Annotated in this window: 830 protein-coding genes, 17 tRNA genes, 5 pseudogenes and 6 riboswitches (1 of these 858 cut by a window edge); of the genes and pseudogenes, 507 read left to right on the forward strand and 345 right to left on the reverse strand. The window is 73.2% G+C overall.

The features are described from left to right. Positions 1 to 439: 439 nt before the first annotated feature. From dnaA to NP064_RS00055, 11 genes are all read left to right on the forward strand, one after another. Complete coding sequence (dnaA, locus tag NP064_RS00005) at positions 440 to 1,903, forward strand: chromosomal replication initiator protein DnaA (protein ID WP_227568561.1); 1,464 nt, start codon at positions 440 to 442, stop codon at positions 1,901 to 1,903. A gap of 738 nt (positions 1,904 to 2,641) precedes the next feature. Beyond that, positions 2,642 to 3,772: a DNA polymerase III subunit beta gene (dnaN, locus tag NP064_RS00010; RefSeq protein ID WP_227568560.1), complete on the forward strand. Its 1,131-nt coding sequence runs from the start codon at positions 2,642 to 2,644 to the stop codon at positions 3,770 to 3,772. An 86-nt stretch (positions 3,773 to 3,858) separates the two neighbouring features. Beyond that, positions 3,859 to 4,809, forward strand: coding sequence for a phosphogluconate dehydrogenase (NAD(+)-dependent, decarboxylating) (gene gnd, locus NP064_RS00015; protein WP_227568559.1), 951 nt, complete (start codon positions 3,859 to 3,861; stop codon positions 4,807 to 4,809). A 9-nt stretch (positions 4,810 to 4,818) separates the two neighbouring features. Continuing rightward, positions 4,819 to 6,081, forward strand: coding sequence for a DNA replication/repair protein RecF (recF, locus tag NP064_RS00020; protein ID WP_227568558.1), 1,263 nt, complete (start codon positions 4,819 to 4,821; stop codon positions 6,079 to 6,081). Next, positions 6,071 to 6,664 (forward strand): DciA family protein, encoded by a 594-nt coding sequence (locus NP064_RS00025; RefSeq protein ID WP_227568557.1) that lies wholly within the window; start codon positions 6,071 to 6,073, stop codon positions 6,662 to 6,664. Before recF ends, NP064_RS00025 begins: the two co-directional genes overlap by 11 nt. Before the next feature lie 211 nt (positions 6,665 to 6,875). After that, a complete protein-coding gene (gyrB, locus tag NP064_RS00030) occupies positions 6,876 to 8,912 on the forward strand; it encodes a DNA topoisomerase (ATP-hydrolyzing) subunit B (protein ID WP_372456347.1) in 2,037 nt (678 codons plus the stop codon). Positions 8,913 to 8,955: 43 nt separating this feature from the next. Then, a complete protein-coding gene (gene gyrA, locus NP064_RS00035; protein ID WP_227568556.1) occupies positions 8,956 to 11,568 on the forward strand; it encodes a DNA gyrase subunit A in 2,613 nt (870 codons plus the stop codon). Positions 11,569 to 11,612: 44 nt separating this feature from the next. Further along, entirely contained in the window at positions 11,613 to 12,602 is a 990-nt protein-coding gene (locus tag NP064_RS00040) for a DUF3566 domain-containing protein (protein WP_227568554.1), read from the forward strand. 78 nt (positions 12,603 to 12,680) lie between these two features. Beyond that, positions 12,681 to 12,754: transfer RNA gene (locus NP064_RS00045), tRNA-Ile, on the forward strand. Positions 12,755 to 12,778: 24 nt separating this feature from the next. Further along, a complete protein-coding gene (locus NP064_RS00050) occupies positions 12,779 to 12,898 on the forward strand; it encodes a DLW-39 family protein (protein ID WP_222705421.1) in 120 nt (39 codons plus the stop codon). 43 nt (positions 12,899 to 12,941) lie between these two features. Continuing rightward, positions 12,942 to 13,014, forward strand: a tRNA-Ala gene (locus NP064_RS00055). A gap of 160 nt (positions 13,015 to 13,174) precedes the next feature. On the opposite strand, the gene NP064_RS00060 is transcribed toward NP064_RS00055, so the two are convergent. The 3 genes from NP064_RS00060 to NP064_RS00070 form a co-directional block, all read right to left on the reverse strand. After that, a complete protein-coding gene (locus NP064_RS00060; protein ID WP_227568553.1) occupies positions 13,175 to 13,432 on the reverse strand; it encodes a hypothetical protein in 258 nt (85 codons plus the stop codon). 491 nt (positions 13,433 to 13,923) lie between these two features. After that, positions 13,924 to 16,287, reverse strand: a complete 2,364-nt coding sequence (locus tag NP064_RS00065) for a glycoside hydrolase family 9 protein (RefSeq protein WP_227568552.1) — start codon at positions 16,285 to 16,287, stop codon at positions 13,924 to 13,926. Positions 16,288 to 16,554: 267 nt separating this feature from the next. Next, entirely contained in the window at positions 16,555 to 17,466 is a 912-nt protein-coding gene (locus NP064_RS00070) for a hypothetical protein (RefSeq protein WP_227568551.1), read from the reverse strand. Between the two features lie 122 nt (positions 17,467 to 17,588). Between NP064_RS00070 and NP064_RS00075 the strand changes: the two genes are divergently transcribed. Both NP064_RS00075 and NP064_RS00080 read left to right on the forward strand, forming a co-directional pair. After that, positions 17,589 to 18,128 (forward strand): peptidylprolyl isomerase, encoded by a 540-nt coding sequence (locus NP064_RS00075; RefSeq protein ID WP_227568550.1) that lies wholly within the window; start codon positions 17,589 to 17,591, stop codon positions 18,126 to 18,128. A gap of 156 nt (positions 18,129 to 18,284) precedes the next feature. Continuing rightward, positions 18,285 to 19,004 (forward strand): rhomboid family intramembrane serine protease, encoded by a 720-nt coding sequence (locus tag NP064_RS00080; protein WP_372456346.1) that lies wholly within the window; start codon positions 18,285 to 18,287, stop codon positions 19,002 to 19,004. Between the two features lie 258 nt (positions 19,005 to 19,262). Here the strand turns inward: NP064_RS00080 and NP064_RS00085 are convergent, their stop codons facing one another. Next, positions 19,263 to 19,511, reverse strand: a complete 249-nt coding sequence (locus NP064_RS00085; RefSeq protein WP_066583266.1) for a cell division protein CrgA — start codon at positions 19,509 to 19,511, stop codon at positions 19,263 to 19,265. 104 nt (positions 19,512 to 19,615) lie between these two features. On the opposite strand from NP064_RS00085, the gene NP064_RS00090 reads away from it, so the two are divergent. Genes NP064_RS00090 through NP064_RS00105 form a run of 4 tightly spaced genes read left to right on the forward strand, consistent with a single transcriptional unit; the run spans position 19,616 to position 22,014 of the window. Continuing rightward, positions 19,616 to 20,437 carry a DUF881 domain-containing protein gene (locus tag NP064_RS00090; RefSeq protein WP_227568548.1) on the forward strand — a complete coding sequence of 274 codons (822 nt, stop codon included), beginning with the start codon at positions 19,616 to 19,618 and terminating at the stop codon, positions 20,435 to 20,437. Next, the gene (locus tag NP064_RS00095) at positions 20,434 to 21,219 is read left to right on the forward strand and encodes a class E sortase (RefSeq protein WP_227568547.1); all 786 of its coding nucleotides are present in this window, start codon (positions 20,434 to 20,436) and stop codon (positions 21,217 to 21,219) included. Before NP064_RS00090 ends, NP064_RS00095 begins: the two co-directional genes overlap by 4 nt. Beyond that, positions 21,216 to 21,377, forward strand: coding sequence for a hypothetical protein (locus NP064_RS00100; RefSeq protein WP_227568672.1), 162 nt, complete (start codon positions 21,216 to 21,218; stop codon positions 21,375 to 21,377). Before NP064_RS00095 ends, NP064_RS00100 begins: the two co-directional genes overlap by 4 nt. A gap of 1 nt (position 21,378) precedes the next feature. Further along, the gene (locus NP064_RS00105) at positions 21,379 to 22,014 is read left to right on the forward strand and encodes an aminodeoxychorismate/anthranilate synthase component II (protein WP_227568546.1); all 636 of its coding nucleotides are present in this window, start codon (positions 21,379 to 21,381) and stop codon (positions 22,012 to 22,014) included. Between the two features lie 115 nt (positions 22,015 to 22,129). On the opposite strand, the gene pknB is transcribed toward NP064_RS00105, so the two are convergent. From pknB to NP064_RS00140, 7 genes are read right to left on the reverse strand one after another with little or no spacing between them, the layout of a single operon-like run. Continuing rightward, complete coding sequence (pknB, locus tag NP064_RS00110) at positions 22,130 to 24,157, reverse strand: Stk1 family PASTA domain-containing Ser/Thr kinase (protein WP_227568545.1); 2,028 nt, start codon at positions 24,155 to 24,157, stop codon at positions 22,130 to 22,132. A gap of 2 nt (positions 24,158 to 24,159) precedes the next feature. Further along, entirely contained in the window at positions 24,160 to 25,527 is a 1,368-nt protein-coding gene (locus tag NP064_RS00115; RefSeq protein ID WP_227568544.1) for a serine/threonine-protein kinase, read from the reverse strand. Next, on the reverse strand, positions 25,524 to 26,984 hold the full coding sequence (locus NP064_RS00120; RefSeq protein ID WP_227568543.1) for a peptidoglycan D,D-transpeptidase FtsI family protein: 1,461 nt from the start codon (positions 26,982 to 26,984) through the stop codon (positions 25,524 to 25,526). Before NP064_RS00120 ends, NP064_RS00115 begins: the two co-directional genes overlap by 4 nt. Then, on the reverse strand, positions 26,981 to 28,483 hold the full coding sequence (locus tag NP064_RS00125; protein WP_227568542.1) for an FtsW/RodA/SpoVE family cell cycle protein: 1,503 nt from the start codon (positions 28,481 to 28,483) through the stop codon (positions 26,981 to 26,983). Before NP064_RS00125 ends, NP064_RS00120 begins: the two co-directional genes overlap by 4 nt. Beyond that, entirely contained in the window at positions 28,483 to 29,763 is a 1,281-nt protein-coding gene (locus NP064_RS16615; RefSeq protein WP_284439678.1) for a Stp1/IreP family PP2C-type Ser/Thr phosphatase, read from the reverse strand. Before NP064_RS16615 ends, NP064_RS00125 begins: the two co-directional genes overlap by 1 nt. Before the next feature lie 6 nt (positions 29,764 to 29,769). Further along, positions 29,770 to 30,279, reverse strand: a complete 510-nt coding sequence (locus NP064_RS00135) for an FHA domain-containing protein FhaB/FipA (protein ID WP_227568541.1) — start codon at positions 30,277 to 30,279, stop codon at positions 29,770 to 29,772. Positions 30,280 to 30,288: 9 nt separating this feature from the next. Next, positions 30,289 to 30,999 (reverse strand): FHA domain-containing protein, encoded by a 711-nt coding sequence (locus NP064_RS00140; protein ID WP_227568540.1) that lies wholly within the window; start codon positions 30,997 to 30,999, stop codon positions 30,289 to 30,291. A 380-nt stretch (positions 31,000 to 31,379) separates the two neighbouring features. On the opposite strand from NP064_RS00140, the gene NP064_RS00145 reads away from it, so the two are divergent. After that, a tRNA-Leu gene (locus tag NP064_RS00145) sits at positions 31,380 to 31,462 on the forward strand. Positions 31,463 to 32,122: 660 nt separating this feature from the next. After that, positions 32,123 to 34,321, forward strand: coding sequence for a DUF262 domain-containing protein (locus tag NP064_RS00150; protein ID WP_227568539.1), 2,199 nt, complete (start codon positions 32,123 to 32,125; stop codon positions 34,319 to 34,321). Between the two features lie 140 nt (positions 34,322 to 34,461). Here NP064_RS00150 and NP064_RS00155 read toward each other — a convergent pair whose 3' ends face one another. Then, positions 34,462 to 34,956 (reverse strand): FBP domain-containing protein, encoded by a 495-nt coding sequence (locus NP064_RS00155; RefSeq protein ID WP_227568538.1) that lies wholly within the window; start codon positions 34,954 to 34,956, stop codon positions 34,462 to 34,464. Between the two features lie 571 nt (positions 34,957 to 35,527). On the opposite strand from NP064_RS00155, the gene NP064_RS00160 reads away from it, so the two are divergent. The 5 genes from NP064_RS00160 to NP064_RS00180 all read left to right on the forward strand — a co-directional run bounded on the left by NP064_RS00160 (position 35,528) and on the right by NP064_RS00180 (position 42,859). Next, positions 35,528 to 36,829 carry an extracellular solute-binding protein gene (locus NP064_RS00160; RefSeq protein WP_227568537.1) on the forward strand — a complete coding sequence of 434 codons (1,302 nt, stop codon included), beginning with the start codon at positions 35,528 to 35,530 and terminating at the stop codon, positions 36,827 to 36,829. Positions 36,830 to 36,838: 9 nt separating this feature from the next. Then, a complete protein-coding gene (locus NP064_RS00165; RefSeq protein WP_227568536.1) occupies positions 36,839 to 37,864 on the forward strand; it encodes a carbohydrate ABC transporter permease in 1,026 nt (341 codons plus the stop codon). An 8-nt stretch (positions 37,865 to 37,872) separates the two neighbouring features. Then, complete coding sequence (locus NP064_RS00170; protein ID WP_372456345.1) at positions 37,873 to 38,748, forward strand: carbohydrate ABC transporter permease; 876 nt, start codon at positions 37,873 to 37,875, stop codon at positions 38,746 to 38,748. 140 nt (positions 38,749 to 38,888) lie between these two features. Then, positions 38,889 to 41,294: a beta-xylosidase/alpha-l-arabinosidase gene (locus tag NP064_RS00175; protein WP_227568668.1), complete on the forward strand. Its 2,406-nt coding sequence runs from the start codon at positions 38,889 to 38,891 to the stop codon at positions 41,292 to 41,294. Further along, on the forward strand, positions 41,291 to 42,859 hold the full coding sequence (locus tag NP064_RS00180; RefSeq protein ID WP_227568534.1) for a glycoside hydrolase family 43 protein: 1,569 nt from the start codon (positions 41,291 to 41,293) through the stop codon (positions 42,857 to 42,859). The genes NP064_RS00175 and NP064_RS00180 overlap by 4 nt, the downstream gene beginning before the upstream one ends. 37 nt (positions 42,860 to 42,896) lie before the next feature. Here NP064_RS00180 and NP064_RS00185 read toward each other — a convergent pair whose 3' ends face one another. Then, positions 42,897 to 43,433, reverse strand: a complete 537-nt coding sequence (locus tag NP064_RS00185) for a hypothetical protein (RefSeq protein ID WP_227568533.1) — start codon at positions 43,431 to 43,433, stop codon at positions 42,897 to 42,899. 92 nt (positions 43,434 to 43,525) lie between these two features. Between NP064_RS00185 and NP064_RS00190 the strand changes: the two genes are divergently transcribed. After that, a complete protein-coding gene (locus tag NP064_RS00190; RefSeq protein WP_227568532.1) occupies positions 43,526 to 44,179 on the forward strand; it encodes a TMEM175 family protein in 654 nt (217 codons plus the stop codon). Positions 44,180 to 44,314: 135 nt separating this feature from the next. On the opposite strand, the gene NP064_RS00195 is transcribed toward NP064_RS00190, so the two are convergent. From NP064_RS00195 to NP064_RS00205, 3 genes are all read right to left on the reverse strand, one after another. Continuing rightward, on the reverse strand, positions 44,315 to 45,049 hold the full coding sequence (locus tag NP064_RS00195) for a hypothetical protein (RefSeq protein ID WP_227568531.1): 735 nt from the start codon (positions 45,047 to 45,049) through the stop codon (positions 44,315 to 44,317). Beyond that, complete coding sequence (locus NP064_RS00200; protein ID WP_227568530.1) at positions 45,046 to 45,408, reverse strand: PadR family transcriptional regulator; 363 nt, start codon at positions 45,406 to 45,408, stop codon at positions 45,046 to 45,048. The genes NP064_RS00195 and NP064_RS00200 overlap by 4 nt, the downstream gene beginning before the upstream one ends. 110 nt (positions 45,409 to 45,518) lie before the next feature. Next, complete coding sequence (locus NP064_RS00205) at positions 45,519 to 45,743, reverse strand: DUF2249 domain-containing protein (protein WP_227568529.1); 225 nt, start codon at positions 45,741 to 45,743, stop codon at positions 45,519 to 45,521. Between the two features lie 381 nt (positions 45,744 to 46,124). Between NP064_RS00205 and NP064_RS00210 the strand changes: the two genes are divergently transcribed. From NP064_RS00210 to NP064_RS00220, 3 genes are all read left to right on the forward strand, one after another. After that, positions 46,125 to 46,577, forward strand: coding sequence for a VOC family protein (locus NP064_RS00210; protein WP_227568528.1), 453 nt, complete (start codon positions 46,125 to 46,127; stop codon positions 46,575 to 46,577). Positions 46,578 to 46,656: 79 nt separating this feature from the next. After that, positions 46,657 to 46,935 (forward strand): hypothetical protein, encoded by a 279-nt coding sequence (locus NP064_RS00215; protein ID WP_227568527.1) that lies wholly within the window; start codon positions 46,657 to 46,659, stop codon positions 46,933 to 46,935. A gap of 88 nt (positions 46,936 to 47,023) precedes the next feature. Next, a complete protein-coding gene (locus NP064_RS00220) occupies positions 47,024 to 47,284 on the forward strand; it encodes a hexameric tyrosine-coordinated heme protein (protein ID WP_227568526.1) in 261 nt (86 codons plus the stop codon). Here NP064_RS00220 and NP064_RS00225 read toward each other — a convergent pair. Continuing rightward, on the reverse strand, positions 47,269 to 48,774 hold the full coding sequence (locus NP064_RS00225; RefSeq protein ID WP_227568525.1) for an XRE family transcriptional regulator: 1,506 nt from the start codon (positions 48,772 to 48,774) through the stop codon (positions 47,269 to 47,271). The genes NP064_RS00220 and NP064_RS00225 overlap by 16 nt on opposite strands. Positions 48,775 to 48,911: 137 nt before the next feature. Between NP064_RS00225 and aceA the strand changes: the two genes are divergently transcribed. The 4 genes from aceA (at position 48,912) to map (ending at position 53,959) form a co-directional block, all read left to right on the forward strand. Further along, positions 48,912 to 50,237, forward strand: a complete 1,326-nt coding sequence (gene aceA / locus NP064_RS00230; RefSeq protein WP_227568524.1) for an isocitrate lyase — start codon at positions 48,912 to 48,914, stop codon at positions 50,235 to 50,237. An 84-nt stretch (positions 50,238 to 50,321) separates the two neighbouring features. Further along, on the forward strand, positions 50,322 to 51,959 hold the full coding sequence (gene aceB, locus NP064_RS00235; RefSeq protein ID WP_227568523.1) for a malate synthase A: 1,638 nt from the start codon (positions 50,322 to 50,324) through the stop codon (positions 51,957 to 51,959). Positions 51,960 to 52,045: 86 nt separating this feature from the next. Then, on the forward strand, positions 52,046 to 52,822 hold the full coding sequence (locus NP064_RS00240; RefSeq protein WP_227568522.1) for an SDR family oxidoreductase: 777 nt from the start codon (positions 52,046 to 52,048) through the stop codon (positions 52,820 to 52,822). A 369-nt stretch (positions 52,823 to 53,191) separates the two neighbouring features. After that, positions 53,192 to 53,959: a type I methionyl aminopeptidase gene (map, locus tag NP064_RS00245; RefSeq protein WP_227568521.1), complete on the forward strand. Its 768-nt coding sequence runs from the start codon at positions 53,192 to 53,194 to the stop codon at positions 53,957 to 53,959. 43 nt (positions 53,960 to 54,002) lie between these two features. Here the strand turns inward: map and NP064_RS00250 are convergent, their stop codons facing one another. After that, complete coding sequence (locus tag NP064_RS00250) at positions 54,003 to 54,239, reverse strand: hypothetical protein (protein ID WP_227568520.1); 237 nt, start codon at positions 54,237 to 54,239, stop codon at positions 54,003 to 54,005. 78 nt (positions 54,240 to 54,317) lie between these two features. Next, complete coding sequence (locus tag NP064_RS00255) at positions 54,318 to 55,199, reverse strand: NAD(P)H-binding protein (RefSeq protein ID WP_227568519.1); 882 nt, start codon at positions 55,197 to 55,199, stop codon at positions 54,318 to 54,320. A gap of 153 nt (positions 55,200 to 55,352) precedes the next feature. Between NP064_RS00255 and NP064_RS00260 the strand changes: the two genes are divergently transcribed. The 7 genes from NP064_RS00260 to NP064_RS00290 all read left to right on the forward strand — a co-directional run bounded on the left by NP064_RS00260 (position 55,353) and on the right by NP064_RS00290 (position 61,250). Beyond that, entirely contained in the window at positions 55,353 to 55,880 is a 528-nt protein-coding gene (locus NP064_RS00260; protein WP_227568667.1) for a low molecular weight protein-tyrosine-phosphatase, read from the forward strand. A 60-nt stretch (positions 55,881 to 55,940) separates the two neighbouring features. Further along, complete coding sequence (locus NP064_RS00265) at positions 55,941 to 57,101, forward strand: pyridoxal phosphate-dependent aminotransferase (RefSeq protein ID WP_227568518.1); 1,161 nt, start codon at positions 55,941 to 55,943, stop codon at positions 57,099 to 57,101. A 59-nt stretch (positions 57,102 to 57,160) separates the two neighbouring features. Continuing rightward, entirely contained in the window at positions 57,161 to 58,315 is a 1,155-nt protein-coding gene (locus tag NP064_RS00270) for a lactate/malate family dehydrogenase (protein ID WP_227568517.1), read from the forward strand. Beyond that, the gene (locus tag NP064_RS00275; RefSeq protein WP_227568516.1) at positions 58,312 to 58,767 is read left to right on the forward strand and encodes an ACT domain-containing protein; all 456 of its coding nucleotides are present in this window, start codon (positions 58,312 to 58,314) and stop codon (positions 58,765 to 58,767) included. The genes NP064_RS00270 and NP064_RS00275 overlap by 4 nt, the downstream gene beginning before the upstream one ends. A gap of 90 nt (positions 58,768 to 58,857) precedes the next feature. Continuing rightward, complete coding sequence (locus NP064_RS00280) at positions 58,858 to 60,165, forward strand: sensor histidine kinase (RefSeq protein ID WP_227568515.1); 1,308 nt, start codon at positions 58,858 to 58,860, stop codon at positions 60,163 to 60,165. Continuing rightward, on the forward strand, positions 60,162 to 60,827 hold the full coding sequence (locus tag NP064_RS00285; protein WP_227568514.1) for a response regulator transcription factor: 666 nt from the start codon (positions 60,162 to 60,164) through the stop codon (positions 60,825 to 60,827). Before NP064_RS00280 ends, NP064_RS00285 begins: the two co-directional genes overlap by 4 nt. Positions 60,828 to 60,947: 120 nt before the next feature. Beyond that, positions 60,948 to 61,250 (forward strand): SHOCT domain-containing protein, encoded by a 303-nt coding sequence (locus NP064_RS00290; RefSeq protein WP_256813722.1) that lies wholly within the window; start codon positions 60,948 to 60,950, stop codon positions 61,248 to 61,250. A gap of 23 nt (positions 61,251 to 61,273) precedes the next feature. On the opposite strand, the gene NP064_RS00295 is transcribed toward NP064_RS00290, so the two are convergent. Together NP064_RS00295 and NP064_RS00300 are read right to left on the reverse strand one after the other, a co-directional pair. Continuing rightward, positions 61,274 to 61,831, reverse strand: a complete 558-nt coding sequence (locus NP064_RS00295) for an MOSC domain-containing protein (RefSeq protein WP_227568512.1) — start codon at positions 61,829 to 61,831, stop codon at positions 61,274 to 61,276. Between the two features lie 54 nt (positions 61,832 to 61,885). Beyond that, the gene (locus tag NP064_RS00300; protein ID WP_227568511.1) at positions 61,886 to 62,854 is read right to left on the reverse strand and encodes a hypothetical protein; all 969 of its coding nucleotides are present in this window, start codon (positions 62,852 to 62,854) and stop codon (positions 61,886 to 61,888) included. A 128-nt stretch (positions 62,855 to 62,982) separates the two neighbouring features. Next, positions 62,983 to 63,080, forward strand: a riboswitch (glycine riboswitch). A 343-nt stretch (positions 63,081 to 63,423) separates the two neighbouring features. Between NP064_RS00300 and gcvP the strand changes: the two genes are divergently transcribed. The 4 genes from gcvP to NP064_RS00320 all read left to right on the forward strand — a co-directional run bounded on the left by gcvP (position 63,424) and on the right by NP064_RS00320 (position 68,427). Then, entirely contained in the window at positions 63,424 to 66,333 is a 2,910-nt protein-coding gene (gcvP, locus tag NP064_RS00305) for an aminomethyl-transferring glycine dehydrogenase (protein ID WP_227568666.1), read from the forward strand. Then, the gene (gene gcvT, locus NP064_RS00310) at positions 66,333 to 67,475 is read left to right on the forward strand and encodes a glycine cleavage system aminomethyltransferase GcvT (RefSeq protein WP_227568510.1); all 1,143 of its coding nucleotides are present in this window, start codon (positions 66,333 to 66,335) and stop codon (positions 67,473 to 67,475) included. Before gcvP ends, gcvT begins: the two co-directional genes overlap by 1 nt. 99 nt (positions 67,476 to 67,574) lie before the next feature. Beyond that, a complete protein-coding gene (gene gcvH, locus NP064_RS00315) occupies positions 67,575 to 67,946 on the forward strand; it encodes a glycine cleavage system protein GcvH (RefSeq protein ID WP_227568509.1) in 372 nt (123 codons plus the stop codon). 247 nt (positions 67,947 to 68,193) lie between these two features. Continuing rightward, positions 68,194 to 68,427, forward strand: a complete 234-nt coding sequence (locus tag NP064_RS00320) for a helix-turn-helix domain-containing protein (RefSeq protein WP_227568508.1) — start codon at positions 68,194 to 68,196, stop codon at positions 68,425 to 68,427. Here the strand turns inward: NP064_RS00320 and NP064_RS00325 are convergent. Further along, complete coding sequence (locus NP064_RS00325; RefSeq protein WP_227568507.1) at positions 68,343 to 69,347, reverse strand: LysR family transcriptional regulator; 1,005 nt, start codon at positions 69,345 to 69,347, stop codon at positions 68,343 to 68,345. The genes NP064_RS00320 and NP064_RS00325 overlap by 85 nt on opposite strands. A gap of 58 nt (positions 69,348 to 69,405) precedes the next feature. On the opposite strand from NP064_RS00325, the gene NP064_RS00330 reads away from it, so the two are divergent. The 3 genes from NP064_RS00330 to NP064_RS00340 all read left to right on the forward strand — a co-directional run bounded on the left by NP064_RS00330 (position 69,406) and on the right by NP064_RS00340 (position 71,756). Continuing rightward, complete coding sequence (locus NP064_RS00330; RefSeq protein WP_227568665.1) at positions 69,406 to 70,467, forward strand: YeiH family protein; 1,062 nt, start codon at positions 69,406 to 69,408, stop codon at positions 70,465 to 70,467. 72 nt (positions 70,468 to 70,539) lie between these two features. Next, positions 70,540 to 70,962, forward strand: a complete 423-nt coding sequence (locus tag NP064_RS00335) for a (deoxy)nucleoside triphosphate pyrophosphohydrolase (RefSeq protein WP_227568506.1) — start codon at positions 70,540 to 70,542, stop codon at positions 70,960 to 70,962. A gap of 191 nt (positions 70,963 to 71,153) precedes the next feature. Beyond that, the gene (locus NP064_RS00340; protein WP_308015920.1) at positions 71,154 to 71,756 is read left to right on the forward strand and encodes an Hsp20/alpha crystallin family protein; all 603 of its coding nucleotides are present in this window, start codon (positions 71,154 to 71,156) and stop codon (positions 71,754 to 71,756) included. 79 nt (positions 71,757 to 71,835) lie between these two features. On the opposite strand, the gene metE is transcribed toward NP064_RS00340, so the two are convergent. From metE to hrpA, 5 genes are all read right to left on the reverse strand, one after another. After that, positions 71,836 to 74,187: a 5-methyltetrahydropteroyltriglutamate--homocysteine S-methyltransferase gene (gene metE, locus NP064_RS00345; protein ID WP_227568488.1), complete on the reverse strand. Its 2,352-nt coding sequence runs from the start codon at positions 74,185 to 74,187 to the stop codon at positions 71,836 to 71,838. Next, positions 74,184 to 75,239, reverse strand: coding sequence for a methylenetetrahydrofolate reductase (locus tag NP064_RS00350; protein ID WP_227568487.1), 1,056 nt, complete (start codon positions 75,237 to 75,239; stop codon positions 74,184 to 74,186). Before NP064_RS00350 ends, metE begins: the two co-directional genes overlap by 4 nt. A gap of 67 nt (positions 75,240 to 75,306) precedes the next feature. Continuing rightward, positions 75,307 to 75,404, reverse strand: a riboswitch (SAM riboswitch). A gap of 107 nt (positions 75,405 to 75,511) precedes the next feature. Further along, entirely contained in the window at positions 75,512 to 76,138 is a 627-nt protein-coding gene (locus NP064_RS00355) for a DNA-3-methyladenine glycosylase I (protein WP_227568486.1), read from the reverse strand. A gap of 41 nt (positions 76,139 to 76,179) precedes the next feature. Beyond that, positions 76,180 to 76,392: a hypothetical protein gene (locus NP064_RS00360; RefSeq protein WP_227568485.1), complete on the reverse strand. Its 213-nt coding sequence runs from the start codon at positions 76,390 to 76,392 to the stop codon at positions 76,180 to 76,182. A gap of 111 nt (positions 76,393 to 76,503) precedes the next feature. Further along, positions 76,504 to 81,027, reverse strand: coding sequence for an ATP-dependent RNA helicase HrpA (gene hrpA / locus NP064_RS00365; protein WP_372456343.1), 4,524 nt, complete (start codon positions 81,025 to 81,027; stop codon positions 76,504 to 76,506). Positions 81,028 to 81,224: 197 nt separating this feature from the next. Here hrpA and NP064_RS00370 point away from each other — a divergent pair, with 197 nt between their 5' ends. Beyond that, positions 81,225 to 82,196, forward strand: coding sequence for a manganese catalase family protein (locus NP064_RS00370; protein ID WP_227568483.1), 972 nt, complete (start codon positions 81,225 to 81,227; stop codon positions 82,194 to 82,196). A gap of 473 nt (positions 82,197 to 82,669) precedes the next feature. Here the strand turns inward: NP064_RS00370 and NP064_RS00375 are convergent, their stop codons facing one another. Beyond that, the gene (locus NP064_RS00375; protein ID WP_227568482.1) at positions 82,670 to 83,515 is read right to left on the reverse strand and encodes an alpha/beta fold hydrolase; all 846 of its coding nucleotides are present in this window, start codon (positions 83,513 to 83,515) and stop codon (positions 82,670 to 82,672) included. Positions 83,516 to 83,675: 160 nt separating this feature from the next. Here NP064_RS00375 and NP064_RS00380 point away from each other — a divergent pair, with 160 nt between their 5' ends. The 4 genes from NP064_RS00380 to NP064_RS00395 are packed head-to-tail and all read left to right on the forward strand — an operon-like array spanning position 83,676 to position 86,749. Beyond that, positions 83,676 to 84,269: a hypothetical protein gene (locus NP064_RS00380; protein ID WP_227568481.1), complete on the forward strand. Its 594-nt coding sequence runs from the start codon at positions 83,676 to 83,678 to the stop codon at positions 84,267 to 84,269. 58 nt (positions 84,270 to 84,327) lie between these two features. Further along, complete coding sequence (locus NP064_RS00385; protein ID WP_227568480.1) at positions 84,328 to 85,416, forward strand: amidoligase family protein; 1,089 nt, start codon at positions 84,328 to 84,330, stop codon at positions 85,414 to 85,416. Next, positions 85,413 to 86,045: an RNA polymerase sigma factor gene (locus tag NP064_RS00390; RefSeq protein ID WP_227568479.1), complete on the forward strand. Its 633-nt coding sequence runs from the start codon at positions 85,413 to 85,415 to the stop codon at positions 86,043 to 86,045. The genes NP064_RS00385 and NP064_RS00390 overlap by 4 nt, the downstream gene beginning before the upstream one ends. Next, a complete protein-coding gene (locus NP064_RS00395; protein WP_227568478.1) occupies positions 86,042 to 86,749 on the forward strand; it encodes a hypothetical protein in 708 nt (235 codons plus the stop codon). The genes NP064_RS00390 and NP064_RS00395 overlap by 4 nt, the downstream gene beginning before the upstream one ends. Before the next feature lie 62 nt (positions 86,750 to 86,811). Here NP064_RS00395 and NP064_RS00400 read toward each other — a convergent pair whose 3' ends face one another. After that, entirely contained in the window at positions 86,812 to 87,612 is an 801-nt protein-coding gene (locus NP064_RS00400; protein WP_227568477.1) for a YwiC-like family protein, read from the reverse strand. Between the two features lie 137 nt (positions 87,613 to 87,749). On the opposite strand from NP064_RS00400, the gene NP064_RS00405 reads away from it, so the two are divergent. The 7 genes from NP064_RS00405 (at position 87,750) to NP064_RS00435 (ending at position 94,747) form a co-directional block, all read left to right on the forward strand. Continuing rightward, the gene (locus tag NP064_RS00405) at positions 87,750 to 88,475 is read left to right on the forward strand and encodes a hypothetical protein (protein WP_227568476.1); all 726 of its coding nucleotides are present in this window, start codon (positions 87,750 to 87,752) and stop codon (positions 88,473 to 88,475) included. Next, positions 88,472 to 88,729: a helix-turn-helix domain-containing protein gene (locus tag NP064_RS00410; protein WP_227568475.1), complete on the forward strand. Its 258-nt coding sequence runs from the start codon at positions 88,472 to 88,474 to the stop codon at positions 88,727 to 88,729. Before NP064_RS00405 ends, NP064_RS00410 begins: the two co-directional genes overlap by 4 nt. Before the next feature lie 43 nt (positions 88,730 to 88,772). Next, on the forward strand, positions 88,773 to 89,315 hold the full coding sequence (locus tag NP064_RS00415; RefSeq protein ID WP_227568474.1) for a nucleoside/nucleotide kinase family protein: 543 nt from the start codon (positions 88,773 to 88,775) through the stop codon (positions 89,313 to 89,315). Continuing rightward, positions 89,312 to 89,821 (forward strand): aminoacyl-tRNA deacylase, encoded by a 510-nt coding sequence (locus NP064_RS00420; RefSeq protein WP_227568473.1) that lies wholly within the window; start codon positions 89,312 to 89,314, stop codon positions 89,819 to 89,821. The genes NP064_RS00415 and NP064_RS00420 overlap by 4 nt, the downstream gene beginning before the upstream one ends. A 138-nt stretch (positions 89,822 to 89,959) precedes the next feature. After that, a complete protein-coding gene (locus tag NP064_RS00425; protein WP_227568472.1) occupies positions 89,960 to 90,307 on the forward strand; it encodes an STAS domain-containing protein in 348 nt (115 codons plus the stop codon). Positions 90,308 to 90,377: 70 nt separating this feature from the next. Then, a complete protein-coding gene (locus NP064_RS00430; RefSeq protein ID WP_227568471.1) occupies positions 90,378 to 91,628 on the forward strand; it encodes an exonuclease SbcCD subunit D in 1,251 nt (416 codons plus the stop codon). Further along, on the forward strand, positions 91,628 to 94,747 hold the full coding sequence (locus NP064_RS00435; protein ID WP_227568470.1) for an AAA family ATPase: 3,120 nt from the start codon (positions 91,628 to 91,630) through the stop codon (positions 94,745 to 94,747). Before NP064_RS00430 ends, NP064_RS00435 begins: the two co-directional genes overlap by 1 nt. 70 nt (positions 94,748 to 94,817) lie before the next feature. Here NP064_RS00435 and NP064_RS00440 read toward each other — a convergent pair whose 3' ends face one another. From NP064_RS00440 to NP064_RS00495, 12 genes are all read right to left on the reverse strand, one after another. Next, positions 94,818 to 95,756: a carbohydrate kinase family protein gene (locus tag NP064_RS00440; RefSeq protein WP_256813725.1), complete on the reverse strand. Its 939-nt coding sequence runs from the start codon at positions 95,754 to 95,756 to the stop codon at positions 94,818 to 94,820. Beyond that, positions 95,737 to 96,666, reverse strand: coding sequence for a pseudouridine-5'-phosphate glycosidase (locus tag NP064_RS00445; protein WP_227568468.1), 930 nt, complete (start codon positions 96,664 to 96,666; stop codon positions 95,737 to 95,739). Before NP064_RS00445 ends, NP064_RS00440 begins: the two co-directional genes overlap by 20 nt. After that, positions 96,663 to 97,889 (reverse strand): MFS transporter, encoded by a 1,227-nt coding sequence (locus tag NP064_RS00450; protein WP_256813726.1) that lies wholly within the window; start codon positions 97,887 to 97,889, stop codon positions 96,663 to 96,665. The genes NP064_RS00445 and NP064_RS00450 overlap by 4 nt, the downstream gene beginning before the upstream one ends. A 14-nt stretch (positions 97,890 to 97,903) precedes the next feature. Further along, positions 97,904 to 98,713 (reverse strand): mycofactocin-coupled SDR family oxidoreductase, encoded by an 810-nt coding sequence (locus NP064_RS00455; RefSeq protein WP_227568466.1) that lies wholly within the window; start codon positions 98,711 to 98,713, stop codon positions 97,904 to 97,906. After that, positions 98,710 to 99,699, reverse strand: a complete 990-nt coding sequence (locus tag NP064_RS00460; RefSeq protein WP_227568465.1) for a nucleoside hydrolase — start codon at positions 99,697 to 99,699, stop codon at positions 98,710 to 98,712. The genes NP064_RS00455 and NP064_RS00460 overlap by 4 nt, the downstream gene beginning before the upstream one ends. Positions 99,700 to 99,736: 37 nt before the next feature. After that, positions 99,737 to 100,684, reverse strand: a complete 948-nt coding sequence (locus tag NP064_RS00465) for a nucleoside hydrolase (RefSeq protein WP_227568464.1) — start codon at positions 100,682 to 100,684, stop codon at positions 99,737 to 99,739. Between the two features lie 74 nt (positions 100,685 to 100,758). Next, complete coding sequence (locus tag NP064_RS00470; protein WP_227568463.1) at positions 100,759 to 101,703, reverse strand: nucleoside hydrolase; 945 nt, start codon at positions 101,701 to 101,703, stop codon at positions 100,759 to 100,761. A 1-nt stretch (position 101,704) separates the two neighbouring features. Then, positions 101,705 to 102,652, reverse strand: coding sequence for a nucleoside hydrolase (locus NP064_RS00475; protein WP_227568462.1), 948 nt, complete (start codon positions 102,650 to 102,652; stop codon positions 101,705 to 101,707). A gap of 90 nt (positions 102,653 to 102,742) precedes the next feature. After that, the gene (locus NP064_RS00480) at positions 102,743 to 103,687 is read right to left on the reverse strand and encodes an ABC transporter permease (protein WP_227568461.1); all 945 of its coding nucleotides are present in this window, start codon (positions 103,685 to 103,687) and stop codon (positions 102,743 to 102,745) included. Beyond that, positions 103,687 to 106,596, reverse strand: a complete 2,910-nt coding sequence (locus NP064_RS00485; protein WP_227568460.1) for an ATP-binding cassette domain-containing protein — start codon at positions 106,594 to 106,596, stop codon at positions 103,687 to 103,689. The genes NP064_RS00480 and NP064_RS00485 overlap by 1 nt, the downstream gene beginning before the upstream one ends. Before the next feature lie 96 nt (positions 106,597 to 106,692). Then, the gene (locus NP064_RS00490) at positions 106,693 to 107,739 is read right to left on the reverse strand and encodes a BMP family lipoprotein (RefSeq protein ID WP_227568459.1); all 1,047 of its coding nucleotides are present in this window, start codon (positions 107,737 to 107,739) and stop codon (positions 106,693 to 106,695) included. A 51-nt stretch (positions 107,740 to 107,790) separates the two neighbouring features. Continuing rightward, positions 107,791 to 108,729, reverse strand: a complete 939-nt coding sequence (locus NP064_RS00495) for a ribokinase (protein WP_256813731.1) — start codon at positions 108,727 to 108,729, stop codon at positions 107,791 to 107,793. A 389-nt stretch (positions 108,730 to 109,118) separates the two neighbouring features. On the opposite strand from NP064_RS00495, the gene NP064_RS00500 reads away from it, so the two are divergent. After that, positions 109,119 to 110,132: a LacI family DNA-binding transcriptional regulator gene (locus NP064_RS00500; protein WP_256813732.1), complete on the forward strand. Its 1,014-nt coding sequence runs from the start codon at positions 109,119 to 109,121 to the stop codon at positions 110,130 to 110,132. A 46-nt stretch (positions 110,133 to 110,178) separates the two neighbouring features. On the opposite strand, the gene NP064_RS00505 is transcribed toward NP064_RS00500, so the two are convergent. Continuing rightward, on the reverse strand, positions 110,179 to 111,108 hold the full coding sequence (locus NP064_RS00505) for a nucleoside hydrolase (RefSeq protein WP_227568456.1): 930 nt from the start codon (positions 111,106 to 111,108) through the stop codon (positions 110,179 to 110,181). 136 nt (positions 111,109 to 111,244) lie between these two features. Here NP064_RS00505 and NP064_RS00510 point away from each other — a divergent pair, with 136 nt between their 5' ends. The 3 genes from NP064_RS00510 to add are packed head-to-tail and all read left to right on the forward strand — an operon-like array spanning position 111,245 to position 114,019. Beyond that, positions 111,245 to 112,273 (forward strand): LacI family DNA-binding transcriptional regulator, encoded by a 1,029-nt coding sequence (locus tag NP064_RS00510; RefSeq protein WP_227568455.1) that lies wholly within the window; start codon positions 111,245 to 111,247, stop codon positions 112,271 to 112,273. A gap of 10 nt (positions 112,274 to 112,283) precedes the next feature. Continuing rightward, positions 112,284 to 113,024: a glutamine amidotransferase gene (locus NP064_RS00515; protein ID WP_227568454.1), complete on the forward strand. Its 741-nt coding sequence runs from the start codon at positions 112,284 to 112,286 to the stop codon at positions 113,022 to 113,024. After that, the gene (gene add / locus NP064_RS00520; protein ID WP_227568453.1) at positions 113,021 to 114,019 is read left to right on the forward strand and encodes an adenosine deaminase; all 999 of its coding nucleotides are present in this window, start codon (positions 113,021 to 113,023) and stop codon (positions 114,017 to 114,019) included. The genes NP064_RS00515 and add overlap by 4 nt, the downstream gene beginning before the upstream one ends. 55 nt (positions 114,020 to 114,074) lie before the next feature. Here add and NP064_RS00525 read toward each other — a convergent pair whose 3' ends face one another. Then, on the reverse strand, positions 114,075 to 114,545 hold the full coding sequence (locus NP064_RS00525) for a hypothetical protein (RefSeq protein ID WP_227568452.1): 471 nt from the start codon (positions 114,543 to 114,545) through the stop codon (positions 114,075 to 114,077). Between the two features lie 251 nt (positions 114,546 to 114,796). Here NP064_RS00525 and NP064_RS00530 point away from each other — a divergent pair, with 251 nt between their 5' ends. From NP064_RS00530 to NP064_RS00545, 4 genes are all read left to right on the forward strand, one after another. Further along, on the forward strand, positions 114,797 to 115,609 hold the full coding sequence (locus NP064_RS00530; protein ID WP_227568451.1) for an ABC transporter ATP-binding protein: 813 nt from the start codon (positions 114,797 to 114,799) through the stop codon (positions 115,607 to 115,609). Positions 115,610 to 115,659: 50 nt separating this feature from the next. Beyond that, positions 115,660 to 118,182, forward strand: coding sequence for an ABC transporter permease (locus NP064_RS00535; RefSeq protein WP_227568450.1), 2,523 nt, complete (start codon positions 115,660 to 115,662; stop codon positions 118,180 to 118,182). A gap of 153 nt (positions 118,183 to 118,335) precedes the next feature. Further along, positions 118,336 to 119,169 carry an ABC transporter ATP-binding protein gene (locus NP064_RS00540; protein ID WP_227568449.1) on the forward strand — a complete coding sequence of 278 codons (834 nt, stop codon included), beginning with the start codon at positions 118,336 to 118,338 and terminating at the stop codon, positions 119,167 to 119,169. After that, a complete protein-coding gene (locus tag NP064_RS00545) occupies positions 119,169 to 121,742 on the forward strand; it encodes an ABC transporter permease (protein WP_227568448.1) in 2,574 nt (857 codons plus the stop codon). Before NP064_RS00540 ends, NP064_RS00545 begins: the two co-directional genes overlap by 1 nt. Positions 121,743 to 121,751: 9 nt before the next feature. On the opposite strand, the gene NP064_RS00550 is transcribed toward NP064_RS00545, so the two are convergent. The 4 genes and pseudogenes from NP064_RS00550 to NP064_RS00565 all read right to left on the reverse strand — a co-directional run bounded on the left by NP064_RS00550 (position 121,752) and on the right by NP064_RS00565 (position 127,295). After that, positions 121,752 to 123,425, reverse strand: a complete 1,674-nt coding sequence (locus NP064_RS00550) for an alpha-amylase family protein (RefSeq protein ID WP_227568447.1) — start codon at positions 123,423 to 123,425, stop codon at positions 121,752 to 121,754. After that, positions 123,422 to 124,471, reverse strand: a pseudogene (locus NP064_RS00555) (TIGR03885 family FMN-dependent LLM class oxidoreductase); the annotation flags it as partial. The pseudogene NP064_RS00555 and the gene NP064_RS00550, both read right to left, overlap by 4 nt. Continuing rightward, positions 124,443 to 125,744, reverse strand: a complete 1,302-nt coding sequence (locus NP064_RS00560) for a multidrug effflux MFS transporter (RefSeq protein WP_227568445.1) — start codon at positions 125,742 to 125,744, stop codon at positions 124,443 to 124,445. The gene NP064_RS00560 and the pseudogene NP064_RS00555, both read right to left, overlap by 29 nt. A gap of 42 nt (positions 125,745 to 125,786) precedes the next feature. Next, the gene (locus NP064_RS00565) at positions 125,787 to 127,295 is read right to left on the reverse strand and encodes an MFS transporter (protein ID WP_227568444.1); all 1,509 of its coding nucleotides are present in this window, start codon (positions 127,293 to 127,295) and stop codon (positions 125,787 to 125,789) included. Between the two features lie 329 nt (positions 127,296 to 127,624). Between NP064_RS00565 and NP064_RS00570 the strand changes: the two genes are divergently transcribed. The 5 genes from NP064_RS00570 (at position 127,625) to NP064_RS00590 (ending at position 132,164) form a co-directional block, all read left to right on the forward strand. Then, on the forward strand, positions 127,625 to 128,482 hold the full coding sequence (locus tag NP064_RS00570) for a DUF4190 domain-containing protein (RefSeq protein ID WP_227568443.1): 858 nt from the start codon (positions 127,625 to 127,627) through the stop codon (positions 128,480 to 128,482). A gap of 134 nt (positions 128,483 to 128,616) precedes the next feature. After that, positions 128,617 to 129,084 carry an NfeD family protein gene (locus tag NP064_RS00575; protein ID WP_227568442.1) on the forward strand — a complete coding sequence of 156 codons (468 nt, stop codon included), beginning with the start codon at positions 128,617 to 128,619 and terminating at the stop codon, positions 129,082 to 129,084. Between the two features lie 96 nt (positions 129,085 to 129,180). Next, positions 129,181 to 130,662 (forward strand): SPFH domain-containing protein, encoded by a 1,482-nt coding sequence (locus NP064_RS00580; protein WP_227568441.1) that lies wholly within the window; start codon positions 129,181 to 129,183, stop codon positions 130,660 to 130,662. Between the two features lie 89 nt (positions 130,663 to 130,751). After that, positions 130,752 to 131,444, forward strand: coding sequence for an LmeA family phospholipid-binding protein (locus NP064_RS00585; RefSeq protein WP_227568440.1), 693 nt, complete (start codon positions 130,752 to 130,754; stop codon positions 131,442 to 131,444). A 3-nt stretch (positions 131,445 to 131,447) separates the two neighbouring features. After that, entirely contained in the window at positions 131,448 to 132,164 is a 717-nt protein-coding gene (locus tag NP064_RS00590; protein WP_227568439.1) for a M50 family metallopeptidase, read from the forward strand. 123 nt (positions 132,165 to 132,287) lie between these two features. Here the strand turns inward: NP064_RS00590 and NP064_RS00595 are convergent, their stop codons facing one another. Both NP064_RS00595 and NP064_RS00600 read right to left on the reverse strand, forming a co-directional pair. Further along, positions 132,288 to 134,207: a heavy metal translocating P-type ATPase gene (locus tag NP064_RS00595; RefSeq protein WP_227568438.1), complete on the reverse strand. Its 1,920-nt coding sequence runs from the start codon at positions 134,205 to 134,207 to the stop codon at positions 132,288 to 132,290. A gap of 106 nt (positions 134,208 to 134,313) precedes the next feature. Continuing rightward, a complete protein-coding gene (locus tag NP064_RS00600; RefSeq protein WP_227568437.1) occupies positions 134,314 to 134,991 on the reverse strand; it encodes an HNH endonuclease family protein in 678 nt (225 codons plus the stop codon). Positions 134,992 to 135,193: 202 nt separating this feature from the next. On the opposite strand from NP064_RS00600, the gene NP064_RS00605 reads away from it, so the two are divergent. Next, positions 135,194 to 136,195: a TIGR03557 family F420-dependent LLM class oxidoreductase gene (locus tag NP064_RS00605; RefSeq protein ID WP_227568436.1), complete on the forward strand. Its 1,002-nt coding sequence runs from the start codon at positions 135,194 to 135,196 to the stop codon at positions 136,193 to 136,195. Between the two features lie 70 nt (positions 136,196 to 136,265). Then, entirely contained in the window at positions 136,266 to 136,631 is a 366-nt protein-coding gene (locus NP064_RS00610; protein ID WP_227568435.1) for a hypothetical protein, read from the forward strand. A gap of 7 nt (positions 136,632 to 136,638) precedes the next feature. Here NP064_RS00610 and NP064_RS00615 read toward each other — a convergent pair whose 3' ends face one another. Further along, entirely contained in the window at positions 136,639 to 137,151 is a 513-nt protein-coding gene (locus tag NP064_RS00615) for a hypothetical protein (protein WP_227568434.1), read from the reverse strand. A gap of 152 nt (positions 137,152 to 137,303) precedes the next feature. Between NP064_RS00615 and NP064_RS00620 the strand changes: the two genes are divergently transcribed. Further along, positions 137,304 to 137,558: a TM2 domain-containing protein gene (locus NP064_RS00620; protein ID WP_227568433.1), complete on the forward strand. Its 255-nt coding sequence runs from the start codon at positions 137,304 to 137,306 to the stop codon at positions 137,556 to 137,558. Between the two features lie 51 nt (positions 137,559 to 137,609). Here the strand turns inward: NP064_RS00620 and NP064_RS00625 are convergent, their stop codons facing one another. Continuing rightward, positions 137,610 to 138,821, reverse strand: coding sequence for an exonuclease domain-containing protein (locus NP064_RS00625; protein WP_227568432.1), 1,212 nt, complete (start codon positions 138,819 to 138,821; stop codon positions 137,610 to 137,612). Between the two features lie 266 nt (positions 138,822 to 139,087). Here NP064_RS00625 and NP064_RS00630 point away from each other — a divergent pair, with 266 nt between their 5' ends. After that, complete coding sequence (locus NP064_RS00630) at positions 139,088 to 139,711, forward strand: hypothetical protein (protein ID WP_227568431.1); 624 nt, start codon at positions 139,088 to 139,090, stop codon at positions 139,709 to 139,711. 75 nt (positions 139,712 to 139,786) lie between these two features. Here the strand turns inward: NP064_RS00630 and NP064_RS00635 are convergent, their stop codons facing one another. Then, positions 139,787 to 140,722 (reverse strand): FKBP-type peptidyl-prolyl cis-trans isomerase, encoded by a 936-nt coding sequence (locus NP064_RS00635; protein WP_227568430.1) that lies wholly within the window; start codon positions 140,720 to 140,722, stop codon positions 139,787 to 139,789. Positions 140,723 to 140,871: 149 nt separating this feature from the next. Here NP064_RS00635 and NP064_RS00640 point away from each other — a divergent pair, with 149 nt between their 5' ends. Then, positions 140,872 to 142,308 carry an amino acid permease gene (locus NP064_RS00640; RefSeq protein ID WP_227568429.1) on the forward strand — a complete coding sequence of 479 codons (1,437 nt, stop codon included), beginning with the start codon at positions 140,872 to 140,874 and terminating at the stop codon, positions 142,306 to 142,308. 31 nt (positions 142,309 to 142,339) lie between these two features. Here NP064_RS00640 and NP064_RS00645 read toward each other — a convergent pair whose 3' ends face one another. Then, positions 142,340 to 142,777, reverse strand: coding sequence for an ATP-binding protein (locus NP064_RS00645; RefSeq protein ID WP_227568428.1), 438 nt, complete (start codon positions 142,775 to 142,777; stop codon positions 142,340 to 142,342). Between the two features lie 187 nt (positions 142,778 to 142,964). Here NP064_RS00645 and NP064_RS00650 point away from each other — a divergent pair, with 187 nt between their 5' ends. Then, positions 142,965 to 144,092, forward strand: a complete 1,128-nt coding sequence (locus NP064_RS00650) for a VIT1/CCC1 transporter family protein (protein ID WP_227568427.1) — start codon at positions 142,965 to 142,967, stop codon at positions 144,090 to 144,092. 28 nt (positions 144,093 to 144,120) lie between these two features. Here NP064_RS00650 and NP064_RS00655 read toward each other — a convergent pair whose 3' ends face one another. Next, positions 144,121 to 144,702 carry a hypothetical protein gene (locus NP064_RS00655; RefSeq protein ID WP_227568426.1) on the reverse strand — a complete coding sequence of 194 codons (582 nt, stop codon included), beginning with the start codon at positions 144,700 to 144,702 and terminating at the stop codon, positions 144,121 to 144,123. A gap of 46 nt (positions 144,703 to 144,748) precedes the next feature. Further along, positions 144,749 to 145,423, reverse strand: a complete 675-nt coding sequence (locus tag NP064_RS00660; protein WP_227568425.1) for a DivIVA domain-containing protein — start codon at positions 145,421 to 145,423, stop codon at positions 144,749 to 144,751. Between the two features lie 200 nt (positions 145,424 to 145,623). Here NP064_RS00660 and NP064_RS00665 point away from each other — a divergent pair, with 200 nt between their 5' ends. After that, positions 145,624 to 146,571 (forward strand): siderophore-interacting protein, encoded by a 948-nt coding sequence (locus NP064_RS00665; protein WP_227568424.1) that lies wholly within the window; start codon positions 145,624 to 145,626, stop codon positions 146,569 to 146,571. Between the two features lie 189 nt (positions 146,572 to 146,760). On the opposite strand, the gene NP064_RS00670 is transcribed toward NP064_RS00665, so the two are convergent. Then, positions 146,761 to 146,886, reverse strand: a complete 126-nt coding sequence (locus NP064_RS00670) for a hypothetical protein (protein ID WP_255623584.1) — start codon at positions 146,884 to 146,886, stop codon at positions 146,761 to 146,763. Between the two features lie 81 nt (positions 146,887 to 146,967). Continuing rightward, positions 146,968 to 148,602, reverse strand: a complete 1,635-nt coding sequence (locus NP064_RS00675; protein ID WP_227568423.1) for a methyl-accepting chemotaxis protein — start codon at positions 148,600 to 148,602, stop codon at positions 146,968 to 146,970. 152 nt (positions 148,603 to 148,754) lie between these two features. Between NP064_RS00675 and NP064_RS00680 the strand changes: the two genes are divergently transcribed. The 4 genes from NP064_RS00680 to NP064_RS00695 all read left to right on the forward strand — a co-directional run bounded on the left by NP064_RS00680 (position 148,755) and on the right by NP064_RS00695 (position 152,846). Then, entirely contained in the window at positions 148,755 to 149,681 is a 927-nt protein-coding gene (locus tag NP064_RS00680) for a pseudouridine synthase (protein WP_227568422.1), read from the forward strand. A 96-nt stretch (positions 149,682 to 149,777) separates the two neighbouring features. Beyond that, the gene (locus NP064_RS00685; protein WP_227568421.1) at positions 149,778 to 150,764 is read left to right on the forward strand and encodes a hypothetical protein; all 987 of its coding nucleotides are present in this window, start codon (positions 149,778 to 149,780) and stop codon (positions 150,762 to 150,764) included. Between the two features lie 165 nt (positions 150,765 to 150,929). Further along, a complete protein-coding gene (locus NP064_RS00690) occupies positions 150,930 to 151,238 on the forward strand; it encodes a YtxH domain-containing protein (RefSeq protein WP_227568420.1) in 309 nt (102 codons plus the stop codon). 6 nt (positions 151,239 to 151,244) lie between these two features. Continuing rightward, a complete protein-coding gene (locus NP064_RS00695; RefSeq protein WP_227568419.1) occupies positions 151,245 to 152,846 on the forward strand; it encodes an FAD-dependent oxidoreductase in 1,602 nt (533 codons plus the stop codon). Here the strand turns inward: NP064_RS00695 and NP064_RS00700 are convergent. Genes NP064_RS00700 through pgm form a run of 4 tightly spaced genes read right to left on the reverse strand, consistent with a single transcriptional unit; the run spans position 152,843 to position 157,437 of the window. Beyond that, positions 152,843 to 153,358 carry a gluconokinase gene (locus tag NP064_RS00700; protein ID WP_227568418.1) on the reverse strand — a complete coding sequence of 172 codons (516 nt, stop codon included), beginning with the start codon at positions 153,356 to 153,358 and terminating at the stop codon, positions 152,843 to 152,845. The genes NP064_RS00695 and NP064_RS00700 overlap by 4 nt on opposite strands. A gap of 5 nt (positions 153,359 to 153,363) precedes the next feature. Further along, positions 153,364 to 154,428, reverse strand: a complete 1,065-nt coding sequence (locus NP064_RS00705; protein WP_227568417.1) for a phosphotransferase family protein — start codon at positions 154,426 to 154,428, stop codon at positions 153,364 to 153,366. Positions 154,429 to 154,437: 9 nt separating this feature from the next. Continuing rightward, positions 154,438 to 155,706: an MFS transporter gene (locus NP064_RS00710; RefSeq protein WP_227568416.1), complete on the reverse strand. Its 1,269-nt coding sequence runs from the start codon at positions 155,704 to 155,706 to the stop codon at positions 154,438 to 154,440. Positions 155,707 to 155,766: 60 nt separating this feature from the next. After that, complete coding sequence (pgm, locus tag NP064_RS00715) at positions 155,767 to 157,437, reverse strand: phosphoglucomutase (alpha-D-glucose-1,6-bisphosphate-dependent) (RefSeq protein WP_227568415.1); 1,671 nt, start codon at positions 157,435 to 157,437, stop codon at positions 155,767 to 155,769. Between the two features lie 100 nt (positions 157,438 to 157,537). Here pgm and NP064_RS00720 point away from each other — a divergent pair, with 100 nt between their 5' ends. Further along, a complete protein-coding gene (locus tag NP064_RS00720; protein WP_227585017.1) occupies positions 157,538 to 158,362 on the forward strand; it encodes a DUF5926 family protein in 825 nt (274 codons plus the stop codon). Positions 158,363 to 158,636: 274 nt separating this feature from the next. Further along, positions 158,637 to 159,440 (forward strand): glycosyltransferase family 2 protein, encoded by an 804-nt coding sequence (locus NP064_RS00725; protein ID WP_227568503.1) that lies wholly within the window; start codon positions 158,637 to 158,639, stop codon positions 159,438 to 159,440. Here the strand turns inward: NP064_RS00725 and NP064_RS00730 are convergent. Beyond that, positions 159,412 to 161,895 carry a hypothetical protein gene (locus NP064_RS00730; RefSeq protein ID WP_227568414.1) on the reverse strand — a complete coding sequence of 828 codons (2,484 nt, stop codon included), beginning with the start codon at positions 161,893 to 161,895 and terminating at the stop codon, positions 159,412 to 159,414. The two genes, NP064_RS00725 and NP064_RS00730, sit on opposite strands and share 29 nt — an antisense overlap. Positions 161,896 to 162,044: 149 nt before the next feature. Here NP064_RS00730 and pheA point away from each other — a divergent pair, with 149 nt between their 5' ends. Then, on the forward strand, positions 162,045 to 163,001 hold the full coding sequence (pheA, locus tag NP064_RS00735) for a prephenate dehydratase (RefSeq protein ID WP_227568413.1): 957 nt from the start codon (positions 162,045 to 162,047) through the stop codon (positions 162,999 to 163,001). Positions 163,002 to 163,049: 48 nt separating this feature from the next. On the opposite strand, the gene NP064_RS00740 is transcribed toward pheA, so the two are convergent. Further along, a complete protein-coding gene (locus tag NP064_RS00740; protein ID WP_227568412.1) occupies positions 163,050 to 164,198 on the reverse strand; it encodes a diacylglycerol/lipid kinase family protein in 1,149 nt (382 codons plus the stop codon). Between the two features lie 105 nt (positions 164,199 to 164,303). On the opposite strand from NP064_RS00740, the gene serS reads away from it, so the two are divergent. The 6 genes from serS (at position 164,304) to NP064_RS00770 (ending at position 171,002) form a co-directional block, all read left to right on the forward strand. After that, positions 164,304 to 165,581 (forward strand): serine--tRNA ligase, encoded by a 1,278-nt coding sequence (gene serS, locus NP064_RS00745; protein WP_227568411.1) that lies wholly within the window; start codon positions 164,304 to 164,306, stop codon positions 165,579 to 165,581. After that, positions 165,578 to 166,399 carry an HAD family hydrolase gene (locus tag NP064_RS00750; RefSeq protein ID WP_227568410.1) on the forward strand — a complete coding sequence of 274 codons (822 nt, stop codon included), beginning with the start codon at positions 165,578 to 165,580 and terminating at the stop codon, positions 166,397 to 166,399. The genes serS and NP064_RS00750 overlap by 4 nt, the downstream gene beginning before the upstream one ends. A 250-nt stretch (positions 166,400 to 166,649) precedes the next feature. Further along, positions 166,650 to 168,014 carry an ABC transporter substrate-binding protein gene (locus NP064_RS00755; protein ID WP_227568409.1) on the forward strand — a complete coding sequence of 455 codons (1,365 nt, stop codon included), beginning with the start codon at positions 166,650 to 166,652 and terminating at the stop codon, positions 168,012 to 168,014. Positions 168,015 to 168,127: 113 nt separating this feature from the next. After that, positions 168,128 to 169,117 carry a carbohydrate ABC transporter permease gene (locus NP064_RS00760; RefSeq protein ID WP_227568408.1) on the forward strand — a complete coding sequence of 330 codons (990 nt, stop codon included), beginning with the start codon at positions 168,128 to 168,130 and terminating at the stop codon, positions 169,115 to 169,117. Next, positions 169,114 to 170,055, forward strand: coding sequence for a carbohydrate ABC transporter permease (locus tag NP064_RS00765; protein ID WP_372456342.1), 942 nt, complete (start codon positions 169,114 to 169,116; stop codon positions 170,053 to 170,055). The genes NP064_RS00760 and NP064_RS00765 overlap by 4 nt, the downstream gene beginning before the upstream one ends. Positions 170,056 to 170,171: 116 nt before the next feature. Next, entirely contained in the window at positions 170,172 to 171,002 is an 831-nt protein-coding gene (locus tag NP064_RS00770; protein ID WP_227568501.1) for an EamA family transporter, read from the forward strand. 3 nt (positions 171,003 to 171,005) lie between these two features. Here the strand turns inward: NP064_RS00770 and NP064_RS00775 are convergent, their stop codons facing one another. Then, positions 171,006 to 171,608, reverse strand: a complete 603-nt coding sequence (locus NP064_RS00775; RefSeq protein ID WP_284439679.1) for a proteasome activator — start codon at positions 171,606 to 171,608, stop codon at positions 171,006 to 171,008. Positions 171,609 to 171,690: 82 nt separating this feature from the next. Between NP064_RS00775 and NP064_RS00780 the strand changes: the two genes are divergently transcribed. Continuing rightward, complete coding sequence (locus NP064_RS00780; RefSeq protein ID WP_284439680.1) at positions 171,691 to 173,370, forward strand: AGE family epimerase/isomerase; 1,680 nt, start codon at positions 171,691 to 171,693, stop codon at positions 173,368 to 173,370. Here the strand turns inward: NP064_RS00780 and NP064_RS00785 are convergent. Next, positions 173,324 to 174,355: an NAD(P)H-quinone oxidoreductase gene (locus NP064_RS00785; RefSeq protein WP_227568407.1), complete on the reverse strand. Its 1,032-nt coding sequence runs from the start codon at positions 174,353 to 174,355 to the stop codon at positions 173,324 to 173,326. The genes NP064_RS00780 and NP064_RS00785 overlap by 47 nt on opposite strands. 183 nt (positions 174,356 to 174,538) lie before the next feature. Between NP064_RS00785 and NP064_RS00790 the strand changes: the two genes are divergently transcribed. The 7 genes from NP064_RS00790 to NP064_RS00820 all read left to right on the forward strand — a co-directional run bounded on the left by NP064_RS00790 (position 174,539) and on the right by NP064_RS00820 (position 182,399). Continuing rightward, positions 174,539 to 178,978, forward strand: coding sequence for a nitrate- and nitrite sensing domain-containing protein (locus NP064_RS00790; protein WP_227568406.1), 4,440 nt, complete (start codon positions 174,539 to 174,541; stop codon positions 178,976 to 178,978). A 46-nt stretch (positions 178,979 to 179,024) separates the two neighbouring features. Further along, positions 179,025 to 179,474, forward strand: a complete 450-nt coding sequence (locus NP064_RS00795; protein ID WP_227568405.1) for a roadblock/LC7 domain-containing protein — start codon at positions 179,025 to 179,027, stop codon at positions 179,472 to 179,474. Positions 179,475 to 179,481: 7 nt separating this feature from the next. Next, positions 179,482 to 179,859: a DUF742 domain-containing protein gene (locus NP064_RS00800; RefSeq protein ID WP_227568404.1), complete on the forward strand. Its 378-nt coding sequence runs from the start codon at positions 179,482 to 179,484 to the stop codon at positions 179,857 to 179,859. Beyond that, positions 179,840 to 180,448: a GTP-binding protein gene (locus tag NP064_RS00805; protein WP_227568403.1), complete on the forward strand. Its 609-nt coding sequence runs from the start codon at positions 179,840 to 179,842 to the stop codon at positions 180,446 to 180,448. Before NP064_RS00800 ends, NP064_RS00805 begins: the two co-directional genes overlap by 20 nt. A 149-nt stretch (positions 180,449 to 180,597) precedes the next feature. Beyond that, on the forward strand, positions 180,598 to 181,074 hold the full coding sequence (locus tag NP064_RS00810) for a PIN domain-containing protein (protein WP_227568402.1): 477 nt from the start codon (positions 180,598 to 180,600) through the stop codon (positions 181,072 to 181,074). 23 nt (positions 181,075 to 181,097) lie between these two features. Further along, positions 181,098 to 181,189: transfer RNA gene (locus NP064_RS00815), tRNA-Ser, on the forward strand. 379 nt (positions 181,190 to 181,568) lie between these two features. Beyond that, positions 181,569 to 182,399: an alpha/beta fold hydrolase gene (locus tag NP064_RS00820; RefSeq protein ID WP_227568401.1), complete on the forward strand. Its 831-nt coding sequence runs from the start codon at positions 181,569 to 181,571 to the stop codon at positions 182,397 to 182,399. Positions 182,400 to 182,416: 17 nt separating this feature from the next. On the opposite strand, the gene NP064_RS00825 is transcribed toward NP064_RS00820, so the two are convergent. After that, on the reverse strand, positions 182,417 to 182,791 hold the full coding sequence (locus NP064_RS00825) for a nuclear transport factor 2 family protein (RefSeq protein WP_227568400.1): 375 nt from the start codon (positions 182,789 to 182,791) through the stop codon (positions 182,417 to 182,419). A 99-nt stretch (positions 182,792 to 182,890) separates the two neighbouring features. On the opposite strand from NP064_RS00825, the gene NP064_RS00830 reads away from it, so the two are divergent. From NP064_RS00830 to NP064_RS00850, 5 genes are all read left to right on the forward strand, one after another. Continuing rightward, complete coding sequence (locus NP064_RS00830; protein ID WP_348519198.1) at positions 182,891 to 184,180, forward strand: threonine/serine exporter family protein; 1,290 nt, start codon at positions 182,891 to 182,893, stop codon at positions 184,178 to 184,180. A gap of 52 nt (positions 184,181 to 184,232) precedes the next feature. Beyond that, positions 184,233 to 184,324, forward strand: a tRNA-Ser gene (locus tag NP064_RS00835). Between the two features lie 127 nt (positions 184,325 to 184,451). After that, positions 184,452 to 185,438: an SDR family oxidoreductase gene (locus NP064_RS00840; RefSeq protein WP_227568398.1), complete on the forward strand. Its 987-nt coding sequence runs from the start codon at positions 184,452 to 184,454 to the stop codon at positions 185,436 to 185,438. Beyond that, complete coding sequence (locus NP064_RS00845) at positions 185,435 to 185,650, forward strand: hypothetical protein (RefSeq protein WP_227568397.1); 216 nt, start codon at positions 185,435 to 185,437, stop codon at positions 185,648 to 185,650. The genes NP064_RS00840 and NP064_RS00845 overlap by 4 nt, the downstream gene beginning before the upstream one ends. 97 nt (positions 185,651 to 185,747) lie before the next feature. Then, a complete protein-coding gene (locus NP064_RS00850) occupies positions 185,748 to 185,873 on the forward strand; it encodes a hypothetical protein (protein WP_255623582.1) in 126 nt (41 codons plus the stop codon). 40 nt (positions 185,874 to 185,913) lie between these two features. Here the strand turns inward: NP064_RS00850 and NP064_RS00855 are convergent, their stop codons facing one another. Then, positions 185,914 to 186,183, reverse strand: a complete 270-nt coding sequence (locus NP064_RS00855) for a GlsB/YeaQ/YmgE family stress response membrane protein (protein WP_227568396.1) — start codon at positions 186,181 to 186,183, stop codon at positions 185,914 to 185,916. Positions 186,184 to 186,379: 196 nt separating this feature from the next. Between NP064_RS00855 and NP064_RS00860 the strand changes: the two genes are divergently transcribed. Further along, positions 186,380 to 186,452: transfer RNA gene (locus NP064_RS00860), tRNA-Arg, on the forward strand. A 69-nt stretch (positions 186,453 to 186,521) separates the two neighbouring features. Here the strand turns inward: NP064_RS00860 and NP064_RS00865 are convergent. From NP064_RS00865 to NP064_RS00885, 5 genes are all read right to left on the reverse strand, one after another. Continuing rightward, on the reverse strand, positions 186,522 to 187,799 hold the full coding sequence (locus tag NP064_RS00865; RefSeq protein ID WP_227568395.1) for a family 16 glycosylhydrolase: 1,278 nt from the start codon (positions 187,797 to 187,799) through the stop codon (positions 186,522 to 186,524). A 382-nt stretch (positions 187,800 to 188,181) separates the two neighbouring features. Next, a complete protein-coding gene (locus NP064_RS00870) occupies positions 188,182 to 193,308 on the reverse strand; it encodes a glycoside hydrolase family 3 N-terminal domain-containing protein (protein ID WP_227568394.1) in 5,127 nt (1,708 codons plus the stop codon). Positions 193,309 to 193,433: 125 nt separating this feature from the next. Then, the gene (locus NP064_RS00875) at positions 193,434 to 195,020 is read right to left on the reverse strand and encodes a Na+/H+ antiporter (protein ID WP_227568393.1); all 1,587 of its coding nucleotides are present in this window, start codon (positions 195,018 to 195,020) and stop codon (positions 193,434 to 193,436) included. 106 nt (positions 195,021 to 195,126) lie between these two features. Then, positions 195,127 to 196,104 (reverse strand): ribokinase, encoded by a 978-nt coding sequence (locus NP064_RS00880; RefSeq protein WP_227568392.1) that lies wholly within the window; start codon positions 196,102 to 196,104, stop codon positions 195,127 to 195,129. Continuing rightward, positions 196,101 to 196,997, reverse strand: coding sequence for a LysR family substrate-binding domain-containing protein (locus NP064_RS00885; RefSeq protein ID WP_227568391.1), 897 nt, complete (start codon positions 196,995 to 196,997; stop codon positions 196,101 to 196,103). The genes NP064_RS00880 and NP064_RS00885 overlap by 4 nt, the downstream gene beginning before the upstream one ends. Positions 196,998 to 197,130: 133 nt before the next feature. Between NP064_RS00885 and NP064_RS00890 the strand changes: the two genes are divergently transcribed. Continuing rightward, entirely contained in the window at positions 197,131 to 197,541 is a 411-nt protein-coding gene (locus NP064_RS00890) for a DUF5997 family protein (RefSeq protein ID WP_227568390.1), read from the forward strand. A 16-nt stretch (positions 197,542 to 197,557) separates the two neighbouring features. Here NP064_RS00890 and trmB read toward each other — a convergent pair whose 3' ends face one another. From trmB to NP064_RS00915, 5 genes are all read right to left on the reverse strand, one after another. Further along, positions 197,558 to 198,301 carry a tRNA (guanosine(46)-N7)-methyltransferase TrmB gene (gene trmB, locus NP064_RS00895; protein WP_227568389.1) on the reverse strand — a complete coding sequence of 248 codons (744 nt, stop codon included), beginning with the start codon at positions 198,299 to 198,301 and terminating at the stop codon, positions 197,558 to 197,560. Between the two features lie 44 nt (positions 198,302 to 198,345). After that, the gene (locus NP064_RS00900; RefSeq protein ID WP_227568388.1) at positions 198,346 to 199,146 is read right to left on the reverse strand and encodes a VOC family protein; all 801 of its coding nucleotides are present in this window, start codon (positions 199,144 to 199,146) and stop codon (positions 198,346 to 198,348) included. A 195-nt stretch (positions 199,147 to 199,341) separates the two neighbouring features. After that, positions 199,342 to 200,268, reverse strand: a complete 927-nt coding sequence (locus tag NP064_RS00905; protein WP_227568387.1) for a glycosyltransferase — start codon at positions 200,266 to 200,268, stop codon at positions 199,342 to 199,344. A 433-nt stretch (positions 200,269 to 200,701) separates the two neighbouring features. After that, on the reverse strand, positions 200,702 to 201,715 hold the full coding sequence (locus NP064_RS00910) for an alpha/beta hydrolase (protein WP_227568386.1): 1,014 nt from the start codon (positions 201,713 to 201,715) through the stop codon (positions 200,702 to 200,704). Positions 201,716 to 201,903: 188 nt separating this feature from the next. Further along, positions 201,904 to 202,683 carry an LppM family (lipo)protein gene (locus tag NP064_RS00915; RefSeq protein WP_227568385.1) on the reverse strand — a complete coding sequence of 260 codons (780 nt, stop codon included), beginning with the start codon at positions 202,681 to 202,683 and terminating at the stop codon, positions 201,904 to 201,906. A gap of 157 nt (positions 202,684 to 202,840) precedes the next feature. Here NP064_RS00915 and clpB point away from each other — a divergent pair, with 157 nt between their 5' ends. The 4 genes from clpB (at position 202,841) to NP064_RS00935 (ending at position 209,875) form a co-directional block, all read left to right on the forward strand. Then, entirely contained in the window at positions 202,841 to 205,456 is a 2,616-nt protein-coding gene (clpB, locus tag NP064_RS00920; protein ID WP_227568384.1) for an ATP-dependent chaperone ClpB, read from the forward strand. Between the two features lie 83 nt (positions 205,457 to 205,539). Then, positions 205,540 to 206,592, forward strand: a complete 1,053-nt coding sequence (locus NP064_RS00925) for a Gfo/Idh/MocA family protein (RefSeq protein ID WP_227568383.1) — start codon at positions 205,540 to 205,542, stop codon at positions 206,590 to 206,592. A 113-nt stretch (positions 206,593 to 206,705) separates the two neighbouring features. Beyond that, entirely contained in the window at positions 206,706 to 207,305 is a 600-nt protein-coding gene (locus NP064_RS00930) for a TetR/AcrR family transcriptional regulator (RefSeq protein WP_227568382.1), read from the forward strand. A gap of 86 nt (positions 207,306 to 207,391) precedes the next feature. Beyond that, on the forward strand, positions 207,392 to 209,875 hold the full coding sequence (locus NP064_RS00935) for a beta-glucosidase family protein (RefSeq protein ID WP_227568381.1): 2,484 nt from the start codon (positions 207,392 to 207,394) through the stop codon (positions 209,873 to 209,875). Positions 209,876 to 209,893: 18 nt separating this feature from the next. On the opposite strand, the gene NP064_RS00940 is transcribed toward NP064_RS00935, so the two are convergent. The 3 genes from NP064_RS00940 to NP064_RS00950 all read right to left on the reverse strand — a co-directional run bounded on the left by NP064_RS00940 (position 209,894) and on the right by NP064_RS00950 (position 212,536). Then, a complete protein-coding gene (locus NP064_RS00940; RefSeq protein ID WP_227568380.1) occupies positions 209,894 to 210,475 on the reverse strand; it encodes a DUF4190 domain-containing protein in 582 nt (193 codons plus the stop codon). A gap of 83 nt (positions 210,476 to 210,558) precedes the next feature. Continuing rightward, positions 210,559 to 211,284 (reverse strand): DUF4190 domain-containing protein, encoded by a 726-nt coding sequence (locus tag NP064_RS00945; RefSeq protein WP_256813739.1) that lies wholly within the window; start codon positions 211,282 to 211,284, stop codon positions 210,559 to 210,561. 454 nt (positions 211,285 to 211,738) lie between these two features. Then, on the reverse strand, positions 211,739 to 212,536 hold the full coding sequence (locus NP064_RS00950; RefSeq protein ID WP_227568378.1) for an exodeoxyribonuclease III: 798 nt from the start codon (positions 212,534 to 212,536) through the stop codon (positions 211,739 to 211,741). A gap of 114 nt (positions 212,537 to 212,650) precedes the next feature. On the opposite strand from NP064_RS00950, the gene NP064_RS00955 reads away from it, so the two are divergent. The 4 genes from NP064_RS00955 (at position 212,651) to NP064_RS00970 (ending at position 215,486) form a co-directional block, all read left to right on the forward strand. Then, positions 212,651 to 213,469 (forward strand): SDR family NAD(P)-dependent oxidoreductase, encoded by an 819-nt coding sequence (locus NP064_RS00955; protein WP_227568377.1) that lies wholly within the window; start codon positions 212,651 to 212,653, stop codon positions 213,467 to 213,469. A 10-nt stretch (positions 213,470 to 213,479) separates the two neighbouring features. Further along, positions 213,480 to 214,073: an orotate phosphoribosyltransferase gene (gene pyrE / locus NP064_RS00960; RefSeq protein ID WP_227568376.1), complete on the forward strand. Its 594-nt coding sequence runs from the start codon at positions 213,480 to 213,482 to the stop codon at positions 214,071 to 214,073. A 5-nt stretch (positions 214,074 to 214,078) separates the two neighbouring features. Further along, on the forward strand, positions 214,079 to 214,837 hold the full coding sequence (locus NP064_RS00965; RefSeq protein ID WP_227568375.1) for a type III secretion system chaperone family protein: 759 nt from the start codon (positions 214,079 to 214,081) through the stop codon (positions 214,835 to 214,837). 73 nt (positions 214,838 to 214,910) lie between these two features. Next, positions 214,911 to 215,486 carry a LemA family protein gene (locus NP064_RS00970; RefSeq protein ID WP_227568374.1) on the forward strand — a complete coding sequence of 192 codons (576 nt, stop codon included), beginning with the start codon at positions 214,911 to 214,913 and terminating at the stop codon, positions 215,484 to 215,486. Positions 215,487 to 215,576: 90 nt separating this feature from the next. On the opposite strand, the gene NP064_RS00975 is transcribed toward NP064_RS00970, so the two are convergent. Next, positions 215,577 to 216,353 carry an HAD-IIA family hydrolase gene (locus NP064_RS00975; RefSeq protein WP_227568373.1) on the reverse strand — a complete coding sequence of 259 codons (777 nt, stop codon included), beginning with the start codon at positions 216,351 to 216,353 and terminating at the stop codon, positions 215,577 to 215,579. Positions 216,354 to 216,378: 25 nt separating this feature from the next. After that, positions 216,379 to 217,107: a DedA family protein gene (locus NP064_RS00980; RefSeq protein ID WP_227568499.1), complete on the reverse strand. Its 729-nt coding sequence runs from the start codon at positions 217,105 to 217,107 to the stop codon at positions 216,379 to 216,381. 222 nt (positions 217,108 to 217,329) lie between these two features. Here NP064_RS00980 and NP064_RS00985 point away from each other — a divergent pair, with 222 nt between their 5' ends. The 3 genes from NP064_RS00985 (at position 217,330) to fbaA (ending at position 220,670) form a co-directional block, all read left to right on the forward strand. Next, complete coding sequence (locus NP064_RS00985) at positions 217,330 to 218,811, forward strand: pectate lyase family protein (protein ID WP_227568372.1); 1,482 nt, start codon at positions 217,330 to 217,332, stop codon at positions 218,809 to 218,811. A 61-nt stretch (positions 218,812 to 218,872) separates the two neighbouring features. Continuing rightward, a complete protein-coding gene (locus tag NP064_RS00990; RefSeq protein WP_372456341.1) occupies positions 218,873 to 219,571 on the forward strand; it encodes a TrmH family RNA methyltransferase in 699 nt (232 codons plus the stop codon). A gap of 79 nt (positions 219,572 to 219,650) precedes the next feature. Further along, positions 219,651 to 220,670 carry a class II fructose-bisphosphate aldolase gene (gene fbaA / locus NP064_RS00995; protein WP_227568370.1) on the forward strand — a complete coding sequence of 340 codons (1,020 nt, stop codon included), beginning with the start codon at positions 219,651 to 219,653 and terminating at the stop codon, positions 220,668 to 220,670. Between the two features lie 82 nt (positions 220,671 to 220,752). Here the strand turns inward: fbaA and NP064_RS01000 are convergent, their stop codons facing one another. Continuing rightward, positions 220,753 to 221,211 carry an STAS domain-containing protein gene (locus NP064_RS01000; RefSeq protein WP_227568369.1) on the reverse strand — a complete coding sequence of 153 codons (459 nt, stop codon included), beginning with the start codon at positions 221,209 to 221,211 and terminating at the stop codon, positions 220,753 to 220,755. 180 nt (positions 221,212 to 221,391) lie between these two features. On the opposite strand from NP064_RS01000, the gene NP064_RS01005 reads away from it, so the two are divergent. Next, positions 221,392 to 223,458 (forward strand): SpoIIE family protein phosphatase, encoded by a 2,067-nt coding sequence (locus NP064_RS01005; protein ID WP_308015917.1) that lies wholly within the window; start codon positions 221,392 to 221,394, stop codon positions 223,456 to 223,458. A 59-nt stretch (positions 223,459 to 223,517) separates the two neighbouring features. Here NP064_RS01005 and NP064_RS01010 read toward each other — a convergent pair whose 3' ends face one another. Continuing rightward, a complete protein-coding gene (locus tag NP064_RS01010; protein ID WP_227568368.1) occupies positions 223,518 to 223,886 on the reverse strand; it encodes an STAS domain-containing protein in 369 nt (122 codons plus the stop codon). 129 nt (positions 223,887 to 224,015) lie between these two features. Here NP064_RS01010 and NP064_RS01015 point away from each other — a divergent pair, with 129 nt between their 5' ends. Continuing rightward, positions 224,016 to 224,438 (forward strand): DUF3151 domain-containing protein, encoded by a 423-nt coding sequence (locus NP064_RS01015; protein ID WP_227568367.1) that lies wholly within the window; start codon positions 224,016 to 224,018, stop codon positions 224,436 to 224,438. Positions 224,439 to 224,576: 138 nt separating this feature from the next. Continuing rightward, complete coding sequence (locus NP064_RS01020; protein WP_227568366.1) at positions 224,577 to 225,863, forward strand: adenylosuccinate synthase; 1,287 nt, start codon at positions 224,577 to 224,579, stop codon at positions 225,861 to 225,863. 105 nt (positions 225,864 to 225,968) lie between these two features. On the opposite strand, the gene NP064_RS01025 is transcribed toward NP064_RS01020, so the two are convergent. Further along, entirely contained in the window at positions 225,969 to 226,388 is a 420-nt protein-coding gene (locus NP064_RS01025) for a hypothetical protein (RefSeq protein ID WP_227568365.1), read from the reverse strand. Between the two features lie 191 nt (positions 226,389 to 226,579). On the opposite strand from NP064_RS01025, the gene NP064_RS01030 reads away from it, so the two are divergent. Further along, positions 226,580 to 227,395 (forward strand): hypothetical protein, encoded by an 816-nt coding sequence (locus NP064_RS01030; protein ID WP_227568364.1) that lies wholly within the window; start codon positions 226,580 to 226,582, stop codon positions 227,393 to 227,395. Between the two features lies 1 nt (position 227,396). On the opposite strand, the gene NP064_RS01035 is transcribed toward NP064_RS01030, so the two are convergent. Genes NP064_RS01035 through NP064_RS01045 form a run of 3 tightly spaced genes read right to left on the reverse strand, consistent with a single transcriptional unit; the run spans position 227,397 to position 229,741 of the window. After that, entirely contained in the window at positions 227,397 to 227,789 is a 393-nt protein-coding gene (locus NP064_RS01035; protein WP_227568363.1) for a type II toxin-antitoxin system death-on-curing family toxin, read from the reverse strand. Between the two features lie 13 nt (positions 227,790 to 227,802). Further along, entirely contained in the window at positions 227,803 to 228,006 is a 204-nt protein-coding gene (locus NP064_RS01040; RefSeq protein WP_227568362.1) for a ribbon-helix-helix domain-containing protein, read from the reverse strand. A 37-nt stretch (positions 228,007 to 228,043) separates the two neighbouring features. After that, entirely contained in the window at positions 228,044 to 229,741 is a 1,698-nt protein-coding gene (locus NP064_RS01045) for a bifunctional 3'-5' exonuclease/DNA polymerase (protein ID WP_227568361.1), read from the reverse strand. Positions 229,742 to 229,804: 63 nt separating this feature from the next. On the opposite strand from NP064_RS01045, the gene NP064_RS01050 reads away from it, so the two are divergent. Both NP064_RS01050 and NP064_RS01055 read left to right on the forward strand, forming a co-directional pair. Beyond that, positions 229,805 to 230,227, forward strand: a complete 423-nt coding sequence (locus NP064_RS01050; protein ID WP_227568360.1) for a helix-turn-helix transcriptional regulator — start codon at positions 229,805 to 229,807, stop codon at positions 230,225 to 230,227. A gap of 29 nt (positions 230,228 to 230,256) precedes the next feature. Beyond that, positions 230,257 to 230,664, forward strand: a complete 408-nt coding sequence (locus tag NP064_RS01055; protein WP_227568359.1) for a VOC family protein — start codon at positions 230,257 to 230,259, stop codon at positions 230,662 to 230,664. 39 nt (positions 230,665 to 230,703) lie between these two features. On the opposite strand, the gene NP064_RS01060 is transcribed toward NP064_RS01055, so the two are convergent. Beyond that, positions 230,704 to 231,366 (reverse strand): maleylpyruvate isomerase N-terminal domain-containing protein, encoded by a 663-nt coding sequence (locus NP064_RS01060; protein ID WP_227568358.1) that lies wholly within the window; start codon positions 231,364 to 231,366, stop codon positions 230,704 to 230,706. Positions 231,367 to 232,195: 829 nt separating this feature from the next. Then, the gene (locus tag NP064_RS01065; RefSeq protein ID WP_227568357.1) at positions 232,196 to 232,774 is read right to left on the reverse strand and encodes a hypothetical protein; all 579 of its coding nucleotides are present in this window, start codon (positions 232,772 to 232,774) and stop codon (positions 232,196 to 232,198) included. A gap of 161 nt (positions 232,775 to 232,935) precedes the next feature. On the opposite strand from NP064_RS01065, the gene NP064_RS01070 reads away from it, so the two are divergent. After that, positions 232,936 to 233,958, forward strand: a complete 1,023-nt coding sequence (locus tag NP064_RS01070; RefSeq protein ID WP_227568356.1) for a S66 family peptidase — start codon at positions 232,936 to 232,938, stop codon at positions 233,956 to 233,958. An 82-nt stretch (positions 233,959 to 234,040) separates the two neighbouring features. Here NP064_RS01070 and NP064_RS01075 read toward each other — a convergent pair whose 3' ends face one another. The 3 genes and pseudogenes from NP064_RS01075 to NP064_RS01085 form a co-directional block, all read right to left on the reverse strand. Then, the gene (locus NP064_RS01075; RefSeq protein ID WP_227568355.1) at positions 234,041 to 234,583 is read right to left on the reverse strand and encodes a GNAT family N-acetyltransferase; all 543 of its coding nucleotides are present in this window, start codon (positions 234,581 to 234,583) and stop codon (positions 234,041 to 234,043) included. Positions 234,584 to 234,623: 40 nt separating this feature from the next. Further along, positions 234,624 to 234,836, reverse strand: a pseudogene (locus NP064_RS01080) (DUF4143 domain-containing protein); the annotation flags it as partial. Between the two features lie 56 nt (positions 234,837 to 234,892). After that, the gene (locus NP064_RS01085) at positions 234,893 to 235,936 is read right to left on the reverse strand and encodes an SMI1/KNR4 family protein (protein WP_227568353.1); all 1,044 of its coding nucleotides are present in this window, start codon (positions 235,934 to 235,936) and stop codon (positions 234,893 to 234,895) included. A 299-nt stretch (positions 235,937 to 236,235) separates the two neighbouring features. Here NP064_RS01085 and NP064_RS01090 point away from each other — a divergent pair, with 299 nt between their 5' ends. Continuing rightward, positions 236,236 to 236,487: a hypothetical protein gene (locus tag NP064_RS01090; protein ID WP_227568352.1), complete on the forward strand. Its 252-nt coding sequence runs from the start codon at positions 236,236 to 236,238 to the stop codon at positions 236,485 to 236,487. Positions 236,488 to 236,537: 50 nt separating this feature from the next. Here NP064_RS01090 and NP064_RS01095 read toward each other — a convergent pair whose 3' ends face one another. Next, positions 236,538 to 238,025, reverse strand: a complete 1,488-nt coding sequence (locus tag NP064_RS01095) for a helix-turn-helix transcriptional regulator (RefSeq protein ID WP_227568351.1) — start codon at positions 238,023 to 238,025, stop codon at positions 236,538 to 236,540. Positions 238,026 to 238,155: 130 nt separating this feature from the next. On the opposite strand from NP064_RS01095, the gene NP064_RS01100 reads away from it, so the two are divergent. From NP064_RS01100 to NP064_RS01135, 8 genes are all read left to right on the forward strand, one after another. Continuing rightward, the gene (locus NP064_RS01100; RefSeq protein WP_227568350.1) at positions 238,156 to 240,087 is read left to right on the forward strand and encodes a phosphoenolpyruvate carboxykinase (GTP); all 1,932 of its coding nucleotides are present in this window, start codon (positions 238,156 to 238,158) and stop codon (positions 240,085 to 240,087) included. 80 nt (positions 240,088 to 240,167) lie between these two features. Continuing rightward, on the forward strand, positions 240,168 to 240,818 hold the full coding sequence (locus NP064_RS01105) for a GNAT family N-acetyltransferase (protein ID WP_227568349.1): 651 nt from the start codon (positions 240,168 to 240,170) through the stop codon (positions 240,816 to 240,818). Positions 240,819 to 240,885: 67 nt separating this feature from the next. Next, the gene (gene purD / locus NP064_RS01110) at positions 240,886 to 242,181 is read left to right on the forward strand and encodes a phosphoribosylamine--glycine ligase (RefSeq protein WP_227568348.1); all 1,296 of its coding nucleotides are present in this window, start codon (positions 240,886 to 240,888) and stop codon (positions 242,179 to 242,181) included. Positions 242,182 to 242,292: 111 nt separating this feature from the next. Further along, positions 242,293 to 243,228, forward strand: coding sequence for a phosphoribosylaminoimidazolesuccinocarboxamide synthase (locus tag NP064_RS01115; protein WP_227568347.1), 936 nt, complete (start codon positions 242,293 to 242,295; stop codon positions 243,226 to 243,228). Between the two features lie 167 nt (positions 243,229 to 243,395). Next, entirely contained in the window at positions 243,396 to 244,427 is a 1,032-nt protein-coding gene (locus tag NP064_RS01120) for an iron-siderophore ABC transporter substrate-binding protein (protein WP_227568346.1), read from the forward strand. Between the two features lie 28 nt (positions 244,428 to 244,455). Continuing rightward, positions 244,456 to 245,505 carry a FecCD family ABC transporter permease gene (locus tag NP064_RS01125; RefSeq protein ID WP_227568345.1) on the forward strand — a complete coding sequence of 350 codons (1,050 nt, stop codon included), beginning with the start codon at positions 244,456 to 244,458 and terminating at the stop codon, positions 245,503 to 245,505. Then, positions 245,502 to 246,572: a FecCD family ABC transporter permease gene (locus NP064_RS01130; protein WP_227568344.1), complete on the forward strand. Its 1,071-nt coding sequence runs from the start codon at positions 245,502 to 245,504 to the stop codon at positions 246,570 to 246,572. The genes NP064_RS01125 and NP064_RS01130 overlap by 4 nt, the downstream gene beginning before the upstream one ends. Positions 246,573 to 246,577: 5 nt before the next feature. After that, on the forward strand, positions 246,578 to 247,438 hold the full coding sequence (locus NP064_RS01135) for an ABC transporter ATP-binding protein (RefSeq protein WP_372456344.1): 861 nt from the start codon (positions 246,578 to 246,580) through the stop codon (positions 247,436 to 247,438). A 76-nt stretch (positions 247,439 to 247,514) separates the two neighbouring features. Here NP064_RS01135 and NP064_RS01140 read toward each other — a convergent pair whose 3' ends face one another. Beyond that, positions 247,515 to 248,948: a serine hydrolase domain-containing protein gene (locus NP064_RS01140; protein ID WP_227568343.1), complete on the reverse strand. Its 1,434-nt coding sequence runs from the start codon at positions 248,946 to 248,948 to the stop codon at positions 247,515 to 247,517. Positions 248,949 to 249,114: 166 nt separating this feature from the next. On the opposite strand from NP064_RS01140, the gene NP064_RS01145 reads away from it, so the two are divergent. From NP064_RS01145 to NP064_RS01160, 4 genes are all read left to right on the forward strand, one after another. Beyond that, positions 249,115 to 250,632, forward strand: coding sequence for an amidohydrolase (locus NP064_RS01145; protein WP_227568496.1), 1,518 nt, complete (start codon positions 249,115 to 249,117; stop codon positions 250,630 to 250,632). Positions 250,633 to 250,730: 98 nt separating this feature from the next. Continuing rightward, positions 250,731 to 252,239, forward strand: a complete 1,509-nt coding sequence (locus NP064_RS01150) for an amidohydrolase (protein WP_227568342.1) — start codon at positions 250,731 to 250,733, stop codon at positions 252,237 to 252,239. A 140-nt stretch (positions 252,240 to 252,379) separates the two neighbouring features. Beyond that, on the forward strand, positions 252,380 to 253,423 hold the full coding sequence (locus tag NP064_RS01155; RefSeq protein WP_227568495.1) for an alcohol dehydrogenase catalytic domain-containing protein: 1,044 nt from the start codon (positions 252,380 to 252,382) through the stop codon (positions 253,421 to 253,423). 25 nt (positions 253,424 to 253,448) lie between these two features. Continuing rightward, complete coding sequence (locus NP064_RS01160) at positions 253,449 to 253,898, forward strand: NUDIX hydrolase (protein WP_227568341.1); 450 nt, start codon at positions 253,449 to 253,451, stop codon at positions 253,896 to 253,898. Between the two features lie 16 nt (positions 253,899 to 253,914). Here the strand turns inward: NP064_RS01160 and NP064_RS01165 are convergent, their stop codons facing one another. After that, positions 253,915 to 254,472, reverse strand: a complete 558-nt coding sequence (locus tag NP064_RS01165) for a hypothetical protein (RefSeq protein ID WP_227568340.1) — start codon at positions 254,470 to 254,472, stop codon at positions 253,915 to 253,917. 194 nt (positions 254,473 to 254,666) lie between these two features. Here NP064_RS01165 and purS point away from each other — a divergent pair, with 194 nt between their 5' ends. From purS to NP064_RS01180, 3 genes are read left to right on the forward strand one after another with little or no spacing between them, the layout of a single operon-like run. Continuing rightward, on the forward strand, positions 254,667 to 254,954 hold the full coding sequence (gene purS / locus NP064_RS01170; protein WP_227568339.1) for a phosphoribosylformylglycinamidine synthase subunit PurS: 288 nt from the start codon (positions 254,667 to 254,669) through the stop codon (positions 254,952 to 254,954). Then, positions 254,954 to 255,649 (forward strand): phosphoribosylformylglycinamidine synthase subunit PurQ, encoded by a 696-nt coding sequence (gene purQ, locus NP064_RS01175; RefSeq protein WP_227568338.1) that lies wholly within the window; start codon positions 254,954 to 254,956, stop codon positions 255,647 to 255,649. The genes purS and purQ overlap by 1 nt, the downstream gene beginning before the upstream one ends. Continuing rightward, the gene (locus tag NP064_RS01180) at positions 255,649 to 256,695 is read left to right on the forward strand and encodes a GNAT family N-acetyltransferase (protein WP_227568337.1); all 1,047 of its coding nucleotides are present in this window, start codon (positions 255,649 to 255,651) and stop codon (positions 256,693 to 256,695) included. The genes purQ and NP064_RS01180 overlap by 1 nt, the downstream gene beginning before the upstream one ends. Here the strand turns inward: NP064_RS01180 and NP064_RS01185 are convergent. Further along, on the reverse strand, positions 256,674 to 257,213 hold the full coding sequence (locus NP064_RS01185; RefSeq protein ID WP_227584955.1) for a MarR family winged helix-turn-helix transcriptional regulator: 540 nt from the start codon (positions 257,211 to 257,213) through the stop codon (positions 256,674 to 256,676). The two genes, NP064_RS01180 and NP064_RS01185, sit on opposite strands and share 22 nt — an antisense overlap. A 53-nt stretch (positions 257,214 to 257,266) precedes the next feature. Here NP064_RS01185 and NP064_RS01190 point away from each other — a divergent pair, with 53 nt between their 5' ends. Continuing rightward, entirely contained in the window at positions 257,267 to 257,983 is a 717-nt protein-coding gene (locus NP064_RS01190) for an SDR family NAD(P)-dependent oxidoreductase (RefSeq protein WP_227568336.1), read from the forward strand. Positions 257,984 to 258,001: 18 nt separating this feature from the next. On the opposite strand, the gene NP064_RS01195 is transcribed toward NP064_RS01190, so the two are convergent. Further along, a complete protein-coding gene (locus NP064_RS01195; RefSeq protein WP_227568335.1) occupies positions 258,002 to 259,051 on the reverse strand; it encodes an LLM class flavin-dependent oxidoreductase in 1,050 nt (349 codons plus the stop codon). 313 nt (positions 259,052 to 259,364) lie between these two features. Here NP064_RS01195 and NP064_RS01200 point away from each other — a divergent pair, with 313 nt between their 5' ends. The 7 genes from NP064_RS01200 to NP064_RS01230 all read left to right on the forward strand — a co-directional run bounded on the left by NP064_RS01200 (position 259,365) and on the right by NP064_RS01230 (position 265,671). Further along, on the forward strand, positions 259,365 to 259,691 hold the full coding sequence (locus NP064_RS01200) for a hypothetical protein (RefSeq protein ID WP_227568334.1): 327 nt from the start codon (positions 259,365 to 259,367) through the stop codon (positions 259,689 to 259,691). Then, positions 259,667 to 259,810, forward strand: coding sequence for a hypothetical protein (locus NP064_RS01205; protein ID WP_227568333.1), 144 nt, complete (start codon positions 259,667 to 259,669; stop codon positions 259,808 to 259,810). The genes NP064_RS01200 and NP064_RS01205 overlap by 25 nt, the downstream gene beginning before the upstream one ends. A gap of 479 nt (positions 259,811 to 260,289) precedes the next feature. Further along, positions 260,290 to 261,471: an LLM class flavin-dependent oxidoreductase gene (locus tag NP064_RS01210; protein WP_227568332.1), complete on the forward strand. Its 1,182-nt coding sequence runs from the start codon at positions 260,290 to 260,292 to the stop codon at positions 261,469 to 261,471. Between the two features lie 70 nt (positions 261,472 to 261,541). Next, entirely contained in the window at positions 261,542 to 262,936 is a 1,395-nt protein-coding gene (locus NP064_RS01215) for an NtaA/DmoA family FMN-dependent monooxygenase (RefSeq protein ID WP_227568331.1), read from the forward strand. 78 nt (positions 262,937 to 263,014) lie between these two features. After that, positions 263,015 to 263,887 carry a DUF1684 domain-containing protein gene (locus NP064_RS01220; protein WP_227568330.1) on the forward strand — a complete coding sequence of 291 codons (873 nt, stop codon included), beginning with the start codon at positions 263,015 to 263,017 and terminating at the stop codon, positions 263,885 to 263,887. Between the two features lie 130 nt (positions 263,888 to 264,017). Next, complete coding sequence (locus NP064_RS01225; RefSeq protein WP_227568329.1) at positions 264,018 to 264,746, forward strand: MBL fold metallo-hydrolase; 729 nt, start codon at positions 264,018 to 264,020, stop codon at positions 264,744 to 264,746. Positions 264,747 to 264,834: 88 nt separating this feature from the next. Further along, positions 264,835 to 265,671, forward strand: a complete 837-nt coding sequence (locus NP064_RS01230) for an HpcH/HpaI aldolase family protein (protein WP_227568328.1) — start codon at positions 264,835 to 264,837, stop codon at positions 265,669 to 265,671. Positions 265,672 to 265,724: 53 nt separating this feature from the next. On the opposite strand, the gene NP064_RS01235 is transcribed toward NP064_RS01230, so the two are convergent. Together NP064_RS01235 and NP064_RS01240 are read right to left on the reverse strand one after the other, a co-directional pair. Next, positions 265,725 to 267,437: an IlvD/Edd family dehydratase gene (locus tag NP064_RS01235; RefSeq protein ID WP_227568327.1), complete on the reverse strand. Its 1,713-nt coding sequence runs from the start codon at positions 267,435 to 267,437 to the stop codon at positions 265,725 to 265,727. An 84-nt stretch (positions 267,438 to 267,521) separates the two neighbouring features. Beyond that, a complete protein-coding gene (locus NP064_RS01240) occupies positions 267,522 to 268,304 on the reverse strand; it encodes an IclR family transcriptional regulator (RefSeq protein ID WP_227568326.1) in 783 nt (260 codons plus the stop codon). A gap of 124 nt (positions 268,305 to 268,428) precedes the next feature. Here NP064_RS01240 and NP064_RS01245 point away from each other — a divergent pair, with 124 nt between their 5' ends. The 4 genes from NP064_RS01245 to NP064_RS01260 all read left to right on the forward strand — a co-directional run bounded on the left by NP064_RS01245 (position 268,429) and on the right by NP064_RS01260 (position 272,926). Beyond that, the gene (locus NP064_RS01245; RefSeq protein ID WP_227568325.1) at positions 268,429 to 270,402 is read left to right on the forward strand and encodes a right-handed parallel beta-helix repeat-containing protein; all 1,974 of its coding nucleotides are present in this window, start codon (positions 268,429 to 268,431) and stop codon (positions 270,400 to 270,402) included. Between the two features lie 112 nt (positions 270,403 to 270,514). Beyond that, the gene (locus NP064_RS01250; protein WP_227568324.1) at positions 270,515 to 271,351 is read left to right on the forward strand and encodes an NYN domain-containing protein; all 837 of its coding nucleotides are present in this window, start codon (positions 270,515 to 270,517) and stop codon (positions 271,349 to 271,351) included. 136 nt (positions 271,352 to 271,487) lie between these two features. After that, positions 271,488 to 272,270 carry a MerR family transcriptional regulator gene (locus tag NP064_RS01255; RefSeq protein WP_227568323.1) on the forward strand — a complete coding sequence of 261 codons (783 nt, stop codon included), beginning with the start codon at positions 271,488 to 271,490 and terminating at the stop codon, positions 272,268 to 272,270. A 77-nt stretch (positions 272,271 to 272,347) separates the two neighbouring features. After that, complete coding sequence (locus tag NP064_RS01260; RefSeq protein WP_227568322.1) at positions 272,348 to 272,926, forward strand: small multidrug efflux protein; 579 nt, start codon at positions 272,348 to 272,350, stop codon at positions 272,924 to 272,926. Between the two features lie 112 nt (positions 272,927 to 273,038). On the opposite strand, the gene NP064_RS01265 is transcribed toward NP064_RS01260, so the two are convergent. Continuing rightward, positions 273,039 to 273,112 (reverse strand) — tRNA-Met (locus NP064_RS01265). Between the two features lie 227 nt (positions 273,113 to 273,339). Here NP064_RS01265 and NP064_RS01270 point away from each other — a divergent pair. Continuing rightward, complete coding sequence (locus NP064_RS01270; RefSeq protein ID WP_227568321.1) at positions 273,340 to 273,837, forward strand: hypothetical protein; 498 nt, start codon at positions 273,340 to 273,342, stop codon at positions 273,835 to 273,837. Here NP064_RS01270 and NP064_RS01275 read toward each other — a convergent pair. From NP064_RS01275 to NP064_RS01285, 3 genes and pseudogenes are all read right to left on the reverse strand, one after another. Further along, entirely contained in the window at positions 273,821 to 275,122 is a 1,302-nt protein-coding gene (locus NP064_RS01275; protein WP_227568320.1) for an O-succinylhomoserine sulfhydrylase, read from the reverse strand. The two genes, NP064_RS01270 and NP064_RS01275, sit on opposite strands and share 17 nt — an antisense overlap. Then, positions 275,119 to 275,547, reverse strand: coding sequence for a rhodanese-like domain-containing protein (locus NP064_RS01280; protein ID WP_227568494.1), 429 nt, complete (start codon positions 275,545 to 275,547; stop codon positions 275,119 to 275,121). Before NP064_RS01280 ends, NP064_RS01275 begins: the two co-directional genes overlap by 4 nt. A 29-nt stretch (positions 275,548 to 275,576) precedes the next feature. Then, positions 275,577 to 275,777 (reverse strand): annotated as a pseudogene (locus NP064_RS01285) (DUF1737 domain-containing protein); the annotation flags it as partial. 4 nt (positions 275,778 to 275,781) lie between these two features. Then, positions 275,782 to 275,884, reverse strand: a riboswitch (SAM riboswitch). Positions 275,885 to 276,002: 118 nt separating this feature from the next. Then, positions 276,003 to 276,116, forward strand: a riboswitch (SAM riboswitch). Positions 276,117 to 276,157: 41 nt separating this feature from the next. On the opposite strand from NP064_RS01285, the gene NP064_RS01290 reads away from it, so the two are divergent. Then, positions 276,158 to 277,567, forward strand: a complete 1,410-nt coding sequence (locus tag NP064_RS01290; RefSeq protein WP_227568319.1) for an aminotransferase class V-fold PLP-dependent enzyme — start codon at positions 276,158 to 276,160, stop codon at positions 277,565 to 277,567. A 36-nt stretch (positions 277,568 to 277,603) separates the two neighbouring features. On the opposite strand, the gene NP064_RS01295 is transcribed toward NP064_RS01290, so the two are convergent. Further along, positions 277,604 to 277,909, reverse strand: a complete 306-nt coding sequence (locus tag NP064_RS01295; protein WP_227568318.1) for a hypothetical protein — start codon at positions 277,907 to 277,909, stop codon at positions 277,604 to 277,606. A gap of 114 nt (positions 277,910 to 278,023) precedes the next feature. Between NP064_RS01295 and NP064_RS01300 the strand changes: the two genes are divergently transcribed. Next, positions 278,024 to 278,425 (forward strand): VOC family protein, encoded by a 402-nt coding sequence (locus NP064_RS01300; RefSeq protein ID WP_227568317.1) that lies wholly within the window; start codon positions 278,024 to 278,026, stop codon positions 278,423 to 278,425. A 12-nt stretch (positions 278,426 to 278,437) separates the two neighbouring features. Here the strand turns inward: NP064_RS01300 and NP064_RS01305 are convergent, their stop codons facing one another. Beyond that, the gene (locus NP064_RS01305) at positions 278,438 to 279,088 is read right to left on the reverse strand and encodes a pentapeptide repeat-containing protein (protein WP_227568316.1); all 651 of its coding nucleotides are present in this window, start codon (positions 279,086 to 279,088) and stop codon (positions 278,438 to 278,440) included. A gap of 129 nt (positions 279,089 to 279,217) precedes the next feature. On the opposite strand from NP064_RS01305, the gene NP064_RS01310 reads away from it, so the two are divergent. Further along, entirely contained in the window at positions 279,218 to 279,961 is a 744-nt protein-coding gene (locus tag NP064_RS01310; protein WP_227568315.1) for an SDR family NAD(P)-dependent oxidoreductase, read from the forward strand. Here NP064_RS01310 and NP064_RS01315 read toward each other — a convergent pair. From NP064_RS01315 to NP064_RS01340, 6 genes are all read right to left on the reverse strand, one after another. Continuing rightward, entirely contained in the window at positions 279,958 to 280,731 is a 774-nt protein-coding gene (locus tag NP064_RS01315; protein ID WP_227568314.1) for an LLM class F420-dependent oxidoreductase, read from the reverse strand. The two genes, NP064_RS01310 and NP064_RS01315, sit on opposite strands and share 4 nt — an antisense overlap. 23 nt (positions 280,732 to 280,754) lie before the next feature. Continuing rightward, positions 280,755 to 281,546 (reverse strand): DUF1206 domain-containing protein, encoded by a 792-nt coding sequence (locus NP064_RS01320; protein ID WP_227568313.1) that lies wholly within the window; start codon positions 281,544 to 281,546, stop codon positions 280,755 to 280,757. Positions 281,547 to 281,642: 96 nt separating this feature from the next. Further along, positions 281,643 to 282,074 carry a VOC family protein gene (locus NP064_RS01325; RefSeq protein WP_227568312.1) on the reverse strand — a complete coding sequence of 144 codons (432 nt, stop codon included), beginning with the start codon at positions 282,072 to 282,074 and terminating at the stop codon, positions 281,643 to 281,645. 73 nt (positions 282,075 to 282,147) lie between these two features. Further along, positions 282,148 to 283,098 (reverse strand): MaoC/PaaZ C-terminal domain-containing protein, encoded by a 951-nt coding sequence (locus NP064_RS01330; protein WP_227568493.1) that lies wholly within the window; start codon positions 283,096 to 283,098, stop codon positions 282,148 to 282,150. 56 nt (positions 283,099 to 283,154) lie between these two features. After that, the gene (locus NP064_RS01335; RefSeq protein WP_227568311.1) at positions 283,155 to 284,531 is read right to left on the reverse strand and encodes a 3-oxoacyl-ACP reductase; all 1,377 of its coding nucleotides are present in this window, start codon (positions 284,529 to 284,531) and stop codon (positions 283,155 to 283,157) included. Then, a complete protein-coding gene (locus NP064_RS01340; RefSeq protein WP_227568310.1) occupies positions 284,528 to 285,898 on the reverse strand; it encodes an acetyl-CoA C-acetyltransferase in 1,371 nt (456 codons plus the stop codon). Before NP064_RS01340 ends, NP064_RS01335 begins: the two co-directional genes overlap by 4 nt. Positions 285,899 to 286,058: 160 nt before the next feature. Between NP064_RS01340 and NP064_RS01345 the strand changes: the two genes are divergently transcribed. The 3 genes from NP064_RS01345 to NP064_RS01355 all read left to right on the forward strand — a co-directional run bounded on the left by NP064_RS01345 (position 286,059) and on the right by NP064_RS01355 (position 289,626). Continuing rightward, positions 286,059 to 286,949: a TetR/AcrR family transcriptional regulator gene (locus tag NP064_RS01345; protein ID WP_372456339.1), complete on the forward strand. Its 891-nt coding sequence runs from the start codon at positions 286,059 to 286,061 to the stop codon at positions 286,947 to 286,949. Beyond that, positions 286,946 to 289,093, forward strand: a complete 2,148-nt coding sequence (locus NP064_RS01350; protein ID WP_227568309.1) for an acyl-CoA dehydrogenase family protein — start codon at positions 286,946 to 286,948, stop codon at positions 289,091 to 289,093. The genes NP064_RS01345 and NP064_RS01350 overlap by 4 nt, the downstream gene beginning before the upstream one ends. 179 nt (positions 289,094 to 289,272) lie before the next feature. Beyond that, positions 289,273 to 289,626, forward strand: coding sequence for a UBP-type zinc finger domain-containing protein (locus NP064_RS01355; protein WP_227568308.1), 354 nt, complete (start codon positions 289,273 to 289,275; stop codon positions 289,624 to 289,626). Positions 289,627 to 289,633: 7 nt separating this feature from the next. Here NP064_RS01355 and NP064_RS01360 read toward each other — a convergent pair whose 3' ends face one another. The 5 genes from NP064_RS01360 to NP064_RS01380 all read right to left on the reverse strand — a co-directional run bounded on the left by NP064_RS01360 (position 289,634) and on the right by NP064_RS01380 (position 293,489). After that, positions 289,634 to 290,398, reverse strand: coding sequence for a phosphotransferase (locus tag NP064_RS01360; RefSeq protein WP_227568307.1), 765 nt, complete (start codon positions 290,396 to 290,398; stop codon positions 289,634 to 289,636). A 212-nt stretch (positions 290,399 to 290,610) separates the two neighbouring features. Beyond that, entirely contained in the window at positions 290,611 to 291,099 is a 489-nt protein-coding gene (locus NP064_RS01365) for an SRPBCC family protein (RefSeq protein WP_227568306.1), read from the reverse strand. Then, on the reverse strand, positions 291,096 to 291,443 hold the full coding sequence (locus tag NP064_RS01370) for an ArsR/SmtB family transcription factor (RefSeq protein ID WP_227568305.1): 348 nt from the start codon (positions 291,441 to 291,443) through the stop codon (positions 291,096 to 291,098). The genes NP064_RS01365 and NP064_RS01370 overlap by 4 nt, the downstream gene beginning before the upstream one ends. A 106-nt stretch (positions 291,444 to 291,549) precedes the next feature. After that, positions 291,550 to 292,572 carry a DUF2804 domain-containing protein gene (locus NP064_RS01375; protein ID WP_227568304.1) on the reverse strand — a complete coding sequence of 341 codons (1,023 nt, stop codon included), beginning with the start codon at positions 292,570 to 292,572 and terminating at the stop codon, positions 291,550 to 291,552. 44 nt (positions 292,573 to 292,616) lie between these two features. Next, positions 292,617 to 293,489, reverse strand: coding sequence for a DUF2599 domain-containing protein (locus tag NP064_RS01380; RefSeq protein ID WP_227568303.1), 873 nt, complete (start codon positions 293,487 to 293,489; stop codon positions 292,617 to 292,619). 130 nt (positions 293,490 to 293,619) lie between these two features. On the opposite strand from NP064_RS01380, the gene purL reads away from it, so the two are divergent. The 4 genes from purL (at position 293,620) to NP064_RS01400 (ending at position 300,483) form a co-directional block, all read left to right on the forward strand. After that, positions 293,620 to 296,028, forward strand: a complete 2,409-nt coding sequence (gene purL / locus NP064_RS01385; protein WP_227568302.1) for a phosphoribosylformylglycinamidine synthase subunit PurL — start codon at positions 293,620 to 293,622, stop codon at positions 296,026 to 296,028. A 133-nt stretch (positions 296,029 to 296,161) separates the two neighbouring features. Then, on the forward strand, positions 296,162 to 297,508 hold the full coding sequence (gene gdhA / locus NP064_RS01390; protein ID WP_255623580.1) for an NADP-specific glutamate dehydrogenase: 1,347 nt from the start codon (positions 296,162 to 296,164) through the stop codon (positions 297,506 to 297,508). 263 nt (positions 297,509 to 297,771) lie between these two features. Continuing rightward, the gene (locus tag NP064_RS01395; RefSeq protein ID WP_227584936.1) at positions 297,772 to 299,103 is read left to right on the forward strand and encodes a glycoside hydrolase family 6 protein; all 1,332 of its coding nucleotides are present in this window, start codon (positions 297,772 to 297,774) and stop codon (positions 299,101 to 299,103) included. 294 nt (positions 299,104 to 299,397) lie between these two features. Continuing rightward, on the forward strand, positions 299,398 to 300,483 hold the full coding sequence (locus tag NP064_RS01400; RefSeq protein WP_227568300.1) for a glycoside hydrolase family 6 protein: 1,086 nt from the start codon (positions 299,398 to 299,400) through the stop codon (positions 300,481 to 300,483). 88 nt (positions 300,484 to 300,571) lie between these two features. On the opposite strand, the gene NP064_RS01405 is transcribed toward NP064_RS01400, so the two are convergent. Further along, positions 300,572 to 301,156, reverse strand: a complete 585-nt coding sequence (locus tag NP064_RS01405; protein ID WP_227568299.1) for a DoxX family protein — start codon at positions 301,154 to 301,156, stop codon at positions 300,572 to 300,574. Positions 301,157 to 301,374: 218 nt separating this feature from the next. On the opposite strand from NP064_RS01405, the gene NP064_RS01410 reads away from it, so the two are divergent. The 5 genes from NP064_RS01410 to purM all read left to right on the forward strand — a co-directional run bounded on the left by NP064_RS01410 (position 301,375) and on the right by purM (position 309,212). Continuing rightward, complete coding sequence (locus NP064_RS01410; protein WP_227568298.1) at positions 301,375 to 301,755, forward strand: sterol carrier family protein; 381 nt, start codon at positions 301,375 to 301,377, stop codon at positions 301,753 to 301,755. A gap of 167 nt (positions 301,756 to 301,922) precedes the next feature. Next, the gene (locus NP064_RS01415) at positions 301,923 to 306,032 is read left to right on the forward strand and encodes an ExeM/NucH family extracellular endonuclease (protein WP_227568297.1); all 4,110 of its coding nucleotides are present in this window, start codon (positions 301,923 to 301,925) and stop codon (positions 306,030 to 306,032) included. Positions 306,033 to 306,117: 85 nt separating this feature from the next. After that, on the forward strand, positions 306,118 to 306,486 hold the full coding sequence (locus NP064_RS01420) for a histidine kinase (RefSeq protein ID WP_227568296.1): 369 nt from the start codon (positions 306,118 to 306,120) through the stop codon (positions 306,484 to 306,486). A gap of 57 nt (positions 306,487 to 306,543) precedes the next feature. After that, complete coding sequence (gene purF / locus NP064_RS01425; protein WP_227568295.1) at positions 306,544 to 308,091, forward strand: amidophosphoribosyltransferase; 1,548 nt, start codon at positions 306,544 to 306,546, stop codon at positions 308,089 to 308,091. Beyond that, on the forward strand, positions 308,088 to 309,212 hold the full coding sequence (purM, locus tag NP064_RS01430; RefSeq protein ID WP_227568294.1) for a phosphoribosylformylglycinamidine cyclo-ligase: 1,125 nt from the start codon (positions 308,088 to 308,090) through the stop codon (positions 309,210 to 309,212). The genes purF and purM overlap by 4 nt, the downstream gene beginning before the upstream one ends. Before the next feature lie 219 nt (positions 309,213 to 309,431). On the opposite strand, the gene NP064_RS01435 is transcribed toward purM, so the two are convergent. Further along, positions 309,432 to 309,638: a DUF3073 domain-containing protein gene (locus NP064_RS01435; RefSeq protein WP_227568293.1), complete on the reverse strand. Its 207-nt coding sequence runs from the start codon at positions 309,636 to 309,638 to the stop codon at positions 309,432 to 309,434. A gap of 453 nt (positions 309,639 to 310,091) precedes the next feature. Here NP064_RS01435 and NP064_RS01440 point away from each other — a divergent pair, with 453 nt between their 5' ends. Then, the gene (locus tag NP064_RS01440; protein ID WP_066586452.1) at positions 310,092 to 310,301 is read left to right on the forward strand and encodes a BldC family transcriptional regulator; all 210 of its coding nucleotides are present in this window, start codon (positions 310,092 to 310,094) and stop codon (positions 310,299 to 310,301) included. Between the two features lie 478 nt (positions 310,302 to 310,779). On the opposite strand, the gene NP064_RS01445 is transcribed toward NP064_RS01440, so the two are convergent. From NP064_RS01445 to NP064_RS01455, 3 genes are all read right to left on the reverse strand, one after another. After that, complete coding sequence (locus NP064_RS01445) at positions 310,780 to 311,046, reverse strand: DUF3618 domain-containing protein (protein WP_227568292.1); 267 nt, start codon at positions 311,044 to 311,046, stop codon at positions 310,780 to 310,782. Next, on the reverse strand, positions 311,043 to 311,402 hold the full coding sequence (locus NP064_RS01450) for a phage holin family protein (protein WP_256813751.1): 360 nt from the start codon (positions 311,400 to 311,402) through the stop codon (positions 311,043 to 311,045). Before NP064_RS01450 ends, NP064_RS01445 begins: the two co-directional genes overlap by 4 nt. 144 nt (positions 311,403 to 311,546) lie before the next feature. Continuing rightward, complete coding sequence (locus NP064_RS01455; protein WP_227568290.1) at positions 311,547 to 311,984, reverse strand: phage holin family protein; 438 nt, start codon at positions 311,982 to 311,984, stop codon at positions 311,547 to 311,549. Positions 311,985 to 312,245: 261 nt separating this feature from the next. Here NP064_RS01455 and NP064_RS01460 point away from each other — a divergent pair, with 261 nt between their 5' ends. Together NP064_RS01460 and nrdI are read left to right on the forward strand one after the other, a co-directional pair. After that, positions 312,246 to 312,785: a DUF1269 domain-containing protein gene (locus NP064_RS01460; protein WP_227568289.1), complete on the forward strand. Its 540-nt coding sequence runs from the start codon at positions 312,246 to 312,248 to the stop codon at positions 312,783 to 312,785. Between the two features lie 86 nt (positions 312,786 to 312,871). Further along, positions 312,872 to 313,303: a class Ib ribonucleoside-diphosphate reductase assembly flavoprotein NrdI gene (gene nrdI, locus NP064_RS01465; RefSeq protein ID WP_227568288.1), complete on the forward strand. Its 432-nt coding sequence runs from the start codon at positions 312,872 to 312,874 to the stop codon at positions 313,301 to 313,303. A 22-nt stretch (positions 313,304 to 313,325) separates the two neighbouring features. On the opposite strand, the gene NP064_RS01470 is transcribed toward nrdI, so the two are convergent. From NP064_RS01470 to NP064_RS01500, 7 genes are all read right to left on the reverse strand, one after another. Beyond that, on the reverse strand, positions 313,326 to 313,607 hold the full coding sequence (locus NP064_RS01470; protein ID WP_227568287.1) for an isoamylase early set domain-containing protein: 282 nt from the start codon (positions 313,605 to 313,607) through the stop codon (positions 313,326 to 313,328). 201 nt (positions 313,608 to 313,808) lie between these two features. Next, the gene (locus NP064_RS01475) at positions 313,809 to 314,672 is read right to left on the reverse strand and encodes an SDR family oxidoreductase (protein WP_227568286.1); all 864 of its coding nucleotides are present in this window, start codon (positions 314,670 to 314,672) and stop codon (positions 313,809 to 313,811) included. Beyond that, a complete protein-coding gene (locus NP064_RS01480; RefSeq protein ID WP_227568285.1) occupies positions 314,669 to 315,832 on the reverse strand; it encodes an NAD-dependent epimerase/dehydratase family protein in 1,164 nt (387 codons plus the stop codon). The genes NP064_RS01475 and NP064_RS01480 overlap by 4 nt, the downstream gene beginning before the upstream one ends. A 165-nt stretch (positions 315,833 to 315,997) precedes the next feature. After that, positions 315,998 to 316,150, reverse strand: coding sequence for a hypothetical protein (locus NP064_RS01485; protein WP_227568284.1), 153 nt, complete (start codon positions 316,148 to 316,150; stop codon positions 315,998 to 316,000). A gap of 107 nt (positions 316,151 to 316,257) precedes the next feature. Next, positions 316,258 to 316,330: transfer RNA gene (locus NP064_RS01490), tRNA-Phe, on the reverse strand. Positions 316,331 to 316,371: 41 nt separating this feature from the next. Further along, a tRNA-Asp gene (locus NP064_RS01495) sits at positions 316,372 to 316,445 on the reverse strand. Positions 316,446 to 316,479: 34 nt separating this feature from the next. Continuing rightward, a tRNA-Glu gene (locus NP064_RS01500) sits at positions 316,480 to 316,552 on the reverse strand. Between the two features lie 147 nt (positions 316,553 to 316,699). On the opposite strand from NP064_RS01500, the gene NP064_RS01505 reads away from it, so the two are divergent. After that, the gene (locus NP064_RS01505; protein ID WP_227568283.1) at positions 316,700 to 317,053 is read left to right on the forward strand and encodes a metallopeptidase family protein; all 354 of its coding nucleotides are present in this window, start codon (positions 316,700 to 316,702) and stop codon (positions 317,051 to 317,053) included. A gap of 60 nt (positions 317,054 to 317,113) precedes the next feature. Further along, on the forward strand, positions 317,114 to 318,040 hold the full coding sequence (locus NP064_RS01510; protein WP_227568282.1) for an LLM class flavin-dependent oxidoreductase: 927 nt from the start codon (positions 317,114 to 317,116) through the stop codon (positions 318,038 to 318,040). 6 nt (positions 318,041 to 318,046) lie between these two features. On the opposite strand, the gene galE is transcribed toward NP064_RS01510, so the two are convergent. Further along, positions 318,047 to 319,003 carry a UDP-glucose 4-epimerase GalE gene (gene galE, locus NP064_RS01515; protein ID WP_227568281.1) on the reverse strand — a complete coding sequence of 319 codons (957 nt, stop codon included), beginning with the start codon at positions 319,001 to 319,003 and terminating at the stop codon, positions 318,047 to 318,049. A 128-nt stretch (positions 319,004 to 319,131) separates the two neighbouring features. Between galE and NP064_RS01520 the strand changes: the two genes are divergently transcribed. Genes NP064_RS01520 through NP064_RS01545 form a run of 6 tightly spaced genes read left to right on the forward strand, consistent with a single transcriptional unit; the run spans position 319,132 to position 324,376 of the window. Then, positions 319,132 to 320,250: a polyprenyl synthetase family protein gene (locus tag NP064_RS01520; protein WP_227568280.1), complete on the forward strand. Its 1,119-nt coding sequence runs from the start codon at positions 319,132 to 319,134 to the stop codon at positions 320,248 to 320,250. Continuing rightward, a complete protein-coding gene (locus NP064_RS01525; protein ID WP_227568279.1) occupies positions 320,250 to 321,152 on the forward strand; it encodes a phytoene/squalene synthase family protein in 903 nt (300 codons plus the stop codon). The genes NP064_RS01520 and NP064_RS01525 overlap by 1 nt, the downstream gene beginning before the upstream one ends. Further along, entirely contained in the window at positions 321,149 to 322,828 is a 1,680-nt protein-coding gene (gene crtI, locus NP064_RS01530) for a phytoene desaturase family protein (protein ID WP_227568278.1), read from the forward strand. Before NP064_RS01525 ends, crtI begins: the two co-directional genes overlap by 4 nt. Continuing rightward, a complete protein-coding gene (locus NP064_RS01535) occupies positions 322,825 to 323,148 on the forward strand; it encodes a lycopene cyclase domain-containing protein (protein ID WP_227568277.1) in 324 nt (107 codons plus the stop codon). Before crtI ends, NP064_RS01535 begins: the two co-directional genes overlap by 4 nt. Then, entirely contained in the window at positions 323,145 to 323,504 is a 360-nt protein-coding gene (locus NP064_RS01540; RefSeq protein ID WP_227568276.1) for a lycopene cyclase domain-containing protein, read from the forward strand. Before NP064_RS01535 ends, NP064_RS01540 begins: the two co-directional genes overlap by 4 nt. Beyond that, entirely contained in the window at positions 323,501 to 324,376 is an 876-nt protein-coding gene (locus NP064_RS01545) for a prenyltransferase (RefSeq protein ID WP_227568275.1), read from the forward strand. The genes NP064_RS01540 and NP064_RS01545 overlap by 4 nt, the downstream gene beginning before the upstream one ends. 2 nt (positions 324,377 to 324,378) lie before the next feature. Here the strand turns inward: NP064_RS01545 and surE are convergent, their stop codons facing one another. Next, positions 324,379 to 325,146 (reverse strand): 5'/3'-nucleotidase SurE, encoded by a 768-nt coding sequence (gene surE / locus NP064_RS01550; protein ID WP_227568274.1) that lies wholly within the window; start codon positions 325,144 to 325,146, stop codon positions 324,379 to 324,381. Between the two features lie 114 nt (positions 325,147 to 325,260). On the opposite strand from surE, the gene NP064_RS01555 reads away from it, so the two are divergent. From NP064_RS01555 to NP064_RS01570, 4 genes are all read left to right on the forward strand, one after another. After that, the gene (locus tag NP064_RS01555; RefSeq protein ID WP_227568273.1) at positions 325,261 to 326,799 is read left to right on the forward strand and encodes a mechanosensitive ion channel family protein; all 1,539 of its coding nucleotides are present in this window, start codon (positions 325,261 to 325,263) and stop codon (positions 326,797 to 326,799) included. Between the two features lie 168 nt (positions 326,800 to 326,967). Next, complete coding sequence (locus NP064_RS01560; RefSeq protein ID WP_227568272.1) at positions 326,968 to 327,249, forward strand: adhesin; 282 nt, start codon at positions 326,968 to 326,970, stop codon at positions 327,247 to 327,249. Between the two features lie 130 nt (positions 327,250 to 327,379). Then, positions 327,380 to 327,820, forward strand: a complete 441-nt coding sequence (locus NP064_RS01565; protein ID WP_227568271.1) for a nitroreductase family deazaflavin-dependent oxidoreductase — start codon at positions 327,380 to 327,382, stop codon at positions 327,818 to 327,820. Between the two features lie 70 nt (positions 327,821 to 327,890). After that, entirely contained in the window at positions 327,891 to 328,079 is a 189-nt protein-coding gene (locus NP064_RS01570) for a hypothetical protein (protein ID WP_227568270.1), read from the forward strand. A 72-nt stretch (positions 328,080 to 328,151) separates the two neighbouring features. Here the strand turns inward: NP064_RS01570 and NP064_RS01575 are convergent, their stop codons facing one another. Further along, positions 328,152 to 328,385, reverse strand: coding sequence for a DUF7455 domain-containing protein (locus NP064_RS01575; RefSeq protein WP_227568269.1), 234 nt, complete (start codon positions 328,383 to 328,385; stop codon positions 328,152 to 328,154). A 252-nt stretch (positions 328,386 to 328,637) separates the two neighbouring features. Here NP064_RS01575 and NP064_RS01580 point away from each other — a divergent pair, with 252 nt between their 5' ends. Then, positions 328,638 to 329,786 carry a GNAT family N-acetyltransferase gene (locus tag NP064_RS01580; protein ID WP_227568268.1) on the forward strand — a complete coding sequence of 383 codons (1,149 nt, stop codon included), beginning with the start codon at positions 328,638 to 328,640 and terminating at the stop codon, positions 329,784 to 329,786. A gap of 108 nt (positions 329,787 to 329,894) precedes the next feature. Here NP064_RS01580 and NP064_RS01585 read toward each other — a convergent pair. After that, positions 329,895 to 329,967, reverse strand: a tRNA-Lys gene (locus tag NP064_RS01585). A gap of 206 nt (positions 329,968 to 330,173) precedes the next feature. On the opposite strand from NP064_RS01585, the gene NP064_RS01590 reads away from it, so the two are divergent. Together NP064_RS01590 and NP064_RS01595 are read left to right on the forward strand one after the other, a co-directional pair. After that, positions 330,174 to 330,440: a hypothetical protein gene (locus NP064_RS01590; RefSeq protein ID WP_227568267.1), complete on the forward strand. Its 267-nt coding sequence runs from the start codon at positions 330,174 to 330,176 to the stop codon at positions 330,438 to 330,440. A 93-nt stretch (positions 330,441 to 330,533) separates the two neighbouring features. Further along, complete coding sequence (locus tag NP064_RS01595) at positions 330,534 to 330,905, forward strand: DoxX family protein (protein ID WP_227568266.1); 372 nt, start codon at positions 330,534 to 330,536, stop codon at positions 330,903 to 330,905. Positions 330,906 to 331,272: 367 nt separating this feature from the next. Here NP064_RS01595 and NP064_RS01600 read toward each other — a convergent pair whose 3' ends face one another. Further along, positions 331,273 to 332,136: a hypothetical protein gene (locus tag NP064_RS01600; protein ID WP_227568265.1), complete on the reverse strand. Its 864-nt coding sequence runs from the start codon at positions 332,134 to 332,136 to the stop codon at positions 331,273 to 331,275. A gap of 287 nt (positions 332,137 to 332,423) precedes the next feature. Between NP064_RS01600 and NP064_RS01605 the strand changes: the two genes are divergently transcribed. From NP064_RS01605 to NP064_RS01615, 3 genes are all read left to right on the forward strand, one after another. Continuing rightward, the gene (locus NP064_RS01605) at positions 332,424 to 332,978 is read left to right on the forward strand and encodes a putative glycolipid-binding domain-containing protein (protein WP_227568264.1); all 555 of its coding nucleotides are present in this window, start codon (positions 332,424 to 332,426) and stop codon (positions 332,976 to 332,978) included. Positions 332,979 to 333,158: 180 nt separating this feature from the next. Continuing rightward, positions 333,159 to 333,911, forward strand: a complete 753-nt coding sequence (locus NP064_RS01610) for an ABC transporter ATP-binding protein (RefSeq protein ID WP_227568263.1) — start codon at positions 333,159 to 333,161, stop codon at positions 333,909 to 333,911. Between the two features lie 5 nt (positions 333,912 to 333,916). After that, positions 333,917 to 335,797 carry an FtsX-like permease family protein gene (locus tag NP064_RS01615; RefSeq protein ID WP_227568490.1) on the forward strand — a complete coding sequence of 627 codons (1,881 nt, stop codon included), beginning with the start codon at positions 333,917 to 333,919 and terminating at the stop codon, positions 335,795 to 335,797. A gap of 138 nt (positions 335,798 to 335,935) precedes the next feature. Here NP064_RS01615 and NP064_RS01620 read toward each other — a convergent pair whose 3' ends face one another. Continuing rightward, positions 335,936 to 336,097, reverse strand: a complete 162-nt coding sequence (locus NP064_RS01620) for a hypothetical protein (protein WP_227568262.1) — start codon at positions 336,095 to 336,097, stop codon at positions 335,936 to 335,938. A gap of 29 nt (positions 336,098 to 336,126) precedes the next feature. Between NP064_RS01620 and NP064_RS01625 the strand changes: the two genes are divergently transcribed. The 4 genes from NP064_RS01625 (at position 336,127) to NP064_RS16620 (ending at position 340,778) form a co-directional block, all read left to right on the forward strand. After that, the gene (locus NP064_RS01625; protein WP_227568261.1) at positions 336,127 to 337,419 is read left to right on the forward strand and encodes an NYN domain-containing protein; all 1,293 of its coding nucleotides are present in this window, start codon (positions 336,127 to 336,129) and stop codon (positions 337,417 to 337,419) included. Positions 337,420 to 337,671: 252 nt separating this feature from the next. Next, entirely contained in the window at positions 337,672 to 339,204 is a 1,533-nt protein-coding gene (locus NP064_RS01630) for a vWA domain-containing protein (RefSeq protein ID WP_227568260.1), read from the forward strand. 52 nt (positions 339,205 to 339,256) lie between these two features. Continuing rightward, positions 339,257 to 339,700 carry a hypothetical protein gene (locus NP064_RS01635; protein WP_227568259.1) on the forward strand — a complete coding sequence of 148 codons (444 nt, stop codon included), beginning with the start codon at positions 339,257 to 339,259 and terminating at the stop codon, positions 339,698 to 339,700. Between the two features lie 139 nt (positions 339,701 to 339,839). Then, positions 339,840 to 340,778, forward strand: a complete 939-nt coding sequence (locus tag NP064_RS16620) for a cold-shock protein (RefSeq protein ID WP_284439681.1) — start codon at positions 339,840 to 339,842, stop codon at positions 340,776 to 340,778. A gap of 145 nt (positions 340,779 to 340,923) precedes the next feature. Here the strand turns inward: NP064_RS16620 and NP064_RS01655 are convergent, their stop codons facing one another. The 5 genes from NP064_RS01655 to NP064_RS01675 all read right to left on the reverse strand — a co-directional run bounded on the left by NP064_RS01655 (position 340,924) and on the right by NP064_RS01675 (position 344,361). Next, a complete protein-coding gene (locus NP064_RS01655; protein WP_227568258.1) occupies positions 340,924 to 341,466 on the reverse strand; it encodes a DUF4395 domain-containing protein in 543 nt (180 codons plus the stop codon). Next, a complete protein-coding gene (gene trxA, locus NP064_RS01660) occupies positions 341,463 to 341,840 on the reverse strand; it encodes a thioredoxin (protein ID WP_227568257.1) in 378 nt (125 codons plus the stop codon). Before trxA ends, NP064_RS01655 begins: the two co-directional genes overlap by 4 nt. A gap of 13 nt (positions 341,841 to 341,853) precedes the next feature. Then, positions 341,854 to 342,039, reverse strand: a complete 186-nt coding sequence (locus NP064_RS01665) for a DUF8730 family Cys-rich protein (protein ID WP_227568256.1) — start codon at positions 342,037 to 342,039, stop codon at positions 341,854 to 341,856. A 182-nt stretch (positions 342,040 to 342,221) separates the two neighbouring features. Further along, on the reverse strand, positions 342,222 to 343,496 hold the full coding sequence (locus NP064_RS01670) for a CE1 family esterase (RefSeq protein ID WP_227568255.1): 1,275 nt from the start codon (positions 343,494 to 343,496) through the stop codon (positions 342,222 to 342,224). 184 nt (positions 343,497 to 343,680) lie between these two features. Continuing rightward, positions 343,681 to 344,361 (reverse strand): SDR family NAD(P)-dependent oxidoreductase, encoded by a 681-nt coding sequence (locus NP064_RS01675; protein WP_227568254.1) that lies wholly within the window; start codon positions 344,359 to 344,361, stop codon positions 343,681 to 343,683. A gap of 101 nt (positions 344,362 to 344,462) precedes the next feature. Between NP064_RS01675 and NP064_RS01680 the strand changes: the two genes are divergently transcribed. Further along, positions 344,463 to 345,308 (forward strand): helix-turn-helix transcriptional regulator, encoded by an 846-nt coding sequence (locus NP064_RS01680; protein WP_227568253.1) that lies wholly within the window; start codon positions 344,463 to 344,465, stop codon positions 345,306 to 345,308. Positions 345,309 to 345,446: 138 nt separating this feature from the next. Beyond that, positions 345,447 to 347,057 (forward strand): OmpA family protein, encoded by a 1,611-nt coding sequence (locus NP064_RS01685; protein WP_227568252.1) that lies wholly within the window; start codon positions 345,447 to 345,449, stop codon positions 347,055 to 347,057. A 22-nt stretch (positions 347,058 to 347,079) separates the two neighbouring features. Here the strand turns inward: NP064_RS01685 and NP064_RS01690 are convergent, their stop codons facing one another. From NP064_RS01690 to NP064_RS01700, 3 genes are all read right to left on the reverse strand, one after another. Beyond that, positions 347,080 to 347,754, reverse strand: a complete 675-nt coding sequence (locus tag NP064_RS01690) for a hypothetical protein (RefSeq protein ID WP_227568251.1) — start codon at positions 347,752 to 347,754, stop codon at positions 347,080 to 347,082. A gap of 122 nt (positions 347,755 to 347,876) precedes the next feature. Beyond that, entirely contained in the window at positions 347,877 to 348,254 is a 378-nt protein-coding gene (gene crcB, locus NP064_RS01695; protein ID WP_227568250.1) for a fluoride efflux transporter CrcB, read from the reverse strand. Further along, positions 348,251 to 348,763: a fluoride efflux transporter FluC gene (locus tag NP064_RS01700; RefSeq protein ID WP_227568249.1), complete on the reverse strand. Its 513-nt coding sequence runs from the start codon at positions 348,761 to 348,763 to the stop codon at positions 348,251 to 348,253. Before NP064_RS01700 ends, crcB begins: the two co-directional genes overlap by 4 nt. A gap of 215 nt (positions 348,764 to 348,978) precedes the next feature. Here NP064_RS01700 and ureA point away from each other — a divergent pair, with 215 nt between their 5' ends. The 8 genes and pseudogenes from ureA to NP064_RS01740 all read left to right on the forward strand — a co-directional run bounded on the left by ureA (position 348,979) and on the right by NP064_RS01740 (position 355,718). Continuing rightward, the gene (gene ureA / locus NP064_RS01705) at positions 348,979 to 349,284 is read left to right on the forward strand and encodes an urease subunit gamma (RefSeq protein ID WP_227568248.1); all 306 of its coding nucleotides are present in this window, start codon (positions 348,979 to 348,981) and stop codon (positions 349,282 to 349,284) included. Between the two features lie 2 nt (positions 349,285 to 349,286). Further along, a complete protein-coding gene (locus NP064_RS01710) occupies positions 349,287 to 350,186 on the forward strand; it encodes a sirohydrochlorin chelatase (RefSeq protein ID WP_256813754.1) in 900 nt (299 codons plus the stop codon). Positions 350,187 to 350,225: 39 nt separating this feature from the next. Beyond that, positions 350,226 to 350,642 (forward strand): urease subunit beta, encoded by a 417-nt coding sequence (locus NP064_RS01715; protein WP_227568247.1) that lies wholly within the window; start codon positions 350,226 to 350,228, stop codon positions 350,640 to 350,642. Beyond that, positions 350,642 to 352,366: an urease subunit alpha gene (gene ureC, locus NP064_RS01720; protein WP_227568246.1), complete on the forward strand. Its 1,725-nt coding sequence runs from the start codon at positions 350,642 to 350,644 to the stop codon at positions 352,364 to 352,366. Before NP064_RS01715 ends, ureC begins: the two co-directional genes overlap by 1 nt. A gap of 8 nt (positions 352,367 to 352,374) precedes the next feature. Continuing rightward, positions 352,375 to 353,070: an urease accessory protein UreF gene (locus NP064_RS01725; RefSeq protein WP_227568245.1), complete on the forward strand. Its 696-nt coding sequence runs from the start codon at positions 352,375 to 352,377 to the stop codon at positions 353,068 to 353,070. Positions 353,071 to 353,094: 24 nt separating this feature from the next. Further along, positions 353,095 to 353,754 (forward strand): annotated as a pseudogene (ureG, locus tag NP064_RS01730) (urease accessory protein UreG); the annotation flags it as partial. A gap of 10 nt (positions 353,755 to 353,764) precedes the next feature. Further along, positions 353,765 to 354,742 carry an urease accessory protein UreD gene (locus NP064_RS01735; RefSeq protein ID WP_227568243.1) on the forward strand — a complete coding sequence of 326 codons (978 nt, stop codon included), beginning with the start codon at positions 353,765 to 353,767 and terminating at the stop codon, positions 354,740 to 354,742. Between the two features lie 49 nt (positions 354,743 to 354,791). Continuing rightward, positions 354,792 to 355,718 (forward strand): urea transporter, encoded by a 927-nt coding sequence (locus NP064_RS01740; protein ID WP_227568242.1) that lies wholly within the window; start codon positions 354,792 to 354,794, stop codon positions 355,716 to 355,718. A gap of 46 nt (positions 355,719 to 355,764) precedes the next feature. On the opposite strand, the gene NP064_RS01745 is transcribed toward NP064_RS01740, so the two are convergent. From NP064_RS01745 to NP064_RS01755, 3 genes are all read right to left on the reverse strand, one after another. Beyond that, positions 355,765 to 356,442, reverse strand: coding sequence for a maleylpyruvate isomerase N-terminal domain-containing protein (locus NP064_RS01745; RefSeq protein ID WP_227568241.1), 678 nt, complete (start codon positions 356,440 to 356,442; stop codon positions 355,765 to 355,767). 345 nt (positions 356,443 to 356,787) lie between these two features. After that, positions 356,788 to 357,285: a DUF3995 domain-containing protein gene (locus tag NP064_RS01750; protein ID WP_227568240.1), complete on the reverse strand. Its 498-nt coding sequence runs from the start codon at positions 357,283 to 357,285 to the stop codon at positions 356,788 to 356,790. Between the two features lie 178 nt (positions 357,286 to 357,463). Beyond that, complete coding sequence (locus tag NP064_RS01755) at positions 357,464 to 359,092, reverse strand: glycosyl hydrolase family 18 protein (RefSeq protein ID WP_227568239.1); 1,629 nt, start codon at positions 359,090 to 359,092, stop codon at positions 357,464 to 357,466. Positions 359,093 to 359,689: 597 nt separating this feature from the next. Here NP064_RS01755 and NP064_RS01760 point away from each other — a divergent pair. Then, positions 359,690 to 360,433 (forward strand): ABC transporter ATP-binding protein, encoded by a 744-nt coding sequence (locus NP064_RS01760; RefSeq protein WP_227568238.1) that lies wholly within the window; start codon positions 359,690 to 359,692, stop codon positions 360,431 to 360,433. A gap of 7 nt (positions 360,434 to 360,440) precedes the next feature. Beyond that, entirely contained in the window at positions 360,441 to 362,003 is a 1,563-nt protein-coding gene (locus NP064_RS01765) for a DUF6297 family protein (protein WP_227568237.1), read from the forward strand. Here NP064_RS01765 and NP064_RS01770 read toward each other — a convergent pair. The 3 genes from NP064_RS01770 to NP064_RS01780 all read right to left on the reverse strand — a co-directional run bounded on the left by NP064_RS01770 (position 361,960) and on the right by NP064_RS01780 (position 366,622). After that, positions 361,960 to 363,339 (reverse strand): MFS transporter, encoded by a 1,380-nt coding sequence (locus NP064_RS01770; protein ID WP_227568236.1) that lies wholly within the window; start codon positions 363,337 to 363,339, stop codon positions 361,960 to 361,962. The two genes, NP064_RS01765 and NP064_RS01770, sit on opposite strands and share 44 nt — an antisense overlap. A 93-nt stretch (positions 363,340 to 363,432) precedes the next feature. After that, complete coding sequence (locus NP064_RS01775; protein WP_227568235.1) at positions 363,433 to 365,931, reverse strand: MMPL family transporter; 2,499 nt, start codon at positions 365,929 to 365,931, stop codon at positions 363,433 to 363,435. A gap of 43 nt (positions 365,932 to 365,974) precedes the next feature. Further along, positions 365,975 to 366,622 (reverse strand): TetR/AcrR family transcriptional regulator, encoded by a 648-nt coding sequence (locus NP064_RS01780; protein ID WP_227568234.1) that lies wholly within the window; start codon positions 366,620 to 366,622, stop codon positions 365,975 to 365,977. A gap of 117 nt (positions 366,623 to 366,739) precedes the next feature. Here NP064_RS01780 and NP064_RS01785 point away from each other — a divergent pair, with 117 nt between their 5' ends. Continuing rightward, complete coding sequence (locus NP064_RS01785; RefSeq protein ID WP_227568233.1) at positions 366,740 to 367,459, forward strand: DUF4389 domain-containing protein; 720 nt, start codon at positions 366,740 to 366,742, stop codon at positions 367,457 to 367,459. 22 nt (positions 367,460 to 367,481) lie between these two features. On the opposite strand, the gene NP064_RS01790 is transcribed toward NP064_RS01785, so the two are convergent. Then, on the reverse strand, positions 367,482 to 367,940 hold the full coding sequence (locus NP064_RS01790) for an SRPBCC family protein (RefSeq protein ID WP_227568232.1): 459 nt from the start codon (positions 367,938 to 367,940) through the stop codon (positions 367,482 to 367,484). Then, a complete protein-coding gene (locus NP064_RS01795) occupies positions 367,937 to 368,284 on the reverse strand; it encodes an ArsR/SmtB family transcription factor (protein WP_308015324.1) in 348 nt (115 codons plus the stop codon). Before NP064_RS01795 ends, NP064_RS01790 begins: the two co-directional genes overlap by 4 nt. Before the next feature lie 244 nt (positions 368,285 to 368,528). Here NP064_RS01795 and NP064_RS01800 point away from each other — a divergent pair, with 244 nt between their 5' ends. The 9 genes from NP064_RS01800 (at position 368,529) to NP064_RS01840 (ending at position 378,011) form a co-directional block, all read left to right on the forward strand. After that, positions 368,529 to 369,521, forward strand: coding sequence for a LacI family DNA-binding transcriptional regulator (locus NP064_RS01800; protein ID WP_227568230.1), 993 nt, complete (start codon positions 368,529 to 368,531; stop codon positions 369,519 to 369,521). A 192-nt stretch (positions 369,522 to 369,713) separates the two neighbouring features. After that, positions 369,714 to 370,463: a cupin domain-containing protein gene (locus NP064_RS01805; protein ID WP_227568229.1), complete on the forward strand. Its 750-nt coding sequence runs from the start codon at positions 369,714 to 369,716 to the stop codon at positions 370,461 to 370,463. Positions 370,464 to 370,517: 54 nt separating this feature from the next. Continuing rightward, entirely contained in the window at positions 370,518 to 371,546 is a 1,029-nt protein-coding gene (locus tag NP064_RS01810) for a substrate-binding domain-containing protein (RefSeq protein WP_227568228.1), read from the forward strand. Positions 371,547 to 371,611: 65 nt separating this feature from the next. Continuing rightward, positions 371,612 to 373,132, forward strand: a complete 1,521-nt coding sequence (locus NP064_RS01815) for a sugar ABC transporter ATP-binding protein (protein WP_227568227.1) — start codon at positions 371,612 to 371,614, stop codon at positions 373,130 to 373,132. Beyond that, a complete protein-coding gene (locus tag NP064_RS01820; protein ID WP_227568226.1) occupies positions 373,125 to 374,177 on the forward strand; it encodes an ABC transporter permease in 1,053 nt (350 codons plus the stop codon). Before NP064_RS01815 ends, NP064_RS01820 begins: the two co-directional genes overlap by 8 nt. Beyond that, positions 374,174 to 375,199: an ABC transporter permease gene (locus NP064_RS01825; protein ID WP_227568225.1), complete on the forward strand. Its 1,026-nt coding sequence runs from the start codon at positions 374,174 to 374,176 to the stop codon at positions 375,197 to 375,199. The genes NP064_RS01820 and NP064_RS01825 overlap by 4 nt, the downstream gene beginning before the upstream one ends. Continuing rightward, positions 375,199 to 376,218 carry a DUF4432 family protein gene (locus NP064_RS01830; RefSeq protein ID WP_227568224.1) on the forward strand — a complete coding sequence of 340 codons (1,020 nt, stop codon included), beginning with the start codon at positions 375,199 to 375,201 and terminating at the stop codon, positions 376,216 to 376,218. Before NP064_RS01825 ends, NP064_RS01830 begins: the two co-directional genes overlap by 1 nt. Before the next feature lie 193 nt (positions 376,219 to 376,411). Next, on the forward strand, positions 376,412 to 377,056 hold the full coding sequence (locus NP064_RS01835; protein ID WP_227568223.1) for a TetR/AcrR family transcriptional regulator: 645 nt from the start codon (positions 376,412 to 376,414) through the stop codon (positions 377,054 to 377,056). A gap of 4 nt (positions 377,057 to 377,060) precedes the next feature. Continuing rightward, a complete protein-coding gene (locus tag NP064_RS01840; RefSeq protein WP_227568222.1) occupies positions 377,061 to 378,011 on the forward strand; it encodes a DUF5692 family protein in 951 nt (316 codons plus the stop codon). 101 nt (positions 378,012 to 378,112) lie between these two features. Here NP064_RS01840 and NP064_RS01845 read toward each other — a convergent pair whose 3' ends face one another. Further along, complete coding sequence (locus NP064_RS01845; RefSeq protein ID WP_227568221.1) at positions 378,113 to 378,730, reverse strand: TetR/AcrR family transcriptional regulator; 618 nt, start codon at positions 378,728 to 378,730, stop codon at positions 378,113 to 378,115. A gap of 126 nt (positions 378,731 to 378,856) precedes the next feature. On the opposite strand from NP064_RS01845, the gene NP064_RS01850 reads away from it, so the two are divergent. Continuing rightward, positions 378,857 to 380,533, forward strand: a complete 1,677-nt coding sequence (locus NP064_RS01850) for an FAD-binding protein (protein WP_227568220.1) — start codon at positions 378,857 to 378,859, stop codon at positions 380,531 to 380,533. A 64-nt stretch (positions 380,534 to 380,597) separates the two neighbouring features. Here the strand turns inward: NP064_RS01850 and NP064_RS01855 are convergent, their stop codons facing one another. Together NP064_RS01855 and NP064_RS01860 are read right to left on the reverse strand one after the other, a co-directional pair. Then, positions 380,598 to 381,605: an NAD-dependent epimerase/dehydratase family protein gene (locus NP064_RS01855; RefSeq protein ID WP_227568215.1), complete on the reverse strand. Its 1,008-nt coding sequence runs from the start codon at positions 381,603 to 381,605 to the stop codon at positions 380,598 to 380,600. A gap of 124 nt (positions 381,606 to 381,729) precedes the next feature. Further along, a complete protein-coding gene (locus NP064_RS01860; protein ID WP_227568214.1) occupies positions 381,730 to 382,401 on the reverse strand; it encodes a TetR/AcrR family transcriptional regulator in 672 nt (223 codons plus the stop codon). Between the two features lie 140 nt (positions 382,402 to 382,541). On the opposite strand from NP064_RS01860, the gene NP064_RS01865 reads away from it, so the two are divergent. The 4 genes from NP064_RS01865 (at position 382,542) to NP064_RS01880 (ending at position 389,017) form a co-directional block, all read left to right on the forward strand. Beyond that, positions 382,542 to 385,325 carry an MMPL family transporter gene (locus NP064_RS01865; protein ID WP_227568213.1) on the forward strand — a complete coding sequence of 928 codons (2,784 nt, stop codon included), beginning with the start codon at positions 382,542 to 382,544 and terminating at the stop codon, positions 385,323 to 385,325. After that, the gene (locus NP064_RS01870) at positions 385,322 to 387,379 is read left to right on the forward strand and encodes a YhgE/Pip family protein (RefSeq protein ID WP_227568212.1); all 2,058 of its coding nucleotides are present in this window, start codon (positions 385,322 to 385,324) and stop codon (positions 387,377 to 387,379) included. Before NP064_RS01865 ends, NP064_RS01870 begins: the two co-directional genes overlap by 4 nt. A gap of 156 nt (positions 387,380 to 387,535) precedes the next feature. Then, positions 387,536 to 388,450, forward strand: coding sequence for a DUF1444 domain-containing protein (locus tag NP064_RS01875; protein ID WP_227568211.1), 915 nt, complete (start codon positions 387,536 to 387,538; stop codon positions 388,448 to 388,450). A 111-nt stretch (positions 388,451 to 388,561) separates the two neighbouring features. Then, positions 388,562 to 389,017, forward strand: coding sequence for an iron chaperone (locus NP064_RS01880; RefSeq protein WP_227568210.1), 456 nt, complete (start codon positions 388,562 to 388,564; stop codon positions 389,015 to 389,017). 44 nt (positions 389,018 to 389,061) lie between these two features. Here NP064_RS01880 and NP064_RS01885 read toward each other — a convergent pair whose 3' ends face one another. Beyond that, complete coding sequence (locus NP064_RS01885) at positions 389,062 to 389,649, reverse strand: OmpA family protein (RefSeq protein WP_227568209.1); 588 nt, start codon at positions 389,647 to 389,649, stop codon at positions 389,062 to 389,064. Positions 389,650 to 389,654: 5 nt separating this feature from the next. Next, positions 389,655 to 390,275: a hypothetical protein gene (locus NP064_RS01890; protein ID WP_227568208.1), complete on the reverse strand. Its 621-nt coding sequence runs from the start codon at positions 390,273 to 390,275 to the stop codon at positions 389,655 to 389,657. A gap of 217 nt (positions 390,276 to 390,492) precedes the next feature. Between NP064_RS01890 and NP064_RS01895 the strand changes: the two genes are divergently transcribed. Next, positions 390,493 to 392,322 (forward strand): hypothetical protein, encoded by a 1,830-nt coding sequence (locus NP064_RS01895; protein WP_227568207.1) that lies wholly within the window; start codon positions 390,493 to 390,495, stop codon positions 392,320 to 392,322. A gap of 4 nt (positions 392,323 to 392,326) precedes the next feature. Further along, complete coding sequence (locus tag NP064_RS01900; protein WP_227568206.1) at positions 392,327 to 394,114, forward strand: hypothetical protein; 1,788 nt, start codon at positions 392,327 to 392,329, stop codon at positions 394,112 to 394,114. 19 nt (positions 394,115 to 394,133) lie between these two features. Here the strand turns inward: NP064_RS01900 and NP064_RS01905 are convergent, their stop codons facing one another. After that, on the reverse strand, positions 394,134 to 394,943 hold the full coding sequence (locus tag NP064_RS01905) for an SDR family NAD(P)-dependent oxidoreductase (RefSeq protein ID WP_227568205.1): 810 nt from the start codon (positions 394,941 to 394,943) through the stop codon (positions 394,134 to 394,136). Positions 394,944 to 395,102: 159 nt separating this feature from the next. Here NP064_RS01905 and NP064_RS01910 point away from each other — a divergent pair, with 159 nt between their 5' ends. Then, positions 395,103 to 395,480 (forward strand): VOC family protein, encoded by a 378-nt coding sequence (locus NP064_RS01910; RefSeq protein ID WP_227568204.1) that lies wholly within the window; start codon positions 395,103 to 395,105, stop codon positions 395,478 to 395,480. A 63-nt stretch (positions 395,481 to 395,543) separates the two neighbouring features. On the opposite strand, the gene NP064_RS01915 is transcribed toward NP064_RS01910, so the two are convergent. The 3 genes from NP064_RS01915 to NP064_RS01925 form a co-directional block, all read right to left on the reverse strand. After that, positions 395,544 to 396,149, reverse strand: coding sequence for an LURP-one-related family protein (locus NP064_RS01915; RefSeq protein ID WP_227568203.1), 606 nt, complete (start codon positions 396,147 to 396,149; stop codon positions 395,544 to 395,546). Positions 396,150 to 396,204: 55 nt separating this feature from the next. Further along, a complete protein-coding gene (locus NP064_RS01920) occupies positions 396,205 to 396,807 on the reverse strand; it encodes a hypothetical protein (RefSeq protein WP_227568202.1) in 603 nt (200 codons plus the stop codon). A gap of 111 nt (positions 396,808 to 396,918) precedes the next feature. Next, positions 396,919 to 398,253, reverse strand: a complete 1,335-nt coding sequence (locus NP064_RS01925) for a wax ester/triacylglycerol synthase domain-containing protein (RefSeq protein WP_227568219.1) — start codon at positions 398,251 to 398,253, stop codon at positions 396,919 to 396,921. Between the two features lie 244 nt (positions 398,254 to 398,497). On the opposite strand from NP064_RS01925, the gene NP064_RS01930 reads away from it, so the two are divergent. After that, positions 398,498 to 399,877 (forward strand): hemolysin family protein, encoded by a 1,380-nt coding sequence (locus NP064_RS01930; RefSeq protein WP_227568218.1) that lies wholly within the window; start codon positions 398,498 to 398,500, stop codon positions 399,875 to 399,877. Beyond that, positions 399,874 to 400,902, forward strand: coding sequence for a hemolysin family protein (locus NP064_RS01935; RefSeq protein WP_227568201.1), 1,029 nt, complete (start codon positions 399,874 to 399,876; stop codon positions 400,900 to 400,902). Before NP064_RS01930 ends, NP064_RS01935 begins: the two co-directional genes overlap by 4 nt. Positions 400,903 to 401,018: 116 nt before the next feature. Here NP064_RS01935 and NP064_RS01940 read toward each other — a convergent pair whose 3' ends face one another. Both NP064_RS01940 and NP064_RS01945 read right to left on the reverse strand, forming a co-directional pair. Continuing rightward, complete coding sequence (locus NP064_RS01940) at positions 401,019 to 402,590, reverse strand: M20/M25/M40 family metallo-hydrolase (RefSeq protein WP_227568217.1); 1,572 nt, start codon at positions 402,588 to 402,590, stop codon at positions 401,019 to 401,021. A gap of 192 nt (positions 402,591 to 402,782) precedes the next feature. Then, the gene (locus NP064_RS01945; protein WP_227568200.1) at positions 402,783 to 403,037 is read right to left on the reverse strand and encodes a GlsB/YeaQ/YmgE family stress response membrane protein; all 255 of its coding nucleotides are present in this window, start codon (positions 403,035 to 403,037) and stop codon (positions 402,783 to 402,785) included. 201 nt (positions 403,038 to 403,238) lie between these two features. Here NP064_RS01945 and NP064_RS01950 point away from each other — a divergent pair, with 201 nt between their 5' ends. Then, positions 403,239 to 403,778, forward strand: a complete 540-nt coding sequence (locus NP064_RS01950; protein WP_227568199.1) for a hypothetical protein — start codon at positions 403,239 to 403,241, stop codon at positions 403,776 to 403,778. A 49-nt stretch (positions 403,779 to 403,827) separates the two neighbouring features. On the opposite strand, the gene NP064_RS01955 is transcribed toward NP064_RS01950, so the two are convergent. Continuing rightward, positions 403,828 to 404,511 carry a LiaF transmembrane domain-containing protein gene (locus NP064_RS01955; RefSeq protein WP_227568198.1) on the reverse strand — a complete coding sequence of 228 codons (684 nt, stop codon included), beginning with the start codon at positions 404,509 to 404,511 and terminating at the stop codon, positions 403,828 to 403,830. A 58-nt stretch (positions 404,512 to 404,569) separates the two neighbouring features. Beyond that, on the reverse strand, positions 404,570 to 405,169 hold the full coding sequence (locus NP064_RS01960) for a YdeI/OmpD-associated family protein (RefSeq protein WP_227568197.1): 600 nt from the start codon (positions 405,167 to 405,169) through the stop codon (positions 404,570 to 404,572). A 178-nt stretch (positions 405,170 to 405,347) separates the two neighbouring features. Here NP064_RS01960 and NP064_RS01965 point away from each other — a divergent pair, with 178 nt between their 5' ends. The 4 genes from NP064_RS01965 (at position 405,348) to NP064_RS01980 (ending at position 412,377) form a co-directional block, all read left to right on the forward strand. Beyond that, positions 405,348 to 407,273: an ABC transporter ATP-binding protein gene (locus tag NP064_RS01965; RefSeq protein WP_227568196.1), complete on the forward strand. Its 1,926-nt coding sequence runs from the start codon at positions 405,348 to 405,350 to the stop codon at positions 407,271 to 407,273. Next, the gene (locus tag NP064_RS01970; protein ID WP_227568195.1) at positions 407,270 to 409,063 is read left to right on the forward strand and encodes an ABC transporter ATP-binding protein; all 1,794 of its coding nucleotides are present in this window, start codon (positions 407,270 to 407,272) and stop codon (positions 409,061 to 409,063) included. Before NP064_RS01965 ends, NP064_RS01970 begins: the two co-directional genes overlap by 4 nt. A 286-nt stretch (positions 409,064 to 409,349) precedes the next feature. After that, complete coding sequence (locus NP064_RS01975) at positions 409,350 to 411,248, forward strand: DUF4914 family protein (RefSeq protein WP_227568194.1); 1,899 nt, start codon at positions 409,350 to 409,352, stop codon at positions 411,246 to 411,248. A 232-nt stretch (positions 411,249 to 411,480) separates the two neighbouring features. After that, positions 411,481 to 412,377: a class II glutamine amidotransferase gene (locus tag NP064_RS01980; RefSeq protein WP_227568193.1), complete on the forward strand. Its 897-nt coding sequence runs from the start codon at positions 411,481 to 411,483 to the stop codon at positions 412,375 to 412,377. 11 nt (positions 412,378 to 412,388) lie between these two features. On the opposite strand, the gene NP064_RS01985 is transcribed toward NP064_RS01980, so the two are convergent. Then, the gene (locus NP064_RS01985; RefSeq protein WP_227568192.1) at positions 412,389 to 412,772 is read right to left on the reverse strand and encodes a hypothetical protein; all 384 of its coding nucleotides are present in this window, start codon (positions 412,770 to 412,772) and stop codon (positions 412,389 to 412,391) included. A gap of 248 nt (positions 412,773 to 413,020) precedes the next feature. On the opposite strand from NP064_RS01985, the gene NP064_RS01990 reads away from it, so the two are divergent. Beyond that, complete coding sequence (locus NP064_RS01990; RefSeq protein ID WP_227568191.1) at positions 413,021 to 413,413, forward strand: hypothetical protein; 393 nt, start codon at positions 413,021 to 413,023, stop codon at positions 413,411 to 413,413. A 34-nt stretch (positions 413,414 to 413,447) separates the two neighbouring features. On the opposite strand, the gene NP064_RS01995 is transcribed toward NP064_RS01990, so the two are convergent. From NP064_RS01995 to NP064_RS02010, 4 genes are read right to left on the reverse strand one after another with little or no spacing between them, the layout of a single operon-like run. Beyond that, positions 413,448 to 413,795, reverse strand: a complete 348-nt coding sequence (locus NP064_RS01995; protein WP_227568190.1) for a hypothetical protein — start codon at positions 413,793 to 413,795, stop codon at positions 413,448 to 413,450. Further along, the gene (locus tag NP064_RS02000; RefSeq protein ID WP_227568189.1) at positions 413,776 to 414,657 is read right to left on the reverse strand and encodes a S24/S26 family peptidase; all 882 of its coding nucleotides are present in this window, start codon (positions 414,655 to 414,657) and stop codon (positions 413,776 to 413,778) included. The genes NP064_RS01995 and NP064_RS02000 overlap by 20 nt, the downstream gene beginning before the upstream one ends. Before the next feature lie 16 nt (positions 414,658 to 414,673). Then, a complete protein-coding gene (locus tag NP064_RS02005; protein WP_227568188.1) occupies positions 414,674 to 415,354 on the reverse strand; it encodes a CalY family protein in 681 nt (226 codons plus the stop codon). A 52-nt stretch (positions 415,355 to 415,406) separates the two neighbouring features. Further along, positions 415,407 to 417,338 carry a putative bifunctional diguanylate cyclase/phosphodiesterase gene (locus NP064_RS02010; RefSeq protein WP_227568187.1) on the reverse strand — a complete coding sequence of 644 codons (1,932 nt, stop codon included), beginning with the start codon at positions 417,336 to 417,338 and terminating at the stop codon, positions 415,407 to 415,409. A 244-nt stretch (positions 417,339 to 417,582) separates the two neighbouring features. On the opposite strand from NP064_RS02010, the gene NP064_RS02015 reads away from it, so the two are divergent. Continuing rightward, a complete protein-coding gene (locus NP064_RS02015; RefSeq protein ID WP_227568186.1) occupies positions 417,583 to 418,347 on the forward strand; it encodes a PilZ domain-containing protein in 765 nt (254 codons plus the stop codon). 40 nt (positions 418,348 to 418,387) lie between these two features. On the opposite strand, the gene NP064_RS16625 is transcribed toward NP064_RS02015, so the two are convergent. Continuing rightward, a complete protein-coding gene (locus tag NP064_RS16625; protein WP_284439682.1) occupies positions 418,388 to 421,780 on the reverse strand; it encodes an EAL domain-containing protein in 3,393 nt (1,130 codons plus the stop codon). 311 nt (positions 421,781 to 422,091) lie between these two features. Between NP064_RS16625 and NP064_RS02035 the strand changes: the two genes are divergently transcribed. From NP064_RS02035 to NP064_RS02045, 3 genes are all read left to right on the forward strand, one after another. Next, positions 422,092 to 423,588: a DEAD/DEAH box helicase gene (locus NP064_RS02035; protein ID WP_227568185.1), complete on the forward strand. Its 1,497-nt coding sequence runs from the start codon at positions 422,092 to 422,094 to the stop codon at positions 423,586 to 423,588. A gap of 125 nt (positions 423,589 to 423,713) precedes the next feature. Next, positions 423,714 to 424,133, forward strand: a complete 420-nt coding sequence (gene msrB, locus NP064_RS02040) for a peptide-methionine (R)-S-oxide reductase MsrB (RefSeq protein ID WP_227568184.1) — start codon at positions 423,714 to 423,716, stop codon at positions 424,131 to 424,133. A 174-nt stretch (positions 424,134 to 424,307) separates the two neighbouring features. Continuing rightward, positions 424,308 to 425,060 (forward strand): nuclease-related domain-containing protein, encoded by a 753-nt coding sequence (locus tag NP064_RS02045; RefSeq protein WP_227568183.1) that lies wholly within the window; start codon positions 424,308 to 424,310, stop codon positions 425,058 to 425,060. A gap of 30 nt (positions 425,061 to 425,090) precedes the next feature. Here the strand turns inward: NP064_RS02045 and NP064_RS02050 are convergent, their stop codons facing one another. The 4 genes from NP064_RS02050 to NP064_RS02065 form a co-directional block, all read right to left on the reverse strand. After that, entirely contained in the window at positions 425,091 to 425,543 is a 453-nt protein-coding gene (locus NP064_RS02050; protein ID WP_227568182.1) for a MarR family winged helix-turn-helix transcriptional regulator, read from the reverse strand. 80 nt (positions 425,544 to 425,623) lie between these two features. Next, entirely contained in the window at positions 425,624 to 427,261 is a 1,638-nt protein-coding gene (locus NP064_RS02055; protein WP_227568181.1) for an MFS transporter, read from the reverse strand. 134 nt (positions 427,262 to 427,395) lie between these two features. Next, on the reverse strand, positions 427,396 to 427,899 hold the full coding sequence (locus NP064_RS02060; protein WP_227568180.1) for a MarR family winged helix-turn-helix transcriptional regulator: 504 nt from the start codon (positions 427,897 to 427,899) through the stop codon (positions 427,396 to 427,398). 149 nt (positions 427,900 to 428,048) lie between these two features. After that, positions 428,049 to 428,513 carry a tRNA (cytidine(34)-2'-O)-methyltransferase gene (locus NP064_RS02065; RefSeq protein WP_227568179.1) on the reverse strand — a complete coding sequence of 155 codons (465 nt, stop codon included), beginning with the start codon at positions 428,511 to 428,513 and terminating at the stop codon, positions 428,049 to 428,051. Between the two features lie 97 nt (positions 428,514 to 428,610). Between NP064_RS02065 and NP064_RS02070 the strand changes: the two genes are divergently transcribed. The 3 genes from NP064_RS02070 to NP064_RS02080 all read left to right on the forward strand — a co-directional run bounded on the left by NP064_RS02070 (position 428,611) and on the right by NP064_RS02080 (position 431,426). Further along, positions 428,611 to 429,648, forward strand: a complete 1,038-nt coding sequence (locus NP064_RS02070) for an aldo/keto reductase (protein WP_227568178.1) — start codon at positions 428,611 to 428,613, stop codon at positions 429,646 to 429,648. Beyond that, positions 429,645 to 430,475 (forward strand): alpha/beta fold hydrolase, encoded by an 831-nt coding sequence (locus NP064_RS02075; protein ID WP_227568177.1) that lies wholly within the window; start codon positions 429,645 to 429,647, stop codon positions 430,473 to 430,475. Before NP064_RS02070 ends, NP064_RS02075 begins: the two co-directional genes overlap by 4 nt. 177 nt (positions 430,476 to 430,652) lie before the next feature. Next, positions 430,653 to 431,426: an SDR family oxidoreductase gene (locus NP064_RS02080; protein WP_227568176.1), complete on the forward strand. Its 774-nt coding sequence runs from the start codon at positions 430,653 to 430,655 to the stop codon at positions 431,424 to 431,426. A 73-nt stretch (positions 431,427 to 431,499) separates the two neighbouring features. On the opposite strand, the gene recQ is transcribed toward NP064_RS02080, so the two are convergent. After that, positions 431,500 to 433,572, reverse strand: a complete 2,073-nt coding sequence (gene recQ / locus NP064_RS02085; protein WP_227568175.1) for a DNA helicase RecQ — start codon at positions 433,570 to 433,572, stop codon at positions 431,500 to 431,502. A 253-nt stretch (positions 433,573 to 433,825) separates the two neighbouring features. Here recQ and NP064_RS02090 point away from each other — a divergent pair, with 253 nt between their 5' ends. The 8 genes from NP064_RS02090 to NP064_RS02125 all read left to right on the forward strand — a co-directional run bounded on the left by NP064_RS02090 (position 433,826) and on the right by NP064_RS02125 (position 442,538). Continuing rightward, the gene (locus tag NP064_RS02090) at positions 433,826 to 434,584 is read left to right on the forward strand and encodes a GntR family transcriptional regulator (protein WP_227568174.1); all 759 of its coding nucleotides are present in this window, start codon (positions 433,826 to 433,828) and stop codon (positions 434,582 to 434,584) included. Further along, positions 434,581 to 436,323 (forward strand): allophanate hydrolase, encoded by a 1,743-nt coding sequence (atzF, locus tag NP064_RS02095; RefSeq protein WP_227568173.1) that lies wholly within the window; start codon positions 434,581 to 434,583, stop codon positions 436,321 to 436,323. The genes NP064_RS02090 and atzF overlap by 4 nt, the downstream gene beginning before the upstream one ends. 46 nt (positions 436,324 to 436,369) lie before the next feature. Beyond that, positions 436,370 to 437,341, forward strand: coding sequence for an ABC transporter substrate-binding protein (locus NP064_RS02100; RefSeq protein ID WP_227568172.1), 972 nt, complete (start codon positions 436,370 to 436,372; stop codon positions 437,339 to 437,341). A 62-nt stretch (positions 437,342 to 437,403) separates the two neighbouring features. Continuing rightward, on the forward strand, positions 437,404 to 438,342 hold the full coding sequence (locus NP064_RS02105; protein ID WP_227568165.1) for an ABC transporter permease: 939 nt from the start codon (positions 437,404 to 437,406) through the stop codon (positions 438,340 to 438,342). 8 nt (positions 438,343 to 438,350) lie between these two features. Further along, positions 438,351 to 439,157, forward strand: a complete 807-nt coding sequence (locus NP064_RS02110; RefSeq protein ID WP_227568164.1) for an ABC transporter ATP-binding protein — start codon at positions 438,351 to 438,353, stop codon at positions 439,155 to 439,157. 109 nt (positions 439,158 to 439,266) lie between these two features. Further along, entirely contained in the window at positions 439,267 to 439,779 is a 513-nt protein-coding gene (locus NP064_RS02115) for a hypothetical protein (RefSeq protein WP_227568163.1), read from the forward strand. A gap of 108 nt (positions 439,780 to 439,887) precedes the next feature. Further along, a complete protein-coding gene (locus NP064_RS02120) occupies positions 439,888 to 441,222 on the forward strand; it encodes an MFS transporter (RefSeq protein ID WP_227568162.1) in 1,335 nt (444 codons plus the stop codon). Between the two features lie 92 nt (positions 441,223 to 441,314). Beyond that, positions 441,315 to 442,538: an MFS transporter gene (locus NP064_RS02125; RefSeq protein WP_227568161.1), complete on the forward strand. Its 1,224-nt coding sequence runs from the start codon at positions 441,315 to 441,317 to the stop codon at positions 442,536 to 442,538. Positions 442,539 to 442,581: 43 nt separating this feature from the next. Here NP064_RS02125 and NP064_RS02130 read toward each other — a convergent pair whose 3' ends face one another. Both NP064_RS02130 and NP064_RS02135 read right to left on the reverse strand, forming a co-directional pair. Beyond that, positions 442,582 to 442,899 carry a PGPGW domain-containing protein gene (locus NP064_RS02130; RefSeq protein ID WP_227568160.1) on the reverse strand — a complete coding sequence of 106 codons (318 nt, stop codon included), beginning with the start codon at positions 442,897 to 442,899 and terminating at the stop codon, positions 442,582 to 442,584. Positions 442,900 to 443,007: 108 nt separating this feature from the next. Further along, positions 443,008 to 443,979 (reverse strand): AEC family transporter, encoded by a 972-nt coding sequence (locus NP064_RS02135; RefSeq protein ID WP_227568159.1) that lies wholly within the window; start codon positions 443,977 to 443,979, stop codon positions 443,008 to 443,010. A gap of 266 nt (positions 443,980 to 444,245) precedes the next feature. On the opposite strand from NP064_RS02135, the gene NP064_RS02140 reads away from it, so the two are divergent. Genes NP064_RS02140 through uxaC form a run of 3 tightly spaced genes read left to right on the forward strand, consistent with a single transcriptional unit; the run spans position 444,246 to position 448,646 of the window. Further along, the gene (locus NP064_RS02140) at positions 444,246 to 445,040 is read left to right on the forward strand and encodes a 3-ketoacyl-ACP reductase (protein ID WP_227568158.1); all 795 of its coding nucleotides are present in this window, start codon (positions 444,246 to 444,248) and stop codon (positions 445,038 to 445,040) included. Positions 445,041 to 445,056: 16 nt separating this feature from the next. After that, positions 445,057 to 447,183 carry an FAD-dependent oxidoreductase gene (locus NP064_RS02145; RefSeq protein WP_227568157.1) on the forward strand — a complete coding sequence of 709 codons (2,127 nt, stop codon included), beginning with the start codon at positions 445,057 to 445,059 and terminating at the stop codon, positions 447,181 to 447,183. Positions 447,184 to 447,218: 35 nt separating this feature from the next. Next, positions 447,219 to 448,646 (forward strand): glucuronate isomerase, encoded by a 1,428-nt coding sequence (uxaC, locus tag NP064_RS02150; RefSeq protein WP_227568156.1) that lies wholly within the window; start codon positions 447,219 to 447,221, stop codon positions 448,644 to 448,646. 242 nt (positions 448,647 to 448,888) lie between these two features. Here uxaC and NP064_RS02155 read toward each other — a convergent pair whose 3' ends face one another. The 5 genes from NP064_RS02155 to NP064_RS02175 all read right to left on the reverse strand — a co-directional run bounded on the left by NP064_RS02155 (position 448,889) and on the right by NP064_RS02175 (position 454,115). Beyond that, positions 448,889 to 449,821 carry a sugar phosphate isomerase/epimerase family protein gene (locus tag NP064_RS02155; protein WP_227568155.1) on the reverse strand — a complete coding sequence of 311 codons (933 nt, stop codon included), beginning with the start codon at positions 449,819 to 449,821 and terminating at the stop codon, positions 448,889 to 448,891. Further along, positions 449,818 to 450,978: a Gfo/Idh/MocA family protein gene (locus tag NP064_RS02160; RefSeq protein ID WP_227568154.1), complete on the reverse strand. Its 1,161-nt coding sequence runs from the start codon at positions 450,976 to 450,978 to the stop codon at positions 449,818 to 449,820. Before NP064_RS02160 ends, NP064_RS02155 begins: the two co-directional genes overlap by 4 nt. 94 nt (positions 450,979 to 451,072) lie before the next feature. Then, a complete protein-coding gene (locus NP064_RS02165) occupies positions 451,073 to 452,563 on the reverse strand; it encodes a mannitol dehydrogenase family protein (protein ID WP_227568153.1) in 1,491 nt (496 codons plus the stop codon). 129 nt (positions 452,564 to 452,692) lie between these two features. Then, positions 452,693 to 453,367, reverse strand: a complete 675-nt coding sequence (locus NP064_RS02170; protein ID WP_227568152.1) for a DUF998 domain-containing protein — start codon at positions 453,365 to 453,367, stop codon at positions 452,693 to 452,695. 73 nt (positions 453,368 to 453,440) lie between these two features. Further along, positions 453,441 to 454,115 (reverse strand): TetR/AcrR family transcriptional regulator, encoded by a 675-nt coding sequence (locus NP064_RS02175; RefSeq protein ID WP_227568151.1) that lies wholly within the window; start codon positions 454,113 to 454,115, stop codon positions 453,441 to 453,443. Positions 454,116 to 454,202: 87 nt separating this feature from the next. Here NP064_RS02175 and NP064_RS02180 point away from each other — a divergent pair, with 87 nt between their 5' ends. Further along, complete coding sequence (locus NP064_RS02180) at positions 454,203 to 455,207, forward strand: ABC transporter ATP-binding protein (protein WP_227568150.1); 1,005 nt, start codon at positions 454,203 to 454,205, stop codon at positions 455,205 to 455,207. After that, positions 455,200 to 456,000 carry an ABC transporter permease gene (locus tag NP064_RS02185; RefSeq protein ID WP_227568149.1) on the forward strand — a complete coding sequence of 267 codons (801 nt, stop codon included), beginning with the start codon at positions 455,200 to 455,202 and terminating at the stop codon, positions 455,998 to 456,000. The genes NP064_RS02180 and NP064_RS02185 overlap by 8 nt, the downstream gene beginning before the upstream one ends. A 57-nt stretch (positions 456,001 to 456,057) precedes the next feature. On the opposite strand, the gene nhaA is transcribed toward NP064_RS02185, so the two are convergent. Next, entirely contained in the window at positions 456,058 to 457,314 is a 1,257-nt protein-coding gene (gene nhaA, locus NP064_RS02190; protein WP_227568148.1) for a Na+/H+ antiporter NhaA, read from the reverse strand. A 184-nt stretch (positions 457,315 to 457,498) separates the two neighbouring features. Continuing rightward, entirely contained in the window at positions 457,499 to 458,503 is a 1,005-nt protein-coding gene (locus NP064_RS02195) for a DUF4862 family protein (protein WP_227568147.1), read from the reverse strand. 298 nt (positions 458,504 to 458,801) lie between these two features. Between NP064_RS02195 and NP064_RS02200 the strand changes: the two genes are divergently transcribed. The 9 genes from NP064_RS02200 (at position 458,802) to NP064_RS02240 (ending at position 467,300) form a co-directional block, all read left to right on the forward strand. Beyond that, the gene (locus tag NP064_RS02200) at positions 458,802 to 459,854 is read left to right on the forward strand and encodes a TRAP transporter substrate-binding protein (protein ID WP_227568146.1); all 1,053 of its coding nucleotides are present in this window, start codon (positions 458,802 to 458,804) and stop codon (positions 459,852 to 459,854) included. A gap of 25 nt (positions 459,855 to 459,879) precedes the next feature. Further along, positions 459,880 to 460,386, forward strand: a complete 507-nt coding sequence (locus tag NP064_RS02205; protein ID WP_227568145.1) for a TRAP transporter small permease — start codon at positions 459,880 to 459,882, stop codon at positions 460,384 to 460,386. A 14-nt stretch (positions 460,387 to 460,400) separates the two neighbouring features. Further along, positions 460,401 to 461,711: a TRAP transporter large permease gene (locus NP064_RS02210; protein WP_227568144.1), complete on the forward strand. Its 1,311-nt coding sequence runs from the start codon at positions 460,401 to 460,403 to the stop codon at positions 461,709 to 461,711. A gap of 148 nt (positions 461,712 to 461,859) precedes the next feature. Next, on the forward strand, positions 461,860 to 462,699 hold the full coding sequence (kduI, locus tag NP064_RS02215; RefSeq protein WP_227568143.1) for a 5-dehydro-4-deoxy-D-glucuronate isomerase: 840 nt from the start codon (positions 461,860 to 461,862) through the stop codon (positions 462,697 to 462,699). 88 nt (positions 462,700 to 462,787) lie between these two features. Then, positions 462,788 to 463,579 carry an IclR family transcriptional regulator gene (locus tag NP064_RS02220; protein ID WP_227568142.1) on the forward strand — a complete coding sequence of 264 codons (792 nt, stop codon included), beginning with the start codon at positions 462,788 to 462,790 and terminating at the stop codon, positions 463,577 to 463,579. Between the two features lie 64 nt (positions 463,580 to 463,643). Next, positions 463,644 to 464,435, forward strand: coding sequence for an SDR family oxidoreductase (locus NP064_RS02225; RefSeq protein ID WP_227568141.1), 792 nt, complete (start codon positions 463,644 to 463,646; stop codon positions 464,433 to 464,435). A gap of 60 nt (positions 464,436 to 464,495) precedes the next feature. Continuing rightward, complete coding sequence (locus tag NP064_RS02230; RefSeq protein WP_227568140.1) at positions 464,496 to 465,512, forward strand: C-terminal binding protein; 1,017 nt, start codon at positions 464,496 to 464,498, stop codon at positions 465,510 to 465,512. A 10-nt stretch (positions 465,513 to 465,522) separates the two neighbouring features. Beyond that, on the forward strand, positions 465,523 to 466,548 hold the full coding sequence (locus NP064_RS02235) for a zinc-dependent alcohol dehydrogenase (protein WP_227568171.1): 1,026 nt from the start codon (positions 465,523 to 465,525) through the stop codon (positions 466,546 to 466,548). Beyond that, positions 466,545 to 467,300: an SDR family oxidoreductase gene (locus NP064_RS02240; protein WP_256813761.1), complete on the forward strand. Its 756-nt coding sequence runs from the start codon at positions 466,545 to 466,547 to the stop codon at positions 467,298 to 467,300. The genes NP064_RS02235 and NP064_RS02240 overlap by 4 nt, the downstream gene beginning before the upstream one ends. Positions 467,301 to 467,344: 44 nt before the next feature. Here the strand turns inward: NP064_RS02240 and NP064_RS02245 are convergent, their stop codons facing one another. Continuing rightward, positions 467,345 to 468,685, reverse strand: coding sequence for an L-fuconate dehydratase (locus tag NP064_RS02245; RefSeq protein ID WP_227568138.1), 1,341 nt, complete (start codon positions 468,683 to 468,685; stop codon positions 467,345 to 467,347). A gap of 357 nt (positions 468,686 to 469,042) precedes the next feature. Between NP064_RS02245 and NP064_RS02250 the strand changes: the two genes are divergently transcribed. Together NP064_RS02250 and NP064_RS02255 are read left to right on the forward strand one after the other, a co-directional pair. Further along, positions 469,043 to 469,840: an IclR family transcriptional regulator gene (locus NP064_RS02250; RefSeq protein ID WP_227568137.1), complete on the forward strand. Its 798-nt coding sequence runs from the start codon at positions 469,043 to 469,045 to the stop codon at positions 469,838 to 469,840. A gap of 140 nt (positions 469,841 to 469,980) precedes the next feature. Further along, complete coding sequence (locus NP064_RS02255) at positions 469,981 to 470,733, forward strand: SDR family NAD(P)-dependent oxidoreductase (protein WP_227568136.1); 753 nt, start codon at positions 469,981 to 469,983, stop codon at positions 470,731 to 470,733. A 36-nt stretch (positions 470,734 to 470,769) separates the two neighbouring features. Here NP064_RS02255 and NP064_RS02260 read toward each other — a convergent pair whose 3' ends face one another. From NP064_RS02260 to NP064_RS02270, 3 genes are read right to left on the reverse strand one after another with little or no spacing between them, the layout of a single operon-like run. Further along, positions 470,770 to 472,314, reverse strand: coding sequence for a UxaA family hydrolase (locus tag NP064_RS02260; RefSeq protein WP_227568135.1), 1,545 nt, complete (start codon positions 472,312 to 472,314; stop codon positions 470,770 to 470,772). Continuing rightward, positions 472,311 to 473,288, reverse strand: a complete 978-nt coding sequence (locus NP064_RS02265; protein WP_227568134.1) for a DUF6807 domain-containing protein — start codon at positions 473,286 to 473,288, stop codon at positions 472,311 to 472,313. Before NP064_RS02265 ends, NP064_RS02260 begins: the two co-directional genes overlap by 4 nt. Then, positions 473,285 to 474,466, reverse strand: a complete 1,182-nt coding sequence (locus tag NP064_RS02270) for a Gfo/Idh/MocA family protein (protein WP_227568133.1) — start codon at positions 474,464 to 474,466, stop codon at positions 473,285 to 473,287. The genes NP064_RS02265 and NP064_RS02270 overlap by 4 nt, the downstream gene beginning before the upstream one ends. 299 nt (positions 474,467 to 474,765) lie before the next feature. Here NP064_RS02270 and NP064_RS02275 point away from each other — a divergent pair, with 299 nt between their 5' ends. Genes NP064_RS02275 through NP064_RS02285 form a run of 3 tightly spaced genes read left to right on the forward strand, consistent with a single transcriptional unit; the run spans position 474,766 to position 477,990 of the window. Beyond that, a complete protein-coding gene (locus NP064_RS02275) occupies positions 474,766 to 475,701 on the forward strand; it encodes a carbohydrate ABC transporter permease (RefSeq protein ID WP_372456337.1) in 936 nt (311 codons plus the stop codon). Beyond that, on the forward strand, positions 475,694 to 476,611 hold the full coding sequence (locus NP064_RS02280) for a carbohydrate ABC transporter permease (RefSeq protein WP_227568132.1): 918 nt from the start codon (positions 475,694 to 475,696) through the stop codon (positions 476,609 to 476,611). The genes NP064_RS02275 and NP064_RS02280 overlap by 8 nt, the downstream gene beginning before the upstream one ends. Positions 476,612 to 476,649: 38 nt before the next feature. Then, complete coding sequence (locus NP064_RS02285; RefSeq protein ID WP_227568131.1) at positions 476,650 to 477,990, forward strand: ABC transporter substrate-binding protein; 1,341 nt, start codon at positions 476,650 to 476,652, stop codon at positions 477,988 to 477,990. Positions 477,991 to 478,104: 114 nt separating this feature from the next. On the opposite strand, the gene NP064_RS02290 is transcribed toward NP064_RS02285, so the two are convergent. The 4 genes from NP064_RS02290 to NP064_RS02305 form a co-directional block, all read right to left on the reverse strand. Continuing rightward, a complete protein-coding gene (locus NP064_RS02290; protein ID WP_227568130.1) occupies positions 478,105 to 479,142 on the reverse strand; it encodes a LacI family DNA-binding transcriptional regulator in 1,038 nt (345 codons plus the stop codon). Positions 479,143 to 479,187: 45 nt separating this feature from the next. Beyond that, complete coding sequence (gene glpK / locus NP064_RS02295; RefSeq protein ID WP_227568129.1) at positions 479,188 to 480,714, reverse strand: glycerol kinase GlpK; 1,527 nt, start codon at positions 480,712 to 480,714, stop codon at positions 479,188 to 479,190. A gap of 69 nt (positions 480,715 to 480,783) precedes the next feature. Then, positions 480,784 to 481,521 (reverse strand): MIP/aquaporin family protein, encoded by a 738-nt coding sequence (locus NP064_RS02300; RefSeq protein ID WP_227568128.1) that lies wholly within the window; start codon positions 481,519 to 481,521, stop codon positions 480,784 to 480,786. 157 nt (positions 481,522 to 481,678) lie between these two features. Beyond that, the gene (locus tag NP064_RS02305) at positions 481,679 to 483,517 is read right to left on the reverse strand and encodes a glycerol-3-phosphate dehydrogenase/oxidase (RefSeq protein ID WP_227568127.1); all 1,839 of its coding nucleotides are present in this window, start codon (positions 483,515 to 483,517) and stop codon (positions 481,679 to 481,681) included. Positions 483,518 to 483,754: 237 nt separating this feature from the next. On the opposite strand from NP064_RS02305, the gene NP064_RS02310 reads away from it, so the two are divergent. Next, a complete protein-coding gene (locus NP064_RS02310) occupies positions 483,755 to 484,264 on the forward strand; it encodes an amino-acid N-acetyltransferase (protein WP_227568126.1) in 510 nt (169 codons plus the stop codon). 10 nt (positions 484,265 to 484,274) lie between these two features. Here the strand turns inward: NP064_RS02310 and NP064_RS02315 are convergent, their stop codons facing one another. Beyond that, positions 484,275 to 485,180, reverse strand: a complete 906-nt coding sequence (locus NP064_RS02315; RefSeq protein ID WP_284439683.1) for an HhH-GPD family protein — start codon at positions 485,178 to 485,180, stop codon at positions 484,275 to 484,277. Positions 485,181 to 485,371: 191 nt separating this feature from the next. Here NP064_RS02315 and NP064_RS02320 point away from each other — a divergent pair, with 191 nt between their 5' ends. Then, the gene (locus NP064_RS02320) at positions 485,372 to 485,983 is read left to right on the forward strand and encodes a hypothetical protein (RefSeq protein WP_227568125.1); all 612 of its coding nucleotides are present in this window, start codon (positions 485,372 to 485,374) and stop codon (positions 485,981 to 485,983) included. 19 nt (positions 485,984 to 486,002) lie between these two features. Here NP064_RS02320 and disA read toward each other — a convergent pair whose 3' ends face one another. Both disA and radA read right to left on the reverse strand, forming a co-directional pair. Next, the gene (disA, locus tag NP064_RS02325; RefSeq protein ID WP_227568124.1) at positions 486,003 to 487,085 is read right to left on the reverse strand and encodes a DNA integrity scanning diadenylate cyclase DisA; all 1,083 of its coding nucleotides are present in this window, start codon (positions 487,083 to 487,085) and stop codon (positions 486,003 to 486,005) included. A gap of 112 nt (positions 487,086 to 487,197) precedes the next feature. Beyond that, positions 487,198 to 488,652: a DNA repair protein RadA gene (radA, locus tag NP064_RS02330; RefSeq protein ID WP_227568123.1), complete on the reverse strand. Its 1,455-nt coding sequence runs from the start codon at positions 488,650 to 488,652 to the stop codon at positions 487,198 to 487,200. An 86-nt stretch (positions 488,653 to 488,738) separates the two neighbouring features. Between radA and NP064_RS02335 the strand changes: the two genes are divergently transcribed. Further along, positions 488,739 to 489,287, forward strand: a complete 549-nt coding sequence (locus NP064_RS02335) for a potassium channel family protein (RefSeq protein ID WP_227568122.1) — start codon at positions 488,739 to 488,741, stop codon at positions 489,285 to 489,287. Positions 489,288 to 489,431: 144 nt separating this feature from the next. Continuing rightward, positions 489,432 to 490,229, forward strand: coding sequence for a hypothetical protein (locus NP064_RS02340; RefSeq protein ID WP_227568121.1), 798 nt, complete (start codon positions 489,432 to 489,434; stop codon positions 490,227 to 490,229). Positions 490,230 to 490,289: 60 nt separating this feature from the next. On the opposite strand, the gene NP064_RS02345 is transcribed toward NP064_RS02340, so the two are convergent. The 7 genes from NP064_RS02345 to NP064_RS02380 all read right to left on the reverse strand — a co-directional run bounded on the left by NP064_RS02345 (position 490,290) and on the right by NP064_RS02380 (position 499,010). Next, positions 490,290 to 490,847: a GtrA family protein gene (locus NP064_RS02345; RefSeq protein ID WP_227568120.1), complete on the reverse strand. Its 558-nt coding sequence runs from the start codon at positions 490,845 to 490,847 to the stop codon at positions 490,290 to 490,292. Between the two features lie 174 nt (positions 490,848 to 491,021). Continuing rightward, a complete protein-coding gene (locus NP064_RS16730) occupies positions 491,022 to 492,866 on the reverse strand; it encodes a response regulator (RefSeq protein WP_431355871.1) in 1,845 nt (614 codons plus the stop codon). A 90-nt stretch (positions 492,867 to 492,956) separates the two neighbouring features. Then, positions 492,957 to 495,206 carry a TOMM precursor leader peptide-binding protein gene (locus tag NP064_RS02360; RefSeq protein WP_227568119.1) on the reverse strand — a complete coding sequence of 750 codons (2,250 nt, stop codon included), beginning with the start codon at positions 495,204 to 495,206 and terminating at the stop codon, positions 492,957 to 492,959. 56 nt (positions 495,207 to 495,262) lie between these two features. Then, positions 495,263 to 495,439 (reverse strand): hypothetical protein, encoded by a 177-nt coding sequence (locus NP064_RS02365; RefSeq protein ID WP_227568118.1) that lies wholly within the window; start codon positions 495,437 to 495,439, stop codon positions 495,263 to 495,265. A gap of 475 nt (positions 495,440 to 495,914) precedes the next feature. Then, positions 495,915 to 496,529, reverse strand: coding sequence for a response regulator (locus tag NP064_RS02370; RefSeq protein ID WP_227568117.1), 615 nt, complete (start codon positions 496,527 to 496,529; stop codon positions 495,915 to 495,917). 142 nt (positions 496,530 to 496,671) lie between these two features. Then, complete coding sequence (locus NP064_RS02375) at positions 496,672 to 498,267, reverse strand: sensor histidine kinase (RefSeq protein WP_227568116.1); 1,596 nt, start codon at positions 498,265 to 498,267, stop codon at positions 496,672 to 496,674. Then, the gene (locus NP064_RS02380; protein ID WP_255623546.1) at positions 498,264 to 499,010 is read right to left on the reverse strand and encodes a response regulator transcription factor; all 747 of its coding nucleotides are present in this window, start codon (positions 499,008 to 499,010) and stop codon (positions 498,264 to 498,266) included. The genes NP064_RS02375 and NP064_RS02380 overlap by 4 nt, the downstream gene beginning before the upstream one ends. A 149-nt stretch (positions 499,011 to 499,159) precedes the next feature. Between NP064_RS02380 and NP064_RS02385 the strand changes: the two genes are divergently transcribed. Together NP064_RS02385 and topA are read left to right on the forward strand one after the other, a co-directional pair. After that, positions 499,160 to 500,125: a phosphatase PAP2 family protein gene (locus NP064_RS02385; protein ID WP_227568115.1), complete on the forward strand. Its 966-nt coding sequence runs from the start codon at positions 499,160 to 499,162 to the stop codon at positions 500,123 to 500,125. A gap of 113 nt (positions 500,126 to 500,238) precedes the next feature. Next, positions 500,239 to 503,052 carry a type I DNA topoisomerase gene (topA, locus tag NP064_RS02390; protein WP_227568114.1) on the forward strand — a complete coding sequence of 938 codons (2,814 nt, stop codon included), beginning with the start codon at positions 500,239 to 500,241 and terminating at the stop codon, positions 503,050 to 503,052. Positions 503,053 to 503,061: 9 nt separating this feature from the next. Here the strand turns inward: topA and NP064_RS02395 are convergent, their stop codons facing one another. After that, on the reverse strand, positions 503,062 to 504,210 hold the full coding sequence (locus NP064_RS02395) for a glycerol dehydrogenase (protein ID WP_227568113.1): 1,149 nt from the start codon (positions 504,208 to 504,210) through the stop codon (positions 503,062 to 503,064). A 140-nt stretch (positions 504,211 to 504,350) separates the two neighbouring features. Between NP064_RS02395 and NP064_RS02400 the strand changes: the two genes are divergently transcribed. Next, a complete protein-coding gene (locus NP064_RS02400; RefSeq protein WP_227568112.1) occupies positions 504,351 to 505,355 on the forward strand; it encodes a Gfo/Idh/MocA family protein in 1,005 nt (334 codons plus the stop codon). A 51-nt stretch (positions 505,356 to 505,406) separates the two neighbouring features. Here NP064_RS02400 and NP064_RS02405 read toward each other — a convergent pair whose 3' ends face one another. Beyond that, positions 505,407 to 507,182: a SpoIIE family protein phosphatase gene (locus tag NP064_RS02405; protein ID WP_227568111.1), complete on the reverse strand. Its 1,776-nt coding sequence runs from the start codon at positions 507,180 to 507,182 to the stop codon at positions 505,407 to 505,409. Between the two features lie 57 nt (positions 507,183 to 507,239). Between NP064_RS02405 and tmk the strand changes: the two genes are divergently transcribed. The 4 genes from tmk to NP064_RS02425 all read left to right on the forward strand — a co-directional run bounded on the left by tmk (position 507,240) and on the right by NP064_RS02425 (position 510,942). Next, positions 507,240 to 507,887 carry a dTMP kinase gene (gene tmk, locus NP064_RS02410; RefSeq protein ID WP_227568110.1) on the forward strand — a complete coding sequence of 216 codons (648 nt, stop codon included), beginning with the start codon at positions 507,240 to 507,242 and terminating at the stop codon, positions 507,885 to 507,887. After that, positions 507,884 to 509,065: a DNA polymerase III subunit delta' gene (locus tag NP064_RS02415; RefSeq protein ID WP_227568109.1), complete on the forward strand. Its 1,182-nt coding sequence runs from the start codon at positions 507,884 to 507,886 to the stop codon at positions 509,063 to 509,065. The genes tmk and NP064_RS02415 overlap by 4 nt, the downstream gene beginning before the upstream one ends. 81 nt (positions 509,066 to 509,146) lie before the next feature. Continuing rightward, positions 509,147 to 510,739, forward strand: a complete 1,593-nt coding sequence (locus NP064_RS02420) for an alpha/beta hydrolase (protein WP_308015294.1) — start codon at positions 509,147 to 509,149, stop codon at positions 510,737 to 510,739. A gap of 127 nt (positions 510,740 to 510,866) precedes the next feature. After that, positions 510,867 to 510,942, forward strand: a tRNA-Thr gene (locus tag NP064_RS02425). A gap of 199 nt (positions 510,943 to 511,141) precedes the next feature. On the opposite strand, the gene NP064_RS02430 is transcribed toward NP064_RS02425, so the two are convergent. After that, the gene (locus NP064_RS02430; RefSeq protein WP_227568108.1) at positions 511,142 to 512,224 is read right to left on the reverse strand and encodes a hypothetical protein; all 1,083 of its coding nucleotides are present in this window, start codon (positions 512,222 to 512,224) and stop codon (positions 511,142 to 511,144) included. 113 nt (positions 512,225 to 512,337) lie between these two features. Between NP064_RS02430 and NP064_RS02435 the strand changes: the two genes are divergently transcribed. Beyond that, positions 512,338 to 512,928, forward strand: a complete 591-nt coding sequence (locus tag NP064_RS02435; RefSeq protein ID WP_227568107.1) for a TetR/AcrR family transcriptional regulator — start codon at positions 512,338 to 512,340, stop codon at positions 512,926 to 512,928. A 25-nt stretch (positions 512,929 to 512,953) separates the two neighbouring features. On the opposite strand, the gene NP064_RS02440 is transcribed toward NP064_RS02435, so the two are convergent. Then, complete coding sequence (locus tag NP064_RS02440; protein ID WP_227568106.1) at positions 512,954 to 513,424, reverse strand: very short patch repair endonuclease; 471 nt, start codon at positions 513,422 to 513,424, stop codon at positions 512,954 to 512,956. Between the two features lie 63 nt (positions 513,425 to 513,487). Here NP064_RS02440 and NP064_RS02445 point away from each other — a divergent pair, with 63 nt between their 5' ends. After that, entirely contained in the window at positions 513,488 to 514,663 is a 1,176-nt protein-coding gene (locus NP064_RS02445; RefSeq protein ID WP_227568105.1) for a DNA cytosine methyltransferase, read from the forward strand. A gap of 170 nt (positions 514,664 to 514,833) precedes the next feature. On the opposite strand, the gene NP064_RS02450 is transcribed toward NP064_RS02445, so the two are convergent. After that, the gene (locus tag NP064_RS02450) at positions 514,834 to 515,076 is read right to left on the reverse strand and encodes a hypothetical protein (protein WP_227568104.1); all 243 of its coding nucleotides are present in this window, start codon (positions 515,074 to 515,076) and stop codon (positions 514,834 to 514,836) included. 179 nt (positions 515,077 to 515,255) lie between these two features. Here NP064_RS02450 and NP064_RS02455 point away from each other — a divergent pair, with 179 nt between their 5' ends. Beyond that, positions 515,256 to 515,468, forward strand: a complete 213-nt coding sequence (locus NP064_RS02455; RefSeq protein WP_227568103.1) for a DUF1918 domain-containing protein — start codon at positions 515,256 to 515,258, stop codon at positions 515,466 to 515,468. A 33-nt stretch (positions 515,469 to 515,501) separates the two neighbouring features. Here NP064_RS02455 and NP064_RS02460 read toward each other — a convergent pair whose 3' ends face one another. From NP064_RS02460 to NP064_RS16630, 4 genes are all read right to left on the reverse strand, one after another. Next, entirely contained in the window at positions 515,502 to 516,146 is a 645-nt protein-coding gene (locus NP064_RS02460) for an alpha/beta fold hydrolase (RefSeq protein ID WP_256813764.1), read from the reverse strand. 107 nt (positions 516,147 to 516,253) lie between these two features. Next, a complete protein-coding gene (locus NP064_RS02465) occupies positions 516,254 to 517,003 on the reverse strand; it encodes a DUF5701 family protein (protein WP_256813765.1) in 750 nt (249 codons plus the stop codon). Positions 517,004 to 517,099: 96 nt separating this feature from the next. After that, positions 517,100 to 518,308 carry a cobalamin-independent methionine synthase II family protein gene (locus NP064_RS02470; protein WP_227568100.1) on the reverse strand — a complete coding sequence of 403 codons (1,209 nt, stop codon included), beginning with the start codon at positions 518,306 to 518,308 and terminating at the stop codon, positions 517,100 to 517,102. 70 nt (positions 518,309 to 518,378) lie between these two features. Then, positions 518,379 to 521,315, reverse strand: a complete 2,937-nt coding sequence (locus NP064_RS16630) for a helix-turn-helix transcriptional regulator (protein ID WP_284439684.1) — start codon at positions 521,313 to 521,315, stop codon at positions 518,379 to 518,381. 373 nt (positions 521,316 to 521,688) lie between these two features. On the opposite strand from NP064_RS16630, the gene NP064_RS02485 reads away from it, so the two are divergent. Together NP064_RS02485 and NP064_RS02490 are read left to right on the forward strand one after the other, a co-directional pair. Next, positions 521,689 to 521,979 carry a hypothetical protein gene (locus NP064_RS02485; protein ID WP_227568098.1) on the forward strand — a complete coding sequence of 97 codons (291 nt, stop codon included), beginning with the start codon at positions 521,689 to 521,691 and terminating at the stop codon, positions 521,977 to 521,979. A 128-nt stretch (positions 521,980 to 522,107) separates the two neighbouring features. Further along, the gene (locus tag NP064_RS02490) at positions 522,108 to 523,736 is read left to right on the forward strand and encodes an ammonium transporter (protein WP_227568097.1); all 1,629 of its coding nucleotides are present in this window, start codon (positions 522,108 to 522,110) and stop codon (positions 523,734 to 523,736) included. Between the two features lie 159 nt (positions 523,737 to 523,895). Here NP064_RS02490 and NP064_RS02495 read toward each other — a convergent pair whose 3' ends face one another. Next, on the reverse strand, positions 523,896 to 524,144 hold the full coding sequence (locus NP064_RS02495; protein ID WP_227568096.1) for a hypothetical protein: 249 nt from the start codon (positions 524,142 to 524,144) through the stop codon (positions 523,896 to 523,898). 14 nt (positions 524,145 to 524,158) lie between these two features. Beyond that, complete coding sequence (locus tag NP064_RS02500; protein ID WP_227568095.1) at positions 524,159 to 525,583, reverse strand: DHA2 family efflux MFS transporter permease subunit; 1,425 nt, start codon at positions 525,581 to 525,583, stop codon at positions 524,159 to 524,161. Positions 525,584 to 525,801: 218 nt separating this feature from the next. Here NP064_RS02500 and NP064_RS02505 point away from each other — a divergent pair, with 218 nt between their 5' ends. Next, positions 525,802 to 526,245 carry an ATP-binding protein gene (locus tag NP064_RS02505; protein WP_227568094.1) on the forward strand — a complete coding sequence of 148 codons (444 nt, stop codon included), beginning with the start codon at positions 525,802 to 525,804 and terminating at the stop codon, positions 526,243 to 526,245. Here NP064_RS02505 and NP064_RS02510 read toward each other — a convergent pair. After that, positions 526,223 to 527,002: an endonuclease/exonuclease/phosphatase family protein gene (locus NP064_RS02510; RefSeq protein WP_227568093.1), complete on the reverse strand. Its 780-nt coding sequence runs from the start codon at positions 527,000 to 527,002 to the stop codon at positions 526,223 to 526,225. The genes NP064_RS02505 and NP064_RS02510 overlap by 23 nt on opposite strands. Positions 527,003 to 527,349: 347 nt before the next feature. Here NP064_RS02510 and NP064_RS02515 point away from each other — a divergent pair, with 347 nt between their 5' ends. After that, positions 527,350 to 527,631 (forward strand): hypothetical protein, encoded by a 282-nt coding sequence (locus NP064_RS02515; protein ID WP_227568092.1) that lies wholly within the window; start codon positions 527,350 to 527,352, stop codon positions 527,629 to 527,631. A 48-nt stretch (positions 527,632 to 527,679) separates the two neighbouring features. Here NP064_RS02515 and NP064_RS02520 read toward each other — a convergent pair whose 3' ends face one another. Next, on the reverse strand, positions 527,680 to 528,051 hold the full coding sequence (locus NP064_RS02520) for a DUF3592 domain-containing protein (RefSeq protein ID WP_227568086.1): 372 nt from the start codon (positions 528,049 to 528,051) through the stop codon (positions 527,680 to 527,682). A 288-nt stretch (positions 528,052 to 528,339) separates the two neighbouring features. Beyond that, positions 528,340 to 529,068: a glutamine amidotransferase gene (locus NP064_RS02525; protein ID WP_227568085.1), complete on the reverse strand. Its 729-nt coding sequence runs from the start codon at positions 529,066 to 529,068 to the stop codon at positions 528,340 to 528,342. 144 nt (positions 529,069 to 529,212) lie between these two features. Here NP064_RS02525 and NP064_RS02530 point away from each other — a divergent pair, with 144 nt between their 5' ends. The 6 genes from NP064_RS02530 (at position 529,213) to NP064_RS02555 (ending at position 535,100) form a co-directional block, all read left to right on the forward strand. Next, positions 529,213 to 530,541: a MinD/ParA family ATP-binding protein gene (locus tag NP064_RS02530; RefSeq protein WP_256813766.1), complete on the forward strand. Its 1,329-nt coding sequence runs from the start codon at positions 529,213 to 529,215 to the stop codon at positions 530,539 to 530,541. A 197-nt stretch (positions 530,542 to 530,738) separates the two neighbouring features. Then, positions 530,739 to 531,275, forward strand: coding sequence for an RNA polymerase sigma factor (locus NP064_RS02535; RefSeq protein WP_227568083.1), 537 nt, complete (start codon positions 530,739 to 530,741; stop codon positions 531,273 to 531,275). A gap of 128 nt (positions 531,276 to 531,403) precedes the next feature. Beyond that, a complete protein-coding gene (locus NP064_RS02540; RefSeq protein ID WP_227568082.1) occupies positions 531,404 to 532,828 on the forward strand; it encodes a hypothetical protein in 1,425 nt (474 codons plus the stop codon). Positions 532,829 to 532,923: 95 nt separating this feature from the next. Beyond that, positions 532,924 to 533,394 (forward strand): hypothetical protein, encoded by a 471-nt coding sequence (locus NP064_RS02545; protein ID WP_227568081.1) that lies wholly within the window; start codon positions 532,924 to 532,926, stop codon positions 533,392 to 533,394. Positions 533,395 to 533,548: 154 nt separating this feature from the next. Beyond that, positions 533,549 to 534,517, forward strand: a complete 969-nt coding sequence (locus NP064_RS02550; RefSeq protein ID WP_227568080.1) for a 5'-3' exonuclease — start codon at positions 533,549 to 533,551, stop codon at positions 534,515 to 534,517. A 91-nt stretch (positions 534,518 to 534,608) separates the two neighbouring features. Further along, complete coding sequence (locus tag NP064_RS02555) at positions 534,609 to 535,100, forward strand: ribonuclease H family protein (protein WP_227568079.1); 492 nt, start codon at positions 534,609 to 534,611, stop codon at positions 535,098 to 535,100. Between the two features lie 108 nt (positions 535,101 to 535,208). Here the strand turns inward: NP064_RS02555 and NP064_RS02560 are convergent, their stop codons facing one another. The 3 genes from NP064_RS02560 to NP064_RS02570 form a co-directional block, all read right to left on the reverse strand. Continuing rightward, on the reverse strand, positions 535,209 to 539,111 hold the full coding sequence (locus tag NP064_RS02560) for a S8 family serine peptidase (protein ID WP_227568078.1): 3,903 nt from the start codon (positions 539,109 to 539,111) through the stop codon (positions 535,209 to 535,211). 201 nt (positions 539,112 to 539,312) lie between these two features. Further along, positions 539,313 to 539,888 (reverse strand): protein-L-isoaspartate O-methyltransferase family protein, encoded by a 576-nt coding sequence (locus tag NP064_RS02565; RefSeq protein WP_227568077.1) that lies wholly within the window; start codon positions 539,886 to 539,888, stop codon positions 539,313 to 539,315. A gap of 16 nt (positions 539,889 to 539,904) precedes the next feature. Then, positions 539,905 to 540,231 (reverse strand): hypothetical protein, encoded by a 327-nt coding sequence (locus tag NP064_RS02570; RefSeq protein WP_227568076.1) that lies wholly within the window; start codon positions 540,229 to 540,231, stop codon positions 539,905 to 539,907. A 187-nt stretch (positions 540,232 to 540,418) separates the two neighbouring features. Here NP064_RS02570 and NP064_RS02575 point away from each other — a divergent pair, with 187 nt between their 5' ends. The 5 genes from NP064_RS02575 to NP064_RS02595 all read left to right on the forward strand — a co-directional run bounded on the left by NP064_RS02575 (position 540,419) and on the right by NP064_RS02595 (position 545,298). Continuing rightward, complete coding sequence (locus NP064_RS02575) at positions 540,419 to 542,116, forward strand: M15 family metallopeptidase (RefSeq protein WP_227568075.1); 1,698 nt, start codon at positions 540,419 to 540,421, stop codon at positions 542,114 to 542,116. A 152-nt stretch (positions 542,117 to 542,268) separates the two neighbouring features. Continuing rightward, complete coding sequence (locus tag NP064_RS02580; protein ID WP_227568074.1) at positions 542,269 to 542,706, forward strand: OsmC family peroxiredoxin; 438 nt, start codon at positions 542,269 to 542,271, stop codon at positions 542,704 to 542,706. Positions 542,707 to 542,816: 110 nt separating this feature from the next. Continuing rightward, complete coding sequence (locus tag NP064_RS02585) at positions 542,817 to 543,065, forward strand: FeoA family protein (protein WP_227568073.1); 249 nt, start codon at positions 542,817 to 542,819, stop codon at positions 543,063 to 543,065. Continuing rightward, positions 543,062 to 545,041: a ferrous iron transporter B gene (gene feoB / locus NP064_RS02590; protein ID WP_227568072.1), complete on the forward strand. Its 1,980-nt coding sequence runs from the start codon at positions 543,062 to 543,064 to the stop codon at positions 545,039 to 545,041. Before NP064_RS02585 ends, feoB begins: the two co-directional genes overlap by 4 nt. Beyond that, a complete protein-coding gene (locus tag NP064_RS02595) occupies positions 545,038 to 545,298 on the forward strand; it encodes a FeoC-like transcriptional regulator (protein ID WP_227568071.1) in 261 nt (86 codons plus the stop codon). The genes feoB and NP064_RS02595 overlap by 4 nt, the downstream gene beginning before the upstream one ends. 29 nt (positions 545,299 to 545,327) lie before the next feature. Here NP064_RS02595 and NP064_RS02600 read toward each other — a convergent pair whose 3' ends face one another. Continuing rightward, positions 545,328 to 545,882, reverse strand: a complete 555-nt coding sequence (locus tag NP064_RS02600; RefSeq protein ID WP_227568070.1) for a hypothetical protein — start codon at positions 545,880 to 545,882, stop codon at positions 545,328 to 545,330. Between the two features lie 134 nt (positions 545,883 to 546,016). Here NP064_RS02600 and NP064_RS02605 point away from each other — a divergent pair, with 134 nt between their 5' ends. After that, positions 546,017 to 548,938: an FAD-binding and (Fe-S)-binding domain-containing protein gene (locus tag NP064_RS02605; protein ID WP_227568069.1), complete on the forward strand. Its 2,922-nt coding sequence runs from the start codon at positions 546,017 to 546,019 to the stop codon at positions 548,936 to 548,938. Between the two features lie 214 nt (positions 548,939 to 549,152). Next, on the forward strand, positions 549,153 to 550,787 hold the full coding sequence (locus tag NP064_RS02610) for a restriction system modified-DNA reader domain-containing protein (RefSeq protein WP_227568068.1): 1,635 nt from the start codon (positions 549,153 to 549,155) through the stop codon (positions 550,785 to 550,787). Between the two features lie 15 nt (positions 550,788 to 550,802). Here NP064_RS02610 and NP064_RS02615 read toward each other — a convergent pair whose 3' ends face one another. The 5 genes from NP064_RS02615 to NP064_RS02635 all read right to left on the reverse strand — a co-directional run bounded on the left by NP064_RS02615 (position 550,803) and on the right by NP064_RS02635 (position 556,358). Next, positions 550,803 to 551,771 carry an alpha/beta hydrolase gene (locus NP064_RS02615; protein WP_227568067.1) on the reverse strand — a complete coding sequence of 323 codons (969 nt, stop codon included), beginning with the start codon at positions 551,769 to 551,771 and terminating at the stop codon, positions 550,803 to 550,805. Between the two features lie 40 nt (positions 551,772 to 551,811). Then, positions 551,812 to 552,774 (reverse strand): zinc-binding dehydrogenase, encoded by a 963-nt coding sequence (locus NP064_RS02620; RefSeq protein WP_227568066.1) that lies wholly within the window; start codon positions 552,772 to 552,774, stop codon positions 551,812 to 551,814. 61 nt (positions 552,775 to 552,835) lie between these two features. Next, the gene (locus NP064_RS02625; protein WP_227568065.1) at positions 552,836 to 553,609 is read right to left on the reverse strand and encodes a maleylpyruvate isomerase N-terminal domain-containing protein; all 774 of its coding nucleotides are present in this window, start codon (positions 553,607 to 553,609) and stop codon (positions 552,836 to 552,838) included. A 66-nt stretch (positions 553,610 to 553,675) separates the two neighbouring features. Continuing rightward, positions 553,676 to 554,917 (reverse strand): homoserine O-acetyltransferase MetX, encoded by a 1,242-nt coding sequence (gene metX, locus NP064_RS02630; protein WP_227568064.1) that lies wholly within the window; start codon positions 554,915 to 554,917, stop codon positions 553,676 to 553,678. 115 nt (positions 554,918 to 555,032) lie between these two features. Then, complete coding sequence (locus NP064_RS02635; RefSeq protein WP_227568063.1) at positions 555,033 to 556,358, reverse strand: bifunctional o-acetylhomoserine/o-acetylserine sulfhydrylase; 1,326 nt, start codon at positions 556,356 to 556,358, stop codon at positions 555,033 to 555,035. Between the two features lie 436 nt (positions 556,359 to 556,794). Between NP064_RS02635 and NP064_RS02640 the strand changes: the two genes are divergently transcribed. Beyond that, positions 556,795 to 558,150, forward strand: coding sequence for a C40 family peptidase (locus tag NP064_RS02640; protein ID WP_227568062.1), 1,356 nt, complete (start codon positions 556,795 to 556,797; stop codon positions 558,148 to 558,150). Between the two features lie 90 nt (positions 558,151 to 558,240). Here the strand turns inward: NP064_RS02640 and NP064_RS02645 are convergent, their stop codons facing one another. Beyond that, a complete protein-coding gene (locus tag NP064_RS02645; RefSeq protein WP_227568061.1) occupies positions 558,241 to 558,735 on the reverse strand; it encodes an inorganic diphosphatase in 495 nt (164 codons plus the stop codon). Between the two features lie 237 nt (positions 558,736 to 558,972). Here NP064_RS02645 and dacB point away from each other — a divergent pair, with 237 nt between their 5' ends. The 16 genes from dacB to NP064_RS02725 all read left to right on the forward strand — a co-directional run bounded on the left by dacB (position 558,973) and on the right by NP064_RS02725 (position 575,794). Then, entirely contained in the window at positions 558,973 to 560,382 is a 1,410-nt protein-coding gene (gene dacB / locus NP064_RS02650; protein WP_227568060.1) for a D-alanyl-D-alanine carboxypeptidase/D-alanyl-D-alanine endopeptidase, read from the forward strand. Positions 560,383 to 560,653: 271 nt separating this feature from the next. Then, entirely contained in the window at positions 560,654 to 560,989 is a 336-nt protein-coding gene (locus NP064_RS02655) for a hypothetical protein (RefSeq protein WP_227568059.1), read from the forward strand. A gap of 167 nt (positions 560,990 to 561,156) precedes the next feature. Next, a complete protein-coding gene (locus NP064_RS02660; RefSeq protein WP_227568058.1) occupies positions 561,157 to 562,278 on the forward strand; it encodes a zinc-dependent metalloprotease in 1,122 nt (373 codons plus the stop codon). After that, positions 562,278 to 563,435, forward strand: a complete 1,158-nt coding sequence (tilS, locus tag NP064_RS02665) for a tRNA lysidine(34) synthetase TilS (RefSeq protein ID WP_227568057.1) — start codon at positions 562,278 to 562,280, stop codon at positions 563,433 to 563,435. The genes NP064_RS02660 and tilS overlap by 1 nt, the downstream gene beginning before the upstream one ends. Positions 563,436 to 563,446: 11 nt before the next feature. After that, the gene (gene hpt, locus NP064_RS02670; RefSeq protein WP_255623536.1) at positions 563,447 to 563,986 is read left to right on the forward strand and encodes a hypoxanthine phosphoribosyltransferase; all 540 of its coding nucleotides are present in this window, start codon (positions 563,447 to 563,449) and stop codon (positions 563,984 to 563,986) included. Between the two features lie 113 nt (positions 563,987 to 564,099). Continuing rightward, positions 564,100 to 566,142 carry an ATP-dependent zinc metalloprotease FtsH gene (gene ftsH, locus NP064_RS02675; protein ID WP_227568091.1) on the forward strand — a complete coding sequence of 681 codons (2,043 nt, stop codon included), beginning with the start codon at positions 564,100 to 564,102 and terminating at the stop codon, positions 566,140 to 566,142. After that, positions 566,129 to 566,719, forward strand: coding sequence for a GTP cyclohydrolase I FolE (gene folE, locus NP064_RS02680; protein ID WP_227568055.1), 591 nt, complete (start codon positions 566,129 to 566,131; stop codon positions 566,717 to 566,719). Before ftsH ends, folE begins: the two co-directional genes overlap by 14 nt. A gap of 16 nt (positions 566,720 to 566,735) precedes the next feature. Continuing rightward, a complete protein-coding gene (folP, locus tag NP064_RS02685; RefSeq protein WP_431355872.1) occupies positions 566,736 to 567,644 on the forward strand; it encodes a dihydropteroate synthase in 909 nt (302 codons plus the stop codon). After that, the gene (gene folK / locus NP064_RS02690; RefSeq protein ID WP_227568054.1) at positions 567,641 to 568,951 is read left to right on the forward strand and encodes a 2-amino-4-hydroxy-6-hydroxymethyldihydropteridine diphosphokinase; all 1,311 of its coding nucleotides are present in this window, start codon (positions 567,641 to 567,643) and stop codon (positions 568,949 to 568,951) included. Before folP ends, folK begins: the two co-directional genes overlap by 4 nt. Further along, on the forward strand, positions 568,951 to 569,442 hold the full coding sequence (locus NP064_RS02695) for a DUF3180 domain-containing protein (protein WP_227568053.1): 492 nt from the start codon (positions 568,951 to 568,953) through the stop codon (positions 569,440 to 569,442). The genes folK and NP064_RS02695 overlap by 1 nt, the downstream gene beginning before the upstream one ends. Positions 569,443 to 569,493: 51 nt before the next feature. Beyond that, positions 569,494 to 570,015 (forward strand): PH domain-containing protein, encoded by a 522-nt coding sequence (locus NP064_RS02700; protein ID WP_227568052.1) that lies wholly within the window; start codon positions 569,494 to 569,496, stop codon positions 570,013 to 570,015. Then, the gene (locus NP064_RS02705) at positions 570,012 to 571,439 is read left to right on the forward strand and encodes a PH domain-containing protein (RefSeq protein WP_227568051.1); all 1,428 of its coding nucleotides are present in this window, start codon (positions 570,012 to 570,014) and stop codon (positions 571,437 to 571,439) included. Before NP064_RS02700 ends, NP064_RS02705 begins: the two co-directional genes overlap by 4 nt. Further along, positions 571,436 to 572,560, forward strand: a complete 1,125-nt coding sequence (locus NP064_RS02710; protein WP_227568050.1) for a Rossmann-like and DUF2520 domain-containing protein — start codon at positions 571,436 to 571,438, stop codon at positions 572,558 to 572,560. The genes NP064_RS02705 and NP064_RS02710 overlap by 4 nt, the downstream gene beginning before the upstream one ends. Further along, positions 572,557 to 573,543, forward strand: coding sequence for a pantoate--beta-alanine ligase (gene panC, locus NP064_RS02715; RefSeq protein WP_227568049.1), 987 nt, complete (start codon positions 572,557 to 572,559; stop codon positions 573,541 to 573,543). The genes NP064_RS02710 and panC overlap by 4 nt, the downstream gene beginning before the upstream one ends. Next, positions 573,540 to 574,010 (forward strand): aspartate 1-decarboxylase, encoded by a 471-nt coding sequence (gene panD / locus NP064_RS02720; protein ID WP_227568048.1) that lies wholly within the window; start codon positions 573,540 to 573,542, stop codon positions 574,008 to 574,010. Before panC ends, panD begins: the two co-directional genes overlap by 4 nt. 77 nt (positions 574,011 to 574,087) lie before the next feature. Next, the gene (locus NP064_RS02725) at positions 574,088 to 575,794 is read left to right on the forward strand and encodes an L-aspartate oxidase (RefSeq protein ID WP_227568089.1); all 1,707 of its coding nucleotides are present in this window, start codon (positions 574,088 to 574,090) and stop codon (positions 575,792 to 575,794) included. 4 nt (positions 575,795 to 575,798) lie between these two features. On the opposite strand, the gene NP064_RS02730 is transcribed toward NP064_RS02725, so the two are convergent. Beyond that, on the reverse strand, positions 575,799 to 576,107 hold the full coding sequence (locus tag NP064_RS02730; RefSeq protein ID WP_227568047.1) for a rhodanese-like domain-containing protein: 309 nt from the start codon (positions 576,105 to 576,107) through the stop codon (positions 575,799 to 575,801). Between the two features lie 114 nt (positions 576,108 to 576,221). Here NP064_RS02730 and nadC point away from each other — a divergent pair, with 114 nt between their 5' ends. The 4 genes from nadC (at position 576,222) to NP064_RS02750 (ending at position 579,439) form a co-directional block, all read left to right on the forward strand. After that, positions 576,222 to 577,145: a carboxylating nicotinate-nucleotide diphosphorylase gene (gene nadC / locus NP064_RS02735; RefSeq protein ID WP_227568088.1), complete on the forward strand. Its 924-nt coding sequence runs from the start codon at positions 576,222 to 576,224 to the stop codon at positions 577,143 to 577,145. Between the two features lie 57 nt (positions 577,146 to 577,202). After that, positions 577,203 to 578,666 carry a lysine--tRNA ligase gene (gene lysS / locus NP064_RS02740; RefSeq protein WP_227568087.1) on the forward strand — a complete coding sequence of 488 codons (1,464 nt, stop codon included), beginning with the start codon at positions 577,203 to 577,205 and terminating at the stop codon, positions 578,664 to 578,666. Between the two features lie 116 nt (positions 578,667 to 578,782). After that, positions 578,783 to 578,968, forward strand: coding sequence for a hypothetical protein (locus tag NP064_RS02745; protein ID WP_227568046.1), 186 nt, complete (start codon positions 578,783 to 578,785; stop codon positions 578,966 to 578,968). Positions 578,969 to 579,103: 135 nt separating this feature from the next. Further along, positions 579,104 to 579,439 (forward strand): histone-like nucleoid-structuring protein Lsr2, encoded by a 336-nt coding sequence (locus tag NP064_RS02750; protein WP_227568045.1) that lies wholly within the window; start codon positions 579,104 to 579,106, stop codon positions 579,437 to 579,439. Positions 579,440 to 579,525: 86 nt separating this feature from the next. Here the strand turns inward: NP064_RS02750 and xylB are convergent, their stop codons facing one another. After that, entirely contained in the window at positions 579,526 to 580,938 is a 1,413-nt protein-coding gene (gene xylB / locus NP064_RS02755) for a xylulokinase (RefSeq protein ID WP_227568044.1), read from the reverse strand. 92 nt (positions 580,939 to 581,030) lie between these two features. Continuing rightward, positions 581,031 to 582,218 carry a xylose isomerase gene (xylA, locus tag NP064_RS02760; RefSeq protein ID WP_227568028.1) on the reverse strand — a complete coding sequence of 396 codons (1,188 nt, stop codon included), beginning with the start codon at positions 582,216 to 582,218 and terminating at the stop codon, positions 581,031 to 581,033. 66 nt (positions 582,219 to 582,284) lie between these two features. Here xylA and NP064_RS02765 point away from each other — a divergent pair, with 66 nt between their 5' ends. From NP064_RS02765 to NP064_RS02795, 7 genes are all read left to right on the forward strand, one after another. Next, positions 582,285 to 583,583, forward strand: a complete 1,299-nt coding sequence (locus NP064_RS02765; RefSeq protein ID WP_227568027.1) for an ROK family transcriptional regulator — start codon at positions 582,285 to 582,287, stop codon at positions 583,581 to 583,583. 265 nt (positions 583,584 to 583,848) lie between these two features. Further along, the gene (gene chvE, locus NP064_RS02770; protein WP_227568026.1) at positions 583,849 to 584,973 is read left to right on the forward strand and encodes a multiple monosaccharide ABC transporter substrate-binding protein; all 1,125 of its coding nucleotides are present in this window, start codon (positions 583,849 to 583,851) and stop codon (positions 584,971 to 584,973) included. 136 nt (positions 584,974 to 585,109) lie between these two features. Continuing rightward, positions 585,110 to 586,660 (forward strand): multiple monosaccharide ABC transporter ATP-binding protein, encoded by a 1,551-nt coding sequence (gene mmsA / locus NP064_RS02775; protein WP_227568025.1) that lies wholly within the window; start codon positions 585,110 to 585,112, stop codon positions 586,658 to 586,660. Beyond that, positions 586,657 to 587,904 carry a multiple monosaccharide ABC transporter permease gene (mmsB, locus tag NP064_RS02780; RefSeq protein WP_372456335.1) on the forward strand — a complete coding sequence of 416 codons (1,248 nt, stop codon included), beginning with the start codon at positions 586,657 to 586,659 and terminating at the stop codon, positions 587,902 to 587,904. Before mmsA ends, mmsB begins: the two co-directional genes overlap by 4 nt. A 70-nt stretch (positions 587,905 to 587,974) precedes the next feature. Next, the gene (locus NP064_RS02785; protein ID WP_227568024.1) at positions 587,975 to 589,093 is read left to right on the forward strand and encodes a lactonase family protein; all 1,119 of its coding nucleotides are present in this window, start codon (positions 587,975 to 587,977) and stop codon (positions 589,091 to 589,093) included. 142 nt (positions 589,094 to 589,235) lie between these two features. After that, the gene (gene mshA / locus NP064_RS02790) at positions 589,236 to 590,564 is read left to right on the forward strand and encodes a D-inositol-3-phosphate glycosyltransferase (protein ID WP_227568023.1); all 1,329 of its coding nucleotides are present in this window, start codon (positions 589,236 to 589,238) and stop codon (positions 590,562 to 590,564) included. Positions 590,565 to 590,642: 78 nt separating this feature from the next. Next, positions 590,643 to 591,383: a phosphoglyceromutase gene (locus NP064_RS02795; protein WP_227568022.1), complete on the forward strand. Its 741-nt coding sequence runs from the start codon at positions 590,643 to 590,645 to the stop codon at positions 591,381 to 591,383. An 81-nt stretch (positions 591,384 to 591,464) separates the two neighbouring features. Here the strand turns inward: NP064_RS02795 and phoU are convergent, their stop codons facing one another. Next, the gene (phoU, locus tag NP064_RS02800; protein WP_227568021.1) at positions 591,465 to 592,118 is read right to left on the reverse strand and encodes a phosphate signaling complex protein PhoU; all 654 of its coding nucleotides are present in this window, start codon (positions 592,116 to 592,118) and stop codon (positions 591,465 to 591,467) included. A 156-nt stretch (positions 592,119 to 592,274) separates the two neighbouring features. Between phoU and NP064_RS02805 the strand changes: the two genes are divergently transcribed. The 6 genes from NP064_RS02805 to pstB all read left to right on the forward strand — a co-directional run bounded on the left by NP064_RS02805 (position 592,275) and on the right by pstB (position 598,543). Then, positions 592,275 to 593,492 (forward strand): sensor histidine kinase, encoded by a 1,218-nt coding sequence (locus tag NP064_RS02805; RefSeq protein ID WP_227568020.1) that lies wholly within the window; start codon positions 592,275 to 592,277, stop codon positions 593,490 to 593,492. Continuing rightward, positions 593,489 to 594,223, forward strand: a complete 735-nt coding sequence (locus tag NP064_RS02810) for a response regulator transcription factor (RefSeq protein WP_227568019.1) — start codon at positions 593,489 to 593,491, stop codon at positions 594,221 to 594,223. Before NP064_RS02805 ends, NP064_RS02810 begins: the two co-directional genes overlap by 4 nt. A 213-nt stretch (positions 594,224 to 594,436) precedes the next feature. Next, positions 594,437 to 595,525, forward strand: a complete 1,089-nt coding sequence (gene pstS, locus NP064_RS02815; protein WP_308015916.1) for a phosphate ABC transporter substrate-binding protein PstS — start codon at positions 594,437 to 594,439, stop codon at positions 595,523 to 595,525. Positions 595,526 to 595,747: 222 nt separating this feature from the next. Then, entirely contained in the window at positions 595,748 to 596,725 is a 978-nt protein-coding gene (gene pstC / locus NP064_RS02820) for a phosphate ABC transporter permease subunit PstC (protein WP_227568040.1), read from the forward strand. Position 596,726: 1 nt separating this feature from the next. Next, entirely contained in the window at positions 596,727 to 597,692 is a 966-nt protein-coding gene (pstA, locus tag NP064_RS02825; protein ID WP_227568018.1) for a phosphate ABC transporter permease PstA, read from the forward strand. A 71-nt stretch (positions 597,693 to 597,763) separates the two neighbouring features. After that, on the forward strand, positions 597,764 to 598,543 hold the full coding sequence (pstB, locus tag NP064_RS02830) for a phosphate ABC transporter ATP-binding protein PstB (RefSeq protein WP_227568017.1): 780 nt from the start codon (positions 597,764 to 597,766) through the stop codon (positions 598,541 to 598,543). 82 nt (positions 598,544 to 598,625) lie between these two features. On the opposite strand, the gene NP064_RS02835 is transcribed toward pstB, so the two are convergent. Then, positions 598,626 to 599,195 carry a hypothetical protein gene (locus tag NP064_RS02835; protein WP_227568016.1) on the reverse strand — a complete coding sequence of 190 codons (570 nt, stop codon included), beginning with the start codon at positions 599,193 to 599,195 and terminating at the stop codon, positions 598,626 to 598,628. 217 nt (positions 599,196 to 599,412) lie between these two features. Here NP064_RS02835 and NP064_RS02840 point away from each other — a divergent pair, with 217 nt between their 5' ends. From NP064_RS02840 to NP064_RS02855, 4 genes are all read left to right on the forward strand, one after another. Further along, positions 599,413 to 599,895: a CarD family transcriptional regulator gene (locus NP064_RS02840; RefSeq protein ID WP_028046210.1), complete on the forward strand. Its 483-nt coding sequence runs from the start codon at positions 599,413 to 599,415 to the stop codon at positions 599,893 to 599,895. A gap of 148 nt (positions 599,896 to 600,043) precedes the next feature. Beyond that, a complete protein-coding gene (gene ispD, locus NP064_RS02845) occupies positions 600,044 to 600,868 on the forward strand; it encodes a 2-C-methyl-D-erythritol 4-phosphate cytidylyltransferase (RefSeq protein WP_227568015.1) in 825 nt (274 codons plus the stop codon). Further along, entirely contained in the window at positions 600,865 to 601,398 is a 534-nt protein-coding gene (ispF, locus tag NP064_RS02850) for a 2-C-methyl-D-erythritol 2,4-cyclodiphosphate synthase (protein ID WP_227568014.1), read from the forward strand. The genes ispD and ispF overlap by 4 nt, the downstream gene beginning before the upstream one ends. 103 nt (positions 601,399 to 601,501) lie before the next feature. Then, complete coding sequence (locus NP064_RS02855; RefSeq protein ID WP_227568013.1) at positions 601,502 to 601,807, forward strand: hypothetical protein; 306 nt, start codon at positions 601,502 to 601,504, stop codon at positions 601,805 to 601,807. Here the strand turns inward: NP064_RS02855 and NP064_RS02860 are convergent. Beyond that, the gene (locus tag NP064_RS02860; protein ID WP_227568012.1) at positions 601,804 to 602,742 is read right to left on the reverse strand and encodes an NADP-dependent oxidoreductase; all 939 of its coding nucleotides are present in this window, start codon (positions 602,740 to 602,742) and stop codon (positions 601,804 to 601,806) included. The genes NP064_RS02855 and NP064_RS02860 overlap by 4 nt on opposite strands. Positions 602,743 to 602,830: 88 nt before the next feature. After that, positions 602,831 to 604,165 (reverse strand): D-arabinono-1,4-lactone oxidase, encoded by a 1,335-nt coding sequence (locus tag NP064_RS02865; RefSeq protein ID WP_227568011.1) that lies wholly within the window; start codon positions 604,163 to 604,165, stop codon positions 602,831 to 602,833. Between the two features lie 151 nt (positions 604,166 to 604,316). Here NP064_RS02865 and NP064_RS02870 point away from each other — a divergent pair, with 151 nt between their 5' ends. From NP064_RS02870 to rlmB, 8 genes are all read left to right on the forward strand, one after another. Continuing rightward, the gene (locus NP064_RS02870) at positions 604,317 to 605,018 is read left to right on the forward strand and encodes a TetR/AcrR family transcriptional regulator (RefSeq protein WP_227568010.1); all 702 of its coding nucleotides are present in this window, start codon (positions 604,317 to 604,319) and stop codon (positions 605,016 to 605,018) included. Next, the gene (locus tag NP064_RS02875; protein ID WP_227568009.1) at positions 605,015 to 606,265 is read left to right on the forward strand and encodes an MFS transporter; all 1,251 of its coding nucleotides are present in this window, start codon (positions 605,015 to 605,017) and stop codon (positions 606,263 to 606,265) included. The genes NP064_RS02870 and NP064_RS02875 overlap by 4 nt, the downstream gene beginning before the upstream one ends. Positions 606,266 to 606,363: 98 nt before the next feature. Beyond that, positions 606,364 to 607,626: an ATP-grasp domain-containing protein gene (locus NP064_RS02880; protein ID WP_227568008.1), complete on the forward strand. Its 1,263-nt coding sequence runs from the start codon at positions 606,364 to 606,366 to the stop codon at positions 607,624 to 607,626. Positions 607,627 to 608,094: 468 nt separating this feature from the next. Beyond that, positions 608,095 to 609,351 carry an ATP-grasp domain-containing protein gene (locus NP064_RS02885; RefSeq protein WP_227568007.1) on the forward strand — a complete coding sequence of 419 codons (1,257 nt, stop codon included), beginning with the start codon at positions 608,095 to 608,097 and terminating at the stop codon, positions 609,349 to 609,351. Continuing rightward, complete coding sequence (locus NP064_RS02890) at positions 609,348 to 610,595, forward strand: MFS transporter (protein WP_227568006.1); 1,248 nt, start codon at positions 609,348 to 609,350, stop codon at positions 610,593 to 610,595. The genes NP064_RS02885 and NP064_RS02890 overlap by 4 nt, the downstream gene beginning before the upstream one ends. Before the next feature lie 599 nt (positions 610,596 to 611,194). Then, positions 611,195 to 612,376 (forward strand): alanine racemase, encoded by a 1,182-nt coding sequence (locus NP064_RS02895; RefSeq protein ID WP_227568005.1) that lies wholly within the window; start codon positions 611,195 to 611,197, stop codon positions 612,374 to 612,376. Between the two features lie 78 nt (positions 612,377 to 612,454). Beyond that, entirely contained in the window at positions 612,455 to 613,903 is a 1,449-nt protein-coding gene (gene cysS, locus NP064_RS02900) for a cysteine--tRNA ligase (RefSeq protein ID WP_227568004.1), read from the forward strand. Further along, positions 613,903 to 614,919, forward strand: a complete 1,017-nt coding sequence (rlmB, locus tag NP064_RS02905) for a 23S rRNA (guanosine(2251)-2'-O)-methyltransferase RlmB (RefSeq protein ID WP_227568003.1) — start codon at positions 613,903 to 613,905, stop codon at positions 614,917 to 614,919. Before cysS ends, rlmB begins: the two co-directional genes overlap by 1 nt. Positions 614,920 to 615,022: 103 nt before the next feature. On the opposite strand, the gene NP064_RS02910 is transcribed toward rlmB, so the two are convergent. Beyond that, the gene (locus NP064_RS02910) at positions 615,023 to 615,610 is read right to left on the reverse strand and encodes a flavin reductase family protein (RefSeq protein WP_227568002.1); all 588 of its coding nucleotides are present in this window, start codon (positions 615,608 to 615,610) and stop codon (positions 615,023 to 615,025) included. Beyond that, entirely contained in the window at positions 615,607 to 616,179 is a 573-nt protein-coding gene (locus tag NP064_RS02915; protein WP_227568001.1) for an NADPH-dependent FMN reductase, read from the reverse strand. The genes NP064_RS02910 and NP064_RS02915 overlap by 4 nt, the downstream gene beginning before the upstream one ends. A 104-nt stretch (positions 616,180 to 616,283) precedes the next feature. After that, a riboswitch (SAM riboswitch) is annotated at positions 616,284 to 616,405 on the reverse strand. Positions 616,406 to 616,929: 524 nt separating this feature from the next. On the opposite strand from NP064_RS02915, the gene NP064_RS02920 reads away from it, so the two are divergent. The 4 genes from NP064_RS02920 (at position 616,930) to NP064_RS02940 (ending at position 621,731) form a co-directional block, all read left to right on the forward strand. Beyond that, on the forward strand, positions 616,930 to 618,249 hold the full coding sequence (locus tag NP064_RS02920; RefSeq protein ID WP_227568000.1) for an LLM class flavin-dependent oxidoreductase: 1,320 nt from the start codon (positions 616,930 to 616,932) through the stop codon (positions 618,247 to 618,249). Further along, the gene (locus NP064_RS16735) at positions 618,246 to 619,847 is read left to right on the forward strand and encodes an ABC transporter permease subunit (RefSeq protein ID WP_431355873.1); all 1,602 of its coding nucleotides are present in this window, start codon (positions 618,246 to 618,248) and stop codon (positions 619,845 to 619,847) included. Before NP064_RS02920 ends, NP064_RS16735 begins: the two co-directional genes overlap by 4 nt. Beyond that, the gene (locus tag NP064_RS02935; protein WP_227567999.1) at positions 619,847 to 620,617 is read left to right on the forward strand and encodes an amino acid ABC transporter ATP-binding protein; all 771 of its coding nucleotides are present in this window, start codon (positions 619,847 to 619,849) and stop codon (positions 620,615 to 620,617) included. The genes NP064_RS16735 and NP064_RS02935 overlap by 1 nt, the downstream gene beginning before the upstream one ends. A 136-nt stretch (positions 620,618 to 620,753) precedes the next feature. Further along, the gene (locus NP064_RS02940) at positions 620,754 to 621,731 is read left to right on the forward strand and encodes an ABC transporter substrate-binding protein (protein WP_227567998.1); all 978 of its coding nucleotides are present in this window, start codon (positions 620,754 to 620,756) and stop codon (positions 621,729 to 621,731) included. A gap of 48 nt (positions 621,732 to 621,779) precedes the next feature. On the opposite strand, the gene NP064_RS02945 is transcribed toward NP064_RS02940, so the two are convergent. From NP064_RS02945 to NP064_RS02975, 7 genes are all read right to left on the reverse strand, one after another. Then, complete coding sequence (locus NP064_RS02945; RefSeq protein ID WP_227567997.1) at positions 621,780 to 622,196, reverse strand: hypothetical protein; 417 nt, start codon at positions 622,194 to 622,196, stop codon at positions 621,780 to 621,782. 7 nt (positions 622,197 to 622,203) lie between these two features. Continuing rightward, the gene (locus tag NP064_RS02950; RefSeq protein WP_227567996.1) at positions 622,204 to 623,505 is read right to left on the reverse strand and encodes a DUF4032 domain-containing protein; all 1,302 of its coding nucleotides are present in this window, start codon (positions 623,503 to 623,505) and stop codon (positions 622,204 to 622,206) included. Positions 623,506 to 623,626: 121 nt separating this feature from the next. Next, the gene (locus NP064_RS02955; protein ID WP_227567995.1) at positions 623,627 to 624,754 is read right to left on the reverse strand and encodes an ABC transporter ATP-binding protein; all 1,128 of its coding nucleotides are present in this window, start codon (positions 624,752 to 624,754) and stop codon (positions 623,627 to 623,629) included. A gap of 175 nt (positions 624,755 to 624,929) precedes the next feature. After that, on the reverse strand, positions 624,930 to 626,456 hold the full coding sequence (locus tag NP064_RS02960; protein ID WP_227567994.1) for an outer membrane protein assembly factor BamB family protein: 1,527 nt from the start codon (positions 626,454 to 626,456) through the stop codon (positions 624,930 to 624,932). A gap of 88 nt (positions 626,457 to 626,544) precedes the next feature. Further along, entirely contained in the window at positions 626,545 to 628,119 is a 1,575-nt protein-coding gene (locus tag NP064_RS02965; protein WP_227567993.1) for an outer membrane protein assembly factor BamB family protein, read from the reverse strand. A gap of 58 nt (positions 628,120 to 628,177) precedes the next feature. Next, positions 628,178 to 628,981, reverse strand: a complete 804-nt coding sequence (otsB, locus tag NP064_RS02970; RefSeq protein WP_227567992.1) for a trehalose-phosphatase — start codon at positions 628,979 to 628,981, stop codon at positions 628,178 to 628,180. Then, on the reverse strand, positions 628,974 to 630,440 hold the full coding sequence (locus tag NP064_RS02975; protein ID WP_227567991.1) for an alpha,alpha-trehalose-phosphate synthase (UDP-forming): 1,467 nt from the start codon (positions 630,438 to 630,440) through the stop codon (positions 628,974 to 628,976). Before NP064_RS02975 ends, otsB begins: the two co-directional genes overlap by 8 nt. Positions 630,441 to 630,560: 120 nt before the next feature. Here NP064_RS02975 and NP064_RS02980 point away from each other — a divergent pair, with 120 nt between their 5' ends. The 6 genes from NP064_RS02980 (at position 630,561) to NP064_RS03005 (ending at position 636,412) form a co-directional block, all read left to right on the forward strand. Next, on the forward strand, positions 630,561 to 632,462 hold the full coding sequence (locus tag NP064_RS02980; protein ID WP_227567990.1) for a serine/threonine-protein kinase: 1,902 nt from the start codon (positions 630,561 to 630,563) through the stop codon (positions 632,460 to 632,462). 43 nt (positions 632,463 to 632,505) lie between these two features. Then, the gene (locus tag NP064_RS02985) at positions 632,506 to 633,024 is read left to right on the forward strand and encodes a hypothetical protein (protein WP_227567989.1); all 519 of its coding nucleotides are present in this window, start codon (positions 632,506 to 632,508) and stop codon (positions 633,022 to 633,024) included. A gap of 38 nt (positions 633,025 to 633,062) precedes the next feature. Then, the gene (locus NP064_RS02990) at positions 633,063 to 633,935 is read left to right on the forward strand and encodes a DsbA family protein (protein WP_227567988.1); all 873 of its coding nucleotides are present in this window, start codon (positions 633,063 to 633,065) and stop codon (positions 633,933 to 633,935) included. Between the two features lie 95 nt (positions 633,936 to 634,030). Continuing rightward, a tRNA-Thr gene (locus NP064_RS02995) sits at positions 634,031 to 634,104 on the forward strand. A 178-nt stretch (positions 634,105 to 634,282) separates the two neighbouring features. After that, a complete protein-coding gene (locus NP064_RS03000) occupies positions 634,283 to 635,248 on the forward strand; it encodes a quinone oxidoreductase family protein (RefSeq protein WP_227567987.1) in 966 nt (321 codons plus the stop codon). A gap of 66 nt (positions 635,249 to 635,314) precedes the next feature. Continuing rightward, a complete protein-coding gene (locus NP064_RS03005) occupies positions 635,315 to 636,412 on the forward strand; it encodes a hypothetical protein (RefSeq protein ID WP_227567986.1) in 1,098 nt (365 codons plus the stop codon). 28 nt (positions 636,413 to 636,440) lie between these two features. On the opposite strand, the gene NP064_RS03010 is transcribed toward NP064_RS03005, so the two are convergent. Beyond that, positions 636,441 to 636,902 carry a hypothetical protein gene (locus tag NP064_RS03010; RefSeq protein WP_227567985.1) on the reverse strand — a complete coding sequence of 154 codons (462 nt, stop codon included), beginning with the start codon at positions 636,900 to 636,902 and terminating at the stop codon, positions 636,441 to 636,443. 175 nt (positions 636,903 to 637,077) lie between these two features. On the opposite strand from NP064_RS03010, the gene NP064_RS03015 reads away from it, so the two are divergent. Beyond that, positions 637,078 to 637,488: a hypothetical protein gene (locus NP064_RS03015; protein WP_227568043.1), complete on the forward strand. Its 411-nt coding sequence runs from the start codon at positions 637,078 to 637,080 to the stop codon at positions 637,486 to 637,488. A 23-nt stretch (positions 637,489 to 637,511) separates the two neighbouring features. Here NP064_RS03015 and NP064_RS03020 read toward each other — a convergent pair whose 3' ends face one another. Together NP064_RS03020 and NP064_RS03025 are read right to left on the reverse strand one after the other, a co-directional pair. Then, the gene (locus NP064_RS03020; RefSeq protein ID WP_227567984.1) at positions 637,512 to 638,363 is read right to left on the reverse strand and encodes an SGNH/GDSL hydrolase family protein; all 852 of its coding nucleotides are present in this window, start codon (positions 638,361 to 638,363) and stop codon (positions 637,512 to 637,514) included. 61 nt (positions 638,364 to 638,424) lie between these two features. Beyond that, on the reverse strand, positions 638,425 to 639,075 hold the full coding sequence (locus NP064_RS03025) for a uracil-DNA glycosylase (protein WP_255623522.1): 651 nt from the start codon (positions 639,073 to 639,075) through the stop codon (positions 638,425 to 638,427). Between the two features lie 201 nt (positions 639,076 to 639,276). On the opposite strand from NP064_RS03025, the gene NP064_RS03030 reads away from it, so the two are divergent. The 4 genes from NP064_RS03030 to NP064_RS03045 all read left to right on the forward strand — a co-directional run bounded on the left by NP064_RS03030 (position 639,277) and on the right by NP064_RS03045 (position 642,272). Further along, on the forward strand, positions 639,277 to 639,585 hold the full coding sequence (locus tag NP064_RS03030) for a DUF3263 domain-containing protein (protein ID WP_227567982.1): 309 nt from the start codon (positions 639,277 to 639,279) through the stop codon (positions 639,583 to 639,585). A 75-nt stretch (positions 639,586 to 639,660) separates the two neighbouring features. After that, entirely contained in the window at positions 639,661 to 640,311 is a 651-nt protein-coding gene (locus NP064_RS03035; RefSeq protein WP_227567981.1) for a LytR C-terminal domain-containing protein, read from the forward strand. Between the two features lie 94 nt (positions 640,312 to 640,405). Beyond that, positions 640,406 to 640,609, forward strand: a complete 204-nt coding sequence (locus NP064_RS03040; protein ID WP_227567980.1) for a cold-shock protein — start codon at positions 640,406 to 640,408, stop codon at positions 640,607 to 640,609. A gap of 175 nt (positions 640,610 to 640,784) precedes the next feature. Then, on the forward strand, positions 640,785 to 642,272 hold the full coding sequence (locus NP064_RS03045) for a phytoene desaturase family protein (RefSeq protein ID WP_227567979.1): 1,488 nt from the start codon (positions 640,785 to 640,787) through the stop codon (positions 642,270 to 642,272). Here NP064_RS03045 and NP064_RS03050 read toward each other — a convergent pair. Together NP064_RS03050 and NP064_RS03055 are read right to left on the reverse strand one after the other, a co-directional pair. Further along, the gene (locus tag NP064_RS03050) at positions 642,226 to 643,212 is read right to left on the reverse strand and encodes an HTTM domain-containing protein (protein WP_227567978.1); all 987 of its coding nucleotides are present in this window, start codon (positions 643,210 to 643,212) and stop codon (positions 642,226 to 642,228) included. The genes NP064_RS03045 and NP064_RS03050 overlap by 47 nt on opposite strands. Further along, the gene (locus tag NP064_RS03055; RefSeq protein ID WP_227567977.1) at positions 643,209 to 643,676 is read right to left on the reverse strand and encodes a hypothetical protein; all 468 of its coding nucleotides are present in this window, start codon (positions 643,674 to 643,676) and stop codon (positions 643,209 to 643,211) included. The genes NP064_RS03050 and NP064_RS03055 overlap by 4 nt, the downstream gene beginning before the upstream one ends. A 329-nt stretch (positions 643,677 to 644,005) precedes the next feature. Here NP064_RS03055 and groL point away from each other — a divergent pair, with 329 nt between their 5' ends. Beyond that, positions 644,006 to 645,631, forward strand: coding sequence for a chaperonin GroEL (groL, locus tag NP064_RS03060; RefSeq protein ID WP_227567976.1), 1,626 nt, complete (start codon positions 644,006 to 644,008; stop codon positions 645,629 to 645,631). Between the two features lie 88 nt (positions 645,632 to 645,719). On the opposite strand, the gene NP064_RS03065 is transcribed toward groL, so the two are convergent. Both NP064_RS03065 and NP064_RS03070 read right to left on the reverse strand, forming a co-directional pair. Next, complete coding sequence (locus NP064_RS03065) at positions 645,720 to 647,102, reverse strand: MFS transporter (protein ID WP_227567975.1); 1,383 nt, start codon at positions 647,100 to 647,102, stop codon at positions 645,720 to 645,722. 77 nt (positions 647,103 to 647,179) lie between these two features. Continuing rightward, on the reverse strand, positions 647,180 to 647,455 hold the full coding sequence (locus tag NP064_RS03070; RefSeq protein WP_227567974.1) for a DUF4031 domain-containing protein: 276 nt from the start codon (positions 647,453 to 647,455) through the stop codon (positions 647,180 to 647,182). 218 nt (positions 647,456 to 647,673) lie between these two features. Between NP064_RS03070 and urtA the strand changes: the two genes are divergently transcribed. The 6 genes from urtA (at position 647,674) to NP064_RS03100 (ending at position 653,586) form a co-directional block, all read left to right on the forward strand. Then, positions 647,674 to 648,939, forward strand: a complete 1,266-nt coding sequence (gene urtA, locus NP064_RS03075; RefSeq protein ID WP_227567973.1) for an urea ABC transporter substrate-binding protein — start codon at positions 647,674 to 647,676, stop codon at positions 648,937 to 648,939. A gap of 129 nt (positions 648,940 to 649,068) precedes the next feature. Beyond that, a complete protein-coding gene (urtB, locus tag NP064_RS03080; RefSeq protein WP_227567972.1) occupies positions 649,069 to 649,953 on the forward strand; it encodes an urea ABC transporter permease subunit UrtB in 885 nt (294 codons plus the stop codon). After that, complete coding sequence (gene urtC / locus NP064_RS03085) at positions 649,950 to 651,200, forward strand: urea ABC transporter permease subunit UrtC (RefSeq protein ID WP_227567971.1); 1,251 nt, start codon at positions 649,950 to 649,952, stop codon at positions 651,198 to 651,200. Before urtB ends, urtC begins: the two co-directional genes overlap by 4 nt. Continuing rightward, the gene (urtD, locus tag NP064_RS03090) at positions 651,197 to 652,120 is read left to right on the forward strand and encodes an urea ABC transporter ATP-binding protein UrtD (RefSeq protein ID WP_227567970.1); all 924 of its coding nucleotides are present in this window, start codon (positions 651,197 to 651,199) and stop codon (positions 652,118 to 652,120) included. The genes urtC and urtD overlap by 4 nt, the downstream gene beginning before the upstream one ends. Beyond that, positions 652,117 to 652,818, forward strand: a complete 702-nt coding sequence (urtE, locus tag NP064_RS03095) for an urea ABC transporter ATP-binding subunit UrtE (RefSeq protein ID WP_227567969.1) — start codon at positions 652,117 to 652,119, stop codon at positions 652,816 to 652,818. Before urtD ends, urtE begins: the two co-directional genes overlap by 4 nt. 36 nt (positions 652,819 to 652,854) lie before the next feature. Further along, positions 652,855 to 653,586 (forward strand): GntR family transcriptional regulator, encoded by a 732-nt coding sequence (locus NP064_RS03100; RefSeq protein ID WP_227567968.1) that lies wholly within the window; start codon positions 652,855 to 652,857, stop codon positions 653,584 to 653,586. 57 nt (positions 653,587 to 653,643) lie between these two features. Here the strand turns inward: NP064_RS03100 and NP064_RS03105 are convergent, their stop codons facing one another. The 4 genes from NP064_RS03105 to NP064_RS03120 all read right to left on the reverse strand — a co-directional run bounded on the left by NP064_RS03105 (position 653,644) and on the right by NP064_RS03120 (position 657,189). After that, the gene (locus NP064_RS03105) at positions 653,644 to 653,934 is read right to left on the reverse strand and encodes a WXG100 family type VII secretion target (RefSeq protein ID WP_227567967.1); all 291 of its coding nucleotides are present in this window, start codon (positions 653,932 to 653,934) and stop codon (positions 653,644 to 653,646) included. Positions 653,935 to 654,085: 151 nt separating this feature from the next. Beyond that, positions 654,086 to 654,781, reverse strand: a complete 696-nt coding sequence (locus NP064_RS03110) for an HD domain-containing protein (RefSeq protein WP_227567966.1) — start codon at positions 654,779 to 654,781, stop codon at positions 654,086 to 654,088. Between the two features lie 51 nt (positions 654,782 to 654,832). Next, complete coding sequence (locus NP064_RS03115) at positions 654,833 to 656,458, reverse strand: sensor histidine kinase (protein WP_227567965.1); 1,626 nt, start codon at positions 656,456 to 656,458, stop codon at positions 654,833 to 654,835. Next, a complete protein-coding gene (locus NP064_RS03120) occupies positions 656,455 to 657,189 on the reverse strand; it encodes a response regulator transcription factor (protein ID WP_227567964.1) in 735 nt (244 codons plus the stop codon). Before NP064_RS03120 ends, NP064_RS03115 begins: the two co-directional genes overlap by 4 nt. Before the next feature lie 140 nt (positions 657,190 to 657,329). Here NP064_RS03120 and NP064_RS03125 point away from each other — a divergent pair, with 140 nt between their 5' ends. Further along, positions 657,330 to 658,079: a type 1 glutamine amidotransferase gene (locus NP064_RS03125; protein WP_227567963.1), complete on the forward strand. Its 750-nt coding sequence runs from the start codon at positions 657,330 to 657,332 to the stop codon at positions 658,077 to 658,079. A gap of 29 nt (positions 658,080 to 658,108) precedes the next feature. On the opposite strand, the gene NP064_RS03130 is transcribed toward NP064_RS03125, so the two are convergent. From NP064_RS03130 to NP064_RS03155, 5 genes are all read right to left on the reverse strand, one after another. Further along, a complete protein-coding gene (locus NP064_RS03130) occupies positions 658,109 to 658,846 on the reverse strand; it encodes a PspA/IM30 family protein (RefSeq protein WP_227567962.1) in 738 nt (245 codons plus the stop codon). An 86-nt stretch (positions 658,847 to 658,932) separates the two neighbouring features. Beyond that, positions 658,933 to 660,990, reverse strand: a complete 2,058-nt coding sequence (locus tag NP064_RS16635; protein ID WP_284439685.1) for a TPM domain-containing protein — start codon at positions 660,988 to 660,990, stop codon at positions 658,933 to 658,935. 150 nt (positions 660,991 to 661,140) lie between these two features. Next, the gene (locus NP064_RS03145) at positions 661,141 to 662,784 is read right to left on the reverse strand and encodes a DNA repair helicase XPB (protein ID WP_227567961.1); all 1,644 of its coding nucleotides are present in this window, start codon (positions 662,782 to 662,784) and stop codon (positions 661,141 to 661,143) included. Between the two features lie 115 nt (positions 662,785 to 662,899). Further along, entirely contained in the window at positions 662,900 to 665,206 is a 2,307-nt protein-coding gene (locus tag NP064_RS03150; protein ID WP_227567960.1) for a helicase-associated domain-containing protein, read from the reverse strand. Positions 665,207 to 665,282: 76 nt separating this feature from the next. Continuing rightward, the gene (locus tag NP064_RS03155) at positions 665,283 to 665,690 is read right to left on the reverse strand and encodes a TraR/DksA family transcriptional regulator (protein WP_227567959.1); all 408 of its coding nucleotides are present in this window, start codon (positions 665,688 to 665,690) and stop codon (positions 665,283 to 665,285) included. A gap of 132 nt (positions 665,691 to 665,822) precedes the next feature. Between NP064_RS03155 and NP064_RS03160 the strand changes: the two genes are divergently transcribed. From NP064_RS03160 to NP064_RS03175, 4 genes are read left to right on the forward strand one after another with little or no spacing between them, the layout of a single operon-like run. Further along, the gene (locus tag NP064_RS03160) at positions 665,823 to 666,206 is read left to right on the forward strand and encodes a cold-shock protein (protein ID WP_227567958.1); all 384 of its coding nucleotides are present in this window, start codon (positions 665,823 to 665,825) and stop codon (positions 666,204 to 666,206) included. A 2-nt stretch (positions 666,207 to 666,208) separates the two neighbouring features. Beyond that, positions 666,209 to 667,135 (forward strand): DUF3027 domain-containing protein, encoded by a 927-nt coding sequence (locus NP064_RS03165; protein WP_227567957.1) that lies wholly within the window; start codon positions 666,209 to 666,211, stop codon positions 667,133 to 667,135. After that, positions 667,132 to 670,368, forward strand: a complete 3,237-nt coding sequence (locus NP064_RS03170) for a sacsin N-terminal ATP-binding-like domain-containing protein (protein ID WP_227567956.1) — start codon at positions 667,132 to 667,134, stop codon at positions 670,366 to 670,368. The genes NP064_RS03165 and NP064_RS03170 overlap by 4 nt, the downstream gene beginning before the upstream one ends. After that, a complete protein-coding gene (locus NP064_RS03175) occupies positions 670,365 to 671,690 on the forward strand; it encodes an MFS transporter (RefSeq protein ID WP_227567955.1) in 1,326 nt (441 codons plus the stop codon). The genes NP064_RS03170 and NP064_RS03175 overlap by 4 nt, the downstream gene beginning before the upstream one ends. 4 nt (positions 671,691 to 671,694) lie before the next feature. Here the strand turns inward: NP064_RS03175 and NP064_RS03180 are convergent, their stop codons facing one another. The 6 genes from NP064_RS03180 to flgN all read right to left on the reverse strand — a co-directional run bounded on the left by NP064_RS03180 (position 671,695) and on the right by flgN (position 676,550). After that, positions 671,695 to 671,934, reverse strand: coding sequence for a DUF2530 domain-containing protein (locus NP064_RS03180; protein ID WP_227567954.1), 240 nt, complete (start codon positions 671,932 to 671,934; stop codon positions 671,695 to 671,697). A gap of 26 nt (positions 671,935 to 671,960) precedes the next feature. Then, positions 671,961 to 673,184: an EAL and HDOD domain-containing protein gene (locus tag NP064_RS03185; protein WP_227567953.1), complete on the reverse strand. Its 1,224-nt coding sequence runs from the start codon at positions 673,182 to 673,184 to the stop codon at positions 671,961 to 671,963. A gap of 117 nt (positions 673,185 to 673,301) precedes the next feature. Then, on the reverse strand, positions 673,302 to 673,724 hold the full coding sequence (locus tag NP064_RS03190) for a flagellar assembly protein FliW (protein WP_227567952.1): 423 nt from the start codon (positions 673,722 to 673,724) through the stop codon (positions 673,302 to 673,304). Beyond that, entirely contained in the window at positions 673,721 to 674,614 is an 894-nt protein-coding gene (flgL, locus tag NP064_RS03195) for a flagellar hook-associated protein FlgL (RefSeq protein WP_308015280.1), read from the reverse strand. Before flgL ends, NP064_RS03190 begins: the two co-directional genes overlap by 4 nt. A 14-nt stretch (positions 674,615 to 674,628) precedes the next feature. Beyond that, positions 674,629 to 676,056 (reverse strand): flagellar hook-associated protein FlgK, encoded by a 1,428-nt coding sequence (gene flgK / locus NP064_RS03200; protein ID WP_227567950.1) that lies wholly within the window; start codon positions 676,054 to 676,056, stop codon positions 674,629 to 674,631. 11 nt (positions 676,057 to 676,067) lie between these two features. Beyond that, positions 676,068 to 676,550: a flagellar export chaperone FlgN gene (flgN, locus tag NP064_RS03205; protein ID WP_227567949.1), complete on the reverse strand. Its 483-nt coding sequence runs from the start codon at positions 676,548 to 676,550 to the stop codon at positions 676,068 to 676,070. Positions 676,551 to 676,925: 375 nt separating this feature from the next. Between flgN and NP064_RS03210 the strand changes: the two genes are divergently transcribed. The 44 genes from NP064_RS03210 to NP064_RS03430 all read left to right on the forward strand — a co-directional run bounded on the left by NP064_RS03210 (position 676,926) and on the right by NP064_RS03430 (position 717,279). Further along, positions 676,926 to 677,816, forward strand: coding sequence for a sigma-70 family RNA polymerase sigma factor (locus tag NP064_RS03210; RefSeq protein ID WP_227567948.1), 891 nt, complete (start codon positions 676,926 to 676,928; stop codon positions 677,814 to 677,816). A 128-nt stretch (positions 677,817 to 677,944) separates the two neighbouring features. Next, the gene (locus tag NP064_RS03215) at positions 677,945 to 678,769 is read left to right on the forward strand and encodes a flagellin N-terminal helical domain-containing protein (RefSeq protein ID WP_227567947.1); all 825 of its coding nucleotides are present in this window, start codon (positions 677,945 to 677,947) and stop codon (positions 678,767 to 678,769) included. Between the two features lie 134 nt (positions 678,770 to 678,903). Next, positions 678,904 to 680,265, forward strand: a complete 1,362-nt coding sequence (fliD, locus tag NP064_RS03220) for a flagellar filament capping protein FliD (RefSeq protein WP_227567946.1) — start codon at positions 678,904 to 678,906, stop codon at positions 680,263 to 680,265. A gap of 45 nt (positions 680,266 to 680,310) precedes the next feature. Further along, positions 680,311 to 680,751, forward strand: a complete 441-nt coding sequence (locus NP064_RS03225; RefSeq protein ID WP_227567945.1) for a flagellar export chaperone FliS — start codon at positions 680,311 to 680,313, stop codon at positions 680,749 to 680,751. 1 nt (position 680,752) lies between these two features. Beyond that, positions 680,753 to 681,115 carry a hypothetical protein gene (locus tag NP064_RS03230; protein WP_227567944.1) on the forward strand — a complete coding sequence of 121 codons (363 nt, stop codon included), beginning with the start codon at positions 680,753 to 680,755 and terminating at the stop codon, positions 681,113 to 681,115. Between the two features lie 227 nt (positions 681,116 to 681,342). Further along, entirely contained in the window at positions 681,343 to 681,684 is a 342-nt protein-coding gene (locus NP064_RS03235; protein WP_227568038.1) for a flagellar basal body rod protein FlgB, read from the forward strand. Further along, positions 681,684 to 682,085, forward strand: a complete 402-nt coding sequence (gene flgC, locus NP064_RS03240; RefSeq protein ID WP_227567943.1) for a flagellar basal body rod protein FlgC — start codon at positions 681,684 to 681,686, stop codon at positions 682,083 to 682,085. The genes NP064_RS03235 and flgC overlap by 1 nt, the downstream gene beginning before the upstream one ends. Continuing rightward, positions 682,085 to 682,399 carry a flagellar hook-basal body complex protein FliE gene (fliE, locus tag NP064_RS03245; protein ID WP_227567942.1) on the forward strand — a complete coding sequence of 105 codons (315 nt, stop codon included), beginning with the start codon at positions 682,085 to 682,087 and terminating at the stop codon, positions 682,397 to 682,399. Before flgC ends, fliE begins: the two co-directional genes overlap by 1 nt. Then, positions 682,399 to 683,991, forward strand: coding sequence for a flagellar basal-body MS-ring/collar protein FliF (fliF, locus tag NP064_RS03250; RefSeq protein WP_227567941.1), 1,593 nt, complete (start codon positions 682,399 to 682,401; stop codon positions 683,989 to 683,991). The genes fliE and fliF overlap by 1 nt, the downstream gene beginning before the upstream one ends. After that, positions 683,991 to 684,992 carry a flagellar motor switch protein FliG gene (gene fliG, locus NP064_RS03255; RefSeq protein ID WP_227567940.1) on the forward strand — a complete coding sequence of 334 codons (1,002 nt, stop codon included), beginning with the start codon at positions 683,991 to 683,993 and terminating at the stop codon, positions 684,990 to 684,992. The genes fliF and fliG overlap by 1 nt, the downstream gene beginning before the upstream one ends. Beyond that, positions 684,982 to 685,641 (forward strand): FliH/SctL family protein, encoded by a 660-nt coding sequence (locus NP064_RS03260; protein WP_227567939.1) that lies wholly within the window; start codon positions 684,982 to 684,984, stop codon positions 685,639 to 685,641. The genes fliG and NP064_RS03260 overlap by 11 nt, the downstream gene beginning before the upstream one ends. A gap of 23 nt (positions 685,642 to 685,664) precedes the next feature. Further along, positions 685,665 to 686,993 carry a FliI/YscN family ATPase gene (locus tag NP064_RS03265; protein WP_227568037.1) on the forward strand — a complete coding sequence of 443 codons (1,329 nt, stop codon included), beginning with the start codon at positions 685,665 to 685,667 and terminating at the stop codon, positions 686,991 to 686,993. Next, complete coding sequence (locus NP064_RS03270; RefSeq protein ID WP_227567938.1) at positions 686,990 to 687,427, forward strand: flagellar export protein FliJ; 438 nt, start codon at positions 686,990 to 686,992, stop codon at positions 687,425 to 687,427. Before NP064_RS03265 ends, NP064_RS03270 begins: the two co-directional genes overlap by 4 nt. Further along, the gene (locus NP064_RS03275; RefSeq protein ID WP_227567937.1) at positions 687,424 to 688,119 is read left to right on the forward strand and encodes a C40 family peptidase; all 696 of its coding nucleotides are present in this window, start codon (positions 687,424 to 687,426) and stop codon (positions 688,117 to 688,119) included. The genes NP064_RS03270 and NP064_RS03275 overlap by 4 nt, the downstream gene beginning before the upstream one ends. Continuing rightward, a complete protein-coding gene (locus NP064_RS16640) occupies positions 688,116 to 689,420 on the forward strand; it encodes a flagellar hook-length control protein FliK (RefSeq protein ID WP_284439686.1) in 1,305 nt (434 codons plus the stop codon). Before NP064_RS03275 ends, NP064_RS16640 begins: the two co-directional genes overlap by 4 nt. A gap of 15 nt (positions 689,421 to 689,435) precedes the next feature. Beyond that, complete coding sequence (locus NP064_RS03290) at positions 689,436 to 689,885, forward strand: flagellar hook assembly protein FlgD (protein ID WP_255623478.1); 450 nt, start codon at positions 689,436 to 689,438, stop codon at positions 689,883 to 689,885. A 30-nt stretch (positions 689,886 to 689,915) separates the two neighbouring features. Next, positions 689,916 to 691,094, forward strand: coding sequence for a flagellar hook protein FlgE (locus NP064_RS03295; RefSeq protein WP_227567936.1), 1,179 nt, complete (start codon positions 689,916 to 689,918; stop codon positions 691,092 to 691,094). A gap of 146 nt (positions 691,095 to 691,240) precedes the next feature. Beyond that, positions 691,241 to 691,537: a flagellar FlbD family protein gene (locus NP064_RS03300; RefSeq protein ID WP_227567935.1), complete on the forward strand. Its 297-nt coding sequence runs from the start codon at positions 691,241 to 691,243 to the stop codon at positions 691,535 to 691,537. After that, positions 691,537 to 692,304 carry a motility protein A gene (locus NP064_RS03305; protein ID WP_227567934.1) on the forward strand — a complete coding sequence of 256 codons (768 nt, stop codon included), beginning with the start codon at positions 691,537 to 691,539 and terminating at the stop codon, positions 692,302 to 692,304. The genes NP064_RS03300 and NP064_RS03305 overlap by 1 nt, the downstream gene beginning before the upstream one ends. Beyond that, entirely contained in the window at positions 692,301 to 693,203 is a 903-nt protein-coding gene (locus NP064_RS03310) for a flagellar motor protein MotB (RefSeq protein WP_227567933.1), read from the forward strand. Before NP064_RS03305 ends, NP064_RS03310 begins: the two co-directional genes overlap by 4 nt. A 4-nt stretch (positions 693,204 to 693,207) precedes the next feature. After that, positions 693,208 to 693,723, forward strand: coding sequence for a flagellar basal body-associated FliL family protein (locus NP064_RS03315; protein WP_227567932.1), 516 nt, complete (start codon positions 693,208 to 693,210; stop codon positions 693,721 to 693,723). 153 nt (positions 693,724 to 693,876) lie between these two features. Next, positions 693,877 to 694,821 (forward strand): flagellar motor switch protein FliM, encoded by a 945-nt coding sequence (locus NP064_RS03320; RefSeq protein WP_227567931.1) that lies wholly within the window; start codon positions 693,877 to 693,879, stop codon positions 694,819 to 694,821. Beyond that, the gene (fliN, locus tag NP064_RS03325; protein ID WP_227567930.1) at positions 694,821 to 695,543 is read left to right on the forward strand and encodes a flagellar motor switch protein FliN; all 723 of its coding nucleotides are present in this window, start codon (positions 694,821 to 694,823) and stop codon (positions 695,541 to 695,543) included. Before NP064_RS03320 ends, fliN begins: the two co-directional genes overlap by 1 nt. Further along, the gene (locus tag NP064_RS03330) at positions 695,543 to 696,166 is read left to right on the forward strand and encodes a flagellar biosynthetic protein FliO (RefSeq protein ID WP_227567929.1); all 624 of its coding nucleotides are present in this window, start codon (positions 695,543 to 695,545) and stop codon (positions 696,164 to 696,166) included. The genes fliN and NP064_RS03330 overlap by 1 nt, the downstream gene beginning before the upstream one ends. Then, positions 696,163 to 697,005, forward strand: a complete 843-nt coding sequence (gene fliP / locus NP064_RS03335; RefSeq protein WP_372456333.1) for a flagellar type III secretion system pore protein FliP — start codon at positions 696,163 to 696,165, stop codon at positions 697,003 to 697,005. Before NP064_RS03330 ends, fliP begins: the two co-directional genes overlap by 4 nt. A 2-nt stretch (positions 697,006 to 697,007) precedes the next feature. Next, complete coding sequence (gene fliQ / locus NP064_RS03340; RefSeq protein WP_227567928.1) at positions 697,008 to 697,280, forward strand: flagellar biosynthesis protein FliQ; 273 nt, start codon at positions 697,008 to 697,010, stop codon at positions 697,278 to 697,280. Positions 697,281 to 697,285: 5 nt separating this feature from the next. Next, the gene (locus NP064_RS03345) at positions 697,286 to 698,059 is read left to right on the forward strand and encodes a flagellar biosynthetic protein FliR (protein WP_227567927.1); all 774 of its coding nucleotides are present in this window, start codon (positions 697,286 to 697,288) and stop codon (positions 698,057 to 698,059) included. Beyond that, positions 698,056 to 699,195, forward strand: coding sequence for an EscU/YscU/HrcU family type III secretion system export apparatus switch protein (locus NP064_RS03350; RefSeq protein WP_227567926.1), 1,140 nt, complete (start codon positions 698,056 to 698,058; stop codon positions 699,193 to 699,195). The genes NP064_RS03345 and NP064_RS03350 overlap by 4 nt, the downstream gene beginning before the upstream one ends. Before the next feature lie 142 nt (positions 699,196 to 699,337). Further along, on the forward strand, positions 699,338 to 701,395 hold the full coding sequence (locus NP064_RS03355) for a flagellar biosynthesis protein FlhA (RefSeq protein WP_227567925.1): 2,058 nt from the start codon (positions 699,338 to 699,340) through the stop codon (positions 701,393 to 701,395). Continuing rightward, positions 701,373 to 702,530, forward strand: coding sequence for a hypothetical protein (locus NP064_RS03360; protein ID WP_227567924.1), 1,158 nt, complete (start codon positions 701,373 to 701,375; stop codon positions 702,528 to 702,530). Before NP064_RS03355 ends, NP064_RS03360 begins: the two co-directional genes overlap by 23 nt. Before the next feature lie 63 nt (positions 702,531 to 702,593). Further along, a complete protein-coding gene (gene csrA / locus NP064_RS03365) occupies positions 702,594 to 702,890 on the forward strand; it encodes a carbon storage regulator CsrA (RefSeq protein ID WP_227567923.1) in 297 nt (98 codons plus the stop codon). 169 nt (positions 702,891 to 703,059) lie between these two features. After that, positions 703,060 to 705,519, forward strand: coding sequence for a chemotaxis protein CheA (locus NP064_RS03370; RefSeq protein ID WP_227567922.1), 2,460 nt, complete (start codon positions 703,060 to 703,062; stop codon positions 705,517 to 705,519). Beyond that, on the forward strand, positions 705,516 to 705,932 hold the full coding sequence (locus NP064_RS03375) for a chemotaxis protein CheW (RefSeq protein ID WP_227567921.1): 417 nt from the start codon (positions 705,516 to 705,518) through the stop codon (positions 705,930 to 705,932). The genes NP064_RS03370 and NP064_RS03375 overlap by 4 nt, the downstream gene beginning before the upstream one ends. 180 nt (positions 705,933 to 706,112) lie before the next feature. Beyond that, positions 706,113 to 707,975: a methyl-accepting chemotaxis protein gene (locus NP064_RS03380; protein ID WP_227567920.1), complete on the forward strand. Its 1,863-nt coding sequence runs from the start codon at positions 706,113 to 706,115 to the stop codon at positions 707,973 to 707,975. Positions 707,976 to 708,120: 145 nt separating this feature from the next. Continuing rightward, entirely contained in the window at positions 708,121 to 709,239 is a 1,119-nt protein-coding gene (gene chvE, locus NP064_RS03385; RefSeq protein ID WP_227567919.1) for a multiple monosaccharide ABC transporter substrate-binding protein, read from the forward strand. Next, entirely contained in the window at positions 709,239 to 710,867 is a 1,629-nt protein-coding gene (locus NP064_RS03390; protein WP_227567918.1) for a methyl-accepting chemotaxis protein, read from the forward strand. Before chvE (NP064_RS03385) ends, NP064_RS03390 begins: the two co-directional genes overlap by 1 nt. An 89-nt stretch (positions 710,868 to 710,956) precedes the next feature. Further along, entirely contained in the window at positions 710,957 to 712,120 is a 1,164-nt protein-coding gene (locus NP064_RS03395) for a protein-glutamate methylesterase/protein-glutamine glutaminase (RefSeq protein WP_227567917.1), read from the forward strand. Further along, the gene (locus tag NP064_RS03400; RefSeq protein ID WP_227567916.1) at positions 712,117 to 712,986 is read left to right on the forward strand and encodes a CheR family methyltransferase; all 870 of its coding nucleotides are present in this window, start codon (positions 712,117 to 712,119) and stop codon (positions 712,984 to 712,986) included. Before NP064_RS03395 ends, NP064_RS03400 begins: the two co-directional genes overlap by 4 nt. Continuing rightward, positions 712,983 to 713,366: a response regulator gene (locus NP064_RS03405; RefSeq protein ID WP_227567915.1), complete on the forward strand. Its 384-nt coding sequence runs from the start codon at positions 712,983 to 712,985 to the stop codon at positions 713,364 to 713,366. Before NP064_RS03400 ends, NP064_RS03405 begins: the two co-directional genes overlap by 4 nt. Next, positions 713,363 to 713,845 carry a chemotaxis protein CheX gene (locus NP064_RS03410; protein WP_227567914.1) on the forward strand — a complete coding sequence of 161 codons (483 nt, stop codon included), beginning with the start codon at positions 713,363 to 713,365 and terminating at the stop codon, positions 713,843 to 713,845. The genes NP064_RS03405 and NP064_RS03410 overlap by 4 nt, the downstream gene beginning before the upstream one ends. Positions 713,846 to 713,917: 72 nt before the next feature. After that, a complete protein-coding gene (locus NP064_RS03415; protein ID WP_227567913.1) occupies positions 713,918 to 714,280 on the forward strand; it encodes a response regulator in 363 nt (120 codons plus the stop codon). Next, positions 714,277 to 714,771 carry a hypothetical protein gene (locus tag NP064_RS03420; protein WP_227567912.1) on the forward strand — a complete coding sequence of 165 codons (495 nt, stop codon included), beginning with the start codon at positions 714,277 to 714,279 and terminating at the stop codon, positions 714,769 to 714,771. The genes NP064_RS03415 and NP064_RS03420 overlap by 4 nt, the downstream gene beginning before the upstream one ends. A gap of 105 nt (positions 714,772 to 714,876) precedes the next feature. Continuing rightward, entirely contained in the window at positions 714,877 to 715,698 is an 822-nt protein-coding gene (locus NP064_RS03425) for a CAP domain-containing protein (protein ID WP_227567911.1), read from the forward strand. A gap of 102 nt (positions 715,699 to 715,800) precedes the next feature. Beyond that, positions 715,801 to 717,279, forward strand: coding sequence for an NCS2 family permease (locus NP064_RS03430; protein WP_227567910.1), 1,479 nt, complete (start codon positions 715,801 to 715,803; stop codon positions 717,277 to 717,279). Here the strand turns inward: NP064_RS03430 and NP064_RS03435 are convergent. Then, the gene (locus tag NP064_RS03435; protein WP_227567909.1) at positions 717,257 to 717,760 is read right to left on the reverse strand and encodes a VanZ family protein; all 504 of its coding nucleotides are present in this window, start codon (positions 717,758 to 717,760) and stop codon (positions 717,257 to 717,259) included. The two genes, NP064_RS03430 and NP064_RS03435, sit on opposite strands and share 23 nt — an antisense overlap. Before the next feature lie 104 nt (positions 717,761 to 717,864). Here NP064_RS03435 and NP064_RS03440 point away from each other — a divergent pair, with 104 nt between their 5' ends. Beyond that, positions 717,865 to 718,371, forward strand: a complete 507-nt coding sequence (locus NP064_RS03440) for a MarR family winged helix-turn-helix transcriptional regulator (protein ID WP_227567908.1) — start codon at positions 717,865 to 717,867, stop codon at positions 718,369 to 718,371. After that, positions 718,368 to 719,699 (forward strand): MFS transporter, encoded by a 1,332-nt coding sequence (locus NP064_RS03445; RefSeq protein WP_227567907.1) that lies wholly within the window; start codon positions 718,368 to 718,370, stop codon positions 719,697 to 719,699. Before NP064_RS03440 ends, NP064_RS03445 begins: the two co-directional genes overlap by 4 nt. A 31-nt stretch (positions 719,700 to 719,730) precedes the next feature. Here NP064_RS03445 and NP064_RS03450 read toward each other — a convergent pair whose 3' ends face one another. Both NP064_RS03450 and serC read right to left on the reverse strand, forming a co-directional pair. Next, complete coding sequence (locus NP064_RS03450) at positions 719,731 to 720,996, reverse strand: MFS transporter (RefSeq protein WP_227567906.1); 1,266 nt, start codon at positions 720,994 to 720,996, stop codon at positions 719,731 to 719,733. Next, positions 720,989 to 722,131 (reverse strand): phosphoserine transaminase, encoded by a 1,143-nt coding sequence (gene serC / locus NP064_RS03455; protein ID WP_227567905.1) that lies wholly within the window; start codon positions 722,129 to 722,131, stop codon positions 720,989 to 720,991. Before serC ends, NP064_RS03450 begins: the two co-directional genes overlap by 8 nt. A 97-nt stretch (positions 722,132 to 722,228) precedes the next feature. Here serC and NP064_RS03460 point away from each other — a divergent pair, with 97 nt between their 5' ends. The 4 genes from NP064_RS03460 to NP064_RS03475 all read left to right on the forward strand — a co-directional run bounded on the left by NP064_RS03460 (position 722,229) and on the right by NP064_RS03475 (position 725,890). After that, positions 722,229 to 722,924 carry an iron-dependent transcriptional repressor DtxR gene (locus NP064_RS03460; RefSeq protein ID WP_227567904.1) on the forward strand — a complete coding sequence of 232 codons (696 nt, stop codon included), beginning with the start codon at positions 722,229 to 722,231 and terminating at the stop codon, positions 722,922 to 722,924. Positions 722,925 to 723,182: 258 nt separating this feature from the next. Continuing rightward, positions 723,183 to 723,374: riboswitch (cyclic di-AMP (ydaO/yuaA leader) on the forward strand. Between the two features lie 2 nt (positions 723,375 to 723,376). Then, complete coding sequence (locus tag NP064_RS03465; protein WP_227567903.1) at positions 723,377 to 724,147, forward strand: C40 family peptidase; 771 nt, start codon at positions 723,377 to 723,379, stop codon at positions 724,145 to 724,147. A 186-nt stretch (positions 724,148 to 724,333) separates the two neighbouring features. After that, positions 724,334 to 724,834 (forward strand): HNH endonuclease, encoded by a 501-nt coding sequence (locus NP064_RS03470; RefSeq protein ID WP_227567902.1) that lies wholly within the window; start codon positions 724,334 to 724,336, stop codon positions 724,832 to 724,834. 105 nt (positions 724,835 to 724,939) lie between these two features. Next, positions 724,940 to 725,890, forward strand: coding sequence for a universal stress protein (locus tag NP064_RS03475; RefSeq protein ID WP_227567901.1), 951 nt, complete (start codon positions 724,940 to 724,942; stop codon positions 725,888 to 725,890). Between the two features lie 37 nt (positions 725,891 to 725,927). On the opposite strand, the gene NP064_RS03480 is transcribed toward NP064_RS03475, so the two are convergent. Next, positions 725,928 to 726,416, reverse strand: coding sequence for an Lrp/AsnC family transcriptional regulator (locus NP064_RS03480; protein WP_227567900.1), 489 nt, complete (start codon positions 726,414 to 726,416; stop codon positions 725,928 to 725,930). A gap of 145 nt (positions 726,417 to 726,561) precedes the next feature. Between NP064_RS03480 and NP064_RS03485 the strand changes: the two genes are divergently transcribed. Further along, positions 726,562 to 727,782, forward strand: coding sequence for a hypothetical protein (locus NP064_RS03485; protein WP_227567899.1), 1,221 nt, complete (start codon positions 726,562 to 726,564; stop codon positions 727,780 to 727,782). A gap of 34 nt (positions 727,783 to 727,816) precedes the next feature. Here NP064_RS03485 and rocD read toward each other — a convergent pair whose 3' ends face one another. The 4 genes from rocD to NP064_RS03505 all read right to left on the reverse strand — a co-directional run bounded on the left by rocD (position 727,817) and on the right by NP064_RS03505 (position 730,984). Continuing rightward, positions 727,817 to 729,046, reverse strand: coding sequence for an ornithine--oxo-acid transaminase (rocD, locus tag NP064_RS03490; protein ID WP_227567898.1), 1,230 nt, complete (start codon positions 729,044 to 729,046; stop codon positions 727,817 to 727,819). After that, positions 729,043 to 729,897 (reverse strand): dimethylargininase, encoded by an 855-nt coding sequence (ddaH, locus tag NP064_RS03495; protein WP_227567897.1) that lies wholly within the window; start codon positions 729,895 to 729,897, stop codon positions 729,043 to 729,045. The genes rocD and ddaH overlap by 4 nt, the downstream gene beginning before the upstream one ends. 128 nt (positions 729,898 to 730,025) lie before the next feature. Then, positions 730,026 to 730,439, reverse strand: a complete 414-nt coding sequence (locus tag NP064_RS03500) for an MmcQ/YjbR family DNA-binding protein (protein WP_227567896.1) — start codon at positions 730,437 to 730,439, stop codon at positions 730,026 to 730,028. After that, entirely contained in the window at positions 730,439 to 730,984 is a 546-nt protein-coding gene (locus tag NP064_RS03505) for an SRPBCC family protein (protein WP_227567895.1), read from the reverse strand. Before NP064_RS03505 ends, NP064_RS03500 begins: the two co-directional genes overlap by 1 nt. Before the next feature lie 54 nt (positions 730,985 to 731,038). Between NP064_RS03505 and NP064_RS03510 the strand changes: the two genes are divergently transcribed. After that, positions 731,039 to 732,031, forward strand: a complete 993-nt coding sequence (locus NP064_RS03510) for an aldo/keto reductase (protein ID WP_227567894.1) — start codon at positions 731,039 to 731,041, stop codon at positions 732,029 to 732,031. A 61-nt stretch (positions 732,032 to 732,092) separates the two neighbouring features. Here NP064_RS03510 and NP064_RS03515 read toward each other — a convergent pair whose 3' ends face one another. The 5 genes from NP064_RS03515 to NP064_RS03535 are packed head-to-tail and all read right to left on the reverse strand — an operon-like array spanning position 732,093 to position 735,880. Next, a complete protein-coding gene (locus NP064_RS03515) occupies positions 732,093 to 732,899 on the reverse strand; it encodes a hypothetical protein (protein WP_227567893.1) in 807 nt (268 codons plus the stop codon). Then, the gene (locus tag NP064_RS03520) at positions 732,896 to 733,357 is read right to left on the reverse strand and encodes an OsmC family protein (protein ID WP_227567892.1); all 462 of its coding nucleotides are present in this window, start codon (positions 733,355 to 733,357) and stop codon (positions 732,896 to 732,898) included. Before NP064_RS03520 ends, NP064_RS03515 begins: the two co-directional genes overlap by 4 nt. Positions 733,358 to 733,403: 46 nt before the next feature. Continuing rightward, positions 733,404 to 733,994, reverse strand: a complete 591-nt coding sequence (locus NP064_RS03525; RefSeq protein ID WP_227567891.1) for a TetR/AcrR family transcriptional regulator — start codon at positions 733,992 to 733,994, stop codon at positions 733,404 to 733,406. Positions 733,995 to 734,021: 27 nt separating this feature from the next. Then, entirely contained in the window at positions 734,022 to 734,753 is a 732-nt protein-coding gene (locus NP064_RS03530; protein ID WP_227567890.1) for an ABC transporter ATP-binding protein, read from the reverse strand. Then, positions 734,750 to 735,880 (reverse strand): ABC transporter permease, encoded by a 1,131-nt coding sequence (locus tag NP064_RS03535; protein ID WP_227567889.1) that lies wholly within the window; start codon positions 735,878 to 735,880, stop codon positions 734,750 to 734,752. The genes NP064_RS03530 and NP064_RS03535 overlap by 4 nt, the downstream gene beginning before the upstream one ends. Before the next feature lie 498 nt (positions 735,881 to 736,378). Between NP064_RS03535 and NP064_RS03540 the strand changes: the two genes are divergently transcribed. The 8 genes from NP064_RS03540 (at position 736,379) to NP064_RS03575 (ending at position 744,990) form a co-directional block, all read left to right on the forward strand. Further along, the gene (locus NP064_RS03540) at positions 736,379 to 737,269 is read left to right on the forward strand and encodes a MetQ/NlpA family ABC transporter substrate-binding protein (RefSeq protein WP_227567888.1); all 891 of its coding nucleotides are present in this window, start codon (positions 736,379 to 736,381) and stop codon (positions 737,267 to 737,269) included. Between the two features lie 115 nt (positions 737,270 to 737,384). Next, positions 737,385 to 738,416, forward strand: a complete 1,032-nt coding sequence (locus NP064_RS03545; protein ID WP_227567887.1) for a methionine ABC transporter ATP-binding protein — start codon at positions 737,385 to 737,387, stop codon at positions 738,414 to 738,416. Continuing rightward, on the forward strand, positions 738,413 to 739,075 hold the full coding sequence (locus NP064_RS03550) for a methionine ABC transporter permease (protein ID WP_227567886.1): 663 nt from the start codon (positions 738,413 to 738,415) through the stop codon (positions 739,073 to 739,075). Before NP064_RS03545 ends, NP064_RS03550 begins: the two co-directional genes overlap by 4 nt. A 173-nt stretch (positions 739,076 to 739,248) precedes the next feature. Then, positions 739,249 to 740,496: a serine hydrolase domain-containing protein gene (locus tag NP064_RS03555; RefSeq protein ID WP_227567885.1), complete on the forward strand. Its 1,248-nt coding sequence runs from the start codon at positions 739,249 to 739,251 to the stop codon at positions 740,494 to 740,496. A gap of 95 nt (positions 740,497 to 740,591) precedes the next feature. After that, positions 740,592 to 741,854: a serine hydrolase domain-containing protein gene (locus NP064_RS03560; protein WP_227567884.1), complete on the forward strand. Its 1,263-nt coding sequence runs from the start codon at positions 740,592 to 740,594 to the stop codon at positions 741,852 to 741,854. Between the two features lie 210 nt (positions 741,855 to 742,064). Beyond that, complete coding sequence (locus NP064_RS03565) at positions 742,065 to 743,576, forward strand: ABC transporter permease (RefSeq protein ID WP_308015912.1); 1,512 nt, start codon at positions 742,065 to 742,067, stop codon at positions 743,574 to 743,576. A gap of 76 nt (positions 743,577 to 743,652) precedes the next feature. Continuing rightward, positions 743,653 to 744,363, forward strand: a complete 711-nt coding sequence (locus NP064_RS03570) for an ABC transporter ATP-binding protein (protein ID WP_227567883.1) — start codon at positions 743,653 to 743,655, stop codon at positions 744,361 to 744,363. Between the two features lie 69 nt (positions 744,364 to 744,432). Further along, positions 744,433 to 744,990: an isochorismatase family protein gene (locus NP064_RS03575; protein ID WP_227567882.1), complete on the forward strand. Its 558-nt coding sequence runs from the start codon at positions 744,433 to 744,435 to the stop codon at positions 744,988 to 744,990. 32 nt (positions 744,991 to 745,022) lie between these two features. On the opposite strand, the gene NP064_RS03580 is transcribed toward NP064_RS03575, so the two are convergent. From NP064_RS03580 to NP064_RS03600, 5 genes are all read right to left on the reverse strand, one after another. Continuing rightward, positions 745,023 to 745,286, reverse strand: a complete 264-nt coding sequence (locus NP064_RS03580; RefSeq protein WP_227567881.1) for a hypothetical protein — start codon at positions 745,284 to 745,286, stop codon at positions 745,023 to 745,025. A gap of 25 nt (positions 745,287 to 745,311) precedes the next feature. Next, positions 745,312 to 746,181 carry an alpha/beta fold hydrolase gene (locus NP064_RS03585; protein ID WP_227567880.1) on the reverse strand — a complete coding sequence of 290 codons (870 nt, stop codon included), beginning with the start codon at positions 746,179 to 746,181 and terminating at the stop codon, positions 745,312 to 745,314. A 51-nt stretch (positions 746,182 to 746,232) separates the two neighbouring features. Next, positions 746,233 to 746,427: a hypothetical protein gene (locus tag NP064_RS03590; protein WP_227567879.1), complete on the reverse strand. Its 195-nt coding sequence runs from the start codon at positions 746,425 to 746,427 to the stop codon at positions 746,233 to 746,235. 119 nt (positions 746,428 to 746,546) lie between these two features. Then, positions 746,547 to 747,113 (reverse strand): dihydrofolate reductase family protein, encoded by a 567-nt coding sequence (locus NP064_RS03595; protein WP_227567878.1) that lies wholly within the window; start codon positions 747,111 to 747,113, stop codon positions 746,547 to 746,549. 61 nt (positions 747,114 to 747,174) lie between these two features. Next, positions 747,175 to 747,636 (reverse strand): hypothetical protein, encoded by a 462-nt coding sequence (locus tag NP064_RS03600; protein WP_227567877.1) that lies wholly within the window; start codon positions 747,634 to 747,636, stop codon positions 747,175 to 747,177. Between the two features lie 206 nt (positions 747,637 to 747,842). Between NP064_RS03600 and NP064_RS03605 the strand changes: the two genes are divergently transcribed. Beyond that, complete coding sequence (locus tag NP064_RS03605; protein WP_227567876.1) at positions 747,843 to 749,093, forward strand: acyltransferase family protein; 1,251 nt, start codon at positions 747,843 to 747,845, stop codon at positions 749,091 to 749,093. On the opposite strand, the gene NP064_RS03610 is transcribed toward NP064_RS03605, so the two are convergent. Further along, on the reverse strand, positions 749,090 to 749,563 hold the full coding sequence (locus tag NP064_RS03610) for a MarR family winged helix-turn-helix transcriptional regulator (protein WP_227567875.1): 474 nt from the start codon (positions 749,561 to 749,563) through the stop codon (positions 749,090 to 749,092). The two genes, NP064_RS03605 and NP064_RS03610, sit on opposite strands and share 4 nt — an antisense overlap. Positions 749,564 to 749,661: 98 nt before the next feature. Between NP064_RS03610 and NP064_RS03615 the strand changes: the two genes are divergently transcribed. Beyond that, a complete protein-coding gene (locus NP064_RS03615) occupies positions 749,662 to 750,549 on the forward strand; it encodes an alpha/beta fold hydrolase (protein WP_227567874.1) in 888 nt (295 codons plus the stop codon). Positions 750,550 to 750,559: 10 nt separating this feature from the next. Here NP064_RS03615 and NP064_RS03620 read toward each other — a convergent pair whose 3' ends face one another. Next, positions 750,560 to 751,132, reverse strand: coding sequence for a TetR/AcrR family transcriptional regulator (locus NP064_RS03620; RefSeq protein WP_227567873.1), 573 nt, complete (start codon positions 751,130 to 751,132; stop codon positions 750,560 to 750,562). A gap of 121 nt (positions 751,133 to 751,253) precedes the next feature. Here NP064_RS03620 and NP064_RS03625 point away from each other — a divergent pair, with 121 nt between their 5' ends. Next, on the forward strand, positions 751,254 to 752,159 hold the full coding sequence (locus NP064_RS03625) for a CE1 family esterase (protein WP_227567872.1): 906 nt from the start codon (positions 751,254 to 751,256) through the stop codon (positions 752,157 to 752,159). Here the strand turns inward: NP064_RS03625 and NP064_RS03630 are convergent. From NP064_RS03630 to NP064_RS03640, 3 genes are all read right to left on the reverse strand, one after another. After that, on the reverse strand, positions 752,137 to 752,739 hold the full coding sequence (locus NP064_RS03630; protein ID WP_227567871.1) for a hypothetical protein: 603 nt from the start codon (positions 752,737 to 752,739) through the stop codon (positions 752,137 to 752,139). The two genes, NP064_RS03625 and NP064_RS03630, sit on opposite strands and share 23 nt — an antisense overlap. 134 nt (positions 752,740 to 752,873) lie before the next feature. Further along, the gene (locus NP064_RS03635; protein ID WP_227567870.1) at positions 752,874 to 753,476 is read right to left on the reverse strand and encodes an SMI1/KNR4 family protein; all 603 of its coding nucleotides are present in this window, start codon (positions 753,474 to 753,476) and stop codon (positions 752,874 to 752,876) included. Positions 753,477 to 753,483: 7 nt separating this feature from the next. Next, positions 753,484 to 754,803, reverse strand: coding sequence for a NucA/NucB deoxyribonuclease domain-containing protein (locus NP064_RS03640; RefSeq protein WP_227567869.1), 1,320 nt, complete (start codon positions 754,801 to 754,803; stop codon positions 753,484 to 753,486). 415 nt (positions 754,804 to 755,218) lie between these two features. Here NP064_RS03640 and NP064_RS03645 point away from each other — a divergent pair. Further along, a tRNA-Arg gene (locus tag NP064_RS03645) sits at positions 755,219 to 755,291 on the forward strand. A 263-nt stretch (positions 755,292 to 755,554) separates the two neighbouring features. Then, complete coding sequence (locus NP064_RS03650; RefSeq protein WP_227567868.1) at positions 755,555 to 756,136, forward strand: hypothetical protein; 582 nt, start codon at positions 755,555 to 755,557, stop codon at positions 756,134 to 756,136. A gap of 476 nt (positions 756,137 to 756,612) precedes the next feature. Here NP064_RS03650 and NP064_RS03655 read toward each other — a convergent pair whose 3' ends face one another. Next, entirely contained in the window at positions 756,613 to 757,401 is a 789-nt protein-coding gene (locus NP064_RS03655) for a hypothetical protein (RefSeq protein ID WP_227567867.1), read from the reverse strand. Between the two features lie 80 nt (positions 757,402 to 757,481). Then, positions 757,482 to 759,179: a zinc ribbon domain-containing protein gene (locus tag NP064_RS03660; RefSeq protein ID WP_227567866.1), complete on the reverse strand. Its 1,698-nt coding sequence runs from the start codon at positions 759,177 to 759,179 to the stop codon at positions 757,482 to 757,484. A 921-nt stretch (positions 759,180 to 760,100) separates the two neighbouring features. Between NP064_RS03660 and NP064_RS03665 the strand changes: the two genes are divergently transcribed. Then, on the forward strand, positions 760,101 to 762,248 hold the full coding sequence (locus NP064_RS03665; protein WP_227567865.1) for a DEAD/DEAH box helicase: 2,148 nt from the start codon (positions 760,101 to 760,103) through the stop codon (positions 762,246 to 762,248). A 16-nt stretch (positions 762,249 to 762,264) separates the two neighbouring features. Here the strand turns inward: NP064_RS03665 and NP064_RS03670 are convergent, their stop codons facing one another. Further along, a complete protein-coding gene (locus NP064_RS03670) occupies positions 762,265 to 762,837 on the reverse strand; it encodes a TetR/AcrR family transcriptional regulator (protein ID WP_227567864.1) in 573 nt (190 codons plus the stop codon). Between the two features lie 125 nt (positions 762,838 to 762,962). Here NP064_RS03670 and NP064_RS03675 point away from each other — a divergent pair, with 125 nt between their 5' ends. Further along, positions 762,963 to 763,817, forward strand: coding sequence for a CE1 family esterase (locus NP064_RS03675; RefSeq protein ID WP_227567863.1), 855 nt, complete (start codon positions 762,963 to 762,965; stop codon positions 763,815 to 763,817). A 113-nt stretch (positions 763,818 to 763,930) separates the two neighbouring features. Here the strand turns inward: NP064_RS03675 and NP064_RS03680 are convergent, their stop codons facing one another. Genes NP064_RS03680 through NP064_RS03690 form a run of 3 tightly spaced genes read right to left on the reverse strand, consistent with a single transcriptional unit; the run spans position 763,931 to position 765,140 of the window. Continuing rightward, a complete protein-coding gene (locus NP064_RS03680; protein WP_227567862.1) occupies positions 763,931 to 764,404 on the reverse strand; it encodes a GNAT family N-acetyltransferase in 474 nt (157 codons plus the stop codon). After that, positions 764,401 to 764,529, reverse strand: a complete 129-nt coding sequence (locus NP064_RS03685; protein WP_255623474.1) for a hypothetical protein — start codon at positions 764,527 to 764,529, stop codon at positions 764,401 to 764,403. Before NP064_RS03685 ends, NP064_RS03680 begins: the two co-directional genes overlap by 4 nt. After that, complete coding sequence (locus NP064_RS03690; protein WP_227567861.1) at positions 764,526 to 765,140, reverse strand: hypothetical protein; 615 nt, start codon at positions 765,138 to 765,140, stop codon at positions 764,526 to 764,528. The genes NP064_RS03685 and NP064_RS03690 overlap by 4 nt, the downstream gene beginning before the upstream one ends. Before the next feature lie 155 nt (positions 765,141 to 765,295). Between NP064_RS03690 and NP064_RS03695 the strand changes: the two genes are divergently transcribed. The 6 genes from NP064_RS03695 to NP064_RS03720 all read left to right on the forward strand — a co-directional run bounded on the left by NP064_RS03695 (position 765,296) and on the right by NP064_RS03720 (position 770,291). Beyond that, entirely contained in the window at positions 765,296 to 766,231 is a 936-nt protein-coding gene (locus NP064_RS03695) for a CPBP family intramembrane glutamic endopeptidase (protein WP_227567860.1), read from the forward strand. Positions 766,232 to 766,236: 5 nt separating this feature from the next. Beyond that, positions 766,237 to 767,502, forward strand: coding sequence for a sensor histidine kinase (locus NP064_RS03700; RefSeq protein WP_227567859.1), 1,266 nt, complete (start codon positions 766,237 to 766,239; stop codon positions 767,500 to 767,502). Further along, positions 767,499 to 768,191: a response regulator gene (locus NP064_RS03705; RefSeq protein WP_227567858.1), complete on the forward strand. Its 693-nt coding sequence runs from the start codon at positions 767,499 to 767,501 to the stop codon at positions 768,189 to 768,191. Before NP064_RS03700 ends, NP064_RS03705 begins: the two co-directional genes overlap by 4 nt. A gap of 62 nt (positions 768,192 to 768,253) precedes the next feature. Beyond that, complete coding sequence (locus tag NP064_RS03710; RefSeq protein WP_227567857.1) at positions 768,254 to 768,550, forward strand: hypothetical protein; 297 nt, start codon at positions 768,254 to 768,256, stop codon at positions 768,548 to 768,550. After that, positions 768,547 to 769,785, forward strand: coding sequence for a hypothetical protein (locus NP064_RS03715; RefSeq protein WP_227567856.1), 1,239 nt, complete (start codon positions 768,547 to 768,549; stop codon positions 769,783 to 769,785). The genes NP064_RS03710 and NP064_RS03715 overlap by 4 nt, the downstream gene beginning before the upstream one ends. Positions 769,786 to 769,895: 110 nt before the next feature. Beyond that, positions 769,896 to 770,291 carry a hypothetical protein gene (locus NP064_RS03720; protein ID WP_227567855.1) on the forward strand — a complete coding sequence of 132 codons (396 nt, stop codon included), beginning with the start codon at positions 769,896 to 769,898 and terminating at the stop codon, positions 770,289 to 770,291. 103 nt (positions 770,292 to 770,394) lie between these two features. Here NP064_RS03720 and NP064_RS16700 read toward each other — a convergent pair whose 3' ends face one another. Beyond that, the gene (locus NP064_RS16700; RefSeq protein ID WP_227567854.1) at positions 770,395 to 772,851 is read right to left on the reverse strand and encodes a non-reducing end alpha-L-arabinofuranosidase family hydrolase; all 2,457 of its coding nucleotides are present in this window, start codon (positions 772,849 to 772,851) and stop codon (positions 770,395 to 770,397) included. 279 nt (positions 772,852 to 773,130) lie between these two features. Beyond that, on the reverse strand, positions 773,131 to 774,141 hold the full coding sequence (locus tag NP064_RS03730) for a LacI family DNA-binding transcriptional regulator (RefSeq protein WP_227567853.1): 1,011 nt from the start codon (positions 774,139 to 774,141) through the stop codon (positions 773,131 to 773,133). A gap of 189 nt (positions 774,142 to 774,330) precedes the next feature. Between NP064_RS03730 and NP064_RS03735 the strand changes: the two genes are divergently transcribed. After that, complete coding sequence (locus tag NP064_RS03735; protein WP_227567852.1) at positions 774,331 to 775,998, forward strand: CocE/NonD family hydrolase; 1,668 nt, start codon at positions 774,331 to 774,333, stop codon at positions 775,996 to 775,998. A 55-nt stretch (positions 775,999 to 776,053) separates the two neighbouring features. Then, positions 776,054 to 776,962, forward strand: coding sequence for a hypothetical protein (locus NP064_RS03740; protein WP_227567851.1), 909 nt, complete (start codon positions 776,054 to 776,056; stop codon positions 776,960 to 776,962). A gap of 61 nt (positions 776,963 to 777,023) precedes the next feature. Here NP064_RS03740 and NP064_RS03745 read toward each other — a convergent pair whose 3' ends face one another. Beyond that, complete coding sequence (locus NP064_RS03745; protein WP_227567850.1) at positions 777,024 to 777,824, reverse strand: SRPBCC domain-containing protein; 801 nt, start codon at positions 777,822 to 777,824, stop codon at positions 777,024 to 777,026. Between the two features lie 548 nt (positions 777,825 to 778,372). Here NP064_RS03745 and NP064_RS03750 point away from each other — a divergent pair. Beyond that, positions 778,373 to 782,926: a hypothetical protein gene (locus NP064_RS03750; RefSeq protein ID WP_227567849.1), complete on the forward strand. Its 4,554-nt coding sequence runs from the start codon at positions 778,373 to 778,375 to the stop codon at positions 782,924 to 782,926. Between the two features lie 73 nt (positions 782,927 to 782,999). After that, entirely contained in the window at positions 783,000 to 783,188 is a 189-nt protein-coding gene (locus NP064_RS03755; RefSeq protein WP_227567848.1) for a hypothetical protein, read from the forward strand. Between the two features lie 89 nt (positions 783,189 to 783,277). Here the strand turns inward: NP064_RS03755 and mscL are convergent, their stop codons facing one another. Next, complete coding sequence (gene mscL, locus NP064_RS03760; RefSeq protein ID WP_227567847.1) at positions 783,278 to 783,715, reverse strand: large conductance mechanosensitive channel protein MscL; 438 nt, start codon at positions 783,713 to 783,715, stop codon at positions 783,278 to 783,280. Positions 783,716 to 783,746: 31 nt separating this feature from the next. After that, entirely contained in the window at positions 783,747 to 784,421 is a 675-nt protein-coding gene (locus NP064_RS03765) for an RcpC/CpaB family pilus assembly protein (RefSeq protein WP_227567846.1), read from the reverse strand. Between the two features lie 128 nt (positions 784,422 to 784,549). Here NP064_RS03765 and NP064_RS16705 point away from each other — a divergent pair, with 128 nt between their 5' ends. Beyond that, positions 784,550 to 784,783: a hypothetical protein gene (locus NP064_RS16705; protein ID WP_308015290.1), complete on the forward strand. Its 234-nt coding sequence runs from the start codon at positions 784,550 to 784,552 to the stop codon at positions 784,781 to 784,783. A 14-nt stretch (positions 784,784 to 784,797) separates the two neighbouring features. Here NP064_RS16705 and NP064_RS16710 read toward each other — a convergent pair. Next, positions 784,798 to 784,938, reverse strand: a pseudogene (locus NP064_RS16710) (FmdB family zinc ribbon protein); the annotation flags it as partial. Positions 784,939 to 785,064: 126 nt separating this feature from the next. On the opposite strand from NP064_RS16710, the gene NP064_RS03775 reads away from it, so the two are divergent. Next, entirely contained in the window at positions 785,065 to 787,641 is a 2,577-nt protein-coding gene (locus NP064_RS03775; protein WP_227567844.1) for a penicillin acylase family protein, read from the forward strand. A 28-nt stretch (positions 787,642 to 787,669) separates the two neighbouring features. Here the strand turns inward: NP064_RS03775 and NP064_RS03780 are convergent, their stop codons facing one another. After that, positions 787,670 to 788,326 carry a 5-formyltetrahydrofolate cyclo-ligase gene (locus tag NP064_RS03780; RefSeq protein WP_227567843.1) on the reverse strand — a complete coding sequence of 219 codons (657 nt, stop codon included), beginning with the start codon at positions 788,324 to 788,326 and terminating at the stop codon, positions 787,670 to 787,672. Between the two features lie 135 nt (positions 788,327 to 788,461). Between NP064_RS03780 and galU the strand changes: the two genes are divergently transcribed. From galU to NP064_RS03810, 6 genes are all read left to right on the forward strand, one after another. Beyond that, positions 788,462 to 789,361 carry a UTP--glucose-1-phosphate uridylyltransferase GalU gene (galU, locus tag NP064_RS03785; protein WP_227567842.1) on the forward strand — a complete coding sequence of 300 codons (900 nt, stop codon included), beginning with the start codon at positions 788,462 to 788,464 and terminating at the stop codon, positions 789,359 to 789,361. Between the two features lie 58 nt (positions 789,362 to 789,419). After that, positions 789,420 to 790,649 (forward strand): molybdopterin molybdotransferase MoeA, encoded by a 1,230-nt coding sequence (locus tag NP064_RS03790; RefSeq protein ID WP_227567841.1) that lies wholly within the window; start codon positions 789,420 to 789,422, stop codon positions 790,647 to 790,649. Next, positions 790,649 to 791,245, forward strand: a complete 597-nt coding sequence (locus NP064_RS03795) for a GNAT family N-acetyltransferase (protein WP_227567840.1) — start codon at positions 790,649 to 790,651, stop codon at positions 791,243 to 791,245. The genes NP064_RS03790 and NP064_RS03795 overlap by 1 nt, the downstream gene beginning before the upstream one ends. A gap of 101 nt (positions 791,246 to 791,346) precedes the next feature. Next, positions 791,347 to 792,474 (forward strand): hypothetical protein, encoded by a 1,128-nt coding sequence (locus NP064_RS03800; protein WP_227567839.1) that lies wholly within the window; start codon positions 791,347 to 791,349, stop codon positions 792,472 to 792,474. Positions 792,475 to 792,524: 50 nt separating this feature from the next. Next, a tRNA-Ala gene (locus NP064_RS03805) sits at positions 792,525 to 792,600 on the forward strand. A 120-nt stretch (positions 792,601 to 792,720) separates the two neighbouring features. Next, positions 792,721 to 794,244, forward strand: a complete 1,524-nt coding sequence (locus NP064_RS03810) for a beta-N-acetylhexosaminidase (RefSeq protein ID WP_227567838.1) — start codon at positions 792,721 to 792,723, stop codon at positions 794,242 to 794,244. Between the two features lie 37 nt (positions 794,245 to 794,281). On the opposite strand, the gene NP064_RS03815 is transcribed toward NP064_RS03810, so the two are convergent. Continuing rightward, positions 794,282 to 796,078, reverse strand: a complete 1,797-nt coding sequence (locus NP064_RS03815) for a dolichyl-phosphate-mannose--protein mannosyltransferase (protein ID WP_227567837.1) — start codon at positions 796,076 to 796,078, stop codon at positions 794,282 to 794,284. Positions 796,079 to 796,213: 135 nt separating this feature from the next. Here NP064_RS03815 and rsmI point away from each other — a divergent pair, with 135 nt between their 5' ends. Beyond that, on the forward strand, positions 796,214 to 797,101 hold the full coding sequence (gene rsmI / locus NP064_RS03820; protein WP_227567836.1) for a 16S rRNA (cytidine(1402)-2'-O)-methyltransferase: 888 nt from the start codon (positions 796,214 to 796,216) through the stop codon (positions 797,099 to 797,101). Between the two features lie 22 nt (positions 797,102 to 797,123). Here the strand turns inward: rsmI and NP064_RS03825 are convergent, their stop codons facing one another. Further along, positions 797,124 to 797,729 carry an isochorismatase family protein gene (locus NP064_RS03825; protein WP_227567835.1) on the reverse strand — a complete coding sequence of 202 codons (606 nt, stop codon included), beginning with the start codon at positions 797,727 to 797,729 and terminating at the stop codon, positions 797,124 to 797,126. 133 nt (positions 797,730 to 797,862) lie between these two features. On the opposite strand from NP064_RS03825, the gene NP064_RS03830 reads away from it, so the two are divergent. From NP064_RS03830 to NP064_RS03875, 10 genes are all read left to right on the forward strand, one after another. Next, positions 797,863 to 799,044: an aminotransferase class I/II-fold pyridoxal phosphate-dependent enzyme gene (locus NP064_RS03830; protein ID WP_227567834.1), complete on the forward strand. Its 1,182-nt coding sequence runs from the start codon at positions 797,863 to 797,865 to the stop codon at positions 799,042 to 799,044. A 57-nt stretch (positions 799,045 to 799,101) separates the two neighbouring features. Continuing rightward, complete coding sequence (locus NP064_RS03835; protein WP_227567833.1) at positions 799,102 to 800,265, forward strand: PQQ-dependent sugar dehydrogenase; 1,164 nt, start codon at positions 799,102 to 799,104, stop codon at positions 800,263 to 800,265. Between the two features lie 64 nt (positions 800,266 to 800,329). Next, the gene (gene metG / locus NP064_RS03840; protein WP_227567832.1) at positions 800,330 to 801,958 is read left to right on the forward strand and encodes a methionine--tRNA ligase; all 1,629 of its coding nucleotides are present in this window, start codon (positions 800,330 to 800,332) and stop codon (positions 801,956 to 801,958) included. Next, positions 801,955 to 802,884 (forward strand): TatD family hydrolase, encoded by a 930-nt coding sequence (locus tag NP064_RS03845; RefSeq protein WP_227567831.1) that lies wholly within the window; start codon positions 801,955 to 801,957, stop codon positions 802,882 to 802,884. Before metG ends, NP064_RS03845 begins: the two co-directional genes overlap by 4 nt. 283 nt (positions 802,885 to 803,167) lie before the next feature. After that, entirely contained in the window at positions 803,168 to 804,322 is a 1,155-nt protein-coding gene (locus NP064_RS03850) for a resuscitation-promoting factor (protein WP_227568032.1), read from the forward strand. Positions 804,323 to 804,728: 406 nt separating this feature from the next. Next, a complete protein-coding gene (locus NP064_RS03855) occupies positions 804,729 to 805,811 on the forward strand; it encodes a resuscitation-promoting factor (protein WP_227567830.1) in 1,083 nt (360 codons plus the stop codon). 99 nt (positions 805,812 to 805,910) lie between these two features. Continuing rightward, positions 805,911 to 806,861, forward strand: a complete 951-nt coding sequence (gene rsmA, locus NP064_RS03860; protein ID WP_227567829.1) for a 16S rRNA (adenine(1518)-N(6)/adenine(1519)-N(6))-dimethyltransferase RsmA — start codon at positions 805,911 to 805,913, stop codon at positions 806,859 to 806,861. Further along, a complete protein-coding gene (locus NP064_RS03865) occupies positions 806,858 to 807,799 on the forward strand; it encodes a 4-(cytidine 5'-diphospho)-2-C-methyl-D-erythritol kinase (RefSeq protein WP_227567828.1) in 942 nt (313 codons plus the stop codon). Before rsmA ends, NP064_RS03865 begins: the two co-directional genes overlap by 4 nt. A 91-nt stretch (positions 807,800 to 807,890) precedes the next feature. Continuing rightward, positions 807,891 to 809,726 carry an ABC-F family ATP-binding cassette domain-containing protein gene (locus tag NP064_RS03870; protein WP_227567827.1) on the forward strand — a complete coding sequence of 612 codons (1,836 nt, stop codon included), beginning with the start codon at positions 807,891 to 807,893 and terminating at the stop codon, positions 809,724 to 809,726. Next, positions 809,696 to 811,294 (forward strand): hypothetical protein, encoded by a 1,599-nt coding sequence (locus NP064_RS03875; protein ID WP_227567826.1) that lies wholly within the window; start codon positions 809,696 to 809,698, stop codon positions 811,292 to 811,294. Before NP064_RS03870 ends, NP064_RS03875 begins: the two co-directional genes overlap by 31 nt. A 58-nt stretch (positions 811,295 to 811,352) precedes the next feature. Here NP064_RS03875 and NP064_RS03880 read toward each other — a convergent pair whose 3' ends face one another. Then, positions 811,353 to 811,904, reverse strand: coding sequence for a MarR family winged helix-turn-helix transcriptional regulator (locus NP064_RS03880; RefSeq protein WP_255623492.1), 552 nt, complete (start codon positions 811,902 to 811,904; stop codon positions 811,353 to 811,355). A gap of 100 nt (positions 811,905 to 812,004) precedes the next feature. Next, on the reverse strand, positions 812,005 to 812,604 hold the full coding sequence (locus NP064_RS03885) for a TetR/AcrR family transcriptional regulator (protein ID WP_227568030.1): 600 nt from the start codon (positions 812,602 to 812,604) through the stop codon (positions 812,005 to 812,007). Between the two features lie 119 nt (positions 812,605 to 812,723). Here NP064_RS03885 and NP064_RS03890 point away from each other — a divergent pair. After that, positions 812,724 to 812,795: transfer RNA gene (locus tag NP064_RS03890), tRNA-Gln, on the forward strand. A 58-nt stretch (positions 812,796 to 812,853) separates the two neighbouring features. Here the strand turns inward: NP064_RS03890 and NP064_RS03895 are convergent. After that, positions 812,854 to 816,231 (reverse strand): beta-glucosidase, encoded by a 3,378-nt coding sequence (locus tag NP064_RS03895; RefSeq protein WP_227567825.1) that lies wholly within the window; start codon positions 816,229 to 816,231, stop codon positions 812,854 to 812,856. Positions 816,232 to 816,686: 455 nt separating this feature from the next. Between NP064_RS03895 and glmU the strand changes: the two genes are divergently transcribed. The 8 genes from glmU to NP064_RS03935 all read left to right on the forward strand — a co-directional run bounded on the left by glmU (position 816,687) and on the right by NP064_RS03935 (position 826,585). Further along, on the forward strand, positions 816,687 to 818,339 hold the full coding sequence (gene glmU, locus NP064_RS03900; RefSeq protein WP_227567824.1) for a bifunctional UDP-N-acetylglucosamine diphosphorylase/glucosamine-1-phosphate N-acetyltransferase GlmU: 1,653 nt from the start codon (positions 816,687 to 816,689) through the stop codon (positions 818,337 to 818,339). Beyond that, a complete protein-coding gene (locus tag NP064_RS03905) occupies positions 818,336 to 819,319 on the forward strand; it encodes a ribose-phosphate diphosphokinase (RefSeq protein WP_227567823.1) in 984 nt (327 codons plus the stop codon). The genes glmU and NP064_RS03905 overlap by 4 nt, the downstream gene beginning before the upstream one ends. Positions 819,320 to 819,595: 276 nt before the next feature. Then, positions 819,596 to 820,216, forward strand: a complete 621-nt coding sequence (locus NP064_RS03910) for a 50S ribosomal protein L25/general stress protein Ctc (protein WP_227567822.1) — start codon at positions 819,596 to 819,598, stop codon at positions 820,214 to 820,216. Between the two features lie 103 nt (positions 820,217 to 820,319). Then, positions 820,320 to 820,937, forward strand: coding sequence for an aminoacyl-tRNA hydrolase (pth, locus tag NP064_RS03915; protein WP_227567821.1), 618 nt, complete (start codon positions 820,320 to 820,322; stop codon positions 820,935 to 820,937). 154 nt (positions 820,938 to 821,091) lie between these two features. After that, positions 821,092 to 822,648, forward strand: coding sequence for a sugar transferase (locus NP064_RS03920; RefSeq protein ID WP_227567820.1), 1,557 nt, complete (start codon positions 821,092 to 821,094; stop codon positions 822,646 to 822,648). Then, on the forward strand, positions 822,638 to 823,765 hold the full coding sequence (locus NP064_RS03925; protein ID WP_227567819.1) for a glycosyltransferase: 1,128 nt from the start codon (positions 822,638 to 822,640) through the stop codon (positions 823,763 to 823,765). Before NP064_RS03920 ends, NP064_RS03925 begins: the two co-directional genes overlap by 11 nt. Positions 823,766 to 823,796: 31 nt before the next feature. Continuing rightward, positions 823,797 to 825,365 carry a tyrosine-protein kinase domain-containing protein gene (locus NP064_RS03930; RefSeq protein ID WP_227567818.1) on the forward strand — a complete coding sequence of 523 codons (1,569 nt, stop codon included), beginning with the start codon at positions 823,797 to 823,799 and terminating at the stop codon, positions 825,363 to 825,365. After that, positions 825,362 to 826,585, forward strand: a complete 1,224-nt coding sequence (locus NP064_RS03935; protein ID WP_227567817.1) for a glycosyltransferase family 4 protein — start codon at positions 825,362 to 825,364, stop codon at positions 826,583 to 826,585. The genes NP064_RS03930 and NP064_RS03935 overlap by 4 nt, the downstream gene beginning before the upstream one ends. On the opposite strand, the gene NP064_RS03940 is transcribed toward NP064_RS03935, so the two are convergent. From NP064_RS03940 to rfbF, 17 genes are all read right to left on the reverse strand, one after another. Next, the gene (locus NP064_RS03940; protein WP_227567816.1) at positions 826,542 to 827,759 is read right to left on the reverse strand and encodes a glycosyltransferase; all 1,218 of its coding nucleotides are present in this window, start codon (positions 827,757 to 827,759) and stop codon (positions 826,542 to 826,544) included. The genes NP064_RS03935 and NP064_RS03940 overlap by 44 nt on opposite strands. Beyond that, positions 827,756 to 828,778, reverse strand: a complete 1,023-nt coding sequence (locus NP064_RS03945; RefSeq protein WP_227567815.1) for a glycosyltransferase family 4 protein — start codon at positions 828,776 to 828,778, stop codon at positions 827,756 to 827,758. The genes NP064_RS03940 and NP064_RS03945 overlap by 4 nt, the downstream gene beginning before the upstream one ends. Next, on the reverse strand, positions 828,775 to 830,166 hold the full coding sequence (locus tag NP064_RS03950) for an O-antigen ligase family protein (protein WP_227567814.1): 1,392 nt from the start codon (positions 830,164 to 830,166) through the stop codon (positions 828,775 to 828,777). The genes NP064_RS03945 and NP064_RS03950 overlap by 4 nt, the downstream gene beginning before the upstream one ends. Further along, positions 830,163 to 832,379: a glycosyltransferase gene (locus NP064_RS03955; protein ID WP_227567813.1), complete on the reverse strand. Its 2,217-nt coding sequence runs from the start codon at positions 832,377 to 832,379 to the stop codon at positions 830,163 to 830,165. The genes NP064_RS03950 and NP064_RS03955 overlap by 4 nt, the downstream gene beginning before the upstream one ends. A 68-nt stretch (positions 832,380 to 832,447) precedes the next feature. Then, positions 832,448 to 833,590 (reverse strand): glycosyltransferase family 4 protein, encoded by a 1,143-nt coding sequence (locus NP064_RS03960; RefSeq protein WP_227567812.1) that lies wholly within the window; start codon positions 833,588 to 833,590, stop codon positions 832,448 to 832,450. Continuing rightward, positions 833,587 to 834,501, reverse strand: coding sequence for a glycosyltransferase family 2 protein (locus tag NP064_RS03965; RefSeq protein WP_227567811.1), 915 nt, complete (start codon positions 834,499 to 834,501; stop codon positions 833,587 to 833,589). The genes NP064_RS03960 and NP064_RS03965 overlap by 4 nt, the downstream gene beginning before the upstream one ends. Positions 834,502 to 834,530: 29 nt before the next feature. Next, on the reverse strand, positions 834,531 to 837,764 hold the full coding sequence (locus tag NP064_RS03970) for a discoidin domain-containing protein (RefSeq protein WP_227567810.1): 3,234 nt from the start codon (positions 837,762 to 837,764) through the stop codon (positions 834,531 to 834,533). Position 837,765: 1 nt separating this feature from the next. Then, positions 837,766 to 838,587, reverse strand: coding sequence for an ABC transporter permease (locus tag NP064_RS03975; RefSeq protein WP_227567809.1), 822 nt, complete (start codon positions 838,585 to 838,587; stop codon positions 837,766 to 837,768). A gap of 3 nt (positions 838,588 to 838,590) precedes the next feature. Next, positions 838,591 to 839,814: an ABC transporter ATP-binding protein gene (locus NP064_RS03980; RefSeq protein ID WP_227567808.1), complete on the reverse strand. Its 1,224-nt coding sequence runs from the start codon at positions 839,812 to 839,814 to the stop codon at positions 838,591 to 838,593. After that, the gene (locus tag NP064_RS03985; RefSeq protein WP_227567807.1) at positions 839,811 to 840,875 is read right to left on the reverse strand and encodes a glycosyltransferase family 2 protein; all 1,065 of its coding nucleotides are present in this window, start codon (positions 840,873 to 840,875) and stop codon (positions 839,811 to 839,813) included. Before NP064_RS03985 ends, NP064_RS03980 begins: the two co-directional genes overlap by 4 nt. Continuing rightward, a complete protein-coding gene (locus NP064_RS03990; protein ID WP_227567806.1) occupies positions 840,872 to 841,753 on the reverse strand; it encodes a hypothetical protein in 882 nt (293 codons plus the stop codon). The genes NP064_RS03985 and NP064_RS03990 overlap by 4 nt, the downstream gene beginning before the upstream one ends. After that, positions 841,750 to 842,829 carry a glycosyltransferase family 4 protein gene (locus NP064_RS03995; RefSeq protein ID WP_227567805.1) on the reverse strand — a complete coding sequence of 360 codons (1,080 nt, stop codon included), beginning with the start codon at positions 842,827 to 842,829 and terminating at the stop codon, positions 841,750 to 841,752. Before NP064_RS03995 ends, NP064_RS03990 begins: the two co-directional genes overlap by 4 nt. Further along, a complete protein-coding gene (locus NP064_RS04000) occupies positions 842,822 to 843,895 on the reverse strand; it encodes a glycosyltransferase WbsX family protein (RefSeq protein ID WP_227567804.1) in 1,074 nt (357 codons plus the stop codon). The genes NP064_RS03995 and NP064_RS04000 overlap by 8 nt, the downstream gene beginning before the upstream one ends. After that, positions 843,892 to 845,187, reverse strand: coding sequence for an NAD(P)H-dependent oxidoreductase (locus NP064_RS04005; protein WP_227567803.1), 1,296 nt, complete (start codon positions 845,185 to 845,187; stop codon positions 843,892 to 843,894). Before NP064_RS04005 ends, NP064_RS04000 begins: the two co-directional genes overlap by 4 nt. Next, complete coding sequence (gene rfbC / locus NP064_RS04010) at positions 845,184 to 845,726, reverse strand: dTDP-4-dehydrorhamnose 3,5-epimerase (protein ID WP_227567802.1); 543 nt, start codon at positions 845,724 to 845,726, stop codon at positions 845,184 to 845,186. Before rfbC ends, NP064_RS04005 begins: the two co-directional genes overlap by 4 nt. Then, a complete protein-coding gene (locus tag NP064_RS04015; RefSeq protein WP_227567801.1) occupies positions 845,723 to 846,751 on the reverse strand; it encodes an NAD-dependent epimerase/dehydratase family protein in 1,029 nt (342 codons plus the stop codon). The genes rfbC and NP064_RS04015 overlap by 4 nt, the downstream gene beginning before the upstream one ends. A 2-nt stretch (positions 846,752 to 846,753) precedes the next feature. Further along, on the reverse strand, positions 846,754 to 847,560 hold the full coding sequence (gene rfbF / locus NP064_RS04020; RefSeq protein WP_227567800.1) for a glucose-1-phosphate cytidylyltransferase: 807 nt from the start codon (positions 847,558 to 847,560) through the stop codon (positions 846,754 to 846,756). Positions 847,561 to 847,794: 234 nt separating this feature from the next. Between rfbF and NP064_RS04025 the strand changes: the two genes are divergently transcribed. Further along, a complete protein-coding gene (locus tag NP064_RS04025; RefSeq protein ID WP_227567799.1) occupies positions 847,795 to 848,808 on the forward strand; it encodes a glycosyltransferase family 2 protein in 1,014 nt (337 codons plus the stop codon). Then, positions 848,798 to 849,580 (forward strand): polysaccharide deacetylase family protein, encoded by a 783-nt coding sequence (locus NP064_RS04030; RefSeq protein WP_227567798.1) that lies wholly within the window; start codon positions 848,798 to 848,800, stop codon positions 849,578 to 849,580. Before NP064_RS04025 ends, NP064_RS04030 begins: the two co-directional genes overlap by 11 nt. Positions 849,581 to 849,671: 91 nt before the next feature. On the opposite strand, the gene NP064_RS04035 is transcribed toward NP064_RS04030, so the two are convergent. The 3 genes from NP064_RS04035 to NP064_RS04045 form a co-directional block, all read right to left on the reverse strand. Further along, positions 849,672 to 849,857 (reverse strand): hypothetical protein, encoded by a 186-nt coding sequence (locus NP064_RS04035; protein WP_227567797.1) that lies wholly within the window; start codon positions 849,855 to 849,857, stop codon positions 849,672 to 849,674. Between the two features lie 251 nt (positions 849,858 to 850,108). Beyond that, positions 850,109 to 851,296, reverse strand: a complete 1,188-nt coding sequence (gene lhgO / locus NP064_RS04040; protein ID WP_227567796.1) for an L-2-hydroxyglutarate oxidase — start codon at positions 851,294 to 851,296, stop codon at positions 850,109 to 850,111. Further along, complete coding sequence (locus tag NP064_RS04045; RefSeq protein WP_255623473.1) at positions 851,293 to 851,418, reverse strand: hypothetical protein; 126 nt, start codon at positions 851,416 to 851,418, stop codon at positions 851,293 to 851,295. Before NP064_RS04045 ends, lhgO begins: the two co-directional genes overlap by 4 nt. Before the next feature lie 346 nt (positions 851,419 to 851,764). On the opposite strand from NP064_RS04045, the gene NP064_RS04050 reads away from it, so the two are divergent. The 14 genes from NP064_RS04050 to NP064_RS04115 all read left to right on the forward strand — a co-directional run bounded on the left by NP064_RS04050 (position 851,765) and on the right by NP064_RS04115 (position 868,565). After that, positions 851,765 to 852,919 (forward strand): DegT/DnrJ/EryC1/StrS family aminotransferase, encoded by a 1,155-nt coding sequence (locus NP064_RS04050; RefSeq protein ID WP_227567795.1) that lies wholly within the window; start codon positions 851,765 to 851,767, stop codon positions 852,917 to 852,919. A gap of 149 nt (positions 852,920 to 853,068) precedes the next feature. Beyond that, the gene (mfd, locus tag NP064_RS04055; protein WP_227567794.1) at positions 853,069 to 856,716 is read left to right on the forward strand and encodes a transcription-repair coupling factor; all 3,648 of its coding nucleotides are present in this window, start codon (positions 853,069 to 853,071) and stop codon (positions 856,714 to 856,716) included. Between the two features lie 73 nt (positions 856,717 to 856,789). Then, on the forward strand, positions 856,790 to 857,344 hold the full coding sequence (locus NP064_RS04060; RefSeq protein WP_227567793.1) for a hypothetical protein: 555 nt from the start codon (positions 856,790 to 856,792) through the stop codon (positions 857,342 to 857,344). Further along, positions 857,341 to 858,036: a nucleoside triphosphate pyrophosphohydrolase gene (locus tag NP064_RS04065; RefSeq protein ID WP_227567792.1), complete on the forward strand. Its 696-nt coding sequence runs from the start codon at positions 857,341 to 857,343 to the stop codon at positions 858,034 to 858,036. Before NP064_RS04060 ends, NP064_RS04065 begins: the two co-directional genes overlap by 4 nt. Before the next feature lie 135 nt (positions 858,037 to 858,171). Then, on the forward strand, positions 858,172 to 859,728 hold the full coding sequence (locus NP064_RS04070; protein ID WP_227568029.1) for a Re/Si-specific NAD(P)(+) transhydrogenase subunit alpha: 1,557 nt from the start codon (positions 858,172 to 858,174) through the stop codon (positions 859,726 to 859,728). Next, a complete protein-coding gene (pntB, locus tag NP064_RS04075) occupies positions 859,728 to 861,110 on the forward strand; it encodes a Re/Si-specific NAD(P)(+) transhydrogenase subunit beta (RefSeq protein WP_227567791.1) in 1,383 nt (460 codons plus the stop codon). Before NP064_RS04070 ends, pntB begins: the two co-directional genes overlap by 1 nt. 238 nt (positions 861,111 to 861,348) lie before the next feature. Then, positions 861,349 to 862,632 (forward strand): phosphopyruvate hydratase, encoded by a 1,284-nt coding sequence (gene eno, locus NP064_RS04080; protein WP_227567790.1) that lies wholly within the window; start codon positions 861,349 to 861,351, stop codon positions 862,630 to 862,632. A 256-nt stretch (positions 862,633 to 862,888) separates the two neighbouring features. Then, positions 862,889 to 863,461 carry an FtsB family cell division protein gene (locus NP064_RS04085; protein ID WP_227567789.1) on the forward strand — a complete coding sequence of 191 codons (573 nt, stop codon included), beginning with the start codon at positions 862,889 to 862,891 and terminating at the stop codon, positions 863,459 to 863,461. A 146-nt stretch (positions 863,462 to 863,607) separates the two neighbouring features. Then, entirely contained in the window at positions 863,608 to 864,126 is a 519-nt protein-coding gene (locus NP064_RS04090) for a DUF501 domain-containing protein (protein WP_227567788.1), read from the forward strand. A gap of 43 nt (positions 864,127 to 864,169) precedes the next feature. Then, the gene (locus NP064_RS04095; protein WP_227567787.1) at positions 864,170 to 865,117 is read left to right on the forward strand and encodes a Ppx/GppA phosphatase family protein; all 948 of its coding nucleotides are present in this window, start codon (positions 864,170 to 864,172) and stop codon (positions 865,115 to 865,117) included. A gap of 200 nt (positions 865,118 to 865,317) precedes the next feature. After that, positions 865,318 to 865,647, forward strand: coding sequence for a PadR family transcriptional regulator (locus NP064_RS04100; protein WP_227567779.1), 330 nt, complete (start codon positions 865,318 to 865,320; stop codon positions 865,645 to 865,647). Then, positions 865,644 to 866,840: an HAAS signaling domain-containing protein gene (locus tag NP064_RS04105; protein ID WP_227567778.1), complete on the forward strand. Its 1,197-nt coding sequence runs from the start codon at positions 865,644 to 865,646 to the stop codon at positions 866,838 to 866,840. The genes NP064_RS04100 and NP064_RS04105 overlap by 4 nt, the downstream gene beginning before the upstream one ends. A gap of 178 nt (positions 866,841 to 867,018) precedes the next feature. Further along, entirely contained in the window at positions 867,019 to 868,458 is a 1,440-nt protein-coding gene (locus tag NP064_RS04110) for an NAD(P)/FAD-dependent oxidoreductase (RefSeq protein ID WP_227567777.1), read from the forward strand. A gap of 33 nt (positions 868,459 to 868,491) precedes the next feature. After that, positions 868,492 to 868,565, forward strand: a tRNA-Leu gene (locus NP064_RS04115). 73 nt (positions 868,566 to 868,638) lie between these two features. Here the strand turns inward: NP064_RS04115 and NP064_RS04120 are convergent. The 6 genes from NP064_RS04120 to NP064_RS04145 form a co-directional block, all read right to left on the reverse strand. Continuing rightward, complete coding sequence (locus NP064_RS04120) at positions 868,639 to 869,097, reverse strand: PLD nuclease N-terminal domain-containing protein (RefSeq protein WP_227567776.1); 459 nt, start codon at positions 869,095 to 869,097, stop codon at positions 868,639 to 868,641. A 105-nt stretch (positions 869,098 to 869,202) separates the two neighbouring features. Next, positions 869,203 to 870,072: a siderophore-interacting protein gene (locus NP064_RS04125; RefSeq protein WP_227567775.1), complete on the reverse strand. Its 870-nt coding sequence runs from the start codon at positions 870,070 to 870,072 to the stop codon at positions 869,203 to 869,205. A 78-nt stretch (positions 870,073 to 870,150) separates the two neighbouring features. Then, positions 870,151 to 870,780 carry a LuxR C-terminal-related transcriptional regulator gene (locus tag NP064_RS04130; protein WP_372456332.1) on the reverse strand — a complete coding sequence of 210 codons (630 nt, stop codon included), beginning with the start codon at positions 870,778 to 870,780 and terminating at the stop codon, positions 870,151 to 870,153. A gap of 65 nt (positions 870,781 to 870,845) precedes the next feature. Then, positions 870,846 to 872,078, reverse strand: coding sequence for a sensor histidine kinase (locus tag NP064_RS04135; protein ID WP_227567773.1), 1,233 nt, complete (start codon positions 872,076 to 872,078; stop codon positions 870,846 to 870,848). A 92-nt stretch (positions 872,079 to 872,170) separates the two neighbouring features. Then, on the reverse strand, positions 872,171 to 873,034 hold the full coding sequence (locus tag NP064_RS04140) for an ABC transporter permease (RefSeq protein WP_227567772.1): 864 nt from the start codon (positions 873,032 to 873,034) through the stop codon (positions 872,171 to 872,173). Continuing rightward, a complete protein-coding gene (locus NP064_RS04145) occupies positions 873,034 to 873,993 on the reverse strand; it encodes an ATP-binding cassette domain-containing protein (RefSeq protein WP_227567771.1) in 960 nt (319 codons plus the stop codon). The genes NP064_RS04140 and NP064_RS04145 overlap by 1 nt, the downstream gene beginning before the upstream one ends. 303 nt (positions 873,994 to 874,296) lie before the next feature. On the opposite strand from NP064_RS04145, the gene NP064_RS04150 reads away from it, so the two are divergent. From NP064_RS04150 to NP064_RS04160, 3 genes are all read left to right on the forward strand, one after another. After that, positions 874,297 to 875,142 carry a Bax inhibitor-1/YccA family protein gene (locus NP064_RS04150; protein ID WP_227567770.1) on the forward strand — a complete coding sequence of 282 codons (846 nt, stop codon included), beginning with the start codon at positions 874,297 to 874,299 and terminating at the stop codon, positions 875,140 to 875,142. 181 nt (positions 875,143 to 875,323) lie between these two features. Then, the gene (locus NP064_RS04155) at positions 875,324 to 876,730 is read left to right on the forward strand and encodes a cystathionine beta-synthase (protein ID WP_227567769.1); all 1,407 of its coding nucleotides are present in this window, start codon (positions 875,324 to 875,326) and stop codon (positions 876,728 to 876,730) included. 66 nt (positions 876,731 to 876,796) lie between these two features. Beyond that, positions 876,797 to 877,798: an acetylxylan esterase gene (locus NP064_RS04160; RefSeq protein ID WP_227567768.1), complete on the forward strand. Its 1,002-nt coding sequence runs from the start codon at positions 876,797 to 876,799 to the stop codon at positions 877,796 to 877,798. Here the strand turns inward: NP064_RS04160 and NP064_RS04165 are convergent. Further along, the gene (locus NP064_RS04165) at positions 877,787 to 878,392 is read right to left on the reverse strand and encodes a cysteine hydrolase family protein (protein WP_227567767.1); all 606 of its coding nucleotides are present in this window, start codon (positions 878,390 to 878,392) and stop codon (positions 877,787 to 877,789) included. The two genes, NP064_RS04160 and NP064_RS04165, sit on opposite strands and share 12 nt — an antisense overlap. Before the next feature lie 154 nt (positions 878,393 to 878,546). Here NP064_RS04165 and NP064_RS04170 point away from each other — a divergent pair, with 154 nt between their 5' ends. Then, complete coding sequence (locus NP064_RS04170) at positions 878,547 to 878,951, forward strand: FKBP-type peptidyl-prolyl cis-trans isomerase (RefSeq protein WP_227567766.1); 405 nt, start codon at positions 878,547 to 878,549, stop codon at positions 878,949 to 878,951. Between the two features lie 65 nt (positions 878,952 to 879,016). Here the strand turns inward: NP064_RS04170 and NP064_RS04175 are convergent, their stop codons facing one another. From NP064_RS04175 to msrA, 3 genes are all read right to left on the reverse strand, one after another. Further along, complete coding sequence (locus tag NP064_RS04175) at positions 879,017 to 880,654, reverse strand: MFS transporter (protein WP_227567765.1); 1,638 nt, start codon at positions 880,652 to 880,654, stop codon at positions 879,017 to 879,019. A 144-nt stretch (positions 880,655 to 880,798) separates the two neighbouring features. After that, on the reverse strand, positions 880,799 to 881,506 hold the full coding sequence (locus NP064_RS04180) for a DNA alkylation repair protein (protein WP_227567764.1): 708 nt from the start codon (positions 881,504 to 881,506) through the stop codon (positions 880,799 to 880,801). Between the two features lie 46 nt (positions 881,507 to 881,552). Then, on the reverse strand, positions 881,553 to 882,215 hold the full coding sequence (gene msrA, locus NP064_RS04185; RefSeq protein WP_227567763.1) for a peptide-methionine (S)-S-oxide reductase MsrA: 663 nt from the start codon (positions 882,213 to 882,215) through the stop codon (positions 881,553 to 881,555). Between the two features lie 96 nt (positions 882,216 to 882,311). On the opposite strand from msrA, the gene NP064_RS04190 reads away from it, so the two are divergent. The 3 genes from NP064_RS04190 to ilvA are packed head-to-tail and all read left to right on the forward strand — an operon-like array spanning position 882,312 to position 886,038. Next, the gene (locus NP064_RS04190) at positions 882,312 to 883,541 is read left to right on the forward strand and encodes a cystathionine gamma-synthase (protein WP_227567762.1); all 1,230 of its coding nucleotides are present in this window, start codon (positions 882,312 to 882,314) and stop codon (positions 883,539 to 883,541) included. Further along, positions 883,538 to 884,836 carry an AI-2E family transporter gene (locus NP064_RS04195; protein ID WP_227567761.1) on the forward strand — a complete coding sequence of 433 codons (1,299 nt, stop codon included), beginning with the start codon at positions 883,538 to 883,540 and terminating at the stop codon, positions 884,834 to 884,836. The genes NP064_RS04190 and NP064_RS04195 overlap by 4 nt, the downstream gene beginning before the upstream one ends. Continuing rightward, entirely contained in the window at positions 884,833 to 886,038 is a 1,206-nt protein-coding gene (gene ilvA / locus NP064_RS04200) for a threonine ammonia-lyase (RefSeq protein WP_227567760.1), read from the forward strand. Before NP064_RS04195 ends, ilvA begins: the two co-directional genes overlap by 4 nt. 110 nt (positions 886,039 to 886,148) lie before the next feature. Here the strand turns inward: ilvA and greA are convergent, their stop codons facing one another. Continuing rightward, positions 886,149 to 886,634, reverse strand: a complete 486-nt coding sequence (greA, locus tag NP064_RS04205) for a transcription elongation factor GreA (protein ID WP_227567759.1) — start codon at positions 886,632 to 886,634, stop codon at positions 886,149 to 886,151. A 215-nt stretch (positions 886,635 to 886,849) separates the two neighbouring features. Continuing rightward, positions 886,850 to 887,278 (reverse strand): DUF4307 domain-containing protein, encoded by a 429-nt coding sequence (locus tag NP064_RS04210; protein WP_227567758.1) that lies wholly within the window; start codon positions 887,276 to 887,278, stop codon positions 886,850 to 886,852. Between the two features lie 132 nt (positions 887,279 to 887,410). On the opposite strand from NP064_RS04210, the gene mca reads away from it, so the two are divergent. The 3 genes from mca to NP064_RS04225 are packed head-to-tail and all read left to right on the forward strand — an operon-like array spanning position 887,411 to position 889,462. Further along, the gene (gene mca / locus NP064_RS04215; protein WP_255623465.1) at positions 887,411 to 888,268 is read left to right on the forward strand and encodes a mycothiol conjugate amidase Mca; all 858 of its coding nucleotides are present in this window, start codon (positions 887,411 to 887,413) and stop codon (positions 888,266 to 888,268) included. Then, on the forward strand, positions 888,265 to 888,603 hold the full coding sequence (locus tag NP064_RS04220) for a hypothetical protein (protein WP_227567756.1): 339 nt from the start codon (positions 888,265 to 888,267) through the stop codon (positions 888,601 to 888,603). Before mca ends, NP064_RS04220 begins: the two co-directional genes overlap by 4 nt. Before the next feature lie 34 nt (positions 888,604 to 888,637). After that, the gene (locus tag NP064_RS04225) at positions 888,638 to 889,462 is read left to right on the forward strand and encodes a nitrilase-related carbon-nitrogen hydrolase (RefSeq protein WP_227567755.1); all 825 of its coding nucleotides are present in this window, start codon (positions 888,638 to 888,640) and stop codon (positions 889,460 to 889,462) included. A 16-nt stretch (positions 889,463 to 889,478) separates the two neighbouring features. On the opposite strand, the gene trhA is transcribed toward NP064_RS04225, so the two are convergent. Beyond that, on the reverse strand, positions 889,479 to 890,153 hold the full coding sequence (trhA, locus tag NP064_RS04230) for a PAQR family membrane homeostasis protein TrhA (RefSeq protein WP_227567754.1): 675 nt from the start codon (positions 890,151 to 890,153) through the stop codon (positions 889,479 to 889,481). Positions 890,154 to 890,335: 182 nt separating this feature from the next. On the opposite strand from trhA, the gene NP064_RS04235 reads away from it, so the two are divergent. Together NP064_RS04235 and phoH2 are read left to right on the forward strand one after the other, a co-directional pair. Beyond that, positions 890,336 to 891,097, forward strand: coding sequence for an isoprenyl transferase (locus tag NP064_RS04235; RefSeq protein WP_227567753.1), 762 nt, complete (start codon positions 890,336 to 890,338; stop codon positions 891,095 to 891,097). A 414-nt stretch (positions 891,098 to 891,511) separates the two neighbouring features. After that, a complete protein-coding gene (gene phoH2, locus NP064_RS04240; protein WP_227567786.1) occupies positions 891,512 to 892,840 on the forward strand; it encodes an RNA 5'-3' helicase PhoH2 in 1,329 nt (442 codons plus the stop codon). A 63-nt stretch (positions 892,841 to 892,903) separates the two neighbouring features. Here the strand turns inward: phoH2 and NP064_RS04245 are convergent, their stop codons facing one another. The 6 genes from NP064_RS04245 to NP064_RS04270 form a co-directional block, all read right to left on the reverse strand. Next, the gene (locus tag NP064_RS04245) at positions 892,904 to 893,572 is read right to left on the reverse strand and encodes an ABC transporter ATP-binding protein (protein ID WP_227567785.1); all 669 of its coding nucleotides are present in this window, start codon (positions 893,570 to 893,572) and stop codon (positions 892,904 to 892,906) included. Positions 893,573 to 893,628: 56 nt separating this feature from the next. Next, positions 893,629 to 894,630: an ABC transporter ATP-binding protein gene (locus tag NP064_RS04250; RefSeq protein ID WP_227567752.1), complete on the reverse strand. Its 1,002-nt coding sequence runs from the start codon at positions 894,628 to 894,630 to the stop codon at positions 893,629 to 893,631. 70 nt (positions 894,631 to 894,700) lie between these two features. Then, positions 894,701 to 897,484 carry an FtsX-like permease family protein gene (locus NP064_RS04255; RefSeq protein WP_227567751.1) on the reverse strand — a complete coding sequence of 928 codons (2,784 nt, stop codon included), beginning with the start codon at positions 897,482 to 897,484 and terminating at the stop codon, positions 894,701 to 894,703. Then, the gene (locus tag NP064_RS04260; protein WP_227567750.1) at positions 897,481 to 900,786 is read right to left on the reverse strand and encodes an FtsX-like permease family protein; all 3,306 of its coding nucleotides are present in this window, start codon (positions 900,784 to 900,786) and stop codon (positions 897,481 to 897,483) included. Before NP064_RS04260 ends, NP064_RS04255 begins: the two co-directional genes overlap by 4 nt. Before the next feature lie 225 nt (positions 900,787 to 901,011). Further along, positions 901,012 to 902,421: a class II fumarate hydratase gene (locus tag NP064_RS04265; protein WP_227567784.1), complete on the reverse strand. Its 1,410-nt coding sequence runs from the start codon at positions 902,419 to 902,421 to the stop codon at positions 901,012 to 901,014. A 74-nt stretch (positions 902,422 to 902,495) separates the two neighbouring features. Further along, a complete protein-coding gene (locus NP064_RS04270) occupies positions 902,496 to 903,152 on the reverse strand; it encodes a carbonic anhydrase (RefSeq protein ID WP_227567749.1) in 657 nt (218 codons plus the stop codon). A 144-nt stretch (positions 903,153 to 903,296) separates the two neighbouring features. Between NP064_RS04270 and NP064_RS04275 the strand changes: the two genes are divergently transcribed. From NP064_RS04275 to NP064_RS04295, 5 genes are all read left to right on the forward strand, one after another. Then, positions 903,297 to 904,589: an extracellular solute-binding protein gene (locus NP064_RS04275; RefSeq protein ID WP_227567748.1), complete on the forward strand. Its 1,293-nt coding sequence runs from the start codon at positions 903,297 to 903,299 to the stop codon at positions 904,587 to 904,589. Continuing rightward, the gene (locus NP064_RS04280; RefSeq protein ID WP_227567747.1) at positions 904,586 to 905,560 is read left to right on the forward strand and encodes a carbohydrate ABC transporter permease; all 975 of its coding nucleotides are present in this window, start codon (positions 904,586 to 904,588) and stop codon (positions 905,558 to 905,560) included. The genes NP064_RS04275 and NP064_RS04280 overlap by 4 nt, the downstream gene beginning before the upstream one ends. 2 nt (positions 905,561 to 905,562) lie before the next feature. After that, positions 905,563 to 906,408 (forward strand): carbohydrate ABC transporter permease, encoded by an 846-nt coding sequence (locus tag NP064_RS04285; RefSeq protein ID WP_284439688.1) that lies wholly within the window; start codon positions 905,563 to 905,565, stop codon positions 906,406 to 906,408. A gap of 29 nt (positions 906,409 to 906,437) precedes the next feature. Continuing rightward, positions 906,438 to 907,697 (forward strand): ABC transporter ATP-binding protein, encoded by a 1,260-nt coding sequence (locus tag NP064_RS04290; RefSeq protein WP_227567746.1) that lies wholly within the window; start codon positions 906,438 to 906,440, stop codon positions 907,695 to 907,697. 109 nt (positions 907,698 to 907,806) lie between these two features. Beyond that, the gene (locus tag NP064_RS04295; protein WP_227567745.1) at positions 907,807 to 909,219 is read left to right on the forward strand and encodes a glycoside hydrolase family 15 protein; all 1,413 of its coding nucleotides are present in this window, start codon (positions 907,807 to 907,809) and stop codon (positions 909,217 to 909,219) included. A 12-nt stretch (positions 909,220 to 909,231) separates the two neighbouring features. On the opposite strand, the gene NP064_RS04300 is transcribed toward NP064_RS04295, so the two are convergent. After that, positions 909,232 to 910,033, reverse strand: partial view of a carbohydrate kinase family protein gene (locus NP064_RS04300; protein WP_227567744.1) — the 3' portion only. 128 nt of this gene lie beyond the right edge of the window; the window shows 802 of its 930 coding nt (coding positions 129–930); its start codon lies beyond the right edge, outside the window; it ends in the stop codon at positions 909,232 to 909,234.

Genomic DNA, 910,033 nt, shown 5'->3' on the forward strand with positions numbered 1-910,033 from the left:
CTCGCAGCGAGGGTCAAACTCACCCGCTCGAGGCACGCGGTTCCCTCGTCGGGACGCCGACCGGCTGTGCCGTCCGGATAGTCCTGGGACGAGTATGCGCCGAGATCAGGGCAGGGTCTGGTGGGAATCGATCCTCGGCTGGCGCCGACCACGTCTCGGCGTCCACAGGTAGCGTCGGCCGCTGGCGGCACGGGGTCCACCGCCGCCGGCACTGCCCATGCCGAGGGTGGGCCACTACGATCGGCACGTCGAGCGACCGGCTCGCGTCCTGCTCCGGGACGCAGGTCGCGCCGAACCCGCCAGGGCCCCGCGCCCTGGCCTCTCTCGCCCGACGACTAGGCGCGGTGATCCGTCGCACACAGGTTGTGGATAACTATGTGGACGACGGGCTGGCGTGCGACACTCGACCACGAGTCATCACCAGCAGCGAGGGTAGGACGTGTCACCACAGGACGAGCAGCTGGCCCACGTGTGGGCTCATGCCCTCTCCCAACTGGACTCCAGCCCCGACATCACGCCGCGCCAGCTCGCGTTCGTCAAGCTGGCGCAGCCGCTGGGGCTCCTCGACGGGACCATGCTCCTCGCGGTCGGCAACGACCTCACCAAGGAGTACCTGGAGACCCGGGTCCGGGCCGAGGTCACCGAGGCGTTGACAGCGGCCCTTGGCCGTGAGGCGCGCTTCGCGATCACCGTCGACGCCGATCTGGCCCCGCTCGACTCCCCCGCGCCGACATCACCGTCGACGCCCGCCCGTGGCAACTCCACGGAGTCGCTCACCTCGGACCCGCAGGACTTCCTCGCCGGCAACGCGCCGATGGAGCAGGAGCCGATCCGGATGAGCACGGCTCGGCGCACGCCGCCGACCGAGCCGGCCCGCCTGAACCCGAAGTACCTGTTCGAGACCTTCGTCATCGGGTCGTCCAACCGGTTCGCCCACGCCGCTGCGGTCGCTGTGGCGGAGGCGCCCGCAAAGGCGTACAACCCGCTGTTCATCTACGGCGACTCGGGACTGGGCAAGACGCACCTGCTGCACGCGATCGGCCACTACGCGCAGAACCTCTATCCGAGCGTGCGCGTGCGCTACGTGAACTCCGAGGAGTTCACCAACGACTTCATCAACTCGATCGGTGAGGGCAAGGCAGGAGCCTTCCAGCGGCGGTACCGCGAGGTGGACGTCCTCCTCATCGACGACATCCAGTTCCTGCAGGGCAAAGAGCAGACGATGGAGGAGTTCTTCCACACCTTCAACACCCTGCACAACGCCAGCAAGCAGATCGTCCTCACCTCCGACCTGCCGCCCAAGCAGCTGAACGGCTTCGAGGACCGTATGCGGTCCCGCTTCGAGTGGGGCCTGATCACCGACGTCCAGCCGCCGGACCTCGAGACCCGCATCGCGATCCTCCGCAAGAAGGCCGGCAGCGAGCGTCTGCAGGCTCCGCACGACGTGCTCGAGTACATCGCCTCGAAGATCTCGAGCAACATCCGGGAGCTCGAGGGCGCGCTCATCCGGGTCACGGCCTTCGCCAACCTGAATCGGCAGCAGGTGGACCTCTCCCTCGCCGAGATCGTCCTCAAGGACCTCATCACCGACGACCAGACCGCGGAGATCACGGCGACCGCGGTGATCGGGCAGACGGCCGCGTACTTCGGGCTGTCCATCGACGACCTGTGCGGCTCGTCGCGGTCGAGGGTGCTGGTCACGGCCCGGCAGATCGCCATGTACCTGTGCCGCGAGCTGACCGACCTGTCCCTGCCCAAGATCGGCCAGGCGTTCGGCGGACGCGACCACACCACCGTGATGCACGCCAATCGCAAGATCCGCGAGCTGATGGCTGAGCGTCGGTCGATCTACAACCAGGTCACCGAGCTCACCAACCGGATCAAGCAGCAGAACCGAGGCTGACCACCGCCTCCTCGGCCCGGACGGCAGTGCATCCTGCTCCGGGCCGCTTCTGTGCTGCCCGCAGGACGCCAGGCCTTCCGGACATCGCCTCCGCGCGCTGACGGGCCCGCCAGGCCTGTCCTAGCCCTTCTGGGAGGCGTTGCACGGCGACTCAGTGATGTGCCGCGCGATCGGGTGTGGCCGCCTGTCCACACCCATCCACCGGGACGAGGCCACGATCGTGCCCCTCTTGTCCCGTATTGCGTAATCTCGGAATGCCCGAAGCGGACATCGGTGGGACGAATATCAACACCTGTGCACAGACCTGTGGATGACGGTGGACAAGGGCCTCGAGGGTGTGGACGCAGAACGTCTTCTCGGTGGACAGAGAACGGCGGGAAAGTGCTCGTCCACAGAACGGCTGTTCATCCACCGCTGCGACCCACAGTCCATGCACACCCCACCAGCGGCTCTGACCTGCGCAGACGAGCGTCATCCACACGATGCACAGACCCGATGATGACGACGAGTCCCCTCTAGGAAAGAAATCCGCACACCGTCATGGAGGTTCTGGCGAACCGACCGGACACACCCTGTGCTTCCCTCGCTCACGCGGTACCGGCACACGACGCTCTCGCGTAGTGTTGCCCTCCGACCCGAGCACAGCCCTCGCTTCGGCGGGCCGCGCCGCGGACCGCCGGCCGACGTGCCGCCGCTCGTGCACGGGTCACTGATGCCAGGGGATCGAGAGGGTGGGGCATGAAGTTCCGCGTCGACCGTGACGTTCTCGCAGATGCCGTCACGTGGACCGCACGTAGCCTGCCGACACGTCCTCCTGTGCCGGTACTGGCTGGAGTCCGCATCGAGGCTGACTCCACCGGGACGATCCAGCTGTCGAGCTTCGACTACGAGGTCTCGGCACGCTCTGAGATCCCCGCCGACGTCAGCGAGCCCGGGGTCGTTCTCGTCTCCGGCCGGCTGCTCGCGGAGATCTCGCGCGCGCTTCCCGCCAAGCCCGTCGACGTTGTCCTCGACGGCACCAAGGTCACCGTCACCTGCGGCGCCTCGCGCTTCACCTTGCTGACGATGCCCGTCGACGACTACCCGGCGCTGCCGGTGATGCCCGACGTCGCAGGCACCGTCGACGGTGACGACCTCGCCCACGCCGTCGCGCAGGTCACCGTCGCGGCGAGCCGCGACGACACGCTTCCGCTGCTCACGGGCGTCCGGATGGAGATCGAGGGCGAGAAGATCACGCTCCTCGCCACGGACCGCTACCGACTGGCCCTTCGTCAGCTGACGTGGACCCCGTCCTCCCCGGACCTGTCCACCACAGCGCTCGTGCGCGCCCGGACACTGTCCGACGCGGCGAAGTCGCTGGGATCGAGCTCCTCGGTGAACATCGCGCTGTCCACCGGCCAGGGCATCGACATGATCGGTTTCGAGGCGAACGGCCGTCACACGACCTCGCTGCTCGTCGACGGCGACTACCCGCCGGTCCGACGCCTCTTCCCGGACGAGACGCCCATCCACGCCGTCGTGCTGACCCAGTCCCTCGCGGACGCCGCCAAGCGCGTGTCGCTCGTCGCCGAGCGGAACACGCCCATCCGGCTGTCCTTCACCGAGGGCCAGGTCGTGCTCGACGCCGGCCAGGGCGACGACGCGCAGGCCTCCGAGGCACTCGAGGCGACGCTGGTGGGCGAGGACATCTCGGTGGCGTTCAACCCGCAGTTCCTGCTGGACGGCCTCGGCGCGCTGAACACGCCGTTCGTGCGGTTGTCGTTCACCCACCCGAACAAGCCGGTGGAGTTCACCGGGCAGGACTCCCTCGAGGGCGACGACCTGCAGGAGTACCGGTACCTGCTGGTGCCGATCCGCTTCGCCAGCTGACTGTCCTCGACGCCGAGGGGCGTCAGGGGGCGCGGGGCGAGAGACTTGGCGCCCGGCACGAGCCCGACTGAGGAGAGGCGGCACCGATGCACATCGGCCTAGTGGGACTCGGCAGGATGGGCGCGAACATGCGCACCCGCATCCGCGCCGCGGGCATCGACGTCTCCGGCTACGACCCTCGCCCCGACGTCTCGGACGTCGCGACCCTTGCCGAGCTGGTGGAGCTGCTGCCCGCCGGCGAGCGGATCGTGTGGGTGATGGTCCCGGCCGGCGAGGTGACGCACTCGGTGGTGGCCGAGCTCGCCGACCTGCTGGTCCCTGGGGACCTGGTCATCGACGGCGGCAACTCGTACTTCGCCGACGACGAGCGCCATGGCGCGATGCTCCATGCCCGCGGCGTGGGCTACCTGGACGTGGGGGTCTCCGGCGGGATCTGGGGCCTGGAGAACGGGTATGGCCTGATGGTGGGCGGCGGCGCGGAGGACGTCGCGCGCGCGATGCCGATCTTCGACGCCCTCCGGCCGGAGGGGCCCCGCGACGAGGGCTTCGTGCACGCCGGACCGGTGGGCGCAGGCCACTACGCGAAGATGGTGCACAACGGGATCGAGTACGGCCTGATGCAGGCCTACGCCGAGGGCTACGAGCTGCTCGAGGCGAAGGGCCTCATCACGGACGTGCCCGGCACCCTCAAGGCGTGGTCGCGCGGCACGGTGGTCCGGTCGTGGCTGCTGGACCTGCTCGTGGCCGCGCTCGAGGAGGACCAGGACCTCTCGACCATCGAGGACTGGGTCGACGACTCCGGTGAAGGGCGGTGGACGGTGGACGAGGCGATCGACCTCGCTGTGCCGCTTCCCGTGATCTCCGCGGCCCTCTTCGCACGGTTCGCCTCCCGCCAAGGGCAGTCCCCGGCGATGAAGGCCGTGGCCGCGTTGCGCCAGCAGTTCGGCGGGCATGCGGTCCGGCCTGCCGGGTCGGCCCCGTCCGAGGGCCGCATCGGCCCGTCCGCTCCCCCCGCACCCCCTGCGTCATCCGTCTGACCTGCACCGATGTACGTCTCTTATCTCTCGCTGACAGATTTCCGCTCCTATCGCCAGGTCGAGCTGCCCTTGGACCCGGGCGCGACCGCACTGGTCGGCCCAAACGGCCAGGGCAAGACGAACCTGGTCGAGGCGCTCGGATACATCGCCACGCTCGGCAGCCACCGGGTGCCGTCGGACGCCGCCCTGGTGCGGTCCGGCGCCGGCCGGGCTGTGGTCCGCGCCAAGGTGGTCCGGGAACGGACCGTCGACGGGGCCCCGTCTGAGCGGACCAGCCTCGTCGAGGTGGAGATCACGCCGGGGAAGGCGAACCGCTCGCGCGTCAACGGAGGCTCCCCGGGGCGGGCCCGCGACATCCTGGGGCTGCTGCGCACGGTGCTGTTCGCGCCCGAGGACCTGGCCCTGGTCAAGGGAGACCCGGACGGCCGCCGGAAGTTCCTGGACGAGCTCGCGGTGCTGGTGACACCGCGGCTCGCGGGAGTCGTGGCCGACTACGACAGGGTGCTGCGCCAGCGCAGCGCGCTGCTGAAGTCGGCCGGGCTCGCGATGCGGAACTCCCGCGGCGGCGCCGACCTGCGCACGCTGGACGTGTGGGACGCGAAGCTCGCGCAGGTCGGCGCGGAGCTCATCGTGGCTCGTCGCGCGATTGTGGCGGCCTTGGCCCCGCACGTCGCGCGGGCGTACGAGCAGGTCAGCTCGGGGCAGGGTGAGGCGGTCGTCACCTATCGCGCGTCGTTGGACGCAGCGCTCGAGGGCGCCGACCACGGTCAGGAGCCCGACGTCCCCGGGGCCGCCGGGGCTCCGGCGCCGGCGCACGTCGTCGAGGCCCAGATGCTCGAGGCCATGGCGCAGCTGCGGGCCAAGGAGATCGAGCGGGGGGTGTGCCTGGTCGGGCCGCATCGCGACGACCTGACCCTCACGTTGGGCGGGCTGCCGGCGAAGGGGTACGCCAGCCATGGCGAGTCGTGGTCTTTTGCGCTGGCGCTGCGTTTGGCGTCGTACACGCTGCTGACGCGGGGGCCGGACCAGGTGGGCGGCGCGGAGCAGGACGGCGACCTGTGGATGGCGGACTGGGGCGAGGACGGCGAGCCGGTGCTGATCCTGGACGACGTGTTCGCCGAGCTCGACGTCCGCCGGCGGGACCGCCTGGCCGAGCTGGTCGCGCCCGCCCGGCAGGTGATCATCACGGCGGCGGTGCCCACCGACGTCCCCGAGCAGCTGTCCGGGGCGCGGGTGGACGTGATGGGCGGGGAGGTGTCGCGTGTCCGCTGAGGACCCTCGCCCCGATGAGTCCGCGACGTCGGGCGACGACGCGCAAGGCGCTGCGGCGTCGGTCGACGGCGTCCCGGCGAGCGAGGTCGTCGAGCTCACGCCGCCGGCGCAGGTCGCCCGTGCCGCGCTCGAGAGGGCCAAGGCCGCGGCCCGATCGAAGGGCATCCGCCCAGGTCAGCCTGCTCGTCGGTCGCCGCTCGACATCCCTCGCGGCACGTCCGGCCCGGGTGGGCGCGACCCGCAGATGATCGGCGCCACCCTGCCGGTGCTGGTGCGCAACCAGGGGTGGGTGCAGAAGCTGTCGGTGGGCGGGCTGATGGGCCGCTGGCGGGAGATCGTCGGCGACATCGCCGACCACTGCGTCCCGGAGACCTTCGAGGACGGCATCCTCACGGTCCGCGCCGACTCGACGGCGTACGCCACGAACGTCCGGCTGTACGTCTCGGCGATGCTGCGGGAGATCTCGGCCGTGGTCGGCGAGGACGTCGTGCGGGAGGTCCGGGTGCTCGGGCCGGCAGGCCCAGGGTTCAAGAGGGGCCCGCGCTCGGTGCCCGGGCGCGGCCCCCGCGACACCTTCGGCTGAGCCGGCGCCACCGCGGTCGAAGACGACCTGGTCGCACCCCTGAGGGCCTGCCCGCGCCGCGCGCGCGGAGACGGGGGTCTAGAACCTATGTCCAGGTAGACTGTGAGGGTCATTCTTGGCGCGTCTGCGCCGAGAACTCCAGCGTCATGGGGTGATCCGCTCTCCGGGATCGCCTCGTCCGCGTGTGAGACCTTGAGGAGCACCGCAACCCGTGGCCGACCAGAGCCTGACCGACGCCCCCGCGACGACCGACGGCACCCCCCCAGCATCTTCCAACGGCGGCTACGACGCCAGTGCGATCACCGTCCTCGAAGGCCTCGAGGCCGTTCGCAAGCGGCCCGGCATGTACATCGGCTCGACCGGTGAGCGGGGCCTGCACCACCTCGTCTACGAGGTGGTCGACAACTCGGTCGACGAGGCGCTCGCAGGGTACTGCGACCACATCGAGGTCACCCTGCTCGAGGACGGCGGCGTGCGGGTCGTCGACAACGGCCGCGGCATCCCGGTGGACATCGTGAAGTCCGAGGGCAAGCCGGCCGTCGAGGTCGTGCTCACCGTGCTGCACGCCGGCGGGAAGTTCGGCGGCGCGGGCTACGCGGTGTCGGGCGGCCTGCACGGTGTCGGCGTCTCGGTGGTCAACGCGCTCTCCGAGAAGCTCTCGGTCGAGGTCCGCAAGGGCAACGTCTACCGGCAGTCGTACATGCGCGGCGCGCCGCAGGCCCCGCTCGCCAAGGGCGAGGAGGTCGCCGAGACCGGCACCACCGTCACGTTCTGGGCCGACGACCAGATCTTCGAGACGACGACGTACGACTTCGAGACGCTGCGCTCGCGCTTCCAGCAGATGGCCTTCCTCAACAAGGGCCTGCAGATCACCCTCACCGACGAGCGCCCGGGCCACATCGGCACGGACGACGAGGTCGCCGAGCAGGAGGTCGAGCCGCAGGCCCGCACGGTCACGTACAAGTACGACGGCGGGCTCGTCGACTACGTGCGGCACCTCAACGCCGCCAAGAAGGTCGAACTCGTCAACCCCGAGATCATCGACTTCGAGTCCGAGGACGTCGAGCGCCGCATCTCGGTGGAGATCGCGCTGCAGTGGACCACCTCGTACTCCGAGTCGGTGCACACCTACGCCAACACGATCTCCACGACCGAGGGCGGCACCCACGAAGAGGGCTTCCGGGCCGCCATGACGTCGCTCATCAACCGCTACGCGCGCGAGAAGGGGCTGATCAAGGAGAAGGACGAGAACCTCACGGGCGACGACATCCGCGAGGGCCTCACAGCCGTCATCTCGATCAAGCTCGGCGAGCCGCAGTTCGAGGGCCAGACGAAGACGAAGCTCGGGAACACCGAGGCCAAGACGTTCGTGCAGCGCGTGGTCAACGAGCAGCTCGGCGACTGGCTGGACTCCCACCCGAACGAGGCGCGCGACGTCATCCGCAAGTCGCAGCAGGCAGCGGCGGCCCGCATGGCCGCCCGCAAGGCGCGCGAGGCGACCCGGCGCAAGGGGCTGCTCGAGTCGGGCGGCATGCCCGGCAAGCTCAAGGACTGCCAGTCCAACCGGGCTGAGGAGTGCGAGATCTACATCGTCGAGGGTGACTCGGCAGGCGGCTCGGCGGTGCGCGGGCGCAACCCCCGCACCCAGGCGATCCTGCCCATCCGCGGCAAGATCCTCAACGTCGAGCGGGCGCGGCTCGACCGCGCGCTGGGCAACCAGGAGGTGCAGGCGCTGATCACCGCGTTCGGCACCGGCATCGGCGAGGACTTCGACGTCAGCAAGCTGCGGTACCACAAGATCGTGATCATGGCCGACGCCGATGTCGACGGCCAGCACATCCGCACGCTGCTGCTCACCCTGCTGTTCCGCTACATGCCCGGACTGATCAAGGGCGGGTACGTGTACCTGGCCCAGCCGCCGCTCTACCGCATCAAGTGGTCGAACGCGGCCCACGACTACGTCTACTCCGACCGTGAGCGGGACGCCGTGCTGCTGGACGGCCAGGCCCACGGCAAGCGGATTCCCAAGGAGAACGCGATCCAGCGGTACAAGGGTCTCGGCGAGATGGACTACTCCGAGCTCTGGGACACGACGATGGACCCCGAGCACCGCACGCTGCTGCAGGTGACGTTGGACGCGGCAGCCGCTGCCGACGACACGTTCTCCGTGCTGATGGGCGAGGACGTCGAGCAGCGCCGTTCGTTCATCCAGCGCAACGCGAAGGACGTGCGCTTCCTCGACATCTGAGGACTGCGCGCATCCGCCCCCACGCGAGACCAAGGACTGATCTGTGACTGAGAACCACACCGACATCGAGCACGGCAACATCGAGCAGGTCGACCTGCAGCTCGAGATGCAGCGGTCCTTCTTGGACTACGCGATGTCCGTCATCGTGACGCGTGCGCTGCCCGACGTCCGCGACGGCCTCAAGCCGGTGCACCGCCGCGTGCTGTACGCGATGTACGACGGCGGGTACCGCCCGGACCGCCAGTTCTCCAAGTGCACGCGCGTCGTCGGCGACGTCATGGGCAAGTACCACCCGCACGGCGACACGTCGATCTACGACGCGCTGGTCCGCCTGGTGCAGGACTGGTCGCTGCGCTACCCGCTGGTGTCCGGCCAGGGGAACTTCGGCTCCCCCGGCGACGACCCGGCCGCCGCGCCGCGATACACCGAGTGCAAGATGGCGCCGCTGGCCATGGAGATGGTCCGCGACATCGACGAGGACACCGTCGACTTCCAGGACAACTACGACGGCCGCACCCAGGAGCCGTCCGTCCTGCCCGCGCGGTACCCGAACCTGCTGGTCAATGGGTCGGCCGGCATCGCCGTCGGCATGGCCACGAACATCCCCTCGCACAACCTCCGCGAGGTCGCGCAGGGCGTCGAGTGGTACCTCGACCACCCCGAGGCCACCAAGGAGGAGCTCCTCGAGGCCCTCCTGACCATCATCAAGGGCCCGGACTTCCCCACCGGCGCGACGATCCTTGGCCACAAGGGCATCGAGGAGGCGTACCGCACCGGCCGCGGGTCCATCACGATGCGCGCGGTCGTCGAGGTGGAGGAGATCCAGGGCCGGATCTGCCTGGTCGTCACCGAGCTGCCGTACCAGGTGAACCCGGACCACCTGGCCCGCAAGATCGCCGACCTGGTCAAGGACAACCGCGTCACCGGCATCGCGGACATCCGCGACGAGACGTCGGGCCGCACCGGCCAGCGCCTGGTGATCGTGCTCAAGCGCGACGCCGTCGCGAAGGTCGTGCTCAACAACCTGTACAAGCACACGCAGCTGCAGGAGACGTTCGGCGCGAACATGCTCGCGCTGGTCGACGGGGTCCCCCGCACGCTGAGCATCGACGCGTTCATCCGCCACTGGGTGACGCACCAGCTCGAGGTCATCGTGCGGCGCACCAGCTACCGGCTGCGCAAGGCCGAAGAGCAGATGCACATCTACCGCGGCTACCTGAAGGCGCTCGACGCGCTCGACGAGGTCATCGCGCTGATCCGCCGCTCCCCCGACGCCGAGCAGGCCAACGCCGGGCTTCAGGCCCTGCTGAGCATCGACGAGGTGCAGGCGGGAGCCATCCTCGCGATGCAGCTGCGCCGGCTCGCCGCGCTGGAGCGTCAGAAGATCATCGAGGCGCACGACAAGCTCGCCGCCGAGATCATCGGCTACCAGGCGATCCTCTCCGACCCGCAGATGCAGCGCACGATCGTCAGCGAGGAGCTCGCTGAGATCGTCGACCGGTACGGCGACGAGCGCCGGACCACGATCCTCCCGTTCAACGGCGAGGTCTCCATGGAGGACCTCATCGCCGAGGAGGAGATGGTCGTCACCATCACCCGCGGCGGCTACGTCAAGCGCACCCGCTCGGACAACTACCGCGCCCAGCGGCGCGGCGGCAAGGGCGTGCGTGGCGCGCAGCTGCGCGAGGACGACATCGTCGACCACTTCTTCGTGACGACAACGCACCACTGGCTGCTGTTCTTCACCAACCTGGGCCGGGTGTACCGGGCCAAGGCCTACGAGCTGCCTGAGGGCGGCCGCGACGCCAAGGGCCAGCACGTGGCGAACCTGCTGGCCTTCCAGCCGGGCGAGCGCATCGCCCAGGTGCTCGACATCCCCGACTACGAGTCCGCCGAGTACCTGGTCCTCGCGACCAAGCGCGGTCTGGTCAAGAAGACGCGGCTGTCGGAGTACGACTCCAACCGCAGCGGCGGTCTGATCGCGATCAACCTGCGCGAGGACGACGAGGGCAACACCGACGAGCTGGTCTCGGCCTGCGCGGTCGACGCCGGGAACGACCTCATGCTGGTCTCCCGCAAGGGCCAGTCGATCCGCTTCACCGCCACCGACGAGGCGATGCGCCCCATGGGCCGCGCGACCTCCGGCGTGACGGGCATGAAGTTCCGCGGCGAGGACGAGCTGCTCGCGATGGACGTCGTTCGCGAGGAGGCGTTCCTCTTCACGGTCACCGAGGGCGGCATCGCGAAGTCCACCGCGCTGACCACGGACAACTACCGGGTGCAGGGCCGTGGCGGCCTGGGCATCAAGGTGGCGAACCTGCCCGAGGCGAACGGCGACCTGGTGGGCGCGCTCGTCGTCGACCACGACGACGAGGTGATGGTCATCATGGAGCGCGGGAAGATCGTGCGCTCGGCCGTGTCCGAGGTCAACGCGACGGGACGCACCACACAGGGCGTCATCTTCGCCAAGCCGGACAATGGCGATCGAATCATCGCAGTTGCTCGCAACATTGAGCGGCACCTGGGTGAGGATGCCGGTAGCGTGGGCGACGAGATCGGGTCGCCGGACGAGACGCAGGACGCGCCGGAGGCCTCCGTGCAGGGCGAGTCGGTCGAGCCGGCCGTCGCCGAGTCATCCGCACTGGAGGATGAATGAGCAGCGATTCCGTTCCGCCGTCCATCCCACCCCGGAAGCGGCCCGTGAAGCCGTCCAGCCACCCGACGGCCAACAGCTCCGGCTCGGCCAAGGCGGCTGAACCGCAGGAGGGCACGGCGGCAGCGAAATCGCAGCCCACGACCCCGGCGACGAGCAAGGAGGCCCCCGCTCCGACGGAGGCCCGGACTGCTCCGGCGCCGACCCCGCGCACCTCGACGTCGGCCCGGCCCGCGACGTCGCCTCGCCCGGCCACCGCGAAGGCCGAGGCGGACGGGGCCGCGCACGCCCCCGGGGCGGCCTACGCGCCGACCGCCACGCGCGAGCCGGTCGGCTCGAACGGGACCGCGTCGTCGACGCACGACTCCGGCACGGACGTTCCTGCAGGGACGGACGAGAGCGAAGAACCCCCGTCGCCGTTGCAGGTCGCGGTCGACTCTGTCACCGCCTCGCTGAAGAAGGCGGCGTCCGCCACGAGCGCCGCCATCTCCTCGGCAAAGCACCCTCGCCCCAAGGACGACACCATGAGCCCGAGCTCGAGCGCCGCGAACGACCACTCCGAGACCGGCGCCTTCGCGGCCGCGGGCGCAGCGACGGCCACGGACGCGCCTCCGCGGCCCTCGACGGGCGCCCGCCCCTCGGTGGGACGGCCGGCGACCATCCCCGCGCCAGGGGCGCCACGCAGGGTGCGGCTCGCCGTGTCCCGGGTCGACCCGTGGTCGGTGATGAAGCTGTCGTTCCTGCTCTCCGTGGCGATCGGCATCATGATCGTCGTGGCCGCGGCCGTCGTGTGGTTCACCCTGGACGGGCTGAGCGTCTTCGCGCAGATCGACACCCTCGTGAAGGAGGTGCTCGGCTCCGAGAGCGACGTCAACGTGCTCCAGTACGTGGAGTTCCAGCGGATCATCTCCGCCGCGACCCTCGTGGCCGTAGTCGACGTGTTCCTGCTGACCGCGCTGTCCACCATCGGCGCGTTCCTCTACAACATCACCGCGTCGCTGGTCGGCGGGGTGCACTTGACGCTCACCGACGAGTGAGCGGTCATCGCGTTTGGGACCTCGGCCCAGCCTGAGGTAGTCTCAACCGGCGCGGTCGTCCTCGGATGATGCGTGCACGGGCCTATAGCTCAGACGGTTAGAGCGCTTCCCTGATAAGGAAGAGGTCACAGGTTCAAGTCCTGTTAGGCCCACTCCCGGACCACTGCGAGGGACGCATGAAGAAGGTACTGCTCCTGCTGGCAGCCGCGGCTGCCGGGTACGTCGTGTGGCAGCGCTACTCGCAGGATCGCGATGAGCGCGATCTCTGGGCAGAGGTCACCGACACCTTCGAGTGAGCCTCACACGGTCGGGCCGGGCGAAGTCGGCCGCCCACCGCGCGGGGCCATGGCGCAATTGGTAGCGCACCTGCTTTGCAAGCAGGGGGTTAGGGGTTCGAGTCCCCTTGGCTCCACAGATGCACGTGACGAACACGAGACGCCCCCGACGATCCGTCGGGGGCGTCTCGAGTTGGGCGGTCGGGGCCGGACCGGCCCCAGGTCCTGCCCGCCAGCCGTGAAGCCGGCGAGGCGTCGCCCACGGCCAGACGGCGCCTCTGCCGGGGCGAGGGCGACCTACGGCTTGGCGATGGCAATTCCCAGGAAGATGCCGATGATGAAGCCCGCGCTCCCGGCCAGCATCGTGGCGACATTCCCAGCCTGCACTGCACTCGCAGTCGCGGTCATTCCCGCCTGTGCTGCGGCTTGCGTCGCCTGCGCTCCGGCATCCACTGCCGCCTGAGTGGACTGCACCCCTGCAGCGGTCGCTGCCTGCACCGCGAGCTCGGTCTCAACACTTTCGACGCGCGTCAGCAATTCGTCCTCGTTGGGCATAGTGGCACCTCCGTGAGAGAGTCGATCCCGTCTCGACGACAGTATGGTCAAGTCGGACATTTCGCCATGCGGAGGAGGTCGGGCCGGGGCCGAGATCGTCGACACGCTGGTCAGCGGTCTCGATGCCAGGCGCGACGAGGTTGCCGTGCGACGAGGTCGCCCGTGCACGGCGGCGTTGGCGCGGGCAGAGTGCGTCACGCGCGCGCTTCGAGCGTCCGAACGTCCCCCGAATGAGCGGCCCTACGTCAGGCGACCACGGGCCGCAGCATGTGTGTGCTCCTGCTCCGCCCATGACCCCAGGGCGTTGAGATAAGGGCACGAGATTCGAGACCCGGGCGACCATCGCCACCTCATACGTCGATTCTCATCCCCTCATGAGGTGCGCTGACACGGGCCCCGACCGAGGAGTCGGTCGGGGCCCGTGTCGTCAGCGACCGGCCGTCGTCGGCCACCCGCCGGCGGATGTGCCTGCGGCGCCGACCAGGGCCAGATCAGCGGACCGAGCAGGCGACCCCGTTCAGGGTGAACGCCGTCGGGCTGGTGTTCGCGCCGGTGTGGGTCGCGTTGAACCCGATCTCCGTGCTGGCGCCCGGGGCCAGCGAGCCGTTCCACGCGGCGTTCTGAGCGGTCACCATGGATCCCGTCTGGGACCAGGTGGCGCTCCAGCCCTGGGTCAGCTGCTGGCCGGACGGGAACGCGAATACCAGGCTCCACGAGGTCAGCGGGGCGCTGGAGGTGTTGGTGACGCGGATCGAGCCCGTCATCCCGGTGGACCAGGCGTTCGACGAGTAGGCCACCGCGCAGGCGGCCGTCGGGCTGGTGGTCACGGTGGGCGTCGGCGTCGGGGTGGGCGTGACCGTGGGCGTGGGCGTGACGGTGGGCGTGACCGTGGGCGTGGGCGTGACGGTGGGCGTGACCGTGGGCGTGGGGGTGGGCGTCGGGTCCACCGTGCCCGGCTCGGTGCCCCAGATGAGCTTCCCGCCGTCGTACAGCGTGATGCCCGCGGTCCTGGCCAGGGCCGTGGCGGTGAGCCCGGAGTACGACGGGTCGTTGGCCGGGTTCCAGCCGCTGCCGCCTGTGACGCGGAACTGGATCTCCCGTCGGTGCGCGGACTGGCCGCCGGGGTAGATGTTCTGCCCCACGCAGCTGATCTCCGCGTAGTAAAGGTCGCCGCCAGCCGAGACCGGCTTGGCCGTCTGCGGGCCGCACTCGCTGTAGTTCGCCGAGACGGCGAGGTTGCTGGCGCTCTCCCCCGCGTCGAGCCGGAACCAGTACCGCAGCGTGCCGTTCTTCAGCGCGCGGGCCGGGAACGCCGACTGGTTGCGGACCATGGCCTTGACCTCGGTGAACCCGTTGCTGGAGGCCTGGTTGAGCATGGCCTCGACGAAGATCTCCGGGCCATCGGCCTTCTCCGCCACCGGGAAGCCGGCGAGCGGCGTGCCGCCGTACTCGTCGACGAGCCGGGCCAGCGCGCTGGTGAATCCGGCGTTGTAGTCCGTGGCGACCTCGTTGGCCACGTAGTCGTCACGCTCGTCGGTGTAGGCGTCGTTCGGGGAACCCGGTCCCCCGACGAGCGCGCCGTACAGCACGTGCCGGGTCTTCTCCGGGTTGGCCATCGAGTCCAGCCAGGAGCCGTGCGCGGTGCGGTGGTGCGGGTTCTGCGGCGGGTTCTCGCCGAAGCCGATCACATAGCTGGACTTGCGCGGGTTGTCGCCCAGCGCGTAGTTGATCTGGCGCACGCCGAAGTCGTGATACCTGGCCTTCCGGGTCGTGTCGGTGAGCCAGTCGGAGTAGACGAGCGCGACGAAGGCGGTGTTGGCCGCGTAGCGCAGCGACCCCCACGTGTCGAGGACAGCCTGCCCGCCCGGGGAGTAGGGCACACGCTGCCCGTTGACGCCCACGGTCCAGTAGTCGAGCCAGCGGTTCGCGTCGTCGACGTACTTCTGCTTGCCGGTCTCCATGGCGAGCAGCGGATAGGTGGCGAACGTCTTGTCGTCCCACGCGACAGTCCACTTGTACGAGCGCGTGGTGGTCTGGTTCTCCACCGACAGCTTGTCGTACTCCGCCTCGGCCTTGGCGAGGTACGACGCGTCACCGGTCGCCTTGTAGAGCCAGTACGCGCCCCAGACGAGCTCGTCCTGGTAGCCGGACCACGACTTGTAGTACGCGGCAGCAGCCGTCACGCAGTCGGAGTACTTGCCGCGGTGGGTGTCGGCGAACGCGTAGAGCTGCTTCGCGTGGGTCAGCAGGGTCGCGGAGTACGCCGGGTCGTCCGTCTTGAACAGGATGGAGGCGGTGGCCATCGAGGCGGCGGTCTCCCCCGCCACATCGCTGCCCGGGCAGCTCGCGTCGACCTTGTGCGACGGCCGCGCCATGGGCATGACCTCGGCCGGGCCCCACCACTTGTGGTCGGCCTCCCCGTCCCCCACCTGCACGTACAGCACGTTGGGCGAGGGGTGGGCCTTGATGAAGTAGTCGTTGACCCAGCGCAGGTTGTCCTTGAGCGCGGCCATCTGGCCGGACTTGGTGTAACCGCCAGGGCTCTCGATGGCGCCCCAGGCGAGCATTGTGGAGGTGAAGGCCATGGGGAGGCCGAACTTCACGTGGTCGCCGGCGTCGTACCAACCGCCGGTCAGGTCGAGGCCCACGTCTGCGCCGTCGGTCAGGGCGGAGTCGCCACGCCATGACACGCGGTTGTCGGCCGGGAGGTCTCCGGACCGTTGCGCCTCGTAGAAGAACAGGGATTTCTGCAGTGCCTCCCCGTAGTTGAAGGCGGGGGCGGCGTTCGCGGGCAGGGCGGCGACCCCGGCCGAGATCGCGCCCGCGGCGACGGTGAGCGCGGTCGCGCAGGCCATCAGCGTTCGTCGCCGGGGACGGGCGTGCCGTCCGGATGGGCCTTGCGGAGAGACGGGACGTGGCATCGAGGACCCCTTCTTCACGCGGATGAGACGAGGCGCGACGATGCGCCCGCCCGGTCCCCGAAGGGACGGCCGCCTCGCGCATCGTCCAGACGCGCGCCTGTCGGGGTCAATGGATGAAACGTTTAGGAACAACGCAGCAGGCCCGGCCCGAGTGCTCGGGCCGGGCCTGCTGCGAGACGCCTGGAGAAAGGGCTCCGCAGATCAGATCTCGCGGGGCTTGTCCTGCTCCGTCGCCGGCGCCTCGTCCGAGACGGCCGCGAAGTCATCCGCGCCCGTGGACGCGTCCTCGTCGGGGGTCTTCGGCGCCGCCCGCCTGGCCCGCTTGGTCGCCTCGGCGGCCCGCTCCTGCAGGTCGTCGGCGGCGGCGCTCACCTTGTCCGCGGCCTTGCGGGTCGCCTCGCGGCTCTTCGCCACGGTGACCCCGGCTGCCTCGCCCAGGGCCTCGGCGGCGTCTCCGACGGCGTCGTTGATCTCGTCGCGGGCCTCGTGTGCCCGCTCACGCAGTGCCTCGGTGCCGCTGAGGGGCTCGGAGGCCGGCTCCCACGGCTCTGCCCACGGGTCGGTGGTGACCCTCGAGCGGTTCCACGCGGCGAACGCGGCGCCCGCGCCGGCGATCGCGGCGAAGATCCAGAACACCTTCGCCCCGGTGTGCTTCTTGGGGGTCTTCGCCGCGGCGGCAGCGGAGACCGCCGCCGGTGCGGCGGCGATCTGGTCGGCAGCGCTCTCGACCGCTGCGCCCGCACGGACCGCGGCCTCGTTCACCGCCGCCACGAGACGCGGGAGGATCTCCTCCACGAGCTTGTCGTGCGCGGTGTCGATGGCCGGGGATGCCTTGTCCGCGGCCTTCTCGACACGGGGAGCAGCAGCCTTGATGCTCTCCTGGTACAGGTGCTCGACCCGCGGGCGCAGCCACTCGAGGGCCGCCTCGACCTTCGGGGTCGTCCATTCCATCGCCTGGGCGGCGGCCTCCGAGGCCTGGGCGGCCAGCACGGCGGCCCGGTCGGCGGCGTGGCTGCCGGCGTCGGACAGGGAGGAGCCCACGTCGGCGGCCTGGACCTTGAGCCGACCTGTGTCGATCGACTCGAGTTTCGGACGACGGATGCTGAAGCTCATGTCCACACACTCCCCAACGGTGACGGTTGACGGCTTGCTGACCCCACACTCTGCCACCTGGCGCCTTGTAGCGCAGGGGCGACATCCGGTCGAACGCGGTCTGGCATGGGACAATGTTCGGCATGTTCGCGACGCTGCACACGACCGCCGGTGACATCCGGATCGAGCTCTTCCCGAACCACGCCCCCAAGACGGTGAAGAACTTCACCGGGCTGGCCACGGGGACCCAGGCGTGGAAGGACCCGAAGACTGGTGCCGAGCGCACCGACCCGTTGTACGACGGTGTCATCTTCCACCGGGTCATCCCCAACTTCATGATCCAGGGCGGGGACCCGCTGGGCACCGGGACCGGTGGCCCGGGCTACAACTTCGACGACGAGATCCACCCCGAGCTCGGCTTCACCGAGCCCTACCTGCTCGCGATGGCGAACGCGGGCCAGCGCCGCGACCCGATCACGGGCAAGCCCGCCGGCACCAACGGCTCGCAGTTCTTCATCTCGGTCGCGCCGACCACGTGGCTGACCGGCAAGCACACGATCTTCGGCAAGGTCGTGGACGACGAGAGCCGCGCCGTCGTCGACGCGATCGCCTCCACGCCGACCCGGCCCGGCGATCGTCCGGTCGAGGACGTCGTCATCTCCTCGATCACCATCGAGGACTGACGGGCTGAGCCGGACCGCATGAGCGCTGGAACTCCCCCACCGGTCGATCCGCCGGTCGACCTGCCCGTCTGCCCGCGGCACCCTGACCGCGTCTCCTACGTCCGCTGTCAGCGCTGCGGACGTCCGACGTGCCCGGAGTGCCAGCGGCAGGCGGCGGTGGGGGTCCAGTGCGTCGACTGCGTGGCGGCTGCGGCCAAGACGCAGCGGCCGGCACGCACGGCCCTGGGCGGCCCGCTTCGGCAGGGGCGCCCCGTCGTCACGATCACGTTCATCGCGATCTGCGTGGCGAGCTTCGTGGCGCAGCAGGTCGTGCCCGGGTGGACGTCGCGGTGGGCGTTCGCTCCGTTCATTGGGGAGCAGGAGCCGTGGCGCTTCCTGACCTCGGCATTCCTGCACTCCACCGGCGGGGTGTTCCACATCCTGTTCAACATGATCGCGCTGTGGATGGTGGGCCCGTACCTCGAGGGACTGCTCGGCCGCGCGCGGTTCGCCGCGTTGTACCTGCTCAGCGCGGTGGGCGGATCGGTGGGGGTGCTCCTGCTGGCCTCGCCGGAGTCGCTGTCCTGGTACTCGGGCGTGGTCGGGGCCTCGGGCGCCGTGTTCGGCCTCTTCGGGGCGGTGCTCGTGGTGCTGCGACGGCTGGGGCGTGACGCCCGCGGGATCCTGGTGATCCTGGCCCTGAACGTCGTGATCGGCTTCGTGGTGCCGCAGATCGCCTGGCAGGCCCACCTGGGCGGCCTGGCCGTCGGGGCGGCGCTGGGGGCCGCCTACGCGTACGCCCCGGCGCGACGGCGCAAAGAGGTGGGCATCGGTGTGACCGTCGGCATGGCGGTGCTGCTCGTCGCTGTCACGGCGTTGAGGTACCTCACCGCCTGACCGGCCCGGCGCCCCGGCAGCCGAACCGCATCACAGGCCCGGAACTTTCGCTCAGGATCCGTCCTGGCGAAGGTTCCGGGCCTTCTGCGCGCTTCCCCAGACTTACTCACAGCTGTGGAATTACACCCGTGTAGTTATCCACAGGGATGTCCACCGCTGGGGACAACTGTGATGTTGTCCCTGGTCAGCAGTGGGTGGGGTGTATCGCCGCAGGTCAAAGCCTGTGGGTGACGGTGTGGGAAATCGCCGGGCTGCAGGTCAGTGCCAGCGGGTGGTCAGTCCGAAACCTGCGATGACGAACGCGAAACCGATCGCGAGGTTCCACTGGCTGATGCCGGGGATCGGGTACTGCGACGAGGAGATGTAGGTGACCACGATCCACACCAGCCCCAGCAGCATCAGGCCGAGCATCACGGGGACCAGCCACCGCGGGTTCGTCTTCGGGCCCGACGCCTTGGCGGGGGGTGGGGTGTACGCGGGCTTCTTCCGCGGCCTCGACTCGGGCACGTCGGTTGCTCCTGTCACGCGAGGGGGCGAGCCGGGGGCATGCTGAAGCCGACCCGCGAGGATGTGGCCTAGCGTAGTGCGCGACATCGCAGGAGAGGAGCATCGTGCCGGACCATTCGCACCGCCGCTCGTTCCGGGCTGCCCGCGGCACGATCTCCGTCGCCCTGGTCCTGGCCCTGTCCGGGGCGCTGTTCGCGGCCAACGCTCGCCTCACCAGGGACGGCGACGAGCGCAGGCCGCAGAACCTCGTCGACCTCGCCCGCCTCGAGGAGGGCCGCACGCAGCGCCTCACGGACGAGGCGGTCGCGCTGCGCGCCCAGGTCGCGACGCTCCTCGACGAGGAGGCCCGCATCTCCGGGCTGCAGCTGCCCACCCCGGACGACACCGAGCGGGTGGTCTCCGCGAAGGCGCCCGTCACGGGGTCCGGGCTGGTGATCCGGCTCGACGACGCGCCGATCCGGGGGACCACCGCCAACGTCGACGCCGACCTCCTGGTGGTGCACCAGCAAGACATCCAGGCGGTGATGAACGCCCTGTGGGCCGGGGGAGCCGAGGCCATGACCCTCATGGGCCAGCGCGTCATCTCGACCAGCGCCGTCCGGTGCATCGGCGCCGTCCTGTACATGCACGGCCTGCGGTACTCGCCCCCGTACACCTTCGAGGTCATCGGGGACCCGGACCGGCTGCTGGCTGCCCTCGAGCAGGACCGCGTCGTCTCCCGCTACCGGGACTACGTCGACGCCTACGGGCTGGGATGGTCCGTGAGCGTGCAGGACAACCTCGAGCTCCCCGCCTACGAGGGCCCCACCGACCTGGCGCACGCACGGGTCCCTGAGGGGGTCGAGGCGCTGTCCACGAGCGTCCAGAACGCCTCGCACGGCCAGACGGCAGGATCCCGCAGGAACGTCGACGAGGACGGCGCATGACGACCACGGCGCCCCGCGACCTCGTCCCCCGGCACGGTCGCGCGCCGCGGCGCTCGGGTGGGTCGGCGGTCTACAGCGCCATCGGCGTGCTGGGCGAGCTGCTGATCACCCTTGGCTTTCTGGTGCTGGCCTTCCTGGTGTGGCAGCTGTGGTGGACCGACGTCGAGGGGAACCAGGCGCAGGCGGAGATCGTCGAGAGCCTGCCGTGGGCGCCACCGGCGGCAGCTGCCGCCGCGTCCGGCGAGGCCACGCCCGTGGTGGCCGCGCCGCGCCGCGACGAGCCGCCCGTCATCGCCGAGCCGGGGCACGCGGTCACGTTCGCCACCGTGCAGGTGCCGCGCTGGTCCGACGAGCCGGAGCGCCCCATCAGCCAGGGGGTCGATCGGCCCACCGTGCTCGACGTGCTCGGCATCGGGCACTACCCGGAGACCGCCATGCCGGGCGCGATCGGCAACTTCTCCCTGGCCGGTCACCGGACCACGTATGGGAAGCCCCTCAACCGGATCGCCGAGCTGCAGGACGGCGACCCGATCGTGGTGCGCACCGCCGACACCTGGTACGTCTACCGGGTGACCTCGAGCGCCATCGTCACCCCGCAGGACGTCCAGGTGATCGACCCCGTGCCCGGCCAGCCTGGCGTCGAGCCCACGGAGCGCATGATCACCCTGACCACCTGCCACCCGATGTTCTCCGCGCGCGAGCGGTACGTGGTGCACGGTGTGCTGGACTACTGGGCGCCCGTCGCGGACGGCTCCCCGGCTGAGATCCTCGGAGGCGCATGATGTACGGATGGCTGTGGCGGCGCCTGCCTGGACCGGCGCCCGTGCGCGTGGTGATCCTCGCGCTGGCGGCGGTGGCCGTGCTCGCCGTGTGCTTCCAGTGGGTGTTCCCCGCGGTGGCGCCGTACATGCCGTTCAGTGACACGACAGTGGGGGAGTGACGTGACCCGGATCCTGGTGGTCGACAACTACGACTCGTTCGTCTACACGATCGTCGGCTACCTGGCGCAGCTCGGGGCCGAGACGGTCGTGGTCCGGAACGACGCCGTGCCGCCGCTGGACGAGCGCGACGGGTTCGACGGGGTGCTGATATCCCCGGGGCCCGGCACTCCCGCAGAGGCCGGCGCCAGCATGCAGGTGATCCGTGACTGCGCCGCGTCCGGCACCCCGATGCTGGGCGTGTGCCTGGGCCACCAGGCGCTCGGCGAGGTGTTCGGCGGGACAGTCACGCACGCGCCCGAGCTGATGCACGGCAAGACCAGCCAGGTGGAGCACACGGGGGAGGGGGTCCTCGCCGGACTGCCCACACCGTTCACAGCGACGCGCTACCACTCGTTGGCGGTGGTCAATGGCACTGTTGCCGACGAGCTCGAGGTCACGGCGTCGGTGTCCTCGGCGCACGGGCCCATCATCATGGGGCTGCAGCACCGGACCCTGCCGCTGCACGGGGTGCAGTTCCACCCGGAGTCAGTGCTCACCGAGGGCGGTCACCGGCTGCTCGCGAACTGGCTGCAGATCTGTGGCGACTCCGGCGCGGTCGAGCGGTCGGCCGGGCTGCACCCGCTGGTGCGCGCCTGACCTGAGATCGCGCAGGGCGGCACAGGCCGAGGCACGCAGAGAGCCTGCGACCAGAGGGAGCCGGTGGCTCCGCCCAGGTCGCAGGCTCTCTGCGTGGGAGGGGGGCAGTCGAGGGCTAGTTGCCCGGCGCCGACGCCGTGGGCGCCGGGATCTGTCCGCCGTTGCCCCCGCCGCCCGACGGGCCCTTGGAGACGCTCAGCTTGACCGTGGAGCCCTCTTCGAGCTGGGTCCCCTTGCCAGGGCTCGTCGAGATGACGGTGTCCTTCGGCTGGTCGGAGTCGACGTTCACGCGCTCGGCGTTCAGGCTGACCGCGCCCAAGCGCTGGGCGGCCTCGTTGTAGGTCAGACCCACCAGGCCGTCGGGCACGGTGGGCAGCTCGGGCGCCGTCGCCACGGTGATCCGCACCTGCGAGCCCTGCTGGACCAACCCCGCCTGACGGTTCTGCTTCACCACGGTGCCGGGGGCCTGGGCGTCGGTCTCCTGCTCCTCGAACACCGGGGTGAGCTTGAGGCTGAGCAGGGTCTGCTCCGCGGTGGCCTGGGTCTGGCCGGTCAGGTCGGGGAGCTCGACGAGCCCGCTCGCCACGAACAACTCGACCGAGGAGTCCTTGGGCACCGACTCGCCCGCGGCGGGCGACGTCTTGGTCACGAGGCCCGCGGCCTGCTCGGGGCTGTTCTCCTGGGTCACCTTGCCGACGGAGAGGCCCAGGGCGTCCAGGCGCTCGCGTGCCGCCTCCTGGGAGAGCCCGGCGAGCGACTCCATCTTGACGGAGTCCGGACCGGTCGAGACGAAGACCGTGACCTCCGAGCCCTCCTCGAGCTGCTCGCCGCCCTTGGGGTTGGTCGCCACGACGTTGCCCTCGGCGATCGAGTCGCTGGCCTGCTCCTCCTCGACGGGGATGAGGCCGAGCCCGGTGAGGGCCGCTGTCGCCTCAGCCGCAGGGGTGTCCACCAGCGTGGTCGGGATGGTGACCAGCGCCGGAGGGTCCTCGGTGTTCTGGCTGATCAGGATCGCGGCGATGCCGATCACCGCGGCCAGAGCCACCCCGATCAACGTCCACAGCAGCCACCGCTTCTTGGGGGCCTCGTCCTCGGGGGGAGTCGTCGGCTGCTCGGGCAGGCCGGCGCCCGGGCCGCCCGGGCCGGTGAGGCCCCACGGCGGCGTCCCCGCGGCGGGAGGCGCGCCCTGCATGACCTGCGTGGCGCCCGGCGTGGCTCCCAGCACCTGGGTCGTGTCGCCGGCGCCGGCGGCCATCAGCGCGCCGACGGGCGGGGCGCTGACGTGGCCGCCGCGCACCGCGGCCTCGAGGTCGGAGCGGAACTCCGCCGCCGTCGAGTAGCGCTCCTCGCGGTCCTTCGCGAGGGCCTTGAGCGTGATGCGGTCGAGCGTCTCGGGGATGTCCGAGGCGATCGAGCTGGGGGTGGGAGCGGCCTCGCGCACGTGCTGGTAGGCGACGGCCACGGGGGAGTCGCCGATGAACGGCGGACGGCCGGTGAGCAGCTCGAAGAGCAGGCAGCCCGTCGAGTACAGGTCGGACCGGGCGTCGACCGTCTCGCCGCGGGCCTGCTCGGGGGACAGGTACTGCGCGGTGCCGATCACGGCCTGCGTCTGCGTCATGGTGGCGGCGGAGTCGGCGACGGCGCGCGCGATGCCGAAGTCCATCACCTTGACCGCGCCCGTCGGCGTGAGCATCACGTTGGCGGGCTTGATGTCCCGGTGCACGATGCCGGCGTGGTGCGAGTACTCGAGAGCCGAGAGGACGCCCGCGGTGATCTCCGCGGCCTCCTCGATCGGCACGGCGTTGCCGTCGCGCAGGATGTCGCGGACGGTGTGCCCCTCGACGTATTCCATGACGATGAAGGGGACGTGCGCGACGACCCCGGAGGCCTCCGTGACGACGTCCTCGCCGGTGTCGTACACGGCGACGATCGCCGGGTGGTTCAGGGACGCCGCTGCCTGGGCCTCGCGGCGGAAACGCGCCTGGAACGACGGGTCGCGCGCCAGGTCGGAGCGCAGCACCTTGATCGCGACGGTGCGCCCGAGGCGGGTGTCGTGCCCGATGTGCACCTCGGCCATGCCGCCGCGCCCGATGAGCTCGCCGACCTCGTATCGTCCGGCGAGGATCCGGGATCCGTCGTCCATCACTAGACGTCCTTCGCTGTCGTCGTTCCGGCGCCGTCCGCGGTGGCGGTCGGCGCACGCTCGGTGATCATCCCATCGTCAGGGCCCGGAGAAGGGTATCTGGGCATGCTGACTACTGGGACAGCCCCGGCGTGCAGGGTTGTCGTGGCTGTGACCTGCTGTTCTGTGCCGCCGGTCGACTCAGCCCGGGTGAGCCTATCGGCGACGACGGCCCCTAGGATCGCGACGACCAGCAACATCAGCGCCATCACCGGCCAGGTCAGGCGCCCGATCCGGATCCCACTGGTGGCCGGGCCGCGGCGCAAGGGCTTGGCCTCCGCGCGGTGCGAGCCGGCAGGGCGTCGCGCCTCGGGCCCGTCGCGCAGCTCTCGGCGCGGGGGGTAGGACGGCGGCGGCAGCTCCTCGCGGGACTTCGGCGAGTCGGCGCGGGACCGCACGGCTATGTCGCGATCGGCGACGGACGCCTGGGCGGGGACCTCGCCGGCCGACACCACGGGCCTCTCCCGCTGCGCGGCCGGGTCGGCCACGATCACGGACATCCCGGTGGGCGGCGTCTTCTCGACCATCGCGTCCAAGGTGCGCGCGAGGGCGGCGGCGGAGCGCGGGCGCTCGGCCGGGTCCTTCGACAGCAGCCGCATGACGATGTCCGCGAGCCGGGGGTCCACCGAGGCGGGCAGCGGGGGCACGGGGGAGTTCACGTGCGCGACGGCGATGTCCACAGCGGTCGGGCCTGTGAACGGGCGGTTCCCGGCCAGCGACTCGTACGCGACGATGCCCAGGGAGTACAGGTCCGATGCGGGCGTCGCGGGCTTGCCGACAGCCTGCTCGGGGGACAGGTACTGCGCGGTGCCCATCACCATGCCGGTGGCCGTCATCGGCACCTGGTTGGTGGCCAGGGACACCCCGAAGTCGGTGATCTTCACCCGCCCGGCGCGCCCGAGCAGGATGTTGCCGGGCTTCACGTCCCGGTGCACCACGCCTGCCACGTGCGCGGCGTGCAGCGCGCGGGAGGTCTGCGCGAGGATCCGGAGCAGCCGCTGCATGGGCAGCACGGGCTCTCGCTCGAGCAGGTCGCTCATCGGCTCGCCGAGGACGAGCTCCATGATGAGGAACGCCGAGCCCTCCTGCTCCCCGTAGTCGTAGAGCTGGGCGATGTTCTGGTGCGACAGCGACGCCGAATTGCGGGCCTCGGTGCGGAACCGCTTGATGAACCCGGGGTCGCCGGCGAACTCCTCGCGCAGCACCTTGACGGCGACGTCACGGGCCAGGGCGTCGTCGTGCCCCACCCAGACCTCGCCCATCCCGCCCACGGCGATCTCCCGCACCAGGCGGTAGCGCTCGCCGAGCATCGTGCCCGTCATCGGCCTCATGAGCCCAGCACCGCCTGCATGACCGCTTTCGCGATGGGCGCCGCCACCTTGCCGCCGGTCGCCTCGTTGCCGGTGCTTCCGCCGTGCTCCACGATCACCGCGACGGCGACCTTCGGGTCGTCGGCGGGGGCGAAGCCGGTGAACCAGGCGTGCGGCGACTGGTCGCTCGTGGTCTCGGCGGTGCCCGTCTTGCCGGCCACCCGCACGCCGGGGATCTTCGCCGAGGTCCCGGTGCCGCTGTCCACGACCGACACCATCATGTCGGTCAGCGCCGAGGCGGTCTGCGCAGAGATGGCCCGGCGGAACACCGACGGCTTCGTCTGCGAGATGACGTCGAGGTCGGCGGTGCGGACCGTGGCCACGGTGTACGGGGTCATGACCTCGCCGCCGTTGGCGATGCCGGCGGAGATCATCGCCATCTGCATCGGCGTGACGCGGACGTCCTGCTGGCCGATCGCGGACTTCGCGAGCTTGGCGGGGTCGAGGTCCTCGTTGGGCGGGAAGTAGCTCTTCGTGACCGACATGGGGATGCTCAGCGACTCGTCGAAGCCGAACTTCTTCGCCTGGTCGCGGATCGCGTCCGCCCCGACGTCCATGCCGAGCTTGCCGAACGCGGTGTTGCAGGAGACCCGGATGGCGTCGCTCAGCGTCGTCTGGCCGCCCGAGCCGCACGACGCGCCGCCGTAGTTGCGCAGCGTGGCTGACGTCTGCGGCAGGGCCAGCTCGTCCGGCGCGTCGATGAGCGAGTCGGCCGAGTACTGGCCGCTCTCGAGCGCCGCTGCGGCTGTGACCAGCTTGAACGTGGATCCCGGCGGGTAGGTCTTGCCCTTGAGCGCCTTGTCCACGAGGGGGTCGTTCGGGGCGGCGTTCAGATCTGAGTACGCGGTGCGCGCGGCGGCGATGTCGTGCGTGGCCAGGGAGTTCGGGTCGAACCCGGGCGTCGAGACGAGCGCCAGCACGGCGCCGGTGGACGGGTCGAGGGCGACGACGGCGCCCACCTGGTCGCCCAGCGCGTCCCACGCGGCCTGCTGGGCCGCCGGGTTCAACGTGAGCTCGACCGAGGAGCCCTGCGGCTGCTTGCCGGTGATGAGGTCCTGCACCCGGCTGAGGAACAGCGAGTCGGAGCTGCCGGTCAGCACGTCGTTCTCGGCCGACTCGATGCCGGTGCGGCCGTTCACGATCGAGTAGAAGCCCGTCACCGACGAGTAGAGCGCGCCGGGCGCGTAGATGCGCTGGTAGCCGAACGCGTCGTCCACCGGCTCGGACCACGCGATGGGCGTCCCCGCCACGATGATCGGCCCACGCGGGTTGCCGAACTCGCGGTACAGGGTGCGCACGTTGCGCGAGTCGTTGTTCAGGCTGTCCGCCTGGACGAACTGCACCCAGGACGTGCCGACCATCAGCACGAGGAACATGGTGACGACGACCAGCGACAGGCGCCGCAGGGGGGTGTTCACGCGTCATCACCTCGCATCTCGTCGATCCGTTCGGTCGGCCTGGTGTCCGATGCCTGTGGTGCCTCGGCCTCGCGGGCCGAGCGCGACGGGCGGGCTGGCCCACCGGCAGATCCGACGATCTGGACCGGCGCCGGGGACCCGTGCGGTGGAGTGGCGGCGACGTGGCCCTGCACGACCCCCGGCGGACGACGGGCGTCATCGGAGATGCGCAGCAGCAACGCCACGATGATCCAGTTGGCGAGCAACGAGGATCCACCGTAGGCCAGGAACGGCGTCGTCAGGCCGGTCAGCGGGATGATCCGCGTGATCCCGCCGACCACCACGAAGCACTGGAACGCGACGACGAACGCGAGCCCGCCGGCCAGCAACTTGCCGAACCCGTCCCGGACCCCGATCGCGGTGCGCATGCCGCGCTCCGCGAGGACCAGGTAGACCAGCAGGATCGCGAGCACACCGGTCAGGCCCAGCTCCTCGCCGAGCGAGGCGAAGATGAAGTCGGACTCCGCGTACGGCACCAGGTCGGGCCGGCCGGCGCCCCACCCCGTGCCGAACAGCCCGCCGCTGGCCAGCCCGAACAGCCCTCGGACGAGCTGGCCCGAGCCGCCGGGGGAGCGGTTGAAGATGTCGTGGTCGAGGGCGTGGAGCCAGACGTCGAAACGGGCTCCGACGTGCGGGAACGCGGACGCCGCGACACCCGCGCCGACCACGAACATGCTGAGGCCGATGAGCACCCAGCTGAGCCGCTCCGTGGCGACGTACAGCATCGCGACGAACAGCCCGAAGAACAGCAGCGACGTGCCCAGGTCGCGCTCGGAGACCAGGACGGCCAACGACGCCGCCCACGCGATGATGATGGGCCCCAGGTCGCGGATGCGGGGGAGCTGCAGGCCCAGCACCTTCGGGCCGGCCAGCGCGAGCGTGTCGCGGTTGGTGACGAGGTATCCGGCGAAGAACACGGCCAGCGCGATCTTGCCCAGCTCGGCGGGCTGCAGCGAGAACGGGCCGAGCCGGATCCAGATGTTCGCGCCGTTGATCTGGGCTCCCAGCCCGGGGACCAGCGGCAGCACCACCAGCACCAGGCCGGCGATCATCGCGGTGTAGGTGTACCGGCGCAGCGTGCGGTGGTCGCGCAGCAGCACGATGACGGCCCCCGCGAGCACCACCGACACGGCGGTCCACCCGAGCTGCCGGGTCGCGAACGACGCGTCCTCGGCCAGGTCCAGCCGGTAGATCATCGCCAGGCCGATGCCGTTGAGCGCCACCACGGCCGGCATGATCACCGGGTCCGCGTAGGGCGCGCGCCACCGCAGCACCGCGTGCAGCCCCAGGCCGAGCACCGTCATGCCGACGCCGTAGCCGACGACGTCTGCCGGCACCTCACCCGTCACCCCGATCCCGACCAGGGCGTACGCGGCGATCCCGATCGCCAGGGCGAGGGCGAGCAAGCCGAGCTCGATCCCCCTGCCCGGCCGGACGCGGTGCGGCTGGACGGTGGCCATCAGCCGGTCGCCACCGAGGCTGTGCGGGCGTCGTCCTCGAGCATGCGCACCCGGTCGCGGGCGTCCTGCAGGGAGTCGGCGGGGATGGTCTGGTCGAGCCGGTCACGGACGTACGCGGGCAGGTCCTGGGCGGGCATGGTCGAGCTCTCCAGCGGGGTGGACAGCGTGATCGGGCCGATGGTCTGCGGGATGCCGCGGTAGATCGTCACCACGTCATCGGTGACGCCCACGTAGTACTGGGTCTGGGTCCACCGGTAGCCGAGGTACCCGGCGCCGCCGAGGACTCCGACCAGCAGCACGCTGAGCAGCGTGGTGATCACGCGGCGACGGCGCCGACGACCAGGGTCGACGTCGTCCTGCGGGGCGTCCTCGTCCTCAGGGTCGGTGGGCTGGCCGTCCTCGTCGCCGCGGGCGGCGGCCGCGGCCTGCTTGCTGAGCGTCGCGGCGCGGGCCGCGGGGCCGTCGGCGGCCGCGGTGGGACGGTGCCGGGTCGACGCGGCGGAGCCGACCACGCTGGCAGCCGTCGACGGGCCGGTGCCGTCGGGCACGTCGTCCAGCTCGACGACGTCCGCGACGATGACCGTCACGTTGTCGCCGCCGCCGGCGCGGAGGGCGAGCTGCACCAGCCGGTCGGCGCACACGTCGACGTCGGCGATGGTGCGCATGGTGTCCGCGATGGTGTCCGCGCTGACGAAGCCGGACAGGCCGTCCGAGCAGAGCAGCCACCTGTCGCCGGGGCGGGCCTCACGCACCGACAGGTCCGGGGCGACATCCGGCTCGAAGTCGCCGAGCACCCGCATGACGACCGATCGCTGCGGGTGGTGCTCCGCCTCCTCGGCGGTGATCTTGCCGGTGTTCACCAGGTGCTGCACGAACGTGTGGTCGGTGGTGACCTGCGACAACGCGCCGTCGCGGAGCAGGTAGCCCCGCGAGTCGCCCAGGTGCACCATCGCCAGCTTGTTGCCCGCCCGCAGGATGGCCGTGACGGTGGTGCCCATGCCGGTCAGGTCGGGGTCGGAGTGCGTGCGCGCCACGATCTCGTCGCGGGCCGCCTCGAGCGCGCGCTCCAGCTCGTCGAGCGCGTCGTCGGGCCCATGGGACTCGCCGTCCAGCGGGGCCAGCGCTGCGACCGCCACCGACGAGGCGACGTCCCCGCCCGCGTGGCCGCCCATGCCGTCTGCGACGACGAGCAGGTGCGGGCCCGCATAGGCGGAGTCCTGGTTGTTGGAGCGGACCAGCCCGATGTCGGACCTGGCCGCATAACGCAGCGCGATGGACACGGGGGGCTACCTCTGCAGCTCGAGCACGCTCTGACCCACGCGCACCTGCATACCGGGTGGCACGGGAGTGGGCTGGTCGACGCGCTGGTCACCGAGGAAGGTGCCGTTGGTCGAACCCAGGTCCTCGACCCACCACTGGTCGGCCTGGGGGAAGATCCGGGCGTGCCGCGACGAGGAGTAGTCGTCGTCCAGCACGAGCGTGCACGAGGGCGCCCGGCCGATCAGCACGGCCGACGTGCCCAACGGGAGGGTGGTGCCGCGCAGCGGGCCCTCGGTCACCACCAGCCGGGTGGGACCCGCGGGGGTGCGCGACTGGCGACCGCCGCCGACGACGACGCGCGGGGCCTCGCCGTTGCCCGACGCGGGAGCGGCGGCCTGGCGGGCCGAGCGGACGCGACGGTCGACGATCTTGGTGCCGTACAGGTCGCGGCGCAGCACGCTGATGGCAGACAGCACGAAGACCCACAGGAGCACCAGGTACCCCACGCGCAGCAGCGTGACTGTCAGCTCACTCATGCGGCCCGATCACTGGTCCTGGTCATCGGCCGACTCACCCGTCCAGAACATGATGCGGGTGCGGCCGATCGTGAGGGTGTTGCCGTCGAGCAGCGTCGCCGCCGGCACCTGATGCCCCTCGACGAACAAGCCGTTGGTCGAGCCCAGGTCGCTGGCCACCACACCCTCCGGGGTGACCCGGATCTCCAGGTGACGGCGCGAGACGCCCGGGTCGTCCACGATGATGTCCGCCTCGGAGCCGCGGCCGATCACTGTGACAGGGCCCGTCAGCAGGTACCGCTGGCCGTCGATGTCCACCAGCGGGTGCCGCGGGCTCGGCGCCGACGTGGTCGCCGGGGCCACCGCGCCGCGGATCGTGGCGCTGCGCACCCGGAACCGGCCCGTCTCCAGGTCCTCGTGCTCCAGGAACGTCACCGTCACCGGGCCCACGAACGCGTACCGCTGGCTCGACGCGTGCTCCGTGACGTTCGCCGCGAGCTCGTCGGCCAACGCCTCCGAGCCCCACGCCTCCACCTGCTCGTAGTCCACAGGGGACAGTTCGATTGTGAACTCGTTGGGGATCACCGTGCGGTCGCGGTCCACCACCGCCGCGCGGTCGTCCACCTCGCGGCGCAGCGCGCTCGCGAGCTCGACAGGCTTCACCTCGGAACGGAACGCCTTGGCGAAGGCGTTGTTCACCACGCGCTCCACAGAGTGCTCGAACTTGTCGAGGATGCCCACGCCTCCACCTCCTTCAGGTGCTCCTACGCTGGTCGTCGGGCTTGATCGTATCCACGGACACCGCTCAGGACCCCCGTTCGGCTGGCACTGGGCGCCCGCGTGGCGGAGTCTGGGCTGGCCACACGCCACGCGACCTGTGTGCAGGTGTCCAACTATGTCCGGGTCGACGACGTGATGACCTGCACGTCAGTCCCATGCGACAAGCATCACTGTCCAACCTGGGAGTGGTCGGCGCCCCGGGCGCGTCCCCGTTCCGCAGTGCCCTGACCTCGTCTGATGTCGCCACAGAGCGAGACCGGCGGTCGTGCCAGCGAGGCGCGGAACGCCTCCGAGGGCGGCGTGGGGGACCCCCTCCGCATCGTGCTAATCTTCTGCAGCACGCGCGAGTGGCGGAACGGCAGACGCGCTGGCTTCAGGTGCCAGTGTCCGAAAGGGCGTGGGGGTTCAAATCCCCCCTCGCGCACGTGGGGTCTTGGGGCAACCAAGGCCAAGTAGTCCGGATGACTCCCGGCAGGACGAGATCCTGCCGGGAGTTTCTGGTTTGAGCGCGCCGCCAGGTGCTTGACTAGCGCGCTAGCGCGCCATTGCTCCCGCTTTGCATGAGCCGTCAGGCCGCGGCGAGTTCCGCACGCACGCCACCCAGACCGGTCACCGTGATGGTGCCGGTCTAGCGGAGTCTCGTGGAGCTAAGGGACTCGATGCGTCAGGCGGCTGCCGGTGGCCTCTGCCTCGGGGCGTAGTAGGCCTTGTGGAACGCTCGCTTGCGCTTTCGTCGACTCTTGATGCGCGCGTGTTCGACGCCCAGTCGGGGTCATCGCCGTCGCCGATGAGTTCCATCCACGGGCCGGGCATCGACCGGCAGATGTGCCAGTCACGCAGCAGGCGGACATTGACACCGCTGAGGGCGAACGTCAGCAGCTTCGCGTCTTGGACGTACTCGCGTGGCGGGTCGGTTCAGGAAAGACGGCGATCCGCAGGCGTCCCGGCCGCTGCGAGGGATGAACGACAGCGACTGGCAGGCTTGCCACCGGCAGACCCACGGCAAGACACGCGCTCCAGCCGCAGACGCCGTCGGGCGAGCCACTGCCACCATGAGCATCGCCGCAGATGGGGAAGGAGCACCGTGGACGCCAAGACCTACCCGTTGCAGGAGATCCTCAAGCCTGAGCGCCGATACATCATCCCGACGTTCCAGCGCGACTATGAGTGGACGCTCGATGGTCAGTGGAAGCTGCTGTTCGAGGATCTGGAAAGCACGGCGGACAGGCTGGTCGATGCGCGCGCGAGTCAGAGTGAGAATTCTGCCGTCCTGAAGAACAAGGAGCAGAACGTCACACCCCACTTCCTCGGGGCGATCGTGTGCGCCAGTCTCCCGTTCGCCACTGGTGGTGTCGCGCTGCGCTCGGTGATCGACGGTCAACAGAGACTCACCACGATCCAGCTTCTGGTGCGGGGGCTGCTGGACGTCCTCCAAGAGACTGGGTCCGACAGGCGCAAGTCCGTCCGCCGCATGCTCTTCAATCCCGACGACGTAGTGGACTCCCCCGAGGAGGTGCACAAGCTGTGGCCGCGGCGACGGGACCGCGAGGTATGGCCCACCGCGATGGCGGATGTGGTCCCCGCCTACGCCGGGAGCAAGGACCACCTGTACCTCCGCGCACGTCGCTACTTCGCCGAGGCCGTGCGCGAGAGCGCGCGCAATGACTCAGGCGAGCTCGACTCCGAACGGCTCCAGGCGCTCGCTGACGCCTTGTCGAGCCTGTTCAAGCTCGTTGTCATCGACCTCGAGGACAATGACGACGCGCAAGTGATCTTCGAGGTGCTCAACGGACGGCAGACGCCGCTCGCAGCAATCGACCTCGTGAAGAACCTGCTCTTCCTCCGCGGTGAGCTTGCCAACGAAGACGTCGACCGGCTCTACGACACCTACTGGGCGGGCTTCGACGACGACTGGTGGAAGGCCGTCGTTGGCCGGGGCCACGCGGCCCGCGGGCGCCGCGACGTCTTGCTATCGGTGTGGCTCACCGGTGTCTCGGGCGAGGAGGCAAACGTGAGCCACCTGTACCGCGAGGCGCGGGAGTACCTCAACGGACCGGGCGCACCTGACACGGAGCACGTCCTGCGCGAACTGAGCGACTACGCCAAGGCGTACCGCGCCATCTACGGCGCAGAGGCCGTCGATCCGCGCCTGCACACGTCGTACGACAGGCTCAACGAGTTTGAGATCACGACGGCGGTGCCCCTCCTCGCGTGGCTGCGCCTCGCGTCGCCGGAGCTGATCAGCCTCGACGACGAGGTGCGCGCTGTCCGCGCAGTGGAGTCGTGGGCGATGCGCCGCTCATACGTGGGTTGGCAGACCCGTGGATACGGCACACACCTGGCTCGTGTCCTGCGCGCGGCGAAGAACGCGTCCAACGCGGGCAAGAACGTCGGGGATGCGGTGGTCGACGCGCTTCAGGACGGCGCGCTCGCCTGGCCCTCAGACGCCGAGGTTCGCGAGGCGTTTCGAACACGGCCGTTCTATAACGCCGTCGCGCAGTACCGCCTCCGCGCGCTATTCCGTGCGATCGACGACCAGCTCCGCAACGAGGACCCGCATGAACCGCCCGCGGCGATCGGATTCGATGGCTTGCAGATCGAACACGTGCTGCCGCGTAGTTGGACGACGCACTGGCCGCTGATTGGCGTCGACGGCACTCTCGTCGATCCTGATGCCAGAGACGCTGCGTCCGTGCAACGGGTGTTGGAACGTCGTCAGGCTCTCGACCGCTTGGGCAACCTCACTCTCGTCACGCAGGCGTTCAACCTGGACGTGTCGAACTTGGGGTGGACCGCGAAGCGGCCGGAGTTCGCGAAGCAGGGCGCCCTCGTGATCAACAAGGGCATCGCAGCAGTGGACGACTGGACGGAGTCCGAGATCGACGCGCGAGGTGCATTCCTCGCAGCCGTGGCAACCCGTGTCTGGCCCGGCCCCGTTGCTCTCGGTGGGACGAGGCCCCCGAGCGTGGCGCCCGTGCCGAACCAGGCTGTGGCGCTCGGGTCGAAGGTCGTCAGGACCGGGTCTGACGCACCAGTCCCCGGACAGCCTGTCGGCTCTGTCGCGCCTTTGGTCACCGCGCTCGAAACCGTCGGGATGCGGGTGGCCGACGCCGACGCGCCGTGGCCCGGCTGGGGGATTGTCGTGAAGTGCATCGGCGGGAGCGCTTATCTCAACCGCACCAACGTCGATGTGCGGAGCGACCAAGCTGGGCAGATTGCGACTTGGGCGGCAGCGGGGCAGGGGGAGCAACGAGGCGCCTACCTTCGGATCGCGCTCCGATGACCAGGCGGGTGCAGCTCGCCGCGAGCCAACGAATCCTTCACCGTTTTCGGTGGGCGTTGCCGGCTTCCTCGTTGGCCACGGACGCCCTCGGGTGACTGCGCGACCCTGTCGGCTGAGCCCGCCGACGGGCACGGTTGCGCCTACTCGTCCTGCAGCACCTCGCGCGCGAACCGCTGAGTCCGCTCGCGCAGCCCTTCGATCCGGCGCTGCACCAGGCCATCGGGGTCCTGGCCGGCCTCGATGATCGTGGGCCGGCGCCGCACGTTCTTGGAGCACCCGAAGCGCGTGCAGATCAACGTGCCGATCGAGTTGAGGTTGCGTCCTGCGGCGCCAGCACGGCGGGCGACGTACAGCGACACCTCGTCCTTGGAGTAGACGTCCTCGCACCAGGCGCAGAGGGCCCGCCGACGCTTGGCGCCCCCCTCGGGGGAGCGCAGCAGCAATCCGACGAGGGTGTCATCGACGGGGAGGACGACGCAGGCGCGCTGGGGCGCCTTGCGATCGATCCATCCCAGGTAGTCGAGGCGCTCCCAGTCGAGGTCGGCCAGGTCGGGCGGGAGGTTGAGACGGGTGGCCTCGCCGCGTGAGCAGTTCACGAAGGACGCGCGGATCTGCTTCTCGGTCAGGGGGATCATGGTGATCAGCTCTCAGGTGACGGCACGGCGGGATGGCACGGCTCCGCGGAGCACACCGCTGACCGCCCCCGTGGGGTGCGCGAGTGAGGCGTCAGGCGTGCTGGGCGGGCGTCGTCGCCGCTACCGCTGAGCAGGCCAGGACGGCCGCCACGCTTCCTCGCTGCATGATGCTGCGCGCTCCGTCATCTGAAGGTCGCCCGGGCGGCGCCCGGCACAGGTCGTCTAGATGGTACCGACCTCCGGCACGGGGGCGATTCCCAGGAAGCCTCCCTACCGTCGTCGCCGCGCTCGCCCAAGCGCCCGACCCATGGAGAGGCGTGCCATGTCGAAGGCCGTGCCGCAACCCCACGGGCTGTGCGGTCGGCGTCGGATGCCACCGATCCGCGCACTGATGAGGAGGTGCCGCAAGAATCGGATCAAAGCACCGCAAGCGGTAGCAGATGCCGCAGGTCAACGCCCTGGTTGTCGTTACGATAACGATATCGACATCGTTTGACATCCCGTGTGAGGCGGCGCGACACTGACCGCGGCAGGCACCTGTCACGACGTCAAAGATGACAAGGATTCCACGATGACGAGGAAGATTCGCAGCGCGGCGGGCACCGTCGCGCTCGGCGCGACCATCGCGCTCCTGGCGGCCGGCTGTGCCGGCGGCGAAAGCGCCGGTTCGAGCGATGGCTCGACCAGCATGACCTTCTGGCACAACTCCACGACCGGTGAGGGCAAGGCCTACTGGGAGGCCACCGTCGCCGACTTCGAGGCAGCGAACCCGGGGGTGACGATCGAGATCCAGGCCATCCAGAACGAGGACATGGACGGCAAGCTCCAGACCGCCCTCAACTCGGGTGACGCTCCGGACATCTTCATGGCCCGTGGCGGCGGCAAGCTGGCCGACGTGGTCGAGGCCGGCCAGGTCATGGACATCACCGACTCGATCGACGACGCCACGATGAAGGCCCTCGGCGGCGAGGGCGCGTTCAACGCGTTCTCGGTCGACGGCAAGATCTACGGCATGCCCACGGCGGTCCTGCCCGGCGGCATCTACTACAGCAAGGACCTGTTCGCGCAGGCTGGGATCACCGAGACGCCCAAGACGCTGGCCGAGCTCGAGGCCGCCAATGACGCCCTCAAGGCGGCGGGCATCGACCCGATCGCCATCGGCGCCAAGGACGCCTGGCCCGCCGCGCACTGGTACTACTTCTTCGCGCTGCGCGAGTGCGCCCAGGAGACCATCGCCGAGGCCGGCAAGACCAAGACCTTCGATGACCCGTGCTGGGCCAAGGCCGGCGAGGACCTCGAGGCCTTCGCCGCGACCGAGCCGTTCAACAACGGCTTCCTGTCGACGTCCGCCCAGCAGGGCGCTGGCTCGTCGGCCGGCCTGCTCGCCAACCACAAGGCCGCCATGGAGCTCATGGGCGCCTGGAACCCGGGCGTCATCGCCTCGCTGACCCCGGACGAGAAGCCCCTGGCCGACCTCGGCTGGTTCCCCTTCCCCGAGATTGAGGGTGGCGCTGGCGCCCCCGGCGCGATGATGGGTGGGGTCGACGGCTTCTCCTGCTCGGCCACCGCTCCGAAGAAGGAGTGCGCCGCGTTCCTCAACTTCTACATGCAGAAGGAGTACCAGGAGGGCTACGCCAACGCCTTCCACACGCTGCCCGCCAGCCAGGAGGCCCAGGGCGTCGTGACGGAGCCCGCGCTCCAGGCGATCCTCGAGGCCTACAACGACGCCCCGTACGTCGAGATCTGGATGGACACCACGTTCGGCCAGAACGTCGGCAACGCCTTGAACACCGGCGTGGTCGACATGCTCGCAGGCAAGACCGATGCCTCTGGCATCGTCAAGGCCGTGAACGACGCCGCAGCCAAGGAGTAGTAGCAACCCATGAGTGACTCCCAGGGCGAGAGCTCGCTAGCCACCAAGACTCCGCCCCGGGGTCGCTCGACGGCAGGGGGCGGCGCCATCACGGCGCCGTCCCCGGCCGGCCGGGCCCGACGAGGCCGAGCCGACTGGCGCAAGCGCGCCGAGATCGCGCTCCTCTCCGGACCCGCGATCATCATGTTCCTCGCGTTCGTGATCTTCCCCGTGGTGATGGCCGCCTACTACGGCTTCTTCAAGTGGAAGGGTTACGGCGTCCCGACAGACTTCGTCGGGCTCGAGAACTACCTCGTCATCTTCAAGGACACCGCGTTCCACGAAGCGCTGATGCACAACGGCTTCATCGTGGTGATGTCCCTGGTCATGCAGGGTCCCGCGGCGGTGGCTGTGGCGCTGCTGCTCAACCAGAAGATGCGCGGCCGCTCGCTGATCCGCGTGCTGATCTTCGTCCCGTACGTGATCTCCGAGGTCATCGTCGGCACCGGGTGGGGCCTCATGCTCCAGACCAGCGGCGCCATCAACGACGTGCTGATCAAGATCGGACTGCCCGGCTGGGCGGTCGACTGGCTCTCCGACCCAGATGTCGCCATCTGGTCGCTGATGGTCATCCTGACCTGGAAGTACCTCGGCTTCGCCGTGATTCTCTTCCTGGCCGGCCTGCAGTCCATCCCCGAGGAGCTCTACGAGGCCGCCTCGATCGACGGCGCCTCCTACTGGCAGATGCAGCGCAGCATCACCCTGCCGCTGCTCGGCCCGACCATGCGCATCTGGGCGTTCTTGTCGATCATCGGCGCATTGCAGCTCTTCGACCTCGTCTACATCATCTGGGGCCAGTACGTCGCCTCCACGGCGGGCACCTCGACGATGGCGACCTACATGGTGGCCAACGGGCGCAACGCCGGCAACTACGGGTACGGCAACGCTGTCGCCGTGGTCCTGTTCCTGATCTCGCTCGTCATCGCCCTGGTCTACCAGCGGTTCGTGCTGCGGCGTGACACCGAGGGCGCCCTCACAGAAGGGAAGAAGAAGTGATGGCGACGATGACAGCACCCCTCACCGCGACCACCCCCCGGACGCGCAAGAACAAGAACAAGTCGAAGATCGGCGCCGCCGGCCCGATGACCTACGTCATCGCGTACGCGTTCGTCGGCATCTGCATCGCACCGGTGCTGTACATCATCATCGGCGGGTTCCGGACGAACGCGCAGATCACGTCCGACCCGTCGGGCTTCCCCAGCCCGTGGCGGATCTCCAACTACGTCGACGTGCTCTCGAGCCCGATGTTCTGGCAGCAGATCGGCAACTCGGCGATCTCGGCGATCTGCACCACGATCGGCGTGGTCGTGCTGGGCGTGATGGCCAGCTACGTGCTCGCCCGCTACACCTTCGTGGGCCGCGGCGCGATGTACTCGCTGTTCGCGGCGGGCCTGATGTTCCCGATGACCGTGGCCATCACGCCGCTGTACATCCTCATCAAGAACCTGGGCCTGACGAACAGCCTGGCGGGCATCATCCTGCCGCAGATCGCCTTCGCCCTGCCGACCACGGTCATCATCCTGGTGCCGTTCCTGCGGGCCATCCCCAAGGAGCTCGAGGAGGCCGCGGCGATCGACGGCACGAGCCGGCTCGGGTTCTTCTTCCGGATGGTCGTCCCGCTGTCGGTCCCGGGCGTGGTGACCACCGGCATCCTGGCGTTCATCGGAGCCTGGAACAGCTACATGCTGCCGCTGTTCGTCTTGAACAACGAGGCGTCGTACACGCTGCCGCTCGGGGTGCAGGCCTTCGCGTCGCAGTACTCGGTCGACACCGCCCGGGTGCTCGCCTTCACGGCCCTGTCCATGATCCCGGCGCTGATCTTCTTCTCGCTCTTCGAGCGGAGGATCGTCGGCGGTCTCACCGGAGCAGTCAAGGGCTGACACCCGCACCACCCGCACCACCCGCACCACCCGCACCACCGTGGCCCCGCCATCCCGCCGTGGCGGGGCCACGCCTTTGCCCATGCGTTTCATCGAGGAGATGCCCCGTGTCCGTCGTTCCTGAAGCCGTCGTCCCCGCGATGCCCGAGGTGTCAGAACGGGTGGCCGCCCTGCACGCGCAGATGACGCTCGAGGAGAAGCTCGCCCAGATCGTGGGCTACTGGCTGGACCAGGGCGGCAAGGTCGTCGCCCCGATGCAGGGCGAGATGGCCGCCGGCCAGAAGGGCTCGGGCGAGGTCGCCGAGGTCACCCGGAACGGGCTGGGCCACTTCACCCGGGTCTACGGCACGCGACCGGTCGAGCCCACCGAGCGTGCGGCGTGGCTGTGGAACGAGCAGCGCCGGCTCAAGCGGGAGACGCGGCTCGGCATCCCCGCGCTCGTGCACGAGGAGTGCCTGACGGGCCTCGCGGCGTGGAAGGCCGCCACGTTCCCCACCCCGCTGGCGTGGGGCGCCGCCTTCGACCCCGAGCTCGTCCACGAGATGGGCGAGGCGATCGGCGACTCGATGCGCCGCCTCGGCATCCACCAGGGCCTCGCGCCCGTGCTCGACGTGGTCCGCGACCCCCGCTGGGGCCGCGTCGAGGAGTGCATCGGCGAGGACCCGTACCTGGTCGGCACGGTCGGCACCGCGTACGTGCGCGGCCTCCAGGCCGCCGGGGTCCACGCCACCCTGAAGCACTTCGTCGGCTACTCCGCCTCCAAGTCCGGACGCAACCACGCGCCCGTGTCCGCTGGCCCCCGCGAGGTCGCGGACGTGCTGCTGCCCCCGTTCGAGATGGCGATCGTCGACGGCGGCGTGAAGTCCGTCATGAACTCGTACTCCGACGTCGACGGCGTGCCGATGGCCTCCAGCGTGGAGTACCTCACGGACGTGCTGCGCGGCCAGCTTGGGTTCGACGGGGTCGTCGTCGCCGACTACTTCGCCGTGGCGTTCCTCGAGGTCATGCAGGCCGTCGCGCAGGATCGCGGCGAGGCCGCGGCCCTGGCCCTCGAGGCCGGCATCGACATCGAGCTGCCCACGGGCGACGCGTACCTGGAGCCGCTCGCCGAGCGCATCCGGTCCGGCGAGTTCGACGAGGCGTACGTCGACCGGGCGGTGCTGCGCGCGCTGCGGCAGAAGGAGGAGCTCGGGCTGCTCGACGCCGACGCGTTCGAGGACGAGCCCCCGACGGAGATCGACCTCGACTCGCCGCGCCACCAGCAGATCGCCCGGCGCCTGGCCGAGGAGTCCCTGGTGCTGGTCGCGAACGACGGCGTGCTGCCGCTGAACCGGTGGGACGCGGCGCCGCGCCGCATCGCCGTGGTGGGCCCTAACGCCCACCGGGTCGAGGCGCTGCAGGGCTGCTACTCGTTCGCCAACCACGTGCTCGGCCAGTACCCCGACCACGAGATCGGCTTCGCCATCCCCACGGTGCTTGAGGGGTTCGGCGACGCGTTCGAGCGCGCCGGGCTGCCCGCGCCCGAGATCGCCTTCGCGGAGGGCTGCACGGTCGAGGGCACGGACACCTCCGGCTTCCAGGAGGCCGTCGACGCCGCGAACGCGGCCGATGTCACGGTCGTCGTCGTGGGCGACCAGGCGGGGCTGTTCGGGCGAGGCACGGTGGGCGAGGGCAACGACTGCGAGTCCCTCGATCTGCCCGGCGCCCAGCGCGAGCTCGTCGAGGCGCTCGTCGCCACCGGCAAGCCCGTGGTGATGGTGCTGATCACCGGCCGCCCGTACGCCATCGGCTGGGCGCTCGACGGCGCCGACCGCCGGCCCGCAGCGGTGCTGCAGGCGTTCTTCCCGGGCGAGGGCGGCGGCCTGGCCATCGCCGACGTGGTGACCGGCGCGGTCAACCCGTCCGGGCGCATGCCCGTGTCGATGCCGCGCTCGACGGGCGCGCAGCCGTTCTCCTACCTGCACCCCATCCTCGGCGGCCCTTCCGACGTGACGGCCACCGACTCCACGCCGCTGCGCCCCTTCGGGTTCGGGCTCTCCTACACGTCCTTCCGGTACTCGGACCTCACGGTCGACGGCGAGGTCGCCTCGGACGGCACGTTCGCCGCCGCGGTGACCGTGACCAACACCGGCGCCGTGGCCGGTTCGGAGACCGTGCAGCTCTACGGGCACGACGTGGTCGCGAGCGTCGCCCGCCCAGTGGTGCAGCTGCTCGGCTACACCCGGGTCCCGCTCGAGCCGGGCGCGTCCGCGCGGGTCACATTCACTGTCCCCGCCACCAGGTTCGCGTTCACCGGTCGGAAGATGGACAAGATCGTGGAGCCCGGCGACGTCGAGGTGTGGGTGGGCTCGCACGCCACGGCGTCCTCCGCGGACGTCGCGGTGGACGAGTCGACCGGCGGCGCCATCGTCAGCGAGAAGCGGGCCGAGAAGCGCGAGATCCCCGGCACGGCCACTCCGCGGTCGATCGTGCGGGTCACCGGCGGGGTGCACCGCGTCACCACGGCCGACCCGCGCCTGGTGCAGGTGGAGGTGTCGGCGCTGTGACCGTGGTCCAGAACCCGGTGCTGCCGGGCTGCTACCCCGACCCGTCCATCTGCCGGGTTGGCGACGACTTCTACCTCGTGACGTCGACGTTCGAGTACGTCCCCGGGCTGCCGGTGTTCCGCAGCAAGGACTTGGCGAGCTGGGAGCAGATCGGCCACGTCGTCGACCGGCCGGGCCAGCTCGACTACGACGGCATCGAGTCCTCGGGCGGGCTCTACGCCCCGACACTGCGCCACCACGACGGCGTGTTCTGGCTGGTGTGCACCTTGGTGGACCAGCAGGACGACTCCCGCGGCGGCAACTTCTTGATGACAGCCACCGACCCCGCCGGGCCGTGGTCCGACCCGGTGTGGCTCGGCGAGTCCGGCATCGACCCGTCGCTCTTCTTCGACGACGACGGCCGCGTCTGGGTGCACGGCACGCGCCTGGTCGAGGAGCCGGAGTGGTTCCACCAGACCGAGGTGTGGCTGCGCGAGCTCGACACTGAGACGATGCGGCTGACCGGCCCGGAGCACGTGCTCTGGACCGGCGCCGTGCGCGGCGCTGTGTGGGCCGAGGGTCCGCACCTGTACAAGGTCGACGGCACGTACTACCTGCTCGCCGCCGAGGGCGGCACCGAGATCCACCACGCGATCTCCGTCGCCCGCGCCGAGTCCGTCACCGGCCCGTACGTCGGCAACAAGGGCAACCCGATCCTCACGCACCGTCACCTGGGCCGTGGTGTCGACGTGGTCGGCGTGGGCCATGCCGACCTCGTCGAGGACCATGACGGCGGCTGGTGGGCTGTGCTGCTCGCCATGCGGCCGTACGGCGGCTACCACTACAACCTCGGCCGTGAGACGTTCCTCGTGCCTGTGACCTGGGAAGACGGCTGGCCCGTGTTCGCACCCGGGCAGGGCCGCGTCCCCGCGCAGGTCGAGGTCCCCACCCGAGGGGACGCCACACCGGGCATCGCCCAGGGCCACGAGAGCGGGGTGATCCGCCCCGGCGACCTGCGCTGGACGTCGCTGCGCCGCATGCCCGCCGAGCTCGCCACGCCCTCCGGCGACGGGTGGGACCTGCCGATCCGGCCGGCCACCCTCGCCGAGCCGCAGGCGCCCGCGTTCCTGGGGGTGCGGCAGCAGCATGTGGACGTCGACGTGCGCGCCACGCTCCGCGCCGACCTGGCCGCCGGCGAGGAGCTGGGCGTGGTGGTCCGCCAGTCTGAGAAGGACCACGTCCGGCTGTTCCTCGCCGGCGCCCCCGAGGGCGCTGACGCGCGCCGCTTCGTCGCGGTGCACCGCCGCGACGGGGTCGACACCGTGCTGGGCGAGGCCGTGCTTCCGGGCGACGTCGCGGAACCGGTCACCCTCACCGTGAGCGCCCGCGGGCAGGACTACGCCCTGTTGGTCGAGGCGCCTGGCGCCGAGCCGGTCACCGTCGCGGTGGCCGACGGCCGCACCCTCGACAGCGTCGCCACCGGCGGCTTCCTCGGGCTGTGGCTCGGCGTCTACGCCACCAGCAACGGCCGCCCGACGGCCACCACGGCGCACGTGGAGCGGTTCGAGTACCTGCCGGTGTCCTGAGCGCGGGCCGGCGCGTCGGGCACCCCGTCGCGCCGGCTCAGCCCCAGTCGCAGGCGATGGACCCCTCGGTGACGCCCTCCACCGGCTGGCCCCACAGCTCCGTGAAGGCCTGGGCGTCCTCGGCTGCTCTGAAGTACAGCGGCCAGCCCCAGAAGTCCCTCGCCGGGTCCAGCCCGAGCTGCTCGACGGAGCCGTCGAGGCAGGCGACGGGGATGGGGGAGGGCTCGTACCCGCGCTCGGCCAACTCCGCCTCGGACGGGAGCGCCGGAGCCGACCCCTCGTCCGGCCAGACGCCCAACCACACGGCCGAGACGGTGCCGAGCGAGGTCCTGAGGTCCGCCTCGCTGACGTCGGCCGGCCACGTGGCAGAGGGGGAGGCGACGGGCGGCGAGGCGGAGGCGTCGGTCCGCGCCGGGACGCTCGACGTCGGGGCGGGCGTGGCATCGGCGTCATCGGTGGAACCCCGCTGTGCGAGGGCCAGGGCCCCGACGAGCACGGCGACGAGCACTGCGGCCCCTGTCCCCGCGAAGAGAGCGGCACGTCCAGCGCGGCGGCGGGAGTCGGTTGAGGGCATGGTGGCAGTGTGCCCGATCCCGCACCACCGGGGGGGAGGCCTCGCTGGACGGCTGAGCGATTCCTAGGCTGGAGCCGACGCAGGGGGCGCCGATGGTAGTGATCCGCACAGACCGAGGCCTGGACCGACTCGTCAACTTCACCGACGCGGCGGTCGCGATCGCGATCACGCTGCTCGTGCTGCCGCTCATCGACCTGGTCACGGATGACGAGGAGCACTCGGTGTCCTCGCTCCTGGCGGAGGGTGAGACGTTCCTCGCCTTCGGCATCAGCTACGTCGTGATCGCGAGCTTCTGGCAGGGGCATCACCGGGTCTTCGAGTACCTGCGCGACTACTCGCGGGCGATGCTGTGGGCTAACTTCCTGTGGCTCGCGAGCATCGTGCTCATCCCGTTCACCACGCAACTCCTGGCCGACCAGGGCACGAACGACCCCGCGGTCAACGCCCTGTACATCTCCACGATGGTCGTCACCACCGGCAGCCTGCTGCTCATCGAGTGGTTGGCGGTGCGCGACCCCCAGCTCCAGCGCCCGGAGGTCCGCGGCGCCCTCGAGCTCCGCGGCGCCGCCCTGGCGCTGGTCCTGCTGCTGATCGCGCTCGTGCTGGCCGTCGTCGCACCCGGCGTGGGCATGTTCTGGCTGTTCCTGCTCTTCCTGTCCGGCCCGCTCGACCGGCTCGCGCGACGGCGCCGCAGGCGGAGGGACGCGGTCCCGGCCTCGAGAGGCGGCGCCGACGATTCCCGGTGACGGGCGGCGCCCTGTGCGGGGGATGCGAGCCGGGCGTGGATCCCGACGCGCCACCTCTGCGTCATCACTCGCGGAGCAGTGCTCCCGTTCGCACCAATGAACCGCCAGCCAGCCGCTCCGTGGCGCGGGGGTCGGTCAGCGGAGCGCGGCGGCGAGAGCGAACAGGAGAGCCGCAGGCGCGGTCATGATCGGAATGATCCAGGTCGCGATCTTGGCGCTGCGGGCGTTCTTGCGGTGGACGTCCTCCGGGTCGTCGAACGGGCCCGCGACCACGTCCGCGTCGACGGCGACGCCGCTGAGGGTCTCCCAGATGCTCGGCGCCAGAACCAGAACGAGGCCGACAGCCAGCATCGGCTCTGCCGGGATCTCCACCAGGGGCTGGTCGAGCAGAAGGACGACGGCGACGTTGACGCCGAGCACGGGCAGCACGACGGCGAGCCCGAGCCAGAAGGAGCGGGCGGCGGTGGTGATCAGGCGGGTGACGGCGTCGATCATGCGGATCACGAGCACCGCGCCGACCAGCACGAGGGCCACGCTGACCACCTGACCAGCAGTGACGGTCGCGGCTCCGGCGGCCCAGCCGGACGCTGCCGCGAAGGTGGTGAGCATCCCGGTGACGGCGATGCCGATCCTCGCGAGCTGACCAGGGGCGACGGCAGGGCCCGCCACCGGACCAGGTGCGAGAGGCAGCGCCTGCGCGTACTCGCGGGCGTCGCCGAACGCCTCGGCGGCGGTGTCTCCCGACTCGGCGCAGTAAGACTCGACCTGCGCCAGCGCGTCGCCGATCTGCGCTCCGGCGGCGTCCCGCAGCCGCAGGGCCAGAATGAAGTCGTCCCGCCAGCGACGCGGAACGAGCTGCTCTTCGGTCACGGGGCGCCGCCCTCTCCGTCGGTGGCCACGGCTCCGGTGGCGATGGCATCGGTCAGTGCGGTGAAGGCCAGCCAGCGGTCAGTCTGCTCGGCCCGGGCTGCGGCGCCGGCCGAGGTCAGCTCGAAATACTTGCGGCCCGGGCCGCCGTCACCGGCGCGCCACTCGACGCTCACCAGCCCAGCCAGTTCGAGCCGTGCGAGCAGCGGGTAGAGGGTGCCTCCCTTGACCGTGCCGAGGCCGAGCTGCTCGAGTCGCGCGGTGATCGCGTAGCCGTAGGTGGGGCCGTCGGCCAGCACGGCGAGCACGCACACCTCGAGGGCGCCGCGAAGCCATTCGCTGGGCCACGGGGTCGACGGCATGGGTAGACAGTAGGTCTATCTATGTAGGTTGTCTATGTACTCGCGGCGGCCGGTCGCACGGCCAGCCGAGGTCGAGCGCCTGGCGAGGGGCGGGACGGCCGTGCCGCGTGCTACTCGGGCAGGCGGGTGACTCGCACGGCCCACGCCCCGAGGGTCTCGTCGAGCGGCTCAACGCCGAGCGCGCCCTTCGCGTCGGTGCGCAGCTTGGTGAGGAGCGGGGCCGGGTCGCCCGACGTCACCAGCACGATGCTTGACCCGACCGGGACAGAGCTGAACACCCCGAGGGCCGTCGACGAGCGGATGCCGAGGGGCACCGCGCGCACGTCGAGGACCATCTCCTCGGTGGCATGGTCCGGGTCCGTCGGGGCCGAGTCGCGCTCGCCGCACCCGCACCCACCGCCACCGTTGCGGCGGCCACCCCCTCCGCCTCCGCAACCACCGCCTGAGCGGGCCGGCTCACCGGGACGCGAGAGGGGGACGATCGGCAGGGACAAGGGCTGGGGGGACATCTGCTGCTCCGGGTTGTCTTCGACCTGCCCGCGGTGCGGACCCTCGCCAGCATCCTCGTGCAACCTGAGTGCCGGGTGGGACCTTGGGCCTCAGCCGACGAGGCCTCGGCGTGCGTCCGCAGGGGCCGTCGCGCCGAGGAGGACGGGACCGGGGCCGGGAGGGGCGCAGTGCAGGACGAATGCTCTGGAACGCGGCACTCTGGTCCCATGAGCGCAGACGAGAACGAGACGCAGACCCCTCCTCCAGGCCACCGGCCGGCGCCGGGCGTGTGGCCCACGCTGAGCTACCGGGACGCCGATGCCGCGATCTCCTACCTCGCCGACGTGGTCGGGTTCGTGGTCAGCGAGGTGCACCGGGGCGACCCGGACCGCCCCGTGGAGCACGCGGAGCTGCTGTGGCCGTTCGGCGGCGGCATCATGCTCGGGACCGACCAGCCGGATGGTCGCTGGTCGGGCGCCGTCGGCGGGCCGGGGACGTCCACCGCGTATCTCGCCGCCCCGGTGTCCGTGGTCGCCGACGTGGCGGGCAGGGTCGCGGGGGCCGGGTGGACCATCAGCCAGCCGCTCGCCGACACCGGCTACGGAGCGGTGGGGTTCACGTTCCTCGACCCCGAGGGCAACGCCTGGAACCTGGGCACCTACCTCGGCTCGGGATTCTGACCGAGGCGCTCGCGGGCCGCTGACCCGGAGGCCCGCGCCGGTGCGGGGCGCCGCCGGGTCTGACTGGCATGCTGGGCCGATGCCCCCCACCGCGCCGCGCACCGGACCTGAGTCGCAAGCCCCCGATGAGGAGACCTCGACTGGCGGATTCGCGGCGCCGGGAAGCCGCTGGTGGTGGACGGGCGCCTACCGCGGCGTACTGGGGGCGCTCGTCGTGGGTTTCCAGGCGCCGGAGATCATGTCCGGCGAGGCCCACGTCATGAACTGGCTGGTCGGCGCGCTGGGCGCCGCGGCCGCCGTCTGGGGCGTCGTCCTCGTGGTGCAGTCGTACCGCGCACAGGCCGCCGGCCAGGGCTGACCGGCCCGGCCGCCCACCGTCTCCACGCGGCTTCGTAGGCCGTGACGCTGGGCGCGACACCCGCCTGGTCGAGGGTCACGATGGAGAGATGACTCCTCCAGTGGCCACACCCGAGAAGGTCGTCAAGGTCCCCGGCAACACTCTGTTGACGGCCACACCTGAGGAGGGTCGGGCGCTCGCCTTCGAGCTCGCCTACCGCTCCGTCCAGGTGATCCAGCCTGACCCCGCCGCGCTCGACCGCGGCCGGCCCGTCTACGCCAACGACCCCGCCGCGCTGATCGCCGCGTCCCAGGTGGTGGCGACGGAGTTCGCCACGATCGCCGCCGCGAACAACTACTGGCGGCCCTGAGCCTCGGCGCCGTCCGCCCCCGGGGCCGCGGCCGCGGGCGCGTGCCGGTCGAGGAACTGGTACACCTCCGTGGAGTCGACCCCCGGGAACACCCCGGAGGGCAGCGCGGCGAGCATGCTCGCGTGCGGGCGGGCGCTCGGCCAAGACTTCTCGGCCCATCGAAGCGTCAGCGCCTCGGGTGGCTGGCGGCAGCACGCCGGGTCTGGGCACCGCGACACCGCGCGCTCGGTGGTCTCCCGGCCCCGGAACCAGCGCACGTGCTGGAACGGCACCCCCACGGACACCGAGAACTCACCCTCGGGCGATCCCTGCACCCGTGACGTGCACCAGTACGTGCCCGACGACGTGTCGGTGTACTGGTAGTACGGGCTGAACCGGTCGGGGATGGCGAACACGGCCCACGCGGTCCACTTCTTGCACACCGGCTGGCCCTCGATGGCGCCCAGCGGGTCGGACGGGAAACGCACCCCGTCGTTCTCATAGGCCTTGTAGAGGGTGCCGCCCTCGTGCACCTTCATGAAGTGCACGGGCACATCGAGGTGCCGGGTCGCGAGGTTGGTGAAGCGGTGCGCGGCCGTCTCGTAGGTGACCGCGAAGGCGTCTCGCAGATCCTCGATGGAGATCCGGCGCTCCGCCTTGGCCTCGCGCAGCAGCGCCACGGCGCCGTCCTCGGGGAGCATCAGCGCCGCCGCGAGATAGTTCGCCTCGACCCGCTGGCGAAGGAAGTCGCCGTAGTCGCGCGGCTCGGAGTGCCCCAGCACGTGGCTGGCCAGCGCCTGCAGCAGCGGCGACCTGGGGTCGCTCGTCGACGTGAGCCCGTGCGGCAGGTAGATGCGCCCGTGCGCCAGGTCGGTCACCGACCGGGTGGAGTGTGGCAGGTCGTGCACGTAGTGGAGCGCGAAGCCCAGGTGGCCGGCGATGTCCGCGGTGGCACGCTGCGACAGCGGGCCGCCCTGGTGGTCGATGGCGCCCAGCAGCCGTCGCGCGTGGTCCTCGAGCTCGGGGAAGTAGTTGTCCTGGGCGCGCATGGTGTCGCGCAGCTCGGCGTTGGCGCGGCGCGCCTCCTCGGGGGTGGCGGCCTTCTCGGTGAGGAGCCGCTGGACCTCGGCCTGCAGGCGCACGAGGGCCTCGAGGGCGTCGCTCGGCAACGACCGGCCGACCTTGACCGTGGGCACGTGCAGCGACGCGAACAGGGGGCCGCGCTGAGCCCGCTCGAGCTCGACCTCGAGGGCGGCGCGACGGGTGGGCGGCTCGTCGCGCAGCAGCTCGGCGAGCGGGACGCCCAGGGCGGTGGCCACCTGCTGCAGCAGCGAGAGCTTGGGCTCGCGGTGGCCGTTCTCGAGCATGGACACCTGGGACGCGGCGCGCCCGATCGCGGCGCCGAGCTCGTCGAGGGTGAGCCCGCGCAGGGTGCGCAGATGGCGGATCCGACGGCCCAGGACGAGTGTGTCGAGCCCGTCCTCGGTGGCCTGCGGCGGCGTCGTCGTCATCGCTCCACGGTCCCAGGCGCCCTCCGCTTCTGTCGAGCAGAAGTATCCCGATTCTTCTGCTTCATCCGGCGGTGAAGACGGCTTGTCCTTCCCTGAAAGTGGAGTCAACGGCATCGACCGAACTACCGGAGGACATCGTGAGCACCGAGACGACGACGACACGGACCGCGCCCGGCGACCAGACCCAGACCGCGGCGGATCTGGCGCGCGAATGGGAGACCGACCCCCGCTGGGCCGGCATCCGCCGCGACCACACCGCCGAGGACGTCATCACGCTGCGCGGCTCGGTCCGCGAGGAGCACACGCTCGCCCGCAGGGGGGCCGAGCGGCTCTGGGACCTGCTGCACAGCCGCGAGTGGGTCCCGGCGCTGGGCGCCCTCACCGGCAACCAGGCCGTCCAGCAGGTCAAGGCCGGCCTCGAGGCCATCTACCTGTCCGGCTGGCAGGTCGCCGCCGACGCGAACCTCTCCGGCCAGACGTACCCCGACCAGAGCCTCTACCCGGCGAACTCGGTGCCCGCCGTGGTGCGCCGCATCAACAACGCCCTGCTCCGCGCCGACCAGGTCGAGTCCTCGGAGAACGGCGGCCAGCGCACCCGCGAGTGGCTCGCGCCGATCGTCGCCGACGCGGAGGCCGGGTTCGGCGGGCCGCTCAACGCCTACGAGCTCATGGCCTCGATGATCACCTCCGGCGCCGCCGGGGTGCACTGGGAGGACCAGCTCGCCGCCGAGAAGAAGTGCGGGCACCTGGGCGGCAAGGTCCTGGTCCCCACCAGCCAGCACGTGCGCACCCTGTCCGCCGCGCGCCTCGCCGCGGACGTCGCCGGCGTCCCGACGATCATCATCGCCCGCACCGACGCGCTCGCCGCGGACCTGCTCACCTCCGACGTGGACCCGCGCGACCAGGAGTTCCTCACCGGCGAGCGGACCGTCGAGGGGTACTTCCGGGTCCGTCCCGGCCTGGACGCCGTCGTCGCCCGCGCCCAGGCCTACGCCGACCACGCGGACCTGATCTGGGTCGAGACCTCGACCCCGGACATCGGCCTGGCGGCCGAGTTCGCCGAGCGGATCCACGCCACGCACCCCGGCAAGCTGCTGGCCTACAACTGCTCGCCGTCCTTCAACTGGCGCGCGGCCCTCGACGACACGCAGATCGCCCGGTTCCAGAAGGAGCTCGCGGGCCTCGGCTACGCGTTCCAGTTCATCACCCTGGCCGGCTTCCACGCGCTCAACCACTCGATGTTCTCGCTGGCCCGCGGCTACGCCGAGCACGGCATGACGGCCTACGTCGAGCTGCAGGAGGCCGAGTTCGCCTCCGAGGCCGCCGGCTACACCGCCACCCGCCACCAGCGCGAGGTCGGCACCGGCTACTTCGACAAGGTCGCCACGGCCCTCAACCCCGACAGCGCGACGCTCGCCCTGGCCGGGTCCACCGAGGCCGCGCAGTTCCACGCGGCGCACTGAGCCACGACTGCACTGACGCGCGACGCCCCGCGCCCCCGGGCGCCACCCAGCACGACCCCGAGCACGACCCGAGAGGAGCACGTCATGACCATCCTGGCCCCGGCCGCGAACCCGACGCTCGAGATCACCGGCCCCGCCGTCGTGGGCGGCGAGCAGGTCCTCACGCCGGAGGCCCTCGACTTCGTCGCCGCGCTGCACGCCCGGTTCGCCGGGCCCCGCCACGACCTGCTGCTCGCCCGCCAGCGTCGGCGTGAGCGGTTCGCCAACGGCCTGGACCCCGACTTCCGGCCCGAGACGGCGCACATCCGTGCCGACCCGACCTGGCGCGTCGCCGGCCCTGGGCCGGGCCTCGAGGACCGCCGGGTCGAGATCACCGGGCCGACCGACCGCAAGATGACCGTCAACGCCCTGAACTCGGGCGCCAAGGTGTGGCTCGCCGACCTGGAGGACGCCACGTCGCCCACCTGGGAGAACATCGTGGGCGGGCAGCACAGCCTGGCGAACGCGATCAGGGGCCGGGCTGACTTCACCGCCGAGGACGGCCGCGAGTACACGGTGGGGGAGACGACGCCCACCATCGTGATGCGCCCGCGCGGATGGCACCTGGCCGAGCGCCACGTGCAGCTGACCGACGGCGCCGGGCAGCGCTCCTCCGCGTCGGCGAGCCTGGTCGACGCCGGGCTGTACCTGTTCCACAACGCGCAGGCGCTGATCGACTCGGGGCGCGGCCCGTACCTGTACCTGCCGAAGCTCGAGGGGCACCTCGAGGCGCGGCTGTGGAACGAGGTGTTCCTGTTCACCGAGGACCGGCTCGGCATCCCGCGCGGCACGATCCGCGCGACGGTGCTCATCGAGACCATCACCGCGGCTTTCGAGATGGAGGAGATCCTCTACGAGCTGCGCGAGCACTGCGCAGGGCTCAACGCGGGCCGGTGGGACTACATCTTCAGCATCATCAAGAACTTCCGGTCCCGGGGCAGCCGGTTCGTGCTGCCCGACCGCGCCAAGGTCACGATGACGGTCCCGTTCATGCGCGCCTACACCGAGCTGCTCGTCGCGACCTGCCACCGGCGGGGGGCCCACGCCATCGGCGGCATGTCGGCGTTCATCCCCAACCGCCGCGACCCGGAGGTCACCGAGCGGGCGCTCGAGCAGGTCCGCGCCGACAAGGAGCGCGAGGCCGGCCAGGGCTACGACGGCACCTGGGTGGCCCATCCCGACCTGGTGCCCGTCGCGCGCGCCGTCTTCGACGAGGCCCTCGGCGAGCGGTCCGACCAGCGCCACCGGCTGCGCGAGGACGTGCGCGTCACCGCCGCCGAGCTGCTTGACGTCGCCTCGGCTGGAGGTGGCGAGCCGGGCGCGGTGACCGACGCCGGGCTCCGGGGGAACGTCTCGGTGGGCCTGCGGTATCTCGAGGCTTGGCTGCGCGGATCGGGGGCCGTCGCGATCGACAACCTCATGGAGGACGCCGCCACGGCGGAGATCTCCCGCTCGCAGATCTGGCAGTGGACGCACCAGGGCGTCGTCACCGCCGAGGGGACCGCCGTCACCCGCGGCCACGTCACCGAGGTGCTGCGCGACGTCATCGGCTCGCTCCCGCGCTTCGAGGGAGACCGGTACGACGACGCCGCCGACCTGTTCGAGCAGGTGGCGCTCGCGGACGAGTACCCCACGTTCCTCACGGTCCCGGCGTACACGCAGTTCCTCGTCGCACGGCCGTGATCCCGCGGGCGTGACCGCCGGCGCCGCGGGATGGCTGGCGCCGTCCCCCGATGGTGGGGACGGCGCCACGCGGCCAGGATGAGGGCATGGCCGACATCCGCCCCGTCCTGGTCACCGGTGGAACCGGGAATCTCGGCCGCGCGGTGGTCCGCACGCTGGTCGACGCCGCGGTGCCCACCCGGGTGCTGAGCCGCCGGCCCGCGTCGCCGCACGTCCCGGAGCCGGTGCAGTGGGCCATCGGCGACCTGCTCACCGGCGAGGGCCTGGACGACGCGCTCGCGGACGTGTCGGCGGTGGTCAACTGCGCCACCGACCCCCGCCAGCGGCGCGACGTCGAGGCGACCACCCGGCTGCTGATCGCGGCCCGGGCGGCGCGGGTCCCGCACCTGGTGCACATCTCTATCGTCGGCGTCGACACGGTGCCGTACCCCTACTACGCGGTGAAGCGGCAGGTCGAGGACCTCATCGAGCACGGCGGAGTGCCGTGGACGATCCTGCGGGCCACCCAGTTCCACGACTTCGTGGACACGGTGCTGGGCATGCTCACCGTCGGGCCGGTGACCGTGATCCCGGCGGGGATGCAGGACCAGCCCGTGGACGTGCGCGAGGTCGCCGCCCGACTGGTCGAGCTCGCGGCTGCCGGGCCGTCGGGCCGGGCCACGGACATGGGCGGCCCCGAGGTGCTGGAGCTCGCCGAGCTCGTCCGTCAGCGCGACGCGGCGCTCGGGCGGCGTGGCGTGGTGTGGGCGGCGCCCCTGCCGGGGGCCACCGCGGCCGCGTTCCGTGCGGGCGGCCACCTGACGCCAGAGCACGCCGACGGCCGGATCACCTACGCGCAGCACCTCGCGCGGCGCAGGGCGTGAACTTCTCGGAAAAACCTCTGGACCATCCCAGGCGCCAGTCGTAGCGTCGAGTCACACGGGAGAGGAGGTGGTCCTGAAGTGAATTCTCTTCGGACGCGTGAGGTGACTGTCCGCTAGTCGCCCGATCAGTCGGACGGATTGCTTGGTCCGCCCGCTGGCCCGCCGGTTCACCGGCCGGGCGGCGAGCGAATCTCCGGCAGTCACCGCAGCCCGTGGGAGCCGCGACCTCGTCCTTCGCGGCAGGGCCCCGTCAGGGGTTCCAGCCCACGGGCTGTTCCCTGCCCGGGAACGGCGCGGCCCGGAGGGGCGGATCGTCGGGCACGGGCGCTGGCGGTCTCCTCGCGCCGCGGAGAGCGAGAGGATGGGGTCATGCCTCAGCTCAAGACTCCCGCCGAGATCACCGCGATGCGCCCCGCGGGCAAGTTCGTCGCCCGCGTGCTCACGTCGCTGCGCGACGCCGCGAAGGTGGGCGTGAGCCTGCGCGACCTGGACTCCCATGCGCACCGGCTCATCGACGAGGCGGGCGCCCACTCGGTGTACCTCGGCTACCACCCGTCCTTCGGCGCGATCCCGTATCCCGGGGTGCTGTGCACGTCGGTCAACGACGCCGCCCTGCACGGCCTGCCCTCCGACTACGTGCTGGCGGACGGCGACGTGCTGAGCATCGACTTCGCGGCGCAGGTGCAGGGCTGGGTCGCGGACTCCGCGATCACGTTCCAGATCGGCACCCCGGACCCGGCGGCCACCGCGCTGATCGGGGCCACCGAGCGGGCCTTGGCGGCGGGGATCGCGGCGGCGCGCCCGGGCAATCGGATGGGCGACATCTCCGCGGCCATCGGCGCCGTGGGCAGGGCGGCCGGGTACGGCATCAACGCCGACTTCGGCGGCCACGGCGTCGGCCGCACGATGCACGAGGACCCGCACGTCCCCAACCTCGGGCGCCCGGGCAGCGGCATGCGGCTCAAGCCCGGCCTGGTGATCGCCATCGAGCCGTGGTTCATGGCAGGCGGTGACGAGTACGTCATCGACTCCGACGGGTGGACGATCCGCACCGCCGACGGGTCCCTCGCCGCCCACGCCGAGCACACCATCGCCATCACCAACCACGGCCCCGTGGTGCTGACCGCCCGCGACTGATCGGCGCGCCGGCGAGCCCGGCGCCCGGCGCGAGCGGCGTCTCTCAGGGCGTGTAGAAGCCCGGCGCGCTGCCGATGCTGGCCGCGGGGAGCGGGTACACGTGGTGCTCGAGCACCGAGCCGTCGGTGTCCTGGACCTCATGGGACCCGCCGAGCTCGATCGCGATCGCGCGGCCGGCGGCCCGTGCCGCGGCGAAGCTGCTGTGGGCCACTCCCTGGTGCAGCCCGTCGACCATGTTGCGCCACGTCGGCGCCTCGTAGACCGTGCGTACCTGGATCACTCGTGCCCCCCGGTCCGTGGGGACCGCGTCGTCCCCGGGCGTTCATCTTCACCCTCGTCCCACGTGTCCGCCACCGGGTCACGGGAGGCCGAGCAACCGCTCCCACGAGGCCGGGTTGGCGGCCAGCCACGCGGCGAAGGTCTGCGCGTGGTGGCCGGTGAGCCGCTGGACGGCGGAGGACACGACCTCGAGCTCGCCCGCCGCGATCGACGTGTACGAGGTGACCCACCCGTCGACCTCGAACTGCGGCGCGCCGAAGGAGGCACGGGAGGCGTAGGCCTCGTCGATCGTCTCGGGCGCGTAGGCGATGGACCGGCCGCTGGCGCGGGACATCTGGGCGGCTGCCTCCGCCAGGGAGATGGCCTCGGGGCCGGTGAGGTCGTACACCTGGTCGGTGTCGATGTCCGGGCGGGCGTCCAGCAGCACCGCGGCGGCGGCGTCTGCCACGTCGTCGTGCGCGACGCACCCGACCCTGCCGTCCCCAGCAGGCCCGCGGATCAGGCCGTCGTCGCCCACCAGCGCGGGCAGCATCGCGTCGTAGAGGTTGTCCCGCAGGAACGTGCTGCGCAGGCCGGTCTCGAGGATGTGCTGCTCGGTGGCCCAGTGGTCGCGCGCGAAGGTGAACGTCGCGTCGGGAGCGGCGCCCACGAACGAGACGTACACGATGCGGCTCACCCCGGCGGCCACCGCGCCGTCGATCGCCGAGGCATGCTGGGCGACCCGGTTGGGCGCCTCCCGTCCCGAGACCAGGAACAGCGTGTCGACGCCGCTCAGCGCGGCCCGCAGGGTCGCGGGGTGGTCGTACCCCTCGATCATCGCGATCTGCGCCCCGGGGAGGTCGGGAGCGTGCGCGGGGGAGCGGACCAGCAGCCGCTGCTCGGCGCCGGCGGCCGCCAGGCGCTCCGCGACCCGCCCGCCCAGCAGCCCACTCGCCCCGGTGATGCCGAAGACAGTCGCCATCTGCCGAAAGTACGCAACGTGCTCGGGGTGGGCCACCGGGCCAGGCGGCGACGAGCGGCGCGCGCCGCCGGGGGGCGAGGTCAGACGTCCGGCGGGCGTCACGTGAACTCCCGGGCGCGGCGGTGATCCGTCGGTGATGATGGACGCGTGAGCATCCCGTTCCGGATCATGACGGTCTGCACCGGCAACATCTGTCGGTCGCCCATGGCGGAGGTCGTGCTGCGGAAGCGGCTCGACGAAGCCGGCCTCGGCGGCAGGGTGGTGGTGGAGTCCACCGGCATCAGCGACGAGGAGCACGGGAACCCCATCGACCGCCGCGCCGCCGCCGTGCTGTCCGCCCACGGCTATGAGGCGCCGAACCGCCACGCCCGCCAGGTCAACGCCGCCGACCTGCGCGAACAGGACCTCGTCCTGGCGATGACCGCTGTGCACGAGCGGGCGCTGCGCAGGCTCGCCGGGGCCAGCGACGTCGCGCGCCGGATCCACCGCTACCGGGAGTTCGACCCGACCGTCTCGCCCCAGGCCCCCGACCGGGAGCTCGACGTGGCCGACCCCTGGTACGGCGACATGCGCGGGTTCGAGGAGTGCCTCGCGACGATCGAGGCGGCCGCCGGCGCCATCGTCGCCCACGTGCGCGACGAGGTCGCCGCGCGGACCGTCCCCACCGGACGCCCTGACTGAGATCCGCCCCGCTTCGCCCAGGCACTGGGGCCGGACCGCTGGGAGCGGCAGGATGGCGGCATGAAGGTCTCTCGCCGGTCCCAGGTCCCCGCGTTCGCCGTGATGGAGATCATCGCGGCCGCCAACGCCCGCCGAGCCGCCGGCCGGCCCGTCATCAACCTATGCGCCGGCGAGCCGTCCACCGGCGCCTCCGACGTGGTGCGGGACCGCGCCGAGCAGATGCTGCGGACCGGGAGCCTGGGCTACACCGAGTCGCTCGGCGCGCCCGCCCTGCGCGCCGAGATCGCCCGGCACTACGGCCGCTGGTACGGCCTCGACATCGACCCGGAGCAAGTCGCGGTCACCACCGGGTCCTCCGGCGGGTTCCTCGTGGCCTTTCTCGCGGCGTTCGACGTGGGGGACCGGGTCGCCCTGGCACGTCCCGGGTACCCGGCGTACAAGAACATCCTCACGTCGCTGGGCTGCGAGGTCGTCGAGCTGCCCTGCGGGCCGGCCACGCGCTACCAGCCGACCATCGCGCAGCTCGAGGCCCTCGACGAGCCGATCAGCGGGCTCGTCGTCGCCAGCCCCGCCAACCCCACCGGCACGATGATCGAGGCCGACGCCCTCGGCGAGCTCGCCACCTGGTGCGCGCACCACGGCGTCCGCCTGATCAGCGACGAGATCTACCACGGCATCACCTACGCCGAGGCACAGGTCGCCACCGCCGCGCAGTACCGCGACCAGGGCGCCGTGGTCGTCAACTCCTTCTCCAAGTACTGGGCGATGACGGGGTGGCGGCTCGGCTGGCTCGTGCTGCCGGACGACCTGCTGGCGCCCGCCGACGCGCTCGCCTCCAACGTGTCGCTGTGCCCGCCGGCGCTCGCCCAGCACGCCGGCATCGCCGCCTTCAGCCCCGAGGGCTATGCCGCCGCGCAGGTCAACGTCGACCGGTACGCCGCCGCCCGGTCGCTGCTGCTGTCCCGCCTGCCCGAGCTCGGCTGGACCCGCGTCGCCCCCGCCGACGGCGCGTTCTACCTGTACGCCGACATCTCCGACTCGGGGTTGGACGCGGTCACCTGGTGCGCGCGCCTGCTCGACGAGGCCGACGTCGCCCTCACCCCTGGCACGGACTTCGACGGGGTCGACGGGCACGACTGGGTGCGTCTGTCCTTCGCCTCGTCGGCCGAGGTGGTGTCCGAGGCCGTCGACCGGATCGTGGCGTGGCAGCGGAGCCTCTGACCACCGGCTCCGGCGCCGTCCGAAACGCCAGGTTTACGTGCGACCCCTAGTCTCCGAACATGGACGTAGCGGTGCTGGGGGCAGCCGGTGATGTCGGCCGACAGGTGTGCACGCAGCTCATCGAACGGCGAGTGCTCCCCACGTCGTCACGACTGCAGCTGGTCGGGCGGGCCGACGGGCCGTCCGCCCGGGCGACCCACGGTCTGCGCGCCGACCTGATCGACGCCTATGACGAGCACGCCCCGCTGCTCGATGTCGCGCTCCGCCCCGACGAGGTGGTCGCCGACGTCATCGTCCTCGCCGCGGGCCGGACCACCCCTGCCCAGCCCGGGGTCACGATGCCCCGCACCCAGCTCGCGGCCGACAACCTGCCGGTCTTCGAGGCCTACGCCCAGGCGCTCGCGGAGCACGGGTCGGGGCACGAGGTCGTGATCGTGGTGTCCAACCCCGTCGAGCTGGGGGTCGCCGTGATGGCCCGCGCGCTGGGCCGGCACCGGGTGATCGGCATGGGCGCCTGGCTCGACACACTGCGGTTCCGCCGCGAGCTGGCGGTGTCGCTCGGCCTGCGGCGCCACCGCATCGGCGGGTTCGTGGGAGGACAGCACGGCGAGGACCTGGTCCCGCTGTGGTCGACCGTGCGGATCAGCGGGCTCGACGTGGACGAGCGCCGCCAGGCGCTGGCTGGGCTGCGGCGCGGTCGGACCCTCGACACGTTCTCCGGCGAGGTCGCCCGCGCACAAGAGCTGCTCACGCAGGTCGCCGCCGACGATCCCGGGGCGGCCTTCGACCTGATCGGCTCCTGGCCCCCCGACCTGCGCGTCGTGGCCCGGCCCTGGATGACGCACACCAGCGGCGCGAAGACCGCGAACGGCACCGCCAACGCGACCGTCGGCCTCCTGGACACACTGCTCGACGGCCGAGACACCGTCGTCGCCGGGCAGGTGGCGCTCTGCGACGAGACCACCGTGGGCGGCGAGCCGCTCGACGGCGTGCTCGGGGTCCCGGTGGTGCTCGGGCCCGAGGGATGGACTCGCGTGCTGCTCGACGAGCCCGCGCCCGACGAGGTGCGGCGGCTGACCGCCTCCCGCGACCGCATCGACGCCACCCTCGCCCACGTCGGCTTGGGCCGCGCCGTCGGGGGCCCCGCGGCGGCCGCCGTCCCGACGCACGCCGCCGCGGGCGCCGGCTCCGCCATCGCCGGCGGCGTCTCGTGACCGCCGACCCGCGCTGGGTCGCGCTGGTGCGCGGCGCCGATCGCCCGGGCACGCTCACCGCGCTGACCAGCGTCTTCTCGACCCGAGGCGTCAGCTTCGACTCCCTGGCGACAGGCGCCGTGGACGGGGGCTCGGGGAGCATCGCCGTGACGTTCCACGCGTCCCTGCGCCGCCAGCAGCACCTGGTGCGCACCGTCGAACGGCTCACCGCCGTGCAGTCGGTGGTCGTCCGCCCGGCCTCCGACCCCCGCGTCCGTGCCGCCGGGGTGGTGCAGATGCCGCCCGGCGTCCCGTTCGCGCCGCCGCCCACGGTCGCGGTGCGGTGGTCCGGGGACGCCGCCGCCGGGCAGCCCGTGATCGTCGAGGGGTCGCTCGCCGACATCGGCGCCGTGGTGCTGCGGGCCCGCGAGCAGGGGGCGCTGGCCACCGCGACGGTGGTGCTGAGCGCCTGAGGGACGGTGACCGCAGTCCTCCGCAGGGAGGATGGCATTCGCTCCCGCTGGACGACGCCGTGGGCGACTCCCCGGCGTTAGCGTGGCGGCATGCCGTACCCGCGGTCATCCGACGAGCGTGCCTGGGGCCCGGCCGGCATGGCCGATGGGCCGTTCGGGCCGCCGTGGATGCGCGGCGGGCGCGATCCCGAACGCGCGCGCCGCCTGCGCGCAGTCGCGCTCACCGTTCCGGCCGCCGTGCTCGCAGTGCTCGTCACGGCGGGCAGCTCCGTCGCGGACCGGCTCTCGACGCACTCACGCCCGCTCGACGCCCTTGGGCACCTGCTGGTGCTCGTGGCGCCGGCGTGCCTGCCGATCGTCGGCCTGGGCCGCCGTGCGGGGGCGGTCGCGGGAGTCGTGGCCGCGCTGGGCGTGGGGGCCTACCTGCTGCTTGGGTACGCCGTCGGACCAGTCCTGGTGCCCTTGCTCGTCGTCGTGGTGGTGCTTGGTGGCGGCGGACGCCGCACGGTGTCGTGGACAGTCGCAGGACTCGGCATGACGGCGGTCGTCGCGCGCGGCCTGACCGACCCGGAGGTCCGGCCGACGTCGGTGGTGCTGTGGGCGACGGCGTTGCTCGTCGCCGGCGTGCTCGGCGAGGCTGCTCGGGGTCGCGGCGAACGCGTGCGAGCCGTGCAGGCCGCACGCGCGTCGCAGGCGGCGGCAGCGGCGACGGCCGAGCGCCTGCGGATCGCCCGCGAGCTGCACGACGTGATCGCGCACTCGCTGTCCGCGATCAGCGTCCAGGCCGGTGTCGGGCTGCACCTCATGGACGGCGAGCCGGAGCGGGCGCGTGAGGCGCTGCGGCACATCCGCTCGACGAGCGTCGAGGCCCTGGACGAGGTGCGGGAGGTCCTCGGCGTCCTGCGCGCCGAGGGGGAGGCGCCTCCCCGCGCGCCAGCCACGACCACGCTCGGTGACGCTGTGCCACGGCTGCTCGACGCCTCACGGGCCGCCGGCCTCACGGTGGAGGAGGACATCGACCCTGCCGTGCTGGCCGGCATCGGGCCGGACCGTGCCGCAGTGCTCGTGCGGGTGCTCCAGGAGGCGCTCACGAATGTGCGGCGGCATGCCGGGGAGGGCGCTCGCGTCGCCGTGCGGATCACGCAGGACGCGTCCGCCACCGCCCTCGAGGTGGCGGACGACGGCGGCGAGCGCGACCCGTCGACGCGCGACGGTGGAGCCGCTCCCGCTCCCGCTCCCGATCCCGATCCCGATCGCGGAGAGCGGGGCGCCGGCGGCGCAGGGCTCGGGCTCCGCGGGATGCGCGAGCGCGTCGAGGCCCTGGGCGGGGCTGTCGACGCGGGCCCGCGGGGCGCTGGATGGGCGGTCGTCGTCGAGCTGCCGCGGGGGGCGCCGTGATCCGCGTCGTGCTGGCTGACGACCAGCAGCTGGTTCGCGCCGGCCTGCGCGCACTGGTCGACGCCGAGCCTGGCCTCACGGTCGTCGGCGAGGCGGCCACGGGCGACGAGGCCGTCGCCGTCACCCTCGAGATGCTGCCCGACGTCGTCCTCATGGACATCCGGATGCCCGGGCTGGACGGCTTGGAGGCCACCCGGAGGATCGTCTCGGACCCTCGGGCCGGCGGTGTGCACGTCGTCGTCGTCACGACCTTCGAGCTCGACGAGTACGTGGCCGACGCCATTCGCCACGGCGCCAGCGGCTTCCTCGTCAAGGACACCGAGCCTGCCGAGCTGTTGCGGGCCGTGCGGGTCGCGGCGGCCGGGGAGGCGCTCCTGTCGCCCACGGTGACGCGTCGGCTCTTGGAGCGGGTGGCCCGGGCGACCCGGGACGCTCCGCCGTTACCGGGCCTCGACGACCTGACCGGGCGGGAGCGGGAGGTCGTCGTGCTCGTCGGCGAGGGACTGTCCAACGACGAGATCGGCGAGCGACTCTTCCTGTCCCCGCTCACGGTCAAGACGCATGTGCTGCGGGCGTGCGGGAAGCTCGGCGCCCGCGACCGCGCGCAGCTCGTCGTCGCGGCGTACGAGTCGGGCATCGTCCGCCCAGGGTGGGCGGTCTGACGCCGCCACTCCACGTGGAGCGGTCGAGACGGTCCGGCGGGACGACGACGCGGGGGTGGCCCGCCCGGGAGTGTGGACGTGCGGCCGACGCCCGGCCGCATCAGACCCTGGAGGATCCCCATGATGTCCACCCTGACCACACTGGCCGCCCACCCTGCCGCGTATGGCGGCTGGGGGCCTGGACCGTGGCTGCTGCTCATCCCGTTGTTCTGGATCGGCGTCGTGGTCGCGGTCGTCGCGTTCGCGGCATCGCGCCGCCGCCGCTGGGCTGCCGCGGGCTACGGCCCGCCGTGGGCTGGATCGCCGACCAGGTCGGCCACGTCGGTGCTCGCGGAGCGGTACGCGCGTGGCGAGATCGACGAGGCGGAGTACCGCGCACGGCTCGAGACGCTCCGGGCCACCGAACCCCGGCCGCAGCGCTGAGGGGCGTGCCGTCGGGCGTGCCGTCAGACCGGGGCCAGCGCCTCACGGTCCCCGGCGGGGAGCTCGACACCGATGGTGTCTCCGGCGCGCACGATGCCGCTGACCAGCACGATGCTCATCACCCCGGCCTTGCGGACGATCGTGCCGTCGGGCTCGCGCCTGACGAGCTGCCGCATGAGCCCGGCCTGGAAGCCGTCGATCTGCTTGCACGGGTTGCGGAGCCCGGTGAGCTCGACGACCGCCCGCTCGCCGAGGTGCAGTCGCGTGCCGCGGGGCAGGGCCAGCAGGTCGACGCCGCGGGTGGTGACGTTCTCGCCCAGCTCGCCGGGGTTCACCGTGAACCCCGCGGCGGCGACCTCGTCGAACAGCTCGGCGTGGATGAGGTGCACCTGGCGGAGGTTCGGGACCAGCTCGCGCTTGCGCCGCGAGAGGTGCTGGACGTCCGCGCCGGAGTGCGCGTCGCCTTCGACCCCGACACCCGCGGCGAGGCGGATCTCCGGCTCGTTGGCCTTGCTGAAGGCGTGGTGGGCGCTGCGGCTCACGGCGACGACGAGCCCGGGGGAGTCGAGGGGAGCGGCCATACGGCGACGCTAACGCCGGGTCGTCGTCGTGGCTATGCCCTGTTCAGTGCGCGGTCAGGCGGGGCCCGGCGCCGCGGAGGCGTCCTGCTCCCGCCGGAAGGCTGCGCGCCACACCCGCCCGACGGCAGGCGGGGCGAGGACGGCTAGCGGCCCGATGGCGAGCGCCATCGCGCGGGCCAGAGGGTCCTCGATCCCGGCGGACAGCGCCTGGCCTGCGGGCAGCCCTGTCAGCACCCCGCTCGCCAGGACGCCGTCCAGGACCACGAGCAGCACCCCCACCGCCGCCCAGCGGCGCAGCCGTGGCCCGGGCAGCGCGGCGGCGACCAGGGCGGTCGAGAGGATGACGATCGCCGTGCTCGTGTGCTGGGCCAGCGACTCGCCCCAGGGCTGGGTGGTCGCCCCCACGGCCCATGACCAGGCCATCGAGCCGCCGAGGACGAGCACCGTCGCCAACCCGGCGCGGAGCAGCACTGCACGGGGACAGGCGCGGGCGGTGGCCGCGTCCGGGGTGTGGCCAGGGCCAGCAGCCGCAGCGGCGGCGGCGGGCGCCGACGTCGCGATCCCGATCAGCAGCGGGGCCGCCCACCACGGCAGGGGGCCGCCCGACGGGTCGTCGGCGCCCGGGAGGACGACCGCGCCCAGGAGCGGCCAGCCGGCGACCAGCGGCACGATGTTGAGCAGCACGGGCGCCAGGAGCCCCCACAGCCGGTGCCCCGCGGCGACGAGCGCGACGCCCAGCAGGGCGACGGCGGCCACGGTCAGGCCGTCGGACACGCCGATCACGGTCGAGGCCCAGACGCCGGGCGGCCGCGGGGCGAGCGACGCGTCGAGCAGCGGCAGGCCGAGCTCGGCGCCCCGCGCCCGCATCGTGGAGAACACCTCGGCGTCCGCGTGGTGCTCCCGCCACAGGAAGGAGTGCCACCGGGTGGCCGACAGCACGGAGGTCCCCACGGCCAGCACGGCAGTCCAGGCGAACGCCGCCACCAGGGACGCACTGCTCGTGCCTGGCGCTGGTGCGGACATGCGGGGACATCGGCGGTTGGACAGCCCGACTTGAGAGGTATGGGCGTCCTCTGCCGAGATGAGATGGGTGCGTGACCGGCGCCACATGCCCGTAGGCTGACGCCAGAGACACAACTGAACACGCTGCTCGAACCGTGGCGGGAGAGTCCTCCCGCGCCAGCGTCGAGGCGCCGAAGGAGCAAGCCCTCCCCGGGAAACTCTCAGGCCCCCGTACCGCCGCGGCGAGGCAACTCTGGAAAGCAGCCGCCCACGTGGGCGGCTCACCGACGGTGCAAGTCGGCGCGCCCCGGGGTCGGGCCACTGCGGTGGCGGCGACCCGCTGGCGGACCGGCAAAACTCTCAGGTCGGCGGCCCCACTCTCGGGTGGCGCCCGCCGGATGACAGAGCGGGGAGGCCAACCGCCCGTCCCGGCGTCGCCGGGCGCCACCGGAGGAGCCACCGTGACCGATCTCCACGACGCAGCGACCGCGCAGGCCCCGCAGGCCGACGCGCAGGCCGCTCAGACGTCCCTCACGCGCGATGACCTCGCGCACCGCACCGACGCCGCCCGGGACTTCGCGGACCGGCATGTGGGGCCGCGCGCGTCGGCCCTCGCGACGATGCTCGCCACGCTGGGCTATGACTCGCTCGACGCGCTGATCGATGCCGCGGTGCCGCAGTCCATCCGCACGGAGCGCCCGCTGGACCTGCCCGCTGCCCGCGGCGAGGAGGAGGTGCTGGCCGACCTGCGCGCGATCGCGGCGAAGAACACCGTGCTCACGCAGATGATCGGGCAGGGCTACTCGGACACGGTCACGCCCGCGGTGATCCGCCGGAACGTGCTCGAGTCGCCGGCCTGGTACACCGCGTACACGCCGTACCAGCCGGAGATCTCGCAGGGCCGGCTCGAGGCGCTGCTGAACTTCCAGACGGTGGTCGCGGACCTGACGGCCCTGCCGACAGCCAACGCGTCGCTCCTCGACGAGGCGACCGCGGTGGCGGAGGCCGTCGCGCTGATGCGCCGGGGGGTGCGCGGCAAGGAGGACGGAGTCGTGGTGCTCGACGCCGAGTGCCTGCCGCAGTCCATCGCGGTGACCCGTGGGCGGGCGGAGGCGATGGGCGCGCGCGTCGTGGTGGCGGACCTCAGCGGCGGGCTGCCGGACCTGGGCGGCGCCGAGCTGGTCGGCGTGGTGCTGCAGGCGCCGGGCGCCTCGGGCGTGGTGCGGGACCTGGCGCCGCTGATCGCCCAGGCCAAGGAGGCCGGCGCGCTGGTGACGGTCGCGGCGGACCTGCTGTCCCTCACGCTGCTGACCCCGCCGGGGGAGCTGGGGGCGGACATCGCCGTCGGGTCCTCGCAGCGGTTCGGGGTGCCGCTGTTCTACGGCGGGCCGCACGCCGCGTACATGGCGGTGCGACCTGGCCTCGAGCGGATGCTGCCCGGCCGCCTGGTGGGCGTGTCGGTGGACGCGGACGGCGCCCCGGCGTACCGGCTCGCGCTGCAGACCCGTGAGCAGCACATCCGCCGCGAGAAGGCCACGAGCAACATCTGCACGGCGCAGGCGCTGCTGGCGATCGTCGCCTCGATGTACGCGGTCTACCACGGGCCCGACGGGCTGCGGGAGATCGCCGAGCGGGTGCACGCCCGGGCTGTCCAGCTCGCCGCCGGGCTACGGGCGCTCGATGTCGCGGTCGAGCACGAGTCGTTCTTCGACACCGTGCGGGCCGTCGTCCCGGGCGCCGCGCGCGCGATCGTCGGCGCCGCGGCGGAGCGGGGCGTGAACCTCTGGGCGCCCGACGCGGACCACGTGCAGGTGGCGTGCGACGAGACCACCACGCCGGACGACCTCACGCGGGTGCTCGCCGCCTTTGCGGAGGTGCTTAACGCGGCCGCCGCCACGTCGGACGTCGCGGCGGCGGCCTCGGAGAGCGGGGGGATCCCCGACACCCTGCGCCGCACCAGCGACTACCTGACGCACCCGGTGTTTCACGTGAATCGCTCGGAGACGGCGATGCTGCGCTACCTGCGCCGGCTCTCCGACAAGGACCTCGCGCTCGACCGCACGATGATCCCGCTCGGCTCGTGCACCATGAAGCTCAACGCGACGGTCGAGATGGAGCCGATCTCCTGGCCGGAGTTCGCGGGCCTGCACCCGTTCGTGCCGCGCGAGCAGGCCGCCGGGTACACCGAGCTCATCGCCACCCTGCAGGGCTGGCTCGCGGAGGTCACCGGGTACGCGGGCGTCTCGGTGCAGCCGAACGCCGGGTCGCAGGGCGAGCTCGCGGGCCTGCTGGCCATCCGCGACTTCCACGCGAGCCGGCGCGCGGACGGTGACCCGGTGCGTGACGTCTGCCTGATCCCCGCCTCGGCGCACGGCACCAACGCGGCCTCGGCTGCGCTCGCGGGCATGCGGGTCGTGGTCGTGGCCACCGCCGAGGACGGCTCGGTCAACCTGGACGACCTGCGCGCCAAGCTCGCGACGCACGGGCCGCAGGTCGCCGCGATCATGATCACCTACCCCTCGACGCACGGCGTCTACGAGGAGGACGTGCGGACGGTGTGCGACCTGGTGCACCAGGCTGGCGGCCAGGTGTACATCGACGGCGCCAACCTCAACGCGCTGGTGGGGCTCGCCCGGCCGGGGGAGTTCGGGGGCGACGTGTCGCACCTCAACCTGCACAAGACGTTTTGCATCCCGCACGGCGGCGGCGGCCCCGGCGTCGGCCCGATCGGCGTTGGCGAGCACCTGCTGCCCTTCCTGCCGGGCGACCCCACCGACCCGCGGCTGAGCGTGGTCGACGGCCCCACGGGCGCCGAGCACGTGACCGCGCCGGTCTCGGCGGCGCCGTTCGGATCGGCGGGCATCCTGCCGATCTCCTGGGCCTACGTCGCGCTGATGGGCGGCGAAGGGCTGCGCCGGGCCACCGAGACCGCGGTGCTCAGCGCCAACTACCTCGCCGCGCGCCTGAACGAGCACTTCCCGGTGCTGTACACCGGCCCCGCGGGGCTCGTCGCGCACGAGTGCATCCTCGATCTGCGCGAGCTCACCAAGCGGACCGGCGTCACCGCCGAGGACGTGGCCAAGCGGCTCCAGGACTACGGGTTCCACGCCCCGACGCTGTCCTTCCCCGTGGCGGGCACCCTCATGGTCGAGCCCACGGAGAGCGAGGACCTGGCCGAGCTGGACCGGTTCGTCGACGCGATGATCGCGATCCGCCGCGAGATCGACGAGGTCGCCGCCGGGACATGGCCGGTGGCCGACTCGCCGCTGCGCCGCGCCCCGCACACCGCCGCGTCGGTCACCGCCGACACGTGGGACCTGCCGTACGGCCGAGAGCTCGCGGCGTACCCGCTCCCCGCGGTGCGCGCCGACAAGTACTGGCCGCCCGTGCGCCGCATCGACAACGCGCACGGCGACCGCAACCTCGTCTGCTCGTGCCCGCCGCCCGAGGCGTTCGACGAGTCGCTCACCGACCTGACCTCCACGGAAGGCGCCCACTGATGGCCGACGACGTCCTGTCCCCCCTGCACGACGAGCACGTCGCCCTCGGCGCCGCCCTCACCTCGTTCGCGGGGTGGCAGATGCCCCTGCGCTACACCTCCGACCTGGCCGAGCACCAGGCGGTTCGCGCCGCCGCCGGGCTGTTCGACCTGTCCCACATGGGCGAGCTCGCGGTGACCGGGTCACAGGCCGCGGCCGCGCTCGACTACGCGCTGGTGGGCGACCTGACGGCGCTCGCGGTGGGCCGCGCCAGGTACACGATGCTCACGGCCGACGACGGCAGCGTGCTCGACGACCTGGTCGTGTACCGGCTGGCGCCGGAGGAGTTCCTGGTGGTCGCGAACGCCTCGAACGTCGCCGTGGTGCGCGACGCCCTGGTCGAGCGGTTCGGCGGGTTCGAGGCTCGGCTCGAGGACCGCTCGCTCGCGACGGCGCTCGTGGCGGTGCAAGGGCCGGTGGCGGAGAAGATCGTCAGCGGGCTCACCGCGCCGCAGGACGCGGACGCGGTGACCGGCCTCAAGTACTACGCCTCGGTCGAGGCCACCGTGGCCGGCCTGCCCGCGCTCGTGGCGCGCACCGGGTACACCGGGGAGGACGGCTTCGAGCTGTTCGTGCCGGCGGCTGACGCGCCGACGCTGTGGCGCGCGCTGCTCGACGCGGGCGCCCCGCACGGGCTCGTCCCCGCGGGCCTCTCAGCGCGTGACAGCCTCCGCCTCGAGGCGGGGATGCCGCTGTACGGCAACGAGCTGGACCGGACCACCACCCCGTACGAGGCCGGGCTCGGCCGCGTGGTGCGGCTCGACAAGGCCTCGCCCGACGGGACGCCGCTGCCGTTCGTCGGCCGTGCGGCGCTGGCCGCCCGCAAGGCATCCCCGCCCGCGCGCGTCTTGGTGGGGCTCGTGTCCGAAGGGCGCCGTGCCGCGCGTCACGGCTACGACGTGCTCGCGGGTCCCGATCCGGACAGCCCGGTGGTGGGAACGGTGACCTCCGGCGCCCCCTCGCCGACGCTGGGCCACGCCATCGCGATGGCCTACGTGACACCTGAGCTCAGCGCCGAGGGCACGGCGCTGGCCGTCGACGTGCGCGGCCGCCGCGAGCCGGTGCGCGTGGTCGCCCTTCCCTTCTACCGGCGCGCACGGTAGACCGAGCCTGACCGACACCCCGCATCCGACACCCCGCATCCGGCCCCACCGCACCGCCCGCCCGGGCGTCGTGCGATCCGAACGACCCAGGAGAGACCCATGTCGAGCATCCCCGAGAACCTCATGTACACCGCCGAGCACGAGTGGGTGCTGCAGGGCGAGCCCTCCACGGTCGGTGTCACCGCCACGGCGGCGGACGCGCTGGGCGACGTGGTGTACCTGGAGCTGCCCGCCGTGGGCGACGTGCTCACCGCCGGCAGCGTCGTCGGGGAGATCGAGTCGACGAAGTCCGTGTCCGAGCTGTACTCGCCGGTGTCGGGAACGGTCGTCGCGGTCAACGACGGCGCCGTCGCCGACCCGTCGGTGGTGAACTCCGACCCCTACGGCGAGGGCTGGCTGCTCAAGGTCGAGGTCACCGGTTCTGGGCCGCTGCTGACCGCGGCCGAGTACCAGGCGTTCACCCAGGCCTGACGGGCTCTGGCCGTTAGGCCGTAAGGGTGACCACGTTCGGATGAAAAGGACTGGCCGCGCGTTCCTGTGATAAGCGCCTGACCTGCGCTTTTGCTCGGATTGGAGGAAATCGGCGCACCGCTCGCGGCGGCGCGGGTGATTGATGGGTGATTTCTGCGTCATATCGGCGCCGGCTGCCGATCTCATCAGTGACAGCCGCACCACCCCATCCGCGGGGCCGGGCGTCGCAGTACACCAGGAGGACACCATGAGCACGATCGAGATCTCCCGTCCCGGAGCGCAGCTCGCGGAGCCGCTGACTCGCCGTGAGCGGGTCGTGCTGGGCGAGCTGGCGGAGGACGTCACGCTCGAGGAGATCGCGACGCGCCTCTTCGTGACCCGCAACACCGTGAAGTCTCAGGTGCGCTCGGTGTACCGCAAGATCGGCGTCTCGACACGTGCCGAGGCGGTCGCCTGGGCTGAGGCCGCGGGCCTGCGCTGACGCTGCTCCCTGGTCGCCGCGACGACCGTGGCGGCGAACTCGCGAGCCACGGCGGCGGGCTCCCGTCCTCGCGACCAGACCATGCGCAGCTCGCGGTGCAGGTCGACGCCCGCGACTCGCACCGTGCGGAGCGTGCCGCGCGTGAGCTCGTCCTGCACGGTCAGCGCCGACAGCACCGCAGCGGTCTGCCCGCCGTGCACCACGTTCTTCACCGCTGCCGTCGAGCCGAGCTGCGCGGGCGCGCTCGCGAGCGGCGCCCCGGCGGCCCGCAAGGCGAGTTCGAGCGTCGCCCGCGTCCCTGAGCCCTCCTCCCGCAGCGCGAGCGGCCCGGCGGCGAGCTCGGCCGCGGTGACGGGCCGCCGTGACTTCGCCCACGGGTGGCCGGGCGCCACGACCGTGAGCAGCTCGTCATGGCCGATGGTGCGCGCATGCAGGCCCGGGTCGACGTCGGGGCCCTCGATGAACCCCAGGTCGGCCCGCCCGTGGAGCACCGCCTGCATGACGTCGCGCGAGTTCGCCACCTGGAGGTCCACCACGGCGGCCCCCGCGGGCCGGGCGGAAAGCCAGCCGGGCACCAGGTACTCCGCGATGGTGAGGCTGGCGGCGACCGACAGCCTGCCTCCGCGCTCGGCGCGCATCGCGGCGACCTCGTGCTCGAAGGCGTCCGAGGCGGCGAGCACGTCGCGGGCGCGTCCGACCAGGGCGCGGCCCGCCTCGGTGAGCACGGTGCCGCCGTGCGAGCGCACCACCAGGCCGAGCCCGGTCTGCCGCTCGAGGCGGCGCAGGCCGGCGCTCACCGACGGCTGGGCCAGGGCGAGCGCGCGCGCCGCAGCGGAGATGGACCCCTGCTCGTCCACCGCCACGAGCAGCTCGAGCGGGCCGAGGGGGGTCCGTGGGCTGCCGATCAGGTCCGGGGCCATAGCCTCAGGCTAGATCGTGCGAGGCAAGGCAGCCTTCTGGGACACGCGCCGGCACGGCATGGTGGGGGCCGTGATCCACGAGAGCGTCCGCCCAGACAGGACGCCCCCCGCGCCCTTGATCCCTGCCGCTCCGCCGACGGGGGCCGGGCGCGCGGCCGTGCTGCCCGGAGTCTTGGCCGCAGGAGGTGTGGCTGCCGTCTGCGTGGCCGTCAGCGCCGCCCTGCCGACCTTCCCGGTGCTGCTCGCGGCCATCGGCGCCGGCCTCGCCGCACGGGTGCTCCGCCTGGTGCGGCCCGCGCTGGAGCCTGGCCTGGCCTGGACCTCTCGGCATGTGCTGCGCGCGGGCGTCGTCCTGCTGGGGCTGCAGGTCTCCGCGGCCGAGGTGCTGTCGCTCGGTGCGGCCGAGCTCGCGGTGCTGGGCGTGACCGTGGCCGTCACGTTCTGCGCGACCCGGTGGCTGGGTCCGCGCCTGGGGGTGGGCCGAGGGCTCAGCCTGCTTGTCGCCACCGGGTCCTCCATCTGCGGCGCTGCTGCGGTGGCCGCGATGAGCCCGGTGGCCGACGCGGACGAGGACGACGTCGCGACCGCGGTGGCCACCGTGACCCTCTACGGCAGTATCGCGATCCTCGTCGTGCCCCTGCTCGCCTCGGCCGCCGGCCTGGACGACCGCACGGCCGGCTTGTGGGCGGGCATGTCCGTGCACGAGGTCGCCCAGGTCGTCGCGGCCGCCGGCGCCGTCTCCGCAACGGCCCTCGCCGTGTCGGTCGTCGCCAAGCTGGCCCGGGTGGTGCTGCTGGCGCCCCTCGTCGCCGTGGTGGGCCTGCGGCGGCGACGCAGCCGCGGAGCCCAGCCGGGGGCGCGGCCGCCGATGGTCCCCCTGTTCGTGGTCGGTTTCCTGGTGGCGGTCGCCGTGCGATCCAGCGGCCTGGCGCCTGGCGCGGTGACCTCGACGGCTCGCGTCGCCACCACCCTCGCGCTGGGCGCCGCGATGGTGGCGCTCGGCAGCCAGGTCCACGTCGGACGGCTGGTGCGCAGCGGCGGGCGGGCGTTGCGCCTCGGCGCCGCGGCCACGGCAATCGCCATGTCCGTGAGCCTGGGTGGGCTGCTGCTCACCGCCTGAGGCCCCGAGGAGCACAGTCCCGACGAGGTTCTCAGTGCGCGGACACGCAGGAGCGGCTGGCAGAATTCCCGCATGCAGCCACCCGTGCTCGTCGTCGCCGCCGCCATTGTGGACGACCTCGCCTCGCCGCGCAGCCTCCTCGCCGCGCGTCGCTCGGCGCCGACGAGCCTCGCTGGCCGCTGGGAGTTCCCCGGCGGCAAGGTGGAGCCCGGGGAGGCGCCCGAGGACGGCCTGCACCGCGAGCTGCGCGAGGAGCTCGGGATCCGCGTGACGCTCGGGTCCGAGGTGCCAGGGCCGGACGACGGGCTGTGGACCCTGTCGCCCACCTATGTGATGCGGCTGTGGCTGGCCGAGGTGGCGCACGGCGCCCCCGAGCCGTTGGTCGAGCACGACGAGCTGCGATGGCTGGCCACGGGCCAGTGGCTCTCCGTCCCGTGGCTGGACGCCGACGTCCACATCGTGCGGTCCCTGATGTCCGTGGTCAGCAGCGTCTGAGCCCTCGCCGCCCTCGCGCGGCGGCCCTCACGGCGCGTTACTCCCTGCGCGAACCCCGCCCTCTCCCGTGGCGCGCCGCGGCGGTCGGGGTCACTGTCGAAGTGTGCCTCCGCCGCTCCACCCCGGTGGGCGCGGCGGCGGGCGCCAGGCTCCGGGGGGTCCAGAGCCTTGTGACAAGGGGGTGTTCGGCTGTGGTGACTGCATACGACCCGTTCCAGGAAATGGACAGGCTCGTCGGCCAGATGTTCGGCAGCGCCCGGGCAGCGGCGACGATGCCGATGGATCTCTACCGATCCGGCGACCACTACGTGCTGCTCGTCGACCTGCCGGGCGCCGACCCGGGCACCATCGACGTCAGCGTGGAGGACCGGACCCTGACCATCCACGCGCAGCGGACGCCTCGCACGGAGACGGACGTGCAGTGGCTCGCTCGTGAGCGTCCGAGTGGCACCTATGCGCGGCAGCTGACGGTCAGCCGAGGCCTGGACCTGCAGGACATCACCGCGACGTACGCCGATGGCGTGCTCGCCCTCACCATCCCGGTCGCGGAGTCGTCCAAGCCGCGGCGGGTCGAGGTGCAGCGTGGTGTCCGGGAGGCCCACCCGACGATCGAGACGTCGAGCAGCGGAAGCAGCAGCGGCGGCAGCTCGCTCGGCTCTGACGAGCCGGAGCCCGTCGCGGGCGTGTCGACCTCGACGGGGAGCCACTACCCCTCGTCCACCGAGTCGTACCCGTCCAGCAGTGAGGCGCCCGGCTCCGGCGGTGTGCAGGGATCGGGCCCGTCCACCGAGTGACCGATCGACGTGTGGGCCCTGGCCGTCGGCCAGGGCCCACACGTCTGCCACCACTCAGCGGCGGCTGCGGTCCTCCGTGTCAGAGCGTCGCGCGCACCGCACGGGTCGCGGCGAGGATGCTCTCGAGCGAGGGCGTGACCTCCTCGTACCGGCGGGTCTTGAGTCCGCAGTCCGGGTTGACCCAGAGCTGGTCGACGGCGATCGACTTCACCGCGGACTCGAGCAGCTCGGTGACCTCGGCCTCGCTGGGCACCCGCGGGGAGTGGATGTCGTAGACGCCGGGGCCCACCGCGCGGGGGTAGCCGGCATCGGCGATGTCGCCCAGGATCTCCATCTTGGAGCGCGCGGCCTCGATGGACGTCACATCGGCGTCCAGGCCGTCGATCGCGCCGATGACCTCGCCGAACTCGGAGTAGCACAGGTGGGTGTGGATCTGCGTGTCCGCCCGCACCCCGGAGGTCGCCAGCCGGAACGAGCGCACCGACCAGTCGAGGTACGCCGCGTGGTCGGCCGCGCGCAACGGCAGCAGCTCGCGCAGCGCCGGCTCGTCGACCTGCACGATGGCGATGCCCGCCGCCTCCAGGTCCGTGATCTCGTCCCGGAGCGCGAGCGCGACCTGGTTGGCCGTGTCGCCCAGCGGCTGGTCGTCGCGCACGAACGACCACGCCAGGATCGTCACCGGTCCGGTCAGCATGCCCTTGACGGGCTTGGAGGTCAGCGACTGCGTGTACTGCGTCCAGCCCACCGTGATGGGCGCCGGGCGCGACACGTCGCCCCACAGGATCGACGGGCGCGTGCAGCGCGAGCCGTAGGACTGCACCCACCCGTTCTGCGTCACGGCGAACCCGTCGAGGTTCTCCGCGAAGTACTGCACCATGTCGTTGCGCTCCGGCTCGCCGTGCACCAGCACGTCCAGCCCGATCGACTCCTGCAGCTCGACGACGCGGCGGATCTCCGCGCGCATCTCGTCCTCGTACTGCGCGGTGCTGAGGTCCCCGCGGTCGTGGGCGGCGCGGGCCTTGCGGATGTCGGGGGTCTGCGGGAACGAGCCGATGGTCGTGGTCGGCAGCGGCGGCAGCTGCAGGCGCTGCGCCTGGGCGGCCTTGCGGTCGGCGAAGTCGCCGCGCTGGAACGCGTCCTCGCCCAGGGCCGCCAGCCGCTCGCGGACCTCGGGCCGGACGACGCCGGGGGCGTTGCGCCGGGTGGCGAGCGCGGCGTCGGCGGCCAGGATCTGCTCCTTGACGGCGAGCCCGCCCTCGGCCAGCCCGGTGGCGAGCGCGGCGACCTCGGCGACCTTCTGGTCGGCGAAAGCCAGCCACGAGCGCAGCGTGGGGTCGAGCGCAGGCTCGTCCTCGACGTCGTGCGGCACGTGGAACAGCGACGTGGACGTGCCGGCGGCGACGGTCGCCTCGGCGCCCGCGATACCGCGCAGGGACTCGAGGCGGTCGAGGGCGCGGCCCAGGTCGGCCCGCCAGACGTTGTGGCCGTCGATCACGCCGCCGACCACGACCTTGCCGGCCAGGCCGGGCACGGGCTCAGCGGGCAGGGCGCCCCGCACCAGGTCGAGCGCGATGCCCTCGATGTCCGTGGCGGCCAGCAGTGGCAGGGCCTCCCCGAGGTCACCGTAGGGCGCGGCGACGAGGATCGCGGGGCGCTCGTCGGCCGGGATCTGGGTGGCGAGCGCGCGGTAGGCCTCCGCGACGGCGGCGTGCAGTTGCTCGGGAGTGGCGTCGACGGAGTCGGAGACCAGGGCGGGCTCGTCGAGCTGCACCCAGGTGGCTCCCGCGGCGCGCAGGTCGCGCAGCAGCTCCGCGTACACGGGCAGCACGTCCGCGAGCCGGTCGATCGGGGAGAAGCCCTCCGGAGCGCCCTCGGTCGGCTTGGCCAGGGCCAGGTACGTCACCGGGCCGACGATCACGGGCCGGGTCAGCACGCCGTCGGCCAGGCCCTCGGCGAACTCGCGCACCGGGCGGTCGCTCGCGTAGCGGAACTCGGTCTCGGGGCCGATCTCCGGCACCAGGTAGTGGTAGTTCGTGTCGAACCACTTGGTCATCTCGAGCGGCAGGTCCTCGCCGCGGCCGCGGGCGACCGTGGAGTACCCGGCCAGGTCCAGGCGTCCGTCGTCGCCCACCAGGTCGGCGAACCGCGCGGGCACGGCGCCCAGCAGCGCCGTCGCGTCGAGCACCTGGTCGTAGAACGAGAAGGCGGACGGGATGGCGGGCAGGTCGGTGCGCAGCCCCAGCTCGGCGAGGCGGGTGCGGGTGCGACGGCGCAGGTCGGCCGCGACGGCCTCGACCTCGGCGGCGTCGGTGCGCCCGGCCCAGAAGGCCTCGATGGCCTTCTTGAGCTCGCGGCGCGGCCCGATGCGGGGGTAGCCGAGGACGGTGCCGGCCGGGAACTCCGGCGTGGCGGTCGTGTCGTTCGTGGTCATGCTGAGCCCCTCGAGGTCTGGTGATCGGCCTGGGTGGTGGTGGCCTGCGGCCCGTCGGCAGCAGGCCGGGCGCCGGGGCCGGTGGCCCCTCCGCCGAGATGTGCGCCCTCGAGCAGGTCGAGCGCGGCATGGTGGGTGTTGAAGGTGTAGATGTGGACGCCGGGCGCCCCGCCGTCCAGGACGGCGTTGACCAGGTCGACGCCCGCCCGGATGCCGATCCGGTGGCGTGCCACCTCGTCGTCCACCGACTCGAGGCGGGCCAGGAGGTCGCGGGGGACCTGCACGCCGGTGAGCGCCTCGAGCCGGAGCAGCCGGCCCGGGTCCGTGGTGGGGATGATGCCCGGGATGATCGGGATGGTGACCCCCGCCCGCCGGGCCTCCGCGACCATGCCGAGGTACGACGCCGGGTCGTAGAACACCTGCGAGATGGCGAAGTCGGCCCCCGCGCACTGCTTGTCGAGCAGCGCGGCGATGTCCTGCTCCCGGGTGCTGCCGACGGGCGCGTTGCCGCGGGGGAAGGCCGCGACGGCCACCGACAAGGGGCGGACCGTGGCCCGCACCGCCTGCGCCGGGCTCTGGGCCCGCCGCCGGGCCTCGATCTGCCGGAGCAGGGCGACAAGCTCCGCGGCAGTGCGCAGGCCGTCCGGGTGCGGGCTCCAGTCCGACTGGTGGGGCGGCGGGTCCCCGCGCAGGGCGAGGAACGAGCGGACGCCCTCGTCGAGGAACTCCTCGACGACCTCGATGACCTCCGCGCGGGAGGTCCCCACGCAGGTCAGGTGCGCGATCGGGTTGAGCGCCGTCTCCCGCAGCAGGCGGCGCACCAGGCGGCGGGTGGTGTCCCGGGTCTTGCCCTCGACGCCGTAGGTCACCGAGACGAAGTCGGGGCGCGCCGAGCTCAGCGCCTGGATCGTCTCCCACAGTCGCGGCGCCGCGTCCGGGTTGCGCGGCGGGTAGAGCTCGAACGACACCGTCGGGCGGTCCACCACCGCGAGGTGGTCACGAGTGGCGGCCTCGACCGGGTCGTCGGGCCACGCCTCGGGCGCCGCGCTCACCGCGCGCCTCGGTGGCTCGGGCGCGGCACAGCCACGGGACGACAACGATCCATGCAGGTCATGGTCAGCTCCATCGACCCTGGCGGAAGCACCCACACCCGCGATGAACGAGGGGGGTTGCTGCGGCGTCGTCGAGCCAGGTCTCTCGGCCGCTCTGGATGGTGACGCAATGATAGGGCGATATCGCCATGTGGGCAACGCTTCTCACGGGCCGAGATATTGCGGATCCCAGCACGACCGCTTCGGAACGGTCCTCCCGCTACCTCCTGATTTTATCGCGTCGGAGCGGTCGGACCGGGCGCCCTCGACGCCACGACGACCGGGCATCCCGCGAGGTGGTCGTCCACCAGGCCGCACGCCTGCATCGCGGCGTACGCGGTGGTCGGGCCTATGAACCGGAAGCCCAGCGACTTGAGCTCGCGGGCCAGGGCGCGCGACTCCGCGGTCACGGGCGGCACGTCCTCCCAGGCCTGCGGGCGCACGTGCGCGGAGCGGTCCGGGGCGTGGGACCAGAAGACCTCGTCGAGCGAGCGGCCGGACTCCGCCAGCGCCAGCACCGCGCGGGCGTTGGCGATCGTCGCCTCGATCTTGGCCCGGTTGCGGATGATCCCCGCGTCCGCCAGCAGCCGGGCGACGTCCGCCTCGCCGTAGCGGGCGACGACACCCGCGTCGAAGTCGGCGAAGGCCTCCCGGAACGCCGGCCGCTTGCGCAGCACGGTGATCCACGCCAAGCCCGACTGGAAGCTCTCGAGCGCGACCCGCTCGAACAGGGCGCGGTCGCCGTGCACCGGACGGCCCCATTCCGTGTCGTGGTACTCCTCGTACAGCGGGTTGCCGTCGCCGAAGCAGCGCCGCGCGGCGAGGGGCGTCCCAGACGGCGGCGCGGTGTCGGAGGGCATGGCGCCATTCTGCGGCGCCCCACTGACGAGCCGACCGGCGCTCAGGAGGTGCGGCGGCGTCCCATCTTGGGCGCGGCGGCGGAGGTGCGCTGCCGGGGCACCTCGAACCACGCATGCGGAGACCCGGCCGGCACCTTGGCTAGGCCGTCGTGCACGGCGATGAGGATCTCCTCGGTCGGCGGAGCAGGGCTCGACCCGGAGACGCCGTCAAGTGCCTCTCGGTCCGCGTCGTCGCGGTTCGGCCGGGTCGTCATGCGGGCACTGTAGTGCGGAGGAAGAAGGTGTGGGAGCGTCGCCACGCAACCTCACCCGGAGGGCCGCCAAGTTTCGCCCGGTGGGCTCTGCCGGCTCCCAGCACGCGGCCGTCAGGCCTCGGCGAGGGCCTTGCGGATGCGCTTCTCGCTGACCGGCCCGTCCGTGCCGAGTTGCTGCGCGAACAGGGAGACCCGGAGCTCCTCGATCATCCACCGCACCGCCTCGAGCGCCGCCCGCCGGTCAGGGTCGACGGCCTGCGCGTGGGCGGCCGTGGCCTCGGCCCGCGAGACGGCGGCCGCGTGCTCACGGGTCAGCTCGGCGACGGTCCACGCCAGGGAGGCGTCGCGATCGGGATTGCCGGCCGCCTTGGCCAACCGGTGCCGGGCCGCGCGCAGGTACCGGGCCAGGTGTGGGAGCCGCGCGGCGCCCACCTCGGCGACGAACCCGACGTGCACCAGGCGGGCCGCCTGCTCGCGGACGTCCTGCAACGTGGCCAGCAGGGCCAGGCTGCTCGAGCCGCGCACCTCAGCGTCGAGCTCCCGCGCCGCGCCGAGCACCGCCACCAGGTCGGTGACGATGCGGTGCACCGTGTCCTCGATCTGCTCCCGCACGGCAGCCCGCAGAGTGGCGTAGGCGTCGGCCGTGCGGACCTCGGTGGCCGGCCGCCCGGCCAGGTGCTCGGCCAGCAGGTGGTCCACCGCGGCGAGCTGCACGTCGGCCACCAGCGCGTCGGTGCTCGGGTACGGGCTCGCGGCCAGGGTGAGCGCCTGCTGCCCCGACCAGCGGGTGGTCACGCGGGGCGTCGCCAGGGCCGTCTCGCGCAGCAGCAGCCGGCGCAGGCCGCGGCGGTGCTCGACGACCTGGGTCGCCGGATCTGCCATCACTCGCAGCGCGACGGTCCCGTCCGGCTCCTCGACCAGCGCCGGGTAGCCGCGCACCCGCAGGCCGCCAGGGCCAGACGTCTCGACGGTCAGAGGCAGGGCGCCGTCGGGCAGCGTGTCCGGCCAGGTGGTCAGGCCGGTGCGCTCGGGGATGCCGGGGGACGGTGGGGCGGCCGAGGGCGCCGAGCCCGGGGCAGGCGTCACGGCGCGTGAGGCGTCGGGGCTCGCGGAGGCGGGATCGGCGGCGGCAGGGCTCTTCGCGCCGCGGCCGCGCCCGACCTCGCGCATGGCGTCCCGCACGGCGGTGCGGACGGCGGTGCTCACCGCGTCCTGCGTGCGGTGCGCCAGCCGGCGCTGGAGCCCGATGAGGTCCTTGCCCTCCTCGACCACCTGCCCGGCGGTCTCGACGCGGAACGTCATGCGCAGGTGGGCCGGCAGCCGCTCGTCGTCGAACGCGTCCTCGGGCACCTCGACGTCGCGCATCGTGCGGACCGCCTGAGCGAACGCCTGGTGGAAGGACGGCGCGAGCTCGCCCGCGCGCACCGTGTCCTCCCAGCTCGCCAGGTGCTCGTCGAACCACGCGACGACGCCGCGGGCCACGTCCGGCGCGGGGACCAGCTGCACGCGCACCGGCTTGGGCAGCGCCCGGATGGTGGCCGTGACCAGCTCCTCGCGCAGCCCGGGGACCATCCAGCCGAAACCGTCCGGCCGCACGCGGGCCAGCAGCACGAGCGGGATGTGGACGGTGACGCCGTCCGCGTCCGTGCCCGGCTCGAACTGGTAGGTCAGCGGCAGCTCCAGGTCGCCCTGCGGCCACGTCGTGGGGAAGTCGGACTCGTCGACCGCGGCGCCGTCGTCCGCGACGAGCAGCTCGCGGGTGAAGCTCAGCAGCTCCGGGTCCGCGCGCCGCGCCGTCTTCCACCAGGTGTCGAAATGCCGGGCGGAGACCACGTCGGCGGGGATCCGCTCGTCGTAGAAGGCGAACAGGACCTCGTCGTCCACGACCAGGTCACGGCGGCGGGCACGGGCCTCGAGGCTCTCGGCCTCCCGGAGCAGGCGGCGGTTCTCGTGGAAGAACTCGTGGTGCGTGGTCCACTCGCCCTCGACCAGGGCGTGCCGGATGAACAGCTCGCGGGCGTGCTCCGGGTCGTGCTTGGCGTAGAGCACCCGACGCTGGGCGACGATCGGCACGCCGTAGAGCAGCACGCGCTCCATCGCCATCGCGGCGCCCTGCTTGGTGGACCACGACGGCTCGGAGTAGGTGCGCTTCACCAGGTGCTGGGCGAGCTCCTCGGCCCACTCGGGCTGGATGCGCGCCGCGTCACGGGCCCACAGCCGCGACGTCTCGACGAGCTCGCCGGCCATGATCCACGCCGGCGGCCGCTTGGCCAGGGCTGATCCAGGGAAGATGGCGAACCGCGCGCCACGGGCGCCGACGTACTCGTTGCGGCCCCGGCGGTCCGGTCGGCCTGGCGGTCGCTTGCCGCGTTGCGCGGCGGGCGGGGTGACCTCGGTGGCCTCCTGCATGCCGATCTGGCTGAGCAGGCCCGCGAGCAGGCTCAGGTGGATGCGGTCCGCGTCCCAGTCGAGCCGCAGCGTTCCGGGGCCGTCGGCGGTGTCGGAGTCGAGGACTGTCTGGGCTGCGCCGGGGGCGGTGCGCCGGCGGGGACCGGCGGGGGCGGCGGCCTTGCCCGACGGCGCCGCGTCGGGGGCCTTCCGCTGCGGCGGCGGGTTCACCACGATGCCCAGCGGCTTCGCCAGCTCGCGCAGCTGCGTCACCACGTCCTGCCATTCGCGGATGCGCAGGTAGTTGAGGTGCTCCGCCTTGCACAGGCGGCGGAACGCCGAGCCGGACAGGTCCCGCTGCTGCTCCTTGAGGTACTGCCACAGGTTCAGGTACGTGAGGAAGTCCGACGTGGGGTCGGCGAACCGCGCGTGCGACTGGTCGGCCTGCGCGCGCTGCTCCATCGGGCGCTCGCGCGGGTCCTGGATGGACAGGGCGGCGGCGATGATCATCACCTCGCGGGCGACCCCGCGGCGGCCCGCCTCGACGATCATCCGGCCCAGGCGCGGGTCCATCGGCAGCTGGGCCAGGTCGCGGCCCACCCGGGTCAGGCCCGTGCCCGCCTCGTCGCCCGAGCCGAGGGCGCCCAGCTCAGTGAGCAGCTGCGTGCCGTCCCGCACCGAGCGGGTGTCCGGCGGGTCCACGAACGGGAACTTCGCGATGTCGTCGGGCGTGGTCGCGACCCCCACCGCGATCATCTGCAGGATCACCGACGCGAGGGACGTGCGCAGGATCTCCGGCTCGGTGAACTCCGGCCGCGAGGCGAAGTCCTGCTCGGAGTAGAGGCGGATCGCGATGCCGTCCGCGACGCGCCCGCACCGGCCCGAGCGCTGGTTCGCGGACGCCTGCGAGATGGGCTCGATGGGCAGCCGCTGCACCTTCGTGGCCTTCGAGTACCGCGAGATGCGCGCCGTGCCCGGGTCGATCACGTACCGGATGCCCGGCACGGTCAGGGACGTCTCGGCGACGTTGGTGGCCAGCACCACGCGGCGGTTGCCGTGCTGCTGGAACACCCGGTGCTGCTCCGCGGCCGACAGCCGCCCGTACAGCGGCAGGATCTCCACGGCGTCCGGCCGGCGCAGGTCCGAGGCCCGCTCGCCGAGGTGGGAGCGCAACGCCTCCTCCGCGTCGCGGATCTCCCGCTCGCCCGAGAAGAACACCAGGATGTCGCCCGGACCCTCGGCCGCGAGCTCGTCGAACGCCTCGCAGATGGCCGTCAGCGGGTCGCGCTCCTCGACCTCGCGCGGCTTCTTCGCGCCGCGCGCCGCGGCCTTGGGCGCGCCCGGACCGCCGGCCTCGGGCTCGGGCTCCGGGTCGGGCGCCAGGGGGCGGTAGCGGACCTCGACCGGGTACGTGCGCCCGGTGACCTCGATGACCGGCGCAGGGACGCCGTCCGGGTGCTCGGCGGTGGGCGGGCCGGAGAAGTGCCGCGCGAACCGCTCGGAGTCGATCGTCGCCGAGGTGATGATCACCTTGAGCTCGGGTCGCTGGGGCAGCAGCCGGGTCAGGTACCCCAGCAGGAAGTCGATGTTGAGCGAGCGCTCGTGGGCCTCGTCGATGATCAGGGTGTCGTAGCCGCGCAGCATGGGGTCCCGCTGGATCTGCGCCAGCAGGATGCCGTCGGTCATGACCTTCACGAGGGTGCGCTCGCTCGACTCGTCCGTGAAGCGCACCTGGTAGCCGACGAGCTCGCCGATGGACGTGCCGAGCTCGTCGGCGATGCGCTCCGCGACCGTGCGCGCGGCGATCCGGCGGGGCTGCGTGTGCCCGATCTGCCCCTCGCGGCCACGGCCCAGGTCGAGCGCGATCTTGGGCAGCTGCGTGGTCTTCCCGGAGCCGGTCTCGCCCGCGACGATCACCACCTGGTGGTCGCGGATCGCCGCGGCGATGTCCTCGCGCCGCGCCGAGACCGGGAGCTGCTCGGGGTACGTGATGGGCGGGACGGCGGTGGCGCGGCGCACGGCGGCACGGCGCTCACGGCGGTGCTGGTCGTCCCCGCGGCCGGTGCGGCCCGGGTCATGGGGCCCGCGCTCGTTCTCCGCTCCACGCCCGGGGGCCCGGTCCGAGCGGCCTTCCGGACCCGCGGCGTCGCGGGCTGGCCGCCGGCGGGGAGGGCGGCGCCGCCGAGCCGGTCGGGAACCGGGATCGGTCCCCTCCGGGGTCGGCTGGTGCTCTCCAGGGCTGCTCACGACCGCCCATTGTCCCTGGTGAACCTGCGAGCCGCCGCCCACAATCTCAGCCCACACGCGTGTCGTCGGGCGCCGGGGGCGAACGCGCAGCCCCTGGGTGTCTCACCCCGCAAGATGCGGGGTCCGCCCTCCAGGGCCACAGTGGTCTTGCGCCCTCTCCTCCAGGGGGCCGACGACTCAGCGCAGAGGAGACGGCCATGTACCTGCACGTGCAGCGCCTCATCAACGAGATCGTTCCGGACGAGCCGGACCCGGCTGCCGCCAACGCGCTGCAAGAGGGGTTGGGCGGCCAATTCGGCGAGATGCGGACGATGATGCAGTACCTGTTCCAGAGCATCAACTTCCGTGGCCCGGCCGGGAAGCCCTACCGGGACCTGCTGCAGGGCATCGGCACGGAGGAGATCAGCCACGTGGAGCTGATCGGGACCACGATCGCCCGTCTCTTGGACGGGTCGCCCCGGTACCAGGGCAGCCCCACCGACCCGCTGGACACGCCGGGGGCTGGGGGCGCCACACCGTTGGCCATCGCGCTGGACCAGAGCAACATCCACCACTACCTGGTCGCGGCCCAGGGCGCCCTGCCGGTGGACGCGGCGGGCAACCCGTGGAGCGGCTCCTACGTCTACAACTCCGGCAACCTGGTGCTCGACCTGCTGTACAACCTGATGCTCGAGTCCACCGGTCGGCTGCAGAAGTGCCGCATCTACGAGATGACCGCGAACAAGACGGCCCGCTCGACCATCGCGTACCTGATCGTCCGTGACCAGGCCCATGAGAACGCGTACGCGCGGGCGTTGGAGACCCTGGGCGTGGACTGGGGCAAGGTCCTGCCGATCCCCAAGACCAACGCCGAGCAGTTCCCGGAGGTCAAGAAGCTGCTCGACCTCGGCCTGCAGAGCAAGCAGTACACGTTCGACCTGGCGGCGCAGTCGGAGGCTGGGAAGATCTACCAGGGGATGTCCCCGTCCCAGGACGGCACCGTGCTCGACGCGAGCGAGCAGGCGCCCGAGGGTGTCCCGTCGACCATCGCGGCAGAGCGCTTCGAGGAGTTCGCGCCTGGGCTCGACCCCGATCTGCTGGCGCTCATCCAGGCGACGGCCGACCTCGAGATGGCCGACGTCCAACCGCTCTACGGCCCGGTCGCCCCTGCGCCTGGAGCGACCACCTGATCGACGAGGGGAGAATCCGGCGGTAGGCGAGTGGCGCCTGGACAACAATGTGCTCCACGCCACATTTCGAGAGGTGGAAAAATAATCGTCTTCCGCGTCGGGCGTCAGTATTGTTCACGGTGTGAACACCATCACCTCGCGAAAGTCGGACGCCACCCCTGTCCGCCGCGCACGCCGCCGTCATCTAGTCCCTTCGAGCCGGGCCCTCACTGCCGCACAGCGTCGTGACATGGCCCATCTGATCAGCCTCTCGGGGATGACGCCGCTGGTGCGCTGACGCGCCGGGCCGCTGCGTGGCCCCACCAGTCGACACCGATGCCCGGCAGTCCTCAGGACTGCCGGGCATTGTGCTGCGCCAGCACTGAAGAATTGCCACAGAATGGACACCCCGGGTCATCGGAGAGAAAAGTCAGGGGATGAATATCATCCCGCTCGTCGGAGAGATTATTCGCCCCATGAAATTCGTCGAGGCGTCAGGCGCGCGCCACGAGCCACGCCATCGCGTCGGCGCACGCGTCGAGCACCGAGATGTGGCCGTCGTCAGGCCTGCGCCACACCTCGGCGCCGGGCAGCGACGCCGCCACGAGCTCGAGGTGCGCGGCGGGGACCACGCGGTCCCGCCCGCCCTGCACCAGTAGCGCGGGAGCCATGACCTGGGCGAGGTCGAATCCCCACGGCCGGGTGAACGCGACGTCGTCGTCCACGAGCCCGCCGGGCCACGCCTCGCCCGCGTGCGCGGCGTCCTCGCCCAGCGACGCCCATGGCCCGGCCAGGGCGGCCCAGTCCGCCTCGGTGAACGACGACGGGTCGAACTCCGCCTCCTCCTCGTGCCTCGCCCTCGCCTCCCGCCCGCCCGCCGCCGCGGCTCGCAGGCCCTCGGGGCTCGCCATGCCCGTGTACCAGTCGTCACGGCCGGTCGGCGGCGCGATCGCGGCGAGGCATGCGACCGCGACGACCCGGCCCGGCAGCAGCGCCGCGCAGGCCAACGCGTGCGGGCCCCCGCCCGAGGCGCCCATCACGGCGAGGGGGCCGAGGCCCAGCGCGTCGGCGAGCTGCGCCACGTCGTCGGCCGCCGCGGCGACGTCCCGGCCCGGAGCAGGGGTGGACCCGCCGTAGCCAGGACGGGCGTAGGAGACGAGCCGGACGTCGAGGGCCTCGGCGGCCGCGACCAAGGGCTCGATCAGGACGCCGCTCTGCGGCGAGCCGTGATGCCACACCACCGCCGTGCGTCCGGTCCGCGCGGGCGAGGCGTCGTAGGCGCGCAGGGTGCGCCCGTCCCGCAGGCGGATGTCGTGCGTGCTCCCGAGGTCGTCGGCCATGTGGACACGCTATGCCCGGAGTGCCCCGACCTGGGGGACCCGGCCCGTACATTGGCCGATCGCACGAGAGGTGCGAATCGGACTGCGCACGGACTGCACACCTGGGCGTCGAGCCGCGTCTTCAGAGGGTCAGCAAGTTCGCGACACACCTGGAGGACCGATGAACGACATCACCACGACCCCGATGTCCACACTCGCGGACGGCGAGGCCCGCCCCCGCCGCCGGTGGATGACCGTCGGCCTGATCGCCGCGGGCCTGTCCCTCGCCGGTGGCGGAGTCGCGATGGCCACCGGGCTCGGCTCGGGCGCCGACGGCGCAACGGCAGGCGGCCAGGAGGTCGCCGCGGCGCAGACGGTCAGCGACGCCGCCGCGGCGGCCGAGCCCATCAGTGCCGACGTCTCCGCGGCCCTCGAGGCCTTCTGGGCCGCGGACTACTCCTTGGCTGACGTGACCAGGCTCGCCGACCTGTGGCAGGTCGAGGACGCGTACGAGGTCAAGGCCCGTGCGGGCCAGCTGATCCTGGACGGCAAGCAGGCGGAGCTGGGCGCCCCGACCCCGGAGGTCGTGGACCCGATCACCGAAGCCGCCACCGCGTTCTGGGACGCCGGCTACACCTACGAGGACGCCCAGCAGCTCGCCGCGCTGTGGAGCTCGGAGGACACCTACGAGGCCAAGATCGCCGCGGGCCAGAAGCTGCTCGCTGGCGAGACCCTGCCGGTGCCGCCGAGTGGGCAGGTCCCCGCGGCGGGCTGACGCCCGACGTGCGATCCGCCCGGCACCCCTGACCCGCTTGCGAGGAGATGACATCGACGTGGACGAGCTGCTGTTGCGCACAGGCTTCGAGATCGAGCTGCTGGCGCCCGCCGGGTCCGACCGGCAGATGCTGGCAGACGAGCTCGCGGCGCGGTGCGCCGGGAGGGTGCGGCGGTCGTTCCACGTCGACAGCGAGCCGTCAGCGGTGCCGGGCGTGGGGGTGTTCCGGCACCTGTCCCCAGCGTTCGACGTGGTCGACGAGCATGGCCGGCCCGTCGCTCGCCTGATGGACGACATCACCATCCAGCGGGACCTGTCTCCGGCGCCCGGGAACCTGGGGGGGCCCGGGCGCCGGGACTGGTACCGCGTCCTGTGCGACGAGGGGCGCCTGCTGCGCCTGATCGAGCGGCACACCGACCCGAACGCGTCGCTGGCCACGGTGCTGGACCCGGTGGCCGAGCTGTTCGGCTCCAGGGTCGACCTGCTCCCCGGCGCGGCGCGGGTGAACGACTCCGCGGGCGCCACCGTGGCGGTGGCCATGACCCTGCCCCCGGGGCGGGAGCGCCCCTGCGAGATCGTCACGCCGCCGATCGAGCGCCACCACGCCCTGGCGCTCGAGCGCCTGCTGGGCCCCGCCCGTGAGCTCGGCTTCACTGTCCCTCGCGAGGCCGCGGTGCACCTGCATCTGGACGGCGCACCGTTCCGCCGCCCCGAGTCGTTCGCCAACGTGGTTCGGCTGTTCGGGCACTGGCGGGAGGAGCTTTGGGCGGCACTCGACGCCAACCCCGACTGCCAGCGGCTGGCGCCGCTGCCCCAGGAGCTCGTGGACCTCGTCGAGCTCCCTTGGCAGGAGGCCGGCGACCGCAGCGCCTGGACGCTGATGCGGGACGCGGCGCAGGGCGCCGGCGTGACGAAGTTCGCCGACGTGAACCTCAAGCAGCTGCTGACCGACCGCCCTGTGCGGGACACCTTGGAGGTGCGCATTTTGCCCGGAGACCTTGACACCAGCGCGATCGTGCGGCGCGCCGCCCTGGTCGAGGCGCTCCTCGCCCGATGCCTCGACCCTCGCCCGATACCCCGCCCCGACCGCTCGGCGGCACGCGACCCGCGGGGCGCGCTCGACGACCTGCTCGGGGTGCGCCGATGAGCACGTGGACCCACGCGCCCCGGCCGGACAGCGCGGCGATCCCGCGCGTGCGGCCGTGGCGGGAGATCGTCGATTTCAACGTGGTCTCCGGCGAGAGTCGGGCGGCGTCCGGAGCCACGCCCCCGCAGCAACGGCTCGACGACGTGGTACGCGCCTATCTGCCCGGGCTGCTGCGGTACGCGACCGTGCTGACCGGCGACGGGCACACCGCCGCCGACCTGGTCCAAGAGGTGCTGCTCCGCGCCCATGTGCGGTGGAACCGCATCGCGATCATGGACCGGCCCGACCTGTACCTGCGGCGGATGGTGACCAACGAGCACCTGTCCTGGCGGCGTCGCTGGCATGTGCGCACGATCCAGGCCGCAGCCGATGATGTCCTCGCCGCCCATGCCGACCCGGAGCAGGACCACGCCCGGAGGGTTGTCGAGGATGACGCGATGTGGCAGGCCTTGGCGACGTTGCCGCCCCGGCAACGGGCGGTCCTTGTGCTCCGCTTCTACGAGGGCCTGTCCGACCTCGAGATCGCCAAGGTCCTGAACACCTCCGGGGCCACCGTCCGCTCCCACGCCTCCCGGGCGTTGGCCAGCCTTCGCGCCACCCACATCTCGACCACCACGGAGCAGCCATGAGCACCCACTTGCGAGCCATCAACGGCTCGGGCGAAGACCCGCACTCGGACGCCGAGCTGATGGACCGGATCGACCGCGCCCTGCGATCACGCGAGGCCGCCGCGCCGGATGCCTCCGTCGTGGCCGAGCGCATCGAGGACAGGCTCGCCGAGCTGCCCACCGGCACGGCTGCCCGTCGCGGCACGAAGATCCTCGTCGCGGGCGTCGTGACCTCGACCCTCGCCGTGGTGGGCGCGGGCGCCGCGGCTGCTGCCGATCCGTACTCGAACGTCGCGCGGGCGGTCGAGAACGCCGTTCAGGCGGTGGGCGTCGATTGGTCGCCGATGCCGGACGGGTACACGCGCGCCCAGTACGACGCGTTCTGGGGTACTGGCTACTCCTCGGTGGACATCGCCAGGCTCGGTGAACTGTGGCAGCTCGATGACGCGCTCGAGATCAAGGCTCGGGCGGGCCAGCTGATCCTGGACGGCAAGCAGGCGGACCTCGGGAATGCCACCCCCGAGGTGACGGACCAGGAGAGTGACGCCGCTATCGCCTTCTGGGACGCGGGCTACAGCGGCGAGGACATCGCCAAGCTCGGCCAGCTGTGGAACGTGGAAGACACCTACGAGGTCAAGATCACCGCTGGCGAGAAGCTCCTCGCGGGGGAGGCCCTGCCGATCCCTCCGAGCGGCACGCCGGCGAGCGCGACCCCGAGGCCCTGAGGCCCTGGCCCGGCAGGGATGAGGCGCCATCGGGGGGATGGCGTCACGGTTCGGTCGAGCGGTCAGACGAGTGCCAGCAGCCCGGTCGCCAGGACGAGGCTGGCCACGACCTCGCCGAGGCCGATCCAGCGGGCTGCCAGGCCGGGCCACAGCTGCGGGACCACGGCGGCCCGCACGGTGAGGAGTGCGAACACCGCGCCGAGCCACGGCTGCGCGAGCGCCGCCAGCACGGTCACCAGTGCGTGGTAGCCGATCGACGCGGCGTGGACGGCCCGGTTGCCGCGATCGCGGATCAGGGACTTCACGTACAGCACCGTGCCGCCGAAGTAGGCGAGCAGCAGCCCCGCGAGCAGCCACACCTCCGGCAGGTCGGACCCTGGCAGCCAGACGTCGCCCCGCTGCGCCTGTGACCCGACACCGGCCGCGACCACGGTCATCAGGCACGCCGCGACGAGCGTGACGCCGTCGTTGAGGTACGAGCGGTCCGCCCTCCGCCACGAGCACCACAGGCTGACGGCCAGCAGGGGCAGGTACACCGGTACCCAGCGCGCCAGCTCTCCGGCCACCGCCAGCACCACGAGCGCCAGCACCGCCGTCGCGATGCCGTAGGCCCGCACCGGGGGCAGGTAGCGGGCCTTGAGCCGAGACCGCAACCAGAGCCCGGCCGCGAAGAACGCGAAGTACCCGACGAGCCAGACGGCCAGCAGCGGGACGTGCCGCCACGACGGCCCCGCGTGCAGCGCCCCGACGGCGAAGGGCACGACCAGCATCGCCCACGCGCCGTGCTGGTTCGGCGCCCACCCCGGCGAGCGGCGACGGCGCGGCCGGGGCGCGGTTTGCCGCGTGGGGGTGGTGGTGGGCACGGCTCGACCGTAGCGGCGAGTCACGATGCCGCGGTGAGTCACGATGCCGCGGTGAGGGACGAGCTCAAGTCGCGCATCTCGATTGTCGATATGCCAGGTGAGGAAGTGGCACCCCGATGATCGAGACGGAGCACGTCGTGACTTCAGCACCAGAGGCGCCGCGCAGGACGCCCGCTCTCACCTCGGCTGCCCCGGTGGGCGCCCTGACGGTGATCGCGTGGCTGGCCGTCGCCGTGGGTGTCCTCCTCGGGATCATGTCGCTGGACGGCCCTCTGACCGGGGCCGTGCCGGTGCGGCTCACCACGGCGGCGCCCGCCTCCCAGGACGTGGTCCTGCCCTGCGTCGAGGGGTGGTCGCTCGACGGCGGCAGCTGCGCTCCGGCGGCGCCGTCCGCGCAGTGGCACGGTGGCGCCGCCCTCCCCGTCCGGAACGCAGGCGGCATGGTCGCCGAGGCGCACGCGCTCGGCGCGGTGTCCCTGCTCGCCGCCTCTCCCCTGTGGGTGGGACTCATCGCCGGGGGCGGGGCGGGTCTCGCCCTGATCCCGGTGCTGCGTGCGACCGCCGACGGCCGCCCCTTCGCTCGCGGGAACGCCCGCGGACTGGCCGTCGCCTCCGCGCTCGCCCTGATGGGCGGCGCGCTGGCCACCGCCGGGCCGATGCTGGCGGCGCCGAGCGTCATCGCCTCGATCGAGGCCATGACCATCCACTCCGCCAACGGCGCATTCGACATGCCCGACGGCTGGATCGAGCCAGCGCTCCAGATCGTCTGGTGGCCCGTGGTCGTCGCCGCGCTCCTCGCCGCCCTGGCGGCGGTCACCCACAGGGGCGCGCGCCTCGCCGCCGACGTCGAGGGCCTCGTGTGACCGACGACGACGCCGCGGCCCACCGCGTCACCTGCCGCCTCGGCGCCCTGCTCGACGCTCGCGGCCTCACCCTGGTCCAGCTCGCGGCCCTGACCGGCGTGACCGTGGCGAACCTCTCGGTGCTCAAGAACGACCGGGCGCGAGCGGTGCGGTTCTCCACCCTCACCGTGATCTGCGACGCGCTCGACTGCCAGCCCGGCGACCTGTTCCAGGTCGCGCCGGAGCGGTGGCCTGCCTCGGGCCGCTCGGCGTGAAAACGCTGGTGGGAGAGCCGCGCCAGTGGATAGCGTCCGGCCCGTGAGCGGATCGCGGCTGCTGGTGATCGGCGGGCGCTCGGGCGTCGGCAAGTCGACGGTGGCGTTCGCGCTGCACGACCTGCTGGCCGCGGAGCGCGTCCGGCACGCCGTGATCGAGGGGGACGCGCTGGACCTGGCGTGGCCGGCGCCCTGGGACCACCACCTCGCCGAGCGCAACCTCACCGCGATGTGGTCGAACTACCGGGCCCTCGGATACCAGCGGCTCGTCTACACGAACACCGTGAGCGTGCTGCACGCGGACGCGCTCGCGGCGGCCATGGGCGATGACCCGATCGTGACCGCGGTGCTGCTCACCGCGGCGGACTCGACCGCTCGCGCGCGGCTGGCCGGACGCGAGCACGGTGACGCGCTCGCGGCGCACGTCGAGCGGTCCGACGCGGCCGCCCGCGCGCTCGACGAGGGCGCCGCGGGGCACGTGCACCGGGTGGCGACGGACGGCCGCGACGTGGTCGACGTCGCACGGGAGGTCCGCGGCCTGTGGCTCGGCGACCGGTCCGACCGGTGTGTGACGCTGGCCCCATGAGCGAGCCAGAGGCGCAGCCAGGAGTCGCGACACCCGGGGAGCAGCGTGCCGCCCGCGCGCTCGCCGCGTCCGGGATCGCCCACGTCATCGTGCGGCACGGGCGCGTGTCGACCCTGGCCGAGGCCGCCGCCGCGCTGGGGGTCGATCCCGGGGCCCTGATCAAGACGATCGTGGTGCGGCGCGGGGAGGGCGACTACCTGTTCGTGCTGGTCCCCGGCGGCCGCGCCATCTCCTGGCCCAAGCTGCGCGCCCTGCTGGGGGTGAGCCGGCTGTCGATGCCGGACGCGGCGACCGCGAAGGAGGCGACCGGTTATGAGCGGGGGACGATCACGCCGTTCGGCTCGTCGCACGCCTGGCCAGTGGTCGCGGATGAGCGCGTGTTGGGGCGCGAGGTCTCGATCGGCGGCGGTGGCCACGGGGTGGGGGCGACGGTGGACGGAGACGCCCTGGTCAGCGTGCTGGGGGCGCAGATCGCCGACGTGACCGACCCCGAGCCGGGAGCCTGAGGATCCGCTCTGGGCGGACGTGCTCGCCGCCCCCGCGGCGGGCGGACGTCTGAGCCGCTCGGTAGTGTCGGGTACCGGTCCGTGCGGGCCCACAGACCTCCGGCACTCCGGAGGCGGGCGAGAACAGGCTGGGGAGAGATGCATCTGATCGAGAAGACCGACGCCGCTGGCGGGATCGAGGTCGACGACGCTGAAGGCGTCGTGACCGTCCGCATGTGGGGCGAGGTCGACGCCGCTCTGCGCGAGCAGGCGAGCCAGACGATGGCCCACGCGTTGACGTCCACGGCCCGGGTCGTGGTCGACGCCACCGAGGTGACGTTCATCGACTCGACGGGGCTGGCCTTCATCCTGCAGCTCCACCTCGCGGCGGCTGAGCAGGGCCGGCGCGTCACGTTGCGGGACCCGAACCGCACCGTCGTGGGCTTGCTGGACATGATCGGCATGGGCGGAGAGCTCGACCTGGAGGACGAGCCGGTCACCGCCTGACCCCAGGCCGCGGACCCTGCCGAGACGACCTGGCTCCGCACTCGTCAGATCTCTCGGCTAGGTTCGCGACATGCGGCTCCTGCACACCTCTGACTGGCATCTGGGCCGCACCTTGCACGGGGTAGACCTGCTCGAGCACCAGGCCGCCCACCTCGACCACCTCGTCGAGCTCGCCCGCGACGAGCAGGTCGACGCGGTGCTCGTCGCCGGTGACGTGTACGACCGCGCGGTGCCGCCGGTCGAAGCGGTGACGCTCCTGTCGGAGACCCTGGCGCGGCTGGCCGAGCACACCACCGTGGTGCTGACCCCCGGCAACCACGACTCCGCGGCGCGACTCGGATTCGGCGCCTCGCTCATGCAGGAGCGGGTGCGGGTGCGCAGCCGCGTCTCGGGCCTCGCGGAGCCGGTGGTGCTCCCCGCGGAGCAGGGCGATGTGCTGGTCTACGCGCTGCCCTACCTGGACCCGGACGTGGTGCGCCGCGACCTGGCCGACGAGGGCGCCGAGCCGCTGGCCCGCTCCCACGAGGCCGTGATGGGCGCGGCCATGGCCCGTGTGCGGGCGGACCTCGCCCGCAGGGTCGCCGACGCCGCGCACACCGGCGCGCAGCGGCCGCGCTCCGTGGTCGTCGCGCACGCCTTCGTGGTCGGCGGGCTGCCGAGTGACTCCGAGCGGGACATCCGGGTGGGCGGCGTCGACGTGGCGCCGTCCGGGGTCTTCGACGGCGTCGACTACGTCGCGCTCGGGCACCTGCACGGCGCCCAGCGAGTGGGCGCCGACACCCCCGAGGGGCCGCTGCTGCGGTACTCCGGCTCCCCGCTGGCGTACTCGTTCTCCGAGCTGCGGCAGATGAAGTCCACGGTGCTTCTCGACATGGACGCGCTGACCGGGGTCCACACCGATCCCGACGCCCTCGCCAGCCCGGACGCGGCGAATGGCCCCGGGCCCGGGGTGCGGCTGATCCCCGCCCCAGTGCCTCGTCGGCTCGCCGAGCTCACGGGCCCGCTCGAGGATCTGCTCGGGGCGGCCGGCGAGGGGCACGCCGACGACTGGCTGCGGGTCACCGTGACCGACGCGCACCGTCCCGAGGACCTGTACCACCGGGTCAAGGAGCGGTTCCCGCACGCCCTGGTGATCCAGCACCGGCCACCCGAGCGGGTGGGCGCGACCGTGCGGGCAGGCGCCGTCACGTCGGCGCACGACGTCCTGGAGGTCGCGGCCGAGTTCGTCGAGCATGTCAGCGGGTCCGCGCCGACGGCGGCCGAGGCCGCGGTTCTGCAGCGCGCGTACGAGCAGGTCACCGCTGCCGAGCGGAGCGCCTGATGTACCTGCGCACGCTCGAGTTGCAGGCCATAGGGCCGTTCGCAGACCGTTTCACCATCGACTTCACCGCCGTGGGTGCCTCCGGGCTGTTCTTGCTGGAGGGCCCCACCGGCGCGGGGAAGTCCACGATCATCGACGCCGTCGTCTTCGCGCTGTACGGCAAGGTCGCCTCGCCCGCCGCGAGCGAGGAGCGGCTGCGATCCGCCTTCGCGTCCGAGGACGTCGAGAGCGTGGTCGACCTGGTCTTCGAGACCGGGGCGGGCGTGTTCCGGGTGCGCCGCACCCCGGCGTACGACAGGCCCAAGAAGCGGGGGACGGGCACCGCGCGGCAGCAGTCGACGGTGAGGTTGTGGCGGCTGCCGGTCGAGGCGGTCGACGACGCGGACGCCACCGAGGGCGAGATCCTCTCGACGCGCCTCGACGAGGCCGGGGCCGAGCTGCAGCGCATCATCGGCCTGGACCGGGCGCAGTTCGTCCAGACCATCGTGCTGCCGCAGGGCGAGTTCGCGAGCTTCCTGCGCGCCGACCCCGAGCATCGGCGAGGCCTGCTGCAGAAGATCTTCGGCACCGAGGTGTACGAGCGCGTGCAGCAGCGACTCGAGGAGATGCGGCGGGAGGCCCAGCGCACCGTCGCCGACGCCCGCGGCGTGCTGCGCAGCGCCGTCGCGCACTTCGCCGGCGCCGCGGCCCTCGACGACGCCGCGGCGGCCGAGCTCGAGTCGGCTGCCGCCGAGGAGCCGCGTCACGCCGTCGAGCTGGCCCAGGCCCACGTCGAGCGGCTCACCGAGCACGCGGCACACAGCGGCGCCGCGCAGGCCTCGGGGGAGCACGCCGCCGCCGAGGCCCGCACAGCGCTCGACGCCCTGACCGCGACAGCCACGGCTCTCGCCCGCCGCGAGCGGCTGCGCACGGAGTGGGACGAGCTCGAGGCCCGGTCCGGCGCGCACGCGAAGGACGTGCTGCGCCGCGACCGGGGCCGTCGGGCCCTCGCGGTGCGCTCGCTCATGACCGGCCTGGACACCGCCGTGCACGCGCAGGCCACGGCCGAGGCCGCTGTGCGCGCCGCCGTGGCCGAGGCGCCCGCTGGGCTGCTGCCCCCGACGCCGCGGGCGTTCGGCCTGCTCGGGCGCCAGGTGCAGGAGCTGCCCGGGGACGAGGCCGTCGACCCCACCCACCTGGTCGCGCAGCTCACCGCCTCCCTCAGCGAGGCGCGACGCCGTGACGAGCGCACCTCGGCGACCCTGAGCCGCCTGGTGACCCTCGAGGGCGAGCTGCCCGATCGCCGCCGTGCGGTGCGGGACCTGCGCGCCTCGGTGCTCACCGCCCGCAGCGAGGCCGACCGGCTGGCCGTCGAGCTCACCACCCGCCCCGCGGAGCGCGCGGAGATCGTGTCCGCCCTGGCCACCGCCACCGAGCTGATGAGCGAGCTCAGCGGCCGCCGCGCTGAGGAGAAGGCCGCCGACGCCCTGCTGGCCGCCGCGGGCGCGGCCGAGCGCACAGCCGAGGAGCTCGCGGCCGCGACCCGGGCCCGGGACGCCGCCGCCGTCGCAGCCCACCGCGCCGTGGAACGCGAGGCGCAGGCCCGTGACGCGCGGATCGCCGGGATCGCCGGAGAGCTCGCGGGGGGCCTCGCGCCGGGCGACCCGTGCCCCGTGTGCGGCGCCCGCGAGCACCCGGCCAAGGCGCCGGCGGACGCGGGCGGCGTGAGCCCCGAGGACGTCGACCGCGCCTCCGAGGATCGTGCCCGCGCCGAGGAGTCCCTCGCCGAGCAGGCCGCCGAGGTGGCCGCGCTGACCGAGCGGCTCGCCGCTGCGCAGGAGGCCGCTGAGGGCCTGACGCTCGAGCAGGCCAAGGGGCGGCTCGCCGAGGCGCGGATGCTGGTGAGCATCGCCGAGTCGGGGGAGAGGGACCGGGATGCGGCGCAGGCGGCGCTCGCGGCCCACGACGAGGAGACCCAGATCGCGCAGGGCCGCCGCGGAGAGCTCGAGCGGCTGTGCGCCTCCGAGCAGGCCCGGCTCGTCGCGCTCGAGGAGTCCCTGGCGCGCGACGAGCGGGAGGTCGAGGAGGCGCGCGGCGACCATCACACCGTGCAGGCCCGGCACGACGGGCTGCGGGCGCGGATCGCCTCGTCGACGGCGGTGCTGGACGCCCTCGCGGAGGTCGACCGCGCCACACGGGACCGGATCGTGCGCACCACCGAGCTCGAGGAGTGCCTCGCGGAGAACGGGTTCCTTGACGCGGAGGACGCGCGCGCCTCGCTGCTCGCCCCGACGGCGCTCACCGAGCTCGAGTCGACGGTGCGACGTCATGAGGCGGCTGTCGAGCGGGTGCGCGCAGGGCTCGCGGACCCGGCCCTGGCCCCCCTGCCCGAGGACGGGCCCGACGCGGCCGAGCTCGAGGCCCGGGTCGCCGCGGCCCGCGCCGAGCACACGGCCCGGGCGGCGGAGGCGAGCCGCCTGGCCGGGGCGGCCGCCCTCGCGGCGGAGCGGGCCGCGGTGGCCCAGGCCTCGCTCGAGCAGGTCGCCGGCGCGTCGGCGGCGCTCGAGGCCGCGCTGGCCGAGGCGGCGCCGGTGACCCGGGTGGCCGGCCTCGCGGCCGCCTCGGGCGCAGACAACGCGCGCGCCCTGACGCTCGCGACGTTCGTGCTGGTCCGCCGGTTCGAGGACGTGGTCGCCGCCGCGAACGACCGCCTCGCGGTGATGTCGGACGGCCGGTTCGAGCTGGTGCGCAGCGAGGAGCGGGAGGACGTGCGCACGCGGCGCACCGGCCTGTCGATGCGCGTGATCGACCACCGCACCGAGACGGCCCGCGATCCGCGCACCCTGTCCGGCGGCGAAACGTTCTACGTGTCGCTCTGCCTGGCCCTGGGCATGGCCGACGTGGTCACCGCCGAGGCGGGCGGCATCGACCTGGGGACGCTGTTCGTCGACGAGGGCTTCGGCTCGCTGGACCCGCACACCCTCGACGCGGTGCTGGCGGAGCTGGGCCGGTTGCGGGCCGGTGGCCGGGTGGTCGGGGTCGTCTCCCACGTGGAGGCGCTCAAGGCGTCCATCGCCGAGCGGATCGAGGTGCGCCGCCTGCCCGACGGCGCCAGCACCCTCACGGTGCGCGCGGGCTGAGCGGGGCCGGGCCGCCACCTGCGCGACAGGCGGCGGCCCGGCACTCACGACCCGGGGCCCGGGCTCTGGATCAGGCGCCTGGGTCGGTTGCCGACGGCCGGGCGCCCATCTTGGCGACGGCCTCCCGGGCCACCCGCGCGCCGGCCCGGGCCGCTGCCACTGGCTCCTGCTCGCGGGACCAGTGGTCCAGGAACCCGGCGCAGAACGCGTCGCCGGCGCCGGTGGTGTCCACCGCGGGGACCCGGTCCGCCGGGACGTGCACCGGGTCGGACCCGGCGCTCGCCACGACGCACCCGTCGCCGTCGAGGGTGACCACCGCCGTCCCGTAGTGCTCGGTCAGCCGGGCCGCGCCCAGCATCGGGTCGGACGTCCCGGTGAGGGCCTCCGCCTCGTCCCGGTTCGGGAAGCAGAGCTGTGCGCCCGCGGTCCACCGCAGGAACTGGTCCGGCCCCACCTCCCGCAGGAACGCCACCGAGCTGGGGTCCACCGACACCGGGGTGCCGAGGGCACGGGCACGGTCCGTGAGGGTCATCGCGGCGCCGCGGACACCGAGCTCGAAGTACGAGTACCCGGTGAGGTGCAGCATCGAGGCGGCGCCGATCAGCTCGGCGGGCACGTCGTCCGCGGTGAGGTTGAGGTTCGCCGCGCGGTCCACGAGCATCGTGCGCCGCCCCTCGGGGTCGACCATGACCACGATGGTGCCCGTCTCGGCGGACGGGTCCACCGTGAGCCGGGCGTGCACGCCGAACCCCGCGAGGAAGTCCGTGTGGAACGCGTGGTCGAAGGCCCCCACCCGCCCCACGAACGTGACCTGGTTCCCCAGGCGCCCGAGCCAGCACGCCTGGTTGGCGGCTGACCCGCCAGGGCTCCGGACGATCTCCGCACGCGTGTCGGAGTCGGCCGTCACCCCGGCGAGCGGGCGGACCAGGATGTCGTTGATGACGTCCCCGACGACGAGGACCCCTCCCGGTCCGCCCGTCGGGCCGACGTCAGCGCTGCGCGGCGCCACGACCGGCCCACGCGGTCGCGATCTGGCCACCGAGGGTGATGTTGTTGCTCGCGATGTCGATGTTGACGTCCAGGCTCTTCCCGTCGGTGTGCTGCACCAGGTACGCGAGCAGGAACGGCGTGACCTCCTTGCCGGCCACGCCCTGCGCGTCGGCGGCCTCGAACGCGGCGGCGAGCACGGTGTCGTGCAGCTCGGGGTCGAGCTGCTGGCTCACCGGCAGCGGGTTCGCGACGAGCACCGCGTGCGTCGAGCCCAGGGAGTCGTGCGCCGCCATGATGCCCGCGACCTCCTCGGGGGATTCGACGCGCCAGTCGATGTCGTGGCCCGAGTCGGTCAGGTAGAAGCCGGGGTAGCGCTTGGTGCGGTACCCGACGACGGTCACGCCGAGGGACTCGAGGCGCTCGAGCGTGGCGGGGATGTCGAGGATCGACTTGGCCCCGGCGGAGACCACGGTGATGGGCAGGCGCGAGAGCATCGTGAGGTCCGCGGACTCGTCGAAGGACTCCTGGGCGCCGCGGTGGACGCCGCCCAGCCCGCCTGTCGAGAAGACCCGGATGCCCGCGGCGTGCGCGAGCAGCGCGGTCGCGGCGACGGTCGTCGCGCCGGTGGTCTTGGTGACCATGGCGATGCCGAGGTCGCGGCTCGACACCTTGATGACCGACGTGTCCTCGGCGATGCGCACGATGTGCTCGTCCTCGAGCCCCACCCGCAGCACGCCGTCGATCACGGCGATGGTGGCGGGAGTCACGCCGTCGTCGACGAGCAGCTGCTCGAAGTGGCGGGCGGCCTCCAGGTTGCGGGGGCGCGGGAAGCCGTGGCTGATGATCGTCGACTCGAGGGCGACGACAGGGCGGCCCTCGGCGAGGGCGTCGGCGACGGCTTCGGACAGGACGACAGGGGTGGTGCTCATGAAGTGGCTCCTTGGTAGCTCTTGTCTGACTGGTCGGAAGCCGCGACATCGGGTTTCGCGGTGGGCGCCGGTCCGGCGATCCGGATGGCGCCGAGCGCGAGCAGGGCCGTCACGGGGACGGCCATGAACGCGAGCTGGAGGCCCGCCGCGTCGGCGACGGCGCCGAGCAGCAACGGGAAGGCGATGGAGGTCGCCGAGGTGAGCAGGGACGCCCGCGCCACGGCCGCGTCCGGCCGCTGCGGGAAGCCGCTGACGACGAGCGCGATCGACGCGGGGTAGAGGTTGGCGGCGGCGAGCCCGCCCAGGCCGGCGGCGAGCACCGCGAGGACGGGAGTGCTCGCGACGGAGAGCAGTGCGACGGCGACGATGCCCACCAGCAGCGACGCCACGAGCACCCGTGGCGCGCCGAGCCGCCCGACGAGCCGGCTGCCGGCCACGCGGCCGGCCACGATGGCGGCCCACATCACGGACGCCGCCCCCGCGGCGGTGGGCGCGGAGAACCCGCCGACGTCCACCAGGTGCGTGGCGGTCCAGAAGATGAACGACCACTCGACGGCCACGCTCAGGCACATGGCCGCGTAGGCGGCCCGCGGCCGGCGCAAGGCGACCCTCGCCCGGCCCGCCGTCGGGCCGGTGGAGTCCGCGTCCACCGACGATCGACCGCGCAGCAGCAGGGGCAGCACCAGGACGATCAGCAGCGCCGCCTGCGCCGCGGGGAACCCGCGCCAGCCGAGGGCCGTGGCCGCCACCACCGGGAGGGCGGCGGCGGCGGCCACGGCCCCGACGCTGTAGGCGACGTTGAGCTCGCCGATCATCTGCGCGCCGTGGCGCCCGTGCAGCGCGACCAGCAGCGCTTGGCCCGCGATGAGGGTCGAGCTCATCGCGTACCCGACCAGCACCAGCGCGCCGATGCTCATGGCCGGCGACTGCGCCGTGGCGATGACCCCGGCCCCGATCGCGCCGAGGGCCGCCGAGCCGATCAGGATGGGCATCCGCCCGTGCCGCCGGCGGACCCGCTCGGCGACCGTCGCCGCCAGCAGGCCGCCGACCGCCAGCGCCGTGATGTGCAGGCTCCCCACGGTGTGGGACATGGGGATGTCGGCCTGCAGGAACGGCAGCAGTCCGCCGAGGCTGCCCTGCAGCAGCGCGCTGACCAGGACGAGCACGAAGACAGCGAGGGTCAGCCCGTCGCGCCGGGGTCCGGTGCGAGGGGCCGGCCGCACGCTGTCCACGTCGCTCAACGCAGCGTCGCGCCGGCGTCCAGCACCAGTTCGGCGCCGGTCATGTACCTGGCCTCGGAGGAGCACAGCCACCGGACGGCGTGGGCCACGTCGACGGCCTCCATGCGGTGGATGGGCAGCGGCAGCTCGAGGGCCCCGCCGACTCCTGTGGCCGTGGCCTGCCAGTGCTCGGCCGCCGGGTTCTGGGTCATGTCGGTGCCGGTGCCACCGGGGTGGACGGCGTTGACCCGGATGCTGTCGCCCGCCAGCTCGAGCGCGAGGCTCTTCAGCAGGCCCACCGTCCCGTACTTCGCCGCGGCGTAGTGGCCGATGGTGGGCAGCGGCTTGACGGCCGCGGTGGAGCCGACGAAGACGATCGACCCGCCCCGCCCGCCGGCGATGATGGCGGGGATGGCCGCTCGCGCGGTGTTCCACGTGCCGGTGAGGACGACGTCGATCATCGTCTGCCACTGATCCGGGGTGGCCTTCCAGGTGAGCTCGGGCCAGCTGGCGATGCCGGCGTTGGCGACCACGAGGTCGAGGCGCCCGTAGGAGTCGGTCGCCGTGCGGACAGCCGCCTCGAGCGCCGTGTGGTCGCGGACGTCGGCGTAGGCGCTCTCCGCCCTGCCGCCGGCGTCACGGATCAGGCGGACAGTCTCGGCCAGGTCGTCGTTCGACGCGAGGGTGTACGTGAGGCCCTCGACGGGCCGCCCGAGGTCGGTCACCACCACGGCCGCCCCCGCCTCGGCGAGGCTCACAGCGACGGCTCGTCCGATGCCGCGGGCGGCTCCGGTGACGAGCGCCACCTGGTCTGTCAGATCGATCACTGGGAGGTCTCCTTGTCGAGCGGGATGGCGGAGTCGCCGGCGGAGGCGATGAGGTCCACGACCTGGTCGCCGAACCGGGGGTCGGTCTGGAGGACCACCCGGCAGTGCGCGCCCTCCTGGGCGGGGAAGCCCATGTACTTGCCCCGGGTGTCGCACACCGTCTGGCCGCGGGTGGGGCCGTCACCGGTGACGACGTACGCGTTGACGGTGGGGGCGAGGTCCGGGACGAGCGTGCCCGCGGCGACGGCCACGGCCAGGGCGTCGTGCATGCAGCTGCGGCGCTCGCCGAACGCGGCCGCCGCGAAGAAGTCGAAGTAGAAGTCGAGGATCCGCGAGACGTACTGGCCGATGGAGCCGCCGGCGTCGAGCCGGGCGCGGTGGGCGTCGTCGAGCGTGGTGCGCATGGTCACGTCCAGGCCGACCATGGTCAGGCGCCACGGGGCGTTGAACACCGCGGCCGCGGCCTCGGGGTCGCACCAGATGTTCGCCTCGGCCACCTCGGTGACGTTGCCGGGGGCGTCGGCGGCGCCGCCCATGATCGTGACGCCCCGCACCAGGCTCGGCAGGTCCGGGCACAGGCCCAGCGCGATCGCCAGGTTGGTGAGCGGGCCCACCGCGACGATCTCCACCTCGCCCGGGTGGGCCGTCACCAGGCGGATGATCTGCTCGGCGGCGCTGCCCGGGACCACGGCCCTCACCTGCCGCCCCGAGCCGGCGTTCCCCTGCCCGTCGTCGCCGTGCACGTGGTACGCGAACACGGCCTCGCCGCCCGCGATGGGCCCCGCCGCGCCCGCGGCCACGGGGACGTCGGGGCGGCCCGCCATGTGCACGGTGTGCAGGCAGTTGCGCGTCGCGGTCGCCACATCGACGTTGCCCCACACCGATCCCAGGCCGATGAGGTCGATGTCGGGGTGCAGCGCCGCGTAGAGGATCGCGAGGGTGTCGTCGACCCCGGTGTCGCAGTCGAGGATCATCTTCAGTGCCATGGGGTGCTCTCCTGTTCCTGGTCGTCCGGTCCCGGCGTCAGCGCAGCCGGGCGTCGAGCGCCGTGACGCGCGAGACCAGCAGCCGGTTGAAGGCGTCGGCGTCCACCGCGAGGGCGACATCGGCGTTGGGCGCGGCCTTGGCGACGTCGTCGACGTCCACCACCGTCATGCCGCGGGTCAGGGCGCCGGCGCACTCCACGTCGACGTGGAGGCTCCGGGTGGTCACCAGGCCCGGCTGGAGGACGGCCGCCACGGCCAGCGAGTCGTGCTGGGCGGTGGACGCGGTGCCCGCCACGGCCAGGTAGTACGCGGTGTAGAACTCGACCATCGCGAGCACGGCCTCGGCCACCGGCCCGCCGCCACGCAGGCCGTCCCAGTCCTCGGGCGCGGTGAGCGCCTGGTGGGTCACGTCCAGGCCGACCATCGTCACGGGGACGCCCGCGGCGAAGACCCGGGCCGCGGCCTCGGGGTCGTACCAGATGTTGAACTCCGCGGCCGGGGTCATGTTGCCGATCACCCGGGCCCCGCCGCCCATCAGCACGATGCGCTCGAGCCTCGCGGCGACGTCCGGGAACGCGGCGACGAGCACCGCGACGTTCGTCAGCGGGCCCAGCGCGATGAGCGTCACCGGCTCCGCCGAGCCCTCGATCACGTCGACCATGACCTGCACGGCCGATCGGGGGTCCGCTCCGCGCGGCGCCGGGTCGAGCCGCACGCCCCCGAACCCGTCCTCGCCATGGGTGCTCGGGTCGGGAGCGGAGTCCCGGCGCACGAGCGGCACATCGGCGCCCGCCGCCACCGGCACGTCGTCCCGGCCGAGCAGGTGCAGGAGGCGCAACGCGTTCTCGGTGGTGTGCGCCAGCCCGGTGTTGCCGCCCACCGTGGTGACGGCCCGCAGGTCCAGCTCGGGGCTCGCGATGGCGAGCATGAGCGCCAGGGCGTCGTCGATGCCCGGGTCGGTGTCGATGATGACGGGGATGGCCATGGTCACTCCTCGGTCTCGGCGTTGAGACGGTCGGTCAGGCGGTCAGGCGGTCAGGCGGTCGCGCGATCGGGCGGTCACGCGCCGAGGGCGCGCAGGAACTTCTCATGGAAGGCCTCGACGTCCAGCGTGTCGACCAGGCGCACCACCCCGGGCTCGAGCGGGTCGGTGGGGTCCGGCTCGAAGCCGCGCAGGTCCGCGACGACCTGGCCGCGGGTCCGCTCCCCGCGCAGCTCGACGCCAGCCCGCGCCAGGCGGTAGGTGGCCAGGTCCGGGTCCAGCGCCAGGGCCATCGCCAGCGGGTCGTGCAGCACGCAGGTGCGCATGCCGACCAGCGGCTCGTACACGTCGATGTAGTGCTGCATCGACTGCCACAGCATCCGGCCGTGCGGCGTCTCGACGGCCTCGAGCCTCGCCACGACCTCGGCCGGCATGGCCGTGCTCATGGTGATCTCCAAGCCCACCAGCACCAGGTCCCAGGGCGCGTCCAGCACGAGCTGCGCGGCCTCGGGGTCGTGCCAGATGTTCGCCTCGCCGGTCTCCGAGGCGTTGCCGGGGACGCCGGCCGCGCCGCCCATCACCACCACCCGGCGGATCAGGCGCGGCAGCTCGGGCTCGAGCAGCAGCGCCAGCCCGATGTTGGTGAGCGGTCCCACCGCGACGAGCGTCAGCTCGCCGGGGCGGCTGCGGGCCAGCCGGACGATCTCCGCGGCGGCCAGCGTGCCCGCGAGGCTGCGCTGCGACGGGGCGTGCCCGGCGTCGCCGAGCCCGTCGTGGCCGTGCACGAACTCGGCGGTCAGCAGCGGCTGGGCCATCGGCCGCGCGGCGCCCTGGTGCACCGGCACGTCGGTGAGCCCCACGGCGTCGAGGATGGTCAGCGTGTTGCGGGCGCCCACGTGCACCGGCACGTTGCCGTGCGTGACGGTGCACGCCACGAACCGCGCCCCGTTCCCGGCGCCGTACATGATCGCCATGGCGTCGTCGACGCCGGTGTCGCAGTCGAAGATGATCTCGGTGGCCATATCAGCCGGCCTTCCGTGCGGAGAGCGCGGCGATCGCCTCGACGGTCATGTCCCACAGCAGCGGCTTGTCGAGCCGGACGGCGACGTCCGTGTTGTGCGGCTGGCCCAGCAGGTCCTCGAAGTCGGTCACCGTCATGCCCGTGGTCCACGTGCCCGTGAGCTCCACGGCGACGAAGGCGCTGCGGGTGGTGAACACGTCCGGGTCCACGAGCCAGGCCACGCAGCACAGGTCGTGCACGGGCGGGGCGTCGAAGCCCTGGTGCTCGCGGTAGGTCTTCCCGAAGAACTTCAGGATCTCCACCACGAACTCGGACAGCGGCGAGTCGATGGCCGCGATCCGGGCCACCACGTCCGCGTCGGCGGTCGCCTGGTGGGTGAGGTCCAGCCCCACCATGACCACCTTCCACGCGCCCGCGAACACCGCCTGCGCGGCCTCGGGGTCGGCGATGATGTTGAACTCCGCCGCCGGGGTCCGGTTGCCGCGGGTGTAGCCGCCGCCCATCAGGACGACCTGCTTGACCCGCTCGACGATGCGGGGCTCCTTGCTCATCGCCAGGGCGATGTTGGTGAGCGGGCCCGTGGGGACCAGCGTGAGGGTGCCGGGCTCGGCGGCCATCACCTCGTCGATGATGAGGTCCACGGCGTGCCGGGGGTCCAGCTCCCGCACCGGCGCCGGCAGCACGGGGCCGTCGAGCCCCGACTCGCCGTGGATGTCGGGCGCCACCATCTGGGGGCGGACCAGCGGTCCCCGGCACCCGGCGGCGACGGGCACGTCGATCCCCGCGATCGCGCACACCGACAGCGCGTTGCGGGTCACCTTCTCGAGAGTCTGGTTCCCGGCGCAGGTCGTCACGGCGACCAGCTCGATGCCGGGGTTGCCGGCGGCCAGGATCATCGCCAGGGCGTCGTCGTGGCCCGGGTCGCAGTCGAGGATGATGCGTTCGGTCATGGTGGTGCTCCTTGCCGGATGAGGGCGCGCCTGCCCGCAGCGACGGCGTGCGCCGTGCCGTCGCCGGGGTCGAGCGGTCCGAGGGGGAGGTCAGGCTGTCTGTGGGGCCGGCGTCGCTGACGGCGCCTTGCTGCGGATCTTGTGGAAGCGGATGCCCACCAGGACCAGCGCGATGATCGTGATGATGTAGGGGGTCATGAGCGCCAGGTTCGAGTTGAACCCGGCGATGCCGAGCTGATCGGCGATCGCGTCCGCGGCGCCGAAGATGAACGCCGCGACCATCGTCCGCACCGGCTTGGCCAGCCCGAACGTGAGCGCCGCGACGGCGATGAAGCCGCGCCCCGAGGTCATGTTCGCGGTGAAGCTGCCGAGAGTGGCCATGGCCAGCTGCGCCCCGGCGACCCCGCACAGCACCCCGGAGATCAGGATGCTCTGGAACTTGACCCTGCGGACGCCGATGCCCGCGGCCTCGGCGGCGGCCTCGTCCTCGCCCACGGCGCGCAGGTGCACGCCGTAGCGGGTCCGGTACAGCACGATCGAGGCCACCGGCACGGCCAGGAGCGCGAGCCACACGAGCGCCGTCTGGTTGTGCAGGGCCGGGCCGATCACCGGGACCTCGGCGAGCGGGCCCAGCGAGATGCGCGGCAGCCGGATGCTCGCGCTGGGCGGCGTGACGCCCGGGTTGCCGTAGAAGACCTGCAGCAAGAACACCGACAGCCCCGCGGCCAGCAGGTTCACACCGATGCCGACCACGATGAAGTCGGCCTTGAGCCACAGCGTCGCGAACGCGTAGATCAGGGCCAGGACCAGCGCGGCCGCCACCGCGGCGCCCACGCCGACGAGGGCGCTGCCGGTGGCCGAGCCGACGGCGATCGAGGTGAACGCCCCGATCAGCATCATGCCCTCGAGCCCGATGTTGAGGATGTTGCCCTGCTGGGTGAACGCGCCGCCGATGGCGGCCAGCAGCAGCGGCGCCACCTTCATCAGGATGACGAAGAGCATGCTGGCGGTGAAGATCTGCTCCAGGACGCCCATCAGAGGTCTCCTCGGTTCTCGGCGTCGGCGCCGCGGTCCGGCGTCCGGGGTGTGCCACCAGGTGGCGGTGCGGCCGCTGCGCCAGGACGCTCAGCGGCCAGGACGGGCTCGTGGTCGAGGGGCGCGTCGGCGGCGGGTCCCGCCGTGGCGCCCGCGGCGGCGGCAGCGGGGGCCGCCGTCGTGCGCCGGCGGCTGGGCAGCATCGCCAGGAGCTTGTCGCGGGTGCGGCGGTCCACCAGGAACACCGCGGTGATGGACAGGATGATCAGGCCCTGGAGGACGTTGACCAGCGGGAACGGCACCGAGGTGTTGAGCTGCATCGCGTTCGAGCCGGCCATCATGTTGGCGTAGAACGCCGCCGCGACGATCGCCGCCCACGGGTTCAGCCGGGCCAGCAGCGCCACGGTGATGCCGAGGAACCCGTAGCCGGGGGAGAACGTCTGCAGGAACCGGCCGCCGTTGGGGCCGAGCACGAACAGCGTCCCGGCGAGCCCGGCGACGGCGCCGGAGATCGCCATGACCTGGATGCTCATCATCTTCGGGTTGACGCCGGTGTACTCCGCGAAGCGGTTCATCTCGCCGAGCTGGCGGACCCGCAGGCCCCACACCGAGCGCGTCAGCACCAGGCCCAGGGCGATCACGATGAGCAGGGCCACCACCAGGTCCATGCCGAACCCGTACGGCGCGCTGAACACGGGCAGCCGCGCCTCAGGGAGGATCTTCGGCGACGCCGCGAGCCCGGCGCCGGGGTCCCGGAACGGGCCGGTCACCAGGTAGGCGGTGAGCAGGGTCGCGATGGTGCTCATCATGAGCGTGGTGACGATGATGTCCACCCGCCAGAACGCGAGCAGCGCCCCGGGGATCGCGCCCCAGATCATCGCCCCGAGCATGCCGCACAGCATCATCACCACGGTGAGCAGCGGCGCCGGCAGGTCGGTGAAGGTGAAGCCCGCCCACGCGCCGCAGAACGCGCCGATGAAGAGCTGGCCCTCGCCGCCGATGTTGAAGAACCCGGCGCGGAAGGAGATGATCACCGCCGCCGAGAGCACGGCGAGCGGGATGAACTGCGAGATCAGCGCCGCCATGCCGAACGGGGCGCGGAAGTTCGAGAAGAACAGCTCGGTGTACGCCGCGAGGGGGTTCTCCCCGAGCGCGAGGATCACGATCGCCCCGATGACCAGTGACAGCGCGATGGCCATCACGGGCTGCGCCGAGCCGCGCAGCGCGGCGAGGCACGATCTGCCCAGGCGTTGCGGGATGCCCTCCCGCTCCTGCGGGACGGGTGTCGCCTCGCGCGGGGCGGCGGGCGCGTCCGAGCCGCTTGCCGCTGCCGCTGCCGCGGCGCGCTCGGCGACCACGGCGTCATGCGACGCCTGGGCCCGGGCGAGGTCCTCGGCCTGCGGCGGGATGCCCGCCATGGCCAGGCCGACCGCGGCCTCGCTCATGTTCTCCTGCGTGAACTCCGCGACGATCTGCCCGCGGAACATCACGAGCAGCCGGTCGGACAGCGACATGACCTCGTTGAGGTCGGCGGACAGCAGCAGCACGCCGGCGCCCTGGTCCCGCTGGGACACGATCGCGTTGTGCACGAACTCCATCGCGCCGACGTCGACGCCGCGCGTGGGCTGGCTGACCATGAGGACCTTGGGCGAGCTCTCGAACTCGCGCGCGATGACGACCTTCTGGATGTTCCCGCCGGACAGCGTGCTGATCGTCGTGGACGGCTGGGCGCCGCGCACGTCGAAGCCGGCGATGAGCCGGCGGGCGAACGCCTCGGCGCTGCTGCCGCTGATCCAGCCGCGCCTCGCCACCGGCGCCGTCAGGTGGGTGGGGATGAGGTTCTCGGTGACCGACATCCCCGGGCCGGTGCCCACCGCGTGACGGTCCTCGGGGATGTACGCGAGGCCCGCGGCGCGCCGGGCGGCGACGCTCGCCCCGCTGACGTCCGCACCGGCCAGGGTGATGCGGCCGGCGTCGACGCCCTGCATTCCGGCGACCGCGGCGGCGAGCTCGGACTGCCCGTTGCCCTCCACGCCGGCGATGCCGACGATCTCCCCGGCGCGCACCTGCAGCGCGAGGTCGTCGATGACGGTCACGCCCCGCTCGTCCACGACCGTGAGGCCGTCGACCTCCAGCACCGGGGCGCCGGGCTTCGCGGGGGTGTGGGCGATGCGCAGCAGCACCTCGCGGCCGACCATCATCTGCGCGATGTCGGCCTGGGAGAGGCCCGCCGCGGGGCGCGTGTCGATGGAGCGGCCGTCGCGGATCACCGTGATGGCGTCGGCGATCTCGAGGACCTCGCCGAGCTTGTGCGAGATGAACAGCACGGCGCACCCCTTGGCCGCGAGCGACCGGATGACCTCGAACAGCTCGTCGGACTCGCCGGGGGTGAGCACGGCCGTGGGCTCGTCGAGGATCAGCAGCCGGGTGTCGTGACTGAGGGCCTTGAGGACCTCGACGCGCTGGCGCAGCCCGACGGAGAGCGTCGAGACCTTCGCCTGGGGGTCGATCTCGAGGCCGAAGCGCTCGCTGAGCGCGGAGACCTCCGCCTCCATGCGCTTCGCGTCGAGGGTGCCCCGCTGGGTGCGCAGCTCCCGGCCGAGGAAGACGTTGGCGGCGACCGTGAGGGACGGCACGAGCTTGAAGTGCTGGTGCACCATGCCGATGCCCAGGGCTGACGCCTTCTGGGGGCTGGTGATCCGCACCTCCCGGCCGTCGAAGAGGATGGCGCCGGAATCGGGCTGGGCCGTGCCGGCGATCATCGTCATGAGGGTCGTCTTGCCGGCGCCGTTCTCGCCGACGAGGGCGTGGATCCGCCCGGGGAGCACGGACAAGGAGATGTCGTCGTTCGCCACCTTGGGCCCGAAGGCCTTGGTGATGTGGCGGAGCTCCAGCAGGGGTGTGGCCATGAGTGGACGTCTCTCTTCGGTCGTGGCCTTCAAGGGGGTGTGCGGTGGCCGCTGCCCGCCGGGGGGACAGCCGGCAGCGGCCACGCGCGAGGGGCGTCAGTACGCCGTCGGGACCTTGATCTCGCCGTCGACGACCTTCTTCGAGTACGTCGCGATCTCGTCCTGGATCTCCTTCGGGACGATGTCGCCGTTGTCCTCGAAGGTGAGGCTCACGCCGTTGTTGTGCAGGCCGTACTCGGTGGTCTCGCCGAACTTGAGCGTGCCCGCGGCGTGCGCGTCGACGGCCGACTTGAGCGAGACGCCGATGTTCTTGAGCATCGAGCCGAGGATGTGCCCCTTGTGCAGCGGGTTCTGGTTCGAGTCGACGCCGATCGCGTACCGGTTGCTGTCCTCGGCGGCGCGCAGCACGCCGATGCCGGCGCCTCCCGCGACCTGGAAGACGACGTCCGCGCCCTGCTCGTACATGGCGGTGGCCTGGTCGAACCCGCGGTTCGAGTCGACGAAGTCGCCGACGTAGGAGACGAGGACCTCGATCGACGGGTCGACGGACTCCACGCCCTTCTTGTAGCCGACCACGAAGTCGTTGATCACGGGGATGTCCATGCCGCCGACGATCCCGACCTTCTTGCTGCCGGTGGCCAGCGGGAACGTGTCCTTGTTGATGGTCGCCTGCGCGGCGAGCACGCCAGCCAGGAACGAGCCCTCGTTCTGGCGGTAGACGATGGACGCGACGTTGGGCTGCTCGACGACGGAGTCGTAGATCAGGTAGTTCTGCTTCGGGTACTTCGGGGCGGTCTCGTCGAGGATGTCGATGAACTGCGAGGTGCCGACGATCACGACGTCCCAGTCGCCGCCGGAGACGGACTCCAGGTTCGAGCGCCACTGCGCCGGGTTCTCGGCGTCGCTCTGGATGTTCTGGATCTTGCTGCCGGCCTTCTCCATCTCGGCCATGCCGCGTGCCGCGTCGTCGAAGAACCCCTGGTCGCCCAGCGGGCCGTTGACGACGTTCACCACGGACAGCGCGCCGTCCTTGGCGCCCTCCGTGCTGCCGGCGGTCTCCGTGGCGTCGCCGCCACCGCACGCCGCGAGTGTGAGGGTGGCAGCCGCGGCGATCGCGACACCGCCTATCAGTCGCTGCTTCATTGTCGTGCTCCTTTGCACTGGTGAACTCATTGCGGGGGTTGGACAGGTCGTTCAGGGCCCCGGGGGCGGGGAGCCCAGCGGCTCCGCGGCCCGGGCGAGGGAGGCGCGCACGGCCTCCGGACGCGGCATCCCGGTGGTGGCTCCGAGGGAGCCCACCGAGACGGCTCCGGCGTGGGCGGCCCAGCGGGCCGAGGCGACGAGGTCCTCGCCGCGGCTGAGCGCGTCGGCGAGGGCCCCGATGAAGGTGTCGCCGGCGCCGGTCGTGTCGACGACCGCGACCCGGGGGGCGGTGACGTGGGACAGCTCGGCGCCGTCCCACACGAAGGCCCCACGCTCCCCGACAGTCACCACCACCGAGCCGCTGATGGCGGTGTCGGCGGCGAGCTCGGCGGCGAGCGTCGCGGGGTCGGGGGGCAGGGGCCGCCCGGTGACGGCCTCGTACTCGATCTCGTTGACCACGAGAACGTCGACGAGGTCGAGGATCTCCGCGGGCAGGGCTTGGGCGGGGGCGGGGTTGAGGACGAACGAGCCGCGGGCGGCGCGCGCCGCGGCGAGCACGGCGTCGAGGGGCACCTCGAGCTGCGCGACGACGACGGCGGCCTCGGCGACGGTCGGCCCGGCGGCCTCGACGTGGCGGGCGGAGAGGCAGCCGTTGGCGCCGGCGACGACGACGATGCTGTTCTCGGCGGCGGAGTCGACCTGGACCATGGCGCGGCCGGTGGGGGTCTGCGGCTGGGCGCCGAGGTGGCGGAGGTCGATGCCCTCGCCGCGCATCGCGGCACGGACCTCGGCGGCGTCGGGGTCGTCCCCGGTGAGGCCGACGAACGCGACGCGGCGGCCGAGCCGTGCGGCGGCGATGGCCTGGTTGCTGCCCTTGCCGCCGAGGAACTCGGCGTAGCCGGTCGCGGACACGGTCTCGCCCGGACGGGGAAGCTCGTCGACAGAGGCGACGAGATCGATGTTGACGCTTCCCACCACGGTCACGTCCATGCGCTCAGGCTCCATTGCCCGACCCTTTGATCGCAGTCTGCTCAGAGATCGTTCTCTGAGCCGTGGCCCTGATCAAACGGCCTGCGATGTGTGATTGTCAAGGCCCTGCACGGGCGACCTTCGGCCCATTGTGGGGAAGTGCTCCTCTGGTTACAGTTCGGTCTCGGTAATGGATTACTCACGCTGCCGGATCCGGCGCGCGTGTCCCGGGCGGACGATCGAGGGGGGCCCATGGGGACGACCACCGCAGAGGCTGGGGCCGCCATCGTCCCCAGCCCGGCAGGAAGTGGCAGGAATGCGGCGCGGGTAGCATCTCCGGCGCCGGCGCAGCCCGGCGCCTCCCGAACCGGCCAGCCGCCGGGGCCGGGCCACGCGCGGAACGGGGATCGATGATGGGGCGCAAGGTCACCGTGCGGGATGTCGCCGCCGCGGCCGGCGTCTCGACCGCCACCGCCTCCCGGGTGCTCACGCACAGCACCTCGGTGAACCCCGAGATGGCCCGCCGCGTGCTGAAGGCCAGCAGCGAGCTGGGCTACACCGCCAACGTCTTCGCGCGCGCGCTCCGCACCCAGCGCACCGACACCGTCGGCATGGTGGTGCCGTCCATCAGCAACGCGTACTTCATCGCCGCCGTCGAGGCCGTCGAGAGGGAGCTCGCCGACAGCGGCCGCTCGCTCATCCTGTGCGACGCCCGCGAGTCGGTCGAGACCGAGGCCCAGCGCATCGAGCTGCTCGTCCAGCGCATGGTCGACGGGCTCATCGTGGTGCCCGTGACCGCGTTCGACTCCGTGCCGGCCATCGAGGCCGCCGCACGCCAAGGGCCGGTGGTGCTGTTCGACCGGTGGGCGGACGCGGCGAGCACCGACTACGTCGGCAGCGACAACGCCGACGGGCTGCGGCTCTGCGTGGACCATCTGCGCGCGCGCGGCTGCCGCTCGATCGTCTACGTCGGGGCCAAGCCCCGCACGAGCACGGCGTACGAGCGGCACAAGGCCTTCCGCGAGCTCATGGGGCCCGCAGACGGCGCCGACGGCGCGGACGGCTCCACCCTGCTCGGCGAGTTCAGCATCGAGTGGGGCGTCGACGCGGCACGCCAGCTCCTGGGCCGCGACGAGCTGCCCGACGCGATCGTGTGCGGCGCCGACATCATCGCGGTCGCCCTGCTCGGCACGCTGCGCGAGGCGGGGGTGGCCGTCCCCGAGCAGGTGAAGGTCGTCAGCTACGACGACCTGCTGCTGGGGCAGCTCACCGTGCCGCGGCTCACCTCGGTGCGCCAGCCCATCGACGCGATGGCCGCCGAGGCGGTGCGGCTGCTCGACGAGCGGGCCGGGCGCCCCGACGCGCCCGTGCACAAGAGCATCTTCCGGCCCACGCTCGTGGTGCGGGAGTCGACCGGTCGCTGACGCCCCAGGCTCCGGACCGCCGCGGCGGCCCGGAGCCCGGCGCGGGTCAGCCGGCGCAGGCCGTGAGCAGCATGTCCACAAAGCGCTCGCGGTCGGCCGCCAGCACCACCCGGGTGTTCGGCGGCTTCTGGGTGACGCCCAGGTGGTCGACCACCGTCATGCCCAGCGTCTGCGTGCCCGCGGTCTCGACGCGGACGTAGGCGTCGATGCCCCGGAGCGCGATCGACGGGTCGATGGCCACGGCCATGGTGACCGGGTCCGGCAGGTCGAACCCGTCGATGTGCGTCACCTCGCGGCAGAACTCGACGAGCTGGCGCTGGATGCGGGTGCAGAACTCGCCGAGCGGCCCGGTGGCCGCGAGACGCACGGAGTCCGCGGGGGTGATCGTGGCGTCGTTGCGCGAGACGTCCCACCCGACCATCTCGAGCGGCAGCCCCGAGGTGAACACGATGTCGGCGGCCTCGGGGTCCACGTAGACGTTGAACTCGGCGGTGGGGGTGACGTTCCCGGTGTGGTCGCCCGTCCCCGCCATCATGACCACCCGGGCGAACAGGCCGGCGATGTCCGGGGCCTTGCGCAGGGCCAGGGCCAGGTTGGTCAGCGGGCCGAGGGTCACCAGGGTGATCTCGCCCGGGTGGGCGCGCGCGAGCTCGATGATGCGGTCCACGGCGTGCCCCTCGACCGGCTCGCGGCCGGTCAGCGGGAGCCCGATGTCGCCCATGCCGTCGGCGCCGTGGACGTCGTGCGCGAACACGTGCTCGCGGACCAGCGGGCGGTCGGCGCCAGCGAGCACGGGGACCGTCGAGCCGCACTGCTCGAGGGTGTAGAGGGCGTTCTGCACGCCCATGCTGAGCGGGACGTTGCCCGAGACGACGGTGACCGCCAGGACGTCCACGCGCGCGTCGGTGAGCGCGAGGACGAGGGCGACGGCGTCGTCGGAGGCGGTGTCCGTGTCGATGATCATCTTCTGTGCCATGTGCAGTTCGTAGGGATGTAACGCCATGTACGCAACGCGCCGCTCCGTGCGCGTTGACCTGGGCTTTCGAACCCTGCTAAGAACTGCCCCGTGGGATGTAAACCTTTACATCCCACGGCGACGAGGAGGTCGCACCATGGCAGGACGGGTGACCGTCGAGGACGTGGCCCGGCGCGCAGGCGTCTCCACGGCGACCGTCTCGCGTGCCGTGAACGGCACCGCGCGGGTCGCCCAGGAGACCCTCGACCGGGTGCGGGCCGCGATCGACGAGCTCGGCTTCCACCCCACGCCCGCGGCGCAGAACCTCCGCCAGCAGCGCACCCGCAACATCGCGCTCGTGGTGCCCACCATCACCAACCCGTTCTTCCCCGAGCTCGTGGCCGGCGTCACCCCGGAGATCGCCCGGCGCGGCTGCTCGCTGCTGCTCATCAGCACCGGCGACCCCGAGGTCGAGGCGGTCCGTGTGGCCGGCTCGCGCCTGGTGGACGGCGTCCTGCTGGTGGGCTCGATGGAGCGGACGGGGGCCACGCCGCGGGCCCGGCACGTGGAGGTCCCGGTGGTCGCCTTCGACCGCGCGCCCTCGACGATCCGCACCACCGTGGTGCAGTGCGACAACGTCGCGGGCGCCCGGGACGTCGTCGCGCACCTGGCGGAGCTGGGGCACCGCGACATCGCGCACCTGCGCGGGCCACGCGGGCTCGACGTCGCCGACCAGCGTGCCCGCGGGCACCGGCGCGCACTCCTGGAACGAGGCCTCGACCCGCGGTCGGGCGGCGAGCTCGAGGGCGACTTCAGCGAGGAGTCCGGGTACGCCGCCGCCCTCCGCCTGCTCGACGGCCGGAGCCGGCCCACGGCGCTCTTCGCGGCCAACGACATGATGGCCATCGGCGCCCTCGCCGCGCTGCGCGCCCGGGGTGTGCGCGTGCCCGAGGACATCGCCGTCGCCGGCTTCGACGGCATCCGCCTGGGCCGCTACCTGCACCCCACCCTGACGACGTACGCGCAGCCGATCGCCGCGATCGCCCAGCGCGCCGTCGGCCTCGTCCTCGACGCCGTGGACGCCCAGACGACCTCGACCCCCGGCCCCGGCCGCCGGGCGCCCCAGGTCCTGACCCTGCCCGGTGACCTCGTGGTCGGCGGGTCGACATCCCCCGCCCCGTCCTGAAGGAGATCCCGTGCCGCACGTCCTCGTCGTCGGAGAGTCCTGGTTCATCCACTCGATCCACCAGAAGGGCTTCGACTCCTTCACCACCTCCGAGTACCAGGAAGGCGGGGCGGCGTTCCTCGCGGCCCTGCGCGCTCGCGGCCACGAGGTGACGTACGTGCCCTCGCACACCATCCATGAGCGGCTGCCCACCACCGTCGAGGGGTACGCGCCCTACGACGTGGTGGTGGTCTCCGATGTCGGGGCGAACAGCTTCCAGCTCCCGCCGCAGACGTTCTCCGGCTCCGTCCCCGCGCCGGACAAGTCCGAGCTGCTGCGCGCCCACGTCGAGCGCGGCGGCGGGCTGCTCATGGTGGGCGGGTATCTGACGTTCAGCGGGATCGACGCCAAGGGCCGGTGGGGTCGGGCCCCGCTGGGGGAGGCCCTCCCCGTGCGGGTGCTGGACCGCGACGATCGCGTCGAGCTGCCCGTCGGCGCCCAGCCCCACGTCTCCGCCGATCACGAAGTGGTGGCCGGGCTCGCGCCGGTGTGGCCCGCGCTCCTCGGCCTCAACGAGGTCGTCGCCAAGGACGACGCCCAGGTCCTCGCGACCTGCGCCGGCCACCCGTTGCTCGTCGTGGGCGGCTACGGCGCCGGCCGCACGGGCGCCTTCACCTCGGACATCGCGCCGCACTGGGCGCCGCCGGAGTTCCTGGACTGGGACGGGTACGTCGACCTCTGGGACCGCCTCGTCACCTGGCTCGCCGGATGAGCGCCGAGCCCAACCTCTCGCTGGCCCAGCAGCTGCGGGACATGCCCAAGGTGGAGCTGCACTGCCACCTGGAGGGCTGCGTCCGCCCCGAGACCTTCATCGACCTGGCCAGGCGCCACGGTGTGGCACTGCCCTCCGACGACCCCGCCCAGGTGTACGCGTACCACGACATGGCCAGCTTCATGGAGGTCTTCGAGCGGCTCAGCGCGGCGGTGGTCACCCGCGAGGACGTCGCCCGGATCACCTACGAAGCGCTCGTCGACGCGTCGCGCGGCTCGAACGTCGTCTACCGGGAGATGTTCGTCAACCCGACGCTGCACCCCACGCTCGCCTACCCCGAGCTGCTCGACGGCCTGACCGCGGGCGTGCGCCAAGCCCGCGCGGACACCGGGATCGTCGCGCGCCTCATCCCGTCGGTGTACCGGGCGCACAGCCCGGCGCGGGCTGCGGCGATGGCGCGGGACGTGGTGGCGGGTCCACGCGACCTCGTCGTCGGGCTGGGCATGGACGGTGACGAGCTGGCGGGGCCGCCGGCGGACTTCGTCGAGGCCTACGTCATCGCGCGGGACGGCGGGCTGCCCGTCACGGCACACGCGGGGGAGCGGTTCGTCGCCCAGGAGGTCGCCGACTGCCTCGACCTGCTGGGCTGCACGCGGCTGGACCACGGGTACGCGCTCGCGCGGGACCCGGCGCTCGCAGCGCGGGTCCGGGCGGAGGGCATCCACGTGACCTACGCGTGGCTGTCCACCACATACAACTTCCATGGGCCGATGGCCGAGCACCCGTTCCGGCTGCTGCGCGACGCCGGGCTGTCCATGTCGATGGGCAGCGACGACCCGGCGATGGGCGGCACGGACCTGGCCGGCGACTACGCGGCGGTCGCCGAGGCTCTCGGGTTCACCGTGGCGGACTTCGTCGCCCAGAACCGCGCGGCCCTGGCGGCGTCGTGGCTCACCGGCCCCGACCTGGAGGCCGTCCGCGACCGGCTCTGGTGACGCGGGCGCCGTGGAGGTGGACGGCTGGACCTGGTGATCCGGGGTGGGCGGCCCGTCACCAGGTCCAGCCGCGCTCGGCGAGCTCGACCTCCTTGCGGAACCTCTCCTGCGGGTCCCCTTTCGCGCGGTTGCGCAGCTGCACCCCGGCGAGCTGGCAGGCCTCCGCGAGCAGGTCGTCGTAGGCGAGCTGGGTGGCGATGAGGCGTTCAGCCCGGGCCATCGAGCGCGGCTCGTCCTCGATGGTCCGCGCCAGCTCGGCGACCTTGCCGAGCCTGGTCTGCACCCGCAGGGCCAGGAACGGATCGGGCACGGCGATCTTCCCGTCGCCGACCTTGTCCAGGCGGACCTCCGCCGCGAGGTCGCGCGCGCGTCGTCGCCGCGGGTGCAGCCGGTCCCAGAACCGGCCGATCGCGGCCCGCAGACGGCGCCTCCAGCGGGGCGGCTCGTCAGGGCTGGGGAACACCGCCCACAGCACGCAGAAGAACGCTGCGGGAACGAAGAGGACGATCAGAACTGACCACGGCATGAGCGCAACCTCTTACCCGAGACCGGCGAATGGCACACCCTCGTGTCCCTCCAGGCTAGGCACGGTCGGCCGGATGGGCGAGGCCACACGGGCTCGGGCCGGCCAGGCGCCCCGCAGGGCATCGGGGGCACCCTGACCTGCGGATGAGGCCACTCGGGGTCTAATCAGGGCGTTAACTGATCGCTGGTCACGCCGGTGAACAGGCACGATGTCCTGGTCACCAGTCCGCATCACCACCGATGGGAAGTCTTATGAGCACCGCCCCGATAGGTCCCGCCTCAGCCGTCACCTCGCCCGATCCCGCGACGCCGCCCATCGCGACCGCACGGGGACTGGTCAAGACATACGGCTCGGGCGAGACGGCGGTGCATGCGCTCGCGGGCGTCGACGTGGAGTTCGGGCGCGGCCAGCTCACCGCGATCATGGGCCCGTCGGGATCGGGCAAGTCGACCCTGATGCACTGCATGGCAGGGCTGGACCGCCCCACCGAGGGCTCGATCGTGGTGGACGGCGACGAGGTCGGCAAGATGAACGAGCGCCAGCTCACCAAGCTGCGCCGCACCCGCCTGGGCTTCGTCTTCCAGGCGTTCAACCTGGTGCCCACGCTGACCGCTGCCGAGAACATCACGCTGCCGTTGGACATCGCGCGCCGTCCCGTGGACAAGGCGCACTTCGACGCCGTGGTGGCGGCCGTCGGGCTCGAGGACCGCCTGGGGCACAAGCCCAACGAGCTCTCCGGCGGCCAGCAGCAGCGGGTGGCGTGCGCGCGTGCGCTCGTCTCGCGCCCGGCGGTCGTCTTCGCCGACGAGCCCACCGGCAACCTGGACTCCACCTCCGCCGCGGAGGTCCTGGGCTTCCTGCGCCGCTCGGTCGACGACCTGGGCCAGTCCATCGTCATGGTCACGCACGACCCGACGGCCGCGTCCTACGCGCACCGGGTGCTGTTCCTGGCCGACGGCCGCCTGGTCGGCGAACTGCTCGACCCCACCCCGGCGTCGGTGCTGGAGATGCTCGGCTCGGTCTCCTCCCGCGCGCGCCAGGCCGCGTCACCGGCAGCCGTCTGATGGGGCGCGTCGCGCTAAGGGGCATCCGCGCGCACCTAGTGCGCTTCCTGATGTCGCTCCTCGCTGTCGCGTTGGGCATCTCGTTCATCGCGGGCACGTTCTCGCTCAACGGCATGCTCTCGGCCACCTTCACGGGCATCGTCGACTCGACGATGCTGGGCGACGCGTACGTCCGCGGCGGTGACGAGTCGATCCGCGCCTCCACGACCGGCACCGAGGTCGGCCCGACGCGCAACCGCATCCCGGTGGCGCTCGCCGACGAGCTCTCCAACGTCGACGGGGTCCACGCGGCCCTCCCCGAGATCTCCGGCCTCATGGTGCTGGTGGGCGCCGACGGCACCGCGGTGCAGTCGACCCAGGCCCCCAGCTTCTCGGTCAGCTACGACCCCCGGGACCGCACCAGCAAGGTCATCGCCGGCCGCGCGCCCCAGGGTTCTGGCGAGATCGCCCTGGAGACGGTGACCCTGGCCAGCTCGGGCCTGGAGGTCGGCGACACCACGCGCATGGTGGTCGGCGGGGATCTCCGTGACGTCGAGGTGGTCGGCGAGATCGACCCCGGCGGCCCGATGGCCGGCGCCACGATCGCCTACGTCGACCTCGAGACGGCCACGGCCGACTTCGCCGCCGACGGCATGGTCGCCACCATCGCGGTGTACGGCGAGGACGGGACCACCGAGCAGCAGATCGTCGACGCCGTCAACGAGGCCGTCGCCGGCTTCGACACTCCCGTCGAGGTGGTGGGCGGCGACGCGATGCGCGTCGAGTCCCGCGACGACGTCGCCAGCCAGATCGGCTTCATCTCGACGTTCCTGCTGGTCTTCGCGGGGATCGCGCTGTTCGTGGGCGGCTTCATCATCGCCAACACGTTCGCCATGTCGGTGCGCCAGCGGATGCGCGAGTTCGCGCTGCTGCGGGCCGTGGGCGCCTCGCCCACGCAGGTGCTGTCCTCGATCCTGCTCCAGGCCGCCGTGGTCGGCGTGGTCGGTTCGCTGATCGGCGTCGCCGGTGGCGTGGGGCTGGTGTCGCTGTTGAAGGTGGGCTTCGAGTCCATGGGCATGAGCCTGGTGGGCGACATCCCGCTCGACACGTCGACCGTGGTCATGTCCGTGGTGATCGGCGCCGTGGTCAGCGTCGGCGCCGCGTTCCTCCCGGCGCGCCGTGCCGCGATGGTCCCGCCCGTCGAGGCGATGCGCGACGACGTCGCCACCACCGAGCGCTCGCTGCGGGTGCGGGCGATCGCCGGAGGCGTGATCGGCGGGCTTGGTGTCGTGGGCGTGGTGATCGCCGCGCTGCAGCCCGAGCTGGAGAGCGGCGAGACGCTGCTCGGCATCGGCGCCGCGGCCGTCGTGATCGGGATGCTGCTGCTGGCGCCCGTGCTCGCCCGGGGCGCCCTGGGCGTGCTGGCCGCGCCGTTCGTGGCGCTGGTCCGGCCCGTGGGGCGGCTGGCCCGCGGCAACGTGGTCCGCAACCCGCGCCGCACCGCCAACACCGCCGGCGCCCTGATGATCGGCATGGCCCTGGTCGGGGCGGCCACCGTGATCGCGGCCACCACGCAGGCGTCGCTGGGCACCGTGGTCAAGAAGGAGGCAGTGTCCGACTTCATCGTCTCCGCCGCCACGAACAGCGCCATCCCGGAGCAGGCCATCGACGAGATGCGCGACCTGCCCGAGGTGGGCTCGGTCGACGCGCTGTACTACGGCGTGTTCCTCGCCGACCGTGTGGGGGTGACCCCGGCCTCGGACAGCCTGGTCTCCACCTCGGGCATGGACCCCGCCGCGTTCGGGCGCAGCCTCGACGTCGACGAGGTCGAGGGCGACCTGCAGGCCGCGCTCAACGACGGGCAGATCGCGCTGCAGGAGTCCGTCGCCGAGGAGCACGGCTGGACGGTGGGCGACGAGCTGACCTTCCTGGGCAGCGCCGGCGCGCACGACGTGACGGTGGGGGCGATCTTCAGCTCCAACGCGCTGGGGGTCGGATCCGCGATGTCGCAGGACATGTACGACGAGATGATCGTGCCGGGCGAGCGCTATGCGGCGAACGTGTTCATCGCCAGCGCCGACGGCGTGGACCTCGAGGACACGCGCGCGGCGCTGAGCTCGACGCTCGAGCCGTACGTGGTGATCTCGCTGCTCGACAAGGACGAGTTCGTCGCCGGTATCGCCGACCAGGTGAACCAGGTGCTGGTGATCCTGTACGCGCTGCTCGGGTTGTCGATCATCATCGCCGTGCTGGGCATCGTGAACACGCTGGCCTTGTCGGTGATCGAGCGGACCCGCGAGATCGGCCTGCTCCGGGCCGTGGGCCTGGGCCGGCTGCAGCTCTCCGGGACGGTGACCATCGAGTCGGTGCTCACCGCCCTGTTCGGCACGGTCGTGGGCCTCGCGGTCGGCGTGGGCCTGGCCATGGCGCTGCAGAAGGTGTTCACCGACGACGGGCTCGGCACACTGTCCATCCCGTGGGCCAGCCTCGGCTCGATGCTGGTGCTGGCGCTGGTGGTCGGGGTGCTGGCCGCCCTCTGGCCCGCGTTGCGGGCCGCGCGGATGCCGGTGCTTGACGCCGTCAGCTACGAGTAGCCCGGCGCCGGCCTGGCGGTCTCCCGCCCAGGCCGTGGCCTGACCCCGCCGGGGCGCGCACGTCGCGCCCCGGCGGCGTCATGTCCGGGGTTCTCCTACGCTGGCCGGGGGATCTCGCCGGCATGGGCCGCGAGCACCCGCGGGAGGTCAGCCATGACGCATGCCTCACCCGGTGGAACGGCGCAGCCGGTCGTGGCCGGCGGCCCGATCGCTCGGGCCCGCGGCCTGGTCAAGACGTACGGCTCGGGGGACACGGCGGTCCGCGCGCTCGACGGCGTCGACGTGGACTTCGGTCGCGGCGAGCTGACCGCGATCATGGGGCCGTCCGGATCGGGCAAGTCGACGCTCATGCACTGCATGGCGGGGCTCGACCGGCCCACCGAGGGATCGGCCGAGGTCGACGGCGACGACGTCAGCCGGATGAGCGAGCGCCGGCTCACCAAGCTGCGCCGCACCCGGCTCGGGTTCGTGTTCCAGGCCTACAACCTGGTGCCGACGCTGACCGCCGGGGAGAACATCACGCTGCCCCTGGACATCGCGCGCCAGCCTGTGGACCGCGACTTCTTCGACACGGTGGTCGACGCCGTCCGGCTCCGCGACCGCCTGCACCACAAGCCCTCAGAGCTGTCCGGCGGCCAGCAGCAGCGCGTCGCGTGCGCTCGGGCGCTGATGTCGCGGCCCGCCGTCGTCTTCGCGGACGAGCCCACCGGCAACCTGGACTCCGAGTCCTCTGCGGAGGTGCTGGGGTTCCTGCGCCGGTCGGTGGACGACCTGGGCCAGTCGGTGGTGATGGTCACCCACGAGCCGACCGCGGCCGCGTACGCGCACCGGGTGCTCTTCCTCGCGGACGGGCGCCTGGTCGGGGAGCTGGTGGACCCCACCCCGGCCACGGTGCTCGAGGCCCTGGGCTCGATGAGCGGGCTCCCGCCCGAGGGCCTGGACGGCTCCGGGGACCCCGGCCGCCCCGCCCGACACCAGGCGCCCTGATGCTCCGGGTCGCGCTGCGGGGCATCGGCGCCCACCCCGTGCGCTTCCTGCTCACCATGCTCGCGGTGGCGCTGGGCATCGCGTTCGTGGCGGGCACCTTCGCCCTGCGCACCATGCTCTCCTCGACGTTCACCGACATCGTCGAGACGTCGATGCTCGGCGACGCGTACGTGCGCGGCGCTGATCGCGCCCCCGGGGAGTCCACCGTCGGCGGCGAGACCTCGGATGCCCGCAACCAGGTGCCCATCGGGCTGGCCGACGTGGTGGCGGGCGTCGACGGCGTCACCGCGGCGCTGCCCGACCTGAGCGGGCCGGTGGTGCTGGTGGGCGCCGACGGCACCGCCGTGCAGAGCACGCAGGCGCCCAGCTTCGCCGTGGTGCTGTACCCGCAGTCGCGGGGCGTGGACGTGGTCGCGGGGCGCCTCCCGGAGCAGCCGGGCGAGGTGGCCCTCGAGCACTCGACCCTCGAGGCGTCCGGGCTGGCGGTGGGGGACACCACCACCGTGGTGCTGGGCGGCGCGCTGCAGAGCGTCCAGGTGGTCGGCGACGTGGACGCCGTGAGCTCCGCCGCGGGCGCCACGCTCGTGTACCTCGACCCGGCGACCGGCCGCGCGCTGTTCGCCCCCGACGGCATGGTGTCCACGATCGCGGTGTACGGCGAGCGCGACCTGAGCGAGGCGGCGCTGACGGACAGGCTCGCGCCGGTGGTGCGGGACGCGGCGCCGGCGGACGCCCCCGCGCAGGCCGTCACCGGCGACGACGCGCGCGCCGAGTCGCGCGCGGCCGTCGAGGCGATCCTCGGCTTCGTGCTGACATTCCTGCTCGTGTTCGCCGCGATCTCGCTGTTCGTCGGGGCGTTCATCATCGCCAACACGTTCGCGATGTCCGTGCGCCAGCGCACCCGCGAGTTCGCCCTGCTGCGCGCTGTGGGCGCCTCGCCCACACAGGTGCTCGTCTCGATCCTGCTGCAGGCCGCGGTCATCGGCGTGATCGGCGCCGCGCTGGGCATCGCGGGCGGACTCGCGCTGGTCGAGGTGCTGCGCCGCGTCCTGGAGTCGATGGGGATGACGCTCACGGGCAGCATCCCGCTCAACGCCTCCACGGTGGCGATCTCCCTGGGCGTCGGCACGCTGGTCAGCCTCGTCGCGGCGTTCGTGCCGGCACGTCGGGCCGCCGTGGTGCCGCCCGTGGAGGCGATGCGCGACGAGTCGACCGCCCCGGAGCGGCCCCTGCGCCTCAGGGCTGTCGTGGGGGCCGTGCTGGCCCTGCTGGGAGCGGCCGGGGTGCTGGCCGCGGTGTGGCGCCCCGAGGCCGACGGCGCGCCGCAGCTGCTCGGCTACGGGGCCGCCGGGGTGGTGCTCGGCATGCTCCTGCTGGCCCCGGTGATCGCCCGGGCGAGCATCGGGACCCTGGCCACGCCGTTCGTCGCGTGGATCAAGCCGGTGGGGCGCCTAGCCCGGGGCAACGTGGTGCGCAACCCGCGGCGCACCGCGAACACCGCCGGCGCGCTGATGATCGGCATGGCCCTGGTCGGGGCGGCCGCCGTGATCGCGGCCTCCACCACCGCGTCGACCCAGGCGATCGTGGCCCGCGAGGCCACCACCGACTACATCCTCAGCACGCCCGCGTCAGGGACCATCCCCACCGACGCCCTCACGGCGGTGCGCGCGCTGCCCGATGTCGCCGCCGCGGACGCCTTCTACGCCGGCCAGGCGCTGGTCCGCGGCCCCGAGGGTGACGAGTCGGGGGTGCTGCTCGCGGGGATCGACCCGGCCACCATCGGCCGCAGCCTCCAGGTCGAGGAGGTCGAGGGCAGCCTGCGGGACACCCTCGAGGACGACGAGGTCGCGGTGCAGCGCGGGGCCGCGAAGGACGAGGGCTGGCAGGTCGGCGATCGGATCACGCTCACCGGCGGCTCGGGCTCCCGGGAGCTGCGCGTCGGCGCGATCATCGACTCGTCGGCGATCCCCTCCCCGCTGGTCGTCTCGCCCGAGGTCTTCGACTCGCTCGTGCCCGCGGTCGAGCGCGCCATCCCGACGGTGTTCGTCACCGCGGCCCCCGGGGCCGACGTGGACGGCCTGCGCGCGCAGCTCACCGAGGCCGTCCGGCCCTACCTGGTCGTCTCCGTGCTCGACACCGAGCAGTTCGTCGCCGGGCTCGCGGACCAGGTCAACCAGGTGCTGGTGATCCTGTACGCGCTGCTCGGGCTCTCGATCGTCATCGCGGTGCTGGGCATCGTCAACACGCTCGCGCTGTCGGTGATCGAGCGCACCCGCGAGATCGGCCTGCTGCGCGCCGTCGGGCTCGGGCGGCTCCAGCTCGCCGGCACCGTGACCATCGAGTCGATCCTCACCGCCGTGTTCGGCACCGTGGTCGGTCTCGCCGTGGGCGTCGCGCTCGCCTCCGCGATGCCCACGGTCTTCGCGGACGACGGGCTCACCGACCTGGCCGTGCCGTGGGTGAGCCTGCTCGGCATGGTGCTGCTGGCCATCGTCGTCGGGGTGCTCGCCGCGCTGTGGCCGGGCCTGCGCGCCGCCCGGCTGCCGGTGCTCGACGCCGTCAGCTACGAGTAGCCCGCCCGGTCACACCAGCCGCCGCGCCCCCGGTGTCACCACGCGCAGCCACCGGTAGCCGTAGCCCTCCAGGGCCACCTCCACCGAGCCGCGCTCGTCGCACGCCAGCGACCCGTGGTCCAGCAGGTCCACCAGCTCGGTCTCCGCGTCGAGGTCCGGCAGCCGCAGCGGCACGGTCAACGGCTCCGGGCCCAGGTTGTGCACCGCGACGAGGGACCCGTCGTCCCAGGTGGCGCGGTGGGCGAACACCGCGGCGTGCGGCTGGTCCAGCACCTCCACGCCGCTCCAGCCCAGCTCGGGGGACTCCCGGTACCGGCGGATCAGCTGCTGGATGAACGAGAGCAGCGAGTCGGGGTCGTGGCGCTGCTCGGCCACGCTGATGTGCTCGGGCGCGAAGCCGCCCTCCACCACCGGCCCGGGCAGGCGCCGGCGGGCCGCCGTGGAGAACCCGCCGTTCTTGCCCGACGTCCACTGCATCGGCGTTCGCACGGCCATCCGCCCGGGGGCGGCCAGGTTCTCGCCCATGCCGATCTCCTCGCCGTAGAACAGCACCGGGGTGCCCGGCAGCGAGAACAGCAGCGAGTAGGCCATCCGGATCTGCCGGGGGTCGCCCGACAGCATCGGGGGCAGCCGGCGGCGCAGGCCACGGCCGAAGACTTGCATGTCCTCGTCCGGGCCGAACGCCGCGAACACCTCCTGGCGCTCGCCCTCGGTCAGCTTGTCGAGGGTCAGCTCGTCGTGGTTGCGCACGAACGTGGCCCACTGGGCGTCTCGGGGGATGGGCGGGCGGTCGCGCAGCGCCTTCTCGAGCGGGGCCGCGTCGTGCCGGGCCATCGACAGGTACAGGCTCTGCATGCCCACGAAGTCGAACATCATCGTCAGCTCGTCGCCGTCGCTGCTGCCGAAGTACTCCACCTGCTCGGCGTGCGGCAGGTTCACCTCGCCCAGCAGGATCGCGTCGCCGGCGCGGCGGCCCAGGAACGAGCGGAGGGCACGCAGGTAGGAGTGCGGGTCGCCGTCCTCAGAGCCCGGCTCCACCTCGGCGCCCTCGAGCAGGAACGGCACCGCGTCCACCCGGAACCCGGACAGCCCCACCTCGAGCCAGAAGCCCATGACCTTCGCGATCTCGTCCCGCACCTTGGGGTTCGAGACGTTGAGGTCGGGCTGGTGCTTGTAGAACCGGTGCAGGTAGTACTCGCCGGTCTTCTCGTCGAGTTCCCAGATGGACGTCTCCTGGTCGGGGAAGACCACCTCGTGCTGCGTCGGCGGGGGCGGGTCGGAACGCCACACGTAGAAGTCGCGGTACGGGTTGTCCTTGCTGGACCGTGCTGCCTTGAACCAGGGGTGCTTGTCGGAGGTGTGGTTGACCACCAGGTCGGCGATCACGCGTATGCCGCGGTCCCGGGCGGTGCGGATCATCTCGACAAGGTCCCCATGGGAGCCCAGCCGGGGGTCCACGCCGTAGAAGTCCGTGATGTCGTAGCCGTCGTCCTTCTCCGCCGTCGGATAGAACGGCATGAGCCACAGGCAGGTGACGCCGAGGTCGGCCAGGTGGTCCAGGCGCTGCGTCAGGCCGGCGAAGTCGCCTATCCCGTCGCCGTTCCAGTCCATGAAGGTCTCGACGTCCAGGCAGTAGACGACGGCGTTCTTCCACCACAGGTCGCCCGTGTCGGTGATCCTCATGCCGCCACCCCCGCGCCGCTGAGCCGCGGGACCACGTGCTCGCCGAACACGTCCACGAACTCCTCGAGGTGCTGGCCCACGTGGTGCAGGTACACCTGCTCGAAGCCGACGTCCGCGAGCTCGGCGATCTGGTCGGCCAGCCGGCCCACGTCGGAGCCCACCAGGACGGTGCCGCGCACCTGCGAGTCGGGCACGTGCTCGCCGATGATGTCGAAGGCCTCCGGGGAGTCGACGTCCCAGCACACCGGCGGCGCGAAGGTGTTCGTCCGCCACTGGTCGCGGGCGATGGCCATCGCCGCCTGCTCGTCCGGCGCCCAGGACAGGTGCACCTGCAGCGCCAGGTCGCCGCGGCCCCCCGCATCCCGGTAGGCCGCCGCGATCGCGCGCAGCTTCTCGATCGGCTGGTTCGTGGTGATCAGGCCGTCCGCCCAGGCGGCGTGCGCCCGCGCGGTCTCGACGGACACCGCGGGGCCGATGAGCAGCGGGGGGACCTCCGGCAGCGTCCACACCCGTGCCCGGTCCACCGTGACCAGCCCGTGGTGGGTGACCTCCTCGCCGGCGTGCAGCGCGCGGATGACCTCGACGCACTCGCGCAGGCGGGCGTCACGGGCCGCCTTGTCCGGCCACCGGTCGCCGGTGATGTGCTCGTTCGCGTTCTCGCCCGATCCGAGCGCCACCCAGAACCGGCCGGGGAACATCGCCGCGAGCGTGGCCGAGGCCTGCGCGACGATCGCCGGGTGGTACCGCTGTCCCGGGGCGTTGACCACACCCATCGGCAGGTCCGTGGTGGCCAGCGCGGCGCCGAGCCACGACCAGGCGAACCCGGAGTGCCCCTGCCGCTCGCTCCACGGCGCGAAGTGGTCGGAGCACATCGCCGCCCCGAAACCCGCCTCCTGGGCGCGTTGGACCGCGCTGAGCAGCGCGGTCGGATGGACCTGCTCGTGCGAGGCATGCAGCCCGATGGTTGTCATGCCCGACATTCCTACCGGCATCCCGCGCTGCCCGCGCGGCGAGGGGTCAGTCTGTGGCGAGCGGCACGCCGACCGAGGCGCGCCGCTGCATCGGCGCCTCGTCCGGTTCCACGACCATGCTCCGACCCTGCCGCCAGCCGCGGCGCACCAGCAGCAGGAGCAGCGCGGAGACGAGGATCGTGCCGCTCATGAACACGGCCATCACCAGCGGGCTGGGAGGCCCGCCGATCCCGGTGAGCGGCGCGATGACGGCCCCCAGGCCGAACTGCAGGGCGCCGAGCAGGGCCGCGGCCGAGCCTGCGCGGTGCGGGTTCGACTCGAGCGCGATCGCCGGGGCCGAGGGCATCACCAGCCCCACGGTGCCGAGGGTCAGCATCATGAGAAGCGTCAGCGGCCAGAACGGCGCCCCCGCCACCGCGACGGCCACGAGCACCACCGAGACCGCCACCCCGGCCACCACGCCGCCCGCCAGGATCTGCTGCGGCCGGAACCGCCCGACCAGCGCGCCCGCGATCTGCGTGCCCGCGGTGATCGACACCGCGCCCCCCGCGAACACCCAGCCGAATTCCTGGGCGGTGAGCCCGTACCCGTCCTGGAAGACGAACGTGGACGAGGAGACGTAGGTGAACATCGCCGCGAGGTAGAAGGCGGACAGCAGCGCCAGCCCCAGGAAGCCCCGGTCCATCAGCAGCTCGCGGTACGAGCGCAGCGCGGCGACTGTGCCGCCGGTGCGGCGGCGCTCGACCGGCAGGGTCTCCGTCAGCGCCGTCGCGGCGAGCACCAGCAGCGCGGCTCCGACCGCGGCCAGGAACCCGAAGATCAGCCGCCAGGACCCGAAGTGCAGCAGCTGGGCGCCGATGGTCGGCGCGAGCACGGGCGCCACGCCGACCACCAGCATCAGTCGGGCCATGACCTTCGACACCGCGTCGCCCTCGAAGCGGTCACGCACCATCGCCATCGAGAGCACCATGCCCGCGGCGGCGGTGAATCCCTGGACCACGCGCAGCGCGGTGAACACCTCGATGGACTGCACCAGCAGCATCGCGGCCGAGGCGACCGAGTACACGGCCAGCGCCACGAGCAGCGGGCGCCGCCGCCCGAAGGTGTCCGAGAGCGACCCGATCAGCAGCTGCCCCGCCGCCAGGCCCGCCAGGGACGCGGTCAGGGTGAGCTGCACGGCGGCCGATGTGGCGCCCAGGTCGGCCGTGATCTCAGGGAACGCCGCGAGGTAGGTGTCGAACGTGAACGGCCCGATGGCCGTCAGGGCGGAGAGCAGCAGCACCAGCCCGGCGCTGATGCGCGCGCGGGTGGGGGCAGGGGTGAGCCCCGGGTCACGAGCGATGTCCATGAAAGCGACAACCGCCGCGAGGCGGACGGTTCTTCCCAGTGCTCACATCGTGGACAACGGTGGCGACCCGTGCTCGGGAGCCGTGCGCCCGGGCACAGCGCCGGGCGCCGGTGGGCGGGCCCCCAGACCGCGCGCGGGGAGGACGCGCCCCGAGAGGGCTGTGCCGAGCAGTGCGATCGCGGCGGCGACGGCGAACCCGGCGACGAACGCGGAGTCCGAGGACTCACCGCCCAGGGCGGTGAACAAGGACCCGGCCAGGGCCAGGGCGAGGGCCGTCGCGACGGAGTCCATGATCTGCAGCGCGGAGCTGTTGGAGCCCTGCTCGGCGGGGGCCGAGAGCTGCAGGGTCAGCACCGAGGTGGTGGGCATCGCGAGCCCGATGCCGAACCCGGCCAGCGCCCACCCGGCGTAGCCCAGCGCCACCGGGGTGGCGGGCGCCACGAGCAGCGCCGCGAGCACGATGCCGGCCGCCATCCCGAGCGTCCCGCCGCGCAGGAACGTGGTGTCCTTCCACCCGGTGGCGCGCCCGCGCACGGCCGAGCCGAGCGACCAGGTCACCGCCGCGAACGTCAGCACGGCCCCGGCCCCGGACGGGCTGAGGCTGTGCCGGGTCTGCAGCAGCAGCGGCAGGAAGACCTCGCCGCCGAAGAAAGCCGCGCTCATCAGCCCGCGCAGCAGGATCACCGTGGGCAGGCCGCGCCCCGAGCGCAGCGTCCCGACGGGCAGCAACGGCGGCAGGCCGACCACCAGCGCCGCGCCCGCCACGACGATCCACACCACGGCGCTGGCGCCGGACTGCTGGCCGCCGTGGTGCAGGGCGATCACCGCCGTCGCGGCGACCACGGAGAGCAGCAGCAGGCGGCGTGGCCCGGTCCGGCCGCGGGGCTCCGCGGGGGCGTCCTCGTCCTCGGGATCCTCCGCGTCGCGGGGCGCGGGGCCGAGGCCGGCCAGCGCGGGCCGGACGGCGAGCAGGGCGGGGATCGCCAGCGCGGGCACCGCGAGGAACACCCACCGCCAGCCCAGGTGCTCCACCATCAGCCCGGCGATCAGCGGCCCCACCACGCCGGGGATGACCCAGGCGGCGGCGAAGGCCGCGAACACCCGTGGTCGCACCGCCGCGGGGTAGGCCCGTGCGACCACGACGTACATCGCGACGGTCTCGAGGCCTGATCCGATGCCCTGCACCACCCGCCCGACCACGAGCATCGGCATGGTGTGCGCCAGCCCGGCGACGAGCACCCCGGCGACGAACAGCACGACGCCCCACACCAGCGCCGGCCCGGGCCCGCGCCGATCGGCCCACAGGCCCGCCACGGTCATGCCGACCACGCCGGACGCGATCGGCGCGGCGAAGGCCATCGCGTAGAGGCTGAACCCGTCCAGGGCGGCCGCGACCGTCGGCATCGCGGTCGACACGGCCAGGGCCTCGAACGCGGAGAGGCTCGCGAGGGCCACCAGTCCGACCGTCACGATCCGGTGCGCGCCCCGCCATGGGCTGGTGTTCGTCGCCAGTGCGCCGGTCGGCGGCGTAGAGCCCGAGGGCGCGGTCACGATCTCTCCAGAGGAAGGGTGCGGACTGACGGGATGGCGCGATGGCGGGCCGGCTGCCGGCTGCGTCTCGAGCGCCAGGGACAGCGTGCCCCTCGGGTGGCCGCGCGCGCGAATCAGTTTCCCCTCCGTGCCACCGGTCGGACACGCGAACGGGATGGACCACGCGAACGCGCCCGAACCGGCCACATGCCGGACGTCGTCATCGCCGCGGCTACGGGCGTGCTTGGCTCGCCCGCGAGGCGTCTGCCCGCTCTCGACCTCAGCAGCACGATCGCCCCGGCGCACCCCCCATGCGCCCCCTCGCACCCCATGAATCCCCCGGAGAGACCGTGTCCGACTCGCAGGCGACGACCGACCCCACGACACCCGGCCCCGTTCCGCCGGAGGCCGGCCCGGACCAGGGCGACGACGCGCAGGCGGCCGGGCGCGAGGACGCCACGCCGGACGCCACACCGGACGCTGACGAGATGGCGGGCCCGCCGCCCGCCCCCGCCCCCATCGGCACCGACGGTCTGGCCATCGCCGGCCTGATCGTCGCGTTCGTCGCCTGGCCGGTCGGCCTCGCGCTGTCGATCGCGGCGCTGGTGCGGGTGCGTCGCACCGGTCAGGCGGGCAAGGGCCTGGCCATCGGCGGGATCGCCGTCTCGGCGCTCGCCTTCGCCACGACGGTCGCGGTGGCCATCGTCTTCGTCGTCGCGGGCGCGGCGATCGTGCGGGCGGAGGACGCCGTCGTCGCGGTCGAGGCGACCGACCTCGACGAGGCAGAGGCCGGCGCGGCGGCGCCTGGCGCCGTGGAGCCCGAGTCTGCTCCGAGCGAGGCGCCGGTCGAGGCGGCCGCTCCCGTCGTCGAGGGCGGGCTCGCCCTGCCGGCAGCGGTGGCGGGCCTCTCGGGCGTGCCGCGCGGCTGCGAGATCCTGTTCGGCGACGACCCGCACAGCCTCCTGGGCGTCGTGACGGGGGCGGGGGAGGGCGATGTGCCCGAGACGATCCTCGACACCGTGCAGCAGCTCGGCACGGCAGCCAAGGCCGACCTGGGCGCGGAGCACGTGGCGGACGTCGACGCACTGCTCGCGATCTTCGCCCCGGAGACGTACGAGCTGGCGCAGGAGGAGATGACCGCGAAGTACGCCGAGGGCGACGCCGCGGGCAACCGCCTCGCCGTGGTGTGCGGGTTCGGGCTCTCCTGACGCCGGGCGCCCCTCGGCCCAGCCCGGGGCGCAAGTCCGGGCGCTCACCTGAACAATTGACCTGGTAGGCCGCCCGCGGCCTCGTCGGAGCCGTCATACTGACGGCACCCGCCCACCGTCGAAAGCGGCCCCCCGTGCTCCTCTTCTCCGTCATCGGAGGCATCGGCCTCCTCCTGCTCGTCGTCTCGCTCGTGCTGGGCGAGGTCTTCGGCGAGGTGAGCTTCGGCGATGTCGGGCTCTCCGGCTCCGCGATCGGCATCGGCGCCGTGGTCTTCGGCGCCAGCGGCGTGATCGCCGTGGCCAACGATCTGGCCACCGTGTGGACCTACGTCTTCGCCGTGGTGTTCGCGGCGGTCTCCACCGCCGTGGCGCAGGTCATGATCAACCGGCTGGCGGACAGCGAGGACGCCCCGCCGCCTCCGCTCGAGGGCGCCTTCGGCGTCCTGACGGCGACCACCGGCCCCGAGGGCGGCGAGGTGCGGCTCGAAGGGGTCCGTGACCTCGAGAGCCGGCTCGCCTGGTCGGACGAGGTCCTCGAGCCCGGCCAGCGGGTCGTCGTCACCGGGGTCTCCGGCTCGCGCGTGCGCGTCACCAAGGCCTGACCGGCGTCGGCGCGAGGGAGCGCCTGACGCAGCACCACCCTGCAGCACCGTCCCGTTCGCACCGACGAAAGGAGCCCCGGGCCACCGGGGATCGCCATGGCTGACATCTTCTCGGGCGGTGCGGCCGTCATCGCCGTCGCCGCCCTCATCATCGCGTTCTTCGCGGTGATCGCCCTCATCACCAAGCGCATCCGCCGGGTCCCCCCGAACGAGGCCCTGATCATCGTCGGGCGGGGCGCGGGCCGGAACGCCGCGACGCCCGAGGGCGGCCAGCGGGTCATCGTCGGCGGGCGGGTGTTCGTCTGGCCGGTGCTGCAGCAGGGCTTCCCGATCTCGCTCGAGCAGCGCCAGATCGGCATCACCGTCGAGGGTGTGGACCGCAACCGCATCAAGCTCGCCATCAAGGCGTCCATCAACTTCAAGGTCCGTGGCGACGAGGAGGGCGTGCGCCGTGCCGCGCAGCGGTTCCTCTCCCAGCAGGCCACGCTGACCGACGTCATCAAGGAGTCCCTCGAGGGCTCGCTGCGCGCCATCATCGGCGACATGACGATCGAGCAGATCATCTCCGACCGCAAGTCCCTCCAGGACGCGGTCGTCGCCTCGACCAAGACGGACCTGGCCGAGCAGGGCCTGCAGGTCGACCTGCTCAACATCTCCGACATCTCGACGCCCGGCTCCGACTACCTGGCCAACCTGGGCCGCGCCGAGGCCGCCCGCGCGCGGCAGGTCGCCGAGGTCAAGGAGGCCGAGGCGCAGCAGGTCTCGGAGTTCGCCAAGATCCAGGCGATGGAGCAGATCGCCGAGCGTCAGCGCGACCTCTCGTTGAAGCAGGCGGGCATCAAGGCCGAGACCGACCGGGCCAACGCGAACGCCGAGGCCGCTGGGCAGCTCGCCCGCGCCGAGCAGGACCGCCTGGTCGCCACCGAGCAGCGCGAGGCGCTCGCGGAGCAGGCCAAGGTCACTGAGGAGCAGCTCGACATCGACGTCCGCAAGCCGGCTGAGGCCGCCGCGTACGCCGCCGTCCAGCAGGCCAACGCCGAGCGTGACGCCGCGAACGCGGCCACCGAGGCGGACGCGTTCAAGCGGACCCGCATCGCCGAGGCGAACAAGGTCGCCGCCGTGCAGGACGCGGAGGCCGCCGCAGAGGCGACCATCCGGGCCGGCAACGCCGAGCGGGACCGCCAGCTCGCCGAGGCGAAGGCCATCGAGGCGCTGGGCCTGGCCCGCGCCGCCGCGGCCCGCGCCGAGGGCCTGGCCGCCGCCGAGGCCACCAAGGCGCAGGCCGAGGCGCTGCGCGAGCAGGGCGCAGCCGTCCTCGCGCAGCAGGTCATCGGCCTCATGCCGGAGATCGTCCGCGCGGCCGCCGAGCCGATGGGCGCCATCGACTCGCTGACGGTGGTCTCCACGGACGGGGCCTCGTCGCTCACCAAGAACGTCGCCCAGGTGCTCAGCGAGGGCCAGGACGTCATCAAGTCCCTCACTGGGCTCGACCTGAACAGCCTGCTCAGCGGCGTGGCGGGCGGCGCGGCTGCCGGCGCCGTGACGGCCGGCCGCTCGAACGGCTCCCCGACGAGCTGACCTGCGGCAGGCGCACGACCCGGGGCGCCCCGGAGGCCATTCGGCTCCGAGGCGCCCCGCGTCGTCCGCCGACTCCCTACGCTGACCCGATGAGACGACGCACCGGCCTCACCCTGCTCCTCGTGCTCGTGCTGCTCGTGGGCGTCGCGGTGATCGTCGACCGGGTCGCCGCGGCCGCGGCCGAGCGCCTCGTCGCCACCCGGGTGGAGCAGAGCCTCGACGTGACGGGCTCCCCGGAGGTCGATATCCACGGGTTCCCGTTCCTGACCCAGGCGCTGGACGGGTCGCTGGGCGAGGTGACCGCCCGTGCCAACTCCCTCACCCTCGACGGAACCCCTCTGTCGGACGTGGACGTCACGGCCCGAGGCGTCAGCACCCGCACCCCGTACGCGGTGGAGCACGCGGTGGTCACCGGCACGCTCGGCTCCGCGACGCTCGAGCACCTCGTGGCGGAGCGGACTGGCATCGAGATGCGCCTGGCCCCCGAGGGGGACCAGCTGATCGCCATGGGCAGCGCCCTCGGCCTGCCCTGGTCGGCGCACCTGTCCCCGCGCGCGGAGGACGGCGAGATCCGGGTGGACGTGACCGGCGTGGAGCTCGGGGGCGTCGAGATCGCCGCGGCGTCCTTGCCAGGCGGCCTGGGCGACCTGCTCAGCGACCTCGCGATCCCGATCGACGGGCTGCCCGAGGGTATGACGGTCGCGGAGGTGGCCGTGGTCCACGACGGTGTGCGGGTGACCGCCACCGGAACCGATGTGCTGATCCCGACCGGAGGCCGCTGACCTGTGAACGTGCTCCGTGAGATATGGGAGCGTGCCACCACCACGCAGGCCGCCCCGCCGGATGCCGTGGTGCTGGGCGCGATGGCCGTGGCGCTGGTGTGCCTGGCCGTGCCCGTCCTGTGGCACCTGACCCGGCACGTGCTGACGATCGTGCACGAGGGGGCGCACGGGCTCACCGCCGTGCTGACCGGTCGGCGGCTCAGCGGCATCCGGCTGCACTCGGACACCTCGGGCCTCACGCTGTCGGTGGGCAAGCCCCGGGGGCCGGGGATGTTCGCGACCGCGTTCGCCGGGTACGTCGGCCCGGCGATCCTCGGGCTGGGCGCCGCATGGCTGCTGAGCCGTGGCTACGCCGTGGGCCTGCTGTGGCTGCTGGTCCTGGCGCTGGCCTTGCTGCTGGTGCAGATCCGCAACTGGTACGGGCTGTGGTCGGTGCTGGCCAGCGGCGCGGTGCTGGTGGGGGTGACGTGGTGGGGGAGCCCGGAGCAGCAGTCCGCGTTCGCCTACCTGGTGACGTGGTTCCTGCTGCTCGGGGCGCCCCGGGCGGTGCTCGAGCTGCAGTCGTCGCGTCGCCGCAGCCGTGGCGCCACCTCTGACGCGGACATCCTGGCGCGGCTCACCCGGGTGCCCGGCATCGTGTGGGTGGGCGTGTTCCTGGTGGTGTGCCTGGGGGCCCTCAGCCTGGGGGCCACCTGGCTGGCCGGCGAGTTCTTCCGGTAGGCCTGCCGTCCATCTGCCCTGGTCAACGGCCAGATGGGCGGTTTAGGACAGTTGTCCACAACTGTGGACCACCCTGTTCATGACGAATCGCCGCATTCTCGGCCAGGTCGCCGCCAGACCCGCTCAGGCGGTGGCGTGCGTGGCGGCCACCAGCACCGGGCGGGGGGCCGACTCGGCGTCGGCGGGCTCGCTGCGGCGTGGGCTGGAGGCGCGCAGCGCCCACAGGATCGTGGTGAGGTCGACGAGCTCCTGCAGCCCCGCCCCGACGATCGCGGGGATCGCGCCGAACGCCGCGGCGACCATCAGCAGCAGGCTGATGCCCACCCCGATGGCGATGGCCTGCATGGCCACCTGGACCGTCCGGCGCCCGATGCTGACGGCACACGCGGCGCGGTCCACGTCGTCGAGCAGGATCACCACGTCAGCCGACTCGGACGCGGCGGACGAGCCCTTCGCCCCCATCGCGACGCCGACGTCGGCCACGGCCAGCACCGGGGCGTCGTTCACCCCATCGCCGATCATCATCACCGGGCGGTCTGACATCGCCTGCACCGCCGCCACCTTGTCGGCGGGCAGGCAGTCGGCGCGGTACTCGTCGACACCCACCGCGTCCGCCACGTGCCGCGCGGTGGCTTCGGCGTCGCCGGACAGCATCACGACATGCCGCACGCCGAGCCCGCGCAGCCGCGTGACGGTGTGCAGCGCCTCAGGCCGGACCGCGTCGGCCAGGGTGACGACCCCGGCGTAGGCCCCGTCGACGGCCAAGTGCACGGCGAGCTGGCCGGGCTCGAGGTCGGCGGGCTCGACCGCACACCCCTCGCGGGAGGCCGTCGGCTCCACGGCCTCGGCGACGAACCCCTCCTTCCCGACCACCACGGTGTGCCCGTCCACTAGGGCGCTGACCCCGTGGCCGGTGCTCTCCCGCACGTTCTCGGCAGGGCTGAGCCGCAGCCCTCGTTCCCTCGCCGCGCCGACGATCGAGGCGGCGAGCGCGTGGTTGGAGGCCTGCTCGACGCTCGCCGCCAGCCGCAGCAGCTCGTCTGAGGACAGGCCGTCGCTCGGGGTGACCGCCACGACGTCGGGCCGCCCGAAGGTGAGGGTGCCGGTCTTGTCGAACGCGGCTGTCCGGATCCGGGCCAGCTTCTCCAGCGCGCCGCCGTTCTTGACGATGATCCCGTTCCTCGAGGCGCGGGACAAGCCCGCGAGGAACGCGACCGGCGTGGCGATCAGCAGGGGGCAGGGCGTCGCGACCACGAGCACCTCGGCGAAGCGGACCGCGTCACCGGTGACAGCCCACGCCAGGCCCGCGATGGCGAACGCGACGGCGGTGAAGGGGACGGCGACCCGGTCCGCGAGCCGGACGAAGGGCGCCTTGGACTCCGATGCCTCGCGCACCAGCGCGATGATGTGCTGGTACTGGGAGTCGCCCGCAGCGGCCGTGGCGCGCATCCGCACCCCGGTGGTCCCGTTGACCGAGCCGGACAGCAGGCCGTCGCCAGGGACGTGCTCGACGGGCATGGACTCGCCCGTGAGGGAGGACTCGTCGAAGACCGCCGGGAGACCGAGCAGGACGCCGTCGACGGGCACAACCTCCCCTGGTGTGACCATCAGCTCGTCGCCGGGGCGCACCTCGTCCACGGGGACGTCGGCCACCGAGCCGTCGGGTCCCACGGCGTGCGCGGTCCGCGGCGCGGCGTCCAGCAGGGACGCCAGCTCACGGCGCGCCCGCCCCGCCGCGTAGTCCTCGAGCGCGACGCCGCCGGTGAGCATCAGCACGATGACCAGCGCCGCCCACTCCTCGCCGACGGCGACGGTGGCCACGATCGCGGTGACGGCCAGGATGTCGATGCCCCAGGTCCCGGCCCGCAGCTCCCGGATCATCGAGACGGCCTGCACGGCGGCGATGACCAGGGCGTAGCCCGTGACCACCCACCGTGCCGCGTCGTGGTCGCCCACCGCGACGAGGACGCCGCCGAGGGCCGCCACGCCGAGCGTCGCGAGGACCAACGGGTACTGCCGGACGAGCGTGTGCCACCATCGCATGCTTCCGGTTTACGCCGCCGCGAGCGTGGCCGCCAGCAAGGCTAGGCTCCGCTGACCCGGGCCTGCCCGGCGCGCGAGCGGCCGTGAAAGAGAGCGAAAGCGCTGGTCAGCTGGCTGCCGGGGAGGCGGGAGCGGTGACGCAGCGGTCCAGCTCCCGGCTCATCGCCTCCTGCTCGGCGCTGGTCACCCACAGGCCGTAGGCGGCCTTGACGCGGATCTGGCGCACCACGTAGACGCACCGGTAGGCCTTGCGCGGCGGCAGCCAGGTGGCGGCGTCGCCGGCGCCCTTCTGCTGGTTGAGCGAGCCGTCCACGGCCAGCAGGTTCGCGGGGTCGTTCGCGAAGGCGGTGCGCACCTCGTCGGTCCACTGCTGGGCGCCCTTCTGCCAGGCGTCCGACAGGGCGACGACGTGGTCGATCTGGACCTCGCTGCTGCGCTCTCCGCGCTCGAAGGCGATGACCTCGCCGCCGTAGGGGTCGGTGAGGGAGCCGGTCAGCACCGTGCACCCGTCCGTCCCCTCCTTGAAGGTCAGGTCGACCAGGTCCCGGCGGAGGATGTCATTGCGGGTGTCGCAGCCGTTGCGGTCCACGTCCGTCCACGCCGCCCCGAACGCGCTGCGCTCATAGCCGGTCTTCGGGGCGCGGCCCTTCACCGGGAGCCCATCGAGGGCCGCGCGGGCGTCCGCCAGGTCGGTGGCTGTGACGGGCACGTCCGCGCCGGCGCGGGCGTCCTGCCACACCGGCGTCCCGACGCCGATGCCCACCGCGAGGACCAGGAGGAGCACCCAACGGGCGCGAGACGGGGACCGACGGGCAGAGGACGAGCGGCGCGCTCGGGAACGGGGAGATGGCACCACCGAACGGTGCCATACCCGGCGCCCCTCGCGTGCCACGGGCGTGTCCCGCCGCGTCCCGTGTCCGGCCGTCGGACGCCGGCGCCGCGGGGCTCCGGATGCCGCCCTGTCCCCGCGGTGCCACTCTCGGATCATGACTCGCTTTGGCTACACGCTGATGACGGAGCAGAGCGGCCCGCGGGAGCTGGTGCGGTACGCACAGGCAGCGGACCGCGCCGGGTTCGACTTCGTGGCGTCGAGCGACCACTACTCGCCGTGGCTCGCCGAGCAGGGCCACTCCCCGAACGCGTGGCCGGTGCTCGGGGCAGTGGCCCAGGCGACGCGGGACGTCGAGCTCATGACCTTCGTGACGTGCCCGACGATGCGCTACCACCCCGCGGTCGTGGCGCAGAAGGCGGCGACCGTCGCCGTCTTGTCGGAAGGCCGGTTCCAGCTCAACCTGGGAGCCGGGGAGAACCTCAACGAGCACGTGGTGGGGCAGCGCTGGCCGGCGATCGGGGAGCGCCACGACATGCTCGAGGAGGCCCTGGGCATCATCCGCAAGCTGCTCCGCGGGGAGCGCCTGACGGTCGAGGGCACCCATTACCGGGTGGACTCGGCGACCGTGTGGGACCTGCCGGAGTCGCCGATTGCGATCGGCATCGCCGTCTCGGGCCAGCAGTCGATCAGCCGTTTCGCGCCGGTCGCCGACCACATGGTGGGGACCCACCCGGACAAGGAGGCCATCGACGCGTGGGTGGGGATCCGGGACAGCGAGGGCCTGCCAACCTCGCGGGTGTTCGGCCAGATCCCCATCTGCTGGGACCGGGACCGTGACGCGGCGGCGCAGCGGGCCCACGAGCAGCTCAGATGGTTCGTCAACGGCTGGACGGTCAATTCCGACCTGTCGACCCCGGACGCGTTCGCGGCCGTCAGCGAGTTCGTGCGCCCCGAGGACATCGTCGCCAAGCTCCCGTGCGGGCCGGACCTCGACGAGATCGTCGAGGCTGTGTCGGCCTACTGGGACGCCGGGTACACCGACATCGCGCTGCTCCAGGTGGGCGACCAACAGCAGCAGGAGTTCCTCGACGTCGCCGTCGGCCCGTTGCTCGACAAATTGCGCGCTGCGGCGCCGGCATCCGCCCCGGCGCGCTGAGGCGTCGCCCGCCCACCGCCCGCCCACCGCCCACCGACCGCCCACCGCCCGCCCACCGAGAGGAGCCGAGATGGCCGTCCCCACCTTCCAGGACTTCCCGCTCGCCCCGAGGGACCGTGCGTGGGACGGCGCCGCCGCGGAGAAGCGGCTGCGCGCCTTCACCGGGGCCGAGAATGGGCCCAACCAGGCCTACCGCGACGCGTTCCTCTGGTACGACGCGTCACGCAAGGACGAGTTCACGGCGTACAAGCTGCTGATCGCCGACGTCGTCGACGACAGGATCGAGGCTGTGCCCCGCGGCTTCTTCGCCGCGGCGGCGGTGATGGACGGCTCCCGCGGCGGGGTGGACCTGCCCGAGGCGGACATCCCCCGGGTGAAGGGCCAGCTCTCCCGGTACTACCAGAAGCTGGGCGAGGAGCCGCCCTGGGACCGCTAGCGGCGGCTCAGCCGGCCGGATCCGGCGGCCGGGCCTCGTGGCCCGCGAGCCCTCGCGTCCGGTTCCGCTCTTTCATCGCCGCCTCGTGCACGTGCCGGCGGCCGGCGAGGAGCTCGTCGCGCACCGTGCGCTCCCAGTGGCGGAACACCTGCCAGTACGAGTCGTCGTAGTCCTCGACGACCTGGAACGTCCACCGGCCCTGGATCACGTTGCGCCCGTGCAACTCGGCACGCACCTGATCGGCGAGCTCCGGGTGCCCCGCGGCGTCGAGCTGGTCGAGCGCGTCTGCCAGCTCGTTGTCCGCCCGGCCGGTGAGGCGGTGGAAGGCGTACAGCATGCCGCGGGCCTCCTCCGCGACCTCCAGGGCGGCGGTGAGCGCGCCCACCGCCCGCACGGTCGCCTCGTCGGCGCCCGGGGGCGCCTGGTGCGCCTCGTCGGGCTGGTCGGAGGGCGTGCAACCCGCCGCTGACCTGCGGCGGGGATCGTGGGCGGGTCCAGGCGCGGGGGGAGGGGAGGTCATGCCGTTCATGGTGGGCCGGGGTGAGGTTCCGCGCATCTCCAGCGGGACCGGGCCGTGGGCGTGCTTGACCCGTGGGCGCCGTCTAGTGCCCGGGGCTCCGGACCGCTACGTTGCCACCGTTTGTCCCGCCCTCTCACCGATTGGCAGCCACCATGTCTGACACCGCAGCCTCCGGGGCCAGCGTCCTGGACCCCAGCATCAGCACGCGCAGCCGCGCCGCCGCCGCCATCCTCGCGTTCTTCGTGGGCGTCCTCGGCGTGCACCGCTTCTACGTGGGCAAGATCGGCACCGGCATCGCACAGATCCTCACCCTCGGCGGGCTCGGTCTGTGGACGCTCTACGACTTCATCGTCATCGTGATCGGCAAGTTCCAGGACAAGGAAGGCCGCACGCTCACCAACTGGTGACCATGGGTTCACGAGGGGCCCGGCTCGTTCGAGCCGGGCCCCTCGTGAATGTCAGCCCTCGGACTCCCTGGCCAGCATGCCGGTGAACGCGGGCTCGGTGAGGACGGGGATGCCGTGCCGCCGTGCCGTGCGCACCTTGCCGCACAGCGCGTCCGGGTCGGAGGCGACCAGCAGCCGGGTGTCCTGCGTGACGTGCGGCCAGGGGACCAGGCCGGCGGCGCGCGCCAGGCCGTGCCACTCGTCCCGTGGCCGGCTGAGGTCCCCGGTGAAGACCACCTGGTCACCCTCGGCGAGATGGACGAGCGGCTTCGGGAACGGCGTCCCGGGCGGAGCCAGGGCGACGGTCAGGTCGTCGTCGGCCAGGCCGAGCGCGGCCGCGATGTCGTGGAGCTCGGCGACTTCCATGTCGGTGAGCCCGCGGCCGTCGGCCGCGGCGTCGGCCAGCGCCGCCCGCGCGATCGAGCACAGGTAGGCGCGGTGTAGCTCGTCCACCTCCGCGCGGGCCAGCCCGGCCTCGTGCGCGGCGGCGAGCAGCGAGTCACGCTGCCGGGTCGAGAGCGCGCGGTCGAGCAGCGCCTGGTCCAGCAGGTCCAGGTACTCGTCGGCGTGCGGCGGCTCGCTGACCCGCGGAAGCCGGTCCGCGAGGGTCGCCAGCCAGTGGTGCGTCGAGCCGCTGTCGCCTCGGTGCGCCGCACGGGGCTCGGGGACTTCGGGGCCGGGAGCGACCTCGACGGGCAGCGCCAGACTCGCGTCCACGCCGCCCGTGCCCAGGTAGTGGCGGAGCAGCCCCGCGCTGGCGCGCGCGTCGCCCAGCGCGGAATGGGCGCCGTCATACGGCACGCCTGCGAGCTCGCAGCACACGGCCAGGCCGCGCGACGCCCCGGGAAGCCGGTCGCGCGCCAGTCGCATGGTGCACAGGCAGCGCTCCGGGTCCAGGCGCAGGGGGGTGCCGGCGCGGTCCAGCTCGGCGATGAGGAATCGCACGTCGAAGCCGACGTTGTGCCCCACCAGCACGCGGCCGCCGAGGAGCCGCACCAGCCACGGGGCGATCTGCGCGAACGTGGGCGCCAGGGCGAGGTCCGCCGGGGTGATGCCGCGCGCCTGCCCGGCGCCGACCTCACGCTCCGGGTCGACGAGCGTGCACCATTCGCGCTCGACCTGCCCGCGGTCGTCCATGAGCACCACCGCGATCTCGAGGATGCGGTCGTCACGGGTGGCGGAGAACCCGGTGGTCTCGAGGTCGAGGACGGCGTAGCCGGTCATGAGCCCCAGCGTGACACTTGTGTCAGGCCGCGAATGGGGACGAACGGCCCGACACGGGGAGAGCGCGGTCCTCAAATGTCCACCCATCGGACATCTCGAAGATCGCCGGGTGAATCTTCGCGCTGGTCAGCAGCCTGGGATCGGTGTGTCGGCGCGCGCGCACCGTGACGGGTCCACCAGGATCGGGCTAGGCGTGCCGGTGTGACGAGGCGCCAGCACCTTCTGGCGCGCCAGGCGACGGCTCGCGTGCGACAGGGGGCGGATCAGTGGAGATTGTCGAGACAGTCGACGTGGCCGGGATCTGGGAGTCGCAGCTCGAGGCCCGCGCCGGCACCGGCCCGCCCAGCAGCCTGGGTCCGCGCGGCTGGACCCTCCCGGCGGTCGAGGTGCTGGCCCCGTTCACCACGTCCGCCCACGTGCCGTGGGCGTACCACGACTACCGTCCGCTCGGCTCGCGTCGCACCGTGCACGAGGTGAACGGGGACGACGGGCTGGTGCGGTTCGCGGGGCTCGGCGCCGAGGGCGCGCAGCGCCTGCTCGACCTGCTCACCCCCGCCCAGCTCGCGACGACCCAGCGCGACTCCCCGACTCTCGGCGCCGCGCTGCGGGCGGCGGTGCGCTTCCCCGGCGTCGTCGAGGTCCACGGGTACGCGGCCGGCCCGGCGCACGACGACGAGCGGATCACCGCCGAGGGCGTCTTCCTGTACGCACTGCCGGACCTCCACGTGCCGGGATGGCCCCATGACGGCGCCTGCGACTGCACCACACTGTGGGAGGCGGCCCGCGACCGGTACGGCCTCGACGACGCGCGCGGCATGCCCCAGGAGCTGCAGCGCCGCACCAACCGCTGGCGGCCCGGCGAGCACTGCTGGCAGCTCACCTGGGACTGACCCCGCGCGACGAGCCGCCGCGGGCATGAGAAGACCCCGAGGCCCGCAGGGGCCCCGGGGTCTTGTCGTCTCAGATCAGGACGCGGCCAGGATGTCGACCACGAACACCAGGGTCGAGCCGGCCGGGATCGAGCCCGTCGCCTGGTCGCCGTAGCCGAGCTCGGCCGGCACCACGAGGAGCACCTGGCTGCCGACCGTCTGGCCGACGAGGCCCTGGTCCCAGCCCTGGATGACCTGGCCAGCGCCGATCGTCGTCGTGAACTTCGTCTTGCCCCACGAGGAGTCGAACGGGGTGCCGTCCCACAGCCAGCCGCTGTAGTTCACGGTCACGGCCTGCCCGGCCTCGACCGGTGCGCCCGCCCCCTTGATGAGCGGCTGGACCACCAGCGAGGTGGGGGCCTCGCCCGTCGCGGGGGTGATCGACGGCTCGCCGTCCTCCGCCAGCGTCACGGTCGGCAGGCCCTCGGCCGGGGGCACGGCCTCGCCCTCGGCGCGGTCCGGCACGGTCACGGCGTCCGCGACCTCGATGGCCATGATCGTCGCGCCCTCCTCCGCGGTCCCGGGGACGGCGAGCAGGACCCGCGCGCCCACGGACTGCCCGGTGAGCACCTCATTGAGCTGAGGGACGATGCTCGCGTCGCCCAGCGTGATCGACTCCCGCGACGCGCCGTACGTGGTGCCGGCGGGCGAGCCGTCGGCGCCGGAGACCGCGAGGTAGTCGACGCTCAGCACCTGGCCCTCCTCAAGCGCGGCGCCGGAGCCCTCGGACACGACCCGTGCGACGGGCGCCGAGACGGTGAACGGCCACGTGTCGTAGCTGATCGTGGGCTCCGAGCCCAGGTCGCCCTCCACGGAGACCGCCTCGAGGGCCGCGATGTCCTCGGCGGAGGCGGTGGCCTCGGCCGACGTGCTCGCGTCAGGGGACGCCGTCGGGTCTGACCCGCTGCCGCCGGAGCAGCCCGCGAGGAGCAGTGTGAGGGCGACAGTGGTCGCTGCCAGTTGTCGGCGCACGGGTCAATCCTTCAGGTCGGTCGTCCCGTCCCGAAGGGCGGCGGACGTGAAGACCGTACGCGACAACCCTGGGTGTCTGCTGGGCGAGCCCGCCGTGGCACGGGACCTGGTCCCGGGGCGGCCCAGGACTAGGTGGCTACCCTCACCCCGTGCGCCACTCCGCTCTGCCCGCCGGCCCGCCGCCCGGCGACCAGCCCGTCGACCCGTCCCGCCCCGCGTCCGGCGAGCGGCTGGGCGCCGGCCTGCGGGTGCGGCACCTCACGATGATGGGCCTCGGCTCCGCGATCGGGGCGGGCCTCTTCCTGGGAGCCGGCGCCGGCATCAGCCTCGCCGGGCCCGCGATCCTCGTGTCCTACGTCGTCGCCGGGGTGCTCGTCATCCTGGTGATGCGGATGCTCGCGGAGATGGCGGCCGCCCTCCCGTCCAGCGGCTCGTTCTCCACCTACGCAGACGAGGGCATCGGGAGGTGGGCCGGGTTCACGCTCGGCTGGCTGTACTGGGCGACGCTGGTGCTGGTGCTCGGCGTGGAGATCACGGGAGCCTCCCAGATCATCCACGGGTGGGCGCCCGTGCTGCCGCAATGGGTGGTCGCGCTGCTGCTCGTGACGGCGTTCGCGGTGGTGAACCTCTCCGCGGTGCGCAGCTTCGGGGAGTTCGAGTTCTGGTTCGCCTCGCTCAAGGTCGCCGTCGTGGTGCTGTTCCTGGTGGTCGGGGTGCTGCTCGTGCTCGGCCTGCTGCCGGGGACGGAGCCGGTGGGCGCCGCGAACCTGGTGGGGCACGGCGGCTTCGCGCCCCGGGGCATGAGCGGCATCGCCGCCGGGCTGCTCGTGGTGGTGTTCGCGTTCGGGGGCATCGAGATCGTCACCATCGCCGCGGCCGAGTCGCAGGACCCGCGCCGCGCGATCGCCGCCGCGGCCCGCAGCGTCGTGTGGCGGATCCTGCTGTTCTACGTCGGGTCCGTGGCCGTGATGGTGATGGTGCTGCCGTGGGACGCCCCCGAGCTGGTCGCGGGCCCGTTCGTCGCGGTGCTGAGCCGCACCGGGATCCCCGGCCTGCCGCTGGCCATGGAGGTCGTGGTGGTCATCGCGCTGCTGTCCGCCTTCAACGCGAACGTCTACGGCACCTCCCGGATGGCGTACTCCCTCGCGCAGCGCGGCGACGGGCCGCGTGGGCTGCGCCGGGTCTCCCGGCAGGGGACGCCCGTCGCCGCGGTGGGCCTGTCCGTCGTGTGCGCGCTGGTGAGCGTGGGGCTCAACTGGCTGCTGCCGGACACGCTGCTGGGCATCCTGCTGAGCGCGGCAGGAGCGTCGCTGATCCTGGTGTGGCTGTTCATCGCGGTGGCGCAGCTGCGGCTGAGGCCTCGGCTCGAGCGTGAAGGGCTGCTCACGGTGCGGATGTGGGGCCACCCGTGGCTGTCGTGGGCCACGCTGGCGCTGCTCGTGGGGTTCGCTGTGCTGATGCTCACCGACGACGCCGCCCGAGGGCAGCTCATCTCGGCCGTCGGCCTATGCGGGGTGCTGGCGGGGATCTACGCGGGGCGGGCCGCTGTGCGCCGCCGCGGGGTCGAGCCAGCCGGGCGCGACTAGGCCCGGGCCGCCGGCCCCGCGTCTGCGCAGGTCAGTCGTCTGTGCGTGCCCGAGGGCTGGGGGCGAGCTCTGTCGGCGCGTCGTCGTGCACGAGCTCGAACCACACCGTCTTGCACCTGTCCGTCGTGTCGCGGGTGTCGTGGGAGACCGTGCCCCACCGTGTCGCGAGCCGGTCCACGAACATCACGCCGCGGCCGCCGCCCGCGGTGGGTGGCGGGTTGCGCAGTATCGGCACCGCGCGGGCTCCGTCCGAGACCTCGACCCGGGTGCGCTCGGCGTCGACGTCCACCCGCAGTAGGACGGGCGGGTCGGCATGCTCCACGGCGTTCGTCACGGCCTCGCTCACCAGCAGCACGAGGAGGTCCAGAGCCGGCCCGCCCAGCCCGGCCTCGGCGAGCCGGTCCCGCGCCCACCGCCGCGCTGGCGCCACGGCCGCGGTCTCTGGCTGTATGTGTGTCTCGGCGTGCATCTTCGCCCCCTTCGTCGGACGCGCCCGACACCGGTTCGTTCCTGCCGCACGCGCAAGGACAACGGTGTTGTACACGTGCCCACCCAGCAACTCGAGAGCGTGTTCTTTCCCATGTCGCCACACGCGACGGCCCCCACGTGCGGCCTGTGTGCGCTCGCGGTCAAGGCGAGGTGAGAGGATCGTCACCATGCCCACCCAGGACCGACCGGCGTCGGATCAGCAGCCGCCGAGCCGGCAACAGGTTCGCCGCTGGCGTCAGTACCTGGCCGACGAGCGCGCCGAGGGCGCCGTCTACCGGGACCTCGCCGGGCGGCGCACCGGCGAGGAGCGCGAGATCCTGCTCGCCCTCGCCGAGGCCGAGCGCCGACATGAGTCCCACTGGCTGACGCTGCTCGGGGACGACGTCGGGCGACCGCTGCGCGGCGACTTCCGCACCCGCACCCTCGGATGGCTGGCCCGGCGGTTCGGCTCGGTGTTCGTCCTCGCGCTCGCGCAACGGGCAGAGGCGCGGTCCAGCTACGAGACGGACGTCGACGCGACCGCCACGATGGCTGCCGACGAGCGCATCCATGAGGAGGTCGTGCGGGGGTTGGCGCTGCGCGGCCGCAACCGCATCTCCGGGACGTTCCGCGCGGCGGTGTTCGGAGCCAACGACGGGCTGGTCAGCAACCTCGCCCTGGTGCTCGGCATCGGCGCGAGCGGGGCCGCGACCAGCACGGTGCTGCTCACCGGCCTGGCAGGGCTGCTCGCCGGGGCGCTGTCGATGGGCGCGGGGGAGTACGTGTCCGTCCGGTCCCAGCGCGAGCTGCTCGAGGCGTCCACCCCCGGCAAGCACGCCCGGGCCGCGCTGCCGCACCTCGATGTGGACGCCAATGAGCTGGCGCTCGTCTACCGCGCTCGCGGCATGTCGCCCGAGGACGCCCACGAGCGCGCCGACGAGGTGCTCCGCTCGCTGGGCACCGCACCCACGCCGGCGCTCGGTGTGCCGTCGGTCGCGCAGGGCGTCGAGTCGGAGGCGGTCGACGAGCACGAGTCCGTGGGCACCGCGATGGGCGCCGCGGGCGCCAGCTTCTGCTTCTTCGCGTCGGGTGCGCTGATCCCCGTGCTGCCGTACCTGTTCGGGCTCGAAGGGCTGGCGGCCGTGGTGATCGCGTCCGTGCTGGTGGGCATCGCCCTGCTGTGCACCGGCACCGCCGTGGGCATCCTCTCGGGCGGCCCGCCACTGCGCCGGGCGCTGCGCCAGCTGGCCATCGGGTACGGCGCCGCGGGGGCCACCTACCTGCTGGGCCTGCTGTTCGGCACGACGATCGGCTGACGCGCCGGGTTGGACGGGCCTCGACCGGTCACGCCAGGGTGAGCAGCACGCCGTCCGGGGTGGCCTCGACCGACTCGATCGCATGCAGGGTCCCCGATGAGGTGCGCACCACGATCCGCTCGCCGCGTGAGGCCATCAGCGTGGTGCGGCCGCTCTGCACCCGCATGATCAGGTCGAACGCGCTGAGCGTCCCGGCGGCGGCCGTCGCGGCCGGAGCCGCGGGAACCGACCATGTGGTCCGGGTTGGCTGCTGGGCGGGCGTGGGCGCGACGGTCTCCCCGGCTGCCGGCAGCGATGCGGGCGAGCGCGGATCGGTCGATGCCGGCGCCGCCCCGACGTAAGCCTCCAACGCCGCCACCACGCCGCTGCGCAAGGCCTCGACCTCGGCAGACGCGTACCCCGCGCCGGACCTGCGGGCCCCGAACCGGGCGTCGCGCACCTCGCGCAGCAGCATCGTCGCGGCGGCGTTGGCGCCCGGGCGTCCCTCCTCGATCGCGGACAGAGTCGCGGCGGCGAGCTCCATGTAGTGGTCGACCTGGGAGCGGTCGTAGCCGTCCGATCGGCAGCTGCTCGACAGGGTGCGGCGGCGGAGCTGGTCAGCGGTGATCACGAGGGCTCTCCTGAGGGTCGATCCGAGGACGGGGGGGCGGTGTCGCTCAGCGGACGTGCACAACGATCCCGTCCGCCACGGTCTCGACGCCCACCACGCTGGCGATCGCGCCGTCGGGCGTCCGGACCAGGAGGCGGTCCCGTTGGGCTCCGAACAGGGCCGCCCGGGCGGACTGCAGGCCGAGGACGACGTCGTAGGCGCCCAGGCCCTCCGGCGCGGACGAGAGGTCGAGCGGCGTCGAGGCTGGCGCGGGCGCCGTCCTGCCCGCCGCGGCGGCCACGGTGGCGGCCGAGATCGCCGTCGGGGAGGTCAGCGAGGTAGGCGACGGCGACGGCGTCGGCGCGGGTGCGGCGGGCATCGAGACCGCTGACGGCGTGGTCGTCGGCGTGGCGGGGCGCTCGGTGTCAGACAGCTTCCGTCGAGGGCCCGCATGCCGGCGGACGTACTCCTCCAGGGTCGCGACCACCTCGGAGCGGAACGCGTCCACCTGCGTGGCGGAGTACCCGGAGCCGCGATCGGTGGCCGCGGGGGGCTCGGCGGTGCGGATGTCCCGGGGCAGGAGAAGGCGCGAGCCGTCAGGGCCCACCGTCCTGCCCTGCTCCAACGCCTCCAGCGTGGCGGCCACCCTCCCCAGCATGTGGTCGACGGCTGCCGCGTCGTAGGCCTCCGCCGCGCGCGTGCGGGCGAAGGAGATCTGGCGGACCTGCTGGGCGGTGATCACGGCGGTGGCTCCTGTCGGCCGGCGCGCCACTCGCGGCGCACCACGGCCGCATCCTGCCAGCCCTGCGCGTCGGATGGCCACGACCAGGACCTTCGTACCGTGGGCGCCGCGGGGCCGGATGGAACGCTGTGACCGGCGCCACAACCGAAAGTGCATGAGGGCAGTTAGGGTAGGCATACCTCAACACGAAGGGTTGTCCTGTGAGCGCAACGCTGACCGCTCCCACGGTCGTCAGCCCCTTCCGTGTCTTCGCGGTCGAGGTGGCCCGCATCGAGGACCTCAGCCCCAGCTTCCGGCGCTTCACGTTCACCGGCGCCGACCTCGACCAGTTCGCCGACACCGGGCTCGACCAGCGGGTCAAGCTCATCCTGGCGGCCCCCAGCTGCCCCGGGAACCCGCTCGACGCGCTCTGCGGCGCCTCCGACTGGTACGGCTGCTGGCGCGCCATGCCCGACACCGTGCGGCCTGTGCTGCGCACCTACACGGTGCGCGCCGTCCGGCAGGACGCCCACGAGATCGACGTCGACATCGTGCTGCACGGCGACGTTGGACCCGCCACCCGCTGGGCCCGGCGCGCGCAGCCCGGCGACACCCTCGCCATCTGCGGGCCCAACGGCCAGTTCGACGGCTGGTGCGGAGGGGTCGAGTGGGTGCAGCCCGAGCACTCCCTGGCCGTGCTGCTCGCCGGTGACGAGACCGCGGTGCCTGCCATCGCGTCGATCCTCGAAGAGCTCAAGCCCGACGCCCGCGGCGAGGCCGTCCTCGAGGTGCCATGCGCCGAGGACTTCCTGCCGATCAGCGCCCCGGCCGGCGTCCGTGTCACCTGGATCGCCCGCGACGGCGCCGAGCACGGCGCCCAGCTGATCCCCGCCGTCCACGAGGCCGCCGAACGGCTCCTGGCGCCCCCGATCGGCCCCACCGCCACCGTCATCGAGGACGTCGACATCGACGCCGGCATCCTCTGGGAGGTGCCCATCGACCCCGAGGGCGCCGCCCTCACCCGCTCCACCGAGCTGTACGCCTGGCTCGCCGGCGAGGCAGGCGTCATCAAGCAGCTCCGCCGCCACCTGGTCAGCGAGCGTGGCGTCGACCGCCGGTCCGTGGCGTTCATGGGCTACTGGCGCGAGGGGCGCGCAGAGGGAGCCTGACGGACGGCTTGCCAGCACCCGGGTTTTTCTGGAAGAGGGGCGGTTCTCCGGAACGCGCTCGGGATGAAAGCCCTTTCCTTGGAAGGAGGGGGCGTAGCGGCCACGCAGCCAGGGCCCGCGTGCCTCAGTGCGTGCGTCTCCGGGGTTTCGGATTCCGGTCAGGTGCCGATGTCGCACCCTGCTGCGGGCTCAGCCCCGAGAACCCTGGACGGGTGTCGTCGGCGTCTCCCCCACGAGCAGCTCGGACGACGAGCGGTCGAGCTGCTGATCGACGCCGTCCAGCACGGCGCGGGGGCCGAGCCGGGCCAGGTGCACCGGCTCCCCATGCCCCTACGCTCGCGCGGGTCGGTGGCCGTCGCCAGGGAGTGAGGCCACGGTCTCCGAGTTGCCGACGCCTCAGTAGGTGAAGGCCGCCACCCGCGTGCGCAGATCGGCGGACATGCGCGCGAGGTCGTCCACGGCCGCGCCCATCTGCCCGACGACGACGGCGTTGGACTCAGCCGCCGAGGCCACGCCGACGATGTTCGCCGCGATCTCCCCGGAGCCTGACGCGGCCTCGCCCACGCCGCGGGACATCTCGTTGGTCGTGGCGGTCTGCTCCTCGACCGCGCTGGCGATGGTCGTCTGGTAGTCGTTGATGCTCGCGATGATCTCGGAGATCTCACCGATCGCTGCCACCGCCCCGGCGGTGTCGGCCTGGATGGCCTCGACACGGCGGGCGATGTCCTCGGTGGCCCGGGCCGTCTCGGAGGCCAGCTCCTTGACCTCGCCCGCGACCACGGCGAACCCCTTGCCGGCCTCGCCCGCCCGCGCCGCCTCGATCGTGGCGTTCAGAGCCAGCAGGTTCGTCTGCTCCGCGATCGAGGTGATCACCTTGACCACGTTGCCGATCTCCTGGCTGGACGCGCCGAGCTTCGCGACGCGCTCGTTGGTCGATTCCGCCACGCCGGTGGCGCGCGAGGCGACGTTCGCGGCCTCGTTCGCGTTCTGCCCGATCTCTCGGATCGACGCCCCCATCTCCTCCGAGCCCGCGGCGACTGCCTGCACGCTGCGGCTGACCTGCTCCGCGGCGGTCGCGACCACGCCGGCCTGCACGCTGGTCTCCTGAGATCCCGCAGCCACCTGCACGTTCGCCGCGGACAGCTCCTCGGCGGACGCCGCCACCGCGTCCGCGGTCTGCGCCACTCCGGCGAGGGTCGACCGCACAGCGCCCTGAGCCACGGTCAGCGCCTGCGCCATCTGGCTGACCTCGTCATTCCCGGAGACGTGCGCCTCGACGGTGAAGTCGCCGTGGGCCATCGCGGAGATGGCGCTGCGCACCTCGAGCACCGAGGAGCGCAGGCGGCGGGCCACCGCGATCCCCAGGGCCACCGCGATGATCACCGCGGCGACGACGGACACGATCAGGACCACCCGGGCCTGGGAGGTGCGGGCCTGGCTGGTCTCGGCGATCGCGGCCACGTAGGCGTCGACCTCGGTGTGCACGAGCTCGAGCTCGCCTTCGTACGCGGTGACCAAGGGCTGGCCCACCTGCTCCGAGAGGCGGGTGAAGAGCGCAGGGTCGTCCGACAGGGCCGCGGGGACGAGCTGCGTGTCCCGGGCGGCCTCCCACGCCGCGTACGCCTCGACGAAGCGGGGCCAGCTCTCGATCTGTGTCGCGGACGACTCGGCGAAGGCGTCGATGGCTTGGTGAAGCACGGCGTCGTTCGCGTCCTGCCGGGCGAGCCACACCTTGATGAGCCCAGGGTCCTCCAGCGCTGCGAGCTGGGCCACGGCGAGTCTCGCCGTGACCTCGCTCTTCTCGATGACGCTGTGCAGCTCCACGGTGGTCGTCTGGGTGTCGACGAGGCGCTGCATGTCGTTGGTGGCGTACCGCAGGTTGGCCATGGCGAGCCATCCGGCGCCCAACGAGATCACCCCGAGCAGCAGGACGACCGACAGGATCTGCGTCTGGATCGACCGGTGCGTGAAGCCCAGCCCCGGGCGCCCCTTGGCGGTGGCAGAGAGGTCGGTCGGAACGGTGGTGGGCATGGGGTCCTCCGATTGGCGCGCTGGGAGCCCGATCGGCTTCCGTGTTCCCGTTCTGAGGTCCGCTGTGCCTTTTCAGCCCCACCACGGGGCGTTTTCACCCGAAGGGCTGAGGGTCGCGAAGCGCGTGGAGAGTGGGCCCGTAGCATCGCCCCGTGCCTCCCCGATCCCCCTTGCCGGCCCGCCACGGCCTGAGCGCCGCCTGGCTGCGCACCCCCGATCGGGACCGCTCCCGCGCGGACGAGTGGGCCACGATGGGGGCCTGGCTGCGGCACCGGCTGCCCGAGCACGTCGACGTGGCGGACATGCTCGCGCAGCAGCGCTTCGTCGACGAGGAGGGCCGGGCCGTACGGGAGGACGACCCCTTCGCCCACCACCAGTTCGTGTGGTTCCACCGCGACCTGCGCGAGGACGAGGCCGAGGTCACGGCGCCCATCCACGTGGTGCACCGCGACGACCGCCTGGTGGTGGTCGACAAGCCCGCCTTCCTCTCCTCGATCCCGCGGGGCAGGCACGTGCTGCAGAGCGTCGTCGTGCGCCTGCGCGCGGAGCTGGGCCTGCCCGACCTGTCGCCGTTGCACCGCCTGGACCGGGTGACCTCCGGACTGCTGATGCTCGCGACCGAGCCCAGGTGGCGGGGGCCGTACCAGTCCTTGTTCGAGCACCGCGCGGTCGACAAGACGTACTGGGCGTTGGCGCCGCTGCGCTCTGACCTGGACTTCCCGATCGTGGTGCGCAACCACATCCACAAGGAGCGCGGCGCGTGGCAGGCGCAGGTGGCGCCTGGCGCGCCCGTCAACGCCGAGACGCTCATCGAGCTGGAGTCGGAGGTGGAGGGCCGGGGCGTCTACCGCCTGAGCCCTCGCACAGGCCGCACCCATCAGCTCCGGCTGCACCTGCACGGGCTCGGCATCCCGATCATCGACGACCCGCTGTACCCGGTGGTGCGCGATGTCCCGGTGGACGACTTCAGCCGCCCCCTGCAGCTGCTCGCCGGGGAACTCGCGTTCACGGACCCCATCGACGGCAGCCGACGGGAGTTCCGGAGCGTGCGGCGCCTGCCGCTGCGCGCGGGGAGGTGAGACTGGGCCGCAGACGTGCGCGGAGCGCCCTGGGCGGCTGCGAGGATGAGGCCCGGATCCGCGATGGCGCGGGACCGTTGGCAGCAAGGAGCCCACATGGCGATCACCGCCGGGACCAGCGAGTACGACCGGTTCGGACCCTGGATCGACGAGGTGCGCGTGGAGGACGACGTCCCGCGCCTGTACCGGGACCACCCGATCGACCTGGGCGCCGCGCGCCTGGTGCTGAAGGTGCCGCGGAACATCACGCGGCGTGACGCGACGCCGGACATGGACCTGTACGACCACCTGCTCGTGCTGGGCGCTGGCCAGCTCACGGTGCTGAGCAGGCGCGTCGCCCCTCGGGAGCGCCGTGGGCCCGTCCCATCGGGGTACGACGTGCGCACGGTGGCCATCGACGAGGTGGTCGCGATCCGCGACGTCGTGAGCATGCTCGACGGCCATCTGACGATCCTGGCGCGCGACGGCCAGGCGCTGTCCTTCAGGTACAACGGGTCCGGGCGTCGGAGCATCGCCCAGCTCGTCGACGCGCTGCGCGGCGACGTGCTCCCGGCGCAGTCCGGCGGCTACGGGTGGTCGGGTGGATACGGCGACGCCCTCGCGAAGGCTGCCGCGGCGCTGGCCGGCGAGCGATCCGCGATGGCCCTCGACCGTGAGGACATGTCACTGGTCGGCGACTACGCCAGCATCGCGAGCCGGGTCCCCGACCTGGCCCCGTGGGCATGGCACGGCCGCCGGGTCGTCGCGCCCCAGGGGGAGGGCGCGTCGGGCGCGTTGCGGCGCGCTCTCCATGTCCTCTCGCCCATGACCTTGCACGGCGCGGTCGTCGCTGGGGACGACGTCGCCCTCGAGGTCTTCGGCCGGCACCAGTGGCTGGTGCGCGGCAAGGCGCCGGTCCACTCCGCGTCGCGCCTGCTGGTGCCGTTCGGCTCCCTCGACGCGGTCCAGATCACCCCGCACGACGGCTACCACGGCGCCGTCGACGCGACGCTCGCCCTAGGCGACGCCCGTGTAGAGCTGGTCCTTCCCGAGGGATCGGCGGCGCATCAGCTCTTCGAGGAGGGCTCGGCGCTCGCGGGGTGACCGCCACGTCCGCGTCCTGTCGGGGCGCACGGGCTCGGACGTGGACATGACGTGCGGGCCCAGCCGGCGACCTGCGTCGGGGGAGTCCTGCCAGGAGGCGCGCGGCGTGGGCCCCGCCTACGCTCGTCAGCACGCAGTCTCAGGCCGAAGACGTGGAGGAAGAACATGAAGGGCAAGGCGGCATTCGTTCTCGGAGCTGGACTCGGGTACCTGCTCGGCACCCCCTCGGGGCGGGAGAAGCTGGGCACCGCCCGGTCGAAGCTGATGGACTCGTGGAACGACCCCCGCGTCCAGGAGAAGGTCGGTGACATCCGCGAGAAGGTGACCCCGGGGTCCTCCGACGACCCGTGGGCCTCGACCACGGAGACCACGGACACCGCGGGCAGCACCCCGACGGCGTCCACGACGACCTCCTCGCCCGAGACCCCCGACCTGGGCGGCGCCGGCGCCGACTACCGGCCCACCGCTCCCTGACCGACCATGGTCGCGCGGACGTCGTTGTGGCTCGACCGGCTTGACGCCCGGGGGGCGGCGACCGACGGCGGCGCCGGTCCCTCGGCTGAGCTGGCCGACCCGCATGACGTGGTGGTCGTCGGCGCCGGCCTGACAGGGCTCACCACCGCGCTGCTGCTGGCCCGGGCGGGCTGGTCGGTGCTGGTGGTGGAGTCCCGCCGGGTCGGCGCCGGCACCACAGGGCGCTCCACGGCGAAGGTGAGCCTGCTGCAGGGCACCCGGCTGTCCTCGATCGCGAGCCGGCACCCGGAACCCGTGCAGGCGTCCTACGTCGAGGGCAGCCGCGAGGGCAAGGACTGGCTGCTCCGCTACTGCGACGAGCACGGCGTGCCGTACCAGCGGCGCCTCGCGGTGACGTACGCGACGACGGGTCCGGGGCTGGCGAAGGTCGAGGCGGAGATGGCCGTCGCGGACCGGCTCGGCCTGCCCGTGGCCTGGCGTGACGACCTCGACCTGCCGGTCGCGACGCTGGGCGCAGTCGAGCTGGCCGACCAGGCGCAGCTCGACCCGATGAGCGTGCTCGCGACGCTCGCGGAGGACGTCGTCGCCCGTGGCGGCCGCATCGTCGACCATGCCCGCGTGCTCGGCGTGCACCGTGAGCCCGGCGGGAAGTGCCTGGTGCGCACCACCCGGGGCGACACCCGCAGCTCGACAGTGGTGCTGGCCACCGGCATGCCGATCCTCGACCGGGGTGGCTTCTTCGCCCGGCTCAAGCCCAACCGCTCGTACGCCCTGGCGTTCCGGACCACGGGCGAGCTGCCAGCGGGGATGTACCTCTCCGCGGACGGCGACACCCGCTCGGTCCGGACCACGCCGACAGTGCCTGGGGACTCCGGCGCGGACGCCGGCGAGACGCTGCTGGTGGGCGGCGCCGGTCACGTCACCGGGCGCAGCGCGCCGACGAGCGCGCACCTGCGCCGGCTGACCCGGTGGACCGAGCGGCACTTCCCCGGCGCCGTGGGCACCCACGCGTGGTCCGCGCAGGACTACTCGTCGGCGGACGGGCTCCCGCTGGTGGGGCGCGTGACGCCAGCCAACGGCCACGTGCTGTTCGCGAGCGGGTACGACAAGTGGGGGATGACGTCGGCGGTCGCGGCCGCCCTGGTGATGGCGGCCGACCTGCTGGGCGACCACCCGCCGGGCTGGGCGGACGACTGGCGGCCGTGGCGGCCCCGTGAGCTCGCCGTCGGCGCGGGGACCGCGGCGAAGTGGAACGCGGGCGTGGGCGCCCGGCTCGCCTCGGACTGGCTCCGCCCATGGCCGGCAGTGGCGGAGCGGCCCACCCCGCCCGAGGGTCAGGGCAGGGTCGAGCGGTCCCAGTTCCGGCGCCCCGAGGCCGTCTGCACGGTGGGCGGGGTGACCCGCCGCGTCTCGGCGGTCTGCACCCACCTGGGCGGCATCGTCACGTGGAACGACGCGGAGCGGTCCTGGGACTGCCCGCTGCACGGGTCGCGCTTCGACGCGACGGGTTCGCCGCTCGAGGGCCCCGCGGTGAAGCCGCTCGAGCCGACCGAGCCGGCCAAGCCACCGCGCCGCCGGGAGGTCCCGGGGGCGGCTCCGTCCGACTAGACGCCCGAGGTCGCGAGCACCCGGTCGGCGATCGCCGCGCTCAGCTCGTCGGCAGAGCCGGTCGCGTCGAGCGTGAACCCCGCCTCGGTGGGCAGCAACGGCTCCAGGGTGGCGAGCTGGGACGCGAGCAGCGTGGGCGGCATGAAGTGGCCGGTGCGCCGGCCCATCCGCTGGGCGAGGATCTCGTCCGTGACGTTCAGGTGCGCGAACAGCACCGGGCCGCCCTCGCGGAGCACGTCGCGGTAGGCGACCTTGAGCGCCGAGCAGGTCATCACGCTCGGCTCCCCGGCGCGGGTCTGCGCGGCCAGCCAGTCCCGCAGGGACCTCAGCCAGGGGGCGCGGTCCTCGTCGGTCAGCGGGATGCCGGCCGCCATCTTCGCCACGTTGCCTGCGGGGTGCAGGTCGTCGGCCTCTAGGAAGGGCCGCTGCAGGCGATCGGCGACGAGCCGGGCGACGGTGGTCTTGCCGGAGCCGGAGACTCCCATGACCACTACGTGCTGGACGTCCGCCATCGGCCTCAGATCCTCCTCGGTGCGGCCCGCGGGGCTGCGGACCAGGGCCTCGGCCCTCGCACCGCGATCGTACCGAGCCGCCAGTCGAGGGCGTCGAGGGCCGCGTGCAGGTTCGCCAGGGCGTCGGCGCGGTGCCCGGCCACCCAGTCGCCCGTGTAGCCGCGCGGGACCATCTCGACGACCAGCACCAGGCTGATCCACATCCGGTAGAGCCACAGGCGGGCGTCCCCCGCAGGAGTGCCGAGCGCGAGCTCGCCTCCGGCGGAGCGGTAGCCCTCGAGCAGCGCCGGGGGGACGGGCCCGAGTCCTCGCTGGTCGGCGCCGACGAGCTCGAGCATCGGGTCGCCCCACAGTGCCCGCTCGGTGTCGATGACCCCCACCAGGGAGCCCGTGGCCGGGTCGACGAACAGGTTGCCGGGCCACAGGTCCGTGTGGACGAGCACCGGGCCGGGCGCCTCGGCGAGCGCGGCGGCGTGCCGGCGCAGCACCGCGCGGACCCGGTCGGCGGGGAGGTCGACGCGCCATGCCTCGGCGTCGTCGAGGAGGGCTCCGACGATCGCGGCGAACGCGTCGGGCCAGGTGGCGGCCTGCAGGCCTGCGGCCGCGTTGGGGTACCCGAACCGGTCGCCGCGCACGGTGTGCAGCCGGGCCATGAAGGCCCCCAGCTCGCCCTGCACGACGCAGTGCGTCGCGTCGTCCAGGCCGCCCAAGTCGACCAGCGGCGTGCCGTCGAGGTGCGACACGACCAGCACATCGCTCGGCAGCACGCTGCGCGTGAGGTCGATCAGCAGCACCCGCGGCATGAGCAGGTCGGGGCGATCGGCCGCGAGCCCGTACACGAGCGCCTCGGTGCGCAGCAGGTCCAGCTCGTGGCGCAGCAGTCTCTCCGTGGCGGTGGGCGCCGTCTTGACCACCACGCGCTCGCCGTCCGCGAGGGTCGCTCGGTAGGTCGTGGCGAACATCCCGCCGGTGAGCGGCTCGGCGTGCGTGAGCCGCCCGATGGGGGCCAGCACGGTCGTCAGCGCCTGGAGGGTGGCGTCGTCGAGCGGTGCGGGGGCATGGTCGAGCACCCCCGCAGGCTAGTGGCCCGAGAGCTCCGTGGTCGCCGTGCCCGGCTCGGCCTCGACGTCGGGGAGGTCCTCGTGGGCGGGGACGTCCACCGTTCCCGCGCGCAGCACGCGGAGCGACCCGACGGCGGCCAGCACCGCGAGCACCGCCGCGCCGAGGACCACCAGGAACCCGCCGTGCGACCCGCGGGCGTCGATGGCCATCCCCGCGACGGAGGCGCCCACCGAGACGCCGACGCCCAGGGCGGTGCCGATCCACGTCAGACCCTCGGTCAACCGCTCGCGGGGGACGAAGTGCTGCACCAGCGCGTTGCCGTTGATGATCGTGGGGGAGATGGCGAAGCCCACGACGAACATCACCAGCGCGAGCACCGTCATGGACTGCACCAGCACGAACAGCGACGCGCCGAGCGCGATGACCACCGTGCCGACGACGAACCGCTTCCACAGCGCCATCGTCCAGTGCCGCAGGCCGTAGAGCAGACCGGAGATCATGGAGCCGAGCGCGAACACGGCGAGCACCACGCCTGCGAGGTCGGGGCGTCCCTGCTCGTCCGCGAACGCGACCGTCGCGACGTCGGTGGCCCCGAAGATGGCGCCGACGGCCACGAAGACGATGGCCAGGACGACCACGCCGCCCGAGCGGAGCACCGACCTGTGCCGTGGCGCGTCGGCGTGCCGCACCGTCGGCGCCGGCTGGGTGGCCCGCTGGCTCAGGAACCAGAAGCCGCCGCCGATCATGCCGATCACCGCGACCAGCAGGCCCGCCGCCGGCGACACGTTAGCCGCGAGGATGGTCGCCACCACGGGGCCGACCACGAAGACCAGCTCGTCGAGTGCCGACTCGAGCGAGTACGCGGTGTGCACGTCCCGCGGCGCGGTGAGCAGGTTCGACCAGCGCGCGCGGACCAGGGCGCCGAACGACCCGATCGTCGCCCCGGTGAGCGCCGCCGTGGCGTAGAGCCACGGGGTGGGGGCGTGGGACAGCGCGGCGGTCACGATGCCGATCAGGCCGAGCGAGGAGACCGTGATGGCGGGTCGCATGACGCGCGCCTGGCCGTGACGGTCGACGAGCCTGGCGAGCTGCGGGGAGCAGATCGCCTGAGCGAGGACGTAGACCGCGGACACGCGACCGGCCAGACCGTACGAGTGGTACAGCGCCTCGACCATGAGGACGATCCCGATGCCTGCCATCGACATGGGCAGGCGTGCGATCACACCAGAGGAGGAGAAGGCCAGCGCGCCGGGCCGCGAGAGGATCTTGCGGTACGGGCTGAGCACCGGCTCATTCTCTCACCGCGCGCCGACACCGAAGGACGGCCGGCGCGCGGCTGCGAGAGGTCAGGCCAGCGCGTCGTTCACCACGGACCGCGCCTGCTCCTGCACCTCCACCAGGTGCTCCGGGCTGACGAAGGACTCCGCGTAGATCTTGTAGACGTTCTCCGTGCCGGAGGGGCGGGCCGCGAACCAGGCGTCGTCGGTGGTGACCTTGAGGCCGCCGATGGCCGCGCCGTTGCCGGGCGCGGCGGTCAGCTTCGCGGTGATCGCCTCGCCGGCCAGCGTCGTCGCGGTGACCTGCTCGGGCGACAGCTTCGCCAGCCGGGCCTTCTGCTCGAGCGTGGCGGGGGCGTCGACCCGGGCGTACCAGGACTCGCCGTAGCGCTGCACCAGGTCGGCGTGGTGCTGGGACGGGGAGCGGCCCGTCGTGGCCAGCATCTCCGACGCGAGCAGCGCGAGGATGATCCCGTCCTTGTCGGTGGTCCACACCCGGCCGTCCTGGCGCAGGAACGACGCGCCCGCGGACTCCTCGCCGCCGAACCCGACCGACCCGTCGAGCAGGCCGGGCACGAACCACTTGAAGCCCACCGGGACCTCGAGCAGGCGGCGGTCGAGCCCGCCCGCGACCCGGTCGATCAGGGAGGACGACACCAGCGTCTTGCCGATGGCCGCGTCGCCGGGCCAGCCCGGGCGGGCGCCCGAGTACAGGTACTCGATCGCCACGGCCAGGTAGTGGTTCGGGTTCATCAGCCCGGCGTCGGGCGTCACGATGCCGTGCCGGTCGGAGTCGGCGTCGTTGCCCGTCGCGATGTCGTACGGGGCGCCGTCGGCCATGGTCCGCACCAGCGACGCCATCGCGTACGGCGACGAGCAGTCCATCCGGATCTTGCCGTCCCAGTCGAGGGTCATGAACCCCCACTGCGGGTCCACGGCGGGGTTCACCACGGTCAGGTCCAACCCGTACCGCTCGCCGATGGCGCCCCAGTACTCGACCGAGGCGCCGCCCAGCGGGTCCGCCCCGATCCGCACACCGGCGTCCCGGATCGCGTCGAGGTCGACCACGTTGGACAGGTCGTCGACGTACGCGCCCAGGTAGTCGTGCAGGTGGGTCGTCTCGGCGGCGAGGGCCGCCGCCAGCGGGACGCGGCGGACCTGCCCGACGCCCGAGCGGAGCAGCTCGTTCGCCCGGGCCGCGATCCAGGCGGTGGCCTCGGACCCGGCCGGGCCGCCGGTGGGCGGGTTGTACTTGAAGCCGCCGTCACGCGGGGGGTTGTGCGAGGGCGTCACCACGATGCCGTCCGCCAGGCCAGGGCCCTCGGTGCGCACGCCGTCCATGCTGGTGGCGCCGTTGTGCAGCAGGATCGCGTGCGACACCGCCGGGGTGGGCGTCCACGAGTCGCGCGCGTCGACGAACAGCTCGACGCCCGCGGCTGCGAGCACCTCCACGGCCGTCTGCCACGCGGGCAGGGACAGCGCGTGCGTGTCCCGGCCGATGAACAGCGGGCCGTCGGTGCCCTGGCCGCGGCGGTACTCCACGATCGCGGCGGTGGTGGCGATGATGTGCGCCTCGTTGAAGGCGCCGTCGAGGGACGAGCCGCGGTGGCCGCTGGTGCCGAACACGACCTGCTGGGCAGGATCGTCCAGGTTCGGGGCGCGGTCGTAGTACGCGCTGACCAGCGCGTCCACGTCGACGAGATCGGCAGGCTGGGCGAGAGTTCCGGCGCGCGGGTCCATGCGAGCGATCCTGCCATCGACGACGCCGCAGGTCATCCGCTCGTGCGGGCTCGTCCGCCCCGCGTGGGCGTCGCAGGCGCAGCGGGTAATCTCCTCGACCATGGCCACTGGTTCTGTCGATTTCGTCCTGCGCCCCTTCGAGGGGCTCCCCGGTGAGCCCGACTGGGTCGCCCTCAAGGAGGTCGTGCCCGCCGCGACCGCCCCCGCACGCACCACCGCCGAGCACGGCTCCCGCGAGGTGCTCCTCACGACCGTCCTGCCGATGGGCTGGCCGGCGCTGCACCGCGACGACGGCGTGGTGCTGCTCGCGCTGCAGTCGCAGGGCGGCTCGGGCGACGCGAGCCGCGACCTCGCGGCCGTGCTGCTCGCCGCGCTGGACGTCGAGCCCGGCACCGCGGTCGAGCCCGAAGGCCTGCCCGGCCCTGGCCCGCGCCTGCAGGACGTGCTGGACCTGACCGTCCCGTTCGAGGTCACCGTCGAGGAGAGCTTCGGGTACTGGCTCGCCCCCGGGACCGAGCGCACCGCCGACCTCGCCGCCGCCATCGAGGAGGCCGACTCGGGCATCATCCCGACGGTCAAGCTCAGCTCGGTCGAGGCCGCGTACTGGTGCCGCATGGGCTCGCGCGAGTTCCTGCGCTGGGCGCAGCCGCACGACGAGCAGAAGGTCCTCGACGCGCTCGCGCGGCTCCACTCGAAGCGCGAGTCCGGCTTCGACGGCGCCAAGTTCGTCGGGTACTTCCGCTCGAGCGGCATCGTGGTTCCCGTCTGGGAGCTGGCCCGCGGCACCGAGGCCGAGGACATCGAGGGCGCCGTCGCCGAGTTCCTGCCCCGCTTCGAGGCGGCCCTGGCGGACGAGACGCCGCTCGACGCGAACGCCCGCCGCGCCCGTGCCGGGCTGGTCGCCCGGCAGGTCACGCTGCGCTGAGAACCCCCCGGCCGGTCGCCTCCGCGCGACCGGCGCCGTGGGGTCCTCGCGCCGTTGACGGCGAGGACCCCACGGTCTGGGTAGGCTGGCAGTCGTGATGCGCAAGGGCGGCAAGGCTGCCGAGGTCGAGACGAACGCGCAGGCTGCGCGCCTGGACGCCGCCTCGGAGCCCACGACGGCGGACGAGGTCCCCACGGACGACGTGGCGCCCGTGCCCGCGCCCGACCCGGAGAAGCCTGCCCGTGCGGCACGCCGCCGGGTCTCCCGCCGGGCGCTGGGCTCGAGCGAGCCGCTCAGCAGCCCCACCACCAAGGTCCCCGGAGCCCGGTCGCGCCAGCGGGTCGCCGTGGTGATCCCCGCGAAGGACGAGTCCCGGCGCATCGCCGCGACGGTCCGATCCGCGCGCGCCATCCCGCACGTGGACCTCGTCCTGGTCGTCGACGACGGCTCCGAGGACAACACCCAGCACGTGGCCCGCGAGGCCGGCGCCGTCGTCGTGCGCCACTCGCACAACCGCGGCAAGGCCGCCGCGATGGAGACGGGCGCCGCCGTCGTCGCGATGCGCGACGCCCCTGACCGGCTGCCCCGCCTGCTGCTGTTCATCGACGGCGACCTCGGCGAGACGGCCGTCAACACGGCGCCCCTCGTGCCGCCGGTGCTCGAGGGCACGGCGGACGTGTCGATCGCGCTGCTGCCCCCGCAGCCCGGCGCCGGTGGGCGCGGGATCGTCGTGGGAGCAGCCAGGCGCGCCATCGCGGCGATGACGGGCTGGACGCCCACCCAGCCGTTGTCCGGCATGCGGTGCCTGACACGCGAGGCCTTCGAGGCCGCGACGCCGCTGGCCCGCGGCTGGGGCGTCGAGACGGGCATGACCATCGACCTGCTGCGCCAGGGGTTCGTGGCCGTCGAGGTGCCCTGCGACCTGCGGCACCGGCCCTCGGGCGCCGACCTCAAGGGTCAGCTGCACCGCGCGGCGCAGTACCGGGACGTGCAGCTCGCGGTCAACGCGCGGCGGGTCCGGCGCGTGGCCGGTGCGATCCGCTCGACCGTCAACCCGCCGCGGGGCTCGGCGGACTGACCTCGTCGGCGCCGTCGCCGCCGATCGGCGTGCGGGGCGTGCTCGTCCCGTGCGGCCGCAGCAGCAGCATCCAGTTCGCGCACGCCGCGATCAGCAGCGGCACCGTGATCGCGATGCCGATCGCCGGGATGACCACCCCGGAGTCGTTCACCGCGAACCCGATGCCCAGCGTGACGGCCAGTGACACGAGCCCGGCCCGCAGCATCGGCGCGTCCGTGCCGAGCCGGGTGAGCGGCGCCCCGGAGGACAGCCAGGCGTACGCCCCGCCATCGGGGGCCTCCGCGGCGGTGCGCAGCGGGCGGCCCAGCACCAGGACCACCACGACCAGGCCGCCGATGGCGAGCAGCGTCAGCTCGTTGCTGAACAGGATGTCCACGTTCTGCTTGAGCTTGCGCACGACAACGGGCCACAGGCCGCCGTCCAGCACGGTCTCCACGAACCGGCCCAGGTGCGTGCGGGAGTCGGCGGGCCGCAGCCAGTCGAGCACCGCGAACCCCGTGACGGTCACCGCCCCTGCTGCCAGCACGGTGATCACGCGCCACCAGTTGAGCCGCACCCCGGCGGCGAGCAGGGCCAGCACCGCGAAGCCGGGCACCAGCGCGGGCGGGCCGCCGAAGTCGGCGCCGATGCTCGGCAAGCCGTCCAGGAGGGTCGCGGCGATCCCGATCGCCACGATCACGCCCACCGCGGCGGCGCGGCGGCCGCGGGCGACGAGCGGGTTCGTGACGGCCACCGCGAGGAGCACGGTCGCGGTGGCGAACAGGGCGAACGCCGTGTTGTTGAAGCCGTAGAACCGGCCGGCGACGAGCGAGCGCGTGCCCATCAGCGACTCGAGCTGCAGTGTGGCTCCGGTCGCGATGTCGATCGCGATGACCACCGCGGTGATCGCCGCGACGACGCCCAGCGGGCCGAGCAGCCAGTTGCGCCACCGCGGCAGCAGCGCGACGGCCGTGATGACCGCCACCCAGGTCACGATGAGCGCCGTCAACGCGTACGACGGCGGGTCGACCCGCCACCACGGGCTCATGTTCGCGAGGAACGTCGAGACCGGGATCGCCGCCACCGCGATGCCCGCGATGCGCAGCTGCTTGAGGACGATCGCCGCGTCGGTGCTCGCGGCGAGGGCCCGGCGGCTCTTGCGGGGGGCCCAACGGTCCAGGGCGCGGCCCCACCAGTCGAGCACCCGGCCGTTGAGGCCGATGGTCACCAACCCGTACAGGATCAGGTTGATCGTCACGAAGATCACGTAGAACGTGGGGACTAGCGGCGTCACCGCGAGCACGTTGTCGTTGTCGTCCACGAGTTGTGCCACCCGCTTGCTCGCGAGCGCCGGCCCGGGGGTCGTGGTGATGGTGGTGCCGACCAGGGCGCCCTGCGGCGCGTCGCCGCGCAGGCCCAGCGCGGTGAGCAGCGTGGGGGTCACGTCGGTGGTCTGCAGGTATCCGGGCTGACGGGTGGACCGTGTGGCCAGCAGCGCGTCGGCGTAGTCGCCGTCGCCGTTCGCCTGCGGCCCGCTCGCGGCCGCGAGCTGCAGTTGGGGGCGCCGGGACGAGTCGGCCAACGAGGCGACGAGCACGGTCGTTTCTCCGCCGAACTCCTCGATGCCGGACAGCACCGCGCCCACGCGCGCGTCGATGGCCCGCGCCTGCTCGGCGTGCGTCGGCTCGGTGACGGCGTCCGGGCCGGTGAGCTCGGGGATCTCGACGTCGGGCGACGGCTCGTCGGTGGGCAGCGCGATGAGCCGGTCTGTGGTGCCCTGGCCCGGGTCCCGGATGGAGCCCACGTCGACGACCACGAGCTGGGCCTCGCCCTTGAGCGCGTTGAGCACCGCCGTCTCCAGCGCCGCCATGGTCCAGGGGCGGCTCTGGTGCTGGCCCACCGGCACGCCGTCGGCCCCGGCCAGCGCGATGGCGGCGCCCGGCCCGATGCCGACGGCAGGCGTCCCGCTGGCCGCGAGCGTGTCGCCCAGCAGCCCCAGGTGAGACGCGTAGTCGCCCTCGGCGGCCGCCTGCACGTAGTCGTCCCACGCGGGCGTCGCCTGGTCGGGAGCAGGGTCCCGCAGCGTGCGGCACGTGCGGTCGTCCGCCTCGAGGTCGGCGGCGCGGGCGCCTGCCGAGACGGCCAGCCACCCGTCGGCGGGGCAGTTCGACGAATGGACGGACCTGGCGGCGATGTTGCCGACTGCCCCGTTCCGTGACAGCGACCACAGCGCGGGCGTGGTCAGCGTGCCCACATCGTCCCAGCGCAGGCCCGACGTGCCGATCAGCACCACCGGCGCCGTGTCGCGTTCCACTGCCGCCTGATTCGACGCGCTGGTCAGCGCGGGGGGCGACGCGGGCAGTGCTGCGGCGGCCGATCCGGCGAGCCCGAGCATCAGCACGAGCGCCGCCACCACAGCCGCCATCGCGGGGGCGAGGACGCGGCGGGGAGTCAGGGCGCGGGGGAGCGTCGGCACCGGGCCAGCCTACGGTCGCACTAGGCTCGTCCCGTCGCGCGCAGGCGCCGGTCGCCGTGGTGCGCCCGCCGGGCGCACGGTATCCGCACGAGACCGTCACACACCGTCGCGCGGCAGCGCACGGCATGAGCACCGACCGGAGGACGTCCATGCCCGTCCCGCGCTACGCGTACCTCGGCCCCGCCGGCACGTTCACCGAGGCCGCGCTGCGCCAGGTGGCCTCGCCGGACGAGGCCCGGTACCTGCCGCAGACGGACGTGGTCTCCGCGATCGAGGCGGTCCGCTCCCACCAGGCCGATTTCGCGGTGGTCGCCATCGAGAGCACCGCCGAGGGCGGCGTCACCGCGACCCTCGACGCGCTCGCGGTGGGCGAGCCGCTGGTGCTGCTGCGCGAGATGCTCGTGCCCGTCGGCTTCACGCTGGTCGCGGCGCCGGGCGTCCGCCTCGAGGACGTGCGCCGCATCTCGGCCCACCCGCACGCCTGGGTGCAGTGCCGCCGCTGGCTCGCCGAGCACGTTCCGGGCGCCGTCCACGTGCCCGCCACGTCCAACACCGCCCCCGCCGCCCTCATCGCCGAGCAGGTGGCCAGCGGTGGCGGCCCCCAGCTCGCGTTCGACGCCGCCTTGGTCCCGCCGCCCGCCGTCGCGCACTACGGCCTCGAGGTGCTCGCCGAGCACGTCGAGGACAACGACCGGGCCGTCACCCGGTTCGTGCTCGTGGGCCGCCCGGGCGAGGTGCCGCCGCCCACGGGCGCCGACAAGACGACGCTCGACGTGCACCTGCCCAGCAACGAGGCGGGCGCGCTGCTGGACATGCTCGAGCAGTTCGCCGCCCGCGGCGTGAACCTCTCCCGCATCGAGTCGCGGCCCATCGGCGACGCGCTCGGGCGGTACTCGTTCTCGATCGACGCCGAGGGCCACATCGCCGACGAGCGCATGGGCGAGGTGCTGATCGGCCTGCACCGGGTCTGCCCGCACGTGCGGTTCCTCGGCTCCTACCCGCGGGCGGACGACGTGCAGGCCGTGGTGCGGCGCGGCACCGCCGACGAGGACTTCGTCGCGGCGCGCGAGTGGCTGCGCTCGCTGCGCGCCGGCCGCACGCACTGAGCGCCTCGCCGCGCTGAGCGGCAGACCGTGCTGCGCGCCCCGGCGGCCTCAGGCGCGGGCGACCCGCACCACGAGGGCGCCCTCCTCGACGCGGGCCTCGACGTCGCACGCCCGACCGACGATGTCGCCGTCCACCTGCACCGGCTCGGTGCTCGAGAACCGGGCGTGGATCGTGCGGGCCCGGGTGTGGTCGATCCGGCCGATCTTCGCGGGAAGCTCGGTGCGCACCCCCACGCCCTGCAGCACGACCTCGCCGAAGAGCTGCGCCCAGCCGGCCACCCCGCCCCGGGTGTCGATCGCCGCGACGTCGAGCCAGCCGTCGTCGATGAGCGCGTCAGGCAGCAGGGTGAGCCCTCCAGGCAGCCGTCCGCAGTTGCCCACCAGCAGGCTGCGCAGGCGCAGGGTCTCCGGCGGGGCGCCGTCGAGGCGGACAGTCACGCGCAACCGCCGTCCGTGCAGGTGCCGGATCCCTGAGACGAAGTAGGCGATCCAGCCGACCCGGGCCTTGAGGTTGTCGTCGGTGTCGGCGATCATCGCCGCGTCGAAGCCGACGCCGGCGATCACCAAGAAGATGTGATCGCGGGACGCCTGGGCGCCGGGCGCGATCCGCTCGGCGGGCGATGTCACGTCGTCCTCCACCGAGCCGTCCCGCAGCACCCGCAGCCAGCCCACGTCGATCGTCCGGTCGGATCCCTCCAAGGCGATGCGCAGCGCCGCGGCAGGGTCGCCCAGCGGCAGGTCGAGGTTGCGCGCCAGCAGGTTGCCGGTCCCCACCGGCACGATGCCCATCGCCACCTTGGTTCCCGTCAGCGCCTCGGCGACCGCACGGACGGTGCCGTCGCCGCCCACCACCACCACCACGTCCGCGCCACGCCGCACGGCCTCACGCGCCTGGCCGACACCCGGGTCCTCGACGGTGGTCTCGAGCCACAGCGGTGTCGTCAGGCCGATCTCGGCTGTCGCCCGCAGTATCTCGCCGCGCGCGGCCGCCACATCGGGCTTGGACGGGTTCGCGATGAACGCGACCAGCCGAGGCTCCGCGGGCTCGGCATCGGACGCGTCCCCCTCGGCCGCCGCAGCGTCCGCCGCGACCTTCAGGCGCAACTCCCGCAGCCGCCGCAGCACCACCACGGCGATGACCACAGCGCAGCCGGCCAGCACCAGGGCGCCGATCGCGACCCACGCCTCCCATGTCATGCCGACAACCTAGTGCCGCCACCGGCGACCCCGCAGAGGCGGCCCGCCGGCCGCCCACGAGGTATGACGGAGCCAGGCTGTGCCAGGGTCGATAGGCTCGTGCTTGTGATCGACCTGCGACTCGTCCGTGAGGACCCCGACCTCGTCCGTGCCAGCCAGCGTGCCCGAGGGGACGACCCGGGGCTCGTCGACCAGGTGCTCGACGCCGACGCCCGCCGCCGGTCCGCGCTGACGGACTACGAGCGGCTGCGCGCCGAGCAGAAGGCGCTCGGCAAGCAGGTCGCGTCCGCGCAGGGCGACGAGAAGTCGGCGCTGCTGGCCCAGGCCAAGCAGCTCGCCGAGCAGGTCAAGGCGCTGCAGGCCGACGCGGAGGCCGCCGACGTCGCGGCCGGCGAGCTCGCGCGCAGCATCGGCAACGTCATCGAGGACGGCGTCCCCGCCGGCGGCGAGGACGACTACGTGGTGCTGCGCCACGAGGGCACGCCACGGGACTTCGCCGCGGAGGGCTTCACGCCGCGGGACCACCTCGAGCTGGGCGAGATGCTGGCCGCGATCGACACCGAGCGCGGCGCCAAGGTCTCCGGCGCACGGTTCTACTACCTCACCGGCGTCGGGGCCCGCCTCGAGCTCGCGCTGCTCAACGCCGCCGTCGACCGCGCCCTCGCGAACGGGTTCACGCCGGTGATCACCCCGACGCTGGTCAAGCCCGAGGTCATGGCCGGCACCGGGTTCCTCGGCGCGCACGCGGACGAGATCTACCGGCTCGAGGCGGACGACCTGTACCTGGTGGGCACCAGCGAGGTCGCGCTCGCGGGCTACCACTCGGGGGAGATCCTCGACCTGGCGGACGGCCCGCTGCGGTACGCGGGCTGGTCGGCCTGCTACCGCCGCGAGGCGGGCTCGTACGGCAAGGACACCCGCGGCATCATCCGCGTGCACCAGTTCCACAAGGTCGAGGCGTTCAGCTACACCACCGTCGAGGACGCCGCCGCGGAGCACCGCCGCATCCTCGGCTGGGAGGAGGAGATGCTGGCGCTGGCCGGGCTTCCCTACCGGGTGATCGACACCGCCGCCGGCGACCTGGGCATGAGCGCCGCCCGCAAGTTCGACTGCGAGGCGTGGCTTCCCACCCAGGAGCGCTACCTCGAGCTCACGTCGACGTCCAACTGCACGACGTTCCAGGCGCGCCGCCTGGGCATCCGGGAGCGCACCGCCTCGGGGGAGACGCGTCCCGTCGCCACCCTGAACGGGACGCTCGCCACGACCCGCTGGATCGTGGCGATCCTGGAGAACCACCAGCTGCCCGACGGCTCGGTGCGTGTGCCGGAAGGCCTGCGCCCCTACCTCGGCGGCCTCGAGGTCTTGGAGCCGGTGACTCGATGAACCACGCGCGCACCGCGGACGGCATGCTGATCGCCCTCGACATCGACGGAACGCTGATGTCCTTCGGCGGGACGATCTCCCCCGCGGTGCGCGAGGCCGTCACCGGCCTCGTCGAGGCGGGCGCGCACGTCGTGCTCGCCACCGGCCGCTCCGTGGTCGCGACCGTGCCCGTGGCCCAGGACCTCGGCCTCGACACCGGGTGGGCCATCACGTCCAACGGCGCCGTCACGGTGCGGCTCGACCCGTCCCTCGAGGACGGGTACGAGCTGACCGAGACCATCACGTTCGACCCGGAGCCCGCGCTGCGGGTGCTGTCCCTCGAGCTGCCCGACGCGTTGTACGCCGTCGAGGACTTGGGCCGCGGGTTTCTGGTGAGCGCGCCGTTCCCTGAGGGCGAGCTCGGGGGAGACCACCGCGTCGTGTCCTTCGACGAGCTGTGCTCCGCGCCCTCGACCCGTGTGGTGATCCGGAGCCCGAAGAGCACCCCGGAGGAGTTCCACGAGCTGGTCGAGCGGGTGGGCCTGCACGAGGTCTCGTACGCGGTCGGCTGGACGGCCTGGCTCGACCTGACGCCCGGCGGCGTCTCCAAGGGCAGCGCGCTCGAGGAGCTGCGCCGCGCCCTGGGCGTCGAGCCCTTCGCGACTGTGGCGGTGGGGGACGGCTCCAACGACCTGGAGATGCTGCGCTGGGCCGCTCGTGGCGTCGCGATGGGCCACGCCCCCGAGGCGGTGCGGGCGGCCGCGGACGAGGTGACCGGGACCATCGACGACGACGGCGTCGTCGCTGTTCTGCGCGGGATGCTGTCCGCGGTCAAGTGACGTCGCAGCGGCCGCCGGCGTTGGGTCGGCGAGCCGCTCTGTGACCCGATTGTGACCGATATGGGCCGTCGGGCGGAGCGCTCACGCCCGCGGTGACGCCCATGCGTCGATGTGACTCAATCGTGACCGCCTAAGCCGCGGTCTGGGGTTGCGCCCGGCGTCTGACAGGGCTTCCATCACTGGAAGGCAAATGCCCGCCGACCAGGACTTTTCCCACTCTGGCGGCGGACCACGACGAGGTGGAGGTCAGATGAACAGCATGGGTAGACGCCGCAGCAGGGCCACAGCGGTCAGCGCGGCAGGGGTCCTCCTTCTGGTGGGGGCGTGCGGCAGCAACGACGAGGGATCCGCGGAGGAGACGGCGGCCGCGATCGACTGCGCGCAGTTCGAGCAGTACGGCGACCTGGAGGGCAAGACCGTCAGCGTCTACACGTCGATCGTGGACCCTGAGGCCGAGGAGCAGCGCGCGTCGTACAAGCCGTTCGAGGACTGCACCGGCGCCGAGATCGAGTACGAGGGCTCGCGCGAGTTCGAGGCGCAGCTCCCCGTCCGCCTCACCGCCGGGAACCCGCCGGACATCGCGTACATCCCCCAGCCCGGCTTCCTGAAGTCGCTCGTGGAGGACTTCCCGGACGCCGTGACACCGGCGGGCGAGGCGGTCGTCGCCAACGCCAACGAGTTCTACACCCCGGAGTGGGTGGAGTACGGCACGGTGGACGGCACGCTCTACGCCACGCCGCTGGGCGCCAACGTCAAGTCCTTCGTCTGGTACTCCCCGAGCGCCTTCGAGGGCGCCGGCTACGAGGTCCCGACCACGTGGGACGAGCTCATGGACCTGAGCCAGCAGATCGTCGACGACGGGGCCATCCCGTGGTGCGCGGGCATCGAGTCCGGCGAGGCGACCGGCTGGCCGGCCACCGACTGGGTCGAGGACGTGGTGCTCCGCACCGCCGGCGCGGACGTCTACGACCAGTGGGTCAACCACGAGATCCCGTTCAACGACCCGCAGATCGTCACGGCGCTCGGTGCGGTCGGGGACATCCTGAAGAACCCGGAGTACGTCAACGGCGGCCTGGGCGGCGTCACGTCGATCGCCACGTCGGCGTGGAACGAGTCGGCCAACGGCATCCCCGACGGCACCTGCTGGCTGCACCGCGCGGCCAACTTCTACCAGGCCAACTGGGACGAGGGCCTCGAGGTCGCCGAGGACGGCGACGTCTACGCCTTCTACCTGCCGGGTAAGAGCGCCAGCGACAAGCCGCTGCTCGGCGGTGGAGAGTTCGTGACCGCGTTCAGCGACCGTCCCGAGGTCCAGGCCTTCCACGCCTACCTCTCCAGCCCGGAGTGGGCCAACGCCAAGGCGTCGGTCACCGGCCAGGGATGGTTCAGCGCCAACAGCGGCCTCGACTCCTCGCTGCTGCAGTCGCCCATCGACCAGCTCTCCTACGAGCTGCTCACCGACCCGAGCTACACGTTCCGGTTCGACGGGTCGGACCAGATGCCCGGGGCCGTGGGCGCGGGGACCTTCTGGACGGAGATGACCGCGTGGGTCGCCAGTGACAAGTCCGACCAGGACGTGCTCACCGCGATCGAGGCGAGCTGGCCTAGCTCCTGACGCATCGGACCGGCGTGACGGGCGGCGCGTGCAGCGTCGCCCGCCACGCCGGTCCGTCCCCCCTGCCGGCGTGACGAGGCGCCGGTCGAACGCGGCGTGGAAGGTGAGGAGCGATGGACTGGCTGATCAACGCTGGGTCCACCGGACACAAGTTCGTCCTGATGTTCGTGGCGATCATGCTGTTCGTGGTGGTGATGGGAGCGATCCTGCTGGCGGTGGACCGCCCGAAGCGGGTCCCCGGCTGGGTGGTGGCCGCGGCGTTCCTCGGCCCCACCGTGATCGGGCTGGGCTTCGGGCTGGTGTATCCCGGGCTGCGGACGGTGTGGGGGTCCTTGCTCGACAGCAAGGGCAAGGACTACGTGGGGCTGGAGAACTACGTCCGCGTCTTCTCCGAGGACCAGTTCCAGACCGTGCTCCGCAACACCCTCATGTGGGTGATCCTCGTGCCGCTGCTGGCCACCCTGATCGGGCTCGTCTACGCGGTGCTGGTGGACCGGACCCGGTTCGAGTACCTCGCCAAGACGCTGATCTTCCTGCCCATGGCGATCTCCATGGTGGGGGCCGGCATCATCTGGAAGTTCGTCTACGAGTTCCGGCCCGACCAGCCGGGCGTCAACCAGATCGGCATCCTCAACCAGCTCCTGGTGTGGCTTGGCCTGCCGCCGCAGCAGTTCCTGCTCAGTGAGCCCGCGAACACGCTGTTCCTCATCGCGGTGATGATCTGGATCCAGACCGGGTTCGCGATGACGGTGCTGTCCGCCGCGATCAAGGCCATCCCCGACGACATCGTCGAGGCCGCCCGGCTCGACGGCCTCCACGGGACCAAGATGTTCCGCTTCATCACGGTGCCCAGCATCCGGCCCGCGCTGGTGGTCGTGGTCACCACCATCGCCATGGGAACCCTCAAGGTGTTCGACATCGTGCGGACCATGACCGGCGGCAACTTCGGCACCTCCGTCGTCGCGAACGAGTTCTACGTGCAGAGCTTCCGCATCCGCGACCTGGGGCTCGGCGCCGCGCTCGCGGTGATCCTCTTCGTCCTGGTGATCCCGCTGGTGATCTACAACGTCCGCCAACTGCGCATCGCGGAGGAGATCCGATGACTGCCGCGATCCCGTCCACCGCCCTCGTCGACTCCGACGCGACCGCGAAGGGCCGCACCGGCCGGCTCGGCCGCATGGACCAGCGGGCCGGCATCGCCCGCGCCCGCCTCGCGCGGCCGTGGACGTCGCTGCTGGCCGTGGTGCTGGCCATCCTGTGGACCATCCCGACGTTCGGGCTGCTGCTGACCTCGTTCCGCCCGCGCAGCGAGATCCGCACCTCGGGCTGGTGGACCTTCCTGCAGAACCCCGAGACGACCCTCGACAACTACACCGAGGTCCTGTTCGGGAGCGGCACCCAGTTCTCCACGTTCTTCGTGAACTCGGTGGTGATCACCATCCCCGCGGTGGTCATCCCCATCTCGCTGGCCCTGCTGGCGGCGTACGCGTTCGCCTGGATCGACTTCAAGGGCCGCAACATCCTGTTCGTCGCGGTGTTCGCGCTGCAGGTGGTGCCCATCCAGGTCACCCTGATCCCGCTGCTCACCCAGTACGTGCAGTGGGGCCTGTCGGGCTCCTTCTGGACGATCTGGCTGTCGCACTCGATCTTCGCGCTGCCGCTGGCGATCTTCCTGCTCCACAACTTCATGAAGGACATCCCGAAGTCGCTGGTCGAGGCGGCGCGGGTGGACGGCGCCGGGCACGTGACCATCTTCTTCCGGGTGCTGCTGCCCCTGCTCACCCCCGCGATCGCATCGTTCGCCATCTTCCAGTTCCTGTGGGTGTGGAACGACCTGCTCGTGGCGCTGACCTTCGCGGGCGGCTCCCCGGACGTGGCGCCGCTGACGGTGCGCGTGGCCGAGCTGGCGGGCACCCGGGGGGCGCAGTGGCACGTGCTGTCCGCCGGGGCGTTCATCGCGATGATCGTGCCGCTGGTCGTGTTCCTGATGCTCCAGCGGTTCTTCGTGCGCGGCCTGCTCGCCGGCTCCGTGAAGGGGTGACTTGGGGCCTCGGCCTGGTGTGACACCATCGGCGGGTGGTTCAGAGCCCGCCAGGAGCATCATCAGGCCGGGGCCTGGGCCGGGCTCCCGCTCCTGCGCTGTTCGCCGTGTCCGGGATGACCCAGTACCTGGGCGCGGCCATCGCCGTCGGGCTGTTCACGGTGCTGCCGCCCGGAACCCTCGCCTGGGCGCGGGTGGCCGTCGCCGCTGTGGTGCTCACCCTGTGGCGGCGCCCCTGGCGCACACGGTGGACCCGGGCCGAGCTGGGCGCGTCCGCGCTGTTCGGCGTGGTGCTCGCGCTGATGAACGTGACCTTCTACATCGCCATCGACAGCCTGCCATTGGGCACGGCGGTGGCCATCGAGTTCATCGGGCCCGTCGCGGTGGCCGCGGTCACCGGGCGCGGCTGGCGGGAGCGGGGAGCCATTGCCGTCGCCGCCGTGGGCGTGGTCCTGCTCGCAGGGGTAAGCCTCGACGCCGGACCCGACGCCGTCCGCGGGCTCGTCGCGATCGCGGTGGCCGCCGCCTGCTGGGCCGGCTACATCCTGCTGGGCCGCCGGGTCGCGCAGCACGGCGGCTCCGGGGGAGGGGTGACGTCGTTGGCCGTGGCGATGGGGATCGGCGCGCTGGTGCTCGCGCCGTTCCTGGCCGGCCGTGCGGGGCCGCTGCTGACCGACCCGCGCCTTGCGTTGCTTGTGGTGGCCATCGCGGTGCTCTCCTCGGTGGTCCCGTACGCGCTCGAGCAGGTGGTGCTGCGCAAGGTCACCTCCGCGACGTTCGCGGTGCTGTTGGCCATGCTCCCCGCCACGGCGGCCGTCGTGGGGGCCGTGGTGCTGCGCCAGTGGCCGCACGGGCTCGAGATCGTGGGCCTCGGGTGCGTCACGGTGGCGATCATCCTCAGCTCGAGCCGCCCGGCCACCCCGGCGGGCGACGTCACGCCCGGCTGACCCTCACAGGTACTGGCCCGGGCGGGTGTCGGCCGACGGCTGGCCACCCCCCGACTGCGCGGCCTGCGCTTGCGCCTGGGCGGCTTGCGCCATCGGGACGAGGCCCGGCGGCAGCGCCTTGCGCTGCTGCGTCTGCGTCGCCACCTGCTGCGCCACCAGGGCCGTCTGGATGCTCTGGAACAGCCCTTCGAGCCAGCCCACCAGCTGCGCCTGGGCGATCCGCAGCTCGGCGTCGCTCGGAACGGCGCCCTGGCCCAGCGGCAGCGTGAGCCGCTGCAGCTCCTCGAGCAGGTTCCCCGAGATGCCGTCCTCGAGCTCGCGGATCGCCCGGGCGTGCACCTCGGCGAGCCGCACCCTCGCGGCCTCGTCCAGGGGGGCGGTGCGCACCTCGTCGAGCAGCTGCTTGATCATCGAGGCGATCCGCATCACCTTGGACGGCTGGTCCACCAGGCCCGCCGTGGTGTGCTGCTCCGCCGAGCCGTCCTGACCGTCCGCGGCGCCCGCCTGGCTGTCCTGCCCGGTCGCCGCCGCGCCGCCCATGGCCACCGCCGGCATCACCATCGGACGGCCGTCAGGGCCGACCACCACGACCCGCGCGCGAGCCACCGGAACGTGCTGTGAGGGTTCCGAGCCCGTCGACGGCTGCGCGGACTGCGACGTCTCGGGCTGCCCCTGGTCCGGCTGCGGCGTGTCGGACCGCGGCTCCCGGCGTGCCCGGGACCTCGCCCTCGCGGGCTTCGACGGCGGCGCCTGCGGCTCCTGGGCGTCCGGGGCCTCGCGCGGCTCCGGGGTCGCGTCCGTCGTCTCGGGCTTCGTCGACCGCCGCGTGCTGGACCCCGCCCTCGTGGACCCCGCCCTTGTGGACCCCGCCGTTGTGGACCGTGCACTCGTGGACTTCGCGCGCTGCGGGGTCGTGGCGCGGGTCTCCGCCGTCTCCGCGTCCTGCGACGCTGTCTCCGCGTCCTGCGCGGCGCGGGCGGCGTCGTCCTTCGGCTTGCGGCGCTTCCGCGTGGCGGGCGTGTCCTTCTGGTCAGTCGAGCTGCTGTCCGTGGACTTGCTCATTCTCGATTGTCACCCGCTGCGGCGGGGCCCGCACGTGCCCGGCGCCGCCGCCGGACCCGCCGCTAGGGTGACCGGCATGACGTGGCTGACCACTCCTGCCCATGCCCGCTGGCTCGAGCAGGAGACGGATCGCCTCCTCGCCTTCGGGGTCCGCTCGGCCGTCTCGTCCGGAGGGTTCGCGCGTCTCGACGAGCGCGGCGCGGCGCTCGACGGGCCCGCCGAGCTGTGGATCACGTGCCGGATGACGCATGTGTACGCGCTGGGCTCCCTGCTGGGGCGCCCGGGCTGTGCGCCGCTGGTGGACCACGGCCTGGCGGCTCTGCGCGGGATGTTCCACGACGACGAGCACGGGGGCTGGTTCGCCGAGGTCGGAGCCGACGGGCCCACCGACGCCGGGAAGGCGGCGTACCCGCACGCGTTCGTGGTGCTGGCCACGGCGAGCGCTGCCGCGGCGGGCCGACCTGGCGCGCGCGAGCTGTTGGGCGAGGCGCTCGCCGTGTCCGAGCGGCGCTTCTGGGACGACGAGGCCGGCATGGCCGTCGAGGCCTGGGACCCGGCGTTCACCGAGCTGGACCCTTACCGGGGCGTCAACGCGAACATGCACACCGTCGAGGCGTATCTCGCGGCCGCGGACGTCACCGGGGAGCGGGTGTGGCTGGACCGGGCGCTGCGGATCATCGAACGGGTGGTGCACGGCTTCGCCCGCGACAACGCGTGGCGCATCCCGGAGCATTTCGACAGCGACTGGGTCCCGGACCTCGACTACAACGTCGACACTCCCGCGCACCCGTTCCGCCCGTATGGAGCGACCATCGGCCACTGGCTCGAGTGGGCGCGCCTGACCCTCCACGCCCGCGCCGCGCTGACGACGTGGGGGGACGTGGCGCCGGCGTGGATGCTCGACGACGCGGTCGCCCTGTTCGACGCCGCCGTGGCCGAGGGGTGGGACGTGGACGGCGCCCCCGGCTTCGTCTACACGGTGGACTGGACCGGTCGGCCGGTGGTGCGCGAGCGCATGCACTGGGTCGTCGCCGAGGGCATCGCCGCTGCGGCCACCCTGTTCGCCGCCACCGGAGACCCGCGTTTCGACGCCTGGTACGCGACCTGGTGGGACTACGCCGAGCAGCACCTGCTGGACCGCGAGGGCGGCTCCTGGTGGCATGAGCTGGGCCCGGACAACGCGGTCTCGCGCACGGTCTGGGAGGGCAAGGCGGACCTGTACCACGCGGTGCAGGCCACCTTGATCCCGCGCCTGCCGCTCACGCCCGTGCTGGCCCCGGCGCTGGCTGCGGGCCTTCTGGGCTGACCAGCAGCACCTTCCCGAAGACCTCGCCCGAGTCCAGCAGCTCGTGCGCGGCAGCCGCGTCGTCGAGCGGCAGCCGGGCGTGGACCACCGGCCGCAGGCGGCCGTCCGCCAGCATCGGCCACACGTTCTCCCGCACCGCGGCGACGATCGCCGCCTTCTCCTGGGCGGGCCGGGCGCGCAGCGTGGTGCCCACGACGCTGGCGCGGCGGGCCATGAGCTGGCCGAGGTCCAGCTCGCCGCGCCGCCCGCGCTGCGTGCCGATGACGACGAGGCGGCCGCCCGTGGCGAGCATCCGCACGTTCTCGCCGAGCGCCCCGGCGCCCAGCACATCGAGGATCAGGTCCACGCCGCGCCCGTCGGTGGCTTCGAGCACGGTGGCCCGCACGTCGTCGGCACGGTGGTCGATCACGACGTCGGCGCCGAGCCGCGCGCATCCTGCCGCACGCTCGGGGCCGCCGGCCGTGGCGATCACCCGGGCGCCCAGGGCCTTCGCGAGCTGCACCGCCACCGAGCCGACCCCGCCGGAGCCGCCGTGCACCAGCACCGTGGACCCCTCGCGCAGGCCACCTGCGTCCACGAGGTTGGACCAGGCGGTGCACACCGCCTCCGGCAGTCCCGCGGCGTCCACCAGGTCGATGCCGGGAGGGGCGGGGAGCACCTGCGTGGCGCGCACCCGCGCACGGGTGGCGTAGCCGCCGCCGTCAAGCAGGGCCACCACGGGGTCGCCCACCGACCACCCGCCGTCCTCAGGGCCGGCGACCCCGGGGCCTAGCGCGGCGACGTGCCCCGACACCTCCAGGCCCGGCCACTCGGGCGCGCCAGGCGGCGGCGGGTAGTGCCCGGCGCGTTGCAGCAGGTCCGCGCGATTCACCCCCGAAGCGGCCACGTGGAGCAGAACCTCACCCTCTTGGGGGACGGGATCTGCGAGCTCGGCGCTGCGGAGGACGTAGGGTCCGCCAGGGGAATGGACGACGATCGCATGCACATCGGTGAGGTTAGGCCCGAAAGGGACGTACCGCTGAGGGTGAGGTCCGTGGCAAACTCCTCCGCGGGCTAATGGTCTGATGTCCAGGAGCCGATGAGAAGCGAACGATGACCGCCACGCTGGCGCCAGAGAGCCGGTCACCGCCGGTGCGACGCCCTTCACGGGTGAAGGAAAGAGGTCGACATGCTGCGCAGACTTGGCATTCGCGCCAAGGTCCTGGCGGTCCTCGCCGTGCCCATGATCGTGCTTCTCGCCGCCGGCGCGTACATCTCGTACGACGGCCTGCGGACGGCGCGATCTGCGGCGGCAGCCGCCACGGTGGTTGAGGTCCTCGAGGGCTACGCCCCCCTGGGGGTGGCCCTGCAGCAGGAACGAGCGTTGTCCGTGGTCAACGACCGCGACCGCGAGCAGCTCGAGGCAGCCCGTGCGGCGACCAACGCCGCGCTGGCCGCGGTGAAGCCGCTGACGGCCCGGGTCGACTTCTCCCAGTTCCCGTCCGACGTCGTCTCCGCGTTCCAAGAGGCGCAGCTCTCCCACAACGAGTCGATCGGCGCCGTCCGTGAACTCGTCGACTCGGACGCGAACACCACGACCCTGACCCGCGGGTACAACACGATCATCCAGGGCCAGATCAGCCTGGTCAGCCAGATCGCCGACTCGCTGGAGAACCGCGAGCTGGGCCGGTACGTCGGCGCGTACCACGCGCTGATGGTCACCGCCGAGGACCTCGTCAACGAGCTCGCCCTCGCCACGTCGATCATCCGCACGCAGGGCAACTCGGACTCCGTCCTGCGGTCCTACGCGACGCAGACGGCGTCGACCGAGATCTCGCGTGACGCCACCCGCGTCCGGCTGGCCTCGCTGGGCCAGCGCTCGCTCCGCCTGCCGGTGGACGACCCGACGTCGGCGTTCAACCGCAAGCGTGCTCTCGTGTCCGAGGCGGCGCCCGGGAGCAACCTCCCGGCCATCGACGCCCTCACCGAGGACGTCAACAAGCAGCTCTCCACGATCTCCGAGGTCAGTGGCAAGGTGCTCGCCTCCGCGAAGGTCGTCGCCGCGAAGGCGTCGAGCGAGGCGCGGAACACCGCCATCGTGACGATCGCCATCGCCGTCGTTGCCGCACTGGCCTCGTTCGCCTTCGCGATCGTGGTCTCCCGAGGCATCGTCAACCCGCTGCGGCGCCTCACCGGCGCCGCCCAGGACGTCCGCGACCAGCTCCCGAAGCTCGTCGAGCAGGTCACCGTCCCCGGTGAGGGGCCCGGCCTCGAGCTGGTCCAGATCCCGGTGGACTCCTCCGACGAGGTGGGCCAGCTCGCGGCCGCGTTCAACTCGGTCAACGCCACCACGCTGCAGGTCGCCCAGGAGCAGGCCGCCCTGCGTGGGTCGATCGCGGAGATGTTCGTCAACGTCGCCCGTCGGGACCAGGTCCTCCTCAACCGCCAGCTGTCGTTCATCGACTCGCTCGAGCGCGCTGAGGAAGACCCGAACACGCTGGCGAACCTGTTCCGCCTCGACCACCTCGCCACCCGGATGCGTCGTAACGCCGAGTCGCTCCTCGTGCTCGCCGGCATCGACTCGGGCCGCCGCGTGCGCGACGCGATGCCCCTCTCGGACGTCATCCGCACCGCCTCGTCCGAGATCGAGCAGTACGACCGCATCGAGCTCGACCTGCCCGTCGACCCGCTGATGCACGGCTTCAACGCCCTGGGCGCGGCGCACCTGCTCGCCGAGCTGCTGGAGAACGCCACGATCTTCTCCGAGCCGGAGACCCCGGTCGAGGTCAAGACCGGCGTCATCGGCGAGTTCGTCGTGGTGCAGATCCTCGACCACGGCCTGGGGATGTCCGACCAGGAGCTCGAGGCCGCCAACATCAAGATCCGGTCCACCGCGGCGAGCGACGCCCTGGGCGCCCAGCGCCTGGGACTCTTCGTGGTCGGCCGGCTCTCGCACCGCCTGGGCGCCGAGATCCGGCTCGCCAAGAGCCAGCGGGGCACCGGCACCGTCACCACCGTCCGATTCCCCGTGACGTTGTTCGCGGCCACTGAGGGCCCGGCCTACGGGTCGACCCAGCAGTCGCCCCCCACGCTGACGGCGTCCTCGGAGCCGGTGCAGGAGCGCTCGCGCCCCCGCGAGGACGAGGCCCCCGTCGTCGAGCCGGTGAACCTCGCCGCCCTGACCGACGGCGCCACATCGCTCGGGCTCCCGCGCCGTCGTCTGCGTGACGACGACTCGGGCGAGATGCCGCTGGCCGGCTCGCTGCCCAAGCGGTCCGCGAAGACCTTCGACGAGGACAACATCGTCCTTCCGGCCCCCACCGAGGCCCGGCTGTCGCCTGAGCTGTCCGCGGAGGGCACCGGCTGGACGCCTGCCATCGCGGCCGCTCCGTCGGCAGGGCTGCCCAGCCGGTCCCGCGCGGCGACGCCGGCATGGCAGGCGCCCGAGGACGCGCCGCCCGCCGCGGCCCCGACGCCCTCGGCTCCGGCCGAGCGCGCAGGGCTCTTCACGGGCTTCCGCGGACGTACTGAGATGCCGGGCGTCGACATGCCCCGGCTCTCGCCGCGAGCCGCAGCCGAGGCTCTCGCCGCGCCCGCCGCCCCCGCCCCCGCCCCCGCGCAGCCGGTCGCCCCGCCCCCGGCGGACGCGCCGCCGCAGCGGCGCAGCGCCCTCGGCTTCGAGATCCCCGGCCTGGTGCCGGACGCTCCCGAGGGCGAGGAGACGCAGGTCTGGACGCCGTCCTGGAGCGACACCGCCGAGACGGCCTACGACGAGCCCGCGTCGGCACATGTCGCCGAGCCCGAGCAGGCGCCCGCCCCGCAGTGGTCGACGCCCACCTGGGACGAGCCGCAGGCCGAGACCCCGGCCTGGAACGACCCGACGCCCGTGCCCGCCGCGAGCTGGGATCAGCCCGTCCAGGCTCCGACGACCTCCAGCCCGAGCTGGGACGAGCCCGCTGCCCCGAGCTGGGAGCAGACGACGCCCGCGTGGGAGCAGGCCGAGCAGGTCGCGTCCGCCGCGCCGGTCGAGGAGCCCGTGGCCCCGTCGCCGCAGACCGCGTACCCCGACTTCACCGCCTACAGCGGGTACACGGGGTGGGCCAACCCGGTCGACGAGACCCGGCCCGCGCCGCAGTTCACCTCGCCGTACTCCTCGACCTACGCCCCGGCGCCCTCGTCCTCGGGGCTCGACGAGTCGCGGGCCTGGGCGGCTGGCGAGTCCGACGAGCAGCCAGCCGAGCAGGCGCCGGCCTGGGAGCCGACGCAGGCATACCAGGAGCCGACACACGAGGTTCCGGCCCCGGTCCAGGACGTCGCCCCGCAGGCGCAGCCCTGGCAGGAGGACGCCCCCGCGGAGTCGCTGTGGAGCGCGCCGGAGCAGACCGCAGAGCCGGCATGGCAGCAGCCCGCCGCGCCTCAGCCCGCCGCACCGCAGTGGGACGAGACGCCGGCCGCGCCGGTCGCCGACGCCCCGTGGCAGCCGGCTGTCGTCGAGGAGAGCGCCCCAGCGTGGGGCCGCCGCCGTTCGGCAGCGCAGTCTGAGCCGGTCGAGGCCTCTTGGTCGCAGCCGGTCCCGGAGCTGGTCGAAGACGAGCCGGCGCAGGTCTACCGCGACCGCGACTCGTACGCCCAGACGGAGATGTTCACGCCGGTCGAGGCAGAGGCAGTGGCCGAGGCGCACGCCGTCGAGCCCGTCATCGCGCACGAGCCGGTCGTCCCCGCATGGGCGCCGTCGATGCCGATGTCGACCGGTCCCGCGCCCGCCTTCACGGACCTGGTGCAGGGCGACGACGACAGCGACGACTCGAAGGGCCGTCGTCGGTGGAGCCTGTTCGGCCGCAAGAAGGCTGACGGCTCGCCGGAGTCGCGACCGACGTCGTCCGTCCCGTCGTTCCACCCGGACCCCCCGGCGCCGCCGGCCCAGCCCGCGCCCGGCACGTTCGCCCCGCGGCAGTCCGCATGGTCGACGGAGCAGGCCGAGCCCGCCGCGACGCCTGCCCCGGGCCTGGTGCGCCGGTCCTCGGTGACGTCTCCCGCCGCCGAGCCCTCGGGCTGGACGCCGCCGCCCACGCTCCCGGAGGAGCCCGCAGCCCCGGCCCAGCCGCCGCAGCAGGTCTCGTCGTTCTTCCGCCCGCAGGGTCCTGCGGCGACAGCCCCCGCGTCGTGGACGCCGCCCGAGTGGTCGGGTCGCGGTCCTGCGGCCCCGGCTGCCGGCCAGCCGCCCGCTCCGCGCTCGGCGCCCCCGTCGGCCGCTCCACGGATCGGCGCGCTGGACGACGAGGTCGCCGCGATGCTGGCGCTGCGGTCCGACATCCAGGAGCAGGCGCTCTCCGAGCTCAGCCAGCTCTCTGCCTACCGCCCCAGTGCGGTCAACGGCTCGACCGGTTCCGCCTCGCTCACCAAGCGGGTGCCGGTCGCGATTCCCGAGTCACCGCCCCTGGTGACCCAGGAGGCCACCGGGGCCACCGGGCGCGACGCCGACCAGCTGCGCACGCGGCTGTCGAGCTTCCAGTCCGGGACGTCTCGCGGGCGTCGGGCGGCGGAGGCGCCGATCGACTCCCCGAACCGTCACGAATCCGATCCCCTGGTCGAACAAGACCAGAACAACCCGTCGTCCCCGACATGGTGACGTATCAGCACGCAGTCAACCCCGGCTGCCACCGCAAGGAGGAAGTGTGACAGCGCTCAGCACCGAGGCAGCCAACTTCGGCTGGCTCCTGGACAACTTCGTCCGGACCGTGCCCGGGACCCGGCATACGCTGGTCGTTTCCGCCGACGGTCTCCTCATGGCCATGTCCGAACAGCTCGACCGGACCAGCGGCGACCAGCTCTCCGCGATCGTCTCCGGCATGTCGAGCCTGACCCGAGGCGCCTCACGGCAGCTGCGCGCAGGCGAGGTCCGGCAGGCCATCGTCGAGATGGACAACCTGTTCCTCTTCCTGATGAGCGTCTCGAACGGGTCGGTCCTCGCGGTCGTCGCCGAGGCGAGCTGCGACGTCGGCCTCATCGGCTACGAGATGGCGATGCTCGTCTCGCGGACCGAGGCGACGCTGACCCCGCAGCTCATCAGCGAGATGCGTGGCCAGCTGCCCGTCGATGGCGCCACCCGGGCGCCGGTGGCGTGATCTGACCATGAGCGACCACGTGGAGTACGAAGCCCGAACGGTCCGGCCCTACGCCGTGACCGGCGGGCGCGTGCGCTCGGCGCGATCCGACCTGCCTCTCGAGGCACTCGTCGAGGTCATGCCGGGCGCGGTCACGAGCCAAGGACTGCCCCCTGAGAAGAGGGCCATCCTTCAGCACGCAGCGCACACATACATCTCCGTCGCCGAGCTCTCGGCCCTGCTGCACCTGCCGCTCGGCGTGGTGCGGATCCTGGTGGCTGACCTGGCCGACGCGAAGTTCATCCGTGTGCACACGTCCACACCGGTAGAGGTCCACACCGGTCAGTCCCCCGCCCTTTCCCTGAGCGTGCTGGAGAGTGTTCTCAATGGCATTTCCGCCCTCTGACGCCGCTGTGGCCACGACGGCCGCTCCGGGCAACGTCGCTCCCACTGTTGTCAAGATCGTCGTCGCCGGCGGGTTCGCCGTCGGCAAGACGACCTTCATCGGGTCCATCTCCGACATCGAGCCGCTGAACACCGAGGCGGCCATGACGGAGCACTCGGTCGGCGTCGACGACGCTGGCGGGGTCTCGGACCGCAAGACCACCACCACGGTGGCGATGGACTTCGGTCGCATCGCGCTGCCGGGGTCGCTGTGGCTCTACCTGTTCGGCACGCCTGGCCAGGACCGCTTCCTCTTCATGTGGGACGACCTGGTGCGCGGTGCGATCGGCGCGGTCGTCCTGGTGGACACCGACCGGCTCGACCAGTGCTTCCCGGCTGTCGACTACTTCGAGAGCCGCGGCATCCCGTTCGTCGTGGGGGTCAACTGCTTCGACGGCGTCGCCAAGCACCAGCTGGACGACGTCCGCGAGGCACTCGCCATCCCGCCGCACGTGCCCGTGCTCTACACCGACGCCCGTTCGCGGGCGGCCACGAAGCACGCGCTCATCGCTCTCGTGCAGCTCGCGATGGAGCGGCTGCGAGGCGCCTGACGCACCGCCTCGCCTCCGGCCGGCCCACCCTCGCGGTGGCCGGCCGGAGTCATGCCCGGCCACGTGCGCTGCCTGCTGTCCGGGCTGCCGCACCGGGTGTCGGGGGCGGGCTGCCCATGACCTCCAGGTCCTCTGGTTAGGGTGGCGGCGTGCGGGTCTACGTCGACGGATCGGCGCTCACCCGGTACCTCGACATGGTGCGCGGGTCGGCGCAGTGGCGCGCCTGGGCGACCCCTCGGGAGGCCGATCTGCGCGTGAGCGCGATCTCTCGTGCCGAGTTGCGGATCGCCACCCTGCACGCCACGTCCGCGCAACGAGTCCGTGCCCGTGACGACCTCGACCGGATCGAGGTGCTGCGCATCAGCGACCAGGCCCTCGCCTGGGCCACGAACGTGACGGGTGTGCTCAGCCCGTTCGCCGCGGCCCACCTGGGCATGGCGATGACCCATCGGGATGTGACGGCCGTCGCGACCTATCACGGGCGGCTCGCGCGACTGGCCGCGCTGCACGGGCTCCGCGTGGTGTCCCCGGGCCTGCCCGACGGCTGGTGGGAGCAGCACGCGCCGGCCACGCTGCCCTCGCCCCGTGTCCCGGTGGGCGACCCCGCGCCATCCCGCACCGGCTGACGTGCCAGAATGTCGGCGCACCAGGAGGGCTGGCTGAGCGGCCGAAAGCGACGGTCTTGAAAACCGTTGGGGCGGGACAACCCCGTCCTCGTGGGTTCGAATCCCACGCCCTCCGCGTACGACGAGCACCTCGGGGTCGGCGAGCAGCGCGACGGAGAGTCCGAGGTACAGCGTCGCTGCGGCTGTCCGAGCGCTCGCGCCCAGGTCCGCAGGTCCTGGGCGACGGTCGCGTTGGGGAGCGACCCGATGCCTTCCATGCTCACGCCGACCCGGCGCGCCGCAGGCCGGTCACCAGGCCTGCCCTGACCTTGAACGTCACGTCCTCGACGGCGACGCCCTCGCCTTGCCGCTTGGTCATCGCTTCGCGCACTTTCGCAGGCGCGCTGAGGTCGACGCGGGTCGCCGTGCGTGGGGCGCGGCCCGCGGTTCGACCGGCGTGGCGCCCACCCCTCACCCGGCCGATCGTGTGGGCGCCCCATGGCATCCTCACCCGAGTGAGCACCAACCCTCAGACCTCCCTGACCGCAGACGCCCGGACCAGCCCACTGCACACCGTCACGCGAGGCGAGGGCGCCCCTGTGCTGCTGGTCCATGGGTTCGGCGTGGACCACCGGCTCCTCACGAGCCTCGACGGGACCTTCGCGGAGGCGGGGCGCAGGCGCGTGTACGTGGACCTACCGGGCATGGGGCTGAGCCCGGCCGGGCCGGAGATCACCGGTAGCGATGCCGTGGTGGACGCGGTGGCCGGCGCCGCGCAACGCGCGTTCGGAGATGAGCCCTTCGCGCTCGTGGGCTCGTCCTTCGGGGGCATGGTGGCGCGGGCCCTGGCCCATCGGCTCCGGGAGCAGGTGACCGGGCTGGCGTTGCTCGCGCCGCTCGTCGTGGCCGGCGCCGGCAGGTCGGGTCTGCCGCTCAAGACCACGCTCGTCGAGGACCCGGACCTGCTGGCGAGCCTCGATCCTGAGGACGCCGCCGACTACGCGGAGATGGCCGTCATCCAGTCCCCAGAGGGCTGGGCGAGGTTCTGGGCGCACGCCCTGCCGGGCATCCGCCGTGCGGACCAGGCGGCAATGGATCGCATCCGGGCCGGTTACGAGCTGACGGCGGAGCCCGAGCAGGGGGCGGCTCCCTGGACGCGCCCGACGTTGATCGTCTCCGGGCGCCAGGACCACGTGGTCGGGTACGCCGATGTGGTCGGCATCCTCGAGCACTACCCGCGAGCGACGTGGGTGGTGCTCGACGAGGCCGGCCACAACGTCCACCTCGACCAGCCGGAGCTCGTCGCAGCGCTGCTCGCCGAGTGGCTCGAGCGTGTCGGGCGGTGACGCCGCCGTGCCCGGGGTCAGTGCATGATGGTGGTCTGCTGGTACAGGGCGAGACGGGGCTGCCCGTCGAGCATCCGGTAGACGCTCGCCATCAGGGCGACGAAGGGCTCGGCCTCGCCCTCGCGGTGGGCGCTGGCGCGGTAGACGAGGCCGGCTGACCCGCAGCCGAGCGCCACGAGCTGCGGGTCGGTGATCTCGTAGGAGCTCCACGGAGGCGCGTCGTCGAGGGTGGCGGCGATCGCGTCACGGTCGAGCACCATGCCGTTCACCAGCACCATGAGGGCGTCCGGCGTCATCAGCTCGCGGTAGAACGAGCCGCCGCGCGACTCGCACAGCGAGTCCCATCCGTGGCGTTCCAGCTCGAGGAGCTCTGCGAGGTCCGGGCCGTCCATGGTCCGAGGCTAGGCCCCCGATCCGTCGTCCGCGCGGTCCTGGCCACGCGCAGCGGGCGGGCCGGACGTCCCTGCAGGCGGAGGTCAAACCCCATCACAATGGTGCCCGTGCCCCTGGAACCGAATGACGACGAGCTCGAGCTGATCCGGCAATCCGGTGCGGCGCTCCGCGTGGGCCGGCTCAGCCTCGCCTCCGGCACCGGCAGCTACCGCGTGAAGGCCTCGATGTCCCGGGTCGCCCGCGCCCTGGGCGTCGACCGGCACGAGGCGCATGTGACGCTCACCGAGATCACGACCACCTCGCACCGCGGCCGCAGCTTCCGCACCGAGGTCGCCGAGGTGCGGTCCATCGGCATCAACGCCGACCGCCTCTCCGCGCTCGAGCAGATGGTCTCCCGCCTGGACGACGCGTACCGCACCACAGGCCAGATCGCGTCGGTGGACGACGTCAACCGGCAGCTCGACCAGATCGCCGCACGACGGCCGCTGTACCCGGCGCTGCTCAACGCGCTGTGGTCGTCGATCGCCTGTGCGGCGTTCGCCTTCCTCAACAACGGCGGCGTGATCGAGCTGTGCGGGGTGTTCCTCGGCGCGGGCCTGGGGCAGCTCGCCCGACGCGCGATGCTGCACCGCGGCTACAACCAGTTCGGCGTGACGATGATCGCGGCTGCCGTGGCCTGCTTTGTGTACCTGGGGTTCGTCCTCACGCTCTCGACGCTCGGCCTGACCGATTCGCAGCACCAGGCCGGGTACGTGTCAGCGGTCCTGTTCCTCATCCCCGGGTTCGCGCTGGTCACCGGCGCGCTCGACCTCGCCAAGCTGGACTTCTCCGCGGGGGTGGCCCGGCTCGTCTACGCGATGATGCTGCTCACCTCGGCGGCGCTCGCCGTGTGGGGCGTCTCGGCAGCGCTGGGCGTGACGCCCGACCCGGTCAGCCCGATCGACGTGGCGCCGTGGGTGCTGCTGGTGCTGCGGCTGCTGGCGAGCTTCTTCGGCGTGCTGGGCTTCGCGCTCATGTTCAACAGCCCGTGGCGGATGGCCGTGGGCGCCGCGAGCGTGGGGATGGTCGCGAACGTCGTGCGCATCGAGCTGGTCGACGCGGGCTTCGTGGCGCAGGGCGCCGCAGCCGTGGCGGCCCTGCTGGTGGGGATCCTGGCCGCGTGGGTGGCGCCGCGCATGCGGGTCCCGAGGATCACGATCTCGGTGCCGGCCGTCGTCATCATGGTGCCCGGCGTGACGGCGTACCGGGCGGTCTTCTACCTATCCAACGGCGACACCACGCAGGCCCTCGCGTACGGCTTCCAGGCGGCGTTGGTGGTCACCGCGATCGCCATCGGCCTCGCAGTCGCACGGATGCTGACCGACAAGGCGTGGGCGTTCGAGCGCTGATCAGCAGCCACTTTGCAGCGTGACGACCCGGCCAGGTACCCTGTGCGAGCCTGGAGACGTCGCATAGCCAGGTCTAGTGCGCGACCCTGCTAAGGTCGTGAAGGGGCAACCCTTCCGTGGGTTCAAATCCCACCGTCTCCGCCAGATTTCGCACGTAGCAGTGCACGCGAGAACCCCCGATGAGCAGCAATTCGTCGGGGGTTCTCTCGCGTCTGAAGGAGGTCGTTCGTGGCGCGCGCCCATTGCGCCAGGGAGCCGCTACGTTGACGACATGGCTCCTCGCATCCTCATGATCGGCGGCACCGGGCTCATCAGCTCGGCTTCGACCCGGCTCGCCGTCGAGCGCGGCCTCGACGTCACCGTGCTGAACCGGGGGACGAGCGCGACGCGACCGCTCCCCGACGGCGCCGAGCTCGTGCAAGCAGACATCCGCGACCCGGAGTCGGTGCGAGCGGCCCTCGGCGACCGCGAGTTCGACGCCGTCGTCGACTGGGTGGCGTTCACACCGGAGCACGTCGCCACCGACGTCGAGCTGTTCACCGGCCGCACCGGGCAGTACGTCTTCATCAGCTCGGCGTCCGCGTACCAGACGCCGCCCGAGCGGCTCCCTGTCACGGAGTCGACGCCCCTGCGCAACCCGTACTGGCAGTACTCGCGGGACAAGATCGCGTGCGAGGACCTGCTGGTCAGGGCCTACCGGGACACGGGCTTCCCCGTCACCATCGTGCGGCCGTCGCACACCTACGACCGCACCTCGGTGCCGCTCGACGGCGGCTGGACGTCGGTCGAGCGGATGCGCCAGGGCAAGGAGGTCGTCGTCCACGGAGACGGCGCCTCGCTGTGGACGCTCACCCACCACGAGGACTTCGCCCGCGGGCTCGTGCCGCTGCTCGGTGATCCCCGCGTCCTCGGCGACGCGTTCCACATCACCTCCGACGACGTGCTCACCTGGGACCAGATCGTCCGGGCGCTCGGCGCTGCTGCAGGAGTGGAGCCCCGCATCGTGCACGTCCCGTCGGACGTCATCGCCGCCGCGGATCCCGAGTGGGGCGCCGGCCTGCTCGGCGACAAGGCGCACTCGATGGTCTTCGACACCACGAAGGTGCGCCGCGTCGTCCCCGAGTTCACCACGACCATCAGGTTCGAGCAGGGCGCCCGCGAGATCGTCGCCTGGCATGACGCTGACCCCGCGCGCCGCACGGTGGACGCGCGGATGGACGCGCTGATGGACGACCTGGTGGAGCGGTTCCGCGCATGAGGCCCAAGGGCGGCTCGGGGGAGCCTGGCCCCACCACGGCGCCACGGCGCGCGCGGGTGGTTGTGCCGCTCATCCTGCTCGCCCTCGTGGCGGTGGCCCTGTCACGGACCGACGCGATGGCGCACCTGGCAGCGGTCCTGTGGATCGCCAGCGGGGTGCTGATGCTCATCGGCGCGGTGGTCGCGACAAGGGGCACGAGCCTCAGGCGCTGACGCCGGCCCGCTGACGAGTGACCGGTCAGCGGGCGACGAAGTCGCGGATGGCGGTGGCGATGGCCCGGGGAGCCTCCTCGGCCATGAAGTCGAGGTCATGGGCCGCGCCCTGGCGGCACTGCTCCCGGCCGAGGGCGAGGAGGCGGCCGCCGGCAGCGGGGTGCTCACCCTCGGTCCGGTCCGGGGGTTCACCCGCGCACTCGAGGCCGCCCTCGCCGACTGACAGCAGGGCGGCCTCGATCGCGCTCAGAGTTCAGCGCCAGCTACGCGCGTGCGCCCTTGCGTCCCGTGAGGGCGCCGTAGATGAGCAGCACGATGATCGAGCCGCCGATGGCCAGCAGCCACGTGCGCAGCGAGAAGAAGTCCTCGAGCGGGGCATCCAGGAGGATGCTGCCGAGCCAACCGCCGAGCAGCGCGCCGATGACGCCGACGACGAGGGTGGCGATCCACCCACCCGCTTGCTTACCCGGCAGGATGGCCTTGGCGATGGCCCCCGCGAGCAGTCCGAGCAGCAGGAACGCTAAGAAACCCATGTCGACCTCCAGATGGTTCGTATGCCGTTGACCGTCCCATGCCGATGACGGCGCCGCATCCGGAGGCCGCGGTCGGCGGGGCCGCTCATCGCCCGACGGGAAGCTCTGTGTGGCAGCCGTCACCGCCGGGACGGGGAACTCGGTTTGGGTCCGGGGCGTCGGGGCGGTATTGTCATCGTCGGCCCGCAAGGGCCACGCGCCCGTAGCTCAATGGATAGAGCATCTGACTACGGATCAGAAGGTTGGGGGTTCGAGTCCCTTCGGGCGCACAGCAGACGAAGGCCCAGCACCGGTGGTGCTGGGCCTTCGTCGTTGGCGTGTGGACAGGTGTCAGGGCATCACAGGGTCCACTGCTGGTTGGCGCCCCCGTGGCAGTTCCACAGGTTCACGCGCTGCCCGTCGTAGACCGGTGTGCCGCCGACAGCGTCGAGGCAGCGGCCCGACTGCGGGTTCCGCAGTGCGCGTGTCGCCGAGTCGTACGTCCACTTCTGGGCGCCCGTGCCGTTGCACGTCCACAGCTGCACGACGGTCCCGTTCTCCGTCCCGCCGCCCTGCACGTCCAGGCACTTGCCGAGCGCCCGGATCGTGCCGTCCGACCCTCGAGTCCACTGCTGGGCGGCGTTGCCGTTGCAGCCGACCACCTGGATCGGGTTCCCGTCATGCGTCTGCGCCCAGGGCACGTCGAGGCACAGCGAGTTCGCGACGCGGAGGGTGCCGGTGCCCGTCGGGAGCGTGCCGCCCCCGCCCCCGCCGCCTCCGCCGGACCCGGAGCCGTTGTCGTAGACGCGGACGTAGTCGACCTTCATCTGCTGGGGGAACTGCGTGGTGCCGTCGGGGTAGCCGGGCCACTCGCCGCCGACGGCGACGTTGAGGATGAGGAAGTAGGGCTTATCGAACACCCAGGCGTTGGCGCCCACGCTCGCCCTGGTGACCTGGTGGAAGACGGCGCCGTCGACCGACCAGGTGATGGAGCCGGGCTTCCAGTCCACGGCGAACGTGTGGAAGTCATCCGCGAACGACCAGTTCTGCGGGTGCTGGTAGGCGCCCGTGATGCCGGCCCCGCCCGAGTAGCCAGGGCCGTGCACCGTGCCGTAGGTGCGGTGCGGCTCCTTGCCGACGTTCTCCATGATGTCGATCTCGCCCGAGGAGGGCCACGGTGTCTGGGGGAAGTCCCCGCCGAGCATCCAGAACGCCGGCCAGATGCCCTGGCCGCGCGGGATCTGGATGCGCGCCTCGACGCGGCCGTACGCGAGCTCGACCTTGTTGTTGGTCTGCAGCCGCGCTGACGTGTACGACCCGTCGGCCTCGCGCCGGGCGGTGATGACGAGGTTGCCCTGCCCGTCGAGCGCGGAGTTGTTGCGGGACGTCGTGTAGTTTTGCAGCTCGGCGTTGCCCCAGCCGCCGGCGCCGGTGTCGTAGTTCCAGACGGACGGGTCGGGCGCGCTGCCGGCGGAGCCGTCGAACTCCTGGGACCACACGACGTCTCCGATCGCTGCCTCGGCAGGGCTGGCCGTCGATGCCACCAGGCCGGCAGCGACGAGGGTGGCGACTCCGAGCGCGGCGGTGAGCCCGCGGGCTCGGTGGGTGGTGGTGGTGCGGGGGTGCGGGGGGTGCATCTGTGCCTCCTGGATAGTCGGCGATCGGACGGGACCGGAATTGGCGCCGCCCGAGGGCACGTGTCGCGACGCTGCGCACGTGGGGGGCGACTAGTCCGTCCGAGGCCGACAGTAACGGCGACACTTGCCGACCGGCAGGTGCCCGGGAATGGAAACCGTTGTCGGATTTCGACCGAGTTGTCAATGAGCTCGCTCGATTGCCCGGGCGTCGGCCGCTGACGTGCATCACGGGAGTTCTTCTGCGGACCTCCGCACCGGAGTTCTGCAGAGTGACGCGACAAGCGTCTGCAAAGTGTTGTCTGACCAGTCTGCAAAGTGCAGCGTCGCAACCCTGCAGAGTGTCATCGAGGGTGGGACTCCCGCCGCGACCCGCAGCAGGCCGCTACCGCACGAGCAGGATCCGGGGGAGGGCTGCGGTGGCGGTGTAGTTCTGGTCGCCGCTGTAGAGCACGACGACCAGCGAGGTGCGCGTCCGGTCGGGCAGCCGCAGGGTGGCGGCGCCGTCGGGGCCGAGCGTGGCGGTGACGGTGGGGCCACCGACCACCCAGGCGCTCACGGTCCCGGTCGGCGTGACCCCATCGACGCCCTTGACCTGCGCCTGGACGACCTTGGGGTCATCACGTCTGACCGACCAGTCCGTGCCCGCCGTGGAGAGCGACGGGATGCCGCGCGTGACGACGTAGCGGGCCGGGCCGGACGTCGACGGCGCCACGTCGGCCGTGCCGCGGTAGGCGGCGACGACCTCGTGCGTGCCCGCGGGCAGGCTGTCGGGAAGGTCGATGCGGGCCTGCGCGCGGTTCGGCCCGGTGGCCACGAGCTCGCCGCTCGCGACGACCTCGCCGCCGACCAGCAGGTCGACCGTGCCGGTGGGGGCGGCGCCCTCGGCGCGTACCGTGACCGTCGCGGTGGCGCCGTGGCCGAGCGGCGCCCGCTCGCGTGAGAGGCGCAGCGTGGTCGTCGACTCGGCAGGCTCGGGCAGGTCGATGCCCGCCGCGGCGGCCAGCAGCGTGGCGGCCTCACCCGCACGGCCCGACATGAGCGCGTGCTCGGCGTCAGCGGTGAGCCGCACGGCGTCGTCGGCGGCCGTGCCCGCGATGACCGCGGCCTGGGCCACGTCGCGCAGCACCGACACGACGAGGTCGGCCTCGGGAGTCCACTCGCCGTCGAACGTCCCGGCCGCCGTGACGAGCAGGCGGACGGCCTGCGTCGTCGACTGCGGCGCCCCGGCGAGCGTGTCGCCGTCCCACACGTCGGCGTCGAGCACGGCCTGCACCGCGTCCCGCTGGGCGCCGGGCTCGAGCGACTCGACCACGTCGGCCAGGCGGGCGCGCTGCGCGTCGGTGCGCAGGCCCCAGCCGTAGGCGTACGCGGGCGCGTACGTCGCGTCGCCCACGTTCACCGGGACGCCGTCGGCGGTGGCCGGCCACGAGATGGGCAGGCGGCCGGTGAATGGCACGTCGCCGAACAGCACGTCCGCGACCCCCGCGCCCTCCGAGCCGGGCAGCCACGAGGCGACGAGCGCGTCGATCGCGTCGAGCCGGTCCGTGACCAGCTGCGGCCGGCCCGCCACCACGAGCACGACGCATTCCATCGCGTCGCACACCGCGTCGATCGCGGCCCGGTCCGCCGCGGGCAGCTCGAGGCTGCGGCCGTTGTTGCCCACGTCCCCGATGCCCTCGGCGTACGGGGGCTCCCCGACCACGACCACGCCGACGTCCGCGCCGTCCATGGGCGCCGACGCGTCGGCCGAGTAGGTGACCTCGGCGCCCGGGGCAGCGGCGCGGATGCCCTCGAGGATCGACGTCCCGGGAGTGATGTCGCCCGAGCCGCCCTGCCAGGAGATCGTCCAACCGCCCATCTGGTGGCCCAGGTCGTCGGCGTTGGACCCCGCGACGTAGAGGTGCTGGTCACGGCCCAACGGCAGCACGTCGTCGTCCTTGAGGAGCACCTGCGAGGCGGCCGCGGCCTCGCGGGCCACAGCGCGGTGCTCGGCCGAGCCGACGGCGTCCGCGTGGGTGCGATCCGCGAGCGGCTGCTCGAACAGGCCCAGGTGCATCTTGGCGGTGAGGATGCGGCTCACCGCGTCGTCGACCCGCGCCTGGGACACGGCCCCGGACTCGACGTTCTGTGTGAGGGACGTGAGGAACGCGCCGAAGTTGTACGGCGCCATCGCCATGTCGAGGCCCGAGTTGACGCTCCGCGCCACCTTCTCGGTGTACGTGCCGCCCGGCAGCTTGTCGATGCCCTCCCAGTCGCTCACCAGGAACCCATCGAACCCGAGGTCACCCTTGAGCACCTCGGTGTTGAGCTGGGTGTGCTCGTGCATGCGTAACGGCCCGGCCCCGAGGTCCACCGCCGAGTAGGACGGCATGATCGAGCCGACGCCCGCCTCGATCGCGGGGACGTACGGGTCGCCGTGCACCCGCATCAGCTCGGCGAGCGAGCCCGCGTAGGTGATGCCCTGGTCGATCGGGTAGCCGGAGCCCGCGAGCGACGGCTCGTAGCGCGTGCCACCGTCACCGAGCCAGTGCTTGGCCGTCGCCAGCACCCGCCCGGGCCCGGACACGTCCGTTGGGTCGGGGCCCTGCAGCCCGATCACGGCGTCGTCGGCGAGCACCGACACGAGCGCCGGGTCCTCGCTGAACGCCTCGTAGCTGCGGCCCCACCGCTCGTCGCGCGTGACGCACAGGCACGGCGCGAACGTCCACGGCACGCCCGTCGCGCGGGTCTCGACAGCCGTCGCCTCGCCCACCCGCCGCACCAGGTCGGGGTCGCGCGCGGCGCCCAGGCCGCTGTTGTGCGGGAAGATCGTCGCCCCCACCACGTTGTTGTGGCCGTGCACGGCGTCGACGCCGTAGATGAGCGGGACCTGCAGACGCGTCGAGAGGGCCTGGCGCTGGAACCCGTCGACCATGTCGGCCCAGCCGGTCGCGGTGTTGTCCTGCGGCACGGAGCCCCCGCCGGAGAGCACCGACCCGAGCCCGAGCTCGGCGATCTGCGCGGGGGACTGCAGCCCCAGGCGCTCGGCCTGCGCCATCTGGCCGACCTTCTCCGCGAGCGTCATCCGCCCCAGCAGGTCCGCGACGCGCTCGTCCACGGGCGCCGTGCTGTCGAGGTACAGCGCCCCGACGGCGTTGAGCACCACCCGCGCCGACGTGGCGGCGAGGCCGTCCGCCGTGAGGGCCAGCGTGAACGACCGGGCGTCGTCCTCATCGGCCGTCGCGGCGGTGGCCACCTCGATGGTCTGCTCGGCGCCCGAGGCCGTGCCCGCGTCGAAGGTCAGCGTTCCGCTCGCGGCGGTGTAGTGGGTCCCGGCCGCGGCCGTGCCCGGCTGGTCGGTGAACGCGACCGTCACGGGCTCGGTCAGCGGCTCGCCGTCGGTCGTGGTCACGCGGACCCTGACCTGGGCGGTCTCGCCCGGGTCCACCAGGACGACGTCGTCCACGGGGGCGACCGTCACCGTCGGGGCCGGCGTCGCGGAGCCGAACAGCTCGACGTCGTCGACGGCGAAGCGCACCGGCTGCGCGGTGCCGGGCACCATCGTCAGGGCGTACCCCCACGCGGAGGTGAGGTCGAGGGTCCCGTTGCGGGTGGCGGCGTCGCCGGGCTGGTACCCGCCGAGCCGGAAGTCCGCGAACGGGATCTCGACCACGCGCCACCGGCTGCCCTCGGGCGACCAGGTGTCCTTGAACGTCGCGGCCCACAGCTCGGAGTGCTCGCCGTCAGGGCCGCCGTCCTTGAGCTCGACCTTGATGTCCGCGCCCGCCGTCGGGGAGGCGGGACGGGTGTCCTGCGAGGCGTACCAGAGCAGGCGGATGCCGTGGTACGAGCTCCAGTCCTGCGGGGCCGCGAGGTTGTGGCTGTAGCCGCCCCAGCCGCCGCCCGCGATGAGGTACTCGCCCGCGAGCACGTGGTTGCCCGCGGGCGCCCCGTCGCGGTCCTGCTGCTCGACGCCGAGCGACACCTGCGCGCCGTCCGAGCCCCAGGTGAAGTGCCCGACGGTGCCGCCCGGCTCGGCGAACGGCACGTCGCCCTCGAAGTCCTGGATGGTCGTGGCCCGCTCGTACAGGGCGATGTCGTCGAACTGCCAGGCCCCGGGGCCCAGGTCGGTCAGCGTGACCGCGAACCCGGTGGCCGCGGCGGGGTCGAACCGCGCGTCGGAGGCCGGGTCGCCCTTGAGGCGCAGCTGCGCGAACGCGACGCTCACCTGGCGCCATCCGGCGGTGTCGTCGACGACCGAGCGCTCGAACAGCTGGCCGCCGCTCTTGAGCTCGAACCGCAGCTGGCCGCCGGCGCCCGTCCCGTGGAACCAGAACGCGAACCCGTCGTGCGCCGACCAGTCGGCGGACGCCGCGAGGTCATGGGTGAATCCGAACCAGTCGCCGGCGGCGGGGGCGCCTCCGACCAGCGCCTGGAGCGCCTGGTTGCCCGCGGGGGCGCCCGCCCTGTCCGCCGCGACGGTTGAGAGCGCCGGGGTCACGGACGCGGCGCTGCCCCATGTGGTGTACCCGGCGGGCACGCCCGACTCGAAGTCGTCGAGCACGTGCGCCGAGCCCACGTCGGGCAGGTCGCCGTGCGGGGTGATGGTGACGGTCGACGTGGTGCGGCCGCCCAGCAGCACGCCCGTCGGGTCGGTGAGGGTCAGCTCCACGGTCGTCACCGGGGCCAGCGGCCCGTGGTCGACCGTCTCGACGGCGACCTGCTGGGTCGTGGCGCCTGCGGGGATGGTCACGACCTGGTCGAGTGCCGTGTAGTCCGTGCCCGGGGCCGCGGTCCCGCCGGTCGAGGCCACCCGCACGGTGACGTCGCCCTCGGCGGGCGCGTTGAGCAGCAGCGGCACGGTGGCAGTCCCGCCGGCGGGCACCGACGTGGCGCCGCGCGCGAAGGACACCACGACGTCATCGGGCACGCCCAGGACCTCGAGGGAGTACAGCGAGTACCCGTACCAGTGCGGGCGGGCCGGGTCCCAGTCGAACGCGACCCGCTCCAGCATGACGACGCGCACGTACCGGGCGTCGGCGGGGGCGTCGAACGTCACGGTGTCGGACCCGCCGTCGCTCGCCTCGGACGCGACGGTGGTCCAGCTCGCGTCGTCCTCGGGGGCGGCAGTGGCCACCTGCACCTCGTAGGACGCCGCGTACGCGTCCTCCCACGCCAGCGTGACGCCGTCGACAGCGGCCGAGGCGCCCAGGTCGACCTGGAGCCACGCGGTGAACTCGACGTCCTCGTCGGGCCCGTTGCCGCTGGCCCACCGCGTGCCGGGGTCGCCATCGATCGCGTGGGACGCCGGGAACGAGCCGTCGACGTCGTCCTGCGAGGCGGAGGCCGTCGCGACGCCCGTGCGGGCGAGGTCTGTCGCTGCGAGCGCCGGCGTCGCGGTGGTGACGAGGGCCCCGGGGACCAGCATCGCGAGGAGTCCGACCATGGCGGCGCGTCGCCGTCGTCGTGGTGGGGGCGCGCTCGGCGCCGTGCGGTGGGTCGACCAGGACGTGCGCAGGGCTCCGGACACCGTTCACTCCTTTGTGAGACGACGACACCCCACGTAAGCACGAGACCGGTCTAGGCCACTAGGCCGAAAGGGTTACGGAAGCGTAACGGCGGCTGAGGCTTCGACGTCCTCGACTTCACGCTCGGCTAGTCCGCGATGGGCCCGTCGGTGCTCAGCCGCAGCTCCTCGACGTCGAGCTGGGCCTGGATGGCGCGCAGCACGCCGTCGTCGATCGTGCGCTCGTCGCGGAGCCTCACCACGGTCGCCCGCTTGTGCGCGATGAGCGCGAGCCGCAGCTCGGCGTACTGCCGGTCGGCGCGGACCACAGGGGAGTCGTCCGGGGCGTTCTCCGCGTCGATGACCTGCAGGCGCTCCTCGAACTCGGCGCGGGCCCGGGCGACGATCGCCGGGTCGGTGCCGAGTCGCGAGGCGAGGCCGTCGAGGGCGTCGAGCGCCTCCTGGGTGGCCAACCGGTTCGCGAGCGTCCGCTCCTCCGCGGGGGAGTCGTCCGGCGGGAACGCCGCCCAGCGCACCACCCGGGGGAGCAGGAGGCCCTGCACCACGAGCGAGAGGGTCACGACGCCCGCGGTCACGAACACCAGCAGGTCCCGTGACGGGAACGCCCCGCCCGACTCGACGGTGGTCGGGATGGCGAGGGCCGCGGCCAGCGAGACGGCGCCGCGGAAACCGGCCACGCTGCTGACCACCCGTGCGCGGTCGCTCATCCGGCGCAGCCGCTGGGAGGGTCGGCGGTCGATCAGCCGGATCAGGTACGTCGAGGCGAAGATGAAGGCCAGCCGCACCACGACGACGACGGCCCAGACGGTGACGGTGACGAGCAGGGCGGAGCCGAGGTCCCGGCTGGACAGCCCGCGCTCCGCCGACTGCACCTCGAGCCCGACGAGCACGAACAGCGCCGCGTTGAGCAGGTAGGCGCCGAACGACCAGAACACCACCGCGATCCGCCGGGTGGCGGCGGTGACCGTGCGCGGCCCGAACTGGCGCAGCATCAGGCCGCTGACCACCACCGCGAGGACGCCGGACGCCTCGACGGACTCGGCCAGCAGGAACGCGGTGAACGGCGCGAGCAGCCCCACCACGTTCTCCAGCACGGGATCGACCATGCGCGCGCGCACCACGTTGCCCAGCCATGCGGCGAGCGCGCCGGCCAGCACGCCCCCCACGTACGACAGGACCAGCAGCCACGTCAGCCGGCCGGCGGTGAGCGTCTCCTCGCCAGCAGTCACCCCCACTGCCACCCCGTACAGGACGAGCGCGGTCCCGTCGTTGATCAGGCTCTCGGCCCGGATGACGGCCACGTTCCGGCGCGGCAGCAGCCGGGACAGGGCGCCCACGGCGGTGGCGTCCGTTGGGGCGAGCGCGGCGCCGAGCACCCACGCGGGCCCCCACGGCACGCCGAACGCGTGGGCGACGGCGGCGACGGCGGCCGCGGTCACCACCACGAGGACCGTGCTGGTGAGCAGCACCGCGCGCAGGTTGCGGCGGATCTCCCGCAGCGAGCTGGTGATCGCCTCCCAGTAGAGCAGGGCGGGGAGGAAGACCAGCAGCATCAGCTCCGGCGGCAGGCGCACGAAGCGCAAGGCCGGCACGAGCCCCAGGAGCGCGCCGAGCAGGAGCAGGATCACCGGAGGCGCGATCCGCAGGCGGTTCCCCAGCGCTCCGCCGATCACGATGGCGGCGCCAAGGATCACCACGAGCTCCAAGGCCTGCACGGCTCCACCTCCGTCGGCCGTCGCGCGCCGCCAGGCCCTGGAGGGCCGGGAGGCGTCGCTCGATCGTCCTGCGCCGCCGCGCCCGCGGCCACCGCTGGGCCCCGGGTCAGCGCTCTGAGGGTTCCGAGGTGTCTCGCAGCACCGCGAGGATCGCCTCGGGGGTCGCGCGACCGCCCTGGGCTCCGGAGGCCCGGACCGCGAGCGAGCCCGCTGCCGCGCCCCAGCGGGCGGCGTCGGGCAGGTCGTGGCCCGTGCACCAGGCGGCAGCCAAGGCGCCGACGAAGGCGTCACCGGCGCCGGTGGTGTCGACGACCTGCGGTGCGGCGAACGCGGGGAGCGCCTCGTCGAGCGGTGTTCCGGGGGACCGGTCCACGAGGTGCGAGCCGTCGGTGCCGAGGGTCACGAGGACCGCGACGCCGAGGGCGCCGGCGAGCCGGGCGGCGGGGGAGCCCGAGGGCTCGTGGTCGAGGCCCTCGAGCAGCCATGCGCACTCGTGCTCGTTGACCACCAGGAGGCTCACGTGCCGCCACAGGCCCGGGCTGACGGCGATCGCCGGCGCCAGGTTCAGCAGGAACCGTGCGCCCGCCGCGGAGGCCGCCCGGGCTGCCGCCTCGATGGACTCGGCGGGGATCTCGCCCTGCGCGACGAGCACGTCGGCCGCCGTCAGGGAGCGCAGCGTGGCGGTGACGTGCGCCGGGGGGCACGCGTGGTTCGCGCCCGGGGCGACCGTGATGGCGTTCTCCCCGGCGGCGTCCACGGTGACGAGGGCCAGGCCGGTGGGCTCGGGCGAGCGCAGCACGTCGTCGACGTCGATGCCCTCGGCGGCGAGCGCGTCCAGCAGCGCCGCGCCGTCCGCGTCGTCGCCCACGGCGCCCACCATCGTGACCTGCGCACCCGCGCGAGCGGCGGCCACGGCCTGGTTGGCGCCCTTCCCGCCGCAGGCACGCCGGGTCTGCGAGGCCAGGACCGTCTGCCCGGGAGCGGGAATGGCCTCGACGGTGACGATCAGGTCCATGTTGAGGGAGCCGACGACGACGACCCGCCCGCTGGCGGGCTGCGACGCGCGGTCGGCGCGGGTGCTCATCGGCCCCCGCGGCGGCCCTGCTGGCCGGAGCCCTTGCCCCCGGGCTTCCCCCCGGACTTGCCCGCGGGCCTGCCCCCCGGCTTGCCCCCGGACCTGGCGCCGGGCTTGAGACCGGCCTTGCCGCCCGACGTGCCCGACCGCGCGCCGCCCTTCGAGGCCGCGCCCTTGGCCCCCGCGCCCTTCGAGGCCGCGCCCTTCGACGGAGCGCTCTTCGACGCCGACCGGTCGCGCGGCGGGTCAGCCGCCGCGGTCCGTCCCGCGATGCCCCGCGAGCTGTTCACCGTGCGGCCGCGGACGATGCCGACAAGCTCCTCGACGAGGTCCGTCGAGCGGTCCTCGACCCAGGCGAGCGCCACCGGCGACAGCGGGGCGTCGGGCACGGGCCGGTAGGTGACGTCGCGGCGGTGGTGCAGGCGCGCGAGGGACTGGGGCACCACCAGCACGCCCACGCCCGCGGCGACCAGGGCCACGGCGTCCGCGGTCGTGGCGGGCGGCTCCACGGACAGGCGGGCGCCGGGCGCGTCGTCCCACCCCAGCACGTCGTCGAGCGGCACCACGAGCGTCTCGTCGGCCAGGTCCTCCAGGCCGACCTCGTCGGCGGCGGTCAGCACGTGCTCGCGCGGGACCACGACCACGGACGTCTCGGCGTACAACGGGATGACGCTCAGGCCCTCGCGGTCGAGCGGCGTGCGGACCAGGGCGGCGTCGGCGCGGCCCTCGCGCAGGGCGGCGACCTGGTCGTCCGTGCTGGCGTGCACCAGCTCGAGGCGCACGTCGGGCAGGCGCTCGTTCCACACCCGCACCCACTTGGCGGGGGTGACCCCCGGCACCACGAGCAGCCGGAACGGCGTTGTGTCGTCCCCGGCGCCGTCGCGCTCGATGTGCTCGTCCATCAGCAGCCCCCGGTTCCGCGACCGGCTGCCGGTCGGCGTCGTTCCCTCGACGTCGTGCCGACGCGCTCGGCCCAGGTTACCGGCGACAGGCGCCGATGACGGCCTTGAGCCGGGCGCTCGTTACGCTGGGGGTGTGAGCGCGCCCCGGAAGACCCAGACCATGAAGCCCTCGACTGCGGCGCAGAAGCTCGAGGTGTACCTGCCCGCGACCCCCGCCGAGTTCCAGGAGCGGGACATCTCGCGTGAGGAGCTGCAGGAGCTGCAGCGCACACCCCCGCAGTGGCTGGTCGACCTCCGTAAGAACGGCCCGCACCCGCGCGGGGTCGTCGCGGCCCGCCTGCGCGTGTCGATCAGCGCGCTCGGCCGGCACGGGCTGACCGACCCCCTCACCACCGCGGAGATCGACGAGATCATCCAGAACCCGCCGGAGTGGCTGTCGCGCGAGCGGGCGACGCAGGCCGAGGTGAAGCGTGAGGAGCGCCGGCTCAAGGAGCGCGACGCCCAGCGGCGCGCGAGCGGCGAGAGCACGGACGCGCAGGCCTGACCTGACGCGACGCCGCTCACTGGCAGCGGCGGACCACCAGGTCCCGCACCTCGTGGCCGAGGTCGAGCCCGCGGCGCTCGAACTTCGTCACCGGGCGGTGCGCGGGCCGTGGCGCGAACCCGCCTGACGGGTTCTCCAGCCCGGGGTCGGCGTCGAGGACCTCGAGCATCGCGTCGGCGTACTCGACCCAGTCGGTGGCGCAGTGCAGTGTGCCGCCCACCACGAGCCGGGAGCGCAGCAGCGCGACGTGCGCTGGCTGGATGATGCGGCGCTTGTGGTGCCGCGCCTTGGGCCAGGGGTCGGGGAAGAACACGTGCACCGCGTCGAGGCTGCTCTCGGGAAGCCGGTGGCGCACCAGGTCGAGGGCGTCGCCGTGCGCCACCCGCACGTTCTCGAGCCCTTGCGCCTCCACGAGTCCGAGCAGGTGGGCGATCCCGGGCAGGTGGGCCTCGACGGCGAGGTAGTCCCGAGCGGGGTCGGCCGCGGCCATCGCGGCGGTCGTCTCGCCCATCCCGGACCCGATCTCCAGGACAAGGGGGGCCTCGCGGCCGAACAGCCGCGGCACGTCCAGCAAGCCGTCGGCGGTCTGCGGCATGGGGCCCTGCTCGGCGTCGTGCACGGAGAAGCCCCACCGCGGCCACAGCCGGGCCAGCGCGTCCTCACGCCCGGGGCCCAGCTGGCTGCGGCGCGGGTGGAAGGTGCGCAGCGGCTCGTACGGGGCGGCGTTGGTGTGCCGGAACGCGGCGGACGGGAGGGTCACGAGGGCTCAGCCTACGGACCTGGCCTGGGCCTCCGGCCGCGGCGTCAGGAGGTGAGCGGGGGAGTGGGCTCCTCCTCGGTGGACATCACCGCGAACGACTCCCCGAACGGCCCGCGGATGACCGCCATCCGCCCGTACGCGCTGTCCGCCGCAGGGCTCGTCACGACGCCGCCGAGCGTCGTCGCCAGCTCGACCGCCGCGTCGGTGTCGGCGACGGCGAAGTACGTGGTCCAGGCGGTCGGCACGTCGTCCACGACGTCGGCGGGGATCGCGCCCAGGCCGCCGGCGATATGACCGCCGATCTCCATGGTGTGGTAGATGAAGTCCGGTCCGCTCATGTCCCCGAACGCGTACTCGAAGAGCCGCGAGTAGAACTCGCGGGCTGTCGCCACGTCATGCGTCATGAGCTCGTTCCACACGACCGCTCCGGGCTCGTTGACCACGTGCGCGCCGGTGTGGAGGCCGGCCTCCCACAGCCCGAACACCGCGCCCGTCGGATCCGCCAGCACGGCAACCGTGGCCTGGTCGCCCTCATCGTCGAACGCCGCGATCTCCTCGATGACCTGGCCGCCATGGGCCACGCACCGCTCGACGGCGCCCTCGATGTCGTCGGTCGCCAGGAACGTCATCCACTGCGGCGGCTCCGAGGCGCCCTCGGGGTGGACCCAGAACGCGGCCGCCCGTCGGCCTCCGCGCAGGGCCGTCGTGCGGGATCCCGGACCCGCCTCCTCGAAGTCCCAGTCGAAGAGCCGGCCGTAGAACCTGCGGGCGACCTGCCTGTCCGGAACGCGCAGCTCCACCCACGCCGGGACCCCCTCCGGCCAGCGCTCCTCCCTGGTGCTCATCCCAGACCCCCCTGGTGAGACAGTCCCGGCGGCCCGGGCCTCTGTGCCATCACACCACCGGGGCCCGGCATCTCACCACCGCTCGGGTCCGGGCGCCGCGCCACCCGTGTGCGGGCATGAGCAGACCCCGGGAGTCAGGGTTCCCGGGGTCTGCTCCGCGGGGCGCCAGGGGATGCGTCCCGCCCGCACGAGGCCTCAGGCGGCAGCGCGCCCCAGCCCTCGGAAGTCCCAGCCGGCCTCGCGCCAGTCGTCGGCGTCGAGCGTGGTCGAGGCGGATCGCGAGCGGCAGGCCCAACGCCGCGACATCGCTGTCCTGCTCGCCTTCAGCCGGGCGGCCTGCTCCTTGTCGAGCGCCTCGCGCAAGGAGCCAGCCTGCGCCCGGCTGCTGCGGAGCTGGCCGAGCTCGGCGAGCTCGGCCATGAGGTCGTCGTCCAACGCGGGCCGCGGCTCCGGGAGCCGGGGGGATGGCGCCGCGCCGGGGAGCGGGGCGGGATCGGGGGCCGGAGCCGGGTCGCCACCGGCGTAAGCGCCGGCCCGGGCCGACTGCGCGGGCATCGAGTACAGCGACCGCGAGTTCTCCAGCCAGCCCGCCCAGCGGGTGATCCAGGACCGGGTCGGCTCGAGGATCCGCTGCGGCGTTGTGACGCCGCCGATGGTGGCGTCGGCGAACGGCTTGATGATCTCGGGCAGCGTGCCCTCGGTCCAGATCGTGTCGGAGTCGAGCAGCACGGTGATCTCGTGCCGCGACATCTCGGTGCCGATCTTCACCGCGTTCCGCTTTCCCTGAATGGGGGTGTGCACCCATTGCACGAGTGGCGCGAACTCCTCGCAGACTCCGACTAGGCCGGGGTTTGGCGCGCCATTGATGACCACGATCACCTCGTCGGGCGACTGCTCGGTGACGCGCACCAGGACTTCCCGGAAGAGGTCGAGCGGCTCGTCGACGACGGGGACGATCACGCTGGTTCCCGCATGATGCTCGGCGGTGAAGGGGCGGTAGCGGCGCGAGAGCACGACCTTCAGGAGCCAGAGCGCCCACACCAGGCCGGAGACCACGGCGCAGAGGTAGACCTCGTTGTTGTCGTCGAGCATGTGACGGATCTGGAGCAGGAAGATGAACATCGCGCTGACCTTGGGTGACGTCGTTGTTCGGGCTGGAGGTGCGCTCGGCGTCATCGACGAGGCGGGTGGACGGGGACCGTCGGACGAGGCGCGCCGACGCCTTCGCCGAGCATGCTCGGCGACCGCTCCGGGGTGGTCTCCGAAGCGGTGCGGTGGGTCGGGGCGGCTGGGGCGATGCCTACCGGTTGGTCTGGTTAGGCGTGTTCCACACCTTGGCGGCTCACGGCCGAAGAATGCAACCTCCGATGTGAGGGCAGGTCGCTTTCGGGGTCATTTCAGGGGGCCCGTCTGAACCGAATGTCCGAAATTGCAATACCTTGGCGCGGCGCCTGGACAAGTCAACATGAGAGAACTCTCATTGACGGACGCACGTCCAGGACGGACGTCTTGAACAAGCGTCCATGAATTCATGGCGACAATTTGCGGACGGGTATTACTTGTGCTTGAGGGGATCCCCGAGGCGGTCAGCGGGTAGTGCGTCGAGCCAGTCCAGCACCTCGCGGAGGTATCGGCCCCGCGCCTGCTCGGCGGAGAGCGCGAGGTCGTGGGCGCCGCCGGGGACCTCGACGAAAGTGGTGTCCGGCCCCAGTCGCGCAGAGCGCGCCGCGATCTGCGCGACGTCCAGCACCGAGTCCGTCGACAGCAGCGCATCGTGCCACCGGTCGTCCGGGCCGGTGGCGTCGGAGGCCAGCACCAGCACCGGGCAGGAGATCGCCAGGCCGCGCGCCACCCGCGCATGGCCCCGGCGCACCGTCCGCAGCCACCCGGCGCGCACCGGGAACCCGCCATGCGGCTTCCAGGCCAGGTCGTAGTCCCACTCGCCGCCCGAGGCCGCGTGCAACGCCTGCCCGTAGTGGGGGCTGAGCTTGCCGACCACCAGGCGGGGCGCGAGCGGCCCCGCCACGTCGATCAGGCGCGTGGCGACCACCCGCTCGAACCACGAGCCGCGCAGGTCCAGCCACGGGCTGTTCAGCACCAGGGCGCCCACGACTCCGTCGTCACGCCGGGCGTCTGCCCACAGCGCGGCGATCAGCCCGCCGGTCGAGTGGCCCATGAGGACGAGCTCGTCGTGGTCGACGAGCAGCAGCCGCGCCGCGGCGTCGAGCTCCTCGCTGTGCACGGACAGGTCTGTCACGTAGTTGGGCTCCTGCCAGGGGAGCAGCGACCGTCCGTAGCCGCGCAGGTCGAGCGCGTAGAAGTCGTCGCCGTGCGCCGCGAAGGCGTCGCCGACGTGGCGCTGGAAGAAGTAGTCGACGAACCCGTGGACGTAGAGCACCGCTCGGCGCGCCGCCGGTGCGCCCGGGTCCGGGGTCCGGCGCACCAGTGTGGCCACCGGCGACCTGCCGCTCCGGTCGGGGCGCAGCGGCAGCGTCTGCGCCGTCCACCCCTCGCCCAGGACGTCAGGCGCGGGGGAGGCGGGCCTGGTCGCGAGCGCGTCGTCGGGCATGTCGTGATCGTGCCATGAGGGCGTCCCGGCTGTTGTGGTTCGGGGGTTCCCGGCCCGATCCGCGGTGGCCTGCATTGCGGTCCGCGCGGGGCGGGCTGAGGCTGGACCGTGAGTGCTGGACTCGGGGGGTGGCGTCAGGTGGCGGCAGGGCGGCCGGAGGGTGGAACGCTGCGGGGATCGGCTGGGCGTCAGTCCTGGGCCGTGGCGCCCTGTGGCGCGGGCGAGGCGTCGGTGGCCCCGTCTACCGCGCCGCGCCCGGCCGTGGGCGGCCCGGCGTCCGCGTCCGGCGCGTGGCCGGTGTGTCGCGCGCGAGCGAAGGCCGCGCCCGCGAGGGCAAGGGCGAGGGCGACGACGCCGCCAGCGAGCCACATCCACTGCCGGTCGGGCGGCGGGGCCACGGCGCCCTCGATGGCGTACCCCTGCGCGGACAGCGTCAACCTGTCTCCGCGCACCGCGTGCCAGGTGACGGTGCGCCCGTCGAGCTCACCGTTGTGGTCCACGACCACCCCGGGGAACGTGATGCGGACCCGCACGTCGAGCTCGTCCAGGTCCGCGCCCTCGGCGCCGCCCGCTGGCCCTCCCAGCATCGCGTCCGAGACGTCGATCGCGCCCGAGACGACGAACTGGTCGCCGTCGCGCGTGATCTCCACCGACGAGCCGTCGTTGCCGAAGGTGTCCAGTGGCGCGTTCTCGACCGTGACCCGCTTGCCCGCGAAACCGGCCTCGGTGAACGACTCCACGGTGGCGCCGGGCACGTCGCCGGCCAGCGCGGGCAGCTGCAGCGACTCCACCAGGGCCTCCGCGGTGACGCCCGAGCGCTCGGCGAACTCCTCCGACACGGCGAAGGTCAGCGACCCGCTCTGCGTGTCGTCGGGGTGCAGGGTGGTCGCGAGGTCGACCCGCACGCACCCGGCCAGGCCGAGTGTCACGAGGGCCACGAGCGCGACGGCAGCGGTGCGTCGAGGCATGGGGCACACCCTGGCGCCCGGACGACTCGTGCGGAAGGGGTAAACCGGACAGTGCCCGACCATGCAGCCTTGAGCCGAGTAGACTCAACTTCAGATCCTGGCCCGTGCGGGTAGCCGCCGGGCCCACCGCACCCGCTCTTGTGGCACCGGAGGAACGATGGACGCGAAGTTCACCACCAAGGCGCAGGAAGCGCTGGGCGACGCCATCCAGCAGGCGTCCGCCGCGGGCAACCCCCAGCTCGAGCCCGCCCACCTGCTCAACGCGCTGCTCACCCAGGACGGCGGCGTCGCCAACGCGCTGCTCGACGCCGTGGGCGCGGACCGCACCGCCCTCGGCCGCTCCGTCCGGGCCGCGCTCGTGGGGCTGCCCGCCGCGACCGGCTCAGCCGTGGCACAGCCGACGGCATCGCGCGCCACCGCCGCCGCGCTCGAGGCGGCACAGGGCGAGGCGCGAGCGCTGGGCGACGAGTACGTCTCCACCGAGCACCTGCTGATCGGCGTCGCCGCAGGCCAGAGCGGCATGGCGGACGCGCTGCGGGCCCAGGGGGCCTCGCGGGAGGCGCTCGTCGCCGCCCTGCCCACGGTCCGGGGCAGCGGGCGTGTCACGAGCCCCAACCCCGAGGGCACGTTCAAGGCCCTCGAGCAGTACGGCAACGACCTGACCGCCGCCGCGCGCGACGGCAAGCTCGACCCGGTGATCGGCCGTGACTCCGAGATCCGCCGCGTCGTGCAGGTGCTGTCCCGCCGCACCAAGAACAATCCCGTCCTGATCGGGGAGCCCGGAGTCGGCAAGACCGCCGTGGTCGAGGGCCTCGCCCAGCGCATCGTCGCCGGCGACGTGCCCGTCTCGCTGCGCGACAAGCGGCTGGTGGCGCTCGACCTGGGCGCCATGGTGGCCGGCGCCAAGTACCGCGGCGAGTTCGAGGAGCGGCTCAAGGCCGTGCTCGAGGAGATCAAGAACTCCGACGGCGAGGTCGTCACCTTCATCGACGAGCTGCACACCGTGGTCGGCGCCGGCGCCGCCGAGGGCTCGATGGACGCCGGCAACATGCTCAAGCCCATGCTCGCCCGCGGCGAGCTGCGGATGGTCGGCGCCACCACGCTCGACGAGTACCGCGAGCACATCGAGAAGGACCCCGCGCTCGAGCGCCGATTCCAGCAGGTCTTCGTGGGCGAGCCCAGCGTCGAGGACACCATCGCGATCCTGCGCGGGCTCAAGGAGCGGTACGAGGCCCACCACAAGGTCACGATCTCCGACGCCGCGCTGGTCGCCGCCGCCGCGCTCTCCGACCGGTACATCCCCGGCCGCCAGCTCCCCGACAAGGCCATCGACCTGATCGACGAGGCCGCGAGCCGACTGCGGATGGAGCTCGACTCCTCACCGGTGGAGATCGACGTGCTCCAGCGGGCGGTGGACCGGCTCACCATGGAGGAGCTCACCCTCGAGAACGCGGACGACGACGCGTCGCGCGAGCGACTGGAGAAGATCCGCGCGGACCTCGCCGACCGCCGTGAGGAGCTCGCCGCCCTGACCGCCCGATGGGAGAAGGAGAAGGCCGGCCACAACATGGTGGGCGACCTCAAGGCGCGCCTCGACGAGTTGCGCGGCGCCGCCGAGCGGGCCGAGCGCGAGGGCGACCTGGCCGCCGCGGGACGCATCCTCTACGGCGAGATCCCCGCCGTGCAGAAGGAGATCGACGAGGCCGAGCGCCACGAGCAGGAGGTCGGCGAGGAGGACGCCGCGGGACCGGCGCCCGCGCCGATGATCGCCGAGAAGGTGGGCCCCGACGAGGTCGCGGAGGTGGTCTCCGCCTGGACCGGCATCCCCGCCGGGCGGCTGCTCGAGGGCGAGAGCGCCAAGCTCATGCGGATGGAGGACGTGCTGGGTGGCCGGATCATCGGGCAGAAGCAGGCCGTCGCCGCGGTCTCTGACGCGGTGCGCCGCGCTCGGGCGGGCGTGTCCGACCCGGACCGCCCCACCGGCTCGTTCCTGTTCCTAGGCCCCACCGGCGTCGGCAAGACCGAGCTCGCCAAGGCGCTCGCCGACTTCCTGTTCGACGACGAGCGCGCGATGGTCCGCATCGACATGTCGGAGTACTCCGAGAAGCACTCGGTGGCTCGGCTCGTCGGGGCGCCCCCCGGGTACGTCGGGTACGAGGAGGGCGGACAGCTCACCGAGGCGATCCGCCGGCGCCCGTACTCGGTGGTGCTGCTCGACGAGGTGGAGAAGGCCCACCCGGAGATCTTCGACATCCTGCTGCAGGTGCTCGACGACGGGCGCCTCACCGACGGCCAGGGCCGCACGGTCGACTTCCGCAACGTCATCCTGATCCTCACGTCCAACCTGGGCTCCCAGTTCCTGGCCGACCAGACGCTCGACCCGCAGGCCAAGGAGGATGCCGTGATGGCCGCGGTCCGCACCGCGTTCAAGCCCGAGTTCCTCAACCGCCTCGACGACGTGGTGCTGTTCCACGCGCTGAGCCTGGAGGACATCGGGCAGATCGTGGACCTGCAGGTCGCGAACCTGGCGAAGCGCCTGACCGACCGGCGGCTGGTGCTGGACGTGACCCCCGCGGCGAAGGAGTGGCTTGCGATCGAGGGCTACGACCCGGCTTACGGCGCGCGGCCGCTGCGTCGGCTCGTGCAGAAGGAGATCGGCGACCAGCTCGCCCGGCTGCTGCTGTCCGGGCAGGCGCACGACGGCGACACCATCGTCGTGGACCACCCCTCGCCCGAGGACCGCGGCCTGACCCTGACTGCCACAACCGCCTGACCTGCGGGTAGGCCCGCCGCCGGCTCGGCACAGGTCGCGCGGCGGTCGCCGCGCGACCTGTGCGGGTCTGGAAGAGTTCCGCCATGACCGCGACGACGACCGCCCTGCCCACGCCCCGGCACGCCGACCCGCGGGACGCGCCCGCCCTGCGCTGGGGGATCATCGCGCCGGGGTGGATCGCGGGCCAGCTCACCTCGACGATGCACGCGCACACCGGGCAGCGGGTCGTGGCCGTCGGGTCGCGCTCGCCTGAGCGTGGCGCCGAGTTCGCGCGGCGCCACGGTGTCGAGCGCGCCTACGCGGGGTACGAGCAGCTGGTCGAGGACCCGGACGTCGACGTCGTGTACGTCGCGAGCCCGCACAGCCACCACCGCGAGCAGGCGCTGGCCGCGATCGCCGCCGGCAAGCACGTGCTGGTGGAGAAGGCGTTCACACGCAACGCCCGCGAGGCTCGGGAGGTGGTCGACGCCGCCCGCGCCGCCGGGGTGATGTGCATGGAGGCCATGTGGAGCCGCTACCTGCCGCACACCGACGTGGTGCGGCAGCTCCTCGACGATGGCGTGATCGGCGACGTGCGCCTCGTGACGGGGGACTACGGCGTGCGGACCGATCCTCCGGCGGGGCACCGCCTGCTCGATCCCGCGCTGGCTGGCGGGGTCCTGCTGGACCTGGGCGTGTACCCGCTGTCGTTCGCGTCGTTCGTGGCCGCGCACGCCGGCTGGGGGGAGCCGGTCGCGGTGCACGCCGCGGGGGTCCTGGCGTCGACGGGGGTGGACGCACAGGCCACGGTCCTGCTCGACCATGCCGGTGGCGGCCAGGCCCAGGTCTTCACCTCGATGCTGACGGCCACGGGCCGCACCGGGACGATCGCCGGCTCGGAGGGGCGGATCGAGCTGGGCGAGGACTTCTTCGCGCCGTCGACGGTGACTTTGCTCCAGGGGGACCGCCGCCTGGTCTGGGACGAGGACCCGCTGCGCGGCCACGACGGCCTCTGCTACCAGACGGCCGCGCTCGCGCGGTACGTCGCGGAGGGCCGCACCGAGTCGCCGTGGATGCCGCTCGAGGAGACGGTTCGGGTGCTGGAAACCGCCGATGAGGTCCGCCGACAGCTGGGTGTCGCCTTCCCCGGAGAATGAACACGATTTCATTGGTGCTTTGTCACTCATACGAGTGAACAAGAGGCTCAAACAGTCCCGAAAGGGGGCGTACTCTCAGTCTGCCGACGGCCGGGGGGCAACGAGGGGGCGTAGTGACGAGCCAGATCGAGCGTGGCTATGCCAAGGGACGGGCACGTCGCCAGCAGATCCTCGACGAGGCCATGGCCCTCTTCGGAGACGTGGGCTACCGCGCGGCGTCGCTGCGTGAGATCGCGGCCCGTGCGGGCATCTCGCACCCCGGGCTGCTGCACCACTTCACCAGCAAGGAGTCGTTGCTCCTGGCCGTCCTCGAACGGCGGGACGAGACCGACTCCGCCCAGTTCGACCTCACCGGCTCGAGCGGCACCGAGGTGCTGCGGCACATGCTCGACCTGGCTGACTACAACACCACCCGGCCCGGGATCGTCGAGCTGTCCTGCGTGCTCGCGGCCGAGGCGACTTCGCCCGACCACCCGGCCCACGAGTTCTTCACCGACCGCTACGAGCGGGCCGTGCGCCTGTGCATCGAGGCGTTCGAGCAGGCCAAGCAGGCGGGACAGCTCAACTCCGACGTCGACCCCGAGCACGCAGCCCGCAGCTTCATCGCCCTGATGGACGGGCTGCAGGTGCAGTGGCTCCTCGACCGGGAGGGCGTCGACATGGCCGGCACGCTGCGCCAGCACCTCGCCCGGCAGTTCACCGTCGACCTCTGACCAGGGACTCCACCCCCCGCGGCGCTCGGACATCCGTCGCGTGGTAGGCATGGAGGGGCGGACTTCCCTGACGAGCGAGGTCGACGATGACCACCAGCCTCACCTTGACCGACGCGAGCCTCGACGGGCTCCTCGCGCGCCTCACGCTCGCCCAGAAGGTGCGGCTGCTCACCGGGGCGGACATCTGGTCTCTGCACCCTGAGCCCGAGATCGGGCTGCGCGCGATCGTCATGTCCGACGGCCCCTCGGGTGTGCGCGGGACCGTGTGGGACGAGCGCGACCCGTCGCTCAACCTGCCCTCCGCCACCGCGCTCGCCGCGACCTGGGACCCCGACCTCGCGTACCGCTACGGCGCCGCGATGGCCCGCGAGGCCCGCCGCAAGGGTGTGGACGTGGTGCTGGGGCCCACCATCAACCTGCACCGCAGCCCTCTGGGCGGCCGCCACTTCGAGGCGTACTCGGAGGACCCGCTGCTGACCGCCGTCATCGCCGACGCCGTGGTCCGCGGGCTCCAGGACCACGGCGTCGCGGCCTGCCCCAAGCACTACGTCGCCAACGACTTCGAGACCGAGCGGTTCACCGCCTCCGTCGACGTGTCCGCCAAGGCCCTGCACGAGCTGTACCTGCAGCCCTTCGAGCATGTCGTCACCCACGCCGGAGCCTGGTCGCTGATGAGCGCCTACAGCGGTGTCGACGGCGTGACGATGAGCGAGAGCGATCTGCTCCGCACACCGCTCAAAGACGCGTGGGGGTTCGACGGCGTCGTCGTCTCGGACTGGACGGCCGTGCGCTCGCTCGACGCGGCCAGGGCCGCGCAGGACCTGGCGATGCCGGGCCCCGACGGGCCCTGGGGCGAGGCGCTCGTCGCTGCCGTCGAGGCCGGCGACATCCCCGCCGCGACCGTCGACGAGAAGGTGCGGCGCCTGCTGCTGCTCGCCGCGCGCGTCGGCGCCCTGGCCGTCGAGGGCGCCGAGGACGGCACGCCCCCAGCCGATGAGCCACCGGCAGAGGTGGACCCGGACGCGGTGCTGCTCGCCCGCGAGGTCGAGGTGCGCGGCATGGTGCTGGCCCGCAACGACGGCGCCCTGCCGCTGCTGCCACCCGACGCCCCGGCGCCAAGGCGGATCGCGGTCCTGGGGCAGAGCGCGGTGCAGCCGCGGACGCAGGGCGGCGGCTCGGCCACCGTGATGCCGACCCGCACCGTCTCCCCGGTCGACGGGCTGCGCGCGGCCCTCCCCGACGTCGACATCGTGCACGCCACGGGCGCATTGGCGCACCAGGGGGTCGTCCCGTTCGACCTCGACGAGGTGCGGGACCCGCAGACGGGGGAGCACGGTCTGCGCGCCAGGTTCCTCGCCGCTGATGGCGCCGTGGTGCTCGACGAGGTGCGCCGCAGCAGCGCCCTCATGTGGCTCGGCGACGCGCCCGACGCCGCCGTCTTCGAGCTCGTGGCCGAGTTCACCCCCACCGCCACGGGCGAGATCGAGCTCGGGTTCGCGACGGTGGGGTCCACGGTCCTGGAGGTCGACGGGGAGCCCGTCCTCGAGGTCACGCTCGGCGCCGACTCCGATGACCTGGCCGCCGGGCTGATGGCGCCGCCGTCGGCAACCACACGGGTCCACGTCGAGGGCGGGCGGGCCTACCGCCTGCGCTGGCGGCGGGTCGTCGCCCCGCTCGGGGCGGGCCAGGACGGCATGGCGCGCTCGGTGGGCTTCACCGCCGGCTGGCGGCCCGTCGTGGACTCCCCGGAGCAGCTCATCGCCGAGGCGGCCGCCCTGGCGCGCGAGGCCGACGTGGCCGTGGTGGTGGTCGGCACCAACGAGCAGGTCGAGTCCGAGGGCCTCGACCGCCAGGACCTCCGGCTGCCCGGGGCGCAGGACGACCTGGTGCGGGCAGTGGCGGACGCGAACCCGCGCACCGTCGTGGTGGTCGACGCCGGGTCGCCTGTGCTCATGCCGTGGCGTGATCAGGTGGGCGCTGTGCTGCTGACCTGGTTCGGTGGCCAGGAGTACGGCAACGCCCTCGCCGAGGTGCTCGTCGGCAGCCGCGAGCCCGGCGGGCGGCTGCCCACCACCTGGCCCGCCGCCCAGGAGGACGTGCCCGTGCTGGACGTGACCCCGCGGGACGGGGTGCTGCGCTACGCCGAGGGCATCCACATCGGCTACCGCGCCTGGCTGAGGGCCGGCGCCGTGCCGGCGTACCGGTTCGGGCACGGGCTCGGGTACACGAGCTGGTCGTACGACGCGGTGCGCGTCGAGCCGGAGGGGCACGATGTGATCGTGCGGGTGGCCCTGACGAACACGGGCCTGCGCCGCGGGCGCGAGGTGGCGCAGGTGTACCTCGAGCGCGGGGACTCCGTGGTCGAGCGTCCGGTGCGCTGGCTCGCGGGGTGGGCCGTGGTCGCCGCGGACCCGGGCGAGCACGTCACCGCGGAGGTGCGGCTCGCTGCCCGGGCGTTCCAGCACTGGGACGCCGCGAGCGGCGCGTGGGCCGCGGAGCCCGGGCCGTTCACCGTGCTGGTGGGCGGGGATGTCGCGGCGGACCGGCTCGCCGCGACGGTGGTGCGCTGAGGCCCTGCGTGCGCGCCGTCAGGGGATGACGACGGTGCCGTCGAGGAAGGACCCGGTCAGGCCCCCGCCCTCGACGGTGGCGACGCACAGGCCGGTGCGGTCGCCGCGGCCCCACGACTCCTCGGTGGGCGCCCAGGTCACGGCCCGCACCCCTGCTTCCACCTCGGCCGGGGTCAACGCGCACGCGGACGCGACGCGCCGGTCGGCGGCCTGCTGGCCGGGCCAGGTCGCGGCCTTGTCGAACCGGTACTGGGTGACCACCTGAGCGGCGTGGGGCTGGTCGCAGGGCACCACCGTCACCTCGTCGACGCTGCCGCTGGGAGGCAGCGGGTCGACGCAGTGGCCGGTGACGAGCTGGACGGCGTGCGCCTCGCGTGGGGAGTCGACGTCGAGCGTCAGCGGCCGCTGGGCCGCCGCGGTGAGCCGCACGCCGACGACCACCGCCACGATCGCGAGCGTCCCGAACACTCCGAGCGCGATTCCGGCGATGGCGAGCCGGGCGCCCCGGGAGCCGCGCGCGCGGGTGCGGCGCAGCCCGACGACACCCAGCGCGAGCGCCACCGGCCCGGTCATCAGCACGCCGGCGACGAGCGAGGCCACGGACCAGCGGTCCCACGGCGCGCGGGGCTCCGACCAGCCCGGGGCGTAGTACGGCTCGGGAGGGACGGCGTCGAGGTGGGGGCTCAGCTCGGGCTCCCCTGGCCCAGGTCGAGGGTCTGGGCCACGACTGAGCCGGTGACGTCGGCGTCGGAGATCGCGAGGCAGTAGCCGGACCTCTGCCCGCCGTCCCAGTAGGACGGGTGCGGGTAGAAGACGTCGACGGTTCCCCAGGCGCTGGTGAGGCTGGGGGCCAACGCGTCGACCTGGTCCCAGCAGGTCGACCACGCGCCCTCGACGGCCGGGTCGGCGTCCATGCCCCACGGCGCGCTGGCGAGCTCGACCCGGCCGATCACCTCGGCGGTGTGCGCCTGGGCGCAGTCGACCACCACCGCGTCACTCATGTCGTACAGCTCGGGCCACTCGTCGAGGCACTGGCCCGCGGTGAACGGTCCCGCGAGCTCGTACATCTGGACATCAGCGGAGGTGGCGTCGTCCTGCGACGACCAGGCGTCGTCCTCGGCGTCCTGCTGCTCGAGGGTGTCCTCCCAGGACGTGCTCCACTCGACGTCGTCGTACGTGCTCTGGTTGTTCATGCCGACCACCAGCAGGGTGACGAACGCCGCGAGGAACAGGGTCATCACGCCGCCGAGGGCGACGCCCGCGATGGCGAGCCCACGCCCGCGCGCCCCGGAGCGCCGGATCCTGACCAGTGCCGCGATGCCCAGCCCGAGACCGACGATGCCGGTCAGCCCCATGGTGACCAGCCCGACGCAGCTGGTCACGAGGGACCCGATGGCCAGCCCGTCCACGGGCGGCTGCGGGGGGCCCCACGCGCCCGGCGGCGGGTAGTAGCCGCCCGGAGCCTGGGGGTGGCCCGGCGGGGGGCCGCCGTACGGCGGGCCACCGTAGGGCGAGGCGCCGTAGGCCGGCCCGCTGTACGACGGAGTCGGCCCCCCAGCGCCCGCCGGTGGCGCGCCGTAGGGCGAGCCGCCGTAGGGCGGGGTGGCGGGGTACGGAGCGGCGTAAGGAGACGCGGGCTCGGCCGATGGCGGCCCGTACGGGGACCTCGAGTCCTCCGCGGGCGCTGCCGGCGGGGGATCCGCGGGAGCCGCCGGCGCGGGCGCCGCGAACGGGTCAGGTCGGTCCTGGTCGGGGGCGGGCCAGGTCGGGGGCGTGCTCATGTCCAGGAACGTAGCGGAGGGCGGCGGCGCGGAGGGTGCGCTTCCACATCGGGGCGCCCGTATCACCCGCCCGGCCGCGTGGTCAGTCCGCCAGGTCGAGGACGACCGGGACGTGGTCGGACGGCGCCTTGCCCTTCCGCTCGTTCCGCTCGATCGTCGCCCCGGTGACCCGGGCCGCGAGGGCCGGTGAGGCGTACGTGAAGTCGATGCGCATGCCCTCGTTCCGGGGGAACCGCAGCTGCTGGTAGTCCCAGTACGTGAAAGTGCGGTCGGGGATGTGCTCGCGGGACACCTCGGTGTACCCGGCGTCCGCGAACGCGGCGAAGGCCTCACGCTCGGCCGGGGTGACGTGGGTGCGGCCGGCGAACGCCTCGATGTCCCACACGTCCTCGTCGAGGGGCGCGATGTTCCAGTCGCCCACCAGGGCGATCTGCGCGTCGGGGTCGCCCGTCCCCGGGGTGATCCACGACTCCGCCTGGGCGCGCAGGTGCTTGAGCCACTCGAGCTTGTAGGCGTAGTGCGGGTCGTCGATCTCCCGGCCGTTGGGGATGTACAGGCTCCAGATGGTCACCCCGCCGCAGGTGGCGCCCAGCGCCCTCGCCTCGGTGACGGGCTCCACCCCGAAGCCGGGCTGCCCGGCGAACGTCGTCTGCACGTCCTCCAGGCCGACCCGCGAGATGATCGCGACGCCGTTCCACTGGCTGAACCCGAGCGTCGCGACCTCGTATCCGGCGGCCTCGAAGGCCTCGCGGGGGAACTGCTCGTCCTTGCACTTGGTCTCCTGCAGCGCCAGCACATCGGTGCCAGTGCGCTCCAGGAACGCCAGGGCGCGGTCGGCGCGGGCACGGATCGAGTTGATGTTCCAAGTCGCGATGCGCATGACGGCAGGCTAGCCGCCAGCGCTGACGGCCCGGCCCCTGCGGGGTGCTGTGATGCGCGCCGGCCGGGCAGGGTTCGTGGGACAACTGGGCCGACCGCTCCGTAGGGTGGCCACATGGGAACCGCACTCATCACCGGCGCGAGCGCCGGACTCGGGCTCGAGTTCGCCTGGCAGCTCGCGACCGCCAAGCACGACGTGGTGCTCGTCGCGCGCGACACCGAGCGACTCGAACGCCTCGCCTCCCAGCTGCGCGCGGCGGCGGGCGTGCACGCCGAGGTCCTCACCGCCGACCTGACCGACCCCGCCGACCTGGAGCGGGTCGCCGAGCGGCTGCGCGACCAGACCCGCCCGGTGGGCCTGCTGGTCAACAACGCGGGCCTCAGCCTGCACCAGAGGTTCGTCGGCGGCGACCTCGACCGTGAGGAGATGGCGCTCGACCTCATGGTGCGGTCCGTCATGGTGCTGTCCCACGCGGCCGCGCAGGCGATGGTCGAACGGGGCCGGGGGGCGATCCTCAACGTCGCGTCGGTCGCGGCGCTGTTCACGTCGGGCACCTACTCGGCGCACAAGGCGTGGGTGCGGACCTTCACCGAGGGGCTCGCCGTGGACCTGCGCGGCACCGGGGTGACGGCCACGGTGCTGTGCCCGGGGCTCGTGCACACCGAGTTCCACGACCGCGCCGGCATCGACAAGTCGGTGCTGCCGGACATCGCCTGGCTCAACCCCGACGACGTGGTCGCGGCGGCGCTCGCGGACGTGCGGCGCGGCGCGGTCATCTCGACGCCGAGCCTGCGGTACCGGCTCGCCTCGGGCGTGGTCCGCCTCCTGCCCCGCACGGCGGTCCGGGCCTTCGCGTCGTACCGCAAGCCTGTGCCGGACGACGCGGCCAGCGCCGCTGGGATGGGCTCCCTGGCTCCCGACGCCGATCGGTAGCCTGTCGACCGTGACCCACGCGCAGCCTGACGGCCTCTCCCTGTCCCCGACGCCCCGCGAGCAGCTCCGCGAGCTGATCTCCGAGCTCGCGGTGGTCCGCGGCAAGGTGACGCTGTCCTCGGGCCGCGAGGCCGACTACTACGTGGACCTGCGCCGGGTGACCCTGCACCACCGGGCGGCCCCGCTCATCGGGCACCTGATGCTGGACCGGCTCGAGGAGGTCGGCCTCGGCACCGCGGAGATCGACGCGGTGGGCGGGCTGACCCTCGGCGCCGACCCGGTGGCCACGGCCCTGCTGCACGCCGCGGCCTCGCGCGGGCAGGACCTCGACGCATTCGTGGTCCGCAAGGAGGCCAAGGCGCACGGCATGCAGCGCCGCATCGAGGGCCCGGACATCGCCGGCCGCCGGGTCGTCGTCCTGGAGGACACGTCCACCACTGGCGCCTCCCCGATCGCCGCCGTGCAGGCTGCTCGGGAGGCCGGCGCCGAGGTGATGGGCGTCGCGGTGATCGTGGACCGCGCGACCGGCGCCGCCGAGAAGATCGAGGCGCTGGGCGTGCCCTACCACCACCTGTTCGACCTGTCCGACCTCGGCCTGGCCTGATCGCGGTGCGCCGCCGACCCAGCGTCGCGGCCCTGGTGGTCGGCGCGCTCGTGGTCGGCACCCTGGTGGCCAGCTGCCTCGTGGCGGACGGGGCCTTCCTGCTGCCGACGGTGGTGCTGTGGCTGGTGCTCGGCGGCTTTCTGCTGGCCTTCTGGGTCGGTGAGAAGCGGCACGAGCGCCTCCAGGCGTGGGGAGCGGCCCGCGGCTGGACCTACCAGCGTCACGATCAGTCGCTGCGCTCGCGGTGGACCGGCCCGCCGTTCGGCGAGGGCGCGAACCGCCAGGCCACCGAGGTGCTGCGGGGCCCCGTGGACGGCCGGGCGGCGGTCTCCTTCACCTATCGCTGGACCGTCGGCACGGGCAAGCAGAAGACCACCCACACCCGCCAGGTGGTCGCGCTCGACCTGCCGACCGCGCTGCCGGGCCTGCAGCTCACGCCGGAGTGGCTCGGCAGCCGGATGGCCAGGGCGCTGGGAGCGCAGGACATCCAGTTCGAGTCCGAGGAGTTCAACCGGGCCTGGCGTGTCCAGGCGCGGGATCTGAAGTTCGCCCACGACGTGGTGCACCCACGGCTGATGGCTCGGCTGCTGCAGGACGACGCCCGTCGGGCGAACCTGCGGATCGAGGGGGCGACCGTGCTCACCTGGCTGCCGAACGGGACGGACGTCGACCGCATCGACCCCGCCCTCACGCTGCTGCGCGCCTTGGTGGACGCCGTCCCGCGGCACGTCTGGGAGGACATGGGCCTCCCGACGGCGCGCTGACCTGCGCTCACGGTCGGACGACGCGCACGAGCCCGCCGCTACGATCTGTCCCATCCGACTCTGGAGGTCCCCCATGGAGGTCGCACTCGTCGTCCTCGCCGTGCTGGTCGTCATCGTGCTCGTGTGGGCGATCGCCCAGTACAACGGCTTCATCCGCCTGCGGAACCTGGTGCAGGAGGCATGGCGGCAGATCGACGTCGAGCTGCACCGTCGGCACGACTTGATCCCGAACCTGGTCGAGACGGTCAAGGGGTACGCCGCGCACGAGCGGGCGGTGTTCGACGAGGTGTCCCGGGCCCGCTCGGCGGCCTCGGCCAGCGGCGCCACGCCCGGCGCGCAGGCCGCGCAGGAGAACGCCCTGACGCAGGCCCTGGGCCGCCTGTTCGCCGTCGCGGAGGCGTACCCGGTGCTGCGCGCCAGCGAGAACTTCCAGCAGCTCCAGCTCGAGCTCACGTCCACCGAGGACCGCATCGCCGCGGGCCGCCGCTTCTACAACGCGAACGTGCGGGCGCTCAACACCAAGGTGGAGTCGTTCCCCTCGAACGTCATCGCGAACATGTTCCACTTCAGCCGCGCCGAGTACTTCGAGGCCGAGGACCCGGCCGTCCGCGCCGTGCCGCAGGTCGGCTTCGGAGACGAGGGCCGCTAGCCCGGCCCACGTCGGCCGCCGCCGACGAGACGCGCGAAGGGCGCCGACCCGCGTGGTCGGCGCCCTTCGCGCGTGTCAGGCCAGGGTGGGTCAGACCAGGTCGACGAGGTTCGCGATCGAGTCGACGACGTGGCTGGGCCGGAATGGGAACTTCTCCACGTCGGAGGCGCTGGTCGAGCCCGTGAGCACCAGGAAGGTCTGCAGCCCCGCCTCGATGCCGGCCACCACGTCGGTGTCCATCCGGTCGCCGATCATCGCGGTGGTCTCCGAGTGCGCGTCGATGCGGTTGAGCGCGGAGCGGAACATCATCGGGTTGGGCTTCCCGACGAAGTACGGCTGCCGGCCGGTGGCGGCGGTGATCATCGCGGCGACGGCGCCGGTGGCGGGCAGGTCGCCCTCAGGGCTGGGGCCCGTGACGTCCGGGTTGGTGGCGATGAACCGGGCGCCGCCCTTGATGAGGCGGATGGCGCGCGTGATGGCCTCGAACGAGTACGTGCGGGTCTCGCCCAGCACCACGTAGTCCGGGTCGCTCTCGGTGAGGGTGTAGCCGATCTCGTACAGCGCCGTCGTCAGGCCGGCCTCGCCGATGGCGTAGGCGCTCCCGTCGGGGACCTGGTCGGCGAGGAACTGGGCGGTGGCCAGCGCCGACGTCCAAATGGCGCCCTCGGGCACGTCGATGCCGGTGGCGGCGAGGCGGGCGCGCAGGTCGCGGGCCGTGTAGATCGAGTTGTTGGTGAGGATGAGGAACGGCCGGTCGGCCTCGCGCAGCGCCCGCACGAACTCGGGGGCGCCGGGCAGGGCTGTGCCCTCGTGGACGAGCACGCCGTCCATGTCCGTGAGCCAGCTGTGGATCTGCCGTGTCGTCATGCCTGTCGCTCGTCTCTGACGCAGGTCACTCGGTGGGGCCGAAGGCGTCGCGCGCCGCGCGGTCGCGCTCTTCCGGCTCGTCGTAGTTCGGGTCGCGCTTCTGGCTGCGGGCGCGCAGCAGCTCGATGAACACGGGGATGACCGAGATGCCGACGATCGCCACCAGGATCAGCTCGATGTTGTCCTTGATGAACCCGATGTTCCCGAGCAGGTAGCCGAGCACCGTGACGCCGACGCCCCAGACGAACGCGCCGATGACGTTGAAGGCGACGAAGTGCCGGTAGGTCATGTTGCCGACGCCCGCGGCGACGGGGGCGTAGGTGCGCACGAACGGCACGAACCGCGCCACGATGATGGTGCGGCCGCCGTACTTGTCGAAGTAGGCGTACGTCTGGTCGATGTACTGCTGCTTGAAGAAGCGCGAGTCGGGCTTGTTGAAGATCTTGGGTCCAGCCTTGCGCCCGATCAGGAAGCCGACCTGGTCGCCTGCGAACGCGGCGATGAACAGCATCAGGCAGAGCACCCACAGCGGCACGTTCATCTGGTCCTGGGCGACGAGCATGCCCGCGGTGAACAGCAGCGAGTCGCCGGGGAGCAGGGGGAACAGCAGCCCTGTCTCGATGAACACCACGATCGCGACGCCGATCAGCGCATATGTGCCGAACGAGTCGATGAGGTGCTGCGCGTCGAGGAAGTCCGGCCCGAGGGCTGGCACAGATCCGATTGCGGGCAGGGCGGCAGCGAGGGCGGTCATGGTGGACACCTGCCAAGACTACGTGCCGACTGCGAGCGCTCGCCGGAGACAACGTGAAGACCTCGCGCGCACTGGAGGACCGGCAGAGGCGGCACATCGGATGGATTGCGCTTTCCCGACAAAGGCGCCACGGTGTCTGCGGCAGCCCGCGCCACCGACGCCGCGGGTTGGCCCGGTGGATCTCGCCAGTCGCGCGTCGGGCACACCGAACGGAGAACTGGCATGGCACGCATCCACGCACGCATGCTCGCCACCGGCGCGGCAGCGGCGCTGCTGCTCGGCACGGTCGCCCTCCCTCCCGCCACCGCCGGACCCGGGCACGGCGAGCCGGGGCACGGCTCCGGGGGCCACGGCAACGGCAAGGGCCCTGGCGGTGGGCACGGAGGAGGGCACGGCCCTGGCAAGGCGGCGGACCTCGGCCGCGAGGTGCTGGGCGCGGACGACGGCTGGGCGGCCGCGAACGGCGGCGTCACCGGCGGGTCGGCCGCGGACGCCGCGCACGTGTCCACCGTCCGCACCTGGGACGAGTTCCGCGCGGCGCTCGGCGGGGGCGCCGCCCGCGCGGACACTACCCCGCGCATCGTCTACGTCGAGGGAACGATCGACGCCTTCGCCGGCGCGGACGGAGCCCGCCTCACGTGCGAGGACTTCGGGCGGCAGGTCGCGGTGGGCGGCGACCCCGCGGCGCCGTTCAGCATGGACGACTACATCGCCGCGTACGACCCCGCCGTCTACGGCTGGGTCGACCCGTCGGGGCCGCTCGAGGACGCCCGGGTGGCCGCGGCCTCCGTGCAGGCCGCGCAGACGCAGCAGCACGTCGGGTCCAACGTCACCATCGTGGGGCTCGGCAAGGACGCGCGGATCGTCGGCGCGAACGTGCGGATCCGGGACTCCTCGAACGTCATCCTGCGCAACCTCACGTTCTCCGACGCCTACGACTGCTTCCCGCAGTGGGACCCCGCCGACACGGACCAGGGCAACTGGAACTCGGCCTACGACAACGTCTCGGTGTGGACCTCGACCAACGTGTGGGTCGCCAACAGCACCTTCGACGACGGCGACCATCCGGCGCAGAGCCTGCCGACGGTGTTCGGCCGCCCCTACGAGGTGCACGACGGCCTGCTCGACATCACGCACAGCTCGAACTACGTGACGGTCTCGTACAACCGCTTCTCCGGGCACGACAAGACGATGCTCATCGGCTCGTCGAACAACCGCCCGGCGGATGAGGGCACGCTCAAGGTGACGATCCACCACAACCGCTGGGAGGGCATCGGGCAGCGGGCGCCGCGGGTGCGCTACGGCCAGGTGCACGTCTACGACAACCTGTACGTCGTGGGCTCCGACAACGACCTCTACCAGTACGTGTGGGGCCCCGGCACCCGGTCCCAGCTGTACCTCGAGGACAACGTGCTGCGGCTCGCCCGGGGCATCGACCTCGCCTCGGTGCTGACCAACTGGGGCGCCACCCAGCTCACCGAGAAGGGGACGCTCGTCAACGGCCGCCCCGCGAGCGTGCTCGACGCCTTCCACGCGGCGGACGGCGACCCGTTCACCGCGCCCGCCGGATGGGAGCCCCCGCACGTCGCCGACAAGGACCCGGTCCGCAGCGTCGAGCGGATCGTCGAGGCGGAGGCCGGAGCGGGGCGGATCGCGTCGAAGGCCCCCGCCGCGCCGAAGCCGACGCCGCCCGGCCGTCGCTGAGCGCCTCCCGTCACGCAGGCCCACGCCCACATCCTCGCCCGGTCTCGGCGAGGATGTGGGCGTGAGCAACGACAGCGGCAGCCCCGCGCCCGATCGGGAGGCCGACCTCGGCGTCGGCGTCGGACCGTGGCCGGGGGGCCGAGCCGCGTGGCCGGCGCTCGAGGGCCCCGACGGGCGGCAGCGGTACGACCCCGAGCTCCTCGAGCACGGCGACCGGCGCAACGTCGTGGACCGGTACCGGTACTGGACGGTCGAGGCGGTCGTCGCCGACCTCGACACCCGGCGGCACCCGTTCCACGTGGCCGTCGAGAACTGGGCGCACGACATGAACATCGGCTCAGTGGTGCGCACCGCCAACGCGTTCGCCGCCGCCGAGGTGCACATCGTGGGCCGGCGCCGGTGGAACCGCCGTGGCGCCATGGTCACCGACCGGTACCAGCACCTGCGCCACCACCCCGACATCGGCGCGCTGCTCGAGTGGGCGCGGACCGCGAGGCCGGGCGGCGGCCCGCTGCCCGTGATCGGCATCGACAACCTGCCCGGCTCGGTCGCGCTCGAGGGGTACCCGCTGCCGCGCGAGTGCGTGCTGCTGTTCGGCCAGGAGAGCGTCGGCCTGTCGCCCGAGGCGCAAACGGCGGCGGTGGACGTGCTGCACATCGCCCAGTTCGGGTCGACCCGCTCGATCAACGCGGGCGCCGCCGCGGCCATCGCCATGCACGCGTGGGTGTCACAGCATGTGGCCACCCGGTCCGATGGGTAGGACGTCCTGATCGCATCATGGCCAGGACGTGGAAGACTCAGATGGAAAACCACTCCCACTAGCAGCAGGAGAATCCGCGATGCCGATCGCAACACCTGAGGTCTACAACGAGATGATCGACCGCGCGAAGGCGGGCAAGTTCGCCTACCCCGCGGTCAACATCACCTCCTCGCAGAGCGTCACCGCTGCTCTGCAGGGCTTCGCCGAGGCCGAGAGCGACGGCATCATCCAGGTCTCCGTCGGTGGCGCCGAGTACGCCTCCGGCTCGACGATCAAGGACCGTGTCGCGGGCTCGCTGGCCCTCGCCGCCTACGCGACCGAGGTCGCCAAGAACTACCCCATCACCGTCGCGCTGCACACGGACCACTGCACCAAGCAGAACCTCGACTCCTGGGTCCGGCCGCTGCTGGCCCTCGAGGCCGAGCAGGTCAAGGCGGGCAAGAACCCGACGTTCCAGTCGCACATGTTCGACGGCTCCAACATCCCGCTCGACGAGAACCTCGTCATCGCGGAAGAGCTGCTGGCCCTCTCGCAGGCCGCCCGCACCATCCTCGAGATCGAGGTGGGCGTCGTCGGTGGTGAGGAGGACGGCCACACGGCCGAGATCAACGACAAGCTCTACACGACGATCGAGGACGGTCTCGCGACGGTCGCCGCCCTCGGCGCCGGCGAGAAGGGCCGCTACCTGACGGCCCTGACCTTCGGCAACGTGCACGGGGTCTACAAGCCCGGCGCCGTCAAGCTGCGCCCGGCGATCCTCAAGGAGATCCAGGACGCCGTCGGCGCCTCGCTCGGCAAGGACAACCCGTTCGACCTGGTCTTCCACGGCGGCTCGGGCTCGACCGAGGCCGAGATCAGCGAGGCCGTGGACAACGGCGTCATCAAGATGAACATCGACACGGACACCCAGTACGCGTTCACGCGTCCCGTCGTCGGCCACATGTTCACGAACTACGACGGCGTCCTGAAGATCGACGGCGAGGTCGGGAACAAGAAGGCCTACGACCCGCGCGCCTGGGGCAAGCTGGCCGAGGCCGGCATGGCCCAGCGCCTGGTGGAGGCCGCGCAGCAGCTGCGCTCGGCCGGCCACAAGCTCTGAGCTGACCGCCTGAACGAACGAGGCCCGGCCCTGACGCTCATCGCGTCGGGGCCGGGCCTCGTCGTCGTCTGGACGGCGCCGCTCAGGTCGCCGAGGGGCCGGGCTCGTCCGTGGGGCCCTCCGGGGCGGCGTCGAAGCCGTGCGGCTCGTCGTCGCCGTCGACCACATCGAGCAGCTCGCCGATGCGGGTCACCTCGAGGAGGAACCGCACGGTGGGCGGGACGCGCAGCAGGCGCACCCGGTGCTGGCTGCGGATGGACAGCCGGGCGAGGAACGCCACCCCCGAGGAGTCCATGAAGGTCACGTGGTGGGCGTCGACCTCGATGGGCAGACCGGCCTGCTCGGCGTCCGTGGTCGCCTCCTGCAGGTCGGGCCCCAGGTCCGCGTCGACCTCGCCGGACAGGACGATGCGCGTCCGGTCCGATCCGAGGATGACGTGGACCGCTCCGGGCTCGCCTGCCGTGATCCCGGGGGTGATTCCTGCCGAACCCCCCGTGGTCTGGGCGGGCTCGTCCGTCGTCGGGCTGTTACCGTCGCGCACGGTGCTCCTTCCCGGGCGAGGGCGATCCTGAGGCCCCGGTTCCTGCACGGGCTGCGTTCGGTCGCAGCACCTGTTCGGCACGCTAGACGATCGGAGGTGGTCGCGGTCAACTCCTCAGGCCTCGATCATCATGACGAATCTCTCGCAGAGCTGCGCGACAGAGCTCTGCGAGTCGCTGACGTGCCCTGCTTCCTGCTGGAGGACGGGCCGTCCGGGCAGCACATCGTGTGGGTCAACGACGCCTTCACGCGCAGCACGGGATTCACCCTCGAGCAGGTGAGGTGGCGCACGCCGCACGTGCTGTACGGCGAGTGGACGGACCGCGAGGAGATCGCCCGTCTGGCCGGCCTCGCGGACGCGGGTGAGCCCGGCACCGCGACGATCTGCGGTCGGCGCGCGGACGGCTCGCCCTTCTGGTCCCGGGTGTCCGTGACCCCCGTGCCCGGCGAGGACGGCGCCCCCAGGACGCACTGGATCGCCGTGCTCGTGGACGTGACGGAGCTGGTGGAGCGCGACGCCGCGCAGACCGCCCTGGTGGAGCGGGAGCGCGCGGAGCGCACCGGGCTGGGCATCGTGGCGCAGATCTCGGACCTGCTCATGGACCTCGACGCGCCGTACACGCTGCGGGAGATCACCCGGCTGCTGGAGCGCGGCGGCGTGGTCTCGTGGGCAGGCTTCTACCTGAACGACGGCGGCCTCAGCGCCGCCGAGGGCATCGACGTGACGGCGCCGCCCTCTGGCCGCGGCCACCGGCACGGCAACGTCCCGCCCGACGACGTGCCCACGGGCCGCGACGAGCCCGACCAGGTGCAACTGCTGCTCGACGGCGCCCTCGACATCCCGGTCCAGCTGGACCTCACCGGGTGGCACGCGACCACGAGCGCGTCCGGGTGGCTCGCCGAGCATGTGCGGCCGCACGTCCAGGAGGTCGCCCCGGGCCTCACCGAGGTGCTGGTCATGGCGGTCCCGGGCAGGCGCCGGGTGATGGGCGTGCTCGTGGTGATCCCGAGCGATGTGACGCGCGGCGCCGGGCTTGACGCGCTCGAGGACTTGGCGCGGACGGTGCTGCAGCTCACCGTGCGCCGGGTGGGCCTCGCGGTCGACAACGTGCGGCTCTACGAGCGGGAGCACCGGCTCGCGGAGACGCTGCAGCGGGCGATGCTGCCCGAGCAGGCCGAGGTGGTGGGCCTGGACGTGTGGAGCTACTACGCGCCCAACGTCGAGCACGCGCAGGTCGGCGGCGACTGGTACGACGTGCTGCAGATCTCCCCCGAGGTGGTGGGCGTGGTCATCGGCGACGTGGTGGGCCACGACGTCGAGGCCGCCGCGGCGATGGGGCAGCTGCGCTCGGTGGTGCGCTCCTACGCGTACGAGGTGACGACCCCCGGCCCGGTGCTGGAGCGCGTCGACCAGCTCGTGGCGGGGATGCGGATCCCGCGCTCCGCGGCGCTGGTGCTCACCACGTTGAGCCGGGACGGCGAGGGATGGCACGTGGAGTACTCGCGGGCCGGGCACCTCCCGGCGCTGCTGGTGCGGCACGGCGTGGTCACGCCGCTCTCGGACGCGTCGGGGCCGCTGATCGGCTTCGGCGGCCGCCCGCGCTCGACCGCGACCGCGGAGCTGACTCCCGGCGACGTGCTGATCTTCTACACCGACGGCCTCATCGAGCGCCGGGACCGCGCGCTGCGCGACGGCGTGGACGCCCTCGTCGACGTCGCGGCGGGCATCACGGCCATCGACGCCGCGGGCATCGGCGAGGAACTGCTCTCGCGGTTCGCGGACAGCCCCGAGGACGACGTCGCGGTGGTCGTGGTGCGCATCCCCGACCCCGAGGACGACGCCGCGTTCAGCGGGAGCCCGCGTAGCCGTAGGTGGCTGCTGCCCAGTGAGCCGGCGTCGATCGGACGGGCTCGGCACGCCGTGCTGCGCACCTGCCAGGCATGGTCGCTGTCCGATGGGCCGAGCGCCGAGCTGGTTGTCTCGGAACTCGTCGCGAACGCCGTGCTGCACGGGTGGGGGCACATCGCCCTGCGGCTCTACGACACCGGCGAGGGGCTGCGCATCGAGGTCGAGGACTCGAACCCGACGCCCCCGGTCGCGACGGACGGGCACCCCGGGCGGATCGGCGGGTACGGCATGCAGATCATCGACCGGTTGGCCGACTGGGGATGGCGCCCGGCACGCGACGGCAAGCTGGTGTGGGCCAAGGTGCGCAGCGAGGTGCGCCCGGTCAGCCAGGAGGCCTAAGCGACCGGAGCGGCCCGGCAGCCTGAGAGGGACTAGTCGCGGACCCGGTCGTCCGGTCCTCAGGCGGGGCTGACGCGCCCTTCGGCGGGGCGCCGGAAGCCCGAGGAGTGGCGCTCGTGGCTGCACTCCTCGTCGACCCGGAACAGCTCGAGGGCGCCGCAGACCTCGATGACGAACAGGTCGCGGGGGTCCGCGCCACGCAGCACGGTGGCGCCGCCGCGCCTGCGGCCCGAGTCCGCGAGCGAGATGAGGAACGCCGCGCCCGTCGAGTCCATGAACGTGACACCGCACATGTCGATGACGAGGAGCTGCCGGCGGAGCCCGACGATGCGGGCGGCGATCTCGGGGAACTGGTCGCGCTCCGCGAGGTCGAGGTCGCCCTCGATGACGAGCGTCGTCGTCGTGGGAGAGGTCGAGATCTCGATCATGGTCGTCCTCGGGGGAGAGGCGGAGAGGGGGCATGCGCGCTTCGACTGTAGCCACGGTACCCCTCGACCCGCACGCGGTCTGCGACGCCACTCGCCCGGAGGCGCCGCATCGCTGCCACACTGGGCCTCATGAACCGGAACCTGCTCGGCCCTGAGCCCACCCTGCTGCCGGCCGACGGCGCCGATGCGGAGGCGCGCCTCCTGCTGTCCGGCGGGTCGGACGCGCGGGACGCCGCCCGGGCGGTGCCCGCGTCGTCGCTCGCCTGGGCGATGCTCGCCGAGCAGGCGCTCACGGACGTGGGCGACCCCGTCGCCGCCTACGCGTTCGCACGGACCGGCTACCACCGCGGGCTCGACGCGCTGCGCCGGGCGGGCTGGCGCGGGGCCGGCGAGATCCCCGCCGATCACGTCCCCAACCAGGGGTTCCTGCGGGCGCTGCTCGCGCTGGCCGACGCGGCGGACGCGATCGGCGAGGAGGACGAGGCCGCTCGCTGCACCCAGTTCCTCGCGGACTCGGGCGTCTCGGTGGCCCAGGTCTCCGCACTTCGCTGACCCGCGCTTTACCTTTCCGGTATCCTCTCGGAGGTACTGGGTCACTGCCGCCCGTGCCCCGATCCCTTGGCCGCGAGCCCCGCTCGCACCGGACGTGCCGTGGATCGGACCGCCAGGCAGGGTGGAAAAGGTGATGCCATGCCGGCCGTCGTAGTTCTCGGAGCCCAGTGGGGCGACGAAGGCAAGGGCAAGGCGACCGACCAGCTCGGCTCGCGCATCGACTACGTCGTGAAGTTCAACGGCGGCAACAATGCAGGCCACACCGTCGTCATCGACGGCGAGAAGTACGCGCTGCACCTGCTGCCCTCGGGCATCCTCTCCCCGGGTGTGACCCCGGTGATCGGCAACGGCGTGGTCATCGACCTCGAAGTGCTGTTCCAGGAGATCGACGCCCTCGAGGCGCGCGGGGTCGACACGAGCCGCCTGCTGGTGAGCTCCGCCGCGCACGTCATCGCGCCGTACAACCGCACGCTCGACAAGGTCAGCGAGCGGTTCCTCGGCAGCCGCAAGATCGGCACCACGGGCCGCGGCATCGGCCCCACCTACGCGGACAAGATCAACCGCGTGGGCATCCGCATCCAGGACCTCTTCGACGAGAAGATCCTGCGGCAGAAGGTCGAGGGAGCCCTCGACCAGAAGAACCACCTGCTGGTCAAGGTCTACAACCGTCGCGCCATCACCGTCGACGAGACGGTCGAGGAGCTGCTCGGCTACGCCGAGCGCGTGCGCCCGTACGTGGCCGACACCCCGCTGGTGCTGAACAAGGGCCTGGACGAGGGCAAGACGGTCGTCTTCGAGGCCGGCCAAGCCACGATGCTCGACATCGACCACGGCACCTACCCGTTCGTCACGTCGTCCTCCGCGACGGCCGGCGGCGCGTGCACCGGGTCGGGCGTGGGACCGACCCGCATCGACCGCGTGGTCGGCGTCATCAAGGCGTACACGACCCGCGTGGGTGAGGGGCCGTTCCCCACCGAGCTGCTCGACGACATGGGCGAGCACCTGCGGCAGAAGGGCGGCGAGTTCGGCACCACCACGGGCCGCCCGCGCCGCACCGGCTGGTACGACGCCGTCGTCGCCCGGTACGCCGCCCGCGTCAACGGCCTCACCGACCTGGTGCTCACCAAGCTCGACACCCTGTCGGGCCTGGAGAAGATCCCCGTCGCCGTGGCCTACGACGTCGACGGCGTGCGCCACGACGAGATGCCCCTCGACCAGAGCGACTTCCACCACGCGAAGCCGGTCTACGAGGAGTTCGACGGCTGGAGCGAGGACATCTCCGACTGCCGCACGTTCGAGGACCTGCCCGTCAACGCGCAGCGGTACGTGCTCGCCTTGGAGGAGATCTCCGGGACGCGCATCTCCGCGATCGGCGTGGGCCCCGGCCGCGAGGCCACGATCCTGCGGCACGACCTGCTGGGCTGACATGAGCCGCCGACGAGCGCGCAGCCGCGTGGCTGCCGCGCTCGTCGGCGCTTCTGTCGGCGGGGCCGCCGCAGCGGGCGCGCGCCGCTCGAGCGCTGACCGGGCTCAGGGCTCGAAGGTCCAGCCGGAGACCTCGGACAACCGGCCGCGCCACGGTCCCAGCCACGTCTCCTGACCTCCCGGGCCCACCAGGCTCGCGTCCTCCAGGTGGAGGAAGCCCGACGGGACGGCGCCGTGGTCCGGGAGCCCCCGCTTCGCGTGCTCGTCGGACTGGATCGCGGCGCGCAACCGGAACATCCCCAGCACCGCCTCGCCGAGCGTCTCCTGGCCGGGCACGCGGTCCATCGCCCGTGCGAGTCCTTCGAAGTGCCTGGCCACGCCGACCAGCCGCCCGCCGACCAACCCGGCCGGCGTGCAGAGCACCAGCCCCACGGTGACGCCCGTGGTGTCGGCTAAGTGCACCAAGAAGCCCAGTTCGGGGTCCACGTCCGACGACTCGACGAGCCCCAGGCTCTCGTAGGTCATGCCGGTCTTTCCCTGCTCATGCCGCACACCGTAACCAGGCAGACCGGACGGATCGGACGATTCGGTCCTCTGGCGGGAAGCGTCGCCCGATCGGCGGCAACAGGGGGGACCCTTGTTCACCCGTCCGACGTCGACCGGGGATCGCGGGTGCACGCGCGCGGGGTTAGCGTCGAATGGAGGGGGCGAAGACCATGACTCCAACTGTCGAGGGATTCGGGACCGAGATCACGCGCCGCACCTACCCGGTCAGGGGCGTGCCGCTGATGCAGACGTTCTACCTGCGCTTCTCGCACGAGGACAGGCACATCGACAGCGTCGGCGTGGAGGTGGCCGTGCCGGACACCGACACGCTGACCATCGAGTACTTCGACGAGAGCCGCGACGACGAGTACTTCTACAAGGTCCAGCACCGGGACCAGATCGACCGGAGGATCATCCCCGGTCAGATCCAGAGCGTCGCCAAGGCCCGGGAGACGCGCGAGCTGGGGGACAAGCCGTCGGACGACTACGTGTTCGTGCTCAGCGGCTTCGACTTCTACTTCCGTGGCTTCGACCAGCACGTCGACCAGATCAAGCTGCTCGAGTCGGACGGGCGCCTGTCGGTGGCGTTCAACGACCAGGACGACAAGGAGACGTTCCTGTGGCGGGCGCAGTACGCCTGGGTGCCGCCGGATCTCATCCTGGGCGACCACAGGGCCCGCGGCACCCGCGCGCACGGCGGGGTGCGGCGCGCGATCCCGCCGGGCGTGCCGTTCATCCAGGGGTTCAACCTCGACTTCCGGCCGTACTTCACGCCCGGAGCTGACCACCACCTGCGGGAGATCGGCGTGCTCACCCGCTGGCCCACCGAGGATTTCATGGAGATCTACTACGCCGATCGCAACGGCGACGACGGCTTCGACTGGGAGGTCCGGCTCGCCTACCTGGCCGACCAGGGCTTCACGGGGCCGGAGGTCGCGGACCTCCAACTGCGGGAGTTCACTGCTGCGGAGATCGAGGTCGAGTAGCTCAACGGGTGGGGGGAGGGGGCTCGGCGATCAGCGGTCGCAGGCGGTTCGCGATCACGGTGACATCGTCGAGGGTCCCCGCGGCGACCTGCATCACGAGGTCGTATGCCTCGTCGTTGGTCGCGGTCATGCGTGCGCCGTTCACTCCGAGGAAGACGATGGTCCCGGCGAGGGCGAGCCGCTTGTTGCCATCGAGCAGCGGGTGGTTGCGGGCGAGCGAATGCAGAAGGGCGGCGGCCTTGGTGACAAGGTCGGGGTACGCGTCACGGTCGCCGGCGGAGGTTTGGGGTCGAACTGCGGCGGACTCCAGAAGGCCGATGTCTCGGACTGTCACGCCAGCAGGGACGACGCGCTCGGCGATTCGGACGAGCTCCTCCGCGGTGAGGAAGATCATTGCGGGTGGCTGGTCATCGGCCTAGGCGTTCGAGCGCTTCGGCGTATCGCGGCAGCTCGGCGTCCATGACCGACTCGATGAGGTCGGCGCGCGACGTCCTCTCGACGTAGTCGCGCACCGCCTGCCGGGCCACGTCTTGCATCGAGCGGTGCTCGATCTCGGCCCGGCGGCGCAGCGCGCGGGTCTCATCGTCATCAAGCCGCAAGGTCATCGCCATGACGTGATGGTATCGCTGGCGATACCACTACGCGTCGTCACTTCGCCTGGTCGTAGCTGTCCACGACGGCGACCTGGAGGGCGAAGTCGACGGGGGAGTCGCCGAACAGCAGGCGGCCGGCCTCGACGGCGGCGTCGCGGATGGCGGCGGCGACCTCGTCGGCCACGCGGGCCGGGGCGTGGACCATCACCTCGTCATGCAGGAAGAACACCAGGTGCGGGCGGCCGTCGATCGCTCGGAGCCGGCGGCGCAGGGACGCCATCCAGCACAGTGCCCACTCGGCGGCCGTGCCTTGGACGATGAAGTTGCGGGTGAACCGGCCCCAGTTCCTGGCCCGTTGCCGGGCGGCGCGGACGTCCTCCGGGTCGGCGCCCTCGGCTGACGCGGCGTGGAGGTCGGCGAGGCGGGCCGCGTCGGGGACCGGGGACGTGCGGCCGAGCCATGTCGACACCGGCTCGCCGCGCTCGCCCGCGCGTGCCGCCGCCTCGACCAGGCCCACGGCCCGCGGGTAGGCGCGCGTCAGGCGCGGCATGAGCACCGCGCTGGCCCCCGTGGTGGCGCCGTAGATGGCGCCGAGCATCGCGTACTTCGCCTGCTCGCGGGTCTCGACGATGCCCGCGTCGACGACCCCCTGGTACAGGTCCGCCTGACGTCCGGCGGCCGCCATCGCGTCGTCGCCCGACATCGCCGCGAGCACCCGCGGCTCGAGCTGCGCGGCGTCGGCCACGACCAGCCGCCAGCCCGGATCGGCCCGCACCGCCCCGCGGATGCTCGCCGGAAGCTGCAGGGCGCCGCCCCCGCTGGTGGCCCATCGGCCCGTCACCACACCGCCGGGCACGTAGTCGGGCCGGAACCGGCCGTCGTGCACCCACTGCTCCATCCACGCCCAGCCGTTCGCGCTCAGCAGCCGGGAGAGCTTCTTGTACGCGAGCAGCGGCTCGACCGCGGGGTGGTCGAGTCCGCGGATGTCCCACTTGCGGGTTGACTCCACGTCGAGCCCCGCGGCCCGCATCCCGCGCAGGAGGTCCGGCTGCGAGTCGAGGTTCAGCCCGGGCTGGCTCAGGGCGCTGCGAACCTCGGCGGCCAGCGCCTCCAGGTGGCTCGGGCGGCCGCTGCCAGCGGGCCGTGTGCCGAGCTCGCGGGTCAGCAGCTCGTCGTGCACGGCGACGTCCCACGGCATGCCGTCGTGGCGCATCTCGGCGGCGATCAGGGCGCCGGTGGACTCGGCGGCGAGGAGCAGGCGGAGGCGGCCGGGATCGTCAGCGGCGGCGACGGCCGCTAGCTGGCGCTGGAGCTCGGTCAGCGGGTCGGCGTCGTCGGGGGTGTCCTCGTCGCTGGCGGCCTGGGCGGCGGGCGTCGCGGCGAGCCTGGGGTCGTCGAACAGGCTGACCTCGACCGCCCGCGGCTCGCCAGGCGGTGGCTGGTCCCATCGCCCGGGAGCGGCCTGCGCGAGCTCCGAGCCCTGCGTGAGGACGCTGCGCCGCAGGATCGTGTGGCAGAGCCGCAGGTCATGGCACCGCTCGACGCGCACCCCGGCGGCCAGCAGCGGTGGGTACCGGCGGGCTGTGTCGTCCCACACCCAGCGCGGATGCTCGGCCTCACGGGCGGCGACGGCTGCGGGGAGGTCGGCCCTCGGGACCTCGGCGCGGGCGACCGGCTGGCCGTCGTCGGTGGCGTCCAGCAGCACGACCACGTCCCGCAGGCCAGGGTGGTCGAGCACGACGGTCAGGGGCACGGTCCATTGTCGGGCCCCCATCTGACATGGCCGTCCAGGGCCCGCCTCTTCTACGGTGGAGGGGTGCCCCGCCGAGACGCCGAGGAGCAGCGCCTGCGCGACCTCGCCGTGCTGCGCGGGGTCCGCGATCGGATCGACCGGGAGTACGCCCAGCCGCTCAACGTCGACGCGCTGGCGCGGGACGCGCACATGTCCTCCGGGCACCTGAGCCGGGAGTTCAAACGCGCCTACGGCGAGGCGCCGTACTCGTACCTCATGACCCGCAGGATCGAGCGGGCGATGACGCTGCTGCGGCTCGGCGAGATGAGCGTCACCGAGGTCTGCTTCGCCGTGGGCTGCTCGTCGCTCGGCACCTTCAGCACCCGGTTCACCGAGCTGGTGGGCGTGTCCCCGAGCGCCTACCGACGCGAGCACGCGCCGACGGCCGGGATCCCATCCTGCGTGGCCAAACGGGTCACCCGACCGGTCAGGAATCGAGAAGCGTAGGCGCCTGGCCGCGACCTAGCGTCGCCGGTATGGACATCTCGATTCAGCACAGCTTCCTTCCCCACACCGACCCCGAGGCCTCGCTGGCCTTCTACCGCGACGTCCTCGGCTTCGAGGTGCGCAACGACGTCGGCTACGGCGGCATGCGGTGGATCACCGTCGGGCCCGCAGGCCAACCGGACACCTCCGTGGTGCTGCACCCGCCCACAGCCGACCCCGGCATCACCGACGACGAGCAGCGGATGATCGCCGAGATGATGGCCAAGGGCACCTTCGCCACCATCGTGCTCGCGACCCCTGACCTCGACTCCACGTTCGACCGGATCCAGGCCGCCGGCGCCGAGGTCGTCCAAGAGCCGACCGATCAGCCCTACGGCATCCGCGACTGCGCGTTCCGCGACCCCGCGGGCAACCACGTGCGCATCAACGGGGCCTGACCCGGCCGCGCAGGGGTGTCCCGCTCGGGCGGGCGCGGCTCAGCCCAGCGCGGGAAGCCTCAGCCGGAGGCCGCCCAGGCCGTGCGGGACAGGCGCCCGGCCGGCGCCGATCAGCGTGGCCTCCTCATCGGTCCACGCCGCCGGCAGCGGTTCCCCGGCGATGGCCTCGATCGTCGCGCGAGCCAGCCCCAACGCGCCCGGCGGTGGCGGCTCCTGCGAGATCAGGTCCAGGTGGTGCACGGCGTGCTCGACCGCCCACACCGCCAGGTAGTCGCCCGGCGTGAACACGTGCCCCTGCCACAGCAGCGGGCTGCCCTGCACCGCGGCCACGCCCCGCAGCGTCACCGCGCCCACCTCACGCAGCTGTGCCGTGGCGTCCGACGGGCGCGCGAAGGCGGCCGTCCGGCGCTGCTGCGACATCACCTCGGGCACCGGGTCGTCGGTCGCGAACTGGGCCGCGAAGGCCGACCAGTAGCTCGCCGCGTCCACGGACGGCTCTGCGTCGACCGGCGACACCAGGCCACCGAGCATCTCCTGCCAACCGGCCAGCACGTGCACCACCACGTCCAGGCGCGACCACCCGTGGCACCTGGACCCATCGAGCAACTCGTACTCGCTCAGGCCGTCCACCGCCCGCAGGAACGCCTCGATCGACTCCGCGCACGCCGCGCGGCCAACGTCTAGCTCGACGGTGAGTGCCATGCGCCGCAGCGTAGGGGGACCGACGCAGTGGCGTATGGCACCGCCGCCCGATCCCGCGGGCACACGTCCGAGCACCCCGCATTCTACCGAACAGACGGTTCGCAGCATCCGGTCTCGCTCCGGAGGGCCTCGTCTGTTCGTGTGCCTTCGAGCTTTCTGGGCGGTGGCCGTCTGCGCTGCTCAGCCCCCCAAGCAGGGCTACCAAATCGAGTCATCGGGCCTTGGGTGGTCTCTTGCCCGTGCCGCAAGTCCTACCCCGCGAACCACGCCGTTGTCACTCCTCAGCGGTGGCCCACCGGGCTGGCTGCCGCGGGACCGTTCGTCCTCGGCCGCTGGGCGGCCTGCGGGCGGCGCTGCGTCCCTTGCCCACTGGACCCCACGGTCTGGTCAGGCGCTGGACGACCTGACTCCACGAGTTACGTTGCTATATCAAGTCAAGAGTGCACCACCGGTGCGCCCTCCTCGCCCCCCGCGGGAGTGTCGAGACTCGCCCGCCTGCCCTGTATTGCGTCGTATTGCATCCGCGCAGTGATGTCCATTCTCTCGTATGCCTCATTCATTAAACCCGTGCCCGCCAAAGAAGGGTGTCGCAGCTTACTTTCGAATTCGCGAGATCGCCTGAGTAGTCCACGCTCCGCCAAGAAGTCGCACAGCCATGCCAGGGCTCCGGCGTCGTCGTCGGCGTCTCGCTTCTGCAAATCGTCCGACGCTGAAGCGACTAGGGCATCAAACATCGGCGTCGACGTGTAGCCGAAGTAGATCGCCGAAGCCATGTACTCGTCCGCGCGGCGAGCGCGCTCACGTCCTTGGCCATACACAAGGGTAGCGATTAACGCCCCTGCAGTGAACACACCCAGCCCTGGCCAGAGCGGTAAGAAGATGCAACAGCAGAAGCCGCGAAGAGCGTCGGCGGGGCGACGCCCAGGCGAAACTCGGCCTCTGCGCGCACGCGGTCGTACTGTTGGAACTGCTCAGGGGCATCCTTGCTTAGTCGCAAACTGGCCAATTCGAACTCGTCAAGCACGATTTCAGTCGGCACGAAACTCGGAAGCAGTCGCGAGATCGGCCTCAACCTCTCCTGCATCGAACTCTCGACAAAAGTCAAGGACTTCCTACTGGTCACACCGTAACCTGGCCTGCCCTTGCGCGGCAAGCGCCGTTCTAACCACTCTCCGACACCCAGAGCGAGAAGGCCGACCAAATATGCGACGAAACCCATGGCGCCAAACCTAAAGCCTTGCGGCCAGTCATCGACTAGAGCGCCTACCCTTTGAATCGGCTCCGACGTGGCAAGATATTGAACAGCGGGAGCGGCGGAAATTTGCCCGACCAGGAGCCACAGGCAACCCACGACAAAGGGGGTCCTGAAGTCGCGCAGGCCCGGCAGCACGGCAGAAAGGAAAGTCATCGGTGCTTCCTCCGGGTTGTTGACTGCTCGGATGGTCGCAGATCTTAGGCGCATCGTGCGACCGGGTGTTTCAACAACTAGCGGGCTTTGCGGCCTGTGTCGCCCCCGATAGTCCCGTCGCATGCATCGTCGGTACGCGAAGGGCCTGGCACACTCGCGGCATGATCCGGTACCCGCGCCCACTGGTCGATGGTGATGTGGTCGGTGTGGCGAGCCCGTCGGCTGGGGTCGAGGCGCAGCATCAGGCACGGCTCGCGGTGGCGCTCGACCGGGTGCGAGGGCTCGGGTTCGGGGTGCGGACGGGGCCGCTGCTGAGCGGATCGGGTGTGGCGAGTGGTTCCGCGGAGGCTCGCGCGGCTGAGCTGATGGCGTTGATGACCGATCCGCAGGTGCGGGCCGTGGTCCCGCCGTGGGGCGGTGAGATCGCGATCGACCTGCTGCACCGGTTGGACTGGGACTCGCTGGCCGCCGATCCGACGTGGCTCGTGGGGTACTCCGATATCTCGACGCTGCTGCTTCCGCTGACCTTGCGGACGGGGGTGGCGACGCTGCACGGGCAGAACCTGATGGACACCCCGTACCGGGTGCCGGCGCCGATGGCCCCCTGGCACGAGGTGGTGCGGGCGGCGCCGGGGAGCGTGATCACGCAGGGAGCGTCAGAGGAGTACCGCTCGGCCGGGTTCGACGACTTCGCCGCTCACCCGGACGTCGACGAGTACCCGATGGACGCGCCAGGCGGCTGGACGCGGCTCGACTCGAGCGGCGAGGTGGAGGCCGTCGGGCGGCTCATCGGCGGCTGCCTCGAGACGGTCTCGCACCTGGCCGGGACACCGTTCGGGGACGTGGACCGCTTCGTTCGCGAGCACGCGCCCGAAGGGCTGATCGTCTACCTGGAGTCGGCCGAGTCGGATGCCGCCGACGTGACCCGACGCCTGTTCGGGCTCCGGTACGCCGGCTGGTTCGCGCACGCCCGCGCGGTGCTGATCGGGCGGACGCGGGGCCGTGACCTCGCTGACTGGAGCCAGCACGACGCGGCACGCCACGCCCTCGGCGACCTGGGCATCCCGGTGCTCGCCGACGTGGACTGCGGCCACGTGCCGCCGCACCTGTCCTTGGTGAACGGCGCCCTCGCGACCGTCACCCACACGCCCGAGCGGTCCATCCTGCGCCAGGCGCTTCGGTAGTCGTCTGGGGAGGGTGTCACGTTCGCGCACCGCGGCGGGCGTGCTCGCGCGGAGCGAGGTGGATCAGCGCTGAGCGCGGCGATCACGCCGGTCGGATCGCTGAGTACAGCAGCATGTCCACCCGTCGGCCGCCGATGACCTGCCTGCTGCGCAGGAGCCCTTCGCGCTCGTAGCCGGCGTTCTCGGCGGTGCGGCTGGACGCCTCGTTCCACGGCTCGATGTAGAGCTCGACGCGATGCAGCTCGGGGACGGTCCAGGCGAACGCGGTCAGCGCGGTCAGGGCGCGCCCGGCGATGCCGCGGCCTCGTTCGGGTGGCGCGACGCCGTACCCGGCGGTGGCTCGCCCGTGCTCGATGTCGGCAAGCCACAGTCCAACCTGCCCGAGCGCGCGGTCGTCCACCGCATCCGCGATGCAGAAGGAGTACCCGGCGCCCGCGACCAGCCGATCGTGCTGGCGATCGATCCACGCCCGCGCTTGCTCAGCGGTGGCCTCACCGACCAGCGTGCTGGTCAGGGGTGTGTAGGGATCCGTCGAGAGGTCCTGGACCATCTCGACGTCCCGAGGCTCGAACGGCCGCAGGCGGACGTCACCGAAGGCCGGTGCGAGCGTCGGCAACCGCAGCATGCGGACAGTGTCGCGCAGGCGGGAGTTGCTGTCAGCGAGGTCACGGTCCCAGGAGTGCGGCAGGCACCACGGCGATCCCGTCGTCGCGGCGGTAGGCGGCCGAGCCGGTGGTGATGACGACGGCATCGAGCAAGTCGTCGCCCACCTGGTTGCGGAGCCAGTGCAGATGCCTGGTGTCGTGGTCGTCGGCGACCGGCGCCAGCTTGACCTCGATGGCGAGCATCCGCCCATCGGGCCGCGTGACGATCAGGTCGACCTCGTGGTTCCCGGGTGGGTCCGCTCGTGCGGCTCAAGGCCCCCGGAGGGCCGTCAGTCCAGCGGCCGGATCGCGGTGGCCTCGGCGGCGGCCGGCGTCTCGAACGCCAGCCGGTACGTCTCGACAACAGCCTCCTGCGCGCCGCCCAGATCGTGCTCGAGCGCGTCGCGCACCAACCGCGCGTGGGTGTCGTCGAGCTCCGGGGGCGCCGACGGGAACGGCCGCACCCGCACGTCGAGCTCGAATGCCCGGCGGATCACGGGTCCGAACCGGCACACCGCGGCAGGGCACCACACGTCGAGCGTCCCTGTCCCGTCGTCCACTGTGATGCGGGCGCCGTCGCCCGAGCCGACAAGGCTCACCACCCGGGCCTGGATCGTGCCAGACGCCTCTGCCCCCTTCCCGGCGGCGAGCAGCAGCGTGCCGACGGTGGCTGTTGCGCCCTGGGGATAGCGGTCCTGGGCGGTGACGCCATCGGCGGCGAGCCAGTGCGGTGGCCACAGGCGCACGTCCTCGTCGAGAACCACCCTGTCGCCCAGCCCTGGCAGTGGGAGCGCCCGGGCGAGCAGCGCCTCCTGGTACTCGGGCCATCGGCCGTCCGGGTCGAACTCGTGGTGCACCCGTCCCAGCGTGCGATGCTCGCGCACCTCACCGAGCTCGATCATGGCGGCCATCAGGTCCAGGTACGCGGCGAGGTCAGCCGCCACCAGCGTGAACGCCGAGCCGGCGAACGCCCACTCCAGGCAGGCCCCACCCGTCTGGCCGGGGGCGTCCAGCTCCACGAACAGGAAGCTGTGGCGCTCGTAGCAGACGGGGAACAGCAGCTGCGGGGTCATCCCGGGGAAGTCGTCACGGTGCGTGACCCAGGTGTTGAGGGCGAGCTCGGGGGTGGTGGGCGTCGGGTGCGGGGCGACCGTGAGCGACGCCGGATCGACCCGCCGCCAGAACGCCACGAGCTGCTCGGGGAGTCGCAGCGGGTGGATCGTGGCGTTGACCTGGGCGATCACCGCGTCCACGGACGCGCCGGGCGGGCGGATCGGGGGGAGTCCCGCGGTCGTGTACGCCGCCACGAGCCGGTCGATCGCCTGGTCGATCATGCGCCTCTCCTCGGCACTGGGGGGCCGGCAGGCACCCGGGGGCGGGCCTGCGCGAACAGGATGTCGGGTGGGAGCGCGGCCAAAGAGGCTGGGCGCGAGAGTTACCCCGGTTGGCGGTGTCCAGGGCCACAGGCGAGGCCAAAACCCAGACAGGGGAAACGAGGGTGCGCTACACAGTGCCCAGGTATGAGGACCGGCCGACCAGGGAGTTCGATGTGGACGCTCACCGCGCCAGGGCGCGCGCCCCTCTGGCCCGCGCCTGGGTCCGAGCGCGCGTCCGCGCGGCGTCATGGAGCAGCGTGATCGCGTGGCTGCTCGGGCTCTGGGGGATCGTCGAGCTCATCCGGTGGGGCAACCGCTGGTACATCGCCACGAGGTTCTTCGCGGACGCGACCGCCGATGCCGACTGGAGGTGGCGCTACGAGCTGCTCGACGACGCGCATGCCACGCTGGTGCGCGCACTAGTGATGCTGCTGGTGGCGGCAGCGTTCGCGGGCGTCGCCACGATGGCGCGCCGGTCGCTTCGAGGAGTCGGGCTGCCCGCCCGGTAGCCCTGCCAGTCCCCGCGAGGTGGCGGCGGCTCGGGCCGCGTCCACCTCGATCAGCGGTTGCCCGAGTGCCGGTCCAGGAACGCGTAGACCTCCGCGTCGTCCACCCCGGGGAACGTGCCCTGCGGCAGCGGGCTGAGCACCTGGGCGTGCATGCGCGCGCTGGGCCACGACTGGTCGGCCCACCGAGTGGCGAGCTCCGGGTCGGGGCGGCGGCAGCACGAGGCGTCGGGGCAGCGGGACGTGGTGCGCAGCGTGGTGTCCCGGCCGCGGAACCACTTGGCGTGCGCGAACGGGACGCCGACGGTGATGGAGAACTCGCCCGAGTCGGCGGTGCCCGTCTGAGCGGTGCACCAGAACGTGCCCGCGGGGGTGTCGGTGTACTGGTGGTACTCGGTGGTGCGGTCGCGGCTGGTCAGCGCCGCGCGGGCGGCCCACTGCCGGCACACGTGCTGGCCCTCGATCGCCCCTGTGGGGTCGGTGGCGAAGCCCACCCCGTCGTTCTCGTAGCCGCGGGTCAGCGCCCCCGCGTCGTCCACCCGCAGGAAGTGCACGGGCAGGCCGAGGCCGCTGGTGGCGAGGTTGGTGAACCGGTGCGCGGCGGCCTCGTGGGTCACGCCGAACGCGTCGCGGAAGTCCTCGATGGCCAGGTCCTTCGCCCGCTTGGCGGCGTTCAGGTGCTCGAGCGCCGCGGTGCGGGGCATGAGGCAGGCAGCGGCGAAGTACGTGATCTCGAGCCGCTGCCGCAGGAAGTCCGCGTACGACGCGGGGCGCGTGTGGCCGAGCACCCGGTGCGCTATCGCCTGCAGGGCGAGCGATCGCAGGCCGTGGCCGCCGGGGATCGACGCGGGCGGCAGGTAGATGCGGCCCGATGCCAGGTCGGTGACGGTGCGGGTCGAGTGCGGCAGGTCCGTGACGTGCAGGATCTCGAAGCCGAGCTGCTCGGCCATCCGCGCGACGGCGCGGTGGGTCAGGGCGCCCACGGTGTACCCGGCGGCGCGTGCCATCTGCTCGCCCACGGCGTCGATCTCCGGCAGGCAGTTGTCCTGCTCCTGCATCCACAGGCGCAGCTCGGTGTTCGCGCGGCGGGCCTCCTCGGGGGTGGCGATCGACTCGTTGACGCGGCGTGCGAGCTCGTCGTGCAGGCCGACCAGCGCCTCGAGGGCCTCGGTGGGCACCGAGCGGCCGGGGCGGACGGTGGGCAGCCCGAGGCCGCTGTACAGCGACGTGCGCTGCGCCCGGTCCAGGGCGATCTCCAGGGCCGCGCGCCGGTTGGGCGGCTCGGCGGCGAGCAGGTCGGCCAGATCGACGTCGAGGGCGGCGGCGATCTCCTGGAGCAGGGACAGCCGGGGCTCGCGGTGGCCGTTCTCGATCAGCGAGAGCTGGCTGGCGGCCGATCCGGTGGCCTGCGCGAGCTGGTCCAGGGTCAGGGACCGCTGGGCGCGGAAGTGGCGGATCCGCCGGCCCAGCGTGAGCAGGTCCCCGGTGCGGGGCTTGCCCGGGGGCTCGGCACGCGGTGAGACCGGGGGTCGAGGGCTCATCTCTTGACAGTAGCGAAAGATCGCCGGTTCTTGACCCCTTCGCCCGGTTGAAGACCGTCCGTACATCACTCAGGGTGGGAATTGCGAGGCCTACGGCCCCGCCCTCGACCGCCAAGGAGGCCGATCTCCCATGACCCTCACCGACCCCGCCCTCGCCAGCGCCAGCCGCGTCCGGCTCAGCGCCGCGACGTCCGCGGTCCCGTCCGGCGCCCTGCCGGCCACGACGCTGCGGATCGAGGCCGGCGCGCCGACAAGGCACGGCGCCCTGCTCGCCTGGGTGGCGCGCGTCGCCGCGTTGACCGAGCCGGACGCCGTCGTGTGGGTGGACGGATCCGCCGAGCAGCAGCAGGGCCTGATCGACCAGATGGTCGATGGCGGCACGCTCATCCCGCTGAACCCCGAGCTGCGGCCCGGGAGCTACCTCGCGCGATCCGACCCGAGCGACGTCGCCCGCGTCGAGGACCGGACCTTCATCTGCTCCGCCGACTCCGCCGACGCCGGCCCCACCAACAACTGGCGCGACCCGCGGGCGATGCGCGCCGAGCTGTCCGGGGTGTTCGCCGGCGCGATGCGCGGTCGAGTCATGTACGTCGTGCCGTTCTCGATGGGCGCCATCGGCGGCCCCATCTCGCAGATCGGCGTCGAGCTCACCGACTCCCCGTATGTCGTGGCGAGCATGGCCGTGATGACGCGGGTGGGCTCGGCCGTGCTCGACGAGCTCGGCGAGGACGGCGACTTCGTTCCGGCTGTGCACTCGGTCGGCGCGCCGCTGGTCGACCGCGACGGGGAGCCCGTCGCCGACGTGCCGTGGCCGTGCAACGCCACCAAGTACATCGTCCAGTTCCCGGAGACCCGCGAGATCTGGTCCTACGGGTCCGGGTACGGCGGCAACGCGCTGCTCGGCAAGAAGTGCTTCGCGCTGCGGATCGCCTCGGTGATGGCGCGCGACGAGGGTTGGCTCGCCGAGCACATGCTGGTGCTGCGTGTCACCGACCCGTCGGACCGGGTGTTCCACGTCGCGGCGGCCTTCCCGTCCGCCTGCGGCAAGACGAACCTCGCGATGCTGCGGCCCACGATCCCGGGCTGGGCCGTCGAGACCATCGGCGACGACATCGCGTGGATGCGGCCCGGCGGCCCGGGGACCGACGGCCGGCTGCGGGCGATCAACCCCGAGGCGGGCTTCTTCGGCGTCGCGCCCGGCACCGGGCCGGCGACGAACCCCACCGCGATCGAGATGCTGCGCTCCGACGTGATCTTCACCAACGTCGCGCTGACCGACGACGGCGACGTGTGGTGGGAGGGCCTCACCGAGGAGCCGCCCGCGCACCTGGTCGACTGGCGCGGGCAGGACTGGACGCCCGACGCCGGCACGCCCGCAGCGCACCCGAACTCGCGCTTCACGGTCGCGGCAGACCGGTGCCCGTCGATCGCCGACGACTGGGACTCGCCCGACGGCGTCGCCATCGACGCGATCCTGTTCGGCGGCCGCCGTGCCACCAACGTGCCCCTGGTGACCCAGGCGCGGGACTGGACCCACGGGGTGTTCATGGGCGCGACCATCTCCTCGGAGAAGACGGCCGCCGCCGAGGGGACGGTGGGCGAGCTGCGCCGCGACCCGTTCGCGATGCTGCCGTTCTGCGGCTACACGATGTCCGACCACTGGGGCCACTGGCTCGACCTGGGCGGGCGGCTCAGTGACGCGGGGGTCGAGCTGCCCGCGATCTTCCAGGTCAACTGGTTCCGCAAGGGCGAGGACGGTCGGTTCTTGTGGCCCGGCTTCGGGGAGAACTCCCGGGTGCTCGCGTGGGTGCTGGAGCGCGTCGCGGGGGAGGCCCAGGCCGTCGAGTCCCCGATCGGGCTGCTGCCCGCGCCCGGCGCCCTCGACGTGCACGGCCTCGACCTGCCCGCGGCTGACGTCGCCGCGCTGTTTGACGTCGACGCGGGCTCGTGGCTCGAGGAGTGCGACCTCACCGAGGAGTTCTTCGCGCGGTTCGGCGAGCGGCTGCCGGACGCGATGACCACCGAGCTCGATGCCCTGCGTGCGCGGCTCGGCGCCGTCTAGCACCAGGCATCGGGGCGGGGGGAGGTGGGCGGCGGCCCGGGGGAGCCGTCGCCCGCCTCGCGCCCGCTACCGTCGGACGCATGAGCACCCCCGCGCCGACCGCTGAGCCGGATCGTCCCGCCACCGCGCCCGACGGCCGCGACCTCGCCGGGCCGGTCGTGGAGTTGCGCCTGCTGTCCGCCGACGACGCCCCGGCCCTGTTCCGCGCGCTCGACGACGCACGGGTGTGGGCGTCCGGGTACAGCGGCGGCCCTGGGAACCGCCCGCCCAACATCGGCGGCGCCGAGCGGTGGATCTCCCGCATGCTGACCGTCCCCGGCCTCACGCCGTACGGGGTGCGCACGGTCGAGGCCTCCGAGCTGGGCCCGGCGGGGACGCTGGTCGGCACCAGCGCCCTGGGCGACGTCGACCTGCCCAACCGGCGCCTGCACCTGGGATGGACGGCGTACACGCCGGACGCGTGGTCGGGCCTGGTCAACCCCGCGTCCAAGCTGCTGCTGCTTCGGCACGCGTTCGTGGACTGCGGCATGCACCGGGTGAAGCTGCAGACGGACGCGATCAACCTGCGCTCGCAGGCGGCGATCGCGCGTCTGGGGGCGGTGCGCGAGGGCGTGCTGCGCCAGCACGTGCGTCGCGCCGACGGCACCTGGCGCGACACCGTCGTGTACTCGATCCTGGCGGACGAGTGGCCACGCGTGGAGGCGCGGCTGGAAGCACGCATCGCCGACTGACGGTCCACGCCAGCGGGCCGCGGACACCACCTCCGCCGCTGGCGCCTGCCGGTTAGGCTCCAGGACCGTGAAGATCCTCGTCATCGGCACCGGTGCCCGTGAGCACGCCCTCGTCCGCGCCCTGGCCGCAGACCCGCAGGTCACCGACCTGCACGCGGCTCCCGGCAACCCCGGCATCGGGGCCCTCGCGCAGCTGCACGCCGTGGACCCGGTGGACGGCGACGCCGTCGCGGCCCTCGCGACCAGCCTGGCCGCCGACCTGGTGGTCGTGGGTCCCGAGGCCCCACTGGTCGCCGGCGTGGCGGACGCGGTGCGCGCCGCGGGAATCCCCGTCTTCGGACCGAGCGCGGCGGCGGCCCGTCTCGAGGGGTCCAAGGCCTTCGCCAAGGAGGTCATGGCCGCCGCGGGGGTGCCCACCGCGGAGCCCCGCGTGGTCACGAACGCCGACGAGGCGGCCGCCGGGCTCGACGCCTTCGGCGCCCCGTACGTGGTCAAGGACGACGGGCTGGCCGCCGGCAAGGGCGTCGTGGTGACGTCCGACCGGGACGAGGCGCTGGCCCACGCGCTCGCGTGCCTGGACAAGCCCGACGGCCGGGTCGTCATCGAGGACTACCTGGACGGCCCCGAGGTCTCGCTGTTCGTGCTCTCCGACGGCTCGACCGTGGTTCCGCTGGTGCCCGCGCAGGACTTCAAGCGCGCGCTCGACGGCGACGAGGGCCCCAACACCGGCGGCATGGGGGCGTACTCGCCGCTGCCGTGGGCGCCCGAGGGGCTCGTCGAGGAGGTCGTGGCGACGGTCGCGCAGCCCACCATCGACGAGATGCGCCGCCGTGGGACCCCGTTCGTGGGCGTGCTGTACGTGGGCCTCGCGCTGACCTCGCGTGGCACCCGGGTGGTCGAGTTCAACGCCCGGTTCGGGGACCCCGAGACGCAGGTCGTGCTCGCGCGGCTCGCGACACCGCTCGCCGGGGTGCTCATGGCAGCCGCCACCGGCGCCCTCGACACCCTGCCACCGCTGCAGTGGCGCGACGAGGCGGCCGTGACCGTCGTGGTGGCCTCGCACGGCTACCCGGGGACGGTCAGGGCGGGCGACCCGATCAGCGGGGTCCAGGACGCCGAGGCGATCGACGGAGTCCACGTGCTGCACGCGGGCACCGCGCTCCGCCAGGCTCCCGCGGGGGACGACGACGCGGCCCTGCGCGAGGCGCAGCTCGTCGCGGCCGGGGGCAGGGTGCTCACCGTGGTGGGCGTCGGCGCCGACCTGGCCGCGGCTCGGGAGGCCGCGTACGCCGGCGTCGAGCAGATCGACCTGCCGGGGTCCCATCACCGCACCGACATCGCACGGGCCGCCGCGGGGCAGTGACGGCCGGACGCAGGGCGTGGTGACCGCCACACGAGACACCGGCCGGGCTCGGACACACGTTGCCGCGGACAAGCGGCCCGCGACGTGGTCCTCGCGCGGCACACTTGCCCTGTGACCCTCGCGCCTGACGCAGTGCCCGCTCAGCCGTTCGACCTGCCCGGGTGGGCCCACACCTACTCCGGCAAGGTGCGCGACCTGTACGCGCCCGACGACTCCGAGGCCGGGCGCGCGCTCGTCGCCGAGCACGGGGACGTGGTGCTGGTCGTGGCGAGCGACCGGGTCAGCGCCTTCGACCACGTGCTGAGCCCTGGCATCCCCGACAAGGGCGTGGTGCTCACCCAGCTCAGCCTGTGGTGGTTCGAGCAGCTCGCCGACCTCGTGCCCAACCACGTCGTCTCGACCGACGTGCCCGCCGCCGTGGCCGGGCGCGCGATGATCTGCCGCCGCCTGGAGATGTTCCCGGTGGAGTGCGTGGCGCGGGGCTACCTCACCGGGTCCGGGCTCGCGGAGTACCGGGTGGACGGCCGCGTGACCGGCATCGCGTTGCCGGAAGGGCTGGTGGACGGCTCACGGCTGCCCGAGCCGATCTTCACCCCCGCCACCAAGGCCGAGCTGGGCGAGCACGATGAGAACGTGCCGTTCGAGGCGGTGGCCGAGCAGATCGGGGCGGACGCCGCGGAGGTGCTGCGCGACCTGACGCTCGCGGTGTACGCGCGGGCCGAGGGGACCGCGCGGGAGCGCGGCGTGATCCTGGCGGACACCAAGCTCGAGTTCGGCGTGGACCCGGTGACGGGTGCGGTGACCCTCGGCGACGAGGTGCTGACCCCCGACTCGTCGCGGTTCTGGGCTGCTGACGGCTGGCGGCCCGGCACGTCGCAGCCGAGCTTCGACAAGCAGTTCGTGCGCGACTGGCTGGTCTCGGAGGCCTCCGGATGGGATCGCGCCGGGGACGCCCCGCCGCCGGCGCTGCCCGCCGACGTGGTCGAGCGGACCCGAGCCCGGTACCTGGAGGCCTACGAGCGGCTCACAGGGCGACCGCTGTTCTGAGCCGACGGTCGCCGAAACCGTGCGAGATGTGACGTAGCGCACGACCTTGGTCCTAGGGCACACTCGTTCCTGAGGTTAGCCTTACCTCATCGAAGCCGAACGCGGCTCTGCTCTGCCCCAGTGCGGCACGAGACGCGCGGCAACCCCAAAACGGATGGAGCCCACCCGTGCACGCACGCACGCGCAAGAGCCTGGCCGTCGCGGCCGGGACCGCAGCCCTCGCCCTCGGCCTCACCGCATGCGCGGGGGACGACGCGACGGCCGGGGCGACGGACGCCGGCGACGCCGCGAACGAGAGCATCACGATCACGTCCGCGTACGGCGACGCCGTGATCGAGGGCACCCCCGAGCGGGTCGTGGCCCTCGGCTGGGGCGCCGCTGACGTGGTGCTCTCCCTGGGTGTCGTGCCCGTGGGCGTCGAGGCCGACGCATGGGGCGGCGACGCGGAGGGCTACCAGCCCTGGTTCCGGGAGGCGGTCGAGGCCCAGGGCGCCGACCTGCCCGTCACCATCGACATGTACCCCGAGCTGGACGTCGAGAAGATCGTCTCGCTCGAGCCGGACGTCATCATCGCCCCGCAGTCGGGACTCACGCAGGACGCCTTCGACCAGCTCTCCGAGTTCGTGCCCGTCGTCGCGCACCCGGGTAGCGCGTGGGGCACCTCGGTCGAGGACCAGGTGAAGATCACGGCCGAGGCGCTCGGCAAGGAGGACAAGGTGCAGGGCGTCCTCGACGGGATGGCCGACGCCACCGAGTCCGCGGCCGGGGAGAACCCCGAGTTCGAGGGCGTCTCGTTCGCCTACGTCTACGGCGGCACGCAGGCCGGCTCGCTCGACGTCTACCTGCCCGGTGACACCCGGGTCGAGCTCCTCACCAAGCTCGGCCTCGAGCTCGCGCCCTCCGCGGCGAACCTGACCTCGCCGACCGGCGCGTTCACCGCGAGCCTCGGCCTCGAGAACGCCGACCAGCTCAACGACGCCGACGTGCTGTTCACCTGGTTCAACGACGAGGCCGAGCAGGCGACCACCGAGGCCCAGCCCTTGTGGTCCCAGATCGCCGCCGTGAAGCGCGGCTCCTACGTGGCGATGCTCGACCGCCAGCTCGGCATGGCCACCTCGGTGGCCTCGCCCCTGAGCATCCCGTGGGCGCTGGACCGCTACGTCCCGCTGATCTCGGACGCCGTGACGCACCTGTCCTGACCGTCGCACCCACCCGAGGGATCCCCGCATGACCGTCGTGGACCGCACGGCAGCGCGAGCCCCGCACGTCACCGACGTGCGGGGCTCCCGCACGCGCTCGTGGCGGCTCGGCGCCGGGCTCGTGGGCGCCGTCGCGCTGCTGGTGGTCGTCGCCGGGCTGAGCATCGCGGTGGGCTCCAAGTCGGTCCCGCTCGGCGAGGTGTGGCACGCGCTGCGGTTCCCCGACGACTCCTACGTCTCGGCCGTGGTCGACTCCCGCATCCCGCGCACGCTGCTCGGGCTGCTGGTGGGTGCCGCGCTCGCCGTGGCGGGCGCCGTGATCCAGGGCATCACCCGCAACCCGTTGGGCGACCCCGGCCTGCTGGGCGTCAACTCCGGCGCGGCGGCCTCCGTGGTCATCGTCACGGCGCTCGCCGGAGTCGGCGCGGGGCGCACGGTCTGGGCGGCAATCCCCGGCGCCGTGCTGGCGGCCGTGGCGGTCTACGCGATCGGCGCCAGCGGACGCGGCCCCACCGCCGTGCGGCTCATCCTGGCGGGCGCCGCCGTGACGGCGGTGCTGGTCGCGCTCGTCGAGGCGATCTCGCTGGCCAACCCCGAGGTCTTCGACTCCTACCGGTACTGGGTGGTCGGCTCCCTCGCGGGCCGTCCGCTGTCGGCCGTGGACGAGGTGCTGCCCGTCATCGCGGTCGCGCTCGTCATCGCGCTGCTGCTCTCCCGGGCGCTGAACGCGCTGGCGCTGGGCGACGAGGCGGCCACGTCGCTGGGACTGCGCGCCGGGCACACCCGGCTGCTCGGCGGCGCCGTGGCGACGGTCCTGACGGCGGCGTCCGTCGCGGCGGTCGGGCCCATCGCGTTCGTGGGGCTGGCGGTGCCGCACGTGGTCCGGGGCTTCACCGGCTCGGACCACCGGTGGCTGCTGCCGTTCTGCGTCGCGCTCGGGCCGGTGCTGCTGCTCGGCGCGGACATCCTGGGCCGGTTGATCGCGCGGCCCGGCGAGATCATGGTCGGCGCGGTGACCGCGTTCCTCGGCGCGCCGTTCCTCATCGCGGCCGTCCGCCGACGGGGGGCCGCGCTGTGACCGCCACGCTGACCCGCCCGGCGGCGCCCTCGGGTGACCACGTCCCCGTGCTGCGCCTGGGCGCCCTGGGCGCGCTGCACTGGCGTCGCCGGGCGGTGCTGGTCTGCCTCGCGATGCTGGCGGTGGGGCTGATCGCCTCGCTGCTCACCGTGACCGTCGGCGAGCTCGGCATCCCGCTGCGCGAGCTGCCGGACGTGCTGGCCGGGAACGGCAGCCGCGCCCAGGAGTGGGTGCTGCGCGCCAACCGGCTGCCGCGGTTGCTCGTCGGCGCCCTGGCCGGGGCCGCGTTCGGCGTCGCCGGGGCGATCTTCCAGAGCGTGACCCGCAACCCGCTGGGCAGCCCGGACGTGATCGGCCTGGGCGCCGGCGCCGCGGCGGGGGCTGCCGCGGCCGCGCTGGTGTGGCCCGGCATCGTGCCGGTCGCGGTGGGCGCGCTGATCGGAGCGGGGGTCGCGATCGGCGCCGTCTACGTGGGGTCCGGGCGCGGGTTCGCGGCGCCGTACCGGATGGTGGTGACCGGCATCGCCGTCGGGGCCATGGCCCTCGCGTTCGTGCAGCTGGCGTTGGCCCGGGCCACCCACGAGGACGCGTTCGCCATGTCCGCGTGGCTCAACGGCTCGCTGGCCTCGCGCCGGTGGAGCGACGTGACCCTCATCGCCGCGGCCCTGGTCGTGCTGATCCCGATGGCGCTGCTGCTCACCCGGCGGCTCCAGCTCGTGGAGATGGGCGACGACGCCGCCACCGGGCTCGGCGTGGACCCCACCCGGACCCGCAACCTCGCGGTCGGGGTCGCCGTGCTGCTGACCGCGGCCGCCGTCACGGTGAGCGGGCCGGTGGCGTTCGTCGCGCTCACCTCGCCGCAGATCGCCCGCCGCCTGACCCGCTCGACCGGCCCCGGCATGGTGGCCGCGGCATGCACCGGCGCCACCGTCCTGGTGGTCGCCGACCTGATCGCCCAGCGGCTGCCGTTCGGCGTGCAGTACCCCGTCGGGGTGGTGACCGCCGCGCTCGGCGGCGTCTACCTGGCCATCCTGTTGATCCGCGAGTGGAGAAGGGGTGCGGTGTGACCTCCGTGACCAGCTCGACCTCAGTCCCGACGCGCACGGACGGCGCGGGCCCCGCCGCCGCCTTCGCGGAGCCGCCGCTGCGCGCCGAGGGCCTCACGCTCGCGTACGACAAGACCGTGGTGGTCGAGGACCTCACGGTGTCGGTGCCCCGTGAGTCGTTCACCGTGATCATCGGCCCCAACGGCTGCGGCAAGTCGACGCTGCTGCGCGCGCTGGCCCGCACGATGGCGCCGCGCTCCGGCAGGGTGCTGCTCGACGGCGAGCCCATCACCGCGCTGCGCACCAAGCAGGTGGCCAAGCGCATCGCGCTGCTGCCGCAGAGCCCGATCGCCCCTGAGGCCATCACCGTGGGGGACCTGGTCGCGCGCGGCCGCTACCCCCACCAGGGGTTGCTGCGGCAGTGGTCGCCCGCCGACGAGGTCGCCGTGCGGGACGCCCTGGACGCCACCGAGGTCACCAGCCTGCGCGAGCGGCTGGTCAGCGAGCTGTCCGGCGGGCAGCGCCAGCGGGTGTGGCTGGCGATGGCGCTCGCGCAGCAGACCGACCTGCTGCTGCTCGACGAGCCCACGACGTTCCTCGACATCGCCCACCAGCTCGAGGTCATGGACCTGTGCGCGCACCTGCACGAGCAGGGCCGCACGCTGGTCGCCGTGCTGCACGACATCAACCAGGCCGCCCGCTACGCCACGCACCTGATCGCCATGAAGGGCGGCGCCGTCGTCGCCGAAGGAGCCCCGCAGGACGTCATCACGGCCGAGCGGATGGCCGATGTGTTCGGGCTCGCGTGCCGGGTGGTCCCCGACCCGGAGACCGGCACGCCCCTGGTCGTGCCGGCGCGGCGCGGCGGGCACATCCGGCACGCCTGACATCGACGCGGCCTAGGGTCGGAGGCCTACGGCGGGGGTCTGCTCCGACCCGGCTACTCGCAGGGCGTGCTCCCTGTCACGCGGTCACCTGGGCAGCGGTGACGCGCAGCATGGAGGGCTGTCGGCGCAGGAACTCCTCGACCGGCCAGCTCGTCATCCCGCCGACGCGCACGGACGCGATCGAGCCGTCGGCGGCACGCTCCAGGCGGATGAGCTCCCCGGAGCTGCCGAAGCCCGTCTGCGGGTGGACGCGCAGGGTGTCGGGGCCGACCACCTCGAGCTCCTCGAAGCCCTCCATCGGGTCGGCCGAGGACGGGTCCAGCGCGACGAGTCGCCCGCCCAGGACGGTCAGGTCGAGCAGGCCCCACAGGTTCGCGAAGCGTCCGGTGTACGACTCCAGCGGGGGCAGCACCCCGGCGGGGGCCGGTGGCGTGAAGCCGCGGCGCGGGGTCAGCGCGGCGTCGATGAGCTTGACCAGCGCGGTCGCGATCGGAGTGGCGGGGCCGTCCACCGCGTTGGTCAGGACGCTCACCACGAGCTTGTCCTTGGGGTCGATGTACGTGCGGGTGATGTGCCCCGGGTAGCCGCCGGAGTGCCCGATCAGGGGCCGGTCACCGATCTTCCGGACATCCATCCCCACCCCGTAGCGGCCGACCTCCTCCCCATACGAGGAGACGACGGACTCGAGCCGCTGCATGAGCCGCTTGGAGTCGTCGCTGAGCAGGCGGGTGTCGCCGAACCAGTGCGCCGCCCCGTACTCGGTGAGCTCGGCGGCAGTGGAGTAGAACCCGGTGGCGGCAGACATCACCCGGGTGTCCACGTGCTCGATGACCTGGCGCTCATGCGTGCCGAACAGCAGCGCGGTGTGCCCGCTGGCGTACTCGTCGGCCCGGGCGGGGTCGTACTCGGCGCCTGTGCGGGTCAGGCCGAGCGGCTCGATGATGTGGGTGCGGGTGTACTCGTCGAACGTCTGCCCGCTGGCGGCCTCGATGGCCAGGCCCAGCAGCGAGTACCCGACGTTCGAGTAGTGGAAGTGCTCGTTGCGGGCGTAGACGCGGCCGTCGGCCACGATGTCCGCGATGAGGGTCTCGCGGTCTGGGAACGGGTACGCGAGCTGCCAGAAGTCGGCGTGCACGCCGTCCCGGATCACGCCGGACTGGTGGCCCAGCAGCTCCCGGATGGTCGCCTCGGCGATCGGCGATCCAGCCTCCACGAGCTCGGGGACGTACTGGCCGATGGCGTCGTCGAGCCGGATCCTGCCCGCCTCGACGAGCTGCATCACCGAGGTGGCCGCGAACGTCTTGGAGTGCGACGCGATGCGGAACAGGTGGTCGGTGCGCAACGGGGTCCCGGCGACGGCGTCCGCGACGCCGACGGCCATGTCGAGCACGAGCTCGTCGTCCGAGCGGATCGCGACCTGCACGCCGGGCACCCGATGGTGCACGGCCTGCGTCTCGACGAACTGGGCGAGGTAGCCGGCAGCCGCACGGATCGTCTCGGTCTGGCTCATGGGATGCACACTCCGGAGTCTGGGGATGGTCGCTGACCTGACTGGCCGGCGGCCCTTGGGGTCGCGGACGTCGCGCAGGATGTCGCCGAGGGTAGTCATCGCCAGCACGGTCACGGTGCGGACGATGCTGTTCGATGGGTCCGTGATCCACACCACCGACGACGGGATGGCCGCCTCGCCGGTCCCGGTGCTGCTCGCCCGCGCGCGGCCGCTCGACACGACCGGCGATCCCGGCCTCGTGGACGTGCTGCTGCGGGAAGGGCGCGTCGCGGCCATCGGCCCCGCTGGCTCGCTCGACGCCTCGCTCAGCAGCGGCACGCGGGTCGAGCGCGTGGACCTGGACGGGCGCACCCTGATGCCGGGCCTGTGGGACGCGCACACCCACCTCACGCAGTGGGCGCTGGCCCGCGATCGGCTCGACGTGTCCGCCGCGACCTCCGCGGCCCACGCCGTGCGCCTGGTCGTGGGGCGCCTGGCGGACCGCCCGCCCCGGCCCGGGACGGCCCTGGTCGGCTACGGGTTCCGCGACGGTCTGTGGCCCGACGTGCCGACGGCCGCCCTGCTCGACGCGGCGGCCGGCGCCACGCCGGTCGTGCTGGTCTCCGGCGACCTGCACTGCGGCTGGCTGTCCACCGCGGGCCTCGCCTACCTGGGCGTGGGCGAGCACCCCACGGGAGTGCTCCGCGAGGACGAGTGGCTGCCCGTGATGGGCGAGGTCGACCGTGTGCCGGACGAGGTCGCCGACGCGCTCGTCGCCGAGGCCGTCAAGGACGCCGCGACGCTCGGGGTGGTCGGGGTCGTCGACCTGGAGATCGCCGACAACGTGGACGTGTGGCGTCGCCGGGCCGCCACGGCCGCACCCGCGGCCCGGATCCGCGCCGGGGTCTGGGAGGCGCACCTCGACCGCGTGCTGCGCGAGGGCCTGGTCGCCGGGGACCCGCTCACCCCCGACGGGCTCGTCACACAAGGACCGTTCAAGGTCATCACCGACGGCTCCCTCAACACCCGCACCGCCTTCTGCCACGACCCCTACCCGGGCGCGTCGGGCAGCCAGGCCCACGGCATCCTCGCCGCGCCGCCCGAGCGGCTCGTCCCGCTGCTCGAGCAGGTCACGCGTCACGGGCTGCGGGTCGCCGTGCACGCCATCGGCGACGCCGCGAACACCCTCGCCCTCGACGCGTTCGCCGCCACGGGCGCGCGCGGCGCCATCGAGCACGCGCAACTGCTCACCCCCGCCGACGTGCTCCGCTTCGCCGAGCTCGACATCGTGGCCAGCGTGCAGCCCGAGCACGCGATGGACGACCGCGACGTCGCCGACCGGCACTGGGCTGGCCGCACCGGCCGCGCGTTCCCGTTCGCCGCGTTGCACCGCGCCGGGGTGCGGCTGGCGCTCGGATCGGACGCGCCGGTGGCGCCCCTGGACCCGTGGACCGCGATCGACGCGGCGGTGGTCAGGGCCCGCGACGCGCGCGAGCCCTGGCACCCCGAGCAGTCCATCGACCTCGACGTGGCCCTCGCAGCCTCGGTCGACGAGCAGGCCCTCGGCCTGGCGGTCGGCGCCCCGGCCGACCTCGCGGTGCTCGACGAGGACCCCCACGCGCGGCTGCTCCGTGCCGGCCACGTGCGCGGGCTCCCGGTCGCCGGGACGCTCGTCGCCGGGGGGTGGGCCCACCGCGATCTGTGATCCGTGACCGGGCGACGGGCGTGCTGGAACGAGCCCGTGCCAGAGTGGGCTGAGCGACGAGCCGCCCAAGCGGCGGCTTCGCCCGGACGAGGGGGGTCATGGACGAGCTGCTGCTGACCAGGGCGCGGGTCGCCGGCGCCTCAGCCGACGGCGCCCGGGTGACCCGGCCGCACGGCGAGCCGGTGGATGTGCACGTGCGCGACGGGCGCGTCGTGGCGGTGGGCGCGGGGCTCGGGGCCACCGTGCGGCCGGCGGTGGAACGCGTCGACCTGGAGGGCCGGGTGGTGATCCCCGGGCTGTGGGACGCGCACGTCCACCTGGCCCAGTGGGCCCTGGCCCGTCGACGGCTGGACGTCTCCGACGCGGTCTCCGCGGCGAGCGCCGCCCAGCAGGTCACCACGCGCCTGTCGGCGGGCTTCGACGGCGAGGTGCTGGTGGGGTACGGGTTCCGGGACGGGCAGTGGCCCGACACGCCCGACGCCCGCCAGCTCGACGCCGCCGCCGTTCGCGCGGGCCGGCCCGGCACGCCCGTGGTGATCCTCGCCTCCGACCTGCACAGCGCGTGGCTGAACACCGCGGCGCTGAGCAGGTTCGGCGTGGAGGGCCACACTGACGGCGTGGTCCGGGAGGCCGACTGGCTCGGCGCCGGCGAGATCGTCAACCTCACTCCGGAGCCGCTGCTCGACTCGCTGGTCGACGAGGCCACCGCGGCGGCCGCCGCTCGGGGCGTCGTGGGGATCGTCGACTTCGACACCGCCGACAACCTCACCGCGTGGCGCCGCCGCATCGCCGCCGGGGCCACGGGGCTGCGGGTCGAGGCGTCGATGTGGCCCGGCCACCTGGACAGGGTCGTCAAGGAGGAGCTGCACAGCGGCGACGTCATCCTCGGCTCCGAGGGCCTGCTCACCATGGGGTCGCTCAAAGTCATCGTCGACGGCTCGCTCACCAACCGCAGCGCCTACTGCTTCGACCCGTACCCCGGGCTCGACGGCGCGCACGCGCGCGGGGTGCTGTCCCTCGGCCTCGACGAGCTCACCGTGCTGATGGCCCACGCGCACCGCAAAGGGCTGCGTTGCGCGGTCCACGCCATCGGGGACGCGGCGATCGCGATCGCCCTCGACGCCTTCGAGGCGAGCGGCGCCCGTGGCAGCGTCGAGCACGCGGAGCTCGTGGACACCGACGACGTCCACCGCTTCGCGGCCCTGGGCATCGTCGCCAGCGTGCAGCCCGAGCAGGCGATGGACGACAGGGACATCGCCGAGGCGGCGTGGGCGGGGCGCACCGACCGCGCCTTCCCCCTGGGGTCGCTCGCGGCGGCCGGGGTGCGGCTCGCGTTCGGGTCGGACGCGCCCGTCACGCCGCTGGACCCGTGGGCCGCAGTGTCCGCGGCGGTCACCCGGTCCCGGGACGGTCGCGAGCCCTGGCATCCCGAGCAGCGGCTCGACCTCGAGACAGCCCTCGGCGCGTCCGTGCGCTCGCAGGTGGCTCCCGGGCACGTCGCCGACCTGGCGGTGCTCGACGCGGACCCGTGGGCGGCCGCGGACCTGCGTGGCATGCCCGTCGCCGGCGCCCTGCTGGGCGGCCGGTGGACCTGGCGGGCCTGGTGAGCCGCCACCCCGCGCCGGCCCGTCCCGTGCCCGTCGCCCAGCCCGATCCTCGTCCCGAACCGGAGGCCGCCGTGCTCGACCCCCTCGCCCCCCACGCCGAGCCCGTGCCCGACGTGCCGGACCTCGCCGCCGGCGAGCCGATGCGCGCCGTGGTCGTCACCGAGCACGGGGCCGCGCCCTCGGTGGTCGAGTCGCCCCGACCGGCCTGCCCGCCGCACGGAGTGGTGGTGCGCGTGGCGGCCACCGGCGTGTGCCGCAGCGACTGGCACGGATGGCAGGGGCACGACCCCGACATCACCCTCCCGTACGTGCCCGGGCACGAGCTGGCGGGGACCGTGGTCGAGGCCGGGCCGGACGTGGTCGAGTGGACCGCGGGCGACGTGGTGACAGTCCCGTTCGTGTGCGCCTGCGGGGAGTGCGAGGCGTGCCTCGCCGGGGAGCAGCAGGTCTGCGAACGCCAGACCCAGCCCGGGTTCACGCAGGACGGCTCGTTCGCGCAGTACGTCGCGCTGGACCACGCCGACGTCAACCTGGTCCGCCTGCCCGCCGGGCTCTCGCCCGTGACCGCCGCGGCGCTGGGCTGCCGGTTCGCCACCGCCTACCGCGCGCTGACCGTGCACGGCAGGGTGCAGCCCGGCCAGTGGGTGGCCGTGCACGGCTGCGGCGGCGTGGGCCTGTCCGCGGTGATGATCGCCGTGGCCGCCGGCGCGCGGGTCGTGGCCGTGGACGTGTCCGCCGCGGCCCGGGACGCCGCCGCGCGGCTCGGCGCGGAGGTGGCCGTGGGGCCCGACGGCGCTGATGACGCCGACGCCGTCGCGCGGGCCGTGCGAGCCGTCACCGGCGGTGGGGCGCACGTCTCCCTCGACGCCCTCGGCTCCTCCGAGACGGCTCGGGCCTCCCTGCTGGGCCTGCGCCGCCGCGGGCGCCACGTGCAGGTGGGGCTGCTGCTCGACGGGCCCACGCCGCTGCCCATGGACCGCGTCGTGGCCTGGGAGCTCGAGCTTTACGGCAGCCACGGCATGGCCGCGCACGAGTACGCCGCGATGCTGGCCCGGGTGGTCGCCGGCGAGCTCGACCTCGACCGGCTGGTGGGCGCCGTCATCGGGCTGGACGAGGTCCCCGCCGCGCTCGCGGCGATGAGCGGGCCGCCCACGGGCGCGGGCATGACCGTCGCGGTGCCTTGAGGTTGGAGAGGTAGCGTCGTCCGACGTGACCGAGACGCGCGCCCTGGACGACCCGAGCCTGATCGCCAACCCGACACTCATCGTCGCGGCCGTGTGCTTCCGGGACGCCGACGGCCGCATCCTCACCGTCCGCAAGCGCGGCACCACGCGGTTCATGCTGCCCGGCGGCAAGCTCGAGCCGGGCGAGGCCCCCGACGACGCCGCCCGCCGCGAGGTCCACGAGGAGCTCGGCATCCGCCTCGAGCACGAGGACCTCACCCTGCTGGGCGCCTGGCGCACCGCTGCCGCGAACGAGGCGGACACCGACGTGGTGGGCACGGTGTACGTGGCCGAGCTGACCGGTGAGCCGGCCGCCGCGGCGGAGATCGCCGAGCTCCGCTGGGTGCGGATCGTGGACGGCGACGCCGACGACGGCAGCCTGCTGGCGCCGCTGCTGCGCGATCGGGTGGTCCCCGCCCTCGCAGCCCTGGCCTGACGCCACCGGCGCTGGGTCAGTGCCCGGGCGCCGTCACGCAGCCGCCGTCGGCGATGGTCCCGGTGGTGTCCATCTCGGATCCGCCGTCGGAGGCCGATCCGACCAGGCAGCCGCCCGGCACGGTGATGATCACGGTGACAACGGTGAGGTCGTCGAGGTGGTTCGCGTCGGCGACGACCCGCTGCGCGTCGAACCCGGCGTCCTCGAGCGCGCCGGTCACGGCGGTGGCGCCCAGGTCGTCGTGGGAGACCGTGGCGAGGGCGTCCAGCGCGGCCTGCCGCTGCGGCTCGAGTATCGCCCGCTCGTCGTCCGTGAGAGTCCGGCGCTGCCGGTAGGCCTCGTTGCCCTGCATGAGGGCGTTCCCGTCGTACGCCACGCACCCGGTGGGCTCGGGCTGCCCCTCGATCACCGGACAGGCGCCCGTGGGCTGGGGGGCGGGCTCGTCCGCCTCCCGTCTGACGCCGTTCGCGGACCACAGGCCTCCCGCGCAGCCGCTGACGAGCAGCGCGCCGATGAGGCACTGCGCCACGAGGACGGCCCGGGTCCGGGCGCTGGTCCCCACCGAGCGGCTCATGCCCACGATCATGCGCGGTGGCGCGCGTGGGGGCACCCGCTCGGCTCAGACCGAGACGCACTCGTGATGCGGAGGCGGCCTCAGGCCCACCCCGACCGCGCGGGCTGTTCGAGCCACGGACGGTTGACGGCTCCTTGGAGATCACTCGCTACCCTGGGAACGCCCTCTCTGCTGCGAACACAGGAGCCACCACCGTGGGACGAGTCGTCGTCGATGTGATGCCGAAGCCCGAGATCCTCGACCCGCAGGGCAAGGCCGTCGCCGGCGCGCTGCCGCGCCTGGGGTTCGGCCAGTTCACGTCCGTGCGCCAGGGCAAGCGGTTCGAGCTCGAGGTCGACGGGCCGGTGACCCAGGAGGTCCTGGACGCCGCCGCGGAGGCCGCCGCCACCGTGCTGTCCAACCCGGTCATCGAGGACGTCGTGCGCGTCGCGGACAGCGAGGCCGACGCCGCCGGGACGATCGCCAGCCAGGGCCTCGCCTGATGGCACGCATCGGGGTCGTCACGTTCCCCGGCACGCTCGATGACCGGGACGCCTCGCGCGCGGTCCGGCTCGCGGGCGCCGAGCCTGTCGCGCTGTGGCACGCCGATCGCGACTTGCAGGGCGTCGACGCGGTGGTGCTGCCCGGCGGGTTCTCCTACGGGGACTACCTGCGCGCGGGCGCCATCAGCCGGTTCGCACCGGTGATGGACTCGATCATCGACGGAGCCAACCGCGGCCTGCCCGTGCTGGGCATCTGCAACGGCTTCCAGATCCTCACCGAGGCGCACCTGCTCCCCGGGTCGATGATCAAGAACGACCACCTGCACTTCATCTGCCGCGAGCAGGTGCTCAGCGTCGAGAACGCCGACACGGCGTGGACGCGTGAGTACACCGCGGGCGAGCGCATCACCATCCCGCTGAAGAACCAGGACGGCCAGTACGTCGCCGACGAGTCGACGCTGGACGAGCTCGAGGGCGAGGGCCGCGTCGTGTTCCGCTACGACGGCTGGAACCCGAACGGCTCACGCCGGGGGATCGCGGGCATCACCAACGCCGCCGGCAACGTGGTGGGGCTCATGCCGCACCCGGAGCACGCCGTCGAGGCCGGTTTCGGGCCTGATGGCGCGAACGGCCCCCGCTCGGGCACCGACGGGTTGAGGTTCTTCACGTCCGTGCTGCACGCGCTCGTCGGCTGATGACCACAACGGACGACCGCTCCGACAGCACGTCCACCAACCCCGTGGCTGTGCTGCGCGCGGGCGACGCGCCCACCGTGCACGTCGTGCCGTGGGACGACCCGGCCGCCGCCGCGCTGCGCACCGCCCAGCAGGCCGAGCTGCGCGACCGTTACGGGGACGACGACCTCGGCCACGAGATGACCGGCGACACCATCACCGCGATGGTGCTGCTGCGCGTCGACGGCCAGCCGGTGGCGTGCGGAGCGATCCGCGACGTCGCGTCCGAGCACGGCCGCGGGGTCGGCGAGGTCAAGCGGATGTACGTGCTGCCCCAGCACCGCGGCCGCGGCTATGCGCGCGTCGTGCTGGACGAGCTCGAGCGACTCGCCCGCGAGCTCGGCTGGCGCCGCCTCGTCCTCGAGACCGGTGTGCTGCAGCCCGAGGCGATCGGCCTGTACCTGCGCGCCGGGTACCAGTCGATGGAGAACTTCGGCGCGTACACGGGCGTCGAGGAGTCCCGCTGCTTCACCAAGAACCTGCGGGCGCCTGCGCGGGAGCGGTCGGAGCGCGCAGCCGGCGTCGTCACGGTCGAGCACGTCACGTGGGACGACCCCATGGCACGTGAGCTGCGCCGTGCGATGTGGGATGACAACCTCAGCCGCTACCCCGAGATCTTCCACGCCCCCGAGCACGCGGGCGGGTCGGAGGTCGACGACCAGCGCCAAGGGGTCGGCATCCTCGCGGTCGTCGTCGCCCGGCTCGACGGCCAGCCCGTCGGCTGCGCCACGCTCCGCGAGGGCCGCGGCGACTACCCGGCAGGCTCGGCCGAGGTCAAGAAGGTCTACGTCGCCCCCTCCGCCCGTGGCGCCGGGGTGGCCCGGGCGCTGCTCGCCGCCCTCGAGGAGGACGCGCGCCGGCTGGGCCTGACCCGCCTGGTGCTGCAGACCGGCATCCGCCAGCCGGAGGCCGTGGGCCTCTACGGGTCGATCGGCTACCGCCCTGTCGTGCCCTTCGGCGGCTACGGCCCGGACCTCTACTCGCTCTACTTCGGCAAGGCGCTCTGATCGGAGTTGCTCCCTGGGATGGCCTCGATCCATCGCGCGAGCAACGACTCGATCTGGCTCAGCTCCGCATCGGTCAACCCGGCCGTCAGGGCGTCATCGACCGTGAGCACGTGGCGGGCGCCGCGCTCGACCAGGTCGTGTCCCGCGGGGGTCATGACGACCTCGACGCTGCGCCCGAGCGACGGTCGGCGCTCCACTAGGCCATCGACCTCTGCTCGGGCGACGCGCTGTGAGATCGCACCAGCACTGACGAGGCAACGCTGCGCTAGCTGGCGAGTGGTCAAGACGTAGGGATCTCCGGCTCGTCGCAGCGTGCTGAGCAGGTCGAGGGTCGCGGCGTCGATCCCGATGTCTCGCAGTGCTGACTCCCGATGATGGCGAAGAGCACTAGCGAGTGTCTTGGCGTTCCAGACGGCTGCGATCGAACGGGTGGGGACCGCCGGTAGTTCCCGCGTCCATGCGGCGGCGACGGCATCGGGCGTCTCACTGTCGCCTCTTGGCACGAGGTAAGCCTCCATGGTGGGATAAGCGGACGTTTAGTTCTAAACCTACAACCTGCTGGGAGCCCTGGATGTTGAGGACGGTGCTGGTGACTGGTGGAAGCAGTGGCATCGGCCGAGCGATCGCGGAGCGGTTCGTCGCGGCTGGGGACGACGTCATCATCACGGGCCGCAGCGCGGACATCGACAAGACCGCGCGCGAGCTCGGCGCGAGGGGAATTCAGCTCGATCTGGAGTCGACGGCTTCGATCTCACGAGTGCCGGATGCCGTCGGGGCACCCGTCGATGTGCTGGTGAACAACGCAGGCGGGTTCGCGGTCCAGCGACCACCTGTCGGAGCGGAACTCGAGGATGTCGCAGAGCATTGGCGGCGCAACCTGACCGTCAACGTCATCGGCGCGGCCCTCGTCGTTGGCGCTGTCGAGGATCGGTTCCGTGCGGGAGGGGCCATCGTCAACATCGGCTCGATCGGCGCGGAACAGGCCGGCAACCCGTACTCGGCAGCGAAGGCGGCGCTCCAAGCCTGGAGCGCCGGCCTCGCCGAGCGCCTGGGCCCGCGTGACATCACGGTCAACACCATCGCGCCCGGGTACGTCGAAGAAACCGGCCTGTTTGGCGGGCCCGTGAGCGACGCCCGGCGTGCTGCCCTGATCGGCAAGACGCACGTCGGTCGCGCGGGCCGACCGGATGACATCGCCAGCCTCGTGAGCTTCTTGGCGTCGGGCGAGGCCCGTTATCTCACCGGGCAGACCATCCACGTCAACGGCGGCGCGCACACGACTCGGTGACCCGACTCCGTCGAACAGCTAAGACGTCGCCCCATCCTCCCCGGACAAGGCCTCGCGGACCAGGGGCGCGACGACAGTGCCGTAGAGCTCGATGGCACGCAGGGTGTGCTCATGCGGCAGGGCGCCCTGGGAGACCTTGAGGTCGAAACGGTCGAGCCCGAGGGTCTGGGCGGCACGGGCGATCTTGGCCGCGACGGTGGTCGGCGAGCCGACGTAGAGCGCGCCGTCAGGCCCAGCGGACGCCTCGAACGCCTCGCGGGTGGGCGGCGGCCAGCCGCGCTCGCGCCCGATGCGGCCCACGTACACGCGGTAGTGCGGCCAGAGCTGCTCGAGGGCCTCCTCGTCCGTGTCGGCGATGTGGCCTGGGGAGTGCTGGCCCACTAGGCCGGGACCCGTGCCGAGCTGGGCGAGCGCCCGGTGGTAGAGGTCCACCAGTGGGCGGAACCGGGCGGGCTCGCCGCCGATGATGGCGAGCATCAGCGGCAGTCCGTATCGGGCCGCGCGGATCACCGACTCGGGGCTGCCGCCGACACCCACCCAGGTGCGCAGCCGCCCGTGTTCGATCGGCGGGTAGACCCGCTGGTTGGTGAGCGCCGAACGGGTGGTCCCGGACCAGGTCACCGGGCCACCGTCGAGCAGATGCGCGAACAGGTCGAGCTTCTCCTCGAACAGCTCTTCGTACTGCGACAGATCCAGGCCGAACAGCGGGAACGACTCCGTGAAGGAGCCTCGGCCCACTGTCACCTCGGCTCGCCCGCCTGAGACCGCGTCCAGGGTTGAGAAGCGCTCGAAGACGCGCACAGGATCATCGGAGGACAGCACGGTGACCGCTGAGCCGAGCAGGATGCGCTCGGTGCGGCTGGCGATGGCGGCGAGGACGACCTCGGGCGCGGAGATGGCGAAATCGTCCCGGTGGTGCTCGCCCACCCCGATGGCGTCGAGCCCGACCTGCTCCGCCAGCACGCCCTGCTCCACCACGTTGCGCAGCACCTGCGCCTGGCTGAGCAGCGTGCCGTCAGGCCCCTGCGTCACATCGCCGAACGTGTCGATGCCGAGCTCGATGCCCATGTCGCCTCCTGGTGGTCGTGCAGGGGGAACGCGCCGGGCCCGTCACCTGTTCCTGCCCGTGTCTCGCATCCCGGGTGCGCCCTTCCCCGCTGGATGGCCCGTCCGTTCGGTGGGTGTGTCCTCCGCGTGGGCCGGCTGGGCTCGCCGAACGTGGGCCCCGGCGGCACCCGCTAGCCGGTAGAAGACACCTGATTGCCCGCAGACGATGTGCCGTCGACCGGGACGCGGGGACGGAGGTCTGCCATCGTGGCCGCATGACCCGCCCGAGACGTCAGGCCGTCGCGCTCGCGACCGTCCTGCTGCTGGTCAGCGGGTGCGACCCTGGTGGCGGACCGGCGGACCGGCGGACACGCAGACCACGCCGACGAGGCTCAAGCCGCTGGCCACGAGCGCGACGTCGCCGTGCAACTACCCGCCGGACACCGGAAGCGGCGACCGCGGCGGCGGCGACGGCGGCCTGGGCGCCGGCTTCGGCTACGACTCCTCGCACCACGACTTCGGCGCCGCGGCGCCGCTCACGTTGTGCATGAACGTCGGGGAGGAGGGCACGGTCGCCCTCACCTCGAGCTCGCCGCAGATCACGGTGGCCCCCCGATGCTCCCCGCGGAGGGCAGCGTGGTCACGTTCTCCATCACGGTGACGGGCGGGCCGGGGGGCGACCTGGACTTCGACCTCCTGAACGACCGCGGGAAGTCCGGGGCGCACTTCCACGGCCCCCAGATCGTGACCGACGCGACGGGGTGGTCGTTCGCGTCCTGAGCGCGAGGGCCACGCGGGTGTCTCGCATCCCGGATGTGCCCTTCCCCGGGGGTATGTCCCGTCCGTACCGTGTGCGTGCCCATCCAGAGCGACTGAGAGACCTGGCTCGCCGACGTCGCAGCAACCCCCGGCCGCATCCCGCGGCAGGCGAGGGTGCTCCCGCCAGGACCGATGGAGGTCCACCGTGCGCCACCCGAGCAGCAGCCACCGCTGTCGTTGTTGTCGCGGCTGACGCCCGGCCGCCCGCCGCCCGCGGGCAGATGACCCTCCGCTGACCCTGCTGTCAGCCACCCACCGGTGCCACTCGGCGGCGTGCGTGGGCGCCCGCTGCGTCGTCGGCCCCAGGAGCGCACCCCGTTCCGGGCCGACGCCGCCGCCCGCGGACGCCCGGCCCCCGGTGGCCGCCACCACGCACGCCTCCTGATCGACCTCTCCACACCCGTGCCGGCTGCGGCCGCACCTCCCAGCAAGGGGTACCCATGTCAGAGTCCCGTCCGTTCCACCTGGCCGTCGAGCTCTCGGGCGCCGGGCGGCACCCGGCCGCGTGGCGGCTGCCCGACGCCGATGCCGCTGGGCTGCTCACGGCCGCCCACTGGGCCGAGCTGGTCCGCACCGCCGAGCGCGCCGGAGCCGTCTTCGCGGCCTTCGCCGACTCGGTCCAGCCGCCCTCGGCTGCCACCGACGTGGTCCAGGCGCGTCTGGACGCGACGGGCCTCGCGGCGCTGCTCGGCCCGTTGACCGCGCGGATCGGCCTGGTGCCCGTGACGCCCGTGACCTACGCGGAGCCGTTCCACCTTGCGAAGGCGCTGGCCACCATCGACATCGTGAGCGGTGGCCGCGTCGGCTGGCAGGTGGACGTCGCGGCGCCCGCCGGATCTGGTCCCGGGGACGTGCAGGCGGCGCAGTTCCACGGACGGTCCGCGGCGGGCGCGGCCGCCCAGTGGCGCGAGGCGCATGACGTCATCGAGGTGGTCCGCCGCCTGTGGGACTCGTGGGAGGACGACGCGATCGTGCTCGACGCCGCCACCGACCGCTACATCGACCGCTCGCGGGTCCACGACGTCGCGTTCACGGGGGAGACGTTCTCCGTGGCCGTGGCCTCGATCACGCCGCGGTCCCCGCAGGGGCAGCCGATCGTCGTGGCACGAGGGGACTCGCCGTACGCGCTCGCGGTCGCCGTGACGGGGGCCGACGTGATCCGCGTGGCGGCGCGCGACGTGCAGGGTGCCGCGGACCTGGTCGCACGGGTGCGGGCAGCCGTCGCGGGGTCGGGCCGCCCGGCAGGCTCGGTGCACGTGCTGCTCGACGTCGAGACCCTGCTCGGCGCTGACGAGGCCGCCGCGCGGGGCCGGCTCGCCGAGCTCGACTCCCTGGCGGCCCGGGCTTTCGATCCCAGCGGGCTGCATGTCGTCGCGGGGGTGGATCGCGCGGCTGACGCGCTCGCCGACCTGGTGGAGCTCACGGGCGTCGACGGGATCGTGCTGCAGCCGCTCGCCCACGCCGGGGACCTCGCGCTGCTCGCTGACGAGGTCACGCCCCGGCTCCGCGCGCAAGGGCGGCTGGTGGACCGCCCGGCCCCGGGCGGCCCGGACGCTCCGCGGACGTTGCGGGACGCGTTCGGGCTCGACCGGCCGATCAGCCGCTACACGGCAGCGCGCTGAGCCGCGCCAGCCGCCTCGCTTCCGCGCCGTCCCGCCTTCCCCGTTGAGCCGTCGACCCGAAGGACTTCCGATGCCCAAGCAGATCCACCTCGCCGCGCACTTCCCCGGCGTCAACCACCACACGGTGTGGACCGACCCGTCCCACCAGCCCGACACGCAGACCGCGTTCGCGTCGTTCGAGCACCTGGCGCGCACCGCCGAGCGCGGCAAGCTCGACTTCCTGTTCCTGGCCGAGGGGCTGCGGCTGCGCGAGCAGCGCGGGCAGCTCGTGGACCACGACGTGGTGGGCCGCCCCGACACCTACACCGTGCTGGCGGCGCTCGCGGGGGTGACGTCGCGCCTGGGGCTGGCCGGGACCATCAACGCGACGTTCAACGAGCCGTACGAGCTGGCCCGGCAGTTCGCCACCCTCGACCACCTCTCGGCCGGCCGGGCCGCCTGGAACGTGGTGACGTCCTCGGACGCCTTCCACGGGGCGAACTTCCGCCGCGGCGGCTACCTGGACCACGCCGACCGCTATGAGCGGGCGCGTGAGGTCGTCGAGGCGGCGCGCGCCCTGTGGGACGCGTGGGCGGCGGACGCGGTCGTCGCGGACGCGGCGACCGGGGTCTATGCGCGGGACCGGTCGATCGGACTGGTCCGCACCGACGGCCGCCTGGTCGACATCGAGGCGCGGCCCACACTGCCCCGCCCGCCCCAGGGCCATCCGGTGATCATCCAGGCCGGGGACTCCGACGCGGGCCGTGAGCTCGCCGCCCAGGTCGCCGACGCGGTGTTCTCCCGTCACGGCAGCCTCGAGGAGGGTCGGGCGTTCTACGCCGACGTCAAGGGCCGGCTGGCGCGATACGGCCGGAGCCCCGAGGACCTCAAGATCCTGCCCGGCGCGTCGTTCGTGCTGGGGGACACCCCCGCGGAGGCCGAGGAGCGCATCCGGGAGATCCAGCGCCAGCAGGTCCGCCCGGCGGTGGCCCGCGCGTTCGTCGAGCAGCTGTGGAACCGCGACTTGTCCGACTACGACGTGGACGGGCCGCTGCCGGAGATCGACCCGCTGGTCGAGGCGCCGTCGATCACGCAGGGCCGGGCGGCGACGTTCAAGGACCCGTTCGCTGTCGCCGCCACCTGGCGCGCGCTCGCCGCCGAGAAGGGCTTGAGCATCCGGGAGCTGGTCATCGAGGTGATCGGGCGCCAGTCGTTCGTCGGGACCCCCGAGCACGTCGCGGACGAGATCGACCGGTACGTGCAGTCCGACGCCTCGGACGGCTTCATCCTCGTCCCGCACCTGACCCCGCACGGCCTCGACGAGTTCGTGGACCGGGTGGTGCCGCTGCTGCAGGAGCGCGGCTCGTTCCGCACCGAGTACACGGGGACCACGCTCCGCGAGCACCTGGGGCTGCCCGCCGCCGGGCACTTCGGCCGGACGCTCGACGGAGTCGGCGCGGCAGACGAGGCGCTGCCCGTCGCCTGACGCTGCGCCCCCACCCGCTGCGGCGGCCAACCATTCCGCACACCCACGCTCACCCGTGCCACGACAGAGAGGCTCGACATGACCGCCACGACCGACCACGCCACCGACACCGACCCCGCCGCCACCGACACCGACCCCGCCGCCACCGACACCGACCCCGCCGTGTTCGTCGCCGAGTGGGAGGCCTGGCACGCCGCCCGTGAGGCGAAGTGCCGGGACCCGCACGGCTGGGTCGCCATCACGGCCCTGCACTGGCTCGCCCAGGAGCCCGCGACGTTGGACGGTGTCCCCGGCCGCTGGTCGAGCGTCGACGGGACGGTGCGCATCGAGGCCGCCACAGCAGACGGCATCACGCTGCCCGACGGGTCGGCCGTGGACGGCGCCGCCGAGCTCACTCCCGTGGAGGGCGCCTCCGGGCTTTCGGTCCGGGCCGGCGACCTGCTGCTCGAGGTCGCGCGCCGCACCGGCCACGACATCGTCCGGGTGCATGACCCGAAGGCCCCGCAGCTCGCGGCGTTCACCGGCATCCCCACCTTCGCCCCCGACCCGGCGTGGGTCGCCCAGGGTCGGATCGAGCGCTTCGACGCGCCGCAGACCGTGACGACCGGCGCCGTGGTGGACGGCCTCGAGCACCACCATCAGGCCATCGGCACCGTGTCGTTCACGCTGGGGGGCATCGAGCAGGCGCTCGTGGTGTTCTCCGACGGCCCTGGCGCCAAGGTGTTGTTCCGGGACGCGACCAGCGGGGTGACCACCTACCCGGGCGCCCGCACCCTGGCCTTGGGCCCGATCGCGGAGGACGGAATCGTCAACCTCGACTTCAACCGGGCGGCGAACCTGCCGTGCGGCCTGACGCAGTTCGCGACCTGCCCGGTGGCGCCTGCGGAGAACACCCTCACGGTGGCGGTCGAGGCGGGGGAGAAGTGGGGCCCGGCCCGCGCTGACGTGTGACGTGGAGGGCGGCGGCCGGGTGCGGGCACGTCGGGGAGGGTGTGATGGAAGCCGCACGCCGCACAGGCTATTGACGTTAGCCAAAAAGCTAATTACCTTAGCCAGGTCACCACGTCTGAAGGAGAAGCTGATGAAGCTCGGCCCGCATCTCCACCGCATCGGGAACGACATCGTGGCGGCCTACCTGGTCGTCACCGACGACGGCGTCACGGTCGTCGACGCCGCGCTCTCCGGGCACTGGCCGGAGCTGCTCGCGGAGCTCGCCGCGATGGGCCGCACCGTCGACGACGTGCGCGGAGTCGTCCTGACCCACGGCGACACCGACCACCTCGGATTCGCCGAGCGGCTGCGCCGCGACCACGGCGTGCCCGTCTACGTGCACGTCGACGACGCCGATCGCGCCCGGGGCGGCGACAAGCCCAAGGTGTCGATGGGGCGCACACGGCTCGGGCCCACCCTCCGGTTCATGGCCTACGCCGCGCGCAAGGGCGGCATGCGCACCACCTACCTCACCGAGGTCGTCGAGGTGCGGGACGGCGACGTGCTCCCGCTGCCCGGGCAGCCCGTGGTCATCGGCATGCCGGGGCACTCGCCGGGCAGCATCGCCGTGCACGTGCCCGTCGCCGACGCGGTCTTCGTCGGCGACGCGCTCACCACCCGCCACGTGCTGACGGGGCGCACCGGCATCCAGCCCGCGCCGTTCACCGATGACCCGGAGCGTGCCCTCGAGTCGCTCGGCCGGCTCGCGGGGGTCGACGCCACCTGGGTGCTCCCCGGCCATGGAGCCCCCTGGCGTGGAGACCTGGCCGCGGTGCAGGCTGACGCGCGCCGCGCCCGTGACACCGCCGACGGGCGATGACGGGCATCGACGGCGACTGACCGACACTCGCGACACCACCTGTGCAATTATCGGAACCCGATTCAACGTATCGGCACAGGCGGGAGTGGTGTTCGTGGCTATCGAGGGCAACCCGGTTCAGCGCAGCGGTGACCACCTCCGCGGGCTGTGGGCGCGCGGCGAGGCCGCCTACGGCCTGTGGAGCTCGATCCCCGACCTGAGCGTCGCCGAGCTCCTGGCCCGCTCCCCGTTCGACTACACCGTCGTCGACCTCCAGCACGGGGCCGCGACGTTCAGCGAGCTGCCCGGGATGATCCAGGCGATGCGCGGCGGCTCGCGCGTCCCCCTGGTGCGGGTGCCGTGGAACGAGCCGGCCGGGATCATGCGCGCCCTCGACTCGGGCGCCGTGGGCGTGGTGGTGCCGATGGTGGGCAGCGCGGACGAGGCGAGAGCGGCGGCCTCGGCGTGCCGGTTCCCGCCGGTGGGCGGCCGGAGCTGGGGCCCGATGTGGGGGTATGTGCGCCCGGACGGCGCGCTGCCGCCCGCGATGCAGGATGCCGCCGTGCTGTGCCTGGTGATGGTCGAGACCCTCGGCGGGCTCGAGGCGCTCGAGGAGATCGTCTCCGTCCCCGGCGTGGACGGGGTCTACATCGGCCCGAACGACCTGGCCCTCGCCTGCGGGTTCGGCCGCGGCACCTACCGGGACACGCCGGAGATCGCCGAGCTGCTGCAGCGGATCATCGACGCCTGCCGCGCGGCGGGCATCCCGGCCGGCCTGCACTGCACGGACGCGGAGATGGCCCGCGACTGGGCGGCTCGCGGCGCGACCATGCTCACGGTGGCGCACGACACCGGGCTGCTGCAGGAGGCCGCCGCGCAGGCGTGGGCGCACGTCCAGGGCGTGGAGGTCCCGCGTGCCCAGGGAGCGGCCCGGAAGCCCTACTGACCGCGGACGGTCTCACCCGCCAGGGCGGTCACCCGCCCGTGCCGGCGCCGAGGTCAGTGCGACTCCCGCGAGACCTGGTCGCCGCTGGACCCGACCAGGAAGTCGAGGTCCGCGCCGGTGTCCGCCTGCAGCACGTGGTCCACGTAGAGCTTCTCCCAGCCGCGGGAGGGCGCGGCGTAGGACGCCGCCGCCACGGCGCTGGGCTCCCGGGCCGCGAGCTCGTCGTCGGGGATGTCGATGCTGAGCCGGCGCCCCGGGACGTCGAGCTCGATCCAGTCGCCGTCGCGCACGAGGGCGAGTGGCCCACCGGCGGCGGCCTCCGGGGCGACGTGCAGCACGACGGTCCCGTACGCCGTGCCGCTCATGCGGCCGTCGCACACCCGCACGACGTCCCGCACGCCCGCCTCGAGGAGCTTCTTCGGCAGGGGCATGTTGGAGACCTCGGGCATGCCCGGGTACCCCTTGGGCCCGCAGCCGCGGAGCACCATGACGGAGTTGGCGTCGACGTCCAGGCCGGGGTCGTCGACGCGGGCGTGGAAGTCCTCGATGCTGTCGAACACGACGGCCCGCCCGCGGTGCCGCAGCAGGTGCGGTGAGGCGGCCGCCGGCTTGATGACCGCCCCTCGCGGGGCCAGGTTGCCGCGCAGCACCGCGATGCCGCCCTCGGGAAGCAGGGGCGCCTCGCGGGTGCGGATGACCTCGGGGTCCCAGATCTGGGCGCTGTCGAGGTACTCGACCAAGGGCTTGCCGGTCACCGTGATCGCGGTGGGGTCGAGCAGGTCGCGCACCTCGCGGAGCACGGCGAGGAGGCCGCCGGCGCGGTGCAGGTCGTCCATCAGGAATCTGCCTGCGGGCAGCAGGTCCACGAGCAGCGGCACCCGGGACCCGATCCTGTCGACGTCGTCCAGGGTGAGGTCGATGCCCAGCCGCCCGGCGATCGCGAGCAGGTGCACCACGGCGTTGGTCGAGCCGCCGATCGCCGCCAGCGCCACGATCGCGTTGTGGAACGACGCCCGGGTGAGGACGTCGCTGGGGCGCCGGCCCGCCGCGACCATCTCGACCGCGAGCCGCCCGGTGTCGTGCGCGGCCTCGAGCAGGCGGCTGTCGGGGGCCGGGGTCCCCGCGGTGCCGGGCAGCACCGTGCCGAGAGCCTCCGCGAGCAGGCCCATCGTGGACGCGGTGCCCATGGTGTTGCAGTGGCCCTTGCTGCGGATGGTCGCGGACTCCGAACGGAGGAAGTCCTCCTGCGACAGGGTGCCGGCCCGGACCTCCTCGGACAGGCGCCACACGTCGGTGCCGCAGCCCAGCGGGGTCCCGCGGAAGGTGCCGGTGAGCATCGGCCCGCCGGGCACCACCACGGCGGGCAGGTCGACCGAGGCGGCTGCCATGAGCAGCGACGGGATGGTCTTGTCGCACCCGCCCAGGAGCACCACGCCGTCGATCGGGTTGGCGCGGAGCATCTCCTCGGTGGACATCGCGGCCATGTTCCGCCAGAGCATGGCGGTGGGGCGCACCTGCGTCTCTCCGAGGGAGACCACCGGCAGCTCGAGGGGGATCCCGCCGGCCTCGTAGATGCCGTTGCGGACGGAGGCGGCGACCTCGGTCAGGTGCGAGTTGCAGGGGGTGAGGTCGGAGGCGGTGTTGGCGATGGCGATCTGTGGCCTGCCCTCGAATGCCGAGCCCGGCACGCCTCGCCGCATCCAGGCGCGGTGCATGTAGGCGTTGCGGTCGTCACCGGAGTACCACGCGTCGCTGCGCAAGCTCATTGCTTTCCGATCATCTGAATGGCATACCAACCCATGGAATACGGCCAGCGTAGCTCAGGGGGCGTCGGGCCCCCAGGGGCCCTGTCAGCCGTCGATCGCCTCGGCCACCAGCGCCGTGATCTGGCCCGCCGCGTCCTCCAGGGCGTCCAGCGGCATCCGGTAGGCGAGGGCCGAGAGGCTGATCGCGCCCTCGGCCCCGCGGGCCGCCGGGATTCCCGCCGGGACAGCGAGGCAGTTGATGCCCATCTCGTTCTCCTGGTCGTCGACCGCGTAGCCGCGGCGCCGCACACGCGCCAGCTCGGCCGCGAAGGCGTCGGGGTCCGTGATGGTCCGGTCGGTGCGCCGCTCGAGCCCGTGCTCGCGGGCCCACGCGACAACGGCGGCGTCATCCGGGAGCCGGTCCGCGAGCAGCAGCTTGCCCACGGCCGTGCAGTGCGCCGGGTTGCGCCCGCCGATCGTCGAGGTGATGCGCACGGCGCCTGATGGCGGGTCGATCTTGGAGCGGTAGACGACCTCGGTCCCGTCCAGCACCGCATAGTGCGCCGTCTCGCCGAAGCGCTCCGCGAGGGCGACCAGGGCGGGCAGCACGCGCTGGTGGTCAGGGCGCGCCTCGTGGTGGGCGAAGGCCAGCCGCAGGAACTCGTCGCCCAGCACGTAGCGCCCCACGCCGGACTTCGCGGCGAGCCCGGCGCGAGTCAGCGACGCGAGGGCGCGGTGGACGGTCGACTTCGGGCTGGAGACCGCGCGGGCGAGGTCCTCCAGGCTGGCGCCCTGGGGGCGGCCTGCGAGCTCGATCAGCACGGCGAGCACGCGGTCGGATCCGACCAGGCGTTCGGCGGGGACGTCGGGCTCGGGCGTGTCGCTCATATCGCGACTGTAGGTCCTTCCGACAAGTGGAACGCCCCGATCAACCTGGAATGGCGTTCTGATAAGTTGAATCGCACTCCAGGTTCTCGCACCGGCGCGGGACACATGCGGAAGGCGACCACCGATGGCACCCACGCTCCACGTCGCGACCACCGGCTCGGACGCCTCCGACGGGTCCGCCGCAGCGCCCCTGCGGACCATCAACCGGGCTGCCGCCCTGGCGCTGCCCGGCGACCGGGTGGTCGTCCACGCGGGGGAGTACCGGGAGTGGGTGAGGCCGCAGCGCGGTGGGATCAGCGACCGCCGGCGCATCACCTACGAGGCCGCGGACGGCGAGCACGTGGTGATCAAGGGCTCGGAGCGGGTCACCGGCTGGGAGCACCAGGGCGGGGACGTGTGGCACGTGACGATCCCGCAGTCCCTGTTCGGCGAGTTCAACCCGTTCGCCGAGGAGGTCGACGGCGACTGGGTGGTGTATCCGGCGGGGGCGCCGCGCAAGCACCTGGGCGACGTCTACCTCAACGGCAAGAGCTTCTACGAGGTCCACGATCGCCGTGACCTGATCGACCCCCCGCTGCGCACCACGGCGGTCGACGAGTGGACGGGCGCGACCAGCCCGATCCACGACCCCGAGCAGACCCGGTACGTCTGGCACGCCGAGGTCGGGGAGGACCAGACCACCCTCTGGGCCAACTTCCAGGGGGCCGACCCCAACGTCGAGCTCGTGGAGGTCAACGTCCGCCGCTCGGTGTTCTCGCCCAGCGAGCACCACGTGGACTTCATCACCGTCCGCGGGTTCGAGCTGGCGCAGGCCGCGTGCCCGTGGACACCGCCCACCGCCGATCAGCCCGGCCTCATCGGACCGAACTGGGCGAAGGGCTGGATCATCGAGGACAACGTCATCCACGACGCCAAGTGCTCGGGCATCAGCCTCGGCAAGGAGGGCTCCACCGGCCACAACTACTCGACGGAGCGGCAGGACAAGCCTGGGTACCAGTACCAGCTCGAGTCCGTGTTCGCGGCCCGCCAGATCGGCTGGGACCGCGAGCGCATCGGCTCGCACATCGTCCGCCGTAACACCATCTACGACTGCGGGCAGAACGGCATCGTGGGGCACCTGGGCGCGGTGTTCTCCACCATCGAGGACAACCACATCCACCACATCGCCGTGAAGCGGGAGTTCTACGGCCACGAGATCGCCGGCATCAAGCTGCACGCCGCGATCGACGTCGAGATCCGGCACAACCGCATCCACGACTGCACCCTGGGGATCTGGCTCGACTGGCAGACGCAGGGCACCCGCGTGTCGCGCAACCTCCTGTACCGCAACAACCGCGACCTGTTCGTCGAGGTCTCCCACGGCCCTTACCTCGTCGAGCACAACGTCTTCGCCTCGCCCGCCTCGCTCGAGATCTTCAGCCAGGGCGGCGCCTTCGTGCACAACCTGGTGTGCGGCACGGTCTCGCTCGAGTCCGTGGTCGAGCGGCCCACCCCGTACCACCTGCCGCACAGCACCCACGTCGCCGGGTACGCCGCGATCGTCGGCGGGGACGACCGCCACATCGGCAACCTCTTCTTGGGCGGGGACCCGCAGGACGCCTACGGCCCCACCTCCCGGCCCGAGCAGGTCCCCCTGCACGGCACGGTCGGGTACACCGGGTTCCCCGGCTCCTTGGCCGAGTACCTGGACCTCGTCTCCGACCCAGCGCGCGGAGACCACGGCCGTTTCACCGGAGTGCGACAGCCCGTCTACCTGCGCGACAACGTCTTCGCCGCCGGCGCCGAGCCGGCCGCAGACGAGCCCGGGGCGCTCGTGCTGACCGAGGGCGACATCCGAGTGGCCATCGTCGACGAGGGCGACGCCTGCTACCTGGAGACCGACCTCCCCGTCGCGTTCGACTCCACGCGCCTCGACCTGGTCACCGGGCACGACCTGGAGCGGGTCCGCTTCGTCGACGCCGAGTTCGAGGAGCGCGACGGCAGTGTGGCGATCATGGGCCTCGACCTTGTCGGAGCCGCCAAAGCCGCTGGCGGCTCCTACGCGGCGGGGCCGCTGGCCTCCCTCCCCTCAGGGCGGGCGCGCACGCGGGTGTGGTGAGGCACGCGGGTGTGGTGAGGGTCGTCGGTGACCCGCTGGCTGCGGTTCCTGGTGAGGCTTGGAGCACGACCTGCGGAAAAACCGCCGGATCGCCCCCGGGAGACTTCCCCCTGTGGCACCCTCATCAGCGCCGCTGACCAGCACGAGCTCGAGCAAGGGGCCCACCATGGAGCACGTCGCCGTGCTGATCGACTGCGACAACATCTCCCGTGACCATGCCAGGGCCATCCTCGCGGAGACGGCTCGCCATGGGACGCTCAGCGTCAAGCGGGGATACGGCGATTGGACCCGGCTCCAGCTTCAGGGGTGGAGGGGCGAGCTCACCCGGTACGCCGTCCAGCCGGTGCAGCAGTTCGCCTATGTCGCCGGCAAGAACGCGACCGACTCCGCGCTGATCATCGACGCGATGGATCTGCTCTACGCGGACAACATCACGGTCTTCTGCATCGTCTCGAGCGACAGCGACTTCACCCGCCTGGCCGTCCGCCTGCGCGAGTCCGGTCGGCGCGTCTACGGGATCGGCGCCCGCCACACCCCCGACGCCTTCACCAACGCCTGTGACCGGTTCACCTACCTTGACTTGCTCCCCAACGACGCCGAGTTGCTGCCACAGGACTCGGCGGCCGCCCCTGTGCGCGCGGACCGCGCCACGCGTGAAGGCCCGCCTGCGTCGACGACGATCACTGAGCAACCTCGACTTGACCCTGCCCGAGCACTCCCGCTGCTGCGGTCAGCCATCCTCGCCTCCGCAGACGACGACGGGTGGGCCTATCTCTCCACGGTGGGGAACTACATCGTCAATACGGATCCCACCTTCGACGCACGCGCCTACGGGCACGCGAAGCTCGGCTCGCTCGCACGTCATGTTCCCGGGCTCGAAGTGCGCGCCCTCAAAGATGCCCCGCATGTCGGGCAGCTCAGAGTCCGAGTCACCAACTCTCGTACTTGAGACTTCGGACCTCGTCTGGTGACGAGCGCCGCGTCGAGCGGTACGTTCAGACCTGCTCAATCCCTGCCCCGTTCTCGCTCGCGACCTGCGTGCGAGGTTCGAGTCCCTGGCGCCGCAGGCACGTGAGGAGCGATCCATGGCGTGGAGCACGCGTGAGCTCGCCGACCTGGCGGGGACGACGGTGAACACGATCCGGCATTACCACCGGCGCGGGCTCCTCGACGAGCCCGACCGCAGGTACAACGGGTACAAGCAGTACGGCGTGCCGCACCTGGTGCGCCTGCTGAGGATCCGGCGCCTCGCCGACCTGGGGCTGCCACTCGCGCAGGTCGGCGAGGCGGGCGCGGGCGCGACGAGCACGCCAGAGGCGTTGCGGGAGCTGGACGCCGAGCTCGCGGCGAGGATCGAGCGCCTGGAGCAGGCCCGGGCCGACATCGGGGCGATCCTGCGCGACGACGCCCCGGCAGACGCGCCCGCGGGGTTCGCGCCCGTCGCGTCGCACCTGTCGGAGGCAGACCAGTCGATCGTCCACATCTACACCCAGCTCTGGGACGAGACGGCGTTGGTGGATCTGCGGCGCATGATCGAGGTCGACGTCGAGGGCGGCGACGTCGGGGGCGAGATTGCCACGCTCCCGGAGGACGCGGATGAGGAGACACGGCAGCAGCTCGCCGAGCTGATCGCGCCCGGCATCGCGCGGCACCTCGTCGACTACCCGTGGCTGAACGACCCCGCACAGCACCTCTCGAAGGACGAGCACGTGACGCAGCAGACGTTCATCGCTGCACTGACGGAGCTGTACAACCCGGCTCAGCGCGACGTCCTGTCACGCGCCGGGATCCTCGCGCATGAGCTCGCGCAGGCGGAGATCGCGGCGGGCGGAGACGCCGACGAGACACCGTCCCCCGGCTCCGCTTGACCCTGTTCTGAGAACACAGCTTCTACTCGGGCCGAGATCGAGAACCGCTCGATCTCGTGACCCGACAGGAGCCAGACATGACCCCGTTGCAGGAGATCATCAGCAAGTTCCAGGAGCTCGTGGCCCAGGTGCCCGAGATCTTCCAGCCCTTCATCGTGATGCTCGCCGGAGCCGTTCCGTTCGTGGAGGGCGAGGTCGCGGCCTTGATCGGCCTCCTCGGCGGCCTCAATCCCGTGGTCGCCGGTGTCGTCGCCGCAGCCGGCAACTTCATCAGCGTGCTGCTCGTGGTGCTCCTCACGTCCCGGGCCCGCACGGCCGTCGTGACCCGCAACCGGGTCCGCGTCGGAGCGACAGTGGGCGCAGCAGCGCCCGCGGGACACCCAGAGGCGGAGTCAGCCTTCGAGGAGACGGCGCCGGCCAAGCCGCTGTCCAAGGGCCGTCAACGCCTCAACACCTGGATCGTCCGCTTCGGCGTCCCCGGAGCCAGCATCCTCGGGCCCTTCGCCATCCCGACGCAGCTCACCTCCGCGATCCTGGTCGCCGGGGGGACGTCCCGCGCGTGGGTGCTGCTGTGGCAGGCGGTGGCGATCGTCCTGTGGACGACCATCTCCACCGTGTCGATCTGGGCCGCGCTCACCTACCTCGTCGGGGCCTGAGCGGATGGCAGGAGGACCGGGGGCGTCCGAGTACGGCGGCGGTCCCCCACATGCGGCTCCTTGTACACAGACGAAGGCCCGGACCAGTAGGTCCGGGCCTTCGTCTTCTGAGTAGCGGGGGCAGGATTTGAACCTGCGACCTCTGGGTTATGAGCCCAGCGAGCTACCGAGCTGCTCCACCCCGCGTCGGTGGGATCAATCTACGTCATGTTCGGGGCGGCGCGGTCCACGACCCCGCTCTGAAGGGCGCCGCTGCGCCGTCCGGGGGAGGGGGTGCCGCAACGTCGTCACCTCTGGGTAGGATCGCCGGGTGTCCTTGCGGAAGTGTTGTCGCTGAGCTGACGACCTCGCGCGCCTGAGCGGCCTCTCGGCCCCGGCAGCGCACCCGCACGACGCCCACTGAGGACAAGCTCGTGACGACAGCCACGCTCGCCCGCCCCCTGCACGCCACCCCCGCCATGGCTCCGGACGGGCGTGCGCCCGTGGTGTTCCGCGGCGACACCGGCTCGGACGCCGTCACGCTGCTCGCCGCCGCCCGCGCGGACGTGGTGCGGGTGGGCTTCTCCGCCGACGCCCCCGATCGGGCCGCGGTGGCCGCCCTCGTCGCCGAGGTCGAGGACGAGGTCGCCGCCGTGGGCCGGAGCCGCGGGGACGTCGCGGTGCTGCTGGACGTCGAGGTGGTGGTCGTCGCCGACGACGCCGCCGCCCGGGCCAAGTCGGCCCAGCTCGCGTGCCTCGACGCGATGGCGGGCGTCGTGTGGCCGGCCGCGGCCACCCGGGTGGTGACGACGGCCGACCAGGTGCACGCGGCGGCGGCGCGGCTCGCGCAGGAGGTCGGCGCGGACGGCGCCTACGTCATCCCGCTGGCGGGCTCGGCGGGTCTGCTGGCGGCCGTCAGCCGAGCTGGCTGAGGGCCTGCGCCAGGTCGTCGATGAGGTCCAGCGGGTCCTCGAGCCCGATGGACAGCCGCACCGTGGACTCCGCGATGCCGACCTTGGCGCGGCCTGCGGGGCCGAGCTTGCGGTGCGTGGTCGTGGCGGGGTGCGTGACCAGGGACTTCGCGTCGCCGAGGTTGTTGGAGATGTCGACGATGCGCAGCGAGTCGAGCACCCCGAAGGTGAGCTTCTTGGCGACGTCGGGCGTGGCGCCCTCCGGCACGGCGAGGTTCAGGGTGACGACGGTGCCGCCGCCGGTCTGCTGCTGGAGCGCGAGCGCGTGCTGCGGGTGGGACGGCAGGAACGGGTAGCGGACCTGCGCAATGCCGGGCTGCTGCTCGAGCCAGGTGGCGACCTGCAGCGCGGAGGCGGCCTGGTGGCGCACCCGCAGCGACATCGTCTCCAGGCCCTTGAGCAGCACCCACGCGTTGAACGGGCTCAGCGACGGCCCGGTGTTGCGGATCAGGGTCTGCACCGGCCCGTGGATGTACTCGTCCGAGCCGAGGATCGCGCCGCCCAGCACACGGCCCTGCCCGTCGATGTGCTTGGTCGCGGAATACACGACGACATCGGCGCCCAGGTCGAGCGGGCGGGAGAACACCGGCGTCGCGAACACGTTGTCCACCACGACGGTGGCCCCGGCGGCGTGGGCCAGCCGCGTGACGGCGGCGATGTCGACGAGGTCCTGCATGGGGTTGGACGGCGTCTCGAAGAACACCACGTCCGCGGGGGTCGACAGCGCCTCCTCCCACTGCGACAGCACGTGGCCGTCCACGTAGTCGGTGCGCACGCCCCAGCGGGCGAACAGCTCATCGAAGATCGTCACGGTGTTGCCGAACAGGGCGCGCGCGGCCACGATCCGCGATCCGGATCCGACCAGTGCGGCGAGCGAGGTGAACACCGCGGACATGCCGGACGCCGTGGCGTAGGCGGCCTCGGCGCCGTCGATCAGGCGCAGCCGCTCCTCGAACGTGGAGACGGTGGGGTTGCCGTACCGGGAGTACAGGAACCGGTCGGACTCTCCGGCGAAGGCGGCCTCGGCGTCGGCGGCGCGCTCGTACACGTACCCCTGGGTGAGGTACAGCGCCTCGGACGTCTCGTTGAACTGCGAGCGCACGAGCCCGCCGCGCACCGCGAGCGTGTCGGGGCGCAGGGTGTCGCGGGAGACGGTGCGGGCGTCCCAGTCGCCCGGGCCGGGGACGCGCCGGCGGCCGGCGCCCGGTTCGTCGCGCGGCTCGTCGCCCGGAGCGGAGGCGCTCATGGCTGCCGCCACGGCAGGCCGGCGGCGCGCCAGCCCTCGATGCCGCGGTGCCCGTGCTCGTCGAGCCCGCCCTCGAAGCCCTCGAGCACGTTGTACGCGGGGCCGTACCCGGCCGCGGTGGCGGCTGTCGCGGCGCCGATGGACCGGGCGCCCGAGCGGCACAGGAACAGCACCGGCCGGCCGTCGCCGGGGGTCAGCCCGGTGCGGGCCAGCTCGTCCAGGAAGTCGGGGTTGACCTGCCCGCTGGGGTAGCGGGACCACTCGATGAAGGCGACGCCCTGGCCGAGCGGGCTGACGTCGGGGACGCCCACGAATCGCCACTCGGCGTCGGTGCGCACGTCCACCAGCACGGCGTGCTCGTCGGCGGCTAGCAGGTCCCACGCCTCGCGAGGGGTCAGGTCTCCGGCGTACTCGTGGGCGCTCATACGAGCCTCGTCTCGGGCTGCTGGGGCGTGGGGAGCACAACGGCCTGCGCGACGATGACACGCTCGCCGTCGAACGTGGCGGCGGGGGAGCCGTGCAGCACGTACCCCTCGGCCAGCGCCGCGCTCACCCGCTCGCAGAAGGTGCTGTCGTCCGGCCCGGTGAGCAGCCGGTAGCGGTGGCGTGCGGGCTTGTCACCGGTCGTGCCGGGGACGGTTTCGGGTGTGGTCATGTCGCCTCCATCGGTCCTGGCGGTAGCACCCTCGACCGGCACCGGGGGGTGCGCGCGGGTTGCTGCGGCGTCATCGAGCCAGATCTCTCGGCCGCTCTGGATGGTCCTGCGAGAGTACGCCGTAGCCGGGTTTCATTCCAGGTGCCGGACAAGCGGCTCACGATCCGAGACGATCGTCGCGCCTGATGGCACCGGTGCGGGACCGCGTGCTTATCTTGGAGATCAGGTCATGAGTGCCAGCGCACAGCCCCGGCTTGCTGGCCGGCAACCCTCCTCCGCGGTGGGGTGCCCCGGGTGACGACCAGGTCGTGCGCTTGTCGTGCACGACAAGCGCGGGGGTTGGCTCGACAGCTCCCCCCCACAGTTGTCGGAGGAGTGTCATGAAGTCTCTCGCCACCGAGTCCATCTCGTGCCTGGACGAGGCCGCCTCGACCGAGCACCTGCCGCTGCTCGCGGTCGCGGGGGCCGCCACCCAGGTGCCGCTCGTCGACGGCACCTCCCGCACCTACGCCAACCTCGACTACGCCGCGAGCGCCCCCGCGCTGGAGCGCGTCGCCACGCGGGTGGCCGAGGTGCTGCCGCTCTACGCGTCGGTGCACCGCGGGGCCGGGTATCTCTCGCAGGTGTCCACGGCGCTGTACGAGGCGTCGCGCCAGGCAGTGGCCCGGTTCGTGGGCGCCCGTGAGGACGACGTCACGATCATCACGCGCAACACCACCGACTCGCTGAACCTCCTGGCCGGGGTGGTGCCCGCGGCGCCGGACGGGACGCCCGGCCGGGTGCTCGTCCTGGACGTGGAGCACCACGCCAACCTGCTGCCCTGGACGCACGGGCTGGGCCTGGACGCGACGGTGCTGGCCATCGCCGACACCGTCGCCGGCACCCTGGACGCCATCGCCGTCGAGCTCGCCGCCCGCCCGTACGCCCTGGTCACGGTGACCGGCGCGTCCAACGTCACGGGCGAGGCGCTGCCGATCGGCGACGTCGTGCGGATCGCCCACGCAGCGGGCGCCCGGGTGGCCGTGGATGGCGCCCAGCTCATCCCGCACCGCCGGTTCTCCCTGGAGGACAGCGGCGTCGACTACCTGGCGTTCTCGGGCCACAAGGCGTACGCGCCGTTCGGCGCCGGTGTGCTGGTCGGGCGGCGCGACTGGCTGGACGTCGGCACGCCGTACCTCGCAGGGGGAGGCGCGGTGCGCGACGTCCGGACCGATCGCACGCTCTGGCAGCCGGCGCCCGCCCGCCATGAGGCCGGGTCGCCCAACGTCATCGGCGCGGTCGCCCTCGCCGAGGCGTGCGACGCGCTCGCGGCCCTGCCCGATGGCGCCCTCGCCGCCCACGAGGAGGTGCTGCGCGCCCGGCTCGTCGAAGGGCTCGAGACGCTCGACGGCGTTGAGGTCGTGCGGATCTGGCCGGACTCCCACGACCCGGTGGGCGTCGTGACGTTCACGGTGGCGGGGCACGACCCCGGGCTTGTCGCCGCGTTCCTGGCGGCCGAGTACGGCATCGGGGTGCGGGACGGGCGGTTCTGCGCCCACCCGCTGCTCTCGCGCCTAGGCGCCAGCAGCGGGGCCATCCGCGCCTCGGTGGGCGTCGGGACGCCCGGGGAGGCTGTGGACCGGTTGATCGCTGGGCTGGCGGCCTACCTGAAGGCTGGGCCGCGGGCCCGCTACGAGGTGGTCGACGGGTGCTGGACGGTGGTCGACGACACCCGTCCGCTGCTGGCCGTGCAGGGCCTGGACTCGCTCACCGCCACGGCCGCGCAGGCCTGCGGTCCCGCGGTCGACTGATGTCTGGGGTGGCCGGGGGTCGCGTGACGATCCCCGCTAGAGCATCCCGCCCTTGAGGGTGATCGACGCGATGAGGCCGACGGCGCCTAGCACCAGGCCCCCGATCGCCTGCTTGCGCCCAACCGGCGCGTACCCGAACTGGGTCATCTGGCCGGCCCGCTGCAGCCCGAGCCCGGACACGACGATCGCGGCGATCGAGCACAGCAGCACCGGGTTCACCAGGATGCTGACGGCGCCGAGGATGAGCCCAGCGCGGGCGCGGGGGTTGCGCAGCACCGGTGGGGCGTACAGCGGTGAGGCGGGGGGCTCGGGCTGGCTTGACGCGCCGGCGGACTGGGCCATGGTGGTGCTCCCTGCGTTGATCTGGAGGGCCGAGAGTACCCGTCGGAACTAGGCGCCTGACCACGTCCGCAGCGCTCTACCGTCGCCCGTGGGTGAGGGGATAGTGTCCCGGGAATGGGGGACAAAACGGACAATGATGTCGGTGTCCAGGTGGCGCTACGAGTCGTCGACCTGCAGCGGGCGGTGCGGTTCTACCAGCGCCTCCTGGGCCAGCGGGCGGACGCGGTCTTCGGCCCGTCCGGGCTTGCACTGTTCGTGGTGGATCAGGCGCGCACCCGCCTGCTCCTGGACCGGGAGGCGGTGAGCGGCCTCGTCTGCCTGCCTGTCGACGACGTCCGCAGGCGCGTCGAGGAGCTTCGTGCGGAGGGAATCGTCGTCGAGGCGGAGCCCACCGTCGTCTGCGAGGTCGCCGATCCGGCCCACGGGAAGGGCGGCGGCCACGAGTGGCGGGCCTTCGTCCGTGACACCGAGGGCAACGCGCTCGGGCTGGTCAGCGCCGCGGCGGTGGGCGGCTGACGCGCGGGCCGCTCACGCGACGACGATCCGGAGGTGGGCCGCCATCGCCGGCGCCAGGTCGACGAGCTGCTCCTCGCTGATGGTCGCGCCAGCGAGCCCTTCGATTCCGTGCAGCCCGGACAGGTCCGCGCCGCGCAGGTCCACGCTCGACAGCGTCGAGCGGGTCAGGTCGATGCGCCCGACGCGGCACGAGTCGAACGCCATCCGCGTGACCTTCGCGCCGCCGAGGTCGAGCTCGCCGATCACGCAGCCGTCGAACCGCACGTCCGTCAGCGCCGCGTCCCGCAGGTTCACGTAGTCGATCTTCCCGCCGCGCACCAGCACCCGCGTGAACGTCGAGGCGTACGCGGTGACCGCGCCGAGCCGGCAGTCCCGGAGCTCGACGTCACGCCAGATGGACGTCGCCGCGTCGAGGCTGCCCGCGTGCACGTCGGTCAGCGTGCTCTCCGCGACCTGCCCGTGCCCCAGGTTGGCGCCGTCCAGCCGGCACCCGGTCCACGCGCAGTCCATGAACCGGGCGTGCCGCAGGTCCTGGCCGGTGAGGTCCAGCCCGTCGAACGCGAGCGCCTCGTAATCGCCCTCGTCCTCGAGGCGCCCCTCGAACGGGGCCAGCGCGGGCAGGGACAGGCGGGGTGCGGCGAGGGTCTGGGGACGGCGGCTCATCCCCAGAGCCTGCCACCACGCCGTCCGCGGTCACGGCGCGCTCGCAGCGCCCCATCCGGTTGTGCGCTGGTGTGTCGCGGTGGAACCTGGGCCGTGGTGGGCCCGTACGCGGTCGTGGGAGGGCGAGTGATGGGACCGGTCGTCTCCTACGTCGTCACCGGCGCCGGCAGCGGCATCGGGCGCGAAATCGCCGCGCGGCTCGCGCGCACCGCCCACGTGGTGGTCCTCGACCCGGCACGCGGCCCGGCGTGGGACCTCGAGCGGGTGCACGTCGTCGAGGGGGACGCCGGGGACCCCGCCACGGCGCTCGCGGCGGCGCAGCAGGCCGAGTCCCACGCCCCGCTGACTGGCTGGGTCAACAACGCTGCCGTCTTCCATGACACGACCCTCGCGGGCGCCGGGGCCGCCGACGTGCTGGGCATGATCACCGCGAACCTGCGCCTGGCGGTGGTGGGCTGCCACGTCGCGGTGAACCACCTGCTGCGCCACCGGCGGCCCGGCGCCATCGTGAACGTGTCCTCCCACCAAGCGCAGCGGGCGGTGCGCGGCGCGCTGCCGTACGCGACGGCGAAGGCCGCCCTCGAAGGCCTGACCCGCGCAGTGGCGGTCGACCACGGGCCTGACGGGATCCGCGCGAACGCCGTGGCGCTGGGCTCGATCATCACGGCCCGATACGAGCAGTACCGGGCGGCCCACCCGGACGTGGACGCGCACATGGCGGCCCTCCACCCGCTGGGCGGGATCGGGCAGCCGGGCGACGTCGCGGACGCCGTCGAGTTCCTGCTGTCCGAGCACGCCCGGCACATCACCGGCGCCGTGCTGCCGGTGGACGGCGGCCGATCCGTGCTCGGGCTCGACCCTGAGGCGGGCTAGGCGCGGGAGTCGCGCCAGGCCACCCACTGCTCGACGAGCGACAAGTCGTAGTCCGGTCCGCTGGCCGACACCGTGAACAGGGTCACCCCGGCGTCGACCAGGGCGTCGGCCACCTCGGCCGGGGGTGCGCTGACCGCGACCGAGCGCTCGATCTGGCTGGCGTCCCGCCCGACGTCCGCGCCGTGCTGGTCGAGGATCGCGCTCTTGCGCCGCAGCGTCTCCACGTCGCCGAAGCTGTGCCACACGTCGGCGTGCTCGGCGACGATCCGCAGCGTCTTCCGCTCCCCGCCCCCGCCGATGAGGATCGGGATGTCCCGGGTGGGCAGCGGGTTGGACGCCGCCCACCGGGCCTTGATCCGCGGCAGCGCCTCCCCGAGCGCCGCGATGCGCGAGCCGGCTGTGCCGAACTCGTACCCGAACTCGTCGTAGTCCCGCTCGAACCACCCGGCGCCGATGCCCAGGATCAGGCGGCCGCCGGAGATGTGGTCGACGGTCCGCGCCATGTCGGCCAGCAGGTCGGGGTTCCGGTAGGAGTTGCAGGTGACCAGCGCGCCGATCTGCACCCGGCTGGTCTGCTCCGCCCACGCCCCGAGCATCGTCCAGCACTCGAAGTGCTTGCCGTCCGGGTCGCCGTACAGCGGGAAGAAGTGGTCCCAGTTGAAGATGACGTCGACGCCGATGTCCTCGGCGCGGCGGACCGCGTCGCGGATCTGAGGGTAGTCGGCATGCTGCGGCTGGAGCTGGACTCCGATGCGCACGGGCTTGGTCATGGGCAGATCCTCGCAGTCGTCGGTCACATCCGCGCGTAGCGGGACCGCACGAATGAGTAGGCGCCGTAGCAGGCGAGGCCGAGGCCGACCGCGATGAGGGCGGCGACGCCGGCTGGCTGGTCCCGCAGCTCGTGCAGCGCCCCGTCGAGGCCCTGCGCCTGCGCCGGGTCGGACGTGATGCCGGCCATCACGAAGGCGAAGCCGATCAGGGCCAGCGCGACACCCTTGGCCACGTACCCGGCGGTGCCCGCCTTCGTGACCGCGTTGCCGGCCTGACCCCGCGGGACGCCCCGCAGGTCGTGGAGGAACTTCCGCTTGATGCCCTTGATGACGTGGTAGACCGCCACGGCGATGACGCCCAGCCCGACCACCACGACGAGCGCCCGCCCGCCCGGGGCCTCCATCAGCCCGGCGGTCGCGTCCTGCGTCTGGCCTTCGCTCGAGCTGCCCGAGCCCGTCGCGAAACCGGCCGCGCTCACGGCCAGGGCCAGGTAGACGACGGCCTTGGCGGCCGCCTTCGCCCGGTCGCTCTTCTCGCCCTGCCCGCGGATCGCCTCGGCGGCCTGCCAGGCGGCGAGGGCGAGGAGGGCGACGGCGCCCACCCACAGCATCGCGCCGCCGAACGGCGTGCCGGCTATCTGGGCGAGCGCCCCGGACTGGTCGGCGCTCTCACCGCCGCCGCCGAGGGCCACCTGGACAGCGAGCACGCCGATCAGCACGTGCAGCACACCGCTCACCGCGTAGCCACCGCGTGCGGCGAGCTCCCATGGGCGCTGGCGGGCTGCGCTCCTCGCGGTGGACGTCGTGGTGCTCATCAGTGCCTCCTCGTCGGGGGCGCGCCTCTCGCGCCGCCGGCCGATCGTGGCATCGACCGGCCAAGTCCGCGACCGGAAGGAATGGATTTGCGGTGGTCAGCCCGCCGTGCCCATCCGCACGGCGCCGTCGGCGTCGACCACGAGCCCGGGGTTGTGGGCGACCTCCCAGCGCACGCCGCACGGATCCTCGACGTATCCGCTGTAGCCGCCCCATTCGGCACGCTGCGGCTCCTTGAGCAACGTCGCCCCTGCGGCGACGGCTCGGGCGACGACCACGTCGACCTCGCCCTCGGAGTCGACGTTGTGCGCCAGGGTGACACCCTGCGCCGTCGGCGCGTCACGCACGCCGATGTCCTCGGCGAGCGCGGTGGCCCCGAAGAAGCTGAGCACCATGCCGGGAGCCACCTGGAGGAAGAGCACGTCCGGCAGGTCGAGGGTCGGCGTCCAGCCGAGCCCGTCGAGGTAGAAGCGGCGGGCGGCGTCGACGTCGCGCACACCGAGGGTCAGGAGCGTCAGTCGTTGGTCCATCGACCGAGCGTGCCACGTGGCGCCGACAGCACGACAGCCCCCGCCTGGCGGGCGGGGGCTGTGCGGGGACGGGTCAGAGGGGGGTGACGGCGCCGGTCAAGTGCGGCTTGCCGGACCGGCCGTTCCATCCGGCGTAGGCGAACCCGCCCACGCCGTCGGGCGCCACGCGGACGTCGACCGTGCCGGGCAGCAGCACCGGCTTGGCGAACTCGACGGTCCAGGTGAACGCGTCACCGCGCCCGGCGCCGACGTCAGCCAGCGCGCGCGACGCCGTGTACATCCCGTGCGCGATAGCCCGCGGGAAGCCGAGCGCCTTGGCGCTGAGCTTCGACAGGTGGATGGGGTTCCGGTCGCCCGAGACCGCGGCGTACCTGCGGCCGGCGTCGGAGGCGAGGCGCCAGCGGCCGGTAGGGACCGGCGGCACGAACGGCTCACGCCGCCCGTCGTCCGTCGCGGTGTCCTCCGAGGCGCCATCGGCGGCGGGACCGCCCAGCCGGGCGCCCTTCGCCAGGTACGTCGAGGTCCCGCGCCAGGCGAGCTCGCCGCCCAGCACGTCGTCGCCGGCCCCTGCGATCCGGACCTCCGTCACGAGCTCGATCTGCGTGCCCGAGCGGTGCGAGGCCAGGCCCTGCGCCCAGGCGCGGATGTCGAGGCGGTCGCCCAGCAGGATCGGGCGGAGCTGCTCGACCCGGTTGGCCAGGTGAACCATGCCCAGCAGCGGCAGCGGGAAGTCGTGCCGCACCATGACGGCCGTGGCCACCGGGAACGCCAGGACGTGCGTGAACCCGGCAGGCAGCACGTCGGACGCGCTCTCGCCGAGCAGGTGCTGGTAGGCGGTCAGGTGCTCGGGGTCGGCCTGCGCTCCGGCGACGACGTAGGCGACGTCGGGCAGCGTGCGGGGAGCGCGCCCCAGGCGCCGGCCGAGGGCCAGCCGCCCCGAGGCGGTCACGCCCCGCCCGTACAGCCCGCCGAGCCCGGGGACGGCAGGCAGGACCACCGACGCCTGCGGGCCCGGACCCCGCAGGCCAAGGGCGGCGCCGTCCGCGTCGGTCTCGTCCAGCTCCGTGACCTCACGCGCTGTCACTGGCCCACCATGTTCTGCCCGCACACCCGCAGCGTCTGGCCGAGGATGCCACCCGCCTGCGGCGACGCGAGGAAGGCGACGGTCTCGGCGACGTCCACCGGCTGCCCGCCCTGCTGCAGTGAGTTGAGCCGCCGGGCGACCTGCCGGGTGAGGGCCGGGATGCGGGCGGTCATCTCCGTCTCGATGAAGCCGGGGGCGACGGCGTTCGCGGTGCCGCCGAACGCGGTGAGCAGCGGCGCGGTGGCCCGCACCATGCCGATCACCCCGCCCTTGGACGCCGCGTAGTTCGTCTGCCCACGGTTGCCCGCGATGCCCGACGTCGAGGCGAGCCCGATGATGCGGGGCGCGTCGATGAAGTCGCCGGACTCGAGCAGCGCCTCGTTGATGCGCAACGGCGCGGCGACGTTGACCGCCAGCACCGGCGCCCACTTCTCCGGGGTCATGTTCGCGAGCAGCTTGTCCCGGGTGATGCCGGCGTTGTGCACCACGATGTCGAGCCGCCCGTGCCGTGTGGTGGCGTGCTCGAGGATCTTCTGCCCGGCGTCCTCGGCGGTCACGTCGAGCTGCAGGGCGGTGCCGCGCACGGCGTTGGCCACCGCGGCGAGCTGCTCGCCGGCGGCGGGCACGTCCACGGCCACCACCGTGGCGCCGTCCCGGGCCAGCGTCTTGGCGATCGACGCGCCGATGCCGCGGGCGGCGCCGGTGACGACCGCGACCCGGCCGGCGAGCGGCCGCTCCCAGTCGGCGGGGAGCGCCCCGGCCTCCGAGTCGACGTGCAGCAGCTGGCCGTCGACGAACGCGGAGCGGGTGGACAGGAAGAACCGCAGCGCGCCCAGGGCGCTCGGCGCGGTCACGGTGACGCCGTCGGCCACCACCACGCCGTTGGCGGTGGCACCGCCGCGCAGCTCCTTGGCCAGCGACCGCAGCACCCCGTCGATGCCCTGGCGGGCTGCGGCCTGGGCGGGGCCGTCCTCGGCGCCTGCCGGGCGGGAGATCGTCACGATGCGGGCGCCCGGGGCGAGGCCCTTGAGCACGCTGGCCGCCGCGAGCATCGGTTCGGCGAGCTGGTCGGGGTGGGTCACCTCGGTGAGGACGAGCACGATGGCGGCGTGCCGCTCGCCCGGTGCGGCGGTGCGGCGCACGTCCAGGTCCCAGCCGCGCTCGAGCCCGGTGTCGTCGAGCGACGTGCCCGAGAGCAGGCGCGCAACCGCATCCGCGTCCGCACCTGTGCCGAGCACCAGCACCGGCCCCGCGAGCAGCGGCTGCCCCGCCCGGTACCGCCGCAGCGGCGCGGGCCGGGGCAGCCCGAGCTGCGTCGCGATCTTCTTGGTGACCCCGGAGTTGACCAGGTTCAGGTAGGTGTCGGTGCTCACGCCGCCTCCAGGATCGCGGTCAGTCCGAGGCCACCTGCGGCGCAGATGGAGATGAGGGCGCGCACGGGCTCGTCAGTGCCCTGCTCGGCCTTGCGGCGGGCGAGCTCCTTGGAGATCGTCGCGACGATGCGCCCACCGGTGGCCGCGAACGGGTGGCCGGCGGCGAGCGACGAGCCGTGCACGTTGAGACGCGAGCGCTCGACCTTGCCGAACGCGCTGTCGAGCCCGAGCCGGGTGCGGCAGAACTCCTCGTCCTCCCAGGCGGCGAGCGTGGTCAGCACGGTGGCGGCGAACGCCTCGTGGATCTCGACGTAGTCGAAGTCGGCGAGGGTCAGCCCGTTCCGGGCGAGCAGGCGCGGAACCGCGAACACGGGCGCCATGAGCAGCCCGTCCACGCCGTGCACGAAGTCCACGGCGCCGGTCTCGGCGTCGACGATCGAGGCCAGCGGGGTGAGGTCGTGCGCGGCGGCCCACTCGTCCGATCCGAGCAGCACGGTCGAGGCGCCGTCGGACAGGGGCGTGGAGTTGCCGGCCGTCATCGTCGCCTCGGCGTCCAGGCCCAGCCCGAACGTGGGCCGCAGCTTGGCGAGCTTCTCGAGCGTGGTGTCGGGGCGCAGGTTCGCGTCCCGCGTGAGGCCGCGGAAGGGCGTGACCAGGTCGTCGAAGAACCCGGCGTCGTAGGCGGCGGCCAGGTTGATGTGGCTGGCGTGGGCGATCTCGTCCTGCGCCTCGCGCGTGATGCCCCACTCGGCGGTGGTGATGGCCTGGTGCTCGCCCATCGACAGCCCGGTGCGCGGCTCATTGGTGCGCGGCGCGTCGGGCGCGAGGTCCTTGGGTCGGATGGACGCGGCGGCGGCGAGCTTCTGCGGCAGCGTCTTGGCCCGCGACAGGTCGAGCAGCGCGCGGCGCAGGCGGTCGCTCACGGCGATCGGCGCGTCGGAGGTGGTGTCGACGCCCCCGGCGATCGCCGAGTCGAGCTGGCCGAGACGGATCTTGTTGCTCAGGCTGACGATGGTCTCGAGGCCTGTGGCGCAGGCCTGCTGCATGTCGTAGGCGGGCGTCTCGTCGCTGAGCGCCGAGCCGAGGACGGCCTCGCGGGTGAGGTTGAAGTCGCGGCTGTGCTTCAGCACGGCGCCCGCAGCGACGGCGCCGATGCGCTCGCCCTGCAGTCCGTACCGGGCGACGAGCCCGTCCAGGGCAGCGGTCAGCATGTCCTGGTTGCTGGCGTGGGCGTAGGGGCCGCCGGCCCGCGCGAACGGGATCCGGTTGCCGCCGAGGACGAGGGCGCGCCGGGGGATCTGGGCCCCGCCCTCGGGCGTGCTGGTGTGCTCCGTGCCTGCCGAGGCTCCGGTGCGTGTGCTGGCCATGGGGCGTTCCTCTCGCGTCGTCGCTGAGTCTGAGATGCCGTTGAGCCGTGCCGGGACGTGGTGTGTCCAGCGTGCCGTGTTCTGGGACCTGCGGCCTAGGAGGGGAATCCCAAGCGGTGATATGTGTCCGAAACCCACAGTACCTGATACCTTCGGTTTCGTGAGTCACATCACACCTGCCCCGTCGATGGCGACGGGCGCCACACCAGCCGTACTGCGGCAGGCGACAGGCGCCGTCGCCCCTTCTGCGCGCCCGGGAGAGCAACCGGCCCCCGGGCCGATGGGCGCCGACGCCGCCGTCGACGGGCGCTCCACCCGCTGGGTGGACCACCGCGAGGCCCGACGCGCCGAATTCGTCCGGGTGGCCCGCAAGACCGTCCACCACCAAGGCCCCGATGTCTCCATGGAGGAGATCGCGGCCGCCGCGGGCACCTCCAAGTCGATCGTCTACCGCTACTTCGCGGACAAGACCGGCCTGCAGATCGCGGTGGCGGAGGCCGTCGTGCTGCAGATCCAAGGGGCGCTCGAAGGGGTCCTGCGCGTCGCGCCGACCCCCCGCGAAGGGCTCCGCGCGATGGTCGCGGTCTACCTGGAGATGATCGAGTCCTCCCCGCACGTCTACGCGTTCGTCACGCGCGACGGCTCGGTCGAGTCCGGCGGGCCGCTCGGCCACTTCCTGGACTCGGTGACGCACCTCGTCGCCGCGCCGTTCCTCCGTGGCCTCACCGACGAGTCCGGCTCCGCGGTGCGACCCGACGAGCCCGGTCTCGCCGACGAGGACGACGCCGAGGCCGCCCGGCGCGCGCTCACCGAGGCCTGGGCCGCGGGCGCCGTCGGATTCGTGCGCGGCGCCGGCGAACGCTGGCTCGCGCACCGCGGGCAGCCCGGCAACCCCGACCGCGAGACCCTCACCGCCCAGATCGCCGCCTGGCTCTGGGCAGGCCCTGTCGGCCTCCTGGCCCGTGAGCTCGGGCGCCCAGCCCAGACCGCCCCCCCGAAGACCCCGCAGCACGCCGATCCCGACCTGCTTTCGACCGAGGAGTCCTCATGACCGCCAGCTCCGCCCGCCCGGCCCGTGCGATCCCTGCCGACGACCCCGCGGTCGACGTCGAGGGACTCGCAGCCGTGCTGCTCGGCCCGTACGCCGAGCTCCGCCGCCAGGCCCGCGCCGTCGCGGGCGAGGAGCGGTACCAGCGCACTGAGGGGTTGAGCGTCCCCGAGCACCGCGAGCGCGTCCTCGAGCAGCTGAAGACCCTGGCTCGCGAGGCCGACGTGCTCCGCGCGTTCCCCACCGCCCTGGGCGGCCGCGACGACCACGGCGGCAGCGTCTCCCGTTTCGAGGAGCTGGTGGTGGCCGACCCGTCGCTGCAGATCAAGGCGGGCGTGCAGTGGGGGCTGTTCGCCTCCGCGATCATGCACCTCGGCACCGCTGAGCACCACGCTCAGCTCCTCCCCGCGGCGATGAGCGTGGACGTCCCCGGCGCCTTCGCGATGACCGAGACCGGGCACGGCTCGGACGTGGCGAGCATCGGCACCACCGCCACCTACGACCCGGACACGCAGGAGTTCGTCATCCACACCCCGTTCCGGGCGGCGTGGAAGGACTACCTGGGCAACGCGGCGGTGCACGGCACGGCCGCGGTCGTGTTCGCGCAGCTCATCACCGCCCCGCCCGGCGGCCGGGCCGTCAACCACGGCGTGCACGCCCTGTACGTGCCGCTGCGGGACCCCGAGACCGGGGAGTTCCTGCCGGGCATCGGCGGGGAGGACGACGGGCTCAAGGGCGGGCTCAACGGCATCGACAACGGCCGGCTGCACTTCGACCACGTCCGGGTGCCGCGCACCAACCTGCTCAACCGCTACGGCGACGTGGCGCCGGACGGCACGTACTCCTCGCCGATCGCCAGCCCCGGCCGCCGCTTCTTCACGATGCTCGGCACGCTGGTCCAGGGCCGTGTCTCGCTCGACGGCGCGGCGGTGAACGCGGCCAAGGTGGCGCTGATCATCGCGGTCACCTACGGCAACCAGCGTCGGCAGTTCACGGGCGCCTCGGACACCGAGGAGATGGTGCTGCTCGACTATGCCGAGCACCAGCGCCGACTGCTGCCGCTGCTGGCCGACACGTACGCGTCCTCGTTCGCGCACGAGGTGCTGCTCGAGAAGTTCGACGCGGTCTTCTCCGGCCGGGAGGACAACGACGCGTCCCGTCAAGACCTCGAGACGCTCGCCGCCTCGCTCAAGCCGGCGTCCACCTGGCTCGCCCTCGACACGCTCCAGGCGGCCCGCGAGGCCTGCGGCGGCGCCGGGTTCCTCACCGAGAACCGGCTCACGTCGCTGCGCGCCGACTTGGACATCTTCGTGACCTTCGAGGGCGACAACACCGTGCTGCTGCAGCTCGTGGCCAAGCGGCTGCTGGCGGACTACGGCCGTGAGTTCGCCAAGTTCGACGCGGGCGGCGTGGCCAGGTTCGTCGCCGGGCAGGCCGCGTCGGCCGCGCTGCACCGCACCCCGCTGCTGCGCGCCGTGCAGACCCTCAGCGACGTGGGTGACGCCCGCCGCTCCGCTGGGCAGCTGCGCGACGCCGACACCCAGCGCGCGCTGCTCGCCGACCGCGTCGACACCATGGTCGCGGACGTCGCCCAGGCCCTGCGGCCCGCGACGAAGGCGCCGCGCGGGCAGGCCGCCGAGCTGTTCAACGAGCACCAGCACGAGCTCATCGAGATGGCCCGCGCGCACGTCGAGCTGGTGCAGTGGGAGGCGTTCACCGCCGGCATCGAGCAGGTCGACGACCCCGGCACCCGGCAGGTCCTGGTCTGGCTGCGGGACCTGTTCGGGCTCTCGGTGATCGAGCGGAACCTCGCCTGGTACCTGATCCACGGGCGCCTGTCTGCGGGTCGGGCGCGCACGGTGACCTCGTACATCGACCGGCTGCTGCGGCGGCTGCGCCCGCACGCCCAGGACCTCGTCGACGCGTTCGGGTACGGCCCCGAGCACGTGCGCGCGCACATCGCCTCCGGCGCCGAGCGGGAGCGCCAGGACGAGGCGCGGGCGTACTACCGGGCCCAGCGCGCCTCGGCCGATGCGCCCGTCCCGGAGAAGCAGGCGCCCGCGGCCGTGATCGCCAAGACGCCGCCGGTGACCGAGACCGCGAACCCCGTGGGCGACCAGATCTCGGCGGAGGCGACGCCTGCCTGATCCGGCGGAGAGCAGACCTCGACGGCCCCGTGGCGATCCCCACGGGGCCGTCGGCGTCTGCCGCCACGAGCGGCCCGGAGGCGGAGCCTGCCTGCGGGGTGCCCGCCTGGGCCGGTCCGCCTAGGGTCGGGGGAGCGCGAGCGCAGTCATGCCACACCCCACGCAGGAGGGCAGACAAGATGAGCGAGCCAGCGATCCCCGGGATCGACCCCGACGTCCCGCCCAGCGGGCCCGGTTGCGTCGAGTGCCTGCAGACCGGCGCCTGGTGGTTCCATCTGCGCCGCTGCGCCGCGTGCGGGCACGTGGGCTGTTGCGACCAGTCGCCCGGGCAGCACGCCACCGGCCACAGCCACTTGAGCGGGCACCCGATCATCCAGTCTTATGAGCCGGGGGAGGACTGGTTCTGGGACTACCCACAGCAGGGCTACTTCGATGGGCCGCCGCTGGCCGCGCCGACGCACCATCCGGTGGGCCAGCCGGTGCCCGGCCCCGCTGGACGCGTCCCGGCGAACTGGGTGGACCTGCTGCACTGAGCCTGGGTCAGGCGACGTCGAGCGCTGCCCTGAGCACCGCGGCCTGCGCCTCGATCCACTCGGCGTCGCCGCGCCAGACGTCCCCGTGGCCCTCGTCCCACAGGCGGGACCAGGGTTGGGCGCCCGTGCGGTGGCCATGCTCGAGCAGGGTGAACATGCTCCACGCCCGGGGCGCCAGCAGGTCGGCCAGGCGCGCCCGCCCAGCCTCGTCGAGCCGGTACCCGTCAGCGAGGGCGCGCAAGGCCTGCCCGGCTGCGAGCGGCGACGGTCCGCCGGGGGACAGCGGGATGAACCCGTGGGCCGCGTAGGCCAGGTCCCAGCCGCGGGTGCCGGGCCCGCAGCCGTCCCAGTCGATGAGCACGAGCCGATCCTCGGCCAGGACCAGGTTCCATGGCGCCAGGTCGTGGTGGATCACCAGGTCCGCGCCGTCCGGCGGGATCGCGGTGTGCCATCGGGCGTCGGACGGCGGCTCCCAGCCATCCAGGGCGTCGTGCAGGTCGCGGGCCATCCGACCCACCTCGCGCAGGTCCGGCGGGACGGCGCCGGGGAGCGACGGGTGCGCCATCGGGCCGGGGATGTACTCGACGACGTGACGGCCCTGGTCGTCCAAGCCGTGGGATCGGGGCGCGTGCGTGAAGCCGACGTCGTGCAGCCGCGTCAGCACGGCGTGGACAGCGGGCGTCCAGTGGCCCGCCGGGCGGCGCACGGTGTCGCCGACGCGCACCACCCCGGCTGTCGTGTTGCCGCCGGTCAGGGGCGTCTCGTCATCCACCCGCGCAGTCTCGGCGCAGGGGTCCCTCGTGTCAACGGGAAACCCGCTGGGCGCCTGGTCAGGGCGGGCGGGGCACTGTCCAGGGCACTGACGGGCTCGTCGCCCACTAGCACCGACGGGGACGGCGCCTGGGCGCGCGCGAGTCCGGCCGGCGTGGTGCGTGCCGACCGGGCTCGCGGGGTGTGACCGGTGTGGGGCGCTAGGCGTTGGTCCTAGGCGTCGGCGAGGATCGCGTCGATCTGGCCCATGGCCGCTCCCAGGCCCTCGGCCATGCCCATGTCCACCATCTGCTGCATCTCCGCGACGCCGGGGAACCGGGTGGTGATCGTCATACGGGCGCCCTCGGGCGTCTCCCGGAGGTCGGCGCGGAGCATGATGGCCGGCATGGACGGGTCGACCTCGCCTGCGTCGTCCGCGAAGAAGTTCTCGAACTCGAGGGAGCGCGGCTCGTCGATGGCCACGAACCGCCACAGGCCGGGGGCCTTCTCGCCCTCGGGGCCTGTCATGAAGTAGCTCGCGCCGCCGCCGACCACAAAGTCGTGCTCCACGAACGTGGCCGGCCAGGTGGGCGGCCCCCACCAGCGCTCGAGCTGGCGCGGGTCGGACCACACCTGCCAGACGCGCTCGGGCGACGCGCTGAAGTCGGCGTCGATGGTCATGGTCAGTGCATCGGTGTCCTTGCTCGTGCTGAGGACCGTCATGGTGGGTCTCCGAGCGGTTCGGCGAGGAGCGCCTCGATGCGGCCGATGCGGCCACGCCAGACCTCCTCGTACTCGCCGAGCAGCCGGGCGGCGGCTCGGATCGTGCCGACGTCGCCGCGGACCAGCTGTTCGCGGCCGCGACGCTCCTTGGTGACGAGCCGTGCCCGTTCGAGCACGGCGACGTGCTTCTGGACTGCCGCGAAGCTCATGTCGTAGCCCTGTGCGAGGGTCGAGACCGAGGCTTCTTGACGCATCACCCGCGCGACGATGTCCCGCCGGGTCGCGTCGGCGAGGGCCGCGAAGACGCGGTCGACGCACTCCTGGTCCAGTTCTTGTACAACCATGTGGTTGTACGTTACGCATCGGCCACGGGGTGCGCAAGGGGTGGCCCCGAGAGATCACGCGACCTCGCGCGGACCGTCGTGCGCCGGGAGGAGCCCGGGGAACCGGTCACCATCGGTTGCGCGCCTCCTCGGCCCAGCCCTCCACTCCGTCGACGCGCACCCGGTCACCGGCGTCAGTGGTCATCCACCCGGTCCACGTGCCGAAGCACTGGTGCGTCTCGCCCGCCACGATCCCCAGGTTCATCCGGGAGGCCCGCTCGTGGAACGGGGTGAACGTCAGGTCGACGCGCTCGCGGGCCGCGTCGTGCACCCGCCACGGCGCGAGCCAGTCCGCGCGGTCGTACTCCCACACCAGCTCGTCGCTGTTCTTGTGCACACGTTCGTCGAGCATCAGCGCGTTCTCCGTGGAACCGGTGCCGTCAGTCCATCGGCCGCCCACCTGCACCCCCACCACGTGCCCGTCCACAACACCGCTGCCGGCGCCCCAGTTCCAGCGCATCGAGTACGGCCACCGCCCGCGCCCGTGGTCGAGCACCGCCCACGAGCCGTCCTCCGGCACGTCGTGCGCCGTCCCGTCCACCACAATCGTGCCCGTCACCGGCCGGGCGACGTCCTTGACGGTGTACTGGAACTGCCGATCGCTCCACGGCACCACGACGCCCAGGCTCTCGTGGTTCTCGCCGACCACCGACAGCAGGTCCACCTGCACCCGGTCGGTGCGGGCCCGCAGCCGGGTGCGGCAGTCGCCCTCGGTGATCGTGGCCTCCATTCCGCGGGCCCGCGCGCTCGCCGGGCCGCCGCCCAGGCTCGCCGGCAGCACGGCGCCCCGGGCGAACGGGACCACGGCCACGCGGTCGACCTCCTCGCCGGTGGCCCGATCGAGCACCCACAGCTGGTGCTGGGCCGCGTAATCGAGGCTCGCCACGGTCAACCCGATCACATGGGTCGGGGTCATCACGCCCCAGTACTCCCACCGCTTGGCACGTCCCCAGCCGCGCAGCGCGGTGCGGTGCAGAGGACGACGGGACCAGCCGACCGCAGCGGGGTTGAGCCGGCCCGAGGGCAGGCACAGGTCGACCGGCTCGGTGATCTCGCGCTCGCTGGCGGTCACGTCACGCTCCGTGGGCACCGGGACTCCTTCGTCGGGTGGCCACGACCGTAGCCGTCATCCGGTCAGGTCGGGTTGCAGCGAGCGGCCAGCATCTCGAACGAGCCGACGTCCGGGCGCCACGGCTCCAAGTTCCACGCCTCCTTCTCCGGGGCGCCCAGCGCGTGGCACAGCATCTGGTCGCGCATGCCGTTCGTGTCGGCCTCTGGCTCCTGCGCGACCACGGCCGCCCAGATGCCCTCCTGCGCGGCCAGGCCGCCGGCCCGTGCCCACGCGGTCGGATCGACGGCGAGCGACCGGCCGCCCTCCCGATCGCCCCAGTCGGCCGGGCGGTCGAGCATCCGGGACGCGAACCACACCGTGACGGCGCCGGCGGGCAGGTCCGCGCCGCCATCGAGGCGGCTGACGTCCAGGACGAGCAGGTCCGCGCCGTCGGCGGTGAGCCGGGCCTTGAGCAGTTCGCCGGACGTGGTGGTGGCAGGCGTGGCGAGCCCGCCTGCGAACGACCCGTCGGCGGCGCGCAGCACCACGCTGCCGTCGCCCAGCACGTCGAACGTGCTGCCCACTGGCGCGGCGAGGGCGGCGACGCGAGCAGGCGCCGCCGCGCCCTCCGGGACCGCGACCGTGAGCCGCACCGACCCGTCATCGAGGGTGTCGGTCTGCGGGTCCGGCCCGGGAGCCTCGACGGTGAGGGTCACGTCGCCCGCGGTGAGCGGGTCGCCGTCCGCGCGGACGTCGTCGGCGGTGCGAGACGAGGGCGCCTGGGCCGCTGGCGCCGTCGGCGCCGGGGCGTCGTCCGTTGCGGGAGGATCGACGAAGGGCAGGCTCGTGCATCCCGCCAGCAGAACGGCGCCGAGCGCGGCCGAGCCGAGGGCGGCAGACCCGCGGGGGCCCCGTCCCGTCGCCGCGTGCCGCCGGGTCCCCGCCTGTCTCCGCACCGGGGCACCGTAACCCGCGACCGGTCCCTGGTCACTGAGCCCGGGCACCAGGGGGACGCCGGTAGCCTGGCCTGGTCTTCCGACGGACCCCGCGGACCCTGCCGTCCGGGCCACCCACTCGAGGGAATCGATGACCAGCGCGCCTCAGCCCACCGCCCCGCACGCGACCGACGCCCGACGTCACTCGGACACGGTCGAGCACGCCGCCGCGACCCCGGAGCAGGAGCAGCCCTTCGCCGAGCTGGGCCTCAAGCCCGACGAGTACCAGCGGATCCGCGACATCCTGGGACGGCGCCCCACGGCCGCCGAGCTCGCGATGTACTCGGTGATGTGGTCCGAGCACTGCTCGTACAAGTCGTCCAAGGTGCACCTGGGCCAGTTCGGTGAGAAGACCACGCCGGAGATGAAGAAGCACCTGCTCGTCGGCATCGGCGAGAACGCGGGCGTCGTGGACATCGGCGACGGCTGGGCCGTGACGTTCAAGGTCGAGTCGCACAACCACCCGTCCTACGTCGAGCCGTACCAGGGCGCCGCCACGGGCGTCGGCGGCATCGTGCGCGACATCATCTCGATGGGCGCGCGCCCGGTGGCGGTCATGGACCAGCTGCGGTTCGGCGCCATCGACCACCCCGACACGGCGCGCGTGGTGCACGGCGTGGTGGCCGGCGTGGGGGGCTACGGCAACTCCCTCGGCCTGCCGAACATCGGCGGCGAGCTCGTGTTCGACGCCTGCTACCAGGGCAACCCGCTGGTCAACGCCCTGTGCGTCGGCGTGCTGCGCCATGAGGACATCCACCTCGCGAACGCGTCGGGCACCGGCAACAAGGTCGTCCTGTTCGGGGCCCGCACGGGCGGCGACGGCATCGGCGGCGCGTCGATCCTCGCGTCGGAGACCTTCGACGACGAGAAGCCCTCAAAGCGCCCGTCGGTGCAGGTGGGCGACCCGTTCATGGAGAAGGTGCTCATCGAGTGCTGCCTCGAGCTGTATGCCGCGCGCGTCGTCGAGGGCATCCAGGACCTGGGCGCCGCGGGGATCTCGTGCGCGACGAGCGAGCTGGCGTCCAACGGTGACGGCGGCATGCACGTGGACCTGGAGAACGTGCTGCTGCGCGACCCGACCCTGACGGCCGGCGAGATCCTCATGTCGGAGTCGCAGGAGCGCATGATGGCGGTCGTCACGCCGGAGAAGCTCGACGACTTCCTGGCCATCACGCGCAAGTGGGACGTCGAGACGGCCATCATCGGCGAGGTCACCGGCACGGGCCGCCTGACCATCGACCACGACGGCGAGCGCATCGTGGACGTGGACCCCAAGACCGTGGCGCACGACGGCCCGGTCTACCACCGCCCGTTCGCCCGGCCCTCCTGGCAGGACGCCCTCAACGCGGACTCGATCAGCGGGGACGCCGCCGGCCGTGCCACCCGCCCGAGCACCCCCGAGGAGCTCCGCGCCACGCTGCTGAGCCTGCTCGGCTCCCCGAACCTTGCCTCGGCCGCATGGGTCACGGACCAGTACGACAGGTTCGTGCAGGGCAACACGGCGTTGGCCCAGCCCGACGACGCGGGCGTCATCCGGGTCGACGAGGAGACAGGGCTGGGCGTGGCGCTCGCCACCGACGCGAACGGCCGCCACACCAAGCTCGACCCGTACACCGGCGCGCAGCTCGCGCTCGCGGAGGCGTACCGCAACGTCGCCACGACGGGGGCCCGCCCGCTCGCGGTGACCGACTGCCTCAACTTCGGCAGCCCCGAGGACCCGGACGCCATGTGGCAGCTCGTCGAGGCCATCCGCGGTCTCGCCGACGGCTGCCAGGTGCTGGGCGTGCCCGTCACGGGCGGCAACGTCAGCCTGTACAACGGCACGGGGGAGCCCGGGAAGATCGACTCGTCGATCCACCCGACGCCCGTGGTCGGCGTGCTCGGCGTGCTGGACGACGTGGCCGACGCGACCCCGTCCGGCTGGACCGTGGGCGGCCAGGCCATCTACCTGCTCGGGACCACGCGCGACGAGCTGGACGGCTCCGCGTGGGCCGAGGTCGCGCACCAGCACCTGGGCGGCCTGCCGCCGAAGGTGGACCTGGAGGCGGAGCGCCGTCTGGCCGAGGTGCTGGCGCACGCGAGCCGGGACGACCTGGTCGACGCCGCGCACGACCTCTCCGAGGGCGGCCTCGCGCTGGCGCTGGTCGAGTCCAGCCTGCGGTTCGGTGTGGGCGCTCAGGTGAGCCTCGCGGGGCTGTGCGAGCGGGACGGGGTGACGCCGTTCGCCGCGCTGTTCTCCGAGTCCGGCGCTCGTGCCCTCGTGGCGGTGCCGCGCAGCGAGGAGGTGCGGTTCACGGACCTGTGCACCGCTCGCGGGGTGCCCGCGCTGCGCATCGGGCTCACCGCCGATACGTGCGCCACCGGCGCCGGGGTGGTGGGCGGATCGCACCCGGACGAGCACGCGCACGCGCCCGCCGTCGAGGTCGAGGGCCTCTTCACGCTGCCCCTGGACGAGGCGAGGTCGGTGTCGTCCCAGACTCTGCCCGCATACTTCGGGTGAGTGGCGCGGGCACGAGAGGCCCGCGGACGCCGGGGGTGCGACGCTCAGAGGGCGGACGTCCCGGGCATGTGCACGTCCTGAGACCTAAGGTTCGCGAAGTTGTGCGCGCCGTGGGCACCAACGCAGTGGAGGCATGATCGTGAAGGTTCAGCTCGAGTCGGTCCTGGAGCAGGTGCTGCACCGCAACCCGGGGGAGCTGGAGTTTCACCAGGCGGTCCGCGAGGTCTTCGACAGCCTGGGCCCGGTGCTGCAGAAGAACCCGCAGTACGTGGACGCGGCCGTGCTGGAGCGCATCTGCGAGCCGGAGCGGCAGATCATCTTCCGCGTGCCGTGGGTGGACGACAAGGGCCGCGTGCAGAGCAACCGCGGTTTCCGCGTCGAGTTCAACTCGGCGCTCGGCCCGTACAAGGGCGGCCTGCGCTTCCACCCGTCGGTGTACCTCGGCATCGTGAAGTTCCTCGGCTTCGAGCAGATCTTCAAGAACTCCCTCACGGGCATGCCGATCGGCGGCGGCAAGGGCGGGTCCGACTTCGACCCGCGCGGCAAGTCCGACGGCGAGGTCATGCGCTTCTGCCAGTCGTTCATGACGGAGCTGTACCGCCACATCGGCGAGTACACGGACGTCCCGGCCGGCGACATCGGCGTGGGCGGCCGTGAGATCGGCTACCTGTTCGGCCAGTACAAGCGCATCACCAACCGCTACGAGTCGGGTGTGCTCACCGGCAAGGGCGTCTCGTGGGGCGGCTCCCTGGTCCGCACCGAGGCCACGGGGTACGGCACGGTGCTGTTCGCGCAGAACATGCTGCGCACCCGTGGCCTGACCTTCGACGGGCGCCGGGTCGTGGTGTCCGGCTCCGGCAACGTCGCGATCTACGCGATCGACAAGGCCCAGCAGCTCGGCGCGAACGTCGTCGCGTGCTCCGACTCGACCGGCTCGGTGGTCGACGAGAAGGGCATCGACGTCGCGCTGCTCAAGCAGATCAAGGAGGTCGAGCGCCGCCCGATCTCGGTGTACGCGGAGCGCCGCGGCAACGGCGCGGTCTTCCGCCCGGGGCAGCGGGTGTGGGACGTGCAGGCCGACGTGGCGCTGCCCTGCGCCACCCAGAACGAGCTGGACGCGAATGACGCCCGCCAGCTGATGGCCTCGGGCGTGCTCGCGGTGGCCGAGGGCGCGAACATGCCGACCACCCCGGACGCGGTGGCGATGTTCCAGGAGGCCGGCGTGCTGTTCGCTCCCGGCAAGGCCGCCAACGCCGGCGGTGTGGCGACGTCCGCCCTGGAGATGCAGCAGAACGCCAGCCGCGACGCGTGGTCCTTCGACTACACCGAGGACCGCCTCTCCGCGATCATGTCGGGCATCCACGACCGTTGCGCTTTCACCGCCGACGAGTACGGGCACCCGGGCAACTACGTGATGGGCGCGAACATCGCGGGCTTCACCAAGGTGGCCGACGCGATGCTGGCGCTCGGCATCATCTGAGCCTCTGACGGCCGGCGACGCCGGCCAGCGGGCCTGGAGCCCCCGTCACGACCTCGGGTCGGGCGGGGGCTCCGTCGTGCCCGGTGGGAGGCGTGGCCGGATGGGGGCCCGCGGGCTTCCGGGGCGCGAATCGTTTAGGACGTCGAAGTGAGCGCTCACAACCTGGCGCCGACGCCGAGGAGCGGGTTGTGTCGACCCGACACCTGCGGCCGTCGCGCACATCGTCGTCGCGTCGGTCGCGTCCTCGAGCGATGGAGAGACGCATGTCCCACCGCAAGAAGGCGGCCGCGCTGCTCAGCGCGAGCCTGCTCACCGTGACCGGCATCGGCCTCGTCACGGCCACCACGGCGCAGGCTGCCCCCGGCTGTCGCGTCGACTACGCGGTCACCAACCAGTGGCCCGCCGGGTTCGGCGGCGAGGTGACGATCACCAACCTCGGCGACCCGCTCTCGTCGTGGAAGGTCGACTGGTCGTACTCCGCCGGCCAGCAGATCAGCCAGCTCTGGAACGGCTCCGTGAGCCAGACCGGCGGCAACGTGACCGTCACGAGCCTGCCGTGGAACGGCTCGCTCGCCACCGGCGCCCGCGCCAGCTTCGGCTTCAACGCCTCGTGGAGCGGATCCAACCCCGCACCCACGAGCTTCCGGGTCAACGGGACCACCTGCACGGGCGCCGTGCCGACCACGAGCCCCACGACCACCCCACCCCCGACCACCCCGCCGCCCACCACCCCACCGCCGACCACGCCGCCCCCGCAGACGGGCGACTTCTTCCTCAGCACGGACACCCAGGCCTTCGAGGCCGCGGCAGCCGCGTCGGGCGAGACCAAGACCCTGCTCAACAAGATCGCCCAGACGCCGCAGGCCTACTGGGTGGGCGACTGGGAGACCCCCGCCGTGGCGCAGCAGGGCGTGCGCGACTACACCGCGGCGGCAGCGGCCGCGGGCAAGACCGGGGTGCTCGTCGTCTACGCGATCCCGGGCCGTGACTGCGGCAACCACTCCGGCGGAGGCGTCGGGGAGAGCGAGTACGCGCGCTGGATCGACACCGTCGCCGCGGGCATCCAGGGCAACCCGTGGGTCGTGCTGGAGCCGGACGCCCTCGCCCAGCTGGGCGACTGCAACGGCCAGGGCGACCGCGTCGGGTACCTCAAGTACGCGGCGAAGGCGCTGACCCTCAAGGGCGCCCGCGTGTACATCGACATCGGCCACTCGGGATGGCTCGGCACCGCCGAGGCGGCGCGCCGCCTGCAGCTGGTGGGCTTCGAGCACGCGGTGGGCTTCGCGCTCAACACGTCGAACTACCAGACCACGGAGGCCTCCCGGGCGTACGGCCAGACGATCTCCAACCTGACGGGCGGCAAGACGTTCGTCATCGACACCTCCCGCAACGGCAACGGCTCCAACGGCGAGTGGTGCAACCCGCGGGGTCGGGCGCTCGGCGAGCGGCCGACGCGTGTGGGCAACGGCGGGCTCGACGCTCTGCTGTGGGTCAAGCTGCCCGGCGAGAGCGACGGGGCCTGCAACGGCGGCCCCGCCGCGGGCCAGTGGTGGCAGGAGATCGCCATCGAGATGGCGCGCAACGCCCGCTGGTGACCGCTAGCGGCGCCGCTGGCGGCCAGTGACCCCCCACTGAGCACCAGCGGCGTCCAGCAGCGCCGGCCTCCCCAGCCCTTGTGGGCAGGGGAGGCCGGCGCTGTTCGTCGTGCGGCGGCGTGGGCGCGGGCGCGACGGTGGTCCGGGACCTGCGCCGCCTCGATCGGGGTGATGAAGTCCGGATGAGAGTTCGCCGAAACCCTGGCACCACGCTCCCGCCTCGTGTTTCCTCGTCACCGACGATGGCCGCGGACCCGCGGTCGCCGGGTGCGGGGCACGATGGGCAGGAGCGGGATGAGGCGCAAGACCAAGATCGTGGCAGGCGCGGCGGCTGGAGCGCTGGTCATGACCGTGGCCGTGGCGCTGGTCGCGCGCTCGGCCGCTGGCGCGGGCGCCCCCACGCCGGCGATCTCGGCGGTCACCATGTCCCCGTCCCCGGGTCCGACCACGGCGCCAGCCCTCCACCCGGAGGAGGCCCCGGCCCTTGTGGAACCCGCGCCCGTGAAACCGGCCCCCGCCGCGGGGAACCCGTTGGCGGGCGTGGTGTTCTACGTCAACCCGGACACCCAGGCGGTCCGCGCGGCTGCCACGGCGCACGGAGAGGCCAAGCAGCTGCTCGACAAGATCGCCGGGACGCCGCAGGCGTTCTGGGTCGACGACTGGAACGGGCTGGACTCGGCCCGTGAGGAGGTGCGCGGCTACACCACGCGGGCCGTCGCCGCGGGCGCCAAGCCCGTCGTGGTCGTGTACGCGATCCCGGGTCGCGACTGCGGCTGGTACTCGCAGGGCGGCATCGAGCACAGCGGCTACGCGGCCTGGGTGGATGCGATCGCCGACAGCATGGTGGGCAACCCGTGGGTGATCCTGGAGCCCGACGCGCTGGCCCAGCTGGGCGACTGCGACGGACAGGGCGACCGGCTGGGCTACCTGCGGTACGCCGCGAAGTCGCTCACCGAGCGCGCCGGCGCCCGGGTGTACATCGAGATCGGGAACCCGGCCTGGCTCACCCCCGGCCAAGCCGCCGCGAAGCTGGGCCTGGTGGGCTTCGAGCACGCGGCGGGCTTCGCGTTCAACACGTCGAACTTCCAGCCCACGGACGTCTCGCGCGCCTGGGGCGAGGCGGTGTCCGCGGAAGTCGGCGGCAAGCCTTACGTCATCGACGTGTCACGCAACGGGAACGGCGGCGACGGCGCCGACTGGTGCAACCCGTCCGGCCGGGCGCTCGGCGAGCGGCCCCGTGTGGTCGGCGAGGGCGGGCTCGACGCCCTGCTGTGGGTCAAGCTGCCGGGCGAGAGCGACGGCCCCTGCAACGGAGGCCCCGCGGCCGGGATGTGGTGGCAGGAGGGCGCCCTCGAGCTGGCCCGCAACGCCCACTGGTGAGCGCCCTGACGGGCGCCGCTCGGCGTCAGTCCCTCGGGACCGGCCGATGACGACGCCCGCTGGGCCCGCGCTCGCCACGCTCAGTGCCTCAGCGCAGCCAGGGCAGGCGTCGCACCATCGGCAGGGAGCCCCACCGGCGGCCCAGGCCCCAGGTGTCGCCCGCGTACAGCACAGCGCTGAGGATCAGCACGAGCGCGTAGATGATGTGGTAGTCGACGATCGGGTTGGTGGAGCCCTCCAGGAGGGGCCATTCGGCGGCCCACATCGCCAGCATCAGCACCGTCCCCGCCACTGCGGCGAGCCGCAACGCGATCCCCGCCATGACGGCGACGCCGATCCCCAGCAAGGCGGCCATGAACAGCCAGTCCGTGACCGTGCCGGCGATCGACGCGTAGAAGTCCTTCAGAGGGCCGACGGTGGCGAACTTCATGAACCCCTGACTGGGGGTCCCGCCGTCGATCCATGCCAGGGAGGGCTCGCCCTCGGCGACCGGGGCTCCCGTGCTGTAGTGCAGCCCGAAGGTCTTGTCGAGGAACGCCCACAGGAAGATGAACCCGGTCGCTAGCCGGGTGACGGCGAGCCACTGCCGGCCCGACCGTGAGGTGACCACGTGATCCTGCACCGCGGTCGTGGTGGTGGTCGCGGCGCCTGCCGCGGCTCGTGTGCTCGCCATGATGTGCCCCCTGAGTTGATCCGGAACATCCGATTGCTCCGGTTTCATCTTCACCCTCGCCCCGTGATCTCGCGGCCCCTAGGGGCCAAGGTCCCGGACGGCGGCGCGTGCGGCCGGGGGAGCGCGGCGCCGAGGTGGCAGTCGGGACGTCGGTCCCAGGCCCGGGTGGGACACGCGCCGGGGATCGGCCCGTCCGCGACCTCAGGCATGATCGGGGCATGGGTGTGCGACGACGGACCGATCCGGCCGAGGGGCGTGTGGCCGTCGGGCAGTGGAGGGACGCCGCGGGCGCCGTGCCGGTGGCCGTGCGGCGCACGGCGGTGCGGTTCACGCTCGAGGAGCTGGCGGACGTCGCCCCTGGGCGCTCGGTTGAGGTCCGGGTGCCGCCCGACGGCGCCGTGCAAGCCGTGGAGGGGCCGCGGCACACGCGCGGCACCCCGCCCAACGTGGTCGAGACCGACCCGGAGACCTGGCTCGGCTTGGCGACGGGGATGGTCGCCTGGGACGAGGCCGTCCGGGCGGGCAAGGTGTCGGCCTCGGGGGAACGGGCCGATCTCACGGCCTGGCTGCCGCTCCAGGCCACCCGCCGGCGAGCGTGACCGATCTCCGTCCTGTGTCGGCACGGTGACGGGAGGATGGCCGTCGGCCAAAACGTGACCGACCGGTACGTTCTGGGGTAGCGGCGGGTGATTCGTCGGGTTTAGCGTGCGACCACGCCAGGTGCCACCGCACCGACGGCATGGCTCGGCCAAGGAGGACCGTCCCGATGCACACCCCACGGCGCCACACCCGGCGCCTCCTGCTCCCCGTCTCCACCCTGAGCGCCCTGGCCCTCGTGGTCGGGGCGCTTCCCGCGTCCGCCGAGCCTCGATCGGCCGAGCGGCCCACCGCCGCGGAGGGCACGGCGGCCGCGGCAACGCACGCCATCGCGGAGGTGCAGGGCACGGGCGCCGCCTCACCGCTGGTCGGTCAGGAGGTCACCGTCGACGGCGTCGTGACGGCCGACCACCGCGCGTCGGGCTACCGCGGCGTGTACGTGCAGACCGCCGGATCGGGCGGCGACGAGGACGCGACCCCCGGCGCCTCGGACGGGGTCTTCGTCTTCCTGCGCGACGAGACCACCGACGCGGTCGTGGGCGACGCCGTGAGCGTCACGGGGACGGTCTCCGAGTACTTCGGGCTCACCCAGATCGGCACGTCCGCCGTCGGCGCCGCCGTCGCCGTCGTCGAGGGCGACACCACGCCGCCGCTGCCCACCGCGCTGCCCGCCACGCTGCTGGGGGCCGACCGCGAGCAGCTCGAGGGCATGCTCGTGGCCCCCGCGGGTGACTACCGGGTGACGTCCACCCACCAGCTGCTGAACTTCGGGACGGTGTGGCTCGCCGCCGGTGACACGCTGCCCGTCAAGGCCACCGACGTGCTGCGTCCCGGGCCCGAGGCGCAGGCGCTCACCGCCCAGAACCTCGCCCGCCGCATCCTGCTCGACGACGGGCGCAATGTCACCCTCAGCGACCCCGCCGCGCAGCCGTACGCCACGCCCGACGCCCCCGTGCGCAACGGCGCGGCGGTCGTGTGGCCCGACGCCCCCTACGTGCTGGGGTACGGCTTCGACGACTGGCGGCTGCACCCGACGCTGCCGATCGACGCCAGCACCCCGGCCGCCGAGAAGCCGGCGTTCACCGGCGTCGAGCGCCCCGCCGCGCCCGACGCGGTGGGCGGGGACCTCCAGGTGGGCGCGTTCAACGTGCTCAACTACTTCACCACGCTGACCTCCGACGACCCGGACGCGCGCGGCGCCGCCACCGCCGCGCAGCTCGCGGTGCAGCGCTCCAAGATCGTCGCCGCGATCACCGGGCTGGGCGCCGATGTGGTCGCGCTGCAGGAGATCGAGAACTCCACGCAGTTTGGCGACGGCGCACCGGACGTGGCGCTCGCGGACCTCGTGGCCGGGCTGAACGACGCCGCGGGCGCCGAGGAGTGGGCCTTCGTGCCGACGCCCAAGGAGCTTGTGGGGCCGGACGCCCCGGCCACCGACGTCATCCAGAGCGCGATCATCTACCGGCCGGCCGCCGCGACCCCGGTGGGCGACAGCGCCACGCAGGTCGACGAGACGGTGTGGGACAACGCGCGCGAGCCCATCGCGCAGACCTTCGTCCCCACGGCGGGGGGCGTCCCGTTCACGGTGATCGCCAACCACTTCAAGTCCAAGAGCGGCTCCGGGACCCAGCCGGCCGACGGGCAGGGCTTCTTCAACGCGGACCGCATCGCCCAGGCGCAGGCCGTCGTCGCGTTCGCCGACGAGCTGCGCGCGACCAGCGGCTCCGACGACGTGGTGGTGCTCGGAGACCTGAACTCCTACGGGCAGGAGGACCCGGTGCAGGTCTTCGCCGACGCCGGGTGGGTCGACCTGGTCGCGACGCTGGCGCCGGGCGAGTCGACGTACACGTTCGACGGCGAGGTCGGGTCCCTCGACCATGCGCTCGCCACGCCGTCCTTCGCCGAGCGCGTCACCGGCGCGGACGTGTGGGCCATCAACGCTCCCGAGTGGCTGGCGCTGGAGTACACCCGGCCGTGGGCGGACCCGTCCTCGGTGTTCCGCTCCTCCGACCACGACCCGGTGCTGCTCGGCCTCGACGCCGGGGACGGGCCGGCCACCGGCACGGCGACCATCGACCTGCTGACCTTCAACGACTTCCACGGCCGGCTCGAGCCCGGCGGTGGGACGAGCCCGGTCGCGGGGGCCGCGGTCCTCGCGGGCGCCGTCGCCGCGTTCCGGGCGCAGAACCCGGGCACGCTGGTGGCCTCCGCCGGCGACTCGATCGGCGCGTCGACCTTCACCTCGTTCGTGCAGCAGGACACGCCCACGCTCGACCTCCTGGACCTGATCGGCGTGGACGCCTCGGCGATCGGCAACCACGAGCTCGACCAGGGCCGTGCCGACCTCGACGACAGGGTCATCCCCACCACGGACTTCCCGTGGCTGGCCGCGAACCTGTACGACCGGGCCACCGGACTCCCGGCCTTCGACGAGTACGCGTTGAGCGAGGTCGACGGTGTGACCATCGGGTTCATCGGCGCCATGACCGAGGACCTGCCCACGCTGGTCACCCCGGCCGGCATCGCCTCGCTCGAGGTGCGGCCGGTCGTCGCCGAGGTGAACCGCGTCGCCGCCGGACTCTCGGACGGCGACCCGGCGAACGGCGAGGCGGACGTCATCGTGCTGCTCGTCCACGAGGGCGCCGCCGGGACCGACCTGGCAGACGTCACCGACGACTCGGCGTTCGGCCGGATCGCCTCGCAGGTCAGCGCAGAGGTGGACGCCATCGTGGGCGGCCACACGCACCAGCGCTACCTGCACCGGCTCCCGGTGGAGGGCTGGGCGGAGGGTCTGACCCGACCGGTGATCCAGTCCAGCCAGTACGGCGAGGTGCTGGGCCACCTGACGTTCACCGTGGACCGCGCCACCGGCGAGGTCACGGGGATCGAGGCGGAGAACGTCGACCTGGCGCCCGCAGGGGTCGCGGCCTTCCCGGCCGACCCGGAGGCCGCCGCCCTCGTCGCGGAGGCCGTCGCCGCGGCGAACGAGCTGGGCTCGCGGTCGCTCGGCACCATCGCGGGGGACTTCAACCGGGCCCGGGACACCCCGACCGCCGCGAACGCGGACGGCCCGGAGAACCGTGGCGGGGAGTCGACGCTCGGCAACCTGGTCGCGGACGTGCAGCTCTGGTCCACCCGTGAGCTGGGGGCGCAGATCGCCTTCATGAACCCGGGCGGTCTGCGGGCCGACCTACGCTACGCGTCGAGCGGCGCCGGGGACCCGGACGGCAATGTGACGTACCGGGAGGCCGCGACGGTGCAGCCGTTCGCGAACACCTTGGTCACCACGCAGCTCACCGGGGCCCAGGTGCGCCAGGTGCTCGAGGAGCAGTGGCAGCCCGCCGGGTCCAGCCGGCCGTTCCTCAAGTTGGGCGTGTCCGCAGGGCTGCGGTACGTGTACGACCCGACGGCGCCCGCAGGGCAGCACGTCACGCAGGTCACGCTCGACGGCGCCCCGCTCGACCCGGCGGGCGCCTACACCGTGGTGGTCAACTCGTTCCTCGCCTCGGGCGGCGACAACTTCGCCACCCTCGCGCAGGGCACGGGCGCCCGCGACTCCGGGCGGGTCGACCTGCAAGCGTTCGTGGACTACCTCGCGGCGTCCTCGCCCATCGGGCCGGACCTCGCCCAGCGCGCTGTGGGCGCACGGGTGACGAGCGCCGCCTCCGGGGGCGCCTACGCGCCGGGCGACACTGTCACGGCCGAGCTGTCCTCGCTGCTGTTCAGCGGCGGGGAGACGCAGGCGCAGACGGTCGAGGTGGCCGTCGGCGGCGAGCCGGCGGGCACGTTCGCGATCGACCCGACACGGGTGGACGGCACTGACGAGGTCGGCCGCGCGTCGATCTCCGTGGTGGTGCCGGCCGCGGCGGCGACCGGGCCGCTCGACATCACCGCCACCGTTCCCGGGACGGGCACCAGCGTGACCCTCACCGTGCAGGTCGAGGCCGCGCCGGCGCCGCGCTGCACGGTGGACTACTGGAAGGCGGGGGTGTGGCCCGGCGGCTTCATCGCGCTGGTCACCCTGACGAACGACTCGGACGTCACGCTCGACGGGTGGGAGCTCGGCTGGGCGTTCACGAGGGGCGAGCGCGTCTACGACGCCTGGAACGGCAGGCTCACCCAGAACGGCGCCACGGTGACCGTGCGCAACGAGCACTGGAACGGCGCCGTCCGCCCGGGCCGTTCGGTGAGCTTCGGCTTCCTCGCGTCGGCGCCGCGCACCGGGCCGGGGACGCCGTCCGGGTTCACGCTGGGAGGGGTTCCCTGCACGGTGTCGTGACGGCGGCGCCAGCCTGAGACGGACCGCACACGGCGGCCCCGGACCACCGTCCGGGGCCGCCGCCCGGCTGACCTACGATCGATGGGTGTCGGACCAGAAGCCCCAGCAGGACCAGCCGCAGACCCCCACGCCGGCCGAGCCCGAGCACGCGGACGCCGTGCCCACCGAGGCCGAGCTCCAGCGGGTCGCGACCCCGGCGACCGTGCGCCGTGCGCCCAAGGTGAGCGTCTTCATGACGCTCGGCGCCCTGCTCGGGATCCTGATCGCGCTGGTGCTGGTGCAGGTCACAGCCTCCGGCGGCGCCCGCGGCTCGGACGGGGCCGGGTTCATCTCCCTCTTCGACGGGCTGGGCTCGGTGCGGTTCCTGGTGGGCTTGGCGCTCGGCGTGTTCGGCGCCTTCGCGGGCGGCGCGGTCGCGGTGGTGCTCGATCGGCGTAGTGCCCGCAAGCGCTGACATCCGCACCCCGGATCGTCGTGTCGGGCAGGTGGGGACCTGTGCAACCATGGTGCCGTGGCCCCTCGCGGAGACGGACTTCTGACCCACGACCTGCTACCGGATGAGAAGGGCCCCCAGGACGCTTGCGGCGTCTTCGGGGTCTGGGCTCCGGGTGAAGAGGTCGCCAAGCTCACCTACTTCGGGCTGTACGCCTTGCAGCACCGCGGCCAGGAGTCGGCGGGCATCGCCACCTCCAACGGCGAGCAGCTGCTGGTCTACAAGGACATGGGCCTCGTCTCGCAGGTCTTCGACGAGACCGCGCTGAACGCCCTGACCGGGCACCTGGCCATCGGCCACGCCCGATACTCGACCACCGGCGGCAGCACGTGGGAGAACGCCCAGCCCACGCTCGGCGCCACGGCGGCCGGCACCATCGCCCTGGGCCACAACGGGAACCTCACGAACAGCGCTGAGCTGGTCGACCTGGTCGCCGAGCGGTACGGCGCGCAGCGGCGCGGCGAGCTGGCTCGCGGCAACACCACGGACACCGCGCTCATCACCGCGCTGCTCGCCGGGGACCCGGACCACACCCTCGAGGCCACGGCGCTCGAGGTGCTGCCGCGCCTGCGGGGCGCGTTCAGCCTGGTGTTCATGGACGAGCACACCCTGTACGCCGCCCGCGACCCGCAGGGCGTCCGGCCCCTCGTGCTGGGCCGCCTCGAACGGGGTTGGGTGGTCGCCAGCGAGACGTCCGCCCTGGACATCGTGGGCGCCTCCTTCGTGCGGGAGGTCGAGCCCGGCGAGTTCGTCGCGATCGACGCCGACGGGCTGCGCACCCAGCGCTTCGCCCCGGTGGACCGCGCCGGGTGCGTCTTCGAGTACGTGTACCTGGCCCGGCCCGACACGACCATCGCGGGTCGCTCGGTGCACGCCGCCCGCGTCGAGATGGGCCGTCGGCTCGCCCAGGAGCACCCGGCCGAGGCTGACCTGGTCATCCCCGTGCCGGAGTCCGGCACCCCGGCAGCCGTGGGCTACGCGGCCGCCTCGGGCATCCCGTTCGGCCAAGGCCTGACCAAGAACGCGTACGTGGGCCGCACGTTCATCCAGCCGTCGCAGACGCTGCGCCAGCTCGGCATCCGCCTCAAGCTCAACCCGCTGCGCGAGGTGATCCGCGGCAAGCGGCTCGTGGTGGTGGACGACTCGATCGTCCGCGGCAACACACAGCGCGCGCTGATCCGCATGCTCCGCGAGGCCGGGGCCGCCGAGGTGCACGTCCGGATCAGCTCGCCGCCGGTCAAGTGGCCGTGCTTCTACGGCATCGACTTCGCGTCGCGGGCAGAGCTGATCGCCAACGGCCTCAGCGCCGACGAGATCGGCGCGTCGCTGGGCGCGGACTCCCTCGGGTACATCTCCCAGGAGGGGATGATCGAGGCGACCGAGCAGCCCGCGTCCCAGCTCTGCACCGCGTGCTTCAGCGGTCAGTACCCCATCGAGCTGCCGCCCGAGTCTCGGCTCGGCAAGCACCTGCTCGAGCAGAACGAGCTCCCCCTGGGAGCCCCAGAGGACGGACTGTCGACGTTGTTGAGCACCTCGGGCGGCGCGACCGCTCTGGAACAGCCGTGAGCGCCGCGCAGGGCCCCGGCGTCACGTACGCCGAGGCCGGGGTGGACACGCACGCCGGCGACAAGGCCGTCGAGCTCATGAAGGACGCGGTGCGCGCGACGCACGGACCGCAGGTGCTGGGCGGCTTCGGCGGGTTCGCCGGCCTGTACGACGCCTCGGCGCTGGTCGGCTACCGCCGCCCGCTGCTGGCGACGTCCACCGACGGGGTCGGCACCAAGGTCGCGATCGCCCAGGCGATGGACATCCACGACACGATCGGGTTCGACCTGGTGGGCATGGTCGTGGACGACATCGTCGTGGTGGGCGCCAAGCCGCTGTTCATGACGGACTACATCGCCTGCGGCCGCGTGGTCCCCGAGCGGATCGCGGACATCGTGCGCGGGATCGCCGCGGCCTGCGAGGTCGCGGGCACGGCGTTGGTGGGCGGCGAGACCGCCGAGCACCCCGGGCTGCTGGGCCCGGAGGAGTACGACGTGGCGGGCGCCGCGACGGGCGTGGTCGAGGCCGATGAGGTGCTCGGGCCCGACCGGGTGCGCGCTGGCGACGTGCTGGTGGCGCTGGGCTCTAGCGGCCTGCACTCCAACGGCTACTCGCTGGTCCGCAAGGTGATCGAGGTCGCCGGGTGGGGGCTCGAGCGGCACGTGCCGGAACTGGGCCGCACCCTCGGCGAGGAGCTGCTGGTGCCGACGCGCGTCTACGCGTCCGACTGCCTGGCGCTGGTCGAGCGCGCCGCGGGTGGTGTGCACGCGTTCTCGCATGTCACGGGTGGTGGCTTGGCGGCCAACGTGGCCCGGGTCCTGCCCGCCGGCCTCGTGGCGGAGGTGGCGCGTGGCAGCTGGCTGCTGCCGCCGGTCTTCGACCTGGTCCGGACCCTCGGCGGGGTGCCGTGGGGCGACCTGGAGAACACCCTTAACCTGGGCGTGGGGATGGTCGCGATCGTGGCGCCCGAGTCGGTCGACGGCGTCGTGGCCCACGCCGCCGAGCTCGGCCTGCCCGCGTGGGAGCTGGGCGTGGTGGGCGACCTGAGCGGGCTGGACGCGCCGGGCGCCGAGCTGGTCTCCGGCACCAAGGGCGTGCAGGCGGGAGCCGTGCGGATGACGGGGGAGTACCGGACGTCCTGAGCGGGGTCCGCCGCGGCAGGCCCGAGGAGCAGGCGCAGGTCCGCCCTCGGGTTGCTTGTGCGACCCGGGGCCCGTGGCTGGGCTATGCCGGGGCGTGAGAACGACCCGCTCGTCCTGGCGTCGGTGGAATCTCCTCAGAGGGGGCGGCGGGGCCGCGATCCCGCCAGCACGGTGTGCTCGAGGGATCGCGGCGTGCCCACGCGCTGACGCTGGGAGGCGTCAGCGCTCGTCTGCCCACGGGCGGTAGTCGCCCGCCCCGTCCGCATCGTCGTCTGTGTCCACAGCACGACGGCTGTCGGTCACGACATCGTTATGGCCTCGCGACGTGAGCTCTTGCTCGAGTGCTCGGTAGTTGGTCTCCGGGCTGAAGTACTTCAGCTCCCGGGCAACCTTCGTCTGCTTAGCCTTCTGACGGCCGCGCCCCATGGCATCGACCCCCTCTTACGTGGATGCGGGGCGGCACCGTGCTTGCACGTGCGGCCCCGGGGTGCTGAATCGTCTCTTCGTGGGGCAACGGTACATGCTCCGCTGCTATTCCGACCACTTGCGTCAGGTGGGCCGGTTGCGTCTCTTGTCACAACGTCTCACGGATGGGCCCTCGGGCTGCACCGACCGGACGGTAGGGATTACTCTAGTTGGGACCGATACGCACCGTCTGGATGAGACGTTCGTGAGAAAGCGTCCCACAGACATCGAACGTTATGCGGCTTTCGACCGGGTACGCCATGCTAGGACGAGCGCTGCAGGGGGCAGGCAACACCGGAGGTCCGCATGTGGGCCAGTCGGTGGCGCCTCGGTTGGAACCACAACACTGAGACTGCGCGGCTGGGGCCAAAGGGCAACCTCGTCCACAGACCGTGCGCCACCTGGAGGCAGTCGATGTCCGCACACCCCGCAGAGTCTGAGGCCCTGCTCACCCCGTCCGAGGTCGCGACCCTGTTCCGGGTCGACCCGAAGACCGTGACCCGGTGGGCGAAGGCGGGCAAGCTCTCCTCGATCCGCACGCTGGGCGGGCACCGCCGGTACCGGGAGTCCGAGGTCCGCGAGCTCCTCAACGGCGTCCCGCAGCCGCGCGAGGGCAAGGCCTGAGCCTGACGCCGACGGCGGCCCTGGATTCCCTGGGCCGCCTGATGACTGGGCCCACAACTGGTCCACCAACACCGCCGACTCTCGTCCGCCGGATGGGATGGGCGTGAACACCATGTGGACCGTCCCGCGTCGATCGATCGCCCGTCTCGACCGACGCTCTCCGCGATTCCTGCTCTGACCGGCACCGATGCTGCTCGGACGCCGCTGAGGAGTCGCCAGCCCTTCGACGCGGCGTCCTGGTACCGGCACGTGAGACGCCGCCGTGCCGAGCGGGCTTCCCACGGCGGACCACGCAGACGCCATGCAGCGGCTGCGCCGGTGGCTCGACCTCGACACCGACCCGGCTGCCCTCTCTGAGGCCTTCGACCCTGGCCCGTCCATGGTCGTGCCCGGCCGGGCCCGCGCGACGCTGGAGCCCGTGGCGGGCGTACGCGGCGCAGCACCTCTGGTCGGCGTGGTCCGGCCGAGCGGGCGGGCGTTAGTGGCGGCGGATGGCCCCGGCGACGATCAGGCCCACCACGGCGCCTGCCGCGCCCAGGATGATCCGGGCCCGCTTGCGCGCCTCGGGGTCCGCCTGCGGGTCGCTGCCGACCGCGTCCCGGACCAGGCGGCGGCCGTTGTCGACGGCCTCGGACGCCTGACGCCGTGGGTCCAGCCGCGTGCTGAGCTCGTCGACCGTCGCGGCCAGCTGCGCGCGGGTCGCGACGAGCTCCGACTCCAGCGCCGCGATCTTGGGGTCGGTCATGACCGGATTCCTCCCTTGACTGCCTCGACGTCGAGCTTCACGTTCTCCTTGGCCGCCTCGGGTGTGGGCGGCATCCCCGACTGCAACCGGTTCTTGCCCAGCAGCCCGAGGATCGCCGTGATGATGAGCAGCACCACGGCGACGATGAGCGCGGCGAGCCATGCGTCCACCGCGTTGGACAGGCCGAGCACCGCCGTGGCGATCAGCGTGGCGAAGGCGAAGAACCCGAAGAGCCCGGCCCCGACGAGCAGGCCGATCCCGATGCCCGCCTGCTTGGCGCGGGCGGCCATCTCCGCCTTGGCGAGATCGATCTCTGCGCGCACCAGTCGCGCTCCCTGCTCGCTCAGCTGACTCACCAGCCGTCCGAGCGAGTGGCGTTCGTCCGTCCCGCGATCCGGTCCCGTCACCATGACCTCACCCTCCATTCGCACCGAGCGTGCGTGCCATGCCCCAGTCTGCTGGTCACAGGCCCGACGTGCGCGTTCAGCGCGCCGCTCAGGTCAGTCGGCCCACGGGTGCACGTGCTCATCGACCCCCGGCTCGGGCGCCAGCGGCGTGACGCGCACCGGCTGGGGCAGGTTGTGGCGGCCCCACGCGGCGAGGCCGGCGGCGAGCAGGATGACCGCCGCGCCGACCAGGAGGAACGACAACCACCACCACACCACGTGCGCGAGGCCCACGACGGCGCCACCGAGGAGCAGGGCGACGCCGAGCACCGTGAGGAGTGCGGCGGCGGCGAACGCGAGGGCGCTGGGCCGGACCTCGACGGCCTTGGCCCTGACGGCACGGGACACGGTGTCGATCTCCGCCTGCACCGAGGCGCGCACCTTGTCCTCGACCTGCCCGATCTTGTCGCGGGCCATTTCGGCGATCGGATCGGTGAATCGGTCGAAGAATCGGCCTGAGCGGGTGCGCTCCGGGCCGGGGAACTCGCTCACGGGGGCCTCCGCCGTCGCCATGGTGTGCGCCGGCGTCGTCGCCGCGCGCGCGACAGCCTAGGCCCGCCGACCACCCCCACGGAGGGAGAACACGCAGGTAAGACGCCGATGTCCAGGAGCCGGGACGTGAGCGGCCCGCTGGGCGCGGGTGGCCGTGACCGCTCTGGGCGGGTTCGCCGGTTGCAGGGGATGCCGGGGCGACTTGAACTGGGGGCAGAGGCGTTATCCCAACGACCTCACCGACTGCGATGGAGCATCGTCATGGCACTCGACAGCTACGTGATCATCATCAACTCGTACGACAACGTGGATGACGCCCTCGCCGACTACGACGCCGCGCGGGAGCTCTACGAGGACTGGGACCTGGGCGACACCTACGACGCCGCCGTCGTGACGCACCGCGAGGACGGCAAGGTCCGGATCGTCAAGCGGCACGAGCAGCCGGTGGTCCAGGGCGGCGTCGCCGGGCTCGGCATCGGCCTGGCGGTGGGCGCCCTGAGCGCGCTGTTCCCCGCGATCGCCATCGGCGCCGGGCTGGCGTGGGGCGCGGGCGGCGGGCTCGTGCTCGGGGCCGTCACCGGGCACATCGTCGGCGGTGTCAGCCGCAAGGACCTCAAGGAGCTCGGGGAGGAGCTCGACGATGGTCAGAGCGCCGTCCTGATCGTCGCCGCGGAGGATGTCCAGGCGCGGGTGGACGCGGCGTTGACCCGCGGGAACAAGATCGTGAAGAAGCAGCTCAAGGCCGACAGCAAGGAGCTCGAGGCGGCGATCGCCGAGGCGAACTCGGACTCTGCGGCCTGAGGCCACCCACCGGGTGGCGGGTGACACACCGCCGCCAGGACGATCGTCCTGGCGGCGGCGTCTTCCGGCGCTGGTTGCATCGGGGGATGCGACAGACCCCGCTCTACTACTACTCGAGCGCGAGCGGACTCGTCCGGTCGTTCGCGGAGCGGCTGGAGCGTCCCGTGTTCAACCTCGCTGAGCGCGAGCACCGCGCGAGCGAGGCGGACGGGCCGTGGGTGCTCCTCACGCCGTCGTACAAGACGGGCAACGACAGCAACGACACGATCCCGGAGGCGGTGCGGCGGTTCCTGCGCTCGGACGTGAACCGGCGCCGGCTGGTCGGCGTCATGGGCTCGGGGAACCGGAACTTCGGACGCCACTACCAGATGGCGGCTCGTGAGATCGCCCGGAGGTCCGGCAGGCCCGTGCTCTTCGAGTTCGAGCTGGCCGGCACCCCGTGGGACGTCGCCGAGGGTCGCGCCATCCTCGAGGAGCTCGACGCGGCCCTCGCCGCGGGCGCGCTGCCGGTGGAGTAGCGGCTGACGCCCGCCAGGGCGATCACGCCTGGACGACACCGCCCTCCGCGGTGATCTCGTCGGCCTCGGCATCGTCGAACCAGTGCCCGTGCGCGCCGAGGTACCGGAACCGGACGGTCGAGCCCGTCGGCACCGTCACCGACGCGCTGGCGGTCCCGTTGGAGCGCCGCCGCAGGGGGTGCGCCCCTGGCGTCCAGTCGTTGAAGGTGCCGACCACGCTCACCGGGCCGCCGAGGCTGGCCGTGGGCAGCGCGAAGGTGAGCGTGCAGGTGGACGACGCGGCGGAGCGGGACTTCTTGAGCACAGGCGGACCACTTTCCCTCGGGCGGGCGGGCGACGCGGACCCGGGCATCGTGGCGCGCCGATGTTTCCGAAGGTCGTCGGCGAGGTGATCGTCAGGTGACAGGTCGGCGAGGGTGTGGCAAGGGCCACCCACTGACCCTGGGGTCGGCGGGTGGCCCTTGCCAACGGCGACCGTCAGCCCGTCCGTGCCGTCGCGCGATGGTCAGAAGACCGGCTTGCCGCCCGTGACGCCGAGCACGGTCCCGGAGACGTAGGACGCGTCCCCTGCCGAGGCGAGGAACACGAAGGCGGGCGCCACCTCGGCGGGCTGCCCGGCACGCCCCAGCGGGGTGTCCGAGCCGAACTGCTCGATCTTCTCGGGTGGCTGCGTGGCCGGCTGGAGCGGCGTCCAGATGGGGCCGGGCGCCACGGCGTTGACCCGGATGCCGCGGGCGCCGAGCTCGGCGGCGAGGTTCACCGTGAAGTTGTTGATCGCAGCCTTCGTGGCCGCGTAGTCGATCAGGCCCGGGGAGGGCTGGTACGCCTGGATGGACGACGTGTTGATGATGGAGGCGCCATCGGACAGGTGCTCGAGCGCCGCCTGCGTCAGCCAGAACATCGCGTACAGGTTGGTGCGCAGCACCCGGTCGAGGTCCTCGGTGGTGACGTCGGCCATCGACTCCCGTCGCGCCATCTGGTAGCCGGCGTTGTTCACCAGCACGTCCAGCCCGCCCAGCTCGGCGACTGCGCGGTCCACGAGGCCGCGCGCCTCGTCCTCCTCGCGCAGGTCGGCCGCGAGCAGCACGGCCTGGCGACCGGCGTCGGTGATCCACCGGGCCGTCTCCTCGGCGTCCTGCTGCTCCTCGGGCAGGTAGGCGATGGCCACGTCCGCCCCCTCACGGGCGAAGGCGATCGCGGCAGCCCGGCCGATCCCCGAGTCGCCGCCCGTGATCAGCGCCTTGCGACCGGCGAGCCGCCCGCTGCCGCGGTAGCTGTGCTCGCCGTGGTCGGGGGTCGGGTCCATCGGCGTGGTGAGCCCCGGGGGCTCCTGCTGCTGGGCGGGGAAACCCGCCTGGTCCTGGCTCATGATCCTCCATCCTGGGAAGCCTGGTGCTTCCCCTCGGTCGTCGGTTGACGTGAGGCGCCGTGCGGGGCGTCGTCCTGGCGGGCGCGGTCCGCCTGGCCGGTGGCGGTGCGGCGGCGTGTGCGGCCGCCCTTGGCCGCCCGGAGCGGCGGGCTGCCGGCGCCGGCGCCGGCGGCGATGCCCGGGAGCAGGTCCGCTAGGGCCTGGATGCCGCTGCGCTGGGGGCGCAGGCCCAGCTCGTGGTGCGCCCGGGTGGTGTTGAGCAGTGGCGCGGACATGGCCATGTCGAGCCACCCCGGGCCGACGGGCACCGCGCGCGCACGCCACCCCGCGGTGATCGCCGCGCGGGCGAGCGGCACGGGCGCCTCGAGCCATCGGCCCTGCGAGAGCAGCTCGGCGACGTCCTGCGCGCGGATGACGCCGGGCCCCGCGATGTTGACCGCCCCGGCGGTGCGCCGCACCAGCACCTCCCGGTAGGCGTCGGCGAGGTCGTCGGCGTGCACTGCCTGGAGCCGCAGCCCTCGTGGCCAGGGCAGCACGGGAAGCCGCCCGCGGAGCGCGGCCCGAGGCACCAGGGGGCCGAGGAAGTACCGCCCGATCTCATGGCCGGCGTCGTGCTGGAACACCAGCGCGGGACGCACCCGGGTGATCGTGAGCTCCGGGAAGCGGCGCTCCGCGTCGTCCAGCACCCGCTCGACCTGCGCCTTGTCCACGCTGTACGAGGACGACGGGATGCCCTCGGTGGGCCAGTCCTCCGACCGTGGGACGTCGTCGTCCACGGGGCTGTAGGCGCCCACCGACGACGCCGCGGCCAAGTGCGGCACACCGGCCGCGGCCGTGGCCGCCACGACACGCTGGGCGCCCACGACGTTCGTGCGGCGCAGCCGGTCCCGGACGTGGCTGGGTTGGATGGCCCACGCCAGGTTCACCACGGCGTCAGCCCCCGCGAACACCCGCGCCAGCCGGTCGACGATCGGGCCGTCGGCCCCCTGCGCCCCGACGTCGCAGGACGTCCACTCGGCGACGTCGTAGGGCGGGACCGGGGTGCTGGCCGGCGTGCGGCGGGCCACCGCGGCCACCGACGTGATCGCCTGGTCTCCGGAGAGCCGGCGCAGCAACGCCGTGCCCACGTTCCCGCTGCCCCCGACGACGACGACCCTCATGACGTCGTCCGCCGGGGGTGCGTCGCGACGCGCAGCGCGTGCCTGGTGCGTCGGCCGCGCACCCGCATCGCCTGCCAGCCCCGGGGTGGCCACGTGTTCCTCCGCATGCGGTCCCTCCTGGATCGGCGTCGTCGGTGAGGCCAGTGCGTCGAGCGGGCGCCCGGGCTACCTGGCGGGCGGGCAGGGGGCGGACTGCGGCAGCCGGGCGAGGCGCGCCGCCCTCGCCAAGGCCGTGGCGGCGCCCGACGGCGCGGGGGAGGGCGTCAAGGTCCCGACGAGGGCGACTGCGGTCAGCGTCGGCACAGGCGCGTTCGTCATCGCCCCATGGTGGGACGGGCCGTCGGGGCTCGCCACCGCAGACGACGAAGCCCCGCTCCGGATGCCGGGCGGGGCTCGTGCTGGTGGTGACTCGTGGTGGTGATCTGTGGCCACTGGCAGGGTCGAACTGCCGACCTTTCGATTTTCAGTCGAACGCTCTACCAACTGAGCTAAGTGGCCGAACCGACAACACCCGGCCAGATGACCGGGTGTTGATCGAGCGACCCCGACGGGACTTGAACCCGCGACCTCCGCCGTGACAGGGCGGCGCGCTAACCAACTGCGCTACGGGGCCTTGTGGTGAGACAAGGTTCCTGCAGTACTGCTCGTACCCCCAACGGGATTCGAACCCGTGCTACCGCCGTGAAAGGGCGGGGTCCTAGGCCGCTAGACGATGGGGGCGGGACTGCCCCTGACGTCGAGGCGTCTTCAGACCGGTGTTAACCATACGGTCTGCCAGCCCAGAACACCAAAACAGCAGGTCAGACCAGTTTTTGGCGGTGAACCGCCGCGAACCGTGGATCAGCATAACCGAGGCAGGATGGGTCCATGGTGCAGATGTCGCGCGAGGACTTCGAGCTGGCGGTGAGCGACGCGCTCGACCTGATCCCGCCGGAGCTCGCGGCGCAGATCGACAACGTCGTGGTGCTGGTCGAGGACGACCCGCCCGAGGGGGAGCCGGACCTGCTGGGCGTGTACGACGGCACACCGCTGACGGAGCGCGGTGAGTGGTGGGCGATGGGCTCGCTGCCCGACCGCATCACAATCTTCCGCAACCCGACGCTCGCGATCTGCGAGGACCGCGACGAGGTGGTCGAGGAGGTCGCGGTCACCGTGGTCCACGAGATCGCCCACCACTTCGGCATCGACGACGCCCGCCTGCACGACCTGGGCTGGGCCTGACGGGTCCGCGCGCGACGTGCTCGGCGCCCGTGGCGTGGCGGCCGCCGCTACCGTGACCGGATGAGTGAACAGGTGCGCATCGGCGTGGTTCTGCTGCCGCAGGACCGGTGGAGCGTGGCGCGCGAGCGCTGGCAGCGTGCGGAGGACTACGGCTTCGACCACGCGTGGACCTACGACCACCTGGCGTGGCGGTCGCTCGCGGACGAGCCCTGGTTCGCGACGGTTCCGCTGCTCGCCGCGGCGGCGGCTGTGACCGACCGGATCGGGCTGGGAACCTGGGTGGCGTCGCCGAACTTCCGCCACCCGGTGCCGTTCGCGAAGGACGTGCTGGGGCTGGACGACATCAGCGGCGGCCGGTTCCTGCTCGGGCTGGGCGCCGGCGGGGAGGGGCTCGACGCGTCGGTGCTGGGCCCGCCGCTGCCTCGCGGCGTGCGGACGCGGCGGTTCGAGGAGTTCGTCGGCCTGCTCGACGGCCTGCTCAGGCGCCCGGTCACCGAGCACGTCGGGGAGTTCTACGAGGCGCACGACGCCCGGATGCTGCCCGGCACCCTGGCCCGCCCGCGGGTCCCGTTCGTCGTGGCGGCCAACGGCCCCCGCACCATGCGGCTCGCCGCGCGGCACGGCCAGGGCTGGGCCACGTACGGCCCGTCGTTCGGGCCGGAGGACACCGACCTGCCCCCGGCGCGGGCGCAGGAGCGCTGGTGGGCGGGGCTGGCGGGCATGGTCGCCGATTTCGACGACGTGCTGGCGGCCGTGCGCGCCGAGGAAGGTCCCGACGTGGGGCCGCAGCGTCGCTACCTGAGCCTGGACGGCGCCCCGCTGTACTCGCTGGGCTCGCTGGACCTGCTGATCGAGGGGGTGCAGCGGGCGTCGGCCCTGGGGTTCACCGACGTGGTGGTGCACTGGCCGCGCCAGAGCGGCATCTACGCCGGCTCGGAGCGTGTGCTGGAGCAGGCCGCCGGGCGGCTGCCCGAGCTGCGCAGGTAGCGCCGGTCAGCGGGCGCGCGCTTCCCAGGCGGACTGGACCATGTCGGCGAGGGTGTGGCGCATCTTCCAGTCGAGGTCCCGGGCGGCCAGCTCGCCGGAGGCGACGATCCGCGCGGGGTCCCCGGCGCGGCGCGGCGCCACCTCGGGGGTGAACGGGATGCCGGTGGCGTTGGCCATGGCCGTCATGATCTGCCGCACCGAGACGCCGTCGCCGCTGCCCAGGTTGTAGACGGGCTCCAGGTCGCGTCCGGCGGCCAGGGCCTGCGCGGCGGCGACGTGGGAGATGGCCAGGTCGGCCACGTGGACGTAGTCGCGCACGCAGGTGCCGTCCGGGGTGGGGTAGTCGTCGCCGTTGATGCGGGGGGTGCGCCCGGCGACGAGGGCGTCCAGCACCAGCGGGAACAGGTTGTGCGGGCTCGAGTCGAACAGCGCGGGGGAGCCGGACCCCACCACGTTGAAGTACCGCAACGAGGTGTGGCGCAGGCCGGTGGCGCGGCCCTGGTCGCGCAGCAGCCACTCGCCGATCAGCTTGGACTCGCCGTAGGGGGACTCGGGGGCGGTGGCCGTCTGCTCGGTCACCAGGTCGGTGTCGGGCGTGCCGTAGACGGCCGCGCTCGAGGAGAACACGATCTTGTCCACGCCCGCGGCGGCCATCCCGGCGAGGAGGCGGCCCGTGCCGGTGACGTTCTGCTCGTAGGTGTGCAGGGGGCGGTCGACCGAGACCCCGGCGTACTTGAACCCCGCGAGGTGCACCACCCCGGTGACGCGGTGCTCGGCGAGCGTCGCGGCCACGAGGTCCGTGTCGAGGATGGAGCCGCGGACCAGCGGCACGTCGTCCGGGACGAACTCGGCGTGGCCGCTGGAGAGGTCGTCGAGGACGACCACCCCGAGGCCGACGCCCTGGAAGGCCTGGACGATGTGCGACCCGATGTAGCCGGCGCCGCCGGTGACCAGCCAGTTCATCCCTGCAGCGTACTCGTGGACATTTCGGACCTGCCGAGGGGGCCTGCAGGTGGGAGCCTGGAGGACGCGGCTAGCGTTCCGGATGGTCCTCAGTATGCTGAGCATCTCGGAACCGGGAGAGGGGGACCGTGAACGAACAGGTCAGCACCGCTGATGCCCTGACCCGGGACGACGCGAGGGCCGAGCAGACGGCCTTCGCCAGCCGGGTCGACACCGCGATGGCGGCGACCACCGCTGCGCTCCGCCGGTACCTCGCCGCCCGCGTCGAACGGGCCGGCCACGTCGCCACGCCCTACGCCCAGCTCTGGGAGGCCCTGGGCGAGCAGGTGGGCGGCAAGTTGATGCGGCCCCGGCTCACCGTCGCGGCCTACCTCGGGCTGGGCGGCACTGACGTCGAGGCGGTCGCCAGCATCGCCGCCGCCCAAGAGCTCTTGCACACCGCGATGCTCACCCACGACGACCTCATCGACCACGACGAGGTGCGCCGCGGCCGCCCGAACCTCGCCGGCAGCCACCGCGCCGCGCTCGCCCGAGCGGGCGTCACCGGTCGCGCCGCTGACGACCAGGTGGCCGCCACCGGGCTGCTCGGCGGGGACCTCGCCCTGGCCTCGGCGTTCGAGCTGGTCGCCTCCGCACCCGTCGACCCCGCTCTGCGGGTGGCCGTCGTCGGGCTGATGGCCCGGTCCATCGGCACCACGGTGGCAGGCGAGCTGCTCGACGTGGGCGCCGAGCTGCGCAGCCCCTCCGCCGTCGACGCCCTGAGGATCGCGGAGCTGAAGACCGCCGCCTACTCGTGCATCGGGCCGCTCAACGCAGGGGCCGTCCTCGCGCAGGCACCGCCCTCCGCGCACGTGCGCCTCGAGCGGTTCGGCCGCTCGCTGGGCATCGCCTTCCAGCTCGTCGACGACGACCTCGGTGTGTTCGGGGACCCCGCGCGCACCGGCAAGTCGACGCTCTCCGACCTGCGCGAGGGCAAGCGCACCGAGCTGCTGCGCCTGACGTACCTCCTCGCGGACGACGCGGGCCGCGCGCTGCTGGACCGTCTGGTGGGCGACCCGTCCCTCGAAGAGGCGGGCGCCGCCCAGGTGCGCGCCGTGATGACGGCCTCCGGCGCCCGCGACCGGTCGACGGCCCTGGCCAGCGGAGCCGCGCGCTCCGCACGGGAGGGCGCCCTGCGGACCCTGCCCCAGCCGCTCGCCGGGTACCTCGCCGCGCTTGTCGACGAGCTCGACGGTCGGGGGAGCTGATGCAGGAGGCAGCCACGCTGTACGACCGGACCGCCGCCCGGGCCTCCGGGGTGGTGCTGGCCGGGTACTCGACCTCGTTCGGGCTCGGCTCCAGGCTGCTGGGCAGGCGTGCGCGCCGGGACATCGAGGCGGTCTACGCGCTGGTGCGGATCGCCGACGAGGTGGTCGACACGCACCGCGGCGCGGACGCCGGGGCGATGCTCGACGAGCTCGAGGCCCAGACATCCCGCGCACTGGTGTCGGGGTACTCCACCAACCTCGTGGTCCACGCGTTCGCCGCCGCGGCCGCGCACGCGGGCATCGGCCACGCCGAGATCGACCCCTTCTTCGCGTCGATGCGCGCCGACCTGACCGTGCGGGTCCATGACCGGGAGAGCTACGAGCGGTACGTCTACGGCTCCGCCGAGGTGGTCGGGCTCATGTGCCTGGCGGTGTTCCTCAACGCCGACCGGGCGCCGGGGGAGCCGGTGCGGCGCGCCGACGCCGGGCTGGTGCTCGGCGCGCGGGCTCTGGGCGCCGCGTTCCAGAAGATCAACTTCCTGCGTGACCTGGGCGCCGACGCCGGGGACCTCGGCAGGTGCTACTTCCCGGGGGTGCAGCCCGGCGCCCTCGACCGGCGCCAACTGGGGGAGATCCTCGCCGAGATCGAGCACGACCTGCGGGTGGCCCGGGGCGCCCTGCCTCGGCTGCCCCGCCGGGCGCGGCTCGCCGTCGCCGCGACGCTGGGCCTCTACGACACGCTGCTGGCGCGGCTCGCGGACACACCGCCCGAGGAGCTGCTGGACCGCCGGGTGCGCCTGGGCGGGGCCCGCAAGCTCGCTGTCGTCCTGCGATCGGTGGCGGTCGAGGCGCGCCTGGGCGGGCACGGCTCCCCGGCGCTGAGCGTGAGGGCAGACGCATGAGCCGTCGCGTGGTGGTGGTCGGAGGCGGCATCGGAGGGCTCGCCACGGCGGCCCTGCTCGCCCGCGGCGGGGCGCAGGTGACGCTGCTCGAACGGCACGCGACCCTCGGCGGACGGGTCGGCTCCGCCTCATTCGACGGGTTCCGGTTCGACACGGGGCCCTCCTGGTACTTCATGCCGGAGGTCGTCGAGCACCTGTTCGCGCTGCTCGGCGAGCGGGTCGAGGACCACCTCGACCTGGTGCGGCTGGACCCCGCCTACCGCGTGTTCCCCGAGCCGGTCGGGTCCGCGCCGTCCGCGATGCTCGAGGTGACAGGCGACCCCGAGCTCAACTGGAAGGCCTTCGACGCGCTCGAGCCGGGCGCGGGCGAGGCCATGCGGGCCTACGCGGCGGAGTCGAGCGAGGCCTACCGGACCGCCCTCGACCACTTCCTGTACACGACCTTCCAGCGCCCCGACCGCGCGATGTCGGCGAGCGTGCTACGGCGCGCCGGGACGCTGGCCCGTCTGCTCACCCAGCCGCTGGCCGACAAGGTGGCGGGCGCCGTCGAGCACCCGGTGCTGCGCCAGGTCCTCGGCTACCACGCCGTGTTCCTCGGGTCGTCGCCGTACCGCGTGCCCGCCCTGTACTCGCTGATGAGCCACCTCGACCTGGTGGACGGCGTGCGCTACCCGCGCGGCGGCATGTACACGCTGATCGAGGCGTTGGAGCGCATCGCCTGCGGCCATGGCGTGCGGATCCGCACGAACGCCGACGTCACCGCGATCGAGGTCGAGCCCGCGCCGCGCACCCTGCGGCATCCTCGCCGCACCGGCCAGGCCCGCGGCGTCCGGCTGGCCACCGGGGAGGTGGTCGCGGCCGACGTGGTCGTCTCCGGGGCAGACCGGCACCACACCGAGACCGCGCTGCTCGGGGCGGCGCACCGCTCGCTGCCCGAGCAGTGGTGGCGCGACCGCGGGCCGGGGATCTCCGCGATGCTGGTCATGGCCGGCGTCCGCGGCGAGCTGCCCGAACTGGCCCACCACTCGTTGTTCTTCACGCGCGACTGGACCGGGAACTTCGCGGACATCCTGGGCGACGGGCGCGCCGCGGACCCGTCGACGCTGCGCGTCCCGCCGGTCGCCTCGGCCTACGTCTCCCGGACCACCGCCACCGACCCGGGCGCGGCCCCGCCCGGCCACGAGAACCTGTTCCTGCTCGTCCCGTTCCCCGCCGACGCGGCGCTGGGCGCGGACGCGGCCTCCCGGGCGGAGCTCGAGGCCCACGCCGACCGGTTCCTGGACCAGGTGGGCGCCTGGGCGGGCGTCCCCGGGCTGCGCGAGCGGGTCGTCACCCGGCGGGTGGTCGGGCCGGCGGACTTCGCGCGGGACTTCTCCGCGTGGCGGGGCACCGCGCTCGGCATGGAGCACACCCTGCGCCAGTCGGCGATGTTCCGGCCCGGAGACGCCTCGCCGCGCGTCCCCAACCTGCTGCACGTGGGAGGTGGCACGATCCCCGGCGTGGGCCTGCCGATGTGCCTGATCAGCGCGGAGCTGGTGGTCAAGCGCCTGCTCGGCGAGACGTCGCCGCGCCCGCTGCCCACGCCGCTGCGCCACGGCTTCCTCGACGCAGCGCTGCCGGGCGGCCTGTGGTCGCGCCTGGGGCACGCCGCAGACGTGCCGGGTGGGCGCCGGTGATAGGCCTCGCGTACCTCGCCGCCCTGCTCGTCTCGCTCGGCGGCCTCGCCCTGCTGGACCGCGCCCACCGGCTGGCGTTCTGGTCGGACTGGCGGCGCAGCGCGCTGTGCGTCGGCATCGGGGTCGTGGCCTTCCTGGCGTGGGACGGCGCCGGGCTCGCGCTCGGCATCTTCGCCCGCGGCGACAGCCCGCACATGACCGGGCTGCTGCTGGCGCCCGAGCTGCCCGTCGAGGAGGCGTTCTTCCTGGCGCTCCTCTGCTACCTGGCGCTGCTCGCGTGGCGCTGGTTCGAGCGGACGGCCGAGGAGCGCGCCCGATGACGAATGCCGTGCTCAACGTCGCCGTGCTCGGCGTCCTGTTCCTCGTGTGCGCGCCGGTGCTGCGCCGCCTGCGCGCGTGGCCCGTGGTCTGGACGGTGGTGCACCTGCTGGTCCTCACCCTGGTGTTCGACACCCTGATGATCGAGGTGGGCCTGTACGCCTACGCGCCCTCGAAGATCCTGGGCGTGTACCTGTGGGGCGCGCCCATCGAGGACTTCGCCTACCCGATCGCGGCGGGCATCGGGATGCCCGTGCTGTGGACGGTGCTGGGACGCCGCCGACGCGCCGCCGACGGGGGCGGCTCGCGGCACGGCGCCAGCGCGACGGGGAGCGCTGCCGACGAGGCCGACCAGTGAGGCAGGTGCTCGCCGCCTCCCGGCCGTTCTCGTGGATCAACACCGCCTACCCGTTCGCCGCCGGGTACGTGGTCGCGACCAGCGGGCGGGTCGACGCGCTGCTGGTGGTCGGCACCCTGTTCTTCCTGGCCCCGTACAACCTGCTGATGTACGGGGTCAACGACGTCTTCGACTACGAGTCGGACCTGCGCAACCCCCGCAAGGGCGGCATCGAGGGGGCGCTCGCGGACCCGGCCATGGCGAGGACCGTGCACCGCCGCATCCTGTGGTCGTGCGTCGTGACGACCGTGCCGTTCGTCGTGTGGCTGCTCGCCCAGGGCTCGGCGGGCGCCGGGGCCACGCTGCTGGTGGTGCTGTTCCTCGTCGTGGCGTACTCGGCCCCCGGGCTGCGGTTCAAGGAGCGGCCGGTGCTCGACTCGTTCACCTCCGCGATGCACTTCGTCGGGCCGCTGCTGTACGCGCTGGTGCTGGTGGGCGCCGACCTGGCCGCCCGCGACGTGTGGCCGGTGCTGGTGGCGTTCGTGCTGTGGGGCATGGCCTCGCACGCGTTCGGGGCGGTGCAGGACGTCCGGGCGGACCGGGAGGGCGGCATCGCCTCGGTGGCCACCGTCCGGGGCGCCCACGCCACGGTCGTGGCCGCCACCGTGGGGTACCTGCTGGCCGCGGCGACACTGGTCGCGCTGCCGTGGCCGGGCTGGATCGCCGCCGTGCTGCCCCTGCCGTACGCGCTCAACGCCGCCAGCTTCTGGTCGGTGCGCGATGCGGACTGCGAGCGGGCCAACCAGGGCTGGCGCCGGTTCTTGTGGCTCAACCTGGTGACGGGGTTCCTCGTGACGATGCTGCTGATCGCCGCCGCCCTCGGCCGCGGCTGACGTCAGCCCGGCGGCCACGTCCCGACATCGGGCAGGGCTGCGGTGTCGTCCGAGGTGGGCGGGTTGACCACCGTGAGCGTGGCCCAGCCGCGGGCGAGGAGGGCGGAGTCCGTGTCGTCGTCCGCGGACGCGTCGGGCTGCGAGTAGGTGACCACCACGTCGCCCCCGTCGCCGACCTCGACGTGCGCCTGGGCCGACCCGAACGGCGCCAGTCGGGCGCGGCGGATGCCCCGCACCTGGTCGGCGGGCCGGTCGGGCACGTTGAGGTTGAGCACCCGCCCGCCCACGGGCGCGGCGACCACGCCGCGCAGCACCGCCAGGGCGCAGCGCTCGGCCGTTCCCCAGTGGTCCGGCTGCGGCGAGGCCAGGGACACGGCCAGCCCTTCGATGCCGTGCGTCGCCGCCGTGAACGCCGCCCCCACGGTGCCCGAGTGCACGACGGCCCGGCCCAGGTTGGGCCCCCGGTTCACGCCCGAGAGCACCAGGTCGGGCGGCAGGCCCAGGCGCCCGCGGGCCGCGGCGAGGACGATCAACCCGGGCGTGGCGTCCATGGCCAGGCACCGGACCACGTCCGGGACGTCCGGCGCGCGGACGTCCTTCCCGACCAGCCGGTCGTGCCATTCCGCGCCGACGAGCGAGGCGCTCGACCCGCTCTGGTCATCGCTCGGGGCCGCGACCAGGACCTCCGCTCCGATGGCGAGGGCCGCCCGCGCCAGCAGCGCGAGCCCAGGCGAGGCGATCCCGTCGTCATTGGTCACCAGCACCCGCATCGCGGACCCCCTCGTTCGGCGATTTACCCGCACCACGCTGGCCCGCCGCCAGCCCGCCCGCACCCCGGAGCGTGATCTTGACAGACGTCCAGGTGGATTTCTTAGCGTGGAACCATGCCTGAGGAGACGATCGTCGACAACGCAGGAGGGGCGCTGGTCCTCGTCCTAGCCCTGGTGGCGGCCGTTGTGGTCGCCTTCGTGGCCGCGGGGATCGTGGCTGTGCTCACCCGGGCCGCGGTGCGGCGCCACGGTGGCCCACCCGAGCTCACCCGCAAGCTGCGCAAGCCCCTGCGCGCCAACTTCCTCGTCATGGCGCTGTGGACGGGGCTGCGCCTGGCCACCGAGCCAGCCCGGTGGACCGCCATCACCGAGCACGTCCTGCTCGTCATCTTCATCGCCACGCTCGCCTGGATCGTCGGAGCCCTGGCGTTCGTCGCCGAGGACGTGGCGATGCGCCGGTTCCGGGTCGACGTGCCCGACAACCGCACCGCCCGACGCGTGCGCACCCAGGTGGCCCTGCTGCGCCGGCTCACGGTGGTGGTGCTGGTGCTGTGCGCCGCCGCGGGGATCTTGATGACCTTCCCCGGCGCCCGCGGGTTCGGGGCCAGCCTGCTGGCCTCCGCGGGACTGCTGTCCATCGTCGCCGGCCTCGCGGCCCAGAGCTCGCTCGCGAACCTGTTCGCCGGGGTCCAGCTCGCGTTCACCAACGCCATCCGGGTCGACGACGTGGTGGTCGTCGCCGGGGAGTGGGGCCGCATCGAGGAGATCACGCTGTCCTACGTCGTCGTCCACGTGTGGGACGACCGCCGGCTCATCATCCCGTCGACCCACTTCACCACCACGCCCTTCGAGAACTGGACCCGGCGCGCCACCGACCTGGTCGGGGTGGTCGAGCTCGACCTCGACTGGGAGGCGCCCATCGACGAGATGCGCGGTGAGCTGGCCCGGATCCTGGCCGGCACCGACCTGTGGGACAAGCGCGTCGGCGTGCTGCAGGTGACCGACGCGACCCAGGGCAACGTGCGCGTCCGGGTGCTGGCCAGCGCCGTCGACGCCCCGACGCTGTTCGACCTGCGCTGCCACGTGCGGGAGCGGCTCGTCGCGTGGCTGCAGCGGGAGGCGCCGCAAGGGCTGCCGCGCAGCCGCACCGCCTCCGTGGTGCGGATGGACGAGGGCGACCGCGGCCAGGTCCTCCCGATGGCAGGCGGCCAGCCCAGCGCCGCTCCGCCGCAGCCCGCGCACGTCCCGCCGCGCGCGGGCCGCCCGGCGGCGGACGCGGCAGAGGCCGACCCTGGCGTGTTCCGGCACACCGTCCGGCTGGGCGGGCGCAACGGCGGCGAGCCTGCCGGGGCGGACCTCGACGAGACCCAGGTGCTGACGCCGGCCAGCGAGGCGAACCTGTTCACCGGAAGCCTCGAGGCGCTCGGGCGCTCGCGGGCGTTCTCCGGGCCGGGCGAGGCCGCCGACGCGGAGCGCGTGCGGAGGAAGGAGGCCAGGGCCGCCGAGGCGGAGGCCGAGGCCCGGGCCGCGGAGCCCAACGCCGACTTCGACGCCGACGATGCGGGCAGCGGGCTGGACGAGACCGCCGTGATCGACCTGGTCGAGGCCGACGGGCGCGGAGGCGCGGGCGCGGGCTCCGGCTCCCATCGCTGACGTCCATGACGTCTCGCCCATCGGACGCCCAGTTGCGGGCCCGCGGAGACCTCGTGACGGTGGATGGGTCCGAAGTCGCCCCCCGCCCTTCGCGCACCCGTCGCAGAGACACTGCGCCGCGAACCACAGGTCGGGTGGCGTCCTCACCGGAGATCGAGAGGAGCACCCGTGCTCACCCTGACCGAGAACGCCCGCAGTGCCGTTGCCGACCTCACCACCAAGGCGGGCCTGCCCGACTCGGGCGGTCTGCGGATCGCGGAGTCGCCGGATCAGATCGGCAGCTTCGAGCTCTCGCTCGTCACCGAGCCCGCACCCGGCGACGACGTGATCCTGGAGGGTCCGGCGCACGTGTTCGTCTCGCCGGAGACGTCCACGACCCTCGCCGACCAGGAACTCGACGTGGAAGACGCGTCGGGCGGCGCCGGCTTCAAGCTCAGCCCGCAGGCCTGAGGCCCAGCGCAACCACGCTTCACCGAGGGGCGGCGTCCGATCCGGGCGCCGTCCCTCGGCGCGTCCCGGCGCGGACGGTGCCTCGTGGGCGGCGTTGGACAACGGGCGCCGCGACCGGTACTGAAGAGGCATGCCTCTCATCGGTGAGTACGAGCCCAGCCCTTCCTCCAGGGCCGCCAAGCAGGTCGAGCAGTACGAGAGCTCCGGCGGCACGAAGGGGACGACGATGCGCGGGATGCCCGTCGTCATCCTCACCACCCGCGGCGCCCGGAGCGGCAAGCTCCGCAAGACGCCGCTGATGCGCGTCGAGCACGACGGCGAGTACGCGGTCGTCGCGTCACTCGGCGGCGCCCCCAAGAACCCCGTCTGGTACTACAACGTCGTCGCCGACCCGCACGTCGAGCTGCAGGACGGGCCGCAGAAGTGGGACATGGTCGCCCGCGAGGTCACCGGCGACGAGCGGGCGCTGTGGTGGGAGCGCGCGGTCGAGGCCTACCCCGACTACGCGGACTACCAGACCAAGACCGACCGCGAGATCCCCGTCTTCGTGCTCCAGCGCGTCACCGACTGAGGCGCCGACCCGCGCCACGGAGCGCCGGAAGCCCACACCTGGGCTCCGGCGCTCCGCTACGGTCGGCCGGATGCAGACCATCGCGGCAGTCACCGCCTGCGTCTCCGGGCCCGCCGCCTGGGTGCTCACCGCCTACCTGGCGGTCGGCGTGATCATGAACGGCATCTCGCGGAGCAAGCCCGAGCGGGCCGTCATGGCCCCCGTGGCGTTGGTGCTCGCCGTGTGCTCCCTCATCGTGAGTCGGGGCCCGGCGGGCTGACCGGGCGTGAAGGTCGTGGCATGACTGCGCCCTCGGACCCGTCATGGTCCGAGGGCGCGTCGCCGGAGGTGTTCAGTCGTCCGTGACCTGGGCGGCGATGCGGTGGCGCTCGTCGTGGATGGCCGCGCCAGACTCGACGAGACCCGGCTCGAAGGCCCGGAAGTGGTGGCCGCAGAACAGGAGGGTCAGGCCGTCGGCCGACGGGATCGTCGCCCGGACGTATGCCTGCGCGCCGCAACGGTCGCAGCGGTCACCGCGGGTCAGCGCGGTGCTGGGGGCGGGCGCCTCGAGGGTGGGAGCTGTCATCGGGTGGTACCTCGTCTCGGTGCGGTGATCGGCCGTGCGACCGGAATCGCGACATCGGCCCCAACTGCCAGCCGGCCGTGGGCATTCCGGTGATGGGGGGAGTTCGCCCACCGGGGAATCGACGAGGCCAAATGCGCCCGGCAGGCGTCGAAAGACGGTAGACAGGAGGGCCTGTAGCCCGAATTGTCCGACTTGCCGCCACGACGCCCAACGGAGGACCTCGTGCACTTACGGCGTGTCCCGCTGTCCCAGGTGACGGAATCAGATGCCCAGGCCTGGCGGCGACTCGCCGACCTGGCTGTCGAGCCCAACATGTTCCTGGACCCGCGCTTCCTCATCCCCTCTCGCGCGCGCCCCGAGGCCGACGGCCTGCAGATCGTCGTGGTGGAGGAGGGGGGCCAGTGGCTCGCTGCCCTGGCCGTCACCACCAAGGAAGTCGCGAACGGCGCCCTGATGCGCGCGGCCACCACCGGCGGGCCCTTCATGACCCCCCACGCCGACCGCCACCACCCCCTCGTGCGGCGGGGGTACGTCGTCGCCGCCCTCACGGCCCTGCTGCGCGGGATGACCTCCGTGGGGCTGCCCGGCCTCATCCAGCTCCAGCGGTTCCCCGCCGAGGGGCCGCTCGCGGAGGCGCTCGCCGAGACCGTGGAGCAGACCTCCATGCTGGTCCACGAGCGGCGTCGCGAGGTCACCGCGTTCGCGCACCGCAGCAGCGTGACCCTCCCGCACGCCGACGCCACCCCAGCCCCAGCCGCCGGCCTCGTGCTGGCCACCAGCCACCTGAGCAAGAGCGGGCGCAAGCAGACCGGGCGATCCGTGCGAGGCCTCGAACGGGCCACCGGCGGGCCGCTCGAGGTGCGCGACCGGAGCGCCGACCCAGACGTCGACGAGGAGTTCCTCGACCTGCAGGTGTCGGGCTGGAAGGGGGACCACGAGCAGGGCGGCGCGGCCCTGCGGCTGGACCCCCGGCACGAGCAGTGGTTCCGGGAGGTCGCCTCCCGGTTCCGGCGGACCGGGGACCTGCTCGTCACCGAGCTCACCGGAGGAGGCAAGACGCTGTTCCTCGGCTACGTCCTGCGATCGGGCGGCGCGTGCTTCGGGTTCCTCGACGCCTACGCCCAGGACCACGCCCGGCACAGCCCAGGCACGATCGGCCGCAACGTCGAGTTGACGCAGGTCTTCCGCGCCACCGACGCGCCGTTCTACGACCCGGCCTTCGATGCGCGATACGCCGCCGCCGCACGGACCTATCCCGACCGGCGCACCCAGGTCGACCTGCTCATCGCCACCCGAGGACTGACCGCGCGCACCGTCCTGCGAGCGGCGCCCCTCGCTCGCCGGTGGAGGTCCACCGGCGCGCGGCGGCACACACCCGGCATCGGCGTCGTCCTCACCTGACGGCGGCACGCGCGCACACACGGGAGATTGTCGCGCCGGTCAGGCGCGGGACCCCCGTTCGGCCAGCCCGCTCGGGTCGAGACGCGCGACCGGACCAGCCCATCACGGTGGGCCCCGTGGGGCTCGAACCCACGACCCGCGGATTAAAAGTCCGCTGCTCTGCCAACTGAGCTAGAGGCCCGGGTGGTGAGTGGATTAGCTCGTGGAACCCACCGGAGAACACCCGTGTCGTTCGCCGGGGCGGTGGGGCCGCCCTGGTGCCGACGGGATCCAAGGTACCGCCTCGTCAGGGGACTGTTCGGCTGGCGTGGGCGCGCTGGGGGCTGGTCGTGCCGGGTCGGTGGAACCCTCCGGACAACGGTCGTCCTGTTCTGGCTCAACGTCGCGGTGTTCCTGCCGAGCCTGCGGGTACGCGCGGTGGCCCTGGTGTTGGGCATCATGGGCATCGCCCTCGTGATCGGGCTCGTCTCGTTCGGCTTCGCCATGACCGGCAGCCTGCTGCTGGCCTTCGTGCACCAGGCGACGGACCGCTTCCGAGCGTGGCTTCTCGGCGCGGTTGCGCGGCGGGTCGGTGAACCCTCCGAAGACTCGGCAGCCAGCGTGCTGGACACGGAACTACCTCAGGCGGGGTTGCTTTCCGCAGCAGACTTTTGAATCCTCAAGTTGAGGATGCCCACGCCCACGGCTATCTCGAACACACCCAGGGCAAGGTCGTCGTGAACGTCTGACCGCTTCGAAGGAGCCCTCGTGAACGTCGCCCTCTGGATCGTCCAGATCCTCCTAGCCCTGTTGTTCTTCAGCGTCGGCGCCATGAAGGTCATCCAGCCCAAGGACAGGATCGTGAAGTCCCTGGCGTGGGCGGCCGACTTCAGCCCCACCGCGATCAAGCTGATCGGCCTCGTCGAGATCCTCGGGGCCCTCGGGCTGGTGCTCCCAGCCGCCACGGGGATCGCCACCATGCTGACGCCGCTGGCCGCAGTGGGCCTCGCCATCGTGATGGTCGGCGCGATCATCACCCACGCGCGTCGAGGCGAGAGGCTGATGATCGGCGGCAACGTCGGGTGGCTCCTCCTGTCCCTGTTCGTGGCCTGGGGCCGGTTCGGCCCGTACGCGCTCTGACCGTGACCCCCCGTTCATGCTCCGGGCGTGGACCTCCGAGGAGCACTGTCATCCGTGCGGTCGTCGTTGCGCCCTCATGTGCGCTTATACGCGGAGCGCAAGGGGGGAGTTCGCGTAGCCGAGGCGACAGGCGTTTTCGACGGGACTCACGCCAGGGTCGATGCCCGTCGTGCCAATTGTGTTGTGCAGGGTGCGTTCCGATGAGAGTCACGTGTGGCGGCCGTGCACGCGTGTTGGTCACCGATCGTTCTGACGACCCGGTGACTTGGTGGCCGCGGCGCCTGCTCTGCTCGCAGTGCAAGCCTGGCCGAGGAGCGAACTGGTCGAGCCCTCGTCTGGCGCCCGCGCGAGGGCGCAGACCCGTACTTCAATGCGCCGCTGTGGCTCCAGGAGGACGTCCGCGGCCATGTGCTGTGGGCACTGATGTGGGCACTGAATGGAATCGGGCCCGCCACACGAGCCACGCTCCCACCAGGAACGCGACCGTCCACCCGAGCGTCGCGTACGCGCCGAAAGCCCATGACAAGCCGAGGTGAGGCGGGGCGTACACCGAGCTGTACCTGCCCGCGACGTAGGTCAACGCGTCCAGAAGCGCGGCCTGGGCTGTACCCGGGATATACGGCGAGACCCAGAACGCCTCCACGATCAACCAGGCGACGCCGATCACTGAGCCAACGAACATGGACTTCGCCACAGAACCGATGAAGAAGCCCATCGCCGCCCACATGCACAACCCCGCAAGCACCGAGAGCAGGCCCACGCTCAACTCGGCAGGATCGGCTCGGACTGGCTCCACGAGCGACACGCTGTCCGGGATTGAGCGCGCCACAGCCACCGTCACGATCGTCGCGCATATCGCGCAGACCAGCAGGACAGTGGCCGTCACCGCAGCCACTGCCACGGCGATCAACGCGAACTTCGCCGCGATGAGTCTGCGCCAGCCGCCACTGGCGACGATCGACGTCTCGATGGTGTTCGGGCGGAACTCCTTAGCTCCCAAAGCCACTCCCAGGAGGAGCCCGACGAGAGGGCTCGTGGTCCCGAGAAGAGTCAGCCCATACATCGCGCTGTTCGGCAGGCCAATAGCGACCGACCCCGTCCCCACCGCTCCGGCTCGCGCGTCAGCGAGCAAGAACCCCGCCGGGATCGCGTACACCGCGACCGCGCCGACGATGAGCAACGAGAAGGCGACCTTCCAGGCCGCACGGTGCTTGAGGAGCTCAGCTCGCATATGGACCACCAGACATCTCCGCGGTTCGCGCCGGAAGCGATGCAGCGACCCATGTCACGAGCACAGCCGTGGGACTGACTGTGTGGGCCGTGCGTAGAAGCTGGGAGATCCCCCAGGCGAGAGTCCAAGCTCGCGGCGGATGCTCTGCCAGCGGAGGTCACTATGCCACCTGCCCACGAGGCTGACGGCAGCGCCAGCGCCATCCCGATCGATGCGCGGCGATCGGGTAGGCGAGGAGGGCGCGCACTGCTTGACTCCAGGCATGTCTGGCTGCGTAGGCTCGAAATGTGCGATGCCCGCGCGAGCTGCCCCCGTTCGCCGCCTGGCGGTTCGTCGGCGCGGTCGATGGGTTCGAGGTGGTCTACCTCGCGTCGGGGAGCCTCCGCGGGCACACCTCCGCCGTTGAGGACGGCCGCGCGCACGCCGTCGCGTACGAGATCACGCTCGACGGGTGGGTCACCCGGGAGGTGCGCGTCCGCTCGGACACCGTGGACGGGCCCCGCGCCACCGTCCTTGTCAGCGACGGGCACGGCAGGTGGACCGTCGACGGCGCCCCCGCACCGCAGCTGGAAGGGCTCGTCGACGTCGACCTCGAGGCGTCGGCCTGCACGAACACCCTGCCCGTCCACCGACTGACGATGCCCGTCGGGGAGGTCGTCGCCGTCGCCGCTGTCTACGTGCAGGCGGCCGACCTCGTCGTGCGGCGGCTCGACCAGACCTACCGGCGTCTCGACGATCACCGGTTCGCGTACACGTCGGAGGGCGGGTTCGAGGCGGTCCTCACCTACGACGACGCCGCGCTCGTGCTCGACTACCCCGGGATCGCGGCGCGGTTCGCCTAGCGGGAGGCGTCGTGGTGGTGGCAGCGCGAGGACGGGCGAGACTCCACCCGCGATGACGGCGAGGAGGGCCTCCATCGAAGGATGGAACCTCTGGAGGGCGTCCTTCCGGGGCTCGATGGGCGCCCGTCCCGGTTCCTAAGTTCGAGATCGACAGCACGATCTCGACCAGGGGAGCACATCATGGCCACGCCCATCACGGTTGAGGCGACCGGCACCGCGGTCCGCCTCGTCGACATCCACAAGACCTACCCGGGCCGCGAGCCCGTCCACGCCCTGCGCGGGGTGTCCCTGGAGTTGCTCGCCGGCTCCGTGACCGCCGTCGTCGGCCAGTCCGGCTCGGGCAAGTCGACCCTGCTGAACTGCGCGGCAGGGCTCGACACCCCCAGCCAGGGCTCCGTCGTCGTCGGGGGTCATGACCTCACGACGCTGCGACCCGACGACCTCACCCGGTTCCGCCGCGAGCACGTCGGCTTCGTCTTCCAGGCCTACAACCTCATCGGACACCTGACGGCCGGCGAGAACGTGCGGCTGCCGCTCGTGCTCGCCGGCCGCCCGGTCGACCCGGCGTGGGAGTCGGCGCTGCTGGAGTTCCTCGGCGTGCCGCACCTCATGGACCGGCTGCCGGGCGAGCTGTCCGGCGGGCAGGCCCAGCGCGTCGCGATCGCCCGGGCGCTCATCACGCGGCCCGCCGTCGTCTTCGCCGACGAGCCCACGGGCGCGCTGGACTCCCGGACCGGGGCCGCGGTGCTCCAGGTGCTGCGGGACACGGCCCGCGAGCTCGGGCAGACCGTCGTCATCGTGACGCACGACGCGGGGGTCGCCGCAGCGGCAGAGCGGGTCGTCGTCCTCGCGGACGGGCTGGTCGTCGACCAGCTCGAGCACCCCACCCCTGAGCGGGTCACCGCCAGCCTCCTCCTCACGAAGGGCCGGTGAGCACGATGTGGCAGCTCGCGTCCTCGGGCGTCCGCGCCCACCGCGGGGCCTTCGCCGGCACCGCCGTCGTCCTGGCCGTCGCCGCGGCCGTCCTCGCCGTCACGGGCGTGCTCTTCGAGTCGGGCCTGCGCCTGCAGGGCGAGGGGGACGCGTCCGCCGGAGGCCTCTTGGTCTCCCTCTCGACCTCCTATGCCGGCACGCTGATCGTCGTCGTGGTGATGGTCGTCGCGGCGACCGTCAGCCTCGCGCTGCGCAGCCGTCGCCGTGAGTTCGCGCTGCTGCGTGCGGTCGGCGCCACCCCGTCGCAGGTGCGGCGTTCCGTCACCCTCGAGGTGGCCGTCGTGTCGCTCGTCGCGGCCCCGCTGGGCGCGGTCGCCGGGCTGTTCGGCGCCCGGCTCCTCGACCCGGTGCTCGTCCGCAGCGGGATGGTCGCGCCCGACTTCGCGTCGCACCTCTCGCCGCTGCCCGTCCTGGCCGCCGTCGCCCTGATCGCGGTCACCGCGGTGCCTGTGGGCCGGCTCGGCGCCCGGGAGGCGGCACGCACCGCACCGACCGCGGCGCTCCAGCAGAGCGCCGTCGAGGACCGCCACGTGGGGCTCGGCCGCCGGATCACCGCGCTGGTGATGACCCTCGGGGGCTTGGCCATGGCGTTCAGCCCGCTGTGGATCCCCGGCACGACCGGGAGCGCGGCGGCGTCGCTGTCCGCGTTCCTGCTCATCGGCGCCGCTGCGCTCGCGGGGCCCGTCCTCGTCGGCTGGATCTTCGACCGCGTGGCGCGGGCGCACCCGTCCGGTGGCCGCCCGGCCACGATGCTCGCGGTCCGCAACGTGCGCGGCTTCTCCCGGCGGCTCACGACGGTCGTCGTGCCGCTCGCGCTGGTCGTCTCCGCGGCGACCATCCAGACCAGCGTGGACCGGGCCATGACGACCGCCATCGAGCAGGAGTTCGTCGCGGCCGTCGCCACGGACCTCGTCGTCACACCGACCGAGGACGCCACGCAGGACCTGGCCGCGCAGGTCGCCGCCGCGCCCGGCGTCGAGGCAGCCGTCCCGCTCGGGACCCTCCCGGGAGAGGTCCGCAGCGTGGACGACGGCGCGGAGACCTGGGAGGCGGCTGCTCTGCGGGTCGTGCCCGCCGACACCGCTGCGCTCGACCCCGACGTGGAGAAGGGCTCACTCGCCGACATCGACGCCCCGGACACGGTGGCCGTCAGCAGCGACACGGCGTACACGAGCGGCGCCGGCCTGGGCGAGACGCTCACGATCCGGCTCGGCGACGACGTCGTCGACGCCACCGTCGTCGCGGTGTACTCCCGTGGCCTCGGCGTCGGGGGGATCGTCACCGGTGCGGCGACGGCCGAGGCGCACGGGCTGCCCGTGATGGCCGACACCCTGCTGGTCGACGTCGCTGACGGCACGGACGTCGCGGACGCCACAGCCGCGATCACCGCCCTGGGCGCCACCGCGGCCGACCCGAGGACCCACATCACCGCGACGGTCCAGGCCGGGGGCGACAACGCGGTCGGGAACGCGCTCCTCATGCTGCTCCTCGCCGTCGTCGCGGTCGGCGCCGCGAGCACGCTGGCCATGACCACGGTGGCGCGCCGCGACGAGCTCGCGCTGCTGCACCGCACCGGCACCACCCGCCGCCAGCTCCTGGGCATGACCACCGTCGAGGCCGCGATCACCGGCGTGACGGCATGGGTGGTGGGAACGGTGGCGGTGGCGCCCGCGGTGATCGGCGTGAGCGCGGGGATGCTCGAAGGGCTGCCCGTGGTGGCTGTGCCGGCGTACGTCATCGTCAGTGCGGCCGTGGTCGCCTTCGCCCTCGTCGCGACCGCGCTCGCGGCACGCCCGACGACCCGGGTGGCGACTGCCGTCGCGTAGCGCGGGCGACCGACCGACCGCGCGCGCAGCCCTGGCCCCGCACCCCGTGGCGCGGGGCCAGGGCTGCCTGGGAGGTGGAATGCCGTCTCCGAAGGGTCGCCCCGTCCGTTGCGCCCAGCCGTTCGGAAGGGCGGGGTCCTACCCGTGCTCGGGACGGGCCGGCGCCCGCCCGTCGTCGTCCCGCGGTCCGAAGAGCTGGAGCGCCTCGAGGGATCCGGGCGCGTCGGCGAGATCCGCGAGCTGCCGACGGGAGCGCCGCGAGTACAGCATCCGGGTGGCTCGCGGGGGTTCATCCCCCACGGCGCGTCCGCGTCCACCAAGATGTGCGGGTGAGTGCTGCAGGGATCGTCGACCGACCGGAGCCCGTCCGCAGCTTCCGGTGCGCGCTGTTCGTGGACTTCGACAACGTGTACATCGGGCTGCGCCGGCTGGACCCGGCGGCGGCCGACGCGTTCGCGAACAACCCCGCGCACTGGCTGAGCGAGCTCGAGTCCGGCACCGACTCGGAGGGCGAGTTCACGCGGCGGTTCCTGGTCCGCGCGTGCTACCTCAACCCGTCGGCGTTCTCGCAGTTCCGTCCCAACTTCACGCGAGCCGGGTTCCAGGTGGTCGACTGCCCGTCGCTGACCCAGCAGGGCAAGTCGAGCGCCGACATCAACCTGGTGCTCGACGCGGTGGACGCACTGAACGCCTCCACCCGCTACGAGGAGTTCGTCATCGTCTCGGCGGACGCGGACTTCACGCCCCTCGCGCTGCGGTGCCGCGCGGACGACCGGCGCGTCACGATCATCACCGCCGGCCCGGCCGCTGCGGCGTACCGGGCGGTGGCCGATGCGGTCGTCACGGCCGACGACCTGGCCGAGCTCGTCATGCCGGCGGTGGAGACGGCGGCGGTGGCCGAGATCGTGGAGTCGGAGCCCTCTCGGGAGCGCACCGCGGCCGCGACCGAGCCCGTGCCCGCAGAGGCCGCCCCGCAGCCGGCATCGAGCTCGCCGGGGCGCCGGGCCGCGCTGCGCAGCGTGCGTGCCGCGGACCGTCCGATCCTCGCGGGGAGCGTCGCGCAGATCGCGCAGAAGGCCGACCCGACGCTGCCCGCGACCCGCTGGGAGGGCGCCGGCAGCTTCTTCGCCTGGCTCGCCCAGCACGTCCCGGAGGTGGCCGCTGCCTCGCGTCCCGCCCCCGGGTTCGTGTGGGACCCGAAGCGCTTCGGCGAGGCGGACCTGCCCGGCGCGGTGGCCGACGTGGACCCGAGCGCGCTGCAGCGCCAGGTCGTGGCGGTCACCGACACCCCGGGGCTGAGCGCCAAGCAGTACCGCGTGGTGCTGACCGCGCTCGCGGCTGACCTCGCCGCGCACCCGTTCGAGCGGGCCGAGACGTCACGGCGGGTGCGCGACGTCTGTCGCGCCAAGGGAGCGCTCGTTGGGCGCTCGACGGTCAACTACGTCATCTCCGGCGTGCTGTTCGCCGGGCTCACCCTGGGGCCGGGCACGAGCGCGCGCGACCTCGCGGAGGCGTGGGCCGAGAACGTCGTCGGCCTGTGCCGTGGGGCGCGCATGGAGCTCAGCCCCGGGGACGTCGCGGCGATCCGCGCCTGGGTCGGGGGCGGCCTGCTCGACGCGTGACGCGGCCACCCGTGCTCGGCGTCTTTTCCAGCGTCATTGTCGAAAGTATGGCGATCCGTTACCTGAATGGGACTGCTGTTACCTGACTGGGATTGTCGCGTGACTGTCACGTGCTGTTCCCGGACCATGCCGAGCGCCATGCTTCAGTCCTCGACAATGGAGGCGACGATGCGCGTTCGGTCATTAATAGGCGCTCAGTTCCCAGCGGATTCACGCATTCGGGTAAACGTTCCCGCACGAGCGCGGACCCGCATGATCGCCGCTGTGTCGGTGGTCGCGGTCGCGGTCGCGTTGGGCTCGTGCAGCACGGACGGCACGATGGACGGCTCCGCGGCGCATGACGTGGCCTACGAGGACTCCGTCGCGCCCGAGGCGTGGCGTGACGCCCCGATGGACGCGCAGGAGGAGTACGACGACTCGCCGGAGCAGCCGTTCCAGGACGTCACGACGAGCCCGTTGTCGACGTTCGCGTCCGACGTCGACACCGCGTCGTACAGCAACCTGCGCCGCCAGCTGCTCCACGGCGTCGCGCCGGAGGGGGTGCGGATCGAGGAGCTGGTCAACTACTTCGACTACGACTACCCGGCCCCCGAGGCTGACGCGGTGGACCCGTTCACCGTCACCACGCAGATCGCGGACGCGCCCTGGGCGCCCGACCACCAGCTCGCCATGATCGGCGTGCAGGCCACGGCCGCGGTTCCCACCAGCCGCGGCAACAACATCGTCTTCCTGCTCGACGTGTCCGGCTCGATGGGCGAGCCGAACAAGCTGCCCCTCCTGGCCGATTCGTTCGAGCTCCTCGTGGACCAGCTCGACGAGGACGACACCGTCTCCATCGTGACCTACGCGGGTAGCGAGCAGGTGGTCGCCGACTCGGTGCCGGGCGACCAGCGCGACCACCTGGTCAGGGCCCTGCGCGAGCTGCGGGCCGGAGGATCGACCGGCGGCGCTGCGGGACTGCAGACGGCGTACGAGCTGGCGTCCAAGAACTTCGTCGAGGGCGGGAACAACCGGGTCGTCCTGGCGACCGACGGAGATTTCAACGTGGGCCCGTCCACCCCCGAGCAGCTCACCGACCTCATCGAGGAGCACGCCCGGTCGGGGGTGTACATCTCGGTGCTCGGATTCGGGATGGGGAACCTCAAGGACAACACCATGGAGGCCATCGCCGATCACGGGAACGGCAACTACGCGTATATCGACACCATCGACGAGGCGCGCAAGGTTCTGGTGGACGAGTTCGACTCGACGATGTTCGTCGTCGCCCAAGACCTCAAGGTCCAGGTCGAGTTCAACCCCGCGACCATCGCCCAGTACCGGCTGCTGGGCTACGACAACCGGCGCCTCGAGGACGAGGAGTTCGACGACGACACCAAGGACGCCGGCGACGTCGGCGCCGGGCACTCGGTCACCGCGTTCTACGAGCTCGTGCCCGCTCGAGGCGAGGCGCGCGGCGACGACCTCGACTACCAGACCGTCCACGCGGGCGACTCCACCGATTTCCTGACCGTGCATGTGCGCTACAAGCAGCCGGGCGCCACCGCCAGCACCGAGGTCGTGCACCCCGCCACCGCCAGCGCCTACACCCGGACGCCGTCGACCGACTTCAGGTTCGCCTCCGCGGTGGTCGAGTTCGGCCTCGCGGTGACGGGATCACGGCATGCCGCGGACGCCGACCCGGGCCGGGCGCGCGAACGCGCCGCCGCCGCGTCCGGCGAGGACGCCTACGGTCTTCGATCAGAGTTCGTCGGCCTGATCGACACCTATCTGGGCCTCACCGAATGAGCACCGGCTCGGCAGAGTTGGAGGGGCGTCGGCGGCCCCGTAGCCTCCGGCCATGAGCACCCTTGACGAGGTCGGCACGCGTGACGGATGGCGATGCTGGCTGTGCGACGAGCCGGTCGACCCCGACGCGTCCGTCAACTCCGACCGCGGCCCGAGCATCGACGGCGGAGCGACACCCAAGGGCAAGAAGCCGGCGCCGGGCTCGGAGCGGCTCGCGCATCGGGCCTGCAACACCCGCAAGGGCGCCGTCAAGCCCGTCGTGGCCTGGTCGTCGTCGCTGTTCGTCGTGGAGCCGGCGCCCATCGTGGCGACAGTCGAGCGGCTGACCCGCAAGGGCGGGCGCGAGGTCGTGGGCCGCTGCCCGACCAAGGCGGACGGCGAGACGGCCGCAGCCTGGCTCGTGGACCGGCTCTCGCGGTTCGCCCCCGACCTTCGCGTGACCGCCGCCGTGGAACCAGGCGGCGGGCAGTTCCTCCTCGTGCTCCGCGCAGCCTGAGCCCCGCAGTTGTTGAGGCGCGGCAGCCGCCTGGGGCTGCTGCCGCGCGGAGGGCGGCGCGAGCCCGGCGGACACGTTCCGCAGGTTCGTCAGGGACACTAGGGAGATCAACCGCAGGTCTTTCGACGAGGAGTCACACGTGCCCCAGGGGACTGTCCGCTGGTTCGACGCCGATCGGGGTTTCGGGTTCATCGCCCCCGAGGACGAGGCTGAGGACCTGTTCGTGCATGCGTCCGAGATCCTCGGCGAGGACGGGCCGAAGGTGCTCCGCGAGGGGCAGACGGTCGAGTTCGAGATCGGCGAGGGGGACCGCGGCCCGCAGGCGCGCCGCGTCCAGGTCACGGGCGACCAGCCCGCTGGCGCGCCGGTCGGTGTGCTCGGCACCGTCACCTGGTACGAGCCGACCAAGGGGTACGGGTTCATCACGCCGGACGGCCGCGGCGCGGAGATCTTCGTGCACAGCTCGGCCATCGTGGGCGGTGGTGTCATCTCCGAGGGCCAGCGCGTGGCCTTCATGGTCGTCGACGGGGAGAAGGGGCCGCAGGCGGAGCACCTGCTGCCGCTCGGGGCGGACGCCGCCCCGCAGGGAGGCGCTGACGGGGCGGACGGCACCGTGTCCTGGTACGACCCGGAGAAGGGCTTCGGCTTCGTCGTCCCCGATGCCGGCGGCGACGACGTCTTCGTCCACCACCGCGCCCTCGCCGGCGGGCTCACCGAGCTGTACGAGGGTGACCGGGTGGCGTACGAGGTCGCCGAGAGCGAGCGGGGCCTGCAGGCACGCAACCTGCACCTCGTGGGCGAGGCGGCTCCTCAGGGCGCGCCCGCCGGGCCGCCCCCGGGTCGGCCAGGGCGCCAGTCGGCATCCGACGCTCCCGTGCGCGGCGGCGAGGGCGTCGTCGCCCGCTACGACGCGGAGCGCGGATTCGGCTTCATCACCCCGGACGCGGGAGGCGCCGACCTGTTCGTGCACGTGTCGGTCCTCCGAGGCGCCGAGGCGCTGCAGGAGGGCGACCGGGTCCAGTACAAGGTGCGCCAGGGCGACCGGGGACCGCAGGCCGACCACGTCGAGCGGCTCTGACCGGACGGGCCTTCCCCGTCTCAGCGGGTCGTGGGGGGAGCTGGGTCGCCTCGGCGGCCTCGCTGAGCGACCCCGAGAGCGGTGACATCGGTCAGCACCGCGTCGGGCATGAGCTCGACGCGGTGCATGGGGTCTCCTGGAGAGGTCAGCTCGGGGTGGCGCACGTGTCGCCGGGGCAGTGCCGTGGGGGCGTCGCGCTGAACGCGCGCTGCAGGGCGCATCCGACGCAGATGCCGAAGGCGGTCTCGGCGAACAGCAGCGACAGGCACAGGGCGCACAAGGCGAGCGTCAGCCACAGGGGTGCGGCCAGCAGCCCCATGCTGGCGCACGAGATGGTGGCCAGCCCGAACCCCAGCCACCAGGCGAACGTCTTCTGCGGCGCCCCGACCCACTCGGGCGCCTGCCGTCGGACGACCAGTCGCCCGACGGCGAGGGTCGGCGACCAGCGATCGCCGACGGTCACGCGCAACGCCATGTCGAGCATGAAGAACATGCCGAAGGGCTGAAGCGGACGGGCCGTCCCCGTCGCCGCGGCGAAGCCGAACGCGATCGCCCCCGCGAGGAAGAGGATCCCCGCGGCGGCGCGGACAGCACGCTCGTCGATCACCGGCACGTCGAAGCCCGGCCTCGCGACGCCGACCAGCGGCGCCGATGTCTGGGCGATCACGATGCGTGGGACGTCGATCACGCGTGCGGCGTGCTGGCGCCGCGCTCCGCGAGCTGGCGTCGGACGTCGTCCATGTCGAGCGCCCTGGCGCCGTCAACGAGCTGCTCCAGCTGCGGGGCGCGCAGTGCGCCGGGCTGGGAGAAGACGAGGACGCCGTCGCGGAAGACCATGAGCGTCGGGATCGAGGTGATGCCGAAACCCGCGGCGAGGCCCTGCTCGGCCTCGGTGTCGACCTTGCCGAACACGATGTCAGGGTTGCGTGCCGCGACGTCCTCGAAGACGGGCGCGAACGCCCTGCAGGGCCCGCACCATGCGGCCCAGAAGTCGACGAAGACGATGCCGTCGCCTGAGACGGTCTGCTCGAAGGTCTCGGAGGTGAGAGTGGTCGTGCTCACGGTTCCCCGCCTCCTAGCGGCCGAACAGCCGGGAGAAGAATCCCCGGTGGTTCGCCGCCGCGGCCTCGGTCTGCGCTGCGGTGTGCTTGCCGTTGCACCACTGCGATGGCGGGACGGTCTGCTTCACCGATCCCACGTGCTGCCCGCAGCCAGCCCATGTCGTCTTGCCGCACACACGGCACTTCACTGCTCGGCACATCACGCGTTCCCTTGGTCGGTCGGATCTCGATACCCCTGGGGGCATGACCCGACGATACCCCCCGGGGTATCACTACGGTCAAGTCGACCGGCCTCGGGACGCGTGGGCGCCCGATGCGTCAGATCACGGCATGCGTCGCGCCCGGCAGCCGCGAAGGCTGCCGGGCGCGACGTCCGTGCTGGTCAGGCGGTGGCGCAGGACAGTGCGGGGCTCGGCGCGGAGCCGCTGCCGATGAACCCGAACGTCGTGGTGCCGTTCGCCGGGAGCGTGCCGTTCCAGGCCGCGTTGCGGACCACCACTAGGTCGCCCTGCGGCGCCAGCGTGCCGCCCCACACCTGCTCGACGCGCTCGCCCAAGGTGCGCCAGCTCACGCTCCAGCCGCTGGTCGCGGCGCCGGCGCGCACCGTCACCTCGCCCTGGAACCCGCCGGGCCACGTGTTGACGGTGGTGTAAGTCGCGGTGCACGCGCCGACCGGGGGCGGGGTGGTGGGCCCGGCTGTCGGCGTGGGGCTCACCGTGGGGGTGGGAGTGGGAGTGGGAGTGGGCGTGGGGGTCGGCGTGGGCGTCGGCGTCGGAGAGGTCAGCGACGTGAAGAACTGCCAGATCTCGCCGGGCACGAACGACTGCTGCTGGTTGCGGTCGCGAGCCGCCCACTGGTGGCCGCTGTCCGAGGCGATCCACACCACCGGGAACCCGTCCCGGCACTGGTAGGTGGTCTTGGTGTGCTGCCCGCTGCCTGCGGCAGGCTCGGGGGCCTGCTGCGCCTGGCAGCCGTTGTTCCGCAGCGCGCGGTCGCGCAGCGCGCGCCCCTGGGAGATGTTGAGGACGTCATCGACGACGCCGTGCGAGCCGAGGTAGGCGATGGGCTGCGTGCCGCCGGCGCACCCGGAGAGCTGGGCGCCGTTGAGGACGGCCACGCCGCGGAACACGTCGGCCCGGGAGCACGCGAGCGCGTTGCTCATGCCGCCGCCGTAGCTGAAGCCGGTGGCGAACCGCTGCGTGGTGTCGACGCAGAGGGCGGCCTCGACGGTGCGCAGCACGTCGTCGATGAACGTGACGTCGCGCCCGTTCGTGTTGGGCCACGCGTTGTCGATGCCCTGCGGGGCCACGAAGATCGTGCTGTTGTTGGCGAGCGGCTTGAGCCCGTAGTAGTTCTCGTTGACGACGTCCTGGGACGTGCCGTGCCACCAGTGCAGTCCGACGACGAGGCGGTACTCCCTGTTCGGGTCGTAGCCGGCGGGCACGTCGAGCCGGAACTGGCGCGACTGGCCGCCGCTGGTGATCGTGTGGTTGCCAGTGGCGAGCGCAGGAGTCCGGCCGCAGCCCGCTGTGGCTGCCAGGGCTGAGACGTCGGCGGGCAGCGCCGGAGCGGGCGCCGTGACGCCGCCGAGGACGAGTGCCGCGGCGGCAGCCGCCAGCACCATCCTCAGCGGCCGTGGTGAGGTTCGCAGTCGCATGGGTTCCTCCTTGCCGGTGCGTCCCGGCCTCGTCGCCGGGACGCAGGTGGCCGTGATCGGGAGGTGGTGAACGGTCACGGATTGACGCGAATTTAGCGATAAAGCACCCAGGTTCGAAGAGGGCGAAACGCTTCGGCGGACAGGAGTGGTCGACGCTCAGATGCGCGTGACGCATCCCGAGGCCTCAGTACTCGATGCGGCCGTGCCGGTTGTGGAACTCGCCGGTCGGACCGTCTGGACCGAGCAGCGCGAGCGTGACTGTCGCGTCCGTCCCCTCGGTGACCGTCTGATGCCCGCCGTGCCGGTTGAAGTCGGTGGCGGTGTACCCGGGGTCGCTCACGTTGACCCGGAACTCGGGAAGGTTCTTGGCGTACTGCACCGTGAGAGCGATGACGGCGGCCTTCGACGCCGCGTACGGCACTGCGGCCACCGCGAACTCGTCGGTACCGGCGGTGGAGAGGAGTCGTGGCCAGCCGACGCCCGACGCGACGTTGACGATGACGGGCCGGCGGGACCGGCGCAGCAGCGGCAGCGCCGCCTGGGTGACGCGGATGACGCCGACGACGTTCGTGCTGAGCACCTCCTCGATGGCGTCCGTGCCCAGGTCGTCGACCCCGAACGAGGAGCCGAGGATGCCGGCGTTGTTGACGAGCACGTCGAGCTCGGGCAGTGAGGCGAGTGCGGCGTCGACGCTCGCCTGGTCGGTGACGTCGAGCTGCATCGGGCGGGCCCCGAGCTCCACGGCGGCGCCGCCGTTCGCGAGGTCGCGCATCCCGGCGTAGACGGTGTGGCCTGCTTCGATCAGGCGGCGGGTGGTCTCGAGGCCGAGGCTCTTGTTGGCCCCAGTGATCAGTGTGGTGGTCATGCGTCCAGGCTGGTGCGAGCCGGTCCGCGCATCCAGGCCCCTCCCGACGGTGGGACCGGCAGTGCCACCCAGGTTCGCTCGCGAGGGGCCAGGATGGGCCGATGAGCGACCTGTCGAGCGTGCTGCGGGCGTGGCGCGACCGGATCGGCCCCGCCGACGTCGGGATGCCCCCGGGCACTGGCCGGCGTGCGCGCGGGCTGCGCCGGGAGGAGGTCGCAGCGCTGGCAGGGGTGAGCGTCGACTACATCGTGCGGTTGGAGCAGGGGAGGGCGACCAACCCGTCACCGCAGCTGCTCGGCGCACTCGCTCGTGCGTTGCGGCTGACCGACGCCGAACGCGACCACCTGTACCGAGTCGCGGGGGCCGCACCGCCCGACCCGGGTGTCGTGCCGCGTCAGATCACGCCGGGCGTGCAGCGCGTGCTCGACCGTCTCGGCGACGTCCCGCTGGCGGTGTTCAGCGCGTCGTGGGACCTCCTGCTGTGGAACCCGCTCTGGGCGGCCCTGGGCGGCGACCCATCGACGTGCTCCGGCGCCGAGCGCAACCTCGTGCGCCGGATGTTCACGACCGGCCACGCCGGGGTCGAGTTCGATGACGAGCACGAGGAGGCCTTCGCCAGCGACCTGGTCGCAGACCTGCGCGCGGCGTGCGGCCGGTATCCGCGGGACCGGGACCTGGCACGGCTCGTGGCCACGCTCCGAGCCGGCTCACCCGACTTCGAGCGGCGCTGGGGTGAGGCCCGGGTCGCGGAGCACCGGGCGAGCCGCAAGATCATGACCCGCACCCCGGTCGGCCCCATCGCACTGGACTGCGACGTGCTGAGCGTCCCGGGCAGCGACCTGCGCATCGTCTTCTACACCGCGGCGCCCGGGAGCGAGGACGGGCAGCGGCTCGAGCTGCTGCGCGTCACCGGGACCCAGGCGCTGGCGCCCGCGGCGCCCTCCTGACAGGAGCCTCCAGATCGGCGACGAGCACGTCGACATCCCGACGCCTGTGACGCTCTAGGCTCGCGTGGCCACGGACGCAAGGTGCAAGGGGTGCGATCCGGACAGGCGCCGGACTCGTCGACACACCTGGGAGCTGTCATGCACCACCGCGAACGACCTGCCGTCGGGCTGCCTGCGTTGACCCCGTCCGCGCGTGCCCGCGCGGCCGTCGCGGGGGTGGCGGTCGCGCTCGGCTGTGTCGCGTGCGCCCCGGGGGAGGACACCGCGCCGACGCCCACGCAGACAGCCACCGAGGCGGCGGCCGAGGCGGTCGCAGGCCCCGTGGTGCGCTCGGTGACGATCGACGGCGCGCAGGTCGAGCTCGCGGTCGGCCCGCTGGCGGTGCACGGCGATGTCGCGGTTCTGCGGCTCTCCGCGCCGACCGCGCCGCCGGGCCTGCGCATGGCCTTCTGGGAGGTCTTCGAGGGCATCGGCACCGCGGGCCCGAACGGCGCCCGGCTGGTGGATGTCGACGCGGGCGCCGTGATGACGACCCTGCGAGACAGCGCCGACCTTCCGGTGATGACCAGGAACGGCAGCCCGGGCGGCTCTGCCACCGAGGCCGCGGAGGAGGCGGCCGGAGACGGCGTCGAGGTGGTGTACGCCGCGTTCACCGTCCCCGACCGGGACACCGTCGGCGTCCTGCTGCCGCAGGCGGGCTGGTTCGAGGGCGTCCCGGTCGTGGACGCCGCGGAAGCGGGGGCGATGACCGTGCCCCCGGCCGAGCTGACGGACAACGAGATCACGGACCATGCGGCGTTCCCGCTGGAGACCTACACCGAGCAGGTCGACGGGCTGGTGCGGGCGCGGCAGACCCCCACGGAGGTGACCGTCGACATCGCCTCCGACGTCCTCTTCGCCGTCGACTCCGCTGACCTGGGCGCCGATGCGCAGGCTGCCCTCGCCGCGGCGGGAGCCCAGGTCGGCGCGCACTCCGGAGGCCGGCTGACGATCGTCGGACACACCGACGACGTCGCCGACGAGGCCCACAACCTCGACCTGTCCCAGCGCCGGGCCGCGAGCGTGTCGCAGCAGCTGGGCGCCCTGGTCGACCTGTCCGGGTTCGACGTGACCGTCGAGGGGCGCGGCGAGAGCGAGCCCGCGATGGCGGGCACGAGCGCCGAGGCGCGGTCGCTGAACCGCCGGGTGACGATCACCCTGGTCCCCGCGGAGGAGGCGGCCCCCGCGCCCGCCGCGCCGGACGACCCCGCGGCGCTGCCCGAGGCCACCGGTCCCAGTGCCGCCGGGCCTGACGGCGTGACCGTCCAGGACGGCGCGAACGCCTACGCGGTGCGGCTCCCGCAGGTGCGGCGGGTCGGTCCCTACCTGGTGGGCGAGCTCGAGCTCACGAACCACGGCGCCAAGGACCTGACCGACGGCGTGCTCGCCTCGGGGGTGTCCGACACGCGGGGCCGTTTCGACCCGAGCCTCCAGCTGGCGGCCACGAACGTGAGCCTGCTCGTCGGCGGCAGCCGCGTGTTCCCGGTCGACTACGTGCGCCCGGAGGCCGACATGCGTGAGCCGTTGTCGGACCGTGTGGTCACCGTCGACGCGGGCGCGACGCGCGTGGTCACCGTGGTGTGGCCGGACACGGGCACGACGTCCGTCGCGGTGGAGGTCGCCCCACGCCAGATCTCGGCGTTCGGCGGGGTCACTGTGGGCGGTGCGGCGTTCCGGCTGACCGACATCCCGGTGGTGGACGGGGACTAGGGCCCGCAGCCGCCGCCGCGGCCTAGCGCCGTGGGGTGTGCGGGCCGGGTCCGTAGGCGGGCGGGCCGGGATGGCCGTACAGGTGCGGCGACGGCACGGCGGGCTGGCGCGCCCAGTGCCGGGTGAGCTTGAGGGCGCCGAATCCCAGGCCGGTGACCAGGAGCCCGAACAGCACGGCCGCCACCCCCGCCGAGGTGCGGGCCATGGCGGACATGCCCGAGTCCTCCGTGACGGCGAACTGCTCCACGCCATTCCCCACGCACGTCAGGTGGTCGATCTCCATCCAGCCCGTGCCTCGAGCGGTGGTCATGGCGGGCCGGTACTCGACGCCGCTGCGGGTGTCCGTGACCACGCGCTCCACGCCCTCGACGGGAACGGGCTCGACCGTTCCCGACCGCTGCTCGCCGGTGGTGAACACCCGGCTCTTCCACTGGCACGTCACGGCAGCCGGGTCCGTCGTGGACGGGTGGGCCAGGATCATGAACTCGCCAGGGCGAAGGGAGGCGCCGTCCTTGCCGCGGACCTTGATCTCCTCGCCCGGCGAGAACTGCGCGTCGACGGACACGGTGCTGTGCGGGGCGAACGGGCCGGACGCGGTCAGGGCGGCCGCTGCGATGAGCAGCATGAACGGGCCGCCGATCAGCCCGACGAAGATCCACATCGCCACGACCGTGCGGAAGCGTGCTCTGAGGTTCACGCGGGGGCCTCTCCTCGCATGCGGCGTCCCGGGCGGCCCCCGCGGGCAGCACTCTAGGGCTCGTCGGCGGAGCGCGTGCCCAGTCCCGCCGTCAGCGACGTCGCGGCGCCTCCGGGCTGCCCCTACAGCGAGAGTCCCCAGCGATATCCGGCGAAGGCCAGCGCGATGGCTGCGACGAGGATCCCGACGCCGTAGGCCAGCGCGACGCCGTACTTCTTCTTCCGGATCAGCTGGACGGTCTCGTAGCTCGCGGTGCTGAACGTCGTGTAGCCGCCCAGGAACCCCGTGCCGACGGCGGCGCTGACGGCGGGCGAGGCGATGTCGTCGGCGACGAGTCCGGCGAGCAGGCCTAGGACGAACGAGCCGGTCAGGTTGATGACGGCGGTGGGCCACGGGAACGACGAGGTGACGCGGCTGCGGATGAGGGCGTCCACGACGTAGCGCACGCAGGCGCCCACTCCGCCCGCCAGCACGACCAGGAGGAACAGCCCCGGTGTCATGACCTACCTCCAGGCGACGCGGCCGCTTGGGCGTGTCCCTCGATGTGACGCAGCTCGTCCTCGTCCGGCTCGTGCGGGTGCAGCCGCGCGCCCAGGGCGATGCCCGCGAGCGTCGCGAGCGCGCCGACGATCACCGTGCCGAGGGCGTACAGGACGGCGATGCCGGCGCGATCGTGGTCGAGCAAGACGGCGGTGTCGGTGGCGAGCGAGCTGTAGGTGCTCAGGCCGCCGCAGAACCCTGTGCCGATCAGCAGTTTCAGCCTGCCGGTCAGCGCCGCGCCGGGAGCGGCCCGTGCCAGTCCCTCGTACAGGTAGCCCAGGACGAACGCGCTGAGCAGGTTGACGACGGGGATGACCACGGGCACGTCGTCGACGTTCGGCACCGCGAGCGTCAGGCCCTCCCGCGCCGCTACGCCCAGGATGCCGCCCACCATGACCAGGCCGAGCCCGGACCAGCGCAACGCGGTGCGGCGGGACGTGCGGGCCGTGTGGCCGCTGTCGGAAGCCATTCTCTGAAAGTAAGCCGGAACTCCAGCGATCGCACCGGGTGGGAACGGGGCCCTAAATGCCAACGGTGTATTTATACGACCGTTCAAAATCGTCGCGCCGTGGGTATTCGGTCTCCGACCTGCGAATACGCCGAGAAGTTGTCGTCAATGGGGTTTGGCGTACCGTCGAATCAGGCACGCAGGCGGGTGCACACCATCACGAAAGGTCCCTGGACATGGATCTGACTCCGCGCGAACTGGACAAGTTGTACGTCTACCAGGTCGCGGACCTCGCACGTCGGAGGCGTGAGCGCGGCACCAAGCTGAACGTCAGCGAGGTGCAGGCCCTGGTCTCCGAGGCCATCCTCGAGGCGGCCCGCGACGGCAAGTCGGTCGCCGAGTGCATGGAGCTGGGCAAGCACGTGGTCTCGGAGCACGACTGCATGCCCGGCGTGCGCCAGCGGATCGCCTTGCTGCAGGTCGAGGCCACGTTCCCGGACGGCAGCAAGCTGGTCTCCTGTCACGACCCTGTCTCGGTGTGACCGTGTCCACGCCGCAGGCCCGGCTGGTGCTGGTCGGCGGCCATGAGAGCCGTCAGGGCGCGGATCTGGAACGTCTGCCCGCCCTCCTGCCCGGCGCCGTGGTGACCGCGCCCGGCAGGCCCTTGCACGACCGGGTGCGCGCTCTGCTGGGGTCCGCCGGGGGACCAGTCGCCGTCCTGCCGATGACGTGGGGACGCGACCCGGTGGCGGTCGCCGACACGGCGCGCACCCTGCAGTGGCTGGCGTCGGGCGACGCCCGGGGGCGGGTCGTCCTGTGCGAGCCGTTCGGCACGATCGACCACCTCGTCGCGCTGCTCCGGACCGCGGCGGCACGGACCGCGGCCGCCCAGTCGGACGCGGCCCTGGTGATAGCGGCCCCGAAGGCCGACCCGTTCGACGACGCCGAGCTGCACCGCGTCGCCCACCTGGTGCGCACCCACGGGGCGGGCCTGGAGGTCGGCGTCGCGTGCGTCGGCGCAGACCCGGACCTCGCGGCCGCCGTGGGACGCGCACGCCTCCTGGGCGCCGACAGCGTGGTGGTGGTCCCCGCCGGGTTCGCCGCCTCGAGCCCGGTGCCCGCGGCCCTCGACGGCGCGTCCTTCTACGGCCCGCTGCTGTCCGACCAGGCCGTGGCGCGGATCGTGACGGAGCGTGTGGCGGCGGCGGCGCACGGCCTCGAGCACGGGCGTGACGGCATCGCCGAGGGGCTGGAAGCCGACCACGGGCACGGCTACGCGCACTCGCACGAGGTGGTCCCGGGCTCCGGCGGCCACGGGCACCCCCATGGCCACTCGCACTCTCACGAACACCCGCACCAGCACCCGCAAGACGGTGCGACGGCATTCGCGCCCGTCGCACCGGGTCCCGCGCGTGCCGACGCGTCCGCGTCGGCACGCCAGTGACGCCGCGCGCGGCCAGCCCTACGAGTGGAGGGACACACGATGCTAGGCACCCCCAAGTACCACCACAACAACGAGGACATCGAGATCAACGCCAACCGTGCGAAGGTCACGCTGCAGGTTGCCAACACGGGGGACCGTGCCATCCAGATCGGCTCCCACTTCCACTTCTTCGAGGTCAACCGAGCACTGCGCTTCGACCGCGAGAAGGCGTACGGCATGCACCTGGACCTGCCCGCGGGCACGGGGGTGCGCATCGAGGCGGGTGACACCCGCGAGGTCACGCTGGCCGCCTACGGGGGCGGACGCCGCGTCATCGGCTTCAACAACCTGGTCGACGGCGGCCTCGACTCCCGCCAGACGCGGCTCGACGCCATGCGCCGCCTGGCGGAGGGCGAGTTCCAGAACGGGGCGCCAGCGACGCAGCCGTCCGACGCCAGCCACGAGGGGGACCACTGATGGCGATCCTGTCGCGCAAGCAGTACACCGACCTGTTCGGCCCCACGCGGGGCGACCGGGTCCACCTGGCCGACTCGAACCTCGTCATCGAGATCGAGAAGGACTACAACGAGGGGCATTACGGCGACGAGATCGTCTACGGCGGCGGCAAGACCGCGCGCGACGGCATGGGAGCCGACCCGCTCGCGACGGCCCCGCAGGGCGTGCTCGACCTCGTCATCACCAACGCGATCATCCTCGACCCGGTGCTCGGGGTGGTGAAGGGCGACATCGGCGTCAAGGACGGCAAGATCGCGGCCATCGGCAAGTCCGGCAACCCGCACCTGCAGGACGGCGTCGACCCGCGCCTCGTGGTGGGCACGGGGACGGAGTTCATCTCCGGCGAGCACCTCATCGCGACCGCCGGCGCCATCGACCCGCACGTGCACTACATCTCGCCGCAGCAGGCCGACGCCGCCATCAGCAACGGCATCACCACGCTGTTCGGCGGCGGGACCGGCCCCAGCGACGCCACGAACGGCGTGACGACGACGCCCGGCGCCTGGTACCTGCACCGCATGATCGAGGCCGCCGAGGACTCGCCGGTGAGCATGGGGTTCTACGGCAAGGGCAACGGGTCGCTGCCGGACGCGTTGATCGAGCAGATCACGGCGGGCGCCGCCGGGCTGAAGGTGCACGAGGACTTCGGCGCCACGCCCGCGGCGTTGAGCGACGCCCTGTCGGTCGCCGACGAGTACGACATCCAGGTGGCCGTCCACACCGACAGCCTCAACGAGTCGGGTTTCGTCGAGGACACGATCTCGGCGATCAACGGGCGCACGATCCACACGTTCCACACCGAGGGCGCGGGCGGTGGGCACGCCCCCGACATCATGAAGATCGCGAGCTACGGCAACGTGCTGCCGTCGTCCACGAACCCGACGCTGCCGTACACGGTCAACTCGGTGGACGAGCTGCTCGACATGGTGATGGTGTGCCACCACCTGTCGCACGACATCCCGGAGGACGTCGCGTTCGCGGACTCGCGCGTGCGCGCCGAGACCATCTCCGCGGAGACGGTGCTGCAGGACGAGGGCGTCATCTCGATGTTCTCGTCCGACTCGCAGGCGATGGGCCGTATCGGCGAGACGTTCACGCGGTGTTTCCAGACGGCGCACCACAACAAGGACAAGCGCGGCCGGCTGGCCGAGGACACCGAGCGGCACGACAACTTCCGCGTGCTGCGCTACCTGGCGAAGCTGACGATCAACCCTGCGATCACCTGCGGCATCTCGGACTACTACGGGTCGCTCGAGCCGGGGAAGCTCGCCGACATCGTGCTCTGGCCGGTGGGCTCGTTCGCGGCCAAGCCGAAGATGGTGATCAAGGGCGGCGTCATCAAGTGGGCGCTCATGGGCGATCCGAACGCGTCACTGCCGACCCCGCAGCCCGTCCTCTACCGCCCGATGTTCGGGTCGTTCGGCCGAGCGCAGCAGAGCACCCGCGTGACGTTCATGTCGCAGGCCGCGATCGACGCCGGGGTCCCCGAGCTGCTCGGGCTGCGCAGCACGGTGCTGCCCGTGCGTCGCACCCGCCAACTCGGCAAGGCGCACATGCTCCGCAACGACAAGGCGCCCGTCATCAACGTGGACCCGGAGACCTACAAGGTCACGCTCGACGGGGTGCCGGCCCACATCGAGCCGGCGAAGTCGTTGCCCATGACCCAGCTGTTCTTCCTGGCCTGAGGAGCGCCGTGCCCACCACCGACCTGCACGCGCTGCTCGTCAGCCTGCAGCTCTCGGACTCCGCGTTCCCGAGCGGCTTCTACACGATGTCGCACGGGCTGGAGGGCTTCAGCCAAGCGGGGCTGGTCGACAAGGGCGGCGTGGAGGGCCTGCTGCGGGGCCTTCTGCTGCACTCCGTGGGCCCGGGCGACGGGACAGCGCTCGCCCGGGCGCACGAGGCGGCGGCGGCGGGCGACTGGGACCGGGTGCGACAGGTCGACCACTTGCTGCACGCCACCAAGCTCAACGCCGAGATGCGCCGGGCGTCGGTCCGCAGCGGCCATCAGCTGACCGACGTGGCGGTCGCCGCCATCGGCGGGCCCGTGCTGGCGGAGTGGGCGCGGATCCTGGCGGCGAAGGAGTCGCCGGGGTGCCAGCCGGTCGCGACGGCGGTGGCGTACGCCGCCGCGGGGATCGGGACTGCCCAGGCCGTCGCGTCCGACCTGTCGGCCTTCGCGGTCAGCGTCCTGGGCGCCGCCCTGCGGCTCCGGCTCGCCGACCACCGGCAGGTCCAGGTCACGCTCCACGCGGTGGGCCCGGTCATCGCGCAGGCGGCTGAGGAGGCCGTCGCCCGGGACCTGGCGGACATGGGCGGCTGCGTCCCGATGGCGGACGTCATGTCGGCCCAGCACGAGCGCGCCGAGGCGCGTCTGTTCACGAGCTAGCGGGCGCCGGCGCAGGACGCGCAGCCGCTGGAGGAGAAGGGGAGAGCGATGAGCGAGAACGCGCTGCGGATCGGCATCGGGGGACCGGTGGGATCGGGCAAGACGGCGTTGGTGGAGGCCCTGGTGCCGCGGCTGATGGCCGTCGGCCGGCGCCCCGCCGTGATCACGAACGACATCTACACGCAGGAGGACGCCCACCACGTGCGCCGCGAGCTGGCGGGTGTGCTGGACCCCGAGCGTGTGATCGGGGTGGAGACCGGCGCGTGCCCGCACACGGCCGTGCGCGACGACCCGACGATGAACCTGGCGGTGGGCGCCGAGATGCTCGAGCGGTTCCCGGACGTCGACACGCTTCTCTACGAGTCGGGCGGCGACAACCTCACGCTCACGTTCTCCCCGGCGCTGGTCGACGTGTTCGTGTTCGTGCTCGACACGTCCGAGGGCGAGAAGATGCCGCGCAAGCGGGGTCCGGGGATCACCGACTCCGACATCCTGGTGATCAATAAGATCGACATCGCGCAGTACGTGCGCACGAACCTCGGCGTCATGGAGTCCGACGCGCACCGCGTGCGCGACGGCAAGCCCGTGGTCCTGACCAACTCGCTGACCGGCGAGGGCGTCGACGCCCTGCAGGACCAGATCCTCGCCGTGTGGGACGGCCGCCTGCAGGCCCTGGTCTCGTGATCGTGGCCTCATGAGCGCCGATGTCATGACCGAGCCGGAGGAGGCGCCCGCGTATGGCGGGCGTCGGCTCCAACCCGCGCACTACGAGCCGGAGCATGTCCCCGTGGAGGTCGCCCGGTACGCCGGCGTGCCCGACATGCTGCCCACGGGCAGTCCGGGGAAGGTGGGCATCCTCGAGCTGGCGTTCGCGCGGACCGACAACGGCACCGAGCTGGTGGCGCACTACCAGAAGTCGCCGTTGCAGATCATGCGGCCGTTGTACTACGACCCGCTGCGGCAGGACATGCCGTACGTCTATCTGATGTCGACAGGCGCCGGGATCCTGCAAGGAGACCGGTTGCGGACGGACCTGGCCTTCGGCCCTGGCACGAGCGCGCACGTCACGACGACGGCCCAGACGCGCGTGCTGCGGATGGAGCAGGACTACGCGGTGGCGCAGGTCAATATCGACGCCGCCGAGCACGCGTACCTGGAGTACCTGCCGGAGCCCGTCGTGCTGTTCCGCGACTCGCGGCTGTACCAGCGCACCAGCCTGACGGTCGCGGAGTCCGCCACGGTCGTCGTGGGCGAGACCCTCGTCGCCGGGCGGCTGGCCCGCGGCGAGCGGCACCGGTACGCGGCCCTCGCGGCGGACCTGGAGATCCGCCGGCCGGACGGCACGTGCCTTGCGGTGGACCGCGTCCGGCTCACCCCCACGGAGCAGGGCACCGGCGGCCTCGCCGTGCTCGACGACCACGACGTGCTGGCAATGCTGTACGTCGTCACCCCGCTCGCTTCCGCAGCGGACCTGGCCGATCTGCTGCACGCCGAGCTGGCCGGCGCCGAGGACGTGGTGCTGGGCGTCAGCGCCCTGCCCGGGGAGGTCGGTGTCTGGGTGCGGATCCTCGGGGACGCCACGACGCCCGTCGCGCACGCCTCCGCCCTCGCGTGGCGGGCGCTGCGCCTGCGGCTCACCGGCCGCCCGGCGCCGGTCGTGCGCAAGACCTGAGCCGGTCGTCGCGCACGGCACGCCCGCCAGCACCGAGAGGAGAAGGTCGATGGCAGCGACGAACACCCCATCACCGACCGCTGGCGTCAGGGCCGCGCTCGACGTGCGCTCCCTCTCCGACGGGCTCTCGCAGATCTTCTTCCAGCGCAACGTGTGGACAGGCCTGCTCATCCTGCTCGCCTTCCTCGTGGCCGACTGGCGGATGGCGCTGCTGGTCGTGATCGGCACCGTCGCGGCGACCGTCACGGGCGCGGTCATGGGCGCGCAGGACGTGCGGCTCGGGATGCAGGGGTTCTGCGGCGCGCTGCTCGGCGCCGCCGTCTACACCGCGCTGGGCTCGCAGGGCTGGGCCTACCCGATCGCCGTGCTCGGCGGCATCCTGTGCGCGCCCGTGACCCGGTTCTTCGTGTGGCTGTTCGCCACCCGTCCGCTCGCCCGGTTCGCGCTGCCGGCCACCACGGCGCCGTTCTGCGTGGTCGCCGGCATCATGCACGCCACCACCACAGGACTGCAGGTCAGGTCGCCAGCCGTGCACGTCGTGGAGGACGCCGGCGCGGCCTACCTGCAGTCGCTGCTGACCAACGTGTCCGAGGTCGTCCTGATCAGCAGCGTGTGGTCCGGCGCGCTGATCCTGCTGGGCCTGTTCGTGGCGTCGTGGAAGGTCGGCCTGGCAGCGGTGATGGGCAGCGCGGTCGGCAGCCTGTGCGCGCTCGCCCTGGGCTGGGCCGACGCCGACGTCGCCGAGGGCCTGGCCGGCTACTCGGGCGTGCTGACCGCGATCGCGCTGTCCGTCGTGTTCCTCCGCAGCACCGTCGCGTCCTGGCTGTACGCGGTCCTCGGCACGGCGGTGACGGCGGTCGTCACCCTCGCGCTCAACGACGCGACCGACGCCCCGCACTACACCTGGCCCTACATCCTGACGACCTGGGTGCTGCTCATCATCGCCACCGGCATCCGGCCCCTGCGGCGCCCCTGATCCGGGCGGGCGCGTCGCTCGCCGCCTGCCGCCCGTGCGAGAGCAGTCAGGCGGGCAGGTCGTCATCCCGCAGCCCGAAGACCTGGAGCGACTCCACTGGTCCGGGCGCGTCGGTGAGGGCGCCCACCTGCCGGCGGGAGCGCCGCGAGTACACCACCCGCGCGAGCTCGTAGTCGTCGGCGTCGAGGCGGACGTGGGCGCCTGCCGGGCCCAGCGCCCACCGGTTCTCGGTCGTCACGAGGACGCCCTCGGCGCCGCGGACCGCGCCGAGGTGACGCACCGTGTGTGCCAGTAGCGCCCGCCATGCGTCCTCGGGCTGGCGTGGCCGGCCCAGCGCCTCGAGCAGGTCGGCCTCGTGGACGATCAGGTCCCACACCGGAGTCGGCGACGCGGAGCCGTAGACGCCATCCGGGACGGCCGCGGCCGCGTCCGCGAGTTGCGCGGCGAGCGCGGCCGTGGTCCGCGACGACCCTTCGGCGACGTGTCGGGCCGTCCACGCGGGACCTGGCGCTCCGTCCATCCGCCCGGACACCACGTCCGTCGCAGCGCCTGCCAGGTGCGCGAGCAGGTCGTGTGCCGACCAGCCGGGCGTCGCTGGGACGGGCGTCGCGGCGCCTTCCGGGTCGAGGCCCTGCGCGAGCAGCACCAGACGATCGACCGCTCTCGCATAGGCGGAGCGGAGCGCGAGCGCCCGGGGATGGGTGGGGTCTGCGGTGAGGCTCACGTGGCTCCCGGAATGCGGCTCTGTCGGCACACCTCGAAGTGCTCGTCCGCCTCTTCCCAGGACGACGCCCCCATGATGTACACGTGCGTCGTGGTAAGTGGATCACGCAGGGAATGCCGCGCGCCAGCAACCGACCGAGTAGTTCTTCGTCCGGGCCGACGACGCCGCGCGCGGGGGGGCATGCATGCGGATCCAGGGACACAGCTTGCGGTTCATCGTCGGCGCGCGGCTGCGGGGCATACGCCCGCTGGTGGGCCTTCCGGCGCGCACGCAAGCCACGGCCGTGGCAGGACCAGTACGGCGCCGGCTCCCGCTGAGGAAGCCCGGCAGCGCTGTCCAGCCCGGCTATCCCGCCCGACGGCGACCCTCTGTCGGCGCCGCGGAGAGTCGGAGCCACACGATCAGCGCGGCTCCCCAGATCACGAAGAGCGGGTCCCACAGCAGCGCGTGACCGACCATCGCCTGTTCGTCATATCCACCGTCGGGGGTCACCACCCCGAGGAGGACGGCGCTGCTGACGGCGACGTTGACACCCCCGTAGACGACGAGGAAGGCCCCTCCCACCCAGCAGGCGGCCCGCCAGAACCGGGTCCCGGGCAGCCGATCGCGTGCGACGCCCACCGGGATCAGCGCGGCCAGTGCCTTGACGACGGCGATGGCGCCCAGCAGCAGGCCCGCTCGGACGGGCGATCGGTCGACGGCTCTGACGGCCCAGTCGCCGACCGTGGGGAGCAGCCAGCGCCCTCCGAGGGCCCAGTACAGGCTGGACGCGGCGTGGACGAGGCCGGCCCCGCAGGCGACGAGGACCGCTGCGTTCGCGGCAGAAGCGCGTGGTGCGGCCATGGGCCTCCCTACGTCATGGGCGGCCGCTGCGACGTGGCGGTGGTGAGCCGGCCCCACTTCGCAGCGTAGGCGCCCGGCGGCATCGGCGTCGGGTCGACGTGCGGCACGGAGGAGGCCCGGCCGCCGGGTGGTGGGACCTGGCGGCCGGGCCTCGGTGAGGGCAGGTTCAGCCCTGGAGCTACTTCAACCCGTTGGACAGTGCCGTGATCAGCTCGCCGTTGGCGGTGTCACCGGACAGCTCCCAGAAGAAGGCGCCTCCGAGGCCCTTGCCCTTGGCCCAGGACGTCTTCCCGGCGAGGGTGCTGGGGGTGTCGTAGCCCCACCACTCGGAGCCGCACTTGGCGTACGCGGTGCCGCCGATCGTGCCCGTCGCCGGGCACCTGGTCTTGAGCACCTTGTAGTCCTCGATGCCGGCCTCGTAGGTTCCGGGCGCCGCGCCCGTGGCCGAGCCGCCGGGCGTCGTCTGTGTGACCCCGGTCCATCCGCGGCCGTAGAACCCGACCCCTAGCAAGATCTTGCTGGCCGGGACGCCCTTGCCGATGAGCTTGTCCACGGCAGCCTCGGTGTTGAAGCCCGCCTGCGGGATGCCCGCGTAGGACGTCAGCGGCGAGTGCGGGGCCGTGGGGCCTGTCGGGTTGAACGCCCCGAAGTAGTCGTAGGACATCGGCATGATCCAGTCGAGCTTCTGCGCGGCGCCGGCGTAGTCGGCGGCGTCGATCTTGCCCCCGTTGCTGCCGTCACCCGTGATCGCCGCTGTGACGAGCTTGCTGCTGCCGAACTTGTTGCGCAGTGCGGTGATCAGGGTGTTGAACGCCGCGGGACCGCTCGAGTCGCACGTCAGCCCGCAGGCGTTCGGGTACTCCCAGTCGATGTCGATGCCGTCGAACAGCCCGGCCCAGCGCGGGTCGTTGACCAGGTTGTAGCAGGACTCGGCGAAGGCGGTCGGGTTGGCTGCGGCCTGCGTGAAGCCGGACGACCAGGTCCAACCGCCGAACGACCAGATGACCTTGAGGCCGGGGTGCATCGCCTTGAGCTTCTTCAGCTGGTTGAAGTTGCCGCGTAGCGGCTGGTCCCAGGTGTCGGCGACGCCGTCGACAGATTCGGCCGCGGTGTACGCCTTGTCGAGGGCCGCGTTGGCGTCGCCGATCGAGCACTGGCCGCCGGTGGTGTTGCCGAACGCGTAGAGGATGTGGGTCAGCTTCGACGCCGACCCGCTCGTCTCGATGTTCTTCACCTGGTAGTTGCGGGCGTACACGCCCCACTCGGCGAAGTAGCCGACCAGCTTCTTGCCGCCCGGCGGCGGAGTCGTGGTGGTCGGTGCCGGTGTGGGGGAGGTCGTGGGCGTGGGGGAGCTGGTGGGCGTGCCGCCAGTACAGGCCACGCCGTTGATGCTGCACGCGGTGGGCGACTTGAACGGCCCGGTGGCCACGTAGCCCCAGGTGAACGAGGCGCCGGGGGCCAGCGTGGCGGCCCAGCCCTTGTTCTTGGCCGTGTAGTGGTTCCCGGCCCGGGTGACATCGGCGTCCCACGAGCTGGTGACGGCGTCCCCGGCGGGGAGGTCGAACTCGAGCGTCCAGCCGTTCACGGGCGTGGCGCCGGAGTTGGTGACAGTGACGTTGACCTGGTGGCCGGTGCCCCAGTCGCCGGTGGAGGTGAAGGTGGCGCTGATCGTGCCCGCCGCGAAGGCGGGCTGGGTCACGACCAGTGCGGCGATCAGTGCGGCGATCGCGGCGAGCGCTGTGGTGATCAGGGCAGGACGTCGTTGCCGTCCTGTCGGCGCCTGGCCGGAAGCTCGGGTGGAATCCATTGACCTATCCCCTGTTCGTCGTCGAAAGCGGATTTGTAAGGAAGGTGTACAAATGGTTCATAGCGACGTTAACAAGAGTCACGGGGTCGAGTCAACAGGCCGTCCCGGCCTCGCTGAGCCGCTGAGAATTGGCGCGAAAGCCTAGGGGGCCCGGCGAATTCACACACCTGACAGGAGTGCGGCGGCCGTCCGCTACACCTGAGTCCGTGCTACTTCGATCTCGGGCGACAGGCCTGACCTGCGCACGGATGTCCGCAGCCATCGACCACGGACCACGCGATCACCGTGCATTTCTCTACATGCTGAATTGCGGTGCATGGGGGGTTTGGGGAACACGCGTCCAGGCTTTTCTTGTCCGCAGTCGGCCCTCATCTCCCGGGAACGGGCGGCCGACGGGCGTGGTCAGGCGGCCGCGCGGTGAGCAGCCCGACGCCGCGGGGCGTCCCAGAACCGGACGCGGACCCTTGAAGGCAGAGACCGCGTCGGGCAGGGTGGCCGCACGCGTCGGAGCGCGATGATCGCGCCCGCCGGACCAAGGGGGCGGCCCATGGAGCACGCGGTGGCGGTCGAGACGTGCGGGACGGTGGGACTGCTGCCATGACCAACTCCCCGTCGCCTCGTGCCAGCGCCAGCTCCCTGGATGGCGACCACCTGCCCACCCCACGCGGGACCGCGGTGCGTGCCGATCGGCTCGAGGTCGGCTACGGCCTCCCCGTGTCGCCGCCCATCGATGTCACGCTCGACATCGGGAGCGCACTGGCGGTGGTGGGGCCGAACGGCTGCGGCAAGTCGACATTCCTGCGGACCGTCGTCGGCCTGCTCCCGCCGGTGTCGGGTGAGGTGCTCGTGCTCGAGGGCGAGGTGGACGACCGCCACAGGGACTTCCGCGCGGACGTGGCCATAGAGCTGGGCGACGACGCGTTCTTCCCCGCGCTCACGGTTCGCGAGCACCTGCTGCTCACCTGCTACGGGCACGGCGTCTCCGATCCCGCCCAGGTGGTGGACGACGAGCTCGGCCACTTCGGGCTCACGGAGCGCGCCGACGCCCTGCCCGCCGCGTTGTCCTCCGGGCAGCGTCGCCGACTCCTGCTGGCCTCGGTGTTCGCCCGGCCGCGGCGGCTGATGGTCCTGGACGAGCCCGAGCAGCGGCTGGACACGGCGATGCGCGGGCACCTCACGCGTCGTCTGATCGAGGAGCGCGACGGTGGCGCCGTGCTCATGGCCACGCACGACGCCCGTCTCGTGGAGGAGGCGGCCACGGCCGTCCTCGTGATGTCCGAGTCCGGGCTGCGCCTCGTCGACCCTGAGGCTGGCGCCCGCATCGTGCGGGACGAGCTGTGAGGACGCCGTGGCGACCACAGTGACCGAGGTCGGGCTCCCGTCCGGCCGCGCCATCCGACGCTGGACCCGGCGCCGCGGGAGGGCCCGCTCCGACGCGCCGCTGTCCGAGTTCTTCGGCGACGTCTACACCGGCGTGTTCGCCGTCGTCATGGCGACGTCGATCGTCATATCGCTCTCATCCGACGTGGCCCGTCAGGGCGGGACGGGTCCGGCGACGCTCCCTGGTCCTGGTCCTGGGCTGCAGGCTGAATGGCTCGTGATGCTCCCCGCCCTCGCTGCGGTCGCCGCCTTCACCGGCGTGGTCGTGCGCCTCGGGCCCTTGGCGCTCTCCGGCCCTGAAGGGGTCTGGTGGCTGCCTCTGGCTGTCGAGCGGCGCACGCTCCTGCGGCCGATGGCTGCCCGCTGGCCGGCGGTGGGGGCGGTCCTGGGCGGGGTCGCCGGCGCGGCCGTCGCAGTCGCGACAGGGAGCCCGGCCATCGTGATCGTCGGGTCGGCCCTGCTCGGCGCCGCCTTCACGGTGGGCCTCGTCATCGCCGCCGGGATGACGCAGAGGGCCCCTGCCACGCACCGCGCTATCCGGGTCTCGGCTGATCTCACGCTTGCCGCGGTCCCGGTGACGGGCCTCGCCGTCGCGTTGGCCGGGGTTCCCGCTCCCGCGCCTGGTCCAGGGCTGGTGACGCCAGCGGTGGTCGCTGCTGCGGTCGCGGTTGCCCTGGCAGCGCGCTGGGAACGGGGACTGGACGCGGTGCCGGGCGCCCATCTGCGCGCGCGAGGCGTGGTCGCGGACGAGGCGCTCGTCGCGGTCCTCTCACTGGACCCCCGAGGGCTGGGCCGGGCGCTCGCCGTCCGCGAGGAGCGCAGCGGGCGGGCGAGGTCGTCATCGATGTCCTGGCTCGCGCGTGTGCCGCGCCGCGCACGCCCCGCGGCGGCTCTCGTCACGGCGGACGCGCTGCTGCTGATGCGCACCCCTCGGCACATCGCGCAGGTCATCCTCAGCGCGACGCTGCCAGGGTTGGCGCTGCTGGCCGCGAAGCCGAGCACCGTGGCCGTGTCAGCCACCGTACTGATCGGCGCGTACGTGGCTGCGCTCGCGGCGGCCGATGGCGCGCGGCAAGCGCACATGAGCCCGGTGCTCGATTCCGCCCTGCCCCTCAGCCATAGCGCCGTGCGGCTATTGCGGCTCGTCGCTCCGACGGTGGTGATGACGGGGTGGATGTCGGCGGTCACGGTGATGGTGGGGTGGCGCCACGGCGACCTGGCGGGGTGGGTGCTCCTGGGTCTGGCCTCGGCGCCCGTGTGGGCCGCCGCCGTGGTGCGGGCGGCTTACCGCCCGCTGCCCGACTTCACGGGGCCGCAGATCGACACGCCGCTGGGCCCGCTCCCACCGGGCGGCTCCGCCGCGATGATGCAGGGCCCGGATGTCGCGCTGGTCGGCGCCAGCCCGTGGGTGGTGGCGCTCCTCATCGGCGCCGTCCCGCCGTTCGTGCTGGTCCTTCAAGCAGTGCTGGCGGCCGCCGCGATCGCCCTCACGGCGCGTCCGAGGAGGACTGTCCCGCCGGGGCGTCGCTGACGGTGTCGGAGGCCCGCACCGCCTGCATCGCACGGCGGCCCGAGGGCGCCAGGACGGCGACCGCGAGCACCACGAGGGTCAGCCCGCCGGCCGCGATCAGCAGGGACTCGACGCGGAACCGGTCCGCGAGGGGCCCCAGCACCGCCATCCCGAACGGCATGGCGAGCGCCATGACGATGCCCACGATGCCGAAGACCCGGCCGTGGCGCTCCGGCTCGACCGTCTCTTGCAGGAGCGTCATCGAGGTGGTCGAGAAGAACGGCACCACCAGTCCCACCAGGAACATGAACCCGAAGAACACCCACATGTTCGTCGACAGGCCCATCGCGATCGACAACCCCCCGAACGCGAACGTGGCGCCCACGATCATGGCCATGCGGTTCTTCAGGCCGCCCCAGGCGGCGAGCAGCACCCCGCCCAGCGTCATGCCGATCGAGAACGCGAGCTCGGTGGCGGTGAGCTTCCAGACCTCCTCGCCGAAGGTGCGGACCACCATGAGCGGGGTGAGGTTCGACGGGGCAACGGCCAGCACGAACACCACGGCGTAGAACCCCAGCAGCCAGCGGACGAACGGGTGCCGGTGGACGTAGCGCAGCCCGTCGACCAGGTCGTCGAAGTAGCCGAGCTTCTCACCCGGGGCCAGATCGGCGCGCACCACCCGGCTGACGTGGATGAGGGCCAGCAGCCCGATCCCGATCGCCGCCGTGACGACGTCGATGAAGAAGATCGCCACGATCGACGCGCTGGCGTAGACGCCGGCGGCGACCGCCGGCGCGAGCAGCATCATGGCGGCCTGGATGGAGCCGTTGATCCCGTTGACCCGCATCAGCTTGGCGGTCGGGACCAGCTGCGGGATCAGCGCCGCGACGGCGGGCGTCTGGATGCCCGCCCCGATGGAGCGGACGGCCAGCGTCGCGTAGATCAGCCACAGGTCGTCGCTGCCCGCCACCATCAGCAGGGCCAGGGCCAGGGTGGTGAGCGCGATCGAGGCGTCGGCCGCCATGATCATGACCTTGCGGTTGAGTCGGTCGGCCCAGACCCCGGCGAAGACCGACACCACCGCCTGCGGCAGGAAGCCGAAGACGGCGGCGAGGGCCAGCACGCTCCCGGACTTCGTCTCGAGCGTGAGGTGCCACATGATCGCGTACTGCACCAGCATCGAGCCGAACAGCGAGATGGTCTGGCCGCCGAGGAACAGGGTGGCGTCTCGCCGCCAGCCGGGCTTGTCGGGCTCCGTGAGGCCGGGGGCCTCGTCGAGGGTCAGCGCGGCTCCTGTCGGGGCCTGGGTCCCGTCCACGGTCGGCGTCGGGTCGGCGTCGGGCGCGGGAGGGATCACCAGATCATCTTGGCGGGCGGCGCGGGCGGACGTCACGCGCTTTGGCGGACGCCCGCCCGCTGCCGCTCGCCGTCGTGAGGCGGCGCGGCGGCACTACGGCGTGGTGACGGACTCCCGCGGCTCAGCGTGCGGGTGGCGGCGCTCGAGGGCGGCGCCCTCCACGTCGACATCAGGCAGCAGGCGGTCGAGCCAGCGCGGCAGCCACCACGCCTTGTCGCCGGCCAGGTGCATGAGCGCCGGCACGAGGAGCATCCGGACGACGAACGCGTCGAGCAGCACGCCGAAGGCCAGCGCGAAGCCGATCGGCCGGATCATCGCGCTGTGGGAGAAGACGAACCCGCCGAACACCGAGACCATGATGATCGCCGCGGCGGTGACGACAGCCCGGCCGGCCCGTGCGCCCTCGACGATGGCGCGGCGCGCGGGCGCCCCGTGGGCGTACGCCTCCCGCATGCCCGAGCCGAGGAACAGCTGGTAGTCCATCGCCAGCCCGAACAGGATCCCGACCAGCAGCGTGGGCAGGAAGTTCAGGATCGGCCCGGGGGAGTCGACCCCGAACACGCCGCTGAGCCAGCCCCACTGGTAGATGGCCACGACCCCGCCCAGCGCGGCGAAGAAGGACAGGATGAACCCGAAGGTGGCGATCACCGGGACCAGGATCGAGCGGAACACGATGATCAGGATGATCAGCGAGAGCCCCACGACAACGCCCAGGTAGACCGGCAGCGCGCTGGACAGCTTGTCGGAGATGTCGATGTTGCCGCTGGCCTGCCCAGCCACCCCCAGCTCGACCTGGCCGTCGATGGGCGGCAGGTCGCGCAGCGCGTGCACCAGGTCCGCGGTGGACTCGGCGGTGGGGCCGTCGGCGGGGACCACCTGGAACGCCGCGAGCGACAAGTCCTCCGCGGCGCCGATCGGCGCGACCGCCACCACCCCGTCCTGTGCGAACAGCTCGTCGGCGACCTGCGCCTGGTAGGCCAGGGCCTGGTCCTCGGTGGTCCCCTCCGGCAGGTCGGCGACGACCAGCAGCGGCCCGTTCTGCCCGGCGCCGAACTTCTCCGCCACCGTCGAGTACGCCTGGTACTGCGTCGAGTCGGGCGCCTCCGAGGAGCCGTCGGGCAGGTTGAGCTGCAACGAGGTGGCGGGCAGCGCGACGACCACCAGCGCGCCGACGCAGGCGAGGGCCCGGAGCACGGCGCCCCGGGTGGACATCGGCGTCGCCGGGGCGGCCTGCGGGGTGGGGCCGGCGCCCGGGGCGTTGTGCGCGGCGCCCAGGCGGGCGCGCTCACGGCGGCTGAGGATGCGCATGCCGACGAGCGAGAGCAGCGCCGGCGTCAGGGTGATCGCGATGAGGACGGCGACCAGGATGCACCCGGCCGCGACGGTGCCCATGAGCCCCAGGAACGGGATGCCGGTGACGTTGAGCGCGAGCAGCGCGATGAGCACCGTGGCGCCCGCGAACACCACCGCGTTCCCCGAGGTGCCGTTCGCCAGCGCGATGGACTCCCGGACGTCGTAGCCCTGCTTGAGCTGGCGGCGGTGCCTGTTGATGATGAACAGCGAGTAGTCGATGCCCACGGCCAGGCCGAGCATCACCCCGAGGATGGGGGTCACCGACACCATGTCGACGACGCCCGAGAAGGACATCGCGGCGAGCACCCCGATGCCGACGCCGATCAGCGCGGTCAGCAGGGGGAGTCCTGCGCCGACCAGCGTCCCCAGCATGACCACCAGCACGATCGCGGCGACCACCAGGCCGACGATCTCGCCGACGCCGAGGAGCTCGGGCACCGCGGCGGTGAGCTCGGACGAGACGTCGGTCTCGACGCCGGGCACTGCGTCGCCCGGGAAGATGGCGGTGACGGCGTCCTTGGTCTCCTGGGTGACGGCCATCTGCTGCTCGGTGAACATCACGGTGGCGATCGCGGCGCTGCCGTCCTCGGAGACGGTGCGGATCTCGGACGCCATCTTGAGCAGCGACGCGCCTTGGGCCAGCTGGGCGGCCTGCGCGTCGAGCTCGGCGCGGCCGGCGTCGAGCGCCTCCTGCTGGGCGTCGATCGCGGCCTGCTGGGCGTCGAGCTGCGGTTGGGCCTGGGCGAGCATCCCGCCGACCTCGGCCTGGACGCGTGCCGCGTCGAGCTGGCCCTGGGCTGCGTCGAGCTGCGCCTGCCCGGCGTCGAGCTCCGCGCGGGCGGCGACGAGCTGGGCGGCCCCGCCGTCGATCTGCTGCTGCTGCTCGGCACGTTGCGCCTCGGTGGCGAACGGGTCGACCACGGTCTCGACGCCGTCGACCTGCGACGCCTCCGCGACCTTGGCGCTGATGGCCGCCTGCTGCTCCGGGGTGAGCGCCGAGCCGTCGTCGGTGCTGAACACGACGCTCCCGGTGCCGCCGGAGGCCTCGGGGAACGCGGTCTGCAGGCGTGCGGTGACCTCCTCGGTGGGGGTTCCGGGGATGGTGAAACTGCTGGCCAGGGTGCCCGCGCCGACCAGGTAGGCGGCGCCGACCCCGACGAGGACGACGAGCCAGGCGACGATGACCGTGCGGGCGCGTCGTGCGGCCGTGCGGCCGAGGCGGTACAGGAGCTCTGCCATGGGGGTCCTTCGCGAGGTGGTCGTGCGGGGGGCGGTGGGGGAGTCAGCGAGCGGGAGGCGGGCCGGCGCTGGAGCCGCGCGCCGTCTGGATGAGCCGATCCACCAGGGCGGACCAGACGGCGCGTGACTCCGGGTCGTCGCTCGCGCCCGTCTCGTCGGCCCATCGGCGCTGGATCACGGCCAGCCCGCCGATCAGCGACGCGATCAGCACGTCGACATCGAAAGGGTCCACCTCGGGGTGGCGCCGTGCCATCTGGGCGGAGAGCCGCTCGCTGACGTCCGAGGCGGCGCGCAGCATCAGCTGGGCCTGCCGCGGGGAGGTCCGCGCGCCACCGGCGCCGACGACGCGGGTCAGGTAGGACAGCGGGGTGACGAGATCCGCGCTGCGGAGCAGCTGGGCGAGCTCGTCGAGCAGCGTGGCGCCGTCGGGCGCGGGAGAGCCTTGCAGCCCGGAGGCGAAGTCGTCGACGGCGGGTCCCAGGACGTCCACGCACACCGCGGTGACGACGTCCTCCAACGACCCGAAGTGGTTGAACACGGTGCGCCGCGACACGTCGGCCCGTTCGGCGAGCTGCTCGACGGTGAAGGAGGTGCCGCCGGTCTCGCGGGTCAGGGCCGCCGCCGCCTCGACGATCGCACGGCGGTGGCGCTCCTTGAGCGCCGCGCGGCGGTCGGTGGGCGGCGCAGTCATGGGATGACCATAGGCGGGTAGTTGCACTCAGTGCAACGGCAACGGTGGACGCGCTGCCGCGAGCCCTCCGCGCTCCATGGTGGGACGCTGGAAGCCTGCCCACCTCGGAGGCGAGACATGAGCATGCCGACCTACCCGTTGCGCATCGAGGGCCGCATCGACCCGGGCCTGAGCCGGTGGCTGTGGCTGCTGAAGTGGCTGCTCGTCATCCCGCACGTCATCGTGCTGCTGGTGCTGTGGCTCGTCTTCGCCGTGCTGACGTTCGTCGCCTTCGTGATGATCCTGGTGACGGCCCGCTACCCCCGGCCGCTGTTCGACTTCAACGTGGGCGTGCTGCGCTGGGGCTGGCGGGTGTCCTTCTACTCGTACGGAGTCCTGGGCACCGACCGCTACCCGCCGTTCACCCTGGCCGACGTGCCCGACTACCCGGCCCGCCTGACCGTCGACTACCCCGAGCGCCTCTCCCGCGGGCTGGTGCTCGTCAAGTGGTGGCTGCTCGTCTTCCCGCAGGCGCTCGTGACCACGATCCTCGTCGGGGGCTCCGTGTGGGCCAGCAACTCCTGGGACGAGGGCGGCTCGCAGGTGTGGCAGTCGAACCCCGGGTTGATCCCGCTGCTCGTCCTGTTCTCCGCCGTCGCGCTGCTGTGCAACGGCCGGTACCCGAGCTCGCTGTTCGACCTGGTCGTGGGGCTGCAGCGATGGACGATGCGGGTCAGCGCCTACGCCGCGCTGATGACCGACGAGTACCCGCCGTTCCGCCTCGACCAGGGCGGGGACGACCCGCCGATGGGTCCAGGCCTGCCTGCGGGACCCCCGCCCCAGGCCGGGTCCGCCTAGCGCGCGGGCGCCTCGTCGCCCGTCACCGCGCCGCCCGCTGGCCGAGGTGCGCGGCGAGCTCGTCGAGGGCGCTGCCCCACCCCTCGTGGACGCCGGCCTCCTCGAGGGCGGGGTCGACGCCGCGCAGGTCGAACGTCATGCGCGTGCCCGAGCCCGCGGCCTCGAAGGTCACGGTGATCAGCGGGGCGTCGTCGGGGTCCGCCTCCGGGCGTCCCCAGGTGAAGGCGAGCCGCTGGGGCTCCTCGACCTCGCGGTAGACACCCCCGGTGGGGTACCGCTCGCCCGTCTCGTCGTCGACCATCGTGTACGCGTACCGCCCGCCGACGCGCGCGTCGATCGAGACGGTCTCGCGTGGGGTGTGGACGCCGCGCGGGTGCCACCAGGCGGCGGCCTCGTCCGGGTCGGTCCATGCCTGCCACAGGTCCTGCGGGGTGGCGTCGAAGTCGCGCACGATGGTGAAGCCCTGCGTCATGTCGATCATGGCTGGTCCTCTCTGCGTGAGCGGAGGTGCTGCTCGAGGATGTCGAAGCGCTCGGTCCAGTCGGCGCGGTGGCGGGCGATCCACGCGGAGGCGTCGTCGAGCCCCTCCTCGCGGGCGGCGCACACCCGCCACTGCGCGTCCACCGTGCGGGTGAGCAGCCCGGCGGCCTCGAGGACCGCCAGGTGCTGGGACACGGCCGGCCTGCTGATCGGGTAGTGCTCTGCCAGCTCGCCCACGGTGAGCGGGCGTTCGGCCAGTCGCGTGAGGATGTCCCTGCGGGTGGGGTCGGCCAGGGCGCTGAACACCCGGCTCAGGGGATCGCCCGCGGCCCGCACGGTCATCATCTCCTTATGTAAGCGAACACTTACAGGCTAGCGCGGGCGGTGCGGGTGCGCGAGGTCTCGCGGTCGCGGGCCTGTGCCGCCGGTAGTATCCGAGGCCGTCCCCCGACGTCCGAGCGCGGAGCGGGGGCGTGGCGTGCGCGGAGGCGACGCGCGACGGACACGACCGTGATGTCGGACAGACGGGGGCGCGACGCCGATGGGCACCGACTCGGGTGCGTGGGAACGACCCGGACGCTCGGTCGGCGTGCGGGATGTCGCCGCGATGGCCGGCGTCTCGCTCGGCACCGTCTCGAACGTGATGAACCACCCCGAGCGTGTCGGGCCGGAGACGCGCGACCGGGTCACGGTGGCGATGCGCTCGCTGGGGTTCGTGCCCTCGCGCGCGGCAGGGCAGCTGCGCAGCCGACGGTCGGAGCTCATCGGCGTAGTCGTGCCCGACGTGGGCAATCCGTTCTGGGCGACCATGCTGCGCGGCGTGGAGACGGTGGCGGACGGGGCCGGGCTGACCATGGTGGTGGGGTCCACGCACCAGGACCCCGAGCGTCAGCGGCACGTGCTGCACGTCCTTGAGAGCCAGGGCGTCGACGGCCTGGTGATCGCGCCGATCGTGGACCGGGCGGCGGACTGGGGCTCGTTCGAGGATCGCCGCTTCGGCGTGGTGACGCTCGAGCGGCAGGCGGCCGGCTCCGCGGGGGCATGGGTGAGCCTGGACAACGTCGAGGGGGCACGGCTGGCCATGGGCCATCTGCTCGACCTGGGGCACCGGCGCATCGCGCTGGTGAACGGCCCGTCCTCGGTCTCCTGGTGCGCCGAGCGCCGTGCGGGCGTGGTGACCGCGATGGCCGAGCGAGGCCTCGGCGAGGCCGACGTGCTCGTCGACGTGGTGGTCGACGACCTGACAGTCTCGGAGGGTGCGGCGGCGATCGCGCCGCTGCTGGACGACCGGAGCGTCAGCGCGGTGATGTGCGTCAACGACATGCTGGCGCTCGGCGCGCTGCTGGCGATGCAGGAGCGCGGGCTTCGCGTGCCGCAGGACGTGGCCTTGGTGGGGTACGACGACGCCGACTTCGCGCCTGCCCTGAACCCGCCTCTGACCACCGTGCGGCAGCCCGCGTATGACATGGGGGTCGCTGCCGCAGGGCTGCTGCTGCGCGCCGACCAGCGGGCCCCCGGTGAGCATGTGGAGTTCGAGCCCCAGCTGGTGATCCGAGGATCGAGCGGTCCCGCACCCGGATGATTCGTCCAGCCCGACCCGGTTCGCGCGGCGCCGTCACCGAACTGTGACCTGCCTCAGTTGACTTCGGACGGCGTGCGAGTCAGTCTTGAACCGGTTCAGCGTGAACCGGTTCAACGCCAGTCGCGCCGCGCCGCACCTGTGCCGATGACGCCACTCGCGTCGAGGCACCCGCACGATCCAACGGAGGATTCTGTGACCCGGGACCACGTGAGCCGTCGCGAGTACGACGAGTGGCTCAACGAGGCGGCGAGCCTCGCCCGCGCGCTGCGCTACCCCATTACCCCGGAGATGGTGAACGACAGCGCTGGCATCATCTTCGGCGACGACCAGTATGAGGCCTTCACGAACGGCCTGTGGTCCCGCGAGCCCTACGAGCTCATGGTGATCTTCGAGTCGCTCAACGAGGCGGCCGTGGACGGCCTGCCCGCGGCGGGCGCCGCGCACGCCGAGTACAGCGGCCTGTGCGACAAGCTGATGATCGTGCACCCGGGCAAGTTCTGCCCTCCGCACTTCCACCAGCGCAAGACGGAGAGCTACGAGGTCGTCCTCGGCGAGATGGAGGTCTTCTACTCGCCCACCCCCGTCGCCGTCGGCGACGAGGAGGTCCTCTCGTTCAGCCCGATGCCCGCTGGCGAGCCGTGGCCCGAGGGCGTCGCCCTCGCCGCCGGGCGCGAGGACTCCTACGCCGAGCTCACCAGCTATGCGCGCCTGCGCGCTGGCGATCCCAAGTTCGTCATGCACCGTAAGCACCTGCACGCCTTCCGGTGCCCGGCCGACTCTCCGGTTCCCCTCGTGGTGCGAGAGGTCTCGACCTACAGCCACGAGCCCACCGAGCACGCCCACGACAAGCCGGCGCCGCTGCCGTCCTGGTCGGGCCTGCACGACAACGCGTTCGTGTCCCCGGCCGCCAACAGCGGTCGCCTCACGACCGTCATCCGCTGACCGGCCCGGTCCGCGCCCCACCGAATTTGCCCCACCCGTCAAAGGAGACACCCCGTGCGTAACCTGACTCGTGCCGTCGCGCTCGCCGCGACCGCCGGCCTCATGCTCACCGCCTGCGCCAGCGGCGCGGACGACAGCAGCAGCACCAATTCGCCGGCGCCCGCCGCCGACGTGAAGTTCGAGGCCAAGGACCCGCTGACCATCGGCTACTCGGTCTACGACCTGCAGAACCCCTACTGGCAGTCGTACACGGCCGGAGTCAAGGCCGGCGCCGAGGCCGCAGGGGTCGGTGTGGTCGTCGTCGACCAGAAGTCCGACCAGGGCCAGCAGGTCTCCGGCAGCCTCGACCTCATCAACCAGGGCATCTCCGGCCTCATCGTCACGCCCGTGCAGCCCTCCGCGCTGCCGTCGACCATCGACGCGGCGCACGACGCCAAGATCCCCGTGGTCATCGCCGACATCGGCGTGGCCGGCGACTACGACGCCTACATCCAGTCGAACAACGCGAACGGCGGCGCCCTCGCCGCGGAGTACGTCATCGAGCAGCTCGGTGAGGCGCCCGGCCCGCACAAGGTCGGCGTCATCGAGCTGCACGCCGGCTCGGTCGTCGGCGAGGAGCGGGTCAGCGAGTTCGTCTCGATCCTCGGCGACCACGAGAACTTCGAGATCGTCTCGAGCCTCGACGGCAACGACACCGTCGACGGCGGTTTCGCGGCGGCCCAGGACATGCTGTCCGCCAACCCTGACCTCGAGGTCATCTACGCGGCCAACGACGACTCGGCCATCGGGGCCCAGCGCGCCATGGAGACCGCCGGCAAGTCCGTCGCGGACGGCTTCATCCTCATCGGCTTTGACGGCGCGGACGGCGCCCTCGACCTGATCGAGCAGGGCCTGATGAGCGCGACGGTCGCGCAGGACCCGTACGGCCAGGGCATCAAGGCCGTCGAGACCATCCTCGCCCTGCTCGAGGGCGACGACGCCGGTTACGACGACGCCGCCACACGCACGGTGTTCTTCCCGGTGGAGATCGTCACCTCCGCCAACCTCGCGGAGTTCCGCACCGCGCTCGCCGCGAAGAAGTGACCCACCGCCGGGGCGAGGACGGCACGCCGTCCTCGCCCCGGCGATCTCTCGGAGGAAGGACCCCGATGTCTGCGGTGCTGCAGGTCGTCGACGTAGTACAGGAGTACCCGGGCGTCCGGGCGCTCAAGGGCGTGTCGCTCGAGCTGGCGGCCGGGCAGGTGCTTGGGCTCGTCGGTGAGAACGGCGCCGGCAAGAGCACGCTCATCCGGATCCTCGGCGGGATCGAGCAACCGGTCCGCGGCGAGGTGAAGGTCAAGGGCGAGCCCCGGTCCTTCCGCAGCTCGGCGGACTCCCAGGCCGCGGGGATCAGCGTGGTCAGCCAGGAGTTCCGGCTGGTGGCCCAGCTCTCCGTCGCCGACAACGTCTTCCTCGGCCACGAGATGACCAGCGGTGGCGTGGTCAGCCGGTCGCGCACCCGCGCCCGCGCGGCTGAGCTGCTCGAGCAGCTCGGGCTGGACCTCGACCCCGACCGTCCGGTGTCGTCACTGACCGTGGGCGACCGCCAGATGGTCGAGATCGCCCGGGCGCTGTCACGCGAGTTCGACGTGCTGATCATGGACGAGCCCACCGCGGCGCTCAACGGCGCCGAGATCACCCGGCTGCACGGGATCGTGAGCCGGCTCGCCGCGCAGGGCAAGGCGATCGTCTACGTCTCGCACCACCTCGATGAGATCTTCACGATCTGTCATGACGTCGCTGTGCTGCGCGACGGCGAGCTGGTCGCCCAGGCGCCCACCGGCGAGCTCGACGAGCCCCGCCTCGTCGAGCACATGCTGGGCCGCAAGCCGCAGGCGTACGAGCGGGCGAGCGGCTCCGAGGCGGCGGGGGCCGAGGTGCGGCTGCAGGTCACCGACCTCAAGGTCCCCGGCGTGGCGTCGCCCTTCACCCTGTCCGTCCGCGGCGGGGAGATCGTCGGGCTCGCGGGCCTGGTGGGCTCCGGCCGCACCGAGCTGACCCGGGCCCTGTTCGGCGACCTCGCCGCGCTTGGTGGCCAGGTGCACGTCGACGGCCGTCCCGTGAGGCTGCGCAACAGCCGCGAGGCCGTCCGCAACGGCGTGTTCATGCTCAGCGAGGACCGCAAGGGCGAGGGCATCCTGCCTCACCTGGACGTCACCGAGAACGCGATGGTCTCGCGTGACCGCTCGGGGCTGCCGCTGCTGCAGCGCCTGCTGCCGATGGCCCGCGACGAGCGCGCCAACTTCAGCAAGCTCCGCGAGGACATGCGCATCCGCGTGCCGCACGGACGCCAGCTGATCGGCAACCTCTCGGGCGGCAACCAGCAGAAGGTCCTGCTCGGCCGTGCTCTGCTGTCCGGCTGCTCGGTGCTGCTGCTCAACGAGCCCACCCGAGGCGTCGACGTCGGCGCGAAGGTCGACATCTACCAGCTCATCAAGCAGCTCGCCGACGCGGGGGTCGCCGTTGTCGTGTCGAGCTCCGACGCGCCCGAGCTCGCCGCGATCGCCGACCGGTGCAGCGTGTACTTCGCCGGGCGACAGGTCGCCGAGCTGCACGGCCGCGACGTGACCGAGGACAACATCGTCAGTGCGTCCGTCGGCCAGACCGCGCAGGAGGCCCCCCATGTCTGAGACCACCGTCAACCCGGTCGACCCGACCACCACCGCAGCGCTCGTCGCCGACGAGCGCGCCCGGTCCGCCGAGCGGGCCCGCCGCGCGGACTCCCGCCGGCGCCTGATGCAGAACGCCGGCGTCGTCATCCCCTTCTTGCTCGTGCTGGTCGCGGGGCTCGCTGTGGTGCCGAACTTCGCCTCCTCCTCGAATGTCACCAACATGCTGGTGAACGCCGCGATCCTCGCGATCGTCGGGTACGGCATGACCCTCGTGATCGCGGTGCGCGGCATCGACCTGTCCGTCGGCTCGGCGCAGGCGCTGGCCGCCTGCATCGCCGCGGCCGCGGTCAACTCCGCGGGCCCGCTGGTCGGGGCGATCGTCGGCGTGGCGGTGGGCGCGGGGCTTGGACTCGTCAACGGCCTCCTGGTCACCCAGCTCCGGGTGCCCGGCTTCGTCGCGACGCTCAGCACCATGAGCGTGTTCCGGGGCCTCGTGCTGCTGTTCACCGGCGGCGCCCCGATCATGATCGCCTCGGGCGGCTTCAAGTCAGTCGCGACCAGCTCCGTGCTGGGGATTCCGATGCCGTTCCTGGTGGCGGCCCTGCTCGGCGTCGGCATGTGGTTCGTGCTGGACCGCATGCGCTTTGGCAAGCACGTCGTGGCCGTGGGCGGCAGCCCCGAGGCGGCGGTCGACACCGGCATCAGCGTGAACCGCGTGCTCCTGACGGCCTACCTGGTCGCCGGCGCCTCCGCGGGCATCGGCGGGGTGCTGCTGGCCAGCCAACTGGGCGTGGTCAACGGCTCGATCGCCTCCGGGCTGGAGCTCCAGGCCATCGCGATCGTCGTGCTCGGCGGCACCAGCATGGCCGGCGGCCGGCCGCGCATCGTGGGCACGTTCATCGCGGCGCTGCTGCTGACGATGATCAACTCCGGCCTCAACCTGCTCAACGTCCCGTCGTTCTACCAGTACGTCGCGCTCGGCGCCCTCCTCGTGTTCGCGCTCAGCATCGACGGCGCCCAGCGTGCCGCAGTCCGCCGCATGCTCGAAGGGAGGCTCTCGTGACCACCACCGACACCGTCACCACGACACCCGGCCCCGTGGGCCCTGCGTCCGACCAGGACGGTCCCGGCATCCGCCAGGCGCTCGTGCAGTTCGCCTCTCGGCAGTACCTCGTGGCGGTGCTCGTCGTGCTCTGCGTGGCCGTCGGGCTCGCGAAGCCCGCCTTCTGGGGCACCGGCAACCTGTCGAACGTCCTGTTCCAGGCGTCGTTCGTCGGCCTGGCCGCCTGCGGCATGACACTCCTGATCGCCGGTGGGCTGCTCGACCTGTCTGTCGGGGGCGTGATCGCCGTCAGCTCGATCGCCGTGGCGACTGTGCTGCCGCACACCACCATCGGTGGGGCCATCGCGCTCGCACTGCTGATCGGCGCGGTGCTGGGCCTGGTCAACGGGCTCCTCGTGACGTACGTCAAGATCGCGCCGTTCATCGCGACGCTGGGCACGCTGTACCTGTTCTTGGGGCTCGCGTTCATCTGGACCTCCGGCAAGGTCGTGCCCATCACGTCGAGCAACTTCCGGGCGACCACCACCGGCAAGCTCGGGTGGCTCCCGGTGCCGTTCCTGGTGTTCGTGGTGCTGGCGGTGCTCACTTTCCTGCTGCTGCAGCGCACGTACTTCGGGCGGACCGTGCGAGCGTTCGGCTCCAACGAGCGGGCCGCCGTGCTCGCGGGCCTGCCCGTCAACCGCGCCAAGGTCGTCGTGTTCGTCGTCGCCGGCGTGTGCTTCGCGCTGGCGGGGGTGTTCATGGCCGGGCGGCTCTCGTCCGCCGAGGGCAACATGGCCACCGGTTTCGAGATGAACGTGATCGCTGCGGTCGTGGTCGGCGGCACGGCGCTGCGCGGGGGCCGGGGCACGATGTTCGGCACCGTCGTGGGGTCCATCCTGTTCGCGGTGCTGGCCAACGCGCTCAACCTGCTGGGCGTCGCGTCGTACTGGCAGTACGTGCTGACCGGCGCGGTGCTCATCGCCGCCATCGCGGTCGGCGCCCGGCGGTCCTCGGCCGCCGAGGTGCGCGGAGCCGGCTGATGGGGTTCGGAGCGGACTCAGCCCCGATCGGCGACGACGTGCGCCGTCTCGTGGGTGCCCCCGACCAGCTCGTCTCGGTGGACCGCCTGGTCCGCGACGAGGGGCCCGGCCGGGGGGCCCCGGTGCTCGTGGTCCGCAACCCGCGGGGCATCTCGTTCGAGGTGCTGCTCGACCGGGCGCTCGACCTGGGCTGGGCTGACGCGCCCGGCCTGCCGCTGGCGTGGCGCTCTGCGCGGGGCCCTGTGGAGTCCTCGCGCCACGAGCCCGAGGGCGCGGGCTGGACCCGCACCTTCGGCGGCGGCCTCCTGAGCACGTGCGGCCTGGCCTCGACGGGGGCGCCGTCCACGGTGGACGGCACGCATCACGGGCTGCACGGCCGGGTGGGCCACGTCCCCGCCGAGAACGTGCGCTGGGGCCTGGTCCCCGATGGCGACGGCCTCGCCGTGGAGGTCACGGGCGACGTGGTCGAGACCGCCCTGGGGGCGCCGACCCTGCGCCTGCGTCGGCGCATCGTCGCCAGCACGGACCGGCCCGAGGTGCGTGTCGAGGACGTCGTCACCAACGACGGATTCGGCCCTGCCGCCCACATGTTCCGCCACCACCTCAACCTCGGGTACCCGCTGGTCGGGCCCGGGACGGTGGTGACCGCGACAGCCGAGCCACTCGCCGAGCGTGACAAGCCTGGCGAGGAGCCGCGCGAGCTGCCGTGGGCGCTGGACCTGGGCGCCGACAGCTCCGAGCCCGAGGTGGTCCTGTACTGCGCGCCTGAGCCTGGCCCCACGGCCAGCGTCATGGTGATGTCGCCCGACGGCGCCTGGGCGCAGATCGAGCAGGGTGTCGAGGGGTGGCCGCTGCTGGTGCTGTGGCGTGACGCGAAGCCGGGCGTCAACGTCCTGGGGGTCGAGCCGTCGACGTCTCGCGACGGCGGGCGCGCTCAGGCGGAGGAGGACGGCGAGGTCGTGTGGCTGGCCCCGGGAGAGTCGCGCGGCTACACCACGGTGGTTCGCGCCGGGCGCTGATTCCCGCGCCGATGGGGTGAACATCGCTCCTGACCTGCGGGGACGCTGGACTAAGGTCCCATTGACGCACCGTCAATAGGCCCTTGGATGTCCCTGACGGCCCCCGCCCGGACCCCGGGAGAACGGCGCGGCCGCGCATGAGGGGCGGCGGATCGTGGGACGCACGGGCGGATCAGGCGCCACGCGGACGGTCATGGACCCCGACGACCGGCGCGAGGCGATCATCGCCGCGGCACGGGAGCTCTTCGCCGAGCAGGGGGTCGGGCGCACGTCCATCGCGGACGTCGCCGCCCGGGCCGGGATCACCCGCGGGCTCGTCTACCACTACCTGACCGACAAGGACACGTTGGTCGAGGTGGTCCTGGACCGGCACATCGACGAGTTCGTCGAGGACCTGCGGCGCTGGGACTCCGAGCGCGAGGTGGGCAACATCGACAAGGCGCTCGCGGACTGCGTCGCGGTGTTCCGCCGCCACCTCGGTCCCGTCGCGCCGACCGGCGCCCTGCCCCGCATCGAGGACGCCCGGCTGTACAGCCGGTTCGTCGACCGCGCCGTGCGCGCGCTCGTCGAGTGCCTGCAGGACACCACCGTGGCGGCCTACGCCCAGCGGCACCGCATCAAGATCGACCACGTCCCCGAGACGTTCTACGTGCTGATCCACGGCCTGATCGGCCTCGCCGGGTCTGACGGGCAGGTCAGCGACCGCGTCCTGATGGACATCATCCGCCAGACCCTGCACCTCGATCCGAGCGATCCCCCCACCCCGTCCTCGCAGGGAGCGGCGTGCCCGCCCCTGCGGGATGCGCCACCCCATCCCCCCGAGCTCGAAGGCGAGTGAAGCGATGTTCTTGTTCGAGTCCATCCCCTGGTATTCCGCGCTGATGTGGGTCGCGGTCGTCGTGGCGCTCATGGTCGCCAACGAGATCGCGCGATCGAGCAAGCGCGCGGCCATCGTGCTGTTCATCGTGCTGCCGGTGGTCCTCACGATCTTCGTGTGGCCGAACACCGCGGGCGAGGGGTCCAGCACCGGCAGCTGGTTCCACTGGGTCAAGGTGTACTCGGCCCTGGCGGGCTGCATCGGCTTCATGCTTCTCCGCTACTACCCGCGCATCGCACGCAACAAGTACGCGCTGATGTTCCCCGCCGCGATTCTGGCCATCAACATCCTCGAGGCCGTCATCCGCGACTTCGAGGTCACGTCGATGAACGGCATGGTCGACGGCGTGATGATGGTCGGCGGCCCGTGGAACGTCATGAACGGCATCGCGGGGCTGCTCAACCTGCTGACCATCTGCGGGTGGGCCGGCATTGTGATCAGCCAGGACAAGAAGCGCGACATGGTGTGGCCGGACATGGTCTGGTTCTGGATCATCGCGTACGACCTGTGGAACTTCGCGTACGTCTACAACTGCGTGGGCGACCACGCGTTCTATGCCGGTGGCGCGCTGCTGGTCTCGTGCACCATCCCCGCGTTCTTCATCAAGCGCGGCGCGTGGCTGCAGCACCGCGCGCACACGCTCGCGTTCTGGATGATGTTCACGATGGCCGTGCCGGCGTTCGTCTCGGACTCGAAGTTCGCGGTCGACTCGTCGCACGACCCGAAGGCGCTGTTCGTCGTGAGCGCGATCTCCTTGGTGGTGAACGTGGCGGTGGCGGTGTACCAGGTGCGCCGCATCGTCGCCCGGCGGCTCAACCCGCTCAAGGACGAGCTCTGGACGGACCTGCCCGCGTACCAGAAGGTCGCGGCGGCCAACCCGCAGCCGAAGGCCGAGGCGGTCACGGCCGACGTCTGAGCCTGACCGACGTGCGAAGGGGTCCGCCGCGCGGCGGGCCCCTTCGCGCGTCACGCCGTCTGCCGGTGGCCCCTGGGGCCGTGCGGATCGGCCGCTCCAGGTCAGGCGCCGGGGTCGAGATCCTGGGCGGTCGGCAGCCGGAGCGAGGCGGTGGGGATGGGGGCGCCCAACCGGGCCGCGCTGCGCAGCCCGCGCAGCACGATCGCGAGGGCGGGCTCGACAGAGGCGTCGTCCGGCATCCGGGAGCGGGCGGCGACGGCCCCGTCGAGCATCGCGATGGCCAGCATGACGTCGGCCTCCGTCGCGTCCTCGCGGATGACGCGCGCGGCGCGGGCGCGGGTGAACGCGCTTCTGAGCAGGGCGCCGGTGCGCTGCAGCATCGACTCGAGCGGCTCCGGGGGGGCGGCGGAGGTCCGGACGGCCGTGATGAGCCCGGGCGCGTCGAGCTGCAACCCGTAGATCTCGGTCAGCAGGTGCTCGAGGAGGTCGTCGCCCGGGTAGTCGCGGGCGTACTGCTCGAGCGCGTCGACCCGCATCTCGAGCACGGAGGCGATCAGGGCCCCGCGGTCGGGGAAGTGGCGGTAGAGGGTTCCGCGGCCGACGTCGGCGCGTCGGGCGACGAGGTCCAGGGGGGCGGCGGCGCCCTCCTCGCGGAACACCTCCGCGGCGGCGGCGATGAGGCGGGCCCGGTTGCGCTGGGCGTCCCGCCGCTGGTTCACCCCGTGAGCGTAGCCGAGGGCAAGGCGGGACATTCGACCCCTGGCGGCGCCCGTCATGCCCCACTACGTTGAAGTGGACGCCGGTGTCCGGTTATCCGGTGTGTCCGACTTCGAGGGAGAAGCGCGATGGGCAAGTTCGACAAGGTCGTCGACGTCGTGGTCGTCGGCACAGGCTCGGCGGCGATGACAGCAGCGCTCGCGGTCAAGGAGTCCGGCAAGGAACCGCTCGTCCTGGAGAGCACCGACCTGTACGGCGGCTCCTCGGCGATGTCCGGCGGAGGGCTGTGGGTGCCCAACAACCCCGTCATGCGCGAGGCGGGGGTCACCGACTCCTACGAGGCCGCGCGGACGTACATGGACGAGGTGATCGGCGACGTCGGTCCTGCCAGCTCGCCCGAGCGGCGCCACGCCTTCCTCACCGAGGGCCCGGAGATGGTGGCCTTCCTGCAACGGCTCGGCTTCCGGTTCGTCTACGGCCGGGGGTACGCCGACTACTACCCGGAGAAGCCCGGCGGCAAGGCCGTGGGACGCGGCATCGAGGGCGCCCGGTGGGACATCCGCGCCCTCGGCCCGTGGAGCGCGAAGATCCGTGGGCTGATCCCCATGCCCGTGCACACCTACGAGGTCGCGGCCATGAACGTCTCGCTGCGCACCGTGAAGGGCTTCCTCACCGCCGCCAACGTGGTGGGTGTCCAGACCATCGGCAGCCGGCTGCTCGGCAAGAAGCTCGTCGGGCTCGGCAACAGCCTGATGGGCCAGCTGCTGCACCTCGCGCTGCAGCGGGACATCCCCATCTGGCTCGACTCGCCCATGGCGGAGCTGATCGTCGAGGACGGCTCCGTGGTCGGGGTCGTGGTCGACCACGAGGGTGAGCGGATGCGGATCGGCGCCCGCAACGGCGTCATGCTCGCCGCCGGCGGCTTCGCCCACAACGACGAGATGCGGCAGAAGCACCACCCGCACCCCATCACCACGGCCTGGACCAGCGCCAACCCCGGCGACACCGGTGAGGTGCTGCAGGCGGGCATCGCGGCGGGCGCCGCCCTGGCCCTGATGGACGACGCCTGGTGGGGCCCGTCCGTGCTCAAGCCCGACGGATCCGCCCAGTTCCTGCTCGCCGAGCGGTCGCTGCCGCACGGCTTCATCGTCGACTCGAGCGGGCAGCGGTTCATGAACGAGTCCGAGTCGTACGTCGACGCCGGCCACCACCAGTACGAGCGCAACGCGACGACGCCCGCGATCCCCGCGTACCTGATCATCGACTCGCGGCACCGCTCGCGATACCCGTTCGGCATGGCCCTGCCCGGCATGACGCCCAAGAAGCTCCTCGAGTCCGGCTTCATGACCAAGGCCGACTCCCTCGAGGAGCTCGCCGAGAAGATGGGCATCGACAAGGACGGGCTGCGGCGCACGGCCGGCCGGTTCGCGCAGTTCGCGGCCACCGGCGTGGACGAGGACTTCCACCGCGGCGACAGCGCCTACGACCGCGTTTACAGCGACCCCCGGGTCAAGCCCAACCCGAACCTGGGCGCGGTCAGCAGGCCGCCGTTCTACGCCATCAAGATCTACCCCGGCGACCTCGGGACCAAGGGCGGCCTGCTCACGGACGAGTTCGCCCGCGTGCTGCGCGAGGACGGGTCCGTCATCGAGGGCCTCTACGCGGCCGGCAACACGTCGGCGTCCGTGATGGGCAACACCTACCCGGGCCCCGGCTCGACCATCGGCCCCGCGATGACCTTCGGGTACATCGGCGGACAGCACGCGGCGACGCGGTCGGCAGCGGAGCGCGCGGCGCAGGACTAGGACCGGCTCCGGCTCGCGGCCCCGGCGGGCGACCTGCCCCCGGGGCCGCGAGCCGTTCTGCCCCTCAGAGCGGCGCCGCGTCCTCGCCCAGCAGGTCGAGCAGCTCGCGCTCGTCGGCGTCGGACAGGCCTGCGCGGCCGTCGGCGCCCTCGGCCTGCTCGGCGCGCCAGCGCATACCGTCACGCAGGGTCTCCACCAGGGGCCGGTGGGTGAGCCCGGCGGCCCGGGCGCGCGCGGTGGAGCGGGTGTTCAGGCCACGCCAGACGGGGTCGGCCAGCCATAGGGGCATCGAGCGAGGGCCGGCCCACTCGTTGACGTCGTGGTCCTTCAACCAGGACTCCGGAGCGGCGACCGCCACGGCATCGCTGCCTGCCGCCTGACGGGCTGCCTCCAGGTGCTCGCGGAAGGAGAGCGAGGCCCCCATGACGTCGATGGCCCCGCTCAGGGACTGCTCGCCGCAGCGCACCAGCCACGCTGCCAGGTCGCGTACGTCGATCACCGCGGTGGGCAGGTCGGGCGCCGCCGGCACGAGCACTGTGCCGGGCGCCGCGGGGTGGGCGAACCGCCACGGCCAGTAGTCGGTGCGCCCGGTCGGGTCTCCCGGCCCGCCGATGAGCCCTGCCCGCGCGAGGACCGAGCGGTCGGGGCCGAAGCCGTCGAGGACGGCCTGCTCGCAGGCGACCTTCGCGGGGCCGTAGTCCGACATCTCGGCCATGCGGTCGGCCTGCAGCGGGGGGAGCAGGGCGGCGGTCTCGTCGGCGCCCACGGCCTCGTGCGATGCGTAGACGTTGACGGACGACACCAGCACGTAGCGATCGGTGACGGGCTCGAGGTCCCGCACCGCGCGGCGCACGTGCCCGGGGTGGCGCGCCACGTCGATCACGACGTCCCACCGGCCGCCGGCCACCGCTGAGAGGGTGTCGTCCTCGTCGCGATCCGCATGGACGAGGCGCGCCTTCGGAGGAGCCCCCGAGCCGCGGGCGAGGCACGTGACGTCATGGCCGTCGCGGAGTGCGGTCGCGGCCACGAGATGACCGAGCCAGGCTGTCCCACCGAGCACCAGGATCCTCATCCGGGGAGCATCGCAGCGGCGCGACGACGAGCGCAGCGCTTTCGCCCTGGGCTGACGCGGCCGGCCGGCTCAGCCGACGATGCGGCGGAGCTCCCGGCGTCCCGGTGTCCCGGCGGGGGAGCGCTCAGTCCTCGAGCGGCTCGATGAGGCGCTCGACAACCGCGGGCAGCCACCGGGCGGCCAGCTCGCGGGCGGTGGCGCCGTGGTCGCCGGGGCCCAGGAGGTAGGCCTGCCGCGTGCTCGCGGCGTAGCCCGCCATGAACAGGCGCGTCGCGTCGATGGCGGGGATGACCAGGCGCAGGCCGAGCGAGGTGGCGAGCCGCTCCACCACGTCCGCGAGCTCGACGAGGATCTGCTCCTCGAACTGGAGGAACCGCGCCGCCTCCTCGGGCTGGCGCAGGGCCAGGAGCTCGAACTCGTTGCTGATCAGCCGCCACTGCCGGTCGTCGGGCTGCCCGCTGAGCAGCGCGGCGATCACCTCGCCGACCAGCTGGGTGTCCAGCGAGCGGCCATGGGCCCGGGCCTCGGCGGCGACGGCCACGGCGTCGCTCTCGAGCTGGGCGAGGCGTCGGCGCTGCTCGCGCTCGGTGAGGGCGAGGAACAGCTCGGTCTTGCTGTCGAAGTTGGAGTAGAACGCCCCGCGCGTGAAGCCTGCCGCCTCGCACACCGCCTCGATCGAGGCGCCGGCGATGCCGTGCTCCGCGAGGATCTGGTACGCGGCGTCCAGGAGCCGGTCGCGGGTCTGCTGGCGCCGGGCGCTGAGCGGCGGCGGGTCGGCAGGGGCGGAGGTGCTCACGGGTACATCGTCGCATCGGCGAGGAGGCGACCACGGCCCACAGGTCCCGCGCTTTGCGATACACCGATGTATCGCATACGTTGATGTATCGGGGCCAGCGGCGGCCTCCCCCATCCCGCGAGACGTCTCCAGGAGCCCGTGTGTCCTCATCTCTGTACCAGCTCGGCCGCTGGGCGTACCGCTCCCGCCGGCTCGTCGTCGCCGCGTGGCTCGTCGTCCTCGTGGTTGTCGGGGGCTTCGGCGTGCTGGTCAACAAGGGCCTCGACGACGAGGTGACGATCCCCGGCACCGAGTCACAAGCAGCCCTCACCCGCCTCGCATCGACCTTCCCGCAGGTCAGCGGCGCCACCGCGCAGGTCGTGGTGGTCGCCCCCGACGGCGCCGACGTCGAGGACACCGCGGTCCGCGAGCCCGTCGAGCGCGCGGTCGAGCGGCTGGGCCAGGTCGGCCAGGTCAACACCGTGGTCTCGCCCTACGGGGAGACGGTCACCGGCGCCGTCAACGAGGACGCGAGCGCCGCGCTGGTCTCCGTGATGCTCGATGGCTCATCCCAGACCATCACCGACGACACCCGCGACGAGCTGGCCCAGGTCACGGCGGATCTCGCCGCGGCCCTGCCCGACGGCGCGCAGGCGTCCCTGGGCGGGCAGCTCTTCAGCGCCGAGTTCCCCGGGGTGACGGTCACCGAGGGCCTCGGCGTGGTGTTCGCGCTCATCGTGCTGGTCATCACGCTGGGCTCGTTCGCCGCCGCCGGGATGCCGCTGATCAACGCTCTCGTGGGCGTCGGCGCCGCGCTCGCGCTGGTGTTCGCGGCCACCTCGGTCATGCCGATCAACTCCACCACGCCACTGCTCGCACTGATGCTCGGGCTGGCGGTGGGCATCGACTACGCCCTGTTCATCATCTCCCGGCACCGCGACCAGCTCCGCGACGGCCTGGACGTCGAGGAGTCCGTGGCGCGAGCCGTCGCGACCGCCGGATCGGCGGTCGTCTTCGCGGGCCTCACGGTGATGATCGCGCTGGTGGGGCTCGGCGTCGCCGGCATCCCCTTCCTCACCACCATGGGCGTGGCCGCCGCCGTCGCGGTCGGCATCACGGTGCTGGTCTCCCTCACCCTGATGCCGGCGCTGCTCGGGTTCGCCGGGGAGCGGCTGCGGCCCCGGCCGTCCCGCCGTGCCGACCGTGCCGACCGTGCCGACCGTGCCGACCGTGCCGAGCATGCTGTCGAGGTTGAGGGCGCCGAGCATCACAACCGCTTCTTCAGCGGCTGGATCCGGACCGTCACCCGGTTCCCGGCCGTCACCATCGGCGTGGTCGTCGTCGCGCTCGGGCTGCTGACGCTGCCCGCCATGAACCTGCGGCTCGCCCTGCCCGACGCGGGCGCCCTGCCCGAGGAGGCCTCCGCGCGCGTCACCTACGACCTGGTCTCCGAGCACTTCGGCCCCGGCGCTAACGGCCCGCTCATCGTCACCGGCAGCATCGTCACCAGCACCGACCCCGTCGGCCTCATGAACGACCTCGCCGACGAGATCGCCGAGCTCGACGGGGTGGCGCAGATCGCCCTCGCCACCCCCAACGCGAGCGCCGACACCGGGATCATCCAGGTCGTGCCCGAGGGGTCGCCCGAGTCGGTCGAGACCTCCGAGCTGGTCCACGAGATCCGCGCCCTGCACGACCACTTCCTCGAGGAGTACGGCGTCGACCTGTCCGTCACGGGCTTCACGGCCGTCGGCATCGACGTCTCCGAGAAGCTCGGCGCCGCCCTGCTGCCGTTCGCCCTCGTGGTGGTCGGCTTGTCGCTGCTGCTGCTCACCATGGTGTTCCGGTCCGTGTGGGTGCCGGTCAAGGCCACGGTCGGCTACCTGCTCTCGGTGGGCGCCGCGCTCGGCGTGGTGACGCTCGTCTTCGAGGACGGCGTCGCGGCGGACCTGCTTCATGTGGTGCGCCAGGGGCCGGTCATCAGCTTCATGCCCATCGTGGTGATGGGCATCCTGTTCGGCCTGGCCATGGACTACGAGGTGTTCCTGGTCTCCCGCATCCGCGAGGACTACGTCCACTCCGGTGACGCGCGCAGGGCCGTGACCACCGGGTTCCTCGGCTCCGCGAAGGTCGTCACCGCGGCCGCCGTCATCATGTGCGGCGTCTTCATCGCGTTCGTCCCCGAGGGCGACTCCAACATCAAGCCGATCGCCCTGGCGCTGGCCGTCGGGGTGTTCGTCGACGCGTTCGTGGTCCGCATGGTGTTCGTCCCCGCGGTCCTCATGCTGCTGGGTGACAAGGCGTGGTGGATGCCGCGCTGGCTGGACCGCCTGCTGCCGTCCTTCGACGTCGAGGGGGAGGGCCTGCGGGCCGAGCTCGAGCTGGCCGACTGGCCCGAGCCGGGCTCCACGGACGTGATCGCGGCGCAGGGCCTGACCCTCGACGGCCCGGCCGGCGGTGACCCGCTGTGCCAGGACGTGAGCTTCCGGATGCCGCAGGGCACGGTGCTGCTGGTCGAGGGCGACGACCCTGCCGCGACCTCGGCGCTGCTGCTGATGCTCGCCGGGCGGATCGCCCCCAGCGCGGGCCTGCTCAAGGTCTGCGGGCTCGCGCTGCCCATCCGGTCGGGATCCGTCCGCTCGCGCGTCGGGTACGTCAACCTCCGCTCCGAGCCGCTCGACGCGGTGCGGTCCGCGCTGGACGAGCGCCCCCGCCTGCTGGTCCTGGACGGCGCCGAGGCTGTCACCGATCCGGCGGTCCGTGACCGGTTGCGGCAGGTGCTGGCGGCACGGCGGCCGTCGGTCGCCCTCGCGCTCGGGACCACCGCGCTGCGCGCCGACGACCTGCTGCCGACCGACGCCGAGGTGCTCGTCCTCGGCGCCACCGCCCCACCCCCCTCGCCCGCCAGCGGCGCCGCCCGCACCCTGGGAGAAGCACACCGATGAGCGCACCGCTGAGCATCCGCACCGGCGTCCGCACGCGCCGCAACGCACTGGCCGTCATCGGCGTGATCCTGGTCCCGCTGACCGTGGTGGGTCTGCTGCTGTGGGGGCTGTGGTCGCCGCAGGAGCGGCTCGACACCGTCCGCGCCGCCATCGTGAACGCCGACGAGCCGGTGACGGTCGACGGCCAGATCGTCCCGCTGGGCCGCCAGCTCGCCGCGGCCCTCGTGGGCAGCGACGCCGCGGCCAACTACACCTGGGAGATCACCGACCAGGACGACGCTGCCAGCGGGCTCGAGGGGGGCCGCTACGTCGCCGTCGTCACCATCCCGGAGGACTTCTCGGCGGCGGCGACCTCGTTCAGCGGTGACGCGTCCGAGGCCCGGCAGGCCACGATCGACGTGCGCACCGCTGACGACGGGCGCGTGGTGGACGACGCGATCAGCCGCGCCATCACCGCCACCGCCGCGACCGTGCTCGGCCAGCAGCTCACCCAGACCTACCTGGACAACGTGCTCGTCGGGTTCTCCACGCTGCACGACCAGCTCGGCACCGCAGCTGACGGCGCGGTGTCACTCGCGGACGGGCTCGCCGCGCTGCAGGCCGGCAACGGGCAGCTCGCCGACGGCGCCGCCCAGCTCACCTCGGGCGCAGGCGACGCCGCCGACGGCGCCGCGCAGCTCGCGAACGGGGTCCGGCAGAGCGCGACGGGCGCCGGGCAGGTCGCGACGGGCGCCTCCGACCTGGCCGCGGGGACATCCGATCTCGCGGACGGCGCCGAGCAGCTCGCCGGTGGCCTCGCCGCCCTGCGGGAGAGCACCACCGGGCTGCCCGATCAGGCCGCCGCGCTGGCGAGCGGCTCGCGGCAGGTGGCCGACGGGATCGCCCAGTACGTCGGCGCGCTCACCGCGCAGCAGACGACGGTGTGCGGGGCGGCAGGCGCCGCCGATCCCACCTGTCAGGCGCTGACCGCCCAGATCACCCAGCTCGCTCCCCTCGTGGACGGCGCGCAGAAGGCCGCGGCGGGCACGGCGGCGCTGGCCGGGGACCCGTCCCAGGGCACCGGCCTGGCCGGCCTGACCGGTGGCATCGCGCAGCTCGCCGGGTCCTCTGCCACCGGCTCGACGCCCGCGAGCGGCGCCCAGGCGCTCGCCCAGGGGGCCGCGGCGGCCAGCACGGGCGCCGACCAGCTCGCCGCCGGCACGACGGCGCTGCGCAATGGCCTGCAGCAGCTCGACCGTGGCGCCGCGACGCTGAGCGCTGGAGCCGGGCAGCTCGCCGGCGGCGCCGACGACCTCGCCAACGCGCTGGGCGAGGCCGGGGACGGCGTCGACCAGCTCGCGGGCGGCGGCGCCGAGCTCGCCGATGGTCTCAGCTCGGCCGTCGGCCAGGTGCCGACGTACACGGACTCCGAGCGGGCCTCGCTCGCCGAGGTGGTGGCGCAGCCCGTCACCACCCCCGGCCTCATGGGCTCCGGCTCGTTCGGGACCGGGCCCGCCGTGGGCATCGTCGCGCTGTGGCTCGGCGCCCTCGCCACGTTCTTCGTGTTCCGGTCGATGCCCGCCCGGGTGCTCGGCTCGACCCGCTCCGCGCTGAGCATGACCCTGCGCACCCTGCTGGCGCCCGCCGGGCTCGCTGTGGTGCAGGGAGCCGCGGTCGGCGTGGTCCTGGGCGTGACGCTCGACGCGTCCGGCGGCGAGCTGGCCGGGCTGGTGCTCGTCGGGGCGCTGGCGGCGCTCGCCTTCACGGCGCTGAACCAGGCCCTCGTGGTGCTGGGTGGGAACCTCGGGCGCGTGCTGTCGCTGCTGATCGGCCTCCTGGTGCTGGTCGCAGCGGTGATCGCCACCGTCCCCGACGTGCTGGTGGTGGTGCGCGACGTGCTGCCCGTGGGCGCCGGAGTCGACGCGTTCGCCGCTGTGCTGAACGGCGCGGGCGGGCTCGGTGGGGCCGTCGCCGTGCTGCTGGTGTGGACCGCCGCCTCGATCGCGGCGACGAGCCTGGCGGTGGCCGGGGCCCGCAAGACCCGAGCGCACGACCTGGTCGCCGCACACGCCTGACCGGTCATCGGGCCGCCGGATTGGCGTCAGGTCAGGTGAATCCCACCCCGAACCGGCCATCCGGCGGGCCGGTTCGGGGTACGTTCCAGCCCTTCACCTGGACCGCGGGCACGCGGCAGGTCATCGACGGGGGCGGCCCCGCGTAGGGGGCGGCTGGTGGCCTGGTTCGGTCGAGGAGCGAAGGGCGGGGCGCCCGACGCCCACCTGCCGATGTTCACCGTGCAGCAGGCGACCCGGTTCAGGGCGGCGGCCCAGCGGGCCTTCGCGGAGGCCGGCATGGAGACCGTGCTGGCCGACGGGGTGCTGCTGACCATGGAGGGAGCGGTGGCGCACCTCGACCAGGTCGCCGCGATCGCCGTCGAGGCGCCTGAGCGCGCCTGGCCCCAGCTGCTCGCCCGGCACGCCGGCGTGCTGGCGGAGGCGCTCACGCAGGGCCCGCTCGACCCGGCGACGGTGAGCGACCGGCTGTACCTGCGCGTCCTCGGCCGGGACGCGCTCCCCGGGCCGTTCGAGGTCGGCGACGAGGTGGTCGGCGACCTCGTGGCAGTGGTCGGGGTGGACCACCCGAACCATGTGGACACACTGACCCGGGCGGAGACGGTCGAGGAGCTGGGCGGGTGGCAGTGGGTCCGCGAGACGGGCCTGCGCAACCTGCGGGCGCTGACCGCCGAGGACGCCCGCGAGTACCCGCTCCAGGGCGGCGGCGCGATCCACGTGAGCACCGGCGGCTACTTCCACGCCAGCCGCCTGCTCGTGCTCGGGCACGTCCTGGCCGGCGACTTCCGGATCGAACGGCCGCCGCACGGGCTGCTCGTGGCCGTGCCGAACCGCGACATGATCGCGGTGCACCCGGTCGAGGGCGTGTCTGCGATCTCCGCCATGAGCGCCATGATCGGCATGGCCGCCGACCAATACGAGCGTCCCGGAGGCCTGACCCGCGAGGTGTTCTTCTGGCGTGACGGGGCCATCGAGCAGGTCACCAGGCGCGACGAGAACGGCGGCGCGTCGGTCGACGCGACCGGGTTGTTCGGCCAGGCGCTCGCCGAGCTGGGGCTGATCGAGGGCGCGTAGCCGCAGCGGGGCCGCGCGCGTCGGCCCGCGGGCGGTCAGGAATCGAGAAGCACGCCTCTGATGCTCGCTCCTAATGTGGGTCTCACCACTCGGTCGAGAGAGGAGTGTCGGATGACAGGCAAGGGCGCGACGTCAGTTGATGGATTCTCGGCGCAGGAGCGCGCGGCGATGAAGGAGCGGGCCGCGGAGCTCAAGGCGGAGGCGCGACGCACGCGCAACGCGGACAAGGCGGCTGCGGACGAGGCGGATGTGCTCGCGAAGATCGCGGAGATGCCCGAGGAGGACCGCGCGCTGGCAGAGCGGGTGCACTCGATCGTGACGACAGCGGCGCCGGAGCTCGCGCCGAAGCTGTACTACGGGCAGCCCGGGTACGCGCGCGATGGGAAGGTGCTGTGCTTCTTCCGCAGCGGACAGATGGACAAGGAGCGCTACTCGACGTTCGGGTTCAGCGTGCAGGCCGGGCTCGACGATGACAGTGGCGCCTGGCCCACGTCCTTCGCGTTGCTCGCGCCGACGGATGCCGCGTTGGAGAAGCTCGGAGCGTTGGTGAAGCACGCAGTCACGTGATCGGTGGCGCGCAGCCCTGGCCGGCCCTCCCGCGCCCGGCAGGGCTAGGCGGTCGCGTACGTCAGCTCGACCCGCCGGTTCTGCGCCCGGCCCGCCGGGTTGTCGGCGCCCTCCGCGGTGTTGGGCGCCACCGGGACGGCACTGCCGTGGCCGGTCACCGTCAGCACCAGGTCGGGTCGGGTGGCCGCCAGGACGTCCGCCACCGCCTGGGCCCGCGCCTGCGACAGCGGCACGTTCACGTCGTCCCCGCTCACGGAGTCCGTGTGCCCGTCGACCGCGACCGCGGCGCCAGGTGTGATCGCCTGCGCGAGCTCGGCCAGGGCTGCGGCGGAGGCAGGCGTGAGCTCGGACTCTCCGAAGTCGAAGAGGAGGTCCGAGGTGAGGGTCACCACCGACGTGCCCGCCTGCTCCTGTGTCCTCTCCAGGCCGATCACCGTGGTGGTCAACGTGAAGACGGCGTCGGCGGGGTCGAGCTCCACGACGGCGTCCGCGAGCATCGCAGGGGTGATCTCGGTGGCCTCCAGCCGGGCGAGGTCGTCGTCCTGGTCGGCGGCGGCAGCGGGCAGAGCCCACGGGGCCACCAGCACAGCCGCGAGGGCGGGAACGGTGAGGAGCCGTCCGGTTCGGCTCATCGCGTTCACGGCGCCGTGGTGGCGCGGACGCCCGAGAACGCCGGCCACCCCTCGGCGATCAGCACCTCGAATACGGCGTCGTCGTCCTGCGGTGCGGGGAACACCGCCCACGCCTCGACCGTCGCGTGGTTGGGGAACTTGAAGAAGACGGTCTCGCTCGGCGACACCAGGGCCGAGTTCTGGCACGCGAGCAGGTCGGCCAGCTCGCCCTGCCAGGATCCCTCCGCGCACAGGGGCCGGTACTGCTTGAGGTTCACCGGGTCGGTGAGCGTGGGCATGTTCTCGATGCCCAGGTCGAACATGTGGGTGGTCGCGTCGTCGGGCGCGTCGTCGTTGTCCCAGCGCACCGCCCAGCGCAGTGTCATCGCCTCGCCCGAGACCTCCAGGGCGCGCAGCGTGGTGGTGATCGTGCCGCCCGAGACGTCATCGCCCGCCGTGGCGTCGAAGGTCTGCTCGGCGAGCGACGCCGACGTCGTCGCAGCAGCGGCGGCGGGCTGCTCTGCGGCGGCCGTCGCCGAGGGGTTGCCAGCCGGGGCGTCGGGCTCGTCGGAGCTGGTGCATCCGCTCAGTGCCAGGAGGGCGACGAGCGCGGCGGGTGCGAGCAGGCGCGTGGTGCGGTGCGACATGCGGGCAGGCTCCAAGGTCGGGGGTCGACGAAGGACCAGAAGTGCGGGTTGACCGGCAACGATATAGCGCCGAGAGCGATCCTGCCCGTGCGCCGGAGCGCGCCCCCGCCCGCCGCTCGCCCGGCCGTCACCGCGGGGTGACACTGGAGACGCCGGGCACTGCGCCGGCGCCGGTGCGCGCGGAGGGCGGCCTCCCGCCACGCAGAGGGGGGTCTCTGTGAGCATCCAGCTGTACGGCCACTGGGACCTGCACGTCGTCGAGGCGGTCCACACGTGGGAGAACCGCTACCGCGTCGAGGGCGCCGCGAGCGGCTCCGGCGCGTACCCGGGGGACGTCGGGTCGCAGGTCACCGCCGACGGCGCCGCGTGGGCGCTGGTCGCGGAGCACCGGGAGAACGCGTCGGCGACGTGGAAGCCCTCGGACATGATGATCGACCCGGGCCTGGACCGGGTGGACGTCCGGGCGACGATCGGCGCGGAGGACCCGCTGCCCACCCCGGACTTCCGCGACCTCCGCTGGGACGCCCGATACCTCGGAGGCACGCTGTTCGAGGCGCCGTACCGCCCGTACGCGGTGCGTCCCGACGACCTGTTCGAGATGCCGGACGGGATCTTCGAGGCGGCGCTGGGCGTCTACCTGATGGGCGTCCGCGTCATCAACCGGTGGGGGCTGCCGTTCACCGACACGCACGTGCTGGACATCTCGGCGGGCAGCCGCAGCGACCTGGCGATGCGCGGCGTGCGGATCCTCGACTCGTGGTCGCAGGCCGAGCTCGCCTCGCTCGGCCAGCGCCAGCTCGGCACGGGCATGGTGCTGGGCCCGTTGGTCCCCGGCGCCGGGAAGACCGTGTACTTCAAGGTGGACGTGCGGGACGCGGCGCCTCGCAAGCACGAGGTGGAGCTGGTCTGCCGCAACCTGGCCGGCATGGCGGACGCCGGCCACCCCGCCCGACGGGTCCGCACGCAGATCTTCGTGAGCCGCACCTCGGTGGACCCGGCCACCGGCGAGATCGTCTCGCGGGTGCAGGAGGGCACGCTGCGGATGCGGCTGCGCGAGTTCGCCCTCGACCAGGTCAACGGCCGCAAGGCCCGCCGAGACTGCCCGCCGCCGCGCCGTGGCTCCACGGCGGGAACCCGAGCTGTGGCGGGCAGCGCGGCATCCGTCGAGCAGCGCGACCTGCTGCGTCGAGCGCTCCAGGCGCTGCTCGACGGGCGCCCCGTGGACCCGTGCCTCATCCGGGAGATCCTCGAGTGCGCCTGCGCCAGCCGGCCCGGCGCCGGGCATCACTGCGACGGGAACGGAGGCCCGCGCGACCCGGGCGGTGGGCGCTGCGACGACCCGTTCTACGCCTTCCCCACCAAGTTCTCGTACACCGTCACCCCGCGTGCCCCCTTCCCCGGGCAGTACGGGCCGATCCCGTTCGACGACCCCTGGTGGAAGGTCCTGCTGCTCATCATCGCGTTGCTGCTGCTGATCGCGGGCGCCCTGGTCGAGGCGGCGGACGTCGCCTACCAGGACGAGGACCTGGTGATCGGCACGCTGGGCCGCGTGCGGCGTGACGACGTGGACGCGGCGCTGTGCGTCATCGACACCGACCGCGCGCTCGCGTTCCTGACGACCTTGGACGCGCAGTCGAATGAGGACTCGCAGAACGCCGTGACCGCGCTGGACGGGGACATCACCCTCACGGCGCCGGTGATGACCCGGGCCGAGCTCGACGCCATCATGGTGCTGCCGGCCAGCGACCCGCAGCGCAAGGTGCACAAGTCGGGAGCCCGCACCGGCCTCACCCACGCCATCATGACCGGATTCGCGCCGCTGGGGCACGGCCTGGCCTCGTGGAGCATCGACCAGCTCACGCTGGAGACCGACCCCGATTTCAACGAGCTGGTCAGCCAACCGGGCGACTCCGGCTCGATCTGGGTCCACACCGCCACGCTGCGACCGGTCGCGCTGCACCACAGCGGAGACGGCTCAGGCGTGCTGGCGCGCGCGTCGCTGCTGGACGACGTCCAGGGCCTGATGGACATCACGATCTCGGGGTGAGCTGATGGACGAGACCCAGGACCCGACCCGCCGCATCCAGGACGTGGCGGCGCGGCTGCGCCACGAGCACGCGTCCGACCCGACCATCCAGACGGTCGGCTGGGGCCTTCCCCGGCGCGGCGGCGCCCTGGCCGACGATCTGAGCATCATCTTCTACGTCACCGAGAAGCTGCCCTCCGCGCGGAGTATCGAGGCGGCAGGATCGGCGCCGATCCCGGCGGAGATCGACGGGTTCCCCACCGATGTGCAGGTGGTGCGGCTGCGACCCGCCGCGGCTGGCGACCGCGACGAGGAGGAGTACGACCCGCTGCGCGGTGGGGTGGCGACCAGCAACTCTGAGAACCACACCGTGTGGTTCAACGGCTCCGGCACCCTCGGGGTCCTCGCCCGCGACAACGCCACAGGCGCCGCTGTCGCGTTGTCCAACTGGCACGTGTGGGGGGACGGCGGATCGGAGGGCGACCAGATCATCCAGCCGGGCCACCCCACCGGCGGCGACCACATCGAGGGGATCGGCAAGGTCATCGCGTGCGGACCGCTGATCACCTCGCTGATCGAGTGGGAGGCCCCGCCCCCGCTCGCCGGGGGCCTGTACGCGGGCGCCGCAGCTGCCGCCCTCGCCGCTGCCGCCAGCGACTACCGCGACCCCACCCGGCGCGGCCAGGACGTCACCATGCCCGGGCCCGGCGCGCTGACACTGGGCGAGTCGGTGGACATGGCCATCGAGTACCCGGACCTGCCGCTGCCCGGCGTGCCGTTCGCGACGCAGGTGACCTGGCACTACGAGCGCGAGACGACCGACGGGGTGCTCGAGCACGACGTCACGGAGAAGCGCGTCAACACCCAGTTCTTGCTGGGCAAACACGTGGTCACCAACAAGGCCGCCTACTGGCCAGGGGAGACGGTGCAGCTCACCGCCGCGATCTGGGACTACCAGCCGCGCCCCTGCGACGGGTACCACGTCGTCGCGCACCTCATCCCGCACCGGCGGCCGCGCACCGCGCTGCGCGTCGTGCTCCAGCCCACCGCCTGCCCTCGGCGGTTCCCCGACGACCCGCCCGACGGTGAGCCACCCACCACCCGGTGCGTCGACTTCGACGACCACCCGATCGGCGAGTACCCCAGCCAGGGCGCGTTCGAGTGGCTTCGCTACCTGAGCACCGGTGAGTCCCCTGTCCGCGTCGTCGACTGGTTCTCCCCGGCGCAAGGGCTGCAGCTCCCCACCCGGCCGCTCGTGCTGCACCACGCGCCCGCGACTCGGGTGACCGCGCAGGTCGTGCTGTTCCACCCCACGCCCGTGACGCTGACCGCCTCGAACGCCGCCGGGGAGGTTGTCGCCCGGGTCACGTCCACAGCCGAGCAGGGCGAGGAGCAGGAGCTCGAGCTCACGGGAGAGGGCATCGTGCGCGTCGTCGCGCGCGGCGGTGGCGGCGAGGCGCTGCTGCTCCGGTACTGCGCCGACCCGGTGCGCGAGCAGGGCCTGACGATCGCGGTCGGCGAGCACGTGGCCGCCGGCATCCGGGCCGAGCAGCCCGAACACGACCTGGCCGCACGCCGCCTCCAGGCCAGCCGGTGCTGCTTCGGGGGCAGCGTGCGGCTCCCGCCCGACGACGAGCCGGGCCGTTGGGACGTCCACCTCACGGTGCAGAACGTGAACCCGGTCCCGCAGGGCACCCCGCCCGACCAGGCCGCGACCGTCATCGGCGGGCACCTGCTGAGCGCCCACACCTCGGCCGAGGTGATCGGGTGCACCGCCGTCATGCTGCTCGACCACGTCTTCGACGTCATCTAGCGAGCGGACACGCGGCCACTCAGTCGGGGCTCATCCCACAGGTGAGGTTCACGACGGCGCCGTTCATGCTGCGGGCCCCGCCCTCGGCCAGGAACACCGCCATCGAGGCCACCTCGGCGAGCGTCGGCAGCGACCGGCTCGTGGTGAGGGAGGCCAGGAACTCGGTGAACTCGTCGATCGGCATGGGCAGGTCGGGGGTGTCGCCGATGGTCTCGAGGATGCGCTGCGGCCGCAGGCACACGACCCGGACGCCGGCCGGGCCGACCTCCGCGGCGAACGTGCGGGTGAGCGCCTCGACGGCGGCGCAGGCTGCCGCGAACCCGCCGACGCCCGCGATCGACGCCCGTGCGGGTGAGGCGGAGAGCGTCAGGATGGTCCCGCTGCCCTGCCGGGTCATGTGCCGGGCGGCGGCCCGCGCGGTGAGGAATTGCGTGCGGAGCCAGGCCTGCGACGGGGCGAGGACGTCATCGAGGCTGATCTCGAGCAGGGGGACGCCCTGGACCAACGGGATGCCCACCGCGTTCAGCAGCACGTCGAGGCGTCCCGCCTCGGCGAGCACGGCGTCCGTGTGGGCGTTCACCGCCCTCTCGTCGGACGCGTCGACCTCGGCGACGTCCACCGGCACGGACGTCGACGCGCGCAGGCGCTCGGCTGTGGCCTCGACCGCGTCGACGTGGCGGCCGGCGAGGAAGAGCCTCGCCCCTCGGGTCGCGAACTTCTGCGCGACAGCGGCGCCGATCGCGCCACCTGCTCCGTGGACGATGACGATCTGGGGCAATGCGCCGATCGACATGTGGCCGTACCCCCCGTGCTCGACGTGGCACGCCATCGACATACGACTAGACGGAACGTACCAAGACCGTCTGGTGCTGGCTCGCCGGGTGGGGCTACGCATGCTTCCACGCGCGGTCAGCCGAGGGCCGACCTAGTGTGCGAAGGGTCGGCTGGGCCGAGTGAGTCGGCTCGGCGCAGAGCCGAGGAGAAGGCCATGGCGCACGGCGACATCACGCACGTCGACATCCCGGTCGAGGACCTGGGCAGGGCGACGGCGTTCTACTCGGGCCTGTTCGGCTGGGACATCCAGGAGGCGCCCGGCTTCGAGGGGTACCCGATGTGGCAGGCGCCCAACAAGATCAGCGGCGGCGGCCTCGCGCCGCGCAGCGAGGGCTTCACGGCGCCCCGCAGCACCGTCGAGGTGGACTCGATCGACGACGTGCTGCGGCAGGTCGTCGAGCTCGGCGGCCAGGTGCTGGCGCCGAAGGCCGAGATCGACGCGACGAGCTGGTGGGCGGTCATCGTGGACCCGGACGGCAACGAGATCGGCCTGTACGAGGGCGCGACGGCGGAGCCCGACGCCGCGCCCTAGCCTCGGAGGGTCGTGGGGGCGGCCTCGGGGGCCGCGGGCGCGGGCGTCAGCGGGACCCGGTGCTCAGCGGGATTGCAGCGCGTCCAGCGCCACGGCCATCGCCGCGGCCACCCGGCCGTCGAGCCGCCCGGCCGGGACCTCGACGATGTACCGGTCGCGCAGCGAGCGGCGGCGCACCGAGGACATCACGAGCTCGCCGCTCGCGTCGCGGAAGTCGAAGTGGAAGACGAACGGCGCGGGGATCTCGCTGATCACCGGGAGCATCTCCCACACGCGGCGGCCGATGGCCACGCCCTGGCTGCGCTCCTGGCCCACGGCGCTGACGCCGTTCGCGTCGAGGTGCCAGGTGGAGCGCAGCAGCGACTTGCCGAAGTCCTTGCGGAACGAGCCGATCGGGCTGCCCTGCGCGTCGGTGACGTCGTACGTGGCGGCGAGGTCCATGCGCTGCCGTGCCTTGAACCCGAACACGGGCGTCTGGCGGGACTCGTCGGTGTAGAAGGTGACCTGCTCCTTGAACGCCATCCGCTTCTGCTGCGCGACGCCCAGCACGGCGCCCGGGTTGCCGTCCGCGTCGAGGGCGCGGATCTCGTAACGGTTCACCATCATCGTGATCTTCTGCTCGACGGCGAAGCGCTCGATGCGGACCAGGTCCTGGACGTCTGCGGTCACGGGGTGCTCCAGAGTTGTCGGGGCGGGCGGGACAGCGTCCCACAGGCTCGCGCGGTCAGAGGCCCAGGACCGACCTGGCGATGCCGACCGCCCCCGACTCGTCCAGCCCGCCGGTCGCGGCCCAGCCTGCGCCGGACACCGAGATCTGGGCGTCGGGCACCTGAACGGTCACGGCGAGCGCGCTGACCACGTCGCCCAGGCGCAGGCTGTAGGCGATGCCGCCGGCGTTCTCGAGCGCCGGGTCGGGGATGTGGGTCAGCAGTCCGCCGGCCTCGATGATCTCGACGGTGGTCATCGACCCGCGCTGGTCGAAGGGCTGCCCGCCGACCTCGATCGAGCGCACCTCGGCGAGGTCGTCGGCCGCCGCGGTCTCCCAGAGGCACTGGAAGCCCCACTCGTCCACTGACGGGTCCACGAGCTCGAGCCCGTCGGTGAGCCCGCCGGTGAGCGCGGCGACCTGGTCGCAGCTGGTGATGTGCGCCAGGGCGTCGGTGCGGCCGTCGTCGGCGCCGTCGAACGCGTCGTCGCTCGGCGCGTCCACTCCCTCGACGGGGGGAGGGGGCACGTCGACCGCGGGCTTCTCAGTGGCGGGGCCGCTGCACGCGCTGAGCGTGAGGGCGGTGAGGAGGACGAGGATCGGCGTTGTGCGTCGGAGCATCCGGGGAGGCTACCCAGAGCGCGATCCGATAGTCCACGTTCTGACCGGATTTCATCCGGTACCTGATACCTCGCCTGCTGACCTGCGCCGTTGCCACGATTGCGGGTGGGCTCAGTGCTGGATGAGGTCCCGCAGCGCCTCGGCCACACCAGCCGCGAGCGCTGCCGGGTCGGCCAGGACGTCCGGGTCGGCGATCACCGTCACCACCAGGCGCCCCGCGCTGGACAGTGCCGCGAAGGTGACCGCGGTGTTCCCCGGCGTCGACACGAGGGGAACGACCTCTCGGACGTGAGCCCCGGCCACGGTGATGGCGTCCGATGGGCCGCGCACGTTCGTGAGGAACGTGTTCACCAGCCGCTGATGGTCGATGAACCACCGGAACGTGCCGGTGGCGACCAGCAACCGGAACACCGGTCCGACGAGACCCGCTGATGCTCCACGGTCGTCGTTCCGGCGGGCGCGGGTGATCTGGGCGACCCGTGCGAGGCGTTGTGGCAGATGGCCGCCCAGGGGGACCCGCACCGGCATGACGCCGACCTGGTTGCCGAGCTGGCCGGCACGGGTGCGGTCGGCCGCGGATGCCGGTCGCCTGGCGGACACCGGAACGGACACGGTGAGCGCGGCGACGTCCTCACCGCGTGCACGCAGCGTGGTGTCCATTGCCGCGGTCACCGCGACGAGCAGCAGGTCGTTGACCGTGCCGCCATGCCGTCGCGCGGCAGCCCGCACCGCGCCGAGGTCGGCGTCGACGGTCACGAGGCGGCGGCGGGCCCCGGTCGGCGCGTTGAGCGAGCAGCGTGGGGCAGCGGGGACGCGCCTGCGGGCGCCCAGCTCGGCGCGCCCGCGTCTCACACGCGCCCATGCTCCTGGCAGTGCGGCAGTGGCGCGGACGACCCGCGCGACGTTGTCGGTGAGCAGCGCCCGTCTCGTCGGAACGCGAGCGGGCACGGTCGGCTGGGGTGCGGCGACGTCGCGCTCGCCGAGGGCGGCCAGGAGCGCGAGGCCACCGACGCCGTCGGCGAGCACGTGGTGCATCACGAGGACGACCCCCACCGCTCCACCTGGCAGCCCGCTGACCAGCACGGCGCGCCACATCGGCCGGTCCCGGGGGAGAGGCCGCGTCAGAGCGGTCGCCGCGACGTCGAGGAGCGCGTCGTGGTCCGCCGGTGCGGGACAGCGCACATGGGACACGTGGGCCGCGACGTCGAACGTCGGATCCGCGAGCCAGTACGGCCGACCGAGCCACCACGGGGGAGTGACCAGCCGGTCACGCAGCCGGGGGATCGCCGCGAGCCGCCTGCTGAGCGTCGCCGCCATCGCGGGGACGTCCACGTCGTCGAGCACGAGGAGCGCGCCCATGTTCTTCGGCGCTGGACCGACGTCAGTGCGCAGCTCGAGCAGGTCGCCGCCGCTGAGCCGCTCGATCGTGGGCCGAGTGCTCGTCATCACGCTCTCGCCCTTCTGCGATGCCCCTCGCCTCGGCCACGAGCTGGCGGGCTCTGCCAAGTCCTCGACACCCGAGCCTACGGACGTGCCACCACGGCCGAGCACGCAGGGGTCTCGGGAACCGGTCCCAGGCGCTGATCGTTACGCTCTCGTCACTGCCCCCTACCTGGAGACCGATGGACAGCGATAGTCGATGCCCCCGTGAGCCGCGCGCGAGCGCAGTGCCGAAGGGGGGCGGGTGGTGATGTGGGTGCTGACGTTGTTGCTCGGCATCCTGGTGGTGCTGGCGATCACAGCGGTCACGGGGTACTTCGTGGCCCAGGAGTTCGCCTACATGGCGGTGGACCGCTCGCGGCTGAGCGCGCGGGCGAGCGCCGGCGACGTGGGCGCCCAGCGTGCGCTGGGCGTGACGCGACGGACGTCCTTCATGCTGTCGGGCGCGCAGCTCGGGATCACCGTGACGGGCCTGCTGGTCGGCTACGTGGCCGAGCCGCTGATCGGGGCGTCGCTCGGTGATGCGCTGGGTGGCGTGGGCGTGCCCACCGGTGTGGGCATCGCGATCGGCACGGTGCTGGCCCTGCTGTTCTCGACGTTCGTGCAGATGGTCGTGGGGGAGCTGTTCCCCAAGAACCTCGCGATCGCCCGGCCCGAGCCCGTGGCGCTGTGGCTGGCGACGTCGACCACCGCGTACCTGGCGGTGTTCGGCTGGCTGATCAGGGTCTTCGACCAGGCCTCCAACCTGCTGCTGCGCCTGCTGCGCATCGAGCCGGTGCATGACGTGGAGCACTCGGCGACCATGCGCGACCTCGAGCACATCGTGGCGGACTCCCGCGACAGCGGGGACCTGCCCGCCGAGCTGTCGGTCCTCCTGGACCGGATCCTGGACTTCCCGGAGCAGGACGTGGAGCACGCGATGATCCCGCGCTCGCGGGTGGACGTGGTGCGGGCCGACGACACGCTCAGCCACGTGCGCGCCCTGATGAGCTCGGGGCACTCCCGCTACCCGGTGCTGGACGCTGATGACCAGGTGGTCGGCGTGGTGCACCTGCAGGACGTGCTGGGGCTCGACGGGCGCGACGACGACCCCGCCGAGTCGATCATGCGGCCCGCCGTCATGCTGGCGACCTCGATGCCGCTGCCTGACGCGCTGCGGGACCTGACAGGCGCCGGCAACCAGCTGGCCTGCGTGGTCGACGAGTACGGCGGGTTCGCGGGCGTGCTGACCCTCGAGGACCTCGCGGAGGAGCTGGTCGGGGAGATCACCGACGAGCACGACACCGACGTGCCGATGGCCGTGCCGCAGGACGAGGACGGGATCTGGATCATGGCTGGCGACGTGCACGTCGACGAGGTGGAGCGCGCCGTCGGGCATGACCTGCCGCGTGGCGACTACGAGACGATCTCCGGCCTGGTGATCGCCGTCCACGGCGCGCTGCCGCCCGTGGGCACGGTGGTGGACATCGAGCTGCCGCCCGACCCGGCGCACCTGGCGCTGGCCGAGGCGCCCGCGCCCGTGGTCATGCGGGTGGAGGTCCAGGAGGTCGAGCGGCACGTGCCCGCGAAGGTCCGGGTGACGTTCCCGGAGCCTGCGACCACCACCGGCGACGAGGAGGCGGCACGATGAGCGGCGCCTGGATCGTCATCGCGGTGACCGTGCTCCTGATCGCGCTGAGCGCGTTCTTCGTGGCCGTGGAGTTCGCGCTGCTGGCCGCCAAGCGGCACCGGCTGGAGGACGCCGCCGCGACGAGCCGGGCGGCGCGGGCTGCGCTGCGCAGCTCGTCCGAGCTGACGCTGCTGCTGGCCGGGTCCCAGCTAGGCATCACGGCCTGCACGCTCGCCCTCGGCGCCATCACCAAGCCGGCGGTGCACCACTGGCTCACCCCGCTGTTCGAGGCGTGGGGCGCACCGCTGGTCCTCGCGGACGTGGCGGGCTTCGTCCTGGCGCTGATGCTCGTCACGTTCCTGCACCTGGTGGTGGGGGAGATGGCGCCGAAGTCGTGGGCCATCGCGCACCCGGAGACGTCGGCCACGATGCTGGCGCTGCCTATGCGCGGGTTCATGCTGCTGACCCGCCCGCTGCTGCAGGCGCTCAACGGGATGGCCAACTGGTGCCTGCGCAAGGTGGGCGTCGAGCCGGCCGACCAGGTCGCCGCGGGCCAGAACCCGGACGACCTGCGGCACCTCGTCGAGCACTCGGTGAACGTGGGCGCCCTGGACGCCGGGTTCTCGGCGCAGCTCGCCGGGGCCCTCGAACTGCAGCGGCTCACTGTGGCGGACCTGCTGCGGCCGGACGCCCGCACCACGTCCGTGCCGAGCGACGCCACGGTCGGCGACGTCCGACGGGCCAGCCTGGCCTCGGGGCACCTGCGCGTGCTGGTGGGCGAGGTCGGGTCGGTGCGCGGCGTGCTGCACGTGCGCGAGACCCTGACGGAGCGCGACGAGCGGCCGGTCGCCGAGCTCATGCGGCCGGTGCTCACCCTGCCGACGGCGACTCCCGTCTACAGCGCTCTCGCGTCCATGCGGGAGACCCGCCAGCACCTCGCGGTGGTGGAGGGCGCTGGCGGATTCGTGGGCGTGATCACCCTCTCCGACGTGCTCAGCCGGCTGTTCCCGCCTCAGGAGTCGGGGCTCGCCCTCGCCGGTCTCTGACAGCCGCTCCACCGCAGTCCCCGGGCCCATCAGCCCCGCCCGCAGCACCGGGCGGGGCCGGTGGGCCTCTCGGCTCCACGGCCCCGCCCGGCGGGGGTCCTCAGACGGTGTGCCGGTCAGGCGGCCTTGTCCCAGTGCCCGGGAGCCCCGTGCCCGTGCCCGTGGCCGTGGCCGTGGCCCTTGCCGTGCCCGTGACCCTTGCCGTGGCCCTTTCCGGGCTTCGGCTTGCCCGGCTGGTCACCAGGGCCTGAGACGCCGTTGATCGCCGAGGTGTCCTGCGCGAGCGAGTACGTGGCGAAGGCGACCGCCTTGCTCATGATGCCCAGGGCCTCGACGTTGATGTTCGACAGGTCGTCGGCCGGCGAGTGGTAGTTCGGGTCGTGGGTGATCCCGGCGGTCCCGCCGAACAGGGCGACCTCCTCCTCGGTCTTCACGTCGTCCGCGCCGGTGAAGAGCCCGGAGGCGGGGATACCGTTGAGGATGAACGCCTGGTAGTCGGACCGCCCGGAGAACTCGGTGTCCACCCACGGCTGGCCGATGCTGTCGAAGTAGTCGGTGAAGACCTTCTCGGTCGCGGCGGAGCCCTCGGGGACCTCCACCGGCGCCTCGTACGTGGACTGGTCCGCGTCGTACACGCCGATGATGTAGTTCGGCGAGCCGATCATGTCGAAGTTCAGGTAGGTGGCGATGCGGTCGAGCTCGCCCTCCTGGGCGGCCAGGTCCGCGACGTAGCGGCTGGAGCCGATCAGCCCGAGCTCCTCGGCGCCCCACCAGGCGAAGCGCACCGTGTTGTTGAGCTTCTTGGCGTCGGCGAGCTTGACGGCCACCTCGAGCAAGGCCGCGGAGCCGGAGGCGTTGTCGTTGATCCCCGGGCCGTCCTCGACGCCGTCGAGGTGGGCGCCCAGCATCACGACGTTGTCGTCGCGGCCCTTCGCCGTCTCCGCGATGACGTTGAAGCTCTCGGAGGCCTCGACGTGGGACCGGACGTCCAGCGTCAGGCTCACCGGCCCGGACGCCGCCGCGGCGACCAGGACCTGGCCGTCGGCCAGGGAGATGCCCGCGGCCGCGATGCCGACGGTGTTCCCCTCGCCGAGCGTGCCGTTCAGCAGCCCGTCGGTGTTGTTGTAGATGACGGCGGCCGCGGCGCCCGCGGCCTCGGCGGTGGCGGCCTTGATGGTGAACGAGCACTCGCCGCGGCTGATCAGCGCGATCTTGCCGGTGGCGTCGACGCCGTCCCAGGCCTCGGGCGTGCAGCCGAGCGTGTCGGTCGGGCTCGCGACATCGGCGGTGATGCCGCCCTCCGGGGTGCTCGCGGAGTAGGCCATCTGGTCGACTTCGATGCTGACCGGGTCGCCGCTTGGCGGGGCCAGGGTGAGGGTCTGGGCGTCGAGGATCTCCCGCTCGAACGTGAAGTAGTCGCGCTCGGTGGTGTAGCCCGCCTTCTTGAGGGTCTTCTCCACGTACTGCGCGCTGGCCTCGTAGCCGGGAGTTGTCGCCGCACGATTGCCGCCGTTCTGGTCGGCGATCTTCTGGAACTGCTGGACGTGGCGCATGACGCCCTTGGCGGTGACCTTCGAGGCGAAGCCCGCGGGCGAGTCGCCCTGGGGGTGGGCGGCGACGGGTGACGCGACCCCGGCTCCTACGGTCATCGCCCCCGCGATGACGAGCCCGGCGACGGTTCGACGCATTCTCACGATGAGGACCTCCAAAGGTCGTCGAGAGACGCCGGGGCCGAGACGGCCCACGGCGGTCCTACGGTCGAGCTGATGGCGACAACGTAGGGGCGAGACCCCCGTCGAACGGTCGGAATGCGACATTTCGCCATCGGCGTGTCCGGGCCCGCCGCGGGCCGCCCGGCCACACTGGCCGGGCGGGCCGTCTCAGCGTCGGCGCAGTGCCCCGTAGATCAGGAACACGATGACCGAGCCGAGGATCGCGAGCAGCCAAGTCTGGATGGAGAAGAACTCCTCCAGGCCGCGATCGAACAGGATGCTGCCGAGCCAGCCGCCGAGGACCGCGCCGAGCACGCCCAGCACCAGGGTGAGCAGCCATCCGGCGCTCTGGCGGCCGGGCAGGATCGCCTTGGCGATGACGCCGGCGAGCAGGCCGAGGAGGAGGAATCCGAAAAAGCCCATGACGTATGTCTCCTTGCAGTCGGTGGGTGACGGGGAGAAACCTCCCACCTGCGCGGTTGCTCCGCACGTCGAACCAGACAGGCGTCCAGGAGAGCGAGCCCTCCGCGGTGCGGCCTCTCGAGATGTTGACCGAGCCGTTCGGCCGTAGCGTCACCCTCACGCGCGCATCCGCGTGCCGCTGACACTGGCTCAGGAGGACACATGCACATCCACCCGATCCCGCTGCGGCTGGCAGCGGGGGCCTTCATCCTCAACTCCGGCCTCAGCAAGCGCGGCGCCGACGAGGACGCGGCCCGCGGGATGCACGCCATGGCCGCCAACGCGTACCCCTACTTCAAGGACATGGAGCCGCAGAAGTTCGCGAAGCTGCTGTCCAGCTCGGAGATCGCGCTCGGCGCGGCGTTGCTCGTCCCGGTGCTGCCCCGGACCGTGGTGGCCGCCGGGTTCACGGCGTTCTCCGGGCTGCTCGCCGGGATGTACCTCAAGACGCCGTCGCTGCACGTGGCGGAGGGCGACCCCCGGCCCAACGAACAGGGCGTGGGCATCGCCAAGGACGTGATCATGTTCGGGGCGGCGCTGTCCTTCCTGCTGGACTCCCTGCGGATGGGCACGCGCAAGGCGGCGCGCAAGACCACCAAGAAGGTCGCCAAGGAGACCGCCAAGGTGGGTCGGAAGACCGCGGAGGCGGGCGCCAAGGCGGCCGCGGTCGGCGTCGCCGCGAAGAAGCTGCGTCACCACTAGCGGCGGACGGCCCACGGGCCGCCGGCCCCGGCTGTGCGGACGGCGCCGACTAGGCGCTCGCGGGCGCCTTGCTCTTGACGTCCACGCCGCCCATGAGCGCGATCACCCGCACCCGCAGCACCGGGGCCAGAGGGTCCGTGGGCGTCTTCGTGCGGTTGTCCCACCCGCCGAGCAGCGGGAGCCCGGTGATCTCGACCCGCCACGACGGCGGCACCTTCACGTCCACGCCGCCCCACATGACGAAGGCGCGGATGTCCGCGCTCCCGACGATCTGCGCCTGGCGCAGGTCGAGGTCGACGCCGCCCATGAGGGCGCTGAGCTGCGCGCCGCGGAAGTCCTGCGTCAGGGGCCGGCGCTGGGCGCCCCACCAGATCGCGGACGCAGTCACGGTCCGCTCGTCGTCCCCGGCGGACGCGGCCCGGGCCAGGAAGGACAGCCCGACCACGATGACCACCGTCGGCCAGATCAACGGCCACACCCCGCCGTCGACGACCCCGAGGCGCCCGGCGAGCAGCACGCAGCCCGCCCCGGCCACCGCGAGCGGGGCGGGCCAGGCGCGTGGGGTGGTCACGAGACCCGCGGCGCCGATGGCGATGACCACCACAGGCCACCAGGTGGCGATCAGCTCGCCCAGCGCCACGTCGATGACGTCCAGCTGGTTGAGGAGCGCGATCACCCCGACCGCGACGATGAGGATCCCGATCAACGCCTGTGCGGCGGGGCGACGTTCCATGCGGCCAACCTAGAGGGCGCCGCGGCTGCCCGGGAGTGTGTCCGTCTCGTGCGTCGACTCAGTGTTCTGGCGGGTGCCGCTGCTGCGGGTGCGGGGTCTCGCCCCGGGCGAGCCGGGCGACCGTCTCGGCGATCTTCCGGGTGCGGGTCTCGGGGCGCTTCACGGCGTCGATCCGGTAGAGCACCGCGAACCGGTTGGCCGCGGTCAAGGCGTCGAACCAGGCCTGCGCCTCCGGTTCGGCGGCCAGCGCGGCCAACAGGTCCTCGGGTGGCTGGATCGTCGCGCTCGACTCGTAGGCGGCCTCCCACCGGCCGTCGGCCTGAGCGGCCCGCACCTGGGCGCGCCCCGCCTCGTGCATGCGGCCCTCCTGCTCGAGCCGCGCGACGATCCCGACGTTGCGCGCCGACCAGCGGCTGCGCGGGCGCCGGGGCGTCATCCGCTGCAGCGAGCTCTCGGCGTCACGCGAGAGCCCTTGGCCGTCGATCCAGCCGAAGCACAGCGCCTCGTCAAGGGCGGTGGCGTGCGTGAGGGTGGTGAGCGTTCCGCCCTTCTTGTGCAGCACCAGCCACACGCCCGGGGACTCGTCGTGGTGCTCCTGGAGCCAGGCGCGCCACGCGGCGGCGTCCGGGAGGAGCAGCTCGGGCAGGTCGTCGGCCATGGGGCCATCGTGGCCCGAGCACGCGACTCGCGCCTCGTGGCCCATTGCCTCTGAGCCGTCCGGCTCCTCTGCGCTGCTCTCGGGCGATCGCGATGGGGCCAGCGTCTGCTGCGGCGCCCAGCCTGGCCCATGAGAGAAATTCCATCCCGTATGTCCAGGTTGTCGCTACGCTCCGCGGGTGATCCGCACCTGGTACACCGCTGCCGTCGCGCCTCGCCTGGCCACCGCGCGCCTCCTGCCGACCGCCGGAGCGGGCCTCGTGGCAGGGCTCAGCGTCCTCAACCTCGCGCTGGGCCTGCTGCCGGTCGCCTTCGTCATCGCGACGAGCCTTGTGGTCGGGCAGGTCCCGGCGGCCGTCGAGGGCGGCATCGGCTCGCCCGCGTGGGACGGCCTCGTGCGGGACTTCGTGCTCGCGGCCGCGGCCTTCTGCGCGCAGCAGGTCCTCGCGCCCGTCCAGACCGCGCTGGGCGTGCGCGTCAAGCGCCGGGTCGACGGGGCGGTGCGCGACCGCATGCTCGCGAGCAGCCTGCGCTCGACGGGCATCGGGCCCATGGAGGACCAGGCCACCCTCGACGCGCTCAGCGAGGCCACGCGGCAGGTGGACTCGGACTTCCACACGCCGGGCGACGCCTGCGCCGGGCTGCTCGCGCTCCTCGCGCGCTATGTGCGGCTCGCGGGCTTCGCCGTGCTGCTCGGCCTCGTCTCGTCCTGGTGGTCTGCGGCGGCGCTGGTCGTGGCGACCATGGTGTTCCGGTACGGGCAGCGTGGCGGGCTGCGCAAGTACTCGACGGCCTGGCGCGGGGTGGTCGGTGTGCGGCGACGGGCCGAGTACCTGCGCGACGTGGCCATGGGCCCGGCAGCAGCCAAGGAGATGCGCGTCTTCGGCCTCAGCGGTTGGTTCGGCGACCGCTACGAGGAGGCGACGGCGCAGATGCTGGCGCCCGTGAGCGCTCGGCGGCGCGCCATCTACCTGCGGCCCTACCTCCTCTACACGGCTATCGGGCTGCTGATCGGCGCAGGCGTGCTGATCGCGCTCGCCCAGGGCGCAGCCTCCGGCGACGTGACCCTCACCGGGCTCACTTTGGGGCTGCAGGCCGTGGTGGCGGCGCTGCTGCTGGGCGAGTACTACCCGGAGTCCGACGTCGCCACGCAGTACGGCATGCAGTCGGTGGCCGCGCTCGAGGAGTTCGAGGCCAGGATCGACGCGGCACAAGACCTGGTGCGCACCGAGGGGGCCGGCGAGGTGGCGCCCGACAGCCCGCGCGCCGCGTTGCGGTTCGAGGGGGTCGGCTTCAACTACCCGGGCAGCGCCCGGGCGGTGCTCGACGGGCTGGACCTCGAGCTGCCCGCGGGCCGCAGCACCGCGATCGTGGGTGTCAACGGGGCCGGCAAGACGACCCTCGTCAAACTCCTCACCCGCCTGCACGAGCCCACGGCCGGCGTCATCACCTGCGACGGCGCCGACATCGCGAGCCTCGACGTGTCGGCATGGCGACGCCAGGTCAGCGTGGTCTTCCAGGACTTCGTCCGGTACGAGCTGACCGCCGCGGAGAACATCGCCGTCGGCGCGGCGCATGTGCCGCGCACGGAGGACGCCGTGCGCCAGGCTGCCCGGGAGGCGGCGATCCTGGACGCCCTCGAGGCGCTGCCGCGCGGGCTCGACTCGCCGCTGTCCCGGGCTTACGAGGGCGGCGCGGACCTGTCGGGCGGCCAGTGGCAGCGCATCGCGATCGCCCGATCCCTCTACGCGCTGCAGGCCGGGGCGCGGGTCCTCGTGCTCGATGAGCCCACATCAGCCCTCGACGTCCGTGCCGAGGCGGCGTTCTTCGACCGCTTCGTCGAGCTCACCCGTGGGGTCACCTCCGTGCTGATCTCCCACCGCTTCTCGAGCGTGCGCCGCGCCGATCACATCGTCGTCGTCGACCAGGGCCGGGTCGCGGAGCAGGGCTCGCACGAGGAGCTGCTCGCGGCGGACGGGCACTACGCCCGGCTGTTCCGGCTCCAGGCCGAGCGGTTCGACGACGAGCCCGACGCCGCGGAGGACCCCGACGGCGACCGCGCGCCGGGTACGGCAGCCGACCGCAACTCAGGGGGACGATCATGAGGCAGACCGTGCGCGGGGCCTACCAGCTCCTGGTGCTCACGTACCGCATCGACCCCGGCAAGCTCATCCTCTCGCTCGCGCTCATGCTGCTGCAGTCGTCGGCGCTGCCGCTCGCCGCCCCGGCGCTCGCCGCGCTGACCGACGCCGCGGTCGAGGGCGACGCCCGGAGGGCCGTCATCGCCGCGGTCGTCGTCGCCGTGCTCGTGATCGCCTCGCTCACCGCCGGGCACTTCGCCCACATCTTCTACTTCGAGCTCGGCGACCTCGCCCTGATGCGCCTCGAGCGGGAGCTCGTCGAGCTCTCGAACGACTCCCCGGGCCTCGAGCACCACGAGCGGGCCGACTACGCGGACAAGATCCAGGTGCTGCGCACGGAGCTGCAGCGCTCGGGCTGGGGCTCGATGCAGGCGCTGCTGTCGAGCCTCGGCCTGGGGGTCGCGGTGGCCATCACGGCGGTGCTGCTCGCCGGGCTCAACCCGTGGCTGCTGGCGCTGCCGGTCGCGGCGCTGCCCCCGCTGCTGCTCGGCCGCCGCGCGGAGTCCACGGCCGCCCAGGCCCGGGACCAGGCGGCGCTGGACAACCGTCGGGCGCGGCACCTGTTCGTGATCGCGACGGACGCGGGGCCCGCCAAGGAGCTGCGCGTCTGCGGCCTCGAGGGCGACCTGCGCGCCCGGCACGCGGCAGCCTGGTCGCGGGCCACCGCGACCCTCTGGCGAGGCGAGGTCCGGGCCAGCGTGCTCCGCGTCGCGGGGCAGCTCGTGTTCGCGGCGGCCTACGTCGCGGCCACGCTGCTCGTGGTGCGGGATGCTGTCGAGGGGCACCGGACCGTGGGCGATGTGATCCTGGTCATCACGCTCGCCGCGCAGGTGAACGCGCAGGTCACCTCGACCGTGACCATCCTGCAGCAGCTGCAGCGCACCGCCCGGACCATGGCCGACCTCGAGTGGATGCGCGAGGTCGTGCGCCCCCGCCCCGTGGCCGGCCTCGCAGCGCCGTTGCCCGCCCCCGACGCGATCCGCTCCGGGATCACGTTCGAGGGGGTTGCGTTCACCTACCCAGGCACCGACCGGCCTGTGCTCGCCGACGTCGACCTCAGCCTGCCGCCGGGGACGACGGTGGCGATCGTGGGGGAGAACGGCGCCGGCAAGACGACGTTGGTGAAGCTGCTCTGCCGGTTCTACGACGCCACGGCGGGGACGGTGGCGATCGACGGGGTGGACCTGCGCCACCTCGACGCGGACGACTGGCGGGCACGCGTCGCCGCGGGGTTCCAAGACTTCTCCCGCTTCGAGCTGCTGGCGCGCGAGAACGTGGGAGTCGGCCACCTGCCCGACATCGGCTCGGACGAGGCGGTCCTGGCGGCGCTGGGACGGGCGCACGCCGAGGGGGTGCTCGAGCGGCTGGACCACGGGCTCGACTCGCAGCTGGGCACGACGCACAGCGACGGGGCGCAGCTCTCGGGCGGGCAGTGGCAGAAGCTGGCGTTGGGCCGCGCGATGATGCGCGAGGCGCCGTTGCTGCTCGTGCTCGACGAGCCCACCTCGGCGCTCGACGCCCAGGCCGAGCACGAGCTGTTCGAGCGGTACGCCGAGAACGCCCGCCGAGTGGGCGAGCTGACGGGGGCCATCACCCTGCTGGTCTCGCACCGGTTCTCGACGGTGCGGATGGCCGACCTCATCCTCGTGGTGGCCGACGGGCGGATCGCCGAGCAGGGCTCCCACGCCGAGCTGGTCTCCCAGGGCGGCCTGTACGCAGAGCTCTTCAACCTGCAGGCCGCGGCGTACCGCTAGGCCGGGGCGCCGTCGGACGGCTGCGCCGCAGGGGGGCGCGGCCACCGGTGGGCGCCCGCTCAGAGTGCTCTCAGGCGCGTGGAGTTCACTGTGGTACAGGTGCGGGCGCGCTGGTGTCGTGCTGCCCGCCGACCTCCGCCCAGCGGGCTGCGAAACCCAAAGGTCCCAGGTTTCGGGCCCCATGGAGTCGTAAATTGCGAGTAAAGAGTGCAGAAGGCTTGATCCATGCCGCCATGGCACCGACTGGCATCTGCCACCGCTCAGCGTGCCCGTCAAAGGAGTGTCTGTGAGCCGAACCCTGGACAGCGTGACCCTGCCCGCCGCTGTGCGGGCCAGCCTCGACGCCTGCGCGAACGTCATCGTCCCGAGCACGCGTGACGAGCTGTACCGGTTGGCCCTGGGCCCTGAGGGCGGCCCCCGGTTCTCCGTCGACTACGACGTGAACGGGACGCCCGTCACCGAGGCCACCGTGGTGCGGGGCAAGAACGGCATCGCCGTGAACTACCCCGAGGACTACATGCGCCGGCGCGACCCGGACTGCATGCGCGTCGCCGACGACCTGCCCACCGACAAGCCGCGCTACCGCGACGTCTTCGGCGCGGAGTTCGCCCCCGTCAAGGCGGAGACGCTCGACTGGCTCTCCCGCCAAGACCTCGTGGTGGTGCCCTTCAAGGCCGGTGGGCTCACCCACGGCTACCCGTCGCTGGCCATCTGCCCCGTGAACTCCGCGTTCTTCGCGCTGACCCTCGTCGACCTGCAGGGCTGGGTGACGCTCGACGAGATCGGGCCCTTCACGCCGCGCAGCATCCTGTACGTCGCGCCCCCGTTCCGGCACACGCACTTCGACGGCCGACAGGTCGTGGTGCACGACCGCACCGACACCCTGCACGAGGTGTTCGCGTACAACCTCTACCCGGGGCCGAGCGCCAAGAAGGGCGTGTTCTCGGTGCTGCTCGACATCGGCGAGCACGAGGGATGGGTCACCGCGCACGCGTCCTCGGTGCGCGTCACCACCCCGTACGAGAACGAGACCGTCGTGATGCACGAGGGCGCCTCGGGCGGCGGCAAGTCGGAGATGTACCAGGAGATCCGCCGCCAGGAGGACGGCCGCATCCTGCTCGGCACGAACGTGGTGAGCAACGAGCCCTACGTCATCACGCTCGGCGAGACGAGCGCCCTGGCGCCCGTCACCGACGACATGACGTTGTGCCACAAGGACCTGCAGCGCGGTGACGGCAAGCTCGTGGTCGCCGACGCGGAGGACGGCTGGTTTGTGCGCGTCGACAACCTCACCGAGTACGGCCAGGACATCGCGTTCGAGCGCGCCTGCATCCACCCCGAGCAGCCGCTGGTGTTCTTCAACATCGACGGCACGCCCGACTCGACCGTGCTGCCGTGGGAGCACACGCTGGACTCCAACGGCAAGCGGTGCCCCAACCCGCGCGTGGTGATCCCGCGCAGCCAGATCCGGCACGTCGTCAGCGAGCCCGCCGACGTGGACGTGCGGACCTTCGGGGTGCGCATGCCAGCCTGCACCCGGGCCAACCCCTCCTACGGGATCATGGGCATGACCCACGTCGTCCCCGCCTCGCTGGCGTGGTTGTGGCGGCTCATCGCGCCACGCGGCGACAAGAACCCGTCGATCGGTGAGAGCAAGGCCGCGACGGACAAGCTCGCCCACGGCGGGATGGTGGCCGAGGGCGTCGGCTCGTACTGGCCGTTCTCCACGGGCACCAAGGTCGCGGCCGCGAACCTGCTGCTCCAGCAGCTCGTCGAGGCGAACCGCACGCGCTACGTGCTGACCCCCAACCAGCACATCGGCGCCTACAAGGTGGGCTTCTCCGCCGAGTGGCTCACCCGTGAGTACCTGGCCCGCCGCGGTGGCGGACGGCTGCGCCAGAGCGAGCTCGTCGAGGCGCGCTGCCCGCTGTTCGGCTACACGCTCAAGGAGATGAAGATCGACGGGCAGCTCGTGCGGCCCACGTTCCTGCGCCCTGAGCAGCAGTCCCAGGTGGGCGAGGAGGCGTACGACGCGGGAGCGAAGATCCTCACGGACTTCTTCAAGAGCGAGCTCGCGCAGTTCCTCACCGACGACCTGGACCCGCTGGGCCGCAAGATCATCGAGGTGTGCATGCGCGACGGGTCGATCGACGAGTACGTCGACCTGACGCCGCTCTACCTGTAGGGCGCGACCTCAAGACGCGGCAGCGCCGCTCAGCGCGCACGCGCACGACGGGCCGGGGACCTCACGGTTCCCGGCCCGTCGTGCTGCCTGGCCCCCAGTGCACGGTCCCCCGAGTCGCGCCCGGGCGCGCGGGTTGCTGCACTGGAGGAGGGCAGGGACGTCGCGGCGCGTCGAGGCGCCGGACCCGCCCGTAGCGGAGGGCGTCGAGCCCTCGGCGGAGCAGGGGGCTCTGATGTGTCGACTGTTCGGCATGCACGCGGGGCGCACCCCCGCGCGCGCGACGATGTGGCTGCTGACCGACCCCGACAGCCTGGCCCAGCAGTCCCGTCGGGAGGCGGACGGCACGGGCATCGGCGTCTTCGGGCCGGGCGGCGCCCCGATCGTCGACAAGCAGCCGATCGCCGCGTACGAGGACAAGGCCTTCGCCACCGAGGCGCGCGAGCTCGAGAGCCGCACGTTCGTGGCGCACGTCCGGTACGCGAGCACGGGCGCCAACACCCTGGTGAACACCCACCCCTTCGAGCAGGACGGCCGCCTGCTGGCGCACAACGGCGTGCTCCAGGGCCTGGACGTGCTGGAAGCGCGGCTTCGCGAGCTGGGCGTCATGGGCCTGGTGCGCGGCCAGACAGACAGTGAGCGCATGTTCGCCCTGATCACCGCCGAGGCGCGGCGCAACGGCGGCGACGTGGGCGCCGCCATCGTCACGGCGTTGACCTGGATCATCGAGAACATCCCGCTCTACGCGGCGAACATCGTGCTCACCACCCCGTCCGAGCTGTGGGCCGTGCGCTACCCGGACACCCACCCGCTGTACGTGCTCGAGCGACCGTCGCGGGAGGGTGGCGACCAGAACGCGCCGCATCCCGCGCGGCTCGAGGCGCGGACGCGGCGGATCAGCGTCCGCAGCGACACCCTCGCCGAGCGCGGCTCGGTGATCGTCGCCACCGAGCCGATGGACTCCGATCCGGGGTGGCGCCAGATGGGGGCGGGAGAGGTGGCCCACGTCGGCGAGGACCTGCACGTGCACAGCAGCGCGCCGCTGCCGCCACGACCGGCGCACCCGCTCAGCCTCAAGGACCTGGAGCCTCGGGCCGCGTCGTCCCAGCAGTCGAGCGCCGCGCGCGGATGACCGGCGCCGGGTCAGTCGACGGCGGACGCGGCGGCGCGCAGCGTCTGCGGAGAGGTGCCGGGCGCGAGCGGGTACAGATCCTCCGACCAGTCGGTGAGGACCACCGACTCGTCGGCGGGGAAGCCTGGCATGCGGGTCAGCCGGGCGACGAGCTCGGCGATCCGCTCCGCGCCGCCGTCCATGCCGATGGCCTCACCGCCAGCGAGCAGGTCCACCACCAGGGGCGGGTCCCCGTCCTCGCCCCCGATCTCCACCTGGCCCAGCGACGGGTCCACGGCTCCCGGCCTTGTCGGGTTCCAGATCGCCTCGGGCCACGCGCCGTGGATCACGGCGAGGACCGTGTCGGTGTCGAACGTGTACGGGCCGTCGACGACAGCCACCATCACCTCTGCCATGAGCACCGTCCGTTGACAAGAGCCCTGTCCCGGCGCTCCGCCCGCCGTGCGCGGCAGGCCGAGCGGGACCTCGTCTCCTCAGTGTCCGCCCGTCTGTGGCAAGTGGCGCGCGCGACTGGTCATCCTCCCAGCGGGACGGGGGTGGGGTCTTCCACCCACACGGGTGAATGTGACGATTCGAGGACTTCGCACGAGCCTCGGAGACTGCCACACTGCTGGGACGAGTCAGGGGGCAAAGGGGGCCTAACGTGACAGATCATGCAGGCAGGTATCGGCCATCGTTGCGCTGGGACGTCCCCGCGCCGCTGAGCCTTGGCACCCGCGAGATGCTCGCCGAGAGCCTCGACGCGCTCTTCAGCGACGAGGACACGCCGCGGGCCCGCCCGACCATCCGCACGGACGTGCAGCTGGTCGTCGTCGACCTGGCGACGTCCTTCGCGATGATCGCCCACTTCAGCTCCGCGCCCGCCGCTGAGCGGACGCGGGTGGCTGACGTGATCTTCGACGTCAACGACGCCCTCGCGTTCGCGGGGCTACCGGCTGCGACTGGTCCGTGGGAGATCGTCGTCGGCTCCGCGGAGGTGCGGCAGGGCTACAAGACGCTCGACCTCGACGACCCGTGCTGGTCCGCCGCCGATTGAGCGGCGCGCTCGCGGGCCCCGCCCTCGGCGGCCTCTAGCGCCGGGGGCGGTTCTCCTCTGCCCCCGGCGCTGCCGGCGTCGGGGTGGGCGAGGATGCCGGCTCGCCGCCGGGCCGGGCGCCCGGCCCGGCTGGCGGCTTGGCCGTCGCCGTCGCGGTCGCCGTGGCGGGGCTCGCCGGTGCGGTGGACCGGTTCGCGGCGGGGGCGGAGAAGTCGGGGACCGTGGAGAACGTCGCGGACACTGCCTCGTCGTCGATGAAGACGGCGGAGGTCGACCCGGCGACCACCGGCCCAGCGAGGGCCGCGACCCCGAGGAGGAGCACCGCGACGAGCCGCAGCGACCGGTTGCGCCCCTCGGGTCGCTCAGTCGAGGAGGAGGTCATGCTCACCTCCGTCAACGTGCTGGCGTCGGGGGGCGTGCGGATCGTGGGGGGCCGCGCCGAGCTCGCGCTTGAGCGCCCGCTCGCGAGTCACCGCCATGAGCTCCATGGCGGCCAGGGCGAGCAGCGGGGGCGCCAGCATCGTCAGCCGGCCGACGGGGGAGCGGGCCCACTGCAGCGCCCAGCCCCAGTGCGGGTAGACGTCCAGCACCACCCCGCGCACCCGGGAGAACGGCGTGGCGTCCGGGTCCGGCTCGTCGTTCGCGTCGCCCTTGGTCATGACGTAGGGGCGGAGCACCGGCTCGCCGGTGCTCTGGTCGATCGTGGTGAGCATCTTTCCCGTCTCGGGGTCCTGGCGCATCACGGGCAGATAGTGCAGGGACACGATGCGGTGCGTCACGAGGTGGTCCGAGCCCTGGGGCCAGAACGACACCACCTGGCCGACCTCGAGCTGTGACGGGTCGGTGAGCCGTCGCATCACCACCGCGTCACCGGCGTCGAACCCCCCGGAGCGGACTCCGGACATCGACCCGGAGGTGACCACGAGGACCTGCTGGTGGTGGAGCTGGAACCACAGCGGCACCGCCAGGGAGGCGGCGTACGCCGTCGAGAACAGCGCGACCACGACCCACAGCACCACCGTGACGGCCCGCTGCCAGCGTGGCGCCGGCACGCTGGCAGCGGTCGGGGCGGCGGCACGCGCGACCGGGCCGCGCTCGTCGGCCGAGCCCCCGGACCACCGGGTGGACTGGCCACCCGGTGGTCCGGTGCGCGCGGCGAGCGCCAGGTACTCGGGCAGGTCCGTGGGCTCGGGCTCCACGTGCCTGCGCCGAGCGGCCCGCCGGGCGTGCTCGATCTCGATCATGCGTGCGGCTGCCTCGTCACGGGTTGTTCGTGGTCTGCTCCGCGTCGAGACGCAGCGTGAGGTCGGCCGAGGTGTCCTGGGCCTCGTTCGGCGTGTCGATCGGCAGGTCCACGCGCACGCACAGGACCTCCGACGCGTCCGCGGCGATCAGCACACGGTCGCCCGGCTGCTGGCCGGTCGCCACGTCGCCCACCAGGGCCGCCGGCTCGTCGGCGGTGCTCAGCGCCCCGCTGCCCACCTGCGAGCCTGCGGCGCCGATGAGCTCGGCCCCCACGGCGTCGGTGGCCGCCTTGGTGCAGGAGTCCACGGCGTAGACGCGCAGCTGCAGCCAGTCCGTCAGCGCCGCCGTGCCGCCATCCGCGTCGGTGGTGTCGTTGGCGCTGTACCGCACGGAGTACCGGTAGGCGAGCGTCCCCGTGTTCGAGACCGTCAGCGGCGCCACGAGGGTGTCACCGGGCGCCATGCCGGCGCTCGGCACGGTGAACGTGAGCTCGTCCGTGGTCAGGTCCACGGTGCCGGTGGTGATCTCACCCCCGTTCACCGTGCTGTTGTCGGTGAACACCGCGGCAGTGGCCATCGCCGCGATCCCGGTGCCGGCCAGGGTCAGGATCGTCACCGTCGTCACCAGGCGGCGGCGTCGCGCGACGTCGTGCCGTGGCGGGATCGGGTCGATCATCTCCTGGAGGAGCTCGTCCATCTGGGGACCCTTCGTTCGAGGTGGTGTGTCGGGTTCTGTGGGGATCGGCACGTTATTGCGGTGACTTGAGGGAAGCTGTCAACTTCGTCCCGAATCGGTGCGCTGCCATGTCCGTGGCGGCCAGGGCGCTCGCGGGCACGGCCGCGGAGTACCAGAAGCCCTGGGCCTGGTCGACCTCCATGTCGTGGAGCAGCTGGGCCGTCTCCTCGTCCTCGACGCCCTCGGCCACGACTGACAACCCGAAGGAGTGCGCCAGGTCGACCATGGCCTTGACCACGAGCGCGGAGCCGCCCCCCGACGCCAGGTCCGTGACGAACAGCCGGTCGATCTTGAGGCCCGCGACGGGCAGGTCCAGCAGCTGGGAGATCGAGGTGTTGCCGATGCCGAAGTCGTCGATCGCCACCCGCACCCCCGCCGCCGCCAGCCGGCGCAGCACCGGAACGACCCGTGAGGGGTCCGCGACCAGGGCCGTCTCGGTGATCTCGATCTCCAGCAGCGCTGCCGGGATGGAGTGCTCCGCCAGCAGCTCCTCGATGAGCTCCACGACGGTCACCTCGGTGAGGTCGTGCGCGGACAGGTTCACCGCCACCGGCAGCGTCGCCCCCTGGTCCCGCCAGAGGGCGACCTGCCGCACGCACGAGCGCAGCGCGAACCGGGTCAGGTCGTGGATCAGGCCGGACTGCTCGGCGAGCGGGACGAACAGGTCGGGGGGCAGCAGGCCTCGCGTCGGGTGCCGCCAGCGCATGAGGGCCTCCAGGCCCACGGTGTCGCCGGTGCGCAGGTCGATCTTCGGCTGGTAGTGCATCTCCAGCTCGGCGTCAGCCGCCAGCGCCCGGTGCAGGTCCCCGAGCAGCACGAGTCGTGCCGGTGAGGAGTCGTCCTCGTCCGGCGAGTACAGCGCGACGCCGAGCCGGTGCGTCTTCGCGGTGTACATCGCGACGTCGGCCATCCGCATCAGGGTGGTGCCGTCCCGCGCGTGGTCGGGGAGCACTGCGACGCCGATCGAGGTGTCCACGTGCAGGGGCAGGTCGCCGAGCGGGAACGGCGTCGCGAACACGCCGCGGACGCGGTGGGCGAGCTGCTCGGCGTCGGCGGGGGACCGCACCCCCGGCAGCAGCACAGCGAACTCGTCGCCACCGAGCCGGGCCACGAGGTCCCCGTCCCGCAGGCAGTCGCGGAGCCGGGCCGCGACCTGCTCGAGCAGCTCGTCCCCGCGGTCATGGCCCAGGGAGTCGTTGATGTCCTTGAACCGGTCGACGTCGAGCAGCACGAGCCCCACCCGGGTGCCGTCGGCCTCCGCCCGCTCGATCGCGCGGCGCAGCCGGTCGGCGAGCATCCGCCGGTTGGGCAGCCCGGTCAGCGAGTCGAGCAGCGCGAGCCGGGCGTTGTCGAGCGCGGAGGACTGCAGTCGACGGGAGGCTGTGCGCACCGTGCGGAACAGCAGGATCCACAGCAGCCCCAGACCGCCCACGACCACGCAGGCGACGACCCTGCTCGCGGACTGCAGGGCCTGGGTGGTGGCGGTGTAGTCGAGACGGACCTCCGAGGCGCCCATGACGACGCCGTCCACCTCGGTGGGGACGTAGACGTTGAGGACCTCGCGCTCGGTGCCGCCGAGCGCGTCGCCGCGCACCTCGGTGATGGCGCGCGCGTCCGACTGCCCGCGGAGCGCCGCGTCCAGCCGCTGCCAGTCGGGGAACCCGGTGGACGCCGCGCCGGAGTCGTAGAGCACCCCGCCGTCGCGCGTCCACATCCGCAGGCCCACCAGGCGGTCGGAGAAGCCCTCGACGGACTCTGTCACCAGGTCGCGCTGACCGGGCGCCAGGAGGCCCAGGGTGTAGACCTCCTGGCTGACCGTGGCGCCCGCGTACTGGGCCACCGACTGTGCGGCCGCGGTGCCCTCCCGCAGGGCCTGCTGCCGCAGCACGGTGGCCGTCGTGACGATGAGGGCGCACCCGAGGATGAGCATGCCGATGACACTCACCACGGCGAAGTAGCGAGTCAGTGGCCACCGACGGCGGGGGGACGGCACCAGGACCTCACGGGACGGATCAGGACGGATCACAAGGGAACGGTCGCCCGAGAGTACGGTGCCGCGGCGCCCTCACGCTGCAGGGGCCACGGCGCGTCGGTTTCACCCGGGCCGTTGAGCGGCGCGGCAGACCTCCGCCGTTACCCTCAGGACACCCTTTGCACATTGCGCGAGCCGTTGGCTCGCAGTCTCCTGGATGGACGAGGCCACGATGCACGAGCTGGCCACCTGCACAATCAACGTCGACGGCGGCGCCTCTGTGACGGGCTTCGTCCGCGTCTTCGACGGGGACATGATGATGATCGGCGTCGAGGCGCCGCTGCGGGCGCTCGAGCCTGGCTCTGACGTGACCGTCGAGGTGCTCGACGAGGTCCGCGGCGAGTGCCTCTACGCCGGCTACCTCTCCCGTGTGGGGCCCGACGGCATGGACATCGCCGACGTCGCGCTCGTGTCCACCCTGCAGAAGCGCGAGGTGGTGCGGGTGAGCACGCACGTGGCATGCACCGGCACAGCCCTCGCGCGCTGGACCGACGCGGAGCACGGCGCGCCAGTGACCGGGCCCCCCGCAGCGGCCTCCGCGCCCGCCGTGCCGACCCAGTCGACCGGGTCCGCGGTCGAGGGCGTGGACGGCGGCGAGGACGAGCCCGTCGAGGCGTCGGAGCCCGTCGAGGCCGAGGCCCACGAGGGCGACCTGGCGTTCACGATGCTGGACATCAGCGCCCACGGCATGCGGATCCTGTCGCAGGCCACGCTGCAGCCCGGCCAGCGCATCCGGTTCCTGTACGAGGAGCTGCCGTCGCCGATGCTGCTCGAGGCCGTCGTCGTGCGCGCGCAGCCGTCCCGCACCGGCACGCACTACGGGTGCCGGTTCCTGGGCCTCACCAGCCGCCAGACGGACGATCTGTTCCGGCACGTGCTGCAGACCCAGGGCGTCCAGCGCCGCGAGCGCATGCGGCTCTAGGGCCCACACCCAGACCCGGGGTCACACCCCGGGCCCGGGGTCACACGGCAGGGGCCTCCGCGCACAACGCCGGCTTGAGGCTCTCGAACGAGTGCCCCAGGAGCTCGGCGGCGCGGGCGCCTGGCACGGCGCAGTCGAACAGGTAGCCCTGGCCGATGTCGCAGCCGACCTCGCGCAGCACCGCCAACTGCTCGGAGGTCTCGATGCCCTCGGCGATGACCTCCAGGCCCAGCGCCTTGCCCATCGCGACGATGGCCCGCACCAGCTCGCGGCTCTGCTTCCCGTCGACCAGCTCGTGCACGAACGACCGGTCGATCTTGAGCGCCTCGACCGGGTATCGGTGCAAGGTCTGCAGTGACGAGTGCCCGGCGCCGAAGTCGTCGATGTGCAGCCGCAGCCCGGCGTCGCGCATGCGGGACATCAGCTGCTGGGCCAGCTCGGGCCGCCGCATGATGACGCCCTCCGTGACCTCGAGGGTCAGGCAGGACGCGTCGAGGTCGTGCTTGGCCAGGCTTGACCGGACGTGGTCCACCAGGCCGGCGTGCCAGAACTCGCGGTCGGACAGGTTGATGCTCACGTTCAGCGGCCCGGCGTAGGCGGCGCGCCACTCGGCGATCTGCTGGCACACGTCCTCGATGATCTGGCGGCCGAGGCGCACCACCAGCCCGGTCTCCTCCATGAGGGGCAGGAAGTCGCCCGGGAGCCGGACGCCGTGCTCGGGGTCGTGCCACCGGATGAGCGCCTCGAAGCGCTCGACCGGGCCCTCGTCGAGCAGGACGATCGGCTGGTAGTAGACCTCGAACTGACCCCGGTCGAGGCCCTCCTGGACGGCGCTCTGCAGCTTGACGTGGTGCAGCGCCTCGTCGTGCATCGTCGCGTCGAAGTAGGACAACGAGCCCGGCTCGTGCGACTTCGCGTTGTACATCGCGGCGTCGGCATCGCGCAGGACGTCCTCCGCGTTGTTGTAGTCGACGGCAGACGAGGCGATGCCCAGACTCGCCGTGACCCACAGGGCGTGCCCCTCGACCTCGACGGGCCGTGCGAGCGAGTCCTGGATCCGCCGGACGATCGCTGGCACCGTGTCGGGGGTGACGCCGTCCAGCAGCACGGCGAACTCGTCCCCACCGAACCGGGCGGCCGTGTCCTGCGCGCGCAGGATGGTGCGGAGCCGGTCGCTCACCACCTGCAGCAGGCGGTCTCCGGCCTGGTGGCCCAACGAGTCGTTGACCACCTTGAACCGGTCCAGGTCCAGGAACACCACGGCGAAGGGCGTGCGGCTCTCCTGCCACCGGGCGACGCTGTGCTCGAGGCGGTCCAGGAACATGCGCCTGTTCGGCAGCCCGGTGGCCGCGTCGAAGAGCGCGTTGCGCCGCAGCTTCTCCTCGAGCCGCTTGCGGTGGTCGATGTCGGTCAGTGATCCGAGGAGCCGTTGGCCAGCGGCGCCCACCCCGCTGAGCGGCATGACGCGCGCCAGCAGCCACCGGTGCTCGGGCTCGCCGGGCCCCTGGTAGCGGAGCTCGACCTCGGCGAGCGTCTTCTGCCCTTCGAGGACCTGGCGCACCTCCCTCGTCAGCTCGGGCAGGTCCTCCGGGTGGACGCGGCTGCGCCAGTCCAGCTCGCTGTCCGCCGTGAGGTTGAGCAGCGATCGGCAGCGGTTCGACATGGTGATGGCGCCCTGCGAGTGCCACTCCCACAGACCCTCGTTCATGGCGCGGGCGAGCAGGCCGTACCGCTCCTCGCCGCTGCGCACCGTCTCGGCCAGCGACTCCTGGGCGAACGCGGCGCACAGCAGAGCCGCCCAGTGGTTGTACGTCTGCCGCTCCGATGTGGTGTCCACCGGCCCGATCACCGCGAACCAGCCCCAGTCGTCGGTGGCGGTGCGGACGGGCACCAGGAAGACGACGTCGTTGGTGGCGGGGTTCGACGCGGCGACCAGCTCGGCCGGCGGGAAGGACTCAGGCGCCATCGCCCGGCCCAGGAGGCCGCCGAGGACCCCGTGGGGGTCGTGGACTCCCTCGATGACGAGCTCGGAGCGGTCGACGGTGTCACGCCACATCGCCAGGACGGCGGCGCGGGGGTGCGATCCGGCGAGCCATTCGAGTCGGCGCGGGTCGGACGCGCCATGGCCCAGGATGTCGACCCCGATCCCGTACTGCTCGTGCAGGGATCCCTGCAGCTCGTGGGCGCGCTCGAGGTAGATGCCGGTCTGCAGGTGCCACAGGGCCACCGCGGCACGGGCGCCGACGGTGGTGAGCAGGGCGTCGAGGCAGTCGTCCGCCTGCTCGGACGAGCTGGTCTCCCGCACGTACAGCGAGAAGGCGGCGTCGATACGCTGCAGCACCTCGGGCACGGTGATGTGCTGGGTGAGCGGCTCGAGCGCCTTCTTCAGCGCGTCGGGGGCCGGTTCGCGCCGGGTCGCGATCACCTCGCGCACCGTCCGGACCAGCGACTGGTGGGCGGTGGTCGCGGCGCCCTCGGGCAGGGCGGTGGCGCTATCGCGCAGCGCCTCGTTGATCCTGGCGAGCAGGGCGCCCTCCACGTCGGCGGCGGGGACCTCGCTGGTGTCGACGTCGAGCAGCGGCTTGCAGCCGCACGACGCGCGGGGGGCCAGGTGCGCGGGCCCGGAGTGGTCCTCCTCGGGCGGCGATTGGTTCAGCACGCCGCGCAGCAGTTGCGACGCGCGCATGCCGATGCGGTCGAAGCGCTGGTTCACGCTCGTCAGCGGGGGCTTGGTGTACGCGGCGCCCTCGACGTTGTCGAAGCCGATGATGGCGACGTCCCCGGGCACGGCGACGCCCGCGGCCTTGAACAGGGGCAGCAGGCCCATCGCGTTGCGGTCGGTCGCCACGATCAGGGCCGTCGGGCGCACGGTGGCGTCCTGGCGCAGGAACGCCTGCGCGATCTCCACGCCCCCCTCTTCCACGTTGTGGCTGGCCGGGTAGTAGTGGTCCGGGTCGGGGGTGATGCCGTGGGCCAGCAGTGTGTCGTGGTAGGCGGCGTAGCGCTCGCGGATGTCCGACTGGGCGAGGTTGCCGCCGAAGCCGATGCGCTGGTGCCCGTGCTCGATCAGGTGCTCGACCGCCGCGGCGACCCCGTGCTCGTTGTCCGGCATCGCGGCGGGCACGTCGAGCCCCGCCACCGAGTTGCTCGCGAGCGTCAGCGGCTTGCCGGAGGCGCGGATGGCCTCGAGGTGCGACCGGCGGGTGGCGGTGGAGATCGCGATCACACCGGCTGAGACGTCCATCGCCACGTGGCTCGAGAACGCGGGAGGGTCCACCGTCGTCTCGGTGATGCTGCCGGCGTCGAGCGTCTGCACCACGATGATCCGCTCGTCGTGGGCGGCAGCGTCACGGGCGATGCCGGCGATGAGCGAGCCGTGATAGAACCCTGCTGTCCAGGGGGTCAGCACCAGGACGGTGCTCGGGGGAGCCACGGGTGTGTCCTTCCGATCCGCAGAGCTCCGACCGGTGCGCCGATGCTCGTCCTCCTATCGGCCCGTGATCCTGGGAGTTGACCCGCCTGAGGCCCGTCGGGGCCGTTCTCACCCCCGTATTCACCCATTTGCGTCAGTAGCGCGAGCGCGTGCCCAGGCCCGTGGCGGGCCGGGTTGCGCTGGTAGGGCACAATGGAGGGGTAGATGCGCTTCTTCTTGCGCGTCCGACGTCGTGGAGCACCGGCGGGGCCTTCCCCGCAAGCCGCCGCGAGCCCCGACCGTTCCCAACCGCCGGAAAGGCGCCCCCCTTCATGTCGTTCTCTGCTCTCGGCGTGCCCGAGACCCTGGTCGCTGCCCTCACCACGCAGGGCATCGCCGCTCCGTTCCCCATCCAGACGGCCACGCTGCCCGACACCCTCTCGGGCCGGGACGTGCTGGGCCGTGGCCGCACCGGCTCCGGCAAGACGCTCGCGTTCTCGCTGCCGATGGTCGCGAGGCTCGCCGCCTCGACGGGCGCCCGCCGCCCGGCCCGGCCCCGCGGGCTGGTGCTCGCCCCCACCCGCGAGCTGGCCACGCAGATCGCCGCGACGCTCGAGCCGCTCGCCCGCGCCGAGCGACTGAGCCTGACCACCGTCTTCGGCGGCGTCTCGCAGAACCGCCAGGTCAGCGCCCTCAACGGCGGCATCGACATCCTCGTGGCCTGCCCCGGCCGCCTCGAGGACCTCATCAAGCAGCGTCTCATCTCCCTCGAGGGCGTCGAGATCACCGTGCTGGACGAGGCCGACCACATGGCCGACCTGGGCTTCCTGCCCGGCGTGAAGCGCCTGATGGACCAGACGCCCAAGAACGGCCAGCGCATGCTGTTCTCCGCGACGCTGGACAACGGCGTCGACCAGATCGTCAAGCGCTACCTGCACAACCCGCTGACGCACTCGGTGGACTCCGCCGAGTCGCCGGTCGCGAAGATGACCCACCACGTGCTGGCGGTCGCCGACGCCGAGTCCAAGCGACTGGTCATCAACGAGCTGGCCTCCGGCACCGGGCGCCGGGTGCTGTTCACCCGCACGAAGCACCAGGCGAAGAAGCTCGCCAAGGCGCTGACGGCCACGGGCATCCCCGCGGTGGACCTGCACGGCAACCTGAGCCAGCCGGCGCGCGAGCGCAACCTCGAGGCGTTCTCCTCGGGCTCGGTCAGGGTGCTCGTCGCCACGGACATCGCCGCGCGGGGCATCCACGTCGACCACATCGAGCTCGTGGTGCACGTGGACCCGCCGGCCGAGCACAAGGCCTACCTGCACCGCTCGGGCCGCACCGCCCGCGCCGGTGAGGGCGGCGACGTCGTCACCGTCATGCTCCCCGAGCAAGCCGGCGACGTCCGCACCCTGACCCGCCAGGCGAAGATCACCGTGCAGCCCCAGCAGGTGCGCCCCGGCTCGGCCGTGGTGGCCCGGCTGGTGGGCGAGGTCGCCGCGCACGTCGAGCCCGCCCTTGTGGTGGTTGCCGAGCCCGGTCGCCGTGGCGGCGCGCCGTCGCGTGACGGCGCCGCGGGCGGACCGTCGCGCCGCCGCGGCGGCCGCGGCCGGAGCGCTGGCGGCCAGGGTGGCGGCCAGCCGGGCGCCGGCTCGGGCGGCCAGGGCGGCGCCCGTGGACGTGGCCGGACCGGATCCTCGGCCGCGCCGCAGCGCAGCGCGACGGGCGGCTCGCGCCCGGTGCACTCCACGGCGACCCCGGGCAGCGGATCCAGCAGCCGTGGCGGCGGCGTCGCGATGTCGATGGGCTCCTCCGCGGGCCGTCGCCGCGGGCGCTGAGCCCAGCCGCACACCAGCAGCGCGGAGAGCCTGCGCGGCGGGACACCCTCGGGTCGTCCCCGCCGCGCAGGCTCTCTGCGTAGGGCCGCTGGAATGCGCGAGCAGGCGGCGCCGTTGTGCTGGGCATGGCGAAGGACACGGGCAAGGTGTACGAGGTCGACAAGGACGAGGCGCAGTGGCGGGCCGAGCTCGACCCGGCGGAGTTCCAGGTGCTGCGCCTGGCGGGCACCGAGCGCCCGTGGACGGGCGAGCTCCTCGATGAGAAGCGCGAGGGGGTGTACCGCTGTCGGGCGTGCGGCCAGGAGCTGTTCCGCTCCGACACGAAGTTCGACTCGCACTGCGGGTGGCCCAGCTTCTTCTCCCCGCTCGCCGGGGACAAGGTCGAGCTGATCGAGGATCGCAGCCTGGGGATGACGCGCACCGAGGTGCGATGCGCCCGGTGCGGTTCCCACCTGGGGCATGTCTTCGACGACGCGCCGCAGACGCCCACGGGTGACCGCTACTGCATGAACTCCGTGAGCCTGAGCTTCGAGCCCGGGGCCTGAGCGCTCCGGCACAGGCCGTGCACAGGGCTGTCCACACCGGTGTGTCCAACTCGGAGCGAATGATCCGGGTCCACATCGGCGTGCCGTGCCCGACACGCCGGTGGACGCGGCTCCCACACGGGTTGTCCACCACAGGTGGTTCAGTCCCGGCCTCGGGGCGCCGATAATGAACGCGTGACCGAGGCTCTGATCGTGCGGCGATGGCGGCGTTACGGCGCCGACCGCCTTTACGTGACTGCTGAGTCCGGCGCGCGGGTCGGCTGCGTCGACCTGCAGTCGGGCGAGGTCATCGTGGACGAGCCCATCCTCGAGGCCGGTGTGCGCAAGGCCGCGCAGGCCTACCTGCGCTCCTACGTCACCGAGCTGGTCCTGCCCTTCCAGGTCGAGGGCGGCCTCGAGGAGCTGGACGAGCTGCGGGCCCTGGACGGCGACGTCTACGAGCCCGGCGTCCGCACCCGCGCGAGCTCGGTGCGCGTGCGGCTCGACGCGTTGACCACCCAGGGGTGGCACGTGGTGCACTCGGTGCCGCTGGGCCGCCAGGGCACGGTGGTGGACCACCTGCTCATCGGCCCGGGCGGGATCTTCACGGTGAGGGAGTGCGCCCACCCTGGCCAGCACATCGTGGTGCGCAAGCGGACCATGACGGTGGACGGCGAGCCGGTGGCCTACCAGCGCGACGCGCGCCTCGAGGCGTCGCGGGTGCAGGCGCTGCTCCGCGCGGCGGTCGGGTCACAGCTCACGGTGCGCGCAGTGCTGGTGCTGCAGGGCATCGTCGACATGGCGCCCGGCGAACGGCCTGACGACGTCCTGGTGATGGCCCGCAGCGACGTGCCCGGATCGTTCCTCAACCTGCTGGAGCGGATCGAGCCGCCGCGGGTCGACGCCATCGCCGCGATCGCGCGGCAGCGCACCACCTGGTCGCGCTGAGGGCGCGGAGCCCGCGCCCGCCGGACTAGATCACTCGAGCGTGCGTCGAGCCCCGTCGAGGCTGCTGTTGAGCCGAGCGAGCTGCTCGGCGAGGCGCTCGAGGTCCGATCCCGTCCATTCCTGTAGCGCGCGCTCGAAGAACTCGCGGCGGGCCTTGCGGGATCGCGCGAGCCGGTCGGCCCCCGCCGGGGTGAGCTGGATGAGCTGGCCGCGCGAGTCGTCGGGGTCGGTGCTGCGCTCGATCAGCCCGAGCTCGTCGAGGCGCGCGAGCTGGCGGGACATGGTGCCCCGCCCCACCCCGATGTGATCGGCGAGCTCGCTGGCCCGCACGCCCGGAACCTGCTCGATCCGGGCGACGATCGGGTAGGCGGCGGGCTCGAGGTCGGGGTGCACGTGTCGTGCCATCCGGGGCGCCGCGGCGTTCGCGCGGCGCAGCAGGAGGGCGAGCTCACGCTCCACGCGCTGCACGGTGTCGGTGTCCACGACAGACATCCTCCCGTGTCCTGGGCGCCGTGGGCGCCGCCTGCGGGTGGGCAGGCGGCGCCCACGGCGATGGTTCGGTCCTACCGGGCCTGCTGGTCGAGCCCGTCGGCCCCTGCCGTTGCCCGCTCGGCGGGCGTCGCGGCGGGGTCTGCGCCGCCCTCAGCCTCCGCCTCCGCCGCGGCCAGGCGAGCCTGCGCCTCGGCCTGCTCGGCGAGCCGCAGCTCGACGCCGGAGCGCTCGCCCAGCGGCACCTCCTTGAGGAAGCACACCGCGATCAGGGCCACGACGGCCAGGGGCACGGCCAGCAGGAACAGGAACGCCACGCCCTCGCCGTACGAGGACTCGACCACCGTCTTGACCGGCTCGGGGATGGTGGCGACGTTCGGGATCGACGACGTGCTGCCGCCGAGGGCCGAGACGTCGATGCCGAGCGCGGCCAGGCCCTCGGTCAGCAGCGAGGTGATCTTGTTGCCGAGCACGGCGCCCAGCACCGAGACGCCCATCGCGCCACCGAGCGTGCGGAAGAACGCGACGGTCGACGTGCCGGATCCGACCTCGTCCACGGCCAGGGTGTTCTGCGCGGCGAGGACCAGGTTCTGCATGAGCATGCCCAGGCCGCAGCCGAGCACGAACATGTAGACGCACACGAGCACGAAGTTCGTGTCGTACCGGATGGTGCCCATCAGGGCCATGCCCGCGGACAGCAGCACCGCGCCGGCGATCATGTACCCCTTGTACTTGCCGGTGACGCTGATGATGCGCCCGCTGATGGTCGAGGCGAGGAACAGCCCGAAGATCTGCGGGATGGTGATGAGGCCGGAGGCCGTGGCGGACATGCCGCGCGCCACCTGCATGTACTGGCTCAGGAACACCGAGGTGCCGAACATCGCGATGCCCACCGCGATGGAGGCGACGACCGCGAGCACCAGGGTGCGGTTGCGGAACAGGTGCAGCGGGATGATCGGCTCGGTCGCACGGGACTCGACCCACACCGCGAGCGCGAGGGCCAGCACCGATCCGAGGACGAAGACCGCGGTCTGCCAGGACAGCCAGTCGAACTTGCTGCCGGCGAAGGTGACCCACAGCAGCAGGCCGCCGATGCCGACGGACAGCAGGGACGCCCCCGCGTAGTCGATGTTCAGCTTGCGGCGGGGCATCGGCGGCAGCTTGAGGGTGCGCTGCAGCACGATGATCGCGGCGATCGCGAACGGCAGGCCGATGAAGAAGTTCCAGCGCCAGCCGGGGCCGTCGGTGATGACCCCGCCCAGCAGCGGGCCGCCCACCATGCCGAGGCCCATGATGCCGCCCATCAGGCCCATGTACTTGCCGCGCTCGCGCGGGGAGATGATGTCGGCGATCAGGACGGTGCCGAGGGCGGTGAGGCCGCCGGCGCCGATGCCCTGGAAGGCGCGCATGCTGATGAGCATCCCGGTGCTCTGCGAGAGCCCGGCGACCGCCGAGGACAGCACGGAGATGGCCAGCGCGAGCTGGATCAGCATCTTGCGGTCGACCAGGTCGGACAGCTTGCCCCAGATGGGCGTGGTGATCGTGGTGGTGAGCAGGGTCGCGGTGACGACCCAGGTGTACGAGGACTGCGAGCCGTTGAGGTCGCTGATCACACGGGGGAGCGAGGTCGAGACGACGCTCGTGGCGAGCACCGACACGAACATGCCCAGGAGGATCCCGGACAGGGCCTCGAGCACCTGGCGGGGCGTCATGGCCGGCGCGTCCGCTGGTGGGGTCGGGGCCGTCTCAGGCAGTGCGGGGTTCTGTGCGGACATCGATGGGGCTCTCGGTTCTGTGCGGGAGGTCGGGAGGCAGGTGGCGCCGCGCGTCGGGCCGGGCGGCGCGGTCAGGCGGGGAGCGCGTCGGGGTGGGCCTGTGCGGCCTGGTCGGGATGGTGTCCCGCGGCCACGTCCGCGCTGATCCGCTGGATCTGCGCGGCGGTCGTGAGGAGCTCCTCGGGCGTCCAGTCGGCGAAGGTGGCCGCGGCGCGCGCGTCGATCTCGCGGGCGCTCGTCGCGGCGACCTGGCGCCCGGCCGGCGTGAGCTGGACGGTCCGGACCCGTCGGTCCAGGCAGGGGGTGTGCGGGACTGCTCGTTCGACGAGGCCTCCGCCCACCAGTGCGGTGACGTGCCGGCTGGCGACGGACAGGTCCACGCGGAGGTGGCTGGCGATGTCGGTGATGGGCAGCGCGCCACGGGTCTGCAGCAGGCGGACGACCGTGAGCGCTGCTCGGGGGAGGTTCAGGTCGCGGGCGAGCTGGACGCCGAACTCGCGTTGGACGCGGGCGAGCTGCTCGATCGCGGCGACCAGTGCGCGGTAGGGCGGCTCGATCGCCTCGGGGTCGTGCATCGTTCGGAGGGGCCTCTCGTTGGTTGCAGCAGGCAACTTATCAGAGATGCTTGTGCTGAGCAATTATCGCCCAAGGCAACTTGTCGTCGGCGAGAGAACACGGTCCGCGGCCCGGGCCGCGGGCCAGAGCGCGGACTCGGCGGCAGGGCTCAGCGCACCCCGTCGAAGTCGCGCTGCCGCCACGCCTCGTAGGCCGCGATGGCCGCCGCGTTCGAGAGGTTCAGCGAGCGACGGCCCGCCAGCATCGGGATCCGCACCTGGGCGGTGATCCGTGGATGGGCGAGCACCTCCGGGGGCAGCCCCGTCGGCTCCGGCCCGAACAGCAGGATGTCATCGGCCCGGTACTCCACGTCGCTGTGCCGAGACGTCGCATGCGTCGTGAACGCGAAGACCCGCGCGTCCGGCGCCGACGCGAGGAACGCCTCCAGGTCCGGATGCACCACGACGTGCGCGAGGTCGTGGTAATCCAGCCCGGCCCGCCGCAGCTTGGGCTCGGAGAGGTCGAAGCCCAACGGCTCGATCAGGTGCAGGGTCGAGCCGGTCGCGGCCGCCAGGCGGATCGCGCTGCCGGTGTTGCCGGGGATTCGGGGTTCGAAGAAGGCCACATGCGTCACCGGGTGATCCTCGCACTCGCCGTAGGGTGTCCCTCCCGCCCACCCGTAAGGTGGAGACGGCCCGCAGAGCGGCGGTTCCACACCCGAGAGGATCACCATGTCCACGCAGTCCCCGTACCGCGCCGCTGACGAGCGCTACGACGCGATGGCCTACCGGCGCGCCGGGCGCAGCGGGCTCGACCTGCCCGCGCTCTCGCTGGGCCTGTGGCACAACTTCGGGGACACCACGGCGCTGGAGACCCAGCGCGACGTGCTGCTCCGCGCCTTCGACCTCGGCATCACGCACTTCGACCTGGCGAACAACTACGGCCCGCCGGCCGGATCGGCGGAGCGGAACTTCGGCCTGCACCTCGCGCGGGACCTGCGGCCGTACCGCGACGAGCTGGTCATCTCCAGCAAGGCGGGCTACGACATGTGGCCCGGCCCCTACGGCGACGGGGGCTCCCGCAAGTACCTGCTGGCCTCGCTCGACCAGTCCCTGGGGCGGCTCGGGCTCGACTACGTGGACGTCTTCTACTCCCACCGCCCCGATCCCTCGACGCCGATCGAGGAGACGATGGGCGCACTCCACACCGCCGTCACCAGCGGCAAGGCCCTGTACGCCGGCATCTCGAACTACAGCCCCTCGCAGACCCGCGAGGCCCAGCGGGTGCTCGCCGAGATGGGCACGCCGTTGCTCATCCACCAGCCCAGCTACTCGATGTTCAACCGGCACGTCGAGCAGCCCGAGGGCGGTGACGGCGAGTCCCTGCTGGACGTGGTGGGCGACCTGGGCATCGGCATGATCGTCTTCTCCCCGCTGGCGCAGGGCCTGCTGACCAGCCGCTACCTCAGCGGCGAGGCCCCTGCAGGGTCGCGGGCCTCGATCGGCCACTTCCTCAAGCCGGAGCGCATCGACGCGACGTACCTGGCCCGCGCGCGCGCGCTGGACGACCTCGCTCGGGAGCGCGGGCAGTCGCTGGCGCAGCTGGCGCTGTCCTGGGTGCTGCGGGACCAGCGGGTCACCTCCGCGCTCGTGGGCGCCAGCTCGGTGGCCCAGCTCGAGGACAACGTGGCGGCGCTGCGGGCGCCCGCCCTCACCGACGCGGAGATCGCCGCCATCGAGCCGCTCGCGGTCGACGGGACCGCCCGGTGACCCCGGGGCCCACCACCGCGTACGGGCGGCTCGGGGACATCTCCTGGTCGACGTACGGCTCGCACTCTCAGGCGGCCACCCCGGTCCTGCTGCTGCACAGCGTCACCGACTCGAGCGAGGTATTCGCCCCGCTGCTCGACCCGCTGGCCGCCGGTCGGCTGGTCGTCACCCTCGACGCCCGCGGGCACGGCAACACGCCGCTCTCCCCGGCGCCGTTCACCGTGGGGGCGCTCGCCTCCGACGTGCTCGCGGTGCTGCGCGACGTGGTGCGCCGTCCTGTCGTGGTGGTGGGCCACGGCCTGGGCGCCCTCATCGCCGAGGAGGTCGCGCTCACCGAGCCGTCGCTGCTCGTCGCCCTGGTGCTCGAAGACCCGGCCTGGCGCGTCGAGGCCACCACCTCCGCCGGAGTGCCCGCGTTCCTGCCGTCCTACCTCGAGTCGTTCAGGGGCGCCGACGAGGCGACGCTGCTCGAGCGCGCGCGCGCCGAGCACCCGACCTGGCCCGAGGACGAGCTGCTGCCGTGGGTGCACGCCAAGCAGCGGGTCGACCAGAAGCTGGCCGCCCGGGCGCAGGAGTGGTACGGGCGCGACTGGGTCGGGGTGCTGGGCTCCATCCGGGTGCCGGTGACCGTCCTGGCGGGGGAGCCGCAGCACGGCTCGCTAGTCGACCCCGCCGACATCGCCCGCGCCCAGTCCCTGCTGGGCGCCCAGCTCACCTACGTCCAGGTGCCCGGGGTGGGGCGCAGCGTGCGGCGCGAGGCGAGGGAGACGTACCTCACAGCGCTGCGCGACGTCTTCGCCATCGCGGACGCCGCTCCTCACGACTGAGACCCAGGCCAGCGCCCTGCCGGTGCGCGCGCCATGCGGTTCTCCGGGCCGTCGTCTGCCCTGCGTGGGTCTAACGTCCCAGGTGGGGGGCGTATCGTCGCGCCGCCCGGCAAAGGAGCCGGGCGCGGATTAACGGCCGCCCCGGCAAAGGAGCCGGGCGCGGATTAAGGAGTGAGCATGCGCACCATCGTTGTCACCGGCGCGGCGTCTGGAATTGGCCGGGCCACCAAGGAGCTTCTCGAGTCACGCGGCGACCGCGTGATCGGCGTGGACCTGCGCGAGGCCGACGTCACCGTCGACCTCAGCACCTCGGAAGGGCGTGCGGCGCTCGTCGAGGGCGTGGGTGATCTGACCGGCGGCCGGATCGACGCGATCGTGGCCAACGCGGGGCTCTCGCACGAGATTCCCGTGACCATGGCCGTCAACTACTTCGGCGCGGTGGCCACGCTCGAGGGCCTGCGCCCCTTCCTGGCTGGCTCTGAGGCTCCGCGCGCTGTGACCACCAGCTCGATGGCGAGCCTGCGCCCGTCCGACGACGTGCTCGTCGAGGCCGCGCTCGCCGGCGACGAGGCCAAGGCGCTGGCACGGGCAGCCGAGCTCGTCGAGAGCGGGCCGCAGAGTGTCATCTACCCGAGCAGCAAGCGCGCGCTCAGCCGGTGGCTGCGCCGCACCGCCCCGACCCCCGCATGGGCCGGCGCGGGCATCCCGATCAACGCGATCGCCCCGAGCGTCGTGCTGACGGCGATGACGGCCCAGATGCTGGGCTCCGAGGAAGGTCGCGACATGGTGTCGTCCCACGTGCCGATGCCACTCAACGGCTACATGCCTCCCGAGTCGGCCGCGGCGCTGTTCGCCTGGCTGGTCAGCCCAGAGAACACCCACCTGTGCGGGCAGGTCATCTTCATCGACGGCGGCACCGACGTCGTGATGCGCGGCGACAGCACCTGGTGATCCCCAGGGCGCCCGGGCACTGGGCGCCCCCGCGGCGGGCGGCTGACCGGCCCTGGGCGGGCCGGTCAGCCGCTCACGCGTCCGCGTCCAGGGTGGCGATGACCTGCTCGCCGTACCGCTCGAGCTTGGCGGCCCCGATCCCCGAGATGGCCCCGAGCTCGGCGGTGCTGCCCGGGCGCCGGGTGGCGATCTCCCGCAGCGTCGCGTCGTGGAAGATCACGTAGGCAGGGACGCCCGCCTCCTTGGCCGCGCCCGCGCGCCACGCACGGAGCTTCTCGAAGGTCGCGGCGTCCTCGGGCGCCAGGTCCGCGGCCGCGGCCGCCTTGCCCCGCCGCGAGCTCTGCCGCGGCGCCTTCGCCCGGGCGGTCTCGCGGCGCAGCCGCACCTCGCGCTGGCCGGACAGCACATCGGCGCTGGCCTCGGTGAGCACCAGGGTGCCGTAGCCGTCGCTCGTCACCCCCAGCAGCCCCTGCGCCAGCAGCTGGCGCACCACGCCGCGCCACTCGGCCTCGGAGAGCTCCGTGCCGATGCCGAAGACGCTGAGCTGGTCGTGGCCGTGCTGCGCCATGCGCGGGGTCTGCTTGCCCAGCAGGATGTCGATCACGTGCCCGGCCCCGAAGCGCTGCCGGCGCTCGCGGTCCAGCCGCAGCACGGTGGACAGGAGCATCTGCGCGGCCCGGGTGCCGTCCCAGCCCTCGGGCGGGGCCAGGCAGGTGTCGCAGTTGCCGCACGGCTCGCTCGCCTGGCCGAAATACGCCAGCAGCTGCACGCGCCGGCACTCGACCGTCTCGCACAGCGCCAGCATCGCGTCGAGGTGCTGGCCCAGGCGGCGGCGGTGCGCCGCGTCCCCCTCCGACGTGTCGATCATCCGGCGCTGCTGGACGACGTCCTGCAGGCCGTAGGCGAGCCATGCCGTCGCGGGCAGGCCGTCGCGTCCCGCGCGCCCGGTCTCCTGGTAGTAGCCCTCGACGGACTTCGGCAGGTCGAGGTGTGCGACGAAGCGCACGTCGGGTTTGTCGATGCCCATGCCGAACGCGATGGTCGCGACCATCACGAGGCCGTCCTCGCGCAGGAAGCGCGACTGGTTCCGGGCCCGGACCCGCGCGTCGAGCCCCGCGTGGTACGGGAGCGCGGGGATGCCCTGCTTGACCAGGAAGTCGGCGGTCTTCTCGACTGACGCCCGGGACAGGCAGTAGACGATGCCCGCGTCGCCCGCGTGCTCGGTGCGCAGCAGCTCGAGGAGCTGCTGCTGCGGGCTCGCCTTGCTGACGATCCGGTACTGGATGTTCGGGCGGTCGAAGGACGCCACGAAGTGGCGCGCGTCCTCGAGCTGGAGGCGCTGGGCGATCTCGGCGTGGGTGGCGCGCGTCGCGGTGGCGGTCAGCGCGATGCGGGGGACCGACGGCCACCGCTCGTGCAGGATCGACAGCTGCAGGTAGTCGGGTCGGAAGTCGTGTCCCCACTGCGCGACGCAGTGCGCCTCGTCGATCGCGAACAGGCTGATCTCGCCGCGGTCCAGCAGGTCCAGCGTCGAGGGGACCTTGAGCCGCTCAGGGGCCAGGTACAGCAGGTCGAGCTCGCCAGCGAGGAACGCGTCCTCGACCTCCCGGCGCTGCGCGGCGTCCTGGGTGGAGTTGAGGAACCCGGCCCGGGCTCCCAGGGCTGACAACGCGTCGACCTGGTCCTGCATGAGGGCGATCAGCGGGGAGACGACCACGCCGACGCCCGGCCGCACCAGTGCGGGCACCTGGTAGCACAGGGACTTGCCGCCGCCGGTGGGCATGAGAACCAGTGCGTCGCCGCCCTGCACCACGGTGTCGATGATCTCGGCCTGGTCGCCGCGGAACGCGTCGTAGCCGAACACCGTGTGCAGCACGTCGAGCGGCTCGGGCGGTGGCCCCGCCGGCGCCCTGCGGGCGGTGGCGGCACGGGCGGCTGCCGCGGCGCCGTCGGGACGGGACGCGCTCGGCGGGGTGACGAAGGTCGGCGCCCGGTGGTCGTGCGGTGGGCCGTCGTACGGCTCGTACGGCGGCGCGTCCTCCGGGGGCGGCTCCTCGTCGAAGAACGGGTACCACTCGGGCGCCGGCTCCGCGTCGCGGGCTCCGATGTCCGCGCCGGAGGGGGACGACGCGTGGGGGGAGGTCATGCTTCCACTGTAGGAGGCCCGACCACCACGACCAGGCTCCACCGGGCGCCAGGGCGCCGACGTCGATCGGCCGTGCGGGTGGGTCTTCGATGGCGAATCCCAACTGGTGGTCAGTTTTCGTGGATCCATGCTTGCGTTTTCGCAGGTCAGTGCGCGATGAAACGTCGCAGAAACGCACGGACACCGCGTGTTCACTCTGGGCGACCTCACGCGTAACACGAGGCGCCGAATGTATGCAGCTATGTGGACAACAGTGGATGCGACGCCCGCGCGGGCCTCCCGCAGCGATGCGGTGTACGCCGCGCTGCGCGACGAGCTGATGAGCGGCCGGGTGTCTCCCTGGGAGCGGCTCGGCGAGGAGCGGCTGGCCGAGCGGTACGCCGTGTCGCGGACCCCGGTGCGCGAGGCGCTGGCCCGGCTCCTCGCGGACGGCCTGGTGGAGAAGCGGTCCGGGGGGCTGTACCTCTACACGCCGACCTTCGAGGACCTCGCGGCGCTGTACGAGCTGCGGGTGCTGCTCGAGGTGCAGGGCATCCGCCGCGTGGTGGACGACCCGACCCTCACGCACGACCGCGCGCTCCTCGAGCCCGAGCTGGAGGCGTGGCACGGGCTGCGGGACGAGCGGCCAGCGCCGACCCCCGACTTCGTGACCGTCGACGAGCGCTTCCACACCGTGCTGCTCGCGTCCTCCGGCAACCGCGCGTTGTCGGGAGCGCTCACCCAGGTGAACCAGAAGATCCGGGCCGTGCGGATGTACGACTACGTCACCGCCGACCGGATGAGCGCGACCGTCGACGAGCACGTCGAGATCGTCGAGCTGGTGCTCGCGGGCCGGCTGCGCAGCGCCCTCGACGCCCTCACCGAGCACGTCGGCGCGTCCAAGGACGTGGTGGTCGAGCGCGCCGCCCATGCGCTCGCGATCGCCACCCGCAGCCACATCGACGGCCGGAGCCCTTTCCCCGCCGCCGACGCCCCCGAACTGAGCACTGCCGACGGACGGAGCCCCCGATGACCTCTGCACAGACCCGCGGGACCACCCCGTCCACGACCGCCCCCACCGAGCGGGTGCGCGAGGCGTACCGCCGCGACGCGGCCGCCGGGCGCCCCGAGGTGTGGCTGACCCTGCGGCCCGAGGCCGACGTGCTGGCGGACGCCGCCACGGTCGAGTCGCGTCTGGCCGCAGGAGAGGACCTGCCGCTCGCGGGCCTGGTCCTGGCGGTCAAGGACAACGTCGACGTGGCCGGCCTGCCCACCACGGCGGGGCACCCGGACTTCGCCTACACCCCGGAGCGCACCGCCACCGCGGTGCAGCGCTTGATCGACGCGGGCGTGGTGGTGATGGGCAAGACGGCCCTGGACCAGTTCGCCACCGGCCTCACGGGCGCCCGGAGCCTTGCCGGGGCGGTGCGCTCGGCGGCGGACCCCGAGCGCGTCAGCGGCGGGTCCAGCTCCGGATCAGGCGCCGCAGTGGGCCTGGGCATCGCCGACCTGGCGATCGCCACGGACACCGCGGGGTCCGGACGCGTGCCCGCCGCCTTCAACGGCGTCATCGGCGTCAAGCCCACCTACGGCCTCGTGCCCAAGGACGGCGTGGTGCCGGCCTGCCCCTCGTACGACTGCGTGACGGTGCTCGCGCCGAGCCTCGGGCTGGCCACTCAGGCGATCCGGACGATGACGGGCCCGTCCGCGCTCGACCCCGCCTCGCGCGACTGGCCGTCGGACGCCCGGCTGGGCGCGCCCGCCGCCCCGCGGGTGGCCGTCCCCCGCGACGAGGACCTGGACACGCTCGGCCCTCAGGCCCGGGAGCACTTCGCCGCCGCCGCCCAGCGGCTCGAGGCGCGTGGGGCCGTGGTCGCCACGATCGACCTGACGCCGTTCGTGCACGCGGCCCGCCTGCTCTACGACGGCGCCCTCGTCGCCGAGAGGCACGCGTCCTTCGGGGAGTTCCTCGCCGCCCACCCCGAGCACGCCGAGCCGTCCGTCGCCGCGATCGCCTCCGTCGCCGCCCAGGTCACCGGGTCCGCGGTGGTCCGCGACCAGGAGTTGCTGCGCTCGCTGCGGGCCGAGGCGATGGCCGCGTTCGAGGGCTTCGACGCCCTGCTGACGCCCACCGCTCCCAGCCACCCCACGGTCGCGGCGGTGCTGGCCGATCCGATCGCCGTCAACTCGGGGCTCGGCGTCTACACCAACTTCGTCAACCTGCTCGGCCTGGCCGCGGTGGCCGTGCCCGCGGGGGAGTCGGCATCCGAAGGGCTGTTCGGCGTGACGGTGGTGACCCGCGCCTTCGAGGACCAGGTGGGCCTGGACCTGGCCGGGTGGCTCCTCGACGAGGAGCCCGGGCAGCCGTACCCGACCACGGGCGTCCCCACGGTCGTGTTCGGGGCGCACCTGCGCGGCGAGGCCCGCAACCACGAGCTGGAGGAGCTCGGCGCGCGGTTCGTCCGTGAGGTCGTCACCGCCCCGGACTACCGCATGCACGTGACGGATGACGGCGGCCGACCCATCGTGGTCCCCGCCGCGGCCGGCGCCGGCCAGTCCTTCCCCGGCGAGGAGTGGCTCCTTTCGGAAGCAGCGCTCGGCCGGCTCGTCACGAGGGTCGCCGCGCCGCTGGCCCTCGGGCACGTGACCCTCGCCGACGGCTCCTCGGTGGTCGGCTTCGCGGGCGCCGTCATCGGCCACGAGGGCGACATCAGCGCCGCCGGCGGGTGGCGCGCCCACCGTCGAGGGCTCGACGCCCTGCTCGTCCACTGACCCGTCCGCTCCCAGACTCGCCCACCCCCCGGAAGAAGAGGCAACCATGAAGCGCTCTCCCCGTCCCCTCGCCTCCGTCGCGACAGCGGCACTGCTCGTCGCGGCCCTCGCCGCCTGCGGCTCGGCTGAGGCCGAGACCACCGCGGCCGACGGCTCGACCCTCGTGAAGGTCGGCACCCTCAAGGGGCAGCCGCACCTGTTCCACCCGCACCTGTACGCCGACCGGGCCACGGACGACATCACCTTCGAGGTCGTCCAGTTCGACACCTCGCCCGACATCAAGAACGCGGTGGTCAGCGGCAACATCGACTTCGGCGTCACCGGTGTGCCGTCGGCGCTCTCGGGGGCCGCGGCCGGGCAGGACGTCGTGGTGGTGGCCGGCGCGGCCGACGGCGGCTCAGGCATCGTGGGCAACGCCGACATCACCTCGGTGAAGGACCTGGTGGGCCGCACCGTCGGGTTCCCGCAGGGCTCGTCGCAGGAGATCCTGCTGCGGCTCACGCTGGAGGCCAACGGCATCGACATCGACGACCTCACGCTGGTGAACCTGTCGTTCTCCGACATGGCGAGCGCGCTGGCCAGCGGCAAGATCGACGCCTTCTCGAGTGCCGAGCTCGGCCCGTCGATCGCGCTGCAGGCAGGCGCCCGCCAGGTCGTCTCCCCGTACGACACGCCTGTCGGCAAGGTCAACATCGGACTGGTGACGACCCAGCGGCTGATCGACGAGGACCCCCAGCTGGTGCAGTCGGTGGTCAAGACCCACGTGCGCGCCACGGCCTACATGGTCTCCAACCCTGACGAGTGGGCCGCCGGCGTCGTCGAGAAGTACGGCCTGGACGCGGCGGTCGTGGAGACGGCCATCGCCAACATCTGGCCGCGGTGGGACCTCGACGACGAGTACCTGGCCCAGGTCGACGCGCTCACCGAGCAGATGCACGCCCTCGGGTACATCGAGTCCAAGCCCGCCGCAGCGGACGTGGTCGACCGCACGTTCGTCGCAGCGGCGAAGTCCTCCTGATCCGCGGCGCCTGGCCAGGCGAGTCGCCTGGCCAGGCGCCCCACCCACCGCAAGGAGGTCCGATGACCACCCCGACCTTGACCCCCGGATCCGCCGCCCCCGCGGCTGCCCGCCAGCCGTCCCCCGACGCTCAGCAGGGGGCTCGCCGTCGACCAGCGCCGCTGCTCCGCCGACGCGCGCCACGCGCGAAGTCCCGCGACTGGAAGGGCGGGCTGCGCGCCGTCGGCCTCGCGCTCCCCGTCCCCGTGATCGTCCTCGTGCTGTGGCACCTGGGCGTCCGCAACGCCTGGACCCTGCCGTTCGGCATCCAGATGGCCTTCGTGCCCACCCCGGGCGAGGTGCTCAGCCGCATGGTGGACATCGCCGTCGGGTCGGAGAAGGACGCCTTCAGCGGGAGCTTGTGGGAGCACATGTGGGCCTCGACCGGGCGCGTGCTCAGCGGCTTCGGCATCGCCGCCGCGTGCGCCATCCCGCTCGGCATCCTGATGGGCCGGTACGGCGTGGTCAACCGGATGTTCGACCCGGTGGTCAACCTGGTGCGGCCCGTGCCCGTCACCGCATGGGCGCCGCTGACGCTGCTGATCATCGGCTTTGGTGACAGGTCGACGATCTTCCTGGTGTTCCTCGCGGCGTTCTTCCCGATCCTGCTCAACACGATCGCGGGGGTGCGGCGGGTCCCGGTGCGGCTGCTGGAGGCCGCGGCGATGCTCGGCACCAAGCCCGCCCAGGTGCTCTACAAGGTCGTGCTGCCGTCCGCCATGCACAGCATCGTCGGAGGGCTGCGGATCGCCCTGGGGCTGTGCTGGGTGATCCTCGTGGTCGGGGAGACGGTCGGCATCAGCGTCGGCCTCGGCTCGATGATCACGCAGGCCCGCGACATGTCGAAGACGGACCTGATCGTCGCCGGCATGGTCGTGATCGGCCTCGCCGGGTTCGTGGCCGACCGCCTCCTCGCCCTCCTCGTCAAGGCCGTCACGCGCGGCCGCCCGACCCTCTCCTAGGAGCCACCATGCCTCGCATCGGAACAGAACGGCCGCAGCACCCCGCCGCGATCAGCGTGCAGGGCCTCGGCAAGCGGTACAACGCGAGCGACGCCGTGCCCGCGATGGCCGGCGTGGACCTCGAGGTCGCCGAGGGCGAGCTCATCACCGTCGTCGGGGCCAGCGGCTGCGGCAAGAGCACCCTGCTGCGCATCCTCGCCGGTTTCGAGACGGCCACCGAGGGCGTGGTGACCATCGCGGGGGAGCCGGTGGACGGCCCCGGCCCTGATCGTGGCGTGGTGTTCCAGGACTACGGGCTGTTCCCGTGGCTCACCGTCGCGGAGAACATCGGCTACGGCCCCAAGCAGAAGCGGTACTCGTCCGCTGTCGTCTCGGAGCGGGTGGACGCGCTGCTCGAGTCTGTCGGGCTGACGCGCTTCGCCCGCAAGTTCCCCGGCGAGCTCAGCGGCGGCATGCAGCAGCGCGTCGCGATCGCGCGGGTCCTCGCCAACGACCCGGCCGTGATGCTCATGGACGAGCCGTTCGGCGCCCTGGACGCGCTCACCCGCAGCTCGATGCAGCACGAGCTGAGCCGCATCCACCGGGAGACCGGCACCACGGTCCTGTTCGTCACGCACAGCATCGAGGAGGCCGTGGTCCTCGCCGACCGCGTGGTGGTCATGGCGGGCGGCGCCTCGCACGGCGTCCCCGGTCACATCCGCGAGATCGTGCCCGTGCCGCTCGGGCCAGGGCGCGACGTCACGAGCCCCGAGGTCAATGACCTCAAGCGGCACGTCTCGGCGCTGGTGCACCAGGGCAACGAGGCCGCGGCCTGACAGAGGAGCGGGGGCAGCCGGGGCCCCGGCGCGCCGCGCCGCGTGATGTCCCCGCGACGGTTTCCGCCGGGTGCAGGATGGACGGCGGAACCGGACGAAAGGGGTGAGCATGACGACGTGGACGACGGGACGTGCGCGCAGGGCCGGGAGCGGCGCGGCGGTGCTCTGCGCGGTCCTGCTCGGCGCCGGGTGCGCGACTGACGACGCGGTGGTCGTGGGGGCGGGACCCTCCACCGCGGCGTCCTCATCGGGCCCGACGGGAGCCCTCAGCCAGTCCGCGGCCCCCAGCCCCTCGGGTGCGCCCGCGACCCCGGATACCCTCGCGGAGTCCTGGTCGAGCGACCCGGCCGCCGAGACCCTCGTGGCCCGGGCGGAGCAGCCGGACAGGCTGCTGGTCACCACGCTCGGCAGCTCCACGTGCCCTGAGCTGCCGGTGGACGCGACGTGGGACGCACGCCGCACGTCCCTGCGGATCGCGGCCGCCCACGATCAGGGCGTGGACCGGCCCTGCACCATGGACCTGGTGCCGACCACGAGCGTCGTGCCGATCGAGGGGCTGCCCGACTACGAGTTCACGGCGACGGTGAACGGCGAGGCGATCACCGTCCCGCCGGTGGGATAGCCCTCCCTCCCTCGCAGGTGAGACGGGGCGCCGGCGCGTTGGATCAGCCTCGAGCCTGGCTAGCATGGCGGCCATGCCCGCTGCCGCGCCGTCCCTCCCGTCGCACGCGTGAGGCGGGCCGCGGACCGGCCGGCGCTGACGTACACCGCGACCCGCCGCGCCTGCTACACCGGGTTCGTCACCCAGGCCGTCGTCAACAACCTCGCGCCGCTGTTGTTCATCGTCTTCCAGACGTCTTACGACGTGCCGGTCGAGATGCTCGGGCGGCTGGTGCTGCTGAACTTCGGAGTCCAACTCCTCACCGACATCGTCGCGGTGCGGTTCGCCGATCGGATCGGGTTCCGCATCCCGCTGGTGCTCGCCCACGCGCTCGCCGTGCTGGGCCTCGTTCTGCTGGCGGTGGCCCCGGCCATCGCGCCGTCGCCGTACGCCGGCCTGTGCGTCGCCGTCGTCGTGTACGCGATCGGCGGCGGCCTGCTCGAAGTGATGATCAGCCCGGTGGTCGACGCGCTGCCCAGCCCGCAGGAGGGCAAGGCCGCCGCGATGAGCCTGCTGCACTCGTTCTACTGCTGGGGCCAGGTGGCCGTCGTCGGTGGCACCACCGCGGTGCTCGCGATGACCGGGTTCGGCTCATGGCAGGTGCTGCCGCTGATCTGGGCCGTCGTGCCCGCCGTCAACTTCGTGCTGTTCCTCCGGGTGCCGCTGCCCCCGACGGTGCCCGAGGAGCACCGCATGTCGCTGCGCTCGCTGTTCGGGGCCCCGGCGTTCCTGTGCGCGCTGGTGCTGATGATGACGGCCGGAGCCGCGGAGCTGACCATGTCGCAGTGGTCCTCGTTCTTCGCCGAGACGTCGCTCGGGGTCACGAAGGCCTGGGGCGACCTGGCCGGCCCGGGCCTGTTCGCTGTGCTCATGGGCATCGGGCGGATCGTCTACGGGTTGTGGGGCGCGCGCATCCCGCTGGCGCCCACGATGATCGGCGCCGGCTCGCTGTCGGTCCTGTGCTACCTGGTCGCGACCCTCTCGTCGAGCGCGGTGGTGAGCCTCGCCGCGTGCGCGGTGTGCGGCCTGGCGGTGAGCATCATGTGGCCGGGAACGTTCAGCCTGGCCGCGGCACGGTTCCCGTGGGGCGGCGCGGCGATGTTCGCGGTGCTGGCGGTCATGGGCGACCTCGGGGGAGCCGTGGGGCCGTGGCTGACCGGCGTCGTGGCCGATGCGACGAGCACGTCCACGGGCGCCCTCGGCTCGCTGGCCGCGGTGCTGCCCGGCGACGGCGGCTCGGGCCTGAGGGTCGGGCTCCTGGGCGCGGGCGTGTTCCCGCTCGTGCTGGTGGTGTGCGCGATCGCGTGGACCGTCCTCGCGCGCCGCGGGTCCGTGTCGACGGCAGTGCTGGCCGATGACGCGGCGAGCCAGGCGGCTGGCGAGGTGGCGGCGCCGGGGCGCTGACGGCAAGCCGGCTCCGGCCTCCGGGCACGGCGGGCCGTCCATGGAGTGGAATTTGGCGGGCCGTGGCAGCGCTCCCCCGATACGGTCCGCGCATGCGCCCACCTGTCCCGGTCGGGATCCTGCCCGCCGTCGAGCCCTCGTTGCGCCACCAGCGTTGGAGCGTGACGTTCCTGTTCACGCTCGCCGGGCTCGTGATCGGCGGATGGGCGTCCCGCGTGCCCGACGTGAAGCTCGCGGTGGGCGCCAGCTCAGCGACGTGGGGCGCGGTCAACATCGCCTCGGCTGTCGGGGTGCTCGGGTCGATGCTGCTGGTCGCCGTGCTCATCGTGCGGGTGGGCCCGAGAAGGCTGTCGCTCGTCGCGGCGCCGTTGGCGTTGCTCGCCCCGGTGGTGAACGCGTTGGCGGACCATCCCTGGCAGCTCGCGCCCGGCCTGCTCGTGCACGGGGCTGCCCTCGGGCTGCTGCAGGCGCCGATGAACGCCCAGGCCGTCGCCGTCGAGAAGGCCTACGGGCGCCCGATCCTCACGTCCTTCCACGCGTGCTTCAGCATCGGCGCGCTCACCGGCGCGCTCCTGGCCGCCGGCGCCGCGGCGATGCACGTGTCACCGTTCCCGCAGTTCGCGCTGACGTCGTCGCTCCTGGCCGTCGGCCTGGTCCTCGCGGCACGGCGGCTGCCCGCTGACCCGCCGCGCGCCACCGGCGGACAGGCCGGCCGGGCGCAGCTGGTGGACGGCATGGCGCTGCTCGCGGTGATGGCCTTCCTCGCGCTCTTCGCCGAGGGTGTCTCGGCCAACTGGAGCGCCATCTACGCCCGGGAGTCGGTGGGAGCCCTCGGGGCGTGGCCGGCCGCGACCTACGGCGGCTTCGCCCTGGCGATGGTGGTGGGCCGCCTGTTCGGCGACCGGGTGCGCCACCGCGTCGGGACGGAGCGGATGCTGGTGGGGAGCGGTCTGCTCGCAGCCGCCGGGGTGGGGCTCGCCCTGGCGACGCACACCACCGTCGGAGCGATCGCCGGGTTCGCGATCGCCGGCCTCGGGCTGTCCTCGATCGTGCCCACCATCTACAGCCTCGCGGGGAGCCTGCCGGGCCTGCCGCCGGGCCGCGGGGTGGCGCTCGTGGCCCTCGGCGCGTGGCCGGCGCAGCTCATCGCGCCACCGCTCGTCGGCGGCGTCGCCGAGCTCACCGGCCTGCGCACGTCGCTGCTCGTGGTCGTCGCCTGTGCGACCGCCGTCGCGGTGCTCGTGGCGGTGCGCAGGGGACGGCTCGTCCCGCCTGCGGGCCGGGCTGACGCAGAGGTCGAGGCCGCCCGCGGCTGAGGGGATCCTCCGCTGGGGGAGCCCTGGGCGGCGGCTCCCCGGCTCAGGCGTCGGGAGGCGGGCTGCTCGTGTCGCGGCGGCCGAACAGCCGCCGCACCGCGTTCCACAGCCGCAGGGCACTCGCGTTCATCCGGCCCAGCAGGGTGGCCGCCCAGGTGAACTCCGCGGCCAGCACGGCCACCCCGGCGAAGATCGCGAGCCAGCCGGGGCCGGGGAGCACCAGCATGGCGATGCCGGCCAGGATCAGTCCCGTCCCGATCACGGCCACGACGATCCAGCGGAGCGGCCCGGGCAGCGAGGACACGGCAGACCTGATCTGTGCGGGCAGCCCGCCCTCAGGCGCGCGGTCGGAGTCGGTCACACCCCGATCGTGCCAGTCCTGCCCGCCGCGCACAGCGTCGTCCGCCGAGAGCGGAGACGAGCGTGTCGGGGCGGTCAGAGTGGGTGCGGGGAATGTGGCGGTGGCCGCTCAGCCCAGCAGCGCGGTGATGACCAGCAGCGCCGGCGCCGCCAGGACCGTGGTCACCAGCCCGGCGTCGCGGGCGAGGGCCTGCCCCCGGCCGTACTGCATCGCGTAGACCAGCACGTTCTGCGCCGTGGGCAGCGCCGCCATCGCCACCACGGCCAGCAGCGCCTCGCCGGTGAGCCCCAGGAGCGTCCCGGCCAACCAGGCGAGGGCGGGGCTGACGACGCTGCGCAGCGCAACGACCAGCACCAGGTCGCGCCGCGGCGCCCGCTCACGGGTCAGCCGGGGAGCGGCCAGCGACATGCCGAACGTCACGAGCGCGAGCGGGGCCGCCGCGGCGCCGACCAGGCTGAACGGCCCGTACAGCACCTCGGGCAGGTCCCAGGGCAGGGCGGCCACCGCCAGCCCGGACAGGGCGCCGACGATGATCGGGTTGCGCGCAGTGCGGATCACGATGTCCCGTGCGATCCGGGTGACCGGCGGCCGCACCCGGATGGCGCCCTGGTCCGTCGTGCTGTCCTGGGCTGTGGCGGCAGCGCGTGCGTCGAGCACCGCGAACGCGATGGGCGCGAGGATCAGCAGCTGGTACAGCAGCGGGGGCACGACGGCCACCGCGTCGCCCAGCAGGTACACCGCGAGCGCGAGCCCGAGGTTCCCGGCGTTGACGTAGGAGGCGGCGAGCGTGCCGACGGTGGCCTCGGCGGCGGGCCGCTTCCACAGGCCGCGCAGCACCGCCACGGCGGTGACCGCCACGAGGGTGGTGCTGATGGCGGTGGCGAGCGCCGAGCGGGACAGCAGCAGGTGCAGGTCCGCGTGCGCGACGGTGACGAAGAGCAGGCAGGGCGTCGCGACGGTGAAGACGATGCGGGCCAGGACGGCCGGGGCATGCTCGCCGAGGGTGCCCCTGCGGCCGAGGACCCAGCCGAGGGCGATGATCGCGCCCATGGTGCCGAGGGCGGTCAGGACGGCGCTCATCGGGCGCTCGCGGGGCGGGACGCCGGGTTGCCGCCGCGTCGTGCTGGGCGGGGGAGGGGCGTGGCCGCCGCGTGCCGGCACGCCTCTGACATGCGCTGATCTTCCCACGCCGCCGGCGCCCGCTGCGGCGGCGGTGGCGGCGCGACCTCCACGGCGCGGCTGGAAAGCGCTTGCCCGACGAGCCTGCGACGTGGCACGATCACGGTGGTGCGCACAGCGGCGCACCTCGTCGGGCCTGGCCCGGCGCAGGGCGGAAGGGGGCGGCGATGCGGCCGGTCGCACTGGTCACCGGGGGAAGCCGCGGCATCGGGCTCGGCATCACGCAGCGCCTGCTGGCCGACGGGTACGCCGTCTCGATCCTCGCCACGCGGCAGGAGCCAGTCGAGCTGCTCGACGACCTGCGGGCCCTCACCCAGGACGAGAAGGCGGTCCGCTACGTGCGGGGCTCGGTGGCCGACCCCGCCGACCACGCGCGCTACGTCGACGACGCCGTGGACGCCTGGGGGCGGCTCGACCTGCTGGTCAACAACGCCGGTGTGGCGCCCCTGGAGCGGGCGGACCTGCTCGACGCCACGCCTCAGAGCTTCGACCGCGTCCTTGGCATCAACCTCCGCGGCCCGTACTTCCTCACCCAGGCCTTCGCCAACCGCGTCATCGCGCTGCGCGGGGCGCTCGGGGCCGGCGTCGACCGGCCCGCCAACCCGGTGGCGACCATCGTCAACGTCTCCTCGATCTCCGCGACCGCCGTGTCCACCAACCGCGGCGAGTACTGCGTGTCCAAAGCGGGCGTCGCCATGGCGACCCAGCTCTTCGCGGTGCGCCTCGCCCCCGAGGGGATCGTCGTCTACGAGGTGCGGCCAGGCGTCGTCGCCACCGACATGACCGCCGCCGTCACCGAGAAGTACGACGCCCTGCTCGCCGGTGGTCTGGCCCCCATCGCCCGGTGGGGCAGGCCCGCCGACGTCGCCGGCGCCGTCTCGATCCTCGCCTCCGGGCAGACGCCGTACTCGACGGGCGAGGTCTTCCACGTCGACGGCGGCATGCACATCCCCACGCTCTGAGCCCAGGAGGACCGCCATGAGCCACGACGCCCCCGCCCACGAGCCGGAGACCGTGCGCATCGGCGGTCACGACGTGCCCGTCGTCACCGCCAACACCGTGGTGGTGGGCACCGGCTCCGCGGGGTTCTGCGCCGCCGACCGGCTGTGGGAGTTCGGCCAGGACGACATCGTCATGGTCGCCGACAAGATCGGCGCCGGGGCCTCCCGCAACGCCGGCTCCGACAAGCAGACCTACTACAAGATGACGCTGTCCGGCGGTGACGGGGACTCCGTGCGGGAGATGGCCCAGACGCTGCACTCCGGCGGGGCGATGGACGGCGACAACGCGCTCGCCGAGGCCGCGCTCTCCGCCCGCGGATTCCTGCGGCTCTGCGAGCTGGGCGTGCCGTTCCCGCAGAACCGCTACGGGGAGTTCATCGGCTACAAGACCGACCACGACCCCCGCCGCCGGGCTACGTCGGTGGGGCCGTACACCTCGCGCAGCATGGTCGAGCAGCTCGAGAAGAAGGTGGCGCGCAACGGCACGCGCGTCTTCGACGACTGCCGAGTTGTGGACGTGCTCACCCGCCCCCGCGCGGACGGGGAGGGTGTGGAGGTCGCCGGGCTGCTCGTGCTGCGCACCGACGTGCCGCACGACGGCGCCGCGTCGCCGTTCCAACTGTTCCGCTGCGCCAACCTCGTCTATGCCACCGGCGGACCGGCCGGGCTGTACGCGACCCGGGTGTTCCCCAACGGCCAGTGGGGCGCCTCCGGGGCCGCCTACCGGGCGGGCGTGCACGGCAAGAACCTCACCGAGTGGCAGTTCGGCCTGGCGTCCATCAAGCCGCGCTGGAACGTCTCCGGCACGTACATGCAGGTGCTGCCCCGGTTCGTGTCCACCGATGCGGACGGCGGCGACGAGCGCGAGTTCCTCACCGAGGCGATCCCCGACTACGGCCGGCAGCTCTCTCTGATCTTCCTCAAGGGCTACCAGTGGCCCTTCGACATCCGCAAGGCGCTCGACGGGTCGTCGCTCATCGACCTGCTCGTCTACCGCGAGACGGTGCTCCGCGGGCGCCGGGTGTTCCTCGACTTCCGGCGCAACCCCGTCCGGGACGACCTCGACGCGTCGGCGCTGTCGCCCGAGGCGCACGAGTACCTGGACCGGGCGGGCGTGCTGTTCGGCACCCCCATCGAGCGGCTGCGCCGGATGAACGCCCCGGCCTACGACTTCTACCTGCACAAGAACCCGTACGTGGACCTCGAGCGGGAGCTGCTCGAGGTGGATGTGTGCGCGCAGCACAACAACGGCGGCCTGGTGGTCGACGCGTGGTGGCAGTCCAACGTCGCCGGGTTCTTCCCCGTCGGGGAGGCCGGCGGCGCGCACGGCGTGTACCGGCCCGGCGGGGCGGCGCTCAACAGCGGGCAGGTCGGGGCGACCCGGGCCGCCCAGTACATCGCCGCCGCCCGTGCGCACGCGCCGGTCGACGCCGACGAGTTCGCCGCCGTCGCCGCGCCCGTGCTCTCCGCCGCGCGCGGCCTCGTCGAGCGCGCGACGGCCCGCACCGCCGCAGGAGCCGCTGACAACACCGGCGACCTGCTGCGCGCTGTCGGCGAGCTGATGAGCGCCAAGGCCGGCCCCGTCCGCTCGGCCGAGTCCATCCACGAGGCGCTGGTCCAGGTGCACGAGTGGCTGGCCGGCTACGACGACCTGGTCGCCGCCGACGCCGGGTCGCGGCGCGCGGTGAACCGCACCTTCCTGGTGCGGGACATCCTCACCACCGCCTACGTGTACCTGTCAGCGATGGCCGACTACCTGGGCCACGGTGGCCGCTCACGGGGGTCGGTGCTCTACACCGACCCCGCCGGATCGCTGCCGCGCGTCGGGCACGGGCCGGACGCCCAGCGCGAGCTGGACCTGCCGGAGGTCTTCCGGTTCCGGCTCGACGGCGGCGCGCTCGACGGCGAGGTGCAGGAGGCGGCGTGGCGCCCGCCCGGCGACGCCCAGCTCGACGGGTGGGCTCCCGGCGGCGGCGAACGGGCGGCCAAGGACCCGGCCGGCCACGCCCTGTTCAGGTGGCGTCCGGTGCGGCCCATCCCCGAGGACGACGACTTCTTCGAGAACGTCTGGCGCGACTACCGAGAGCACAAGAACATCTACTGACGCGCTCCGCGTCCGCGGAGCAGAGGGAGACACGCATGACTGAGCCGTGGACGCTGCACCCCGATCGTGCGCTGCCCGCCGACCCCGGCGTGCGGAGCATCGCCCGGCAGGTCTACGCGCAGACGGCCGACCTGCCCATCGTGTCGATGCACGGGCACGTGGACGCGCGCGTGCTCGACGAGGACCAGCCGTTCGGCGACCCCGCCGAGCTGTTCGTCATCCCCGACCACTACCTGGTGCGGATGCTCGTCTCCCAGGGAGCCGGCAACCACGAGTTGGGCGTCCCGGCGCGTGCCGGTTCGGGCGTGGAGGTCGAGCAGGACCACCGCGAGATCTGGCGGCGGTTCGCCTCGAACTGGCGCCTGTTCCGCGGCACCCCCACCCGCTACTGGCTGGAGCACGAGCTCGTCGAGGTGTTCGGGGTGGACACCCGGCCGTCAGCGAAGTCCGCCGACGCCATCTACGACCACCTGCTCGACGCCCTGGCCCGCCCAGAGTTCCGGCCCCGCGCGCTGTTCGAGCGGTTCCGCATCGAGACCCTCGCCACCACGGACGCCGCCACCGACGACCTGGCCCACCACACGTCCCTCGCCCGGCAAGGCTGGGGGGAGAAGGTGGTGCCCACGTTCCGGCCCGACGCCCTGGTGCACATCGACCGTCCCGGCTGGCCCGCCGGGGTCGCCGAGCTCTCCCGGGTCAGCGGTGTCGACGTCGACGGGTACGACGCGTTCATCGTGGCGCTCGAGCAGCGCCGGGCCGTGTTCCGCGCCGCGGGCGCCCGCGCCACCGACCACGGGCACGTCAGCGCCGAGGCCACGCCGCTGGCCGACGAGGACGCCCGCCGGATCTTCGCGGCGGCGCTGCGCGGTGAGGCCACCGCCGCCCAGGCCCAGGCGTTCAGCGGCCACATGCTCGTCGAGATGGCGCGCATGTCCTCCGAGGACGGCCTGGTCATGCAGCTGCACCCCGGCGTGCTGCGCGACCACGACCCGCACATCGCCGGCGTCTTCGGGCCGGACACCGGCTTCGACATCCCTGTGCAGGTCGAGTACACCCGCGCCCTGCGCCCGCTGCTCGAGCGGTTCGGGCGGCACCCCGGGCTGCGCCTCGTGCTCTTCACCATCGACGAGACGGTCTACTCCCGCGAGCTGGCGCCCCTCGCAGGCGTCTACCCGGCGGTGCGGCTCGGCGCCCCGTGGTGGTTCCTCGACAGCCCCGACGGGATGCGCCGCTTCCGGGACGCGGCCACCGAGACTGCCGGCTTCTACAACACCACCGGTTTCGTGGACGACACCCGCGCGTTCGCCTCGATCCCCGCCCGCCACGACCTGGCCCGGCGCATCGACGCCGGGTACCTGGCGCGGCTCGTGGCCGAGCACCGGCTCGACCTCGACGAGGCCCTCGAGACGGCGGTCGACCTGGCCTACGAGCTGCCGCGCGAGTCCTACGCGCCACCGGTCTAGGCGGCGCCGCGCCAGCGGGCGGGTCCTCTGGGACAGGGGGCCGGGGGAGGGGCGCGGTTGCTCCGAACGTGGTCAGGCGTCTGCCCGGGGTCGGGACCAGGTCAACGCGTACCGCCACAGCGGCAGCCGACGCCACCGCACGCCGGGCAGGTGGTGCAGGTGGTGGTTCCAGCGCCCTTGGTCCGGCATGTCCGACAACGTATCGATCGGCGGCGCCGATCAGGGCCGCAAGGCCGCGGTGGTCAGCCCAGGTGGGGCAGGACGTGGCGGGTGTAGCGCTCGGCGAGGGTGGCGACGGTCTGGTCGCCGGGGGTGTCCCAGATGCCCTGGTGGAAGATCTCGACCTCGACGTCGCCGGTGTACCCGGCCGCGGCGACCCACCGGGTGAGGGTTGCGAAGTCGATGTGGCCGTCGCCCACATGCCCGCGGGAGAGGAGGGCGTCGGCCGCGAGCGGGAGGGTCCAGTCGGAGACCTGGTAGGACGCCAGGCGGCCCTCGGCGCCGGCGCGGGCGATCTGCCGCTGGAGGTCGGGGTCCCACCACACGTGGTAGGTGTCGACGACGACGCCGACGGTCTCGGCGGGGAACGGCGCCGCGAGGTCGAGGGCCTGGCCGAGGGTCGAGATCACCGCGCGGTCGGCGGCGAAGACGGGGTGCAGCGGCTCGAGGACGAGGCGGACTCCGTGCTCGGCGGCGTGGGGGGCGAGGTCGGCGATGCGGTCGGCGACGCGGGCGCGGGCGGCGACGACGTCCCGCGCGGGGTCGGCATCCGGTGCGCCCGTGGTGTCGCCGGCTGGGTACGGCAGCGCAGGTCCGCCGGGCGCGCTCGACGCGGGCAGGCCGCCCACCACGAGCACCAGCTCGCGGGCGCCGAGGGTCGCGGCCTCGACGATCGCGGCGCGGTTGTCGGCCAGGGCGGCCGCGATCCCGGCGTCGTCGTCGGCGGTGAGGAAGCCCCCGCGGCACAGCGAGGACACGCGCAGCCCGGAGGCCTCGACGAGCCGCGCGGCCTTGTCGAGCCCGACCTCGTGGACCCGGTCCCGCCACAGGCCCACCGCGCCCAGCCCGCCGCGCACGGCGCCGTCGAGCGCCTCCTCCAGGGTCCACGCCTTGGTGGTCGCGGTGTTCAGCGACAGCCGGGCGAGCGGGGCCTCTGGCGCGGCGGGGGTGGTCACAGCGTGATCTCGGGGATGTCGAGGCGGCGCCCCTCGGCGGAGGACTGGAGGCCCAGCTCGGCGAGCTGCACGCCGCGCGCCGCGGAGAGCAGCCCGAAGCGGTGCTCGCGCCTGGCCACCACGTCGCGGAGGAACTCCTCCCACTGCGCCTTGAAGCCGTTGTCGAGGTCGTCGTTGGCGGGGACCTCCGCCCACTGGTCCCGGAAGGACTCGGTGACCGGCAGGTCGGGGTTCCACACCGGCTTGGGCGTGTGCGCGCGCTGCTGGGCGACGCACCGGTTGAGCCCGGCGACGGCCGAGCCGTGGGTGCCGTCCACCTGGAACTCCACGAGCTCGTCGCGGTAGACGCGCACCGCCCAGGAGGAGTTGATCTGCGCGATGACGGGCTCGCCCGCCGGGCCGTCGACCTCGAAGATGCCGTACGCGGCGTCGTCGGCGGTGGCCTCGTACTCCTGGCCCTGCTCGTCCCAGCGGGTGGGGATGTGGGTGACGGCCTTCGCGGTGACCGAGCGGACGGGCCCGAGGAGCCCTTCCAGCACGTAGTTCCAGTGGCAGAACATGTCGACGGTCATGCCGCCGCCGTCCTCGGCGCGGTAGTTCCAGCTGGGTCGCTGGGCGGGCTGCACGTCGCCTTCGAAGACCCAGTAGCCGAACTCGCCGCGCAGCGACAGCACCCGGCCGAAGAACCCCTCGTCGACGAGCCGGCGCAGCTTGACCAGTCCGGGCAGGTAGAGCTTGTCGTGCACGACGCCCGCGGTCACCCCCGCGTCCCGCGCGAGGCGGGCGAGCTCGACGGCCTGGTCGAGGGTCTCGGCGGTGGGCTTCTCGGTGAAGATGTGCTTGCCGGCCTTGATCGCCGAGGTGAGCGCGGCGGCCCGGCGGGAGGTGACCTGCGCGTCGAAGTAGACGTCGACCTCGGGGTCCGACAGGACGGCGTCCACGTCGGTGGTCCACTGCTCCACGCCGTGCCGATCGGCGATCTCTCGGACCTTCGCCTCGTTGCGGCCCACCAGGATCGGCTCGATCTCCACGCGGGAGCCGTCGGCCAGCTCGAGCCCGCTCTCGCGCAGCGGGAGGATCGAGCGGACGAGGTGCTGGCGGTAGCCCATCCGCCCGGTGATGCCGTTCATCGCGATGCGCAGGGTGCGGGACGTCATGGTCTCTCCGGAGGCAGGTGCGACATTGGGAATGCGCTTTCCAGCGTAGGCGCGCGCACAGAGCGACGTCAAGGATTGGGGCGAGGGAAGTCGGTCAGCGCGCGGGGACGGGGCCTCGCTGCAGGTCCCGGACGCCCGCGCGCACCTCCGCGCGGAAGGCCTCGGAGCCGGCGACCTCGGCGGGGAAGACCTGGCCGAGGTCGAGCAGCCGGTCGGCGAGCCCGTCCGGGGCGCCCGAGACGGCGGCGCGCAGCACGTCCGCCATCGGGTCGTCGAGGGTCCCGTCGTCGCCCGCGCGAGCCACGAACACGGCCCACGCGGCGATCGCCCGCGCAGCGGCCCGAGGCGTCGCGCCGGCGGCCAGGCGGTCGGTCACCGTGCCGAGCAGCCGGATGGGCAGCTTCTGCGAGCCGTCCATCGCCACCTGGATCGTGGTGTGCCCGGTGTTCGGGTTCGCGAACCGCTCGAGCACCGACTCCCGGTAGGCCTCCAGGTCCAGCCCGGCGGGCGCCGACAGCGTCGGGATCACGTCCTCGTCGATGAGCGCCCGGGCGATCGACTCGAGCTCGGGATCCGCGACCGCCTCCGCGATGGTGCGATGGCCACGCAGCGCGCCCAGATAGGCCAGCGTGGAGTGCGTTCCGTTGAGGATCCGCAGCTTGGCGCGCTCGAACGGCTCGACGTCGCCGGTGAGCGTCGCGCCGGCCAGGTCCCAGCGCGGGCGCGGGCCGGCGAAGTCGTCCTGCACCACCCACTGCGAGAACGGCTCGCCCACCACCAGGCCCTCGTCCTGCAGCCCGAGCAGCCCGGCGGCCTCCGCGCGGTGCGCCGGGCTGGTCGCGGGGACGATCCGGTCGACCATCGTGGCGGGGAACCGCACGGCGTCCTCGACCCACCCCGCGAGCCGCTCGCCACGCGGGCCGGCGGCCGCGGCCACCGCGAGGACCAGTGCCCGCACGGTGGCGCCGTTGTCGACCATGTTGTCGCAGCACACCACCGTCAGCGGCGCCCCGCACCTGCCCCAGCGCAGGGCCAGCCCGCGCACCAGCAGCCCGATCGGGGTGCGGGAGGGCTCCACCACTCCCGTCGGCCCCTCGAGCTCGGCGCGCAGCGCCGCGACGTCGGCCGCGACTCCCGGATCGGCCAGGTCGGGCGCGCCCGAGGCGGTCCGCCGGTAGCCCTTCTCGGTGACCGTGAGCGACACGATGTGCGTGGTGGGCGCCGCTATCCCGTCCAGGACGGCGCCGGTCTCCTCGCCCGGGAAGGCCACCTGGCGCAGGGAGCCGACCACCCGCAGGGAGGTGCTGCCATCCCCCTTGGTCAGCACCCCGTAGAGGCCGTCCTGCGGGCGCAGCTGCTCGACGACCGTGGCGCTGCGCTGGGTGGCCCCGAGGATGCCCCACCGGGTGTCGCCGGTGGCGGCGAGCGCGTCCTCGGTGAACACCGCCTGGTGCGCGCGGTGGAACGCGCCGAGGCCCAGGTGCACGATGCCGATCTGCAGGCCGCGCGGATCGTGCGCGGGCCGGAGGGCGGCCCCCAGGCCGTCGAGGGCGTCGAACGAGAGGCGCTGGCGGGAGTCGGTCATGTGGTGGGTCCTCCGGCGGTGCGTACTGGGCTGCGGGCGGCGGGGCCGGTCGGAGCCGCGGAGCACGTCCACGTGCAGGGCCGGCGAGGCGAGGGTGCGCCTGGATGACGCAGTATGCCCGGTGAGCGCTTACCGCGTCGCCGCTCGGGGCAGTCTCCACGGCCAGCGGCGCGCCCGGACCCCCGCGGACGCGGCGACCGCCGTCGCGGCGCCGGGCGCCGGGCCGGTGCGCGCGGCCACCACGACGACGAGCGGCCACAGGGCCTGCGTCACGGCGAACGTGCGCTCCGCGAGGCCGGTCAGGGAACCCTTGCCGGGGGTGACCCGCTGCATCTCGAGCGCGTACCAGGCTGCCATCGCGGCCATGCCCGACGCGGCGACGAGCCCGGACCACGGCGCCAGGCGGCCGATCCCCGCCGCATCCCGCGCGACGGCAGGCCAGGTCGCGAGCGCGACGAACGCCACCCCGGCCGCGGCGACGTGCGCGGTGTGGGCGTCATCGACGGGCAGCAGGCCCAATCCCACCGTCGCGAGGCCGCCGATGCCGAGCACCAGGCGCCCGGCCCGTGGCACCGGCCTCAGGCCGGCGGCCGTCACGACATGCGCTAGGCCGGTCGCCGCGAAACCGCAGGCGGCGATCTCCGGCGAGACCGCCGCCCGGGCGGCGAGCCAGCTGATCGTGTCGCGCACCGGGGAGTAGCCGTCCTGCAGGGACGCGGCCACGGTCCAGCTTCCGATCATCGCGACGGGCGCCGTGGCGGCCGAGGCCACGGCCCATCCGGGGATCTCGCAGTCCCGCCCCATGGATCGACTGTAGGTCGGCGTGCCACGGCCCGCGCGGGCCGGCATCCCGGGGTATCCCGGGGTGGCTCGCGGGTCAGGGCGCGGACGGCTCCGCGGGCAGGGGCGTCAGCAGCCGGAGCATGCCCTCGCGGATGAGCTCGTCGGGGAGCGGCGCGACGCCGCTGAGCGACAGGAAGGCGATGCCCTGCTCGAGGGCGGCGAGCAGGGTGCCGCGCTCGGCGGGCGGGATCGGGTCGTCCGCGGAGCCGCTGTTCGCGAGGGCCGCGTCGGTGTAGAGCGCGAGCATGCGGCGCATCCGAGACTCGAGCTCGGGGGTGAGGCGGGGGTCGCGAGCGGCGGTGGCGATGAACTCGAGGCTCGCCAGCGAGAAGCCACGAGCCTCCGCGAGCCGGGCCTCTCCGTCGTGCTCCGGCGCTGTGTCCGCGGCGCAGGCGCCGGTGTGCGGCGCCGCGGCGGACGGCAGACCGGCGTCGTGGCCGATCTCGTCGGCACGGGCGAGGTCGGCGTCGATCACCGCGAGGAAGAGCGCGGCCTTGCCGTCGAAGTTCGAGTAGACGGCGCCCTTGGAGTAGCCGGCCTCGTGGGCGATGACCTCGAGCCGGGCCCCGTGGTACCCGTCGCGGGCGAACGCCGTGCGCGCTGCGGAGACGAGCGCCGCCCGGGTCTGCTGCTGGCGTTCCCCGCGTGTCGGCGGGAGGGTGTCGTGAGGACGGGCAGGGCGGGGCGCGTTGTGTCCCGGCGTCGGCATGCCCCGATCGTACGACGGGCTACCCACAGTACTGAGATACCGCTAGTATCCAGAAACTCAAAGTATGTGAACGGACGGGAGTCTGCGGTGAGCACAGACGTACTGATGATCGAGGGTGTGACTCGGCGCTTCGGCGCGGTCGTCGCCAACAACCAGGTGAGCCTGCGGGTGCGGGCCGGGGAGGTCGTGGGCCTGCTCGGCCACAACGGCGCCGGCAAGACGACGCTCGTCTCCCAGGTGGTCGGCCTGCTGCGCCCCGACGCGGGAGCCATCCGCGTGGGGGACGTGGACGCCGTGGCCGACCCGGCCGGCGCCCGCCGCCGCGTCGCGCTGCAGGCCCAGGCCCAGGCGCCGATCAACGGCCTCACGCCCCGCACGGCCATCGAGCTCGCGGGCCGGATCCGCGGCCTCTCGCCGCGGCGCGCCCGGGCCGCGGCCGAGGAGCTCGCCGCCGAGCTCGACATCCTCCCGTGGTTCGACCAGAAGGCCCTGCCCGAGGGCGGGGGCCTCTCGGGCGGGGTGCGGCGGCTCACCTCGTTCGCGATGACGGTGGTCGCCCCGACCCCGCTCGTCGTGCTCGACGAGCCGACCAACGACATCGACGCGTCTCGCCGACGGCGGCTGTGGGACGCGGTGCGTCGCATCGGGGACGAGGGCGCCGGGGTGCTGCTCGTGACCCACAACGTGGTCGAGGCCGAGCGGGTGGTCGACGAGCTCGTGGTCCTCGACCGCGGCACGGTGGTCGCCGCGGGCAGCCCGGCGTCCCTGCGGGGCAGCCACGACACCGACCTGCGCCTCGAGCTGCAGCTCCACCCGGACGGGGCCGACCCCTCCGACCCGCTCGACGCGGTGCCCGTGCCCATCACCCGGCGCGTCCGCACCGGCCGCCGCGTGCTCCTCACCGTCCCCGCGGCGCAGGCCGCCCCAGCCGTCGCCTGGGCCACCGACCTGCGGGAGCGGGGCAGTCTCGACGGCTACTCGCTCACCCCCGCGACGCTCGAGGACGCGTACCTCGCCGTCACCACGTCCGAGTCCGCTGACGAGGCCGAGTCCTCCGACGCCCCCGCCACCGAGGAGGCCTCCCGTGCCTGAGACCACCATCGCCGAGCGCCCCGCCGGTCGGTCGACCGCGTTCGTCCCGCCCCGCGTGGGCCTCTGGAGCAGCTACCGCACGCTGCTGCGCTGGCAGATCGGGCAGACCGGGAGCGACCTGCCCATGATCGTCGTCATCCAGGCGCTGCTCGCCGCCGGGGTGGTGGTCGGCTTCGGCTTCCTCATCCCCGACATCTCTCCCGCGTCCGCGCTGTTCCTGTCGACCGGCACGCCGACGGTCCTGCTCATGGTGGTGGGCCTGACGATCGTGCCGCAGGGGGTGGTGCGCGCCCGCACCGACGGCACGTTCACGTACCTGCGGTCGCTGCCGGTGGCCCGGCCGCTGCTCCTGCTGGCCGACCTGACCGTGTGGCTGCTCGTGACGCTGCCCAGCATCGCCGTCGCGGTGATCGTCGCGCAGCTGCGGTACGACCTCGCGCTGGCCTTCGACTGGCCGCTGCTGATCGCGGCGTCGTTGCTGGTCACGGTCACGGCGACGTCGGTGGGGTACGCGATCGCCGTGACCTTCTCCCCGATGATGGCGCAGGTGCTCAGCCAGGTGCTGGTCTTCTTCGTGATGCTGTTCTCGCCCATCACCTTCCCGGCGAGCCAGCTGCCGGGATGGTTCCAGGCCGTGCACGACGTGCTGCCGATCCGCCCCGCGGCAGACCTGCTGCGCGCCGGGCTCGTCTCGGACGTCTACTCCGCGAGCCTGCGCGACCTGCTCGTGCTCATCGCCTGGTGCGCGGCCGGCCTCGTGCTGAGCACCCGGGCCCTGGTGCGCCGGGCCTGAGCCGGGCGCGCCGGCGCGGTGGCCCCCATCGGGCGGGGCCACCGCGCCGGCGGCGGGTCAGGCGTCCGCGTCGGCGGGGAGCTGTGCCGCGACCTCGGTCCGGGCGGCGACCCGGGTGCGCCACGTGAGCAGCGCCCCGCCGATCGCCGCGGACAGGAGCGAGCCGATCAGCACGGCGGCCTTGACGTGCTCGCTGTGCGGCGAGGAGGCCGGGAACGACAGCTCGCCGATCAACAGCGAGACCGTGAAACCGATGCCGGCCACGCAGGCCACAGCGGTCAGGTCGAGCCAGCGCACGCTGGCGTCGAGCCTCGCCTTGGTGAGCTTCACCAGGAGGAACGTGGCCAGCAGGATGCCGATGGGCTTGCCGACGACGAGGCCGAGCGCTACGCCCTGAGCGGTCGGGTCACCGGCGGTGCTCGCCAGGGCGTCGGGGCTGAGCGTGACGCCCGCGGCGAAGAGCGCGAAGACGGGCACGGCGAGGCCGGCCGAGACCGGGCGCCACAGGTGCTCGTAGCGCTCGGCGAGGCTGATGGAGGCGCCGTGGCGGGCGATCGCCGGCACCGTGAATCCGAGCAGGACGCCCGCGATGGTGGCGTGGATCCCCGAGGCGTGCATGAAGCCCCAGGCCAGGACGCCGAGCGGGATCAGCACCCATGCGGTCATGCCGCGTCGGCGGACGAGGAAGCCGAAGGCCGCGATGGCCAGGATCGAGGCGCCGAGCCACGCGAAGGCGAGCGACTCGGTGTAGAACGCGCCGATGACGACGATGCCGAGCAGGTCGTCGACCACCGCGAGTGTGAGCAGGAACGCGCGCAGCGCGGTGGGCAGGCGCTTGCCGAAGATGGTCAGGACGGCGACGGCGAACGCGATGTCGGTCGCGACCGGGATGGCCCAGCCCTCGAGGCTGCCGGTGCTGCTCACCGAGTTGACCAGGGTGTACAGGAGCGCCGGGACGGCCATGCCCCCCACGGCCGCCAGGATCGGCACGATCGCGGTGGACGGCCTTCGCAGCTGCCCGGTGACCATCTCGCGCTTGAGCTCGACGCCCACCACGAAGAAGAAGATCGCCAGCAGCCCGTCGGTGGCCCACTGGGACACCGATAGGTCCAGATGCAGCGCGCTCGGGCCCAGGACGATGTCGCCCAGCGACACGTACGCCTCGCGCCAGGGCGAGTTCGCCCACAGCAGCGCGACGACGGCGCCCGCGAGCAGGAGGATCGCGCCGGTGTTCTCGGCGCGCAGGGTGTCCGCGAAGTTCTTGCGTCCCCCCGGGGTGAGTCGCCCGAACAGCGCGGGCTTGGCGTTTGACATGGTGCATCCCTCGGTCGGTGCAGCGCGCCCCACGTCGTTGCGGGGCGTGCCGGTTCGGAACCCTAATCGCCGGGCCTGGGCGTCCCCGGGCCGGTGATCCCGTGGGATCCCGGCGCCGGGGTGGTACTCCCGCGCGCGCCGCACGCGCGTCGCGCGCGAGAGTGAAGACCACGCGCTCAGGGGGTCACATGGAGGCCCCGGCGGCGGGCGTGATCGCGGCGCCGGGGTCGCGGGCGACCCTGGCCCGGGCCTCGGCCACCTGCTCGAGGGCGGCTCGTGCCACGGCGAGCCGCGTCGCGACATCGGCGTCGGCGGGCCGCACCGAGATCTTGACCGCGACGATCTCGGGCTCGCCGGCGGCGAGCGTCGCGGCGGCCTGCTCGACGCCCAGCAGCGAGGCCGCGCTGGCCGCGAGAGCGTCGTGGCCCCCGCGCGGGGCGATGTGGGCGTCGCCCCAGGCGGGGCCCCAGGCGGTGTCGACGTCGCTGGCGCCGGACAGCACCACGGCGCGCAGCAGCCCGGCCTCGCGGGCGGCGCGGGCGTGCTCGACGGGGGTCTGCGCGGAGCGGCCCTCGATCGCGGAGCGGCCCCAGTTGAGGCTCAGGCCGATCGGCGCGTCGGCGTCCGCGACGGCGCGCACGGCCGCGATCTCGTCCTCCAGCGACCAGAAGCCCTTGGCGGCGGCCTGCCCCGGGACCCGCGCGTCGCAGTGCTCGACGAGGAGCTCGGCGCCGGCCAGGTCCCAGGAGGCGATCTCGGCGAGCGAGCGGGTCAGGGCCTCTCGCGAGCCGGCGTCGGGCCCGGGCGCGCTGTGCACCTGGATGCCCACGACGCGTCGGCGTCCGTGCTGGTCGGCGAGGCGCAGGGCGAGGTCGCGGGCCTGGGCGACGTCGTCGAGCGCGCGGGCGCGGGCGGCCTCGTCGGTGGATGACAGGCCATACCCAGGCAGGTCCTTGAGCCTGCCCATGACGGTGGGGATGCAGGTCACGAGCAGGTCCCACGACGGGTCCAGGTGCGTGGCCTCCCACGCGGCCTGCTCGTCGACCGGCATGTCGGCCCGCAGCGGCAGCTCGAGGCCGTCGACCCCGAGCTCGGCGACTCCGGCGTAGAAGCGCCGTGCGTGCTCGGGCTCGGCGGGGGCCATCGCGTAGGCGCCCAGCAGGACGCCCGTCAGGGGGTGGGGGGTCATGGTTCCTCCGTCGTTCTCGCGCATCGTCGCGCGATCTCAGTGGGCCGGCAGGCCGAGCCGTGAGTCTCGAATTGGTATCGATCGTGCGTCCGGGACCTACGTCACGTTGGCGCAACACCTACCGTGTGGCTAACTTGTTCCGCACGTCAGAACTTAGTTCCATTTTCGCGAACGCCGCCAGTGTCGTCTTCGGGCAGTGCAGCCGGGAGGCCTGGGGCGGACGCGGGAGTCGTGCAGCACCCAACCCGGTGCGGCCCACCTGCTCACGTCGTCGTGAGCCGACAGAGGAGTTTCCAGAATGAGGCGAAACAAGGTTGTTTCGATCGCCGCGACGCTCGGCGTCGCCGCTCTCGCGCTGACCGCCTGCAGCGCGGGCACCGGCACGGTGGACAAGCCCGCCGGCGGCGCGACCGGCGCATCAGATGGCGGCGCCGCTGCCACGACGGTTCTCAAGCTGGCGTTCAACCAGCCCGAGACCCACCCGCAGTACAAGGCCCTCGACGCCATGGGCGACCGGCTCAAGGAGCGCACCGACGGCGCCTACGACATCGAGATCTTCCCGAACGAGACCCTCGGCGCCCAGCGCGAGACCATCGAGCTGGTCCAGGCCGGGACCATCGACATGGCGTTCGTCGCAGGCTCGCTGCTCGAGAACTTCAACTCGGACTTCGTGGTCTTCAACCTGCCGTTCACGTTCGACTCGCAGGAGCACCAGAGCGAGGTCACGAACGACCCCGAGATCGTCGGCGACCTCTACAAGTCGCTCGACGACCAGGGCATCCGCGTGGTCAGCGCCTTCCACGGCGGCATCCGCTCGGTCTACAACTCCGACAAGCCGATCAACACCCCGGCGGACCTCGCCGGCATGAAGATCCGCGTCATCGAGTCGGACACCAACCTCGAGATGATGCGCCTCATGGGTGGCACCGGCACCCCGATGGGCCAGGGCGAGGTCTACACGGCCATCCAGTCCGGCGTCATCGACGGCGGCGAGAACAACGAGCTGATCTACGCGAACCTCAAGCACGCCGAGATCGCGCCGTACTACAGCTACACGCGCCACCTCATGTTCCCCGACTTCATCATCACCAACCCGAAGGTCCTCGAGGCCATGGGCCCGGAGATCGAGGCGATCTTCAACGAGGAGATGGCCACGGCCCGCGCCGACGAGGCCGCCTTCTGGAAGGACGACGTCAAGACCGCCCAGGCAGCAGCCGAGGCCGCCGGGGCGAAGTTCAACGAGGTCGACGCCGAGGCGTTCGCGACCGCGCTCGAGCCGCTCATTGAGTCGAAGCTCTCCAACGACGTCGTCCGCGACATCTACGCCAAGGTCCGCGCCGCGGCCAAGTGAGCCGCTCGTCCCGAAGAGGTCTGACATGACCGCAGTCAAAAATGCGCTGGACCGCATCCTGACGTGGGCCTGCGTGGCGTTGTTCGCCGTGCTCGTCGTGGACGTCTCGTGGCAGGTCTTCGCGCGGCAGGTCCTTGACAGCCCCAGCGGCTGGTCCGAGGAGCTCGCCAAGTACCTGTTCATCTGGTTGGGCCTCTTCGGGGCGGCGCTCGTCTTCGGCGAGCGCGGGCACATCGCCGTGGACTTCGCCGTCCGTCCGCTCCCCAAGGTCGTCCAGGTCTGGCTCACCGTCGTGGTGCAGGTGGCGATCCTCGCCTTCTCCGCCCTCGTCCTCACCTGGGGCGGCTACCGCGTGGTGTCGCTGGCGTGGGACCAGAACCTCACGGGCCTGCCCGTGAACGTGGGGCCGATGTACCTGGCCCTGCCGATCGCCGGGGTGCTGATCTGCTTCTACACCCTCTACCACCTGATCCGGATCCTCACCGGCGCCGAGAAGGCCGTCGATGAGGAAGCCGAGCCCGAGCTTCTGTAAAGGAGGACGACACCATGGATATCGCAGCACTCGCAGGCCTCGTCCTGGTCCTGGGCATCGTCGTGCTCCTGCTGATCGGCGCGCCGATCAGCGTGGCCGTCGGTGGCTCGTCCGCCGTGGCGATGATCGTCATCCTCGGTTTCGAGAACGGCGTGCTCACCTCGGCCCAGCAGATCTTCCGGGGGATCAACTCCTTCCCCCTGCTCGCCATCCCGTTCTTCGTGCTCGCCGGCGTGATCATGAACAACGGCGGCATCGCGCTACGGCTGATCAACGCCGCCAAGGTGATGGTCGGCAAGGCCCCGGGCTCGCTCGCCCAGGCCAACGTCGCGGCCAACGCGCTCTTCGGCGCCGTCAGCGGATCGGCCGTCGCGGCCGCCGCCGCGGTCGGCTCCACGATGGGGCCGCTGCAGGCGAAGGAGGGCTACGACAAGAACTTCGCCGCGGCCACCAACATCGCCTCGGCGCCGTCCGGCATGCTCATCCCCCCGAGCAACCTGATGATCGTCTACTCGCTCGTGTCGAGCACGTCGATCGCCGCGCTGTTCGTCGCCGGCTACGTCCCCGGCATCTTGTGGGCCGTGACCTGCATGGTCGTGGTCTACCTGTACGCCCGCAAGCGTCCCGAGCTCAAGGTCACCGAGAAGATCACGCTCGCCCAGGGCGCCAAGATCATCCTCGACGCGGTGCCGTCCCTGGCGCTCATCGTCGTGGTGATCGGCGGCATCCTGGCCGGCTACTTCACCCCGACCGAGGGCTCCTGCATCGCGGTCGTGTACTCGCTGGTCCTGTCCTTCATCTACCGGGCGATCAAGGTCAAGGAGCTGCCCGGCATCCTCATGGACGCGACCCGCACCACCTCGGTGGTCATGTTCCTGATCGGCGTCTCGTCGGTCATGGGCTTCGTGATGTCGTACGCGAAGATCCCGGCGATGGTCTCGAACGCCATGTTCCAGATCAGCGACAACCCGGTGGTCCTGCTGCTGCTCATCGCCGTGGTGCTGCTCATCATCGGCTGCTTCATGGACCCGACGCCGGCGGTGCTGATCTTCACGCCGATCTTCCTGCCGATCGTCACGAGCTTCGGGATCCACCCGGTGCACTTCGGCATCATGATGGTCTTCAACCTGTGCATCGGCACGATCACCCCACCGGTGGGACCCGTGCTGTTCGTCGGGGCCAAGGTCGCGAACCTGGCCATCGAAGACGTCATCCGCCGTCTGCTGCCGTTCTTCGGCGCGCTCATCGTGATGCTGATCGTGGTCATCTTCACGCCGGCGCTGTCCCTCTGGCTGCCGACCACCCTCGGACTGGTGATGCCGTAGGTGGAGGCACCGCTGGGCGGGGCACGTCCCCCGTGCCCCGCCCAGCACCCCGACTTCTCTCCTTATATATAGGGCCCGCTGCGCACCGCTCCCTCGGAGCCGGCGGACCACGCGTCCCGTACGCGGCCCACGCACGGAAAGGCATGTCATGGAACAGCGCTACGCCACCAGCCCGGAGCACGTCCCGGGCATGGACACCGCCGAGCTGCGGCGCCGGTACCTCGTCGAGGACCTGTTCGTCCCGGACGACGTCAACGCCGTCTACACCCACCACGACCGCGTCGTGCTCGTCGGGGTCCTCCCGGTGACCACCGCCGTCGCCCTGCCGACGTTCCCCGAGATCCGCAGCGACTACTTCTTCGAGCACCGCGAGGCGGGCATCGTCAACGTGGGCGGCACCGGCACGGTGACCGTCGACGGCGTGGTGCACACCCTCACGCACGGCTCCTGCCTGTACGTGGGCCGTGGCGCCCGCGACGTGGTGTTCGGCTCGACGGACCCCTCCGGCGACCAGGGCCCGGCGCGCTTCTACGCCGTCTCGGCGCCCGCGCACACCGCGTACCCGACCACGCTGGTCGAGGCCGGCCAGGGCAACGTCCGCGAGCTCGGCGACGCGCTGACCTCCAACCGCCGCACGCTCAACCAGTACATCCACGAGAACGGCGTCCGCAGCTGCCAGGTGGTCATGGGCGTCACCACGCTGCACCCCGGCAGCATGTGGAACACCATGCCGGCGCACACGCACGACCGCCGTATGGAGGCCTACCTCTACTTCGACCTGCCGGAGGACGCGCGCGTCATCCACCTCATGGGCGAGCCCACCGAGACCCGGCACCTGGTGGTCGGCAACCACCAGGCGACCATCGCCCCGAGCTGGTCGGTGCACTCCGGCGTGGGCACCGCGAGCTACAGCTTCGTGTGGGCCATGGCGGGGGAGAACCAGTCGTTCGACGACATGGACACCTTCCCCGTCGCCGACATGCGCTGAAAGCGACTCGGTTCCGACACCGACCTGGTACGACAGGCATGACGTCGGTCGCGGAACCGACCACCACCCCACACGACAGGCAGAAACCATGGTCAACGAGGTCGAGAACCAGGACGCCCCGCAGGGCACCGGCGCTGTGAGCGCGAGCGAGAAGACGCTGCTCGTGCTCGAGGCGGCGATGGCGCATCCCCGGTTCACGGACGTGGTGGAGGCGACGGGGCTGGCGAAGGCCACCGTGCACCGCATCCTCGCGACCCTCGCTGAGCGTGGCTTCGTGGCGACGGGATCGGACGGCGGGTACCTGCCCGGCCCGAAGATCCTGTCGCTCGCCGGGCTCGCGCTCCAGCGCATCGACATCTCGGCCATCTGCCAGCCGTTCGTCGACGACCTCGTGGACCGGGTCAAGTGCACGATCCACGTGGGCGCCGCGAACGGCGACGAGATCGTGTACCTGATCCGCACCGACTCGGACAAGCCCTACAAGATGCCGTCCCGGGTGGGCCACGCGATCCCGATGCACTCCTCGGGCATCGGCAAGGTGGTGCTGAGCGACTACAGCGCCGACGCCGTCGCGCGGTTCGTCGCCCGCGCAGGCCTGCCCGGCCGCACCGAGCACACGATCACGACGCTCGAGGACCTGCGCGGCGAGCTCGCGCACGTCCGGTCGGTCGGGTACGCGCTCGACCGTGAGGAGAACGTCCCCGGCGTCGCCTGCGTCGCCGCCCCCGTCCGCGACCACACGGGCGCCGTGAAGTACGGGCTGAGCATCTCCACGCTCACCCTCGAGCACTCCCTCGAGCAGGTCGAGGCGATGGCCCCTGAGGCGATCGCCGCCGCCGACCTGATCTCCGAGGCCCTGGGCTACCACGCCCGGGACTGACCGTCGGCGCCACGCAGTCGTGCGTGTCGCCGTGCACCGCACGACCCATAGGAAGCGCAGACACATGAGCAACGCAGCCCAGACCCCCGCACAGTTCGCCGAGTCCCTCCTGAGCATCGAGGGGAAGCTGGCCGTCGTGACCGGCGCGAGCCAGGGCATCGGCCTGGCGATCGCGACGACCCTGGCCAAGGCCGGCGCGGACATCATCGGCGTCAGCCACGACATGCCCGAGGGCGACAGCGCTGCGCGCGCCGCCATCGAGGGCGTCGGCCGCGAGTTCACGCCGATCCGGGCCGACTTCTCCGACCGGGCGCAGGTCGCCGAGCTGGCCGCCCGCCTGGTGGACCTCGACATCGACATCCTGGTCAACAACGGCGGCACGATCCGCCGGGTGCCCGCCGCGGTGCACCCCGACGAGGACTTCGACCACGTCCTCGACGTGAACATGCGCACCACGTTCGTGCTCACGCGCGAGATCGGCCGCGGCATGATCGCGCGCGGCCACGGCAAGGTCGTCAACACCGCCTCGATGCTCTCGTTCCAGGGCGGCATCAACGTGCCCGGGTACACGGCGTCGAAGTCGGCCGTCGCGGGCCTGACCAAGGCCTTCGCGAACGAGTGGGCCGACAAGGGCGTCAACGTCAACGCGGTGGCCCCCGGGTACGTCGCGACGGCCAACACGCACGACCTGCGCCGGGACGCCGAGCGCAGCGAGTCGATCCTGTCGCGCATCCCCGCCGGCCGCTGGGCCGAGGCCGAGGACATCGCCGGCGCCGTGCTGTTCCTGTGCTCGCCCGCCGCGAGCTACGTGCACGGAGCGATCCTCCCCGTGGACGGCGGCTGGCTGGCCCGCTGAGCCGCCGGTCCCACCCGCCCGGGCCTGTCAACGCCGACACCTCGTAGCAAGGAAGCCACCGTGCGCATCGTCATCACCGAGTGCGACCACGACACGTTCACCGCCGAGCAGGCAGTGGTGGACGCGGCCGGGGCCGATCTCGTCCTCACCCAGTCCAGGGACGCCGCGGAGCTGGTCGCCAACGCGGCCGGCGCCCAGGGCATCCTGGTGCAGTACGCGAAGATCACCGCCGAGGTGATGGACGCCCTGCCCGAGCTGCGGGCGATCGGCCGCTACGGGGTCGGCGTCGACTCGGTCGACGTGGCAGCGGCCACCGCGCGCGGGATCGCCGTGTGCAACGTGCCGGACTACGGCACCGAGGCGGTGTCCGACCACGCGATCGGGATGGCACTGGCCGTGGCGCGGGGCATCCCGCGACTCGACCGGGGCGTGCGCGCCGGCTCGTTCGACCTCGTCGCTGTCCGTCCGCTGTACCAGACGCGGGCCCGGGTGTTCGGGGTCGTCGGCATGGGGCTGATCGGCACGGCGACGGCCCGCAAGGCCGCCGGGCTGGGCTACGAGGTGATCGGCTACGACGTGGCCGCGGAGCCGGGGGCGGCCACGTTCCACGGCTTCCCCTCGGTGTCCCTGGCCGAGCTGCTCGAGCGCTCCCAGGTGGTCTCGGTGCACGTGCCGCTCACCGAGACCACCCGCGGGATGATCGGCGCCGCCGAGGTCGCGCTGCTGCGCGACGACGCGATCGTGGTCAACACCGCGCGCGGCGGCGTGATCGACAGCGACGCGCTGGTCGAGGCCCTGCGCTCCGGGCGCATCCGGGGCGCCGGCATCGACGTGCACGAGACCGAGCCCATCCCCGCGGACGACCCGCTGACGGCCTTCGACAACGTCGTCCTGACCCCGCACCTCGCCTGGTACACCGAGGAGTCCTACGACGAGCTGAAGTGGCGCACCGTCGAGAACGTCGTCGAGGTCTGCGCGGACCGCGTGCCCCGCAACATCGTCAACCCCGAGGTCCTCGGGGCCCCAGGGCGCAACGCCACGTGCCCGCCCGCCACCACCCGCACGACAGGAGCATGACGTGAGCAGCATGAAGGCGGCCGTCTGGACCGCCACGGACGAGGTCGCCGTCGCCGAGGTCGCGATGCCGCACGTGCCCGAGGGGTGGGCGCTGGTGCGGGTCGCGTACAACGGCATCTGCGGCACGGACCTGTCGATCCTGCACGGCAAGCACCCGCGCGCCCAGGCGCCGCTGGTGATGGGCCACGAGCTCTCCGGCTGGGTGGAGCGCGCCGGGGCCACCGGCCCCGCCGAGGGCGCCCTGGTGATCGCCGAGCCGCTGATCAGCTGCGGCGAGTGCAAGGCCTGCCGTGACGGGCACGCGCACGTGTGCCGGCGGCTCGGGCTGTACGGCATCGACACCGCGGGCGGCATGGCGCAGTACGTGGCGCTCCCGCCCGAGGTGCTGCACGAGGTCCCCGCGGGTGTCGACCCCCGCACCGCGGCGCTCGCGGAGCCGCTCGCGGTCGCGGTGCACGCCGTGGCGCTGTCCGGCATGGAGCAGGGCGACACCGTCGCCGTCTACGGCGCCGGCCCCATCGGCATCCTCACCGCGCTGGTCGCACGGCACGAGGGCGCGGGCCACGTGGTCATCACCGAGCCGAGCCCGTGGCGCCGCGAGGTCGCCGAGGGCATGGGCTTCACCGTGGTGCCCGAGGGGTCGACCATGGCCGAGGCGCTCGCGCCGCTGACCGACGGCGAGGGCGCGGACACCACGTTCGACAGCGCCGCGCATCCCAGCGTCGCCGCCGAGCTGACCGCGGTGACGCGGGTGCTGGGCCGGATCGTGGTGGTGGGGGTCTACAAGCAGCCCACGCCGGTGGACCTGCGCGACATCTGCTTCAAGGAGCAGTCGGTGGTCGGCGTGCGCGTGTACACGTCCGCCGATGTGACCCGCGCGATCGAGCTCATCGCCTCGGGCGCCCTGGGCCTCGACGGCTTCCCGACGAAGGCGTTCGCGCTCGAGGACGTCACCGCCGCGTTCGACGCGGCCACCTCGGGGCAGGACTGCCTCAAGGTCCTTCTCACCCCCCTCGATGGAGCGGCAGACGCATGAGCAACGCCTTCGACCTGACCGGCAAGACCGCCGCGGTGACCGGGGGAGGGCGCGGCCTGGGCCTCGGCATCTCCCAGGCGCTGCTCGAGGCGGGCGCGGACGTGATCGTCTTCGGCCGCAGCGGCATCCCCGACGAGCTGACGGCGCTCGCGGGCCGACTGGGCCGCGAGGTCGCGTTCTACGCGCTCGACCTGGCGGACTCGGACCAGATCGCGGAGGTGGGCGCCCGGGTGCTCGCCGAGCACCGCGTGGACGTGCTGGTGAACAACGCGGGCACCCAGGACCGGTACCCCGCCGCCGAGTTCCCCCTCGAGGCGTGGGACCGGGTCATCGACGTGAACCTGCGCTCGGTGTTCCAGCTCTGCCAGATCTTCGGGCGCCCGATGCTCGAGCGCGGCGAGGGCAAGATCGTCAACCTCGCGTCGCTGCTCAGCTTCCAGGGCGGCATCACGGTGCCCGCGTACGCCGCGAGCAAGGGCGGAGTCGCCCAGCTCACCAAGGCGCTGTGCAACGAGTGGTCCGGCAAGGGCGTCAACGTGAACGCGGTGGCGCCGGGCTACATGGCCACCGAGATGAACACGGCGCTGCTCAACGACCCGGTGCGGCTCGAGCAGCTCTCGGTGCGGATCCCCGCCGGGCGCTGGGGCCAGCCGGAGGACATCGGCAACGTCGTGGTGTTCCTCGCGTCGCAGGCCTCCGCGTACGTCCACGGCCAGGTGCTGGCCGTCGACGGCGGGTGGATGGCGCGATGAGCTGTGCCCGCCCGGGTGTCGTGGACACCCGGGCGGGCATTGGCTCAGACCGCGGGCGCCGCCTGCTCCGCCGCGAGCCGCGCGGCCCAGTAGGAGCCGTCGGGGTAGCGGAACTCGGCCACGGACGCGGCGTGCATCTCGGTCGAGTAGCCGGGCAGGCTGGGCGGCGCGTACGCGGCGTCCCGCACGATGCACGGGTCGGTGAAGTGCTCGTGCAAGTGGTCGACGAACTCGGTGACGCGCCCCTCGCGGGTCCCCGAGATGGCGACGAAGTCGAGCATCGACACGTGCTGCACCATCTCGCAGAGCCCCACGCCGCCCGCGTGCGGGCACACCGGCACGTCGAACTTCGCGGCCAGCAGCAGCACGGCCACGATCTCGTTGAGGCTCGCGAGCCGGCCCGCGTCGAGCTGGCAGAAGTCCATCGCCCCGGCCTGCATGAACTGCTTGAACATGACCCGGTTGTGGCAGTGCTCGCCGGTGGCGACGCCCACGGGCGAGACGCCGCGGCGGATGGCCGCGTGGCCGAGCACGTCGTCGGGGCTGGTGGGCTCCTCGATCCACAGCAGGTCGAACTGCGCGAGCGCGTTGGTCCACTCGATGGCCTGGTCGACGTCCCACACCTGGTTCGCGTCGATCATCAGCGTGCGTTCCGGGCCGATCACCTCGCGGGCGATCGCGCAGCGGCGGACGTCCTCGTCGAGGTCGGCGCCCACCTTGAGCTTGATGTGCTGGTAGCCGGCGTCGACCGCTTCTTGGCACAGCCTGCGCAGCTTCTCGTCGCTGTATCCGAGCCAGCCGGCGGAGGTGGTGTAGCAGGGGTACCCGGTGGCCTCGAGCTCGGCGATGCGGGCGGCCTTGCCGTCCTCCTTGGCGCGCAGCAGCGCGATCGCCTCGTCGCGGGTGAGCGCGTCGGACAGGTAGCGCAGGTCGGCGACGTCGACGAGCTGCTCGGGGGTCATGTCGGCGAGCAGGCGCCACACCGGCTTGCCGGCGACGCGCGCGACGAGGTCCCAGGCGGCGTTCATGACGGCGGACAGCGACAGGTGGACGACGCCCTTCTCAGGGCCGAGCCAGCGGATCTGCGCATCGGCGGTGAGGTCCCGGTACACCTGGCCCATGTCGGCTGCCATCGCCTGGACGTCGCGGCCCACGAGGTGCGCGGCCTGCTGGCGGGCGGCCACCCCGACGATGTCGTTGCCGCGGCCCGTGGTGAACGTGAGCCCGAAGCCGGCGAGCGGCGTGCCGTCGGGCGCCGTGCCGTCGGTGCGCAGCACGACGTACGCGGCCGAGTAGTCGCCGTCCTTGTTCATGGCGTCCGAGCCGTCGGCAGTGAGCGACGTCGGGAAGCGGATGTCCTCGATCTCGACGCTGGTGATCCTCATGCGGTGCTCCGTGGACTAGGGGATGGCTCCGCGTCAGGCTAGCATTCATCTGATGAATCAAGGACCGTAGAGCACAAGAGGGTGCCTCTGTACGGACGTAGTGCGCGACAGGTCTGATGACTGGCACGGAGTGCGCCCATGGCTGCCGAGTACCTCGTGGGCAGCGCCACCGACGCCGTCCTCGACGTCGCCCACAGGCGCCGCCCCGCGCACCCGCTCAACCCCGCCGCCCTGGCGCACGCATGGCACGCTGCGCCGCCCGCGTGGCTCTCACAAAAAGCGGTCCCGGCTGGCCAGGGGGCGCGCCTAGTCTGTGCGCATGCCCACCCTGACCAGGCCATCGTGCCCGAGAGTTCGATGACCGAGACCTCGTCCGCCTCGCCGGTGGAGTCCGTCGACAGGGCGCTGCTCGCGCTGCAGGCCCTCGCCCGCGCAGGCAGCCGCGGGCTGACGCTCGCCGAGCTGGCCTCCTCGCTGGGCCTGCACAAGACGACAGTGCACCGAGCGCTGCAGGCCCTGCGGTACCGCGGCTTCGCTGTGCAGGACGCGGCTTCCGGGCACTATGTCCTCGGCCCCTCCGCGACGCTGCTGGCCGACGACTTCCTCAGCGACGAGAACCTGCCGCTGATGCTGCACCCCGCCCTTGTGGCGCTGAGCGGCGACGTCGACGAGCTCGTCCACCTGGGCGTCCTCAGCGGCCCGCACGTGGTCTACCTGGACAAGGTCGAGCCGGCGCGGCCGGTCCGCGTGTGGTCCGCGGTGGGGCGCCGCAGCCCTGCCGTGCGGACCGCCCTGGGCAGGGCCCTGCTCGCGTACCGGGGCGCCGACCGCGCCGCGCTCGCCGGCTACGTGCGCGCGGGGGAGGAGGGCGCCGCACCGTCCACCGCCACGGCGACTGAGGAGGCCGCCGCCGTCGAGTCCGCCTGGGAGGCCCTCGAGGCGGCCCGCGCTCGCGGCTACGCCACGGAGCGCGAGGAGAACGAGCCGGGCATCAGCTGCGTGGCAGTGCCCCTGCTCCGGTCGGGCTCGGCCATCGCCGCCGTGAGCCTCACCGCCCCGGCGGAGCGGATGACCACCGAGCGCCTGGAGTGGCTGCACGGCCGGATGCGCGCGGTGCTGCCCCAGCTGCTGCCCGCGGGCCTGACCCTTCCGTGACGACCTGCCGCGACTGATCGCTGGGGCCGTCGGGTGAGGCCCGGCCTGCGGGTGTAGACCCGCGCCCAGCGGTGAACTAGCGTCACGCCAGGTCCCGACACGCCGTCAACCGAGGAGTGCCGGATAAGCAGGGAGTGGCCATGGAGAACCTCGAGGGTCGGCGGGCGCTGGTCACCGGCGCCGCCACCGGCATCGGACGGGCCACGGCGCTCGCGCTGGCGCAGGCGGGCGCGGACATCGCGTTCACCCATCTGACCCACGACCCGGCGGAGACCGTCGCGGGGGTCGAGGCGCTGGGCCGCCGTGCCATCGCGTACCAGCTTGACGCCCGGCACAGCTGGGATGTCGACCGCGTGGTGGTGCAGGCCGCCGACGAGCTGGGCGGCGGCATCGACATCCTGGTGAACAACGCCGGTGGGCTCGGCGGCCGCCAGCTCGTCACCGGCATGGACGACCAGCACTGGCACCTCGTGCTCGACCTCAACGTCTCGAGCGTCTTCTACGCCACCCGGGCGGTGCTCCCGCTCATGCCTGATGGCGGGCGCATCATCACCATCAGCTCGCTGGCCGGGCAGAACGGCGGCGGCACCGGGGCCGTCGCCTACGCCACGGCGAAGGCGGCGCTCGACGGGTTCACCCGGGCCCTGGCCCGGGAGCTGGGCCCGCGGGGCATCACGGTGAACTCGGTGGCGCCCGGGTTCATCGGCGGCACGCCCTTCCACGCGACGCACACGCCCGAGCCCGCGCAGCGCGCCGCCGTCGAGGGGACCCCGCTCAAGCGCGCGGGCACCCCCGAGGACGTCGCGGCCGCGGTCGTGTACCTGGCCTCCGAGGGCGCGGGGTTCGTCTCCGGCGCGGTGCTCGACGTCAACGGCGGCGCGTACTTCCGCTGACCTGGGCACAGGCACAGGCACAGGCACAGGCGCCGGTCAGGTGACGGTGCCGAGCTGCCACGGGATGAACTCGTCCTGCCCCAGGTCGAGCTCCTCGGAGACGGTAGGCTCACCCGAGGCCACCGCGATGACCTTCTCGAAGATCTCCTCGCCCACCTCGGTGATCGTCGCGGTCCCGTCCACGATGCGCCCAGCGTTGAGGTCGATGTCCTCGGCCATGCGCAGGTACATCTCGGTGTTGGTGGACACCTTGATGGAGGGCGTCGGCTTGCACCCCAGCACCGAGCCGCGCCCGGTGGTGAACACGACCACGGTGGAGCCGCCCGCGACGATGCCCGTCACCGACACCGGGTCGTACCCCGGGGTGTCCATGAACGTGAAGCCCTTGGCGGTCACGCGCTCGGCGTACTCGTAGACGGCCGCGAGCTCCGCCGACCCGCCCTTGGCGACCGCGCCGAGGGACTTCTCCAGGATGGTGGTCAACCCGCCGGCCTTGTTGCCGGGGGACGGGTTGTTGTCGAGCGATCCGCCCCCGTGCGCCGCGTAGCTCTGCCACCAGTCGATCCGGCGCAGCAGCGCCTGGCCGACCTCCTCGGAGACGGCCCGCCGCGTCAGCAGGTGCTCGGCGCCGAACACCTCCGGGGTCTCGGCGAGGATCGTGGCGCCGCCGTGCGCCACCAGCAGGTCCGAGGCGTGGCCCAGCGCGGGGTTCGCCGTGATGCCGGAGTACCCGTCCGAGCCGCCGCAGTTCATGCCGAGCACGAGCTCGCTGACGGGCGCCGGCTCGCGGCGCAGCGCGTCGATCGCGGGGAGCATCTCGGTGATCGCCTCCACGCCCGCCCGCACGGTCTTGCGGATGCCGCCGCTCTCCTGGATGACCAGGGTGCGCACCACCTTGTCGGGGGCCAGGTCCAGCCCGTCCAGCAGCGACTGCGCTGGCAGCATCTCGCAGCCCAGCCCGAGCACCAGGAGCCCGGCGAAGTTGGGGTGGGCGGCGTAGCCCCGCAGGGTGCGCATCATGATCTGCGCGCCCTCGCTGGCGGGCACCAGCCCGCAGCCTGACTGGTGGGTCAGGGCCATCACGCCGTCCACGTGCGGGTACGCGTCCAGCAAGGGCCCGCGGAACTGGTCGGCGATGAGCTTGGCGGAGGACGCCGAGCAGTTCACCGAGGTGAGGATGCCGATGTAGTTGCGGGTGCCCCATCGGCCGTCGCCGCGGCGGTATCCCTGGAACGTGCGGGGCGGCCCGTCGGGCGCGGGGAGGTGGACGCGCGCGGTGCCGAACTCGTGCTCGCGGGCGGTGTCGTCCATACCCAGGTTGTGGGTGTGCACGTGGTCGCCCACCGCGATGTCCCGAGTCGCCAGGCCTATCGACTGGCCGTACTTGCGCACCTGCGCGCCCGCCGGCACTGCCCGGACCGCGAGCTTGTGGCCGCGGGGCACGCTCTGCGCCAGGGTCAGCGGCTCGCCGTCGTGCAGCACCGTGGCGCCGGATTGCAGGTCGCGCGTGGCGACCACGACGTCGTCTCCGGGACGCAGCAGGATCGCGAGGTCGGTGAGCGCGGGCGTGAGGGTGGTCATGGGCCGGTCTCCGGGGTGGCAGGGGCGGGAGAGTCGTCGAGCAGGTGGAGCGGGGCGTCGAGCAGCCGGCCGACCTCGTCGTCGGGGAGCCGGCCGTCGGCCACCAGGCAGCGGAAAGACCGCCGGAGCGGCAGCGAGGGCAGGACGTCCACGGGCTCCGACCAGGCGAGGGAGGAGCCGAGCCCGGGGTAGCCCGAGACGCGCACGAACCAGGGGTCGCGGGCCGTCATCGCATCGGCGGGAGCCAGGGCGACGGTGAACAGGCCGCTGGCGGGCGCCTCGCCGCGGGTGTGGGCGGTGGACCGCGCCGACCAGGCGAGCCACCGGGCGCCATCGGCGGGCACGGAGCCGTGCACCCGGTCCTCGCCGTGGTCGAGCGGTGTGCGCACCCGCACGTCGTCGCAGGCGGGGAGCCGCCAGAACAGGCCGCCGTAGCCGCCGCCCACGCGGCCGTGCGCCCCAGGGCTGCCGAGCCGCACAGGCTGCGCGCCGGGCGGCACGGTCAGCGTGGACGTGAGGTCCAGCCGCCACGCGTGGGCGCCGGCGCGGGCCCAGCGCAGCTCGCGGGTCTCGGCGAGCAGCGGCTCCTCGTCGCCCGTGAGCCAGGTCAGGTGCTGCGCCAGCGCGGTGGCCGCGGGCTGATCCGACCGGTCGTGGCGGATCCGTCCGTGGTCGCGCCGCCAGGTGTAGCCGGGCCCGCGCAGATAGGTCCGGCCGCCCCACAGGTTGTGGCCGTTGACGTCCTGGACGCCGAGGCCGAGGCCCACGTGCCAGGTGTGGTCGGCGGGAGCGGCGTCGGTGACCACCACGCCGGCGAGGGTCCGCACGGGATGCAGGTGTGGGCGGGGCGAGTCGAACTCCGGGGCGCCGGAGCCGTCGGCGCACACCGCGACCGCCACGCCGTCGATGGCGAGCTCGGCCAGGGTGGCCGAGGGCCCCCACGCGGGGCTCGGCTCCCACGGCGGCGCCTTCATGCGCGCACCGTCCACGGCGCGTCCAGCTCCTCGAACGTGCGCAGGTCGTCGGCGACCCGCTCGCACCACTGCGCCACGTCGCGCACCCTCAGGCGTGCGCCCAGCGCGTCGTGCACCCGGTCGACGTGCTCGGCGGCGATCTGGCGCGGCGCCGGGGCGTTGCGGACCGCCTCGAGCACCCGCATGAACGCGCCCGTGGCGCTCAGCGGCGCCAGCAACGGGGTCCCCTCCGAATTGGCGCGGTGGGCGAGCAGGTTCTCGAGCAGGTCGGTGCGCCCGCGCTCGATCGTGCGGTGGCCGTGGCTGCCCGTCACCTCGATGACGTCGCGCGTGTAGTGCAGCACGACGCTGCCCGCGCTGCCGTGCACGATGATCCGCGGCGGGGTGTGGGTGTCGGCGCAGAGGGTCAGCCCGAGGGCCACCCGCAGGCCGGCGCGGGTGGTGACGCGCAGGCTGCTCGTGTCGTCGGCCTCGATGTCGTTCGCGCGGTACAGGTCGAGCTCGACCTCCTGGACGTCGTCCACGGTGCTGGCGCCGCCGAGCAGCAGCGCGGTGGCGACCGCGTGGGCCAGCGGGTTGGTGGTGACCCCGTCGACCACCGGGCGCCCGCCGAGCGTGCGGCGGCCGGCCCACGGCGCCCGCGCCCAGTACTCCTCGTCCCGCACCCAGGTCCCGACCGCCCCGATGCCGCGCACCTGGCCGATCTCACCGCCGTCCACGATCTCGCGGACGGCCTGCAGGGCGTGGGAGCCGTACGTCTGGAAGCCCACCTGGACGGCGCGGCCGAGGCCCTGGGCGACGTCGACCAGGCGGACCAGCTCGGCGAGGGTCGCCGTGGGCGGCTTCTCGAGCAGCACGTCGCAGCCCGCCCGCACGGCGCGCTCGGCCAGGTCGGCGTGGGTGTCGATCGGGGTGCAGAGGATCACGACGTCCGGCGGGCCGGCCGCGAGCAGCGCGCCGAGGTCGGGGAACCAGGGGATCGGGTGCTCGGGGTCCGCGATCGCGAGCCGGGCGCCCGGGCGCGCCCCGGGGGCGCCCCTCGAGGGGTCGACGAGGGGCCGGGGGTCCACGACGGCGACCAGGCGGAGGACGCCCTGATCAGCGAGGTCCCGGGCGTGACCAAGATGTGATGTTCCGTGGCCGTGCACTCCGACAAGTGCCACGGTCGGTGGTTTCATGGTCGTCTGCGGGGGTATCTCCGCAGGTCGGAGGCGTTCTTGGTCGGTGAGCGGCCGGGTGGGGCCGGGCGGCTGCGGCACGAGGGCTCCGTCTCACGTGGCGCCGGCGGGGAGCCGGCCTGTGCGGGTGTGGTTGACATCACAACTTCGCGACTGGTACCAAACTACTACACAGACGGAGAGCGCTTTCCAGCAGTTGCTCGGGCATCAATGAAGATCCACCGGGAGTGTGCATGACCCTCGTCCAGCGCCATCAGACGGCCCCTGCCGTCACCGATCCCCCACGGGGGTGGTGACACGTGGCCGGCATCGCCGAGCTCCGCAAGCTCCGGGGGAGTGCCCCCGCCTCCATCGCCCCCTCGGAGCGGGGTGACAACAAGGCCGCGCTGCTGTTCCTCGGGCCATGGTTCATCGGCCTGCTGCTCATCACCGTGGGGCCGATCCTCGCCTCGCTCTTCCTGTCCTTCACGGACTACAACCTGCTGCAGCCCCCGAGCTGGACAGGGCTGGACAACTACGCGCGGATGCTCGACGACGCGCGACTGCACCAGTCGTTGCGCGTCACGTTCACGTACGTGTTCGTGTCGATCCCGCTGCAGCTCGCCCTGGCGCTGGCCCTCGCGCTCTTCCTCGACCGGGGGGTGCGTGGGCTGCCCTTCTACCGGTCCGTGTACTACCTGCCCTCGCTGCTCGGCGGCTCCGTGGCCATCGCGCTGCTGTGGCGCCAGGTGTTCGGCACCCAGGGCCTGGTCAACCAGTTCCTCGGGGTGTTCGGCATCGAGGGGCAGGGATGGGTCTCGCACCCCGACACGGCGCTCGGCACGCTGGTCATCCTCAACGTGTGGACCTTCGGCGCCCCGATGGTGATCTTCCTGGCGGGCCTCCGGCAGATCCCGGAGATGTACTACGAGGCCGCGCAGATCGACGGAGCCGGGAAGGTGCGGCAGTTCCTCGCCATCACGCTCCCGCTGCTGACTCCCATCGTCTTCTTCAACCTGGTGCTCCAGGTCATCAACGCGTTCCAGTCGTTCACACAGGCGTTCGTCGTCAGCGGCGGCAGCGGAGGGCCCGTCGACTCGACGCTCTTCTACACGCTCTACCTCTACCAGAAGGGCTTCGGGGCACTCGACATGGGCTACGCCTCCGCGATGGCCTGGCTCCTGCTCGCCATCGTCGCAGGGCTCACCGCCATCAACTTCGTCGTCTCCAAGTACTGGGTCTTCTACGATGACTGACACCGCGACCAGCCTCCCGACGCGGACCCCCGGCGCCGTCGCCGGCCCCCGCCCGCCGCTCGCCCGGCGCCGGCCCACCGCCCGCGCCCGGCTCCGCACCGTGCTCAAGCACGCGGTGCTCATCGCCTTCGGGCTGATCATGATCTACCCGCTGCTGTGGATGCTGGCGAGCTCCCTCAAGCCCAGCGCGCTGATCTTCCGCGACCCGTCGCTGCTGCCCTCCGAGATCGACATGAGCAACTACACCGTTGGGTGGAACGCGCTCTCGCACCCGTTCAGCCACTACCTGCTGAACTCCGCGGTGCTCGTCCTCGGGGCGCTGCTCGGCAACCTCGTCTCGTGCTCGATGGCCGCCTACGCGTTCGCCCGGCTCAACTTCAAGGGCCGCAAGATCTGGTTCGCCATCATGCTCATGTCGATCATGCTGCCGATCCACGTGGTGATCGTGCCGCAGTACATCCTGTTCTCCCAGCTCGGCTGGGTGAACACCTTCCTGCCGCTGATCGTGCCGAAGCTCCTGGCCACCGACGCGTTCTTCGTCTTCCTCATGGTGCAGTTCTTCCGCGGCCTGCCCCGTGAGCTCGACGAGGCCGCGCGCATCGACGGCGCCGGGCACGTGCGGATCTTCGCCCAGGTGATGCTGCCGCTGTCGGTCCCCGCCCTCGCGACCACCGCGATCTTCACCTTCATCTGGACGTGGAACGACTTCTTCCACCAGCTCATCTTCCTCACCAAGCCGGACATGTACACGGTGCCGATCGCCCTGCGGTCGTTCATCGACTCGTCTAGCGAGAGCTCGTGGGGCCCCATGTTCGCGATGTCGATCGTCTCGCTCATCCCCCTGTTCCTCATCTTCCTGCTCGGCCAGAAGTACCTCGTCAAGGGCATCGCCACGACGGGGATCAAGTGATCCACCGGTCCCACCACCTCCCGCACCGAAGGAGCACGATGTCTCTTCCCACCAGCCCCCGCCGCCTCGCGCGGCCGGGTGTGCGCCTGGCCGCCGTCACCGTCGCCGCGGCCCTCGCACTGGCAGCCTGCGCCGGATCCGACTCCGGGGCCGACCCCACCAGCGCCACTGACGCCGCCGACGAGGAGGTCACCATCCGGTTCTCCTGGTGGGGGTCTGACAGCCGGCACGCGCTCACCCAGCAGGTGATCGACGCGTTCGAGGCCAAGCACCCCAACATCACCGTCGAGCCGGACTTCACCACGTGGGACGGGTACTGGGACAAGCTGTCCACCTCGATCGCGGGCGGTGACGCGCCCGACGTCATCACGCAGGAGGAGCGGTACCTGCGCGAGTACGGCACCCGCGGGGTGCTCCTCGACCTCGGCGAGGTCGAGGACACCCTCGACACCAGCGGCATCGACCCGTCGGTCGCCGAGTCCGGCAGCTTCGACGGCGCGACCTACGGCGTCGCCACCGGCGTCAACGCCTACGTCGTCCTCGCCGACCCGCAGGCCTTCGCGGACGCGGGCGTGGAGATGCCCGACGACACCACCTGGACCTGGGACGACTACGTCGAGATCGCCACGAAGATCTCCGAGGCCAGCGGCGGCGCCGTGTTCGGCACGCAGGACTACGGGTTCAACGAGCCGGCGTTCTCCATCTACGCCCGCCAGCACGGCCAGTCGCTCTACAAGGAGGACGGGTCGCTCGGCTACAAGGACAGCCTGATGGCCGACTGGTGGAAGATCTCGCTGGCCCTGCAGCAGTCCGGCGGCCAGCCGGAGGCCTCGCGGTCCGTCGAGATCGACGGCGCCGGCCCGGAGGGCTCGCTGCTCGGCACCAACACGGGCGCCATGGGCGTGTGGTGGACCAACCAGCTCGGCGCGATCAGCAAGGCCTCGGGCCGCGAGCTGCAGATCCTGCGGTTCCCCGGCGAGTCCGAGTCCAAGCGCACCGGCATGTACTTCAAGCCGGCGATGTACTACTCGATCGCCAAGACCTCCAAGCACCCCGAGGAGGCCGCGCTGTTCGTCGACTTCCTGCTCAACAGCACCGAGGCCGGCCAGCTGCTCCTCTCCGACCGCGGGCTCCCGGCCAACCTCGAGGTCCGCACCGCCGTCACGCCCAACTTCAGCGACGCGGACAAGCAGTCGGCCGAGTTCCTGGAGGGCCTGCGCGAGGACATCGTCGACGGGGTCGCCGTGCCGCCGGTGGGCGCCGGCGAGGTCGTCCCGTTGATCAAGCGCATCAACGGGGAGGTCCTGTTCGGCCAGATCACCCCGGAGGACGCCGCGGCGAAGTTCACCGCCGAGGTGACGGCCGCCACCCAGAAGTAGGCCCCCTGAACCGCGGCCACGGCGCCGGCGCAGCCCGCACGACGGGCTGCGCCGGCGCCGTTCGCCGTGCGGACAGCGACCACGCCCCACGAGCCGCGGTGGGGGGAGGAGCAGTCAGGAGGCCGCGGGGTCGCGCGGCGGGGTCGAGGCGCGCAGCACCACGGTGGCCTCCACGTGGACCAGGCGCGGCTCGTCGGCGGGCGGCGCCAGGGCCAGCTCGGTCGCGGCGACCCCCACCTCGACCAGCGGCACCCGCACGGTGGTGAGCGGCGGCGTGACGTCGCGCAACGTCACGATGTCGTCGAAGCCGGCGACAGCGAGCTCGCCGGGCACATCCACCCCGGCGTCCCGGGCGGCGGCCATCGCGCCCACCGCCATCACGTCGTTCACGGCGAACACCAGCTCGACGGCGCCGCGGCGGCGCAGCAGCTCCTCCATGCCCTCGTACCCGCCGTCGCGGGTGAACGCGCACCGGATCACATCAGCGGGGTCCAGCGTGACGCCCTGCTCGGACAGCCCTTCCGTGAACCCGTCGAGCCGCTCGCGTGCGGTGAGGTGGCCCGCAGGGCCCGCCAGCACCGCGAAGCGCCGGTAGCCCAGGCCGTGCAGCGCCCGCGCCAGCGCCGCCGCGCCGGCCGCGTTGTCGATCACCACGGTGTCCACGCCCAGCACGGGCTGGCCCACCAGCGCCGCCGAGCCGCCGCCCGCCCGGTAGTCGGCCAAGGCCCGGCGGAGCTCGGCGTTGAGCGCCTCGTCGTCGGTGCGGCCGCCCGCGATGATGATGGCGCGGGCGCGCTGCCGCTGCAGGACCTCGATCAGGCCCCTCTCCCGGGACTGGTCGTGCCGGGTGCTGGCGAGCGTGACGGCCAGTCCCGCGCGGTCGGCGGCGGCGCTGACGCCGGCGGCGATCGACGAGAAGTACGGGTCGGCGATGTCGTGCACCACCAGGCCGAGCGACGTGGTGCGCCCCCGGGCCATGGCCTGCGCGTTCGCGTCGGGGGAGTAGCGCAGCCGGGACGCGGCCGCGAGGACCCGCTCGCGCAGGTCCTCGCGGACGGTGCGGTTGGCGCTGCCGTTGATCGCACGGGACGCGGTGGCGAGCGAGACGCCCGCCTCCCGTGCGACATCGCTGAGCGTGACGGTGGCGGCCATGCCGTCAGGGTAGGGGGTCGCGGGCCGCTGTCCCAGGAGGCGGCCTCACTCGACGTCGTCGTCCACCCAGTCGAAGGTGCGCGTCACCGCCTTCTTCCACAGCCGGTACTGGCGCTCGCGCTCGGCGGCCTCCATCGACGGCTCCCAGCGCTTGTCCTCGGCCCAGTTGTCGATGACGTCCTGCTCGCCCTCCCAGAAGCCCACGGCGATGCCCGCCGCGTACGCGGCGCCCAGCGCGGTGGTCTCGGCGACCTGGGGGCGGATGACTGGGACGTCGAGCACGTCGGCCTGGAACTGCATGAGCATGTCGTTGCTGACCATCCCGCCGTCGACCTTGAGCTCGGTGAGGGCGACACCGGAGTCGGCGTTCATGGCGTCGACCACCTCGCGGGTCTGGAACGCGGTGGCCTCGAGCACGGCGCGCGCGATGTGCGCCTTGTTCACGTACCGGGTGAGCCCGACAAGCGCCCCGCGCGCCTCCGAGCGCCAGTACGGCGCGAACAGCCCGGAGAACGCCGGCACGAAGTACGCGCCGCCGTTGTCGGGCACGCTGGCCGCGAGCTGCTCGATCTCGGGCGCCGACTTGATCAGCCCGAGGTTGTCGCGCAGCCACTGCACCAGCGACCCGGTCACCGCGATCGAGCCCTCGAGCGCGTACACGGGCGCCTTCTCGCCGATCTTGTACGCGACCGTGGTGAGCAGGCCGTTCTCGGAGGGGACCAGCTCCTCGCCGGTGTTGAGCAGCACGAAGTTGCCGGTGCCGTAGGTGTTCTTCGCGGTGCCGACCTCGAAGCACGCCTGGCCGAACGTCGCGGCCTGCTGGTCGCCGAGGATGCCCGAGATCGGCACCTGCGGCACCATGCCGCCGAGCCGGCCGTAGCCGTACACCTCGGAGGACGAGCGGATCTCGGGGAGCATCGACATCGGGATGCCCATCTCCCCGGCGATCTCCTCGTTCCACGTGAGGGTGTCGAGGTTCATCAGCATGGTGCGGGACGCGTTCGTGACGTCGGTGACGTGCACCCCGCCGTTGACGCCGCCGGTCATGTTCCACAGCACCCACGAGTCGGTGTTGCCGAAGGCGAGCTCCCCACGCTCGGCCTTCTCCCGCGCGCCCTCGACGTTGTCGAGGATCCAGCGGATCTTCGGGCCGGAGAAGTACGTGGCGAGCGGCAGGCCGACCCGCGACTTGTACCTGTCCGAGCCGCCGCCCAGCGCGGCGAGCTCGTTGGCGATCTTCTGGGTGCGGGTGTCCTGCCACACGATGGCGTTGTACACCGGCTTGCCGGTGGTCCGGTCCCACACGACGGCGGTCTCGCGCTGGTTCGTGATGCCGACCGCGGCGATGTTCTTCGCCGTCACGTTGGCGCGGGTCAGCGCGACGCCCACGACCTCGCGGGTGTTGGTCCAGATCTCCTCGGCGTCGTGCTCCACCCACCCCGGCCGCGGGAAGATCTGCTGGTGCTCGAGCTGCCCGGAGTTCACGATCGTGCCGGCATGGTCGAACACGATGGCGCGGGTGCTGGTGGTCCCCTGGTCGATCGCCAGGACGTACTGCGGCGTGTCGGGCATGGTGTTCCTCTCCATTGAGGGATCGCTGTGCGGGATGCGCCGGGCGGCAGGGGCGCCGGGCGCCGGTGGTCAGATGTACCAGTTCGCGGCGAGCCCGCCGAGGATGCCGCCGACGATGGGGCCCAGCACGGGCACCCACGAGTAGGACCAGTCGCTCGATCCCTTGCCCTTGATGGGCAGCAGGGCGTGGGCGATGCGGGGGCCCAGGTCACGCGCGGGGTTGATCGCGTACCCGGTGGGCCCGCCGAGGCTCGCGCCGATCCCCACGACCAGGAACGCGACGGGCAGCGCGCCGAGCTGGGCGGGGTCGTTGGCGAACATGAGGACCACGAACACCAGCACGAACGTGGCGATGACCTCAGTGGCGAAGTTCCACCCGTACGAGCGGATCTGCGGGCCGGTGGCGAAGACCGCCAGCTTCGAGGCGGGGTCCAGATCCTCGTCGAAGTGCCTCTTGTAGGCGAGGAAGCTCACGAGCGCGCCGAGCGCGCCACCGAACATCTGCGCGGTGAAGTAGATGATGCCGTTCCACGCCGACACCTCGATGCCGGGCGCGAACTCCTCAGCGCCGTTGGCCCAGATGCCGAAGGTGATCGCGGGGTTGATGTGCGCGCCGGTGCGGAAGGCCGCGTAGACGCCCGCGAGCACCGCGAAGCCCCAGCCGAAGTTGATGAGCAGCCAGCCGCCGTTGAAGCCCTTCGACTTCGGCAGCAGGACGTTGGCGACGACGCCGGTGCCGAGCAGCGTGAGCAGCCCGGTCCCAACGGCCTCCGAGGCGAAGATCTCCCAAGAGCTGTACACGTCCACGTGTGATCCCTTTCCTGAGCGACGTCGGTGTCGTCCGGGGGAAGAACCGCTGGTCCCCGCAGTTCTCGGAACGAGCGGGGCCGGTGGGCTCCCGCCACGTCAGGCCGCCAGGGCGACCTGGATGGGGCCGGCCTGCCAGGGCCGGTCCCGACTGCCGTCAGGTGCCGGCCGGTCCAGGCGACGCGGGGGAGTCCTCCTCGGCTCCCGGCTTGCGGCCCGCGTCCGGCACGAACGGCGACGAGTCCTCGTCCTTCCCGCCCACCGGGACGAGCGGCACGATGTCCATGGCCTCGAGCCGCACCCGCTCCGCGGTGGCGTCGTCCGGCTCCAGGGTGGCCGCGTGCTCGGCTGCGGCGCGCTCGCGGTAGGCGGCGATCTCCGCGGCGCGCTGCTCCGCGTCCCAGCCGAGCACGGGGGCGATGAGGTCGGCGATCTCCTCGAGGGCGCCCACGCCCTTGTCGGCCTGCTCGTAGTTGAGCCGGGTGCGGTGCATCATCACGTCGTCGAGGTGCAGGGCCCCCTCGTGGCTGGCCGCGTAGACGATCTCGGCCCCGATGTAGGCGGGGGCGTGCGGCAGCGGCTCGGCCAGGCGCGGGTCGTCCTCGACCAGGTCCAGCAGCTCGGCCAGCAACGAGCCGTACCGGTGCAGCAGGTGGTCCATGCGGAACTGGTCCCAGCCGTGCTTCTTGGCGATCGCGCGGGACTGGCGCTGGACCGCCTCGAGCCCCTCGGCCCCGGCCAGGGGGATGCGGGTGGTGATGGACGGCAGCGTCGTGGCGCGCGACCCGATCGCGAAGTCCACCGCGTCCTTGGCCATCACCCGGTATGTGGTGAGCTTGCCGCCCGCCACCACGGTGAGCCCGGGAGTGGGGCTGGCGACGGTGTGCTCGCGCGACACCTTCGCGGAGGACGTGCCGGCCTTCGTGCCGGGCTGCAGCAGCGGCCGCAGGCCCGCCCACGTGCCGATCACGTCCTCGCGGCTGATCGGCCGGGCCAGCACGGTGTTCGCGTGCGCGATGAGGTAGTCGATATCGCTGGAGTTCGCGACGGGGTGCACCAGCTCCTGGCTCCACGGGGTGTCCGTGGTGCCGATCACCCAGTAGCGCGACCAGGGGATGATGAACAGCACACTCTTCTCGGTCTGCAGGATCAGCCCCGCCGTCCCGGCGATCCGGCTGCGCGGCACCACGATGTGGATGCCTTTGCTGGCCAGCACCCGTAGCCCGCCCTCGGAGCCGGCCAGCCCCTCGGTCTCCTCGGTCCACACACCGGTCGCGTTGATCACGTGCCGGGCGCGCACGTCGATGTGCTCGCCGGTCTCGAGGTCCACCACCTCGGCGCCCGTCACGGCGCCGCCGGTGGTGGTCTGCAGGGTCACGAGCTCGGTGCGGGAGGCGGCGTGGGCGCCGTAGGACACGGCCGTGCGGATGAGCGTCGACACCAGGCGGGCGTCGTCGACGGCCGCGTCCCAGTACTGGATGGCCCCGATCGCCGCGTCGTGCCGCAGGTCGGGGAACAGCCGCTCCATGCCTTTGCGGGTCAGGTGCCGGTGGATCGGCATGGCGCGCTTGGTGCCGCTCGCGGTGGCGAGCGTGTCGTACAGGGCGACGCCGGCGCCCACGTACGCCCGCTCCCACACGCGGTTCTCGAGCGGGTAGAGGAACGAGACGGGCTTCACCAGGTGCGGCGCGATGCGGGTCATCAGCAGGTCGCGCTCGGTCAGCGCCTCACGGACCAGGTGGAAGTCGAGCATCTGCAGGTAGCGCAGGCCCCCATGCACCAGCTTGGAGGACCTGCTCGACGTCCCGCTGGACCAGTCCTGCGCCTCGACCACAGCGGCGGAGAGGCCGCGGGTGACAGCGTCGAGGACGATGCCCGCGCCGGTCACCCCGCCCCCGATGACCAGCACGTCGAGCTCCCGGCCTGACTCGGTGCTGGCACGGAGGGCGCCCAGCGCGTCGCTGCGCAGTCGCGCGGTCAGTGCTGCTGTCCTCATGGCGGGGCTCCCTCGGTGTCCACTGCTGCCGTCGACGGGGAGCGCACGCGAGGGGGAGACGGGCGAAGCCCGTCGCGAGCCCGCACGCGCGTCCTCGCCTGCGGCAACGTCACCACGTCATGACGTGCCGCGCAACCGCAGTACCTGCGGCTCCGCGGCCTGGGCGGCCGCTCCCGTGGTGGCCCGTGCGGATGGACGGAGCCGATGGCGGGCCGCCGCGGTCGGTAGTTTGGGCCCGTGACCGCTGCCGCGCCCCGTGTCCGTCCCGCGCTCCCCGCAGACGTCCGCACGATCCGCGCCCTCGTGCAGCCGTACGCGACCGAGCGCATCCTGCTCGCCAAGGAGTGGGTCGGCTACTACGAGGCCGTGCAGGAGTTCGTCGTCGCCGAGGCCCCGGACGGCGGCGTCGTGGGCTGCGGCGCCCTGCACGTCATGTGGCAGGACCTCGCCGAGGTGCGCACCCTCGCCGTCGACCCGGCGTGGCGCGGCCGGGGGGTGGGCCACGTGCTGCTCGACGCCCTGCTCGACCGTGCTCGCGACCTCGGCCTCACCCGGGTGTTCTGCCTGACGTTCGAGGTCGACTTCTTCGCGGCGCACGGCTTCGCGCCCATCGACGGCACCCCGGTCACCCCGGACGTCTACGCCGAGCTGCTGCGCTCGCACGACGACGGCGTCGCCGAGTTCCTCGACCTCGCCCGCGTGAAGCCCAACACGCTGGGCAACACCCGGATGCTCATCGAGCTGTGAGCGGGCCCGGTCAGGGCAGCCGGTAGGTCGGCGGCTCGTCCCCGTCGGCTGCGGCGTCCCGGGCCAGCAGACCGTCGGCGAGGAGCGACTCGACGCACCGCTCGAGCTGGGTCCGGTCAGGCCAGAGGGCCTCGACGGCCGCGGCGGGCACAGGGCCTATCGCGTCGCGCAGCAGCGCCATGACCCGGCCCCGCACCTGCCGGTCCGTGCCCGCCCACGCCTGCGTCCGCCGCCGCGCGGCATGCTCGTCGGCCGGCCTCCCGGCGGCCCGCCACGCGCACAGCCCCGCGACCGGGCACGCGTCGCACCGCGGGCTCCGGGCCGTGCACACCAGCGCGCCGAGCTCCATCGAGGCAGCCGACCATCGCGCCGCCGTCGCGTCGTCCTCGGGGACCAGCGACTCCGCCAACCGGAGCTCCGCGGCCGTCTGGCTGGGCGCCGGCAGCGCGACACCCGCCACGGCCCGCGCCAGCACGCGCCGCACGTTGGTGTCGAGCACCACCGAGCGCCGCCCGAACGCGAAGGCCTGCACGGCCGCCGCGGTGTAGGCGCCCACGCCCGGCAGGGCGAGCAGGTCCTCGGAGGCGTCGGGCACCACGCCGGAGTGCCGCTCGACCACGGCGCGCGCGCACTCCTGCAGACGCAGCGCGCGGCGCGGGTAGCCGAGCCGGTCCCACGCGCGCAGCACGTCGGCAGGGCTCGCGGCGGCGAGGTCGGCGGGCTCGGGCCAGCGTGCCATCCACGCCCGCCACGCCGGCTCGACCCGCGCCACCGGGGTCTGCTGCAGCATCACCTCGCTGACCAGCACGCCCCAGGCCGAGCGGTCCTCCGAGCGCCAGGGCAGCTCGCGGGCGTGCTGCCCGAACCACTCGAGCACCGCCTCGCGCAGCAACGGGGCGTCGACGGCAGTGGGCACCGGCCCATCCTCTCCCACGGCGCTGGCCCGTCCCGCAGCGGGCACGCGCCGGGGCGGGTGCGACGGTCGCTGGCAGGTCCCTGGCCGACCCGCCCGGGCTCGGCGTGGGATACCGACCGGGGGACCGGTACCGTACGGCTGGACCGGGTGAAGCGCCGCCGGTGCGCGGCCGACGTGAGGACGGTGCCGTCATGGGTGTGCTGCGACCGGCCGGGCCGCTGCCGTCCCGGGTCTACTGGATCCGCCGATTCGTGGTCCTCGGCATCCCGCTGCTGCTCGTCGTCGTCATCGTGTGGGCGTTGACGGGCCGTGGCGCCCCGGCGGACGCCGCCGACACCGGGCAGACCGGCGACCAGGCCCCCGCGGATGCCCCGGAGGCGCCCGACAAGGCCGATGACGAGGAGCCGGGCGCGCCGCAGGCCTGCGCTCCCGAGGCGTTGGGCCTCACCCTCGCAGCGGACGCGCCGTCGTACGCCGCCGCTGCGGTGCCCACCTTCACGGTCACGCTGGCCAACACCGGCTCTGTCGACTGCCTGGTGGACGCGGGCTCGGGGCAGCTCGAGATCCTGATCGTCTCGGGCGAGGACCGCATCTGGTCGAGCCGTGACTGCCCGGCCGGCGCCGCCGAGCGTCAACTGCTGCTCGGACCCGAGCAGACCGACGTCACGCAGGTCCAGTGGACGCGGGTCCGCTCAGCCGAGGGGTGCGCCACCGGCCTACCCGCCGTGAAGCCGGGCACCTACTCCGCGACGCTCGCCGTCGGCGGAGCGGCCGCCGCGCCCCAGGTCTTCGTCCTGGAGTGACGGGCTCGGGCGTCGCACGTCAGACGTAGCGCTCGAGGATGCTCGACTCGGCCAGCCGGGACAGGCCCTCTCGCACGGCCCGGGCCCGCTGCTCGCCCACGCCGTCCACAGCCATCAGGTCCTCGATGCTCGCCGCGAGGAGCTTCTGCAGGCCGCCGAAGTGCTCGACCAGGCGGTCGACGATGGCGGCGGGCAGCCGGGGGACCTTCGAGAGCAGCCGGTATCCGCGTGGCCCGGCGGCCGCGTCCAGCGCGTCGCCGCCGCCCGGGAGCCCGAGCACGCGGGCGAAATGCGTGATGTCGATCAGCTCGGTGCTGTCGAGCTCGGCGAGCGCGGCCTGCACGGCGTTGGCGTCCCGCTCCTTGCGGGACGCCTCGACGTAGTCCCGGATCACCAGCTCGCGGTCCGAGCTGATGCCGCCGGTGAGCTCGTCGAGCTGCAGGGACAGCAGCCGCCCGTCGGTGCCCAGCTCGACGACGTACCCGGCGATCTCCTCGGAGATGCGGCGCACCATCTCGAGCCTCTGGACCACGGCGGAGACGTCGCGGACGGTGACGAGGTCCTCGATCTCGAGCGCGGACAGGGTGCCGCTGACCTCGTCGAGGCGGGACTTGTACCGCTCGAGCGTCGCGAGCGCCTGGTTCGCACGGGACAGGATCGTGTCGGAGTCCTCGAGCACGTGGCGCACGCCGCCCACGTAGAGGGCGACGATGCGCATCGACGCGGACACGGAGATCACGGGGAAGCCGGTCTGCTTGGCCACACGCTCGGCGGTGCGGTGCCGGGTGCCGGACTCGGTCGTCTCGATGGTGGGGTCCGGCAGCAGCTGCACGGCGGCCCGCAGGATGCGGTGGACGTCCCGGTCCACGACGATGGCGCCGTCCATCTTGGCGAGCTCGCGCAGCCGTGTCGCCGAGAACTCGACCTCGAGCTCGAACCCGCCCGAGCAGATCGACTCGACGGTGCTGTCGTAGCCCAGGACGATCAGTGCGCCGGTGCGGCCGCGCAGGATTCGCTCGAGCCCGTCCCGCAACTCGCCGCCCGGGGCGACAGCGGCCAGCGTCGAGCGCAGGAGGTCGTCAGGCGCAGGAGTGGTCGGCACACGGGTGATCCTACGCGTGGGCGCCTCCCAGGCAGAGGGGGCGACCCGAACGGCGGCGCCCGAGATCACGAGATCCCCGCCGAGGCCGTCCACGGTCGAGGCGGCGCCGGTGTCAGGCGTGGCGGTCTCCGGCGACACCGCAGACGCGGACCGCCTCCGCCAGGTCTCCCACCTCGAGGATCTCCATCCCCGCCGGGGCCGCGCCGCCGTCCAGCGAGCCGGCGGGGACCACCGCCCGGACGAACCCCAGGCGGGCGGCCTCCGCGAGGCGCCGGGTCGTTCCCGTGACGGCGCGGATCTCGCCGGCGAGGCCGACCTCGCCCACGGCGACCATCCCGCGGGGCAGGGCGACGTTCTCCCGGGAGCTGGCGGTCGCGAGGGCGAGCGACAGGTCCGCCGAGGGCTCGACGACCCGGGCGCCGCCGACGGTCGAGACGTAGACGTCTTGATCCGCGAGCCGTGCGCCGACCCGTCGTTGCAGCACGGCGAGCACCATCGCGAGCCGGCTCGCGTCGATCCCGCTGGTGGTGCGGCGGGGGTTGGCCAGCATGCTGGGCGCCACGAGCGCCTGCACCTCGGTGGCCAGCGGCCGGCGGCCCTCGAGGGTGACCGTGACGCACGTGCCGGGCACGTGGTGCAGGGCGTTCGACACGAAGAGCCCGCTGGGGTCGGTGAGGCCGGTGATCCCCGCCTCGGACAGGTCGAAGCACCCCACCTCGTCGGTGGGGCCGTACCGGTTCTTGGTGGCGCGCAGCAGGCGCAGGCGCGAGTGCCGCTCGCCCTCGAACTGGCAGACCACGTCCACCAGGTGCTCCAGCGTCCGAGGGCCGGCCACGGAGCCGTCCTTGGTCACGTGGCCGACGAGCACCACGGGCATGTCGCGCTCCTTGGCGACGGCGATGAGCGCCCCGGCGACCTCGCGCACCTGGCTCACCCCGCCCGCGGCCCCGTCGACCGCGGCCGAGGCGATGGTCTGCACCGAGTCGACGACGAGCAGATCGGGGTCCACCTGCTCGACGTGGCCCAGGACCGTGCCCAGGTCGGTCTCCGCGGCCAGCAGCAGGTGGGGGTCCAGCGCGCCGATCCTCTCCGCGCGCAGCCGCACCTGCCCGGCGGACTCCTCCCCGGTGATGTAGAGGACGCGTCGACCGGTCGCCGCCGTGCCGTCGCCGCCCTCGCGGCCCGCCCGTGCCGCCCTGCTCGCGACGTCCAGCAGCAGCGTCGACTTGCCCACCCCCGGCTCGCCCGCGAGCAGCACCACGGCGCCCGGCACCAGGCCGCCGCCCAGCACCCGGTCGAGCTCGTCGACTCCGGTCGGACGGGCGCGGCTCGCCTCGACGTCGATCTCGGCGATCGGGCGGGCAAGGGCTCGCGTGGGCGCCACGGTGGCCGTGCGCGGGGCGCCGCCTCCCGGACCGGCGTCCTCGAGCACCGATCCCCAGGCCTGGCACTCGCCGCAGCGGCCCACCCACTTGGACGTGGTCCACCCGCACTCACCGCACCGGAATCCGGCACGGGAGGCGCGGCTGAGGGGTTCGGCGCGGCGGGCGCTGGTCGTCGAGGTCACGGGGGCACGCTAACCCGCGGCGCCCACATGCCCGTGCGCCGGGTGGCGGCCTCGCGCCGCGCGGCCGCGCCCCGGAGGATGGGCCCATGGCAGCTGGGCCGCGGCGTCGGGCACTGGGCCGCTGGTCGCGCTCGGCGGCGCTGCTCGGCAGCGCGGTCCTCGCGTACTACACGGTCCCGTTGAGCTCGGCCGAGACCACGGAGGCACGGGCCTGGCGCTGGATCCTCTTCATCCTCGGGGTTCTCGGGTTGATCGCGCTCACCGCGCACCAGATCCGTCGCCAGCTGCGGTCCCGGGACGACACAGGCGTGCGACTGGCCAGCATCATGGTGGTGCTGTACGCGGTGGTGGTGTTCTTCTCGGTCGCCTACTACGGCCTCGCGACCCGTGCCGAGGGCCAGATGGAGGGCATCGCGACCCGCACCGACGCCCTGTACTACACAGTGGTGACGCTCGGCACCGTCGGGTACGGGGACGTTCATGCGGTCGGCCAGGGCGCCCGGATCGTGACCACGGTGCAGATCCTCTTCGACCTGGTCATCGTCGGCCTGCTCGCCTCGGTCGCCACGCAGCAGATCCAGAGGATGGGCAGGCGTTCGCGCCAGGGGGACGAGCAGCGCGACGAGCGCACCTGAGGGTGGCCGCGGCGGGGAACGGGCGTGGACGGGGGGCGTGCCCTGTGGAGGCCTGGTGTCGCTGCCGGGCGGCGCCAGCGCCGACCACTAAGGTTCTAGCGACCTCCGGGCGGACCGGATGACGCGCAGTAGGGGAGACATGCCATGAGCGACACCCGACCGGGCGGCCAGCCGGGACACCCCGCAGAGCGCCCGTCCGCGCCGTCGCCGTTGTGGCCGCAAGGACTGGGCGGCGTGGCCGGGCAGGGATCGACGCAGCCCAGCCCGACGCCCGAGCCGGACGTCGCGACACGTGCCCGCAGCGCCGACGCGGACGTCGACGCCGCCGCCCGCAAGCGTCGCCTGATGCTCATCGGCGGCATCGCCGGCGGGGTCGTCGTGGTGGGCGGCGTGATGGCCGCCCTGCTGCTCGGCGGCGACGACAGCCCGGCGCCCGCCACGGACGCCGCCACGGTGTTCCTCCCGTCGCCCACCCCCTCCGTCGCCCCCGTGGCGCGTGAGGCGGCCACCGCGTTCGCCGCGGTGCTGCCCGTCTCCGTGCTGCAGTTCGCCCTGGCGACCTCGGCGAACGACGACGCCTGGCTCGCCGCCAACGCCATCGAGGCGTACACCGAGACCTTCACGGACGGCGCCTCGGGCACGGTCACGGTGCAGGCCGGGCAGTGGGAGACGCCCGAGGAGGCCGCCGCCCACGCGGCGAGGCTCGCTGCCGAGCTGCCCGCGGCCGGTGACGCCGCCGCGACGGCCGACCCGACGGCGACCCCGGCGGCGCCGGCGCCTGAGTCGGGCGAGGTGACCGTCGCCGGCGCGGCGGTCGGGACCTACACGATCGGCGCCCTCGGCGCGGACGGGGTCGCGGTGTGGTCCAACGGCACCACGGTGTTCCGGGCCACCGGCCCGGTCGAGGTCATCCACGACTTCTACAAGGCGTTCCCGCTCTGACCCGAGCGTGACGCGGCCCCGCTGCGCAGCGGTGAGCCGCGAGGCCGGCGACCCTCGCGGTCAGCCGGTCAGGCGCTCCGTGCTGGCCGCGGGCGGCGCCCGGAACACCCAGTGCCGCAGCATGACGAACCGCGCCAGCGTGGCGCCCAGGTTGGCGGCGACCAGCACCGCCAGGTCGACGGTGGCGGACGCCTCGGGGGCGAACGCGTGGACCAGGGCCAGCGAGCCGGACGTCAGGCCCCAGCTCAGCCCGAAGATCAGCAAGCCCTGCCCGTGGTGCGTGGCGGCGCGGGCCCGGCCGTGGACCCCGAAGGTGACGCGCCGGTTCGCCGCGGTGTTCCCGACGGCGGTCACGAACAGCGCGACCACGTTGGCGATCTGCGCGCCCAGCGGTCCACGCAGCAGCAGGAACAAGGTCACGTAGGACGCCGTCATGACGGCGCCCACCATCGCGAACCGGATGAGCTGCCGGGCCAGGGTCGAGTGGCAGGCGGCGCGCAGGGCCTCCCGGGCGGCTCGCGGCGGCAGGCCGCTCGCGGAGGGGGGCGGCGCCTGCTCGCTCGGCGCGGGACCTTGCGGGCGCACGGGCAGCCGTGCCACCAGGGTCGACCCGGTCATGGTCTGACGACGCCCCACCGTGCTCCGGCTCCTCGATCGGTTGCGGCCCCGGGCACAGGCGTCGGCCCGTCCCGAGATCATGCCCAGCCCGGTGATCCGTCCTGCGGACCCCCGTTCCGGAGGGGGTGACTCTATCCCCGCAGGATGGGAGGTTGATGACAGCGGCGGAATCCCTTACAGCCAGCCGTTGTCCTGGGCGATCCGGATGGCGTCGACCCGGCCCCGCGCGCCGAGCTTGTCGACGATCGCCGACAGGTAGTTGCGCACGGTGCCCTCTGAGAGGAAGAGCCGCTGGGCCGACTCGCGGACCGAGCAGCCGCTGGCCACGAGGTCGAGGAGCTCCTGCTCGCGAGGCCGCAGCGGGTTGGCGCCCAGCCGGACGGCCGCCGCCGCGAGGTTCGCGTCGAGCACCTGCCCGCCGCTGGCCACGGTCCGCACCCCGTCGACGAGGGCGCGCGCCGACGCCGTCTTCAGCACGAACCCGCTGGCGCCCGCGTCAAGGGCCGACTTCACCGACCCCGGGCGCCCGACCCCGGTGAGGATCATGACGCGCACGCTCGGCAGCGCGCTCGCCAGGTCGCCCGCCACCGCGATCCCATTGCGCCCGGGCATGTCCAGGTCGAGCAGTGCGACGTCGGGCAGGGTGCGCTCCGCGGCGGCGAGGACCAGGTCCCCGCGGCCCACCTCTGCGACGACCTCGAAGTCGTCCTCCATGCCCAGCAGCGCGACGAGCGCGGAGCGGACGACGTGCATGTCCTCGGCGACGAGCAGACGGATCACGCGGTGACCTCCTCGGTCAGGGCTGGGTCGTCGGTGACCGGCATGGAGGCCTGCAGGGTCCAGGTGCCCTCGGGTCCCACCCGGGTGGACACCTCGCCCCCGGACGCGGCGACCCGCTCGTGCAGGCCGCGCAGGCCGTTGCCGCCCGGGGCGCCCCCGATCGGCACGCCGTGCGGAGAGGACCATGGCGCGTTGACGCGGCCGTCGCCGTCGATCCCCCGGGGGGCGGGGCAGCTCGATGCCGTCGTTCTCCACGGTCACCACCACCCGAGGCCCGACGTGCTCGGCGGTGAGCCGGCAGGTGGTGGCGCGGCTGTGCTTGAGCACGTTCGTGACGCCCTCGCGCACCACCCACGCGAGGGTGTCCTGCACGTGGTCGGGCACGGCGTGGGCGTCGACCCGCACGTGGCAGTCGATGCCAGCCTCTTCGAGCAGCTCGAGCCCGACGTCGATCTCGCTCTCGAGCGAGAGGTTCCGGTACCCCGTGACCAGCGCGCGCAGGTCGTCGCCGCACTGCGCGGCCACCGCGGCGATCTGGTCGAGCTCGTCGACTGTCTCCGTGTCGTAGCCGCGCTCGTGGTACCGCCGCGCCAGCTCGGTCTTCAGCACGATGGCGGCGAGCCCGCGGCCCAGCAGGTCGTGCAGGTCGCGGGACATCCGGAGCCGCTCGCGCAGCACCGCCGTGCTGACCAGCTCGGCGCGGAGCTGGTTGAGCTCGATGGTGATGCCGACCGTCCAGGCCAGCGCCGCGAGCACCCCCGAGGTCAGCAGCAGCTGGAGCGTCCCGTAACCGGTGACGACGGCGCTCTGCTGGAACACGAGCAGCGACACCGCGAGGTCGACGGCCAGGATGGCGAGCACCAACGGGACCGACCTGCGCCAGGGCAGCGCGGAGAGCGCGCAGGCGGCGAGCAGGCCCGCCGAGGCGCCCCAGGACGGGCCGACGACGATCACCGGCAGGTAGCAGACGGCGGCCAGCGCGCTGAGCGTCCACTTGGCGTGCGCGGGCCCGTGCCGGGTGAGCCGCAGGGTCAGGTGGTGGACCACGAGCATCGCCAGCGGCACGGACAGCAGCCACACGAGGACCGCGGTGGGGCTGCTCGTGTGCCGCACGGCTGTGACCGACAGCGCGGGGGCGGTGCTGAGGCAGACGGCCACCGCGTCGAGGGCGCGGACGGCAGGCCACCGTCGCCACAGCGCAAGGCGAGCGCGCCAGACGGACGACAGGGCGGGAACCATGACGACCCCCTCGCTCGTCGACGACCCGCGCGAGAGTCTAGTGACTCGGGCGCACGGCGGACAGGACGTCTGGCCTGGTGTCCGGCCCCATCACACGAAGAGCCAGACGGGGTTGAGCTCGCGGGGCCCGGGCGGGACCCACCCCAGCCGTTCTGGCACGTCGTGCAGGCGCCCAGGGCCAAGCCGCCGGTCGAGGTGGCGCAGGCCCGGGGCGAGGACGCGGGCGACGGGCACCCCGACCTCCGGCCGGGTGCTGTCGTGGGCGAGCACCTCGATCCGCTGCTCGCCGAGCAGCGCCACGACGGCCCGCACGTCGGCCGTCGCGTCGCCCGACGGCCGGATCCTCACCGGGCTGCGGGGCGCCTCGGCGTGCGGGCGCAGGTAGGGGTGGGCGCCGATCCGGGCCTCGGCCCAGAACGCGCGAGCCTCCGGGGGCGCCCCCGGTGCGTCGGTGTCCGGGCCTACCGCCAGCATCTGGTCGAGCTCGCCGAGCGCCCGCGCCGCCGCCGCGGCCATGTCGAGGTGGGCTCCGAACCCGAACACCACAGCCTCCTCGGGCGCGTCGACGCGCCTGCTGACGGCCGCGACCACCGGGATCCCCAGGTCGTGGGTGAGGTCGAGCAGCCACCACTCCCGACCGGCGCCCCGCACAGCGCGCTCGGTCCGGCGGCGCAGCCCGGGGTCGAGGATCGACGGGTCGAGCGCAGGCCGTGGGGAGCGCGGGTACCACCACAGGCTCACGGCGTCCCGCTCCACCAGCTCGAGGGCGCCGTGCAGCACCGCCTCCGGCCAGGTCGCCGCCGCGGCGCACCCGTTGGAGTCGGGCGCCCCGATGTCGGACGGCCCGGGGTGGCCGAACAGCAACGTCGACGCGGGCGCCCACCGCACCCGGCCCGTGGTCAGGGATCGCAGCGGCAGCAGGTCGACCTGCTCGTCGGGCCCCAGGCGCCGGGGGGCGTCGTCCTGGTCCTCGGAGTGCAGCAGCCACTCGGCGGGGTCGAGCCCGTCCGCTCCGAGGCGGCGAAGCGTGCCGCGCCGGGCAGGCTCGTCGCCGTGCCACGACACCGAGTAGCGCTCGACGGCCTCGCCGAGCGCCGAGGCGCGAGCCTGCGCGACGTCCGAGCCGCGTCCCATCGCGGGCAGGGTCGTCCAGCCGGCGCCGGTGCGGACCCGGTGGTGGACCTGCGCCACGTGGCCGCCGGTGGCCTGCACGGACTCCTGCAGAGCCGACACGATGCCTGCGCGGGGGTCCACGAAGGGCTCGAGGAGCGCGGCGAACTCGGCGGCGCCCAGGCTGCGGTAGCCGTGCGCGACATGCAGCGGGGTCGGCGTGAGGCGCGCCAGCTCGGGCGCCGCCTGGTGGTCGTCCCGCCGCGCGCCGCACCGGGGGCACGTGGGGAACCGGGTGAGCCGGTGGCGCATCGCAGCAGTCCCGCCCAGGTCGAGGACCACGAGCTCCCACCGGAGTGCCGCGCCGTGGGGAGTCTGGGCCTCCGGGGTGCTCAGCAGCCGGGTGAGCCGGTCGGCTGCCGCCATGCCGGCGGCGTGCTCGGCGTCGACCGACCATCCGAGCGACACGTCGTGGGGCGGGTCGCTCGTGGCGCCCGGCAGCAGCGAGCGGACCAGGCACAGCGCGCACCCGTGCCCGCCGCCCGCCGGGCTCGAGAGGTCGGCGCCGAGAAGGGGGCCGAGGCGCACGGTGTGCTGTCCCAGCCCGATGGGCAGCACCCGTGCCCCGGCGGCCAGTGCGACGTCATAGGCGGTGCGAGCCGCCCGGCTGGTGAGGTCGGCGGTGAGGACGACGTGCACGGGCGGGCCTGCGCCCGCCTCCGGCAGTGCCGGCGCCGCGGCGGCGAGTGCGGCGCAGAACCCGTCGCCGGTGGCGCCGCGGGAGTCGCCCGCCACGACGATCGTCACCAGGCACGTCGCGGGCGCCTCCGCGCGCGCGTCCGTGGGGGAGGGCGCCGGGCGTGCTGGCGACTCGTCGATGAGGACGACTCCCCGCGCGCGCAGCCGGGTCAGGGCTGACCACCACGCGGCGGCGGGTCGGGCCATTCCCGCCCGCGCCGCGCCTGCCGTGACGGCTGCCAGCAGGTCGACCACCGGGAGGGGCCGGCCGCGCGGATCGAGCTCGGCCAGCAGGGCCCGCTCGGTCACCGGCGTGACGACCTCGTGCAGGCCCTCCCGCACCAGTCGCACGGAGCCAGGGCGGGCCCAGTCGGGAATCGTCTGCCCTGCGGCCAGCCCTGGCGCGGCCGGCGCATCGACGGCGCTGCCCGAGGGCGGGCACAGGACGACCCCCGCGCTGTCCGCCAGAGCCACGACCGAGTCGCGGGTCATCGGGACGGGCACAGGGGCCGTCGTGCCGCCGGGAGCATTCCTCGCGGCGGGAGGTGTCACTTCGGGGCGAACTCCCCGGGGTAGAAGTGGCCGGGGACGCGGAGCGTGAACCAGTAGAAGGACTCGAAGTCCTCCACGTGGGCTGCGCCGGTCGCCGGGGTGGGCTCGGTGGCGCCGTCGAGCATCGTGTAGAGCTCGTCGAGCGTGGCTTCCGGGGTGGTGAGCGTCGGCATGTCGAGATCCCCTCTCGTGGGCGCCGGCGGCGCCTCGGGCCCCCACTGTCCTCGACGCCCCCGGCGCCCGCGTAGTGCGTTGCGCACCGAGCAGTGATGTGTTTCGCCCCTTGTGTGGCGTCCCACACGTGGCGAAACGGGCATCGACGTGGTGGACGCTCGGGCTCGTCGTGCGTTTCGCACTTTCTCGCCCGGAGGGCTTCCGTCCCTGCTCAGCGCCATTAAGTTGGCGGAATGCAGCGGCCGATGATCAGGGCATGGGCGCCGGGGGACGCCACGGCCCTGACAGTGGGCGTCGTCGCACGGGAAGCCAGGGGGACTGTCAGCCACGTGCGGCGGTAGATCGCCAGCAATCGGACGCGCAGGGGGAAGTCAGGGCGGGCGCCACAACGGGGCGCCCGCCCTGACTGCGTCCCCGGATGGCGGGAGACGGCGTGGAGGGACTCGTCGCGTCGAGCGCGAGAGAGGTGCGGGCCTAGACCCAGCCGTTCGCCCGGGCCTTCCGGCCGCCATCGACGGCGTCCCGGCCCCCCACTTTGCGGAGCGCCGAGAGCAGGTGCCGCTGCACCACAGACTGGGAGAACCCCAGCTGCGCGGCGGCGTCGGCGATGCCGCCGCCGCAGGCCATCCTGTCCAGCACCGCGGTCTCTGCCTCGTTCAGAGGGCTGTTCCGCAGCCGGTCGGCGGTCGTCTCGAGCTCCGCGCACAGGACCTGCTCGCCTGCTGCGGTGCGTCGGATCGCCTCGATCATCTGGCGCGGCGCCGTGTTCTTCAGCAGCATGCTGCCCGCCTTGGCGCTGAGCACCGGCAGCACGGAGGTGGGACGGCCCAACGTGGTCAGGAGCAGCAGGCGCACCGGCGGGTCCTGACGGTGCAGGGCCTCCGCGAGGCGCCCGGCGTGCGCGTGCGTGGCGTCCACCAGATCGAGGTCCAGCAGGACCAGGTCCGGTCGCCACGCGGCCGCGGCATCGACCAGGCCCTCGCAGGTGTCGACCTCGCCCACCGTGGAGATGTCGTCCTCGGTGGCGAGGAGCGCGCTCAAGGTGGTGCGGACCAAGCTGCTCTCGTCGGCCACGACGACGCGGATCATCTGCGGTGCTCCCCCCGGTGCGGGAGAGGGGCTCCCGCACGTGTCGAGTCTCTAGAGCAGGAGGCGGGCGGGCGAGTCCGTCCCGCACGTCCTGGACGTGCGAAACGCATGAGTGCCCAGATCGCCCGGCGTGGCGCCCCGGTCACGCGTCCTCGGGCGGCGCCAGGTCGGGCGTCGTGAGGGCGGGCAGCGTGACGGTGAATGTGGTGGCGCCCGGCGTGCCGTCCACCTCGATGCTCCCGCCGTGGGCCAGGACGACGGCGTGCGCGATCGCGAGGCCGAGCCCGGTGGACCCGCTCGCGTGGTTGCGCGACGCGTCTCCCCGCGTGAAGCGCTGGAAGAGCCGGGACCGCAGGGGCTCCTCGATCCCGGGGCCGTCGTCGCGGACGGTGACGCGCACCTGGCCGGCCGCGGCGTGAACGCCCAGCACCACCGTGGTGCCAGCAGGAGTGTGCTCCCGGGCGTTCGACAGCAGGTTCACCAGCACCTGCCGGAGCCGGTCCTCGTCGCCCCGCACGATCGGGGGCGTGGCGCCCGCCTCGTCCAGGTCCAGCCGCCACACGTGGTCGCGGCTCGCCGCGTGCGCGTCGGCGACGGCGTCGACGGCCAGCGCGGCGACGTCCACCTCGTGGTGCTCGAGGTCTCGGCCCGCGTCCAGGCGGGCCAGGAGCAGCATGTCCTCGACGAGGGCCGTCATGCGCTGGGACTCCGACTCGACCCGGCTCATCGCGCGGAGGGCGTCCGGCGGCAGCTCGTCCGGCAGCCTGCGCACCAGCTCGGCGTAGCCGCGGATGGACGCGAGCGGCGTGCGCAGCTCGTGGCTGGCGTCGGCGACGAACCGCCGCACCTGGGTCTCGGACTCCTGCCGCGCGGCGAGCGCCGCCCCGACGTGGCCCAGCATCTGGTTGAAGGCCGCGCCCACCCGCCCCACCTCGGTCGACGGGTCGGTGTCGGCGTCCGGCACCCGCTCGGCGAGCGTGACCTCGCCGCGGGACAGCGGCAGCTCCGCGACGCGGGTCGCCGTGGCCGCCACCCGGTTCAGCGGGCGCAACTCGCGGCCCACCAGCCACCAGCCCGCGCAGCCGGCGATGAGCAGTCCCAGGAGCGCGACCCCCACCTCGACCATGACGTACCTCTCGACGGTGGTGGCCGCGTCCCGGATTGACAGGCCGGTGACCACGACCTCCCCGCCGGGCGCCGTCGTGCCGATGACTCGGTAGCCGCCCAGGCCGGGCAGCGTCACCGAGACTGGCTCGCCGTCCAGGGGGGCCTCGGCCAGCACGTCCTGCTGTTCGGCGCTCAGCGGCTGGAAGTCCCCGCTGTCGTCGAAGTACCCGGCGACCACCTGCCCGCCCTGCTCGAAGTAGCTGAGCGAGCCGACGTCCTGCTGGCCGGGCAGCCGCAGCGACGGCGGGAGGCGCTCGCGGTCCTCCGGCCAGGTCGGGGCCGGTGAGCCCGGGTCCGGCGAGCCATCGTCCGGGGCGGGCGCGCGCCCCGGGCCGTCGATCCGGTCGGGGGCGCTCCTCGCGCGGGCGCTCGCGGCGACCAGCCGGTCGTCGATCTGCCCCAGCAGCGAGTCCCTGAGCGCCAGCGTGGACACGACGCCCATGACCGCCGCCACCGCCGCGGTCAGCGCCAGCAGCACCACGACGAGGCGCCGGCGCATCGTCCAGCGACGCCGGCCGGGACGGGCGCCGGGCGCCTCGCGAGCGGGCGCCCCGCCCGGCGCCGCGGTCACGCCGGCTCCGCGGCCTCGGCCGGCTTGAGCACGTAGCCCACACCCCGCAGCGTGTGGATCATCGGTGCGCGGCCGGCGTCGATCTTGCGGCGCAGGTAGGAGATGTACAGCTCGACGATGTTGGCCTGGCCGCCGAAGTCGTACTGCCACACGCGGTCGAGGATCTGCGCCTTGGACAGCACCCGGCGCGGGTTCCGCATGAAGTAGCGCAGCAGCTCGAACTCCGTGGCGGTCAGGCGGATCTCGTCCCCGCCGCGCCACACCTCGTGGCTGTCCTCGTCCATGCGCAGGTCGCCGACCGTCAGCACCGCCTCTTCGCGCTCGCTGACAGCCCCCGCCCGGCGCAGCAGGGCCCGCAGCCGCGCGACGACCTCCTCGAGGCTGAACGGCTTGGTGACGTAGTCGTCCCCGCCAGCAGTGAGCCCGGCGACCCGATCCTCGACAGCGTCCTTCGCGGTGAGGAACAGCACGGGCGTCAGCGGGTTGACGGCGCGGACGCGGCGCAGCACGTCGAGGCCGGACATGTCGGGGAGCATGATGTCGAGCAGGATGACGTCCGGGTCGAAGGACTTCGCGAGCTTCAGGGCCGCGTGCCCGGTGAGCGCGGTCTCCACCTGCCAGCCCTCGTAGCGCAGCGCGGTGCCGAGCAGCTCGGCGAGCGTCGCCTCGTCGTCCACCACCAGGGCGCGGATGGGCGAGCCGTCGCTGCGGGTCACGATGTCACGGGCGCCCAGGGTGCTCATGCCCCCAGCGTGCGCCGTCCGGCTGTGCCGCCCCTGATCGCATCCTGTGAGCCCGCTGTGGCCCAGCCCAGCCCGGGCCGCGGTCGGCCGCGCGCTTGCCGCAGGACGGCCGACGCACATCCCCGCGTGTCGTCGCCTACCGTTGTCGGGTGACGAACGCGAGCACCACCCGAGCGCTGCCGCGGGCCGAACGAGGCGCGCCGTCCCGGCTCGCGGGCGCCACCGGCCTTGTCGTGGCGGTGGTTTCGGCCGTCGGCGTCTGGGCGTGCTGGCGCCTGTTCGTGGACACCTGGGCCGGGCAGCAGGTCGAGTGGGCCGCCCTGCAGGGCGCGCAGAACTGGCAGGGCCAGCTGTGGCGGGTGGCCGAGCGCGTGCTCGACGTGGTGTCCGTGGGGTTCATCGCCGTGGTGCTGCTCGCGGCTGTGCTGATCGCGCTCGTGCGCCGCAGGTGGTCGCTCGCGGTCCAGGTGGCCGCGCTCATGATCGGCGCCAACGTCACGACCCGGGTGGTGAAGCTGGTGCTCCTGGACCGGCCCGACCTGGGGGTCGAGGGCACCTGGGGCAACACCCTGCCCAGCGGGCACACCACGGCGGCGGCCTCGATCTCCGCCGTCCTGCTGATGGTCGTTCCCCGGCGCATACGTCCCTGGGCCGCCGTGCTCGGCGCTGGCTACACCGCGGCCACCGGGGTCTCGACGCTGGTCGGGCAATGGCATCGGCCGTCCGACGTGGTCGCCGCCGTGCTGGTGGTCACGGCGTGGGCCGCTGTGTCGTGCTCGGTCGTGGCGCTGCTCCCCAGCACCCGCGACCTGTCCGCGCCCGCCGTGGCGCCCGGCTCGCGCGAGCAGCGGTTGACGCGCCGTGTCACTTGGGCGCTGGTGATCGTCGGGCTCGCCTCCGGGGCGGTGGCGCTCGTGGCGCTGCAGACGACATGGGCGCACCGGGTCGCGTTGGACTCCCGGGCCGACGTGCTCACGGCCTACCTCGGAGGCGCAGCGGGCGTGCTCGCGGCCAGCTGCCTCGCGTTCGCGTTGCTGCTCGCCCTCATGGGCGCCTCCACCGCGCCCGCCCGGGCGGCGGCGCCGTCGGAGTCGGCGCTTGACGAGACGTCGTAGAGTGCCCGAACGACGGATGCGCACCGCTGGCCCAGGGCCGGCCGGGTGCCTCCGCGCACGGGGGCCAGCTTCGGCATCTCCCGAATCCCAGAACATCGAGGAAGCAGGAACGTATGTCCGCAGGTCGCAAGCTCGTCATCGTGGAGTCGCCCGCCAAGGCACGCACGATCGCCGGCTACCTCGGGTCTGAGTACGAGGTGGAGGCGAGCGTGGGGCACATCCGTGACCTCCCGCAGCCCAGCGAGCTGCCCGCCGACATGAAGAAGGGCCCGTTCGGCAAGTTCGCGGTCGACGTGGACAACGGCTTCGAGCCCTACTACGTCGTCGACCAGGACAAGAAGAAGAAGGTCGCGGAGCTGAAGCGCCTGCTCAAGGACGCCGACGAGCTCTACCTGGCCACTGATGAGGACCGCGAGGGCGAGGCCATCGCCTGGCACCTGCTGCAGGAGCTCAAGCCGAAGGTCCCCGTCAAGCGGATGGTGTTCCACGAGATCACCCGGGAGGCCATCGAGCGCGCGCTGGAGAACACCCGCGAGCTCGACGAGCGCCTCGTCGACGCCCAGGAGACGCGCCGCATCCTCGACCGGCTCTACGGGTACGAGATCTCGCCCGTGCTGTGGCGCAAGGTCCGCCAGGGCCTGTCCGCCGGCCGTGTGCAGTCCGTCGCCATGCGGCTCGTCGTCGAGCGGGAGCGCGAGCGGATGGCGTTCGTCCCCGCCGAGTACTGGGACGTCACCGGGACCTTCGCCGTCGCGGACGAGGCGGAGCCCGACTTCGGCGCGCGGCTCGTGCAGGTCGACGGGCGCCGGGTCGCGTCCGGCCGGGACTTCGACGACCGCGGCCAGCTGAAGGCCGGCGGCCAGGACGGCGCCGTCCAGCTGGGGGAGGCCCTCGCCACCGCGCTGGCCACCAGCCTGGCCGATGCGCCCTTCGCGGTGCGCAGCCTCGAGACCAAGCCGTACACGCGCCGCCCCGCGGCCCCGTTCACGACCTCGACCCTGCAGCAGGAGGCAGGCCGCAAGCTCCGCATGGGCTCGCGGCAGGCCATGCGCACCGCGCAGTCGCTGTACGAGAACGGCTACATCACCTACATGCGAACCGACTCCCCGGCGCTGTCGACGCAGGCCATCGACGCCGCGCGCCGGCAGGCAGCCGAGCTGTACGGGGCCGAGTACGTGCCCGACGCGCCGCGCGTCTACACGTCCAAGAGCAAGGGCGCCCAGGAGGCCCACGAGGCCATCCGCCCCGCCGGCGACCACTTCCGCACCCCCGCGCAGGTGGCGAAAGAGCTCTCCGGGGACCAGTTCCGCCTGTACGAGCTGATCTGGAAGCGCACCGTCGCGTCGCAGATGGCCGACGCGCGCGGCTCGACGGCCTCCGTCCGCCTTGCCGCGACCGCCTCGCTGCCGGCCGACTCGCCCGCGGAGGGCTTCGCCGGCCGCGACGTCGAGGCGGTGTTCGGCGCCTCGGGCACCGTCATCACGTTCCGCGGCTTCATGGCCGCCTACGAGGAGGGTCGGGACACCGACCGCTACGACGAGGCCGAGGGATCGTCCCGGAAGGGCGAGGCGGACGCGCGCCTGCCCCAGATGGCGGAGGGCGACCCGCTGACCGCGAGCGAGCTCGAGGCCGGCGGCCACCGCACGTCCCCGCCGCCGCGCTTCACCGAGGCCAGCCTGGTCAAGGCCCTCGAGGAGCGGGGCATCGGCCGCCCGTCGACCTACGCCGCGACCATCTCGGTGATCCAGGACCGCGGCTACGTCACCAGCCGGGGCCAGGCGCTGGTGCCCAGCTGGCTCGCCTTCGCGGTGACCCGGCTGCTCGAGGAGAACTTCGACCGGCTGGTCGACTACGACTTCACCGCCTCCATGGAGGAGGACCTCGACGCGATCGCGGCCGGCAGCAAGGACCGGGTGGCGTGGCTGACCAGGTTCTACTTCGGTGACGGCGCGCCGCAGACGGGCGCGGTCACGGCCGTGGGCGAGGACGTGGGCGGGCTGCACGGCCTGGTCGCGAACCTGGGCGACATCGACGCCCGCGTCGTGAACTCGATCGAGATCGGCGACGGCATCATGCTGCGGGTGGGGCGCTACGGCCCGTACCTGGAGGACTCCGCGGCCACGGCCGAGGGCGGCGAGCCCAAGCGGGCCTCGGTGCCCGACGAGCTGGCCCCGGACGAGCTCACCGTCGAGAAGGCGCGCGAGCTCCTCGAGACCCAGCCCGAGGGCGACATCGTGCTCGGCCAGGACCCGGACACGGGCACGACGATCGTCGCGAAGAAGGGCCGGTTCGGCCCGTACGTCACCGAGCTGCTGCCCGAGCCCGAGCTCGACGAGGGCCTGTCGGCCGCGGCGAAGAAGCGGGCGCTCGCGGCGGCCCCCAAGCCGCGCACCGCCTCGCTGCTCAAGTCGATGCAGCTCGCGACGCTCACGCTCGACGACGCGCTCAAGCTGCTGTCGCTGCCTCGCGTGGTCGGCAAGGACCCGGAGTCGGGCGACGAGATCACCGCGCAGAACGGCCGCTACGGGCCGTACCTGAAGAAGGGCACGGACTCGCGGACGCTCCCCACCGAGGAGGCGATGTTCGACATCACCCTCGAGGAGGCGCTCGCGATCTACGCCCAGCCCAAGCGGGGCCGTGGCGCCACCGCGTCGGCTCCGCTGCGCGAGCTCGGCGAGGACCCCGCCTCGAAGAAGCCGGTCGTGGTCAAGGACGGCCGGTTCGGGGCCTACGTCACCGACGGCGAGGTGAACGCGACGCTCCGCAAGGAGGACGCCGTCGAGACCATCACGCTGGAGCGCGCCGCCGAGCTGCTCGCCGAGAAGCGCGCGAAGGGCCCCGCCAAGAAGCCGGCGCGCAAGCCAGCCGCCCGCAAGGCTCCCGCCAAGAAGGCTCCCGCGAAGAAGGCGTCCTCCTCGAAGGCGTGACCCCGGAGGTCAGTGCGCGCGGTGCGGCACGGGCTCCGGGAGCCCTGCCGCCGCGCGGACCTCGCGGGAGAAGGACTCGATCGAGCGCAGCGCGTCGACGAGCTCCGGCACGGTGATCGTGAACGGCATCGCGTGGATCGTCTCGCCCTCGGCGAGCGCGAGCTCCGCGACGCGGGTGAGGTCGTCCACGTCATCGGGGGACAACCCGATCTCGGTGAGGGTGTTCGGCAGGCCGACCCGCGTGGTGAAGAGCACGAAGTCGGTGATGTCGGCCGTGGGCGCGCCCTCGAGCATCAACTGGGTCACCGATCCGATGTTCACCTTCTGCCCGTGCATCAGGCCGTGGGTCTGCGGGGCGGCGGTGAGCCCGTTGTGGATGGCGTGCGCGGCGGCGAGCCCGCCGGACTCGAACCCCACGCCCGACAGCAGCGTGTTGGCCTCCACGACCTTGTCGACGGCCGGGGTCACCAGGTGGTCGCGCACCGCCCAGACGGCGGGCAGCGCGTACTCCCACAGCACGTCCCAGCAGAGCTTCGCGAGCGCGGTCCCCGTGGTGGTCGGCTGCCCGCCGGCCATCGTCGTGGAGCGGGCCTCGGCGACGGCGCGCGCCTCGATCCAGGTCGCGAGGGCATCCCCGACCCCGGCCACCAGGAACCGGGCGGGGGCGTTGGCGACGAGCTGCGTGTCGACCAGCACCAGGTCGGGGTTGTGCGGGAAGAACCGGTACTCCTCGAAGGCCCCCTCCTCGGTGTAGATGACCGAGAGGGCCGAGCACGGCGCGTCGGTCGACGCGATCGTCGGCACGCTCACCCAGCGGACGCCGGCCAGGTGCCCGGCCGCCTTGACCGCGTCGATGGTGCTGCCGCCGCCCACCCCGACGACCACGTCGGACCCCGTCTCGCGGATCCGCTCGGCGATGCGGTCGACCGCGGCAGCGGTGGCGTACACGCCGAACGGGTCACGGGTGACGGGCAGGCCGGCGCCCTCGAGGGAGCCCTGGACGGCGCCCTCGACGAGCCCCCACACGTCGTCGTCGGCGACGAGCAGGGGCGTGTTGCCGATCGCGGCGAGCTGCGTGCCCAACGACGCCAGGGCGCCGCGGCCCTGGCTGTAGCGCGACGGGCTGATGAAGGTGCGGACGGGCGACTGCGCGGACATGGGCTCTCCCCGGGACGGTGGATGACGCCGCAGACCCGTCCGTGACCCCCAGGTCGCGAGGCGGCTGGCGGCGGACCGGCGACATGTCCACGGTAGGCGCCACCGCTCGCCGGCGCAGGGTGAGCGCTAGGTTGGTCGCCATGTCACGCACCGAGGACCCGCGCACCGCACCTCCCATCCGCTGGGGCATCCTGGGCGCCGGCGGCATCGCCGGCGTCTTCGCCGACGCCGTCAACGCGCACACCCGCGCCCAGCTCGTCGCGGTCGGCTCCCGCAACCGGGACCGCGCCGAGCGGTTCGCCACCTCCCACGGCATCCCCACCACCCACGTGGGCTACCGCGACCTCGTCGAGGACCCGCAGGTGGACGTGGTGTACATCGCGACGCCGCACTCCGAGCACCTGGAGAACGCGCTGCTGGCCATCGCGGCGGGCAAGCACGTGCTCGTCGAGAAGTCGTTCACGCGCAACACCGGCGAGGCCGAGCAGGTCTTCGCGGCGGCCCGCGCGGCGGGGGTCTTCGTGATGGAGGCGATGTGGACGCGGTTCCTGCCGCACGTCGCCGCGCTGCACCAGGTGGTCGACGCCGGCGAGGTCGGCGAGATCGTCAACCTCACCGCCGACCACGGCCAGTTCTTCCCGTTCAACCCGACGAGCCGCTTGTTCGACCCTGCGCTGGCCGGCGGCGCGCTGCTCGACCTCGGGGTGTACCCGGTGTCCTTCGCCCATGACTTCCTGGGCGCCCCGGAGTCGGTGCACGCGACCGGAGCCCTCACCGAGACCGGCGTCGACGGGCAGGTGTCGATGGTGCTCACGTACCCGGGCGGCGTGCAGGCGACGCTGAGCACGACCCTGTGGGCCAAGACGCCCACCACGGCCACCATCTCCGGCACCGAGGGCTTCGTCGAGGTGGCGGGGTCGTTCTACACGCCCACCTCGTTCCGGGTGATCCGCCGCGACGGCCGCGTGTGGACGTTCGACCTGCCGGCCACGAAGGGCCTGCAGTACGAGGCGGCCGAGGTGGCCCGGCGGGTGGCCGCGGGCGACGTCGAGAGCCCGCTGCTCACCTGGGACGACACCCTCGCCGTGATGCGGACCCTCGACGAGGTCCGCGCCCAGGTCGGGGTGACGTACCCGGGAGAGTGACCCGCGGGAGGCGGCGCGCCAGTCCCGGCGCGCCGCTCCCGGCGGATGCGGTCAGAGATCCACCTGGCCGGGGCAGGGGCGCACCTGCACGGCCAGCAGCGCCGTGTCGTCCGAGGGGTGCCCGCTGACCAGGGCGTCCGTCAACGCCCTGACCAGTTTGTCGGGGCTGAGGTAGCCCAGCTGCGAGGCCGTCGCGATGAGCAGGTCGAGGCTCTCCTGCAGCGGGCGGCCGCGGCGCTCCACCAGGCCGTCGGTGTGCAGCAGCAGGGTGTCGCCCACCTGCATGTCGAAGGTGTGGTCGTGCCGGGCCCGCTGCGGGTCGACGCCGAGCAGCAGGTCGTTGGCGGACCGGCGGCCGAGGGCTCGGGCGCCCTCGCCGGGGCGGACCAGCACGGGCGGCGGGTGCCCGGCGCTGGACCAGTGCAGCCGGTAGCGTCCCTCGCCCAGGGTGTCGATGCGCCCGGTCAGCGCCGTCGCGATGGTGTCCAGCCCCAGGCCCCGGTTGGCCTGGTCGAGCCGGGCCAGCCAGGTCGAGGGCAGGTCAGGGTGGTCCCAGGCGAACGCCCGGAGCGTCGACCGCAGCTGGCCCATACGGGCGGCCGCGTCCATGTCGTGGCCGGTCACGTCGCCCACCATCACGGCGACGGAGCCCGTGGGGAGCACCACCGCGTCGTACCAGTCGCCGCCCACCCGGTCGGCGCGTCCGGCGGGCAGGTAGTGCGCGGCCATGGCCAGGTGGTCCGGCTGCGGCAGCGCGGTCAGCATCGCGTCCTGCAGGGTGCGTGCGACGTGGCGCCGCTCCTCCAGGAGCTGTGCGCGCTCGAGCGCCTGGGCCGTGTAGGCCGCGAGGGCCGTCTTGACGGCCCGGTTGTCGTCATGGAACGTCCGGCGCTGCTGCCAGCCGATGCCGAGCACGCCGATCAGCCGCTGCCGTGAGACGAGCGGCAGGAATGCCCGGGCCTCGCCCAGGAACTCCATCTCCTTGACCACCGGGAAGTCGGCGAACAGCGCCTCGCGGTCCTCGTAGAACAACGGCTTGCGGGTGCGCGCGACGTGCGCGACGGGGCGGTCGTCGGTCAGGCGGGTCCGTCGCCACCGCTCGACGTCGTCCCCCACGAACGAGGCCATCGACACGTAGGACAGGGAGCGACCGTCCTCGTCGAGCGCCGCCAGCCCGGTGAACGAGGTGCCTAGTCCGGTCGCCGCCACCCGGGCCGCGGTGCGGGCGACGTCGGGGACGGTCAGCGCATCCTGGAACGCATCGCTCAGCAGGAGCAGCAGGCCGCTCTGCCGGTAGGAGCGCGTCGCCTGCTGCTGCGCCCGACGCGCCCGCTCGCGCTCGCCGCGCAGGCGCAGCTCGGAGCTGCACGCCGCGGCCAGGTCCAGCAGCACGGCGAGGTCGTCCTCGGACCAGTCCCGCGGCGCCAGTTCCAGCGCGCACAGCGATCCCACCACCTCGTCCCGCTCGTCGACGATGGGGAACCCCGCGTAGGCGACGACCCCGAGCTCCCGGACAGCGCCGTTGTCGTGCAGCCGCGGGTCCAACCGGGCGTCAGGGACGACCAGCGGGACGCCGTCCGCGACGACGTGCTGGCAGAGCGCGGCGGTCAACGGCAGTTGGCGGGTGGCGTCGAACTCGGGGGGAAGGCCGACGGCCCCCGGGATGACCTGCTCGCCGTCGGCGGTGAGGGAGACCAGCACCACGGACGCGCCGAGCTGTCGTTGAGCGAGCCGGCAGAAGCGCTCGAATGCCTCGTCGGCCACGCGCGGCAGCGGCCGGGCGGCGGGCAACGGGAGGCCCTCGGCGGCGCGGGGCGTGGTGGGCACGGCACAGTGTCGCAGGTGCGACGGCCCACGTCAGGACCGGCGGCTAACCTGGCGGGCGTGACCTTGACTGCGACCCCTCCTCCGACGGCCCCCGGGGTGTTCATCTCCTTCGAAGGCGGGGACGGCGCCGGGAAGTCCACCCAGTCCCGGCTGCTCGGCTCCTGGGTCGAGTCGCACGGCCGCGAGGTCGTGCTGACCCGCGAGCCCGGCGGGACTGCGCTGGGGCAGGTGCTCCGCGACGCCGTGCTGCACGGCGACCACGTCGACCCCCGCACCGAGGCGCTGCTGTACGCGGCGGACCGGGCGCACCACGTGCACAGCCTGGTGCGTCCCGCGCTCGACCGGGGGGCCGTGGTCATCACCGACCGCTACCTGGACTCATCCGTCGCCTACCAGGGCACGGGCCGGGACCTGGGAGCGCAGGAGGTCGAGGACCTCTCGGTGTGGGCCACCCGGGGCCTGATGCCGGTCCTGACCGTGCTGCTCGACCTCGACCCGGTGGTCGGCGGCGGCCGCCTCACGGGCGACCCCGACCGGTTGGAGCGCGCGGGCGACGACTTCCACCGTCGCACCCGGCAGGCCTTCCTCGACCGCGCGGCGGCAGATCCCGGCCGGTGGCTCGTGCTCGACGCGACAGCGCCCATCGAGCAGATCGCCGACCAGGTGCGGGAGCGGGTCGCCCCCCTGCTCGGGCTCGCGCCGTGACCGGCTGGGACACGCCCGAGGCGATCGCCCACGCCACGGCGCCGGCGACGGTCTGGGACGACGTGGTGGGGCAGGAGCCCGCGATCGACGTGCTGCGCGGGGCCGCCGCGGACCCGTCCCAGATGACGCACGCCTGGCTGATCACCGGGCCTCCCGGGTCGGGCCGGTCCAACGCGGCACGGGCGTTCGCCGCCGCCCTCCAGGACCCGACGGGCGACGTGACCTCCCACGCGTGCGCCACGGTGCTCGCCGGGACGCACCCGGACGTGACGGTGGTGGCCACCGAGGGCGTGCAGATCCGCGCCGAGACGGCACGCCCGCTCGTCGAGCTCGCCCAGCGCTCCCCGTCGCAGGGCCGCTGGCGCGTGATCATCATCGAGGACGCGGACCGTCTCAACGAGACCAGCGGCAACGTGCTGCTCAAGGCCATCGAGGAGCCGCCGCCCCGCACCGTGTGGCTGCTGTGCGCGCCCAGCCCGCAGGACGTGCTGGTGACCATCCGCTCGCGGAGCCGCTCGGTGCCGTTGCGGGTGCCGCCGGTCGACGCCGTCGCCGAGCTGCTCGTCCGCCGTGACGGCGTGGACCCGGCGGTGGCGACGGTCGTCGCCCGGGCGGCGCAGAGCCACATCGGCGTCGCCCGGCGCCTCGCCCGGGACCCCGAGGCCCGGGCCCGGCGCGCCAAGGTGCTGTCCATCCCGCCGCGCGTGCGGGGGGTGGGCGACGCGGTGCTCGCCGCCGGGGAGCTCGTCGAGACGGCGCAGGCCGACGCGAAGGCCGCCACCGAGGACCGGGACGCCGCCGAGCGCACCGCGCTGCTGCGCTCCCTGGGCGCCGAGGGCGCGGCGACCATCCCGCCCGCGCTCCGGGCCCAGGTCCGGCTCCTCGAGGAGGAGCAGAAGCGCCGGGCGACGCGGGCGCAGCGAGACGTGCTCGACCGCGCGATGGTGGACCTGCTCTCGCTGTACCGCGACGTCCTCGTGGTCCAGCTCCACGCCGGGGTCGAGCTGGTCAACCTCGACCAGCGGGACGACGTGCGGGCGCTCGCGGCCAGCAGCACCCCGGAGCAGACCTTGCGGCGCATGGACGCGATCGGCGAGGCGCGGACCCGGCTCGCCGGCAACGTCTCGCCGCTCCTGGCCGTGGAGGCCATGACCATCGCGCTGCGGCCGCAGGGCTGACACGGCTGCTGCTGGGGACGGGGAGCGGAAGCACCCGCGGACCGGCACAGTTCAGCGGTAGATCCCGCTTAGGGTGGTGTCGTGCCTCTTGTTGCCCCTGACCTGCGCCGCCCCATGCCCGCCGACCCGCAGGTCCCCGACGGGGACCGGACACGGACTCGCCGCAGGTGGGGCGCGGTTGCCGCGCTCGTGGCCGGGGCGCTGGCCCTCGCCGGGTGCACCAGCCCCAAGAACCAGTCCGACGCGTCGGAGCGCCCGCAGATCACCCATGACGTGCCCGCCGAGCTGTCGCGCTTCTACGAGCAGCAGGTCGAGTGGACCGAGTGCGGGGACCTCGAGTGCGCCACCGTCGAGGTGCCCCTGGACTGGGAGGACCCCGAGGGCGACGTGATCACGCTCGCGGTCAACCGCTCCACGGCGACGGGGAGCGACGTCATCGGCTCGCTGCTGACCAATCCCGGCGGCCCGGGTGGCTCCGGCGTCGAGGCGCTTGAGGGCATCGTGATGGAGCGGGTCGGCAAGGAGATCGCCGAGCGGTACGACATCGTCGGCTTCGACCCCCGCGGCGTGGCCGGCTCCCAGCCGGTCGAGTGTGTGGACGGCGAGCAGATGGACGAGATCGTCTCGGCGGACCCGGACTACAGCACCGAGGCCGGGGTGCAGGAGGCCGAGGACCGGTTCGGGGCCCTGGGCGAGGCGTGCCTGCAGAACACCGGCGAGCTGTTGGAGCACGTCGACACGGTGAGCGCCGCACGGGACATGGACGTGCTGCGCGCTGTGCTCGGTGACGAGACGCTCACGTACCTCGGCTACTCCTACGGCACGCAGCTCGGCGCGACGTACGCGGCGCTGTACCCGGAGAAGGTCGGCCGCATGGTCCTCGACGGCGCCCTGGACCCGACCCTCTCCGCCGACGAGCTGGCCCAGGGCCAGGCGGTCGGGTTCGAGTCCGCGCTGCGGGCCTACGTCGAGGACTGCCGCACCGGCGCCAGCTGCCCGCTGACCGGCTCGGTGGAGGACGGCATGGCCCAGGTGAAGAAGGTCCTGGATCGGGCCCGCCGCAACCCCATCCCCACGGACGACCCCGATCGGCCGCTCACCGGCAGCCTCGCGTTCTCCGGCATCGCGCAGAGCCTCTACGCCCCCGACCTGTGGCCGTGGCTGACCCGCGGCCTGCAGGGCGCGCTGGCCAACGACGGCTCGACGCTGCTGTTCCTCGCGGACTTCTACTACGACCGGCAGGACGACGGCACCTACGCGTCGAACTCCACCGAGGCGTTCTGGGCGATCAACTGCGCCGACGACCGCTCCCCGTCCGACCTGGAGTCCATGAAGGCGTCCGCCGCCCAGATCGAGGCGGCGGCCCCCACCATCGGCTACTACTTCTCCTACGGCGGCGTCGTGTGCGCCCAGTGGCCCGTCCCCGAGGCGGGCGGGCTCGATTCCTACGCCGCCGAGGGTGCCGCGCCGATCTTGGTCATCGGCACCACCAACGACCCGGCCACCCCGTACGCCTGGGCCGAGTCGCTCTCCGCGCTGCTGTCCTCGGGCGTGCTGCTCACCTACGAGGGCGAGGGGCACACCGCCTACGGCCGCTCCAACGAGTGCGTCGACGACGCCGTGGACACCTACCTGCTGACCGGCGAGGCGCCTGCTGACGGCACCCGGTGCTGAGCGCGGCGCGGCGCCACGCCGACCGGTGAGAGACGGCCTGACCAGCGGGCTCATCGGTCGCTTTGGAGACTGGCCCCTCCGTTGGGTACAGTAGGCGCGCTCGCCGTGCTCCTCGGAGAACGACGATGCCGCCTTAGCTCAGTCGGTAGAGCGTCTCACTCGTAATGAGAAGGTCAACAGTTCGATTCTGTTAGGCGGCTCCAGCAAGACAGCAGGTCAGAGGCCCCCGCGGGGGCCTTTTTCCGTATCTGGGGCCGACCTGTCTGGGCCTGACGCGTCTGGGTGGCCGCGGGGCGGCGTCGACACACCGGCGCCGCCCCGCCGACGGTCTCCGTGGAGACGTTCGTCGACGAGGCGGCGTGGGGCTGGGAGGTCAGCCGGCCTGGTGGGGTGCCGTGGCGGTCACACCAGGGCCAGCTCCGGCGTCGGGTCGGCGAGCGGCGGGGAGTCCACCTCGGCCTCGGCCTGGGCTGCCGCGGCGCGCCGCGCGCCCAGGACGCACAGCCCGACCCCCGCGACGACCCACACCACGAGGATCACCAGGGCGCTGCCCGCGCCGCGGCCGCCGAAGTACGCGGCCGAGCGGACGAGCGTGCCGGTCGAGCCCGGGGGGAGGAGCTGGCCGAACAGCCCGAGGCCGCTGGGCAGCCAGGCCGCCGAGGTGCCGATGCCGGCGAGGGGGTTCCCGAGGAACATCATGGAGGCCGCGAGGGCGGTGAAGCCCTTGCCGCCGACCGTGGACTGGAGTCCGATGAGCGGCACGGAGATGGCGGCGATGCCCAGGGCGAGCGCCGCCGCGGGCAGCAGGATCGAGCCGTCGAAGCTGCCGAACCAGAACCGCAGCACCGAGGTCACCACGAGGCCCCCGACCGCCGCGAACGAGCAGGCGCTCGCGAGCTGCATGCGCAGGCTGTGCTTGAACACGCGCATCGCCACGACGGCGGGCACGATGCCGCCGAAGACCAGCGGGAAGGCGAGCCCGCCGATGCCGATGCCGGTGGGGTCGTCGCTGGTGAACGCCACGAGGTCGTCGACCGCGACGGGCATGCCGAGACTGGCGGCGGCGGCGGTGACGCTGCCGGTGAGCGAGCCGGCGATCGGCGCGCTGCCCGCGGTGGCGGTCAGGAGTAGGGCCGAGCCGTTCTCCACGATGACGCCGCCGACGACCGACCGGTCGAGGATCGCGGTGCGCAGCGCGGCCTCGTCGTCGTAGGCCGCCGTGTCGAAGGCGCCCGGGGCCACGGTCTCGAGCTGGTCCTCCAGGACCTGAACCGCCTGGGTGTCGCCGACCATGCCGATCGGCAGGTCGCGTGCGCCGCTCTTGAGCGAGGGGAGGACGAACAGCAGCAGGAGCACCACCACGATCACGGTCAGGGCGAGCAGCGAGGCGGCGAACTTCGGCAGGTGCCGGCCCGCGCCCGGCGCGGCTGGGGCGGCGGCACCCGACCGGCTGACGGCGGATATGGGCGGGGTCGTGTCAGGCATGCGTGTCCCTCGAGCGTTAGTGGAGGATTTTCCTCCGCTAATCTGGACTGTCTCGGCTACCGTGTCAAGCCGAGGGTCCGACCCCTGACCCTCACGACCCCTGGACGGAGACCATGCGCGCGGACGCCCTCAGGCGGCGTGAGGCCCTCATCGCCGCAGCCCGCGAGCAGTTCCTGCTGCACGGCGACGCGGTCGCGCTCGACGCCGTCGCCGCACGCGCCGGTGTGGGCATCGCCACGCTCTACCGCAACTTCCCCACCCGCCGAGACCTGGCCGACGCGACCGCCTGCGCCGTCCTCGAGGACATGCAGCTCGCAGCCTCCGAGGCGAGCGCGACGTTCGCGGAGCGTCCCGAGGCCACCTGGCACGCCTTCGCCGAGCGGCTGGTCAAGCTCCAGCTCGGCTCGGTGATCCGCGCGCTGTCGCACGACCCTGAGGCGTCCATGTCGCCGCAGGTCGCGGCCACGCAGCAGCGCACCGAGCAGGCGGTCGAGGCGGTGCTCGCCCAAGCCCGCGACGCCGGGCTGCTCCGCGAGGACCTCGGGGCCACCGAGTTCGTCCTCGCCGTGGCGAAGGTGAGCCAGCCCGCCACGGTGCACGCCCCTGACGCGTTCCCCGGGTTCGGCGCCCGCCTCATGGCGATGCTCGTCGCCGGGATGCGGCCCGACGGGCGCCCGCTGCCCACCCCCGGCGACCAGGGCTGATCCGCGTCGCAACGGGCGGGCGCGCCTACCGCGGGCGGAGGCCCGCCGCGCGCACCGCGGCCTCGACCGCGTTGGCGACGGCCGCCGGGTCGTCGTGCTCCCAGAAGCGCATGACCGTCCACCCCGCGGCGGCGAGCCGGGCGTCGGTGTCGAGGTCGCGGGCCCGGTTCCGGGCGACCTTCTCCGACCAGTAGGTGACGTGCGTCGCGGGCAGCCGGTGGTGCTCCGGGCAGCCGTGCCAATAGCAGCCGTCCACGAACACGGCGATCCGCGCGCGGCTGAAGACGAGGTCCGCCGTGCGCCGCAGATCCGGCAGCGGACGCGCGGCGACGCGGTACCGCAGCCCGCGGGCGTGCACGGCACGCCGCACCGCCAGCTCGGGGACGGTGTCGCGCGAGCGGTTGCCCTGCATCGACCTTCGCACGGCGGGCGAGCTGGCCCACGAGGCTGAGCCCGGCGCCTGGGCTGCGTCATCCACCGGCCCTGCGTCCGTCACGGCTCCACCGTACGACGGGGCGCCTCGGCGTTGGCGGGGGTGGCGCTCCCTAGGATGAGCGCCATGTCGACGACGGACGCGCCGCCCGTGGTGAAACCGCAGGTCCTGGAGTTCTTCGCCGGCATCGGGCTCGCCCGGATCGGGCTCGAGCAGGCCGGTTTCCAGGTCGCCTGGTCGAACGACTACGAGCCCGACAAGCAGGCCCTGTACCAGGGGCACTTCCGCGACGGCGACGAGCACACGTTCGTGCTCGGCGACATCGGCGCCGTGGCGGGCTCCGACTTGCCGCAGGACGCGTCGCTCGCCTGGGCGTCGTCGCCGTGCACCGACCTGTCGCTGGCGGGCGGGCGCGCCGGGCTGGCGGGCCGGGAGTCGAGCGCCTTCTGGCAGTTCGCCCGGCTCCTGGACGAGCTGGGCGCCCGGCGGCCCGAGGTCGTGGTGCTGGAGAACGTGGTGGGGCTGGCGACCTCGCACGGAGGGGCCGACCTCACGGCGGCGGTCCGCGCGTTCAACGGCCTGGGCTACTCGGTCGACGTGCTCTTCCTCGACGCCCGCAGGTTCGTGCCGCAGTCACGGCCGCGGCTCTTCCTGGTGGGGGCTCAGCATCCGCCGGCCGACGGCGCTGTGCCGTGCCCCGAGCTGCGGCCGGACTGGCTCCAGCGACCGTTCGAGGACCCCACGCTGGTCACCCATCAGGCAGGGCTCCCGCCGCTGCCGCCGCTGCGCAGCACCGGCCTGACCGCGCTGCTCGAGGACGTCCCGCGCAGTGACGCGCGCTGGTGGGACGCCGAGCGCACGCAGGCCTTCCTGGGCTCGCTGTCCCCCGTGCAGGCGGCCCGGGTCCGCGACCTCCGCGGCGCCCCGGGGGTCCAGCGCCGCACGGCGTACCGCCGGACCCGTCACGGCGTGGCCGTGTGGGAGGTGCGGGCCGACGACATCGCGGGGTGCCTCCGCACGGCGCGCGGCGGCTCCTCCAAGCAGGCTGTGGTCGAGATCGCGGGAGGCGGGGTGCGGGTGCGCTGGATGACGCCGCGCGAGTACGCCCGGCTCATGGGCGCGGGCGACTACGACCTGTCCGGGGCGCGCACGAACCAGGCCCTGTACGGGTTCGGCGACGCGGTGGCCACCCCGGTCGTCGCGTGGCTCGCGACGCACTACCTGCGGCCGCTGGTGAGCCGCTCGATGCGCACCGTGGCGGCCGACAGGTCCTCGCCGAGGCTCGCGCCCGTCCGCTCGTAGCGCGTCCAGGTCCGGCTCAGGGCCGTCGACCATGCGCGTGTGGATGCCCGTCGCCTGACGGGCGGCGCGCACGAGGGCGCGCCGTGCCCTCGCGCCCACCGCGCACCAGTCGCGGGTGCGGGGTCGGGCGTGCGAGGGGTCTGTCGGTCCCGCCGGAGGGCGGGCCCGGGTCAGTCTTCCAGGCGTTCGATTTTGGGGCTGTCGAGCGCGACACGGCGACGCTCGCCGTTGCCGAAGTCGACGATCACGGCGGCGTCGCCGTCGAGGGCGATGACACGGCCGAGGCCGTGGCGCTCGTGCGAGACCCGCGTGCCGACGGGCAGCGGGACGATCCGAGCGAGGGCCGCCTCGCGGGCAGCATTGAAGGGACTGTTCGGCAGATGGCGCGGTTTCCCGGCGGGTCGGTAAGGCATCACTCTTGATCTTCCACCATGAATGGGTCCCATGTGGACAGACGTTCGGCTCTGGACGGCGCGCAATCCGCCGTTCGGGGGGATCTCGGGTCCGACGAGCACGTGTCAACCGCCACGCGACGGGGCAGGATGGGACATCAGAAGCGGCACACGTGCCGCTGGTGACGCAGGGGGATGTGATGAAGGCAGCGGTGGGGGATCGCATCATCAGCAGCTCTGGCATCGTGGGCGGGCACGTTCGCGAGGGGCTTGTGGTGGAGCTCAGGCACGAGGACGGCACGCCGCCGTTCGTCGTGGAGTGGGCCGACACGGGGGACCGCACGCTGGTGTTCCCGGGGCCGGACACCACGTTGCGGGCCGCGGACGGCCAGGTGCGCCCGGGACCCGTCTGACCGCCGGTCGTCGCATGGCGCGGGGCACCGGCGTCAGGACAGCACGGCCACCGCGGCCGGCCGCCACCGGTGCGCCGCGTCGAGCAAGATCCGGTTGAACGCCGTCGGCGCATGGCTGTTCACGTCGTGGCCGGCGCGCGGGACGACGGTGAGTCGTGCCGTGGGCAGCGTGGCGAGGTATCGGCGCTCGTCCATCCGCAGCGGGTCCCGCATGCCGTTGACCAGCCACACCGGCAGGCGCAGCGTGCGCAGGTGCTCCAACGAGGAGTAGCCCGTGAGCGCGCCCAGCATGTCGCTCACCAGGCCCCAGTTGTCGCCGCCCACCCCGAGGGCACGGGTCACGTGGTTGGACACGCGCCGGTACGTGGCTATCGGCTTGCCGCGCAGCTCCGTGGAGCACCCGGCCAGGACGGCCCCGGCCAGCTTGTGCTGCGCGCCGGCCGCGTAGGCCAGTGAGATGTACCCGCCCAGCGACAAGCCCACGAGCAGCGGTGGCGTGGGGCAGGCGGTGACGGCGCGGTCGATCGTCTCGAGCGCGGCGTCCAGGGTGAACCGCTCGTCGACGCGGGCCCCGTGGCCCGGCAGGTCCACGGCATGGGCGCGGTGACCGGACCGGGTCATCGCCGCGACCTGGCCGTCCCAGATCGACGAGGACGTGCGCATGCCGTGCACGAACACCAGGGAACGGGTGATGGGGTGACACCTCCTCGGGTCGCCCGCTGCGCGGGCCCACAGGAAACGGCGGAACGTAGACGCAGAGTAGGCCGCGTGGCTGTGTGCGGCTCTCAGGCTCCGAGGCGCCCGGCGGCCGAGGCCGCGCCGAGCCAGGTGTGCGGGTTGCGGTCCCAGCACCAGCCCAGCTTCGCGCGCCGCTCGCTGATCCACACGGCCGGGACACGCTGGTTCCCCGCCCGGGAGCCCATCAGGGAGTAGCACCGGTTGGGTCGCAGCATGTCGGGGCGCACCACCGTCAGGGCGATGCCCTCCGCGATGGTCAGCGGCGTCCGACCGCGTCCGCGCACGGTGGCCAGCGCCGACTCGGGCGTGGCGCCGCAGAACTCCGAGCCGGTGTCGATGCCGTGCAGCAGCCAGAAGGGGCCATCGGGCTGCCAGACGTCGTCGAGGGGCCGGTAGGTCGCGAGCTCCTCGGGGTCGATCACGCTCACCCCGCGCTGGCGGCCCCGGCGCATGGCTGGCGCCACGTCGTCGAGGTCGTGCCCGCGCTCGGCCAGGGCCTCGGGGCTCAGCACCAGGACGAAGGGCACGTGGTCCTCCGCCTTGCCCGTCACGGCGCCGGTCATCGCGGGCGTCATCGGCAGCGCGGCGACGGCCGCCCGCAAGGGCTCGACGGCCGCCCGCAGGCCGTCCGCGTCCAGGCCGAGCAGCCCGCCCACGCCCAGCTCGGCATAGGCCCGGACCTGGCGGTCGAGCTCGGCGAGCGGCGGGGCGCCGGGGTCGAAGGACGTCGCCGCGGGGGACGCGTCGGCGGTGACGGTGGGCAGGTGCGGGTCCACGACGGTGATCACAGTGGCCATGGCGTGCCAACGCCCCGCGGGGCGCCGGTGTTCCCGCCGGACGCCGTCAGTGCCGCGGATCCCCCGGCCGTGCCCGGCGGGGGATCCGCGGCCTCGTCAGCCCCAGAGACGCTGGGAGGCGCGCTCGGCGCCCTGCACCAGCGCGTCGAGCTTGGCCCACGCGATCTGCGGGTGCACGCGGCCGCCCAGGCCGCAGTCGGTGGCGGCGACGACGTTCTCGCGGCCGACCCGGGAGGCGAAGCGCTCGATGCGGTCGGCGACGAGCTCGGGGTGCTCCACGACGTTCGTGGAGTGGCCCACCACGCCGGGCAGGATCAGCTTGCCCTCGGGCAGGGCGACGTCGTCCCACACCCGCCACTCGTGCTCGTGGCGCGCGTTGGCCGCCTCGAACGAGTACGCGCCGGCGTTGACCTCGAGCATCGTGGAGACGATGTCCGCCATCGGCAGGTCGGTGGTGTGCGGGCCGTGCCAGGAGCCCCAGCACAGGTGGTAGCGGATCTGGTCCTCGGGGAGGCCGCGCAGGGCGTGGTTGAGCGCCTCGACCCGGACCTTGGTGAATGCCAGGTAGTCCTCGACGCTCGGCTCCGGGGTGATCTGGTCCCAGCTCTCCGCGATCGACGGGTCGTCGATCTGCAGCACGAGGCCGGCCTCGATGATCGCGACGTACTCCTCGCGCAGCGCGTCCGCGCACGCCCAGACGAACTCCTCGTCGGTGGCGTAGTGCTCGTTCGCGATGCGGGCGGCGCTGCCCGGCGCGATCGACGTGATGAACCCCTCGGTGGAGCCCGTCGCGTCGAGCGCGGCGCGCAGGTTCGCGACGTCGGAGGCGATGGCCTCCTGGCCGGTGTAGGTGACCGGCCCGGTGCACTTGGGGAACGGCTTGGGGCCCTCGGCGGCGAAGATGCCGCTGGACGGGTCGGTGTAGGCGTCCCGGAACCGGGCCTGGTCGCGGCGGTTGCCGAAGCCCGTGAGGCGGATCTCGCCAGGCGCGGACGTGTGGTCGGCGGTGGCCCACCCCATCGCGGTGTCGAGCTCGAGTCCGCCCAGCCGCTGGAACGAGTACGACCACCAGGCGCCGTAGTCCACCGGGGAGCTCATGGCCTTGCCGAACTCCCCGTCGCCCGGGACGGAGATGCCCGCCTCGCGCTGGCGGCGCACCAGGTCGAGCACGGCGCCGGACAGCAGGGCGTCGTAGCCCTCGGCGGAGCCACCGGCCTCGCGGGCGGCGTTGGCGGCGAGCAGCTCGGGCGTCCGGGGAAGGCTGCCGGCGTGCGTGGTGAGGATGCGGTCGGTGCTGCGGTTCATGGGGGCCTCGCCTGGTGCTGGGGATGTCGCGTCATCGTGGCACAGCACTGCGGCGCGACAGCCCTCGCGCTCAGCCCTCGGCCGCCGCGCCGATCAGGCCGCGACGGTGCGCGATGCCCACGGCCTCGGCGCGGCCGGATGCCCCCAGCTTGGCGAGCAGGTTGGACACGTGGACGCTCACCGTCTTGGCGCTGATGAACAGGCGCTCGCCGATCTGCCGGTTGCTCAGCCCGTCCGCCACGAGGGCCAGCACCTCCGCCTCGCGGGCGGTCAGGACGTCGACGGACGGCGCGCGGGCGCCCGGCACCTCGAGCCGCCAGCGCCGGGCGAGCGCGATCAGCCACGCGTGCAGCGGCTGGGCGCCCATCGTCTGCGCGTCGGCGAGTGCCCGCGACGCCTCGCGCGCGGCGCCCGCACGGTCGCCCGAGCCGGCGAGGGCCTCGGCCCAGCGAGCCCGCGCCCACGCCCCGTCGTACCGGTTGCCGTAGTCGTAGGCCTCGGTGACGGCCTGCCACGCCGCCGGCTCGGCGGAGCCCTGCAGGCGGGCGTGCTCCGCCCGGGCGCGCGCGAGCCACGCCCGGCCCTCGGGACCGAGCCGTCCGCCCCGCGGCCGGCCGCGCTCGGCCGTGGCGACGGCCCGGCCCAGCAGAGGGTCGCCGAGGGCCAGGCGGGGAGCAGGGTCGGCGCCGGTCTGCCGGTCCGTCTCGGCGCCGTCCGCGAGCGCGGCCAGCGCCAGCGCGGCGAGCCGGATCCCGCCCAGGAAGTGGTCGCTCCACGTGCGGCCCAGGTGGTCGATCAGCTCGAGCGACAGCTCCACGGCCTCGTCCACCCGCCCAGCCCGGGTCAGGGCCTCGATCGTGCTGGCCCCCGCGAGGAGCGCGAGCTGGCCGTCGCGGTCCCACGACGAGCGCATCGCCTGCCCGCGCTCGATGACGTCCGCCTCGCCGCGGGCCACCGCCGCGCAGAGCTCGATCGCCGCGGACAGGGGCGCCGCCCACGCGGGCACCGGGGGATGGTCCGTCCCCGCGGGGCTCAGGTCCCCGAGCGCGTAGCGCGCGATCTCGGAGAAGAGCCACAGCGTGGCGCCCTCGGCGCTCAGGGACAGGCCCACGTCCCGTGCCTGTGCGACACCACGGATGGCGATGTCGTGCGCCACGGCGATCTGGCCCGCGTAGTAGTGCGTCGTGGACAGGTTGTAGAGGGAGCGCAGCTCGGTGGCCAGGTCGCCGGCCTCGCGGGCCCGCGCCGCCGACGTCGCGAGGAGGGCCGCGGCGCGGGACGGGTCGTCCACGACGAGCACTGCGAGCGTGGTCAGGGCGTCCGCCTCCGCGGCCGCGCAGCCGACGGCCCGCGCGGAGGTGATCGCGGCGTCGGCGCTGCGCAGTGCCACCTGGTCCAGGTCGATGTTCATGGCGGAGCGGGCATGGGTCGCGAGCGCCCACGGCATGGCCTCGAGCCGCTGGTGCGCGGTGAGGTCGGCCACGGCGCGGCCTGCCTGGTCGTGGGACTCCTGGACCTGGTCCGCGGCGAGCAGGCACCGGGCCAGCACGGTGCGGACCTCGGCCTGGCGAGCGGCGTCCTGGGCCGCGGCCTCGAGCGCGCGCCGGGCGAGGGCGATCGCCCGATCGAGCTCGCCGGCCTGGCCAGCCGCGCCCGAGGCGGCGAGCAGCACCTCGACCAGGTCGGAGCCGACCTGGTCGGCCGCGTCGGGCACCGCGTCCCACAGCGAGAGGACCGTCTCGCGGTGGCGCAGCTCCTCGACGGGCGCCAGGACCTGCGCGGCCGCGTGCGCGGCGGCGTGTGAGGCCCGCAGGGCCGTGGGCAGGTCGTGGGCGCGCGTCGCGTGCACGGCCACCCGGGACGGCAGGCCGAGCGCAGGGTCGGCGGCCATCGCCCGCAGGTAGGCCCGGTGCAGCGCCACCTGATCGCCGGGCAGCAGGTCCGCGTAGACGGCCTCGGCGAGCAGCGCGTGCCGGAAGGCGATGTGCTCGCCCTCGCCCTGCAGCACGTGGTGGGCGACCGCCTCGCCGAGCACCGCGTCGTAGCCGTGCGCGGAGTCCAGCTCGTCGCGAGCGACGTCCTCGGCGACGGCTCGCAGCAACGGCTCGTCGACCCGGCGGCCGCCGACCGAGGCGATCTGGGCCAGTCGTTGCACCGCGGGCTGCTGCTGCTCGAGCCGGCCGCGCAGCACGTCGCGCAGCGTCCACGGCAGCCCGCCGTCGGCGCTGATGGAGGTGGTCTCGAGCAGCTCCTCCGCGAAGAACGCGTTGCCCTCCGAGCGCTCGCTGACCCGCCGCAGGTCCTCCTCCGGCAGCGCGCGGCCCAGGGCGGCCGTGGTGAACTCGCGCATCTCGTCGACGGTGAACGGCGGAAGGTCGATCCGCTCGACGCGGGGGTGGCGCGTCAGCTCGGCGAGCATCGGGCGCAGCGGGTGGCGTCGGTGCAGGTCGTCGGTCCGGTAGCTCGCGACCACCAGCAGGTGCTCCTGGCGCATCCGAGCCAACAGGAACCGCAGCACGTCGCGGCTCGAGGAGTCCGCCCAGTGCAGGTCCTCGATGAGCAGCAGCAGCGGGGCGCCCTCACGCCCGACGGCGCCCAGCACCGCCGAGAGGCCGTCGAACAGCTGCAGCCGGCTCATCTGGTCCTCCGCCGCGGGCAGCTCCTGCGAGCCGGTCGAGAGCAGCCGGCCGAGCGCCGGGCGGGAGGCCAGCGCGCGGTCGACGACCTCGGGGGCGAGAGCGCGCAGCTGGGCCAGCGTCTCGGCGAACGGCAGGTACGGCAGGCCGATCTCTCCGAGGTCCACGCAGTGCGCGGTGACCACCGTGGCCCCGGCCTGCTCGGCGAGCTCCGCGCAGCGGCGAAGCAGCCGCGTCTTGCCCACCCCGGCGTCGGCGCCGAGCAGCACCGCCCCCGGGCTGCCACCGGCCGCGCGGGCCAGCGCTGCGGCGACCTGCGCGACCTGGTCGCCGCGCGCCACGAACTGCGTCGTCATCGAGGCTGGGCCCATGGCTCCGATCTTGTCAGGCCCCACCGACCGACGGCCGTGCGGACCGCCCGACGGATCCGGGCGCCCAGGCGCACCTCGACGACCCGGGCCCGTCCCTCCCGTGCGGCGGGCCGGTCCCCGCGCCCTGACAGGTCGTTCAGCATCCGCTCCCGGCGGTACGCCAGCTCGGCGTCCAGCCCTTGTCCCCACATGTCGTTCATCGGTGCCTCCCCTGCTGGCGAGCCCTGTGCTCGCACCTCAGACGGTGCCTCTGAGGCCGGGGCGCGCGGATCGGTCAGATGCCCGGTCGTGCGGGGGCGGGTGGGATGGCCGCGGCCTGAGGCGCCTCAGAGCGGTGCCCGGGACGACGCCCGCCAGCACGTACCGTGACGCCGTGCCCTCCTACCGCGTCTCGATCGGCGTCGGCCTGCTCCACCCGGGCGTGGACCCCGCCGGCGTCGTGCCCGCGGCCGCGTCGGCGGCCCGTGAGCTCGCCACGGTGGAGTCCTCCGACCTGGCGGTGACGCACGGCGAGGCGCGGATCTCCGTGCGGTTCACCGTGGCCGACGACGAGCACGCCCTCGCGGTCGGCCAGCACGTCGTGGCGGCTGTCGACCGGCTCGGTGACACCTCTCGCCCCACGCTGGACCGTCGGGCCGGGCCGCGGTGGACCGCCGTGCGCTGACGACGCGCTACGGCCGAATCGCGGCCTATGTCGGGCCGGTTTACATTCGCAGCATCGGGTGAAGACGCGGGGGACCGCCGTCGGGCCCGCGGGAAGCGGCGGGGGCCCGCTCTCGGGGAGGCTGCGCGATGAACGAGGCTGACACTGCCTGGGTGCTGGTGTGCGCGGCACTCGTGCTCTTCATGACACCCGGCCTGGCGATGTTCTACGCGGGCATGGTGCGGTCCCGCAACACGCTGACGATGATGCTGCAGAACATCGTGCCGCTCGGCGTCATCTCGCTGACCTGGGTGCTGCTCGGGTACACCCTCGCGTTCAGCAACCAAGGCACCAAGTTCCTCGGCGCGCTGGACGCCACCGCGCTGCTGGACATCGAGCAGCCCCAGTTCCACACGGTCGCGGCGGGCGTCACCATCCCCGTGCTGGCCTTCGTGGCCTACCAGATGATGTTCGCCGTGATCACCCCGGCGCTCCTCACCGGCGCCACCGCCGGGCGGCTCAAGATGCTCGGCTGGGTGGTCTTCCTCGCCGTGTGGTCGCTGGCCGTGTACCCGCAGGTCGCCCGCTGGCTGTGGCATCCCATGGGCTGGCTCGCCGACCTGGGCGCCCAGGACTGGGCGGGCGGGATGGTCGTGCACGCCTCCGCGGGGGCGGCGGCCATCGCGGTGCTGCTCGTGGTGGGCCGGCGGCGGGACTGGCCGCACGTCTCGTCCTCGCCGAGCAACCTGCCGCTGATGCTCGCGGGCGCCGGCATCCTGTGGTTCGGCTGGTTCGGGTTCAACGCCGGCGACGGCCTCCAGGCCGATGGGATCGCGGCGCAGGCGCTGGTGAACACGCACGTCGCGGCGGCCGGCGGGCTGTGCGCGTGGCTGCTGCTCGAGCGCCTCACGAGCGGGCACGCGACGCTGGTCGGCGCGGCGTCGGGAGCGGTGGCGGGCCTGGCGACGGTCACGCCGTGCGCGGGCTTCGTGAGCACGGGCGCCGCGATCGCGATCGGCGTGGTGGCCGGGCTGGTCTGCAACCTGGCGGTGGGGGTCAAGTACCGCCTGGGCTACGACGACGCGCTCGACGTGATCGCCGTGCACTTCACGGGCGGCGTCCTGGGCTCCATCCTGCTCGGCTTCTTCGCCGACAGCGCCATCAACCCGGTCAGCGCGGACGGCCTGTTCAACGGTGGTGGGGGCGCGCTGCTCGGGCACCAGGTGATCGCGATCCTCAGCGTCGTGGTGTTCTCGTTCGTGCTCAGCTGGGTCATCGCGGCGCTCGTCAACGTGACGATCGGGCTCCGCGTGCCGCTCGCCGAGCAGGACGACCTGGACCGCGAGCAGCAGGGCGCCGCCGCGTACGCCCTGAGCGGGGTGGCGGTGCGCGGCATGGAGTCCGCGGGGCGGAGCTCCGGAAGCGGTGGGGTCGGTGGCCCGTCCGCGGCCGGCGCCGCAGGGGGGACCGCTCAGGGCCGTCCCGGGCGCCAGCTGGTCACGGCCCTGGTGGACACCGGGCGGGTCGACGCGCTCCGGGACGCGCTGCTCGCGGCCGGCGCCGAGTCGATCGTCCTGTCTGACGCGGCGGTCTACTCGCCGACGACGCCCATCGTCGAGGTCTTCCGTGGGCGCTACCAGCGCGTCGACTTCCGCGAACGGTTGAGGGTGCAGGCCGTCGTCGACGACGACCACGCCGCGGCGGTGGCCGCCGAGCTGGTGCACACGTTCGGCGCGGATCCGCGGTCCGTCTACCGGCAGGAGGTCGGCTCCGTGTGACGGGTGAACCGGTCCAGGAGCACGAGGCATGAGGGGCGTGGCTGTCCGGCACTGAGCCGGCTGCCCGTCCGCACCGGGGGTCGGGGGGACTCCCCGGTGCGGACGCGCAGCCGGCTCAGCGTCTGACCGGCCCGCCGCCGGGGACGGCGGGGGACGGGGTCAGCGCGGGTCCACCTCGACCTCCCACACGAAGCCGTCGAGCACCTCGGCGGCGTGCCGGTGCGCGGCGTCCAGCGCGGTGGCCAGGTCGGGCGCCTCGCCCGGGACCTCGAAGGCCACGGTCGTGCCAGTGGGCGGGAGCGTCTCGGGGTGGTCGTCGCCGGTGGCGCCCAGCGCGTCGGCCATGCCGGCGCGCACCGCCTCGTCGGGGACGTCCTGGACGGTGATGCGGGCGAGGTAGTCGGGCACCCGCACATCGTCCCTCATGCCACCGACGCGTCCGGGGGGCGGGCGTCCGCGCTGGCGCCCGGCACGGTGGCCCACGCGACGAGCGCGCCGGCCGCCATCAGCCCGGCGCAGACGAGCATCGCGGTGCGGTTCGCCGGGGCCAGCGTGGCGGCGTCGTTGAGGCTGCGCCCGACCCCGGCGACCAGGGGCAGCACCGCCACGACCAGCAGGCTCGCGATCCGCGCGACGGCGTTGTTGACGCCGCTGGCCGCGCCCGCCAGGCGGTCCGGCGCGGCGGCGAGCGCCGTCGAGGTGAGCGGAGCCACCGTCAACGCGAGCCCGAGGCCCAGCACCAGCACCCCCGGCAGCACGGCCGTCAGGTACGGGGCCCGGTCACCGACGCCGGCGAGCAGCACGGCCCCCGCCGCGCACCCCAGCGGCCCTGCCGTCATGGGCAGCCGGGGGCCGATCCGGGTGCCCAGCGCTCCGGCCCGGGCCGAGAGGAGCAGCAGCAGGATCGTGACCGGCAGGGGGGCCAGGCCCGCCGCCAGGGCCGAGTACCCCGCCACCACCTGCAACGTCACCACGAGGAAGAAGAAGACCCCGCCCAGCGCCGCGTACACCAGGAATGTCGCCGCGTTGGCCCCGGTGAACGGCCGCCAACGGAACAGCCGCAGCGGGAGCAACGGGTGGGTCGCGCGGCGCTCGACCAGCACGAAGGCGACCAGGGCCACGACGGCCACGGCCAGGGAGCCGGCCACCTGCGGGTCGCCGGGACCCAGATCGGGCCAGGCCGTGAACCCGAAGGCCAGGCCGGCGAGCCCCACGGCGCCGAGCAGCGTGCCCGCCACGTCGAGGGCGCGGGCGGCCTGCGGGTCCCGGGACTCCGGGACGTGCCGCAGCGTCACGGCGGCCACGACAGCGGCGAGGGGCAGGTTGATGAAGAAGATCCAGCGCCAGCTCGCGACGTCCACGATCCAGCCGCCCAGGAACGGCGCCGCGGCGCCGGCGATGCCGCCCAGGCCTGACCACGCGCCGATGGCCCGGCCACGGTCCTGCTCGTCGAACGAGGACTGCAGGATGGAGAGGGAGCCCGGGGTGAGCAGCGCCCCGCCGATGCCCTGCACCAGCCGGGCCGCGACGAGCGTGCCGATGTCGGGCGCGAACCCGCACAGCGCCGAGCCCACCGTGAACCACGCGACCCCGACGAGGAACACCCGGCGCCGCCCGAACCTGTCCCCGAGCGATCCGCCCAGCAGCAGGAAGGCCGCCAGGGTCAGCGCGTACCCGTTCACGGTCCACTGCAGGCCGGCCGTCCCTGCGTCGAGCTCCTCCCCGATGTGCGGCAGGGCGATCGTGACCACCGTGGCGTCGATGAACGCCATGCCTGACCCGAGCACGGTGGCGAGCAGCACCCACCGGGCGCGGGCGGTCCCGTACGCCAGCCCGTCGGTCGTCATGGCAGCCCCCCGTCTCCTCCGGGCTCGGGCGACGCCAGGGGCGCCCGAATCCCGTCAGGGTAGGGCGCTCGTCCGGGGAGGCGCCCGACGGCGGCCAGAGGGTAGATTCAGGAGGACCCGGACAAAAGCCGCGCGGTTCGTTCACTACTTGGACACAGGTATGGATGAAGGGCCCGGTTCACCCGGCGGATGCCCCATGCGTCGGGCACAGTGGACCGGTGGGCGACGTCCGAGAGCTACGCAGTGCCGGCAGCGTGCGGCGCCGGGAGGCCCTCGCCGAGACCGGCGAGCTGGTCCTCAGGGCCGAGCGGTCGGCCCCCCGCGCGGCCCGGCACTGGATCATGCGGGCGGTCGCCGCCGCCGGGGTGCACGGCACCTCGAACCAGGTGGTGGAGCTGCTCGCCGGCGAGCTGGTGGCCAATGCCGTGCTGCACGGGCCGTCCGACGGGGAGATCCGGGTGCACGTGAGGATCTACCAGGACGAGGTCCGGGTCGAGGTCACCGACGAGAGCCCGACGCGTCCGCGCGTGCGCCGCCCGCAGCCCACCGACCCGAACGGCCGCGGCATGGCGCTGGTCGAGGCGCTGTCCTCGGCGTGGGGCGTCGAGCGGCTCGACGACGGCGGCAAGACGGTCTGGTTCACCGTGGAGAACCAGGACTGACGCGCACGTCCACCGCGAGGGCGCGGTGGTCGGAGATCCCCAGGTCGAAGGACGCGCCGCCGTCCACCGCCTCGACAGCCCCGTCCCCGAGGATGTGGTCGAGCTGGCGCTGCGGCGACTGCAACGGGAACGTCGCGGCCCGCGCCAACGAGCGCATGCCCGAGGCCTGCGTGGCGCGGCGCGGGTCGATGTTGAGGTCGCCGAGCAGCACCAGCGGGCGGGGCCTGTCCCGCAGGCCGCGCACCAGCCGGCGCAGCTGCACCACGTTCCAGCCCGGGATGAACGTCAGATGCGTGGCCGCGACCGTCAGCGGGCCGTCCGGGGTGCTGACCACGGCGGCGACCGCCGCCCTCGCCTCGTCGCGCACCAGGGCGGGCAGCCGCGCGCCCGGGAACTGCACGGGCGCCCGGCCCCGGAGCGCGGGCAGGGCCAGGTCCTGCCAGGACAGCACGGGCAGCCGCGTCAGCAGGGCGATCCCGTAGCTCGACCGGGCGGGCTGGTGGTCGCCGGTCGCGGCGGACCACACGCCCGGCTCCCCGTGCATGGTCGCGACGAACCGGTGATCGGTGGCGCCCATCGCCTCGGCCGCCACGGCGGTCAGATCGGCGCCGTGCGAGCGTGGCTGGTCCCGGTCGACCTCCTGCAGCGCGAGGATGTCCGCGTCCAGCGCGCGCACGGCCTCCCGGAACCGGTCGAGGTCCACCCGGCCGTCCCCCAGGGACCGTCCGTGCAGGATGTTGAAGGTGGCGAGGCGCATCGGCTCGATTGTCCTGTCCGCGCTGCGTCAGCGCGCGCTGTCGTGTACACACGCCTCATGACGGACGTCGTCGAGCCAGCGGGCGCGTCCCGTGACGATCTGCAGGACGCGTTGCGCCGCACGGCTGTCGCGCTCGGCCGCGCGGGGATCCCCTTCGCGCTGGTCGGGGGGTATGCGGCCTGGGCCCGCGGTGCGCCGGAGCCCTCCCATGACGCCGACTTCGCGATCTCGGAGCGTGATGTCGGCCGCGCGAGGGCGGTGCTCGCCGACGCCGGGCTCGAGGTGGTCGAGCCGGCCGAGGACTGGCTGTTCAAGGCGGGGGCGCCCTGGTCGATGTCATCTTCCGCATGGTCGGCGAGCCGGTCACACCGCAGATGCTGGCGCGCTCGGACGTCATCGAGGTGCTCGCCGTGCGGATGCCGGTGATGGACGCGACCGACGTGCTCTCCGCGAAGCTGCGGGTGCTCGGGGAGCACTTCTGCGACTTCACGCGGCTGCTGCCAATCGCCCGTGCGTTGCGCGAGCAGGTCGACTGGGACCGGCTGGCCACCGAGGTGCGCGACTTCCCCTTCGCCCGGGCCTTCCTCTTCCTGCTCGCCGAGCTGGGCGTGACCCGGCCCCGCGTCTGAGGCGCCTCAGACGCGGGACCCGGGACCTCGGCGCGCTCGTGGGCGGGCTCAGCCGGGGCCGCGGCGCCCGAGGATCGCAGCGGACAGGGCCACCGCCCCGAGCGCCACGGCCACGACCCCGCCGACCAGGATCTCGACGCTCCACACCGAGCTGGCCGCCGGCGCCACGCGCTGCGGGTCCTGGGGGTCGTAGCGCACCGCCACGCGCTGGCCGGAGGAGACAGGGACGCCGTCCATGTCGAGCTCGAACGTCGGCCCGTCCGGGTCGGCGTCGTGCACCGCGCGCACCGTGCCGCCGAGCACGCTCTGCACCACGGCCCATCCTGGTTCGGCACGGGCGTCGAAGCTGATCCGCGAGGCCACCGGCCACCCGACCACCAGGAGCAGGAGGAGCGCGAGCGTGCCGGTCACCGCGGCCACCCGGCCATGGGTGACCGACGGGAGGGCCGGCGGCGGGTGATGGGGGGAGCCTGGCGTGGCGCTGGGCTGGTGCTGACTGGCTGCCGGAGTGCCGGCGCCGTGTTGTGGGCGCGCTCGGGGCATGTCGTCCTCGCTTCGTTGCAGGGAGACCATCAGGTGTCGGAGCGTGTCCGCGTCCAGTGGGGCATCGCGAACGTAGTGATTCCACGGTGATGCGACAAGAGGCCATCCGCCGAGCGGATCCTCACCCGATGGGGGGATGGGCGGATGTGCCGGGAGCCGCGTCGCTCAACCGAAGAGCCGGACGAAGTTCTCGAGCACCAGCCGCGGCCAGGAGACATCCGCGGCGCGGATCCGGGCTGCGACCTGGTCGGCCTCGTGCGGTGGGAAGTACCCGGCGTGCCGGTACACCTCGATCCGGGTGAGGATCCCCTGCGCGTCGAGCTCCGGGTGGAACTGCGTGGCGTACAGGTGGCGCCGCATCCGGAACATCTGCACGGGGCACGTCGGGGACGAGGCGAGCAGCACGGCGCCGGGCGGCAGCGCCGAGCAGGCCTCCTTGTGGCCGACGAACGCCTCGAAGGCGCGCGGCAGCCCGGCGAGCAGCGGATCGGCGGCGCCGGCGTCGGTGAGGGTGACCTGCACGGGCCCGACGGGCTCGGCGAAGCGCCCGTCGATGACCGCGCCCTGGTGGGCGCCGAGGGTGCCGACGCCGTAGCAGGCCCCGAGGAACGGCACGTCCCGGGCCACGATCTGGTCGAGCAGCGGCTTGAGCTCCGCCTCCACGCGCCGCTGCGTCGGGGGCTTGGACTCCTCGGGGTCGGACGAGCTGAACGGGCTGCCGCCGACGATCACGCCGGCGTACTCGTCGAGGTCGATCGCCGGGAGCGGGCCGGCCTCCATCCGCACGCGGTGCAAGCGCTCTGCGGGGAGGCCGGTGAACCGGAGGAAGGCGGCGTGCTCGTCGTCCGCCGCGACGTCCTCGGGGCGGGACGCGAGCAGGAGGAAGGGCCTCACCGGTCCGAGCCTAGGCGCCCCGCCGCCGTCCGGCGCGGCGGCCCGACCTCGCGCGGTGTCTGAAATGCACCTTACGATGCGGAATTGCCTGGTCCGGCGTAGGTTCGGGGACGGCATCGTCACCGTCGATGGGAGGCCCAGCTGATGAGCGAGCCAGGAGCCGTAGCGCAAGACGTGCACACGGAGGACGCGGTGCAGGCGGTGGTCCGCGCCGACGGCACGGGCGAGATCGTCATCGAGGGGATCGTGCAACGGGTCGCCACCGGCAGCATGGCCGAGGCAGGCGCCGCCGTCACCGGTCTCATCGCCGAGCTGGCCGGGCGAGCCGGGCATCCGCTGCCCGCGGAGGTCGAGGACCCCGACGGCCGCTGGTCGCTCGTGATCCACCCCGACGGGACGGTCGAGGAGGCGCCGCCCGGCGGGGCCGGCGACGCCGCAGCCCCGGACACGGTGGCCGGGGGCGCGCACACCGGGGGCCGGACCACCCGCACCACGCGCAGCACCCGCCGGCCGGAGGCCGCGGAGCCCGAGGCCGGCCCCTTGCCGACCCTCGACGACCTGCTCGCGACCCGGTCCCAGAGCCCCACCGGCCCCGCCGAGCACGGCTGGCAGGTGGCGGTGCGCCGCGCGACCCTCGGGCTGGTCTCCGTGGGGCCCGGCCGCAACGAGCACCGGCACCGGGACAACGTCCGCGCCGTGCAGCGGAGCCTCGACGGGCCCAAGACCATCGTGGTGATGAACCCCAAGGGCGGCGCGCACAAGACGACGGCGACGCTGCTGCTGGCCTCGACCTTCGGCATCCACCGCGGCGGGTACACGCTCGCCTGGGACAACAACGAGACGCGCGGCACCCTGGGGTGGCGCTCCGAGCACGCCCGCCACACCAACACGGCGGTCAACCTGCTGCAGAACCTCTCGCGCTTCACCGACCTGCAGGTGGCGCGCGTCGGCGACCTCGACAACTACGTCCGCTCTCAGGGCTCGGCGCAGTTCGACGTGCTCGCCTCTGACGAGGACGCCGCGTCCGCCGCCTCCGTCGACGCCGAGGCGTTCGGCGAGCTGCACGGCACGCTCGAGCGGTTCTACCGGGTCATGGTGGTCGACACCGGCAACAACATGCGGGCCTCGAACTGGCAGGCGGCGATCGACGTGGCCGACCAGCTCGTCGTGGTCTCGACCGTCAGGGAGGACACCGCCCAGTCCGCGGCGTGGGCCCTCGACGCGCTGCGCGCCACCGGCCACGACGACCTCATCCGGCGGGCCGTCACGGTGCTGTCCGCGCCGGCGCCCCGCGTCGACCGGCGCCTGCGGCGGCGCCTGCACGAGCACTTCGGCGCGCTGACCCGGTCCGTGATCGACGTGCCCTACGACCGAGGGCTCGTCAGCGGCGGGCCCATCGGCTACGACGCCCTGTCACGACGCACCCGGGAGGCCTGGCTGCAGGTCACCGCCGAGGTCGCGGACGGGTTGTAGGCCCCGACCGTCGTCCCGGGCGCCGATCTGCGGTCGGCGCCCGGGACGCGCCTGTGCTCTGAGCGGCTGGGCGTGGGCCCACCGGGGATGTCGGGCCCCGAATGTCGCCGCTGGCGTGCAAGATGCCGGTGGGCCGAGACACAGGCCGGGTGGAGGAGCGTTCGCCCGAGCGCGCCCCCTGAGCCCAGGAGCTGCCCGTGCCGCCGCGGACCGAACGTGACCTCGACACGTCGCCTGCCCCTGCCCCCGCCCCGCACGACGCCGCCTGGTTCGACGAGGTCGTCCGCGCGCACGGCCCCGCCGTGTACCGGTACTTCGTGCGCCGGGCGCCCCGCGACGACGCGGAGGACCTTGCCGCCGACGTGCTCGCGGTCGCGTGGCGTCGGCGCGCGGACGTGCCGCACGGCGCCGAGCTGCCGTGGCTGTACCGCACGGCCGGGTTCGTGCTGGCGAACCATCGTCGCAAGGGCCGCCCCACGCCCGTGGGAGACGTGCCCGACGAGATCGACGACGCCGACCCCGCGACCCTCGCCGTCGCCGACGAGCAGGTGCGGCACGTCCTCGCAGCGCTCAGCCCTCGCGACCGGCGCATCCTGCTGCTCGGCGCGTGGGAAGGGCTCAACGGGGACGAGCTCGCCGAGGTGCTCGGCATCAGCCGTGGCGGCGCCGACGCCGCGCTGTCCCGTGCGCGGTCCCGGCTGCAGGAGGCCTGGGCCGCCCACGCCCCCGCCTGAGCGGCCCGCGCGGCGGCGCCTGCCACGTCCCCCGGCGCGACCGGTGCAAGCCCGCGGCGCCCCGCGACACAGAGGGGGTAGAGGCGCCTGACCTGTCGCATCCCCATCCCAGACCTTCGGAGGCCACCGTGACCAGCGTGCCGCCCACCCCGCCCGACGAGCCGTTCGACCGGCTGCGCGCCACCGACCCCGCTGCGGGCGTCGAGCCGGACACCGAGGCGCTGGGCGCCGCCGTGGCAGCGCGCACCGGCCACCTCGCCGAGGGGCATGGCGCCCCCGACTCGGTGCCCGGCGGCCCGGCCACCGGCGCCACGGACGAGCTCGCGGCACGTCGCCGCCGCCTGCCGTGGGGCGCCCGCTGGACGCAGGTAGCCGCCGGAGTGGCGGCGCTCGCGGTCGTCGGCGCCGGAGGGTTCGCGCTCGGGGCAGGCCAGGGCGGCGCGGACCAGAGCGCCACCGGCAGCTCCCTGCCCGCTCCGGTGCAGCTCGGTGGCGCCAGCGCGCAGGTGACCTCCGGGGCGGCATCGTCCGCCGACGGGCTCGCGCTGGCGGAGAGTCGGACGATGGCGGGCTCGGGTGGGCGTGCGGTGTACACCGGCGCGGGCCTGTCCACCGAGGGTGGCGTCGCCCGGGCGTGGGGCTTCGACGCGGCGTCGACGTACTCGGCGGAGACGGCCCGCCGCGTCGCGGAGGCCCTCGGCGCCACCGGTGACCCGGTGCTGGAATGGGGATCCTGGACTGTGGGCCCCAACGACGGGTCGGGCCCCACGGTGCAGGTGCAGCCCGACGGGCTCACCAGCGTGAGCTATTACGACCCCACGATCCAGGCCGGCCAGTGCATGGACATGGCCACGAGCCCGAGCGGCGCCACGGCGGACACCGGGCAGCCCGACACGATGGAGCAGATCGCGCCGGCGCCCGGCGGGGGAGCGTGCGAGAGCGGCGAGCCCGCTCCCGGCGCCGACCAGGCGGTCGAGCGCACCCGGGAGCTGTTGCGCGCGCTCGGGGTCGACGACGCCGGCTACGAGGTCACCGTCGGGGAGAGCTGGACGACGGAGCTCGCGTCGGTGACGGCCGAGCGGGTGCTCGACGGTCAGCGGACCGGCATCGCGTGGAACGTGACCCTCGCCGCCGGGGGAGAGGTGCAGAGCCTCCACGGGGCCCTGGCCCCCATGGTCGACCTCGGCGAGCTCGAGGTGATCAGCCCGGCGGACGCCGTCGCACGGCTCGCCGACCCGAGGTTCGGCGGCTCCTGGGGTGGTGGTGTGATGCCGCTGCTGCGGGCGGACCAGGGGATGGCCGTGCCGGAGATGGGGATCATGCCGGTCGAGCCCGAGTGGACCGTCCCGCCCACCCCGCGCGCGGGGGACCCGCTGCCGTGGGCCGTCACCGAGGTCACCCTGACGTCCGCGCGGCTGGGGATCGGGATGACGACGCTGGACGACGGATCCACGGTGCTGCTGCCGAGCTACGAGCTGTCGGACGACTCGGGGAGCACCTGGAGCGTCGTGGCCGTGGCAGACGCGCACCTGGACTTCACGCCCGCCGGATGAGCTCCACGGCCCGGCGGCGCAGGAGGGCGCGCCGCCGGGCCGTGGGATGTCCGCCCCCGGTTGCCGTCCCGCCAGCCAGGGCCCAGTTTGGGCGCATGGGGACACAGATGAGGGCGTCGGGCGGGCTCGTGCTGCGGTGCTTCCTGCTCGGCGCCGCCACCGGCGCCCGCGGATCGCTGGGCATCGCGCCCCCGCTGCTGGCCGGAGGGCCGCAGGGCCGGGCGCGGCGGGTGCTGCCCGCGCTCGGGGTCGCGGGGGAGCTCGTCATCGACAAACTGCCCACCACCCCCAGCAGGCTGCTGCCGCCCGGGCCCCAGCTGCGGGTCGCGACCGCCGTGGTGGGATCAACGGTCCTCGCCCGCCGGGCCGGCGCCTCGCCGCCGCTCGCCGCCCTGGCGGGAGCGGCGGGCGCCGTCACCGGGACCTGGACCGGCGCCGGGTGGCGCCGGTGGGTCGACGCGCGCACCGCCGACTGGAAGGGCGCCGTGGTCGAGGACGCCGTGGCCCTGACGCTTGCCTGCCTGGCGGTCCGGGGATCCGGCGCGGTCCCGTCCGCGTCGCGCTGAGGGGTGCTGCACTCCGCTGGGCTGCTGGTCCGCGCCGTCACCCACCGCAGGGCGCTGTCCCAGGTCCGCGCTACGTTGGCCAGGACAGCGCGTCCCGACGGCCGGGCGCCGACGACATGACCGCGGCCGCGGTCCCAGACGCAGGAGAGTGCCTATGCCCAGCGGCGACCTGATGCTGCTCGACACCGCCTCGCTGTACTTCCGGGCGTTCTTCGGCGTGCCGGACTCGGTGCGGGCGCCGGATGGGACACCGGTCAACGCGGTGCGCGGCCTGCTGGACATGATCGCCCGGCTTGTCGACGACCACCGGCCGGGCCGGCTCGTGGCGTGCTGGGACGACGACTGGCGCCCGGAGTTCCGGGTCGCGGCGATCCCGTCCTACAAGGCGCAGCGCGTCGCCCAGGAGGTGCCGGGCACCACGGGCATCGAGGTGGTGCCCGAGACCCTCACGCCGCAGATCCCGGTGATCATCGAGGTGCTGGCGGCGCTCGGCATCGCGCGCGTCGGGGCGCCGGGCTACGAGGCCGATGACGTGATCGGCACCCTGGTGGCCCGCGAGGTCGCGCGCCCCGAGGCCGTGCGGGCGGGCGTCGACGTGGTCACCGGCGACCGGGACCTGTTCCAGCTGGTCGACGACGACGCCGGGGTGCAGGTGCTGTACACGGTGAGCCGCGGCATCAAGGACATCGCCGTGGTGGACGACGCGTGGCTGGCCGAGCGGTATGCGGTGACGTCCGGGGCGGGGTACGCGGACCTGGCGGTCTTGCGCGGGGACCCCAGCGACGGCCTGCCCGGTGTGCCCGGCATCGGGGAGAAGACCGCCGCGGCGCTCATCCACCGGTACGGGGACCTCGCGGGGGTGCTGGCCGCGCGGGACGCGGGCGATCCTGGGCTGACGGCCACACAGCGTCGCCGGCTGCAGGAGGCCGCCGCCTACCTGGAGGTCGCGCCGATGGTGGTCCGGGTCGCGTCCGACGCCCCCGTCGGCGAGTTCGACGACCGGCTGCCTGCCACGCCCGTCGACCCGGAGGGCCTGGTCGAGCTCGCCCAGCGGTGGGGCCTGGCCTCGAGCGTCCGCCGGGTCGTCGACGCGATGTCGGGCGTCGACACCCTGTCCGGCTGAGCTCCACGGCGGCCGGTGCCTCGACGGAGCGCGCTGCCGGGCCTGACGTGCGGAGTCGTCCGTCGGCCGCGCAGCCAGGCAGAATGCTCCGGTGATCACGGTCAGCACGGACGGCTCCTGCCTGCGCAACCCCGGAGGGGCCACGGGCTGGGCCTGGGTCAACCACGACGGAACCTGCGAGTCAGGCGGCCTGCCCTCGGGCACCAACCAGATCGGCGAGCTGCTGGCCGTGCTCGAGGCGATCTTGGCTCACCCCGGCGACGAGCTGCTGCGCATCGAGTCTGACTCGCAGTACGCGATCAAGTGCGCGTCGGAGTGGGTCGCGGGCTGGAAGCGCAAGGGGTGGCGCACGGCGAGCGGCTCGCCCGTGCAGAACCTGGCCATCGTGCAGGCCATCGAGAAGGCCATCGCGGAGCGGCCCGGGAAGGTCGTCTTCCACTGGGTGCGCGGCCACCAGGGCGACACGTTCAACGAGCGCGCGGACGTGCTCGCGGGACAGGCCGCGCGCGCGGCGCTGGCCGGCACCGGCGCCCGGGTGCCGGTCGAGCCGACGCCCGAGCCCGCGCCCGACCTGCTGTTCTGAGCCGCGGCCTGTTCAGCCGCGACCGTTCCTGAGCCTCGACGCACGACGGCCGGGCTGCGGGTGAGTCGCCCCCCGCGGCCCGGCCGTCGCCCGTCAGGGCGTGGCGCCTCAGCGCCGCACCGTGATGACCCCTCCCGTGAGCGCCGGCAGGTAGGACCGGTCCCCGCCGTAGACCACGGAGATCACCGCTGGCCCGGTGGTCTTGGGCACGGTGAAGGTCGCTGAGCCGTCGACCAGCACCGGCGTCGCGACGGTGCGGCCGTTCACCAGCACCCGCACGGTCCCGCTGGGCGCGGGGGCCCCGTCAGCACCTGCCGCGCGGATCGTCACCGCGGGCGTGGAGCCCTTCGGCGCCGACCATGACGCGGTGGACAGGCTGAGCCGGGCCAGGGCCGGGAGGATGGTGTGCGTCACCGTGGTGGAGGACGCCGCCACACCGGGTCCTCCCGGGTAGGCGACCGTCAGGGTGTGCGAGCCCACGGCCAGGTCCCGTGGCAGCGCCACCGTCGCCGATCCCACGAGCCCGTTCACGGCGAGCGTGCCGGTGGCCAGCACAGCCTCGCCCGCGCGGAGCTCGACCACGCCCGAGGGCGCCGCCGTGGCGCCGGTGACCGTGACCGCCACGCTGGTGCCCGAGCCGTAGCCGCTGAGCCGGCTGGCGGCCTTGGCCGTGGTGGTGGACGCGGACAAGGGCGCCGGCTCCGGGACGGTGACGTCGAGCACCTGGGTGCGGGACGTCGTGGTCGCGTTGTGGCTGTGCAGCACGAGCACCTGCGGCAGCTCGGTGGCCGCCGGGTCGCGGTGCACCGTCATCGTCGTGCCCGCCGCGCCCACCGACCAGAACGCGTCGGCGGTCCCGTGGTCGAACCACAACGCCGGGGCGAAGGGGTCCACCGTGAACGGCTCCACGGCGTCGACCTCGCGGCCGGGGTCGGCGGCGTACTGCGAGAACGTCCACACCTGCAGCGTGGGCGTGGTCCCGGGGGTGATGCCGACGTCCGCCAGGCTCAGCGGCACCAGCATCACGTTGTTGTCGAACACGGTGGTGTCCACGTCGCCGAAGAACCCGTTGATCGGCTGCACGTCGACCAGGGCGTCGGTGGCGAGGTCGTAGGTGACCTGCACGGTGACGTCCGTGGCGGCGTTGAGCTTCTGCACCACGGTCTGCCTGTCCGCGGCGCCGTCCCCGTCGAGGTCGATGTCGATGACAGGCAGCACGGACTGGCCGAGCGTCGCCCACTCGCCGTCGACGGCGATGCCGACGCCCAGGTACCCGCCCGCCGGGTCGGCCCCCGCGGCGGCGCGCTGCGGGGCGGTCGACGCCCAGCCGACGGCCCGCAGGTCGCCCGCGGCCACCGAGGAGTCCGACGTGACGAGGCCGGGGGTCCGCTCGAGGCGGGGGCTCGTCGCGGCGAGCTGGAGGGGCGCGGCCAACGAGGTCCACCCGCCGGAGTCGATCCCGCGGCCGGTCAGCGCCAGCTCCGCCTGGGTGGCGCCCGCGTCGGGGAACGTGACGCCCGTTGCGGTGAGCTCGCTGACCAGGCGGGGGGCCGCCTGCACCGGGACCCGCAGCTCGGTGGTCCCCGAGGTCAGCAGGAGCCTGCCGGTGAGGGCGGCCACGTGCTCGCGCGGCAGGCCGCCCTGGTTGGCCTCCGACGTCGGGTCGAGCTCTCGCTCGAGCGTCGCCGGGTCGGCGGTGAGGGTCAGTGTGACGAGCTGGGTGCGGCCCGGCTGCACGGTGATCGTCGCGGGCGAGGTGGTGATCCGCGCCCCACCGGCCGTGGTCGCCGCAGCGAACGAGGTGGAGTACCGGACCGCTGTGCCGCCAGTGTTCCGCACGGTCACGGTCTTGCGCTGCACGACTGTCTCTGCGCCGACGGGAACCACCCCGAACGTGACCGACACCTGCGCGGGATCCTCCGAGCTGTACGCGAGGACGGTGTCCGCGACGGCCGCCGCGGCGTCGACCCGCCCGGAGCCGACCCGCTGCGGGCCGTAGACCTCGCCCGTGCGCTGCGCCCCGGTGTAGACGTCGTGCGTGGCGGTGTTCATCACCGCGGCCTTGACCTCGGCCGGAGTCCAGCCGGGGTGCGCGGCCCGGACCAGCGCCGCGATGCCCGCCACGTGCGGCGCCGACATCGACGTCCCCGACAGGCTGTGCGCGGCGGCGCCGGAGCCCGAGGCAGCGGACAGGATGCTCGTCCCCGGCGCCGCGACGTCAGGCTTCGCGATGCCGAGGGACCCGTGCGCGCCGCGCGAGGAGCCGGGGTTGAGGACGTCGCCGGCGGTGTCGTCGGAGACTGTCGCGGCCAGCGAGGGCCCGATGTGGACGCTCACCTCGCCGGTTCGCAGGGCTGGCAGCAGCGTCGCGGTGGCGGCCGCCGTGAGCTGGGCGCCAGGGATCGTGGCGTTGCCGGCGATCCCACCGGAGAACACCGGTCGGGTCGTGCCGATCAGCACGCCGACAGCGCCGGCCGCCTGCGCGTTGGCGAACCGGGCGCCGCTGCCGCAGGCGCGGGTCGAGTCGTCGTCGTCCCAGTACAGGTACGCGATCTTCCCCGTGATCTCCGCGCTGCGGGACACCAGCGAGGCGCACCCGCTCACGGTGTCGCCGAGGAACGCGACGGGCGCGGTCACGTCCTGGTCGCCGGTGTACGCGATCGAGTTCTGCGCGGGGTAGGCGCCGAGGAGCGCCGGGTCGGGGGCGGCCACGACCTCCACGCCGTCCAGGGCGAGCGGGCTGCCCACCGAGTTGGCCACGGTCAGGCTGCTGGCGGCGCTGCCGGGGGAGCCGGCCACGTCGGTGATGTCCCCGGAGTTCCCCGCGGAGATCACGGACAGGACCCCGAGGTCGGCGAGCCGGTCGATGATCAGGTTGTCGGGGTCGTCCGAGGGGGTCGCTGAGGCGCCGAGGGACAGGTTCACGACGTCGAGGTGGTCGTTCAGGTCGCCGTCGCCGTCGGGGTCCGCGGCCCAGTCGAGCGCCTCGGCCGTCAGGTTGGTCGACCCGCCGATGTCGCCGAAGACCTTGAGCGCGTAGACGCCGGCCTCGGGAGCCGATCCAGGTCCCACCTGCCAGCCGGAGAGGTCGGTCAGATCGGCGTAGTCGCCGCGGAACGTCGTGCCATCGGGCTGCACACCGTAGCCCGCGGCAGTGGCGGCGACGTGGGTGCCGTGCCCGCTGTTGGGGCTGGTCGCCAGGCTGTCGATCGGGTTGTCGTCCGGGGTGGGGACGGTCGTGGCGCCGGGGAGGGTCGACCTGGGGTCCGCGTCGTAGAGCGGCCCGGCGAAGTCCCGGCCCCCCAGGAACTTGGCGCCGTCGAGGAGGTCGGCCGGTATGGCGCCGGTGCCGTCCGTGCCGTACGCCGCGGCGTACGCCTCGAGGGTGCCGGGGCCGCCGAACGCGGCGTGCGTGTAGTCCACCCCGGTGTCGATGACGCCCACCCGGATGCCGGCGCCGGTCTGCCCGGTGCCCTGCCACACGTCGAGCGCGCGGGTGAACGCGTCGCTGCTGGCGTTGTCGATGGTGCGAGCTGTGACCCGGTAGACGGCGACCACGTCGTCGCGCGAGGCCAGGTCGCGCAGCGCGTCCGCGTCCCCGGAGACCAGGCTGCCGGCGATGACGTTGCTCAGCGTGGAGATGCGCTGCGGCTCTTCGGCCGTCGTGCGGGCGTCTGCCGCCGCCGCCGGGACCACTGCCTCGGCGAGCTCCTCGACCTGCGCGGTGGCGGCTCGCACCTCGTCGGCGGAGCCGCCGTCCTCGTGGACGTCGAGCGCGGAGGGGGCGTCGAGTTGGACGAACGCGGTGACCTGCCCGGTCGCGTCGGCCATGGAGGCGGAGACCTTGGCCCCGGCGAGCGGGCTGGACGACGCCACAGCCCCGCCGGGCGAGCCCGCCTCGGGGGTGTCTGGCGGCGCGGCGCCCGCGGCGCCTGCTCCCAGAGTCGTGGCAGCCAGCATCGCGACGGCGACGGGGAGTGCGAGGGCGGCAGGGAACGGGCGACGCGTCATGGTCACTCCTGCGGGCGGTGGGTGTGATCGGGGTCGGCGGCGCCGCCTCCACCCCTGCGTTCCGCGGCTCGGGAGGGCCCCCGGACTGCACCGTACTGGCCGGTGTGGCGTTCGTCACGTATCTGAGAAATATCCGTTACCGACGAGTACGTCCGGACCGCGTCCGGACCTGTCGAAGCGGTTGGATTGCCGCCCGGGCGCTCAGCGCAGCGGGACGAACGCGTACGAGCCCTGCTGGCTGCGGTCTACCCGGTCGCCGTGCCGCTCGACCAGCCACATGGTGGAGCGCACGGGCAGGACCATGCGTCCAGCGTCGGCGAGTTGCGCGACCAGGGCGTCTGGGAGCTCCTGGCCAGACGCGGACACCAGGATCCGGGCCCAGCCCTGATCGACCGGGCGTCCGAGGACTCCGGGCTCTGCCTGGTCGATGCGCGCCCACGGCAGCGGCCAGGCCGCGAGATTCTGGGCGCCCCACTCCGCCAGGTCCGGCACGATCTCCAGGCCGAGCACCCGGCCCTGCGGGCCCACGAGGTGCGCGAGGAGGGCCGTGGTCCAGCCGGAGCCCGAGCCGATGTCGAGCACGTGCGCGCCGCGCGGGACGTCGAGCAGGCGCAGCATCGCCGCCACCGTGCTGGGCTGGGAGTTCGTCTGGCCGTGCGCCAGCGGCAGCGGGCGGTCCTCGCCCGCATGGGCGCGCTGGGCCGGCGGCAGGAACGCGCGACGCTCGACTGTCGACATGGCCTCGGCGACGGCGTCCGGGATGGCGGACCCGGTCATCGCCTCAGCGTAGGCATCACTCCGAGGGCGGCGCGATCTGCGGGAGCCGCACGCCGTGCGGCGGCGTCGGCACGTGCACCATGACGCCGCGGGGCTTGCGTCCGGGGCGGCCAGGGGCACGGCGCTCCTCGATGTGCTCGAGCGTCGAGGCGCGCCAGACGGCGCCGCCGTTGAGGCGGCCGTCGGGCGGCGGCAGCCATGGGACCTTGCGGGAGAGCCACACGCGGATGGTCGCATTCTCGACGTTGAGACGGGCGGCCAGTCGAGCGATGTCGTACAGGTCGTCCAGCCCGCCAGCGGGTATGTGGGAATCGGGGGAGGCGGCCGTGTCCGGGGGCGTCACGGGTGCGAGCCTAGCCGCCGGCGAACGGGCTCAAGCGGCGTCAGCGCTATCTGACGCGCGAACGTGACAGATGTCTCAGCCTCAGGGCTTCTGGACGGGCGTCCGAGTCCCTATTGTGTTACGGGTGAGTAACAGAAAGCGCGCCATAGCTCGCCGTCGGCCTTGCGGAGGTCGTGTGGATCGGGCGATGCGGCGCATCACCCTGTACATACCCACCCTGACGATGAAGATGACGACTCCAATCGCTCGGGTGCTCCAGGCCCTTCGGCCGCACAGCATGGCCCAGCTTCTCGGCCTGGCCACCCTGCTCTCTGTCCTTCACCGTTCCAGCGTCGTCCAGACGCTCCGAGCCGAGTACCTCAGAATCATCGCGTGGTCGACAGCCCAGGTTCGGGCACTGCTCGCCAGCCCCGCAGCTGACGCGGTGCGCACGAGCCAGGCAGTCGCCGTCATACGCGAGAACCTCGACCTCGTCGCGCACCACACGGGCCGCCTGGTCGAGATGGTGCGCATGCACCACATCACCCGCACGCTGCGCGCCCGCCCCCTGGCGCAGGGCGTGCTCGTCGCGGGCCTCGTCCTGGGCGGCGGCGGCGCCGCGGTCGCGGCGCCCGAGTTGGCTGTCAAGCCTGTCTCTGCGATCGAGCACCAGCAGCGCCTCGCGGGTGTCGCCGAGGTGGCCGCCGAGGCCACTGCAGCGGCTGACGCCGTGCGCGAGGCGGCGAAGGCCGCCAACATCCCCACCGACGACCTCGACGCGGCCACGGCGCAGCTCGACGACGTCCTCACGTCGCACGGCCTGGTGTCCGAGCCGTCAGAGCTCGAGATCGAGCTCCGAGCCGCTGCCGCGCAACCCGCGGACGAGGCCACGGACGAAGCGGCCGATCAGCCGTCTGGGCCGCAGCCCCCTGTTGCGGACCAGCAGACCCCGTTCATGCAGGTGGTGGCCGCCAAGGCGCAGTCGACGGTCGACCAGGCCGCCGGCGAGCCTGTGGGTGATCTTGCCGCCACGACAGCGGCGACCTCGCTCAAGGCGCCCTCCGTCGAGCCGACCACCATCGGCCCGCTGGTCACCGACCGGTCCGCGGGCACCGCGCTGACCGATGTCCTGACGACGTCGGCCAATACCCAGGCCTCAGACGTTGCTGCGGACCTGCATGAAGCGCTCGACCAGGTCACCGACCTGACTGAGAAGGTCAGCGCGGCGGCGGGTGTCGGCAGCGCGAGCACCGCGGTGCTCGCCCAGCCCCCGGCCGTGCCGGAGCCCACCGAGGAGCAGATCGCCGCGGCGGCGAAGGCTGTGGCCGAGCGTGCCGCCGCCGAGCAGGCGGCCGCTGAGCAGGCCGCCGCCGAGCAGGCTGCGGCCCAGGCCGCCGCCGAGGCGGCCGCGAAGGCCGAGGCCGAGGCCGCGGCGCGGCAGGCCAAGGACGACGCGTCCCGGGCCGCGGCTGACCATGCCACTCACCGGGCCGTGACCGAGGGCAACCCCGGTGGCGGCAACGGGCAGTTCTCCGAGGCGTCGCTGTGCGAGCTCTCCTTCGCCCCCGGCGCCCGGCTGCGGTGCGACGCCGCGGCCGCGGTCGAGTCGATGAACATCGAGTTCCGGCACGCGTTCGGCGTCGACCTGAGCATCACGGACTCCTACCGGTCCTACGACGCCCAGGTGCGCACCAAGGCGCAGCTCGGACGGCTCGCCGCGACCCCTGGCACGTCCAACCACGGTTGGGCCAAGGCCCTGGACCTGGGTGGTGGCATCCAGAGCTTCAGCTCCCCCCAGTACCAGTGGATGAAGGCGAACGCCGGACGGTTCGGCTGGGTCCACCCCGGCTGGGCCGAGCCGGGCGGCAGCAAGCCGGAGCCGTGGCACTGGGAGTTCGGCCGCTGACAGCAGGCTGAGCGCCCTCGCACATGACGGGCCCCGCGGGACGACCTCCCGCGGGGCCCGTCGTCGTGTCCGGGGTCTGGCGTCGCCGCAGCGGCCATTTCGACCTAGCGTGTCCGGGGTAGTCATTCCATCCCGATCCGAGGAGACGCCCCATGGCCACCCGTACAGCTCGCACCGCCTGGAAGGGCTCGCTCAACGACGGCTCCGGCACGGTGGACCTCGTCAGCTCGGGCGTCGGCACCTTCGACGTCTCCTTCCCCCGCCGGGCCGCCGAGGACGCGGGCGGGGTCACCAGCCCGGAGGAGCTCATCGCGGCGGCGCACTCCTCGTGCTTCGCGATGCAGCTCTCGGCGGTCGTCGCCGAGGCGGGCGGCACGCCGCAGTCCTTCGACGTGACCGCTGACGCCACGCTGCGCCCCGACCCCGAGGGCGGGTTCCGCATCGCGGAGATCAAGCTCACGGTCCGGGGGACGGTCGACGGCCTGGACAACGACGCGTTCATCGCCGCCGCCGAGCTGGCCTCGACGACCTGCCCGGTGTCGAAGGCCCTGGCCGGCACCGCGATCACCCTGGACGCCGCGCTTTCCTGAGCGCCCTCCGCCGATCGCTGGCCGGGCTGCGCTGCGGCCCGGCCAGCGGCCGCCGAGATGGGGACTTCCGTCCCTAAGGAAAGGCTCGCCTCAGTTCTAGCGTGGTTCGCATGAACCTCGCACAGTGCCCGGTGGACGCGCACGCGCGCGTGGTCGCGCTCGACGCCGAGCAGTCCATGCGCCTGCGCATGAGCGAGCTGGGGCTGCGGGTCGGGGCCGTCGTGCGGGTCACCCAGCGTGCCGCCTTCGGCGGCCGGGTGGTGGCCATCGGCGCCCAGCGGTTCGCCGTCGACGGCCAGACGGCCACGCGCATCGCCATCGAGCCCGTGCGCGGCGCGCACCAGAGCCCCCGGCTGTGAGCTGCCACGCCCCGGGCCCCGGAGGCCTGCCAGGGCCGGACGACGCACGTCGCGGCGGTGGCCGCGCGGACCTGCGGGATCCCGCCACCGTGCTGCTGGTCGGCAACCCGAACGTGGGGAAGTCCACCCTGTTCAACTCCCTGACCGGCGCTCGCCAGCAGGTCACCAACGCCCCGGGCACCACGGTGGAGCTCCAGGTCGGCGTCTGGCGCCAGGCCGGGGGCGCCGATCCCGTGCGGCTGATCGACCTGCCTGGCACCTACAGCCTGCTGGCGCGCTCGCCCGACGAGCGGGTCACCGCGGACGCGGTGGCCGGGTCGAGCCGGTTGGGCCGCGCCGACCTCGCCGTCGTCCTGGTCGAGGCCGCCGGCCTGGCGCGCTCTCTGTACCTCTTGGCGCAGGTGGCGCAGACCGGCTGCCCGCTGGTCGTCGCCCTCACCATGGCGGACGTGGCGGCGTCCCGGGGCATCCCGGTCGACGCGGACCGCCTGGCCGAGGTGCTCGGCGTCCCGGTCGTGGCCGTGGACCCGCGCACCGGCGCCGGGATCCCCGAGCTGGCCCGCACGGTCGAGGCCGCGCTCAGTGCAGGCCCGGGCTCGGTCGTGGGCATCGAGGCGGTGGCCGACGCGGCCGACGCGGACGGGGCCGATCTCGCCGCCGGGCTGGCGCAGGCGGAGACCCTCTTCGGCTGGGTCGACGAGGTCACCCAGCAGCTCGCCACCCCGGAGCCGCGCGCCCGCACCGCCTCGGACCGGGTCGACGGCGTGCTGCTGCGGCCCTGGGTGGGGGTGCCGGTCTTCCTCGCCGTGGCCTGGCTGCTGTTCCAGCTCGCGACCTCCCTCGCCGCGCCGCTGATGGACGCCGTCAGCGCCTTCGTGTCCGGCCCGGTGACCGACCTCGCGCGGGTGCTGATCCCCGGCCCGGCGTGGCTCGAGGGCTTCGTGGTGGACGGCCTGCTGCAGGGCGTCGGCACCGTGCTGTCGTTCGCGCCGCTGATGGCCGTCATGTTCCTGGCGATCGCGCTGCTCGAGGACTGCGGCTACCTGGCCCGGGCCGCCTTCGTGGCCGACCGCGCGATGCGTTCCCTGGGGCTCGACGGCCGCGCGGTGCTGCCCCTGGTGGTCGGGTTCGGGTGCAACCTGCCGGCGCTCGCGGCCACGCGCACCCTGCCGCACGCGCGCCAGCGGCTGCTCACCGGGCTGCTGGTGCCGTACGCGTCGTGCACCGCCCGGCTCACCGTCTACCTGCTGCTGGCCAGCATCTTCTTCCCCGGCCACGCCGGAACCGCGGTGTTCTTGATGTACGTCGCCTCGGTGGCGCTGATCGTGCTGGGCGGGCTCGCGCTGCGCCGCACGGCGTTCCGCGACCTGGAGCAGGAGCCGTTCGTGCTCGTGCTGCCCGCGTACCAGCGCCCGCGGGTGCGCGCGCTGCTGCTCTCGGCGTGGCTGCGCACCCGGGCGTTCGTGACCAAGGCCGGCAGGGTCATCGTGGCGACCCTCGCGGTGGTGTGGGTGCTGCTGGCCCTGCCGGTGACGGGCGGGCACGCCGTCGCCGACGTGCCCGTGCAGGACAGCCTGTACGGCAGCGCAGCGCAGGCCATCGCGCCGGCGCTGGCGCCCGCCGGGTTCGGCGAGTGGCACTCTGCCGCGGCCCTGGTCACCGGGTTCGTCGCCAAGGAGGTCGTGGTCGGGTCGTTCGCCCAGACCTACGCCGTCGACGAGCCCTCCGACCCCAGCCAGGCCGGGGACCTGGGCGCGCAGATGCGGGCGACGTTCGAGGAGACGTCGGGCGGGCACGCCGCGGCGGCCGCGGCGGCGTTCATGGTGTTCGTGCTCGCGTACACCCCGTGCGTGGCGACGCTCGCCGAGCAGAAGCGGCTGTTCGGAGGGCGGTGGACGATCGGGGCGATGGTGGTCCAGCTCGCCGTCGCGTGGGTGCTCGCCGTGGCGGTGTTCCAGGTGGGGAGGCTGCTGTGAGCGTGCTCGCGGACGTGCTGCGCGAGGCTCGCACGGGCGCCACGAGCGAGGGCATCGCGCGGCGCCTGGGCATCGACCCGGGCCTCGCGGAGGCGATGGTCGACCACTGGGCGAGGCTCGGCGTGGTGCACAAGGCCCACGACGTGCTCGGGTGCTCCGGCGGCTGCCCGGCCGCTGGCGCCACGCGGGACGGCGAGGCCCCGCGTCTGCCCATCGGCTGCGCCGGGTGCCCGATGGCGACGCTGCCGCGCGCCTGAGGGGGCGCGGCTGGCCGGTTGAGCCGAGGTCAGCGGCGCAGGGTCAGCAGGCGCAGCGCGCCGGACAGCAGTGCCGGCTCGTGCGCGGCCGTCGCACGCCGCGCGGTGCGCTCGACGAGCTCGTCCACCAGCTCGGGGAGCGCGCCCGGCCGCCCAGACACCCATGCCCCCAGCACGGCCTGGAGCGGCAGCTCGAGCGCGGTGGTGTCCGGATGGGCGAGCGCCAGGTCGCGGGTGCCGGCCACAGCGACCCAGTGGGCGCCCGGGGCCCGGCGGACCACCAGGTCGCCGACGGCGATCCCCGCCGCCGTGGTGGTGGGCCGCGGGTCCCATCGCAGCGCCGGCTCGGTCGCGTGCCACGCCGCGGCGTACCTGTCGAACACCGCGCTGAGCTGGTCCAGGTCGTCGAGGTCGGTGTCGGGCCCGTGCAGGTGGCGGCGGCACTCCTGCATCCAGTGCAGGTCGGCCGGGTCCAGCGGGCGAACCGCGGGGCGGGCGTCGGGGGCCGCACGCCCCGCGGCGGTGCGGGGGGACGGGACGAGGGTCGAGCGGCGATCACGCGCGTGGCGAGCCCTCGTCGTCATGGCTCGTACATCGGCATGCGGGGCATCCGGCACGATCACTCAGCCGGGTGAACCTCGCGCCCTGGCGACCCCGGCGCCGTCCGAGGGGCGGCGTCCCGGACACCCCCTCATCCGGCGGTGGGAGACTGCCGTTTGTGTCGACCGTCACCACTCCCGCACCCCGTGAGCACCAGCCTGCCGCCGACCTCGTGCACGCGTTGCGCGCGGTCGTGCGAGGGCCGGTGGACGACTCCACCCGCCGCCGCGCCGAGTACTCGACCGACGCGTCGAACTACCGCGTGCCGCCGCAGGTCGTGGTGTTCCCGCGCGACGTCGACGATGTGCTCGCCACGCTGGACGTGGCCCGTGAGGCGGGGGCGCCCCTGACCGCGCGCGGCGGCGGCACGTCCGTCGCCGGGAACGCCGTGGGCCCGGGGATCGTCATCGACTTCTCGCGGTCCGTGAACCGGGTCCTCGAGATCGACCCGGAGGCCCGCACGGCGCGCATCGAGCCGGGCGTGATCATGACGGAGCTGCAGAGGCAGGCGGCGCCGTTCGGCCTCCGGTTCGGGCCCGACCCGTCCACCCAGGCTCGCGCGACCCTCGGCGGGATGATCGGCAACAACGCGTGCGGCCCGCGGGCCGTCGCCTACGGCCGCACCGCCGACAACGTGGTCGCCCTCGACGTGGTCGACGGCCTGGGCCGCCGGTTCACCGCGGGCAAAGGGCTCGACCCCGTCCCAGGCCTCGACGAGCTGGTGCGACGTGAGCTCGAGACCCTGCGCACCGAGCTCGGGCGGTTCGGCCGCCAGGTCTCCGGGTACTCCCTGGAGCACCTGCTGCCCGAGCGCGGCGCGGACCTGGCCAAGGCGCTCGTCGGCAGCGAGGGCACCCTCGTGACGATCGTCGGGGCCACGGTCAACCTGGTGCCGGTCCCGGCCGCGCCCGTGCTCGTCGTCCTGGGGTACCCGGACATGCCCACTGCCGCGGACGCAGTTCCCGCGCTGCTCGAGCACCAGCCGCTGGCCATCGAGGGCATGGACGCGCGGCTCGTCGATGTGGTCCGCCGGGTCCGCGGCGCCAGCGCGGTGCCGCATCTGCCCTCCGGCGGCGGCTGGCTCATGGTCGAGGTCGGCGGCCCCACCCTCGACGAGGCGCTGGACAACGCCCGGGCGCTCGCGGCCGACGCCGCCACCGACGCGGTGCAGGTGTACCCGCCAGGGCCGGAGGCCGCCGCGATGTGGCGCATCCGGGAGGACGGCGCCGGCCTGGGCGGCCGCACGCCCGCCGGGGAGCAGGCGTGGCCCGGCTTCGAGGACTCCGCGGTGCCGCCCGCGCGGCTCGGCGCGTACCTGCGCGAGCTCGAGGCGCTGATGGCGTCGCACGGGGTGGACGGCCTCGCGTACGGCCACTTCGGCGACGGCTGCGTGCACCTGCGGCTCGACGTGCCGCTCGAGCGCTCGGGCGACCCGCTGCGCGCCTTCATGACCGACGCCGCGCATCTGGTGGCCGCGCACGGCGGCTCGCTGTCCGGGGAGCACGGCGACGGCCGTGCCCGCAGCGAGCTGCTGCCGGTCATGTACTCGGCGCGCGCGATCGAGGCGTTCGGCGCCATGAAGTCCCTGCTCGACCCGCGGGACCTGCTCAACCCGGGTGTGCTGGTGCGCCCGCGACCGCTCGACGCCGACCTGCGCCGGCCCGCCGCGCGCCCCCTGCCGGCCCTGGTCGGACGGGACGGCGGCTTCGCGTTCGAGCACGACGCCGGCGACCTGACCACCGCCGTCCACCGTTGCGTCGGTGTCGGCAAGTGCCGTGCCGACACCAGCGCGTCGGGCGGCTTCATGTGCCCGTCGTACCTGGCCACCCGCGATGAGAAGGACTCCACGCGGGGCCGGGCCCGCGTGCTCCAGGAGCTGGCGAACGGCACGCTCATCACGCGCGGCTGGTCCGCGCCCGAGGTCGAGCAGTCCCTCGACCTGTGCCTGAGCTGCAAGGCCTGCTCGTCCGACTGCCCTGCCGGGGTCGACATGGCGCAGTACAAGTCGGAGGTGCTGTTCCGCAAGTACCGCCGCCGGGTGCGGCCCGTGACGCACTACCTGCTGGGCTGGCTTCCGCGCTGGATCCGCCTGGTGACGAGCGTGCCCGGCCTGGCCCAGGTCGCCAATGGGGCGCTGCGCTGGCGCCCGTTGGCCAAGGTGGTGCTCGGGGCCGGCGGCATGGACACCCGCCGCCGCATGGTCACGTTCGCCCCGACCCCGTTCCGCACGTGGTGGCGCCGCGAGCAGCGCCGGGCCGGCGCTGTGGCAGGCGGCCAGACGGCGGGCGGATCACCCCGTCCGAAGGTGCTGCTGTGGACCGACTCGTTCAGCGACTCGCTGTCCCCGTCGGTGCCGCAGGCTGCCGTCCGGGTGCTGCGGGCCGCCGGGTACGACGTGCTGGTGCCCGAGGCGGAGGCCTGCTGCGGGCTCACCTGGATCACCACGGGCCAGCTCCCCGCGGCCCGCAAGAAGCTCACGGAGCTGCTCGGCGTGCTGGGCCCCTACGCCGTGAACGGCATCCCGATCGTCGGCCTCGAGCCGTCCTGCACGGCGGTGCTCCGCTCCGACCTGCTGGACTTGCTGCCCGACGACCCGCGCGCGGTCGCGGTCTCCCGGCAGACGCACACCCTCGCCGAGCTGCTGATGGCCCCGGCGCCCATCGGGCCGGACCCGGAGTCCGGCTGGACGCTGCCCGACCTGTCCGACGTCACCGCCGTGGTGCAGCCGCACTGCCACCACCACTCGGTGATGACCTACACGGCGGACCGCACGCTGCTCAGCGAGGCCGGGGCCACCTTCCGGACGCTCGCGGGCTGTTGCGGCCTGGCCGGGAACTTCGGCATGGAGAAGGGCCACTACGACGTCTCGGTCGCCGTGGCCGAGCACGAGTTGCTGCCGGCGCTGCGGGAGGCCGGGCCGCAGGACGTGTTCCTCGCTGACGGCTTCTCATGCCGCACCCAGGCCGACCACCTCGCCGACGTCCACGGGGTCCACCTGGCCGAGCTGCTGGCCGCGCACCTGCCCGCGACAGAGCGCTGACGGGCTCGCCGGGCGGCCGTTCCTGGGTGGAGTGGACAACTCGGTCTACCCTGGACGGACGTCCAGTGGACGTCCTGTGCAGGTTCGGCCATGCGGGCGATGATCGCCCGGCGGGGATGCCCAGACATGCCAGACTCTCATCGGCCGGGCTCCTGGCAGACCAGCGTGAGACGCCCGCAGGCTCGAGCCCGCCGCGCCAAGGAAGCAGGAGCAGATGCCGATCTTCGAGCTCGACGAGGGCCGCCCCCTCCTCGTCCAGCCGATGCAGCCCGCTGCCGGCACCTTCGCGCCCGACGCGTCGGCACTGGTGACCGAGCACCTGACCGCACTGCTCGGTGAAGAGCTGTTCCTCGTGACCACCCGCACCGCGCCCGAGGGGGCGCAGCTGCTGGCCCTGGACGCGGCGGGCCGCCCTGTCGTCGTCGAGACCGCTCCTGTGCTCGACGGCCCGGCGCTGGTCCGGGCGCTGAACCACGCGGGGACCGCCGCGACCCGCACCCGCGGAGAGCTGCTGCGAGCGTACGACGGCGGGCGCAGCGCGTTCGACGCCGACCTCGCGGCATTCCGGGAGCGCGTGCCGATGCGCGGCGGAGCGACGGACGGCGCCGTCCGGCTGGTGGTGCTGTGCGCCGAGGTGGACGCCGAGATCGGCGACGCCGTGGCGTTCCTGCGGTCGACCGGGGACGTGCAGGTGCTGCAGACCGGGGTGGTGCAGGGCGCCGACGGGCGCCGGTTCGTCGAGGTCTCCCCGTGGTCGCACGATGGCTCCACGGCCCGTCGGGCCGTCGAGCCCGCTCCCACGCGGGCAGCAGACCCAGTGCTCGACCTCACGAGCAGGCACGCCCACACCGCGGCCCAGGCCATCGTGCCCCCGCCCGTCACCGCACCGCCGGCGTCACCGGTCTCGGTGAGCTCCGCGGAGCCTGTCGCCGCTCCGGCCCGCGACCTCCCGGCGGCGACCGCTCCCGCGTCTGAGTCCGCTACGACCTCGGACCTCCCGCCCACGCCGGCGCCGCTGCCCACGCCGGCGCCGCTGCCTGCGCAGCACGGCCCCCAGTCCCCCCGGAACGAGCCTGGGCGTCGCGCGGGGAGCGTCTTCCCGTCGCCAGCCCGCCCGACCCCGGCCAGCGCCCGCGTCGACGAGACGATCGTGCTGCCCGCCGGGGCGGTCGAGGACTTCGACGAGGAGCTGGGCCGCACCCGCCCCTCGGTCGACCGCTGGGAGCCGGCGACGGCGGCCACCGGCGCCCCTGCGGCGGCTCCGCCCGAGGAGGACGCGCGCTGGACGGGACCGAGCCGTCGCAACCCCGGGGCCGCGGAGTGGCCCGACCTGGCGTCGACCGGCATGCACCGGGTGGCGCCCGATTGGGCCGCGGTGACCCCCGAGGCCGCCTCGTCGAGCACCGCCCGGCCCGCCACATCCCCCACGCCGGGCCACGGCCAGTGGCCTGCTCCCGAGAGGCCCTCGGGGACCCGCGCGCCGTTCGTCCCGCCGACCGGTCCGCAGCCCGCCGCGCGCCGGGTGTCGGCGGTCCCCCCGCCCGCGGACCTGACGCCCTGGACCGGCGTCCCCTCCCAGCCGACGCCCCGGCCGCACCCCGCGCTGGCCGCGCTCGCAGGGGAGCAGGGCGCCGCCACGGCGCTCGTGTGGGTCCGCGCCCGTCGGGGGCAGCGGCTGGTGGCCACCCTCCGCGTCGACGGCGTGATCGAGCTGCCCGACGGGCAGCTGGTCTCCGACCCGGACGAGGCCGCGGCCACTGCCGCCGACGCCGAGGGGACGGTCGACGGGTGGCGGGCCTGGCGGCTCGGCGACGGCGGCCCCACCCTGCTCGAGGCCACCGGCGCCTGACAGCGGAGTGGCGCGTCAGCCCCAGCCGTACGCGGCGAGCCAGCGGCTGGTCTCGGCGTAGAACTGGGCGCGCACGGGCGGCCTGGAGAGCGTCAGGTCGTGCAGCCCACCGGGGATCCGCGCGATCGTCACGATGGGGCCCAGCTGCACTGCACGGCGTGCGAGCAGCTCGACGTCGAGCACCGAGTCAGACTGGCGCATCGCCTCGCTCCATCGCGGGCTGATCGAGGAGCGGCTGGAGGCGGCCATGAGGATCGGCGCCTGGATGTCGAGCCCTCGTGCCACCTGCGCGTGGCCGTCCAAGATGGCGCGGAGCCAGCCGGCGCGGACCGGGAAAGCCGGCACGGGCCGCCACCGCGGGTCGTACTCCCACTCGCCGCCGTCGACCGCGCGCAGCGTGCGCGCGTAGTACCCGGGGTCGATGTTCGGCAGCGCCGCGCGAGGGCTGAACCGGGCGAGCTGGTGGATCGCCGGGGTGCTCACGTGGCGGAGCACCGCCGAGCCCTGCAGCTCGAGCCACGGGCTGTTCAGCACGAGGGCGTCGGCCTCGCCCGGGCGCCGGTTGGCCCACAGCACGGAGACGAGCCCGCCCGTGGAGTGGCCCATCAGCAGCAGGCGTGACCGCGGGCCCAGGTCGCGCCGTATCTGCGCGATGGCGGCGTCGATCTCCTCGTCGTAGGTCCGCAGGTCGTCGACGTACCCGGGCGTCTGGTGCTCGCGCAGGCTGCGGCCGTACTTCCGCAGGTCCAGCGCGTAGAAGGCGGCGCCCTGCCGGTGCCAGAACTCGGCCAGCTCGGTCTGGAAGAAGTAGTCAGACCAGCCGTGCAGGTACAGCACGGCACGGGAGGGGCGGAGCGCCTCCGGGCTGGGCGGGGCGTACCGCACGAGCGTGGCGACCACCTCGCCCTCGTCGTCGGGCGCGAGCTCGAGCGTCCGGGCGCGAAAGTCGGGCCCGAGCACATCGGGCTGCCAACGACCGGCCACTCGTCCCTCCCTCTCCTCATGCCTCCGTGGTGGCGGCGGCTCAGACCTCGAGCACGACCTTGCCGAACTGCGCGCCGTCGGCGAGCCGCCGCAGCCCCGCGTCGGCCCGGGCGAGCGGGTAGGTCGCGTCGACCAGTGGGCGCAGGCCTGTCCTGTCAAGCAGGGCCAGCAGGTGCACGAGGTCCTCACGGGAGCCCATCGTGACCCCGACCACGGAGAGCTCGAGGAAGAAGATGCGCTGGAGCTGGGCCGCGTCGGGGTCACCGGACGTGGCGCCCGCGACGACCACCGTGCCCCCGGGGCGCAGCGCGCTGATGGAGTGCGCCCAGGTCGCGGCGCCCACCGTCTCCAGCACCAGGTCCGCCTTGGCGGGGAGCCGCTCCCCGGGGGCCAGGGCCCCGGCGGCCCCGAGCTCGAGGGCGCGGGCGCGGCGGCCCTCGTCCCGGCTGGTGACCCACACCTCCAGGCCCGACGCGGCGCCGAGCAGCACCGCGGCGGTGGCCACCCCGCCTCCCGCGCCCTGCACGAGCACCCGCTGGCCGGGGGTCGCGCGCCCACTTGTGAACAGCATCCGGTAGGCGGTGAGCCAGGCGGTGGGCACGCACGCGGCCTCGACGAAGGACAAGCCTGCCGGCTTGTCGACGAGGTTCCACGTGGGCACGGAGACCTGCTCGGCGAGCGTGCCGGGATACCGCTCGGAGAGCAGGCTCCGTGGCTCGTCCGGGCCGACGCCGTGGCCGCTGGCGCCGCCGATGACGGAGTGCACCACTACCTCCCGCCCGTCCGGGGCGACCCCGGCGGCGTCGGTGCCCAAGATCATCGGCAGCCGGTCTCCACGCAGCCCGACCCCCCGCAGGGACCACAGGTCGTGATGGTTCAGGCTCGCCGCGCGGACGTCCACCGTGGTCCAGTGCTCGCGCTCGGCCGGCGCGGGTCGCTCGCCGATCTCCAGAGCGCTCAGCGGGTCGTCGGGGTCGGTCCGGGCGGCGTACGCGGCGAGCATCTGTGCACCGTACCGCGCTGCGGCGTCGCGGACCCGTGCGTCGCGGGCCCGGCGGACCGGCTCAGATCAGGGGCAGGACCCGGCCGAGGTCCGGCACGGCGTCCGACGTGTAGGAGGCCTGCAACGCGCCGGCCAGCGTGTCGACGTCGAACGGGATGCGGCCGGCGGCGAGCCGCGTCCACGTGAGCGGCTCGACCACCTCGAGGCTCCAGCCGCCACGCGCGACGAGCACGTCGAGCAGCGTCTGGGAAACGAGCTGGAGGGCGCCGTGGTCCACGGGGCCCGGGCCGGGGGCGCCGCGATCGAGCGTCACGGGGCCGTGGGGTCGGGCGTCGGCACGCTCGACGGAGCGCTGCAGGTCGTCGGCGTGCACCACGAGCTCGATGACGCGCGTGGCGACCATGTCGCTGAGCCGGATCGGGCCGCGCCGGGCGACCACCACCTGATCGGCCGTCCCGAGGGCGTCGAGGTGGGCGAAGGCCTCCGTCGCAAGGGCGTCGACGCCCTCCAGTGGGGCGGTGGAGATCGACTCGGCCAGGTCGCGCGTGCCCTGCGCGATGGAGTCGGCGCTGCCCGCGTAGCCGGCGACGTACTCGCCCAGGGCCTGCGGCACGGTTCCGGGAGGTGCGGGCTCCAGCACGCTGAGGGCGTTGAGCGCCCGCCCGACGTGCGCCACCAGGTCCGCCACCGTCCAGCCGCCGAGGATGCTCGGCTCGGCGCCGACGCGGGCGTCGACCTGATCGCCGATCCACGCGCGCAGGAGGGCCCACTGCTCGCGCAGGGCGCCCGTGGCCGCGGCGAGCTCGGGCGAGGGCGGCGCGGGGGTGCTGGTCATCTGCCCATCCTCGCGCAGGGCCGGCTCCGGGCGCAGTGGTTCGACCCGGGGGAGTGCCGACCCGTTTCAGAGCCCGCCGAGGAACTCCGTGATGATGGCGCCCAGTTGCTCGGCCTCGATGAGGAACCCGTCGTGGCCGTAGTCCGAGTGGATGGTCCGCACCGGGCCGGCGCCCGGGATCCCGGCGGCGATGCGCGCCGACTGCGCCGGGAGGAAGAGCCGGTCCGAGTCCACCGCCACGACCAGGGCCTTCGCGGTGATCGCCGCGAGCGCCGCTTCGACGCCCCCGCGGTCGCGGCCGAGGTCATGCGTGATCATCGTGCGGGTCAGCACCACGTACGTGTTCGCGTCGAACCGCCGGGCGAGCTTGTCGCCGTGGTGGTCCAGGTAGGACTGCACCGCGAAACGCCCGCCCTCGAACGGGTTCTCGCCGCCCTGGGGAATCCGCCCGAACCGCTCGTCCAGCTCGAACGCGGAGCGGTAGGTCTGGTGGGCGATCTGCCGCGCGAGGCCGAGCCCCAGGTGCGGCCCCTCGCCATCGGGCGCGTCGTAGTAGTCCCCGCCCGCGAACCCCGGGTCGGCGTGGATCGCGGCGAGCTGGGTGTGGAAGCTCGCGATCTGGTCCCCGGAGGTCTGCGCCGCGGTGGCGATCGCCGCCAGGCCGCGGACCCGATGAGGGGCCGTGGCCGCCCACTCGAGGACGCGCTGGCCGCCCATCGAGGCGCCCGCCACCAGGGCCCAGGCGCCGACGCCCAGCGCGTCGGCGAGGCGCAACTCGGCCGCGACCTGGTCCCGCACCGTCACGTGCGGGAACCTGCTGCCCCACGGCCGCCCGTCGGGCGCGGTGGAGGACGGCCCGGTCGAGCCTTGGCAGCCGCCGAGGACGTTCGGGGCCACCACGAAGTAGCGATCGGTGTCGATCGGAGCGCCGGGCCCCACCAGGGACGACCACCACCCTGGGGTGGGGTGCCCCGGCCCCGCGTCGCCCGTGACGTGCGAGTCGCCCGTCAGGGCGTGCAGCACCAGCACCGCGTTGTCACGGGCCTCGTTGAGCGTCCCCCACGTCTCGTAGGCGAGTCGCACAGCAGGCAGGCGCCCGCCGCCCTCGAGGTCGAGCGGGCCCGTGTCCAGGAACAGCCGGCGCCCAGGCTCGTCGCCCTCCCGCCACGCGCTACTCGCCCGCGCGGGCGAGGACGCCGGGGCGGCAGGCGCCGTGCGACGGCCCGTGGCCGCCGCCGTGCTGGCCGACGCGCCCGCCCGGCGCGGGCCGCCTGAGGCGGCGACCCGGGCGGTGTGTTCCGACGACATGGCGTCCCAATCTACGGTGGCGGCCCGGGAGCCGCCGCCGACCGGCGAGTGGGGTGTGCTGGCCCAGGCGCCGTCGGCCGGCGGCGTGCTCGTCGGGATGTCCGGCACGTCGGCCTCAGGCGTCCTTCGCGGCCCGGAAGCCCGCGTCGAGGTCGGCGAGGATGTCGTCGATCCCCTCCAGGCCCACGGACAGCCGCACGAGCCCGGGCGTGACGCCCGACAGGGCCTGCTGCTCGGGGGTGAGCTGGCTGTGCGTGGTCGAGGCGGGGTGGATCACGAGCGACCGAACGTCGCCGATGTTGGCCACGTTGGAGTGGAGCTCGAGGGCCGACACGAAGGCCTGGCCGGCCTCGGACCCTCCGTCGAGCTCGAACGCGAGCACCGCGCCCGCGCCGCGCGGCAGGTACTTCTGGGCCCGCTCGTGCCACGGGCTGGACGGCAGGCCGGCGTAGTGCACCGTGCGGACGTCGTCGCGGGCCTCGAGCCACTCCGCGACCCTCTGCGCGTTCTGCACGTGGCGCTCGATGCGCAGCGACAGCGTCTCGATGCCCTGCGCGATGAGGAACGCGTTGAACGGGGAGATCGCCGAGCCCAGGTCCCGCAGCAGCTGCACGCGGGCCTTGAGGATGAACGACAGGTTGGCGCCGAACGGACTGCCCACCCCCAGGTCCCGGGCGTACACGAGGCCGTGGTAGCTCGGGTCCGGGGTGTTGTAGTTGGGGAACCGCTCGGGGTGCTGGGCGAAGTCGAACGTGCCGCCGTCGACGATGACTCCGCCGATCGCGGTGCCGTGGCCGCCCAGGTACTTGGTAGCCGAGTGCACCACGATGTCCGCGCCGTGGTCGATGGGCCGCACGAGGTAGGGCGTGGCCACGGTGTTGTCGACCACCAGCGGGACGCCCGCGGTGTGGGCGACGTCGGCCACCGCCTCGATGTCCAGCACGTCGGCGCGCGGGTTGGGGATCGTCTCGGCGAAGAAGAGCTTGGTGGTGGGGCGGACCGCGTCGCGCCAGGCCTGCGGGTCGTGCGGGTCGGTCACGAAGGTCGTCTCGATGCCCAACTTGGGCAGCGTGTGGTGGAGCAGGTTGTAGGTGCCGCCGTAGAGGCTGGGGCTCGCGACGACGTGGTCGCCTGCCTCGGCGATGTTGAGGATGGCGAGCGTCTCAGCGGCCTGGCCGGAGGCGACCAGCAGTGCGCCGACGCCGCCCTCGAGCGAGGCGATCCGGTCTTCGACGACCTGCTGGGTGGGGTTGCCGATGCGCGTGTAGATGGGCCCCAGGTCCTTCAGGGCGAACCGGTCGGCGGCGACGCCGGCGTCGGGGAACACGAACGACGTGGTCTGGTAGATCGGCAGCGCGCGGGCCCCGGTGGCCGGGTCGGCGGTCTGGCCGGCGTGGATCTGCCGGGTCTCGAAGGACCAGTTCTGCGTGGGATCTGTCACGGTGGGCTCCTCGTTCGGGCGGCGGGTCGGGGTGCGGCGCACCACCCGCGGGTCAGGGCTGGCGGGGTGAGGCGCACGCCCTCTGGTGCCGGGGAGCGGCCCTGTCAGCGGCCGCGTCCAGCCTCGGGTGGAGGGGATGGACGGTCCGGGCTGCGGGCACAGCCGAGCGTGCGCTGGTCAGCGACACATTCGGCGGGACATGGGTCGAGACTAAGAGCGCTGTCCTCGATGTGGAATGGGTATCTCATTAGGCGAGACGATCCGGGTGGGGTGGCGACCCTCCTCGAGAGATGTCCGAGATGCCCGGAAACTACATCGCTGTGACTCGTGTGGCTGGTGTGGCGCGTGTTCACTTCGGCTCGATCCGCGGGTAGCGTGCCAGGACCGGGGGCCTCCAAGGCTCAAGTGCGGGGCGCGGGCGGACGAAGGAACACAGGTGAGCACACAGCAGAGAACGGCCACGAGGCGCCGCCCCCTCATCGCGCTGCTCGCGGTCGGGCTGCTGCTGGCGCCCTTGACCGCCGCCACCGCGGCCCCCGCGCCGCCCTCGGACAAGGACGTGCGGGACGCGCGGGCCGCCGTCGCCGGCGCCCAGCGCTCGGTCGCCTCGCTCGAGGTGCGGCTCGCGCAGCAGAGCGTCGAGCGCGACGCCGCCGAGACCGCCGTGCAGGCTGCGGGCGAGGCGTACACGCGGGCCGAGGTCGCCCGCGAGACCGCCTCGGCCTCCGCCAAGGTCGCCGCCGAGCGCTACGAGAGCGCCATCGCCGAGGCCGAGCACGCGCGACGGACCCTCGTGGCCATCGCCCGGCAGGCCGCGCGCTCGGGCGGCTCGATGGACGAGGTGCAGGCGTTCCTCTCCGCTGAGGGCCTCGAGGAGCTCGTCGACCGCAGCAACGCCATCGCGCGCGTGGGTTCGCGGTCCGACGAGGCTGTGCAGTCCTATCTCGCCGCCCAGCTCGTCGCGACAGCGCTCAAGGAGCGCTCGGACGAGGCGTACGCGCAGCAGGAGGCCGCGACGCGAGCGGCGAAGGACGCCCTCGCGGCCGCTGAGCAGGCGCACGCCGACGCCGAGGCGACGCTCGCCGCCGTCGACGCGGAGCGCGGCCGGCTGATCGCCGAGCTCGCCGCGGCCCGCAGCACCAGCGCCGCGGTCGAGACCGCCCGCCAGGACCAGCTCGACCTCGAGCGCCGGCAGCGCGCCGAGGCCGCGGCCGAGGCTGCGCGCCGCCCCTCCCAGTCGGCCCCGCCGGCTGCCTCGACCCCCGTCGTCTCGAGGCCCGGCGCAGGCTCTCCGGCAGCCCCAGCAGCCCCGGTCGCGCCGCCCCCGGCCGGCGGCGAGCCCGCGGCCCCGCCCGCTCCCGCGAACCCCGTCACGCCGCCGTCCGGCAAGTACGGCCTGGGCACCGGGACCACGCGCGGCACCGCCGCGCAGGGCGAGGCGGCCGTCGCATGGGCCGTGGCCCGGGTCGGCACGCCGTACCTGTGGGGAGGCGTGGGCCCCGACGGCTACGACTGCTCCGGCCTGACGATGAAGGCGTGGCGGGACGCGGGCGTGAACCTCAACCGCACGTCGCGGGACCAGTACAAGCAGGTGCGCAAGATCAGCTACGACGAGATGCGCCCGGGCGACCTGGTCTTCTGGGGCTCGAACGTCAACGACCCCGACTCGATCACCCACGTGGCGATGTGGATGGGCAACAACCAGATCGTCGAGGCGCCTCGCGCCGGCGTGCCCGTCCGTGTCACGCCGATGCGCTGGTCCGGCACCATGACGTACGCGGGACGTCCCTGACATACGCGAAACGGCCCCGGCCGGACCGCGCGGCGTCTCTGCCTGCGCGGTCCTGCCAGGGCCGTTCGCGGCCGGCCTGCTAGCGGTCGATCAGTGGTGGTAGCCGGCGTCGATCGCGCGCTGGCGCGACCGCTCGATCTCGGCCTCCGCCTCGGAGCGCCCGGTCCAGTGGGCGCCCTCGACGGACTTGCCGGGCTCCAGGTCCTTGTACACCTCGAAGAAGTGCTGGATCTCGAGCCGGTGGAAGTCGGACACGTCGTCGATGTCCTGCCGCCACGCCGCGCGCTGGTCGCCCGTGGGCACGCACAGCACCTTGTCGTCGCCGCCGGCCTCGTCGCGCATGCGGAACATGCCCAGGGCGCGGCAGCGGATCAGGCAGCCCGGGAACGTGGGCTCCTCGAGCAGCACGAGCGCGTCCAGCGGGTCGCCGTCCTCGCCGAGGGTGCCCTCGATGAACCCGTAGTCGTCCGGGTACCGCGTCGAGGTGAAGAGCATCCGGTCCAGGCGGATGCGCCCCGTCGCGTGGTCCACCTCATACTTGTTGCGCTGACCCTTGGGGATCTCGATCGTGACGTCGAACTCCACAGCTCTCCTCCGCCGGTGCGGGCCGCCATGCCGGATGGGCGCTGTCGGTGCACGCACGATGTTCTTGCGACGCGTCGTCGTGCGACCCGCCGCCCCAGTAGTGACCTAGTGTGACGCACCGGGACGCATGGAGGGGAACCGCCGAGGCGCATGTCGGGGCACGGGTTGCCCCGGGCGCGCGTCGGAGCCCCTTGTTGGGCGTGACAGCCCTACGGGGACACGGCAGGAGGAGGACCGATGGCGGCAGCAGCCCGCGCGGCGGGGGCGGCGGTGCTCGCCCTCGTGCTCGCCGGGGGCGGGTACGCGACCGCCGACGCCTACGACCTGGTGCCCGGGGTGCTGACGCTCGCCCCCGAGCCCGAGCCCCCGGCGGCCTTCCCGCAGGCGCCGGGCGCCGTCGACGCCCCCGCGTCGGTCAGCGTGCTCGGCGCGCTCGACGCGGGCTCCCCGATCCCGTCCGCAGCCCTGGTGCAAGCGCGCGTCGACGCCCTGGCGGCGGACCCCCGCCTCGGCCCGACCGTGGGCGTCCTGGTCGCCGACCAGCTCACCGGGGAGGTGCTGGCCCAGAGCCGTGGCGCGGAGCCGCGGACCCCCGCCTCGACCGCGAAGGTGCTCACCGCGGTCGCGGCGCTCAGCGAGCTCGGCCCCGGCACGACCCTGCCGACCCGCGTGGTGCGCGGCGCCCCGGGGCAGATCGTGCTGGTCGGGGGCGGCGACGTGATGCTGGCCGCGGGCGCCGGCTCGCCCGACGCCGTCAACGGGCGGGCGGGACTCGCGGACCTCGCCGACCAGGTCGTCAAGCAGCTGGAGGCGGCGGGGGAGTCCACCGTGTCGCTCGCGGTCGACGACTCCCTGTTCAGCGGCGCCACCGTGAGCCCCACCTGGACGCCGTCGGATGTGAACAACGGCTTCGTGGCCCCCGTCACGGCCCTCGAGGTGAACATCGCCAAGCTCACCGACGCCGAGTACCCGCCCCGCGCCACCGACCCCACGATGTCCGCGGCCAAGACGTTCGCCGTCCTGCTCGCCGAGCGCGGGGTGGGCGTGACGGGCGGACTGACGCGCGGCGCCGCCAGCCCGGACGCCGCGCAGCTCGCCGTCGTCGAGTCCGCGCCCATGGCCGAGGTCGTCGACTACTTCCTGCACACCTCGGACAACACCGTGACGGAGGCCGTCGCGCGGCTGGTCGCGGTCGACGCGGGCCTGCCCGCGAGCTTCGAGGGGGCCACCGTCTCGGTGCTGCGGGCCGTCGCCGCGCTTGGCGTCGACACCACGGGGGCGATCCTGGCGGACGCTTCGGGGCTTGGCGACGGCTCCGCGCTGTCGCCCACCCTGCTGGTCGAGCTGATGCGCGTCGCCGCCGACCCGGCGCGCCCCGCGCTGCGGCGTGTGATGACGGGCATGCCCGTCGCGGGCCTGTCCGGCACGCTGCACGACCGGTACCTGAGCTCGGCCGCGCGCGGGATGGTGCGCGCCAAGACGGGCAGCCTCAGCGGGGTGACCTCCCTGGCCGGCACGGTCGTGGACGCCGACGGGCGGCTGCTGGTCTTCGCCGTGATGGCGGATCAGACGCCGCCCGGCCAATGGGGCCCTCGCGCCGCGATCGACGCCTTCGTCACGGATCTCGCGGCCTGCGGGTGCCGGTAGGCCCCGAGCGGCGAGCCGGCGCCCGGCGGCCCCGAGCCACCGCCACCACATGGCGAGGTGTCGAGTCGGGACAAGGCGACGCCGACGGTGCTGCGGCTGACCTCGCCCTCACCTCGAGCTGGCACAAGGACATCGACGTCGTCCCGGGTCGCGACCTCGCCGCACGCCTCCGCACCCAGGAGTAGGGCGGGTGGTGGGCAGGACACGGCGCGGAATGATGAACACCGCAAATAGGCGGACACCACGTGCACGACGACCGGGAAGTGAGCGCATGAGACAGCAAGCACTCGCCACCTTGGTGTGCCTCGCGTCCACCACCGCACTCAGCGCGTGCATCAACTACGACGCGGCGCGGCCTGCAATGTCGTTGACGAACAACTCAGATGAGGCCGTAACTGTCAGAATCGAAGGAGCAACGCCCTCCAGGGAGCAGGACGTCGGCCCCCGCGAGGCGCTCCTGTACGAACTCGACGCGTGCGCCGGCACAGCCATCGTGGTCGAGACACAGGACGGCGACTCGGTGGGTCGTGTTCAACAGAAGGCATGCCCATCGTGGACTCTGACAATCGAAGAGGACGGCACGCTCGACTACGCCGAGTGGGACTAGGGACACGCATGGAAAGAGGCTGGCGCGCGATCGACGCCAGGCCTGCGACGTCGGGGATGCGTTCGCGGTGCAACTGCTGGGAGGCGGTGCGGCGCCCCTGGACGGCTCGTCGCGCCGGCGGCCCCGCTCACACGTCGGCGGAGGCGACTCGCGTCTACCGTGGGGAGATGAAGTCGACCACGCTGCGCGCACGGTCCCCGGAACCGGTGGCCCCGGTCGACTGGGCGGTCGCCGCGCGGCTCGCCGCACGCCTGGCCCCGTCGGCGCCGACCGCCTCCCGGGGCGAGATCGTCGACCTCGTGGCGAGCCTGCGCAAGGCGGCGGCGACCGCGACCGCGCACGCGGCGCGCATCACCGGGCTGCGCCCCGCGGACGGGACCGACCCGGAGACGGACCCCGTCTCCAAGGTGCAGGTCGTGGACCGCGGCGGCTGGGCCGCGGCGAACGTCCGCCTCATCGAGTCGATGTCCGCACCCCTCGCGAACGAGCTGTCCGATCGCAAGGCGCCCTCGCGGCCGGTGCGGATCGCGGGCGCCGTGGAGGTCGGGTCAGTGCTCGGGCTGCTGTCCGGGAAGGTGCTCGGCCAGTTCGACCCGTTCACGGCCGACGCGACGGCGCCCCGTGGGCGACTGCTGCTGGTCGCGCCGAACGTGCTGCAGGTCGAGCGCGCCCTCAAGGTGGTCCCCGACGACTTCCGTCTGTGGGTGTCCCTGCACGAGCAGACCCACGCGCTGCAGTTCGCCGCCGCCCCCTGGCTCGCCGGCCACCTGCGCGCGCAGGCGTCGCACCTGTTCGCGGACCTGGGCCGCACGGGCTCTGGCCGTGGCCAGGACCGCCCCGGCCCCGCGATCGGCGACGTCGCGCAGCTCGCCGTCGAGATCGCCACCGGGCGGGACAACGGCAACGGCGTGCTCGACCTGCTCACCGAGGACCAGCAGCGTCTGCTCGCGGAGGTGGGCGCGGTGATGTCGCTGCTCGAGGGGCACGCCGACGTCTTCATGGACGCCGTGGGGCGCTCGGTGGTCCCGTCGGTGCGGCAGATCCGGGCGCGTTTCGAGGCCCGGCGGAACGCCGCCGCCAAGGTCGTCGGCCCGCAGCGGGTGCTGCGCCGGCTGCTCGGTCTCGACGCGAAGCTCGCCCAGTACCGCGACGGAGCCGCCTTCGTGCGGGAGGTGCGGCGCGCTGTCGGCGTCGATGGCCTGAACGCGGTGTGGACCGCGCCCCTGCTGCTGCCGACCTCGCGAGAGATCGCCGACCCGCGCGCCTGGGTGCGGCGCGTGCACGGCTGATGGCGGGCCCGGTCCCGGCGGTCGCCGCCATCCGCTCGGCCGTCACCGCGGCCACCTCCGGCCTGCCCGACGGCTCGCTCGTGCTGGTCGCGTGCTCCGGCGGCCCCGACTCGCTGGCCCTCGCGGCGTGCACGGCCTTCGTCGCGCAGCGCAGCGTCCGGCTGGCCGGCCGCCCACACGCGGGCCCGGTGCTCCGCGCGGGCGCCGTGGTGGTGGACCACGGCCTGCAGCGGGACAGCGCCGGGGTCGCCGCCACCGCCGCCATCAAGTGCCGGCGGCTCGGCCTGGACCCCGTCGCCGTGGTCCGGGTCGAGGTCGGCGTCGTGGGAGGCCCGGAGGCCGCCGCGCGGGAGGCCCGGTACGCGGCGCTCGAGCGCGCGGCCGAGCAGTTCGGCGCGGCGATGGTGCTGGTGGGGCACACCCTGGACGACCAGGCCGAGACGGTGCTCATGGGGCTGGCGCGCGGGTCGGGAGCGCGGTCGTTGGCCGGGATGCGCTCACGCCGGGGCCTCATCGTGCGCCCGATGCTCCGGCTGCGTCGCTCGGACACCCTCGCCGCGTGCGACGCGCTCGGGCTCGACCCCTGGTTCGACCCGACCAACGAGGCGCCCGCGCTCGACGGCGCGTACGTCCCGCGGCGCTCCCGGGTGCGCGCCGAGGTCATGCCGGTGCTCACCGACGTGCTCGGCCCTGGCGCCGCGCTCTCGTTGGCGCGCACCGCCGACCTGCTGCGGGAGGATGCCGACGCGCTCGACTCCCTGGCGAACGCGCTGTTCGCCGCGAGCACCGTCGGCCGGGGCGCCAAGGGCCGCGACGCGCACGGGCTGCGCCGGGCCCCGATCGCCCCCGACGTCGCCGGCGAGGCGCGCGACCTCGCCGCGGATGCGGTGCTGCTGCTCGATGTGGACCTGCTGGCCCGCGCCCTCCCCGCGATACGCCGGCGCGCGCTGCGCATCGCGGCGCTGGCGTCCGGCGCGTCCGCCGGCTCGCTGACCCACACCCACCTGGAGGCGCTCGACGCACTCGTCACGCACTGGCACGGCCAGGGCCCGGTGGCGCTGTCAGGGCGTGTCCGGGTGCGCCGCGCATATGGCAGGCTGGAGTTTCATCCGGAGCGGCAAAAAGCTCAGGAGCGAGTGGAGAACGGTGAACGGTGAACCCTGCGGACATGGGTGACGACCTCGAGCGGGTGCTGCTGAGCGAGGAGCAGATCAACACGCGGCTCGACGAGCTCGCCGAGCAGATCGACGCGGACTACGCCGGCAAGGACGTGCTGGTGGTGGGCGTCCTCAAGGGCGCCGTGATGGTGATGGCGGACCTGGTGCGCCGCCTGCACACATCGGTCGAGATGGACTGGATGGCTGTCTCCTCCTACGGGTCGGGCACGAAGTCCTCGGGCGTGGTGCGGATCCTCAAGGACCTGGACACGGACCTCATCGGGCGGCACGTGCTGATCGTCGAGGACATCATCGACTCGGGCCTCACGCTGTCGTGGCTGCTGGCGAACCTGCGCAGCCGCGGGCCGGAGAGCGTCGAGATCGCGACGATGCTGCGCAAGCCCGACGCCGCCAAGGTCGAGGTCGACGTGCGCTACGTCGGGTTCGACATCCCCAACGAGTTCGTCGTCGGCTATGGCCTGGACTACGCCGAGAAGTACCGGAACCTGCCCTTCGTCGGGACCCTCGCGCCCCACGTGTACAGCGCCTGAGCGCTTCCTGCCCTGGGCGAACAGGGGCCGTCCTTCTCAGTTGCAGCGTGTAGTTTTCAAGCCGAACCCGACCTAGCCTTGCGACCGGAGGGATGAGGGGACTCGCCCCGCCCATGAATCTCAAGCGCCTCACCCGTGGCCCCGCACTGTGGATCGTGCTCGCCGTCGTCATGCTCTGGATCGGCGCCAGCGCGCTCACCGGTTCGGGCGTGCAGCGCATCGACACGTCCACGGGCCTCGAGCTCATCCGCGACGACAAGGTCGAGCAGGCCCAGGTCACCGAGGGAGCCCAGAAGGTCGACCTGACGCTCACCGACGACTTTGTCGCCGACGACGGGACGAACCTCGGCAAGAACGTCGAGTTCTTCTACGTCACGCCCCAGGGCGAGACGGTCGTCGACGCGATCGCCGAGGCGAACCCGTCCGGCGGCTACAACTCCGACGTCCCGCAGACGTCGTGGTGGACGAGCCTGCTGAGCCTGGTGCTCCCGTTCATCATCATCCTGGGCATCTTCTGGTTCCTCATGTCGAACGCCCAGGGCGGCGGCTCGCGCGTCATGAGCTTCGGCAAGTCGAAGGCCAAGCTCGTCAGCAAGGAGTCGCCCCAGGTGACCTTCGCCGACGTCGCCGGCGTCGACGAGGCCGTCGAGGAGCTCCAGGAGATCAAGGAGTTCCTCGCCGAGCCCGCGAAGTTCCAGGCGGTGGGCGCGAAGATCCCCAAGGGCGTGCTGCTGTACGGCCCGCCCGGCACCGGCAAGACGCTGCTGGCCCGCGCCGTCGCCGGTGAGGCTGGTGTGCCGTTCTACTCGATCTCCGGGTCGGACTTCGTCGAGATGTTCGTGGGCGTCGGCGCGAGCCGTGTCCGCGACCTGTTCGACCAGGCGAAGCAGAACGCCCCCGCGATCATCTTCATCGACGAGATCGACGCCGTCGGCCGCCACCGCGGCGCCGGCATGGGCGGCGGCCACGACGAGCGCGAGCAGACGCTCAACCAGATGCTCGTCGAGATGGACGGCTTCGACGTCAACGCGAACGTCATCCTCATCGCGGCGACCAACCGGCCGGACATCCTCGACCCGGCGCTGCTGCGCCCGGGCCGGTTCGACCGCCAGGTCGCCGTGGACCCGCCGGACATGAAGGGGCGCGAGCGCATCCTCACGGTGCACGCCCAGGGCAAGCCGATGGCGCCCAACGTGGACCTCGGCGCCGTGGCACGCCGCACGCCCGGCTTCACAGGCGCCGACCTGGCCAACGTGCTCAACGAGGCCGCGCTGCTGACCGCCCGCACCAACGGCGAGATCATCGACGACCACACCCTCGACGAGGCGATCGACCGCGTGATCGCAGGACCGCAGAAGCGGACCCGCATCATGAAGGTCAAGGAGCAGAAGATCACCGCGTACCACGAGGGCGGCCACGCCCTCGTCGCCGCCGCCCTGCGGTACACGGACCCCGTCACGAAGGTGACGATCCTGCCGCGCGGCCGCGCGCTGGGCTACACGATGGTGATGCCCACCGAGGACAAGTACTCGACCACGCGCAACGAGCTGCTCGACCAGCTCGCCTACGCCATGGGCGGCCGCGTCGCCGAGGAGCTCGTGTTCCACGACCCGACCACCGGCGCCAGCAACGACATCGAGAAGGCCACCGCCGTGGCCCGCAAGATGGTCACGCAGTACGGCATGAGCGAGAAGCTCGGGGCCATCCAGCTCGGCCAGCAGTCCGGCGAGGTCTTCATGGGCCGCGACATGGGCCACGGCCGGGACTACTCCGAGTCGGTCGCGGCGACCGTCGACATCGAGGTGCGCCGGCTCATCGAGGCCGCGCACGACGAGGCGTGGTCTGTGCTGGTGCAGTACCGCGACGTGCTGGACCGCCTGGTGCTCGAGCTCCTCGAGAAGGAGACCCTCAACCAGGAGCAGCTCGCCGAGATCTTCGCCCCGGTGGTCAAGCGCGAGCCGCGCGAGGTGTGGCTGTCGAGCGAGGAGCGGGCCGTCTCGGACGTTCCGCCCGTGCTCACCCCCGCCGAGCGCGCCGAGCAGAACGGCGAGGTCGTCCCGCAGGACGAGGCCGCCGCCGCGAAGCCCGAGCACCCCGCGCAGATCTCGGTGGAGGTCCCGCCCGCGGACGCCCCGAATCCCTATGGCCAGGACTGAGCCGGTGATCGGCGCGTACGACGCGCCACGGGTCGAGGCCGCGATCCGCGAGCTGCTGATCGCGGTCGGCGAGGACCCGGACCGCGAGGGCCTCAAGGACACCCCTGCCCGGGTGGCCCGCTCCTACGCGGAGACCTTCGCCGGCCTCCGCCAGGACGCCGAGGACGTGCTCACCACCACGTTCGACCTGGGCCACGAGGAGCTCGTGCTGGTCAAGGACATCGAGGTGTACTCGACGTGCGAGCACCACCTGGTGCCGTTCCACGGGGTGGCGCACATCGGGTACATCCCCGGGCCCGAGGGCCGCATCACCGGGCTGTCGAAGCTGGCGCGACTCGTGGACGTCTACGCGCGCCGGCCCCAGGTGCAGGAGCGGCTCACCACGCAGATCGCCGACGCGCTCGTGGAGTTCCTGGCGCCCGCCGGTGTGCTGGTCGTGATCGAGTGCGAGCACCTGTGCATGTCGATGCGCGGGGTCCGCAAGCCTGGATCGCGCACGGTGACGTCCGCGGTGCGCGGCCAGATGCGCGAGGTGGCCACCCGTGCCGAGGCCATGAGCCTCGTCCTGCGGCACTGACGGACCCCCTAGGCTCATGGGCGTGAGCACCGGCACACGGCCCCAACCCCTCCCGGACCATCTGGCGCGGCTCGACCGCACGCTGGTGATGGGCGTCGTCAACGTCACGCCGGACTCGTTCTCGGACGGCGGCCGGTGGTTCAAGCCCGGCGCCGCGGTGGCGCACGGCATGACGCTGATCGGCCAGGGAGCCGACGTGCTGGACGTCGGCGGCGAGTCCACCCGTCCCGGCGCCCGTCGGGTGCCGGTTGACGAGGAGCTGGTGCGCGTGCTGCCCGTCGTCGAGGACCTCACCCGGCGGGGCGCCGTGGTGAGCGTCGACACGACGCGGGCCGTCGTGGCCCGCGAGGCCGTCGCCGCGGGGGCGCAGATCATCAACGACGTCTCCGGCGGGCTCGCCGATCCCGACATGCACGCGACGGTGGCACGGACCGGCGCCGTCTACGTGGCGATGCACTGGCGCGGGCACGCCGACGTGATGGACGACAACGACCGCTACGACGACGTCGTGGCCGATGTGCGCCGCGAGCTCGCCGAGCGGGTCGCGGCCCTGCGCGCCGCGGGGGTGCACGACGAGCAGGTGGTGCTGGACCCTGGCCTCGGCTTCGCGAAGGCCGGCAGCAGCAACTGGCCGCTCCTGGCGCGGTTGCCCGAGCTCGTCGCAGACGGCTTCCCGGTGCTCGTGGGCGCCTCGCGCAAACGGTTCCTGGGCCATCTGCTGGCGGGGGCGGATGGCGAGCCGGCGCCGCCGCTCGCCCGGGACGGCGCCACCGCGGCGGTGTCCGCCCTGGCTGCGCAGGCAGGGGCATGGTGCGTCCGGGTGCACGAGGTGGCAGGCTCAGCGGACGCGGTCCGGGTCGCTGCGGCATGGCGGTCCGGCGCTGGCGGATCGCCCATCACGATGACGAGAGAGGACACGCCGTGAGCACCGAGGCGGGCAGTCAGGCGGCGGGAGGCGGCGCACCGTGGGCGGGCGGGGTCACCCTCGACTCCTCGGGGCGGCCGCTCGACCAGATCCGCCTGGTCGGCATCGCGGCGACCGGGTATCACGGCGTGTTCGAGCATGAGCGCCGGGAGGGGCAGCGGTTCGTCGCCGACGTGGTGGTGCACCTCGACACCCGGCGCGCCGCCGCGGGCGACGACCTCGCGCACACCTTGCACTACGGCGTCCTCGCGGAGCAGGTGGCCGCCGTCCTGGCCGGCGAGCCGGCGGACCTCGTCGAGACCGTGGCCGAGCGGATCGCGGCCACGGTGCTCGCCTTCCAGCAGGCGGTGGCCGTCGACGTCTCGGTGCACAAGCCCCAGGCGCCGATCACCGTGCCGTTCGACGACGTGGTCGTGACAATCCACCGGGATCGCACGAAGCTGCCGGCGGCGGAGCCCTACCGGCCCCCGGTCGAGGCCGCCGCCCCGGCGCCCGCTCCGGCCCCGCCGACCTCGACGGCCGCGTTCCCGCTGGTCGCGACGCCGTCCGGGCCTCCGGCCGCCCGCGTCCCCGCGCCCACGCCCGCCGCGGAGCCGCTGGCGCGCCCCGACTGGCACGGGGTCCTGGAAGGGCCCGCGCCCGCCGCAGGCCCCGTCGAGCCCGAGCCGCAGGACGCCCTCGACGTGGCGCCGGCCCAGCCGGTGGACGTGGTGCTGGCCCTCGGCGCGAACCAGGGCGCCGCGCAGGAGACGCTGCGGGCCGCCGTCAGCGACCTGGCGCGGGTCCCGGGCCTCGAGCTCGTGGACGTCTCCCCGCTGGCCCGCACCGCGGCGGTCGGCGGCCCGGAGCAGCCCGACTACCTCAACGCGGTGGTGCTGGCCCGGACGACGCTGGCCCCGCGGGCGCTGCTGCGCGCGACGCAGGCGATCGAGCAGGCGCACGGCCGCGAGCGGGCCGAGCGGTGGGGGCCCCGCACGCTCGACATCGACCTCATCGTGGTCGGCTCGACGCTGGCCGTCACCGACGACCTCGAGCTGCCGCACCCCCGGGCCCACGAGCGCGCGTTCGTGCTGCAGCCCTGGGCGCAGCTCGACCCTGACGCGGTGCTGCCCGGGCTCGGCGGGGGCCCGGTGGCCGTGCTCGCGGCGACCGCCCCCGACCGGGAGGGCATCCGCTGGCTGGCCCTGGACTGGCTCACGGCGCCGGTGCCCGCGCCGCAGCCCGAGCCGGACCTGGAGCCGGGCCAGCACGGCCCGGTGGGCGAGGTCCATCACGGGCAGCATCCCGCGGGCGACTGGCGGGCCTGATGCAGCGCACCCGCTGGCAGACCCTGCTGCTCATCGCCCTCGTGACGACCTCGGCGGGCTGGCTGCTGCTGGTCCTGCTCGACAGCCGCCGAGTGTCGCCGCCGCAGGTGCCGTGGCTGGTCATGGTGGTCGAGGTGGTCATCGCCGCCGTGGTGTTCGTGATGGGCTGGTCGGTGCGCCAGTTCTTGCGCGGCAAGCGACCGACCTTGGACCCCATCCGGGCCGCCCGCACCGCGGTGCTCGCGAAGGCGTCGTGCTACACCGGGGCGCTCCTCACCGGCTGGTACCTGGCCCAGGTGCTGATCGTGGCGGGCGACCTGGACATCGCCTCGCAGCGCGGTCGGGCGGGCGCCGCGGCGCTGGCCGCCCTGGGCGCCCTGGTGCTCGCGGTGGTGGGGCTGATCGTGGAGTGGTTCTGCCAGGTTCCTCCCGAAGACGGGGAGGACGCCGCCCGGCGCCGCGACCACAACCCGGGGCCCGTCGCCGGCTGAGTCCCGGGCGCCCCCGCCCACGGCCCGGCCGCGCGGTGGAAGGATAGGGCCATGACCGCACCTGAGCACGGTGGCGCCGCGCTGGCCGCGCCGGGGCCGTTCGACCCGTCCGACGTGAGCTGGACGCCTGTGTCACGGCGCCTGGCGACGGCCCGCCTCACCTCCGCCGGGATCACCGTGGGCATCGCCCTGGTGGCCACGGTGGTGCCCGCTGCCCTGATCGGGGTGGCCTGGCTGTGGGCGCTGCCGGGGGTCGTGCTGCTGTGCGGGGTGTGGGCGGCGCTGCTCATCCCGCGCCAGGTCCGCGCGCTGGCCTACGCCGAGCGCGCCGACGACCTGCTGATCCGCCGCGGGATCCTGCTGCGCTCGCTCGTCGTGGTGCCCTACGGCCGCATGCAGTACGTCGACGTGACCGCGGGGCCGCTGGCCCGCAAGTTCAAGATCGCGTCGGTGCAGCTGCACACGGCGGCGCCCAACACGAATGCCACGATCGACGGCCTACCGCCGGAGGAGGCCGCCCGCCTGCGCGACCGCCTCGCGTCCCGCGGCGAGGCGAGGCTGGCAGGGCTGTGAGCATCGCACCGGAGGCTCCGCCGGCAGCCGATCCCACCGTGTGGCGGCGGATGCACCCCATCACGCCGGCCATCAAGGGCTGGAAGGTGCTGGTCGGCGTGCTGGTCGTCGCGAGCTACCAGTTCGGCGACGACCTGCGCCGCGCCGCGGAGCTCATCGAGGGCGGGGAGTGGCGCATCGTCGGCCTGATCGTGGCGGGGATCGTGGTGGTCGGCTTCGGGTACTCGGCCCTCGCGTGGCGGGTCACCCGGTTCGCCGTGACGGATGACGCGGTGCACCTGCAGCAGGGCGTGCTGTTCCGCCAGCAGCGGCAGGCGCGCCTGGACCGGTTGCAGGCCGTCGACGTGGTGCAGCCGCTGCTGGCCCGGCTCACCGGGCTCTCCGAGCTGCGGCTCGAGGTCGCGGGCGGATCCGGCTCCGGGGTTTCCCTGGCGTTCTTGCGCGAGGCCGAGGCGGAGTCGCTGCGCGCCGAGCTGCTGGCCCGCGCCGCCGGCGTGCACCAGGAGGAGGACGGGACACCCGCCCCGGCCGCTCCCGAGCAGCCTCTGTTCGAGGTGCCGATGGGGCGGCTCATCGTCGCCACGCTGCGGTCCTCTGCGACCGTCGGCCTGCTGGTCATGGTCGTCGCGATCATCGTGACCTCGGTGGTCGCCCGGGACATCGGGCCGGCGTTCGTGCTGCTGCCGGGCCTGCTGGGATTCGCCGGCTACTTCTGGTCCCAGTTCAACCGCGGCGCGAACTTCCGGGCGGCCATCTCGCCGGACGGCATCCGGCTGCGCCACGGCCTCACCGAGGCGCGCGCCCAGACGGTCCCGCCGGGCCGCGTGCAGGCGCTGTCGATCACCCAGGGGCCGCTGTGGCGGGGCCGCGACTGGTGGCGCGTCGACATGAACGTCGCGGGCTACAGCGGCTCGAGCGACTCCGACCACGCCACCGCGAACGTGCTGCTGCCGGTGGGCACCCGCGACGAGGCGGTGCTGGCGCTGTGGCTGGTGCTGCCGGACCTGGGCACCCCGGACCCGCGTGCCGTCGTCGAGGCCGGGCTGTCCGGCTCGGGAGACGCGCTCGGCTTCACCACGGTGCCCGAGCGCGCCCGCTGGCTCGACCTGCTCGCCTGGCGGCGGCGCGGGGTGCTGGTCACCGACCGGGCGCTGCTGGTCCGCTCGGGGCGGCTCGTGCGCAGGCTGGTCGTGGTCCCCCATGAGCGGACCCAGTCGCTCACGCTGCGCCAGGGGCCGCTCCAGCGGCGCCTGCGGGTGGCCTCGATCGTCGTCCACTCGACCCCGGGGCCGGTGACCCCGTCGGTGGACCACCTCGACCAGGCAGTCGCGGCGCGACTGCTCGAGGAGCAGTCTGACCGGGCTCGCACGGCGCGCAAGACGGCCGCGCCCGAGCAGTGGATGCGTCGGACGGAGGACGCGTGAGCACGGGGAACGACCCGTCCCGCCGGCCTGGCCGGCTGGGTGTGGGGGTGATCGGCGCCGGGCACGTGGGCGCCGTGCTGGGCAGCGCGCTGCGCGCGGCAGGGCACCCGGTGGTCGCGGTGAGCGCCATCTCCGCCGAGTCGCGGGACCGCGCCGAGCTGCTGCTGCCGGGCGTCCCGGTGGTCGACGTCCCCGAGGTGGTGCGCCGCTCCGAGCTCGTGCTGATCGCCGTGCCGGACGACGCGCTCGCAGGGCTCGTCAGCGGCCTCGCCGACCTGGGGGCGTGGCAGCCCGGCCAGATCGTCGCGCACACCTCCGGTCGGCACGGCATCGAGGTGCTCGCCCCGGCCCGGGCGGCTGGCGTGATCCCGCTCGCCATCCACCCGGCCATGACCTTCACCGGCACCTCGCTGGACCTGTCCCGGCTCGAGGGCACCACGTTCGCAGTCACGGCGCCGGGCCCGGTGCTGCCCATCGGGCAGGCGCTCGTCGTGGAGATCGGCGGGGAGCCGGTGATCATCGCGGAGGAGGACCGCGCGCTGTACCACGCGGCCCTCGCGCACGGCGCGAACCACCTGGTGGTGCTCGTCGCGCAGGCCGGCCAGGCGCTCGCCGCCGCCGGGGTCGACGACCCGGGCCGGGTGCTCGCGCCGTTGCTGGGCGCCGCGCTCGACGGCGCCCTGCGGGCCGAGTCGGCCGCGGCCTCGGGCCTCGGGCACGACGACCTGTCGGGGGAGCGGCGCGACCTGCCTGCTGGCGACGACCCCCTGGCGCTGCGGGGCGCGGGGGCGGTGACGGCGCTGACCGGCCCGGTGCGGCGCGGGGACGCGGGCACCGTGCGGGACCACGGCGAGGTGCTCGCCGATCTCGGGGCGCGGACGGGGGCCGTGGACATCGCCGCCAGCTACCGTGTGCTCGCCCGATCCGCCGCCCAGCGCGCCCTCGCCGCTGGGCAGCTGCGCGAGGACGCCGCGCGCGATGTGCTCGACGCCCTGGCCGAGCCGGGCATGCCCGAGCGGCCGGGCGCGTTGCACGAGGGGGAGAATCGTGACGCCTCGGCCCCACCCGAGGGCCTGATCGACCCGCAGGACCCGGAACACCCTCAGGAGGACGACGCATGAGCCCGCTCAACCACGCGGGGGGCCCCACGCTGGCCCGCACCCGTGAGGAGCTCGCCGCGGCCCTGCCTCGGGGCGGCTCCGCGGGAGCCCGCGCCGTGGTGATGACGATGGGCGCGCTGCACGCGGGGCACGTCGAGCTGGTGCGGGAGGCGAAGCGCGCGGCAGCCCAGGTGGTGGTCTCGATCTTCGTCAACCCGTTGCAGTTCGGCCCCGGGGAGGACCTCGACCGGTACCCACGCGACCTCGAGGGCGACCTGGCGACGTTGAGCGGGCCCGGCCTGCTGGACTCGGGCGACGTCGTCTTCGCGCCCACCCCCGACGTGATGTACCCCGACGGCGACCCGGTGGTGCGAGTGACGGCGGGCGTGATCGGCGAGGTGCTGGAAGGCGCCTCACGGCCCGGGCACCTGGACGGCGTGCTCACGGTCGTGCTCAAGCTCATGCACCTGACCCGGCCGGACGTCGCGCTGTTCGGCCAGAAGGACGCGCAGCAGCTCGCGGCGGTGCGCCAGATGGTCCGCGACCTCGACGTCCCCGTGCAGGTGCGCAGTGTCCCGACGCAGCGCGACGTTGAAGGGCTGGCCCTGTCGTCGCGCAACGCGTACCTCTCGCCCGAGGAGCGCGAGCGCGCGCTGGCACTGTCCCGCGCGTTGCGCGCCGCGGCCCAGGACGCCCGGGCGGGCGCCCGCGCCGACCAGGTGAGGTCGGGCGCCCGCGAGGCCCTCGTCGAGGCCGGCCTCGACGTGGACTACGTCGCGCTGGTCGACCCCCGCACCTTCGCCGACGTCGCGGCCGACCACCGGGGCGAGGCCGTGCTGGCCCTCGCCGCGCGGGTGGGCGGCGTCCGGCTCATCGACAACACGACGCTCGAGCTGGGCGGGTCCGCGGACCCGTCGCTGCCGGGCGCCGCCGCCGCGCGCCGTTCCGAGGGGCCGTTCCCGGCCTCGGCGGCGCACGCCGGCGCACACCAAGGAGAGGCATGACCACGCTGCAGCGGCCGATGATGATCGGCAAGATCCACCGTGCGACGGTGACGCAGGCTGACCTGCACTACGTCGGCTCGATCACTGTCGACGCCGACCTGCTGGCGGCCGCCGACCTCCTGCCCGGCCAGCAGGTGGACGTGGTCGACGTGACCAACGGGGCCCGGTTGACCACCTACGCGATCGCGGGGGAGAGCGGCTCCGGCCAGATCTGCATCAACGGCGCGGCCGCGCACCTGGTCCACCCGGGCGACGTGGTGATCCTCATCGCGTACGGGATGCTCTCCGACGCGGAGGCGCGCACCTACGAGCCGCACGTGGTGCTGGTGGACGCGGAGAACCGCATCATCGACACCGGCGACGACCCCGGGCAGGTCCCGGCGGCGTGGACGGAGGAGTCCGGCCTCGAGCCCAGCGGCGTGCCCTTCACGGAGGGCCGCGGGCTCGTCCAGGGCGCGAGCAGGTGACCCCGGCGCCCCTCGCCTCGACCCTCCCGCACACCTCGGCCGATCAGGCCGTTCCGGCTGACGCGCGCGCCGGCGACCTGCCCGGTGTCCGCCTGGCCGCCCGCCTCGCGGCGCCCGCGCCCGGCTGGACGATCCGTGCGGACGCCATCGTGGTGGGCTCGGGCATCGCGGGCCTGACCGCGGCCCTCGAGCTGCGCACCCGGGTGCCGCACGTGCTGCTCGTCACCAAAGGGCAGCTCGTGTCGGGATCGACGGTGTGGGCGCAGGGCGGCATCGCCGCGGTGCTCGACCCGGCCGACTCCACGTCCGCGCACCTGGAGGACACGCTCGTGGCGGGCGGCGGCCTGTGCGACCCGGCCGCGGTCGAGGTGCTGGTCACCGAGGGCCCGGCCCGGGTGCGCGAGCTGGTCCGCAGGGGCGCCCTGTTCGACCTGGCCCCGGACGGCGAGATCGCGCTGACCCGGGAGGGAGGCCACCACGCCGACCGCATCGTGCACGCGGGCGGCGACGCCACGGGCGCCGAGGTCTCCCGGGCGCTCGTCGCCCAGCTCGAGGCGGTGCGGGACGACCCGGGCATCGAGGTCGTCGAGCACGCCCTGGTGCTCGACGTGCTCACCGGGCCGCCCGGCCCGGACGGGCAGCCGGGAGCCGCGTGCGGCGTGACCTTGCACGTCATCGGGGAGGGCTCGCGCGACGGCGTGGGCGCCGCGCTGGCTCCCGCGGTGGTGCTCGCGACGGGCGGGATCGGCCAGGTGTTCCGGTCCTCGACCAACCCGGCCCAGGCGACGGGCGACGGGATGGCCGCCGCGCTGCGGGCGGGGGCCGTGCTGGGCGACGTGGAGTTCGTCCAGTTCCACCCGACGGTGCTGTGGCTCGGGGCGAACGTGAAGGGCCAGCTCACCCTGATCTCGGAGGCTGTCCGCGGCGAGGGCGCGCTGCTGCTCGACACCGACGGCGCACGCTTCATGCCCGCGGTGCACCCCATGGCCGAGCTGGCCCCCCGGGACGTCGTCGCGCACGCGATCGTGCGGCAGGCGGCGGCCACCTCCTCCGACCACGTGCTGCTCGACGCGCGGCACCTGGGCGCGGACTTCCTGCGGACGCGGTTCCCCACGATCCACGAGCGCCTCCTCGAGCACGGCATCGACCTGACCACCGACCTGGTGCCGGTGGCGCCCGCCCAGCACTACCACTCGGGTGGCGTGGTCACGGACCTGGTCGGCCGCACGTCGGTGCGCGGCCTGTACGCGGCGGGCGAGGCGGCCTGCACCGGCGTGCACGGCGCCAACCGCCTGGCCTCGAACTCCCTGCTGGAAGGGCTCGTGTTCGCGCACCGGGCCGCGCGCGACATCGCCGAGCGTGTCGGGGCGGGCGGGCTGACGCAGGCGGAGCCGGTCGAGCGGCCAGGCGCGGCGGCCTTGGTGGCCGCGGCGACCCGATCACGCATCCAGCGGGTCGCGTCCGACGGCCCGGGCGTGCTGCGGTCAGCCGAGGGCCTGCGTGCCGCGGCGGAGGTCCTGGCGAAGGTCCGCACCGACGCGCATGCCGAGTCGGGCGCGGGCGCGGTGGCGGACCCGCAGGCCGCCGAGTGGGAGACGACGAACGTGCACCAGGTCGCGTCGGTGCTCACGGCCGTGTCGCTGGCGCGCACCGAGAGCCGCGGCGGCCACTTCCGGACGGACCACCCGGCGCCCGACGACCGGTGGCGCCTGCGCCTCGAGGCCAGGCTGGACGCCTCCGGGACGCTCGAGGTCACCCCGGCGCCCATCCCGGGCGTGGGCTGACGGGCTACTCGAGGGGCAGGCCCGCGTGGCGCCACGCGCTCGTGCCGCCGGCGACGTTCACCACGTCGTACCCCTGGCCCTCGAGCCACGCCGCCGCCTGCCCGGAGCGCCCGCCCACCTCGCACACCAGGTAGACCGTCCCGGGCAGGGCGCCGATCTCGGCGTGCCGCGCGACGAGCTCTGACAGCGGCACCGAGACAGCGCCGGGGATGTGGCCGTGGGCGTACTCGTGGTCCTCGCGGACGTCCACCACGGGGGTGCTCGGGTCATGCTCCAGCAACGCGTGCAGCCGGGTGGTGTCGATCTCGTCCACGACAAGCTCCTTCGTCGGTCTCGTGGCGCCAGCATGCCATCGGGCGGGGACGGGGCCGCGCGGCGTTAGCGTTGCCCCGTGACCTCCTCCGCCCCCGCCTCGTCCTCGACCACTGTGGCGCCCCAGGGCCGCCCGCTCGACCTCGGCTGGGCCCGCCGCACGGTGTCCGTCGCGCTCGACGAGGACCTGGGAGCGGCGCCCGGCCGGGACGTCACCACGCAGGCCACCGTCCCGGCCGACGAGCTGGGCGCGGGTCGCCTGGTGGCGCGCGAGCCGGGCGTCGTCGCCGGGCTCGTCATGGTCCAGGAGGTCCTCGACCAGGTCACGACCCGCCTCGGGCTGGCTCCCGCGACCTGCGAGCTGCGGGTGGTCGACGGCGCGCGGGTCGAGCGCGGCGACGTGCTCGCGGTGCTCAGCGGGCCGGTCCAGGCGCTGCTGATCGCCGAGCGGACCCTGCTGAACCTGGCCTCGCGCGCCTCCGGGGTCGCGACCCACACGCGCCGCTGGGCGGACGCGCTGGCGGGCACCGGCGCACTCGTGCTCGACACCCGCAAGACCACGCCCGGCCTGCGCGAGCTCGAGAAGTACGCGGTGCGCTGCGGGGGCGGCACGAACAAGCGCATGGGCCTCCACGACGTGGCGATGGTCAAGGACAACCACGTCGTCGCGACGGGCTCGGTCGCCGCCGCCGTGCGCGCGGTGCGCGAGCGCTTCCCGGACGTGCCGATCCAGGTCGAGGCGGACACGCTCGCGCAGGCCCTCGAGGCCGTCGAGGCGGGAGCCCGGTTCCTGCTGCTCGACAACATGCCGGCGCCGGTGCTGCGGGAGGTCGTGGAGGCGGTGCGCGCCCGCGAGGGCGAGGCGGGACGGATCGAGCTCGAGGCGACGGGCAACCTCACCCTCGACCGCGCCGCCGAGGTGGCGGGCACCGGGGTCGACTACCTGTCGGTGGGCGCGCTGACGCACTCGTCGCCGATCCTGGACCTCGCGCTCGACCTCGACGAGAGGGCCGACGGGACGCACAGCAGCCGCCAGTAGGATCGCCGGGTGAGCGAGACGCCCCTTCCCCAGCCCGACGAGGACCTTCCCGAGCAGATGCGGGTCCGCCGCGAGAAGCGCGAGCGGCTCCTCGCGTCCGGAGTCGAGGCGTACCCCGTCTCCGTGCCGCGCACCCACACGCTCGCGGAGGTGCGCAAGGCGTACCCCGACCTCGAGCCCGGCGCCGAGACCGAGGACGAGGTCGGCGTGGCCGGCCGGGTCGTGTTCCTGCGCAACACCGGCAAGCTCTGCTTCGCGACGCTGCAGGACGGCGAGGGCAACCAGCTGCAGGTCATGCTGAGCCTGGCGGCCGTCGGCGAGGAGCGCCTCGCCGCGTTCAAGTCCGACGTGGACCTGGGCGACCACCTGTTCGCGCACGGCAAGGTCATCAGCTCGCGGCGCGGAGAGCTCTCGGTCTTCGCTGACTCCTGGCAGCTCGCGGCGAAGGCGCTGCGCCCGCTCCCGGTGCTGCACAAGGCGCTCTCCGAGGAGGCCCGGGTCCGCCAGCGCTACGTCGACCTGATCGCCCGGCCGGCGGCCCGCGACGCGGCGCGGCTGCGCGCGGGCGTGGTGCGCTCGTTGCGGGAGAACTTCCACCGCCGCGGCTACCTCGAGATCGAGACGCCGATGCTGCAGACGCAGGCCGGTGGCGCCACGGCCCGCCCCTTCGTCACGCACATGAACGCGTTCGACATCGACCTGTACATGCGGATCGCCCCCGAGCTGTTCCTCAAGCGCGCGGTGGTCGGCGGCATCGAGAAGGTCTTCGAGATCAACCGCAACTTCCGCAACGAGGGCGCGGACTCCACGCACTCCCCGGAGTTCGCGATGCTCGAGGCCTACGAGGCCTACGGCGACTACGACACCATGGCCGCCCTCACCGAGGACCTGGTGCAGACCGCGGCGCTCGACGTGCTGGGCACCACGACCGTGACACTCGCGGACGGCTCCGAGTACGAGCTGGGCGGGCGGTGGGCGCAGCTCACCATGTACGGCTCGCTGTCCGAGGCACTGGGCGAGGAGATCACCGCCGAGGCCTCTGTGGCGCGGCTGTCCGCGATCGCGGACCGCCTGGGGGTCGAGGTGGACCCGAAGCGGGTCAGCCACGGCAAGCTGGTCGAGGCGCTGTGGGAGCACCTGGTGGGCGACCACCTGGTGGCGCCCACGTTCGTGCGCGACTTCCCGGTCGAGACCTCCCCGCTGACCCGTGACCACCGGAGCATTCCGGGCGTCGTGGAGAAGTGGGACTTGTATGTGCGGGGCTTCGAGCTCGCCACGGCATATTCCGAGCTCGTGGACCCGGTCATCCAACGCAAGCGCTTCGAGGCCCAGGCATTGCTCGCCTCGGCCGGTGATGACGAGGCCATGCTGCTCGATGAGGACTTCCTCACTGCCGTCGAGTATGCGTTGCCGCCGACGGGTGGGATGGGCATGGGCATCGACAGGCTGCTCATGGCGATGACCGGTATGGGTATTCGCGAGACGATCCTGTTTCCGCTGGTGAAGCCGCAGGCGCACTAGGGCTGAGAGCCCTCCGGACCGCAACGAGAGGCCGCTCGCGCCCACCGCGCGAGCGGCCTCTCGCGGCTTCTCGGGCCCGCTGGAGTCATCAGAATCACGCGACGTAGACTGGGGCGGTGAACTCCGTGACAGCCGCCCTCGCCGCGATCGTGCCGTCCATCGGCGTGGGCGCGCTCTTCTGGCTCACTATCCGCTCGTTGGTCAATGCCGATCGAAACGAGCGTGCCGCGCTCGCCCGTCTGGACGCCCAAGAGGCCGCGGCGCCGTCGCCCATTGTGGCGTCGGGGGATTCTGAGAGCTGACGTTCACAAGTCGTCCACAGGGTTCGCCCGTGAACGGTTCACGATTTCCGTGCCGTTCCCTTTGACGTGCCATTGATGAGGTGCGATGCTCTGGACACGTATTCTTCTCTAAGTCGTCCATCAGGAGACAACACAATGGCTCAGAAGGTTCAGGTCCTGCTCGTCGACGACATTGACGGCGGCAACGCGGACGAGACCGTCACTTTCTCCCTTGACGGCGTGTCCTACGAGATCGACCTCACCTCGGCGCACGCCACCGAGCTGCGGGAGTCTTTTGCCACCTGGGTGGGCCACGCGCGCAAGGTTGGCGGACGGTCCGCCGCTGGGCGCTCCACCCGCGCTCGGCGCACCACGGGGGGCGGGGCCGACGCGGGCGCCATCCGCGACTGGGCGAAGGCCAACGGTCACCCCGTGTCCGAGCGCGGCCGGATCTCGGCCGAGGTCCGCGCCGCCTACGAGGCCGCGCACTGACGCTGTCGCCACGCACACAGACGAGCCCGGCGCCCCCCTGAGGGGCACCGGGCTCGTCTGCGTCAGGCCGCCGGAGCGGCCCGTGGTCAGGCGGGGCGGTCAGCGGTGAGCTCGCGCACCGCCGCGTACTGCGCGCGGACCTGCGGGGCCGGGTCGGCGCTGTACACGTCGGCCTCGCCCGCGGCGGCCCAGGCCGGGGCCTCCGCGGCGCCGGAGAGCGCCCAGGCGGCCTGGCGGGCGGCGCCGTCGGCGACGTACTCCCCGGGCGTCGGGACGGAGACGTCCAGGCCCAGCACGCTGGGGGCAATGCGGCGCACGGCCTCAGACTGCGCGCCACCGCCGATGAGGAACACCCGCCGCACAGGCACACCCTGCGCCCGCAGCGCCTCCATGCCGTCAGCCAGGGCGCAGAGCATGCCCTCGACTGCGGCGCGCGCGAGGTGCGCCGGGGTCGTGTTCGCGAGCCGCATGCCGTGCAGCGCCCCGGTGGCGTCGGGCTTGTTCGGGGTCCGCTCGCCCTCCAGGTAGGGCACCAGGACGAGGCCGTCGGCGCCCGCGGGCGCGGCCAGGGCCAGCTCGGACAGCCCGGCGTGGTCGACGCCCAGCATGCGCGCGGCCGCGTCGAGCACCCGGGAGGCGTTCAGCGTGCACGCGAGCGGCAGGTAGGCGCCGGTGGCGTCGGCGAAGCCCGCGACCAGGCCGGAACCGTCCGCGACGGGGGTGGTCGAGATCGCCGAGACGACGCCCGACGTGCCGATCGAGATGGCGACGTCGCCGGGCTGCAGTCCCAGGCCGAGGGCGGCGGCGGCGTTGTCGCCGGCGCCGGCTCCGAGCACCGCCCGGCGGGAGCCGAAGGTCGAGACGCCGGCCTGCTCCGAGGGGCCTGCGACACGCGGCAGCACCGCGTCGTGGCCCAGGGCCAGCTCGAGCAGGTCGCGGCGGTAGTCCTCGGTGAAGGGCGACCAGTACGCGGTGCCGGAGGCGTCGGACCGGTCGGTGACGAGGGTGTCGATGCCCGCGGCGCCCGCGAGCTGCCACGTCAGCCAGTCGTGGGGGAGTGCCACGGCAGCGGTGCGCGCCGCGTTCTCGGGCTCGTTGTCGCGCATCCAGCGCAGCTTGGTGCCGGTGAACGAGGCGACGGGGGTCGAGCCGATGGCCGCGGCCCATGCGTCGGGGCCGCCCAGCTCCGTGGTCAGGTCGAGCGCGGCGCCCGCGGACCGGGTGTCGTTCCACAGCAGCGCGTCGCGGACGACCTTGCCGTCGGCGTCGAGCGCCACCATGCCGTGCTGCTGGCCGCCGACGGAGATCGCGTCGACGTCGTCCAGGCCGCCCGCGTCGGCGACGGCGGTCTGCAGGGCGTCCCACCAGTGGGAGGGCGCGATCTCCGTGCCGTCCGGGTGGGAGGCGCGCCCCGAGCGGACCAGCGCTCCGGTCTCGGCGTCGCGGATGACGATCTTGCAGGACTGGGTGGACGAGTCGACCCCGGCGACGAGCGTCATGGCGGGCATCCTTCGAGGGAGGTGGGTGACGGGTGGGACGGACGGACCCGGCGACCGCGCAGGGCGGTCGCCGGGTCCAGGGTGACGCAGGGTCAGCGGGCGCCGAGAGCGTGCTCGAGCGCGAGCTGGTTGAGGTGCACGAAGTCGAAGCCGCGCGCGGCGACGGCGTCGACGTCGAGCTCCTCGTAGGCCGACGGGTCGGCGAGGAGGTCGGCCAGCGTCTCGCCCTCGGCGAGGGTCGGGATGGCCAGGTCGAAGACGCCGGAGGCCTCGAGCGCGGCCTGCACCTCGGGGTCGGCGCGGAACGCGAGCGCCCGCTCCTTGAGGATGAGGTACGTGCTCATGTTGGCGGCGGCCGAGGCCCACACGCCGTCGAAGCTCTCGGTGCGCGAGGGCTTGTAGTCGAAGTGGCGGGGGCCGTCGTAGCGCGGGCCGCCGCTCGGGAAGCCGTTCTCGATGAGGTCGACCGTGGCGAACGCGGAGAACAGGTCGCCGTGGCCGAACACGAGGTCCTGGTCGTACTTGATCGAGCGCTGGCCGTTGAGGTCGATGTGGAACAGCTTGTCCGCCCACAGCGCCTGCGCGATGCCGCCCGTGTAGTTCAGGCCCGCCATCTGCTCGTGGCCGGTCTCCGGGTTCAGGCCGACGATGTCGCCGTGCTCGAGCTGCGCGATGAAGCCGAGCGCGTGGCCGACCGTGGGGAGGAGGATGTCGCCGCGGGGCTCGTTGGGCTTCGGCTCGATCGCGATGCGCAGGCCGTAGCCCTTCTCCTTGATGTACGCGGCGACGGTGTCGATGCCCTCGGCGTAGCGGTCGTGCGCGGCCTTGAGGTCCTTCGCGGAGTCGTACTCGGCGCCCTCGCGGCCGCCCCACATGACGAACGTGTCCGCGCCGAGCTCCGCGGCGAGGTCGACGTTGCGGATGATCTTGCGCAGGCCGTAGCGGCGCACGCGGCGGTCGTTCGAGGTGAACGCGCCGTCCTTGAAGATCGGGTGGCTGAAGGTGTTGGTCGTGACCATCTCGACCTTGACGCCGGTCTCGTCGAGGGCGCCCTTGAAGCGGTCGAGGATCTTGTCGCGGGAGGCGGCGTCGGAGCCGAAGGGCACCACGTCGTCGTCGTGGAAGGTCACGTAGGACGCGCCGAGCTCGGCCAGCTTGTGCACGGACTCGACCGGGTCGAGCCACGGGCGGGTGGCGTCGCCGAACTGGTCGCGCGCCTCCCAGCCCACGGTCCACAGGCCGAATGAGAACTTGTCTTCCGGGGTGGGCTTGAGAGCCATCAGAGTCTCCTCGTCGAGATTTGTTGTGCTTCTGAATTTATCCGTCGGAAGCGCTAGGGTCAAGTCATGCACGTCCACAGCACGGGCCCCGCACGCCGCCCCCGGCCCGAGGCGCCGACGCCCGACCGCGCCGCCCGGCAGGCCGGTGTGCGCGGTCAGAATTTGAGCCTCGCGCTGCGTCACGTGCTCGAGTCGGAGCGGCCGCAGTCCCGCGCCGACATCGCCACCGCGACAGGGCTGTCGCGCGCCACCGTCTCCGGGCTCGTGGACGAGCTCATCGCCGCTGACCTGCTGGTGGAGCTCGAGCCGCCGGCGGCCGTGCGCGCCGGGAGGCCGGCTGTTCCGCTCGCGGCGGCGCGCGGCACAGTGGCCGGCATAGGGATGGAGATCAACGTCGACTACCTGGGCGTGCGGGCGCTCGACCTCGGCGGCCGGGTGCTCACCGAGCGCGTCGAGCTGGGCGACTTCCGGGACAGCGACCCGGTGGCGGTCCTCGACCGCCTGGCGGGGATCGCGGGGCGTGTGGTGGCCCACCTCAGCGCCGACGGCATCCGGGTCGCGGGCACCGCGCTGGCGCTGCCGGGCCTCGTGGACCGGATCACCGGGCCGCTGCGAGTGGCGCCCAACCTGGGGTGGCGGGACGTCGACGTGATCGGCATCCTCGCCGCGCACCCAGTGTTGGCCGGGCTGCTGCCGCGGCTGGCGAACGAGGCCAAGCTCGCGGCCCGCGCGGAGGCGGACGCGCGCGGCCACGACGGGGAGCGGCCCAGTTTCGTCTACATCTCGGGCGAGGTGGGGATCGGCGCGGCCATCGTGCTTGACGGCGAGATCTTCCCCGGGCGCCACGGGTGGAGCGGGGAGATCGGGCACAGCGTCGTGGACGCCTTCGCCTCGCCGCCGAGCCGTCCGGCGGGCGGGCGGGCGGTGTGGCGGCAGCGCGAGGGGATATCGACGCTCGAGGACCTCGCGGGGCAGGACGCGCTGATGCGGGGAGCCGGGCTCGACCCGACCGAGCCGTTGGAGAGCCTGCTGCGCGCCGCCCGTGCGGGCGAGGCCGAGGCGCTGGGCTCGCTGCGGCGGGCCGGAGCGGCCCTCGGAGTGGCGGTCGCGAACGTCGTCAGCGTGGTCGACGTGGGCCTGGTGGTGCTCGGCGGGACGTTCGGCCAGGTCTTCCCGTACGTCCGCGAGGCCGTGGAGCAGCAGCTCGAGCGGTGCGTGATCTTCGCGCCGTGGTCGCCCATCGAGGTGAGCGAGGCGCGGGCGCGCGAGTACCCCGCGATGACCGGCGGCGCCTTGGTGGCGCTGCGGACGGTGGTCGCCGATCCCGCGACCTGGGCCGGGGCGGCTCCCGTGGCGCAGGCCTGACGTCAGGCCATCCGCGATCGTCACCGAGGTGTGATCTGGGCGTTGCCGGAACGTGACTTTCGAAGGCTGTACTTGCTTGCGCCGCGTGAGTTCACGTTCTAAATTCAGAACAAGAACTAATCGAGTCTCGGCTCGAGCGGGGTGAGAGGGGAGCGTGTTGGCTCGTCGGAGAGCCAGCGCAGTGCCTCCCCGGCACGAAGGGCGCGAAGGAGCGTCCGCAAGCCGACCGGGTGGTCCGGGCGGTGGGATGAAAGGTCGGACAACGATGTCTCACACATTCACCAGGTACGTCGCCGCAGCGGCGGGTGTCGCGCTCCTCCTGGGCGCCTCCGCATGCAGCACCGAGCGCACGGACGACGGCGCCCCCGCCGCGGCCGGCGGCGACTCCGGAGGGCTCGTGGGCATCGCGATGCCCACGAAGAGCCTCGAGCGTTGGAACAAGGACGGCGCCCACCTCGAGGGCCTGCTGCAGGACGCGGGCTACGAGACGACGCTGCAGTACGCCGACAACAAGGTCGACCAGCAGATCACCCAGCTCCAGAACATGATCAACCAGGACCCCGAGGTCCTCGTGATCGCCTCGATCGACGGCACGGCCCTGGGTCCCGTCCTCGCGCAGGCGAAGGAGAAGGACATCACGGTCATCGCCTACGACCGCCTGATCAACGGCACCGGCGACGTCGACTACTACGCCACGTTCGACAACTACAAGGTCGGGCAGCTGCAGGGCGAGTACATCGTCGACACGCTCGGCCTCGACACCGGCGCGGGGCCGTTCAACCTCGAGCCCTTCGCCGGCTCCCCGGACGACAACAACGCGAAGTTCTTCTTCTCCGGCGCGTGGGACGTGCTCTCCGAGTACGTCGCCAACGGCCAGCTCGTCGTCCCGTCCGGCAAGGCGCCGGCCTCGAACGACCAGTGGTCGAGCATCGGCGTCCAGGGCTGGTCCTCGGACACCGCGCAGTCCGAGATGGAGACCCGGCTCAACTCGTTCTACGCCGCCGAGAAGGTCGACGTGGTGCTCTCCCCGAACGACTCGCTCGCGCTCGGCATCGCGCAGGCGCTGCTCGGCGCCGGCTACACCGCGGGCGTCGACTGGCCGCTGATCACCGGCCAGGACGCCGACCAGGCCAACGTCGAGAACATGCTCATCGACCGCCAGGCCATGACCGTCTGGAAGGACACCCGCACCCTCGGCGACCAGGTCGCCGCCATGGTGGACCAGGTCATCAAGGGCTCCAAGGTCACGGTCAACGACGAGGAGACCTACGACAACGGCAACAAGGTCGTCCCGACGTACCTGCTGCCGCCCGTCGTCGTGACCAAGGACTCGATCAAGACGTCGCTGGTCGACTCCGGCTTCTACTCGGCCGCGGACCTCGGGCTCTGACGCCACCGACGGCTCCTGCCTGACGGGACCACGACCGGACGGGCCGGTGGAGATCCACCGGCCCGTCCGGCCACCCGGCCACCCGACCGCGTCGACCGCGCGTCGACCGGACCCACGAACACGACTGCGAGCAGACATGGCCAACGAGCACACGATCCTCGAGATGCGGGGGATCACGAAGACGTTTCCCGGCGTCAAGGCGCTGCAGGACGTCACCCTGGAGGTGACGCGTGGAGAAGTCCACGCGATCTGCGGGGAGAACGGGGCCGGCAAGTCGACCCTGATGAAGGTCTTGTCGGGCGTCTACCCCCACGGGAGCTACGACGGGGAGATCCTCTTCGAGGGCGAGCCGTGCGAGTTCCGCACGATCCGCGACTCCGAGGCGCGCGGGATCGTGATCATCCACCAGGAGCTCGCGCTGAGCCCTTACCTGTCGATCGCCGAGAACATCTTCCTCGGCAACGAGAGGGCCCACCGGGGAGTCATCGACTGGGGCGCGACCAACGCCGAGGCGGCGAGGCTGCTGGCGCGAGTCGGGCTCGCGGAGCACCCGGACACCAAGATCATCGACATCGGCGTCGGCAAGCAGCAGCTCGTCGAGATCGCCAAGGCGCTGTCCAAGCGCGTCAAGCTCCTCATCCTGGACGAGCCCACCGCCGCGCTGAACGACGAGGACAGCTCGCACCTGCTCGACCTGCTGCGCAGCCTGCGGGACGAGGGCATCACCTCGATCATCATCAGCCACAAGCTCAACGAGATCGAGTCGATCGCGGACACGACCACGGTCATCCGCGACGGCCAGACCATCGAGACCTTGCCGATGCACGACGAGGTCGAGGTCACCGAGGAGCGGATCATCCGCGCCATGGTCGGCCGCGCGCTCGACGCACGGTTCCCCGAGCGGGAGCCGCGGATCGGCGCCGAGGTGCTGCGCGTCGAGGACTGGACCGTGCACCACCCGGTGGACCAGACGCGCAAGGTGGTCGACGGCGCCACGCTCTCGGTGCGCCGCGGGGAGATCGTCGGCCTCGCGGGGCTCATGGGGGCGGGGCGCACCGAGCTCGCGATGAGCGTGTTCGGCCGCACGTACGGCAGCCACATCTCGGGCCGGATCATCAAGGACGGCCAGGAGATCCGCATCGGCTCGGTGCGCGACGCGATCCGGCATGGCCTCGCGTACGCCACCGAGGACCGCAAGAAGTACGGCCTCAACCTCATCGACACGATCAAGCGCAACGTCTCGGCGTCCGCGCTCGGCAAGGTCTCCCAGTGGGGCGTGGTCGACCGGCAGGGCGAGGCGCGGATCGCCGAGCAGTACCGCGCGGACCTGGGCATCAAGACCCCCACGGTCGAGGCGCTCACCGGCAAGCTGTCCGGCGGCAACCAGCAGAAGGTCGTGCTGAGCAAGTGGATCTTCGCCGACCCTGACGTGCTGATCCTCGACGAGCCCACCCGCGGCATCGACGTCGGCGCGAAGTACGAGATCTACACGATCATCAACCGCCTCGCGGACGAGGGGAAGGCGGTCATCGTCATCTCCTCCGAGCTGCCCGAGCTGCTCGGCATCTGCGACCGCATCTACGCCCTCAGCCAAGGGCGCATCACCGGCGAGGTGTCCCGCGAGGACGCCACCCAGGAGACCCTCATGCACTACATGACGATGGACAAGGACGGGGCAGCCCGATGAGCACCACCACGACGCCGACACCTCCCGCCCCGCCGAGCCAGAGTGGCGGAGCGGCCGCCATCCCGTTGTCGTTGACCGCCCGCATGCAGGGCGTCGGCGGCAGCATGCGCCAGTACGGCATCCTCGGCGCGCTCATCGTGATCGTGCTGCTGTTCCAGGTCCTGACCGACGGCAAGCTGCTCATGCCGAACAACGTCGCGAGCCTGATCCAGCAGAACGCGTACGTGATGATCCTGGCCATCGGCATGGTCATGGTCATCGTCGCCGGGCACATCGACCTGTCGGTCGGGTCGGTGGTGGCCTTCGTCGGCGGGATCGTGGCGCTGTCGATGAAGGACGCCGGCATCCCGTGGCTGCTCGCGGTGCTGATCGGCCTCGCCGTCGGCGCGGCCGTCGGCGCCTGGCAGGGCTACTGGATCGCGTACGTGGGGATCCCCGCGTTCATCGTGACCCTCGCCGGGATGCTGGTGTTCCGCGGGCTGACCATCGTGATCGTCGGCGAGACGGTCGCCGGACTGCCCGCCACGTTCGTCAACATCACCAACGGCTCGGTGCCGAACAAGCTCGGCTACCTGGCCAACGGCGACGTGGTGACCCTGCTGATCGGCGGGGTCGCGATCGCCGCGATCATCTTCAGCCAGTTCCGGGCGCGGGCCGCGCTCCGCAAGCACCAGCTGAGCACCGAGCCCGTCGGGCTGTTCGCGGTCAAGCTGACGCTCATCGTCGGGCTCATCGGCGCGCTGACGTGGGTGCTGTCGCAGAGCGCCAAGGGCACCCCCTTGGTGCTGGTCGTGGTGGGCGTGCTCATCCTGGCGTACACGTTCCTGATGGGGCGCACCGTGTTCGGGCGGCACATCTACGCGATCGGCGGCAACCAGGCGGCGGCGATCCTCTCGGGCGTCAACACCAAGAAGACGAACTTCTGGATCTTCGTCAACATGGGGTTCCTCGCCGGCGTGGCCGGAGTGGTCATGACCTCCCGGGCGGGCGCGGCGACGGCCGCCGCGGGGGCGAACTTCGAGCTCGACGCGATCGCGGCCTGCTTCATCGGCGGCGCCGCCGTCACGGGCGGCGTCGGGCGGATCTCCGGGGCGATCATCGGCGCGCTGATCATGGGCGTGCTGAACATGGGCCTGTCGATCATGTCCGTCGACACCGCGTGGCAGCAGGCCATCAAGGGCTTGGTGCTGCTGGTGGCCGTCGCCTTCGACCTGGTGAACAAGCGCCGCGCCGGCACGCGCTGAGCCGACGCGGGCAGCGGGGGCGGTGGGCATGGGCCCGCCGCCCCCGCTGCCACGTCTAGGCTCCACCACCGTGACCGAGCACACGCCGCCAGCCCCGCCGCCCAGCTCATCCGCCGAGGCCGCCCCGTCGATCGGCCTGTGGGTCGGCACGTACCCCGCGGCAGGCGCCGAGTCCCCCGCGGGCGCGGGGGAGGGGATCTGGGAGGTCTCGCTCGACCCGGCGACCGGCGGGCTGTCCGGCCGGCAGGCGGTCCGCACGCCTGCCCCCTCGTTCGTGGCGGCGCACCCGTCCGGCGGCGTGCTGTACGCCGTGGGGGAGCAGGAGGCCGGCACGGTCAGCGTCTTCACGGTGACCGACCCGCGGTCCTCCGACGCCGCGGTCGCCCTCGAGCACCAGGCCACCGTCTCCTCGGGCGGCGCGTCGCCGTGCCACCTGCTCCTCGCCCCCGACGCCCGCACGCTGTACGTCGCCAACTACTCGTCCGGGACGCTCGCCGTGCTGCCGCTCGAGCCCTCTGGCGCCCTCGCCCCCGAGGTCCTGGCCGGCGGCCCGGCGCAGGTCTTCGGCCACACCGGCTCGGGGCCCCGCGCCGACCGGCAGGAGTCGTCGCACGCCCACTTCGTGGCGTTCGCCCCCGGTGGCACGCACCTGCTGGTCAGCGACCTGGGCGCCGACGAGCTGCGCCGGTACCGGGTCGCGTCTGACGGGCTCCTCGCCGAGGACGGCATCGCCGCCCGGCTGCCCGCGGGCGCCGGTCCCCGGCACCTCGCCTTCTCGGCCGACGGCCGCCACGCGTACGTGGTGGGCGAGCTCGACGGCGCCGTCCACGTCCTGGAGTGGGACGAGGGGTCGGCCTCGGGCGCACCGGTGCAGCAGGTCCCGCTCGTCGACCCCCCGCTCACCGCGCAGCCCTCGCACATCGAGCGGGACGGCGACGTGCTGTTGGTGGGCGTGCGCGGCGCGGACCTGGTCGTGGCGTTGCGGATCGGCGCCGACGGCCTGCTCGAGCGTGAGCAGGGCGCCACTGCCCTGCCCGGGGGATGCCCCCGGCACCACGCGGTCGTGGGCGGCTGGACAGTCGTCGCCGAGCAGGTCCCCGGGGCGCTCGTGACGCTCAGGCCCGACAGCCGCGCCGTCGCGCACGTGCTGCCGGTGCCGTCGCCCGCCTGCGTGGCGCCCCGGCGCTGACCTGGTCCGGCGCGCCGTCGCCGCCCGGGGGACCCCCTCGTCGCGACCGCGGGTCAACCGCTCGGTGGATCTGGCTCACAATGGAGGAGAGCAGTCCCTCGCGTCGGCCCCCGCGCGACGTCAGACCATCGACAGGAGCCTTGTGACCCTCGAGCAACCCCGGGTGGCGATGCTCTCGGTGCACACCTCCCCCCTCGACCAGCCGGGCGCCGGCGACGCCGGGGGGATGAACGTCTACGTGGCCGAGTTGTCCCGCGCGCTCGCGCTCCGAGGCGCGCGAGTGGAGATCTTCACCCGCGCGACGTCCTCCGCGCTGCCCGAGACGGTGGTGCTGGACGGGACGGCGGCCGACGGCAGCCCGTTGACGGGCGAGGCCGCCCGCGAGGTGCTCCTCGCGGCGGCCGTGCCGCCTGGCGTGGTCCCGCCCGTGCTGGTGCACCACGTGCCCGCCGGGCCGTTCGAGGGCCTCGACAAGAACGACCTCCCCGGCCAGCTCTGCGCGATGGCCGCCGGCGTGCTGCGCTCCGAGGCCGCCCGACGGCCCGGCTGGTACGACGTGGTGCACTCCCACTACTGGCTGTCGGGACAGGTGGGCTGGCTCGCGGCGGACCGCTGGGAGATCCCGCTGGTGCACACCATGCACACCATGGCCAAGGTCAAGAACGCGTCGCTGGCGCCGGGGGACAGCCCTGAGCCGCTGGGCCGCATCATCGGCGAGGAGCAGGTGGTGGCCGCCGCCGACGCGCTCGTGGCCAGCACCGCCCAGGAGGCCGACGAGCTGGTGCAGCTCTACAACGCCGATCCCGCCCGGGTGCACGTCGTCGCGCCCGGCGTCGACCTCGAGCTGTTCACGCCCGGGCCCGGTCGGCAGGCCGAGCGGGCGGCGCTGGGCCTGCCAGTAGACCGCGACATCGTCCTGTTCGCCGGCCGCGTCCAGCCGCTCAAGGGGCCTGACGTGCTGGTGCGGGCGGTCGCGGAGATCGCCGCCGCCGGGAGACCGGTCCCCCTGCTCGTCGTGCTCGGCGGCCCTAGCGGCCGCCCGACGGCCGTGCGCGAGCTGCAGGCGCTCGCGGCGTCGAGCGGTGTCGAGGCGGACGTGCTGTTCCGGCCGCCGGTCCCCCGCGAGGAGCTCGCGCGGTGGTACCGCGCGGCGGACCTGGTGGCCATGCCGTCACGCTCCGAGTCCTTCGGCCTGGTGGCTGTCGAGGCCCAGGCCTGCGGCACGCCGGTGCTGGCCTCCGCTGTGGGCGGGCTGCGCTCCGTGGTGGTCGAGGGCGTCTCCGGGAGGCTCGTCCCGAGCCACGACCCGCGGGCGTGGGCGGACGCGATGAGCGCCGCGCTGGCCTCGCCGGAGCTGCGCAGCGCCTGGCCGCAGGGCGCCCGCCGCGTCGCCGAGCGGTACGGGTGGGATGCGACGGCGGCGCAGATGCTCAAGGCCTACGCGATGGCGGCGGACCACCGCCGGCGATGACCGCCCCGAGGTGGACCGCAGCGCCCACGGGTCGAACGTCCCCCGTGCGCTGAGCAGCAGGTGGGGCAGGATGGACCCATGACCTACACCCTCGTGCTGCTCCGCCATGGCGAGAGCGAGTGGAATGCCAAGAACCTGTTCACCGGCTGGGTGGACGTTGCCCTGTCCGAGAAGGGCGTCGAGGAGGCCAAGCGCGGCGGCAAGCTGCTGGTCGACGAGGGCGTCCTGCCCGACGTCGTGCACACGTCGCTGCTGCGTCGCGCGATCACCACGGCGAACCTCGCGCTCGACGCGGCCGACCGCCACTGGATCCCGGTCCGGCGCAGCTGGCGCCTGAACGAGCGCCACTACGGCGCGCTGCAGGGCAAGGACAAGAAGCAGACGCTCGAGGAGTACGGCGAGGAGCAGTTCATGCTCTGGCGCCGCTCGTACGACGTCCCGCCGCCCCCCATCGAGCCCGGCTCGGCGTTCTCGCAGGACTCCGACCCGCGCTACGCGGGCGAGCCGATCCCCAGCGCCGAGGCCCTCGAGCAGGTCCTCGAGCGCGTGGTGCCGTACTGGGAGTCGGACCTGGTGCCCGACCTCAAGTCCGGCAAGAAGGTGCTCGTCGCCGCGCACGGCAACTCGATCCGCGCGATCGTGAAGTTCCTCGACGACGTCGACGACAAGACCATCGCCGGCATCAACATCCCCACCGGCATCCCGCTCGTCTACGAGCTGGACGAGGAGACGCTCAAGCCGACGAACCCGGGCGGCACGTACCTCGACCCGGCCGCCGCCGCGGACGCGATCAAGGCCGTGGCCAACCAGGGCCGCTGACCTCAGCGCACACGACACAGGGCGCCGCACCCCCTCGGGGGAGCGGCGCCCTGCGTCGTGTGCGAGGGCTGTCGGGCCCGGTCAGCGCACCGCCACCTCGGAGTCGCCCGTCACCAGGTAGACGACACGGCGCGCGATCGAGACGCCGTGGTCGCCGAAGCGCTCGTAGTAGCGGCCCACCAGCGTGACGTCGACCGTCTCCTGGGCGGTGCCGTCCCACGCGCCGCCGAGCGTGGCGTTGAACGTGTCCCGGTGCAGCGCGTCGAGCATGTCGTCGTCGCGCTCGATCTTCTCGGCCACCGCCAGGTCGTAGCTGGTGAGCAGCGTCGTGGTGCGCCGGCCCACCCGGACCGCCGCGTCGTGCATCTCGGCGAAGGTGCCGCTCAGGCTCTGCGGGATCGCCACCCGCGGGTAGCGCCCGCGCGCGACCTCGGCGACGTGCCGGGCCAGGTCGCCCATCCGCTCGAGGGTCGCGCTCATGCGCAGCGACGAGACGACGACGCGCAGGTCGGTGGCCACCGGAGCCTGCTGCGCGAGCAGCAGCACGCACCGCTCGTCGAGGTCCCGCTCGATCGCGTCGATGGCCAGGTCGTCGGCGATGACGGCCTCGGCGAGCTGCAGGTCGGCGGTGAGCAGGGCCTCGCCCGCCTGGGTGACGGCATGCTCGACCCGGCGGCTCATCGCCGCGAGGTCCTGACCGAGCTGTGCGAGCTCGGCGTCGAAAATGTGGCGCACGGGGCTGCCTCTCTGTGGGCGGTCATGATGTCCGGGCTCCAGGGTCTCAGCCGCAGGTGAACGGGCGCCCGCCCCGAGGTGAACATCAGGCGAGGAACCGGTGCCGGGCCTGCGGTGTCGCCAGCGCGCGCAGGCGGCGCCCGTACGCTGAACGACGTGAATGGCCTCGAGGGTGGTGTGGTGGTCCTGGCCGGGCTGATCGGCCTGGCGACGGGCGTGGTCGCCGCCCTGGGGTTCCGGTGGAGCGAGCGGTCGCTGCGCGCGATGCCGCCGCGCCCCGAGCCCGAGCTCGACGACGGCCTGGTCCGCGCGCTCGCGGTGCTGCGCTCCGCCGCCGTCGTGCTGGACGACGACGACCAGGTGCTCCGCGCGAGCCCGCCCGCCTACACCCTCGGCATCGTCCGCGACCGGCAGATCGCGCACGCCGCGATCCGGGAGATGGTCGCCGCGGTGCGCCGCGACGGGGTGATCCGCGACGAGGAGCTCGAGCTGCCGCGGGGCCCCGTGGGCGCGGGGACCGTGACCGTGCAGGTCCGGGTCGCGCACGTGGGGCCGCGGCACGTGCTCGTCCTCGGCGAGGACCGCACCCAGGCCCGCCGCGTCGAGGAGATCCGCCGGGACTTCGCGGTCAACGTGTCGCACGAGCTCAAGACGCCCGTCGGGGCGCTCGCGCTGCTCGCCGAGACCGTCGAGGCGGCCGCGGACGACCCCGACGCGGTCCGCCGGTTCGCGACGCGCATGCAGGGAGAGGCAGCGCGGCTGTCGACCCTCGTGCAGGAGATCATCGAGCTCTCGCGCCTCCAGGTGGCCAGCGCCATCCAGGAGCTCGTGCCGGTCGACGTGGACGGCGTCATCGCGGAGGCGGTGGACCGGGCGCGGACCGGGGCCGCGGCCAAGCGCATCGTCTTCGAGGTGGGCGCCCCCGCCGGCGTGCGCGTCTTCGGGGACCACGCGCTGCTGGTCACGGCAGTCCGGAACCTGCTCGACAACGCGGTCGCCTACTCGCCCGAGCACACGCGCGTCGGCGTCGGCGTGCGGGTCGTCGGCGGGATCGTGGAGATCGCCGTGGTGGACCAGGGCATCGGCATCGACCCCGACGACCAGGAGCGGCTCTTCGAGCGGTTCTACCGTGTGGACCCGGCGAGGTCCCGCGACACCGGCGGCACCGGGCTGGGCCTCAGCATCGTCAAGCACGTCGTCGCCGACCACGGCGGCGAGGTCACGGTGTGGTCCCAGCCCGGCCAGGGGTCGACGTTCACCCTGCGGCTCCCCGAGGCCGACGCCGCACACGCCCAGGATCCCGACCCGTCCCCGACGCTCCCGCGGCCAGCCATCGGCACACCCCCGACCGACACGACCGGAGAGACCCCGTGACGCGCATCCTGCTGGTCGAGGACGAGGAGTCCTACCGCGACCCGCTGACCTACCAGCTGAGCCGGGAGGGCTTCGAGGTGGTGACCGCGGCGACTGGGCCCCAGGCGCTCGCGGAGTATGACCGCGTGGGCGCCGACCTGGTGCTGCTCGACCTCATGCTGCCCGGGCTCTCCGGCACGGAGGTGTGCCGCCAGCTGCGGTCCCGCGGCGACGTGCCGATCATCATGCTCACGGCCAAGGACGCCGAGATCGACAAGGTGGTGGGCCTCGAGCTGGGCGCCGACGACTACGTGACGAAGCCGTACTCGTTCCGCGAGCTGCTCGCGCGGGTCCGGGCGGTCCTCCGGCGCCGGGAGACGGTCCCCGCGGGCGCGGCCCCAGCCCTCGCGAGCACGGCCCCGGCGGCAGGCCAGTCCGACGAGACGCTCGTCCTGGGCCCGGTGCGGATGGACGTCGAACGCCACGTCGTCCACGTGAACGACGAGGTCGTGGCCTTCCCGCTCAAGGAGTTCGAGCTGCTCGAGCTGCTGCTGCGGCACGCCGGCCGGGTGCTCACCCGCGGGCAGCTCATCGAGCTGGTGTGGGGCTCGGACTACGTCGGCGACACCAAGACCCTCGACGTCCACGTCAAGCGGGTCCGCGCCAAGATCGAGGCCGACCCGGCCAACCCGCGGCTGCTGCTGACCGTGCGCGGGCTCGGGTACAAGCTCACCGACGAGCCGCCCGAGTGAGCCCGGCGCCCGCGGGCCGGGCAGCCCAGGGCGCCCTTCCCCGGTGGCGCGGGTCGCGGCAATCGTCGTCAGCCGTTCACCTGGGGTTCACCGGGGACATCTGATCCAGTCACCTGCCCTGCCTACCGTCGGGAGTGGTCGCGCACAGACCGGTGCGCACTGCGACTGACGGGATGGAACCCTGTGAAGCTCTCCCACCACCGTGTCGGGGCCGTGGCTCTGACGGCCGCGTTCGCCTTGACCCTCACCGCATGCGGCTCGGACGACCCTGTCGGCGGGGCGCAGAACGGCGCCACAGCGGACGCAGCCGCGGCGAGCACGCTCAGCGGCGAGCTCAACGGCGCCGGAGCCAGCTCGATCGAGTCCGCCATGGAGGCGTGGCGCTCGGGCTTCCAGAACGAGAACCCCGACGTGACGGTCAACTACGACCCGGTCGGCTCGGGCGGCGGGCGCACCCAGTTCCTCGAGGGCGGCGTGCTGTTCGCGGGCACTGACTCGGCCCTCACGGAGGACGAGCTGGAGCAGTCGATCGAGCGGTGCGCGGGCGCCACGGCGATCGACCTGCCGGTGTACGTGAGCCCGATCGCCGTCACGTTCAACCTCGACGGCATCGACTCCCTCAACCTGTCCGCCGCGACCGTCGCCGCGATCTTCAACGGCACGGTCACGCGCTGGGACGCGCCGGAGATCGCCGCCGAGAACCCCGGGGTGACGCTGCCGTCGGTCGCGATCACCACCGTGCACCGCTCGGACGACTCGGGCACCACGAAGAACTTCACGGACTACCTGAGCAAGGCGTCCGGCGGGGTGTGGGCCCACGAGCCGAGTGGTGACTGGCCCGTCGAGGGTGGCCAGTCGGCGCAGGGCACGTCGGGCCTGATCCAGACGGTGCAGAGCGCGCAGGGCACCATCGGCTACGCGGACCTGTCGAAGGTCGGCGCCCTGGGCACCGCCAGCATCAAGGTCGGGGACGCCTGGGTGGCGCCGTCCGAGGCCGCGGCCGCGGCCGCGCTCGACGCCTCCCCGCGCGACGACTCCCGTGACGAGAAGGACATCGTCATCAAGCTCGACCGCACCACGTCCGCCGCGGGCGCGTACCCGCTGGTGCTCGTCTCCTACGGCGTGGCGTGCACGGCCTACGAGACGCAGGAGGACGTCGAGCTGGTCAAGGCGTTCCTCACCTACGTGGTCAGCGAGCAGGGCCAGAAGGCCTCGGAGAGCGCGGCCGGCTCGGCCCCGATCTCCGCCGCCCTCCGCACCGACGTCCAGGCGGCGATCGACTCGATCAGCGCCGCCTCCTGACGGCGGCGGTGGCCGTCCCGCCCTTCGGGGGAGGCGGGACGGCCACCGGTTCCCGGGTGACGGCACGCAGGTGCAGGCAGGACACGCAGGCCAGGCATGAGGTGGCCGCAGAGGAGAAGGCAGAGCAAGCAGGTGCAGCAGCACATCCCAGGGCCCACCGAGACCGGGGCGGACCACGCCCCCGTCGAGGCGCGGGAACCCCAGAACGACGACCATGCCGCGATGACCGGCGCCCGCAAGGGGCTCCTGAGCCCTCGCGGCCTCCGTCGTGCCCGCACCACCGACCGGGGCGCGTCCCGGGCCTTCCGGTGGACGGCGACGGCCTCCGCGGTGCTCATCCTCGTGGTGCTGGCCGCCGTCGCGCTGTTCCTGGTGCTGCGGGCGTGGCCGGCCATCCAGGCCGACCCGGCCGAGCTCTCGGCCAAGATCGCGTGGTTCCCGGCCGACACGTCGCTGCTGGGCTTCATCGGGCCGCTGGCGTTCGGCACGGCCCTCGTCGCCGCCCTGTCGCTCGCCATGGCCGCCCCGGTCGCGGTGGGCATCGCGCTGTTCATCTCGCACTACGCGCCGCGCCGGCTCGCGAACGCCCTCGGCTACGCCGTCGACCTGCTCGCCGCGATCCCCTCGGTGGTCTACGGGCTGTGGGGCGTCATCGTGCTGGCGCCGTGGCTCGCGCCGGCGTGGACGTGGCTCAGCGACAACCTCGGCTGGATCCCGCTGTTCTCCGGCCCGGCCTCGCAGCCTCCGCGCGTCATCCTCACGGTGGCCGTGGTGCTCGCGGTGATGATCCTGCCGATCATCACCGCCGTGGTCCGGGAGGTCTTCCTGCAGACCCCGCGGCTCAACGAGGAGGCCGCCCTCGCCCTCGGGGCCACCCGCTGGGAGATGATCCGCACCGCGGTGTTGCCGTTCGCGCGCTCCGGCATCGCCTCGGCGTCGATGCTCGGCCTGGGCCGGGCGCTCGGCGAGACGATGGCGGTGCTCATGATCCTCTCGCCCGGGACCCTCTACTCGCTCAAGCTCCTGGTCGCCGGCCAGCAGCAGACCATCGCCGCGAACATCGCCGCGCAGTTCCCGGAGGCGAACCCGCTGGGCGTCTCCACGCTCATCGCCACGGGCCTGGCCCTGTTCGTCATCACCCTCGCCGTGAACATGACCGCCCGGGCCATCGTCGCGCGCGGCGCCCAGAAGGGACGCTGACATGTCCACGACCTCCGCGCCGGCCCCCACCGCCTCGTCTGGCGGGGTGTCCACCCGCGACCTGCTGCGCACCGTCGACAAGCGCCGCCGCCGCACCGACCGGATCATGCGGGTGCTGGTCGCCGCCGCGTTCGTGCTGGCGATGGCCCCGCTCGTCTCGTTGGTCTGGACGGTGGCCGCGAACGGCGTCGAGCGGCTGAGCCCGTACTTCCTGTCGCACTCGATGCGCGGGGTGTTCGGCGGGATGGACGCCGGCGGGATCTACCACGCGATCGTCGGCACCGTGGAGATCACGTTGTTCGCGGCGCTGATCTCCGTGCCGGTGGGCATCCTCGTGGCCGTCTATCTGGTCGAGTACGGGAGGGGCGCCCTGGCCAAGGCCGTCACGTTCTTCGTGGACGTGATGACGGGCATCCCGTCCATCGTCGCGGGCTTGTTCGCGTACGCGCTGTTCGCGGTGCTGATGGGGCCGGGCGTCAAGATGGGCGCCGTCGGCTCGGTGGCGCTGTCGGTGCTGATGATCCCCGTGGTGGTGCGCTCCTGTGAGGAGATGCTCAGGCTGGTGCCGGACGAGCTGCGCGAGGCCGCCCTCGCGCTGGGCGTGCCGCGCTGGCTCATGGTGGTCAAGGTGGTGCTCCGCACGGCCGTGGCCGGCATCGGCACCGGCGTGATGATCGCGATCGCGCGCGTCATCGGCGAGACGGCGCCGTTGCTCATCACGGTGGGCGTCATCGACTCGATCAACTACAACCTCTTCGAGGGCCGCATGATGACGCTGCCGGTGTACGTCTACCGGCAGTACAGCCAGGGCCTGGCGCCGTGCAACGACGCGAGCGTGGCGTGCATCCCCGACGTGGCGTACCTGCGGGCGTGGGCTGCCGCGCTCGTCCTCATCCTCATCGTGATGCTGCTGAACCTGGCGGGCCGGCTCATCACCCGCATGTTCGCGCCGAAGCTGGCCCGCTGATGGGCAGCCGGACGGCGCCCGAGACTCCCACCCCCACCGGACCCACCCCCCGGACACGACAGGACGAACCGATGGCACAGCGCATCGAGGTCAAGGACCTCAACATCTACTACGGCAGCTTCCGCGCTGTCGCGGACGTCGAGATGTCCATTGAGCCCCGCTCGGTGACGGCGTTCATCGGCCCGTCGGGCTGCGGCAAGTCGACGTTCCTGCGCACGCTCAACCGCATGCACGAGGTGGTGCCGGGCGCCCGCGTCGAGGGCAAGGTGGAGGTCGACGGCGTGGACCTGTATGGCCGCGACATCGACCCGGTGGCGGTGCGGCGGCAGGTCGGCATGGTGTTCCAGCGGCCCAACCCGTTCCCGACGATGTCGATCGCCGGGAACGTGCTCGCGGGCGTGCGGCTCAACAACCGCCGCATCTCCAAGGGCGACGCGGAGGAACTCGTCGAGTCCTCGCTGCGCCGGGCCAACCTGTGGAACGAGGTCAAGGACCGGCTCGACCGGCCCGGCGCCGGCCTGTCCGGCGGCCAGCAGCAGCGCCTGTGCATCGCGCGCGCCATCGCGGTCAGCCCGCAGGTGCTGCTCATGGACGAGCCCTGCTCGGCGCTCGACCCGATCTCGACCCTCGCGATCGAGGACCTCATCTCGGAGCTCAAGGCCGAGTACACGATCGTCATCGTGACCCACAACATGCAGCAGGCCGCCCGGGTCTCGGACCGCACGGCCTTCTTCAACATCGCGGGGACGGGGGAGCCGGGGCGGCTCATCGAGCTGGACGACACCGCCACGATGTTCTCCTCGCCTCGGCAGAAGGCGACTGAGGACTACATCTCGGGCCGCTTCGGCTGACTTGCGCCCGCACGACCAGAGCCCCACGACGTGGACGTCGTGGGGCTCTGGTCGTCGTGGCGCGAGGTCGCGCGGCGCCTGCTCAGCCGGCGGTGGGGGAGGCCGTGGGCGTCGGCTCGGCGGACGGCGCCTCCGTGGCCTCGGCCGTGGGCGTCGCGGAGGGCGACGGCGAGGCGGTGGGCACCAGGTCGGCGTACTCGGAGAGCGTGCCGTCCAGGACGGGCACGAAGATCGACTCGGCCCCGGCAGCGCCGGTGCTCAGCACGAGCGGGACGGCGGCGCCGGGAGCACCCGGGGAGGTGAAGGTGACGATGTCCCCGCTGGACCCGCCGAGCAGCACCGTGGCGCCTGCCGCGACCGGGACGGCCGCCAGCTCGACGTCGTCCTCGGTGCTCAGTGTGACGGTGAGGTCATCGCGGCCGGCGTTGGTGAAGGCGCCCTGCAGCGCGCCCTCCTCGCCCTCGCCCGCGGTGATGATCAGCAGGTTCTGCGCCGTGACGTCGCCGAGGGTCGCGCGCACGCCGTCCGAGGCGGCGTAGTCCATCTGGGTGGTGATCGTGTTGGTGGCCGAGCACCCGGCGAGACCCGCGCTCACCAGCGCGACAACGCCCGCCAGGGCGAACCGGCGACGGACGGACGAGACGCGGACCACGGTGACTCCTCGGGGCAGGGCGATGGGGCGGTTCGGGCGAAGCGCGTGGACGACCCGGGACGAAGGTCACCCAGGCACAGCCTAGTGGTGTGCCGCACCTGTCCCGGCCCCTGTACACGCGCGCGTCGCGTGACCTGCGGAAATGTGCTCGAGACGGCCGAGGAGGCCCATTTTCACCCGTGATAAGATGGATCTCCGCGAAAGGGGACACCTGCAGATGACTTTCACTGTTGGGGAGACCGTTGTCTACCCGCACCACGGTGCAGCGCTGATCGAAGAGATCAAGACGAGGACCATCCGCGGCGAGGACAAGCTCTACCTCAAGCTCAAGGTCGCCCAGGGTGACCTCACGATCGAGGTCCCGGCTGAGAATGTGGACCTCGTGGGGGTGCGTGACGTGGTCGGCCAAGAGGGCCTGGACCGCGTATTCGAGGTGCTTCGTGCGCCTTACACCGAAGAGCCGACGAATTGGTCGCGCCGTTACAAGGCCAATCTTGAGAAGCTCGCCTCAGGCGATGTCATCAAGGTCGCCGAGGTTGTGCGCGACCTTTCTCGGCGGGATGCCGACCGCGGCCTCTCGGCCGGTGAGAAGCGGATGCTCGCCAAGGCCCGGCAGATTCTCGTCTCGGAGCTCGCGCTGGCTGAGCACACCGAAGAGGAGAAGGCCGAGGCGATCCTCGACGAGGTCCTCGCGTCGTAACTCTGGCGCACCTCGTGCCTACGGGAACTGTGGCGTCGGCGATCGTGGCCACGAGAGCCATCGCACCTCGTCACCCTCGCGCGCGTCGCTGTGCGGCCGGAAGGCCGCCGGCGGCGCGCGCTGACGTGCGCCCGTCGGGAGGCCCTCGGTGAGCGTCGCGGTCATCGTCACCGCCGCGGGCAGCGGAAGCAGGCTCGGGCACGCGCTGCCCAAGGCGCTCGTGCCGCTCGGCGGGATACCGCTGGTCGTCCACGCCGTGCGGGCCATGGTGGAGGGGGCCGCGGCCTCGGTGCTGCCTGCCGAGCGGCTCGACCGGGTGGTCGTGACCGCTCCGCCTGACCGCCTCCAGGACTTCCGCGACGCGCTCGACGAGGCAGGGCTCGTCGCGCACGGGGCCGAGGCCCGGGTGGAGGTGGTTCCCGGGGCCGGCACCCGCCAGGGCTCGGTGGACGCCGGGCTGGCCACGCTGCCGCCCGAGGTCGACGTGGTGCTCGTCCACGACGCGGCCCGCGCGCTCGTCCCCCCGGACGTGGTGCGCGCGGTGCTCGCCGCGGTCCGCGCCGGGCACCGCGCGGTGGTCCCCGCACTGGCGGTCACGGACACGATCAAGCGTGTCACGGCGTCCGGCGCGGACGGCAAGGAGGGTTGGCCGGTGGTGGAGACTGTGCCGCGCGAGCAGTTGCGCGCCGTGCAGACCCCCCAGGGGTTCAGCCGCGGGCTGCTGGCGCGCGCCCACGACGCGGGACGCCTGCGGGCGCACGACGAGGCGGCGGCCGTCTCCGACGACGCCGGGCTGGTCGAGGCCCTCGGAGAACCCGTGTGGGTTGTCCCCGGGCACGCCGACGCCGTCAAGATCACCACGCCGTGGGACCTGGCCGTCGCCGAACTCCTGCTCGCCGGGCGGGGACCGACCGCCCTGAGCCAGCCAAACCAGCCAAGCCAGCCAAGCCAGCCACAGGACGGAACCCGATGAGCGCGCCCGACCTCCCGATGCCCCTGCCCCGGACCGGTGTCGGCGTCGACGTGCACGCGTACGCCGAGTCGCCCGAGCCCGGGGCCGTGCTGCACCTGGCTGGGCTGGCCTGGCCCGGGGAGCGGCCGCTCGAGGGGCACTCGGATGCTGATGTGGCGGCCCACGCAGCCGCCGACGCGCTGCTGTCCGCCGCCGGGATCGGCGACCTGGGCAGCAACTTCGGCACGTCGGCGCCGGAGTGGCGGGGCGCGGCGGGCACGGCGCTGCTCTCGGAGGCGGCGCGACGGGTCCGCGACGCCGGCTTCGTGATCGGCAACGTCGCCGTCCAGGTCATCGGGAACAAGCCGCGACTGGGACCTCGCCGCGACGAGGCGGTCGCGGCGCTGTCCCGCGCCGCCGGGGCCCCGGTGAGCGTGTCGGCCACCACGACCGACGGGCTGGGGCTGACGGGCCGGGGCGAGGGGGTCGCCGCGATCGCGACCGCCCTGGTGGTCGCGGTCGCGCGCCCTACCGGCGCTCAGGCGGACTGACGGGCTAGCCCGCCCGCGGGCCCCCGGGCGGGAAGCGTTCCCCGCCTCCATTCGCCTGACAGGTCTCGCATATGCGGGCAAATGTCGGGTACCGTCCCCGTTCGTGACGACGACGCACCGCCCACCGCCCCGTGCGGACTCCCGAGTGGGAGCGCTCGGAGGGCCTACCGGCCCCACGCCCACCGGTGAGCTGCGGAGCCAGCCCTCGGCGCTGCCGCGGCGCGAGGGGCCACCCCGGGTGCGGCTGCGGGTGCGCATCCCGGTCGACGTGCTCGAGGCGACGATCACGGGCCTGACCGAACTCGACGAGCACCAGCCCGCCGTCCTCACCCCGCAGGCCGTCGCCGCCGCCCCGCCGCCGTCGGACGACCACCTGGCCCGGCTCCGCGAACGGCCCGCCGAGCACTAGGGGATCAGCACCAGCTTTCCCCGAGGATGACCGCCGCGGCTGTCCGAGTGCGCGCGGCCGGCGTCCTCGAGTGGATAGGTGCGGCTCACGATGACGTCGAGCACGCCCTCGTCGGCGAGCCGGGCCAACCGGGAGCGGGCGGCGTCGCGGATGTCGTTCCCCGGGTCTGCGCCCGCGCCGGCTCCCAGGGTCGCGATGCCCAGCTCCGCGGCCCGGGCGACGCCGGCGATCGTCGCGATCCGGCTGCGGTCCTCCACGAGGGCGACCGACGCGTCGAGGGCCTCGTCCTCGCCCACGGTGTCGAGGGCGGCGGTGAACGGGCCCGTCTGCGCGGTGATCGCCTCGAGGCGGTCGAGCAGTCCCGGACCGTAGGCCACCGGATGGGCGCCCAGCTGGCGCAGGTCGTCGTGGGAGGCAGGGCTGGCCGTGGCCACGACCCGCGCCCCGGCGAGCGCCGCGAGCTGGACCGCGAGCCGCCCCACACCGCCGGACCCGCCGTGCACCAGCACGACGTCGTCGGGTCCCACCCGGGTGGCGGCGAGCAGGTGGACGGCGGCGGCGCCCGAGAGCAGCAGCCCCGCGGACTGTGCCCAGCTGAGCCCGGCGGGCCTTGGCGCGAGGACCCGTGCGGGGACGACGAGCCGTTCGGCGTAGCCGCCCGCCACTGGCCAGGCGATCACCTCGTCCCCGACGGCCTGCTCGACGCCGGGGCCGGCCTCCAGGACGACGCCCGCGACCTCGTAGCCCAGTCGCATCGGCAGACGGGAGGGGTCCGTGCCCCAGAGGCCGGAGTACCTCTTCCAGTCGGCGGGGTTGACCCCGGCGGCCCGCACCTCCACCAGCGCCTCGCCAGGGCCGGGCGGGGATTCCTGCGCCTCGACGACCGCGAGGGCCTCCGGCCCGCCGTACGCCTGGGCCACCACGACTCGACTCATGGCTCAGGCAAGCATGGGGTGGCGCGTCATGTCGCGCGCGGTCCGCCGACTGGTCCTTCCCGCCCTGCTGGTCGGAATCGGCCCTGGGTCAGCGCACGGCGCCGAGGACGCGGTCGGTGTAGGCGTTCGCGAACGCGCCCTCCGGGTCGGCCTTGGCGCGCACCGCGCGGACGTCGTCGAACCGCGGGTAGAGCTCGGCGAGGCGTGCGGCGTCGAGCCAGTGCAGCTTGCCCCAGTGCGGCCGGCCGTCCACCTGCGCCATGACGCGCTCCACCGCCTGGAAGTACCGCCGGTAGGGGAGCCGCAGGTACTGGTGGGCGGCGATGTACGCGGTGTCGCGGCCGTGGGCCGTCGAGAGCCAGACATCGTCGGCGGCGGCGAAGCGGACCTCGAGCGGGAACGGGATGTTGTCTCCCGAGGCACGCGTCCACGCGTCGATCTCGTCGAGCACGTCGCGCACCCGCTCCCGGGGGATCGCGTACTCCATCTCGCGGAAGCGGACGCGTCGGGGGGAGGCGAACACCTCGTGCGACGGAGCGGTGTAGGTGCGGGCGCTCAGGGCGCGGGAGGCGATGCGGTTGATGCGGGGAGTGAGGCTCGGCGCCGCGGCGGCGAGCCGGTTGGTGGCAGCGAACACCCCGTTCGACAGCAGCTCGTCGTCGACCCATCCGCGGACGGGGTGCAGGCGGGACCCCGGGTCGGACTGCGCGCGGTTGTTGGCCTTGGTCAGGGCCCGCCGAGTGTGCGGGAACCAGTAGAACTCGAAGTGGTCGTTGCCGTCGACGAGCCCGTCGGGGCCGTCCAGGCGGTCGAGCACCTCGTCGAGGGGCAACGGCGCCTCGACGGCGCGCAGCTCGAAGGCGGGCACGGCCTCGAGCGTGATCGCCGTCAGGACGCCCACGCTGCCCAGGCCCAGCCGCGCGACCTCGAAGAGCTCGGGGCGGTGCTCGCGGGACGCCTCGACGATCTCACCGTCGGCGGTCACCAGCCGCACCCCGACCACCTGCGCGCTGAGGCCGCCGAGCCGTGCGCCCGTGCCGTGGGTGCCGGTCGAGATGGCGCCGGCGATGGTCTGCCGGTCGATGTCGCCGAGGTTGCGCATCCCGAGGCCGCACGCGGCGAGCACCCGGTTCAGGGTGTGCAGGCGGATGCCGGCGCCGACGGTCACGTGCGCCGTGCCGTCGGGCCGCGGGTCGACGCGCTCGACCGTGCTGAGCGCGTCCATGCGCACCTGGATGCCGTCCGTGACGGCGGCGCCGGTGAACGAGTGGCCGGCGCCCACGGCCCGCACGCGTAGCCCGTCCCGCGATCGGACGACGGATGCCAGCTCGTCCGGGTCCCGCGGGCTGACCACCCGGGCAGGCCTCGCCGACTCGGTGCGCGCCCAGTTCTGCCAGAGGTGGTCCTCCGTGCCCATGCTCATCCTCAGACCTTCATTCTGGGCGGCCGTCCAAGTCAAGTGCCTGTTTCCCTTGACTATTGTCATGACCGCCGTTGAAATGAGGCGAGGGGGCGCGTGGATGCTGTTCGCACTGGCCGGTGCGAGACCACGCGGCGGATTCCGGGGGGAAACCATGAATCGCTTGCCAGTCGCCGAGAGGCGCGAACAACTCATCGAGGCCGCCCTGGCCGTGGCCAGCAGGGCTGGGATCGACGCAGCCACCGTGCGAGCCGTCGCCGCCGAGGCGGGCGTCTCGCTGGGCGTGGTCCACTACTGCTTCCAGGACAAGGACGAGCTGCTGCGCGCAGTGGCCGCCGCCATCACCGCGCAGAACCTCGCGATGTCGCAGGCCGCGATCCCTCCGGACGCGGACCTGGCCACGGTGCTCGAGCTCGCAGTCGAGGGCCTGTGGCGCGGCATCCGGGACAACCGCGGGGCCCAGCTCCTCAGCTACGAGCTCACCACCACGTCCCTGCGCCACTCCGAGCTCAACCAGGTGGCCAGCGACCAGTACCGCGGCACCTGGGGCGCCGTCGAGTTGTTCCTCGAGCGCATCGAGCATGGGGCCCAGGTGAGCTGGTCGGTTCCCCGGTCGAGCCTCGCGCGCACCCTCGTCGCCACCGTGGACGGCTACGCCCTCGCGTGGCTCGTCGACGGTGACGAGGAGGCCGCGATCGACGGACTGCACCGCTTCGCGCGCTACCTCGCCACCCAGACGGCGCAGTTCGCCCCGGCGGTCGAGGAGCAGCCGCTCGCGACGCCCCCTGCCACCGTCCAGCCCGTCGACGGTCCGGTGCTACCCGGGGTCGTGGAGCCCGTGAGCACTCCCGCGTGACCGCGGACCCCGGCGGCTCGCGCGACCCGCTGCTGCCGGCTGGCGCCCGTTCGGCCCGACGCGCTGTCGCGGGGGCCTTCGGCGCCCAAGGGCTGGCATACGCGGTGCTCGTCGCGAGCCTGCCGGGGTTCAAGGACCGATTCGGAATCGACGACGGCGTCGTCACCATCGTCACGCTGGGCATCTGCCTGATGGCCGGAGCCGGCACCGTCGTCGCCGACCGTCTCGCCCGCGGCCCAGGCAGCAGGACGGTGCTCGTCGCGGGCCTCGGCACGGCCGCCGTCGCGGTGCTGGTCATCGCGCTCGCCCCGGGGCGGGCAGTGTTCTTCGGCGGCTTCGCGCTGTACGGGCTGGCGCTCGGCCTCGTCGACGCCGGGACCAACATGCAGGCCGTGGCCTTGCAGCGGGTGTACGGGCGGAGCATCCTCACCAGCTTCTACGCGGCGTGGTCCGCTGCGGCGATCGCGGGCGCGTTGGTGGTGGTCGCCTACGAGGTGCTCGACATCTCCCAGCAGGCCGCGATCCCCGTCGTCTCCGTCGTGGTCGCAGTGATCGCGCTCGGTGTGCGGCGCGACGGGTGGCGCGCCGGTGACGTGCCGATCGGACCGACCGCTGCCGAGCGCAGCGCCGCCCGAGCGGTGCCGTGGTCCGCCGTCCTCGTGCTGGGCGCCGCTGTCGTCGCCTACTTCGTGGTGGACTCGGCCGCGCAGATCTGGAGCGCGATCTACCTGAGCGACGGCCTGCTGGCGAGCAGCAGCCTGGCGCCCACCGGCCTCGCGGTGTACCTCGCGATGACGCTCGTCTCACGGCTCGCGGGAGATCTGGCCGTCCGCCGCTGGGGGCGCGTCGCCGTGGTCCGCGCCGCCGGCCTGATCGGCGCCGCCGGGCTGCTCGGCGTGGTCCTCGCGCCTGGGCCGGCCGTGGCCGTGGCCGGCTTCGGCCTCACCGGCCTGGGCCTCGGCGCCATCGCCCCACTCTGCTTCGCCGCCGCGGGCTCGCTCGCGCCCGAGCACGCGGACGCCGTGGTGGCCCGGCTCAACGGCTTCAACTATGTCGGCGCCGTGCTCGGCGGGGTGCTGGTGGGCGCCGTCGGCACCGGGGCCTCGCTGCGGATCGGCTTCGCGGTGCCGCTGCTGCTCGCGATCGTCATCGTCGTGCTGGCCCCGCACTTCGGCACGCGCCCGGGCTCGGAGGACTCTAGGCACGCACGACAGCGGCCGCTCCCCCCGGCACGAGCCGAATGGTGACGGGCTGTCGAGATGCCGGGGCCCGCCGTCCTCGTGCTCACCACCCCGACCGACGAGATCTCGCCTGACATGGCGATCGCGATAAGAGAGGCAGACTGATGACCCTCCTGATCCTGCACACCCGCACCGCGAGCCGACGCAAGCACTTCGCCAAGGCCGTGGAGACCGCGCACGCGCTCGGCCACCGGGCGATCGTCGTGGTCGAGGAGCCCAGCTGGGAGGGCGAGTACGTCGACGAGGTGTACACCGCGCCCACGGGTGACCTCCGGGCGACCGTCGCCCGCTGCGTGGAGATCTCGCAGCTCGAGCCCGAGCCCATCGCGGGCGTGATCGCGTTCGTCGAGCACAGCGTCCCGACTGCCGCGGCCGTCGCCGCCGAGCTCGGGCTGCCGTCGATCTCCGTGGACACGGCCGAGAAGAGCCGCGACAAGCTGAGCATGCGTCAGGCGTTCGAGAAGGTCGGCATCTCCCAGCCGCGCTTCGCGCTCGCGTCCACGGTCGAGGAAGCCCTCGAGGCGGCGGAGTCGGTCGCGTACCCGCTCGTGATGAAGCCGATCATCGGGGGCGGCAGCATGTTCGTGCGCCGGGTCGACACGCCGGAGGAGCTCGCGGAGCACTTCGAGGACATCCGCGAGGGCGCCTGGGCCGGTTTCGACTACGACCCCCTCTTCATCCTCAAGTCGAAGTACTCGGAAGGGATCCTCCTCGAGGAGTTCCTGCCGGGGAACGAGATCAGCGTCGAGAGCTACGTGCAGGACGGCGTGACGACCGTCGTCGCCGTGCACGACAAGCCGACGCCGATGGACGGACCCTTCTTCGAGGAGACCTTCTACGCGACGCCGACGGTGCTCGCCGGTGCGACGCTCGCCAAGGTCGAGGAGTACACCGCGCTCGCCCACCAGGGCCTCGACATCGCCCAGGGTGCGACGCACACGGAGTTCCGGGTAGCCCCGTCGGGTGAGCCGTACATCCTGGAGACCGGTGCGCGCCTGGGTGGCGGACCCGTCTACCAGAGCGTGCTGCTCTCGACGGGCGTCGACATGGTCGAGGTCCTCACGAAGGTCGCCCTGGGCGAGGTGGCGGACGTGTCCGTGGACCCCGCGCGGGTGCGCCACGTCGGCTTCTCCCTGCACTTCGGCGAGCAGCCGGGCGAGCTCGCCGCCGTCGAGGGCATCGACACCCTCGAGGACCGGGACGACGTCGCGGAGGTCATGATCTACGGCAAGGTCGGCGACCAGATCGACGTGCCGCCGCGCGTGTGGCAGGCACAGGGTCACGTCCTGTTCACCGGCGACTCGCGTGAGGAGATCGTCCGGAAGCAGCGCGAGGTCAACGAGACGCTCCGGTTCCGGGTGCGGTAGGACGTCGCGGAACCCGAGCTGACCCGTCTCGTCGCCGCTCGGCGCAGCAGCGTCCTCGAGTCCGTCCGGGGCTTCCCCGACACCCTCCGCCTGCTCACGACGATCGGCGGCCTGGCGGTGCCCGACTCGGCGCGGCAGGCCGTCGACGCGCTGGTCAGGCCCGAGACGTGGGGCGCGGGGCGGCTGGTCGGCCACCTGCGCACGCTGCTTTAATGAAGCGCCCGCTCGCAGGCGGGCCCAGGGGGCGGCCGGTGGCCGTGCGCGATCGACCCGGCACCGCAGCACGCTCCGTGCGTGGCGGTGCGGGTCGAGCTCGGGAGGCCCCGCGCGAGAGCCAGTCCGACGGAGAGGGACGAGCCCTCTGACCATGCCCCAGCACACGAGGAGCCTGAGCCGACTCATGCACATCGCCACGGCAGCACACCCCGCGACAGAACGGCGTCACGACACGGTCGCCCGGGAGATCCGATGAGGTACCTGATCCTCAACCGCACCCCGCTCAGCCTCTTCCGGTTCGCGGACTGGCTCGGGGCCGAGCACGAGGCGGTCCTCCTGACCGACGCCGCGGCCCTCTCGGCCGACCCCGCGGAGCGTGCCGCCCAGCTCGCCGGGTACGCGCGGGTCGAGGTCGTCGACGACTTCCACTTCAACCCGTTGGTCGAGAGCCGGGCGCTCGCGCTGCACCGGGAGCAGTCCTTCGACCGCGTCCTGGCGGTTTCCGAGTTCGAGCTGCTCCGCGCCGCACGGCTGCGCGAGCTGTTCGGGGTGCCGGGTCAGGACGTCGCGAGCGCGACCGCCTTCCGTGACAAGCTCGCGATGAAGGACATCCTCTCGGCAGCCGGCGTGCCCGTCGCCGACTACGCGCCGGTCGCGAACCTCGCCGACCTGCTCCGGTTCGTCGACCGGGTCGGCTACCCCGTCGTCGTCAAGCCGCGACGTGGCGGCGGCTCCATGGACGTGCGGGTCGTGCGCGGCCCGCAGGACGTCGAGTCCCTCCTCCGCGCGCACCGGGAGCTGGGCGCCGACGACGGTGGGCAGCTCCTCGCCGAGCGGTTCGTCGAGCACGAGCTGCTGCACGTGGACGGCATGGTCGTCGCGGGCGAGACGCGCCTCATGTGGGCCTCGACCCAGGGCGAGACGAGCTGCCTGGACATCAAGGAGGGCCGCCCGCTACACAGCTGCCTGCTCGACCCCGAGGACCCGCTGCTCGAACCCGCACGCGACCTGACCCGGCGCGCCCTCGCGGCGCTGCCGACCCCCGAGACGTCGATGTTCCACGCCGAGGTCTTCCTCGCCACGGACGGCAGCCTCGTGTTCAACGAGGTCGCGAGCCGCGCGGGGGGCGGCATGATCGAGGACATGGTGGCGCTGGCGTTCGGCCCGTTCCTGCCGGAGCTCTACGTGCGGACCCTGGCCGGAAACGAGCCTCCCGTCGTCCCGTCGGCGCCCGACCGGATCGCCGGGCTCTCGCTGTTCCCGCCGCGTCCCGGCACGCTGGAGGCGATCCCCGACGAGTGCCCGGTGCCCGGCATCGTCGCGTACCGCAGGTACGCCGACCCCGGGGCCGAGCTCGAGCTCTCCCAGATGAGCGTCGGGAAGATCGGGTCGGTCCTCGCGGCCGGTGGGTCGCGCGCCGAGGTCGAGAAGGCACTGACCGAGGCGATCACGTGGTTCGAGACGGCGACCGTCATCCGGTCCGGAGCGACGCAGACCGTCCGGTTGTGAAGGAGACCCTGGACCTGGCCCGGCGCACCCCGGGCGTCCTGACGCTGCTCACGGGAAACTTCGCCGTCGCGTTCGGCAGCAACCTCGTGATCCCTTTCCTCGCCGTCTACCTGACGCGGGAGCTCGAGCTGAGCGCCGTCGTCGTCGCGATGGCGATCACCGTGAAGTTCTGGGCTCAGCAGGGTCTGTCCATGGTCGGGGGCTGGATCGCCGACCGCACCGGCGCCGTTCCCGCCATGTGCGGCGGTCTGCTGGTCCGGGCCGTCTCGTACCTGCTGCTCATGGGCGCCACCGGGTCCGTCACGGTCGTGGCCGCGTGCGCGCTCCTGGGCTTCGGCGGGGCCGTCTACGTGCCGGCGTCGAAGTCGGCGCTGGTGCGGCTGCTCGGCACCGGGGACCAGGTCCGGATGATCTTCGCGCTGCGCAGCACCGCGAACAACGCGGGCAGCGCCCTCGGACCGCTCGCCGGCAGCCTGCTGCTCCTCGTGGCCGACGCCCGGGTCAGCTTCGTCCTCACGAGCACCACCTACGTGGTCCTGGCGATCGTGCTCCTGCGCCTGCGCGGACTCACGGAGGGCGAGGAGCCCGGCGCGGCGGGCACGTCGAGCGACCCGGCTGCCGGCGACGCCCGCGCACCCGTGGACCGTCGCACGCTCGCCTGGATCCTCGCGTGCGCCTTCGCGTTCGGCTTCTGCTACATCCAGCTCGAGTACGCGCTGCCGGTGTACACGGGCGCCGAGCACGACCCCGCGCTCGTCGGCGTCCTCTTCGCGATCAACGCCGTCGCCGTGGTGCTGCTCCAGGTGCCGCTCAACCAGTCCACCAGCAGGGTCAGCAGCTCGGCCCTCGTCATCTGCGGCTCCCTGCTGCTGATGTCGACGAGCTTCATGGCCGCGTCCTGGGGAACCGTGGGCGGTCTTGTCGCGTGCGTGCTGCTGTTCTCCGCCGCGGAGGTCCTGATCGACCCGCGCATCGACGGGGAGATCGCCAACTCGGTCCCGGCGCACCGACGGGGCATGGCGTTCGGCCTCGTCGGCTCTGCGATCGGTGGGGGCGGTGCGTGCGCGAACGTGCTGGCGGCGTCGCTCGCCACGGGGGACGGCGGGCTCGAGAGCCAGTTCTGGTGGATCCTCGCGGTGGTCAGCGTCGGCTTCGCCGTGGTCCTCTACGTCGCTTCGCTCGCCGTCCGGCCGGGGCGCCGGGCGCCGGAGACCGTCGACGCCACACCGGTCGACGAGCACTGACCCGCGCGTCGCGAACGCGGTCCACGCCGCGCGCGGCACCGACGCCGATACTCCCGCGGCCCACCGGGCGCGGCACCGCTCCGCCACGGTGCCGCGCCCTCGGATCTCGGCGGCGTCAGACGGTGGCCAGTGACGACCAGGCCTCGTTGGGGCTGTTGGTGCAGGCGCCCCGCACCGGCCGTCCGGGGTGCGGATGGTCTGGTCCGCGGCCGAGTAGACCAGCGCTGCGTGGCCGAGCCGTTGCACTTCGTGGTGAAGCGAGGGAGATCGGACCTCGCGCTGACACCTGACGACGTCGGCGGTGACGTCGATCTCTGGAGATAGTGGAACTTTGCACTATCTGCTGTGCTCGTCGAGATACAGAGTCTCTCGCGCCCGAGCCCACGCTCGGGTCGGCGGTGACCGGGACGCCCGGCCAGCAGCCCGTCGCGAACGATCACGCCGGAACCTCCCCGGGACCGACCTGGCCGGGGCATGATGCAGGGCACGACCCGGCACGCGCTGGCTGCCGCACCACGCGGACCTGCGCAGCACGACCTCGCCGTCGCCGCCGGTCCGCGCGGGCCCTCGCCGGCCCCCGACACCCGGGAGAGTGCACCATGAGCATGCTCGGCACACGGCTCGACGCGGCGACCAAAGGGCTGCCAGCGCCTCTCGCAGTCGTCGACCTGGATGCCCTCGAGGCCAACGCCGACGACCTCGTGCGTCGCGCCGCAGGCGTGCCAGTCCGGGTCGCGAGCAAGTCCGTGCGGGTGCGCTCGGTGCTCGAGGCGATGCTCGCCCGGCCCGGCTTCGCGGGCGTGATGGCCTACTCGCTGCGCGAGGCGCTGTGGCTGGTCGGCGAGGGCGTGGACGACGTCCTGGTGGGGTACCCCACCGTGGACGAGGGCGCCCTGCTGGACCTGGCCGCGGATCCCGCCGCGGCCGGCGCGGTGACGCTCATGGTCGACGACGTGCTGCAGGCCGACATGGCGCAGCGCGCGGCTGCGTCAGGCGGCAACCGCCTGCGGGTCTGCCTCGACGTGGACGCGTCGCTGCGGATCCGCGTCGGGCCGGTGACCGCCCATCTGGGCGTGCGGCGGTCGCCGGTCCACAGCCCGGAGGACGCCGCCCGGCTCACCGCGGAGCTCGTGCGCCGCCCGGGGCTCGAAGTCCGTGGGGTGATGTTCTATGAGGCCCAGGTCGCGGGCATGCCGGACTCGAGCCTCGCCGTCCGCGCGGTCAAGCGGGCCTCGGTGGCCGACCTCGCGAGGCGCCGGGGCCAGGTCCTCGACGCGGTGCGCGACGTGCTGGGCCACGAGGTCGCGCTGGTGAACTCGGGCGGGTCCGGGTCCCTCGAGACGAGCGCGGCGGACCCGGTGGTCACCGAGGTCACCGCCGGATCAGGGCTGTACGTCCCCACCCTCTTCGACGGCTACCGGTCGTTCACGCCGCGTCCCGCCGCCTACTTCGGGCTCGACGTGGTGCGCGTGCCCGCCCGCGGGTTCGCCACGGTGGCCGGTGGTGGGTACGTCGCCTCCGGCCCCGCGAGCGGCTCGCGGCTGCCGCGCCCCGTGGCGCCGCGAGGACTCGCGCTGACCGGGCGCGAGGGCGCGGGGGAGGTGCAGACGCCGCTCCGGGGCGCCGCCTCCGCCGACCTGCGCATCGGCGACCGGGTGTGGTTCCGGCACGCCAAGGCCGGCGAGGTGATGGAGCGGTTCGACCGGGTGCACCTGGTGCGCGGCGACCGCGTCGAGCGCGTCGTGCCCACCTACCGCGGCGAGCAGCGGGCCTTCGGGTGAGCGCGGGGCGGCCGCCGGCGGACGCTGCGCGAGGTCCCGGCGCCGACCGGAGCCGCCTGCGCCGGTAACCTTGCCGGTGTGAGCCTTCGCCTGTACGACACCGCCACCCGTGAGGTGCGTGACTTCGTCCCCGTGGTCCCGGGTGAGGTCGGCATCTACCTGTGCGGTGCGACCGTGCAGGGCGCCCCCCACATCGGGCACATGCGCTCGAGCGTCGCCTTCGACGTCCTCGTCCGGTGGCTGCGCCGCAACGGCAACCGGGTCACCCTCGTGCGCAATGTCACCGACATCGACGACAAGATCCTCGCGAAGGCGGACGCCGCCGGGGAGCGGTGGTGGGCGTGGGCGCTGGCCAACGAGCGTGCCTTCACCCAGGCCTACGACGCCCTCGGGGTGCTGCCGCCCACCTATGAGCCGCGCGCCACGGGCCACGTGCCCGCGATGGTCGAGCTGATGCAGGCGCTCGTCGACGGCGGCCACGCCTACGTCGCGGGCGAGGGAGACGTCTACTTCGACGTCCGGTCCTTCCCCGAGTACGGCTCGCTGACCAACCAGCGCCTCGACGACATGGTGGCCACCGCCGACGGCGCCGGCGACGACGCGGACGTCACGAAGCGGGACCCCCGCGACTTCGCCCTCTGGAAGTCGCCCAAGCCGGGCGAGCCCGAGACGGCGTCCTGGGACACCCCGTTCGGTCGGGGCCGTCCCGGCTGGCACCTCGAGTGCTCCGCGATGGCCCGGCGGTACCTCGGCTCCACCTTCGACATCCACGGCGGCGGCCTGGACCTGCGGTTCCCGCACCACGAGAACGAGCAGGCGCAGTCCCGTGCCGCGGGGGACGGGTTCGCCCGGTACTGGCTGCACAACGGCTGGGTCACCCAGGGCGGGGCCAAGATGAGCAAGTCCCTCGGCAACGGGCTGCTGGTCAGCACGCTGCTCGAGACGACGCCCCCCGCGGTGCTGCGTTACGCGCTCACGGCGGTGCAGTACCGGTCCATGCTCGAGTGGACCCCCGACACCCTCGGCGAGGCCGAGGCGACGTGGGAGCGGTTCACCGGTTTCGTCGACCGCGCCACCGAGCAGGTCGGCCCGGTGGACGACGACGAGGTGGCCAAGGCCGAGCTGCCCGAGGGCTTCGTCACCGCGATGGACGACGACCTGAACGTGCCCGCCGCGCTCGCGGTGGTCCACGAGCACCTGCGCGCCGGCAACTCGGCGCTCGCCGAGCAGGACCTGGACGAGGCCCGTGCCGCGTTGGTCCAGGTGCGCTCGATGCTCGACATCCTGGGACTGGATCCCGGCAGCGCCCAGTGGCGCCGCCAGGGAGACGACCGCGGGTACTCGGACGCGCTCGAGGCGCTGGTCGCCGCCGAGCTCGCCGCCCGCTCCGAAGCGCGCGCCACGCGTGACTTCGCCACCTCCGACGCGATCCGGGACCGGCTCGCCGCCGCCGGCATCCTCGTCGAGGACTCCGCGACCGGCAGCCGCTGGTCGCTCGCGCACCGCAGTGATGAGGTCGAGAACTGATGCCAGGAAACTCGCAGCGCCGGGGAGCCACCCGCAAGCCCGGCTCGAAGAAGGGCGCGCACGTCGGCACTGGCGGCAAGGGACGGCAGGCCCTCGAGGGCCGCGGCCCCACGCCCAAGGCCGAGGAGCGCCCCTACCACCCGGCCGCGAAGCGCAAGGCCGCTGCCGAGCGCCGCGGCCCGGTGAGCGGAGGCGCGCCGAACCGCATGGGACGCACCTCGCGGAGCGCCGCAGGCACCCGCGGGGGCAAGGGCGTCAGCGCCACCCACGAGATCGTGTCCGGCCGGAACTCGGTGGTCGAGGCGCTCCGCGCCGAGATCCCCGTCCAGACGGTGTACTTCGCCACCCGCATCGAGGCTGACGACCGCACCCGCGAGATCCTGCAGATCGCCACCGGCCGCGGCTACCCGCTGCTCGAGGTCACCAAGCCCGAGCTCGACCGGCTCACCGACGGCTCGGTGCACCAGGGCGTCGCCATCCAGGTGCCGCCGTACCAGTACGGCGATGCCGACGACCTCCTCGACGCGGCCGCTCTGCTCGACCAGGCCCCGCTCATCGTGGCGCTGGACGGCGTGACCGACCCGCGCAACCTCGGCGCGGTGCTGCGGTCCGCAGGCGCGTTCGGCGCGCACGGCGTCGTCGTCCCGGAGCGCCGGTCCGCGAGCGTGACCGCCGCCGCGTGGAAGGTCTCCGCCGGCGCCGCCGCCCGCGTCCCGGTCTCCAAGGTCACGAACCTGACGCGCACCCTCGAGACCTACCGCAAGGCCGGCTGCTTCATCATCGGCCTGGACGGCGGCGGGGACACCCCGGTCGCCGACCTGCCGTTCGCCGCCGACCCGTTGGTCGTCGTGGTCGGCTCCGAGGGCAAGGGCCTCTCGCGCCTGGTCCGGGAGCACTGCGACGCGATCGTGTCGATCCCGATCACCTCGACGACGGAGTCGCTCAACGCCGGCGTCGCCGCGGGGATCGCGCTGTACGAGATCGCCCGGCAGCGTGGGGCTGCCCAGCAGGGCTGACCTGCGCGGGCCTCGCAGCGGGGCGGCGCCCCGAGCACAGCAGGACCCCGACGCCCGGGCCGGCCAGCGACGATCCGTCGAGGCCGGCCCGGGCGTCCGCACATCAGATCTCATAGTGGTCCGCGAGCTGGGTGTACGCCCGGTCGTGGTAGACCAGCGGACCTCCCTCGGCGCTCGTGTCCGAGGTGATCGCCTGGACGGTCACCAGGTGGCTGTCGCCCACCGCGATGCGCTCGAGCACCCGCCCGTGCACCCACGTCCGACTCCCGGTGAGCACGGGCTCCCCGCCGGCGAGCCGGATGTGCTCGGTGCCCGCGAACCGGTCGATCCCGTGCGTGGCGAACCGCGTCGAGAGGTCGGCCTGGCCGTCGCCCAGGAAGTTGACCACCACAGTGGCGGCCCTGGCGAGCGCTGGCCAGCTCGAGGACGTCGACGCGATCGAGAACGCCAGCACCGGCGGGGCGGCCGACACCGAGATCACCGACGTCGCGGTGAACCCCACCGGGAGCCCGGTGCGCGGGTCCGCGAGCGTGACGACCGCGACCCCGGCCGGGTGGCGGCGGAACACCTGCTTGTACTGGTCCGGGGACAGGTGCGGCTCGTCATGGGCCCGGACGGGAGCCGCCGGGCGGGCCTCAGCGAGGCCCCGCGTCCCGGCGCACTGTGCGCGCACCGGCGTGTCGGCGGTCATGCGCGGACCGCCGCTGCGTCGAGCAGCGGGCCATGGGCGTCCACCCAGGTCGCGACCACCTCGTCCAGGTCGGCGAGCTGGGCCTCCGTGAGCGCGAGCGCGCGGGTGGGGACGCTGGCCCCCAGCTCGACGAGCAGCGGCCGCAGATGCACCTCCCCGGCCAGGGAATGCGCGGGACTCCCCGAGACGACGAGCGGCACGGCGACGACGCCGCGCAGGCCGTCTGCCCCGTACAGGTCGAGGAAGGCCTTCAGCAGCCCGGTGTAGCTGGCCTTGTAGACGGGGGTGGCGACCACCGCGACGTGCGCGGACGCCAGCCGGCGCAGCGCGTCGTCGACGGCCGGCCGGGTCGCCGCGAAGAGCTCGGGCGCCAGGTCCGCGAGGTCCACGGTGGGGGTGAGCCCGCCGCCGAGCCGTTGGGCGATCGCCCGGGACAGCGACTCGGCGGCGACCCGGGTGCGGGACCCGGGTCGCGGGTTGCCGACGACGGGGAGGACGTGGAGTCGGGAGCGCGACGCGCTCGACGCGTCGGTCGCAGGGGTGGTCGGGGTGACGGCTGACGTGGTCATCTGATGGTCCTCGGATGTGCCGACGGATCCGTGCGCGGCGTCGCCCTCCACCCGGCTCGACGCAGACCGAGGAGGAGCGGGACGACCGCGCAGGTCGTCGAGGTCGATCACGCTTGCCGTGTCCCTCAACACGGCCAGGTCGTCTCCCGGAGCACCCCGCCGTGACGCTGGGGTTGCTGGCCAGCAAGCCGGGGCTGTGCTCGTGCGAGCGCTGGCACTCAAGACCTCGGCAAGTTGTAGCACGCCGTCTTCGCGACGGGCGACCGGTGTCTCACCACACGACCCGAAACGCCCCATCTGTTGACGGCCCGTCGACGTTCGCCCTAACGTCCGTCGCGTGAGCACCTCCACGAACCGCCGCCACGGCCTGAGCGATGTCGTCTTCGCTGCCGTCGCGCGCTGTCGCTGTTGTTGACGCTCGTCTGCTGATCTCCGGAACGGCAGGCGGGGTCCAGGTCCCGCACGCGCCCGGATCCCCGCCCGACAGCGGCTCACACCCTCCCCGCCCTCGCGTCTGACGACGCTCGGTGGGCGAGCCGAGGCTCATGCCGCCCGCGCTCAGCCGCACCGCCACCGCCGGCGCGCGCACGTCCGGCCCCTGGGCTCCGGCCCGCACCGCCCTCCCACGCCGCCGCTGTGCGCGGTCGCGTCAGGGCGCGCCCTTCCCCAATCCCGCATCCGCGAACGCGCCGTGCCCCGTGCTGCCAGCAGCCGGCCGCGCTGGATGCCGCCCGTGGTCGAGGAGACCCCATGTCGCACCCACCTGTCCCGCTGTCCGTGCTGGACCTGAGCCCGGTCTCGTCCGGGAGCACCCCGGCCGACGCGCTGCGCCGCACGCTCGACCTGGCCCAGGCGGCCGAGCGAGCGGGGTACCAGCGGTACTGGCTCGCCGAGCACCACCTCAACCCGGGGGTGGCCGGCGCCAGCCCTGCCGTGGTCGCCGCCCTCGTCGCGCAGGCCACCACGGCCATCCGCGTCGGCTCGGCGGCCGTGATCCTGGGCAACTACTCCCCGCTGCAGGTCGCCGAGCAGTGGGGGACCATCGCCGCGCTGCACCCGGGGCGGGTGGACCTGGGGATCGGCCGCTCGGGCATCGGTCGATCGGGCGGCGCGGGCCGTCCAGGCGCCACGCCCCCCGGGCGGGCGGACGCCGGAGGGGTGGCCCCCGCCGAGCAGTCGCCCCCGGCGCCGGCTGGCGCCCCGGTCACGCCGGTTCCCGGTGATGCGGGGAGGTGGCAGGTCGTGGACGGGGTGGTGATCCCGCCGGTCCGGCCCACGGCCTACGACCCCGCGCGGCTCGCACTCCAGGCCCGCCTGCTCGGGCGCGCCCCCGGCGACGGGGACGGGTTCGGCGCCGATGTGCGGGACATCCTCGCGTTCTTCGCGGGCACGTACCGGGCGCCCGAGGGGCGGCCCGTCGCAGTGACCCCCGCCGAGGGCACGGATGTGCAGCTGTGGGTGCACGGGTCCAGCGCGGGGCCGAGCGCTCAGCTCGCCGGCGAGCTCGGCCTGCCGTACGGCGCGAACTACCACGTCGCGCCCGCGACGCTCCTGGAGTCGGTGGCGGCGTACCGGGCGGCCTTCACGCCGTCCGCTGACTTCCCGGAGCCCTACGTCATCGTCTCGGTGGACGTCGTGGTCGGGGCCGACGACCAGGCAGCGCGGGCGCTCGCGGCCGGCTACGGGCCGTGGGTGCAGTCGATCCGCAGCGGCCACGGCGCCATCCCGTACCCGGACGTCCACGAGGCCCGCGCGATCCAGGCGGGCTGGGCGCCGGAGGACCACGCGGCCGTGCGCGACCGCACCGAGACCCGGCTCGTGGGCTCGCCGCAGACGGTCGTCACCCGTCTTGCGGCACTGCAGCGCCTCACTGGCGCGGACGAGCTGCTCGTCACCACGGTGACGCACCGCCACGAGGACAGGGTCCGCAGCTACGAGCTGCTGGCGGAGGCGTGGGCCGCGCAGGCGACGCCGGCCGTCGCGCACGTCGAGCACCAGCACGCGGACGCGCTCGACGCGGCCGCCACCGCGGCCACCACGGAGCTGCTGCGCGCGGCGGCACGGTCATGACCGTGCAGACGCGGCCCGTCGGGTCGGCAGGGGTGGCGGACCTCGAGGTGCGCTACGTGCACCAGAGCGACCCACTGGTCCGCCCGCTGCTGGACGACCTTGCCCGGGAGTACGCCGACCGGTACGAGAGCCTGCGGGAGACGATCGCCGACGACCTGTCCCGGTACCCGGCCGAGGAGTTCGCCGGCCCTGACGGCGCCCTGGTGCTGCTGCTCTCCGACGGCGCGCCCGTCGCCGGCGGCGCCTTCCGCCGGTACGACGACACGACCGCCGAGCTCAAGCGGATCTGGACCCGCTCCGACCAGCGTCGCCGGGGCCTCGGCCGCCGGGTGCTCGAGGAGCTCGAACGGGAGATCGGCGCCCGGGGGTACACCCGCGTGTACCTCACGACGGGGCCGCGTCAGCCCGAGGCGTGCGCGCTGTACCTGTCGACGGGCTACGCGGCGCTGTTCGACGTGGCCGCCGATCCCGAGGAGCTCGACGGTCCCCTCCCGTTCGAGAAGCGCCTGCGACCGGCGGCTCCCGAGGACGTTGCGGTCACGACCGGCGCGACCGGGCCCGCCCTCGCCCCGCGACTGGCCGCGACGGCGGTGGACCTCGACGCGCGCGTCGTCCCCGCGCGCCACGTCGGACGGTGGCTCGCCACCGCGGGGACGCTCGTGCTGCTCGCGATGGTGATCAGCTCGCTGACCACGAACGCCCGCTGGGAATGGTCGATCGTCTGGCAGTACCTGACCTGGCCGTCGGTGCTCGACGGCCTGTGGGGCACGGTGCGGCTCACGGCGACGGCCGCGGTGATCGGCTTCGGGCTGGGCACGGTCCTGGCGCTGATGCGCCTGTCGCCCTCGCCGCTGCTCCGGGCGGTGTCCTGGACCTACACCTGGGTGTTCAGGTCGGTGCCGCTGATCCTGCAGCTGCTGCTCTGGTACAACCTCGCGTACCTGTACCCGACCCTGTCGCTCGGCGTCCCGTTCGGCCCCGAGCTCCTGCAGTTCGGCACGCTGGACGTCATCGACAAGTTCGGGGCGGCGGTGCTCGGGCTGGGCCTGTCGCAGGCCGCGTACTCGGCGGAGATCGTGCGCGCGGGAATCCTCTCGGTCGACCAGGGGCAGCACGAGGCTGCCGCCGCCCTGGGCCTGCCCCGTCGCCGCCAACAGCGCCGGATCATCCTGCCGCAGGCCATGCGCACCATCGTGCCGACCGCCGTCAACGAGATCATCGGCCTGGTCAAGGGCACGTCGGTGGTCTACGTGCTCGCGTACGGCGAGCTGTTCTACATCGTCGGGGTGATCTACGGCCGCAACCAGCGCGTGGTGCCGCTGCTGCTCGTCGCGGGCATCTGGTACCTGCTGCTCACCACCGTCATCACGGTGGTCCAGTACTACGTGGAACGGCACTACGCGAAGGGCGCCCTGCGCACGCTCCCGCCCACACCGGTGCAGCGCGTCCGCTGGGCCGCCGGGGTGCTGTGGTCCCGGGTCACCGGGCGGCCGCTGCCGCAGGGCCTCCCGCCCGGCCACCTGGCCCGGACGTCGCTCGCCTCCCACGTGCTCGTCCGCAGCCGGGCCACCGCTCAGGGTCGGGGAGGGCAGCTCTGATGGGGGCGGCAGGGCACGTGGAGGTGCGCGGCGTGCACAAGGCCTTCGGCCCGCTCAAGGTGCTGCGCGGCGTCGACCTGGAGGTCCGGCCCGGCGAGGTGACGGTGATCCTGGGCCCCTCGGGCTCGGGCAAGTCGACGCTGCTGCGCGCGATCAACCACCTCGAGAAGGTGGACCGGGGACTGGTGTCCCTCGACGGCGAGCTGATCGGCTACCGGCGCACGGCACGCGGGACCCTGCAGGAGCTCAAGGAGCGGGAGGTGCTGCGGCAGCGGTCGCACATCGGGTTCGTGTTCCAGTCCTTCAACCTGTTCCCGCACCTGACGGCGCTCGAGAACGTGGTCGAGGCCCCCGTGTCAGCGCAGGGCCGGCCGCGGGCCGAGGTCGAGGCCGAGGCGCGCGCGCTCCTCGAGCGGGTGGGACTCGCGGACAAGGCCGACGTGCACCCGCGCCGGCTCTCGGGCGGGCAGCAGCAGCGTGTGGCCATCGCACGGGCCCTCGCGCTGCGCCCCAAGGTCGTCCTGTTCGACGAGCCGACGTCCGCCCTCGACCCCGAGCTGGTGGGCGAGGTGCTCGACGTGATCAAGGACCTCGCGTCGTCGGGGACCACGCTCGTCGTCGTCACCCACGAGATCGGCTTCGCCCGCGAGGTCGCCACCACCGTGGTGTTCATGGACGAGGGGCTGATCGTCGAGCAGGGCACGCCCGCCGAGGTCCTCGAGCACCCCCGGCACGAGCGCACCCGCGCGTTCCTCGACAAGGTCCTCTGACCTGCCGTCACCCGACGGCTCCCCAACCCCGGGGCGCGTCCCCGAGGGGCGCCCGCACGCCGTGCGCGCGTCCGCAGTTCCCGTTCCGACCGAGAGTGAGCTTCCCGTGACCGCATCGACCCGACGAGCAAGGCTCGTGACCGCACTGGCCGTCGTGCCCCTGCTGGCGCTCGCCGCGTGCGCCGGCGCCCAGGCCGGCACGGACGTCGCAGCACCCGAGGACGACGCCGCGAAGGCGAAGGCCGTGGGGCTGCAGATCAGCACCAGCCCGGAGCAGGACAGGGTGCGCAGCACCGAGAGCCCCGACGCGATCGCCCTGCTGCCCGCCGCCATCGCCGAGCGGGGCGTGCTCAAGGTGGCGACGAGCGCCAGCGGCAGCGCGCCGCTCACCTTCCTGGCCGACGACGAGAAGACCCCCATCGGCAACGAGACCGACATCGCCCAGCTCGTCGCCGACGCCCTGGGCCTCGAGCTCCGGCTCGAGGTGCGGGCGTGGGCTGACTGGCCGCTCGCGCTCCAGTCGCAGGACGTCGACGCCGTCATCTCCAACGTGACCGTCACGGAGGAGCGCAAGGAGCTGTACGACTTCTCGTCGTACCGCAACGACCAGCTCGGGTGGATCGTCGGGGCCGAGGGCGATGTGGAGGCGATCACCGAGCCGGCGGACATCGCCGGGCTCAAGGTCGCCGTCGGATCGGGCACCAACCAGGAGAAGATCCTGCTCGCGTGGAACGAGGAGAACATCGCCAACGGGCTAGAACCGATCAAGGACGGGGAGCCGGACTACTTCGACAACCTCGCCGACGCGCTCCTCGCGCTGCAGTCCGGGCGCCTCGACGCGTACGTGGGCCCGAACGCCTCGCTGGCGTTCACCGCGGCGTCCTCGCCGCAGGACTTCCGGATCGCGGGGACGCTCAACGGCGGGTGGCCGCTGACGGCGCAGATCGCGGTGGCCACCCTCAAGGGCGCCGACCTGGCGCCCGCGGTGACGGCGGCGTTGGCACACGTCTTCGACGACGGGACCTACCTCGAGGTGCTCCAGCGCTGGGGGCTGGAGGGCGAGGCCATCGACAAGCCCGAGACCAACCCGCCGGGGTTGCCGAAGACCAGCTGAGCCGAGGGCCGTGGCCTCGCCCCGTGCCGTTCAGTGGCGCCGTGCCGTTCAGCGGTGCGCGGGCGAGGCCTCTGCCTCCGCGGCGTCGTCCGCGTCGCGGTCGTGCTCGTGGTGGCGGCGCGACGCCCACGCCGTGTGGACGAGCATGCCGCCGCCCGTGAGCAACGGCGCCGCCAACGCCATCGTCACCCACCAGCTGGGGCCCGCGCGGAACGTGCCGGAGCTGGACGTCCAGGTGCACGTCAGGCCGACGGGGAACCACGTCCACGAGCCCTGGACGTCGGTGAAGTCCTGATAGTCCTCGGGGATCTCTGCGGTGATGCTCGCGCACGAGCGGGCGGGGGAGCGGTAGCCCACCGGCGCTGACGCGGCCGCGGCGATCGCCAGCAGCACCGCGACCGCCGAGGCCAGCGCCCAGCCGACGAAGACCCGGCTGGGACGCTGCCCGGTGGTGATCGCGGCCACCGTCGGCTCAGCGGTGGGAGCGCGTGGCGTCGTCGACGGCGGGGATCGACCCCGTCGGGTGTGCGTCCTCCCGCAGGTCGGCGGCGCTGACCCCGAGGATCGCCTGCTCGTCCGGCCGGCCCGGGAGGATGTTCTCCACGTAGGAGCGGGTCGCCTCGGGCATGGGCACGTCGCGGCGCTGCTGCTGCGAGAGGAACCACCGGTGGTCCAGCAGCTCGTGGAACACCTGCGCCGGCTCGAGCTTGAGCCGCAGCTCGCGCGGCACGGCGCGGACCGCCGGCTCGAACACCTCGGTGAGCCAGTCGTGCGCGGCGAAGGACTCGTCCTCGCCCTGCCGGTGGGACGCGGCGCGGAACGAGTCGAGGTCGTTGAGCAGCCGGCGGGCCTGGTTCTCCTGGACGTCGAGGCCCGTGAGGCGCATCAGCCGCCGGGAGTGGTGCCCGGCGTCGACGACCTTCGGCTGGATGCTCACGGTGGTGCCGCCCACGTCCGTGGTGATGTCGAGCTCGCCCACGTCGAAGCCCAGGTCGTTGAGGCGCTCGATGCGGGCCTGCACCCGCCACCGGTCGCCCAGGCCGAAGGACTCCGCGTCCGTCAGCGCGGTCCACAGCTCCTCGTACCGGTCGACGAGCATTTGGCCGATCGCGATCGCGTCGACGTCGTCCTCGAGGAACTCCCCGGCCTGCAGGTCCATCAGCTCGCCGATGATGTTCACGCGTGCGACCTCGAGGTCGTAGCCGCGTTGGCCGTCGGTGAGCGTGTCGTGCAGGTCGCCGGTCTCGGCGTCGACGAGGTACGCCGCGAAGGTCTCGGCGTCGCGCCGGAACAGCGTGTTCGACAGCGACACGTCGCCCCAGTAGAAGCCGATCAGGTGCAGGCGCACCAGCAGCACGGCGAGGGCGTCGATGAGCCGGGTCGCGGTGTCGGGGCGCAGCGCCTGGCTGAACAGCGCGCGGTACGGCAGCGAGAACTGCAGGTGCTTGGTGATGAGCACCGCCTCGAGGGGCTCGCCCTCGGGGGAGGACCGGCCGGTGATGACGCCCACCGGCTCGACGCCGGGCACGTCGAGGCGGTTGAGCTGGCGCAGCAGCTCGTACTCGCGGTAGGCAACTGACTCGCCGATCTCCTTGATGGCGATGACCCCGCCCGACAGGCGGGCGAACCGCACGATGTGGCGCGAGATGCCGCGGGGGAGGGCGGCGAGGTTCTCAGCGGGCCAGTCCTCGAGCGGGATGTGCCAGGGGAGGTCGAGAAGGGCCGGATCAGGTGACGCGGCGGTGATCTGCAACCGCTGCGGGCGGGGACTCATGGCCTCGATCCTCTCAGAGGTCCGGGATGTGGGGCGCACAGGTTCGTGTGCCTGTCAGACGTCTTGAGGGCGGGCCCGGCAGCAGCCGGACCCGCCCTCAAGGATGTTGCGGTGGTCAGGTTCAGACGGCGATGCGCTCGCCCGAGCCCGCGTGGAACAGGTGCTGCTCGCCGGTGCGGATCCGGACCCAGATCGTCTCGCCCTTGCCGGGGACCTGGCGCGGGTCGACGCGCACGATGATCTGAGCGTCGCCGGCGCCGGAGTGCACGGCCTCGGCAGCGCCGAACTCGTTGGTCAGAGCGCCGTAGACGAACGCGTCGGAGCCGAGCTCCTCGACGAGGTTCACGATGACCGGGATCGCGTCCGGGGTGCCCTCGGGCACCACGTCGAGCGACTCGGGGCGGAACCCGATGGTGATCTGGTTCTTGTCGTCGGGCGTGAGGTCGGAGATGACCTGGCGCGGGACGGCGATGCGGGCGCGGCCGACCTGGGCGTAGCCCTCGAGGACCGAGAACGTGCCGAGGTTCATGGCCGGGGAGCCGATGAAGCCGGCGACGAAGACGTTCTTCGGGGTGTCGTACATGTCGCGCGGCGTGCCGACCTGCTGGAGCAGGCCGTCCTTGAGGACCGCGATGCGGTCGCCCATGGTCAGCGCCTCGGTCTGGTCGTGCGTGACGTAGACCGTCGTGACGCCGAGGCGGCGCTGCAGCGACGCGATCTGTGTGCGCGTCTGGACGCGGAGCTTGGCGTCGAGGTTCGACAGCGGCTCGTCCATGAGGAACACCTGCGGCTGGCGCACGATCGCGCGGCCCATCGCGACACGCTGGCGCTGGCCACCCGAGAGGGCCTTCGGCTTGCGGTCGAGGTACTCGGTGAGGTCGAGGATCTTGGCGGCCTCCTCGACGCGGGCGCGGATCTCCGCCTTCGGCGTGCCGGCGATCTTGAGCGCGAAGCCCATGTTGTCGGCGACCGTCATGTGCGGGTACAGCGCGTAGTTCTGGAAGACCATCGCGATGTCGCGGTCCTTCGGCTGCACGTCGGTGACGTCGCGGTCACCAATGAGGATGCGGCCGCCGTTGACGTCCTCGAGGCCGGCGAGCATGCGCAGCGAGGTCGACTTGCCGCAGCCGGAGGGGCCGACGAGGACGAGGAACTCGCCGTCTTCGACGTGGAGGTTGAGGGCGTCCACCGCGGGACGCTCCGTGCCGGGGTAGACCCGGGTGGCGTTGTCGAACGTGACCGTAGCCATGTCAGTTCCCTTCACCGGCAGGTACGTGCCGGACGATCCGTTGTGAAAGGTGTCAGAAGTGTCGCCGCTGACACAGTCCGAAGGCGGCCATCGTCAGTCGACGCTGAAGCCTGCGGTCCGCGGCCCATCTTGCCACATGGCGCAGGGCGCGTTGACCCACCCTCCGGGCGCCGGATCAGGAGCCGTACAGGCGCAGCCGCTCTGGCTCGGCGCCCTCCAGGAGCGCCAGCATCCCCGCCACGCTCACGAGCCAGCTGCCCGATCCCTCCTGGTTGATCGGCGCCGTCCAGAGCTCTTCGCCGTCCGCCAACGACAGGGCGACGACCCGGGTGGGCGCCGAGAAGGAACCTGAGCGGGTCGGCTCGTCCGGGACGAGCAGCGCCCTCCCGTCGGTGTGGAGGGCGTTGTCGGAGGGGGCGCCGTTCTCGCGTTCCCACTGCCAGAGCACCTCCTCGCCCACGATGTCGATGGCGAAGACCCAGGAGGCCGAGCTGCTGTACAGGACGCCGTCGAGCAGCACACCCGTGGTGGGCACGTAGGAGTCGAGCGTCCACAGCGGCTCCCCGGTGGCGCAGTCGTGCACGATCAGGCCGCCCCTGGTCATGAGGCACCGGCCCGGGGCTGATCCGTCGTCGACGGTGAGGCGCACCGCGTGCCCGGGGTGGGGGGCGCGGGACCCGTCGGCGCCGAGTAGGACGACGGAGCCCGTCGCCTGGTCGGTGAGGGTGACCGCCCCCGCGCGCAGGCTCTCCAACCGGGAGCCGGGCGGGCCCGCGTGCAGCACGGCGCCGTCGGCCGCCAGCATCCACGTCCCCTGGGCGGCCATCACGGAGAGCCCGAGGCCGTGAGGGCTCGGGGAGAGCACGGCCTCGGTCCCCCACGTGGTGGCCCAATCGTCGAGAGCCGCGCCCTCGTCGGCCGGCACGGGCGCCAGGTCGCGGGTCCACCGCGTCTGGGCCGAGCGCACGTCCCTGGCCCGCACCGTGACTATGCCCTGCGCGTCGGCGGTCGCCGTGACGAAGACGTCGTCCAGCATCACCACCGAGCCGAGGCGCTCGAGCTCGTGCTCCACCACGATGGCCCGCTCGGCGGGGTCGATCACCACGAGCCGCTGCCGGGTGGGGAGGGGGCGGTCCGGCTCGTCTGGCTCCGCCCACTCGACCGCCCCCAGCTCGTACCCGTCCCACACCTGGCACGAGACGAGGCTGTCGGCCGCGGCGAGCTGGCAGGCAGGCGGGGTGGCCTGCCACTCCATGGACGTCGGAGGGGACGGTTCGGGGGGCGCCACCGGCGCCTCCCACAGCACCTCGCCAGTGTCAGCGCGGAGGGCGCGCACCGTCTGGGAGCCGTCCGGCCCGACCTGCCCCACGACCAAGTCCGTGCCCACGCGGACTGGCGGCGCCCACAACCAGGTGAGGTCCGTCTGCCACAGCTCGCGCAGGGACTCGTCGACAGGGAGCAGCACGCCCGGGACGTCCCGCAGGCGCTCCGTCGCGGCGCGCTCCCGGCGGTCGATGACGCCCTGGGCGGCCACGAGCCCGCCCACCAGCAACAGCGCCGCCGCTGCGGCGATCGGCCACCGTCGCAGGTTCGCGGGGCGTCGCGCCTCGTCGGTGGGCTCGTGCGAGCCGTGCGGCTTCGAGGCCGCCGGCTCATCGCCGTCGTCCAGGAGCACGCGAACCGTCTTCGCCGGGCCTGTCACCGATGCCTCCAGGGGAGATGCGTCGAGCCGTGGGGGCATGCCAGCCCACCGGCCCGGCGGGCGCGGACGCTGTCGCGGCCGATGACGGTCACCTGTGGCCGTACACGCGGGTGGTGCTGCTGAAGTGGTCGTTCTCGGTGCTCGTGATCGCCAGGCGGCCGCCCAGCTCGGACATCGAGTGCCACCCGTACCGGGAGGGAGACGACTCGAGGGGGGTCCGCCACGACTCCGACCCGTCCGCCATGGACAGGGCGACGAGCTCGAGCCGCTCCACGTCCGCCGCGTCGCCGGCCGTGGACGGCGCCTCCTCGAGCATGAGGAGCTGGTGGCCGTCCGTGATGACCTCGTCGGCGCTCATCGACACGGTGGCGTCGCGCTGGGCGTGCCACTTCGCCTCACCGCTCGCCGCGTCCACCGCGAGGACGTCGACGCTGGTGGACAGGTAGAGCGTGCCGTCGATCAGCAGGCCCGAGGCGCCGCCGAAGGACTGCTGGGCCCAGCGCTGGGCCGTGGTCGCGCAGTCGATCGCGCGGATCTGGCCGCCGCCGCTGGTGAAGCAGAGGCCTGGCGCCGAGCCGTCGTCGACGGACAGCAGCACCGGCTGCTCGCCGACGGGCTCGCCCCAGGTCCCATCGGCGCGCAGCAGGGACGTCATCGGGGAGCCGCTGGAGTAGTCGACCGCGGTCCACAGGCCGCCCCGGAGCCGATCGATCCACGCTTCCGGGCCGAGGGCGGAGAGCGTGCGGCGCACCTGCCCGTCCTCCGACACGAGCCACACATGAGACGGGTCCATGACCGCGAGCATGTCGTCGGCGGTGGCGCACGCCACCGGGGCCCGGGCGGGCGTCCTGACGGGCTGCTGCTCGTGGTCCGGGGCGCCGGGCGGCGTCGGCAGGGTGGACTGCCACGCGGTGCGATCAGCCCGTGGGTCCCAGGCCTGCAGGGCGACGGCGCCGTCGTCCGCCTCCGCGCAGGTGACGAGGTTGTCGCCCAGGGCCGCCGTCGAGCCGCCGGGAGCGGTCGCGCGCTCGGCCACGACCTCCCCGGTGGTGGCGTCGACCGCGACGATCCGGGTGCGGCCGGGCGTCGGCCACTCCCGGAAGTCGGGCGTGAACGCCGGGTATTCGTCGCTCACGACGCACCACACGAGGCTCCCGTCAGGGACCGTCTGGCAGACCGGGGACTGCCAGTACCCGATGGCGGCCACGGCGTTGGACACATGCGGGTCGACCGCGGCCAGAGGTGTGGACCACACCTCGGCGCCGGTGCCCCCGTCGAGCAGGCGGACGGCCTGGGCGCCGTCGGAGCCGACCATGCCCTCGAGCAGCCCGTCGGTGACGCTGATTCTCGTCGAGGACCCGCCGGACTCCATGCTCCACAGCTCGCCCAGCAGCGCGGGGTCGACGGCGTCGAGCACGCCCGGCAACGCGCGCAGGCGGTCGAGCCGCTGCTGCTCGCGGCTGTCGAGCACCTGCTGCGCCCCCACCAGTCCGACGACGACGACGAGCGCGGCGGCCAGCCAGCGCAGACGCGCCGTGCGCCATCGGCGAGGCGGGGCCCCGCCTCCCAGGGCCCGGCCCCCGCCGTCCGGGGGTGCGCTCGCGGTGGGCTCGTGTGCCTCGTCGTCGAGGAGCACGGGCTGCATCGGGCGCGGCCTAGTCATCCCGGCACGTTACCGAGGCGCGGGCGCCCGCGTGCCCGATCCGGGATGCCGCCGTCGCTCAGCCGGCGGACGGCGCCAGGGCGTCGCGGAACTGGGCGAGTGCCGCCACCACGTCCTCCGGGCTCTGGACCCGGTACCGCGCGACGGTGTCGCCCGGCCCCACCTTGACGGTGATGTCCTGCTCGCCGAGCGCCTCGAAGGCGCGCTCGTCGGTCACGTCGTCGCCCGCGTAGACCACGACGGGCGCCCCGATCTCGTCGCGCAGCGCGATCAGCGCCTCGCCCTTGCTGGCGTGCAGCACGGTGAGCTCGACCACGGCCTTGCCGTGCATCACGCCCGTGCCCAGGCGCTCGCCGAGCGCGAGCGACTCCTGCTCGGCGGACCGTGCCACGTCCGCGTCGGCCAGCCGGGTGTGCACCACGACGGCCGTCGGCTTGGTCTCGACCCAGACGCCCTCACGACCGCGGGCGACGGCCGCCGCCTCTGCGCCCAGCGTGGCGAGCTGGTCAGCCTGGTCGTCGGTGAGGCGCACGACGTCGCGGTCCAGCCCGTGGGGCGTGACACGCGCGCGCTCCGCGCCGTGGCTGCCGACCAGCAGAGTGCCGACCGGGACCTCGGCGAGGAGGTGCAGGTCCGCCATCGCCCGGCCGGAGACGAGCGCGAGCGAGACGCCGTCGGTGGCCGCGAGGTCGGCGAGGACGCCCACCCCCGCGGGGAGCACCCGCGAGGCCGCGGGGTCGTCCTGCAACGGCGCCAGGGTGCCGTCGAAGTCCAGGGCGACCAGCACGGGGCGCCGGGACCGGTCCGCGGCCAGCGCGGCCAGGGCCTCGGCGGGGTCGGGGAGCGGAAATGCGTCAGGCATGGGTCGGCGAGTCCTCGGTGGCCGGACGGGTGTCGGAGCCCAGCGGGGCGGGCACGGCGGCGAGGGCGGAGAGGAACGAGCGCGACCAGGCCGCGACGTCGTTCTCCAGCACCCGTCGCCGCAGCCGCCGCATGCGCTTGCGGGCCTCGCGCGGGTCGATGTTGGCTGCGTACACGATGGCGTTCTTCAGGCCGGCGATGTCGTGCGGGTTGACCAGGACGGCGCTGGTCAGCTCGTCCGCCGCACCGGTGAACTCGCTCAGCACCAACGCGCCGCGGTCGTCCGAGCGGGCCGCCACGTACTCCTTCGCGACCAGGTTCATCCCGTCGCGCAGCGCGGTGACGAGCATGACGTCCGCCGCGAGGTAGAGCGCGGCCATCTCCTCCATCGGGTATGAGTGGTGCAGGTAGTGCACCGCGGGCCGCCCCAGCTCCCCGAGGTCGCCATTGATGCGGCCCACCAGGAGCTCCACGTGCTCGCGCAGCTGCTGGTACGCGCCCACGTTCTCCCGGCTGGGGCTGGCCACCTGCACCAGCACCGTCTCGGGGACGCTCAGCCGCCCGTCCTCGAGCAGCTCTCCGAAGGCCTTGATGCGGTGCCGGATGCCCTTGGTGTAGTCGAGGCGGTCCACGCCCAGCAGCACGACCTCCGGGTCGCCGAGCTCGGCGCGGATCTCCTTGGCGCGGGCCTGGACCTCGGGCGTGCGGGCCAGCTCGTCGAACTTCTTGGAGTCGATCGAGATGGGGAACGGCATGGCGCGCACGTGCCGCTCGGGGTGCTCCGCGTCGGCGGGCACCGTGATCATCTGGCCGCGGGTCGTGAGGTCGGTGAGCCGACGCACCACTCGCACGAAGTTCTGCGCGTCACCGGCCCGCTGGAACCCGATCAGGTCCGCGCCGAGCAGGCCCTCGACCACGGCGGTGCGCCACGGCAACTGGGCGAACAGCTCGAGCGGGGGGAAGGGGATGTGGTTGAAGAATCCGATCCGCACGTCGGGCCGCAGCTCGCGCACCATGCGGGGCACGAGCTGCAGCTGGTAGTCGTGCACCCACACCGTGCCGCCGGGGGCGACCTGCGCGGCGGCCGCCTCCGCGAACCGCTGGTTGACCTTGCGGTAGACCTCCCACCACTGCCGGTGGAACGTGGGCGGCTCGATCACGTCGTGGTACAGGGGCCACAGGCTGTCGTTGGAGAAGCCCTCGTAGTAGTCGGCGACGTCCTCGGCGGACAGCGCCACCGGCACCAGCCGCATCCCGTCGGTGTCGAAGGGCTCGAGCTCGAGGTCCGGGGCGCCGCCCCAGCCCACCCACGCGCCGTCAGCCTCGACCATCACAGGCTCCAGCGCGGTCACCAGCCCTCCGGGCGACCGGTCCCAGGACACGTTCCCGTCCTGGTCGACGGACACGTCGACCGGAAGGCGATTCGAGACGACGACTAGGTCGTAGCCGACAGATCCCACCGAGGCACACTCCTTCTTGGGGTTCTCTCGACCCTAGCGTGACCTGCGGTTGCTCGCGCGGCTGACCTCGCACGGAGCGGCTTCGCGCGCATCCGGCCGGGCGCGGATACGGTCGATGCCATGGAGCGCATCGGGCTGGAGCCGGGGTCCGAGGTCGGGGGCTACACGGTCGTGGCGCCCCTGGGCTCAGGGGGCATGGGAACGGTGTACCGGGCGCTCGACGGCGCCGGCAACGCGGTCGCCCTGAAGCTGCTGCACCCGCACGTGGGCGCCGACCCCGCGGCCCGCGACAGGCTGCGCCGCGAGGTGGTGGCGCTGCAGCGGCTGCGCCATCCGGCCGTCGCGGCGGTGCTCGACGCCGAGGCCGACTCCACCGAGGCGTTCATCGTCACCGAGCTCGTCGCGGGCCGGAACCTCGAGGACCATGTCCGCGACAACGGGCCCCTCGACCTGGACCAGCTGGCCGAGTTCGCCGACGGGCTGCACGGCGCGCTCGCGGCCGTGCACGAGGCCGGGGTGGTCCACCGCGACCTGAAGCCCAGCAACGTGCTCGTCACGGACTCCGGTCCCGTGCTCATCGACTTCGGCATCGCGCAGGCCGCCGACGACCCGCGCATCACCTCCACCGGGCTGGTGATCGGCACCCCCGGCTACCTCGCCCCCGAGCTGCTGGACGACGCCGAGCCCACCGCCGAGACCGACTGGTGGGGATGGGCGGCTGTTCTCGCGTTCGCCGCCACCGGCCGGCCGCCGTTCGGGCTGCGGCCGCTCGCCGCCGTGATCGCCCGGGCGCGCAGCGGGGAGGCCGACCTGGTGGGCCTGGGGCCACGGACCGCCGACGCGCTCCGCCACGCGCTGGCCGGCGAGGCCGCCGACCGGCTGCCCCCCGCCGATCTGGTGGACGAGCTGCACGAGGCCGCGGCGTCTGGCGACGCGCACTTCGGCCCGGACGGCGACGAGACGGCGGTGCTGCACGCGGCCGACGCGCACGACACCGAGGTGTTCGGGGGACCCGCCACGCAGCGGCTCGACGCCGATCCCGCCACTCAGCGGCTGCCCATGGAGGTGGACCCGACGGCCGTGTGGGGCCCTGCCGCCGGGGCGACGCAGCTCTACCCGGTGCAGCGCGACGTGCGACGCGACTCCGCCTACCCCCGCGCCGACGGGCCCGGCGACACCGCGGTCTTCGGGGCGGCGCAGGACGAGCATGGCCACGACGGCCCCGACGACTGGGCCGGCGGCTACGACGACGGCGACGACCGGGCGGGGTATGGCGGTGGCTGGGACGGCCAAGGCGGCGTCGGGCCGTGGTCCGCCGATCCCGCCTCGCCGGAGGAGGCGGGATCCGGCTACGCCCGCCCGCCGGCGCGCCGGCGCTGGGGCACGACGCTCGCCCTGGGGCTGCTGGCCGTGGCCGGCTCCGCGACGTTCCCCGGCGTGACCCTCGTGGTGCTCGCCGTGGTGCTGGTGCTCGTGCGGACCGTCGGCTCCGCGTCGGAGGCGATGCACCGTCGCCGCGAGCGCAAGGGCGTGCGCGGCAGCGACGCGTTGGTGGCCACCATGAGCAGCCCGTGGCACCTGCTGCGCGCCATCGTGGGCCTGCTGCCCTCGGTGATCGTCGCGAGCTCGGTCGTGGTGATCGTGCTCGGCGCGGTGTGGTGGCTCATCGGCAGCGGGTCGTGGACGCCGGGCGGCGCGGCCCCCGGCCAGACGCCGAGCGCAGAGTTCACGGCCGTGTTGATCGCCGGGGCGTTCCTGCTCGGGCTCGTCGTGCTGTGGTGGGGGCCGATGTCGGCGCTCACCCGGATCGGGACCCGGCGGGTGCTCGGCGCCGTCGCCCCCGGCCGGACGGGGGCCACGGTGGTGGTGCTCATCTCGCTGGCGATCACGGCGATGCTCACCGCCCAGGCGCTCTCCGGAGAGCCGCTGCAGTGGGCGCCGCTGCCCGAGGTCAGCCTGCCCGAGGTGGCCCTCGCCGACGTGCGGGTCACGGTCCCCGGGCTGCTCGACCACCTGCGCTGACGGTCCCTTCAACACGGCCAGGGGCACCCCGTACCCTGGCCGCATGACCGTTGCCCGCGCACGCCTCGCCGCCATGCGGCGCGCGTTGGCGCGGGACATCAGCACCGTCGCGCTCGCCGCGATCGGCGTGGGCGCCCTGCTGCAGGTGCTGATGGGCGGCCGGGTGCTGCTGCATGCCTGCACCACCGCCGACGGCCCGCTCGCGATGCTGGGGGTGCGGCTGGCCCTGCTGCAGGGCGGCGCCGACTGCCCCGACGGGACGCTCGCGATGGGCCCCGCCGACCCCCGCGGCGCGGTGCTGGTGCTGAGCCTGGCCGTGCCGGTGCTGGCCGCCCACGTCGCGCTGGGCGCTTGCGGGCTCGGTCTCACCGCCGTCATGGTGCGTGTGGCCAGCGCCGCGGCGCAGGTGCTGGCCGGTGCGCTGCACCGGCTGCCGTCGGCGATGGCGTCGATCGTCCCCCGGCGCCCCGCCCCGGCGCCCCGCCCCGGCCCGGTCGCCCGCCTCCGATCCGTCCGTTTGGCCAGCCCGCTCCGACGGGGTCCGCCGCTCAGGCTCGCCTGACCAGCCGACCGCACCTCCCTCCGCACGAGAGCAGGACCATGTCCAACCCGAACAGCCCTCGCCCCACCAAGGCCCAGCGTCGCGACGACGCCCGCGCCAAGGCCCTCGAGCTCCGGCAGGAGCAGGCCAAGCGCGAGAAGCGCAACCGCGTCATCGCCATCAGCGGCCTGGTCGCCGCGCTCGCAGTGCTTGCCGTGGTCATCACGATGATCCTGTCCCAGCAGTCCGACGACAGCGCCAGCGGGGACGCCGCGTACACGGGCGACACCGTGACCCTGTCCGACGTGAAGGCCCCGTCGACCGCCCAGGACAACGGCGGCATCCCCGTGGCCGCCGACGGCGCCGCGGGCACCAGCACTGACGGCACCGTCGTCGACGTCTACCTCGACTACATGTGCCCGGTGTGCGGCACCTTCGAGGCGGCCAACGGCCACCAGCTCGAGGAGTTGCGCGCCAGCGGTGACGTGACCGTGGTCTACCACCCGATCTCGATCCTCGACCAGGCGTCCAACGGCTCCGCGTTCTCCACGCGCGCGGCCAACGCCGCCGCCGCTGTCGCCGACCTTGCCCCCGACAAGTTCCTCGCGTTCAACGACGCCATGTTCGCCAACCAGCCCGAAGAGGGCACCGACGGCCTGAGCGACGCGGAGATCGCGGAGATCGCCGCCGAGGCGGGCGTGCCCGCCGACGTCATCGACGTCTTCACGCAGACCGACGGCGACAACCCGTGGCGGCTCTACGCCCCGTACGTCTCGGCGTTGACGCAGCAGGCCGGCGAGGACCTGGAGGCCGCGGGGACCAACCTCGCGACCCCGACGGTGGTCATCGACGGCAAGCCGCTCGACACGAAGACCTACGACTGGCGGATCGACGGCAAGCTCATCGAGGCCGTGGAGGCCGCGAAGAGCTGACCGGATGCGCACAGGACGGCGTCGGCTCGGTAGGCTGAGCCGGCGCCGTCCTCGTCGCAGCGCTCCACGGAGCCGCGACGCAGCCTCGACGCCACGCCTCCTTAGCTCAGCTGGCCAGAGCACCTGTCTTGTAAACAGGGGGTCACCGGTTCGAATCCGGTAGGGGGCTCCGCGTGAGACGAGGGTCCCTGGTCTGTGCAGGGGCCCTCGTCGTCGTTCACACGCCCCCGACGAGCAGGGCCCTCCCCGACGGCGGCACTGCTGATGTCTCCCTCCCGGTCTACCGTCGAGGTGTCAGGCGTCGGAGCCTGAGCCAGCGGTCAGGGCATGACGTCCCGGAGGTGACCATGCGCGCGGCAGTGGTGACCGAGTTCGACCACCCTCCGCAATGCCTGGACGTGCCCGAGCCGACGCCAGGCGACCACCAGGAGATCGTGGACGTGCTGGCCGTTGGGCTCCATCCCAGGGTGCGGTCGCAGGCGAACGGCTCCCACTACACGTCGGCCGGTGTGCTCCCGGTGATCCCCGGTGTCGACGGGGTGGGGCGGCGCGCCGACGGGTCGCTGGTGTACTTCGTGCTGCCGCCAGGCGCCACGCAGGGCTCGATGGCCGAGCTGGCGACGGTCGACACCCGCAGCAGCGTGACCCTCCCGGATGACGCCGACCCGGTGCGGGTGGCCGCCGCGATGAACCCGGCGATGTCCTCGTGGCTGGCGCTGCGACGGCGGGTCGGGTTCACGCCCGGGGAGCACGTGCTGGTGTTGGGGGCGACGGGCAGCGCGGGGCAGCTCGCCGTCCAGGTAGCCCGGGCACTGGGCGCTCGCTCCGTCACGGCCGTCGGCCGGGGGACGGAGCGGTTGGCGTTCCTGCCGGACCTGGGCGCCGACGTCGTGGTCTCGCTCGACGGGGACCCGGACGAGGCCGCCCAGGCCGTGGGCCGTGCGGCGTCCGAGGTCGACGTGGTGCTCGACTACCTGTGGGGCGCGCCCACCCAGGCGGCGATCGGTCCGGTCCTCGCGCACCGTGCCGACCCGGCCCGGCGGCTCGACTGGATCGAGATCGGCTCCGTGGCCGGCCCGCAGATCGCCCTGCCGGCGGCCGCCCTGCGCGCCGTGAACCTCCGGCTGCTGGGCAGCGGCCACGGCTCCGTCTCGACCGACGCCATGGTCGCGGAGCTCGGGGAGCTCGCGCGCTGGATCGTCGCGGGGACGTTCACCCAGGCGGTGCTGACGTTCGACCTCGCCGACATCGAGCAGGCGTGGGCGGCGCCGGTGCCGGCCGGCGCCCGGGTGGTCGTCACCCCGACGCGGTGAGGCCGGACGGTGGGAACCCGCCACGTGAACGGCCCGGCAGCTCTCCGGCGGCCCTACGGTGGCGCGATGACGACGGCCGCCGAACTGCTGAGGTCCGTGCGCGGCCGACGGCTCTGCTTCGAGGTCGCCCAGCGCGGCGCTGGCGGGGCCGAGGCGCGCCGCGCCATGCTCGACGAGGCGCGGCAGGTGGAGGAGGAGCGAGGAGACGGCTCTCGCGCTGCCGTGTCCTACCTCCTCTTCACCGGACCAGGTGATGCTCGCGAGCCCATCCCGATCCCTCCTCTGGCCGAGGCGCTCGCAGACGCCGCGACGCAGGTCGTCGACGCACGCCACCTTCTGCCCGCGCTCGCGGACACGGTCGCGTCGGCGATGTACTGGCAGCCCCCGCAGGCCGAGGACCTGGTGCTCGCCGCCCCCTCGGTCAGTGCCGCGCTGCTGCCCACCGCCGAGGCGGTGCTGGCCGCGCCGGAGGCCCGGTGGTGGTCGATGCCTGTCGAGCACGACACGCAGGTTCGCACGGTGTTCGAGGGGGCCACGCCCTCGGCTCCGCAGGGGACCGCCGCCGAGCGGCTTGTCCGGTGGCGGGACACGGTGACAGACGCGGAGCGCTGGTTCGCCCGGGAGCGCGCGCGCCACCCCTACCGCCAGATCGGCGGCATGTGGTGGGTCACGCCGGCGCTGGCCGGGTTCGGCCTGACGTCGCGGGCGCTGACTGGGGCGGGGTCTGCCGCGCTGTGGCTCACCGAGGACGAGCTGGGCTGGCGGGCCGCCGAGCTGTCGCCCTGCGCGGTGGATTCCGCGGTGCGCGTGCTCGAGGTCACCGGGCCTGGGGACTGGGCCGCCCTCGTGGCGGCCTACCCGCTCGACGTCACGGCCTCGCGCCAGCCTGACTGGTTCGGCGCGGTGGGCGCCCACGAGGGCTCCTGGCTCATCCCCGACTGGTCCGCGGTGGCCGCGGCCTACGACGCCGTGCACGTCAGCGTGCTCGGTTGGCTCACCACGTCGGGGATGGCTGTGCCGGTCTCCCCGGGGGCGACGACGACGCTGGCCGGGTGGGGCCCCGACGCCACGTGGTGGCTCGCCGACGCGGTGCGTGAGCAGGGCGAGCGCCAGGCCTGGGTTCGCGACGACACGACCTGGCGCCCGGCGGACCACCCTCGGTGACGCATGCGGAGCATGGCGCCCCGACTGCTCAGCCGCCGAGGTCGCAGAAGACGTCGCCGTCCACGATGCCCAGCATCGGGTCGGTCCACAGCTCGTCGAAGGCCACGGCGTCGTCGTGCGTGGGAAACACGACCCCCACGCCGAACTCGGTGCTTGGCCCATCCGTGACGCCCAGGTCCTCATAGGCGTCGTACTGGCAGCTCAGCGGCCACTGCGACCCGTCGTACCCGACGGCCTCGAGCTGGGCGCTCGCGGGGTTCAACTCGGCGTCGAGGTCGTCGTCGCCCAAGGTGGCCACCGCGATCCAGACGACCGACAGCGGGTTGCTCTGGCCCGCGGTGGCGGTCTCCAGGTCCACAGCCTCGGGCCACGCAGCGTCGGCGGCTGTGCTCGGGGTGGCCGGGTGGGGCTCGGCGTCGTCGGACCCGCAGCCGACGAGGAGGCCCAGGGCCAGGATCGCCCCGCCGAGGAGCATGGCGGTCGACTTCATGCGGACGACCTTGCCACGCGCGGATCGGCCCCGCCTCTGGGGCAGGGGTCGGAGGGCCTCGGCTGACGCGCACCTGGGTGAACGGCGCCGTGACCGCTCACCCGCGTGGCGGCCGTGCCGATGGTGCAGGACAGGTCGAAGGATCGACTGTGGCGCGCGCAGGAGGCGAATGCCCGTGGGCTCTGGTCAGAGGCGTGCCCGGCGCGTCGCCGTGGGCTGGTTGGCCGTGCTCGGTATCGCGGGGCTCGCGGCCCCGACTGTCGACGCCCTGGGCGAGGGCGGTGAGTCGCCGGTCGACGCCGCGCCGCCGGGGTGCTCGGCCGCGCGGATCGCCGTGGACTACGACGTCGAGCACGTGGCCGACATGGGCGCCCAGGGTGTCACCGCGCTGCGCCTCACCGGCGTGCCGGCAGAGTGCGAGGGCGTGGGCCTGCGCGTGGCGCTGCTCGCGGCCGATGGCCGCCTGGTCGCGGACGTCCCGGCTCCTGGCGGCGGCCCCACCCGGAGCGCCGGGCTGGCGGAGCCGGTCCTGGCGTCCGAGGTGGCCGCCGTGTCGCTGGTGATCGGCGACCTGGCCGCCGGCTGACGGGTGGGCCCCGGCCGGCCCGCTCACCCCCGGTGGGCGCCCGAGCGGGCGTGCTCCACCGGCGCGAGGTCGGGCCGCTTCGGCAGTCGCTCGTCGCCGTTCTGCCGCCGCAACCGCCTGGTCGCCCACGGGTACAGGTGCTCGCGCACCCACTGGGCGTCGTCGCGGGCCTGCTGGAGGCGGGGGGTGGGCTGCAACGGCGTCAGGGGGTCGTCCCAGTCCGGATCGTCTGGCGGGAGGCCGAGCGCCACGAGCGCGGCCTGCGCCACGCGGGTGTGGCCCTCGGTGGTGAGGTGGATGCGATCGGGCGCCCACATGCGCCAGTCGCGCAGCGAGCGGATTCCCCAGAGGTCCAGCACGCTGGCGCCGTGGCGCCGGGCGATCGACCAGACGTGCGCGTTGAACAGCCCGGTCCGGTTCCGGGTCCGGCGCACCAGCAGGCTGTCGGCCGCGTCCATGCCGGTGGCCAGGAGCACGTGGGCGCCGGCCTGGGTGGCGCGGACCACCGCGCGCTCGAGCTCGTGGGCCATCGCGTCGACATCGGTGGTGGGGCGCAGCATGTTATTGCCGCCGCCCACCAGGCTCACCAAGTCCGGCTGCAGGTCGAGGGCCTGGGGCAGCTGGTCGGACAGGATCGGGTGCAGCAGGCGCCCCCGCACGGCCAGGTTCGCGTACTCGAGCGGCTCCTCCCCAGCAGCCACGCGCCGGGTGGAGAGCGTGCTCGCGAGCATGTCCGCCCAGCCGCGGCACGGGCCGTCCGCCACGGGCTGGTCCCATAGGCCCTCGGTGAACGAGTCGCCCAGCGCGACGAACCGCGTCCAGGTGGGCGGCCGCCCGGCCTCGGCGGGCTGACGGACGGACGCTGCGCTGCTCACGTGCCCATTCTGCAACCCGGCCGACCAGCGCGCGCGCAGTGCGGCGTGTGGAGTCGTGGGCCTAGGGCAGGGACCAGTCCACGGGTTCGGCCCCCTGGGCCCGCAGCAGCTCGTTGACCGTCGAGAAGGGCCGCGAGCCGAAGAACCCCCGGCGGGCCGACAACGGGCTCGGGTGGGCGCTGGCGACCACCGGCGTCGATCCCAGGGACGGCCGCAGCGTCTGGGCGTCCCGGCCCCAGAGCACCGCGACAAGCGGGCCGCCCCGCTCCACCAGCGCCTCGATGGCGCGGTCGGTGACGGCCTCCCAGCCGTGCCCACGGTGCGATCCGGCCGCCCCGGCGCGCACGGTCAGCACCCGGTTGAGCAGCATCACCCCCTGGTCGGCCCACGGGGTCAGGTCGCCCGAGGTGGGCGGGGCGACCCCGACGTCGGCCACCAGCTCGGTGAACAGGTTCGCCAACGACCGGGGCAGCGGCCGCACGTCCGGCTGCACCGAGAAGGACAGGCCCATCGCGTGCCCGGGCGTCGGGTAGGGGTCCTGGCCCACCACCAGCACCCGCACGTCCGCCAACGGACGGGCGAAGGCGCGGAAGACCGCGTCCTCGGCGGGCAGGACCTGGCGCCCGGCCCGCGTGTCCGCCGCGGCGTGCTCGAGGGCGGCGCGCAGGCGTCCCTCCACCGGGGCGAGTGCGCGCGCCCAGTCGGGGGCCATCAGCGTGGGCAGGTCGGCGGACTCGAGCCGGGCGAGGGGAGTGGTGTCCACCGGCGGAGGCTACCGCCAGCGCGCGAGGAGGCCCGCCCGAGCCGTGCGCCGGGTGGGAGCGGCCATGGCCAGCCTGAATGACACCCGTGTCATTCGCGCCTACCATGACGACGTCGGCCTGAGGCCGGCATCGTCTGGCGAGGAGGACGCATGGAGGCCACGGCCACCGCAGAGCGGGACCTGGGCGACGCGACGGTCGCCGAGCAGCCCGGCTTGTCCGAGCGCGACGAGCAGGTGCTGGCGTTCGAGCGCCAGTGGTGGAAGTACGCGGGAGCCAAGGAGCAGGCCATCCGCGAGCTCTTCGACATGTCCGCCACGCGGTACTACCAGGTGCTCAACGCGCTCATCGACTCTCCCGCGGCACTCGAGCACGACCCGATGCTGGTCAAGCGCCTGCGCCGCATGCGCTCCACGCGGCAGCGCGCCCGCACGGCCCGACGGCTCGGCGCCGACGCCTGAGCTCACAGGGGCCTTTCGCGGCTCGCCGTCGCACGGGCGCCCCTCTGCCCAGCCGCACCCGTTAACCTGTCCGCCGTGACCAAGGGCAGATACCCGTATCCGGACGATGAGTTCGACGTCGTCGACGGCTCTGTCGGCCCACGTGGCGTGCACCGAGCCCCCCGCTCGCGGTGGAGCCGGGTCTGGCCCTTCCTGCTTGTGCTCGTGCTGTTCCCCGCGCTCGCCTACGGCGTCGTCACCTTCCTGTACAGCTGGGACGGCAACTCGGCTCCGAGCGCCTCCCAGGAGCAGGTCGGGGAGCCTGTCGACGACGAGGGCGCAGCGGACGAGGGCGCGGCGGACGACGGCACGGCGCAGGACGGCGCCGCCGACGAGGCCGGTGACGGCGCCGCCGCCGACGAGGAGCCCGCGCAGCAGGAGCCGGAGCTGCCCGCCGCGCCGGTCGTCGACAAGTCCACCGCCGTGCGGGTCCTCAACGCCGCCAAGGTCTCGGGCCTCGCGGGCAAGACGGCCACGAAGCTCACGACCGCCGGGTTCGCCAGCGTCGACTCGGACAACTACACCGGCGCCGCGACCACCGTCTCCGGCGTGTACTACGCCACCGAGGACCAGGCGGCCACCGCCGCCGACATCGCCACGACTCTCGGCATCTCCAAGGTCGAGCTGTCCCCGGCCCAGTCGCCCAGCGGCATCACCGTCGTGGTGGCCAAGGACTACAGGTCCTGACGAACCCCTGGTCGGCGGCGGCCTCCCAGGTCTAGGCTCGCGACCACCGCGGCGCCGGCGGGGCGTTGCGCGGACGTAGGCAAGGGAGCACGGAATGGCCCAGGGGACCGTCAAGTGGTTCAACGCGGAGAAGGGGTACGGGTTCATCACGCCGGTTAGCGGCGGACAGGACCTCTTCGTCCACTACAGCTCGATCCAGACGGATGGCTACCGCTCGCTCGAAGAGGGGCAGCAGGTCGACTTCGAGGTGGGGCAGGGGACGAAGGGGCCCCAGGCCGAGCAGGTTCGTCCACTCTGATCACACGACTGCACGCGCGGTGAGCCGAACGCTCAACGCTGAGTGACCCAGCACGGCGACGAGGGCCGCGCACCGCACCGGTGCGCGGCCCTCATCGCGTCCGGTGGCGGGGCCGTTCAGCCCGCCGGGCGACTTCTGACGTCCAGCGGCTGATCCCATGAGCCAGGATGGCCCTATGAGACCGACCCGCTCGACCGAGCTCGACGCCGTCGTCATCGGATCCGGCCCCAACGGGCTGGCAGCCGCGGTCACGCTCGCCCGGGCGGGCCTGGCGGTGCAGGTCGTCGAGGCGCAGGACGCCTTGGGCGGGGGGACGCGCACGGTCGACCTGGGCCTCGCGGACGGGGTCGTGCACGACTTGTGCTCGGCGGTGCACCCCATGGCGCTCGCGTCGCCGTTCATGCGGGAGTTCGACCTGGCCTCTCGGGTGGACCTGCTGGTGCCGGAGGTCGAGTACGCCCAGCCGCTCGACGGCGGGCGGGCGGCGCTCGCCTATCGCTCCGTGGAGCGCACCGCCGATGGGCTCGGGCGTGACGGCGCCGCCTGGCGCCGGCTGCTCGGCCCCCTCGCCGCGGACCGGGAGGGCCTCGTCGAGATCGCCCTGGGCGACCGGCGCAGCGTCCCACGCCACCTGGTCACGGCGGCCCGCTACGGGCTGGGGGTCCTCGAGCAGGGCTCCCCGGCATGGGGCGTGCGCTTCCGGGGCGACGAGGCCCCGGCGCTGCTCACCGGCGTGGCCGCGCACGCCATCACGCCCATGCCCTCGGTGCCGGCCGCCGGCGCCGCGCTGATGCTGGCCGGGCTCGCGCACGGCGTCGGGTGGCCGATCCCGCGCGGCGGGAGCCAGGCCATCGCCGATGCGCTGGTCGCCGACCTGCTGGCCCATGGCGGCACGGTGGTGACCGGCATGGAGGTCATGGACCTCGACGAGCTGCCCCGGGCCCGCGCGTACCTGTTCGACACGACCCCCCGCACCCTGGTGCGCGTGCTGGGCTCCCGGCTGCCGACGCGGACGGCGCGGGCGTTCGGGCGGTACCGGTACGGCAACGCCGCGGCCAAGGTGGACTTCGTCCTCTCGGGACCGGTGCCCTGGGCGCGGCCCGAGGTCGGCCTCGCGGGGACCGTGCACCTGGGCGGCTCCCGGGCCGAGATGGCCGCGGCGGAGGCCGACCTCGTCGCCGGGCGGCACGCCGAGCGGCCCGTGGTGCTGCTGAGCGACCCCGCCGTCGTGGACCCGGGCCGGGTCGGCGCGGGCGGGCGTCGGCCGTTGTGGACCTACGCCCACGTGCCGGCCGGCTCCACGGTGGACCCCACCGAGGCCGTCACCGCGCAGATCGAGCGGTTCGCGCCGGGGTTCCGCGACGTCGTGGTCGCCTCCCGGGCGATCCCCGCCGCGGAGATGAGCGCGCACAACGCCAACTACCCGGGCGGGGACATCGCCGCGGGCGCGGTCACCCTGGGGAGGGTGTTGATCGGGCCCCGGATGGCGTGGGACCCGTTCGGCGGCGGCCTGCCGGGGGTCTACCTCTGCTCGGCCTCGGCCCCTCCCGGGCCCGGCGTGCACGGCCTCGGCGGCTGGTACGCAGCCCGTCGGGCACTGCGGGACCGGTTCGGCATCACGCGCCTGCCGTCGCTGAGCCCGGACGCGGCCCGCGCCGGCTGAGGCGCCGCCACACCGCCTGCACGGGAGGCGCCAGGCGCTCCAGGGGTGCGAACGCCGCCCAGCAGATGACCGTGGGCAGGAAGTGGATGCCCAGGCTCAGGTACGTCGCCAGGTGGAAGACGAGGAAGAACCCGATCGCGAACGCGAGCCACTTGCCGCGCAGCCAGAACACCACCGGCGACAGGAACTCCGCGATGAGCAGTCCCCACTGGCTGAGCCGCAGCACCCACGGGTACTCCAGGGTCCAGGTGATGAGCTCGGAGCCGCGCCGCATGATGGCCCAGGTGAACACCGCGCCGTTCGCCCACGCCCACGGCGATCCGGTGCGGACCACCTTGTTGACGGCGGATCCCACGTAGGTCGCCACGGTCGCGACCTGGATGGCGCGCAGCGCCCACCCGCCCGCCTCGGAGGGCCGCAGGTCGGTGAACCGGGCGCGGCCGACGGTGGGGAGCACCCAGGTCGCGATGATCAGGGCGAGGTGGTCGTGGGACACGTAGGCGAACCCCTGGGAGTTCACCATCCACGCGAGATAGGCCACGGCGACGATGCCGCCTACGAGCCGCGGCAGCAGGCCGGTGGCGGCGACGAGCGAGCCGACGATGATCGTCACGAGCAGCAGCCAGCCGACGCCGGGAGACGGGGTGGGGAACGGCAGCAGCCGGCCGATCAGCGTGGGCTGGTACAGGTCAGGCGCGTACCCGTGCGGGATGACGTCGTTGGTGAGCGCCAGCACGTCGTAGATGAGGAACAGGTAGATCGCGACCCGCAGCACCGCGACGCGCGCGAGCGGGACGGGTGAGGTCCACCACCGGCCCACGGCGCGCGCGGCCCGGGGAAGCGCCCCGGGGCGGGTGTCGGGCCGGGCCGCCGTCGGCGGGGCGCTCGACGGGGTCTCCGCCGCTCCGGGGGTCACGGGCTGCTCGGGGGACGCGGTCATGGCTGCACCGTCCAGGTGGCGAGGGTCTCGCGGGTGGCGTCGCCCACCGGGCGGCCGTCCACCAGAGGGCGGGTGCTGCGCACGATGGCCAGCTCTCGGTAGGGCGGCTCGTCTGGGTGCAGGCCCGCGTGCGCGTCCGCGATGGACTGCAGCAGCGAGGGGTCGTCGAGGATCCGCCCGAGCTGCCCTTCGATCTCGGCTCTCCCCACGCCGACGCCGGTCTGGTTCAGCGGCACCCGGAGCGTCTCCCCGGACGCGTCCACGGCGTCGATCGAGATCGAGCGGACGGTGCCGTTGAGGTCCCGGGCCGTTGCGTACTGCGACAGGGAGCCGAGCGGGAACCAGTCGTTGGTGTCCACGACCTGGGCGGCCGCGAGGACTCCCAGGACCAGGGCGGTGGCCGTCAGGCGCCACGCCCGAGGCAGCCGCCGCAGCTTGATCTCATCGGAGGATTCGCTCGACATGGCGGGCACACTACGGGGGATCGCGAGGGTGCGACTACGGTTTCTCACCGGATTCGCCAGGCCTCCGCAGGCGCCGCGGAGCCGCCCCGGGAGGCTGTCGAGCGTGCCCCGCGGCAGGTCGCCGCGCTCCCGAGATCGAGCGGACGCCTTGCACTCGGGGGTGGTGAGTGCTAACCATGGGGTTAGCACTCTCCGGTGGAGAGTGACAGAATCACGGACATTGACTGGTGAGGATCGCTTTCCGCGCGGGACATGACCGCGCGAAGGTGTTCCGTCCGTCGCGGGCACCGTCTGGTCGAACAACGAGTCAAGTGAAGGATCACAGCCCCATGGCCAAGATCATTGCCTTCAACGAGGAGGCCCGGCGCGGCATCGAGCGAGGGCTCAACATCCTCGCCGACACCGTCAAGGTGACCCTCGGCCCGAAGGGCCGCAACGTCGTTCTGGACAAGAAGTGGGGCGCCCCCACGATCACCAACGACGGCGTCTCCATCGCCAAGGAGATCGACCTCGAGGACCCGTTCGAGAAGATCGGCGCCGAGCTCGTCAAGGAGGTCGCCAAGAAGACGGACGACGTCGCCGGTGACGGCACGACGACCGCCACGGTGCTCGCCCAGGCGCTCGTCCGCGAGGGCCTGCGCAACGTCGCGGCCGGCGCGAACCCCATCGCCCTGAAGAAGGGCATCGAGAAGGCCGTCGAGGCCGTCACGGCCCAGCTCCTGGCTCAGGCCAAGGAGGTCGAGACCAAGGAGGAGATCGCCGCCACGGCCGCCATCTCCGCCGGTGACGTCGCCATCGGCGAGCTCATCGCCGAGGCGCTCGACAAGGTCGGCAAGGAAGGCGTCATCACGGTCGAGGAGTCCAGCGCGCTGGGCCTCGAGCTGGAGCTGACCGAGGGCATGCGCTTCGACAAGGGCTACCTGTCGGCGTACTTCGTCACCGACCCGGAGCGCCAGGAGGCCGTCCTCGAGGACGCCTACGTGCTGCTGGTCGAGTCGAAGATCTCGAACGTCAAGGACCTGCTGCCGCTGCTGGAGAAGGTCATCCAGTCCGGCAAGCCGCTGTTCATCGTCGCCGAGGACGTCGAGGGCGAGGCCCTGGCCACGCTCGTCGTCAACAAGATCCGTGGCACGTTCAAGTCCGTCGCCGTCAAGGCGCCGGGCTTCGGCGACCGCCGCAAGGCGATGCTGCAGGACATGGCGATCCTCACGGGTGGCCAGGTCGTGTCCGAGACCGTCGGCCTCAAGCTCGACACCGTCGGCCTCGAGGTCCTGGGCCAGGCGCGCAAGATCGTCGTGACGAAGGACGAGACCACGATCGTCGAGGGCGCCGGCGAGGCCGACCAGATCGCCGGTCGTGTCGCGCAGATCCGCGCCGAGATCGAGAACTCGGACTCGGACTACGACCGTGAGAAGCTCCAGGAGCGTCTCGCGAAGCTGGCCGGCGGCGTGGCCGTCATCAAGGCCGGCGCGGCGACCGAGGTCGAGCTCAAGGAGCGCAAGCACCGCATCGAGGACGCCGTTCGCAACGCGAAGGCTGCCGTCGAGGAGGGCATCGTCGCCGGTGGTGGCGTCGCGCTCATCCAGGCCGGCAAGACGGCGTTCGAGACCCTCGTGCTCGAGGGCGACGAGGCGACCGGCGCGAACATCGTCAAGGTCGCGATCGACGCCCCGCTCAAGCAGATCGCGATCAACGCCGGTCTCGAGGGCGGCGTCGTGGCCGAGAAGGTCCGCAACCTGCCGACGGGACACGGCCTCAACGCCGCGACCGGCGTGTACGAGGACCTCATGGCCGCGGGCGTCAACGACCCGGTCAAGGTGACGCGCTCCGCTCTGCAGAACGCGGCGTCCATCGCGGCCCTGTTCCTCACGACCGAGGCGGTCGTGGCGGACAAGCCCGAGAAGTCGGCGCCTCAGGGTGGCGGCGACGGCGGCATGGGCGGCATGGACTTCTGATCGACTGATCAGGGTCCGCTGCCCAGCGGCTCAGCTTCACAGCACGACGGGTCGGTTGCCTTCGGGCGGCCGGCCCGTCGTTCTGTGCTCAGCGCTGTGGCCGGGGCCGGGCGCCGGTCGCGGCCCAGAGCGTCACGGGCGCGACGAGCACGAGGAAGGCGACCGCGAGCCAGGCATAGCCGAACGTCCCCAGCACCCAGCCGCTGGCGACCTGCGAGAGCCCGCTCGCCACCCAGACGGCCGAGTCCGCGACCCCCTGGGACGCGGCGCGCTGCTCGATGGCGACCGATGAGGTCAGCAGGGACGAGCCGGCCACGAGCACCGCTGACCAGCCGATGCCCAGGCCCGCCAGGCCGATCCCGAGGCCGAGGCCAGCCGAGCCCGGGAGCTGGGCGATGCCGGCGACGGAGACGATGGTCAGCCCAAGGCCCAGCACGACGACGGTGCGCTCGCCGAGCCGCCTTGCCGCCCACCCCATCACGGGCGAGAACGCGTACATGCCCGCGAGGTGCGCCGAGAGGACGTAGCCGATGGCAGCCTGGCTGGACGTCCCGCCCGCATGCGCCCCGTGCAGGTGCGCCGAACCGGCCATCGAACCCGCCATGTGCACCGGGGTCCACGCCATGACCCCGATCATCGCGGCGTGGGCGACAGCCATCGCCGTGAGTGCGAGACGCGCCTGCTGCGAGCGGGCGATCGCCCGGGCGCCCGACCGGAGCTGCTGGCCCTGCGGTGCGGCGGCCTCGGCGCCAGGATCGTGTTCGAAGGCAGTGCGGGCGAGCAGTAGCGGGTCGGGGCGGAGCCGGACAGCGATCACCAGTCCGGCCAATGCGAAGGCCACCGCCGCGGTGACGTAGGCGCCCGCCCACGGGTCGATCCCACGCCTCGCGAGGACGTCGCCTCCCCAGGTGGCGAGGTTCGGGCCGACGACGGCGCCCACCGTGGACATCCACAGGACGAGCGCGATCCCCGCTGCCCGGCCGTGAGGCGGTGCGAGGTCGGCAGCCGCGAAGCGTGACTGGAGCGTGGTGGCGTTCGCGACGCTGAACAGGGCGCCCCCGACGAGGAACACCAGGAACTGGTGGCTCGTGATCCCGACAACGGCGACGAGGGCCCCAGCGGCGGCGACGACATAGCCGATCGCGAGGCCCGGGCGTCGGCCCCGGGACGCGGAGACGCGGGCGAGCAGGATCGTCGCGGCGACCGTCCCCACCACGGACAGCCCCTGGAGCAGGCCTGCCTGCGCGGGCGAGCTCGAGAGGCTCGTGGCGACGAGGGCCGAGACGGCGAACCCGACGCCGACGCCGATGCTGCCGAACACCTGCGAGACGCTCAGTGTGGTCAGCGTCCGGCGTTGCGTGGCGTGCAGGTCGATCGCCGGCGCAGCGCCGGCGGTCAGGCGGCTCTCGGACAGGGCGCGCTCCTTCGACGGGGTGGCGACAGGGGTCGAGGCGAGGAGCGTGCCGCGCACATGTCGCTGACCTGCGAAGACTTCCGTCAGACCGACAGGTGGGTCAATGGGCGGTCCATGCTCTGGGCAGGAGTCGCTCAGACCGCGGTTCGACGGTCGGCGGGGCGCACGCGCAGGCCCGAGGCGCGCAGCCGTCGGACCAGCTCCCGGCTGTCGACAGGGACCGCGCCCAGGGCGACGAGCTCGGCGTGACGGGTGTGCGGCACGTCGTAGTGGTCATGGTCGAACGCTCGGCGGGGGAGGCTCGCCCGGGCCGCGAGCGCGTGCAGCTCGGCGAGGGACTCGTCGCTGACCAGGTGGCTCCACAGCAGGCCGTGCCGCGGCCACAGCGGCGGGTCGATGAGCACGGTCATGGGTCCGAGGCTACGTCGCCCCCACCCGGACACGGCCGCGTCGGTATCGAGACCGGCCGGAAACGTCCTGTTCACGACGTACGAAGGGGTACGAAACACCGCCTCTCTAGCGTCCAGCGTCATGGCCACAGGGACGTATACGCGGCGGGACACAGCGCGGTGGCCCGGTGTCCTCCCCGGCCTGACCACGCAGGGACCCTCCAGCGAAAGGCACTCCGTTGACTAGAACCCGCACCCGCGCGCTCGCGCTGCCAGCAGTCGCGCTCACCGTCGCCCTGGCTGTCGCCGGCTGCGGCTCGCGCACCGACGCCTCCGGCGATCCCGCCGCTGCGTCCGCCTCCGCAGGCGCCTCCTGCGTCGACACCAGCGGCGACTCGGTGAAGATCGGGTTCCTCAACTCGCTCTCCGGCACGATGGCGATCTCCGAGCAGACGGTGCGGGACGCGCTCGATCTCGCGGCTGAGGAGATCAACGCGTCCGGGGGAGTGCTCGGCAAGCAGCTCGAGGTGGTGGGCGAGGACGGCGCCTCGGAGCCGACCGTCTTCGCGGAGAAGGCCGAGAAGCTCATCTCGAGCGACTGCGTCGCCGCCGTCTTCGGCGGGTGGACCTCCTCGAGCCGCAAGGCGATGCTGCCGGTGTTCGAGTCGAAGAACTCGCTGCTCTTCTACCCGGTGCAGTACGAGGGCCTGGAGTCGTCGCCGAACATCTTCTACACGGGCGCCACGACCAACCAGCAGATCGTCCCGGGCATGGACTACCTCAAGGAGCAGGGCAAGACGAAGGTCTTCCTGGTGGGCTCTGACTACGTCTTCCCGCGCACCGCGAACAAGATCATCAACGCCTACGCCGAGGCGAACGGCATCGAGATCGTCGGCGAGGAGTACGCGCCGCTGGGCCACACCGACTTCTCGACGATCGTCAACAAGCTCAAGGGCTCCGGGGCGGACGCGGTGTTCAACACCCTGAACGGCGACTCCAACGTGGCGTTCTTCAAGGAGTACAAGAACGCCGGGCTCGGCAAGGACGCGCTGCCCGTCGTCTCGGTGTCCATCGCCGAGGAGGAGGTCGGCGGCATCGGGGTCGAGAACATCGAGGGCCAGCTCACCGCCTGGAACTACTACCAGACCGTCGAGAGCGCCGAGAACTCCACCTTCGTCGCGGCGTTCAAGGCCGCCTACGGCGCGGACCGCGTCACCTCCGACCCGATGGAGGCGGCCTACACCTCGCTGCACTTGTGGAAGCTCATGGTCGAGAAGGCCAAGTCCTTCGACGTCGCAGCCATCCAGGACGCCGCCGACGGCGTGACCTTCGACGCCCCCGAGGGCACGGTGACCGTCAACGGCGAGAACCACCACATCGCCAAGACGGCCCTGATCGGCAAGATCGGCGCCGACGGGCTCATCCACACCGAGTGGAGCTCGGACGGGGCCATCGAGCCCGACCCGTTCCTCAAGGGCTACGACTGGGCCACCGGCCTGTCCTGACCTGAACGGGCGGCCGCGCCGCCCGAGCGCCCTTCGGGGTCGCACCACCCTCCGCACGACCCGCACGCCCGTCCGTCCCGTCGCCGCACCGCGCTGACGGGACGGACGGGCCGCACGAAAGGGGCCGGCATGGATGCCCTGTTCTCACAGCTGTTCGCCGGGCTGAGCCTGGGATCGGTGCTGCTGCTCGCGGCACTGGGCCTGGCGCTCACCTTCGGCCAGATGGGCGTCATCAACATGGCGCACGGCGAGCTCATGATGGCCGGCGCCTACACCGCGTACGTGGTGCAGGGCATCGTCTCCGACGCCGGGGCGTCGCTGCTCGTCTCGCTCGTCCTCGGCTTCCTGGTGGGCGGCCTGATCGGGCTGCTGCTGGAGGTCACGCTGCTGTCCCGCATGCACCGCAGGCCCCTCGACACGCTCTTGGTCACGTGGGGCGTCGCCCTGGTGCTCCAACAGTTGGCGCGAGACGTGTTCGGGGCGCCGAACGTGGACGTGCGGGCGCCGCAGTGGCTCTCCGGAGCCGTGCAGGTCTTCGGGATCGGCATGCCGAAGACCCGCCTGTTCATCCTGCTCGTGGCGATCGTGTGCGTGACCGCCCTGGCGCTCGTGCTGCGCCTGACGCCCCTGGGACGGCAGATCCGGGCCACGGTGCAGAACCGCGACCTCGCCGAGACCACCGGCATCTCGACGCGGGCCACCGACCGGCTGACGTTCTTCATCGGGTCCGGCGTCGCCGGGGTCGCAGGCGTCACCCTGACGCTGCTCGGGTCGATCGGCCCGACGCTCGGCACCGCCTACATCGTCGACGCGTTCCTCGTGGTCGTCGCGGGAGGCATCGGCCAGCTCAAGGGCACCGTGATCGCCGCGTTCGCCCTGGGGCTGCTGCAGGCCACCATCGAGTACTCGACCACCACCAGCATCGCCAAGGTGCTGGTCTTCGTGGCCATCGTCGCGTTCCTGCAGGCCAGGCCGCAGGGCCTGGTCGCCGTGCGGACTCGGAGCCTGGCATGAGCGCCCCGCTGGCGCCGGAGCGGCAGACCGCTTCGGCCACCGGGCGGGCGACGGCCGGCATGCGGGGCCGGCTGCTCGCCGGCGGCCGGTCACGCACGCTCGGCGGCTTCGCCATCGCCGCGGCGCTCCTCTTCGGTGTGGCCCCCGCCGTGCTCTCCGACTTCCGGCTCAACCTGCTGGCCAAGTTCCTGTGCCTCGCGATGGTGGCGGTCGGCATCGGCCTCGCGTGGGGCCGGGGCGGGATGCTCACGCTCGGGCAGGGCGTGTACTTCGGCCTGGGCGGCTACCTCATGGCGATGCACCTCAAGCTCGCCGACGCCGGGCCGGGCGGCGTGCCCGACTTCATGCTGCTGTACGGCGATGGCACGGTGCCGGGGTGGTGGGAGCCGTTCCGCAGCCCCGTCGTCACGATCATCGCGATCGTGGCGGTCCCGGTGCTCGTCGCCACCGGCCTGGGCTGGGCGGTCTTCAGCCGCCGGGTGCGTGGCGCCTACTTCGCGATCCTGTCGCAGGCCCTCGCCGCCGCGTTCGCGATCCTGCTCATCGGCCAGCAGAAGGTCACCGGCGGCACCAACGGGCTCAACGGGTTCCGCTCGTTCTTCGGCTTCGACCTCGCCGACCCCGTGAACAAGCGGATGCTGTTCTTCATCGCGGCGGGGACCCTCTTGGTGATGGTCGCCGTGGTGCGCCTGCTCATGGTCTCGCGGTTCGGCGAGCTCCTCGTCGCGGTGCGCGACCAGGAGAACCGGGTCCGGTTCCTGGGGTACGACCCCGCCCTGGTCAAGGTCGTCGCGTACGCGGTGGCAGCGGCCTTCGCCGGCATCGGCGGGGCGCTGTTCGTGCCGATCGTCGGGATCATCTCGCCCGCGGACGTCGGGGTGGTGCCGTCCATCGCCTTCCTGGTGGGCGTCGCCATCGGCGGCCGCGCGACGCTGCTGGGACCGGTCCTGGGGGCCATCGCGGTGTCGTGGGCGCAGACCAGCCTGTCTGAGTCGTTCCCCTCGATGTGGATCTACTTCCAGGGAGCGCTGTTCATCCTCGTCGTGGCGTTCCTCCCCGGCGGGCTCGCCTCGCTCGGCGGGGCGTGGCGCCGCAGGCGTTCGCCCGCCGCCGAGCCCACCATCCCCGTGGCGCCCGACGACGACCCCGTGGCGGCCGGGCTCGCCGTCTCGGCAGATCCGGCCGAGGCAGGCGTCGCCGGCGCCCAGCCCGATCCGTCCGCGACGACCGCCGGGAGGCTGACATGACCGAGCCCGCAACGCTCAGCGGCGCAGCGCACGACGACGACCAGGCACGTCGGTTCCGGCACGACTACCTCGAGGTGCGGGACCTGCGCGTCGAGTTCGACGGCTTCGTGGCCGTCGACGGCGTGGACCTCACGGTGACGCAGGGCGACCTGCGGTTCCTCATCGGGCCGAACGGCGCCGGGAAGACGACCATCGTCGACGCGCTCACCGGGCTGGCGGCCGCGAGCGGGTCCGCGCAGTTCGGCGGGGTCGAGCTCGTCGGCGCCAAGGTCCACCGCATCGCGCGGGCCGGGGTGGGGCGCACCTTCCAGACGGCCAGCGTCTTCGACGAGCTCACCGTGCTGCAGAACCTGGACATCGCCGCGGGCTCCCGGCGCGGGCCGGGAGCGCTGCTCCGGAGGCGCTCGGAGGTCCCCGCGGCAGTCGAGGAGGCGATGGACACCATCGGCCTGGCCGGCGCCCGGGACACCCCCGCCGGGGTGCTAGCCCACGGCCAGAAGCAGTGGCTGGAGATCGGCATGCTGCTGGTCCAGGACGCCCGTCTGCTGCTCCTCGACGAGCCCGTGGCCGGCATGAGCCACGCGGAGCGCGAGGAGACGGGCCAGCTCCTGCGCCGGGTCGGCGCGGAGCGGACCGTGGTGGTCGTGGAGCACGACATGGAGTTCCTCCGCAGCTTCGCCTCGTCCGTCACGGTGCTGCACCAGGGCACGGTGCTCAGCGAGGGATCGGTCGCGCACGTCCAGGCGGATCCGCGGGTGGTCGAGGTCTACCTGGGCGGCGGGTCCCGCGCCAGGGGAGTCCGCGGCGACGGCTCACAGGACAGGCCAGGAGACGGGCCGGCAGGAGACGGGCCGGCAGAAGACGGGCCGGCAGGGGACGCGGCGGCAGGGCGCGATGTGCGCGCCGGAACGGAGGCATGATGCTCGAGTTGTGCGATGTGCACGTCGGGTACGGGCGCACCACGGTGGTGCACGGGGTCAGCCTCACCGTGCCGTCCGGGGGAGTGGTGGCCGTGATGGGGCACAACGGCGCCGGGAAGACGACCCTCCTCCGCTCTGCGGTGGGGCTGCTGCGACCACGGTCGGGCGCCGTGCGGATCGACGGGCAGGACGTCACCCGCCTTCGCCCGCACGAACGGGTGAGACGCGGGCTGGCCTACGTCGCCCAGGGCCAGCAGTCGTTCGGCCAGCTCACCGCGCGGGAGAACCTGCAGCTCGTCGCCGACACCCAGCCGCGGGGCCTCGGGACCCGGCGCACCGACGAGGCGCTCGACCTGTTCCCCGCCCTGCGCGGTCTGCTCGGCCGCCGCGCCGGCTTGCTCTCCGGCGGGCAGCGCCAACAGCTCGCGATTGCGAGGGCACTGATCACCGGGCCCCGCGTGCTACTGCTCGACGAGCCGACCGAGGGCATCCAGCCCTCTGTCGTCACCGAGATCGAGGACGCCGTGCTGGAGCTGACGGGCTCCGGGGAACTCGCCGTGCTGCTCGTCGAGCAGCACGTGGGCTTCGCGCTCGCCGCCGCCGCCCGGTACCTGGTGCTGGAGTCCGGGCGGGTGCGCGACGAGGGTGCCGGTGGAGCGGAGAAGGAGGCGCAGGTCCGTGCGGCGATGGCGCTGTGAGGCAGTCCGTGCCCATCGCGAGCCCGGAGGACGCGCATGAGCGCCGGTCGTGCCGGGGACGGTCCGCCCGACGCCGGGTCTCCCGTCGCGGGGGCTGAGTCGCGGGCGTTGCGGGATGTCATCTACGAGCAGCTCCGCGACGAGATCCTCAGCGGCCAGGTGTCCCCGCGCGAGCGTCTCACCGAGCCCAAGCTCAGCAAGGTGTTCGCGGTGTCCCGCACGCCGGTGCGGGAGGCGCTCGCGCGTTTGCTGGCCGACGGGATCGTGGAGCGCACCGACTACGGCTACGCGGTCGTGGCTCCCAGCCTGGCGGACCTGCGCGACCTCTACGAGCTGCGGGTGACGCTCGAGCTGCGCGGCATCGCCCGGGCTATCGAGAACCCCGAGGTTCGCCATGACCATGTGCTGCTGCGCGAGGAGCTGCAGCGGTGGCTGCCACTGCGCGACCATCCCCCCGAGCCCGCAGCCGCCTTCGTGATGCTCGACGAGCAGTTCCACATCACGTTGTCGCGCGCCTCGGGCAATGCCCAGCTCACCGCCGCCCTCGTCGGCGTGAACCAGAAGCTCCGCGTGGTGCGCAGGCACGATTACGTCGAGGCCGAGCGGGTCACGACGACCGTCGCCGAGCACATCGAGATCCTCGAGCTGGTGCTCGAGCACCGCCTGGACGAGGCGCTCCGTGCCCTGCACCGCCACGTCGGGGAGTCGCTCGAGGTCGTGATGCAGCGGGCCACGGTCGCCATGACCCGGATGACGCTCGCGAGCTGAGGCGGGCGTCGCGCCGACGCCCGCCTCTCGCGCCCGCGGTTCAGCGACCCGCGCCGCTCATCGGAGGAACAGCCGCGAGGCCTGGTCCTCGGCGTCGGCGTAGGTGCGCGCCGCCGCGTGCAGGGCGGCGGTGATGCTGTCGAGGGCCTGCTCGACGCGCACCTGGGTGGCGCCCCACTCGGTCATCACACCCGCGAACGCCGTCGCCGCGCCGCCGCGCCAGGCGTTCTGCAGGTCGGCGAGCTGACGCTGCATCGCCCCGACCTCTGACCGCACCGCGGCGGTGCGGGCCTGCACGGCCGCTGCCGCCTGACCGACCTGGGCGCTGTCGACCTCGTACCTGCTCATGCGTCCTCCTCCTGTGCTGGAGCGGCGGACGCTACGCGGAGCCCCGGGGGAGCGGGCGCGCCGACGTGGCGACCGCGGCGCAGGCGCGACGGTCGGCAGGCTGTGGGTGGCAGGTGGCAGGTGGCAGGTGGCAGGTGGCAGGTGGCGGGTGTCAGTGCGCGAGCGCCGACAGCTCGCGGTCGATCCGCTGGCGCTCGGCGGCGAGGTTCTGGCGCGCAGGCTCCTCCCAGACCGCTCCGAGCGGGCTCGTGAACAGCTGCGGCCTGTCCAGCAGGCGGCCGATGATCGCCACCCGCGCGCGCAGGTAGTCCTCGACCGGCAGGTGGGCGTACTCGGCGCGCAGGTCCTGGAGGTAGGCCTTGTACCGCTGCGGCTCGGCGGCCAGCATCGCCAGGTCGGCGTCGCAGAGCACGGCGCCGTCGAAGTCGCCCGGCCGGGCGTGGTGGTGCGCCAGGGCGAGCACCAGCTCGTGCACGCGTCGCGCGTGGGCCTCGGGGACTCCCAGGCCGAGCAGCTCCTCGACCGCCAGCCGCGCGCTGCCCGGCTCGTCCTCGCCGCCCTTGTTCGCGTACGCGGCCGCCTCCGCCGCGTCGAACTTGGCTCCGTGGTACCAGGCGGCCAGCCGGACCAGGTCGGGCTCGTGGGTCTCCTCCGCGAGCTCGTCGACATGGGCCAGCACATCGATCAGGTGGCGCAGGTTGTGGTAGCACCGCTCCGGCGACGACCACCGGGCGATGAGCGCCTCGCCGACCTCGCGGATCTGGTCGGGCGGGGCGGTGGCGCCAGCCTCGACGACGCTGCGGACGAATGCGGACATCAACCACTGCGGTGCGTCATGGACGCCCATGAGCCAGCCCTCACCTGTCGCTGTCGTGCCTCGGACGCGCCATCGTAGCCCTCAGCGCGTGGGAGGCCCCTCCCCGGTCGGGTCGTGCGCTGCGCGGCCCTCGGAGCCGCCCGCCACGGGCAGCGTGACCTGCACGGTCGTCCCGCCGCCCGCCGTCTGCGATATGGACACCTCGCCGTGGTGCGCCGCCACGATGGCCGCCACGATGGCCATGCCCAGACCTGCCCCGGCCGATCCGCCGGCGCCCCGCGACCGGCTCGCGTCGACGCGGTAGAAGCGCTCGAACACCCGAGCGGCGTGCTCGGGGTCGATGCCGGGGCCGTGGTCGCGGACCCAGAGCACCCCCGCCCCGTCCCGGGCCGCGGCGCCGATCTCGACCGGGCTGCCCGCGGGGGTGTGCTGGACGACGTTGCCCACGAGGTTCGCCACCACCTGCCGCAGCCGTGGCTCGTCCCCGATCACCACGCACGGCCCGCTCGTCGGCTCCAAGTGCAGGGGCCGGGTGGGGTCGAGCGCGTGCAGGTCGCTGAGCGCGTCGGCGGCGAGCACCGTGAGGTCGACCTCGTCGGCGCGCAGCGGGCGCCCGTCGTCCATGCGGGCGAGGGTGAGCAGGTCCTCGACGAGCACCCCCATCCGGGACGCGGACTGCTCGATGCGGCGCATCGTGTCGTCCACCTGCGCGGGCTCGGTGAGTGCCCCCATGCGGTACAGCTCGCTGTAGCCGCGGATCGCCGCGAGAGGGGTGCGCAGCTCGTGCGAGGCGTCCGCGACGAAGCGCCGCATCCGCTGCTCGGAGGCGGTCCGGGACGCGAAGGCCTGCTCGATCTGCGACAGCATGCCGTTGAGCGCGCCGCCGAGCCGGCCCACCTCGGTGCCCGCGGGGGCTGCCGGGACACGTCGTGCGAGGTCCCCGGCGGCGATGGCGGCGGCCGTGTCCTCGATCTGGCGCAGCGGCCGCAGCGAGCGCCGCACCGCCCAGCCGCCCACGACCGCGCCGAGCGCGACGATGCCCACACCGCTGAGCACGAGCACCAGGACGATGCGGTGCACGGTGCTCTCGATGTCGGTGAGCGGGAGGCTGACGGCTGCGGTCAACGGGTAGCCCGTGGCGGTCTGGAACGGGATGACCACCGTGCGCCACGACGATCCCGCGCGCGTGCTGCCGACGGTGAAGGGGGAGCCGTCGGCAGCCACAGCCTCTTGCGCCGTCATCGCGGGCAGGCGCGGTCGGCCGTACTCCTCGTACGTCGCCTGGCGGCCCAGGTCGGCGGTGGCGCCGTCCTGGAGGGTGACCACCACGGAGTAGTCGCTCGGCAGCACCGACCGGTCCCACCGCACGGAGCTGCCGCCGAACAGCTGGTCCAGCTTGGCCTGGGCGAGGTCCTGCGCCTGCCGGGACAGCTGCTCGTCGACCTGCGCCACGAGGTGGCGCTGCGTCAGCACGGCGGTTGTCGTCCCGGCGATGGCCAGGCCCGCGGCCAGCAGCACGGTGATGAGCGCCACCAGTCGGCCCCGCAGCGGCACCGCGGCCCACCACGCCCGTGCCCCACGCAGGACCGAGCGCCCGCCGCGAAGCCAGCGGTCCGCGAGGGGGCCCCGGCGGGACGGTGTCGGCGGGTCCGGCTGCGCCGTGGGCGGCGCGTCGTTAGCGGGCCTGGCGGAGCGCGTCGCGCTCATGTCCCGGTCGGTTGGCGCAGCATGTAACCCACCCCGCGCTTGGTGTGGATGAGGGGGGTGACGGGTGTCCCGTCCGCGGCCTGCACGTGGTCGATCTTGCGCCGGAGGTAGGAGATGTAGGACTCCACGATGTTCGCCTCGCCACCCCAGTCGTACTGCCAGACGTGGTCGAGGATCTGCTGCTTGGACAGCACCCTGCCCGGGTTGAGCATCAGGTAGCGCAGCAGCTTGAACTCGGTGGGGGACAGGTCGATGACCCGCCCCGCCCGCCGGACCTCGTGGGAGTCCTCGTCGAGCTCGAGGTCGGCGTAGGTCAGCAGGTTGCCCTCGAGCAGGTCGGAGGAGCTGGTGCGGCGCAGGATCGCGCGGATGCGCGCCACGACCTCCTCCAGGCTGAACGGCTTGGTCACGTAGTCGTCGCCGCCCACGGTTAGGCCCTGGACCTTGTCGGCGGTGTCGTCGCGCGCCGTGAGGAACAGCACGGGGACGTGCTGGCCCTTCTCACGCAGCCGGCGGGTGACGGTGAAGCCGTCCATGTCCGGCAGCATCACGTCCAGCACCACGAGATCCGGGTCGATCAACCGGGCCAGGCGCAGCGCGCTGGCGCCGTCAGCGGCGGAGTGGACCTCGAACCCGCCGAAGCGCAGCGAAGTGGCGAGCAGCTCGCGGATGTTCGGCTCGTCGTCGACGACCAAGAGCCGGGCCTCAGGCTCAACGGGCGCACCGGTCATGCCCCCAGTCTGCGCTCTCTTCCTGGAAGTCCGCTGAGGACGCGCAGAACCCCAGGTCACCGCGCCGAGCCACGAGCGGCCCCCTGCGCCCCACCGGCCGGTGGCGTCCACCCGCCGGTGGTCGGGGTACTTTTCTCGGCGTGATCGACGAACTCCAGCCCCCTGTCGTGACCGTGGTCCAGAGCTCCGCGGACGTGGCGCTCGACCGCCTGCGGCGCTGGCTGCCCGGGACGCGGCTGCGGCTGGTCCGCGCCGACCAGGGCGAGGCGGTGCCGGTGGGCGCGGCGGCGGTGGGCGACGGCCTGGTGGTGCTGGGCGGCCCGATGTCCGCCTACGACGACGCGCGGGCGCCGTGGCTGCCCGAGACGCGTGCGCTGCTCTCCGAGTGCGTCGACGCGCGGATCCCCACGCTCGGGATCTGCCTGGGCGCGCAGCTGCTCGCGGTCGCCCGGGGTGGTCGTGTGCAGGTGGGCGCCCCTCCAGGGCTCGAGCACGGCGTGGTCGACGTGCGGTGGCGGCCCGAGGCGACCGGCGACCCGCTCCTCGGCGGGCTGGCCGGGTACGTGGAGGGACGGCGGAGCACCCGCATGCTGAGCTGGCACGCGGACGCGGTCGTGGAGCTGCCCGCCGGGGCGGTGTGGCTGGCCGCGTCTGCCATGTACCCCTACCAGGCGTTCCGCACCGGCACGGCGTGGGGCCTGCAGTTCCACCCCGAGGCGGGCGCCGAGACGCTGGGCGTGTGGGCCGCCGAGGACGGCATGGCCCCGGGACCGGTCCTCGAGGACTTCGCAGCGCACGAGGCGGAGGTCACCGCGGCCGGGGAAGCGCTGGGCGCGGGTTTCGCCGTCCTCGTCCGGGAGCACGCCGACCGGCGCACCGCAGCAGCCTGACGTGGCAGGCCGCCCGGGCCCGAGCGGGATCAGCCCTCGATCTGCGGGGCCGCGGAGCCGGCCTTGAGCGCGGCGAGGCGCGCCTCGACCTCGAGCTCCTCGCCCGAGGCCTCCAGCTCGGCGAACTGCGCGTCGAGCGACGACGCCGCCAGCTCGGCCTGGCCCATCGCGAGGGCCTCCTCGCGGCGGACCTTCTCCTCGAACCGGGCCAGCTCGCTGGTGGGGTCGAGCACGTTGATCGAGCCGATCGCGGACTGCACCTGCACCTGCGCCTGCGCGGACTTCTGCCGGGCGACCAGCGTGTCGCGGCGCTGCTTGAGCTGGACCAGCTTGTCCTTCATCTGCGCCAGGCCGGACTTGAGCTTCTCCACCGTCTCGCGCTGCGAGGCGATCATCGGCTCTGCCTGCTTGGCCTCGCCCTCGGCGGAGATCTGCTTCTGCAGCGCGATCTTGGCCAGGTTGTCGAACTTGTCGGCGTTGAGCGAGTCACCCGAGGCGCGGTACTGGTCCGCGCGCGACGACGCGGCGATCGCCTTGCCGCCCCACTCCCGGGCGGCGGCGACGTCCTCGTTGTAGTCCTGCTCGGCCAGCCGCAGGTTGCCGATCGTCTGCGCGATGGCCTTCTCGGCGTCAGCGATGCTGTTGGTGTAGTCGCGCACCAGCTGGTCCAGCATCTTCTGCGGGTCCTCGGCATTGTCGATCAACGAGTTGATGTTGGCCTTCGCCAGCTGGGTGATCCGGCCGAAGATGCTCTGCTTCTCGGTCATGGGTGCTGCCTCTCAGTGGTCAGGATGTGCCAGATGATGGGGTCGGTGTCGTCGTCGGCGCGCCCGCGGCGCAGGTCAGGTGCGCGTCAGAAGCCGCCCCCTCGTCCGCCACCGCCGCCTCCGCCGCCGAAGCCGCCGCCGCGTCCGCCTCCGCCGCCGCCGAAGCCGCCGCCTCCGCCGAAGCCTCCGCCGCCGAAGCCGCCGCCCCCGCCGCGCAGGATCGAGTCGATGAGGATCCCCCCGAGGATCATGCCGCCGACGTTCGCGCCGCCCCCGCCGCCGAAGCCCCCGTCGTTGCGGCGGTTCCGCGCCTCGGCGGCCTCCACATCGGCCCGGGCGCGCCACTGGGCGTCCGCCGCGAAGCGCTCGGCGTGCTGCGCGGCCGCGAGGGCCGACGTCGGGTCGGAGTCGCGCTGGTCGAGCGCCTGGCGGAACAGCCGCTGCGCCTCGGCGAGGCTGGTGCGGGCCTCGGGGCCAACGGCTCCGCGGCGGGTCTCGACGAAGTCCGTGGTGGCGCGGATCTGCGAGTCGAGCCGCCCCAGGACGTCGCGCAGCAGCGCGGACGACCGCCGGGCCTGCTCCTCGGCCTCGCGCATGGGCGCCAGGGCGGCGTCCAGTGCGGCCTCCGCCGCGGTGATGTCCCGCAACGCGGCCAGGGGGTCGCCGCCCCGCTGCGCGGCCCGGGCCTGGTCGATGGCCTGCTGCGCGTCGGTGACGCGCGCGGTCACATCAGGACGGTCAGGAGCAAGGCGGGCCGCGTCGGCGATGTCGGAGGAGATCGACGCGATGGCCTCCTGGAGCCGGCCGCTCGCCGCGGCCAGGTCCTCGCCGGCGCGGTCCACGGCGTCCAGCAGCGTGGTGACCTGCCCGAGCGCGTTCTCCGCGGCACGCGCGTACGCGACCGCCCGGCCGCGGTCGTCCTGGTCGAGCGCGGCACGGCCCTGGTCGATCGTGGAGCGCACGTCCGCGAGAAGCGCGAGCGCCTGGTCCGGGTTCGCCGCCACGGAGGCCAGCGCCTCGGGCGGGTAGGTCTGCCCGAGCGTCGCCAGCGTCGCGCGGGCCGGGTCGACGCGTGCGGCGAGGGCGTCCGCGCTCGCCGACTCGTCCGCGAGCATCTGCGGCGCGCGTGCCTGCAGGTCGCGCAGCTCGTCGAACTTGTCCTGCTGCGCGTCGAGGGCCTGCGCCGCCTGGTGGCAGATGGTGAGGATGTGGATCGCCGCGGCCCGCACCTGCGGCTCGGCCTCGCGCTGCGTGTCATCCAGCTGCTGACGGGCCCGGAAGGCCTCGTTGACCTGCGTCTTCGCGGTGGCCAGCACCTGGGTGAACTCGCGCGTGGCCTCCGGTCCGAACTGCGCCTCGGCGAAGCCGAGCTCCTGCTCGGAGGTGCGCAGCGCGTCGTCGAGCTGCACCAGCGCGGTGCTCGCACGGCTGCGGAGCTCCTCGGTGGGAAGGCGCTCGAGCCCGGCGGGGGCGCCCGCGCCGACCGGTGCGGGGCGCTTGCGGCGCCGCACCGTGGTCCACACCAGGATGCCGACGATCACCACGAGGCCGAACAGCAGGAAGGTGAGGAATCCGCCGCCCGAGGACGTGCCGGTCGAGGCCCCGGACTCGTCGTCCTCCCCGCCCTCGCCGCTCCCGCTGGCAGCGGCGGCTTCGATCTCCTGGGCGGCCGTGATGGCGGCGCCCGCCCAGTTGTCCCCGCTGAGCTCGTCCTCGATGGCCGCGGCGATGTCGTCCAGCTGGGACGCGCTGAGCCCGGGCACAGACTCCGGGGAGAGCGTGTACCTCCGGTCGTCGACGGCGACGGCGAGCATCATGTCGTCGGAGCCGAGCCCGGACCGGGCCCGCGTCTCGTCGGACCACGTCACCGGCGCCGTGCCGCTGAACGAGGAGACGTACACGACGTAGAGCTGGTAGCGCGTCTCCGCCGCGAGGTCGTCGAGCGCCGACTGCACCTCGGCGGTGTCGCCGCCGAGCGCGTCGACCTGGTCGGTGATCTCATCGGTGACCTGCAGCGGCCCGACGGCCGAGGCCGCCCCCGCGGGCAGGAGCACGGCGCACAGCGCCACGACGATCGAGGCCAGCACCGCCCACCCGGTGCGAGCCTGCGATGCGCCTGTCAATGTCGTGCGGCGGTGTGGCACTCCACGATCCTCTCCCTGGGGTCTCACGGGTGCAACGACGCACGCGGAGCGCTGGTTCCCGGGCGGTAGGCGACCTCCCCGCCGTCCGGCAGCGGGACGATAGCGCGAAGCGCCCCCCGGGCGGCCGGGGTCAGCCGTTCGGGGGAAGGGCTACTCGGGGACCAGGTCCTCCGCGTCGACGATCGTGTACGCGTATCCCTGCTCGGCGAGGAACCGCTGGCGGTGCGCCGCGAAGTCCTGGTCGACGGTGTCCCGGGCCACCACGGCGTAGAAGTGCGCGGTGCGGCCGTCGCCCTTGGGGCGCAGCAGCCGGCCGAGGCGCTGGGCCTCCTCCTGGCGGGACCCGAAAGACCCGGAGACCTGGATCGCTACCGACGCCTCGGGCAGGTCGATCGAGAAGTTGGCGACCTTCGACACCACGAGCTTGGTGATCTCCCCGGCGCGGAACGCGTCGAACAGCCGCTGCCGCTCCGGCACCGTGGTGGCGCCGGTGATGACGTCGGCGCCGATGTGCTCGCCGAGCTCCTCGAGCTGGTCGAGGTACTGGCCGATCACCAGCGTCGGCTCGCCCTCGTGCTTGGCCACGAGTCGCTCGACCACGGTGTTCTTGCCCGGCGCGCTCGCGGCCAGGCGGTACTTGTCCTCCGGCTCCGCGGTCGCGTAGAGCATCCGCTCCCGCTCGGGCAGCGTCAGCCGCACCTCGACGCAGTCGGCGGGGGCGATGTAGCCCTGCTGCTCGATGTCCTTCCAGGGCGCGTCGTACCGCTTGGGGCCGATCAGGCTGAACACCTCGTCCTCGCGGCCGTCCTCGCGCACCAGCGTGGCGGTCAGGCCGAGGCGGCGGCGGGCCTGCAGATCGGCCGTCATGCGGAAGATGGGCGCGGGCAGCAGGTGCACCTCGTCGTAGAGCACCAGGCCCCAGTCGCGGGCGTCCAGCAGCTCGAGGTGCGTGTACACGCCCTTCCGCTTGGTGGTGAGCACCTGGTAGGTGGCGATGGTGACGGGCCGGATCTCCTTGCGCGAGCCGGAGTACTCGCCGATCTCGTCCTCGGTGAGCGTGGTGCGCTTGACCAGCTCGTCGCGCCACTGCCGGGCGCTGACCGTGTTCGTCACGAGGATCAGCGTGGTGGTCTGCGAGCGGGCCATCGCGGCCGCCCCGACAAGCGTCTTGCCGGCGCCGCAGGGCAGCACCACGACACCCGATCCGCCGTGCCAGAAGCCATCGACGGCCTGGGCCTGGTAGGGGCGAAGCGACCAGCCGTCCTCGGTCAACGACATCGCGTGCGCCTCGCCGTCGACGTAGCCGGCCAGGTCCTCCGCGGGCCACCCGAGCTTGAGCAGAACCTGCTTGAGGTGCCCGCGCTCACTGGGGTGCACCACCACGTCGGTGTCGTCCAGCCGCTGCCCGACGAGGCCCGCGGTGCGCTTGGAGCGCAGCACCTCCGCCATGACCGCGCGGTCCAGGGAGTGCAGCACCAGGCCGTGCACCGGGTCCTGGATGAGCTGTAGGCGGCCATAGCGGGACATGGTCTCCGCGATGTCGATGAGCAGCGCGTGCGGGACCGGGTAGCGCGAGTACTCGAGCAGCACCGACACGACCTGCTCGGCGTCGTGGCCCGCCGCGCGCGCGTTCCACAGGCCTAGCGGCGTGAGCCGGTAGGTGTGCATGTGCTCGGGGGCGCGCTCCAGCTCGGCGAACGGGGCGATCGCACGGCGGCACGCCGCGGCCTGGTCGTGGTCGATCTCGAGCAGGAGGGTCTTGTCGCTCTGCACGATCAGGGGGCCGTTCGTCATGCGTCGCCTTCCGGTAGGTCACAGGTCCGGGCATGGGTCCGAACGTCGCGCGGGCCGCGCTTTGTTCCACGCGCGCCCCAGTGTGAGGTGATGACAACAGGTCGAGGGTTGCGGCTCAGACGGGGGTCGCGGACGCGATGCGGTGCACGGCCACGGTGAGCTCGGCGTCGCGGGCCTCGTCGCGCACCCGCACGCGCCCGCCCTCGACGTGCACCGGCCGCACCCGTCGACGCTGGTGCACCCCGTGCGGGCCCACCATCTCGAGCCACACCTCGCGGCCCTGCGCCGCGGCCTCCCGGAGCACGCCGAGCGCGGTGACGGGGTTGGTGGCCACCGGCTCGTGCACGCGCCGTTCGTCCCCCTCGCCCAACGGGGCGCCGGACTGCTCGGCCTCGCGCAGCGCCGGGACGAGCTGCGCCACGAGACCCGCGCGCTCCTGGGCCGTCAGCGTCTCCGGGCGACGGGTCGGCGCCCCGATCCTGCTCGTGGGGCTGCGCCGCAGGTTCCGCACCCGGTGCACCAGCGGCTCAGGATGCAGAACCTGTCCGCCCGGCCCCTCCGCCAACGGCGCAAGCCCGTGCTCGCGGAGCACGGCGAGCAGCTCGCGCGGCGGCACCACCGAGCCGAGCACGGTGGGGGCGAGGCGCATCAGGCCCAGCTCCGCCAGCGAGGGGTCGTCCACCAGGCCTGCGAGCAGCGCGGGGTCGTCGGCGCGCAGGTAGCTCGCGGCGTACCCGGCTCGCAGCTGCCCGTGGCGGCGGCCCGCGTCGCGGACCATGTACTCGAGCGGCTGGGGGATCCCGCCGCGAGCGTGCGCCGCCAGCCCGGCCAGCAGGTCGTCGGCCGTGCCGCCGACGTCGAGGGCCGCGCGGATCGACTCCGGGGTGAACCGGACCGTGAGCGCGGCGCCCCGCGACTCGATCACGCCCGACCGTTCGAGCAGCGCCGCGAGCTCGGGGGTCGGGCGGCCCGGGACGATGCCGGTCAGGTCGCCCTGCAGCAGGAGGTCGGACACCGGCTGCGGCAGGGCGCCGGCGAGGGCAGCCTCGGGTGTCGGGCCGGCCGGCTCGCTCGACGGCACAGCGTGGCCCGAGCGGTCGAGCTCCTCGAGCAGGGCGCGGCCCGCGGGCGACAGCGCCCCGGCGCCGAGCACGCCCAGCAGCCCGCCCTCGTGGAGGGTCGCGGCGACAGCGGCCTCGGGCGGCACCGAGCGCGGCGTGCGCCAACGGAGCATCTCCAGCACCGCTTCGGTGCGGAGCACCGTGCCGGGCGGGACCTCGGCGAGCACGGTGAGCACCGCATGCCGCACCCGCGGCGCCCAGGGCCGCGTCAGGTCGGGGTCGAGGGCCGCGCGGACGCCGCCACGCTCGTCGCGGCCGCCCACCATCCACGGGGTGCGGACCATGGTCGCCCAGGCCCTGGCCAGGGTGGCCCACCGCGACGGCAGCTCGTCGTTCAACCACTCGTCCACGGACAGCGTCGGGGCGAAGGACGGGCTCTCCTCGCCGTCCTCGGCGATGAGGCCGGCCGCGGCGGCGAGCTCGACAACGAACGCGGCCTCGGTGTCGTCGACCTCCAGGGTGGCGGCGATGCGGCGCAGCTCGCGCACGCCCAGCCCGCCCGAGCGCAGCACCGGGGCAGGAGTCTGCTCCCAGGTCCGCACCAGAAGGGCGACCAGCCGCACGAACCGCTCGGCGGCGGCCGCCGACTCCGCGGCGACCAGGGCCTCGGCGTGGGGGACACCGGTGGGGACGGGCTCCGGCGGCGTCGCGGGAGCCCGGTGGGTGCGGCCATCCCGCAGCGCCATGGCCACCGCGCGGGGGAGCACGACGTGGCGGGCGTCCCCGTGCATGAGCAGATGGTGCTCGAGCAGCCAGTCGACGGCCGCAGCCGCGGGGCTGTCGACCGGCGGCGCGATGCCGACTGGCGGGCCCCAGGTGAGCGCGTCGAGCACCGAGCGTGCCGCCGGGGGCGCGTCGGCGAGCGCGGCCAGGTCGACGGGGTGCTCAGGCGACCCGGTCGAGGGCGCCAGTCCGGCGGGGTAGGGGCCGAGCAGCTCCGCCAGGCCCGGGGCCGGGTGCAGGCCCTCGTCGTCGGTCCACAGCAGGGCGAGCTGGTGCGCCCGGTCCAGGGCGTGCTCGACGCGGTCGCGCTGGGCCCGCTGGGCGCCGACCGCCGCGGCGACGTCGTCACGGTGGACGACGGCGCCCCCCTCGGTGAGCGCCACCACGGCCTCGAGCGCCTGCAGGACGGACGCGTCCACGGCGGCGAGCGCCCGCTCGAGGCTGGACCGGCTCGAGGCGCGGGCCGCGAGCGACGACAGCGTCGAGGGCGAGGGCGCCGCCAGGTCAGGGCGCTGCAGCAGCAGAGCGACGAGCTCGTCGTCGCCGCGTGCGCGCAGGTGCTCCGTGAACGTGACCATCCCTCTCACGATACGTGCCGGACGCCCCTCCTACCCTGCGGCGTCATCGGCGGACGTCGCACGGCGTGCCCGCTGGTCAGCCGCGACGTCCGCGCCCTGGGCCGGTGCGGGCCGCGCACCGGATGCACGTGCGCGCCGCGGGCCGTGCCTCGAGCCGGGCGGCGCCGATCGGCTCCCCGCAGACCTCGCACCAGCCGTACGCGCCCTCCGCGACCCTCGCGAGCGCGGCGTCGAGCTCGGCGATCTGGGCCAGCGCGCTCCGTGCGAGGGAGTCGGCCTGGGCGCGCTCGAAGGCGAGGGTGGCCCCCTCGGGGTCGTGCTCGTCGTCGGTCGCGGTGTCGCGCTGCGCGTCGGCGAGCCCTGCCAGGTCCCCACGCAGCGACCGCAGCCGCCCGACGGCCTCCGACCGGGCCCGGGACAGGCGCTCGCGGGCGTCCACGGGATCGGCCCCCGGGGAGTCCTGGCGCGTCGTGTCGTCGCCCATCTCCGCCACGTTACGGGGGTCCCCGCCGACCTGGCACGGTCCGCGCGCGACGCGGCGGCGCGGGACGAGGGCGCCGCGACGCCAGCGGGTAGCATTGATCGGTACATCATCCAACGAACACCAGGGGTTGCGGTGCCCACCGGCAAGGTCAAGTGGTTCGACACCGAGCGCGGATTCGGATTCATCGCCAGTGACGAGGGCGACGAGGTCTTCCTGCACGCCTCGGCGCTGCCCGCTGGCACGACGGCTCCCAAGCCCGGCGCCAAGGTCGAGTTCGGCGTCGCCGACGGCCGACGCGGCCCCCAGGCGCTGTCCGTGAAGCTCATGGACCCGCCGCCCTCGGTCGCGAAGGCGCAGCGCAAGCCCGCTGACGACATGGCGGTCATCATCGAGGACCTCATCAAGCTCCTCGACGGCGTCGGCAACGGCCTGCGCCGCGGCCGCTACCCCGAGAAGGGCGGCGCGACCAAGGTCGCCGCCGTGCTGCGCGCCGTCGCCGACGACCTCGAGGCGTGAGGATGGCCACCGCGACGAAGGACGCCGTCCTCTCCTCCGAGGCCACCGTCGAGCTCGCCCGCGCGGCCGCCGTCGAGCTCGCCGAGCAGCCCAGCGACGTCGGCGAGCACCTGGGGGCCGTGGTCGAGAGCGACCGCCTGGTCTCCCACCGCTTCGCCTCCACCGCGAAGGGCTACCGGGGCTGGGCATGGACCGTCACGGTCGCCCGAGTCCCGCGTGGGCGCACGGCCACGGTGTGCGAGGCCGTGCTGCTGCCTGGCGACGACGCGATCCTCGCCCCCGAGTGGGTGCCGTGGTCCGAGCGGCTGCGCCCCGGCGACATCGGGCCCGGCGACGTCCTCCCGTTCCGCGCCGACGACCCGCGCCTCGAGCCCGGCTGGACGCCCTCGGGCGACCCCGAGGCCGACGAGGTCGCGATCGACGACCTCGCCCTGGCGCGCACCCGCGTGCTGTCGCCCCAGGGCCTCGCGGAGACCGCCGAGCGCTGGTACCGCGGCCCGCAGGGCCCCACGGCAGCCGGCGCCGTGTCCGCCGCGGCGGCCTGCACGACCTGCGCGTTCCTCATCCCGCTGCAGGGCTCGCTGGGCCAGCTGTTCGGGGTCTGCGCCAACGAGTGGTCCCCGGACGACGGGCGCGTGGTGAGCCTCGACCACGGCTGCGGCGCGCACTCGGAGACGGACGTCGAGCCCCACCCGAGCGACTGGCCGGCGCCGGACACGAGCGCCGACGCGATGGACGTCGAGGTCATCGAGACCGCGCCGGAGGCGGCTGCCGACGAGGCGGCTGCCGGTGAGACGGCTCCGCAGGCTGACGCGACGACCGCTGACGAGGCCACCGCCGAGGAGCCCACCGCCGAGGAGCCCACCGCCGAGGTGGCGCCCGCCGACGCCCCCGAGCCGGGCGCCGACCCGCTGAGCCCGGACCGGTGACCTCGGACGCCTTCGACACGGCGGCGCTGCGCGCGGCCGTGCTGGAGGCGTGGCGGGCCTCCGCCGCACGCCTGCGGGAGGACGCCAACACCGAGGAGGACCACGCCCGCGGGTACTACCGCGACCGGGTGCTCGTCGAGCTCGCGCAGAACGCCTCCGACGCCGCCGCCCGAGCGGGCGTGCCAGGCCGGTTACTGCTCCGTCTCGCCGCGACCGAGGGCGGCGCCGTGCTGGTGGCCGCGAACACCGGCGCCCCGCTCGACGCCGCGGGGGTCGCCTCTCTCGCGTCGATGCGCGCCTCGGCGAAGCGCGGCACAGCCGGAGCCGGCAGGCCCGGCCTCGTCGGCCGGTTCGGCGTGGGGTTCGCGGCGGTGCGCGCCGTCGCCGACGAGATCTCCGTCCTGTCCACCTCGGGCGGGGTGCGATTCTCGCTCGCCGACACCCGTGAGCTGCTCGCTCGGGCCAGCGCGGACGTGCCCGGCCTCGCCGAGGAGGTGCGCCGCCGCGATGGCTCGCTGCCCGCGCTGCGGTTGCCGTTGCCCGCGGAGGGGACCCCGCCCACGGGCTACGACACCGCCGTGGTGCTCGAGCTGCGCGACGAGGTCGCGACCGACGAGGTCCGCGCGCTCCTCGGAGGCGTTGGGGACCCGCTGCTGCTGGCGCTGCCCGGCCTGGTCGAGATCGTCGTCGAGGACGACGGCGCGGAGCAGCCGGTGCGGCGCGTCGCCACGGTCGGGGAGCGCTGGCACGTCGCCTCCGCGCAGGGCGAGCTCGACCTGGCCCTGCTGGCCGACCGGCCCGTGGAGGAGCGCGACGCCCGGGCCTGGCGGGTGACCTGGGCGGTGCCGGTCGCGGGAGCGGCGGCGGACTGGGAGCGCGTGGTGCACGCCCCGACCCCCACTGATGAGCCGTGCACGGTCCCCGCACTGCTGGTGGCCACCTTGCCGCTCGACCCGGCGCGGCGCCACGTGGCCCGCGGGCCCCTCACCGAGGCGGTGCTGGACCACGCTGCCGACGTGTACGCCCAGCTCGCGACATCGCTCGCCGGGTCGGGGCAGGACCCCCTGGCACTGGTCCCGACCGGGTTGCCCGCTGGCCCGCTGGACGGCGCCCTGCGGGAGCGGCTCGTGGAGCGGCTCGCACGCACGCCGCTGCTCGTGCCCGCCGCGCGGCTCGACCTGGGCGGCGACGACGCTGGCTCGGGCGCGCTCCTCGAGCCGGGCCGATCGGTGGCGCTGGCCGGGCCTGCCGGTCGCGACCGCGGGGCGGTGGCGGCGCTCGCCGTGCACGCCTCAGGGCTCGTGCGCGTGCCGCCCGGGTCGGAGGCCGCCGCTCGGACGCTGGGCGTGGAGCTGCGCGAGCTGGCCGACCTGGTCGAGGAGCTGCCCGCCGCGGGCGGCGTCGATCCGGGACGCTGGAGGGACCTGTACGCCGCGCTCGACCCCGTCGCCACGGAGTCCGACGTCCGCGAGCAGCTCGGCGCCCTGCCCGTGCCGCTGGCCGACGGCCGGGTGGTCCGGGGGGCGCGAGGGCTGGTGCTGCGCGACGCCCGTGCCGGGACCGCCGCGCAGGACGCGGCGTTCGAGGTGCTGTCCCGCTGGGGGCTGCGGGTGGTGCACCCTGACGCCGCGCACCCGCTGCTCGAGCGGCTCGGCGCCACCGCGGCCGACGCGGCAGGGCTGCTCGCGCACCCCGCGGTGCGGCAGGCGGTGCTCGACCAGGCGGACGATGACGACCTGCGGCTCGCGGACGAGGTGACGGACGCCGTGCTGGCGCTGGTCGCGGCGGCGCTCGAGGAGTCGGGCGAGGGGCCCGCCCAAGCGCTCCCCTCCGAGATCGGCGCGTGGCTCGGCCTGCTGACGCTGCCCGCCGCGGACGGCGAGCCCACCCCGGCGCACGGGCTGCTGCTGCCGGGCTCGGAGGCGGACCGGTTGCTGGACCCGCGCGTGATCGCGGCCGTGGAGGTCGGCGCGCTCGACCGCTGGGGCTCCGAGGCGCTGGTCGCGGCCGGTGTGCGCGACGACCTGGCGACGGTCCGGGTGCGCGATATCGTCGCCGACCCCGATGCCCTCGACCTCGACGCCGACGGCGCCGACCAGCTCGTGGCGCAATCCCTCGACGGCTGGGAGGACTACGTCGCCGAGCTGGCCCGGGTGCTCGGCTCCGGCTCGTACGTCGCCGAGGTGACGGCTGTCGCTGATCTAGACGCGGTGCGGGACGACGCGTGGCCGCTCGTGCTGGAGCGGCTCACCGGGTCGCCGCGGCTCCGCTCGGCGCTCCTCGACCCGGTGCGGGCCGAGGGCGTGGGCCGCACCGCCCCCTCGTACACCGCGTGGTGGTTGCGCACGCGGGCGCCGCTCGGGCTCGGTCGTCCGTTCGCGCCGCGCGACGCCGCGCCGGCCGCGCGGACCCTGCTCCCCGCCGCTCCGGCGGCGGTGGCCGACCTGGACGCGGACGCGCAGCGCGCGCTGGGCGGAGTCGCCGACCTGCACCGGCTCGACGCCTCGGCGTGGGGCGAGCTGCTCGACGGCCTGGGGGACGTCGGGACCCCCGTCGACCTCACGCTCGCCGCCGGGCTGTGGCGCACGTGGGCCTGGATCGCTCGGCACGCGCCGCACGACGGCCCCAGCGACGTCGACCTGCTGCCCGCGCTCACCTCGGCGGACCAGGCGCAGGTCGCCGACACCGACGACATGGCGGTGGCCGACGCGCCGATGTGGCTGCAGCGCACCGACCTGGCGGCGTTGATCCCGGCGCCGGTGGTCGACGGACCGGTCCCGACCGGCGCCACGCCGGACGATCCACGCGACGCAGCCCGCCGATCTGCCGAGGCGCTCGCCGCGCTCCTCGACTTGCCGCTCGCCTCCGACCTCGCCGACGGCCGGGTCGACCCGGACGACGAGGTCGACCCTGACGACGAGGGCGCGGACCACGGCTCGGCCCCGGCGCCCACCCCCGCCGCGGTGCTGGACCTGCTGCCCGGCGCCCCCGCGACCTGGGTCGAGCACGAGGCGCTGCGGGTCGACGGCGTTCCCGTCGACTGGTGGGTCGAGGGCGAGGGCGAGACGGCGGTGGTCCACGCCACCCAGCTCGCCGGGCTCGCCCGCGGGCTGGCGCAGGCCGCCGGGCGCTTCTGGGCGCGGCACGCCGTGGAGCTGGTGCTCACCGAGCCGGAGCGCGCCGAGGAGCTGCGGGTCGAGGCTGCTCTGGACCCGTTCCAGGCGGCTGGATGACGCCGGTCGAGCCGACCGAGCCGGGCGGCCCCGGACCTGGCACGCCCGAACCCGGCGGCGCCCGGTCGGCGTCGCTGTCCTCGGGCGCCGTCCTCGCCGGCGTGCTGGCGCCCAGCCTGGTCTTCGAGATCGGCCTCGGCGCGATCCTGCCCGTCGTGGCGCTCACCGCCTCCGACCTGGGCGCGACCCTCGCCGGGGCCAGCGTGCTGGTGGCGCTGCTCGGTGTCGGGCAGGTGCTCGGCGATGTGCCCGCGGGGGCGCTGGCCGCGCGGGTGGGGGACCGGCGGGCGATGCTCGTGGCCACGGTCCTGGCGCTGGTCACGCTGGCCGGGTGCGCCCTCGCGCCGAACCTGGCGACGTTCGGCGCCGCGGTGCTCGTCACCGGGGCTGCGAGCTCGGTGTTCCACCTGGCACGGCACTCGTACCTCACCGAGATCACCCCGGTGGTGAATCGCGCCGGGGTGATGTCGACGCTCGGCGGCGTGAGCCGCATCGGCGCCTTCCTCGGGCCATTCCTCGGGGCGGCGGTGCTGCACTGGACCGGCCTGCGCGGCGTCTTCTGGCTCGCGGTGGCGACGTCGCTCGCGGCAGGGGTGGTGGTGCTGCTGGTGCCCGACGTCGAAGACGGCCCGCGCCCGTCACGCGCCGCCGCCCCCCGCGTCTCGACCGCCTCGGTGCTCGCCCGCCACTGGCGGGTGCTCGCGACCCTCGGCTCCGCGGTGGTGCTGGTCGGCGCCGTCCGGGCCAGCAAGCAGGTGGTGCTGCCGCTGTGGTCCGAGCACATCGGGCTGTCCCCGACGGCGACGAGCCTCGTCTTCGGCCTCTCCGGCGCGGTCGACATGCTGCTGTTCTATCCGGCAGGACGTGTCATGGACCGGCGCGGGCGGCTGTGGGTGGCGGTGCCGTCGATGCTCGTGCTGGGCCTGAGCATCGCCGCGCTGCCCCTGACTCACAGCCTGGCCGGCCTCGCCGTCGTGGCGATGGTCATGGGGCTCGGCAACGGCATCGGCTCCGGCATCCTCATGACGCTCGGCGCGGACGTCGCCCCGGTGCGGGGACGCTCGCAGTTCCTCGGCGCGTGGCGGCTGCTCCAGGACTCGGGCGCCGCCGCCGGGCCATTGGTGGTGTCGGCGGGCGCCGCGCTCGGCAGCCTGGCGGCCGGCATCGCGACGATCGGTGGGCTGGGCCTGCTCGGGGCGGCCGCCCTGGCGCGGTGGACGCCGCGCTGGTCGCCGCACGCGAACGCCACGACCCGGAGGCGGGCGGGCATCGAGATCCCGCCGAGCCGGCGGGCGGTGCGCTCCCGGGAGGACCTGGAGTGAGCGGTCAGCGACCGGGGCGCCTCGACCACACGTAGCCCGCGGCCCCCAGCAGGGCGCCCGTGAGGCAGACCCAGATCGCGGTGGAGTCGATGACCCCGCGGGCGCACAGCACAGCGGCGACGGCGAGCGCGACCAGCCAGGCGGCGATGCCGACCAGGAACACCGGGCGCAGGCTGACGGGCACGGGCTCCGGGTTCGCCTTGCGGCGTTCTGGGTGGAGCACGACCTCGATCAGTGATGGCACGGTGACCAGGTTACGTCGCCGCGCTGCTAAGACCGGGACCCGACCGCCAAGGACGTGGCCGTGGCGAGCGCCTCGGGCACGGCCGCGAGGTACGCGTGGGCCACGTCGTACGGCTCCAAGCCGGTGGCACGCACGCCGTCCACGTCGTTCTCCTCGTGCGCGAGGACCGCCGCGAGGGTGGGGCCGTACGGGCCCGTCTGCTCGTTGAGGGCGTGCGCGACATCGGCCGAGACGCCTGTGCGGCTGACCAGGTCGGACGTCGCGATGCCCAACTGGGAGGCGACGGCCGAGAGCAGCCCGACGGTGTACGCGGCGTCGTCGCCGGCGAGGGCGCGGCACGTCAGCGCCCGGGTCAGGGTGGCCCAGAGCGCGCCCACCGTGGTGGGGCGGGCGTCGATGAGCGAGGCCATGGCCAGGGCCGCGAGCTGCTGGGGGCCGACGAGCACCACGGCCTGGTGCACCGAGTCGATCTCACGGCGCAGCGCGTAGACGCTCGAGTTGACCAGGTGCAGCACGCGGATCGCGAGCTCGGGGTCCGAGCTGACCACGCGCACCACCGCGGCCTGGTCGATGGACTCCCCGCTGAGCAGCTGCATGAGCTCGAGGCACTGCAGCTCGCCGGCGGAGAAGTCGCGGCCCGTGGTCTCGGGGTGCCGCTGGAACATGGGGCCCTGCAGCAGGTCGATGCCGGCCTGCTGGCCGATGCGGATCCGCTCGCGGTTGTCGGCGCGCTCGCCGATCACCGTGGCGCCCGCGGCGTGCGCGCGGGACGCGAGCTCGCTGACCCGGTCGGGTCCCCGGGCCACGTCCACCTTGACCAGGTCGACCTGGGGGAGCAGCTCGTCCTGCGAGGAGCTGCCGGTGTAGTCGGCCAACGCGATGCGCGCGCCGCGCTGCCGTGCCGCGTCGACGAGCAGACGGGCGTCGGCGCGCTGGGCGAGCAGGGGGGACAGTTCGAGGACCACCCCGTGCGGGCTGGTCGGGACCTCGAGCTCGCCGGTGAGCAGTCGGTTGGTGGCGCGGAGCAGGACGGCGCGATCGCCGGCCAGCGCGGCGAGGTCGAGCTTGTCGTACTCCGCCTCGATGAGGTGCTCGACCTGGTGCTCGGGGAAGGCCGTGCCATTGGCGTCCAGCACGACCACTCGGATGGCGTACCCGTACACCGCCCGGTCCGAGTGCACCACGGGCTGCCGCAGCACGGTGATCTCGCTGACCCGTGCGGCCGGGTTGCGACCATCGAGGACACTCATGGACAGATCCCCCTGGGGATGACGGGCGGTCAAACTGACGACACCAGTCTGATCGGCCTGCTGCCTGCGGAGATGAGTGAAAACGCTTGCGCAGTTCCAGGCGGAGCCGCGTGCGGCTCAGCCGAGGGGCGCGTGCAGGGGCCAGTCGTCGTTGAGGACCGTCTGCACGGCCGCCCCGGTGCTGGGGTCGACCACGAGCGGGGCCAGCAGGTTCGCCGTGTGCGGCACCCCGCCGTCGGCGGGGTGCACCACGACCAGCAGCAGGTGCTCCTCGGGGCTCCCGCCGACGAGCGCCTTCGCCTCAGCGTCGACACGCGGTGAGTAGTCGGGGAAGAACAAGCGCGGCGGGACGACGAACAGCCGCACCGGGGCCCGGCCTGCGGGGGCGCTCCGCATCGCGAACAGGGTGCCCTCGTCGTCCAGTGCGTCGAGTGTGAACGTCTCGTGCCCAGGGAGCCCGGGGAGCGGGGCGCGCAGGTGGAGCTGGTGCGGGACCGTCGTCTGATGTGTGGGGCTGTCCGCCACCGCCACGGCGCTCACCGGAGGTAGTCCATCAGGCTGGGCTGGAGCACCTTGGCGGCGGCTCCGAGCGCGCCCTGGTAGGCGACCTCCTGCATGCCGAGCTGGAGGATGATCTCGGCCAGGTCGATGTCCTCGATCGCGGAGAGCTGGGTCTTGGTGGTCTGCGCGCTCTCGGCCAGGTTGGTCTGCGCGTTGATCACGCGGGTCTGCCGGGCGCCGACGGCCGACAGCTCGGTGAGCACCGTCTCGAAGCGGGAGTCCAGCGTGTTGAGCTGCGCTGTGGCGTCGCCGCCCGGGGTGCGCAGCGTCGCCGCGATCGTGTCGAGCAGCGCGAACACGGACTGCGCGCCGTCGCCGTAGATCTTCGCGCCGTCGGCGTCGACGCGGATCGTGGTGGCGTCGGCGACCCGGCGCTCGACCGTCGCGGACCCCGCCCCGGTGAACGAGTACGTCGGGGGTGTGGTGGTGCTGTCGACGGTGAAGGCGACCCCCGCGTCGGAGGTGCCGGCGAAGACGGTGCGCCCCAGGTAGGTGGTGTTCGCCTGCTGGAGCAGCTCGTCGCGCAACCCCTCGATCTCGACGGCGATCGCCTCGCGGGCCGGCGTGTTCATGGCGCCGCTGCCGCTCTGCACCACGAGGTCGCGCACCCGGCGCATCGTCGTGGAGGTGGTCTGCAGGGCGCTGTCGATCGTGGTGAGCCAGGCGTTGCCGTCGTCGGCGTTGCGCTTGTACTGGTTCTGCACCCGCTGCTCGCCGCGCAGGCGGAGCATGTCGGAGGCTCCGGCGGGGTCGTCCGACGGCACGTTGATCTTCTTGCCGCTGGACATCTTCGCCTGCAGGTCGGCCATGGTCGACAGGTTGAGCTGCAGGTTGGCCAGCGTCGAGCGCTGGACGGACTGGTGCGTCACACGGTTGATCATCTTTACCGCCCCACGATTCCGGTTCTGTTGATCAGGGTGTCGAGCATCTCGTCGATCGCGCTCATCACCCGGGCGGCGCCCTCGTAGGCGCGCTGGTAGGCGAGCAGGTTGACCGTCTCCTCGTCGGTGTCGACGCTCGTCTGCGCGACCTGCTGCGCGGCGGCCGACGCCCGCGTGGCCTCAGCGGCGGTGGCGCGCGACACGGCGCTGCCGGTGCTGACGCCGAGCTGGACGACGAACGCGCTCCAGGCCGCGTCGGGGCCGTCCACGGCCGCGCCGAGCTGGGCGATCTTGTCGGCGAACGAGCCGTCGAGCGCGCCTGCGCCCGGAGCCGCGACCGCGACCAGTGCCGGGTCGTCGAACGCGACCGTGAGGCCGAGGGCGGCGGGCCGCCCCGCCTCGAAGGTGAAGAAGTCGCCCCCCGGCGCGCCGGTGGTGGTCAGCGCCTGGCCGTGCAACGCGTTGACCTGAGTCGCGAGCTGGGTCGCCAACTTGTCGTAGGAGGCCGCGGCCTCGGTGAGCATGCCACCCGTGCCGCCCGCGGCTGGCGGAGCCAGCACCGACAGGAGGCCGGCGACCTGGCCGCCCTCGAGCCCTGCGGAGCGGGACGTGTCGGCGGCCCAGACGACACGGACGTCCGCGCCGCCGGTCGCGTCGGCGAACCCGGCGGCGCCGGTCACCGCGAGCGCGCGGGCCTTCGAGCCGTCGACCATCATGTTGCCGCCGACGAGGACGTCGATCTGGCCGTTCTCCTGAGTGCGGGTGGTCGCGCCGACGAGGCCCGACAGCTCGGTGACGAGCAGGTCACGCTGGTCCTTGAGCTCGTTCGCGCTCGAGCCCGAGTTCTCGACGGCCAGGATGCGCTTGTTCAGGTCCGCGATGTTCGCCGCCGCGGTGTTCGCCTTCTCGACCAGCGACGCTGTCTGGGTGCGGGCCTGCGTCCACTGGGTGCCCGCCGCGGTGTACAGGGTGGCGATGCGGTCGCCCACGGCGGCGGCCGTCTCTAGGAGCACCGCCCGCGACGACTCCTTGTTGGGCGTGTTGGCGACGTCCTGGAAGGCCGCCCACAGGTCGGTGAGCTGTGTCGCGAGCCCGGTGGCGGCCGGTTCGCCGATGTTCGTCTCGAGCAGCTTCGACGCCGCGGCGCGAGCGCCCAGGTACGAGCTGCTGGCCGTGGTGGTGCGGACCTGCGCGTCGAGGAACACGTCGTTGAGCCGCGCGATGTCGGTCACGGCCGTGCCGTAGCCCGGGCCGTTCGTCGTGGAGAACATCGACGGCAGCTGCGACGCGGGCAGCGACGACAGCGCGGCGCGCTGGCGCGTGTAGCCGACGGTGTTGGCGTTGGCGATGTTCTGCCCGGTGACCTCGAGGGCCTGGCGCTGGGCGATCAGCGAGCTCAGCGCGGTGCCGAGTCCGGAGAAGGTGCTCACGTGGGGGCCTCTCAGAAAGACTGGTCGAGCAGCTGGGCGCTGCGGTCGGATTCCGGCGCGAGGCCGTGGGGAGCGTAGGTCTGCACCGTGTCCTGCAGGGACATGAGCGTCTCCTGGGTGGCGCGGTGCGACATCGCAAGCAACTCGCGGTTGCCGTTGGCGAGCTGGGAGATCTCGGAGGTGAGGGTGACGAAGGCGTCGCGGTGCGCGCGCAGCAGCTCGTCCCACGGGCTCGGGGCGTGCTGGGACAAGGTCAGCAGGCTGGTGTCCTCGTCCACGCCGAGCATCGCGGCGGCGGCCTCGGCCTCGATCGAGCGGCCGAGCTCCGCCTCGCGGATCTGCTCGAGCACGGACTCGACCTCACGCGTCGCGTGGCCGAGCCAGCGGGTGCGTCCGCTGGTGAGGATCAGCTGCTCCTCCTCCAGCTTGAAGAGCAGGAGCTCGAGCAGGCGCCGCTCTTGCCACAGCACGTCGGACAGCCGGCTGAGGACCACCTGGCCACCGCCTCTCGCTCGTCGTTCGGCGCGGTCCGCGCCGGGGTTCTGGCTTCCTGATCGGATGCGGCGCCCAGGTCATGACCTTTTCGCGGGGGGTGATCTGCACTCGATGGGGTGGTCCGGCTGGCGCCGGGGCGCGTGGGCGGGGGGTCATGGACGGGTGTCCAGCGTCTTCACCGTGTCGTCGAGCCATGCGCCACGCCGGATGTGACCTTCGTCACACTCGTCGTGGCGGGATCTCCTGATGCGCCTCCTGTGGGCGATTCGACCGTCCGCAATCGTCCGCTTCGTCATTCTCGCCCGACGCGCAGCGCCAGCGGCGATCTGCCCGACGGGCTCAAGCACCTCGGGGCGGCGGTCGAGAGAACCTGGGTGACAGCCTCCGGACACCCCACCGACGACCTCGTGGTCGCGAACCTGGCCTTGGTCGGGTACCACGTCAGCGAGGTCATGATGCGGGTGCCCCCCACCGTGACGCGCGACGAGCTCGCCTCGGCCGGGAGCCTGGCCCTCGTGCTGGCGGCCCGTGCCTACGACGCGTCCACCGGGGTGCCGTTCGCCCGCTACGCGGCGCTGCGTATCCGCGGAGCGCTGCTCGACGAGCTGCGCTCCATGGACTGGGCGACCCGCGGGGCCCGCCACCGCGCCCGCGAGCTCGCCGCGACGAACGACCGCCTGACCGGCGCGCTCGGTCGCGCCCCCTCGCGCGAGGAGCTGGCCCAGGCCCTCGGCACGGACGTCACCGCCGTCGACCAGGCCCGCCAGGACGCCGAGCGCCGCGTGCTCAGCATCGACGCGACGGTCAACCCGGTCGCGGACCTGCTGAGCGACGACAGCCCCGGCCCGGAGGACGCGCTGCTCATCAGCGAGCGCATGCGCTACCTGCGCGCCGGCGTCGAGGCGCTGCCTGACCGACTGCGCCAGGTCGTCGAGGAGCTGTTCTTCCACGACCGCCCGGTCGCCGAGCTCGCCGCCGAGATGGGCGTCACCCAGTCCCGGATCAGCCAGCTGCGCACCGAGGCTCTCGGCCTGCTCCGCGACGGCCTCAACGCGAGCCTGGACCCCGATCTGGTCACCACCGGCGAGCGCCCGCAGGGCGTCGCCGAACGACGTCGGCAGACGTACTTCGCCGCCGTGGCGGCTCGTGCGGCCACCTCGGCGAACCGCGCCGCCATGACCGAGGCGGTCTCCGTGCCGACCCCGCGCCGTGGCGCGGACAGCGGTCGTGCCGTCGGAGCCCCGTCGCGGCTCACCAGCGCCTGAGCGCCGCCCAGCGCGCACGGCCGGAGAAAAAAAGCCGCACGAACTCCTCAGGAGTGGGGCCACCGGCCCGATGAGGGAGGTGTGCCCACGGATGGGCAGCACTAGACCCCTCAAGGAGGACGTTCATCATGGGTCTCTCGATCAACCAGAACATCGCCGCGGTCAACTCGTACCGCAACCTGTCGAACACGCAGAACGACCTGAGCAAGTCGCTCGAGAAGCTCTCCTCGGGCTTCCGCATCAACCGCGCGGCGGACGACGCTGCCGGCCTCGCGATCTCCGAGGGCCTGCGCTCGCAGGTCGGTGGCCTCAAGGTCGCCGCCCGCAACGCCCAGGACGGCATCTCGGTCGTCCAGACCGCTGAAGGCGCGCTGACCGAGGTCCACGCGATCCTGCAGCGTGTTCGTGACCTCGCGGTCCAGGGCGCCAACGACTCGAACAACGACAAGGCTCGCGAGAACATCGAGACCGAGATCACGAGCCTCGGCGCCGAGCTCAACCGCATCTCGGAGGCCACGAACTTCAACGGCACCAAGCTGCTCAACGGCGACAACGCCAGCCTGAAGTTCCAGGTCGGGGCAGATGGTGACCAGAACAGCATGATCGAGGTCACGCTCGCGGACGTCGCCGCGACCGTCGAGAACATCGGCGACCTCAAGGTGACGGACCACGACACCGCGCAGGCGTCGATCGTTTCTGTCGACGCGGCCATCCAGGCCATCTCGACCAACCGCGCCGAGCTCGGTGCGCTGCAGAACCGGTTCGAGCACACCATCAAGAACATCAACGTGTCGGTGGAGAACCTCTCGGCCTCCGAGAGCCGCATCCGCGACACCGACATGGCGTCCGAGATGGTCAGCTTCACCCGGGCGCAGATCCTGTCGCAGGCCGGCACGGCGATGCTCGCGCAGGCCAACCAGATCCCCCAGGGCGTGCTCTCGCTCCTGCGGTGATCGCGACCTCACCCGTGAGGTGAGGGCACAGCACCACACGATCGGCGGTGGGTGGACAACCGTCCGCCCACCGCCGATCGCTTTTTCAGGCCAGTGACGAGCACGTAGGCACGCAAGACGGAGGAAGGCGCCAGATGGGATCGCTCGGGATCGACGGGTTGGTCAGCGGTCTGAACACCACGGATCTGATCAACCAGCTCATGCTTGCCGAGGCCGGGCCGCAGCGGCTCCTCGTGTCGAAGCAGTCGAGCACGAGCAGCATGGTCACGGCGCTGCAGGCGCTGAACGCGAAGCTCTCGTCGCTGGGCGACGCTGCGACGGCGGCCACCAAGACCTCGTCCTGGGCAGCGGCGCACGCCACGTCCTCGCACTCCTCCGTGACGGCCACCGCCACGGCGGGCGCCCAGCCGTCCACTCTGAGCTTCACCGTCTCGCAGGTCGCGCAGTCCCAGTCCTCTCTCGTGACGCTCCCGAGCGGCTACGACACCACGACCCCGAGTTTCACCATCTCGCAGGGTGGCGTCGACACGGTTGTCACCGCTGCCAGCAGCGACATCACCGACATCGTCTCCGCCTTCAACGCGTCCGGCACGGGTGTCAAGGCCGCGGCGGTCAACGTCGGCACGGCGGCGGCGCCCGAGTACCGGCTCCAGCTCACGGGAGTCGAGACCGGGGCCGGCAAGGGCTTCTCGCTGTCGGTTGCCACCGGCGCGGACGGCTCAGGCACGCAGCCATTGACGCTGAACGACGTGCGCACCGCCCAGGACGCCCGTCTGACCCTGTGGGCGGGCACCGCGTTCGAGCAGCCCGTCACCTCCTCGACGAACACGTTCTCCGGTTTGATGGCGGGTGTCGACGTCACGGTCACCCAGGTCGAGGCCGAGCCGGTCTCCCTCACGGTGGCCCGCGACGACGCGGCAGTGACCAAGCTGGCCACCGACCTGATGGGCTCCCTCGGCGTGGTCATGTCCGAGATCTCCAGCCGCACGGCGCCGACGACAACCACGGCTGCCGACGGCCGCTCGATCGTCACCGGCGGGCTGTTCAGCGGCGACAGCGCCGTGCGTGGCCTGCAGCAGCAGCTGCAGAGCGCCATGGCCTTCCCCGTGGACGGGATGTCGCCCTCCGAGGTGGGCATCAGCATCAACGCCAAGACCGGCCAGTTCGACTTCGACGAGGAGAAGTTCGCCGCGGCGCTCGCCGCCGACCCGGCACGGGTCGAGAAGATCGTCTCCGGGCTCGCCGCGCGCGTCGGGGAGGTGGCCACAGGAGCCTCCGACAAGTACGAGGGCACCCTGACGCTGAAGATCCAGAGCCAGGAGGGCATGGTCAAGAGCCTCGGCGAGCAGATCGCGTCGTGGGACCTGCGCCTGGCGTCCCGCCGCGAGGGCCTGCAGAAGACCTACGCGGCACTCGAGGTCTCGCTCTCGAACCTCCAGTCCCAGTCGAGCTGGCTGACTAGCCAGATCGCGTCGCTCCCGTCCACGAGCTCCTGAGGCCGGGACCTCCTCCGACCTGATCCGTGACCCAAGGAGACCGGCATGTATGACGCCCGATCGCGGTACCTCGCCGACACCGTCGCGACGGTCGGATCCGAGCGCCTGCTGACGATGCTGTACGACCGGATGCTGCTCGACGTGGAGCGGGCCGAGGCGGCGCAGCGTGCCGGTGACCGGGTGGAAGGCACCGCGCAGCTCACGCACGCCCAGGAGATCCTCTCGGAGCTCATCGCGAGCCTCGACGTCGACTCCTGGGACGGCGGGCCTGGTCTCATGTCGATCTACACGTTCCTGCTCTCCGAGCTCATCGAGGCCTCGACGACGGCGGACCCCGACCGCACGGCGGCGTGCCGCGGGATCATCGAGCCGCTGCGTGAGGCGTGGCACGGCGCCGCCGATGCCGTGGCACGGACCGCGGCTCCGGCGCCGCCGCCCGCCATGACCAGCACCGAGGCCCTCATGGGCGAGCTGGGCGTCGGCTGACATGGGCTCCGACACGGCAGTCGCCGTGGCCGGCGACGACCAGGTCGAGGCGAGCGGCCCGGCCGATGGCTGGGACGCGGCCCTCGACGCCCTCGAGATGGCAGCCGCGCAGGCTCAGGCGCTGGCGCTGGCAGGCCTCGCCGGCGAGGCGACGTCGCCCGCGGTATGGGCGCCTGGCTCTGAAGACCTTGGCCCTCTCCCCGCTCGCCTGGCCGCGCGAGCCCAGCAGATCCTCGACGCCCAGGCCGAGGCGGCCCAGCTCGTGGCCGAGGCGTCCGCGCTGAGCCGGCGGCACCTGGAGACGGTCGCGGCCCTCCGCCCGCACCCCTCCGGGACCCCCGTGTACCTCGACGTCGAGGGCTGACGGCGCGTTTCGGCGGGTCGCCACGCGACGGCCCGACCCGGACACCGGCGGACACACAGGCGCGAACCCGTTCGGCCGTCCGGGTGAAGGTCGGCCTCGGGGGGTGGAACCCCTCAGGTCCTCGTGAGGGCCTCCGATGGGGAACCCGAGCACGGATCGCTCACGTCGAAGGCCACGGATCGGCCGACCTGAAGTACCACGTCGGTGAGGTGGCCCCCCGCATGTCCATGTTCAGCTCGGTCAGCTATGTGGCGCTCAACAGCGCCCTGGACGGCCTGGCGCTGCGACAGCGCGCCATCGCGGAGAACGTCGCGAACATCCAGACCCCTGGCTACCACGCCCAGCGCGTGTCCTTCGAGGACGCCCTCGGTCGCGCGGTGAGCAGGGGCACGGGCGCCGCGTCCGCCACGACGGCGCGGTCCCTCGAGCCCACCCGCGAGGACGGCAACAACGTCAACCTCGACGCCGAGACCCTGCTCAACATCGACACCAATCTGCGCTACCAGCTCGCGACGCAAGCCGTCAGCGGCACGTACTCCGGGATCCGCACCGCCATGAGGAGCAGCTGATGACCACGTTCGGCGCCATCGGCATCGCCAGCACGGGCCTGACCGTCTACCGCAAGTGGCTGGACGCCGTCAGCGACAACCTGGCGAACATGTCCACCGCGACGTCCACCACCGAGGACGCGTACCAGGCCAAGTACGTGATCGCCCAGGAGATCGCCACGCAGGACGGCGGCGGCGTCCAGGTGGCCGGCATCGCCCTCGGCGACGCGGAGGGGCGCATGGTCTACGAGCCGGAGAACCCGCTCGCCGACGAGGCCGGGTACGTGCGCTACCCCGATGTGGACATGTCCAGCCAGATGACCCAGCTGATCATGGCCCAGCGCGGCTACCAGGCGAACGCCGCCGTGGTGGACCGCGCCAAGGCGACCTATGAGGCGGCACTCCAGATCGGACGCAACTGATGAGCATCCCCGCGATCGGTGGCGTGACCTCGGTCGCGCCCACCGCGTACCTGTCCGCGCTGACCGGCGCCGACACCGCAGCCCCGGCCTCCGACGGCAGCGCGTTCGCGTCGGTGCTCGGGTCCATCGACTCGCTGCAGGGCCTGCAGGCGACCAGCAACGAGCTCGCGGTGCGCGCCGTGACCGGTGACCTCGACGACGTGCACGACTACACGGTGGCCGCGGCCGAGGCGAGCCTCACGCTCGAGCTCACCGCGGCGCTGCGCAACAAGGCTGTGGACGCGTTCACCGAGATCATGCGGATGCAGGCCTGATGCCCGCGCAGATCTCCGCGGTGCTGGAGCGGATGGGCGGCACCGTCAAGCAGTTCACGCTGGCGCAGCGCACGCTCGCGATCATCGGACTGGCAGTGCTGGTGCTGGGGGCCGTGGCCCTGACCAGCTGGATGACCAAGCCGAGCCTGAGCCCGCTGTTCACCAGCCTCTCCGCGACCGACGCGAGCGCCGTCGTGGACGAGCTCAGCGCGGCGGGCGTCGCCTACGAGCTCGCCGACGGCGGCTCGACGGTGATGGTCCCCGCCGACCAGCTGTACTCGATGCGCCTCAAGCTGGCGGCGGCGGGCCTGCCCGCGAACGCGGACGGCGCCGGGTACTCGCTGCTCGACGACATGGGCATGACCGCCTCGGAGTTCCAGCAGGAGGTCACCTACCAGCGGGCGCTCGAGGGCGAGCTCTCCAAGACGATCAGCGCGCTGTCCGGGGTCGAGGCCGCGACGGTCAAGCTGGCCATCCCCGAGGACAGCGTCTTCGTGTCGCAGACGGCCGACCCGACCGCCTCGGTGTTCGTCCGGACGGCCCAGGGCTCCACGCTCGGAGCCGAGAAGGTCCAGGCCATCGTGCACCTCGTCTCGGCCGGCATCGAGGGCATGAAGCCCGCCGACGTCGCCGTTGTCGACTCGAGCGGCGCCGTGCTGTCCACGGTGGGCGCCGAGACCGGCACCGGGCTCTCCGGCCAGCAGACGGCCGAGTACGAGTCGCGGGTGCAGCTCGCGGTGCAGGCGATGCTCGACCGGCTCGTCGGCGCCGGCAAGTCCGCGGTGACGCTCACCGCCGAGCTGGACTACGACAAGACGGAGCGGGTCAGCGAGCAGTTCTCGGCGACCCCTGACGTGCCGCCGCTGATCTCCGCGACCACCACCGAGGAGTACACCGGTCGTGGCAGCACCTCCACCGGGGTGCTCGGCCCGGACAACATCGCCGTGCCGTCGGGGGACGCCGACGCCGGCGCGTACTCGTCGACCACGGAGAACCTCAACAACGCCGTGAACAAGGTGACCGAGCAGACGGTCACCGCCCCCGGCAGCGTGAAGCGGCAGTCGCTCGCGGTCGCCGTGGACGCGGCCGCCGCGGCCAAGATCGACATGAACGAGCTCACCGCCATGGTCAGCGCCGCCGCGGGCATCGACACCGCGCGGGGCGACACGGTCGCCGTGCAGCGGATGGCCTTCGACACCACGACCGCGGAGGCGGCGCAGGCCGCGTTGAGCGCGGCCGACGCGCAGGCGGCGAAGGCCGCGACGGCCTCACTGGTCCGCGAGCTGGCGATCGCCGGCGCGGTCCTGCTCATCGTGCTGGCGCTGCTCGTCGCGGCCGTCCGCCGGTCGCGGCGGAACCGCCGGGAGTCGCTCGACATCGGCGAGCTGCCCTTGCTGGGCGCCGGTGACGACCCGCTCGAGCTGGAGGGCCCGGACCTGGCGCTCGCCGCGCTGACCCCGCCGGTGGCGCCGGACGGCTCGGCGATCCGGCGCGCGGAGATCAGCGCGCTGGCCGACGAGCAGCCCGCGGAGGTCGCGGACCTCCTGCGCGGCTGGCTCAGCACCTCCGGCTCCGGGGCGGGCAGGCGCTGATGGCCACGCTGACTGGCGCCCAGAAGGCCGCCATGGTGCTGCTCCAGCTGGGCCGTGACCGCGCCGCGCGTGTGATGGCGCAGCTCGACGTCGCCGAGATCGAAGAGCTGACCGCCGAGATCCTCCGCCTGGAGCACGTCGACCAGGCCGTGGCCGACGAGGTGCTGGACGAGTTCTACGAGGTCTCCCTGAGCGGGCCCGGGGTGGGCGGCGGCCTGGGCTACGCCCAGCACCTGCTCGAGGCGTCCATCGGACGGGACCAGGCCGCGGGGATGATCGACCGCCTCCAGTCCACGATGGCTGGGCAGCGGTTCGACTTCCTGCAGAACGCTGACGCCCGCCAGGTGCTGTCGTTGATCAGCGGCGAGCACCCGCAGACCATCGCGCTGGTCCTCGCCCACCTGCGTCCCGACCACGCGTCGGCGATCCTCGCCGGCCTGGCGGGAGACCTCCAGGCCGAGGTCGCGCACCGCATCGCGCTGATGGAGCGCGCGTCGCCGGACGTGGTGGCCGTGGTCGCCGACAGCCTGCGCCGCAACGCCTCGACGGTGCTGACCCCGCAGGAGCTCTCCGCCGTCGGCGGCGTGCAGCCGTTGGTGGAGATCATCAACCGCGCGGACCCGATGACCGAGAAGCTCATCCTCGAGGGACTGCAGGAGCGGGACGAGGCCCTCGCCGAGGAGGTCCGGAGCCGGATGTTCGTGTTCGGCGACATCGTGCTGCTCGAGGACCGGGCGATGCAGCTCGTGCTGCGCCAGGTCGAGACGGGCGAGCTCTCCGTGGCGCTCAAGGGCGTCGGCGACGAGGTGCGCGACAAGATCCTGCGGAACCTGTCCGAGCGGGCGCGCGAGAACCTCCTCGAGGAGGTCGAGCTGCTGGGACCGGTGCGCCTGTCGCAGGTCGAGGACGCCCGCGCGGGGATCGTGCAGGTCATCCGCCGCCTGGAGGAGGGCGGCCAGATCGTCATCCGCCGCGAGGGCGAGGACGAGTATGTCTCCTGACCTGCGGACCAGTCCGTTCCACAGCGCGGCCATCGGCCAGCCCCGAGACGCGGCGCGCGACGCCGCCCGGGCCGCCGAGCTCGAGCTCGCGCGGGGGGCCGGGCACGCCGTGGGTTTCGCGGCAGGGCGCCGCGAGGCCGCCCAGCTCGCTGCCGTCGAGGCCGAGCGGGTGGCGGCGGAGCGCGCCGTGGCTGACGCCACGCGAGCCGCCGAGCACGCTGCCGCGCTGGCAGTGCTCGAGCGGGCGGCCGCCGCCGCGGCAGCGCGCACCGCTCCGGTCCTCGCCGAGCTCGAGCAGCGCCTGCACGGCGCGGCCCTCGAGCTCGCCCAGGCCGTGCTCGGCCACGAGCTGCGGGACGGCGAGCACTCGGCGCGCGCGGCGCTGGCCCGCGTGCGGCAGCACCCCCAGCAGGTGGGCCCGCAGACGGTGCGGATGCACCCGCGCGACCTCGCGGCGCTCGAGGCCGTCGGCGTGACGGCCGACATCGACGGGCTCACGCTGGTCGCCGACGCGACGCTCGGGCTGGGCGACGCGGTGAGCGAGCACCCCGACGGGTACCTGGACGCCCGACTGGCCACCGCCCTGGACCGGGTGCGCGCGGCGCTCGAGCTGCCGCTGGCGAGCACTGCCGGGCAGGAGCCGGCGTGAGCGCCCCCACGCTCGACCCCCCCGTGGCGTTCTCCGAGACGGGCGCCTCCTGCTGGGACCGCGCTCTGCGGGTCGCGCGGCCCGAGGTGGTGGGCTCGGTGCGAGGCATCGTCGGCCTGACCATCGAGGTCGCCGGGACGATGTCCGCGGTGGGCGACCTCGTCCAGATCGGCTCCGGGCCCGACGCGGTGCCCGCCGAGGTCGTCGCGGCGGATCGCGACGCGGCACGGTGCATGCCGCTCGGCCCCACGCACGGGCTCCGCAGCGGCATGCCGGTGCGCGCCCTGGGCTCCGCGCTCACCGCCCCCGTGGGGCGCGGCCTGCTCGGACGCGTCGTGGACGGCCTGGGCCGCCCGATCGACGGCAAGGGCCCGCTCCGTGCCGACGCGCGCCTGCCCGTCACCGGGAACGCGCCGCACCCCCTCGAGCGCGCCCGGGTCGCCGAGCCGCTCGAGCTCGGCGTGCGGGTGCTCGACACCTTGGTGACGGTCGGCCGCGGGCAGCGCATGGGCCTGTTCGCCGGCTCCGGCGTCGGCAAGTCGAGCCTGCTGTCCATGGTCGCGCGCGGCACCGACGCCGAGGTGTCCGTGATCGCCCTGGTCGGGGAGCGTGGCCGTGAGGTGCGCGAGTTCCTCGAGGACGACCTGGGCCCCGAGGGCCTGGCGCGTTCGGTGGTGGTCGTCGCGACCTCGGACGAGCCGCCCTTGGTGCGCCTCCGCTCGGCCTTCGTGGCCACCCGGATCGCTGAGGGCTTTCGCGACGAGGGCTCGCACGTCGTGCTGATGATGGACTCCCTGACCCGCGTGGCGATGGCGCAGCGCGAGATCGGCCTGTCGGTGGGGGAGCCCCCGGCGACGCGCGGCTACCCGCCCAGCACCTTCGCGCTGCTCGCCCAGCTGCTCGAGCGGGCCGGCACCGCGGCCACCGGGTCGATCACCGGCATCTACACCGTGCTGGTCGACGGTGACGACCACAACGAGCCGATCGCCGACGCGGCCCGCTCGATCCTCGACGGCCACGTGGTGCTCGACCGCAAGCTCGCGGTCGCCGGCCACTTCCCGAGCGTCGACGCGCTCGCGTCGATCTCCCGCGTCGCCACCCGCGTCATCTCCCGCGAGCAGCGGAGCCTGGCTGTCGGCCTGCGCACCGTGATGGCCGCGCGCCGCCAGGCGCAGGACCTGCTCGACGTGGGCGCCTATGTCTCGGGATCCAACCCCCTGGTGGACGCGGCCGTCACGCACGGCCGCGCCATCGACGCGTTCCTGCAGCAGCCCCTCGAGGACGCCGCCGGCGCCGAGGACTCCTGGCGGCGGCTGGCCGAGCTGGTGGCCGTGATGGGCGTGACCGCATGAGCCGCGCATTCCGCCTGGCGAGCCTGCTGCGGCTGCGCGGCATCGCCGAGGACCGCGCCGCCGTCGAGCTCGCCGCCGCCACCCGCCGTCGGGACGAGGCGGAGCGCCGTCGGCTCGACACCGAGGTGATGCTCGGGAACGCCGCGCTGCCCGCTCGGGCCGACGAGCTGCACTGGCGCGCGGCCATCGCGAGCCGCACCGCCCTCAGCGGCCTGCTGATCGAGCACGGGACGCGCGTGGCGCGAGCCCAGGACGACGTGGATGGCGCGCAGGGAGTGTGGTCGCAGGCGCGCACCGCCACCCGCACGTTGGAGAAGCTCGAGGAGCGGCACGACGCCGAGGTCCGCTCGGAGGACGAGCGGGCCGAGCAGGCGGTCCTCGACGAGGTCGCGGGGCGTCGGCGCCCCGCGGGAGCAGACGGAGGACCCCGATGAGCGGCATGGCAGGCGTGCAGCCCAGCGGCATGGCGGGCGTGCAGGCGCGTATCGCGGAGCTTCGCCAGCTCGTGGAGCCCACCGCGCCGGTCGTGGCGTCGGCAGTGGCGGCCTCGACCAGTGGGGGCAGCTCGGACGCGTCCTTCGCCGCGGCCCTCGCGGCCCTCGGCGTGGACCCGGCCCAGTACGCGGCGCTGGCTGGCGGATCGTCCGGCTCGGGCGCCGCGACGGGCCAGGGCCTCGTGGAGGCGGCCAAGAAGTACCTCGGCGTCCCGTACGTGTGGGGTGGCGAGACCCTCGACGAGGGCGGCCTGGACTGCTCCGGCCTGGTGCTCCGCGCCATGACCGACCTGGGCGTCGGAGACGGCGTCCCGCGCACCGCACGGCAGCAGATGACCATCGGCGCGCCGGTGGCGAGCCTCGACCAGGCCCTGCCCGGGGACCTCCTGGTCTTCGGCGGCGGCACGCACATCGGCATCTATGTAGGGGACGGCCAGATGATCGACGCGCCCAGGGCGGGCTCGCACGTGCAGATCCGCGACGTGTACGCGACGCCCACCGCCATCCGGCGCGTGCTGCCGCAGGAGGCGGCGGTCGCCGACCCGGGCGTGGCCCTGTCAGCGGCGCTGACCACCGCGACCGCGCAGCGCAGCGTGCTGAGCCTGATGGCCGGCGCGGGGGTGGCCTCGTGACCGCGCCAGTGGCGTCGCGCGGCGTGCCCGCACCCGCCCCCGCGCCGCAACCGGCGCAGTCTGCGCCGGGGCGCTCCGCGACCCAGCAGGACTTCGACGCGGTGCTCCGCGACCAGGTCCGACGTGACGACGTGCGGCGCGACGACGTCCGACGTGACGACGTTCGACGTGATGACGTCCGACGTGAGCAGGCGGGACGCGACCAGGTCGGACGCGGCGCCCAGACGCGTGTCCAGGACCGTCCAGCGGGGGTCGCCCCCAGCACCGAGGGCGAGGCGACGCTCGACAGCGGCCTCACCGGAGCGATCGCGGCCGCCGCCCAGCTCGTGGCGGCCCCGGTGGTCCCGTCGGCGCCGCTGGCGGCTCCCACCGCTGCCGAGGGGCCCGAGGGCGCGCCGGCCGGGACCAGCCTGACGCCTGTCGCCGACCCGTCTGCGCTCGCGACGGCGCTCGCGGCGGCCTCGACCGCCGCGTCGCTCGGTGGGGCGCCATCCGGCGTCGTCGCGGACGGCGCCGGGACGGCCGGTGGCGCAGCGGTCCTCGGCGCGCAGGCGTCGCCGGTCATCGCCGCCGCGGACGTCGCCGCGATTCCACCTAGCCCGGTCGCCGGTGAGACGGCGCCTGTCGTCGTGCCGCCTCGTGCCGTCATGCCCGAGCCCGTCGTCAGCGCGCCCACCGCGCCGACCGGCGTGCCCGCCGCCGCGGTGGACGGACAGGGCGCGGCGCCGCGCGCAGCCCAGCCCGCCGCCCCCGCGCCAGCGGCCCCCGCCGCGCCCGTCCCGGCGGACGCGCTGCCCGCCGTCGCGACCGCTCCCGTGGAGCCGCCCGTCGCGCCCGCCGCCGTGCGGGCAGCGGTCCCCGTCCCGCCGCCCCCGCCCGTGCCGGTCGCCGCCCAGCTCGCGCCCCAGCTCGCGTCGCTGCGCAGCCTGGGGGAGGGGCAGCACGTGATGTCCCTCGCGATCGACCCCGAGCACCTCGGCCCCGTGCGGGTCGTCGCGCACATCAGCCCCGACGCCATCCGGATCGAGCTGATCGGGGCCACGGACGCCTCACGCGAGGCGCTGCGCGGCTCGCTCTCCGAGCTGCGGCGGGACCTCGCCGCGTCAGGCCTGCAGGCCGAGCTCCAGCTCGGGCAGCGGCAGGCTGGCTCGAGCGACCAGGGCCGCGCCGACGGAGGACCCGCTCGCGGCGCCTCCCCGACAGCCTCCACCGGCGCCGGCGGCACTGCCGCCGGGGACCTCCCCACCCAGCCCCGCACCCCGTCGGCCACCCGGCCCGGCGGCATCGACGTCATCGCCTGAACAGGAGCGCACCCCTTGAGCATCGACGCGTCCGCCATCTACTCGGCTCCCGCCTCGTCCACCGGGTCGACCACCTCGGCGGCCAAGAACACCCTCGACTCGCAGGCGTTCCTCAACCTGCTCGTCGCGCAGCTCTCCAACCAGGACCCGAGCTCGCCGATGGACACCAACGACCTGATGGCCCAGACCACCCAGCTCGCCACCATGGAGCAGCTCACCGAGCTGACCTCGACCTCGCGCGAGGGCTTCGCGCTGCAGATGCGGATGGCCGCGGCCGGCCTCGTCGGCCAGCAGGTCACCTACACCGACGCGGAGGGCGTGACCCAGACCGGGGTCGTCTCGTCCGTGTCCTACCGGACCTCGGTGCCGACTGTGATGGTCGGCGACGCCGAGGTGTCCCTCGACTCCGTGGCCACGGTCACGGCGCCCGGCACGACCCCCGCCACCCCCGCGCCCAGCGCCTGACGCAGGCCTCCTCCACCGAAGGGAACTTCCATGCTCCGCTCGCTCTTCTCCGGCATCAGCGGTCTGCGCAGTCACCAGACCATGCTCGACGTGACCGGCAACAACATCGCGAATGTCAACACCACCGGGTTCAAGTCCTCCCAGGTCCAGTTCCAGGACACCCTCAGCCAGGTGCTCCAGAACGGCGGCGGCGCCCAGGACGGCACCGGCGGCACCAACCCCGCGCAGGTGGGCCTCGGCGTGCGCGTCGCGGGCATCACGACCAACTTCACGCAGGGCGCCTCGCAGTCCACCGGGCGCTCGACCGACATGATGATCCAGGGCGACGGGTTCTTCGTGGTCCGCAAGGGTCCCGAGACCTTCTACACGCGCGCCGGCAGCTTCGACTTCGACGCCACCGGCCAGATGGTGCTGCCGGGCGAGGGCGCCATCGTGCAGGGCTGGGCGGCCGTGAACGGCGTCATCGACACGAACAGCCCGCTGGTGGACCTCAAGGTCCCGGCTGGCACCGTGATGGCCGCGGTGCAGACCACCCAGGCGAGCTTCGTGGGCAACCTGCCCGCCGACGCCGCGGACGGCACCGTGCTGCACCGCACCATCTCGGCCTACGACTCCACGGGCGTCGAGCGCGAGATCGAGCTCACCTTCACGCGATCGGCCACCGGCTGGTCGCTGGCCGCCACCGACGGGACCGCCACGGTGGCTCCCGGCGCGCTGACCTTCAACGCGGACGGCTCGCTGGCCACGCCCACCACCTTCGCGATCGGCGGGGTGGACGTGGACCTTTCGACCATCACCGGCTTCGCCGGCATCGAGACGCTCAAGGCGGGCGCGCAGGACGGCCAGGCCGCCGGCACCCTGCTCTCGTTCGCGCTGGGCGCCGACGGCACCATCACGGGGTCGTTCAGCAACGGGCTCAAGCAGGCCATCGGCCGGATCGCGCTGGGCGGGTTCACGAACCCGGCCGGCCTGGAGAAGGCGGGCGGCTCGCTGTTCCGCACCGGGGTCAACTCCGGCCCCGCGCAGGTCGGCACGGCCGGCACCGGCGGGCGGGGCGGCCTGGCGGGCGGCTCCCTCGAGATGTCCAATGTGGACCTCTCGAGCGAGTTCACGTCGCTGATCATCGCCCAGCGCGGCTTCCAGGCGAACTCCCGCGTGATCACCACGTCGGACGAGGTGCTGCAGGAGCTCGTCAACCTCAAGCGCTGACCTCCTCTCGGGGGATGACCGGGCCGTGTGCCGACCACCACGGCCCGGTCGCCTCCGGAAGCCTCATATCCGCCGAAGAGCGGCCGATCAGAACAGCACAGGGCCCACGGATGGGCTCGTCGGACTGAACCAGGGACGGAACAGCTGTGATCGTCGTGACGCGCCTCAACGGGCACCAGTTCGGGGTGAACCCCGACCTGCTCCAACGCATCGACAGCGCCCCTGACACGATCCTCACGCTCATCGACGGGTCCAAGTACATCGTGGAGGAGTCGATGACCGAGGTCATCGCCCTCATCCACGAGCACCGAGCCCAACTCTTGGCACGCGCGCAGGAGATCCAGACGTCGCCCAGGGCGACAGTCGAGCTCGTCCGGGACGAGGAGTCCAAGGACGACGCCCCCCTTGCGCACCCTGTGCCCCTTCGACCCAGGAGTCGCTGATGGACCCCGCCGGAATCATCGGGATCGTCGTCGTCTTCGGCGCCATCTTCGGTGCGCTGCTGATCGAGGGCGCCGACCCGATGTCCATTTTCCTTCCCGCGCCGCTCATGCTGGTGTGGATCGGCACCATCGGCGTGGGCATCGCCGGGCACACCGTCAAGGACGTGCTCGCCTCGTACGCGGCGGTGCCGCGGGCGTTCCGCGCGAAGGCCGCCGACCCGGGCGCGATGGTCGACACCGTGGTGAACCTCGCGGACCGCGCCCGTCGCGAGGGCCTGCTGGCCCTGGAGGACGCCGCGAAGGACATCGACGACCCGTTCCTGCGCTCCGGGCTGCAGGCGGCGATCGACGGCACGGACCCAGAGGACCTGCGGATCATCCTCGAGGACAAGATCGCCACGAAGCGGACCCAGGACCGGGTGCACGCCAAGTTCTTCCAGGACATGGGCGGCTACGCGCCCACCATCGGCATCATCGGCACGGTCATCTCGCTGGTCCACGTGCTCGAGAACCTGGCCGATCCCGCGTCGCTGGGCCACTCGATCGCGGCGGCCTTCGTCGCGACCCTGTGGGGGATCCTCTCCGCCAACGCGGTGTGGCTGCCCATCGGCACGCGCATCCGCCGGCTCTCCGACCTGGAGTGCCTGCAGATGGAGGTCACCCTCGAGGGCCTGCTGGCGGTGCAGGCCGGCGCGAACCCGCGCCTGGTCGGCGAGCGCCTCCGCAGCCTCGTGCCCGCGTCGCCCGCCGCCAAGGCCGCGGCGTGAGCTCGGCGCGCGGCCGTGGCGGGCGCCGGCGCTCGTCAGGCCACGAGGAGGAGCACTCCAACCACGAGCGCTGGTTGATCAGCTACTCCGACATGATCACCGTGCTGATGGCGCTGTTCATCGTGCTGTTCGCGATCAGCCAGGTCGACCAGCAGAAGTACGTGGCGCTGCGCGACTCCCTGGCCGCCGGCTTCAACACGAACGCGGCGCCGTCTGTGCTCGACGGCAGCAACGGCACGCTCGACGGCGGCAGCGTGGACCCGCAGGCGGCGCCCGCGACCAGCACCGGCGGGATGGTCGACGCGGACGCAGGGCTTGGCACGCAGGGCGCCAACCCGTCGAGCGTCCCCGCGGAGACGGTCGACCCCGTGCTGCTCGAGGCGGCGCGCCGCGAGGCCGCCCACCTCGAGGGGGTCCGAGCCCAGCTCGCGGGCTTGCTGCAGGCGAACGGCCTGAGCGACGCGGTGCGGTTCCGCATCGACGAGCGAGGCCTCGTCATGGGCCTGGTCGCCGACGACGTGTTCTTCGCCGCGGCCAGCGCGGTCCTGACCCCGACCGCCCGCCAGGTGCTGGACGTGTCGGGCCCCACCCTCGTCTCGCTGGCCGAGTCCATCTCGGTCGAGGGGCACGCCAACACGATCCCGGTCTCGGGCCGGTATCCCACGAACTGGGAGCTGTCCTCGGACCGTGCGACGCAGGTGCTGCGGCACCTGGTCGAGGTCGACGGCGTCGCGCCGCAGCGCATCATGGCGGTCGGCTACGGCGACGCCCGACCGCTCGTCGACGGCCCGGGCGAGGACGCGATCGTCGCGAACCGCCGAGTCGACCTCGTCATCCTCAGCAGCGCGCCGGAAGCCGTGCGTGTGCTGGTTCCCACCCTGACCGGGACGGAGGGCTAGACCCATGCCCATCGAGCAACGAGTCATCTCCAGCAGCAAGATCGGGGCGAAGAACGCCCAGCCCGCGGCAGGGCTCAAGCCTGCCGAGGAGCCCCCGGCGAAGGGGAAGGGCAAGCGCGTCAAGCTGCTCGTCCTCGGCGCGGTGCTCCTCGTCGTGCTGGGCGCGGCCGCCGCCTACCTGGGCGGGGTGTTCGATCGGGGGGCCGCCGCCGAGCCGTCGGCTCCGCCGCCGCCGACGCCCGGCGAGGTGCTGGCGGTCGAGCCGGTGAGCCTCAACCTGGCGGGTGGGCACTACCTGCGTATCGGGCTGGGCCTGCAGCTCACCACGGACGTCCACGAGGCGCCCGACCCGTCGAAGGCGGTGGACGTCGCGATCGCCCTGTTCTCCGGGCGCTCGATGGAGGAGGTCTCCGACCCGGCGACCCGGGACGCGCTCAAGGCGCAGCTCGCCGAGCAGCTCGTCGAGGTCTACGAGGGCGAGGTGATGGACGTCTACCTGACCAACTTCGTGACGCAGTAGTGCCAGCACGGCCCGGCTGCGAGCCGGTGAAGTCGGGGCGCCATGGAGGGCGCCGTACCGCTCCGCCCACGAGGCGGCCCATGAGGGGCCAGGTCGGAGAACCCGCGCGCATCGCTTGCTCATGAATGCGCGCAGTCCGCCGATGGGTCGTGCGTGACAGTAGACGAGACCCTGCACGCGCCCGCTCGCGCCGCGACGCGCCGCGCTCGACTGCAGGAGCCGGAGGCCTACGACTTCCGGCGTCCGATGACCATGGCCCGTGAGCACGCCCGGGTGCTGGAGATGGCGTTCGAGACGTTCGCCCGCCAGTGGGGCAACCAGTTGAGCGCGCGGCTGCGCGTGAGCGCCCAGGTGACGTTCGACGGCCTGGACCTGTGCTCGTACGACGAGTACGTGCGGGCTCTTCCCACCACCACAGCGATGGTGCTGTGCACGGTGGAGCAGTCCCGGCAGACGGCGGTGGTGCAGATCCCCGTGGGTGTGCTCATGGTGTGGGTCGACTACTTGCTCGGCGGCGCGGGCAAGGGCGACGAGCGGGAGGGCCGCGAGCTCACCGAGATCGAGATGGTGTTGGTGCGCGAGCTCCTGCAGCTCGCGCTCGGCGACCTCGGCTACGCGTTCGCAGGGCTGATGCCGCTCGACGTGAGTGTGCGGTCGGTGCAGTACAACCCCCAGTTCGTGCAGGCCGTGGGAGCCACGGACCCGGTGCTGAAGGCGTCGTTCACGCTGCGCTCCGGCGAGCGCGAGGACCACGCGACGCTGATGTTCCCCGCGGACCTGCTCCTGGCGGGGCTGCTGAAGGGGGACGGCACGGACACCCGCTCCGCCGAGGAGAGCCGGGCCCTGGCCGTCGCGCTCGAGGACCTCGAGCTCGCCGTGCAGCACGTCCCCGTCGAGGTCGCCGTGCGCTTCACGCCGAAGACGGTGCGCCCCCAGGAGGTCCTGGCCTTCGCGGTGGGCGACGTCCTGCCCTTGGAACATCCCTCGTCGCGTCCGCTGGACGTGGTCGTCGACGGGGTCGTGCTCGCCCGAGCCGCCGCCGGGAACAACGGTTCCCGGCTCGCCTGCATGGTCGTCGATGTCGAGGAGAACCTCTGATGAACCCCACCCCCCCGCTCACCGCCGGCACGCTGACGGCGGCCGCGCTCGACGCGGCGGCAGCGGTGGCCCGCCTGCTGCCCTCGACCACGCCGCTCACCGCGACGCCCGCCGAGCCCGGCGCGCTGCCCGCGCCCGACGAGGTCGCCGTGGTGGCGTCCTTCGTCGGGTCGGCGAGCGCCGACCTGGTGATCATCGCGGAGGAGGCGGTGCGCGAGGCGCTGCTCGCCGCGGCGGACGCCGGCTCGCCGGTGGCCCTGGCGGACGCTCTGCGCCCGGCGCTCGAGGCAGCCTGCGCCGAGCTCGGCGCAGGCGTGCTCGACGCTGCGACGACGGCCACCGCCGGCGAGGCCGTGGCCTCCGACGCGCACCTGTTCGCCCTGACGCACGACGGCGTCACGCGCGCCTGGTTCGCGCTGCGGATCCGCGCCGAGCCGGTGCCGGCCCGTGAGGCCGGCATCCCGACGCAGCGCGCAGGGCTGCACGTCCTCTACGACGTGGAGATGACGCTCACCGCCGAGCTGGGCCGCACCCGCCTGCCGGTGCGGCAGGTGCTCGAGCTGACGCCCGGCGCCGTGCTCGAGCTCGACCGGACGGCGGGGAGCCCGGCGGACGTCATGGTCAACGGCCGGCTGATCGCCCGCGGCGAGGTCGTCGTGGTCGACGAGGAGTACGGCATCCGCATCACGCAGATCGTGGCGGGATCGGACGGCATCGCCTGATGGACGGGCCCGTCCTGGTGCTGCGCGTGGCGTTGGCCCTGGCATGCGTGGTGGGGCTGATCTGGCTCGCGAGCCGCAAGCTGGGCGGGGTGCAGGGCCGACGCAAGCTGACGGCCCCGGAGATGCAGGTCGTCTCCCGCCAGGTCTTCGGTCGGCACTCGGGCGTGGCCGTGCTCGCGGTGGGCAACCGCCGCCTGCTCCTCGGGTATGGGGAGCAGCAGGTCACGATGCTCACCGAGCTCGCCCCGGTGGCCGACACCGCGCCGCACCCGGCCGGGCTGTCGCTGGCCGCCGGCGGCTCGGGCTCGACGCCTGGCACGGCGGGCGGCGGCTCGCTGCCCGGCTCGCGTCGTGCGAGCGCCGCGAGCGCGGCGGCCCCGCTGCTGGCCGCTGTGCCGGCCGCGCGGCCCGAGCTCGACATCGACGCCGTGCTTGCCCAGGCGCGCCTCGACGCGGTCCGCGAGCCGGCGGCGGGGGACGCCGAGCCCTCCGCCGTGCCGTCCCCGGCGCTGGACGGGCCGCACGGAACGGCCAAGGCGGGCCCACTCGACGGGTCGATCCTGTCGCCCAGCACGTGGCGGCGCGCCATCAACGTGCTGCAGGACCGCACGGTGCGCCGATGACCTCGACGGCGACGACCCCACGACGCGGCGTGGGGCGGCTCCTCGCCCTCGCCGCGCTGCTCTCCGGGCTCGTCGTCGTGCTGATGCTCGTCGGCGGCGGCCCCGCGCACGCTGCGCCGCTGGACCCCGTGGACCCGACGGCGCCGACCGCGCCGGGGGCCGGCGGCGACACCATCTCGGTGTCCGTCAACGGCGTGAACGGCACCCCGAGCAGCTCGCTCGTGGTGCTGCTCGGCATCACGTTGCTGTCCGTGGCGCCGTCCCTGATGCTGATGGTGACCAGCTTCACCAAGATCCTCGTGGTGCTGTCGCTGACCCGGAACGCGCTGGGCCTGCAGGGCGTCCCGCCGAACCAGGTGCTCGCCGGGCTGGCGCTGTTCCTCAGCCTGTTCGTGATGGCGCCGGTGATCGGCGACGTCAACGAGATCGGCGTGCAGCCCTACCTGGCCGGCGAGCTGACGTTCTCGCAGGCGGTCGACGTCGGCTCGGGGCCGTTGCGGGAGTTCATGCTCGCGCACACCCGGGAGGCCGACCTGGCGCTGGTGACGCGCGCGGCGGACCAGCCCAACCCCGAGGACCCGGCGTCGGTGCCGATGCTCACGCTGATCCCGGCGTTCATGCTCTCCGAGCTGCGGGCCGCGTTCATCATCGGCTTCGTCATCTTCGTGCCGTTCCTGGTGATCGACCTGGTGGTCTCCGCGGCGCTGATGTCGATGGGCATGATGATGCTGCCGCCGATCATGGTGTCGCTGCCGTTCAAGCTCCTGCTCTTCGTGCTCGTGGACGGGTGGGGACTGATCATCACCGCCCTGATCGGCTCCTACGCGGGCGGTGGTTGACGGTGGACACGAATGCCGTCCTCGACATCGGCCTGGACGCCCTGATCCTCGCGGCGAAGCTGGCCGCCCCCGTGCTGATCACGGCGCTGGTGGTGGGCTTCGTGGTGTCGCTGCTGCAGTCGGTGACCCAGATCCAGGAGGTCACGCTCAGCTTCGTGCCGAAGGCCGTGGCCGCCGCCGTGGCGCTGCTCGTGTCCGGGCACTGGATGATCTCCGAGCTCGTCACCTTCACCCACGAGCTGTTCGACCGCATCCCCCAGCTCGTGGGGGGCTGAGGCGCGTGGGCCCGCTGAGCGTCACGTTGCCGTTGGCGACGGTCGAGCTGGTGATGCTCGCCGGCGTGCGCGTCGCGGCGTTCCTGGTCATCGCGCCGCCGTTCGCGCACACCGCCGTGCCCGGCCGGATCAAGGCGATGCTGGCGGTGGGGCTGGCGCTGGCGATGAGCCCGCGCCTGCAGCCGGTCGAGGGCGGGTCCTTGAGCACCGCGGGATTCGTGGGCGCGTTGGCGATGCAGGTGCTGATCGGCGGGGCACTGGGCTTCCTGGTGGCGCTCGTCTTCGCGGCAGTGCAGGGCGCGGGCACGTTCATCGACCTGTTCGGCGGCTTCCAGATGGCGGCGGCCTTCGACCCGATGAGCATGACCAGCGGCGCCCAGTTCGCCCGCCTGTACCAGTACACGGCGGTGGTGCTGCTGTTCGCGTCGGACGGCCACCAGATGCTGATCGCGGGCCTGGCGCGCACCTTCGACGCCCTGCCGATCGGCGCGAACCTGGACATGGCCCAGCTCGGCAGCACGCTCGTCGACGGCGCGTCGCAGATGTTCGTGGCGGCGCTGCAGATCGCGGGGCCGCTGATCGTGGTGCTGTTCCTCACCGACGTGGGCCTGGGCCTGTTGACCCGGGTGTCCCCGGCGATGAACGCGTTCGCGTTGGGCTTCCCGCTGAAGATCTTGATGACCCTCACGTTCGTCACGTTCGCGTACCTCGCGATGCCCGGCATCATCGACGGGCTGCTGGGCTCCGCGGTCGAGGCACTGCTGGGGGTGGTCCGATGAGCAACGACGGCCAGGAGCGCAGTCAGAAGGCCACCCCGCAGCGGATGAAGGAGGTCCGCCGCAAGGGCGAGCTCGCGCGCTCGCAGGACCTGTCGGCATGGATCGGGCTCGGCGCGGCGGCGATCATGCTGCCCACGGTGATCGGGGGCGCGGGCGAGGCGGCGAAGGCCCAGATCGCGCGGGTGCGGGACGTCGTCGCGAACCCCGACGAGGGCATGGTCATCGCGGCCCTCGACGACGGGCTCGCCTCGCTGCTGCCCACCCTCGCGCCGATGTTCGTTCTCGTGGTGCTCGTGACGGTGGCCGTGGCCGCCGCGCAAGGCGGCGTGCACTTCAAGAAGTTCAAGCTCAACGTCAAGCAGCTCAACGTGTTCGCCGGGATCAAGCGGCTGTTCAGCGGGCAGACGTGGTGGCAGGGCGCCAAGACGCTGCTCAAGACGGCGGTGGTGGCCGGGGCCCTGTACGTGGGCGTCCAGTCGTTGGTGCCCTTGCTGATGGGCGCGGGGCGCCTGACCCTCGGGCAGTTCATCGGGGCGGCGGCGTCCGGCGCGACGACACTGCTGAAGCTGGGCATCGTCGCCGGGGTGCTGCTGGCCGTGGCCGACGTCGCGGTGGTCATGCGGCGCAACCGCAAGAAGACCCGCATGACCCTGCGCGAGGTCAAGGACGAGCACAAGCGCACCGAGGGAGACCCGCTGCTCAAGGGCGCCATCCGCTCCAAGCAGATGGCCATGAGCCGCAACCGCATGATGGCCGCGGTCGCGGACGCGGACGTCGTCCTGCTCAACCCCACCCACGTGGCCGTCGCGCTCAGCTACAAGCCGGGCTCCGGCGCGCCCCGGATCGTGGCCAAGGGGGCCGGCGTGGTCGCCACCCGCATCCGCGAGGAGGCGGCCGCCAAGCACGTCCCGATGGTCGAGGACGTGCCCCTGGCCCGCGCGCTGCACGGCGCATGCGAGCTGGGGGAGGAGGTCCCGGAGCACCTGTTCACCGCGGTGGCCCGCGTGCTGGCCTTCGTCATGACGCTGCGCCGCCGCGGCGCGGCGACCGGCAAGCACCGCGTGCCGGGCGTCGCCCCCGAGTTGCCGGAGGCGCCCGAGCGCCGCGGCAAGCGGCGACGGGCGGCAGTCGTATGAGGCTCCCGCCCTCCGCGCCCTCCGCGCCCTCCGCGCCCTCCGCGCCCTGCGATCCGGCCCGCGATCCCGCCCGCGCCCCTGCGCACCACACGCTTGACGCACCTGCTGAGTCCGCAGCGCCCGCTGCCAGGAAGGCCCACCCATGAAGAACCGTCCGATCGCCCAGCTCGCCGTCCCCGTGGGGGTCGTGGGGATCGTGCTGCTGCTCGTCGTGCCGCTGCCCGCGGGGCTGCTCGACGTGCTGCTCGCGGTGAACATCACGGCCTCGCTCGTGATCCTGCTGACCAGCATGTACGTGCAGCGACCGCTCGACTTCTCGATCTTCCCGTCCCTGATCCTGGTGTTCACCCTGTTCCGGCTGGGGCTCAACGTCGCCTCGACCCGGCTGGTGCTGCGGGACGGCTACGCGGGCCAGGTGATCGACGCGTTCGGCCACTTCGTGGTGGGCGGCTCACTGGTCATCGGCCTGGTGATCTTCCTGATCCTGGTGGTCATCCAGTTCGTGGTGATCACCAACGGCGCCGGGCGCGTCGCCGAGGTCGGCGCCCGGTTCACCCTCGACGCGATGCCCGGCAAGCAGATGGCCATCGACGCCGACCTCAACTCGGGCCTCATCACCGAGGACGAGGCGCGCAAGCGCCGCGCCGACGTGGCCGCGGAGGCCGACTTCTACGGCGCGATGGACGGCGGCTCGAAGTTCGTCAAGGGCGACGCGATCGCCGGCATCATCATCACCGTCATCAACCTCGTGGGCGGCTTCGCCATCGGCATGATGCAGATGGGCATGACGGCGGGGGAGTCGCTCGAGCGGTTCAGCCTGCTGACCATCGGCGACGGCCTGGTCACCCAGATCCCGGCGCTGCTGCTCTCGGTGTCCACCGGCATCGTCGTCACCCGCGCCACGGCCGAGGGCGACATGGGCACCGTCGCGGCCAAGCAGCTCATGCAGTCCAGGTCCGCGCTCGCGATCGCGGGCTGCGGGGCCATCGCCCTCGCGCTGCTGCCGGGCATGCCGAAGCCGCCGTTCCTCATCGTGGGCGCGGCACTGCTCATCGCGGCGCAGCGCATCAAGGCCACCGAGGCCCGTGACGCCCAGGCGGCCCAGGACTCGGCGCAGGCGTCAGCGGCCCCCGCCGCCGGCGACACCCCGGAGCAGCTCATCGAGCAGATGCGCGTGCACACCCTCGAGATCCTGCTGGCGCCGGACCTCGTGGACCTGGTGGGCGCCGGGCCCGACCGCGACCTGCTGACCCGCGTGCGGGGCCTGCGCCGCAAGATCGCGATGGACCTCGGCATCGTGGTGCCGCCCGTGCGCACCCGCGACTCAGTGGACCTGCCGCGCTCGACGTACGTGGTGCGCATCTCCGGGGTGGAGGTCGGCCGCGGCGAGGCGCCTGCCGGCCGGCTGCTCGCGCTCGGCGACGACCTCGCCGCGCTGCCAGGCCAGCCGGTCGTGGAGCCGGTGTTCGGGCTGCCGGGCAAGTGGGTGCCCACCGAGCTGCGTCATGCCGCCGAGCTCGCCGGCGCCACCGTGGTGGACCGTGTCTCGGTGCTCATCACGCACCTGGGGTCGATCATCACGCAGAACGCGCCGCGCCTGCTCGGCCGGGAGGACGTGCGGGTGCTGACCGAGGGCGTCAAGCAGGTCAACCCGTCCGTCGTGGACGAGCTGGTGCCCGGGCTGCTGACCCTCGGCGAGGTGCAGCGCGTGCTGCAGGGGCTGCTGTCCGAGGAGGTCGCCATCCGGGACCTGTCGCGGATCTACGAGGCGCTCACGCTGCGCGCGAAGACCAGCACCGAGCTGGAGGGCCTCGTCGAGGCGGCCCGGGCCGCGCTCGGGCCGGCACTGACCGCGCAGCACACCCAGGAGGGGGTGCTGCGGGTGGTCACGCTCGACCCGGCCCTCGAGCAAGGGCTCGTCGAGCAGCTCCGGCCGTCTGAGTCGGGATCCCAGCTCCTCGTGGAGCCGGACCGCCTCGAGTCCATCCTCAGCCAGCTCCGGACGGCGGTGGGCGCCGCCGAGGCGGCTGGGCACCCCGTGGTGCTGGTGTGCGCCCCGGCGCTGCGCCCCGCGCTGCGCCGCCTGGTGATGCTCGGCCAGACGCGCACCGCTGTGCTGTCCTACTCCGAGGTCACCGGCGCCGGAGTCCAGATCGAGACCGTCGGGGTGGTGAGCGGTGTCCACACGATTGCTGCTTGAGGGGACCGACCTGCCCGAGCTCATGGCGCACGTGCGCGCCGAGTTCGGTCCATCGGCCCGGATCGTGCGAGCCGAGAGGGTGCGGAGCGGAGGGTTCGCCGGGTTCTTCGCCCGGCAACGCTATGAGCTGACGGTGGACGTGGCCGACGAGCCGCACACCCGCCCTCGCTCGATGCGCCAGCACCCCGAGCCGGTGGGCATCGAGGCGTTGCTCGCCGCGGCCGACGCCGCCGAGGTGGGCGGGCTGACCGGCGCTCCCGGCCAGGCGCTCGCGCCCCTGCCCGGGCAGGGCGTGGCTCCCGGCCCCGGCGAGGAGGCGGGGCCGCGGGTGTCGACGGGCGCCGAGGCCTTCGCCTCCGTCCTCGACCAGGTTCGGGCCATGGCGGGCGGCGAGGCGATCGCGGACGTCGAGGTGCCGGCCCCTGCCGCGCGCCGGTTCGAGCCGTTGGCGCCCGCGACGGCGCCGTCGAGCACCACCGGCGTCAACCGCGACGCCCTGCGCGACCTCGGCGTGCCCGAGCACTATCTGGCCCGGCTGCCCGGCTCCGGCCCTGTGCTGCTGTCCACGGTGCTGGAGGCCCTGCCCGTGGCGCCGCGGCTGCCCCGCACGCCGGGGGCCGTCGTCGTGGTCGTGGGCCCTCCTGTCGAGGCCTTGGCGGTGGCCGTGCAGCTCGCCGAGCGGCTCGGGCAGCCCACCTCGAGCGTGGTGCTGGCCGGTCGCGGCGAGGCTGCGCCCGGCCACGGGCGGCGCATGACCACGGCAGCGACGGCGCGGCGCTGGCGGGGCCGGCCGGAGAAGGACGACCAGGTGGCCGTCGTCGCGCTGGGGGTCGGCCCCGACGCCGCCTCCCGCGCCGAGGCGGCCGAGCTGCTCGAGGCGTTCAGCCCCGACCAGGTGTGCGGTGTCGTGGACGCGCACAGCAAGCTGCGGGACTGCGCCCGGTGGCTGGCCGAGACCGGCGCCCGCCGCCGGGTCGACGTGCTCGCCGTGCGCGGGGTCTTCGAGACCACCCAGCCGGGCACGGTGCTGGACCTGGGGGTGCCCGTCGCCTGGATCGACGGCCTGCCCGCCACGCGGGTGGCCTGGGCCGCGGTGTTGAGTGACCGCCTGGACGCGGGGGCGCGGTGGGACTGACGGACGGTCCGCCGCACGGGGCGTCGAGACGGGCGACCACCGCGGCGCGGGTAGGCTGAACCAATGCTGGTCCTGAGTCGTCGCGTCGGTGAGCGTCTCGTGATCGGTGACAACATCGTCGTCACGGTGATCGAGGTCCGCAGCGACGGGGTCCGGCTGGGCATCGACGCCCCGCGGGACGTCCGCGTCCACCGGGCGGAGATCCTCGAGGCCGTCACCGCCGCCAACGTCGAGGCCAGCGCCGCGGTGGACGATGACGCCGCGGTCGCCGCGCTGCGCGACCTCGTGCACCGCCCGCGCCCGTCGAACGCGCCCAGCGAGGACACGGTCGGTCCCGGCCCGGACGGCTCCCAGGACTGACCCTGCGTGGCCCGACGCGATCTGCGCCGGACGTCGACCAGCGGGGTGCTCCCGGATCACCCGCCGCCCGGCGGCCACTTCCCTCAAGTCGGCCTGATCCCGGCCGATCAGTGAGGCGACGTCGTGGAACGCCCCCGACGAGGCACCCTCAGGAGGCTCCGTGGAGGACATGGACGACATCGTTCGCGAGTTCCTCGTGGAGAGCCATGAGAACCTCGACCAACTCGACCAGGACCTCGTCGCCCTGGAGAGCTCGCCGGGCTCGCGCGAGCTGCTCGGCAGCGTCTTCCGCACCGTCCACACGATCAAGGGCACCAGCGGCTTCCTCGCGTTCAGCCAGCTCGAACGGGTGACCCACGCCGGGGAGAACCTGCTCGTGGAGCTCCGCGACGGCCGCCGGGCGATGGATGGGCCGACCACCGATCTGCTGCTCCGCCTGGTGGACACGGTGCGGGCCATCCTCGCCGCGATCGACGCCACGGGCGGCGAGGGCGCAGTCCCGGTCGACGACGTCATCGACGCGATCACCATCTTGCAGCGGGGCGGGTCCGCCGCTGCCGCGCCGGTCGCCGACGTGCCCGTCGCCGACGCGCCCGCTGACGAGGCCACAGTCGCCGAGGCCGCCGCCGCTGAGCCCCCCGCCACCGAGCCGCCCGTGAGCGAGGCCCCGGACCAGGACCTCGCGCCGGTCGACGCCTCGGCGACGCCAGCCGACGTGTCAGCGGTCCCGCCGGCCGCCGCGCCTGCCACACCCGCCGTCGAGCCTGCGGAGCCGTCGGGCGTCCCCACCGGCGCCGAAGACCCCGCCACGGACGCCGCCCCCGGTGTGCCGCACCAGAGAGGAGCGGTCGCCGTGCCGCCCGTCGCCACCCCCAGTGCGCCCCCCGCTCCCGCAGCGCCCGTCACTCCCGCGGACGACTCGACCGCCTCGCGCGGCGTCGCCGACTCCTCGATCCGGGTCGACGTGGACCTGCTCGACGCCCTGATGCGCCAGGTCGGCGAGCTGGTGCTCGCCCGCAACCAGATCACCCGCCTCGCCAGCAGTGGCGAGGACGTCGAGTTGTCGCGCACCGCGCAGCGGCTCAACCTGATCGCGGGCGAGCTGCAGGAGGGGGTCATGAAGACCCGCATGCAGCCCATCGAGCATGTCTGGTCCAAGATGCCCCGCGTCGTGCGGGACCTGGCGGCCCACTGCGACCGCGAGGTCCAGCTCGAGATGACCGGCGGGGACACCGAGCTCGACCGCAGCCTCCTCGAGGCGGTCAAGGACCCGCTCACCCACCTGGTCCGCAACGCCGTCGACCACGGGATCGAGTCCCCGGCCGAGCGCGCAGCCGCCGGGAAGCGGCCCAAGGGCACGCTCTCGCTGCGGGCCTACCACGCGGGCGGCCAGGTGGTCGTCGAGATCGCCGACGACGGCCGCGGCATCGACCCGGAGAAGATCGCCGCGAAGGCGATCGAGCGAGGCCTGCGGACCGCTGAGCAGATCGCCGCGATGAGCGCCGGCGAGATCATCAACCTGGTGTTCCACGCCGGGTTCTCGACCGCCGAGGCGGTCACCAACGTCTCAGGCCGCGGTGTGGGCATGGACGTCGTGCGCACCAAGATCGAGGCCATCGGCGGCGCGGTGGACGTCGAGTCGACCGTCGGCCTGGGCACCGTGTGGCGCCTGGGCATCCCCCTGACGCTCGCGATCATGCCCGCCCTGACGGTGGAGTGCGCTGGCGACCTGTTCGCGGTGCCGCAGGTCAGCCTGCTCGAGCTCGTGGCGCTCGACACCCAGCGCTCGCGGGCCGGCATCGAGTACGTGCACGCCGCGCCGGTGTACCGGCTGCGGGGCGAGCTCCTGCCGCTCGTGTCCCTCGCCGGGGTGCTCGAGGTCGGCGCCGGCCCGGAGGCCGGCGTCGAGCAGCAGGGCGTGATCGCTGTGGTCCAGGCCGACCAGCAGCGGTTCGGCCTGCTCGTGGACCGCGTCCTCAACACCGAGGAGATCGTGGTCAAGCCGCTGTCCGCACGGCTGAAGTCCATCGGCGTGTACGCGGGCGCCACGGTGCTGGGCGACGGGCACGTCGCGCTCATCCTGGACGTCCAGTCGATCGCGCGGCGGGCGCTGACCTCCGAGGGCGAGCTCGCGCGCGCGGCCCGTGATGTCGAGGCCGAGGTCGAGGTCGTCACCCACGAGCAGGTGCTCGTGGTCGGGATCGGCCATGGGCGCCGGGTCGCGATGCCGCTGGCGTCGGTCGCACGCCTCGAGCTGGTGCCCGCCGACCAAGTCGAGCTAGTGGGCGGCCGCGAGGTCATCCAGTACCGCGGGACGATCCTGCCCCTCGCCCGGCTCGACCGGGTGCTGCGGGTGCCCGGGGCGGGCGGCGCGGACGCCGCCGAGCTGCTGCTCGTCGTGTACACCCATGACGGTCGCAGCGTCGGGCTGGTCGTGGACGAGATCATCGACATCGTCGACGACGACGCCGGCCGGCGCTCGGACATCGAGGACACGGGCCTGCTGGGCTCGACCGTGCTTGGCGATCGGGTCACCGAGCTGCTGGACGTGCGCGGCGCGGTGCTGGCCGCCGACCCGTCCTTCTACGACGCCGATCCGAGCCGCATCCTCGTGGGAGCCCACCGATGAGCCAGTTCGTGACGTTCACTCTGGGCGGCAGCCTGTACGGCGTCGCCGTCACCCGGGTGCAGGAGGCCCTGCGGGCGCACACCCGCACGCGGGTGCCCTTGGCGCCCGTGGGCGTGGCCGGCCTGGTCAACCTGCGCGGCCAGGTCGTCCTCACGGTCGACCTCCGCGCCCGGCTCGGCCTGGAGCCGCTCGCCGAGGGCGCCGAGCCGATGATGGTCGTGGTGCAGGTCGCGGGGGAGCCCGTGAGCCTGCTCGTCGACGAGATCGGCGACGTGGTCGACGTGGGCCCCGAGGCGTTCGAGCCCCCGCCGGACACCCTCGACGTCCACCTGCGGTCCGTGATCCTCGGCGCCTACAAGCTCGACCACGATCTGCTCCTGGTGCTGGACGTCGACGCGGCCGCCGCGGCCTGAGAGCCGGGGCCGGCCTGCGCCTGCCACGGGCCTCACGCCCGGGGACCGTCGGCTGACCCCTCGGGCCCTGATCGGGTGCCCGACCTGCGCCATTCGGGGGATGTCGGGACGAGCCCCTCACCGGTGCCCTCGCGATGCCGATGGGCCCAGGACAGGGTCGTCCACCGAACGGAGCACGGCATGCGCGTCAAGAGGGCCGGCTTCCGCAAGGCCGCCGCCACGGGGATCGACGGGACGCGGGCCTCAGCGGAGGGCGCCGAGCCCGCAATGGCGTCCACCGAGCCCGCCGAGGCAGCCATCGAGCCCGACGGGACTGCCATCACCGACCCCGCCGCAGAGGCGGCAGACGAGCCCGCTGAGCTTGTGCCCGCTGAGCTCGAGCCCGCTGAGCTCGAGCCGGAGGCCCCCGGTGGCGCCGAACCCGCCACGGAGCCGCCCACGGAGGCCCCCGCCGCGCGGGTCGGCTCCTGGTTCGCCGCGCGGTCGGTGCGCACCAAGATCCTCAGCGCGATCCTGCTGCTCGCCATCGTGGCGCTGGCCGCCGGCGGCTACGCGGTCGTCGCGATGCGCTCGATCGCCACGGAGACCCAGGAGCTGGCGCGCCTGCAGGAGGAGATGGTCTTCAAGCGCAGCCAGGTCGAGCAGGGCCAGCTGACCGCGCGCGTGATCGCCGCCGAGGTCGCAGCCTTCGACGACGACGTCATGACCGAGGAGTGGCTGGCGAAGCAGGCCGCGAACGACACTGCCGTGAACGAGGCGATCGTCGCGTACGAGAAGGCCTTCGACAGCGGAGAGGCGTGGGAGACGTTCACCTCGACCTACGAGAAGTGGGTCACGCTGCGCGACAGGGTGCTGATCCCCACGGCGCTGCAGGACGACCGGGTGTACTACTCGAAGCTCGTGGAGAAGTCGAGCCAGCCGTTGGTCGAGACCTACAGCGCGGCGCTTGGCCGGGTGGCCGACGAGACCAACACGTACTTCTACGCGGTGGCCGAGCGGGCCGACTCCAAGGCGCAGAACGCCATGCTGATCCTGGGCGCCTCGCTCGTCTCGGCGCTGGTCCTGGTGGTGGCCCTCGGGCTGGTGATCGCCCGCTCGATCCGCGGCTCGGTCCAGGAAGTGCAGCACGCGCTCGAGGCGATGGGCGACGGCGACTTCACCGTCGCCGCCACTCAGCGCTCCGAGGACGAGCTGGGCCAGATGGCGAAGGCCCTGACCCGGGCGCAGGTGTCCGTGCGCGCGACGCTCGAGGGGGTCAGCGGCACCGCGGACGACGTCACGAGCGCGGCGCAGGAGATGGCCGCCGCCGCGGCGCGGGTGGCCGCCGGCTCGCACGAGACGTCGTCGCAGGCGGGTGTCGTCGCAGCCGCCGCAGAGCAGGTCAGCCGCAATGTGCAGGCCGTCGCGGCCGGCGCCGAGCAGTTGGGCGCCTCGATCCGCGAGATCGCGCAGAACGCGAACGAGGCCGCCGAGGTCGCCGCCGAGGGCGTCACGCACGCCCGGGCGGCTGCCGAGACGGTCGACGCCCTCGGGGCGAGCTCCGCGGAGATCGGGGCGGTCGTCAAGGCGATCACGGCCATCGCCCGGCAGACCAACCTGCTGGCGCTCAACGCGACCATCGAGGCGGCCCGGGCCGGCGAGGCCGGCAAGGGGTTCGCCGTCGTCGCGGGCGAGGTCAAGGACCTCGCGCAAGAGTCGGCCCGAGCCGCCGACGACATCGCGGCCCGCGTGCAGGCCAACCAGGAGCACACCACCTCGGCGGTCGCGGCCATCGGGGAGATCACCTCGGTGATCTCCCGCATCAGCGACTTCCAGCTCACCATCGCCTCGGCGGTCGAGGAGCAGACCGCCACGACCGGCGAGATGTCGCGGGGCGTGACCGAGGCGGCGACGGGATCTGGCGAGATCGCCGAGCGCATCACCGCCGTGGCGGAGGAGGCTGCCGCCACCTCAGACGTCATGGCGCGGATGGAGGGCTCGGTCGAGCTGCTGGCGATGAACTCGGCGGACCTCCGGGCCCGTGTGGCGGCGTTCACCTACTGATCTCCGGGTGGCACCGCCGCGAGCAGATGCCGGGCCGGGGGGCGCCGGGCCACCAGGACGGGAACGCTCACATGCCCCGGTCGACAGCCGATCGGAAGGGCGGAGCGGCAGCAGCGCCGGAACCGAGAGCCGAGGGAGTTCGCCGATGAGGCGTCGGACACGACGAGGTGTGATCGAGGCCTCCGCAGGGATGGTGGCCGCAGTGCTGGCCGCCTCCACGCTGACGGGGTGCGGCGTCGCGGGCGATGCGCCGGACAGGCCGCTGGTCGGGGTCGCCATGCCCACCACGACGTCCCAGCGCTGGATCGCGGATGGGGACAACGTCACCGCGCAGCTCGAGTCCCTCGGCTACGACGTGGACCTGCGGTTCGCCGAGGACGACGTGCCCACGCAGGTCGCTCAGCTCGAGGAGATGGTCGCGGCGGGGGCCGACGCCCTGGTGATCGGGTCGATCGACGGCGTCGCGCTCAAGGACGTGCTGGCGCAGGCCCGTGGCGCGGGCATCCCCGTGGTCGCCTACGACCGCTTGATCCGCGAGTCGCCCGACATCGACTACTACGCCACGTTCGACAACGCGCGGGTGGGCGTCCTCCAGGCGACGAGCCTGCTGCAGGGCCTGGGCGTGCTCGACGCGGGCGGGCAGCCCACGGGCGACCCCGGGCCGTTCGCGGTCGAGCTGTTCGCCGGCTCCCCGGACGACAACAACGCCACCGTCTTCTACGAGGGCGCGATGCAGGTGCTGCAGCCCTACCTCGACTCCGGCGTGCTGACCGTCGCCTCGGGGGAGACGGACTTCGCCTCGATCGCCACCGACGCGTGGAGCGCCGACATCGCGGCGGCACGCATGCAGGAACTGCTGCCGCTGTACACGGGCAAGGCTCGGCTCGACGGCGTGCTGTCCCCGTTCGACGGGATCTCCCGGGCGGTGCTCGGCGCCGTGCAGGGCGTTGGCTACGGCACGGGCGGGCTCCCGCTGCCCGTGGTGACGGGCCAGGACGCGGAGCTGGACTCCGCGCGGTCCATCGGGGCGGGCGTGCAGCACTCGACCATCTACAAGGACACCCGGCAGCTCGCAGAGGTGGCCGTGTCCATGGTCCGCGCCCTGCTGGAGGGCATCGAGCCGGAGGCCAACGACATCACGACGTACGACAACGGCGTGATGGTCGTCCCGTCGTACCTGCTGGCGCCACAGCTCGTGACGAAGGAGAACTACCGCGCGGTCCTCGTGGACAGCGGCTACTACACCGCTGAGGAGCTGAGCTGATGGCCGCCGAACCCACCGTTGCCGGCCGGGTGCGCCGCCTGCGCGCCTCCTGGTTCTGGGACCGCCCCATCGCCCTGAAGATCACGGCCTCGCTGCTCGTCCTGGGCGCGACCTTCGCCCTCGTGGGCGGCACGGGCGCCGTCGCGCTGTGGCGGGCCGGGCAGAACCTCGAGGAGATGTCCGGCCTCACCGGGCGCCTCCAGTCGTCGATGTCCGAGCTCCGCACCGCGCAGACGCGCAGCAACCTGCTCGTGCACCGCGCCGCCGAGGCCACCGACCCGGACACGCTGGCCCAGCTGCTGACGTCGTCGGCCTGGAACGACCGCGTGGTCGACGAGCAGATCGCGCTCATCTCCGAGTACCCGCAGTCCGAGACCCGCCAGTGGGCGGACTTCATCCAGCGGTGGGGGGCGTGGGTGGCCTACCGCGACTCGACCCTGATGCCGCTGGTGCAGGCCGGTGACGTGACCGGGCTCCAGGCGGCCCTGGGCGCCGACGTCGCCGCCGACCCGGACTGGGCCGGCAGGGCGCTGGCGCTGGCGCAGGGCCAGGTGGACGCCCAGGTCGACGACATCCTGGCCGCGAGCCAGGCTGAGGTCGATCGGACGATCCTCGGCCTGCTGATCGCCTTCGTGGTGGGCAGCAGCCTCTCCGGCACGCTCGCCGTTTTGGTGACCCGCCGCATCACCGGGGCGGTGCGCACCGTTCAGGGGGCGCTCGAGGCGATGGCGGAACGGGACCTCACCGTCGCGGCCGACGTGCCGTGGCGCGACGAGACCGGCCGGATGGCCGAGGCGCTCGCGACCGCCCAGGAGTCCTTGCGCACGACCCTCGCGGGCGTGGCGTCGGCGGCCGGCACGGTCGAGGGCACCGCGGCGCAGCTCAACGCGTCCAACGGCGACGTGGTCGCCGGCTCGCAGCAGACCAGCGCCCAGGCAGGCGTGGTCGCGGCCGCCGCGGAGCAGGTCTCCCGCAACGTCCAGGCTGTGGCCGCCGGCGCCGAGGAGATGGGCGCGAGCATCCGCGAGATCGCGCAGAACGCCTCCGAGGCGGCGAAGGTCGCCAACCAGGCGACCCAGGCGGCTGCCTCGACGAACGAGCAGGTCGCTCGCCTCGGGGCCTCGTCGCAGAAGATCGGCGACGTCGTCAGGGTCATCACCTCGATCGCGGAGCAGACCAACCTGCTCGCTCTGAACGCGACGATCGAGGCGGCGCGCGCGGGGGAGGCGGGCAAGGGCTTCGCCGTCGTCGCGGGGGAGGTCAAGGAGCTCGCGCGGGAGACCGCCACCGCCACCGAGGACATCGCCCGGCGGGTCGACGCGATCCAGGGCGAGACGTCCGCGGCCGTCGTCGCCATCGCGGAGATCGCGCAGATCATCGCGACGATCAACGACTACCAGCTCACCATCGCCAGCGCGGTCGAGGAGCAGACGGCGACGACCAACGAGATGTCCCGGTCCGTCTCGGAGGCGGCGACCGGCGCAGGGGAGATCGCCGCCAACATCACCGGTGTCGCGGACGCCGCGGCACGGTCCGTGGCAGTCCTCGACGGGGTGTCCTCGCAAGTCACCGACTTGGCTGAGCTGTCCACCGACCTGAACGCCCGAGTGGCGCTGTTCACGTACTGACCGTTGGGGCGCTCTGCCGCTCAGGAACTGGCCGCTGCGGCCGATAAGCAACACGTGCGCCCGCTCCGCGGTGCCAGGCAGGAGCTCACATGACCCGCATCCGGGTGCTGGTGGTTGACGACTCGGTCGTCATCCGACGGCTCGTCACCGAGGCGTTGTCCACCGACGCCTCGATCGAGGTCGTGGGCAGCGCGCCCAACGGCCGGATCGCACTCGCGAAGGTCGACCAGCTCGGCCCGGACATCGTCACGATGGACGTCGAGATGCCGGAGATGAACGGCATCGACGCCGTGCGGGAGCTGCGGCGCACCGGGCACAGCCTGCCCATCGTGATGTTCTCCACGCTGACGGAGAAGGGCGCCGCGGCGACCCTCGACGCGCTCGTCGCCGGCGCCAGCGACTACGTGACCAAGCCGAGCGGCAGCGGCAGCGTCCAGGAGTCCCTGCAGCGGGTCGCCGAGCAGCTGCTGCCGAAGATCCACGCGCTCGTCGGCCCGCAGGCCGGCAGCCAGCGAGGCAAGGACGGGGCCCCGAGCGCGGCCGAGGTCGTCGGGCAGCATGCCGCCGGGCGCAACCTGCCGGCGTCGCGCGGCGTCCCGTCCCAGCGGGCGGAGCCACGGCACCCCGTGCGCGCCGTGGTGCTCGGGTCGTCGACCGGGGGGCCCGAGGCCCTGTCGCGCCTGCTGAGCGCGTTGGGCCAGCCGCTGCCCGTCCCGATGCTCGTCGTGCAGCACATGCCGCCTGTCTTCACCCGTCAGCTCGCCGCGCGCCTGGACCGGCTGGGCCCGTCGACGGTCGTCGAGTGCCGCGGCGACGAGGAGCTGCTGCGCGGGCACGTGTACGTCGCGCCAGGCAACCACCACCTCGAGCTGCGCCGCGCGGGCTCGGGCTTGCGCACCGCCCTCACCCAGGCCCCGCCGGTCAACTTCTGCCGCCCGTCGGTCGATGTGCTGTTCCGCTCCGCGGTCCAGGTGCTGCGGGGCGACCTGTTGGGCGTGGTCCTCACGGGCATGGGCGCGGACGGCCGCACCGGCTGTGAGGACGTGGTGACCGCCGGCGGGACCGTCATGGTCCAGGACCAGGCCTCGAGCGTCGTGTGGGGCATGCCGGGAGTCGTGGCGAACGCCGGGCTCGCGCACGAGATCGTCCCGCTCGACGACATGGGCCGGGTGATCGAGTCCTTCGTGGCGCGCTCCGTGGCGCACGCGGGCGCCCGACGGGCGCCTGCGACCTCCGGGGGAGCCGCCTCATGACGCTCACCACCGACTCCTTCGAGTTCGTCGCGGACCTGGTCCGGCGCCGTAGCGCGATCCAGCTCGAGGCGGGCAAGGAGTACCTCGTCGAGAGCCGGCTCGCTCCGCTGGCCCGCCGTGCGGGCCTGGGCATCGACGAGTTCGTCCGCTCGGTGCGCTCGGCCGCGTCCGAGCACGAGCGCGACCTCGTGGTCGAGGCGCTCACCACCAATGAGACGTCGTGGTTCCGCGACGGCGCGCCGTTCGTGGCGCTGCACCAGCACATCATCCCGTCGCTGACCGCCGGTCCCGGCACGCGCCGGCTCCAGGTGTGGTCGGCGGCGTGCTCGACCGGCCAGGAGCCCTACTCGATCGCGATGACGCTGCAGGACGCCCTGCCCGCGCACGCCGAGGCGGACATCCTCGCGACCGACCTCTCCGAGCAGGTGCTCGAGCGCGCGCGGGCTGGCTCCTACAGCAAGCTCGAGATCGACCGGGGCCTGCCCGCCGCCATGCGGGACCGGCACTTCGAGGCCGAGGGCCCCGAGTGGCGCATCTCGAGCACCCTGCGCTCGTCCGTGCGCTTCCTGCGGCACAACCTGCTCGACCCGGCGCCCGCCGGGCGGGTGTTCGACATCGTCTTCCTGCGCAACGTCCTCATCTACTTCGATGTGGCCACCAAGCAGCAGATCTTGGCGCGGATGCACCGGGTGCTGAGGCCGGACGGGTTCCTGGTGCTCGGCGCCGCGGAGACCACGATCGGCGTCGACGACGACTGGGAACGGCTGCCCCTCGGCCGTGGCTCGGTGTACTGCCCCCGGCGCCTCGCGAGCGGCTCCGCGCCGCCAACCGTCCCGACCCCCTTCGGATCTGGAGTGACACGATGAGAGCACTGGTGATCGACGATTCGCGCACGATGCGGCGCATCGTCTCGCGGATCCTTGAGCCGCTCGGTTACGAGGTCACGGAGGCTGCCCACGGGCAGGAGGCCCTCGACCTGCTCACCGGCGGCCTCGAGGTCGACCTGGCATGCATCGACTGGAACATGCCGGTCATGGACGGTTTCACGTTCGTCACGGAGGTGCGAGCGAACCGCGCCTGGCGCGACATCACCCTGATGATGGTCACGACCGAGAGCGAGCAGAGCCAGATCGTGCGGGCGCTGGCCGCCGGCGCCCACGAGTACCTGGTCAAGCCGTTCACCCCCGAGGCTCTCCGGGAGAAGCTCGCGCTGCTCGGCCTGCTGCCGCTCGAGGACGCCCGATGATGGCCGTGCGGGTCGCCACCGAGGGGGTTCGGCGCACCTTTGACGGCTCACAGGTCCAGTCGATCGCCGAGCAGGTCTTCGCGGCGATGATCGACGACGACCCGAGCACCCTGGTGCTGTGGTCGGGAGCCTTCCCGGCGCTCGCGGACCCGCTCGAGGCCTGGGTCGACCTCACGGGGTCGTGGACCGGTCGGGTGGCGCTGAACACCGAGCGGGCCACGGCGCACGACCTCAGCCGCGCGCTGCTGGGCATGGCCCCCGACGAGCCCGTGGACGACTGCGATGTGATGGACGCATTCGGCGAGGTGGCGAACGTCGTCGGGGGCAACGTGAAGTCCCTGCTGACGGAGGTCGGCGACCTGGGCCTGCCCCAGGTCGCGCAGGCAGCGCCGCCGATGGCCGGATCGCTCCTGCACGAGCTGCGCATGTCGTGGCGCGGGCGCCCGTTCGTCGTCGTCGTCACCGCGGCCGCCGAGTAGCCGGCCCACACGTACACCTGAGAACCGACCACTTCGAGTGCGCGACGCGCACCTCTAGGGAGGAACACCTTCATGCTCCGAGTACTCATCGCGGACGACAGCCGGGTGATGCGGCAGATCGTCATCCGCACGCTGCGCCAGGCGGGGTACGACTGGTCCGTCACCGAGGCGCCCGACGGCGCCGCCGCGCTCGCGGCGGTGCGGGCCGACGAGCCCGACCTGGTGCTCTCCGACTGGAACATGCCCGAGATGACGGGTATCGAGCTGCTGCGCGAGCTGCGCGCGGCGGGCTTCTCCACGCCGTTCGGGTTCGTGACGTCGGAGGGCTCCCCGGAGATGCGCCAGGCGGCCGAGGAGGCGGGGGCGCTGTTCCTCATCGCGAAGCCGTTCACGGCCGAGTCGTTCCGCGACGTCATCGAGCCGGTGCTCGCATGAACGCCGTGACGCCGCTGCCCGCCGCCAAGGAGGTCCGCGACATGCTGGCCGACCTCCTGAACCGGGACGTCGAGGTGGTGACGGGCGGGGACATGGTCGACCCCACCGTCGAGTTCGGCGGGCTGGTCGGCGTGTACGTGGACCGTCGCCTGCAGCTGAGCGCGCTGGTCATCATGGACCTGGAGCTCGCCGCGCGGACCGGCGCGGCCATCGCCCTCATCCCGTCCTCGGGCGCCGAGCGGGCGATCGGCGCGGGGGCCATGCCGGACAACCTGCTGGAGAACGCCAGCGAGATCCTCAACGTGCTGGCCGCGCTGTTCAACGGCGAGGGCCTGCCGCACCTCAAGCTCGACTCGGTGTACGCCCCCGGGGAGCCGCTGCCGGCGGATGTCGCCAAGTGGGTGCTGGCCTACGTGCCGCGGCTCGACCTCGACATCGATGTCAAGGGCTACGGCTCGGGGCGGTTCTCGATGCTGGTGCTGGGCGGCTGACCGGCGTCGTCGGCGCGACTCGGCCGCGCCGGCGCCTGGCGCCATGAGAGCTTTCACATGGCCGCGGTGGGGACGCGCGGGTCACGATCCGATAACGTGCCGCAGATGAACTCGACCGGTGCGGACCCCCTGCCGCGCCGTCGCGACCTCCGGGCGTGGCGGGAACGACGTGCTCGGAGGTTGCGCACGCTGCGGCGGGTGGTCGGCGTCTCGGCCGTCGTGGCGCTCGGCGCGGTGGCGGTCGTCGCCTCTCCCGTGCTCCGCGACGAGACCGGCGCCGTGCACCTCGCGGGCCTCCCGGACCGCGTCACGGCGCTGGCCGACCGTGGAGGCCAGACGGTGTCGCGCAGCAGTTCCCGCGAGGGGGAGCCGCAGGTCAGCGCGGCAGCGGAGGGCAGCGACCCGCACGCGGCGGACACTGCGGCGCCCCCCGGCGAGGTCGCGGCGCCTGCCCCCGCGCCCGCCGACCCCGCACAGCCCCCTGCCGAGGGAGCCCCGGTCTCACCGGACCCGGCGGCGCAGGAGCCGCCGCCCGCGGAGCCTCCCGTGCCCTCCGGCGCCACCGCCGCGGAGGAGTTCGCGGCGAGCCTGACCGCCCTCACCAACGAGCAGCGCCTCGCCGGTGGGCTCGCCACGCTCGCCACCTCGGGCTGCGCGGCGTCGCAGGCCGTCGAGCGCGCAGCGCTCCTGGTGGCTGAGGGCCGCTTCGAGCACGACCCGCTCGGCCCCGTCCTCGGCGCCTGCGGCGGGCGGACCGTCGGCGAGAACCTCGCGCTCGGCCACCGGACCCCCGCGGACATGACCGCGGGCTGGATGGGGTCGGCGGGCCACCGGGCGAACATCCTGCGCGTGTCCCACACGTCGATCGGCGTCGGGTGCGTCGAGGGCCCGCGCGGCATGCTCTGCGCCCAGGTCTTCCTCGGTTAGCGAGCTCCACGGAAGGGCGTCTGGACCCGTCGTGTTTCCGGCGTATTAACAAGCCTGGACACTGTCCAATCCCCTCCAGCCCGATCTGCCATCATGCCCGCCATGGCGACAACTTCCCCCGAGGTCGTGAAGACGTCACCCCCCCAGGGCGCTCTCGACCGCTTCTTCAAGATCACCGAGCGTGGCTCGACCGTCGGCGCGGAGATCCGCGGCGGCCTGGTCACGTTCTTCGCGATGAGCTACATCATCGTCCTCAACCCGATCATCCTCGGCTACGTCCAGGACGGCACCGGCCAGTTCCTCGGTGGGGGCGACGCGCCCAACCTCTCGATGATCGCCGCTGCCACCGCGCTGGTCGCTGGCGTGCTGACGATCGTCATGGGCGTGGTCGCCAACTTCCCGCTCGCGCTCGCCGCCGGCCTGGGCCTGAACGCCGTGGTGGCGTTCTCCATCGCCGTGCTGCCCGAGATGACCTGGGCCGACGCCATGGGCATCGTGGTGCTCGAGGGCCTCATCATCCTGGCGCTCGTGCTGACCGGCTTCCGTGAGGCGGTCTTCAAGGCGGTGCCGGCCCCGCTCAAGACGGCCATCAGCGTGGGCATCGGCCTGTTCATCGCCTTCCTGGGCCTGATCAACTCCGGCTTCGTGCGGGTCGGCGAGGCCACCCCCGTCGAGATGGGCGTGGGCGGCTCGCTCAGCGGCTGGCCCGTCCTGGTCTTCGTCGTCGGACTGGTCGTCGCCATCGTCCTGATGGTCCGCAAGATCAAGGGCGCGATCCTCATCGCCATCCTCACCTCGACGGTGCTCGCCGTGATCATCGAGGCGATCGCGAAGATCGGGCCGCAGAACACCGACGGCACGAACCCCACCGGCTGGGAGCTCAACGCCCCCACCATCCCCGACTCGATCGTCAGCGTCCCCGACTTCGGCCTGCTCGGGCAGTTCTCCCTGTTCGGCTCGTTCGGCAAGATCGGCGTGGTCGCGGTCATCCTGCTGGTCTTCTCGATCCTGCTCGCGGACTTCTTCGACACGATGGGCACCATGGTGGCCGTCGGTGGCGAGGCCGGCCTGCTCGACGAGGACGGCAACCCGCCCAAGACCAAGCAGATCCTGATCGTGGACTCGGTGGCGGCCGCGGCGGGTGGCGCCGCTGGCGTCTCGTCCAACACGAGCTTCGTGGAGTCGAGCGCGGGCGTCGGCGACGGCGCGCGCACCGGCCTGGCGTCGGTCGTCACCGGCATCGCGTTCCTGCTCGCCACGTTCCTGTCCCCGCTGGTGGACATGGTCCCGTCCGAGGCTGCCGCCCCGGCGCTCGTCGTGGTCGGCTTCCTGATGGTCATGCAGGTCACCGGCATCGACTGGAAGAACTTCGAGATCGCCATCCCGGCGTTCTTCACCATGATCATGATGCCGTTCACCTACTCGATCACCGCGGGCATCGGCGCGGGCTTCATCGCCTTCGTCGTCATCAAGCTCGCGGTCGGCAAGATCCGCGAGATCCACCCGTTGATGTGGGTCGCGGGCCTGCTGTTCCTCGCCTACTTCACGCTCGGCCCGATCAAGGACGCGCTCGGCGTCTGACCTCCCCCTGCTCGTGAGCCGGGCCCGCCCCTTCGGGGGAGGGGCCCGGCTCGCGGCGTCTCCGGGCCAGCCACAGCTGGGCGGCCAGGAGCAGGCCGAGGCCCACGGCCGCCCCTGCCGTGTTGAGGACGACGTCCTGGACCGTGGGCACGCGGCTCGGCAGGAACGCGCGCTGGGCCAGCTCGATGGCCGTCGAGGTGGCGCACGCCGCGCCGACCACGATGGCCGCGCGCTGACGCGTCCCGTCCAGCAGCAGCCCCACGAGCACCCCGAACGGGACGAACATGAGGACGTTCGACACCGCCTCCACGCCGTCGTAGGTCACCGGGGCGCCCCGGTCCGCGAGCCAGGCGATGACCTCCCGCACCACGTCGAAGGTCTCCGGCTCGGCGGGCTCGGGCCGCAGCGTCATCCGGGCGACGAGCGCGAGGTAGCCGGCGAGGGCGGCGATCAGCAGGGCCTGGCGGCGGGGTCCCGACATCGGCCCAGCGTAGGCGGCGGCCCGCTGGGCGGCTGAGGGCCGGCGCCAGGCCGGCGGAGCGTGTGGGGTTTTGATTGCATTGGGTAATGAGTTAAGGTAACGACATGTCCTCTGCTCCCGTTGCCCCCGGCGTGTCCGGCGGGGCAGTGGCAGCCTCGACCGCCTCCCCAGGCCCGGTCACGGCCAAGCAGTGCCGTCCGCGCGAGCTCGCGGGGGACATGCGGGTGGCGGTGTTCCGGACGGCGCGCCGCGTGCGGTCCGAGCGAGGCTCCGCCGACCTGTCCGACTCGCAGTTCTCCGTCCTCGCCTGGCTGCACCAGAACGGGCCCATGGCCCCCGGAGCCCTGGCCGAGCGCCAGCACGTCCAGCCGCCGTCCATGACGCGCACGGTGAACTCCCTCGTGGAGCTCGGCCTCGTCGCGAAGGGCGAGCATCCGACCGACAAGCGCCAGGTCGTCGTGAGCCTCACCGACGCGGGCACGGCCGAGGTCCGCGAGACCCGCCGCCGCCGCGACGAGTGGCTGACCCGCCGGCTCGCGTCGTTCACCCCGGAGGAACGCGCCACGCTCGCCGAGGCGACGGTGCTCTTGAGGAGGCTCGTCGCCGAGTGAGCAACACCTTCGCCTCCCTCAAGCACTTCAACTACAGGCTGTGGTTCGTCGGCGCCCTGGTCGCCAACATCGGCACCTGGATGCAGCGCGTCGCCCAGGACTGGCTCGTGCTCACCGTCCTCAGTGACGACTCCGGCGTCGCCGTCGGCATCACCACGGCCCTGCAGTTCGCGCCGACTCTGCTGCTGTCCGCCTGGGCGGGCTTGCTGGCCGACCGCGTCGACCGGCGCAAGCTGCTGATCGGCACCCAGGCTGCCCAGGCGGTGCTCGCCCTCGGGCTCGGCGCCCTGGTGCTCAGCGGCCACGCCGAGCTGTGGCACGTGTACGTCTTCGCCGCGGCGCTCGGCTGCGTCTCCGCGATCGACGGCCCCGTCCGGCAGACGTTCGTCGCCGAGATGGTGCCCGCCGCCGGCCTGTCCAACGCCGTGGGGCTCAACAGCGCGTCGTTCAACGCCGCGCGGCTCGTGGGCCCCGGCCTCGCCGGCCTGCTCATCGCCTGGGTTGGCACCGGCTGGGTCTTCATGATCAACGGCGTCACCTTCGTCGCGACCATCTTCGCGCTCACCCAGATGCGCCTCACCGAGCTGTACCCCCTGCCCACGGTGGCGCGCGCCAAGGGACAGATCCGCGAGGGCATCGCCTACGTGCGCCAGCGCAGCGACATCCTGGTGATCATGGTCGTGGTGGGCGTCGTGTCCACGTTCGGCCTCAACTTCCAGCTGACCAGCGCCATGATGGCCCGCACCGAGTTCGACCGCGGCGCCAGCGAGTACGGGATCCTCGGGTCCGTGCTGGCCATCGGGTCCCTCGCGGGCGCGCTGATGGCCGCGCGGCGTGAGCGCCCCCGGGTGCGCCTGGTCATCGGATCCGCGTTCGCCTTCGGCGTCTTGAGCGGCGCGATGGCGCTCATGCCCACGTACCCGAGCTATGCGGTGTCGTGCATCCCGGTCGGCTTCGCGTCGCTCACCATGATGACGGCGGCGAACACGACCATCCAGATGACCACCGACCCCGCGGTACGCGGACGCGTCATGTCGCTGTACATGATCGTCTTCCTCGGGGCCACGCCCGTCGGGTCGCCTATCGTCGGCTGGGTGGCCGAGGAGTTCGGCGCGCGGTGGGCCATCGGCATCGGCTCGATCTCCGCGCTGCTGGTCGCGACCGGCGCCGCGATCTGGGCCAAGCGGCACTGGCATCTCGACGTGCGGTACCGGGTGCGCAGCCGCCCGCACCTGGACATCCGCTACCCCGTGCTGACCGCGGCGCCCCAGCCGGAGACCGCCGAGCTCCGCGCCCGGCAGGCCACCACGGCCACCACCGCGGACTGAGCCCGGCGGACTGAGCCCGGCTCCGGTCCGCCTACAGGGCGATGCCGGCCCGGCGCGTCGAGCGCCGGGCGAGCACGACCGCCAGCGCGGCGGCCGCGAGCATGACCGGCACGACGACGAACGCGGTGCGCGGCCCCAGCTGGTCGGCGAGCGCCCCGAGCAGCAAGGGCGCGGCGGCGATCGCCCCGCCCGCCGCGATCGTGGAGCGGGACTGCGCCATGTCGGGGCGCCCCTCCGAGGCCGCCATCGTCGAGGCGATCATCAACGGGTAGTGGGCCCCGTAGCCGAGCCCTGCCACCACCAGCCCCACGACCCCGACCGCCGGGCTGGTCGCGGTCCAGAACACCAGCCAGCCGGCACCCGCGACGGCGAACGAGGCCAGCAGCAGGCTCACCGTGGAGAAGCGCAGCGCCAGGCGCCCGGTGGCGAACCGCGCGGCGGCCATGCCCGCGATGAGCCCCGAGACCGCCCCGGAGGCGAGGCCGGCGCTGGCCCCCGTCTGTTCGCGCAGCAGGTCCGAGGCCCAGAAGGTGGTGGCGTTCTCCACCCCGATGACGCACACCAGGGCGCCCCAGAGGAGCCAGAACGCGGGCGAGAAGCCCTCGTGGCGGGAGCCGGCCCGCAGCCGGGCGACTGAGCCGTCCGTGGAGGGTCGGGCCTGGGGGCGGGGGGCAGGCAGGCCCAGCGCCCCCACGCCGGGAAGCCGTGACATGACGCCGAGCATCACGAGCGCGAAGACGGCCGTCAGCGCGACGGCCGGCCGCCAGCCCAGCCCCAGCGTGACCGACAGCCCGAGGACCAGGGGCCCGACCAGCCCGACGAGCGCCCCGGCGCCGTTGGCCTCGGTCACGGCCGCCGCCCCTGCCCGCCCGTGGTGGGCGTCGAGGGCGGGCTGCAAAGCGGAGATCGACAGCGACCCGCCCAGCGCGGTGATCGCGGTGGCGGGCAGCGTCTGCGCCAGGGAGTCGCCCGTGACCAGCAGCACCACCCCGAGGGCGATGGCGCTGGGCCCGATCAGCAGGGCTCCCCGCCGACCGACGCGGTGGGCGAGCCGCGAGCTGATCGCCCCCGCGAGGACCGTGCCCGTCGCCATGAGCACCCCGTGCAGCGCCGCCTGGGCGCGGGTGATCCCCAGGTCGTCGGCGATCAGGGGAACGGCGGGCGTGAAGCTGTACAGGAACCAGCCCCAGGTGACCGAGTACCCGTAGAGGGTCAGGGTCACGCGGTCCCGGACGAGCCGGGCAGGGGCCGTCCGCCCGAGCCGGGCGGCGCCGGTGTCAGCCTCGGCGTCAGGCAAGCTGGCTGACCACGTGGTCGACGCACGCAGTCAGGGCGAGCACGTCGTCCGGGTCGACCGCCGGGTACATCGCCACCCGCAGCTGGTTGCGGCCCAGCTTGCGGTACGGCTCCACGTCCACCACGCCGTTGGCGCGCAGCACGCGGGTGACCGTCGGGGCGTCGATCTCCGGGGCCAGGTCGATCGTGCCGACCACCGCCGACCGGTGCGCGGGATCCGCCACGAACGGCTCGGCCCACGCGCGCGACTCGGCCCACCCGTACAGGTGGGCCGCCGAGGCCGCGGTGCGCCGGGTGGCCCAGTCCAGGCCGCCCTGCCCGAGGATCCACTCGATCTGCTCGGCCATGAGCACGAGCGTCGCGATCGCGGGGGTGTTGAGGGTCTGGTCCAGGCGGGAGTTCGCCACCGCGGTGCTGAGCGACAGGAACTCCGGCACCCACCGGCCGCTGCCCTCGATCGACGCGGCGCGCTCGACCGCCGCGGGGGAGAGCACGGCGAGCCACAGCCCGCCGTCGGAGGCGAAGCCCTTCTGCGGCGCGAAGTAGTAGGCGTCGGTCTCCGCGACGTCCACCGGCAGCCCGGCGGCGCCCGACGTGCCGTCCACGAGCATCAGCGCACCCTGCTCGCGGCTGCCCTCGACCCGGCGCACCGGCGCCGCGACGCCTGTGGACGTCTCGTTGTGGGGGAAGGCGTAGACGTCCACGCCGTCCTCGAGCTCGGGGAGGGTGAGCTGGCCGCCCGGCGCGGTGCGCACCGTGGGCGTCCCGAGGAACGGGGCGCGGGTGGTGGACTGCGCGAACTTGGCGCCGAACTCGCCGAAGCTGGCGTGCTGCGAGCGGTCCCGCACCAGGCAGAAGGTCGCCATGTCCCAGAACGCCGTCGAGCCGCCGTTGCCGAGCGCGACCTCGTAGCCCTCCGGCAGGGCGAACAGCTCGGCGATCCCGGAGCGGACCCGGCGCACGATGGCGCGGACCGGCTCCTGCCGGTGCGACGTGCCCAGCACCGAGGCGCCCAGCGCCGCGAGGGCCTGCACCTGCTCGGGCCGCACCTTGCTGGGGCCGGAGCCGAAGCGGCCGTCCTGCGGCAAGAGGTGGGAGGGGATGACGATCTGCGGGATCTCGTGGGCCTCGGGCACAGGCTGAGGATAAGGCGTGCGCCCCAGGAACCGCACGGACCGCGCCCGGGACCAACTAACCTGGCCCCGGCGGGACAGGCGAATGAGAGGGAGTGCCGTGAGCGACCTGATCGACACGACCGAGATGTACCTGAAAACGATCTATGAGCTCACCGAGGAGGGGATCACCCCTCTGCGCGCCCGGATCGCCGAGCGGCTCGGCCACAGCGGGCCCACGGTCTCGCAGACGGTGGCACGGATGGAGCGCGACGGGCTGCTCGTGGTGAGCGGCGACCGCCACCTCGAGCTCACTGAGGCGGGCATGGGCAAGGCGGTGCGCGTGATGCGCAAGCACCGCCTCGCGGAGCGCCTGCTGACCGATGTCATCGGCCTGGACTGGGAGTTCGTCCACGAGGAGGCGTGCCGCTGGGAGCACGTCATGAGCGAGCGAGTCGAACGCCGCCTCGCCGCCCTGCTGGACCACCCGCACTTCGACCCGTACGGCAACCCGATCCCGGGCCTGGCCGAGTTGGGCGAGGAGAGCACGGCCGTGGGCTTCCTCGACGGGGTCGTGTCGTTGGCGGCCGGCGCCCCGGGCGTCGAGAGCGGCAGGGCTGTGGTGGCGCGCCTCGGCGAGCCCTTGCAGACCGACGTGGAGCTGCTGGCCCGTCTCGCGCAGGCCGGCGTCGTTCCCGGCGGGGAGATCAAGGTCGAGCACAGCGCCGGGGTCGTCACCGTGGGCCGCCCTGACGCGGACACGGTGCTGGACCTGCCGGTCGAGGTCGCCCGGCACATCTTCGTGCGGGTCGGCTAGGCGCACGAGCACAACCCCCCTGCGGTGACGCGTCGATGACGTCGACGTGACGAACGTCACGGCGGGCTCCTGACCGGCGTGGTCCGATCAGCCACGCTTACGCCCAGGTCAGACCCACGCCACTCCCACGGCCCCGTGTGTTGTCGCACGGGGCCGAAGTGTTGCCCCAGCCGGGAGATCGTGACCGGAGCGTGACATGGCAGCGGGTCTGCTGTACGTTCAGTCCTGCTTCAAGGAACCCTCCTCCCTTTGAAGCCCTCGAGCGGAACGCCGAACCCTGCCGCCGCACGAGGTCCGTACAACTTCGCCGGCAGGGGCGGGGGACCCACGTAGTGGGCGCTGATGTCTAGCGTCCTTGGGGTGAAGCCGAGGGACGGAACGTCGTCCATCGGCCGGGTGTTCTCCCACCCGAACCCGACAGCTCACCTCGTAGGCGACAGGAGAGGCACCTTGTGACCGTGAGCTCGAACCGTGCGCGCCACCGCGCCGCGCGCCGCCCCGTGACACCACTGACCGACCTCGCACATGCCGCAACCGAGTCCATAGGCGTTGTCGGCCGCCGGACCGCTGTCGTCGCCGCCACCTCTGGCCTCGTCGTCACCATGATGGGCACCAGCGCCACCGCCGCGAACTCGGGCACCGCTGCCGGTTCGCTCCCCGCCGTCGACACCTCGGCTCTCACCGCCTCGGCCCGCGCGGTCCTCGAGACCGCCCCGGTCGTCACCGCACCGGTCGATGCCGCGTGGTCGTTCGACGCCCCCGCAGTCGAGGCTGTGGCCCCCGTCGTCGCCCCCACGCGTGCCGCCACCCGCGCTGCCGCCAGCACCCAGGCCGTCTCCCGCACGACGGAGCGCGCGGCGGTCGCCGCCAGCTCCGTCCCGCAGTCGGTGGCCGGCAACTCCGTCCTGGAGATCGCGGCGCTGTACGTCGGCGTCCCGTACGTCTCCGGCGGCACCACGCCCGACGGCTTCGACTGCTCCGGCTTCGTGTCCTACGTCTACGGCCAGCTCGGCATCTCGCTGCCCCGCACGTCCGCGGGCATCAAGGCCGCGGGCACCGTCATCTCGCGTGACGAGGCGAAGGCCGGCGACCTGATCTGGAGCCCCGGCCACATCTCGATCTACGCCGGCGGCGACCAGCAGATCGACTCGCCCCGCCCGGGCAAGACGGTTCAGTTCCGCTCCATCTGGCAGAGCGCGCCGGTCTTCCTGCGCATCGGCTGACACCACCTGCACGAAGGGCCTCGGCGACTCAGGTCGCCGGGGCCCTTCGGCGTCTCCACCCGGCGCATCGCCCAGAAAGACTGGGTGAGGGGAGAGGTGCCGCGTACGCTGGTCGCGCTTGCACCTCCCCCACGGGGCACTGGCAGCCAGCCGGGTCCCACTCCGGGCTTAGGAGTCGCCGTGCTGATGCCCACACCTCGCCGGACACTGCTGCTCAACGCCAGCATGGAGCCGCTCTGCGTCGTGAGCCTGCGGCGCGCGGTCAGCCTGGTGATGTCGGGCAAGGCCACGATCCTGGAGTCCGACGGCCGGCTGCTGCACTCGGAGCGCGCGGTGCTGCCCGCGCCCGTCGTGCTGTGCCTGACGCGCTATGTGCACGTGCCCGTTCGCCGCCCGCAGCCGCCCACCCGGCGCACGGTGCTGCAGCGCGACGCGTACCGGTGCGCGTACTGCGGCGGGGCCGCCGACACCGTGGACCACGTGCACCCCCGCTCGCGCGGCGGGCAGCACGAGTGGGCGAACGTGGTCGCGGCGTGCGCGCGGTGCAACCACCGCAAGGCCGACAGGCTGCTCACCGAGCTCGGTTGGGAGCTGTCGTACGTGCCGCGGAGCCCGCGCGGGTCGTCGGTGCTGGTCGCGGGCATCGTCGCGGTCGAGCCCGCGTGGTCGGCGTACCTGGTGGCTTGATCGTCAAGGATCTCTCAAGAACACGTCCAGGATGTCCCGCCGAAAGGTGCGCTGAGGGCATCGTCTGGGGCACACTGGCCGCGTGAGCCACAGGAGGCTGGACCCATGACACACGATCCCACGGTGATGGTGGGGGTGGATGGCTCCGCTGCGAGCCTCCACGCCCTGGACTGGGCAGCGGCTGAGGCGCGAACCCGGGGGCACGCCCTCCGGATCGTCTGCTCGTACTCGGTGCCGTCGTTCACGGCGGCGTCACTCGACGGTGGCTACGCGGCGCTCGACGACACCGCGATCCTCGAGGGCGCACGCGCGGTGCTGCTGGAGGCCAAGGAGCGGGCTCGCGCGGACGGGCCCCTGGACGTGACGGCGACGGTCGCCACCGGTGACGCCACCGGCGTGCTCGTCGAGATGTCCCGCGAGGTGAGCCTCGCGGTGGTGGGGACCCGCGGGCGCGGTGGTTTCGCGGACCGGCTGCTGGGCACGGTGTCGTCGGCGCTGCCGGCGCACGCGTACTGCCCGACGGTCGTGGTGCCGTTGCGCGGCGCCGACGGGTCTGCGGTGGCGGACGACGGCCCGCTGCCCGCCGTGCGGCCGGTGCGCCGCATCGTGGTGGGCATCGACGGCTCCCCGCAGGCGGACCTGGCCCTCCGCCGCGCCATCGCCGAGGCCCGCGCCTGGGGCGCTGAACTGGTCGCGGTGGCGGGCGTGCCCGTGGGCGCCGGGGCGGGGATCCTCGCGTGGATGCCCGCGACGATCGATCACGAGCAGCTGCTCGCCGACGCCGCCGAGGGCCTCAACGTGGTGGTCGACCGCGCACTGGTGGACAACCCGGACATCACGGTGCGCCGCCACGTGCTCGACGGGACCGGCGCCGAGCTGCTCACCGAGTTCTCCTCCGCGAGCGACCTGGTGGTGCTCGGGTCGCGGGGCCGCGGTGGCTTCGCAGGGCTGCTGCTCGGCTCGACCAGCCAGGCCGTGCTGCACCACGCGCAGTGCCCGGTGATGGTCGTGACCAACCGCTGCAAGGACGCGGGCGCCTCCGACGCACCGCAGTGACGCGCGGGACCGGGGCGGCCGGGCGCCCTGCGTGGGCTTAGTCGGCGAGGGCCGGTGGCACCTCGGGGCGGCGCACGAGCGCTGACAGCACGATCGTCGACCTGGTCCGGGCGACGAACGGCTCGGCGGCGAGCCGCTCGACGACGCGCTCCAGGTGGCGCATGTCCCGGGCGCGCACCTGGACCATGAGGTCCACATCGCCGGTGACGGTGCTCGCGGAGACGACCTCGGGGTAGTGCTCGACGGCCGCCTGCATGGTCGCAGGGCTGGTGGAGCCGTGGCAGAACAGCTCGATGAACGCCTCGGTGGACCAGCCCAGCGCCGCGGGGTCGAGCCGCACGGTGAAGCCCCGGACGACGCCGCGGGCCCGCAGGCGGTCGACGCGGCGCTTCACCGCAGGAGCGGACAACGACACCACCGCGCCGATCTCCGCATAGCTGGCGCGGGCGTCCACGGACAGCGCCCGCAGGATCCCCTCGTCGAGCGCGTCGAGGGCTTCTGCCCTGGTCCCGGTCTCGTGCTGCACCCGCCCATGATGTCGTAGATCGACGAGGCGGCCGCGGCGCCCGAATTCGACCCACACAGGTTGCTCCCAGCGACTTCAGTTGTTTCTCCCGGTTGCCGATGGTCTGTGGGTCCAGGAAAGTCGTGCACGACACGAGGGGGCTCAGATGGCGACCGTCCGGCACAAGCACCAGAGGCGACTGGCGACAGTCCCGACCCAGCGGCAGGGGAGCGCCGCTGCCCAGGTGGCGGCGCCCGTCGAGACCCGCCCGGCGTCGTTCGTGCCGCCGCCGCGCATCGACGCCCTCCCGCCGGAGACTGCCGCCCTGCTGCTGCCTGACCTCGCCGGATTGTTCGTGCCGACGGCCGAGCCTCTCGCGGCCCCTCCGCAGACGGCCCCCGGCCCCCGTCAGGCCGCCCCCGCCGCGCGCCCTGGCCGTCCCACGTCCGTGGTGGCGGGCGTCAGCGTGGTGCTGCTGCTCGGTGCTCTCGCAGCCGGCGCGGCGGTGCGCCTGCAGCAGCAGGCGGAGGCCGCGGAGCTCGCCCGGGCGCAGGAGCGGGTGGCGCAGGTCGTGGCCGAGCAGCGGGCCGACGAGCAGTTCTTCCAGGCGCGCGGCGCCGCTGTCGCCCAGGCGGCGGCAGCCGCCGCGCAGGCCGCCCAGGCCGCCGTGGCCCTGGAGGCTCAGGCGCAGGCCCAGGCGGTGCTGGAGGCGAACGCACAGGCCGGTGACGGACCGCGCGCGGCCCTCCAAGAGGCCATGGACACCGTGGCCGCCACCGCGGCGGCCCTCGGCCAGGGGACGAGCCAGACCGACCTGCGGGCGGCCCTCGCCGGGATCGCCGTCCCGCAGCAGGGAGTCGTCGAGGCCCAGGCCCAGTGGCAGGCCGCCGAGGATGCCCGGATCGCGGCAGAGCAGGCCGCCGCGGCCCAGGCTGCTGCCGCGGCAGAGAAGAAGGCCCGGGCGGCCGCTCCGAAGTCGAGCGCGCCCCGGAGCAGCCGTGCCGCGGCTGGCGCAGCAGCGGCCCCGGCCGCCGCTGGCGAGGCGCCCGCGGCCCAGGTCGCCGGCATCGAGGGGTACAGCGTCCAGTCCATCGGTGACGCGCTCAACGCCCACCGCGCGAACAACGGCCTGCCCGCCCTGAGCATCTCGGGCTCGTCGACCCTGAACGCGCACGCCACGGCGATGGCCAGCGAGTGGCGCATCTGGCACGGCGGCAACGACTCGATCGTCGGCTGGGTGCAGCCCGCCAGCTCGACGGCCATGATCAACGCCTACGCCAACTCCTCCGCCCACAACGCGTGGATGCTCAAGAGCGACATCAGCCGGATGTCGATCGGCGCCGTGGTGCGTGACGGCCGGCTGTTCACCGCGATCAAGCTCAGCTGACCGTCCGGCCGCACAGGCCCGGCCGACACGAGGGCTAGCAGAGGGCCTGGCTGAGGGGGTCGAGCGCGAGGTCGAGGTCGTCCGACCCGATGGTGAGGGGCGGGGCGAGGCGGATGGTCGAGCCGTGGGTGTCCTTGGCGAGCACGCCACGCGCCAGCAGCCGCTCGCACAGCTCGCGGCCGGTCAGGTGGGCAGGGTCCACGTCGATCCCGGCCCAGAGGCCCACGCCGCGGCTGCGCTCGATCAGGCCGGCCGTGGCCATCGTCGCGAGGCGGGAGTGCAGGTGCGCGCCGAGGGACCGGGCGCGGGCCTGCGGCTCTCCGGAGCCGAGCAGCTCGATCACGGCCAGGCCCACGGCGCAGGCCATCGGGTTGCCGCCGAATGTGGAGCCGTGCGTGCCGGGGGAGAGGACCTCGATCACGTCCTCGCGGCCCACCAGCGCGCTGACCGGCACGATGCCCCCGCCGAGCGCCTTGCCGAGCGTCATGAGGTCGGGCTGCACGCCCCACAGCTCGCACGCGAACGTGGCGCCGGTGCGGCCCAGGCCCGACTGGATCTCGTCGGCGATGAACAGCACGTCGGCCTCGTCGCACAGGGCGCGCACGGCGGGCAGGTAGTCGACGGGCGGCACCACGACGCCCTGCTCGCCCTGGATCGGCTCGAGCAGCACCGCGACGGTCGTCTCGTCGACGGCCTCGCGCAGCGCGTCCGCGTCACCGTAGGGGACCACGCGGAAGCCGGGGGTGAACGGGCCGAAGCCGTCACGGGCCTCGGCGTCCGTCGAGAAGGACACGATGGTGGTGGTGCGGCCGTGGAAGTTGCCGTCCGCCACGATGATGGTCGCCTGCTCGGGAGCGATGCCGCGCACGTCGTAGCCCCACTTGCGCGCGGCCTTGATCGCGGTCTCGACGGCCTCCGCCCCCGTGTTCATCGGCAGCACCAGCGGCGCCCCGCCACGGACGGCGGGCGCGGCGAGGTGCGCGAGCGCGTCGGCGAAGGGCTCGAGGAGGTCGTGGCCGAAGGCCCGGGACGAGAGGGTGAGCCGGTCGAGCTGGTCGCGGGCGGCCGCGACGAGCGCGGGATGGCGGTGCCCGAAGTTCAGGGACGAGTAGCCCGCGAGCATGTCGATGTACGCGCGCCCGTCCACGTCGCGGGCCCAGGCGCCGGACGCCCAGGCGAGGGTGACGGGAAGCGGCGCGTAGTTGCCCGCCAGCCGGCTCCCTCGAGGGGTGGCGCCGACGCCCGGGCCCGCGACGGCCGTCATGGCACGTCGCGGATCTCGAGCGTGCAGCACTTGGCGCCGCCGCCCCCCTTGAGCAGCTCGGAGGTGTCCACCGGGATGGTCTCGTAGCCGCGCTCGCGCAGCGCGGGCGCCAGGTCGACCGCGCCGGGGGCGACGACGACGTGCCGCCCGTCGCTGACCGCGTTGAGCCCCAGGGCCGCCGCGTCCCGGTCGGTGGCGTGCAGGGCGTCCGGGAACAGCTCGCGGAGCCGCTCCTGGGACGCGGGGGAGAACGCCGGGGGGAAGTACGCGACCTGCGGGTCGGCCGCGTCGCTCTGCAGCACCGCGAGCGCGGTGTCGAGGTGGTAGTACCGCGCGTCCACCAGTTCCAGGGACACGACCTCGTGGCCGGTGACCCGGGCCAGCTCGGCGTGCGCGGAGCGGTCGGTGCGGAAGCCGGTGCCCGCGAGGATCAGGTCGCCGACGGGGAGGATGTCGCCCTCGCCCTCGTTGACCTCGGCGGCGGTGTGGGTGACGAAGCCGCGGTCGGCGAACCACTTCTCGTACGCCGGGCCCTCGGGCGCGCGCTCGGGGTGGCGGAATCGCGCGGAGTAGACGATTCCGTCGACGATCAGGGCGCCATTGGCGGCGTAGACCATGTCCGGCAGCCCGGGGATCGGGTCGATCGTCTCGACCGTGTGCCCCAGGTCGAGGTAGACGTCGCGCAGCGTGCGCCACTGGCTCCGCGCCAGCTCGGTGTCCGTGTGCCGGGTCGAGTCCATCCAGGGGTTGATCTCGTACGCGACGGTGTAGTGCACCGGCTCGCACATCAGGTAGCGGCGCGGGGTCGCGACGCGGGGGGTGGAGGGATCGGCGGCCGGGCTCACGGGCATTCGGGTGCTCCTTCGAAGAGGGTCAGGAGGGTGGCGTCGCGTCATCGGGACAAGGTCACGTCGAGCCTACGAGCCCTGCGTCGACGGAAATGACAGGTCGCGTTGTTGTGGCTGGCGTCTTCGTTGCGTCAACTAGGGGATCTGCGGTGATTCGTTGCGCGGGGCGCGATCTGATCATCGAGAGCCTGCACCATCCGGCGCAGCGCCACCTGGCGGTAGGAGTCGTCGAGCAGCTCCGCGACCTCGTCCCAGTCCACGGGGGCGGCGTCGAGGTCGAGCGCCAGCCAGCCGGACGGCCCGAAGTAGGGCGGCGAGGAGAACCGCGGATCGGCGAGCAGCGCCTCGCGCTCGTCCTCGTCGGGCCTGAGCACCAGGCCGTGCGGGCTGACGTGCGTGCCGAAGACCGCGAAGATCTTGCGGCCCGCCCGGAACGTGGGCCGCCCCCACGACTCGACCTCGGCGGACTCCGGGAAGGCCGAGGTGAGGGCGCGCACCCCGGCCAGCAACGGGTCGCCGTCGTCGTACATGCGCGGGTGCGTCATCACGGCGCCCCGGTCCGGGAGGGGCGCCGGCGGCGCGACGCCCGCACCTCGCGGCCGGCCCGGGCCAGCGCCAGGGCGAGCATCGCCCGCAGCACCGGCGCCACCAGGGCGGCGGCCGGCGCCGGGCCGGCCAGCCGCACGCGCTCCGACCAGGTGGCGCGCGAGCGATGCGGCCCGGCTGCCTCGACCACGATCTGCGACTCGCCGAGCAGGAGGGGCCCCAGCTTGGTGAACACCGCGACGCCCGCGGCGCCCTCGCCAGGCGGGTCCCACCGGTCGATCCGCATCCGGTCGACGATGCCCGGGGCTCCGCGGCGTGCGAGGGGCCCCGAGACCGCCGTGACCATCGCGCCCCGCCGCGGCGGCCCGGGAGGCGCCTCGACCCGCGTCATCGGGATCCATCGCGCATGGTTCCTGGCATCAGTGAGCAGGCGGAACGCCTCGGCGGCAGGGATCGGGAGCATCCGGGACACCGCCACCAGCCTGCCCGGGGCAGCCCTGCCGCTGCCCCGCGCGCCCTGCCTGCCGACCTGCGACGACGACATGCGGGCCCCCTGACGCGTCCTGGATCACCTTTTCCTCACGGTAGCGTCAGGGCCATGGAGACGCGTGTGCTGGGACGGACGGGCAGGTCGGTCGGGGTCGTGGGCCTCGGCTGCTGGCAGCTGGGCGGGGACTGGGGCGAGGTCGCCGACGACGACGCCTTCGGGGTGCTCGACGCGGCGGTGGAGAGCGGCGTGACCTTCCTCGACACCGCCGACGTCTACGGGGACGGGCGCAGCGAGCGCCTGATCGGCCGGTTCCTCGCCGAGCGGGGCGACCGTGCGCACGGGCTGACGGTCGCGACCAAGATGGGCCGGCGCGCCGACCCGCACACCGCCGACGCCTACACCCTCGACGCGTTCCGGGCCTGGACGGACCGCTCGCGCGCGAACCTCGGCATGGACACCCTCGACCTGGTGCAGCTGCACTGCCCGCCCACCGAGGTCTTCCACCGCGACGACGTGTACGACGCGCTCGACACCCTGGTCGCCGACAAGGCGATCGCCGCGTACGGCGTGTCCGTCGAGACGGTCGACGAGGCCCTCGCGGCGATCGCGCGCCCGAACGTCGCGAGCGTTCAGATCATCCTCAACGTGTTCCGCCGCAAGCCGCTCGAGGCCGTGCTCCCCGCGGCCGCCGCGGCCGGCGTCGGCATCATCGCGCGCGTTCCGCTCGCCAGCGGGCTGCTGTCGGGCCGCTACGACGAGAGCACGACGTTCGCGGCCGGCGACCACCGCACCTTCAACCGCAACGGCGAGTCCTTCGACGTGGGCGAGACGTTCGCGGGAGTGCCGTTCGAGGTGGGGGTCGTGGCGGCCCGCGAGGTCGCGGCGCGCACCCCGGAGGGCGCGACCACTGCCCAGCTCGCGCTGCGCTGGATCCTCGACCAGGAGGGCGTCTCGGTGGTGATCCCCGGCGCGCGGAACGCCGAGCAGGCTCGCGGCAACGCGGCTGCCGCCGACCTGTCCCCCCTGGACGTGGGCACGGCCGCCGAGCTCGAGCGGATCTACGACACGTCGGTGCGCGCGCACGTGCACGGGCGTTGGTGAGCGCCTGACCCACCTCTGACCGGGGCGTGTTCGGCCGCCGGACGGGCGAGGCCGCCCGGCCTCACCGAGGGTCGGGGCCGGCCTCGCCCTCCGGCGTGATCTGGTGGGGCCACACGACGCCGCCCACACCTTCGATGACCTGCGGGAAGCGCTCCGGGGCCGGGCCGAAGGCGATCCGCGCGCCCTGCACCACGGGCTTGCCAAGCGCCCTGGCGCCCGCGATCCCCACGGCCGCGCCGATCCCGAAGGGGAGCAGCCGCCCGAAGGCCAGGCCGCTCTGCCGGGCCGCCTGGGTCCGGATCAGCCGCCGAGTCAGCGTCGAGTTGACCCGGCGGATGGTCGACGTCGGCATCCGGGTGAGCAGCGTGCGCGCGAAGTGCGCCGAGCCGATGTGCGCGGAGTCGGCGACGGCCTTCGCGCCACTCTCGCCCAGCACGGTGGCCAGCAGCAGCGCCCGGCGGCGCTCCGCGTCCTGCACCTCGATGCCGTGCACGCTCGCCACCGCGAGCGAGAACGCCGCCGACGTCGCGAAGAACGTCCCCACATCGCTCGCGGTCAGCGCCATCGCCACGCCCGTGCCGATCGCCGGCGCCGCGGCGGCCACTCCCACAGCAGCCCCGGTGCCCTGCACCACGCGCATGTACTCGCGCTCCAGCAGCCAGATGATCTGCTGCGGGGAGGCGTGCGGGTTGCGCCGGCGCAGGCTCTGCACGTGCGCGTGGATGGTCGCCGAGGGGATGGTCACTGCCTTGTCGAGCGCGGCGTCGAGCAACGGCGTCCGGCGCAGGTGCGGTGCGTCGACCTGCTCGGCGGGCCCTACGCCAGAGCCCGCGCCGGATGGCTCCCGCCGTTCGAGGGACGGGGTCATCGGCCGCCGCCCTCGACCGTGAGCTCGACCGTCGCGCCGTGCACGAGGGTGCGGCCCACGGTGCAGTGGCCGTCGACGGCGCGGTGCACGACGGTCAGCAGGCGCTCCCGCTGCACGGCGTCGAGGCTGGAGAGGTCGACCACCAGGCGCTCGGTCAGCGCGGGGTAGCGGTCCTCGTCGGGGTCGCTGGGGCCCTCGACCTCGACGGTCACGGCGACGTCCTCGCCGAGCCGGTGGGCGAGGGCGCTGTCGGCGCTCATGCCGGTGCACCCCGCGAGGGCGATCTTCAGCAGCTCGCCAGGGGTGAACACCGCCCCCGCCTCGACGGGGCCGATCAAGACCTCGGCGCCGCGGGAGCTGCGCCCGGTGTAGGTGCGTCGGCCGGTGCGCTCGACCCAGAGGTCGGCCTGCGGCGCGGCGGGCGCCGGGGTGGTGTGCGGAACCTGCTCGGTGGTCATCCCGCGATCCTGCCACGCACGGCACTGCCCGGCGCGCGAGCGCAGGTCAGGAGCGGCGCTGCCAGTCCCGCACGAACGGCTCGAGCATCTCCTCGGCGCGGATGCGGGCGTCTGCCGGCTCGTGCCCGGTCTCGATCAAACGGCTGGCGGTGAGCACCACGCCGTTGACCAACTCGGCGGTGGTCTGCGGATCCGGCAGGCCGAGCTCGGTGAGGGCCCCGACCAGGGGCAGCAGCAGCGCGTCGTGCATCTCCCGGCTGCCGCGGGCCAGGGCGTCGCCCGGGGCGATCTCGGTCAGCGCCCGCGCGACGGCGTGCTCGCCCGAGGCCACCAGCTCCAGGTTGGAGCGCAGGTAGGCGAGGACCTGCTCCGCCGGGTCGTCAGCCTCGTCCATGGCCTGCTGCACTGTGGTGGACCACCGCGGGAAGACCTCGGTGACCAGCGCGGCCATCAGGTCGTCGCGCGAGGCGAAGTACTGGTACACGCTCGACCGGGCGAGCCCGGCCCGGGCTCCCACCGCCGCGAGGGTCGGCGGCGCGTCGGGCCGCTCGACGAGCAGTGCGTGGGCGGCGTCGAGGAGGGCCCGGTGCTGGGCCGCGCGGTGCTCTGCCACCGTCGCAGCCTGGATCTTCGGCACGGGCCCTCCTCCTCGCAGTCGTCCGGCTCAGGCGCTCGGACGGGATCCCGCCGACAGCGTGCCGTCGATCATCTCGAGCACGCGGTCGCAGTGGAGCAGGATGTCATGGTCGTGCGTGACCATCACAGTCGCGACACCGGACTGGCGTGTCTCGCGGGCGAGCAGCTCGACGATCTCCTGGCTGCGCGCGCGGTCGAGGGCTGACGTCGGCTCGTCCACCAGCAGCAGCGACGGGCCGCACACCAGCGCTCGGGCGATGCCGATGCGCTGGCGCTCGCCGCCCGACAGCTCGTGCGGGCGCCGGCCCAGCTTGCTGGACAGGCCGACCTCGTCGAGCAGCTCGCGGGGGTCGCGTGCCGGCTTGCCGCCGCGCATGTGCAGCGCGAGGCGGAGCTGGTCCTCCGCGGTGAGCGCGGGCACCAGGTTGCCCGACTGGAACACGAAGCCGATGTGCTCGAGGCGGAACCGGGTGCGCTCGCGGTCCTTCATCGCGCCCAGGTCCTGGCCGTCGATGAGCACCGTGCCGGAGTCCGGCGTGGTGAGCGCGCCCGCCACGGCGAGCAGGCTCGACTTGCCGGAGCCGGACGGGCCCACCACGGCCACGAGCTCGCCCGGGCTGACGGTCATGGACACGTGGTCGAGGGCGGTGATGGTGCTGTCCCCGTCCCCGACGGTCAGGGTCACGTCGGCCAGCACGAGGCCGCGCTGCGTGTCCGAGGGGCCGGTGGAGCCAGCGGATCGGGTGTCGGTGCTGGTCATCGCTGTCCTCCGAGTGCCTTGAGCGGGTCGACCTTGGCGATGCGGGCGATCGCGAACGCGGCCCCGATCAGACCCAGGCCGATGAGCAGGACGAAGGCGAGCCCGATGGCCGGCGCCTCCAGTGCGAACGGCATCGAGGTGCCGGTCAGCAGTGCTCCCATGCCCAGCCCGACGGCCACCCCGGCGACCGTCGAGACGAGCAGCACGATGAACGCCTGCGCCAGGCCGTCGCGCATCAGGTAGCCGGTGGATCCGCCCATGGCGCGCAGCACGGCGATCTCGTGGCGCCGCTGGATCGTCCAGACGGTGAAGAACGCGCCGACGACGAGCGCCGAGATCGCGTACAGGAACACCTGGATGAGCATCAGCGTCGAGGTCTCGGCCGTGTAGCCGGGGGAGGCGCCGAAGGAATCGGTGAGCGTCATGCTCGCGGTGCCGACTGCCTTGTCACCGGCCGCGAGGTCGATGCTCTGGCCATCGGCGGCCTGCAGCGCGATGGCGCTGGCCTCGGTGTACGCGTCCGGGCGGACCTCCTCGCCGGCCGCCGAGCCGGAGTGGATCTCCTGCCAGGTGGTGAGCGGCAGGTAGGCGACGTCGACGTGGCCGAAGGTGTGCTGGTTGCCGGTGCTGCCGATGATGGTCAGCTCTGTGCCCACCCGGTCGACGGTGACGGTGTCGCCGATCTCGAGCCCTTCGCCCAGGGCGGTCTCGCTGACCACGATGCCGTGCGGGTCGCCCAGGCCCTGGCCCTCGGCTGCGTCGGGCTCGAGGAACGAGCCGGGCACGACGCCGAACAGCGCGAGGTCCACGGGGAGGTCGGTCGAGCTGTGCGCGTTGATGAGCATCGAGCCGAACGGCTCGGCGGCCGCCACGTCGGGGCGGTCGGCCCAGGCGTCCACCTGGGCGAGGTCGACCACGCTCCGGGAGAAGGCGGAGTCGGTCTTGGTGCCCTCGGCGAAGGCGAAGGCGTCGACGGGCTGGGCCTTGAGCCCGGAGACGCCGTCGTTCACCAGGCCGGAGGAGAGCCCGGAGAGCATGACCATGAGCACGGCGATGAGTGCGACCACACCTCCCATCAGGCTGAAGCGCGATCGCGCGAAGCGGAGCTCGCGGAGTGCGAGGAACATCTCGGACCTCTCGTCGGGATGCGCCGGACGGCTTGCCGACGCCTTGTCGGAATCATAGCAACACGGTGTCGGGAAGTCGGCCTGCGGTGTCGAGGGCGCCTCGATTGACCCGGCCTCACTGTCGGCGGGTCGGTCGCGACACGGCGCGAACTACGCAAAGCCCCCAGATGTCCCACGCAGTGAGACGGCGTGCCCATCAGTTGGGCACCATGGCTGTGGGTGGAGCACAATCTGTGGCCATGAGCACCCCACGAGGAACGCACGCGTCGCGACTGGCCAAGCGCCACGTCGTGATGATGTGTTGTCAGCTCCTCGTCGCGTGCCGCTGAGCCCAGCGATCGACCGCTAGGCCTCCGCCGCCCCCCAGGGGGCGCGCCGCACCCTCACTCCGCCAGGCCCGTGGCCTGCGCCCGAGGGCCCGCACCGAATCCGCACCCCAGCTCGTCGCACCCCTCGGGGTGGGCGCCGTGGGCTGCACCCACCGGAAGGAACACCTCCATGCTCCGCACCCTCGCCCGCACCCTTGCCGCAGCATCGGCGGTCGCCCTGCTCGCGGCATGCGCCGGCACGAGCGACGCGGCCAGTGACGCCGGAGACGCCTCCGAGGTCGTCCGGATCGGCGTCGTCGGCGCCAGCGACGACTACTGGAAGGTCTTCACCGACGCCGCCGCCGAGGAGGGCATCGAGGTCGAGCTGGTCAACTTCACCGACTACACCCAGCCCAACCCGGCGCTCTCGCAGGGCCAGCTCGACCTCAACCAGTTCCAGCACCTGCAGTACCTGGCCCAGTACAACGTCGGGACCGACGAGGACCTGACGCCCATCGGCGCCACCGCCGTCTACCCGCTGGGGCTGTACTCCAAGAAGTTCACGTCGGTCGACGAGATCCCCGCGGGCAGCGAGATCGCCATCCCCAACGACCCCACCAACCAGGCGCGGGCGCTGCTGGTGCTGCAGGACGCCGGGCTGCTGAAGCTCAAGGACGGCGGCACCTCGGTGGCGATCCCGGCCGACATCATCGAGGCGGAGTCCACGGTCACCGTCACGCCGGTGGACGCGACGCAGACCGCGGTGGCGCTGAACAGCGTCGCGGGCTCGATCATCAACAACGACTTCCTCAAGGACGCCGGGCTCGCGTCCACCGACGCCCTCTACCAGGACCAGGCCGACAGCCCCGGCGCCCGCCCGTACATCAACATCTGGGTCGCCCGGGCCGAGGACAAGGACAACGCCACGTACCTCAAGCTCGTCGAGGTCTACCAGACGCCCGCAGTGCAGGAGGGCTTGCTCGAGAACTCGGGCGGCACCGCGGTGTTCGCGCACCAGAGCGGCGCCGAGCTGCAGGGCTACCTGGCCGACATCCAGAAGGCCGTCGCCGCCCAGGGCTGACCCCCCAGCCCTGCGGCGCCGACCCCGACGGCGTCGCACGGCACGAGCAGCCCGGCAGGGGTCCCCGCCCCTGCCGGGCGGCCTCGCCCCCCGACCCCCCCAGGAGGACCAGAGCATGAGCGCGATGATCACGTTCGAGCACGCGACGAAGGTGTTCGGCAGTGGCGGCACGGCCGTGCGCGCCGTCGAGGACGTCAGCCTCGAGATCCGGCGCGGCGAGGTCTTCGGGGTGATCGGCTACTCGGGCGCCGGCAAGAGCACCCTCGTGCGGCTCATCAACGCCCTCGAGCCCGTCACCTCCGGGCGGGTCGTCGTCGACGGGCATGAGGTCAGCGCCCTGGGGGAGGGCGAGCTCCGCAAGGTCCGCGCCGGGATCGGCATGATCTTCCAGCACTTCAACCTGCTCGCCTCGCGCACCGTCGCCGGGAACGTCGGCTACCCGCTGCGCGTGGCCGGCTGGTCCAAGGAGCGCCGTGCGGCCCGGGTCGCCGAGCTCCTCGAGTTCGTCGGGCTGAGCGACAAGGCGCGGCAGTTCCCCTCGCAGCTCTCCGGCGGGCAGAAGCAGCGCGTCGGCATAGCCAGGGCGCTCGCGGCCTCGCCTGCGGTGCTGCTCGCCGACGAGGCGACCAGCGCGCTGGACCCCGAGACGAGCCGGGACGTGCTGGCGCTGCTGCGGCGGGTCAACCGCGAGCAGGGCGTCACCGTCGTGGTCATCACGCATGAGATGGACGTGGTGCGCAGCACCTGCGACCGGGTCGCCGTGATGGAGCGCGGCCGCGTGGTCGAGGTGGGCGACGTCTACTCGGTGTTCTCCGAGCCGCAGGCGGACGCCACCCGCCGCTTCGTGGCCACCGCGTTGCACGACCGGCCCGACGCGGAGGTGCTCGCACGGCTGCGGCACCGGCACCGCGGGCGCATCGTCACCGTCGGGGTCCGGGACGACGGCGGCTCGGGCACGCTGCTGACGCGCGAGCTGCGCGAGCACGGCGTCGACGGGTCGATCATCTACGGCGGCATCTCCGAGATCGACGAGCGCCCCTTCGGCAGCCTCACCTTGGAACTGGTCGGTGACGACTCCGCGATCGACCGACTGCTGGCCTCGCTGCGCCGCACCACCGACGTGGTCGAGCTGACGGAGGCACGATGAACCGCGACTGGAGCGTCCTGCTGCCCATCCTGTGGGAGTCGTTGGGCGAGACGCTGTTCATGGTGTCTGTGACCCTGCTGGTCGGCGGGTTCGCAGGGCTCGTCCTGGGGCTCGCGCTGTACACGACCCGCAAGGGCAACCTGTTCTCCAGCGGGCCCGCCTTCGCGGTGCTCAACTTGCTGGTCAACATCGTGCGGCCCATCCCGTTCATCATCTTCATCACCGCGATCGCCCCGCTCACCCTTGCGGTGGTCGGCACCACGATCGGCACCGAGGCGGCGATCTTCCCGATGGCCTTGATGGCCACGTTCGCCACCTCGCGGATCGTCGAGCAGAACCTGGTGGCGCTGGACCCCGGGGTGATCGAGGCCGCGCGGGCGATGGGCGCCTCGCGGCTGCGGATCGTGGCCACCGTGCTGGTGCCCGAGGCCTTGGGCCCACTGATCCTGGGCTACACGTTCCTGTTCGTGGGGATCGTGGACATGTCGGCGATGGTGGGCGCCATCGGCGGCGGTGGGCTCGGCGACTTCGCGATCGTGTACGGCTACCAGCGCTTCAACTGGCAGGTCACGCTCGTCACGGTCGTGGTGATCGTCGGCATCGTGCAGCTCGCGCAGTGGCTCGGGAACACCTTGGCGCGGCGCGTGCTGCGGCGGTGACCAGCGGGCGCCTCGCCGCGCACCGCCTGGGAAGGTAGTGCCTGCGGTAAGGCGGGGGTGGGGCAGGCCCCACACCGGACCGGGCAGGCGGCGTCATAGTGGCGCACAGGCCTCGCGAACCATGCTGAACGGGAGCGAAACGACCCGTCCGGCACGGTTATCCAGGAGGTCTCATGTCCGAGCAGCCCCGCACCAAGCGCACCGCCCACCACCGCCCTCCCACACGCATGTCGGCGCTCGTGATGGCATGCGCGTTCGCCGCCGGCGCCGCCGTGGCGGTCCCCGCCGCCGCGTTCGCCGGTGACCAGGACCGCCGGCACGGTCACGGCGGGAAGCCCCGCGCCGACGTCGTCCAGCAGGCGATCGACCGGTTCGTCGAGGAGGACGGGGCCCCCGCCGCGCTCGCGGCGGTCACCGACCGCAAGGGCCGCGAGCGCAACCTCGTCGCCGGCGTGGGCGACCTGGCCACCGGCGCCCCGGTGCCCGTCGACGGGCAGGTGCGCATCGGCAGCAACAGCAAGACGTTCGTCGCCGCGGTGGTGCTGCAGCTCGTCGGCGAGGGCGCGATCGACCTCGACGCGCCGGTCGAGACCTACCTGCCCGGGGTGGTGCGCGGGCCCGTGGACGGCAACGACATCACCGTCCGGGACCTGCTCCAGCACACCAGCGGCCTGGGCAACTACACGGACGGCGCGCCGTTCCTGGGCGTCGACGCCGACGGGCAGCCTGTGCCCACCCTGACGGCGCTCAAGGACTGGTACGTCGAGCCCCACGAGCTGGTCGCCCTGGGGCTGGCCCGGCCCGCGGCGCCCGAGGGCGAGTGGGCGTACAGCAACACGAACTTCGTCCTCGCCGGCCTGATCGTGCAGAAGGCCACGGGCCGCCCGCTGGCCGAGGCCATCACCGAGCGGATCATCGAGCCGCTGGGCCTCACGGACACCTACGTGCCTGGCCGGGGTGAGCGCCCTCTGCGCGGCGAGCACCCGAAGGGGTACCACGCCGAGCCGATCGGCTCCGAGCTGTTCGAGCACACCGACATCGACTCGTCCACCGGGTGGGCGGCCGGTGACGTCGTCTCCACGCCGAGTGACCTCAACACCTTCTTCCAGGCGCTGCTCGGCGGAGCGGTGCTGCAGCCTGCCGAGCTCGAGCAGATGAAGACCACCGTCCCGATGACCGGGGCGCCCGAGAGCATGCGCTACGGCCTGGGCCTGATGTCCACCGACCTGAGCTGCGGCGGTCTCGCGTGGGGCCACGGCGGGGCCAGCCCTGGCTACCAGGTCGAGGGAGGCGTCTCCGAGAGCGGCGACCGTGCCCTGACGGTGGCCACCACGGCCCTGCACTTCGTGCTCGGCCCGGAGGCGCAGAGCTCGCTCGCGCAGGGGATCCCCGCGCTCGTCGACACGGTCCTGTGCTCCTGAGCCAGACGCGCGACCGCTCGAGCGAGCCCGCCCGAGCAACCCCGAGCCACCCGCACGCGTGACCCGCCCCACCCGGCGCCTACCGAGGAGGAACCATGTCCCGCCAGCACTCTCGCCCATCGCACCAGCCGAACTCGCCGGTCTCCATGCAGCGCGGTCCGCGCCGTGTCCCGAAGGGTCGTGCGCTCGCGGTCGTGGGCGCGCTCGCCGCGGGGGCGCTGCTCGCGTCCCCCGGCGTGGCCGTCGCCGGGGGAGGGCCCGGCCACGGCGGCCCGGGGCACGGCAAGCCGCGCGTCGACCGCGCGCAGCAGGCCCTCGACCGGCTGGTCGGCGAGGACGGGTTCCCCGCCGCGCTCGCCGCCGTCACCGACGCCCGCGGTCGCGAGCGGAACCTCGTCGCGGGGGTGGGGGACCTGGAGACGGGCGGGCCGGTCCCCGTCGACGGGCAGGTGCGCATCGCCTCGACCAGCAAGTCGTACACCGCGGTGGTGGTGCTGCAGCTCGTCGCCGAGGGCGCCGTCGACCTGGACGAGCCGATCGAGACGTACCTGCCGGGCCTGGTGCGGGGGGCGGACTTCGACGGGCACGGCATCACCGTGCGGCAGCTGCTCAACCACACCAGCGGGCTGCCCGAGTACACGAACCGTCTGGGCGGCGCCTTCGAGGCCCGGACCTGGTACCTGTCGGCGCGCGACCTGCTCGACCTCGCCCTGGCCCAGCCGCGCCAGTTCCCGGCCGGCGAGACCTGGGGGTACAGCAACACGAACTACGTGCTCGCAGGGCTGCTCATCGAGAAGGTCACGCACCGGCCGCTCGAGGAGGCCATCACGCAGCGGATCATCGAGCCGCTCGGGCTCACCGAGACGTACGTGCCCAATCGCGGGGAGATCGAGATCCGCGGCGAGCACCCCCGCGGGTATGACGCGGAGGTGATGTTCAGCGGCGACCTGGCCGACATCACCGACATCGACTCGTCGCTGGGCTGGGCCGCGGGGGAGATCGTCGCGACGCCTAGCGACGTCAACCGGTTCTACACCGCGCTGCTCGACGGCAAGCTGCTGCCGCCGGCCGAGCTCGAGGCGATGACGACGACCCTGGCGCTGCCCGAGGGCGCCTTCATCCCCGGGGTCGAGTACGGGCTCGGTCTGATGAAGTTCCCGCTGAGCTGCGGCGGGGAGGCGTGGGGGCACGGTGGCTCGATCCAGGGGTACGGGACCCGCAGCGCCGCCATCGAGGACGGGCGCGCCGCATCGGTCGCCGTCACGGCGCTGCCGCAGGCCCTGCGCGGCGACGAGGCGTCAGCGACCGCCGCCGCCCAGCACGTGCTGGAGGCGATGGACACCGCGCTCTGCTCATAGCACTCCCGCTCATGGGCGCGACGTCGTGCCCGTGAGGTGACGCTCCGGTCGATCGCCGACCGGCCCGCCGTCTGGCCCGGCCACCGCCCCCCGGTGGCCGGGCCAGACCCATGCCGCCGGGCTCGCCGCCCGGGTCGAGCGATCCAACAGGCGGCTCACAGGCTGCGCTGGGGATCACCCCAGGGCGCTGCCAGACGGTGGGCTCACCGCGTGAGCGGTGACCCAAGCAACCTGACGGGAGCGTCGATGTTCCTCACCTACCTGCGCCGCGAGCTGGCGCAACGCCGCAAGCAGACCTGGCTCGTGGCCCTCGGGCTCGGCCTGGCGATCGCCCTGGTCATCACCGTCACCAGCGTGACGGCGGGGATCGGCAAGGCCCAGGACGAGGTCCTCGCCTCGATCTACGGCGTCGGCACCGACATCACCGTGACGAACCGGCCGCAGATGCCGGGCGCCGAGGGCGGGGGCGGCCCCCAGCAGTTCGACTTCGATCAGGGGGCCGACAACGGCTCCGGGGGCGCGACGTTCGCCCAAGACAGGCTCGAGGTCGCCCGCGGCTCCTCGACGATGGACGCCGCCGCGGTGGACCAGGTCGCCGGGATCGACGGCGTGGCCTCCGTGGCAGGGTCGCTGAGCCTGAGCAGCACGAGCTTCTCCGGCGAGGTGCCGGACATGGGCTCCATGCCCGAGCCGGGCTCGCGGCCCGAGGGTGGCACTGGGGAGGGCGGCCAGCCTGGCGGCGGCTCGTTCAGCATCGACAGCATCAGCGTCGAGGGCATCGACCTGGTGAACGACGCCGTCGGCCCGCTCACCTCGGCCACCCTCGACGAGGGCCGCGCGCTCGACGCCGCCGACTCCGGCGCCCAGGTCGCCCTGGTCGACTCCGCCTACGCCACGGCCAACGACGTCGCCCTCGACGGGACCGTCACGCTCGGCGGCACGGACTTCACCGTCGTCGGCATCGTGTCCTCGAGCTCGTCCTCCGCGACCACCGCCGCCAACGTGTACATCCCGCTCGACACGGCCCAGACCCTCGCCGACCAGGCCGGACAGGTCAGCACCCTCTACGTGCAGGCCGACTCCGCCGACGTCATCAGCGAGGTGCAGTCCGCCATCGAGACCGCGCTGCCCGACGCGACCGTCGCCACCGCAGCGGATCTGGCCAGCAGCGTCTCCGGCTCGCTGTCCAGCGCCTCCGACCTCGCCGGGACCCTCGGCACGTGGCTCGCGATCGTGGTGCTCGTCGCGGCCTTCGCACTGGCCATCCTGTTCACCCTCTCGGGAGTCGGGCGCCGGGTGCGCGAGTTCGGCACTCTCAAGGCCCTGGGCTGGCGCAGCCGCCGGGTCGTCGGCCAGGTGATGGGCGAGTCCGTGGCCCAGGGCCTGCTCGGCGGGCTCGTCGGCCTCGTCGTGGGCCTCGGCGCGGTCCTGGCCATCAACCTCATCGCGCCCGAGCTGTCCGCGAGCCTCGGCGGCGGTGGCGGCATGCCCGGCGGCCCCGGCGGAGACGGCGGCGGCCCGATGGGCGGCGGCGGGATCGGCGGCGGTCCCATGGGCCAGGCCGCCTCCGCGGTGGCCGTCACCCTGCAGGCGCCCGTCACCGGGACCGCGGCGCTGCTCGCCGTGGCGCTCGCGGTGCTGGGCGGGCTGCTGGCTGGAGGCCTGGGCGGCTGGCGTGCGGCCCGGCTGCGACCGGCGGAGGCGCTGCGCAGTGTCGCCTGAACCTGTGTCGACCGAACCCGTGTCGACCGACCCCGCACCCGTCCGCCCGTCTGTTCCTGCTCCGGAAGGCTCCCCGATGTACGAGCTGCGCGACGTCACCAAGCGCTACACCCAGAAGAACCGCACCGTCGACGCCCTGCGAGGGGTGAGCCTGTCCATCGCGGAGGGGGAGCTCGTCGCGATCCAGGGCCCGACAGGCGGCGGCAAGTCCACCCTCCTGCAGCTGCTCGGCGCGATGGACCGGCCCACCTCCGGCTCCGTGACGCTCGACGGCCTCGAGCTCGCCGGTCTCAGCGAGGCGGCGGGCGCCGACGTGCGGGCCCGCACCGTGGGCTTCGTGTTCCAGGGCTTCAACCTCATCCCCACCTTGACCGCGCAGCAGAACGTCGAGACGGGCCTGGTCCCGCTCGGTCTCGGCGCCGCCGAGCGGGCCGAGCGCGCCGCTCAGGCGCTCGCCGATGTGGGCCTGGCCGAGCGTGCCGCCCACATGCCCGACGAGCTGTCCGGCGGCCAACAGCAGCGCGTCGCCATCGCGCGGGCACTGGCCAAGAACCCGCGGGTCCTCTTGGCCGACGAGCCGACCGGCAACCTCGACGAGCGCACCCGCGACGAGATCATGGCGATGATCGAACGCCTCTGGCAGGACCAGGGCCTGACGATCGTCATCGTCACCCACGACTCGTGGGTGGCGCGCCGGGCGCCGCGGCGGCTGTGGATCTCCGACGGGGTCGTCACCGACAAGACGGACGGCCGGGCCCCGCGCGAGCCGGCAGCGACCGCCCGGTGAGGCGCGCGTCGGTGGCCCGTCCTAGCGTGAGTGGATCGCCGATGAGCACACCAACTCCCGGAGGGCCCCATGGCCATGCTGTCTGACCGTCCCCACACCGCCCTGCTCGTGATCGACGTGCAAGAGGGCGTCGTGGGCGAGGCGTTCGATCGCGACCCCGTCGTCGCGCGCATCGCCGCGCTGGTCGACAGGGCCCGCTCCGAGCAGGTCCCGGTGGTCTGGGTGCAGCACGCGGACGCCGGCCTCCAGCGGGGGAGCGCGGAGTGGCAGTACGTCCCCGAATTGACGCCGGATGCCGCGGAGGCTCTGGTCCACAAGAGCCACGGCGACTCGTTCGAGGGCACTGACCTCGAGGACGTGCTCGGCGCTGCCCGCGTCGGCCGGCTCGTGGTCGCAGGTGCGGAGTCCGACGTGTGCATCCGCTCGACGATCCACGGAGCCTTCACCCGCGGCTACGACGTGACGCTCGTGGGGGACGCCCACACCAGCAGCGACAAGTCCGTGTGGGGCGCCCCGCCGCCGGAGCAGGTGATCGCTCACACCAACCTGTACTGGGGCCACCAGACCGCCCCCGGTCGCACCGCCGCCGTCGACCTCGCGGCGGAGGTCCGGCTCCGCGGCGCCTGACAGAGAACACCCCCGGGCCTGACCGTCCCTGATCAGCGACTGTCAGGCCCGGGGACCGGCCCCGCATCGCCACGGGTCAGCCGGGTCACGGCCCTCACCAGCAGCGCCAGCGCGACGCCAGCCCCGACGCCTGCCCCGCCCTGGGCGACGTCACCGTCCGCGACCCAGGCGACGGCGATCCCGGCGAGGAGCACCGCCGACAGCACCACGTCGTGGGCGCCTCGTGGCACGGGGGCCTTCCAGGTCAACAGCCCGATAGCGCATCCGAGGGCGATGCCCAGGAGCCCGATCAGCATCTCGGCCCCTCGCCGCGGCTCCGCATCAGGAGCCGCTGAGGACGGCGCGGAGAGCGGTGGCGAACGCGTCCGGGTCGCCCTCCATGCTGGCGTCGAGGAACGCCGCGTGCCCACCGGGGAAGACCACCGGCTCAACGCCGAGGAGGGCGGCGATCGCCCGACCGGCGCGGTGCGCCAGCTGGCCCTCGGACCCGGCCCCCACCCCGATGACGAGCTGGGCCGGCGCGGCGCGCAGGGCGTCCAGGTCGGGCTCGTACGAGGTGCAGGTCACGAGGTTCTGGCTGAGCAGCACGTCCTCGCGGTGGCCGTCGTCCTCGACGGGCAGTCCGAAGGCCTGCGGGTCGGGCGCGGGGCCGGGCTCGTCCGGGAGCTCTCCCTCCCACGCGGTCAGCGCGATGAACCGGGCCATCGCCGGGCCGAAACCCTCCGCGGCATAGGAGGACCGGATGGCGTCGACGGCTGCTCGGGCCGCCTGTCGGTCTGGCAGGACTCCGGTCAGTGGCGGCTCGTGCGCCACCACGGTCACCACGTCCTCCGGGTGGGCCGTCAGCAGGGCGAGGGCGTTGACGGCCCCGCCGCTGCTGGCGAACAGGTCGACGGGACCCGCGCCGACCGCCTCGATCACCAGGTGCAGGTCCTCCCCGTGCTGCTCGGGGGTGGACTCCGGCGCCGGGTCGCTGCGGGTGCTGCGGGCCGCGCCCCGCGGGTCGTAGGTGATCACGGTGCGATCAGAGAACCGGCTCGCGAGAGGCCCGAACCACTGTGCGTCCATGGGCGACCCGATGATGAACAGCGCCGGACCGGCGCCGGCGCCCCGCACGTCGTAGTGCAGCACCGCCCCCTCCACGTCGAGGGTGTGGCTCGTTGCCGCAGTCGCTTCGTCGTCGGTCTGCATCCTCGGACGCTACCGGGGCTGATCCGTCACGAACAGGGGAGGGCGGGGCCGTCACATGTCGCACTCGCAGACGTGGTTGAACTCGACAACCTGCTCGCCCTGGTCGGCGCGGGCCCACGCCTCGGCCTCGGCGTGGTCGCAGAACGAACGGCCGGCGAGGCGCCCGTTCGCCAGCAGGACGCCGACCTCGATGTCCTCGCGGGGATCCGCCGCGTCGAGCGTCGTGGGCGAGGGTGCTGTGGACATCGGTGCCTCCCGGCGGGTGACGCGTGAGCGCTGTCACCTTGCTCAACGATGGCGCGGCCGCGTCTATTCGACGACTGCGACGACCATCCGCGGGCCCGAGCCAGCCGGCGCCGCAGGGGTCAGGCGCGGTTCCGGACCGCGTAGCGCACGTAGATCGCGCCGTTGTCGAACCGTCGGTGGTCCAGCAGGTCGAGGTCGAGTCGTGATCCTCGGGGCAGTCCTGGCTTGCCGCCGCCCACGACGACCGGCAGGAGCAGCAGCACGCACTCGTCGACCAGGCCGTGCCGGAATGCCTCTGCCGCGATCGCGGCGCCTCCGATGCTCAGGTCCGAGCCGGAGGCCTCCTTGAGCTGTCGCACCGCCTCGGGCTCGAACGTCCGCTCGAGCGTCGTGCGCGCCGTCGAGACGTCGTCGAGCGACGTGGAATAGACGATCTTGTCGGCGTCACGCCAGATGTCCGCGTACTCGCGGATCACCGGGGGCTCGTCCGTCAACCAGTCGTCGGTCTCCCAGACGCGCATCGTCTCGTACATGCGCCGCCCGTAGAGCGATGTGCCGATGTTCCGCTCGTGCTCGTTCCAGAAGGCGTGCATGTCCTGGTCAGGCACGGACCAGTCGAACGAGCCAGTCTCGTCCTCCAGGAATCCGTCGAGCGAGAGGTTGGCCGCGTAGATCAGCTTGCCCATGGTGCCCTCCATCCGGACGAGAGCTACAGCGTGCAGCGTCGCGTCGACGCGGGCAACAGCATCAGCGGGTGGCGGCCGTGACGGCGGCGACGATGTCGTCGGGCAGCGGGGTGGACAGCACCCAGCGGCGACCGTCGCGCAGCTCCACCTGCACCGCGGGGCCCCCGACGAGGAGCCCCCAGCTGCGCTCGCCCAGGCGCCGCAGCCCCATGCCGTCCTGGATGCCGCCGCGCGGGTCGACGGGCCGGACGTCGGCGATGTCCTCCGCGGCGAGCCGCAGCCGCACCCACGGGGCCCAGCGTGCGCGGATGCCGTCGCGCCCGGCCTGCACGTCCACGCGCATCCGGGCGATGGGCAGGAACACCAGCGCGAGGAACGCGGTGACAGCCCCTCCCTCAATCCACGTCTGGGTCAGCGCCGCTGGCAGCCACACCATGGCGAGCGTCCCCGTGAACAGCCACTGGAGCCCGGTGCGCCAGGCGTTGCTGAGCCTTGCAGTGGTGCGCACGGTCTCGGGCGGCACGTCGCTCCCCTCCGTCGAATGAGCCACCAACCTAGGTGGGCTGTGGTGACGAGCGGGGGGTCTCGCCGCAGGTCGTGGAATCCTCATGACGCGGGCGCGGCGTGGCGCCGTGCTGGACGTCCGTCCACGCCGATTCAGCCCCGCATTTGGGTGCATATGCCGCACTCCGGATGCGGGCCCCCCAGGGCGCGGATAGAAGTCCCTCTGTGTCTCTTGCCCTCGCGCCCCCCGCGTCGCCGCCTCGCCGCGCGCCGAAATCGGCTCCGCGACTGCGGGTCCTGGACCTGCTCAGGCTCGTCGCGGCGGCCGCTGTGGTGCTCTTCCACTTCACCGCCCGCGACCACCACCGGTGGCAGGGGAGCCTCCCTGCGGAGGTGTTCCCCGACCTGTCGCAGGTCACGCGCTACGGCTATCTCGGCGTCCACCTGTTCTTCGTGATCAGCGGTTTCGTCATCCTCGCGTCGGCCTGGGGGCGCCCGGTCGGCTCGTTCGCCGCCTCTCGCCTGAGCCGCCTGTACCCGGCCTTCTGGGCGGCGGTGCTCGTGACCGCGACGCTGCGGTACCTGTGGCCGGGCTTCGAGGCGCGCTCGCCGTCCGAGGTGCTGGTGAACCTGACGATGCTGCAGGACTTGTTCGGGGTCCCCCGCGTCGACGGCGTGTACTGGACGCTCTGGGTCGAGCTGCAGTTCTACCTGCTGATCGGTGTGTTCATGCGCATCGGTATCACCGCGTCGCGCGTGCTGGGCTTCGCGGCGCTCGTGCCAGTCGCGACCGTGCCAGCGACGCTGCTCTTCCCCGACCTGATCCGCACGTTCACGCTGATCGAGTGGCTCCCGCTGTTCTGTGCCGGGATGGTGGTCCACCTGATGCACCGCCATGGGCCGAGCCGTCTCGCGTGGCTGGTGCTCGCCGTCGACGTCGCCGCATCGGCGTGGACCTCCGCCGCACGGACGGCGGGCGCGATCGACCGGGTGGCTTCCGGCCCGGCGACATCGCCGACGCTGATGGCGCTCGGTGTGGCGGCCTGCGTCGGGCTCGTCGCCGGGGCGACGCTCATCCCACGCGTGGCCCGGGTGGACTCGCGCGCCCTGACCCGCGCCGGGCTGCTCACCTATCCGCTGTACCTGACGCACGAGTACATCGGGTGGGCGTCGATCGAGGTGCTGTCCTCGCGCCTCGCCCCGTACCTGACGCTGCTGCTGGCTGTGGGGGTCTGCCTGCTGGTCGCGGTGCTCGTGCATGTCGTCGCGGAGCGACCTGTCCAGCAGCCGATGCGCCGGTGGCTCGAGGCGAGGCTGGGCCCGTCGCAGCCGTCGCAGCCGTCGCAGCCGTCGCAGCCGTCGCAGCCGTCGCAGCCGCCGCGGCCGTCGCCCGGCGTGCCGTCCATCGACAGGGGTGTGCTGCCGTGGGCCGCGGCGGTCGCGACGTCGACGGCCCCAGGGGCTCGCCGACGCTAGTCGCCGCCGCCGCCGGCCACCCATCCGGGCTCCTCTGACCGGACGCGCGCGTCCCCGACGAGCTCCGTGAGCCGTGCCTCCAGCGCAACGAGCTCGCGACTGCCGATCTGATCGGCCCAGCCGCGCCGCAGGTCGTCGAAGATCGACTCGCCCACGCTCATGACCTGGAGTCCCAGCGGCGTGACCTCGATGCGCTTGCGCCGGGCGTCGTGCGGGTCGGTCTCGCGGGCGATGTAGCCGCGTTCGAGCAGCGTCGCGATGGTCTTGGCCGCGGCCTGCTTGGAGACGGACAGGCGGCGGCCGAGCTCGGAGGCGTTGTCGGCGCCCGCGAGGATCGCCCGCATCGCGAAGTCGTGCGACGGCCGCACATCGGGATATCCCCGGGCGGCCAGCTCGGCGACCGCGTCGTCCACGAGCCGGCGGTAGGCGCCCAGGAGCAGCAGCGCGAGGTTGGCACCTGATCGGGACACGACGTCAGGGTACGGGGCCGTTGACGTAGACAACCAGGTTGTCTACGGTTGGACAACCACGTTGTCTAAGTGGCAGCGGTCGATCGAGGAGTGACACCATGACCGGCACCGCATCGGGGAGCGTCCTCGCGGACGTCGTCCACCACACCGTCGACGTGAACGGGACCACGCTGCACTACGTCGCGGCGGGGGAGCAGAGCTCGCCCGTCCTGCTGGTCCACGGCTTCCCCGAGTCGTGGTGGGCGTTCCACCGGCTCATCCCGTTCCTCGCCGCGAGCCACCGGGTGTTCGCCGTCGACCTGCGCGGCTTCGGCGACTCCGCCGTCGCTGCGGAGGGCCACGACAGCGCCACCGCGGCGGAGGACCTGCACCACCTCATCCGCCACCTCGACGTCGGCCCCGTGCACCTCGCAGCCCAGGACATCAGCGGCGGCACGGCCTTCCGCCTCGCCACCGCCCACCCCGCCGACGTCGCCAGCCTCACCACGATCGAGATGGGCCTGGCCGGCTTCGGGCTCGAGGGGTTCGCGGACGTCACGCACGGCGGGTCCTGGCACATCGGCGCCCTCGCGGCGCCCGGCATCCCCGACCTGCTCTTCGCGGGGCGCGAGCGCGCGCTGCTGGGGGAGTGGGCGTTCCCGTCTATGACGGCCGTCGCCGGCGCCGTGACGGATGACGACATCGCCGAGCTCGCCCGCGGCTATGCCCGCCCGGGTGGCTGGAACGGCGCCGCAGGCCTGTATCGGTCGATGCTCGCGGAGGGCGAGGAGGTGCGGGCTCTGGCCGCCGCCCAGCCGCTGGGCCTCCCGATCCTTGCGGTCGGCGGGTTCGGCGGGCCGTTCACCGAGGGGACGGTCCAGCAGGTGTCGACGGGTGACGTCACGTCCGTGCTGCTCGAGGGCGTCGGCCACTACGTCGCGCTCGAGGCTCCGCAGGCGCTCGCCGACGCGATGCTGCCGTTCCTCGACAGGGTCGACGGGGCGTGACCGGGCGCGCTCAGGCGGTGGGTCGCAGGCCTCGAAGCGCCACGCCCAGGTAGCGGCGGACGGCGGCGGCCCGGCCGGCCTTGTCGCCCGTGCGGAGGGCTGCCGCGTGCACGATCCCGCACACGAGCGGCACCAGGTCGGCCACGGTGACGTCAGGATCGACCTCGCCGATCGCATGCGCCCGGTCGAGCAGGTCTCCGAGTAGGGCCCGCAGGCGCTCCATGTCCCCACGGGTGGCTGCCTGCTCGTGCTGCGAGGCGGCGAAGACATGGGCGAGGGCTGGATCTGCCGCCTGGGCCTGCAGCGCGCCGACCAGGAACTCCTCGAGCGCGCCTGCCGGCTCGCGGCCGTTCAGGGCGTGCTCGCCGAGGTCGATCAGCTCGGCGAGCCCGGGCTGCGCGAGGGCCTCCATGAGCGCCTCGCTGCTGGGAAAGTGCCGGTACACGGTGGCGACGCCCACCGAGGCGACCCGCGCGATCTCGTTGAGCTGGAGGGGGCGACCCGCGTCCACGTGCTCGCGGCCGACCTCGACGATGCGCTGCCAGTTGCGGACGGCGTCCTTGCGGGGGCGGGGCGTCGTCATGGCATCCACGGTACCGGATGAAGCATCCGCTTTCGTGCTACGGTCGAGCGGATAGATCATCCGGTTATCGGTCGACGGGGCTCCAGTGCCGACGCGGGCCGCGATCTCGAGGGGGTAGACGATGAACGTCGACGTGGATGGCATGGCGCGAAGCGTCACGGTGGTCGGGGAGCCCGGCGGGGAGGGGTCCCGCGCGCTGGTGCTCGTCTTCCATGGCTCCCGGCAAGACGGGCAGGTCCACCGGGCGTTCACCGGCAAGGCCTACGACGCGCTCGCCCAGCAGGGCGCTGTCGTCGCCTACCTCGACGGCTACCGGGGGAACTGGAACGACGCGCGTCGGCAGAGCACGTTCCCCGCGCGGGTTGCGGGCATCGACGACACAGGCTTCGCCCGCGCGGTGATCGACGCCCTGGTGGCGAGGCACGGCATCGACCGCCAGCGAGTGTTCGCCGTGGGGTACTCCAACGGCGGGCAGATGGTGCTGCGCCTCGTCCACGAGGCGCCAGGGCTGCTGGCGGGCGCGGCCGTCATCGCGGCCACGATGCCGGCGCCGGGGGACTTCCTCGTGAATGACGGCCCCGGGCCTGGTGTCCCGGTGCCCGTGCTGCTGGTGCACGGCACCAAGGACCGGATCGTGCCCTACGGCGGCGGTGAGATGTCACGCTGGGCGCGCACGGTGTTCAAGGTCGGCGGGCGCTCGCTGTCGATGCCGGAGACGGCCGCCTACTTCGCCCACCGCAACGGGATCACCGCCGAGCCGGTCCGCACCGCGGTCACGGGGTGTGGCCGGGGCCGACGGCAGACCTGGGTCGAGCGCACCCGGTACGCGCAGGACGGGTCCGCGCCGGTGGACCTGTACACCGTGCACGGCGGCGGGCACACCGTCCCCGGTCCGCGCAGCGCGCCGTTCGTCCTGGGCGCGACCAACCATGACGTGAGCGCCGCCGAGCTCGTGAGCGAGTTCTTCGGGCTCGACGGCCGATCGCGCCGATCGCCTGGGCTGGTCAGCCGCGCACCAGCTCCGTGACGGTCGGGTCGCCGTCCAGGGCGGGGACATCGGTGGGGCGGGCCCAGTAGGTCCACCACGCCCAGCCCGATCCGACGGGCATCCAGCCGCCGCCGCTCGGGATGGACCCGGTGGTGCGCGAGTGCTCCCACTGCCGGTCGTCACGCTCGACGATGTGGAACAGCGGGCCGTAGGCCACCGAGTGCCAGCCGTATCGACCGGCGCGCGCGAGCACCGACATCTCGTTGAACGCGGTCAGCCGGCGAAGGACGAGCCGTTCTCTCGAGCCGCCGCTGGTGGTGGCCGCGGTCGCAGAGGCGTCGGGCTGCCCGTAGCGCTGCTGCGCGGCCTGGCGGGTCATGCCCAGCACCGTGCCGACCTGCTCCCAGGTGCAGCCGGCGCTGCGCGCGGACTGCACGGCGGCGGCGAGCAGCACGTCGGTCTCCGAGCGGGCGGCGCGGGCCAGCGCGACGAGCTCGAGGTGCGCGTCGGCATCATGCGTGAGGCGCTCGCTCAGCGTCGGGTCGACGTCGTGCAAGGCGCGGGCGAGGTGGTCGCGGAGGGTGTCTCCGCTGGACTGGGTGGCATCGTCGGAGGTCATGCGTCAACTGTGGCTTGACGGTGGTCTCCGTGTCAATCGTAGATTGACATGAGTTTCGCCCTGTTGCCGGTCGATGCGGCGTCGGGAAGGAGGACGGGGCCGCGGGTCGACGTGTCGGCCACCGTCGGTCGGCGTCACGACAGGACGTCCTTGACGCTCAAGTCGCCACCGGCGCCCGGGTAGCGAGTGAAGTCGACGTTCCAGGCGCCGTCCGGGCTGATCGACCACGCCCCGTGGTCGAGCGCCCAGTGCCACCAGGTGATCCGCTCGACCATCGTCAGGTGCGGCATGTCCTGAAGTCCGCCGTCGGGCGTCCACACGACCGTGGTCGTGCTGGTGGCGTGCGGGTCAGTGCAGTCGAGCACGAGCGGGAGCTGGTACCCCAGGACCGGTACGAGCTCGGCACGGAAGATGACGTGGGCGAACGCCTCGTCCTCCGCGAACCCCCGCGCGACCGCGTCCTGCGTCCAGGTGCGCGACAGGTTCAGCGCCTCCCGCAGTGGGTGGAACTCGCGGTAGGGCGCCAGGGCAGTTGACCCCGCAGCGACTTGCTCACCGTCGTGCCAGGCCCAGATCGCCACGGCGTCCTCTGGCAGTTGGACGCCGAACTCGTTGCTGATGGCGTCGATCTGCGCTGCCGACAGGCCCGGGCGCAGCTGGGGCATGCCCCGCGCGCCGAGGCCACGCAGCCGCTGCTCCCAATCGGTCAGTGCTTGTGTGACCTCGGCGGCGGGCATTGCTACCTCACTTCGGGTTGCAGATCTGCAGGGTCGGGACGTGCGGGGCGCTCGGGGGAATGGGGATCGCGAGGAACGAGTCGCCGTTCTGCACGCGGCAGCCGAGCACGAACGCGCCGTACTTGTTGCCTTGATCGACATTCTGAGGGCCGTCGATCACCTTGAGGCTCGGAGTGGGAACCGCGGCCCCGCCACCTTGCTCTGTGGCGAAGAACGGGTACTCGTCGCACTGCAGGGTGCCGTTGGTTCCAGCAGCGGCTGCACAGTCGGGATGACTGGCATACCACTGCCGCGGGCTCGGATTCAGCGTCGCCGGCCGGTAGTTCAGCTCGACCCATGCCGGGTGCTGCGCGATGGCCTGCAGATCGTGGTTGGTGGCTTCAGGGACGTCGAGCTGGCCGGACATAAAGATCGGCTTCTCCTGGCAGTCCTTGTACGGGTTCGTCGAGACCAGGGCGGCGGCCGTCACGGCGAGGCACTGCTGGATGGCTACTCGCGACCACTCAGGCTGGAGATCGTTCAGCGTCGCTACCCGCTGGACGAGCTTGTCGTACTTCCACACGCCGTTCGGCAGGCTTGCCGGCGGGACCATCGGGCCGGTCGGGCGAGGGTCGGGGTTGTTGACCCAGCCGGGCGCGGTCGCGGGGGCGGTGCCGTCACCGAGGGCGTAGAGAGCTACGACCGCCAGGACGCCGGGGGCGACCTTCGCCATGGCGGCAAGCACCGAGCGCATCGTCGCGCCGCTGACCGCTGCCGCGGCAGTGCATGCCTTGGTGTGGTCCTTGAGTGACCCGCCAAGCACGTTCGGCCCGGGGGCGACGTTGCCGATCAGGCAGACCTCCTCGAAGGTCACCCCACCAGCGACCAGCGCGTATGCGAGCTGGTCGAGGTCGACGTTCGTTCCTAGTTCGTGGATGGTCACCCCCGCCGTGGCGGCTTGGACCGGCGGCTGCGGCACGGATGCGGTCACCGAGCCGGGACGAGCGCCGCTGACCGGGATGGCGGAGGTGAAGGTGTACTCCGTGGCGCCGGGGCGGATGTCCTGGGCGGTGGCCCGCCAGGAGCTGCCGTCACCCTCGATGTAGATGTTGACGTTGGTGTTCGCCCCCACGGACCACCCCCAGCCGCGCAGCTCTGCGGCGGTCACGCCGGTGTACTTGTCGCCGCCGTCGAACATCGACCAGGACTGCATCGCGGTCACCAGGTTGCGCAGGCTGGACTGGGTGACCGGGTCGTAGATCGACGTGGCGGCGGCTGGGGTTGCGGCGATGCCGCTGGTGAACAGGAGCGCGGCTATGGCCGCGAGCGCTGGGCGTAGTGCTCTCATTCTGGCAGAACCCCCTGGCGTGGGGGCGTGGCGCGGGACGGTGGGGCGCGCCCCCGTGACGCCCGGCCGTCATGTGCGGTCATGACACTGCCGGATCGTGGGGCGCGCGGGTAGGGATGTCCCTCGTTCGGAGCAGACCCGAGCCTCGCCGTCAGGCACAACGCCGTCGACTGGCTCCACCGCCAGCACGCCCAGGCGCCCGCCACCGCCGGCTGAGCCCCGAACTGAAGGGCAACGACACCAGCCCTCTCGGAGGGCTACTGGCCCATCCCCGACCCCCGCACCGGTAGGCTGAACCCGCGCCGAACGGACCGTCGAGGCCCGAGCGGCGACGCACGGGGCTCACGAGAACACTCGGACAGACGCTCGGCGCGATCCTCGCCGAGTGCTCGACAGAGGTTCGGGCAGGTCCCACGCGCCTGTAGCTCAGGGGATAGAGCACCGCTCTCCTAAAGCGGGTGTCGGCAGTTCGAATCTGCCCAGGCGCACATTGTGTTGATGCAGGTAAAGGGCTGGGGGCAAGTCTGACGCAGGGCTTGAAGAGGGCTGGTGGTCAGCAGCCCGTCGGTCGGCGCGGTCGCATGGCTTGGCCTTCCGATGCTTGACGGCGCCGACTTACTGCGCGCCTTCGGTGGCAGCATGTCGCCGTGGCTCTGGGCCGAAGCGGCCGTGTGGCGGAGAGCGGCCATCGACATGTGTGCCGGCCCGGCCAGGCCACGGAGCCCGTATCGGGAGCGCTACGGTCCGCATCATGAACAGCAACTGGCTCATCGACTACAGCAACCAATGGCATGACACGTGGGAGCTCATCGGCGCGTTCGCCACGCTCTGCGCAGTGCTGCTGGCGCTCGTCGGCTTCTGGTTCGAAGCGACCCGGGCCGCACGCGCGGAGACCCGAGCGGAGAGAGCCGAGGAAGCGCTCGCAAAGGACCGGGCCGACGCCGACTCGGCTCGCATAAGCGCTGAGAGCGAGCGGGTCGACCGGGAGCGTCGCGCCCAGGCTCTCCTCGTTATTGGTTGGGCAAAGTTCAAACCGGAGCAGACAATGTTGAACGGCGCGACTCTTGGCAGCTGGGAGGTCCGCGTCGGCAACTACTCGGGCGCACCTGTGTTCGACGTCCGTGCCGAGGCCATCCAGAACAACTCGATCGACAAGTACGCCGAAACACCGGTTCTAGCCCCGGGGCGCGAGTTGGTCCTCGAAGCGACGTCGATCGACGAGACAAGCGGCCCGAACGCGGTGCTGTACTTCCGCGACGTCGCCGGGCGCTACTGGAGGCGACTCCAATCGGGCGCGTTGAGTGAGGTCAACGAGCACCGTCAACCTATCTAGCGTTCCGAGGCCGTGGCGAGCCCTTCCGGGCGATGGAGAGGACAAGGGACTTCCCCACGGTCAGCCCCCGATCCTGGCCGGCCATCGTCATCTACGAAATAGAAGAAGCCGTTTCAGGTAGTCGCGGTGGGCTACTACCTCCGCCTCATCTGATAAATCCTCGTCGACGGGCGAAGGAAGGTCAGCTGATTAGTGCCGGTCCCGTGTCGACGAGTACGTGGTCCGGAAGTACCAGCGCGTCAGCGGCATGGCCGATAGGACCTAGGAGCCAACTGACCGCTTGCTAAGTCACCGGCTCGGCCACTAATCACAGATCTCTACACCTTCTCTGCTCCACTGCGTTGCGGCTGAGCCCGTGATCGAGCATGCCCCGAGCGCGGCTTCGTCGGCTGACGGCCCTTGGATGTCCGACCTCTCTGCGACTGGCTCTATGCCGGAGCCGTCTTGGGGTTCCACGCGTCCGAATGCTGGTGCAGTTACCCGTTGGCGGCGCTTCGAGCCTTGATCATCGGGCGCATCGACTGGTGGACGCGGAACGGCTGAAGAGGGAGGGATTGACCCTGCAGAATGCCACTCTCGATATCCGACTTTGATCGGAAAGTTCGCCACAGAGTCGAGAACATATCTCGATCATCTATCCACACCCCCGTGAGGAGGCCCTCGTCGATCCATCGCCCGAGCACGTGCTCGAAAAGTAACTGGTTATATGCGCGCACCGTCGCCGCAACGACCGCCACTATGTCATGAATTGCACTCGGCGAATCGAAAGAAATCCAGCTGCCCACTGGAAGGCTCAGGACCTTCGCATTGTGGCTGGCAACATATCCGCCTGCATGGATCGCGCAATGGCGGACGTGGCAAACGCGCTCGAATGAGGCAAGTTCCACAGTCAGTGAGGACCTGCCCTTGATATCAAGACCAGTTATCTTCTTGGTCCATTCCTTGATAGCGCTGGCACTGGAAAAACTTGTCCGATCGAGCGCCGCTCGGAGTGCATCGCCCAGCGAGCCGCTTAGGACAAACTCGATCTGCGTGTCGATAGGACGCACGAGGTCGGTGCATAGAGGGCAGGCTGACGCAACTTCTGTCAGCAAGGTGCGAAAATAGTCCTCTGCTACGGCTACGGCCGAGGAACTGAGGATCAGGCCGTGCTGTGGGTTCCAGTCCGGAGCGTGACGCGCCGCCAGCTGGGTGATTACGAGGAGCCCAGAGAAGGCTCGATCGATTGCCGAGTCCTCCGAAGCACCGGATCGGTGGATCGACATCGAACTCTGTTTTAGCCGCGCGAGCGGATCGCTACCCCCCGGTGAAGCGGAGGGGAGGCAACTTGCAGGCAAGACGTGCATTACAGCGTGACGTATTCTTCTGCGCGCGCCTTGATGCGCGCGGACCACGTCTTGCCAATACTCTTGACCGTGCGCAACTGGCCGCCACCATCGTCAAGCATTATGTCCTGGACCGACTTTATGTTGGTGAGTTCGAGGATTCTCTCCAATTTTAGGGGAGGAAGATTGAGTCGATCGATGGGCGACGCGAGCAGTTCGATATACACCGATTGCTCGGTCAAAGCGGTGCCACATTTGAAGCAAAATACCGCATCGTCTGAGACTCTGGGGCTGCCACACTTTGGGCACGGCGACAGGTTCAGGCTGCACTTATTCGCGCGATCCGCGGTAAACAACCTCTCGGGTTGACGTCTGACGAAGTCATCGGCGCTTTGTCGTGCCAGGGCTTTATTCGCTTCCTCCGCAGACGGGTTGCGGCCCAGAGATAGGGCGTTGTCCGCGATTAGGAGTGACGTGTGAACTTGGATCTTTTCATAGCGATCGCGGCCTCTCGAAACCACGCCGATTCGTCGGATCAGTCCCGCGTACTCGAGTAGCGAAAAGACTTGGGTCAAATCGGCGTCCCATGGCTGTGCTAGCGCAACACCAATGTACCTAGGTCCGCCGCGTGGGCGTTGGTGATTCGTCTCCCGAATCTCCCCAATCATCGCGTTGTAGACTTCTGCACCAACACTGACAAAATTCTCGTACCGAGGAAGCTTGTTTGCGACCTCGCCAAAGAGCGAGCGCACGCGATCAGCGTTCGTTCGGACCGCATCCCGGAGGCGCGGAAGCGTCGGTGCCGAGATGCTCTCGGCTTCGTCATCGTCGTCGGAAATTCCTACCGAATCCGAAAGGATGTTGAGAAAGTTCCGCGGCAGTCCGAACGAGGCATGTGCCGCCATTGCGACGAGGTCGGGTCTGACCGTGGACTGCAGACTTTCCGGGAAGCGCGCACGAAATATCGACTGCATTGCGTCCAGGTAGTCGGGAGAGTCGGGCCTAATCCAAACCTCGATCTCCTCCGCCTCGTGCCCCACGTTGAAGAACGGACTGTACGATGTCACCCCGGGATATATCGCAGCCTTACAGGCCACTGTTCGCGATCGCAGCGCTCGGAAGACTTCGAAAAACTCGCGTTGCTGCTGGTGCATGAATGCGTGCGCCGCGTCGTCCATTAGGAGAACTGCGCGCGCCTTGCCAAGCTGTTCGCACCAACCCTCAATTCGAGCGAGCAGGTCCGCGGGAGCGATCGTAGGAGCGCTAGTCCTCGGCGCCTGTCCGATAGAAGTCTGGAGCTCGTTGATATAGGCAATCCCAGCGCCTGCCAGTTGAGCCAGGTCCGGCGGGCTGTCCTCTCCGAGTGTTTCGTTGAGGGCAATGATGATTTTGTAGATAAGCCATTGACGAAAGTGCTCGATCGCACGCTCGGAACGAAGCATGAGTGGTTCGAGGGCCAGGTGTTGCGAGTAATTTATATACGTCACTAGGACATTGTCGCGTTCTTGCAGTCGATAGAACGCGCGCTTCAGATAGTTTGACTTCCCCGAGCCGCGCGGTCCTTTCAGCAACTTGGGTCCTGGGCCCATCAGCCGGCGAAGGATGGATTCATCGCCAGGAACTACTCCCGTCCAGCGTTCGAGTTCGTCGGCGCTGAGATCTTCCGCGCGGAGTGTGTATAGGGACTCGAGGTCTTGTCCACTGGGGAGATCAGGCATGGCCGAAGCGTAGCGACCAGCGGGCCTGAACGGCTGGTCCTACCTCGAGGCGGGCGCGGCGTTGACAGGCGGCACCGTCCTGGCCGCCTGTCCTCGTCGCTGGCGAGGATCTCGAGTAACCAGCGTTGGCGCTCGTGACCGCTGTGTGGCGGGTGTGTATGGAGCCAAGGATGGTCCGCTGGGGTCGGCGTCAGGCCGTGTGGGAGGGCAGTGGGCAGGATCGCTGCGTTGTACAGCCGGCCGGAGGATTATCAGTTCGTGTCGATCCAGCAGGACTCCGTCGCGGTGGCGCCGCGAGTCCGACGTCGGAGAGTTGAATGACGCTTCCCGAGATGTCGCCGCGCGCGGGAACTGTCGGCAGTGCGCGACGACGTCCCGGGCGCATCGTCAGTTGCTCCATTGCCATCACGGTAACTGGGCGTATGGGTGGTCGTAGAGGTCAGCCGTCGTCATCGTCGTATGTGTGTCGGAGGGTGGTCTCGACTGCTTTGCTGGGCGTCAGCGCAGTCCGTGATCGGTGGAGATGCGACGGCGCGTCGCAGGGGCGCGGTCCCAGACGGGGTTGCTGGGTGCATGAGACGTCGTGAGTCGTCCTCGACGAACCGGCGGATGGCCTGCGGGTAGGCTAAGCACCACCACACCAGAGCGTCGGCCAGGGATGGCTTGGTCTCCTGCGGAGGGTCTTGGCAGTCGAGTCGGCCAAGGCGCGCTTTGTCTGACGTCATGATGAACCGTCGTGACCGGTGAGTGGAATGCGGCTAGCGCCAACAAGCGGTGGATCGCTTGCGACACGCCTGAGCACGGACCCGCGGTCTGCGCAGGCGGGGATGCCGCACCGTGCCCTGGGCGGTCGCCCGCGGCAGCCGTCGTGGCGCAGCGCGCTGTGCCGCAGACGCGGCGCACATGTACGAAGGAGGAGATGTGGCTCGACCAGGTCAACGCGGGTCCGGTCGCGCGCGCACAGACTCCGGCGGTCAGCGCCGCCGCAGCCCGCGTGCCTCCGAGCAGGGGATCATCCCGGTGCTCGCCGAGGTCGCCCGCGAGGTTGACGGCGCTGTGAAGCGTCCGCCCACGCGCCCGGCGGTCCGCACCAAGTTCCAGGTGGTGGCCCTGCTGGTGCGCGAGGAGCGGGCGCGGGTGATGGCCGACGACACCCTGACCTCCGCCAAGCGGACGCAGGAGCTCAAGCGGCTCGACGGGGTCGCGACGCAGCTGGCGAAGACCGCAGCCCGTGATACCTCGCTGCTCGAGCTGCTCGCTGAGGACGCCCGCGTCACCGACGCCGCGCGCGCGTTCAAGGCGACGGTGATGCGCGCCGGAGGGCTCGAGCCGCCCGAGGAGCCCGAGCCCGTGGCGCCGACAGCGCCGGCGCCGAGCTTCGCGAACCAGGTGGTGCCCCGGTCGGTGATCTCACGCCAGCTCGCGAACCCGTTCTTGGCTCCCGACTACGAGGCAGCCGCCGAGCGGACCGCGACCCGGGTCCGCCGGCTGGCGGGCTGGGAGCTGCTCGAACCGCTGTTCCGGTCGTTCGAGCGCGCCGCGACCGGAGCCCCCGCCTGCATGCAGCTGCCCGAGCCCCGCCAGGTGCCCACCCCCCTCGGCCGGGAGCTCATGCCGCACCAGGCCCGGGTCGTCACGGCCACGGCCCGCGGCCACCGCACGTTCCTGCTCGCCGACGAGCCCGGGCTCGGCAAGACCGCCCAGGCGCTGCTCGCCGCCCAGGCGGCCAACGCGTATCCCCTGCTGGTCGTGGTGCCCAACGTGGTGAAGACCAACTGGGCCCACGAGGTCGCGCTGTGGACGCCGCACCGCCGGGCGACGGTGGTCCACGGTGACGGCGACCAGGTCGACGGGTTCGCGGACGTCGTGATCGTGAACTACGAGCTGCTGGACCGGCACGTCGGCTGGCTCGGCGACCTGGGCTTCCGCGGCATGGTCGTCGACGAGGCGCACTTCATCAAGAACAAGACGTCGCAGCGCTCGCAGCACGTCCTGGCGCTGGCGGACCGGATCCGCGACCGCGCGGGCCGTCCGTTGATGATGGCGCTCACCGGCACCCCGCTGATCAACGACATCGAGGACTTCCGGGCGATCTGGCAGTTCCTCGGGTGGATCGACGACAAGCAGCCGCTCGGCACGCTGCAGGCCGCCCTCGAGGAGACCGGGCTCACCCCGGCCGATCCGGGCTTCTACTCCGCCGCGCGGGACAGCGTCATCAACATGGGCATCGTGCGCCGCCGCAAGGTCGACGTGGTCGCCGACATCCCCGCCCGCCGGGTGGCGGACCTGCCCGTCGAGCTCGACGGCGCGGTCGGCCGCTCCATCCGCGCCGCCGAGCTCGCGCTGACCAGCCGCATGGTCGAGCGCTACCGGGCCGCGATGGAGATGCGCAACGGCGAGGAGGTCGTGGACGGGATCGACCACGAGCTGGTGCGCCGGGTCGCGGCCGCCGAGCTCAAGGACTCGAGCTCGAAGGCCAGCGGCGAGAACGTGTTCACGATGGTCCGCCGGATCGGGCAGGCCAAGGCCGGGCTGGCCGCCGACTACGCCGCGCAGCTCTCCCGCAACGTCGGGAAGGTCGTGTTCTTCGCCAAGCACGTCGACGTCATGGACCAGGCCGAGCAGACCTTCGCCGACCGCGGCATCCGCTACGCCTCGATCCGCGGCGACCAGACGCCCAGGGCACGCCAGAAGAACATCAAGGCGTTCGTCGACGACCCCGAGGTGTCGATCGTCGTGTGCTCCCTGACGGCCGCCGGCGTGGGGCTCAACCTCCAGGTCGCCTCCAACCTGGTGCTCGCCGAGCTGTCCTGGACCCACGCCGAGCAGACCCAGGCCATCGACCGGATCCACCGCATCGGCCAGGAGGAGCCCGTCACCGCGTGGCGGATCATCGCCGCGCAGACCATCGACTCCCGGATCGCCCAGCTGATCGACAGCAAGTCAGGCCTGGCCGCCCGGGCGCTGGACGGCGCCGCCGACGAGGACCTCCCGTCGTCCACGGACGTCCAGCTCGAGGCCCTGGTCGGGCTGCTGACGGACGCGCTCGCCGCGGAGGGCGTGGGCTGAACGACGAGGGGCGCGCTCAGGTGGTGGGGCGCAGGCCCCGAAGCGTGACCCGAAGGTAGCGGCGGACGGCGGCCACGCGGTCACGCCGGTCGACGGTGCGCAGGGCGGCCGCGTGCACGATCCCGCAGAGGAGCGGCACCAGATCGGTCACGGTGACGTCCTGGTCGATCTCGCCGATCGCACGGGCTCGGCTGAGCAGCTCGCCGAGCAGCTCGCGCAGGCGCTGCACGTTCTCGCGCGAGGCAGGCAGCTCGAGCTGTGAGGCGGCGAAGACGTGCGCGAGGGCCGGGTCGGCGGCCTGTGCCTCCAGCGCGCTGAGCAGGTACTCCTCGAGGGCGCCTGCGGGGTCGCGGTCGGTCAGGGCGTGCTCGCCCGTCTCGAGCAGAGCGGCGAGGCCCGGTTGAGCGAGCGCCTCCAAGAGCGCCTCGGAGCTGGGGAAGTGCCGGTACACGGTGGCGACGCCCACCGACGCGGCCCGCGCGATCTCGTTGAGCTGGAGGGGGCGACCCGCGTCGACGTGTTCGCGGCCGATCTCGACGATGCGCTGCCAGTTGCGGGCGGCGTCCCTGCGGGGCCGAGTGGTCGTCATGCGACCCACGGTACCGGATGGGATATCCGTTTTGGTGCTACGGTCGTCCGGATAAGTCATCCGGTTACCGGGTCGGCGCGACCCGGTGACGCGGCGAGGCTGCGACTGACGAGGGAGAGCCGACGATGGACGTCGATGTGCAGGGTGTGACCCGGAGCGTCACGGTGGTGGGGGAGCCCGGCGACGAGGGTCCCCGCGCCCTCGTGCTGGTGTTCCACGGCTCCAACCAGGACGGGCAGGGGCACCGCGCGTTCACCGGGAACACCTACGACCAGCTCGTCGAGCAGGGTGCCGTCGTCGCCTACCTCGACGGCTACCAAGGCAACTGGAACGACGCGCGTCGGCACAGCGCGTTCCCCGCGCGGACCGCCGGCATGGATGACATCGGCTTCGCGCGCGCGGTGGTCGACGCCCTGGTGACGAGGCGCGGCATCGACCGCCATCGGGTGTTCGCCGTGGGGTTCTCCAACGGTGGGCAGATGGTCCTGCGCCTCATCCACGAGGCGCCGGAGCTGGTCGCGGGCGCGGCGGTCATCGCGGCCACGATGCCGGCGCCGGAGGACTTCCTGGTGCCCGACGGGCCCGCCGTGCCGATGCCCGTGCTGCTCGTGCACGGCACCAAGGACCGGATCGTCCCCTACCGCGGAGGCGAGATGTCGGGCTGGGCGCGCAGGCTGTTCAAGGTCGGCGGGCGTTCCTTGTCGATGCCCCAGACGGCCGCCCACTTCGCCGCCCGCAACGGGATCAGCGCCGAGCCGGTGCGCGCGACGATCAGCGGAGGTGGCCGAGGTCGGCGCCGGACCTGGGTCGAGCGCACCCGGTACGCGCAGGACGCGTCCGCTCCGGTGGACCTGTACACCGTGCACGGTGGCGGGCACACCGTCCCCGGCCCGCGGAGAGCGCCGTTCGTCCTCGGTGCGACCCACCGCGGCGTGAGCACCGCCGACCTGGTGAGCGCGTTCTTCGGGCTCGGAGGCTGACATGCCAGGGAGGTCGTGGCACACCTGCCCGACCAGCCTCAGGCTCATCGGCCCTGGAACGGGCCGGCCGACGAGTCAGTGTCTGACCGCGGAGCTGGTCGGCGGTGATGGGCTCACGGAACGTCGACGAACCCCAGGTGCCGATACAGCCGTGCGGCCCGCTCGTTGGCGGCGCTGACCCACAGCCCGACGGAGTCGTACCCGTCGACCGTGAGCGACTGGCACACCCGCCCGACCAGCCGAGTCGCCACACCCCGACCCACCGCGTCAGGCGCGGTGAAGAGGAACGCGACGCAGGGGCCGTCGTCGGAGAGCACGGTGAAGGCGGCGCCGACGGGTTGACCGTCTTCGAGCGCGACGAACGAGGCATCGGGCAGCCACGGGCCGAGGCCCCCGCGCATCGCGTCGGCCAGCACGTCGACCGCGTCCTGCAGGCTCTCGCCCTCGTCGTCGGGTGTGCCGCGGTAGGCGGCGAGCATGACCGGGGCCAGTAGCTCGGGCGGGCCGATCGGCCCGAACTCTCCCGCCGGCGGGGCGAGCCCGCCCAGCGGTCGGTGCAGGTGGAGGCGCGCAGCAGTGGCGGTCACCGAGCCACCGTAGCCAGCGCCCGGTCACCGGGGAGCAGGAGGCACTCGGCGACGGCGGTCGCGATGCGGATGCCCTCCGGGTCGTCCGCTGCGTCGACCGCGGCCGACGTGCCAGCTGGAGTCATCGACCCCGCCCGTCGAGCACCGCGTGCAGCGCCCCTGTCACCACCACCGCCACGGTCGGCAGCCAGTCTGATGCGGTGGGGAACGCGAGCAGGGTCCCGACGGCCGCGAGGTACATGTTGGCGAGCCCAGAGCTGGACCGGACGCCGCGCAGCGCGACGTCTACGGCCCGCAGGACTCGGGGGCTGTCGGTGGCCTCGTCGGCGCGGATCGTTGCGCCGTCGCGGATGGCGCCGGCGTAGGCGAGCATCCCGAACCCGACGGCGCCGAGGACCACGACGAGCGCCGCGGCCCGCCACCACGGCCCGTCGAGCGCGTTGAACGTGGCGGGGATGGCGAGCAGCACGCCGATCGTCATCGCCACGAGGTCCCCCGCTGGCACCCGGGACAGGTCGAAGCCGCCCGCAGCAGACGTGACGCCGGACCGGTTGGCGAGCGCCCACAGCCCGGTGGGCAGCAGCACCATCCAGACCAGGGCGTAGTCGCGGATCATCACCGCGAAGAACAGACCGAGGCCCACCCCGATCACGAGCCCGAGTGCGTGCAGGGCGACCCGGGTTGTCCACCGCCGGCCGGTCGAGGGCGCGGGCGAGGACGTGAGGAGCGGGGACACGCGCACAGGGTAAGCAGGCGCGGCCCGACCGGTTCCGCCGCCTCCACCTTTCGATGCAACCCCCGACGTTCGTCCCTCCGCCCGGCGCGGCAGGAGGCCCCCGATTCCTAACGTCGAGTCACGTCACCGACACACTTCGACGAGAGGAACCTCCGATGAGCGTCATCACAGCTCAGGCACCCGCGCCTCCCCGGCGCGGCGGCGCGCTCGACGTCGTCCGCCGCCGCCCACTCCTGTCGTTCTTCGTGCTGGCGAACCTCGCCAGCTGGATCGCGTGGATCCCGTACATCCTGTCCCAGAACAGCCTGGGCATCTGGGACTTCACCTTCCCCGGCGGCCCCGGGGGCGCGCAGCTCCTGGGCATGCTCCCCGGCGCGTACCTCGGCCCCATCGGCGCCGCGCTCTTCGTGACCGCGGTGGCAGACGGCCGCGCGGGCATCCGCGCCTGGGCGCGGCGGCTGTGGCGGTGGAAGGTCAACTGGAAGTGGTACGCGGGGATCCTGCTCGGCGTCCCGGCCGCGATGGTGCTGACCGGGCTGGTGATCGAGGGTGGTCGGGCGCAGATGCCGCCCACCATGGCGCTGGCGGGGCTCGTCACCGGGTTGCTCGTCCAGATGATCACCACCGGCCTCGCCGAGGAGCCGGGCTGGCGTGACTTCGCACTGCCCCGTATGCAGCGCCTGGTCGGCGCGCCCCGCGCGGCCGTGGTCATCGGTGTCCTGTGGGGCGTGTGGCACCTGCCGCTGTTCTTCTCGGAGTGGGGAGGGTGGCCCAACGTCGACTGGTACCGGCCGGTCGCGTTCGTCGCCTTCTGCGTCTTCTTCAACGTCGTGATGACGTGGGTGTTCAACCGGACCGGGCAGAGCCTGCCGATGGCGATGCTGCTGCACGTGAGCGTCAACAACTTCTCCGGCGTGTGGGGCGAGATGTTCCCGTGGTGGGACATGAACACCGCCCAGTTCGCGCTCGCCGGGGGCGCGGCGGTGGCTGCCGTGGTGGTGCTCGTCGGCACCCGCGGGCGGCTCGGCTACCAGCCTGATCGCCTTGAGGGCCAGATCGCCGACCAGCCGGTGGCGGCGCGTCTATCGTGACGGGGGTGATCGAGCGCCTCGCTCAGCACGGCCGCCGGGCGGCGTACGTCGTCCCGGCGGCCTGCTGGCTGCTGTCGACGAGCCTTCTTGCCGCCTCCGTCACCATGCAGCAGTCCGACCCATCGGCCATCTCTGGCATGCCGGGGTTCGGCGACGCGGCGTGGTGGTGGTCGGCAGGGGTGCTGACCCTGCAGGCGGTCGTGCTCTGGGTGCTGAGGGATCGCCCACTGGCCGCGCTCCTGCTGGTCGCCGCCGGGCTTCCCGCGCTCATGGTCCTGGGCGACGCCATCGGGGTCGGGCTCCTGGCGGTGCTCGTCGCGACGTACCGGGCGGCCCTCGCGGCGCCCGTCCGGCGGCTCGTGCCGGCCGTGCTCGGGGCCGGTGCCCTGGTGACGGCGGGCGTCACCGCCGCGGGGCTCCGGAGCGGCAGCGCGGAATCGGCGGCGGTCGTCGGGGGCCTTCTGCAGGGGTTGGCGGCAGTCGGCCTCCCCCTCGTTCTGGCGGCGCTCGTCGGGGCCCGACGAGAGGCCGACGCGGCGCTCGCGGGCACCGCCGAGGCGCAGAGCCGGGAGCGCGACGCCCTGGTGCAGGTGGTCGTCGAGCGGGAGCGGACGGCGATGGCGCGCGAGCTGCACGACATCGCGGCGCACCACCTCTCCGGCATCGCGGTGATGACCGCGGCCATCGGCCGGCAGATCGACGTCGACCCCGAGGGCGCCAAGCGCGCCGTCGCGCAGGTCCGCGAGCAGAGCACAGCGATGCTGCGGGACCTGCGGAACCTGGTGGTGCTGCTGCGCGACACCGAGTCGTCCGACCCGGACGGCCCGGTGCGGGTGGAGACGCTGGCCGGCGTCCCCGAGCTGGTCGCGCGGGCGAGGAACTCGGGCCTAGATGTGGCGCTCGAGACGTCGGGCCCCGTCGAGCAGGTGGCGGCCTCGGGCGCCATCGGCCCGCTCGCGCAGCTCGCGGCGTACCGCGTCGTCCAGGAGGCCCTCGCCAACGCGGCCCGGCACGCGCACGGCGCCCGCTGCGCCGTGCGGGTCGACGTGCACGAGGGGGACCACGTCCAGGTGCTGGTCCGCAACAGCGCCCCCGCGCCCGGCCAGGCGCTGGTCCCGCACGACCCGGGCTACGGACTGGTGGGGATGCGGGAGCGCGCCGAGCTCACCGGCGCCACGCTCCGGTACGGACCCACCAACGACGGCGGCTGGCAGGTCACGCTGGCGATCCCCACCGCACCGCAGACGACGAGCGCCGAGGAGCCCTCATGAGCGACGCCCTGCCCGCCGCCCAGACCGTGCGCGTGGTGGTGGCCGACGACCAGCCGCTGGTCCGCGCCGGCCTGTCCATGATGCTCGGGACCGAGCCCGGGATCGAGGTGGTGGGGCAGGCCGCCGACGGCGCGACCGCGGTGGCGCTGGCCCTCGCGCTGCGGCCCGACGTGGTCTGCATGGACATCCGCATGCCCGGCAAGGACGGCATCACCGCGACGCGCGAGCTGTGCGGCCCCGGCGTGGCAGACCCGATCCCCGTGCTCGTCCTGACGACCTTCGACGTCGACGAGTACCTGTTCGGCGCGCTTGAGGCGGGCGCATCGGGCTTCCTGCTCAAGGACGCCGAGCCCGCGACGCTCGTCGAGGCGGTCCGATCGGTGGCCGCCGGCCACGGCATGCTCGCGAACGAGCTGACCCGGCGGGTGCTCCGCGAGGTCGTGACCCGGCGCCGCACGCAGCCCGTGACGGCCGCCCGCGCGAGCGAGCTGCTGACCCCGCGCGAGCTCGACATCCTGCTGCTGCTGGCCCAGGGCATGTCCAACGAGGAGATCGCGCGCGAGCTGTTCCTCGAGGTGTCGACGGTCAAGTCGCACCTGGCCCGGTCCATGCCCAAGCTCGGCGTCAGGTCGCGGCTCCAGGCGGTGGTGTGGGCGTACCAGAACGGCATCGTCGACATCGGCAGCTGATCGGCGTCGTCCGCCCCCGGAGCGCCGCGGCCCTCCGCTACGCTCCGGCGGGGAGGTGGGCCATGACCGGTTTGACCGTCGACGAGAACGAGCAGCGGGCACTGTCCGCCGCGTTCGTGACGTGGGCACGCGCCGTCCGCGAGACGGCGGCGCCCGACGCGATGGCCGGCATGAGCGCGGCGATCCCCGGCTCCCACCTCGCATGGGTCGCCGGGCAGATCGGCGCCGTGCTGCAGAACCAGATCAGCTCCGCCGAGGGGCGGCTGGCCCGCCTGGCAGACGCCGCGCAGTCGACCAACGCGCACTACACGGCCTCGGACGAGATCCCCGCCCGGCTCTTCGACCGGCTCGGCCGGTGAGGCCGTCGCTGCCCACCCTGCGGACCTGGTCGGCCGACCGGATGGGGCGGGAGGCCGACGCGCTGCGGAGCTCAGCCGAGCACCTGGAGCGCATCGCCCGGGACGTCATGACATCGGTCGACACGCTCGCCCCCGGGTGGACGGGCGCCGCCGCCGACGCGGCGCGCGAGTCCGCCGCGGCAGAGCGCACCACGATCCTGCGCACGGCAGACCGGTGGGCCGGCGCCGCGCAGGCCCTCACCTCCTCGGCGAGCCAGATCGGCGACCTGCGGGCGCGCGTGCTCCGGCTCGTCGACGCCGCCACGGGAGAATGGCTGCGCGTCGACCCCGCAGGCAGGGTCGCCGCCGGCGGCCCGGGCGCCGACCTGCTGGGCTGGGTGCGGCGGCTCGCCATGGCGCAGCTGTACGGCCATCAGATCGGGGCCATGCTCACGGCCGTCGACCAGGCGGACCGCGACGCGGCGGCGGCGCTGGCGGCCGCGGGCGGCGACGACGTCGACGCCGCGACGCTCCTCGCGGCGGCGCCCGTGGGGCTCGACGGGCACGACCTGACACAGGCGGGCCCCGACGGGTTCCGCGTCGGGGCGCCGGACCGGCCGGAGATCACCTGGGACGAGGACTTCGTGTGGGACTCCGAGTCGCCGACAGCGGGCGACTGGGCCGCGGCGGCGGCGTGGAAGTCCAAGATGGCGGGAGCCCGGGTGCTTCGCCGCGACCTCACCGATGCCCTGGACGTGTACGCCCACTACTGGGGCAACTCCGGCGACGCCTTCCAGATCGACTACGACCGGGCGTACAGCCAGGACACCGGCGTCCAGGCGAACGTCGACCAGGAGATCGCCCGGGCGGCGGCGGGCGCCGACCGGATCGCGTCGGCAGGGGCGTCGTCGTTCGCGATGACGGGCGGGGCCACGCCGACGACCTCGTATCCCGTCACGGAGAACTGGCAGAAGACGATCGGCGGCTACCAGCAGTGGAGCAGCGCCGATGTCGCCGTCAGCGGAGGCGTCGTCACCATGACCGTCACCGTGCACGCCGAGGACTACTACAACTTCAACCGGGGACAGGCCGACATCGCGAGCAACGCCCCGGATGACGAGAACGGTCGTTTCACCGAGGTCGGGTGGGCCAAGCCGTTCCCGACGACGGGGACGCTGACGCGCACCGTCACCTGGCCGATCGGGAACCCCGCGTCGGCCACCACGTCCGCAGCAGAGGAAGAGGACGCACGATGAAGCCGCGGCACTCCCGGGCGCCCCGCGCCGTCGCCCTGCTGACGGTCCTGTGCGCCGTCCTGGCGGCGTGCGCCCCGAACCCCGCTGATCCTTCGAGCACGAGGAGCACCATGCCCAGCGAGTCGCCGACCAAGTCCGGCACGGGCGAGCTCCGGCACGACCTGGAGCCGTTGGTGAGCCGCATCCCGGCGCTGTCGGCGGTCGAGGAGGCGACGTGGCTGAGCGGGACACTGGGCGACCCCGGCGTGCCGGGACCGTCGCTCTACTGGATCGACGCCGTGGTCGTCCTGTCCCCCGGGGCGGCTGACGGGATGCGGGCCTCGCTCGACCTCGAGCCCGCCGCGGAGGCGCCCGACGCCGCCGACGGGCTCGATGGCGCGCTCCCCGACGGAGACCTGCTGCAGGGCCCCGCGCTCGACGAGGCGTTCTCCGCCGGAGAGTGGCGCACCACTGCCTACCTCGAGGCACAGGGGAACCGGCTGGTGCTGCTGGTCGTCGGCGAGTAGCCGCGCCGCCCGGGAGCGGGACCCGATCCCCGTCCCTGGCCGTGGACGTGCCGAGACGCCCGACCGCTGTGATCCGCGGTCGGGCGTCCCCGTGCTCAGCGGCTCAGCAGGTGGAGTTCGTCTGCGTCAGCAGCCCGAGCCGCCAGGGCAGCGCGTTGTAGTCACCTGACGCGTTCGGATCCATGCCCTGGTAGAGGTAGCGCAGGTTGCACGGGCTGATCTCCATCGTCTGGTCGATGCCGGAGCGCAGCATCTCGCCGTGGCTGATGTCGCGTGTCCAGGCGCCCGCCGGGAACGTGACGTTGCTGGCCCGGGCGAATGGGTTGGCCTCGGAGTCGGCCAGCGCCGTCCAGGAGCCGGTGATCGACGGGGCTGTCCAGGATCGGAAGTACCGCTTGCCGTCCGTGCCGATGGCCTCGTGGACCATGAGCCAGCTGTTCTGACCGGCGATCTTGTAGATGTTCGCGGCCTCGAAGAGTCGGAAGCGGTCAGAGTCCTGCATCGCGATGACGGTGTTGGTGAACCCGTTCGGGAAGTTCGCGACCGTCGTCTCCGAGCGGTACAGGTGCCCGTTGTCGTCGGAGGAGAACAGGTAGCACTTCGCGGTGTCGCACACGGTCCAGAAGTCGACCCAGTACCCGTCGCCGATGTTGTCGCGGATGATCTGCGGCTGCGAGGAGTAGAAGTTCTTGGGGGCCGACCAGGACGCCGGGTTGGAGATGTCGGTGGTGGTCGAGTACGAGCCGCCCGCGCCGGTCTGGTACACGAGGTACCACTGGTTCTGCGGGGCGAACCAGAACACCTGCGGCGCCGCCCGGTACCCGGCGCCGATGCCGGACCGGTCGAGGTAGTACGGCGTCGCTGACGCGGCCTGCGACCAGTCGGTGAAGCTCGTGTACTGCATCTGGTAGCTGCCCGCCCAGACCGTGGCGAACACGTGCCACTTGCCGTTGGCGTACACGACCGTCGGGTCCTTGACCGAGGTCGCGGCGTGCGAGCCGTCCGGCTTGGGGCCGATGAGCGCGCCGCTCGACGACCAGCGGAAGCTCGACGGGAGCGACCCGGTCGGGGCCGTGGTGGGCGGCGGCGTCGGGGTGGTGGTGGTCGGTGGGGGAGTGGGGGTCGTGGTGGTGGGCGGCGGGCTCACGGCGCCGTTGCACGGGGACCCGTTGAGGCTGAAGGCCGTCGGATTGGTGTTCGTTCCGCTGAACCCGCCGTTGAAGCCGAACTCCACCGAGCCGCCGGCGGGGATCTGCGGGTTGTAGTCGACGTTCCGCGCGGTCACCTGGTTGCCGCTCTGGGCCACGGTGGCGCTCCACGCCTGCTGCACCGTCTGGTTGCCGGGGAAGGCCCATGTGACGGTCCAGCCGTTGATCGCGGAGGCTCCGTGGTTGGTGATCTTGACGTTGGCGGTGAAGCCGTTGGGCCACTGGCTCGGCGCGGAGTACGTGACCGTGCAACCGCTGCCCGTGCCCGGTGCTGGGGCCGTGCTCGGGCCGGGGGTGGTGGGCGTCGGCCCGGGCGTCGTGGTGGTGGGCGTCGGGGTCGGGGTGGCCGCGTTGAGCGCGTTGAGGGTCGAGGTGTAGGCGGCCTTCTTGTTGCCCGAGCTGTCGAACAGCAGCGGGTTCTCCCCGGTGCGCCACGAGTCGCTGTCCCGGACGCCCCACACCGTGATGCCGGTGCACCGCGTCACGGCCAGGCAGGCCCGCGTCACGCTCTGGTAGATGCTCGCCTGGTTGCCGCCCTGGGCCACGTCGAGCTCGGTGATCTGCACGTCCACGCCCAGATCGGCGAACCGCTGGAGGTTGGCCTGGTAGTCGCCCGGGATCGTGGAGCCGAGGTGGCTCTGGAAGCCGACGCAGTCGATGGGCACCCCGCGGGCCTTGAAGTCCCGGACCATGGTGTAGATGCCCGTCGACTTCGCGTTGATCCCGTCGGTGTTGTAGTCGTTGTAGCAGAGTTTGGCGTTCGGGTCGGCGGCCCGGGCGGCGCGGAACGCGGCCTCGATCCAGTCGTCGCCGGTGCGCTGCAGGTTGGAGTCGCGGCGGCCGCCCGACCCGCCGTCCGCGAACGCCTCGTTGACCACGTCCCAGCTGTGGATCTTGCCCTTGTAGTAGGTGGCCACCTGGGTGATGTGGTTGAGCATCGCGTTCCGCAGCGCGGTCCCGGACATGCTCTGCATCCACCCCGGCTGCTGCTGGTGCCAGGCGAGCGCGTGCCCTCGGACCTGCTTGCCGTTCTGCCGCGCCCAGTTCACGATCCGGTCGCCGCTCGAGTAGTTGAACTGGTTCTGCGACGGCTCCGTCGCGTCCATCTTCATCTCGTTCTCGGCCGTGATCATGGTGAACTCGCGGTTCGCGATGGTCGTGTAGGTCGAGTCGTTCAGCCGGCCCGCGGCCAGTGCGGCGCCGAAGTAGCGGCCGCTCTGCGCGGCCGCCTCGCCCAGCGTGCTGGCGGCGGCCTGGGCGGGGAAGGCCGCGGAGAGGCCGGCGAGCGCGAGGGCCGCCGACAGTGTGGTGGCGGCGAGAGCTCGTCGCCTCCGTTGCGGTGTGGTGGTCATGGGTCGCCTCTCTGAGAGCACCTGGCGTCACCGACAGGTGGGCGGGGCCGACCGAGCCGTGCCGTCCGCGCGGGCGGACCGCAGCGGGCGCCGGCGCGGCACGCTCATGCCCGCCGGTGGGACCGTCGCGTGCGGGCGTCGTCGTCGACCGCCCGCACGGCTGCGGTGGTGCGTGGAGGAGACGATCTCGATAGCCGTGTGAGCGCTCACATTGGCGCCGCGCTCGGCGCGCTTCCAGCCGTGAAACGTTTCCTCCCCGCGGCGCCGGTGAAGCCACGGTCAGGCGCTCGAGCCGCGCACCACCAAGCCCACCGGCGCCGTCAACCGCACCGGCTCCCCGTCGTCACCGGAGATCCTGCGCTCGATCACGGACACCGCGTGCCGCACGATCCAGTCGCGGCTCACGTTCACCGAGGACAGCGCCGGGGTCGCGAACTCGCTCATCCGCAGGTCGTCGAAGCCCACCACGGCGACGTCCTGCGGCACGCGCAGCCCCGCGTCGTGCAGGGCCGCGAGGACGCCGTGGGCGATCTCGTCGGTGATCGCGAAGACGGCGTCGAACACGAGCCCGTCCGCCAGCGCCCCCGCCACGGCGCGACGGGCGTCGGCCGCCGCGTACCGGGCCCCGCCCAGCAGCAGCCGCTCGTCCGGGACGACCCCCGTCTCCTCGTGCGCGGAGTACCACCCCTGCGTGCGCAGCCCTGCCATCGAGTCCGGCTCGGGGGCGCCGTCACCGCGGCCCACCGCCACCCCGCCCGCGACGGCGACCCGCCGGGCCCCGCGGTCCAGCAGATGCCGCACCGCCAGGCGCGCCCCCTCCGAGTTCGCGATGCACACGTGGTCGAAGCGGGGCGGCACGGGCTGCTCGCCGAGCAGCAGCAGCGGCTGGGCGCTGCGCAGCGCGTCGACCTCCTCGTACGCCAGGCCCACTGCGCTGAGAATGACTCCGTCATACAGCCCGAGCCGGGCCTGCGACAACGCCGACAGCTCGCCCTCCCGGCTGGCGCCCGACTGTGTGACGACCAGGTGCCGGCCGTGACGGGCGAACTCCGTCGCGAAGCCCGCCGCCAACTCGGCGAAGTACGCGTGGTCGAAGCTCGGCACGATGAGGGCGACGGTGTCGACCCGGCCGGCGCGCAGCCGGCGGGCGGTCAGGTTCACCTCGTAGCCCAGCTCGTCGACCGCCGTCAGCACGCGCGAACGCGTCTCGTCGCCCACCCGAGGCCGGTCGTTGAGCACGTTCGACACCGTCATGGTGGAGACGCCCGCGAGCCGCGCGACGTCGCTCATGGTCGCCATGCGCCTGCGCTTGCCCACCGGCGGTTCCACCGCGCGCCTCCCAGGCTCCGGGCGCGGTCGGCGCGCCTCTTCGGTGGGCCACTGTTCCAGCCGCGCGGCCTTCCCACCAGGGTCATCTCGGCGCGCGTCGTTGCGGCGCCGCACCTGTGCAGATAGACAAGCGCGCGACGAAGGAGCCCCATGAGCCAGGTCCAGCACGAGCCCATCACGCTGCCCGATGGGACCACCCTGCGCGCCACGGTCCACCGGCCGGAGACCACGCGACCCGCGCCGGTCGTGCTGGCCCTCACCCCGTACCCCGTGGACGCGGCCCGGCAGGAGATGGGGGAGTCCGAGCTGGTGGCCCGCGGCCTCGCGGTGGTCGTCGTGGCCCTGCGCGGCACCGGCGCCTCGGAGGGCGTGTTCGTGCCGTGGGCGCGGCATGCCGAGGACGCGCACGCGGTGGTCGACTGGTGCGCGCGCCAGCCGTGGGCCAGCGGGGCGGTGGTCGGCTGGGGGCGCTCCTACCTGGCGCAGGCCCAGCTGTACCTGGCGTCCACCGGCCACCCCGCGCTGCGTGCGATGCACCTGGGCGTGTGCCCCGGCGACCCGGTCGAGATCATCTACCGGGGTGGGGCCGTCGTGCTGGGCTCCGCGCTCGGCTGGGCCACGGCGATGACGCGCGGGGAGTTGATGCGCGCCGCCGCACGCGGCGAGGACGTCACGGCCGAGCTCGAGGAGTGGGAGGCGCTCGCGGCCGACCCCGACGCCGCCGCCCGGACGGCGCCGCTCGCCGGCCTGCCGTTGCTCGCCCGGCGGTTCCCGGCGTGGCAGGAGTGGATGACCCACCCGGCCAGCGACCCGTGGTGGGGGCAGTGGGCGCTGCCACCCCGGCCCGCCGTGCCGACGCTGTTCGTCGCGGGGTGGCACGACATCTTCCGGGACCTCACGCTGCGGCAGTTCGCCGAGGCGCAGCACCCGGGGTCACGGCTCGTCGTGGGTCCCTGGGGCCATGGCGCCCCCGCGCAGGCGATGGGGGAGGTCGACTACGGGCGCGCTGCCGCCCGTGGCGCCGAGGAGCTGGGCGCGGAGGCCGTCGAGTTCCTGGTGGAGCACGCCACCGCGCCCCCCGCCGACGCCACGCCCGCCCTCGGCGCGGTGACCGGTCCGCGGGTCCGCGTGTTCGTCATGGGCGAGAACACGTGGCGCGACCTTGCTGAGTGGCCCCCCGCAGACACGGTCCCGACGCCATGGCACCTGGCCCCCGGTGGGACGCTGCAGCCCGATCCCGTCCACGGCGAGGCGGAGCCCTCCACGTTCGTCCACGACCCGGCCGACCCGGTGCCGACGATCGGCGGCCCCAACCTGTTCCCCCGCGGCGACGCTGCGCGGGCCACCGGGCCCTGGGACCAGCGCCCCCTCGATGGCCGGGCCGACGTGCTGCGTTTCGTGTCCGCGCCCCTCGCCGCCGACCTCACCGTCATCGGGGACGTTGTCGCGCACCTGTGCGCGGCCACCGACGCGCTGGACGCCGACTGGGCGGCCAAGCTGGTCGACGTGCACCCCGACGGCACGGCGCTCCCCGTGCTGGACGGCATCTCCCGGGCCCGCGAGGTGCTCGGAGAGCTGGTCCCACCCGGCGAGGTGCGGGAGGTCGCCGTGGACCTCGGCGCCACCGCGCACACGTTCCTCGCCGGCCACCGGCTCCGGGTGGACGTCTCGAGCTCCAACTTCCCCCGCTTCGACCCGAATCCGGGGACGGGCGAGGGAACCGGCGTCACCGCCCGATCGGCGTTCCGGGTGGCACATCAGCAGGTGCGCCACGACGGCCGCCACGCATCGCGGATCGTCCTGCCTGTCGCGCCCTGATCGCGCGTCGCCCCCGATCCCGGCGAATGTCGGATCCCGGGTGCAGGATCTCTGCATGGACGTCATGGGCTGGCTGCTCGACTCCGACCCGGCTCTCCGTTGGCAGGTGCTGCGCGACCTGACGGACGCGCCAGCGGAGGAGGTCGCGGCCGAGCGGTCGCGCGTCGCGCGTGAGGGGTGGGGTGCGCAGCTGCTCGCCGCCCAAGAGCCGGACGGGCGGTGGGGAGGTGGCACGTTCTTCCCCGAGTGGACCTCGACCGAGTCGTCGCTGCGCCTGCTGTACCGGTTCGGCCTGGACCCCGCCTCCGACGAGGCGCGGCGGGCCATCGCGCCGGTCCACGAGGCTGCCCGCTGGGAGTACGACCCGGGCATGCGCTTCTTCGACGGCGAGGTGGAGCCCTGCATCAACGGCCGCGCCGTGGCCATCGGCTCGTACTTCGGCCAGGACGTCCGTGGCATCGTCGACCGGCTGTTGGGCGAGCAGATGGCCGACGGCGGGTGGAACTGCGAGCAGGAGAGGGGCTCGACGCGCGGCTCGTTCGACACGACACTCAACGTGCTCGAAGGGCTGCTCGAGTTCGAGCGCTCGACCGGGCCGGACCCCGACGTCGCTGCCGCCCGGCTGCGCGGCGAGGAGTACCTGCTCGACAGACGGCTGCTGCGCCGCCTGTCCGACGGGCAGATCCCGCAGGCCCGCTGGCTGGCGGTCGGGTTCCCCAACAGCTGGCACTACGAAGTCGGCCGGGTGCTCGACTACCTGCGGCAGACGCGCTCCGCGCCGGACGAGCGGATGACCGAGGCGATCGACATCCTCGCGTCGAAGGGCGACCCGCAGGGCTGGTGGCCGCTCGAGCACGCCTATCACTCGGCCTTGCACGTCGACCTGGGCGAGGCCGAGGGGCAGCCGAGCCGCTGGATCACCCTGCGCGCGCTCCGCGTGATGCGCTGGGCTGACGCGTCGTGACCTCGCGCGGCAGGCGCATCACGCGCGCCCGGCCAACCGACGGCAAGCCAGCGTCACGTCCTCAGTCGAAGTCGAGCACGAAGTACGGGCCAGCGTCGTCGTGCTCGATGCGCCCGCTCCCCGTGAGCCCCACAAGGTCGCCGGTCCCCGACCCCGGCACCACATGCGCGAACGCGCTGGCGTTGCCGAGCTCGAGCCCGCCGTGGTGCACGGTGAACGCGCCCGTCCTGCCGTCGTCGAGCACGCCGTCGATGCGCTCGGCGGCGAGGTAGCCGCGGCGGCCCTCCTCCTCGCCCGAGGAGAGGAAGTGCGCGACGCTCGTGCCGAGGATGCCCGCGGTGTACGTCTTGTGCATCACCACGGCGTCGAGCCAGTCGCCGACGATCCCGCCGAGAGCGGCGGGGTCCCACCCGTCCACGTCGAACCGGGCGACGACCGTGTCGACGGTGGGGGCGAGCGCCGCGAGCCCGTCGAGCATCATGTGCCAGTTGGCGGCGGCGTGCTGGGCGCCGCTCTCGTCGCGGTTGCCGTCCTGGACCACGGTGACACGGCTGCCGCCGTCCTCAGCCTCGACCTCGTAGGTGACGGTCTGGTGGTTCTCCGGCTCGTCGGGCAGCCCCGAGGACGGGCTGAAGAAGTCGGTCACGATGAGCCGGGGCCGGTCGGCCTCGAGGACGACGCCACGGTCCTCATAGGCCTGTCCTTGCCACTCGCCCTGGTAGCGGATCGGGCTGCCGACCCGCCAGTCGGTGGTGAGCTCGGTGCCGAAGAAGTACTGCCGCACCAGCGCCGGGTCGGTGAGCGCCCGCCAGACCGCCTCCGGTGCCGCATTGATGTGGATGTCCGCGCGTGCCTCGTGCATGGCCCCGCCCTCGTGTCGCGCCGGTGCTGCCGTCCCTCTCATCGTCACCTCGAGCCTGTCGGCCGTCGAGCGGGACCTCGTCGACGCGAGGCTCGGGGCCTGAGACACGAGGATGTGATGAAGGCCATGGCCCACCGTCGAGGACGCCGTGCCGGGCCCGCGCGGAGGCGCCCTCGGATGCGTGCGAAAGTGCCGCGCACATCGCCGGATTCCGCGTGACTATCCCGTTTTCACCGCCTTTATCGGCCGTCTCATCACCCAGATGCGCCTCCCTGGACATTTGACCAGCGCCGCTCGCGCGAGGCACACTGGTACTCGACAGTGCGCATCGCCTGCCCCCTGCGCGGTGCGCACTGTTCTTCGTCCGGGCTCGGGCGGGCGGCTGAGAAGCCCCCGCCCGAGGACCCGTGACAGCTCCCCGATCTCGGGTTCGAGCGCTCCTTCTCTCCTCCCTCCCCAGTCTTCGTGGCTGTGGCGTATCTCGCTGTGCGCGCGGTCCCGGCGCGCCCGCAGGGCCATCGAGGCCGCAGGGCATTAGCGTTCGGCGGGTGAACGTTCCCGCGCGCGCACCCGGCTCGGGACCCGACGTGGATCCCGCCGTCGACGCGACCCCGAACCCTGCCTCATCCGACGCTGCCCCGCGCCTCGGCGTGCCTGCCCAGCCCTCGGCGCCGGGGCCCGCGGTGGTCGAGCCCTCCACCGCCGCCGAGCTGCTCGGCAGCGCGCTCGCCGCGTGGCGCGCCGCGCTCGTCGAAGCCGCGGGCGGATCCACGCTGGTCGACGTCGACCTGCTCGGCGACGCCGCGCTCGACCTCTCGGCAGCCCACCCGTCCGGCATCGCCCAGCTGTTCGCCGGACGTGAGACGCGCCTGTCCAACCTCGTGCGCGAGGGCGGAGCCCTCGCCAGCGCCAAGCGGCGGGCCCGCGCGGTCAGCGCGCGGGCCGAGCGGTACGCCCAGCGGTACGGCATCGCCCCGACGTACCTGGCCATAGGCGTCGCGACGTGGACCGAGCGCACCACCCCTGACATTGCCGCGGACGACGTCGCGGCCCTCGCCGCGGTCACCCGCCCCCACGTCCCCGCTCCGCGCTCCGACCATGCCGAGGGGGAGGAGGGCGCGCCCACCGCCCGCACGGTCCGGGCACCGGTCCTGCTCCGGCCCGTGTCGCTCCGCGCCCGGGGCAGCGGCGAGAGCGACTACGAGCTCACGCTCGAGCCGTCGCTCGAGGTGAACCCCGTGATCGCCCGGGCGTTGCGCAGCCGCGGCGCGCTGCTCGACCCCGGCGCCGTGGCACGCGGCGCCTTCACCGGCACGGGCTTCGAGCCGCGACCGGCGCTGCAGCGCCTGATGTCGCTGGGCGAGGCCGTGCTGGAGGACTTCCGGCTCGACGAGAGCCTCGTCGTGGGCACGTTCGTGCATCCCGGCCAGGTGCTCGTGGACGATCTCGACAGCCTGGCTGGCACGCTCGACCGGCACGAGGTCGTCGCGGCGCTCGCCGGGGTCCCCGACGCGCGGGTCCGGCTCGCCCGGCCGCTGCCGGATCCCGTGCGCGGCGATCGCGACCCCGACCTGGAGCGCGGCGTCGGCGACCTCGACCCGGCGCAGCAGCACGTGCTCGACGTGCTCGCCACAGGGGAGCACCTCTTCATCGACGCCCCCACCGGCTGCGACGTCACGGGGACCCTCGCCGCGGTGGTCGCCGACGCGGCCGCCTCCGGGCGGTCGGTGCTGTACGTCCCCGGGCACCGGCGGGCCGCCGCCGCGCTCAGCGGGCGCCTGGACGAGCTGGGCCTGAGCGACCTGCTGCTCGACGTGGCGCCCGAGGCGGGGTGGCGCACCGCTGCCGGTCGGCGCCTGCTCGCGGCCATGACCCTCGGGGCCGACCCGATCGACACCGCGCGGCTCAGCGCCCTCCGGCGCGACCTCGTCGCGCACCGCGAGCAGCTGCGCGCCTACGTGGACGCGCTGCACGCCGCTCGGCTGCCCTGGGGCGCGTCGGCCTACGACGCGCAGCAGGCCCTTGCCCGGCTGACGGCCACCCGCCCCGCCCCGCGCACGCGGGTGCGGCTGCCGGTGGAGGTCGCCCGGGCGCTCGACGCGCCGCGTCGCGAGCAGCTCGCCAGCACGCTGGAACGGGCCGCCCGGCTCGGGGCCTTCACGCTGCGGCCCACCGACACCCCCTGGTACAGCGCCGACCTGCGCACCGCCGAGGCCGCCGCCCAGACCCTGGCGCGCCTCGACCGGCTGCTGACCACCGGCCTGCCCGGCGTCACCCGGCGTGTGCGGGAGGTGGCGGACACCACCGGCCTGCTCGAGGCCGGTTCGCTCACGGCATGGGGCGAGCAGCTGGTGATGCTCGCTGGCATCCGTGGCGCCCTCGACGTGTTCCAGCCGATGATCTTCGAGCGGACCGCCGCCGACCTGGTCGCGGCCACCGCCACCAAGGAGTGGCGCGCCGACCGCGGGATGCCGATGGGCTTCTGGCTGCGGCGCCGGCTGCGCAAGCAGGCCCGCGACATGGTGCGGCCCGGCCGCCCGGTCGCCGACCTGCACAGCGCGCTCATCGAAGTCCAGGTGCAGCGTGACATCTGGCAGGCGCACTGCCCGGCCGGCGGCTGGCCCCGCCTGCCCGAGGGCTTGACCACCATGGAAGCCGAGCTGCGCGACGTGCTGGCCGACATCGAGGCGCTCGACCAGGTGCTGGCAGCGACCCCCGGCGGGGGACGGCTGGCCGAGATCCCGTTCGCCGAGCTCGTGGACCGCCTGCAGCGCCTGCAGGACGACGCGGCCGCGCTGGAGACCCTGCCCGAGCGCACCTCGACGCTCGCCGAGCTCGTGGGCGCAGGGCTGGGCGGGCTCGTCGAGGACTTCATCGCCCGCCGGCTGGACCCCGCGATGGCGGGACCTGAGCTCGAGCTCGCGTGGTGGAGCACCGTCTTCGAGCACATCCTCACCGCCGACCCCGCCCTCGCCGGGTACGACGGCGCGGCCCTCGGGGCCCTGAGCGCCGAGTACGCGGCGCTCGACCGGGAGCACGTGGCCAGCCTGCCCGGCCCGGTGCGCAGCGCCGTCGTCGGGCACGTCTCCGCAGCTCTGCGCGCCTACCGCGACCAGGCGGAGTCGCTGTTCGCCGAGCTCATCGGGGACCGCATGACGAGCCTGCGCGACACGGTGGCGCGCTACCCGGACCTGGTCCGCAAGCTGCGCCCAGTGCTCGCCGCCGCGCCGATGCTGGTGCCGCAGGTGCTCCCCGCCGGGCGCACCGTGGACCTGGTGGTCATCGACGCGGCCGCGCACCTGCCCATCGAGATCGCCCTCGCGGCGATCGCCCGCGGGCGGCAGGTGGTCGTGGTGGGCGACGCGCGCTGCGCCTCCGGCACCGCCGTGCGGGAGCTCGCCGACGTGCTCCCGGTCGTCGCGCTGCGCGCCGACGCCTCGCGTCGCGACCCCTACCTGACCCAGTTCCTCGCCGACCACGGGTACGCCGGGGTGCTCAGCCCCACCCCGCTGCCGCACAGCGCCCCCCTGGTGCGCTTGGACGTGGTGGAGGGGACGGGCATGCCCGACGCGAAGACGGGCACCGTCGACAGCACCCGCGCCGAGGTGGAGCACGTCCTCGAGGCCGTGCTGACCCACGCGCTGATGCACCCCGACGAGTCGCTCGCGGTCATCACCTCGTCGCCGCTGCACGCCGAGCAGGTGCGGGAGCGGGTGCTCGCCGAGGTCCGGGACAACCCCGCCCTCGCGGTGTTCTTCGACGCACGACGGCCCGAGCCGTTCGTCGTCGCCGATCTGGCCGGGGTGGCCGGCCTGCGCCGGGACGCCGTCCTGCTGTCCCTCGGGTACGGCCGCACGCCCCACGGGCGGGTGCTGCACCGGTTCGGGCCCATCAGCGCGCCCGGCGGCGACGCCCTGCTGCTCGACGCCCTGGGCGCCACGCGGCACCGGCTGCACGTCGTCTCGTGCTTCGGCGCCGACGACCTGGACCGCGACCGGCTTCGGGGGCCTGGCGCCCAGCTGCTGCTGGCCCTGCTCGAGTTCGCCGCGCGACGCGGCAGCGGCGACACCACGTCGCTGACCGGAGGCCCGGGAGCTGACGGGTCGACGGGCGGCGCCGAGCACGCCTCGGTCGAGCCGGCCGCCCTCCAGCCTGACGCCACGGCGCGCGACGCGGCGGTGGCCGCCCCGGCGAACCCCCGCCCGGCGCCGGCAGCCGCCCTCAACGAGTCCGACCGCCTGGTGCTGGACCTCGCCGAGCGGTTGTGGCGTCATGGCCTGCTGGTCGAGGTGGACCACGGGCTGCCGGGCGGCACCCGCATCCCCTTGGTCGTGGGACACCCCGAGCTGCCGGGGGAGATGCTGGTGGCGGTGCTCACCGACGATGACGCCTATGTCGCCGAGCAGAGCGTGCGCGTGCGTGACCGGCAGATCGCCGATCGCCTCGAGCGGCTGGGCTGGAGCACGGTGCAGGTCTGGTCGGCTGCCGCGTTCCTCGATCCGCAGGCCGAGGTGGACCGCATCCGCCGGGTCGTCCAGGCGCGGCTGGTGGCCTCCCGCCCCGCGCCCGTCCAGGCGCCCCGGGTGCCCGTGGAGCCGGTCGCCCAGGCGGCGCTCCCGCAGCGGCTGCCGGTCGGACGCGTGGTGGAGTACGCCCCGCAGACGGGCGCCCTGCCTTTCGTGCTCGACCCGCACTCGCTGACCGGGGCCATCCCCGTCGTGGCGGATCCCGCCCCCGCCGCGTCCGCGGGGCCCGCGACGGCAGGCGCAGGGCAGCACCCCGAGGCCGCCGGCGCGGCGCCGGGCCCCACCGTGACGTGGGGGCTCGACGGGTCCGGCGCCCCGACAACCGGCGGCGGCGGCGCGGAGCAGCCGGCGCTCCCGGTGCGGGCGCGTCCGCGTCCGCCTGTGCGCAGCGGGCTCCCGATCAGCGCGTACAGCGACGACGAGATCGACGAGGTCGTGGCCTGGCTGGTCTCGGACGGCGCCGAGCGCTCCCGGGACGAGCTGGCCGCCGAGGTCCGCGCAGAGCTGGGCATCACCCGCCGCAGCTCCCGGGTGGACGCGGTGATCGCCTCCGCAGTGCGTCGCGCGCCGCGCTGAGCGACCGGTATCGGGCCGCGACAGGCGGGCAGCGGGCTCCGGCCGCTCAGGGAGCCGGTGAGATCATGGACGGGTGAACCAGAGCAGCCCGCCCGCTTCGGGCGAACCCGTCGACCCGCCGAAGCCGCCCCCGGTGAGGCGGGTCATCGACGACACGCCACTGATCCCCGAGCGCAGCGCCGACGACTCCGACACCGGGTGGGGCGACGGCTCGGACTCCAACGACGAGCGCCTGCGCCGGGACGTCCCCCCGCACTGGTGACCTAGCGCGCGGGGCGTCCGCCCCCGCCGTGGCGGCCACCGCGCGGCCCGTGCGCTGAGGTCCCAGCACCACGGGCCGCGGCCGGCGTGTCAGGCCCGCGGCGCGGACCCGGCGTCGTTACGGACCGCGGGCGTGACACGCTGCGCGAGCAGGTCACGGATCTCCTGCAGCACGAGCAGGTCCTCGGGCGGCGCCGCGGGCTCGTCCTCGAGCCCGGCTCGGCGCCGCTTGGCCAGGTGGTTGAGCGGCAGCACGATGACGAAGTACAGCGCCGCCGCGGTGATGAGCAGCTGCAGCGCCGCGTCGGCGACCAGTCCGAACTTGTACTCGCCGCCGAGGATCGTGAACTTCCACAGGCCGCTCAGGTCGGTCCCACCGAAGATGGAGCCGATGAGCGGACCGATGAACCCCTCGACCAGCGACGACACGAAGGTGTTGAACGCGGCGCCGATGACCACCGCCACCGCGAGCTCGATGGCGTTGCCACGGGCCACGAAGTCCTTGAATCCGGTCAGCACACTCTTCATGACGCCTCCTGCTGGGAACTGGGCGCCGGAATCATCGCACGATGACCGGGCTCAACGAGGCCCAGGATCCGGCGCCGGCGAGCGCGGCGGCGTCGTCCGGTGACACGGCGAGCAGCACGGGGGGAGCCCCTGGGTTGCTGGATGCCAGGTCGAGCGGTCCGCTGGCGTCAGCGGCGATGGGCGCGGCCGCCAGGACGAGGGCGGAGCGGGCGAGGTAGCGTCCGTCCTGGTCGGAGCCGTCGCCCGCGGCCGCCAGCACATCGACGCGGGAGCCGGGGGTCAGCAGCGCCGCCACGCCCTGATCGGCGAAGCGCACCGGCGCGACGACCGTCCCCGGCGGGCCGGCGATGACGGTGGGCGCCACCACCCCCTCGACGAGCGGCAGGCCCGCGGGCACGGGCACGGCGAGGACCCGCCCCACCAGCTCGTCGGCGGTGGCCGCCGTGCCGCCGGGGGCGGTCTCGGGGAGGTGCTCCGCGGCGCGCAGGTCTCCCGGCGCCAGCACGGCGCCCGCGTGCAGTGCCCGGGCCGAGACGACCACGGCGATGGTGGCGACCGGCGGCGGCCTGAGCTGGCTCACTGTCACGGCCGCCGCCGCGCCCACGAGCAGGGCGGCGAGCGGCACGCGCAGCCGCCACAGCAGCACGCGGGTGCGCAGCCACCGTGGCCGAGAGCGGGCAGGCGTCAACGGTCGTGAGGTGGCCATGCCCGGACGGTAGGCGGGCAGGTCGCCGCCGATGTGACGGTTCGCCGCGTCACGGGGCGACGCGGCGGGTCTCCCGGCTGTGGGCGGGTGGTGGGGCTGTTCAGCTCGCGGCGGCGGGCTTCGACGCGGTGGCCTTCGCGGCGCCCGACGACGAGCCGCCCGTCGACGACCCGCTCGACGACGACCCGCTTGACGACGCGCTTGACGACCCGCCCGACGACGAGCCGCCGGACGTGGACGAGCCCGACGTGCTGGGGGCCGTCGAGGTGCTCGTGCTCGAATCGCTCGACGCGGAGCTCGACGACGACGACGGGCTGGCGGGCGACGACGAGGTCTTCGTGCTGCGCGAGTCGTTGCGGTAGAAGCCCGAGCCCTTGAACACCACTCCGACAGCCGAGAAGACCTTGCGCAGGCGGCCCTCGCACTCCGGGCAGCGGGTCAGCGAGTCCTCGCTGAAGGACTGCTGGATGTCGAAGGCGTGTCCGCACTCGGTGCAGGCGTAGGCGTAGGTGGGCACTGTCTCTCCCCGGTCGACCGACGTGCCGTCCGCCGGTCAGCGGCTGGCACTCTCCAAGTTCGAGTGCCAATCTTACGCGGACGCAGGGGCAGGTCGTCGCAGTCGCCCACCGGCTACCCTCGCACCGTGCCCCGTCGTCGTGCTCGCCGCCTCGTCCTCGCCGTCATCGCCACGGTCATCGCACTCGCCCTCGTCGCCACGGTCGTCGTGACCGCGTCGCTCGTGCGCCGACCGTTGCCGCAGGTCTCCGGAGAGGTCGAGGTCCCCGGCCTGGACCGGTCGGTGACGGTGGTGCGTGACGAGCAGGGCATCCCGCACATCACCGCGGAGACCTCTGACGACCTGTTCCGGGCGCAGGGCTTCGTGCACGCGCAGGACCGGTTCTTCGAGATGGACTACCGCCGCCATGTCACCGCGGGCCGGCTGTCCGAGCTCGTCGGCGCCGACGAGCAGGCGCTGGACGCCGACAAGGTGATCCGCACGCTCGGCTGGCGCCGGGTCGCCGAGCAGGAGTGGGACATCCTCTCCGAGTCGACGCGCGACAGCCTGCAGGCCTACGCGGACGGCGTCAACGCGTACCTGGCCGACCGCGAGCCCGGGGAGATCGCCGTCGAGTACACGATCCTCGGGCTGCGGCTCGACGTGGCCGACCCGGAGCCGTGGACGCCGGTCGACTCCCTGGCGTGGCTCAAGGCGATGGCCTGGGACCTGCGGTCCAACTACTCCGAGGAGATCGAGCGGGCCACCGCCTACGCGAGCGTGGGCGACGTCGCCCGGGTCGAGGAGCTGTTCCCGGCCTACCCGGAGCAGGTGAACCTCCCGATCCTCGACGCGTCGACCGCTCAGCAGGTCAGCGCGACCGCCGAGGGCGGGGACCTTGACCTGGCCGACGCGAGCCTGCAGCGCGCGCTCGCCTCCGTCGACGCCGCTCTGGCCGCCGTCCCCCGGCTGCTCGCCGACGGCGAGGGCACCGGCTCGAACTCCTGGGTCGTCGCCGGGAGCCACACCGCCTCCGGCAACCCGATCCTGGCCAACGACCCGCACCTGGGGATCTCGGCGCCGGGCATCTGGTCCCAGATCTCGCTCACCTGCGCCGAGGTCTCCGACGAGTGCCCGTACGACGTGTCGGGATTCTCGTTCGCCGGCATGCCCGGCGTGGTCATCGGCCACAACGCGCAGCTCGCGTGGGGGCTGACCAACATGGCAGCCGATGTCACTGATTTGTTCCTGGAACGCGTGGTCGAGCGCACCACGCTGCTCGACGGCGAACGGGTGCCGCTCCAGATCCGGATGGAGACCATCAAGGTGAACGGAGGGGAGGACGTCGACCTGGCCGTGCGCGAGAGCGTCCACGGCCCGATCATCTCCGACGTGCTGAACGTGGGAGAGGCCCACCAGGCGCCGGTTGCCGAGGACACCCCGTGGGGCGACTACGAGGTCGCCCTGCGCTGGACGGCCCTCGAGCCCTCGGCCACCGTGGACGCGCTGCTCGCCCTCAACGTGGCCAAGGACGCGGAGGACGTCGCCGCGGCCGCCGCCCAGTTCGCGGCGCCCGCGCAGAACATCGTGTTCGCGACCGTCGACGGGCACATCGGCTACCAGGCGCCCGGTCTGGTCCCGATCCGCAACGAGGTCGTGGGCGCGGCGCTCCCCTCGGACGGCTCGTGGCCGCGGCCCGGATGGGACAGCGCGTACGACTGGCAGGGGTACGTCCCTGCCGAGGAGCTGCCTGCCGCGCTCGATCCGGCAGAGGGCTACATCGTCGCGGCGAACCAGGCCGTGACCGGCGTCGGCGCCGGCCCGTTCATGACGAACGACTTCGACTACGGCTACCGCTCCCAGCGGATCCGCGACGGCCTGGTCGCGCAGATCGAGGGCGGGAAGAAGATCGACGTCGCCAGCACCGAGGAGCTGCAGCTCGACGACCTCAACCCGTTCGCGCAGGCCCTGGTGCCCACGTTGCTCGAGATGAACGTCGACGACGCGTTCGACGACGACGGCCAGGAGCTGCTCCGCGGCTGGGACCTGCGCTCGGACGCGGACTCCGCGGCCGCGGCGTACTTCGCGTCGGTGTGGTCCACGGTGCTGCGGCTGACCTTCTGGGACGACCTGCCCGACGGCTTCGAGCCGAGCGGCGGCTCGCGGTGGCTGACGGTGGTGTCGGGGATGCTCGACGACCCGCAGTCGCCGTGGTGGGACGACCGGACCACCGTGGGCATCGTCGAGGGCCGGGACGAGATCCTGACCCGCGCCCTCGTCACCGCGCGCCGCGAGCTCACCGTGGCGATGGGCCGGGACGCGAGCGAGTGGACGTGGGGCCGGCTGCACACCGCCGCGCCGACGCACTCCCCGCTGGGCGGCCAGTCGATGCCGGCCATCGTGCGCCGCCTGGTCAACCCGGGGCCGGTGCAGGTGAGCGGCGGCTCCTCGATCGTCAACGCGACGTCGTGGGACGCGGGCTCGGGGTCTTACGGGGTGGGGGCGGCGCCGTCCATGCGGATGGTCGTCGACCTCGGCGACCTGGACTCGAGCACTTGGGTCACGCTGACCGGGGCGTCAGGCCACCCGGCGAGCGCGCACTACGCCGACCAGCTCGGCGCGTGGGCCGAGGGCTCCAGCTACCCGTGGCCGTTCACCGCCGAGGCCGTCGACGGGGCCGCCGCGGACCGGCTGACCTTGGCGCCCGCCCGCGGCAAGGACTGAGCGGGCCCGGGCGGGCGTCGACCGCGGGTCAGCCCGCCCGGGCGTCGCCGGGGCGCAGCGATCGCCAGCCCCCCGGGGTCGCCACGGTGTCCACCGTGCGGTCGTGGGGCTGGCGGGGGAGTGGCCGGGTGCCGGCGTCGTAGACCTCTTCGGGGAAGACCAGGCCGATGACCCGCACGCCGGGCCGGGCGTGCAGCAGCGCGCGGTCATACCAGCCGCCGCCCTGCCCGAGCCGGGTGCCGGCCGTGTCGATCGCGAGGGCGGGCGCCACGATCACGTCAGCGTCCGCGATCGCCTCAGGGCCGAGCGCGGGGGTGCTCGGCTCGGGCGGCCTGCCGGGAGCACGCTGGCGCAGGTCCTCCGCCCCGGCGTACTCGGCCCAGTCGCGCTGCAGGCCCGCGCCGAGCACGGGCAGCAGCACGCGCACGCCTCGTGCGGCGAGCCGCTCAAGGAGCGGGCCGGTGCCGGGCTCGGTCGACCGTGCGGCGTAGACGGACACGCACCGCGCCTCGGCGACCTCGGGGACGGTGTCCACCACCGAGGCCAGCGCCGCCGCCGCCTCCTCGCGGCGGCGGGGGGACCGAGCGGCTCGAGCAGCCCGGATCGACCTGCGCAGATAGTCCTTGAGGTCCTCGACCTCCAGGCCGTCGGAGGCGGGCGGATACGGCTGTGCAGCGCTGCGCATGTGGACCATTCTCGCAAACGTGATCTGGGACCTCGGACACGTGTGGCCTAAGTCTCACGCACAACTGGGGTGAACCGTGCGAATGTGACGAATGTCGCGCGCCGATCTGGCCGTCCGCCACTAGCGTGATCAGGCATGACACTCCACAAAGCGGTCATCCCCGCGGCAGGCCTCGGCACCAGGTTCCTGCCCGCCACCAAGTCGACACCCAAGGAGATGCTCCCGGTCGTCGACAAGCCGGCGATCCAGTACGTCGTCGAAGAGGCCGCCGCGGCGGGCCTGGACGACGTCCTCCTGGTGATCGGGCGGAACAAGGGGTCCATCGAGGACCACTTCGACTCGGCGCCCGAGGTTGAGCGCGCCCTCGAGGCCAAGGGCGACGACGCGCGCCTGGACGGTGTGCGCCGCTCGAGCGAGCTGGCCCACGTCCACTTCGTGCGGCAGGGCCAGCCCAAGGGCCTGGGCCACGCGGTGCTGCAGGCCAAGCACCACGTCGGCGACGAGCCTTTCGCGGTGCTCCTGGGCGACGACCTGATCGACGAGCGCGACCCGCTGCTGCCCACCATGATCGAGCTGCAGCAGCGCACCGGAGGGTCCGTGGTCGCCCTCCTCGAGGTCGAGCCCAGCCAGATCTCGCTGTACGGCGCCGCGGCCGTGGAGGCACTGCCCGACGGGCCCGAGGACCAGGTGCGGGTGACCGGGCTCGTGGAGAAGCCAGCGGCCGAGGACGCGCCGAGCAACCTCGCGGTGATCGGGCGCTACGTGCTGAGCCCGGCGGTCTTCGAGGTGCTCGAGCGCACCGCGCCGGGCCGCGGCGGCGAGATCCAGCTGACGGACGCGCTCGCGACGCTCGCGGACCTGCCCGCGGAGCAGGGCGGCGGGGTCTACGGGGTCGTGTTCCGCGGTCGCCGCTACGACACCGGGGACCGGCTGGACTACCTGAAGGCCGTGGTGCGCCTCGCCTCAGACCGCGAGGACCTGGGCCCGGACTTCCGCGAGTGGCTGGTCAACTTCACCCCCACGCTCAAGGACTGAGCGTGATTGACGGCGGCCCCGGGCCCTCTCGGGGCCGCCGTCGAGGCAGAATGCGCAGATGAGATCCGTCCAGGACCATCTGGCCGCGGTGCTGGGCTCGGTCGGCCCCGTCGCGCCGCTCGACGTCGTCCTCGCCGATGCCGTCGGCTGCATCCTCGCCACCGACGTCACCGTGGAGCACGATGTGCCGCCCGCGCCCGTCGCGGCCCGTGACGGCTATGCCGTGGCCTCCTACGACACGGCGGACGCCGGCCCGACGAGCACCCGCACGCTGCCGGTCGCGCACGACGTCGTGGTCGCTGCGCCGTCGACGCTGCGGCTGGCGCCCGGGCAGGCTGTGCGCATCGCTTCCGGAGCGCGGCTGCCGCAGGGAGCCGACGCCGTGGTGCCCGTCGAGGAGACCGACCGCGGCGCGGCGAGGGTGGCGCTGCAGCGCCCGGCCCACCCCGGGCAGCACGTGCGGCTTCCGGGCTCGGACGCCCGCGCGGGCGATCTGGTGCTGGCGGAGGGCATCCGGCTCGGAGCGCGGCAGCTCGCGCTCGCCGCCACGCTCGGCCATGGCCGGCTGCGAGTGCACCCCACGCCGCGTGTGGTGATCGTGTCCGTCGGCGACGAGCTGGTCGAGCCGGGCTCGGCACGCCGTGAGGGCGCGGTGTACGAGGCCGACGGGCACGCGCTCGAGACGGCGGTACGGGACGCGGGCGCCTCGGCGCGACGGGTCGGCATCGTCTCCGACGACCGTGCGACGCTGCGCGAGGCCCTCGAGGACCAGCTGGTGCGCGCCGACCTGATCCTCACCACGGGCGGGCTCAGCGAGTACGCGCATGACACGGTCAAGGACGTCCTGGCGCCGCTCGGCACGGTGCGGTTCGACCACGTGGCGATGACCCCGGGGCACCGGCACGGCTTCGGCACGGTGACCGGGCTGGGCGGGGACGGCGCGGTGCCGATCTTCGCGCTGCAGGGCCACCCCGTGGCCGCCCAGGTGTCCTTCGAGGTGTTCGTGCGCCCGGCGCTGCGGGCCATGGCCGGCCACGCCGACCTGTTCCGCCCGTCGGTGACGGCTGAGGCCACCGAGGGGTGGAGCTCGCCGCCAGGGCTGCGGCAGTTCGTCCCGGCGCTCGTCGTGGGCTCCCCGGACGAGGGCTACCAGGTCACGCCCGTGGGGGACCCAGGCACGCCGTCCGTCACCGCGCTGTCCCGGGCGAACGCCCTGGCCGTGGTCGGCGAGCAGGACCTCGCCGTGCATCCCGGGCAGCGGGTGCACTGCCTGGTGCTGGAGGGCTGATGGCCCCGGGCTGGCCGGTGGTGCTCACCGAGGGGGACGTCCGCCTGCGGCGGCTCCGACGGCGCGACAACCAGGCGTGGATGATCCTGCGCGCGCAGAACGCCTCCTGGCTCGAGCCGTGGGACGCGACATCGCCGGTGCCCGTGCGCGGGCCCCGCCCGAGCTTCGGGGAGTTCGTGCGCTCGCTCAACGCCCAGGCGAGGTCCGGGTCGGCGCTCCCCTTCGCCCTCGACCACCAGGGCGTGCTCGTCGGCCAGCTCACGGTCTCGGGCATCGCCTACGGCTCGCTGCGCTCGGCCTCGATCGGGTACTGGGTGTCGCGGCACGTGGCCGGGCGCGGCATCATGCCGACAGCCGTCGCGATGGCAGCCGACCACTGCTTCGGCGTGCTCGGGCTGCACCGCGTCGAGGTCAACATCCGGCCGGAGAACCTCCCGTCGCTCCGGGTCGTGGAGAAGCTGGGCTTCCGCGAGGAGGGGGTTCGCAAGCGGTACCTGCACATCGGGGACGAGTGGTGCGACCACCGGTCGTTCGCCCTGACCGTCGACGAGCTGCCGCCCGGTGGGCTCCTCGCCCGGTGGCGCAGCCGACGCTGAACCAGCGCATTAACGGCGCGGGCCCGGTCCCCGCGGAGGCGGAGGGCGACACGCCGAGAGGGCTCCCGGAGCGGCGACGGGCCTGCCCCTACCGTCATGACGTGGACACTCCTGCCGGCCTCGTCACCCTCGCGGTGGTGGGCTTGTGGGGCGCGTATCTGATGCCGCACCGCCTGCGGCATCGTCAGCAGCTCGTCGAGGCACGGATCGACGATCGGCACTCGGGGGCGCTGCGCGTCCTGGCGGTCGCCGACCGGCCTGGTCGTCGACGGCAGCCCAGGAAGCGCACGGCGCCCGCTCTGCTCACGGCCTCGGCCGACTGCTCGACACCCGCGGAGCCGCGGGTCAGGTTGCTCACCCCGGGCCGGGGGCTCCCGCTCGGGACGTCCGGCGGTGCGAACGGAGGCATGGCCGTGGATCGACCTCACGGGACGCAGGACAGGATCAGCGCCGACAAGGCGCGACGCACGGCGCAGCACCGGGCCGCGCACGCCGCAGCCGTCGCCCGCCGTGGCGCGGCCGCGCGCCGTCGGGCAGCGCTCGCCTTCGTGCTGCTCGTCGCCAGCGCCGTCGGCTGGGCGGTCGCGGGGCTGACAGCGGTCACGGTGCTCGCCGGCGTGGCGCCCACGGTGCTGCTCGGGTCGGTGCTGGTGCTCGGCCGTCGGGCGGTGCTCTCTGGGCGGGCCGCCGACGCCGAGTGGGAGCGTCGTCTGCGTGAGAGCGCCCTGCCCCCGGCACGCGCCACCCCGCTGGCGCCCGCGGTCACGGGCCGCGCGGTGCACCCCTCCGACGCCCACACCGAGGTCTTCGCGCGCATCCTCGACACGGTGGACGGCCCTGCGGAGGCGCCGAGCGCCGCGTCCGGGACCATCCCGGTGGTGCGCCGCAGCGCCCGCGCCGCCGAGGCGGACGCCGGGTCTGACAGCGGGCAGGCCGACGCCTGGTCGCCTGTCCCGGTGCCGCGCCCCACGTACACGCTCAAGGCCGCGGCTCCGCACCGGGAGCCCGCGCCGCTCGGCGACGTCGAGGGATCGACCGCCGCCGCATCGCCCGTGGGCGTCGCCACCCAGCCGGCCACGACGCTCGACGCCGACGGCGTCACGCGGTCCGCCAGCACGGACGGCGAGCGCCAGGAGGGCCCGCGCCCGCCCATCGAGCAGCCTGCGACCACCACCGGCTCGATGAACCTGGACGAGATCCTCGCCCGCCGCCGCGCTGTGGGGGAGTGACGCGAGTTCGCGATGCACCCTGCGCGGGTGCTAATGTTTGACCCGCTCGAGGGGCTGTGGCGCAGTTGGTAGCGCGTCTCGTTCGCAATGAGAAGGTCAGGGGTTCGAATCCCCTCAGCTCCACCACGAAGGGCGGCTGGTCAGCGGAAACGCGGGCCAGCCGCCCTTTCTCTGTGGCGCGGGCAGTGGGAGGATGACGGGGCAGGGCGCGGCCCGTCCGACGCGCGCACCCACCGAAGGAGCCACGTGCAGCCCGAGGCCATCGAGCTCGTCCCCCAGCCGCTCCGCTGCGAGCCGCTCGACTCCGATCCGTTCGTGCTCGGCGCCCGGCCAGCCGTCCTCGTCGGGGACACCCCGGACGAGCTCGCCGTCGGGGTGCTGGCCGCGGACCTGCTGGGGCGCCTGACCGGCCGGCCGGTCGAGGTGCGCGGGCACGGTGGCGCGCTGCGCGGCGAGGACGTGCTGGTGTTCCGCCTGGCGGCGGACGCCGCCGTGCCGGCCCCGGCGAGCACCCCCGCTCCCGACCGTGAGGCCGTGACCGCGCAGAGCTACCGGCTCGAGGTCGGGCCCGGCCGGGCGCAGGTCTCAGCGCCCACCACCGCAGGGCTGGTGGCAGGGTTCCTGACCTTCAAGCAGCTGCTGCACGCCGGGGCGGACGGCGTGCAGCGGGTGCCCGCCGTGCACGTGGAGGACGTGCCGCGCTACCGGTGGCGAGGCCTGTCGATCGATGTCGCGCGCAGCTTCCTCACGCTTGAGGAGCTCAAGGTCGTCACCTCGCTGATGGCCCAGTACAAGCTCAACATGCTGCACCTGCACCTCACCGACGACCAGGCCTGGCGGCTTGAGATGCCCTCCCGTCCCCGGTTGACCCGCGAGGCGGCGGAGGGGGCGGTGGCCGGCGGTCGCGGCGGGTCGCTGACCGTCGCCGACCTGAGGGAGCTGACCACCTACGCGTGGGCGCGGGGCGTGACGATCGTGCCGGAGATCGATCTGCCCGGGCACATCAACGCGGCCCTCCGCGCCTACCCGGACCTCAACCCCGACGGCGTGGCGCCACCGCGCTACACCGGCATCGAGGTCGGCTTCAGCCGCCTGACGGCAGCGCTGCCCGCGACGCGTGGCTTCATCCAAGACGTGCTGGGCGACATGGCCCGGCTCACCGCGGGGCCGTACGTGCACGTGGGCGGCGACGAGGTGCTCACCATGGAGCGCGCCGAGTACTCCGAGCTGGTCGGCGCGGCGGCCCAGGCAGTGCGGGCCGGTGGCAAGACGGTGGTCGGGTGGCAGGAGATCGCCCAGATGCCGCTGGAGCCGGGCACGGTGGTCCAGGTGTGGGACACCCGTCCGAGCCTGGCGGCCGTGCGGGACGCCTCTCGCGCGGGCGCCCGGCTGCTGATGTCGCCGGCGAGCCGCGTCTACCTGGACATGAAGTACGACGCCTCGACCGAGGCAGGGCTGGAGTGGGCCGGGCACGTCGAGGTGCGCGACGCGTACGACTGGGAGCCGTCCACCGTGGTGGAGGGCGCCGACCCGGATGCCGTGATCGGAGTCGAGGCGGCGGTGTGGAGCGAGACGCTCCACGACATGGACACCCTGCTGGCGATGCTGCTGCCCCGACTGGCCGCCGTGGCGGAGGTGGCCTGGACCGTTCCCGAGCGGCGCTCGTGGGAGGGGTTCTGCGCCCGAGTCGCGAGGCAGCCGGAGTTCTGGGACCGGGCGGGCTTCCCGTGGCACCCCTCGGCCCAGGTGGAGTGGGGCGGGCGGGGCTGACCGGGCGCCGCGGCCGACCGGGCCGGCGGGCAGCCCGTCAGACCCAGGTGGTCGTCCACATGTGCAGGCGCCAGAAGTCGACCGGGATCACCCATCCCGTCCAGATCGGGTAGAAGAACGCGCTCACCGCGACGATCAGCGCCACGAACGCCGACACCCAGACGATCGCCTGTCGCCGGGAGCGCTTGTCCTCCTCGGGCGGGCCGATCACCAGGCTCAGCACGTAGACCAGGGTGAGGACCACCCACGGGACGAAGGCCACCGAGTAGAACGTGAAGATGGTGCGGTCGGTGTAGGCGAACCAGGGGAGCCACCCGGCGACGATGCCCGACAGCACCGCGCCCGCCCGCCAGTCGCGCTGCCACAGCAGCCAGACCACCGCGACGATGATCGACGCGGCGCCCGCCCACCAGAGCAGCGGGTTCCCCAGCGAGGTGATGGCCTGGGCGCACGCGTCGGCGCCGCAGGCCTCGCGCGCGGCCTCGCCCGACAACGACGAGACCTCGGTCGGGTAGTAGTACGACGTGGGGCGCCACTGCACGATCCAGCCCAGCGGGTGCGCCGAGTACGGGTGCTCCGAGCTGAGCCCGCGGTGGAAGCCCCACATGTCCTGGTGGTACTTCCACAGCGACCGCAGGGCTTCCGGCAGCCACTGCACGCCCAGGTCCGGGTTCTCGGCCGCCCACTGGCGCAGGTGGGCGCGCGGCGAGCGGAACCACGACGCCCACGAGGCCACGTACGTGACGAGGGCGATGCCGACCATGCCGACGCCCGCGGGGACCGCGTCGCGCACGAGCGTGGCCAGCGGCCAGTCGCGGACGCCGACGGCCCGCCGGGCGGTCGCGTCCCACGCGACCGTCAGCAGCCCGAAGACCGCCAGGAAGTAGACGCCGGACCACTTGGTGCCGATGCACAGGCCGAGCAGCACCGCCGCCGTGACCCGCCACCAGCGGACGCCCAGCCGTGGCCCCCAGCCGAGGACGCCGCCCGCGTCGAGGACCGCCGCCGCGCGCACCGCCAGCCGGCGCCGCGCCTGCTCGCGGTCCAGCAGCAGGGCCCCGAACGCCGCCAGCGCGAAGAACATCACGAAGCCGTCCAGCAGCCCGATGCGGGAGTGCACGATCGCCGAGCCGTCCACCGCGAGCAGCAGCCCGGCCACCACGCCGAGCGCGGTGGAGGCGAACAGCCGGCGGGCGATCCGCACCATGAGCAGCACGCTCAACGTGCCGACGATCGCTGCCGCCAGCCGCCACGCGGACGAGCTGGCCGCGCCGCCTCCGAGCTCGATTCCCCAGCCGATCAGCCACTTGCCGACCGGGGGGTGGACGACGTACGCCGGGTCGACCCCCAGCATGCTGGTGTCGCCCGCCTCGAAGGACGGGTTCGGGTCGTCTCCCCACTGCGCCTCGTAACCGCGGGTGACCAGGGAGAACGCGTCCTTGACGTAGTACGTCTCATCGAACACCAGGTGGTGCGGGGTGCCGAGCCGCACGAACCGCAGTACCGCGGCCAGCGCGGTGACGCCCAGGGCCCACAGCCAGCCGGTGAGCCGGGCCCGCGGGGTGGCGTCGAGCACCGCCGCCCGCGCGCCCAGCAGCCGCTGCGTGAGGCGCTCGACCGTCGAGACGGGCGCCTCCGACTCGGGCTCCCCCGACTCGGGCAGGGCTGGGGAGCCGCCCTCCCGTGGAGCATCGTCGTCTCGCTCGAGGGTCCCGCGAGGCGACTGGTCCACGAAGACGTCCACGCCCACCTCCGCCCCTGTGGGGGCCGCGGCGGGGCCGGTCGGCGAGTGGCCGTCCGAGGTGGCGTCGTCGTCAGCTGGGATACGTGGCACGCGGTCATGCTAGGGGCGCGGAGAGGCGCGCCGACAGTGTCAGCGCGGAAGCAGCGGGGCACCGGCCGGGCAGTGGCCGACCTGCCCTGGCCGGTGGCGACCGCGGGCGCCGGGCGAGGTGGCAGGCTGGTGGGCGTGACCTCTCCCCTGGAACCCGCGCCGACGAGCCCTTCCACCTCCTCCGGAACAGGCCGCCTGGTGCTCGCCGCGACGCCCATCGGGGATGTCGAGGACGCCTCCCTGCGCCTGCGCAGGCTGCTCGCCGAGGCGGACGTGGTCGCCGCGGAGGACACCCGACGGCTGCGGGCGCTCGCCGCGCGGATGGGGGTGGTGATCGGCGGTCGGGTCATCAGCTACCACGAGCACAACGAGTCGGAGCGGGCCGGCGACCTGCTCGAGGTGGTCGCGGGCGGCGGCACCGTGCTGGTGGTCACCGACGCGGGCATGCCCGCGGTCTCGGACCCCGGCTTCCGGGTCGTCGAGGCGGCGGTCGAGGCCGGCCTGCCGGTGACGGCCGCGCCTGGCCCGAGCGCGGTGCTGACCGCGCTGGCCCTGTCCGGGCTGCCGACAGACCGGTTCTGCTTCGAGGGCTTCCCGCCCCGCAAGCCGGGCGAGCGCGCACGGGCCTTGGCCGAGCTGGCCACGGAGCGGCGCACGCTCGTCTTCTTCGAGGCGCCCCACCGGCTGGCCGACACGCTGGCGGCCATGGCGGAGGCGTTCGGCGCCCAACGGCCGGCCGCGGTGTGCCGCGAGCTGACCAAGACCTACGAGGAGGTCCGCCGCGGGCCGCTCGGCGAGCTCCTCGCGTGGGCGCAGGCCGGGGAGGTGCGGGGCGAGATCGCCGTCGTGGTGGGCGGCGACGTTGACCGGGCCCCCGTGTCGACCGCGGACCTGGTCGCGGAGGTGCTGGCCCGGGCGGACTCGGGCGAACGGCTCAAGGACGCGGTCTCCGAGGTCGCCGAGGCCGCGCAGGTGCCCAAGCGGGACCTGTACGCGGCCGCGCTGGCAGCCCGCAAGCGCTGACCGGCCGGCTCCAGAGACGGCGTCAGGCGTCCTGGGAGGCGACGAGCTCGGCGCCAGCGGCGACCATCACCTGCCGGGCCTCGAGGCCTTGCTCGGGAGTCACCGGCACGGTCAGGTCGGTGAGCACTCGGGCGCGCAGCCCGAGGGTCAGGGCGTCGAGCGTCGTCGCCTTCACGCAGTGCGACTCGGCGATGCCGACCACGTCCACGTCGGTCACCTGGCCAGCCTCCAGCAGCGCCGCGAGAGAGCGCCCCTGGGTGTCCACGGCCTCGAAGCCCGAGTACGCCGCCGCGTACTCGCCCTTCTTGACGCTGGCATCGGGCCGCAGCGACGCGAGCGCCGGGTGCAGGTCGGCCTCCGCCGTGCCCGCGACGCCATGGGGAGGCCAGGTGTCCACGAAGTCCGGGGAGTCGCTGAAGTGCGGGCCCGGGTCGATGTGCCAGTCCTGGGTGGTGACGACCAGGTCGTACCGGTCGCGGTTGCCCGCGGCGTACTCGGCGATGGCCTCCGCCACGGCGTTGCCGCCCTGGACGGCGAGCGCGCCTCCCTCGCAGAACGTGGGCTGCACGTCGACCACCACCAGCGCGCGGTGGGTGGGCCTGCGAGGGGCGGGGGCGGTGCCGGCCATGGGTTCTCCTGAGGGGTGCGGACGTCCGCGACCAGCCTCGCAGGTTCGGGGCCGGTAGTCAGCCCTCGTCCCATCACGACCTCTAGCGCGAATGACCTGGGCGCCGGGGCATCGGCGGGTCTAGCGTCCGGCCATGGAGTTCCGTCGCATCCCGGGCCTGCCGCCCTACGTGTTCACGATCATCGACTCGCTCAAGCTCGAGGCCCGCCGCGAGGGGCGCGACGTCATCGACCTCGGCTTCGGCAACCCGGACCTGCCCAGCCCGCAGATCGCCGTGGACAAGCTCGCCGAGGCCGCGCAGAACACCCGCAACCACCGGTACTCGTCCTCGCGTGGGCTGCCCAAGCTGCGACAGGCCGCGGCCGACCACTACCTGCGCCGGTTCGGTGTGAGCCTCGACCCCGACACCGAGGTGCTCTCGACCATCGGGGCCAAGGAGGGGTTCAGCCACCTCATGTGGGTGCTGCTGCAGCCCGGCGACGCGGCCATCGTGCCGACCCCGAGCTACCCGATCCACATCTGGGGGCCGTACTTCGCGGGGGCCGACGCGCGCCAGGTGCCCATCGGCGACGGGGCCGACGGCGCGGGGTACATCGACAGGGTCATGGAGGCGTGGGAGCTCGGCTGGCCCAAGCCGCGCGTGGTGGTCCTGTCGTTCCCGCACAACCCCACGACGACCACCGTCGAGCTCGCCGACCTGCAGCGCCTGGTCGACTGGGCCCGAGAGCGCGACGTCGTCCTCGTGCACGACCTGGCCTACGGCGACATGTGCTTCGACGGCTGGAGCCCGCCGTCGATCATGCAGTGCGAGGGCGCCAAGGAGGTCGCCGTCGAGCTGTACTCGATGACCAAGTCGTTCTCGATGGCCGGCTGGCGCGTCGCGTTCCTCGTCGGGCGCCGCGACGTCGTCGACGCCCTTTCCAAGCTCAAGAGCTACCTCGACTACGGCACGTTCCAGCCCATCCAGATCGCCGCGACGGTGACGCTCAACGAGGCATCCGAGTACCCGAGCGAGCTCAACAAGGTCTACGAGGCGCGACGGGACGCGCTCGTCGACGGCCTCGCCCGCATCGGCTGGGACATCCTGCGGCCCCGGGGCACCATGTTCGCCTGGGCCAAGATCCCCGAGCCGTACGCCGACATGGGGTCGATCGAGTTCGCGCAACACCTGGTGCGCGAGTGCGACGTGGCGGTCTCACCGGGCGTCGGCTTCGGCCCCGGCGGGGACGGGCACGTGCGGTTCGCGCTCATCGAGAACGAGCAGCGCATCGCGCAGGCCGTCCGTGGGCTGCGGCGCGGCCTGGAACGCCTCTGACACGGTCGCCCGCAGCGCGGTCTGGCGCGGGGACGGGCTGCGTGATGGGCTGTCGGGATGGGCCGCAGGGAGGCTGGACCGTCGCGCCGCCGCATGCTGCCCCGGCTGTGCGGGGCCGTGCTGGCGGTGGCGCTCGCGGGGTGCGGGGCCGGCACGGGCACGAGCGAGTCCGCGGGCGGCTCGACCGTCACGGAGACCGCCTCGTCGGCGCCGGGACCCGCGACGCCGGTTGAGGTGACCGGGGTCGTGGAGGTCGCCTCGGACCTGGAGACGCCCTGGGCCATGGGCCTGCTGCCCGACGGGCGGCTGGTCGTCACGCAGCGTGACGCGGGGACGATCGTGCTGGTCGGGGCTGACGGCGAGGTCGTCGAGGCGACCGGGACCGGCGCCGAGGAGCTGCGGGAGCTGACCCACGCGCAGGGCGAGGGCGGCCTGCTGGGGGTGGCCGTCGGGCCGACGGGCGAGCACCTGTTCTTGTACGTGACGACGGGCCGCGACAACCGGGTCGTGCGGGCGGCACTGGACGGGACGGCGCTGGGCCCGCTCGACACCGTCCTGGACGGGATCCCCGCGGCGCGGAACCACGACGGCGGCCGACTCGCGTTCGGCCCGGACGGCTTCCTGTACGTGGCGACGGGCGACGCGGGGCAGCGAGACGACGCGCCGGACCCAGCCTCGCTCGCGGGCAAGATCCTGCGGGTCACGAAGGATGGCGACCCGGCTCCGGGGAACCCCGACCCGGCCTCGCCGGTGTGGAGCTCGGGCCACCGCAACGTCGAAGGGCTGGGCTGGGCGACCGACGGGCGGATGTTCGCGAGCGAGTTCGGCCAGGACGCGTGGGACGAGCTCAACGTGATCGTGCCCGGCGGCGACTACGGGTGGCCCGCCCACGAGGGCGACCCGGGGGCCGACGAAGGCACGGTGGCCCCGGTGGTCACGTGGACCACGCGCGAGGCGTCGCCCTCGGGCCTGGCGGTGACGGAGGACGCGGTCTACGTGGCGGCGCTGCGCGGCGAACGGCTGTGGCGGGCGCCGCTGACCGAGGACGGCGTGGGGGAGCCCCAGGCGCTGCTCGAAGGCGAGCACGGGCGCCTGCGCGCGGTCGAGGTCGCGCCCGACGGCACGCTGTGGGTGCTCACCGGCAACACCGACGGGCGCGGTGACGCGCGTCCGGGGGACGACCGGCTGCTGCGCGTGACCCTGGCGCCCGTCGCCGGCTGACGGCGCGACCCCACCGTGCGGAATGGGCTGCGACCAGCCCCGGGCGCGGACCTACGATGAACCCATGCCCGACGCGAGCTCGACCTTCTACCTGACGACGCCGATCTACTACGTGAACGACGCACCCCACATCGGGCACGCGTACACGACGGTCGCGGCGGACGTCATCACCCGCTGGCATCGCCAGCGCCAGGAGCCCGTGTGGTTCCTGACGGGCACGGACGAGCACGGCCAGAAGGTCATGCGCACCGCCGAGGCGAACGGGGTCACCCCGCAGCAGTGGGCCGACCGCCTGGTCGAGGACGCCTGGAAGCCCGTCCTCGAGACGCTCGACGTGCGCAACGACGACTTCATCCGCACCACGCAGGCGCGCCACACCGAGCGCGTGCAGGCGTTCATCCAGGACCTCAAGGACAAGGGCGAGATCTACGCCGGCTCGTACGAGGGTCCCTACTGCGTGGGCTGCGAGGAGTTCAAGCTCCCCGGCGACCTGGTCGACGGCACGGGCGAGTACGAGGGCCAGAAGGTCTGCGCGATCCACAGCACGCCCGTCGAGATGCTCTCCGAGCAGAACTACTTCTTCCGGATGAGCGCGTACACGCAGCGCCTGTTGGACTTCTACGAGCAGAACCCGACGTTCGTGCAGCCCGCGAGCGCGCGCAACGAGGTCATCTCGTTCGTGAAGCAGGGCCTGCAGGACCTGTCGATCTCCCGGAACACGTTCGACTGGGGCATCCCGATCCCGTGGGACACCTCGCACGTGCTCTACGTGTGGTTCGACGCGCTGCTCAACTACGCCACCGCCATCGGCGTCGACTCGGACGACCCGGAGGAGAAGGCTCGGTTCGAGCGGACGTGGCCCGCGAACGTGCACCTGGTCGGCAAGGACATCCTGCGCTTCCACGCGGTGATCTGGCCGGCCATGCTCATGGCCGCCGGGCTGCCGTTGCCGGGGCAGGTCTTCGCGCACGGCTGGCTGCTGGTGGGCGGCGAGAAGATGAGCAAGTCGAAGCTCACGGGCATCGCGCCCAGCCAGATCATCGACACCTTCGGCTCTGACGCGTTCCGCTACTACTTCCTGCGCTCGATCGCGTTCGGCCAGGACGGGTCGTTCTCCTGGGAGGACCTGGCGGCGCGGTACCAGGCCGAGCTCGCGAACGGCTTCGGCAACTTGGCCTCGCGCGTCGCGGCGATGATCGGCAAGTACTACGGCGGCGTGCTGCCGCAGGCGGGTCCGCAGACCGACGCCGAGGAGACGCTCGCGGCCGTCGCGGCCCGCGCGGTCACCGACGCCGAGGACGCGATGGACCGGCTCGCGCTGCACGAGGCGATCTCTGCCGTGTGGACGCTCGTCGAGGCGACCAACGGGTACATCACGGAGCAGGAGCCGTGGAAGGTCGCGAAGGACCCCGCCGAGGTCGGGCCCGACGGCGCCGCGGTGCAGGGCGGTCGCCTCGCGACCATCCTGGTGACGGCTGCCGAGGCGCTGCGGGCGCTCGCCGTGCTGCTCAACCCGGTCACCCCGAAGGCCGCGGCGGCGCTGTGGGAGTCGCTGGGCGCCGAGCCGGCGCTCGGCGCGCTCGCCCTGCAGCCAGTCGACGCCGCCGCCCGATGGGGCCAGCTGCCCGCGGGCACGGTCGTCACCAAGGGCGCCTCGCTGTTCCCGCGGATCGAGGAGCCGGCCGCGTCGTGAGCCGCCGCACCCGGGAGCGCGGCTGGCCGGCCGACCCCGAGCCGTTGCCCGTGCCCGTCGTCGACAACCACACGCACCTCGAGAGCGTGCTGTCGTTCGAGACGCCGGACGAGGAGCCCCGCACGCTGGACGACCAGCTGGCCCGGGCCGCGGCGGCCGGGGTCACCCGGATGGTCCAGGTGGGCTGCGACCTCGACGCGGCCGCCTGGACCGACGCGCTGCTGCGCGAGCGGGCCGCCGTCGGCGACCGCTCGCTGCTCGGCGCGCTCGCGGTGCACCCGAACGAGGCGGTCCTGCACGCCGGTATCCGTGAGGTGGCGCCCGACGGACTCGAGCCCGCGCCCGAGCCGCGGCACGAGGTGGACCTCGACACCGCGATCGCCCGCATCGCCGCGCTGGCCCGGGGCAACGGCCGCGTCCGGGCGATCGGCGAGACCGGCCTCGACCACTTCCGGGCCGGGCCCGCGGGGCGGCAGGCGCAGGTCGAGGCATTCCGCCAGCACATCGCACTGGCCAAGGAGCTGGGCCTGGCGCTGCAGATCCACGACCGGGACGCGCACCAGGACGTCATCGACGTGCTGCTGCGCGACGGCGCCCCGGAGCGGACGGTGTTCCACTGCTACTCGGGGGACGCGGAGATGGCCCGGGTGTGCGCCGAGCACGGCTGGTACCTCTCGTTCGCGGGCCCGGTGACGTTCAAGGCAAACGACGGGCTGCGCGCCGCGCTGCGCGAGACACCGCTCGACCGGGTGCTCGTCGAGACCGACGCCCCGTACCTGACCCCGCACCCCTTCCGCGGGCGCCCCAACGCGCCGTACCTGCTGCCGCACACCGTCCGGCAGGTCGCCGAGACGCTGGGCCGGGACCTGGGCGAGGTCTGCTCCGCGCTCGCGGCGACCTCTGAGGACGTCTACGGCCCGTGGTGAGCGGCGGTCCGCGCGTCCTCTCGCAGGGCCGCACGGCGCCGCCACGAGGGTGAGAAGCGGGTGAGAACCCGCCGCCGGGACCTGGGGCGGCTACCCGTGGACGTCACAGATCGGTTACGGTCGGGGCTGCTGACTGTCGGCGCGGACCGCTGCCGACCCCCAGCAGTCGACACCCCCGAGCACGAGGAGCACGGTGCCCCAGCCTGACGCACTGCCGCAGACGCGGCGCGAGCGCGCGGCGCTGCGCGAGGCGCAGGAGCGCACCGCGCGGGAGTCCTCCGGCATATCCCGCACCGCGCGACTCGGAGCCCAGGCACTCGTGCTGGCCCTCGTCGCCGGCGGGACCAGCGCCTTCGCCGTGCTGCACAAGACCGTGACGGTCGACGTCGACGGCCAGACCCTCGAGGTCAGCGCCTTCGGCCGGACCGTGGGCGACGTGCTCGCCGGCGGTGGCATCGAGGTGGGGGAGCGCGACCTGGTGGCGCCCGGGCTCGACGAGCCGGTGTCGAACAACGGCCAGGTCGTGGTCCGGCACGGCCGCGAGCTCGACGTGGTGATCGACGGCTCGGAGCAGCGTGTGTGGACCACCGCGCTGACCGTCGGGGAGGCAGTGGACGGCATGGGGCTGCGAGGCGGGGACACCCTCCTCTCGGCCTCCCGCTCCGCCTCGTTGGGGCGCGAGCCGTTGCGGGTCTCGACCCAGAAGACCATCCACCTGGTGGTCGACGGCCAGGTCATCGACGGCGTCACGAGCGCCCCGAGCGTGCGTGAGGCGCTGCGGGAGATCGGCCTCGTCCTCCAGGAGGGCGACCAGCTCTCCGTCCCGCTCGACGCGACCGCGGTGGACGGGCTCGTGGTGCTGGTGACCCGTGCGAGCACGGGCGGCGAGACGCAGACCGAGGCCGTGCCGTTCGAGGTCGAGGAGATCGAGGACCCGTCGCTCGTCAAGGGCAACACGGTCGTCAAGACGAAGGGCAAGGCCGGGGTCCGGACCACCACGTACGCGCTGTCCATCGTGGGCGGCGCCGTCGTCGAGCGCACCGTCGTGGCGTCGGCTGTCACGGTGGCACCGGTGACCCAGGTGGTGCGGGTCGGCACCCAGGAGCTCCCCGACCCGTCGATCGTCGCTGTCGAGCCGGGCAGCGCGCAGGAGCTCGGCAAGCAGCTCGCCGCGGCCCGCGGGTACGGCGACGACGAGTTCGCCTGCCTGCTCTCGCTGTGGAAGAAGGAGAGCGGCTGGCGGGTCAACGCGGAGAACAAGTCGTCGGGGGCCTACGGCATCCCGCAGGCGCTCCCGGGATCCAAGATGGCCACCGTCGCGGACGACTGGCGCACCAACCCCGCCACCCAGATCACGTGGGGGCTGAACTACATCGAGGGCCGTTACGGGACGCCGTGCGGCGCCTGGGCCGCCTCACAGGCCAAGGGCTGGTACTGACACTTCGCCCACCTGCGGTGACACTCGCCGATTGGCACATCTGTCACGCAAGAGTTACGGTCTCGTGTCGCTTGAACGCCGCGGCCGCCCCTCCGGTGGCCGTGTCGTCGGGCGACATCGGCTCGTAGGGGGATGTCGCAGCGAGCCGTGACTGCCGGATCGGGGATCCGGACCAGCGGGTGCAGCCTCCACGAGGACGCACGTCGTCGTGGGGCTCATCGGCCCGGGACGCTGCTGGGGCCTGCGAGGCCACCGCACCCCCGTGCCCGGGACCTCTGACGTCTGGAACCGTGTGACTTCCTCGGCCCGTCCCACTGACGCCTCGGGCGCTGCCCACCGTCAAACCCTCCGCACCCGCCTCACCACCGCCGACTCGGGCTCCGCCCGGCTCCGCACGATCGTCGCCGTGACCGCCGTCCTGCTTGTCGGCTCCGGCGCCACGGTCGCCTCCGCGGCCCACAAGACCGTCTCCCTCGATATCGACGGCGAGACCACCTCCGTCACCACCTGGTCCGGCAGCGTCCACGGCCTGCTCGACGAGAACGACGTCGAGGTGACCGACCGCGACCTGGTCGCCCCCGTCGGCAAGCTGGAGGATGGCGCCGAGATCGTCGTCCGCCACGCACGCCTCATCGACGTCCAGACCGACGGGTCCGCCGAGAGCGTCTGGACCACAGCGCTGACCGCCGACGAGGCGCTGGCCGCCTTCGCGTCGCGCGGCGGCGACGTGCGGCTGGTCGCCTCCCGCTCGGCCGCCGACGGCCGCCCCGAGCTCGCCCTCGAGCTCACCCTCGACGGCCCTGCCGACGTGGTCGTCGACGGGCAGACCCACACCGTGGACGACGGCTCGACCACGGTCGGCGAGGCGCTCGAGCACCTGGGCGTCACCCTCGGTGAGTTGGACACCGTCACCGTGGCACGTTCCCCCGAGACCGGGCGCGTGTCCGTCGTCGTCAGCCGCGTGCTGGTCCAGGAGGTCGCCACCACCAGCGAGGTCGCATTCGCGACCGTCACGCAGGACGACCCGTCGCGTTACGTCGGCCAGAAGGCAGTCGTGACGCGAGGCGTCACGGGGGTGCGCACCGTGCTGGACCGCGTCACCACCGTCGACGGCGTGGAGACGGCCCGCGAGACGCTCTCCGACACCGTCACCCAGGCTCCCGTGGACGAGGTCGTGAAGGTCGGCGCCAAGCAGCGCCCGGCCGCCACCGCCGCCTCCGGTGGGGCGATCTCCGCGGGCGGCGCCGCCGACTCGCTGAACTGGGCCGCGCTCGCGCAGTGCGAGTCGGGCGGCAACGCGTCGATCGTCTCCTCGACCGGCAAGTACCACGGGCTGTACCAGTTCTCGGTCGCCACGTGGCAGGCGGTCGGAGGCGCCGGAGTGCCCTCCCAGGCCTCGGCCGACGAGCAGACCGCCCGCGCGAAGATGCTCTACAACCGGTCCGGCGCCGGGCAGTGGCCGCACTGCGGCTCGCGCCTGTTCGGCTGATCGGGCACCGCTCAGCACCGACCGCGGCGAGCGCGCGCCCCACCCGGGCGCGCGCTCGCCGCGCGTCCGGGTCCGGCGAGGGCCGTTAGGCTCTGGGGCATGACTGCCACCGCCGGACCCCTGCTCGGTCCCGCGGAGATCCGGGAGCTGGCCGCTCGGGCGGGCATCCGCCCCACCAAGACGCTCGGGCAGAACTTCGTGCTCGACGGCGGCACCGTCCGCAAGATCGTCCGCCAGGCCGACGTGACCGCGGGCGAGCGCGTCGTCGAGGTCGGACCGGGCCTAGGCTCGTTGACCCTCGGACTTCTCGAGGCGGGGGCCAGCGTCGTCGCGGTCGAGATCGACCCCGTGCTCGCAGGGCTGCTGCCAGGCACCGTGGCCAACCACGTCCCGGACGGCGCGGACCTCACCGTGGTCGGGGCCGACGCCCTCGAGGTGCACGAGCTGCCCGGGCCGCCGCCCACGGCACTGGTGGCGAACCTTCCGTACAACGTGTCCGTGCCGGTGCTCCTGACCTTCCTCGAGCGGTTCCCCACGCTCGAGCGCGTGCTGGTGATGGTCCAGGCCGAGGTGGCCGACCGCCTCGCCGCGCCGCCAGGCAGCCGCGTGTACGGGGTGCCGTCCGCGAAGGTCGCCTGGTACGCCTCGGCCCGTCGCACCGCCACCGTCGGGCGCAGCGTCTTCTGGCCCGTGCCGAACGTGGACTCGGCGCTGGTGCGCATGGACCGCCGCGAGCCGCCCACGACGTCGGCGACGCGGCGCCAGGTCTTCACCGTGGTCGACGCGGCGTTCGCGCAGCGCCGCAAGATGCTCCGCGCGGCGCTGGCGCCCTTGGCAGGATCCTCCGAGGCCGCGGTCCAGGCGCTTGAGGCGGCGGGCATCGACCCGCAGACCCGGGGGGAGCGAGTCGACATCGACGGCTTCGCGCGCATCGCGGAGCACCTCCTCGCCGGGCGCGACGAGCTGCCGGCCGTGCTCGCACGCGGGCAGGGCGCGACAGACGGGCGCTCCGAGCCGCCCGTGGTCGGACCTGGCACAGTGGAGCCGTGACCCAACCTCGAGCCGACCACGACGGGCCGCCGGAGATCCGGGTGCGCGCGCCCGGGAAGGTCAACCTCGGGCTGCGCGTGGGCCCGCGGGAGCCCGACGGATACCACCCGCTGGTGACCGTGTTCCAGGCGGTGTCGGTGTACGAGGACGTGGTCGCCACCGCCAGCGACGACATGACGCTGACCGTCAGCGGGCCGCAGGCGCACCTGGTGCCCACCGACGGCACGAACCTCGCGCTGCGCGCCGCCCAGGCGCTCGCCGAGTACGCCGGGATCGACGCGGGCGTGCACCTGCACATCGAGAAGTCGGTGCCGGTGGCTGGCGGGATGGCCGGCGGATCCGCCGACGCCGCCGCAGCGTTGCTGGCCTGCGACGCGCTGTGGGGCGCCGGGCTGAGCCGTGAGCAGCTGCACGAGCTCGCGGCCAGCCTCGGGTCCGACGTGCCGTTCGGCCTGGTGGGGCACACCGCAGTCGGGTCCGGCCGGGGGGACGTGCTGACCCCGGCGCTCAGTCGCGGCGAGTACCACTGGGTCTTCGCCGTGCGCGACTCCGGGCTGTCGACCGCCCGGGTGTACGCGGAGTTCGACGCGATGACCGGGGCCGGCGCCGCGTCCCTCGGCCCGGACAGCGACCTGGAGCTGTTGCAGGCGCTGCGCGCGGGAGACGCCCTGGCGCTGGGGCGCGCGCTGCGCAACGACCTGCAGCCCGCGGCCCTCGAGCTGGCCCCCGAGCTGGCCGAGACCCTCGCCACCGCCGACGACGTCGGCGCGCTGGGCGTCATCGTGTCCGGGTCCGGTCCGACGGTGGCGGCGCTCGCCCGCAGCCGCACGCACGCCCAGGCGATAGCCACGGCGCTCACGGCGGCCGGTGTCGCCGACACAGCCCTCACGGCCGTCGGACCGGTCCCGGGCGCCCGGCTCGTGGCCAGCCCTGGCTGACGACCAGCCCACCCTGACGACCAGCCCAGCGCCGTAGCATCGCCGCCGGGCGTCCCGCCCTCCCGCACTCCCGTCCCATGGAAAGAGCTGTATGGCCCACCTGCTCGGAGCGGACTCCGTGTCCCTCACGCTCGGCACCCGCACGCTGCTCGACGAGGTCAGCCTGGGGCTCGACGACGGCATGCGCGTCGGGGTGGTCGGCCCCAACGGCGCCGGCAAGTCCACCCTGCTGCGGGTGCTGGCCGGGCTGCAGTCGCCCGACGCGGGCCGGGTGACCCGCGCCGGCGGTGTCCGGGTCGCCATGCTCGACCAGCGCGACGAGCTGCCGCCGGGCAAGACGGTGCGCGACCTGGTGCACGGCGACGCGGACGAGCACACGTGGGCCACCGATCCCCGCATCCGCTCGGTGCACGCCGGGCTGCTCGGCGACCTGTCACTCGAGGAGGACGTCGCGAACCTGTCGGGCGGCCAGCGCCGGCGGGTGGCGCTCGCCGCGCTGCTGGTGCGCGACGACGAGGTGCTGGCGCTCGACGAGCCCACCAACCACCTCGACGTCGAGGGGGTCGCGTGGCTCGCGGAGCACCTGGCCGACCGCTACGCGCGGACCAACGGCGCGCTCGTGGTCGTGACCCACGACCGGTGGTTCCTCGACGCGGTGTGCACGCGCATGTGGGAGGTCAACGACGGCGCCGTCGAGGGCTACGAGGGCGGGTATGCCGCGTACGTCCTGGCGCGCGCAGAGCGGGCCCGCACCTCGGCCGTCACCGAGGAGAAGCGGCAGAACCTGCTGCGCAAGGAGCTCGCCTGGCTGCGCCGCGGCGCGCCGGCGCGCACCTCGAAGCCGAAGTTCCGGATCGACGCGGCGACCGAGCTGATCGCCGACGAGCCGGCGCCCCGCGACCAGCTCGAGCTGACCCGGATGGCCACGAGCCGGCTCGGCAAGGACGTGCTGGACCTCGAGGACGTCACCGTCCGGTTCGACGAGCCGGCCACGGCCGACGCTCCCGCCGTGCGCGGCCGCGCGCTGCTGGACGACGTCACCTGGCGGCTCGGGCCTGGGGACAGGTACGGGGTCGTGGGCGTCAACGGCGCGGGGAAGACGACGCTGCTCCGGCTGCTCGCCGGGCGGCTGGAGCCCACGTCCGGCAGGGTCAAGCGGGGCAAGACGGTGCAGGTGGCCGAGCTCACGCAGGATGTGGAGGACCTCGACGAGGTCGCCGACCTGCGCGTGGTCGAGGTGATCGAGCAGGAGAAGCGCACCGTGGTGGCCGGCGGCAAGGAGCTGACGGCGGCCCAGCTGGTGGAGCGGCTCGGCTTCACCAAGGACCGTGCGCGCACGCCGGTGCGGGACCTCTCGGGCGGGGAGCGCCGCCGCCTGCAGCTGCTGCGCCTGCTGGTGGGCGAGCCGAACGTGCTGCTGCTCGACGAGCCGACCAACGACCTCGACACGGACACCCTCGCGGCGCTCGAGGACCTGCTCGACGGCTGGCCCGGCACGCTCATCGTCGTCTCCCACGACCGCTACCTGCTGGAGCGGGTGTGCGACCGGCAGGTGGCGTTGCTGGGCGATGGCGCGATCCGCGACCTGCCCGGCGGGGTCGAGCAGTACCTCGAGCTGCGGCGCTCCGCCTCCGACGCGCCGCGGCCGGCGACCGGCCCGGCGGCGTCCGCCCCGAGCACCGCGGCGGGCGACGCCGCCCCCGCGGCGAGCGCGGCCGATCAGCGCGCGGCCCGCAAGGAGGTGCAGCGCGTCGAGCGGAGGCTCGGCAAGATCGCCGAGCTCGAGGCCCGCCTGCACGAGAAGATGGCCGCGCAGGCCACCGACCACCAGGCCGTCCAGCAGCTCGACACCGAGCTGCGGGCCCTCGCCGAGGAGCGCGACGCGCTCGAGGAGCTGTGGCTGGCGGCGGCGGAGACCGCCGGGTAGCCGCGACGCTCCCGCGGACGGGCAGCCGCAGGTTCGTCCTCCTGGCCGTGCTCCTCGGGTGCCTCGCCGTCGCTGTGCGCCTGGGCCCGGTGCTGCACCGGTCGTCGTTGCGCGGGGTGATCGGCTACGACGACGGGGTGCACCTCGCCGCCGCGCAGCACCTGCTGGCCGGGAGCCTGCCGTACGCGGACTTCACGTTCCTGCAGCCGGGCGGCGTCGTGGTGGCCCTCGCGCCCTTCGCGGCGCTGGCCGGACTGGTCGGCGACTCGTGGGCGATGGCCGCGGCCCGCGTCGCCACGGTGCTGGTCGCCGCCCTGAACGCGGTGCTGGTCGCCGCGATCCTGCGCCCGCGCGGCTGGACGGCGGCGGTCGTCGGCGGGGTGCTGTACGCCACGTGGGGCACGATCACGATCGCCGAGCGCACCGCGTACCTGGAGCCCCTGCTCAACGTGTGCGTGCTCGTCGCGCTCCTCGCGCTGCGTCGGCCCCCAGGCCAAGGGCTGGCCGGCCCCGCGGCCCGGGCGGTGCGGGTGGCGGCGGTGATGGCAGGGCTCGCCGTCTCGTTCAAGCTGTGGGGCGCCGTGGACGTGCTGGTGCTGGGGGCGCTGGTGTGGGCGCGCGCGGGCCTGCGGGCGGTCGGGCGCGGCGCGCTGTGGTGCGTGGCAGGGCTCAGCCCGGCGCTGGCGCTGGCCGCGGCGGACCCCGCGGCCGCGTGGCGCGACATCGTCGTGGTGCAGCAGGCCCGCCCGGCCGACCCCACCGGCGTCCTCGATCGGATCGGCACGCTGGTGGCGCCGGCCGCGCTCACCGACCCCACCATCGGGCGCGGGCTCGCCACCGCGGGCGGGCTGCTGCTCATGGCGTTGTGCGCGGCGCCGCTGGTCCGCGCCCTCGCCGCCCGGCAGGCTCCCACCGCGTGGGGCGACCCGGTGTGGTGGGGGCTGCTGGGCCTGGCCCAGCTCGCTCTGCTGCTCGCAGCGCCCAGCTGGGGAACCCACTACACCGCGTCGGTCGGGCCGGCGCTGTGCTTGCTTGTCGGGGCCGCCGCGGGCCGCGCCGCCCGCACGATGCCCGCCCCGGGGCGCCCGTGGGCCGTCGCCGGCGCTGCCGTGCTGGCGGTGCCGATCGTGGTGTCCGGGGTCGTGGCCCCCGGCTGGGGGCGCCCGCTGGACAACGGGCCCCTCGCGGCGTTCGCCCGCGAGCACCGCTGCGTCTGGAGTGCGACGCCGTCGTTGCTGGCGGCCGCCGACGCGGGCCGACGGCAGATCCGCGCGGGCTGCCCCGACGTGGTGGACGTCTTCGGGGTGCGGCTCGCGCTGGCCGCGGGGGAGCCGACGCCCGAGCTGGCGCGTGCGGACGCCCGTGCGGCGAGCGGGGCGGGGATCCCCCGCGGGCTCGCGGCCGACGAGCGGATCATCGCCGCACAGCTCGCCGACTCCCAGGCGGCACTGCTCGCCCACCAGAGCTCGGCGAACGAGATGAGCCCGGCGCTCGAGGAGTGGCTCCGCGCCGAGTTCGTCCAGGTGGGGCGCAACCACTACGCCGGGCTGTGGACCCGGCTCCCCTGAGCGCCGCGACGGCGGGCGGCGCTGAGGAGGGGAGGGCCCTGCTCGTGCCCGTCGAGCCTCAGTGCGCGTCGAACGGGGCGACGACGCTGCGCAGCAGGTCCGCGAGGCGGATGCGGTCCTCGTCGGGGAGCCCGGCGAGCAGTGTGCGCTCCTCGTCGAGCAGGTCGGCCAGGGCGCCGTCCACGCGGGTCCGGCCCAGGTCCGCGAGCTCGACGAGCACCCCGCGGCGGTCGTCGGGGGAGGGCAGCCGCGAGACGAACCCGCGCTGCGTGAGCCGGTCGATGCGGTTGGTCATCGTGCCGCTGGTCACGAGGGTCTGTGTGAGCAGGGCGCCGGGGGACAGGCGGTAGGGCGCCCCCGCCCGACGCAGGGCGGAGAGGACGTCGAACTCCCACGTCTCGAGGCCGTGCCGTGCGAAGACCGCCCGCCGGGCCAGGTCCAGGTGCCGCGACAGCCGGCTCACCCGGGACAGCACGGTCAGCGGGGTGACGTCCAGGTCGGGTCGCTCCCGCTCCCACGCCTCGACGATGCGGTCGACCTCGTCATGCACCCCGGCCGGGTCGTGCGTCGCGACGTCCGCCGCCGGTCGCCCGGTCACCGGCCGCTCCATTGCCCGGTCAGAGCCGTGACCGTGCGCGGCGTCGTCCGCCGGTGTGCTGCGTGCCGCCATGCCTCGAGATTACTCGCCGTCGAGATACCGGGGCGCGGGCTCACGTCTCCCTCGTCAGCGTCGGGCGGCGCTCCAGGCTCGAGAGCCCGTTCCAGGCCAGGTTCACCAGGTGGGCCGCGACCTCGGCCTTGTCGGGGCTGCGCGCGTCCAGCCAGTACTGGCCGGTGAGCGCCACCATGCCGACCAGCATCTGCGAGTAGATCGGCGCCGCCTTCGGGTCCAGGCCCCGTTTCTTGAACTCGTTGGCCAGGATGTGCTCGACCTGCGTGGCGACGTCCCCGATGAGGCTCGAGAACGTGCCGGTGGCCTGGGCGACGGGGGAGTCCCGCACCAGGATCTGGAAGCCGTCGGTCGAGGTCTCGATGTAGGTGAGCAGCGTCAGTGCCATCCGCTCGACCAGCACCTTGGGGTGCCCGCCACCGTCCAGGGCCGAGGTCAGCGCGCTCGTCAGGTGCTGGATCTCCCGGTCCACGACCACGGCGTAGATGCCCTCCTTGCCGCCGAAGTGCTCGTACACGACCGGCTTGGACACCTTGGCCCGGGAGGCGATCTCCTCGACGCTCGTCCCGTCGAAGCCCTTCTCCGCGAACAGCACCCGGCTGACGTCGACCAGCTGCTCTCGTCGTTCCACCCCGGTCATCCGGGGGCGGGTCTGTCGTCTCGCCTCGGTAGCCACCAGGACATCATGCCGTGCGGGGCCTGGCAGACTGGTCCGCGTTGGCGCACATCACCCCCTTGTCGGGCGGTGGCGCGCGCCGGTCCGCCCTGGTGTAACGGCAGCACGCAGGCCTTTGGTGCCTTGCGGTCCGGGTTCGAATCCTGGGGGCGGAGCGAGCGTGCCCGGGCCGGGGGTGACGCGGACGCGTCCTCCCCGGCCCGGTCCGCCCTCTCACTCCCGGAGCAGGTCGGCCTCCTCCTCCGGCACGACGGCCAGGTTGTCGAGTTGTGCCCGCGCAGCCGCCCCGGCGCCCGGCGGGGTGCCGCCGAGCTCGACGATCATGGCGTCGATGCTGCGCAGGAGCGCCGCCTCGGGAGCCTCATCGAGGTTGAGGCCCAGCACCTGGGTCCGCATCTGCCGCAGCTGGGCCACGGCGCCCGCGTCGTTGCCCCGCGCCTCGAGGGCGCGGACGCTGAAGAGGGTGTTGCGCAGGGCGACCACGTCCACGGGATCGACGACACCGGAGGCCTCGAAGTTCCGCAGCATGATGTCCATGTCCCGCAGCGATGTCTTGAGGTAGAACCGGTACGTCGTGGTCGTCGAGTTGCCCGCCGGGTCCGTTGCGGTCACGACCACCGTGTGCTGGCCGAGGTCCAGGGTCCACAGCTCCAGCGGGGCCGCGAGGTCGAGCGGGGCGCCGTCGAGCGTCGCGACGACGGTGGCCGTCGGGTCGTCGATCGTCAGTCCCCAGTCGATCGTGCCGCCCACGCCGTAGATCCCGCCGTCGGTCAGCCCGGTGAGCTCGAAGTTCGGCGGGGTGGTGTCGGGCGCCAGCGGCTCGCGGACCTCGAGCGTGCTGGCGAGCCTGATGTCGCCGGACGACGGGCCGACGAACAGGTCGGTCGTCCCGGTGGGGGTGATCCAGTAGCCGAACTCCGTGTCCCAGTACGCCAGCACGTGCTCGGGTGTGTAGAGCTCGATCGGCACCTCGACCGTGGCGGACTCGCCGGGTTCGAGCGTCACCAGGTCCCACCCGAGGAGCGCCTGCGGCGGTGTCTCCGCGCGGTCGGTGGGCAGCCTGCCGTTGTACACCTGCACCACCTCGGTGCCGGTGGACGTCCCGGTGTTCGTCACCTGGACGCGCGCCAGCCCGGTCTCGGAGGTGTCCGGCCCCTCGTTCTGACGTGCGCGGGGCCCTTGGACCTCGAGCTCGCTGTACTCGAACGACGTGTACGACAGGCCGTGGCCGAACGGGTAGAGCGGTTCGATGCCGAGCTCGCCGTACGCCCGGTACCCGACGAAGACGCCGTCGGTGTAGTCGACGTCGATGTTCGGGACGTTGACGTCGTAGTACGGGTTCGCCAGGCCGAGGCCCTCGGTGACCTGCTCCTCGGTCGCCGGCCACGAGATGGGCAGGTGTCCGGAGAAGTCCTCGTCACCGAAGAGCAGCGCCGCGACGGCACGTCCCTGCGCCTGCCCGGGGTACCAGGCCTCCAGCACCGCGGGAACGCTGTCCAGCCAGGGCAGTTCCACCGGCGCGCCCGTGGCGAGCACGACCACGGTGTTCGGATTGACCTCGGACACGGCCTCGATGAGCAGGTCCATGTTCTGGAACAGGTTGAGGTGGCCGCGGTCGAGCGACTCGCCCATGTAGTCGTTCGCGATGACGACCGCGACGTCGGCCGCCGCCGCCGCCTCGACCGCCTCCTGGATCTGCGGTGACGCCTGTCCGCTGGGCGGGACCCACGAGAGCCGGATCGCCGGTCCGATGCTCGAGCTCGTCGCGGGGCAGCACTGGTTGGGCGCGTCTGCGACATAGTCGATCCGGATGTCGTAGCTCTGCCCCGCGGTGAGCGCGAGGTCGGCGGCCACTGTCTGGATCGTGTCGGCGTCGGCGGTCAGCACCACCTGGTCGTCGACCCACAGCGTGACCTGCCCCAGCACGGTCAGGCCCAGCTGGTAGGAGCCGGACTCTGTCGGGTTCAGCGTGCCGGTCCACCGGACCGAGGGGTTCGGCGTGGCGAGGAACGCGTCCGGCAGCTTCGGCGCCGGAGTGGGGTTGTAGCCGAATCCGCCGAACACCGCGGCGAGCCCTTCGCCCCAGTTCACCTGGTCCTCGACTCGGGAGGTGTTGGGGTCGCCGCTGAAGTCCGAGTTGGTGAACCACTCGGCCCAGAGCCCGTCGCCGTCGCCGGTGGACGGCTGCAGCACGCCGGAGGGCACCGGTTGGTCCCCGGGCATGAGGTCGGCCGGGCGCACCGGGTCCGCGCCGTCGACGTGGGTGACTTCCACCCCGGCGCCCGCCCGAGCGGTGATGCCGTCGACCATCGTGGTCACCTGCGTGGGGTCGACCACGATGTCGCTGCCGAAACCGCTGATGTACCGGTCGGCGGCCTCGCCGATCACGGCGATCGAGTCCAGGTCGTCCGCCGCGAGCGGCAGCGCCTGGCCCTCGTTGCGCAGCAGCACGGAGCCGTCGACGGCGATGTCGTACGCCGTCTGGTCGCTCTCCGCGATGACGTCGTCGGGAAGCGGTGGCGTCGCGGGCTTCGGGTTCTCGAGGCTGCCCACGGGCGGGTTGTCGATGATGCCGTCCTTGAAGTACGTCCGCAGGATGCGGTGCACCATGTTCTCGAAGCGCTCCGGCGCGATCGTGCCGTCCTCGACCGCTGCTGTGAAGGTCGCGAAGTCGGGGAAGGCAGGGCCGCACACGTCGGCGCCCAGGTTGTACGCCTCGATGGTCGTGCAGGCGTTGAAGTCCGAGGACACCCAGCCGGGATACCCGAGCTCGCCCTTGAGGATGTCGAACAGCAGGTGGGGGTTCTCGCACGCGTGCGTGCCGTTGACCCGGGGGAACGCGCACATGACCGCGCCGGGCTCCGCCTGGATGAGGATCTCCCACTGCCGGATGTACGTCTCCCGCAGGGTGCGCTCGTCCAGCACGGCGTTGAGCGTGGTGCGCTGCGTCTCCTGGTTGTTCGCCACGTAGTGCTTCGGCAGCGAGTACACGCCGTTGGTGTCGTTCGTCTGGTTGACACCGGTGGTGACTGCGGCGGGCATGAGGCCGCCCAGGAGCGGGTCCTCGCCGTAGGTGGCGAACTGCCTGCCGAAGAACGGGGTCCGCACCAGGTCGGTGGACGGGGCGGCCCAGCCGGAGAAACCGGTCAGGTGCGTCTCCAACCCCGCCTGTCGGCCGAACGCCTGGGCCAGATCCGGATTCCAGGTGGAGGCGACCGCGTAGCCGGCCGGGAATGCGGTGGTCGGCGCGTCGGCGATGACCACGCCCGAGGCGCCGTCGATCTCCCGGCGTGCCGGGATGCCCAGCTCGGGGATCGCGGTGGCGCCGCTGCCGCTGCCCTCGAACAGGGTGAGCTTCTGGTCGAGGGTCATCGCCTCGGCGAGCAGGTCGGCGCGCTCGTCGGGCGTCAGGTCGGTGTTCATCCAGGGCGGCTCGTCCTGTGCGGCGGCGGACGTGGCCACCGCGGACAGGCCGGTCACGAGCACGACCACGCTCAGCAGGGCTGCCAGCAGCCGACGGGCCGGACGGCCCCGCTGTGGGTGCGGCTGGGCGGGCGGCGCCGCCGTGACGTGGGACAGATGTGGCTCCATCGCCAGACCTCCAGCGCGCCGGGACGGCGCATCGCGGCCACCCGTGGTGGCCGACGGCTTCGTCGGGCGCGGTCCCGCGAGGGCTCGACGTGCCCGACGCTGAGAGATGGGGGGAGTTGGGTGCGGGGCCTCGCGGGCCCTCGCGCCTGACGGGCGCCTGCAGCGTCGCGCGCCCAACGATGGACGGCGTCGCGGCGGCGGACTGCCTCGTTCGCGCCGCTCATGGGGGGAGCCGGCAGCCGCTGGAACTCAACGTAGCACCCGGCCTAAATCGGGACAATTGTGGGCGTCAGGGCCGAGCGGCGCCCGGACGCCGATCACGCCTGGCCGTGGCGGGAGTCTCACGCCACCGGTCCGGTGGCTGGACGAGCCTCTGTCCTCGCGGCGGTAGAGTGCTGCTGCGCAAGATCCGCCGCCCGACAGCTCTCGGGCAGATCCGACGGGAGCACCCACAGGTGACCACCCCCCGCCCAGCAGCCGTCATCGTCCTCGCCGCCGGCGAGGGCACACGGATGCGTTCGGCGACACCCAAGGTTTTGCACGCTCTGGCTGGCCGCAGCATGCTCGGCCACGCCCTGACCGCCGCTCGAGAGCTCGACCCTGGCCGCGTCGCGGTCGTCGTCCGCCACGAGCGCGATCTCGTCGCGGCTCACGCCCGCCAGATCGACCCGCAGGTGCTGCTCGCCGACCAGGACGACGTCCCGGGCACCGGCCGCGCGGTCCAGTGCGCCCTGTCCGTGCTCGACGCCGCGGCCCAGGCCGACGCCGCGCGTTCCGCCGAGGGGCTGCCGGAGACCGGCGGGGTCGCCGGCGGAGTGCGCGTCGAGGGGCCGATCGTGGTCCTCGCCGGCGACATCCCGCTGCTCGACGGCGCCACCCTCGCCGAGCTCCTCGCCGCCCACACGGCGGACGACAACGCTGTGACGGTGCTCACCACCGAGGTCGACGAGCCCACCGGCTACGGCCGCGTGCTGCGCGACGCCTCGACCGGCGACGTCACGGGCATCGTCGAGGAGAAGGACGCCGACGCCGAGCAGCGCGCCATCCGCGAGATCAACTCCTCGGTGTACGTCTTCGACTCCGGGGTGCTGCGTGGGGCGCTCGGCCGGCTCGGCCGCGACAACGCGCAGGGCGAGGTCTACCTGACCGACGTGCTGGCCATCGCCCGCGAGGACGGCGGCCGGGTGCGCGCGCTGCGCACCGACGACCCGCTGCTCGTCGAGGGCGTCAACGACCGCGTCCAGCTCGCGTCGCTGCGGGCCGAGCTCAACCGCCGCATCCTGGACGACTGGATGCGCTCCGGGGTCACCGTCGTCGACCCGGCCACCACCTGGGTCGACGTGGACGTGGACCTGGCCCGGGACGTCACCCTGCTGCCCGGCACCCAGCTGCACGGCGCCACATCGGTGGGGGAGGGCGCCACGGTGGGCCCCGACACCACGCTGACGGATGTCGAGGTGGCCGAGGGCGCCACGGTAGTGCGCACGCACGGCTCGCTCGCGGTGATCGGCGCGGGCGCCACGGTGGGCCCGTTCGCCTACCTGCGGCCCGGCACCGTCCTGGGAGCCAACGGCAAGATCGGCACGTTCGTCGAGACCAAGAACGCGCAGATCGGCGCCGGCTCGAAGGTGCCCCACCTGTCCTACGTGGGCGACGCCACGATCGGCGAGGAGACGAACATCGGCGCCGCGTCGGTGTTCGTCAACTACGACGGCGTGAACAAGCACCACACGACCATCGGCTCGTACGCCCGCACCGGCTCAGACAACATGTTCGTGGCGCCCGTCACCATCGGCGACGGCGCCTACACCGGCGCGGGCAGCGTCATCCGCCGCGACGTGCCGCCCGGCGCGCTGGGGGTGAGCAGCGGCGCCCAGCGCAACATCGAGGGGTGGGTGCTGCGTGCCCGTGCCGGCACGCCCGCCGCCGCCGCGGCGGAGCGCGCGCTCGGCGGCCAGCCTGACGAGCTCTCCCCGCAGGCGCGGGCCGAGCGCGACCGTGCCCAGAACGCCTCGACCGGGCCTGTGCCCACACCGCCCCCCACGCTGCCCGACCAACCGGCTGAGCTGCCTGACGCACCATCGAACACGAAGGACTCCGCACGATGACCGGGATCGTCTCCCCCGACGGTGAACGGAGGCTCGTCCTCATCTCTGGTCGAGCCCACACCGACCTCGCCGCCTCCGTCGCCGAGGCGCTGGGAAGCGAGCTCGTCCCCACGACCGCGTACGACTTCGCGAACGGCGAGATCTACGTCCGCTTCGGCGAGTCGATCCGTGGCTCGGACGCGTTCGTCCTGCAGAGCCACGCGGCTCCGATCAACCAGTGGATCATGGAGCAGCTGCTCATGGTCGACGCCCTCAAGCGCGCGTCGGCCAAGACGATCACCGTGGTCGCGCCGTTCTACGGGTACGCCCGCCAGGACAAGAAGCACCGTGGCCGCGAGCCCATCTCGGCCCGCCTCATGGCCGACCTGTTCAAGACGGCCGGCGCCGACCGGCTGATGAGCGTGGACCTGCACGCCGCGCAGATCCAGGGCTTCTTCGACGGCCCCGTCGACCACCTGTGGGCCATGCCGATCCTCACCGAGTACGTGCGGACGCGGGTCGACACCTCCAACGTGACCGTCGTCTCCCCGGACGCCGGCCGCATCCGGGTCGCCGAGCAGTGGGCGGCCAAGCTCGGCGGCGGGCCGCTCGCGTTCGTGCACAAGACCCGCGACATCTCGCGCCCGAACCGGACCGTCGCGAACCGCGTGGTCGGTGACGTCGAGGGGCGCAGCTGTGTGCTCGTCGACGACCTGATCGACACCGGCGGCACCATCGCCGGCGCCGTGCGGGTGCTGCTCGAGGCCGGGGCGAAGGACGTCATCATCGCCGCGACCCACGGGGTGCTCTCCGACCCCGCCGTCGACCGCCTGCAGCAGTGCGGCGCCCGTGAGGTGATCGTCACGGACACCCTCCCGATCCCCGAGGACCGCCGGTTCGAGAACCTGACGGTCCTGTCCATCGCGCCGCTCCTGGCGCGCGCCATCCGCGAGGTCTTCGACGACGGCTCCGTCACGTCGTTGTTCGACGGCCAGGCCTAGTCCGGGCCACGGCGCCGCCTCGTGCGGCGCCGCCCGGCTTGGGAGGAAGCCCCCAGGCCGGGTAGGATCATCAGGTTGCCCCGGCGAGGGACGCCGAAGGCCAGGTTCCGCGAGTCGCCCGTGAGTGCTCACGCACTGCACGGGAGTCGCAGAGACCGGCCTCCGGGTCCGTGATCGACTGGGCGGTTGCCGCCTCCGCGTGCCCGTCCTGCGCCCCGCGTCGAGGCCACCACACAGCTTCGTCCCCATTCATTCGTCTGTTTTCTGGGAGTCATCGTGTCCGAGGTCAAGCTCGTCGCCACCGCCCGTTCCGAGTTCGGCAAGGGGGCGGCGCGCCGCCTGCGCCGCGCGAACCAGATCCCCGCCGTCCTGTACGGGCACGGCACCGACCCGCTGCACGTGACCCTCCCGGGCCACGAGACGATGCTCGCGCTGAAGCACGCCAACGCGCTCTTCGCGATCGAGCTCGACGGTGAGAAGACCCTCGCGATCGCCAAGGACGTGCAGCGCGAGCCGGTCCGCAACATCATCGAGCACGTCGACCTGCTCATCGTGAAGAAGGGCGAGAAGGTCTCCGTCGAGGTCCACGTCGTCGTCGTGGGCGAGCCCGTGCCCGGCACGATCCACGTCTTCGACCTGCAGACCCTGGCGCTCGAGGCCGAGGCCACGAACCTGCCCGAGGAGATCGAGGTGGACGTGACCGGCGTGCCGGCCGGCCAGATCATCTTCGCCCGCGACGTGAAGCTGCCCGAGGGCGCCGTGCTCGTCACGGACCCCGACGCCGCGATCATCTCCGTCACGTCGCCGCACGTCTCCGCGGCCGACATCGCGAACGACGCCGCCGTCGCCGAGATGTCCGCCGCGCAGTCGGCGGAGTCCGCGGCTGAGAAGGCCTGACACCTCCCGCCGGCCGCTCGTCGGCCAGCAGGCGCAGCGACGCCCGGTACCGTTCGACGGTGCCGGGCGTCGTCGTGTCCACGCCCAGAACGAGAGGAAGCGCATGTCGGAGGGACCCTGGCTCATCGTGGGGCTCGGCAACCCGGGCCCGCAGTACGCGTGCAACAGGCACAACGTGGGGCAGATGGTGCTCGACGAGCTGGCCCGGCGCACCGGGGCCACCTTCGGCTCCCGTGGCGGACTGCTCTCGCGTCGCCCGCAGGCGGCGGTGGCCGAGTCCCGGCTCGGCGTGCTGCCCGGCGGCGCCCCCGGACCGCGCGTGGTGCTGGCGAAGCCCACGACGTTCATGAACGTCTCCGGCGGCCCGGTCGCCTCCCTGGCCCAGTACTACGGCGTGCCAGCCGAGCGGGTGGTCATGGTCCACGACGAGCTCGACATCCCGTTCGCCGAGATCAAGCTGAAGATCGGCGGCGGGGAGGGCGGCCACAACGGCCTGCGTGACACGACCAAGGCGCTCGGCACCAAGGACTACGTGCGGGTGCGCGTGGGCGTCGGCCGACCACCGGGGCGGATGGACCCCGCGGACTACGTGCTGCGGGACTTCACGGGGCCGGAGCGCAAAGACCTGCCCTGGCTGGTCGACGCCGCGGCCGACGCCGTCGAGCTGGTCGTGACGGAGGGGCTCGAGCGGGCACAGCTCAAGTACCACACCCGCGCGTAGCGGGGTCGACGCTCCCCTGAGCCTCGCACTCCTGGCGGCGCGACGCCCGCCGGGTGACGCGCACGCGGATTCGGGTGAATTCGGGCAATGGGGTGTTACGCGATCGAATCGGGGCATATACCCTCAAGGCACACCAGGAGCCGGGGGGCCACGCATGAGCCTGATCGACGACCGGGACGTGCCACCCGCACGCGCCGTAGAGATCGCGTCTGAGGAACGACGCCGGGTCGCCGCCGGGCCACGACTCTCCTGGGCATCAAGCCAGCCGTTCGTCCGTCGCGGCCCGGGGACCCGGGGCGAGCCGGGCCGGGGAGGACGCCACGGGCTCGAGTGGCGTGAGCAGCAGACCACCTACCAGTGGTCCACCGTTGCCCGCGACGTGCTGCTGTGCACCGTGATCCCCACCGTGCTGCTGTTCGTCATGCACGGCTTCACGCTGCTGCAGTTGGGCTGGGGGGCGGCGATCGGCCTGGTGTTCGTCGTCATGGTCGGCGTCGAGCGGGGCTACGAACGGGCCAACCTGGGCGACGGTCCGCTCGAGTTCCAGGCGGTGCTGCGCGGCGGCGTGCTGACCTCGGCGACGCTCGCGCTGTTCGCGGTCGGGTTCGACGCCGACGTCCCGCGCACCGTCGTGTTCGGCGCGCTCCCGCTGATGATGGGGGCGCTGGCCGTCGCACGGCACCTCAACCGGCGCGGGCTGCACCGGCGACGGCGCGACGGCGAGGCCATGCGGCGGACCCTCGTGGTGGGCGACTCCGCCGCGATCGACCGGGTGGTCGCGGACCTGCGCGCGGCGCCCCAGCACGGCTACCAGATCGCGGGCGTGTGCGTCCCCGCCCTCGCGGAGCCCGGGCCCGAGGTCGGCGTCCCGGTGCTCGGGTCGCTGTCCGACATCCCGCAGGTCGTGGTCGACGGCGACTTCGACGTGGTGATCGTGGCGGGATCCGACCTCACCGGCCAGGCGCTGCGCCGGCTGTCGTGGGCCCTCGAGCAGACCGGGGCGTCCCTGGTGGTGGCGCCGGGCCTCGTCGAGGTGTTTGGGCCCCGGGTGATGCTGGAGCCCACCGCCGGCCTCTCGCTGATCCACGTGCGCCCCGCGGAGTCCCGCGGCCCGCGCGTGGCCCTCAAGCGGCTGTTCGACCTGGGCGGCGCAGTCGTCGCCCTCGTCCTGCTCGCGCCGCTGCTACTGGCGGTGGCCGCCGTCGTGCGGCTCACCAGCCCGGGGCCGGCGCTGTTCCGGCAGACCCGGGTGGGCAAGGAGGGCAGCGAGTTCAAGATGCTCAAGTTCCGCAGCATGGTGGTGGGCGCAGAGGCCCAGCAGGCTGGTCTGCACGACCACAACCAGGCGGACGGCCCGCTGTTCAAGCTCGACGACGACCCCCGGGTGACCCGGGTGGGCCGGTTCCTGCGCAAGCACTCGATCGACGAGTTTCCGCAGCTGATCAACGTGCTGCGCGGGGAGATGGCCCTGGTGGGCCCGCGGCCGCCCCTGGCGCACGAGGTGGCCCAGTACGGCGACGCGGTGGGCCGGCGGCTGCTGGTCAAGCCAGGGCTCACCGGCCTGTGGCAGATCAGCGGTCGCGCGGACCTCCCGTGGAAGGAGGCGGTCAAGCTCGACCTGCGCTACGTCGAGAACTGGTCGATCGCCCTCGACCTGATGATCCTGTGGAAGACCGTCAACGTCGTGGTGAGCGGGCGCGGTGGGCGCTGACCGGGTGGCGCTCGCCCACGACTACGCGACGCAGCGCGGCGGCGCCGAACGGGTCGCTCTGGCGATGGCGCACGGTTTCCCCGGGGCGTCCCTCCACACCTCGCTGTACGACCCCGAGCGCACCTTCCCGGAGTTCGGCGCCATGGACCTGCGGACCACGGTGCTCGACCGGTTCCCGGTGCTCCGGCGCAACCACCGGCTCGCGCTGCCGCTCCTCGCGGGGGCTGTCTCCACCACGCCGCCGATCGACGCGGCGGTGCTGCTCGCCAGCTCGACCGGCTGGGCCCACGGGTTCCGCTCGACCGGGCGCAAGGTCGTCTACTGCCACGCCCCGGCGCGCTGGCTCTACCAGTCCGAGCGGTACCTGGGCGCGGCGGACGCCGGGACGGGGGCGCGCCGGTGGGTCGCCGCACGGTCTCTCGACGCGCTCGGCCCCTCGCTGCGCGCATGGGACCGTCGCGCGGCGCTCAGCGCCGACCGGTACCTGGCGAACTCCACGGTCACGGCGCGCGCGGTCCGGGAGGCCTACGGCATCGAGGCCGAGGTGCTCCCGCCGCCGCCCGCCCTGCTGCCCGGCGGGGCCACCAGGCCGATCCTCGGGATCGAGCCCGGGTTCGTGTTGTGCGTCGCCCGCCTGCTGCCCTACAAGAACGTCGACGTGGTGCTGCGGGCCGCGCGGCTGCTCGACGGCGTCCGGATCGTGGTCGTGGGCGACGGGCCAGACCGGCCTCGCCTGGACCGGATCGCACAGACGACGCCCGGCGCGACGATGCTCGGCCGGGTGCCCGACGACGAGTTGCGCTGGCTCTACGCGAGCTGCGCGGCGGTCGTGGCCGCGTCCTACGAGGACTACGGCCTGTCCCCGCTCGAGGGCGCGGCCTTCGGGCGGCCCGCGGTGGTGCTGCGCGACGGCGGGTACCTCGACACCGTGGTCGAGCACGTCACCGGCGAGTTCTTCGACGCGCCCGAGCCCGAGCAGGTCGCCGTTGCCATCGAGCGCGCGCTCCGCCGCGCCTGGCGCGAGGGCGAGCTGCGGGACCACGCCCAGGCGTTCGCCCTCCCACGGTTCGTGGCCCGGCTGCAGGCCGTGGTCGAGGAGGAGCTGTCCCAGCTATGAGCGCGCCCCCGTCACCCCAGGAAGGTTCTCCATGACACTGCAGGAGTTGTTCCGCACCATCTGGTTCAGCCGGTGGCTCGTGCTGGTCGCGGTGGGCGCTGCGCTCCTCGGGGCGTGGTGGCACGTCGACCGCCAGGTGCCCGTGCACGTCGCCACCGCGACCGTGCAGCTCGTCGACGCCGACACACTGACCGCTGCGGGGGTGCGGTTGGACAGCGACCCCAGCCTCGTGGCGAGCCCCGCGGTCACGCTGGAGGCGGCCCAGGAGCTGGGGGGCGGCGTCCGCCCCGACCAGATCGCGGGAGAGGTCAGCGGCGGGTACCTCTTGGATGTCGCCGACCGGGTGGCCGTCGAGGCGTCGAACAGCGCGCCGGGTGACGCCGTCGAGACCGCGAACGCCGTCGCCCAGGCGTACGTCGCGGCGCTGCAGGCCCAGTACGACAACGGTGTGGCGTCCATGCAGGAGCGGCTCGCCGCGCTGGGCGAGTCGATCGCCCAGCGGCAGGGGGCGGTCAACGCCACCCGTTTGGCCAACACCGCCGACGGCCTGCTCGAGGCGCAGTACGCGGCGAGCATGGAGCAGTACCAGACGCTCTCCGCGCAGGTCTCGCAGGCCCAGCTCATCGCGACGCCCGCCACGATCCGACAGAACGCGGTCGCGGCTCAGCTCGCCAGCCCGCCACCCTCCTTGGTCTACACGATCGCGCTGCTCGCCGGGCTGCTCCTCGGCGTGGGCCTCGCCGTCGCGCGGCGGACCCTCGACACCAAGGTGCGCTCGGCGGGCGGCGCGCGACGCGCCTCCGGGGCGCCCGTCCTCGCGCGCCTCGCCGGCGCCACGTCAGCGCACCGGACGCACGCGGGCAGCGGGGAGCTGCCGGTGGCGCTGCGCGAGGCGACGCCGTACACGCAGTCCGTCCGCGAGCTCCGCACCGCGGTGCAGGCCGCGGTCGAGGGCAGCCCCGGCATGGTGGTCGTCGTGACCGCCGCCGACCTGGAGGTCCCGCGCAGCTTCATCGCGGCGAACCTGGCAGCCTCCTGGGCGCTCAGTGGACGCAGCGTCGTGGCGCTCTCGGGGGATCTGCGCCAGCCCCGGTTGAACGCGTTGCTGCCCGCGGCGCAGGGCGATCCGGGTTGGCACGACGGGCTCGATCTCGACCTGGGCGAGCGGACGCCGCTGCGCACCCGCATCCCGCACCTGCGCGTGCTGCCGGCGCTCCGCACCGAGCTGGACCCCGCCGACTACCTCGCCAGCGACACCGTGCGCGACCTCGTGGAGCGGCTGCGCGAGAGCGTGGACGTGGTGATCATCGACGCCCCGCCGATGCTGGTCGCGGCCGACGCCACGATCATCGGCGCCTACGCGGACGGCGTGGTGCTCGCCGCGACGCTGGGGCACACCGAGGTCACGGCGCTCGAGGAGTCCGCGGACAGGTTGCGGGCCGCGAACGCGCGCCTGCTGGGCATCGTGCTCGAGGGCGGCGCCGGGGTCCGCCGCTCGGACTACACCGTGACCTACCAGTTCACCGGCGACCAGCTGCCGGAGGACGTGCGGCCGGGTCGTGCGCGCGAGCGGGACGCGGTGCTGCTGGACACCCCATGAGCGGTGCGCACGCGGGACGGGAGCCGGGCGGACGGCACACGCGGCCAGTGCGGGTCGTGGTGCTGGACCACACCGGCCAGCTCGGCGGGGCGGAGCTCGCGCTGGCGCGGCTGTGCGCGGCGCTCGACCCGGCGCGGGTACAGGTCGTCGTCGTGCTGTTCGCCGACGGACCGCTGAGGACGCGCCTGGAACGGGCAGGCGTGCCGGTGCGGGTGCTCCCGCTGGCCCCCGCGCTGGCGGGCACAGACCGCGGCAGCGCCGGGCGCTCGGTGTGGCGGGCCGCCGTGTCGGCAGCGCGCACCCTGCCCTTCGTCCTCCGCCTGGCCTGGCGGCTGCGGGCGCTGCGGCCCGATGTCGTGCACGCCACCTCGCTCAAGGCGGACCTGCTCGCCCTGCCCGCAGCGCGCCTCGCGCGGGTCCCGCTGGTGTGGCACGTGCACGACCGGATCAGCGACGACTACCTGCCGGCGCGGCTGGCCAGCTGGTTCCGGTGGCTCGCGCGCCGCGGGCCGCAGCACGTCGTGGTGAACTCGCGGGCTACCGCCGCGACCCTGCTGCCCCTGCCGCGCGGGTGGACGCTGGCGCACCCGGGGCTGGCGCCAGAGCAGCTCGTTGCCGACCCGGACGCGCGCGAGGAGCCGCGTCCCGCCGTCGTGGGGCTGGTGGGCCGGGTCAGCCCCACCAAGGGCCAGCTCGAGTTCATCGAGGCGTGCGCAGGGCTTGCCGCCGACCACCCGACCGCCCGGTTCCGCGTGGTCGGCGCCGCGCTGTTCGCGGAGCAGGCCTACGAGGCCGAGGTGCGCGGGCTCGCGGACCGGCTGGCGCTCGGCGACCGGCTCGAGCTGACCGGCTGGGTCGACGACCCGGTCCGGGAGATGGACCGCCTCAGCGTGCTGGTGCACGCCTCGCCGGTCCCGGAGCCGTTCGGGCAGGTCATCGCCGAGGCGATGGCCCGCGGGGTCCCGGTGGTGGCGACACGCGGGGGAGGGGTCGAGGAGATCGCCTCCGGGGTCGACGGGTCGCCGTGGTGCGCGCTCGTGGAGCCGCGGGACGTGGCGGGCCTGACACGGGCCGTCGCCGAGGTGCTGGGCGACCCGGCCGCCGCCCGGGCGCGCGCACGCGCCGCATGGGAGGGCGTCCGCGGGCGCCTCGGGATCGACCGGACGGCCGAGGACGTCACACGCGTGTGGGAGCTGCTCGCGTCGCGGCGACGCGGCTGAGCACCTCCGCCATCTCCTGCACCCGCTGGTCCCACGTGGGCACCGGATCCAGGTCGGCGGTCGGCTCAGGCCCGGGGCTCCCCGTCGCTGTGCGGAGCGCCTCGACCACGGCGGCCGTGAACCCGGAGCCCTCGACCACCCGCACCCGCGAGGACGGGCCCAGGTCCCGGAAGCCGGCCACCGGCGTGCTCACCACGGGCCGCCCGACGGCCAGGTACTCGTACAGCTTGAGCGGGTCGAGGGAATCGGTGAAGCCGTCCACGAGGTGCGGCACCACGAGCACGTCGGCGTGCTGCAGGTAGCCGGGCACCTGGTCGGACGGGCGGGGCCCGAGCAGCCGCGCCCCCGCCTCCTCGAGGCGCGCCACGTCGGGCGCGTCAAGCAGCACGGGGCCCACCACCACCAGGGCGCCCACCCCCTCCTGGGTGATCCGCCGGGCCAGGTCGACGCACAGGCCGACGTCCATCCGGTCTGGGTGGACGGTCCCGACGTACACCGCGCACCGCCCGTCAGGCAGCGTCGGGGGCCGATCGACGGGCGCGCGGTACCGCGTCACGTCGACCCCGTTGGTGATCAGCGTCACGGGCCGACGGGCGCCCTTGCTGGCGGCCAAGCCCGGGGAGCAGACCGTGACCTCGGCGCACCGCTCGAGCAGCACGTCCTCGTGGGCCTTGACCATCGCCGCCTGGCGAGGGGTCCGCGGGGCGAGCAGCCAGTCGTCGGTCACGTCGTAGAGCGCCGGCCACGCCGTCGCCCGCAGCAGCGTCGCAGCGGCGGGGTCGTTGACCCATAGCACGGGGTGCGTCATCCCGAGCCGGCGCGCGGCGGCCCGCACCGTGCGGGCCCGGCGTCCGTCGCCCCACGGGTCGACGCGGCGCGGGAGCCACTTGGTGGGGCGCAGCGCCCACAGCCGGCCCTCCACGCCGCCCTCGTCCGGGCCGATCGCGCGCAGCCGCCGGCCACGGCCCACCGGCGCCCCGCGGCGCAGGTCGTGCAGCGGGTCGGCGGGAGGCTCGACCAGGAGCACCCGCAGCCCGGGGTTCGCGCGGAGCAGGCCGGCCAGCAGGTGCTGGTTGCGCCGCCACACCTCGTCCCACGGCTCGAGGGACGCGACCACCAGGTCCAGGCCCCCGGGCGTCGCCCCCGCGCCCCGCGCGTCGGTGCCCGCGCTCACGAGAGCACCGCCGCGCGGTAGACGCCTTCCAGGCGGTTGGCGTGTGCCTCGACCGTGAACCGCTCGCGTTGCAGCCGGCGCAGGTCCCGCCCGTACTCGTCACGGAGCCGCGGGTCCAGCGCGAGGGTGCTGAGCGCCGTCGCCGCCTCCTCGAGGGACGCGACGTCGACGAGCACCGCGAGCTCGCTCGCCCCGACGGTCTCGTCGTGCCCGCCGCCCGCGGCTGCCACGACCGGCGTGCCGTGAGCCATCGCCTCCACCACGGACAGGCCGTACGGCTCATCCGGCCGGGGCGCCAGGAACACCGCGGCCCGGGCCATGAGCTCGTCGACGTCCGCGCGCGGGCCCAGGAGGTCGCACGACCCCTCGATGCCCAGGCGCGTCGCGAGCCGGCGCACGTCATCCGCTTGCGCTCCGCCGCCCGCGACCTGCAGCCGCCATCCCCGGTCCGCCAGCCCGGAGGCGGCCCACATCCGAAGCGCGAGGTCGGTGCGCTTCTCCGCCTCCAACCGCTGCGCCACGAGCACCACCGGCTCTCGGGCGGCCGCTGGCTGATGCCGGGGGAGGACACCGGGGTGGATCACGGTGGACGGGCCTTCGATGCGCCGTGCCACGAATCGGCTGATCGCCACCTGGCCGGCGACGCGCCGGGTCACGTACTGGCCGACCAGCCGCGCGGGAGCGCTCGAGCCGCGGCGGCCGGCGAAGTGGCGGGTGGCGACCACCGGCGCCCGGGCGGCGACGACGGCGGCCGACTCCGCGTCGGTCATGTGCGCGTGCACCAACCGCAGGCCGCGCAGGGCCACCAGCCCGCGCGCGGCGTGCCACGGCGTGGGGGCGGGCGACCACCGGACGCCGGTGCCGGCCAGCTCGGCGCGCATCCGCTCGGGGGCCCCGCCCAGCACGTGCACCCGCATGCCGCGGGCGTCCTGCTCCTGGGCGAGGGTGACGACGTAGCGCTCCACGCCGGCGAACGCCGCGGTGCAGACCACGTGCGCCACGTCCACCACGGGCCTCACCGTGCGGCCTCGAGCCGGGCGTCGATCGGGAGGGCGTGCCGGCCGGGCGGGTGAGCCCCGGCGTGCGCCTGGGCGCCGAGGCACACCCCCGCGACGGCGAACGGGATGGACACCTGGGCGGCGACCCAGAACAGGTCGAACTGGCCCTGCGTGAACCGCATCAGCACGATCGCGAAGGCGAGCGTCCCGAAGCGGGGATCGACGCGCCACAGCACCACCAGGCTGACCAGCACCAGGATGCCGAAGCCCACCAGCCCCACGACGCCGGCGGAGGACAGCACCTCGAACTCGGCGTTGGGCGGCTGGAAGCGCTCCGGGAACCGGTCGGTGTACCACCAGCGCAGCCCGGCGCCGAACACCGGGTACTGCTCCCAGATCGCGAGCGACTGCCCGAACCACGTGAGCCGCTGGTTGGCGGAGTTGTGCTGGTCGCCCGAGTCGATCTGGTCCCGCACGAGCGCCACCACGACGACGGCGACGGCCAGCACCACGACCAGCACCACCTTCGACCGGCGCCGTGCAGGGTCGGGGCGCAGCGACACGACGGCGACGGCCAGCGCGAGGCCGATCATCGCCTGCCGGGACTGCGAGGCGAGGACCGCCGCCACGAACAGCCCGAGCAGCGCCATGCACCAGGCGTCGTTCCACCGCAGCCAGGACGGCCGCGCGTAGACGATCAGGGCCGCGAAGGCGAGGACGCAGCCCAGGTAGTTCTTGTGCATCATCAGCGGCTGGTCCAGGTACACCGGGTCGAACCGGCCCGCCGCCGCCGCGAGGAGCCAGGTGGCGCACGTGACCACCGCCACCACGGCGGCGGCGGCGACGTACAGCCCCAGCGCGAGCCGCCCGTGCCCCGCCGCGCCGGCAGCCCAACCGACCAGCAGCGCCCCCGCGACGAGCAGCCAGGAGTGGAACCACTCCGTGGCGTTGGCCGCGTACGGGTTGGCGACCACGGTGAAGAGCACCAGGGCTTGGTATACCGCCGATCCCCACAGCAGCGAGCGCAGGGGGGTGCTGAACGGGCGTGCGCCGAGGAGCAGCGCCGGCCACAGTGCGATGAACAGCACCAGGTCGGAGACGGACAGCCCGCCCGCCTCGCCTCCGACGCGGTTGATGACGATGAGCGCGGGCACGGCCACCACCGGGACGGCCGCGGGCTCGCGCAGGGTCAGGCCCACGGCCAGCACCAGCGCCGCGACGAGCAGGATGAGCCACGGGCGCTCCGCTGTGACCGCGCTGACCACCACCCCGAGCGTCACGATGCCCGCCACCGCGGCGAGGCGCAGGCGCCGACGGCTCCCGGTGGCGTGCCCGGCTGCCTTCGCGTCGTGGCGCCGGACGGCCTCGATTGCGGCGTCGCCGACGGGCCGCGCCTCGGTGGCCGTCACGATCCCACCGTCGTGGAGCGCCCGGCGAGCATCGCCGCCTCGACGCGCAGCGGGCCGCGCAGGTACAGCGCCCCGCGCCGACGCGCCTCCTCGCCACGGGCGCCGCGGAGCACAGCGCTCCGGGCGGCCGCCCCGACCAGCACCGCGCCGCGTGCCGCAGCCCACCCCCGTCGCCCGTGGTGCTTGCGCAGGTAGCGCTCCTGGGAGGCGTGGAAGTGCGCCTCGCGGCGCAGCGGGTCGGTGCTGGTGCCACCGCCGACGTGGGTGGCGACGACCGACGGGACCAGCGCGGCCCGCCAGCCCGCCTGGCGGGCGCGGAACTGCCAGTCGGTCTCCTCGCTGTACAGGAAGAAGTCGTCGTCGAACGGGCCGACGTCGTCGAGGGCGGCTCCGTTGAGCAGCAGCACCGAGCCGATGACGAAGTCCGCGCGTTGCGCCACCCGTCCCAGGCCCATCGCCTGCAGCCAGACCCGGGCGGGCGACGGGAACGGCCACGCGACCTGCGCCGGGGCTCCGCTGTCGTCGTGCTGCGCGGGCGCGACCGCGGCGAGGCCCGGCTCGCCGTGCAGGGCGCGCTGCAGCTCGCGCACCCCGGCGGCGCTGATCGCGGCGTCCGGGTTGAGCAGCAGCACGTCCGCGCCGCGCGGGCGGCGGGCGAGGGCCAGGTTGACGGCGCCGGCGAAGCCCAGGTTGGCGTCGGGGTCGAGGTACTCGGCGCCCGCGGCCTCCGTGACGGCCCGGACCTGCGGGTCCCCCGAGTTGTCGACCACGAGGACGGGCAGGCCCAGGCTCGGGTGATCGACGTCGTGCGGGTCGAGGTCGGGCGGCGGCCCGCCCCAGACGTGGGCGCCCTCCGCCTCGGCCCAGGTCCCGGCCGGGCCTCGCAGGGCGCGCAGGCAGCGCGCGAGCAGGTCCGGCGCGCCGTAGGCGACGACGACCACCTGCGGCAGCGGGCCCCCCGCCGGCGGCAGGCCCGCGTCGCTGGTCGGCACGTCGCGGGCCGTCACGTCATGCTCCGGCGCGGCGGCTGCGGGCGTCGGTCCGTCGGGCCGGGCCGGTCCGCCGCGGCCCGTGATCTCGGCGTACAGCTCGACGTAGTGGGCGCCCACCCGCTCCCACGAGAACGCCTGTGCCCTCGCCAGGCCACGGGACCGCAGCGAGCGCGCGAGGCCCGGGTCGGACGCGACCCGGTCCAGCGCCGCCCGCAGCGCCGCGGGGTCACCGGGCAGGACCAGGATCCCGGCGCTGTCGAGCACGTCGGGCAGGGCGCCGGTGTCCGAGGCGACGACGACGCACCCGCTGGCCATCGCCTCGACGGCGACCCGGCAGAACTGCTCGAGCCAACCGGGCGTGGGCCGCGACGGCACTGCGACCACGTCGAGCCTGCGGTAGAGGGAGGACAGGCCCTCTGGGGCGAGGTGCCCGGTGAAGCGCACCCGCCCCGCGAGGTCGGGCTGCGCCGCCCGGAGCCGCAGCGCCGGCTCGGAGGGGCCCGCCCCCGCGATCTCGACCCGGACTCCCGGGTCCAGGGCCGCGGCCTCGAGCAGCACGTCGACGCCCTTGTGCGGCGCCAGCCGGCCGACATAGCCGACGCGGAGATCCCCCCGCTCGCGCCCGGCGGCGCTGGTCGCCCCGGACGACTCGTCCTGTCCGGAGGCCCCGGGGCCCGTCCCGGGGTCCTCGGCCGGGCTGAACCGGGCCAGATCCACGCCGAGCCCGATCAGCCGTGCCGGCCCTCGGAGCCCACGGGACCGGGCGATGCGGCCCGCCTGCGTGTTGCACACGGCCACGGCAGCGGCCCGCCGCAGGGCGCGCCGCTCGAGCCAGCCGAACGGCGGGGGGAACCGCTTGGCGATGTTCTGCGCGGAGTAGAGCACCACTGGCGGGCGGCGTCGGCGCAGTGCGAGCAGCGCCAGCACCTCGGCGGTCGCCAGCGAGTACGGCTCCTCGTGGACGTCCACCACGTCCCACCGGTGTCCGAGGGCGCGCCACAGCGCGATCGGGTCGTACACGAACAGGTTCGGGTGCCGGCCCAGGGTCCGGACGCCCCGCACGTCCTCCCCTGGGCGGGGCTCGAGCGGCACGACCTGGCCGCCCTCGTCCCAGCGGCGCGCCGAGAGGAGGTGGACCCGCAGGCCGTGGGAGCGGATCGCGCGCTCGCGGTGCCGCCACTCGTCGACCACGGCGCTGTGCGAGATCCGCAGGACTCTCATCGGGACATAATGCCCCAGATCGGACGCCGATCGCAGGGCTCGGCCAGGCCTGACCGGGCGCCGGGCCATCAGTCGATCCCCGTCAGGACGGTGTCCAGGCGACTGCGTGCCCAGGACCAGTCGTGCGCCTCGGCCCAGGCGCGCGCCTCGATCCCGAGCCGCAGCCGCCATGGCTCGTCCGACGCGAGCGCGTCGATCGCCTCGGCCAGGTCCGCCGGATCGCCGGGCCGCACCTGCAGCCCCGCCGGACCCATCACCTCGGGGATGCCGCCGATGCGGCTCGCGACCACCGGCACCCCGCTGGCCATGCCCTCCATGACGGTGAGCGCGAACGGCTCGGCCCACCGGGACGGGACCACCAGCACGTCCGACGCGCGGCACAGCGCGGCGACCTGGACCCGCGGCATGAACGGCAGCAGGCGGACACGGTCGCCCAACCCCGCCGCCCGGGCCCGCAGCTCGCGCTCGTACGCCGACGGCGCCGCCCCGGCGTCGAAGTTCTGGCTGCCCACCAACGTCACCTCGACGTCCCGCCGACGGAGCATCCCCGCAGCGTCGAGCAGCACGTCGGCGCCCTTGTCGCGGATCATCCGGCCCACGAACACCACGCGCAGCCGCTCGCCGCGCGCCGGGTCCGCGCGCGGATGGAACTGGCGCGTGTCGACGCCGTTGCGCACCACGTGGACGCGGTCGGCCAGTCCTGGGGGGAGCCGGTCGCGGGTCTGCTCGGCGAGCGCGCGGCTCACGCAGACGATGGCGCGGGCGCCGCCCAGCACCCGGGCGGCCTCGCGACGGGAGTACGTGCGCAGCAGCAGGTTGTGCGCGTACAGCACCGCGCGGTGCGGCTCGCGCACCAGCGGGACCAGCTGGGGCGCGTTGTGCGCGAGCACCACCGACGGGGGCCAGCCCGCCTGCTCGGCGACGGTCGGGCGCAGCAGGCGGCGCGCCCCGGGCCGCGCTCCGGCGGCCCGGGCCAGCGCCAGGTCGGCATACCTGTCCCAGGGCCGCGGGCCGACGGGCGCGTAGTCGACCACCTCTGCGCTCGAGTACCGCTCCGGGTAGGTGCCGCGCGCGACGACCGCGCGCGGGCGCGGGGCTCCCGGCTGGACGGCCCGGCACAGGCCGTCCACCACGGTGGGAATGGCCGAGCCGGTGCGGGGGGAGAAGTGGTCGCCCGGCGTCAGCACGTGCACGTCCACCCTGGCCGTCATCGCGCGCCCCGGGCCCGGACGGCGCTGAGGGGCGGCACGCCGAGCGCGTTCCGCACGTCCGAGGCGGGCCCGCGCCAGCGGGGCAGGGTCCACGCCACCGGGACCGTCGCCAGGCAGCGCGCCTTCTCGGCGGCCGGGATCGGCGAGGACGTGATCGCGGTGCACAGCTCCCAGCTGACCTTGGTGTGCGGGAACGCGAACCGCACGTCGGCGCCGGGCGCGTGCCAGGCGACCTGCCCGGCGAGCCGCACCGAGAACTGCTCGCTGTGCCGCCGCTGCCAGAACAGCTGGTCGGGCGCCAGCGCGAACGGTCCCCGACAGGCCAGCTCGGTGAGGACCACCATGTCGTTGCCGACCGTCCGCCGGATGCCCCGGGTGCTGCGCAGCACGTCGGTGCGGTGCAGCCCGTAGAAGATGTGCGCGGCCTGCGCCCGCAGGAAGTGCCCGATGCGCTCGTGCGGCGTCGGCTCGTCGCAGGCCAGGTCGGCGTCGTTGAGGTCCTCGGTGACCTGGCCGCGGGCGTCGATGATCTGCGTGCGGGGGTACACCAGCACCGTTGAGGGGTCGGACTCCGCGAACACCTCGAGGCAGCGCCGCACGAAGCCCGGGCGGCGGATGTCGTCGGCGGCGGCCCAGGTGAAGTACGGCCCCTGCGCGAGCCGCAGCACGGTGTTGAAGTTCCACGCGCCGCCCCGGTTGACCTCGTGCCGGTGGTAGCGCACCCGCGGGTCGGCCCGGGCCACCTCGCGGCAGATCTCCTCGGTGCCGTCGGTGGACCCGTTGTCGGAGATCACGATGTCGAGGTCCGCCTCGTCCTGCGCGCACACCGAGGCGAGCGCCTGCGGCAGGTACCGCTCGCCGTTGAACACCGGGACGCCCACCGTCGCGCGGATCCCGTTCGTCGCTGCCATGTCGCCGTCCTGTCGCCGGGGTTCGAGGGTCACGAGGCGGGCCCTTGGGCCGAGAGGGAGACGACGGACGCGGTCCAGCTCGTCTCGGGGACCACGGGCGACCAGGCGGGGTGCAGCCCAGCCGTCTGCCCGGAGTAGTTGAGCCGGGGGACGCGCACCCCGCGCTCGGTGGTCGTGGGCACCTGGACGCGCACCGCCCGGGCCTCGACGGGATCGAAGCGCACCACGGACGTGCGCTCGAAGAACAGGCCCCGGCGTGAGCCGACCTCGGTCCACGCGCCGTCGACGCCCTGCACGCTCACCGTGTAGTCCCGCAGGCTCGAGGTGCAGCAGCGCAGCCCGGCGCTCTGCACCGTGACCTGGTCGATGACGGCGGGGGAGGGCAGGTCGACCTGCAGCCACGGGCTGAGGTCGAGCGAGCCGTCCGCGGCGCGGGTCCCGGCGCGCCACGGCGACACGCCGCCGCCCGGCTCGAGCACCGCCGCGGGGTCCGCGTCGTCGGCGCTCGAGCTCGCGCTGGCCCGGCCGCCTTGCAGCAGGTCGGGCCCGCCGGGCTCGGTAGCGGAGATCGTGACCTCGGCGGCCGCCGAGGCCGAGACGAAGACCGGCGATCCGCTGACGGCCAGCTCGACCGGCTGCCCGGCGGCCGCGTCCTGCTCGCGCACGGCGCCGTACACGTCGGTGAGCGTGAGGGTCGCGTCCTGGGAGGCGGTGGCCTGCACCGTCGTGCGCAGGTCGTCGGTCCACACTGCCGTCAGCACGTCGTCCCCGCCGGGGCGTTCGCCGATCCGCATGACGTGGGTGTGCGGGATGCCGGACTCGACCACGGAGGGCGGCGGCCGGTCCTCGAGGAGCCCGGTGACGGTGGACATCGCCAGGGCGCCCGGCTTGACGAACGCGTCGACCTGCAGCAGCGACCACGAGAACCCGCCCTCGCCCCAGCCCCCCTCGCTGAAGAAGTAGGTCCACTCGTCGACGCCCAGCGCCCGCTGCCACAGCAGCGTGCGGGCCACGTCGTGCGCCTGCGCCCAGTGGTTGCCCGGGCCGTCCGACCACCAGCCGGACTCGGTGTTCCACACCGGCGGTGCGGCGGGGCAGGCCTCGAGCACCTCGTGGAGCCCGGCGACCTGGCCCAACGGCCCGCCTTGGCCCTCCTCGTCCCAGGACCGGTTGAACCCGGTGTACGGGTGGATGCCGACGATGTCGAGCGAGTCGCAGCCGCCCGCGTCCACGAGCTGCTGGTACCAGGGCACCACGAGGTTGAGCGCGTTGCCGCCAATCACCCGGGCGGTGGGCGCCGCCCCCTTGACCCCCTGCGCGAACGGCGCCAGCACGTCGCGGGCGTAGTCGCCGCCGTCGCCGAAGCCCGTGTTGTTGGGCTCGTTCCACGGAGCCCACAGGCGCACGTCGGGGGCGCCCTCCGCGAAGGCCTCGGCGAGGGCGCCGGCCCAGGCGCCCCAGGTCCCGTCGCGCACCGCCTGCTGCTCCGCGTCCCCGCCCTGGCCGACCTGCACGTAGAACCGCACGTCGCGGTCCGCTGCCAGGGCCGCCGCGGCCGCGACCTCAGCGAACGGGTCGCCCCGGGTCGCCCCCGGCAGACGCGCCAGGTCGAGGGCGGCCGCCGACGGCGTGGCGGAGACATCCGGCACCAGGTCGCCGAACGCGAGCTGCAGCCGGTACGAGCCGATGCCCAGCTGATCGGCGATCTGCACTCCGCGCAACGGCTGCGGGCCTCCCCAGTCGGCGCCCTCGGCCAGTCCTGCCGGGTCGAACGTGGAGCCGGGCCCGCCCACGGCGTACCGCAGGCACGTGGCGGTGCGCACCTCGCCGGTGACCGTGTCGACCAGCTCGGCGTGCACGTCGTAGGGGCCCGGACGGGCGGGCGGCAGGTCCAGGTCGACGCTGCCCCCGCCCTCGGGCAGGGCCGTCGAGCCGGAGACGGCCTCGATGGGAGGGTCAGCCCACGGGTCGCCGGTCACCCGGTAGCGGAACTCGTAGTCGGCCGCGACCGAGCCCCACCACGGGTCGAGCTCGAGGCTCACCGCGGGCTGCTCGCCGGGCGCGAAGTAGTCGTAGGGGGCGTCGGTGGCCAGCCCGGCGCCGAAGCCCAGCCGGTCGAGGCTCGACGCGTGCCCGAGGTCGTGCACGACCGGCGAGTCCAGCAGCGCGTCCATGCCCGGCCCGTCCACCCGGGACAGGCTGACGTCCCCGTCCTCGCCCGGGGACAGGAAGTAGAAGTCGTCCCCGGACCGGACCAGGGGGCTCTGCTCGGCGAAGGCGAAGGCCGCCGCCTCGCCCTGCTCCGACAGGGCCACCCGCTGCCACACGCCGTCGTCGCCCACCTCGACGACCCGGTACCGAGGGCCGGCCACGAGCAGCCCGCCATGCGGGCCCACCACGACCCCGGTGGGCCGCTCGAGCTCCGCCGGGCCGCCGTTGCCGCGGCCCTCCACGGGACCGGCGAACTCCCGCACCAGGTCGCCCTGCGCCGACCAGCGGCTCAGCACCACGCGGTCCTCCGAGTCGTCGGCGCGGGTCACCAGGGTGCCGTCGACCTGCGGGAAGAACGCGTCGCCGGTGATCTCCGGCCCGTCGGGCTCGACGAGCGTGCCGTCGGCGCCGACGAGCGCGAGCCGCGGGGAGTCGGCGAAGGCCACGGCGGCCGCCGCGCCGTCGACGCCCGCCGCCCAATCGACGACCGCGGACACCTGCCCACGGCCCAGGGACCCGAGGGCCAGCGTCCACAGGGTCGCGCCGTCCCGCCCGTGCCCGACCACCGCGGTCTGGTCGGCGCGGCTGGTCGGGGTGATCACGACGCCGTCGCCCACCGGCGCGAACGTCCACGGGGTGCGCCCGCCATCCGGCGTCGGCACGGCGAACCGGCCCCGCGCCTCGCCGCCCGGCCCGATCCGGGTCACGGCGAGGCCGTCGTCGTCGCCGGCCAGGGCGAGCAGCTCGTCGCCGTCCGCGGCGAGGGCCGACAGCGGTGGGCCGTCGCCCACGAGGTCGTCGACCACGGTCTCGACCACGTCGGTCGAGGGCGTCCCGGCCAGCGCCGAGTAGCGGCCCACGTCCGCGACCCCGCACAGCGGCGCGGCCTCCTGCCCGGGCGCCGCGACCGTCGTCGGGCTGGTGATGGGCGCGGCTCCACGCAGCTGCCAGGCGCCCGCGCCCACCAGGGCCAGGACCAGCACCAGCGCGGCCGACGCGCGCCGCCGTCGGTCCCGGTCCTGGCCCGCCTCCCGCTCGGGAGCCGCCGTCACGTCAGATCACGTCCGCGAAGCCGCGTTCCATCTTCGAGAAGACGAGCATCCCGCCGATGAACACGCCGACACTGGTCACCACCGCCGCCACGATCTGCCAGGGCGCCGGCTGGGCCAGGCCCAGCAGCGACCAGCGGAAGCCCTCGAGCAGCCAGGTCAGGGGGTTGAGGTCGAACAGCCACCGGATGTCGTCCCCCACGGCGGACAGCGAGTAGGCCAGTGGGCTCGCGTACAGCAGGGTCTGCAGGGCGAACGGGACGATGTACTGGATGTCCCGGTAGGTGACCATGAGCGCCGACGCGGCCAGGCCGACGCCCGAGGCGAGCAGCACCACCAGCAGGAGCCAGAACGGCAGCGCCAGCAGCGGCCAGCCCGGCCAGATGCCCGTCACCGCCAGCATGCCCGCCATCAGCACGCCCGCGACCGCCACGTCCACCGCCACCGAGATCACCGAGGACAGCGGCACCAGCACGCGGGGGAAGAACACCTTGGACACCAGGGCCTGGTTGCTCACCAGCGACGGCGAGGCCCGGTTGATGATCCCGCTGAACAGGGTCCAGCAGAGCATCCCCGCGAAGCTGAACACGAAGTACGGGACCCCGTCGCTCGGCAGCGAGGCGATGCCGCCGAACACGATCGAGAAGATGCCCGCGCTGAGCAGCGGCTGCAGCACCACCCACCCGACTCCCAGGGCCGTCTGCCGGTAGCGCAGCTTGAGGTCGCGCACCCCGAACCGCCAGAGCACCTCGCGGGCCTCCCACAGCTCGCGGCGGCTGGGCAGCGGCAGGCGCCCGGGCGGGTTGATGACGATCGTGCGGGGCATGTGTCAACGCCTCTCGTAGCCGAAGTCGGCGAGCACCAGCCCGCTCGCGAGTCCCTCGTCCGACACCGCGTGCTCGTAGGGCAGCACGGGGTGGATCTCGAACCGGGCGGCGCCCTCGAACGCGTCGAGCACGCCGCTGCTGCACACGAACAGGTCCACGGTGTACTCGCCGGGCTTGAGCCACGGCGAGCGGATGGTGAGGACGATCTTCTGGTCGAGGCCCGCGTCGAGCCACAGGCCGCTGACGCGCGAGTCGCACTGCAGGATCGTGGTCCCGTTGCGGTCGTTCACGTGGCACGAGACGAAGTACTTGCCGATGAACGACGGGTTCGAGCCCACCACCAGCTCGATCGTCTTGTCCTCGGTGGTCCGGTACAGCGGGCTGGACACGGTGGCCGAGGTGATCCGCAGCTCGCCGGTGCCCGCGCGGTGCTCGATGTCCGTGGGCGCCAGCACGGCGCGGTCGCGGCTGGTGCGGTACAGCTCGATCGCCTCGTCGACGTCGCCCTGCATCACCAGCCTGCCGTTCTCCAGGTACAGCGCCGTGGAGCACAGCGCGGTGACGGTCTGCACCTGGTGGCTGACGTACAGCACGGTGCGCCCGTCCTGCGCGGAGCGCCGCATCCGGTCGATGCACTTGGCCTGGAACTCGGCGTCGCCCACGGCCAGCACCTCGTCGATGGCGAGGATCTCCGTGTCCAGGTGCGCCGCCACCGCGAACGCCAGGCGCACGTACATGCCCGACGAGTACCGCTTGACCGGGGTGTCGAGGAACTTCTCCACCCCGGAGAAGTCGACGATCTCGTCGAAGCGCCGCTGGATCTCACCGCGCCGCATGCCCAGCAGGGTGCCGTTGAGGTAGACGTTCTCCCGGCCGGTGAGCTCGGGGTGGAACCCGGTGCCGACCTCGAGCAGGCTGCCCACCCGCCCGCGTAGCCGGATCTGGCCCTCCGAGGGCGCGGCGACGCGCGTGAGCAGCTTGAGCAGCGTGCTCTTGCCGGCGCCGTTGCGGCCGAGGATCCCCACCGCGGCGCCCTGCGGGATGTCGAAGTCCAGGCCGTCCAAGGCGGTGAAGCGCTCGTGCGTGGTCCGTCGGAACGGGTTCCGCAGGCGGCGCAGCAGCGCCTCGCCCGCGGTCGACGGGCGGTCGTCGTCGTGCGAGATCTGGTAGTGCTTGGACAGGCCACGGACCTGGATCGCGGGTGCGGTGCTGGTGGGCGACGTCATGTCCTCGTCCCGTCGTCGGCGGCAGGGTGGGGGTGGTCGGCAGGAGCAGGGGCCGGGCGGGGCCGGGCCGCCCACCGCGCGCTCCGCAGCACGGCGGCCGGCGCCGGGCCGTACAGCCGCACCGCGTCGGCGACCAGGCCCGCGGCGGTGAAGAGCGCCTCGAGCGCGCCGTCGCGCACGGCGCCCGAGCGGACCCGGCGCAGGGCGGGCCGGGCCAGCTGGTCCCGCACGAACCGGAGCCGGGGCGCTGGGCGGCGGGTCACCCGGGTGCGGGTGTACCGCATCGCGTTGCGCGCGTAGTAGTAGGACGACAGCAGGCGGCTCGGGCCGGTGAACGACGCCGAGACGGCGTGCAGCAGCACTGCGTCGCGGGCCACCACGAGCCGCACGCCCAGGGCCCGGGCCCGCGCGCTCCAGTCGGCGTCCTCGAAGAGCAGGAAGTACGCCGGGTCGAAAAGCCCCACCTGGCGCCAGGTGGCGGCGGGAGCGAGCACGCAGCAGCCCGCGAGGGTCGCGGACTCGCGCAGCACCCGGTCGGGATCGGCGGCGTCGTCCCGAGCGAGCTCGGCTGGCGTGAGGTGGCGGGGCCAGCCGCGGTCCGCCTCGACGGCGCCGCCGCCGAACCACACCGTCTCGGGCTCGTCGAGGTAGCGGACCTCGGGGCTCACCGCCGTGCCGGGCGCGGCGTGCCGGACGAGCGCGGCGAACATCCCGGGTGTGACCTCGGTGTCGTTGTTGAGCACGCACACGTGCCGTGCGCCCTCGGCCAGGCACGCCCGGATCCCGTGGTTCATCCCGCCGGTGAAGCCGAGGTTGGCCCCCGTCTGCCGGAACCGCACCTCGGGCGCGAGCTCGCGCAGCGCGTCGCCGAGGCCGTCCCCGGAGCCGTTGTCCACCACGAGCACCTGGGCGGGCGCCAGCCCGTCCGCCAGCACCGAGCGGACGCAGCGCAGCGTGTCCTCGCGCCCGTGCCAGCTGAGGATCACCACGTGCAGCCCGTCGGTGGCGGGCGCGTTCTCGACGGCGGGGGCCGGCGCAGGGTCCGGCAGCAGGCCCGTCACCGGTCGGCCTCCACCAGCAGGGCGCCCGTGTCCGCCGGGGCGGCGGCCAGGCGCGGCCACAGCCCGGGCTCGAACGGGTGCATGCGCCGCTGCCCGCGCCACAACCAGGCCGCGGGCCACCAGCGCGTCCAGTAGTAGGCGGTGGTGCGCCACCCCTCGTGGTGCCCCCACGAGGCGATCTTGCGCCGCACCGACGCAGGGGTCCGGGCCCAGGAGTTGTGCACGATGGCCTCGGCGGGGTCGAGCAGCTCGGCGCGGACCTCGCCGGGCTCGGGCGGGCGCGCCACCTGGACGGACGTCGTGTCGCCGCGCACCACCGGCCGCAGGAACGGGCCGCCCGTGCGGCGGCAGTGCGTCAGCGGGGTGCCGGGCCGCACCGCGACGGGCGCCGGGTACTCGTGGAAGGCGGACCCGTCGGACCCCACCACCTGCAGGTACCCGCCGTCGGCGAGGCGCCTGTACAGGACCCGCATCGGCCACTCCACGGCGTCCACGCCGCGCCCCTCGGCCTCGCGCAGCACGCGCTCGAGGGCGTCGATGCTGGGCAGCAGCTCGTCGGTGTCGAGCTGCAGCACCCAGTCGACGTCCGTGCCCACCGCCGCGAGCGCGTCGTTGCGCTGGGCGGTGTCGCCCGACAGCGGGTCGTCGGGCCGCACCCACGACCCGGTGACCACGCGCGCGATGCCACGGGTGTCGATCTGCCGGACCAGGTCGAGCACCGCCTGGGAGGACACCGGCGCGCCCGTCCACCCTCGGCCGTCGACGGGCACGGACACCACCAGCACGTCGAGTCGCTCGTAGTAGCGCAGCAGGCTCGACCGCACCCAGGTGGGGTCGGCCGCGAGCAGGTAAGCGCCCAGGCGCAGGCGACCGCTCATGCGGCCCGGCTCCGCAGCGGCGCGCGGAGGCGGGCCGTCCAGGGGCGTTCGGCGAACATCGCCTCGTACCGGTCGGCCACGTGGGAGAGCGCGAACTCGGCGGCTCGAGCCTGCCCGGCGGCGGCGAGCGCGGCCCGGGCCTCGGCGTCGGCGAGCAGGTCGGCGAGCCGCGGGCCCAGGCGCGGCAGATCGGTGAGGACGCCAGCGCGGCCGTGGTCCGTGACGTAGCGGGCGCCGACGTTGTCGGTGGCCACCACGGGCAGACCCGAGGCCATGGCCTCGGCGTACGGGATGCCGAAGCCCTCGTAGGACGAGGGCAGGCAGAACAGCCACGCCGCGCGGTAGGCGTCGGCCAGCTCCTGGTCGGTGAGCGCCCCCAGCACGCGGATCCCCGGCCCCGGGGCGTCAGGCGCGTCCCGGGTGACCATCCACAGCTCCGCGTCGGGGTGCCGTGGGAGCACGTGCCTGGTGAACGCGTCGGCGAGGTCGGCGCCGCGCTTGCGCCCGTGCCACGTCCCGACGAACAGCACCACCGGGTGGTCGGCGCGCGGCGCCGGGGCCGGGTGGAACCGGCGGGTGTCGACCCCGTTGGGGATCGTCGCGTCGGAGCGCGGCACCCACCGGCGGGTCTGCGGCGAGACCACGACGGTGCGGTCGGCCACGACCGCGGCGAGCACCTCGCTGAGCCCCAGCAGGACCATGCGCAGCCGCTCCTTCGCGCCGCGGATCCGCCGGGCCTCCTCGAAGCAGGAGCCGTGCACGGTCCGCACGTGCAGCCTGGCCCGCCGCCGCCACAGCCAGTAGTCGTCGCCGTGCGCGTGCAGCACGTCGTAGCCGGACAGGTCGAGGCGGCGCACCGCGAGCGCGAAGCGGAACGTGCGCAGCGACCCGGGCACGCGCACGTGCCGGTGGCCGTACGGCGCCCCCGGGACGGGCGGGCACTCGCTGATCATGTCGACGTGGTGGCCGCGGCGGGCCAGCTCGCTGGCGAGCTCGTGCGCCTGGAACCCGACACCGATCTTGCTGCCCGAGGGCAGGTAGTAGCTGATCATCGCGATGCGCAGCGGCTCACCCACCCGCCACCCCCTCCCGCAGCGCCTCGAGCCAGCCGCGGCCGTGCCGCAGGTCCGGCTCGAGGTGGTTGCCCTCGGCCCACTCGTTCCATGACTTGACCCACAGGAACCGCTCCTGGGCGGGCCGGTCCGCGATGCTGGCGACCGCCTGGCGCACGTGCCGCTCGAAGACCTCCGGGGAGGAGCCGGTGATGGCGAGCCCGCGCCGGCCCGAGCGTGGGGTGTTGTCCCAGTTGGGGAACACGGACGGCTGCAGCCGGGCCGAGAAGGCGGGCAGCCCGGCGTGCTCGGGGGCGTGCCGGTAGATCTCCGGCCAGCGGAGCAGCTTGCGGCCCGCCCGCATCCGGAGGGTGGCGAGGCGCGTGGCGTCGACCGGCATGCGGATGTACGCCCCGGCGTCGAAGCCTGCCGAGTCCACCCCGTCGAACTTCGGGCCGAAGCCCAGCAGGTCGGCCACCTCGGCCACCAGGTAGAGCCCGGGCAGTCCCGCACGGCGTGCCATCTCCTGCCAGCGGTCCACGAACCCGGCGGCGTCGGGCAGGTCCTCGGGGCGGAACACGTAGAACACCGGGCGGTCGTCAACGCGCAGGTACCGGTCGTCGCGGAACGCGGGCAGCACCGCCTCGAAGTGCGCGCGCTCGTCCTCGAGCCCGGGGTAGAGCTGCTCCTTGAGCACGCGATCTCTGGCGCCGTGCCAGATGCCGCTCCAGGTCTGGTTCGCCCAGGCGAGGCAGAAGGAGATGTCCGGCTCGCCGGTCTTCAAGACCTCGGCGAACGGCCGCTCGAGGATGCGCGAGCCGTTGCCGAACCAGTAGTGCCAGTACACGAACGCCTCGACGCCGTGCTCGCGGGCCATCGCGCTCTGCGCGGCGCGCGCCTCGGGCAGGCGCAGGTCGTAGAAGCCGAGGTCGGCGGGGAGCGTGGGCTGGCGGTGCCCGGGGAACAGCGGACGGGCGCGGGCGGTGTTGGTCCACTCGGTGAAGCCGGCGCCCCACCACTCGTCGTTCTCCGGCACCGGGTGGTACTGGGGCAGGTAGAACGCGACCGCGCGGGCGCGAGGGGCGGTCATCGCCCCGCCTCGCCCATCGCGGCCTGCTCGACGCGCAGCAGGTCGACGAGCCGCCCGGGCGGAAGGTCGACGTCGTCGTAGGTGAGCGTGGCGTCCTGCTTGACGTCCTCGCGCAGCACGCAGCCCTCGGCGATGCCCACCGGCAGCAGGCGCTCGGACCGGGTGATCGCCGCCGTCTCGGCCTGGCCGTAGTAGTCGTAGCCGCCCAGGCCGTCCAGCACCTCGCCCGCTGCGAGGTCCCGCTTGGCTGTGGCCACCACCTCCACCACGGGCGGCCCCAAGGGCCGGATGGTGGCGTCGCCCAGCAGCGCGGCCCGGGCGATGGTGGTCGGCACCTCGAAGTGGCACAGATGGTAGGGCGCGTAGAAGCTGTACAGCGGGCCGGGGCCCAGCTTGTAGAGCTCGAGGTAGTGCCGCTGCCGCGGGTCGTCATGGGTCGCGAGCACGTACACCCCGGGGCCGGGCTGGGCGCCCACGACGTAGTCCACGGCGCCCCCCATGGCGCGCAGCTCGTCGATGTCGTAGCGGGTGGTCAGCTCGTCGACGTGGCCCGGGTGGTCGCGACCGAGCATGCCGCGGCGGTGCACCGTCATCCCCGTGGCGTTGGCCACGATCGCCTGCTCCACGCTGATCTTCGTGCCGTCGGCGAAGCTCGTGACCATCCGGGCGTCCTGCCCCCATCGCTCGGCGAAGCCGCGCTGCGTGGTGGGGGTGCGGTACGGGTCCTGCAGGCCCTTGACGTTGCCGGAGACCAGCGGGGTCAGCCCGATCCCGCGCACGAACCGGTGCAGGTTGAGCTGGACGCCCGGCTGGTCGCCGTCGCAGCCGGTGAGCACGATGCCCGCAGCCTCGGCGCGCCGGGCCAGCTCGGGGCCTACGGTCGCGTCGACCTCGGCGTTCATCAGCACCAGGTGCTTGCCCTGGGCGATGCACTCGAGCGCCACCCGGGCGCCGTGCTCCACGGCGCCGGTGACGTCCACGACCACGTCCACGCAGTGAGCGCGCGTCGCCGTGGTGGGGTCGGAGGTCACGGCGGGGACGCCCGCGGCCGCCGCCCGGTCGAGCGCGGCAGGGCTGTCCACCTCGCGGACCCGGTCGATCCCCGCCTCGGCGAACGCCCGGACGCCCTGCTCGGGCCGGCGCGCGACGATCACGGAGACCCGCATGCCGGGGACGGAGTTGACGATCTGGTTGACCAGCCCGCGGCCCATGAACCCGGCCCCGACGATCGCGACCCGCACGGGCCGGCCGTCCACGTGGCGCTGGCGGAGCAGGGTGTCGACGACGATCACAAGGCCACCTGCTCCCCGACGAGCGGCCACGACGCGTCCTTGGCCGAGATCGTCGTCACCGGCAGCGGCCAGCTGATCGCGAAGGCCTCGTCGTCGTGCCGGAACCCCTGCTCGGCCCCCGGCACGTACGGCCCGCTGACCTGGTAGACGACCTCGGTGTCGTCGACCAGGGTCTGGTACCCGTGGGCGACGTACGGCGGGACGAACAGCGCGGTGCGGTTCCGCGCGCTCAGCTCGACCATCGCGTGGCGCCCGTACGTGGGGGAGTCGGGCCGGACGTCCACCGCGACGTCCACGATCGCCCCCGCGGTGCACCGCACGAGCTTGCCCTCGGCGTGCGGCGGGACCTGCCGGTGCATGCCGCGCACGGTGCCCGCGCGGTGGTTGAACGACACGTTGGCCTGCGCCACGTGCGGGTCGAGCCCGTGGCGGCCGAACTCGGTGGCGTCGAAGGTGCGGGCGAAGAAGCCGCGCTCGTCGGCGCGCGGCTCGAGCTCGACGATCAGCACCCCCTCGACCGCGGTGCTCGTGTACCTCACAGCGCCCCCGTCCAGAACAACCGCTCGTCCACCTGGCCGGTCTTGATCAGGTGCTCGATCTGCTTGAGCCGGGTGTGACCGCGCCCGGTGAAGACCTCGTGGTCGAGGTCCACGGCGGCGAAGACCCGGTGCAGCTGCGCGGCGCCCGCGGCCACGTCCCAGTCAGCGTCGTAGCCGGGCAGCACCGCGCGGATCTTCTCGAACGAGACCCGGTAGCTGCGGTTGTCCGCGCTCGGCGGCCCGAACGCGAGCTCGCAGCCAGGGAACTTGTCCGCAACGGCCTCGGCGATCTGGCGGACGGTGCGGGTGTTGCGCTCGCTGCCGACGTTGAGCACCTGCCCGTGCACGGCCTCGCGCGGCGCGTCGAGCACGGCCCGCACCGCCTTGGCGATGTCGAGGCCGTGCACCAGGGGGCGCCACGGCGTCCCGTCGCTGGTCATCGCGATCCGGTGCGTGGTCCAGGCGAGGCCCGCGAGGTTGTTCAGCACGATGTCGAACCGCATCCGGGGCGAGGCGCCGAACGCCGTCGCGTTGCGCAGGAACGTGGGGCTGAACGAGTCGTCGGCGAGCGCGCTCACGTCGCGCTCGACGAGCGCCTTGCATCGGGCGTACGCCGTCTGCGGGTCGATCGGGCTCTCCTCGTCGACCACGCCCTGGGCGACGCCATAGACGCTGCACGAGGACATGTGCACGAACCGCTCGACGCCGGCCGCCTTGGCGGCGCGGGCCAGGCGGACCGTGCCGTGGTGGTTGATGTCGGCGGTGACCTCGCCGATGAGGTCGCCGATCGGGTCGTTCGACAGCTCGGCCAGGTGCACGACGGCGTCGTGGCCCGCCAGGTCCTCCGGCGTGACGTGGCGGACGTCCTTGACCAGCGTGCGGGGTTGCTCCCCGGCGGTGTGGCACAGCCAGCCCGACCGGTAGAACCCGGTGTCCAGGCCTGTGACCTGGTCGCCCCGCGCGATCAGCGTGGGCGCCAGCAGGCTGCCGAGGTATCCCTCGCTCCCTGTGACCAGGACGCGCATGCTCAGTCCTCCCACGTCTTCCAGGGCGCGCGGCCGCTGTCCCAGAGGCTGTTCAGCTCGGTCCAGTCGCGGAACGTGTCCATGCCCATCCAGAACCCCTCGTGCTCGTAGACGGAGAGCTCGCGATCGCGGGCCAGCTGCTGCAGGGGCGTGCTCTCGAGCATCACGGCGGGGTCGTCGTCGAGGTACTTGTCGACGAACTCGCGCTCGAACAGGAAGAAGCCGCCGTTGACCCAGCCGTCGGCGAGGGTGGGCTTCTCGTTGAACTCCACGACGGTGGCGCCCTCGACCCGCATCTCGCCGTAGCGGCTCGAGGGGTGCACGCCGGTCAGCGTGCCCAGCCGGCCGTGGGCGAGGTGGTGCGCGACGGCGGCGGAGATGTCCACGTCGCTGATGCCGTCGCCGTACGTCAGGGCGAAGCGGTCGGTGTCGAGGTGCGCGGCGACGCGACGGATCCGGGCCGCGGTGCCGGTGGTGAGGCCGGTCTCGACGAACGTGATCTCCCAGTCCTCGTCGCCGGCGGTGTTGTGGAACACCGCCGCCTGCGGGCGGCGCAGGTCGAGCGTGAAGTCCGAGGTCAGGTGGTGGTAGTCGAGGAAGTACTGCTTGATCAGGTCGCTCTTGTACCCGAGGGCCAGCACGAACCTGCGGAACCCGTGGTGGCCGTAGGCCTTCATGATGTGCCAGAGGATGGGGCGGCCGCCGATGTCGACCAGCGGCTTGGGCAGCTTCTCGCTCGCCTCGCGCAGGCGGGTCCCCATTCCCCCGCACAAGATGACGACGGGAATCTGGGCGGGATCGGCGCTCATGAGGCCTCCTAGCGGCAGGCGGGCGGGCGTGCGCAACGGCACGAGAGTACCGGGCCGTTTGCTATCAAATCATGCCCGAGCGGATGAAAACGGACAGACGCGCCCCGTCCCTCTTGACCCCCCTGACCGGGCAGGATGACGATTTGTCTGGTTCGCGGCCTTCGTGCCGCGTCCGCACACGGATGTGAACCTCGCCTCGCGCTCGACGCGGCGTGGCCGTGCGACAACCGGGGGATGACGATGGGAGTGCCGGATGGCGAGGTCGACCTGTCGGTGGTGATCGCGGCCTTCGACGCCGCGGCGACGCTGCCGGAGCAGCTGGCCGCGCTCGCGGGCCAGCGCACGAGCTGCGCCTGGGAGGTGGTCCTCGCCGACAACGGGTCGCGCGACGGCACCGTCAACGCGGCGCTCGCCTTCGCCACACGCCTGCCCGCGCTCCGGGTCGTCGACGCGTCGGCGCGCCGGGGCCCGGCGGCAGCGCGGAACGCCGGGGTCCGCGCTGCCCGGGGTCGGCACGTGGTCTTCTGCGACGCCGACGACGTGGTCGGCGAGGGCTGGCTGCAGGCGATGCACGAGGCCCTGCGCCGCCACGACTTCGTGGCCGGGCGGCTCGACGGGCGGCGCCTCAATGCGCCCGACGTGCGGGCGTCACGCACCCTGCCGCAGTCCCGCGGACTGCAGGAGTCCGCGCTGCTTCCGGGGCTGTGGCACGCGGGCGCCGGGAACATGGGCGTGCGGGCGGACCTGTTCCGCCGCATGGGCGGCTTCGATGAGTCGGCGCGCTGCCTCGAGGACACCGACTTGTGCTGGCGCATGGGGCTCGTCGGGGTGCGGCTGGTCTACGTCGAGGACGCCGTGGTCCACGCCCGGCTGCGCGAAGGGCTGCGGGTGACCGCCCGCCAGGGCTACCAGTACGGGGCGGGGGAGCGCTGGCTCGCCGAGCGGTACGCGGCGGTCGCGAGGGCCGTGACGGCCCGCCCCGAGCGGCTCGCCGCCGTCCCCGACAGCGGCCCGCCCAACGGCGGCGCTGCCGCGCGCCGACCCGGTCCCCGACCGTCCGCCGGACGCCAGGTCGGCAGGGTGCTGCGACGGGTGTCGGCCATCGCTGCCGAGCTGGCGCGGGTGCGGGGGCGTGGCGACCTGCAGGCGCTGTGCTGGTCCACCGCCTGGGGGCTGGGCTTCGCCCTCGGCCGCGGGCCGCAGCCCGTCCCCGTGGCGATCCCCCCGGAGGAGTCCCGTGCGGCCTGACGACGACGTCCTGGTCCTGCGTCGCGACCTGGGGCATTTCGGGTCTCCGCGCGTGCCCGGCCGCCGGGCCGTCCTGCAGCCGGTGGCGTGGATGGTGCGCCCCTTGACGTGCACGGTGGCGGTGGCCACCACCGGGCGCGTGGCGGCGCTCACGTTCGACGACGGGCCCTCCCCGGCGCACACCCCCGCCCTGCTCGACGTGCTCGCCGAGCGCCGGGTGCGCGCCACGTTCTTCGTACTCGCCACCGCCGCACAGGCGCACCCTGGGCTCGTCCGCCGGATCGTCGCGGACGGGCACGAGCTGGCGCTGCACGGGTGGGACCACCGGCGGCTCGGAGGGCTGCCCACCGGGGAGGCCGTGGGCCGCGTGGCCGCCGCGCGCGACGAGGTCGAACAGCTGTCAGGCGTCCGGGTGCGGCTGTTCCGACCGCCGTACGGCGCGCACACCCCCGCCCAGCTCCGCGGCTGGTCCCGCCTCGGGCTCGACGTGGTGCTGTGGTCCGGGTGGGCGGAGGACTGGCGCCACGACGAGGAGGAGGCGGTCGCGGCGCGCGCGATCGCCGCGCTCACCCCGGGGGGGATCCTCCTCCTGCACGACGTGCGCGGCGATCCGGAGACCGCGGGGCCCGACGAGGAGCTCCCTCACTTCGACCGCGCCGACGTCTTGCGCCGGCTGCTCGACGGCGCCCCGGACTACACGTTCCAGACTGTCGGCGAGCTGGTCGCGGCCCATCCCCGTATCCGCATGGTGCTGCGCGACCTGATGGGCTGAGGCCCAACCGCCCCAACCGCCCCAACCGGCCCAACCGCCCCGGTCGCTCGGGCGCCCTCGTCGGGCGCGGGCTCCGGTCGTCGACGGCCGGTCACCGTTCTGGCGACGGACCCGTGTGCTGCCCGAACGCCCGCAATCCTGCGCGCACCAGGACCGTGGAGGCGGCGACGATCAGCGCCAGCGCCCCCGCTGCCGTGGCGGGCTGCAGGCCCGTCCCCAGCCCGAGCGCCAGCACGGCCGCACCGGTTGTCAGCGCGGTCTTCTCCCTGTGACTCATGTTCCGTCCCCCTGCTTCGTTGCGGGCGCGTGCTTCGTTGCGGGCGCGCCGTCTGCGGCTGACCGTGACGGCGATGTGCGGCACGGTGGCCGCAGCGGTCCGGTGGGCGTGGCACAGGCGTCGGGGCCAGGCAAGGGTGTCGGATGAATCGTGGACAGAGGGCATCGGGAGGGCGAGCGGGTCTCGGCAAGCACGTCACCGCCGTCGCCGACGAGACGACGGTGGACCGTCCGGGCTGGGGCGGGAGACGCTCAGGCGAGCACCGCGTCCAGGCGCCGCACCACGTGGTGGGCGATCTCGAACGACGCGGTCGCGGCGGGCGAGGGGGCGTTGAGCACGTGCACCTGGCGCGGCGCCGACTTCACCAGGAAGTCGTCGACGAGCGTCCCGTCCCGGCGGATGGCCTGGGCGCGCACCCCGGCCGGCGCGAGGCGCAGGTCGGCGACGGTGATCGCGGGCACCAGCCGGGCCAGGCTGCGCGCGAACGCACGGGCCGAGAGCGAGCGGAGCACCTCGGCCGCGCCGGGCGCCACGTTGCGCCGGGCGAGGCGCCACATCCCGGGCCACGTCGCGGCGTCGACCACGTCGCGGGTCGAGACCGTCGACCAGGTGTAGCCCTCGCGGGCCAGCGCGAGCACCGCGTTCGGGCCCGCGTGCACGGCGCCGTCGATCATCCGGGTCAGGTGCACCCCAAGGAACGGGAACCGCGGGTCGGGCACGGGGTAGACCAGGCCCCGCACGAGCCCTGCCGCCCCGGGCGTCAGCTCGAAGTACTCGCCGCGGAACGGCACGATGCGGGCCTCGGGGTCGATCCCGGAGGCCCGCGCCAGCCGATCGGCGTGCAGCCCGGCGCAGGCGACCACCGCGTCGGCCTCGCGGTCGGCCTGGTCGGTGCGCACGTGCACCCGCCGCCCCGATGTGCGGATGGCGACGACGGCCTCGCCGAGCCTGACCCGACCGCCGCCCGCCTCGATGTCCTCGACCAGCGCGCGGCACACCCCGGGGTAGTCCACGATGCCGGTGCTCTCCACCCGCAGTGCGCCCACGCAGCGCACGTGCGGCTCGTAGTCGCGGGCCTCGGCGGGCGTGACCAGTCGGGCGTCCACCCCGTTGGCCTCGGCGCGCTGCGCGAGCCGGTGCAGCCCGGGCAGCTCGTGCTCCTCGGTGGCCACCACGAGCTTGCCGCAGGTCTGCACGGGGATGCCGCGCGAGCGCGCGTAGGCCGTCATGGACCGCGCGCCCGCGGCGCTCATGGCGGCCTTGAAGCTGCCCGGCGCGTAGTACAGCCCTGAGTGGATGACGCCCGAGTTGCGCCCCGTCTGGTGCAGTGCGACGTCCGGCTCCTTGTCCACCACGACCACCTCGTCGCCGCGCCCCGCCAGGCGCGCGGCCACGGCGAGGCCGACGATGCCGGCGCCCACCACCACGACCCGCGTCACGGTCGAGCCGTCCGCGCCTCGACGAGCGCGCTGTGCCGCCCGATCGCGGACGTGACGCCCTCGGGCGTGTCGTGCGGGGCGCGGGCCGGTCCTCCGGCGGCGTGCTCGGACGTCGTGGTCATGTGTGCCTCCGTGCCGGACGAGATGCTGGGCGATCAGCTGGGTGGTGCGGGGCGGACGCGGGAGCGGCGGTGGGATCGTCCGTGCGCAGAGCGTCCTTTTCCTCACCTTCTCACACCGTCTGTCCGGTTCCGGGGGACTGTCGCCCCCGAGGCGCCGACGCGCGCCCGAGGGGGTGAAACGTGCCCGGATTGACCCGAACTGGAATGATTTGGGGCCACAATGGCGACACACCCACCGGAGGAGCCGCATGGACGTCCACGCACCGCTGCGCGCCGCCGGCGCAGGCCACAGGGGCCCGGGCCGCGCCCGCGCGACGTCACTCCTGGAGCTGCTCGGCGGAGCCCGATGAACGGGCCGGGAGCGGTGCTCGGCCGGATCGAGGCGACGCGGCCCTGGTTCGGCCCCGAGGAGGTCGCGGCGGTCACCGACGTCATCGCCTCGGGCTGGCTCGCGCAGGGACCCCGGGTGGCGCAGTTCGAGGAGGAGTTCGCGGACGCGCAGCAGGCGGGCTTCGCGGTGGCCGCCTCCTCCGGGTCCGCCGCGCTGCACCTGGCGCTCGCGGCGGTGGGGGTCGGCCCGGGGGACGACGTCGTCGTGCCCTCCTCCTCCCTCAGCGCCACCGCGGACGCGGTGGCGCGCGTCGGCGCCCGTCCGATCTTCGCCGACGTCGACGCGGTGACCGGCACCCTCACCGGCGCCCACGTCGCCGCGGCGCTGACGCCGCGAACCCGGGCCGTGATCGCCGTCGACGTGGACGGGATCCCGGTCGACCTGGACGACGTGCGCCTGGTCTGCGACCCGGTGGACGTCGTCGTCGTCGAGGACGCGGCCGACGGCGCGGGGGCGAGGTACCGCGGGCGGCCCGTCGGCGCCGGCGCCGAGATCGCCGCGTGGTCCTTTCACCCGCACGCGCTGCTCACCACCGGCGAGGGCGGCATGGTCACGACGGTGCGCCCCGAGTGGGCCGCACGCGCCCGGCGCCTGCGCGGGGACGCGGCGAGCGCCGCGGCCGCTGAGCGGCACACGGGGGTCCCCACGACCACTCAGGAGCACCCCGAGGCCGCGTTCGGCTACCGGATGACGGACCTGCAGGCCGCCGTGGGCCTGGCGCAGCTCGGGCGCCTGCGGGAGGTGGTCGCCCGCCGCCGCGCGGTCGCCGCCGCGTACACCCAGCAGATCGCCGGCATCCCCGCGCTGCGGCCGGTCCAGGACCCGCCGTGGGGGACGAGCAATGGCCAGGCCTACCGTGTGGAGGTCCAGGACGGGTTCCCGCTCGACCGTGACGGACTGCTGGCCCACCTGGCGCACGCGGGCGTCGCGGCGCGGCGCGGCGCCACGGCGGCTCACAGGGAGCCCTCGTACGCGGGCTCTGCCCACGTCCCGCTCCCGGTGACGGAGCGCCTCGCCGACTCGACGCTGGTCCTCCCGGCGCACCAGCACCTCACCGAGGCGGACCAGGACCGGGTCGTCGAAGCGCTGCGCGTGGCGGCACGCGGCTAGTCGTCCCGCCCCGGGCGGTGTCAGGCCCCGCCCGTAGAATGCGGACGCACCCCGGATCCCGCAGGATCCGGGGCTCTCGTGCTGCCGCGCCCCTCGCCCGGCCGCCCGCCGTGCGCGCGGACGGGCCCCGGGCAAGGCCGAAGGGAACCATGGACCTCACCGGAATCCTGCCCGCCTTCCTCGCCGACCCCGCCGCCGCCCGAGCGCTCGAGCTGGCGCCCGCCCGAGGGCAGGTCGACGTCGTCGGACCGGCCGGCATCCGGCCGCCGCTGCTCGCGGCGCTCGCGGGCGCCCACCAGCCAGGCGTCTCCGCGCCCGCCGTGCGCCCCCGCCCGCTCGTGGTCGTCACCGCCACCGGGCGCGACGCCGACGAGCTCGCCAGCGCGCTGCGGTGCTACCTGCCGGACGACGACGTCGCCGTGCTGCCGGCCTGGGAGACGCTGCCCCACGAGCGACTGTCGCCGCGCAGCGACACCGTCGCACGGCGTCTCGCGGTGTTCCGCCGGTTGGCGCACCCGAGCTCGGACCTGGACCTCGCCGGGCCCATCCGGGTGCTGGTCATGCCGGTCCGCGCGATGCTGCAGCCCGTCGTGGCGGGGCTCGGCGAGCTCGAGCCCGTCTCGCTGGCCGTCGGCGACCGCGTCGACCTGGCCGAGATCGCGGACCGGCTCGTCGCCGCGGCGTACTCGCGCGTGGACATGGTCGAGAAGCGCGGGGAGTTCGCGGTGCGCGGCGGCATCCTCGACGTGTTCCCGCCCACCGAGGACCACCCCCTGCGCATCGAGTTCTGGGGCGAGGACGTCGAGGAGATCCGCTGGTTCTCCGTGGCCGACCAGCGGAGCCTCGAGGTGGCGACGCACGGCCTGTGGGCGCCTCCCTGCCGGGAGATCCTGCTGACCGACGACGTGCGGGAGCGCGCCGCCGCGCTCGTGGACGAGCTGCCCGCGGCCGCCGAGATGCTGGCCAAGCTCGCGGCCGGGGTGGCGGTCGAGGGCATGGAGTCCCTCGCGCCCGTGCTCGTGGACGAGATGGTCCCCGTGCTCGACCTGGTGCCGGACGACTCGCTGCTCGTGCTGGCCGACCCGGAGCGGGTCCGCCGCCGGGCCCACGACCTGGCGGCCACCACCGACGAGTTCCTCGCCGCCGCCTGGACGTCGGCGGCAGCCGGCGCCGCGACGCCCCTCGACCTGTCCGCGGCCTCGTTCGCGACCTTCGCCGAGGTCCGCGCCCTCGCGGAGGTGCGCGGGCTGGGCTGGTGGACGCTCAGCCCGTTCACCCTCGACGTCGACGGGGCCGGCGCCGCCGAGCCCGGCATGACGCCCTTCGTGGACCCCGACGCGGGGGAGACCCTGGTGCTGGCGGCCCGCGAGGTCGAGCGCTACCGCGGCGAGGTCGCCCGGGCCGTCGCCCACCTGCGCGAGCACCAGCAGGCGGGGTGGCGCGTCGTCCTCGCGACCGAGGGCCACGGCCCGGCCCAGCGGATGGCCGAGCAGCTCCGGGCGGCGGACGTGCCCGCCCGCCTGGTGCCGCAGATCCCCGAGGAGCCGGAGCCCGGCGTGGTGCTGGTCGTGCCCGCCCCCGCAGGCCCCGGCTTCGTCTTCGAGGACCTCGGCCTGGCTGTGCTCTCGGAGTCCGACCTCACCGGCCGGGCCGGGACCTCCACCCGCGACATGCGCAGGATGCCGAGCCGTCGGCGCAACACCGTCGACCCGCTGCAGCTGCGACCCGGCGACTACGTGGTGCACGAGCAGCACGGCGTCGGGCGGTTCGTCGAGCTCGTGCAGCGCACCATCGGCTCCGGCGCCAGCGCCGCGACCCGCGAGTACATGGTGGTCGAGTACGCCGCGAGCAAGCGCGGGCAGCCGGGCGACCGCCTGTTCGTGCCCACCGACCAGCTCGACCAGGTCACCAAGTACGTGGGCGGCGAGTCGCCGGGCCTGAGCAAGATGGGCGGCGGCGACTGGGCGAAGACCAAGAGCCGCGCGCGCAAGGCCGTCAAGGAGATCGCCGCCGAGCTGATCCGCCTGTACGCGGCCCGGATGGCGACGTCGGGGCACGCGTTCGGGCCCGACACCCCGTGGCAGCGCGAGCTCGAGGACGCCTTCGCCTACGTCGAGACGCCCGACCAGCTCGTCACCATCGACGAGGTCAAGGCCGACATGGAGAAGCCCGTCCCGATGGACCGGCTGGTGTGCGGCGACGTCGGCTACGGCAAGACCGAGATCGCGGTGCGCGCGGCGTTCAAGGCGGTGCAGGACGGCAAGCAGGTCGCCGTGCTGGTGCCGACCACGCTGCTGGTGCAGCAGCACCTCGACACGTTCCTCGAGCGGTACGCGCCGTTCCCCGTGACGGTCAAGGCGCTGTCCCGGTTCCAGACCGCGGCGGAGAGCAAGGCGGTCGTCGAGGGCCTCAAGGACGGGTCGGTCGACATCGTCATCGGCACGCACCGGCTGATCACCGGCGACGTGCGGTTCAAGGACCTGGGCCTGGTGATCGTCGACGAGGAGCAGCGGTTCGGCGTCGAGCACAAGGAGACGCTCAAGGCGCTGCGCACCAACGTGGACGTGCTGGCGATGAGCGCCACGCCCATCCCGCGCACGCTCGAGATGGCGGTCACCGGCATCCGGGAGATGTCCACCCTGGCGACCCCGCCGGAGGAGCGGCACCCGGTCCTGACCTTCGTCGGCCCCTACGAGGAGAAGCAGATCTCCGCGGCGATCCGTCGCGAGCTGCTCCGCGAGGGGCAGGTCTTCTACGTGCACAACAAGGTCGACTCGATCGAGCGGACCGCGGCCCGCCTCGCGGAGCTCGTGCCCGAGGCCCGCATCGCGGTGGCCCACGGCAAGATGCACGAGAACCAGCTCGAGCAGGTCATCGTCGACTTCTGGGAGAAGAAGTTCGACGTGCTCGTCTGCACGACGATCGTCGAGACCGGCCTGGACATCTCGAACGCGAACACCCTCATCCTGGAGCGGGCGGACCTGTTGGGCCTGTCCCAGCTGCACCAGCTCCGCGGCCGTGTGGGCCGCGGGCGCGAGCGGGCCTACGCCTACTTCCTCTACCCGCCCGAGCGCCCCCTCACCGAGACCGCGCACGACCGGCTCCAGACCATCGCCGCGAACACCGACCTGGGCGCCGGGATGGCGGTGGCCATGAAGGACCTGGAGATCCGCGGGGCGGGCAACCTGCTGGGCGGCGAGCAGTCCGGCCACATCGAGGGCGTGGGCTTCGACCTGTACATCCGCATGGTCGGGGAGGCGGTCGCGAGCTACCGGGGCGACACCGAGGAGGAGGCCCCGGACGTCACCATCGAACTGCCGGTCGACGCGCACATCCCGCACGACTACATCGCGCACGAGCGGCTGCGCCTCGAGGCCTACCGGAAGATCGCCGCTGCCTCCGACTCGGCCGCCCTCGCCGAGGTGCGCGCCGAGCTGGTCGACCGGTACGGGCCGGTGCCCGAGGCGGTGGCGAACCTCTTCGAGGTGGCGGACTTCCGCTCCCACGCGCGCGCCGCCGGGCTCGCGGACATCACGGCCCAGGGCAAGTTCGTGCGGTTCGCCCCCGTCGACCTGCCCGAGTCGGCGCAGCTGCGGCTCAAGCGGCTCTACCCCGGCACGGTGCTCAAGCCGGCGGTCCGCACGATCCTGGTGCCGTTCCCGACGACGGCGCGGATCGGCGGCCGCCCGCTGCACGGCGACGAGGTGCTGGCCTGGGCACGCCAGCTCATCGACGCGGTGATCAGCGGGGACGTGTCGGCCGCCGCGCAGGTCGGCACCGGCGCGGCTCGGCGGTGAGGTGGCTGGGCGTCGGATCGGCAGCGCCTACGATGGGCCGGTCTGGAATGCGACGACGCAGGAGGTCTCCACAGTGACGGCGAACATTTCCCGGTCGGCCCGGCCGCGTCGGGCGGCGGTGGCGGCGTCAGCGCTCGCCGTCGCCAGCCTGCTGGGCGCGTGCAGCGGCCAACCCGGAGCCGCGGCCGTCGTCGACGGCGAGGAGATCTCCGCGGCCGAGCTCCAAGACGCGGTCGCCGAGGTGGGCCCGTTCCTGCAGGGCGCGACCCCGATCACGGTGCTCACGGTGCTCGTGCAGACCCCGGCGGTGGACCGGGTCGCCGCCGAGAACGGCGTGGCGGCCTCCGACGCGGACGCCGACGCGCTGCTGTCAGACATCGCGGCGCAGGCGGGGATGACCGACCTGTCCTTCGGGGACGGCGCCCGGGCTGTCGCCCGGTACTCGCTGGAGATCAACGCGCTCCAGTCGCTGCCGAACGCCGGTGACGTGCTCGCCCAGCTCACCGAGGAGGTGGCCTCCTCCGACGTCGAGGTCAGCCCTCGGTACGCCGACGTGACGGCCGACAACCAGCTGGTGGCGCCCGCTCGTGACTGGCTCGTCCTGTCCCAGGACTCCGCGGGCGGATGAGCCAGGCCTCGGCGGGTCCTGACGCGGGCGGGCCGGGCGACGAGCCCGGCTCCGGCCTGCGCGCGCTCGTCGAGGTGATGGACCGGCTGCGCTCGCCGGACGGCTGCCCGTGGGACGCGGAGCAGACGCACCGCTCGCTCGTGCCCTACGTGCTCGAGGAGGCCCACGAGGTCGCCGAGGCGATCGAGCAGGGGGATCGCGCGGGCATGCGCGAGGAGCTCGGCGACCTGCTGCTGCAGGTCGTCTTCCACGCGCGCATCGCCGAGGAGGACCCGGACGACCCCTTCGACGTCGACGACGTCGCGCGTGGCATCACCGCCAAACTGGTCCGGCGGCACCCGCACGTCTTCGCCGACGCGTCTGGGGCCGGCTCCCTCGAGGACCTGCACGTCCAGTGGGATCGGATCAAGGCCGAGGAGAAGCGCAGGGCCTCGGTGCTGGACGGCATCCCGGCGACCCTGGGCGCGGTGGCCCGCGCGCAGAAGGTCGTGGGCCGCGCCCGGCGCTCGGGCCACGACGACCTGGTCTCGGTGGACGCGCGTGCCCGGGCGGAGAGCCTGGGCGAGCGGCTGCTGGACCTCGTGGCCGAGGCGCAGGCCGCGGGCGTCGACGCGGAGCAGGAGCTGCGCGCGGCGACCCGGGAGCTGGAGTCGCGGGTTCGTGGCGCCGAGGCGCGACGCCCGCAGACGTGAGCAGGAACGTCTCGATACGCGGACGCTTGGGAGCGGGGATCAGGCCCAAGGTCCGTGGTCGGGGAGCGTGCGCCTCACGAGAATGTGTAGCTGTTGCCTGATGGCAACCCACTGGACGAGACGAAGGGCCAGATGATGAGGATCGGCGTCCCGCGCGAGCAGCGCCCGGGCGAGCGGCTTGTCGCCGCGACTCCCAAGACCGTGGCCCAGCTGGTCAAGCTGGGCTACGACGTCGTGGTCGAGTCGGGGGCCGGAGCCGCGGCGAACTTCCCTGACACCGCGTACGAGGAGGCGGGCGCCAGCATCGGCGCCTTCGCCGACGTGTGGTCCAGCGACGTCGTCACCGCCGTCGAAGCCCCCGGCGAGGCGCAGCTCGAGGCGCTGCGGCCCGGCGCCACGGTGGTGTCGATGATGGCCCCGGCCACGCACCCCGAGCTGCTGGCTGCGATGGCCGCGCGCGAGGTGAACGCGTTGGCGCTCGACGCCGTGCCGCGCATCTCCCGCGCGCAGGCCCTCGACGTGCTCTCAACGCTGTCCAACGTCGCCGGGTACCGGGCCGTCATCGAGGCCGCCGAGGAGTACGGCGGCATGTTCTCCGGCCAGGTCACGGCCGCCGGCAAGACGCCGCCCGCGCATGTCTTCGTGATCGGCGCGGGGGTCGCGGGGCTCGCGGCGATCGGCGCCGCCGGCAGCCTCGGCGCCCAGGTGCGCGCGTTCGACGTGCGGCCCGAGGTCGGCGAGCAGATCGAGTCGATGGGCGCGCAGTTCGTCCAGGCGCAGACCGCGCAGCAGGAGGTCAGCTCCGACGGCTACGCGAGCGCGCTGACCGCCGAGCAGGAGGAGTTCACGGCGCGCATGTACGCCGAGGAGACCCGCAAGGCGGACATCGTCATCACCACGGCGCTGGTGCGCGGCCAGGCTCCGACGACCATCACCGCCGAGATGGTCGCCGCGATGCGGCCCGGCTCGGTCATCGTGGACCTCGCGGCCTCGGGCGGCGGCAACTGCGAGCTCACCGTCCCCGGCGAGCGCGTGGTCACCGAGAACGGCGTCGTCATCCTGGGCTACACCGACCTCACGAGCCGGATGCCGCAGCACACCTCGCAGTTGTTCGGCACCAACATCGTGCACCTCATGGCGCTGCTCACCCCGGAGAAGGACGGCACGCTCGTCCTCGACCTGGAGGACGTGGTCCAGCGCGGCATGACCGTCGTCGGGTCGGGGGAGGTCCTCTGGCCGCCGCCGCCCGTCCAGGTCTCCGCCGCGCCCGCGCCGTCGGCCCAGCCCGCCGCACCCGCCCCCGCCGCGGTCGACCCCGCCGAGGCCGCCCGGGCCGCGCAGGCGCGCGGCCAGCGGCGTATGGCGATGGCCGGCCTCGGCGCCGTGCTGCTCGCGCTCGCGCTGATGTTCGTCCCCGCGGCGTTCCTCGGGCACTTCACGGTGTTCGTCCTCGCGGTGATCATCGGCTACTACGTCATCTCGAACGTGAGCCACTCGTTGCACACGCCGCTGATGGCCCAGACCAACGCGATCTCGGGGATCATCCTCGTCGGGGCGCTGCTGCAGATCGGCTCGGAGAGCTGGATCGTCTCGACGCTGGCGTTCGTCGCCGCGACCGTGGCCAGCATCAACATCTTCGGTGGGTTCCTGGTCGCGTACCGCATGATCGGGATGTTCAGGAAGGACGCCTGATGCTGACGTCGCTCGCCCAGGCCGTGTACCTCGTCGCGGCCGTCCTGTTCGTGCTGTCCCTCGCGGGACTCTCCAAGCCCGAGTCCGCACGGCGCGGCAACGTGCTCGGCATGGTCGGCATGGGCCTGGCCCTGATGGCCACCGTCCTGCTCGCCGCGCAGAGCTCGGAGCGCCCGGTCTTCGTGACCCTCATGCTCATCGCGCTGGTGTTCCTCATCGGGGCCACCGTCGGGACGTGGCAGGCCCGCAAGGTCGAGATGACGCAGATGCCCGAGATGATCGCGATGCTGCACAGCTTCGTGGGCCTCGCGGCGGTGCTCGTCGGCTTCAACTCCTACCTGACGGAGACCCCCGACACGGTGCACCTCGTCGAGGTCTTCCTCGGGGTGTTCATCGGCGCGGTGACCTTCACCGGGTCGATCGTGGCCTACCTCAAGCTCGCCGCGAAGATCTCCTCGGCGCCGATGATGATCCCGGGCCGCAACTGGCTCAACCTGGGCGCGGTGGTCGCCTCGCTGGGGCTGATGGGCTGGTTCATCGCGGACGCCTCGCTGGCGCCGCTGGTCGCGATGACGGTGATCGCGCTGCTCGTCGGGTGGCACCTGGTCGCGTCCATCGGCGGCGGGGACATGCCCGTGGTGGTCTCGATGCTCAACTCGTACTCCGGGTGGGCGGCCGCCGCGGCCGGCTTCATGCTGAGCAACGACCTGCTCATCGTGGTGGGCGCCCTCGTCGGCTCCTCCGGCGCGATCCTCAGCTGGATCATGTGCAAGGCGATGAACCGCTCGTTCGTCTCGGTGATCCTCGGCGGGTTCGGGGCCGAGGGCGGCACGGTCGTGGCCTCCGACACGGACTACGGCGAGCACCGCGAGGTCAGCGCCGCCGAGGTCGCGGAGATGCTCAAGAACGCCCGCTCGGTCATCGTGACCCCCGGCTACGGCATGGCGGTGGCCAAGGCGCAGTACCCCGTTGCGGACCTGGTCCAGCGGCTGCGCGGCCAGGGCGTCAACGTCCGCTTCGGCGTGCACCCGGTCGCGGGGCGCCTGCCCGGCCACATGAACGTGCTGCTGGCCGAGGCCAAGGTGCCGTACGACATCGTGCTCGAGATGGACGAGATCAACGACGACTTCGCGGACACCGACGTCGTGCTGGTGATCGGCGCGAACGACACCGTGAACCCCGCGGCGCTGGAGGACCCGGGCTCGCCCATCGCGGGCATGCCGGTGCTCGAGGTGTGGGGCTCGCGCCAGGTCATCGTGTTCAAGCGGTCGATGGCCACCGGCTATGCGGGCGTGCAGAACCCGCTGTTCTTCCGGGACAACACCGCGATGCTCTTCGGTGACGCGAAGTCCCAGGTGGAGAACATCATCCAGGCGTTCTGAGCCGCCGTCGCCGACGTCAGCCGCCCGGCAGGCGCCCGACCCGCTCCGGGGAGACCCTGGAGGCAGGGCGGGCGCCTGTCGCGTCTGGCGGGCGGCGACCGGCCTGGTGGGCGGGTCGACCGGGTTTGGGCGGCTAGTCCACCGGCGCCGTTGTCCAGGAGCCGAAGGTCCCGCCGCGCCCCGTGGCCCACGCCACTAGGCTGAGGTCGCAACCCCACCTTTCGTCGAAGGAGCCACCATGGCCAGCATTGAGGCCGTCGGAGCCAGGGAGATCCTGGACTCGCGCGGAAACCCCACCGTGGAGGTCGAGGTCGCTCTCGACGACGGCACCATCGCCCGCGCGGGTGTGCCCTCGGGCGCGTCCACCGGCGCGTTCGAGGCCGTCGAGCGCCGTGACGGCGACAAGGGCCGTTACCTGGGCAAGGGCGTCGAAGACGCCGTCAACGCGGTGATCGACGAGATCGCCCCTGAGATCATCGGCTTCGAGGCCTCCGAGCAGCGCCTGGTGGACCAGGCCCTGATCGACCTCGACGGCACGCCCAACAAGGGCAAGCTCGGCGCGAACGCCATCCTCGGCGTCTCGCTCGCCGTCGCCAAGGCCGCGGCCGACTCGGCCGACCTGCCGCTGTTCCGCTACGTCGGCGGCCCGAACGCGCACATCCTGCCCGTTCCGATGATGAACATCCTCAACGGTGGGTCGCACGCCGACTCCAACGTCGACATCCAGGAGTTCATGGTCGCGCCCATCGGCGCCACCACGTTCCGCGAGGCGCTGCGCACCGGCGCCGAGGTCTACCACTCCCTCAAGTCCGTGCTGAAGAGCAAGGGCCTGAGCACGGGCCTGGGCGACGAGGGCGGCTTCGCCCCCAACCTCGGCAGCAACCGCGAGGCGCTCGACCTGATCCTCGTGGCCGTCGAGAAGGCCGGCTTCATGCCCGGCAAGGACGTCGGGCTCGCGCTCGACGTCGCGGCGACCGAGTTCTTCAAGGACGGCGCGTACCAGTTCGAGGGCCGGGCGTTCACGCCGGCCGAGATGATCGAGTACTACGAGGGCCTCGTCCGCGACTACCCGCTGGTCTCGATCGAGGACCCGCTGTCCGAGGACGAGTGGAACTCCTGGGCTGCGCTCATGGGCGTCGTCGGCGACCGCGTGCAGATCGTCGGCGACGACCTGTTCGTCACCAACCCGGTCCGCCTGGCCAAGGGCATCGAGCTCAAGGCCGCGAACTCGCTGCTGGTCAAGCTCAACCAGATCGGCACGCTCACCGAGACGCTCGACGCTGTCGAGATGGCGCAGCGCAACGGCTTCACCACGATGACCTCGCACCGCTCCGGCGAGACCGAGGACACGACGATCGCCGACCTGTCCGTCGCGACCAACGCCGGCCAGATCAAGACGGGCGCCCCCGCCCGTGGCGAGCGCATCAACAAGTACAACCAGCTGCTCCGCATCGAGGAGGAGCTGGACGACGCCGGCCGTTACGCCGGCGCCACCGCCTTCCCGCGGTGGAAGCAGGCCTGACCAGGGCGTAGCCCTCGTCGCTCTCGGAGGCCGGTGACCGTCATGGTCGCCGGCCTCCGGTGCGTCCGGCCCCCTGCGGAGGGCTGGTGAAGGTCTTGATCGCATCGCGACGCGGCCCGCCCTCCTGCGCGCCGATCTGCGGTCCGCGGGGCACAATCGTCGCGTGCCCTCCGCCCGACGCCCTCCCTCCCCGCGCCAAGGCGCGGGCGGGTCGCGCCAGGGGAGCGGTGGGCCGCGCACCGGGAGCACGCCGCGGGTGAGCACGGGCCGCGGCAAGTCCCCGCGGTCCTCGGCCCCGCGCCCGTCGGCCACCCGGCCGGCGTCCGCGCGCCCGGCGGCCCGCGCCTCCGGGACGACGCCGCCGCGGGGCGTGCCCCGTGCCGAGGCGGTCCAGACGCCCGTCCCACGGCTGTTCACCGTGCGGGTCATGGTGCTCGGGGTCGTCACCATGATCGCGTTCGTGCTGGTCTTCCCCACGCTGCGCAGCTACCTGGCGCAGCGGGTCGAGCTCGAGCAGCTCACCGCCCAGGCGGAGGCGGCGCGGCTGCGCAACGACGAGCTCGTGGCGGCGGTCGACAGGTGGAGCGACGACGCGTACGTCGTGGCCCAGGCACGTGCCCGGCTGGGCTACGTGCTGCCCGGGGAGACCGCCTACCGGGTGGCCGATCCCGAGAGCGCCCCCGCCTCGACGGCCACCCCTCCGAGTGGCGGCGCCGCCGGGGGCGAGCAGCAGGACGCGCCGCTGCCCTGGTACGCGACGGTGTGGGAGTCGGTGCGCGCGGCGGGCGTGGCCGACCTCGGCCCCGCAGTGGACGACCCGGCGCCCTGACAGCCGCGCGCCGCCGGGGCGCGCCGACGCGGCCGCGCTGACGGCGTGGCCATCTGGCTGCGGGAGAATGGCCCGGGCCTGGCCGTGCGCCGGGCGAAGGACCACCGTCCCGCGGACCCGCGGGCACTCTCTGGAACGGACGTGCAGTGAGCGAGATCCCCCTGGCGAGGACCGATGACCCCGTCGTGACCGACGGCGACCTGGAGGTGCTCCGCGAGCAGCTCGGCAGGCCCCCGCGCGGGGTTGTCGCGGTCGCGGCGCGCTGCGTGTGCGGCCGGCCCCTGGTGGTGCGGACGGCGCCTCGCCTGGACGACGGCACCCCGTTCCCGACGACGTTCTACCTGACATGCCCGCCCGCGGTGGCGGCGGTCAGCACGCTCGAGGCCAGCGGCCTGATGAAGGAGCTCACGGCGCGCCTGCGGGAGGACGAGGAGCTCGCGGCCGCGTACCAGCGGGCCCATGTGGCGTACCTCGCACAGCGTGAGGAGCTGGCGCACGTGGAGGAGATCGCGGGGATCTCCGCCGGTGGTATGCCCACCCGGGTGAAGTGCCTGCATGTGCTGGTCGGGCACGCCTTGGCCTCTGGCCCCGGGGTCAACCCGGTGGGCGACGAGACGCTGGGGCTGCTGCGCGACGTGTGGCGCCCGGACCGCTGCAGCTGCTGACCGAGGGCGGGGGCGACGGCGTGGTGGTGGAAGGATGAGCGCCATGACGCGTGTGGCTGCCATCGACTGCGGGACGAACTCGATCCGACTCCTGGTCGCCGACGTCGACCCCGCGGCGGGGACCCTCGTCGACCTGGACCGCCGGATGGAGGTGGTCCGGCTCGGGCAGGGCGTGGACAAGACGGGGAGGCTCGCGCCGGAGGCCCTCGAGCGCACGCTCGAGGCGACAGCCCGCTACTCGAAGGTCTGCGGCGACCTGGGGGTCGAGCGCATCCGGTTCGTGGCGACGAGCGCGTCTCGCGACGCCGAGAACCGGTCGGACTTCGTGGACGGCGTCCGCGCCGCGCTGGGCGTCGAGCCCGAGGTCATCGGCGGCCAGGAGGAGGCGGCGCTGTCCTTCCGCGGCGCCACCGGCGTGGTCGCGGCGCGCAGGCCCGGGCCGTTCCTGGTGGTCGACCTGGGCGGTGGCTCGACCGAGGTGGTGATCGGCACGAGCGCCCCGGAGGCCGCGTTCTCGATGGACGTGGGCTGCGTGCGGCTCACCGAGCGGCATCTGCTGACCGACCCGCCCACCGCCGGGCAGCGGGCGGCCGCGCACGCGGACGTGGCGGCGGCCCTGGACGAGGCGGCGCTCACCGTGCCGTTCGGCGACACGGTGACGCTGGTCGGCCTGGCGGGGTCGGTGACCACCGTCACGGCGCACGCGCTGGGCTTGGAGGCGTACGACCCTCGGCGCATCGACGGCGCCGTGCTGCCCGTCGAGACGGTCCTCGCCGCGTGCGACGACCTGTTGGCGCGGGACCGCGGATCGCGCGCCGCGCTGGGCTTCATGCACCCGGGCCGGGTCGACGTGATCGGCGCCGGCGCGCTGGTGTGGCACGACGTCGTGGCGCGGGTGCGCGACGCGGTGCGGGCGCAGGGCCGCGACCTCTCTGAGGTCGTCACCTCGGAGCACGACATCCTCGACGGGATCGCCTGGAGCATCGCCTGACCTGAGGACGGGACGGCGCCGCCTGGCCCGTCTGCCTCGCGCCCGTGCGGGCCCGAGCCGGCGCGCGCGCACCCGGACGGGTGAATCCGATCGGCGAAGTACTTCACTGTGCCCGGTACTGCGCGATCCGTAGTACCGTGCGTGTCGCGGGAGCCCGCGGAGGGGCGGGCTCCCGCGACGACAATCGCCAGGAGGCACCGATGGACACCACCCAGTTGCTGAAGGGGGTCCTCGACGTCGCGGTCCTCGCGGTCGTCGCCGAGGAGGACGGCTACGGCTACGACGTCCTGCGTCGGCTGCGGGCCGGCGGGCTCGAGCAGGTCGGCGACGCGTCGGTGTACGGCACGCTGCGGCGGTTGTACTCGTCGGGGGCGCTGACGTCCTACGTCGTGCCCAGCGACGAGGGGCCGCACCGCAAGTACTACGGCATCAACGCGCAGGGCCGGGCGATGCTCGCGGCGCAGCGCAAGGACTGGTTCGAGTTCGCGGGCACCATGTCGCGACTGCTGGAGACGGAGACTTCCCGATGAGCGGCACCCACGCAGGCCACGGCGTCATCACCGACGCCCACACCTACGCCGCCGAGGTGCGGCGCCACCTCGTCGGCCTCACCCCCGAGCAGGTGGACGACCTGACCGACGGGCTCGAGGCCGATCTGGGGGAGGCGCTGGTCGACGCGCCCGGCACCGACGACCTGGTCGGCAGGTTCGGCCAGCCGAGCGCCTACGCCGCCGAGCTGCGCGCCGCGGCCGGGATGCCCGACGGAGCCGCAGCTCCGGAGCGCCGCAGGGGATTCTGGCGGTGGGTCACGCTCCCCGTCCGCGCTGCCTACGAGGCGTGCGTCGAGGGCCTCGACGTGCTGCGGTCGCAGCCGTGGTGGCCGCCCGTGGGTGAGTTGCTGACCGTGCTGCTGCCCGTCGCGTGGGTGCTGCGCGGTTGGCTGGCCTACCAGCTCGTGGCCGCGCTGGCCGGCGTGTACGCGACAGGCCCGCGGCTCAGCTGGGCGCCCTTCAGCAACCCCGCCCTCTTCGTGGCCATGCTCGCCGCGATCCTGGTGAGCGTGCAGTGGGGACGCGGCTTGTGGCTGCCCACCGGGCGGCTGCGGAGGCTGCCGAGGCTCACGACTGTCGTGGCCCTGGTCGCCGCGCTCCCGATCATGGGGACACTCGCGTCGCACGACGTCGAGTACCGGTACTCGACCGTGGTCGAGTACGTCGACAAAGCGGCCCCCGTCGCCGACGGCGTGGTGGTCGGCGGCATGGCCGTCAGCAACCTCTACGTGTACGACGCCGAGGGGAACCCGCTCGACGGCGTGCAGATCTACGACGACCGCGGGCGCCCCGTGGAGACCATCCAGGCCGACTCGTACGGGAGGTACGACGGGTGGTCGCTGTACGGCGTGGACGAGCGGTGGCAGTTCACGTCCGTCGAGGACGAGGACGGCCGCACCCGCTGGAACGTGTACCCGCTGGTCGGCGCGCCGATGAGCGACTTCGACGAGTGGGACGCCGAGGGGCGCCCGTCGCCGTCGCCAGGGGCCACGATGCGCACGCCGCCGCGCCCGTTCGCGAAGGCGCCCGCGGTGCCGGGCCGTGCGCAGGCGCCCGAGGCCGCGCCGAGTGCTGGACCGGCCGACCCCGCCGACCCGGCCAGCCCGGCGCCGACAGGCCCTTCGGCCGAGCCCGAGGCGCCGGCCGTGGAGGGGGCAGAGGCGGCGCAGTGAGGCGTCTCACGCCGACCTCGCCGGACGGCGGCTCAGCCTGATCTGCGCGGGCCTGGGATGCCGACCTGGGGCTTCGGCGGGCCGTCGCGCCGCGGCGCCCGTGGGAGCGCGACCGCATGTGCGCGGGATCACGTCGGTTTCGGTTTCCACTGCTCGTGACCGGGCTTAACCTCGATCCATGCCTCAGGTCGTCGCCTCCGTTGATGCTGCCCGCGCACAGGCCCCCGCGCCCCGTCCGCGCAAGGTCCCCCGCATCGTGATCTTGGGAGGCGGGACGGTCGGGCTGTACTCCGCCCGCCGCCTGCGCAAGCGCCTCGGGCGCCGCGAGGCCGCGATCGTCGTGATCGACCCGCGCCCGTACATGACTTATCAGCCGTTCCTCCCCGAGGCCGCGGCCGGCTCGATCGACCCGCGCCACATCGTCGCCCCGCACCGCCGCGCGCTCAAGGGAGTGGACGTGCTGCAGGGCAAGGTCAACGAGATCCGCCACGCGGACCGCACGGTCGAGATCGTCCCCGAGCAGGGGGAGCCGTACTGGATCACCTACGACCACCTGGTGGTCGGTCTCGGCTCGGTGGCGCGCACGCTGCCGATCCCCGGGCTCGCCGAGGTCGGCATCGGCTTCAAGAACGTCGAAGAGGCCATCGCCGTGCGCAACCACGTGCTCAACCGAATCGACGTCGCGTCGTCCACCTGGGACCCCGAGCTGCGCCGTCGCCTGCTCACCTTCACGTTCGTCGGCGGCGGGTTCGCCGGCGTCGAGGCGCTCGGCGAGGTCGAGGACATGGCGCGGGCCGCGGTCCGCTACTACACAGGCATCGAGCAGTCCGAGCTGCGCTTCGTGCTCGTCGAGGGCTCGCCGCGCATCCTCCCCGAGGTCAGCGACGAGCTGGGCGGTTACACCCTCGAGCAGCTGCGCAAGCGCGACATCGAGATCCACCTCTCGACGTTCCTCAACTCCTGCGTGGGCGGCCACGTGGTGCTGTCCAACAAGGTCGAATTCGACAGCGACACCATCGTGTGGACGGCCGGCGTCAAGGCCAACCCTGTGCTGCAGCAGTCCGACCTGCCGCTCGACCAGCTCGGCCGCGTGACCTGCTCCGCGACCCTCCAGGTCGTCGACGCGGACGGCGCCGTGGTGCCGGACGCCTACGCCGCCGGCGACTGCGCCGCCGTGCCCGACCTGTTCAACCCCGGCAAGTTCTGCCCGCCCAACGCCCAGCACGCCCTGCGCGAGGCGAAGCACCTCGGCGACAACCTCGCAGCCGTGCTGCGCAGCGCCGAGCCGACGCCGTACAAGCACAAGAACGTCGGCGCCGTCGCGTCGCTCGGCATGTACAAGGGCGTCGCCCAGATGTTCGGCCGGATCAAGGTGCGCGGCTTCCTCGCGTGGGTGCTGCACCGCACGTACCACGTGATGGCGATGCCGACCTTCAACCGCAAGGTCCGCATCATGGCCGGGTGGACCGGGTCGCTCCTGCTCCGCCGCGAGGTCGTCTCGCTCGGCTCGCTGCACGACCCGCGCGCCGAGTTCCGCGCCGCGTCTGTGCCGCCCAAGCCCGTCCAGCCCGTCCTCCCCGCGGAGCCCGCGCCGGAGGCGAAGCCCGCCAGCGTCTGACCGGAAGCCTCCGCCTGGCAGGATGTGGGGCGCGCCCCCGTAGCCCAACCGGCAGAGGCAACCGGCTTAAACCCGGTCCAGTGCGGGTTCGAAACCCGCCGGGGGCACCTGCCGGACGGTCGCCGGCCCATGGTTCGCCCGCCGGTGGGCGGACCGCTCCGTCGGCGGCTGGCCTCGCCCTCAGGCAGCCGGACGGGGCGGGTTGTCCTCGGGCTCGGAGCGCTTGAGCTGCTCCTCCCGATCGCGGAGCTGGGCCTCCCAGTCGCGCAGCATCTTCTCGTGCTCCGCATCGGACCGGCGGAGGCCGGCGAGGAACTCTGGGTCGTCGTCCGGGGCCACCGGGCGCGGGCGCTCGTACTCGGGGAAGCCCGCGGTGGCGGTCGAGGGCCACGGAGCGCGGGATCGGGACGGGCCCTGCGGGCGGCCCGCGACCAGCCACGCGACGCCCCCGACCACCGGCACGATGATGATGAGCAGGATCCACCCCGTCTTGGACAGGTTGCGGATGCGGCCCGGGTCGGACTGCACGCAGTCGATCAGGCAGAAGACGAGGACGGCGACCTCGACCAGCACCGGCAGGAAGCGCAGCATCGTGATCCCCTCGTGGGCGACGGCCGGCTGGCCGTCGGAATCCTGCACGGCACCCTAGGGGAGGGAGCCTCGGCCCGTCACAGGTTCGGGGACCCGACCGGCGGCGTCATCCATCTGCCCGTGGGGAAGGGCTGCCGGCGGCTGACGGCCTGGTCAGTCGAGGCCGACGGCCTGCTCGTCCGCCTCGATGGTGCGCGCCCAGTCCTTCTTGGCCGCGCGCCACGCCTCGTCGGTGGCGCCCAGGCGCCAGTAGCCGGAGATGGACAGGCGGGCCCGTGGCAGGCCTCGCTCGAGCCGGAGGTGGTGGCGCAGCTCCTTGACGGTGCCCGCCTCGCCGTGGACGAAGGCGTGCGGGACGCCCGCAGGCCAGGCCAGGTCTTGAACGGCCTCGACGAGCGCCAGGCCCACGACGCCGTGGCCCCGGTGCACCCAGTGCACCTGCACGCCGTCGGGGGCCGTGAGGGGGATCTCGTCGTGCGGGTCGTGCACCTCGACGAAGGCGTGCCCTCGGGCGTCGGCGGGGAGCCTCTCGAGGGCCACCGCGATCGCGGGCAGTGCGCTCGAGTCACCGATGAGCAGGTGCCAGTCGGCGTCGGCGGCGGGGGAGTAGGCGCCGCCGGGGCCCAGCACGAGGATCTCGTCGCCAGGCTGGGCGGCGTCGGCCCACGGTCCCGCCAGGCCCTCCTCGCCGTGCACCACCACGTCGATCGTGAGCTCGAGCGTCTGCGGGTCGAAGGCGCGCGCGGTGTAGCTGCGCAGCCGGGGCTGCTGGTCGGCGGGGGACGACGCGCGCACCGCGTCGAGGTCGACCCGGCCGTCGGCCGCCAGCGGCAGCTCGCCCGCAGACCCCTCGGGCAGGAACACGAGCTTGACGTACGAGTCCGCGTGCGGCGACGGGACGAAGGACGACAGGCCGACGCCGCCCAGCACCAGCCGGACCATCGCCGGCGTGAGCCGCTCGGCGCGCAGGACGGTGGCGAACAGGGCGTTCGGTCGCGGGCGGGAGGCGGGGGTGGCCGTCATGTCGTACTCGTCTCAGCAGGGGGCGGTGGTGCGCCTACAGAGACTAGGCGGGCCGGGCGCCCGGCGCCGCCCTCCGGGTCAACGCCCCACAAGCCCTGTCTCGTAGGCGAGGACGACGGCCTGCACCCGGTCGCGCACCTGCAGCTTGGCGAGGATCCGGCCCACGTGCGTCTTGACGGTGGCCTCCGAGAGGAACAGCCGCTCGGCGATCTCCGCGTTCGACATCCCCTCCGCGACGGTGCGCAGCACCTCGGCCTCGCGGGCGGTGAGCTGGGCGAGCCGGGGGTCGGCGGCGGCCGCCGCGCCATCGCCCGCGTGGCCGTCGGGCAACCGGTCGGAGAACATCTCCAGCATGCGGCGCGTGACCCGCGGGGAGACCACGGCGTCCCCGGTGGAGACGGCCCGGATCGCTGTGACGAGCTCGGCGGGCCGGGCGTCCTTGAGGAGGAAGCCGCTCGCGCCCGCGCGCAGCGCGGCGAACGCGTACTCGTCGAGGTCGAAGGTGGTGAGGATGAGCACCCGGGCGCCGGTGGCCGCGGCGACAACCTGCTCGGTGGCCTCGATGCCGTTCATCCCGGGCATCCGGACGTCCATCAGCACGACGTCCGGGCGCAGGACCGACGCCTGGCGCACCGCGCTGGCGCCATCGCTCGCCTCGCCGACCACCTCGATGCCGTCCTCGGCGTCCAACACCATCCGGAAGCCCATGCGCATGAGCGCCTGGTCGTCCACGAGCAGGACCCGGACGGGCCCCCCGGTCTGGTCCTCGTGCGTCACGTCGTCCCCTCATCCTCTGTGGGCCCGATGGTCACGGGCTCGTCCTTGGCCGGCGCCTCCCAGGGCAGCACGGCGCGCACCCTCCAGCCAGAGGCGTGCGGCCCGGCCTCGACGGTGCCCCCGTAGATCGTCGCGCGCTCACGCATGCCGATGACGCCGCGTCCACCGCCGCGCTCGGCCACGCGGCCGCTGCGGGGGGTCCCCGCCCCGCCGTCGTCGGCGACCTCCACCACGACGGCCTGGTCGGTGCGGGCGATCGAGACGGACACGTGGCCGGCCTGGGCGTGCCGGAGGGCGTTGGTGAGCGACTCCTGCACGATGCGGTAGACCGCGAGCTGGAGCCCGGTGTCCGCGGGGAGCTGGTCACCGGAGACGGAGAGCTGGACGTGCATGCCCGCCAGCCGGAACCGGCCCACCAGCTCGTCCAGGTCGGTCTGGCCCGGCGTGGGGCCGAACTGCGCGTCGTCCTCCCGGAGGACCCCGAGCACGCGGCGCATGTCGGCCAGCGCGGCGCGGCCCGTCTCGGACAGCTGGTCGATGGCCGCCTGGGCGCTCGTGGGGGACCGCGTGAGGGCGGCGCCGGCGCCGTCGGCGAGCGCCACCATGACGGACAGGCTGTGCGCGACGATGTCGTGCATCTCCCGGGCGATCAGCGCCCGCTCCGCCGCGCTGGCGAGCTGGGCCCGCTGCTCCGTCTCGCGGGCGATCGCGTTGGCCCGCTCGACCAGGTCGGCGACGTGCAGGCGCCGGTTGCGGGCCGAGGCGCCGACGGCGATGGCGGCCAGCCCGAGCACCATGAGGGCGCCGGTCTCCCCGGAGAACTCGGACGCCGGGGCGAAGGCCGCCACGCACAACGCCATGGCGGCAGCCGAGAGGCCGAACGCCGTCCAGGCGACCCGGGGGGTCCGTGCGGCGGCGACGGCGTAGAGCGCGAAGGCGGCCCCGAGGTCGAACCCGGAGAGCGACGCGGTGAGGGCGAGGGCGACCGCGCCCAGCAGGGTGAGGACGCCCAGCACAGCCTCGGGATGCCGGCGTCGCAGCAGGAGCGCGGCGGCCCCGATCACGATCACCGGGGCCATCGCGGCGGCCTGGGCGCCGTCGAGCATCACGGAGTCGAGGAGGCCCGCCGCCGCGAAGCTCCCGGCGACCAGCCAGTCCACCGCCACCGGATGGCGCCAGATCCAGCGTCGGACGGGGCCCCCGTGCCGGGCGTGCTGCTCGCTGAACACGGTCGGGGCGTGGGCCCCCGCCGTGCGGCTGGGGATGTGCGAGGGCGCCGGGCCGGGCTGAGCCCGACCCGGCGCCAGGGGCGCGACGTCGCTCAGGCGTCCCTCCGGCGCATGAGCACGGCCGCGACCGCGAGGAGCACGACGACGTAGCCGCCGAGCAGGCCGATGCCGGCCCAGGGTGAGAGTGAGTGGTCGGAGACCATGCCCGCTCCGGCGATGCCGCCGAACGACATGATCTGCTCGCCTGCCGTCGTGGGCATGTAGGCGCCGACGCGGGGAGCCCAGGAGGCGAAGATGCCCAGGATGCTGAACACCATCGGCACCACGAGCATGATCCCGAGCGTGGTCGTGATCGCCCCGGCGGAGTGCCGGACGATCGCGCCGATCGCGAAGGCCATCAGCGTGATCGCGGTGAGGTAGAGCGGCACGCCGAGCAGGGCGCGGACGGTCTCGTCGTTGCCGAGGTCCACGGTCACCCCCGTGCCCGACAGCAACGGCAGCGTCACCAGGTAGGACAGCGCCAGGCCGATGAACGAGACCGCCACCGTGACCATCGTCAGCACCAGGAGCTTGGCCCACAGGGCCGGCAGCCTGCGAGGCGCCGCCGCGAGGGTCGAGCGGATCATGCCCGTCGAGTACTCGCCCGTGATGGTGAGCGCGCCCAGCACCGCGAGGGCCAGCTGCGCCGCGGTGTACCCGAACGTCAGGCCGAGCACCCCCAGCATGCTGTCCTCGTCCGTGGCGCTGACGGCGTTGGCCCGGATCCCGATGCCGAAGATCAGGCTGATGCCGACCATGCCACCGAGGGCGAACGCCAAGGTCCACCACGTCGAGCGGAGCGAGCGGAACTTGATCCACTCCGACGCGACGAGGCGCCCGAAGGTCAGGCCGCTGCGCGTGGGCCGGGGAGCGGCGGGGAGGGTGGGCGTCGCGGCGGGCAGCGTCGTCGTGCTCATCAGTTCTCCTCAGAGGTGACGCCGGCCGACGCGCCCACCGGCGTGGGCAGCCCGGTCGAGGTCGAGTGATACTCGACGGAGTCGGCGGTCAGGGACATGTAGGCGTCCTCGAGGGACGCGGCGATCGGAGTCAGCTCGTGCAGCACGAGCTGTGCGGCGGCGGCCGTCTCGCCGATGGTCGCGGCCGTCGAGCCGGTGACCTCGAGCAGGCCGGGCTCCGAGGTGGACACCGTGATGTCCGGGCCGCGGAGCAGCTCCACCAGCTGGGTCGCGTGCGGGGTGCGCACCCGGACCGTGGTGCCGGTGGCGCGGGCGACGATGTCCTGGACGGGCGCGTCGGCGATGATGCGCCCGCGCCCGATGACGATGATGTGGTCCGCGGTGAGCGCCATCTCGCTCATGAGGTGCGAGGACAGGAACACGGTGCGGCCCTCGGATGCCAGGAACCGGACCAGGTTGCGCACCCAGAGCACGCCCTCGGGGTCGAGCCCGTTGACGGGCTCGTCCAGGATCAGGGTGCGCGGGTCGCCGAGGAGCGCCGAGGCGATGCCCAGGCGCTGCCCCATGCCGAGCGAGAAGCCGCCGACCCGCTTCTTGGCGACACCGGCGAGGCCGGTCATCTCGATGACGTCGCGGACCCGGGCCTTGCCGATGCCGTGGGTGGCGGCCATCGCGGCCAGGTGGCTCGCGGCGCTGCGCCCGGTGTGGACTGCCTTGGCGTCGAGCAGGGCGCCCACCTCGTGCAGCGGCTCCCGGAGCTCGGCGTAGGGGCGCCCGTTGACCGTGACGCTGCCAGCCGTCGGCCGGTCGAGGCCCACGATCATGCGCATCGTGGTCGACTTGCCTGCGCCGTTCGGGCCGAGGAACCCGGTCACCTTGCCCGGCTGGACGGAGAAGGTGATGTCGTCGACGGCTGTCTTGGACCCGTACCTCTTGGTCAGGCCGCGTGCCTCGATCATGTGACGTCCTCAAGTGCGGGGGTGTGGAAGCTGACACCGTGAACCTACGGCCGCGGGCCCCGCCGGGATAACCGTCGCGAGGCGGAGATCCGCGACGGCGGGGATACGCCACAAGGACGACCCACCCTGAGACCATCGGCGTGCCGAGCCGCGGCGCGGACGCCGACGCGGCGCGGGAACGAACCGCGAGGTCCGTGCGTTTGCGTACTGTAGAGAGGGCCAGCGGCTCTGCCGAGAGGCGGACCGGCCGTCGAACCGACCGCGCCGAGGGGTTCCCGGGGCGCCGCGACCAGGAGGAAGACATTGAGCAATCCCGTCTTCAGCAACAGCGACATCTTCGGTGACCCCCGAGAGCGCGCGAAGGCACGGAAGGGCGCCGGCACGGCCACGGCGCCGTCGCCCTACGGGCAGCAGGCCGCCTATGGGAACGCCCCCGTCGACGCCGCGTCGCTGAACCAGCTGTACGAGGCCCCTGCCGCGACCACGGTGCAGACCGGCCGGATGACCTACGACGACGTGATCATGAAGACGGGCGGGCTGCTCGCCCTGCTGGTCGTCGTGGGCGCCGCGACGTGGATGATCGCGCCGGGCCTGTTCTTCGTGGGAGCCATCGTCGGCCTCGTGCTCGGCCTGGTGAACGCGTTCAAGAAGAACCCGAGCCCCGCCCTGATCGTCGCGTACACGGTGGCCGAGGGCGTGTTCCTCGGCGGCATCAGCGCGATCTACGAGTCCCGCTACGACGGCGTCGTCGGTCAGGCCGTCCTCGCGACCCTCGCCGTGTTCGGCGCCGCGCTGTTCCTGTTCCGCTCGGGCAAGGTGCGCGTCACCCCCAAGTTCACGCGGTTCCTGATCGTGGCGATGGTCGGCTACCTCGCGTACTCGCTGATCAACGTGGTGCTCATGCTGGTCGGCGTGGGCGGCGGCGAGTTCGGGCCGCTGCGCAGCGGCGCGCTGGGCATCGGCGTCGGCCTCCTCGCGGTGGGCCTGGCCTCGATGTCGCTGATCATGGACTTCGACTCGATCAAGCGCGGCGTCGAGCAGGGCGTGCCCGCCAAGTTCGCGTGGTCCGCAGCGTTCGGCCTGATCGTGACCCTGGTGTGGCTCTACCTCGAGCTGCTCCGCCTGCTCTCGATCCTCCGGGGCGACTGACCGCCTCGCACGACGACAGGACGCCCGGGCGCTGACGCGCCCGGGCGTTCGCGTTTCCGGCCCGCCGCCCCGTGCGGCTACGCCACCGGCCCGACGGGTGGGATGATCGCCCAGACGACGGCGTCCGCCCTCGCGCAGCACGTCGTCCGCACCTGTCGCCCACCACCGGAGCACCGCCACCGTGAAGTACGCGCAGCACATCTCCGAGCTCGTCGGGAACACCCCCCTCGTCCAGCTCACGTCCGTGACCAAGGGCTTGTCCGCGACGGTCCTCGCCAAGATCGAGTACATGAACCCTGGCGGCTCCGCGAAGGACCGCATCGCGCTGAAGATGATCGAGGCGGCCGAGGCCAGCGGCGAGCTGCAGCCCGGCGGGACGATCGTCGAGCCGACCAGCGGCAACACCGGCGTGGGCCTGGCCCTGGTGGCCCAGCGCAAGGGCTACCGCTGCGTCTTCGTGTGCCCGGACAAGGTCTCCCAGGACAAGCGCGACGTGCTCCGCGCATACGGCGCCGAGGTTGTGGTGACGCCCACCGCCGTCGCCCCGGACCACCCCGACTCCTACTACTCGGTCTCGGACCGGCTGGTGAAGGAGATCGACGGCGCCTGGAAGCCCAACCAGTACGCGAACCTCAACGGGCCCGCCAGCCACTACGAGTCGACAGGCCCGGAGGTCTGGAACGACACCGACGGCCGGGTGACGCACTTCGTGGCCGGGGTGGGCACGGGCGGCACGATCACGGGCACCGGCCGGTACCTCAAGGACGCCTCGGCCGGTCGCGGCGAGCAGGACGGCGGCCCGGTGCGGATCGTGGGCGCCGACCCGCAGGGCTCGGTGTACTCGGGCGGCGACGGCCGGCCGTACCTGGTCGAGGGGGTCGGCGAGGACTTCTGGCCCACCGCCTATGACCCGGCCGTGCCGGACGAGATCATCGCCGTCTCCGACGCCGACTCGTTCGCCATGACGCGCCGGCTCGCCCGCGAGGAGGGCCTGCTGGTGGGCGGCTCGTGCGGCATGGCGGTGGTGGCCGCGCTGCGCCTGGCCCAGCGCCTGCAGGACGAGGACCCGCAGGCCGCCGCCGACGCGGTGATCGTGGTGCTGCTCCCGGACAGCGGCCGCGGGTATATGTCCAAGATCTTCAACGACGCGTGGATGCGCTCGTACGGCTTCCTTCCCGCCGAGGAGGGCGCCACCGTCGCCGACGTGCTCGGCGGCAAGAGCGGCCAGATCCCCGCGCTGGTGCACACCCACCCGAACGAGACGGTGCGCGACGCCATCGAGATCCTGCACGAGTACGGGGTGTCGCAGATGCCCGTGGTCGGCGCCGAGCCCCCGGTGATGATCGGCGAGGTGGCCGGCTCGGTGAGCGAGCGGGCGCTGCTGGACGCGGTGTTCTCCGGCGCGGCGGCGCTCTCCGACCGGGTTGACCGGCACATGTCCGAACGGCTGCCGCTGATCGGGGCGGGGGAGTCGGTCGAGGCGGCCCGCGCGGCGCTCCAGCAGGCCGACGCGTTGATGGTCGTCGACGACGGCAACCCGGTGGGCGTGCTCACCAGGCACGACCTGCTCGGCTTCCTCACGCACTGATCTACCGCCGAGGTATCCACCGACCCACCACGACACCGCTGTCGCCCGTATTGAAGGAGTGCTGACATGCCCCTCTTCGACCTGCCCCGCGCCGAGCTCGAGGCGTACCTGCCCGTCCTCGACGAGCCCGACGACTTCGACGAGTTCTGGCGGGGCACGCTCGCCGAGGCCCGGTCCCACGACCTCGCGCTGCGGCTCGAGCCGGTGGACACCGGCCTGACGCTCGTCGAGACCCACGACGTCACGTTCGCGGGGTACGGCGGCCACCCCATCAAGGGGTGGCTGACCCGCCCGGCGGGCGCCGCCGGGCCGTTGCCGGCGGTCGTGGAGCTGATCGGGTACGGCGGCGGTCGCGGCTTCGCCCACGAGCGCCTGGGCTGGGCGGCGGCGGGGTACGCGCACCTGCTGATGGACACCCGTGGCCAGGGCAGCGTGTGGGGCTCGGGCGGGGACACGCCTGACCCGGTGGGCTCGGGCCCCGCCGGCCCCGGCTTCCTCACCCGCGGCATCCTGGACCCCGCGGAGAGCTACTACCGCCGGGTCATGACCGACGCGGCGCGTGCGGTCGACGCGATCCGCGCCGTCCCGGGCGTGGACCCGGCGAGGGTCTCCGTGGTGGGGGCCAGCCAGGGCGGAGGGCTGGCGCTGGCCGTGGCCGGGCTGGTGGACGACCTGGCGGCCGTCATGGCCGACGTGCCCTTCCTGTGCCACTACCGCCGCGCCGTGGAGATCACCGATGCGGACCCGTACGCGGAGATCACCCGGTACCTCTCGGTGCACCGCGGCGCCGAGGAGCAGGCGTTCCGGACCCTGTCCTACATCGACTCCGCGCACCACGCCCGGCGCGCGAGCGCCCCGACGCTGTTCTCCGTGGCGCTGATGGACCCGGTGTGCCCGCCGTCCACCGTGTACGCCGCCTACAACCGGTACGGCGAGCTGGCCGGGGTTGAGGACAAGGAGATCGTCGTCTACCCCTTCAACCAGCACGAGGGCGGCCAGGGGTTCCAGTTCAGCCGTCAGGTCGCGTGGCTGGCTCCCCGGACGGCGCCGGGCGGATCACCCTCGTAGGGCGGCGCCGCGACCCCGGCCGCCGCGAGGACGTCCACGGTGGCGGCCAACGGTCGCGAAGCCGTTCGCCAGGTTGCTCCGGGTGGCGAGCGCGAGCTGCCAGGCGGGCACGACCTGGCCCGTGGCCGGGTCGACCTGGTCGAAGGTGTGCGTCGCGTCGTGCGCGAACACCACCTCGTACCCCAGGTCCCCGGCCACCCGGCTGGTGGTCTCGCAGCACATGTTGGTCTGGATGCCGCACACGACGACCTGCCTGATGCCCCGGTTCGTGAGCCAGGCGTGCAAGTCGACGTCGCCGCCGAAGGCGGAGTGCACCTGCTTGACGACGTCGAGCGACGGGTCGATCTCGGCCACGAACGGCTCGAAGGCGTACCCCGGGCTCCCAGGGCTCAACGAGCTGGTCGGGGTGGTGGACGCGTGCCGCACCCGCACGACCGGGCGCCCGGCGCCGGTCCACGCGTCGACGAGCGCGGCAATTCTCGCCAGGGCCCGCGGGTTGTCGCGCGGGCCGCGGGAGGGGTCGCGGAACCCTTGCTGGACGTCGATGACGATGAGGACGGCGTCGTGGTCGAGGGGCTCGAGGTCGCCAGGCATGCGCCGAGCCTGGCGCGGCGGAGCCAGCGGCGGAACCGCCCCGCCAGCCATCGAGGGTCGACATCCTGCCGACCGGCCGGGGAGCCGTGCGCGCACCCGCGCCGCTGACAGGGGAGGATGAGGGGATCTGACGTCCATCCGAGGAGACCACCCCATGACCGCACAGCTTCCCGAGGCGACCGGATCGTTCGGCGAGAAGCCCACGCTGACGTTCCCCGACGCGGCGGCGCCCGCCGAGCTCGAGGTCGTGGTGCTCAGCCGCGGCGACGGGCCGCTCGTCGAGGCCGGCGACGACCTCGTGGTGAACTACCTGGGCCAGCTCTGGAACGGCCCGATCTTCGACAACTCCTACGACCGGGGCACGTCGATCAACTTCCCGATCGGCGTCGGCGCCGTCATCGGCGGCTGGGACCAGGCGCTCGTCGGGCAGCAGATCGGCTCCCGTGTGCTGATCTCGATCCCGCCGCACCTGGGCTACGGCGACCGTGGCGTGCCGCAGGCGGGCATCAAGGGCGACAGCACCCTGGTCTTCGTCGTGGACATCGTCGGGGTCAACTGACCCTACGTGGCCTGAACGCCATCGCCCGGCCGGCGCACGGATGTGCGACGGCCGGGCGTTCGCGTTCAGCCCTTCGAGGGCCGTGCGGGGCGCCGCGTGCCGCGGGACTCCTCGACCGGGTGCGGCACGTGCGGCAGGGCCAGCGTCGCCAGCAGCCCGAGCGTGAGGACCCCCGCCGCGATGCCCGTGGTGACCTTGCTGGCGTGCACGAGCGAGTCGGCCGCGACCGTCGCCGCGTCGGCGGTCGCCGGGTCCTGCGCGAGGGAGGGGATCGCTGCGCCGACCGAGCCCCGCACCGCGGCGACGACGTGCTCCTGCTGTGCGGGCGGGATGTCGGAGGCCTCGAGGCGCGTGGTGGCCGTGCTCGTGAGGCTCGCGACGAGCACCCCTCCGAGGAGCGCGACCCCGAGGGCCGAGCCGAGCTGGCGGGCGGTCGTCTGGAAGCCCGACGCCTGTCCGCTCGCGGCGACCGGCACGTCGGTGAGGATCAGGCTTGTGAGCTGCGCGGTCGCGAGTCCCACGCCCATGCCGTAGACGAACAGCAGCGCCGCGAGCGTCCACGCTGCGATCGAGTCGCTCAGGACGACCGCGAGCCCGCCGACGGCCAGCGTCTCGAGGACCAGGCCGGTGCGGACGACGGCCCGCTGGCCCATGAGGGCGGTCAGGCGCGGAGTCACGGCTGAGACGAGGAACGTCCCCAGCGCGAGCCACAGCAGCAGCCAGCCCGCGCCCAGCGCCGTGTAGCCCAGGGCGCCCTCGAGCAGCAGCGGGAGGGTGAACAGCAGTCCGAACTCGCCGAGCGAGACGACGAGCGCCGCGATGATGCCGTATCGGAACGTCGGGATCGCGAGCAGGCTCAGGTCGACGAGCGCGACCCCGCCGGTGCGCACGCGGCGCAGCTCGTGCGCCACGAACAGCGCGAGCAGCGCGACGCCCCCGACGATCGCCACCGGCACCGGCGACAGCGAGCCCGTGTCCCGGGTCAACCAGCCGTAGTACTGGCCCTCGATGAGGCCGAAGACGATGCCGCCCACCCCGAGGGTCGACAGGACCACGCCGGGGATGTCGGTCCCTCGGCGCAGGCTCGTGTCCCGCGTCTCCTCGAGCGTGCGGCGGATGCCCCACAGGGCCAGCAGCCCGAACGGGATGTTGAGCCAGAACGCCCAGCGCCAGCTGACGTCGGTCGCGAGCCAGCCGCCCAGGAGCGGCCCGATCGCGGCCATGCCGCCGATCGTCGAGCCCCAGATCGCGAACGCGATCCCCCGCTCGCGGCCCGAGAACATCGCGTTGAGCGTCGAGAGCGTGGCCGGCAGCACCATCGCGGCGCCCAACCCTTGCACGACGCGCGCGCCGATGAGCATCCCCGGGGTCTGGGCGCTCCCGGCCACGAGGCTGGCCAGCATGAAGATCCCGAGGCCGACCGCGTACAGGCGTCGACGCCCGTAGAGGTCGCCGATGCGGCCCACGGCGAGCATGAGCGAGGCGAAGACCAGCGAGTAGACGGCGTTCATCCACTGCGCCCCTGAGGCGTCGAGGCCGATGTCCTCGATCACGACCGGCAGCGCGACGTTGACGATGGTGGCGTCCATGATCACGAGGGAGACGCCGAGCGAGAGCGTCCCCATCGCGAGCCAACGCGGTCGTGGCGGGCTGTCCGGGGACTCGGGCGGGGTGGACGGCCTGGACGAGGTCGCGTCGGTCACGGGTGCTCCAGGGGTGCGAGTGGAATTCTGCGCTTCCGACGGTACATCCCGACGCTGTGTCGGTAAAAACCCGCCGCACCGCCGCACCGGCGCACCGGCGCACCGGCGCGCGGCGCGCTCGCGTCAGAGCAGGCGGCGCATACGTCAGAGCAGGCGGCGCATACGCTGCTTGCGTCGGTTCTCGCGATCCACCCAGCGCACGTCGGGGTCGCTCGAGCTGTTGAGCCGGCCGAACCTCTCGAGCCCGTGGTCGGGGTCGGCGGCCACCGCCACGGACCAGCAGTAGCCGAGGGTCTGGCGCATGGCGCGCACCCGCGGGCTGCGACGCGCGAACGGCGAGTACCGGCAGAGGCGGTCGGTGGCCCGCTCGCACGTGTCGAGCGCGAGCGCCGCGGTCTCGGGGTCGCGCAGCAGGCGAGGCTCGCACACCCCGGCCAGCGCGGCCCGCAACACGAGCGGGTCGTCATCCGCCAGCCACGCGCCCACCACGGCGCGCAGCAGCGCCGGGTCGACGTCGCCGATGCGCTGCAGCGCGATCGCCACAGCCTCCCGGACCCGCCACCGATCGTCGCGCGCCTCGTCGTGCAGGCGCTCGACGGCCTCCTCGCGCGCGGCCCCGTCCTCGCGGGCCGCCACCGCACCCAGGGCGGAGACGCCGCACAACCGCACGAACTCGTGGTCGGATCCGGCGAGGCGGTACGCGGTGGCCGCGTCGACCACGTCGGCGACCGCGTCGGCGAGCTCCAGGTTGGCGCGGGGGCCGGGCAGCCCGGAGCGCTCGTCTAAATAGGCCTCGAGCGCCTCGTCGGCCAACCCGGCGATCGCCCCGCGGTAGTCCTCGCGTCGTCCCACGCGGGCGAGGCTAGACCCGCTGGCTGGACGTCCTGGACGGGCCCTCTCAGGGCGCCGGGCAGGCCACGCCCGTCGAGTGGACGGGGCAGTACCCGTTCGGCACCTTGTGCAGGTACTGCTGGTGGTACTCCTCGGCGTAGTAGAACGGGCTCGCCTCGGCCGCGTCGCGGATCTCCGTGGTGATCTCCCCGTAGCCGTTGCGCGCGAGCTCTGGCGCGTACAGGTCGCGGGTCGTCCGGGCCGCCTCCGCCTGCTCGGGCGTGGTGGTGAAGATCGCCGAGCGGTACTGGGTGCCCACGTCGTTGCCCTGCCGGAAGCCCTGCGTCGGGTCGTGCAGCGTCCAGAACGTGCGCAGCAGCTCGGTGGTGGGCAGCACCGCAGGGTCGTACGCCACCATCACCGTCTCGGTGTGGCCGGTCAGCGCGGTGCACGTCTCCTCGTACGTCGGGTACGGCGTGAACCCGCCCTGGTAGCCGGCGGCCGTGGTCACGACCCCGGGCAGCTGCCACATCTCCTTCTCGGCGCCCCAGAAGCACCCGAGGGCCAGGTAGATGACCTGGGTGCCCTCGGGCCACGGGCCCTGCAGCGGGGTGCCCAGCACAGCGTGCCGCTCGGGCACCGGGTAGGCGTAGTCCTCACGGCCAGTTAGCGCCCGGTCGGGCGTGACCATCGTCGACTTCATCGCAGAACCGAACAGCCATCCGGCCATCTCGTCACTCTCCTCGGGGTCACCCCGTGCAACAGCAGGGGAGCCGTGCCGTGTTCCCGCGCGTCACTGGCAGCCGCACCGCCTAGCCTGTTCCCCGTGACGACCGACCCCCACGCCCTTGACCAGCCCGCCGGCCACGACTGGGACACGGCCGGGTTCTCGACCCGCGCGATCCACGCCGGCCAGGACCCCGACGCCGCCACCGGAGCGGTGGTGCCGCCCATCTACCAGGTCTCGACGTACAAGCAGGACGGTGTGGGCGGCCTGCGCGGCGGCTACGAGTACTCCCGGTCGGCGAACCCCACGCGCGCCGCGCTGGAAGAGGCGCTGCGCGCGGCTGAGGGCGGCGGCGCCGGTTTCGCCTTCGCGTCGGGACTCGCCGCCGAGGACACGCTGCTGCGCGCGGTGCTCCGGCCCGGCGACCACGTCGTGGTGCCCGACGACGCCTACGGCGGCACGTACCGGCTCATCGCCCGGGTCTTCGGCCCGTGGGGCGTCGACCACACGCCGGTGGACCTGGCCGACCCGCGCGCGGTGCTCGACGCGATCCAGCCCGGCCGCACCAAGCTCGTGTGGGTCGAGACGCCCACGAACCCGCTGCTCGGCATCGCCGACATCGCGGCCCTCGCCGCGCACGCCCGCTCGGCCGGGGCGCTGCTCGTGGTCGACAACACGTTCGCGACCCCCTACCTGCAGCAGCCCCTCGCGCTCGGGGCGGACGTGGTCGTGCACTCCACCACCAAGTACATCGGCGGCCACAGCGACGTCGTGGGCGGGGCCCTCGTGACCGCCGACGGCGCCCAGCTGCCCGTCGGCCTCACCGGCCCCACCGGCACGACGGCCCTCGTCGACGCCATCGGCTTCCACCAGAACTCCTCGGGCGCCGTCGCCGGGCCGTTCGACTCGTGGCTGACGCTGCGCGGCCTCAAGACCCTCGCCGTGCGCATGGACCGGCACGTCGCGAACGCGACAGCCGTGGCCGGCTACCTGGAGGCCCACCCCCGGGTCACCCAGGTCATCTACCCCGGGCTCGCGTCCCACCCGGGCCACGAGGTCGCCGCGCGCCAGATGAGCGGCTTCGGCGGGATGGTCTCGTTCCGCACCGGGAGCCTCGAGTCGGCGCTGGCGGTCTGCGCGAAGACCCGGGTGTTCACCCTCGCCGAGTCGCTTGGCGGCGTGGAGTCGCTCATCGAGCACCCCGGGAAGATGACGCACGGCTCGGTGGCCGGCACGGCCCTCGAGGTGCCGGAGGACCTGGTGCGACTCTCCGTGGGCATCGAGGACCTGGCGGACTTGCTGGCAGACCTGGAGCAAGGACTCGCATGAGCGGATCGGCTCGTCCGGGCGCCCCTGCGTCCGACCACCCCGTCGACGAGGTGACGGCGCGCGGTCCCGCAGCCGTCGCGCAGGCGTCCCGCGACGCGGCGGACCCGACGCCGCGTGAGGCGTCGCCGGTCGAGGCCTCCATCCCGCGCCCGGTGCAACTGGCCGCCGCGTGGGCCTGGCGGGTGCTGCTGATCATGGCGGCCGCCGCGGTGGGAGTCTGGGCGGTGAGCGCTCTCAAGACCATCGTGGTGCCCGTGGCGATCGCCATACTGCTCGCGGTGCTGCTGGCGCCCGTGGCCCGGTTCCTGCGCGAGCGGCTGAGGCTGCCGCGCGCGCTCGCGGCGGGTGCGTCGCTCATCGGCCTGCTGGGCCTGGTGGGCGGGCTGCTGACCATCGCGGGCAACTCGGTGGTCCGCGGCTTCAGCGACTTGGGCGACCAGGCCGCGCAGGGCGTCGAGGAAGTGACCCTCTGGCTCGCCGAGGGCCCCCTGCACCTCTCCGCCGAGCAGATCGAGGCCTACATCGACCAGATCGGCAGCTCCGTCAGCGCGAACAGCGGCGGCGTGGTCTCCGGGGCCCTGTCGGTGACCACCACGCTCGGCCACGTCGCCGCAGGCGCGCTGATCGCGCTGTTCTGCACCTTCTTCTTCCTGCTCGACGGCGGCACGATCTGGCGCTGGTGCGTCGGCCTGCTGCCCGGCCAGGCCCGCGCCCGCGCCCATCAGGCGGCGCGCCGCGGCCTGGTCACTCTGGGCGCCTACACCCGAACGCAGATCCTCGTCGCGTTCGTTGACGCGGTGGGCATCGGGACCGGGGCGGCCATCCTCGGGGTGCCGCTCGCGCTGCCGCTGTCGATCTTGGTGTTCATCGGCTCGTTCGTCCCGTTCGTGGGCGCGGTCCTGACCGGCTCGATCGCGGTGCTCGTGGCGCTCGTGTCCCAGGGCCCCGGCGCGGCGATCATCATGCTGGTCATCGTGCTGGTGGTGCAGCAGATCGAGGGGCATGTCCTGCAGCCCTTGCTCATGGGCCACGCGGTGTCGCTGCACCCCGTGGCGGTGCTGCTCGCGGTCGCCTCTGGCTCGTTCCTGGCGGGCGTCGTCGGCGCCCTGCTCGCGGTCCCGGTGGTCGCGGTGCTCAACACGGTGATCCTGTACCTCAGCGGTCATGACAAGTTCCCCACGCTGGGCGACGAGGACGCGTTCCACGGGAGCTCGCCGCAGAGCGCGCCAGCCGACCCGCCCGAGGCGACGGCAGTCGCCGTCGGCCCCGACACAGCCGGCGAGGAGCGCCCGTGACCTGGATCGAGGAGGTCAGGGGGGCGGCCGCGCTGCTGGACGGCGTCGCGACGCGCACCCCCGTCGACGCGAGCCGCGCGCTGTCGCAGGCCGCGGGCGCCGACGTCTGGCTCAAGTGCGAGAACCTGCAGCGCGCGGGCTCCTTCAAGATCCGAGGCGCGTACGTGCGGATGGCCCGGCTCACCCCGCAGGAGCGGGCCCGCGGGGTGATCGCGGCCAGCGCCGGCAACCACGCCCAGGGCGTCGCGCTCGCCGCCCGCCTGCTGGGCATCGACGCCGTCGTGTACATGCCGGTGGACGCGGCCCTGCCCAAGGTCGCCGCGACCCGGGACTACGGCGCCGAGGTCCGGCTGCACGGGACCAGCGTGGACGAGGCCCTGGTCGCGGCACTGGCCGAGTCGGAGCGGACCGGCGCGGTGCTCATCCACCCCTTCGACCACCGCGACGTCGTGGCGGGCCAGGGCACCATCGCGCTCGAGATCCTCGAGCAGGTCCCGGACGTTGCCACGATCCTCGTGCCGGTGGGCGGCGGCGGGCTCGCGGCGGGCGTCGCGGCCACCATCGCCGAGCTCCGGCCCGAGGTGCGCGTTGTGGGGGTTCAGGCGGCCCGCGCCGCGGCCTACCCGGCGTCGATGGCGGCCGGGCGCCCGATCGCGGCCACCAGTGTGCGCACCATGGCCGACGGCATCGCGGTGGGCACACCGGGCCTGGTGCCGTTCGAAGTGCTGCACCGGCTTGGCAGTGAGATCAGGACAGTCACCGAGGAGGACCTCTCCCGGGCGCTGCTGCTGGTCGCCGAGCGCGCCAAGCTGCTGGTCGAGCCCTCGGGCGCGGCTGCTGTGGCGGCGCTCATGGCGGCCCCCGAGGGCACGTTCGCCGGGCCGGTGGTGGCGGTGCTCTCCGGAGGGAACATCGACCCGCTGGTCCTGCTGCGGGTGGTGCGGCATGGCCTGGCGTCCGCCGGCCGGTACCTGCAGCTGCGCGTCAAGGTGGACGACTCGCCGGGCGCGCTCGCGGGACTGCTCGGCGAGCTCGCGGCGACCGGCGGGAACGTCATGCACGTGTCGCACGTGCGCACGGGCACGGGGTTGGCGATAGACGAGGTCGAGATCGAGGTGCAGGTCGAGACCAAGGGCCCCGACCACTGCGCGCAGGTCCGCAAGCACGTGCTCGACGCCGGCTTCCGGCTGGTCGAGGGCTGACCGGGCCACGTGCCCGCTCGACAGCAGACAGGGCGAGGGCCCCGCGCCATGATGGTGCGGGGCCCTCGCCCTGTGCCGTCCGCGTGAGCGCGGCTAGCGCATCTCCCGAGTCAGCCCTGGAAGGGCTTCGCGGCCTTGATCTCCACGGGGATCTCGGACCCGTTCGGCGCCTCGTAGCTCACCGTGTCGCCGACGGTGCGGCCGCTGATCGCGGCGCCCAGCGGGGACGTGGGGGAGAACACGTCGATGTCCGCCGTGCCCGCGATCTCACGCGAGCCCAGCAGGAAGACCATCTCGTCGCCCGCGACGACGGCCGTGACGACCATGCCCGGCTCGATGACGCCGTCGTCCGGCGGCGTGCCGATCTGCACGTTCCGCAGCTTCTGCTTGAGCTCGCGGATGCGGGCCTCCTGCTTGGCCTGCTCCTCGCGTGCGGCGTGGTAGCCGCCGTTCTCCTTGAGGTCGCCCTCGTCGCGCGCCGCTGCGATGCGCTCGGCGATCTCGGCGCGGCCTTCGTCTTCGAGGCGCGCGAGCTCACTCTTGAGTCGGTCGTAGGCCTCCTGCGTCAACCAGGTGGCCTGAGTCGTCTCGGTCACGATCGCTCCTTCCTTGCAACATCGGGGTGCACACGTCCGGCACGGAACCTGTGGACCATGAGGGTGTGCCGCTCTCGCTCGATCGCGTCGACCTGTGGTCACGCCTGACCGACGTGGCGCGTGAATCGTCCAGGATAGCAACACGAGAACCCTTGCAGAGCCGCGGAGACGGCGTTTCGTCCCGCGCGCGGAGCGCCGCCGCGTCAGCCAGCTGGTCAGTCGGCGGGGGCGGCGTCGGGGTCGACGACCCGGCAGCTCGTGACCTCGGCCGCGGTGGCGAGCTCCGCGGTGGGGATCGGCTCGCGCACGCGCACGGTGCGCTCGTCCGAGGGGCTCACCACGACGTCGCGGACCCCGACCTCGGCGTACGACACGCTGAGCGCGTGCACGGCGCACGAGACGGTCACGCCCGGTCCGCGGGTCACGTCGAAGGTGATGTCGGTGTTGTCGTCGCCCGTCACCGAGAACCCGACGGTCTTCCACTGGACAGGGTCGTTGAGGGTGGCGACGCCGATCCACACGCCGACGGGCACCGCCACGACGGCGATCACGGCCGCGGGCAGCGCCCACGCTGGCCAGCGGCGTACCCGAGGGGCGCGGCCGTAGCGGCCGGCGGGTGGCCGGATGGGGGTCGACTCGCTCACAGCGGTGCTCCTCGCGGGGGCTCGGGGCGCCGGACGTCTCCGGCGTGCGCGATCATTGTCTCTCGCCCGCCGCGCGCCGAGCGCCGGGTCGTCCCACAGGAGGATGCGGTGACCGGAGAACGGCTGCGCCTGATGGCGGTGCACGCCCACCCCGACGACGAGTCGAGCAAGGGCGCCGCGTCGATGGCGCGCTACGCCGCCGAGGGGGTCGACGTCCTCGTGGCGACGTGCACCGGCGGCGAGCGGGGCGACGTGCTCAACCCGCACTACCCGCCGGTGACGGGTGGCCCCGCCGAGATGAACGCCATCCGCCGCGCCGAGATGGCCGCGGCCGCGCAGGCCCTCGGCGTCCGCCACCAGTGGCTCGGCTTCGTCGACTCTGGCCTGCCCGAGGGCGACCCGCTGCCGCCGCTCCCGGAGGGCTGTTTCGCGCTGGTCCCCCTCGAGGAGGCGGCCGAGCCGCTGGTCCGGCTGGTGCGCGAGTTCCGGCCGCACGTCATCACCACGTACGACCCCACGGGCGGCTACCCGCATCCGGACCACATCATGACCCACCGGGTCTCCGCTGAGGCCTTCGCGGCCGCGGGCGACCCGGAGCGCTACCGGGACTCGGGCGAGCCGTGGACGCCGCTCAAGCTCTACTACAACCACGGGTTCTCCATGGCGCGGATCCGCGGCGCCCACGAGGCCCTGCTGGCCCGGGGCCTGGAGTCGCCGTTCGGCGAGTGGGTCGAGTCCCGTGCCGCCCGCGAGATCCCGGAGCGCGAGGTCACCACGCGCGTCGTGTGCGCCGACTGGTTCGACGCGCGCGACGCCGCCCTGCGCGCCCACGCCACGCAGATCGACCCCACGGGCTTCTTCTTCGCGATCCCGCGCGACGTGGAGCGCGAGGACTGGCCGTTCGAGGAGTTTGAGCTCGCGGAGTCCCGCGTGCCGACGTCTGTGCCGGAGGACGACCTGTTCGCCGGCGTGCGAGAGGTGGTCGCGTGAACGTCCCCGCAGTGCTGGTGCTCGCCGTCACCCCGAGCCCGTCCCCGACGTCCGAGGTCGCCGGCTCGCAGGCCGGCTCCCCGGGCATCCTGGGCTTCATCGTGACCTTCGCCGTCGCGCTCGCCGCCATCGGGCTGTTCTTCGGGCTGACGCGTCAGCTCCGCAGGATGGAGCACCGTGCCGAGCAGATGGGCCTCGAGGGGCGCCGTCGGGTGGACGGGCCGTGGCCGGGCGCCGAGGCCCCGGACGCGCCGCCGCAGGGCCCGGGCGCGGCGCCGGGAGCGCCGGGCGGCCCGGGTGACGGCCCCGACGGCCCCGGGGCGCCACGGCCGTGAGCGTGGCCGCGTCCGGCGCCGGGTGGTCGCGGCGATGAGCCCCGAGCCGCCGGTGCGCCCTGCGGTGCGCGTCACCATGGGCCAGCTCACGGTGAGCCCGGACCACACCGCCAACCGGCTCGCGGTGGCCGACGCGATGCGCACCGCGGCGCGGGCCCGCGCGGACCTGCTGGTGCTTCCCGAGTACGCGTCGGGGTTCGACCCGCGCGGTGCCGGGCCCGAGCACGCCGAGGGCCTCGACGGGCCGTTCGTCACCCTGCTGCGGGAACGGGCCGCCGCGACCGGTGTGGCCGTCATCGCGGGGACCATGCTGCCCGGCGCCACCCCTGCGCGGGCGGTCAACGCGGTCGTCGCCGTCGACGCCGCCGGCGGGCTCGTGGGCGTCTACCGCAAGGTCCACCTGTATGACGCGTTCGGCCACCGCGAGTCGGACCGCCTCGAGGCGGGGCCGGCGGACGCGGCGCCCGTGGTGATGGAGGTCCAGGGCCTGCGCTTCGGCGTGCTGACCTGCTACGACCTGCGCTTCCCGGAGTCGGCCCGACGGGTGGTGGACGCCGGGGCCCACGCGCTCGTGGTGCCCGCGGCGTGGGCGGCGGGCGACCTCAAGGCTCTGCACTGGCGCACGCTCGCGATCGCACGCGCCATCGAGAACACGGCGGCGGTCGTCGCCGTGGGCCAGGCGGGGCGTGGGGTCGTGGGACGGTCCCTGCTGGTGGCGCCGGACGGCGTGGTGGGGCTGGAGCTCGACGACAAGCCTGGCATCCGCACGGCCGACATCGACGGCGGGGCGCTGGCGGCGGTCCGGGACCGCAACCCCGCGCTGCGGCACCGCAGGTACGGGGTCGTCCCGCTTCCGTGACCGGGCTCTGCCGGTGTCAGGCGCTGGCGTGGGCGGCGATGGCCACGGCGACGTACGTGCAGCTGAAGCCGATGATGGTCAGCGCGTGGAACACCTCGTGGAACCCGAACCACTGAGGGCTCGGGTTCGGCCGCTTCATCGCGTAGACGACGGCGCCGGTGATGTAGGCGACGCCGCACCCGGCGATCAGCCAGACCGCCGCGACGCCGCCAGGGCCCTCGGCGAACTGCGGCAGGAATCCGAGCGCCACGCAGCCCAGGGCGACGTAGAGGGGGGTGTAGACCCATCGGGGGGCGCCCAGCCACATGACCCGGGCGAGCAGTCCCAGGACGGCGCCGGACCACACCACGATCAGCAGGATGTCGCGGGTGCGGGGCGGAAGCAGGATCGCCGCGAGCGGGGTGTAGGTGCCGGCGATGATGAGGAAGATGTTCGAGTGGTCGAGCCGGCGCAGGATGCCGGTCACGCGCGGCGACCAGGTCCCGCGGTGGTAGACGGCGCTGGTGCCGAACAGCAGCACCGACGTGATGCCGAACACCGTGCAGGACCACCGCGCGGTGTCGGTGGGGACGGTGGCGACGAGGAGGATCGAGGCCACGACGACCACCGGGAACATCCCGGCGTGCAGCCATCCGCGCAGCCGCGGCTTGATCACGGTGGCGACGTCCTCGAGGGTCTGCGGGGTGTCCACGTGCGTCCGTCCTGTGCATTTCTGGTGAGCGTGGTCTGGGCAGCAGGAGCATAACTTACGTCACCGTAAGTTACGCGTGCGTAGGTACTGGTCGATGTGGGGCGGATCGGTCATCGGGCGACGTGCGGGCGAGTACCGTGTGTGCCCTCACGACCTCAGCACCATGAAGGAGCGTCCCGCGCGTGCGCCTGCCCCATCCGGTCTACGCCCTGTACGAGCGACGCATCGCGGCGTCGCTCTCGCCGGAGCAGGTCCCGCGCCACGTCGGCGTCATCCTCGACGGTAACCGGCGCTGGGCGCGCAATGCCGGGACCTCTGCCGCCACAGGGCACCAGCGGGGCGCCGACAAGATCGCCGACCTGCTCACCTGGAGCGAGGAGATCGGCGTCGAGGTGGTCACGCTGTGGATGCTCTCCACGGACAACCTCTCCCGCTCCGCCGAGGAGCTCACGGCCTTGCTGGGCATCATCGAGGACGCCGTGCGCGATCTCGCCAGCACCGGGCGGTGGCGTGTCCAGGCCGTCGGGTCGCTCGACCTGCTGCCCGCCGCGACCGTGCAGGCCCTCAAGGAGGCCGAGGCCAGCACGCGCGACGTCTCCGGACTGCACGTCAACGTCGCCGTCGGGTACGGCGGCCGGCGCGAGATCGCCGACGCGGTCCAGTCCATCCTGCGCGAGCACGCCCGTGCCGGCACCACCCTCGACGAGCTGGCCGAGTCGTTCAGCGTCGAGCACATCGCCGAGCACCTCTACACCAAGGGGCAGCCGGACCCCGACCTGGTCATCCGCACGTCGGGGGAGCAGCGGCTCGGCGGCTTCCTGCTGTGGCAGAGCGCGCACTCCGAGTACTACTTCTGCGAGGCGTACTGGCCGGACTTCCGCCGGGTGGACTTCCTGCGCGCGGTGCGGGCCTACGCGGCGCGCGAGCGCCGGCTCGGCCGGTAGGAGCGGTCGAGCCGCCGCCATCGCCGGCCCCGGTCCTGGGGCGTCGACGGCTCCACCGGGCGCGCCGCCGCCACGATCCGGTGAATCCCGCGCACGGGCGCGTGTCCGGGTCGAACCCGCGCAGACCGGGCGTAACGTTCACTGCGACGGACGGCATCCGCCGTCCACGGGAGGCCTGCCCATGGAGCACCTGCTCCAGGAGGAGGGCCGGACCCGGCCCACCGCGGCCGGCCGCCCTCAACCCGTCACCGCGTGCCGCGCCACCCGCCGCCTACGCCCAGGGTGGAACGGCACGAGGGGCCCGACACGGCGTCGCTGAGGCGCCGGAGGGAGCCAGCCGTGGCCAACCAGGAGCAGCGAACCCCCGCACCGACGAGCCCGGGGGCCTCCCCGGACGAGAGTCGGCGCACGCACGTGCTGGACACGTCCGTACTGCTCTCCGACCCGCAGGCCATCCACCGGTTCGCCGAGCACGACGTGGTGCTCCCCGTCGTGGTGGTCACCGAGCTCGAGGCCAAGCGCCACCACGCCGAGCTCGGGTACTTCGCGCGGTCCGCGCTCCGGATGCTCGACGACCTCCGGGTCACCCATGGCCGCCTGGACGTGCCCATCCCGCTGGGCCGCCAGGGCGGGACGCTGCGCGTCGAGCTCAACCACACCGACCTGGCCGCGCTGCCCGCCGGCTTCCGGCTCGGGGACAACGACACCCGCATCCTCGCCGTCGCGGCCAACCTCGCCGCCGAGGGGCGGGACGTCACCGTGGTCTCGAAGGACCTGCCGATGCGGGTCAAGGCCTCAGCGGTCGGCCTGCGCGCCGAGGAGTACCGCGCCGAGCTGGCGATCGACTCGGGCTGGACCGGCATGGACACGCTCGACCTGACCGAGCAGGACATGGCCCGGCTGTGGGACGAGGAGGGCCTGGCGCTCGCCGAGCTGGGCGCCGCCGGCGCGGTCGGGCCCGGCGCGGAGGCCGCGCCCGACCCCGCCGTGCTGGACGTGCCCTGCCACACCGGCCTGGTGCTCCACTCGCCCCGGGGCTCGGCGCTGGGCCGCGTCACGGCGGACAAGCGGGTGCAACTGGTGCGGGGGGACCGCGAGGCGTTCGGGCTGCACGGCCGCAGCGCCGAGCAGCGCATCGCCATCGACCTGCTGCTCGACGAGGCCGTCGGGATCGTCTCCCTCGGCGGCCGCGCCGGAACCGGGAAGTCCGCGCTCGCGCTGTGCGCCGGGCTGGAGGCCGTGCTCGAGCGCCGCCAGCATCGCAAGGTGATGGTGTTCCGGCCGCTGTACGCGGTGGGAGGCCAGGACCTCGGGTACCTGCCCGGCACCGAGGCCGAGAAGATGGGCCCCTGGGCACAAGCCGTCTTCGACACGCTGGGAGCCCTGGTGAGCCCCGACGTGGTGGCCGAGGTGATGGCCCGCGACCTGCTCGAGGTGCTACCGCTCACCCACATCCGCGGGCGCTCGCTGCATGACGCGTACGTGATCGTCGACGAGGCGCAGTCGCTCGAGCGCAATGTGCTGCTCACCGTGCTGTCGCGGATCGGCCAGGGGTCTCGTGTGGTGCTCACGCACGACGTGGCGCAACGCGACAACCTGCGGGTGGGCCGTCACGACGGCGTCGCCGCCGTGATCGAGGCGCTCAAGGGGCACCCGCTGTTCGCGCACATCACCCTGACCCGGTCCGAGCGGTCGCCGGTGGCGGCGCTCGTCACGGAGATGCTGGAGGGGATCGAGGGCTGAACCCGGGCCGGGCGAGGCGCCGGGGCCCTCGTCGCTCAGGGCCCCGGCGCGCGCTGTGGCAGGTCAGTCGTCGACGAGCTGGCCGTCAGCCAACCGGATCACGCGGTCGGCGAGCTGGATCATCAGCGGGTCGTGCGTCGAGATGATGGCCGTCATGCCCTCGGCCTGCACGACGGCCCGCAGCAGGGCCATGATCGCCAGGCCGGTCTCGGTGTCGAGCTGGCCGGTGGGCTCGTCAGCGATGAGCAGTCGGGGCGAGTTGGCGAGGGCGCGCGCGATCCCGACGCGCTGCTGCTGGCCGCCCGAGAGCTCCCCGGGCCGCTGCAGCGCGTGGTCCCGCAGCCCCACCAGCTCGAGCAGCAGGGCGACGCGCTCCTCCCGGACCTCAGGGGGGAGCTTGCGCAGGCGCAGCGGCACCCCGACGTTCTCGGCGGCGGAGAGCACCGGGACGAGCCCGAAGGTCTGGAACACGAACGAGATGACGTCCCGGCGCAACTCGACCAGGCCGCGCTCGTCCAGGCTGGTCACGTCGCGGCCGTCCACCGCCACCTGTCCGGCGTCGGGCCGGTCCAGGCCGCCGATCAGGTTGAGCAGCGTCGTCTTGCCCGAGCCGGACTTGCCCACCAGCGCGACGAGCTCGCCGGGCTGCACGGTGAAGGACACGTCCCGCACCGCGTGGACGGCGGCGGCGCCGCTGCCGAAGGCGCGGCAGAGGCCCTCCACCCGGACCATCGGCTCGTGAGTGGCGGCGGCCGGCGAGGTGGTGGCGGTGGTGTGGGCGGTGCTGGTCACGACGACTCCTCGGCCTGGGTGGGAACGGGCGCCTGGCGTGGCGCCGGGCTCGGCGACCGGTCCGGCCAGATCGCCACATGGCTCTGCTCGAGCGCGAGCCGCACCCGGTCGCTCAGCTCGAGAACCTCGCGGTACTCGCGGGGGAGCTGGACCCGTCCGGCGCGGTCCAGCACCGCGTACTCCTCGGCGACGACCGACTCGTCGCCGTGCTCGTCGGTGTGCGTGCGGCGCAGCACCTCGGAGCTGGTGCGTCCGTCGCGGATCGACACGGTGCGCTGCACGTGCTCGCTGACCGAGGGGTCGTGCGTGACCACCACGACGGTCACGCCCAGCTCCCGGTTCACCGAGCGCAGGGACTCGAGCACCTCGACCGAGGTGGCGGTGTCGAGCTGCCCCGTCGGCTCGTCGGCGAAGAGCACCTGGGGGGAGGCGGCCAGCGCCACGCCGATCGCCACCCGCTGCTGCTCGCCGCCGGACATCTGCGACGGACGGCGCTCGGCGCAGTAGCCCACGCCCAGCATGGCGAGGAGCTCGCTCGCCCGGGCTTTCCGGGCACGGCGGCCGACCCCGGCCATGGCCAGCGGCAGCTCGATGTTCTCGGCGGCCTCGAGGTACGGCATCAGGTTGCGAGCCGTCTGCTGCCACACGAAGCCCACCATGGTGCGCCGGTACTCGACCCGCTGGCGGGCGGTCATGGCCATCAGGTCCCAGGGGCCCACCCGGACCCGGCCGGCGGTGGGCACGTCGAGGCCCGAGAGCACCGAGAGCAACGTCGACTTGCCGGACCCCGAGGCGCCGATGATCGCGACCTCCTCGCCGGCCTCGATGAGGAGGTCCAGGCCCTGCAACGCCTGCACTTCGATGCCCTCGGACTGGTAGATCCGCACGAGGTTGTCGCACGCGATCAGCGCGTTGTGGCCGAACTCCTCAGGGCGCTGGCGTGCTCTGCTCTCCAACGTCTCGAGGGTGTCGAGGTCGTCGGTCTGGGTGCTGCTCACCGGTCGTCTCCCGTCGTCGGCCGTGCTGTCACGATGGCGCCTGGCGCCTGCCCTGCTGGTCGTTCCCGTCTCATCGCTCACCGACCCGAAGCACGTCGCCCAGCCTGTCGCGCCGCCGCACGGCCGCCTCGACGGCGATGCTCACCGCGAGCGCGACGGCTGTCGCCCCGACGGCGAGCACGATGGAGGCGGGGGCGACGGACACCGGCCCGGCGCGCAGCTCGCCCGTGACCTCGCTCAGGCCGAGCGCGCCGTGCAGCACCGGGGGAACGGTGAGTCCCAGCCCGACGCCGATCAGCACCGCCGCGACCGACACCGGCAGCAGCTCGCCCAGCGTGATGCGCCGGGCCAGCCTCCCGTCGAGCCCGAGCGTGCGCAGCGCCGACAAGGTCCTGCCGCGCTCGGGGGCGCTCGCCACGACGGTCAGCGCCATCGTCAGCGACGCGAAGGCGGCGAGGACCACCGCGGACGCGAGGAGCAGGTCGACGAGGCGAGAGCCGAGCGGCGCGTCGCGGGTCTCCGCGAGCCACTCCGCACGGCTGGTGACAGTGACGCGCGGGTTGGTGTCGAGGCCGACCGCCGTGACAGCCGCCCTCGCCCCCGGTCCGTCCACCCAGAGCGTGTCCGGCTCGGCAGGCTCGCCGGATGCCGCCTCGATCTGGGCGAGGTCCACGACGACCAGGTGCTCGTCGGGCTCTGCCAGCCCGGTGACGCCGACGACGTCGAGCTGGACGAAGTGCTTGCCCTGGAGCACGGAGGCGCCCGCCCTCTCGACCACGTCGACGAGACCCGGCGAGACCAGGGCCTTCGGGGCGCCGGACCCGCCAGCGGCCATCAGGTCGAGCTCGCCCTGGTAGCGGTCGTCGTGCGCGCGGAGGATCGTGTCGAGTTGCGCCGCGTCCGCAACGAGCAACGTCACCTTGACGCCGGACCCGCGGTTGAGGGAGCGCTCGAACGTCCGCACCCCCGTCGCGGCGGCGCTCACCCCGGGCTCGGCGAGGAGCTGGGACGCCACGCCTTCCGGGATGGCGCCGTCCACCCTCACCTCGGCGCCCACCTGCTGCGCGGAGGCCCGCACCTGCCCGTGGTCGATGGTGGTGGCGATGCTCCCGGCGAAGACCATCATCGCGATCGACACAGCGAGAGCCAGCAGCGGGAGGCCGCCGCCGGTCGCCCGGGCCGCGCGTGCGCTGGCGACCACTGCGACGAGCCCACGCCCGCGGGTCGCGAGGCGCCCGGCCAGGCGGAGCACCGGCGGGAGCACCCGCAGGGCGACGACGGTGGCGGCGCCCGCCATGAGGCCAGGGGTCGCGGAGAGCAGCAGATCGGGGCCGGCGGACTGGGTTTGCAGGAGTCCACGGCCGCGCACTGCGGCGACGGCGCCGCCAGCGAGCACGATGAGCGCGAGCTCCACGACCAGGCGGCGGGCCCGTCGCCGGGCGGCCAGGCGCTCGCGGTCGCTGCGGTTCGCGGGCACGTGCCGCCCGCCCCACGCGCGGGCGGCGATCCATGCCCCGCCGAGCGGGGTCGCGAGGGAGGCGGTCGCGGAGACGAGCAGCGCGGGGGTCCACGTCCAGGCCGCGCCGAGGGCGAACGGCAGGGTGGCGAGTGCCCCGAACGCCAAGCCCGCCAACGCCATCGGCGCCGACTCCAGGCCGAGCCTGAGTGCGATAGACGCCACGGAGGCGCCTCGGGCCCGCTCGGCGATCAGCACCGCCCGGCGCCGTTCGAGGACCAGCCGGGCGGTGAGGATGAGCGCGAGAGCCCCCACGAGGACCACGCCGAAGAACATGACGAAGGCCTGGGCCTGGGCACCCTGGAGCTGGACGCGGAACCCGGGCAGGATCTCGGTGAGCGCGCTGTTGACCGTCGGCACGCCCCACCGGGTCTGCAGCTCCGAGCTGTTCACGATGGTGCGCCGCAGCGTGGTCTCGATCTCGGCGGAGTCGGTGCTCCGCAGCCGATCCACGGCCAGCGGGAACCGAACCTCGAGGGTCTGCGCGACGGGCATGAGGTAGAGGGCGGCGTCGGGGAGCGACTCGTCGCTGAGCATCACGCCGAGCACCTGCGTGCCGGCCGCACCGCGCGTCGTCCTCGCCTCCAGCAGCCCGTCGACCGTCCCCCAAGCGGGGTCGGTGGGGTCGTCCGCCTCGTAGACGCCCGCGACGACCAGCGTCGTCTTCTGGGTCGTGTTCCGCACGACGGCGATCTCCTGGCCCACCGTGAGGCCCAGCAGATCGGCGTTGGCCCGCGACACCGCGACCTCGATGCGCCCGGGGGGAGGCTCGGCCTCGAACCCGTTGGCGGCGAGGGCCTCGACGTCCATGTCGGGGTCGAGCTCGTCCGACGGCTCGGGGGACGCGGCCGGGGGCCCGCCGTGCACCCACCGCACCGGCGTCTGGTCCAGGCTCGACCACCAGGCGTACGTGACGATGGTCTGCCGGCCGTCGATCGCCACGGGGGACTGTCCGGTGAACTCGGCGCGGGGCGCGTCGGTGAGCGCCCTGAGGTCGGCGGGGAGCGCCTCGGCCATGCGGGTCGCGCTGGCCTTGAGCCGGTTGGCGGCGCCGGACGCGCGGTACCGCTCGGCGCCGGCCAACGGGTCGGGCAGGCGCGCGATCAGGTCGGCGGAGGGCCCCGCGTCCTCCGCGGCTCCGCGCAGCCCTGCGTCGGCGCCGTTGACCAGCAGGCGCGGTCCCATCAGCGTCAGGAAGCACAGGACGGTGATCAGCACCAGATGCCCGACGAGCAGGCCCCGGTCGGCGAGTGAGCGCCGCGGGACGACGAGCCGCGCCCCGCCCACGGTGGACCGGGCGGCGCGCACCACGGCGCGGCGATCAGCCAGGAAGGTCATCGGTCGTCCCCCAGTCTCAGGAGCTCGGCGGACGCGCGCCGCATGAGCGCGGTGGCCGTGCACGTGACGGCGACCGCCAGCAGGGCCGCCAGGGTCACCAGCAGCGTCGTCTGGCTCGTCCAGGCCCAGACGAGCTGGACGGTCGGAGTGGGCGGGCGCCCGTTGGCCCCCAGGGTCAGCAGCGGCGCCACCAGCCGTGCCATCAGGGCGCCGAGCGCCCCGCCGCCCAGCATGCCCATCAGCACGAGCAGCGAGTGCTCGGCCAGGACCGACCGGACGAGGGTCGAGCGCGCGGCGCCGAGCGCCTGCAGCCGCGCCAGCTCGAGCCTGCGCTGGCGCACCGAGACGGTGGCGCTCATGGTGAGGCCGGCCACCGCCAGGGCGACGGCGGCCAGGGTGATCAGCAGCAGCGCCGAGGTGACGCCGAGCCGCAGGGGCCCGCGGGACAACGACTCCTCGACGTCGACGCGGGCCTCGGCCGTGCCGGCGTGCTTCTCGCGGATGACGGCCGCTGCCTCGGAGGCGTGGTCGTCGGCGGCCTCGGCCCACCACTCGTCGACGGCGTTGTGCTGCGCCCCGCCGGCCGCGAGCGCGTGCACGAGCGCGGTGCGGTCGACGAGCACGGCCTCGGCGCCCGGCGCCGCGGGGATCTCGGGGAGCGCCCGTTCCACGCGGATGCGCACCGGGACGTCGGAGATGCCGATGATCGCCGTGTCGCCGACCTCGAGGCCCTCTCTGTCGAGCATCCGCTGGGTGGCGAGCGCGGGCAGCACATCGAGCTGGCCTGACGTCGCGGTGGCCGCGAACCCCGTCTGCGTGCCGTAGCGGTAGCCCGGGCTCTCGTAGCGGACGCCGAGGCCGTGCGCGGCGCCGCCGTCCCACACCTGGACCGGCTCGCTCGGGTCGCCGTGGTCAGGGTTGGTCTGGGCGGACCAGGCGCCCAGGTCGAGTTCGATCGGCGTCGCGGCGCCCGCGGAGTCGACCTCCGCCAGCTCCGAGACCGCGATCTCGAAGTCGAGATCCCCGGGGATCCGAGCGTCGAGGTCGTAGTCGGTGCCCGCCCGGCCGTACAGCGTCCCGAAGAAGCCGACGAGGGACAACGGCTCGGCCACCCGCATGTCGTCCCCGAGGAGCCGCAGCGTGACGGGTTGCGGCTCGCCGTCGAGCGGTACCAGCGCTGGCCCCTCGACAGCCGCCGTGGTGGTGATGCCGTGGGCGTCCATGACCATCACGGTGAGCTTGAGGCCCAGGTCGCCGATTCGGTCCTCGGAGGCGCCCGTGCCGGTCACGACCGCGGACAGGGAGCGCACGCCGGGCGAGAGGGGCACTGCGAGGTTCTCCTGGAGCCCGGCCGGGCGCAGCAGCGCCGCCCAGTCCGAGGTGTCCTCGCGGGACCGGACGATCGATTCGGCCATCGAGGCGTCCATGGCCACCAGGCGTGTCCGGGTGGAGTAGCTCGGGCCGGTGGACGCGATGCGCCCGAGCGCCACCGTGCGGTTGAGCACGGGCGAGATGGCGCCCACGTGCTCCAGCCCGGCCATGACGGACGACTGCTCGAAGGGCTCGAGCGGCAGCCGCTCCACGCGCAGGTCCGAGCCCACCCGGGCGGCGGCCTGCTCCGACTGCGAGAGGGACCACGTGGCCAGGAAGGACTGGGCGAACACCCCGATCGCGACCGCGAGCGTGAGGACCAGCACGGCGCCCGCCGCGCGCCGCGGGCGCCGGCCGACCTCCCATGAGGCCAAGGGCGCCGCGAGGGAGCGGCTGCGGAGCGCGCGACGCTCCGCGAGGCCGGCGACGAGCGGCAGGAGCCGCAGCGCCAGGGCGGCCCCCGCCAGCAGGAACAGCGCGGGACCGGCCACCAGCACCGGGTCCACCCCGCCGGAGCGGAGCACGGGGGAGCGGTACTGCCGGAGCTGGACGAAGGCCACCACCGCGAGGGCCACGAGGGCGAGGTCGATGCCCGAGCGGGTCATCATCGTGCGGCGGTCCTGCCGGATCTCGCTCTGCTCGGAGTCGACGACGCTGGCCCCGCCGCGCAGCAGGGGCGCCACCAAGACGGCCGCGAACAACAGGGCGGCCCCCGAGCAGGTGAGCCACACGCTGGCCGGGAGGCCCGGGTCGGCGTCGAGGCCCGCGGCGGTGAAGCCCGACTCGGCGGCGAGCAGGCCGTACAGCCCGCGGGCGACCCAGGGGGCCGCCACGATCGTCACGGCCGCGATTCCCGCCGCCTCGAGGGCGCCCAGCCGCACCAGCTGCGATCTCGACGCGCCGCGGGACGTCAGCAGCGCCGCCTCGCCAGTGCGTCGTTCCGTGAGCAGCCGGGCGCCCAGCTGCAGCACGCTCGCGCAGAGGGCCAGCAGCATGAGGCCCAGCACGGTCAGCGCGACGCGCGTCACGGCCAGCGCCGACAGGGCGCCGTCGAGCACCGCGGGCAGGCCGCTCGCGAAGCGCGCGCTCTGCAGCAGGGACGCCGTCGACCTGGCCAGCTCGACCTGGCCGTCCTGGAGGTGCGCGCGGGTCGCCGCCAGCTGGGCGCCGTCCGCGCCGAGGACGTCCGGGCGCAGCACGACGTTGGCGGCCTCCACAGTGACCCGGTCGTCGCGGATCGCGGCGGGCGTGGTCAGCAGGGCGCCGTAGGCGTCGGTGGTCAGCCAACCGAAGCTGCCCGGCATCGAGACGCCCCGGTCGACCGGCCGGCCCCGCATCGGGTCACGGGACCAGTAGGACGCCGAGTGCTCGGCCTCGTACACGCCGACCACGACGACGTCGACGACGTCCCTGGACGTGAAGGCGCGCAGGCTCACCGCTGTGCCGGGGGCCAGCCCGAGCTCGTCGGCGGCGACCCGGGGCACCGCCACCTCGATCCGGTCCGCGGGGCTCGCGCTCGGCCACGACCCGGCGACGAGCCGCGCGTGCTCGGTGGCGCCGTCGAACGCCGCGAGCCGGAGTAGCACGTCAAGGCTGCCCGCCTGGGGGGACGGGAACCGGTAGTCGACGGACGTGAGCCACTCGTGACGGATGGCAGGCATGCCCCCGAGGGCTGCCGTCAAGCCCTTCGCCGCCCCCTCGATGGCCGCGTCGGTGTCCTTCGCGCCGATGGTGAGGACCGCCTCGACCTCGAGCTCGGACGCGGGGCGCCGGGCGAGGTCTGCGGTCACGGCGCGGTCGTCGCTCGCGGAGACCAGCAGCGCGAACGTGCCGAGAAGGCCCGCGCCGACGACCGCCACCGCGAGCACCGCCGCCAGGACGACGCGTTGCGTAGCCGCCCGTCGTAGAACGAGCCTGGTCGCCCACCGCACGCTGATCCCCTTTGACCCAGCCGTCGCCACCGGGGGAGAGCCGGGGCGCCACCTCCCGCCGGGGAGGTGGAAGGCTGAACGTAACCGCTGGCAACCGCGTTGTGGGAGCGGTTCCGCGGTACTCAGGCGGGCGGTGCGGACATCGTTACGCCGCCGTGACCTCGGTCACGGCGGCGTCGCGAATCGTTGGGGGGAAGGGGGATGAAACTTGAGCGAAAAGGGGGTTCAGGCCCGCGGCGGACGGGTCATGGCGAGCACGTCCAGCGCGGCGTCGAGCTGCTCCTCGGTGACCTCTCCCCGCTCGACGTAGCCGAGGTCGACGACGGCCTCTCGCACCGTGATTCCGTGCTTGACCGAGTGCTTGGCGATCTTCGCGGCGGCCTCGTAGCCGATCACCCGGTTGAGGGGCGTGACGATCGACGGGGAGGACTCCGCCAACGCGCGGGTGCGCTCGACGTTCGCCTCGATGCCCGCGATCGTCTTGTCAGCCAGAGCCGTCGAGGCGTTGGCGAGGAGCCTGACCGACTCCAGGACCCCCAGGGCGATCACCGGGATCTGCACGTTGAGCTCGAAGGACCCGCTGGCGCCAGCCCAGGCGACCGTCGCGTCGTTGCCGATCACGCGGGCCGCCACCATCAGCACGGCCTCGGGGATCACGGGGTTGACCTTGCCCGGCATGATCGACGAGCCGGGCTGCAGGTCGGGGATGAAGATCTCCCCGAGGCCGGTGTTGGGCCCCGAGCCCATCCAGCGCAGGTCGTTGCAGATCTTCGTGAGGCTCACCGCGATGGTCCGCAGCGCGCCGGACAGCTCGACCAGCCCGTCGCGGGAGCTCTGCGCCTCGAAGTGGTCGCGCGCCTCGGTGAGCGGAAGGCCGGTGTCCTCGCGCAGCAGCTCGATGACCCGCTGCGGGAAGCCGGCCGGGGTGTTGATCCCGGTGCCCACCGCGGTGCCGCCCAGGGGGACCTCGGCGACGCGGGGCAGGGCCGCGCGCAGCCGCTCCACCCCGTACCGGACAGCGGCGGCGTACCCGCCGAACTCCTGCCCGAGCGTCACCGGCGTCGCGTCCATCAGGTGCGTGCGTCCCGACTTCACGACCGTGGCGAACTGCGCGGCCTTGGCCTCGAGCGCCTCGGCGAGGTGCTCGAGGGCGGGCTCCAGGTCGCGGACCACCGCGGCGGTGGCCGCGACGTGCACCGACGTGGGGAACACGTCGTTCGAGGACTGCGAGGCGTTGACGTGGTCGTTGGGGTGCACCGGGCGCCCGAGGCGAGCCGACGCCAGCGTCGCGAGGACCTCGTTGGTGTTCATGTTGGAGGACGTGCCGGAGCCGGTCTGGAACACGTCGATGGGGAACTGCGCGTCGTGGGCGCCGGAGGCGACCTCGTCCGCCGCCGCGGCGACGGCGGCGGCGACGTCGGCGTCCAGCACCCCGAGCTCGGCGTTGGCCAGGGCGGCGGCCTTCTTGATCCTGGCCAGGGCCTCGATGTGGCCGCGCTCGAGGCGTGTGCCGGAGATGGGGAAGTTCTCGACCGCCCGTTGGGTCTGCGCCCGGTACAGCGCGTCGGCGGGGACGAGGACCTCGCCCATTGTGTCGTGCTCGACGCGGAACCCCGCGGGAGCTGTGGTGGTCATGGGGGCGGCGGCGTCATTGGCGTGCTCACTCATGCGCGCATCCTCTCACCGCGCCGCCGCCGCGGTCAGGTGTGTCAGGGGACCTCTGGCGTGCCCTCGCCCAGGTCGCCGATGGCCTTGGTGAGCTGCACGTCACCCTCGGCCAACGCGTACTCGACGCCGACGATCGCGCAGCGTCCCTCGGCGACGGCGTCCGCGAGCGAGCGCGAGTAGCCCTGGAGCATCGTCACGGTGTGCCGCACATGCTCATGGCCCAGCTCCGCGGCGGAGACGCTGGCGATCCCCGGCCCCTGCGCCGCCCCGGTCAGCGTCACAATGCTGGGGATCACGCGGTCGACGATCGCGCGCACGAACCCGTCTGGCACGACGCCGGTGGTGAGCGCCGTCGTGGCCGCCGCCACCGCCCCGCACGAGTCGTGTCCCAGGACCACCACGAGCGAGGCGCCCAGCACGTCCACCCCGTACTCGATGGACCCGATCACGGTGGTGTCCAGCACGTGGCCGGCCGTCCGCACCACGAACACGTCGCCGAGCCCCTGGTCGAAGATGATCTCGGCGGCGACCCGGCTGTCGGAGCATCCGAAGATCACCGCGTACGGGGCCTGAGCGGCGCTGAGCTCGGCACGTCGGTCGATGCCCTGCGCGGGATGGGCCATCTCGCCGCGGACGAATCGCTCGTTCCCCTCCCGCAGCGCGGTCCAGGCCTGGGCAGGTGTCGTGGGTCGGGACATGGCGACATCTTGGCAGGCCTTGCCAAGCGGGCGACGCGACGGTCACGGAGTGGTCCACCGGGGCGGACGCCCGAGTGGCAGGGGGGTACGGCGGGGTGTAGTCCTGGTGGCCAGGGCCGCGCGGCGGGGTATGGGGGGGGCAGCGTGCGAAGACGAACACGGCTGGTCGGCACGGTGCTCGCGCTCGCGGTCGCCGGAGGGCTCGCGGCATGCGGGGGATCGGGCTCGGGCGCTCCGACGCTCACCTGGTACATCAACCCCGACGACGGGGGGCAGGCGCAGATCGCCTCGGAGTGCACCGAGGCCGCAGACGGCGCCTACACGATCGAGACATCGGTGCTCCCCCGGGACGCCAGCGCGCAGCGCGAGCAGCTCGCGCGGCGGCTCGCCGCGAAGGACTCCTCGATCGACCTGATGAGCCTGGACCCGCCTTTCATCCCCGAGGTGGCCGAGCCCGGCTTCCTGGCGCCCATCCCGGAGGACGTGCAGGAGCGCGTCACCCAGGACGTCGTCGCCGGCGCCCTCGCGGGCGCCACGTGGAAGGGCGAGCTGGTCACGGTGCCGTTCTGGGCGAACACCCAGCTGCTCTGGTACCGCAAGTCCGTGGCCGCGGCGGCGGGCCTGGACATGACCCAGCCCGTCACGTGGGACCAGCTCATCGACGCGGTCCGCACGCAAGACGTCTACCTCGCGGTGCAGGGCATCAAGTCCGAGTCCCTCACGGTGTGGATCAACGCGCTCGTCTCCTCCTCGGGGGGCGAGATCGTGGAGAACCCCACGGCCGACGCCGCGGAGGTCGAGCTCGGCCTTGAGACCGACGCGGGCCGTGAGGCCGCGCGCATCATGGGCACCATCGGCAAGGAAGGGCTCGCCGGCCCAGGGCTCCCCACCGAGGACGAGAACGCGTCGCTGTCGGTGTTCCAGGGGGACAAGGGCTCGTTCATGGTGAACTGGCCGTTCGTGTGGTCGGCCACCAAGGCGGGCGTCGAGGACGGCACCCTCGACCAGAGCCTGCTCGATGACATCGGCTGGGCGATCTACCCGCGTGTCGACGCCCAGACGCCCGCGGGCACGCCGTACGGGGGCATCAACCTCGGCGTCGGGGCCTACAGCGAGCACACCGACCTGGCCTTCGAGGCGGCCGAGTGCATCGTCACGCCCGAGCACCAGGCGTACTACTTCGCGGCGAACGGCAACCCGGCGTCCAACACCGACGCCTACGAGGACCCGCAGGTCCTCGAGGCCTTCCCGATGGCCCCCGTGATCCGCGAGTCCCTCGAGCAGGCGGTGCCGCGCCCGCAGACGCCGTACTACAACGACGTGTCGATCGGGCTCCAGGAGACCTGGCACCCGCCGTCCTCCGTCTCGCCCGACTCGACACCCCAGAGGTCAACCGACTTCATCACGGCCGTGCTGCGAGGGGAGCGACTGCTGTGACCACTGAGGCGACACGAGAGCGCGGTCGGCGCCGGGGCGCCGGTGACGACGCCGACAAGCAGGCCAGGGCCGCGCACAGCGAGCGCACGCGCGCGGAGGCGAGGCTCGGCTGGTACCTCGCCGGCCCGGCGTTCGTGATCATGCTGGCCGTCACGCTGTACCCGATCCTGCAGGCCTTCTACGACTCCCTGTTCCGGTACCGGCTGACGACGCCCGACGACAGGGCGTTCATCGGGGTCGAGAACTATTGGGTGATCCTGCGCGACGGGTTCTTCTGGCAGTCCGTGGCGGTCACGGTGCTCATCACCCTGGTCACCGTGGTGGTCGAGCTGATCCTCGGGTTCGCGCTCGCCCTGGTGATGCACCGCGCGATCCGGCGGCTGCGAGGGCTGCTGCGCACGGCCATCCTCGTGCCCTACGGGATCATCACCGTGGTCTCCGCGTTCGCGTGGTTCTACGCGTTCGACATCAACTCCGGCTACATCAACCACTGGTTCGGCTGGGTCCCGGGCATCTCCACCGACCTCAACTGGTTCGCGCAGACCGGCACCAGCCTGTTCGTGATCATCGCCTCCGAGATCTGGAAGACCACGCCGTTCATCTCGCTGCTGCTGCTGTCTGGACTGGCGCAGGTGCCCAGCGACCTGGAGGAGGCGGCGGAGGTGGACGGGGCCACCGCGTGGCAGCGGTTCCGGCGGGTCATCATCCCGAACATGAAGGCCGCGATCATGGTGGCCGTCCTGTTCCGGGCCCTGGACGCGTTCCGCATCTTCGACAACGTGTTCATCATGACCAACGGCGCGAACGGCACGACGGTGCTGTCCCTGCTCGCCTACAAGACCTCGATCGGCCGCCTGGAGATCGGGCTCGGCTCCGCGATCTCGGTGCTGCTGTTCTTGTGCGTGATCCTCATCTGCTGGGTCGCGATCAAGCTCTTCAAGGTCGATCTCGCCAGCGCGAGAGGGGAGTAGCGATGACCGGCAGACTGACGGGGCGCCAACGGTTCTGGTGGGCCGTGATCTCGGTGTTCGTCCTGGTGTGGGCGCTGTTCCCCGTGGTGTCGATCTTCGCGACGTCCTTCAAGCTCCCCAGCCAGCTCAACCTGGGACTGTTCTGGCCCAAGACCTGGTCGACCTCCAACTACGAGCAGATCCTCGTCGGCGACGCCCAGACGCTGTTCCTGTCGTCGCTGCGCAACTCGATCGGGATCTCGCTGATCGCCACGGCGATCGCGGTGGTGCTCGCCACCCTCGCGGCCTACGCCATCGGGCGCCTGGAGTTCCCCGGCAAGCGGCTGATCCTCACGGCCGCGCTCGGGGTGTCGATCTTCCCGGCCATCTCGATCGTCACGCCGCTGTTCAACCTGTGGCGCAACATCGGCCTGTACGACACGTGGCTCGGCCTGATCATCCCGTACCTGTCGCTGACACTGCCGATCTCCATCTGGACGCTCGCGGCCTTCTTCCGGCAGATCCCCTGGGAGCTGGAGCAGGCGGCGCAGGTGGACGGGGCCACGAGCTGGCAGGCGTTCCGCAAGGCCATCGTGCCCCTCGCGGCGCCGGGCGTGTTCACCACGGCGCTGATCGCCTTCTTCATCGCCTGGAACGACTTCGTCTACGGCATCTCGCTGACATCCACCGACCGGGCCCGACCGGTGCCCGCAGCCCTGGCCTTCTTCACCGGCGCCTCGCAGTTCGAGGAGCCGACCGGTGCGATCTCCGCGGCCGCGGTCGTCGTCACGATCCCCGTCGTCATCCTCGTCCTGCTGTTCCAACGCCAGATCGTCGCTGGACTGACCCAGGGCGCCGTCAAGGGCTGACGCGCCCGCCCCCTCCCGAGGAGAAGCACATGGCCTCCATCTCGCTCAAGGACATCGTCAAGGTGTACGGCGACGGCTACCTGGCGGTGAAGGGCGTGAGCCTGGACATCGCCGAGGGGGAGTTCGTCATCCTCGTCGGCCCGTCGGGCTGCGGAAAGTCGACGCTGCTGCGGATGATCGTCGGCCTCGAGGACATCACCTCGGGCGACCTGCTCATCGACGGCGAGCGGGTCAACGAGGAGGCGCCGCGCAAGCGCCGGCTCGCGATGGTGTTCCAGAACTACGCGCTGTACCCGCACCTGACCGTTTTCGAGAACATCGCGTTCCCGCTGCGGCTCGAGAAGGGCCAGTTCACCGAGGAGCAGATCCGCGAGAAGGTGCGCTTCGCCGCCGAGACCCTCGAGCTGCAGGACCACCTGGACCGCAAGCCCGCGAACCTGTCCGGCGGCCAGCGGCAGCGCGTGGCGATGGGACGGGCCATCGTGCGCGACGCGCGCGCGTTCCTGTTCGACGAGCCGCTGTCCAACCTCGACGCGAAGCTGCGCGGGCAGATGCGCACCGAGATCTCCCGCCTGCAGCGCTCTCTGGGCACCACCACCGTGTACGTCACCCACGACCAGACCGAGGCGATGACCCTGGGCGACCGGGTCGCGGTGCTCCGCAAGGGCGAGCTCCAGCAGATCGCGAGCCCGCGCGGGCTCTACGAGCAGCCCGTCAACCTGTTCGTGGCCGGCTTCATCGGCTCGCCGCCCATGAACTTCCTGCCCGGAGAGGTGGTGGGCGACGTGCTCCGGCTGCCCATCGCGGACGTCCCGCTCACTCCGTCGCTGCGCGAGCGGCTCGGCGACCGGGAGCTGGTGATCGTGGGCATCCGCCCAGACCACTTCGCCGACGCGGCGCTCCTCGAGGACCACAAGCGCGGCGCGGGCGTCACGTTCGACGCGGCGGTGGACGTCGTCGAGTGGCTGGGCTCGGAGCAGTACGCGTACATCCCGTTCGACACCCACCCGGACGTGGCCAGCAAACTCGACGAGCTGGACCGCGACCTGGACGGGGAGAGCATGCGCACCCAGCTCGTCGCGGCGCTGAGCTCCGAGTCCAAGGTCCGTGACGGCGACACGCACCAGCTCTGGTTCGACCCGGCCCGCATGCTCGTGTTCGACCCGGAGTCCTGGACGAACCTCACCTACGACGAGGACGCCGCCCGGGTCCTCGACGAGCAGAACGAGCAGGACCGCAGGGCTGCGCTGGACCGGGCGGCCGCGCGGCTGGCCGCCGCCTCGACCTGAGCGGGCGCGCGGCGACGCGCCGCCGACGTGGGGCGTCGGGCGGCCACCACCTCGCGGACCAGGACCATGGGGCGTCGGGCGCCAGGCCCGGCGCGGATAGAGTGCCCGCATGGTCGGGCGACGAAGCGCGTCGACGCCTCCGGGGTCGCCGGTCGGTGTCGTGGTGCGCGGTCGCGCGCCCACAGCTCGCACGACCCGACATCTGCTGGTCGCCAGCGGCATCGCCATGGCCTTGGTGGTCGCAGGCTCCCCGACCCCGTCCGAGCGCTCGCGGTACGCCGAGCGCCCGCTGACCTCCCAGACCGCGGTGCTCACACCGTCGGGGGTCGTCACCGTGCGCGCCGACGATGTGGTCGGGCGGTTCGAGGGCAGCAATGTCCGACTCACCGAGGAGGGCGACGAGCACCACGAGGAGTCGCTGGCCCTCGCGGCGGCGCAACGCCGGTGGCTGGCCTCCGGCCTCGTGCCGGGGCCCGAGGAGTACGGGGACATGGCCCGGCAGGCGCTGCTCGACCTGGACACCCTGCTGCTGGAGGACGGCGCCCTGCTCGCCGCCCCGAACGGGGCGTGGCGGTACACCTGGCCGCGGGACGCCAGCTTCGCCGCGGTCGCGCTGGCCCGCACCGGCCACACCGAGGACGCCGCACGGATCTTGCTCCACCTCGCCGACCTGCAGTCCCCTGACGGGACGTTCCAGGCTCGTTACCTGCCCGATGGCAGCGGCCTGCCGCCGGACGACCGGGGCATCCAGCTCGACGGGGACGGGTGGTTCCTCTGGGCGGCCGCCGAGTGGCTCCGCCACGCCGACGGCGACCCGTCGAGAGTGCTCGCGGAGCTGCGGCCCGCGCTGATCCGGGCGCTCGACGCGATCGAGCACGTGACCGACCCCGAGACGGGAAGCCCGGCGGTGAGCCCGGACTACTGGGAGGTCCGCGAGACCCGCGTGACCCTCGGCTCGATCAGCGCGCTGCTGCTGGGCGCGCGCGCGATCCAGGACTTCGCGGGGGACATGCCGCGGGGGATCGCCGGGCTCTGGGCGGCGGACCTGGCCCGCCGGGGCGCCGCGCTCGAGGTCAAGCTGGAGCAGGCCGTGGAACGCGACTTCGCGACGCACGGATACCCCCGCCATGCCGGGGGCGCGTTGCTCGACGCGGGCGTGGCGTTCCTCATGCCGCCGTTCGCCCCTGCGGATCCGGGTGTCGTCGAGGCGTGGGAGCGGGCCGCGGTGGGGATGGGCCGGCCCGCCGGTGGGCTCGCGCCTGGAGAGGGCTGGAGCGCGGACGGCATCTCGTGGACGCCTCAGACGGCCCTGTTCGCGCTCACTGCGGCGGCGGCGGGCGACCACGAGCGCGCCACCGGATGGCTCACCTGGCTCGACGAGCACCGCACCGACGCCGGCTCGCTGCCCGAGAAGGTGCTGTGGGACGGCCGACCGGCCGCCGTCGCGCCGCTCTCCTGGACATCGGCGCTGGTCCTGCTGGCCCTCGTCGAGCTCGACGAGGGCCAGCAGTCGGCGCACTGACGGGCTCGGCGCTCAGCCGTGGTCGAGCTCGCCGCGGGTCGGAGGGTTGGCGCCCGGCCGCGAGACGGTGATGGCCGCTATCCGGGCGCAGCGCTCGAGGATGGCCTCGACCGTGCCCGGGTCGACGTCGCGCAGCTGCTCTCGGCGGTCGGCGCCGAGCAGACCGGCATCCCACAGCCCGTCGATGAGCCCCGACATGAACGAGTCGCCGGCGCCCACGGTGTCCGCGACCTGCACCGCAGGCGCGGCGACCATGAGCCGCGCGCCCGAGCGGGTCGAGGCGAAGGCGCCCTTGCCGCCGTGGGTGACCACCACCAGCGAGGGCCCGCGCCGGGTCCACTCCTCCGCGATCTCCGCAGGGGCGACACCCGGCAGCAGCCAGGCCAGGTCCTCGTCGCTGACCTTGACCACGTCGGACTGCAGGACGAGCGACTCGACCAGCGGCAGGGTGTCCTGCGGTGAGCCCATCAGGGCCGGCCGCAGGTTCGGGTCGTAGGTGATCGTCGACGTTGGGCGGCGTGCCTCGACCAGCCGCGCGACCTTCTGCGCGCCCGGCTGCAGCGCCGCGCCGATCGAGCCGGTGTGCAGCACGAGCGGCGGCTCGGCCGACTCGTCCCAGGAGTGGGGCAGGTCCCACACGAGGTCGAAGTCGTACGTCGCGGCGCCCTCGGCGTCCAGGTGCGCGGTGGCGATCGGCGTCGAGATGGCGGTCTCGGCGCCGCGCAGCACGGACACCCCCGAAGCCTCCAGGTGGCGCACCACGAGCGCGCCGTAGGCGTCGGCGCCCAGCCACGTGAGGAGGTCCGCCCGGCGG

Origin of the sequence: Cellulomonas chengniuliangii (assembly GCF_024508335.1) — a bacterium.
Lineage (GTDB): Bacteria > Actinomycetota > Actinomycetes > Actinomycetales > Cellulomonadaceae > Cellulomonas_A > Cellulomonas_A chengniuliangii.

Bases quoted from the DNA above. Each gene is read 5' to 3' on its own strand.
- dnaN (WP_227568560.1), top strand. From the start codon at position 2,642: ATGAAGTTCCGCGTCGACCGTGACGTTCTCGCAGATGCCGTCACGTGG.
- gnd (WP_227568559.1), top strand. From the start codon at position 3,859: ATGCACATCGGCCTAGTGGGACTCGGCAGGATGGGCGCGAACATGCGC.
- recF (WP_227568558.1), top strand. From the start codon at position 4,819: ATGTACGTCTCTTATCTCTCGCTGACAGATTTCCGCTCCTATCGCCAG.
- NP064_RS00050 (WP_222705421.1), top strand. From the start codon at position 12,779: ATGAAGAAGGTACTGCTCCTGCTGGCAGCCGCGGCTGCCGGGTACGTC.
- NP064_RS00060 (WP_227568553.1), bottom strand. From the start codon at position 13,432: ATGCCCAACGAGGACGAATTGCTGACGCGCGTCGAAAGTGTTGAGACC.
- NP064_RS00065 (WP_227568552.1), bottom strand. From the start codon at position 16,287: ATGGCCTGCGCGACCGCGCTCACCGTCGCCGCGGGCGCGATCTCGGCC.
- NP064_RS00070 (WP_227568551.1), bottom strand. From the start codon at position 17,466: ATGAGCTTCAGCATCCGTCGTCCGAAACTCGAGTCGATCGACACAGGT.
- NP064_RS00075 (WP_227568550.1), top strand. From the start codon at position 17,589: ATGTTCGCGACGCTGCACACGACCGCCGGTGACATCCGGATCGAGCTC.
- NP064_RS00095 (WP_227568547.1), top strand. From the start codon at position 20,434: ATGACGACCACGGCGCCCCGCGACCTCGTCCCCCGGCACGGTCGCGCG.
- NP064_RS00100 (WP_227568672.1), top strand. From the start codon at position 21,216: ATGATGTACGGATGGCTGTGGCGGCGCCTGCCTGGACCGGCGCCCGTG.
- pknB (WP_227568545.1), bottom strand. From the start codon at position 24,157: ATGGACGACGGATCCCGGATCCTCGCCGGACGATACGAGGTCGGCGAG.
- NP064_RS00115 (WP_227568544.1), bottom strand. From the start codon at position 25,527: ATGAGGCCGATGACGGGCACGATGCTCGGCGAGCGCTACCGCCTGGTG.
- NP064_RS00125 (WP_227568542.1), bottom strand. From the start codon at position 28,483: ATGGCCACCGTCCAGCCGCACCGCGTCCGGCCGGGCAGGGGGATCGAG.
- NP064_RS00135 (WP_227568541.1), bottom strand. From the start codon at position 30,279: ATGAGTGAGCTGACAGTCACGCTGCTGCGCGTGGGGTACCTGGTGCTC.
- NP064_RS00155 (WP_227568538.1), bottom strand. From the start codon at position 34,956: ATGATCCCCCTGACCGAGAAGCAGATCCGCGCGTCCTTCGTGAACTGC.
- NP064_RS00160 (WP_227568537.1), top strand. From the start codon at position 35,528: ATGACGAGGAAGATTCGCAGCGCGGCGGGCACCGTCGCGCTCGGCGCG.
- NP064_RS00165 (WP_227568536.1), top strand. From the start codon at position 36,839: ATGAGTGACTCCCAGGGCGAGAGCTCGCTAGCCACCAAGACTCCGCCC.
- NP064_RS00170 (WP_372456345.1), top strand. From the start codon at position 37,873: ATGACAGCACCCCTCACCGCGACCACCCCCCGGACGCGCAAGAACAAG.
- NP064_RS00175 (WP_227568668.1), top strand. From the start codon at position 38,889: ATGCCCGAGGTGTCAGAACGGGTGGCCGCCCTGCACGCGCAGATGACG.
- NP064_RS00185 (WP_227568533.1), bottom strand. From the start codon at position 43,433: ATGCCCTCAACCGACTCCCGCCGCCGCGCTGGACGTGCCGCTCTCTTC.
- NP064_RS00190 (WP_227568532.1), top strand. From the start codon at position 43,526: ATGGTAGTGATCCGCACAGACCGAGGCCTGGACCGACTCGTCAACTTC.
- NP064_RS00200 (WP_227568530.1), bottom strand. From the start codon at position 45,408: ATGCCGTCGACCCCGTGGCCCAGCGAATGGCTTCGCGGCGCCCTCGAG.
- NP064_RS00205 (WP_227568529.1), bottom strand. From the start codon at position 45,743: ATGGTCCTCGACGTGCGCGCGGTGCCCCTCGGCATCCGCTCGTCGACG.
- NP064_RS00210 (WP_227568528.1), top strand. From the start codon at position 46,125: ATGAGCGCAGACGAGAACGAGACGCAGACCCCTCCTCCAGGCCACCGG.
- NP064_RS00215 (WP_227568527.1), top strand. From the start codon at position 46,657: ATGCCCCCCACCGCGCCGCGCACCGGACCTGAGTCGCAAGCCCCCGAT.
- NP064_RS00220 (WP_227568526.1), top strand. From the start codon at position 47,024: ATGACTCCTCCAGTGGCCACACCCGAGAAGGTCGTCAAGGTCCCCGGC.
- NP064_RS00225 (WP_227568525.1), bottom strand. From the start codon at position 48,774: ATGACGACGACGCCGCCGCAGGCCACCGAGGACGGGCTCGACACACTC.
- aceB (WP_227568523.1), top strand. From the start codon at position 50,322: ATGACCATCCTGGCCCCGGCCGCGAACCCGACGCTCGAGATCACCGGC.
- NP064_RS00240 (WP_227568522.1), top strand. From the start codon at position 52,046: ATGGCCGACATCCGCCCCGTCCTGGTCACCGGTGGAACCGGGAATCTC.
- map (WP_227568521.1), top strand. From the start codon at position 53,192: ATGCCTCAGCTCAAGACTCCCGCCGAGATCACCGCGATGCGCCCCGCG.
- NP064_RS00255 (WP_227568519.1), bottom strand. From the start codon at position 55,199: ATGGCGACTGTCTTCGGCATCACCGGGGCGAGTGGGCTGCTGGGCGGG.
- NP064_RS00265 (WP_227568518.1), top strand. From the start codon at position 55,941: ATGAAGGTCTCTCGCCGGTCCCAGGTCCCCGCGTTCGCCGTGATGGAG.
- NP064_RS00270 (WP_227568517.1), top strand. From the start codon at position 57,161: ATGGACGTAGCGGTGCTGGGGGCAGCCGGTGATGTCGGCCGACAGGTG.
- NP064_RS00280 (WP_227568515.1), top strand. From the start codon at position 58,858: ATGCCGTACCCGCGGTCATCCGACGAGCGTGCCTGGGGCCCGGCCGGC.
- NP064_RS00290 (WP_256813722.1), top strand. From the start codon at position 60,948: ATGATGTCCACCCTGACCACACTGGCCGCCCACCCTGCCGCGTATGGC.
- NP064_RS00295 (WP_227568512.1), bottom strand. From the start codon at position 61,831: ATGGCCGCTCCCCTCGACTCCCCCGGGCTCGTCGTCGCCGTGAGCCGC.
- NP064_RS00300 (WP_227568511.1), bottom strand. From the start codon at position 62,854: ATGTCCGCACCAGCGCCAGGCACGAGCAGTGCGTCCCTGGTGGCGGCG.
- gcvT (WP_227568510.1), top strand. From the start codon at position 66,333: ATGGCCGACGACGTCCTGTCCCCCCTGCACGACGAGCACGTCGCCCTC.
- gcvH (WP_227568509.1), top strand. From the start codon at position 67,575: ATGTCGAGCATCCCCGAGAACCTCATGTACACCGCCGAGCACGAGTGG.
- NP064_RS00320 (WP_227568508.1), top strand. From the start codon at position 68,194: ATGAGCACGATCGAGATCTCCCGTCCCGGAGCGCAGCTCGCGGAGCCG.
- NP064_RS00325 (WP_227568507.1), bottom strand. From the start codon at position 69,347: ATGGCCCCGGACCTGATCGGCAGCCCACGGACCCCCCTCGGCCCGCTC.
- NP064_RS00330 (WP_227568665.1), top strand. From the start codon at position 69,406: ATGGTGGGGGCCGTGATCCACGAGAGCGTCCGCCCAGACAGGACGCCC.
- NP064_RS00335 (WP_227568506.1), top strand. From the start codon at position 70,540: ATGCAGCCACCCGTGCTCGTCGTCGCCGCCGCCATTGTGGACGACCTC.
- metE (WP_227568488.1), bottom strand. From the start codon at position 74,187: ATGACCACGAACGACACGACCGCCACGCCGGAGTTCCCGGCCGGCACC.
- NP064_RS00355 (WP_227568486.1), bottom strand. From the start codon at position 76,138: ATGCCCTCCGACACCGCGCCGCCGTCTGGGACGCCCCTCGCCGCGCGG.
- NP064_RS00360 (WP_227568485.1), bottom strand. From the start codon at position 76,392: ATGACGACCCGGCCGAACCGCGACGACGCGGACCGAGAGGCACTTGAC.
- NP064_RS00370 (WP_227568483.1), top strand. From the start codon at position 81,225: ATGTACCTGCACGTGCAGCGCCTCATCAACGAGATCGTTCCGGACGAG.
- NP064_RS00375 (WP_227568482.1), bottom strand. From the start codon at position 83,515: ATGGCCGACGACCTCGGGAGCACGCACGACATCCGCCTGCGGGACGGG.
- NP064_RS00380 (WP_227568481.1), top strand. From the start codon at position 83,676: ATGAACGACATCACCACGACCCCGATGTCCACACTCGCGGACGGCGAG.
- NP064_RS00390 (WP_227568479.1), top strand. From the start codon at position 85,413: ATGAGCACGTGGACCCACGCGCCCCGGCCGGACAGCGCGGCGATCCCG.
- NP064_RS00395 (WP_227568478.1), top strand. From the start codon at position 86,042: ATGAGCACCCACTTGCGAGCCATCAACGGCTCGGGCGAAGACCCGCAC.
- NP064_RS00420 (WP_227568473.1), top strand. From the start codon at position 89,312: ATGAGCGAGCCAGAGGCGCAGCCAGGAGTCGCGACACCCGGGGAGCAG.
- NP064_RS00425 (WP_227568472.1), top strand. From the start codon at position 89,960: ATGCATCTGATCGAGAAGACCGACGCCGCTGGCGGGATCGAGGTCGAC.
- NP064_RS00430 (WP_227568471.1), top strand. From the start codon at position 90,378: ATGCGGCTCCTGCACACCTCTGACTGGCATCTGGGCCGCACCTTGCAC.
- NP064_RS00435 (WP_227568470.1), top strand. From the start codon at position 91,628: ATGTACCTGCGCACGCTCGAGTTGCAGGCCATAGGGCCGTTCGCAGAC.
- NP064_RS00445 (WP_227568468.1), bottom strand. From the start codon at position 96,666: ATGAGCACCACCCCTGTCGTCCTGTCCGAAGCCGTCGCCGACGCCCTC.
- NP064_RS00460 (WP_227568465.1), bottom strand. From the start codon at position 99,699: ATGGCACTGAAGATGATCCTCGACTGCGACACCGGGGTCGACGACACC.
- NP064_RS00465 (WP_227568464.1), bottom strand. From the start codon at position 100,684: ATGGCCATCCCCGTCATCATCGACACCGACCCGGGCATCGACGACGCC.
- NP064_RS00470 (WP_227568463.1), bottom strand. From the start codon at position 101,703: ATGGCCACCGAGATCATCTTCGACTGCGACACCGGCGTCGACGACGCC.
- NP064_RS00475 (WP_227568462.1), bottom strand. From the start codon at position 102,652: ATGACCGAACGCATCATCCTCGACTGCGACCCGGGCCACGACGACGCC.
- NP064_RS00480 (WP_227568461.1), bottom strand. From the start codon at position 103,687: ATGGGCGTCCTGGAGCAGATCTTCACCGCCAGCATGCTCTTCGTCATC.
- NP064_RS00485 (WP_227568460.1), bottom strand. From the start codon at position 106,596: ATGGCCACACCCCTGCTGGAGCTCCGCCACATCACCAAGGCCTTCGGG.
- NP064_RS00490 (WP_227568459.1), bottom strand. From the start codon at position 107,739: ATGAAGCAGCGACTGATAGGCGGTGTCGCGATCGCCGCGGCTGCCACC.
- NP064_RS00495 (WP_256813731.1), bottom strand. From the start codon at position 108,729: ATGGACGTGACCGTGGTGGGAAGCGTCAACATCGATCTCGTCGCCTCT.
- NP064_RS00500 (WP_256813732.1), top strand. From the start codon at position 109,119: ATGATGGGGCGCAAGGTCACCGTGCGGGATGTCGCCGCCGCGGCCGGC.
- NP064_RS00505 (WP_227568456.1), bottom strand. From the start codon at position 111,108: ATGGCACAGAAGATGATCATCGACACGGACACCGCCTCCGACGACGCC.
- NP064_RS00510 (WP_227568455.1), top strand. From the start codon at position 111,245: ATGGCAGGACGGGTGACCGTCGAGGACGTGGCCCGGCGCGCAGGCGTC.
- add (WP_227568453.1), top strand. From the start codon at position 113,021: ATGAGCGCCGAGCCCAACCTCTCGCTGGCCCAGCAGCTGCGGGACATG.
- NP064_RS00525 (WP_227568452.1), bottom strand. From the start codon at position 114,545: ATGCCGTGGTCAGTTCTGATCGTCCTCTTCGTTCCCGCAGCGTTCTTC.
- NP064_RS00530 (WP_227568451.1), top strand. From the start codon at position 114,797: ATGAGCACCGCCCCGATAGGTCCCGCCTCAGCCGTCACCTCGCCCGAT.
- NP064_RS00535 (WP_227568450.1), top strand. From the start codon at position 115,660: ATGTCGCTCCTCGCTGTCGCGTTGGGCATCTCGTTCATCGCGGGCACG.
- NP064_RS00540 (WP_227568449.1), top strand. From the start codon at position 118,336: ATGACGCATGCCTCACCCGGTGGAACGGCGCAGCCGGTCGTGGCCGGC.
- NP064_RS00545 (WP_227568448.1), top strand. From the start codon at position 119,169: ATGCTCCGGGTCGCGCTGCGGGGCATCGGCGCCCACCCCGTGCGCTTC.
- NP064_RS00550 (WP_227568447.1), bottom strand. From the start codon at position 123,425: ATGAGGATCACCGACACGGGCGACCTGTGGTGGAAGAACGCCGTCGTC.
- NP064_RS00560 (WP_227568445.1), bottom strand. From the start codon at position 125,744: ATGGACATCGCTCGTGACCCGGGGCTCACCCCTGCCCCCACCCGCGCG.
- NP064_RS00580 (WP_227568441.1), top strand. From the start codon at position 129,181: ATGGCTGACATCTTCTCGGGCGGTGCGGCCGTCATCGCCGTCGCCGCC.
- NP064_RS00585 (WP_227568440.1), top strand. From the start codon at position 130,752: ATGAGACGACGCACCGGCCTCACCCTGCTCCTCGTGCTCGTGCTGCTC.
- NP064_RS00595 (WP_227568438.1), bottom strand. From the start codon at position 134,207: ATGCGATGGTGGCACACGCTCGTCCGGCAGTACCCGTTGGTCCTCGCG.
- NP064_RS00605 (WP_227568436.1), top strand. From the start codon at position 135,194: ATGACTCGCTTTGGCTACACGCTGATGACGGAGCAGAGCGGCCCGCGG.
- NP064_RS00610 (WP_227568435.1), top strand. From the start codon at position 136,266: ATGGCCGTCCCCACCTTCCAGGACTTCCCGCTCGCCCCGAGGGACCGT.
- NP064_RS00615 (WP_227568434.1), bottom strand. From the start codon at position 137,151: ATGACCTCCCCTCCCCCCGCGCCTGGACCCGCCCACGATCCCCGCCGC.
- NP064_RS00620 (WP_227568433.1), top strand. From the start codon at position 137,304: ATGTCTGACACCGCAGCCTCCGGGGCCAGCGTCCTGGACCCCAGCATC.
- NP064_RS00625 (WP_227568432.1), bottom strand. From the start codon at position 138,821: ATGACCGGCTACGCCGTCCTCGACCTCGAGACCACCGGGTTCTCCGCC.
- NP064_RS00645 (WP_227568428.1), bottom strand. From the start codon at position 142,777: ATGCACGCCGAGACACACATACAGCCAGAGACCGCGGCCGTGGCGCCA.
- NP064_RS00650 (WP_227568427.1), top strand. From the start codon at position 142,965: ATGCCCACCCAGGACCGACCGGCGTCGGATCAGCAGCCGCCGAGCCGG.
- NP064_RS00675 (WP_227568423.1), bottom strand. From the start codon at position 148,602: ATGCCCACCACCGTTCCGACCGACCTCTCTGCCACCGCCAAGGGGCGC.
- NP064_RS00685 (WP_227568421.1), top strand. From the start codon at position 149,778: ATGGCGATCACCGCCGGGACCAGCGAGTACGACCGGTTCGGACCCTGG.
- NP064_RS00690 (WP_227568420.1), top strand. From the start codon at position 150,930: ATGAAGGGCAAGGCGGCATTCGTTCTCGGAGCTGGACTCGGGTACCTG.
- NP064_RS00695 (WP_227568419.1), top strand. From the start codon at position 151,245: ATGGTCGCGCGGACGTCGTTGTGGCTCGACCGGCTTGACGCCCGGGGG.
- NP064_RS00700 (WP_227568418.1), bottom strand. From the start codon at position 153,358: ATGGCGGACGTCCAGCACGTAGTGGTCATGGGAGTCTCCGGCTCCGGC.
- pgm (WP_227568415.1), bottom strand. From the start codon at position 157,437: ATGGACCCGCGCGCCGGAACTCTCGCCCAGCCTGCCGATCTCGTCGAC.
- NP064_RS00720 (WP_227585017.1), top strand. From the start codon at position 157,538: ATGGCCACTGGTTCTGTCGATTTCGTCCTGCGCCCCTTCGAGGGGCTC.
- pheA (WP_227568413.1), top strand. From the start codon at position 162,045: ATGCCCGTCCCGCGCTACGCGTACCTCGGCCCCGCCGGCACGTTCACC.
- NP064_RS00740 (WP_227568412.1), bottom strand. From the start codon at position 164,198: ATGACATGGGAGGCGTGGGTCGCGATCGGCGCCCTGGTGCTGGCCGGC.
- NP064_RS00750 (WP_227568410.1), top strand. From the start codon at position 165,578: ATGAACCACGCGCGCACCGCGGACGGCATGCTGATCGCCCTCGACATC.
- NP064_RS00755 (WP_227568409.1), top strand. From the start codon at position 166,650: ATGAACAGCATGGGTAGACGCCGCAGCAGGGCCACAGCGGTCAGCGCG.
- NP064_RS00760 (WP_227568408.1), top strand. From the start codon at position 168,128: ATGGACTGGCTGATCAACGCTGGGTCCACCGGACACAAGTTCGTCCTG.
- NP064_RS00765 (WP_372456342.1), top strand. From the start codon at position 169,114: ATGACTGCCGCGATCCCGTCCACCGCCCTCGTCGACTCCGACGCGACC.
- NP064_RS00770 (WP_227568501.1), top strand. From the start codon at position 170,172: ATGACCCAGTACCTGGGCGCGGCCATCGCCGTCGGGCTGTTCACGGTG.
- NP064_RS00790 (WP_227568406.1), top strand. From the start codon at position 174,539: ATGCTGCGCAGACTTGGCATTCGCGCCAAGGTCCTGGCGGTCCTCGCC.
- NP064_RS00800 (WP_227568404.1), top strand. From the start codon at position 179,482: ATGAGCGACCACGTGGAGTACGAAGCCCGAACGGTCCGGCCCTACGCC.
- NP064_RS00805 (WP_227568403.1), top strand. From the start codon at position 179,840: ATGGCATTTCCGCCCTCTGACGCCGCTGTGGCCACGACGGCCGCTCCG.
- NP064_RS00825 (WP_227568400.1), bottom strand. From the start codon at position 182,791: ATGGACGGCCCGGACCTCGCAGAGCTCCTCGAGCTGGAACGCCACGGA.
- NP064_RS00830 (WP_348519198.1), top strand. From the start codon at position 182,891: ATGGTGCCCGTGCCCCTGGAACCGAATGACGACGAGCTCGAGCTGATC.
- NP064_RS00840 (WP_227568398.1), top strand. From the start codon at position 184,452: ATGGCTCCTCGCATCCTCATGATCGGCGGCACCGGGCTCATCAGCTCG.
- NP064_RS00845 (WP_227568397.1), top strand. From the start codon at position 185,435: ATGAGGCCCAAGGGCGGCTCGGGGGAGCCTGGCCCCACCACGGCGCCA.
- NP064_RS00850 (WP_255623582.1), top strand. From the start codon at position 185,748: ATGGGCCGCGCCCTGGCGGCACTGCTCCCGGCCGAGGGCGAGGAGGCG.
- NP064_RS00855 (WP_227568396.1), bottom strand. From the start codon at position 186,183: ATGGGTTTCTTAGCGTTCCTGCTGCTCGGACTGCTCGCGGGGGCCATC.
- NP064_RS00865 (WP_227568395.1), bottom strand. From the start codon at position 187,799: ATGCACCCCCCGCACCCCCGCACCACCACCACCCACCGAGCCCGCGGG.
- NP064_RS00880 (WP_227568392.1), bottom strand. From the start codon at position 196,104: ATGAGCACCCGCGCCGACCGCGCGTCGCAGCCCGCCAGCGGGCGGGTC.
- NP064_RS00885 (WP_227568391.1), bottom strand. From the start codon at position 196,997: ATGGACGAGCACATCGAGCGCGACGGCGCCGGGGACGACACAACGCCG.
- NP064_RS00900 (WP_227568388.1), bottom strand. From the start codon at position 199,146: ATGAGCACCAGGGAGGAGCGCTGGCCGGAGGGGGTCCCGGCGTGGGTG.
- NP064_RS00905 (WP_227568387.1), bottom strand. From the start codon at position 200,268: ATGTTCATCTTCCTGCTCCAGATCCGTCACATGCTCGACGACAACAAC.
- NP064_RS00910 (WP_227568386.1), bottom strand. From the start codon at position 201,715: ATGCCCGACGACGCGCTCGCGACCAGGCCCGCCTCCCCCGCGCCTGAC.
- NP064_RS00915 (WP_227568385.1), bottom strand. From the start codon at position 202,683: ATGCCTCGACGCACCGCTGCCGTCGCGCTCGTGGCCCTCGTGACACTC.
- clpB (WP_227568384.1), top strand. From the start codon at position 202,841: ATGGACGCGAAGTTCACCACCAAGGCGCAGGAAGCGCTGGGCGACGCC.
- NP064_RS00925 (WP_227568383.1), top strand. From the start codon at position 205,540: ATGACCGCGACGACGACCGCCCTGCCCACGCCCCGGCACGCCGACCCG.
- NP064_RS00935 (WP_227568381.1), top strand. From the start codon at position 207,392: ATGACCACCAGCCTCACCTTGACCGACGCGAGCCTCGACGGGCTCCTC.
- NP064_RS00950 (WP_227568378.1), bottom strand. From the start codon at position 212,536: ATGCGCATCGCGACTTGGAACATCAACTCGATCCGTGCCCGCGCCGAC.
- NP064_RS00955 (WP_227568377.1), top strand. From the start codon at position 212,651: ATGGGAACCGCACTCATCACCGGCGCGAGCGCCGGACTCGGGCTCGAG.
- NP064_RS00970 (WP_227568374.1), top strand. From the start codon at position 214,911: ATGGAGGTCGCACTCGTCGTCCTCGCCGTGCTGGTCGTCATCGTGCTC.
- NP064_RS00975 (WP_227568373.1), bottom strand. From the start codon at position 216,353: ATGACGACACGGCAGATCCACAGCTGGCTCACGGACATGGACGGCGTG.
- NP064_RS00980 (WP_227568499.1), bottom strand. From the start codon at position 217,107: ATGACCGCCCTCGCTGCCGCCCTGCCCGCAATCGGATCTGTGCCAGCC.
- NP064_RS00985 (WP_227568372.1), top strand. From the start codon at position 217,330: ATGGCACGCATCCACGCACGCATGCTCGCCACCGGCGCGGCAGCGGCG.
- fbaA (WP_227568370.1), top strand. From the start codon at position 219,651: ATGCCGATCGCAACACCTGAGGTCTACAACGAGATGATCGACCGCGCG.
- NP064_RS01010 (WP_227568368.1), bottom strand. From the start codon at position 223,886: ATGATCGAGATCTCGACCTCTCCCACGACGACGACGCTCGTCATCGAG.
- NP064_RS01015 (WP_227568367.1), top strand. From the start codon at position 224,016: ATGAACCGGAACCTGCTCGGCCCTGAGCCCACCCTGCTGCCGGCCGAC.
- NP064_RS01020 (WP_227568366.1), top strand. From the start codon at position 224,577: ATGCCGGCCGTCGTAGTTCTCGGAGCCCAGTGGGGCGACGAAGGCAAG.
- NP064_RS01025 (WP_227568365.1), bottom strand. From the start codon at position 226,388: ATGACCTACGAGAGCCTGGGGCTCGTCGAGTCGTCGGACGTGGACCCC.
- NP064_RS01030 (WP_227568364.1), top strand. From the start codon at position 226,580: ATGACTCCAACTGTCGAGGGATTCGGGACCGAGATCACGCGCCGCACC.
- NP064_RS01035 (WP_227568363.1), bottom strand. From the start codon at position 227,789: ATGATCTTCCTCACCGCGGAGGAGCTCGTCCGAATCGCCGAGCGCGTC.
- NP064_RS01040 (WP_227568362.1), bottom strand. From the start codon at position 228,006: ATGGCGATGACCTTGCGGCTTGATGACGATGAGACCCGCGCGCTGCGC.
- NP064_RS01055 (WP_227568359.1), top strand. From the start codon at position 230,257: ATGGACATCTCGATTCAGCACAGCTTCCTTCCCCACACCGACCCCGAG.
- NP064_RS01060 (WP_227568358.1), bottom strand. From the start codon at position 231,366: ATGGCACTCACCGTCGAGCTAGACGTTGGCCGCGCGGCGTGCGCGGAG.
- NP064_RS01065 (WP_227568357.1), bottom strand. From the start codon at position 232,774: ATGACTTTCCTTTCTGCCGTGCTGCCGGGCCTGCGCGACTTCAGGACC.
- NP064_RS01070 (WP_227568356.1), top strand. From the start codon at position 232,936: ATGATCCGGTACCCGCGCCCACTGGTCGATGGTGATGTGGTCGGTGTG.
- NP064_RS01075 (WP_227568355.1), bottom strand. From the start codon at position 234,583: ATGCTGCGGTTGCCGACGCTCGCACCGGCCTTCGGTGACGTCCGCCTG.
- NP064_RS01085 (WP_227568353.1), bottom strand. From the start codon at position 235,936: ATGATCGACCAGGCGATCGACCGGCTCGTGGCGGCGTACACGACCGCG.
- NP064_RS01095 (WP_227568351.1), bottom strand. From the start codon at position 238,025: ATGAGCCCTCGACCCCCGGTCTCACCGCGTGCCGAGCCCCCGGGCAAG.
- NP064_RS01100 (WP_227568350.1), top strand. From the start codon at position 238,156: ATGACCCTCACCGACCCCGCCCTCGCCAGCGCCAGCCGCGTCCGGCTC.
- NP064_RS01105 (WP_227568349.1), top strand. From the start codon at position 240,168: ATGAGCACCCCCGCGCCGACCGCTGAGCCGGATCGTCCCGCCACCGCG.
- NP064_RS01125 (WP_227568345.1), top strand. From the start codon at position 244,456: ATGACCGTCGTGGACCGCACGGCAGCGCGAGCCCCGCACGTCACCGAC.
- NP064_RS01140 (WP_227568343.1), bottom strand. From the start codon at position 248,948: ATGAGCCAGACCGAGACGATCCGTGCGGCTGCCGGCTACCTCGCCCAG.
- NP064_RS01145 (WP_227568496.1), top strand. From the start codon at position 249,115: ATGGCCGCCTCGCCGGTCCCGGTGCTGCTCGCCCGCGCGCGGCCGCTC.
- NP064_RS01150 (WP_227568342.1), top strand. From the start codon at position 250,731: ATGGACGAGCTGCTGCTGACCAGGGCGCGGGTCGCCGGCGCCTCAGCC.
- NP064_RS01155 (WP_227568495.1), top strand. From the start codon at position 252,380: ATGCGCGCCGTGGTCGTCACCGAGCACGGGGCCGCGCCCTCGGTGGTC.
- NP064_RS01165 (WP_227568340.1), bottom strand. From the start codon at position 254,472: ATGAGCCGCTCGGTGGGGACCAGCGCCCGGACCCGGGCCGTCCTCGTG.
- purQ (WP_227568338.1), top strand. From the start codon at position 254,954: ATGGCACGCATCGGGGTCGTCACGTTCCCCGGCACGCTCGATGACCGG.
- NP064_RS01180 (WP_227568337.1), top strand. From the start codon at position 255,649: ATGACCACAACGGACGACCGCTCCGACAGCACGTCCACCAACCCCGTG.
- NP064_RS01185 (WP_227584955.1), bottom strand. From the start codon at position 257,213: ATGGAGGCTTACCTCGTGCCAAGAGGCGACAGTGAGACGCCCGATGCC.
- NP064_RS01190 (WP_227568336.1), top strand. From the start codon at position 257,267: ATGTTGAGGACGGTGCTGGTGACTGGTGGAAGCAGTGGCATCGGCCGA.
- NP064_RS01195 (WP_227568335.1), bottom strand. From the start codon at position 259,051: ATGGGCATCGAGCTCGGCATCGACACGTTCGGCGATGTGACGCAGGGG.
- NP064_RS01210 (WP_227568332.1), top strand. From the start codon at position 260,290: ATGTCAGAGTCCCGTCCGTTCCACCTGGCCGTCGAGCTCTCGGGCGCC.
- NP064_RS01215 (WP_227568331.1), top strand. From the start codon at position 261,542: ATGCCCAAGCAGATCCACCTCGCCGCGCACTTCCCCGGCGTCAACCAC.
- NP064_RS01220 (WP_227568330.1), top strand. From the start codon at position 263,015: ATGACCGCCACGACCGACCACGCCACCGACACCGACCCCGCCGCCACC.
- NP064_RS01225 (WP_227568329.1), top strand. From the start codon at position 264,018: ATGAAGCTCGGCCCGCATCTCCACCGCATCGGGAACGACATCGTGGCG.
- NP064_RS01235 (WP_227568327.1), bottom strand. From the start codon at position 267,437: ATGAGCTTGCGCAGCGACGCGTGGTACTCCGGTGACGACCGCAACGCC.
- NP064_RS01240 (WP_227568326.1), bottom strand. From the start codon at position 268,304: ATGAGCGACACGCCCGAGCCCGACGTCCCCGCCGAACGCCTGGTCGGA.
- NP064_RS01245 (WP_227568325.1), top strand. From the start codon at position 268,429: ATGGCACCCACGCTCCACGTCGCGACCACCGGCTCGGACGCCTCCGAC.
- NP064_RS01255 (WP_227568323.1), top strand. From the start codon at position 271,488: ATGGCGTGGAGCACGCGTGAGCTCGCCGACCTGGCGGGGACGACGGTG.
- NP064_RS01260 (WP_227568322.1), top strand. From the start codon at position 272,348: ATGACCCCGTTGCAGGAGATCATCAGCAAGTTCCAGGAGCTCGTGGCC.
- NP064_RS01275 (WP_227568320.1), bottom strand. From the start codon at position 275,122: ATGAGCGCCTCCGCTCCGGGCGACGAGCCGCGCGACGAACCGGGCGCC.
- NP064_RS01280 (WP_227568494.1), bottom strand. From the start codon at position 275,547: ATGAGCGCCCACGAGTACGCCGGAGACCTGACCCCTCGCGAGGCGTGG.
- NP064_RS01290 (WP_227568319.1), top strand. From the start codon at position 276,158: ATGAAGTCTCTCGCCACCGAGTCCATCTCGTGCCTGGACGAGGCCGCC.
- NP064_RS01295 (WP_227568318.1), bottom strand. From the start codon at position 277,909: ATGGCCCAGTCCGCCGGCGCGTCAAGCCAGCCCGAGCCCCCCGCCTCA.
- NP064_RS01300 (WP_227568317.1), top strand. From the start codon at position 278,024: ATGGGGGACAAAACGGACAATGATGTCGGTGTCCAGGTGGCGCTACGA.
- NP064_RS01305 (WP_227568316.1), bottom strand. From the start codon at position 279,088: ATGAGCCGCCGTCCCCAGACCCTCGCCGCACCCCGCCTGTCCCTGCCC.
- NP064_RS01310 (WP_227568315.1), top strand. From the start codon at position 279,218: ATGGGACCGGTCGTCTCCTACGTCGTCACCGGCGCCGGCAGCGGCATC.
- NP064_RS01315 (WP_227568314.1), bottom strand. From the start codon at position 280,731: ATGACCAAGCCCGTGCGCATCGGAGTCCAGCTCCAGCCGCAGCATGCC.
- NP064_RS01320 (WP_227568313.1), bottom strand. From the start codon at position 281,546: ATGAGCACCACGACGTCCACCGCGAGGAGCGCAGCCCGCCAGCGCCCA.
- NP064_RS01325 (WP_227568312.1), bottom strand. From the start codon at position 282,074: ATGGACCAACGACTGACGCTCCTGACCCTCGGTGTGCGCGACGTCGAC.
- NP064_RS01340 (WP_227568310.1), bottom strand. From the start codon at position 285,898: ATGGCCAGCACACGCACCGGAGCCTCGGCAGGCACGGAGCACACCAGC.
- NP064_RS01350 (WP_227568309.1), top strand. From the start codon at position 286,946: ATGACCGCCAGCTCCGCCCGCCCGGCCCGTGCGATCCCTGCCGACGAC.
- NP064_RS01355 (WP_227568308.1), top strand. From the start codon at position 289,273: ATGAGCGAGCCAGCGATCCCCGGGATCGACCCCGACGTCCCGCCCAGC.
- NP064_RS01365 (WP_227568306.1), bottom strand. From the start codon at position 291,099: ATGACGGTCCTCAGCACGAGCAAGGACACCGATGCACTGACCATGACC.
- NP064_RS01370 (WP_227568305.1), bottom strand. From the start codon at position 291,443: ATGGTTGTACAAGAACTGGACCAGGAGTGCGTCGACCGCGTCTTCGCG.
- purL (WP_227568302.1), top strand. From the start codon at position 293,620: ATGACCAGCGCGCCTCAGCCCACCGCCCCGCACGCGACCGACGCCCGA.
- gdhA (WP_255623580.1), top strand. From the start codon at position 296,162: ATGATCGTGAAGGTTCAGCTCGAGTCGGTCCTGGAGCAGGTGCTGCAC.
- NP064_RS01395 (WP_227584936.1), top strand. From the start codon at position 297,772: ATGTCCCACCGCAAGAAGGCGGCCGCGCTGCTCAGCGCGAGCCTGCTC.
- NP064_RS01400 (WP_227568300.1), top strand. From the start codon at position 299,398: ATGAGGCGCAAGACCAAGATCGTGGCAGGCGCGGCGGCTGGAGCGCTG.
- NP064_RS01405 (WP_227568299.1), bottom strand. From the start codon at position 301,156: ATGGCGAGCACACGAGCCGCGGCAGGCGCCGCGACCACCACCACGACC.
- NP064_RS01410 (WP_227568298.1), top strand. From the start codon at position 301,375: ATGGGTGTGCGACGACGGACCGATCCGGCCGAGGGGCGTGTGGCCGTC.
- NP064_RS01415 (WP_227568297.1), top strand. From the start codon at position 301,923: ATGCACACCCCACGGCGCCACACCCGGCGCCTCCTGCTCCCCGTCTCC.
- NP064_RS01435 (WP_227568293.1), bottom strand. From the start codon at position 309,638: ATGGGGCGCGGCCGTCAGAAGGCTAAGCAGACGAAGGTTGCCCGGGAG.
- NP064_RS01440 (WP_066586452.1), top strand. From the start codon at position 310,092: ATGTCCGCACACCCCGCAGAGTCTGAGGCCCTGCTCACCCCGTCCGAG.
- NP064_RS01445 (WP_227568292.1), bottom strand. From the start codon at position 311,046: ATGACCGACCCCAAGATCGCGGCGCTGGAGTCGGAGCTCGTCGCGACC.
- NP064_RS01460 (WP_227568289.1), top strand. From the start codon at position 312,246: ATGGCACTCGACAGCTACGTGATCATCATCAACTCGTACGACAACGTG.
- nrdI (WP_227568288.1), top strand. From the start codon at position 312,872: ATGCGACAGACCCCGCTCTACTACTACTCGAGCGCGAGCGGACTCGTC.
- NP064_RS01475 (WP_227568286.1), bottom strand. From the start codon at position 314,672: ATGAGCCAGGACCAGGCGGGTTTCCCCGCCCAGCAGCAGGAGCCCCCG.
- NP064_RS01480 (WP_227568285.1), bottom strand. From the start codon at position 315,832: ATGAGGGTCGTCGTCGTCGGGGGCAGCGGGAACGTGGGCACGGCGTTG.
- NP064_RS01485 (WP_227568284.1), bottom strand. From the start codon at position 316,150: ATGACGAACGCGCCTGTGCCGACGCTGACCGCAGTCGCCCTCGTCGGG.
- NP064_RS01505 (WP_227568283.1), top strand. From the start codon at position 316,700: ATGGTGCAGATGTCGCGCGAGGACTTCGAGCTGGCGGTGAGCGACGCG.
- NP064_RS01510 (WP_227568282.1), top strand. From the start codon at position 317,114: ATGAGTGAACAGGTGCGCATCGGCGTGGTTCTGCTGCCGCAGGACCGG.
- galE (WP_227568281.1), bottom strand. From the start codon at position 319,003: ATGAACTGGCTGGTCACCGGCGGCGCCGGCTACATCGGGTCGCACATC.
- NP064_RS01525 (WP_227568279.1), top strand. From the start codon at position 320,250: ATGCAGGAGGCAGCCACGCTGTACGACCGGACCGCCGCCCGGGCCTCC.
- crtI (WP_227568278.1), top strand. From the start codon at position 321,149: ATGAGCCGTCGCGTGGTGGTGGTCGGAGGCGGCATCGGAGGGCTCGCC.
- NP064_RS01540 (WP_227568276.1), top strand. From the start codon at position 323,145: ATGACGAATGCCGTGCTCAACGTCGCCGTGCTCGGCGTCCTGTTCCTC.
- surE (WP_227568274.1), bottom strand. From the start codon at position 325,146: ATGCGGGTGCTGGTGACCAATGACGACGGGATCGCCTCGCCTGGGCTC.
- NP064_RS01555 (WP_227568273.1), top strand. From the start codon at position 325,261: ATGCCTGAGGAGACGATCGTCGACAACGCAGGAGGGGCGCTGGTCCTC.
- NP064_RS01565 (WP_227568271.1), top strand. From the start codon at position 327,380: ATGCCTCTCATCGGTGAGTACGAGCCCAGCCCTTCCTCCAGGGCCGCC.
- NP064_RS01570 (WP_227568270.1), top strand. From the start codon at position 327,891: ATGCAGACCATCGCGGCAGTCACCGCCTGCGTCTCCGGGCCCGCCGCC.
- NP064_RS01575 (WP_227568269.1), bottom strand. From the start codon at position 328,385: ATGACAGCTCCCACCCTCGAGGCGCCCGCCCCCAGCACCGCGCTGACC.
- NP064_RS01600 (WP_227568265.1), bottom strand. From the start codon at position 332,136: ATGCGAGCTGAGCTCCTCAAGCACCGTGCGGCCTGGAAGGTCGCCTTC.
- NP064_RS01610 (WP_227568263.1), top strand. From the start codon at position 333,159: ATGGCCACGCCCATCACGGTTGAGGCGACCGGCACCGCGGTCCGCCTC.
- NP064_RS01615 (WP_227568490.1), top strand. From the start codon at position 333,917: ATGTGGCAGCTCGCGTCCTCGGGCGTCCGCGCCCACCGCGGGGCCTTC.
- NP064_RS01630 (WP_227568260.1), top strand. From the start codon at position 337,672: ATGATCGCCGCTGTGTCGGTGGTCGCGGTCGCGGTCGCGTTGGGCTCG.
- NP064_RS01635 (WP_227568259.1), top strand. From the start codon at position 339,257: ATGAGCACCCTTGACGAGGTCGGCACGCGTGACGGATGGCGATGCTGG.
- NP064_RS01665 (WP_227568256.1), bottom strand. From the start codon at position 342,039: ATGTGCCGAGCAGTGAAGTGCCGTGTGTGCGGCAAGACGACATGGGCT.
- NP064_RS01670 (WP_227568255.1), bottom strand. From the start codon at position 343,496: ATGCGACTGCGAACCTCACCACGGCCGCTGAGGATGGTGCTGGCGGCT.
- NP064_RS01675 (WP_227568254.1), bottom strand. From the start codon at position 344,361: ATGACCACCACACTGATCACTGGGGCCAACAAGAGCCTCGGCCTCGAG.
- NP064_RS01680 (WP_227568253.1), top strand. From the start codon at position 344,463: ATGAGCGACCTGTCGAGCGTGCTGCGGGCGTGGCGCGACCGGATCGGC.
- NP064_RS01685 (WP_227568252.1), top strand. From the start codon at position 345,447: ATGCACCACCGCGAACGACCTGCCGTCGGGCTGCCTGCGTTGACCCCG.
- crcB (WP_227568250.1), bottom strand. From the start codon at position 348,254: ATGACACCGGGGCTGTTCCTCCTGGTCGTGCTGGCGGGCGGAGTGGGC.
- NP064_RS01700 (WP_227568249.1), bottom strand. From the start codon at position 348,763: ATGGCTTCCGACAGCGGCCACACGGCCCGCACGTCCCGCCGCACCGCG.
- ureA (WP_227568248.1), top strand. From the start codon at position 348,979: ATGGATCTGACTCCGCGCGAACTGGACAAGTTGTACGTCTACCAGGTC.
- NP064_RS01715 (WP_227568247.1), top strand. From the start codon at position 350,226: ATGCTAGGCACCCCCAAGTACCACCACAACAACGAGGACATCGAGATC.
- ureC (WP_227568246.1), top strand. From the start codon at position 350,642: ATGGCGATCCTGTCGCGCAAGCAGTACACCGACCTGTTCGGCCCCACG.
- NP064_RS01735 (WP_227568243.1), top strand. From the start codon at position 353,765: ATGAGCGCCGATGTCATGACCGAGCCGGAGGAGGCGCCCGCGTATGGC.
- NP064_RS01740 (WP_227568242.1), top strand. From the start codon at position 354,792: ATGGCAGCGACGAACACCCCATCACCGACCGCTGGCGTCAGGGCCGCG.
- NP064_RS01750 (WP_227568240.1), bottom strand. From the start codon at position 357,285: ATGGCCGCACCACGCGCTTCTGCCGCGAACGCAGCGGTCCTCGTCGCC.
- NP064_RS01755 (WP_227568239.1), bottom strand. From the start codon at position 359,092: ATGGATTCCACCCGAGCTTCCGGCCAGGCGCCGACAGGACGGCAACGA.
- NP064_RS01760 (WP_227568238.1), top strand. From the start codon at position 359,690: ATGACCAACTCCCCGTCGCCTCGTGCCAGCGCCAGCTCCCTGGATGGC.
- NP064_RS01775 (WP_227568235.1), bottom strand. From the start codon at position 365,931: ATGGCAGAGCTCCTGTACCGCCTCGGCCGCACGGCCGCACGACGCGCC.
- NP064_RS01780 (WP_227568234.1), bottom strand. From the start codon at position 366,622: ATGACTGCGCCGCCCACCGACCGCCGCGCGGCGCTCAAGGAGCGCCAC.
- NP064_RS01785 (WP_227568233.1), top strand. From the start codon at position 366,740: ATGAGCATGCCGACCTACCCGTTGCGCATCGAGGGCCGCATCGACCCG.
- NP064_RS01790 (WP_227568232.1), bottom strand. From the start codon at position 367,940: ATGATCGACATGACGCAGGGCTTCACCATCGTGCGCGACTTCGACGCC.
- NP064_RS01795 (WP_308015324.1), bottom strand. From the start codon at position 368,284: ATGATGACCGTGCGGGCCGCGGGCGATCCCCTGAGCCGGGTGTTCAGC.
- NP064_RS01815 (WP_227568227.1), top strand. From the start codon at position 371,612: ATGTCTGCGGTGCTGCAGGTCGTCGACGTAGTACAGGAGTACCCGGGC.
- NP064_RS01820 (WP_227568226.1), top strand. From the start codon at position 373,125: ATGTCTGAGACCACCGTCAACCCGGTCGACCCGACCACCACCGCAGCG.
- NP064_RS01830 (WP_227568224.1), top strand. From the start codon at position 375,199: ATGGGGTTCGGAGCGGACTCAGCCCCGATCGGCGACGACGTGCGCCGT.
- NP064_RS01835 (WP_227568223.1), top strand. From the start codon at position 376,412: ATGGACCCCGACGACCGGCGCGAGGCGATCATCGCCGCGGCACGGGAG.
- NP064_RS01840 (WP_227568222.1), top strand. From the start codon at position 377,061: ATGTTCTTGTTCGAGTCCATCCCCTGGTATTCCGCGCTGATGTGGGTC.
- NP064_RS01850 (WP_227568220.1), top strand. From the start codon at position 378,857: ATGGGCAAGTTCGACAAGGTCGTCGACGTCGTGGTCGTCGGCACAGGC.
- NP064_RS01855 (WP_227568215.1), bottom strand. From the start codon at position 381,605: ATGAGGATCCTGGTGCTCGGTGGGACAGCCTGGCTCGGTCATCTCGTG.
- NP064_RS01870 (WP_227568212.1), top strand. From the start codon at position 385,322: ATGAGCGCACCGCTGAGCATCCGCACCGGCGTCCGCACGCGCCGCAAC.
- NP064_RS01880 (WP_227568210.1), top strand. From the start codon at position 388,562: ATGACAGGCAAGGGCGCGACGTCAGTTGATGGATTCTCGGCGCAGGAG.
- NP064_RS01885 (WP_227568209.1), bottom strand. From the start codon at position 389,649: ATGAGCCGAACCGGACGGCTCCTCACCGTTCCCGCCCTCGCGGCTGTG.
- NP064_RS01890 (WP_227568208.1), bottom strand. From the start codon at position 390,275: ATGTCGCACCGCACCACGCGCCTGCTCGCACCCGCCGCGCTCGTCGCC.
- NP064_RS01900 (WP_227568206.1), top strand. From the start codon at position 392,327: ATGGACGAGACCCAGGACCCGACCCGCCGCATCCAGGACGTGGCGGCG.
- NP064_RS01905 (WP_227568205.1), bottom strand. From the start codon at position 394,943: ATGGCGTGCCACGTCGAGCACGGGGGGTACGGCCACATGTCGATCGGC.
- NP064_RS01910 (WP_227568204.1), top strand. From the start codon at position 395,103: ATGGCGCACGGCGACATCACGCACGTCGACATCCCGGTCGAGGACCTG.
- NP064_RS01920 (WP_227568202.1), bottom strand. From the start codon at position 396,807: ATGCTCCGACGCACAACGCCGATCCTCGTCCTCCTCACCGCCCTCACG.
- NP064_RS01925 (WP_227568219.1), bottom strand. From the start codon at position 398,253: ATGACGAGCACTCGGCCCACGATCGAGCGGCTCAGCGGCGGCGACCTG.
- NP064_RS01930 (WP_227568218.1), top strand. From the start codon at position 398,498: ATGTGGGTGCTGACGTTGTTGCTCGGCATCCTGGTGGTGCTGGCGATC.
- NP064_RS01935 (WP_227568201.1), top strand. From the start codon at position 399,874: ATGAGCGGCGCCTGGATCGTCATCGCGGTGACCGTGCTCCTGATCGCG.
- NP064_RS01940 (WP_227568217.1), bottom strand. From the start codon at position 402,590: ATGCGTCGAACCGTCGCCGGGCTCGTCATCGCGGGGGCGATGACCGTA.
- NP064_RS01945 (WP_227568200.1), bottom strand. From the start codon at position 403,037: ATGGGCTTTTTCGGATTCCTCCTCCTCGGCCTGCTCGCCGGCGTCATC.
- NP064_RS01950 (WP_227568199.1), top strand. From the start codon at position 403,239: ATGCACATCCACCCGATCCCGCTGCGGCTGGCAGCGGGGGCCTTCATC.
- NP064_RS01955 (WP_227568198.1), bottom strand. From the start codon at position 404,511: ATGGAACGTCGCCCCGCCGCACAGGCGTTGATCGGGATCCTCATCGTC.
- NP064_RS01960 (WP_227568197.1), bottom strand. From the start codon at position 405,169: ATGGCCGACGACCTGCCCGAGCTGCTCCTCCCGGACGCCGCCGCGTGG.
- NP064_RS01970 (WP_227568195.1), top strand. From the start codon at position 407,270: ATGAGGCAGACCGTGCGCGGGGCCTACCAGCTCCTGGTGCTCACGTAC.
- NP064_RS01980 (WP_227568193.1), top strand. From the start codon at position 411,481: ATGTGTCGACTGTTCGGCATGCACGCGGGGCGCACCCCCGCGCGCGCG.
- NP064_RS01985 (WP_227568192.1), bottom strand. From the start codon at position 412,772: ATGGCAGAGGTGATGGTGGCTGTCGTCGACGGCCCGTACACGTTCGAC.
- NP064_RS01995 (WP_227568190.1), bottom strand. From the start codon at position 413,795: ATGACCTCCTCCTCGACTGAGCGACCCGAGGGGCGCAACCGGTCGCTG.
- NP064_RS02000 (WP_227568189.1), bottom strand. From the start codon at position 414,657: ATGATCGAGATCGAGCACGCCCGGCGGGCCGCTCGGCGCAGGCACGTG.
- NP064_RS02005 (WP_227568188.1), bottom strand. From the start codon at position 415,354: ATGGACGAGCTCCTCCAGGAGATGATCGACCCGATCCCGCCACGGCAC.
- NP064_RS02015 (WP_227568186.1), top strand. From the start codon at position 417,583: ATGGACGAGGCCACGATGCACGAGCTGGCCACCTGCACAATCAACGTC.
- NP064_RS02035 (WP_227568185.1), top strand. From the start codon at position 422,092: ATGTCGTTCTCTGCTCTCGGCGTGCCCGAGACCCTGGTCGCTGCCCTC.
- msrB (WP_227568184.1), top strand. From the start codon at position 423,714: ATGGCGAAGGACACGGGCAAGGTGTACGAGGTCGACAAGGACGAGGCG.
- NP064_RS02055 (WP_227568181.1), bottom strand. From the start codon at position 427,261: ATGACGCCCCGCCAGGTGCTCGAGGCCCTGTCCGGGATCCTCCTGGGC.
- NP064_RS02060 (WP_227568180.1), bottom strand. From the start codon at position 427,899: ATGCACGACCCCGAGGCGATCGAGCCGCCCTACCGCGCACTGGTCGCC.
- NP064_RS02070 (WP_227568178.1), top strand. From the start codon at position 428,611: ATGTCCACGCAGTCCCCGTACCGCGCCGCTGACGAGCGCTACGACGCG.
- NP064_RS02080 (WP_227568176.1), top strand. From the start codon at position 430,653: ATGCGCACCATCGTTGTCACCGGCGCGGCGTCTGGAATTGGCCGGGCC.
- recQ (WP_227568175.1), bottom strand. From the start codon at position 433,572: ATGACCTCCCCCCACGCGTCGTCCCCCTCCGGCGCGGACATCGGAGCC.
- atzF (WP_227568173.1), top strand. From the start codon at position 434,581: ATGACCTCTGCACAGACCCGCGGGACCACCCCGTCCACGACCGCCCCC.
- NP064_RS02100 (WP_227568172.1), top strand. From the start codon at position 436,370: ATGAAGCGCTCTCCCCGTCCCCTCGCCTCCGTCGCGACAGCGGCACTG.
- NP064_RS02105 (WP_227568165.1), top strand. From the start codon at position 437,404: ATGACCACCCCGACCTTGACCCCCGGATCCGCCGCCCCCGCGGCTGCC.
- NP064_RS02110 (WP_227568164.1), top strand. From the start codon at position 438,351: ATGCCTCGCATCGGAACAGAACGGCCGCAGCACCCCGCCGCGATCAGC.
- NP064_RS02115 (WP_227568163.1), top strand. From the start codon at position 439,267: ATGACGACGTGGACGACGGGACGTGCGCGCAGGGCCGGGAGCGGCGCG.
- NP064_RS02125 (WP_227568161.1), top strand. From the start codon at position 441,315: ATGCGCCCACCTGTCCCGGTCGGGATCCTGCCCGCCGTCGAGCCCTCG.
- NP064_RS02135 (WP_227568159.1), bottom strand. From the start codon at position 443,979: ATGAGCGCCGTCCTGACCGCCCTCGGCACCATGGGCGCGATCATCGCC.
- NP064_RS02140 (WP_227568158.1), top strand. From the start codon at position 444,246: ATGCGGCCGGTCGCACTGGTCACCGGGGGAAGCCGCGGCATCGGGCTC.
- NP064_RS02145 (WP_227568157.1), top strand. From the start codon at position 445,057: ATGAGCCACGACGCCCCCGCCCACGAGCCGGAGACCGTGCGCATCGGC.
- uxaC (WP_227568156.1), top strand. From the start codon at position 447,219: ATGACTGAGCCGTGGACGCTGCACCCCGATCGTGCGCTGCCCGCCGAC.
- NP064_RS02160 (WP_227568154.1), bottom strand. From the start codon at position 450,978: ATGACGTCCCGCACCCTGCGCATCGCGATGAACGGCATCACCGGGCGG.
- NP064_RS02165 (WP_227568153.1), bottom strand. From the start codon at position 452,563: ATGACCGACTCCCGCCAGCGCCTCTCGTTCGACGCCCTCGACGGCCTG.
- NP064_RS02170 (WP_227568152.1), bottom strand. From the start codon at position 453,367: ATGGGGCGGGACTGCGAGATCCCCGGATGGGCCGTGGCCTCGGCCGCC.
- NP064_RS02175 (WP_227568151.1), bottom strand. From the start codon at position 454,115: ATGCCGACGCCGGGACACAACGCGCCCCGCCCTGCCCGTCCTCACGAC.
- nhaA (WP_227568148.1), bottom strand. From the start codon at position 457,314: ATGTCAAACGCCAAGCCCGCGCTGTTCGGGCGACTCACCCCGGGGGGA.
- NP064_RS02195 (WP_227568147.1), bottom strand. From the start codon at position 458,503: ATGACCCCCCACCCCCTGACGGGCGTCCTGCTGGGCGCCTACGCGATG.
- NP064_RS02200 (WP_227568146.1), top strand. From the start codon at position 458,802: ATGAGGCGAAACAAGGTTGTTTCGATCGCCGCGACGCTCGGCGTCGCC.
- NP064_RS02205 (WP_227568145.1), top strand. From the start codon at position 459,880: ATGACCGCAGTCAAAAATGCGCTGGACCGCATCCTGACGTGGGCCTGC.
- NP064_RS02210 (WP_227568144.1), top strand. From the start codon at position 460,401: ATGGATATCGCAGCACTCGCAGGCCTCGTCCTGGTCCTGGGCATCGTC.
- kduI (WP_227568143.1), top strand. From the start codon at position 461,860: ATGGAACAGCGCTACGCCACCAGCCCGGAGCACGTCCCGGGCATGGAC.
- NP064_RS02220 (WP_227568142.1), top strand. From the start codon at position 462,788: ATGGTCAACGAGGTCGAGAACCAGGACGCCCCGCAGGGCACCGGCGCT.
- NP064_RS02225 (WP_227568141.1), top strand. From the start codon at position 463,644: ATGAGCAACGCAGCCCAGACCCCCGCACAGTTCGCCGAGTCCCTCCTG.
- NP064_RS02235 (WP_227568171.1), top strand. From the start codon at position 465,523: ATGAAGGCGGCCGTCTGGACCGCCACGGACGAGGTCGCCGTCGCCGAG.
- NP064_RS02240 (WP_256813761.1), top strand. From the start codon at position 466,545: ATGAGCAACGCCTTCGACCTGACCGGCAAGACCGCCGCGGTGACCGGG.
- NP064_RS02245 (WP_227568138.1), bottom strand. From the start codon at position 468,685: ATGAGGATCACCAGCGTCGAGATCGAGGACATCCGCTTCCCGACGTCG.
- NP064_RS02250 (WP_227568137.1), top strand. From the start codon at position 469,043: ATGACCGAGACCTCGTCCGCCTCGCCGGTGGAGTCCGTCGACAGGGCG.
- NP064_RS02255 (WP_227568136.1), top strand. From the start codon at position 469,981: ATGGAGAACCTCGAGGGTCGGCGGGCGCTGGTCACCGGCGCCGCCACC.
- NP064_RS02260 (WP_227568135.1), bottom strand. From the start codon at position 472,314: ATGACCACCCTCACGCCCGCGCTCACCGACCTCGCGATCCTGCTGCGT.
- NP064_RS02265 (WP_227568134.1), bottom strand. From the start codon at position 473,288: ATGAAGGCGCCGCCGTGGGAGCCGAGCCCCGCGTGGGGGCCCTCGGCC.
- NP064_RS02270 (WP_227568133.1), bottom strand. From the start codon at position 474,466: ATGAAACCACCGACCGTGGCACTTGTCGGAGTGCACGGCCACGGAACA.
- NP064_RS02280 (WP_227568132.1), top strand. From the start codon at position 475,694: ATGACTGACACCGCGACCAGCCTCCCGACGCGGACCCCCGGCGCCGTC.
- NP064_RS02285 (WP_227568131.1), top strand. From the start codon at position 476,650: ATGTCTCTTCCCACCAGCCCCCGCCGCCTCGCGCGGCCGGGTGTGCGC.
- NP064_RS02290 (WP_227568130.1), bottom strand. From the start codon at position 479,142: ATGGCCGCCACCGTCACGCTCAGCGATGTCGCACGGGAGGCGGGCGTC.
- glpK (WP_227568129.1), bottom strand. From the start codon at position 480,714: ATGCCCGACACGCCGCAGTACGTCCTGGCGATCGACCAGGGGACCACC.
- NP064_RS02305 (WP_227568127.1), bottom strand. From the start codon at position 483,517: ATGAGGACAGCAGCACTGACCGCGCGACTGCGCAGCGACGCGCTGGGC.
- NP064_RS02320 (WP_227568125.1), top strand. From the start codon at position 485,372: ATGGGTGTGCTGCGACCGGCCGGGCCGCTGCCGTCCCGGGTCTACTGG.
- NP064_RS02335 (WP_227568122.1), top strand. From the start codon at position 488,739: ATGGCAGCTGGGCCGCGGCGTCGGGCACTGGGCCGCTGGTCGCGCTCG.
- NP064_RS02340 (WP_227568121.1), top strand. From the start codon at position 489,432: ATGAGCGACACCCGACCGGGCGGCCAGCCGGGACACCCCGCAGAGCGC.
- NP064_RS02345 (WP_227568120.1), bottom strand. From the start codon at position 490,847: ATGACCGGGTCGACCCTGGTGGCACGGCTGCCCGTGCGCCCGCAAGGT.
- NP064_RS16730 (WP_431355871.1), bottom strand. From the start codon at position 492,866: ATGGTTCCCGCCCTGTCGTCCGTCTGGCGCGCTCGCCTTGCGCTGTGG.
- NP064_RS02360 (WP_227568119.1), bottom strand. From the start codon at position 495,206: ATGACCCGCGACTCGGTCGTGGCTCTGGCGGACAGCGCGGGGGTCGTC.
- NP064_RS02365 (WP_227568118.1), bottom strand. From the start codon at position 495,439: ATGCCGACGCTCACCACCCCGGAAGCCACGCTCGACGAGCTCTACACG.
- NP064_RS02370 (WP_227568117.1), bottom strand. From the start codon at position 496,529: ATGATCCGCGTCGTCGTGGCCGACGAGAGCAGCTTGGTCCGCACCACC.
- NP064_RS02380 (WP_255623546.1), bottom strand. From the start codon at position 499,010: ATGAGCACCCTGGGCGCCCGTGACATCGTGACCCGCAGCGACGGCTCG.
- topA (WP_227568114.1), top strand. From the start codon at position 500,239: ATGTCCGCAGGTCGCAAGCTCGTCATCGTGGAGTCGCCCGCCAAGGCA.
- NP064_RS02395 (WP_227568113.1), bottom strand. From the start codon at position 504,210: ATGTCCGCGCAGTCGCCCGTCCGCACCTTCATCAGCCCGTCGCGCTAC.
- NP064_RS02400 (WP_227568112.1), top strand. From the start codon at position 504,351: ATGTCACGCACCGAGGACCCGCGCACCGCACCTCCCATCCGCTGGGGC.
- NP064_RS02430 (WP_227568108.1), bottom strand. From the start codon at position 512,224: ATGCCTGACACGACCCCGCCCATATCCGCCGTCAGCCGGTCGGGTGCC.
- NP064_RS02435 (WP_227568107.1), top strand. From the start codon at position 512,338: ATGCGCGCGGACGCCCTCAGGCGGCGTGAGGCCCTCATCGCCGCAGCC.
- NP064_RS02445 (WP_227568105.1), top strand. From the start codon at position 513,488: ATGTCGACGACGGACGCGCCGCCCGTGGTGAAACCGCAGGTCCTGGAG.
- NP064_RS02450 (WP_227568104.1), bottom strand. From the start codon at position 515,076: ATGCCTTACCGACCCGCCGGGAAACCGCGCCATCTGCCGAACAGTCCC.
- NP064_RS02455 (WP_227568103.1), top strand. From the start codon at position 515,256: ATGAAGGCAGCGGTGGGGGATCGCATCATCAGCAGCTCTGGCATCGTG.
- NP064_RS02465 (WP_256813765.1), bottom strand. From the start codon at position 517,003: ATGGCCACTGTGATCACCGTCGTGGACCCGCACCTGCCCACCGTCACC.
- NP064_RS02470 (WP_227568100.1), bottom strand. From the start codon at position 518,308: ATGAACCGCAGCACCGACCGCATCCTCACCACGCACGCCGGCAGCCTT.
- NP064_RS16630 (WP_284439684.1), bottom strand. From the start codon at position 521,315: ATGGGCCCAGCCTCGATGACGACGCAGTTCGTGGCGCGCGGCGACCAG.
- NP064_RS02490 (WP_227568097.1), top strand. From the start codon at position 522,108: ATGAACGAGGCTGACACTGCCTGGGTGCTGGTGTGCGCGGCACTCGTG.
- NP064_RS02500 (WP_227568095.1), bottom strand. From the start codon at position 525,583: ATGACGACCGACGGGCTGGCGTACGGGACCGCCCGCGCCCGGTGGGTG.
- NP064_RS02510 (WP_227568093.1), bottom strand. From the start codon at position 527,002: ATGCGCCTCGCCACCTTCAACATCCTGCACGGACGGTCCCTGGGGGAC.
- NP064_RS02515 (WP_227568092.1), top strand. From the start codon at position 527,350: ATGGTCGGCGAGCCGGTCACACCGCAGATGCTGGCGCGCTCGGACGTC.
- NP064_RS02530 (WP_256813766.1), top strand. From the start codon at position 529,213: ATGAGCGAGCCAGGAGCCGTAGCGCAAGACGTGCACACGGAGGACGCG.
- NP064_RS02545 (WP_227568081.1), top strand. From the start codon at position 532,924: ATGGGGACACAGATGAGGGCGTCGGGCGGGCTCGTGCTGCGGTGCTTC.
- NP064_RS02550 (WP_227568080.1), top strand. From the start codon at position 533,549: ATGCCCAGCGGCGACCTGATGCTGCTCGACACCGCCTCGCTGTACTTC.
- NP064_RS02560 (WP_227568078.1), bottom strand. From the start codon at position 539,111: ATGACGCGTCGCCCGTTCCCTGCCGCCCTCGCACTCCCCGTCGCCGTC.
- NP064_RS02565 (WP_227568077.1), bottom strand. From the start codon at position 539,888: ATGACCGGGTCCGCCATCCCGGACGCCGTCGCCGAGGCCATGTCGACA.
- NP064_RS02575 (WP_227568075.1), top strand. From the start codon at position 540,419: ATGCGGCGCATCACCCTGTACATACCCACCCTGACGATGAAGATGACG.
- NP064_RS02580 (WP_227568074.1), top strand. From the start codon at position 542,269: ATGGCCACCCGTACAGCTCGCACCGCCTGGAAGGGCTCGCTCAACGAC.
- NP064_RS02585 (WP_227568073.1), top strand. From the start codon at position 542,817: ATGAACCTCGCACAGTGCCCGGTGGACGCGCACGCGCGCGTGGTCGCG.
- NP064_RS02600 (WP_227568070.1), bottom strand. From the start codon at position 545,882: ATGACGACGAGGGCTCGCCACGCGCGTGATCGCCGCTCGACCCTCGTC.
- NP064_RS02610 (WP_227568068.1), top strand. From the start codon at position 549,153: ATGCCGATCTTCGAGCTCGACGAGGGCCGCCCCCTCCTCGTCCAGCCG.
- NP064_RS02620 (WP_227568066.1), bottom strand. From the start codon at position 552,774: ATGCTCGCCGCGTACGCCGCCCGGACCGACCCCGACGACCCGCTGAGC.
- NP064_RS02625 (WP_227568065.1), bottom strand. From the start codon at position 553,609: ATGACCAGCACCCCCGCGCCGCCCTCGCCCGAGCTCGCCGCGGCCACG.
- metX (WP_227568064.1), bottom strand. From the start codon at position 554,917: ATGTCGTCGGAACACACCGCCCGGGTCGCCGCCTCAGGCGGCCCGCGC.
- dacB (WP_227568060.1), top strand. From the start codon at position 558,973: ATGGCGGCAGCAGCCCGCGCGGCGGGGGCGGCGGTGCTCGCCCTCGTG.
- NP064_RS02655 (WP_227568059.1), top strand. From the start codon at position 560,654: ATGAGACAGCAAGCACTCGCCACCTTGGTGTGCCTCGCGTCCACCACC.
- NP064_RS02660 (WP_227568058.1), top strand. From the start codon at position 561,157: ATGAAGTCGACCACGCTGCGCGCACGGTCCCCGGAACCGGTGGCCCCG.
- tilS (WP_227568057.1), top strand. From the start codon at position 562,278: ATGGCGGGCCCGGTCCCGGCGGTCGCCGCCATCCGCTCGGCCGTCACC.
- hpt (WP_255623536.1), top strand. From the start codon at position 563,447: ATGGGTGACGACCTCGAGCGGGTGCTGCTGAGCGAGGAGCAGATCAAC.
- ftsH (WP_227568091.1), top strand. From the start codon at position 564,100: ATGAATCTCAAGCGCCTCACCCGTGGCCCCGCACTGTGGATCGTGCTC.
- folE (WP_227568055.1), top strand. From the start codon at position 566,129: ATGGCCAGGACTGAGCCGGTGATCGGCGCGTACGACGCGCCACGGGTC.
- folP (WP_431355872.1), top strand. From the start codon at position 566,736: ATGGGCGTGAGCACCGGCACACGGCCCCAACCCCTCCCGGACCATCTG.
- NP064_RS02695 (WP_227568053.1), top strand. From the start codon at position 568,951: ATGCAGCGCACCCGCTGGCAGACCCTGCTGCTCATCGCCCTCGTGACG.
- NP064_RS02700 (WP_227568052.1), top strand. From the start codon at position 569,494: ATGACCGCACCTGAGCACGGTGGCGCCGCGCTGGCCGCGCCGGGGCCG.
- panC (WP_227568049.1), top strand. From the start codon at position 572,557: ATGAGCCCGCTCAACCACGCGGGGGGCCCCACGCTGGCCCGCACCCGT.
- panD (WP_227568048.1), top strand. From the start codon at position 573,540: ATGACCACGCTGCAGCGGCCGATGATGATCGGCAAGATCCACCGTGCG.
- lysS (WP_227568087.1), top strand. From the start codon at position 577,203: ATGCGGGTCCGCCGCGAGAAGCGCGAGCGGCTCCTCGCGTCCGGAGTC.
- NP064_RS02750 (WP_227568045.1), top strand. From the start codon at position 579,104: ATGGCTCAGAAGGTTCAGGTCCTGCTCGTCGACGACATTGACGGCGGC.
- xylB (WP_227568044.1), bottom strand. From the start codon at position 580,938: ATGACGCTCGTCGCCGGGGTCGACTCGTCCACCCAGTCCTGCAAGATC.
- xylA (WP_227568028.1), bottom strand. From the start codon at position 582,218: ATGGCTCTCAAGCCCACCCCGGAAGACAAGTTCTCATTCGGCCTGTGG.
- NP064_RS02765 (WP_227568027.1), top strand. From the start codon at position 582,285: ATGCACGTCCACAGCACGGGCCCCGCACGCCGCCCCCGGCCCGAGGCG.
- chvE (WP_227568026.1), top strand. From the start codon at position 583,849: ATGTCTCACACATTCACCAGGTACGTCGCCGCAGCGGCGGGTGTCGCG.
- mmsA (WP_227568025.1), top strand. From the start codon at position 585,110: ATGGCCAACGAGCACACGATCCTCGAGATGCGGGGGATCACGAAGACG.
- mmsB (WP_372456335.1), top strand. From the start codon at position 586,657: ATGAGCACCACCACGACGCCGACACCTCCCGCCCCGCCGAGCCAGAGT.
- NP064_RS02795 (WP_227568022.1), top strand. From the start codon at position 590,643: ATGACCTACACCCTCGTGCTGCTCCGCCATGGCGAGAGCGAGTGGAAT.
- pstC (WP_227568040.1), top strand. From the start codon at position 595,748: ATGACCGGCGCCCGCAAGGGGCTCCTGAGCCCTCGCGGCCTCCGTCGT.
- pstA (WP_227568018.1), top strand. From the start codon at position 596,727: ATGTCCACGACCTCCGCGCCGGCCCCCACCGCCTCGTCTGGCGGGGTG.
- pstB (WP_227568017.1), top strand. From the start codon at position 597,764: ATGGCACAGCGCATCGAGGTCAAGGACCTCAACATCTACTACGGCAGC.
- NP064_RS02840 (WP_028046210.1), top strand. From the start codon at position 599,413: ATGACTTTCACTGTTGGGGAGACCGTTGTCTACCCGCACCACGGTGCA.
- ispF (WP_227568014.1), top strand. From the start codon at position 600,865: ATGAGCGCGCCCGACCTCCCGATGCCCCTGCCCCGGACCGGTGTCGGC.
- NP064_RS02860 (WP_227568012.1), bottom strand. From the start codon at position 602,742: ATGAGTCGAGTCGTGGTGGCCCAGGCGTACGGCGGGCCGGAGGCCCTC.
- NP064_RS02865 (WP_227568011.1), bottom strand. From the start codon at position 604,165: ATGAGCATGGGCACGGAGGACCACCTCTGGCAGAACTGGGCGCGCACC.
- NP064_RS02870 (WP_227568010.1), top strand. From the start codon at position 604,317: ATGAATCGCTTGCCAGTCGCCGAGAGGCGCGAACAACTCATCGAGGCC.
- NP064_RS02880 (WP_227568008.1), top strand. From the start codon at position 606,364: ATGACCCTCCTGATCCTGCACACCCGCACCGCGAGCCGACGCAAGCAC.
- NP064_RS02885 (WP_227568007.1), top strand. From the start codon at position 608,095: ATGAGGTACCTGATCCTCAACCGCACCCCGCTCAGCCTCTTCCGGTTC.
- NP064_RS02895 (WP_227568005.1), top strand. From the start codon at position 611,195: ATGAGCATGCTCGGCACACGGCTCGACGCGGCGACCAAAGGGCTGCCA.
- rlmB (WP_227568003.1), top strand. From the start codon at position 613,903: ATGCCAGGAAACTCGCAGCGCCGGGGAGCCACCCGCAAGCCCGGCTCG.
- NP064_RS02910 (WP_227568002.1), bottom strand. From the start codon at position 615,610: ATGACCGCCGACACGCCGGTGCGCGCACAGTGCGCCGGGACGCGGGGC.
- NP064_RS02915 (WP_227568001.1), bottom strand. From the start codon at position 616,179: ATGACCACGTCAGCCGTCACCCCGACCACCCCTGCGACCGACGCGTCG.
- NP064_RS02920 (WP_227568000.1), top strand. From the start codon at position 616,930: ATGTCGCACCCACCTGTCCCGCTGTCCGTGCTGGACCTGAGCCCGGTC.
- NP064_RS16735 (WP_431355873.1), top strand. From the start codon at position 618,246: ATGACCGTGCAGACGCGGCCCGTCGGGTCGGCAGGGGTGGCGGACCTC.
- NP064_RS02935 (WP_227567999.1), top strand. From the start codon at position 619,847: ATGGGGGCGGCAGGGCACGTGGAGGTGCGCGGCGTGCACAAGGCCTTC.
- NP064_RS02950 (WP_227567996.1), bottom strand. From the start codon at position 623,505: ATGAGTCCCCGCCCGCAGCGGTTGCAGATCACCGCCGCGTCACCTGAT.
- NP064_RS02955 (WP_227567995.1), bottom strand. From the start codon at position 624,754: ATGGCTACGGTCACGTTCGACAACGCCACCCGGGTCTACCCCGGCACG.
- NP064_RS02965 (WP_227567993.1), bottom strand. From the start codon at position 628,119: ATGACTAGGCCGCGCCCGATGCAGCCCGTGCTCCTCGACGACGAGGCA.
- otsB (WP_227567992.1), bottom strand. From the start codon at position 628,981: ATGCCTGACGCATTTCCGCTCCCCGACCCCGCCGAGGCCCTGGCCGCG.
- NP064_RS02980 (WP_227567990.1), top strand. From the start codon at position 630,561: ATGGAGCGCATCGGGCTGGAGCCGGGGTCCGAGGTCGGGGGCTACACG.
- NP064_RS02985 (WP_227567989.1), top strand. From the start codon at position 632,506: ATGACCGTTGCCCGCGCACGCCTCGCCGCCATGCGGCGCGCGTTGGCG.
- NP064_RS02990 (WP_227567988.1), top strand. From the start codon at position 633,063: ATGTCCAACCCGAACAGCCCTCGCCCCACCAAGGCCCAGCGTCGCGAC.
- NP064_RS03000 (WP_227567987.1), top strand. From the start codon at position 634,283: ATGCGCGCGGCAGTGGTGACCGAGTTCGACCACCCTCCGCAATGCCTG.
- NP064_RS03005 (WP_227567986.1), top strand. From the start codon at position 635,315: ATGACGACGGCCGCCGAACTGCTGAGGTCCGTGCGCGGCCGACGGCTC.
- NP064_RS03010 (WP_227567985.1), bottom strand. From the start codon at position 636,902: ATGAAGTCGACCGCCATGCTCCTCGGCGGGGCGATCCTGGCCCTGGGC.
- NP064_RS03025 (WP_255623522.1), bottom strand. From the start codon at position 639,075: ATGGCCCCCGACTGGGCGCGCGCACTCGCCCCGGTGGAGGGACGCCTG.
- NP064_RS03030 (WP_227567982.1), top strand. From the start codon at position 639,277: ATGGAGGCCACGGCCACCGCAGAGCGGGACCTGGGCGACGCGACGGTC.
- NP064_RS03040 (WP_227567980.1), top strand. From the start codon at position 640,406: ATGGCCCAGGGGACCGTCAAGTGGTTCAACGCGGAGAAGGGGTACGGG.
- NP064_RS03045 (WP_227567979.1), top strand. From the start codon at position 640,785: ATGAGACCGACCCGCTCGACCGAGCTCGACGCCGTCGTCATCGGATCC.
- NP064_RS03050 (WP_227567978.1), bottom strand. From the start codon at position 643,212: ATGACCGCGTCCCCCGAGCAGCCCGTGACCCCCGGAGCGGCGGAGACC.
- NP064_RS03055 (WP_227567977.1), bottom strand. From the start codon at position 643,676: ATGTCGAGCGAATCCTCCGATGAGATCAAGCTGCGGCGGCTGCCTCGG.
- groL (WP_227567976.1), top strand. From the start codon at position 644,006: ATGGCCAAGATCATTGCCTTCAACGAGGAGGCCCGGCGCGGCATCGAG.
- NP064_RS03070 (WP_227567974.1), bottom strand. From the start codon at position 647,455: ATGACCGTGCTCATCGACCCGCCGCTGTGGCCGCGGCACGGCCTGCTG.
- urtB (WP_227567972.1), top strand. From the start codon at position 649,069: ATGGATGCCCTGTTCTCACAGCTGTTCGCCGGGCTGAGCCTGGGATCG.
- urtC (WP_227567971.1), top strand. From the start codon at position 649,950: ATGAGCGCCCCGCTGGCGCCGGAGCGGCAGACCGCTTCGGCCACCGGG.
- urtD (WP_227567970.1), top strand. From the start codon at position 651,197: ATGACCGAGCCCGCAACGCTCAGCGGCGCAGCGCACGACGACGACCAG.
- urtE (WP_227567969.1), top strand. From the start codon at position 652,117: ATGATGCTCGAGTTGTGCGATGTGCACGTCGGGTACGGGCGCACCACG.
- NP064_RS03100 (WP_227567968.1), top strand. From the start codon at position 652,855: ATGAGCGCCGGTCGTGCCGGGGACGGTCCGCCCGACGCCGGGTCTCCC.
- NP064_RS03105 (WP_227567967.1), bottom strand. From the start codon at position 653,934: ATGAGCAGGTACGAGGTCGACAGCGCCCAGGTCGGTCAGGCGGCAGCG.
- NP064_RS03110 (WP_227567966.1), bottom strand. From the start codon at position 654,781: ATGGGCGTCCATGACGCACCGCAGTGGTTGATGTCCGCATTCGTCCGC.
- NP064_RS03115 (WP_227567965.1), bottom strand. From the start codon at position 656,458: ATGAGCGCGACGCGCTCCGCCAGGCCCGCTAACGACGCGCCGCCCACG.
- NP064_RS03120 (WP_227567964.1), bottom strand. From the start codon at position 657,189: ATGACCGGTGCGCCCGTTGAGCCTGAGGCCCGGCTCTTGGTCGTCGAC.
- NP064_RS03130 (WP_227567962.1), bottom strand. From the start codon at position 658,846: ATGACCGAGAAGCAGAGCATCTTCGGCCGGATCACCCAGCTGGCGAAG.
- NP064_RS03145 (WP_227567961.1), bottom strand. From the start codon at position 662,784: ATGACGAACGGCCCCCTGATCGTGCAGAGCGACAAGACCCTCCTGCTC.
- NP064_RS03150 (WP_227567960.1), bottom strand. From the start codon at position 665,206: ATGGTCACGTTCACGGAGCACCTGCGCGCACGCGGCGACGACGAGCTC.
- NP064_RS03155 (WP_227567959.1), bottom strand. From the start codon at position 665,690: ATGGGCGACGACACGACGCGCCAGGACTCCCCGGGGGCCGATCCCGTG.
- NP064_RS03165 (WP_227567957.1), top strand. From the start codon at position 666,209: ATGGCCACCGCGACGAAGGACGCCGTCCTCTCCTCCGAGGCCACCGTC.
- NP064_RS03175 (WP_227567955.1), top strand. From the start codon at position 670,365: ATGACGCCGGTCGAGCCGACCGAGCCGGGCGGCCCCGGACCTGGCACG.
- NP064_RS03185 (WP_227567953.1), bottom strand. From the start codon at position 673,184: ATGAGTGTCCTCGATGGTCGCAACCCGGCCGCACGGGTCAGCGAGATC.
- NP064_RS03215 (WP_227567947.1), top strand. From the start codon at position 677,945: ATGGGTCTCTCGATCAACCAGAACATCGCCGCGGTCAACTCGTACCGC.
- fliD (WP_227567946.1), top strand. From the start codon at position 678,904: ATGGGATCGCTCGGGATCGACGGGTTGGTCAGCGGTCTGAACACCACG.
- NP064_RS03225 (WP_227567945.1), top strand. From the start codon at position 680,311: ATGTATGACGCCCGATCGCGGTACCTCGCCGACACCGTCGCGACGGTC.
- NP064_RS03230 (WP_227567944.1), top strand. From the start codon at position 680,753: ATGGGCTCCGACACGGCAGTCGCCGTGGCCGGCGACGACCAGGTCGAG.
- NP064_RS03235 (WP_227568038.1), top strand. From the start codon at position 681,343: ATGTTCAGCTCGGTCAGCTATGTGGCGCTCAACAGCGCCCTGGACGGC.
- flgC (WP_227567943.1), top strand. From the start codon at position 681,684: ATGACCACGTTCGGCGCCATCGGCATCGCCAGCACGGGCCTGACCGTC.
- fliE (WP_227567942.1), top strand. From the start codon at position 682,085: ATGAGCATCCCCGCGATCGGTGGCGTGACCTCGGTCGCGCCCACCGCG.
- fliF (WP_227567941.1), top strand. From the start codon at position 682,399: ATGCCCGCGCAGATCTCCGCGGTGCTGGAGCGGATGGGCGGCACCGTC.
- fliG (WP_227567940.1), top strand. From the start codon at position 683,991: ATGGCCACGCTGACTGGCGCCCAGAAGGCCGCCATGGTGCTGCTCCAG.
- NP064_RS03260 (WP_227567939.1), top strand. From the start codon at position 684,982: ATGTCTCCTGACCTGCGGACCAGTCCGTTCCACAGCGCGGCCATCGGC.
- NP064_RS03270 (WP_227567938.1), top strand. From the start codon at position 686,990: ATGAGCCGCGCATTCCGCCTGGCGAGCCTGCTGCGGCTGCGCGGCATC.
- NP064_RS03275 (WP_227567937.1), top strand. From the start codon at position 687,424: ATGAGCGGCATGGCAGGCGTGCAGCCCAGCGGCATGGCGGGCGTGCAG.
- NP064_RS03295 (WP_227567936.1), top strand. From the start codon at position 689,916: ATGCTCCGCTCGCTCTTCTCCGGCATCAGCGGTCTGCGCAGTCACCAG.
- NP064_RS03305 (WP_227567934.1), top strand. From the start codon at position 691,537: ATGGACCCCGCCGGAATCATCGGGATCGTCGTCGTCTTCGGCGCCATC.
- NP064_RS03315 (WP_227567932.1), top strand. From the start codon at position 693,208: ATGCCCATCGAGCAACGAGTCATCTCCAGCAGCAAGATCGGGGCGAAG.
- fliN (WP_227567930.1), top strand. From the start codon at position 694,821: ATGAACCCCACCCCCCCGCTCACCGCCGGCACGCTGACGGCGGCCGCG.
- NP064_RS03330 (WP_227567929.1), top strand. From the start codon at position 695,543: ATGGACGGGCCCGTCCTGGTGCTGCGCGTGGCGTTGGCCCTGGCATGC.
- fliP (WP_372456333.1), top strand. From the start codon at position 696,163: ATGACCTCGACGGCGACGACCCCACGACGCGGCGTGGGGCGGCTCCTC.
- NP064_RS03350 (WP_227567926.1), top strand. From the start codon at position 698,056: ATGAGCAACGACGGCCAGGAGCGCAGTCAGAAGGCCACCCCGCAGCGG.
- NP064_RS03355 (WP_227567925.1), top strand. From the start codon at position 699,338: ATGAAGAACCGTCCGATCGCCCAGCTCGCCGTCCCCGTGGGGGTCGTG.
- csrA (WP_227567923.1), top strand. From the start codon at position 702,594: ATGCTGGTCCTGAGTCGTCGCGTCGGTGAGCGTCTCGTGATCGGTGAC.
- NP064_RS03370 (WP_227567922.1), top strand. From the start codon at position 703,060: ATGGACGACATCGTTCGCGAGTTCCTCGTGGAGAGCCATGAGAACCTC.
- NP064_RS03375 (WP_227567921.1), top strand. From the start codon at position 705,516: ATGAGCCAGTTCGTGACGTTCACTCTGGGCGGCAGCCTGTACGGCGTC.
- NP064_RS03380 (WP_227567920.1), top strand. From the start codon at position 706,113: ATGCGCGTCAAGAGGGCCGGCTTCCGCAAGGCCGCCGCCACGGGGATC.
- chvE (WP_227567919.1), top strand. From the start codon at position 708,121: ATGAGGCGTCGGACACGACGAGGTGTGATCGAGGCCTCCGCAGGGATG.
- NP064_RS03390 (WP_227567918.1), top strand. From the start codon at position 709,239: ATGGCCGCCGAACCCACCGTTGCCGGCCGGGTGCGCCGCCTGCGCGCC.
- NP064_RS03395 (WP_227567917.1), top strand. From the start codon at position 710,957: ATGACCCGCATCCGGGTGCTGGTGGTTGACGACTCGGTCGTCATCCGA.
- NP064_RS03400 (WP_227567916.1), top strand. From the start codon at position 712,117: ATGACGCTCACCACCGACTCCTTCGAGTTCGTCGCGGACCTGGTCCGG.
- NP064_RS03405 (WP_227567915.1), top strand. From the start codon at position 712,983: ATGAGAGCACTGGTGATCGACGATTCGCGCACGATGCGGCGCATCGTC.
- NP064_RS03410 (WP_227567914.1), top strand. From the start codon at position 713,363: ATGATGGCCGTGCGGGTCGCCACCGAGGGGGTTCGGCGCACCTTTGAC.
- NP064_RS03415 (WP_227567913.1), top strand. From the start codon at position 713,918: ATGCTCCGAGTACTCATCGCGGACGACAGCCGGGTGATGCGGCAGATC.
- NP064_RS03420 (WP_227567912.1), top strand. From the start codon at position 714,277: ATGAACGCCGTGACGCCGCTGCCCGCCGCCAAGGAGGTCCGCGACATG.
- NP064_RS03425 (WP_227567911.1), top strand. From the start codon at position 714,877: ATGAACTCGACCGGTGCGGACCCCCTGCCGCGCCGTCGCGACCTCCGG.
- NP064_RS03430 (WP_227567910.1), top strand. From the start codon at position 715,801: ATGGCGACAACTTCCCCCGAGGTCGTGAAGACGTCACCCCCCCAGGGC.
- NP064_RS03435 (WP_227567909.1), bottom strand. From the start codon at position 717,760: ATGTCGGGACCCCGCCGCCAGGCCCTGCTGATCGCCGCCCTCGCCGGC.
- NP064_RS03440 (WP_227567908.1), top strand. From the start codon at position 717,865: ATGTCCTCTGCTCCCGTTGCCCCCGGCGTGTCCGGCGGGGCAGTGGCA.
- NP064_RS03470 (WP_227567902.1), top strand. From the start codon at position 724,334: ATGCCCACACCTCGCCGGACACTGCTGCTCAACGCCAGCATGGAGCCG.
- NP064_RS03475 (WP_227567901.1), top strand. From the start codon at position 724,940: ATGACACACGATCCCACGGTGATGGTGGGGGTGGATGGCTCCGCTGCG.
- NP064_RS03485 (WP_227567899.1), top strand. From the start codon at position 726,562: ATGGCGACCGTCCGGCACAAGCACCAGAGGCGACTGGCGACAGTCCCG.
- rocD (WP_227567898.1), bottom strand. From the start codon at position 729,046: ATGACGGCCGTCGCGGGCCCGGGCGTCGGCGCCACCCCTCGAGGGAGC.
- ddaH (WP_227567897.1), bottom strand. From the start codon at position 729,897: ATGCCCGTGAGCCCGGCCGCCGATCCCTCCACCCCCCGCGTCGCGACC.
- NP064_RS03500 (WP_227567896.1), bottom strand. From the start codon at position 730,439: ATGACGCACCCGCGCATGTACGACGACGGCGACCCGTTGCTGGCCGGG.
- NP064_RS03505 (WP_227567895.1), bottom strand. From the start codon at position 730,984: ATGTCGTCGTCGCAGGTCGGCAGGCAGGGCGCGCGGGGCAGCGGCAGG.
- NP064_RS03510 (WP_227567894.1), top strand. From the start codon at position 731,039: ATGGAGACGCGTGTGCTGGGACGGACGGGCAGGTCGGTCGGGGTCGTG.
- NP064_RS03515 (WP_227567893.1), bottom strand. From the start codon at position 732,899: ATGACCCCGTCCCTCGAACGGCGGGAGCCATCCGGCGCGGGCTCTGGC.
- NP064_RS03520 (WP_227567892.1), bottom strand. From the start codon at position 733,357: ATGACCACCGAGCAGGTTCCGCACACCACCCCGGCGCCCGCCGCGCCG.
- NP064_RS03530 (WP_227567890.1), bottom strand. From the start codon at position 734,753: ATGACCAGCACCGACACCCGATCCGCTGGCTCCACCGGCCCCTCGGAC.
- NP064_RS03535 (WP_227567889.1), bottom strand. From the start codon at position 735,880: ATGTTCCTCGCACTCCGCGAGCTCCGCTTCGCGCGATCGCGCTTCAGC.
- NP064_RS03540 (WP_227567888.1), top strand. From the start codon at position 736,379: ATGCTCCGCACCCTCGCCCGCACCCTTGCCGCAGCATCGGCGGTCGCC.
- NP064_RS03545 (WP_227567887.1), top strand. From the start codon at position 737,385: ATGAGCGCGATGATCACGTTCGAGCACGCGACGAAGGTGTTCGGCAGT.
- NP064_RS03550 (WP_227567886.1), top strand. From the start codon at position 738,413: ATGAACCGCGACTGGAGCGTCCTGCTGCCCATCCTGTGGGAGTCGTTG.
- NP064_RS03555 (WP_227567885.1), top strand. From the start codon at position 739,249: ATGTCCGAGCAGCCCCGCACCAAGCGCACCGCCCACCACCGCCCTCCC.
- NP064_RS03560 (WP_227567884.1), top strand. From the start codon at position 740,592: ATGTCCCGCCAGCACTCTCGCCCATCGCACCAGCCGAACTCGCCGGTC.
- NP064_RS03570 (WP_227567883.1), top strand. From the start codon at position 743,653: ATGTACGAGCTGCGCGACGTCACCAAGCGCTACACCCAGAAGAACCGC.
- NP064_RS03575 (WP_227567882.1), top strand. From the start codon at position 744,433: ATGGCCATGCTGTCTGACCGTCCCCACACCGCCCTGCTCGTGATCGAC.
- NP064_RS03580 (WP_227567881.1), bottom strand. From the start codon at position 745,286: ATGCTGATCGGGCTCCTGGGCATCGCCCTCGGATGCGCTATCGGGCTG.
- NP064_RS03585 (WP_227567880.1), bottom strand. From the start codon at position 746,181: ATGCAGACCGACGACGAAGCGACTGCGGCAACGAGCCACACCCTCGAC.
- NP064_RS03590 (WP_227567879.1), bottom strand. From the start codon at position 746,427: ATGTCCACAGCACCCTCGCCCACGACGCTCGACGCGGCGGATCCCCGC.
- NP064_RS03595 (WP_227567878.1), bottom strand. From the start codon at position 747,113: ATGGGCAAGCTGATCTACGCGGCCAACCTCTCGCTCGACGGATTCCTG.
- NP064_RS03615 (WP_227567874.1), top strand. From the start codon at position 749,662: ATGACCGGCACCGCATCGGGGAGCGTCCTCGCGGACGTCGTCCACCAC.
- NP064_RS03620 (WP_227567873.1), bottom strand. From the start codon at position 751,132: ATGACGACGCCCCGCCCCCGCAAGGACGCCGTCCGCAACTGGCAGCGC.
- NP064_RS03625 (WP_227567872.1), top strand. From the start codon at position 751,254: ATGAACGTCGACGTGGATGGCATGGCGCGAAGCGTCACGGTGGTCGGG.
- NP064_RS03630 (WP_227567871.1), bottom strand. From the start codon at position 752,739: ATGACCTCCGACGATGCCACCCAGTCCAGCGGAGACACCCTCCGCGAC.
- NP064_RS03635 (WP_227567870.1), bottom strand. From the start codon at position 753,476: ATGCCCGCCGCCGAGGTCACACAAGCACTGACCGATTGGGAGCAGCGG.
- NP064_RS03640 (WP_227567869.1), bottom strand. From the start codon at position 754,803: ATGAGAGCACTACGCCCAGCGCTCGCGGCCATAGCCGCGCTCCTGTTC.
- NP064_RS03650 (WP_227567868.1), top strand. From the start codon at position 755,555: ATGAACAGCAACTGGCTCATCGACTACAGCAACCAATGGCATGACACG.
- NP064_RS03655 (WP_227567867.1), bottom strand. From the start codon at position 757,401: ATGTCGATCCACCGATCCGGTGCTTCGGAGGACTCGGCAATCGATCGA.
- NP064_RS03660 (WP_227567866.1), bottom strand. From the start codon at position 759,179: ATGCCTGATCTCCCCAGTGGACAAGACCTCGAGTCCCTATACACACTC.
- NP064_RS03670 (WP_227567864.1), bottom strand. From the start codon at position 762,837: ATGACGACCACTCGGCCCCGCAGGGACGCCGCCCGCAACTGGCAGCGC.
- NP064_RS03675 (WP_227567863.1), top strand. From the start codon at position 762,963: ATGGACGTCGATGTGCAGGGTGTGACCCGGAGCGTCACGGTGGTGGGG.
- NP064_RS03685 (WP_255623474.1), bottom strand. From the start codon at position 764,529: ATGACTCCAGCTGGCACGTCGGCCGCGGTCGACGCAGCGGACGACCCG.
- NP064_RS03695 (WP_227567860.1), top strand. From the start codon at position 765,296: ATGAGCGTCATCACAGCTCAGGCACCCGCGCCTCCCCGGCGCGGCGGC.
- NP064_RS03705 (WP_227567858.1), top strand. From the start codon at position 767,499: ATGAGCGACGCCCTGCCCGCCGCCCAGACCGTGCGCGTGGTGGTGGCC.
- NP064_RS03710 (WP_227567857.1), top strand. From the start codon at position 768,254: ATGACCGGTTTGACCGTCGACGAGAACGAGCAGCGGGCACTGTCCGCC.
- NP064_RS03720 (WP_227567855.1), top strand. From the start codon at position 769,896: ATGCCCAGCGAGTCGCCGACCAAGTCCGGCACGGGCGAGCTCCGGCAC.
- NP064_RS16700 (WP_227567854.1), bottom strand. From the start codon at position 772,851: ATGACCACCACACCGCAACGGAGGCGACGAGCTCTCGCCGCCACCACA.
- NP064_RS03730 (WP_227567853.1), bottom strand. From the start codon at position 774,141: ATGAGCGACGTCGCGCGGCTCGCGGGCGTCTCCACCATGACGGTGTCG.
- NP064_RS03735 (WP_227567852.1), top strand. From the start codon at position 774,331: ATGAGCCAGGTCCAGCACGAGCCCATCACGCTGCCCGATGGGACCACC.
- NP064_RS03740 (WP_227567851.1), top strand. From the start codon at position 776,054: ATGGACGTCATGGGCTGGCTGCTCGACTCCGACCCGGCTCTCCGTTGG.
- NP064_RS03745 (WP_227567850.1), bottom strand. From the start codon at position 777,824: ATGCACGAGGCACGCGCGGACATCCACATCAATGCGGCACCGGAGGCG.
- mscL (WP_227567847.1), bottom strand. From the start codon at position 783,715: ATGAAGAGTGTGCTGACCGGATTCAAGGACTTCGTGGCCCGTGGCAAC.
- NP064_RS03765 (WP_227567846.1), bottom strand. From the start codon at position 784,421: ATGGCCACCTCACGACCGTTGACGCCTGCCCGCTCTCGGCCACGGTGG.
- NP064_RS03780 (WP_227567843.1), bottom strand. From the start codon at position 788,326: ATGCGCAGCGCTGCACAGCCGTATCCGCCCGCCTCCGACGGCCTGGAG.
- galU (WP_227567842.1), top strand. From the start codon at position 788,462: ATGACACTCCACAAAGCGGTCATCCCCGCGGCAGGCCTCGGCACCAGG.
- NP064_RS03790 (WP_227567841.1), top strand. From the start codon at position 789,420: ATGAGATCCGTCCAGGACCATCTGGCCGCGGTGCTGGGCTCGGTCGGC.
- NP064_RS03795 (WP_227567840.1), top strand. From the start codon at position 790,649: ATGGCCCCGGGCTGGCCGGTGGTGCTCACCGAGGGGGACGTCCGCCTG.
- NP064_RS03825 (WP_227567835.1), bottom strand. From the start codon at position 797,729: ATGGCCGGCACCGCCCCCGCCCCTCGCAGGCCCACCCACCGCGCGCTG.
- NP064_RS03830 (WP_227567834.1), top strand. From the start codon at position 797,863: ATGGAGTTCCGTCGCATCCCGGGCCTGCCGCCCTACGTGTTCACGATC.
- NP064_RS03835 (WP_227567833.1), top strand. From the start codon at position 799,102: ATGGGCCGCAGGGAGGCTGGACCGTCGCGCCGCCGCATGCTGCCCCGG.
- metG (WP_227567832.1), top strand. From the start codon at position 800,330: ATGCCCGACGCGAGCTCGACCTTCTACCTGACGACGCCGATCTACTAC.
- rsmA (WP_227567829.1), top strand. From the start codon at position 805,911: ATGACTGCCACCGCCGGACCCCTGCTCGGTCCCGCGGAGATCCGGGAG.
- NP064_RS03870 (WP_227567827.1), top strand. From the start codon at position 807,891: ATGGCCCACCTGCTCGGAGCGGACTCCGTGTCCCTCACGCTCGGCACC.
- NP064_RS03880 (WP_255623492.1), bottom strand. From the start codon at position 811,904: ATGGAGCGGCCGGTGACCGGGCGACCGGCGGCGGACGTCGCGACGCAC.
- NP064_RS03885 (WP_227568030.1), bottom strand. From the start codon at position 812,604: ATGACCGGGGTGGAACGACGAGAGCAGCTGGTCGACGTCAGCCGGGTG.
- NP064_RS03895 (WP_227567825.1), bottom strand. From the start codon at position 816,231: ATGGAGCCACATCTGTCCCACGTCACGGCGGCGCCGCCCGCCCAGCCG.
- NP064_RS03905 (WP_227567823.1), top strand. From the start codon at position 818,336: ATGACCGGGATCGTCTCCCCCGACGGTGAACGGAGGCTCGTCCTCATC.
- pth (WP_227567821.1), top strand. From the start codon at position 820,320: ATGTCGGAGGGACCCTGGCTCATCGTGGGGCTCGGCAACCCGGGCCCG.
- NP064_RS03920 (WP_227567820.1), top strand. From the start codon at position 821,092: ATGAGCCTGATCGACGACCGGGACGTGCCACCCGCACGCGCCGTAGAG.
- NP064_RS03930 (WP_227567818.1), top strand. From the start codon at position 823,797: ATGACACTGCAGGAGTTGTTCCGCACCATCTGGTTCAGCCGGTGGCTC.
- NP064_RS03935 (WP_227567817.1), top strand. From the start codon at position 825,362: ATGAGCGGTGCGCACGCGGGACGGGAGCCGGGCGGACGGCACACGCGG.
- NP064_RS03955 (WP_227567813.1), bottom strand. From the start codon at position 832,379: ATGAGAGTCCTGCGGATCTCGCACAGCGCCGTGGTCGACGAGTGGCGG.
- NP064_RS03960 (WP_227567812.1), bottom strand. From the start codon at position 833,590: ATGACGGCCAGGGTGGACGTGCACGTGCTGACGCCGGGCGACCACTTC.
- NP064_RS03965 (WP_227567811.1), bottom strand. From the start codon at position 834,501: ATGGCAGCGACGAACGGGATCCGCGCGACGGTGGGCGTCCCGGTGTTC.
- NP064_RS03975 (WP_227567809.1), bottom strand. From the start codon at position 838,587: ATGCCCCGCACGATCGTCATCAACCCGCCCGGGCGCCTGCCGCTGCCC.
- NP064_RS03980 (WP_227567808.1), bottom strand. From the start codon at position 839,814: ATGACGTCGCCCACCAGCACCGCACCCGCGATCCAGGTCCGTGGCCTG.
- NP064_RS03990 (WP_227567806.1), bottom strand. From the start codon at position 841,753: ATGAGCGGTCGCCTGCGCCTGGGCGCTTACCTGCTCGCGGCCGACCCC.
- NP064_RS04000 (WP_227567804.1), bottom strand. From the start codon at position 843,895: ATGACCGCCCCTCGCGCCCGCGCGGTCGCGTTCTACCTGCCCCAGTAC.
- NP064_RS04015 (WP_227567801.1), bottom strand. From the start codon at position 846,751: ATGCGCGTCCTGGTCACAGGGAGCGAGGGATACCTCGGCAGCCTGCTG.
- rfbF (WP_227567800.1), bottom strand. From the start codon at position 847,560: ATGAGCGCCGATCCCGCCCAGATTCCCGTCGTCATCTTGTGCGGGGGA.
- NP064_RS04025 (WP_227567799.1), top strand. From the start codon at position 847,795: ATGACGATGGGAGTGCCGGATGGCGAGGTCGACCTGTCGGTGGTGATC.
- NP064_RS04035 (WP_227567797.1), bottom strand. From the start codon at position 849,857: ATGAGTCACAGGGAGAAGACCGCGCTGACAACCGGTGCGGCCGTGCTG.
- NP064_RS04045 (WP_255623473.1), bottom strand. From the start codon at position 851,418: ATGACCACGACGTCCGAGCACGCCGCCGGAGGACCGGCCCGCGCCCCG.
- NP064_RS04050 (WP_227567795.1), top strand. From the start codon at position 851,765: ATGAACGGGCCGGGAGCGGTGCTCGGCCGGATCGAGGCGACGCGGCCC.
- mfd (WP_227567794.1), top strand. From the start codon at position 853,069: ATGGACCTCACCGGAATCCTGCCCGCCTTCCTCGCCGACCCCGCCGCC.
- NP064_RS04065 (WP_227567792.1), top strand. From the start codon at position 857,341: ATGAGCCAGGCCTCGGCGGGTCCTGACGCGGGCGGGCCGGGCGACGAG.
- NP064_RS04070 (WP_227568029.1), top strand. From the start codon at position 858,172: ATGAGGATCGGCGTCCCGCGCGAGCAGCGCCCGGGCGAGCGGCTTGTC.
- pntB (WP_227567791.1), top strand. From the start codon at position 859,728: ATGCTGACGTCGCTCGCCCAGGCCGTGTACCTCGTCGCGGCCGTCCTG.
- eno (WP_227567790.1), top strand. From the start codon at position 861,349: ATGGCCAGCATTGAGGCCGTCGGAGCCAGGGAGATCCTGGACTCGCGC.
- NP064_RS04095 (WP_227567787.1), top strand. From the start codon at position 864,170: ATGACGCGTGTGGCTGCCATCGACTGCGGGACGAACTCGATCCGACTC.
- NP064_RS04100 (WP_227567779.1), top strand. From the start codon at position 865,318: ATGGACACCACCCAGTTGCTGAAGGGGGTCCTCGACGTCGCGGTCCTC.
- NP064_RS04105 (WP_227567778.1), top strand. From the start codon at position 865,644: ATGAGCGGCACCCACGCAGGCCACGGCGTCATCACCGACGCCCACACC.
- NP064_RS04110 (WP_227567777.1), top strand. From the start codon at position 867,019: ATGCCTCAGGTCGTCGCCTCCGTTGATGCTGCCCGCGCACAGGCCCCC.
- NP064_RS04125 (WP_227567775.1), bottom strand. From the start codon at position 870,072: ATGACGGCCACCCCCGCCTCCCGCCCGCGACCGAACGCCCTGTTCGCC.
- NP064_RS04130 (WP_372456332.1), bottom strand. From the start codon at position 870,780: ATGGGCTTCCGGATGGTGTTGGACGCCGAGGACGGCATCGAGGTGGTC.
- NP064_RS04140 (WP_227567772.1), bottom strand. From the start codon at position 873,034: ATGAGCACGACGACGCTGCCCGCCGCGACGCCCACCCTCCCCGCCGCT.
- NP064_RS04145 (WP_227567771.1), bottom strand. From the start codon at position 873,993: ATGATCGAGGCACGCGGCCTGACCAAGAGGTACGGGTCCAAGACAGCC.
- NP064_RS04160 (WP_227567768.1), top strand. From the start codon at position 876,797: ATGCCCCTCTTCGACCTGCCCCGCGCCGAGCTCGAGGCGTACCTGCCC.
- NP064_RS04165 (WP_227567767.1), bottom strand. From the start codon at position 878,392: ATGCCTGGCGACCTCGAGCCCCTCGACCACGACGCCGTCCTCATCGTC.
- NP064_RS04170 (WP_227567766.1), top strand. From the start codon at position 878,547: ATGACCGCACAGCTTCCCGAGGCGACCGGATCGTTCGGCGAGAAGCCC.
- msrA (WP_227567763.1), bottom strand. From the start codon at position 882,215: ATGGCCGGATGGCTGTTCGGTTCTGCGATGAAGTCGACGATGGTCACG.
- NP064_RS04195 (WP_227567761.1), top strand. From the start codon at position 883,538: ATGAGCGGATCGGCTCGTCCGGGCGCCCCTGCGTCCGACCACCCCGTC.
- mca (WP_255623465.1), top strand. From the start codon at position 887,411: ATGGCGGTGCACGCCCACCCCGACGACGAGTCGAGCAAGGGCGCCGCG.
- NP064_RS04225 (WP_227567755.1), top strand. From the start codon at position 888,638: ATGAGCCCCGAGCCGCCGGTGCGCCCTGCGGTGCGCGTCACCATGGGC.
- NP064_RS04245 (WP_227567785.1), bottom strand. From the start codon at position 893,572: ATGGTCCGGGTGGAGGGCCTCTGCCGCGCCTTCGGCAGCGGCGCCGCC.
- NP064_RS04255 (WP_227567751.1), bottom strand. From the start codon at position 897,484: ATGACCTTCCTGGCTGATCGCCGCGCCGTGGTGCGCGCCGCCCGGTCC.
- NP064_RS04265 (WP_227567784.1), bottom strand. From the start codon at position 902,421: ATGACCACCACAGCTCCCGCGGGGTTCCGCGTCGAGCACGACACAATG.
- NP064_RS04270 (WP_227567749.1), bottom strand. From the start codon at position 903,152: ATGTCCCGACCCACGACACCTGCCCAGGCCTGGACCGCGCTGCGGGAG.
- NP064_RS04285 (WP_284439688.1), top strand. From the start codon at position 905,563: ATGACCGGCAGACTGACGGGGCGCCAACGGTTCTGGTGGGCCGTGATC.
- NP064_RS04290 (WP_227567746.1), top strand. From the start codon at position 906,438: ATGGCCTCCATCTCGCTCAAGGACATCGTCAAGGTGTACGGCGACGGC.
- NP064_RS04295 (WP_227567745.1), top strand. From the start codon at position 907,807: ATGGTCGGGCGACGAAGCGCGTCGACGCCTCCGGGGTCGCCGGTCGGT.